The organism is Streptomyces sp. 2P-4 (assembly GCF_030167965.1).
GTDB lineage: Bacteria > Actinomycetota > Actinomycetes > Streptomycetales > Streptomycetaceae > Streptomyces > Streptomyces globosus_A.
This window is the reverse complement of record NZ_CP095011.1, coordinates 848,585-1,771,330: the sequence shown is the minus strand read 5'-3', so window position 1 is coordinate 1,771,330 and position 922,746 is coordinate 848,585. Positions and strand designations below refer to the sequence as shown.

Annotated in this window: 760 protein-coding genes, 4 tRNA genes, 18 pseudogenes and 5 riboswitches (2 of these 787 only partly in view); of the genes and pseudogenes, 432 read left to right on the top strand and 350 right to left on the bottom strand. The window is 73.6% G+C overall.

Going from position 1 to position 922,746, the window contains the following annotated elements:
- From MUK52_RS07320 to MUK52_RS07275, 10 genes are all read left to right on the top strand, one after another.
- Positions 1-1,118 carry the 3' portion of a lanthionine synthetase LanC family protein gene (locus MUK52_RS07320; protein ID WP_284575197.1) on the top strand. 67 nt of this gene lie to the left of the window's left edge, so the window shows 1,118 of its 1,185 coding nt (coding positions 68-1,185); the start codon falls outside the window, past its left edge; it ends in the stop codon at positions 1,116-1,118.
- Between the two features lie 56 nt (positions 1,119-1,174).
- The gene (locus tag MUK52_RS07315; protein ID WP_284575196.1) at positions 1,175-3,829 is read left to right on the top strand and encodes a lantibiotic dehydratase; all 2,655 of its coding nucleotides are present in this window, start codon (positions 1,175-1,177) and stop codon (positions 3,827-3,829) included.
- On the top strand, positions 3,826-4,101 hold the full coding sequence (locus MUK52_RS07310) for a hypothetical protein (RefSeq protein ID WP_284575195.1): 276 nt from the start codon (positions 3,826-3,828) through the stop codon (positions 4,099-4,101). The genes MUK52_RS07315 and MUK52_RS07310 overlap by 4 nt, the downstream gene beginning before the upstream one ends.
- A gap of 10 nt (positions 4,102-4,111) precedes the next feature.
- On the top strand, positions 4,112-5,410 hold the full coding sequence (locus tag MUK52_RS07305) for a YcaO-like family protein (RefSeq protein WP_284575193.1): 1,299 nt from the start codon (positions 4,112-4,114) through the stop codon (positions 5,408-5,410).
- A complete protein-coding gene (locus MUK52_RS07300) occupies positions 5,407-6,915 on the top strand; it encodes a TfuA-like protein (RefSeq protein WP_284575190.1) in 1,509 nt (502 codons plus the stop codon). Before MUK52_RS07305 ends, MUK52_RS07300 begins: the two co-directional genes overlap by 4 nt.
- 2 nt (positions 6,916-6,917) lie before the next feature.
- Entirely contained in the window at positions 6,918-8,672 is a 1,755-nt protein-coding gene (locus MUK52_RS07295) for a tryptophan halogenase family protein (RefSeq protein ID WP_284575188.1), read from the top strand.
- On the top strand, positions 8,672-10,024 hold the full coding sequence (locus tag MUK52_RS07290) for a cation:proton antiporter (protein WP_284575187.1): 1,353 nt from the start codon (positions 8,672-8,674) through the stop codon (positions 10,022-10,024). The genes MUK52_RS07295 and MUK52_RS07290 overlap by 1 nt, the downstream gene beginning before the upstream one ends.
- Before the next feature lie 1,158 nt (positions 10,025-11,182).
- Positions 11,183-12,982: an ABC transporter ATP-binding protein gene (locus MUK52_RS07285; protein ID WP_284575185.1), complete on the top strand. Its 1,800-nt coding sequence runs from the start codon at positions 11,183-11,185 to the stop codon at positions 12,980-12,982.
- Positions 12,983-13,177: 195 nt separating this feature from the next.
- The gene (locus tag MUK52_RS07280) at positions 13,178-13,918 is read left to right on the top strand and encodes a TerD family protein (RefSeq protein WP_284575183.1); all 741 of its coding nucleotides are present in this window, start codon (positions 13,178-13,180) and stop codon (positions 13,916-13,918) included.
- 89 nt (positions 13,919-14,007) lie between these two features.
- On the top strand, positions 14,008-15,732 hold the full coding sequence (locus MUK52_RS07275; protein WP_284575182.1) for a lamin tail domain-containing protein: 1,725 nt from the start codon (positions 14,008-14,010) through the stop codon (positions 15,730-15,732).
- Between the two features lie 89 nt (positions 15,733-15,821).
- Here the strand turns inward: MUK52_RS07275 and MUK52_RS07270 are convergent, their stop codons facing one another.
- The 3 genes from MUK52_RS07270 to MUK52_RS07260 all read right to left on the bottom strand — a co-directional run bounded on the left by MUK52_RS07270 (position 15,822) and on the right by MUK52_RS07260 (position 18,504).
- Positions 15,822-17,000, bottom strand: a complete 1,179-nt coding sequence (locus MUK52_RS07270) for a DUF418 domain-containing protein (RefSeq protein ID WP_284575180.1) — start codon at positions 16,998-17,000, stop codon at positions 15,822-15,824.
- A 217-nt stretch (positions 17,001-17,217) separates the two neighbouring features.
- Positions 17,218-17,799: a TerD family protein gene (locus MUK52_RS07265; RefSeq protein WP_284575178.1), complete on the bottom strand. Its 582-nt coding sequence runs from the start codon at positions 17,797-17,799 to the stop codon at positions 17,218-17,220.
- A gap of 129 nt (positions 17,800-17,928) precedes the next feature.
- On the bottom strand, positions 17,929-18,504 hold the full coding sequence (locus MUK52_RS07260) for a TerD family protein (protein ID WP_114054594.1): 576 nt from the start codon (positions 18,502-18,504) through the stop codon (positions 17,929-17,931).
- Between the two features lie 470 nt (positions 18,505-18,974).
- Here MUK52_RS07260 and MUK52_RS07255 point away from each other — a divergent pair, with 470 nt between their 5' ends.
- Positions 18,975-20,720: a phosphatidylglycerol lysyltransferase domain-containing protein gene (locus tag MUK52_RS07255; protein ID WP_284581672.1), complete on the top strand. Its 1,746-nt coding sequence runs from the start codon at positions 18,975-18,977 to the stop codon at positions 20,718-20,720.
- Between the two features lie 142 nt (positions 20,721-20,862).
- Here the strand turns inward: MUK52_RS07255 and MUK52_RS07250 are convergent, their stop codons facing one another.
- Positions 20,863-21,390: a hypothetical protein gene (locus tag MUK52_RS07250; RefSeq protein WP_114054596.1), complete on the bottom strand. Its 528-nt coding sequence runs from the start codon at positions 21,388-21,390 to the stop codon at positions 20,863-20,865.
- 338 nt (positions 21,391-21,728) lie between these two features.
- Between MUK52_RS07250 and MUK52_RS07245 the strand changes: the two genes are divergently transcribed.
- Positions 21,729-22,394: a response regulator gene (locus MUK52_RS07245; protein ID WP_114054597.1), complete on the top strand. Its 666-nt coding sequence runs from the start codon at positions 21,729-21,731 to the stop codon at positions 22,392-22,394.
- Entirely contained in the window at positions 22,391-23,512 is a 1,122-nt protein-coding gene (locus MUK52_RS07240; RefSeq protein ID WP_284575176.1) for a sensor histidine kinase, read from the top strand. Before MUK52_RS07245 ends, MUK52_RS07240 begins: the two co-directional genes overlap by 4 nt.
- Positions 23,513-24,251: 739 nt before the next feature.
- On the opposite strand, the gene MUK52_RS07235 is transcribed toward MUK52_RS07240, so the two are convergent.
- Complete coding sequence (locus MUK52_RS07235; protein WP_284575174.1) at positions 24,252-24,854, bottom strand: TetR/AcrR family transcriptional regulator; 603 nt, start codon at positions 24,852-24,854, stop codon at positions 24,252-24,254.
- A gap of 158 nt (positions 24,855-25,012) precedes the next feature.
- Between MUK52_RS07235 and MUK52_RS07230 the strand changes: the two genes are divergently transcribed.
- Both MUK52_RS07230 and MUK52_RS07225 read left to right on the top strand, forming a co-directional pair.
- Entirely contained in the window at positions 25,013-25,630 is a 618-nt protein-coding gene (locus tag MUK52_RS07230) for a flavodoxin family protein (RefSeq protein WP_284575173.1), read from the top strand.
- Complete coding sequence (locus tag MUK52_RS07225) at positions 25,627-26,712, top strand: NAD(P)H-dependent flavin oxidoreductase (protein ID WP_284575169.1); 1,086 nt, start codon at positions 25,627-25,629, stop codon at positions 26,710-26,712. The genes MUK52_RS07230 and MUK52_RS07225 overlap by 4 nt, the downstream gene beginning before the upstream one ends.
- On the opposite strand, the gene MUK52_RS07220 is transcribed toward MUK52_RS07225, so the two are convergent.
- The 3 genes from MUK52_RS07220 to MUK52_RS07210 all read right to left on the bottom strand — a co-directional run bounded on the left by MUK52_RS07220 (position 26,700) and on the right by MUK52_RS07210 (position 28,066).
- The gene (locus MUK52_RS07220) at positions 26,700-27,101 is read right to left on the bottom strand and encodes a hypothetical protein (RefSeq protein ID WP_114054603.1); all 402 of its coding nucleotides are present in this window, start codon (positions 27,099-27,101) and stop codon (positions 26,700-26,702) included. The genes MUK52_RS07225 and MUK52_RS07220 overlap by 13 nt on opposite strands.
- Positions 27,089-27,364 carry a hypothetical protein gene (locus MUK52_RS07215; protein ID WP_114058516.1) on the bottom strand — a complete coding sequence of 92 codons (276 nt, stop codon included), beginning with the start codon at positions 27,362-27,364 and terminating at the stop codon, positions 27,089-27,091. Before MUK52_RS07215 ends, MUK52_RS07220 begins: the two co-directional genes overlap by 13 nt.
- A gap of 402 nt (positions 27,365-27,766) precedes the next feature.
- Positions 27,767-28,066, bottom strand: coding sequence for a hypothetical protein (locus MUK52_RS07210; RefSeq protein WP_284575166.1), 300 nt, complete (start codon positions 28,064-28,066; stop codon positions 27,767-27,769).
- Positions 28,067-28,171: 105 nt separating this feature from the next.
- On the opposite strand from MUK52_RS07210, the gene MUK52_RS07205 reads away from it, so the two are divergent.
- Positions 28,172-28,714, top strand: coding sequence for an ABATE domain-containing protein (locus tag MUK52_RS07205; RefSeq protein WP_114054605.1), 543 nt, complete (start codon positions 28,172-28,174; stop codon positions 28,712-28,714).
- A 362-nt stretch (positions 28,715-29,076) separates the two neighbouring features.
- On the opposite strand, the gene MUK52_RS07200 is transcribed toward MUK52_RS07205, so the two are convergent.
- Positions 29,077-29,637, bottom strand: coding sequence for a TetR/AcrR family transcriptional regulator (locus tag MUK52_RS07200; protein WP_284575165.1), 561 nt, complete (start codon positions 29,635-29,637; stop codon positions 29,077-29,079).
- Between the two features lie 116 nt (positions 29,638-29,753).
- Here MUK52_RS07200 and MUK52_RS07195 point away from each other — a divergent pair, with 116 nt between their 5' ends.
- Positions 29,754-30,194 (top strand): tautomerase family protein, encoded by a 441-nt coding sequence (locus tag MUK52_RS07195; RefSeq protein WP_114054606.1) that lies wholly within the window; start codon positions 29,754-29,756, stop codon positions 30,192-30,194.
- A gap of 54 nt (positions 30,195-30,248) precedes the next feature.
- On the opposite strand, the gene MUK52_RS07190 is transcribed toward MUK52_RS07195, so the two are convergent.
- Entirely contained in the window at positions 30,249-31,862 is a 1,614-nt protein-coding gene (locus MUK52_RS07190; RefSeq protein ID WP_502963621.1) for a serine/threonine-protein kinase, read from the bottom strand.
- A gap of 704 nt (positions 31,863-32,566) precedes the next feature.
- Between MUK52_RS07190 and MUK52_RS07185 the strand changes: the two genes are divergently transcribed.
- Positions 32,567-33,730 carry a glycosyltransferase 87 family protein gene (locus tag MUK52_RS07185; RefSeq protein WP_284575163.1) on the top strand — a complete coding sequence of 388 codons (1,164 nt, stop codon included), beginning with the start codon at positions 32,567-32,569 and terminating at the stop codon, positions 33,728-33,730.
- A gap of 520 nt (positions 33,731-34,250) precedes the next feature.
- Complete coding sequence (locus MUK52_RS07180; protein ID WP_284575162.1) at positions 34,251-35,459, top strand: glycosyltransferase family 4 protein; 1,209 nt, start codon at positions 34,251-34,253, stop codon at positions 35,457-35,459.
- Positions 35,460-35,565: 106 nt separating this feature from the next.
- Here MUK52_RS07180 and MUK52_RS07175 read toward each other — a convergent pair whose 3' ends face one another.
- The 3 genes and pseudogenes from MUK52_RS07175 to MUK52_RS07165 form a co-directional block, all read right to left on the bottom strand.
- Positions 35,566-36,222, bottom strand: coding sequence for a response regulator (locus MUK52_RS07175; protein ID WP_284575161.1), 657 nt, complete (start codon positions 36,220-36,222; stop codon positions 35,566-35,568).
- A complete protein-coding gene (locus tag MUK52_RS07170; protein WP_284575160.1) occupies positions 36,210-37,487 on the bottom strand; it encodes a sensor histidine kinase in 1,278 nt (425 codons plus the stop codon). The genes MUK52_RS07175 and MUK52_RS07170 overlap by 13 nt, the downstream gene beginning before the upstream one ends.
- 566 nt (positions 37,488-38,053) lie before the next feature.
- Positions 38,054-38,416: pseudogene (locus tag MUK52_RS07165) on the bottom strand (5-methylcytosine restriction system specificity protein McrC); the annotation flags it as partial.
- A gap of 274 nt (positions 38,417-38,690) precedes the next feature.
- On the opposite strand from MUK52_RS07165, the pseudogene MUK52_RS07160 reads away from it, so the two are divergent.
- The 7 genes and pseudogenes from MUK52_RS07160 to MUK52_RS07130 all read left to right on the top strand — a co-directional run bounded on the left by MUK52_RS07160 (position 38,691) and on the right by MUK52_RS07130 (position 48,684).
- Positions 38,691-39,555, top strand: a pseudogene (locus MUK52_RS07160) (helix-turn-helix domain-containing protein).
- Positions 39,552-39,740: a DUF397 domain-containing protein gene (locus tag MUK52_RS07155; protein ID WP_284575156.1), complete on the top strand. Its 189-nt coding sequence runs from the start codon at positions 39,552-39,554 to the stop codon at positions 39,738-39,740. The pseudogene MUK52_RS07160 and the gene MUK52_RS07155 overlap by 4 nt, the downstream one beginning before the upstream one ends.
- Before the next feature lie 97 nt (positions 39,741-39,837).
- Positions 39,838-40,254 (top strand): DEAD/DEAH box helicase family protein, encoded by a 417-nt coding sequence (locus MUK52_RS07150; RefSeq protein ID WP_284575154.1) that lies wholly within the window; start codon positions 39,838-39,840, stop codon positions 40,252-40,254.
- 222 nt (positions 40,255-40,476) lie between these two features.
- A complete protein-coding gene (locus MUK52_RS07145) occupies positions 40,477-42,057 on the top strand; it encodes a TIGR02677 family protein (RefSeq protein ID WP_114054620.1) in 1,581 nt (526 codons plus the stop codon).
- Positions 42,054-43,298, top strand: coding sequence for a TIGR02678 family protein (locus MUK52_RS07140; protein WP_114054621.1), 1,245 nt, complete (start codon positions 42,054-42,056; stop codon positions 43,296-43,298). The genes MUK52_RS07145 and MUK52_RS07140 overlap by 4 nt, the downstream gene beginning before the upstream one ends.
- Complete coding sequence (locus MUK52_RS07135) at positions 43,295-47,407, top strand: TIGR02680 family protein (protein WP_284575150.1); 4,113 nt, start codon at positions 43,295-43,297, stop codon at positions 47,405-47,407. The genes MUK52_RS07140 and MUK52_RS07135 overlap by 4 nt, the downstream gene beginning before the upstream one ends.
- A complete protein-coding gene (locus tag MUK52_RS07130; RefSeq protein ID WP_284575148.1) occupies positions 47,404-48,684 on the top strand; it encodes a TIGR02679 family protein in 1,281 nt (426 codons plus the stop codon). The genes MUK52_RS07135 and MUK52_RS07130 overlap by 4 nt, the downstream gene beginning before the upstream one ends.
- A 144-nt stretch (positions 48,685-48,828) precedes the next feature.
- Here the strand turns inward: MUK52_RS07130 and MUK52_RS07125 are convergent, their stop codons facing one another.
- Together MUK52_RS07125 and rpmF are read right to left on the bottom strand one after the other, a co-directional pair.
- Entirely contained in the window at positions 48,829-50,010 is a 1,182-nt protein-coding gene (locus tag MUK52_RS07125) for a GTP-binding protein (protein WP_284575145.1), read from the bottom strand.
- A 4-nt stretch (positions 50,011-50,014) separates the two neighbouring features.
- The gene (gene rpmF, locus MUK52_RS07120) at positions 50,015-50,185 is read right to left on the bottom strand and encodes a 50S ribosomal protein L32 (RefSeq protein ID WP_114054624.1); all 171 of its coding nucleotides are present in this window, start codon (positions 50,183-50,185) and stop codon (positions 50,015-50,017) included.
- Between the two features lie 205 nt (positions 50,186-50,390).
- On the opposite strand from rpmF, the gene kdpF reads away from it, so the two are divergent.
- The 6 genes from kdpF (at position 50,391) to MUK52_RS07090 (ending at position 56,447) form a co-directional block, all read left to right on the top strand.
- A complete protein-coding gene (gene kdpF / locus MUK52_RS07115) occupies positions 50,391-50,480 on the top strand; it encodes a K(+)-transporting ATPase subunit F (protein WP_114054625.1) in 90 nt (29 codons plus the stop codon).
- Positions 50,481-50,574: 94 nt separating this feature from the next.
- Positions 50,575-50,796, top strand: coding sequence for a hypothetical protein (locus MUK52_RS07110; RefSeq protein WP_114054626.1), 222 nt, complete (start codon positions 50,575-50,577; stop codon positions 50,794-50,796).
- Between the two features lie 142 nt (positions 50,797-50,938).
- Positions 50,939-51,622 carry a response regulator gene (locus tag MUK52_RS07105; RefSeq protein ID WP_114054627.1) on the top strand — a complete coding sequence of 228 codons (684 nt, stop codon included), beginning with the start codon at positions 50,939-50,941 and terminating at the stop codon, positions 51,620-51,622.
- A gap of 5 nt (positions 51,623-51,627) precedes the next feature.
- Positions 51,628-54,171 (top strand): DUF4118 domain-containing protein, encoded by a 2,544-nt coding sequence (locus tag MUK52_RS07100; protein WP_284575135.1) that lies wholly within the window; start codon positions 51,628-51,630, stop codon positions 54,169-54,171.
- A 187-nt stretch (positions 54,172-54,358) separates the two neighbouring features.
- Positions 54,359-55,732: a TrkH family potassium uptake protein gene (locus MUK52_RS07095; RefSeq protein ID WP_284575133.1), complete on the top strand. Its 1,374-nt coding sequence runs from the start codon at positions 54,359-54,361 to the stop codon at positions 55,730-55,732.
- Positions 55,725-56,447 (top strand): potassium channel family protein, encoded by a 723-nt coding sequence (locus MUK52_RS07090; RefSeq protein ID WP_284575132.1) that lies wholly within the window; start codon positions 55,725-55,727, stop codon positions 56,445-56,447. The genes MUK52_RS07095 and MUK52_RS07090 overlap by 8 nt, the downstream gene beginning before the upstream one ends.
- A gap of 65 nt (positions 56,448-56,512) precedes the next feature.
- Here the strand turns inward: MUK52_RS07090 and MUK52_RS07085 are convergent, their stop codons facing one another.
- From MUK52_RS07085 to MUK52_RS07065, 5 genes are read right to left on the bottom strand one after another with little or no spacing between them, the layout of a single operon-like run.
- A complete protein-coding gene (locus MUK52_RS07085; RefSeq protein WP_114054630.1) occupies positions 56,513-57,073 on the bottom strand; it encodes a DUF7676 family protein in 561 nt (186 codons plus the stop codon).
- Complete coding sequence (locus MUK52_RS07080) at positions 57,070-57,789, bottom strand: (2Fe-2S)-binding protein (RefSeq protein WP_284575130.1); 720 nt, start codon at positions 57,787-57,789, stop codon at positions 57,070-57,072. Before MUK52_RS07080 ends, MUK52_RS07085 begins: the two co-directional genes overlap by 4 nt.
- Positions 57,783-58,856 carry an ABC transporter ATP-binding protein gene (locus MUK52_RS07075; protein WP_284581671.1) on the bottom strand — a complete coding sequence of 358 codons (1,074 nt, stop codon included), beginning with the start codon at positions 58,854-58,856 and terminating at the stop codon, positions 57,783-57,785. The genes MUK52_RS07080 and MUK52_RS07075 overlap by 7 nt, the downstream gene beginning before the upstream one ends.
- 5 nt (positions 58,857-58,861) lie before the next feature.
- A complete protein-coding gene (locus MUK52_RS07070; protein ID WP_284575128.1) occupies positions 58,862-59,986 on the bottom strand; it encodes a FecCD family ABC transporter permease in 1,125 nt (374 codons plus the stop codon).
- Positions 59,983-61,218: an ABC transporter substrate-binding protein gene (locus MUK52_RS07065; protein WP_246042384.1), complete on the bottom strand. Its 1,236-nt coding sequence runs from the start codon at positions 61,216-61,218 to the stop codon at positions 59,983-59,985. The genes MUK52_RS07070 and MUK52_RS07065 overlap by 4 nt, the downstream gene beginning before the upstream one ends.
- Positions 61,219-61,451: 233 nt before the next feature.
- A riboswitch (cobalamin riboswitch) is annotated at positions 61,452-61,625 on the bottom strand.
- Between the two features lie 252 nt (positions 61,626-61,877).
- On the opposite strand from MUK52_RS07065, the gene MUK52_RS07060 reads away from it, so the two are divergent.
- From MUK52_RS07060 to MUK52_RS07045, 4 genes are all read left to right on the top strand, one after another.
- Positions 61,878-62,750, top strand: a complete 873-nt coding sequence (locus tag MUK52_RS07060) for a helix-turn-helix domain-containing protein (protein WP_284575124.1) — start codon at positions 61,878-61,880, stop codon at positions 62,748-62,750.
- Entirely contained in the window at positions 62,747-62,932 is a 186-nt protein-coding gene (locus tag MUK52_RS07055; protein ID WP_284575117.1) for a DUF397 domain-containing protein, read from the top strand. The genes MUK52_RS07060 and MUK52_RS07055 overlap by 4 nt, the downstream gene beginning before the upstream one ends.
- 232 nt (positions 62,933-63,164) lie before the next feature.
- Positions 63,165-64,394 carry an NAD(P)/FAD-dependent oxidoreductase gene (locus MUK52_RS07050; RefSeq protein WP_284575116.1) on the top strand — a complete coding sequence of 410 codons (1,230 nt, stop codon included), beginning with the start codon at positions 63,165-63,167 and terminating at the stop codon, positions 64,392-64,394.
- 12 nt (positions 64,395-64,406) lie between these two features.
- A complete protein-coding gene (locus MUK52_RS07045) occupies positions 64,407-65,303 on the top strand; it encodes an RNA polymerase sigma-70 factor (RefSeq protein WP_114054638.1) in 897 nt (298 codons plus the stop codon).
- A 166-nt stretch (positions 65,304-65,469) separates the two neighbouring features.
- On the opposite strand, the gene MUK52_RS07040 is transcribed toward MUK52_RS07045, so the two are convergent.
- The gene (locus MUK52_RS07040; RefSeq protein ID WP_284575113.1) at positions 65,470-66,123 is read right to left on the bottom strand and encodes an NADPH-dependent F420 reductase; all 654 of its coding nucleotides are present in this window, start codon (positions 66,121-66,123) and stop codon (positions 65,470-65,472) included.
- A 69-nt stretch (positions 66,124-66,192) separates the two neighbouring features.
- Positions 66,193-66,642, bottom strand: a complete 450-nt coding sequence (locus tag MUK52_RS07035) for an Lrp/AsnC family transcriptional regulator (RefSeq protein WP_114054640.1) — start codon at positions 66,640-66,642, stop codon at positions 66,193-66,195.
- A gap of 142 nt (positions 66,643-66,784) precedes the next feature.
- On the opposite strand from MUK52_RS07035, the gene MUK52_RS07030 reads away from it, so the two are divergent.
- The 12 genes from MUK52_RS07030 to MUK52_RS06975 all read left to right on the top strand — a co-directional run bounded on the left by MUK52_RS07030 (position 66,785) and on the right by MUK52_RS06975 (position 80,843).
- Complete coding sequence (locus tag MUK52_RS07030; protein WP_114054641.1) at positions 66,785-67,786, top strand: asparaginase; 1,002 nt, start codon at positions 66,785-66,787, stop codon at positions 67,784-67,786.
- 622 nt (positions 67,787-68,408) lie between these two features.
- Positions 68,409-68,783: a helix-turn-helix domain-containing protein gene (locus MUK52_RS07025; RefSeq protein ID WP_246042386.1), complete on the top strand. Its 375-nt coding sequence runs from the start codon at positions 68,409-68,411 to the stop codon at positions 68,781-68,783.
- Positions 68,784-68,842: 59 nt separating this feature from the next.
- Positions 68,843-69,028 carry an LxmA leader domain family RiPP gene (locus MUK52_RS07020; protein ID WP_114054643.1) on the top strand — a complete coding sequence of 62 codons (186 nt, stop codon included), beginning with the start codon at positions 68,843-68,845 and terminating at the stop codon, positions 69,026-69,028.
- 206 nt (positions 69,029-69,234) lie between these two features.
- The gene (locus MUK52_RS07015; RefSeq protein WP_284575105.1) at positions 69,235-70,200 is read left to right on the top strand and encodes an LLM class flavin-dependent oxidoreductase; all 966 of its coding nucleotides are present in this window, start codon (positions 69,235-69,237) and stop codon (positions 70,198-70,200) included.
- A gap of 4 nt (positions 70,201-70,204) precedes the next feature.
- Positions 70,205-70,840, top strand: a complete 636-nt coding sequence (locus tag MUK52_RS07010) for a flavoprotein (RefSeq protein WP_114054645.1) — start codon at positions 70,205-70,207, stop codon at positions 70,838-70,840.
- The gene (locus tag MUK52_RS07005; protein ID WP_284575102.1) at positions 70,837-71,772 is read left to right on the top strand and encodes a phosphotransferase family protein; all 936 of its coding nucleotides are present in this window, start codon (positions 70,837-70,839) and stop codon (positions 71,770-71,772) included. The genes MUK52_RS07010 and MUK52_RS07005 overlap by 4 nt, the downstream gene beginning before the upstream one ends.
- Positions 71,769-74,315, top strand: coding sequence for an insulinase family protein (locus MUK52_RS07000; protein ID WP_284575100.1), 2,547 nt, complete (start codon positions 71,769-71,771; stop codon positions 74,313-74,315). Before MUK52_RS07005 ends, MUK52_RS07000 begins: the two co-directional genes overlap by 4 nt.
- Complete coding sequence (lxmK, locus tag MUK52_RS06995) at positions 74,312-75,499, top strand: class V lanthionine synthetase subunit LxmK (RefSeq protein ID WP_246042388.1); 1,188 nt, start codon at positions 74,312-74,314, stop codon at positions 75,497-75,499. Before MUK52_RS07000 ends, lxmK begins: the two co-directional genes overlap by 4 nt.
- Positions 75,496-76,536, top strand: coding sequence for a T3SS effector HopA1 family protein (locus MUK52_RS06990; RefSeq protein WP_114054648.1), 1,041 nt, complete (start codon positions 75,496-75,498; stop codon positions 76,534-76,536). The genes lxmK and MUK52_RS06990 overlap by 4 nt, the downstream gene beginning before the upstream one ends.
- Before the next feature lie 70 nt (positions 76,537-76,606).
- Positions 76,607-77,404, top strand: a complete 798-nt coding sequence (locus MUK52_RS06985) for an ABC transporter ATP-binding protein (protein WP_114054649.1) — start codon at positions 76,607-76,609, stop codon at positions 77,402-77,404.
- Positions 77,380-78,957, top strand: coding sequence for a transporter (locus MUK52_RS06980; protein WP_284575096.1), 1,578 nt, complete (start codon positions 77,380-77,382; stop codon positions 78,955-78,957). Before MUK52_RS06985 ends, MUK52_RS06980 begins: the two co-directional genes overlap by 25 nt.
- Positions 78,958-79,055: 98 nt before the next feature.
- Positions 79,056-80,843 carry an ABC transporter ATP-binding protein gene (locus tag MUK52_RS06975; RefSeq protein ID WP_284575095.1) on the top strand — a complete coding sequence of 596 codons (1,788 nt, stop codon included), beginning with the start codon at positions 79,056-79,058 and terminating at the stop codon, positions 80,841-80,843.
- Positions 80,844-81,276: 433 nt separating this feature from the next.
- Here MUK52_RS06975 and MUK52_RS06965 read toward each other — a convergent pair whose 3' ends face one another.
- Positions 81,277-82,557, bottom strand: a complete 1,281-nt coding sequence (locus tag MUK52_RS06965) for an MFS transporter (RefSeq protein WP_216827058.1) — start codon at positions 82,555-82,557, stop codon at positions 81,277-81,279.
- A 72-nt stretch (positions 82,558-82,629) separates the two neighbouring features.
- Here MUK52_RS06965 and MUK52_RS06960 point away from each other — a divergent pair, with 72 nt between their 5' ends.
- Positions 82,630-83,022 carry a MerR family transcriptional regulator gene (locus tag MUK52_RS06960; protein WP_114058524.1) on the top strand — a complete coding sequence of 131 codons (393 nt, stop codon included), beginning with the start codon at positions 82,630-82,632 and terminating at the stop codon, positions 83,020-83,022.
- A gap of 212 nt (positions 83,023-83,234) precedes the next feature.
- Here the strand turns inward: MUK52_RS06960 and meaB are convergent, their stop codons facing one another.
- The 4 genes from meaB to MUK52_RS06940 all read right to left on the bottom strand — a co-directional run bounded on the left by meaB (position 83,235) and on the right by MUK52_RS06940 (position 89,285).
- Positions 83,235-84,221: a methylmalonyl Co-A mutase-associated GTPase MeaB gene (gene meaB / locus MUK52_RS06955; protein ID WP_114054652.1), complete on the bottom strand. Its 987-nt coding sequence runs from the start codon at positions 84,219-84,221 to the stop codon at positions 83,235-83,237.
- A gap of 14 nt (positions 84,222-84,235) precedes the next feature.
- Complete coding sequence (gene scpA / locus MUK52_RS06950; RefSeq protein ID WP_174250364.1) at positions 84,236-86,446, bottom strand: methylmalonyl-CoA mutase; 2,211 nt, start codon at positions 86,444-86,446, stop codon at positions 84,236-84,238.
- On the bottom strand, positions 86,443-88,302 hold the full coding sequence (locus MUK52_RS06945; protein ID WP_284575091.1) for a methylmalonyl-CoA mutase family protein: 1,860 nt from the start codon (positions 88,300-88,302) through the stop codon (positions 86,443-86,445). The genes scpA and MUK52_RS06945 overlap by 4 nt, the downstream gene beginning before the upstream one ends.
- Positions 88,303-88,568: 266 nt before the next feature.
- Positions 88,569-89,285 carry a DUF2470 domain-containing protein gene (locus MUK52_RS06940; protein ID WP_284581670.1) on the bottom strand — a complete coding sequence of 239 codons (717 nt, stop codon included), beginning with the start codon at positions 89,283-89,285 and terminating at the stop codon, positions 88,569-88,571.
- 198 nt (positions 89,286-89,483) lie between these two features.
- On the opposite strand from MUK52_RS06940, the gene MUK52_RS06935 reads away from it, so the two are divergent.
- From MUK52_RS06935 to MUK52_RS06920, 4 genes are all read left to right on the top strand, one after another.
- Complete coding sequence (locus tag MUK52_RS06935) at positions 89,484-89,879, top strand: cell division protein SepF (protein ID WP_114054655.1); 396 nt, start codon at positions 89,484-89,486, stop codon at positions 89,877-89,879.
- 66 nt (positions 89,880-89,945) lie between these two features.
- On the top strand, positions 89,946-91,373 hold the full coding sequence (locus tag MUK52_RS06930) for an AAA family ATPase (protein WP_284575080.1): 1,428 nt from the start codon (positions 89,946-89,948) through the stop codon (positions 91,371-91,373).
- Positions 91,327-91,722, top strand: a complete 396-nt coding sequence (locus MUK52_RS06925; protein ID WP_284575075.1) for a nucleotide pyrophosphohydrolase — start codon at positions 91,327-91,329, stop codon at positions 91,720-91,722. Before MUK52_RS06930 ends, MUK52_RS06925 begins: the two co-directional genes overlap by 47 nt.
- 123 nt (positions 91,723-91,845) lie before the next feature.
- The gene (locus MUK52_RS06920) at positions 91,846-92,319 is read left to right on the top strand and encodes a DUF6099 family protein (protein ID WP_284575073.1); all 474 of its coding nucleotides are present in this window, start codon (positions 91,846-91,848) and stop codon (positions 92,317-92,319) included.
- Positions 92,320-92,456: 137 nt separating this feature from the next.
- On the opposite strand, the gene MUK52_RS06915 is transcribed toward MUK52_RS06920, so the two are convergent.
- The gene (locus MUK52_RS06915; protein WP_284575071.1) at positions 92,457-92,651 is read right to left on the bottom strand and encodes a hypothetical protein; all 195 of its coding nucleotides are present in this window, start codon (positions 92,649-92,651) and stop codon (positions 92,457-92,459) included.
- A 289-nt stretch (positions 92,652-92,940) separates the two neighbouring features.
- On the opposite strand from MUK52_RS06915, the gene mmuM reads away from it, so the two are divergent.
- The 8 genes from mmuM to MUK52_RS06875 all read left to right on the top strand — a co-directional run bounded on the left by mmuM (position 92,941) and on the right by MUK52_RS06875 (position 104,502).
- Positions 92,941-93,888 (top strand): homocysteine S-methyltransferase, encoded by a 948-nt coding sequence (gene mmuM, locus MUK52_RS06910; RefSeq protein ID WP_284575070.1) that lies wholly within the window; start codon positions 92,941-92,943, stop codon positions 93,886-93,888.
- A 38-nt stretch (positions 93,889-93,926) separates the two neighbouring features.
- Entirely contained in the window at positions 93,927-95,441 is a 1,515-nt protein-coding gene (locus MUK52_RS06905; RefSeq protein ID WP_284575069.1) for a 3' terminal RNA ribose 2'-O-methyltransferase Hen1, read from the top strand.
- Positions 95,438-98,038: a polynucleotide kinase-phosphatase gene (locus tag MUK52_RS06900; RefSeq protein WP_284575068.1), complete on the top strand. Its 2,601-nt coding sequence runs from the start codon at positions 95,438-95,440 to the stop codon at positions 98,036-98,038. The genes MUK52_RS06905 and MUK52_RS06900 overlap by 4 nt, the downstream gene beginning before the upstream one ends.
- Positions 98,039-98,244: 206 nt before the next feature.
- Positions 98,245-98,745, top strand: coding sequence for a hypothetical protein (locus tag MUK52_RS06895; RefSeq protein WP_114054662.1), 501 nt, complete (start codon positions 98,245-98,247; stop codon positions 98,743-98,745).
- 135 nt (positions 98,746-98,880) lie between these two features.
- Positions 98,881-100,107, top strand: coding sequence for an arginine deiminase (locus tag MUK52_RS06890; protein WP_114054663.1), 1,227 nt, complete (start codon positions 98,881-98,883; stop codon positions 100,105-100,107).
- 191 nt (positions 100,108-100,298) lie between these two features.
- The gene (argF, locus tag MUK52_RS06885) at positions 100,299-101,306 is read left to right on the top strand and encodes an ornithine carbamoyltransferase (protein WP_114054664.1); all 1,008 of its coding nucleotides are present in this window, start codon (positions 100,299-100,301) and stop codon (positions 101,304-101,306) included.
- 105 nt (positions 101,307-101,411) lie between these two features.
- Positions 101,412-102,239, top strand: coding sequence for an enoyl-CoA hydratase family protein (locus MUK52_RS06880; RefSeq protein WP_114054665.1), 828 nt, complete (start codon positions 101,412-101,414; stop codon positions 102,237-102,239).
- Positions 102,240-102,243: 4 nt separating this feature from the next.
- Positions 102,244-104,502, top strand: coding sequence for a bifunctional salicylyl-CoA 5-hydroxylase/oxidoreductase (locus tag MUK52_RS06875; RefSeq protein WP_284575065.1), 2,259 nt, complete (start codon positions 102,244-102,246; stop codon positions 104,500-104,502).
- 42 nt (positions 104,503-104,544) lie between these two features.
- Here MUK52_RS06875 and MUK52_RS06870 read toward each other — a convergent pair whose 3' ends face one another.
- The 3 genes from MUK52_RS06870 to MUK52_RS06860 are packed head-to-tail and all read right to left on the bottom strand — an operon-like array spanning position 104,545 to position 107,884.
- Positions 104,545-105,384 carry a GNAT family N-acetyltransferase gene (locus tag MUK52_RS06870; protein ID WP_284575064.1) on the bottom strand — a complete coding sequence of 280 codons (840 nt, stop codon included), beginning with the start codon at positions 105,382-105,384 and terminating at the stop codon, positions 104,545-104,547.
- Between the two features lie 54 nt (positions 105,385-105,438).
- Positions 105,439-106,245, bottom strand: coding sequence for a PaaX family transcriptional regulator (locus MUK52_RS06865; RefSeq protein ID WP_114054668.1), 807 nt, complete (start codon positions 106,243-106,245; stop codon positions 105,439-105,441).
- Positions 106,246-106,249: 4 nt separating this feature from the next.
- Positions 106,250-107,884: an AMP-binding protein gene (locus MUK52_RS06860; protein ID WP_284575063.1), complete on the bottom strand. Its 1,635-nt coding sequence runs from the start codon at positions 107,882-107,884 to the stop codon at positions 106,250-106,252.
- A 137-nt stretch (positions 107,885-108,021) separates the two neighbouring features.
- On the opposite strand from MUK52_RS06860, the gene MUK52_RS06855 reads away from it, so the two are divergent.
- The 3 genes and pseudogenes from MUK52_RS06855 (at position 108,022) to MUK52_RS06845 (ending at position 110,220) form a co-directional block, all read left to right on the top strand.
- Entirely contained in the window at positions 108,022-109,146 is a 1,125-nt protein-coding gene (locus MUK52_RS06855; protein ID WP_114054670.1) for an acyl-CoA dehydrogenase family protein, read from the top strand.
- Positions 109,143-109,535 (top strand): annotated as a pseudogene (locus tag MUK52_RS06850) (RidA family protein); the annotation flags it as partial. The gene MUK52_RS06855 and the pseudogene MUK52_RS06850, both read left to right, overlap by 4 nt.
- A 166-nt stretch (positions 109,536-109,701) precedes the next feature.
- Positions 109,702-110,220, top strand: coding sequence for a hypothetical protein (locus MUK52_RS06845; RefSeq protein WP_216827059.1), 519 nt, complete (start codon positions 109,702-109,704; stop codon positions 110,218-110,220).
- Between the two features lie 160 nt (positions 110,221-110,380).
- On the opposite strand, the gene MUK52_RS06840 is transcribed toward MUK52_RS06845, so the two are convergent.
- Complete coding sequence (locus MUK52_RS06840) at positions 110,381-111,751, bottom strand: aminopeptidase P family protein (RefSeq protein WP_114054672.1); 1,371 nt, start codon at positions 111,749-111,751, stop codon at positions 110,381-110,383.
- Positions 111,752-111,968: 217 nt separating this feature from the next.
- Here MUK52_RS06840 and MUK52_RS06835 point away from each other — a divergent pair, with 217 nt between their 5' ends.
- From MUK52_RS06835 to MUK52_RS06795, 9 genes are all read left to right on the top strand, one after another.
- Positions 111,969-114,419, top strand: coding sequence for a collagenase (locus tag MUK52_RS06835; RefSeq protein ID WP_284575061.1), 2,451 nt, complete (start codon positions 111,969-111,971; stop codon positions 114,417-114,419).
- A 124-nt stretch (positions 114,420-114,543) separates the two neighbouring features.
- On the top strand, positions 114,544-115,713 hold the full coding sequence (locus MUK52_RS06830) for an NAD(P)/FAD-dependent oxidoreductase (RefSeq protein WP_284575060.1): 1,170 nt from the start codon (positions 114,544-114,546) through the stop codon (positions 115,711-115,713).
- Positions 115,710-116,039, top strand: coding sequence for a (2Fe-2S)-binding protein (locus MUK52_RS06825; RefSeq protein ID WP_174250365.1), 330 nt, complete (start codon positions 115,710-115,712; stop codon positions 116,037-116,039). The genes MUK52_RS06830 and MUK52_RS06825 overlap by 4 nt, the downstream gene beginning before the upstream one ends.
- Complete coding sequence (locus MUK52_RS06820; RefSeq protein WP_114054675.1) at positions 116,020-117,507, top strand: FAD/NAD(P)-dependent oxidoreductase; 1,488 nt, start codon at positions 116,020-116,022, stop codon at positions 117,505-117,507. The genes MUK52_RS06825 and MUK52_RS06820 overlap by 20 nt, the downstream gene beginning before the upstream one ends.
- A gap of 150 nt (positions 117,508-117,657) precedes the next feature.
- A complete protein-coding gene (locus tag MUK52_RS06815) occupies positions 117,658-118,587 on the top strand; it encodes a dihydrodipicolinate synthase family protein (RefSeq protein ID WP_114054676.1) in 930 nt (309 codons plus the stop codon).
- Positions 118,588-118,603: 16 nt separating this feature from the next.
- Complete coding sequence (locus tag MUK52_RS06810; protein WP_114054677.1) at positions 118,604-119,608, top strand: proline racemase family protein; 1,005 nt, start codon at positions 118,604-118,606, stop codon at positions 119,606-119,608.
- Positions 119,605-120,675, top strand: coding sequence for a proline racemase family protein (locus MUK52_RS06805; protein WP_284575056.1), 1,071 nt, complete (start codon positions 119,605-119,607; stop codon positions 120,673-120,675). Before MUK52_RS06810 ends, MUK52_RS06805 begins: the two co-directional genes overlap by 4 nt.
- Positions 120,672-121,625 carry an ornithine cyclodeaminase family protein gene (locus MUK52_RS06800; RefSeq protein ID WP_502963546.1) on the top strand — a complete coding sequence of 318 codons (954 nt, stop codon included), beginning with the start codon at positions 120,672-120,674 and terminating at the stop codon, positions 121,623-121,625. The genes MUK52_RS06805 and MUK52_RS06800 overlap by 4 nt, the downstream gene beginning before the upstream one ends.
- Before the next feature lie 41 nt (positions 121,626-121,666).
- Positions 121,667-122,386 (top strand): GntR family transcriptional regulator, encoded by a 720-nt coding sequence (locus MUK52_RS06795; RefSeq protein ID WP_114054678.1) that lies wholly within the window; start codon positions 121,667-121,669, stop codon positions 122,384-122,386.
- A gap of 76 nt (positions 122,387-122,462) precedes the next feature.
- On the opposite strand, the gene MUK52_RS06790 is transcribed toward MUK52_RS06795, so the two are convergent.
- Together MUK52_RS06790 and MUK52_RS06785 are read right to left on the bottom strand one after the other, a co-directional pair.
- The gene (locus MUK52_RS06790; protein ID WP_114054679.1) at positions 122,463-122,816 is read right to left on the bottom strand and encodes a hypothetical protein; all 354 of its coding nucleotides are present in this window, start codon (positions 122,814-122,816) and stop codon (positions 122,463-122,465) included.
- The gene (locus tag MUK52_RS06785; protein WP_281277909.1) at positions 122,813-123,493 is read right to left on the bottom strand and encodes a DUF6232 family protein; all 681 of its coding nucleotides are present in this window, start codon (positions 123,491-123,493) and stop codon (positions 122,813-122,815) included. Before MUK52_RS06785 ends, MUK52_RS06790 begins: the two co-directional genes overlap by 4 nt.
- Positions 123,494-123,726: 233 nt before the next feature.
- On the opposite strand from MUK52_RS06785, the gene MUK52_RS06780 reads away from it, so the two are divergent.
- Genes MUK52_RS06780 through MUK52_RS06760 form a run of 5 tightly spaced genes read left to right on the top strand, consistent with a single transcriptional unit; the run spans position 123,727 to position 129,500 of the window.
- Positions 123,727-125,469: an ABC transporter substrate-binding protein gene (locus MUK52_RS06780; protein WP_284575054.1), complete on the top strand. Its 1,743-nt coding sequence runs from the start codon at positions 123,727-123,729 to the stop codon at positions 125,467-125,469.
- A 38-nt stretch (positions 125,470-125,507) separates the two neighbouring features.
- Positions 125,508-126,455 carry an ABC transporter permease gene (locus tag MUK52_RS06775; protein ID WP_114054681.1) on the top strand — a complete coding sequence of 316 codons (948 nt, stop codon included), beginning with the start codon at positions 125,508-125,510 and terminating at the stop codon, positions 126,453-126,455.
- Complete coding sequence (locus MUK52_RS06770; RefSeq protein WP_114054682.1) at positions 126,452-127,438, top strand: ABC transporter permease; 987 nt, start codon at positions 126,452-126,454, stop codon at positions 127,436-127,438. The genes MUK52_RS06775 and MUK52_RS06770 overlap by 4 nt, the downstream gene beginning before the upstream one ends.
- Positions 127,438-128,481 (top strand): ABC transporter ATP-binding protein, encoded by a 1,044-nt coding sequence (locus tag MUK52_RS06765; protein WP_114054683.1) that lies wholly within the window; start codon positions 127,438-127,440, stop codon positions 128,479-128,481. The genes MUK52_RS06770 and MUK52_RS06765 overlap by 1 nt, the downstream gene beginning before the upstream one ends.
- Positions 128,478-129,500, top strand: coding sequence for an ABC transporter ATP-binding protein (locus tag MUK52_RS06760; protein WP_114054684.1), 1,023 nt, complete (start codon positions 128,478-128,480; stop codon positions 129,498-129,500). The genes MUK52_RS06765 and MUK52_RS06760 overlap by 4 nt, the downstream gene beginning before the upstream one ends.
- 82 nt (positions 129,501-129,582) lie before the next feature.
- Here the strand turns inward: MUK52_RS06760 and MUK52_RS06755 are convergent, their stop codons facing one another.
- The gene (locus MUK52_RS06755; RefSeq protein WP_284575053.1) at positions 129,583-131,661 is read right to left on the bottom strand and encodes a S9 family peptidase; all 2,079 of its coding nucleotides are present in this window, start codon (positions 131,659-131,661) and stop codon (positions 129,583-129,585) included.
- A 236-nt stretch (positions 131,662-131,897) separates the two neighbouring features.
- Between MUK52_RS06755 and MUK52_RS06750 the strand changes: the two genes are divergently transcribed.
- A complete protein-coding gene (locus MUK52_RS06750) occupies positions 131,898-133,370 on the top strand; it encodes an MFS transporter (RefSeq protein ID WP_281277969.1) in 1,473 nt (490 codons plus the stop codon).
- 30 nt (positions 133,371-133,400) lie between these two features.
- On the opposite strand, the gene MUK52_RS06745 is transcribed toward MUK52_RS06750, so the two are convergent.
- The 5 genes from MUK52_RS06745 to MUK52_RS33145 form a co-directional block, all read right to left on the bottom strand.
- Positions 133,401-133,634 (bottom strand): hypothetical protein, encoded by a 234-nt coding sequence (locus MUK52_RS06745; protein WP_284575051.1) that lies wholly within the window; start codon positions 133,632-133,634, stop codon positions 133,401-133,403.
- Positions 133,635-133,642: 8 nt separating this feature from the next.
- The gene (locus tag MUK52_RS06740; protein ID WP_114054687.1) at positions 133,643-135,052 is read right to left on the bottom strand and encodes a cytochrome P450; all 1,410 of its coding nucleotides are present in this window, start codon (positions 135,050-135,052) and stop codon (positions 133,643-133,645) included.
- 135 nt (positions 135,053-135,187) lie between these two features.
- A complete protein-coding gene (locus MUK52_RS06735) occupies positions 135,188-135,691 on the bottom strand; it encodes an NUDIX domain-containing protein (protein ID WP_284575050.1) in 504 nt (167 codons plus the stop codon).
- Complete coding sequence (locus tag MUK52_RS06730; RefSeq protein WP_114054689.1) at positions 135,688-135,888, bottom strand: ferredoxin; 201 nt, start codon at positions 135,886-135,888, stop codon at positions 135,688-135,690. The genes MUK52_RS06735 and MUK52_RS06730 overlap by 4 nt, the downstream gene beginning before the upstream one ends.
- A gap of 143 nt (positions 135,889-136,031) precedes the next feature.
- A complete protein-coding gene (locus MUK52_RS33145) occupies positions 136,032-136,151 on the bottom strand; it encodes an excalibur calcium-binding domain-containing protein (RefSeq protein WP_350205028.1) in 120 nt (39 codons plus the stop codon).
- Between the two features lie 442 nt (positions 136,152-136,593).
- Between MUK52_RS33145 and MUK52_RS06725 the strand changes: the two genes are divergently transcribed.
- The 4 genes from MUK52_RS06725 (at position 136,594) to MUK52_RS06710 (ending at position 139,122) form a co-directional block, all read left to right on the top strand.
- A complete protein-coding gene (locus MUK52_RS06725; RefSeq protein ID WP_284575049.1) occupies positions 136,594-136,995 on the top strand; it encodes a hypothetical protein in 402 nt (133 codons plus the stop codon).
- A gap of 63 nt (positions 136,996-137,058) precedes the next feature.
- Positions 137,059-137,322, top strand: coding sequence for a hypothetical protein (locus MUK52_RS06720; RefSeq protein ID WP_284575047.1), 264 nt, complete (start codon positions 137,059-137,061; stop codon positions 137,320-137,322).
- Positions 137,315-138,250: an ABC transporter ATP-binding protein gene (locus MUK52_RS06715; RefSeq protein WP_284575046.1), complete on the top strand. Its 936-nt coding sequence runs from the start codon at positions 137,315-137,317 to the stop codon at positions 138,248-138,250. The genes MUK52_RS06720 and MUK52_RS06715 overlap by 8 nt, the downstream gene beginning before the upstream one ends.
- Positions 138,251-138,312: 62 nt before the next feature.
- Positions 138,313-139,122 (top strand): hypothetical protein, encoded by an 810-nt coding sequence (locus MUK52_RS06710; protein ID WP_284575044.1) that lies wholly within the window; start codon positions 138,313-138,315, stop codon positions 139,120-139,122.
- Between the two features lie 245 nt (positions 139,123-139,367).
- On the opposite strand, the gene MUK52_RS06705 is transcribed toward MUK52_RS06710, so the two are convergent.
- Positions 139,368-139,808 carry an ATP-binding protein gene (locus MUK52_RS06705; RefSeq protein WP_284575043.1) on the bottom strand — a complete coding sequence of 147 codons (441 nt, stop codon included), beginning with the start codon at positions 139,806-139,808 and terminating at the stop codon, positions 139,368-139,370.
- 149 nt (positions 139,809-139,957) lie between these two features.
- On the opposite strand from MUK52_RS06705, the gene MUK52_RS06700 reads away from it, so the two are divergent.
- Together MUK52_RS06700 and MUK52_RS06695 are read left to right on the top strand one after the other, a co-directional pair.
- Positions 139,958-140,812 carry a helix-turn-helix domain-containing protein gene (locus MUK52_RS06700; protein WP_284581668.1) on the top strand — a complete coding sequence of 285 codons (855 nt, stop codon included), beginning with the start codon at positions 139,958-139,960 and terminating at the stop codon, positions 140,810-140,812.
- Positions 140,809-141,006 (top strand): DUF397 domain-containing protein, encoded by a 198-nt coding sequence (locus MUK52_RS06695; protein ID WP_284575040.1) that lies wholly within the window; start codon positions 140,809-140,811, stop codon positions 141,004-141,006. The genes MUK52_RS06700 and MUK52_RS06695 overlap by 4 nt, the downstream gene beginning before the upstream one ends.
- 101 nt (positions 141,007-141,107) lie before the next feature.
- On the opposite strand, the gene MUK52_RS06690 is transcribed toward MUK52_RS06695, so the two are convergent.
- Both MUK52_RS06690 and MUK52_RS06685 read right to left on the bottom strand, forming a co-directional pair.
- Positions 141,108-142,637, bottom strand: a complete 1,530-nt coding sequence (locus tag MUK52_RS06690) for a helix-turn-helix domain-containing protein (protein WP_114054734.1) — start codon at positions 142,635-142,637, stop codon at positions 141,108-141,110.
- A gap of 188 nt (positions 142,638-142,825) precedes the next feature.
- Complete coding sequence (locus MUK52_RS06685) at positions 142,826-143,671, bottom strand: alpha/beta fold hydrolase (protein WP_284575038.1); 846 nt, start codon at positions 143,669-143,671, stop codon at positions 142,826-142,828.
- 280 nt (positions 143,672-143,951) lie between these two features.
- Here MUK52_RS06685 and MUK52_RS06680 point away from each other — a divergent pair, with 280 nt between their 5' ends.
- From MUK52_RS06680 to MUK52_RS06630, 11 genes are all read left to right on the top strand, one after another.
- Positions 143,952-144,476, top strand: coding sequence for a DUF3291 domain-containing protein (locus MUK52_RS06680; RefSeq protein ID WP_284575037.1), 525 nt, complete (start codon positions 143,952-143,954; stop codon positions 144,474-144,476).
- 453 nt (positions 144,477-144,929) lie between these two features.
- Positions 144,930-147,647, top strand: a complete 2,718-nt coding sequence (gene acnA / locus MUK52_RS06675; protein WP_114054737.1) for an aconitate hydratase AcnA — start codon at positions 144,930-144,932, stop codon at positions 147,645-147,647.
- Between the two features lie 311 nt (positions 147,648-147,958).
- A complete protein-coding gene (gene ngcE / locus MUK52_RS06670; protein ID WP_114058539.1) occupies positions 147,959-149,386 on the top strand; it encodes an N-acetylglucosamine/diacetylchitobiose ABC transporter substrate-binding protein in 1,428 nt (475 codons plus the stop codon).
- Positions 149,387-149,408: 22 nt separating this feature from the next.
- The gene (locus tag MUK52_RS06665; RefSeq protein WP_114054738.1) at positions 149,409-150,353 is read left to right on the top strand and encodes a carbohydrate ABC transporter permease; all 945 of its coding nucleotides are present in this window, start codon (positions 149,409-149,411) and stop codon (positions 150,351-150,353) included.
- Positions 150,354-150,366: 13 nt separating this feature from the next.
- Positions 150,367-151,290, top strand: a complete 924-nt coding sequence (locus MUK52_RS06660) for a carbohydrate ABC transporter permease (RefSeq protein ID WP_284575036.1) — start codon at positions 150,367-150,369, stop codon at positions 151,288-151,290.
- 308 nt (positions 151,291-151,598) lie between these two features.
- Positions 151,599-152,801 (top strand): ROK family transcriptional regulator, encoded by a 1,203-nt coding sequence (locus MUK52_RS06655; protein ID WP_114054740.1) that lies wholly within the window; start codon positions 151,599-151,601, stop codon positions 152,799-152,801.
- Between the two features lie 129 nt (positions 152,802-152,930).
- Positions 152,931-154,037, top strand: coding sequence for a substrate-binding domain-containing protein (locus MUK52_RS06650; protein ID WP_246042411.1), 1,107 nt, complete (start codon positions 152,931-152,933; stop codon positions 154,035-154,037).
- Positions 154,038-154,222: 185 nt separating this feature from the next.
- Entirely contained in the window at positions 154,223-155,011 is a 789-nt protein-coding gene (locus tag MUK52_RS06645; protein WP_114054742.1) for an ATP-binding cassette domain-containing protein, read from the top strand.
- A gap of 26 nt (positions 155,012-155,037) precedes the next feature.
- Entirely contained in the window at positions 155,038-156,297 is a 1,260-nt protein-coding gene (locus MUK52_RS06640; protein WP_246042796.1) for a sugar ABC transporter permease, read from the top strand.
- 253 nt (positions 156,298-156,550) lie between these two features.
- Positions 156,551-158,467 carry a 1-deoxy-D-xylulose-5-phosphate synthase gene (dxs, locus tag MUK52_RS06635; RefSeq protein WP_114054744.1) on the top strand — a complete coding sequence of 639 codons (1,917 nt, stop codon included), beginning with the start codon at positions 156,551-156,553 and terminating at the stop codon, positions 158,465-158,467.
- Positions 158,468-158,604: 137 nt separating this feature from the next.
- Positions 158,605-160,101: an amino acid permease gene (locus MUK52_RS06630; protein WP_114054745.1), complete on the top strand. Its 1,497-nt coding sequence runs from the start codon at positions 158,605-158,607 to the stop codon at positions 160,099-160,101.
- Between the two features lie 56 nt (positions 160,102-160,157).
- On the opposite strand, the gene MUK52_RS06625 is transcribed toward MUK52_RS06630, so the two are convergent.
- A complete protein-coding gene (locus MUK52_RS06625; protein ID WP_284575033.1) occupies positions 160,158-161,231 on the bottom strand; it encodes an LCP family protein in 1,074 nt (357 codons plus the stop codon).
- A gap of 125 nt (positions 161,232-161,356) precedes the next feature.
- On the opposite strand from MUK52_RS06625, the gene MUK52_RS06620 reads away from it, so the two are divergent.
- Positions 161,357-162,505, top strand: a complete 1,149-nt coding sequence (locus MUK52_RS06620) for a hypothetical protein (RefSeq protein ID WP_162793146.1) — start codon at positions 161,357-161,359, stop codon at positions 162,503-162,505.
- A 55-nt stretch (positions 162,506-162,560) separates the two neighbouring features.
- On the opposite strand, the gene MUK52_RS06615 is transcribed toward MUK52_RS06620, so the two are convergent.
- From MUK52_RS06615 to MUK52_RS06565, 11 genes are all read right to left on the bottom strand, one after another.
- Positions 162,561-164,162 (bottom strand): glycosyltransferase family 2 protein, encoded by a 1,602-nt coding sequence (locus tag MUK52_RS06615; protein WP_284575032.1) that lies wholly within the window; start codon positions 164,160-164,162, stop codon positions 162,561-162,563.
- 13 nt (positions 164,163-164,175) lie between these two features.
- Positions 164,176-164,985 (bottom strand): Ig-like domain-containing protein, encoded by an 810-nt coding sequence (locus MUK52_RS06610; RefSeq protein ID WP_114054748.1) that lies wholly within the window; start codon positions 164,983-164,985, stop codon positions 164,176-164,178.
- Positions 164,986-164,997: 12 nt separating this feature from the next.
- Positions 164,998-165,804, bottom strand: a complete 807-nt coding sequence (locus MUK52_RS06605) for a rhamnogalacturonan acetylesterase (protein ID WP_114054749.1) — start codon at positions 165,802-165,804, stop codon at positions 164,998-165,000.
- A gap of 2 nt (positions 165,805-165,806) precedes the next feature.
- Complete coding sequence (locus MUK52_RS06600) at positions 165,807-167,315, bottom strand: SDR family NAD(P)-dependent oxidoreductase (protein WP_284575030.1); 1,509 nt, start codon at positions 167,313-167,315, stop codon at positions 165,807-165,809.
- A gap of 81 nt (positions 167,316-167,396) precedes the next feature.
- Positions 167,397-169,391 (bottom strand): hypothetical protein, encoded by a 1,995-nt coding sequence (locus tag MUK52_RS06595; RefSeq protein WP_114054751.1) that lies wholly within the window; start codon positions 169,389-169,391, stop codon positions 167,397-167,399.
- A 158-nt stretch (positions 169,392-169,549) separates the two neighbouring features.
- A complete protein-coding gene (locus MUK52_RS06590) occupies positions 169,550-170,626 on the bottom strand; it encodes a phage baseplate protein (RefSeq protein ID WP_284575029.1) in 1,077 nt (358 codons plus the stop codon).
- Positions 170,627-170,756: 130 nt separating this feature from the next.
- Positions 170,757-172,886 (bottom strand): 3-hydroxyacyl-CoA dehydrogenase NAD-binding domain-containing protein, encoded by a 2,130-nt coding sequence (locus MUK52_RS06585; RefSeq protein ID WP_284575027.1) that lies wholly within the window; start codon positions 172,884-172,886, stop codon positions 170,757-170,759.
- Positions 172,883-174,106, bottom strand: coding sequence for a thiolase family protein (locus tag MUK52_RS06580; protein ID WP_114054754.1), 1,224 nt, complete (start codon positions 174,104-174,106; stop codon positions 172,883-172,885). The genes MUK52_RS06585 and MUK52_RS06580 overlap by 4 nt, the downstream gene beginning before the upstream one ends.
- A gap of 265 nt (positions 174,107-174,371) precedes the next feature.
- Positions 174,372-175,643, bottom strand: coding sequence for a ribonuclease D (locus MUK52_RS06575; RefSeq protein ID WP_114054755.1), 1,272 nt, complete (start codon positions 175,641-175,643; stop codon positions 174,372-174,374).
- A gap of 162 nt (positions 175,644-175,805) precedes the next feature.
- Positions 175,806-176,468: a helix-turn-helix transcriptional regulator gene (locus MUK52_RS06570; RefSeq protein ID WP_007267191.1), complete on the bottom strand. Its 663-nt coding sequence runs from the start codon at positions 176,466-176,468 to the stop codon at positions 175,806-175,808.
- Between the two features lie 311 nt (positions 176,469-176,779).
- Entirely contained in the window at positions 176,780-177,436 is a 657-nt protein-coding gene (locus MUK52_RS06565; RefSeq protein ID WP_114054756.1) for a DUF3000 domain-containing protein, read from the bottom strand.
- A gap of 91 nt (positions 177,437-177,527) precedes the next feature.
- Between MUK52_RS06565 and hemE the strand changes: the two genes are divergently transcribed.
- On the top strand, positions 177,528-178,592 hold the full coding sequence (hemE, locus tag MUK52_RS06560) for a uroporphyrinogen decarboxylase (protein WP_114054757.1): 1,065 nt from the start codon (positions 177,528-177,530) through the stop codon (positions 178,590-178,592).
- 53 nt (positions 178,593-178,645) lie between these two features.
- On the opposite strand, the gene MUK52_RS06555 is transcribed toward hemE, so the two are convergent.
- Entirely contained in the window at positions 178,646-180,028 is a 1,383-nt protein-coding gene (locus tag MUK52_RS06555) for an FAD-dependent oxidoreductase (RefSeq protein WP_284575016.1), read from the bottom strand.
- A 58-nt stretch (positions 180,029-180,086) separates the two neighbouring features.
- The gene (locus MUK52_RS06550; RefSeq protein ID WP_162793147.1) at positions 180,087-181,178 is read right to left on the bottom strand and encodes a DUF4349 domain-containing protein; all 1,092 of its coding nucleotides are present in this window, start codon (positions 181,176-181,178) and stop codon (positions 180,087-180,089) included.
- 150 nt (positions 181,179-181,328) lie between these two features.
- On the opposite strand from MUK52_RS06550, the gene hemG reads away from it, so the two are divergent.
- The gene (hemG, locus tag MUK52_RS06545) at positions 181,329-182,810 is read left to right on the top strand and encodes a protoporphyrinogen oxidase (RefSeq protein WP_114058540.1); all 1,482 of its coding nucleotides are present in this window, start codon (positions 181,329-181,331) and stop codon (positions 182,808-182,810) included.
- Positions 182,811-182,833: 23 nt separating this feature from the next.
- Positions 182,834-183,547 carry a hydrogen peroxide-dependent heme synthase gene (hemQ, locus tag MUK52_RS06540; protein ID WP_114054760.1) on the top strand — a complete coding sequence of 238 codons (714 nt, stop codon included), beginning with the start codon at positions 182,834-182,836 and terminating at the stop codon, positions 183,545-183,547.
- Between the two features lie 200 nt (positions 183,548-183,747).
- Here hemQ and MUK52_RS06535 read toward each other — a convergent pair whose 3' ends face one another.
- The 7 genes from MUK52_RS06535 to MUK52_RS06505 form a co-directional block, all read right to left on the bottom strand.
- Positions 183,748-184,749 (bottom strand): TIGR04222 domain-containing membrane protein, encoded by a 1,002-nt coding sequence (locus MUK52_RS06535; RefSeq protein ID WP_284575014.1) that lies wholly within the window; start codon positions 184,747-184,749, stop codon positions 183,748-183,750.
- The gene (locus MUK52_RS06530; RefSeq protein ID WP_284575013.1) at positions 184,746-186,053 is read right to left on the bottom strand and encodes an MbnB/TglH/ChrH family RiPP precursor modification enzyme; all 1,308 of its coding nucleotides are present in this window, start codon (positions 186,051-186,053) and stop codon (positions 184,746-184,748) included. Before MUK52_RS06530 ends, MUK52_RS06535 begins: the two co-directional genes overlap by 4 nt.
- Before the next feature lie 478 nt (positions 186,054-186,531).
- Positions 186,532-186,735 carry a hypothetical protein gene (locus MUK52_RS06525; RefSeq protein ID WP_284575012.1) on the bottom strand — a complete coding sequence of 68 codons (204 nt, stop codon included), beginning with the start codon at positions 186,733-186,735 and terminating at the stop codon, positions 186,532-186,534.
- Positions 186,736-186,765: 30 nt separating this feature from the next.
- Complete coding sequence (locus MUK52_RS06520) at positions 186,766-187,314, bottom strand: glycine-rich domain-containing protein (protein WP_284575011.1); 549 nt, start codon at positions 187,312-187,314, stop codon at positions 186,766-186,768.
- A 75-nt stretch (positions 187,315-187,389) separates the two neighbouring features.
- Positions 187,390-187,527, bottom strand: coding sequence for a hypothetical protein (locus tag MUK52_RS06515; protein ID WP_284575010.1), 138 nt, complete (start codon positions 187,525-187,527; stop codon positions 187,390-187,392).
- A gap of 112 nt (positions 187,528-187,639) precedes the next feature.
- The gene (locus tag MUK52_RS06510) at positions 187,640-187,819 is read right to left on the bottom strand and encodes a hypothetical protein (protein ID WP_162793149.1); all 180 of its coding nucleotides are present in this window, start codon (positions 187,817-187,819) and stop codon (positions 187,640-187,642) included.
- Between the two features lie 23 nt (positions 187,820-187,842).
- Positions 187,843-188,076 (bottom strand): hypothetical protein, encoded by a 234-nt coding sequence (locus MUK52_RS06505; protein WP_114054765.1) that lies wholly within the window; start codon positions 188,074-188,076, stop codon positions 187,843-187,845.
- Between the two features lie 119 nt (positions 188,077-188,195).
- On the opposite strand from MUK52_RS06505, the gene MUK52_RS06500 reads away from it, so the two are divergent.
- Both MUK52_RS06500 and MUK52_RS06495 read left to right on the top strand, forming a co-directional pair.
- Entirely contained in the window at positions 188,196-189,305 is a 1,110-nt protein-coding gene (locus tag MUK52_RS06500; RefSeq protein ID WP_114054766.1) for a helix-turn-helix domain-containing protein, read from the top strand.
- Positions 189,306-189,317: 12 nt separating this feature from the next.
- Positions 189,318-189,896, top strand: coding sequence for an HD domain-containing protein (locus tag MUK52_RS06495; RefSeq protein WP_114054767.1), 579 nt, complete (start codon positions 189,318-189,320; stop codon positions 189,894-189,896).
- 650 nt (positions 189,897-190,546) lie between these two features.
- Here the strand turns inward: MUK52_RS06495 and MUK52_RS06490 are convergent.
- On the bottom strand, positions 190,547-191,296 hold the full coding sequence (locus MUK52_RS06490) for an aminoacyl-tRNA hydrolase (protein ID WP_114054769.1): 750 nt from the start codon (positions 191,294-191,296) through the stop codon (positions 190,547-190,549).
- Between the two features lie 71 nt (positions 191,297-191,367).
- On the opposite strand from MUK52_RS06490, the gene MUK52_RS06485 reads away from it, so the two are divergent.
- Positions 191,368-192,045 carry an AIM24 family protein gene (locus MUK52_RS06485; RefSeq protein WP_284575008.1) on the top strand — a complete coding sequence of 226 codons (678 nt, stop codon included), beginning with the start codon at positions 191,368-191,370 and terminating at the stop codon, positions 192,043-192,045.
- Positions 192,046-192,090: 45 nt separating this feature from the next.
- Here MUK52_RS06485 and MUK52_RS06480 read toward each other — a convergent pair whose 3' ends face one another.
- From MUK52_RS06480 to MUK52_RS06470, 3 genes are all read right to left on the bottom strand, one after another.
- Positions 192,091-192,840, bottom strand: coding sequence for a sulfite exporter TauE/SafE family protein (locus tag MUK52_RS06480; RefSeq protein WP_114054770.1), 750 nt, complete (start codon positions 192,838-192,840; stop codon positions 192,091-192,093).
- Positions 192,837-193,199 (bottom strand): rhodanese-like domain-containing protein, encoded by a 363-nt coding sequence (locus tag MUK52_RS06475; protein ID WP_114054771.1) that lies wholly within the window; start codon positions 193,197-193,199, stop codon positions 192,837-192,839. The genes MUK52_RS06480 and MUK52_RS06475 overlap by 4 nt, the downstream gene beginning before the upstream one ends.
- A 68-nt stretch (positions 193,200-193,267) precedes the next feature.
- Positions 193,268-194,653, bottom strand: coding sequence for an MBL fold metallo-hydrolase (locus MUK52_RS06470; protein ID WP_284575007.1), 1,386 nt, complete (start codon positions 194,651-194,653; stop codon positions 193,268-193,270).
- Between the two features lie 177 nt (positions 194,654-194,830).
- Here MUK52_RS06470 and MUK52_RS06465 point away from each other — a divergent pair, with 177 nt between their 5' ends.
- Positions 194,831-195,217 (top strand): DUF302 domain-containing protein, encoded by a 387-nt coding sequence (locus MUK52_RS06465; protein ID WP_114058543.1) that lies wholly within the window; start codon positions 194,831-194,833, stop codon positions 195,215-195,217.
- A 146-nt stretch (positions 195,218-195,363) separates the two neighbouring features.
- On the opposite strand, the gene MUK52_RS06460 is transcribed toward MUK52_RS06465, so the two are convergent.
- From MUK52_RS06460 to zapE, 4 genes are all read right to left on the bottom strand, one after another.
- Positions 195,364-196,287, bottom strand: a complete 924-nt coding sequence (locus tag MUK52_RS06460) for a polysaccharide deacetylase family protein (protein ID WP_284575006.1) — start codon at positions 196,285-196,287, stop codon at positions 195,364-195,366.
- Between the two features lie 157 nt (positions 196,288-196,444).
- Positions 196,445-197,794, bottom strand: a complete 1,350-nt coding sequence (locus MUK52_RS06455) for an alkaline phosphatase PhoX (RefSeq protein WP_284575005.1) — start codon at positions 197,792-197,794, stop codon at positions 196,445-196,447.
- A gap of 1,697 nt (positions 197,795-199,491) precedes the next feature.
- Complete coding sequence (locus MUK52_RS06450) at positions 199,492-199,917, bottom strand: OsmC family protein (protein WP_114054778.1); 426 nt, start codon at positions 199,915-199,917, stop codon at positions 199,492-199,494.
- Positions 199,918-199,984: 67 nt separating this feature from the next.
- Positions 199,985-201,001 carry a cell division protein ZapE gene (gene zapE, locus MUK52_RS06445; protein ID WP_502963620.1) on the bottom strand — a complete coding sequence of 339 codons (1,017 nt, stop codon included), beginning with the start codon at positions 200,999-201,001 and terminating at the stop codon, positions 199,985-199,987.
- Between the two features lie 129 nt (positions 201,002-201,130).
- Between zapE and MUK52_RS06440 the strand changes: the two genes are divergently transcribed.
- The 4 genes from MUK52_RS06440 (at position 201,131) to msrB (ending at position 204,494) form a co-directional block, all read left to right on the top strand.
- On the top strand, positions 201,131-201,931 hold the full coding sequence (locus MUK52_RS06440) for a pyrimidine reductase family protein (protein WP_114054780.1): 801 nt from the start codon (positions 201,131-201,133) through the stop codon (positions 201,929-201,931).
- 135 nt (positions 201,932-202,066) lie between these two features.
- On the top strand, positions 202,067-202,534 hold the full coding sequence (locus MUK52_RS06435) for an indole-3-glycerol phosphate synthase (RefSeq protein WP_246042415.1): 468 nt from the start codon (positions 202,067-202,069) through the stop codon (positions 202,532-202,534).
- Positions 202,535-202,633: 99 nt separating this feature from the next.
- Positions 202,634-204,034, top strand: a complete 1,401-nt coding sequence (gene murC / locus MUK52_RS06430; protein WP_114054782.1) for a UDP-N-acetylmuramate--L-alanine ligase — start codon at positions 202,634-202,636, stop codon at positions 204,032-204,034.
- A gap of 46 nt (positions 204,035-204,080) precedes the next feature.
- Complete coding sequence (msrB, locus tag MUK52_RS06425; protein ID WP_114054783.1) at positions 204,081-204,494, top strand: peptide-methionine (R)-S-oxide reductase MsrB; 414 nt, start codon at positions 204,081-204,083, stop codon at positions 204,492-204,494.
- Between the two features lie 8 nt (positions 204,495-204,502).
- Here msrB and MUK52_RS06420 read toward each other — a convergent pair whose 3' ends face one another.
- Both MUK52_RS06420 and MUK52_RS06415 read right to left on the bottom strand, forming a co-directional pair.
- Positions 204,503-204,889 (bottom strand): response regulator transcription factor, encoded by a 387-nt coding sequence (locus MUK52_RS06420; protein ID WP_246042417.1) that lies wholly within the window; start codon positions 204,887-204,889, stop codon positions 204,503-204,505.
- A complete protein-coding gene (locus tag MUK52_RS06415; RefSeq protein ID WP_114054784.1) occupies positions 204,886-205,518 on the bottom strand; it encodes a helix-turn-helix transcriptional regulator in 633 nt (210 codons plus the stop codon). Before MUK52_RS06415 ends, MUK52_RS06420 begins: the two co-directional genes overlap by 4 nt.
- A 354-nt stretch (positions 205,519-205,872) precedes the next feature.
- Here MUK52_RS06415 and MUK52_RS06410 point away from each other — a divergent pair, with 354 nt between their 5' ends.
- From MUK52_RS06410 to MUK52_RS06400, 3 genes are all read left to right on the top strand, one after another.
- Positions 205,873-209,121, top strand: coding sequence for a type 2 lanthipeptide synthetase LanM family protein (locus MUK52_RS06410; protein ID WP_284575003.1), 3,249 nt, complete (start codon positions 205,873-205,875; stop codon positions 209,119-209,121).
- A 155-nt stretch (positions 209,122-209,276) separates the two neighbouring features.
- On the top strand, positions 209,277-209,507 hold the full coding sequence (locus tag MUK52_RS06405; protein ID WP_114054786.1) for a hypothetical protein: 231 nt from the start codon (positions 209,277-209,279) through the stop codon (positions 209,505-209,507).
- Positions 209,508-209,597: 90 nt separating this feature from the next.
- On the top strand, positions 209,598-212,534 hold the full coding sequence (locus MUK52_RS06400) for a helix-turn-helix transcriptional regulator (protein WP_284575002.1): 2,937 nt from the start codon (positions 209,598-209,600) through the stop codon (positions 212,532-212,534).
- Between the two features lie 28 nt (positions 212,535-212,562).
- Here the strand turns inward: MUK52_RS06400 and MUK52_RS06395 are convergent, their stop codons facing one another.
- From MUK52_RS06395 to MUK52_RS06355, 9 genes are all read right to left on the bottom strand, one after another.
- On the bottom strand, positions 212,563-213,867 hold the full coding sequence (locus MUK52_RS06395; RefSeq protein WP_284575001.1) for an MFS transporter: 1,305 nt from the start codon (positions 213,865-213,867) through the stop codon (positions 212,563-212,565).
- Positions 213,868-213,897: 30 nt separating this feature from the next.
- A complete protein-coding gene (locus MUK52_RS06390; RefSeq protein ID WP_246042419.1) occupies positions 213,898-215,169 on the bottom strand; it encodes a cytochrome P450 in 1,272 nt (423 codons plus the stop codon).
- On the bottom strand, positions 215,166-222,491 hold the full coding sequence (locus MUK52_RS06385) for a non-ribosomal peptide synthetase (RefSeq protein ID WP_284575000.1): 7,326 nt from the start codon (positions 222,489-222,491) through the stop codon (positions 215,166-215,168). The genes MUK52_RS06390 and MUK52_RS06385 overlap by 4 nt, the downstream gene beginning before the upstream one ends.
- 211 nt (positions 222,492-222,702) lie before the next feature.
- The gene (locus MUK52_RS06380) at positions 222,703-229,134 is read right to left on the bottom strand and encodes a non-ribosomal peptide synthetase (protein WP_284574999.1); all 6,432 of its coding nucleotides are present in this window, start codon (positions 229,132-229,134) and stop codon (positions 222,703-222,705) included.
- A 177-nt stretch (positions 229,135-229,311) separates the two neighbouring features.
- The gene (locus MUK52_RS06375; RefSeq protein ID WP_284574998.1) at positions 229,312-231,672 is read right to left on the bottom strand and encodes a lantibiotic dehydratase; all 2,361 of its coding nucleotides are present in this window, start codon (positions 231,670-231,672) and stop codon (positions 229,312-229,314) included.
- A gap of 9 nt (positions 231,673-231,681) precedes the next feature.
- Complete coding sequence (locus tag MUK52_RS06370; RefSeq protein WP_216827061.1) at positions 231,682-231,951, bottom strand: acyl carrier protein; 270 nt, start codon at positions 231,949-231,951, stop codon at positions 231,682-231,684.
- Between the two features lie 183 nt (positions 231,952-232,134).
- Complete coding sequence (locus MUK52_RS06365) at positions 232,135-233,145, bottom strand: threonine ammonia-lyase (protein ID WP_284574997.1); 1,011 nt, start codon at positions 233,143-233,145, stop codon at positions 232,135-232,137.
- Entirely contained in the window at positions 233,142-234,680 is a 1,539-nt protein-coding gene (locus tag MUK52_RS06360; RefSeq protein WP_284574996.1) for an amino acid adenylation domain-containing protein, read from the bottom strand. Before MUK52_RS06360 ends, MUK52_RS06365 begins: the two co-directional genes overlap by 4 nt.
- On the bottom strand, positions 234,680-237,040 hold the full coding sequence (locus MUK52_RS06355) for a lantibiotic dehydratase (RefSeq protein WP_284574995.1): 2,361 nt from the start codon (positions 237,038-237,040) through the stop codon (positions 234,680-234,682). Before MUK52_RS06355 ends, MUK52_RS06360 begins: the two co-directional genes overlap by 1 nt.
- A 222-nt stretch (positions 237,041-237,262) precedes the next feature.
- On the opposite strand from MUK52_RS06355, the gene MUK52_RS06350 reads away from it, so the two are divergent.
- Positions 237,263-237,472 carry an MbtH family protein gene (locus MUK52_RS06350; RefSeq protein WP_114054794.1) on the top strand — a complete coding sequence of 70 codons (210 nt, stop codon included), beginning with the start codon at positions 237,263-237,265 and terminating at the stop codon, positions 237,470-237,472.
- Positions 237,473-237,692: 220 nt separating this feature from the next.
- Here MUK52_RS06350 and MUK52_RS06345 read toward each other — a convergent pair whose 3' ends face one another.
- The 8 genes from MUK52_RS06345 to MUK52_RS06310 form a co-directional block, all read right to left on the bottom strand.
- Positions 237,693-238,628, bottom strand: coding sequence for an NAD-dependent epimerase/dehydratase family protein (locus tag MUK52_RS06345; RefSeq protein WP_114054795.1), 936 nt, complete (start codon positions 238,626-238,628; stop codon positions 237,693-237,695).
- A complete protein-coding gene (locus MUK52_RS06340; protein WP_284574994.1) occupies positions 238,625-239,884 on the bottom strand; it encodes a cytochrome P450 in 1,260 nt (419 codons plus the stop codon). Before MUK52_RS06340 ends, MUK52_RS06345 begins: the two co-directional genes overlap by 4 nt.
- On the bottom strand, positions 239,881-241,416 hold the full coding sequence (locus MUK52_RS06335; RefSeq protein ID WP_284574993.1) for a class I adenylate-forming enzyme family protein: 1,536 nt from the start codon (positions 241,414-241,416) through the stop codon (positions 239,881-239,883). The genes MUK52_RS06340 and MUK52_RS06335 overlap by 4 nt, the downstream gene beginning before the upstream one ends.
- A complete protein-coding gene (locus MUK52_RS06330) occupies positions 241,416-242,162 on the bottom strand; it encodes a glycosyltransferase family 2 protein (RefSeq protein WP_246042422.1) in 747 nt (248 codons plus the stop codon). Before MUK52_RS06330 ends, MUK52_RS06335 begins: the two co-directional genes overlap by 1 nt.
- A complete protein-coding gene (locus MUK52_RS06325) occupies positions 242,159-243,169 on the bottom strand; it encodes a 3-oxoacyl-ACP synthase III family protein (RefSeq protein WP_246042423.1) in 1,011 nt (336 codons plus the stop codon). Before MUK52_RS06325 ends, MUK52_RS06330 begins: the two co-directional genes overlap by 4 nt.
- A 104-nt stretch (positions 243,170-243,273) precedes the next feature.
- Positions 243,274-243,618 (bottom strand): avidin-fold protein, encoded by a 345-nt coding sequence (locus MUK52_RS06320; protein ID WP_114054797.1) that lies wholly within the window; start codon positions 243,616-243,618, stop codon positions 243,274-243,276.
- Between the two features lie 270 nt (positions 243,619-243,888).
- Positions 243,889-243,961, bottom strand: a tRNA-His gene (locus MUK52_RS06315).
- 145 nt (positions 243,962-244,106) lie between these two features.
- On the bottom strand, positions 244,107-244,916 hold the full coding sequence (locus MUK52_RS06310; RefSeq protein WP_114054798.1) for a CTP synthase C-terminal region-related (seleno)protein: 810 nt from the start codon (positions 244,914-244,916) through the stop codon (positions 244,107-244,109).
- Between the two features lie 77 nt (positions 244,917-244,993).
- Between MUK52_RS06310 and MUK52_RS06305 the strand changes: the two genes are divergently transcribed.
- Positions 244,994-245,851 carry a LysR family transcriptional regulator gene (locus tag MUK52_RS06305; RefSeq protein ID WP_114058553.1) on the top strand — a complete coding sequence of 286 codons (858 nt, stop codon included), beginning with the start codon at positions 244,994-244,996 and terminating at the stop codon, positions 245,849-245,851.
- 21 nt (positions 245,852-245,872) lie between these two features.
- Here MUK52_RS06305 and treZ read toward each other — a convergent pair whose 3' ends face one another.
- On the bottom strand, positions 245,873-247,618 hold the full coding sequence (gene treZ, locus MUK52_RS06300) for a malto-oligosyltrehalose trehalohydrolase (RefSeq protein ID WP_502963545.1): 1,746 nt from the start codon (positions 247,616-247,618) through the stop codon (positions 245,873-245,875).
- A 120-nt stretch (positions 247,619-247,738) separates the two neighbouring features.
- Between treZ and MUK52_RS06295 the strand changes: the two genes are divergently transcribed.
- Together MUK52_RS06295 and MUK52_RS06290 are read left to right on the top strand one after the other, a co-directional pair.
- Positions 247,739-248,299, top strand: coding sequence for a DUF1707 and FHA domain-containing protein (locus MUK52_RS06295; protein ID WP_284574992.1), 561 nt, complete (start codon positions 247,739-247,741; stop codon positions 248,297-248,299).
- Positions 248,300-248,354: 55 nt separating this feature from the next.
- The gene (locus MUK52_RS06290; protein WP_114054801.1) at positions 248,355-248,843 is read left to right on the top strand and encodes a GNAT family N-acetyltransferase; all 489 of its coding nucleotides are present in this window, start codon (positions 248,355-248,357) and stop codon (positions 248,841-248,843) included.
- A gap of 57 nt (positions 248,844-248,900) precedes the next feature.
- On the opposite strand, the gene MUK52_RS06285 is transcribed toward MUK52_RS06290, so the two are convergent.
- Both MUK52_RS06285 and treY read right to left on the bottom strand, forming a co-directional pair.
- Positions 248,901-250,187, bottom strand: coding sequence for a M14 family zinc carboxypeptidase (locus MUK52_RS06285; protein WP_502963544.1), 1,287 nt, complete (start codon positions 250,185-250,187; stop codon positions 248,901-248,903).
- Between the two features lie 203 nt (positions 250,188-250,390).
- Positions 250,391-252,685 carry a malto-oligosyltrehalose synthase gene (gene treY, locus MUK52_RS06280; RefSeq protein ID WP_284574990.1) on the bottom strand — a complete coding sequence of 765 codons (2,295 nt, stop codon included), beginning with the start codon at positions 252,683-252,685 and terminating at the stop codon, positions 250,391-250,393.
- A gap of 44 nt (positions 252,686-252,729) precedes the next feature.
- On the opposite strand from treY, the gene MUK52_RS06275 reads away from it, so the two are divergent.
- Positions 252,730-253,059: a hypothetical protein gene (locus tag MUK52_RS06275; protein WP_342777100.1), complete on the top strand. Its 330-nt coding sequence runs from the start codon at positions 252,730-252,732 to the stop codon at positions 253,057-253,059.
- Here the strand turns inward: MUK52_RS06275 and glgX are convergent.
- A complete protein-coding gene (glgX, locus tag MUK52_RS06270; RefSeq protein ID WP_114054804.1) occupies positions 253,044-255,158 on the bottom strand; it encodes a glycogen debranching protein GlgX in 2,115 nt (704 codons plus the stop codon). The genes MUK52_RS06275 and glgX overlap by 16 nt on opposite strands.
- Before the next feature lie 520 nt (positions 255,159-255,678).
- Here glgX and MUK52_RS06265 point away from each other — a divergent pair.
- Together MUK52_RS06265 and MUK52_RS06260 are read left to right on the top strand one after the other, a co-directional pair.
- Positions 255,679-256,851 (top strand): DUF5919 domain-containing protein, encoded by a 1,173-nt coding sequence (locus MUK52_RS06265; RefSeq protein WP_284574989.1) that lies wholly within the window; start codon positions 255,679-255,681, stop codon positions 256,849-256,851.
- Between the two features lie 93 nt (positions 256,852-256,944).
- Entirely contained in the window at positions 256,945-257,670 is a 726-nt protein-coding gene (locus tag MUK52_RS06260; RefSeq protein ID WP_114054806.1) for a 3'-5' exonuclease, read from the top strand.
- Positions 257,671-257,709: 39 nt separating this feature from the next.
- On the opposite strand, the gene MUK52_RS06255 is transcribed toward MUK52_RS06260, so the two are convergent.
- A complete protein-coding gene (locus MUK52_RS06255) occupies positions 257,710-258,564 on the bottom strand; it encodes a phosphotransferase enzyme family protein (protein WP_284574988.1) in 855 nt (284 codons plus the stop codon).
- 105 nt (positions 258,565-258,669) lie between these two features.
- Here MUK52_RS06255 and mgt point away from each other — a divergent pair.
- Together mgt and MUK52_RS06245 are read left to right on the top strand one after the other, a co-directional pair.
- Positions 258,670-259,907, top strand: a pseudogene (gene mgt, locus MUK52_RS06250) (macrolide-inactivating glycosyltransferase).
- On the top strand, positions 259,904-260,479 hold the full coding sequence (locus MUK52_RS06245; protein ID WP_284574986.1) for a DUF1697 domain-containing protein: 576 nt from the start codon (positions 259,904-259,906) through the stop codon (positions 260,477-260,479). The pseudogene mgt and the gene MUK52_RS06245 overlap by 4 nt, the downstream one beginning before the upstream one ends.
- Before the next feature lie 48 nt (positions 260,480-260,527).
- On the opposite strand, the gene MUK52_RS06240 is transcribed toward MUK52_RS06245, so the two are convergent.
- The gene (locus MUK52_RS06240; RefSeq protein ID WP_284574985.1) at positions 260,528-261,409 is read right to left on the bottom strand and encodes a DNA/RNA non-specific endonuclease; all 882 of its coding nucleotides are present in this window, start codon (positions 261,407-261,409) and stop codon (positions 260,528-260,530) included.
- Between the two features lie 338 nt (positions 261,410-261,747).
- Between MUK52_RS06240 and MUK52_RS06235 the strand changes: the two genes are divergently transcribed.
- Positions 261,748-262,749: a ketopantoate reductase family protein gene (locus MUK52_RS06235; protein ID WP_284574984.1), complete on the top strand. Its 1,002-nt coding sequence runs from the start codon at positions 261,748-261,750 to the stop codon at positions 262,747-262,749.
- 45 nt (positions 262,750-262,794) lie between these two features.
- On the opposite strand, the gene MUK52_RS06230 is transcribed toward MUK52_RS06235, so the two are convergent.
- The 13 genes from MUK52_RS06230 to MUK52_RS06175 form a co-directional block, all read right to left on the bottom strand.
- A complete protein-coding gene (locus tag MUK52_RS06230) occupies positions 262,795-263,556 on the bottom strand; it encodes a sirohydrochlorin chelatase (RefSeq protein ID WP_114054812.1) in 762 nt (253 codons plus the stop codon).
- Between the two features lie 5 nt (positions 263,557-263,561).
- Positions 263,562-264,446 (bottom strand): ABC transporter permease, encoded by an 885-nt coding sequence (locus MUK52_RS06225; protein WP_284574983.1) that lies wholly within the window; start codon positions 264,444-264,446, stop codon positions 263,562-263,564.
- Entirely contained in the window at positions 264,433-265,224 is a 792-nt protein-coding gene (locus MUK52_RS06220; protein WP_114054814.1) for an ABC transporter ATP-binding protein, read from the bottom strand. The genes MUK52_RS06225 and MUK52_RS06220 overlap by 14 nt, the downstream gene beginning before the upstream one ends.
- A 33-nt stretch (positions 265,225-265,257) precedes the next feature.
- A complete protein-coding gene (locus MUK52_RS06215; RefSeq protein ID WP_284574982.1) occupies positions 265,258-266,391 on the bottom strand; it encodes an ABC transporter substrate-binding protein in 1,134 nt (377 codons plus the stop codon).
- A 220-nt stretch (positions 266,392-266,611) separates the two neighbouring features.
- Positions 266,612-267,943 carry a sulfate adenylyltransferase subunit 1 gene (locus MUK52_RS06210; RefSeq protein ID WP_114054816.1) on the bottom strand — a complete coding sequence of 444 codons (1,332 nt, stop codon included), beginning with the start codon at positions 267,941-267,943 and terminating at the stop codon, positions 266,612-266,614.
- 2 nt (positions 267,944-267,945) lie between these two features.
- Positions 267,946-268,890 carry a sulfate adenylyltransferase subunit CysD gene (gene cysD / locus MUK52_RS06205; RefSeq protein WP_114054817.1) on the bottom strand — a complete coding sequence of 315 codons (945 nt, stop codon included), beginning with the start codon at positions 268,888-268,890 and terminating at the stop codon, positions 267,946-267,948.
- Entirely contained in the window at positions 268,887-269,432 is a 546-nt protein-coding gene (gene cysC / locus MUK52_RS06200) for an adenylyl-sulfate kinase (RefSeq protein WP_114054818.1), read from the bottom strand. The genes cysD and cysC overlap by 4 nt, the downstream gene beginning before the upstream one ends.
- Before the next feature lie 89 nt (positions 269,433-269,521).
- The gene (locus tag MUK52_RS06195) at positions 269,522-270,232 is read right to left on the bottom strand and encodes a phosphoadenylyl-sulfate reductase (protein WP_114054819.1); all 711 of its coding nucleotides are present in this window, start codon (positions 270,230-270,232) and stop codon (positions 269,522-269,524) included.
- Positions 270,229-270,408 (bottom strand): hypothetical protein, encoded by a 180-nt coding sequence (locus MUK52_RS06190; protein WP_114054820.1) that lies wholly within the window; start codon positions 270,406-270,408, stop codon positions 270,229-270,231. The genes MUK52_RS06195 and MUK52_RS06190 overlap by 4 nt, the downstream gene beginning before the upstream one ends.
- Complete coding sequence (locus MUK52_RS06185) at positions 270,405-272,096, bottom strand: nitrite/sulfite reductase (RefSeq protein WP_114054821.1); 1,692 nt, start codon at positions 272,094-272,096, stop codon at positions 270,405-270,407. The genes MUK52_RS06190 and MUK52_RS06185 overlap by 4 nt, the downstream gene beginning before the upstream one ends.
- 220 nt (positions 272,097-272,316) lie before the next feature.
- On the bottom strand, positions 272,317-272,400 hold the full coding sequence (locus MUK52_RS33140) for a putative leader peptide (protein ID WP_312845914.1): 84 nt from the start codon (positions 272,398-272,400) through the stop codon (positions 272,317-272,319).
- Between the two features lie 169 nt (positions 272,401-272,569).
- Positions 272,570-273,133: a GNAT family N-acetyltransferase gene (locus MUK52_RS06180; protein WP_114054822.1), complete on the bottom strand. Its 564-nt coding sequence runs from the start codon at positions 273,131-273,133 to the stop codon at positions 272,570-272,572.
- A gap of 5 nt (positions 273,134-273,138) precedes the next feature.
- On the bottom strand, positions 273,139-274,404 hold the full coding sequence (locus MUK52_RS06175; RefSeq protein WP_114058554.1) for a helix-turn-helix domain-containing protein: 1,266 nt from the start codon (positions 274,402-274,404) through the stop codon (positions 273,139-273,141).
- Between the two features lie 717 nt (positions 274,405-275,121).
- Here MUK52_RS06175 and MUK52_RS06170 point away from each other — a divergent pair.
- Together MUK52_RS06170 and rsgA are read left to right on the top strand one after the other, a co-directional pair.
- A complete protein-coding gene (locus tag MUK52_RS06170) occupies positions 275,122-276,261 on the top strand; it encodes a YihY/virulence factor BrkB family protein (RefSeq protein ID WP_114054823.1) in 1,140 nt (379 codons plus the stop codon).
- Between the two features lie 259 nt (positions 276,262-276,520).
- Positions 276,521-277,657 (top strand): ribosome small subunit-dependent GTPase A, encoded by a 1,137-nt coding sequence (gene rsgA / locus MUK52_RS06165; protein WP_284574981.1) that lies wholly within the window; start codon positions 276,521-276,523, stop codon positions 277,655-277,657.
- A gap of 341 nt (positions 277,658-277,998) precedes the next feature.
- Here rsgA and MUK52_RS06160 read toward each other — a convergent pair whose 3' ends face one another.
- Together MUK52_RS06160 and MUK52_RS06155 are read right to left on the bottom strand one after the other, a co-directional pair.
- Positions 277,999-278,481 carry a DUF456 domain-containing protein gene (locus tag MUK52_RS06160; protein WP_284574980.1) on the bottom strand — a complete coding sequence of 161 codons (483 nt, stop codon included), beginning with the start codon at positions 278,479-278,481 and terminating at the stop codon, positions 277,999-278,001.
- Between the two features lie 24 nt (positions 278,482-278,505).
- Positions 278,506-279,483, bottom strand: coding sequence for a helix-turn-helix domain-containing protein (locus tag MUK52_RS06155; protein ID WP_284581664.1), 978 nt, complete (start codon positions 279,481-279,483; stop codon positions 278,506-278,508).
- A 1,054-nt stretch (positions 279,484-280,537) separates the two neighbouring features.
- Here MUK52_RS06155 and MUK52_RS06150 point away from each other — a divergent pair.
- On the top strand, positions 280,538-281,569 hold the full coding sequence (locus MUK52_RS06150) for a protein phosphatase 2C domain-containing protein (protein ID WP_281277913.1): 1,032 nt from the start codon (positions 280,538-280,540) through the stop codon (positions 281,567-281,569).
- Positions 281,570-281,696: 127 nt separating this feature from the next.
- Here the strand turns inward: MUK52_RS06150 and tnpB are convergent, their stop codons facing one another.
- Together tnpB and MUK52_RS06140 are read right to left on the bottom strand one after the other, a co-directional pair.
- Positions 281,697-283,154, bottom strand: coding sequence for an IS607 family element RNA-guided endonuclease TnpB (tnpB, locus tag MUK52_RS06145; RefSeq protein ID WP_284574979.1), 1,458 nt, complete (start codon positions 283,152-283,154; stop codon positions 281,697-281,699).
- On the bottom strand, positions 283,151-283,744 hold the full coding sequence (locus MUK52_RS06140; protein ID WP_284574978.1) for an IS607 family transposase: 594 nt from the start codon (positions 283,742-283,744) through the stop codon (positions 283,151-283,153). Before MUK52_RS06140 ends, tnpB begins: the two co-directional genes overlap by 4 nt.
- 588 nt (positions 283,745-284,332) lie before the next feature.
- Between MUK52_RS06140 and MUK52_RS06135 the strand changes: the two genes are divergently transcribed.
- Positions 284,333-284,638: an ATP-binding protein gene (locus MUK52_RS06135; RefSeq protein ID WP_472913508.1), complete on the top strand. Its 306-nt coding sequence runs from the start codon at positions 284,333-284,335 to the stop codon at positions 284,636-284,638.
- Positions 284,639-284,690: 52 nt separating this feature from the next.
- On the opposite strand, the gene MUK52_RS06130 is transcribed toward MUK52_RS06135, so the two are convergent.
- Together MUK52_RS06130 and MUK52_RS06125 are read right to left on the bottom strand one after the other, a co-directional pair.
- Positions 284,691-285,746 carry a DUF2637 domain-containing protein gene (locus MUK52_RS06130; protein ID WP_114054830.1) on the bottom strand — a complete coding sequence of 352 codons (1,056 nt, stop codon included), beginning with the start codon at positions 285,744-285,746 and terminating at the stop codon, positions 284,691-284,693.
- A 245-nt stretch (positions 285,747-285,991) separates the two neighbouring features.
- Positions 285,992-286,831: a (2Fe-2S)-binding protein gene (locus tag MUK52_RS06125; protein WP_284574977.1), complete on the bottom strand. Its 840-nt coding sequence runs from the start codon at positions 286,829-286,831 to the stop codon at positions 285,992-285,994.
- 68 nt (positions 286,832-286,899) lie between these two features.
- On the opposite strand from MUK52_RS06125, the gene MUK52_RS06120 reads away from it, so the two are divergent.
- The gene (locus MUK52_RS06120; RefSeq protein WP_114054832.1) at positions 286,900-287,634 is read left to right on the top strand and encodes a GntR family transcriptional regulator; all 735 of its coding nucleotides are present in this window, start codon (positions 286,900-286,902) and stop codon (positions 287,632-287,634) included.
- 64 nt (positions 287,635-287,698) lie between these two features.
- Here the strand turns inward: MUK52_RS06120 and MUK52_RS06115 are convergent, their stop codons facing one another.
- Together MUK52_RS06115 and MUK52_RS06110 are read right to left on the bottom strand one after the other, a co-directional pair.
- Complete coding sequence (locus MUK52_RS06115; RefSeq protein WP_114054833.1) at positions 287,699-288,487, bottom strand: hypothetical protein; 789 nt, start codon at positions 288,485-288,487, stop codon at positions 287,699-287,701.
- A 166-nt stretch (positions 288,488-288,653) separates the two neighbouring features.
- Positions 288,654-290,333: a PucR family transcriptional regulator gene (locus MUK52_RS06110; RefSeq protein ID WP_114054834.1), complete on the bottom strand. Its 1,680-nt coding sequence runs from the start codon at positions 290,331-290,333 to the stop codon at positions 288,654-288,656.
- Positions 290,334-290,587: 254 nt separating this feature from the next.
- Here MUK52_RS06110 and MUK52_RS06105 point away from each other — a divergent pair, with 254 nt between their 5' ends.
- The 6 genes from MUK52_RS06105 to MUK52_RS06080 all read left to right on the top strand — a co-directional run bounded on the left by MUK52_RS06105 (position 290,588) and on the right by MUK52_RS06080 (position 298,971).
- Positions 290,588-291,481 carry an FAD binding domain-containing protein gene (locus MUK52_RS06105; RefSeq protein WP_114054835.1) on the top strand — a complete coding sequence of 298 codons (894 nt, stop codon included), beginning with the start codon at positions 290,588-290,590 and terminating at the stop codon, positions 291,479-291,481.
- Between the two features lie 2 nt (positions 291,482-291,483).
- On the top strand, positions 291,484-292,089 hold the full coding sequence (locus tag MUK52_RS06100; protein WP_114054836.1) for a (2Fe-2S)-binding protein: 606 nt from the start codon (positions 291,484-291,486) through the stop codon (positions 292,087-292,089).
- A 2-nt stretch (positions 292,090-292,091) separates the two neighbouring features.
- Complete coding sequence (gene pucD, locus MUK52_RS06095; RefSeq protein ID WP_284574976.1) at positions 292,092-294,494, top strand: xanthine dehydrogenase subunit D; 2,403 nt, start codon at positions 292,092-292,094, stop codon at positions 294,492-294,494.
- A 362-nt stretch (positions 294,495-294,856) separates the two neighbouring features.
- Positions 294,857-296,323 (top strand): NCS2 family permease, encoded by a 1,467-nt coding sequence (locus MUK52_RS06090; RefSeq protein WP_284574975.1) that lies wholly within the window; start codon positions 294,857-294,859, stop codon positions 296,321-296,323.
- Positions 296,324-296,389: 66 nt separating this feature from the next.
- Positions 296,390-297,568: an XdhC family protein gene (locus MUK52_RS06085; RefSeq protein WP_284574974.1), complete on the top strand. Its 1,179-nt coding sequence runs from the start codon at positions 296,390-296,392 to the stop codon at positions 297,566-297,568.
- Positions 297,569-297,675: 107 nt separating this feature from the next.
- Positions 297,676-298,971 (top strand): YncE family protein, encoded by a 1,296-nt coding sequence (locus MUK52_RS06080; protein ID WP_284574973.1) that lies wholly within the window; start codon positions 297,676-297,678, stop codon positions 298,969-298,971.
- A gap of 7 nt (positions 298,972-298,978) precedes the next feature.
- Here the strand turns inward: MUK52_RS06080 and MUK52_RS06075 are convergent, their stop codons facing one another.
- Complete coding sequence (locus MUK52_RS06075; RefSeq protein WP_114054841.1) at positions 298,979-301,198, bottom strand: terpene synthase family protein; 2,220 nt, start codon at positions 301,196-301,198, stop codon at positions 298,979-298,981.
- A 198-nt stretch (positions 301,199-301,396) separates the two neighbouring features.
- Complete coding sequence (gene cobN, locus MUK52_RS06070; RefSeq protein WP_284574972.1) at positions 301,397-305,014, bottom strand: cobaltochelatase subunit CobN; 3,618 nt, start codon at positions 305,012-305,014, stop codon at positions 301,397-301,399.
- Between the two features lie 53 nt (positions 305,015-305,067).
- Positions 305,068-305,173, bottom strand: a riboswitch (cobalamin riboswitch).
- Positions 305,174-305,303: 130 nt separating this feature from the next.
- Here cobN and cobG point away from each other — a divergent pair.
- From cobG to MUK52_RS06055, 3 genes are read left to right on the top strand one after another with little or no spacing between them, the layout of a single operon-like run.
- Positions 305,304-306,650: a precorrin-3B synthase gene (gene cobG, locus MUK52_RS06065; protein ID WP_284574971.1), complete on the top strand. Its 1,347-nt coding sequence runs from the start codon at positions 305,304-305,306 to the stop codon at positions 306,648-306,650.
- The gene (locus MUK52_RS06060; protein WP_284574970.1) at positions 306,647-307,294 is read left to right on the top strand and encodes a precorrin-8X methylmutase; all 648 of its coding nucleotides are present in this window, start codon (positions 306,647-306,649) and stop codon (positions 307,292-307,294) included. The genes cobG and MUK52_RS06060 overlap by 4 nt, the downstream gene beginning before the upstream one ends.
- The gene (locus MUK52_RS06055) at positions 307,291-308,838 is read left to right on the top strand and encodes a precorrin-2 C(20)-methyltransferase (RefSeq protein ID WP_284574969.1); all 1,548 of its coding nucleotides are present in this window, start codon (positions 307,291-307,293) and stop codon (positions 308,836-308,838) included. Before MUK52_RS06060 ends, MUK52_RS06055 begins: the two co-directional genes overlap by 4 nt.
- A 61-nt stretch (positions 308,839-308,899) precedes the next feature.
- Here MUK52_RS06055 and MUK52_RS06050 read toward each other — a convergent pair whose 3' ends face one another.
- The 3 genes from MUK52_RS06050 to cbiE are packed head-to-tail and all read right to left on the bottom strand — an operon-like array spanning position 308,900 to position 311,740.
- Positions 308,900-309,688: a cobalt-precorrin-6A reductase gene (locus MUK52_RS06050; protein WP_284574968.1), complete on the bottom strand. Its 789-nt coding sequence runs from the start codon at positions 309,686-309,688 to the stop codon at positions 308,900-308,902.
- On the bottom strand, positions 309,678-310,427 hold the full coding sequence (cobM, locus tag MUK52_RS06045) for a precorrin-4 C(11)-methyltransferase (RefSeq protein ID WP_114054847.1): 750 nt from the start codon (positions 310,425-310,427) through the stop codon (positions 309,678-309,680). Before cobM ends, MUK52_RS06050 begins: the two co-directional genes overlap by 11 nt.
- Complete coding sequence (gene cbiE / locus MUK52_RS06040; protein WP_284574967.1) at positions 310,424-311,740, bottom strand: precorrin-6y C5,15-methyltransferase (decarboxylating) subunit CbiE; 1,317 nt, start codon at positions 311,738-311,740, stop codon at positions 310,424-310,426. Before cbiE ends, cobM begins: the two co-directional genes overlap by 4 nt.
- Positions 311,741-312,118: 378 nt before the next feature.
- Here cbiE and MUK52_RS06035 point away from each other — a divergent pair, with 378 nt between their 5' ends.
- Positions 312,119-313,525 (top strand): NAD(P)/FAD-dependent oxidoreductase, encoded by a 1,407-nt coding sequence (locus MUK52_RS06035; RefSeq protein WP_284574966.1) that lies wholly within the window; start codon positions 312,119-312,121, stop codon positions 313,523-313,525.
- 20 nt (positions 313,526-313,545) lie between these two features.
- Here MUK52_RS06035 and MUK52_RS06030 read toward each other — a convergent pair whose 3' ends face one another.
- Complete coding sequence (locus MUK52_RS06030; protein WP_284574965.1) at positions 313,546-314,538, bottom strand: trypsin-like serine peptidase; 993 nt, start codon at positions 314,536-314,538, stop codon at positions 313,546-313,548.
- Between the two features lie 156 nt (positions 314,539-314,694).
- On the opposite strand from MUK52_RS06030, the gene MUK52_RS06025 reads away from it, so the two are divergent.
- The 3 genes from MUK52_RS06025 (at position 314,695) to MUK52_RS06015 (ending at position 316,412) form a co-directional block, all read left to right on the top strand.
- Positions 314,695-315,474, top strand: a complete 780-nt coding sequence (locus tag MUK52_RS06025; RefSeq protein WP_284574964.1) for a tyrosine-protein phosphatase — start codon at positions 314,695-314,697, stop codon at positions 315,472-315,474.
- Between the two features lie 54 nt (positions 315,475-315,528).
- Positions 315,529-315,864, top strand: coding sequence for a DUF6968 family protein (locus MUK52_RS06020; RefSeq protein ID WP_284574963.1), 336 nt, complete (start codon positions 315,529-315,531; stop codon positions 315,862-315,864).
- Positions 315,865-315,956: 92 nt separating this feature from the next.
- Positions 315,957-316,412 carry a GNAT family N-acetyltransferase gene (locus MUK52_RS06015; RefSeq protein WP_284574962.1) on the top strand — a complete coding sequence of 152 codons (456 nt, stop codon included), beginning with the start codon at positions 315,957-315,959 and terminating at the stop codon, positions 316,410-316,412.
- Between the two features lie 302 nt (positions 316,413-316,714).
- Here the strand turns inward: MUK52_RS06015 and MUK52_RS06010 are convergent, their stop codons facing one another.
- Positions 316,715-316,843, bottom strand: a complete 129-nt coding sequence (locus tag MUK52_RS06010; RefSeq protein ID WP_284574961.1) for a hypothetical protein — start codon at positions 316,841-316,843, stop codon at positions 316,715-316,717.
- 224 nt (positions 316,844-317,067) lie between these two features.
- On the opposite strand from MUK52_RS06010, the gene MUK52_RS06005 reads away from it, so the two are divergent.
- Positions 317,068-317,301 (top strand): hypothetical protein, encoded by a 234-nt coding sequence (locus tag MUK52_RS06005; protein ID WP_284581663.1) that lies wholly within the window; start codon positions 317,068-317,070, stop codon positions 317,299-317,301.
- The gene (locus MUK52_RS06000) at positions 317,298-317,555 is read left to right on the top strand and encodes a hypothetical protein (protein WP_284574959.1); all 258 of its coding nucleotides are present in this window, start codon (positions 317,298-317,300) and stop codon (positions 317,553-317,555) included. The genes MUK52_RS06005 and MUK52_RS06000 overlap by 4 nt, the downstream gene beginning before the upstream one ends.
- A gap of 55 nt (positions 317,556-317,610) precedes the next feature.
- Here MUK52_RS06000 and MUK52_RS05995 read toward each other — a convergent pair whose 3' ends face one another.
- Genes MUK52_RS05995 through MUK52_RS05985 form a run of 3 tightly spaced genes read right to left on the bottom strand, consistent with a single transcriptional unit; the run spans position 317,611 to position 319,300 of the window.
- The gene (locus tag MUK52_RS05995; RefSeq protein ID WP_502963543.1) at positions 317,611-318,786 is read right to left on the bottom strand and encodes a methyltransferase domain-containing protein; all 1,176 of its coding nucleotides are present in this window, start codon (positions 318,784-318,786) and stop codon (positions 317,611-317,613) included.
- Positions 318,783-318,947, bottom strand: coding sequence for a hypothetical protein (locus MUK52_RS05990; protein WP_284574958.1), 165 nt, complete (start codon positions 318,945-318,947; stop codon positions 318,783-318,785). The genes MUK52_RS05995 and MUK52_RS05990 overlap by 4 nt, the downstream gene beginning before the upstream one ends.
- Complete coding sequence (locus tag MUK52_RS05985) at positions 318,929-319,300, bottom strand: hypothetical protein (RefSeq protein ID WP_284574957.1); 372 nt, start codon at positions 319,298-319,300, stop codon at positions 318,929-318,931. The genes MUK52_RS05990 and MUK52_RS05985 overlap by 19 nt, the downstream gene beginning before the upstream one ends.
- Before the next feature lie 569 nt (positions 319,301-319,869).
- On the opposite strand from MUK52_RS05985, the gene MUK52_RS05980 reads away from it, so the two are divergent.
- The gene (locus MUK52_RS05980; protein WP_284574956.1) at positions 319,870-320,628 is read left to right on the top strand and encodes an XRE family transcriptional regulator; all 759 of its coding nucleotides are present in this window, start codon (positions 319,870-319,872) and stop codon (positions 320,626-320,628) included.
- Entirely contained in the window at positions 320,615-321,082 is a 468-nt protein-coding gene (locus tag MUK52_RS05975) for an NUDIX hydrolase (protein ID WP_284581661.1), read from the top strand. Before MUK52_RS05980 ends, MUK52_RS05975 begins: the two co-directional genes overlap by 14 nt.
- A 680-nt stretch (positions 321,083-321,762) precedes the next feature.
- On the opposite strand, the gene MUK52_RS05970 is transcribed toward MUK52_RS05975, so the two are convergent.
- Entirely contained in the window at positions 321,763-322,848 is a 1,086-nt protein-coding gene (locus tag MUK52_RS05970; protein WP_502963542.1) for a phosphotransferase, read from the bottom strand.
- 115 nt (positions 322,849-322,963) lie between these two features.
- On the opposite strand from MUK52_RS05970, the gene MUK52_RS05965 reads away from it, so the two are divergent.
- Positions 322,964-324,079, top strand: coding sequence for a winged helix DNA-binding domain-containing protein (locus MUK52_RS05965; protein ID WP_284574954.1), 1,116 nt, complete (start codon positions 322,964-322,966; stop codon positions 324,077-324,079).
- Positions 324,080-324,115: 36 nt separating this feature from the next.
- Positions 324,116-325,828: an AMP-binding protein gene (locus MUK52_RS05960; protein WP_114054855.1), complete on the top strand. Its 1,713-nt coding sequence runs from the start codon at positions 324,116-324,118 to the stop codon at positions 325,826-325,828.
- Positions 325,829-325,879: 51 nt separating this feature from the next.
- On the opposite strand, the gene MUK52_RS05955 is transcribed toward MUK52_RS05960, so the two are convergent.
- Both MUK52_RS05955 and MUK52_RS05950 read right to left on the bottom strand, forming a co-directional pair.
- Positions 325,880-326,371, bottom strand: a complete 492-nt coding sequence (locus MUK52_RS05955) for a glutathione peroxidase (RefSeq protein ID WP_114054856.1) — start codon at positions 326,369-326,371, stop codon at positions 325,880-325,882.
- A 112-nt stretch (positions 326,372-326,483) separates the two neighbouring features.
- A complete protein-coding gene (locus MUK52_RS05950) occupies positions 326,484-327,257 on the bottom strand; it encodes a hypothetical protein (protein ID WP_284574953.1) in 774 nt (257 codons plus the stop codon).
- A gap of 258 nt (positions 327,258-327,515) precedes the next feature.
- Here MUK52_RS05950 and gcl point away from each other — a divergent pair, with 258 nt between their 5' ends.
- Positions 327,516-329,303, top strand: a complete 1,788-nt coding sequence (gene gcl, locus MUK52_RS05945) for a glyoxylate carboligase (RefSeq protein WP_114054858.1) — start codon at positions 327,516-327,518, stop codon at positions 329,301-329,303.
- Positions 329,304-329,406: 103 nt separating this feature from the next.
- Here gcl and MUK52_RS05940 read toward each other — a convergent pair whose 3' ends face one another.
- On the bottom strand, positions 329,407-330,042 hold the full coding sequence (locus MUK52_RS05940; protein ID WP_114054859.1) for an HdeD family acid-resistance protein: 636 nt from the start codon (positions 330,040-330,042) through the stop codon (positions 329,407-329,409).
- A 223-nt stretch (positions 330,043-330,265) separates the two neighbouring features.
- On the opposite strand from MUK52_RS05940, the gene MUK52_RS05935 reads away from it, so the two are divergent.
- Both MUK52_RS05935 and MUK52_RS05930 read left to right on the top strand, forming a co-directional pair.
- Positions 330,266-330,688 carry a DUF6325 family protein gene (locus MUK52_RS05935; RefSeq protein WP_114058556.1) on the top strand — a complete coding sequence of 141 codons (423 nt, stop codon included), beginning with the start codon at positions 330,266-330,268 and terminating at the stop codon, positions 330,686-330,688.
- A gap of 22 nt (positions 330,689-330,710) precedes the next feature.
- Positions 330,711-331,010 (top strand): SHOCT domain-containing protein, encoded by a 300-nt coding sequence (locus MUK52_RS05930; protein ID WP_284574952.1) that lies wholly within the window; start codon positions 330,711-330,713, stop codon positions 331,008-331,010.
- A 403-nt stretch (positions 331,011-331,413) separates the two neighbouring features.
- Here the strand turns inward: MUK52_RS05930 and MUK52_RS05925 are convergent, their stop codons facing one another.
- The 3 genes from MUK52_RS05925 to MUK52_RS05915 form a co-directional block, all read right to left on the bottom strand.
- A complete protein-coding gene (locus MUK52_RS05925) occupies positions 331,414-332,871 on the bottom strand; it encodes a catalase (protein ID WP_114054861.1) in 1,458 nt (485 codons plus the stop codon).
- 220 nt (positions 332,872-333,091) lie between these two features.
- Entirely contained in the window at positions 333,092-333,985 is an 894-nt protein-coding gene (locus tag MUK52_RS05920) for a 2-hydroxy-3-oxopropionate reductase (RefSeq protein WP_284574951.1), read from the bottom strand.
- Positions 333,986-334,072: 87 nt separating this feature from the next.
- On the bottom strand, positions 334,073-334,906 hold the full coding sequence (locus MUK52_RS05915) for a TIM barrel protein (protein WP_284574950.1): 834 nt from the start codon (positions 334,904-334,906) through the stop codon (positions 334,073-334,075).
- Between the two features lie 125 nt (positions 334,907-335,031).
- Between MUK52_RS05915 and MUK52_RS05910 the strand changes: the two genes are divergently transcribed.
- From MUK52_RS05910 to MUK52_RS05880, 7 genes are all read left to right on the top strand, one after another.
- Positions 335,032-335,283 (top strand): YkoF family thiamine-binding protein, encoded by a 252-nt coding sequence (locus tag MUK52_RS05910; protein WP_114054864.1) that lies wholly within the window; start codon positions 335,032-335,034, stop codon positions 335,281-335,283.
- Complete coding sequence (locus MUK52_RS05905) at positions 335,280-335,657, top strand: helix-turn-helix domain-containing protein (RefSeq protein WP_284574949.1); 378 nt, start codon at positions 335,280-335,282, stop codon at positions 335,655-335,657. Before MUK52_RS05910 ends, MUK52_RS05905 begins: the two co-directional genes overlap by 4 nt.
- 154 nt (positions 335,658-335,811) lie before the next feature.
- Complete coding sequence (uraD, locus tag MUK52_RS05900; RefSeq protein WP_114054866.1) at positions 335,812-336,318, top strand: 2-oxo-4-hydroxy-4-carboxy-5-ureidoimidazoline decarboxylase; 507 nt, start codon at positions 335,812-335,814, stop codon at positions 336,316-336,318.
- A gap of 8 nt (positions 336,319-336,326) precedes the next feature.
- On the top strand, positions 336,327-336,719 hold the full coding sequence (uraH, locus tag MUK52_RS05895; protein WP_114054867.1) for a hydroxyisourate hydrolase: 393 nt from the start codon (positions 336,327-336,329) through the stop codon (positions 336,717-336,719).
- A gap of 6 nt (positions 336,720-336,725) precedes the next feature.
- Positions 336,726-337,649, top strand: coding sequence for a factor-independent urate hydroxylase (pucL, locus tag MUK52_RS05890; RefSeq protein ID WP_114054868.1), 924 nt, complete (start codon positions 336,726-336,728; stop codon positions 337,647-337,649).
- Positions 337,650-337,890: 241 nt separating this feature from the next.
- Positions 337,891-339,285: an 8-oxoguanine deaminase gene (locus MUK52_RS05885; protein WP_114054869.1), complete on the top strand. Its 1,395-nt coding sequence runs from the start codon at positions 337,891-337,893 to the stop codon at positions 339,283-339,285.
- Between the two features lie 307 nt (positions 339,286-339,592).
- Positions 339,593-340,984, top strand: coding sequence for a nucleobase:cation symporter-2 family protein (locus tag MUK52_RS05880; protein ID WP_246042433.1), 1,392 nt, complete (start codon positions 339,593-339,595; stop codon positions 340,982-340,984).
- A 78-nt stretch (positions 340,985-341,062) separates the two neighbouring features.
- Here the strand turns inward: MUK52_RS05880 and MUK52_RS05875 are convergent, their stop codons facing one another.
- The 4 genes from MUK52_RS05875 to MUK52_RS05860 all read right to left on the bottom strand — a co-directional run bounded on the left by MUK52_RS05875 (position 341,063) and on the right by MUK52_RS05860 (position 347,337).
- Positions 341,063-341,689, bottom strand: coding sequence for a 3'-5' exonuclease (locus MUK52_RS05875; protein ID WP_284574948.1), 627 nt, complete (start codon positions 341,687-341,689; stop codon positions 341,063-341,065).
- A gap of 1,570 nt (positions 341,690-343,259) precedes the next feature.
- Positions 343,260-344,450: a GDSL-type esterase/lipase family protein gene (locus MUK52_RS05870; RefSeq protein WP_246042435.1), complete on the bottom strand. Its 1,191-nt coding sequence runs from the start codon at positions 344,448-344,450 to the stop codon at positions 343,260-343,262.
- A gap of 388 nt (positions 344,451-344,838) precedes the next feature.
- Entirely contained in the window at positions 344,839-346,458 is a 1,620-nt protein-coding gene (aceB, locus tag MUK52_RS05865; RefSeq protein WP_284574947.1) for a malate synthase A, read from the bottom strand.
- Positions 346,459-346,767: 309 nt separating this feature from the next.
- On the bottom strand, positions 346,768-347,337 hold the full coding sequence (locus MUK52_RS05860) for a nucleotidyltransferase family protein (protein ID WP_246042799.1): 570 nt from the start codon (positions 347,335-347,337) through the stop codon (positions 346,768-346,770).
- 346 nt (positions 347,338-347,683) lie between these two features.
- Between MUK52_RS05860 and yczR the strand changes: the two genes are divergently transcribed.
- From yczR to MUK52_RS05845, 3 genes and pseudogenes are all read left to right on the top strand, one after another.
- Positions 347,684-349,177: a MocR-like transcription factor YczR gene (yczR, locus tag MUK52_RS05855; RefSeq protein ID WP_114054874.1), complete on the top strand. Its 1,494-nt coding sequence runs from the start codon at positions 347,684-347,686 to the stop codon at positions 349,175-349,177.
- Between the two features lie 144 nt (positions 349,178-349,321).
- The gene (locus MUK52_RS05850) at positions 349,322-349,456 is read left to right on the top strand and encodes a hypothetical protein (protein WP_281277914.1); all 135 of its coding nucleotides are present in this window, start codon (positions 349,322-349,324) and stop codon (positions 349,454-349,456) included.
- Between the two features lie 17 nt (positions 349,457-349,473).
- A pseudogene (locus tag MUK52_RS05845) lies at positions 349,474-349,821 on the top strand (aldo/keto reductase); the annotation flags it as partial.
- Here MUK52_RS05845 and MUK52_RS05840 read toward each other — a convergent pair.
- Positions 349,805-350,434: a response regulator gene (locus MUK52_RS05840; protein ID WP_114054876.1), complete on the bottom strand. Its 630-nt coding sequence runs from the start codon at positions 350,432-350,434 to the stop codon at positions 349,805-349,807. The pseudogene MUK52_RS05845 and the gene MUK52_RS05840 sit on opposite strands and share 17 nt — an antisense overlap.
- Entirely contained in the window at positions 350,431-351,711 is a 1,281-nt protein-coding gene (locus tag MUK52_RS05835) for a sensor histidine kinase (protein ID WP_284574946.1), read from the bottom strand. Before MUK52_RS05835 ends, MUK52_RS05840 begins: the two co-directional genes overlap by 4 nt.
- A 134-nt stretch (positions 351,712-351,845) precedes the next feature.
- Here MUK52_RS05835 and MUK52_RS05830 point away from each other — a divergent pair, with 134 nt between their 5' ends.
- A complete protein-coding gene (locus MUK52_RS05830; RefSeq protein ID WP_284574945.1) occupies positions 351,846-352,973 on the top strand; it encodes an ABC transporter permease in 1,128 nt (375 codons plus the stop codon).
- Entirely contained in the window at positions 352,970-353,653 is a 684-nt protein-coding gene (locus MUK52_RS05825; RefSeq protein ID WP_114054879.1) for an ABC transporter ATP-binding protein, read from the top strand. Before MUK52_RS05830 ends, MUK52_RS05825 begins: the two co-directional genes overlap by 4 nt.
- A 51-nt stretch (positions 353,654-353,704) precedes the next feature.
- On the opposite strand, the gene MUK52_RS05820 is transcribed toward MUK52_RS05825, so the two are convergent.
- Positions 353,705-354,508: an IclR family transcriptional regulator gene (locus tag MUK52_RS05820; protein ID WP_114054880.1), complete on the bottom strand. Its 804-nt coding sequence runs from the start codon at positions 354,506-354,508 to the stop codon at positions 353,705-353,707.
- A 330-nt stretch (positions 354,509-354,838) separates the two neighbouring features.
- Between MUK52_RS05820 and allB the strand changes: the two genes are divergently transcribed.
- Positions 354,839-356,179 carry an allantoinase AllB gene (gene allB, locus MUK52_RS05815; RefSeq protein WP_284574944.1) on the top strand — a complete coding sequence of 447 codons (1,341 nt, stop codon included), beginning with the start codon at positions 354,839-354,841 and terminating at the stop codon, positions 356,177-356,179.
- A gap of 2 nt (positions 356,180-356,181) precedes the next feature.
- The gene (alc, locus tag MUK52_RS05810) at positions 356,182-357,300 is read left to right on the top strand and encodes an allantoicase (protein ID WP_114054882.1); all 1,119 of its coding nucleotides are present in this window, start codon (positions 356,182-356,184) and stop codon (positions 357,298-357,300) included.
- Positions 357,301-357,368: 68 nt separating this feature from the next.
- Here the strand turns inward: alc and MUK52_RS05805 are convergent, their stop codons facing one another.
- Positions 357,369-358,109 (bottom strand): SDR family oxidoreductase, encoded by a 741-nt coding sequence (locus MUK52_RS05805; protein WP_246042437.1) that lies wholly within the window; start codon positions 358,107-358,109, stop codon positions 357,369-357,371.
- A gap of 170 nt (positions 358,110-358,279) precedes the next feature.
- On the opposite strand from MUK52_RS05805, the gene MUK52_RS05800 reads away from it, so the two are divergent.
- Entirely contained in the window at positions 358,280-358,897 is a 618-nt protein-coding gene (locus MUK52_RS05800) for a dihydrofolate reductase family protein (RefSeq protein ID WP_114054884.1), read from the top strand.
- Positions 358,898-358,984: 87 nt separating this feature from the next.
- Entirely contained in the window at positions 358,985-360,172 is a 1,188-nt protein-coding gene (locus tag MUK52_RS05795) for a cytochrome P450 family protein (RefSeq protein ID WP_284574943.1), read from the top strand.
- Between the two features lie 57 nt (positions 360,173-360,229).
- Here MUK52_RS05795 and MUK52_RS05790 read toward each other — a convergent pair whose 3' ends face one another.
- Complete coding sequence (locus MUK52_RS05790) at positions 360,230-361,234, bottom strand: Gfo/Idh/MocA family protein (protein ID WP_114054886.1); 1,005 nt, start codon at positions 361,232-361,234, stop codon at positions 360,230-360,232.
- 197 nt (positions 361,235-361,431) lie between these two features.
- Here MUK52_RS05790 and MUK52_RS05785 point away from each other — a divergent pair, with 197 nt between their 5' ends.
- From MUK52_RS05785 to MUK52_RS05750, 8 genes are all read left to right on the top strand, one after another.
- Positions 361,432-362,442 (top strand): sugar ABC transporter substrate-binding protein, encoded by a 1,011-nt coding sequence (locus MUK52_RS05785; protein WP_284574942.1) that lies wholly within the window; start codon positions 361,432-361,434, stop codon positions 362,440-362,442.
- Positions 362,439-363,497 (top strand): ABC transporter permease, encoded by a 1,059-nt coding sequence (locus tag MUK52_RS05780; RefSeq protein ID WP_502963541.1) that lies wholly within the window; start codon positions 362,439-362,441, stop codon positions 363,495-363,497. The genes MUK52_RS05785 and MUK52_RS05780 overlap by 4 nt, the downstream gene beginning before the upstream one ends.
- Positions 363,467-364,345: an ATP-binding cassette domain-containing protein gene (locus MUK52_RS05775; RefSeq protein WP_428985411.1), complete on the top strand. Its 879-nt coding sequence runs from the start codon at positions 363,467-363,469 to the stop codon at positions 364,343-364,345. The genes MUK52_RS05780 and MUK52_RS05775 overlap by 31 nt, the downstream gene beginning before the upstream one ends.
- On the top strand, positions 364,342-365,505 hold the full coding sequence (locus MUK52_RS05770) for an ROK family glucokinase (RefSeq protein ID WP_114054888.1): 1,164 nt from the start codon (positions 364,342-364,344) through the stop codon (positions 365,503-365,505). The genes MUK52_RS05775 and MUK52_RS05770 overlap by 4 nt, the downstream gene beginning before the upstream one ends.
- On the top strand, positions 365,502-366,089 hold the full coding sequence (locus MUK52_RS05765) for a hypothetical protein (protein WP_114054889.1): 588 nt from the start codon (positions 365,502-365,504) through the stop codon (positions 366,087-366,089). Before MUK52_RS05770 ends, MUK52_RS05765 begins: the two co-directional genes overlap by 4 nt.
- Positions 366,090-366,105: 16 nt before the next feature.
- On the top strand, positions 366,106-366,738 hold the full coding sequence (locus tag MUK52_RS05760; protein WP_284574941.1) for an MBL fold metallo-hydrolase: 633 nt from the start codon (positions 366,106-366,108) through the stop codon (positions 366,736-366,738).
- Positions 366,739-366,818: 80 nt separating this feature from the next.
- The gene (locus tag MUK52_RS05755) at positions 366,819-367,604 is read left to right on the top strand and encodes an exodeoxyribonuclease III (protein ID WP_114054891.1); all 786 of its coding nucleotides are present in this window, start codon (positions 366,819-366,821) and stop codon (positions 367,602-367,604) included.
- A gap of 74 nt (positions 367,605-367,678) precedes the next feature.
- The gene (locus tag MUK52_RS05750) at positions 367,679-368,131 is read left to right on the top strand and encodes a DUF6278 family protein (protein ID WP_114054892.1); all 453 of its coding nucleotides are present in this window, start codon (positions 367,679-367,681) and stop codon (positions 368,129-368,131) included.
- Between the two features lie 51 nt (positions 368,132-368,182).
- On the opposite strand, the gene MUK52_RS05745 is transcribed toward MUK52_RS05750, so the two are convergent.
- Both MUK52_RS05745 and MUK52_RS05740 read right to left on the bottom strand, forming a co-directional pair.
- Positions 368,183-369,772 carry a CocE/NonD family hydrolase gene (locus MUK52_RS05745; RefSeq protein ID WP_114058559.1) on the bottom strand — a complete coding sequence of 530 codons (1,590 nt, stop codon included), beginning with the start codon at positions 369,770-369,772 and terminating at the stop codon, positions 368,183-368,185.
- Between the two features lie 164 nt (positions 369,773-369,936).
- Positions 369,937-371,148: a L,D-transpeptidase gene (locus MUK52_RS05740; RefSeq protein WP_502963540.1), complete on the bottom strand. Its 1,212-nt coding sequence runs from the start codon at positions 371,146-371,148 to the stop codon at positions 369,937-369,939.
- Between the two features lie 292 nt (positions 371,149-371,440).
- On the opposite strand from MUK52_RS05740, the gene MUK52_RS05735 reads away from it, so the two are divergent.
- From MUK52_RS05735 to MUK52_RS05710, 6 genes are all read left to right on the top strand, one after another.
- A complete protein-coding gene (locus tag MUK52_RS05735; RefSeq protein ID WP_246042800.1) occupies positions 371,441-372,550 on the top strand; it encodes a lipid II:glycine glycyltransferase FemX in 1,110 nt (369 codons plus the stop codon).
- Complete coding sequence (murJ, locus tag MUK52_RS05730; protein WP_502963539.1) at positions 372,547-374,223, top strand: murein biosynthesis integral membrane protein MurJ; 1,677 nt, start codon at positions 372,547-372,549, stop codon at positions 374,221-374,223. The genes MUK52_RS05735 and murJ overlap by 4 nt, the downstream gene beginning before the upstream one ends.
- A 34-nt stretch (positions 374,224-374,257) precedes the next feature.
- On the top strand, positions 374,258-374,941 hold the full coding sequence (locus MUK52_RS05725) for a response regulator (protein ID WP_114054895.1): 684 nt from the start codon (positions 374,258-374,260) through the stop codon (positions 374,939-374,941).
- 9 nt (positions 374,942-374,950) lie between these two features.
- Positions 374,951-376,489 (top strand): ATP-binding protein, encoded by a 1,539-nt coding sequence (locus tag MUK52_RS05720; RefSeq protein WP_502963538.1) that lies wholly within the window; start codon positions 374,951-374,953, stop codon positions 376,487-376,489.
- Entirely contained in the window at positions 376,486-376,998 is a 513-nt protein-coding gene (locus MUK52_RS05715; RefSeq protein ID WP_114054897.1) for a hypothetical protein, read from the top strand. Before MUK52_RS05720 ends, MUK52_RS05715 begins: the two co-directional genes overlap by 4 nt.
- Before the next feature lie 100 nt (positions 376,999-377,098).
- On the top strand, positions 377,099-378,394 hold the full coding sequence (locus MUK52_RS05710) for a cytochrome P450 (protein WP_284574940.1): 1,296 nt from the start codon (positions 377,099-377,101) through the stop codon (positions 378,392-378,394).
- On the opposite strand, the gene MUK52_RS05705 is transcribed toward MUK52_RS05710, so the two are convergent.
- Entirely contained in the window at positions 378,345-379,079 is a 735-nt protein-coding gene (locus tag MUK52_RS05705) for a hypothetical protein (RefSeq protein ID WP_284574939.1), read from the bottom strand. The genes MUK52_RS05710 and MUK52_RS05705 overlap by 50 nt on opposite strands.
- A 165-nt stretch (positions 379,080-379,244) precedes the next feature.
- Between MUK52_RS05705 and ggt the strand changes: the two genes are divergently transcribed.
- The gene (ggt, locus tag MUK52_RS05700) at positions 379,245-381,053 is read left to right on the top strand and encodes a gamma-glutamyltransferase (protein ID WP_284574938.1); all 1,809 of its coding nucleotides are present in this window, start codon (positions 379,245-379,247) and stop codon (positions 381,051-381,053) included.
- 64 nt (positions 381,054-381,117) lie between these two features.
- Here ggt and map read toward each other — a convergent pair whose 3' ends face one another.
- Complete coding sequence (map, locus tag MUK52_RS05695; protein ID WP_284574937.1) at positions 381,118-381,885, bottom strand: type I methionyl aminopeptidase; 768 nt, start codon at positions 381,883-381,885, stop codon at positions 381,118-381,120.
- 65 nt (positions 381,886-381,950) lie between these two features.
- Here map and MUK52_RS05690 point away from each other — a divergent pair, with 65 nt between their 5' ends.
- From MUK52_RS05690 to MUK52_RS05650, 9 genes are all read left to right on the top strand, one after another.
- Positions 381,951-382,202 carry a helix-turn-helix domain-containing protein gene (locus tag MUK52_RS05690; RefSeq protein WP_114054902.1) on the top strand — a complete coding sequence of 84 codons (252 nt, stop codon included), beginning with the start codon at positions 381,951-381,953 and terminating at the stop codon, positions 382,200-382,202.
- A gap of 85 nt (positions 382,203-382,287) precedes the next feature.
- Positions 382,288-382,479, top strand: coding sequence for a hypothetical protein (locus MUK52_RS05685; protein WP_114054903.1), 192 nt, complete (start codon positions 382,288-382,290; stop codon positions 382,477-382,479).
- Positions 382,480-382,488: 9 nt separating this feature from the next.
- On the top strand, positions 382,489-382,869 hold the full coding sequence (locus MUK52_RS05680) for a PPOX class F420-dependent oxidoreductase (RefSeq protein WP_114054904.1): 381 nt from the start codon (positions 382,489-382,491) through the stop codon (positions 382,867-382,869).
- 45 nt (positions 382,870-382,914) lie between these two features.
- Entirely contained in the window at positions 382,915-384,771 is a 1,857-nt protein-coding gene (locus MUK52_RS05675; protein WP_284574936.1) for a hypothetical protein, read from the top strand.
- Between the two features lie 167 nt (positions 384,772-384,938).
- Positions 384,939-385,781 carry a nitrilase-related carbon-nitrogen hydrolase gene (locus MUK52_RS05670; protein WP_114054906.1) on the top strand — a complete coding sequence of 281 codons (843 nt, stop codon included), beginning with the start codon at positions 384,939-384,941 and terminating at the stop codon, positions 385,779-385,781.
- A 38-nt stretch (positions 385,782-385,819) separates the two neighbouring features.
- A complete protein-coding gene (locus MUK52_RS05665) occupies positions 385,820-387,073 on the top strand; it encodes an aspartate aminotransferase family protein (protein ID WP_284581658.1) in 1,254 nt (417 codons plus the stop codon).
- A gap of 14 nt (positions 387,074-387,087) precedes the next feature.
- The gene (gene hydA / locus MUK52_RS05660; protein ID WP_284574935.1) at positions 387,088-388,488 is read left to right on the top strand and encodes a dihydropyrimidinase; all 1,401 of its coding nucleotides are present in this window, start codon (positions 387,088-387,090) and stop codon (positions 388,486-388,488) included.
- Positions 388,489-388,499: 11 nt separating this feature from the next.
- Positions 388,500-389,516 (top strand): TIGR03842 family LLM class F420-dependent oxidoreductase, encoded by a 1,017-nt coding sequence (locus MUK52_RS05655; RefSeq protein ID WP_114054908.1) that lies wholly within the window; start codon positions 388,500-388,502, stop codon positions 389,514-389,516.
- A gap of 333 nt (positions 389,517-389,849) precedes the next feature.
- Complete coding sequence (locus MUK52_RS05650) at positions 389,850-390,338, top strand: TrmO family methyltransferase domain-containing protein (protein WP_174250369.1); 489 nt, start codon at positions 389,850-389,852, stop codon at positions 390,336-390,338.
- Between the two features lie 400 nt (positions 390,339-390,738).
- Here the strand turns inward: MUK52_RS05650 and ehuA are convergent, their stop codons facing one another.
- The 9 genes from ehuA to MUK52_RS05605 all read right to left on the bottom strand — a co-directional run bounded on the left by ehuA (position 390,739) and on the right by MUK52_RS05605 (position 398,002).
- Positions 390,739-391,500 carry an ectoine/hydroxyectoine ABC transporter ATP-binding protein EhuA gene (ehuA, locus tag MUK52_RS05645; protein WP_284581657.1) on the bottom strand — a complete coding sequence of 254 codons (762 nt, stop codon included), beginning with the start codon at positions 391,498-391,500 and terminating at the stop codon, positions 390,739-390,741.
- 22 nt (positions 391,501-391,522) lie between these two features.
- Positions 391,523-392,158 carry an ectoine/hydroxyectoine ABC transporter permease subunit EhuD gene (ehuD, locus tag MUK52_RS05640; RefSeq protein WP_284574934.1) on the bottom strand — a complete coding sequence of 212 codons (636 nt, stop codon included), beginning with the start codon at positions 392,156-392,158 and terminating at the stop codon, positions 391,523-391,525.
- A complete protein-coding gene (gene ehuC / locus MUK52_RS05635) occupies positions 392,158-392,841 on the bottom strand; it encodes an ectoine/hydroxyectoine ABC transporter permease subunit EhuC (RefSeq protein WP_114054916.1) in 684 nt (227 codons plus the stop codon). Before ehuC ends, ehuD begins: the two co-directional genes overlap by 1 nt.
- A 15-nt stretch (positions 392,842-392,856) precedes the next feature.
- Positions 392,857-393,774 (bottom strand): ectoine/hydroxyectoine ABC transporter substrate-binding protein EhuB, encoded by a 918-nt coding sequence (gene ehuB, locus MUK52_RS05630; protein WP_284574933.1) that lies wholly within the window; start codon positions 393,772-393,774, stop codon positions 392,857-392,859.
- Positions 393,775-393,876: 102 nt separating this feature from the next.
- Positions 393,877-394,779: an ectoine hydroxylase gene (thpD, locus tag MUK52_RS05625; protein ID WP_114058564.1), complete on the bottom strand. Its 903-nt coding sequence runs from the start codon at positions 394,777-394,779 to the stop codon at positions 393,877-393,879.
- 70 nt (positions 394,780-394,849) lie between these two features.
- On the bottom strand, positions 394,850-395,254 hold the full coding sequence (locus MUK52_RS05620; protein WP_114054918.1) for an ectoine synthase: 405 nt from the start codon (positions 395,252-395,254) through the stop codon (positions 394,850-394,852).
- Positions 395,255-395,299: 45 nt separating this feature from the next.
- Positions 395,300-396,568, bottom strand: coding sequence for a diaminobutyrate--2-oxoglutarate transaminase (gene ectB / locus MUK52_RS05615; RefSeq protein ID WP_114054919.1), 1,269 nt, complete (start codon positions 396,566-396,568; stop codon positions 395,300-395,302).
- A 79-nt stretch (positions 396,569-396,647) separates the two neighbouring features.
- Positions 396,648-397,193, bottom strand: coding sequence for a diaminobutyrate acetyltransferase (gene ectA / locus MUK52_RS05610; RefSeq protein WP_284574931.1), 546 nt, complete (start codon positions 397,191-397,193; stop codon positions 396,648-396,650).
- A gap of 398 nt (positions 397,194-397,591) precedes the next feature.
- Positions 397,592-398,002: a four-helix bundle copper-binding protein gene (locus MUK52_RS05605; protein WP_114054921.1), complete on the bottom strand. Its 411-nt coding sequence runs from the start codon at positions 398,000-398,002 to the stop codon at positions 397,592-397,594.
- Positions 398,003-398,324: 322 nt separating this feature from the next.
- Here MUK52_RS05605 and MUK52_RS05600 point away from each other — a divergent pair, with 322 nt between their 5' ends.
- The 4 genes from MUK52_RS05600 (at position 398,325) to MUK52_RS05585 (ending at position 401,936) form a co-directional block, all read left to right on the top strand.
- Entirely contained in the window at positions 398,325-399,875 is a 1,551-nt protein-coding gene (locus MUK52_RS05600) for a hemolysin family protein (protein ID WP_284574930.1), read from the top strand.
- Positions 399,876-399,988: 113 nt separating this feature from the next.
- A complete protein-coding gene (locus MUK52_RS05595) occupies positions 399,989-400,465 on the top strand; it encodes a universal stress protein (protein WP_114058566.1) in 477 nt (158 codons plus the stop codon).
- Positions 400,466-400,648: 183 nt separating this feature from the next.
- Positions 400,649-401,671: a TerC family protein gene (locus MUK52_RS05590; protein WP_114054922.1), complete on the top strand. Its 1,023-nt coding sequence runs from the start codon at positions 400,649-400,651 to the stop codon at positions 401,669-401,671.
- Between the two features lie 61 nt (positions 401,672-401,732).
- Positions 401,733-401,936, top strand: coding sequence for a hypothetical protein (locus MUK52_RS05585; protein WP_114054923.1), 204 nt, complete (start codon positions 401,733-401,735; stop codon positions 401,934-401,936).
- A gap of 63 nt (positions 401,937-401,999) precedes the next feature.
- Here MUK52_RS05585 and MUK52_RS05580 read toward each other — a convergent pair whose 3' ends face one another.
- On the bottom strand, positions 402,000-402,527 hold the full coding sequence (locus MUK52_RS05580; protein ID WP_114054924.1) for a MarR family winged helix-turn-helix transcriptional regulator: 528 nt from the start codon (positions 402,525-402,527) through the stop codon (positions 402,000-402,002).
- A 455-nt stretch (positions 402,528-402,982) separates the two neighbouring features.
- Between MUK52_RS05580 and MUK52_RS05575 the strand changes: the two genes are divergently transcribed.
- The 6 genes from MUK52_RS05575 to MUK52_RS05550 all read left to right on the top strand — a co-directional run bounded on the left by MUK52_RS05575 (position 402,983) and on the right by MUK52_RS05550 (position 411,048).
- Positions 402,983-404,485, top strand: a complete 1,503-nt coding sequence (locus MUK52_RS05575) for an aldehyde dehydrogenase family protein (protein ID WP_284574929.1) — start codon at positions 402,983-402,985, stop codon at positions 404,483-404,485.
- Between the two features lie 93 nt (positions 404,486-404,578).
- Positions 404,579-406,117 carry a GMC family oxidoreductase gene (locus MUK52_RS05570; protein ID WP_114054926.1) on the top strand — a complete coding sequence of 513 codons (1,539 nt, stop codon included), beginning with the start codon at positions 404,579-404,581 and terminating at the stop codon, positions 406,115-406,117.
- A complete protein-coding gene (locus tag MUK52_RS05565; protein WP_284574928.1) occupies positions 406,117-407,271 on the top strand; it encodes a quaternary amine ABC transporter ATP-binding protein in 1,155 nt (384 codons plus the stop codon). Before MUK52_RS05570 ends, MUK52_RS05565 begins: the two co-directional genes overlap by 1 nt.
- Positions 407,268-409,253, top strand: coding sequence for an ABC transporter permease (locus MUK52_RS05560; RefSeq protein ID WP_114054928.1), 1,986 nt, complete (start codon positions 407,268-407,270; stop codon positions 409,251-409,253). The genes MUK52_RS05565 and MUK52_RS05560 overlap by 4 nt, the downstream gene beginning before the upstream one ends.
- A gap of 51 nt (positions 409,254-409,304) precedes the next feature.
- A complete protein-coding gene (locus tag MUK52_RS05555; RefSeq protein ID WP_284574927.1) occupies positions 409,305-410,333 on the top strand; it encodes an ABC transporter substrate-binding protein in 1,029 nt (342 codons plus the stop codon).
- 217 nt (positions 410,334-410,550) lie between these two features.
- The gene (locus MUK52_RS05550; protein ID WP_114054930.1) at positions 410,551-411,048 is read left to right on the top strand and encodes a hypothetical protein; all 498 of its coding nucleotides are present in this window, start codon (positions 410,551-410,553) and stop codon (positions 411,046-411,048) included.
- Here the strand turns inward: MUK52_RS05550 and MUK52_RS05545 are convergent.
- A complete protein-coding gene (locus MUK52_RS05545) occupies positions 411,024-411,686 on the bottom strand; it encodes a MarR family winged helix-turn-helix transcriptional regulator (RefSeq protein WP_174250370.1) in 663 nt (220 codons plus the stop codon). The genes MUK52_RS05550 and MUK52_RS05545 overlap by 25 nt on opposite strands.
- Positions 411,687-411,809: 123 nt before the next feature.
- Positions 411,810-412,757 carry a methionyl-tRNA formyltransferase gene (locus tag MUK52_RS05540; RefSeq protein ID WP_114054931.1) on the bottom strand — a complete coding sequence of 316 codons (948 nt, stop codon included), beginning with the start codon at positions 412,755-412,757 and terminating at the stop codon, positions 411,810-411,812.
- A gap of 252 nt (positions 412,758-413,009) precedes the next feature.
- Here MUK52_RS05540 and MUK52_RS05535 point away from each other — a divergent pair, with 252 nt between their 5' ends.
- The 4 genes from MUK52_RS05535 (at position 413,010) to MUK52_RS05520 (ending at position 430,140) form a co-directional block, all read left to right on the top strand.
- Positions 413,010-414,365, top strand: a complete 1,356-nt coding sequence (locus MUK52_RS05535; RefSeq protein WP_114054932.1) for a lysine N(6)-hydroxylase/L-ornithine N(5)-oxygenase family protein — start codon at positions 413,010-413,012, stop codon at positions 414,363-414,365.
- 137 nt (positions 414,366-414,502) lie between these two features.
- Positions 414,503-415,552 carry an iron-siderophore ABC transporter substrate-binding protein gene (locus MUK52_RS05530; protein ID WP_284574926.1) on the top strand — a complete coding sequence of 350 codons (1,050 nt, stop codon included), beginning with the start codon at positions 414,503-414,505 and terminating at the stop codon, positions 415,550-415,552.
- 114 nt (positions 415,553-415,666) lie between these two features.
- Positions 415,667-429,934 carry a non-ribosomal peptide synthetase gene (locus tag MUK52_RS05525; RefSeq protein WP_284574925.1) on the top strand — a complete coding sequence of 4,756 codons (14,268 nt, stop codon included), beginning with the start codon at positions 415,667-415,669 and terminating at the stop codon, positions 429,932-429,934.
- Positions 429,931-430,140, top strand: coding sequence for an MbtH family protein (locus tag MUK52_RS05520; protein WP_114054934.1), 210 nt, complete (start codon positions 429,931-429,933; stop codon positions 430,138-430,140). The genes MUK52_RS05525 and MUK52_RS05520 overlap by 4 nt, the downstream gene beginning before the upstream one ends.
- Before the next feature lie 191 nt (positions 430,141-430,331).
- On the opposite strand, the gene MUK52_RS05515 is transcribed toward MUK52_RS05520, so the two are convergent.
- Entirely contained in the window at positions 430,332-432,200 is a 1,869-nt protein-coding gene (locus MUK52_RS05515) for an ABC transporter ATP-binding protein (RefSeq protein ID WP_284574924.1), read from the bottom strand.
- A 59-nt stretch (positions 432,201-432,259) separates the two neighbouring features.
- Positions 432,260-433,966: an ABC transporter transmembrane domain-containing protein gene (locus MUK52_RS05510; RefSeq protein ID WP_284574923.1), complete on the bottom strand. Its 1,707-nt coding sequence runs from the start codon at positions 433,964-433,966 to the stop codon at positions 432,260-432,262.
- 248 nt (positions 433,967-434,214) lie between these two features.
- Between MUK52_RS05510 and MUK52_RS05505 the strand changes: the two genes are divergently transcribed.
- The 6 genes from MUK52_RS05505 (at position 434,215) to MUK52_RS05480 (ending at position 439,905) form a co-directional block, all read left to right on the top strand.
- Positions 434,215-435,288, top strand: a complete 1,074-nt coding sequence (locus MUK52_RS05505; protein WP_284574922.1) for a FecCD family ABC transporter permease — start codon at positions 434,215-434,217, stop codon at positions 435,286-435,288.
- The gene (locus MUK52_RS05500) at positions 435,285-436,403 is read left to right on the top strand and encodes a FecCD family ABC transporter permease (protein ID WP_114054938.1); all 1,119 of its coding nucleotides are present in this window, start codon (positions 435,285-435,287) and stop codon (positions 436,401-436,403) included. The genes MUK52_RS05505 and MUK52_RS05500 overlap by 4 nt, the downstream gene beginning before the upstream one ends.
- Positions 436,400-437,332, top strand: coding sequence for an ABC transporter ATP-binding protein (locus MUK52_RS05495; protein WP_284574921.1), 933 nt, complete (start codon positions 436,400-436,402; stop codon positions 437,330-437,332). The genes MUK52_RS05500 and MUK52_RS05495 overlap by 4 nt, the downstream gene beginning before the upstream one ends.
- Before the next feature lie 16 nt (positions 437,333-437,348).
- A complete protein-coding gene (locus MUK52_RS05490) occupies positions 437,349-438,932 on the top strand; it encodes an amidohydrolase (RefSeq protein ID WP_114058569.1) in 1,584 nt (527 codons plus the stop codon).
- Between the two features lie 179 nt (positions 438,933-439,111).
- Entirely contained in the window at positions 439,112-439,624 is a 513-nt protein-coding gene (locus MUK52_RS05485) for a GNAT family N-acetyltransferase (RefSeq protein WP_502963537.1), read from the top strand.
- 134 nt (positions 439,625-439,758) lie between these two features.
- Positions 439,759-439,905: a hypothetical protein gene (locus MUK52_RS05480; protein WP_284574920.1), complete on the top strand. Its 147-nt coding sequence runs from the start codon at positions 439,759-439,761 to the stop codon at positions 439,903-439,905.
- 21 nt (positions 439,906-439,926) lie between these two features.
- On the opposite strand, the gene argB is transcribed toward MUK52_RS05480, so the two are convergent.
- The 3 genes and pseudogenes from argB to argC form a co-directional block, all read right to left on the bottom strand.
- Positions 439,927-440,847 (bottom strand): acetylglutamate kinase, encoded by a 921-nt coding sequence (gene argB, locus MUK52_RS05475; RefSeq protein WP_284574919.1) that lies wholly within the window; start codon positions 440,845-440,847, stop codon positions 439,927-439,929.
- A 35-nt stretch (positions 440,848-440,882) separates the two neighbouring features.
- Positions 440,883-441,658 (bottom strand): annotated as a pseudogene (locus MUK52_RS05470) (bifunctional ornithine acetyltransferase/N-acetylglutamate synthase).
- Positions 441,655-442,707: an N-acetyl-gamma-glutamyl-phosphate reductase gene (gene argC / locus MUK52_RS05465; RefSeq protein ID WP_284574918.1), complete on the bottom strand. Its 1,053-nt coding sequence runs from the start codon at positions 442,705-442,707 to the stop codon at positions 441,655-441,657. The pseudogene MUK52_RS05470 and the gene argC overlap by 4 nt, the downstream one beginning before the upstream one ends.
- Positions 442,708-443,012: 305 nt before the next feature.
- Here argC and MUK52_RS05460 point away from each other — a divergent pair, with 305 nt between their 5' ends.
- The 6 genes from MUK52_RS05460 to MUK52_RS05435 all read left to right on the top strand — a co-directional run bounded on the left by MUK52_RS05460 (position 443,013) and on the right by MUK52_RS05435 (position 448,835).
- Positions 443,013-443,726 carry a hypothetical protein gene (locus MUK52_RS05460; RefSeq protein ID WP_284574917.1) on the top strand — a complete coding sequence of 238 codons (714 nt, stop codon included), beginning with the start codon at positions 443,013-443,015 and terminating at the stop codon, positions 443,724-443,726.
- A gap of 51 nt (positions 443,727-443,777) precedes the next feature.
- Entirely contained in the window at positions 443,778-444,416 is a 639-nt protein-coding gene (locus MUK52_RS05455; RefSeq protein ID WP_284574916.1) for a hypothetical protein, read from the top strand.
- A gap of 27 nt (positions 444,417-444,443) precedes the next feature.
- The gene (locus MUK52_RS05450) at positions 444,444-445,454 is read left to right on the top strand and encodes a hypothetical protein (protein WP_284574915.1); all 1,011 of its coding nucleotides are present in this window, start codon (positions 444,444-444,446) and stop codon (positions 445,452-445,454) included.
- A gap of 541 nt (positions 445,455-445,995) precedes the next feature.
- Entirely contained in the window at positions 445,996-446,820 is an 825-nt protein-coding gene (locus tag MUK52_RS05445; RefSeq protein ID WP_284574914.1) for an inositol monophosphatase family protein, read from the top strand.
- Positions 446,821-446,891: 71 nt separating this feature from the next.
- Positions 446,892-448,310 (top strand): phytoene desaturase family protein, encoded by a 1,419-nt coding sequence (locus MUK52_RS05440; RefSeq protein ID WP_284581655.1) that lies wholly within the window; start codon positions 446,892-446,894, stop codon positions 448,308-448,310.
- Complete coding sequence (locus MUK52_RS05435) at positions 448,311-448,835, top strand: O-acetyl-ADP-ribose deacetylase (protein ID WP_284574913.1); 525 nt, start codon at positions 448,311-448,313, stop codon at positions 448,833-448,835.
- A 156-nt stretch (positions 448,836-448,991) separates the two neighbouring features.
- Here MUK52_RS05435 and MUK52_RS05430 read toward each other — a convergent pair whose 3' ends face one another.
- The 4 genes from MUK52_RS05430 to MUK52_RS05415 are packed head-to-tail and all read right to left on the bottom strand — an operon-like array spanning position 448,992 to position 453,797.
- The gene (locus tag MUK52_RS05430; protein WP_284574912.1) at positions 448,992-449,759 is read right to left on the bottom strand and encodes a class I SAM-dependent methyltransferase; all 768 of its coding nucleotides are present in this window, start codon (positions 449,757-449,759) and stop codon (positions 448,992-448,994) included.
- A gap of 8 nt (positions 449,760-449,767) precedes the next feature.
- Positions 449,768-451,009 carry an aminotransferase class V-fold PLP-dependent enzyme gene (locus MUK52_RS05425; protein WP_284574911.1) on the bottom strand — a complete coding sequence of 414 codons (1,242 nt, stop codon included), beginning with the start codon at positions 451,007-451,009 and terminating at the stop codon, positions 449,768-449,770.
- Positions 451,009-452,328: a pyridoxal-phosphate dependent enzyme gene (locus tag MUK52_RS05420; protein WP_114054948.1), complete on the bottom strand. Its 1,320-nt coding sequence runs from the start codon at positions 452,326-452,328 to the stop codon at positions 451,009-451,011. The genes MUK52_RS05425 and MUK52_RS05420 overlap by 1 nt, the downstream gene beginning before the upstream one ends.
- A gap of 5 nt (positions 452,329-452,333) precedes the next feature.
- Positions 452,334-453,797, bottom strand: coding sequence for a type III PLP-dependent enzyme domain-containing protein (locus MUK52_RS05415; RefSeq protein ID WP_114054949.1), 1,464 nt, complete (start codon positions 453,795-453,797; stop codon positions 452,334-452,336).
- Positions 453,798-454,467: 670 nt separating this feature from the next.
- Between MUK52_RS05415 and MUK52_RS05410 the strand changes: the two are divergent.
- Positions 454,468-455,738 (top strand): annotated as a pseudogene (locus MUK52_RS05410) (RNA-guided endonuclease InsQ/TnpB family protein).
- Here MUK52_RS05410 and MUK52_RS05405 read toward each other — a convergent pair.
- Complete coding sequence (locus tag MUK52_RS05405; RefSeq protein WP_284574910.1) at positions 455,728-456,321, bottom strand: GNAT family N-acetyltransferase; 594 nt, start codon at positions 456,319-456,321, stop codon at positions 455,728-455,730. The pseudogene MUK52_RS05410 and the gene MUK52_RS05405 sit on opposite strands and share 11 nt — an antisense overlap.
- A 172-nt stretch (positions 456,322-456,493) precedes the next feature.
- Positions 456,494-456,853 (bottom strand): ArsR/SmtB family transcription factor, encoded by a 360-nt coding sequence (locus MUK52_RS05400; RefSeq protein ID WP_284574909.1) that lies wholly within the window; start codon positions 456,851-456,853, stop codon positions 456,494-456,496.
- A 261-nt stretch (positions 456,854-457,114) separates the two neighbouring features.
- Between MUK52_RS05400 and MUK52_RS05395 the strand changes: the two genes are divergently transcribed.
- From MUK52_RS05395 to MUK52_RS05375, 5 genes are all read left to right on the top strand, one after another.
- A complete protein-coding gene (locus MUK52_RS05395; RefSeq protein ID WP_284574908.1) occupies positions 457,115-458,488 on the top strand; it encodes an MFS transporter in 1,374 nt (457 codons plus the stop codon).
- A gap of 71 nt (positions 458,489-458,559) precedes the next feature.
- Positions 458,560-460,551 (top strand): DNA helicase RecQ, encoded by a 1,992-nt coding sequence (gene recQ, locus MUK52_RS05390; RefSeq protein ID WP_114054954.1) that lies wholly within the window; start codon positions 458,560-458,562, stop codon positions 460,549-460,551.
- A 120-nt stretch (positions 460,552-460,671) separates the two neighbouring features.
- Positions 460,672-461,079 carry a VOC family protein gene (locus MUK52_RS05385; protein WP_284574907.1) on the top strand — a complete coding sequence of 136 codons (408 nt, stop codon included), beginning with the start codon at positions 460,672-460,674 and terminating at the stop codon, positions 461,077-461,079.
- Positions 461,080-461,543: 464 nt separating this feature from the next.
- Positions 461,544-464,972: a DUF3376 domain-containing protein gene (locus tag MUK52_RS05380; RefSeq protein WP_284574906.1), complete on the top strand. Its 3,429-nt coding sequence runs from the start codon at positions 461,544-461,546 to the stop codon at positions 464,970-464,972.
- A 57-nt stretch (positions 464,973-465,029) separates the two neighbouring features.
- Positions 465,030-467,099 (top strand): SpoIIE family protein phosphatase, encoded by a 2,070-nt coding sequence (locus MUK52_RS05375; RefSeq protein WP_114054957.1) that lies wholly within the window; start codon positions 465,030-465,032, stop codon positions 467,097-467,099.
- A 40-nt stretch (positions 467,100-467,139) separates the two neighbouring features.
- On the opposite strand, the gene MUK52_RS05370 is transcribed toward MUK52_RS05375, so the two are convergent.
- Together MUK52_RS05370 and MUK52_RS05365 are read right to left on the bottom strand one after the other, a co-directional pair.
- On the bottom strand, positions 467,140-469,944 hold the full coding sequence (locus MUK52_RS05370; protein WP_284574905.1) for a SpoIIE family protein phosphatase: 2,805 nt from the start codon (positions 469,942-469,944) through the stop codon (positions 467,140-467,142).
- A gap of 441 nt (positions 469,945-470,385) precedes the next feature.
- Positions 470,386-471,540: a glycerate kinase gene (locus MUK52_RS05365; protein ID WP_284574904.1), complete on the bottom strand. Its 1,155-nt coding sequence runs from the start codon at positions 471,538-471,540 to the stop codon at positions 470,386-470,388.
- Between the two features lie 212 nt (positions 471,541-471,752).
- On the opposite strand from MUK52_RS05365, the gene MUK52_RS05360 reads away from it, so the two are divergent.
- Together MUK52_RS05360 and MUK52_RS05355 are read left to right on the top strand one after the other, a co-directional pair.
- On the top strand, positions 471,753-472,253 hold the full coding sequence (locus tag MUK52_RS05360) for an NUDIX domain-containing protein (protein WP_284574903.1): 501 nt from the start codon (positions 471,753-471,755) through the stop codon (positions 472,251-472,253).
- Between the two features lie 49 nt (positions 472,254-472,302).
- Positions 472,303-472,731, top strand: coding sequence for a hypothetical protein (locus MUK52_RS05355; RefSeq protein WP_284574902.1), 429 nt, complete (start codon positions 472,303-472,305; stop codon positions 472,729-472,731).
- A 193-nt stretch (positions 472,732-472,924) separates the two neighbouring features.
- Here the strand turns inward: MUK52_RS05355 and MUK52_RS05350 are convergent, their stop codons facing one another.
- The 11 genes from MUK52_RS05350 to MUK52_RS05300 form a co-directional block, all read right to left on the bottom strand.
- A complete protein-coding gene (locus tag MUK52_RS05350; protein WP_114058572.1) occupies positions 472,925-473,470 on the bottom strand; it encodes a methylated-DNA--[protein]-cysteine S-methyltransferase in 546 nt (181 codons plus the stop codon).
- A gap of 21 nt (positions 473,471-473,491) precedes the next feature.
- On the bottom strand, positions 473,492-474,997 hold the full coding sequence (locus tag MUK52_RS05345; RefSeq protein WP_284574901.1) for an AlkA N-terminal domain-containing protein: 1,506 nt from the start codon (positions 474,995-474,997) through the stop codon (positions 473,492-473,494).
- A 196-nt stretch (positions 474,998-475,193) separates the two neighbouring features.
- Positions 475,194-476,015 (bottom strand): CDP-diacylglycerol--serine O-phosphatidyltransferase, encoded by an 822-nt coding sequence (gene pssA / locus MUK52_RS05340; RefSeq protein ID WP_174250506.1) that lies wholly within the window; start codon positions 476,013-476,015, stop codon positions 475,194-475,196.
- Positions 476,016-476,040: 25 nt separating this feature from the next.
- Positions 476,041-476,697: a phosphatidylserine decarboxylase gene (locus tag MUK52_RS05335; protein ID WP_114054963.1), complete on the bottom strand. Its 657-nt coding sequence runs from the start codon at positions 476,695-476,697 to the stop codon at positions 476,041-476,043.
- 186 nt (positions 476,698-476,883) lie between these two features.
- Positions 476,884-478,089, bottom strand: coding sequence for an acyl-CoA dehydrogenase family protein (locus MUK52_RS05330; RefSeq protein WP_284574900.1), 1,206 nt, complete (start codon positions 478,087-478,089; stop codon positions 476,884-476,886).
- 3 nt (positions 478,090-478,092) lie between these two features.
- On the bottom strand, positions 478,093-478,605 hold the full coding sequence (locus MUK52_RS05325) for a MaoC family dehydratase (protein WP_114054965.1): 513 nt from the start codon (positions 478,603-478,605) through the stop codon (positions 478,093-478,095).
- A 4-nt stretch (positions 478,606-478,609) separates the two neighbouring features.
- Entirely contained in the window at positions 478,610-479,626 is a 1,017-nt protein-coding gene (locus MUK52_RS05320; RefSeq protein ID WP_246042442.1) for an HpcH/HpaI aldolase/citrate lyase family protein, read from the bottom strand.
- Entirely contained in the window at positions 479,623-481,683 is a 2,061-nt protein-coding gene (locus MUK52_RS05315) for an ethylmalonyl-CoA mutase (RefSeq protein WP_114054966.1), read from the bottom strand. Before MUK52_RS05315 ends, MUK52_RS05320 begins: the two co-directional genes overlap by 4 nt.
- Positions 481,684-481,733: 50 nt before the next feature.
- Positions 481,734-483,071 (bottom strand): crotonyl-CoA carboxylase/reductase, encoded by a 1,338-nt coding sequence (ccrA, locus tag MUK52_RS05310; RefSeq protein ID WP_284574899.1) that lies wholly within the window; start codon positions 483,069-483,071, stop codon positions 481,734-481,736.
- A 445-nt stretch (positions 483,072-483,516) separates the two neighbouring features.
- Complete coding sequence (locus MUK52_RS05305) at positions 483,517-484,371, bottom strand: TetR family transcriptional regulator (RefSeq protein WP_216827066.1); 855 nt, start codon at positions 484,369-484,371, stop codon at positions 483,517-483,519.
- Between the two features lie 148 nt (positions 484,372-484,519).
- Entirely contained in the window at positions 484,520-486,322 is a 1,803-nt protein-coding gene (locus MUK52_RS05300; protein WP_174250372.1) for a 3-hydroxyacyl-CoA dehydrogenase family protein, read from the bottom strand.
- Positions 486,323-486,787: 465 nt separating this feature from the next.
- On the opposite strand from MUK52_RS05300, the gene MUK52_RS05295 reads away from it, so the two are divergent.
- On the top strand, positions 486,788-487,366 hold the full coding sequence (locus MUK52_RS05295; protein WP_284574898.1) for a HEAT repeat domain-containing protein: 579 nt from the start codon (positions 486,788-486,790) through the stop codon (positions 487,364-487,366).
- An 88-nt stretch (positions 487,367-487,454) separates the two neighbouring features.
- On the opposite strand, the gene MUK52_RS05290 is transcribed toward MUK52_RS05295, so the two are convergent.
- Positions 487,455-489,071, bottom strand: coding sequence for an alpha/beta hydrolase (locus tag MUK52_RS05290; RefSeq protein WP_284574897.1), 1,617 nt, complete (start codon positions 489,069-489,071; stop codon positions 487,455-487,457).
- Positions 489,072-489,416: 345 nt separating this feature from the next.
- Between MUK52_RS05290 and MUK52_RS05285 the strand changes: the two genes are divergently transcribed.
- The 4 genes from MUK52_RS05285 (at position 489,417) to MUK52_RS05270 (ending at position 494,379) form a co-directional block, all read left to right on the top strand.
- Complete coding sequence (locus MUK52_RS05285) at positions 489,417-489,860, top strand: SRPBCC family protein (RefSeq protein ID WP_114054971.1); 444 nt, start codon at positions 489,417-489,419, stop codon at positions 489,858-489,860.
- A 205-nt stretch (positions 489,861-490,065) separates the two neighbouring features.
- Positions 490,066-490,899, top strand: a complete 834-nt coding sequence (locus MUK52_RS05280) for a M55 family metallopeptidase (protein ID WP_114054972.1) — start codon at positions 490,066-490,068, stop codon at positions 490,897-490,899.
- Positions 490,892-492,286 (top strand): M20/M25/M40 family metallo-hydrolase, encoded by a 1,395-nt coding sequence (locus MUK52_RS05275; protein WP_502963536.1) that lies wholly within the window; start codon positions 490,892-490,894, stop codon positions 492,284-492,286. Before MUK52_RS05280 ends, MUK52_RS05275 begins: the two co-directional genes overlap by 8 nt.
- The gene (locus MUK52_RS05270; protein WP_284574895.1) at positions 492,286-494,379 is read left to right on the top strand and encodes a S9 family peptidase; all 2,094 of its coding nucleotides are present in this window, start codon (positions 492,286-492,288) and stop codon (positions 494,377-494,379) included. Before MUK52_RS05275 ends, MUK52_RS05270 begins: the two co-directional genes overlap by 1 nt.
- A gap of 3 nt (positions 494,380-494,382) precedes the next feature.
- Here the strand turns inward: MUK52_RS05270 and MUK52_RS05265 are convergent, their stop codons facing one another.
- The gene (locus MUK52_RS05265) at positions 494,383-495,093 is read right to left on the bottom strand and encodes a hypothetical protein (RefSeq protein WP_284574894.1); all 711 of its coding nucleotides are present in this window, start codon (positions 495,091-495,093) and stop codon (positions 494,383-494,385) included.
- Between the two features lie 34 nt (positions 495,094-495,127).
- On the opposite strand from MUK52_RS05265, the gene MUK52_RS05260 reads away from it, so the two are divergent.
- From MUK52_RS05260 to MUK52_RS05240, 5 genes are all read left to right on the top strand, one after another.
- On the top strand, positions 495,128-495,790 hold the full coding sequence (locus tag MUK52_RS05260; protein ID WP_284574893.1) for a GNAT family N-acetyltransferase: 663 nt from the start codon (positions 495,128-495,130) through the stop codon (positions 495,788-495,790).
- Positions 495,791-495,794: 4 nt separating this feature from the next.
- Positions 495,795-496,706: an arginase family protein gene (locus MUK52_RS05255; protein WP_284574892.1), complete on the top strand. Its 912-nt coding sequence runs from the start codon at positions 495,795-495,797 to the stop codon at positions 496,704-496,706.
- A gap of 295 nt (positions 496,707-497,001) precedes the next feature.
- Positions 497,002-497,574 (top strand): TIGR03086 family metal-binding protein, encoded by a 573-nt coding sequence (locus MUK52_RS05250; protein WP_284574891.1) that lies wholly within the window; start codon positions 497,002-497,004, stop codon positions 497,572-497,574.
- Positions 497,575-497,684: 110 nt separating this feature from the next.
- Positions 497,685-498,902 carry an aminotransferase class I/II-fold pyridoxal phosphate-dependent enzyme gene (locus tag MUK52_RS05245; RefSeq protein WP_284574890.1) on the top strand — a complete coding sequence of 406 codons (1,218 nt, stop codon included), beginning with the start codon at positions 497,685-497,687 and terminating at the stop codon, positions 498,900-498,902.
- A gap of 211 nt (positions 498,903-499,113) precedes the next feature.
- Positions 499,114-500,163, top strand: a complete 1,050-nt coding sequence (locus MUK52_RS05240; protein ID WP_114054979.1) for an MBL fold metallo-hydrolase — start codon at positions 499,114-499,116, stop codon at positions 500,161-500,163.
- A 67-nt stretch (positions 500,164-500,230) separates the two neighbouring features.
- Here MUK52_RS05240 and MUK52_RS05235 read toward each other — a convergent pair whose 3' ends face one another.
- Together MUK52_RS05235 and MUK52_RS05230 are read right to left on the bottom strand one after the other, a co-directional pair.
- The gene (locus tag MUK52_RS05235; protein ID WP_246042446.1) at positions 500,231-500,884 is read right to left on the bottom strand and encodes a DedA family protein; all 654 of its coding nucleotides are present in this window, start codon (positions 500,882-500,884) and stop codon (positions 500,231-500,233) included.
- A complete protein-coding gene (locus MUK52_RS05230; protein WP_114054981.1) occupies positions 500,881-501,657 on the bottom strand; it encodes an MBL fold metallo-hydrolase in 777 nt (258 codons plus the stop codon). The genes MUK52_RS05235 and MUK52_RS05230 overlap by 4 nt, the downstream gene beginning before the upstream one ends.
- Positions 501,658-501,795: 138 nt before the next feature.
- Between MUK52_RS05230 and MUK52_RS05225 the strand changes: the two genes are divergently transcribed.
- The 3 genes from MUK52_RS05225 to MUK52_RS05215 all read left to right on the top strand — a co-directional run bounded on the left by MUK52_RS05225 (position 501,796) and on the right by MUK52_RS05215 (position 506,048).
- On the top strand, positions 501,796-502,200 hold the full coding sequence (locus MUK52_RS05225; RefSeq protein WP_114054982.1) for a recombinase family protein: 405 nt from the start codon (positions 501,796-501,798) through the stop codon (positions 502,198-502,200).
- Positions 502,201-502,431: 231 nt separating this feature from the next.
- Entirely contained in the window at positions 502,432-504,564 is a 2,133-nt protein-coding gene (locus MUK52_RS05220) for a phage holin family protein (RefSeq protein WP_174250373.1), read from the top strand.
- A gap of 74 nt (positions 504,565-504,638) precedes the next feature.
- On the top strand, positions 504,639-506,048 hold the full coding sequence (locus MUK52_RS05215) for an amino acid permease (RefSeq protein WP_284574889.1): 1,410 nt from the start codon (positions 504,639-504,641) through the stop codon (positions 506,046-506,048).
- 99 nt (positions 506,049-506,147) lie between these two features.
- On the opposite strand, the gene MUK52_RS05210 is transcribed toward MUK52_RS05215, so the two are convergent.
- Both MUK52_RS05210 and MUK52_RS05205 read right to left on the bottom strand, forming a co-directional pair.
- A complete protein-coding gene (locus MUK52_RS05210) occupies positions 506,148-507,758 on the bottom strand; it encodes an RNA polymerase sigma factor (RefSeq protein ID WP_284574888.1) in 1,611 nt (536 codons plus the stop codon).
- A 240-nt stretch (positions 507,759-507,998) separates the two neighbouring features.
- Positions 507,999-508,760, bottom strand: coding sequence for a methyltransferase domain-containing protein (locus tag MUK52_RS05205; RefSeq protein WP_284574887.1), 762 nt, complete (start codon positions 508,758-508,760; stop codon positions 507,999-508,001).
- 69 nt (positions 508,761-508,829) lie between these two features.
- Positions 508,830-508,905, top strand: a riboswitch (ZMP/ZTP riboswitch).
- A 68-nt stretch (positions 508,906-508,973) separates the two neighbouring features.
- Between MUK52_RS05205 and MUK52_RS05200 the strand changes: the two genes are divergently transcribed.
- Entirely contained in the window at positions 508,974-509,846 is an 873-nt protein-coding gene (locus MUK52_RS05200; protein ID WP_284574886.1) for a bifunctional 5,10-methylenetetrahydrofolate dehydrogenase/5,10-methenyltetrahydrofolate cyclohydrolase, read from the top strand.
- A gap of 59 nt (positions 509,847-509,905) precedes the next feature.
- Here MUK52_RS05200 and MUK52_RS05195 read toward each other — a convergent pair whose 3' ends face one another.
- The 4 genes from MUK52_RS05195 to MUK52_RS05180 all read right to left on the bottom strand — a co-directional run bounded on the left by MUK52_RS05195 (position 509,906) and on the right by MUK52_RS05180 (position 514,563).
- On the bottom strand, positions 509,906-511,150 hold the full coding sequence (locus tag MUK52_RS05195) for an MAB_1171c family putative transporter (protein WP_114054988.1): 1,245 nt from the start codon (positions 511,148-511,150) through the stop codon (positions 509,906-509,908).
- Positions 511,147-512,682, bottom strand: a complete 1,536-nt coding sequence (locus MUK52_RS05190; RefSeq protein WP_284574885.1) for an NAD(P)/FAD-dependent oxidoreductase — start codon at positions 512,680-512,682, stop codon at positions 511,147-511,149. The genes MUK52_RS05195 and MUK52_RS05190 overlap by 4 nt, the downstream gene beginning before the upstream one ends.
- Before the next feature lie 226 nt (positions 512,683-512,908).
- A complete protein-coding gene (locus MUK52_RS05185) occupies positions 512,909-513,469 on the bottom strand; it encodes a toxin-antitoxin system, toxin component (protein WP_114054990.1) in 561 nt (186 codons plus the stop codon).
- Positions 513,466-514,563: a hypothetical protein gene (locus MUK52_RS05180; protein ID WP_114054991.1), complete on the bottom strand. Its 1,098-nt coding sequence runs from the start codon at positions 514,561-514,563 to the stop codon at positions 513,466-513,468. The genes MUK52_RS05185 and MUK52_RS05180 overlap by 4 nt, the downstream gene beginning before the upstream one ends.
- Positions 514,564-514,903: 340 nt before the next feature.
- Between MUK52_RS05180 and MUK52_RS05175 the strand changes: the two genes are divergently transcribed.
- Positions 514,904-515,332 carry a hypothetical protein gene (locus MUK52_RS05175; RefSeq protein WP_284574884.1) on the top strand — a complete coding sequence of 143 codons (429 nt, stop codon included), beginning with the start codon at positions 514,904-514,906 and terminating at the stop codon, positions 515,330-515,332.
- Here MUK52_RS05175 and MUK52_RS05170 read toward each other — a convergent pair.
- A complete protein-coding gene (locus MUK52_RS05170; RefSeq protein WP_114058578.1) occupies positions 515,318-516,130 on the bottom strand; it encodes a helix-turn-helix domain-containing protein in 813 nt (270 codons plus the stop codon). The genes MUK52_RS05175 and MUK52_RS05170 overlap by 15 nt on opposite strands.
- A gap of 115 nt (positions 516,131-516,245) precedes the next feature.
- Here MUK52_RS05170 and MUK52_RS05165 point away from each other — a divergent pair, with 115 nt between their 5' ends.
- Positions 516,246-516,551 carry a 4a-hydroxytetrahydrobiopterin dehydratase gene (locus tag MUK52_RS05165; protein WP_114054993.1) on the top strand — a complete coding sequence of 102 codons (306 nt, stop codon included), beginning with the start codon at positions 516,246-516,248 and terminating at the stop codon, positions 516,549-516,551.
- A gap of 43 nt (positions 516,552-516,594) precedes the next feature.
- On the opposite strand, the gene MUK52_RS05160 is transcribed toward MUK52_RS05165, so the two are convergent.
- The 5 genes from MUK52_RS05160 to MUK52_RS05140 all read right to left on the bottom strand — a co-directional run bounded on the left by MUK52_RS05160 (position 516,595) and on the right by MUK52_RS05140 (position 521,316).
- Positions 516,595-517,023 (bottom strand): RICIN domain-containing protein, encoded by a 429-nt coding sequence (locus tag MUK52_RS05160; RefSeq protein WP_114054994.1) that lies wholly within the window; start codon positions 517,021-517,023, stop codon positions 516,595-516,597.
- Between the two features lie 47 nt (positions 517,024-517,070).
- The gene (locus tag MUK52_RS05155; RefSeq protein WP_114054995.1) at positions 517,071-517,919 is read right to left on the bottom strand and encodes an aldo/keto reductase; all 849 of its coding nucleotides are present in this window, start codon (positions 517,917-517,919) and stop codon (positions 517,071-517,073) included.
- A 195-nt stretch (positions 517,920-518,114) separates the two neighbouring features.
- Positions 518,115-519,938 (bottom strand): AMP-dependent synthetase/ligase, encoded by a 1,824-nt coding sequence (locus MUK52_RS05150; protein ID WP_284574883.1) that lies wholly within the window; start codon positions 519,936-519,938, stop codon positions 518,115-518,117.
- A 212-nt stretch (positions 519,939-520,150) separates the two neighbouring features.
- Positions 520,151-520,235 (bottom strand) — tRNA-Leu (locus MUK52_RS05145).
- A gap of 139 nt (positions 520,236-520,374) precedes the next feature.
- Positions 520,375-521,316, bottom strand: coding sequence for a beta-ketoacyl-ACP synthase III (locus MUK52_RS05140; RefSeq protein ID WP_284574882.1), 942 nt, complete (start codon positions 521,314-521,316; stop codon positions 520,375-520,377).
- Between the two features lie 198 nt (positions 521,317-521,514).
- Between MUK52_RS05140 and fdhD the strand changes: the two genes are divergently transcribed.
- Positions 521,515-522,375: a formate dehydrogenase accessory sulfurtransferase FdhD gene (gene fdhD / locus MUK52_RS05135; protein ID WP_114054998.1), complete on the top strand. Its 861-nt coding sequence runs from the start codon at positions 521,515-521,517 to the stop codon at positions 522,373-522,375.
- On the opposite strand, the gene MUK52_RS05130 is transcribed toward fdhD, so the two are convergent.
- The 3 genes from MUK52_RS05130 to MUK52_RS05120 form a co-directional block, all read right to left on the bottom strand.
- Positions 522,372-522,827 carry a (2Fe-2S) ferredoxin domain-containing protein gene (locus MUK52_RS05130; protein ID WP_246042448.1) on the bottom strand — a complete coding sequence of 152 codons (456 nt, stop codon included), beginning with the start codon at positions 522,825-522,827 and terminating at the stop codon, positions 522,372-522,374. The two genes, fdhD and MUK52_RS05130, sit on opposite strands and share 4 nt — an antisense overlap.
- 77 nt (positions 522,828-522,904) lie before the next feature.
- Positions 522,905-523,927 carry a bile acid:sodium symporter family protein gene (locus tag MUK52_RS05125; protein WP_284574881.1) on the bottom strand — a complete coding sequence of 341 codons (1,023 nt, stop codon included), beginning with the start codon at positions 523,925-523,927 and terminating at the stop codon, positions 522,905-522,907.
- A gap of 9 nt (positions 523,928-523,936) precedes the next feature.
- A complete protein-coding gene (locus MUK52_RS05120; RefSeq protein WP_281277915.1) occupies positions 523,937-524,059 on the bottom strand; it encodes a hypothetical protein in 123 nt (40 codons plus the stop codon).
- A gap of 34 nt (positions 524,060-524,093) precedes the next feature.
- Here MUK52_RS05120 and MUK52_RS05115 point away from each other — a divergent pair, with 34 nt between their 5' ends.
- Positions 524,094-524,945, top strand: a complete 852-nt coding sequence (locus MUK52_RS05115) for a LysR family transcriptional regulator (RefSeq protein WP_114058579.1) — start codon at positions 524,094-524,096, stop codon at positions 524,943-524,945.
- Positions 524,946-525,451: 506 nt separating this feature from the next.
- Here the strand turns inward: MUK52_RS05115 and MUK52_RS05110 are convergent.
- A pseudogene (locus MUK52_RS05110) lies at positions 525,452-526,150 on the bottom strand (IclR family transcriptional regulator domain-containing protein); the annotation flags it as partial.
- A gap of 914 nt (positions 526,151-527,064) precedes the next feature.
- Positions 527,065-527,586, bottom strand: a complete 522-nt coding sequence (locus MUK52_RS05105; RefSeq protein ID WP_246042450.1) for a sigma-70 family RNA polymerase sigma factor — start codon at positions 527,584-527,586, stop codon at positions 527,065-527,067.
- Between the two features lie 498 nt (positions 527,587-528,084).
- Here MUK52_RS05105 and metG point away from each other — a divergent pair, with 498 nt between their 5' ends.
- Entirely contained in the window at positions 528,085-529,800 is a 1,716-nt protein-coding gene (gene metG, locus MUK52_RS05100) for a methionine--tRNA ligase (protein WP_284574880.1), read from the top strand.
- Positions 529,801-529,934: 134 nt separating this feature from the next.
- Here metG and MUK52_RS05095 read toward each other — a convergent pair whose 3' ends face one another.
- Positions 529,935-531,362 carry a M20/M25/M40 family metallo-hydrolase gene (locus MUK52_RS05095; protein WP_284574879.1) on the bottom strand — a complete coding sequence of 476 codons (1,428 nt, stop codon included), beginning with the start codon at positions 531,360-531,362 and terminating at the stop codon, positions 529,935-529,937.
- A gap of 274 nt (positions 531,363-531,636) precedes the next feature.
- Between MUK52_RS05095 and MUK52_RS05090 the strand changes: the two genes are divergently transcribed.
- Both MUK52_RS05090 and MUK52_RS05085 read left to right on the top strand, forming a co-directional pair.
- Positions 531,637-532,245 carry a hypothetical protein gene (locus MUK52_RS05090; RefSeq protein WP_284574878.1) on the top strand — a complete coding sequence of 203 codons (609 nt, stop codon included), beginning with the start codon at positions 531,637-531,639 and terminating at the stop codon, positions 532,243-532,245.
- 64 nt (positions 532,246-532,309) lie between these two features.
- Positions 532,310-533,089, top strand: coding sequence for a bestrophin-like domain (locus MUK52_RS05085; protein ID WP_114055002.1), 780 nt, complete (start codon positions 532,310-532,312; stop codon positions 533,087-533,089).
- Between the two features lie 132 nt (positions 533,090-533,221).
- Here the strand turns inward: MUK52_RS05085 and MUK52_RS05080 are convergent, their stop codons facing one another.
- The 3 genes from MUK52_RS05080 to MUK52_RS05070 form a co-directional block, all read right to left on the bottom strand.
- Positions 533,222-534,409 carry an MAB_1171c family putative transporter gene (locus tag MUK52_RS05080; RefSeq protein ID WP_114055003.1) on the bottom strand — a complete coding sequence of 396 codons (1,188 nt, stop codon included), beginning with the start codon at positions 534,407-534,409 and terminating at the stop codon, positions 533,222-533,224.
- Complete coding sequence (locus MUK52_RS05075) at positions 534,406-534,960, bottom strand: toxin-antitoxin system, toxin component (protein WP_114055004.1); 555 nt, start codon at positions 534,958-534,960, stop codon at positions 534,406-534,408. Before MUK52_RS05075 ends, MUK52_RS05080 begins: the two co-directional genes overlap by 4 nt.
- Before the next feature lie 64 nt (positions 534,961-535,024).
- A complete protein-coding gene (locus MUK52_RS05070; RefSeq protein ID WP_114055005.1) occupies positions 535,025-535,693 on the bottom strand; it encodes a helix-turn-helix domain-containing protein in 669 nt (222 codons plus the stop codon).
- A 335-nt stretch (positions 535,694-536,028) separates the two neighbouring features.
- Here MUK52_RS05070 and MUK52_RS05065 point away from each other — a divergent pair, with 335 nt between their 5' ends.
- Positions 536,029-536,898 carry a helix-turn-helix domain-containing protein gene (locus MUK52_RS05065; RefSeq protein ID WP_114055006.1) on the top strand — a complete coding sequence of 290 codons (870 nt, stop codon included), beginning with the start codon at positions 536,029-536,031 and terminating at the stop codon, positions 536,896-536,898.
- 112 nt (positions 536,899-537,010) lie between these two features.
- Positions 537,011-538,387, top strand: coding sequence for a 6-phospho-beta-glucosidase (locus tag MUK52_RS05060; protein WP_284574877.1), 1,377 nt, complete (start codon positions 537,011-537,013; stop codon positions 538,385-538,387).
- A gap of 10 nt (positions 538,388-538,397) precedes the next feature.
- Here MUK52_RS05060 and MUK52_RS05055 read toward each other — a convergent pair whose 3' ends face one another.
- The gene (locus MUK52_RS05055) at positions 538,398-538,886 is read right to left on the bottom strand and encodes a nucleotide triphosphate diphosphatase NUDT15 (protein ID WP_114055007.1); all 489 of its coding nucleotides are present in this window, start codon (positions 538,884-538,886) and stop codon (positions 538,398-538,400) included.
- 146 nt (positions 538,887-539,032) lie between these two features.
- Between MUK52_RS05055 and MUK52_RS05050 the strand changes: the two genes are divergently transcribed.
- Positions 539,033-540,028, top strand: a complete 996-nt coding sequence (locus MUK52_RS05050) for an NAD(P)/FAD-dependent oxidoreductase (protein ID WP_114055008.1) — start codon at positions 539,033-539,035, stop codon at positions 540,026-540,028.
- 119 nt (positions 540,029-540,147) lie between these two features.
- The gene (locus tag MUK52_RS05045; RefSeq protein ID WP_114055009.1) at positions 540,148-541,551 is read left to right on the top strand and encodes an FAD-dependent oxidoreductase; all 1,404 of its coding nucleotides are present in this window, start codon (positions 540,148-540,150) and stop codon (positions 541,549-541,551) included.
- A 47-nt stretch (positions 541,552-541,598) separates the two neighbouring features.
- Here MUK52_RS05045 and MUK52_RS05040 read toward each other — a convergent pair whose 3' ends face one another.
- The gene (locus tag MUK52_RS05040; protein ID WP_284574876.1) at positions 541,599-542,675 is read right to left on the bottom strand and encodes an ATP-dependent DNA ligase; all 1,077 of its coding nucleotides are present in this window, start codon (positions 542,673-542,675) and stop codon (positions 541,599-541,601) included.
- 75 nt (positions 542,676-542,750) lie between these two features.
- Between MUK52_RS05040 and ligD the strand changes: the two genes are divergently transcribed.
- Both ligD and MUK52_RS05030 read left to right on the top strand, forming a co-directional pair.
- Entirely contained in the window at positions 542,751-543,803 is a 1,053-nt protein-coding gene (gene ligD, locus MUK52_RS05035) for a non-homologous end-joining DNA ligase (protein WP_284574875.1), read from the top strand.
- A gap of 158 nt (positions 543,804-543,961) precedes the next feature.
- Positions 543,962-544,213 (top strand): WhiB family transcriptional regulator, encoded by a 252-nt coding sequence (locus MUK52_RS05030; protein ID WP_114058583.1) that lies wholly within the window; start codon positions 543,962-543,964, stop codon positions 544,211-544,213.
- 37 nt (positions 544,214-544,250) lie between these two features.
- On the opposite strand, the gene MUK52_RS05025 is transcribed toward MUK52_RS05030, so the two are convergent.
- From MUK52_RS05025 to ssgD, 3 genes are all read right to left on the bottom strand, one after another.
- Entirely contained in the window at positions 544,251-545,222 is a 972-nt protein-coding gene (locus tag MUK52_RS05025; RefSeq protein ID WP_114055012.1) for an acyl-ACP desaturase, read from the bottom strand.
- Between the two features lie 264 nt (positions 545,223-545,486).
- Positions 545,487-547,127 carry an ABC-F family ATP-binding cassette domain-containing protein gene (locus MUK52_RS05020; RefSeq protein WP_114055013.1) on the bottom strand — a complete coding sequence of 547 codons (1,641 nt, stop codon included), beginning with the start codon at positions 547,125-547,127 and terminating at the stop codon, positions 545,487-545,489.
- Between the two features lie 211 nt (positions 547,128-547,338).
- Entirely contained in the window at positions 547,339-547,755 is a 417-nt protein-coding gene (gene ssgD / locus MUK52_RS05015; RefSeq protein WP_114055014.1) for a spore wall synthesis regulator SsgD, read from the bottom strand.
- A gap of 355 nt (positions 547,756-548,110) precedes the next feature.
- Here ssgD and MUK52_RS05010 point away from each other — a divergent pair, with 355 nt between their 5' ends.
- Positions 548,111-549,232, top strand: coding sequence for a WD40/YVTN/BNR-like repeat-containing protein (locus MUK52_RS05010; protein WP_284574872.1), 1,122 nt, complete (start codon positions 548,111-548,113; stop codon positions 549,230-549,232).
- A gap of 262 nt (positions 549,233-549,494) precedes the next feature.
- Here the strand turns inward: MUK52_RS05010 and MUK52_RS05005 are convergent, their stop codons facing one another.
- Positions 549,495-549,794 (bottom strand): YciI family protein, encoded by a 300-nt coding sequence (locus tag MUK52_RS05005; RefSeq protein WP_284574871.1) that lies wholly within the window; start codon positions 549,792-549,794, stop codon positions 549,495-549,497.
- Between the two features lie 25 nt (positions 549,795-549,819).
- Between MUK52_RS05005 and MUK52_RS05000 the strand changes: the two genes are divergently transcribed.
- Positions 549,820-550,497 (top strand): endonuclease V, encoded by a 678-nt coding sequence (locus tag MUK52_RS05000; protein ID WP_114055017.1) that lies wholly within the window; start codon positions 549,820-549,822, stop codon positions 550,495-550,497.
- A gap of 24 nt (positions 550,498-550,521) precedes the next feature.
- On the opposite strand, the gene MUK52_RS04995 is transcribed toward MUK52_RS05000, so the two are convergent.
- The gene (locus MUK52_RS04995) at positions 550,522-551,844 is read right to left on the bottom strand and encodes a saccharopine dehydrogenase family protein (RefSeq protein ID WP_284574870.1); all 1,323 of its coding nucleotides are present in this window, start codon (positions 551,842-551,844) and stop codon (positions 550,522-550,524) included.
- 134 nt (positions 551,845-551,978) lie between these two features.
- Positions 551,979-553,628 carry a PKD domain-containing protein gene (locus MUK52_RS04990; protein WP_284574866.1) on the bottom strand — a complete coding sequence of 550 codons (1,650 nt, stop codon included), beginning with the start codon at positions 553,626-553,628 and terminating at the stop codon, positions 551,979-551,981.
- A gap of 255 nt (positions 553,629-553,883) precedes the next feature.
- Between MUK52_RS04990 and MUK52_RS04985 the strand changes: the two genes are divergently transcribed.
- The 6 genes from MUK52_RS04985 (at position 553,884) to MUK52_RS04960 (ending at position 560,433) form a co-directional block, all read left to right on the top strand.
- Positions 553,884-554,276 carry an MmcQ/YjbR family DNA-binding protein gene (locus MUK52_RS04985; protein ID WP_284574865.1) on the top strand — a complete coding sequence of 131 codons (393 nt, stop codon included), beginning with the start codon at positions 553,884-553,886 and terminating at the stop codon, positions 554,274-554,276.
- 103 nt (positions 554,277-554,379) lie between these two features.
- Entirely contained in the window at positions 554,380-555,594 is a 1,215-nt protein-coding gene (locus tag MUK52_RS04980; RefSeq protein ID WP_284574862.1) for a CaiB/BaiF CoA transferase family protein, read from the top strand.
- On the top strand, positions 555,594-555,824 hold the full coding sequence (locus tag MUK52_RS04975) for a hypothetical protein (protein WP_246042455.1): 231 nt from the start codon (positions 555,594-555,596) through the stop codon (positions 555,822-555,824). The genes MUK52_RS04980 and MUK52_RS04975 overlap by 1 nt, the downstream gene beginning before the upstream one ends.
- A gap of 11 nt (positions 555,825-555,835) precedes the next feature.
- A complete protein-coding gene (locus MUK52_RS04970) occupies positions 555,836-556,978 on the top strand; it encodes an acyl-CoA dehydrogenase family protein (protein ID WP_114055021.1) in 1,143 nt (380 codons plus the stop codon).
- Positions 556,979-557,001: 23 nt separating this feature from the next.
- Positions 557,002-558,216, top strand: a complete 1,215-nt coding sequence (locus MUK52_RS04965; protein ID WP_114055022.1) for an acetyl-CoA C-acetyltransferase — start codon at positions 557,002-557,004, stop codon at positions 558,214-558,216.
- A 45-nt stretch (positions 558,217-558,261) separates the two neighbouring features.
- Positions 558,262-560,433 (top strand): 3-hydroxyacyl-CoA dehydrogenase NAD-binding domain-containing protein, encoded by a 2,172-nt coding sequence (locus MUK52_RS04960; protein ID WP_114055023.1) that lies wholly within the window; start codon positions 558,262-558,264, stop codon positions 560,431-560,433.
- Between the two features lie 70 nt (positions 560,434-560,503).
- Here MUK52_RS04960 and MUK52_RS04955 read toward each other — a convergent pair whose 3' ends face one another.
- Both MUK52_RS04955 and MUK52_RS04950 read right to left on the bottom strand, forming a co-directional pair.
- On the bottom strand, positions 560,504-561,148 hold the full coding sequence (locus MUK52_RS04955) for a maltokinase N-terminal cap-like domain-containing protein (RefSeq protein ID WP_284574858.1): 645 nt from the start codon (positions 561,146-561,148) through the stop codon (positions 560,504-560,506).
- 57 nt (positions 561,149-561,205) lie between these two features.
- Entirely contained in the window at positions 561,206-561,931 is a 726-nt protein-coding gene (locus MUK52_RS04950) for a MerR family transcriptional regulator (RefSeq protein WP_114055025.1), read from the bottom strand.
- A 100-nt stretch (positions 561,932-562,031) separates the two neighbouring features.
- Between MUK52_RS04950 and MUK52_RS04945 the strand changes: the two genes are divergently transcribed.
- On the top strand, positions 562,032-563,876 hold the full coding sequence (locus MUK52_RS04945; RefSeq protein ID WP_284574856.1) for an AMP-dependent synthetase/ligase: 1,845 nt from the start codon (positions 562,032-562,034) through the stop codon (positions 563,874-563,876).
- Between the two features lie 1,316 nt (positions 563,877-565,192).
- Here the strand turns inward: MUK52_RS04945 and MUK52_RS04940 are convergent.
- Both MUK52_RS04940 and MUK52_RS04935 read right to left on the bottom strand, forming a co-directional pair.
- The gene (locus tag MUK52_RS04940; protein WP_284574855.1) at positions 565,193-565,501 is read right to left on the bottom strand and encodes a DUF6415 family natural product biosynthesis protein; all 309 of its coding nucleotides are present in this window, start codon (positions 565,499-565,501) and stop codon (positions 565,193-565,195) included.
- A gap of 84 nt (positions 565,502-565,585) precedes the next feature.
- A complete protein-coding gene (locus tag MUK52_RS04935) occupies positions 565,586-566,761 on the bottom strand; it encodes a helix-turn-helix domain-containing protein (protein WP_284574852.1) in 1,176 nt (391 codons plus the stop codon).
- Positions 566,762-566,872: 111 nt separating this feature from the next.
- On the opposite strand from MUK52_RS04935, the gene MUK52_RS04930 reads away from it, so the two are divergent.
- Complete coding sequence (locus tag MUK52_RS04930) at positions 566,873-567,421, top strand: flavoprotein (RefSeq protein WP_284574850.1); 549 nt, start codon at positions 566,873-566,875, stop codon at positions 567,419-567,421.
- A gap of 50 nt (positions 567,422-567,471) precedes the next feature.
- Here the strand turns inward: MUK52_RS04930 and sph are convergent, their stop codons facing one another.
- Positions 567,472-568,470: a sphingomyelin phosphodiesterase gene (gene sph, locus MUK52_RS04925; protein ID WP_284574848.1), complete on the bottom strand. Its 999-nt coding sequence runs from the start codon at positions 568,468-568,470 to the stop codon at positions 567,472-567,474.
- A 215-nt stretch (positions 568,471-568,685) separates the two neighbouring features.
- On the opposite strand from sph, the gene MUK52_RS04920 reads away from it, so the two are divergent.
- Complete coding sequence (locus tag MUK52_RS04920; RefSeq protein ID WP_284574846.1) at positions 568,686-569,588, top strand: oxygenase MpaB family protein; 903 nt, start codon at positions 568,686-568,688, stop codon at positions 569,586-569,588.
- Between the two features lie 46 nt (positions 569,589-569,634).
- Here MUK52_RS04920 and MUK52_RS04915 read toward each other — a convergent pair whose 3' ends face one another.
- Complete coding sequence (locus tag MUK52_RS04915; protein ID WP_284574844.1) at positions 569,635-571,170, bottom strand: M1 family metallopeptidase; 1,536 nt, start codon at positions 571,168-571,170, stop codon at positions 569,635-569,637.
- Between the two features lie 371 nt (positions 571,171-571,541).
- Between MUK52_RS04915 and MUK52_RS04910 the strand changes: the two genes are divergently transcribed.
- The 5 genes from MUK52_RS04910 (at position 571,542) to MUK52_RS04890 (ending at position 577,761) form a co-directional block, all read left to right on the top strand.
- On the top strand, positions 571,542-572,405 hold the full coding sequence (locus tag MUK52_RS04910) for an SCO6745 family protein (protein WP_284574842.1): 864 nt from the start codon (positions 571,542-571,544) through the stop codon (positions 572,403-572,405).
- Between the two features lie 78 nt (positions 572,406-572,483).
- Positions 572,484-574,940, top strand: coding sequence for a Tex family protein (locus tag MUK52_RS04905; protein WP_114055034.1), 2,457 nt, complete (start codon positions 572,484-572,486; stop codon positions 574,938-574,940).
- A 277-nt stretch (positions 574,941-575,217) separates the two neighbouring features.
- Positions 575,218-575,718 carry an ImmA/IrrE family metallo-endopeptidase gene (locus MUK52_RS04900; protein WP_114055035.1) on the top strand — a complete coding sequence of 167 codons (501 nt, stop codon included), beginning with the start codon at positions 575,218-575,220 and terminating at the stop codon, positions 575,716-575,718.
- A complete protein-coding gene (locus tag MUK52_RS04895) occupies positions 575,708-576,886 on the top strand; it encodes an MAB_1171c family putative transporter (protein ID WP_284574839.1) in 1,179 nt (392 codons plus the stop codon). The genes MUK52_RS04900 and MUK52_RS04895 overlap by 11 nt, the downstream gene beginning before the upstream one ends.
- Before the next feature lie 101 nt (positions 576,887-576,987).
- Positions 576,988-577,761 carry an SDR family NAD(P)-dependent oxidoreductase gene (locus MUK52_RS04890; RefSeq protein WP_114055037.1) on the top strand — a complete coding sequence of 258 codons (774 nt, stop codon included), beginning with the start codon at positions 576,988-576,990 and terminating at the stop codon, positions 577,759-577,761.
- 18 nt (positions 577,762-577,779) lie between these two features.
- Here MUK52_RS04890 and MUK52_RS04885 read toward each other — a convergent pair whose 3' ends face one another.
- Entirely contained in the window at positions 577,780-579,417 is a 1,638-nt protein-coding gene (locus tag MUK52_RS04885; RefSeq protein ID WP_284574836.1) for an ABC-F family ATP-binding cassette domain-containing protein, read from the bottom strand.
- A 127-nt stretch (positions 579,418-579,544) separates the two neighbouring features.
- Between MUK52_RS04885 and MUK52_RS04880 the strand changes: the two genes are divergently transcribed.
- Both MUK52_RS04880 and MUK52_RS04875 read left to right on the top strand, forming a co-directional pair.
- Positions 579,545-580,498: a GlxA family transcriptional regulator gene (locus MUK52_RS04880; RefSeq protein WP_114055039.1), complete on the top strand. Its 954-nt coding sequence runs from the start codon at positions 579,545-579,547 to the stop codon at positions 580,496-580,498.
- 83 nt (positions 580,499-580,581) lie between these two features.
- Positions 580,582-581,217 carry a DJ-1/PfpI family protein gene (locus MUK52_RS04875; protein WP_284574833.1) on the top strand — a complete coding sequence of 212 codons (636 nt, stop codon included), beginning with the start codon at positions 580,582-580,584 and terminating at the stop codon, positions 581,215-581,217.
- Here the strand turns inward: MUK52_RS04875 and MUK52_RS04870 are convergent.
- Positions 581,195-581,941 carry an enoyl-CoA hydratase/isomerase family protein gene (locus tag MUK52_RS04870; protein ID WP_284574831.1) on the bottom strand — a complete coding sequence of 249 codons (747 nt, stop codon included), beginning with the start codon at positions 581,939-581,941 and terminating at the stop codon, positions 581,195-581,197. The two genes, MUK52_RS04875 and MUK52_RS04870, sit on opposite strands and share 23 nt — an antisense overlap.
- 75 nt (positions 581,942-582,016) lie before the next feature.
- Between MUK52_RS04870 and MUK52_RS04865 the strand changes: the two genes are divergently transcribed.
- Both MUK52_RS04865 and MUK52_RS04860 read left to right on the top strand, forming a co-directional pair.
- Positions 582,017-582,682 (top strand): HdeD family acid-resistance protein, encoded by a 666-nt coding sequence (locus MUK52_RS04865; protein ID WP_284574829.1) that lies wholly within the window; start codon positions 582,017-582,019, stop codon positions 582,680-582,682.
- 129 nt (positions 582,683-582,811) lie between these two features.
- Positions 582,812-583,309, top strand: a complete 498-nt coding sequence (locus MUK52_RS04860) for an ATP-binding protein (protein ID WP_284581654.1) — start codon at positions 582,812-582,814, stop codon at positions 583,307-583,309.
- A 9-nt stretch (positions 583,310-583,318) separates the two neighbouring features.
- On the opposite strand, the gene idi is transcribed toward MUK52_RS04860, so the two are convergent.
- Positions 583,319-583,918, bottom strand: coding sequence for an isopentenyl-diphosphate Delta-isomerase (idi, locus tag MUK52_RS04855; protein WP_114055044.1), 600 nt, complete (start codon positions 583,916-583,918; stop codon positions 583,319-583,321).
- Between the two features lie 156 nt (positions 583,919-584,074).
- The gene (locus MUK52_RS04850) at positions 584,075-585,391 is read right to left on the bottom strand and encodes a GNAT family N-acetyltransferase (RefSeq protein ID WP_284574828.1); all 1,317 of its coding nucleotides are present in this window, start codon (positions 585,389-585,391) and stop codon (positions 584,075-584,077) included.
- Positions 585,392-585,889: 498 nt separating this feature from the next.
- Between MUK52_RS04850 and MUK52_RS04845 the strand changes: the two genes are divergently transcribed.
- The 15 genes from MUK52_RS04845 (at position 585,890) to MUK52_RS04775 (ending at position 603,067) form a co-directional block, all read left to right on the top strand.
- Positions 585,890-587,689 carry a DUF5941 domain-containing protein gene (locus tag MUK52_RS04845; protein ID WP_284581653.1) on the top strand — a complete coding sequence of 600 codons (1,800 nt, stop codon included), beginning with the start codon at positions 585,890-585,892 and terminating at the stop codon, positions 587,687-587,689.
- Complete coding sequence (locus MUK52_RS04840) at positions 587,686-588,438, top strand: phosphocholine cytidylyltransferase family protein (protein ID WP_114055047.1); 753 nt, start codon at positions 587,686-587,688, stop codon at positions 588,436-588,438. Before MUK52_RS04845 ends, MUK52_RS04840 begins: the two co-directional genes overlap by 4 nt.
- Positions 588,426-589,487, top strand: coding sequence for an iron-containing alcohol dehydrogenase family protein (locus tag MUK52_RS04835; RefSeq protein WP_114055048.1), 1,062 nt, complete (start codon positions 588,426-588,428; stop codon positions 589,485-589,487). Before MUK52_RS04840 ends, MUK52_RS04835 begins: the two co-directional genes overlap by 13 nt.
- Complete coding sequence (locus MUK52_RS04830) at positions 589,465-590,244, top strand: CDP-alcohol phosphatidyltransferase family protein (RefSeq protein ID WP_114055049.1); 780 nt, start codon at positions 589,465-589,467, stop codon at positions 590,242-590,244. Before MUK52_RS04835 ends, MUK52_RS04830 begins: the two co-directional genes overlap by 23 nt.
- Positions 590,241-591,134 carry a glycosyltransferase family 2 protein gene (locus MUK52_RS04825; protein ID WP_114055050.1) on the top strand — a complete coding sequence of 298 codons (894 nt, stop codon included), beginning with the start codon at positions 590,241-590,243 and terminating at the stop codon, positions 591,132-591,134. The genes MUK52_RS04830 and MUK52_RS04825 overlap by 4 nt, the downstream gene beginning before the upstream one ends.
- Positions 591,135-591,230: 96 nt before the next feature.
- Positions 591,231-592,160, top strand: coding sequence for an ABC transporter permease (locus MUK52_RS04820; protein ID WP_114055051.1), 930 nt, complete (start codon positions 591,231-591,233; stop codon positions 592,158-592,160).
- Positions 592,153-592,935: an ABC transporter ATP-binding protein gene (locus tag MUK52_RS04815; protein WP_114055052.1), complete on the top strand. Its 783-nt coding sequence runs from the start codon at positions 592,153-592,155 to the stop codon at positions 592,933-592,935. The genes MUK52_RS04820 and MUK52_RS04815 overlap by 8 nt, the downstream gene beginning before the upstream one ends.
- 356 nt (positions 592,936-593,291) lie before the next feature.
- Positions 593,292-594,209, top strand: a complete 918-nt coding sequence (gene hpnC, locus MUK52_RS04810; protein WP_114058585.1) for a squalene synthase HpnC — start codon at positions 593,292-593,294, stop codon at positions 594,207-594,209.
- Entirely contained in the window at positions 594,206-595,174 is a 969-nt protein-coding gene (hpnD, locus tag MUK52_RS04805) for a presqualene diphosphate synthase HpnD (protein ID WP_428985416.1), read from the top strand. Before hpnC ends, hpnD begins: the two co-directional genes overlap by 4 nt.
- The gene (gene hpnE, locus MUK52_RS04800) at positions 595,171-596,580 is read left to right on the top strand and encodes a hydroxysqualene dehydroxylase HpnE (RefSeq protein WP_284574826.1); all 1,410 of its coding nucleotides are present in this window, start codon (positions 595,171-595,173) and stop codon (positions 596,578-596,580) included. Before hpnD ends, hpnE begins: the two co-directional genes overlap by 4 nt.
- A gap of 53 nt (positions 596,581-596,633) precedes the next feature.
- A complete protein-coding gene (locus MUK52_RS04795) occupies positions 596,634-597,728 on the top strand; it encodes a polyprenyl synthetase family protein (protein WP_428985417.1) in 1,095 nt (364 codons plus the stop codon).
- A gap of 125 nt (positions 597,729-597,853) precedes the next feature.
- Complete coding sequence (shc, locus tag MUK52_RS04790; protein WP_284574825.1) at positions 597,854-599,971, top strand: squalene--hopene cyclase; 2,118 nt, start codon at positions 597,854-597,856, stop codon at positions 599,969-599,971.
- Positions 599,971-600,636: a phosphorylase family protein gene (locus tag MUK52_RS04785; protein WP_284574823.1), complete on the top strand. Its 666-nt coding sequence runs from the start codon at positions 599,971-599,973 to the stop codon at positions 600,634-600,636. The genes shc and MUK52_RS04785 overlap by 1 nt, the downstream gene beginning before the upstream one ends.
- 5 nt (positions 600,637-600,641) lie before the next feature.
- A complete protein-coding gene (gene hpnH / locus MUK52_RS04780) occupies positions 600,642-601,673 on the top strand; it encodes an adenosyl-hopene transferase HpnH (protein WP_114055055.1) in 1,032 nt (343 codons plus the stop codon).
- The gene (locus tag MUK52_RS04775; protein WP_284574819.1) at positions 601,670-603,067 is read left to right on the top strand and encodes an aspartate aminotransferase family protein; all 1,398 of its coding nucleotides are present in this window, start codon (positions 601,670-601,672) and stop codon (positions 603,065-603,067) included. Before hpnH ends, MUK52_RS04775 begins: the two co-directional genes overlap by 4 nt.
- Positions 603,068-603,116: 49 nt before the next feature.
- Here the strand turns inward: MUK52_RS04775 and MUK52_RS04770 are convergent, their stop codons facing one another.
- Entirely contained in the window at positions 603,117-603,935 is an 819-nt protein-coding gene (locus MUK52_RS04770) for a tyrosine-protein phosphatase (protein ID WP_284574818.1), read from the bottom strand.
- A gap of 310 nt (positions 603,936-604,245) precedes the next feature.
- Positions 604,246-604,431: riboswitch (cyclic di-AMP (ydaO/yuaA leader) on the top strand.
- Between the two features lie 4 nt (positions 604,432-604,435).
- Here MUK52_RS04770 and MUK52_RS04765 point away from each other — a divergent pair.
- The 3 genes from MUK52_RS04765 (at position 604,436) to MUK52_RS04755 (ending at position 607,788) form a co-directional block, all read left to right on the top strand.
- Entirely contained in the window at positions 604,436-605,395 is a 960-nt protein-coding gene (locus MUK52_RS04765) for a M23 family metallopeptidase (RefSeq protein ID WP_284574816.1), read from the top strand.
- Between the two features lie 183 nt (positions 605,396-605,578).
- Positions 605,579-606,367 (top strand): SGNH/GDSL hydrolase family protein, encoded by a 789-nt coding sequence (locus tag MUK52_RS04760; RefSeq protein ID WP_114055059.1) that lies wholly within the window; start codon positions 605,579-605,581, stop codon positions 606,365-606,367.
- A gap of 185 nt (positions 606,368-606,552) precedes the next feature.
- Positions 606,553-607,788 (top strand): MBL fold metallo-hydrolase, encoded by a 1,236-nt coding sequence (locus MUK52_RS04755; protein WP_428985418.1) that lies wholly within the window; start codon positions 606,553-606,555, stop codon positions 607,786-607,788.
- Between the two features lie 146 nt (positions 607,789-607,934).
- Here the strand turns inward: MUK52_RS04755 and MUK52_RS04750 are convergent, their stop codons facing one another.
- Positions 607,935-608,633 carry a sigma-70 family RNA polymerase sigma factor gene (locus MUK52_RS04750; protein ID WP_114058590.1) on the bottom strand — a complete coding sequence of 233 codons (699 nt, stop codon included), beginning with the start codon at positions 608,631-608,633 and terminating at the stop codon, positions 607,935-607,937.
- A gap of 144 nt (positions 608,634-608,777) precedes the next feature.
- Complete coding sequence (locus MUK52_RS04745; protein WP_284574814.1) at positions 608,778-609,539, bottom strand: hypothetical protein; 762 nt, start codon at positions 609,537-609,539, stop codon at positions 608,778-608,780.
- Positions 609,540-609,865: 326 nt separating this feature from the next.
- On the opposite strand from MUK52_RS04745, the gene MUK52_RS04740 reads away from it, so the two are divergent.
- Together MUK52_RS04740 and MUK52_RS04735 are read left to right on the top strand one after the other, a co-directional pair.
- Positions 609,866-610,993: an MFS transporter gene (locus MUK52_RS04740; RefSeq protein WP_114055060.1), complete on the top strand. Its 1,128-nt coding sequence runs from the start codon at positions 609,866-609,868 to the stop codon at positions 610,991-610,993.
- On the top strand, positions 610,990-612,075 hold the full coding sequence (locus tag MUK52_RS04735; protein ID WP_350204912.1) for a sugar ABC transporter permease: 1,086 nt from the start codon (positions 610,990-610,992) through the stop codon (positions 612,073-612,075). Before MUK52_RS04740 ends, MUK52_RS04735 begins: the two co-directional genes overlap by 4 nt.
- Here MUK52_RS04735 and MUK52_RS04730 read toward each other — a convergent pair.
- Positions 612,062-613,270: an acyl-CoA dehydrogenase family protein gene (locus MUK52_RS04730; protein ID WP_472912504.1), complete on the bottom strand. Its 1,209-nt coding sequence runs from the start codon at positions 613,268-613,270 to the stop codon at positions 612,062-612,064. The two genes, MUK52_RS04735 and MUK52_RS04730, sit on opposite strands and share 14 nt — an antisense overlap.
- A 152-nt stretch (positions 613,271-613,422) precedes the next feature.
- Between MUK52_RS04730 and MUK52_RS04725 the strand changes: the two genes are divergently transcribed.
- Both MUK52_RS04725 and MUK52_RS04720 read left to right on the top strand, forming a co-directional pair.
- Positions 613,423-615,219 (top strand): CoA transferase, encoded by a 1,797-nt coding sequence (locus MUK52_RS04725; protein WP_284574812.1) that lies wholly within the window; start codon positions 613,423-613,425, stop codon positions 615,217-615,219.
- On the top strand, positions 615,216-616,910 hold the full coding sequence (locus tag MUK52_RS04720) for a class I adenylate-forming enzyme family protein (protein WP_284574809.1): 1,695 nt from the start codon (positions 615,216-615,218) through the stop codon (positions 616,908-616,910). Before MUK52_RS04725 ends, MUK52_RS04720 begins: the two co-directional genes overlap by 4 nt.
- Before the next feature lie 171 nt (positions 616,911-617,081).
- Here MUK52_RS04720 and MUK52_RS04715 read toward each other — a convergent pair whose 3' ends face one another.
- Genes MUK52_RS04715 through MUK52_RS04705 form a run of 3 tightly spaced genes read right to left on the bottom strand, consistent with a single transcriptional unit; the run spans position 617,082 to position 619,374 of the window.
- The gene (locus tag MUK52_RS04715; protein WP_284574806.1) at positions 617,082-617,915 is read right to left on the bottom strand and encodes a metal ABC transporter solute-binding protein, Zn/Mn family; all 834 of its coding nucleotides are present in this window, start codon (positions 617,913-617,915) and stop codon (positions 617,082-617,084) included.
- Entirely contained in the window at positions 617,873-618,742 is an 870-nt protein-coding gene (locus MUK52_RS04710; protein ID WP_284574804.1) for a metal ABC transporter permease, read from the bottom strand. The genes MUK52_RS04715 and MUK52_RS04710 overlap by 43 nt, the downstream gene beginning before the upstream one ends.
- Positions 618,739-619,374, bottom strand: a complete 636-nt coding sequence (locus MUK52_RS04705; protein ID WP_114055066.1) for a metal ABC transporter ATP-binding protein — start codon at positions 619,372-619,374, stop codon at positions 618,739-618,741. The genes MUK52_RS04710 and MUK52_RS04705 overlap by 4 nt, the downstream gene beginning before the upstream one ends.
- 259 nt (positions 619,375-619,633) lie before the next feature.
- On the opposite strand from MUK52_RS04705, the gene MUK52_RS04700 reads away from it, so the two are divergent.
- From MUK52_RS04700 to MUK52_RS04605, 20 genes and pseudogenes are all read left to right on the top strand, one after another.
- Positions 619,634-620,416 carry a 2,3-dihydro-2,3-dihydroxybenzoate dehydrogenase gene (locus MUK52_RS04700; RefSeq protein ID WP_284574801.1) on the top strand — a complete coding sequence of 261 codons (783 nt, stop codon included), beginning with the start codon at positions 619,634-619,636 and terminating at the stop codon, positions 620,414-620,416.
- Positions 620,417-620,431: 15 nt separating this feature from the next.
- Complete coding sequence (locus MUK52_RS04695) at positions 620,432-621,628, top strand: isochorismate synthase (RefSeq protein ID WP_114055068.1); 1,197 nt, start codon at positions 620,432-620,434, stop codon at positions 621,626-621,628.
- The gene (locus tag MUK52_RS04690) at positions 621,625-623,235 is read left to right on the top strand and encodes a (2,3-dihydroxybenzoyl)adenylate synthase (RefSeq protein WP_284574800.1); all 1,611 of its coding nucleotides are present in this window, start codon (positions 621,625-621,627) and stop codon (positions 623,233-623,235) included. The genes MUK52_RS04695 and MUK52_RS04690 overlap by 4 nt, the downstream gene beginning before the upstream one ends.
- Before the next feature lie 2 nt (positions 623,236-623,237).
- Positions 623,238-623,906: an isochorismatase family protein gene (locus tag MUK52_RS04685; protein ID WP_216827067.1), complete on the top strand. Its 669-nt coding sequence runs from the start codon at positions 623,238-623,240 to the stop codon at positions 623,904-623,906.
- Complete coding sequence (locus MUK52_RS04680) at positions 623,903-624,142, top strand: phosphopantetheine-binding protein (RefSeq protein WP_114055071.1); 240 nt, start codon at positions 623,903-623,905, stop codon at positions 624,140-624,142. The genes MUK52_RS04685 and MUK52_RS04680 overlap by 4 nt, the downstream gene beginning before the upstream one ends.
- Complete coding sequence (locus tag MUK52_RS04675; RefSeq protein ID WP_114055072.1) at positions 624,139-624,987, top strand: siderophore-interacting protein; 849 nt, start codon at positions 624,139-624,141, stop codon at positions 624,985-624,987. Before MUK52_RS04680 ends, MUK52_RS04675 begins: the two co-directional genes overlap by 4 nt.
- Positions 624,988-625,056: 69 nt before the next feature.
- Positions 625,057-626,064, top strand: coding sequence for an ABC transporter substrate-binding protein (locus tag MUK52_RS04670; RefSeq protein ID WP_284574797.1), 1,008 nt, complete (start codon positions 625,057-625,059; stop codon positions 626,062-626,064).
- A pseudogene (locus tag MUK52_RS04665) lies at positions 626,061-627,036 on the top strand (FecCD family ABC transporter permease). Before MUK52_RS04670 ends, MUK52_RS04665 begins: the two are co-directional and overlap by 4 nt.
- Positions 627,033-627,948: pseudogene (locus MUK52_RS04660) on the top strand (FecCD family ABC transporter permease). Before MUK52_RS04665 ends, MUK52_RS04660 begins: the two co-directional pseudogenes overlap by 4 nt.
- Entirely contained in the window at positions 627,945-628,730 is a 786-nt protein-coding gene (locus tag MUK52_RS04655; protein ID WP_114055076.1) for an ABC transporter ATP-binding protein, read from the top strand. The pseudogene MUK52_RS04660 and the gene MUK52_RS04655 overlap by 4 nt, the downstream one beginning before the upstream one ends.
- Positions 628,731-638,729 (top strand): non-ribosomal peptide synthetase, encoded by a 9,999-nt coding sequence (locus MUK52_RS04650; RefSeq protein WP_284574795.1) that lies wholly within the window; start codon positions 628,731-628,733, stop codon positions 638,727-638,729.
- Complete coding sequence (locus MUK52_RS04645) at positions 638,726-640,126, top strand: DHA2 family efflux MFS transporter permease subunit (protein ID WP_284574793.1); 1,401 nt, start codon at positions 638,726-638,728, stop codon at positions 640,124-640,126. The genes MUK52_RS04650 and MUK52_RS04645 overlap by 4 nt, the downstream gene beginning before the upstream one ends.
- The gene (locus tag MUK52_RS04640) at positions 640,123-641,268 is read left to right on the top strand and encodes a 3-deoxy-7-phosphoheptulonate synthase (RefSeq protein ID WP_284574791.1); all 1,146 of its coding nucleotides are present in this window, start codon (positions 640,123-640,125) and stop codon (positions 641,266-641,268) included. The genes MUK52_RS04645 and MUK52_RS04640 overlap by 4 nt, the downstream gene beginning before the upstream one ends.
- 230 nt (positions 641,269-641,498) lie before the next feature.
- Entirely contained in the window at positions 641,499-641,684 is a 186-nt protein-coding gene (locus MUK52_RS04635; RefSeq protein WP_114055080.1) for a hypothetical protein, read from the top strand.
- A gap of 280 nt (positions 641,685-641,964) precedes the next feature.
- Positions 641,965-643,659, top strand: a complete 1,695-nt coding sequence (locus tag MUK52_RS04630) for a sensor histidine kinase (protein ID WP_284574790.1) — start codon at positions 641,965-641,967, stop codon at positions 643,657-643,659.
- A gap of 112 nt (positions 643,660-643,771) precedes the next feature.
- Positions 643,772-644,200, top strand: coding sequence for a roadblock/LC7 domain-containing protein (locus MUK52_RS04625; protein ID WP_114058593.1), 429 nt, complete (start codon positions 643,772-643,774; stop codon positions 644,198-644,200).
- Between the two features lie 14 nt (positions 644,201-644,214).
- Positions 644,215-644,622, top strand: coding sequence for a DUF742 domain-containing protein (locus MUK52_RS04620; protein ID WP_114058594.1), 408 nt, complete (start codon positions 644,215-644,217; stop codon positions 644,620-644,622).
- Positions 644,600-645,232, top strand: a complete 633-nt coding sequence (locus tag MUK52_RS04615) for a GTP-binding protein (protein ID WP_284574789.1) — start codon at positions 644,600-644,602, stop codon at positions 645,230-645,232. Before MUK52_RS04620 ends, MUK52_RS04615 begins: the two co-directional genes overlap by 23 nt.
- A complete protein-coding gene (locus tag MUK52_RS04610) occupies positions 645,229-645,780 on the top strand; it encodes a GAF domain-containing protein (protein WP_114055083.1) in 552 nt (183 codons plus the stop codon). Before MUK52_RS04615 ends, MUK52_RS04610 begins: the two co-directional genes overlap by 4 nt.
- A gap of 89 nt (positions 645,781-645,869) precedes the next feature.
- Positions 645,870-646,226 carry an MmcQ/YjbR family DNA-binding protein gene (locus tag MUK52_RS04605; RefSeq protein ID WP_284574788.1) on the top strand — a complete coding sequence of 119 codons (357 nt, stop codon included), beginning with the start codon at positions 645,870-645,872 and terminating at the stop codon, positions 646,224-646,226.
- Positions 646,227-646,235: 9 nt separating this feature from the next.
- Here MUK52_RS04605 and MUK52_RS04600 read toward each other — a convergent pair whose 3' ends face one another.
- Both MUK52_RS04600 and MUK52_RS04595 read right to left on the bottom strand, forming a co-directional pair.
- Positions 646,236-647,132, bottom strand: a complete 897-nt coding sequence (locus tag MUK52_RS04600) for a transketolase family protein (RefSeq protein WP_284574786.1) — start codon at positions 647,130-647,132, stop codon at positions 646,236-646,238.
- A 46-nt stretch (positions 647,133-647,178) separates the two neighbouring features.
- Positions 647,179-647,880 carry a thiamine pyrophosphate-binding protein gene (locus MUK52_RS04595; RefSeq protein WP_114055086.1) on the bottom strand — a complete coding sequence of 234 codons (702 nt, stop codon included), beginning with the start codon at positions 647,878-647,880 and terminating at the stop codon, positions 647,179-647,181.
- Positions 647,881-648,026: 146 nt separating this feature from the next.
- Between MUK52_RS04595 and MUK52_RS04590 the strand changes: the two genes are divergently transcribed.
- Positions 648,027-648,100: transfer RNA gene (locus MUK52_RS04590), tRNA-Pro, on the top strand.
- 99 nt (positions 648,101-648,199) lie between these two features.
- Here MUK52_RS04590 and MUK52_RS04585 read toward each other — a convergent pair.
- A pseudogene (locus tag MUK52_RS04585) lies at positions 648,200-648,439 on the bottom strand (tyrosine-type recombinase/integrase); the annotation flags it as partial.
- A gap of 407 nt (positions 648,440-648,846) precedes the next feature.
- Here MUK52_RS04585 and MUK52_RS04580 point away from each other — a divergent pair.
- Positions 648,847-649,296, top strand: coding sequence for a hypothetical protein (locus MUK52_RS04580; protein ID WP_284574783.1), 450 nt, complete (start codon positions 648,847-648,849; stop codon positions 649,294-649,296).
- Between the two features lie 197 nt (positions 649,297-649,493).
- Here MUK52_RS04580 and MUK52_RS04575 read toward each other — a convergent pair whose 3' ends face one another.
- The 8 genes from MUK52_RS04575 to MUK52_RS04540 form a co-directional block, all read right to left on the bottom strand.
- Positions 649,494-651,185 carry a hypothetical protein gene (locus MUK52_RS04575; RefSeq protein WP_284574781.1) on the bottom strand — a complete coding sequence of 564 codons (1,692 nt, stop codon included), beginning with the start codon at positions 651,183-651,185 and terminating at the stop codon, positions 649,494-649,496.
- Positions 651,186-651,202: 17 nt separating this feature from the next.
- Positions 651,203-653,032 carry a hypothetical protein gene (locus MUK52_RS04570; RefSeq protein ID WP_284574779.1) on the bottom strand — a complete coding sequence of 610 codons (1,830 nt, stop codon included), beginning with the start codon at positions 653,030-653,032 and terminating at the stop codon, positions 651,203-651,205.
- Between the two features lie 44 nt (positions 653,033-653,076).
- A complete protein-coding gene (locus MUK52_RS04565; protein ID WP_284574776.1) occupies positions 653,077-655,377 on the bottom strand; it encodes a hypothetical protein in 2,301 nt (766 codons plus the stop codon).
- 45 nt (positions 655,378-655,422) lie between these two features.
- A complete protein-coding gene (locus MUK52_RS04560) occupies positions 655,423-656,322 on the bottom strand; it encodes a hypothetical protein (protein WP_284574773.1) in 900 nt (299 codons plus the stop codon).
- A gap of 523 nt (positions 656,323-656,845) precedes the next feature.
- Complete coding sequence (locus MUK52_RS04555; RefSeq protein WP_246042468.1) at positions 656,846-657,496, bottom strand: topoisomerase C-terminal repeat-containing protein; 651 nt, start codon at positions 657,494-657,496, stop codon at positions 656,846-656,848.
- Positions 657,497-657,782: 286 nt separating this feature from the next.
- Entirely contained in the window at positions 657,783-658,883 is a 1,101-nt protein-coding gene (locus MUK52_RS04550) for a hypothetical protein (protein WP_284574772.1), read from the bottom strand.
- Complete coding sequence (locus tag MUK52_RS04545; protein ID WP_114058595.1) at positions 658,880-659,287, bottom strand: hypothetical protein; 408 nt, start codon at positions 659,285-659,287, stop codon at positions 658,880-658,882. The genes MUK52_RS04550 and MUK52_RS04545 overlap by 4 nt, the downstream gene beginning before the upstream one ends.
- A gap of 115 nt (positions 659,288-659,402) precedes the next feature.
- Positions 659,403-660,197 carry a hypothetical protein gene (locus MUK52_RS04540; protein WP_284574771.1) on the bottom strand — a complete coding sequence of 265 codons (795 nt, stop codon included), beginning with the start codon at positions 660,195-660,197 and terminating at the stop codon, positions 659,403-659,405.
- Between the two features lie 600 nt (positions 660,198-660,797).
- On the opposite strand from MUK52_RS04540, the gene MUK52_RS04535 reads away from it, so the two are divergent.
- Complete coding sequence (locus MUK52_RS04535; RefSeq protein WP_284574770.1) at positions 660,798-661,082, top strand: hypothetical protein; 285 nt, start codon at positions 660,798-660,800, stop codon at positions 661,080-661,082.
- A 540-nt stretch (positions 661,083-661,622) separates the two neighbouring features.
- Here the strand turns inward: MUK52_RS04535 and MUK52_RS04530 are convergent.
- On the bottom strand, positions 661,623-661,868 hold the full coding sequence (locus tag MUK52_RS04530; RefSeq protein ID WP_114055094.1) for a hypothetical protein: 246 nt from the start codon (positions 661,866-661,868) through the stop codon (positions 661,623-661,625).
- A gap of 233 nt (positions 661,869-662,101) precedes the next feature.
- Between MUK52_RS04530 and MUK52_RS04525 the strand changes: the two genes are divergently transcribed.
- From MUK52_RS04525 to MUK52_RS04495, 7 genes are all read left to right on the top strand, one after another.
- Positions 662,102-662,248 carry a hypothetical protein gene (locus MUK52_RS04525; protein WP_284574769.1) on the top strand — a complete coding sequence of 49 codons (147 nt, stop codon included), beginning with the start codon at positions 662,102-662,104 and terminating at the stop codon, positions 662,246-662,248.
- A complete protein-coding gene (locus MUK52_RS04520; RefSeq protein ID WP_284574768.1) occupies positions 662,220-662,597 on the top strand; it encodes a hypothetical protein in 378 nt (125 codons plus the stop codon). The genes MUK52_RS04525 and MUK52_RS04520 overlap by 29 nt, the downstream gene beginning before the upstream one ends.
- 69 nt (positions 662,598-662,666) lie before the next feature.
- A complete protein-coding gene (locus MUK52_RS04515; protein WP_284574767.1) occupies positions 662,667-665,612 on the top strand; it encodes a PEP-utilizing enzyme in 2,946 nt (981 codons plus the stop codon).
- Complete coding sequence (locus MUK52_RS04510) at positions 665,609-666,271, top strand: gamma-glutamyl-gamma-aminobutyrate hydrolase family protein (protein ID WP_162793162.1); 663 nt, start codon at positions 665,609-665,611, stop codon at positions 666,269-666,271. The genes MUK52_RS04515 and MUK52_RS04510 overlap by 4 nt, the downstream gene beginning before the upstream one ends.
- Before the next feature lie 24 nt (positions 666,272-666,295).
- The gene (locus MUK52_RS04505) at positions 666,296-667,096 is read left to right on the top strand and encodes a phosphocholine cytidylyltransferase family protein (protein ID WP_284574764.1); all 801 of its coding nucleotides are present in this window, start codon (positions 666,296-666,298) and stop codon (positions 667,094-667,096) included.
- Positions 667,093-668,493 carry a glutamate ligase domain-containing protein gene (locus MUK52_RS04500; RefSeq protein ID WP_284574763.1) on the top strand — a complete coding sequence of 467 codons (1,401 nt, stop codon included), beginning with the start codon at positions 667,093-667,095 and terminating at the stop codon, positions 668,491-668,493. The genes MUK52_RS04505 and MUK52_RS04500 overlap by 4 nt, the downstream gene beginning before the upstream one ends.
- A 519-nt stretch (positions 668,494-669,012) precedes the next feature.
- Positions 669,013-669,465, top strand: coding sequence for an NUDIX domain-containing protein (locus MUK52_RS04495; RefSeq protein ID WP_284574761.1), 453 nt, complete (start codon positions 669,013-669,015; stop codon positions 669,463-669,465).
- A gap of 113 nt (positions 669,466-669,578) precedes the next feature.
- Here MUK52_RS04495 and MUK52_RS04490 read toward each other — a convergent pair whose 3' ends face one another.
- On the bottom strand, positions 669,579-670,331 hold the full coding sequence (locus MUK52_RS04490) for an NUDIX hydrolase (protein WP_284574760.1): 753 nt from the start codon (positions 670,329-670,331) through the stop codon (positions 669,579-669,581).
- A 2,152-nt stretch (positions 670,332-672,483) separates the two neighbouring features.
- Here MUK52_RS04490 and MUK52_RS04485 point away from each other — a divergent pair.
- The 3 genes from MUK52_RS04485 to MUK52_RS04475 all read left to right on the top strand — a co-directional run bounded on the left by MUK52_RS04485 (position 672,484) and on the right by MUK52_RS04475 (position 675,310).
- Positions 672,484-673,665, top strand: a complete 1,182-nt coding sequence (locus MUK52_RS04485; protein ID WP_284574758.1) for a hypothetical protein — start codon at positions 672,484-672,486, stop codon at positions 673,663-673,665.
- A gap of 387 nt (positions 673,666-674,052) precedes the next feature.
- Positions 674,053-674,625, top strand: coding sequence for a P-loop NTPase family protein (locus tag MUK52_RS04480; RefSeq protein WP_114055103.1), 573 nt, complete (start codon positions 674,053-674,055; stop codon positions 674,623-674,625).
- An 88-nt stretch (positions 674,626-674,713) separates the two neighbouring features.
- A complete protein-coding gene (locus MUK52_RS04475) occupies positions 674,714-675,310 on the top strand; it encodes a MerR family transcriptional regulator (RefSeq protein WP_114055104.1) in 597 nt (198 codons plus the stop codon).
- Between the two features lie 111 nt (positions 675,311-675,421).
- Here MUK52_RS04475 and MUK52_RS04470 read toward each other — a convergent pair whose 3' ends face one another.
- The 6 genes and pseudogenes from MUK52_RS04470 to MUK52_RS04445 all read right to left on the bottom strand — a co-directional run bounded on the left by MUK52_RS04470 (position 675,422) and on the right by MUK52_RS04445 (position 682,330).
- Positions 675,422-676,351, bottom strand: coding sequence for a hypothetical protein (locus MUK52_RS04470; protein WP_342777148.1), 930 nt, complete (start codon positions 676,349-676,351; stop codon positions 675,422-675,424).
- Positions 676,352-676,695: 344 nt separating this feature from the next.
- Positions 676,696-677,086 (bottom strand): annotated as a pseudogene (locus tag MUK52_RS04465) (transposase); the annotation flags it as partial.
- A gap of 25 nt (positions 677,087-677,111) precedes the next feature.
- On the bottom strand, positions 677,112-678,410 hold the full coding sequence (locus MUK52_RS04460) for a ParM/StbA family protein (protein ID WP_284574756.1): 1,299 nt from the start codon (positions 678,408-678,410) through the stop codon (positions 677,112-677,114).
- A gap of 58 nt (positions 678,411-678,468) precedes the next feature.
- On the bottom strand, positions 678,469-678,894 hold the full coding sequence (locus MUK52_RS04455; protein WP_162793164.1) for a hypothetical protein: 426 nt from the start codon (positions 678,892-678,894) through the stop codon (positions 678,469-678,471).
- 2,191 nt (positions 678,895-681,085) lie between these two features.
- Positions 681,086-681,217: a hypothetical protein gene (locus MUK52_RS04450; RefSeq protein ID WP_281277917.1), complete on the bottom strand. Its 132-nt coding sequence runs from the start codon at positions 681,215-681,217 to the stop codon at positions 681,086-681,088.
- A gap of 777 nt (positions 681,218-681,994) precedes the next feature.
- Complete coding sequence (locus tag MUK52_RS04445; RefSeq protein WP_114055107.1) at positions 681,995-682,330, bottom strand: histone-like nucleoid-structuring protein Lsr2; 336 nt, start codon at positions 682,328-682,330, stop codon at positions 681,995-681,997.
- Positions 682,331-682,713: 383 nt separating this feature from the next.
- Here MUK52_RS04445 and MUK52_RS04440 point away from each other — a divergent pair, with 383 nt between their 5' ends.
- From MUK52_RS04440 to MUK52_RS04410, 7 genes and pseudogenes are all read left to right on the top strand, one after another.
- Positions 682,714-683,097 (top strand): hypothetical protein, encoded by a 384-nt coding sequence (locus MUK52_RS04440; RefSeq protein ID WP_162793165.1) that lies wholly within the window; start codon positions 682,714-682,716, stop codon positions 683,095-683,097.
- 19 nt (positions 683,098-683,116) lie between these two features.
- Positions 683,117-683,920, top strand: a complete 804-nt coding sequence (locus MUK52_RS04435) for a CPBP family intramembrane glutamic endopeptidase (RefSeq protein ID WP_284574754.1) — start codon at positions 683,117-683,119, stop codon at positions 683,918-683,920.
- A gap of 392 nt (positions 683,921-684,312) precedes the next feature.
- Positions 684,313-684,912, top strand: a pseudogene (locus MUK52_RS04430) (IS110 family transposase); the annotation flags it as partial.
- Positions 684,913-685,144: 232 nt separating this feature from the next.
- Positions 685,145-685,636, top strand: a complete 492-nt coding sequence (locus MUK52_RS04425) for a hypothetical protein (RefSeq protein ID WP_284581810.1) — start codon at positions 685,145-685,147, stop codon at positions 685,634-685,636.
- Positions 685,637-685,831: 195 nt separating this feature from the next.
- Positions 685,832-686,395 (top strand): hypothetical protein, encoded by a 564-nt coding sequence (locus MUK52_RS04420; RefSeq protein ID WP_174250376.1) that lies wholly within the window; start codon positions 685,832-685,834, stop codon positions 686,393-686,395.
- Entirely contained in the window at positions 686,392-687,639 is a 1,248-nt protein-coding gene (locus tag MUK52_RS04415) for an MAB_1171c family putative transporter (protein WP_284574752.1), read from the top strand. Before MUK52_RS04420 ends, MUK52_RS04415 begins: the two co-directional genes overlap by 4 nt.
- A gap of 279 nt (positions 687,640-687,918) precedes the next feature.
- The gene (locus MUK52_RS04410; protein WP_284574750.1) at positions 687,919-688,548 is read left to right on the top strand and encodes an HAD-IA family hydrolase; all 630 of its coding nucleotides are present in this window, start codon (positions 687,919-687,921) and stop codon (positions 688,546-688,548) included.
- A gap of 268 nt (positions 688,549-688,816) precedes the next feature.
- On the opposite strand, the gene MUK52_RS04405 is transcribed toward MUK52_RS04410, so the two are convergent.
- Positions 688,817-689,482: a helix-turn-helix domain-containing protein gene (locus MUK52_RS04405; RefSeq protein WP_284581809.1), complete on the bottom strand. Its 666-nt coding sequence runs from the start codon at positions 689,480-689,482 to the stop codon at positions 688,817-688,819.
- Between the two features lie 30 nt (positions 689,483-689,512).
- Positions 689,513-689,665 (bottom strand): annotated as a pseudogene (locus MUK52_RS04400) (helix-turn-helix domain-containing protein); the annotation flags it as partial.
- 268 nt (positions 689,666-689,933) lie between these two features.
- Between MUK52_RS04400 and MUK52_RS04395 the strand changes: the two are divergent.
- Complete coding sequence (locus tag MUK52_RS04395) at positions 689,934-690,452, top strand: hypothetical protein (RefSeq protein ID WP_284574748.1); 519 nt, start codon at positions 689,934-689,936, stop codon at positions 690,450-690,452.
- 263 nt (positions 690,453-690,715) lie between these two features.
- On the opposite strand, the gene MUK52_RS04390 is transcribed toward MUK52_RS04395, so the two are convergent.
- The gene (locus tag MUK52_RS04390; RefSeq protein WP_284574746.1) at positions 690,716-691,180 is read right to left on the bottom strand and encodes a LysM peptidoglycan-binding domain-containing protein; all 465 of its coding nucleotides are present in this window, start codon (positions 691,178-691,180) and stop codon (positions 690,716-690,718) included.
- A 701-nt stretch (positions 691,181-691,881) separates the two neighbouring features.
- Here MUK52_RS04390 and MUK52_RS04385 point away from each other — a divergent pair.
- Entirely contained in the window at positions 691,882-692,289 is a 408-nt protein-coding gene (locus MUK52_RS04385) for a hypothetical protein (protein WP_114055114.1), read from the top strand.
- Positions 692,249-692,794, top strand: a complete 546-nt coding sequence (locus tag MUK52_RS04380; protein ID WP_162793167.1) for a hypothetical protein — start codon at positions 692,249-692,251, stop codon at positions 692,792-692,794. Before MUK52_RS04385 ends, MUK52_RS04380 begins: the two co-directional genes overlap by 41 nt.
- 241 nt (positions 692,795-693,035) lie before the next feature.
- Here the strand turns inward: MUK52_RS04380 and MUK52_RS04375 are convergent, their stop codons facing one another.
- The 18 genes from MUK52_RS04375 to MUK52_RS04290 form a co-directional block, all read right to left on the bottom strand.
- The gene (locus MUK52_RS04375) at positions 693,036-693,350 is read right to left on the bottom strand and encodes an HU family DNA-binding protein (protein ID WP_114055116.1); all 315 of its coding nucleotides are present in this window, start codon (positions 693,348-693,350) and stop codon (positions 693,036-693,038) included.
- Between the two features lie 132 nt (positions 693,351-693,482).
- Entirely contained in the window at positions 693,483-693,848 is a 366-nt protein-coding gene (locus MUK52_RS04370; protein WP_284574744.1) for a hypothetical protein, read from the bottom strand.
- Between the two features lie 41 nt (positions 693,849-693,889).
- Complete coding sequence (locus MUK52_RS04365; RefSeq protein ID WP_284574743.1) at positions 693,890-695,629, bottom strand: hypothetical protein; 1,740 nt, start codon at positions 695,627-695,629, stop codon at positions 693,890-693,892.
- Position 695,630: 1 nt separating this feature from the next.
- Positions 695,631-701,177 carry a hypothetical protein gene (locus MUK52_RS04360; RefSeq protein WP_284574742.1) on the bottom strand — a complete coding sequence of 1,849 codons (5,547 nt, stop codon included), beginning with the start codon at positions 701,175-701,177 and terminating at the stop codon, positions 695,631-695,633.
- A 165-nt stretch (positions 701,178-701,342) separates the two neighbouring features.
- The gene (locus tag MUK52_RS04355; RefSeq protein ID WP_284574741.1) at positions 701,343-705,389 is read right to left on the bottom strand and encodes a type IV secretory system conjugative DNA transfer family protein; all 4,047 of its coding nucleotides are present in this window, start codon (positions 705,387-705,389) and stop codon (positions 701,343-701,345) included.
- Positions 705,390-705,525: 136 nt separating this feature from the next.
- Entirely contained in the window at positions 705,526-707,583 is a 2,058-nt protein-coding gene (locus MUK52_RS04350; protein WP_284574740.1) for a coiled-coil domain-containing protein, read from the bottom strand.
- 141 nt (positions 707,584-707,724) lie between these two features.
- Positions 707,725-709,479 (bottom strand): AAA family ATPase, encoded by a 1,755-nt coding sequence (locus MUK52_RS04345; protein WP_284574739.1) that lies wholly within the window; start codon positions 709,477-709,479, stop codon positions 707,725-707,727.
- Between the two features lie 289 nt (positions 709,480-709,768).
- Positions 709,769-710,317 (bottom strand): hypothetical protein, encoded by a 549-nt coding sequence (locus tag MUK52_RS04340; RefSeq protein WP_284574738.1) that lies wholly within the window; start codon positions 710,315-710,317, stop codon positions 709,769-709,771.
- A 90-nt stretch (positions 710,318-710,407) separates the two neighbouring features.
- The gene (gene mobL, locus MUK52_RS04335; RefSeq protein WP_284574737.1) at positions 710,408-712,684 is read right to left on the bottom strand and encodes a relaxase MobL; all 2,277 of its coding nucleotides are present in this window, start codon (positions 712,682-712,684) and stop codon (positions 710,408-710,410) included.
- 95 nt (positions 712,685-712,779) lie between these two features.
- Entirely contained in the window at positions 712,780-713,814 is a 1,035-nt protein-coding gene (locus tag MUK52_RS04330) for a hypothetical protein (RefSeq protein ID WP_284574736.1), read from the bottom strand.
- A complete protein-coding gene (locus tag MUK52_RS04325) occupies positions 713,814-714,338 on the bottom strand; it encodes a hypothetical protein (protein WP_284574734.1) in 525 nt (174 codons plus the stop codon). The genes MUK52_RS04330 and MUK52_RS04325 overlap by 1 nt, the downstream gene beginning before the upstream one ends.
- 63 nt (positions 714,339-714,401) lie before the next feature.
- Positions 714,402-715,112: a hypothetical protein gene (locus MUK52_RS04320; RefSeq protein WP_284574732.1), complete on the bottom strand. Its 711-nt coding sequence runs from the start codon at positions 715,110-715,112 to the stop codon at positions 714,402-714,404.
- Positions 715,109-715,897 (bottom strand): hypothetical protein, encoded by a 789-nt coding sequence (locus MUK52_RS04315; RefSeq protein ID WP_284574731.1) that lies wholly within the window; start codon positions 715,895-715,897, stop codon positions 715,109-715,111. The genes MUK52_RS04320 and MUK52_RS04315 overlap by 4 nt, the downstream gene beginning before the upstream one ends.
- Positions 715,898-715,971: 74 nt before the next feature.
- Positions 715,972-716,673 (bottom strand): hypothetical protein, encoded by a 702-nt coding sequence (locus MUK52_RS04310; protein ID WP_284574730.1) that lies wholly within the window; start codon positions 716,671-716,673, stop codon positions 715,972-715,974.
- Entirely contained in the window at positions 716,670-717,653 is a 984-nt protein-coding gene (locus tag MUK52_RS04305; protein WP_284574729.1) for a hypothetical protein, read from the bottom strand. Before MUK52_RS04305 ends, MUK52_RS04310 begins: the two co-directional genes overlap by 4 nt.
- A gap of 193 nt (positions 717,654-717,846) precedes the next feature.
- Positions 717,847-719,727 (bottom strand): phage tail tip lysozyme, encoded by a 1,881-nt coding sequence (locus MUK52_RS04300; RefSeq protein WP_284574728.1) that lies wholly within the window; start codon positions 719,725-719,727, stop codon positions 717,847-717,849.
- Between the two features lie 590 nt (positions 719,728-720,317).
- Positions 720,318-721,622 (bottom strand): hypothetical protein, encoded by a 1,305-nt coding sequence (locus MUK52_RS04295; RefSeq protein WP_284574727.1) that lies wholly within the window; start codon positions 721,620-721,622, stop codon positions 720,318-720,320.
- 138 nt (positions 721,623-721,760) lie between these two features.
- Positions 721,761-722,153: a hypothetical protein gene (locus MUK52_RS04290; RefSeq protein WP_114055134.1), complete on the bottom strand. Its 393-nt coding sequence runs from the start codon at positions 722,151-722,153 to the stop codon at positions 721,761-721,763.
- A 446-nt stretch (positions 722,154-722,599) separates the two neighbouring features.
- Here MUK52_RS04290 and MUK52_RS04285 point away from each other — a divergent pair, with 446 nt between their 5' ends.
- On the top strand, positions 722,600-723,115 hold the full coding sequence (locus tag MUK52_RS04285; protein ID WP_114055135.1) for a helix-turn-helix domain-containing protein: 516 nt from the start codon (positions 722,600-722,602) through the stop codon (positions 723,113-723,115).
- 383 nt (positions 723,116-723,498) lie between these two features.
- Positions 723,499-723,660, top strand: a complete 162-nt coding sequence (locus tag MUK52_RS04280) for a hypothetical protein (protein ID WP_174250377.1) — start codon at positions 723,499-723,501, stop codon at positions 723,658-723,660.
- A 521-nt stretch (positions 723,661-724,181) separates the two neighbouring features.
- Here MUK52_RS04280 and MUK52_RS04275 read toward each other — a convergent pair.
- From MUK52_RS04275 to MUK52_RS04265, 3 genes are all read right to left on the bottom strand, one after another.
- Positions 724,182-725,069, bottom strand: a complete 888-nt coding sequence (locus MUK52_RS04275; protein WP_114055136.1) for a universal stress protein — start codon at positions 725,067-725,069, stop codon at positions 724,182-724,184.
- Between the two features lie 144 nt (positions 725,070-725,213).
- Entirely contained in the window at positions 725,214-725,876 is a 663-nt protein-coding gene (locus tag MUK52_RS04270; protein ID WP_114055137.1) for a response regulator, read from the bottom strand.
- Complete coding sequence (locus tag MUK52_RS04265; RefSeq protein ID WP_114055138.1) at positions 725,851-727,023, bottom strand: sensor histidine kinase; 1,173 nt, start codon at positions 727,021-727,023, stop codon at positions 725,851-725,853. Before MUK52_RS04265 ends, MUK52_RS04270 begins: the two co-directional genes overlap by 26 nt.
- 175 nt (positions 727,024-727,198) lie before the next feature.
- On the opposite strand from MUK52_RS04265, the gene MUK52_RS04260 reads away from it, so the two are divergent.
- Positions 727,199-729,484 carry an MMPL family transporter gene (locus tag MUK52_RS04260; RefSeq protein ID WP_284574724.1) on the top strand — a complete coding sequence of 762 codons (2,286 nt, stop codon included), beginning with the start codon at positions 727,199-727,201 and terminating at the stop codon, positions 729,482-729,484.
- 52 nt (positions 729,485-729,536) lie between these two features.
- Here the strand turns inward: MUK52_RS04260 and MUK52_RS04255 are convergent, their stop codons facing one another.
- Complete coding sequence (locus MUK52_RS04255; RefSeq protein WP_502963535.1) at positions 729,537-731,024, bottom strand: SulP family inorganic anion transporter; 1,488 nt, start codon at positions 731,022-731,024, stop codon at positions 729,537-729,539.
- A 420-nt stretch (positions 731,025-731,444) separates the two neighbouring features.
- Between MUK52_RS04255 and MUK52_RS04250 the strand changes: the two genes are divergently transcribed.
- The gene (locus tag MUK52_RS04250; RefSeq protein WP_284574721.1) at positions 731,445-731,858 is read left to right on the top strand and encodes a MerR family transcriptional regulator; all 414 of its coding nucleotides are present in this window, start codon (positions 731,445-731,447) and stop codon (positions 731,856-731,858) included.
- Between the two features lie 86 nt (positions 731,859-731,944).
- Here MUK52_RS04250 and MUK52_RS04245 read toward each other — a convergent pair whose 3' ends face one another.
- Positions 731,945-732,697 carry a GntR family transcriptional regulator gene (locus tag MUK52_RS04245; RefSeq protein WP_114055141.1) on the bottom strand — a complete coding sequence of 251 codons (753 nt, stop codon included), beginning with the start codon at positions 732,695-732,697 and terminating at the stop codon, positions 731,945-731,947.
- A 288-nt stretch (positions 732,698-732,985) separates the two neighbouring features.
- Between MUK52_RS04245 and MUK52_RS04240 the strand changes: the two genes are divergently transcribed.
- Genes MUK52_RS04240 through MUK52_RS04220 form a run of 5 tightly spaced genes read left to right on the top strand, consistent with a single transcriptional unit; the run spans position 732,986 to position 737,678 of the window.
- On the top strand, positions 732,986-734,119 hold the full coding sequence (locus tag MUK52_RS04240; protein WP_284581649.1) for an ABC transporter substrate-binding protein: 1,134 nt from the start codon (positions 732,986-732,988) through the stop codon (positions 734,117-734,119).
- The gene (locus MUK52_RS04235) at positions 734,119-735,027 is read left to right on the top strand and encodes an ABC transporter permease (protein WP_284581648.1); all 909 of its coding nucleotides are present in this window, start codon (positions 734,119-734,121) and stop codon (positions 735,025-735,027) included. Before MUK52_RS04240 ends, MUK52_RS04235 begins: the two co-directional genes overlap by 1 nt.
- Positions 735,015-735,920: an ABC transporter permease gene (locus MUK52_RS04230; RefSeq protein ID WP_114055144.1), complete on the top strand. Its 906-nt coding sequence runs from the start codon at positions 735,015-735,017 to the stop codon at positions 735,918-735,920. Before MUK52_RS04235 ends, MUK52_RS04230 begins: the two co-directional genes overlap by 13 nt.
- 4 nt (positions 735,921-735,924) lie before the next feature.
- Positions 735,925-737,013 carry an ABC transporter ATP-binding protein gene (locus MUK52_RS04225; protein WP_114055145.1) on the top strand — a complete coding sequence of 363 codons (1,089 nt, stop codon included), beginning with the start codon at positions 735,925-735,927 and terminating at the stop codon, positions 737,011-737,013.
- Entirely contained in the window at positions 737,010-737,678 is a 669-nt protein-coding gene (locus tag MUK52_RS04220; protein WP_114055146.1) for an HAD family hydrolase, read from the top strand. Before MUK52_RS04225 ends, MUK52_RS04220 begins: the two co-directional genes overlap by 4 nt.
- 176 nt (positions 737,679-737,854) lie before the next feature.
- On the opposite strand, the gene MUK52_RS04215 is transcribed toward MUK52_RS04220, so the two are convergent.
- Positions 737,855-738,265: an arsenate reductase ArsC gene (locus MUK52_RS04215; protein ID WP_281277920.1), complete on the bottom strand. Its 411-nt coding sequence runs from the start codon at positions 738,263-738,265 to the stop codon at positions 737,855-737,857.
- Between the two features lie 90 nt (positions 738,266-738,355).
- Here MUK52_RS04215 and MUK52_RS04210 point away from each other — a divergent pair, with 90 nt between their 5' ends.
- Both MUK52_RS04210 and MUK52_RS04205 read left to right on the top strand, forming a co-directional pair.
- On the top strand, positions 738,356-738,670 hold the full coding sequence (locus MUK52_RS04210; RefSeq protein ID WP_284574717.1) for an ArsR/SmtB family transcription factor: 315 nt from the start codon (positions 738,356-738,358) through the stop codon (positions 738,668-738,670).
- A gap of 34 nt (positions 738,671-738,704) precedes the next feature.
- Positions 738,705-739,505 carry an aquaporin gene (locus MUK52_RS04205; protein WP_502963534.1) on the top strand — a complete coding sequence of 267 codons (801 nt, stop codon included), beginning with the start codon at positions 738,705-738,707 and terminating at the stop codon, positions 739,503-739,505.
- Between the two features lie 80 nt (positions 739,506-739,585).
- Here the strand turns inward: MUK52_RS04205 and MUK52_RS04200 are convergent, their stop codons facing one another.
- The 10 genes from MUK52_RS04200 to MUK52_RS04155 form a co-directional block, all read right to left on the bottom strand.
- Positions 739,586-740,053: an SRPBCC family protein gene (locus MUK52_RS04200; RefSeq protein WP_284574716.1), complete on the bottom strand. Its 468-nt coding sequence runs from the start codon at positions 740,051-740,053 to the stop codon at positions 739,586-739,588.
- A gap of 100 nt (positions 740,054-740,153) precedes the next feature.
- Complete coding sequence (locus tag MUK52_RS04195) at positions 740,154-740,735, bottom strand: YdeI/OmpD-associated family protein (RefSeq protein ID WP_284574715.1); 582 nt, start codon at positions 740,733-740,735, stop codon at positions 740,154-740,156.
- Between the two features lie 85 nt (positions 740,736-740,820).
- Entirely contained in the window at positions 740,821-740,985 is a 165-nt protein-coding gene (locus MUK52_RS04190) for a hypothetical protein (protein ID WP_284574713.1), read from the bottom strand.
- Positions 740,986-741,092: 107 nt separating this feature from the next.
- Positions 741,093-743,033 (bottom strand): helix-turn-helix domain-containing protein, encoded by a 1,941-nt coding sequence (locus tag MUK52_RS04185; protein WP_284574711.1) that lies wholly within the window; start codon positions 743,031-743,033, stop codon positions 741,093-741,095.
- Between the two features lie 102 nt (positions 743,034-743,135).
- The gene (locus MUK52_RS04180; RefSeq protein ID WP_114055152.1) at positions 743,136-744,515 is read right to left on the bottom strand and encodes an MFS transporter; all 1,380 of its coding nucleotides are present in this window, start codon (positions 744,513-744,515) and stop codon (positions 743,136-743,138) included.
- Positions 744,516-744,644: 129 nt separating this feature from the next.
- Positions 744,645-745,439 carry a 3-hydroxybutyrate dehydrogenase gene (locus MUK52_RS04175; protein WP_284574710.1) on the bottom strand — a complete coding sequence of 265 codons (795 nt, stop codon included), beginning with the start codon at positions 745,437-745,439 and terminating at the stop codon, positions 744,645-744,647.
- A 173-nt stretch (positions 745,440-745,612) separates the two neighbouring features.
- On the bottom strand, positions 745,613-745,879 hold the full coding sequence (locus MUK52_RS04170; protein WP_114055154.1) for a metal-sensitive transcriptional regulator: 267 nt from the start codon (positions 745,877-745,879) through the stop codon (positions 745,613-745,615).
- A 57-nt stretch (positions 745,880-745,936) separates the two neighbouring features.
- Entirely contained in the window at positions 745,937-746,833 is an 897-nt protein-coding gene (locus MUK52_RS04165; RefSeq protein ID WP_284574707.1) for a sulfite exporter TauE/SafE family protein, read from the bottom strand.
- Complete coding sequence (locus MUK52_RS04160) at positions 746,830-747,429, bottom strand: rhodanese-like domain-containing protein (RefSeq protein ID WP_114055156.1); 600 nt, start codon at positions 747,427-747,429, stop codon at positions 746,830-746,832. Before MUK52_RS04160 ends, MUK52_RS04165 begins: the two co-directional genes overlap by 4 nt.
- Before the next feature lie 112 nt (positions 747,430-747,541).
- The gene (locus MUK52_RS04155) at positions 747,542-748,930 is read right to left on the bottom strand and encodes a rhodanese-like domain-containing protein (RefSeq protein WP_284574704.1); all 1,389 of its coding nucleotides are present in this window, start codon (positions 748,928-748,930) and stop codon (positions 747,542-747,544) included.
- Between the two features lie 379 nt (positions 748,931-749,309).
- Between MUK52_RS04155 and MUK52_RS04150 the strand changes: the two genes are divergently transcribed.
- Positions 749,310-751,004 (top strand): stealth family protein, encoded by a 1,695-nt coding sequence (locus MUK52_RS04150; protein WP_162793171.1) that lies wholly within the window; start codon positions 749,310-749,312, stop codon positions 751,002-751,004.
- A gap of 37 nt (positions 751,005-751,041) precedes the next feature.
- Here MUK52_RS04150 and MUK52_RS04145 read toward each other — a convergent pair whose 3' ends face one another.
- A complete protein-coding gene (locus tag MUK52_RS04145) occupies positions 751,042-755,700 on the bottom strand; it encodes a CHAT domain-containing protein (RefSeq protein ID WP_284574702.1) in 4,659 nt (1,552 codons plus the stop codon).
- Between the two features lie 240 nt (positions 755,701-755,940).
- On the opposite strand from MUK52_RS04145, the gene MUK52_RS04140 reads away from it, so the two are divergent.
- Entirely contained in the window at positions 755,941-756,420 is a 480-nt protein-coding gene (locus MUK52_RS04140) for a hypothetical protein (protein ID WP_284574701.1), read from the top strand.
- Positions 756,417-757,223, top strand: a complete 807-nt coding sequence (locus tag MUK52_RS04135; RefSeq protein WP_114055161.1) for a hypothetical protein — start codon at positions 756,417-756,419, stop codon at positions 757,221-757,223. Before MUK52_RS04140 ends, MUK52_RS04135 begins: the two co-directional genes overlap by 4 nt.
- 24 nt (positions 757,224-757,247) lie before the next feature.
- Here the strand turns inward: MUK52_RS04135 and yczE are convergent, their stop codons facing one another.
- A complete protein-coding gene (gene yczE, locus MUK52_RS04130; RefSeq protein ID WP_114055162.1) occupies positions 757,248-757,919 on the bottom strand; it encodes a membrane protein YczE in 672 nt (223 codons plus the stop codon).
- A gap of 280 nt (positions 757,920-758,199) precedes the next feature.
- Between yczE and MUK52_RS04125 the strand changes: the two genes are divergently transcribed.
- Positions 758,200-760,014, top strand: coding sequence for a VanW family protein (locus MUK52_RS04125; protein WP_284574700.1), 1,815 nt, complete (start codon positions 758,200-758,202; stop codon positions 760,012-760,014).
- 90 nt (positions 760,015-760,104) lie between these two features.
- On the opposite strand, the gene MUK52_RS04120 is transcribed toward MUK52_RS04125, so the two are convergent.
- On the bottom strand, positions 760,105-760,329 hold the full coding sequence (locus tag MUK52_RS04120; RefSeq protein ID WP_162793173.1) for an acyl-CoA carboxylase epsilon subunit: 225 nt from the start codon (positions 760,327-760,329) through the stop codon (positions 760,105-760,107).
- Positions 760,326-761,570 carry a cytochrome P450 gene (locus MUK52_RS04115; RefSeq protein ID WP_284574699.1) on the bottom strand — a complete coding sequence of 415 codons (1,245 nt, stop codon included), beginning with the start codon at positions 761,568-761,570 and terminating at the stop codon, positions 760,326-760,328. Before MUK52_RS04115 ends, MUK52_RS04120 begins: the two co-directional genes overlap by 4 nt.
- A gap of 225 nt (positions 761,571-761,795) precedes the next feature.
- On the opposite strand from MUK52_RS04115, the gene MUK52_RS04110 reads away from it, so the two are divergent.
- From MUK52_RS04110 to MUK52_RS04095, 4 genes are read left to right on the top strand one after another with little or no spacing between them, the layout of a single operon-like run.
- A complete protein-coding gene (locus MUK52_RS04110) occupies positions 761,796-762,857 on the top strand; it encodes a type III polyketide synthase (RefSeq protein WP_114055166.1) in 1,062 nt (353 codons plus the stop codon).
- Between the two features lie 16 nt (positions 762,858-762,873).
- Entirely contained in the window at positions 762,874-764,091 is a 1,218-nt protein-coding gene (locus MUK52_RS04105; RefSeq protein WP_114055167.1) for a cytochrome P450, read from the top strand.
- Positions 764,088-764,624, top strand: a complete 537-nt coding sequence (locus MUK52_RS04100) for a cupin domain-containing protein (RefSeq protein ID WP_114055168.1) — start codon at positions 764,088-764,090, stop codon at positions 764,622-764,624. Before MUK52_RS04105 ends, MUK52_RS04100 begins: the two co-directional genes overlap by 4 nt.
- Positions 764,625-764,683: 59 nt before the next feature.
- Positions 764,684-765,616 carry a hypothetical protein gene (locus tag MUK52_RS04095; RefSeq protein WP_284574695.1) on the top strand — a complete coding sequence of 311 codons (933 nt, stop codon included), beginning with the start codon at positions 764,684-764,686 and terminating at the stop codon, positions 765,614-765,616.
- Here MUK52_RS04095 and MUK52_RS04090 read toward each other — a convergent pair.
- The 3 genes from MUK52_RS04090 to MUK52_RS04080 form a co-directional block, all read right to left on the bottom strand.
- Positions 765,605-767,158 carry an MFS transporter gene (locus tag MUK52_RS04090; protein WP_284574691.1) on the bottom strand — a complete coding sequence of 518 codons (1,554 nt, stop codon included), beginning with the start codon at positions 767,156-767,158 and terminating at the stop codon, positions 765,605-765,607. The genes MUK52_RS04095 and MUK52_RS04090 overlap by 12 nt on opposite strands.
- Positions 767,159-767,303: 145 nt before the next feature.
- Positions 767,304-768,368, bottom strand: coding sequence for an NUDIX hydrolase (locus MUK52_RS04085; protein WP_284574688.1), 1,065 nt, complete (start codon positions 768,366-768,368; stop codon positions 767,304-767,306).
- A gap of 67 nt (positions 768,369-768,435) precedes the next feature.
- A complete protein-coding gene (locus MUK52_RS04080) occupies positions 768,436-769,059 on the bottom strand; it encodes a LysE/ArgO family amino acid transporter (protein WP_114055172.1) in 624 nt (207 codons plus the stop codon).
- Positions 769,060-769,128: 69 nt separating this feature from the next.
- Here MUK52_RS04080 and MUK52_RS04075 point away from each other — a divergent pair, with 69 nt between their 5' ends.
- The 5 genes from MUK52_RS04075 (at position 769,129) to MUK52_RS04055 (ending at position 774,830) form a co-directional block, all read left to right on the top strand.
- Entirely contained in the window at positions 769,129-770,058 is a 930-nt protein-coding gene (locus MUK52_RS04075) for a LysR family transcriptional regulator ArgP (RefSeq protein ID WP_114055173.1), read from the top strand.
- Positions 770,059-770,067: 9 nt separating this feature from the next.
- The gene (locus MUK52_RS04070) at positions 770,068-770,463 is read left to right on the top strand and encodes a TOBE domain-containing protein (RefSeq protein ID WP_114055174.1); all 396 of its coding nucleotides are present in this window, start codon (positions 770,068-770,070) and stop codon (positions 770,461-770,463) included.
- A 129-nt stretch (positions 770,464-770,592) separates the two neighbouring features.
- Positions 770,593-771,681, top strand: a complete 1,089-nt coding sequence (gene corA / locus MUK52_RS04065; protein ID WP_174250379.1) for a magnesium/cobalt transporter CorA — start codon at positions 770,593-770,595, stop codon at positions 771,679-771,681.
- A 362-nt stretch (positions 771,682-772,043) separates the two neighbouring features.
- Positions 772,044-772,397 (top strand): DUF805 domain-containing protein, encoded by a 354-nt coding sequence (locus MUK52_RS04060; protein ID WP_114055175.1) that lies wholly within the window; start codon positions 772,044-772,046, stop codon positions 772,395-772,397.
- A 213-nt stretch (positions 772,398-772,610) separates the two neighbouring features.
- Complete coding sequence (locus MUK52_RS04055; protein WP_284574685.1) at positions 772,611-774,830, top strand: NADP-dependent isocitrate dehydrogenase; 2,220 nt, start codon at positions 772,611-772,613, stop codon at positions 774,828-774,830.
- A 94-nt stretch (positions 774,831-774,924) separates the two neighbouring features.
- On the opposite strand, the gene MUK52_RS04050 is transcribed toward MUK52_RS04055, so the two are convergent.
- On the bottom strand, positions 774,925-775,383 hold the full coding sequence (locus tag MUK52_RS04050) for a hypothetical protein (protein ID WP_284574682.1): 459 nt from the start codon (positions 775,381-775,383) through the stop codon (positions 774,925-774,927).
- Between the two features lie 317 nt (positions 775,384-775,700).
- On the opposite strand from MUK52_RS04050, the gene MUK52_RS04045 reads away from it, so the two are divergent.
- Together MUK52_RS04045 and MUK52_RS04040 are read left to right on the top strand one after the other, a co-directional pair.
- On the top strand, positions 775,701-777,449 hold the full coding sequence (locus MUK52_RS04045; RefSeq protein ID WP_284574681.1) for a glycoside hydrolase family 71 protein: 1,749 nt from the start codon (positions 775,701-775,703) through the stop codon (positions 777,447-777,449).
- A gap of 99 nt (positions 777,450-777,548) precedes the next feature.
- Positions 777,549-778,799 carry an aminotransferase class V-fold PLP-dependent enzyme gene (locus tag MUK52_RS04040; RefSeq protein WP_284574679.1) on the top strand — a complete coding sequence of 417 codons (1,251 nt, stop codon included), beginning with the start codon at positions 777,549-777,551 and terminating at the stop codon, positions 778,797-778,799.
- On the opposite strand, the gene cobF is transcribed toward MUK52_RS04040, so the two are convergent.
- The gene (cobF, locus tag MUK52_RS04035) at positions 778,786-779,538 is read right to left on the bottom strand and encodes a precorrin-6A synthase (deacetylating) (RefSeq protein WP_114055178.1); all 753 of its coding nucleotides are present in this window, start codon (positions 779,536-779,538) and stop codon (positions 778,786-778,788) included. The genes MUK52_RS04040 and cobF overlap by 14 nt on opposite strands.
- Positions 779,539-779,556: 18 nt before the next feature.
- Here cobF and MUK52_RS04030 point away from each other — a divergent pair, with 18 nt between their 5' ends.
- Genes MUK52_RS04030 through MUK52_RS04020 form a run of 3 tightly spaced genes read left to right on the top strand, consistent with a single transcriptional unit; the run spans position 779,557 to position 782,567 of the window.
- The gene (locus MUK52_RS04030) at positions 779,557-780,312 is read left to right on the top strand and encodes a (Fe-S)-binding protein (protein ID WP_284574677.1); all 756 of its coding nucleotides are present in this window, start codon (positions 779,557-779,559) and stop codon (positions 780,310-780,312) included.
- Positions 780,309-781,844 carry a lactate utilization protein B gene (locus MUK52_RS04025; protein WP_284574675.1) on the top strand — a complete coding sequence of 512 codons (1,536 nt, stop codon included), beginning with the start codon at positions 780,309-780,311 and terminating at the stop codon, positions 781,842-781,844. Before MUK52_RS04030 ends, MUK52_RS04025 begins: the two co-directional genes overlap by 4 nt.
- Positions 781,845-781,886: 42 nt before the next feature.
- Positions 781,887-782,567 carry a LutC/YkgG family protein gene (locus MUK52_RS04020; protein ID WP_284574674.1) on the top strand — a complete coding sequence of 227 codons (681 nt, stop codon included), beginning with the start codon at positions 781,887-781,889 and terminating at the stop codon, positions 782,565-782,567.
- Between the two features lie 66 nt (positions 782,568-782,633).
- On the opposite strand, the gene MUK52_RS04015 is transcribed toward MUK52_RS04020, so the two are convergent.
- Complete coding sequence (locus tag MUK52_RS04015; protein WP_162793175.1) at positions 782,634-783,059, bottom strand: DUF309 domain-containing protein; 426 nt, start codon at positions 783,057-783,059, stop codon at positions 782,634-782,636.
- Between the two features lie 205 nt (positions 783,060-783,264).
- On the opposite strand from MUK52_RS04015, the gene MUK52_RS04010 reads away from it, so the two are divergent.
- Positions 783,265-783,338 (top strand) — tRNA-Pro (locus MUK52_RS04010).
- A gap of 391 nt (positions 783,339-783,729) precedes the next feature.
- Here MUK52_RS04010 and MUK52_RS04005 read toward each other — a convergent pair.
- Positions 783,730-784,641 (bottom strand): PaaX family transcriptional regulator C-terminal domain-containing protein, encoded by a 912-nt coding sequence (locus tag MUK52_RS04005; RefSeq protein ID WP_284574673.1) that lies wholly within the window; start codon positions 784,639-784,641, stop codon positions 783,730-783,732.
- Entirely contained in the window at positions 784,638-785,264 is a 627-nt protein-coding gene (locus tag MUK52_RS04000) for a GNAT family N-acetyltransferase (RefSeq protein ID WP_284574671.1), read from the bottom strand. The genes MUK52_RS04005 and MUK52_RS04000 overlap by 4 nt, the downstream gene beginning before the upstream one ends.
- A gap of 85 nt (positions 785,265-785,349) precedes the next feature.
- On the opposite strand from MUK52_RS04000, the gene MUK52_RS03995 reads away from it, so the two are divergent.
- Entirely contained in the window at positions 785,350-786,411 is a 1,062-nt protein-coding gene (locus MUK52_RS03995) for an alpha/beta hydrolase family protein (protein WP_284574668.1), read from the top strand.
- 193 nt (positions 786,412-786,604) lie between these two features.
- Positions 786,605-786,805, top strand: a riboswitch (cobalamin riboswitch).
- Positions 786,806-786,984: 179 nt separating this feature from the next.
- Positions 786,985-789,309, top strand: coding sequence for a 5-methyltetrahydropteroyltriglutamate--homocysteine S-methyltransferase (metE, locus tag MUK52_RS03990; protein WP_284574666.1), 2,325 nt, complete (start codon positions 786,985-786,987; stop codon positions 789,307-789,309).
- Positions 789,310-789,506: 197 nt separating this feature from the next.
- Here metE and MUK52_RS03985 read toward each other — a convergent pair whose 3' ends face one another.
- A complete protein-coding gene (locus tag MUK52_RS03985; RefSeq protein WP_284581646.1) occupies positions 789,507-790,910 on the bottom strand; it encodes a short-chain fatty acyl-CoA regulator family protein in 1,404 nt (467 codons plus the stop codon).
- A 380-nt stretch (positions 790,911-791,290) separates the two neighbouring features.
- On the opposite strand from MUK52_RS03985, the gene aceA reads away from it, so the two are divergent.
- From aceA to MUK52_RS03970, 3 genes are all read left to right on the top strand, one after another.
- Entirely contained in the window at positions 791,291-792,577 is a 1,287-nt protein-coding gene (gene aceA, locus MUK52_RS03980; protein ID WP_284574663.1) for an isocitrate lyase, read from the top strand.
- 107 nt (positions 792,578-792,684) lie between these two features.
- Positions 792,685-794,277 carry a malate synthase A gene (gene aceB / locus MUK52_RS03975; protein ID WP_284574662.1) on the top strand — a complete coding sequence of 531 codons (1,593 nt, stop codon included), beginning with the start codon at positions 792,685-792,687 and terminating at the stop codon, positions 794,275-794,277.
- Entirely contained in the window at positions 794,274-795,152 is an 879-nt protein-coding gene (locus MUK52_RS03970) for a 3-hydroxybutyryl-CoA dehydrogenase (protein ID WP_284574660.1), read from the top strand. Before aceB (MUK52_RS03975) ends, MUK52_RS03970 begins: the two co-directional genes overlap by 4 nt.
- Before the next feature lie 318 nt (positions 795,153-795,470).
- Here the strand turns inward: MUK52_RS03970 and MUK52_RS03965 are convergent, their stop codons facing one another.
- On the bottom strand, positions 795,471-795,656 hold the full coding sequence (locus MUK52_RS03965; protein ID WP_114055190.1) for a hypothetical protein: 186 nt from the start codon (positions 795,654-795,656) through the stop codon (positions 795,471-795,473).
- A 61-nt stretch (positions 795,657-795,717) separates the two neighbouring features.
- Here MUK52_RS03965 and MUK52_RS03960 point away from each other — a divergent pair, with 61 nt between their 5' ends.
- From MUK52_RS03960 to MUK52_RS03950, 3 genes are all read left to right on the top strand, one after another.
- The gene (locus MUK52_RS03960; protein ID WP_284574658.1) at positions 795,718-795,993 is read left to right on the top strand and encodes a hypothetical protein; all 276 of its coding nucleotides are present in this window, start codon (positions 795,718-795,720) and stop codon (positions 795,991-795,993) included.
- A gap of 202 nt (positions 795,994-796,195) precedes the next feature.
- Positions 796,196-797,524, top strand: coding sequence for a phosphatase PAP2 family protein (locus MUK52_RS03955; protein ID WP_502963619.1), 1,329 nt, complete (start codon positions 796,196-796,198; stop codon positions 797,522-797,524).
- Positions 797,525-798,056: 532 nt separating this feature from the next.
- Positions 798,057-799,178 carry an ABC transporter substrate-binding protein gene (locus MUK52_RS03950; protein WP_284574656.1) on the top strand — a complete coding sequence of 374 codons (1,122 nt, stop codon included), beginning with the start codon at positions 798,057-798,059 and terminating at the stop codon, positions 799,176-799,178.
- A 25-nt stretch (positions 799,179-799,203) separates the two neighbouring features.
- On the opposite strand, the gene MUK52_RS03945 is transcribed toward MUK52_RS03950, so the two are convergent.
- The 3 genes from MUK52_RS03945 to MUK52_RS03935 all read right to left on the bottom strand — a co-directional run bounded on the left by MUK52_RS03945 (position 799,204) and on the right by MUK52_RS03935 (position 801,799).
- The gene (locus MUK52_RS03945; protein ID WP_284574655.1) at positions 799,204-800,049 is read right to left on the bottom strand and encodes a dioxygenase family protein; all 846 of its coding nucleotides are present in this window, start codon (positions 800,047-800,049) and stop codon (positions 799,204-799,206) included.
- Positions 800,050-800,159: 110 nt separating this feature from the next.
- Positions 800,160-801,077 carry a helix-turn-helix transcriptional regulator gene (locus tag MUK52_RS03940; protein ID WP_284574653.1) on the bottom strand — a complete coding sequence of 306 codons (918 nt, stop codon included), beginning with the start codon at positions 801,075-801,077 and terminating at the stop codon, positions 800,160-800,162.
- 101 nt (positions 801,078-801,178) lie between these two features.
- The gene (locus MUK52_RS03935) at positions 801,179-801,799 is read right to left on the bottom strand and encodes a hypothetical protein (protein WP_114055195.1); all 621 of its coding nucleotides are present in this window, start codon (positions 801,797-801,799) and stop codon (positions 801,179-801,181) included.
- A gap of 297 nt (positions 801,800-802,096) precedes the next feature.
- Here MUK52_RS03935 and MUK52_RS03930 point away from each other — a divergent pair, with 297 nt between their 5' ends.
- The 6 genes and pseudogenes from MUK52_RS03930 to MUK52_RS03905 all read left to right on the top strand — a co-directional run bounded on the left by MUK52_RS03930 (position 802,097) and on the right by MUK52_RS03905 (position 806,871).
- The gene (locus tag MUK52_RS03930) at positions 802,097-803,752 is read left to right on the top strand and encodes a sensor histidine kinase (RefSeq protein ID WP_284574652.1); all 1,656 of its coding nucleotides are present in this window, start codon (positions 802,097-802,099) and stop codon (positions 803,750-803,752) included.
- A complete protein-coding gene (locus MUK52_RS03925; protein ID WP_114055197.1) occupies positions 803,749-804,186 on the top strand; it encodes a roadblock/LC7 domain-containing protein in 438 nt (145 codons plus the stop codon). The genes MUK52_RS03930 and MUK52_RS03925 overlap by 4 nt, the downstream gene beginning before the upstream one ends.
- Entirely contained in the window at positions 804,183-804,542 is a 360-nt protein-coding gene (locus tag MUK52_RS03920) for a DUF742 domain-containing protein (protein ID WP_114055198.1), read from the top strand. The genes MUK52_RS03925 and MUK52_RS03920 overlap by 4 nt, the downstream gene beginning before the upstream one ends.
- A complete protein-coding gene (locus tag MUK52_RS03915) occupies positions 804,523-805,173 on the top strand; it encodes a GTP-binding protein (protein ID WP_114055199.1) in 651 nt (216 codons plus the stop codon). Before MUK52_RS03920 ends, MUK52_RS03915 begins: the two co-directional genes overlap by 20 nt.
- Before the next feature lie 69 nt (positions 805,174-805,242).
- A pseudogene (locus MUK52_RS03910) lies at positions 805,243-805,590 on the top strand (DUF6434 domain-containing protein); the annotation flags it as partial.
- Positions 805,591-805,845: 255 nt separating this feature from the next.
- Positions 805,846-806,871, top strand: a complete 1,026-nt coding sequence (locus tag MUK52_RS03905) for an enoyl-CoA hydratase/isomerase family protein (protein WP_472912883.1) — start codon at positions 805,846-805,848, stop codon at positions 806,869-806,871.
- Here the strand turns inward: MUK52_RS03905 and MUK52_RS03900 are convergent.
- From MUK52_RS03900 to MUK52_RS03880, 5 genes and pseudogenes are all read right to left on the bottom strand, one after another.
- Complete coding sequence (locus MUK52_RS03900) at positions 806,862-807,785, bottom strand: SDR family oxidoreductase (protein WP_284574647.1); 924 nt, start codon at positions 807,783-807,785, stop codon at positions 806,862-806,864. The genes MUK52_RS03905 and MUK52_RS03900 overlap by 10 nt on opposite strands.
- A gap of 9 nt (positions 807,786-807,794) precedes the next feature.
- A pseudogene (locus tag MUK52_RS03895) lies at positions 807,795-809,398 on the bottom strand (molybdopterin-dependent oxidoreductase).
- Between the two features lie 67 nt (positions 809,399-809,465).
- Positions 809,466-809,822 carry a hypothetical protein gene (locus MUK52_RS03890; protein ID WP_284574645.1) on the bottom strand — a complete coding sequence of 119 codons (357 nt, stop codon included), beginning with the start codon at positions 809,820-809,822 and terminating at the stop codon, positions 809,466-809,468.
- Positions 809,823-810,018: 196 nt separating this feature from the next.
- The gene (locus MUK52_RS03885; RefSeq protein ID WP_284574643.1) at positions 810,019-812,337 is read right to left on the bottom strand and encodes an alpha-N-acetylglucosaminidase; all 2,319 of its coding nucleotides are present in this window, start codon (positions 812,335-812,337) and stop codon (positions 810,019-810,021) included.
- 155 nt (positions 812,338-812,492) lie between these two features.
- Complete coding sequence (locus MUK52_RS03880; protein WP_246042487.1) at positions 812,493-814,175, bottom strand: ricin-type beta-trefoil lectin domain protein; 1,683 nt, start codon at positions 814,173-814,175, stop codon at positions 812,493-812,495.
- Positions 814,176-814,343: 168 nt separating this feature from the next.
- Between MUK52_RS03880 and MUK52_RS03875 the strand changes: the two genes are divergently transcribed.
- The 3 genes from MUK52_RS03875 (at position 814,344) to MUK52_RS03865 (ending at position 816,493) form a co-directional block, all read left to right on the top strand.
- Positions 814,344-814,994: a TetR/AcrR family transcriptional regulator gene (locus MUK52_RS03875; RefSeq protein WP_114055203.1), complete on the top strand. Its 651-nt coding sequence runs from the start codon at positions 814,344-814,346 to the stop codon at positions 814,992-814,994.
- 43 nt (positions 814,995-815,037) lie between these two features.
- The gene (locus tag MUK52_RS03870) at positions 815,038-815,970 is read left to right on the top strand and encodes a serine/threonine dehydratase (protein ID WP_284574639.1); all 933 of its coding nucleotides are present in this window, start codon (positions 815,038-815,040) and stop codon (positions 815,968-815,970) included.
- Positions 815,971-816,130: 160 nt separating this feature from the next.
- Entirely contained in the window at positions 816,131-816,493 is a 363-nt protein-coding gene (locus MUK52_RS03865; RefSeq protein WP_114055205.1) for a hypothetical protein, read from the top strand.
- A gap of 55 nt (positions 816,494-816,548) precedes the next feature.
- Here the strand turns inward: MUK52_RS03865 and MUK52_RS03860 are convergent, their stop codons facing one another.
- Positions 816,549-818,132, bottom strand: coding sequence for an outer membrane protein assembly factor BamB family protein (locus MUK52_RS03860; protein ID WP_284574636.1), 1,584 nt, complete (start codon positions 818,130-818,132; stop codon positions 816,549-816,551).
- Positions 818,133-818,476: 344 nt separating this feature from the next.
- Here MUK52_RS03860 and MUK52_RS03855 point away from each other — a divergent pair, with 344 nt between their 5' ends.
- From MUK52_RS03855 to MUK52_RS03825, 7 genes are all read left to right on the top strand, one after another.
- Positions 818,477-819,832, top strand: a complete 1,356-nt coding sequence (locus MUK52_RS03855) for an ABC transporter substrate-binding protein (RefSeq protein ID WP_114055207.1) — start codon at positions 818,477-818,479, stop codon at positions 819,830-819,832.
- Entirely contained in the window at positions 819,829-820,764 is a 936-nt protein-coding gene (locus MUK52_RS03850) for a carbohydrate ABC transporter permease (RefSeq protein ID WP_114055208.1), read from the top strand. Before MUK52_RS03855 ends, MUK52_RS03850 begins: the two co-directional genes overlap by 4 nt.
- Positions 820,764-821,600, top strand: a complete 837-nt coding sequence (locus MUK52_RS03845; RefSeq protein ID WP_284574635.1) for a carbohydrate ABC transporter permease — start codon at positions 820,764-820,766, stop codon at positions 821,598-821,600. The genes MUK52_RS03850 and MUK52_RS03845 overlap by 1 nt, the downstream gene beginning before the upstream one ends.
- A gap of 69 nt (positions 821,601-821,669) precedes the next feature.
- Entirely contained in the window at positions 821,670-824,711 is a 3,042-nt protein-coding gene (locus MUK52_RS03840) for an alpha-mannosidase (RefSeq protein WP_284574634.1), read from the top strand.
- A gap of 159 nt (positions 824,712-824,870) precedes the next feature.
- Positions 824,871-826,895 carry an oxidoreductase gene (locus MUK52_RS03835; protein ID WP_284574633.1) on the top strand — a complete coding sequence of 675 codons (2,025 nt, stop codon included), beginning with the start codon at positions 824,871-824,873 and terminating at the stop codon, positions 826,893-826,895.
- Positions 826,896-826,940: 45 nt separating this feature from the next.
- Positions 826,941-827,354 (top strand): PaaI family thioesterase, encoded by a 414-nt coding sequence (locus MUK52_RS03830; protein WP_284574632.1) that lies wholly within the window; start codon positions 826,941-826,943, stop codon positions 827,352-827,354.
- Between the two features lie 44 nt (positions 827,355-827,398).
- Entirely contained in the window at positions 827,399-827,560 is a 162-nt protein-coding gene (locus tag MUK52_RS03825) for a hypothetical protein (protein ID WP_284574631.1), read from the top strand.
- A gap of 97 nt (positions 827,561-827,657) precedes the next feature.
- Here MUK52_RS03825 and MUK52_RS03820 read toward each other — a convergent pair whose 3' ends face one another.
- Positions 827,658-829,214 carry an alpha/beta hydrolase gene (locus MUK52_RS03820; protein ID WP_284574630.1) on the bottom strand — a complete coding sequence of 519 codons (1,557 nt, stop codon included), beginning with the start codon at positions 829,212-829,214 and terminating at the stop codon, positions 827,658-827,660.
- Positions 829,215-829,685: 471 nt separating this feature from the next.
- Between MUK52_RS03820 and MUK52_RS03815 the strand changes: the two genes are divergently transcribed.
- The 4 genes from MUK52_RS03815 (at position 829,686) to MUK52_RS03800 (ending at position 835,365) form a co-directional block, all read left to right on the top strand.
- On the top strand, positions 829,686-831,917 hold the full coding sequence (locus tag MUK52_RS03815; protein WP_284574629.1) for a SpoIIE family protein phosphatase: 2,232 nt from the start codon (positions 829,686-829,688) through the stop codon (positions 831,915-831,917).
- A gap of 198 nt (positions 831,918-832,115) precedes the next feature.
- Positions 832,116-832,829: a DUF4142 domain-containing protein gene (locus MUK52_RS03810; RefSeq protein ID WP_284574627.1), complete on the top strand. Its 714-nt coding sequence runs from the start codon at positions 832,116-832,118 to the stop codon at positions 832,827-832,829.
- A gap of 9 nt (positions 832,830-832,838) precedes the next feature.
- Positions 832,839-834,230: a DUF1996 domain-containing protein gene (locus tag MUK52_RS03805; protein ID WP_284574626.1), complete on the top strand. Its 1,392-nt coding sequence runs from the start codon at positions 832,839-832,841 to the stop codon at positions 834,228-834,230.
- Between the two features lie 259 nt (positions 834,231-834,489).
- Positions 834,490-835,365, top strand: coding sequence for an RNA polymerase sigma factor (locus MUK52_RS03800; protein ID WP_284574624.1), 876 nt, complete (start codon positions 834,490-834,492; stop codon positions 835,363-835,365).
- Positions 835,366-835,431: 66 nt separating this feature from the next.
- Here MUK52_RS03800 and MUK52_RS03795 read toward each other — a convergent pair whose 3' ends face one another.
- Entirely contained in the window at positions 835,432-836,802 is a 1,371-nt protein-coding gene (locus tag MUK52_RS03795) for a PucR family transcriptional regulator (protein ID WP_284574621.1), read from the bottom strand.
- A 444-nt stretch (positions 836,803-837,246) separates the two neighbouring features.
- Here MUK52_RS03795 and MUK52_RS03790 point away from each other — a divergent pair, with 444 nt between their 5' ends.
- The 4 genes from MUK52_RS03790 (at position 837,247) to MUK52_RS03775 (ending at position 841,494) form a co-directional block, all read left to right on the top strand.
- A complete protein-coding gene (locus MUK52_RS03790) occupies positions 837,247-838,371 on the top strand; it encodes a hypothetical protein (protein ID WP_284574620.1) in 1,125 nt (374 codons plus the stop codon).
- Entirely contained in the window at positions 838,368-839,813 is a 1,446-nt protein-coding gene (locus tag MUK52_RS03785) for an NADH-quinone oxidoreductase subunit NuoF family protein (protein ID WP_114055218.1), read from the top strand. The genes MUK52_RS03790 and MUK52_RS03785 overlap by 4 nt, the downstream gene beginning before the upstream one ends.
- Before the next feature lie 152 nt (positions 839,814-839,965).
- Positions 839,966-841,003 (top strand): SCO0930 family lipoprotein, encoded by a 1,038-nt coding sequence (locus MUK52_RS03780; protein ID WP_114058610.1) that lies wholly within the window; start codon positions 839,966-839,968, stop codon positions 841,001-841,003.
- A gap of 17 nt (positions 841,004-841,020) precedes the next feature.
- Positions 841,021-841,494 (top strand): hypothetical protein, encoded by a 474-nt coding sequence (locus tag MUK52_RS03775; RefSeq protein ID WP_114055219.1) that lies wholly within the window; start codon positions 841,021-841,023, stop codon positions 841,492-841,494.
- Between the two features lie 237 nt (positions 841,495-841,731).
- On the opposite strand, the gene MUK52_RS03770 is transcribed toward MUK52_RS03775, so the two are convergent.
- From MUK52_RS03770 to MUK52_RS03760, 3 genes are all read right to left on the bottom strand, one after another.
- Positions 841,732-842,868 carry a barstar family protein gene (locus tag MUK52_RS03770; protein ID WP_284574619.1) on the bottom strand — a complete coding sequence of 379 codons (1,137 nt, stop codon included), beginning with the start codon at positions 842,866-842,868 and terminating at the stop codon, positions 841,732-841,734.
- A 234-nt stretch (positions 842,869-843,102) separates the two neighbouring features.
- Positions 843,103-843,597, bottom strand: coding sequence for a hypothetical protein (locus MUK52_RS03765; RefSeq protein ID WP_284574618.1), 495 nt, complete (start codon positions 843,595-843,597; stop codon positions 843,103-843,105).
- A 105-nt stretch (positions 843,598-843,702) separates the two neighbouring features.
- Positions 843,703-844,659, bottom strand: a complete 957-nt coding sequence (locus MUK52_RS03760) for a bile acid:sodium symporter (RefSeq protein WP_284581643.1) — start codon at positions 844,657-844,659, stop codon at positions 843,703-843,705.
- A 134-nt stretch (positions 844,660-844,793) separates the two neighbouring features.
- On the opposite strand from MUK52_RS03760, the gene MUK52_RS03755 reads away from it, so the two are divergent.
- Positions 844,794-845,150 carry a zinc ribbon domain-containing protein YjdM gene (locus MUK52_RS03755; protein ID WP_284574617.1) on the top strand — a complete coding sequence of 119 codons (357 nt, stop codon included), beginning with the start codon at positions 844,794-844,796 and terminating at the stop codon, positions 845,148-845,150.
- 82 nt (positions 845,151-845,232) lie between these two features.
- On the opposite strand, the gene MUK52_RS03750 is transcribed toward MUK52_RS03755, so the two are convergent.
- The 5 genes from MUK52_RS03750 to MUK52_RS03730 form a co-directional block, all read right to left on the bottom strand.
- Positions 845,233-846,462: a cation:proton antiporter gene (locus MUK52_RS03750; protein ID WP_114055222.1), complete on the bottom strand. Its 1,230-nt coding sequence runs from the start codon at positions 846,460-846,462 to the stop codon at positions 845,233-845,235.
- Between the two features lie 3 nt (positions 846,463-846,465).
- Positions 846,466-846,936 carry a cation:proton antiporter regulatory subunit gene (locus MUK52_RS03745; RefSeq protein ID WP_114055223.1) on the bottom strand — a complete coding sequence of 157 codons (471 nt, stop codon included), beginning with the start codon at positions 846,934-846,936 and terminating at the stop codon, positions 846,466-846,468.
- A 326-nt stretch (positions 846,937-847,262) separates the two neighbouring features.
- Positions 847,263-849,146 (bottom strand): NAD-binding protein, encoded by a 1,884-nt coding sequence (locus MUK52_RS03740; RefSeq protein WP_284581642.1) that lies wholly within the window; start codon positions 849,144-849,146, stop codon positions 847,263-847,265.
- Positions 849,147-849,244: 98 nt separating this feature from the next.
- The gene (locus MUK52_RS03735) at positions 849,245-850,297 is read right to left on the bottom strand and encodes a PucR family transcriptional regulator (protein ID WP_114055224.1); all 1,053 of its coding nucleotides are present in this window, start codon (positions 850,295-850,297) and stop codon (positions 849,245-849,247) included.
- Positions 850,298-850,376: 79 nt separating this feature from the next.
- Positions 850,377-851,594, bottom strand: coding sequence for a cation:proton antiporter (locus MUK52_RS03730; RefSeq protein ID WP_284574615.1), 1,218 nt, complete (start codon positions 851,592-851,594; stop codon positions 850,377-850,379).
- A 1,207-nt stretch (positions 851,595-852,801) separates the two neighbouring features.
- Here MUK52_RS03730 and MUK52_RS03725 point away from each other — a divergent pair.
- The 5 genes from MUK52_RS03725 (at position 852,802) to MUK52_RS03705 (ending at position 856,898) form a co-directional block, all read left to right on the top strand.
- The gene (locus tag MUK52_RS03725; protein ID WP_114055226.1) at positions 852,802-853,131 is read left to right on the top strand and encodes a MerR family transcriptional regulator; all 330 of its coding nucleotides are present in this window, start codon (positions 852,802-852,804) and stop codon (positions 853,129-853,131) included.
- Positions 853,132-853,344: 213 nt separating this feature from the next.
- Positions 853,345-854,616 (top strand): APC family permease, encoded by a 1,272-nt coding sequence (locus tag MUK52_RS03720; RefSeq protein WP_284574614.1) that lies wholly within the window; start codon positions 853,345-853,347, stop codon positions 854,614-854,616.
- An 80-nt stretch (positions 854,617-854,696) separates the two neighbouring features.
- Positions 854,697-855,011, top strand: coding sequence for an ArsR/SmtB family transcription factor (locus tag MUK52_RS03715; protein ID WP_284574613.1), 315 nt, complete (start codon positions 854,697-854,699; stop codon positions 855,009-855,011).
- Between the two features lie 34 nt (positions 855,012-855,045).
- Complete coding sequence (locus tag MUK52_RS03710) at positions 855,046-855,846, top strand: aquaporin (protein WP_502963533.1); 801 nt, start codon at positions 855,046-855,048, stop codon at positions 855,844-855,846.
- Positions 855,843-856,898 (top strand): ArsO family NAD(P)H-dependent flavin-containing monooxygenase, encoded by a 1,056-nt coding sequence (locus MUK52_RS03705; protein WP_284574611.1) that lies wholly within the window; start codon positions 855,843-855,845, stop codon positions 856,896-856,898. Before MUK52_RS03710 ends, MUK52_RS03705 begins: the two co-directional genes overlap by 4 nt.
- 44 nt (positions 856,899-856,942) lie before the next feature.
- Here MUK52_RS03705 and MUK52_RS03700 read toward each other — a convergent pair whose 3' ends face one another.
- From MUK52_RS03700 to MUK52_RS03690, 3 genes are read right to left on the bottom strand one after another with little or no spacing between them, the layout of a single operon-like run.
- Positions 856,943-857,440: a GNAT family N-acetyltransferase gene (locus tag MUK52_RS03700; RefSeq protein WP_284574609.1), complete on the bottom strand. Its 498-nt coding sequence runs from the start codon at positions 857,438-857,440 to the stop codon at positions 856,943-856,945.
- Complete coding sequence (locus MUK52_RS03695; protein ID WP_114055232.1) at positions 857,437-857,805, bottom strand: ArsR/SmtB family transcription factor; 369 nt, start codon at positions 857,803-857,805, stop codon at positions 857,437-857,439. Before MUK52_RS03695 ends, MUK52_RS03700 begins: the two co-directional genes overlap by 4 nt.
- A gap of 24 nt (positions 857,806-857,829) precedes the next feature.
- The gene (locus MUK52_RS03690; protein WP_284574608.1) at positions 857,830-858,906 is read right to left on the bottom strand and encodes a flavin-containing monooxygenase; all 1,077 of its coding nucleotides are present in this window, start codon (positions 858,904-858,906) and stop codon (positions 857,830-857,832) included.
- Between the two features lie 109 nt (positions 858,907-859,015).
- Here MUK52_RS03690 and MUK52_RS03685 point away from each other — a divergent pair, with 109 nt between their 5' ends.
- The 3 genes from MUK52_RS03685 (at position 859,016) to MUK52_RS03675 (ending at position 861,920) form a co-directional block, all read left to right on the top strand.
- On the top strand, positions 859,016-860,386 hold the full coding sequence (locus MUK52_RS03685) for an FAD-dependent oxidoreductase (protein WP_284574607.1): 1,371 nt from the start codon (positions 859,016-859,018) through the stop codon (positions 860,384-860,386).
- A gap of 192 nt (positions 860,387-860,578) precedes the next feature.
- Positions 860,579-860,983, top strand: coding sequence for a BlaI/MecI/CopY family transcriptional regulator (locus MUK52_RS03680; protein WP_114058614.1), 405 nt, complete (start codon positions 860,579-860,581; stop codon positions 860,981-860,983).
- 4 nt (positions 860,984-860,987) lie between these two features.
- Entirely contained in the window at positions 860,988-861,920 is a 933-nt protein-coding gene (locus MUK52_RS03675; RefSeq protein ID WP_284574606.1) for a M56 family metallopeptidase, read from the top strand.
- A 129-nt stretch (positions 861,921-862,049) separates the two neighbouring features.
- Here the strand turns inward: MUK52_RS03675 and MUK52_RS33275 are convergent.
- The 3 genes and pseudogenes from MUK52_RS33275 to MUK52_RS03665 all read right to left on the bottom strand — a co-directional run.
- A pseudogene (locus MUK52_RS33275) lies at positions 862,050-862,184 on the bottom strand (IS481 family transposase); the annotation flags it as partial.
- Positions 862,185-862,304: 120 nt separating this feature from the next.
- On the bottom strand, positions 862,305-863,315 hold the full coding sequence (locus MUK52_RS03670) for a sporulation protein (RefSeq protein WP_114055235.1): 1,011 nt from the start codon (positions 863,313-863,315) through the stop codon (positions 862,305-862,307).
- A 104-nt stretch (positions 863,316-863,419) separates the two neighbouring features.
- Positions 863,420-863,638, bottom strand: coding sequence for a hypothetical protein (locus MUK52_RS03665; protein ID WP_046776758.1), 219 nt, complete (start codon positions 863,636-863,638; stop codon positions 863,420-863,422).
- Between the two features lie 421 nt (positions 863,639-864,059).
- Here MUK52_RS03665 and MUK52_RS03660 point away from each other — a divergent pair, with 421 nt between their 5' ends.
- Positions 864,060-865,391 (top strand): hemolysin family protein, encoded by a 1,332-nt coding sequence (locus MUK52_RS03660; RefSeq protein ID WP_114055236.1) that lies wholly within the window; start codon positions 864,060-864,062, stop codon positions 865,389-865,391.
- Positions 865,388-866,413 (top strand): hemolysin family protein, encoded by a 1,026-nt coding sequence (locus tag MUK52_RS03655; RefSeq protein WP_114055237.1) that lies wholly within the window; start codon positions 865,388-865,390, stop codon positions 866,411-866,413. Before MUK52_RS03660 ends, MUK52_RS03655 begins: the two co-directional genes overlap by 4 nt.
- A 104-nt stretch (positions 866,414-866,517) precedes the next feature.
- Here the strand turns inward: MUK52_RS03655 and MUK52_RS03650 are convergent, their stop codons facing one another.
- Both MUK52_RS03650 and MUK52_RS03645 read right to left on the bottom strand, forming a co-directional pair.
- Complete coding sequence (locus MUK52_RS03650; protein WP_284574602.1) at positions 866,518-867,057, bottom strand: hypothetical protein; 540 nt, start codon at positions 867,055-867,057, stop codon at positions 866,518-866,520.
- Positions 867,058-867,173: 116 nt separating this feature from the next.
- Positions 867,174-868,391, bottom strand: coding sequence for a cation:proton antiporter (locus MUK52_RS03645; protein ID WP_284574601.1), 1,218 nt, complete (start codon positions 868,389-868,391; stop codon positions 867,174-867,176).
- Between the two features lie 315 nt (positions 868,392-868,706).
- Between MUK52_RS03645 and MUK52_RS03640 the strand changes: the two genes are divergently transcribed.
- Entirely contained in the window at positions 868,707-869,000 is a 294-nt protein-coding gene (locus MUK52_RS03640; RefSeq protein ID WP_114055240.1) for a hypothetical protein, read from the top strand.
- Positions 869,001-869,079: 79 nt separating this feature from the next.
- On the opposite strand, the gene MUK52_RS03635 is transcribed toward MUK52_RS03640, so the two are convergent.
- The 3 genes from MUK52_RS03635 to MUK52_RS03625 form a co-directional block, all read right to left on the bottom strand.
- Positions 869,080-869,736, bottom strand: a complete 657-nt coding sequence (locus MUK52_RS03635) for a DUF305 domain-containing protein (protein ID WP_284574599.1) — start codon at positions 869,734-869,736, stop codon at positions 869,080-869,082.
- A gap of 86 nt (positions 869,737-869,822) precedes the next feature.
- Positions 869,823-870,257 (bottom strand): DUF6153 family protein, encoded by a 435-nt coding sequence (locus tag MUK52_RS03630; protein ID WP_284574597.1) that lies wholly within the window; start codon positions 870,255-870,257, stop codon positions 869,823-869,825.
- A gap of 52 nt (positions 870,258-870,309) precedes the next feature.
- Positions 870,310-872,748 (bottom strand): heavy metal translocating P-type ATPase, encoded by a 2,439-nt coding sequence (locus MUK52_RS03625; RefSeq protein WP_284574595.1) that lies wholly within the window; start codon positions 872,746-872,748, stop codon positions 870,310-870,312.
- A 236-nt stretch (positions 872,749-872,984) separates the two neighbouring features.
- Between MUK52_RS03625 and MUK52_RS03620 the strand changes: the two genes are divergently transcribed.
- The gene (locus tag MUK52_RS03620) at positions 872,985-873,788 is read left to right on the top strand and encodes an NAD-dependent epimerase/dehydratase family protein (RefSeq protein WP_114055243.1); all 804 of its coding nucleotides are present in this window, start codon (positions 872,985-872,987) and stop codon (positions 873,786-873,788) included.
- Positions 873,789-873,830: 42 nt separating this feature from the next.
- On the opposite strand, the gene MUK52_RS03615 is transcribed toward MUK52_RS03620, so the two are convergent.
- The 4 genes and pseudogenes from MUK52_RS03615 to MUK52_RS03605 all read right to left on the bottom strand — a co-directional run bounded on the left by MUK52_RS03615 (position 873,831) and on the right by MUK52_RS03605 (position 876,799).
- Complete coding sequence (locus tag MUK52_RS03615; protein ID WP_284574594.1) at positions 873,831-875,141, bottom strand: WG repeat-containing protein; 1,311 nt, start codon at positions 875,139-875,141, stop codon at positions 873,831-873,833.
- 27 nt (positions 875,142-875,168) lie between these two features.
- Positions 875,169-875,288 (bottom strand): annotated as a pseudogene (locus MUK52_RS33135) (WG repeat-containing protein); the annotation flags it as partial.
- 199 nt (positions 875,289-875,487) lie between these two features.
- Positions 875,488-875,724, bottom strand: coding sequence for a hypothetical protein (locus MUK52_RS03610; protein ID WP_284574593.1), 237 nt, complete (start codon positions 875,722-875,724; stop codon positions 875,488-875,490).
- Between the two features lie 199 nt (positions 875,725-875,923).
- Positions 875,924-876,799, bottom strand: coding sequence for a hypothetical protein (locus MUK52_RS03605; protein ID WP_284574590.1), 876 nt, complete (start codon positions 876,797-876,799; stop codon positions 875,924-875,926).
- Positions 876,800-877,127: 328 nt separating this feature from the next.
- On the opposite strand from MUK52_RS03605, the gene MUK52_RS03600 reads away from it, so the two are divergent.
- Both MUK52_RS03600 and MUK52_RS03595 read left to right on the top strand, forming a co-directional pair.
- Positions 877,128-877,430 carry a hypothetical protein gene (locus MUK52_RS03600; RefSeq protein ID WP_114055247.1) on the top strand — a complete coding sequence of 101 codons (303 nt, stop codon included), beginning with the start codon at positions 877,128-877,130 and terminating at the stop codon, positions 877,428-877,430.
- Entirely contained in the window at positions 877,427-878,758 is a 1,332-nt protein-coding gene (locus MUK52_RS03595) for an FAD-binding protein (protein WP_284574588.1), read from the top strand. Before MUK52_RS03600 ends, MUK52_RS03595 begins: the two co-directional genes overlap by 4 nt.
- On the opposite strand, the gene MUK52_RS03590 is transcribed toward MUK52_RS03595, so the two are convergent.
- Positions 878,748-879,398: a TetR/AcrR family transcriptional regulator gene (locus MUK52_RS03590; RefSeq protein WP_174250381.1), complete on the bottom strand. Its 651-nt coding sequence runs from the start codon at positions 879,396-879,398 to the stop codon at positions 878,748-878,750. The genes MUK52_RS03595 and MUK52_RS03590 overlap by 11 nt on opposite strands.
- A 171-nt stretch (positions 879,399-879,569) precedes the next feature.
- On the opposite strand from MUK52_RS03590, the gene MUK52_RS03585 reads away from it, so the two are divergent.
- From MUK52_RS03585 to MUK52_RS03560, 6 genes are all read left to right on the top strand, one after another.
- Entirely contained in the window at positions 879,570-880,529 is a 960-nt protein-coding gene (locus tag MUK52_RS03585; protein WP_246042496.1) for a PDR/VanB family oxidoreductase, read from the top strand.
- A gap of 76 nt (positions 880,530-880,605) precedes the next feature.
- Positions 880,606-881,805 carry a cytochrome P450 gene (locus tag MUK52_RS03580; RefSeq protein WP_114055250.1) on the top strand — a complete coding sequence of 400 codons (1,200 nt, stop codon included), beginning with the start codon at positions 880,606-880,608 and terminating at the stop codon, positions 881,803-881,805.
- A 116-nt stretch (positions 881,806-881,921) separates the two neighbouring features.
- Positions 881,922-883,412, top strand: coding sequence for an MFS transporter (locus tag MUK52_RS03575; protein WP_246042497.1), 1,491 nt, complete (start codon positions 881,922-881,924; stop codon positions 883,410-883,412).
- A 108-nt stretch (positions 883,413-883,520) separates the two neighbouring features.
- Positions 883,521-884,819: an aminotransferase family protein gene (locus tag MUK52_RS03570; RefSeq protein WP_114055251.1), complete on the top strand. Its 1,299-nt coding sequence runs from the start codon at positions 883,521-883,523 to the stop codon at positions 884,817-884,819.
- Between the two features lie 34 nt (positions 884,820-884,853).
- Entirely contained in the window at positions 884,854-885,147 is a 294-nt protein-coding gene (locus tag MUK52_RS03565; RefSeq protein WP_114055252.1) for a DUF1905 domain-containing protein, read from the top strand.
- A gap of 27 nt (positions 885,148-885,174) precedes the next feature.
- Complete coding sequence (locus MUK52_RS03560) at positions 885,175-885,546, top strand: VOC family protein (RefSeq protein ID WP_216827073.1); 372 nt, start codon at positions 885,175-885,177, stop codon at positions 885,544-885,546.
- A 259-nt stretch (positions 885,547-885,805) separates the two neighbouring features.
- Here MUK52_RS03560 and MUK52_RS03555 read toward each other — a convergent pair whose 3' ends face one another.
- Both MUK52_RS03555 and MUK52_RS03550 read right to left on the bottom strand, forming a co-directional pair.
- A complete protein-coding gene (locus MUK52_RS03555; RefSeq protein ID WP_114055254.1) occupies positions 885,806-886,669 on the bottom strand; it encodes an alpha/beta fold hydrolase in 864 nt (287 codons plus the stop codon).
- A gap of 24 nt (positions 886,670-886,693) precedes the next feature.
- Entirely contained in the window at positions 886,694-887,941 is a 1,248-nt protein-coding gene (locus MUK52_RS03550) for a cytochrome P450 family protein (protein WP_246042498.1), read from the bottom strand.
- Positions 887,942-888,144: 203 nt separating this feature from the next.
- Between MUK52_RS03550 and MUK52_RS03545 the strand changes: the two genes are divergently transcribed.
- Positions 888,145-888,615, top strand: coding sequence for a VOC family protein (locus tag MUK52_RS03545; RefSeq protein ID WP_114055256.1), 471 nt, complete (start codon positions 888,145-888,147; stop codon positions 888,613-888,615).
- Between the two features lie 65 nt (positions 888,616-888,680).
- On the opposite strand, the gene MUK52_RS03540 is transcribed toward MUK52_RS03545, so the two are convergent.
- On the bottom strand, positions 888,681-889,865 hold the full coding sequence (locus tag MUK52_RS03540) for an acyltransferase family protein (RefSeq protein ID WP_246042499.1): 1,185 nt from the start codon (positions 889,863-889,865) through the stop codon (positions 888,681-888,683).
- 214 nt (positions 889,866-890,079) lie between these two features.
- On the opposite strand from MUK52_RS03540, the gene MUK52_RS03535 reads away from it, so the two are divergent.
- A complete protein-coding gene (locus MUK52_RS03535; protein WP_114055258.1) occupies positions 890,080-890,841 on the top strand; it encodes an SDR family NAD(P)-dependent oxidoreductase in 762 nt (253 codons plus the stop codon).
- A gap of 66 nt (positions 890,842-890,907) precedes the next feature.
- Here the strand turns inward: MUK52_RS03535 and MUK52_RS03530 are convergent, their stop codons facing one another.
- Positions 890,908-892,083 carry an epoxide hydrolase family protein gene (locus tag MUK52_RS03530; protein ID WP_284574576.1) on the bottom strand — a complete coding sequence of 392 codons (1,176 nt, stop codon included), beginning with the start codon at positions 892,081-892,083 and terminating at the stop codon, positions 890,908-890,910.
- A gap of 326 nt (positions 892,084-892,409) precedes the next feature.
- On the opposite strand from MUK52_RS03530, the gene MUK52_RS03525 reads away from it, so the two are divergent.
- Both MUK52_RS03525 and MUK52_RS03520 read left to right on the top strand, forming a co-directional pair.
- Positions 892,410-893,837 carry an FAD-dependent oxidoreductase gene (locus tag MUK52_RS03525; RefSeq protein WP_502963618.1) on the top strand — a complete coding sequence of 476 codons (1,428 nt, stop codon included), beginning with the start codon at positions 892,410-892,412 and terminating at the stop codon, positions 893,835-893,837.
- Entirely contained in the window at positions 893,834-895,273 is a 1,440-nt protein-coding gene (locus MUK52_RS03520; protein WP_114055260.1) for an MFS transporter, read from the top strand. Before MUK52_RS03525 ends, MUK52_RS03520 begins: the two co-directional genes overlap by 4 nt.
- Positions 895,274-895,352: 79 nt before the next feature.
- On the opposite strand, the gene MUK52_RS03515 is transcribed toward MUK52_RS03520, so the two are convergent.
- The 3 genes from MUK52_RS03515 to MUK52_RS03505 form a co-directional block, all read right to left on the bottom strand.
- On the bottom strand, positions 895,353-896,936 hold the full coding sequence (locus MUK52_RS03515) for a tryptophan halogenase family protein (protein WP_162793178.1): 1,584 nt from the start codon (positions 896,934-896,936) through the stop codon (positions 895,353-895,355).
- Between the two features lie 271 nt (positions 896,937-897,207).
- Positions 897,208-898,563, bottom strand: a complete 1,356-nt coding sequence (locus tag MUK52_RS03510) for a cation:proton antiporter (RefSeq protein WP_284574569.1) — start codon at positions 898,561-898,563, stop codon at positions 897,208-897,210.
- 26 nt (positions 898,564-898,589) lie between these two features.
- A complete protein-coding gene (locus MUK52_RS03505) occupies positions 898,590-900,329 on the bottom strand; it encodes a (2,3-dihydroxybenzoyl)adenylate synthase (RefSeq protein WP_114055263.1) in 1,740 nt (579 codons plus the stop codon).
- 182 nt (positions 900,330-900,511) lie between these two features.
- On the opposite strand from MUK52_RS03505, the gene MUK52_RS03500 reads away from it, so the two are divergent.
- On the top strand, positions 900,512-905,941 hold the full coding sequence (locus MUK52_RS03500; protein ID WP_284574567.1) for a type I polyketide synthase: 5,430 nt from the start codon (positions 900,512-900,514) through the stop codon (positions 905,939-905,941).
- Between the two features lie 60 nt (positions 905,942-906,001).
- Here MUK52_RS03500 and MUK52_RS03495 read toward each other — a convergent pair whose 3' ends face one another.
- Both MUK52_RS03495 and MUK52_RS03490 read right to left on the bottom strand, forming a co-directional pair.
- Positions 906,002-906,448, bottom strand: a complete 447-nt coding sequence (locus tag MUK52_RS03495; RefSeq protein WP_246042501.1) for a hypothetical protein — start codon at positions 906,446-906,448, stop codon at positions 906,002-906,004.
- A gap of 47 nt (positions 906,449-906,495) precedes the next feature.
- On the bottom strand, positions 906,496-907,035 hold the full coding sequence (locus MUK52_RS03490) for a hypothetical protein (protein ID WP_114055265.1): 540 nt from the start codon (positions 907,033-907,035) through the stop codon (positions 906,496-906,498).
- A 112-nt stretch (positions 907,036-907,147) separates the two neighbouring features.
- Here MUK52_RS03490 and MUK52_RS03485 point away from each other — a divergent pair, with 112 nt between their 5' ends.
- From MUK52_RS03485 to MUK52_RS03440, 10 genes are all read left to right on the top strand, one after another.
- A complete protein-coding gene (locus MUK52_RS03485; protein WP_114055266.1) occupies positions 907,148-907,591 on the top strand; it encodes a winged helix-turn-helix transcriptional regulator in 444 nt (147 codons plus the stop codon).
- A gap of 132 nt (positions 907,592-907,723) precedes the next feature.
- Positions 907,724-908,077: a MerR family transcriptional regulator gene (locus tag MUK52_RS03480; protein WP_114055267.1), complete on the top strand. Its 354-nt coding sequence runs from the start codon at positions 907,724-907,726 to the stop codon at positions 908,075-908,077.
- Positions 908,078-908,280: 203 nt separating this feature from the next.
- Positions 908,281-909,282, top strand: a complete 1,002-nt coding sequence (locus tag MUK52_RS03475) for a DUF1702 family protein (protein WP_114055268.1) — start codon at positions 908,281-908,283, stop codon at positions 909,280-909,282.
- A 101-nt stretch (positions 909,283-909,383) separates the two neighbouring features.
- Positions 909,384-910,355 carry a DUF1702 family protein gene (locus MUK52_RS03470; protein WP_284574561.1) on the top strand — a complete coding sequence of 324 codons (972 nt, stop codon included), beginning with the start codon at positions 909,384-909,386 and terminating at the stop codon, positions 910,353-910,355.
- A 6-nt stretch (positions 910,356-910,361) separates the two neighbouring features.
- Complete coding sequence (locus MUK52_RS03465; RefSeq protein WP_284574560.1) at positions 910,362-912,296, top strand: CRTAC1 family protein; 1,935 nt, start codon at positions 910,362-910,364, stop codon at positions 912,294-912,296.
- Between the two features lie 5 nt (positions 912,297-912,301).
- Positions 912,302-913,369 carry an enediyne biosynthesis protein gene (locus tag MUK52_RS03460; RefSeq protein ID WP_114055270.1) on the top strand — a complete coding sequence of 356 codons (1,068 nt, stop codon included), beginning with the start codon at positions 912,302-912,304 and terminating at the stop codon, positions 913,367-913,369.
- Positions 913,366-919,251 carry a type I polyketide synthase gene (locus MUK52_RS03455; RefSeq protein ID WP_284574558.1) on the top strand — a complete coding sequence of 1,962 codons (5,886 nt, stop codon included), beginning with the start codon at positions 913,366-913,368 and terminating at the stop codon, positions 919,249-919,251. The genes MUK52_RS03460 and MUK52_RS03455 overlap by 4 nt, the downstream gene beginning before the upstream one ends.
- 4 nt (positions 919,252-919,255) lie before the next feature.
- The gene (locus MUK52_RS03450; protein WP_114055272.1) at positions 919,256-919,714 is read left to right on the top strand and encodes an acyl-CoA thioesterase; all 459 of its coding nucleotides are present in this window, start codon (positions 919,256-919,258) and stop codon (positions 919,712-919,714) included.
- Positions 919,711-920,256 carry a flavin reductase family protein gene (locus MUK52_RS03445; RefSeq protein WP_114055273.1) on the top strand — a complete coding sequence of 182 codons (546 nt, stop codon included), beginning with the start codon at positions 919,711-919,713 and terminating at the stop codon, positions 920,254-920,256. The genes MUK52_RS03450 and MUK52_RS03445 overlap by 4 nt, the downstream gene beginning before the upstream one ends.
- Positions 920,253-921,608, top strand: coding sequence for a cytochrome P450 (locus MUK52_RS03440; protein ID WP_114055274.1), 1,356 nt, complete (start codon positions 920,253-920,255; stop codon positions 921,606-921,608). The genes MUK52_RS03445 and MUK52_RS03440 overlap by 4 nt, the downstream gene beginning before the upstream one ends.
- Before the next feature lie 107 nt (positions 921,609-921,715).
- On the opposite strand, the gene MUK52_RS03435 is transcribed toward MUK52_RS03440, so the two are convergent.
- Both MUK52_RS03435 and MUK52_RS03430 read right to left on the bottom strand, forming a co-directional pair.
- Positions 921,716-922,483: an AraC family transcriptional regulator gene (locus MUK52_RS03435; protein ID WP_114055275.1), complete on the bottom strand. Its 768-nt coding sequence runs from the start codon at positions 922,481-922,483 to the stop codon at positions 921,716-921,718.
- 46 nt (positions 922,484-922,529) lie between these two features.
- Positions 922,530-922,746 carry the 3' portion of a ParB/RepB/Spo0J family partition protein gene (locus MUK52_RS03430; protein ID WP_284574551.1) on the bottom strand. 695 nt of this gene lie beyond the right edge of the window, so 217 of the gene's 912 nt are visible here — the last part of the coding sequence; the start codon falls outside the window, past its right edge; its stop codon occupies positions 922,530-922,532.

Genomic DNA, 922,746 nt, shown 5'->3' with positions numbered 1-922,746 from the left:
CCATGATCGCCGCTACTCCGAGCCTGCTGCTGGAGCTCGATCTGGCCCTTGCCTCCCTGGAGTTCGAGCGAGCACTCGGTGAAAGCCGGCCCGCGAAAGAGGCCTTCCGGCGCGCGCTCGACATCCTGCGGGGCTCGCGCAACGTCGAGCCGTGGCTGTACGGCGGTGCGGCCCACGTCGGCTGGACCGCGGTGCACCTCTCCCGCTCCTATGGCGTCCTCGTCGGCGGTCTCGAACCCCTGGATCGGATGATCATGGAGTGGGTCGCCGACTTCCCGGAGGACCGGGACGTCGACCTCCCCCTCGGGCTGCTCGGCCTTGGCGTGTATGGGCTGATCCACCCCGACGAGGGTCTGCGTGAACGGGTCACCGCCGAGATCCTCCGCGTCATCGAGAAGCGGGTCGAGCACGATGAAGGCATCTTCGTGCGGCTCACCGCCTGGGAGCCCCGGGTACGCAGGAGCCCACACCTCGTCGGTCAGCGGGACCTCGGCGTGGCCCACGGGAACGCGGGGCTCGTGTCCTACCTGGCATCGGCCGCGATGAGCGGCCTCGCGTGCGCCCCGCACGCCGCACGTCTCCTCGACCTCGCGCTGAACTGGTTCCTCGGGCAGCGCAGCGATGTCGAGCAGACGGTGTTCTCACAATCCGTGGAGTTCCGCTACATGCCCGCGCGCAGCGCCTGGTGCTACGGCGACCCGGGCATCGCCCTCGCCCTGTCGGTGGCGGCCCGCGCCACCGACAGGGCGGACCTCCGGACCGTGGCCCGGGAAACCGCCAGGTCCGCCACCGACCGTCCGGTATCGCTGACGCGGGTGTCGGACGCCTGCGTCTGCCACGGAGCCTCCGGAATGGCCTGGTTCAACCATCGGAGCGCCACGGAGTTCGGGCTCGTCCAGGCGCGGGATGGCGTCGCGCACTGGACCCGCCACATCGCGGAACAGCGCGAGAAGGGTCCCCTGGAGTACAACTCGCTTGAGCAGAAGCGCAGGGACGCGTCCTTCCTGGAGGGCGACCTCGGCACATCACTCGTCCTGCTGTACCTCGCGACCGGCGTCCGCCCCCTGTGGGAACAGCGGCTGCTGGCGACGCCCGTGGTGGCCGGGGAGCCGATGTGACGTGGCCGAAAGCCCCCGACCCGCGCGGCGGGGGAACGCCTCGAGTCGTCGTGCGCGTGCCCCTGCTGAGCGTCGACGAGGCGACGGCTACGCACACGACCGGACTCCTCCCCGACGATGTCCAGCGGCTGCTGCTGCGCGCCTCCGGGGAGGCGCTTCTGGGCGGAGCAGCGTCCGGTGCAGTGCCATACGACCTGCTCCAGGGCCGGGCCATCCCTCCGGAGGCTGCCGGTGCCGTCCCAGCCGTACTGGCCCCCGAACGGTCCCTGCTCCTGCGCTCCCGCGACCGGCACCGGGTGACCGGACACCCACAGGCGGCCGCACTGCGTGGACTCGTCGGCGCCGCACTGGCCCGGCAGAGCCCTGAGAGCCGTCAGCTCCGTGCCAACCCGACCCTCCGTCGCGACACCACGCACTACCGGCTGTACGCCCCGCATGCCAGAAGCGGCGTCAGGGTCGTCCGGATGCGGATGACAGCGACCACCGAGGCAGTCCTCGCCCGGTGCGGCGACGGCGCGGTACGCCGAGCGGACCTCGTCGCCCATCTCGTCGGCCAGGCCGACGGGACGTCGACGCCGGCGGTGGACGAGTTCGTGAACCGCCTGGAAGCCGCCGGACTGCTGCTCCCCGCGCCTTCGCCGGCCGGTGACGACATGCTTCTGCCCCTCCCCGAGCGGGCCGTCGCGTGGCTGCGTGCGGCCGACGCGGACGACGATGCCACGGTGCTGGAGAACCTGAACAAGACGCTGGCCGTACCTCGCGACCTGGCCCGGTACGCCGAGGACGGGTTCGGACCGGACGCAGCGACGGGCCTGGTTCCGTCAGCAGCGGCCGAGGCTCCCGGGGGCCGACACTTCCGGGCGCGAGTCGCCCCGTGCTTCGCCGCCGCCACTGTCGACCACGCAACCGTGGATCAACTGCGACTGGCCTGCGCCGCGCTGGCCGCCTGGAGCGGTGAGCCGTCCTCCCCGGCGCGGCTGCGCGAGGCGGTACGAGAACACTTCGCCGACGCCCTCGTACCCCTGGCGGAGCTGGCGGACCCCGACCGCCGGCTGCTGGAGCCCCCATCCGCACCGGACCCGTCCGGATACGCCCAGGAACAGCACACCCACATAGCGCGCGCCCTGGCGCGCTGGATGGACATGGGAGAGCCCGTCGACCTCGCGGAGCTCGCCGTTCACCGCAGGGACACGCCAGCGTTCCGGCCTGACGCGTCGCCCGACCGGTGGATCCACGCGGCGCTGCTCGACGAGCCAGGCAGCGTCGGCAGTGCCCTGCTCCTCGCCGGATGGCGCGACCTGCCGGAGGACACCGCGGAGGACTTCGGCGTACTCGAGTTCACACACTGGGCCCCCGCGCCGCCCCCGGAACGTCTCCTCATCTCCTTCCGGACCGACGGAACCCCGCTCCTGACCGACGCCGACACCGGCGCGCCAGTCTCCTTCGGCGCCGCGCTGTCCGTCGCCAGGTTCGAGAACTCACCGCTCACGTTCGCCTTGGAGCGGCTGCGGCCGTCCGAGCCCCTCAGCTGGGAGTGGGGCGCGCTCGGCGAGCTGCCGCACCTGCCCCGTGTGACGCACGGCGCCGTCGTGGTGGCTCCCGAGCAGTGGTCCTTGCAGCCGAGCGTCCTGGCGACGGTGGTGCGGGCGCCGGACCCCGCCGCCGCCCTGCGAGCCTGCCTCCCCGGCGTGGGCGACCGCCGCTGGCTGGGGCTGCGGGTGCCCGGACGCACCCTGCCGGTCGACAGCGCATCGGTGGACCACTTCCGGGGTGCGCTCCGACTCGTAAGGCAGGACGCACCGTTGCGGGTCGTCGAGTTGCCCCAGTTCGAGCACCCCGCGGTGGTCGGCGAGTCGGGCAGGCACACGGCGGAGGTGCTGATCGACGCGTGCGAGCCCCGAACCCAGGTGCCGCGCCCCGCCGTGCTCCGACGGGGAAGCCCGGAGCGGGTCGTGGCGTACCGGTTCGCGTGCGTCCCCGAGGCCTCCGACCGGCTGCTGGTGGAGGTCGCGGCCGTGCTGGACCGACTCCGGGCGGCCCGACAGGCCGAGGAGTGGTACGTAGAGCGCTCCGGGCCGGCCGAGCACCACCTGACGGTGCTGTGCCGCACATCGGAGCCCGGCCACCGGGCAACAGTGCTCGCCGCCCTCGACGACCTGGTGTTCCGGTTCACCGCGGACGGCTGGATCCTGGACGGCCGCGTCGAAAGGCGGCCCTTCGCGGCCGTCTCCCCGGGAGACGACGAGTGCTGGGACGTCGCCGCCCGGCTGGCGAGCGCGGACACCGTCGACGTGCTGCGGTACCTGAGCGACCCCAGGACCGACATCGAACGGCTCGAGCGGTGCGTGGCCGACTGCGCGGCATGGGCGCGGCTGATGAGCGGATCCCCTGCGGACGCTGCCGCCCTGGCCGCATCACTGGCAGGGGGCGACGCCCCCGTCGAGCACCTGCGTGCGGTTCTCCACTCCTTCGAGCGGGCCCGGCCGGCCGCCCGCGCCTACGCCCCCCACGAGCCGGACCCCGTCGTCGCCGAGCGCCTCACCGAGTTCGTCCACACGCTCGCCACGAGCCCGACCGCCGACCGGTGGACGGCACTCACCGGTGTTCTGCGCGCGCACTGCGGTCGGCTCTTCCCTGACCGGGCTCCGCTGTGGCGCGCCGCGACAGCGGAGCTCACCGTTCGATCCCTCCAGGAAGGACTCGCCCCATGACACCGCACGTACCCGGCCCGTGGCTGCGGCGCACGGTGGACTCGCTCGTTCGGAACGCCCGTTCGGCGGCAGCCCTCACCGGCGACGATCCGGCGGCCCGGCGTGCGGTGCTCGTCGAGATCGGTATCGACCGGAGCGGGCACGACGCCGCGCTCAGGGCGATCGACGCCCTGGACGGCGCGGACGCCCCCGGTGACCGGGACCGTGAGCGAGAGGACGGTGCCCAGGCGGGTTCCGTCGCGCTCGCGGCCGCCTTGCTGGCTGGCAGGTGACGTCGCCCCGATGACCACTCACCCCATCGAGCGGGAGAAGCTCACCCCGCACGTCCCCTCCGTCTGCTTCCGCGGCGAGGAACTCACGGCGGAGAAGCACACGTTCGCCGGTACGCACCGCAGCATCCCCCCGGAGGAGACGCTGCGGCGCATTCGCCCCTGCTTCCCCCGGGCAGGCATCACCCGGCTCGCGAACATCACGGGCCTCGACCGGATCGGGATCCCCGTCACCCTCGCCGTCAGGCCCAACGGGCGCACCCTGAGCACCAACGCCGGTAAGGGACTGACTCTGGAGAACGCCCTGGTGTCTGGCGCCATGGAGGCCCTGGAGCTGCACCACGCCGAAGTGGAGTGGCGGCCCCGCGCCGTGCGGCGCTCCTACCGCGACATCCGCTCCGAGTACGCGGTGCCGCCGGTGGAGGAGCTGCCCCTCGCCAAGTCCGCCCCGTTCCCCCGCGACTGGCCCTTCGTGTGGACCACCGGCTGGGACCTGCTGGGACAGGAGGAGGTGGCGCTGCCCGTCTCGATGATCCACATGGGCAACCGCACCGAGCGCGTCCACGACCTCCACGCCTTCCAGATCACCTCGTCGGGGCTGGCGTCGGGGAACAACCTGCTGGAGGCGGTCCACGCCGGTCTCCTCGAGGTCGTCGAGCGGGACGCGGCCACCTGCCACAAGGAACGGTGGAGCGTCCAGCGGGTGCCCCCGCCGGTCGTGGACCATGCCTCGATCCCGTACGCGTCGGTCCGGGAACTGCTCGACCGGCTCGACCACGCCGAGATCGCGGTGGTCGTCTTCGACTGCACCGTCGACACCGGCGTACCCGTATACATGGCCGACATCTTCGACCGGAGCCACTTGGTTCCCGGCACCTTCCGCGGATACGGCGCGCACCTCGACCCCGAGATCGCCCTCTCCCGGGCGCTCACGGAAGCCGTGCAGGCCCGGACCGTGTCGATCGCCGGCTCGCGCGACGACCTCTACCGGCACCGGGACGTGCACCGTCAGACGGAGCGCGACCACCGGCGCATGGAGGTGCTCAACAGCGGGGGCGCGCCCTTCGCGCCCGCCCCACTGCCCTCCACAGGCACCACCACCTTCCAGGGCGACGTGCGGCTGCTGATGGAGCGAGTGGCGGCCGCCGGTCTGCGGCGGATCGTGGTGGTCGACCTGTCCTCGCCGCTGTACCCGGTCTCCGTGGTCAAGGTCGTCGTCCCCGGCATGGAGGGCTATCGCATGGAGAGCTACGCACCAATGGAACGCGCGACACGGTTCGCGCGGAACCGGCCCGAGAGGGGTGCGTCATGACGGCCGTCGTCTTCCTGGGGCCCTCGCTACCGCTGGACGAGGCGCGTGGCATCCTCCCGGACGCCGACTTCCGGCCGCCGGCCCGGCAGGCCGACGTCATCTCGGCCGCCACCGAGCCCGGAACGACCGTGATCGCTCTTATCGACGGGGAGTTCTCGCAGGCCAGGTCGGTCTGGCACAAGGAGATCCTCCTGGCGCTCGAACGCGGGGTCCATGTCTTCGGTGCTTCCAGCATGGGCGCCCTGCGGGCCGCAGAACTCGCCGAGTTCGGCATGGTGGGCCGCGGCGAGGTGTTCGAGCAGTTCGTCTCGGGAGAACTGATCGACGACGACGAGGTCGCGCTCACGTACACCAGCGACGACGGCCGGTACCGCCACATGTCCGAGCCCATGGTGAACATAAGGGCCACCCTTGACACGGCGGTCCGGACCGGCGCACTGACGCGCCAGGTGGGTGACGCGGCGGTCGAGGAGGCCAAGGCCCTGCGCTTCGGCGACCGTACGCCGCGCGCCGTGACGCACGCTCTGCGCGAGCGCGGTCTGGACGCGGCCGACGCCGACGCCGTGTTCCGCTGCCTGAAGCACCACCCCGTCGACCTCAAGGCCCAGGACGCTCGCTCCCTGCTGGAGGAACTGCGGTCACTGGAGCCTCACCCAGCGGCCTGGGGGCCCCTGCGCACGCCGGTGGCGCCGACCGTGGCCATGCGCACGCTGTACGACCGGGAGCGAAGAGTCCGGGTCGACGACACCCCGATCGCCCTCGCCGACATTGCCGACCACGTGCAGGTGCACCACCCCGCTCCCGAACGGCTCAACGACACCGCACTCACTCGGGCCCTGACACTCGCGCTCGCCCAGCTGCTGGAGGTGGCACCCGGGCCCCAGGACGTAGACACCGAGGCCGCCCGCTGGCGGATCCGGCACGGCAGGCAGGACGACGCGGCGTTCTCCGCCTGGCTGGAGGCCAACCACCTCTCCCACGACGAGTTCCGCGCGCTGGCTGGCGACGCGGCGCGCGTACGGGCCCTGCGGCGCTGGCTCCTGTACAGCCACGCGTCGGAACGCTCGACCCGCTTCGTACTCGACCAGCTTCGCTGGGACGACGAGTACGAGACCTGGTCTCGGAGCGCTGCCGCCCACCAGGAGCGGGTGGACCGGGCGGGAGCGGTCCGTCTCGAACGGCGGTACCGCGCGGACCCCGAAGAGCTCGCCGCCGAGCACGATGCCTGGCTCGGCCACCGCCCGGAGTCGGACCTGGCCACCCGGGCCGAGGAGGCCGGCTTCCACTCCGTACAGGACCTGGCACTGGCCTTGGCGCGAGCCGGGGTCGCCCGCGAGGAACTCCTGGGGGAGCTGCGGGACGCGATCCGGGCCGATCTCGACGGCCCGCGGCCCCCGGCGTCGGCCGACGCACCCCCCGCGCCGGCCGAGGTGCCCCCGGTACCGGCCGACGTGGCGCGGGAACGCCACGCCACGGACAACGAGCAGCTTGAGAAGGGGAACTGAGCGTGACATCAGAAAGCCCGAAGCGGAACGTCCCGGCCGACCTGACCGAGCTGATCGATGGGCTGCCCGCCCACGACGCCACGGCGGTGCGCGACTGGCTCGCCGGAGACCCGAACGGTCCCGACACGGGCCGTCCCGTCGGCACCCGCGCGCTGTTCAGCAGCACGGAGCGCGCCGTGGAGGAGTTCCGACCGACGTCCGACGACGAGGGCGCGATCCGTTCCGTCGGCGTCATCGGCGGCGGAACCGCAGGCTACCTGACGGCCCTGGCCCTCCGCGCCAAGCGGCCCTGGCTGGACGTCACGCTCGTGGAGTCGGCGGCCATCCCCATCATCGGGGTGGGCGAGGCCACCACGCCCGCCATGATCACCTTCCTCCACCATTACCTGGGCATCGACCCCGAGCGGCTCTACCGCGAAGTGGACCCGACCTGGAAGCTCGGCATCAAGTTCGACTGGGGCCCGGACCCGGACGGTTTCATGGCGCCGTTCGACTGGGACAGCAACGCGATCGGCATGCTGGGCGCGCTGGCCGAGACCGGCGGGATCGACGGCTTCTCCCTCCAGTCCCTGCTGATGCGGGCCGACCGCACCCCGGTGTTCCGGGTGGGGGACCGTCACGTCTCGCTGATGAAGCACCTGCCCTTCGCCTATCACCTGGACAACGGCCGCTTCGTCGCCTTCCTCACCCGGTTGGCCCGGGAGCGCGGGGTACGCCTCGTGGACGCGCGGCTGCGCGAGGCCGTCCTGGACGCCTCCGGGAACGTCTCGGCCCTGCGTGCCGACGACGGGAGCGAGCTGAGCTTCGACTTCTACGTCGACTGCACCGGGTTCCGGTCGATGCTGCTCGGCAAGGCCATGGGCACCCCCTTCCAGAGCTACGCGGACAGCCTCTTCACGGACTCCGCCGTCACGGTCAACACCGACCACGGCGGGCACCTCAAGCCCTACACGACCGCCACCACCATGGACGCCGGCTGGTGCTGGACCATTCCCACGCCGCAGAACGACCACCATGGCTACGTCTACTCCTCGGCCGCGCTGTCCGAGGAGGAGGCGGTGCGCGAGCTCGCCCGGCGCTTCCCCGCGTCGACCGAACCGCGCCACGTGAAGTTCCGCGTCGGCCGGCACGAGGAGGCGTGGCGAGGAAACGTCATGGCCGTCGGGAACTCCTACGCCTTCGTCGAACCGCTGGAATCGAGCGGCTTGCTCATGATCACCATGGGCATCCAGGCGCTCGTCAGCAGTCTGCCCTCCTCCCTCTCGGACCCCTCGCCGCGGGAACTCGTGAACCGGGCGCTCGCCGACCGGTGGGACGCGATCCGCTGGTTCCTGTCGATCCACTACCGCTTCAACACCCGGAAGGACACGCCCTTCTGGCAGGACGCTCGGACGCGCACGGACATCTCCGGACTTCAGCCGCTCGTCGACGCCTTCGCGGGAGGCGCCCCGCTGCGGTACCGCAACCCGCTCGTCCGGGCCCTTCTGCAGGCCACCGCGCCCACGTTCTACGGCCTCGCGGGAGTGGACACCATCCTCCTCGGACAGCGCGTGCCCGCCCGCATCCTGCGGTCGGGCGAACCGCCGGCGGAATGGCGTCGGCGGCACCGTGCGGCGAAGGCCCTGGTGACCCACGCGCTGCCGCAGGACCAGGCGCTCGCGGCCTACGCCACAGACCCGCGCTTGCTCAAGGAACTGCTGGAGGCCCCGGACAGCTGGGCGAGCCGCGCCACCGCAGTGCGCAACGGAATGGGCTGATGGGCTCGACCGGACTCGTGCCAGCAGCCTTGGACGCGGGCTCGGCAGAGGGCACCTCGGTGCGCCTTCTGCTGAGCCTGGCCGTCGTGCTCGCGGCCGCCTTCCTCGGCGGCAGGATCGCCGTCCGGCTGCGCCAGCCCGTGGTGATGGGCGAGATCGTCGCCGGGATCGCCCTCGGCCCCAGTGTACTCGGACTGCTGCCGGGCGACGTGTCGGGCATTCTGTTCACCCCGGACGTCCGGTCGCTGCTCGGCGGTCTCGCACAACTGGGGCTGGCGTTCTTCCTGTTCGGGATCGGTTACCGGGTAGACGCGGCACATCTGCGGGGAGCCCGAGGGTTGGTGGCCTCCGTCTCCCTCGGCTCAGTGGCGGTGCCCTTCGCCCTCGGCACCGGACTGGCGGCCGTCCTGTACCCCTGGTTCGAACAGGCGGAACTGGGCATCGACGGCATGGCGGCACCGGTCCTCTTCATCGGCACGGCGATGTCCATCACCGCTTTCCCCGTGCTGGCACGGATCCTGGCCGAGCACGGGATGCAGAACGGACGCGCCGGAGCGATCGCCCTGGCCTGTGCGGCGGTGCAGGACGTAGCGGCCTGGGGGCTGCTGGCCGTCGTCCTCGTCGTGGCCTCGACCGGTACCACCGGGGCACTGGCGCTGATGGCCGTCCAGACGACGGCCTTTCTGCTCGTCCTGTTCTGCGTGGTGCGCCCCGGCCTCGCCTGGCTCCTCTCGCCTCGCCGGAGCTTCGGCGGCCCCGCCCTGACCCACGCCGTGTTCGTCGTAGGGCTCCTTCTGGCGGCCTGGGCCACAAGCGCGATCGGCCTCCATGCAGCCTTCGGCGCCTTCCTCTTCGGCGTGGTGGTGCCCCGACGGCACACGGAAAGCCACTACCCCGAATCCGCGGCACGGATCGACCAGGCCGCAGCGCTGCTGCTGCCCGCCTTCTTCACAGTGACCGGACTGTCCGTGGACCTCTCCGCTCTGGGCGGCAAGGGGCTCGTCATGGCCGTCGCCGTCCTCGGCGTCGCGTGCACGGGCAAGTTCCTCGGCGCGTATCTCGGCGCCCGGCTGGCCAGCGCGCCGAGACACGAAGGCCTAATCCTCGGAGTGCTGCTCAACGCGCGCGGTCTCACCGAACTCGTGCTGCTCAACATCGGCCTCAGCGCCGGTGTCGTGGACAGTCGCATGTTCGCGGTGATGGTCGTCATGGCGCTCGCCACCACGCTCATGACGGGGCCCCTGCTACGCCGGGTGGACCGGCCGGCACTGCCGCACCCGTCCGATGCTGTTGCCTCCGAGGCGGCAAGCGTCAAGGACCGGAGGCTGCTGAGGCATACGCGGCTCGGCTAGGGACCTGAGTCATCACTATTCCGGCATGAGTCGTCCGGGTCCGAAGAATCCACCGTTGTCGGTCACTGATGTCCAGCGGGCGGTGCTTGAGGGCTGTGTTCGGCGCACGTCGGCCCAGCCAGCGGTCCAGCAGTCACGGATCGTCCTGGAGTGCGCAGAAGGCCACTCGATCACGGAGGTGTTCCCCAGAAGGTGGCTGTGGGGGCGTGGGCCAGCGGTGGAATGCCAGGGGTTCGGAGATGCCGTTGCGCTATGTCTCGGAGGCGCCGCTGAGGACGCGGAATGTGCTGGCCCCGGCGGATGACGCGCGGCCGAACTGGTGACGCTCGTCTGACGCACGGCCGTCCTGTGGGCACGGTGAAATGGGGTCTGACCTGCTGGTTCCTTGATCGTTACGTTGTATTATGTCTTCCCGATGACCCATCATGTGGAGTGCGTGGCGATCCTTGAGCCTGTCGATAAGGGCCGCTGACCTGCGGGTTTGTTGACTGTGCATTATGGGTGCCACGCCCGTTACGGGCGATATCTTGACGCATATTCGACGCACGTGACGCACGTTTGACGCACGGGCGGCACGATTTCTGATGGGTCGTCATGCGTGCTTGGCTACCGCCGGTTGGAGCCTCGGCTGTGTGGTCGGAGGCACCTTGAGGTGGCTCAGGTACTGGGTGCCGAGCTGTTGACCGCCCTCGCCTCATTCGCTTGTCGGTAGTGACGTTCCGTGAGGCTAGGCGAGGTCCGTGGACCGTACGCACGTCTGGCGTCCGACAGGGCGTGCTGCCTGCACGGGAATGCCGCCCTCCTCACCAGTGCGACAGCTGGTCGGAGGGCGGCATTCCGTCGGAGCGGACGGCACTGTCTACGGTGCATGGGCGCAGCAGTCCTGGCGCACCCTCCTGGGCGGGCGCCAGTCGCGCGGCCACATGCTCGGAAGCTGAGCTGCCGGCCTGGACGGACGACCGAGTCAGCGCTGTGTTCCTCTGGTCACGCTGTGGGCTGACTGTTCCAGTCACTTGGCGGGGGTCCGCCCGTCGATTGCCGGATAGCCGACGGAGCGCCCGAGGCCCCAGGCTGTGGGCATGACCCGTCGTACTCAGCGGGCCGACGCCGTCCCACCGCTGACCGTGTGCGGGGCAGACCACAGAGGAAAGGAATCTTGTGAACACCGCGTCCGCCCCGGAGGAGACGGGTGCCGAGTCCCTGCGCGTCCACGAGACGCTCAAGGCGCTGTACGGATATGTCCGCCCGCACCGCTGGACTGTCGTGCTCGGTCTGCTGCTGGCGCTGGTGGGCGCCGCCGGAGGGCTGCTCCAGCCGCTGGCCACGAAGGCGCTCGTCGACCGGCTCTCGTCCGGTGGCACACTCGCCACCATCCTGCTGGCGCTGACCGCACTGGTACTGCTGAGCACGGTGGCCGAGGCGTTCGGCGCCTACGTCCTGGAGCGGACGGCCGAGTCGGTGGTGCTGGCCGCTCGCCGCAGCCTGATCGGCCGGATGCTGCGGCTGCGGCTCTCGGCCGTGGACAGGATGCAGCCGGGCGATCTGATGTCGCGAGTCACCTCCGACACCACGCTGCTGCGGGCCGTCAGCACCCAGGCGGTGGTCAACGCCGCGACCGGGGCGCTGACGCTGATCGCGGCGGTCGTCGTCATGGCCTTCCTGGATGCTCTGCTGCTGGGTGTCACGCTCGGTGTGGTCGTGGTCGTCGGGGCGGGCGCCGCCCTGGTGATGCCGAGGATCGGGCAGGCCGCCGAGCGCTCCCAGGCCGCGGTCGGGGAGATGTCCACCGGCCTGGAGCGGGTCTTCGGCGCGTTCCGCACCGTGAAGGCGTCCGGCGCCGAACAGCGGGAGACCGCTCGCATCGAGGCGTCGGCCCGGCGGGCCTGGCGCCACGGCGTGCGCGGCGCGAAGTGGGAGGCCTTGCTGGGAACGGCGGACAACCTCGCCGTCGAGCTGGCGTTCCTCGCGGTCCTCGCGGTCGGCGGGGCGCGGGTGGCGTCCGGGGACATCCCCGTCTCCACGCTCATCGCCTTCCTGCTGTACCTCTTCTACCTGATGGAGCCGGTGTACAAGCTGGTCGAGGCCGCCTCCGCGTACCAGGAGGGCGCGGCCGCGATCTCCCGGATCCAGGAGGTGGACCGCCTCGCGGCGGAGCCGCCGGCCGCGGACCGGCCGGTGCGGGCCGGGGCGGCGGCCGTACGGCGGCCGGCGGCGGTCCGCTTCGAGAACGTGTCCTTCCGGTACGGGCCCGGGCTGCCGTACATCCACCGGCGGGTGGACTTCGAGGTGCCGGGCGCCGGGATGACCGCCTTCGTCGGGCCCTCGGGCGCGGGCAAGTCGACGGTCTTCTCGCTCATCGAGCGGTTCTACGAGACGACCGGCGGGCGCATCCTGGTCGACGGCACGGACATCCGGCAGTGGCCGCTGTCCGAACTGCGGTCCGTCATCGGGTACGTCGAGCAGGACGCGCCGGTCCTCGCCGGCACGCTGCGGGAGAACCTCGTCTTCAGCGCGCCCGGAGCGACGGATGACGACATCCGCGCCGTCCTCGTCCGGACGAGGCTCGACACGCTCGTCGAGCGTCTTCCGCACGGCCTCAACACCCTGGTCGGGCACCGCGGCTCGAAGCTGTCCGGCGGCGAGCGCCAGCGCGTGGCGATCGCCCGCGCGCTGCTGCGCAGGCCCCGGCTGCTGCTCCTGGACGAGGCGACCTCGCAGCTCGACGCGGTCAACGAGCTGGCGCTGCGGGACGTCATCGCAGAGACGGCACGCGAGACCACCGTCCTGGTGGTGGCGCACCGCCTGTCCACGGTGACGGACGCGGACCGCATCGTCGTCATGGACGCCGGCAAGGTCCGCGCGATCGGCACCCATCAGGAACTGGCGGCCGAGGACGAGCTGTACGCACAACTGGCGGCGACCCAGCTCCTGGTCCCGGCCGAGCACCCCGCCGTGTGAGTGGAGTGCTCAGCCGGTCTGCCCCCGCCGAACGGCGGGGGCAGACCGGCTGAGTTGCGGAGTGGCGGCGGACAGTCGTCGGGTACCGGCGCACCGGACAGCGCGTGAGGCTGAGGGCAGCGCCGCGCGTCACCGGGCGGTTCGCTGCTGCGTGCTCTGTCCGCCACCTCTCTTGGAGGCCCCATGCCCGTCCTCATGGCCAAGGGCCAGCAGGTTCCCCTGCGCACGGCGGACGGCCGCCCGCTCCATCTGATGCGGATGGCCATCGGCCGGCGGTCCGCTCCGCGCTCTGGTTCGCTCTGCCCAGGTCGGCGCGGCCGCTTCGGCGCCTTCGGCCTGCTGTACGGCCAAGGCCGTTTTCTTGACGCGGTGTTCGCCGATAGTCCCGCCCACCCGGACGGCTCCATCGAGCACTTCGCCGGCCCGGTGGTGGAGAACGTCGCGGGCGAGGAGGGCAAGGAGTCGTTCGTCGCCCGTCTGTCCCGGCTGCCTCCGCACGCGGACCGCCTTGAGTTCGGCGTCAGTTCCTTCGACGGCAGCACCTTCGAGGCCGTGCAGAGCGCGCACTGCCGGATTGTCGACGACGGCCTGGGCCACAAGCTGGCCCGGTACGCGTTTCCCGCCCACGGCCTCCACGCGGCGCTGATCATGGCGGCGGTGACCCGCGCTGGTGGCGCCGGGACCATGAAGGCCCTCGGTGCGCCGGTGGCGTGTACCACCTTCGCCTTGCCTCCTCCGGGCCGCCGAGGCGTGACCCGGTCGGCCCACGAAAGCAGGACGCTGCCGAGCACGCCGGCCCCGGCGCCGCCGCCCAACAGATGTTTTTGGTGCGGGATATGGTGCCGAACCCGGCGCCCGTGCACGCTGTGCAACGCGCGTAGAACTGCCATACGGAGGACACCCTCCGGTCCCCCGCGCGCAATCCAGCCCGCATAGAACTGCCCTGCCGCCACGGTGTGTTCCTCACGGAACCCCGGTGCGGTATTCCGCGAACCGTCCGCAACCGCTCGCGAAAGGCACCCCCCATGTCACCTCGTCGCATACCTGCCAGACGCCCCCGCCGTACCGCCGCGCTCGGCGCCGCCTGCCTGGCCGCCGCCCTGACGCTGGCCACGCTCGTCACCACCCCCACGGCGAACGCCGCCGCCTCGGTTCCGTCGCAGGGATCGGCGACGCAGCTCGACGTCGGCAACTGGAACGTCGAGTGGTTCGGCGCGCCGAACTATGGCCCGACCGACGAAGCGCTTCAGCAGCAGAACGTGCACGACGTCATGGCGGGCACCGACATGGACGTGTGGGGCCTCTCCGAGGTCGTCAGCACCTCGGCCTTCAACACCCTCGTGGCGGGCATGCCCGGGTACACCGGGGTCGTGGCCAACGACCCGATCGTGACGAACGGGGCCCAGTACTACTCGGACTTCGGCAACACCGAGCAGAAGGTCGCCCTCGTCTGGCGCTCCGGCATGGCCACCCTGGTGAGCGCGAAGGTCATCCTGACCGACCAGAACAGCAACTTCGCCGGCCGTCCGCCGGTGGAGTTCACGCTGCGCGGCACTTTCGACGGTGTCACCCGTGACCTCGTCTTCATCGTCCTGCACGCGAAGGCCGGTTCCACCCAGGACGCGTGGAACCTGCGCAATCCCGCGTCGCAGGCCCTGAAGTCGTACCTCGACACGACCTACCCCACGCAGAACGTCTTCGTCCTCGGTGACTGGAACGACGACGTCGACACCTCCATCACGTCCGGGCAGGCCTCCCCGTACGCCAACTTCGTGAACGACGCGGCACGCTACACCTTCCCGACGCGGGCCCTCTCGCTGGCGGGCGTACCGTCGACGACGGGCTACCCGGACTTCATCGACCACCAGCTCAACACCAACGAGGTGCAGGCCAAGTACGTCGCGGGCTCGGCGAAGGCCTTCCAGCCCCAGGCCTACGTCCCGAACTACGCGACGACGACGAGCGACCACTACCCGGTGCTGGCCCGCTACGACTTCACCCTCGGCGGTGGCGGTGGTACGAACCAGCCGCCCACGGCCTCGTACACATCTTCCTGCACCGCTCTCACCTGTACGTTGACCGACGGCAGCACCGACTCCGACGGCACCGTCGTGAGCCGCAGCTGGAGCTTCGGCAACGGTCAAGCCTCGACGGCGACGAACCCGACCGTGACCTACGCGTCGGCCGGAACGTACACGGTCTCGCTGACGGTGACGGACAACGGCGGAGCCACCCACACCACGACCCAGAACCTCACCGTCACCACCGACAGTGGCGGCGGACCCGCGAACGTCATCATCAACGAGGTCCTGGCCAACGAACCGGGCAGCAGCACCGCCGGCGAGGCCATCGAAATCGTGAACACCGGTGGCACGGCCATCGACATCGGCGGCTGGACCCTCCGGGACGGGACGGCAGTGCGCCACACGTTCGCGGCCGGTACGACGCTGCAGCCCGGCAAGGCGATCACTGTGTTCGGCGCGGGCTCGGCGATCCCCGGTGGCATCGTCGCGGTGGCGGCCGGCACCGGCGGCCTCAGCCTGTCCAACAGCGGTGACCAGGTCATCCTGCGGGATTCGACCGGAACGACGGTCCAGTCGATGACCTACACCTCAAGCCAGGCCAACTCCGACGGCGTTTCCGTCAACCGAAACCCCGACGGCTCGGCGACCGGCGGCTGGGCCAAGCACCACACCATCAGCTCGCTGACCAGCTCGCCCGGCCGGCACGCCGACGGAACGGCCTACTGAGCCCCGGTCCATCGGCTCGACTGCGACAGACGGCCGAGGGCCGTCGGAGCCGGGGCGGGCCGTCAAGGACCGCCCGCCCCGGCCCGGCGTCATCGCACGTACTTCGCCGGCTTGGTCGCGGCGTTGAGCAACGCCTCCAGCGGCCCGCGGCGGAAGAACCGGGACCAGACCGCGGCGAACGCGATCGCGCACAGGATGTACGTGAGCACGGGCACCCACGACGTCGTCGTGCCGGAGCCGGAGGCGGGCCACGCGGACTGTGCGAGGAAGTGACCGACGTACGCCGTCAGGGACATGGTGCCCACGGCGATGACCGGTCTCGCCAGACGGCGCAGGCGTGCCACGCGGTCCATCAGCACTGTCGCGCCCACGATCACGAGAATCGCGACGCCCACGCTGCCGATGATGTCGAACGTGGTGCCGGTGTGCGGGCCGGCACCCAGGAGGTCCGAGGCGGACGATATGAGCTGCTCACTGGAGCCACTGCCGCCGGACCCCGGTCCGGATCCGCTGAAGGCGGACCCGGAGCCGCCGGACCAGGACCCGGAGCCGGTGGACGATCCACCGGTTGCCGTGAACACCGCGTCCTTGCCCGCCAGCAGCAGCGACAGGCCGTACGCGGCCACGGTGAGGGCGGCGCCAAGGGCGGCCAGGCGCCGCTGGACGGAGGCGGCCGGCAGGTCGAGGCGGGCCAGCGCCATCCCGGCGATCACGAACGGCATCCACGTGATCGTCGGATAGAGGCCCGTGAGGAGCAGATCGATCACTCCCACGCCGTTGAGCTTCTCGAGCGGGTCGTAGGCGTTGATGCTCTGCTGGACCGATTCGTTCAGCCACGCGCGCAGGACGAACGCCAGCTGGGGTGTGACGAGCGCGAGCCCGGCCGCGATGGTGGCCAGTGCCTTGGCGGACAGCCGCAGCAGGGGCAGGGCGAGGAGGAAGTACACGCCGTAGAAGCCGAGGATGACGACGTCCCCGTATTCGATCGCCAGCACGCTGCCCAGGGCCAGCAGGATCACGGCGCGGATCGCGATCCGGGCCTTCGCCTGCCGGCCCGCCAGGCCGGTCTTCGGCTCACGGCGGCCGGCGATCAGCATCAGCGAGAACCCGGCGAGGGTGGCGAACAGGACCGACGAGTGCCCGTCGGCCAGGTACCGGACCCAGGTGCCGAACCCGGTCGTGGCCTCAAGCGGCGGGCCGATGTGCACGACGTACATGCCGAACACCGCGAGCGCGCGGGCCAGGTCCACGCCGACGAGACGACCCATCGAGGGGCCGCCCGAGGGCTTCCCGGCGGACTCGGACGAGGTACGGAGTCCTGGAGGCGAAGTCTCCTGCGGAGCTGACGTCGCCTGCGACGGCTGCATCTGTGTCATATGAGGAATCTCCCGGTCCGGTAGGGAAGCGGACTATCCGGCAGGCTTCGGTGGCACCCGTGCCGACCGGCCGGGACCACCCCGCCGACCGGCAGGCCGGGCGGGCGGATCAGAGGTGGCGGTCGATGGTGGGGAGGAGGTCCTGGAAGGTGGCCCCGGAGGCGGGTTCACCAAGGGCGGTCAGCTGCCACGCCCCGTTGATGCGGGAGATCTTGGCCATGACCTGGGCGGTGTGGCGGCCGCCGCCGGACAGGGTGTAGCGGGCGAGTTCGGCCCCCGTGGAGTCGTCCACCAGGCGGCAGTAGGCGTTCTCGACCTCGTCGAAGGTCGCGCCGGTGAAGGAGTTCACGGTGAAGACGATCTGGTCCACTTCCGCCGGCATCCGCGTGAAGTCGACGGTGATGGCCTCGTCGTCCCCCGGCCCGTCACCGCCGGTGCGGTTGTCGCCGGAGTGCTTCACGGCACCGAAGATGCCGGTCAGGTGCTGGAAGTAGACGACGTCCACGACGCGCCGGCCCGCGTACAGGACCGCGGAGGCGTCGAGGTCGATCTCCGTGGGGCCCATCAGCCTGCCGAGGAAGCCCGTGCGCGTCCGCGGCTGCCATCCCAGCCCCATCCGTACGTGACTGAGGGGGGTCGTGTCGGGCTTGGTCAGGCTGATCCTCTGGCCCTTGGTGAGGTTGAGGGACATGCGTACTCCCGGGTGGGTCGAGTCGAAGGGGGTGGCCGGGCCCGGACGGCGGCCGGCTGGGAGGGCCCGTCGGCCGCGCGTGGTGGGGATGTCCACGCGGGCGGGGCTGCGGGACGGGTGTCCCGGAGGTCAGAGGCTGACGCCGAAGTCCTGGGCGATGCCGACGAGGCCGGAGACGTAGCCTTGGCCGACGGCGCGGAACTTCCATTCCGCGCCGCTGCGGTAGAGCTCGCCGAAGACCATCGCGGTCTCGGTGGCGGCGTCCTCGCTGAGGTCGTAGCGGGCGATCTCGACCCCGTCGGCCTGGTTCACCACCCGGATGTAGGCGTGGCGCACCTGACCGAAGTTGTGGGCGCGGGCGGCGGCGTCGTGGATGGAGACCGGAAAGACGATCTTCGCCACGTCGGCGGGTACGGTGGCGAGGTTCACCTTGATGACCTCGTCGTCGCCGGCGCCTTCACCGGTGAGGTTGTCGCCGGTGTGCTCGACCGAACCGTCCGGGCTGGTGAGGTTGTTGTAGAAGACGAAGGACGCGTTGGAGGCGACCTTGCCGCTCTCGCCGCACAGCAGCGCGCTCGCGTCCAGGTCGTAGTCGGTGCCCGTGGTGGTGCGTACGTCCCAGCCCAGGCCGACCTGGACCGCGGCGAGACCCGGAGCCTCCTTGCTCAGCGAGACGTTGCCGCCCTTGGACAGCGAAACACTCATGATGTTCTCTCCTGACTTGGGACACTCGAAGAAGGACCGCACAGGCCCTGGTTGTTCTGTCCCGGGAGGTTGCCGACGGCTGTGGCCAGAACAGTGATCAGTACGGCGACGACCGCTGCGACGGCACCGGCGAGCAGGGTCCGGCTGGTGGCCGACACGGGGTTGCTCCTTGCTTCTGCTCCCGGCCGACGCACGGCCACGGCGAGCGGACACGGGATCGTCCGTCCGTCGGACAGGGCCGACGCTCACGGCCTCCCGGCTCGCGTGTCCCCAACCTCGTCGATGCTTCGGCCCGGCGGTATCCGACGGGTGACCGGTCGCCCCCCGCCATGCGGCGGGAGAACCATCCGCCGCTCCGGCACCCCCGCCACCTGGCGGGGTACGTGTGGCCGGTTGCCGGGTGGTGAATCCTCCGGATCCTCACGAATGTCGTGGACGTGACCGCATCAACGACTCCGCCGACCACCGCCGTGAAGCCTCGCCCGACCGTGGTGACACCACGGTGCCGTCGCGCGGCGGCCACAGCCTGCGTCTGGTACCTGCGTGTCATGGCTCTGCTCAATGTGCTGGCGGTGCTGTCCGCTCCCCTGCGCGACCGGGTGCGGGAACACAACGAGGGCGAGCACTTCACCCCGTACCTGCTCACCGCCGGCCTGGTGTCCGCGATGCTCGCCCTGTGCCTGGCCGTCACCATGCGCAGGCGCAAGCGCGCGGCGTGGATTCTCAACACGGTCCTCGCCGCGCTGACCCTGTCGGTCATGATCCTCTGGCTGCTCGTGCCCGGCGAGGAACCCGGCTTCCGCCACCACTGGATCAACTGGGCCTCCGCCGCGCTCACCGCCCTCTTCCTGCTGGCCCTGCTTGTGGCGCGTACGGAGTTCACGTCGAAGGGCGACCGCTCCAACCCGCGGACCGCGCTCGGGACCCTGGCCGGCGGTGTGCTCCTCGGCGGCGCGCTGGGGGTGGCGCTGGTGCAGGCGACCGGCACCGGTGCCGGAGCGGGCTTGTCCGACCGCCTCGGCTACGTCCTGTCCCGCTTTGTCACGCTGGACCCCTCCGAGAGGGCCGCCCGCCTAGTCCAGGTGCCCGGCTGGGTCGACGGAACGCTCAACGTGACAGCGGCACTCGTGTTCCTGAGCGTGCTGTACGTGGCGTTCCGCAGCCCCCGGGGGGTGGTGCTGACCGAGGACGACGAGGCCCGGCTGCGCACCCTCCTCGACCGGCACGGCGAGCGCGACTCCCTGGGCTATTTCGCCCTGCGCCGCGACAAGGCGGCCGTCTTCTCCCCGAGCGGCAAGGCGGCCGTGACCTACCGCGTGGTCAACGGCGTCTCCCTGGCCTCCGGCGACCCCGTCGGAGACCCCGAGGCGTGGCCCGGCGCCATCGACGCCTGGCTCGCCGAGGCACGGGCGCACGCCTGGGTCCCGGCCGTGATGGGGGCGTCCGAGGAAGCGGGAGTGATCTACGGACGACACGGTCTGAGCGCCCTCGAACTGGGCGACGAAGCCGTCGTGGAGGTCGCGGACTTCACCCTGGAGGGACGCGCGATGCGCGGCGTCCGGCAGGCGCACAACCGGGTCCGGCGCGCCGGCTACAGCGTGCGGGTGCGCCGCCACGGGGACATACCGGAGCCGGAGATGGCCCGCCTGGTGGCCGATGCCGACCGCTGGCGCGACGGGGCGACCGAACGCGGCTTCTCGATGGCGCTCGGCAGGCTCGGATCGCCGGACGACGGACGCTGCGTGATGGTCGAGTGCCACGACGCCCACGGCGAACTGCGCGCGCTGCTCAGCTTCGTTCCCTGGGGGGACAAGGGGCTCTCGCTCGACCTGATGCGCCGGGACCGCGACAGCGACAACGGCCTGGTGGAGTTCATGGTGATCGAGCTGCTGCGGCAGGCGGACGACGTGGGACTGGCCCGGGTCTCGCTGAACTTCGCGATGTTCCGGTCGGTCTTCGAACGCGGAGACCGCCTGGGCGCCGGACCCGTCCTGCGGCTGTGGCGCACCACCCTGGGGTTCCTTTCCCGCTGGTGGCAGATCGAATCGCTGTACCGGGCGAACGCCAAGTACCGGCCGGTCTGGGAACCCCGCTTCGTCCTCTTCCGGAAGAGCGGCGAACTGCCCCGGATCGCCCTGGCCGCCGGCCGCGCGGAGGGCTTCGTCACGACGCCCGGCCTGCCCGCCCTCCTCAGGCGGCAATCGCGCGCCGCCTGACGTGCAGCGCCTCGCATACGAGCTACCCCCTCGCATCCCTCGTCTCCGCGAGGATCCACCCGGGAGTGTCCGGCCCCTGGGTCTCACCGGCTACGAGGTTCCGGCACTCACCGTTCCGGCGGCGGCGGCGCTGTTCGTGGTTCTACTTGATGAGGGCGTTGGCCACGACGACCACGAGTCCGAGCAGCGAGTCCACCGTGCCGATCCGCAGGGCGGAAGCCCAGGTGCGGCCGGCGGCGCGGGCCGCGAGCAGGCCCCAGGCGAACAGCAGGACCACGTTCACGGCGAAGACCACGTACTCGACGCCCTCCGAGGGCCACCATCCCCAGGCCGCCCCGAGCAGCAGGAGCAGCGTCGGCGCCGTCGCCGCCACCAGCGGCCACTCGGACAGCAGCATCCGCACCCCGGCGCGTACGCCGTGGTGGGTCCGGTCGCCGCGCAGGGCGATCAGGTGGGCGTAGCCGTGGGCCAGGGCGGAGGCGACGGCCGTGACCAGGAGCCACTGGGCACTATTCAACCGGTCGTCCGGCGCTGTCTCCCCCTGCTCCGACAGGGCGGCCACCATGGAGCTGGCCAGCACCGCTCCGTACACACCCCCGAACAGCACATGGGGACGCGCGGCGAGGCGGCGCAGGGCACGGAGGGGCTGACGCAGGTTTGAGGCGGGCATGGCGGGACGGTCCTCGAAACGGTACGGACATCGGCTGCGGCCCTCGGACTCGGCGCGGGGCCACTGACCGATCCCACGGTACGAGCACGGCGGCCGCCATCCGCCGAGCCTCGCCCGTCGGCCTGCCGACCGGCCGGAGCGCACCCCCCGAACGGCTGGAGCCGACCCGCCGGGTGTCCACAGCCGGTGGGCGATCACGCCACCGCATACCCTGCCCGGCGTACGGTCGACGTCAGGCGAACCCGTACGACCGCGCGAAGCCCCGGGCACACGGGTCGCGGAGCAGCGGGACAGAGCAACAGAGCAGAGTGTGAGGCGGGACGCCGGTGATCCGGGTAATGGTGGTGGACGACGAGGCCCTGGTGCGGTCCGGTTTCGAGATGATCCTGAACGCGTCCGACGGGATCGAGGTCGTGGCGACTGCGGAAGGGGCGCAGGCGGCCGACGTGGTCCGGCGCGAGCGGCCGGACGTCGTGCTCCTCGACATCCGCATGCCGGACGTGGACGGCCTGACGGTGCTGCGGCAGCTCCAGGAACTGCCCGACCCCCCGCACATCGCCATGCTGACCACGTTCGACACGGACGAGTACATCCTCACCGCCCTGCGCTCGGGAGCCTCCGGCTTCCTCCTCAAGGACACCGAGCCCGAACAGCTTGCCCAGCTGGTCCGCACCCTGGCCGCGGGCGGCGTCGTCATGTCGCCGAAGGCCTCACGCGCGCTGCTCCGCAGCCACCCCGGGGCCGGAGCACCCCAGGACGCGGACGTCGCACGCGTCGGCCTCCTCAGCGACCGGGAACGCGACGTCCTCGTCCTGATCGCCGAAGGACTCTCCAACGCCGACATCGGCACCCGCATCCACCTCAGCCAGGGCACGGTCAAGGACCACGTCAGCTCGATCCTGACGAAACTGCGGGTCACCAGCCGCGTCCAGGCCGCACTCCTCGCCGAGCGCGCAGGACTGCTCACCCACGACGACACCACGGCACGGGACAACGGACGATGAGCACGGGCCGGGCCCTGGGGCGGCGACTGCCGCCCCGGGCCGTCGACGCAGGGCTCGTGGCACTGGCCGCGCTCGACGCCTGGATCAACCTCCTGGGCGAGGGCACCCCCGTGATGTGGGTCTGCGCCGCCGCAGGCTCCGCCGGCCTGTTCCTGCGCAGGCGCTTCCCCCTGACCGTCTTCCTGCTGACCCTGCCCATGACCCTGTTCATGGACGTGGCGGTCGCCCCGATCGCAGCCCTGTACACACTCGCCGCGTCCACCCGCAACCGCCCCCTGCTCGCCGGCTGCGCCCTGCTGAACGCCGCTGCGGGCACGCTCGCCTGGCCGCTGTCCGACGCGTTCGACGGCGACCGGACCTGGACGCTCGTCCAGTTCGTCTACACGCTGGCCACAGCCTTCGCCCCCGTCCTGTTCGGCCAGCTCGTCCAGGCCAGGCACGACGTAGCCCGCCAGCTCGTTGAGGTCGAGGAGGCCCGGGAACACGAACGGGCCCTGTACGCCCAGACCGTCCTCGCCCGGGAACGCGCCCAACTGGCCCGCGAGATGCACGACGTCGTCTCCCACCAGGTCAGCCTCATCGCCGTACAGGCCGGAGCCCTGCAGATGGCCGCCAAGGACCCCGACGCCCGCGAGGCCGCCCGCACCATCCGCACCCTCAGCGCGAACACCCTCGACGAACTCCGCCACATGGTCACCCTGCTCCGCGCCTCAGGCGGCAAGGCAACCGAACTCACCCCCCAGCCCACCCTCGCCGACCTCCGGCAGCTCATCGCCAACAGCGGCATCAAGACCACCCTGACCGGCGAACTCCCGCCCGGCATCAGCACCACCGCCCAGCGCACCATCTACCGCACGGTCCAGGAAGCCCTCACCAACGTGCGCAAACACGCCCCCGGAGCCCGCGCCGACGTCCACCTGTGGCACGACGCACACCACTACGGCGTCACCGTCACCAACACCGCCCCCACCCGCCCCACCGTCGCCCTCCCCAGCGCCCGCCACGGCCTCATCGGCCTGAAAGAACGCGCCGAACTCCTCGACGGGACCCTCACCGCCGAACCGACCTCAGACGGCGGATACAAGATCGAACTACGGGCCCCCGCCCGGTCCGACTGAACATCAGCCGACGCGGGTTCTCATAACGCGCCTCAAGCCCGGGACACATCGGCCGAGGCGCTGGCGATGATGCGAGAGCCTGTGGGATGGGCTCGCCCCGCAGTCGGGTCAGACCGCGCTGCCAAGGACAAGCGCGCCGTACACCCGACCGCCCCGGATCCGTACGGGCGCCGCCGGTGAGGGTGCCATGAGCTCGCGCGTAGCGCCCATGACGCCCGTAATGCACCTTGGTCTTGAGTCCCATTTGCGTTGCTGGTGCTGCTGACCTGCGCTTTTTCGGTGACGCTCGTTCTGATGGCCTGTCGATGATGTCGAAGTCTGATGATGAGAGCGCACTGTTTCCATCCCGGACCAGGCCATGCGCAGCGGCAGAGCCACGACACCGTGGGTCGGCCCGTGCAGCGACTCCGGCGGACGGCGGCGGAACTCCTCCCGGTGCGGCACGGGGTCCTCGGCGTCCGCGCCTGGGAAGCCCCTCGGGGTGGGCGCGGGATGCTGTGGGCTGGAGGGCATGACTCCTTCATGGCGGCCGGGGACATTGCGAGGGCCCTGATGGGCGCGCCGGTGTCCGGACCGAGCCGAGGCGGATCTCCGGTGCCGGTACTTCGCCGCTGCTCCTGCGTGAAGAACGATGCCCCGGGCGCTTGGCGGAGCGGCCGAGCCGTCTGTCTCCTCGGCGCATACGGGTGCGCGGGCGGGTGTCGCAAGGCCCGCCACTCCGTGTCCGTACCGGGGCTGTCTACGGCTCTTCGGCGCTGACGAGGAGCAGTGTGTGGGGCCAGAGCGTGTCGAGGACCGCGGGGTCGTTCTTGAGTTTGGCGAACAGCACCAGCCCCTCCAGGTGGGCGATCACTGCGCGTGCGACCGACTGTTCGGCGTGCTCGCGAGGGATGTCGCCTTCGTCCGCGGCCTGGCCGAGCACGTCGCCGATCAGCGCGGTCTGCTCGTCGAAGATCTCTTCCAGCCTGGCTCGAACGTCAGGTTCCTGGGTGCTGAGTTCGAGGGTGAGGTTTCCGAGCAGGCAGCCGTCGACAGTGCCGCAGGTCTCCTTCCTGTGCCGCTGGACCTGTGCCATGCCCTCCAGTAGCCGGCGGAGTCGGACCAGGGCGGGGTCCGGGCCGTCCAGCGCGAGGGTCCAGGCGCCGCGCTGGCCTTCCCAGTAGGCGTTGACCGCCTGGAGGGTGAGGTCCTGTTTCGAGGTGAAGAAGTGGTAGAAGCTGCCCTTCTTGACCTCTGCCGCGGCGCAGATCTCCGCCACTCCCAGGCTGCTGTACCCCCGGTGCTGCATGAGTTCGCCGGTGGCGTCGAGGAGCCGCTCGCGTGCGGTGCTGGTGCGTCCCATGGTGCGAGTATACGGTCGGTCAACTAATTCGGAGGTGCGCCGGGTGGCGTAATAGTTGACCGGTCGTCTAGTGTGTTTTCCGGAGGCGGTCCCGGCACCAGCGTCCGGTTGACCGTTCGCCCCGATTCCGGGGCATACACCACTCTATGGAGGGCTACATGCCTGTACCCATCTCTGTCGTCATCGCCTACCACAGTGGATACGGGCATACGGCCCGGCAGGCGGCGGCCGTGGCGGAGGGCGCCGCGGCGGTGCCCGGCGTCCTGGCCGATCTGCGGGACGTCTCCACGCTCGACGAGGGCCTGTGGGCGGCTCTGGCGGAGGCGGAGGCGATCGTCTTCGGTTCCCCCACATACATGGGCGCCACCTCGGCCGTGTTCCAGCGCTTCGTGGAGGCCAGTGCCCCTGTCTGGGCCGCGCGCGGCTGGCAGGGCAAGCTCGCCGCCGGGTTCACCAACTCGGCGGGGGTGAACGGCAACAAGGACAACGCGCTGCTGTCCATGACGGTCCTTGCGGCCCAGCACGGCATGAACTGGGTTCCCCTCGGCCTGATGCCCGGCTGGATCTACAGCTCCGGTGGCAGCCCCGAGGACCTGAACCGGCTGGGCTCGTTCGTGGGAGCCATGGCGCAGTCGCCCTCCGACCTCGGTCCGGAGGAGGCGCCCAGGGAGGCGGATCTGCGGACCGCGCGGCACCTCGGCGAGCATGTCGCCCGGACGGCGCTGCAGTTCGTGCACGGCCGCCAGGCCGCCGACGCTCTGGCAGTGACGGCGTGAGCGCCGGACGCCTCGGCGATCTGCTGGGCATCGCACTTCCCGTCGTGCAGGGCCCGTTCGGCGGGGGCCTGTCCTCAGTCGCGCTGGCCGTGGCCGTGTCCGAGGGGGGAGGGCTGGGCTCCTACGGGGCGCACATCCTTGAACCGCAGGAGATCGCGGACCTCGTCGGAGAGCTGAAGGCCCGGACCAGCCGCCCGTTCGCGGTCAACCTCTGGGTCCCCCAGCAGGACGAGGCCGGACCATGGCCGGACCCTGCCGAACTGGCCCCGCACATCCGGCGGCTGCGCCCGTACTACGACGAACTCGGGCTACCCGCGGTGGCGGTCGAGGACGTCACGCCGGGGCCGGACTTCGACGCCCAGGTGGACGCGCTGCTCGCGGCAGCGCCCCCGGTCATCAGCTTCGTGATGGGCCTACCGCCCCGAAGGGTGATGGACGAGGCCCGCCGCCGCGGCATCGCGGTGATCGGCACGGCGACCACCGTGGACGAGGCCGTTGCACTGGAGCGCGCCGGCGTCGACGCCGTCGTGGCCTCCGGCGCCGATGCCGGCGGCCACCGGGGCGCCTTCCTGCGGCCGGTACGGGAGTCGCTCGTGGGGACGTTCTCGCTCGTGCCCCAGGTAGCCGACGCCGTGAGCGTCCCCGTCATCGCCGCCGGCGGGATCGCCGACGGCAGGGGGATGGCCGCGGCGCTCACCCTGGGCGCCGACGCCGTCCAGATCGGCACCGCCTTCCTCGCCACCCGCGAGTCAGGGGCGAGCGAAGCCCACAAAAGGGCACTCGGCTCCCCCGAGGCCCGCACCACCGTCCTCACGCGCCTCTTCACGGGCCGTACCGCCCGAGGAATCGTGAACCGGTTCGTCCGTGACATGGCCCCGTACGAGGAGACCGTGCCCGCGTACCCCGTGCAGAGCGCACTGATGCAGTCCGTCCGTCGTGAAGCCGGTGCCCAAGGGCGGGAGGATCTCAGCAGCCTGTGGGCCGGCCAGGCCGCGGCACTCGCCGGCGGCGCATGTGGCGCGCGTGACTACCTCAGCTTGCTCATGGACGACTTCCGGGCACGGGGAGGTCAGGGAGCCTGACAGGTCGGATCGTCGACGACGACGGTGTCGGCGGGGACGATGACGGGCGGATCGTCGTGCCTCACCCAGCGGGTGGTGACATAGGCGCGCTTGCCGACTCCCACGCATTTGGTGGCGAGGTTGCCGAAGCCGTCGGGCATGTTGAAGACCTCGGCCGGAGTGTTCTCGCCCGAGCCGCCCCCGACCAGGGGATCCGCACCCCCTGGCTCTACTTCGACGTGGGCGTAGCAAGCGGAGAGCAGGAGTGCGAGGGTGAAGGCGACGAGGGCGCGGCGGACGTGCCGGGCGGTCGCCCTCGCCCGGCGCGCGGGAGCCGCCCCGGTGGTGGACCTGTGCTCCGCAGGCCCGGGCGGAACGGCCGATTCGCGTGTCTCGGTCAGTCCGCGCACGAGCTGTCCGGAACGATCTCCAGGTTCGACGGCCCGCCCCCGTTGGTGGTGACGTAGGCACGGAAGCCGTGGCCGACGCATTTGGTGGCGAGGTTGCCGAAGCCGTCGGGCATGTTGAAGACCTCGGCCGGGGTGTTGTCCCCCGAGCGGCCCTGGACCGGCGCGTCGCCTTTGCCGCGCTCGTCGTTGTACTGCTGGGAACAGCCGGTGACCAGGCCGATGGCCGCGATCGCCGGAATCACGCGCCGAAACGCAGGGGCCATGCCGTGCATCGTCGATCCTCTCGGACGGGGAACGGGTGGGCGGGGTGCGGGGGCGAGGGGAGCTGGCCGGTGCCGCGGGCGGGACGCAAGCGGTGGCGGCGCTGACACGCCTCGCACGCAAGACCTGTGGGGGCGTTCGGCCGAGTCGGCTTCCGGTCGGATGTGCAGGGGGAAGGCGCAGGAGGCGTAGGGCCGACCGTTGCTCCGGAGTCAAACGCGGTGCGCGCCGGAGAGGAGGTTGCGACTGGCGAGTCGCGCCATGACGGCTTCCTTCGGTGGGGTGCGCGTCGGCTGAAAGAGAGGCCCGGCCGTGGGTGCGGCTCTCCCCTCCTGTCCGGTTCCGGCACCTGCGGCGTGCCCGCCCGCGTGGTCGCGGGCCGCAGGCCGCAGGTGCCGGTTCGGCTACTGCTGCGTGCTGTGCAGCACTTCGGCGTGGCGCATCTCGTGGACCTCGCCGATCAGGCGGAAGAACTCCCCGGCGGCCGGGTCTCCGGGCATCTCCTTCGCCGCGCGGGCGGCGGCTTCCGGGGAGGCCCAGAGGATGAGGTCGATCAGGGAGCCGTCCTCGTAGCGGGCGAGGTGCGCGCCGAGGAAGTCGGACCCGTACCGCTCGCGCAGGAGCGCGACCAGCCTGCTGCGGTGGGCGGTGAGCTGCTTGGGGTCGGCGCAGGCGAAGCGGACGTACTCGATGGTCGTGCTCATGGGAACCCTTCCCTAGTCGACTCACGGATTTCGATGCCCGAATCCGTGATTGCAAGCTATCACGGATTCGATGCAAGGAATCCGTGGGTCCGGTAGGTTGATGGCATGTCCCTCAAGAACCTGCGTGAGATGCCGTGGATCGGCGAGCGGCCGGTCCTCGACCTGGTCAACACCGTTGTCGTGGGAGCCGGTCGCGAGGGAGGGGACGTCGACCTGCTGGGCGACCCGGAGCTGCTGGCGTCCTGGCGGGGGAAGGCGTGCGACCGGGAGCTCGCCGGCCTGCCCCTGGAGGATCTCGTCGAGCTGCGGGCCCCCGTCAGGGCCGCGCTGGACGCGGCGGCGCGGCAGGATCCGCTGCCGGGTCCGGCGAGGGCGCGGCTCAACGCGTTGGCCGCGCGGGCCCCCGTGACGTTCCGGGTCGACGACGCAGGCCGCCTCGCGGAGCAGGAGGCCGGCGGGCCGGTCGCGGCGGCCGTCGCCAGGCAGGCGCTGGTGCTGGCCGCCGGGCCGGAGCAGGCGCGGTTGCGCCGGTGCCCGGCGCCGAGCTGCGGGATGTTCTTCCTCGCCCGCAGGCGGGATCAGGCATGGTGTTCGATCGGGTGCGGCAACAGGGCGCGTGCCGCCCGCCGGGCGGGCGGCACGGGCTGAGCCGGCCCCGGCGCTCCGCGGAGGAGCCGCACCCGGCTCCGTGTGCCGCCATGGAGTCCGCCGACGAGCGAGGGGCTTCCCGTTCGGCCGGGCGCATGAGGCTCCCCCCCTCGAACGTGCCACGGATTCATTTGTCGAATGCGTGAACAGCGCTCCCGGTCTTGCGCCGCCCGCCGGGGCTGCTGCCGACCGGCTCCCCCGCGGCGGCACGGCGTCCACGGGTGAAGGGGCAGCCGGCAGTCTGCGCCCACCGTCCCACCGGGAAAGCCTCCTGGGTGAGGTCGGAACCGTCGACCGCGGATGTCGAGGGTCCTTCCCGACACCCTTGCCCGGGCTCGGCGGTCGGGTGCGTGCGTCGCGCGTCAGGATTCCGCGAAGAGTGCCAATGCGGCCCGGGCGGTTCGTTCGAAGGGTTCCGTGCTGCCGCTCGCCCGGCACAGGACCTGCGCGCCCTCGAGGAGGGCGACCAGCAGGGCGGCCTTCTCCTCCGCGTCGGTCGGCGCGAGTCCCGCCTGCCGCAGGTTCTGTTCGAGCTGTTCCGTCCAGGACGCGAAGGTCGCGGCGGCGGAGCGGCACAACTCGCCGTTCTCCTCGTCCGCGGGAACGGTCACGGCGGCGACGGCGCACCCGGCGCCCTGTGCGGCAGCCTGGGCGACCGGCCGGGCGAACTCCATGAAAGCCGTGGCGACCCCCCTGGGGTCCGCCGCACCGAGCTCCGCGAGCCGGTCGCGCACCTCGCGGCCGTGCTGGGTGGCGGCCTCGGTGGCCAGCTGGTTCTTGCCGCCGGGGAAGTGGTGGTAGATGGCGCCGCGGGCGGCGCCGCTCCGCGCCAGCACATCGGTGAACGACATGCCCTGCAAGCCGTGTTCCCGCAGCGAGTCCACCGCGGCGTCCACCATCCGACCCCGGGTCTCCTTGGCCATACCGCCTCGCCCTCCCTGTGGCTTCCCGCTTGACTAGGACGCCCATCCTACTCCAGAGTGCATCTCGCTAGGACGTACGTACTAGCTCATCTGTATGGCATCCAAGGAGCACACCCATGCCCATCGCCGTCATCGCATCCACCGGCGCCCTCACTCCGGCCGGAGAGCGGGAGATCATTCCGCAGCTCAGCCACGCGCTCATCGAGGTGAGCGGTCTGACCGGCAACACCTTCTTCACGCCCATGGTCGCCGGCGTACTGCACGTGCTCGACCCCGAGCACGTGTACGCGGGGGGCGTCAACCGGTCCCTTGTGCTGATCGAACTCAAGCTGCCCGACATCGGACTGGCCTCCGTCGAAGCGCGGGCGGCCTTCATCGAGAAGGCCACCGACATCGCGTACCGGCTCATGACGCCGGGCCATGAGCGCGACGACATCCGGATCAACATCGTCAACGCCCCTGACGGGGGCTGGGGCATGGGCGGCCACGCCTACACGGGGGAGCGCCTGGGTGAAGCCGTCGCCCGGGCGGCCGCCGCGGCGGAGGCGCGGGCCTGACCGGCCGGCAGCGCCCCGGCGACCCGCACGGGGGGTGGTTCGCTCGTCGACGGCCTATGGCCGACTGCCGGCGGGAATCGTCCACAGGGTGACTTCGCCGGTGAAGGCGGGGGGCTGGAAGGCCACTCCCGACGGTGTGACACCCGTGATGCGCAGCATCGCCAGCCTGCCCCCCGAGGTGACGGTGCACAGCCGGTCGCCCTCGTTGACCGTGCCGTCCTTGGTGAGCTCGGTGCTCGGGATGGCTGTCGGGAGAGGGGCGCTCGCCACCGCCTGCCGGCAGGCCTCCGGCGACGACCCCGGGGACTTCGCCACCGGGCTCCGGAGCGTCATGACGTTCACCAGGTACGTGATCTCCGCCGACGGGTCGCCGATCCGGCCGCGCGGAGAAACCTGCGGGGTGTCCAGGTCGACACTGATCACCGACCCCATGGCCGGTGGCCCGATCTGCAGGGGCCGGTCCTTGAAGAGGAGCTTGTAGGACGCCGAACCGGGCGCGTCCTGCGCGCCGCCGTCGGCCGTCGCCCCGGAGCCGGACGTCCGGGGGCTGCTCAGGGCCGGCTCCGAGTCGGCGGCGGCCCCGCTGTCGGCCCGGCCTGTCAGCATCCAGGCCGTCCCGGCGGCGGCCGTCAGGGCGGCCGCCGCCGCGATCACCGCGGCCGTCCGCTTGCCGCCGGGTGGCCGAAGGGGGGCAGGGGGTGCGGCCGGTTGGGGTGGGGTCCGGGCGGGTGCGGCGCTCGGGAATGTCGGCCCCGGGCCGCCCGCGCGCGGTGGCGGTCCGGCATCGGGGCGCGTGGGGACGTATCCGTCAGCCGGCGTCTCGGCGGACCATCGGCCGAGTTCACGCTCCCGATCCGCCACCGCGGTGGCCCACGGCTCCGGGAGCCGGCCGGCCGGGTCGCCGTCCGTCAGCCGCTCGCACCAGGACCGCAGTTCGCCGGGTGTCGGCCGGGCGGCGGGGTCCGCGGCGAGCGTGCGCTCCAGAATCGGCCGCAGCACGTCAGGATATGCGGAGAGGTCCGGCGGGCGTTCGGCGGTGTTGGCGATCTGGGTCGCGATGGTCAGGGCGCCGCCCGGACCGTACGGGTGCAGCCCGGTCGCGGCCACCGCGGCGATCAGGCCCAGGGAGAACACGTCGCTCGCCGGGGTGATGTGCCCGCCCGTGCCCTGCTCGGGCGACATGAACTGCGGTGTGCCGACCACACCGCCGCTGCGCGTGAGGCGCGTGGAGTCGGCGGCCCGCGCGATGCCGAAATCGATGACCCACGGCCCGTCCGCGGCCAGCATGACGTTGCCGGGTTTCAGGTCCCGGTGGACGACACCGGCGGCGTGGACGGCCTCCAGCCCCCGTGCGACCCCGGCCACCAGGCGGAGGACCGTCTGCACGGGCAGAGGCCCGAACGCGTCCAAGGCTTCGTCCAGCGCAATCCCCGGTACGTACGCGGTGGCCAGCCAGGGCTGCGGACCGTCCGCGTCGTGATCCAGCACGGGCACCAGGTGGTAGCCGCGTACGTGTTGTGCCGCGTGGATCTCCTGTGCGAAACGCCGCCGGAACTCCGGTTCCTCCGCGTACTCGCGGCGGATCATCTTCAGCGCGACGGGCTGCTTGCCGCGCGTGCGGGTCAAGTAGACCGATCCCATGCCGCCCTCGCCTATCCGGGCGAGCAGGCGGTACCCCGAGACCTCCCGAGGGTCGCCGGGGCCCAGAGGCCGCAGGGCACTCCGCAGCAGGCCGCCCCGCGAACCCTCCGCGACCGAATCCCCTCGGTGCGGGGGCCGAGTCCACCGGCCCCGATCAAGATCAGCCACGGTTCCCTCCGATCGGACCCGCCGATCAGGGTCGACGGTCACGCTCACGGATTTGCCAATGCTATTCCGTGATGAAAGCTATCACGGATCATAGGTGGGGGATCTGCGGGTCGGTAGGCCGGAAGCCTTCGCCGCGACTTCCTCTCCGGCGGCGCAGCGAACCGATCGGCTTCGCCTTAGGGACGCGAACGGCGGTACGCGAAGACTCCGGCACGCCCGCCGCCTGCCTGCAAGCGGTGGCCCGCAGGGCACGTGGCCGACGGCGGCGTGCACGGGCTTCGGCTTGCCATCCGCCGCGGCACGCTGCCCGAACGGCCCCGCCCCGCCCTGCTGCGCCCGGCGGCCGTGATGCAGGCCGTCGTGGCCGTGTGCGTCCGGCCTTGACGGTCGAGTAAACCCGACCATCAGGTCTCGACCTGGACGTCATGACCGCAAGGGGTGCCCCTCGGTGGAATGAAGGGGTGCTGATTCCTCGGGTTGCCCCCCATCTCGCCGCGTACAGAAGGCCGTTGTGGACGGCCGGCTGGGCCGTTGCCGTCGTCTGGGCGGCGGCCTTTCCAGCCGTGTCCACCCTGGAGACCCACCGGCTCTGGGGGGCGTGCGCGGCGGTCGGGTACCTGGTGGCGGCAGCGGTCGTCGCGTGCGGCCCGGACCGGGAGCGGACGAGGGCCGTCGCCGTGGGTGCGGCGCTGGCCGGGGCGGTCCTCGTGCCGCTGGCGTACCTGCTGGTGAGCGGTCAGGCCCAGAGCGAGGTCGAAGTCATCGAGCGCGCCGGTCGGCTGGTGGTGGAGCGGGCGACGCCCTACCTTGACGAGCCGCGGTCCGTCACCGAGGTCACTCCGTACCTGCCGGGCATGGCGCTGCTCGGGATACCCCGGGCCCTGCTCGGCGCGGACGACCCGGTCGTGCGGGTGCTCGGCGACGCCCGGCTCTGGTGTGCCGCGGTGCTGGCGGGGTGCCTGTGGGCCGGGCGCCGCGCCTCCGGGTCGGTGCCCGGTGCCGGCGGGCGGCGGGAGTACCGCACCGCCGTGGGTGCCCTGGTCGCCTCTCCGGTGGTCGCCCTGCCGCTCGCGGTAAGCGGGGTGGACCTGCCGCTCGCCGGCCTGCTGTGCCTCGCCCTCGTCCTCGCCGCGCGGCACCGCCCGGTGGCCGCCGGGCTCGCCCTGGCCGCGGCGTGCTCGCTGAAGTGGACCGCGTGGCCCGCCGCACCGGTCGTCATGGCCCTGCTCGCCCACCGGGACGGGCTGCGGGCGGCCGCCCGTTCCGGCCTCGTCGCGCTCGCCGGCACGGCCCTGGCCGTCCTGCCCGGCGTATTCCTGTCCCCAAAGGCCATGGCCGAGCAGGTCCTCGCCTTCCCCACGGGGCGCGGTGAGTTCACCACCCCGGCGAGCAGCCCGCTGCCCGGCCGACTGCTCGCCGAGCTGGGCCCCGCCGGCTGGTTCACGGCCGTGGGGCTGCTGCTCGCCGGCGGGCTGGCGGTGGCGGTCTCCCTCGTCGTACGGCCGCCCCGCGACCTGGTCGCGGCCGCCGACCGGCTGGCCCTCGGCCTCTCCCTCGCCTTCCTCCTCGCCCCCGCCGGCCGCTTCGGCTACCTCGCTCTGCCCGTCCTGCTGGTGGTGTGGTCGCGGCTCGTACGGGCCGGAGCGCGCCCCGGTCCCGCACCGCAACGGCCGTACGGGCCGCCCCCGGTCCCGGCGCTGCCCGTGCCGGCCGGAGGTGTCCGGTGACCGCCCGCGCCGGAGGCGCACGCCGAAGCGGGGTCCGGTCCGCCGCCGTCGCGGCCGCGCTGTGCTGGGGCGCCGCCCGGCTGCCGTTCGTGGAGGACGAAGTGGGCGGACAGCCCCCGCTGGTGAGGCCCGGCACCGTGTGCGTGGACATCGGCGCCGATTACGGGCTCCACTCCTGGGTGCCGGCCGATCTGACCGGGCCCGCCGGGCACGTCCACAGCGTGGAACCGCTGCCCGGCCCCGCCCGCTGGCTGCGCACCACCGGCCGGCTGCTCGGCGGCTCCGCCCGGGTCACCGTCCACCGGACCGCGCTGGGCGCCCGGCCCGGACGGGGCGTGCTGAGCCTGCCGCGCCGAGGAGTTGCCGGAGCGCCTCGCCGGCTACGGCTAACGGACCCACGGCCGGCGGGGCGACCGCTGGACCGAGGTCGACCGGATCACCCCGGAACGCCGCAACTACCTGTTCACCAGTGCCCCCCGCACCCTCGCCACACCGCCGGCCACGACGGAGGACCCGCCGCATGACCACCCTGATCGTCACCAACGACTTCCCGCCCCGCCAGGGCGGCATCGAGACGTTCGTGCACGCCATGGCCACCCGGATGCCCGGTGACGACGTCGTGGTGTACACCTCCGACGAGCCCGGCGCGGTGGAGTACGACGCCGCCTTGCCCTTCCCCGTCGTACGCGATCCGGCGCGGATGCTGCTGCCCACCCGCCGCGTCACCCGCCGGGCCCTGGCCCTGGCGCGGGAACACGGCGCCGACCGGGTGTGGTTCGGGGCCGCGGCCCCCCTCGCCGCCATGGCCCCCGCCCTGCGGCGCGGCGGGATCCGCCGCATGGTGGCCACCACCCACGGGCACGAGATCTGGTGGGCCCGCACACCGGGGGCCGCCCGGCTGCTGCGCCGGATCGGCGACCACGTCGACGTGGTCACGTACCTGGGTGAGTACACCCGGTCCCGGATCGCACCCGCGCTCGGCCCGCGGGCCCGGCTGGAGCGGCTGGTGCCGGGCGTCGACGCGGCGGCCTTCCGGCCCGGCGACGGCGGATCGGAGGAGGCCCGCCGGGTGCGCGAGCGGCACCGGCTGACCGGTCGCCGGGTCATCCTCTGCGTGTCCCGACTGGTGCGCCGCAAGGGACAGGACGTACTGATCAAGGCGATGCCTGCAGTCCTGCGGAGTGCACCGGACGCGGTTTTGGTGATTGTCGGGCAGGGTCCGGACGCGGCCCGGCTGCGCCGCCTGGCCTCCCGGTACGCGCCCGGCCGGGTCGTGTTCACCGGCGGGCTCGACCACGCCGCGACCGCCCCGTACTACGCGGCCGCCGACGTGTTCGCGATGCCGTGCCGGACCCGCAGGGCCGGTCTGGAGGCGGAGGGCCTGGGGATCGTGTTCCTGGAGGCGGCGGCCGGCGGCCTCCCGGTGGTCGCCGGCGACTCGGGCGGAGCCCCCGACACCGTCCTCGACGGTGTCACCGGCACCGTGGTCGACGGACGCTACCCCGCCGCGGTGGCCGAAGCGCTGACCGGGACCCTGACCTCGCCCGTGGAGCGCACCCTGCGCGGCGAGGCCGGCCGGCGATGGGTGGAGCGCCACTGGTCCTGGGAAGGGTCCGCGGACCGGCTCAACGCCCTTCTGGATCCCGATCTGCCCCTGTCCGAAACCGGCCGGCTGCCGGCGGTGCGGATGTCCGACTCCGGCCGGGGCCCAGGCCCCGGCCGGGGGTGACGGACGGCCGGGCCGGGCCCGCACCGCCCCCTTCCCCCGGGGGTGGTGCCCCGCCCCGGCCGAACCGCCCCACCCGCCCGACCGGCCCGGAACCGTCACCGGTGTGCTACGCCTGTTCTCCCCGCAGGTGTGCCAGGACCGCCAGCACCCGCCGGTTGCCCTCGGCCGGATCGAGGTCCAGCTTCATGAAGATGTTGCCGGAGTGCTTGACCACGGATGCTTCGGTGACCGTCAACCTCCGTGCGATGGACTGGTTGTTGAGGCCCTCCGCCATCAGTGCCAGCACCTCGCGCTCGCGTGGCGTGAGCCGCAGCAGCGGCTTGTCCGCGGCCTGGAGCAGCACCCGGATCACCTCCGGGTCGATGACGGTCTGCCCGCCGGCCACCCGGTCCAGCGCGTCCAGGAACTCGGAGACCTCCCCGACCCGGTCCTTGAGCAGGTAGCCCAGGCCGCCGCCCTCCGCGGGACCGCCGGCGAACAGCTGGTTGGCGTACGCGGTGGCGACGTACTGGGAGAGCACCAGGACCGGCAGCCCGGGATGCCGGTCCCGTAGCTCCAGCGCGGCGCGCAGCCCCTCGTCCCGGAACCCGGGCGGCATCCGCACGTCCGTGATGACGACGTCGGGGCGGTCCGCGTCAACGGCGCGGGCCAGCTCCCCGGCGTCACCGACGGCCGCCACCACCTCGTGGCCCACCCGGGAGAGGAGTTCCACCAGGCCGGCGCGCAGCAGGACGGCGTCCTCGGCGATCACTACGCGGAGCACGGCACCTCCACCCGCAGCTGGGTCGGTCCGCCGACGGGACTGATCACGATGAGCCTGCCTTTCAGAATCGCCACCCGGTCAGCCAATCCTTGCAAACCGGACCCGGCGGTCGGGTCGGCCCCGCCCCGGCCGTCGTCGCTCACGACGAGGACGAGCTGCTCGCCCTCCAGCCGGCCGTGCACCACGACCTGCGCGGCGCCGCTGTACTTGGCCGCGTTGGTGAGCGCCTCGGTGACGGTGAAGTACGCCATGTTCTCCACCGGGGTGGGAAGTCGGCGGGGGAGTGCGATGTCGACGGTGACCGGGATCGGGTTGCGCAGGGCGAGTTCGCTGACCGCGGCGGCCAGACCGTGGTCGGTGAGCACCTGGGGATGGATGCCGCGGACCAGGCTGCGCAGCTGCTCCAGTGCCTGCTTGGCCTCCCCGCGGGCCCGCGTGATCAGCGGCAGGGCGGGGGAGTCCTGCCCGCGCAGCTCCAGTTCGGCCAGGCCCAGAGTCATCGTCAGCGCCACCAACTGCTGTTGGGCGCCGTCGTGCAGGTCCCGTTCGATGCGCCGACGCTCCGCCTCGAAGGCGTCGACCAGCCGCGCCCGGGACCGGGTGAGTTCGATGACCCGGCTGCCGAGGTCCTCCCCGCGGGCCGAGAGCAGGAACTGGGCGGCCCGTACCTGGGCACCGGCCAGCAGCGCGCCCGCGTACGCGGCGAGCACCAGCCCCACCAGGCCCACCAGGGTGCCCGGCAGCGCGGCGACCGGGTCGGAGATCGGCCGCCCCGGGACGAGCATCACCGTGTCCGGGGCGATGGCCCACACGATGACCGGTGTCACGAGCAGGATCGCGGACAGGGCGAGCAGGGCGGTGAAACCGATCCCGACCGCCGTGAACACCACGGCGAACAGCAGCGTGTACGCCAGCTCCCGCCAGGTGGCGCGCTCCTTGAGCCGGGTCCGCAGCCACGGCACGGCACCGGCCCCCGGCAGCGATCCGTGCGGGTCGACCAGGGGGACGGGCTCCACCAGCCGGAGCCGTCGCCGCTCCAGCGCCGCGACGGGTACGCCAGTCACCGCTACCCCGGCCAGCAGCACCAGCCCGACCCCGACCACCGACAGCCCGATGCCCGCGACCAGCAGCACGGACAGCACCGCGAACAGCAGCCAGCCCAGTACCGTGCCGCTGAGCAGGAAAGCCCACGCCCGCAGTGGCCAGGGGGAGAGCAGGAAACGGACGGGACGCCGCCGTACGGCCGCCCAGACGGCGACGTTCATCGCGGGGTTCCTCCAGGGGTTGGGTAGTGCGGCGGCGCCCGGCCGGCGCCTGGCCGACGCCCGAACCCGCGGTCGCAGGACGGGCTCGGTCCTTACGACCCTAACTTCGGGCGGTAGGGAATCCCCCCGCCGACTCCTCGCAGACCCACTGCCCTACGGCAAGCAGCTGCGGGTCGTGCGCGTCGCCGACAGCGGGCGCGACGAGACGCCTCAGTGGTGGGCGGAGGCAGGAACTCGACGCCGGCACACCAGCTGGCCTTCGACTTCGGCGACGCGACGACGAGTAGCCGGATTCCTGTGTACGTTGGGCCGGTCGTGTCGCCGGCGGCATGGCTGATATGGAGGGTGCTTCGCCGGAGCACCTGGTGTCCGGGTCCGGGATCGCCCGCCTCGCAGGCGTGACGCGGGCGGCGGCAACGGTCAGCTTCTGGAACTTCTCCATCGCCTGCTCATGCCGGCTTTGATCGGCTTTTCCAGGACGTCGTGGCTCTCCCGGAAGCTGTTGGCGAACGCGAGGCCGCGGCACGACGTGAACTCCCCACCCTGGAGGGGCACTCCGCCGCCGATCACACGGGCAGGTCAGCGCCCATCTGCCGGGAAAGCCCGGCAATGTCGGCCAGAAGCGCGGCCGGTTCCCGGTCCAGGTCCAGGGCGTGCTGGTGGAGGACGACACCTGCGTGCCGGACCCGGTGGGCGGCGTGCGGCGCGTTTCCCTTGGCGTAGACGAGATGTCCCTCGTGCAGTCCCAGCGCGGTGCAGTAGGCGAGCATCTGGTACAGGTCGGCGTCCGGGTAGCCGTTCCGCTTCTCCGCCTTGTACTTGGCGTCTGCGACCGCCCGCGGGGCGCCGTCCGGCCCGTACAGCACGAAGTCCGGCCTCATGCGGATCGCGCCCTCCTCGTCGAGGTAGTGCGGGTCCTGGACGGCTGCGGAGTTCGGTGACGGCGAGCAACCGGCCGAGCCGGGCCCCGCGCCGGGTGGACGACAGCAGCAGGGAGAGGACACCCGGGGTGGTGTCGAGTTGTGGGGAGGAGGTGGTCATGGGGACCACGGTGGCGGTGGTGGGGAGGGGGCCGCGAGGGGTGCGCCCCGTACGCGGAGTCAGCGTACGGGCACGCGGAGTGGGCGGTACGGGGTGGCGGCCGTCACGCTGGGTCGGTCAGTCGCGGGGAAGACCCATGCACGTACTTGGAGGTGGCCGCGTATGACGATCGTGGGTGGCGAGGTCGGCGTCGAGGGGGCAGCGGGTGACTGGGAGCGCGAACCGGACCCGTCGGACAGTCTGCGGACGTTCGGGGCCGTCGTCCAGGCCCTGCGGGAGCATGCGGGGCTGAGCCGGGTGGAGTTCGGGACGCGGGTCCGGTTCTCGAAGCACACCGTGGAGTCGGTGGAGTTGGGCCGCAGGATGCCGGACGAGGACTTCGTGGAACGGGCGGAGGAGGCACTGGGCAACACGGGCGCGCTGAGGAAGGCCGCCCGGCACCTGACCCGGGGCGAGCCTGGGCTGGCGGCGTGGTTCCGGCGGTGGGCGCGGCTGGAACGGGTGGCCGTGAGCCTGTGCACGTACGAGTGCCGGCTGGTGCCGGGGCTGTTGCAGTCGGAGGGGTACATGCGCGCTCTGTGTGAGAACGACATACCGCCGATGTCGGATGCTGAGGTAGAGGCAACGGTGAGCGCCCGTCTGGAGCGCCAGCGATTGCTCACGGACAGGCCGCACACGGTCTTCTATTTCATCGTCGAAGAGGGTGTGCACTCGCGGACTCGGGGGTGTGGACGTCACGCGCGACCTGCTGGACCACGTCTTCGACGCCATCGCGCCCCGCAATGTTGTCTTCCAGATCATGCCGACGAAGAGCGAACAGCATGCGTGCCTGGCCGGTCCGATCCAGTTGCTGGAGACACCGGACAGCCAGTGGCGCGGATACTCGGAGGGCCAGGAGAACGGGAGGCTGATCGCGGACCGGAAGGAGGTCAGCAAGCTGTACATGCGCTATGCGAGACTGCGATCGCAGGCCCTCTCCCCGATGGCTTCCGTCGGCCTGCTTGAGCAGATACGAGGAGCGCTATGAGCACCGTGACCGACCTCGACTGGTTCACGTCCAGCTACAGCAGCGCGCAGGGGGACAGTTGCGTCGAGGTCGCTGTAGCTGAGACCGCCGTGCACGTTCGGGACTCGAAGGACGTGGCCCGTCCGTCCCTGGCTGTCGGCCACGAGGGATGGTCGAGCTTCGTCGCCTACGCCGCGCGCGGCTGAGGTCGAGGTGTAGTTCTCGACTCATCGTGGGTGCAGGCGGCGTTCCCCGCTTCTTCGAGCCGATCGTGGCGGCCGCCCGGGCCGCGGCCACCCAGGAATGGGCGGAACGGCGACTCTGGCCTATCGCGACCTCAGCCCCACGCAGCGGGCGCTGCTCGACGGGCTGCCCTTCGAGGGAAACCACGTGATCGACGGCCCACCGGGGAGCGGGAAGAGCGTACTGGCCGCGCAGCGGGCTGTGATGCTCGCCCTCACCGGCACGCCGACGGTCCTGCTGACCCGCTCCAACCTCCTGCGCCAGGCCCTGGCGCCGAGGGTGTCCGCGCTGTGCTCCGGCAGCGCAACCGCCACTGTGGCGACGGCTTACTCCTGGCTTGCCCGCTGGTACGGCCCGGACGCCCCGCGTACCGACGACGGCTGGTACGACTGGCCGGCCTTCTGCGAGCCGGCCGCGCTGGCCGAGCCCGGGGACGCGTTGACACTGGTGGGCGCTGAAGGGCAGGACCTTCCCTGATCCCCCGCCACGTGCTGGTGCGCTCGTAGAACGGCCGGCGGCAGTGCTGCACTCCTCCGGCTGCAGGCGAGGCCGGGCGGCCTTCTCGGCAGGGGTGCGGTGGAGTCCGTGCGTGGGGGCCGGGCGCACTCGGGGGCCTTGGGGCGATCACGATCGATGTGATTCGGTCAACTCCTTCCCTCCCTGCCGATCAGCGGCGGCGGCAGGCGAGAATGGCCGCCGATGGATGAAACACCTCCCAAGCCTGCGAGCCCGGCCGAGGGCAGCGGGTCGTACGGGCCCTTCGCCCACCTCACCGCCCCGAACGTGCTGGTCTACCGCTCGGTCATGCGGGCCTTCCTGGTGGCCAAGGAGCGCTTCGCCGTACACCTGCGGCCCGAGGACGTGCAGGCGGCGCTGCCTGTCGGGATTCGGCCTGTCGAGCTCGACGGCGTCGTCAAGGCGCTTGACAGCCTCGTGGGGTGGGGAAACCTGCGGGCCGATCCCGACACGGGGCGGGTCACGGCCGTGGAGGACTTCTACCGCAAGCGCTTCATCTACCAGCTGACGCGCGAGGGAGAGGCCGCCGAGCAGGCTCTGTCCGCATACGACGAGGCTCTCGGAAGGCGCGGGGCCCTGCAGGCGGTCGCGCTGCACGACATCGTCACCCAGCTGCGGGCCCTCCTCGTCCTGGCGGCCGAGGACGAGCCCGATCCGGCCAAGACACACCTCGCGCTCGACGGGCTCGTCAGCCGCTTCGCCGCGCTCGCCGACAACGCCCGGGCCTTCATGGGCTCCCTCCAGAGGACCATCGACCTCCACGACGTGGGGGAGGAGGTGTTCCTCGCCTACAAGGACCAGCTCATCCAGTACCTGGAGCGGTTCATCCAGGACCTGATCACCCTCGGTGCGCGCATCGCCCGGCTGATCACGGAGCTGGAGGACGGAGGGCGCATCCAGCCCCTGCTGCGCGCCGCCGCCGCCCGTGAGGCGGCCGACGCGACCCCGCAGGAGGCGGCGTACGCCGAGCAGGCCGCGGCCGAGCGGTGGGCCGAGCGGTGGACCGGGCTGGCGGCATGGTTCCTCAGTCGCGACGGCCGGGAGTCGCAGTCCCGGCTGCTGCGCGGCCGGGCCCTCGGCGCGATCCCGCAGCTGCTGGCGGTCGTACGGGCGCTGAACGAGCGCCGGGCCGGCCGCTCCGACCGCTCCGCGGACTTCCGTACACTCGCCCGCTGGTTCGCCGAGGCACCCGACGATGGCGCCCGGCACCAGCTGTGGCGTGTCGCCTTCGGGCTGTATCCCGCACGCCACCTCTCCGTCGACGCCGAGACGCTGGCCGCCCGCAGCGCCCGGCCCGAAGCCGCGTCCACGCCGTGGGCGGATGCCGAACCGCTGCGCATCAGCCCGCAGCTGCGCCGCACGGGCAGCTACGAGCGCCGCGGCAAGCCCCGCAAGGTCGAGGACCGGCAGGAGGCGCGCCGGCTGCTCGCGGAGACCGCCGCCAAGCAGGCCGCCGAGACCGCTGCCGCGCGCGCCCGGCTCGCAGCCACCGGAAGCACGCGGCTGTCCGGGCTCGGCGAACTCGATCCGGTCAGCTTCCGCCTCTTCCTCCGACTCCTCGGCGACGCACTGGCCACCTGGCGGCCCGGCACGACCCACACCACCGCGGCCAGCAGCGACGGGTCCATGGAGATCCGGCTCAGCGCCGTGCCGGACGGATCCACCGCCGAGATCCGGACACCGCATGGAACCTTCCGAGGTCCCGATCACGCGATCGAGATCGTCGATCTCACCGCCGGGGCAGAGTGGAGCGACGGACGATGACCACCCCGCTCGCCGAAGTGCTGGACGGGCAGCACGCCGCCGAACTGCGCAAGGCAGCCCGCGCTCTGCTGAAGCACCCGCTGCTTCTCGCACGGGGCCCCTCCGCCGACGAGTTCAGACTCGTCCGGCGGCACGCCTCCGAGCTGCGCGCATGGTTCGACCGCAACACGGGCTGGGCTCTCCAGGTCGACTCCGGGACGGCGCGGCTCGGCAAGATCCCCGCCCGCCTCGGCGACGCCACCCATCCCGCCCGCGAGGCCACCCGCAGCGCGGCCCCGTTCACACGCCGCCGATACGTCCTGCTCTGCCTCGCCCTCGCCTGCCTCGAACGCGGCGAGGCGCAGATCGCCCTCGGCCGGCTCGCCGACCAGGTCGTGCTGGAGGCCGCGGACTCCCATCTGGTCGCCGCGGGCATCGAGTTCACCCTGGACCGCCGCGACGAGCGACTCGACCTGGCCGCCGTCGTACGGCTCCTGCTGAGCCTCGGCGTGCTGCGGCGCGTCGCCGGAGACGAGGACGCGTACGTCAGCGGAGCCGGCGACGCGCTCTACGACGTGGAACGGCGCGTGCTGGGCGGGCTGCTCGCCACGCGCCGGGGCCCCTCGACGGTCCGGGCCGCGGAGTGGGAGGAGCGGCTCGCGGAGCTCACCGCCGAAACGGCCCTCGACAGCGACGAACTGCGCTTCCGCGCCCTGCGCAGATCGCTGACCCGGCGGCTGCTGGACGACCCCGTGCTCTACTACGACGAGCTGGACGACGCCGAACTCGCCTACCTCACCCGCCAGCGCGGCTTCCTCACCGCCCGGATCACCGAGCTCACCGGACTGGTGGCGGAGGTCAGGGCCGAGGGCATCGCCATGGTCGACCCCGACGACGACCTGACCGACGTCCGTATGCCGGAGTCGGGGACCCGCGGCCACGTCACCCTCCTGCTCGCCGAGCACCTTGCCGCAGCCGCCGGCCCTGTCGGCACCGCCGAGCTGATGCGCCGGGTCGCCGAACTGGCCGCCGAGCACGGAGGCTTCTGGTCGAAGTCGGCGCGGGAGCCGGGCGCCGAGGGAGAGCTGGTGGAGCAGGCGGTCGTCCGGCTCGCCGCCCTCGGCCTGGTCGCCCGGACCCCCGAGGGGGTCGTGCCGCGCCCGGCCCTCGCCCGCTATGCGGTCGGCGAGGCCGTGGTGCTCGTATCCCGTACGGAGGGCGCCGGCGGCGTGCCCGCGCAGCGAAAGGCGTCACCGCGTTGATCCCCCGCCCCGCGCTCCCGGCCCCCGGGCGCTCCCGCTGGCAGCCCCTCCGCATGGGCCTCGTCGACCTCTTCCACTACGACGTCGAGGAGTTCCACTTCCGCGACGGCAGGCTGCTGCTCCGCGGAAACAACGGCACCGGCAAGTCCAAGGTGCTCGCCCTGACCCTCCCGTTCCTCCTCGACGGGGACCTCAGCGCCCGCCGCGTCGAGCCGGACGGCGACGCGGGCAAGCGCATGGAGTGGAACCTGCTGCTCGGCGGCGAGCACCCGCACTCCGAACGGCTCGGCTACACGTGGGTGGAGTTCGGCCGCCGCGACGAGGTGAGCGGCGAGGAGCAGTTCCGTACGCTCGCCTGCGGGCTCAAGGCCGTCAGCGGGCGCGGTATCGCCCGCCACTGGTGGGCGGTGACCGCGCAGCGGATCGACCACGCGCCGGCCGCCTCGCGTGCGGGCGACTCGCTCAGCCTCCTCGACGCCACCGGTACGGTGCTGTCACGGGACCGGCTCGTCGAGGCCGTGTCGGGACACGGCCTGGTCTACGACCAGGCCAAGGCCTACCGCCGGGCCGTCGACGAGGCGCTGTTCGGACTCGGCGAGGAGCGCTACGGCGCCCTCGTGGACCTGCTCATCCAGCTGCGCCAGCCGCAGTTGTCCAAGCGGCCCAACGAGGCCGCCCTCTCCCGCGCCCTCACCGAGGCGCTCCCGCCCATGGACCAGGCCGTCATCGCGGACGTGGCCGAGGCGTTCCGGTCCCTGGACGAGGAGAAGGAGGAGCTGCGGGCCGCCAGGACGGCCGAAGCCGCGGCATCCGCCTTCCTCGACCACTACCGGCGTTACGCCCGCATCGCCTCCCGCCGCCGTGCGCGCCTGCCCCGCACCGAGCACTCGAAGTACGAGCACCTGGTCCGCGACCTCGCCGGAGCGCAGGAGGAGAAGGCCGGTGCCGAGGAGGAACGGGCAGCGGCCGCCGAGCGGATCGCGGAACTCACCGAGGCGCAGGTGCGTCTGGAGGCCGCCGACGCCGCCCTGCGCGAGGGGCCCGAGATGCGCAGTGCGCGGGAACTGGAGCAGGCCGCCAAGGCGGTGGAGCGGTCCCGGGACGACAGGGCCCGCGCCGAAGCCGACCGGGAGCAGGCTGCCGTGCTGCACACCCGTGCGCTGAGCCGCCTCGGCGCCGCCGAGAACCGCCTCCGAGCCGCCCGCCAACGGGCCGAGGACACGCTTCGCCGGGCCGGGGACATCGCCCGGGACGCCCGGATGGACCTGCCCGAAGCGGAGGGACTGCCGGAGGCGGAGCTGCGTACCGCCCTGGTCGAGGCGACCGACCGCCGCCACCGCACCCTCGTGCACGTGGAGGAGCTCGCCGGCCGGGCCGAGACCGCGGCCGGCGAACGCCGGAATGCCGCAATCCGGCTCGACGAGGCGGAAACCGACCTGGCGCAGGCCATCGGGGCACAGGACGAGGCCGACGCGGCCGTCACGGCAGCCGGCCGGGCCTTGGTCGACGCCGTCCGCGCACACGCGGACCGGTGCGAGGAGCTCGTCCACCCCGACCCGACGGGACTGCTGGACGAACTCCAGGAGTGGGTCGTGCACCAGGACGGCCCCTCCCCGGCGCGCCGGTACGCGGCGCAGGCGCACAGCGCCGCGGCGGCGCTGCTCGCCGACCGGGCTGCGGAAGCCGCACAGCGCCGGGCGGGCCTGGCGGAGCAGGCCCGGGCGGCCGAGGCGGAGCTCGCGGAGCTGGAGTCGGGCGGCCGGCGGGAGCCGCCGGCCCCGTACACCCGGACGCCGGGCCTGCGCGGTCAGGCGCCGGGTGCTCCGCTGTGGCGGCTGGTCGACTTCCGGGCGGACGTCGCAGAACGCGATCGGGCCGGTCTGGAAGCGGCCCTGGAGGCATCCGGGCTGCTGGACGCGTGGGTGTGCCCCGACGGCACGGCCCTGGCACCGGACGGCCACGACGTGGTCCTCGCCCCGCAGGCCGGCCCGGTCGGCGCCCCGTCGCTGGCCGACGTGCTGTGCCCGGCCGTCGACCGCGGCGACGCCCGGGCGGCGTCCCTGAGCGAGCAGGCCGTGCAGCGGCTGCTGGGGGCGATCGGCCTCGGAGCGCCCGCCGGGGACGCCGCGCACGACACCTGGGCAGCGCCCGACGGCCGCTACCGGGTCGGTGCCCTCACGGGCCGCTGGGCCAAGCCCGCTGCCGAGTTCATCGGAGAGGGCGCACGGGAGGCCGCGCGGCGCCTGCGCATCACCGAGCTGCGGGCCGAGCTCTCCCGTCTCGGTGCGCTGTCGGCCGCCGTCGCCGACCAGGCGCGGGACGTGGCACGGCGGCGCCGGACCCTCGATGCCGAGCTGGCCGCAGTGCCCGACGAGACCGCCGTGACCCGGGCGCAGGCGCGGGCCGCCGCTGCCGCGGACACCGTGCGTCGGGCCGAAGCGCGCCGTGCGGAACGAGCCTCCGGCATGCTGGCCGCCGGCGAGCGGGCCGAGCGGGCCACCGCCGAACTCCACGAGGCGGCAGCCGACCTGGGGCTGCCCGCCGACCGGCCGGCCCTGGCCGCCGTACGCCGGGCCCTCGGGGAGCTGGCCGTGGTCCTGGCCGAGCTCTGGCCCGCGCTGCGCGAGGGCACGGAGGCATCCGGCCAGGTGGCGGAGGAGCAGGAGGAGGCCGGGCGGGCGGCGGAGCGCACCGCCGAACTCGGCCTGCGGGCGGAGGAGGCGGCCCGCCAGGCGGCAGCCGACGGCGAGCGGCTCGCGACGCTGCGGTCGACGGTGGGCGCGGCAGTGGCCGAGCTGGAGCGGCGGCTGTCCGACACCGCGCAGGCCTTGCGCCGGTGCGCGGCCGACCGGCGGCTGGTCCAGGACCGCCACACGGAGGCCGACCGGCGCGCCAGCCGCGCCGAGGGCCGGATCGAGCAGTTGGAGAAGGACATCACGGTCGCCGCCGCCGCACGCGCCGAGGCCGTCGCCGCACTCCAGCGGTTCACCGCCACCAGGCTGATCGGGGTCGCTCTCCCCGGCCTGGCCGTGCCGGCCGCGCGGGACGAGCCGTGGGCGGCCACCCCGGCGATCGCACTCGCCCGCTCCCTCGAAGCGGAGCTCGCCGCGACCGACGACTCGGACGGGGCGTGGGAACGCGTGCAGCGGCGGCTGAGCGAGGAGCTCAAGGTCCTCCAGGACGCGCTCTCGCGGCACGGCCACACCGCGTCGGCCCGCATGGTGGAGGAGGGGATGGTCGTCGACATCGTCTACCAGGGGCGCGAGCGCGCCGTACCCGAACTCGTCGAGGCCCTCACGGTGGAGGTGGGGGAGCTCACCCGCATCCTGTCCGCGCACGAGCGCGAGATCCTCGAAACCCACCTCATCACCGAGGTCGCGGGCACGCTCCAGGAGCTCATCGGGGCCGCCGAGCGCAAGGTGCTGGCGATGAACGCCGAGCTGGAGGAACGCCCGACCTCCACGGGCATGACCCTGCGGCTGGTGTGGCGGGCCTCCCGCAAGGCCCCGGCCGGACTGGCCCAGGCGCGCGGCCGGCTGCTGCAGACCGCCGACGCCTGGACCCTCGGGGACCGGACTGCCGTCGGGGAGTTCCTGCAGACGCAGATCGCCCGCCGGCAGACCGAGGACGCGGCGGGCAGCTGGCTGGAGCACCTCACCGCCGCCCTCGACTACCGCTCCTGGCACGAGTTCGCCGTCGAGCGGCTGCAGCACGGCCGCTGGGTGCCGGCCACCGGACCGGCTTCGGGCGGCGAACGCGTGCTGGCCGTCTCCGTGCCGCTGTTCGCCGCGGCCTCCTCGCACTACGCGAGCGCGGGCAGCCCGTACGCGCCACGGCTCGTGACCCTGGACGAGGCGTTCGCCGGGGTCGACGACGACTCGCGTGCCAAGTGCCTGGGCCTGCTCCACGCGTTCGACTTGGACGTGGTCATGACCAGCGAGCGGGAGTGGGCCTGCTATCCGCAGGTTCCCGGCATCGCGATCGCCCAGCTCTCCCGCGTCGACGAGGTGGCGGCCGTCCTGGTCACCCGCTGGGAATGGGACGGTACGGCCCGTACCCGCCGTGGAGACCCGGTGCGTACGGCCGAGCCGGAGGCGGCGTGGGGGTGAGCGGCTCCGCGGCCGAAGCAGCCGCGGCCGAAGCAGCCGCGGCCGAAGCAGCCGCGGTCGACGAAGTCCGCCTGCGCCGGCTCCTGGGCGCGGCGGAGCTGTCCTGGCTGCTCGACCGCGTACGCCGCCGCCTGGAGCGGGGCCGGCCCCTGACCGGCGCAGTCTCCCTGGCCGCCCCCACGCCCGCCCAGCGCGCGGCGGCGGAGCGGCTGCTGGGCCGGGCGCCCGGCGGCGGCGCGTCGCTCACCGTGCGGCTCGACGCGGTGGACGCCGTCCTGCGCCGGTCGGGCATCAGCCCGGAGGGCCTGCCGGCAGCCGTCTCCGCCCTCACCGGTCCCGTCGTCCCCCGCGAAGAGGCACGCCGGGCCGAGGAGCGGGCCTGGGCGGAGGCGTACACCCCGCTCACCCTGCTGGCCCGGGACGAACCGCGCCTGGCGGACTGGGCCGCCCAGGTCCGCGACAGCGGCCTCGTACGGCGCGTCACCGGCACCCCCGCCGCCGCGCGTACGCTGCTGGACCAGGCGGTGCGCGTCCTGCGGGAACTGCCTGCCGAGCCGGCCCGGTCCCTGTCCGTGTTCGCGGCGGACGTGCTGGGCGGCGCCCACGCACTCGACGAGGGCACCCCGTTGGCCGCGATCGTGCTGTCCGGGGTCCGTGCCCTCACCGGCCATCCGGACGGTGAGGGCGCCGCCTGGCGACGGGCCGCATGGGCCTCGGCCGGCCTGCTCCGGGACGACGTGTCCTCCACGGTCCTCGCCCTGAACCTCCGCGGGACCCCTGCTCTGGACTGGATGGCCGACGTCGGCGAGCCGTGCGTCCTCACCCTTCGCCAGCTCGCGCACCGCCCGCCGCGGACCGCGCCGGCGGTGGTCCACGTCTGCGAGAACCCCGCCGTCCTGTCCGCTGCGGCGGACCACCACGGCGCGGCTTCCCTCCCGCTGGTCTGTCTGCGGGGCCAGCCGTCCGCCGCCGCGCTGGCCCTTCTCACCCATCTCCGCGGCCTCGGCGCCGCTTTCCGCTATCACGGGGACTTCGACTGGGGCGGGCTGCGCATCGCCACGACGCTCCTCCGGCACGTTCCGTGGCGCCCGTGGCGCTACACCGCAGACGACTACCGTGGGGCGGTCGCCGCCGCCGGCCGTGCTGCCGCCCCCCTGGCCGGGAAGCCGGTCCCCTCCCCGTGGGACCCGGACCTGGCGTCCGTCCTCGCCGAACACGGCGTCCGCATCGAGGAGGAGGCCGTCCTGGGCGCGCTGCTCGCAGACCTCACGCCGTGACCGGCTGCCCGTGCCGGTCGGGGGCGGCCGGGGCGCGATCGGCGTCGGAACCGCCGCACGCGCCCCGCGGCGCGAGGCGATCGGCCGGAGCGGGTGGCCGGGCCGGGCGGTGCCGTGGCTGCGACCACCGCCCGGCCCGGAGCCTCAGGCAGCCGCCGTGCCGGGGGTGGCGGCGGGCTCGTGCTCGCAGGCTTCGTCGATGCCGTACGTCTCCCACGCCGGGAACTCGTCCTCGGCCGGGGCCGGCTCACCGGGGCTGAGCAGACAGGCTTCGAGCGCCGCACGGAGCGCCTCGGCGCGCAGCCCGACACCGATGAAGACCAGTTCCTGGCCCTGGGCGGTCTCCGTGCCGCGGGCCCCGGAAGGCTCGAAGCGGGCCACCGCGCCGGCCTGGGACCACAGACCGGTCACCCGGGGGCGGCTGGCGAGCCAGAAGAACCCCTTGGAGCGGAGGATCCTGCCGAAGGCGCCGCTGTCGAGACCCTGGGTGACGAACGTCCAGAGCCTGCCGGGATGGAAGGCCGCGTCGGCGCGGAACACCAGCGACGAGATGCCGTACTCCTCCGTCTCCGGGACGTGGTCCCCGTTGAGCTCCTTGACCCAGCCCGGGGCCTGCTGGGCGCGCTCCACGTCGAAGAGCCCGGTGCCCAGGACGTGGTCGAGCGCCACGCGGCCGCGTACGGCGGGTACGAGCCGGGCCTCGGGGTTGAGCCTGGCGAGGGCGGCGCGCAGGCGCGCGGCGTCGCCCGGCCCGACCAGGTCGAGCTTGTTGAGGACGATGACGTCCGCGAACTCGACCTGGTCCATGAGGAGGTCGCTGACGGTCCGCTCGTCGTCCTCGTATTGGTCGAGGCCGCGCGCCGCGAGTTCGTCGCCGCCGGAGAGCTCCCGGAGGAAGTTCGCGGCGTCCACGACGGTGACCATGGTGTCGAGGCGGGCGAGGTCGCCCAGGGTGGCGCCGTCGTCCCGGGGGAAGGAGAACGTGGCGGCGACCGGCAGGGGTTCGGAGATGCCGCTGGACTCGATGAGCAGGTAGTCGAAGCGGCCTTCGCGGGCGAGCCGGTCGACCTCCTCCAGCAGGTCGTCGCGCAGGGTGCAGCAGATGCACCCGTTGGTCATCTCGACCAGCCGCTCCTCGGTGCGCGAGAGCGCCGCTTCGCCGCCGCGCACGAGCGCGGCGTCGATGTTGACCTCGCTCATGTCGTTGACGATCACCGCGACCCGCAGGCCCTCGCGGTTGCCGAGCACGTGGTTGAGCAGGGTGGTCTTTCCTGCGCCGAGGAAACCGGACAGAACGGTCACCGGCAGGCGGTCGTACGAGGCCACGCGATCAGCTCTCGGGGCGGAGCAGGCCGCGCTCGTACGCCTTCACCAGGCGCTGCGGGACCTGGTGGACGGAGCCGTCGACGGTGACGGGCACCAGCTGCGGGGTGGCGGCCTTCCACTGGGCGCGGCGGTGGCGGGTGTTGCTGCGGGACATCTTCCGCTTGGGGACGGCCATGGGGACTCCTCGGGCTGTGGGCGAAGGCTGCCCGGAGGCTATATGAAAACGGATCCCATTACCAACTTGCCCCGTACGGGTGCACGCCGGAGGGCTTTCGTCAGAAGTCCGACAAGATCGCGTCAGCATGGGCGCGGTCCGCCGGGCGGGGGTGCATGGTCGGAGGGCGGGATCCGCCCCGCCTGACCGAGAGAACGGATCGCAGATGGACCTGGAGAACGTCGTCGGGCTGCTCGTGGCCGTTTCCCTGCTCGCGTACCTCGCGGCGGCCCTGATCCACCCGGACAGGTTCTGAGCCGGCGCCGTGGCTCCGTCCCGTGACGGAGAACCGCGAAGGCGGTGGCCGGCCGGTGCGGACGCGCAGACCATGGATCCCGGGGGGCCCGCGTATGGGTTCCGTCAAGACGGCCCTGTCGGCCGTATGGGTCTCGTCAAGATCCCTTAACGGCCTCACCGGAATGCGATTAGCTCATCACCGGCCGATTGGCCGATTTCCATACAACCTTCACCGCAACCAGGAGCTCACGGTGGCCGACGTGGCCTTCGTCGTCACGATGATCGCGGTGTTCGCGCTGGTGGCTCTCATTGCCAGGGGTGTGGCGAAGCTGTGACCGGCGAGAAGGGCTGAACGCGAACCACGTCCACGTCCCGAGACCCACCCCTCACAACGCAGGCGAAAAGCTGATGCTGCACCCTGGAACCCGGGGTCGGCCGCACACGGCCCGCCCACCATGGAAGGAAGGCATCACGGCCATGACCACGGTCCTGGTGGTGGAAGACGACCCGCAGCTCGTCCGCGCACTGAGAATCAACCTCCAGGCGCGCAAATTCGAGGTGAAGGCGGCGAGCGACGGCGCCGGCGCACTCCGCCTCGCCGCCACAGTCAAACCCGACGTCATCCTGCTCGACCTCGGGCTGCCCGACATGGACGGCCTGGCCGTCCTCAAGGGCGTACGCGACTGGAGCCGCGCCCCCATCCTCGTCCTCTCCGCCCGCCAGACCTCCGAGGAGAAGGTCCGCGCCCTGGACGCCGGGGCCGACGACTACGTCACCAAGCCCTTCAGCATGGACGAGCTCCTCGCCCGCCTGCGGGCCGCCGTCCGCCGCCGGGAGACCCCGGAACCCCCGGGCGGGACGGACCTGGTCACCACGGACGGCTTCACGGTGGACCTGGTGGCCAAGAAGGTCAGGCGCGACGGCCGCGATGTCCGGCTCACCCCCACCGAGTGGCACCTGCTGGAGATCCTCATCACCCACCCCGGCCGGCTGATCAGCCAGCGCCGCCTCCTGCTGGAGGTGTGGGGGCCGACGTACGCCGACAAGACGAACTACCTGCGCGTCTACATGGCCCAGCTGCGGCGCAAACTGGAAGCGGATCCCGCCCACCCCAGATACCTGATCACCGAGCCCGGCATGGGCTACCGCTTCGAAGGCTGAGCCCCATGGGACGCGGCACATTCCGGATCTACCTCGGCGCGGCGCCCGGCGTCGGCAAGACCTACGCGATGCTCTCCGAGGGCCATCGCCGGACCGAGCGGGGCGCCGACGTCGCCGTCGCCTTCGTCGAGCACCACCACCGTCCGCGCACGGAGGTGATGCTGCACGGTCTGGAGCAGGTCCCGCGGCGGGAGCTGGAGTACCGGGGCTCGACCTTCACGGAGATGGACGTGGACGCGGTGCTGGCGCGCCGCCCCGCGGTGGCCCTCGTGGACGAGCTGGCCCACACCAACGTGCCCGGCTCGCGCAACGCCAAGCGCTGGCAGGACGTCGAGGAACTCCTCCAGGCGGGCATCGACGTCGTCACCACCGTCAACATCCAGCACCTGGAGTCCCTCGGCGACGTCGTCGAGACGATAACCGGCGTCCGCCAGCGCGAGACCGTCCCCGACGAGGTGGTACGCCGCGCCGACCAGGTCGAACTGGTCGACATGTCCCCCCAGGCCCTGCGCCGGCGGATGGCCCACGGCAACATCTACAAGCCGGACAAGGTCGACGCGGCCCTGTCCAACTACTTCCGCCCCGGCAACCTCACCGCGCTGCGCGAACTGGCCCTGCTGTGGGTCGCCGACCGGGTCGACGAGTACCTCCAGGAGTACCGCGGCCAGCACGACATCCGCTCCACCTGGCAGGCCCGCGAACGCATCGTCGTCGGCCTCACCGGCGGCCCCGAGGGCCGACAGCTCATCCGCCGCGCCGCCCGCCTCGCCGAGAAGGGCGCCGGCGGCGAGGTCCTCGCGGTATACGTCGCCCGCAGCGACGGCCTGACCTCCGCCTCGCCCAAGGAACTGGCGGTCCAGCGGACCCTGGTCGAGGACCTCGGCGGCAGCTTCCACCACGTCATAGGCGACGACATCCCCCAGGCCCTGCTCGAATTCGCCCGCGGGGTCAACGCCACCCAGATCGTCCTCGGCGTCAGCCGCCGCCGCCCCTGGCAGTACGTCTTCGGCCCCGGCGTCAGCGCCACCGTCGCCCGCGAGTCCGGACCCGACCTCGACGTCCACATCGTCACCCACGACGCAGCCGCCAAGGGCCGCGGCCTGCCCGTGGCACGCGGAGCCCGGCTGGGGCGCTCGCGGATCATCTGGGGCTGGCTGGCCGGGATCGGCGGACCGGTCCTGCTGACCGTCCTGCTGCGGCTGGCCGTGCCCGACCTCGGCCTCGCCAACGACATGCTGCTCTTCCTGACGTTCACGGTGGCGGCCGCCCTGCTCGGCGGCCGCCTGCCGGCCCTGGCGTCGGCGGCCTTCGGTTCCCTGCTGCTGAACTACTTCTTCACACCGCCACTGCACCTGTGGACCATCGCCGACCCCAAGAACATCGTCGCCATCGCGGTCTTCTTCGCCGTCGCCGTCTCCGTCGCCTCCGTCGTCGACCTCGCAGCCCGCCGGACCCACCAGGCCGCCCGGCTGCGGGCCGAGTCCGAAATCCTCTCCTTCCTCGCCGGGAGCGTGCTGCGCGGCGAGACCGCCCTGCCCGCCCTGCTGGAACGGGTCCGCGAGACCTTCGCCATGGACTCCGTGGCACTGCTCGAACGGGACAGCGACGTCGCCCCCTGGACCCTGGCGGCCGGCACCGGGCCGGCCCCGGCCGCCCGACCCGAGGACGCCGACGTCGACATGCCCATCGGCGACAACATGGCCCTCGCCCTCACCGGGCGCGTCCTCCCGGCCGAGGACCGCCGGGTCCTCGGCGCCTTCGCCGCCCAGGCCGCCGTCGTCCTCGACCGGCAGCGCCTCGTCGGCCGGGCCGAAGAAGCCCAGCGCCTCGCCGAGGGCAACCGCATCCGTACCGCGCTCCTGGCCGCCGTCAGCCACGACCTCCGCACGCCGCTGGCAGGCATCAAGGCATCCGTCACCTCGCTGCGCGCCGACGACGTCGAATGGTCGCAGCAGGACCGAGCCGACCTGCTCGAAGGCATCGAAGACGGAGCGGACCGGCTCGACGCCCTGGTCGGCAACCTCCTCGACATGTCCCGGCTCCAGACCGGCACCGTCACCCCGCTGATCCGCGAGACCGACCTGGACGAGGTCGTCCCGATGGCCCTGGCCGGAGTCCCCGACGACAGCGTCGAACTCGACATCCCCGAAACCCTCCCCATGGTCGCCGTCGACCGGGGACTCCTCGAACGCGCCGTCGCCAACATCGTCGAGAACGCCGTCAAGTACAGCCCCGACGGCCTGCCCGTGCTCGTCTCGGCCAGTGCGCTCGCCGAGCGCGTGGAACTGCGCGTCGTCGACCGCGGCCCCGGCATCCCGGACGCGGCCAAGGAGCGCGTCTTCGAACCCTTCCAGCGTTACGGAGACGCCCCCGCCGGGGCCGGCGTGGGCCTCGGCCTCGCCGTGGCACGCGGCTTCACCGAGGCCGTCGGAGGCACCCTCACCGCGGAGGACACCCCCGGCGGCGGCCTGACCATGGTCCTCACGCTGCCCACCGCGGATCCGGCCCTCCAGCCCGACCCCGGCCTCCCCAAGGCGGCACTCACCTGACAGGCCCCGCGACCCGGCCCCTCCGCGCCCACCTGCACGGACTCCGCCATCGGCGCACATCCGCCCGCGTCGGCCGCGGCCTGTTCGAAGGCCGGCACATGCCGGGATAGGGTGGCGCTGCCGGTCCTTGACGCACTCCTGATGCTCGGGTCCGATGGCGGAGTCGAGTCGGAGGGAAGTCGGTCGAGTGGCCGTTCGCGCGGCAAGAGTGTGGCACTCGCTGTTCACCACCCATCCGGCCCGCACCGTGGTCTGGGCCTTCGCGCTGGTGATCGCCGCAGGCACGGCCCTGCTGATGCTGCCGGCCTCCTCCCAGGACGGCTCGGCGACGGACCTCGTGACGGCGCTGTTCACATCCACCTCGGCGGTGTGCGTGACCGGCCTGGTCGTCGTGGACACCGCCACGCACTGGAGCGGCTTCGGCGAGGCCGTCATCCTCGGGCTGATCCAGGTCGGCGGCTTCGGCATCATGGCGCTGGCGTCCCTCCTGGCCCTGCTGGTCTCCGGCAGACTGCGGCTGCGCATGCAACTCACCGCGGCGGCCGAGACCAAGAGCCTCGGCATCGGCGACGTGCGCCGCGTCCTCCTCGGCGTCGCAGGCTGCACCCTCGCCGTCGAACTGGCGGTCGGCGCCGTTCTGGCCCTGCGGCTGCGCTTCGGATACGGCCGGTCCATCGCCGAAGCCGCCTACTCCGGCTTCTTCCACGCGGTCTCGGCGTTCAACAACGCCGGCTTCGGCCTGCACGCCGACAGCCTCACCCCCTACGCCCAGGACCCGTGGATCACCCTGCCGATCGCGGCGGCCGTGATCCTCGGCGGCCTCGGCTTCCCCGTCCTGCTGGAACTCCTGCGCCACCGCACCCGGCGCCGCACCACCGGCCGCCGCAACTGGTCGCTGCACACCCGGCTGACGCTCGTCACCAGCGCCGCACTGCTGTCCGTCGGCACCGTGCTCACCTGCCTGCTGGAATGGACCAACCCGGGCACCCTCGCCCCCTTCGACTGGGACGAGAAGGTCCTCAACGGCTTCTTCTACTCGGCGATGAGCCGTACCGCCGGATTCAACGCCGTCGACATGGGCGCACTCAACGCCACCACCCTCCTGTTCACCTGCACCCTGATGTTCATCGGCGGCGGCAGCGCGGGCACGGCCGGCGGCATCAAGGTGACCACCTTCGCGGTCCTGGCCGCCGCCATGCTCGCCGAGGTGCGCGGCGAGCCCAACTCCACCGTGATGGGACGGCGCCTCGCACCGCACGTGCTGCGCCAGGCCCTGACCGTGGCACTGCTCGCCGTGGGATTCGTCATCGCATCAACCCTCGCCCTGCTCACCGTCACCAAAGCCCCCTTCGAAGACGTCCTCTTCGAGGCCGTCTCCGCCTTCGCCACCGTCGGCCTGTCCACCGGCATCACCGCCGACATCCCCGACTCCGGCCGGCTGATCCTCATCCTCCTCATGTTCGTCGGCCGACTCGGACCCATCACCCTCGTCTCCGCGCTCGCCCTGCGCGAGCGGACCCGCCGCTACCAGCTACCCGAGGAGCGACCCGTCATTGGGTAACTACCTGCACTCCCTGCGCCGTCGCCGCCGCAAGCGGCTGCTGGACTCCGACATCCTCGCCGCGGGCGACCAGCGCGTGGCCGTCATCGGCCTGGGCAGGTTCGGCAGCTCCCTGGCCAACGAACTGACCCGGCGCGGCTGGGACGTGCTGGGCATCGACACCGACGCCGCCCTCGTGCAGAAGCACAGCGACATCTTCACCCACACCGCCGTCGCCGACTGCACCGATCCGGAGGTCCTCCGCCAGCTCGGCGTCGGGGACTTCCCCAGCGTGGTCGTCGGCATCGGCACCGACATCGAGGCCAGCATCCTCGTCGCCTCCAACCTCCTGGAGGAGGGCGTCCCCAACATCTGGGCCAAGGCCATCAGCCGCCAGCACGGACAGATCCTCGAACGCCTCGGCGTCCACCACGTCGTCCTCCCCGAGCACGAGATGGGTGAGCGCGTCGCCCACCTCGTCACCGGCCGCATGCTCGACTTCATCGAGTTCGACGACGACTACGCCCTGGTCAAGACCATCACTCCGGACACGATCACCGGTGTCCCGCTCGGTCAGAGCGCCGTCCGCACCAAGTACGGCATCACCGTCGTGGGCATCAAACGCCCCGGACACGACTTCACCCACGCCACCGCCGAGACCGTCGTGGCGAAGGGCGACGTCATCATCGTCACCGGCAGGACCCGCCACGTGGAGGCCTTCGCCGAACTCGGCTGAGCCCCGGCGGAGGCCCGTGCCCCGGCCGGCGGCCCGGCACGGGGCCGCCGGGGGCCGGGCCGTGGTCAGCCGCTGTGCCTGAAGCCCTTGCCCGTGCGGTCCAGCGGGTCGGCGGGCAGGGAGAGGAAGCGGGCCCGCAGCGTGTCCCACGCCCCCAGCCGGTCGAAGTCGGGGGTGTCGAGGATGTCCTGGCGGTCGGTGAGGAACGGGTTGGGCAGCAGGACGGTCATCATCTGCTCGTCGCGGCCGTTGAACAGGCGGATTCCCCAGCTGACGGGGGAGCCGTCGGAGCCGATGCTGCGGTAGAACTCGGCGCGGGAGCAGCGGCGGATGCGGCCGAGTTCGGGGCCGGAGGCGGTGTGCTCGCCGATGCACAGGTGGAAGTGCCAGGCGCCGAAGTCGACGGTGGCGTAGCCGTCGTTCACGGTGATGGCGGTGGGGGCGTTCGGGGCGCCGACCTCCCAGGCGGCGCCTTCGATGATGGGCCCGAAGTGGATGTGCTGCCAGTGGTCGGTGAAGACGGCGGTGACGAGGTCGAGGAGGGTGGCCTCGTCGACCGGGAGGGGCCAGACGTGCTGGGTGCCGCCGCCGGGGGTCTCGACGACGGTCGGCTCGGTGGTGGTCATGAGGTCTTCTCCTTGGGGTTGAGGACGCAGTCGCCGCAGGTGCCCGCGCCCGGTACGCGGTAGTACAGGCAGCAGCTGCGGCGCCGGAAGGCAAGCGGTGCCGGGGGACGGGTGCGGTACGTGCCGGTACCCGCCAGGGGCGGCCGGTCCAGCAGCGCGCGGACGAGGGGGATGACGGGCAGGACGGGGGCAGGCGCCCTGGCCAGCAGGACGCGGTGGGCTCCGACCAGCGCGGAGGCGGCGTTGCCGCGCAGGGTGTGCGGGCTCACGCCCGACACGCGGCGTACGGCGTCGGCCCAAGGGGCCAGGTTCCGGACGGTCACGGTGCCGAGCAGGGCCGGGAGCGGCTCCTCGTCCACCTCCGCCGGGTCGGGGAGCCACAGGTCGAGGGGGCCGGAGGCGGGCAGGCGCCACCACAGCCGGTCGGGCGCCAGGTCGGGGACGCGGCCGGTGAGCGCGGCGCAGCCCAGGGCGATCGACCACAGCCGGGAGGCGGTGCCCAGGTGCAGGGTGGACGCGGCCACCCTGGGCTGGTCGGTGCCCAGCCGCCCGGCGACGGTGCGTACGCACTCCTCCAGCGCGCCCGGGTCCGCGTACAGGTCGGCCAGGGGCCGGAAGCCGCCCGCCTCGGGGCAGGGGCCGGTGGCGACCGCGAAGTAGGGGCCGATCGCGGAGACCCGGGCCAGGGCGTCGGGGGTGAGGGCCGGCGTCACCATGTCCGCACCGTCCGCGTGAGCTCGTGGAAGCCCCGGACGGGGATGCTCCGCCCGTCCGGCCCGGTGAGGGTGAGGCGGTCCGCGCCGTCCCAGCCCACCTTCCCCTCGGCGGGCGGGCCGCCCCGGCCGGCGACGGCCAGTCCCTCCCGGGCGAGCGCGCGTTCGAGGAGCGGGAGCACATCGGCGGGCGCGTCCACTGCGACGGCGGCGCGTGCGGTGCGGCGCAGGCCGAAGGTGCCGGATGCCGGGTCGAAGGCGAGGTGGTCGGCGTCGAACGCCCCCGCCACGGCGCCGCTGCGGACCAGGTCCTCGGGTGCCCCGGCGTGGACGCGGGATGCGCGGTCGACGAGCCAGACCGCGTCGGCCACCCGCAGGGCCAGCTCCAGATCGTGCGTACTGACCACCACGGTCAGGCCCCTGTCGCGGGCCAGGTCGCGCAGCAGCACGGTGAGCGCCACCCGCGAGGGGACGTCCAGGAAGGCCGTCGGCTCGTCCAGGAGGACGACCTCGGGCTCCTGGGCGAGGGCGCGCGCGGTCAGGACGCGCTGGCGTTCGCCGTCGGAGAGCTCGGCGGCCGGCCGGTCCGCCAGATGCTCCGCGCCCACCGCCCGCAGCGACCACTCGACGGCGGCGTGGTCGGCCGCGGTGAGGCGGCCGGTGAACCCGGTGTGCGGGTGGCGGCCGAGCCCGGCCAGTTCCCGCGCGGACAGCAGTCCCGGATCGACCCGGTCGGTCAGGACGACCGCCAGCCGCCGGGCGAGCGCGGTCGGCGGCGTCTGCGCGAGGTCGGCGCCGCCGATGCGGATCCGTCCGCCGAGCGGCGGCAGGAGCCCGCACAGGGTGCGCAGCAGAGTGGACTTGCCCGCGCCGTTGGGGCCGAGGAGGACGGTCAGTTCGCCGGCCCGTGCTTCGAGGTCGAGCCCCGTGAGCACCGCCCGCTCCGCCCCGCGCCCGCGCCGTGGCGACCGGGCGCGGTAGCCGACGGCGAGCCCCTGCGTGACCAGGCCGCCGGGGCGGCCCGGCCCGTCGGCGGTGTCGGTGAGGGGCTCGGTCATGGTGTCGGTCATGTCGGTCACGAGGCCACTCCTTGTACGCCGCGGCGGCTGCGGATCAGGAACGCGATGACGACGGGTGCGCCGAACAGCGAGGTGACGGCGTTCAGCGGCAGCACGGCATCCGTGCCGGGCGGCTGGCTGAGCAGCGCGCACGCCAGTGCCAGGAACGCCCCGGCGAGCATCGACGCCGGGACGAGCGCCCGGTGGTCCGACGTCCCCAGTGCCACCCGCGTCAGGTGCGGGACGGCCAGGCCGAGGAAGGCGACCGGCCCGCAGAACGCGGTGGCCGCACCCGCCAGGAGTGCTGTGCCGAACAGCGCCAGATCGCGGCTGCGCCGCACGTTCAGGCCCATGGTGCGGGCGTAGTCCTCGCCCAGCAGCAGGGCGTTGAGGCGTTTGGCAGTCAGCAGCGCGGTGAGCAGGCCGGCGCCGATGACGGGCAGCATGACGTGGAGGTCGGGCCAGGTCGTGGCGCCGAAGCTGCCCAGGCCCCACATGACGAACTGCTGGGCGCGCTCCGGTCGGGCGTAGACGAGCATCACGCCGACCACGGCGGTGGCCGCCGAGCCGATCATGACGCCGACGACGAGCAGGGTGACGGCCGACCGCACCCACCTGGAGAGCAGCAGGACGAGGGCCAGGACGGCGGCGGCACCGAGCGAGGCGGCGATGACGACGCCCACGCGCCCGAGGCCGGCCAGGTCTCCGGTGAAGCTGCCGGCGACCCCGCCGGTGCCGACCACCACGGTGGCGACGCCCATGCTCGCGCCCGAGCTCACCCCGAGGGAGAACGGGTCCGCCAGCGCGTTGCGGAACAGGGTCTGCATCTGTACGCCGGCCACCGCGAGGGCGGCGCCGACGGCGCAGGCGGTCAGCGCCCGCGGCAGCCGGACCTGCTCGACGATCACGGTCCACCGCGGGTCCTCGGGGGTGCCGCCGAACAGCACCCGCACCACCTCGGCGACCGGCACGGGATGGGAGCCGGTGGCGATGGCGAGGACGAACAGCACGGCGGTGCCGGCCGCGAGTGCGAGGACGACGGCGAGGCGCCGCCGCACCGGCCGCGGCCCCGCGGGCGGAGTGTCCGCGTCCGGGGCCGCTGCCGGCGCGGGTGCCGGCACGGTCGTCTGATGTGTCGTCACGCCTTCGGCACCGGCTGGTAGAAGGTGAAGGAGTGGCCCTCGGCCTGGTCCGGGTGCATCAGCGCGAACAGGTCGGCGAGGACCAGGTCCGGGCGCAGCACGCCCCGCTCGAAGTAGTCGTTGCCGCCGCCGGGGCCGAGCGCCTTCGTGTTCGTCCACACGGCGCCGTCGGACACCGCCTTCAGCTGCCCGTACCGGCTGTCGGCCTTGACCGCGTCGGCGGTGGACTTCCACTTCTGGTCGGCGATCCAGACCGGGGCCTGGCCGGCCTTGGCGTACACGGCCTCGAAGTTCAGCTGCATGCCGCCGGTGCCTGCCTCGCCGGCCCACGGGTAGGTGCCGCCCGCGTCCTTGATCAGCCGGGCGGCGTAGCTGCCTCCGGCGGGCATGGACCACGTGCCCTGGTACATCGTGCCGGGCAGCACCTCGACGGGCTTGCCCGCCTTGGCCGCCTGGGCGCCCTTCTCCGCGACCTTCCGGTAGTCGCCCTCGATGGTGTCGAACACCTCGCCCGCCCGCTTCTCGGCGCCCGTGAGCGCGGCCATCGCCTTGACCCACTCGGCCCGGCCGAGCGGACTGGCCTCCAGCCACTCGGCGTTGGCGACCACGGCGATGCCTGCCTGGCGGAGCTTCGGGTACTGCGGGTCGTCGGTGCCCTGGGTCATGAGCACGTCCGGCTTCGCCCCGATGACGGTTTCGGCGTTGAGCGTGCGGTCCTTGGCGTACTCGGTGACCCTGCCCGCCTTCACCCGCTCGATCACCTGGGCGGAGGAGATGTTCGCGCTGCTCGCCACTCCGGTCAGGACGTCCAGGGTGCCGGTCTCGGTCAGCAGCGGCAGGTGGGTCGTCGAGGCGGAGTACAGGCTCCTGACGGGCACGGTGACCTGCTGCGCGGACGCCAGTTCACCGGTCAGCTCCGGCTTGGGAGCACCGCACTTGACCAGCACGTACGACTCGGGCTTCCCCTTGGGGAAGGGCTCCTTCACGGTGAGGACCTGGTAGCTCTTCTCGTACCGGAGGGTGAAGTTCTCGGCGTGCTTCACCGTCGACTTCACCGGGAAGTAGTCCTTGGCCGGGTCGAAGTCCTTGATGCACCCCTCACCCTCGGCCCGCGCCTCGGGGCCGGCTGTCGTGCCGGCGTCGCCGCCGCAGGCGGTGAGCGTGAGGGCGGCGGCGACGAAGGCCGCCGCGGTGGCCCGACGGCGGCCGGGCATGACGGATCGTACGGACAAAGTGACTCCTGGTGGCGTTCGTCGGCCGCGCGTGAGGGCACTGCGGTGCGCGGATGCGGCGTGGGGGAAGGAACCCGCAGGGGGTCAGAACCCGGGGAAACGGGACTGTGGGTGAAGCCGGTCAGGCCGGTCGGGCCGGTCAGGCCGGAGCACGGGCAGCACGGGGCCGCCTCCGCACGAACGCAGGCACACGGGTGCCACCGCCTCTCCCGGGGAAATCCGCCCCTTGCATCGAGGTGCGACGGCGTGAGTCTCCTGACTCGGGATCACAGCTTCTCCGGCCTTCCCACCCCGGACGGGGCGGTGGCCTGGGGCGGAGTCGCTCCCCCTACACAGTGGCGGTACCGTGCCGGAATCCCACCGGCTTCCTCGTTCCGCCGTCGCTTGACGGACGGAAGCATCGCAGACCGCCCGCCGCCCCGCCAGACCCGCCCCTGTGCGTTCAGCCACAGGGCACGGCAGTTCAGGACAGGGCGGGGCGCACGGCATCGAGCTCCGGCCGCCCCACCGGTCGGACCGTCGTGATCCAGTACAGGGGCCCGTACGGTGCGTCAGCGTACGGGCACATTCGGTGGACGGTACGGCGCGCCGGCCGCCACCCTGGGTGCTGTCGATCGCGGGGATACGACCTGTACGTACGGACCTGGAGGTGGCCGCGGATGACGACGCACGCCGAGGCGGGCGACAACGACGACCTGGTGGCGTCCTGCGAGACGGAACGGGAGCCCGGCCCCTCGGACAGTCTGCGGACCTTCGGAGCCGTCGTCCAGGCCCTGCGCGAGCACGCGGGCCTCAGCAGGGTGCAGTTCGGGGAACTGGTCCGCTTCTCCCGGCACACCGTGGAATCGGTGGAGCTGGGGCGGCGGATGCCGGACGAGTCGTTCGTCGACCGCGCCGAGGAAGCCACGGGAAACACGGGCGCGTTGAGGAAGGCCGCCCCGCACCTGAGCCGGGGCGACGCAGGGCTCGCCGCCTGGTTCCGGCAGTGGGCGCGGCTGGAGAAGACGGCGGTGAGCCTGTGCACGTACGAGTGCCGGCTGGTGCCGGGTCTTCTGCAGTCGGAGGACTACGCGCGCGCCGTGTTCGAGGGAACCGTGCCGGTGGTGCCGGACGACCGGCTGGCGGACTTCATGGCCAGCCGGATGGAACGGCAGCGGATGCTGTGCGAACGGCCGACGACACCGTTCAGCTTCATCGTCGAAGAGCACGTCCTCCGCCGCCGGTTCGGGAGCACGCAGCAGATGCGGGAGCTGTACGACCACGTCCTGAAGCTGAGCGCCCCGCGGAACGTGACGCTTCAGGTCGTGCCGTTGCAGGCCGGGTTGCACGCGTGCCTGGACGGGCCGCTTCAACTCCTGGAAACGCCTAGGGGGCAGCGGCTCGGCTACTCCGAAGGGCAGCAGAACGGCCGCCTGATCTCCGATCCGAAAGAGGTGAGTCTGCTCCACCAGCGCTATGACACACTGCGCTCGCAGGCCCTGAACGCCAAGGACTCGCGGGGTCTGCTGGAGCGACTCCGAGGAGAACTATGAGCACGACGGAACTGGCGTGGTCCAAGTCCAGCTACAGCGGCAGCCAGGGTGACAGCTGCGTCGAGGTCGCTGTCACCGCGCAGGCCGTCCACGTACGCGACTCCAAGGACGCCACCCGCCCCGCCCTCGCGGTCGGCCGGGATGGCTGGGCGCGCTTCGTCGCGTTCGCGGCGGGGGCCTGAGGCGGGGCACGGCGCGGGGACGGACGGTTCGGCGACTGTCGCCGCAGGCGACTGCGGGGCGGCAGCGGCCGGGCCCTGGCCTTGGCTGTCGTGCGTGGGGTGAGGTGGGTCACATGCTGTCACAGCAGCCTGGGCTTCGGTGTCTTGAGGGCGCAAAGCCCTGAAGGCCGCAGGCAGCCCAGTCGTGCTGCTCGTGCCTCGGGGCGTCACCGATCCGAGGGGAGCGCACATCGTGAAGCACCGCATCGTCGTCCTCGGCGCCGGCTACGCCGGGGCCCACGTCGCCGGAATGCTGGCCCGGCGGCTGTCCGCGGCGGACACCGAGCTGATCGTGGTCAACGCCGAACCGGACTTCGTCCAGCGGCTGCGGCTGCACCAGCTCGCGGCCGGCCAGGAGATCGCGGCTCCCGCGCTCTCCGAGGTCTTCGCGGGCACGGCGGTCCGGCTGCGGCAGGCCCGTGTCACCGCCGTCGAGCCGGAGCGCCGGGTCGTCGCCGTGGCCGGCCCCGACGGCGCCGCCGAACTCGGCTACGACACGCTCGTCTACGCCCTCGGCAGCCACGGGGCCCGCCACTGCGTCCCCGGTGCGGCCGAGCACGCCTTCGACGTCTCCGCCCGGCCCTCCGCACTGAGCCTGCGCGAGCGCCTGGACGGCCTGGCCCGGCAGGGCGCCGGCGGCAGGGTGCTCGTCGTCGGCGACGGGCTGACCGGCATCGAGACCGCCACGGAGATCGCCGAGTCGCGGCCCGCCCTGTCCGTGACCCTGGTGGCCCGCGGCGAGCTCGGCGCCACGCTGTCCTCCGGAGCCCGCGAGCACCTGCGCCGGGCCTGTGACCGGCTGGGCGTCACCGTGCGGGAGCACACGGAGGTCGCGGCCGTCGAAGCGGCGCGCGTGCGGTGCGCCGACGGCGCGGTCCTGGAGTCCGACGCGACCGTGTGGACGGCCGGGTTCGCGGTCAGTCCCCTCGCCGCCGCCGGCGGTCTCGACGTCACCGAGGACGGCCGGATCGTCGTCGACCGGACGATGCGGTCGGTCTCGCACCCGGACGTCTACGCCGTCGGCGACTGCGCCTTCGCCACCGGCGACAACGGCCTGCCGCTGCCGATGTCCTGCGCCTCGGCCGGATACACCGGCAGGCAGGCCGTGGAGGCGATCACGGCACGTCTGACCGGCCGCAGGGCGCCGAGGAACGTCAAGCTGAGCTACCTCGGCAACCACATCAGCCTCGGGCGCCGCGACGGCATCCTGCAGTTGGTCGACCACGAGGCCCGGCCGAAGCCGAAGTCCGTGGCCGGCCGGAAGGCCGCGCGCGTCAAGGAGGCCATCGTGTCGATGTCCCTGTGGGGCACCTCCCACCCGACCTTCGGCGTGCCGCAGCGCAGGCACCGCCTGACCGGGGCGCCGCACGCGGCGTACCCGCCGAAGGCCGGGGGGACCGTCCGCCCCCGGGCGCACGGCTGAGAGGACCGGGAGATGACCGAGCACGGCACCGACCCGGCGACCCGGGCGTTCGTCGACCACCGCAACCTGCTCTTCACCGTCGCCTACGAGATCCTCGGCTCCGCCGCCGACGCCGAGGACGTCCTCCAGGAGACGTGGCTGCGCTGGGTCCGGGTCGACCTGGGGCAGGTGGGCGACCGGCGGGCGTACCTCGTGCGGATCACGACCCGGCAGGCGCTCAACCGGCTGCGCGCCGTGAAGCGCCGCCGTGAGGCGTACGTCGGCCAGTGGCTCCCCGAGCCGCTGGCCACCGCCCCGGCCGTCGCCGAGGACGTCGAACTCGCCGAGAGCATGTCGATGGCGATGATGCTCGTCCTGGAAAGCCTCTCCCCGACCGAGCGCGCGGTCTTCGTCCTGCGCGAGGTCTTCGAGGTCGAGTACGCGGAGATCGCCGAGGCCGTCGGCAAGAGCCCCGACGCCGTACGCCAGATCGCGCACCGTGCCCGCCGGCACGTCGGCGCCCGCCGCCCCCGCAGGACGGCCTCCGCGCGGGAGACCAGGGCCGCCCTGGAGTCCTTCCGGCGCGCCGTCGAGACCGGCAACCCGCAGGACCTCCTCGACGTGCTCGCCCCCGACGTCGTCCTGCTCAGCGACGGCGGCGGTGTCAAGCGGGCCGCGCTGCGCCCGGTCGTCGGCGCCGAGAAGATCGTCCGCTACTGGCTCGGCGGCTCCGCCAAGGTCGAGGAGACGATCGCCTGGGAGCCCACGGAGGTCAACGGCAGCCCCGCGCTCGCCGTGTACCTGGGCGGCGCACTCGACGGCGTCATGGCCGTCCGCGTCGAGGACGCCCGCATCACCGGCCTCTACTTCGTCCGCAACCCGGAGAAGCTGACGCACCTCGTCTCGGGGACCCCGCTCACCCTCCGCTGACACCGCCGGCCCGCCCCCGTCCGGACCGCCCGCCGCATCCCTGCGGCCGGCCAGGGGCGGGCTCCCCCGCTGCCGCCGTCCCGTACCTCTTCGGCCGGTACGCACGACTCGTCTCGGCCCGGCGTCCGGCTGGCCCCGAGGCTCCGCGGGTCAGCGGGTCAGCGGGTCAGCGGACGATCTTGAACCCGAACAGCGGGGTGCCCAGCGCCGTCGCGGTGTCGATCCACATCCGCAGCATCATCTCGGTGGCGCGGGCGGTCCGGATCCCGCCGAGGTCGAGTACGTCCTTCCAGCCGAGGGAGCGGAGCAGGCCGCCCACCAGGGTCTTGGCGTCGGGGTCGTCACCGCTGACGAACACGGTGTGGTCGCCGTCGCCGATCGCTCCGGGGGCCGCCATGGCGGCTGCGGCCAGAGTGTTGAGCGTCTTGACGACCCGGGCCTGCGGCAGCGCCCGCTGCAGGCGCTCGCCGAGGCTGTCGGTGTCCACGGGGTCCAGGGCCGCGTCCGGGACGGACCAGTCGAGCGGGCTCGACACGTCCATGACCACGCGGCCGGCCAGGGCCGGGGCGAGCGGGGTGAGCGCCGCGACGCAGGAGGGCCCGTCGATCGCGTTCACGACCAGGTCGGCCCCGGGCACCGCGTCCGCGAAGGTGCGCAGCTTCAACGCGGGCAGCCGGGCGGCCACGCGGGCGTACGCCGCGTTCTGCTCCAGGGTGGCGCCGGGCGAGCGGGTCCCCACCACCACCTCATGGCCGCGCGCCAGGAGGGCGGGGGCGAGGACGTGGCAGACCTCGCCCGTCCCCAACAGGGCTGTTCTCATGGGTGTTTCCTCCGGAGGGGCAGGGTGGGCGCGGCCGCGCATACCGGTCTTCCGGGCGGCGGTTGCGGCTCAGACCGGGAGGCCCGTCGGCCCCTTGATCCGCTTCATGATGATCTGCGAGTTGACCTCCGTGACCCCGGAGAGCGCGGTCAGCTTCTCGATCCACAGGCGCTCGTACGCGCGCAGGTCCACCACCGCGATCCGCAGCAGGCAGCCGGGGCTGCCGAAGAGGCGGTACGCCTCGATGACGTCCGGGATGTCCTGCAGGGCCGCCTCGAACGCCTCGACGGCCTCCCGGTCGCGGCGCACCTCCACCGATACGAGCACCTCGAAGCCGCGCCCCACCGCCTCCGGGTCGATCACCGCCCGGTAGCCGCGGATCACGCCGTCCTGCTCCAGCTGCCGGACGCGCCGCATGCAGGGGGACGGGGTCAGGCCCACCCGCTGGGCGAGCTCCTGGTTGCTGAGCCGACCGTCGGCCTGGAGCTCGCGCAAGATTTCACGATCGATGGCGTCCATGGAGCAATAATCCACCACGGATGCGCGTCCCGCAGGGCGGCAGCGGCAATCGCATTGCGTAACGAAACGCCTATCATTGCCCGCAGTGCTGTGTCTCAGCACATCAGTACGAGTTATCACCCGCACGCGGGAAAGGGTGGCCATGGGGCGGATCGTCGTCATCAGCACCGGCGGCACGATAGCCAGCCGCTGGCAGGGCTCCGGCTTCGCCGCCGACGCCGACGGGCGCGAGGTCATGGCCACGGCGCCGCTCCCCGAGGGGGTCACCGTCGAGGTCATCGACCTCTTCAGCGTCAACAGCCCCCGGCTGACCACTGCCCACCAGCTGACCCTGCTGCACACCGTGCACGAGGTCCTCGCCGACCCCGGCGTCGACGGCATCGTCGTCACCCACGGCACCGACACCCTCGAGGAGTCGGCCTTCCTCGTCGACCTCCACCACCACGACCCGCGCAGCGTCGTCTTCACCGGCTCGCAGCTGCCGATGGGGACCGCCGAGGGCGACGGGCCGGGCAACCTGTACGACGCTCTCCTCGTCGCCGCCACCACCCGCGAGCTCGGCGTCCTCATCAGCTTCGCCGGGCGGGTGCACGCAGCCCGCGGCACCGTCAAGACGCAGGCCGTCGCCCTGGACGCCTTCGCCGACCCCTCCCGGGAGCTCCTCGGCAAGACCGGCTTCGGCAAGGTCACCGTCCTGCGCCGGCCCCAGCGGCCCGAGCCGCTGCCGCTGCCCGCCATGCCGGAGCGGCCGCCGCGGGTCGACATCGTCATGCACCACGCCGACGGCGACCCCCTGCTGTTCGAGGCCGCGATGGCCGCCGGGGCGCGGGGCATCGTCCTCATCGGCACCGGCGCCGGCAACGCGACCCCCGAGATCGTCGACGCCGTACGGGCGGCGGTCGCGCAGGGGGTGCTCGTCGCCCTCACGACCCGGGTCGCCGCCGGGCCCGTCACCGAGATCTACACCCACGGAGGGGCCGTCGACCTGGTCGCCGCCGGAGCCGTGCCCACCGGTACGCTGCGCGCCGGGCAGGCCCGCATCGCGGTCCTCTCCGCGCTTCTCGCCTCCACCGACCCCGAGGCGCAGGCCCGCACCCTCCGCGAAACGGCCTGCCCGACGGGGCCGGTCCTCCTCAGCGCGTAACGCGGCGCCGCGCGTTCGGCTCCCCGGACTGCGCGGCATGCCCCTTGCGCATCGCGTGAGCCCGCGCCGTCGGGCCGGCGGTCACGTGTGAGGGCCGTCCCCCATGCCCTTCCGGCCGGCACCCGCCAGGCCGGCAGCCGCGCTGCCCGGGCCTGCGTGCCCTGCCGCTCGGCGGTGCTCCGTCCGCGCGTGCTTCACGCCGGCGCGCAGCGGGTCCTCGTCGACGACGCTCCGAGAAGGGTGCCGTTCGTTGGCTTGAGACGGCCGGATCCGTCCCTTCGGTCCCCTCGGGTCTCACCCGCACAACGGTGCAGGCGCGTGGTTGCGAGGGCAAATTGTGCGGCTGGCATCCGATAGCGGTGAGGGCGTATGGCGCGTGGTGGGTGTCGGCGCGCGTGGCGCAGAAGGAGTCGGTGTTCTGTGGAGGTTTCCAGGGCGCGCCTTTTGATCGCAGGTCAGCGATCCCTTCGGAGGGCAAATCCCGCCTCCCTGGCATGTTTCAATCGTCAACTTTGCTGATTTTGCTGGTTTGTTACCTGCACCTACAATCGCCGTCACGACAGTCGATCGGGGGAGTGTGACTGATTTGCGCACAGAAATATCCCGTCAGGGGTTGCTCGCCGTGCGGGACTTTGACCAGGTTCCGGCGCAGCGGGTCGGGCCCGGCGGGCACGATGGCGGCGCGTGCCAGTGCGCCATGCTCGGCGGTGCCGTGCACGATCCGCGGGGGATCGGGACGCTGACCGAACGGGAGCGGCAGGTGCTCGCGCTGCTCGGGCAGGGTCTGGCCAACCGGGTCATCGCCCGGCGGCTCGGCATCGTCGAGCGGACCGCCAAGGCACACGTCGCGAGCATCGTGGAGAAGCTCGGGGTCAGCTCCCGGCTGGAGGCCGCGCTGATGGCACACCTGCACCATGAGCTGCTGTGTCCGCGGGAAACTGTCCCAACGGACACCTCCCCAAGGGCCAATGGCCGACACCTGCAACGGGGTTGTTGACTGGACAGCGTCCGCCGGAACAAGGGGCGGACGTTCCCGTCGAACATCCGGAGAGTGCAGTGCAGAACATCGAGAACGTCGAGATCATGGAGCTCGTCGGCGGCTTCGAGGCGTACGCCCAGGCCGCCGAGCTGAACTTCGAGGCCTCGGCCGACGCCCCGGCCATCACCCCGACCCTCACCACCATCGCCTACACCAAGGTGACGGTCGCGGGCACCGCCGCGTCCATCAAGTGGACCTGCTGACCACGTCGGCAGTGAGGCCGTACGACGGCTGAACCCGGCGGTCCTGGGCGCGGGCAAGGCGCCCAGGACCGCCGCTGCCGTGCCGCGGGCCGGTACCGGCCCGCGGCAGGTGCCGCCATTATCCCGCCGTATCGCGCACTCACGTTCCGCCGCCGGAACCCCGAATCTCCCGCTCTTCCACTTCCGTGACTCCAGGAGGTCCGGCGATGAGCCGCAGCGTGTCCGTCGTCCTGCCGATCGTCCCGACCCGCGCGGAACAGGCCGCCCCGTTCGCCGCGTTCGTGCAGTGGCGCGCAGCGCGGGCCCTGTGGCTGGGGCAGGTGCTGCTGAGCGAGCAGCACCAGATCATGGCGCAGCTCGGCGGCATGGGCCTGCGCGTGCCGTTCGGCACCGGCGTCTCCCTGATGCCGCTGCGCCACCCCGTGCAGGCCGCGCTGGAGGCCCGTACGCTCGCCGCCGTGACCGGACACCCGGTGACCGCCGGCTTCGGGCCCGGTGCCCCGGCCTTCCAGCGCGCCGCGCTCGGCGCCCCCTACGCGAGCCCGCTCACCGCCTGCCGCGAGTACCTGCACCTCGTCCGACGCCTTCTCGACGGCGCCGAAGTCGACCAGGGCGGAAACTACTTCTCCTACACCGGCTCCCTGCCGCCCACCCCCGCCCCGCCCGTCGAGGTCGGGCTCGGCGTGCTGCGCCCGGGCATGGCCCGCGTCGCCGGAGAAGCCGCCGACGTCGCCGTCACCTGGCTGGCGCCCCCCTCCTACCTGCGCGACGTCATCCTGCCCGCGCTGCGCGCAGGGGCCCAGGCCGCCGGCCGGCCCGTGCCGCGGGTCGCCGCGATCGTCCCCATGGCCGCTGCGGCAGACGGGCGCGACGTCCGCGCCGCCCTCGCCGCCGGGCACGCCGGCCACTTCGCCGGACCGCACTACGCGGACATGCTCGCCCGCGCCGGGGTCGGCGTCGACCCCGACGACCCCCTCGCCACCGCCGGACGCCTGGCCGCCGCCGGCGGCGCCCTCACCGGAGGCCCGGACGAGCTGGCCGCGGGCATCGCCGCCTACCACGAGGCCGGCGCCGACGAGGTCGTCCTCAACAACGCCGGAGTCGGAATGCTGGAGGGGCCCCGCCCCGTCCTGCGCGACCTCGAAGCCCTCTTCACCGGGAACGGGTGGTAGCGCCGTGGAACCCCGCGACTCCACCCCGGGCGATACCGCCGCCGACAGGCTCCCGTTCACCCGGCTGCTCCTCGTCGCCACCGGCTCCGTCTCCGCCTCCGAGCTGCCCTCCTGGATCCTGTGGCTGCGCAGCACCCACCCCGCGCTCGAGGTCCAGACCGTCCTGACGCCCAGCGCCCGGAGGTTCGTCACCCCGGAGGCGCTCAACCTGCTCACCAGCCGCCGCACCCTCGTCGACTCCTGGCCCGAGGAGCCCGTGCTGCGCGCCCCCCACGTCGACCTGACCGCATGGGCCGAAGCCGTCGTCGTCTATCCCGCGACGTTCTCCTACACCGCCCGCCTCGCCCTCGGCCTCGCCGACAGCCCGTCGCTGCTGACCGCCCAGTGCACGGCCGCGCCCGTCGGTGTCGCACCCGCCCTGCCTCCCGGCGGCGCGCAGAGCCACGCCTACCGCGCACATGTCGACGCCCTGTCCACCCGGCCGAACACCGTCGTCGCCGCACCGGTGCCCGCGCTCAGCATGACCACCGGCCGCATGGACAGCTGGGCCGCCGCCCCGCTGCCCGACCTCCTCGGCGCCGTCGCCGCCCTGCACCGCCGGCTCGCCGCGGGCCGCCCCGAACCGGAGTCCGCCGCGTGAGCGGGACCGTCGTCGACGCCTTCGGCACCGGACTGCTCGACACCACCGTCACCGCCCTGCCCGGCGGCGGCCACCGCTGGCTGCGCCGCCCGGGCCCGGCCTCCGCCGACGGGTTCACCCCGCTTGCCGACCGGCTGCGCGAAGCCGTCGGGGCGGTGCCCGCCGGCGCCCCCGTGCGCCCGCTGCTCGGACGGCCCGCGCCGGACGGCGCCCGTATCTACGACGCCCCGGGCCGCCACTCCGCCGCCCACTGGCTGATCACCGGCGGCGGACCGCACGCCGCCCCCGGAGGCGCCCGCGCCCTCGCCGACGTCCTGCGCGGGGTCGGCGCGCTGCTCGCCGCCCTGCACCGGCAGCCCGTTCCCGACGAGGCCCGCCGGCCCTCCCGCGCCGCCGTACGGCTGCACCGCTGGCTTTCCGGCCGTACAACCGCCGCCGGCGCGACCCCCGCCGACCTGCTCGGCGCGGAGGCCGTCGGGCCGCTGCGTGCCTGGGCAGCCGAGGCCGTGCAACCCTCCGACGGGCACGTCCTCTCGCACGGCGCCCCCGGCCTCGGCGCGCTCGTCCTGCCCGGCCCCGACGGCACCCCGGACGGCCCGGCCGCGCTGCTGACCGGCGAGGACCTGTGCGCGGCACCGCCGCACCTCGACCTCGGCTGGATGGTCGGCGAACTCGTCGAACTGCGCTGGCTGATGGGCTGCGCCACCGAGCCGCGCGACTGGCAGCAGCCGGTCGACGCGCTCCTGGACGGCTACGGCAGCGGCCATGCCGCCGGGCCCGCCGCCCGCGCCCGCGAGAGCCACCTCCGCGGCGGAGCCCTGCGCATCGCGCTGCACGCCCACGACACGGCGGCCTACCTCCCCGACTCGGTCGGCCAGGCCAGGCTGTACGGGGTGCTCGCCACTGCTTTCACGAAGGAGGCCGCCGCATGACCGACGGCAGCACCGGGATCCGCAGACTGGTCCTCGGCAACGGGCTGCGCGTCGTCGTCGACACGGCCCCCGGCGTCGGCCTCACCGCGGTCGCGGTGCACTACGGCGCCGGCTTCCGCTCGGAGCCCGAAGGCCGCGCCGGCCTCGCCCACCTGCTGGAACACATGATGTTCGAGGGCAGCGAACACTTCCCCGACCGCGCCTACTTCACCGCCCTCATGGCGTCCGGAGGCGCCGCCGAGGGCACCACCCACCAGGACTACACGGACTACGTCCACACCGTGCCGGCAGCCGCCCTCGGGCGGGCCCTGGCCGCCGAGGCCGACCGGATGCGGGCCCCCCGCTTCACCGCCGCCTCTCTCACCGAGCAGCTCGCCGGCGTCGAGGCGGAGATCAGGGCCGCCGGCCACGACTCGCCCCTCGGCGTCCTGCCGTGGCCGCTCCTCGCCGGCCTCATGTACGACCGCTGGGCCAACGCCCACGACGGCTACGGCGACCTTCCGGCCCTCGCCCGCCTGACCCCCGCGGACTGCACCGACTTCTTCCGTGCGCACTACACCCCCGGCAACGCCGTGGTGACGGTGTCCGGGGGCGGCGAGCCCGACGAGGTGGGCGCGCTCGTCGCCCGCCACTTCTCCGGCGTCCCCGCGGGCCCTGCCGCACCGGCCCGCCCCGCCCTCGCCGAACCGCCGCTGGCCGCCGACCGCACCGCCGTGCGGAGGCTGGCCCGGGGCGGCGCCGTGACCGTCGGCTACCGGCTGCCCGACCCGGCGGCCGACCTCGACGACTACCTCGACCGGATCGTGGCCGCCCGGCTGCTCACCACCCCGGCCGCCGACGCGGGCTGCGGCTTCTTCGGGCCGCTCGACGCCCTCGACCCCGACACCCTCGTCATCGCCCTGCCCGCCGCCGACAAGGACGGCGCACGCGCCGCGCTGGACGGCCTCGACGCCGCCCTCGCCGAACTCGCCGGCGCCGGGCTCGCCGACCGCCGGGTGCAGGAGGCCGCCGAACGGCTCGCACAGGAGCACCTGCGCGACCACCACGGGCCGGCCGCCCGGGCCCGCGCGCTCGGCCGGCTGGAGATCCTCTTCGGCCGGCCCGGCCTCCTCGACGAGCTGCCCGCGCGGCTGCGCGCCGTCTCCACCGACCGGGTCCGCGCCGCCGCCCGGGCCATGACCGCCCAGCACCGGGCCGTCCTCGCGCTGCTCCCGGGCGGCGAACCGGTGCCGTTCCGCGGCCTCCGCGCCGCCGGGGCCCCGGCGGCGCGCCCCGGTTCCGCCCCGGTCACGGCCGGCCGCGCCGCCGCCGGAGCGGGCTCCCGCGCGGGCTCCCGGCGCAGCACCGACGGGCAAGCCGGGCCGGGGCTGCCCGCGTACGCCGAGAGCGGCACGGGTCCGGGCCCCGGCCGCCCGGCCGTGGCCGCCGTCCGCGACGCGCGGGCGCCCCTCGTCGAGCTGCGGCTGCGGCTGCCCGCCCCGGCCGGTGCGGCACCCGCCGACCGCGAGCGCCTCGCGCTGGTCCTCGCCGACCGCTGGGCCGCCCGCCACCCCCGCTCCGGCCCGGCCCGCGCCACCGTCGAGAGCGGGGCCGTGCTGCTGGAGGCGTGGCTGCCCGCGCCCGCCCCGCACCCGGCCGCCCTCGCCGGGCTGCTCGCCGAACCGCCCACCCCTGCGGAACTCGCCACCGCCGAGCCGCGGGCCCGCGCCCGGATGGGATCCCGTGTCACCGACCCCGCCTGGCTCGCCGAACAAGCCCTGCGCCGCCGGATCCTGGGTGCCGAGCCCGCGCCCGCCGCGGCGCCGGGGCTGCCGTGCGCCGGCGGGATCGAGCTGACCGCCGTCGGCGACCTGGACCCCGACGCCTGGACCGCCGCGGCTGCCGAGGCCCTGCGCCCCCTGGCCGCCGGCATCGCCGCACCGCCCCGGCCCCCGGCCGCCGCCGCCGAGGGCCTCGCCCTGCTGAGGCTGCCTCCTGGCGTCCCCGCGGACGCCTCGGAGCTGCTGTGGGCCGCGCCCGAGTCCGCCGCGGCCGGGTCGTTCGCCGCCCGCTGGCTCGCCGTGGCCGTGGTCGGCGGCAGCCAGCCCGGCGCCCGCCTCCCCGCATTGCGGACCGCCGCCGCCCCGTACGGCTTCCACACGTACGCCGGCCGGTTCGGCGACCACGCGGGAACCGGGCCGCTGATCCAGGTCCGCGCCCGGCTCCCGCACCACGGCGCGGCCGAGGCCGCCGCCGCGGTCCGCGAGGAGCTGCGGCGCACCGGCACGGCGCCACCCACCGAAGCGGAGGCGGACGCCGCCCGCCGGTACTGCGCGGGCCAGTTCGCCCTCGTCCCGCAGACCCAGGCCGCGCTCGCCGACCAGCTCTCCGGCTGGCTGGCCTCCGGCCGGCGGGCCGACGAGTTCGCCGGCTTCCCCGCCGCCCTGTACGACGTACCCGCCGACGACGTGGCCCGCACCTGCGCCGCCCTGTTCGCCCAGCCCGCCTACGCCGGGGTCCTCGCCGCGCCGGCGACCCACCACCCGGCCGAGGAGACGCCGTGACCCGCACCGCCACCGCCCCCACCCGCCCGCCGTCCGGCGCGGCCGCCTCGACACCCCGTACGGAGCTGCGCTTCCGCCCCGTCGACCTGGACACCGCCCCCGAGGTCGACGCCCTGCTGCGCCGGATCGGCACCGGCCCCTTCGACCGTGCCGACGTCACCGCCCTGCCCGGCCGCAACGACACCTGGGCCGGCCGGACCACCGGCGGCGCCCGCGTCTTCGTCAAGCGCCTGACCGGGCCCGCCGACGACGTCGCCGCCCGCATGGACCGGGCGCTGGCCTTCGAACGGATCACGGCCGGCGCACCGGGCGGAGTCCTGCGCGGCCCTGCCCTGCTCGGCAGCGACCGCGAGGCGGGGCTGCTCGCCTTCGAGTATCTCCACGACGCCCGCAGCGGCGCCGAACTGATGGCCGACCAGGAGTTCACGCCCGAGCTGGCCCGCCGCGCCGGCACCGCGCTCGGCTTGCTCCACGCCCGCCCCGCCGGGGCGGAGCGGTTGGACCGGGCCGTGCCCGGCATGCCGTCGGCCGCGCTTCTGGAGGCCCTCCCCGCCGCCGCGTTCGAGGAGCTCAGCGGCGGCGAGCTGGAGACCTGGCGGCTCCTGCAGAACGACGGCCCGCTGATCGGCGCCGTGGACCGGCTGCTCGCCGCGGAGCGGGCCGCGCCGCGCGTCCCCGCCCACTGCGACCTCCGGCTGGACCAGTTCCTGGTGACGGCCCCCGCCGCGGCGGGCGGCCGCGCGGAACTGTACGCGGCCGACTGGGAGGAGTTCCGGCTCGCCGACCCGGCCCGCGACGTGGGCGGCTTCGCGGGGGAGTGGCTGCACCGCGCCGTACACGACATCGTCACCTCCCGCGGCGACACCGACACCGCCGCCTTCGCCGGGCTCGCCATGACCCGCGAGACCGTACTCGCCCGCGGGGCGCAGAAGCTGGCCCGGCTGCGGCCGCTGGTGCAGGAGTTCTGGGGCGGCTACCGCGACGCCCGGCCGGACGCCGACCCGGGGCTCGCCGAGCGGGCCACCGCGTTCGCCGGCTGGCACCTGCTGGACCGCCTCCTGGCCGGCGCCGCCCGGTCCAACCGCCTGCTCGGCATCGAACGCGCCGCCGCAGGAATCGGCCGGACCGCCCTCCTCGCCCCCGCCCGCTTCACCCACGCCGTCGGCCTCGGAGACCCCTCGTGAATACCGCCCCCGCCCCCGCCACCGGCAGCACCGCCCCGGCCCTCGCCCCCGCGCTCGCCCGCGCCGTCGACGGGATCCGGCTCTCCGCCGACGGCCGCACGGCCACCGTCGGCCCCCGCACCATCGAGGCCGACTCCGCCCGCGAACTCCAGCAGCGCCTCGGCGCCGCCCTGTACGAGGTGTTCCACACCGGCCGCGCCGAGGCCGACACCCGCCGCCGGCCGCTCCTCGTGCGCGACCACGCCTTCGAGCGGGAACTGGCTGCCGCGCTGCCACACCGTGAGGTGGAGCGCACCGGAGTCCTGCTGCGCCCCTCGCAGGACGGGGCCGGCGACGGGGCCGGCGAGGCCCTGGTGACCTGGGACGGGGTGCGCGTGCGGGTGCCCGCCGGGCGGCTGCGCGCCGACGGGCCGCTCACGGCCGGCGCCGAGGTGCGCGTGACCGCCTCACCGGCCCGCCCCGCCCTGTCGCCCGGCTTCTTCTACGCCACAGGATCGCGCGAGCCGCACTTCGACGCCGAACTCCTGCGCGTGTACGTGCACATCACCGACCCCGCACGGGCGGCCGCCGTCTGGAGCGCCGTCCTGGGACGCCTGGAGGCCGCCGGAGCCGGCTACCACGCCAAGGTGCTCTCCGACGCCGACTCCTACCCGCGCCGCGACGCCCTCGTCGTCTACCTGGGCGCCGAGTCGCGGGCCGCCTGCCACACCGTCGCCGACGCCGTCCGAGGCCTGCCCGGCATCGGCCCGGACACCTCCGTCTTCACTCACCGCCTCGGACCCGGCACCGCCGTCGCCTGGGAGCCGGACGACCCCCGGCCCGGCGCGGGCGGCCTGAGCTTCGGCCAGCACCGGGCCGCGGCCCTCGCCGAGGCCGCCGTACGGGCCCACGGGCACACCCCGGCAGCCGCCCGCGCCGGCGAAGCGGACGGTTCCGCCGGCGCGGACGGCGCCGAGGGTGCGTTCACCGCGGCCGGCATCGACCCCGCCGCCCCCTACCGGAACCTGGGCTCCCCCGCGCTGCCGCCCGCCTCCTGAACGGCACGACCCGCGAGCTTCCCCCCACCGCCTGCACCACCGCCCCCACACGCACCGAAAGGCACCGCCCATGCAACGGCCCCCCGAGAACGACGCGGCTCAGGCCGCCGTGGAAGTGCGCGGTCTGCGCAAGCAGTTCGGCGACAAGACCGCCGTCGCCGGCATCGACCTGACCATCCCCCGCGGCAGCTTCTACGGCCTCGTCGGCCCCAACGGAGCCGGCAAGACGACCAGCCTGTCGATGATCACCGGCCTGCTGCGGCCCGACGCCGGGACCGTCACCGTCGCCGGGTACGACGTCTGGCAGGACCCCTACGAGGCCAAGCACCGCATCGGCATCCTGCCCGACGGCCTGCGCCTCTTCGAGCGGCTGTCGGCGCGCGAACTGCTGCGCTACACCGGCCGGCTGCGGGAGCTGCCGGCCGCCGACACCGAGGCCCGCGCCGAGGCGCTGCTCGACGTGCTCGGACTGGCCGAGGCCGCCGACAAGCTCGTCGTCGACTACTCCACCGGCATGCGCAAGAAGATCGGCCTCGCGGCAGCCCTGCTGCACAACCCGCCCGTCCTGTTCCTCGACGAGCCGTTCGAGAGCGTGGACCCGGTTTCCGCCGAGACGATCCGCGAAGTGCTCCGCCAGTACACCGCGAGCGGCTCCACGGTGGTCTTCTCCAGCCATGTCATGGAGCTGGTGTCGGCGCTGTGCAGCCATGTCGCCGTCATGGCCGGGGGACGCGTGGTGTCCGCCGGCACCCTGGACGAGGTGCGCGCCGGGCGCAGCCTGAACGACCGCTTCATGGAACTGGTCGGCTCCCGCGCCGACAAGGCGAAGGGAGGGAGCCTCGCATGGTTGGGGTCTTCTTCGGGCTGAAGCTCGCCCTGCTGCGCAGCAGCCTGCGCCGCAGCACCGGCCGCGCCGTCGGCTTCGTCGCCGGCGCCGGCATAGCCCTGGCCGGGGCCTGCTACACGGCCGCCGGACTGGCCGGCAACCACGGCGGGGAGCGCGCCGCCGATGTCACCGTCCTCGCGTTCACCGGGCTCGCCGTGGCCTGGCTGGCCCTGCCCGTCTCGTTCGGCGCCGGCGGCGACGAGAGCGCCGACCCGACCCGGCTCGCCGTCCTGCCGGTACGGCCCCGTCGGCTGATTGCGGGGGCCACGGTATCGGCGCTGATCGGGCCCGGGCCGCTCTGCACGCTGATCGTGATCACCGGCGCGGTGGCCGGGGCCGCGGACGGTGCCTTCGACTCCGCTGTCGGAGCGGCGGCCGCCGTCCTGGCCGTGCCGCTCATGCTGCTGCTCTGCGTCGTCGCCTCCCGGGCCGTGCTCGCCGCGTTCGCCCGCGCCCTGACGGGACGGCGCGGCAAGGACGCCGCCGCGCTCGGCGGGGTCCTCGCCGCGGTCGGCGGCTACGCCGCGTACCTGCTGCTGACGACCGCCGGCTCGGTGCCGGCGCTGCCGCCCGTCGTCGCGCGGGTGCTGCGCTGGGCGCCGCCCGGCTGGCCCGCCGACGCCGTCCGGGCCGCCGCCGAGGGCCGCACGGGCACCGCCCTGCTCGAACTCGCCGGCACCGCCGTGCTGATCGGGCTGCTGATGGTGTGGTGGCACGCCTCCCTCGCCCGGCTGATGACCACGGCGGACGCCTCCACCGCGCAGGCCGTGAAGGTGCGGGCCGGCCAGGGCACCGGCCCGCGGGCCCGGCTCCTGGCTTCCAGCCGCTCCCTGCTCGTCGCCCACCACCAGTTCGGCGCGTTCCTGCGGGCGCCGCGGCACCGGATGACGATGATCGCCGCGTTCGCGTACGCCCTGCTGTTCCCGGTGGTGATGGTGCCGGTCGGCGCGAAGACCCCGTACGTGGTCGTCGGAGGGGCCTGGGTGTTCGGCCTGACCGTCCCGGGCGTGCTGTTCGCGCTGGACGGCTCCGCGATCTGGACGAACGTCGCCACCCTGCGCACCGCCGCCCAGGCGCGCGCCGAGCTCGTCGGCCGGATGCTGCCGCAGCTGGCCCTCATCGCCCCTTGGCTGACGGCCGTCGCCGTCGGCATCGCCCTCGGCACCGGGCGCACCGACCAGCTCGCACCCGCCCTGGGCATCACGTTCGCGCTGCTCGGGGTGACGTTCGCGATGGGGATGGTCATCAGCGTGTACCACCCCTACCCGTATCCGGAGGACCCGTTCAGCGTGAGTGCCCCCGGCCAGAGCGGCGGCTACCACCTGGCGAACTTCCTCAGCTCGATGCTGGGGAGCGTCGTCATCGCCCCGGTCATCGCCGGCGCGTTCCTGCTGGACGGGACGGCCTCCTCGTGGCTGCTGCTGCCGATCGGGACGGCGTACGGGCTGCTGGCCGCCGCTCTGACGCTGCGGGTCATGGGACAGCGGCTGTTCGAGCGGGCTCCGGAGATCCTGGCCGTGCTGCGGATGTCCTGACCGCGTGCCGGACACGGGACCGGCCCCGGCGGCCGGGCCCGCCCCCGTACCCACCCCGCCCACCGACCCGACTTCTCCGGACCGAGGAGCCCACGACGATGCAAGAGTCGGCCTTCCGCGCCCTGCTGGGGCACGCCCGCCCCCATCGCACCGCCCTGGTCGCCGGTGCGGCCCTGAGCACCCTCGGCGGTGTCGCGGGCCTCGCCCAGCCGCTGGTCGCCAAGTCGTTCGTCGAGGCGCTCGCCGTCGACGAGCCCGTCTTCCGGCAGGTGCTGCTGCTGGGGCTGCTGATCGTCGGCGGAGCGCTGGCGGCCGCGTTCGGCGGGTACACCGTCGAGCGGGCCGCCGAGAGCGTGGTCCTCGGCGCGCGCCGCCGCCTCGTCGCCCGGCTGCCCCGGCTGCGCGTCGCCGACCTGGACCGGCGGCCGCCCGGCGACCTGATCTCCCGGGTGACCGCCGACACCACGCTGCTGCGGGAAGCGGCGACGAACAACCTCGTCGACACCCTCGTCGGCGCCGTCACCCTCGTCGGCATGCTCGTCCTGATGGCCTGGCTGGACGTCGTCCTGTTCCTGGCCGTGCTGGGCGTCGTCGCCGCCATCGGGCTCTGCACGGCGCTGGTGATGCCACGCATCGCGCGGGCCGGGAAGGAGGCGCAGGAGGCCCTCGGGGCGCTCGGCGCAGGGCTGGAGCGGCTGCTCGGCGCCATCCGCACCGTGAAGGCGAGCAACGCCGAGCAGCGGGAGACCGCGGGCCTGGAGTCCGCGGCGCACGGCGCCTGGCGGGCCGGCATACGGGCCGCCGGGTGGGGCGCGGTCGCCGGCACGTCCAGTGGACTGGTCGTCCAGCTGGCGTTCCTGACGGTGCTCGGGCTGGGCGGCGCGCGCGTCGCGAACGGGTCGATGAGCGTCGCCTCGCTCATCGGCTTCCTGCTGTACCTCTTCTACCTGGTGGGCCCGGTTGCGCAGTTGGCGAGCGGCATCAGCGGCCTCCAGGTCGGCGTCGTCGCGGTGCGCCGCATCCACGAGGTGCTGGAACTGGAACCGGAGGCGGACGCCGCGGCGGTGGCGTCTCCCCGGGAGGGCGCCGAGCACCTTGTGCCCGCGGCACGGCAGGCCGGGGACCGCGGCGCCGCCATCGCTTTCCGGGACGTCGTCTTCCGCTACCGGGAGGACGGCCCGGCCGTGCTGGACGGGGCGTCGTTCGACGCCGGTCCTGGCGGGCTGACGGCTGTCGTCGGCCCCTCGGGCAGCGGCAAGAGCACCCTGTTCGCACTGCTGGAGCGCTTCTACGACATCGGCGGCGGCAGCGCCCGCATCGACGGCCGCGACCTGCGGGACTGGGAGCCGGCAGCCCTGCGCCGGGCCATCGGCTACGTCGAGCAGGACGCGCCCGTCCTCGCCGGCACCCTGCGCGCCAACCTGACGTTCGCCGTGCCCGACGCCGCCCCCGCGGACATCGACCGCGTCCTCGCACAGGTCCGGCTGACCGGCCTCGTCGACAGCCTCCCGCACGGCCTCGACACGGAGGTCGGCCACCGCGGCACCGCCCTGTCCGGCGGGCAGCGGCAGCGCGTCGCCATCGCGCGGGCCCTGCTGCGCCAGCCCCGCGTGCTCCTCCTCGACGAGGCCACCTCCCAGCTCGACGCGCTCACCGAGAGCGAGCTGCGCGACGTCATCGCGGAGGTCGCCGAGACGACGACCGTGCTCGTCGTCGCCCACCGGCTGTCCACGGTCACCGACGCGCGCCGCATCCTCGTCCTGGAGGACGGGCGCGTACGCGCCGCCGGCACCCACGCCGAACTCCTGCGGGACGACGACCTCTACCGGCGGCTCGCCGCCACGCAGATGCTCGCCGCGTCCTCGCTCGCAGACCCGGTTCCCTGATCCTGTGCGCCGTCCGAGCGTGAGAGGCGCGCGGCCGAGGGGGCGGGCGCTGAGTCCCGGCCTCGGCAAGCGGCGGGGCGGGGGAGCGGCAGCCCCGCCGCTTCGCGGCCGTCTCGGACTAACTGGGTTTCAGAATGCCTTCAGGAAGCGGCGATGGCAGACGTCCGCTCGGCGTTGTGGCGTATGGGGCGCCTCTCGAAGGGATGGAGCCAGGTTTGCGCTCTCACCCCATCCGGTGCATCCGGTACCAGAGCCCTGCCAGTGCGACACGGTCGGGAACGCGGAGTTGTCCGGGGGATCGGTGCCTGCGCGGCGGTGGTGTGGGAGGCAGGGACGCACCGTGTTCCCACAGGTCAACCGGACCAAGATCGTCAGTCCGTGTCGGGATTCCGGCTCTGGCGAGGTGGCGTGCGCGAGATGGCTCCGGCAGGTCTCAAGGGATGACGTGGTTGTCCGGCCGGGTCGTACGAGGGCTGAAGCCGTCGTTGATGACCTTGTAGAGCTTCAGGACAACGATGCTGGTGGGGACTACGAGGATCATCAGCATCCCGCAGCCGGCGAGGACGGCCGGGGCCCCGGCCCGGTCGAGGAGGAAGCCTCCGAGCGCGGCTCCAAGGGGGGAGGCTGTCAGGAGTACGGCGCTGCGCGCGGCCAGGACCGTGGTGAGCGAGTCGGCGGGTGTGCGGTCCTGGATCAGGGTGAAGGAGAGCGCGGAGTAGGGGCCGTAGACGAGTCCGGCGAAGGCGAATCCGATCAGAGAAGGAAGGGCGGTGTCCGCGAGGGCGAAGGGGAGCATGCCGATGCCGTGGCCGGCGATGATGCCGAGCATGGCCGGCCACAGGGGGAACCGTCTGGCCGCGCCCAGGGCGAGAGCTCCGATGACGGCGCCGATACCGAAGGCGGCCCAGTAGACGCCGAGCAGCCCCGCGTCGGCACCGAGGTCGGCGGAGACGAACGAGGGCAGGGCGACTTCGACGGGTCCGAAGGCCAGGTTGAACACCCAGGTCACGAGGAGCAGGCCGAGGAGCTCCGGCTGACGGCGCAGGATGCTCAGTCCGCGCCGTGCCCCTCCGGTATGCGGGGGTGCTGGTGAGCGGGGCACGGTGGTACGGCTGGTCTGGAGGGCGAGCACGGCGAAGGTGGCGGCGTCCAGGCCGAGGATCCATGCCGGTGACACCACTCCCATGAGAAGGCCCGCGAGAGCGGGGCCCGCGATGGTCGCGCCCCACAGACTGGTGCCCAGCACGCTGTTGGCCGCCAGGCGCTGGTCGTCGGAGAGCAGAGGAGCGAAGAGCGCGTGCTTTCCGGCCTTGCCCCAGGCGTGAAGCAGCGAGGAGGCGCCCAGGAGCCCGACGTACACGGCCGGGGTGAGCAGCCCTGCCAGGTGTGCGAGCGGGATGGCCCCCAGCAGTACGGCCCGTAGCGCCGAGTCGGCGACCAGGAGCCGCCGCGCGGGAAGCCGACGCATCCATCTGCCCAGGACCAGTGCGCCCAGCGCTCCGGGCAGGACGTAGGCGGCGACGGCGATACCGGCGAGCGCGCCCTGGCCGCCATCGGGCCCCAGTGCGAACGCAAGCCACGCGACTGCGACGACGGTCATGCCGTCGCCCAGGTCGGACAACGCGAAGACCGGCATCAGCCGCCGGAAGGTGCGGTCGGCGAACAGGGAGCGGTAGGGGCCGGGTATCAGCCGTCCCGGTGCTGCTGAGAACATGCAGGCCACAGTCGTCCTTCAAGCACGCTTGAAGTCAAGACCGGCCCGAGGATCGAGGAGAGGGGGGTGGGCATGCGACATCTGCCCATCGGTGAGCTCGCGGCCAGAACCGGCGTCCGGGCCTCGGCGCTGCGCTACTGGGAGGAGCGCGGTCTGCTGCCCGGCGCGCGGCGCGAAGGAGGGCGCCGGGAATGGCCCGCGACCGCCGTCCGCCGGGTGGCCCTGGTCAAGATGGCTCAGCGGGCAGGCTTCACACTCGCCGAGATCACGCAACTGCTGGCCGACGACACCTCCCCGTCCGCCACCCGCCAGTGGCGGGACATGGCTACGCGCAAGCTACCCGAACTCGATCGGCACATTGCGCAGGCTCAGGCCCTGCGGCAGGCAGTTGCGGACTGTCTGGAGTGCGGCTGCATGAAATTCGACCAATGTGTACTGCTCGACACGACGGATGCGGCGCCCTGACCGGGTGCCACCCGGCCGATGTGCGTGGGACCGCGGGGCCCGGAGGGGTAGACCTCCCTGCGTGACGCAGGTGCAGCCAACCGGTCGGATGGGGCGCCGAAGGGGAAGATGCGTATGACTGGCCGTTTCGGAACAAGATCAGCACGCACCCGGATGCCCTGCCGGCCCAGATCATCAAGCACGGGGCCCGCGGCTCACTCATCCTGAAACGATCAGCAAGCCCCCGTGAAGGCCCTCAGGAGGCCGTCCGCCGCCAGCGTCGGTGTCAGGGTGCCCGCCCGTACGCGGGCCTCCAGCGCCGGGGCCAGGTCCCGTACCGCCGGGTGGGTGCGGAGGCGGTCCAGGAGTTCCTCCTGGACCATCGACCACGTCCACTCCACCTGCTGGGCGGCCCGCTTCGCGGCCAGCCGGCCCCCCGCCTCCAGCAGCCGCCGGTGCTGCTCCAGCCGGTTCCAGACCTCGTCCAGCCCGGTGGACTCCCGCGCACTGCACGTCAGGACGGGCGGCGTCCACGCCGCGTCCGCCGGGTGCATCAGCCGCAGCGCGCCGGAGAGTTCGCGGGCGGCGGCGCGTGCGTCGCGTTCGTGCGGCCCGTCGGCCTTGTTCACGGCCAGGACGTCGGCCAGTTCCAGGACGCCCTTCTTGATGCCCTGGAGCTGGTCGCCGGTCCGCGCCAGCGACAGCAGCAGGAAGGAGTCGACCATTCCGGCGACGGTCGTCTCGGACTGCCCGACGCCGACCGTCTCGACGAGGACGACGTCGTACCCGGCCGCCTCCATCACGATCATCGACTCGCGGGTGGCCTTGGCGACCCCGCCGAGCGTGCCCGCCGACGGGGAGGGCCGTACGAACGCGGCCGGGTCGACCGACAGCCGTTCCATCCGCGTCTTGTCGCCGAGGATGGACCCGCCCGTCCGCTTGGACGACGGGTCCACCGCGAGGACGGCGACCCGGTGCCCCAGCCCCGTCAGCATCGTGCCGAACGCGTCGATGAACGTGGACTTCCCGACGCCCGGTACGCCGCTGATCCCGATGCGCCGGGCCCGCCCCGCGTGGGGCAGCAGTTCCGTCAGCAGGGTCTGCGCCAGCGCGCGGTGCGCGGGCAGCGTCGACTCGACGAGGGTGATCGCCCGCGCGACGAGCGCGCGCTTCCCGTCGAGGACGCCCTTCGCGTACGCCTCGATGTCGATCTTCGGCACCGGCCGGCCCCCGCCTACAGCTCGTGGCCCAGATCCGCGGCGAGCCGCGTCACCAGGTCGTGGGCCGCGTCGGGGATGACCGTGCCGGGCGGGAACACCGCAGCCGCGCCCATCTCCAGCAGGGTCGGCACGTCGGCCGGGGGGATCACCCCGCCCACCACGATCATGATGTCCTCGCGCCCCTCCTCCGCGAGCTGCTCGCGCAGCGCCGGGACGAGGGTCAGGTGGCCGGCCGCCAGCGACGACACGCCCACGACGTGGACGTCCGCCTCGACGGCCTGGCGGGCCACCTCCGCCGGGGTCTGGAACAGCGGGCCGACGTCGACGTCGAAGCCCAGGTCGGCGAAGGCCGTCGCGATGACCTTCTGGCCGCGGTCGTGCCCGTCCTGGCCCATCTTGGCGACCAGCACGCGCGGACGGCGGCCCTCCGCCTCCTCGAACCGGTCGACGAGGGAACGGGTGCGCTCCACGTTCGGGGACTCCCCTGCTTCGCTGCGGTACACACCGGAGATCGTACGGATCTGGCTCGCGTGCCGTCCGTACACCTTCTCCAGGGCGTCCGAGATCTCGCCCACCGTCGCCTTCGCGCGCGCCGCGTCGACGGCGAGCGCGAGGAGGTTGCCCTCCAGGCCCTGCCCCGCGCCCCGCTCGGCGGCGTTGGTCAGGGCGCGCAGCGCGTCCTGGGTGCGGGCCTCGTCGCGCTCCGCGCGCAGCCGCCGCAGCTTGTCGATCTGCTGCGTCCGCACCGCCGAGTTGTCGACCTTGAGGACCTCGATCTGCTCGTCGCTGTCGACGCGGTACTTGTTGACGCCGATCACCGGCTGCCGCCCGGAGTCGATACGGGCCTGGGTGCGGGCCGCGGCCTCCTCCACGCGCAGCTTCGGGATGCCCGCGTCGATGGCCTGCGCCATGCCGCCGGCCGCCTCGACCTCCTGGATGTGCTGCCAGGCCCGGCGCGCCAGGTCGTACGTCAGCTTCTCCACGTACGCGCTGCCGCCCCACGGGTCGATGGTGCGGCAGGTCCCCGACTCCTGCTGGAGCAGCAGCTGCGTGTTGCGGGCGATGCGCGCCGAGAAGTCCGTCGGCAGGGCGAGCGCCTCGTCGAGGGCGTTGGTGTGCAGGGACTGGGTGTGGCCCTGGGTGGCCGCCATCGCCTCGATGCAGGTGCGGGTGACGTTGTTGAAGACGTCCTGCGCGGTCAGCGACCAGCCCGAGGTCTGCGAATGGGTACGCAGGGAAAGCGACTTGGCGTTCTTCGGGTCGAACTGCCGCACCAGCTTCGCCCACAGCAGGCGGGCGGCGCGCAGCTTCGCGACCTCCATGAAGAAGTTCATGCCGATCGCCCAGAAGAACGACAGGCGCGGCGCGAACGCGTCGACGTCGAGCCCGGCGCCCTGCCCGGCCCGCAGGTACTCCACCCCGTCCGCGAGGGTGTACGCGAGCTCCAGGTCGGCCGTCGCGCCCGCCTCCTGGATGTGGTACCCGGAGATCGAGATCGAGTTGTACCGCGGCATCTTCTGCGAGGTGAACGAGAAGATGTCCGAGATGATCCGCATCGACGGCTTCGGCGGATAGATGTAGGTGTTGCGGACCATGAACTCCTTGAGGATGTCGTTCTGGATGGTCCCGGCGAGCTTGTCGGGCGAGACGCCCTGCTCCTCCGCCGCCACGATGTACAGGGCGAGGACGGGCAGCACCGCCCCGTTCATCGTCATCGACACCGACATCCGGTCCAGCGGGATCCCGTCGAACAGCTGCCGCATGTCGTAGATCGAGTCGATCGCGACGCCCGCCATGCCGACGTCGCCGGTGACGCGCGGGTGGTCGCTGTCGTAGCCGCGGTGCGTCGGCAGGTCGAAGGCGACGGACAGGCCCTTCTGGCCGGCCGCCAGGTTGCGCCGGTAGAAGGCGTTCGACTCCTCGGCGGTGGAGAATCCCGCGTACTGGCGGATCGTCCACGGCTGGTTGACGTACATGGTGGGGTACGGGCCGCGCAGGAACGGCGCCGCGCCCGGGTACGTGGCGAGGAAGTCCAGGCCCTCCAGGTCGCGCCCGGTGTACAGCGGCTGCACCCCGATGCCCTCCGGGGTCTCCCACAGCAGGTCGCCGGTGTCGCTGCCCGTCGCCTCCTTCACGGCGCTGCGCCACTGGTCCTCGGACCCGGCGGACGGGGCGCCGCCGCGCAGGGGCAGGGCGGAGAAGTCGGGGATCTCGGTGCCGCTCACGGGGCCACTCCCATCCGGTCGAGGGCGCCGGACAGCACCGCGACCGCGTCGCAGCCGGCGTGGACGTGGTCGTCGGCGGCGCCGCCCGCGGTGCCGGGCCTGCCCGCGAGGTAGACGGTCGTCGCACCGGCCGAGCGCAGGGCCGCGGCCACGGCCTCGGCGTGCTCCTCGTACAGCGCGTCGCTGGAGCACAGCACGGCCGTGCCGTCGGCGCCGCTCGCCGCGTACGCCGCGGCGGCGGTCGACGCGTCCACCGACACCGGGTCGTGGACCGGCTGGATGCCGCCCGCCTGGAACAGGTTCGCGGCGAAGGTGGCGCGCGCGGTGTGCGCGGCGGCCGGGCCGAGGGCGGCGAGGAAGATCCGCGGCCGGGCGCCCGTCGCCGCGAGGTGCCGGTCGCTGCGGGCGCGCAGCGCCTCGTACGCCTCGTCGCGCCGTACGCGGGGCAGGCCGCCGGAGGGCGCCGCGGGGGCGGGGGGCCGCTCGGGCAGCTGCTCGGACAGCAGCGGGAACTCGCTGACTCCGGTGACGGGCTCGCGCCGCTTGGCGAGCTTCGCGGAGCGCTTCGCCCAGGTGGCAGCCAGCCGGTCGGCGACCAGGCCGGAGCGCAGGGCTGTGGCGAGGCCGCCGGCCTTCTCGACGGTCTGGAAGAACTCCCAGGCGGCGTCGGCGAGTTCGTCGGTGAGCCGCTCCACGTAGTAGGAGCCGCCGGCCGGGTCGACGACCCGCGCCAGGTGCGACTCCTCCAGCAGGATGGAGGAGGTGTTGCGGGCGATGCGGCGCGCGAACGCGTCGGGCAGGCCCAGCTCGTGGTCGAACGGCAGCACGGTGACGGAGTCCGCGCCGCCGACGCCCGCCGCCATGCAGGCGACGGTGGTGCGCAGCATGTTCACCCACGGGTCGCGGCGGGTCATCATCACCGGCGAGGTCACCGCGTGCTGGCGCTGGGCGCCGGCGTGCGGGGCGCCGCACGCCTCGGCGACGCGGGCCCACAGGCGGCGGGCCGCGCGGAACTTCGCGATGGTGAGGAACTGGTCGGCGGTCGCCGCGTACCGGAACTCCACCTGGCCGAGGGCCGCCTCGATGCCGAGTCCGCCGGCGGTCAGCGCCCGGAGGTAGGCGGTGCCGGCGGCCAGGGACAGGCCGAGCTCCTGCGCGGCCGAGCCGCCGGCCTCGTGGTACGGCAGGGCGTCGACGGCGAGGGCGCGCAGTCCGGGCCAGTTGGCGGCCGTCTCCCGGGCGAGGGCGACGGCGGCGTCGAGGCCGGCGGCCTCCCCGGTACGGGCCTCGTGGCCGAGCGGGTCGGCGCCGAGGCAGCCGCGGGCGGCGTCCGGGGCGGTCCCGCGCTCGGCGTACAGGGCGAGCAGGGCGCGGGCGGCCGCCTCGAAGTCGGCACCGGCGTCGAGGGAGACGGGGGCGAGGTCGAGGTACACGCCGTCGAGGGCCCGGCCGAGCGCGTCGACGGGGAGGCCGTCCCCGCCGAGGCACAGCCACAGCGAGGTGACGCCGTTCTCCAGGTCGGCGAGGACGGCCTCGTTGACCTGCGCGGGGTCGGTGCCGAGGTGCCGCTGCCGCACGTCCCAACCGGAGGCGGCACCGCCCGCGGGGGTGCCGCCCCGTACGAAGGGGGCGAAACCGGGGAAACCGGTGTCCGCGGGGGTGTCGGGCACGGTGTACAGCGGGCGGGTGAGGAGCCCGTCCTCTAGCTGGGTGGACAACGCGTCTTCCGCGGCTCCGCCGGATACGTCCTTGCCGGACTTGCGCAGTACGCCTTCTACCAGGCGCTGCCACTGCTCATGCGTCGCGTCAGGGAACTCGGCGGCCAGGGAGAGCCCGTCATCAGGCAGGACCGTCATGGCTCGAATGCTAGGGGGGTCACGGTGGGGACGACCATAAGCACTGGATGTGATCTCCCCCTCTCATGTGAGGGGGTAGGAGCGCGGAAGAGCGGGCACAACCGGAACCGTGCCCTGTTGGCGCGGCGGGCCCCGGGGCCGGCTCTGTGTATGCGCCGCGGGGCGCCCCGTGCGGCCGGGCGGGGCGGATCGCCCGGACGGCGGACCCGGCGGCGTGTCGGCCCGGACGGCCGGGCGGGGGCCGGCGCGCCCGGCCGCCCGCGGCGTCAGGCGGGCAGGGTGTTGCGGTGCGAGCGGCGGCGGGCCGCGCTGAAGAGGGCCTGCATCTGTGCGCCGGACTGCTCGACGTCGTCGAGGGGGGAGGGGAAGGCCAGGGTGGCGTCGCGGTGGCCGCGGCGCTCCTCCAGGCGGAGGGTGAGCCCGTAGCGGTCCATGGCCAGCGGCAGGGCGCGTACGAGGTCGGCGGTGGGCTGCGGGGTCACCAGGCGCAGCAGGAGCGTGACGAGCTCGGAGTGGTCGTCGAGGAAGTGCGTGAGCATCCCGGCCTCGTACGGGGCGAGGGGGTCGGGGGAGGCCGCCTCCAGCTCGCCGAGGCCGATGGAGGCGCGGCGGCCGTCCGGGGTCTCCAGGACGGCCCGGAGGAACTCGATGCAGGTGGAGCCCTCGGCGTCCTGGCCGCGGTAGGGGGTGAGGAGGCGGCCGGCGACGGTGACGCGGGCGCGGACCCGGTCGCGGACCGGGGTGGGCGCGATGTCGGTGAACTCCATCCGGATCGAGGGGCGTTCCTCCATCTCGCCGCCGGGTTCGGCGGGGTGCAGGTGCAGCCGGCCCAGCGGGTCGGTGCCGTCGAGGTGGCGCACCTCGGTGGGGACGCCGTCGGTGACGACGGTCATGGAGTGGGCGGCGGCCAGGATCGAGCGGACGCGCTCGGCGTCGGTGGGGCGGCCGGCGGCAGGGGTGGCGGGTGCACCGGACATGCGCATGCGGATCTCTCCATCGTCCTGGACTGCAAACTTAGGCATGCCTAACCTAACCGATTGTCGGTGGGGTGGACACCCCGCCCCGCCGAGACGCCCGCGTTTCCGTGCGCCCCCCGTGTCGGCCGTGTCGTTGTTGGGCTGAACGGGTGAAACACGAGAGGATGGGGGGATGCACATGAAGCGCGCGGCCGAGGCGGCCCGGTGAGCAGGTACGACGTCACGGACGAACAGTGGGAGGGTCTCGCGCAGGTGGTTCCCCTGCGCAGTCGCAACGAGTGGCCCTCACGGGTGGACCACCGCACGATCCCCGCGTCCTCCGGGACCGCGGCCGCCGAACAGCGGCGCTTCGTCGTGATCCGGGTGCAGGTCTTCGCCGACGCGCGGGAGGTGGCCGAGTACCTGATCGCGCAGGTCCCCGTCCTCCTCGACCTCACCGGGGCCGACACTGAAGTAGCCAAGCGGATCCTGGACTTCAGCAGCGGGGTCGTCTTCGGACTGGGCAGCGGCATGCACCGCGTCGACCGGAACGTCTTCCTGCTGGCCCCCGTCGGAACCGAGGTCGAGGGGATCGCGGCCGCGGCCGTCCCCCGATCGTAGGAAGGTCGCGCCGAGGTAACGGTTCGGCGTGCCGGGGGAGTTCCCGGCGGGCCTACCGTCCGGCGCATGGACGCCACCCCGGACACGGCGGAGCCCCGGCCCCGCACGGGTCCCGCCGTACCCGAGCCATCCCGCCTGACCCGACGGGGGCACCGCCCGGGCGCTGCACCGCGGGCCGGCGGCCCGCGGCCCGCGGCGGCGGCCGGTCCGGCGCGGCATCCGGCGGCGCCGGGCGCGGCGCCTGCCGCGGCTGCCCCGCCGTACGGGCACGGGACCCCGGACGGCGGGGCCTCTGCCGCGCCCGGAGCCGCCGGCGGGGCCGGGCCGGTGCGGCCCGTCGTCGGCGAGCTGCGGCTCTCCGCCTTCGGGCCGCACCGGGGCCTCGCCCTGCCGCTGGCCCCCGTCACCTTCCTCACCGGGCCGAGCGGCAGCGGCAAGTCCCACGTCCTCGCAGCCCACGAAGCCCTCGCCGCCCTCGCCGCGGGCGCCACCCTGGAGGCGGCCTTCCCCGACCCCGCCGCCCGCGTCCCCGACCGGGCCCCCGCCGACGCCCAGGGGCGCCGCGGCTTCCGGATCGGCTGCACGGTCGACGGCCCCGCGGGCCCGGTCCGCCTCGACCTCGCCGTACAGGCCGAACCCGCCCTGCGGATCGTCGGCGAACGCCTCACCGCGAACGGCGAGATCCTGCTCGGCACCGCCCTGCGCGACCCCGGCCGCCGCAGCGTCCAGGCCGCCTGGCTGACCGGCGGCAGCGCCGCCGTCACCCGCGCCCCCTTCCCCGACGACCGGCTCGGCACCGCCCTCATCCCGCTGCGCGTCGCCGGCGCCACCCCCGGTCAGCGGCGCGTCCTCGCCGCCGCCGAACAGGTCGTCGTCGCCCTCCGCTCCGTGTTCGCCTGCGACCCGGAGCCGGAGCGGATGCGCGCCCCAGCGGTGCACGGCGAGGGCCGGCTGCTCCGCGACTGCGCCAACCTCGCCGACGTACTGCGCCGCACCCGCCACGAGTGCACCACCCGCCACACGCTGCTCGCGCGCGCCGCACAGGCCGCCTGTGCGGGACGGGTCCACGGCCTCGACGTCCTCACCTCCTGTGACCAGTCCGGCCCCGTCACCGCCGCCCTCGACCGCGGCCCCGGGCAGCCCGCCACCGCACTCGGCCGGCTCGGCTCCGGCGAACTCCGCTTCCTCGCCCTGGCCCTCGTCCTGCTCACCGGCCCCGGGGTGCTCGCCATGGACCCCGCCGCCGAACTGCTCTCCGCCCGCCAGGCCCTCACCGTCCTCGCCGACGGCTTCGACCGCGGGCTGGACCGGCGGCAGAACGCCGAACTGCTGCGCCTCGCCCTCCTCGCCGGCGGCCGCGGCCACGTCCGCCTCCTGGCGGCCGTCGGGGAGGAGACCGCGGCGGCCGCCCGCGAGGCCCCAGGGGCGGCGGTGGTAGACCTGGGGCATGACCGACACGCCCAAGACGAACAGCGAACCGCACGAGACCGCTGACGAGCGCCTGTACCGACTCCAGCAGCGTCTGGCGGAGTTCGCGGCGGCCCGCGGCTGGGAGCCGTACCACACCCCGAAGAACCTGGCCGTCGCGCTGAGCGTGGAGGCGTCCGAACTCGTCGAGATCTTCCAGTGGCTGACACCCGAGCAGTCGGCGCGGGTCATGGACGAGCCGGACACCGCGCACCGCGTGGCCGACGAGGCCGCCGACGTGCTCGCCTACCTGCTGCAGTTCTGCGAGGTCCTCGGGGTGGACGTGCTGGACGCGCTCGCCGCGAAGATCGAGAGGAACGAGCTCCGCTTCCCGGTGGCCGGCCCCACCACCCCAGGCCGTCACTCTTCGGAGTGATGGCGTCGTCCACAACCCTGTCTCTGTCCAGAGATTTCCGAATACCCCTGGCTTTACTGGCGCATTGCCCTCACTCTGGGTAGTGGTGAGAACAGCGGATGTCGTGCGGACGGGGGACGGCATATGGATGCGGTACGGCTCATCACGGCCGGCCGCCGCGCGCTGGCGCACAGCGGGGCGGCGATGGACATCGTGTGGGAGGCCTGGCAGACCCAGGCCCTGGCCCAGGGCATGGGCCACTGGCTCGCGGTCAGCGGGCCGCGGGAACTGAGAGCGGAGGCGCGGGGCCTGGGCGAAGCGGGAGGCAGAGGCTGCGGGGTGTTCCACAGAGCGGCCCTGCGCGGGGAGCGCGCGGCACCGGACCAGCCGCCGCGCGCGGCCCAGCTGACCGTGGTGACCGACGTCCGGGGCTCCCTCCTCGGCCTCCAGGACCTCCTCGGGGAGGTCGGCATGGCCCTGGTCGGGGTCGCCTGCGGCACGGACGACGAGGGCCTGTACTGGCAGTGCATGGAGTCGATCGACGCGGCCGACGAGTCGAGCGACCGGGTCCGCGCGCTCCTGCGCCGCCTGACGGCCCACCACCACGGCGCAGCCTGACCCGCCTCCGCGTCCCCGTCCAGGTCCCCCGACCGGGGCCGGGGCCGGGACCGGCCGGGGCGGGGAGCAGCCCGACCGCCGGGGCCGCTCCCGGGGGTGGGGCCGCTCCCGCGCGCCACCGGCCGGGGTGGCCGCTGCTACGGGGTGCGGCCCGGGCCCGGGGCGCGGTCCGTGGAGGACTGGAGTTCGGCGTCCAGTCGGGACAGGTCCGCGTTCAGGGCCGCCATCAGGTCCTCCATCTGCTGGAGGAGGTTCTTCGGGGGGTCGGCCGCGGCCGGGTCGCGGCGCATGTCGTCCTGTCCGGGGTGTTCGGATGCGGACTCGTGGGACATGGCGGCCTCCTCGGCCCCGGCCCTTCCGCGGGCGGAAGGGGGCAGCGGTCGTGCCGGCGGGCGGGCCGCCGGCGCGCGGGCCGGGCGGTCCGGCTCCGACCGGGGAAACGATCCCCGTCGGCGGCTGGTCACTGGCCGCGGCCGGGGGCGGCTCCCGGTTGACGGAGATTCACCCTGCGGGGGCGGCGAGGTGCAGGATGGGTGGCGTGGAACACGCCGTGCACGCCGTACACCGCCGCACACCGCAGGATCGTCCGGATCGGCCGGACCCGCTGGGGCGGTGGGAGGCGTGACGCGGGCGACCGCGCCGTTCGCCGACGCGCTCGCCGCGCGGGCGCTCGTGCTCGACGGCGGGCTCAGCAACCAGCTCGCCGACCAGGGCTGCGAACTGTCCGGCGGCCTGTGGACCGGCCGGGTGCTCGCCGAGCGGCCCGACCAGGTGCAGGCCGCGCACACGGCGTACGCGCAGGCCGGCGCCGAGGTGCTGATCACCGCGAGCTACCAGGTGGGCTACGAGGCCTTCGCCGCCCGCGGCCGCGGCCGCGCCGAGACCACCGGGCTGCTGCACCGCAGCGTCCGCCTCGCCGCCCGCGCCGCCGACACCGCCGGGCACGACGTGTGGGTCGCCGCGTCTGTCGGCCCGTACGGCGCGGTCCTCGCCGACGGCTCCGAGTACCGCGGCCGGTACGGGCTGAGCAGGCGGCAGCTCGCCGCGTTCCACCGGCCCCGCATCGAGGCGCTTCTCGGCGCCGGGCCCGACGTGCTGGCCGTCGAGACCGTCCCCGACGCCGACGAGGCCGAAGCCGTCCTCGGTGTGCTCGCCGAGACCGGGGCACGGGCCTGGCTGTCGTACACCGTCGCCGGCGGCCGCACCCGGGCCGGCGGGCCGCTCGCCGAGGCGTTCGCCCTGGCCGGGGAGTCCCCGCAGGTCGTCGCGGTCGGCGTGAACTGCTGCGACCCCCGGGACGTGCTGCCCGCCCTGGAGGAGGCCGCCTCCGCCACCGGCAAACCGCTGCTCGCCTACCCGAACGACGGCTCCGCATGGGACGCCGCCGCGGCGACCTGGGAGCACCCGGCCGCCCCCGCCCCCTGGCCCGTCCGGGCCTGGCAGCGGACCGGCGCCCGCCTCCTCGGCGGCTGCTGCCGGATCGGCCCCCGCCGCATCGCCGCCCTCGCGGCCGCCGTGCACGGCACCCCGCCGGACCGGCCCCGCGGAACGGCCGCCCCCGGAAAATAGGCGGCGGACGGGCGGGCCCGGCGGCAAGAATCGGAAGCGTGTTCCTGACGATCTCCACCACCGGTACCCCCGACCGCCCCGCCACCGACCTGGGATTCCTGCTGCACAAGCATCCCGGCAAGGCGCAGGCGTTCACCACCTCCCACGGCACCGCCCACGTCTTCTACCCCGAGGCCGGGGACGAGCGCTGCACGGCGGCCCTGCTGCTGGAGGTGGACCCCGTCGCGCTCGTCCGGCGCGGCCAGGGCAAGGGCCGGGGCGGAGCGCCCGACACCGCACTCGCCCAGTACGTCAACGACCGCCCCTACGCCGCCTCCTCGCTGCTCGCCGTCGCGCTGCGCAGCGTCTTCGGCAGCGCCCTGAACGGCAGGTGCGCCGCCCGCCCCGACCTCGTCGACGAGCCGCGCGGCCTGCGGATCGAGATTCCCGTCCTGCCCGCGCGCGGCGGGCCGGAGCTCGTGCACCGGCTGTTCGGCCCCCTCGGCTGGGACCTCGTACGGCCCGAGCCGCTCCCGCTCGACGAGCGGTTCCCCGAGTGGGGGGACTCCCGGTACGTACGCCTCGTCCTGGAGGGCCGGCTGCGGCTCGCCGACGCGCTGCGGCAGCTGTACGTCCTGCTGCCCGTCCTCGACGACGCCAAGCACTACTGGGTCGCCCCCGACGAGGTCGACAAGCTGCTGCGCGCCGGCGACGGCTGGCTCGCCGGGCACCCGGAGCACGGGCTGATCACCTCCCGCTACCTCGCCCGCCACAAGCGGCTGACCCGGGACGCCCTGGAGCGCCTGGAGCTGGCCCGCCTCGCCGAGGCGGACGGCAGCCCGGCCGAGGACATCGACAACGCCGTCGACGAGGACACCGACACCGCCGACCGCCCGCTGCCGCTTGCCGTGCTGCGCCGCGAGGCCGTCACCGCGGCGCTGCGCGCCGCCGGCGCCGCCCGGGTCCTCGACCTCGGCTGCGGGCAGGGCGCCCTGGTGCAGCAGCTCCTGAAGGACACCTCCTTCACGGAGATCACCGGCGTCGACGTGTCCGTACGGGCCCTCGCCACGGCCGCGAAGCGGCTGCGGCTGGAACGCATGGGCGAGCTGCAGGCCGGCCGGGTCCGCCTCCTCCAGGGCTCCCTCACGTACACGGACAAGCGGCTCGCCGGCTACGACGCGGCCGTCCTCAGCGAGGTCGTCGAGCACGTCGACCCGTCGCGGCTGCCCGCCCTGGAGTACGCGGTGTTCGGCTCGGCGCGCCCGCGGACCGTCCTCGTCACCACCCCGAACGCCGAGTACAACGTCCGCTGGGAGACCCTGCCCGCCGGGCAGGTCCGGCACCCCGACCACCGCTTCGAGTGGACCCGCGCCGAATTCCGCGACTGGGCCGGTGCCGTCGCCGGCCGGCACGGCTACACCGTCGCGTACGTGCCCGTCGGGGACGACGACCCCGAGGTCGGCCCGCCCACGCAGATGGCCGTCTTCACCCTGGCCGACCCGGCCACCGCCAGCCGCACCGGTGCCACCGCCGCCGCCCGCACCGACGCCCCGAAGGAGGGAGAGGCCGCATGACCGCTGACACCGACACCGCCGCCGGAGCCGCCGAGCCCCGCGTGCTCCCCGTCCCCGACCTTTCCCTCGTCGTCCTCGTCGGCGCCACCGGATCGGGCAAGTCCACCTTCGCCCGCAGGCACTTCAAGCCCACCGAGGTGATCTCCTCCGACCACTGCCGCGCACTGGTCAGCGACGACGAGAACGACCAGGGCGCCAGCAGGGACGCCTTCGACGTCCTCCACTACATCGCCGGCAAGCGCCTCGCAGCCGGCCGGCTCACCGTCGTCGACGCCACCAGCGTCCAGCCGGAGGCCCGCCGCTCCCTCGTCCGGCTCGCCCGCGAGCACGACGTCCTGCCCGTCGCGATCGTCCTCGACATGCCCGAGGACGTCTGCGTGCAGCGCAACGCGGCCCGCCCCGACCGGGCCGGGCTCCCGCGGCACGTCATCCAGCGCCACCGCCGCGAACTGCGCCGCTCCCTGCGCCACCTGGAGCGCGAGGGCTTCCGCAAGGTGCACGTCCTGCGCACCGCCCTGGAGGCCGAGACCGCCGAGGTCGTCCGCGAGAAGCGCTACAACGACCTCACCCACCTCACCGGCCCCTTCGACATCATCGGCGACGTGCACGGCTGCTCCGTGGAGCTGGAGGCCCTGCTGGACCGGCTCGGCTACCGCGACGGTGTCCACCCCGAGGGCCGTACGGCCGTCTTCGTCGGCGACCTCGTCGACCGCGGCCCGGACAGCCCCGGCGTGCTGCGCCGCGTCATGGGCATGGTCGCCTCGGGCAGCGCCCTGTGCGTGCCGGGCAACCACGAGAACAAGCTCGGGCGCCACCTCAGGGGTTCGAAGGTGCAGCTGACGCACGGCCTCGCCGAGACCGTCGGGCAGCTGGCCGGCGAACCGGAGGAGTTCACCGCCGAGGTCCGCTCCTTCATCGAGGGCCTGGTCAGCCACTACGTCCTCGACGGCGGCCGGCTGGTGGTCTGCCACGCCGGGCTGCCGGAGAAGTACCACGGCCGCACCTCCGGCCGGGTCCGCTCGCACGCCCTGTACGGGGAGACCACCGGCGAGACCGACGAGTTCGGCCTGCCGGTGCGCCACCCCTGGGCCGAGGACTACCGGGGCCGGGCGGCGGTCGTCTACGGCCACACGCCCGTCCCGCAGGCCTCCTGGACCAACAACACCATCTGCCTCGACACCGGCGCCGTGTTCGGCGGGAGGCTGACGGCCCTGCGCTGGCCCGAGCGCGAACTCGTCGACGTCCCCGCCGAGAAGGTCTGGTACGAGCCGGTCAGGCCGCTCGCGGTGCAGGCGCCGGGCGGCCGCGAGGGCCGGCCGCTCGACGTGGCCGACGTGCACGGCCGGCGCGTCGTGGAGACCCGCCACCTCGGGAACGTCGCGGTGCGCGAGGAGAACGCCGCCGCGGCCCTGGAGGTGATGAGCCGCTTCGCCGTCGACCCCCGGCTGGTGCCGTACCTGCCGCCGACGATGGCCCCGGCGGCCGCCTCGCAGGAGGAGGGCTACCTGGAGCACCCGGCGGAGGCCTTCGCCCAGTACCGAGCCGACGGCATCGCCCAGGTCGTGTGCGAGGAGAAGCACATGGGCTCCCGCGCCACCGTCCTGCTGTGCCGGGACGCCGAGACGGCCCGCAGGCGCTTCGGCACCGACGGCGCCGCCACCGGCTCGGTGTACACGCGCACAGGCCGGCCCTTCTTCCGGGATCCGGCCGTCACCGAGGCGTTCCTCGGCCGGGTGCGGGACGCGGTCACCGGCGCCGGGCTCTGGGAGGAGCTCGCCGCGCCCGGCGGAGGCCCCGCCGGGGACGGCGACTGGCTCCTGCTCGACGGCGAGCTGCTGCCCTGGTCGCTGAAGTCCCGAGGCCTGCTGCGCGAGCAGTACGCGGCCGTCGGCGCGGCCTCCCGCGCCGCGTTCCCCGCGGCGATCGCCGCCCTGGAGGCAGCAGCGGCCCGCGGCGCGGACACCGGCGCACTGCTGGCCCGGCAGCGGGACCGGGCCGAGGACGCGGACCGCTTCACCGAGGCCTACCGCCGCTACTGCTGGACCACGGAGGGCCTCGACGGGGTGCGGTTCGCGCCGTTCCAGCTGCTCGCCGCCTCCGGCCGGTCGCTGGCCGCCGTCCCGCACGACGAGCAGCTGTTCTGGCTGGACCGGCTCGCCGCCGCCGACGAGGCCGCCGGCGGCGGGCTGCTGCGCCGCACCGGCCGGATCCTGGTCGACACCGCCGACGAGGACTCCGTCCGGGCGGGCACCGACTGGTGGCTGGAGCTGACGGGGGCCGGCGGCGAGGGGATGGTCGTCAAGCCGCTCCAGGCGTACGCCCGCGACCGCAGGGGACGGCTCGTGCAGCCGGGGATCAAGGTCCGCGGCCGCGAGTACCTGAGGATCGTGTACGGGCCGGAGTACGCGCGCCCGGAACAGCTCGACCGGCTGCGCGGCCGGGCGCTGGGCCACAAGCGGTCGCTGGCGCTGCGCGAGTACGCGCTCGGCCTGGAGGCCCTGGACCGGCTGGCGGCGGGGGAGCCGCTGTGGCGGGTGCACGAGGCGGTCTTCGCGGTGCTCGCCCTGGAGTCGGAGCCCGTCGACCCCCGGCTGTGACGGCCCCCGTCCGGCCCGGCCGCACCGGCGGTGCGCGGGCGGTGCGCCGGCGGTGTGCGGGCGGTGCGTAAAGGCGCCGCCCGCACACGGCCCCGAATTAGGTCGTATGGGGGAACTTTCCCGGCCGATGCCGGGGAAAGCCCGGGCGGGATCGTTCATTCAGGGCAGCGGAGTGTCCGCGATCCAGGAAGGACGGAACGTCACCTATGAAGATGACCGCGCGCGGAAGCATTGCGGCGCTCATGACCTGTATGGCGGCCGCCGGCGGCGCCGCCCCGGCCGCCGCCGACTCGGTTCCGGTCAGCGTGCCGCTGGACGCCGTGAAGACCACGCTGGGCGTGGACACCCCGCGTGTGGGCACCGGAGTCCCGGTCCCCGTCGTCGGCGCCCCGGAGGTCCGCCACCACAGGGGCGACCTGCTGCCCACGCCGGTGGTGCCGTCCCTGCCCGTCGGCACGGAACTCGGCCGCACCCTCGTCAGCACGCCCGTGCCGAACCTGCTCGGCGACCCCGCCACCGACTCCGAGGGCTCGCTGACCTCCCCGGCGACCGACCTGATGGCCCGCACTCCGGGCGTGGTCCTCGGGGCGCCGCTGACGATGCCCGACGGAAACAACTCCGGCATCCCGGACCTGACCACCCCGAAGCTCGGCCTGACCGCCCCGGAGCTGACCGGGGCCCCCTCGGCGCTCCTCGGCCTCGGCTGAGGCCGCCGGCGCCCGCCCCGGCGCCCGTCCCCGGCGCCCCGGCCGACGCCCCGGCCCGGCGGGTCCCGGCCGTCCGCCGGACCTCCTGCGCCAACGCCGCATCAAAAAGCCGTCCGGTCTGCGAACGTGTACGCCATGGGATTCCATGTCGACTCCGAGACCGGACGGCTCCGCCGCGTCATCCTCCACCGGCCCGATCTGGAACTGAAGCGGCTCACGCCGAGCAACAAGGACGCACTCCTCTTCGACGACGTCCTGTGGGTGCGCAGGGCCCGGCAGGAGCACGACGGCTTCGCCGACGTCCTGCGGGACCGCGGCGTGGAGGTCCACCTGTTCGGGGACCTGCTCCGGGAGGCGGTGGACATCCCGGAGGCCAGGCACCTGGTCCTGGACCGGGTGTTCGACGAGAAGGAGTACGGCCCCCTCGCCACCGACCACCTGCGCGCCGTCTTCGACGGGCTGCCGGCGGCGGACCTCGCCGAGGCGCTGGTGGGCGGGATGACCAAGCGGGAGTACCTGGAGCGGTACGCCGAGCCCGTCTCGGTCCGCTTCCACGCCATGGACCTGGACGACTTCCTGCTCGGGCCGCTGCCGAACCACCTCTTCACCCGGGACACCTCCGCATGGATCTACGACGGGGTCTCCATCAACGCCATGCGCTGGCCGGCCCGGCAGCGCGAGACGGTCCACTTCGAGGCGATCTACCGGCACCACCCGCTGTTCACCGCGTCGGGCGCCTTCCACTACTGGTCGCAGGGGCAGGCCGACTACCCGTCGACGATCGAGGGCGGGGACGTCCTCGTCCTCGGCAACGGCGCCGTGCTGATCGGGATGAGCGAGCGGACGACCCCGCAGGCGGTGGAGATGCTGGCGCGGGGCCTGTTCGCCGCCGGGTCGGCGACCAGCATCGTGGCGCTCGACATGCCGAAGCGGCGGGCGTTCATGCACCTGGACACGGTGATGACGATGGTGGACGGGGACACCTTCACCCAGTACGCGGGCCTCGGCATGCTGCGCTCGTACACCATCGAGCCGGGCTCCGGCGCGCAGGAGCTGAAGGTGACCGACCACGCCCCGGAGCACATGCACCGGGCCATCGCGGCCGCCCTCGGCCTGGACGCGATCCGGGTGCTGACGGCCCGGCAGGACGTGCACTCGGCGGAGCGCGAGCAGTGGGACGACGGCTGCAACGTCCTCGCCGTGGAGCCGGGAGTGGTCGTCGCCTACGAGCGGAACGTGACGACCAACACGCACCTGCGCAAGGAGGGCATCGAGGTCATCGAGATCCCCGGCAGCGAGCTGGGGCGGGGCCGGGGCGGGCCGCGCTGCATGAGCTGTCCGGTGGAACGCGACGCCGTCTGAGCAGCGGCGGGGCGCCGTTCGGCGCCGCCTGGCAGGCGCAGGGCGTCTGACGAGGCAGGATGAATCGGGAGGAGGCGGGGAGGACCGGGCGGAGGATGAAGGCCGGGGACCAGGGGTCTGTATATGAATACAGGCCATCGTATAGACTTCCGGTCTCCCTGCTTCCCGTACCGCGACCCTGGAGTACCCCCATGGCCATCGACCTCGCCGGCCGCAGTTTCCTGAAGGAGCTCGACTTCACCGCCGCCGAGTTCCGCGGCCTGGTCGAGCTGGCTGCCGGGCTCAAGGCCGCCAAGAAGGCGGGCACGGAGCAGCCCCGCCTCGGGGGCCGCAACATCGCCCTCGTCTTCGAGAAGACCTCGACGCGCACGCGCTGCGCGTTCGAGGTCGCCGCCGCCGACCAGGGGGCGCGCACCACCTACCTGGACCCGGCGGGCTCCCAGATCGGACACAAGGAGTCCGTCAAGGACACCGCCCGCGTCCTGGGCCGGATGTTCGACGGGATCCAGTACCGCGGCGACAGCCAGGCGGCCGTCGAGGCGCTCGCCGCCCACGCCGGCGTCCCCGTCTACAACGGTCTCACCGACGACTGGCACCCCACCCAGATGCTCGCCGACGTCCTCACCATGACCGAGCACAGCGCCCTGCCGGTCGAGCGGATCGCCTTCGCCTACCTGGGCGACGCCCGCTTCAACATGGGCAACTCCTACCTCGTGACCGGCGCCCTCCTCGGCATGGACGTGCGCATCGTCGCGCCCAAGGCCTACTGGCCGGCCGCGTCCGTCGTCGACCGAGCCCGGGACCTCGCCGCCGCCAGCGGCGCCCGGATCCTGCTCACCGAGGACGTCGCCGAGGGCGTCGCCCGCGCCGACTTCGTCGCCACCGACGTGTGGGTCTCCATGGGGGAGCCCAAGGAGGTGTGGGACGAGCGCATCACCGCCCTCGCCCCGTACGCCGTCACCATGGAGGTGCTGCGCGCCACCGGCAACCCGGACGTGAAGTTCCTGCACTGCCTGCCCGCCTTCCACGACCTCGGCACGGCGGTGGGCCGTGAGATACACGCCCGGCACGGGCTGGAGTCGCTGGAGGTGACGGACGAGGTCTTCGAGTCCGCGCACTCCGTCGTCTTCGACGAGGCCGAGAACCGGCTCCACACCATCAAGGCCGTGCTCGTCGCCACGCTCGCCGGCGCCGCCTGACCCGCCCGGCGCGGGGGCCGGGCCGGTGCCGCGGCCCGCCGCCCCCGGGCGCCCGCTATCGCGTTTCCGTGACGGAAGTCAGGATCCGGTGATACCTTCGACTCCGTGAGCCCCTTCATCGGTTCCACCCCGGCAACCGAACGGTGGCGCCACCTGCGGGTGACCCGGCAGGACGGCGTGGCCACCGTCACCCTCGACCGCCCCGAGAAGCTCAACGCCCTCACCTTCGGCGCGTACGCCGACCTCCGCGACCTGCTCGCCGAACTCTCCCGCGAGCGGTCCGTACGGGCCCTCGTCCTCGGCGGCGAAGGCCGCGGCTTCTGCTCCGGCGGCGACGTCGACGAGATCATCGGCGCCACCCTCTCCATGGACACCGCGCAGCTGCTGGACTTCAACCGGATGACCGGCCAGGTCGTGCGCGCCGTCCGCGAATGCCCCTTCCCCGTGATCGCCGCCGTGCACGGGGTGGCCGCCGGGGCCGGCGCCGTCCTCGCGCTCGCGGCCGACTTCCGCATCGCCGACCCCACCGCCCGCTTCGCGTTCCTCTTCACCCGCGTCGGCCTCTCCGGCGGCGACATGGGGGCCGCGTACCTGCTGCCCCGCGTCGTCGGCCTCGGCCACGCCACCCGCCTCCTGATGCTCGGCGAGCCCGTACGCGCCCCCGAGGCCGAGCGCATCGGCCTGCTCAGCGAGCTCACCGAGGAGGGCAAGGCCGACGTACGGGCAGCGGAGCTCGCCGCGCACCTCGCCGCCGGCCCCGCCCTGGCGTACGCCCAGACCAAGGCCCTGCTGACCGCCGAGCTCGACATGCCGCTCGCCGCGGCCGTCGAACTCGACGCCAACACCCAGGCCCTGCTGATGAACGGCCGGGACTACGCCGAGTTCCACGCCGCCTTCACCGCGAAGCGGCCGCCGGAGTGGGAAGGCAGGTAGCGCCGTGCCCCTCGGGAACACACTCGACGTCGCGGTGATCGGCGGGGGACCGGGGGGCCTGTACGCGGCCGCCCTGCTGGCCCGGCAGGGCCACCGGGTGCAGGTGTGGGAGCGCAATGCCCCCGACGACACCTTCGGCTTCGGCGTCGTCCTCTCCGACGAGACCCTCGGCGGCATCGAACGCGCCGACACCGACGTCTACGAGGCCCTCGGTGCCGAGTTCGTCCGCTGGGACGACATCGACATCGTCCACCGCGGCCGCCTGCACACCTCGGGCGGCCACGGCTTCGCCGCCCTCGGCCGGCGCCGCCTCCTGCACGTCCTGCACGCACGCTGCACCGCCCTCGGCGTCACGCTCCGCTTCCGCACCCCCGCCCCGCCCGCCGACGCCCTCGCCGCCTCCCACGACCTGGTCGTCGCCGCCGACGGCGTCCACAGCGCCACCAGGCAGAGCGCCGCCGAGCACTTCCGGCCCACCCTCACCAGCGGCCGCTGCCGCTACATCTGGCTCGCCGCCGACTTCGCCTTCGACGCCTTCCGCTTCGAGATCGCCGAGACCGAGCACGGCGTCATGCAGCTCCACGCCTACCCCTACGCGCCGGACGCCTCCACCGTCATCGTCGAGATGCGGGAGGAGGTCTGGCGGGCCGCCGGCCTCGACCTGTGCGACGAGGCCGAATCCGCCGACCGCTGCGCCAAGGCCTTCTCCGAGGCACTGCGCGGCCGGCCACTGCGCGGCAACCGGTCCGCCTGGACCGGCTTCCGGACCGTCGTCAACGAGCGCTGGTCCCACGGCAACACCGTCCTCCTCGGCGACGCCGCCCACACCGCGCACTTCTCCATCGGCTCCGGCACCAAACTGGCCGTCGAGGACGCCCTCGCCCTCGCCGAGGCGGTCGCCGCCGAGCCGGACGTCCCCGCCGCCCTCGCCGCGTACGAGGCCGCCCGCCGCCCCGCCGTCGCCTCCACCCAGCGGGCCGCGGCCGCCAGCATGCGCTGGTTCGAGGAACTCGCCGGATACGTCGACCAGCCCGACCGGCAGTTCGCGTTCAACCTGCTCACCCGCAGCCGCCGCGTCACCCACGGAAACCTGCGCCTGCGCGACGAGCGCTTCACCCGCGCCGTCGAACGCGACTTCGGCTGCCCCGACGACCGCACCCCGCCCATGTTCACCCCGCTGACCCTGCGCGGGCTGACCCTGCGCAACCGCGTCGTCGTCTCCCCGATGGACATGTACTCCGCCGCCGACGGCGACGGCCTCCCCGGCGACTTCCACCTCGTCCACCTCGGCGCCCGCGCCCTCGGCGGCGCCGGCCTGGTCATGACCGAGATGGTCTGCGTCTCTCCGCAGGGCCGGATCACGCCCGGCTGCACCGGCCTCTACACCGACGCGCAGGCCGCCGCCTGGCGGCGCATCGCCGACTTCGTGCACACCTCCGCCCCCGGCACCGCCCTCGGCGTCCAGCTCGGCCACTCCGGCCGCAAGGGCTCCACCAGGCTCATGTGGGAGGGCATGGACGACCCCCTGCCCGAGGGCAACTGGCCCGTCGCCGCAGCCTCCCCGCTGCCCTACCGGCCCGGCGTCTCGCAGGTCCCCCGCGCCCTGGACCGCCGGGACCTCGCCGCGATCCGTGCCGACTTCGCGGCCGCCGCCGCCCGCGCCGCCGACTGCGGCTTCGACCTCCTCGAACTGCACTGCGCCCACGGCTACCTGCTGTCCGGATTCCTCTCGCCGCTCGCCAACCACCGCGAGGACGCCTACGGGGGCCCGCTGGAGAACCGGCTCCGCTTCCCCCTGGAGGTCTTCGACGTCGTCAGGGAGGTCTGGCCCGGGGACCGGCCCATGACCGTCCGGCTCTCCGCCACCGACTGGGCGCCCGGCGGCACCACCGCCGAGGACGCCGTCCGCATCGCCGCCGCCTTCGCCGCACACGGCGCCGACGCCATCGACGTCTCCACCGGGCAGGTCGTCCCCGACGAGGCCCCCGAATTCGGGCGCTCGTACCAGACCCCGTACGCCGACCGGATCCGCAACGCCCTCGGCGTCCCCGTCATCGCCGTCGGCGCCATCTCCTCCTGGGACGACGTCAACTCGCTGCTCCTCGCCGGCCGCGCCGACCTCTGCGCCCTCGGCCGCCCCCACCTGTACGACCCCCACTGGACCCTGCACGCGGCCGCCGACCAGGAGTACGCGGGACCGGCCGCCCCCTGGCCGGCCCCCTACCGCGCCGGCAGCCGCAAGCCGCCCACCGGAAAGGGCTGAGCGGCGAGCGGCGAGCGGTGAGCGCGGACGGCCCGGGGCGGCTCAGCGCGCCACGACCACCGCCCGGTCCTCCACCGGCAGGAAGCCGAGCCGCAGGTAGACGCCCGTGCTCGTCGGGTTCGCCGTGTCCGCGAACAGCAGCACCTCCCGGGCGCCCGCCGCCCGGGCCGCGCCCACCGCCGCGTGCGTCGCGCCCGCCGCGTACCCGCGCCGCCGGTGTGCGGGCGGCGTGTACACCGGGCCGATCCGGGAGGTCCCGCCGTCGGGCGGGCTGAACGCGGCGAGCCCCGCCGGACGGCCCGCGGCGTCCTCCCACAGCAGCATCCCGCCCCCGGCCACCCGGTCCCGTACGGCGCCCTCGCCGGGCGGCGGGTCCCCGACCTCCGCCGCGAAGGAGGCGCACCACTCCCGCACCAGCGGCAGGTCCGCCTCCGCGGCCGCCCGGGCCCGCCCCCGGGGCGCCGGCTCCGGCGCCGCGAGCTCCCCGAGCCGGTACAGCCGCAGCACATCCGGCTCGCCCAGCGGCCGCCCCCAGGCCTCGGCGAGCCGCTCGCCGTCCGCGAGCCGGGCGTTGAACCCGCCGATCCCGCTCAGCACCGGCTCCCGCCGCAGCGCCTCGCCCAGCGCGGCCACCGCCTCGCCGGGCACCCTGCCGAGGACCAGCGGGTACGGCGGCGTGCACAGGAACCCGCCCGCGACCGCGCCGTCCGCGCCGGTCCACCAGCCGAACACCGGGTCCCGGTCCGAGAAGGCATGCGGGCCGCGGCGCCGCAGCGCGCCCTCCACGGTCAGCAGCAGCGTGTTCGCCACGGGGTCGGCGGCGACGGCCGCCCCGGCCGCGGCCCGGTAGGCCGCCAGGTCATGGGTGAAGGTCCAGGTCATGGCCCATCATGGCGCCCGCCCGCAGCGCCCCGCACCCGCAATCCGCCCGCCGGGCTACTGCTGCACGAAGCGGGCGCCCGTGTCCCGCAGACGGGCGTGCAGCTCGGCGAAGACGGCCGCCGCCCGGTCGCCCGGCCAGTCCGCGGGCAGCAGGTCGTGCGGCAGCCCCGGGTCGGCGTACGGCAGGCGCCGCCAGCCGTCCAGGGCCCGCAGGTAGTCCCGGTAGGCCTGCTCCGGCGTCGGCGAGCCGCCCTGCTGGAGGGCGCGCAGCACCGGCTCGTGCCGGTCGAGGAACTCCTCGTGCGCCTTGGCCAGCGCGGTCAGGTCCCACCAGCGGGCCACCGCCTCCGCCGTCGGCGCGAAGCCCAGGTGCGTGCCGCGGAACAGCTCCACGTACGCCGTCAGGTGCAGCCGGTCCAGGGTGTGCCCCGTCTCCTCGTACAGGTGGGCCGGGGCGATCCACACCCCCGGGGCCACCGAGCCGAAGCCCAGCCGCGCCAGCCGGGAGCGCAGCAGGTGCCGCTTGTGCCGCTCCTGCTCCGGGACGGAGAAGACGGCCACCAGCCACTCGCCGGTGCCCCGGACGGCCCGGTCGCCGTAGATGCGCCGGTCGCCGTCGTCGAGGAGCTGCCGCGCCTCGCCGGAGAGCTCGTACCCCGCGGAGCCGTCCGCCGCCCGAGCGGGCAGCAGGAAGCCGCGCCGCTTGAGCCGGGACACCGAGGAGCGCACCGACGGGGCGTCCACGTCCGCGGCGCCCAGCAGGCGGACCAGCGCCGACACGGGTACGGGCCCCTCGAAGGCCCGCCCGTAGGCGCCGTAGAAGGTGACGATCAGGGATCGCGGAGTGTGCTGCTCGGCCACGTGTTCACTCTAGATCGCGGAGCCGGAACCGCTGAAGTTTTCCCGTCGGGGTCCGCGGCAGGGCCGGGAGGAAGACGAACGCCCGGGGGCACTTGTGCGGGGCCAGCTCGGCGCGCATGTACTCCCGCAGGGCCTCCTCCGTCAGGGCCGCGCCCGGCCGGGGGACGGCGTACGCCACGACGATCTGGCCGCGCCGCTCGTCCGGGCGGCCCACGACGGCGGCCTCCGCCACGTCCGGGTGGCGCAGCAGGGCCTCCTCGACCTCCGGGCCGGCGATGTTGTGGCCGGCGGAGACGATCATGTCGTCGGCGCGGGCGACGTACCGGAAGTAGCCGTCCGAGTCCCGGACGTACGTGTCGCCGGTGAGATTCCAGCCGTCCCGTACGTACTCCTCCTGCCGCGGGTCGGCCAGGTAGCGGCAGCCGACCGGGCCGCGCACGGCGAGCAGGCCCGGCTCGTCGTCCGCGACAGGCCGGCCGGCGCGGTCCACCACGCGGGCCTGCCAGCCGGGCACGACCCGGCCGGTGGTGCCGGGGCGGATGTCGTCGTCCGCGGCGGAGATGAAGATGTGCAGCAGCTCCGTCGCGCCGATCCCGTTGATGATCCGCAGCCCGGTCCGCTCGTACCAGGCCTGCCAGGTCGCGGCGGGGAGGTTCTCGCCCGCCGAGACGCAGCGGCGCAGCGCGGAGAGGTCGTACCCCTTGCCGCCGGCTGCGTCCTCCCCGTCGCCGTCCAGCGCGTCCAGCATCGCCCGGTACGCGGTGGGCGCGGTGAACAGGACCGTGACCCGGTGCTCCGCCAGGGCCGGCAGCAGCGCGCGCGGCCCGGCCTGCTCCAGCAGCAGGGCGCAGGCCCCGGCGCGCAGCGGGAAGACGACCAGGCCGCCGAGGCCGAAGGTGAAGCCGAGCGGCGGGCTCCCCGCGAAGACGTCGTCGGGCCGGGGGCGCAGGACGCTGCGGGAGAAGGTGTCGGCGACGGAGAGCACGTCCCGGTGGAAGTGCATGCAGCCCTTGGGGCGGCCGGTGGTGCCCGAGGTGAACGCGATCAGTGCGACGTCGTCCGCGGACGTCGCCACCGCCGGGAACGGCTCCGTGTGCCGTTCGGCGAGCCGGAGCAGGTCCTGCGGGCCCGTCCCGCCGTACGGGGTGATGCGCAGGCCTGGCACCTCCGCCCGGGCCAGGTCCTCCAGCACCGACGCGTGGCACAGGGCGTGCCCCACCCGGGCCATCGCGCACACCGTCGCCAGCTCGTGCGCCCGCTGCTGCGCCAGGACGGTGACGGCGACCGCGCCGGCCTTGACCACGGCGAGCCAGCAGGCGGCGAGCCACGGGCCGGTCGGGCCGCGCAGCAGCACCCGGTTGCCCGGCACCACCCCGAGGTCGGCCGTCAGGACGCGGGCGATGCGGTCCACCCGGTCGCGCAGCTCCCCGTACGACCAGGTCTCGCCGCTGCCGTCGCGGAAGGCGGGGCGGTCCGGTCCGAACCGGGCGACGGTGGCGTCGAGGAGCTCCGCCGCGCAGTTGAGGCGGTCCGGATAGGCCAGTTCGGGCAGTTCGAAGAGCAGGTCCGGCCACGCGTGCGGCGGCGGCAGGTGGTCGCGCGCGAAGGTGTCGGCGTGGGCCGAAGGCTTGAGCTCCAAGGCGGGTTCGCCCCCTTGCGACGGCTGCGGCCCCCGGTCGGGGCCGAAACGGGTGGAGCCGGCCGTGCAGTTGCCCCATGAGCGTATCGTGATGGTGACGGCAGTCAACAGGACGCGATAGAGGCGGGGATGTTCGGATGACCGGATTCGCGCTCGGAGCGGAACAGGAGCAGTGGTGCGGGCAGCTGCGCGAGCTGTCGGCCGCGCGGCTGCGTCCGCTGGCGGACAAGGGGGAGCCGGGCCGGGTCAACCGCCCGCTGCTCGCGGAGCTCGGCGCGCTGGGCCTGCTGGACCGGCTCTTCACCTCGGGCGCGCTGGAGCTGTGCCTGCTGCGGGAGTCCCTCGCGTACGGGTGCACGGAGGCGGAGACGGCGCTGGCCCTCCAGGGGCTCGGGGCGCACCCGGTGCTCAGTGCGGGCACAGACGCGCAGCGGGAGCACTGGCTGCCGCAGGTGCGGGCCGGGCGGGCGGTGGCGGCCTTCGCGCTGAGCGAGCCGGGCGCCGGCTCGGACGCGGCGGCGCTGGCGCTCGCGGCGGAGCCCGACTCCGGCCGCGGGGCGGCGGGCGGCTGGCGGCTCAGCGGGGAGAAGTGCTGGATCTCCAACGCCCCGGAGGCCGACTTCTACACGGTCTTCGCCCGCACCGGCGAGGGTCCGGCGGCGAAGGGCGTCACGGCGTTCCTCGTCCCGGCCGGCCGGCCCGGACTGTCCGGGGAGCCGCTGGAGATGCTCTCCCCGCACCCCATCGGCAGACTGGTCTTCGACGGGGTCCCCGTCGGCCCGGAGGACCTGCTGGGCCGGCCCGGACGCGGCTTCGCCGTGGCGATGGCCACGCTCAACCTGTTCCGGCCCAGCGTCGGCGCGTTCGCGGTGGGCATGGCCCGCGCCGCCCTCGACGCGACGCTCGCGCACACCGCCCGCCGCCCCGCGTTCGGCGGGGTGCTCGCCGACCTCCAGGCGGTCGGGCACCGGGTCGCGGAGATGGCCACCCGGACCGAGGCGGCCCGGCTGCTCGTCTACGCGGCCGCGGGCGCGTACGACGCGGGCGACGCGGACGTCCCCCGCCGATCGGCCATGGCCAAGCTCCTCGCGACGGAGACGGCGCAGTACGTGGTGGACCACGCCGTGCAGCTGCACGGGGCCGCCGCCCTGCGGCGGGGGCACCTGCTGGAGCACCTGTACCGGGAAGTCAGGGCCCCGCGCATCTACGAGGGCGCGAGCGAGGTCCAGCGCACGATCATCGCGCGGGAGCTGTACCGGTGAGCCCGGAGCGGATCAACCCGGCGCAGCTGTCGCCGGCGCGGGGCTTCTCCCACGCGGTGGCGGCGACCGGCTCCCGGCTGGTGTTCCTCGCGGGACAGACCGCGTTGGACGTGGAGGGCGGGGTCGTCGGGGCGACGCTGCCGGAGCAGTTCGAGCGGGCCCTGTCCGGTCTGCTGACGGCGCTGGCGGCGGCGGGCGGCGCGCCCGCGGACCTGGTGCGGGTGACCGTGTACGCGGTGGACGTGGCGGACTACCGGGCGCACGCCCCCGAACTGGGCCGCATCTGGCGGCGCCTGGCGGGGCGGGACTACCCGGCGATGGCGGTGGTGGGCGTCGTCCGGCTCTGGGACGAGGAGGCCCTGGTCGAACTGGACGGTATCGCCGTCCTTGACGGTCCGTCGGAAGCGATTCCGCATTCCGGGGATCCCAGTGGGGAAGCGGCCTGCGGGGGGTCGCGGGGTGCGGCACAGGCGAGCGGCCTTTGACAGGGAGCAGGAGAGGGGGGAGTGTGGAAATGCCCCCTTTGGGACCAATTGTCAAGGCATTCGGAGGTGCATGATCATGCGCCGTGGGATCATTGCGGCAGCTGTGGCCGGCGCCGCGGGCGTCGCTCTCGGCCTGACGCCGGTGAGCGGGGCCTTTGCCGCGCAGACCGGGCTGACCCCGGAGACCCGGCAGGACTGGCGGTGTTCGGACGACCGGCGCGGCAGCAACGACTGGTATGAGTGCTGCGAGCGCTACAACCGGTGGGAGGACCGGCCCGACTGGTGCTGGGACAAGGACAAGGCACACCACAGCAACCGCGACTATGACCGGTACGACTACCGCGACTACAACCACCGCGACTACAACGACCGCGACTACAACGACCGCGGCGGCAACGGCCACGACAACCGCGGCGGCAACGGCCATGACGGCGGCGGTGGCGGCAACGGCGGCCACGGCGGCAACGGCGGCGGCGGCGGTGGCGGCCACGGCGGCGGCGGTGGCGGCAACGGCGGCGGTGGCGGCGGTGGCGGCCACGGCGGCGGTGGCGGCAACGGCGGCGGTGGCGGTGGCGGTGGCGGCAGGTAACTCCGCACACCGGAACTGAACCGCCCGTTCATTCCGCATCCCGAACACGCCGGAGGAAACCGGCAGGTGACGGTCCGCGCCTCCCGCGCGGGCCGTCACCGCTGTCCGCACCCCGCTGCCACACCCCCCGAGGCCGCGGCGGGGCGTCGGGGCCTCGGGCTCAACCCTCCAGCAGGCCGCCCATCCACTCCTCGATCCCGGCCACCGTCCGCGGCAGGGCCCCCGACATCAGCCGGGCCCCTGTCGCGGTGACGACCAGGTCGTCCTCGATGCGCACCCCGATGCCGCGCAGCTCCGGCGGCAGCGTCTCGTCGTCCGGCTGGAGGTAGAGGCCCGGCTCGACCGTCAGGACCTGGCCCTCCTCCAGTACCCCGTCCAGGTACGTGTCCGCCCGCGCCTTCGCGCAGTCGTGGACGTCGAGCCCCAGCATGTGGCCGCTGCTGCACAGCGTGTACCGGCGGTGCAGGTCGCCCTCGGCGTCCTTGAGCACGCCCCAGTCCGCCAGGCCCTCCGCGATCACCCGCATCCCGGCCCGGTGGAAGTCGCGGAAGCTCGCCCCCGGCCGCAGTGCGGCGATGCCCGCCTCCTGCGCCGCGAGCACCAGCTCGTACACCTGCCGCTGGACGGGGGAGAAGCGCCCCGACAGCGGGAGGGTGCGCGTGATGTCGGCCGTGTAGAGCGTGTCGGTCTCGACGCCGGCGTCGAGCAGCAGCAGCTCGCCCGGGTCGAGCCGCCCGTCGTTGCGGATCCAGTGCAGCACGCACGCGTGCGCGCCGGACGCGGCGATGGTGTCGTAGCCGGTGCCGTTGCCCTCCGCCCGGGCGCGCAGGCCGAAGACCCCCTCGATCCACCGCTCGCCGCGCGGGTGGGCGAGCGCGCGCGGCAGCGCCCGTACGACGTCCTCGAACCCGGCGGCGGTGTGGTCGACGGCCAGCTGGAGCTGCCCGACCTCCCAGGCGTCCTTGACCAGGCGCAGCTCCGACAGGGCCGTGGCCAGCTCGGCGTCGGTGGCGGCGTTGCGGCCGACCGGGTCGCCCAGTGACTCCAGGTGGGCGCAGCGCAGCCCGGTCAGGCGCTCCGCCTCCGCGAGGTCGGGGCGGCGGCCGACCCAGAACTCCCCGTACCGGCGGTCCCGGTAGAACTCCTCGCTGCCGCCGGTGCGCGGGGAGCGCGGACGCAGGTACAGCACGGCCTCGTGGCCGTGGGGGCCGGAGGGCTCCATCACGAGCACGTGGCCGACCTGGTCCTCGCCGGTGAGCCCGGTGAGCCAGGCGTACGCGCTGTGCGGGCGGAAGCGGAAGTCGCAGTCGTTGGAGCGGACCTTCAGCTCGCCCGCGGGGACGACCAGCCGCTCGCCGGGGAAGCGCGCGGACAGGCGGGCGCGGCGGGCGGGGGTGACGGCGTACGCGGAGACGCGCTCGGAGTCCGGCAGGGGCGACGGGGCCCAGTTGCCGGCCATGTACCGGGACAACTCAGGCGATACCGGTAGATCGTGACTCCCGGTGTTGAGGCGGGAGGGGGCTTCGGTCACGGGGGCTCCCTGGGAAAGACGTGAACTGGTGTGCGCACAGGTCTTGCCAGTGCAATTTCACATTACTATGTTACAGCTCACACCGCGGCGCGTTAATCCCCGTCAAACGCCGTGTGGCGCAGGGCAGTTCACGCACGACCGCTCGTCCGGCACGTCCCACGCAGCACCCCCGCGCCGTGTCCGCCATGTCCCCCACCTCCCCTTCCAGGAGTCCTTGGTGTCCCAGCACAGAGCTGTGCGTTCCTCCCTCCTCTCCACCGCGGTCGCGGTGACGCTCCTCGCCACGGCGGGCCAGGCCGTGACGGTGGCCGCCGAGACCGCGGTCCCCGCCCCGGCGCAGGGCGCAGCCGCCGCCCCTGCCGCTCCCGCACCCGCCGGGGCCCGCGGCGGAAACCCGTTCGACGAGGTCGACCGCCTCGCCTCGCCGAAGGAGGCGGCCCCCGCTTCCGCCGTCGCGCCGGGCGCCGGGCGCACCCCGGGCGGCCAGGCCGCCCGTTCCGCCGCGGACGCCGCAGCGGCCCAGGCCGCCCAGGGCCGCACCCCGGGAGCCCCGACGGCGGCCGCGCCGGCCTCCGAGCGCGCAGAGAAGAGCCGCAAGGCCGCCGCGGCGGCCCCCGCGACCGGCCGCACCCTCGCTGCCGGCGTCCCCTGCACCCTCGACGGCGTGACGGGGCTGTCCCCGGAGCAGTTCGCCGACTTCCTCGCCGACGAGGCCGTCACGGCCGACGGCTGCCTGCGCAGCATCATCTGGACCTGGGACGCCCGCCTGGCCCCGGTCATGTCCGACGCCCATGTCCAGGCCGTCTCCCGGCGCATATCCGCCCTGGCCGCGGCGCACGACGGCAGGAACTCCTCCCACCTGGAGGAGATGTTCACCTACCTGCACGCGGTCGCCTACCACGACTACTCGCGCTCCGAGATCGACGTCACCGACGCGCCGACCGTCGAGGCCATGCGCCGCGCCATCGCCGACTTCGGCGCCGCCGCCCGCACCTTCGACACCACCGCCTCCAACGCCCGCACCCTGCGCGAGGCCCTCTATGCCGGCAGTGCTCCCGGCCTGCGCCACCACCAGCTCGGCCTGATCAAGAAGGTCCTGGCCACGATGGACCCGGGCCACCCGGCCACCCACCACGACCCGCACTGGGCGGGTGCCGCCCTGGCCGCGCTCTCGGTGAACTACCTCGGCGTCTACCCGGGCAACCAGGACGCCGCCTTCCACGCGGCGGTGGCCGCCGACCCGGCCTACCGCGACCTGTTCAAGGCGTTCGCCGGCTACGGCCACCTCAAGGGCACCGCGAACGCCTGGGTCGCCCGCGACGCGCTCGGCGAGTACGGCCGCTTCGGCCAGGTCCCCTCTCTCAAGGACCGGGTCGTGGCCGACCTCGGCGCGCTCCTCCCGACGGCCCGCGCCACCTTCGGCGACGGCAGCGAGCAGTGGGCGAAGGTCGTCTCCTGGCTCAACTTCTACGAGGCGTGCAAGCCGTACGGCGTCTGCAAGGAGGACATCGAGAAGCAGCTCTTCCCGAACACCTTCACCTACGACAACGGCGCCATCAAGGTCCGCACCGCCCTCGACCGGGCCACCGTCGACCAGCTCTACTACGCGAGCAAGCAGGTCAAGGCGCAGTACCACCGGGTGATCGGCACCGAGCAGCCGCTCGCCGGCGACCCGAACAGCACCCTCAACATCGTGCTGTACGCCTCGCGCGCCGACTACGTGAACTACCACCCGATCCTGACCGGGTACGACACGAACAACGGCGGCATCTACATCGAGAACGGCGCCACCTTCTACACCTACCAGCGCCGCGTCCCGCAGGACTCCAGCCTGACCCTGGAAGAGCTCTTCCGCCACGAGTACGTGCACTACCTCAACGGCCGCTTCGCCGTGCACGGCTTCTTCGGCCAGGGCCCCTGGTACGAGGGTGACCGCACCACCGCCATGGACGAGGGCACGGCCGAGTTCTTCGACGGGGCCACCCGCTCCGACGGCATCGCCGTGCGCAAGTCGCTCGTCAAGAGCATCATCAGCGACACGGCGGGCGGCGGCCCCCGCATGAGCGTCGAGCAGATCCTCAACGCGACGTACGACGGCGACGGCTTCCGCTTCTACAGCTACGCCGGCACGTTCTTCGAGTTCCTGTGGACCGAGAAGCCGTCCCTGCTGCGCGAGATGTACACCCACCTGCGCAACAACGACGTGGCGAAGTACGACGCCTGGCGCCACCGCCTCGGCTCGGACAGCTACCTCCAGCGCGACTACGACCGCTTCCTGGACACGCAGATCGCCAAGGTGGACCAGCTCTTCGTCCCCAACACGACCTACACGCCGAACGAGCAGCTGCGCGACTCCGCGCTCGCCTCGGTGAAGTCCTCGTTCGCCGCGGCCACGTACAACACGCCGGACTGCGTCGAGAACGGCGACCCCGGCAAGCGGCGGTTCACCTGCACCGGCCGGATCACCGCGAACCTGAAGAACTGGCGCAGCGACGACCAGAACTTCAAGGACATGTCGGAGACGGTCGACTACTTCATCCTCGACCGGGCCGGCGCGGCGTCCAACAACCTGGCCGACATGAACTGCTCCTTCGGCCCGGTGGAGATCTGGGACAACCGCACGGCCGGCACCTCCCCGTACAGCTGCGAGGGCCCGCTGCGCAGCTGACCCGTGCCGCCGGCGGCCGGCCCTGCACTCCGGGAGACCCCGGAGCGGGGGGAGGACCGGCCGCCGGACCGTCCCGCTGCTGCACGCTCTGGGCAGCCGCTAAAGAATGTGACATATTACTGCCGTGCCCAAGAGACATCCCCTGGACGTCGTGATCATCGGAGCCGGCGTCGTCGGAGCAGCGTGCGCCTACTACGCCGCACGCGCCGGCCTCCGCGCCGCCGTCGTCGACCGCGGCCCCGTCGCCGGCGGGACGACCGGAGCGGGCGAGGGGAACCTCCTCGTCTCCGACAAGGAGGCCGGCCCCGAGCTCGACCTCGCCCTGCTGTCCGCAGGCCTCTGGCGGGACCTGGCCGCCGCCCTCCCCGAAGAGCTGGAGTACGAGCCCAAGGGCGGGCTCGTCATCGCCCCCGACGAGGCCGCGCTGAAGGCCCTGCGCGCCTTCGCCGAGGGGCAGCGCGCCGCCGGTGTGGAGGCCGTCGAGGCCGACCCGGCCGAGCTGCGCGAACTGGAGCCGCACCTGGCACCCGGCCGGGCGGGCGGCTTCCTCTACCCCCAGGACGCCCAGGTCCAGCCCGCGCAGGCGGCCGCCCGCCTGCTCGCCGCCTCCGGCGCCGAACTCCACCTCGGCGAGGAGGCCGTCGAGGTCGTCACGGCCGGCGGCGCCGTCCGCGGGGTGCGCACCGCGCGACGCGAACTCGCCGCCCCCGCCGTCGTCAACGCCGCCGGCACCTGGGGCGGCTGCATCGCGGAACTCGCCGGCACCTCCCTGCCGGTCCTGCCGCGGCGCGGCTTCGTCCTCGTCACCGAGCCGCTGCCCCGGGTCGTACGGCACAAGGTGTACGCCGCCGACTACATCGCGGACGTCGCGAGCGGCTCCGCGGCCCTGCAGTCCTCGGCGGTCGTCGAGGGCACCCCGGCCGGGCCGGTGCTGATCGGGGCGACCCGGGAGCGCGTCGGCTTCGACCGGTCGCTGTCCCCGGAGGCCCTGCGCCGCCTCGCCGGCCAGGCCGCCGCCCTCTTCCCGGCCCTCGCTGACGCCCGCATCCTGCGCGCCTACCACGGCTTCCGCCCCTACCTCCCCGACCACCTCCCCGCGATCGGGCCCGACCCCCGGGTCCCCGGACTGGTCCACGCCTGCGGGCACGAGGGCGCCGGCATCGGCCTGGCCCCCGCCACCGGGGTGCTCGTCGCCGCCGCCCTCACCGGCGCCGAACCCCCGCTCCCGCTCCACCCCTTCCGCCCGGACCGCTTCCCGGAGCCCGCGGCGCAGCCGAAGGAGACCGGCCGATGACCGACCCCTCGCACCGCCGGTCCCCGCGCGACCTCGTCGGCGGGCGCCCGGACGCGACGTACACCCTGCGCTTCGACGGGCGCGAGCTGACCGCCCACGCGGGGCAGAGCATCGCCGCCGTGCTGTGGGGCGCCGGCATCCTCGCCTGGCGCACCACCCGGCAGGGCGGCGCCCCGCGCGGCGCGTTCTGCGGGATCGGCAGCTGCTACGACTGCCTCGTCACCGTCAACGGCCGCCCCAACCAGCGCGCCTGCCTGGTCCCCGCCCGCCCCGGGGACGCCGTCACCACCCAGGAAGGGACCGGCCGTGCCGACCTCGCCGTCTGACCTCCCCGGACCCGGCGCCCCGGCCGCCGCCGGCCGCCCGGACGCGGCCCCCGCCGACCTCGCCGTCGTCGGCGCCGGCCCGGCCGGCCTCGCCGCGGCCGTCACCGCCGCCCGGCTCGGCCTGCGCGTCACCCTGCTCGACGCGGGGGAGCGGCCCGGCGGGCAGTTCTACCGGCACCCCGCCCCGCAGCTGGGCGCGGAGCGGCCCGAGGCCCTCCACCACGGATGGGCCGCGTTTGCCGCCCGCGAGCGGGCCCTGCGCGCCCACACCGCCTCCGGCCGCGTCACGTACCTGCCCGGCCACCATGTCTGGACCGTGGTCCGCCGGGACGCACCGCAGGACACCGCTCCCGCCGGGGCCGCCCGCCGGGCCCCGGCCGCCTGGGTGCTGCACGCCGTCGCCGGACCCGAGGAGCGCGCGGTGGCCGTACCCGCCCGCGCCGTGCTCCTGGCCACCGGCTCCTACGAGCGCCAACTGCCCTTCCCCGGCTGGACCCTGCCCGGCGTCGTCGGCGCCGGCGGCGCGCAGGCCATGCTCAAGGCCGGCCTCGTTCTGCCCGGCCGGCGTGTCGTCGTCGCCGGGAGCGGGCCGCTGCTGCTCGCCGTCGCCGGATCCCTCGCCTCCGCCGGGGCGCGGGTGCCCGCCGTCGTCGAGGCCGCCGCCTACACCGGGTACGCGCCCGCCCTGCCCGCCCTGCTGCGCAACCCCGCCAAGCTCGCGGAGGGCGCCGTGTACGGCGGGGCCCTGCTCCGCCACGGCGTGCGGCTGCTCACCCGGCACGCGGTGACCGAGGCGCACGGCACCGACCGGGTGGAGGCCGTCACCGTGGCCCGCCTGGACGCGGACTGGCGGCCGCTGCCCGGCACCGCCCGCCGCATCCCCTGCGACGCCGTGGCCGTCGGGCACGGCCTGGTCCCGCAGCTGGAGCTGGCCACCGGCCTCGGCTGCGCCACCCGCCGCGCCGCCGACGGCACCGCCGCGCTCGACCTCGACGCCCTCCAGCGGACCTCCGTACCCGGCATCTGGTCCGCCGGCGAGACCGGGGGCATCGCCGGCGCGGAGCCGGCGCTGGTCGAGGGGGAGATCGCGGCCCACGCCGTCGCCGGCCGTCCCGTCCCGGCGGCCCTGGTGCGCCGCCGCGCGCGGCTGCGGGCCTTCGCCGACGCGATGGGCCGGGTCCACCGGCCCGGTGAGGGCTGGACCGGATGGCTGCGGGACGACACCGACGTGTGCCGGTGCGAGGAGGTGCCGGCGGGGCGGATCCGGGAGGCCGTCTCCGACCTCGGAGCCCGGGACGCCCGTACCGCCAAACTGCTCACCCGCGCCGGAATGGGCTGGTGCCAGGGCCGGATGTGCGGACCGGCCGTCGCCGCCCTGGCCGGCGAGGAGCAGGCGCCCGACCGGCGGCCGCTGTCCTGCCCGGTGCCGCTGCGCCTGCTCGCCGGCCTGCCGCCCGCCGACGGCTGACGGCCGACGGCTTGCGTCCGCGGGCGGCGGGGGCCCCGGCCCCCTGCGCCCCCCTCTTGCCCCGGCCCCGTTGACCCGGCCCGTCCGGAGTCTTGTGGCCGAGTTCAACCCACTAGTAAAATGTCACACACCACACGAGGGAGCTTTCTCATGACCGACGCGCACACCCCCGCGCCCACCGCCGCCGACCCGCGCACCCGCCCCTGGCACGGCATCATGGTCGCCACCGCGCTGCCCATGCGCGAGGACCTCTCCGTCGACTACGACGCCTACGCCGACCACGTCGCGTGGCTCATCGCCAACGGCTGCGACGGCGTCGTCCCCAACGGCTCCCTCGGCGAGTACCAGACCCTCACCGACGAGGAGCGGGCCCGCGTCGTGCGCACCGCCGTCGAGGCCGCCGGCGACGGCAGCCGCGTCATGCCCGGCGTCGCCGCCTACGGCAGCGCCGAGGCCCGCCGCTGGGCCGAGCAGGCCGCCGAGGCCGGCGCCGGCTCCGTCCTGCTGCTGCCGCCCAACGCCTTCCGCGCCGACGAGTCCGCCGTCCGCTCCCACTACGCCGAGGTGGCCCGCGCCGGCCTGCCCGTCGTCGCGTACAACAACCCGATCGACACCAAGGTCGACCTCACGCCCGCCCTGCTGGCCCGGCTGCACGCCGACGGCAGCATCGTCGCCGTCAAGGAGTTCAGCGGCGACGTCCGCCGCGCCTACGAGATCGCCGAACTCGCCCCCGGCCTGGACCTCCTGATCGGCGCCGACGACGTCCTGCTCGAACTCGCCCTCGCCGGCGCCGTCGGCTGGATCGCCGGCTACCCCAACGCGCTGCCCGCCGCCTGCGCGACCCTCTACCGGGCGGCCGTCGCCGGCGACCTGGACACCGCGCTGCCGCTCTACAAGTCCCTGCACTCGCTGCTGCGCTGGGACTCCAAGACGGAGTTCGTGCAGGCCATCAAGCTCTCCATGGACCTCGCCGGCCGCCCGGGCGGCGCCACCCGCCCGCCCCGCTTCCCGCTGACCGGGGAGACCGAGGCGGCCGTCCGCGCCGCGACCGAGAAGGCCCTCGCCGAGGGACTCAACTAGCCAACCGGGGGAACCCATGCGCACGCGCCACATCTACCACGCGGTGGACTCGCACACCGAGGGCATGCCGACCCGGGTCGTCACCGGGGGCGTCGGGGTGATCCCCGGCGCCACCATGGCCGAGAAACGGCTCCACTTCATCGAGCACATGGACCACGTCCGCACCCTGCTCATGTACGAGCCGCGCGGCCACTCCGCGATGAGCGGCGCGATCCTGCAGCCCCCCACCCGCCCCGACGCCGACTTCGGCGTCCTCTACATCGAGGTGTCGGGCCTGCTGCCCATGTGCGGGCACGGCACCATCGGGGTCGCCACCGTCCTCGTCGAGACGGGCATGGTGCCGGCGGTCGAGCCGGTCACCACCGTCCGCCTCGACACCCCCGCCGGACTGGTCTCCGTCGACGTCCGCGTCGAGGACGGGGCGGCCACCGCCGTCACCCTCACCAACGTCCCCGCCTTCTGCGCCGGCCTCGACCTCAAGGCCGACGTCCCCGGATACGGCACCGTCACCTACGACCTCGCCTACGGCGGCAACTTCTACGCCTTCGTCGAACTCGACGCCCTCGGCCTCCCCTTCGACCGCGCCCGCAAGGACGACCTGCTCGCCGCCGGACTCGCCGTCATGGACGCGGTCAACGCCTCCGCCGACCGGCCCGTCCACCCCGAGGACCCCGCCATCGCCGGCGTCAAGCACGTCTACCTCGCGGCCCCCGGCTCCGACGCCCGCCGCTCCCGGCACGCCATGGCCATCCACCCCGGCTGGTTCGACCGCTCGCCCTGCGGTACGGGCACCAGCGCGCGCATGGCCCAGCTGCACGCCCGCGGCCTCCTCGGCCTCGGCGCCGACTTCGTGAACGAGTCCTTCATCGGCACCGAGTTCACCGGCCGGCTCGTCGGCCGCACCACCGTCGGCGGGTACGAGGCCGTCGTGCCCGCCGTCACCGGGCGGGCCTGGATCACCGGCACCGCCCAGTACTTCCTCGACCCGTCCGACCCCTTCCCCGGAGGGTTCCTCCTGTGACCGCCGACGACCCCGCCGCGCCCGAGGTGCGCACCGCCGACTACCACGCGGCCGGAGAGCCGTTCCGGATCGTCGACACCGCCGACCCCGGCCTCCCGCCCGCCCCCGGCGACACCGTCGCCGAGCGCTGCGCCACCGCGATCGGCCCCGGCGGCTCCGGCACCGCGCCGAGGCCCGGCGCGCTGGACTCCGTACGGCGCCTGCTCGTGCAGGAGCCGCGCGGCCACGCCGGGATGTACGGCGGGTTCGTCGTGCCCCCGGACGACGACGGCGCCCACTTCGGCGTCCTCTTCTGGCACAAGGACGGCTACTCCACGGCCTGCGGCCACGGCACCATGGCGCTGGGCGCCTGGGCCGTGGACACCGGCCGGGTGCCCGCCCCCGACGAGGGCGACGTCCCGGTGCGGATCGACGTGCCGTCGGGCCGGGTCGCCGCCACCGTCCACCGCAGAGGCGGCCGCACCACCGGCGTCACCTTCCGCAACGTCGCGGCCCGGGTGGGCGCCCGGAAGGTCCCCGTCGCCACCAGCCTCGGCCTCGCCGAGGCCGACATCGCCCACGCCGGCGCCTGCTACGCCTCCGTCCGGGCGCGCGACCTCGGCCTGGACGTCTCCCGGGCCTCGCTCGGGGACCTGGTGCGCGCCGGCCGCGAGATCCGCACCGCGCTCGCCGCGCACCCCGCCACCTGGCACCCGGACGGGCCGCTGCTCTCCGGCGTCTACGGGGTGATCTTCCACGAGGAGCTCCCCGACACCCCCTTCGGCCCGCACCAGCGCAACGTCACCGTCTTCGCCGACGGACAGGTGGACCGCTCGCCCTGCGGATCCGGCACGTCCGCGCGGCTCGCCCTCCTCGCCGAGGACGGCCGCCTCGGACCGGAGGACTCCCTGCTGCACGAGTCGGTGGCCGGGACGGTGTTCACCGGCCGGATCGCCCCCGCGGCCGCCGCGCCCGGGGAGGCTCCGGACGGCCTGGTCACCGAGGTCACCGGCAGCGCGTACCGCACCGGCGAGCACCGCTTCACGCTCGACCCGCACGACGCGCTCGGCGCCGGCTTCCTGCTGTGATCCGGCAGATCGGCGCCGCCGAGATCACCGCGCTGCTCGGGCCCGCCGCGGCGGCCGACGCCCTGGCCGACGCCCTGCGCGCGGGGCTCGACCCGGAGGCCTGCCCGCAGCGCAGCGCGGTCGCCGTGCCGGGCGGCGGGGAACTGCTGCTGATGCCGGCCGCGCAGGGGGCGTACGCCGGTGTGAAGATCGCCGGGGTGGCGCCGGGAAACCCGGCGCGCGGCCTGCCCCGGATCACCGGCTCCTACCTCCTCCTCGACGGGCCCACCCTCAGCCCGCTCGCCCTCCTCGACGGCGCCGCCCTCACGGCGCTGCGCACACCGGCGGTCTCGGCGCTGGCCCTGCGGCACCTCGCCCCGGCCGGGCGGCCGCTGCGGCTGGTGCTCTTCGGGACGGGCCCGCAGGCGTACGGGCACCTCGAAGCCGCGGCCGCGGTGCGGGAGCTGGCCGAGGCCGTCGTCGTGGGCCGGGACCCCGGCGGCCCGGGCGCGAAGGCCCTTGCGGAGCACGCCCGCACACTGGGTGTCCCGGCGCGGACGGGCAGCGCGGCGGACGTGGCCGGGGCGGACCTGGTGCTGTGCTGCACCACGGCCCGCACCCCGCTCTTCGACGGGCGGCTCGTCGCGCCCGGCGCGGTGGTCGTGGCGGTCGGCTCGCACGAGCCGGACGCCCGCGAGACGGACACGGCGCTGGTGCGGCGCTCTGCCGTGTACGTCGAAGCCCGGTCGGCGGCCCTGCGGGAGGCGGGGGACCTGCTGGTTCCGGAGGCGGAGGGGGCGATCGGGCCCGGCTGCATCACGGCCACGCTGGCCGACCTGGTCGCGGGGCGGGCGCCGGGGCCGGGCCCGGCGGGTTGTCCACAGCTCTTCAAGAGCGTGGGCATGGCCTGGGAGGATCTCGCCGTGGCGGTGGCGCTGTACGCGGCCGCCGGGAAGAACAGCGAAACGTGACATTGTACGCTGTTCCTCTGCGATCTCTCGGAGGACAAGCAATGGGTGACCTGAAGCAGCACAGCCTCATCAAGGCCCAGGAACGGCTCCGCGACCAGGTCGGCCACGCGCTCCGAGCGGCTCTGATAGCGGGCGAACTGCGCCCCGGCAGCGTCTACTCGGCCCCCGGCCTCGCCGCCGAACTCGGCGTCTCCGCCACCCCCGTCCGCGAGGCCATGCTCGACCTCGCCCGCGAGGGCCTGGTCGAGCCGGTCCGCAACAAGGGCTTCAGGATCACCGAGGTCAGCGAACGCGACCTGGACCAGTACACCGAACTCCGCACGATGATCGAGGTCCCCACGGTCGGCAGGGTCACCCGGATGGCCGCCCGCGAGCAGCTGGAGGCCCTGCGCCCGATCGCGGAGGAGATCGTCACCAGCGCCCGCGAGCACAACCTCATCGGCTACCTGGAGGCGGACCGCCGCTTCCACCTGACGCTGCTGGGGCTCGCCGGGAACGAGCGCCTGGTCGAGACCGTCGGCGACCTGCGCAAGCGCTCCCGCCTCTACGGGCTCACGGGCCTGGACGAGGCGGGCAAGCTGGTCTCCTCCGCCGAGGAGCACCTGGAACTCCTCGACCTGATGATCGCGGGCGACGCGGAGGCGGCCGAGGCGTGCATGGCGCGCCACCTCGGCCACGTCCGCTCGCTGTGGGCGGAGGGCCGCGACGAGCCGGTGGGCCGCCCCGCGGCGGGCGGCCTCGGCTCCGGCCTCACCGGCTGAATCCCGTGGCCGGCCGGCCGGCCGGCCGGCCGACCGTTCGGCCCGGGCCCGGGCCCGGGCCGAACGGTCGGCCGGCTCAGCCGCCGAGCAGCCCGAGCAGCGCGCTGACCGCCTCGACCACGGGCTGCCCGATCGCCCCGACGGTCGCGGCGATGCCCGCGACCGCGGTCAGCGCGTTGTACCGCTGCTCGGGCGAGACGGCGGCGTCGGCCGAGAGGGCCGGCAGGGACTCGTCGATCCGCTGCACGGCCACCTGCGGCACCCGTGTCCGCAACTCCTGCACCAGCGGCAGCAGTTCAAGCAGTGCCCGCTCCGCGGCGGGGGAGAGGGCCGGCCCCGCCGCCGCGCCCCCGCCGAACGACATGCCGGTGTTGCCCTGGCCGCCGTGCATGTTGACGACGTTGCCGAAGTTGTAGCTGTCCCCGCTCATGCGCTGCGCATCCCCACGTTGCCGTTTCCGCCGTACATGTTGACCGTGTCGCCGAAGTAGTAGTTGCTCGGGTTGCTGATCGAGAGCTGCTCCACCGTCAGCCGCAGCTCCGTGTCCGGGTGCTCGATGGCGTAGGCGATCCGGTGGACCGCCTCCTCGAGCTGCGCGGGGGCGCCGGTGGCGAGGGCCGTCGACTGGCCGTTCGTCTCCACCCCGAGCGTGAAGTGCGAGGACGCCGTCACGACGGCGAGCATGTCGGCGGCGAACCAGACCAGGGCGGCGACGGCGGCGATCCAGACGAACGGGAGGACGCCGCCGAAGCCGCTCTCGCCGCGCGTGAGGGCCTCGGCAATGGCCCCGAAGAGGGTGAAGCCCAGCGCCGCGAGCAGCGTGACCGCCGTCCGCCGCAGCCACTGCAGCACGGCCTCCTTGCGCCGGGGGCGGAGGACGAAGGTGTAGACCCGCGCGACGTTCGCGAGCGGATACACGGCCCCGCCCACCCACAGCAGCCGCCGTGTGACGGTCAGGTCGAGCGGCCGGCCCTTCCCGGCGGGTGCGGGCGCCGCGCCGGGCGGCCGCTGCGGAACGGGCGGCACCCCGCCCGGCTGCGCCGCCGACCCCGTCGGCCTGGGCGGCGCCGGCGGCTGCGACGGCACCCCCGACCCTGTCGTCTCCATGTATCCCCCTGGGAGCCCGCTTGAGCGAAAGGGCCATCCAACGACGCCGTCGCCGGGCGGGCAAGGGCATTTCCGGCCGCCCGTGGCGCGTCGGCGGGGGGGTCCGGAGCGGACCGCACACCACCGGATTTGGACACGGCTGGATAACGGCGGTGCCGATCCCTTGTCAGTGCAATTTCACATTACTATGTTACCGGTCACATCATAGAGCGCGGCCCTTCACTGGAGTGACCATGACCAAGCGCAGCCAACTCGCCCTCGCCACCGCCCTGGTGGCGGCCATCGCACTCGGCGCGACGGGATGCTCCGACCCCAAGAAGGGCTCCGCCGACAAGGGCGCCGCCAACCCCGCCGCCGCCAACGAGGGCAAGGTCCTCGGCGGCACCCCGGTCAAGGGCGGCACCCTCACCGTCCTGTCGAACCAGGACTTCTCCCACCTCGACCCGGCCCGCAACTGGACGATGCCGGCGATGGACTTCGGCACCCGGCTGCTCTACCGCACCCTCGTCACCTTCAAGGCCGAGCCCGGCAAGGCCGGCAGCGAGCTCGTCCCCGACCTCGCCACCGACCTCGGCACCCCCTCCAACGGCGGCCGCACCTGGACCTTCACCCTCAAGGAGGGCCTGAAGTACGAGGACGGCACCCCGATCAAGGCCCAGGACATCAAGTACAACGTCGAGCGGTCCTTCGCCCCCGACCTCACCGGCGGCCCCGACTACGCCGCGCAGTACCTCGCCGGCGGAGAGAACTACAAGGGCCCGCTCCAGGGGCAGCACCTCGACTCCGTCAAGACCCCCGACGACCGCACCATCGTCTTCGAACTGAAGCGCCCCGTCGCCGAGTTCTCCGCGACCGCCACCCTCCCCACCTTCGCGCCCGTACCGCAGTCCCAGGAGAAGGGCACCCAGTACGACGCCCGCCCGTTCTCCTCCGGCCCGTACAAGATCGAGACCTACGACCGGGACAAGCAGCTGGTCCTCGTCCGCAACGAGCACTGGGACCCCGCGACCGACCAGGTCCGCAAGGCCTACCCGGACAGGTTCGTCGTCGTCATGGGCCTCAAGGGCGGCCAGATCGACGACCGCATCATCGCCTCCGAAGGCGCCGACGCCTCCGCCGTGCAGTACTCCGACATGCGCCCCGAGAGCGCCCCCAAGGTCCTGCCCAAGCCCGACGTCAAGTCCCGCCTCCTCGCCGAGTCCCAGGGCTGCACCACGATGCTGCACCTGAACAACTCCCGCGCCCCCTTCAACGACCCGAAGGTCCGCGAGGCCATGCACTACGCCCTCGACAAGGAAGCGGTCATCACCGCGGGCGGCGGCCCCGCCCTCAACGAGATCGCCACCGCCTACCTGCCGCCCGCCCTCACCGGCGGCAAGCAGGCCGACACCCTCAAGATCGCCCCGGCCGGCGACCCGGCCAAGGCCAAGGAGCTCCTCAAGGCCGCCGGCAAGGAGAGCCTGAAGGTCTCCCTCTCCGTCTCCACCGGCGACAAGGGCGCCGCCGAGGCCATCCAGCAGGGCCTGGCCCGCGCCGGCGTCCAGGTCGTCATCGACACCGTCGACCCCGGCGCCTACTACGACGTCATCGGCGACCTCTCCACCACCCCCGACATGACCTTCTCCGGCTGGTGCCCCGACTACCCCTCCGGCTCCACCTGGATCCCGTTCGTCTTCGACGGCCGCACCATCAAGGAGAAGGGCAACCAGGGCAACTACGCCCAGTTCCGGGACGAGGCCGTCCAGAAGCGCATCGACGAGATCAACGCCATGGCCGACGCCAAGCAGGCCAACCAGGCCTGGATCGACCTCGACGCCGAGATCATGAAGAAGGCGCCCTCCATCCCCGTCCTGCTGGAGCGCAAGCCCCTCCTCGTCGGCACCAACATCGCCGGCGCCTTCGGCCACCCCGTGTGGACCGGCACCATCGACTACGCGACCGTCGGCCTCAAGGACCCCTCGAAGAGCCAGGGCTGAACGGCCCCGGCACCCGAGACACGACACCCACGACACCCATGACAGCCACCGCAGCCCCCCAGGCCGCGACGGCCGAGACGCTCCCCCCGGGCAGCAGCCCCTGGCAGCTCGCCCGGCGGGAGCTCCGCCGCCGCCCCGCCGTCCGCATCAGCCTCTGCGTCGTCACCCTCTTCGTCCTGATGGCCGCCACCGCCCCCTGGCTCAGCGCCCTGGGCGGCTGGTCGCCCGAGGAGTTCGACAAGTCCGCCGTCGACCCCTACCTCGGCGGCCTCCCCCTCGGCTCCTTCGGCGGGATCAGCCCCGAGCACTGGCTCGGCGTCGAACCCGTCACCGGCCGCGACCTGTTCGCCCGCGTCGTCACCGGCGCCCAGGTCTCCCTGCTCATCGCGTTCTCCGCGACCGCGATCGTCGTCGTCACCGGAACCGCGGCCGGGATCGCCGCCGGCTACTTCGGCGGCCGCACCGACGCCGTCCTGTCCCGCCTGATGGACCTGACGATGTCCTTCCCGTCCCTCATCTTCATGATCGCGATGCTGTCCGTCGCCAAGGACGTCAACCGCATCGTCCTCATGACCGCCGTCATCGGCGTCTTCGGCTGGCCCGGCGTCGCCCGCGTCGTCCGCGGCCAGACCCTCTCCCTCAAGCACCGCGAGTACGTCGACGCCGCCCGCGTCGCCGGCTCCGGCTCCTGGCGGATCCTGACCCGCGAGATCCTCCCCGGCGTCTCCGGGCCGGTCATCGCCTACACCACCCTGCTCATCCCCGGCATGATCAGCACCGAGGCCGCCCTCAGCTACCTCGGCGTCGGCGTCCGCCCGCCCACCCCCTCCTGGGGCCAGATGATCGCCGAGTCCGTGGCCTTCTACGAGACCGACCCGATGTACTTCGCCATCCCCAGCACCTTCCTCTTCCTGGCCGTCCTCGCCTTCACACTGCTCGGCGACGCCCTGCGCGACATCCTCGACCCGAGGGGGAGCCGCAGTTGATCCTCTACCTCGCCCGCCGGCTGCTCGCCCTCGCAGGCGTGCTCCTGGCCATCGCCGCCGTCACCTTCCTCATCTTCTACGTCCTGCCCTCCGACCCCGCCGCGGCGGCCTGCGGCAAGACCTGCAGCCCCGAGCGGATCGCCGACGTCCGCGCCTACCTCGGCCTGGACCTGCCGCTGTGGCGGCAGTTCGCCGACTTCCTCACCGGCATCTTCACCGGCCGCACCCTCGGCACCGGCCAGTACGCCGTCCGCTGCGACTTCCCCTGCCTGGGCTACTCGTACGAGAACTCCCTGCCCGTGTGGGACCTGCTGATGGACCGCCTGCCCGTCTCGGCCTCCCTCGCCCTCGGCGCGGCCGTCCTGTGGCTCGTCCTCGGCCTCGGCGCCGGCGTCACCGCCGCCCTGCGCAAGGACACCGCCACCGACAAGGCCCTCATGGTCGGCGCCGTCGCGGCCGCCTCCCTGCCGGTCTACTTCACGTCGGTCATGCTCATCTACGGCGTCATCCGCATCGCCGGACTGCTGCCCTACCCCGCCTACACCCCCTTCGGCTCCGACCCGCTCGGCTGGGCCTCCAACCTCCTGCTGCCCTGGACCGCACTGGCCCTGCTCTACGCCGCCATGTACGCCCGCCAGAGCCGCGGATCCATGATCGAGGCCATGGCCGAGCCGTACATCCGCACCGCCCGCGCCAAGGGCATGCCCGAACGCACCGTCGTCGTCAAACACGGCCTGCGCTCCGGCATGACGCCGATCCTGACCATCTTCGGCATGGACCTCGGCGGGCTCCTCGCCGGCGCCGTCATCACCGAGTCCATCTTCGGGCTCCCCGGCATCGGCAGGCTGTTCTACGGCGCGCTCGTCAGCTCCGACCAGCCGGTCGTCCTCGGCGTCACCCTGCTCGCCGCCTTCTTCATCGTCGTCGCCAACCTCGCGGTCGACCTCCTGTACGCCGTCGTCGACCCGAGGGTGAGGTACTGATGGCCGCCACCGAAGCCACCGCCGCCACCGGCACCCCCCGCAGCGCCGACGCGCCGCTCCTCGCCGTACGCGGCCTCGGCGTCACCTTCCGCACCCCGCGCGGGCCCGTCCGCGCCGTCGACTCCCTCGACTTCACCGTCGAGGCCGGCCGCACCCTCGGCATCGTCGGCGAATCCGGGTCGGGGAAGTCCGTCACCTCGCTCGCCGTCATGGGCCTGCACCGCGGCGCCGACGTCGAGGGCTCCGTCCGCCTCGACGGGCAGGAGCTCACCGGCATGGCGGAGAAGAACCTCTCCCGGCTCCGCGGCCGGAAGATGGCCATGATCTTCCAGGACCCGCTGTCCAGCCTCCACCCCTACTACACCGTCGGAGAGCAGATCGCCGAACACGTCCGCGTCCACTTCCGCAGCGGCCGCGCCGCCGCCCGCAAGCGCGCCGTGGAGATGCTCGGCGAGGTCGGCATCCCGGAACCCGCCCGCCGCGCAGGCGAGTACCCGCACCAGTTCTCCGGCGGCATGCGCCAGCGCGCCATGATCGCGATGGCGCTGGCCTGCGAGCCCGACCTGCTCATCGCGGACGAGCCCACCACCGCCCTCGACGTCACCGTCCAGGCGCAGATCCTCGAACTCCTCGCCCGCCTCCAGCAGGAGCGCGGCCTCGGCATCGTCATGATCACCCACGACCTGGGCGTCGTCGCCCGCGTCGCCCACGAGGTGCTCGTCATGTACGGCGGCCGGGCCGCCGAACAGGCCGACGTCGACACCCTGTTCGCCGACCCCGCCCACCCGTACACCCGCGGCCTGCTCGACTCCATGCCCCGCCTCGCCGACGACGGCGACGACGGCCCGCTGCGCGCCATCCCCGGCTCCCCTCCCTCCCTGCTCACCCCGGCCCCCGGCTGCGCCTTCGCCCCGCGCTGCGCGGTGGCCACGGACCGCTGCACGCAGGAGCGGCCGCCGCTGCTGCCGTACGGGGACCGCCCCGGCCGGGCGGCCGCGTGCCACTACGCCGGATCCCCCATCGCCGAGGAGGCGGCCCCATGACCACACCCATCCACGCCGCGCCGCCCGCCGGAAGCCCGGAAGGGGCGGGCCCGGCGGCCCTGCTGTCGGTGCGGGACCTCACCATGGCCTTCCCCGGCCGGCGCTCCGCGACCGGCCGCCGGGGCGCGCCGGTCCGCGCCGTCGACGGGGTCTCCTTCGACCTGGCGGCGGGGGAGACCCTCGGACTCGTCGGGGAGTCGGGCTGCGGGAAGTCCACCACCGGCCGGATGCTCGTCCGCCTGCTGGAGCCCACCTCGGGCTCGGTCGTCTTCGACGGCCGGGATGTCACCCGCCTGTCGCAGCGCGCCCTGCGGCCCCTGCGCCGCGACGTCCAGATGGTCTTCCAGGACCCGCACTCCTCGCTGAACCCGCGCCAGACCGTCTCCCGGATCATCTCCGACCCGCTGCTCGTGCAGGGCTGGTCCGCGGCCGACGCCCGGCGCCGCGCCGCGGAGCTGATGGAGCTGGTCGGGCTGATCCCCGAGCACATCGACCGCTACCCGCACGAGTTCTCCGGCGGGCAGGCGCAGCGCATCGGCATCGCCCGCTCCCTGGCCACCGGGCCGCGGCTGATCGTCGCCGACGAGCCGGTGTCCGCGCTGGACGTCTCCGTGCAGGCGCAGATCGTCAACCTGATGGAGCGGCTGCGGGAGGAGCTCGGGCTGTCGTACGTGTTCATCGCGCACGACCTGTCCGTGGTGAAGCGGGTCAGCGACCGGGTGGCGGTCATGTACCTGGGCCGGATCGTCGAGATCGGCGCGAAGCGCGACCTGTACGACACCCCCCAGCACCCGTACACGCGGGCGCTGCTGTCCGCCGTGCCGCTGCCCGATCCGGCGGCGGAGCGGCGGCGCGAGCGGATCGTCCTGCTCGGGGACCCGCCGAGCCCGGCCGCGCCGCCGCCGGGCTGCTCCTTCCACCCGCGCTGCCCCAAGGCGCAGGAGGTGTGCCGCACGGAGCGGCCCCTGCTGCGGATCGCCGCCTCCCGCGAGGTGGCCTGCCACTTCCCGGGCGACTGACGGGTTAACCCGGGAAGGAGGGGGCCCCGGCGCCGACACGGTCGGCTCCGGGGCCCTTCGCCGTTCCGGCGGGCGTACGGCCTCAGGCGGCGAGTTCGCGGCGGAAGAAGTCCAGTTCCAGCGCCATCAGCTTCTCCCGGACCCCGCCGGGGGTCATGTGGGTCACGCCGGGCAGCGCCAGCAGCTGGTGGGGGCGGCCCGCGTCGGTCAGGGCCCGGGAGAGGCGCAGGGTGTGGGAGGGGTGGACGTTGTCGTCGGCGAGGCCGGTGCTGAGCAGCAGCGGACGGGTCAGCTTCGGCGCGTCGGGGATCAGCGAGTCCCGCTCGTACACCTCGGGGTGGTCCTGGGGCAGGCCGAGGTAGCGCTCGGTGTACGCGGTGTCGTAGTGCCGGAAGTCGGTGGGCGCGGCGCCGGCCGAGGCCGCGTGGAAGACGTCGGGCCGGCGCAGGACGGCGAGTGCCGCGAGGTAGCCGCCGTAGGACCAGCCGCGGACGCCGACGCGGGTGAGGTCCAGGTCGCGGTGGCGGGCGCCGAGGGCCTGCAGGGCGGCGGTCTGGTCCTCCAGGGTGACGTCGGAGAAGCCGCGGTACATGGCGTGTGTGAAGGCGGGGGAGACGTACGGGGTGCCGCGGTTGTCGGCGGTCACGACGGCGAAGCCCTGGTCGGCCCACCACTGGCGGTACTGCCAGCGGCGCGGCTCGGCGCTGACGTCCTGGAAGCCGGGCCCGCCGTAGCCGTCGACGAGGACGGGCAGCCGCCTGCCGGGGACGTGCCCGCGGGGCAGGACGAGCGCGGTGGGGACGCCGTGCTCGGTGACGCGCTCCAGCAGCGGCGCGACCCGGTACGGCAGCGGCTGGGAGAGGTCGCCGGGGGTGAACTGCCGCCCGTCGGCGGTGTGCAGGGTGCGGCGGACGCCGTCGCGGTCGGCGGCGGTCAGGAGCAGCGAGCCGGCCGAGGCGATGACGCTGTGCACGGCGGGGACGCCGGTGCCGTCGGCGAGGACCGTGTGCGCGCCGGACTCGGGGTCGAGGAGGAGCACCTGCTGCTCGGCGGGGTCGCGCAGGCCGGCCTCGACGAGCAGCCGGCCCTGGTGGAATCCGGCGACGCGCCGGATCTGGATGCCGGCGCCGGTGAGCGGCCGGCCGTCGACGGCGAGGGTGCGGGCGGCGCCGTCGGGGGTGTCGGCTGCGGTGAGCATCCGCCCGTCGGGGAGGCGGGCGGGGGTGCCGGGGAGGGGGTCGACCCACTGGGGGTGGGTGGTGCGGGAGAGTGTGCGGGTGCGGCCGGTGGCGGGGTCGGCGCTGAGCAGGAGGACGTCCTGCTGGAGCCGGTCCTGGACGGTGAGCAGGATCTCTTCGGAGGACTCCCAGCCGGCGTCGGAGAGGTAGGGGTGGCGGTCGGTGTCCCAGTGGATGCGCACGCGGTGGCCGCCCGGGCCGAGGACCCACAGCTGGACGTCCGCGTTGGGCCCGCCGGCCTCGGGGTAGGCGAACTCCTCGGGCGGCAGCTCGGGGCGGGCCGGGTCGGCGAAGTGGCGCCGCTGGAGGGCGCCTTCGGCGACGCGGGCGGCCAGCAGGGTGACGCCGTCGGGGGACCACCAGTGGCCTCGGTCGCGGCCCAGCTCCTCGGCGGCGGCGAACTCGGCGACGCCCCAGCGGGCGCCGTCGTCGGGGCTGATGCGGCCGCCGGGGGAGGTGTGGAGGGCGTCTCCGGCGACGTAGGCGGTGCGGGAGCCGTCGCCGCTCGGGCGGGGGTCGAAGGCGGGCCCGGCGGTGGGGACCTCGGCGGGCGGGGCGGCGGGGGTGCCGGGGCCGGCGTACGCGACGCGGTAGAGGGTGCCGTACAGGGCGAAGACGGCGTGGCGGCCGTCGCCGGAGAGGGCGTAGCTGCCGATGCCGTCGGCGGTGAGCCGGATCCGCTCGCGCAGCCGGCGCTCGGCCTCGGGGAGGGGGCCGGGCTCGGGGGCGAGGCGGCGCGGGTCGGCGAGGAGGGTCTCGGTGCCGGTGGAGGTGTCGAGGACCCAGAGGGAGTCGCGGGGGTCGGTGGGGCCGGTGGAGCGGAGGAACCAGAGGAGCCGGCCGTCGTCGCCGAAGGAGAAGGCGCGGGGGGCGCCGTACGCGAAGCGGCCGGTGGTGGTGGAGAGCCGGAGGAAGTCATCCATGCAGGCGAGTGTGCCATGTGAAATGGCACACTGTACATGTGGTGTCCGTTAGGCCATTCGAGTGGTGTACCGGGGGTGGCAGGTTTAGCGTCGACAGGGTGGACCCCAACGCAGCACCCGGCAAGGGGACCGACGGCACCGGCGACGGCGCGGGCGGCGGCGGACCGGGCGGCGGCGCGGGCAGCACGGACCGCGCGGGCGGCCGCGGCAACGGCAGCGGGCTCGCCCTCTTCACCATCGCCTCGTGCCAGCTCATGGTCGTCCTCGACATCACCATCGTGAACATCGCCCTGCCGCACATCCAGACGGCCCTGGGCTTCACCACCGAAAGCCTCGCCTGGGTCGTCAACGCCTACACGCTGACCTTCGGCGGACTGCTCCTCCTCGGCGGCCGGGCCGGCGACATCCTCGGCCGCAAACGCGTCTTCATCAGCGGCGTCCTGCTCTTCGGACTGGCCTCGCTGCTCGGCGGGTTCGCCCAGAGCGAGGGCCAACTGCTCGCCGCACGCGCCCTCCAGGGAGCCGGCGGAGCCATCGCCTCACCCACCGCGCTCGCCCTGATCACCACCACCTTCCGCGAAGGACCCGCCCGCAGCAGGGCCTTCGGCGTCTTCGCAGGCGTCTCCGCGGCCGGGGGCGCGATCGGACTCCTCGCCGGCGGCATGCTCGTGGAGTGGCTCGACTGGCGCTGGGTGCTCTTCGTCAACGTCCCCATCGCCGCAACGATCGCCGTCCTCGCCGCCCGCGTCCTGAACGAGTCCGAGCGGCACCCCGGGCACTTCGACGCGGCCGGCGCCCTGCTGTCGACGTTCGGCATGGCCTCCCTCGTCTACGGGTTCATCCGCGCGGCCGAGGACGGCTGGAGCGACCCGCTCACCCTCGCGTCGTTCGGCGCCGCCGTGGTGCTGCTGACGCTGTTCGTCGCCAACGAGAGGCGCTCGGCGCAGCCCATCACCCCGCTGCACATGTTCGCCGACCGCAACCGGGCCGGAACCTACGGCATCATGCTCTTCCTCGCCTGCGCGATCTTCGGCATGTTCTTCTTCCTGACCCTCTACGTGCAGAACGTCCTCGGCTTCAGCCCGCTGGAGGCCGGCCTCGCCTTCCTGCCGGTCAGCGCCATCATCGCCGTCGGCGCCGGCATCACCTCCCACCTGCTGCCCGTCCGCGGCCCCAAGCCGTTCATGGTCACCGGCGCGCTGTGCTGCTCCGCCGGCCTGGCCTGGCTGACGCGGGCCGACGCCGACTCCACCTACCCCGGCAGCGTCCTCGGGCCGATGCTCCTCTTCGGGCTCGGCATGGGCCTGCAGTTCGTGTCCCTGACCCTGATGGCCCTGTCCCACGTCCCCGACCGCGAGTCCGGCGCCGCGTCCGGGCTCCTCAACGCCACCCAGCAGGTCGGCGGCTCGCTCGGCCTGTCCGTCCTCGTCACCGTCTTCGGCACCGCCGCCCGCAGCGAGGGCCGCGCCCAGGCCCGCGACTTCCTCGCCAACGCCACCCCGGAGCAGCTCCTCGCCTTCCGCCGCACCGGCCGGCTGCCCGACCCCTGGGCCGACCAGGTGCTCACCGCCGGAGTGAACGCGGCGTTCGTCGTCGCGGCCGCGTTCACCCTGGTCGGCGCACTCATCGCCGTCTTCGCCATCAAGGTCCGCCCCTCCGACCTCGAACGCCTCCGCGGCCGCAGGCAGTCGACGTCGGCAGGGGCGTGACGGCGGCCTGTATCCGCGTCCGTGACGTGATCAGGTCGCGCTCATGCCGCGCTCCGGCCACACGCCCCGCTCCGCGTACAGCACGCCGAGCTTCCGCGAAGCGAGCAGGAACGCGTGGTCGACCCGCCCGTCCCGCACGGTCGAGGTGCGGGACGCCTTGTCCACGGCGAGCCGCCGCTCGAAGGCGTCCGGATCGTCGCCGAATTCGTACTCCACGAGCCCTCCGGTCTCGGAGACCTTGCGGAAGTACACCAGCGCAGCCACGGGACGCCTCAGCCGGCCACGCCGCGGACGCGGCAGCGGAGCGTGCCGTGCGTGCGCAGGGTGATGCCCGCGCTCAGCGGCACGTCCCGGTCGACCGCCTCGAACTCGTACGCCCGCAGCAGCACGGCCAGCGAGATCACCGACTCCAGCATCGAGAAGTGCTGCCCGATGCACGCGCGCGGCCCGCCGCCGAACGGGAACCAGGCGTACCGGGGCCGGTCCGCCTCCGCCTCCGGGGTGAAGCGGTCCGGGTCGAAGCGCTCCGGGTCCGGCCAGTAGCGGGGGTGCCGGTGCGTCACCCACGGCGCCAGGATCACGTTGGCGCCGCCCGGGACCGCGTACCCGCCGATCTCGGTCGCGGCGACCGAGTTCCGGCCGATCACCGGCGCCGCCGGGTACAGCCGCATCGCCTCCTTCAGCACCCGCGTCAGGTACGGCAGCCGCTCCAGGTCGGCCGCCTCCGGCTCCCGGTCGCCCAGCACGCGGGCGACCTCCTCCCGGGCCAGCGCCTGCTGCTCCGGGTGCAGGGCCAGCAGGTGCAGCGAGTACGCCAGGGACGTCGCGGTCGTCTCGTGCCCTGCGAGCAGGAAGATCAGCACCTGGTCGCGCAGCTCGGCGGCGTCGAACGCGCCGTCCTCGGAACTCGACGCCGCCGACAGCAGCCCCAGCAGGTCCTCGCCCTGCGCGTCCTCCCCGCCGGAGCGGCGCTCGGCGATGATCCGGTCGCAGACCCCGTACAGCTCCTCCAGCGCCTCCGCAGCCCGCCGGTTGCCGGGCGTCGGCCACGTCCGCGGGATGTTGACGGGGGAGTACCCGCGGCGCAGCACGTACTCCGTGATCACCGGGAAGCAGCGGTCGACGACGTCGACGGTGGTCTCGACGTCCGTCCCGAACAGGATCCGCGCGACCGCGCGCAGCGCCAGCTGCATCATCGCCTCGGAGACGTCGACGACCCCGCCCGGGACCCGCTCCCAGGCGGCGAGCGTCGTACGGGTCTCGGCCGCGACGGCCGCGGCGTAGCCGTCGACGCGGCGCCTGGTGAACAGCGGCTGCACGAGGCGGCGCTGGCGCAGGTAGTCCGCGTCCTGGCTGGTGAGGAGGCCGTTGCCGAAGGAGTCGCGGATCTCCTGGTAGAAGGGGTTGTCCTTGCGGAAGTTGGCCGACTCGGAGGCCAGGACCTGCTGCGCGCCCTCCGCGGAGAAGACGCAGTACAGGTCCTGGCGCAGTCCGGGCGGGCCCGCCGAGATCCGGACGACGTCGCCGAGCTCGCGGTGGGCCCGCAGGTAGGTGCCGAGTGCGTCGGACGTGAGCTCCGAGAGGGAGCCGAGCAGCGGACTCCCGGCCAGCACGGGCACCGGCCGACCGCGGCCCGTGCCGGTGTCGCTGCCCGTTCCTGTGCCTGTTCCCGCTGTCGCCATGGCCGCCCCCTCGACTCCGTACCCTGCCGGACCTGTTCCGGTCTGCCGATTCTGCCCCGGCGCCGGGCGGAGGGGCCCGATCCGGCGCCGGGGCTGGCCGAAAATCGCCGCCGGGGCGGTATTCGGACGGCGGGCTCAGCCGTCCCAGTCCCAGGTGTCGAAGTACGCGGCGGTCCCGGCCCGCCGGGCCTCCATGACGGCTTCGAGCCGCTCGAAGTCCCGCGGCGGCATCAGCGCCCGCCACTGCGCGAGCGGCAGGGCGCGTACGTCGTCGTGCTCGGCCGGGTCGAGGACGATGCCGTCGACCTGCTCGGCCGTCAGCCGCCCCCCGTCGAAGACGAACCCGATCGAACTCAGCGGCCACTCCTTCCCCGGCAGCCCGAAGACGGTGGCCAGCAGCCGCCGGGGGCCCTCGTACACGATGCCGGTCTCCTCCCGGCACTCGCGCAGCGCCGTCTCCCAGGGGCGCTCGCCCTCGTCCATGCAGCCGCCGGGCCACTGCCAGGGGTGGCTGCGCGAGTAGACGGCCCGCAGCTGGACGGGCCGGTCGTGCTCGTCGGTGAAGAACAGGCAGCCGAAGGCGCTGGCCTTGGGCAGGGTCGCGGCGAACTCCTCGGCGGGCAGCCAGCCGGAGGTCACGTGCCGGGGAGTGTGATCGCCTGTACGGGACATGCGCGGGCGGCCTCCTTCAGCATCGGGTCGCCGCCACCGTCCTCGCGGCCCGGGATCACCATCCCGAACCCGTCGTCGTCACTGGTGAACACCGAGGGCGCTCTGAGGGCGCACTGGCTGCTGCCGATGCAGACGTCGGTGTCGATGGTGATCCTGTCGGCCATGGATCCGCCCTCCGGGGTACAGGCCGGCACGCGGTCGCGTGCACGCGCGACCCATGATCGCCCGGGCCGCGCCCCACCCCCGGGCGAGTCGCCCGCCCATTCACCCTGATGGGGGAGGGGGCAGGGTCGGGCGGCGGTGAGCGTCACTCGCAGGCGACACCATCGCCGTCACGGTCGCGGTGCCGGCCGTGTACGGGGTCCCTGCGCCGGATCGGGCGACCTCGGCGGCCCGGACGGCACTGCAATAGCGGCGACTGCGACACGACTCCCCTCGCGGCACCACCCGGAGACCGTCCTCCGGAAAGGGCCGCTCGTCCGTTCGACGGAATCGAGTCCGAACACAGTGGCTGAATTCCTCTACCGGCTGGAGGGTGTGGGATTGCTTTTGGACGAAGTGGCCGATAGCTTCGCGCAATGCGGCTTGAATTGATCGATGGAATGCAAGGCGTTCCAAATGCGCCGCGAACCCCGAGAATGCAAAGGTTTCCGTGCCGTGTTGCGCATGATCTTCTTCACGTGCACGTCGATTGCTTCGGAACTCCCGTTCCTTGTACGGTCCTTGCGTACGTCCACGGCAGGCCGAACGGGTCTGCATACGAGGAGAAATAAAACGGGGAAGAAGACCGCGGGAGCACTGGTCTTGCTTGGAATCATCGCCTGCGCTCCTGCAAGCCTTCTTCCCCGGCTACGCATCTAGGAGTGTACGTGAAGCGCACTACTCTGCGTGCCGCCGGTGCTTCGGCGCTCGCCGCTGTTGCCTTCGGCTTCGCCGCGCCGGCTGCACATGCGGCCACGTCGCAGCCCGTCCGGACCGTGGCTGTGGTCCAGGTGGCGGATGTCCAGCAGGCGCCGGGTGTTGGCGGCCCCTCGCCGGTCGCCGGGTCGGAAGACGGCTGGCGGCACGTCGTTGAGAAGGCATGGGAGGCCATCAAGAAGTCGGGCCTGGCGAGGAAGGCTTGGGAGGCGGCCAAGGGCGGCCAGACCAGCTTCTGGAACTGGGTCAACAGCCTGTCGAACGCCAACCCGGTCAAGTGGACCATCAAGGCGCTGCCGGGGGCCGCCGTCCAGGAGCTGATCGCCTACATCCTCGAGCACTACACCGGCTGACCGCTTCCTGCCGCCGGGCTTCCCCTGCCCGGCGGCAGGAGTGATCTGTTGAAAGGTTAACGTGTGGCCCTGACCCGTGAGACCGTCGTGCGCAACCTGTGGGCCTCCCCGGCGCTGTTCATCGCCGCCGCCTTCGTTGCCTTCGTGGTCGTTCGTTCCGAGGCCGCCGTCCGTGTCGGCTGGCTCCTCTACTTTGCAGGATGGCTGCCGCCGCTGACAGCACTGGCGGTCTGCATCGCACGCAAAGACCGTCCTGGACCGGGTGCCGCTTTCGCAGCCATGGTGCTTCTCGGTTTCGGTCTTCTGTTCTGGCTCAATCATGGGTGAGTCACTGCAAGCACCGCGGCATGGCGCCCCCGCCCACGTTGCTGTGCGCGCGGAGAACCTGACCTGGCGGCACCGTGGCAAGAAGGTCGTCGACAACGTCCGCCTTGAGCTGCCCAACGGAGTGGTGACTGGGCTCTTGGGGGCGAACGGCGCGGGCAAGACCAGCACGCTGCGGTTGATGCTGGGCCTGGTGGCCGGCGAGGGGCGCACCACCTATTTCGGTCATCCGCTGTCGCATTGGCGCGCCCCTGCCCGGATCGTCGGCGCGGTCATGGGCGGAGTCGCAGGGCATCCCCGGCACACACTCACCGCGCACCTGAGGATGGTCGCAGCCGGAATAGGAGTGCGGGACAGCCGGGTACTAGAAGTCGTTGAACAGGTCGGCCTCACAGCCGCCGTCGACAAGCCGCTCGAGGCTCTATCGCTGGGCATGGCCCAGCGGGCTGGGATCGCGCAGGCCGTGTTGGGCGATCCGGGCGTGCTCATCCTGGATGAGCCGGCCAACGGACTCGACCCGCACTCCATCCGCTGGCTCCGCGACACGCTCAGGCAGCTCGCCGACGAGGGCAAGGCGGTTCTCGTCTCCAGCCACCTGCTGGCAGAGATGCAGAAACTCGCCGACCGGGTCGTCATCATCGCTCGAGGACGTGTCGTGGCCGAAACCGATATTGACGCCTTGGCGCGCATCGGCGCCGAGGTGACCATCGAGAGTCCCCGTGTCTCCGAACTTGCTCAGCCGGTCCAACGCCTGGGTGGAGTCTTTGAACCGGTCGGCGACCACAGGGCGAAGATCCGAGGGGTTAACAGATTCCAGGTAGGCGACCTCGCCGTTGAATGCGGCATACCCGTCCACTGGCTCGACGAGCAAGCACGATCCCTGGAGGATTATTACCTGTCAGTGGCTGAAGAAGAGTTCCACGTCTCATGAGCCACGGCGCACACCCTGACAAAGCCCGAACACCTACCACCCCCACGCACGCTGTCGCACTCGTGCGTGGACTGCACTACGAGTGGCGGCATGTGGCCGCCTTGCGCTCCACGTGGGTCCTCCTGTCGGTCATCGCTACGCTGAACCTGGCCGCAGGCCTGGCCACGCCCTTCGGCCTGAAGCCGGGATCGGCCCCGTCCTCCTGGTCCATGGCAACCACGCTGCAGATGGATGCCGTCGCTCTCCAGCTCCCGCTCAGCGCCCTCCTTCTCCTGCCGCTGGAAACCGGATCAATAGCCACCGAGCTGACGCGTGGGTCGGCCAGGACAACGTGGCTGACCCTGGCCTGCCGTCGCACCGCCTACATGTCCAAACTCCTGGTGGGCGGCGCGATCGGAGCTTTGACCGCGCTCGGCGGTGCTATCCTCGCCGCCCTGTCTGCAGGCGTGTGCCTCGCGGCGACCGGACACCTGCAGCCCGCCTGGACGCACACCCTTCCGAGCTTGCTCGGGTACGTGCTCTTCATGACTTGCTGGCCCCTGATCGCGCTCTCGACAACCGTACTTGTGCGCAACCGCACTGCCGCAGTGCTCCTGCTGGTGCTGTGGCCACTGCTCGGCGAACGCATAACCGGCCTCGCGCTGCGCCTCGTTCCCGGCCTGGCACCAGTTGCCGACTGGCTTCCGTTCAGCGCCGGCAGGGCAGCCATGGCTGCAAGCGCCGACACCCTCTCTGAAGCGGACCGTGCCATGACGCAGACGCTCATCGGCAGCGATCTCTCCAGTGCCGCAGGCGCTGCTGCGTTCCTCGCGTTCACCGTCTTGTGCGCGATCCTCGGCACGCAGGCGTACACGAAGAGGGATGTGTACTGAGCCTGTCTCGAGCGATGTGTCACGGGGTTCGGGGTTGCCGCTGGCTGCGGAGAACCGCTCATCGTTGTAGGGGTTCAGCCGAAGAGCGGCTCCGGTAGCCGGTGGCCGGGTCGCTGTGGGCGGTTCGGGTGGTGCTCACGTTTGCTGTGTCCTCCAGAACTCCCATGCAGGGCGCACACGGAGGGCCGACGCCAGCGCCGCACACCGACAGTGCGGTGGCTGATTGCCGAAAGCGTGCTTGCCGGTCATTGGCCTGGAAGGCACACCTCCGCCCACACGGTCTTCCCCGGCGCACCGACCCGCGGCACCACCGCCCAGCGGCTCGCCAGCCGCGCCACGACGAGCAGCCCGCGCCCGGACTCGGCGTCTTCGGGGGGCTCTTGGGGAGAGAACAGCGGTACGCGTTCGCTGCGCGTATCGGTCACCTCGATGCGCAGGGTGCCGGTCGAACCGGTCAGCCGGATGTGGAAGTCCCGCCCCGGGACGTGCCCGTGGCGGACGGCGTTGCCGGTGAGCTCGGCGACGATCAGCGTCAGCTTCTGGTTCGCGGGGGAGGCGTACGGGTGGCCCCACGTGGTGAGGCAGTGGGAGACCAGCCGACGGGCGAGGCGGGCGCCGCGCGGCGAGGAGGTGAAACGCATCGAGAACTCAAGGGCTGCCCTGGTGGGGGAAGTTTCGCTGTTCATGGGGCACAGGCTTCCGGGGGCCGCTTACGCTGCGTAAGACACGGAGCGCTTACAGGTACTGGCGGTATGCGAGGTGTCGGCGCCTGTAGGCGGTGCGGAGCGTGACGGCCGATGCGGAGCGGCGTTGGCCGGTGGAGGTGATGGCGGGCATGAGCGAACCCACCCTGCGGCCGGAGGACGACGACCCGGGCGAAGCCGCGCCGGACCCTGGCTCGGGGATCCTGCGCGTCTTCGGACGCCAGCTGAAACGGTTCCGGATCCGGGCCGGGGTGGAGCGGACCGAGATGGGGGCGAGGCTCGGCTACTCGGCGTCGACCATCGCCGCGTACGAACAGGGACGGCGCGTGCCGCCGCCGCGCTTCATCGACCAGGCGGACGACCTGCTGGACGCGGGCGAGGTCCTGAAGGAGATGAAGGAGGAGGTCGCGCGGGCGCAGTACCCGGCGTTCTTCCGCGATGCGGCCAAGTTGGAGGCCGAGGCGGTCGAACTACACGTGTACGACACGCATGTGGTCAACGGGCTCCTACAGACCGAGGAGTACGCCAGAGCGGTGTTTGGCATGTGGAGGCCGCTCCTGGATGAGTCGGTCATCACGGAGCGGATCGCGGCCCGACTGGCCAGGCAGGAGATCTTCGCCAGGCGCCCGCACCCGCACGTCAGCTTCGTGATCGAGGAGGCTGCACTCCGCAAGCGCCTTGGAGGACAGGACGTCTGGCGCGGGCAGCTGGAACACATTCTGTTGGTTGGTCAGGCGCGCAATGTCGAGATCCAGGTCATGCCGCTCGATCGCGAGGAGCACGCGGGCCTCGCGGGGCCTTTCACCTTGATGGAGATGAGGGATGCCCGCAGGATTGCCTACGTTGAGGTGCAGAGCGACAGCCGTCTGCACACCGAGCGGGGCAAGGTCCGTGAGCTGGAGGCCACGTATGGCAGCCTGCGTGCTCAGGCCCTCACACCGTGGGATTCGCAGGCCCTGATCGAGAAGTTGCTGGGAGACCGATGAACGTGAACAAGCACGAGAACGACACGCTTGCCTGGTTCAAGAGCAGCTACAGCGCCGGGGACGGCGGCCAGTGCGTCGAGGTGGCCGGAAGCCCGAGCAGCGTCCACGTCCGCGACTCCAAGGACACGAGCCGCCCCGGGCTCGTGGTCGGCGGTCCGGCGTGGACCGCCTTCGTCGGCTTCGCGAGCCGGTAGAGCCGTGACGAGGGGTGCCCCGGACCCTTGGGGAGTCCGGGGCATCCCGTGCGTCACGCCTCTCCCCGGCCGCCCTGCGCGCCGGGGTGGGAGCGCCAGACCTAGATGTCCCGGAAGGTCTCGATCTGGGCGCCGACCGAGTTCAGGCGTTCCGCCAGCTCCTCGTAGCCGCGGTTGATGACGTACACGTTGCGGAGGACCGAGGTGCCCTCCGCGGCCATCATCGCGAGGAGGACCACCACCGCCGGGCGCAGGGCCGGCGGGCACATCATCTCCGCCGCGCGCCAGCGCGTCGGGCCCTCGACCAGGACGCGGTGCGGGTCCAGGAGCTGGAGGCGGCCGCCGAGGCGGTTGAGGTCGGTGAGGTAGATCGCCCGGTTGTCGTACACCCAGTCGTGGATCAGGGTCTGGCCCTGGGCGACGGCCGCGATGGCCGCGAAGAACGGGACGTTGTCGATGTTCAGCCCGGGGAACGGCATCGGGTGGATCTTGTCGATCGGCGCCTCGAGCTTCGAGGGGCGCACCGTCAGGTCGACCAGGCGGGTGCGGCCGTTGTCGGCCGTGTACTCCGCCGAGCGGTCGTGGTCGAGGCCCATCTCCTCCAGGACCGCGAGCTCGATCTCCATGAACTCGATCGGGACGCGGCGGATGGTCAGCTCGGACTCGGTCACGACCGCGGCGGCGAGCAGGCTCATCGCCTCGACCGGGTCCTCGGAGGGGGAGTAGTCCACGTCCACGTCGATGTTCGGGACGCCGTGGACGGTGAGGGTCGTGGTGCCGACGCCGTCCACGCGCACGCCCAGCGCCTCCAGGAAGAAGCACAGGTCCTGGACCATGTAGTTGGAGGAGGCGTTGCGGATGACGGTGACACCGTCGTGGCGGGCCGCGGCCAGCAGCGCGTTCTCGGTGACGGTGTCCCCGCGCTCGGTCAGCACGATCGGGCGGTCCGGGCTGGTGTTCGGCTCCACCTTGGCGTGGTAGATGCCCTCGGTCGCGGTGATGTCCAGGCCGAAGCGGCGCAGGGCGATCATGTGCGGCTCGATGGTGCGGGTGCCCAGGTCGCAGCCGCCCGCGTAGGGGAGGCGGAACTGGTCCATGCGGTGGAGCAGGGGGCCCAGGAACATGATGATGCTCCGGGTCCGGACCGCTGCCTCCGCGTCGATGGCGTCCATGTCGAGGTCCGCCGGCGGTACGAGCTCCAGGTCGACGCCGTCGTTGATCCAGCGGGTGCGGACGCCGATCGAGTTCAGGACCTCCAGGAGCCGGTAGACCTCCTCGATGCGGGCGACGCGGCGCAGCACCGTGCGGCCCTTGTTCAGGAGGGAGGCGCAGAGGAGCGCGACGCAGGCGTTCTTGCTCGTCTTGACGTCGATGGAGCCGGAGAGGCGGCGGCCGCCGACGACACGCAGGTGCATCGGGCCGGCGTAACCGAGGGAGACGATCTCGCTGTCCAGCGCCTCGCCGATCCGCGCGATCATTTCAAGGCTGATGTTCTGGTTGCCGCGCTCGATGCGGTTCACGGCGCTCTGGCTGGTGCCCAGGGCGTCTGCAAGCTGACTCTGCGTCCAGCCACGGTGTTGCCGGGCGTCACGGATGAGCTTGCCGATGCGTACGAGGTAGTCGTCTGCCATGGGTGCACCGTATCTCAGATATGAGATGAGGCGCGTGCTGGGGGTGGCGGACGGGTGTTACCCAGCGTCAGATCGGCGGTGGGGCAGGGGCGGTGGAGGCGGCGTTGGCGGAGCCGGGCGATTTTGTGGCGATTCGGGCAAATGGGTGATGGGGTGGGGTGCGGCCGCCTCCGTCCCGCACCCCCGCCTCAGTTCGCCAGGAACGCTGCCGCGGTCGAGGTGAAGACGGCCGGGTCGTCGCGCCACGGGAAGTGGCCGGCTCCCGGGTGGACGATGAGCTTCGCCTGCGCGAAGAGGCCGGCGTACTCCGTCATGGCGGGGAGCGGTCCCTGCAGGTCGAGTTCGCCGGCCAGGACGAGGACGGGGGACCCGGAGTGGCGGAGCGCTGCCCGCAGGGCGTCCGGGTCGTAGGCGCCGTCCGCGCCGAAGGCCGCTGCTGCCTCCTGGTTCTTGCGGCGCGCCGAGTCGGCGGCGAACTCCCGGGCGGACTCGTCCCAGCGGCCGTGGAAGAAGGGTTCCACCGCCGTCCAGTCGTCGGAGCCGGGCTCCCCTGCGACGATGCGCTCCAGCGCCGCGAGCGCGGCCGGGAACCACGGCTCGCCGCGGCGGAGCCGCGCGGCGGCCAGCCGCTGCTCGCCGGTGACGGTGATGCCGGTGGCGGCGACGCTCGGGGTGATCAGCGCGAGCCGTCCGGTGTGCTGCGGGTACCGGGCCGCGTACAGCGCGGCCAGGTTCGCGCCGGCGCTGTGCGCCAGCAGGTCCATGCGGGGGAGGGCGAGGTGCCGGCGCAGGGCTTCGAGGTCGGCGACCTGGCGGTCGCAGCGGTACGTCGCCGGGTCCGCGGGCACGGCCGAGGCGCCGGTGCCGCGCGGGTCGAGCAGGACCAGGCGGCGGTGCGCGGCCAGGCCGCCGAGGTCGCCGAGGTACGCGGAATCCTGCATCGGTCCGCCGGGGAGGCAGACGAGGTCCGGGCCGGGCCCGTCCAGGACGCGGTAGTCCAGGAGGGTGCCGTCGTACGAGGTGAAGGTGGGCATGCGGGGACGCTCGCAGGGCGGCGGGGGGTGGGCAAGCGGATTTCGGGTGCGGGCCGGTGCCCGTGCCCGGGAGCGGACAGGACTCGGCGGCGGGCCGCGGCACTTCGGATCGCTGCGTGCTGCCGTCGGCAGGCGGCTGACGGACGCGCCGTGGGGACTGCATCGGGAGGCCATTTCGGGAGCAAGAACGCAACTTCGACAAGGCGGGCAGGGGTGGCTACGTTCACGGGGTATCCGGCGCGCGGTGGTCACGCGCGGCGCCAACCATCGGGGGAGACGCATGCCTCAGCTTGCTCTGTACACGTTCGGTGTCCTGAAAGCGCCGCTGGCCGATCCCGGACCGCTGACGCGCGAACTCCACGACAGGGGCGAGTCCGTCTACCCGGAGATCGCCCGGCAGCCCGGATACGTCGCCCATGCGGAGGCGGCACCCGGCGGTCGCGGCACGCACTTCGACTTGGACTGGGGTGCGTGGGGCGAGTTCGCCGTGCCGTGGTGGTACGGCAAGGGCCGGACGCGGGAGCGTGTCGCCCTGGCCGCGACGCTCTCCGTCTGGACCGGTCTGCGGCCTGCCCGCGACGCCATCTACTCGGGACTGCACCGCGAGGCGCTGAACAGGCGTCACGATTGGTTCGAGCGGACCGGACACCCGCCGTACGTGCTCTGGTGGGTCGCCGACCGGGTGATACCGACGTGGCCGGAAGGCGTCGCCAGGCTCGAATACCTCCACGGCCGAGGTGCTGAGCCGTACGCCTTCACGTTCCGGCGGTCGTTCGCACCGGACGGGACCCCCGGAGCCCGGTGAGGGGGTGAGGGGCGACTGCACCGGTGCCGGCGCAGCGGGCGGTGGGTGCGCCCACGAGAGGTGCATGTGCAACCGACCCGCACGCTCGACTCGACCATGACGAGGCCGCGTCCGCTCCCGGGTGGATTGCGAAGCCGACCCCGAGCAGTCCGCCGACGGCGATGCCGCCGTCCCGGCCGATCCGCGGGTCGGCGGCGGTTGTTCGGGGCGCCCTCCGGGGCTGCGCCGCTGCGCCGTTCGGACGCCGCGGCGGTGGGCGGGCATGCCGGGCATGACCTTCCGGCGGGGATGCACTAGAGTTATCTCGACATCGAGATATCTGCCGAAGGCGTACCGCAGCCGCCACAACGGGTAAGGGTGACCTAACTTAGCCTTACCTTAGCGGATTGGCCACAGGGCGTGGCGGCAGGATTGCGGTTATACGCGCGAATTTCATGCATGAAGGAGACTGTCGTGTCGGCGAACAGCTTCGACGCCCGCAGCACGCTGCAGGTGGGCGACGAGTCGTACGAGATCTTCCGGCTGGACAAGGTCGAGGGTTCCGCCCGCCTGCCCTACAGCCTGAAGGTGCTGCTGGAGAACCTGCTCCGCACCGAGGACGGCGCGAACATCACCGCCGACCACATCCGGGCCCTCGGCGGCTGGGACTCGCAGGCCCAGCCGAGCCAGGAGATCCAGTTCACGCCGGCGCGCGTGATCATGCAGGACTTCACCGGCGTCCCCTGTGTCGTCGACCTCGCCACCATGCGTGAGGCCGTGAAGGAGCTCGGCGGCGACCCGTCCAAGATCAACCCGCTGGCCCCGGCCGAGCTCGTCATCGACCACTCGGTCATCGCCGACAAGTTCGGCACCAAGGACGCCTTCACCCAGAACGTCGAGCTGGAGTACGGCCGCAACAAGGAGCGCTACCAGTTCCTGCGCTGGGGCCAGACCGCGTTCGACGAGTTCAAGGTCGTCCCGCCCGGCACCGGCATCGTCCACCAGGTGAACATCGAGCACCTGGCCCGCACCGTGATGGTCCGCAACGGCCAGGCGTACCCGGACACCCTGGTCGGCACCGACTCGCACACCACCATGGTCAACGGCCTCGGCGTCCTCGGCTGGGGCGTCGGCGGCATCGAGGCCGAGGCCGCGATGCTCGGCCAGCCGGTCTCCATGCTGATCCCGCGCGTCGTCGGCTTCAAGCTGACCGGCGAGCTGCCCACCGGCACCACCGCCACCGACCTCGTGCTCACGATCACCGAGATGCTGCGCAAGCACGGTGTCGTCGGCAAGTTCGTCGAGTTCTACGGCGAGGGCGTCGCCGCCACCTCGCTGGCCAACCGCGCCACCATCGGCAACATGTCGCCGGAGTTCGGCTCCACCGCCGCGATCTTCCCGATCGACGGCGAGACCCTGAAGTACCTCAAGCTCACCGGCCGCTCGGAGCAGCAGGTCGCGCTCGTCGAGGCGTACGCCAAGGAGCAGGGCCTCTGGCTGGACCCGGCCGCCGAGCCGGACTTCTCCGAGAAGCTGGAGCTCGACCTCTCCACGGTCGTCCCGTCCATCGCCGGCCCGAAGCGCCCGCAGGACCGCATCGTCCTGGCCGACGCCGCCGAGCAGTTCAAGCTGGACGTCCGCAACTACGTCGACGAGGTCGACGAGGCGGGCAAGGAGTCCTTCCCGGCCTCCGACGCCCCGGCGAACCACCCGGACGGCGCCCCGTCGAAGCCGACCCTGGTCACCCTGGCCGACGGCTCCTCCTTCGAGATCGACCACGGCGCCGTCACCGTCGCCGCGATCACCTCCTGCACCAACACCTCGAACCCCTACGTCATGGTCGCCGCGGCGCTCGTGGCGAAGAAGGCGGTCGAGAAGGGCCTGGCCCGCAAGCCGTGGGTCAAGACCACCCTGGCCCCGGGCTCGAAGGTCGTCACCGACTACTTCGACAAGGCCGGCCTGACCCCGTACCTCGACAAGATGGGCTTCAACCTCGTCGGGTACGGCTGCACCACCTGCATCGGCAACTCCGGTCCGCTGGACGAGGAGATCTCGAAGGCGATCAACGAGCACGACCTCGCGGTCACCTCGGTGCTCTCCGGCAACCGCAACTTCGAGGGCCGCATCAACCCCGACGTCAAGATGAACTACCTGGCGTCCCCGCCGCTCGTCGTCGCGTACGCCATCGCCGGCTCCATGAAGGTGGACATCACCAAGGACGCCATCGGCACCGACACCGAGGGCAACCCGGTCTTCCTCAAGGACATCTGGCCGACCGAGGCCGAGGTCAACGACGTCGTCGCCAACGCCATCGGCGAGGACATGTTCTCCAAGTCCTACCAGGACGTCTTCGCGGGCGACGCCCAGTGGCAGGCGCTGCCGATCCCGACCGGCAACACCTTCGAGTGGGACCCGCAGTCCACCTACGTGCGCAAGCCCCCGTACTTCGAGGGCATGACCATGGAGACCACCCCGGTCTCCGACATCGCCGGCGCCCGCGTGCTGGCGAAGCTGGGCGACTCGGTCACCACCGACCACATCTCCCCGGCCGGTGCGATCAAGGCCGACACCCCCGCCGGCAAGTACCTCACCGAGCACGGCGTCGAGCGCCGCGACTTCAACTCGTACGGTTCCCGCCGCGGCAACCACGAGGTCATGATCCGCGGCACGTTCGCCAACATCCGCCTGCGCAACCAGATCGCGCCGGGCACCGAGGGCGGCTTCACGCGTGACTTCACGCAGGAGGGCGGCCCGGTCTCCTTCATCTACGACGCCTCCCAGAACTACCAGGCCGCCGGCATCCCGCTGGTCATCCTGGCGGGCAAGGAGTACGGCTCCGGCTCCTCCCGCGACTGGGCCGCCAAGGGCACCGCGCTGCTCGGCGTCAAGGCCGTCGTCGCCGAGTCCTACGAGCGCATCCACCGCTCGAACCTGATCGGCATGGGCGTCCTGCCGCTGCAGTTCCCCGAGGGTGCCTCGGCCGCCTCCCTGGGCCTGACCGGCGAGGAGACCTTCTCCATCACCGGCGTCACCGAGCTGAACGACGGCACCACCCCGCGCACCGTCAAGGTGAGCACCGACACCGGTGTCGAGTTCGACGCGGTCGTCCGCATCGACACCCCCGGTGAGGCGGACTACTACCGCAACGGCGGCATCATGCAGTACGTCCTGCGGAACCTGATCCGCGGCTGAGCCGTGTGAGCGGCGCCCGGCGCCGCCGTCGAAGGGCCGCACCCTGCCGGGGGTGCGGCCCTTCCCGTCTGTCCGGATGGCGGAGGGCCCAGGTTTCACCGAGGTCTCAACTCGGAAAAGCTGCCAGACATGGCTGCGCATGATCTTGCTCACACCAGTGGAAGTGGACTATACCTGTGCGCGTCCGGCCCGCGGCGGTCCAGCGGCGCCGGACGGGGGGATGGGCGGGGACCTGCGGCTGTGCCCGCGTGTGCCGCAACGCCCGTGCTCCCCGGCCTCCTTCACACCCGGACGAAGGCGAGGACATGAGCATGGGATCCACCGGCGAGGGCGGCCTCGGCCGCCGCGATCTGATCAAGCGCTCCGCGGCACTCGGCCTCATCACCACGCCCGCGATGGGCTTCCTGTCCGCCTGCGCCTCCGGCGGCGAGGCCGCGACCAACGGCCCCGGCAAGGCGGCCGTCACCAAGGAGAACCCGTTCGGCGTAGCCAAGGGCGGCAAGCTCGACGTCGTCGTCTTCAAGGGCGGGTTCGGCGACGACTACGCCAAGGCCTGGGAGGCCGCCTTCGACAAGAAGTGGGGCACCACCAGCTCCCACCTCGGCACCCAGGAGATCGCCGCCAAGCTCCAGCCCCGGTTCAACGGCGGCAACCCGCCGGACGTCGTCGACGACGCCGGAGCCCAGGCGATCAAGATCGACGTCCTGGCGAAGGGCGGCCAGCTCGCCGACCTCACCCCGGTCCTCGACGCCCCCTCGATCGACGACCCGGCCAGGAAGGTCCGCGACCTCCTCATCCCGGGGACCGTCGAACAGGGCACGCAGGGAGGCAAGTTCGTCGCCCTCAACTACGTCTACACCGTCTTCGGCTTCTGGTACTCCGGCAAGCTCTTCAAGGAGAAGGGCTGGACCGAGCCGAAGACCTGGGACCAGTTCCTCGACGTGTGCACCAAGGCCCGCGACGCGGGCATCGGCGGCCTCGCCCACCAGGGCAAGTACCCGTACTACATCAACGTCGTCATCATGGACCTGATCGCCAAGAAGGGCGGCCTCGACGCCGTCAAGGCCATCGACAACCTGGAGTCCAACGCCTTCGCCGACAACCCGGCCGCCCTCGCCGCCGTCGAGGCCGTCTACGAGGTCGTCGAGAAGGGCCTCCTCATGGCCGGCACCAACGGCCTCACCCACACGGAGTCCCAGACCGCCTGGAACCAGTACAAGGCCGCCTTCATCCCCTCCGGCTCCTGGCTGGAGAACGAGCAGCTCAAGCAGACCCCGGAGGACTTCGACATGAAGTTCCTGCCGGTCCCGCTGCTCCCCGACAGCAAGCTGCCCTTCGAGGCCATCCGGGCCGGCGCCGGCGAACCCTTCATCGTCCCCGAGAAGGCCGCCAACAAGCCCGCCGGCTTGGAGTTCCTGCGCTCGATGCTGTCACGCGAATGGTCCACGGTCTTCGCCCAGCAGGCCAACTCCCTCACCGTCCTCAAGGACGGCGTCGATCCGGGGGTCTCCCTGCGCCCCGGCACCCGCTCCGCCGTCGCCGCGGTGAAGGCCGCCGGCACCCACACCTTCCAGTACCTGTACCCCGACTGGTACAGCGAAATGGACACCGAGATCCAGAACGCGTCCAATGAACTGATGGCCAAGCGGATCCAGCCCAAGGAGTGGATCAAGCGGGCCCAGGCCGCGGTGGACAAGGCCGCCAAGGACCCCAACGCGAAGAACAACCGCCGCAGCTGACGCCCAGGGACGGACGGACACCATGAGCCACGTAGCCCGGGGGCGCGGACGGGCCGGCTTCATCGCCGGCTTCCTCGTCCTGCCGCTAGCGCTGTACCTGACATTCGTCATCTGGCCGTACATCCAGACCTTCGGCTACTCCTTCACGAACTGGTCCGGCCAGTCCCCCACCTTCGACTTCGTCGGCTGGGAGAACTACGCGGCCCTCATGGAGGACGAGGTCTTCCGCGGCGCGCTCTGGCACAACCTGCTCCTCCTCGTGTTCGTCCCGGCCACCACCATCCTGCTGGCCCTCTTCTTCGCCTTCATGGTGAACGCGGGAGGGCGCAGCGGGGCCGGAGGGGTCCGCGGGGTCCGCGGCTCCTCCTTCTACAAGATCGTCTACTTCTTCCCCCAGGTCCTCTCCCTCGCCATCCTCGCCGTCCTCTTCGGCGCGGTGTACCGCAGCGACGAGGGCGGCCTGCTGAACGGCCTGCTGATCCGGCTCGGCCTCGTCGACGCCGGGCGGCCCGTCGAGTGGCTCAACGACCCCGACCTGGTCCTGTGGTGCCTGCTGCTGGTCGTCGTCTGGCACGGGGTCGGCTTCTACCTGGTCCTGTTCTCGGCCGCCATGCAGTCCGTCCCCAAGGACGTCTACGAGGCCGCCCTCCTCGACGGGGCGGGGCGCGCGCAGACCTTCTTCCGGGTGACGCTGCCCCTGCTGTGGGACTCGGTGCAGACCTCCGCCGTCTACCTGGGCATCGCGGCCATGGACATGTTCGTCCTGGTCTCGACGATGACGTCAGGGCAGTTCGGCGGCGGCCCCGACCACCACAGCGAGGTCATGGCGACCGTGCTGATGCGCAACTTCCTGTACTTCGGCAAGAGCGGCTACGCGTGCGCGATGGGGGTCGTGATGCTCGTCCTGACCATGGTCCTCTCCGTCGTCGTGCTGCGCGCCACCCGGCGCGACCGCATCGAGTTCTGACCGGGAGACGACGATGACCACTGTGATCAAGGCGCCCGGGGAGTCCTCTGCGCAGAGGGCCGGCGGCGGCCGCCCCGCCGCGCCGGGCGCGGGCCGCTCCGACGGCGCCGTCCTGAACGTCTTCTCCCACGGCTTCCTCGCCGTCTGGGCGGTGCTGATCGTGCTGCCGCTGGTGTGGCTTGCGCTCGGCTCGTTCAAGACCGACTCCGAGATCGGCGGGTCGGCGCTGAGCCGGCCGACGAACTGGAACCTCGACGCGTTCGCGCGGGCCTGGGACAAGGGGATCGGCGACTACTTCGCACACACGCTGATCGTGATGTCCTTCTCGGTGCCGCTGACGATGCTGCTGGGGTCGATGGCCGCGTACGTGCTGGCCCGCTACCCGTTCCCGGGCAACCGGGTGGTGTACTTCTTCTTCGTCAGCGGGGCCATGTTCCCGGTGTTCCTGGCGCTCGTGCCGCTCTTCTTCATGGTCAAGCGCCTGGACATGCTGAACACCTACCAGGGCCTGATCCTGGTGTACGTCGCGTACTCGATGCCGTTCACCGTCTTCTTCATGCACTCCTTCTTCCGGACGCTGCCGACGGCCGTGCACGAGGCGGCCGTGCTCGACGGGGCCTCCGACACGCGGATCTTCTTCCAGGTGATGCTGCCGATGGCCAAGCCGGGCCTGATCAGCGTCGGGATCTTCAACGTGCTGGGGCAGTGGAACCAGTACATCCTGCCGTCGGTGCTGATGCAGCCGCAGTCGGGCTCGGACCCGGAGCGGTACATGCTCACGCAGGGCCTGATCCAGCTCCAGTACCAGATGGGGTACGAGACGGACCTGCCGGTGCTGTTCGCCGGCGTGACGCTCGCCATGGTGCCGATGCTGGTGGTGTACCTGTCCTTCCAGCGCCAGATCCAGGCGGGGCTGACGTCGGGCACCCTGAAGTAGCCCGCCTCCGCGCCCGGCCGCGCCCCCGCCCTGCCCCCGCCCCGCCCCCGGCCCCCTGCCCTCCGCAGCCGCCCGACCCGCCTCCGGTCGCCGGTCCGCGCCGCCCGTGGCACGATCTGCTCGACATCTCTCATACTTATGACCCATAAGGGCCGTTTTGCTCCGTGTCCGCCTCTTGACGTGTGGATGTCCGAGGGTTCGACTAAGGGTTCACAAGTTGGAGACGCCGGGGTCTCGGAGCCGTCAGCCGCGGCCACCGGCCGGAGGGCGGCGGCCGGCCGCCGCCCATGGGCAGGAGTGGATGAGTCGTGCAGACTCCCGGATCGCAGTCCTCGCTGCACCGAGCGAACCTCGAACGGGTCGTGCGGGCCGTACGGCTCGCGGGTTCGCTGACCCAGGCGGAGATCGCCCGGTCCACCGGGCTGTCGGCGGCCACGGTGTCCAACATCGTCCGGGAGCTCAAGGAGGGCGGGACGGTCGAGGTCACCGACACCTCCTCGGGGGGCCGCAGGGCGCGCAGCGTCTCCCTCAGCGGGGACGCGGGCATCGTCATCGGCGTCGACTTCGGCCACACCCACCTGCGGGTCGCGGTCGGCAACCTGGCCCACCGCGTGCTGGCCGAGGAGGCCGCCCCGCTGGACGTGGACGCCTCCTGGGCCGACGGCTTCGACCGGGCCGAAGCCCTGGTGGGCGAGCTGATCGCGGGCATAGGCGTGGACCTGGGGAAGGTCATCGGGGTGGGGCTCGGCGTCCCCGGCCCGATCGACGTGGAGTCCGGGACGCTGGGCTCGACGGCCATCCTGCCGGGGTGGGCCGGGATCAACCCGCGCGAGGAGCTCTCGCGGCGCCTGGGCGTCCCCGTCCACGTCGACAACGACGCCAACCTGGGCGCGCTCGGCGAGCTGGTGTGGGGGAGCGGGCGCGGGGTCAAGGACCTCGCGTACATCAAGGTGGCGAGCGGTGTCGGCGCCGGCCTGGTCATCAACGGGCAGATCTACCGCGGGCCCGGCGGCACGGCCGGCGAGATCGGGCACATCACCCTCGACGAGTCCGGCCCGGTCTGCCGCTGCGGAAACCGCGGCTGCCTGGAGACCTTCGCCGCGGCCCGGTACGTCCTGCCGCTGCTCCAGGGCACCCACGGGCCCGGACTGACCATGGAGCGGGTGGTCGAGCTGGCCCGCGACGGCGACCCCGGGTGCCGCCGCGTCATCGCCGACGTGGGCCGCCACGTGGGCAGCGGTGTCGCCAACCTCTGCAATCTGCTGAACCCGACGCGGGTCGTGCTCGGCGGGTCGCTGGCCGAGGCGGGCGAGCTCGTCCTGGCCCCCATACGCGAGTCCGTGGGGCGGTACGCCATCCCCAGCGCGGCCCGCCAACTGTCCGTCCTGACCGGCTCGTTGGGCAGCCGGGCCGAAGTGCTCGGCGCCCTCGCGCTGGTCCTGAGCGAAATGGGCGATTCCACCCTCCTGGCCGATTCCGCGTCGCCGAAGCTCTTGTCTTCAGTTAGATAACGGATGGCACCGTTGTCATCTCGTTAAGGATTCACTCCTTGACGGCAAAGTGGCGGCCGGGTTGACTCGCACCCACCTCGGCCGCAGTGTTGCGGCCTCGTCAGGGAGGTTCAAGAAATGAACACGCGTATGCGTAGAGCCGCCGTTGTCGTCGCCGCCGGCGCCGCAGCCGTTTCCCTCGCCGCCTGTGGCAGCGCCAAGGAGGCCGGCACCACGTCGAACGGCACCGGCACGGCCGCGGCCGCGGACGGTGCGATCAAGGTCGGGCTGCTCCTGCCCGAGAACCAGACCGCGCGCTACGAGAAGTTCGACAAGCCGCTCATCGAGAAGAAGGTCGCGCAGCTCACCAACGGCAAGGGCGAGGTCGTCTACGCCAACGCCAAGCAGGATGCGACCACCCAGAACTCCCAGGTCGACACCATGATCACCAACAAGGTGAACGTGCTGATCGTCGACGCGGTGGACTCCAAGGCCATCGCGGGCGCGGTCAAGCGGGCCAAGGACGCCGGCATCCCGGTGGTGGCCTACGACCGCCTGGCGGAGGGCCCGATCGACGCCTACACCTCCTTCGACAACGAAGAGGTCGGCCGCGTCCAGGGCAAGGCCCTGCTGGAGGCCCTCGGCGACAAGGCCCAGTCCGGCCAGATCGTGATGATGAACGGCTCGGTCACCGACCCGAACGCCGCACTCTTCAAGAAGGGCGCCCACTCCGTCCTCGACGGCAAGGTGACCATCGGCAAGGAGTACGACACCAAGGAGTGGAAGCCGGAGAACGCCAACACCAACATGGCCGGCGCCATCTCCGCCCTCGGCAAGAACAACATCGTCGGTGTCTACTCCGCCAACGACGGCATGGCCGGCGGCATCATCACCGCCCTCAAGGCCGCCGGCATGAGCCCGCTGCCCCCGGTCACCGGTCAGGACGCCGAGCTCGCGGGCGTGCAGCGCATCGTCGCAGGCGAGCAGTTCATGAGCGTCTACAAGCCGTACGCCCCCGAGGCCGAGGCCGCCGCCGAGATGGCCGTCGCCCTCGCCAAGGGCGAGAAGATCGACGGGATCATCAACAACAAGGTCGACAGCCCCACCACCCAGGGCGTCCCGTCGGTCCTCATCCCCGTCATCTCGCTCACCAAGAACAACATCAAGGACACTGTCATCAAGGACGGCGTCTACACCGCGGACGAGATCTGCACCGACAAGTACGCGGCCGCCTGCGCCTCCCTCGGCCTGAAGTAGGCCCCAGCGTCCTCCCGGCCGGAGGCCCCGCCCCCGCGACCTCCGGTCCGGCCCAGGACCCCCGCGCCTGCCCGGCGCCCCGCCCCACCATCCCCGCCAGAGGCGGGGCCGCCGGGCAGAAACGATTCCCCCACCCCGCTCCTGCACTTTCTGCACGACATCCCCGCCCGTCGGCGGCGAAGGAGATGGTTCATGTGTCCGCTGCGCCCGTGCTGGCGTTGCGAGGGGTCTCGAAGCGGTTCGGCGCCGTCCAGGCGCTGACCGACGTAGAGCTCGAGATCCATTCCGGCGAGGTGGTCGCCCTGGTCGGCGACAACGGCGCCGGCAAGTCCACGCTCGTCAAGACGATCGCTGGCGTCCACCCCATCGATGACGGCGTCATCGAGTGGGAGGGCAGGCCGGTGGCGATCAGCAAGCCCCACGACGCCCAGAACCTGGGCATCGCGACGGTCTACCAGGACCTCGCGCTGTGCGACAACATCGACGTCGTCGGCAATCTCTTCCTCGGACGCGAGCTCAAGCGCCGCGGCGTCCTGGACGAGGTCGAGATGGAGCGCCGCGCCCGCGAGCTCCTGACCACCCTGTCCATCCGGATCCCCAGTGTCCGGATCCCCATCGCCTCGCTCTCCGGCGGCCAGCGCCAGACCGTGGCCATCGCCCGCTCCATGCTGGGCGAGCCGAAGCTGGTCATCCTCGACGAGCCCACCGCCGCCCTCGGCGTCGAGCAGACCGCACAGGTGCTCGACCTGGTGGAGCGGCTCCGCGAGCGCGGCCACGCCGTCATCCTCATCAGCCACAACATGGCCGATGTGAAGGCCGTCGCCGACCGCGTTGCGGTCCTGCGGCTGGGCCGCAACAACGGTGTCTTCAAGGTCGCCGACACCTCGCAGGAAGAGATCATCTCGGCCATCACGGGGGCCACGGACAACGCCGTGACCCGCCGCGCGGCCCGCACCGGGGAGGCCCGCAAGTGAGCACCCACCACCACCACGCGGAGGACGTGGCGAAGCTCGCCAACCCCGCGGCCCCGGCCGACGCCATCCCCGCGGTGGACCCGCGCCTGCTCGTCCGCGAGCAGGGCCTCTCGGGCTACCTGAGCGAGTTCGGCCGCAAGATGAAGGCCGGCGACCTCGGGTCCCTCCCGGTCGTCATCGGCCTGATCGTGATCTGGGGCATCTTCCAGGGCCTGAACGCGAACTTCCTCTCCCCGGAGAACCTCACCAACATCGCGATCACGATGGTCGCCACCGGCATGATGGCCGTCGGCATCATCTTCGTGCTGCTGCTCGGCGAGATCGACCTCTCCGTCGGCTCCGTCAGCGGTGTCTCGGGCGCCCTCTTCGCCGTCCTGGCGGTCACCAACGGGGTCAACGAGTGGGTGGCGGTCCTGGCGGCGATCGGCGGCGGCGCCCTGATCGGCGCAATCCACGGCTTCTTCTTCGCCAAGATCGGGGCGCCGGCCTTCGCCGTCACCCTGTCGGGCCTGCTGTTCTGGTCCGGCGCGATGCTCCAGATCCTGGGCAGCAGCGGCACGATCAACATCGACTCCGACGGTGTCGTCGGCCGGCTGACCACGTACTACTTCACGGACGTGGCCGCCGCCTACGGCCTCGCCGCGGTCGCCACGGCCGGGTACTTCCTGGCCGCCTTCAGCGACAACAAGCGCCGCGCGGCCGCGGGCGTCCCGTCCCGCCCGATGAGCGAGCTGCTGCTGCGCACCGGCCTGCTCGCCGTGTTCACCTTCGGCCCCGCCGCGGTGTTCAACCAGTACAAGGGCCTCCCGCTCGCGGTGGTGCTCTTCGTGCTCGTCCTGGTCGGAACGGACTTCCTGCTGCGCCGCACCGCCTTCGGCAGGAACGTCTTCGCCCTCGGCGGCAGCGTCGAGGCCTCCCGCCGCGCCGGCATCAACGTCACCGGGATCCGCATCGCGGTCTTCTCCATCGCGGGCACCTTCGCCGCCGTCGGCGGGCTCTTCTGGGCCTCCAAGATCGCGGCGGCGAACCAGAGCGCCGGCGCCGGCGACCTGCTGATGAACGTGATCGCGGCGGCCGTCATCGGCGGCACCAGCCTCTTCGGCGGCCGCGGCCGCACCTGGAACGCCCTCCTCGGTGTCCTGGTCATCACCTCGATCCAGTACGGTCTGGCTCTCGAGGGAATCGCCACGCCCGTCCAGTACATGATCACCGGTGCGGTGCTGCTGGCCACCGTGGTGATCGACTCGGTCACCCGCAAGACCCAGAAGACGGCCGGACGCGCCTGACGACGCGCCCCGGCGCGGTAAGACCGGTCACAGTGCCCGGCGCCACCCGTGTGGCGCCGGGCACCCGTGCGTACGTCCCCTCGTGCGCCCGTGCGGGCAATTGTGCGGATAAGCACCCGGATGTGATGTGTGGCACCGGGGCGATCCGTGCAGGAATGACAAAGCTGTGACCCGCCTGCGGCAGCCCGATGACCGGCGCCGCCGACGGAACATTAGACTCGACAGACCAGCCAGCAACTGCAAGGAGGCACGGGTGCTGCTGACCCGCATCAAGGGACCGCGCGATCTGGACCGGCTCAGCCAGGAGGAGCTCACCGAGCTCGCCGCCGAGATCAGGTCCTTCCTCGTCGACGCCGTCTCCAAGACCGGCGGGCACCTCGGCCCCAACCTCGGTGTGGTCGAGCTGACGATCGCCCTGCACCGGGTCTTCGAATCGCCCAAGGACAAGGTCCTCTTCGACACCGGGCACCAGGCGTACGTCCACAAGCTGCTCACGGGCCGCCAGGACTTCGCCGGCCTGCGCACCAAGGGCGGCCTGTCCGGCTACCCCTCGCGCGCCGAGTCCGAGCACGACGTCATCGAGAACTCCCACGCCTCCACCGTGCTGGGCTGGGCCGACGGACTGGCCAAGGCCAACGAGGTGCTGGGCCGGACCGACCACCACGTCGCCGCCGTCATCGGCGACGGCGCGCTCACGGGCGGCATGGCCTGGGAGGCCCTCAACAACATCGCCGCCGCCAAGGACCGCCCGCTCGTCATCGTCGTCAACGACAACGAGCGCTCCTACGGCCCGACCATCGGCGGCCTCGCCAACCACCTGGCCACCCTGCGCACCACGGACGGCTACGAGCGCTTCCTGGCCCGCGGCAAGGAGATCCTGGAGCGCACCCCGGTCGTCGGGAAGCCGCTCTTCGAGACCCTGCACGGCGCCAAGAAGGGCCTGAAGGACTTCATCGCCCCGCAGGGCATGTTCGAGGACCTGGGCCTGAAGTACATCGGCCCCATCGACGGCCACGACATCGAGGCCCTGGAGTCCGCGCTCCTGCGCGCCAAGCGCTTCAGCGGGCCGGTCATCGTCCACTGCCTCACCCAGAAGGGCCGCGGCTACACGCCCGCCCTGGAGCACGAGGCGGACCGTTTCCACGCGGTGGGCGTCATCCACCCCGACACCGGCCTGCCGGTGAAGACGGCCGCCGCCAGCTGGACCTCCGTCTTCGCCGACGAGATGGTCAGGATCGGCCGCGAGCGCCCGGACATCGTCGGCATCACCGCCGCCATGCTCCACCCCGTCGGCCTGAACAAGTTCGCCGAGGAGTTCCCGGACCGCATCTACGACGTCGGCATCGCCGAGCAGCACGGCGCCACCTCGGCGGCGGGCCTGGCCACCGGCGGCGTGCACCCGGTCTTCGCCGTCTACGCCACCTTCCTCAACCGCGCCTTCGACCAGGTCCTGATGGACGTCGCGCTGCACAAGTGCGGTGTCACCTTCGTCCTGGACCGCGCCGGCGTCACCGGCGACGACGGCGCCAGCCACAACGGCATGTGGGACATGTCGATCCTCCAGGTGGTGCCCGGTCTGCGGCTCGCCGCCCCGCGCGACGCCGAGCAGCTGCGCGCCCAGCTCCGCGAGGCCGTCGAGGTCAAGGACGCCCCGACCGTCGTCCGCTTCTCCAAGGGCGTCGTCGGACCCGCCGTGCCGGCGGTCGGCCGCATCGGCGGCATGGACGTCCTGCGCCGCCCCGCGGCCGACGTCACCCGGCCGGACGTCCTGCTCGTCTCGGTGGGCGCCCTCGCCCCGATGTGCCTGGAGGTCGCCGACCTCCTCGACAAGCAGGGCATCTCCAGCACCGTCGTCGACCCGCGCTGGGTCAAGCCGGTGGACGAGGCCCTCGCCCCGCTCGCCGAGCAGCACCGCGTCGTCGTCACCGTCGAGGACAACGGCCGCGTGGGCGGTGTGGGCGCCGCCGTGTCGCAGGCCCTGCGCGACGCCGGTGTGGACGTCCCGCTGCGCGACTTCGGCATCCCGCAGCGGTTCCTCGACCACGCGCTGCGCAAGGAGATCCTGGCCGAGATCGGCCTGACCGCGCCGGACATCGCCCGGCAGGTCACCGGCCTGGTCGCCAAGCTGGACGGCCGCCTCGACAGCGAGCCGGCCGCCGCGGTCGACTAGCCGCGACCAGCCGGACGCGGGCGGCGCGCCGCCGCGGAGGGCGTGCGCGGTTGCAGCACACGGGCCGGGAGATCACCCTGGAGTGGGTGGGCCTCCCGGCCCGTTCCGTTGCGTCGTCGCCTTTCGGAGGTGCGTCGGTGAGTCCGGATCTCAACAGCCCCTTCCGCACGAAGACGGTGGAACAGTCCATCCGCGACACGGAGGAGCCGGAACACGCGCTCCGCAAGTCGCTGTCGGCCTGGGACCTGACCGTCTTCGGCGTGGGTGTCATCATCGGCACCGGCATCTTCGTCCTGACGGGCATCGCAGCGCGCAACAATGCCGGGCCGGCCACCGCCCTGTCGTTCGTCGCCGCAGGCATCGTCTGTGCGCTGGCCGCCCTGTGCTACGCCGAGTTCGCGTCCACCGTGCCGGTGGCGGGCTCGGCGTACACGTTCTCCTACGCGTCGATCGGCGAGCTGCCCGCCTGGATCATCGGCTGGGACCTCGTGCTCGAATTCGCGCTCGGCACCGCGGTCGTCGCGGTCGGCTGGTCCGGCTACATCCGCAACCTGATGCAGACGAACCTCGGCTGGGACATGCCGGCCGCGCTGTCCGGTCCGGATGCGGGCGGCACCTTCGACCTGTTCGCGTTCCTGCTGGTCCTCGCCCTGACGGCGATCCTGGTCGTCGGGACGAAGCTGTCGGCGCGGATCACCGCGATCGTCGTCGCCATCAAGGTGACCGTCGTGCTGCTGGTCATCGTCGCCGGCGTGTTCTTCATCAAGGCCGACAACTACTCGCCGTTCATCCCGCCGGCCGAGCCGCAGCCCGCCGGGGGCGGCCTCCACGCCCCCCTGGTGCAGGTGCTGTTCGGGTACGCGCCCACCAACTTCGGCGTCATGGGCATCTTCACCGCGGCCTCGCTCGTCTTCTTCGCCTTCATCGGCTTCGACGTGGTGGCGACGGCGGCGGAGGAGACGAAGAACCCGCAGCGGGACATGCCCCGCGGCATCCTGGGCTCGCTGCTCATCTGCACCGTGCTGTACGTCGCCGTGACGCTCGTGGTCACCGGCATGCAGAACTACGCGGAGATGTCGCCGAGCGCCCCGCTCGCCGAGGCGTTCAAATCGGTGAACCAGCCGTTCTTCGCGGGCGCCATCAGCCTCGGCGCCTCCGTCGGCCTGATCACCGTGTGCATGATCCTGCTGCTGGGCCAGACCCGCGTGTTCTTCGCGATGAGCCGCGACGGACTGCTGCCGCGCGTCTTCTCCGTCACCCACCCCAAGTACCGCACCCCGTACCGGGCGACGATCCTGCTCGGCGTGATCATCGCGGTCGTCGCCGGCTTCACCAGCCTGGAGAAGCTCGCCGAGCTGGTCAACATCGGCACGCTGTTCGCGTTCGTCGTGGTCGCCCTCGGCGTGATCATCCTGCGCCGGACCCGGCCCGACCTGCACCGATCCTTCCGCACGCCGCTCGTGCCGTTCATCCCGATCCTGTCGATGGCGGCCTCGCTGTGGCTGATGCTCAACCTGCCGGTCGACACGTGGATCCGCTTCGGCATCTGGATGGGCGTGGGCGTCGTCGTCTACTTCGTCTACGGGCGCCGCAACAGCCGCCTGGCCAAGGCGGGCCAGGACGCCAAGTACTGACCCCTGCAGGCACCGGGTGCGGCGGGTCCCGACCGGCCGCACCCGCCGTCTGCGCGTCAGCCCTTGGAGCCGCTCGCGGGGGACTTCTTCGCCTCCGCCGGGATCTTCTGGTCGGTGCGCAGCGCCTCCCACAGCATTCCGGCCTGCGGCTGGGCGACGACGACGCGGTTGGGGTCGACCTTGTCGTAGGCGACCGGGAGCATGATGGTCTCCATCGTCTCCGGGTTCACGCCCTTCATGCTCTGCGCGAAGTCGGCGAGCGCCGTCAGAGAGGCGAGTTCGGAGTCGGTGGTGAGCGACTTGGTGCCGGCGTCCGCGAGCTTGTACAGCCGGGCCGGGTTGCCGAGGGCGTCCTGCTTCTTCATCTCCGACAGCATGGCGATCATGAACTGCTGCTGGAGGCCTATGCGCCCGAGGTCGCTGCCGTCGCCGTAGCCGTAGCGGGTGCGGACGAACTTCAGGGACTGCTCGCCGTCGAGGCGGTGGGTGCCCGGGTCGAGCTTCAGGCCGCCCTTGGTGCCGCTCATCGGCTGGTCCAGGGTGACGGTGACGCCGCCGAGGGCGTCGACCAGGCCCTTGAAACCGGCGAAGTCGACCTCGACGAAGTGGTCGACGCGGATCCCGGACAGCTGCTCGACGGTCTTGACCACGCAGGCCGGCCCGGCCAGCGTGTAGACCGAGTTGAACATGACCCGCTCGGCGGCCGCGACGGTCTTGCCGTCTGCCTTCCTGCACTCGGGCCGGGATATGAGGGTGTCCCGGGGGATGCTCACCGCCGTGGCCTTCGCCCGGCCCTCCGGGACGTGGATGAGCATCGCGGTGTCGGAGCGGGCGCCTGCCACGTCGCCGTGGTCGAGGTCGCCGTTGGCGCCCGCGCGCGAGTCGGAGCCGAGGACGAGGATGTTCTGGGCGCCCGGCACGACCTTCTTCGGGCGGTCGTCGCCGATCGCCTGGTCGAGGTCGACGCTGTCGATGTTGCCGTTGAGGTGGCTGTACGCCCACCAGCCGGCCCCGCCGGCCGCGAGGATGAGCACCGCCAGCGCCAGCAGTACGATCCGCAGGACGCGCTTGCCACCGCGCCGCGGCTTGCGCCGGGAGGGAGCGGGGGTGGCCGAGGGGCCGTCGGTCATGGAGGCAGTGCCCTTCTATCATCGAATGGGGTGCATCATAAGACACGCTTTCGAGTGGCTGGTTCTCTCGGGTGAACACCCCCGGCCCCAAAACGGACATATTCGTCAGAAGGGTGGACAGCTGCGTGATCCGAGGCAAAGGCAGTGACCGGACTGCCTCTTCGGCTCGCGGTGCGCAGGGCGCGCCCACGGGCGGGCCGGGTCCCCACAGCTCCTCCCCGCCCGTCGGGAACTGGCTGTTCGCCGGCGGCGACGGCCGGCTGACCGCCTACGCCTGCACCCCGCGCGGCCTGCTCCGCTGGACCGAGGCCGCCGCCCCCCGGACCGGCTGGACCGGGCCGGAGCCCTTCGAGGTCGAGGGCTGGATCGGTCCGGCCGCCATGGCCCGCAGCCGCGAGGGGTACGTGCACTTCGCCGCCCTGCGCTCCGCCGCCGGCGACTCCGGCAGCCCCGAGGTGATCGTCTCCACGCAGTTCCAGACAGGCCGCGGGATGATGGACTGGCGGGGCCTCGGCACGCCCGGGCTGCGCGGCGGCCCGGAGGACGACAGCCTGTCCGGACCGCCCCGCATCGCCGTGAACCAGCGCTCCGGCTCCACGCACGTCATCGTCTCGCTCCGCCACTCGGGCATCCTGCGGCGCAGCCGCAACCCGGAGGGTGCCTGGGGCGGTTGGAAGCCGGTGTCGGGACAGCCCTACCGCGGCGACGTGACCCCGCTCATGCCGGCCGGGGGCACCCTGGAGGTCCTCGCCCCCGGCCAGGGGCACGCCGACCACTGGACCGGCATGGGACAGGGCCGGTTCGGGCTCGCCGAACGGATCCCGACGCCGGTCGTGCCCGGCACCGCCGCCGCCTGCGAGACGGGCCCGCGCCGGGCCACGTACTTCTGGCGCTACCCCGGCGACGGCTCGCTCGTCGCCTGGCGGTCCCCCAGCCAGGGCGTCCAGGGCGGACTGATGGGCCTCGGCGGCGCCGGCGGCCGCGGCGCGCCCGGCGTCGCCCGCGCGATGCTCGGCGGCTACGACTGCACGGTCCTGGCCCAGATCGGCGCCGACGGGGACGTCGAGGTCACCGCCTACGTCACCGAGAACGAGGGCTACGGCACCTGGTGGGCCTCCCTCGGCGGGCACGGCGCCCGCGCCCCGCAGGTCGCGGTCGACGCGGCCGGCCGCGTCGTCGTCGCCGCCTTCGACGAGGAGGGCGCACCCATGTGCACGCGGCAGGACACCGCCGCCGGGGGACTGGCCTTCGGCCCGTGGGAGTACCTGGCCTGAGCCGCCGCCGGGAAGACGGCGGCCCGGCCGCGTCGGGCGGCCGGGCCCGTACGCGTCAGCCCCGCCCCGGCAGCGGCATCCGCTGGGCGACCTCCACGGTGAGGCCCCCGTCCTCCGCGTAGTACGGCGTGGCGGCCAGCTCCATCCCCTGCGCGCCCGGAGCGTCGGCGATGCGCACCGGCATCCGCGCGGTGGAGTCCAGGTCGGCCGCCCGGCGCGTGCCGAGCCGCACCTCCTGGGTCACGCCCTCGAAGCTCACCGACAGGTACAGGTCCCAGGTGCCCGGCGGGAGCGGCCAGCCGCTGGAGGTCTGCGCCAGGTTGACCCGCGCCGAGAAGCGGCCCATGGCGCGCGTCTTGCCCTTGGCGTTGGCCAGCGTGTCGTCCCGGCGGGCCGTCACCGCGTGGCTCTCCTGCGCACCGGTGAACCGCTCGCGCAGCACGACGCGCGTCGCGCGGTCCTTCGTCGACAGCTGCTCGAAGAAGGCGTAGCCGTCCAGGAGCAGCATCGCCCCGTCCCAGCGGGCCTTCTGCAGCTGATGGCTGACGGTCATGTCGGCGGTGATGTCGAACAGCTCGTCCGGCAGCCCGACCTGCGGGTCGCGGAAGAACGGCAGGGTGGTGAAGACCCGCCCGCCCTCCACGGTCTTGCGGACCGCGGGCCGGTCCTTGTCCGCCTCGAACGCCGCCATCTTCTGCGCCTCGGCGAGCCGGCCCTGCGCGAGCAGGGCGAAGCGGACCGCCACCATCCGCGGCAGCAGCGCCAGGGCGCCCGGGGTGGCCTGCGTGCGCAGCACCTCGGCGGCCTCCCACAGCGTCCGGTCCCGCTCCGCCGGGTCGGCGGCCGACAGCAGCGCCGTCGCGGTGGCCTTTCCGAGCTCCACCTCCAGGTGCCGCGACTGGAGCCGGTCGCGGCGCGGCCCCTCGGGCACCTGCGAGGCGACCAGCGCCAGCATCCGGGAGGCCAGCGCGACCCGGTCCGACAGCGTCGCCCGGTGCGCCGGGTCCGGGCCCTTGACCACGCAGGTCGCGTCGCCGACGACGGAGACGTTGTCCGCCGCGATGAACGCCCCGGCCGTGAAGACCTGTTCGTCGCCCATCGGCATGTCCGTGGGGAAGGACAGCCCGCGCCGGTGCAGCAGGCTGGTCCGGAACAGCTTGTCGGGGCTCAGCGACCAGTACGCGCGCGAGGACCAGGCGTCGGTGTACGCCTGGTTCTTGCGGAACATGGCCGTCGGGACGGTGTGCCGGCCGGAGCTCTCCAGCTTGCCGAGGACGACGTCCGCCTCGTTCGCGTCGGCCGCGGCGACCATCCGCTCCAGGGCGTCCGGAGCCAGCCGGTCCACCGCCTCCAGGAAGATCACGTACCGGCCGCGGACCTGGCTGAGCGCCCAGTTGCGGGCCGCCGCCGGACTGAGGCCCTGCGTCACCTGCCCGACCCGGACGAACGACGGGTACTGGTGCGCGGCCCGGGCCAGGACGGACCCGCTCTCGTCTGTCGACCCGTCGTCGACGCCGATGACTTCCAGCCGGTCCGTGCCGATCGTCTGGACGAAGAGGGAGGCCAGGCAGGCGTCGAGCGCCGCCGCCTGGTTGCTCACCCGGACCGCGACGGAGACGTCCTTGATGTCGGCGGGGTGCACGACGGCGCTGTTCATGCTGCGGGGTTCCTCATCGGTCGGTCGCGGACGGTGCGGTGCGGGGCCACGGCATCTCGCCGGTCAGCTCGGGCCACTGCCAGGGCCGGAAGGCGACCTCCGACGGCTGCACGGGGAACGCCCCCGGCACGGCGTCGAGCGGGCCGGTGAAGACGTTGACGTGCGAGGTCAGCTTCTCGCCGGCCGGGGTCGCGACGGTGTACGCGAAGCGGTCGTAGCCGGTGAAGCCGGGGGCCGGGGTGTAGGTGACCCAGCCGTCGTACGACAGCTGCGCGTCGCCGTTGCGGGGCGCCGTCACGGTGACGGCCGTGCACCCCGGGGGACACGCCGACAGGACGTTGACCGAACCGGAGCCGCCCGGTTCGGCCGTCAGCCGCAGCCCGCGGGCGACGGGCCGGCGCAGCGGCAGCGCCTCCGCGTCGAGCCGCCCGGTGCGGGTCGTCCTGCGGCCCGTCGGATCCGGTACGCCGACCATGATCTGCGGGCGGATGCGCGGCTCGGCCGCGGTGTCGCGGACGCGCAGGTGCAGCACGCCGGCGGCGTTCTCGCCGGGCTCGGCCCGCAGCCGGAACCAGCGCTGCCGCGGGAAGAACTCCAGCCCCTGCACGCCGACGACCTCGGCGGATTCGGTGAGCGGCGCCTGGAGCAGGTACGCGCAGCCGCGCGGGGCGCCCCCGTCGGGCGCCACGGACAGGCCGAGCTGGAACGTCTCGCCGGGCGCCACGCCGCGGCGGGGGTCGGCGGAGCTGTACAGCGCCGCGTACACGGCGCCCTGGGCGGGGTCCTCGCCGAGGGCCCGGCCCCGGCACAGGAGGTGGTTCACGGGCCGGACTCCTCAGGCGCCGGGGAAGGTGGACACGCGGGACGCGGTGCGCCGGCGGAACGTCTCCTCGTCCAGCCAGCCCATCTCGTCGTAGTCGAAGCGGGTGCGGTCGAGGCCGCGGCCCCAGTGGGCCGGGATGACGCCCTGCTCCAGCAGGCTGCGCGCCACGAAGCGCGCGCACTCGATCGCGCCCTCGGCCCGCACGTGCACGTTGTCCCCGTCGAGGACGTTCGGCTGGAGCGGCTCGCCGCGGCGCAGGTAGGTGAAGACCGCCTTGGTCGCCTCCGGCCCGAGCTCCTCCCACCACTGCAGGCTCTGCCCGTACAGGTCGACGACCGGTACGTGCTCGTCCTCGGCGAGCTGCCGGGCGGCCAGGGTGTAGTCGCCGAGGAACCGGGCGACGTTGCCGTGCCGGTCGATCCGCCGCCGCTCGTAGCCCAGCATCACCACGGGGTGGCCCTGCCGCTCCCGCGCCCCGTGCACGTAGGCGGCCATCTGCTCCGTGAAGGAGGAGAACGGCTCGGTGTGCAGGCCGGGGTCCGGTTTGATGTCGTTCTGGCCGAAGGAGAAGAGCAGGTAGTCGCCCGGGGCCATGTCCTCCAGGATCCACTGGAGCCGGCCGCGCTCGCGAAAGCTCTTCGAACTGGCCCGTGCGCGGGCGCAGTTGACGACCTCCACCGCCTCCGTGAGGAAGAGGGGGAGGGCCTGCGTCCATCCCGCCATGGGCAGGAAGGTGTACGGGCGGCCCACCGCGTTGGAGCCGCCCGCCACGTAGATCCGCGGCCGCCGTGCCTGCTGCTGTTCGGGTGCGTACGTCACGCCTAGACCCCCTGGTCCTCCGTGGTCCGGATGAGGACCTCCGCGAGCGCCGCCTCGAACCCGGAGCGCTGCGACGCCGGGGCGGAGGTCGGGTCCTGCTTGCGGACGTCGATCACATGGCCGGTCATCTCGGAGACGAGGACGTCGAGGGACGTCAGGGCCACCGACTCGGAGGTGAGCAGCGAGCCCTCCGGCTCCTGGCCGAACGCCTTCGTGCGCATCGGGGTGGCGGTGCGCTCCGGGTTGACGCAGTTGACGCGGATGCCGTCCTCGGCCCACTCGTCGGCGAGGGCCTGGGTCAGGTTCACCATGGCCGCCTTCGTCGAGGAGTACAGGCTGTACTCGGCGCGGCCCCGGGTGTAGCTGCTGGAGGTGAACAGCAGCAGCTGGCCCCCCGTCTCGCTGAGGTACTTGTAGGCGCTGCGGGCGATGTTCACCGGCGCGAGGTAGTTGACCTCCAGCGCCTCGCGGACGGTGGCGTCGTCGGTGTCGGCGAGGCGGCCGACGCGGAGCACCCCCGCGGTGTTGACGACGTAGTCGATGCGGCCCGTCTCGGCGTAGGCCCCGGACAGCGCCTCCTCGACGTGGTCCGGGTTCTCGACGTGGGTGCCGGTGGTCGATCGGCCCATCGCGAAGACGCGGGCGCCGAAGCCCTCGGCGATCCGCGCGATGTCGGCGCCGATGCCGTACGAGCCGCCGAAGACCACCATCGTCTTGCCGGCCAGCTGCTCGCGGTAGGCGGCCTCGCCGGCCTGCGCGGGCGCGGCGTGCGAGGCGAGCTGGAACAGCTTGTCGGCGATGAAGACGTCGACGGGCTGCGTCACCTTCATGTTGTAGTCGTCGCCCGTGACCACGTGGACGGGGACGTCCGGCAGGTACTTGACGACGACGGAGCAGTCGTCGGTCGCCTGGAAGAACGGGTCCGCGGCGGCCCGCTCGTAGGCGGCGGCGATCGTGGAGAGGCGGAAGCCCTGCGGGGTCTGGCCGCGGCGCAGGCGCGAGCGGTCGGGGACCTCGGTGATGAACTCGCCGTCGTCGCCGTGGGTGCGGGTGACGATGACGGTGTCGGAGGAGGGGATCGCGACGTCGACGGCCTGGTACCGCTCCAGGGACTCGACGCACTCGCGGACCACGCGCTGCGACAGCAGCGGGCGCACCGCGTCGTGGAAGAGGAGGTTGCAGTCCTCGCCGCCGGCGAGCCGCTCGGAGGCGGCCCGGATGGCGATGCGGGTGGTCTCGCTGCGGGTGGCGCCGCCGGCCAGCACGCCGGTCACCTTGGAGAGGCGGGCCTTCTCCACGATGCGGCGGGCGTCGTCCACGTACGCCGGGGTCATCAGGAGGACGACCTCGTCGACGTCCGGTGCGTTCTCGAAGATGTGGAGGGTGTGCTCCAGGATCGACCTGCCGGCGATCTTGAGGAGCTGCTTCGGTATTTCGAGCCCGATGCGCTGGCCGGTCCCCCCGGCGAGTACGACGGCGATGGTGCGGCGGGGGGCGGGATGGGAGGACAAGGGTCTCCTACTTCCTGGGCTGGGGTGCGGCACAGCGGGCCCATGCGGGGGTGTGCGGGGGAGGGGCGGGGCGCGGGCCGGCTACACGGTGGACGCCGCCTCGTCGGGGTACTCGACGGGGAAGTCGCTCAGCCCCCGCCGGTAGAGGTCGTTGGCGGCCGCGTTGAAGCGGACGATGGACGGCGGGTACTCGCCGCCCAGCAGGTACTCCTTGAGCTGCTCGCGGTAGGGGGCCATCCGGTCCTGCTCCGGGTTGAGCGTCGCCTCGATGGCCTCGGTCAGCCCGTTGCAGTCGGCGTCCAGCAGGTACGAGGCGTACGCGGTGCGCTGCTCGTTGCGGAAGTCCTGGTCGGGCAGGCCCTCCAGGTTGAAGATCGCGTACGGCTTGAGCGTGGCCACGAAGTCGGAGACGACGCTCGACATGTCGCCGATGAGCAGGTCCGAGTGGTTGAAGCAGTCGTAGAGGGCGGGGATCCGCTCGGTCACCACGTGGTGCGCGGCGTCCGGGACGGCGCTCCAGTACAGGGCGCCGGCCTGGTTGCGGCTGCGCCGGATGCGGGCGGTCCGCTCCTCCTCGGTGAGGTCGGGGTACTTGGATCGGACGCCGCGCTCGGACAGCTCGGCGATGCGCTTGTCGATCCGGGCGAGCTTCTTCGCGGCGGCCTTGGAGTCGGTCATGTTGCGGCCGAAGCGCCGGGCGTTGTCCTCCTCCAGGAGGGCGATGACGCGGCGGTGCGCGGCGGCGGCCTCGGCGGAGCGCGAGCCGGTGAGCGGGTGCGGCTTGTAGATGATGCGGATCTCGCGGTCGTACGCGAGCAGCGCCTTGATCAGCTTCTCGCCGGCCGGGATGACGGAGGTGTAGCAGGCGTCGTCGGTCCAGCCCTCCCAGGTGGGGGCGTAGATGACGGTGGGCACGGGGCCGGCGACGCGGCCGGTCCAGCGGTGCAGGGGCATCAGCTGGGGGCGGCCGACCTCGACGATCTGGTTCGGGGAGACGGCGTGCTTGATGCGCTCGTAGCGGTCGCGGCCGGCCCGGCCGGCCACCCAGATCTCGTCGAAGACCTTGCTGACGCGGTTGCTGCTGGCGAGCTTGTCGCTGTCGCCGTGGCCGATGAAGACGTGCTTGACCTCGGCGCGCTGGAGCATGTGGACGTTCTTGCCCGCATTGCCGGGGTACAGGGCGACGCGCAGCTCGGGCATCTCGATGCGCGCGAGGTTGTCGGCCTTGGGGATGCAGATGACCGGCACCGGCGTCGCGTCCAGGTACCGCAGGGTGGCCCGCTCGCGCAGCACGATGATGGGGCGCAGGTCCAGGGCCTCCAGCGACTCCAGCCACATGTTCACCTGGTACATGAAGTCTTTGGAGATGGCGGCGAAGGTGAAGTACAGCGCGACCTGGGGGCGGTATTCGGCCAACTGGTGGTTGAGCTCGTCGATGGCCTCGTCGGCGGTCGGGAGCTTCAGCGCGTTGCGCGCGTCGGGCACGAGCACCAGCAGGGAGAAGTAGGCGAGGAAGACCGTGGTGATCATGCCGTACGTGACCCAGCGCCAGTCGTCCGTCCCGATCGTGGCGAGCGAGCCGGCGACCAGCGGGATGTCCAGGTGGAGGGTCTTGCGGACGTGCTTGTTCACCAGGAACGGGTGGGGCATGCGGCGGATGCCGAGCGCCTCCAGGTCCAGCCCGCGGGTGGTGAACGGCAGCTCGTTGCGCATCTTGCGGACGTGCTTGAGCAGGGCGCCGTAGGCGAGCTGGAGGATGAACAGCAGGAGCAGGCCGATGGTGGTCATCTGCGCCACGAACGACTCGATGTCGGCGACCGCGCCGCACAGGCCCAGCAGCAGGAACTGCCGGATCAGGAAGCGCATGGTGAGGCCGAAGCGGGAGTCGCGCAGTCGTTCGAGCGTCGTCGACTCGGTGTTGTGGAGCATCAGGTCGGCGACGTAGCTCAGCGCGGCGCAGCCGGCGAAGAGCGGGAGGGAGACGAACGCGACCGCGACCAGCATGCCCAGGAAGCTGAGGATGAGCCCAGTGGTGATCAGAACGCCGAGTACGGCGCGCAGCCGCTTGGAGCCCATGGATGCGGAGCCTCCCCCATGGAGGTATAAGAATCGCGTGAAGTGTCGCAGTAGTATAAGCAGCCTCATGGAGGGCCCCTGAACACGCCGTGAACCGCGGGCCAATGTTTACCGGCGCAGCCCGGGAATATGCCGCGGCACATCCGCCGCCGCCCCGCTCACACGGTGAAGCCGTACACCGTCAGCTCGCGCCGGTCGTGCGCCTTCACGGAAAATCCCAGGCACAAAGCGGGCTGCGAAGCCGCCTGGCGGACGGCCAGCCCCTCGGGCTCCCGGTAGGGCAGGTCCGGAGCCACGGTCACGTGGTGGCGCCCCTGCGGCCGGCCCGTGCGCACGTCGATCGCGGACACGTACGTGTTGCCGCCCGACTTCCTCGGGTTGCTTCCGTTTTTCCCGGTGTACGGCTTGCCGGTCAGTACGTACACGTAGTCCCCGTGCAGTGCACAGCCCTGGAACCATTCCTCTTCCTTGACCTGCACGCCCGCCTTGATCGTCTGGGCGGGGGTGAACCGCCCCGCGAGGAAGTCCTCCATGCCGTACACGGAGAACCGGTGCAGCCCGCCCTGCTGATGGCTGACCAGGACGCGCCCGCCCGCCAGGTCGAGGGCGGGGCAGACGTCCGCCGCCCCGGGCACCGGGTCGAAATGCCGAACCGATTCATCGGAACTGTTCAGCACCGCTCCGTCCCTGAACGGCACCCGCACCACCGTACGGCCATAGCCGCTCTTCGGATCGGCCCGGCCTTCCAGCCATATGTACGTGCGCGGCCCCGTCGGCTCCACACCGAAGGAAATTCCGTGGCCGAAGCCCCGGAGATACATGTGCCCGAGCGTAATCCCCGAACCGGTCATCCTGGTCAGGCACATATCGCCGGCGGACTTGCGGTCCCCGTACGCGACCGGCCCCGCCTCCCCGCCGAGGAGGAGGCCGCCCTGCACGGTCTGGAGCGTGAACACCTGCCCGTTGGTGTCGTCGAACGCGAACGACTGCGGCCCCGTCGAGTTGAACAGCGCGGACGGCGCCAGGACCTCCGCGCCCGTGCGCATGTCGAAGGCGCCCACCACCGGCTGCGAGGCGCCCCGCCAGCCCGACCCGAAGCCGAACCCGAACGCGGACCCCGACTCCTGCCCGGGGCGCAGCGCCCACGCCGCACCGCCCGCGGTCACCGCGGCGGCCGTCGCGCCGCCCCCGAAGAGCACGCTCCGGCGGCTGAAAATCCTCTTGTCGTCCGCCACGGGCCGTATTCTGCCAGCCCCTGCGGCGCGCCCCGCCGAAACCCCCGGCCGAACGCGGCGGACGCCCGCCCCCGGACGGGGGGACGGGCGTCCGCGGTGCTCACGCGGCGTCAGGCCGCCGCGCGGCGGTTCAGGCCGGCACGCTCGCGACGCCCGGAGCCAGGAACCGCTTGCCGTTCACGCGCTCCGAGACGCCCTCGCGGTCCAGGTACGGCGTGATGCCGCCCAGGTGGAAGGGCCAGCCGGCGCCCGTGATGAGGCAGAGGTCGATGTCCTGGGCCTCGGCCACGACACCCTCCTCCAGCATCAGGCCGATCTCCTGCGCCACCGCGTCCAGGACCCGGTCGCGCACCTGCTCCTCGGTCAGCACCGACTCGCCCTGCACCAGGAGGGCGGCGACCTCCGGGTCCAGCTCCGGCTTGCCGGAGTCGTACACGTAGAAGCCCCGCTTGCCGGCCTCGACGACCGCCTTCAGGTTGGGGGAGACCGTGAAGCGCTCCGGGAAGGACCGGTTCAGCGTCTCCGACACGTGCAGGCCGATCGCCGGGCCGACGAGCTCCAGCAGCACCAGCGGCGACATCGGCAGGCCGAGCGGCTCGATGGCCTTCTCCGCCGTCTCGACCGGGGTGCCCTCGTCGATGACGTTCTGGATCTCGCCCATGAAGCGGGTCAGGATGCGGTTCACGACGAACGCCGGGGCGTCCTTGGTGAGCACCGCCGTCTTCTTCAGCTTCTTGGCGACGGCGAACGCCGTGGCGAGCGAGGCGTCGTCCGTCTGCTCGCCGCGGACGATCTCCAGCAGCGGCAGGACGGCGACCGGGTTGAAGAAGTGGAAGCCGACCACGCGCTCGGGGTGCTTCAGCTTCGAGGCCATCTCGCTGACCGACAGCGAGGAGGTGTTGGTGGCGAGGATCGCGTGCGCCGGGGCGACCGCCTCGACCTCCGCGAACACCTTCTGCTTGACCGACATCTCCTCGAAGACGGCCTCGATGACGAAGTCCGCGTCCGCGAAGCCCTCGGCCTTGTCCAGGACGCCGCTCACCAGCGCCTTGAGGCGGTTGGCCTTGTCCTGGTTGATGCGGCCCTTGCCCAGCAGCTTCTCGATCTCGGCGTGGACGTAGCCCACACCCCTGTCGACGCGCTCCTGGTCGATGTCCGTCAGGACGACCGGCACCTCCAGGCGGCGCAGGAACAGCAGCGCCAGCTGCGAGGCCATCAGGCCCGCACCGACGACGCCGACCTTGGACACCGGGCGCGCCAGGCTCTTGTCCGGGGCGCCGGCCGGGCGCTTGCCGCGCTTCTGGACCAGGTTGAAGGCGTAGATGCCCGAGCGGAGCTCGCCGCCCATGATGAGGTCGGCCAGCGCCGTGTCCTCGGCGTCGAAGCCCTTCTGCAGGTCGCCGTCCTTGGCCTCCGCGATGATGTCGAGCGCGCGGTAGGCGGCCGGGGCGGCGCCGTGCACCTTGGAGTCCGCGAACGCGCGGCCCTTGGCCACGGCCGCGTCCCAGGCCTCGCCGCGGTCGACCTCGGGGCGCGCGACCTCGGTCTCGCCCTTCAGTACGCGGGCCGTCCACAGCAGGGACTGCTCCAGGAAGTCCGCACCGTCGAAGAGCGCGTCGGCGATGCCGAGCTCGAAGACCTGCCTGCCCTTCAGCTGGCGGTTCTGGTTCAGCGAGTTCTCGATGATCATCGAGACGGCCCGCTCGGCGCCGATCAGGTTCGGCAGGATGGTGCAGCCGCCCCAGCCGGGGACCAGGCCGAGGAAGACCTCGGGCAGGGAGAACGCCGGGATGGCCTTCGACACCGTGCGGTAGGTGCAGTGCAGGCCGACCTCGACGCCGCCGCCCATCGCCGCGCCGTTGTAGTAGGCGAAGGTGGGGACGGCCAGCGCGGCGAGCCGCTTGAAGACGTCGTGCCCGCCCTTGCCGATGGCCAGCGCCTCGTCGTGCTGCTTCAGCAGCTCGACGCCCTTGAGGTCGGCGCCGACCGCGAAGATGAACGGCTTGCCGGTGATGCCCGCGCCGACGATGGAGCCGGCCAGGGCCTCCTGCTCGACCTGGTCGATCGCCGCGTTCAGGTTGGCCAGCGACTGCGGGCCGAACGTCGTCGGCTTGGTGTGGTCGAAGCCGTTGTCCAGCGTGATGAGCGCGAAGCGCCCCGCGCCGAACGGCAGTTCCAGGTGGCGGACGTGCGCCGACGTGACGACCTCGTCCGGGAACAGCTCGGCCGCGCCCTTCAGGAGCTCAGCGGTGGTGCTCACTTGGACTCTCCCTCGGCGAAGTGCGGGTTCTCCCAGATGACCGTCGCGCCCATGCCGAAGCCCACGCACATGGTGGTCAGGCCGTAGCGGACGTGCGGCTGCTCCTCGAACTGGCGGGCCAGCTGCGTCATCAGGCGGACGCCGGAGGAGGCCAGCGGGTGGCCGAACGCGATGGCGCCGCCGTACTGGTTCACGCGGGCGTCGTCGTCGGCGATGCCGTAGTGCTCCAGGAACGCGAGGACCTGGACGGCGAAGGCCTCGTTGATCTCGAACAGGCCGATGTCCTCGATGGACAGGCCGGCCTGCGCCAGCGCCTTCTCGGTGGCCGGGATCGGGCCGTAGCCCATGACCTCCGGCTCGACGCCGGCGAAGGCGTACGACACGAGGCGCATCTTGACCGGGAGGTTGTTCTCGCGGGCGAAGTCCTCGGACGCGATGACCGCGGCGGTGGCGCCGTCGTTGAGGCCGGCGGCGTTGCCCGCGGTGACCCGGCCGTGCGTACGGAACGGGGTCTTCAGGTTCGCCAGGTTCTCCAGCGTGGTGCCCGGGCGCATCGGCTCGTCGGACGTGACGAGGCCCCAGCCGGTCTCGCCGACCTCGGGGTTGGTGTTGCGCACCGAGATCGGGACCAGGTCCTGCTGGATCTTGCCGTCGGCGTACGCCTTGGCGGCCTTCTCCTGCGAGCGCACCGCGTACTGGTCGGCGCGGAGCTTGGTGATCGTCGGGTACCGGTCGTGCAGGTTCTCGGCGGTCATGCCCATGAACAGGGCGGACTCGTCGACCAGCTTCTCGGAGACGAACCGCGGGTTCGGGTCGACGCCCTCGCCCATCGGGTGGCGGCCCATGTGCTCGACACCGCCGGCGATGGCGACGTCGTACGCACCGAAGGCCACACCGCCCGCGACGGCGGTCACGGCGGTCAGCGCGCCGGCGCACATGCGGTCGATGGAGTAGCCCGGGACGGACTGCGGCAGGCCCGCGAGGATGCCGGCCGTGCGGCCGATCGTCAGGCCCTGGTCGCCGATCTGGGTGGTGGCGGCGATCGCCACCTCGTCGATCTTCTTCGCGTCCAGGTCCGGGTTGCGGCGCAGCAGCTCCCGGATCGCCTTCACGACGAGGTCGTCGGCGCGGGTCTCGTGGTAGATGCCCTTCGGGCCCGCCTTGCCGAACGGGGTGCGGACGCCGTCGACGAAGACGACGTCCCTGACGGTACGAGGCACGTTGGCTCTCCTCCAGGTGCGGGATGGCACTGCTGCGCGCGGGCGGCCCTGCCAACGGCTGAGCGCCCGCTCACCCGCCATGCTACTTGCGGGTAACCGGTGTGGACACCCCCGCGCCGAGGAGCGGCGAACGTCACACACCGCGACGGGCCTCCCGGCCGGCTCGGGAACGCCGGGGCCCCGCCGCGGCCCGCCCGCCGCCGGCGGACGCGAAGGAGCCCCCGGCCGGTCGGACGGGGGCTCCTTCGAAGGGGGGTGCGGCGCCTCAGGCGGTCGCGGCCAGGGCCGTGACCAGCACCGGGGTCACCTGCTCGATCTGCCACGGGCGGGCGCCGTGGCCCGCGAGGGCCTCGGCCACCGTGTCGGCGCCGAGCCGCTTGGGCGGCTCCCAGCACAGCCGGCGCACCGTGTCCGGGGTGATCAGGTTCTCCTGGGGCAGGTTCAGCCGCTCGGCGAGCGCCGACACCGCGGCGCGGGCCGCGGACAGCCGGGCCGCGGCGGCCGGGTCCTTGTCGGCCCAGGACCGCGGCGGCGGAGGGCCGGCCGAGGCGGCCCCGGGCTGCGGCAGCTCGGCCTCGGGCAGGGCCCTGGCCCGGTCCACGGCGGCCATCCACTGCTCCAGCTGGCGCCGGCCCATCCGCTGCCCGAAGCCGGGAAGCGCGGACAGCGCGTGTACGTGGGACGGCAGGGCGAGTGCGGCCTCGACGATCGCGGCGTCGCTCAGCACCTTGCCGGGCGAGACGTCGCGCCGCTGGGCGATCCGGTCGCGCGACTCCCACAGCTCCCGCACGACCGCCATCTGGCGGCGCCGGCGCACCTTGTGCATGCCGGAGGTGCGGCGCCAGGGGTCCTTGCGAGGAGGGGCGGGCGGCGCGGAGGCGATGGCGTCGAACTCCTGGCGGGCCCATTCCAGTTTGCCCTGCCGGTCCAGCTCCGCCTCCAGCGCGTCCCGCAGGTCCACCAGCAGCTCGACGTCGAGCGCGGCGTAGCGCAGCCACGGATCGGGGAGCGGGCGGGTGGACCAGTCGACGGCGGAGTGGCCCTTCTCCAGCGCGTAGCCGAGCACGCTCTCCACCATCGCGCCCAGCCCGACTCGGGGGAAGCCCGCGAGCCGGCCGGCCAGCTCGGTGTCGAACAGCGAGGTGGGCACCATGCCTATGTCGCGCAGGCACGGCAGGTCCTGGGTCGCCGCGTGGAGGATCCACTCCGCGCCGTCCAGGGCTCCGCCGAGCGCGGACAGGTCGGGGCAGCCGACCGGGTCGACGAGCGCGGATCCCGCGCCTTCGCGGCGCAGCTGCACGAGGTAGGCGCGCTGGCCGTAGCGGTATCCGGAGGCGCGTTCGGCGTCGACGGCGACGGGGCCGGTGCCCGCGGCGAAGGCCGCGACGACCCGGGCGAGGGCGTCTTCGTCGGCGACCACCGGAGGGATCCCCTCACGGGGTTCGAGCAACGGAATCGGCGCCTTGTCGACGTCGTCCGGGGGGCCGCCCCCGGTGGTGGTGCGCAGGTCTGCTGCGGTCTCTTGGGCGTCGGTCACCGCTCAAGGGTATCCGCGGATACGGCGCGCCCGTCGCCGGAACGTTCCGGCGACGGGCGCGGTGGGGGCCCGCGGGCCCGGGCCCGCTGTTCCCCTGTGGTTCCCCGCGGTCCTCCCGGCGCCGCCCCCGGGCCGGGGCCGCCGGGGGGCGCCGGGCCGGGGTCAGTGGATGATCCCGGTCCGCAGGGCGACGGCGACCATTCCGGCGCGGTCGCCGGTGCCCAGCTTGCGGGCGATACGGGCCAGGTGGGACTTCACGGTCAGGGCGGACAGGCCCATCGAGACGCCGATGGCCTTGTTCGACTGGCCCTCGGCGACCAGGCGGAGGACCTCCACCTCGCGGCCGGAGAGCTCGCGGTAGCCGCCCGGGTGGCTCGGGGCACCCGGGGGGCGGCGGTGCATGCGGGCGGCGGCGGCGCCGATGGGGGCGGCGCCCGGGCGGGTGGGGAGCCCGATGTTGGTGCGCGTGCCGGTGACGACGTACCCCTTGACCCCGCCCGCGAGGGCGTTGCGGACGGCGCCGATGTCGTCGGCCGCGGAGAGGGCCAGGCCGTTCGGCCAGCCCGCGGCGCGGGTCTCGGAGAGCAGGGTCAGACCGGAACCGTCCGGCAGGTGTACGTCGGCCACGCAGATGTCGCGCGGGCTGCCGACGCGGGGGCGGGCCTCCGCGATGGACGACGCCTCGATCACATCGCGAACTCCGAGGGCCCACAGATGGCGGGTCACGGTGGAACGGACGCGCGGGTCGGCCACGACGACCATGGCCGTCGGCTTGTTCGGGCGGTAGGCGACCAGGCTTGCGGGCTGCTCGAGAAGAACGGACACCTAGGCCTCCTGGGGGAGTGGCGGGACGGGCCGGCTCGGGGAAGGAAGCCGGTGCGAACCGTGCGGATGGTCACTGGTTCCTTCGGCACGTCACCCGCCCGGCTTTAGGGAATGATCACGATTTAGTGAGTAACAATTCGGGCAATTCGGACGCACGATCGATCATCGGGTGATCAGAAGCCCGCACACCGCGCCGTGTTCCCGCACGGATGCCGCGGCCTTTCGATCAGCCGTTCCCGCGGAGGCGCCCCCCGGCCGCCCCCGGCCGCCCCTGCCGGGCGGGTGGCGCGTGCCGCCGTACGGAGCCACCGCTACGGGTGGTGCGGACCGCGCCTCTGTGGCAGGGAGACCACGCCCGGCCCGGCCTCGCCGGGCCCCAGCGGCGGCATTCCCGCGATCTGGCACAGCAGCTCGCACCACGCCGCCAGGTGGCCCGGGGTGTCCGGCACCCCGCCCACCCCCTCGCGCGGCGTCCAGGAGGCCCGGATCTCGATCTGCGTCGCCGGCCGCCGCTCGGCGAGCCCGCCGAAGTAGTGCGAGCCCGCCATCGTCACGGTGCCGCTCGCCTCCGCGTACGACAGCCCGCGCGCCTCCAGCGCGCCGGTCAGCCAGGACCAGCACACCTCCGGCAGCAGCGGGTCGGCCGCCATCTCCGGCTCCAGCTCCGCCCGCACCAGCGTGACCAGCCGGAACGTGCCCCGCCAGGCCTCGTGCCCGGCCGGGTCGTGCAGCAGGATGAGCCGCCCGTCGGCGAGGTCCTCCTCGCCCTCGACGGCCGCCGCCTCCAGCGCGTACGCGTACGGCGCCAGCCGCTGCGGCGGTTTCACCGGGTCGATCTCGATCCCCGGCCGCAGGCGCGCCTTCTTCAATCCCTCGACCGCCCGCCGGAACGGGAGCGGGACGGAGCTCTCCTTCCCGCTGTCCATACCGTCGGCGCCATCCGAAAATCGTCCCTGAGCCGCAGCCATGCCCGGAAGACTAGGCGGAACGAGGGCCCGTACGCCGCAGGGACACCCGCGCCATGACGGCCACTTCTGCACACGTGCGAAGATTTGCGGCGTGAGCGCCAACGACCGCCCCACGGGCCAGCCGAGCCAGACGTACGATTCCGCCTTCCTGAAGGCGTGCCGCCGCGAGCCGGTGCCGCACACCCCGGTGTGGTTCATGCGGCAGGCCGGGCGCTCCCTCCCCGAGTACCGCAAGGTCCGCGAGGGCACCGCCATGCTGGAGTCCTGCATGCGGCCCGACCTGGTCACCGAGATCACGCTGCAGCCGGTGCGCCGCCACAAGGTGGACGCCGCGATCTTCTTCTCCGACATCGTGGTCCCGCTCAAGGCGATCGGCGTCGACCTCGACATCAAGCCCGGCATCGGGCCGGTCGTCGCCCAGCCGATCCGCCGCCGCGAGGACCTCGCACAGCTGCGCGACCTCACCCCGGAGGACGTGCAGTACGTCACCGAGGCGATCGGCATGCTGACGGGTGAACTCGGCGCCACCCCGCTGATCGGCTTCGCGGGTGCTCCTTTCACCCTCGCGAGCTACCTCGTCGAGGGCGGCCCCTCCCGCAACCACGAGCACACCAAGGCGCTCATGTACGGCGACCCGCAGCTGTGGGCCGACCTGCTGGACCGCCTCGCGGAGATCACCTCGGCCTTCCTGAAGGTCCAGATCGAGGCGGGCGCCTCCGCCGTCCAGCTCTTCGACTCCTGGGTCGGCGCGCTCGCCCCGGCGGACTACCGGCGCTCGGTCATGCCGGCCTCGGCGAAGGTCTTCGACTCCGTCGCCTCCTACGGCGTCCCGCGCATCCACTTCGGCGTGGGCACCGGCGAGCTGCTCGGCCTGATGGGCGAGGCCGGAGCCGACGTCGTCGGCGTCGACTGGCGCATCCCGCTGGACGAGGCGGCGCGGCGCGTCGGCCCCGGCAAGGCGCTCCAGGGCAACCTCGACCCTGCCGTGCTCTTCTCCACCCCCGAGGCCGTCCGGGCCAAGACGGACGAGGTCCTCGCGGCCGCCGCCGGGCTGGAGGGCCACGTCTTCAACCTCGGCCACGGCGTCCTGCCGACGACCGACCCGGACGCCCTGACCCGCCTCGTGGACCACGTCCACACCCGCACGGCGCGCTGACCCGCCGGGCCCCGGGGGCGCCGCCGCGGCGGCGCCCCCGGGGCCCGCGGCGGTCACACGCCGGCCGAGCGGACCGCGGCGACCGCCTTGCGGGCCGCGACCAGGACCGGGTCCCACACCGGGGAGAACGGCGGCGCGTACCCCAGGTCCAGGGCGACGACCTGCTCCACCGTCATGCCCGCCGTCAGCGCGACCGCCGCGACGTCCACCCGCTTCGCGGACCCGGCCCCGCCGACGATCTGCACCCCGAGCAGCCGCCCCGTCCGCCGCTCCGCGAGCATCTTCACCGTCATCCGCGCGGCCCCCGGGTAGTAGCCGGCCGCCGTCGTGGAGGCGACGGTCGCCGTCACGAACTGGAGCCCCGCCTCCCGGGCGTCCGCCTCCCGCAGCCCCGTCCGCGCGATCTCCAGGTCGCAGACCTTGCTGACCGCCGTGCCCACCACGCCCGGGAAGGTGGCGTAGCCGCCGCCGACGCCCGAGCCGATCACCTGCCCGTGCTTGTTCGCGTGCGTGCCGAGCGGGACGTGCCGGTGGCGCCCCGCGACCAGGTCCAGCACCTCCACGCAGTCGCCGCCCGCCCAGATGTGGCCGTACCCGCGGACCCGCATCGACAGGTCCGTCAGCAGCCCGCCCGACGTGCCCAGCGGCAGCCCCGCCGCGCGGGCCAGGCCGGTCCGCGGCTCCACGCCGATGCCGAGGACCACCACGTCCGCCGCATACTCGTCCCCCGACGCGGTGCGCACCGCGCGGGCCCGCCCGGCCCCGTCGTCGAGGACCTCCGCCACCTCGGCGCCGGCGACCGTCCTGATGCCCATCCGGTTCATCGCCGTGTTCACCAGGCCGCCCATGTCCGGGTCGAGGGTGGACATCGGCTGCTCGTCGCGGTGCAGGACGGTGACCTCGAAGCCCCGGTGCAGCAGGGCCTCCGCCATCTCCACGCCGATGTATCCGGCGCCGACGACGACGGCCCGGCGGCCGCCGGCCCGCTCCAGGGTGTCCATCAGGCGCTGCCCGTCGTCGAGGGTCTGCACCCCGTGGACGCCGTGCGCGCCGATGCCGGGCATGCGCGGCCGGACCGGGCGGGCGCCCGTCGCCAGGACGAGCTTGTCGAAGCCGGTCCACGACTCGGCGCCGGAGTCGAGGTCGCGGGCGCGGACGCGGTTCCCGGCCAGGTCCAGCTCCAGCACCTCCGTACGGGTGCGCAGGTCGATGCCGCGGGCGCGGTGCTCCTCGGGGGTGCGGGCGATCAGGTCGTCCCGGTCGGTGACGCCGCCGCCGATCCAGTACGGGATCCCGCACGCCGAGTACGAGGTGAAGCGGCCCCGCTCGAAGGCCGTGATCTCCAGCTCCGCAGGGCCCTTCAGCCGCCGGGCCTGCGACGCGGCGGACATCCCCGCCGCGTCGCCGCCGACCACCACCAGCCGTTCCACTGCCATCGTCCGCACCGTCCTCCACTGTGGCCACGTGGAGAACACGCTACGGGGGAGCGGTTGTTCAGTCCGAGACCCGGGGCGTCTCCGCCGGGTCGCCCCCGTCCCGCGCCGGCGGAACGGCCGGGGCGGCGGAGGCCGCGGGAGCCTCCACGCCCGCCGGGGCCTCCACGCCCGCCGGGGCCGCCGCGGCGGCCGCGCCGCCGCCCCGCCGTCGGCGGCGCAGGAACCGGAAGCCGAGCACGCCGACCGCGGCGGCCGCCGCGAACGGCAGCACCAGCGCCACCGCGACGACGGCATACGCCACGACGTCCGTGAACGCCTCCCAGCCGGTCCGCAGCGCACCCCCGACCGACGGCCGGCCGTCGTCCTCCGACGGCCCGGCCGCGGCCTCCGGCTCCGAGACCTCCACGGTGACCGTGCCGAGCGAGGTCCGGTCCTTCAGCGCGGTCTGCTGCGCCAGCAGCGACTCCAGGTCCGACTGGCGCCTGCTCAGCTCGCCTTCCAGCATCACCACGTCGCCGAGGGCCGTGGCCCGCTCCATCATCTCCCGCACCCGGGCGACGCTCGCCTGCTGCGAGCGGACCCGGCTGTCGACGTCCGCGACCTTCTCCGTCACGTCCTGCGCCTCCACCTTCCGGCTGAGGAGCTTCCCGCTGCCCTCCAGGGCGCCGAGCACGGCGTCGAACCGCTCGGAGGGCACCCGCAGGGTCATCGCCGACGCCATCCGCCCGTCCTTGCCGCGCCGCGTCGACTCGTTGCCGACGAACCCGCCGGCGCCCTCCGCGGCCGTCCGGGCCGACGCCAGCACCTTCCCCGCGTCGTCCGCCTCGATCGCCAGCGAGGCCGTCCTGACCACGTGCGGCCGGACCGCGGCCGGGGCCTGCCCGCCCGGCGCCGGCGCGCCCGGCGCCTTCGCCGCGCCCTCCGCCGCCGGGCCGGCCGCCCCGGCGCCCGTACGGGCTTCCCCCTGGGGGGCGGCCGGCGCCACCGCGGCCTTGTCGGCGGCCGCGGAGCCGGCCGACCCGCCGTCGGCGCCGCAGCCGGCGAGCGCCAGCGAGCCCGCCAGGGCCAGCCCGGCCAGCGCGGCCGCACCGCGCCGCCCCGTCCGTGTCGTGCGCGTGGTCGTCGTGGTCCAACTGGAGCGTGCTCGCACTGCGGTCCCCCCGGGGGTCGGATGCCGTCGTGCCGTTTCGACGCGCACGCCCGCCCCGCGGGTTTCGCCCCGCCGGTCCCGGGACGGTCCCGATGCGGTCACGGTCCGGCCTCGGCACAGCCCCGGAACCCGGTCTGAGAGCATGTGTCCATGCACGAAGCGGACACGCGTACGCACGACGGCACCCACGGCGACGGCGCGCCCGGCGCCCCCGGCACGGACCCCCGCCGCCGGGTCCTCGTCATCGGCGGCGGCATCGCCGGCCTCGCCGCGGCCCACCGGCTCCTCGCCGCAGGACTCCGCGTCACCCTGCTGGAGGCCGGGCAGCGCCTCGGCGGCAAGCTGCACGCCGGCGAACTCGCCGGCCTCCCCGTCGACCTCGGCGCCGAGTCCGTGCTGGCCCGCCGCCCGGAAGCCCTCGACCTCGCCCGCGCCGTCGGCCTCGGCCCGGCGCTCCAGCCGCCCGCCACCACCACCGCCCACCTGTGGACCCGCGGCGCGCTCCGCCCGATGCCGACAGGGCACGTCATGGGCGTCCCCGGCGACACGGCACCGCTGGCCGCCTCCGGCGTCCTCTCCGCCGAGGGCCTCGCCCGGATCGCCGCCGAAGCCGACCTGCCGCCCGCCGACATCGGCGAGGACGCCGCCGTCGGCGAGTACGTCGCCGCCCGCCTCGGCCGCGAGGTCGTCGACCGGCTCGTCGAACCCCTCCTCGGCGGCGTCTACGCCGGCGACGCCTACCGCATCTCCCTGCGCGCCGCCGTCCCGCAGCTGTACGAGGCCGCCCGCAGGCACGGCTCGCTCGGCGACGCCGTACGCGACCTCCAGCGCCGGGCCGCGGCCCAGCCGGCGCAGGGCCCCGTCTTCTCCGGCATCGAGGGCGGCATCGGCCGCCTCCCCGCCGCCGTCGCCGACGCCTGCCGGGCCGCCGGCGCCGAGATCAGCACCGGCGCCGAGGTCCGCGAACTCCGGCGCACCGCAGCCGGCTGGCGGGCCGTCACCGCCGCCGGCGCCGTCGACGCCGACGCCGTCGTCCTCGCCGTGCCGGCCGGCCCCGCCGCCCGGCTGCTCCAGGACGCCGCCCCGGCCGCCGCGGCCGAGCTGCGCGCGGTGGAGTACGCCTCGATGGCCCTCGTCACGATGGCGTTCCGGCGCTCGGAGCTGCCCGCCGCGATCACCGCCGGAACGGCCAGCGGGTTCCTCGTACCGCCCGTCGACGGAAAGACGGTCAAGGCGTCCACCTTCTCCAGCAGCAAGTGGGCCTGGGCCGGCACCGACCCCGACCTCTTCCTGCTGCGCACCTCCGTCGGCCGCCACGGCGACGAGGCCGACCTGGCCCGCGAGGACTCCGAACTCGTCGGCGTCTCGCTGCGCGACCTCGGCGAGGCCGTCGGCCTCACCGCCAGGCCCGTCGCCTCCACCGTCACCCGCTGGGGCGGCGGACTGCCGCAGTACCCGGTCGGCCACCTCGACCGGGTCGCCCGGATCCGGGCCGCGGTCGGCGCACTGCCCGGCCTCGCCGTGTGCGGCGCCCTCTACGACGGCGTCGGCATCCCCGCCTGCATCGCCAGTGCCGGGAAGGCCGCCGACGCGGTCGCCGCCGCATTGGCCACCCCTGGCTCCGAGCACTGATCGGCACACGGGACAATGGACGCATGACTGCACCAGAGAAGATCCCCAACGCGGGGAAGAAGGCGAAGGACCTCAACGAGGTCATCCGCTACACCCTGTGGTCCGTCTTCAAGCTGAAGGACGTGCTCCCGGAAGACCGGACGGGCTACGCGGACGAGGTCCAGGAGCTCTTCGACCAGCTGGCCGCGAAGGACATCACCGTCCGCGGCACCTACGACCTCTCCGGCCTGCGCGCCGACGCCGACATCATGATCTGGTGGCACGCGGAGACGGCCGACGAGCTGCAGACCGCGTACAACCTCTTCCGGCGCACCAGGCTGGGCCGCGCCCTGGAGCCGGTGTGGTCGAACATGGCCCTGCACCGCCCGGCCGAGTTCAACAAGTCGCACATCCCGGCGTTCCTCGCCGACGAGGTCGCCCGCGACTACGTCAGCGTCTACCCCTTCGTGCGCAGCTACGACTGGTACCTGCTGCCCGACGAGGACCGCCGCCGGATGCTCGCCGACCACGGCAAGATGGCCCGCGGCTACCCGGACGTCCGCGCCAACACCGTCGCCTCCTTCTCGCTCGGCGACTACGAGTGGCTGCTGGCCTTCGAGGCCGACGAGCTGCACCGCATCGTCGACCTGATGCGCCACCTGCGCGCCTCCGAGGCCCGTATGCACGTCCGGGAAGAGGTCCCCTTCTTCACCGGGCGCCGCAAGTCCGTCGCCGACCTGGTCGCCGGGCTCGCCTGATACCTCCCCCGGGGGGAAACAGCCGGAGGAATGACCTCCTCCGGCAGCGGGGGAGGCCCTGCCCCCGAAACGACGCAGCCGGAGACCCCGCACCGGAAGTTCAGACTGCCGGCGGAAGCGCCCCGGGCCTGGTGCCCGGGGCGCTTCCGCCCGGTGGTCCAGCGACACCGGCGCGGGCTCCGGATGCGGCGGGGCCGGCCTCACGAGGAGGAGCTGCTTGAGCAGCTCGACGAGGAGGAGCTGCTTGAGCAGCTCGATCCGCCCGAACTCCCGCACCCGGAACCGCCCCAGCCGCCGTCGCCGGAGGACCCGCAGCCCGAGCCGCCGCCCGAGCCTGCGGATCCGGCGCACCACATGACCGGCACCGCCTCCGCGCCGGACGACCCGCAGCCGTCACTCCCGCCGCCTCCACCGCCCGACCGGCCGGCCTGAGCCCGGTGCTGGGCCGCAGCCAGCCGCGCCTGCCGCGCCGCCGGAACCAGCAGCGGCCCGAGGTACGGGTCCCGCAGCGTGCGCAGCCCGAACAGGGCCGTCTGCGCCTGCGGACTGCCGTCGCCCACGTACACGGCGCGCATCGCCCGGAGCGCCCGCCGCCCCCGCGGCGTGACACGCCGCGCCGCCCGCCTCGCGCAGACCGCCCCGACCACGGCGCCGGCCGGCAGCGCGAACAGCACCGACACCCCGGCCGGAACCCCGCCGCCGCCCGACACCGCGAGCGTGAAGAGCACCAGCGGCAGCGACAGCAGGAACAGCACCCCGCACACCGCGGCCTGCACCACACCCCACACCCGCACACCGCGCCCCCGGCCCGGCGCGGTCAGCAGCCCGCGGGCCGCCAGCCCGTCCCCGACCTCCTGCACGGCCGGATCGCGCATGGCGGCGTACCGCACCTGATAAAGCCGGCCGGACGGCGCCTGCCCGCAGGCGTGCAGCACCGCCCGCTCGACGGTGTCGGCAGCGGGGGCGCCGGGCCGCGCCTGCACGATGCCGGGGCCGCCGGCGGTCAGGCGGCCGTCCCCGAGGAGCACGACGAGCGCGGTGTCGACGACCCCGCCGGGCCCGCCCGTGAGGAACGCCGCCTCCGACAGGTCCAGCAGCCGCGGCTGCTCTCCGCCGGTACGGGGCCGGGTGCGCCGCAGCGCCCACACCAGCAGCACGCTGGAGACGGCGACGGGCAGCCAGACGACGGCGGACCCGGTCACGCCGCCCTCCCCGTGAGAGCGCGGGCCCAGCGCACGATCCGCCCCGGCGGCTTCGGCCCGGCGCGGTCCCGCCACCAGACGGTGAGCCGGCGCCGCGCGGCGGGGTCGGCGGGCAGGTCGCGGACCAGCAGGTGCTCGGCGAAGTCGAGCGCGTCCCGCCGGTAGCCGCCGGGCAGCGGCCGGTGGCGCGCATACCCGAGGAACGCCTCCCGGAACGCCTTCCGCCCGCCGAGCAGCTTCGGCAGTTCGGGCGCGACCTTGGCGACGATGTCGGCCCGCTTGGCCGCCAGCGCCCGCGCCTGCACCTGCACCCGCCGCCGGTCGAACCCCTCGGGCACGGGCGTCCCGGCGACGAGCGCGGACAGCAGCGCGGCCTGCTCCAACCCCACCCGGGTCCGCGCGGCGGACAGCCCGCCGGCGGCCGCGCGAGCGCCGCGAACGCCGCCGGGCACGGCGCCGGCCGGCGCGCCCCCGCCGCCCAGGACGGGCGCCGCCGCGGCGGCCTCCAGGGTGGAGCGGATGGCCGCGAACTCGGCGGCCAGCTCCTCCTCCGGAGGGAAGGCGTCGTCTCGCTCCAGCAGGACCCCGGTCGGCCGCATCCGGCCCGCCAGGTCCGCCAGGATGTCGAGCACGGCCGGCGGCACGGGGTGGGCGTGCGTGTCGTGCCACACGCCGTCCCGCTCGACGCCGCCCGCGACGTGCACGTACGCCAGCGCCTCCGGCGGGACCGCCGCGAGCACCGCGGCCGGGTCCTCCCCGCGGTTGACGCGGTTCGTGTGGAGGTTCGCCACGTCGATGAGCAGCCGGACGCCCGTCCGCTCGACCAGCTCCGCCAGGAACTGCGCCTCCGTCAGCTCCTCGCCCGGCCAGCGTACGAGCGCGGCGATGTTCTCCAGCGCCAGCGGCACGGGCAGCGCCTCCTGCGCGATCCGCACGTTCTCGCACAGCACGTCGAGCGCGTCCCGGGTCCGCTGCACGGGCAGCAGGTGCCCGGCCTCCAGGGCCGGGGAAGCGGTCCGTACGAAGGCGATGTGCTCGGTGACCAGTGGCGCCCCCAACACCACCGCCCGCTCCGCCAGCGCGGCCAGCCGGCCCGCGTCGGGCGGCTCCGCACCGCCGAGGCCGAGCGACACCCCGTGCGGGACGACGCGCACACCGCGGTCGAGCAGCCGCTGCAACGGCTCCGGCAGGTGGCCGGGGCAGATGTTCTCGGCGACGACCTCGACCCAGTCCAGGCCGGGCAGCCGCTCGACCGCATCCGCGATCTCCGGCCGCCACCCGATGCCCACTCCCAGCTGCGCCATGGTTCCCGCGCCCTCCCCCCGTTCGTCGGCCCGGCGTACCGGCCCGTGTGCCGGATTGATGGCCCCGCCCACACGGCGCCAACCCAGCGGGGGTGACGTTCAGAGCAACATTTGAGGTTCCGCCCGGCGGGAGGCCGAAGCACCCGATGCGGGACCCTCGGGGGCCGCCCCCGCCCGGGGAGCGGGCCCCCGGGCTGCGGGGGGACGGGTGGTCGGCGACCACCGTCGTGGAGCCGGGGGGGGGTCTCGCTCACGCCCGGGAGAACTCTTGTACTGCGATTTACATGATCCAGGGGATAGCAGCTCGCGTCCCGGGTTCCTGTACTCGTCGACAGCAGGGTGGGGTGCACAGCACACAGGGTGCGTCTGCCGGCGGCCATTGCCGACGGGATCGGCGTCTCCCCCCTTGCCGAGCGGGTACGCGAGTAGCCCCGGCCGGTCGTCCCTCTTCCGGCCGGGGCTGGACCGCGAGGGACAGCTACCCGACGACGAACCCGCGGGCGGGCCGTCGGGCGCGGGCGGTCGCCGCGGCGGCGAGGGTCCCGGCGGTGACGTCCCGGCCCGCGCTGTCGAGGACCCGCCACTCTCCGGCCGGGTCTCCGGCATCCACGGGCGCGAGCGTGCCGGGGATCCCGTACGCCCGCATCGTGGCATGCAGCTCGGCTACGTCTTCCGCGTTCATGCCCTCACCTCTCGTTCGCGTGCGGCGACTCTATTCGTCCCCGCCGTGGGTGGCGCACTGGCCGGGGCGGATCGGCCCGCACCCGCCCGGGACCGGGGTGTGCGAGCAGGACACCGCCACCGACACGAGGGACCGCTCCGGCCCCGGCCACAGCTCGGCGTCCGGGGAGTACCCGGCCTGCTCGATCAGCGCCACGGTGCGGGTCAGGACGTCGGGGTCGTGGCGGGACTCGTCCGGCCGCTCGGGGTAGTGGTGGACGGTCCGGCCGAGCCGGCTGCACAGCGTCGCGTACAGGTGGGTGTGGAGAATGAGGGCGTGCCAGCCCTCGTCGACCTCGCGGGTCGGGGCGATCCGCACCGTGGGGAACAGGCTCGCGGCGACGACGAACTTGAGCGCCTCGACGACGATGCGGGTGGCCATGTCCGGGGCCATGCCCGGGTTGTTGTCGAGCACGGTGGCGCGGACGTCGTTGAACTGGGCGTCGGTCAGCAGGCGCCTCGGGCTGGGGGCGGCGCCGCCCGCCGGCTTCACGGTGCAGGGCGGCGGAGGGGCGCCGGGAGGGGTGTTGTTGCACGTCATGGGATCGCCTTGGTGTGAGGTCCGATGGTGCAAGGGCCGGGTCCTGCCCTGCGAGGGCGGGGCGGACCGGGAGTCTCAGGGGCGCGCGATGCAGACGGCGAGGGTGCCGAGGGTGCTGAGGACGATCAGGACGTACAGGGCTTGCCGTGCCCGCTCGGTCACCGCGCCCGCCGAGGCCGGGGTTTCAGCGGGCGGAGCGGGTCGCGGTCGCATTCCGGGTGCACCCACATGTCCGGCCGGGCGCCCGATGCCGAGTCTCGGATGACGCGGATCGCGTCGCCGAACACCGGCCGCTGGCAGACGGCGCAGATCCGCCCCGCCGCGGTCATCGCCCGGCCGCCGGGGGCGGGCAGGACCAGACGTCGACGTCGAGGAGCATCGGGCCGTCGTAGCCGAGGATCGGGCCCCGGTAAATGCGGCCCAGGCCGAGCAGCTTGCCGCAGGCGACGCAGGCCTTGCCGCGGGCCTGCTCGATCGTCAGGTCGGAGAACGCCGGCAGCGGCATGTCGGCGCATACGGTGCCCTGCGTCAGCACGAGACCAGCCGCATCTGTGTGACGGGGATGACGAACTCGCGGGCGTCCGCGCCACGGATGTACGCGGCGTCGTAGCGCAGGCCGTACTGGTTCTCTTCGACACAGACGTCCATGAGGGTGCCGCACCTGCCGTCGAGGAGGTCCTGCACGTCCCGGCCGAGCCAGGCATGCGGCACGGACGTGCCGACACGCTCGGGGCTGGGTGTCAGGGTGTAGCGGGCTGCCATGGCGGTGCTCCCTACCGTCGTCAGCGGGTGGTGAGAGCAGCGTAGGATTCGGCCTGCGTCGGCCGAAGTGACCCTCAGTACGGGTACTTTGGACGCAGTGCGCAGGCTGGAGGGGCAGCATGGACAGCAATGCCACCGGCACCCTGACCCGCGGTCAGGGATCCCAACATCGTCCCCGCGGCGGCATAGTGTCCGGCTACGTTTTTCGCGTGATCCGAGAGCAGCTGGACCACACCCAGGAGTCCCTGGCCGAGGTCTTCCATGTCTCGCCGGATACCGTGGCTGGATGGGAGTCAGGTCGGCGGCCTCTCACGTCACTGGCTGTCGGCCAGATGCTGGTACACCGCCACCGGCTCATGCGCATGGGCGTGAGCCCTGGACTGCTCCTTGCGCTTGAGAAGGCGTTGGAAGCGGATGTCCTACTGGCGAGTGCGCTCACTGACGACGGGCCCACAGGTGACAGCCCCCTTGGAGCGTGGGTGATGCAGCGTGACCTCGTCGAGGTGCTGGCTTGGCCTTTGACCGGGGTAACTCCAGAGCCGATGCGCGCCCTCCAGGCCCCGTCAAAGCCAAGGCGAGGCCCCGCGCCCAGGGGGCCAGAACTATCAGTGGGCGACCGCCGCCGATTCTTCCGGTGCATGCGCCGGACCGCCGAGGAGGCGGGGCCGGGCCAGTTTCTCCGACGCCGTCAGGCCCTCTACCTCGCCGGGTACGACGATGCCCCGGATACCTCGGAATGGCTCGCACAGCAGCAGCGTGCAGAGCGGCCAGGGGACTGGCTCACCCAGTGGCTCGCTGCCCGGTCCGTTGCCGCAGTTGCTGCCCGCCAGGGCGATCGGGACCGCATGCAGCACTTCATCTCCACCACGCTGGACGATGACGCGGGCGAAGCAGCAAACCTGAACTACTGGGCGTACTGGATCGGCGAAAGCACACACATCCAAATCTCGGACGACTTCATCGCCACGCACAGCGCGCCTTGGCATGGCCACAAGCTGCTCCAGCACCTCGTGAACGGCCTCGTGCCGCATCAGGGCTTCTTCGACCTCAACCTCCACACTCTCTGGGCCCTGCTTGCCGCGCGCCCCACTCTTCTGCGTGCGACCTCTGCCACAGGGCGCGCCCTCCGCGACCGGCTCCCTGTGCTGTTGGATGGCACTGAGCCCTGGACGCGCGCGCGTCGAGAGCTGGAAGGCATCCGGTACGCGATCCGCCTCGCCGAGGCGTGAAGGAGAGATACAGTGGCTGACGACCTGTCCGCGGTGGCCCGCTTCCTCTACGAAGCCGGCACGCTCAAGCACACACGCCGCACGGGCTGGTGGATGGCTGGGATCAATGATCCGGAGAGCGTTGCTGAACACTCCTGGCGTACCTCGCTCATCGCGTCGATCATCGCAAAGCTGGAAGGCGCTGACCCTGCGCGCGCCGCGTTCCTCGCCGTCTGGCACGACACCCAGGAGACCCGCACGGGGGACGTGAACCACCTCGGGAAGAAGTACGCGTCCAGTGCTGACCCTGAGGCTGTAACGGCCGACCAGACGGCCGGCATGCCCGAAGTGCTGGCGTCTACGATTCAGGATCTGGTCGCTGAGTACGAGGCGAAGGGCTCTCCCGAAGCGATCTGCGCACGTGACGCCGACAAGTTGGAGTGCATGCTCCAAGGCATCGAGTACAAGGCCCAGGGGTACCAGGCCGCACAGCGGTGGATCGACAACAGCCGAGCCCGGCTCACGACCGAGACGGGGCAGAGGCTGGCAGACGAGCTCCTTGGGCAGGGCACCCTCGACTGGCTGCGGGCAGCCATCGGCGAGACGAACTGAGCCCAGACGCACGAAAACGCGCCCTCCCGGCCCGAAGGCCGAGAGGGGGCGCTGTGCAGTGGGGCATCAGTTCCTGGATCGCGGCGACGATCCGGCGGGCGAGGCACACGTGTCCGGCGTCGGTCGGGTGGACGCCGTCGCCGCCGATGTAGGCGGTGATGGCGGAGGTGATGAACGGCCCGTGCGTGGCGATCAAGAAGCCGGCGGCGTCGTAGCAGCCGCCCGTCAGCGGGCTGACGAACGGAATCCCATCAGCAGCAGCGGCCGCTGTCACGTATTCCGAGGCGGGGCTGAAGCCGCCGCCCGGGGAGGAGGAGGCGGACACCGTCCGCGAACTCGTCGATCCGGGGAAGGCCGACATGGACCCGTCCCGGCGCGGCATCCTCGCGGCCGGCGTCTTCTCGGCCGCCCTGGCGATCCCCGCGTTTCCCGATCTCGCGGGCGCCGACACTCCCGACCCGGTACGGCCCGGCAAGGGCACGGTCCGGATCGGGCGGGCGCAGGCCGCCTCCGTCCGGGCCATGACGGACCGCATCGCCGACTTCCTCGCGGGCGCGCTCGGTCGGCGCCCGGAAGGCGTAGGGGCTGCGCCGGGCCGGAGCGGGGCCCCTGTCGCGCCGCCGGAGCCGGGCAGCCCGCCCTCCGCCCCGTCAGAGGCGGGAGCGGAGGGACGGGTGGTCGGCGACCACCGTCGCGGAGCCGGGGGCGATCTCGGTGAAGCCCGCGTCGCGGACCACCGGGAGGCCGCCGGTCGTGAGGGCCGGCCACTGGTCGGGGGCGGCGGTGCGGACCTCCAGGCGGAAGCCGGAGTCCTGCCAGGCGGCGCGCTCCGCGGCGGTCAGGTCCCACCAGGCGAGCTGCGCCGCGTGCCCGGCCTGGGCCATGGTCTTGCCGGCGGACATCTCCAGGTCCGGGTTGAGCCACAGCACCGGCACGCCCGCGGTGGCGGCCGGCACCGGGGCGGGGTCGTCGAGGTCGGTGCCCGACACCTGGAGTTTGGCGAGCTCCTTGGGCCAGCCGTCCAGCGGGACCGGCGGGAAGACCCTTACCTGCGCGGTGCCGCCGTCGACCGTGATGCCGGGCAGTGCGCACGCCTTGCGCCACTCCGCGCCGCGGGCCCGGCGGACCACCTTGCGGATCCGTGCGTCCTGCCAGTCGCGGACGGCCTCGGCCCATTCGCCGCCGTCGCGCGCCCGCTCGTCCGCCAGCAGGACCAGTACGGCGCGCGCGGCCGTCTCCAAGGCGTCCGTACGGGCGGGCGGTTCGGCCTTCTCGATCCGCACGACCAGCGGCAGGACGAACTGCGGCGCCTCGTCGCGGGGCAGGCGCCCCTGCCGGAAGGGGCTGTCGGCGCCGACCGCGGGTACGTCTGCAGGAGGATGCGTGTGCTGGCTGCTCATCCCGCCAAGGATGCCAGGCTCCGCCGTAAGGAGGACGCCGCGGGGGTGGGGCACCGGCGACGATCGTGTACATGAAGAGCGAACTGTTCTCCTCCGATGCCCTTGTCCGCCCTGCCGCCGCCCCCGGAATGGCCCTCCAGAACGCCAAGTCGGTGCGGTACGCCGTCGACGGCGAGATGCTCGCCCGGCAGGGCTCGATGGTCGCCTTCCGCGGCGACCTGCGGTTCGAGCGGAAGGGGCAGGGCATCGGCGGGATGCTCAAGCGTGCCGTCACCGGCGAGGGGCTGCCGCTGATGTCCGTCCGCGGCCGGGGCGAGGCCTGGTTCGCGCACCGGGCCGGCAACTGCTTCATCGTCGAGTTCGAGCCGGGCGACGCCCTGACCGTCAACGGCCGCAACGTGCTGTGCTTCGACTCCACGCTCGCGTACGAGATAAGGATGGTGAAGGGCGCCGGGATGACCGGGGGCGGCCTGTTCAACAGCCTCTTCACCGGGACGGGGAAGCTCGCCGTCGTGTGCGACGGCGCCCCGATCGTCATCCCCGTCACCGCCGCCTCCCCGGTGTACGTGGACACGGACGCGGTGGTCGGCTGGAGCGCGCAGCTGGAGACGGGCCTGCACCGCTCCCAGTCGGTCGGCTCGATGCTGCGCGGCGGCTCCGGCGAGGCCGTGCAGCTGGAGCTGCGGGGGGAGGGCTTCGTCATCGTCCGGCCCAGCGAGGTCACCGAGGCGGCCGGTTCTGCGACCTGAGGCTCACCCGTGGGCAGGTGAGGGCCTTCGGCGATGCGGGGGGTGTCAGGTGAGGGCGTCGGCGAGCATGAAGGCGGCCACGGCCAGCAGGACGGCGGCGAAGGCGCGTTGCAGCAGGGTGCCGGTGACCTTGGAGGCCAGGCGTTTGCCGTCCCAGGCGCCGAGGATCGCGGCGCCGGCGAAGGGGCCGACGAGCGCCCAGTCGATGCCTGCGGTGGTGGCGCCCCGGGTGGCCAGGGAGGCGACGGAGTTCGCGGAGATGACCAGCAGGCTGGTGCCGACCGCTGCCTGCATTTCGAGGGCGAGGACGCCGACCAGGGCGGGGACGGCGAGGAAGCCGCCGCCGACGCCGAGCAGCCCGGTCAGTGCCCCCAGGCCGGCCCCGGTCCCGGCCGCCTTCGCCGGCCGTACCGCGGTGGTGCCGTCGCCGCCGCTGCGGCCGGGCCGCAGCATCCGTACGGCGGCGAGGGCCGCGACGGCGGCGAACGCGGCGGTCAGCAGCGCTTGCGGCAGGCGGGATGCGGCGGCCCCGGCCGCGGCGGCGGGCAGGAGTCCGGCCGCGGCGAACAGGGCACCGGCTTTCCAGCGGACGTTGCCGGTGCGGGCGTGGGCGTACAGGGCGGTGAGCGAGGTGGCGGTGACGATGATCAGGGCGGCCGTGGTGGCGGCGGCCGGGGTGAAGCCGAGCAGGTAGATCAGCGCGGGGACGGCGAGGACGCTGCCGCCTCCGCCGAGCGCGCCGAGCGCGAGCCCGACCACTGCCCCGGCGGCCAGGGCCAGGAGCAGCGCGCTCACGCTATGACACCGCCGCCGCCCTGGCCGCCGGTGACCGGCAGCCCCTCACGGGCCCAGGCGGTCATGCCGCCGGTGACGTCCGTGGCCTCGATGCCGCGGTCGGCCAGGAGCCTGGCGGCCTGCCGGGAGCGGTGGCCGGAGCGGCAGATCGCCACGACCGGCCTGCCCTGGGCGGAGGCCGGGAGCGGTGCCCCGGCCGTCAGGCGGGACAGCGGCAGGTGCAGCGCGTCGGGTGCGTGCCCGGCTTCCCACTCCGGTGCTTCGCGGACGTCCAGCAGCACGGCCCGGCCGTCACCGGTGCGCTGGTGGGCCTGACTGGGGGTGAGGCGGCCGGGGCCGCGGCGGAGGAGCGAGAACATCGTCTGATCACTTTCGTGCGGGCGGTGCGGGGTGGGCGGTGCGGGGCGGGCAGGGCGGGCAGGGCGGGTCAGCCGGTGCGGCCGGTGTGGCCGGGGCGGGTGAGGGGAAGGCCGGCCTGGTCGGCGGCGGTGAAGTCGTCGTCGACGGCGACCACGTCCCGGCCTGCGGCATCCAGCAGGGACGCGGCGATCGCCGCGCGCATCCCGGCGGCGCAGTGCACCCACACCGTCCCCTCCGGCACGGCGCCGATGCGGCCGTGCAGCTCGTGGATCGGGATGTGGACCGAGCCGTCGATGAAGCCGCCCGCGCGCTCGGAGTTCCGCCGCACGTCCAGGACGACCACGTCGTCGCCGCGCTCGCGCACCCGGGCGAGGTCGGCGAAGCGGGCGCGGGGGAAGGAGGCGAGCCGCTCGCCGGCGCGGACCCAGCCGGCCGGGTCGCCGGTGGCGGCGGCGGCCGGGCGGTCGATGCCCACGCGGGCCAGCTCGCGCTGCGCGTCGGCGACCTGCCGAGGAGTGTCGGCGAGCAGGGTGACGGGCTTGCCCCACGGGATCAGCCAGGCCAGGTACGTGGCGAGCTTGCCGTCGCCCTCGAAGTTGAACGACCCGGCCACGTGCCCCTCGGCGAACGCCATGCGGCTGCGCAGGTCCACCACCCACTCGCCCGCGGCCAGCCGGGCAGCGATCTCCCCGCCGTCCGCGCGCCGGGGCGGGGTCAGGTCGAGCGGCGCGGGACCGGCGGCGTTGGCCGGGCCCATGTGCGCGTAGTACGCGGGCACGTCGTCCAGCCCGGCGAGCATCTGCGCGACGAAGGTGTCCACGTCCAGGGTCAGGGCGTCGTTGGTCTCGCGCTCCTTGCCGATCGTGGTCGCGTCCCCCTCGGCCTGCGAGGAAGAGCAGAAGCTGCCGAACCCGTGTGTGGGCAGCACCGGCACCTCGTCGTCCAGCTCGTCGGCCAGCCGGTGTGCGGAGGCGTGCTGGGCGCGGGCCAGCTGCTCGGTCAGCCGCGGCTCGACGAGGTCCGGGCGGCCCACGCTGCCGATCAGCAGCGAGCCGCCGGTGAACGCGGCCACCCCGCGTCCGTCCTCGGCGAGGGCGTAGGCGGTGTGGTGCGGGGTGTGGCCGGGAGTGGCGATCGCCCGCAGGGTGAGGCCCTCGTCGACCGCCACGGTGTCGCCGTCGGCGACCGGGGTGCGGGCGAAGGCCACCCGCGCCCCGGCCGGCACCAGGTACCGGGCGCCGGTGACGCGGGCCAGCTCCAGGCCGCCGGTGATGTAGTCGTTGTGCACGTGGGTCTCGGCGACGTAGGCGATGCGCACCCCGCGCCGGGCCGCTGCGGCGATGACCTGGTCGATGTCGCGCGGCGGGTCGATGGCCACTGCCGCATCGGGCCCGCCGGCCAGGTAGCTGCGGTTGCCCAGGCCCTCGAATTCCAGGGTGTCGACGAAGAACACGGCTACGACTCCTCTTGACGGTGTACCCCGGGGGGTATCGGATACCTACCCTAGCATTCATACCCGGGGGGGTATTCCGTACGGACGGAAGCGCCCCGCACCGGCATTGCCCCGCCTCATGCGGGTACCCGCCGGGGTAAAGAGGAATCACTCATTCCGAACCAGTGGGGAGTGTCCGTGTCCTACGACCGCACCGTCCGCCTCGACGCCGGCTTCGACACCGCCGTCACCGCCGTCCGCAAGGCCCTGGCCGACCAGGGCTTCGGTGTCCTCACCGAAATCGACGTCAAGGCCACCCTCAAGGCCAAGCTCGGCCACGACATGGAGGACTACCTGATCCTCGGCGCCTGCAACCCGCCGCTGGCCCACCGGGCCCTCGAAGCAGACCGCAGCATCGGCCTGCTCCTGCCCTGCAACGTCGTCGTCCGCGCCGACGGCGACACCACCCTCGTCCAGGCCCTGGACCCGAACACCATGGTCACCCTGAGCGGACTGCCCGCCCTCGAACCCGTCGCCGACGAGGCCGCCGCCCGCCTCGACGCCGCTCTGGCCGCCCTCACCTGACCGGCCCGGCCGGGTCCCGGGCCCCTGGCGCGCACCGCTGCCGGGGCCGCGGGGACCCTCCGGCGGCCCCCGGGGGTGACGGGCCGGACGCCGAGGGCCTCGCGACCGGCTCCCTGACCCGTGGACGCGTGTCGGGGGCGGCCCCGTCAGGTTCCGACGAGCTCGGAGACCTTCACGAAGCGGTAGCCGCGCTTGCGGAGCTCCGGCACGATCTTGCGGACGGCCTCCTCGGTGACCGGGGCGGCGCTGCGCGTGCAGTGCATGACCACCACCGAGCCGGGCCTGACCCCGGCAAGGACCTGCGCGGCCACCGCATCCGGGTCCTTGGCGAAGGCGTCGCCGCTGACGACGTCCCACTGCACGGCCGTCACCCCGGATCCCGCCAGGGCGCGCAGCGCCCGCTCGTCGTGGCAGCCGCCGGGGAAGCGGAAGTAGGGGACGGTGTTGACCGCGCCGGCCTTGCGGAACGCGGCGAAGGCCCGGTCGACGTCGGCGCGGGCGGCCGCGCTGTCGAGCGCGGGGAGCCCGTAGCAGGGGGACGTGAAGGCGTGGTGGCTGTAGGAGTGGTTGGCGACCTCGAAGACGGGGTCGGTGCCGATGGCCTTGGCCTGGTCGGGGTACTCCTCGGCCCAGCGGCCGGTCATGAAGACGGTCGAGGGCACGTTGAGCGTTTTCAGGGTGCTGATGAGTCCGGGGTTGTCGAAGCGCTCCCCGGCCGCGGCGCGCGGCCCCTGGTCGGCCGTCATGTCGGCGTCGAAGGTCAGGGCGACGGTCTTCTCGGTCTGCTGCCGGGCCCGCTCGAAGACGGGGGTCAGCCCGTTCGGGCCCGGTGCCAGGGTGGGGGCCTTGCCGGGGCCGTGGCCGACGGCGGGGGAGCCCGGCGGGGCCGCCGCCGGGGAGGAGGCGGGGGAGGCGGGTGAGGAGGCCGCGGGCGGGGCGGCGGGCGTGCCCAGACGGGCCTGGCCGGCGGTACCGGACGCGGCGCCGCCGCCTCCGCAGCCGGAAAGGGCGGCGCACAGGGCGGCGCCGAGGGCGGCCGCGGCCGCCGCATTGCGCACAGAAAGGGTCACGCCCGCAAAATATATGACGATCTGATGGTCGGATGGTCACACCACGGGGGCCGGCAGGGTGATTCGCCCCGCCGGCCCGCGGCCGCGGGGGCTCCGCGGCGCCCGGGACGGGACGGGCACCGGGGTGCGGGGACGGGGAGGCCGGGGGCGGGGAGGCTCAGTGCCAGGGGCCGGTCACCGCGAAAGTCGTCCCCGGGGTGTAGGCGTTGACGAACATGGCGCGCCCGTCGGGCGAGAAGGTGACGCCGGCGAACTCGCCCCACTCCGGCGCGCCCGGCCCGCCGATGTCGTCGGCGTTCCGGGCCACCGGGTACACCTCGCCGCCGCGGGTGACCCCGAAGACGTACTGGGCGCCGCCGCCGTCCTCGCACACCATCAGCCCGCCACCCGGGGCCAGGCAGATGTTGTCGGGGGAGTCACCGGGCAGGACGGCCCCCGCCGCCGGCCCGAACAGGACCTCCAGGCGGATCACGGCGCGCCGCGGGTCGTGGAACCACACCTGGCCGTGGTGGTCGGCGGCCGACCCCTCGGCGCTGCGGGCGAAGCTGGAGACGAAGTGGACCCCGCCGCCGCCCCAGTAGCAGCCCTCCAGCTTCTGCGCGTGCGTGATGCCGCCCGGCCCGAAGTCCTGGAACCGGATCGGGGTGCCGGCCGCCGCCGGGTCCGGTACGGGTACCCACTCGGCCGGGAGTTCGGTGCCGGGCTCGTCCACCGCGGACAGGTCCGGCACCCCGCGCACGCGCAGCGCCTGGAGGGTTCCGCCGGCCCGCAGGGAGCCGGGTCCGCCGAGCGGGCGGGCGGGCAGGAAGCGGTAGAAGAGGCCGAACGGCTCGACGAAGGCGTCCTCGGTCTCGTACACGATGCCGGTGGCCGGGTCGACGGCGACCGCCTCGTGCGCGAACCGGCCCATCGCCGTCAGCGGGACGGCGCCCGAGCGGAGCGGGTCGGTGGGGTCGACCTCGAAGACCCAGCCGTGGTCCTCGGCGTAGCCGGAGGTGCCCGCGCGGTCCTCGGTCTCCTCGCAGCTCAGCCACGTGTCCCACGGGGTGGGGCCGCCCGCGCAGTTCACGGCGGTCCCGGCGAGGGCGACGCGCTCGGCGGTGACCCGGCCGTCCGGCGCCAGGTCGAGGACCGTGCAGCCGCCGCGCGCGGCCGGGTCGTACACGAGACCGGGCACGGGGGGAACGCGCAGGGCGGCGGCGGGCCCGTTCTCGTGGTTGCGGACCAGGCGCACGGCGCCGGAGGACCCGGCGAAGGCGGCCATGCCGTCGCAGTTGCCCGGTACGGGCCCCTCCCCGGAGCGCAGCGGCTCGCCGGCGCGGGACAGGACCCGGTAGGCGAAGCCGGCGGGCAGGTCGAGCAGCCCGTACGGGTCGGGCAGCAGCGGCCCGTACCCGCCGCCCCGCCGGGCGGCGGCGACCCGCGGGCCGGCGGCGAACAGTGCACCGAGCGCTCCGGTGAAGCTGACACCCGCGGCGGCGAGCAGACTGCGACGGCTGACGGACATGGGGCGGCTCCCCGGTGCAGGCGGCGGGAGTTGACGCGCCCGTGGTACCACGCCGCCCCACCCCGCCGGGTCCTGCCGGGCCCGGCCCGGCCGCCGCGGTCACCCCGGCGGCGGTGCGGGGTGGGGGCGGGGCGGGGCAGGGGTGGGGGCGGGCGGGAGCCGGCGGGTCGGCAACGGTTGGAGGCGGCGGGAGGGGGGCGGGGAGCCGACCAGTCGGCACCGGAAGCGCGAGGCGGGGGGCGGGGTGGGCGGGAGTCGATGGGTCGGGGTCGGTAGTGGTACTGGGGGTGTCCCGGGCAGTTGATGGTGTCCGGGGCGGGCCGGTCCCTCAAGGGCGCGCCCGTTGGGCGCGTCGCTGCGCGATGGCCCTGGCGGGCCACCCTTGACCGACCGACCCGCCCCGGAGGCATTTTTTTCTGCCGGGACGCCCCCAGGGGAACGGCCTGGGGGTACGTGGACCATTCAGGGCCATCAGAGCCCTTTCCCTCCCGCCCCGCAGGCCCCTTTCGCCCCACCGGCATCAGCCGACCCGCCGACGGAAGCCGGGTTGGGCTGTGACGTCGGGAAACGATGTCCAGAGCATCATCCGCAGACAGGAGCGCGTCGGATCGCTACGTGGGCGTCCTCGGCTCAGCGTCCGGCGGCGGTCAGGGGCTGGGGCGCGCGGCAGATCGCTACGTGGGCACCCTCAGCTCCGCGGCCATCGGCCGTCGTCATGGGCAGCGAAGCGCCCCGGCCCGCTTCGCCCTCCTCACCCCTGCGCGACACCGGGCCGTCGCGGGGCGCGAAGCGCCCCAGCCCACTCCCTGCTCCTCCCATATCGGCCTCCGGCCGCAGGACGAACGCATCCGCCCCGCCCACCGCCATGATCCGGCGATCCAGAGGTCCGGCGGTCAGCCGCCGAGCCGACGGCGTCCCCGTAACGATCCGCCGCGCCACCCCCGCCCCTGACGGCCGCCGGGCGCTGAGCCGAGGGCGCGTACGTAGCGATCCGGTGCGCTCCTGTCCGCGGATGATGCTCTGGACGTCGTTTCGTGCGGTCAGAGCCAACCGGGCTCCCGCTGGCGGGTCTGCTGATGCCGGTGGGACGGATGCGGCGGCCGGGGCGGGAGGGCAGCGGCTCTGATCCGCCCGGTAGGTGACGGTCCCTCCAGGCCGTTCCCCTGGGGGCTTCCCGGCAGCTTGTTGGCGTTCCGGGGCGGGCCGTCCTGTCCAGGGTGGCCCGCAAGGGCCATCGCGCAGCGACGCGACCAACGGGAGCGCCCTTTACAGGACGGCCCGCACCGGAAGGACAATCGGCTGCCGGGACACCCCCGGCACCACCCGACCCCGAGCCACATGGCTCCCGACCATCCGGCTCCCGCCGACGCCTTCCAGACCCCGCCCGACCGGCCCCCGCCCGCACCACCCCCGCCGTCGGTGCGCCGCGCCCCCGGTGGTCGGGGTGGGTGCACCGTTCCCGGGCTGTCCGGTGGCGGAGGCGGTGTGCCCGCGGCGGGCTGCCCGGCAGTCCGGAGGCGGCGGACGTCCGTCCGGGCCTCCCGGGAGCCGGGGGGCGGTGTTCCCGCCGCCTCACGGCTCCCGGGCCAGGGGGCCTCGTACGCCTGGCTCTTACGCTTGTGCGCTCGTACGAGCTGCGCCCGCACGAACCGCACCCAGGCGAGCCCGGCGCCCCGGCGGGCGGCGGGCGCCGCCCGTCAGGCGAGCTTGGCGCTCAGGGTGATGGTGGTGCCCGTGAGGGCCTGGCTCACCGGGCAGTTCTTCTTGGCGTCCTGTGCGGCCGCCTCGAAGCCCTCCGCGTCCAGGCCCGGGACCTCGCCCTCCACCGTCAGGTGGATGCCGGTGATGCCCTCGCCGGGCTGGAACGTGACGTCGGCCTTGGTCTCCAGGCGGGCGGGCGGGGTGCCCTTGCCGGCCAGGGCGTGCGACAGGGCCATCGAGAAGCAGCTGGAGTGCGCGGCCGCGATCAGCTCCTCCGGGCTGGTCTTGCCGTTCGGGGCCTCGGCCCGGGCGGGCCAGGAGACGTCGTAGGAGCCGAGGCCCGAGGAGTCGAGGGTGACGACACCCTTGCCCTCCAGCAGGTTGCCTTCCCAGACGGTGTGTGCGTGGCGCGTGGTGGCCATGTTCTCTGTATCCCTTCGCGGATGGGGGAGCGGCCGGGTGCCTCGACGGCGCCCGGCGCCCCCAAACCTACTGGGACACCAGGGGTTTCGCGTCGCGCGCCAGCGCGGTGAGCCGGGAGATGGCGCGGAAGTACTTCTTGCGGTACCCGCCGTTCAGCATGTCGTCGCCGAACAGCCGGTCGAAGGGGACGCCGGACGCGAGCACGGGTATCTCGCGGTCGTAGAGCCGGTCCGCGAGGACGACCAGGCGCAGCGCCGTCGACTGGTCGGGCACGGGGACGACGCCGGTGAGGCAGACGGCGGTGATGCCGTCGGTGAGGGCGCCGTACCGGCTGGGGTGGACCTTCGCCAGGTGTTCCAGCAGCCCGGGGAAGTCGTCCAGGCTCGCGCCCTCCGTGGCGTACGCGGCCTTGGCCACCTGCTCGTCGGAGAAGGGGGCGGGGGCCTCGGGCAGGCCGCGGTGGCGGTAGTCCTGGCCGTCGATGCGCAGCGGCCGGAAGTGCGCCGACAGGCCCTGGATCTCGCGGAGGAAGTCCGCGGCGGCGAAGCGGCCCTCGCCGAGCTTGCCGGGCAGGGTGTTCGAGGTGGCGGCGAGGGCCACGCCCTGCTCGACGAGGCGGCTGAGGAGCGAGGACACCAGCACGGTGTCGCCGGGGTCGTCGAGTTCGAACTCGTCGATGCACAGCAGCCGGTGCCCGCCGAGGGTCTGCACGGTCTGCTGGAAGCCGAGTGCGCCGACCAGGTTGGTGAGCTCCACGAAGGTGCCGAAGGCCTTCAGGGCGGGTTCGGCCGGGGTGGAGTGCCACAGCGAGGCCAGCAGGTGCGTCTTGCCGACGCCGTACCCGCCGTCGAGGTAGACCCCGCGCGGGCCGGACGGTGCGGCGGCCTTCGGTGCGCGGCCGAACCAGCGCCGCTTGCCGGAGCCGGTGGCGTGCGCGCCGCCGAGGCCGGAGGCGAAGTCGGCGAGGACGCCGACAGCCTCGGCCTGGCTGGGCTGGGCGGGGTCCGGGTTGTACGTGTCGAAGCGCACCGAGTCGAACCGCGGCGGCGGCACCATCTCGGCCACCAGCCGCTCGGCGGGCACCCGGGGCTCGCGTGCGCAGAGGGCCTGCGGGCCGGCGTCGGCGGCCGGGTGGCGCCCGTGGGTGGAACCGGCGGCGGAGAGTGAGGTTGACACAGCTCTTAACTCTACGGGGCGTGGCACACTGCACCGATGCGACGCCTGTTCCCTGTGACCGATCAGACATCCCGCCCCGCGGACTCCGCCGGGCCCGCGCCGGACGCCGGTGACCGAGAGTGGTCGCTGGACGAGCTCGCGGAGGCGTACGCGTATCCGCCGATCGGGCCGGACGGGCACTGGCTGCGGGCCAACATGGTCTCCACGCTCGACGGGGCGGCGCAGCACGAGGGGCGCTCCCAGCCGATCTCCGGCGAGACCGACATGCGGATCTTCGGCACGCTGCGGGCCCTGGCGGACGTGGTGATCGCCGGAGCGGAAACGGTTCGCCAGGAGGGGTACCGGCCGGCCCGCGCCCGTGAGGCCTTCGCGGCCCGCCGGGCGGCGGCCGGGCAGGGCCCGGCGCCGGCGATCGCCGTCGTCACCTCCGGGATGGACCTGGACTTCTCGCTGCCGCTGTTCGCCTCCCCGCTGGTGCCGACACTCGTCGTGACGGGCGCCGGGGCTCCGGCCGAACGGGTGGCGGAGGCCGGGCGGGCGGGCGTCGAGGTCGTGGTCGCGGGCGACGGGGCGGCCGTGGACCCGGCGCGCGCGGTGCGCGAGCTGGCGGCCCGCGGGCTGCGCCGCCAGCTCACGGAGGGCGGGCCTCGGCTGCTGGGCCAGTTCGTCGCGGCGGGGGTGCTGGACGAGCTGTGCCTGACCGTGTCGCCGATGCTCACGGCGGGGGGTGCCCAGCGGATCGCCGGAGGGCCCTCCGTGGCCGTCCCGCACCGGTTCGCGCCCGCGCTGGTGCTGGAGGAGGCCGGGTTCCTCTTCACGAGCTACCGTCGGATCTGACAACGGGCGGAATTCCTCGTTCCGCTTTGCTTCCGGTGGGCACATATATCTGCGCCGCCCCGCGCGACAGCGGGGCAGGATGGTTTCCGCAAGGGCCGCGGCCTGCCGCCGCCGCCCATGAAGGAGAGGGCGTCCGTGTTCACGAGCGTTTTGATGATCGAGCAGCCGCTGACCACCGTCGACGTGGACTTCGTCACCACCCTGCACGGGGACGACCCGGTCTCCTTCATCGTGCTCATGCAGCCGAGGGGCGACCAGGACCGCCTGCTGCGCGCCATCGACGACGTCGCGCTCGGCGAGCTGCCCGAGGCGCTCCACGAGGCCGACGAGCCCGAGGGCGCGGCCGCCCTCGGGCCTGCGGAGCAGGCCCTCGCCCACTCCCTGGAAGCCCTGCGGAGAAAGGGCGCCACCGCCGTCGGGGAGATCGTCGAGGACCATCCGCTGGACAGGCTGAAGGCCGTCGTCGAGGAGAAGGGCGCCGACGAGGTGATCGTCCTGACCGCCCCGCACTTCGTCGAGGAGTTCTTCCACCGGGACTGGGCCTCCCGCGCCCGCCACAAGGTCGGGGTTCCGGTGCTCAAGCTCTTCGCCCACAACGAATAGGCTGGCGTCCGACACGTTCGCGCCGGGACGGCCCCCGCACCCGCAGGGGCCGGGCCGCCCCGGCGCACCCGACCCGCCCGCACTTTGGGGAGAAGCCGTATGACGCCGCAGCCCGGCCTGCCGAACGCCATGGAACGCCCGCACTTCATCGGCATCGGCGGCGCCGGGATGTCCGGCATCGCGAAGATCCTCGCCCAGCGCGGCGCCGCCGTCGCCGGCAGCGACGCCCGCGACTCCGACACCGCGCAGGCGCTGCGCGCCCACGGCGCGACCGTCCACATCGGGCACGCCGCCGCCCACCTCGCCGACGACGCCACCAGCGTCGTCGTCTCCAGCGCCATCCGCGCCGACAACCCCGAGCTGGCCCGCGCCGCCGAGCTCGGCATCCCCGTCGTGCACCGCTCCGACGCCCTCGCCGCCCTCATGGACGGCCTGCGGCCGATCGCCGTCGCCGGCACCCACGGCAAGACGACCACCACCTCCATGCTGGCCGTCTCCCTCTCGGCCCTCGGCCTGGACCCCTCCTACGCCATCGGCGGCGACCTGGACGCCCCCGGCTCCAACGCCCACCACGGCACCGGCGACATCTTCGTCGCCGAGGCGGACGAGAGCGACCGCAGCTTCCACAAGTACGCCCCGCAGGTCGCGATCATCCTCAACGCGGAGCTCGACCACCACGCGAACTACGCCTCCATGGACGAGATCTACGAGTCCTTCGAGACGTTCGTCGGCCGGATCGTGCCCGGCGGCACCCTCGTCGTCGCCCACGGGCAGGCCGGCGCCGCCGAGATCGCCGCCCGCGTCCGCGGCCGCGACGGCCTCACCGTCGTCACCTACGGCGAGGAGGAGGACGCCGACGTCCGCATCGAGGACATCACCCCGCGCGGCCTGGCCGGCGAGGTCACCGTCCGCCTCGACGGCCGCTCCCTCACCTTCACCGTCTCCGTGCCCGGCCGCCACTACGCGCACAACGCCGTCGCCGCCCTCGCCGCCGGAGCCGCCCTCGGCATCCCCGCCGACGACCTCGCCGCCGCCCTCGGCAAGTACACCGGCGTCAAGCGCCGCCTCCAGCTCAAGGGCGAGGCCGCCGGCGTGCAGGTCATCGACTCCTACGCCCACCACCCCACCGAGATGACCGCCGACCTGGAGGCCATCCGCGGCGCCGCCGGCGACTCCCGGATCCTCGTCGTCTTCCAGCCGCACCTGTTCTCCCGCACCCAGGAGCTCGGCAAGGAGATGGGCCAGGCCCTCGCCCTCGCCGACGCCTCCGTGGTCCTCGACATCTACCCGGCCCGCGAGGACCCGATCCCCGGCGTCACCAGCGAGATCATCATCTCGGCCGCCCGCGCCGCCGGCGCCGACACCACCGCCGAACACGACAAGGACGCCGTCGCCGACGTGATCGCGGGAATGGCCAAGCCCGGCGATCTCGTTCTCACCATGGGCGCGGGAGACGTCACGGACCTGGGACCGGCGATCCTCGCCCGCCTGGCGGGCTGAGCCGGGCAGACAGGGCCCACGGGCCGGACGAGGGAGCGGAAGAGTCATGGCGTACGAGGTCGAGAAGACGGACGAGCAGTGGCAGGCGGAGCTGACGCCGTCCGAGTACCAGGTGCTGCGCCTGGCCGGCACCGAGCCGGCGTTCCGCGGCGAGTACACCGACACCACGACGGCGGGCGTCTACACCTGCCGCGGCTGCGGCGCCGAGCTCTTCCGCTCCACCGAGAAGTTCCCCTCCCACTGCGGCTGGCCGTCCTTCTACGACCCGAAGGACACCGACGCGGTCGAGCTGCGCGCGGACACCTCGCACGGCATGGTCCGCACCGAGGTGCTCTGCGCCCGCTGCGGCTCGCACCTCGGCCACGTCTTCGAGGGCGAGGGCTACCCCACCCCCACCGACCAGCGCTACTGCATCAACTCGATCTCCCTGCGCCTGGTCCCGCAGGCAGACCAGGGCTGATCCGTCCGTCAGATCAGGCTGTGGCGGACCGCGCGGGCCACCGCGTGGGCGCGGTTGCGGGCCTGGAGGCGGGCCATCAGCTCGTACACCACGTTCTTGACGGTGTGCTCCGAGCAGGACAGGGTGCGGGCGATGACCGCGTTGCCGTGGCCCTCCGCCATCAGCGTCAGGACCGCGGTCTGCCGGGCCGTCAGCCGCGGGACGTCCGCCCCCGCCGGGCGGGCCGCCGGTGCGGCGGCGGAGTGTGCGGCCGACCCGGCGGCCGCGCCGAGCAGGCGGACCAGCGCCGGGTACGGCATGCGGCCGTCCCCGGCGAGGCGCAGCAAATCCCCCCGGTCCGTCAGGTCACCTGCCGGCGCGGGCAGCGGGCGCGAGAGTTCGGCGACGGCGCTCACAGCAGGCCGACCCGGAGCGCGTAGGCGACCGCGTGGGCGCGGTTGCGCAGGCGGAAGCGCTGGGTGATGTCGTGCACGACGGTCGTGACCGTCCGCGGGGAGTAGCACAGCTGCTTGGCGATCTCGTTGGTCTCGTGGCCGTCGGCGACCAGGCGCAGCACGCTGCGCTCCCGCTCGCTCAGGCCGGGCGCCGGCCGGCGGTCCGCGGCGGGCCCGGCCGCCGCGGTGGCGCCGTGCCCGCCGGGGCGTTCCAGCAGCCGGTCCAGGAGGTCGGGCGGCAGCGTGCAGTCGCCGCGGGAGGCCGCCAGGACGGCGCGGGCCAGGGCGGCGGCGTCCGCCTCGCGGCGGCGCAGCAGTCCGCGGGCCCCGGCCGCTATCGCGTGCAGGGCGCCCTCCGGTTCCAGCTCGCCCGCGACGAGGACGACGTCGGGGCGGGACGGCGCGTCGCGGACGGTGCGCAGGACGTCCAGCTCCGGCCGGCCGACCCGGTCCACGGTCATGACCACGACCCGCGGCTCGCGGCCCGGCGCCGCCGGGGCGAGTTCGGCGCAGGCGAACAGGGTGCTCTTCGTTCCGGCTTCCAGCACGGGGTCGAACGCGACGACGTCGACAGGGACGGGTTCTCCCACCTGTTCCTCCGTTGATCACCCGCCGCCCGGGGTGCCGGGCGGCGGAAAGGGGCACTGCACCCAGGCTGCGGCCGGCCCGCCCGGTGCGGCATCGGGCCGCGGCCCCCACATTCGTGGAGAACGGCGTCAGAAGGCGCGGATCCTGTGAAGACCGCAGCGCCCAGGCCGGACCGGCCCCGGCCGGACGGGTGTACGGGGGTACGGAGCCGGTGCGCCGTCCCCCGTACCCCGCAGGCCGGGGCCGCCGCGGCGGCCCGTACGGGCGGTGCGTGCGCAGGGTCGGCGGGGGGCTCCGCGGAATATGGGGGAACGGCCCCCATGTGCGCGCGCCCCGCCTCTGCGAGGTTTCTCCCCGTGACCGACACCGCCACCACCGCCGCCGGAGCAGACCGGGCCGGGGGCCTCGCCCCCGCCTGGTGGGCCCGGGCCCTGAACCTGAGGGAGCGGCTCGCCGCCCCCGGAGCCCCCGCCCCCGCCCCGGCCGGCGCCGCCCGCACCCGGCCCGATTCCTGGTCCCTCGGGGACGCGGCGGGCTTCGCGGCCCGCCTGGCGGCCCTGGGGGTGGCGGAGGAGGCGGCGTACGCCCTCGCGGCGGAGGAGCCCGCCCGGCTGGCCGCCCGCGCCGGGGACGCCCCGGCCTGGGCGCGGTACACGGAGCAGGTCGTGGCCTCCCTGCCCGAGGACGCGGCCGGGGCTGCAGGCTCCGGCCGCACGGACGCGGCGGCCGGCGGGGCCGCGGTCTTCCTGCCGGTGCTGGCGCCGTTCGTCGCCCCGGCCTGGGCGGAGGCCGAGGCCCGCACCCGGGCCGTGCCCGGCGCCGGCGAACCGGAGGTGTTCCGGGCCGCGTTCGAGGAGGCGCTGGGGGACCGACTGGTCCGGCAGGCGGCCCGCACCCTGGTCCGCGAGCTCCACCGGGCCCGCACCGCCGGCCTGCTGGCCGGGGCGACGCCCCGGGAGCGGTTCGCGTCGTTCACCGCCCGGCTCGGCACCCGGCAGGGGCTGGCGGAGCTTTTCGCCCGCCACCCGGTCCTGGCCCGGATGCTCGGCCAGACCTGCGCGCACGCCGCCGCGGCCGCCGCCGAGCTGATGGACCGCTTCGCCGCCGACCGGCCGCGGATCGTCGCCGGACTGCTCGGCGGGGCCGACCCGGGCGCCCTGGCGCGGGTGGAGCTCGGGCGGGGCGACGCCCACCAGCAGGGCCGCTCCGTCGCCCTGCTGCACTTCGCGGGCGGTGCGTCCGTCGTCTACAAGCCGCGCCCGCTCGCCCAGCACGTGCTGCTGGACCTGGCGGTGGAGTGGGCCAACGGCAAGGTGCCCGGGCTCGGCCTGCGCACGCCCCGCTCCGTGCGCGGCGCCGGCTACGGCTGGCTGGAGTTCATCGGGCACCGCTGGTGCACCACCCCCACGGAGTTCGACCGCTTCTACCGCCGGCAGGGCGCCCTCCTCGCGCTCCTGTACGCGGTCGACGGCGCGGACATGCACTACGAGAACGTCGTCGCCTGCGGCGACCAGCCCGTGCTGGTGGACGCCGAGACGCTGCTGCACTCCGGCCTGCCGGAGGCGCTCACCGTCGGCGGCGACCCGGCCGCCGACGCCCTGGCCGCCTCGGTGAACCGCACCTGCCTGCTGCCCAGCCTGCTCATCGGCGACCACGGCGCCATGGACATCTCCGCCCTCGGCGGCGGGGGCGGCGGCGCCTACCCCAGCGACGGCCTGCACTGGGAGGCCGCCGGGACGGACGCGATGCGGCTGGCGCGCGGCCCCGTCGCCACGGCCGCCGGCCTGAACCGGCCCGCACCGCAGGGCCGCAGCGCCGGGCACGCCGTCCACCGGGCGGCGCTGCTGGAGGGGTTCCGCGCCGGGTACGACGCGGTCACCGAGCACCGGGCCGAACTCCTCGGCGGGCTGCTCGGCCGGTGGGTGGCCGGCCCGGGGCGGCTCATCGCCCGCTCGACCCGGCTCTACACCACCCTGCTGGACGAGTCGACCCACCCGGACGTGCTGGGCGACGCCCTGGACCGCGACGCGGTGTTCGCCGTCCTGTGGACGGAGTCCGCGCACGACCCGGCCCGCCGCAGGCTCGTCGAGGACGAGACCGCCGACCTGTGGTGCGGCGACGTCCCCCTCTTCTTCCACCACCCCGCGCACACCTGGCTGGAGACCTCCCGCGGCACCCGGATCCAGCGGGTGCTGCCCGAGCCGAGCCTGCACACCGTGCGGGAGAAGATCGCGGCGATGGGCGAGGTGGACCGCCACGACCAGGAGTGGATCATCTCGGCGACGCTCGCCGTCACCGCGGCCCGCCCTCACGGCGCCCCCGCAGGCCCGCTGCCCGCCGGGCCCGCCGGGCCGCCCGCACCGCCGGAACCGTCGCGGCTGCTGGCCGCCGCCTGCGGACTCGCCGACGAACTCGCCGGCCGCGCGGTGCACGGCGCCGGACGCGCCAACTGGCTCGGCCTGGAGCAGGTCTCCGGGGACCACTGGGCCGTCCTGCCGATGGGCGGCGGCCTCGCCCAGGGATACCCGGGCGTCGCCCTGTTCCTCGCCCAGCTCGGCGCCCTCACCGGTGCCGAGCGGTACACCGAGCTGGCCCGGCAGGCCGTACGGCCGCTGCCCGCGCTGGTCTCCGTCCTGGCCCGCGACGCCGACCTGGCCGCCGCGGTCGGGCCGGGCGCCCTCGACGGCATCGGCGGCATCGCCTACGCCCTGGCCCGCCTCGCCCCGCTGCTCGGCGGCGGGCTCGCGGACTGCCTCCCCGACGCCCTCGACGCCCTGGAGCGCGCCGCCCTCTCCGGCGGCGGGGCCGGCGACGCGCCCGCCGGCCTGGCCGACGGCCTCGCCGGGGCCCTGGCCGCCGCCCACGCCGTCCGGCGCACCCCCGGCCTGCCGGGCGCGCACCGGGCGGCCGCGACGGCCGACCGCCTCGCCGACCAGCTGCTCGCGGAGGTCCGAAAGCGGCCGGAAGGGCGTGGAGCCGGGCCGGGGTTCGCCCGCGGCGACGCCGGGATCGGCTGGGCGCTGCTGCGCCACTCCGCTGCCGGGCCCGCCGCCGGCTCGGGCTCCGGCTCAGGCGCGGGCTCCGGCGACGATCCGTACGCCCGCGCGGGCCGCGCCCTGCTGCGCCCCGCGGTCGAGGAGGTGCTGCGCCGCCCCGACGGCCTCGGCTGGTACGCGGGCCTCGCGGGCACCGCGCTGGCCGCCGCCGACGCGCCGGCCCCGCTCGGCGGCCCGCTGCTGCCCGGCGAGGGCCCCGACCGGTGCGCGGCCCTGCTCGGCGGCGCCTCCGAATGCCCCGACCTGAGCCTGCGCCAGGGCCTCCTCGGACCGCTGGAGCTGCTCGGCCTGCTGGCCCGCCGCGGCCACGCCGGGGCGGCCGCCGCGCTCGGCCGCCGCGCCGGAGAGGCGCTGGCCCGGCTGGAGGACCACGGTCCGCGCTGCGGCACCCCCGACCACGTCCCCTCGCCCGGGTTCCTCACCGGGCTGTCCGGGATCGGCTACGCCCTGCTGAGGCTGGGCTTCCCGCAGGCCGTCCCCTCTGTCCTGCTGCTGGAGCCCGCCGCGCCGGCCGCAGCCGGCCGGGGGGCCGGCCGCCCGGCCCGCTGACCACCGCGCACCGCCGCACCACCCGTACCGCCGCACCACCCGTACTGCCCGCACCACCTGCACCGCCGCACCACCTGCACCGTACGCACGCACCCCCTGCACGGCCCGCACCACCCCACCACCAGGCACCAGGCACCGGGAAAGGTACCCACACCATGCAGAAGCCCCAGGCCCACGCCGAGTCCGCCGCCGCTGCCGAGGCGGCCGCCGCCGACGCCGCCGCCGAGGCGCGCACCGAGGACCCGGCCGGCGGGATCACCCTCTCGGGCCGGAACAAGGCCTGCGCCCGGGCCCGGGCCCTGGCCGGCGCGGTGCTCACGAGCGGCATCGTGATCACGCTCAGCGCGATGGACACGAGCGTGTCCGGTCCCAACGCCACCTGGTGACCGGAGTCGGTCGGCACGCGGCCGTTTCCGTCGTGAAACGGCCAACTTTCGCCGCACATCGCGCCGTTGCCATCAACTAGATTGCGCTTCATGCGCTCCCGTTCGCGTCACCTCGTCGGCCGTGACCCGCAGCTGCGGGAGATCAAGCAGGCGTTGGCCGACGCGGGCGAAGGGCGCGGCGGCGTCGTCTTCCTCGTCGGCGAGGCCGGGATCGGAAAGTCCCGGCTCGCCGCCGAGGCCGTCGGCACCGCCTTCGGGATGGGCATGCGCACGCTCCGGGGCCGGAGCAGCACCACCGGCCCCACCGTCCCTTTCCGGCCACTCACCGAAGCGCTCATGTCCCTCTTCCGGGGCGGCCTCCCCCTGGACGACCTCTCCCTCGGCCCCTACCGGCCGGCGCTCGGCCGGATCATCCCGGACTGGGCGGACGAGGCCGCGAACACCACCGGTTCGATGGTCATCCTCGGTGAGGCGGTGCTGCGGCTCCTCATCGCCACCGGCCGCGAGCACGGGCAGCTCCTGCTCCTGGAGGACCTGCACGACGCCGACCCCGAGACCCTCGCCGTCGTCGAGTACCTCGTCGACAACCTGGAGTACACCAACGTCGTCCTCCTCGCGACGATCCGCACGGAGCCCTGCGACGCCCTCGACATGGCCGGGGCCGCACGCCGCCGCGGCACCGGCACCGTGCTCGAACTCGCCCCGCTCACCCGCTCCGAGGTCCGCGCCGTCATCGCCTCGCAGCTCGAAACCGACCCCGCCCTCGTCCCCGAGGCCGCGCTCGACCGGCTGTGGGACGACAGCGCAGGCAGCCCGTTCCTCGTCGAGGAGCTCCTCCAGGGCATGGTCGGCAGCGGCGCCCTCGTCCCCGGCGACGACGGCTGGCGGGTCGTCGGGGACCTGCGCAGCGACGTCTCCACCGCCCTCGCCCGCGGCATCCTGCGCCGCATCGACCGCCTCGGCCCGCAGGGCCTGACCCTGCTGTCCGCGGCCGCCGTGATCGGGCGGCGCTTCCCGCTGTCCGTGCTCCAGCGGATGACCGGCACCGGCGACCGCGACCTGCTCAGCCACCTCCACGCGGGCGTCGCCGCCCAGCTCGTCGTCCCCGACGAGCCCGCTCCCGACTGGTACGCCTTCCGCCACTCGCTGACCGCCGAAGCGCTCCTCACCCAGCTGACGCCCGCCAACCGGGCGGCCATGTCGGGCCGCGCCGCCGACGCCGTCCAGGCCCTCCACCCCGGCCTCGACGGCGACTGGTGCCCGCTCGTCGCGCAGCTCCGCTCGCAGGCAGGCGACGACGCCGAGGCCGGACGCCTGTTCTCCGACGCGGGCCGGCGCGCCCTCTCGGCCGGCGCCATCGGCTCCGCCGTCACCCTCCTCGGCCGCGCCGAACGCCTGCTCTCCGGCACCCGGGACGCCGCCGCCCGCACCGACGCCCTGGAGGCCCTGCTGCCGGCCCTCGCCGAAGCAGGCGACTTCGACCAGGCGTTCGGCTTCGCGGAGAGCCTGCACACCCTCGGCGGCAGCGGCCTCGACACCCCGCGCCTGGCCGCCCTCCACACCCGCCTCGCCAAGGTCGCCCACACCGCGGGCCGCTGGGAGGACGGCAACAGACAGATAGCGCAGGCCAGATCCCTCCTGGCCCGCCACCCCGACGAGCGGACCGCCGCCTCCGTGGACGTCGCCGCCGCCTACCTCGCGCTCGACACCCCCGGCCCCGACCGGACCCAGCTCGCCGAGAAGCTCGCCGACTCCGCCCTCCGCGCCGCCGAGCGCCACAGCCTCGCCACCGTCGCCTGCCAGGCCCTGGAACTCCTCGCCACCCTCGCCCGCGAACGCGACTTCGACGAGGCCACCGCCCTCCTCGAATCGGCCCTCCACACCGCCGAACGGCACCGGCTGCCCCTCCAGCGCATGTACGCCCTCACCCGCATCGGCGGCAACACCTGGCTCACCTGCGGCGACACCGGCCCCCTCCTCGCCGCCCGCGCCGAGGCCCAGCGCCTCGGATCCGCCACCATCGTCCACACCGTCGACGGCATCATGATCCTCGACGCGGTCCTGCGCGCCCGCTTCGCCGAGGCCGCGCAGGCCGCCGAGGAGTGCCTGGCCGTCGTACGGCGCCTGCGCCTCGCCCCCGCCACCCGGTACGTGCTGATGGCCCGGGCCGCGCTCGCCGCCCACCGCGGCGACCGCCCCGCCATGGAGGACGCCCTCGACGGCTTCGCCGAGTGGGACGGCGCCGGCTCCCAGGAGGAGCCCCTCACCCGCGGCCTCGCCCGCGCCTTCTGCGCCCTGATGGAGGAGGACCGGCCCGGCGCGGTCCGCGAACTGCGGGCCGCCGCCGCCCTGGAGGACTCCAACCCCACCACCTACTACCTCGCCGGCCGCTACGGCATCGGCCTGCTCCTCGACGTCCTGTCCGGCGCGGCCGGCCGGCCCGCGTACGAGGAGATCGCGGCCACCGCTCCCGGCCGCATGCGCTGGAACCGGCAGTTCGTCCTCCTCGCCGGCGCCGTCCTGCTGGGCCGCGAGGGCCGCCCGCAGGAGGCCGCCGACGCCGTCGCCGAGGCCTCCCGCACCGCCGAACCGTACGCGACCGCCCTCCACCTCGGGCTCCGGCTCGTCGCCGACGCCGCCCACGAGGACGGCTGGGGCGAGCCGGTGGCCTGGCTGCGCCGGGCCGAGCAGCACTTCCACCAGGGCGGCGTCACGGCCGTCGCCGGCGCCTGCCGGGCCGGGCTGCGCCGCATGGGCGCCCCCGTCCACCAGCGGCGCACCGGCTCCGCCCGGATCCCGGAGGAGCTGCGCTCCCAGGGCGTCACCGTCCGCGAGTACGAGGTCTTCCAACTCCTCGCGGAGCGCCTCGGCAACAAGGACATCGCGGACCGCCTGTACATCTCTCCCCGGACGGTGGAGAAGCACATCGCCGCCCTGGCCGCGAAGACGGGCCGGCCGACCCGGGCCGGCCTGTGCGAGCTGTCCGCCGCCCTGGCCGGCCCGGCCCGGCTCCCCGCCCGCCCCTGAGCGCGGGCCGGACGCCGCGGCCCGGCCGTCAGCGCATCGCACGGACCGGCTTCGAGGCGAGGATCCCCGCCGCGGTCGCCACCAGCACCACCGCCGTCAGGGCGAACATCGGCGCCGTGCCCGACGCGGCCAGCGCCCCGCACGCCACCAGCGACAGCGGCGCCACCGCGTATCCGATGACCATGTCGACGGCGATGACCCGGCTGAGGACCGAGCCGTGGATGTTGCGCTGGATCCAGCTCATCCCGAACACGCCCTGGAAGCCCATCCCGAAGCCCATCGCGAGGACCGCTGCCACGGCGCCCGCCGCCGAGTCCACCACCGCCAGCAGGCCGGTGCCGAGCGCGAGCCAGCCGGCCAGCGCCGCGATCAGCAGGCCGACCCGGGGCCGCCCGCCGACCGCCCCGCCGGCGAGGGTGCCGAGCATCGCGCCGCCCGCCAGGGCCGCGTTCAGCAGCCCCAGGGTGGCCGAGCCGCCCTCCAGGTCCACCTTGGCGAGGGTGGCGAAGCCCACCGTGAACGGGCCCGCCTGGCAGAACGTCACCGCCGCGTCCACCACCAGGATCGTCCGGATCCGGGGGTCCGCGAACGCGTACCGCAGGCCGGCCCGGATGCGCGCCCCCAGCGTGTCCCCGGCCGCCTCGGGTGCCGCCGGCCCGTCCTCCGCGTCCTCCGCACCCGCCGCGGCCTTCGCGGCCCCCTCCGCCCCGTCCGCCGGCCCGGGGCGGGGCCGCGGGCGGACGCCCGCCACGCACAGCGCGCACAGCGCGAAGCACACCCCGTCGACGAGAAAGGCCACCGAAGCGTCGCTGAACGCGACGACCGTGCCGCCGACCGCCGGCCCGAGCACGGCGGCGACCTTCGTGCCGACGGCGAGCAGCGCGTTCGCCGGCGCCAGCAGCTCCGCGTCCACCACGGACGGCAGGATCGAGGCGCGGGCCGGCTGGAAGAACGCGTCCACCGATCCGAACGCGGCGGCGGCGCAGCACAGCATCCACAGCGTCAGCGTCCCCGTCAGCCCGGCCACGCCCACGCCCGCCATCAGCGCGGCCCGCGCCCAGGCGGAGAGCACCATCAGCGTCCGCGGGGACCACTTGTCGCTGAGGGAGCCCCCGACCAGGGTCAGCAGGGCCCGCGGCACCGCCTGGAAGGCGAGGACGGAGCCCAGGGCGAGCGTCGACCCGGTCAGCCCGAGGGTGATCCAGGAGAACGCGATGTAGCTGAAGCCGTCGCCGAGCAGGGACAGCGACTGCCCCAGCCACAGCAGGCGGAACGAGGGCAGCCGGGCCGGGGCGCGCAGCCGCGCCCCCGCGTCCGCCAGAGTGGAAGCCATGGTCGACCTTTCGCAGTGCGGGGGAGCGGGTCAGTAGCGGACGGGCAGGGCCGTCAGCGCGCGGTTGAGGAGGGACGGCTGCCAGGCGGGGGGCCGGTCGGCGGTGAGCGCCAGGCCCGGGTAGTCGCGTACGAGGACGTCGACGACCGCGACCGCGATCAGGCGGGCCAGCGCGGCCCCGATGCAGAAGTGCGCGCCGAAGCCGAAGCCGAGGTGCGAGGCGCTGCCGCGCAGGACGCTGAACCGGTCCGGGTCGGCGAAGCGCTCCGGGTCCCGGTTCGCGGCGGCCGTCACCAGGAACATCCGGTCGCCGGCCCGGACGCCCCGCCCGTCGAGGTCGAAGTCGCGGGCGGCGGTGCGGATCGACATCTTCGACGGGCCGTCCCAGCGCAGCCCCTCCTCCACCGCCATCGGCACCCGCGACGGGTCCTGCCGGACGGCCGCCAGCTCCTCCGGGTGCTCCAGCAGCGCGAGGACCGTGTTCGCGATGAGGTTGCTCGTCGTCTCCCCGCCGGCGAACGCCATCTGGGTCAGCATCCCGACGAACTCCTCCTCGCTGACCGTGTCGCCGATCCGGCCGCCGGCCAGGACCTGGCTGACCAGGTCGTCCTGCGGATCGGCGCGGCGCTCGCGGACCAGGCCGGCCAGGTAGTCGTCCAGGCTGACCAGCGACCGCAGCGAGGTGCGGTACTCGCGCTCCTCCTGCGCGGCGCCCAGGACGAGGTCGCCGACGCGGGCGTTCCAGTACCAGAAGGACGGGCCGTGCGCCTGCGGGACGCCCAGCCAGCGGGCGAAGACCAGGGCGGGCAGCGGCCGGGCGACGTCGGCGAGGAGGTCGCCGGTGCTCCCGGGGGCGGCCCGCCGGGCCAGCACGGCGCGGGTGGCGCGCTCCACGAACGTCCGGTAGCGGCCGATGGCGCGGGCCGCGAACTGCTCCTGGAACACCTGCCGCAGCCGCCGGTGCTGGGGTGGGTCGTTGAAGACCATCCAGCGCGACAGGATCGCGAAGGCCCGCTCGGCGTCCTCCCGGGCGCCCTCGGGGACGGCGTCCATCAGCGGCCCCACCCGCTCGGCGGAGACGGCCGGGTCGCGCAGGCAGTGCATCAGCGGGGCGTGCCCCGTGACGAGCCAGGCGCGGTGCATGGCGCTCCAGTACACCGGGTCGTGGTCGCGCAGGGCGTTCAGGTAGCCGTACGGGTGTGCGTTGACGGCCGGGTCGAGGAGGTAGCGCTCGGTGAAGCCGCCGCCCGGCACGGGCGGCGCCGCGGCGGGTGTCCGGGTGTGGGTGGTCATCGTCGTCATCGGCGGGCCTCCGTGCGGATCGTGGTGAGCAGCGCCGCCGTCCTGGCGGCCAGCGGTTCGGACATCAGGGACATGTGGTCGCCCTCGGCGACGTGCACGGCCAGGCCGCCGCGGGCCAGTGCCCGCCACCGGTCGACGTACTCGCGGCGGCCGACGTCCAGGCCGGGCATCGGCTCGTCCTCGGGCAGCGCTGCGGCGAGGCCGCTGAGCACCAGGTGGATGCGGCCCGGGTAGGGGCGCGGCTCGTAGCCGGCGAGCGCGGTGAGCAGCGAGTGCCACACCTCGACCGGGGCGTCCTGGGCGAGGCCGGCCTCCGTGGGGCTCATCCCCGCGCCCAGCAGGGCGGCCGTCAGTTCGGCGGCGGCCCGGTCGCGCTCCGCGGACGGCGGGAGCGCGCGCAGCCGGTCGCGCAGCCGCAGCGCCTCCCGCAGGTCGCTGCCGACCTTCGCGAGGCGGCTGCGGGAGCCCGGGTTCGGCAGGTACGGCTCGATGAGCACCAGCGGGTCGACCGTGCGGCCGGTGCCGTGCAGCTGCGTGGCCACCTCCAGGGCCAGGTTGGCGCCCATGGACCAGCCGAGCAGGTGGTACGGGCCGCTCCCGCCGGAGGCGGCCAGCTCGGCCGCGTAGCCGGCGGCGATGCCGCCGACCGTGGCGGGGTCGGTCCCGCCGAGCAGGCCGCGCGCCTGGAACGCCATCACCGGGGAGCCGTCCGGCAGGGCCCGGGCCAGGGGCACGTACCAGGCGGCGCTGCCGCCCGTGGGGTGGACGCACCACAGGGGGGTGCCGGCGCCGTCGCGCAGCCGGACCGCGGAGGCGGCCTCCCGGGCGGGGGCGGCGGGCGGGGCTGCGTCGATGCGGGCGGCGAGCCCGGCGACCGTCGGCAGCTCGACGAGGTCCCGCACCGTGACGGGCAGGCCGAGGGCGGCAGCCCGGGCCGCGATCCGGACCGTCGACAGGGAGCTTCCGCCGATCCGGAAGAAGTCGTCGTGGACGCCGACCTCCGGAAGGCCGAGGACGGCCTGCCACACCTCGGCCAGCAGCCGCTCGGTGCGGGTGCGCGGGGGAGCGTACGGGGTCTCGCGGTGCAGGGCGCCGGCCGCGGGCAGGGGCAGCGCCCGCCGGTCGACCTTGCCGCTTCCGTTGACGGGGAAGCCGTCGAGGAAGACGAACAGGGCGGGCACCATGTAGCCCGGCACGGAGGCCCGCAGGCCCTGCCGGAGCGCCTCCGCGGACGGCTCCGCCCCCGGGTCCGGCACCACGTACGCGACGAGCGCCGGCTCGCCCGGCAGGTCGCCGCGCAGCAGCACCGCCGCCTGCCGCACCCCGGGCAGGGCGCGCAGCGCGTGCTCCACCTCGCCCAGCTCGATGCGGAAGCCGCGCAGTTTGACCTGGCTGTCGCGGCGGCCGAACAGCTCGACCGAGCCGTCGGGCCGCAGCATGCCGATGTCGCCGGTGCGGCACAGCCGCTCCCCCGGCGCCCCGTACGGGTCCGGGACGAACGCCGCGGCGGTCGCGGCGGGCCGGCCCACATAGCCGCGGCCCACGGGCAGGCCGCCGATGCAGATCTCGCCCGGCACGCCGACCGGCACCGGCTGGAGGTGCTCGTCGAGGACGTGGACCCGGGAGTTGCGGACGGGCCGGCCGACCGGGGGCCGCCGCTCGTCCGGCGTGAGCCGGGCGTGCAGGTTCCACACGGAGGTCTCGGTGAGCCCGTACACGTTGAGGAAGCGGCGGCCGCGCGCCCAGGTGCGGGCCAGCCCGGCCGGGCACGGCTCGCCCGCCACCTGCAGGACCCGCAGGTCCGGGTAGCGGTCCTCGCCGAGCACGGCGAGCGCGGACGGCGGCAGGACGGTGCCGGTGACGCCGTGGGCGAGGAGGGTCGCCGACAGGTCCGGGCCGGGCCGCAGGGCCTCCTTCGGCGGGGTGCACAGGCGGGCCCCGTTCGCCAGCGCCCACGCCAGCTCGTACACGCAGGCATCGAAGCCGATGGACGCGAACTGCAGGACGCGGTCGGAGGGCTGCGGGGCGAAGACGTCCCGCTGGGCCTCCACCATGTTGGCGAGGTTGCGGTGGGTGAGGGCGACGCCCTTGGGGGTGCCCGTCGAGCCGGAGGTGTAGATGAGGTACGCGGTGCCGTCGGGGTCGGCGGCCGGCAGCCCGCCGGAGGACGGGGCGGCGGGGGCGGCACCGGGGGCGTCCAGGAGGAGCCGCGGCCCGTCGAAGGGGACGGCGTCCGCCGTCGCGGACTGCGCGAGCAGCACCCGCATCCCGCTGTCCCGGGCCGTGAACGCCAGCCGCTCCGCCGGGTGCTGCGGGTCCAGGGGGAGGAACGCCCCGCCCGCCTTGAGCACGCCCAGCACGGCCCGCACCAGGTCCGGCCCGCGCTCCGTGCAGATCCCGACGACGGTCTCCGGGCCGACGCCGAGGCCGCGCAGCCGGTGCGCCAGCTCCGTCGCCGACGCGTCCAGGGCCGCGTACGACAGCTCCCCGCCGGCATGGGCGACGGCGACCGCGTCCGGGGTGCGCGCCGCGTGCAGGGCGACCAGTTCGTGGAAGGCGAGCGGGGTGTTCGCCGCGGCCGGGCCGTGCGCCCACTCCCCGAGGACGCGCTCCCGGGCCGCCCCGGTGAGGGCCGGCGGCGCCACCGCCGCCTCCGGGTCGGCGGCCATCGCCTCCAGCACCCCGCACAGCAGGTCGGCGAGCTGCTCCGCGGTCTCCGGCGCCACGTACGCGGAGTCTGCGTCGAGGGCGAAGGCCTCCACGCTCGCGTTGACCACCAGCGGGAACATCGTCCGGGAGATCTCCGACGAGCCGTCCCAGGTGTCGCCGGAGAGGCGGTGGAAGTTGACGTAGTTGAACACGGCCTCGACCAGGCCCGGTTCGCCGGGCCGCAGCTGCTGGAGCCGGTACAGCGGGACCCGCCGGTGCGGCATCATCTCCTGCTCGGCGGCGAACACCGCGCGGACGTACTCCAGCCAGCTGCCCGCCGGCCGCGCCACCCCGAACGGCACGGTGTTCAGGAACAGCCCGCGCATCCGGTCGGCGCCCGGCAGCTCCGGCCGGCCGTTCACCACCAGGCCGACCGAGTGCCCGGCCGCGGCGGCGCCGCGTTCCGCGAACAGGCCCATCGCGTGGTGGAACGCCGTCAGCAGGACGGTGCGCCGCGGCACCCCCGCCCGTCTGGCGAGCCGCCCGAGCGGCCCGGCGAGCCGGCTCAGGGAGCGGACCGCCTCGTGCACGGCGACCGCCGGCGCCGCCGGGTCGTGCTCCTGCCGCCGGAACCGGACCGGCCGCAGGCCTGCGAGCGCGGCCCGCCAGTAGTCCAGGGCCGCACCGTCCTCGGAGGCGGCCCGCTCCAGGGCCACGTACTCGGCGAACCGCGGCGCGGGCGGCAGGGACGGGGCGCGGCCCTGTGCGACGGCCTGCCGGTGCAGGTCGAGGAGGTCGGCGACCAGTGAGGTCAGGCTCCAGCCGTCCAGCACCACGTGGCAGTCGGTGAGGGTCAGCATCAGCTCGGTGTCGCCGGTGCGGTGCAGGTGGATGCGGATCAGCGGCGGGGCGGCCAGGTCGAAGCGGCGCGCGAACTCCGCCTCCGCGAAGGCGTCGAGCGCGGCCCGCTGCTCCTGCGGGGCGAGGCCGCGCAGGTCGGTGACGCCCACGGGCACGCGGGCGGTCTTGTGCACCAGCTGGAGCGGCTCGCCGAAGGAGGCCGGGTCGACGGAGGTCCGCAGGATGCCGTGGGCCCGTACGGCCTCGTCGGCCGCCGCCTGGAAGGCCTCCGGGTCGAAGCCCTCCGGGACGGTGATCTTCAGGGTGGTGGTGTTGTGGTAGGCGCCGCGCTCGGGGTCGGCCAGCATCTCGTGCAGCATCCCCGCCTGGAGCAGCGTCAGCGGGTACGCGTCCTCCAACCCCTCCGGCAGCCGCGCCGCGTCGGCCGGGTCCAGCAGCGAGAACGGCGCCGTCTCGGCCGGCTGCGCGCCGTCCACCGGGACCGCGAGGCGGGCCAGGCCGGCGAGGGTCCGGGCCCGGAACAGGTCGGCCACGCTCAGCGCGAGGCCCGCCGTGCGGGCCCGCCCGACCACCCGCAGGGCCAGGATGGAGTCCCCGCCGAGGTCGAAGAAGTTCGCGGTGCGGCCGACCCGCTCGGTGCCGAGCACCTCCGCCCACACAGCGGCCAGCGCCTCCTCGGCCGGCCCGGCCGGCGGCTCGAAGCCGTCCGCGGGCGCCGCGCCGTCCGCGGTCGCCGCGGTGAGCGCCGCCCGGTCGACCTTGCCGTTCGCGGTGACCGGCAGCGCCTCGTGCCGTACGAACAGGGCGGGCACCATGTACGACGGCAGCGTCAGCCCGAGCCGCGCCCGCAGGTCCGGGGCGTCCAGCGGCCTGCCCTCGGCCAGGACGACGTGGGCGGCGAGCCGGGCCCCGCCGTGCCCGTCGGGCCGGGCCACGACCGCGGCGTCCCGTACGCCCGGCAGGGCGCGCAGGGCCGTCTCGATCTCGCCGGGCTCGATGCGGAAGCCGCGGATCTTCACCTGGTGGTCGGCGCGGCCCACGTACGCCAACTGCCCGTCCGGCAGAACCCGTACGAGGTCGCCGGTGCGGTACATGCGGCTCCCGGCGGGCCCGAACGGGTCGGGCAGGAAGCGCTCGGCGGACAGCGCGGGCCGGCCCAGGTAGCCGCGGGCCACGCCGCCGCCGGCGACGTACAGCTCGCCGACGGTCCCGCGGGGGGCCAGCCGGCCGGAGCGGTCGAGGACGTAGCCGTGCTGTCCGGCGAGGGGGCGGCCGACCGGCGAGTACACCGGCGAGACCGTGTCCGCCTCGGTGATCGTCCGGTGCGTGACGTGCACGGTGGTCTCGGTGATGCCGTACATGTTGACCAGCGCGGGCCGCTCGCCCTCGGGCACGGCGAACCAGTCGCGGTAGTCGCGGGCGTCGAAGGCGTCGCCGCCGAAGACGACGGTGTGCAGCGCCAGTTCGGCGAAGGTGCGGCCGCCGTCGGCCATGTGGGCGCGCAGGCCCTTGAACGCGGCGGGCGTCTGGCTGAGGACGGTGACCCGGTGGTCGCGGAGGGCCGCGTGCACGGCGGCCGGGTCGCGGACCTCCTCCTCGGTCAGGACGACCACGCTGCCGCCGGAGGTCAGCGGGCCCCACAGCTCCCAGACGGAGAAGTCGAAGGCGGGGGAGTGGGCGAGGGTCCACACGTCGCCGGGGCCGAAGGAGAAGTGCCGGTCCGCGGCGTCGAACAGCCAGGCGGTGTTCGCGTGGGTGACCTCGACGCCCTTGGGGCGGCCGGTGGAGCCGGAGGTGTAGATGACGTAGGCGAGGCGGTCGGGGCCGGGGGCGGCGGCCGCCGGGTCCGCTGCGGCGGTGTCCGCGGCCGCCGGACCGACGGCGTCGGCGGGGCCGTCGGGGCCGGGCAGCGGGACCACCCGGACGCCCAGCCCCTCGACCGCCGCCCGGCCCGTCCCGTCGGCCACGACCCACTGCACGCCCGCGTCCGCGACCGTGAACGCCCGCCGCGCCCGCGGGTGCGCCGGGTCCAGCGGCAGGTAGGCGGCCCCGGCCCGCCACACCCCGAGCAGGGCGACGGGCAGGTCCACGGAGCGGGCCAGGCACACGCCGACCAGCGACTCCGGGCCGACGCCCGCGGCCCGCAGCCGCCGCGCCAGCGCGGTCGCCGCCGCGTCGAGCTCGCCGTACGTCATCGTGCGGCCGCCGCCGCGCACGGCCACCGCGCCCGGTGCGCGCCGCGCGTGCTCGGCGAACCGTTCGAGGACCGGGCGCGGTGCCGGCCGGGCGGCGGCGGGCTGCGGGCCCCGGTTGGCGGGGCCGTCGGGGCCGAGGAGCTCGGCCGCCTCCTCCCGGGTGAGGAGCTCGACAGCGGCGAGCGGGGTCGCGGGGCCGCGGGTGAAGGCCCGCAGGACCGCCTCGGTGTGCGCGGCGAGCCGGGCCACGGACTCCTCGTCGTACAGGTCGGGCCGGTAGACGTACCGCAGCGCGGTCCGGCCGGCGCCGGCGTCCTCGTACAGGTCCAGCGTCAGGTCGAACTTGGCGGTGGCCAGGTCGACGGCGACCGGGGTGCCGGCCGCCGCGCCGAGGGCGTACGGGCCCTCCTGCCCGCCCGGGGTGTGCGTGAACAGCACCTGGACGAGCGGGTTGCGGGACAGGTCCCGGTCGGGGCGCAGCTCCTCGACGACCCGCTCGAAGGGCAGGCCCTGGTGCGAGAGGGCGCCGAGGACGCTCTCCCGGGTGCGGGCCAGCAGGTCGCCGGCCGTGGGGTCGCCGCCGAGGGAGGTGCGGACGACGAGGGTGTTCACGAAGAACCCGACGAGCCCCTCGGTCTCCGGGCGCTCGCGGTTGGCGGTGACGGTGCCGACGGCGATGTCGTCCTGTCCGCTGTGGAAGGCGAGCGCGGCCTGGAAGGCGGCCAGCACCGTCATGTACGGGGTGGTGTCGGCGCGGCGGCCCACCTCGTCGAGCGCGGCGGCCAGTTCGCGGGGCAGCTCCCGCGTGTGCACGGCCGCCGCGTGGGAGCGGGTCGCGGGCCGCGGCCGGTCGGCGGGCAGTTCGAGCGGGGTCAGCCCGGCGAGGGTGCCGCGCCAGTAGGCGAGGTCGGCGCTCTCGTCGCGGCCGCGCTGCCAGACCGCGTAGTCGAGGTAGCTGACGGCGTCCGGTGCGGCGGCGGGCGCCGGCGCGCCGTCGGTGCGGGCCCGGTAGAAGGACCGCAGGTCGCGCAGGAGCAGGTCGAGGGACCAGCCGTCGCAGACGATGTGGTGCAGGGCGAGGACGAGGACGTGGTCCTCGGCGGCGACCCGCAGGAGCGTCGCCCGGAAGGCGGGCCCGGCGGCCAGGTCGAACGGCCGCACGGCCGCTTCGTGCACGGCCGCCGCGACCGCGGCCTCCCGGTCGGCGCCGTCGGCGGGGGCGGGGAGCCGGACGGTGTGGAGGCGGACGCAGTCCGGGGGCAGCACCTGCTGCCGGGGGACCCCCTCGGTCTCCGCGAACACGGTCCGGAGCTGCTCGTGCCGCGCGACGAGGTCCCCGACGGCGGCCGCGAGCGCGTCCGCGTCCAGCGGGCCGGCGAACCGCCAGGCCGCCGGGATCAGGTACTCGGTGCTGCCCGGGTCGAGCCGGTCGAGGAAGTACAGGCGCTGCTGGGCTGCGGACAGCGGCGCACTGTCGGGGCGCGGCTCCAGCCGGGGGATACCGGCCGGGGCGGCGGCCCCGGCCTTGCCGCGCAGCCGGCGTTCCAGGAGTGCCCGGGCCGCGTCGGAGAGCCCGCCGGACGCGGCGGGGGAGGACTCGACCTGCGAAGTCGTCATGGGAGGTGCCGTCCAATCTCGTGCAGTACGGAGGGGCCGCGCCGCCGCCGGATGCCGGTCGGCCGCGGCGCCGCTCGTGGTGGGTGGTGCCGGGCCGCCGGCCGGGGGCGAGAGGGCCGGGGCCGGGCCGGGGAGGCGCGGTGCGGCGGCCGGGGCCGTGGCAGGCGGTGCCCGGTCGGGCAGCTGCGGGCGGGGCCCGGCCCCGCGGCCGTCAGTAGTCGAGGGTCAGGGACAGGTCGATCTCGTCCTCGGTCATCGCGGCGATCTGCTCGACCAGTTGGCGCTCCACCTCGGCGGCCAGGCGTTCCACCGTCGGGTGGTCGAACAGGTCGCGCACCGAGACGGGGCAGTCGAACGCGGCGCGCAGGCGCGAGGCGACGGCCACGGCGCGCAGGGAGTGGCCGCCGAGGGCGAAGAAGTCCTCCCGGACGCCGACTTCGGGCAGGCCCAGCACCTCCGACCAGATCTGGGCCGTGACCACCTCGGTCGGGGTGCGGGGTGCGACCGGCTCCGCCGGTGCCGGGGGTTCCGGGTCGGGCAGGGCGGCCGTGTCGAGCTTGCCCTGCACGGTGCGGGGGAGGGCGTCCAGGACGACCACCGCCGCAGGCACCATGTAGCCGGGCAGCCGGCTCCGGCAGTGCGCGGCCGGCGCCGCGCCGTCCAGGCCGGGCGCGGCCACGTACCCGACGAGCGTGCGCTCGCCCCGGATCGCGCGGACCACGACGGCCGCCGCGTGGACGCCCGGGTACTCCTCCAGCACGGCCCGGACCTCGCCGAGCTCGATGCGGAAGCCGCGGATCTTGACCTGGTCGTCGGTCCGGCCGAGGAAGTCCAGCTCTCCGGAGGGGAGTCGGCGGACGAGGTCGCCGGTGCGGTAGAGCCGGCTGCCGGGGGCGCCGTACGGGTCGGGGGTGAACCGCTCGGCGGTCAGGGCCGGCCGGCCGAGGTAGCCCCGGGCCAGTTCCGGCCCGCCGACCAGCAGTTCGCCCGGCACACCCACCGGGACGGGCTCCCCGTGCCCGTCGACGACGTACGCCCGGCGCCCGCCCCAGGGCCTGCCGATGGGGACGCGCCCCTCCACCGGGCCGGTGACCGTGCGGGAGGTGGCCGAGACGACCGTCTCGGTCGGCCCGTACGTGTTGTGCACCGGTACGTCCGGCAGGTACGAGAACCAGCGGGCCAGCGGCGCCGACGGCAGGGCCTCGCCGCCGGTGACGGCCAGCCGCAGCCCCTTCAGGTCCCCGGCGACGGTGTCGAGGCGCGCCGTGACCTCCTCCCAGTAGGAGGGGGTCAGCTCCATCACGGTGACGCCCTCGGTGCGGACCCGGTCGGCGAGTTCCTCCACCGACCACACCTCGTCCGGCCGGACCACGACCGCCGCGCCGGCGGACAGCGCCGGCAGGACCTGCTCCAGGGAGGCGTCGAACGAGAACGACGCGAAGTTCAGCACCCGGTCCGCGGAGGTGATCCCGAACCGTTCGCGGGCGGTGCGGACGTGCGCGCCGAGCGCGCCGTGCTCGACGCCGACCGCCTTGGGCCGCCCGGTGGACCCGGACGTGAAGAACGCGCAGGCGAGCTCCCGCGGCCCGGGCCGGTGCCGGGGCGCGTCCGGGGCGGGCCGGACACCGTCCACGCGGACCAGCGGCACGCCCAGGGCGCCCGCACGGCCGGCGGTCGCCGCGTCGGTGACGACGCAGCGCACCCCGGCCTGCCCGACCATGTACCGCAGCCGGTCCGCGGGCAGGCCCGGGTCCAGCGGGACGTACACCGCGCCGGCCCGCCACACGGCCGCCATCGCCGCCACCCAGTCCGTCCCGCGGCGCATGCACACCCCGACGGGCACCTCCGGGCCCGCCCCGGCCGCGGCCAGCTCCAGGGCCAGGCCGCCGGTCAGGCCGTCGAGCGCGCCGTACGTCAGGGACCGCCCGCCGCACACCAGCGCGACCGCCGACGGCTCGCCGGACACCGCGAAGGGCGGGGCTCCCGGCTCCGGACCGGGCCCGGGGGCGGGCGCGGTGAGCCGGGCGCGTTCCTGCGGTGTCAGGAGGTCCAGCCGGGAGACCGGGCGGGCCGGGTCGGCGAGCGCCGATTCCAGGGCGCGGCGGACGTGGCCGGCGAACCGGGTCGCGGTGGCGGCGTCGAACAGGTCGCTCGCGTACTCCACGTTCAGCGCGAAGCGGTCGGGGTAGAGCAGGAAGGTGGCCGTCAGGTCGAACTTGGCCGACCGCCACGGCAGCGGGAAGTGCTCCACCTCCAGCCCGTCGGCGCGGGGCCCGCCCGCCGCGCTCTCCTGCACGTCGAACATCACCTGGAACAGCGGGTTGCGGGAGGGGTCCCGCTCCGGCCGGAGCTGTTCGACCAGCCGCTCGAACGGCACCTCCTGGTGCTCGAAGGCGCCCAGCACCGCATCGCGGACCCGCCCGAGGTACTCCTCGAACGACGGCTCCCCGGACAGGTCGCCCCGCAGCACCACCGTGTTCACCAGCAGCCCCACGAGCCGCTCCAACTCCACCTGTCCGCGGCCGGCGACGGGCGTGCCGACGGCCACGTCCTGCTGCCCGGACCAGCGGCCCAGCACAATCTGCAGCACCGCCAGCAGCACCATGAACCGGCTCGCGCCGTGCCGCCGCGCCAGCTCCCCGACCCCGGCCGCCAGCTCCGGCGGCAGGTCGACCTCCACGGCGGCGCCGCGGCCCGACCAGCCCGCCGGACGCGGCCGGTCCGTGGGCAGCTCCAGCGCGGGCAGGCCGGCCAGGGCCCGCTCCCAGTAGCCGAGCTGCCGCTCCAGCTCCCCGCCGGCCAGCCGCTCGCGCTGCCAGACCGCGAAGTCCCCGTACTGCACCGGCACCGGCGGCAGGGCGGGCTCCTGCCCGGCCCGGCGGGCCGCGTACGCGGCGGACAGCTCGCCGATGACGACGTCCTTGGACCAGCCGTCGGTCGCGGCGTGGTGGAAGGCGACCACCGCGACGTGGTCGCCCGGGTCCAGCTCCCACACCCCGGCGCGCAGGAGCGGCGGTTCGGCCAGGTCGAAGCGGCGCGTGGCGTACGCGGCGGCCTCCTCGCGGACGGCGTCCAGCCGGGCGTCCCCGGCCCCGGCCCCTGCCCCGCCGGGGCCGTCCGCACCGCCGGGGCCGTCCGCCCCGCCGCCGTCCGGCGCGGGCCGCCACAGCAGCGGAACGCCCGCCGCGGGCCGGACCAGTTGCGCGGGCCGGCCGTCCACCTCCACCAGCGCCGTGCGCAGCGCCTCGTGGCGGGCCGCGACGTCGTCCAGGGCGGCCTGCCAGGCGGCCCGGTCGAGGCCGCCGCGGATCCGCCATGAGTACCACAGGACGTACTCGTCGCCGACGCCCGACATCCGGTCCAGGAACCACATGCGCTCCTGCGCGAACGACAGCGGCAGCGGCCCGGAGCGGTCCACGGGCACGACCGAGGCGGCGCCCGCCTGCCGGGCCGCCGCCACCAGCGGCCCGAACTCGCGGATCCGCGGGTTCTCGAACAGGGTCCGCAGCTCGACCTCGCGGCCCAGCCGCTCCGCGATCCGCGACACGGCCATGGTGGCGAGCAGCGAGTGGCCGCCCAGGTCGAAGAACCCGTCGTCGATGCCGACCCGTTCGACGCCGAGGACCTCCGCCCAGATGTCGGCGACGGCCTGCTCGGCCTCGTTCCGGGGCGCCGCGTACGCGGTCGCGGCGGCGGCCCGCCCGTCCCGGCCGGGGCCCGCGGCGGGCAGGGCCGCCCGGTCGAGCTTGCCCGTGGGGCCCACGGGCAGCGCGTCGAGCGCGGCGAACGCGGCGGGCACCGCGTGCTGCGGCAGCCGCTCGGCGCAGAACGCCCGCAGCGCGGCCGGGGCCACCGCCTCCGGCCCGGCGCCCGGGGCGGGCACCACGTAGCCCGTCAGGCTCGCCCCGCCCTGCGCGTCCGTGCCGACGGCGGCCGCGGCGGCGGCCACGCCCGGGCAGCGGGCCAGCACCGCCTCGACCTCGCCGAGCTCGATGCGGAAGCCGCGGATCTTGACCTGGTCGTCGGTCCGGCCGAGGAAGTCCAGCTCTCCGGAGGGGAGTCGGCGGACGAGGTCGCCGGTGCGGTAGAGCCGGCTGCCGGGGGCGCCGTACGGGTCGGGGGTGAACCGCTCGGCGGTCAGGGCCGGCTGCCCCAGGTAGCCGCGGGCCAGCTCCGGCCCGCCGATCAGCAGCTCGCCCGGCACGCCGTCGCCGACGAGCTCGTCCCGCCCGTCCACGACGTACACGCGCCGCCCGCCCAGCGGCCGGCCGATCGGCACCAGCGCCGGGTCGGCCCCCGGGTCGATGTCGTGTGCGGCCGCGGTGACGGTCGTCTCCGTCGGCCCGTACGCGTTCACCACCCGCACGTGCGGGGCCCGCGCCAGCCAGGCGGCCAGCGCCCCCGCAGGGACGGCCTCCCCGCCGAGGACGAGCAGCCGCAGACCGGCCAGGGCGGCCGCCGAGCGGTCGGTCAGCGCGAACGCCACCTCGGCCCAGTACGTGGGCGGCAGGTTCAGCACGGTGATGCCGTACCGCTCGACCAGTGCCGGGATGCGCGCGGGCAGCCACTGCTCGTCGGGCCGCACGACCAGGCAGGCCCCGCAGCCCAGCGCCGTCAGCAGCTGGTCCAGGGAGGCGTCGAAGGAGAACGACGAGAACGCGAGGACCCGGTCGCCGGCCGTGATCCCGAACTCGGCGCGGGCGGCCGCCGCGTGCGCGGCCATCGCCCCGTGCTCGACGCCGACGGCCTTGGGGCGGCCGGTCGAGCCCGACGTGAAGACGACGTACGCCAACTCCCGCGGGCCGGGCACGTGCCGCGGCGCAGCGCCCCCCGGATCCCCGCCGTGCGCGGAGTCCCCGCCCCGCTCGGCGTCCTCCACGGCGAGGACCCGCGGGCCGAGCCCGGCCGCCCGCCCCCCGGTCTCCGCGTCCGCGAGCACGCACACCACGCCGGCCTCTGCGGCCATGAAGCGCAGCCGCCCGGCGGGCAGCGCCGGGTCCATCGGCACGTACACCCCGCCGGCCCGCCACACGGCGGCCATCGCGGCCACCGAGCGGACTCCGCGCCGCAGGAACACCCCGACCGGGCTGCCGGGGCGCACGCCGGCCCCGGCGAGCGCGGCGGCGATGCGGCCGGACAGCGCGTCCAAAGCCCCGTACGTGAGGGTCTCGTCGCCGCAGACGAGCGCGGGCGCACCGGCCGGCCCGGACACCCCGAACGGCTCGGGCACGGCGGGGACCGCCGGGCCGTCCGGCCGTCCGGCCGCCTCCAGCAGCCGGCGGCGCTCCCGCCCGGGCAGCGGCTCCAGCCCCGCGGTGAGCTCGGCGAGCGGGCTGCCCGGCGCGTCGGTGACGGCGCGCAGCAGGGCGGTGTAGCCGTCGGCGAACCGCACCATCGAGTCGCGGTCGAAGAGCGCGGTGGAGAACTGCAGGCGGGCGGCGACGGCGCCGTCCGCGCGCAGGCTCAGGTCGAGGAACACGTCCAGCGGGGTGCCCGCCAGCGGCGTCCGTACCGTCTCCACGTCCAGGCCGGCCAGGCGGGCCGGCGCCGGAGCCGTGTTCAGCAGGGTGAAGGAGGCCTGCGCGAGCGGGTGCCGCGACAGGTCCCGCTCGCCGGCCACCGCGCCGACGACCCGGTCGAAGGGGGCCTCGGCGTGGGAGAAGTCCCGCAGCGCGCCCGTCCGGACCCGCTTCAGCAGCTCCGCGAACGTCGGACCGCCCCCCAGGTCGGTGCGCAGGACGATGGTGTTGACGAACGGGCCGATCAGGCGGGCCACGTCGGCCCGGCCGCGGTCGGCGAGGGTGGTGCACACGGCGATGTCCGTCCGGCCCGAGTGGCGGCCGAGCAGCGCCTGGTAGGCGGCGAGGAGCACCATGTAGCGGGTCGCCCGGTGGGCGCGGCCCACCCGGTCGACGGCGGCGACGAGCCCGGCGGGCAGCTCGAAGCGGACCACGTCGCCGGCGCCGTCCCAGAAGGCGGGCCGCGGCCGGTCCGCGGGCAGCGCGAGCGGCGCCACCCCGGCGAGCCGGTCCCGCCAGTACGCGAGGAGCCGCTCCATCCGCGGCCCGGCGAGCCGCCCCGCCTCGGCACGGGCGACGTCCGCGTACTGCAGCGGCGGCGCCGGGACGGGCTCGCCCCGGTATCCGGCGTCGAGCTCGGCCAGCAGCACGTCCCACGACCAGCCGTCGACAGCGATGTGGTGGACGACGAGCAGGAGCAGGTGGTCGTCCTCCCCGAGCCGGGCCAGGACGGCCCGGAGCGGGTGCTCGCGGGCCAGGTCGAGGGGGCGGGTCAGCTCCCGCTCGAACACCTCCTCCGGGCCTGCCGCCGCGATGTGCCGAAGCAGGGTCCCGCCGGGGGCGTCCACGCAGGCGACGGGCTCGCCGCCGGCCGTGGTGAACCGGGTGCGCAGCACCTCGTGGCGGTGGACGATCCCGGCCAGCGCGCGCTCCAGGGCGGCCGTGTCGAGGGGGCCGCGGATCCGCAGGGCCAGGGGCAGGAGGGATTCGGTGGAACCGCCGGTGAGCTGGTCGAGGAACCACAGCCTGCGCTGCGCGTACGACACCCCGCCACTCCCGCCGGCGGGGCTGCCGGCACCGGTGCCGTGCTGCCTCGCCCCGCCGTGCGCTGCGACAACCTTCACTGTGGGCCTCCAAGCGGTGTTTTCCCCCACCCTGCTGGCCGGGCGGGTCCGCCAGTAGGGAAGAAGACGCAGCCGTGCACGCAGCCGCGGGGGAAGGAAACGCAGGGCGGCGGCCCCGTCCGGCCCCTCCCGGACCGGACGCGCCGCCGCTGCCGCCGATGCCGCGCGAGGGGCCCGTCAGCGGCCGTCCACGGCCACGAACCGCAGCTCGCTCGTGTACGCCTCGCCTTGGTGGTCGGTCAGCCAGGCCTGGTCGGGGCCGGGCAGCATCTCGGTGAACACCACCCGCCCGTCCGGGTCCTTGCGGGCCATCCTGCGGACGGCCTTGGCGAGGATGTTGACGTAGACGGGACTGTCGAAGTCCACGTAGAACGGGCGGGTCTCGGTCGGCAGGACCGCGAACGCGAACCGCGGCAGGCCGGTCTCCGCGCGCCGGCGCCGGGCCCGCACGAACCGGCGGGCCTCGTCCTTCTCCTCGGCGAAGTCCAGCTCCGCCGCCGTCATCCGCCACGTCTCGCGGGCCACGACGAGCCGGTCCACGGTGACGCGCGGCGAGTGCCGGGCGTCGTCCGGGACGAGCCGGAACAGGTCCATCGCGAGCGTCGTCAGGACGTGCGAGAACACCTCGACGGCGGGGAACGCGGCCCCGTCGGGCAGGACGACCGCCAGCTCTCCGCCGGCCCGCTCGACCACCGCCACGTCCGCGCTCAGGACCGTCCGGGGGCGTGCCGGGTCGGCCGTGAAGTCGACGAGGGCGACGTAGTAGTCCTCGGGGCGGACGAGCGCGTTGCGGATCCGCGCGGAGAGCCGCGAGCGGTGCTCCTTCGGCAGCAGCGGCAGCAGCCGCGGGCCCGGGTGGTCCCGGCCGGTCTCGGCGAGCAGCCGGGCCGGGTCGGGGTGCTGGTGCACGAAGAGTGACGCGCCCAGGGTGTTGGCGGCGACGTGCAGTTCGCCGAGGACCAGCTCGAAGTCGCCGCGCGCGGCGGCCTCCGGGCCGGACGCCGCGACCATGATGTCGGGGCTGAGGCAGCGGGCCGCGGACCACCCGCCGCCCGTCCCGCCGGGCCCGCCGAACCGCTCGGCGACCTGCCGCGCGAGCTCCTCCGGCGTCAGCCGGACGCGCCTGGCCCCGGGGCCGGGGCCGTCGGGGGAGCCGGGGCCGCCGTCCGGGGCGGCGGCGGCCAGGATGTCCTGCCAGCGCCGCCGGAACTCCCGCCCCAGCGCCTCGGCCTCCTCGCGCGCCGCGCCGTGCAGGACCGGCATGCAGGCGAACCAGAACGCGGCCAGGTCGACCGGACCCCGCGCGGCCAGCCGCCGGTACACCTCGCGGGCCCGGCCCATCACCGCCTCGGCGAGGTGCGCGGTGAGCCAGCCCGCGCTCGCCAGCAGCGGGTCGAGCGGGGCGAGCGCCCCGTGCACGGCGGGCCCGAGGACCGCCGTCGCCGCGCGGCGGCTGTCGGAGTACACCAGGGCCCGGCAGGGCGCCGTACCGGCCGACTTCTCCCGTACGGCGGCCGTCTCCGTCAGGGCGGTGAACCGCTCCTCCAGCGCGGCCAGCGCCGCGACCAGCTCCTCCGGCCCGCGCGCCGCCGCCACCCGGTCCCGGCCGTGCTCCAGCTCGTCCAGCGCGGCGAGCCCGGCGTCCCGCAGGCCGGGGTCGCCGACCCGCTCCAGCCAGGCCCGCAGGTCCCGTTCGGGGCGGGCGCCGGCCGGCACCTCCAGCCGCCACACCACCCAGCGGCGGGCCACCAGCTCCTCCAGGGCGGCCGTCACATCGACGCCGGGCAGCGAGGCCCGGATCTCCCGGGCCGTCCGCACGCCGTCGCACAGGCCGAGGACGGCGCAGGCCGCCCCGCCCGGCGCCTGCACGGGCCGCCCCGGCACCACCACCCCGCCGTCGCCGCTCGGGCGTACGAAGGGCACCCGGCGCGGGGCCACCCACTCGCGCAGCGCCGGATCGGCGTCCAGCACCGCCGCGAGCGCGTCGACGGCCCAACTGGCGAAGTACACCCGGGACTCGGCGAGGAGGCCGCCGGGACCGGAACCTGATCCGGTCCCCGGGTCGGTGCGCAGGGCGGCGGCCGCGGGGTCGCGGTCCCAGCGGCCCCAGCCGACGGGCCCGAAGAACCCGATGGTGTCGTTCTTCACGCAGAACCGCTGCCAGTAGTGCGCGACGAGCTCCTCCCGCTGCCGGGGCATGCTCGTACGCCCCCGCACGGTCGGCGTCCACGCCAGGAACGGCGCGATCCCCGAGTCCAGCACCGGCCGGTTCTGCCAGGCGAGCGCCTCCCGGAAGGCGGGCATCCGGGCGATGTCCTGGAGGACGGAGGCGGTGTCGGCCTGCGCCTGCCCGAACAGGCCCGCGAAGTCGTCCCACCGCCGCCCCTCCAACGGCTCGTCCGGATCGAACTTGTCGGCGGCCTCGGCGAGCCCCGCCGGCGCCAGCCGCAGCACCCCGCGGGCCGGGAAGCCGGCCCCGCGCAGCGCGAACTGCTCCCACAGCCGCCAGCGGCCGCCGGGCACGAAGGAGTCGGTCACGGCCCGCCCCTACGCCTGTGCGAAGTCGCTGCGGACGACGTCGGCGAGGTCCGCGGGCGTCGGGTAGGCGAACACCAGCGCCACGGGCACCTCCGCGCCCAGCGCCTCCTCCAGCCGGGCGGTGATGCGGAAGGCGGCGAGGGAGTCACCGCCCCACTCGTAGAAGTCGCTGTTCTCGTCGAGCTCGGGCACGCCGAGGGTCTCCCGGTAGACGGCGACGACGAGCTCGGTCAGGGCGGCGGCGGCGAGGGCGGCGGTCGGGTTCTCGGTCACGGTCACGAAGGGCTCCTGAGGCAGAGGTGGACTGGGGTGGGATGACGGTCGGTGAAGGGAAGGGCGTCAGGGGAACGCAGAACGCGGGCATGTGCGGACGTGCCGTGGCGGGTGCGGCAGGCCGGCAGGTCGGAAGGTCGGAAGGTCGGAAGGTCGGGCAAGCGGCAGGCCGGGCGGGCGGGGCGCCGGTCAGCCGCCCGCCGGAAGGACCGCGGCGGCCGCCGCCGCGGCCAGGGCCGCCGCCGTGTTGCCGCCCGAGACGATCGCCACGCACCGGCCGCCGCCGCTGCGGCCCGCCCGCAGCGCCCCGGCCAGCGCCACGGCGCCGCTGGGCTCGGCGTCGACGCCGCCGCGCCGCAGCAGGGCGGCCGCGGCCAGGATCTCCGCGTCGGACACGGCGACCATGTCGTCGACCCGGTCGCGGACCAGCGGGTACGTCACCGCGCCCGGCTGCTGGCCGCGCAGCCCGTCGGCGACGGTGCTGCTGGGGCCCAGCCGGAGCGGCCGCCCGGCGGCCAGCGAGCGCGCGTACCGCGGCGTGCAGGCGGGCTCGACGCCCACCACGCGCACCGGGTGCCCCTGCGCGGCCAGGCACACCCCGGCGAGCAGCCCGCCGCCGCCCGTCGGCACGTACACGGTCCCGGTGTCGGGCGCGTCGGCCAGCACCTCCAGGCCGACGGTGCCCTGCCCGGCGGCGACCAGCCGGTGGTCGGACGACGGGACCAGGACCGCCCCGGTCTCCTGCGCCAGCTCCCGCGCCCGCCGGTCCCGGTCGGCGACACCGCCGGGCACGGACACGGTCCGGCCGCCCAGAGCGGCGATCAGGGCCGCCTTCGCCGGATGCGCCCCGCCGGCGAGGACCACCGTCACCTCGGCGCCGAGGGAGGCAGCCAGCCGGGCCAGGGCGATGCCGTGGTTGCCCGAGGAGCCGGCGACGATGTGGCGCGCACCCAGCGCGAGGACGGCGTTCACGGCGCCCCGCAGCTTGAACGACCCTCCGTACTGGAGGTGTTCGGCCTTCAGCAGCACCCCCGGCCCGGGCAGCAGCGGGGTGCGCCGCACGTGCCCGGCGATCCGCACGGCGGCCGCCTCCACGTCGGCCCGGCCCGGAGGGCCGGCTCCGCCCGCCGGGCCGGCGGCGTCCTGGGGTCCCGGGAGCGCGGACAGCACGCCGGGCCGGCCGGCCGGTGCGGTCGTCACGGCCGGCCCCCGGACTGCGCCAGGGCCCGCCGGTCGGCCTTCCCGCCGCGCGTCGTCGGCAGCTCCTCCAGGCGCGCGAACCGGCGGGGCATCAGGTGCGGCGGCAGCGCCGCCGCCAGGTGGGCGCGCAGCGCCCCGTCCGGGACGCCCGCCAGGTCACCCGTGACGTGCGCGACGAGGAAGACCCGGCCCTGCGCGTCCGTGTCGGAGGTGACGACGGCCCCGGTCACCCCGGGGTGGGCCAGCAGCACCCCCTCGACCTCCGCGGGGTCGACCCGGTAGCCGCGGATCTTGACCTGCCGGTCGGCGCGGCCGTGGAACTCCAGCCCGTCCGGGCCGAGGACCGCCAGGTCGCCCGTACGGTACAGGCGGGCGCCGGGCGGGCCGAGCGGGTCGGGCACGAACCGCTCCGCGGTCCGCTCCGGCTGCCCCCGGTAGCCGCGGGCCACGCCGGCGCCGCCGATGTACACCTCGCCCACCGCCCCGTCCGCCACCGGGCGCATGCCGGCGTCCAGCAGCCGTACGAGCACCCCGTCGATCGGCGTGCCGACGACGTCGGCGACGGTGTCGGGGGCCTCCGGGACGGTGTGCCGGGTCGACGTCATGGTGCACTCGGTGGGCCCGTACTGGTTCACCAGCGCGCCCCGCACCAGCGACCGCCCGCCCGCGGCGAGGAACGGCCGCAGCGACTCGCCGCTGGACACCACCAGCCGTACGCCGTCCAGCAGCCCGGCCGCACCGGGCTGCCCGGCCGCACCGGGCTGCCCGGCGAGGAAGGACAGGAAGGACGGGGTGGTGCTGAGCAGCGCCGTCACCCCGTACCGGCGCACGGCGGCGCCGAACTCCTCCGGCCGCAGCAGCGCCGACCGCGGCAGCACCACCAGGCGTCCGCCCGCCAGCAGCGGGGCGAAGGTGTCGCGGAGGGAGGCGTCGTAGCCGAGCGGCGCGGTCTGGAGGGCGACCGTGTCGGGGCCGAGGCCGTAGTCGCGGGCGACGAACCGCAGGTAGGAGTCCAGGCCGCGGTGTTCGACCAGGACGGCGGAGGGCTCGCCGGTGCTGCCGGACGTGTGGCTGACGTACGCCAGCGACCGCTCCCCGACCGGTGCGGGCAGTGCCCCGGTGTCGGCGGTGTGCCGCGCGCCCGCCGGGTCCGGCTCGTCCAGCAGCACCGGCGGGCCGGGCACCGGCAGGCCGCCGAGCCGCCCGGCCTGCGCCCGGGTGGTGACCAGCAGTTCGGCGCCGCCGCTGCGGGCGAGCGCGGCGAGCCGCGCGGGCGGCTGCTCCGGGTCCAGGCCGAGGAACGCCGCCCCCGCCCGCAGGACGGCGGCCGGCGCGGCCACGGCGTCCGCGCCGCGCTCCACCGCCACCGCGCACACCGTCTCGGGCCGGGCGCCGCGCACCCGCAGCCGCGCGGCCAACTCCTCGATTCGGGAGGCGAGTTCCCTGTAGGTGACGTCCCCGGACGGGGTGGTGACGGCGATCCGGCCCGGGTCGCGCAGGGCGTGGGCGGCGATGTCGTCGACGAAGGTCCGCATCAGGCACCCGCCCCGGCCCCGGCGGCCGCCCCGGCTCCCGCGGCAGCCCCCTCGACGGCCGTCCGGTCGACGGCGACGAACCGCAGCTCCGAGGTGTACGCGGCGCCCCGGTCGTCGGTCAGCCACGCCTGCTCCGGCGTCGGCAGCATCTCGCTCACCTTCAGCTTCGCGGCGGGGTCCCTGCGCGCCAGCCGGCGCACGGCCTTCGCCAGGATGTTGAGGTACACGGGGCTTTCGAAGTCCACGTAGAACGGCCGGGGTTCGGCGGGCGACACCACGAACACGAACCGCGGCAGGTCGTGCTCCCGCTGCCACTGCCGGGCCCGGACGAACCTGCGCGCCTCCGACTTCTCCTCGGCGAAGCCGAGCCCGCCGGCGGGGAACGCCCACGTCTCGCGCGCCACCACCATCCGGTCGATGGTGATCCGCGGCGTGTGGTCGCCCTCCGGGCGGAGCGTGAACCGGTCCATGACCCGCTGCGTGAGCGTGTTGGCGTACGCGTCGAGCAGGTCGAAGACGGCCCCGTCGGGCAGGACCGCGACCAGCCGGCCCTCCCGGTCCTCCACCGCGACGTCCGCGCACGCCACCGTCCGCGGCCGGTACGGGTCCCCGGTGTCGTCGACCAGGGACACCAGGTAGTCCTGCGGCCGGTCCAGGGACGGCCTGCTGCGCGCCGACCACTTGAGCGGCAGCTCCTTCGGCAGCATCGGCAGCAGCCGCGGCCCGGGGAAGTCCCGGGTCGTCTCGGCGACCAGCTCGCCCCGGTCCGGGTGCTGGTGGACGAAGAGGGACGCGCCCATCGTGTTGAGGGCGCAGTGCATCTCGCCGAGCACCATGTCGAAGTCGCCGCGCGCCACCGCGTCCGCACCGTCGGCGAGCAGCAGCACGTCGGGGCTGAAGTAGCGGGCCAGCGACCAGCCGGCGCCGGGCTCCTCGAACTCCTCCCGCACCCGGTCGGCGATCGACTCCGACGACACGCGCACCCGCCGCGCCCCCTCCGGGACGTCCAGGACGCGCGCCCACCTGGCGCGCAGCTCCGCCTGTACGGCGTCCAGGTCCCGGTCGGCCTCCGGGTACGGGGACGGCAGGCAGGCCAGCCACATCCGCCCGAGGTCGACCCGGCCGCCGTCGGCGGCCAGCCGCTCGTACACGGTGCGCAGCCGGGCGCGGACCCGGTCGGCGAAGCGGTTCGTCAGCCAGCGCGCCGAGGTCAGGCACTGGGCGAGGGGGGTCAGATCCGCGAGCAGCGCGGTGGGCAGGGCGGCCGTCGCGGCGCGCCGGCAGTCGGAGTACACCAGGCCCCGGCAGGGCGCCGTCCGCTCGCCCTTGGACCGCTGGGCGGCGGTCGCCGTGAGCGCGGCGAAGTCCGCCTCCAGCGCGGTGATCGCCGCGGTCAGCGCGTCGGCGTCGGTGCCGGCCTCCCGGACGGCGTCCCGGCCGCGCTCCAGCACCGCCAGCTTCGCCAGCGCCGGCTCGCGCAGCGTCGGATCGCCGACCCGCTCCAGGACCGCCCGCAGCTCACGCTCCGGGTACGTGCCGGTGGGAACCTCCAGCCGCCAGTGCACCCACCGCCGGCCCTGCAGCCACCGTACGGCCTCCGTCGCCTCCGCCACCGGCAGGCCGAGCTCCTGCGCGATCACGGCGACGGGCCTGGTCCCGTCGCACAGGTCCAGGACGGCGCGCTCGGTGCTGCCGGCGGGCTGCGGCGGCCGGCCCGGGACGTGCACGCGGTCGCCGTCGGCCCGGACGAACGACACCCGCCGCGGCGGGATCCACGCCCGCAGCGCCGGATCGGAGTCCAGCGACCGGGCGAGCGCGTCGACGGCCCAACTGGCGAAGTAGACACGGGATTCGGCGATGAGCCCGCCGGGCCCGGGATCGATCCGCACCCCGTCCGCCGCCGCGTCCCAGCGGCCCCAGCCGACGGGCCCGAAGAAGCCGATGGTGTCGTTCTTGACGCAGAACCGCTGCCAGTAGTGTGCGACGAGCTCCTCCCGCTGCCGGGGCATGCTCGTACGCCCCCGCGCGGTCGGCGTCCACGCCAGGAACGGCGCGATGCCGGTGCGCAGCACGGCCGGGTTCTGCCAGGCCAGCGCCGCCCGGAAACGCGGCTCGGCGGCGATCTCCTGCAACAGGGCGGACGTACGGACGGCCGCCGCGTCGAAGGCCTCGGCGAAGCCGTCCCACTCGGGCCCGGCGAGCGCGTCACCCGGCCCGAACTTGTCCGCGGCGTAAGCCAGTCCGGGCGGAGCCGTGCGCAGGACCCCCTCGGCGGGGAAACCGGGGCCGCGGAGCGCGAAGTGCTCCCACAGCCGCCACCCGCCGGCGGGCAGGTACACGTGGTGCGGTGTGTCCGACATGGGCGGAGCTCCTTCCGGCCTGTCCGGCCTCAACCTGCCGGTCCGGCAGCCCCTGCGGCCTGCTCCGGCTTCCCGGAACACTGCCGCCGCCGGGACGGCGGCCGCCAGGGAAGGAGCGGCAGCACCGGCCGCCCGTCCTTCTGCGCGTTTGTCCCTATGGCCGGCCCGGCGGGCGGGGGCAGGGTGGGGGCCGACCTGATCGAGAGCGGGAGGACCCAGGCGATGAGCGAGACCGACGACGGCCGCTACCTGGTCGTGCGCAACGACGAGGAGCAGTACTCCATCTGGCGGGCGGACCGGGAGCTCCCCGCGGGCTGGCACGCCGAGGGCGCGTCCGGCACCCGGCAGGAGTGCCTGGACCACATAGGCCGGGTGTGGACGGACATGCGGCCGCTGAGCCTGCGCCGCCGCCTGGCCGAGGCGGACGCCTGACGCCGCCCGCGGGGGAGGACGGGGGACGCGAACGCCGGCCGGCGTGGCTGAGGCGCGGGGGAACCGAGCCCCGCCGGCCGGTGCGGTGCGGGATGACGGGCGATCTCCCTGAGCTGGTGCACGAACCAGCCCAGGGGCGACTTGCGGACGTCCGTGCCGTGAAGACACAGCGGGTCCGGGCGACCCGGACACGCCCATGGGCCTGCCCTCTCCGCGGCCGTCAGGCCTGCCGCCCCAGGGTGGACAGGTAGTCGTCCAGGGTGCGGTGCGGGGCCCAGCCCCGGGCGCGGGCGCGGGCCAGGTCCAGGACCACCGGGTGCGCCAGCTGGTCCACCGCGTAGCGGCTCAGGGCCGGTTCGCGGCCGGCGGCCGACGCCAGGGCCTCCGCCGCGCGTGCCGCCGCGCGGGCCGCCGGCAGGGGCAGGTGGCGGATCCGGGCGCGGACGCCGTGCGCGCGCAGGACCCGGCGCACCGCGTCGTCCCGCCCGTACGGGGCCGCGTCCGCCACGTTGTACGCGCCCGGGGCCCAGCCCGCGGCCGCGAGCGCGGCGCCGGCCAGGTTCTCCACCGCCGTCAGGCTGAGCAGGACGTCCGGCCCCGGCAGCAGCAGGGTGCCCGCCCGGACCCGGGACAGGAGCCGCGGCAGCAGCGTGGTGTCGCCCGGCCCGTACACGGCGCGCGGGCGCAGCACCACCGCGCCCGCGGCCAGGGCCAGCGCCTCGCCCGCCGCCTTGGTGCGGCCGTACGCGTTCAGGTGCCCGGCCTGCGGGTGGTCCTCGCGGACCAGGGTGCGGTCCCGGCGCGGGTCGTACACGCTCGCACTGCTCACCCACACCACGGGCGTGCCGCCGGCGGCGGCCGCCAGCCGCTCGGTGCCGTCCACGTTCACCGCCCGCATCCGCGCCTCCGCGGCCGAGCCGGGCGCCGGGTCGCCGACCGCCGCCGCGCAGTGCACGACGAGGTCCGCGCCGGCCAGGTCCGGCAGCTGCCGGGCCGCGTCCCAGAAGCGGTGCTCCCCGACGGGGCCGGGCCTGCGCCCCACGCACACCACGTCCGCTCCGGCCGCCGCCGCGGCGCGTGCGACGTGCCCGCCGCAGAAGCCGCTCGCCCCCGTCACCGCGACGCGCAGCCCGGCCACCCCGGTGAAGGCGCTCATGCGGCAGCCGCCCGTACGGTCAGGACCCGCCAGCCGGGCAGCGCGGCCCGCCGGTCCGCGCGGGCCCGCACCACGACCGGCCGGTACGGGGCCAGCGCGGCCAGCACGTCGGCCAGTTGGGCGCGGGCCAGCCGCGCGCCCGGGCAGGCGTGCGGGCCGGCACCGAACACCAGGTGCGCCTCGGCCGGCGGGGCCGGATCGAGGGCGTCGGGGCCGCGCCGGTGCGCGCCCGCCGCATGCCGGGCGACCAGCACCAGCCGGTCGCCCGCCCGCACCGGGCAGCCGCCGGCCGCGCCGTCGGCGGCAGCCGCCCGCGGCAGGACCGGCGAGGCCGCGGTGACCCGCAGCAGCTCGTCGGCGAGCCGCGGCAGCAGCTCCGGGTCGCCGGCCTGCCCCCACAGGCCGGCGTCGGCGCACCAGGCGACCGCCCTCGGCAGCGCGGCGACCGTGGTGTTCACGGCCGCCACCGCCAGCATCGCCGCCAGGGCGCCGTCGCCGCCCCCGCTCCCGGCCAGCAGCTCCCGCAGCTCCCGGGCGGTCCGGGCCGCCGCCTTCTTCGCGCCGGGCCGGGGCGGGCCCGGCAGGTGCCCGCGTACGGACGCCGCCGCCGCGGCCGCGGCCGCACGGGCCACCGCGGACGGGTCCGCGCCGGAGCCGAGCAGCGCGCACACCGCCGAACCCGACAACTCGGCGGCCAGCGCCACCGCATCGACCTCGCCGCCCCGGCCGAGCGGCGCGAGCCGCTCCGCCAGCAGCGGCCGCCACCGCACCCGCAGCCGCTCCACCCCGGCCGCACCGAGCCCGTCGGCCAGGTCGCGCCGGTCGGTGCGGTGACCGCTGCCCTCCTGGTCGAACAGCACCCCGCCTGCGCCCGCGAGCGCCTCGCGCGCGGCCGCCCCGGTGGTTCCGGCGGCCGTGCGGTCGAGCGGTATCCGCGTCAGCGCGTCCCGGTAGGCGCCGGCGTCGTGGACGAGCAGGGTCCCCCCGATCCGGCGCACCCCGCGCCCCCGCGTCGCGGCGAGCAGCGCGAACAGCACGGGATGGCTGCGCAGGTACACCCGCCGGTCCCTGCGGCGCGCCGCCGCGGCACCGCCGGCCGCGGCAGGCGCCGCGACGGTGCCGCCCGGCGCCGTACCGGCAGCCGCGACGAGCCGCGCCGTCGCACGCTGCGATGCCGCCCCGCCGGACTCCGCCGGGGCGCCGGTCGCCGGGGTTGCCGGGCATGCCGTACCGCCGGCCGCGTTCCGGGCCGTCATCGGGAGCCCTCCAACCGGGCCGCCGCGAGGGCGGATGCCGCCGTGCGGTCCGGTTTGCGGGAGCGGCCCGCCAGCGGGATCCGGGCGAACAGGACCGCGTCCGGGCGGGCCGTGCCCATCCGGTGCAGGGGGCCGGACAGGGCCGCCCGCAACCGCGGCAGGTCCGTGCCGGGCCGCGGCTGCACCAGCGCGACGAGCCGTTCGTCGCCCGCGGCCTCGGGGCCGCCGCCGGCCGGGACCCCGACCAGCACCGCCAGCTCGACGCCCGGCACGTGCAGCGAAGGCTCGTACAGGCCCGGGTAGATGTTCTCGGCGCGCCGCAGCACCATGTCCTTGGTCCTTCCCTCCAGTACGATCCGGCCCGCCGCGTCCAGCCGCGCCCGGTCCCCCGTACGCACCCACGGGTCGGGCTCCTCGCCCAGGTAGCGGTGGCGGGCCGCCGGCCCGGAGAGCAGCAGCTGCCCGTCCGCGTCCGGTTCGGCCCGTACGCCCGGCAGGGGGGCGCCGACCAGGTCGCCGGGGCCCTCGAACGCGGCTTTCTCCCGGGCCTCGACGGCCGCGGCCGGGAACAGCTCGGTCAGCGCGTACACGCCCCACGCCTGCGCCGCGCCCGCCTCGCGCACCCGGCCCAGGAGTTCGGCCCCGGCGGGCGCCGAGCCCGTCCACACACGCCCGTGGAAGCGGGCGCCCGCGCCGAGCGCCTCCCGCAGCCGCGGCGGCGTCAGGTACGTGTCCGCAGGCCGCAGCCGGTGCAGCTGCCGGGCCAGGACCCGTGCGGAGCGGGCGGGCAGGGCGACCGGCGCGCCCCGGGTGAGCGCGGGCACGAGGACGAAGAACGTCCCGCCGAGCACCGGCCGCGACGCCTCCCCGGCGGTCAGCCCGGCGGCCTGCCCGGCGGCGGAGAACAGCGCCTCGACGGTCTCCATCCCGGCCGCGAGGCCCGCCCGCGTGTGCACCACGGCCCGGGGCTGCGAGGTGGTCCCGGAGGTGAACACGACCACCGCGTCGGCGTCGTCCCCGACCGGCGCCGCCCCCGCCGCGGGCAGCCCGGCCCGCCGGGCCCCCCGCTCCAGCGCGGGCGCGCACCACGGCAGCCGCGGCCCGACGGTCGCGACCGGGCAGCCCAGGGTCCCCAGGTCGGGGAGGGCCAGTGCAGCCCGCCGGGCCAGCGGCCGCGCCCACCCGGCGGCGGCCTGCGCGGCCGCGTCGGCCAGCACCAGCGACGGCCGGGCCAGCGCCAGCCGGGCGCGCAGCACCTCCGGCCCGGCCCCCGGGTCGAGGACGGCGCCGCGCAGCCCGAGCCGCCACAGTGCCAGCAGCACCGCCAGGGCGCGCGGTCCGGGCCGCACCGCGACCCCGACGGTGTCGCCGGCCCGCAGCCCCCGCGCGTGCAGGGCGGCCGCGTATCCGTCGGCGAGGCCGGCGAGTTCGCCGCAGGTCGCCCGGACCCGCGGCGCGCCGCCGCGGGTCGAGGTGAGGACCGCCGCCCGGTCGGGCCGGCGGCGCAGGGCGTGGTCGAGTCGGTCGAGCATCAGCGGGGGTCCGTTCCGTGGCGGCCGCTGCCCTTGTCCAGGTACCAGCGGGCGGTGCCGGCGATCCCGTACGCGCGGATCCGGCGGGTGGAGTTCTCCACGACCATCGACCGGCAGCGGCTGATCCGGTCGGTGTGGCGGCGTACGGCGTTCAGGAAGAGCCGGTCGGTGGGCGAGGGGCGGCGCGGCATCCCGCCGACGGCCAGGTACAGCTCGGCGGTGATCGCCATGTTGTTCCCGGCGTGCATCCGGTAAGGGGCCCGGAACTCGCCGCGCCGCACGTGCTGCGGCCGCAGCCGCCCGAACAGCGAGGCGAGGCCCACGAGTGCGGCGAACCCGGCCCGGCCGAGCGGCCCGTGCTCGTCGCGCCGCGCGGTGATCCGCCCGCACACCAGGCCCGGCCGGGCCGTCAGCGCGGCCCGCGCCGCGCCCGCCCAGCCCGGCCGGGGCAGGCAGTCGGCGTCGGTGCGGGCCAGCAGCCGCGCCCCCTGCCCGATCGCGTACCGGAACCCGGTGTCGACAGCGGATCCGACGCCCTTCTCCGGCTCCTCGACGACCCGCACGGGGAACGGCGCGGACGCCGCGAAGGCCCGGGCGACGTCCCCCGTCCCGTCCGTGGAGGCGTTGTCGACGACCAGCAGGGTGAAGTCCCGGTCGTGCTGCGCGGCCAGCGCCCGCAGCGTCGCGCCCAGCCGGGCCGCCTCCTGGTGGGCGGGCACCACCACCCACATCTCGTGCCCGCTCACGACTTCTCCCAGACCATCGTCATGATGCTGATGCCGCCGCCCAGACCGACGAACAGCACCCGCTCCCCGGGCGCCAGCGCGCCGAACACCCGGTCGAGCTGCACGCCGAGGGTGGCGCTCGCGACGTTCCCCAGCTCGGGCACGGTGACGACCAGCTTCTCCGCGGGCACCCCGGTCAGCTCGGCGAACCGCTCCAGGTACGGCACCGTCACCTGGTGCACGAGCACCTTCGCGAAACCGTCCCAGTCGGTGCCGGCGCGGTGCAGCGTCCGGTCGATGACCGCCGTCCCGACCTTCTCGAACACGCCGCGCAGCTCGTGGCCGTCGCCGCGGAAGTACGTGTACGCGTCCCCGCGCGGGTGGCGCGAGCCGCCGCCCGGTATCCCGCCGACCTCCCAGTGCTCCGAGTGCGTCTCGGTGTCGACGTCGAGGATCCCGCCCCGCTCCACCGCCTCCACGACGACGGCCGCCCCGGCGTCGCCGAACGTGTACCCGGCGAAGCCGGCGCGCAGTTCGGCGAGGTCGGCCGGCGCGTACTGCACGGCCCGGCTCGGGGTCTCCCCGGTGACGACCAGGGCCCGCCGGGCCCGCCCGGCCAGGACCATGGAACGGGCGAGGTCGATGCCGTTGACGAAGCTGTTGCAGGCGTTGGTGACGTCCACGGCGTGCGCCCGCGTGCCCAGTTCCGCCTGCACGATGTGCGCGGTGGCCGGCTCGACCATGTCGCGGGTCGCGGACGCGAACACCAGCAGGTCGATGTCCGGGGCGGCCAGCCCGGCCGCGTCCATGGCCCGGCGGGCCGCGCCCGCGGCGAGCGTGGACGCGTACACCCCCGGCCCTGCGACACGGCGGGCGGCGATCCCGGTGGCCTGGGTCAGCAGCCTCGGCGGCAGGGCCAGGCCGCTGCGGCGCGCCACCTCCTCCTGGAGGGCGTCCGAGGACAGGACCCCGTCGGGCAGCATGCTGCCGACGGCGGTGATGCCCGCGCGGAGTCGGGGATCAGGCAAGGAAGTGAACATGCCCGCCACGATGGCAACCGGCGGCGGCCCGGACCTGAGTACGGATGCTCACTTCGCGCCGCGGCCGCCCCCGGACCGCCTGAGTACGGCGACTACGCGCGCGGCACCTCCTCCACCGTGCTCGTGCCCGCGCCGGGCCCGGACTCCCACTCCCAGGACTCCTCCAACCGAAGCCGCCCGTCCGGCAGTTCCGTCACCGCGGACGTGCAGTGCCCGGAGGCGGTCGTCCCGTCGGGCCGCAGCTGCACGTACCGGAAGTCGAGCACGTCGCCGGTGCGCGTACCGACGAGGAACCCGCGGACGACGTCCCCGCCCGCGTACTCGGCCCAGATCCGCCCCGCCTCCTCGCGGTACGTGAACCGGGTCTCCCTCCCGACCTGACCCGGCGCCTGGTCGGCGACCGGCGCGAACACGACACCCTCAAGCGGACGCGCCACGACACACTCCTGCGAAGAAACGACGAGCGGGCCCCCCGCCCCTGCGCGAGACGCTACCCGACGCGCCGCACGTACTCGCGTTCGCCGGCCGCGGGGGAGTACGACCTCGCGCTCACGCCCGCCGTGATGCGGGACACGTGGCAGGCCCCGCCGCACGAGACGCCGGTGGCGTTCGTCACAGAGGTCGAGGACTTCCTGCGCGGCTGACCCGGCCGCAAGGAACGGAAAAGCCTGTGGGGCGCGAGTGATCTCGCGCCCCACAGGCGACAGGGTGAGTGACGGGACTCGAACCCGCGGCCACCTGGACCACAACCAGGTGCTCTACCAACTGAGCTACACCCACCACGACGGGCGGCGGTCCGCCCGTTCGATGTGCACGCACAGCATAGCCGATCAGCGGGGTGGTCCCGCGACACGCCGCCCCCCGGCGGCCCCGGCGGGCCGCCCCCCCAGGCGGCCCGCCGCCCCGCCGGACGGGCGCGCGCCCGTCAGCCGGCGGCCGCGGCGTGCGCCACGGCCGCCGCCGCGAGGGCCCTCACCACCGGATGGGGGCGGCTCCCGTCGCCGTACAGCTCCGGCTGGAAGAGGGTGGCCAGGAAGAACGGGTGCCCCGGCAGCTCCGCCATCCGCAGCTGCCCCTCCTCGTCGTGCCCGGACAGCCTCAGCCCGTGCGCGGCGAGCGCCGGCAGGTGGCGGGGGTCCGGGCCGAAGGTGCAGTGGTAGCGCTCCAGGCTCCGCTCCGCCCCCAGCGCCGCCTCGGCCAGCGAGCCGGGCTCGGCCCGGACCAGGCCCTCGTGCCCGACGAGCGAGCAGGCGAGCGGCGCGATCAGCAGGTCCCCGGCGGCGGGGTCGTTCTCCGCGTGCCCGACGGCCAGCCCGCACACCGAGCGGGCGAATTCGAGCAGGGCGTGCTGGAAGCCGCCGCAGGTCCCGAGGAAGGGGATGCCCTCCTCGCGGGCGGTCCGGATCGCGGCGAGCGCCCCGGCCTCGCTGGCGTACGGGCTGCCGGGCAGCATCCAGACGGCATCGAAGCGGGCGAGCGAGCCGGAGGCGGCCTCGGCTTCGGCGTCGGCGGTGGGGATCCAGTACGCGTCGAGGACGAGCCCGTCGCGGGAAGTGAGGGCGTCGAGGAGGCGCGGGATCCGGACGTGGGACTCGACGTGCGGGGAGCGGTCGCCGACGAGCGCGACACGCGCCGGGCGGGTGGTGCCGGTGGGTGCGGCAGGGGTTCCGGTCGCGGGTGAGGCAGGCGTGGCAGGTGTCGTCGCAGGCGTGAGCCCGTGGGGTGCGGTGGTCATACGGATCATCCTGTGGCCGGCTGCGCGTTCAGCGCCAACGATTGTTCCTTCATGATCGATAAGTGATCCTGATGGCCATGGATCCGCACCTGCTCCGCACCTTCGCCGCCGTGGCCCGCCTGGCGTCCTTCTCCGCCGCCGCCCGCGAGCTCGGCTACACCCAGTCGGCCGTCTCCCAGCACATCGCCGCCCTGGAGGCCGACCTGGGCACCGGCCTGCTCACCCGCCGGCCCGTCGCCCCCACCCCCGCGGGGCACCGCCTCCTCGAACACACCGCGCCGCTGCTGCTCCGGATCGACGCCGCCCGCGCCGACGTCCGCCGGCTGGCGGCGGCCCCGCCCGGCCGCCTGACCCTCGCCGCGTCCCCGCTCGCCGTCGGCCCGGCGCTGCTCGCCGCACTGCCCGCCACCGGCGTCGAACTGCGGGTCGTCCCGCCGGCCGCGGTGCCGGCCGCCGTCGCCACCGGCGGCTGCGACCTCGGCCTCACCGACGGCACGGCCGCCCCCAGCGACCCGCTGCGCCTGCCCGACGTCGCACCCCTGGCCGTCACCGGCGTCGCCGAGGAGCCCCTCGCCGTCCTGCTCCCGGCCGGGCACCCCTTCGCCGGGCGGGCCGCGCTGCGGCTGGACGACCTGGCCGACGCCCGCTGGCTCGACGCCCCGCACGTCGGACTCGCCCCGCCCGCCGCCGCCCGCACCACCCCCGCCCTGCGGTACGACGGCACCGACCTGTACGCCCTGTGCTCGCTCGCCGCCGCCGGGCACGGACTGGCCCTGCTGCCCCGCCGCGTCGCCGAAGCCGCCGCGGCGCGCGCGGCCGGGGCCGCCGTACCGCTGGCCGGCACCCGGCTGGTGCACCGCACCGAGCTGATCACCCCCCGTACGCCGGCGCCCGCCGCGGCCGCCCTGGCCGCACGCCTCACGGCGCCGGCCTGAACCGGGCCCGGGCCGCCGGCCTCACGGCCCGAGGACGACCGCCGACTCCGCCGGGACGCGGACGCGCCCGTCCGCGTCCGGATGCGGAACCTCCTCCCACGCGGCCAGCACCCGCACCCCGTTCCGGCCCAGCGCGACCGTCGCCGGCTCCGGAGCCGCATTCACCACCACCCGGATGTCGCCCCGTCGGAACGTCAGCCAGCGCCGCTCCTCGTCGTACGCCACCCGCACCGCCGCCAGATCCGGATCCCGCAAATCCGGATGCCCGCGCCGCAGCGCGACCAGCGTCCGGTACCAGGCCAGCAGCCGCGCGTGCGGCTCCCGCTCCGGCTCCGCCCAGTCCAGGCACGACCGCTCCCGGGTGGCCGGGTTTTGCGGGTCCGGGACCTCCTCGGGACGCCACCCGTGCGCGGCGAACTCCCGGCGCCTGCCCTCCCGTACGGCCCGGGCCAGGTCCGGGTCGGGATGGTCGGTGAAGTACTGCCACGGCGAGCCCGCACCCCACTCCTCGCCCATGAACAGCATCGGCACGAACGGCCCCGCCAGCACCAGCGCCGCGGCGCACGCCTGCAGCCCCGGCGACACCGACGCGGCGAGTCGGTCGCCCTGCGCCCGGTTGCCGACCTGGTCGTGCGTCTGCGCGTACCCGAGGAACCGGTGCGCCGGCGTGTGGCGGCGGTCCACCGGCCGGCCGTGCGTGCGCTCCCGGAAGGAGGACCACGTCCCGTCGTGGAAGAACACCCGCGTCATCGTCTTCGCCAGTGCGGCGAGCGGGGCCTGCGCGAAGTCGGCGTAGTAGCCCTGTGATTCGCCGGTCAGCACACAGTGCAGCGCATGGTGGAAGTCGTCGTTCCACTGGGCGTGCAGGCCGAGCCCGCCGGCCGTGCGGGGCGCCGTCGTCCGCGGGTCGCAGGCGTCCGACTCGGCGATCAGGAACAGCGGCCGCCCCGTCTCGGCGGCGAGCGCGTCCACCGCCGCGGACAGCTCCTCCAGGAACGTCAGCGCCCGCCCGTCGGCCAGCGCGTGCACGGCGTCCAGGCGCAGCCCGTCGATCCCGTAGTCCCGCAGCCAGGCCAGTGCACTGCCGAGGAAGTAGGCGCGGACCTCGTCGGAGCCGGGGCCGTCCAGGTTCACGGCCGCGCCCCACGGGGTGTGGTGCGCGTCCGTGAAGTACGGCCCGAAGGCGGGCAGGTGGTTCCCGGAGGGCCCCAGGTGGTTGTGGACGACGTCCAGCACCACCCCGAGCCCGGCCCGGTGGGCGGCGTCCACGAACCGGGCCAGCCCGGCCGGGCCCCCGTACGGCTCGTGCACCGCCCACGGCGCCACCCCGTCGTACCCCCACCCGTGCCGGCCGGGGAACGGGCAGACGGGCATCAGCTCGACATGCGTGACGCCGAGCGCGACCAGGTGCGGGAGACGGGCGGCCGCCGCGTCGAAGGTGCCCTCGGGGGTGAACGTGCCGACGTGCAGCTCGTACAGGACCGCGTCCTGCAGGCGGATGCCCGGCGGCGGCGCCTGCGGCGCAAGGGAGGCGGTGTCGACCACCGCGGACAGGCCGTCAGGGCCGTCCGGCAGCCGCCGGCCGCGCGGGTCGGGCCGCACCTGCGGGCCGCCGCCCAACCGGAACCCGTACCGGTCGCCGTCCCCGGCCGGGGCCCGCACCACCCACCAGCCCGGCCGGTCCGGGTCGCGCTCCATGCCGTGCTCGGCCTGCCCGAGCCGCAGCGCGACCCGGTCCGTCAGCGGTGCCCACACCTCGAACTGCACGGGCGGTCCCCTCGTCTTCGGCGTACCGGAACGTGTGCTGTGCCATGTGCCGCACCCATCATCGCCGGGCGGCCGGCCCCGTTCTGGACACTCCGGCCCCGACGGGCCGACAATCACCCCGTGACGTCGAGTTTCGAGTTCCCCGCCTACCCCGCGCCGCGCCTGTCCGACGCGGAGCGCGACAGAGCCCTCGGCAAGCTCCGCGAAGGCGCGGCCGCGGGCAGGCTGTCCCACGACACCTTCCTGCGCCGCATGGAGCTCGCCCTCGTCGCCCGCCGCCCCGAGGAACTCGCCGTCCTCGTCGCCGACCTCGACGGCCGCGACGGCGAAACGCCGTGGGCGCGCCGCCTGTTCGGCTGGGTGGGCCGCCTCTCCGCCGTGTCCGCCGGGGTCCGGCGCGCCTGGACCGTCGAACGGCTCCCCAGGCTGCTGCTGCCCCACCCGGGCGCCCAGCCGCTGCGCATCGGCCGCGACCCGGGCAACGGCCTGCGCCTCACCGACGAGACGGTCTCCCGCGTCCACGCCGAACTCGGCATGCGCGACGGCATGTGGATCCTCACCGACCTCGGCTCCTCGAACGGCACCACCGTCAACGGCCGCAGGGTGACGGGCTCGATCGCCGTCCGCGACGGCGACCAGATCGGCTTCGGCCGCATGTCCTTCCGCCTTTCCTCCACCTGACGGAGCGGCCGGGGGCGGTGGGGTGCGGCCGGGGCGGAGGGCGGAGGATGACCCCATGAACCCCGAACCCGCCCCCGTGGTCCGCCCGGCCAGGCCGGAGGACCTCCCCCGCCTGGCCGAGCTGGTGCGCGAGCACATCGCGTACGAGAAGTCCGCGCCCCGCCCGCCGGGCCTGGCAGAACGGCTCGCCCCGCACCTGTTCGCACCGGAGCCGCGGGCCTGGGTCCTGCTCGCGGAGGACCCGTCCGGCCGGGTCGCCGGATACGCGGCCTGCACCGCCGAGTTCTCCTTCTGGGACGCCCGGCACTACCTCCACATGGACTGCCTCTACCTCGCGGAGGAGGCTCGCGGCCACGGCCTGGGCGCGGCCCTGCTGGACGCGGTGGCCGCCCTGGCCCGCGACCTGGACCTCACCGAGGTCCAGTGGCAGACCCCGGACTGGAACGAGGGCGCCCGCCGCTTCTACGACCGCCGGGGCGCCCGCGGCACCCCGAAGCAGCGCTACACCCTCCCGGTTCCGCCGGACGGCACCACCGCCCGCTGAGGCGGATCCGTCGCGCCGCCCCGGCAGCGGCCGGCGTCGGCCGATCCCGGCGGCGGGTCACAGCGACCTCAGCAGGTGCGTGTAGGTGGCGAGGACCGTGCGGGACTGGTGTTCCACCTGGGTGGGGATCGGGACCGGGCGGGCCTGGAAGCGGGCCGCGAAGTCCGTGCACCAGCCCGTCACCAGGCGGTCCAGTCCCGCGGCGGCGGGGTGGCCGCGGCCGCGCAGGACGCGCAGGAGCATCGCGGCGGCGCGCAGGGAGAGCCGGCGGCCGAAGGCGTCGATGCTGTGGATGCGGGCCGCGGTGGCCTCCGCGGGTGCCGCGGGGCCCGTCCACTCGGTGGTGATCCCGGGGATCAGGCCGAGCGTCCAGTCGACGGCGCGCAGCAGGGCCTCGGAGCCCGGGTCGTCCTCCGCGGGGGGACCGTCGGCGTGGTGGCGGACCGCGGCGACCAGGGCGGCGTCTCGGGTGAGGCGGTCGGCCAGGGTGCGGAGGGCGCCGCGCGGGTCGGGGTGCGGGGCCGGGTCGTCGACGAGGTCGGAGGCCCACATGGGGACCTCGACGACGGCGGTGGCACCGGCGTGCCGGTGGGCCCGGTACCAGGTGCTGAGCCGGGTGTCCTCGGGGTGGAAGGAGCGCGGGGCGTCCGGCCCGGCCGGCGGCAGGACGAAGACGCCGGGGCCGGGCGAGGGCCAGCCGGCGGCGTCCGAGGCGCCCGTCTCGACCGGGATCCGCAGCTCCGCCGCGGACTTGGCGAACGGCTCGGCCAGGCCCGGTATGTCGCGGGTGAGCTGTACCCAGGAGCCGCCGAGGTCGGTGGCGTGCAGGGAGACCTGGAGCACCGGCCGGAGCTCGTCGATGAGCCCGGTCAGGATCCGGGTCTCCGGCGGGAGCCGGTCCGGCGGCAGCAGGGACGGAGCCCATTCGGGCTGCTCGGGGCCCGGGGGGCGGTAGAAGCTGCGGTGGTAGTCGAGCAGCGACCGCGGCTGCGGGGTGCGGTGCAGGGCGGCGCCGTCCGGGTCCGCGCACAGCAGGAAGTGCCAGCCGCCGCCGGCCCGCGGTCCGCTGCCGGGGGCCGGGCGGCCGGCGGCCAGGTGCCGGGCCAGGGCGAGGGCGGTGGCGCCGCCGACGGGCTCGTTGGCGTGGGCCCCGGCGACGACGAGCACCTCGCCGCCGTCCGGGGCGGAGCCGGGGCCGCCGGGGCCGCAGGGGTGGACGGAGAGCAGCCAGAGCGGCTCCCCGGCCCGGGAGGAGCCGGCCCGGCGCAGCCGCGCCCGGCGGGGGTGTTCGTCCGCCAGCGCGCGGGCGGCCTGCGCGAGTTCGCGCGGTGTGGGGTAGCGCATGTCCTGGTGGTGTGTCACCTCCAAGCAATGCCCGCCGCGCACGCCCGCTACTGCTCCTCGGGGCCCGCATCTTCACGGAATGCCCTGGCCAACGCCCTGCCGTTGGCCAAAGCTTCGCGGTCGCGCTGCGAGCGGCTGCTCCCCGGCCCGCGCGGCCGCCGCCCCTCGGCCCGCCCCCTCGGCCCGCCCTCAGCCCCGCCCCCTCAGCCCGTCCCCTCCGCCCGGACCAGGGCCGCCACCGGTCGGGCCGACAGCAGTTCGGCCAGGCGGGCCTCGCCCTCGTACGCCTCCGCCCCGTACGCCTCCGCCCCCGTCGGCGGCAGCAGCGGGACCCACCTCCCCGGAGGCAGCGGCAGGACCGTGTCCCGCCAGCCGCCCGCGCGGGCCAGCCGGAGCGAGAGCCGGGTCGCCGCCGCCACCAGACCGCCCGTACGGGTGAACGCCAGGCAGTGGGCGGCCGCCGGGCCGCGGGCCGCCAGCGGTGCGTACCCGGTGAACAGCTCGGGCCGGTCCCTCCGGAGCCGCAGCAGGGCCGCCGTCAGGGCCAGCTTCTCCTCCGCCTGGCCCCGCGGAGCCGCCCCCGCGTCCAGCCGGGCCAGCGCCTCCCGCGGGAAGACCGCCGGGCGGCGGTTGTCGGGGTCGACCAGCGCCCGGTACTCCGACTCCGAGCCCTGGTACACCTCCGGGACGCCCGGCATCGCCAGGTGCAGCAGCGCCATCCCCAGCAGGTTCGCCCGGGCCGCCTCCGCGGCCTCCTTCGGCAGCTCCTCCGCATCCGGCACGCAGGCGGCGACCGTCTCCTCGTACGCCTCGTCCGGCTCGGTCCAGCCGGTCCGCAGCGCCGCCTCCCGGACCGCCTTCAGCAGCGCCCCGGACAGCCGCTCCTCCCGCTCCGGCACCTCGCCCAGCCCGAGGGCGGTCTGCCGCGCCACCCACGCGAGCTGCGGGTCCGCGCCGCCCGGCCGGCCCATCAGGCCGGGGTCCTGCGACAGGGCGGAGATCCGGGCCCGGACGTCCGCGCTCCGCTTCGTGTCGTGCGTGGACAGCACCGTCCCGGTACGCGGCCAGTCGCGCTCCACGGCGGCGCAGTACGCGTGGAACTCGCCCGGGGACACCGCCGGCCGCCCCGGGTCCGCCCCGACCTCGGCCGCCGACAGCAGCGGCGCGTACCGGTAGAAGGCCCGGTCCTCCAGCGACTTGGCGCGCAGCGCCGCCGACGTCTGGGAGAACCGCGCGGCGAAGGCCGCATCGGCCCGCACCAGCTCCCGCACGCCGTCCACCGCCGCGGCGCCGGCCTGCCGCGCCGCCTCCGCCGCGGCCCGCGGATCGAGCTGCCCGCCGCCCGGGTAGGGCCGGTAGACCGGGTAGGCGACCAGCAGCTCCCGCACGGCCGGGGCGAGCCCCGGACCCGCGGCCCGCTCCAGGGCCGCGAGCTCGGCGGCCAGGTCGCCCTCCAGCACCTCCCGGGTGCAGGCCCGGGCCGTCTCCCGCCAGCCCGGCAGGCCCGTCGACTCCCGGAACCGGCGGTCGAGTTCGGCGGCGCCGTCCGGGCAGGTGAACACGCCGTCGACCCGGTGCAGGGCGTCGTAGCCGGTGGTCCCGGCGACGGGCCAGCCGGCCGGCAGCCGCTCCCGCCGGCCGAGGATCTTCTCCACCACGACCCAGCAGTCCCCGCCGACGCCGGCGCGCAGCCGCCGCAGGTAGCCCTCCGGGTCGGCGAGCCCGTCCACGTGGTCGATCCGCAGCCCGGCCGCCACCCCGTCCCGCACCAGCTCCAGCACCTTCGCGTGCGAGGCGGCGAACACCCCGGGGTCCTCCACCCGGACGCCGATCAGCTGCGCGATGGTGAAGAAGCGCCGGTAGTTCAGCCCGGTGCGCGCCGCCCGCCAGTGGGCGGGCCGGTACCACTGCTCCGCGAGCAGCTCGGGCAGCGGCAGCCCGGCCGTCCCCGGGCGCAGCGGGAACTCCCACGCGCCGTGGCGCAGCACCTCGCCGTCGACGGCGCACTCGGCCGGGTCGAACGGCCGGTCGAGCAGAGGCAGCAGCACCTTGCCGCCGCCCGCCTCCCAGTCGATGTCGAACCAGCGGGCCGACGGCGACCCCGGCCCGTCCCGCAGCACCTCCCACAGCGGCCGGTTCAGCCGCAGCGGGAAGGGCACCGCCATGTGGTTCGGCACGATGTCCAGGACGAGGCCCAGCCCGTGTTCCCGGGCGGTGGCGGCCAGTGCCCGCAGCCCGGCCTCCCCGCCGAGCTCCTCCCGGACGCGGGTGTGGTCGGTGACGTCGTACCCGTGCAGGGAGCCCGGGACGGCCTCCAGGACGGGGGAGAGGTGCAGGTGGGAGGCGCCGAGCGAGGCGATGTGCGGCACGGCGGCCGCCGCCGCGGCGAACGGGGCCTCCGGGGACAGCTGGAGGCGGTACGTCGCGGACGGCGCCGCGGGCACGGCCCCCGCCCGGGCGCCGGATCGTACGGTTGACTGCTTCTCAGGCCGGCTCATGAGAACGTACGTACCCAGCTTCCCGGATTCCGTGCCATGACCCGATGCATCCGGGTGACTGCGCCCCGCACCTGATCACCGCGTTCGCCCTCACGGAGCGGGCCGTCGCCCCGGCGCGGCTCGCCGAGGCGACCGCCTGGGCCGCCAGCGCGCTCGTCGCCGGCCAGGCGGCGGCCCTGGCCCTGTCCGGGCGGCTCGCCGAGGCCCACGGCCCCGACGGCGCCTTCGCGGTCGCCGTGGCGGCGGCGGCCGCCGCCCTCGCCCTCGCGCTCGCCACCCGGGCCCCGGACTCCCGCGGCCGGACACCCGCCCCGCCCGCCCCGTCGCCCGCCGCGCCGCAGGCAGCCGCCCCCGTCCCCTACGCCGGCCGCTGAAGCACCGCCAGCGACCGCCCCACCAGCGCCACCCGGTCACCGGCCGCGTACTGCGGCCCGGTGCCGGACGGCGGCACCTCCGGCCGCGCCGTGTCCACGATCAGCCGCCACTGCGCCCCGTGCCCGGCCGGGATCGCGAACTCCTGCCGCTCCGCGCCGGCGTTGAACATCAGCAGGAACGAGTCGTCGGTGATCCGCTCCCCGCGCGGGCCCGGCTCGGAGATGGCCTCCCCGTTGAGGAACACCGTCAGCGCGCGCGTCTGCTGCGCCTGCCAGTCGCGGGCCCGCATCGGCTCCCCGTACGGGGTGAACCAGGCGATGTCGGACAGCTCGTCGTGGGTGCCCTCCACCGGGCGGCCGTGGAAGAACCGGCGCCGCCGGAACACCGGGTGGTCGCGCCGCAGCCACACCATCCGCCGCGTGAACTCCAGCAGGGAGGGCGGCGGCTTGCCCGGCTCCGGCCAGGGCACCCAGGCAAGCTCGTTGTCCTGGCAGTACGCGTTGTTGTTGCCGCCCTGGCTGCGCGCGAACTCGTCCCCGTGGCTCAGCATCGGCACCCCCTGCGACAGCATCAGGGTCGCCGTGAAGTTGCGCATCTGCCGCTCCCGCAGCTGGACGACGTCCGGGTCCTCCGTCGGGCCCTCGACGCCGCAGTTCCAGGACCGGTTGTGCGCCTCGCCGTCCCGGTTGCCCTCGCGGTTGGCCTCGTTGTGCTTCTCGTTGTACGAGACGAGGTCGTGCAGGGTGAAACCGTCGTGGCAGGTGTGGAAGTTGATGGACGCCAGCGGCCGCCGGCCGTCGTCCTGGTACAGGTCGGAGGAGCCCGTCAGCCGGCTCGCGAACTCGGCCAGGGTGCGCGGCTGGCCGCGCCACAGGTCCCGCACCGTGTCCCGGTACTTGCCGTTCCACTCGGTCCACAGCGGCGGGAAGTTGCCCACCTGGTAGCCGCCCTCGCCCAGGTCCCAGGGCTCCGCGATCAGCTTCACCTGGCTGACCACCGGGTCCTGCTGGACGAGGTCGAAGAACGACGACAGCCGGTCCACCTCGTGGAACTGCCGGGCCAGCGTCGCCGCCAGGTCGAAGCGGAAGCCGTCCACGTGCATCTCGGTGACCCAGTACCGCAGCGAGTCCATGATCAGCTGGAGGACGTGCGGCGAGCGCATCAGCAGCGAGTTCCCGGTGCCGGTGGTGTCCACGTAGTGCCGCTGGTCGTCCGCCAGCCGGTAGTACGAGGCGTTGTCCAGCCCGCGGAAGGACAGCGTCGGCCCCAGGTGGTTGCCCTCCGCGGTGTGGTTGTAGACCACGTCGAGGATGACCTCGATGCCCGCCTCGTGCAGTGCGCGCACCGCCGACTTGAACTCCAGCACCTGCTGCCCCCGGTCGCCGGAGGCGTAGCCGTTGTGCGGGGCGAAGAAGCCGATGGTGTTGTAGCCCCAGTAGTTCGTCAGCCCGTCGTCGACCAGGCGGTGGTCGTGGACGTACTGGTGGACGGGCATCAGCTCCAGGGCCGTCACCCCGAGCCGGGTCAGGTGGCCGATGACCGCCGGGTGCGCGAGCGCCCCGTACGTGCCGCGCAGCTCCTCCGGCAGCTCCGGGTGGCGCATCGTCAGGCCCTTGACGTGCGCCTCGTAGAGCACCGTCCGGTGGTAGTCGTGCCGCGGCGGCCGGTCGTCGCCCCAGTCGAAGTAAGGGTTCACCACGACCGAGCTCATCGTGTGCGGCGCGGAGTCCAGGTCGTTGCGCGAGTCGGGCCGGCCGAAGTGGTAGCCGTACACCTCCTCGCCCCAGTCGATGCTTCCGGCGACGGCCCGCGCGTACGGGTCGAGCAGCAGCTTGGCCGGGTTGCAGCGCTGCCCGTGCTCGGGCTCGTACGGCCCGTGGACCCGGAAGCCGTAGCGCTGGCCCGGCATCACGCCGGGCAGGTAGGCGTGGCGGACGAACGCGTCGGTCTCGCGCAGCTCGACTGCGGTCTCCGATCCGTCGTCGTGGAGGAGGCACAGCTCGATGCGCCGCGCCGCCTCCGAGTAGACCGCGAAGTTGGTGCCGGCGCCGTCGTACGTGGCTCCGAGCGGATACGCCTGTCCCGGCCAGACCTGCATGGACAACGACTCTTCCCCTCGGTGTCGGACGGAGTGGTGGGGCTGATCCGGGGTGGACCGCGTCACTGCCTGGATCTTCCCCGAAAGAGGTGCCTCACACGGGGACCTGCGACTGCTCCGACCGGGTGACCCGCCGGGACGATATGCGGGTCGGCGGACTGTCTGCGCATCCGATAATGGGTCAACCGATCACCGGTGTACGGTCCGTCGGGCGCCATCGGGCTGCACCGGGCGCCGCGCTCGGAGTAGTCTTCCGTGATCACTTAGACGGGCGTTCCAGACGCAGAAGGCGGTGCACGGGTGAGCTCGGGAGGTCTGGAGCTGCCCCCTGGTGACAGCGGTCACGAGGGCGGCCCGGCGGACGCCCCAGGAGGCGCACCCGGCGGTGCGTCCGGCGGGGTGCCGGGTGGGGTTCCGGGTGGGGCGGCGGGGGCCGGGCAGGGCGGGCCGGCCGGGCCCGGCGGCGCCGGCGGGCCCGGCGCGGGAGGGCCCGGGGCCGGGCGGCGGGCCGTCCGGCGCGGTGTCCCCGGCGGCGCCGCCGCCCGGGCCTGGAGGGGCCGTCATCCGGGCCGGGGCCGGGCTGGACTGGGGTGCCGACGCGTGGAGCGAGGTCCGTACGCGGGCCCAGCGCGCGGGCCGGGCGTACATCTGGCTGAACCTGATCGAGCAGCGGCTGCGGTCGGTCGTCGGGGCGGTCCTGCGGCCGATCTACGAGCCCGTGCACGGCGAGGACGACTGGGTCGTCGCCGCGGCCGGGCCGGCCGGGCAGGAGTGGGTGCACCGGGCGGTGGCGGTGCGCGAGGTGAGCCGGCGCAAGGGCTACCTGCTCGACCCGGCCGACGACAACGTCCTCAGCTTCCTGACGCTGCCGCAGCTGCGTGAGCTGATGGTCCAGCACTGGCCCTGCTTCGAGCCGTACTTCGACGACCGGCGGGAGATCGAGCTCGCGCTGGACGAGCTGGAGGTCACGCGCAACGTCGTCTCCCGCAACCGGGCCCTGTCGCGGGCGGTGCTGGAGCAGGCCGAGCGGGCGTCGGCCCGGCTGCTGGAGGTGCTCGGCGGCGGGGCCGGCTCGCCGTCCGCGGACCGGCTTCCCATCGACGCGGTGGAGGACCTCGTCGGCGACCGGTACGCGGACGTGGTCTCCGTCCACCCCGACCGGGTGCGGCTCCAGCGGCAGCTGCCCGCCGAGGACCTCTTCGGCGGGGCGCGGCGGCTCGACGCCATCGGCATAGGCCTGAACCTGCTGGTGCAGAACTTCTCCGGCCGAAGACTCGTCCGGCTCACCGAGGCGGGCTGCCGGGTCCGGCTGCTGTTCCTGAACCCGGCGAGCAGCGCCGTCAAGCGGCGCGAGCGCGAGCTGGGGCTGCGCAAGGGCGAGCTGAGCCGCTCGGTCGAGATGAACATCCTGCACGTGCGGCGGGTGCGCGCGGGGCTGAAGGACCCCTCCCGGTTCGAGATCCACGTCTTCGACGAGACGCCCCGCTTCACGGCCTACCTGGTGGAGGGGGAGAGCTCGGGCATCGCCGTCGTGCAGTCGTACCTGCGGCGGGCGCGCGGCATGGAGGCGCCGGTGCTGGTCCTGCGGGGCGGCGGCGCCGGGGACACCGCACGCGACACCGAAAACGGACTTCTGCCTACATACCGGGAGGAGTTCGAGTCGATTTGGCAGGACTCCCGGCCGGTGTCGTGAGCTGTCAGACCCCCGTGGCAGGCTGAAAGCCGTTGACCGAAGAGGGACGTCGCCGCCGCACGGGGGCGCACGGGTGCGGGGGAGGGGCGCGTCATGGGGGACTGGCACGGCGGTGTGCTGATCGGGTTCGACCTGGAGACGACCGGGACGGAGCCCGGGGAGTCCCGGATCGTCACGGCCGCGGTCGTCGAGGTGCGGGCCGGCGAGGTGCTCGGGCGGCGCTGCTGGCTCGCGGATCCGGGGATACCGATCCCGCAGCAGGCCGCCGCGATCCACGGGATCAGCACGGAGCGGGCCGTCGCGGAGGGCCGCCCGGCGCGCGAGGTCGCCGATGAGGTCGCCGGGGCCCTCGCCGGCCACTGGCGGCAGGGCGCCGTCGTCGTCGCCTACAACGCCGCCTTCGACCTGACGCTGCTCTCCGCCGAACTGGCCCGGTACGGGCTGCCGTCGCTCGCCGAGCGGCTCGGCGGCCCGGCGACCGGTCCCGTCGTCGACCCGCTCACCATCGACCGCGCGGTGGACCGCTACCGCCGGGGCAAGCGGACCCTGGAGGCCGCATGCGCGGTGTACGGGGTGGTCCTGGACCGCGCGCACGACGCCGGGGCCGACGCGCTGGCGGCGGTCCAGGTGGCGCGGGCGATAGCCGCCCGGCACCCGCAGGTCGCCGCCCTCAGCCCGGACGCGCTGCACGCCCGGCAGGGCGCCTGGCACGAGCGCTGGGCCCGCGACTTCCAGTCCTACCTGCGCCGCCAGGGCGCCCCCGACGCGGTGGTCGACCCGGCGTGGCCGCTGCGCGGCGCGGTCCCCGCCCCGGCCTGACGCCCGGCGGTACGGCCCCGCCCCGCCGGCGGCCCGGTATCAGAAGGCGTGCCAGCGGGCGGCGGTGTCGCCGGTGCGTAGGGAGGCCACCCGGTGGCGGAACTCGGCCAGGGCGCGGGGGTTGGCCGGGGCGTGCTGGGCCACCCATGCGCAACTGGCCGTCTCGCGGGCGCCGCGCAGGACCGCGCAGCCCTCCCAGTCGCGTACGTCCCACCCGTACGCGGCGGTGAACTCGCCGTACGCCGCGTCGGGGAGGCCGTACCGGTCGCGGGAGAGGGCCATCACCACCAGGTCGTGCTCGCGCAGGTCGGCCGAGACGGTCTCCAGGTCGACCAGGACCGGCCCGTCCGGGCCGGCGTGCACGTTGCGCGGCAGGGCGTCGCCGTGGATCGGGCCCGGCGGGAGGCAGGGCGTGAGGCCCGCCGCCTCGTCGGCGTACGCGTCGCGGCGGGCCCGCAGGTAGGCGGCGTCCGCCGGGTCGACCGCGTCCCCGGCGAGCCGCAGCCAGCGCTCGACGCCGCCGAGCAGGTCCCGCGCGGGCAGCGTGAAGGGGGGTGCGGGCAGGGCGTGGAGCTGCCGCAGCAGCACCGCGAGGTCGGCGGGGGCGGCCGGGCGGACCGCGTCCGGCAGCCGGTGCCACACCGTGACGGGGTGTCCGGAGACCAGCCGCGCCGCGGGCTCCGCGGCCCGGACGGCCGGGATACCGGCCTGCTCCAGCCAGGCCGCCACGGCGAGCTCCCGCTCGGCGCGCTCCAGCAGCGCCGCCTCGCGGCCGACCTTGACCACCAGGTCGCCGGTACGGAAGACCGCGTTCTCGCCGAGTGCCAGCAGCAGGGCAGACCCCCCGGTGAGCCCCGCCGCGTCCAACACGTCCCGGGCCAGCGCCTCGTCCATGCGGTGTCGTCGTCCCTCTCGCATCCCGGCCGGCCGCCGTGCGTGGGGCCGGGTCCGGCGGCCCAGTCTCGCACGCCCCACCCGGGGCACCGTGATCCAAAACAGTTGAACGAGACGTCTCGTCTCGTTATGGTGGGTGCATGACCGCAGCGAAGCCCGCCCACATCGCCATGTTCTCCATCGCCGCCCACGGCCACGTCAATCCCAGCATCGAGGTGATCCGGGAACTCGTCGCACGCGGCCACCGCGTCAGCTACGCCGTCCCCGCGTCCTTCGCGGACAAGGTCGCCGAGACCGGCGCCACCCCCGTCGTGTGGACCTCCACCCTCCCCACCGACGACGAGCCCGAGGCCTGGGGCACCGAGCTCATCGACAACATCGAGCCCTTCCTGGACGACGCGATCCAGGCCCTGCCCCAGCTCGCCGCCGCGTTCGAAGGCGACGAGCCCGACCTGGTCCTGCACGACATCACCGCCTACCCGGCGCCGGTCCTGGCCCACCGGTGGGGCGTCCCCGCCGTCTCCCTCTCCCCGAACCTCGTCGCCTGGGAGGGCTATGAGGAGGAGGTCGCCGCCCCCATGACCGCCGGACTGCGCGCCTCCGAGCGCGGGCGCGCGTACTACGCCCGCTTCACCGCCTGGCTCGCCGAGAACGGCATCGACGAGCACCCCGACCGGTTCGTCGGCCGGCCCCGCCGCAGCATCGTCCTGATCCCGCGCGCCCTCCAGCCGCACGCGGACCGCGTCGACCCCGCCGTCCACACCTTCGTCGGCGCCTGCCAGGGCGACCGCACCGACCAGGGCACCTGGCAGCGCCCGGAGGCCGCCGCCGGCAAGAAGGTTCTGCTCGTCTCGCTCGGCTCGACGTTCACCCGGCAGCCCGGCTTCTACCGGGCCTGCATGGAGGCCTTCGGGGACCTGCCCGACTGGCACGTCGTCCTCCAGATCGGCAGGTTCACCGACCCCGCCGACCTCGGCGACATCCCCGCGAACGTCGAGATCCACCGCTGGGTGCCGCAGCTGGACATCCTCCGGCAGGCCGACGCCTTCATCACCCACGCCGGCGCCGGCGGAAGCCAGGAGGGCCTCGCCACGGCGACCCCGATGGTCGCCGTCCCCCAGGCCGTCGACCAGTTCGGCAACGCCGACATGCTCCAGTCGCTGGGCGTCGCCCGGCACGTCCCCATGGACGACGCGGACGCCGCCACCCTGCGGGAGGCCGTGCTCGCGCTGGTCGCGGACCCGCAGGTCGCCGCCCGCGCCGAGGCGGTCCGCGCCGAGATGGCAGCCGAGGGAGGCACCCGGCACGCAGCCGACCTGATCGAGACTATCGTTCGAGGATGACCTCCCGGACGACGAAGAAGCCGACGAACACCGCGTACGCCGCCCTGCTCCGCGGGGTCAACGTCGGAGGCAGCCGCAAGGTGCCCATGGCCGAGCTGCGCGAGATCCTCGAAGGCCTCGGCCACGAGGACGTCCGCACCTACCTCCAGAGCGGGAACGCCGTCTTCACCAGCGCGCGGACCGACGCCGACGGGCTGGCCCGCGAACTGGAGCAGGCCATCGAGGCCCGCTTCGGCTTTGCGGTCGCCTGCCTCGTCCTCGACGGCGCCCGGCTGCGCGCCGTCGCCGACGCCTGCCCCTTCCCGGCCGCGGAGCTGGAGGGGAAGCAGCTGCACGCCACGTTCCTGTCGGAGCAGCCCGACGCCTCCCGGTTCGACGGGATCGACCGGGAGGCCCACCTGCCCGAGGAGTTCCGCCTCGGCGACCGGGTCCTCTACCTGTACGCCCCCGAGGGGCTCGGGCGCTCCAAGCTGGCGGAAGTCCTCGCCCGGCCTGCCTTGACCCAGGGCATCGACGCCACGACGCGCAACTGGAACACGGTCGCGAAGCTCGTCGAGATGACGTCCGACTGACGGCCGCCGCCGGGCGGTGGCCCCACGCCCCGCGCGGGCCGGGCCCCGTCAGTCCCAGTCGATGTCGGCGAGGCCCTCCAGCGGGGCCCGTACCGCCGCCGACTCCGGCACCGCCACCCTCTCCGCGGCGGCCACCGCCGCGCCGAACCGGACCCCGGTGCGGCTCTCGACCTCGCCCACCGCGACCTGGAACACCCGGAACTCGTCCAGGTCGAGGGCCTCCGTCAGCACCAGGTCCTGCGTCAGCAGGAACGCCTTCGCCTTCAGGACGCCCCCGTCGCCGTAGACGAGCACCTTCCAGAACTCGCGCGGTATCCGCACCCCGCGGAAGAGCCGGTCGTCTTCATGGAACACCGGCCCGCCGAACGCGGTCACCCGCAGCCCGTCGACCTCCACCTCCTCGAACACCGCGTCCTCCAGGCGGCCCCAGACGCCGGCCCGCGGACTCTGGTTGAAATCGTCCATCTGCGGCGTGATGTTGGTGTAGAAGAACGAGTCCCGGTTCGCCTGCCGGGCCTCCTCCAGCGGCCCCCACACCAGGTCGGCGCGGCGGGCCACGTGCCCGCGGTCCAGCCGGTTCGGCCTGCCGTCCCGGTCCCGGTACAGCTCGTTGTCCACCTGCGCCGACGCCGGCAGCCGCGGGTCCAGGCGGAACCGGATTCCGCGCCGGTCCAGCCGCTTCAGGCTGCCGCCGTCGATGTTCCACCCCACCCACCGCGCGAACCGCCGGGAACCGCTCAGCGCCAGCGAGAAATGGGTGTACGGGACGACCTCGGAGCCGTCCAGGAGGACCGCGTCGTCCTTGGCCGGCGGGTCCAGCTCCGGCGGCGGCACCGCCACCGCCAGGAACCCCGGGTCGTAGCCTGCGGCGACCCCGGACTCCGGGCCGAGCGGCCGGGGCGGGGCGGGTGCGTGGTTCGTGGCAGCCATCGTCTGGCTCCCTTCGCACAGGGAGTTCGGACGCGGGAAGCCCCGCCGGACCCCGCCGGGAAGGAGGCGCGGGGCCCCTGCGGCGGACGGTCCGGGCGCACACCGGCGGGGGCTTCCCGCGCCGCGCGTGCACTTCCAGCGTACGGCGGCCCCGGGCCGGGCGCGCCGGGAACTCCCCTTGCCGCACAGCCGACATGGGTCGTTGCGGCGTCAACCTCCCGGTCCGCGGCCGCAGTCCGGAGCAGGGGCCGGAGCAGGGGTCGGAGCAGGGGCCCGGAGCACAACCTTCCGGGGACCGCGTCGCACGGCGCCCGGCCGATGTGCCAGGCTTCCCCGTCATGCGCTACATCATCATCGGCGCCGGTGCCATCGGCGCGACCATCGGCGGACGGCTCGCGGAAGCGGGCAGCGAGGTCGTCCTCGTCGCGCGCGGCGCGCACGCGGCGGCCCTCGCGGCGGACGGCCTGCGGCTCACCACGGCCGACGGGCCGCGGGTGCACCGGCTGCCCGTCGTCACCGGCCCGGCCGAACTCGGCGGACTGCGCCCCGACGACGTCCTGCTGCTGGCCGTCAAGACGCAGGACGCGATCGCCGCCCTCGACACCTGGGGCGCCGCCGAGGTCGCCGGCGGGGGCACCGCCGCGCAGCGGCTGCCCGTCCTGTGCGCACAGAACGGCGTCGAGAGCGAGCGCCTCGCCCTGCGGCGCTTCGCCCGCGTGTACGGGGTGTGCGTGTGGCTGCCCGCCACCTTCACCGAGCCCGGCGCCGTGAGCGCGCTGTGCGCCCCGCTGACCGGCATCCTGCACCTCGGTCTCGCCGCCGGCGGCGCGGACGCGCGGGCCCGGCGGATCTCCGCGGACCTGGAGCGGGCGGGGTTCGGTGCGCCTGTCGTCACGGACGTGATGCGGTGGAAGTACGCCAAGCTGCTGGGCAACCTCGGCAACGCCGTCCAGGCCGCCACCGGGCCCGAGCCCGACCCGGCCAAGGCCGCCCTGGTGCTGCGGGCCCGGCGCGAAGGCCGGGAGGCGCTCCTGGCGGCGGGCATCCCGTACGCCTCCGACGCGGAGGAGGCGGAGGCACGCGAGGGGAAGGTGCGGCAGCCGGACGCGGTGCGCGGCGGATCGTCCTGGCAGTCCCTGTACCGGGGGACGGGGACGATCGAGGCGGACTACCTCAACGGGGAGGTGTGCCTGCTCGGCCGGCTGCACGGGGTGCCGACGCCGGTCAACGAGACGCTGCGGCACGCGGCGAACATCTTCGCCCGGGAAGGCCTCCCGCCGGGCTCGATGTCGATCGCCGACCTGACGGCCCTGGCCGACGAGGCCGCCGCCCGCACATAGGGGCGTGAGGATGCGGGCGGCCGACGGGCGGCGAACCCGCAGGGCCTACGCCGACAGCGCGTGCGCCCGCACGCCAGCGGCCGCCGCCCCGTCGTAGCGGGCCAGCAGCAGCCGGGCCACCTCCGGGGCCGAGCCCAGCACGCCCGCCAGGACGTCCGCGCCGGCCTCGGCGGCGCCGGCCGCGATCCGGTCCGGCAGCCGCCCGGGGGCGATCACGTACGGGGCCACCGCGACGCGCCGGACCCCCTCGGCGCGCAGGGCCCGTACGGCGTCCTCCGTACGGGGAAGAGCGGCGGAGGCGAACGCAGGCCGCACGGCGCACCAACCGGTGTGCCGCCACTCCCGCGCGATTTCAGCGATCACTGCGATCGCCTCCGGGTCCGAGGAGCCGGCGGACGCGAGCACCACTCCCGTGGCGGCCCGGTCCGCGGCCGTGATGCCCGCCTCCGCCAGCCGGCGCTCCAGCGCGGCCGTCAGCAGCGGGGAGGGGCCGAGGACGTCGGCGACCCGCACCCTCTGCCCGGGCAGCCGGGCCTGCGCCTCGGACAGCACCGCGGGGACGTCGGCCTTCGCGTGGAAGGCGCGGGTGAGCAGCAGCGGCAGGGCGACGACGTCGCGGACGCCGTCGGCGTGCAGCGCGGACAGCACCTGCTCGACGCGGGGGGCGCACAGGTCCAGGAAGGCGGTCTCCACGCGCAGTCCCGGCCGTAGCGCCCGTACGCGCCGGGTGAGGGCGTGCACGGTCGCCGCGTGCCGCGGGTCGCGGCTGCCGTGGGCGATGACGAGGAGGGCGGGGGCGGGGGGCATGCCGGTCAGCTCCGCGCCAGCAGGCCGCGGCTGCGCAGCACCCACCGCTCGATCGGGCTGAAGATCAGCAGGTCGATGGCGATGCCGACGACCAGGATCAGGATGATCGCGAGGAAGACGCCGGGCAGGTCGATGTTGTTGCGGCCGTTCTCCAGCAGCTGGCCGAGGCCGAGGCCGAGGTCGGGGGAGGAGGCGATGATCTCCGCGGCCATCAGGGACCGCCAGGAGAACGCCCAGCCCTGCTTCAGGCCGGCGAGGTAGCCCGGCAGGGCGGCCGGCATCACCACGTGCCACACGCCCCTGATCCCGGTGGCGCCGAGGGTGCGGCCGGCCCGCAGGAACAGCGGCGGCACCTGGTCGACGCCGGCGACGAGCCCGTTGGCGATGGAGGGGACGGCGCCGAGCAGGATGACGGTGAACATCATGGCGTCGTTGAGGCCGAACCACAGCACGGCCGGCGGCACCCACGCCACGGACGGCAGGGACTGCAGCCCGGAGAGGATCGGCCCGATCGCGGCGCGGACGAACCGCACGCGCGCCACCAGCAGGCCGAGCGGGGTGCCGATGGCCAGGGCCAGCAGGAAGCCGAGGAGGCCGCGGGAGACGGACGTCCAGATGACCTCGAACAGGGTGCCCTTCAGCCACATGTCGGCCAGGCTGTCGCCGACCGCGGACAGCGGCGGCAGCTTCGCCTCGTCGGTGACGCCCGCCGAGACGAGGACGTGCCAGCCGGCGAGGACCAGCGTGACGGCCAGGACCGGCGGAAGCACCTTGCGGAACAGGACCTCGCGGACCGGGGTGCGGCGGATCTCGACGGCGTCGAGCGCGTCGAGCCCCGCTTCGAGGCCGGCGAGGTCGTCCGTCTTCGCCTTCGTGTCAGTGCTGGCCATGGCGGCGGATCTCCCCACGCAGGTGCTCGGTGATCTCAAGGGACAGTTCCGCGACGTCCGCGTCCTCGATGCGGCGCGGCTGCGGGATGCCGACGTTCCACTCCTTCGCGACCCGGCCGGGGCGGGAGGAGAGCAGGACCACCCGCTGGGCGAGGCGCACGGCCTCGCGCACGTTGTGGGTGACGAAGAGGACGGAGAGGTGGGTCTCCTCCCAGATGCGGGTCAGCTCGCCGTGCAGGACGTCCCGGGTGATGGCGTCCAGGGCGGCGAACGGCTCGTCCATCAGCAGGAGCCGGCTGTCCTGGGCGAGGGCGCGGGCCATGGCGACGCGCTGGCGCATGCCGCCGGACAGCTCGTGGACGCGCTTGCCGTACGCGCCGCCGAGGCGGACGAGCTCCAGCAGGCGCTCGGCCTCCGCCTTGCGGCCGGACTTCGGGACGCCGCGCAGCCGCAGGGCGAGTTCGATGTTCTTCCCGGCGGTCAGCCAGGGGAAGAGGGCGTGCTCCTGGAACATCAGGGCGGGCCGGCCGGCGGTCTCGATGCTGCCGGAGGTGGGCCGGTCGAGGCCGGCGACCAGGTTGAGCAGGGTGGACTTGCCGCAGCCCGAGGCCCCCAGGATGGTGACGAACTCGCCGGGGGCGACGTCGAGGCTGATGTCGTCCAGCACGAGCTGCGATCCGGCCGGGCCGGAGAAGGACTTCGAGACGTGCTCGATCCGGGCGGCGCGGGCGGGCGCCGCGACGGCGTCCTCGGCGGCCGCGGCAAGCGTGGTGGCCATGGTCGTCACCTCCTGGGGGATGCGGTCGGGGGCTTACTTGGCGCCGAGGCCGGCGTCGGAGACCTCGGGCCTGCCGGACTCCCTCAGCACCTTGTTCAGGAGCGTCAGGTCGTAGATGCCGGCCAGTTCGGGCTGCTCGATGAGCTTGGCCGCCACCGCGTCCTCGGCCTGCGCCCTGAGGGTGCCGGCCAGCGGGTCGTCGGTGACGAGGAGGCTCTTCCACGCCGGGTCGATGATCTTCGCGTCGAGTTCCCTGCCGGTCTCCGCCTTCAGGGCCGCGTTCGCGGACGCCCTGGCCCTGTCCGGGTCGGCGTTGATCCACTCGTTCGTCCTGACGGTGCCCCTGAGCACGGCCTCGACGACGTCCGGGTGCTCCTTCAGGAACTTCTGCGACACGACCACGTTCGTGATGACGAACTTCCTGTCGGGCCACAGCTCGGACTCGTCGAGGAGGACAGACCCCCCGTCGGAGACCAGTTGGGACGCGGTCGGCTCCGGCACCCAGGCGCCGTCGATCGAGCCCTGCCTGAAGGCGTCGGGGGTCACCTTGGTGTCGGCGCGGACGACGGAGACGTCGCCCTTGCCGGACTCCGGGTCGACCTTCCAGCCCTTCTCGGAGATCCAGTTGAGGAACGCGACGTCCTGTGTGTTCCCCTTCTGCGGGGTGGCGATCCGCTTCCCCTTGACGTCGTCCAGGGTCTTGATCCGGTCGGGGTTGACGACCAGCTTCACGCCGCCGGAGGCGGAGCCGGAGACGATCCGCAGGTTCCTCCCCTTGGACTTCACGTAGCCGTTGACGGCCGGAGAGGGGCCGATGAACCCGATGTCGAGGGAGCCGCCGTTGAGCGCCTCGATCTCGGACGGGCCCGCGTTGAACACCTGCGCCCTGAGCTTCGTCCCGCCGAGCTCCTTCGCGATCAGGCCCTCCTGGAGGCCGACCAGCGCGGTGGCGTGCGTCAGGTTCGGGAAGTAGCCGATGCGGACCTCGCGGGCGGACAGCGCCGCACCCGAGCCGGACGCGGCGCCCGCCCTGCCGTCGTCCGGCGCCTCGGCCTGGGAGCCGTAGCCGCAGGAGGCGAGCGCGCCGATCAGCAGCGGCAGCGCGGAGGCGGCGGCGAGGCCGCGGCGCAGGGCCTTGCGGGCGGTGGTGCGGGTGGTGGCAGGCACGGGAGGGCTTCCTCTCGTGACGTCGTCTCAGGACGCACGTCTTCGTCTGTGGAGCGAGGCCGGGTCGGGCTCGCGGCGGTCACGCGGGGAGGGGGCGCGCAGGCAGTGCGCGTACGTCATCGCGCACATCGCGCCACTCCTCCCTGGCCGCTGCCGAGGGCGCCGCTGCCCACGCGGCCGCCCTCCTTCGCGAACGTCGAGTAGATGTCGCCGAACACGGTCAGAAGTCCCAGCCCTCGTCGCCGGCGGCCGGGGCGGCCTCCGCGCGGGAGGCGAAGGACTCGCCGGCCATGCCCGCTGCCAGCGTCGTGCCGTCCTGCGGGTCGATCAGCAGGAACGAGCCCGTCCGGCGGGAGTCGGCGTACGCGTCGAGCGCGAGCGGCTCGGCCGTGCGGACGACGACGCGGCCGATGTCGTTGGCGACGAGCCGACCCGGCTCGGGGTGCTGGGAGAGGTCGTCCAGGGTCAGCCGCGAGGGGATCTCCTTCACGATCGCCTTCACCGTGCGGGTGGTGTGCTTCAGCAGCACCCGCGCGCCGACGGCCAGCGGCTGGTCGGCGACGTGGCACACGGTCGCCTCGACGTCCTGCGTGGTCGCCGGGGCCGTCGCGGTCGGGGCGATCAGGTCGCCGCGCGAGATGTCGATGTCGTCCTTCAGGCGGACCGTCACCGACTGCGGCGCCCACGCGATGTCCACGCTCTCGCCGAGTGCGTCGATGCCCTCGATGACCGACGTCCGGCCCGACGGCAGGACCGTCACCGGCTCGCCGACGCGCAGCACACCGGAGGCGATCTGGCCGGCGTAGCCGCGGTAGTCGGGGTGCTCGGCGGTCTGCGGGCGGATCACGTACTGGACGGGGAACCGCGCCGGGCAGGCGGTCAGGTCGTGGCTGACCGGGACCGTCTCCAGGTGCTCCAGGACCGTCGGGCCGCCGTACCAGTCCATGTGGGAGGACGGCTCCACCACGTTGTCCCCGGCCAGCGCCGAGATCGGGATGGCGGTGATCTCCGGGACGCCCAGCTCGGAGGCGTACGCGGTGAACTCCTCGGCGATCGCCGCGAAGACGGTCTCCTCGTACCCGACGAGGTCCATCTTGTTCACGGCCAGGACGACGTGCGGGACGCGCAGCAGGGCGGCGACCGCGGCGTGCCGGCGGGTCTGCTCCACGACGCCGTTGCGGGCGTCGACGAGGACGACGGCCAGCTCGGCGGTCGAGGCGCCGGTGACCATGTTCCGCGTGTACTGCACGTGCCCGGGGGTGTCGGCCAGGATGAACCGGCGGCGGGCGGTCGCGAAGTAGCGGTAGGCCACGTCGATCGTGATGCCCTGCTCCCGCTCGGCCCGCAGGCCGTCCGTCAGCAGCGCCAGGTCGGGGGTGTTCTGCCCGCGGTCGGCGGAGACCCGCTCGACGGCCTCCAACTGGTCCTCCAGGACCGACTTGGAGTCGTGCAGCAGGCGGCCGACCAGGGTGGACTTGCCGTCGTCGACGGAGCCCGCGGTGGCGAAGCGCAGCAGCGTCGTCGCGCTGAGCTGCTCGGTGGTGCTGGTCATGGCTAGAAGTACCCTTCGCGCTTGCGGTCTTCCATCGCGGCCTCGGAGAGCTTGTCGTCGGCCCGGGTCGCGCCCCGCTCGGTGAGGCGGGAGACGGCGATCTCGGCGATCACCGCGTCGAGCGTGGCGGCGTCGGAGTCGACGGCGCCGGTGCAGGACATGTCGCCGACGGTGCGGTAGCGGACCAGCCGCTTCTCGACCGTCTCGCCGTCCTTCGGGCCGCCCCAGTCGCCCGCGGTCAGCCACATGCCGCTCCGGGCGAACACCTCGCGCTCGTGGGCGAAGTAGATCTCCGGCAGCTCGATGCCCTCGCGGGCGATGTACTGCCACACGTCCAGCTCGGTCCAGTTCGACAGCGGGAACACGCGGACGTGCTCGCCGGGGGCGTGCCGGCCGTTGTACAGCTGCCACAGCTCCGGCCGCTGCCGGCGCGGGTCCCACTGGGAGAACTCGTCGCGCAGGGAGAACACCCGCTCCTTCGCGCGGGCCTTCTCCTCGTCGCGGCGGCCGCCGCCGAACACCGCGTCGAAGCGGTGCTGCTGGATCGCCTCCGTCAGCGGGACCGTCTGCAGCGGGTTGCGGGTGCCGTCCGGGCGCTCCTTCAGCTTCCCCGCGTCGATGTACTCCTGGACGGACGCCACGTGCAGGCGCAGGCCGTGCGCGGCGACCGTGCGGTCGCGGTAGTCGATGACCTCGGGGAAGTTGTGCCCGGTGTCGACGTGCAGCAGCGCGAACGGCACCGGCGCCGGCGCGAACGCCTTCAGCGCCAGGTGCAGCATGACGATGGAGTCCTTGCCGCCGGAGAACAGGATCACCGGCTTCTCGAACTCGCCCGCCACCTCGCGGAAGATGTGCACGGCCTCCGACTCCAGGGAGTCCAGGTGCGAGAGCGCGTACGGCGCGTCGGCGTCCGGCTCGGTGTGCGGGTGCGCGGCGGTGGCGGTCATGCCAGACCCCTCTCGGTGAGCAGCGCGTGCAGGGCGTCGGCCGACTCCTGCACGGACTGGGTGTGCGACTCGATGCGGAGGTCCGGCGACTGCGGGGCCTCGTACGGGTCGTCGACGCCGGTCAGCCCGGAGATCTCGCCCGCGGCCTGCTTGGCGTACAGGCCCTTCACGTCCCGTACGGAGCACACCTCGACCGGGGTGGCCACGTGCACTTCCAGGTAGGCGGTGCCGGCCCCGGTGTGGCGCCCCCGCACGGCCTCGCGGCTGTCGGCGTACGGCGCGATGACGGGGACCAGCGCCTTGACGCCGTTGCTCGCGAGGAGTTCGGCGACGAAGCCGATCCGCTGGACGTTGGTGTACCGGTCCGCGCGGTCGAAGCCGAGGCCGGCGGAGAGGAACTCGCGGATCTCGTCGCCGTCGAGGACCTCCACCCGGTGGCCCTCGCCGCGCAGCCGCTCGGCGAGCGCGTAGGCGATGGTGGTCTTGCCCGCGCTGGGCAGACCGGTCAGCCACACGGTGGCTCCCTGGCCGGTCACGCTCATCCCGTTCTCTTTCCCGTCCGGTTCCGTCGTCGTCTGCGTCGTCTGCGTCGTCTGCGTCGTCTGCGTTGTGTCGGTGGTCTGCGCCGCCATCAGCCGTGCAGTCCGCACTCGGTCTTGGCCCGGCCGGCCCAGCGGCCGGCCCGCGCGTCCTCGCCCTCCGCCGTGCGGCGGGTGCAGGGGGCGCAGCCGACGGACGTGTAGCCGTCCGTCAGCAGGGGGTTGGTCAGGACGCCGTGCTCGGCGACGTAGGCGTCGACGTCGTCCTGCGTCCAGCGCGCGATGGGGGACACCTTGACCTTGCGCCGCTTCTCGTCCCAGCCGACCACCGGGGTGTTCGCCCGGGTGGGGGACTCGTCGCGGCGCAGGCCGGTCGCCCACGCGTCGTATGCGGTCAGGCCCTCCTCCAGCGGCCGCACCTTGCGCAGGGCGCAGCACAGGTCCGGGTCGCGCTCGTACAGGCGCGGGCCGTGCTCGGCGTCCTGCTCGGCGACCGTCTGCCGCGGGGTGAGGGTGATGACGCGGACGTCCATCACGGCCTCGACGGCGTCGCGGGTGCCGATCGTCTCCTCGAAGTGGTAGCCGGTGTCGAGGAAGACCACGTCCACGCCGGGGAACGCACGGGACGCGAGGTGCGCGACGACGGCGTCCTCCATGGAGGAGGTCACGCAGAACCGCGGGCCGAAGGTGTCGGCGGCCCAGCGGAGGATCTCCAGCGGGGACGCGTCCTCCAGGTCCCGCCCGGCCTGCTCGGCGAGCGCCTTCAGGCCGCGCCCGTCGCGCAGCTCCTGGTCGGCGGTCATATCGCTTCCCCTCCCGTGGACTCCGTCCGCAGCCCGCGGGCCAGCAGGCCGAGGTACTTCAGCTGGAAGGCCCGGTTGCAGGACCTGCACTCCCACGCCCCGTGGCCCTGCTCGTTCGGGAACAGGTCCTCGTCTCCGCAGTACGGGCAGAAGAACGGTGCGGCGCGCTCGCTCATGACAGGCTCTCGTCGCTCGCGCGGCCGACCCACGTCGCGAAGCGCTCGCCGTCCTCGCGCTGCTCCTGGAAGCGCCGGACGACCCGCTCGACGTAGTCGGGCAGCCCGTCCTTGGTGACCTTCAGGCCGCGGACCTTGCGGCCGAAGCCGGCCTCCAGGCCGAGGGCTCCGCCGAGGTGGACCTGGTAGCCCTCCACCTGGTTGCCGTCGTCGTCCAGGACGAGCTGGCCCTTGAGGCCGATGTCGGCGACCTGGATGCGGGCGCAGGCGTTGGGGCAGCCGTTGATGTTGATGGTGAGCGGCTCGTCGAAGTCCGGCAGGCGGCGCTCCAGCTCGTCGATCAGGGAGGCGCCGCGCGCCTTCGTCTCGACGATGGCGAGCTTGCAGAACTCGATGCCGGTGCAGGCCATCGTGCCGCGCCGGAACGGCGAGGGCGTGACCCGGAGGTCGAGCGCCTCCAGCGCGGAGACCGCCGAGTCGACCCGGTCCTCCGCGACGTCCAGCAGGACCATCTTCTGGTCGGCGGTGGTGCGCAGCCGGCCCGAGCCGTGCTGCTCGGCGACCTCGGCGATCTTGGTGAGGGTGGCGCCGTCGACGCGGCCCACGCGCGGGGCGAAGCCGATGTAGAAGCGGCCGTCCTTCTGGCGGTGCACGCCCATGTGGTCGCGCCACCGGCCGGCGGGCTCCTGCGGGGCGGGGCCGTCGGTGAGCTTCCGCCCCAGGTACTCGTCCTCCAGGACGCGGCGGAACTTCTCCGCGCCCCAGTCGGCGACGAGGAACTTCAGGCGGGCGCGGTTGCGCAGCCGGCGGTAGCCGTAGTCGCGGAAGATGGAGATGACGCCCTCGTAGACGTCGGGGACCTCGTCCAGGGAGACCCAGGTGCCCAGGCGGACACCGAGCTTGGGGTTGGTGGACAGGCCGCCGCCGACCCACACGTCGAAGCCGGGGCCGCGCTCGGGGTGGTGCACGCCGACGAACGAGATGTCGTTGATCTCGTGCGCCACGTCCAGGAGCGGCGAGCCGGAGATCGCGGACTTGAACTTGCGGGGCAGGTTGGAGAATTCCTTGTTGCCGACGATGCGCCGGTAGATCTCCTCGATGGCCGGGGTGCCGTCGATGATCTCGTCCTCGGCGATGCCGGCGACCGGGGAGCCGAGGATGACGCGGGGCGTGTCACCGCAGGCCTCGGTGGTGGACAGGCCGACCGCCTCCAGGCGGCGCCAGATCTCCGGGACGTCCTCGATGCGGATCCAGTGGTACTGCACGTTCTGACGGTCGGTGAGGTCGGCCGTGCCGCGGGCGAACTCCTCGGAGATCTCGCCGATCACGCGGAGCTGCTCGGTGGTCAGCCGGCCGCCGTCGATGCGGACGCGCAGCATGAAGAACTTGTCGTCCAGCTCCTCGGGCTCCAGGACCGCGGTCTTGCCGCCGTCGATCCCGGGCTTGCGCTGCGTGTAGAGGCCCCACCAGCGCATGCGGCCGCGCAGGTCGTTGGGGTCGATCGAGTCGAATCCGGTCTTGGAGTAGATCGTCTCAATGCGTGTCCGCACGTTGAGACCGTCGTCGTCCTTCTTGAACTGCTCGTTGCCGTTGAGGGGGGTGTGGTGTCCGACGGCCCACTGGCCCTCGCCGCGGTGACGGCCGGGCTTGCGGCGCGCGGAGGCGGGTGTTGCGGGGGTGGCGGCCATGGCGGTACGTCCTTCTTCGGCGGCTCGATGCAGAGGGCAGGGGGAGTCGGCGGCGCGGCCCCCGTGACGTTGCCTACGCTGAGCAGGTGCGGCTGATCGCCGCCCCGGTGCCGGTTGTGCCGGTGTGCGGGGCGGTGTCGGGCCTTCAGGGGACTGGCGGTGTGCGGCGCGGCCGCGACGACGCTGTGCGGTGCGCGCTGTGCGGCGTCGGCTGGTTCCGTCAGCTCGCCGGACAGATGGCGCTGGACATGCGGCCGAGGTCGACGTGCCGCCGACTCACCAAGGCTGTTCCAGCTCCATTCATGGCCGAAGCGTGTCATGGGGCGATTGGAGGAGTCCACTACTGTCCATGATGTGGACGAAGTGGTCTCGAATCATGGGACGACGTGACGGCGGTCACATACGGAAGAGGCGGGCGGGACGGGTTGCTCAGCCCGCCTCGCCCGCCTTGCCCGCCTCGCCCGCCCGGGGTGCTACGCCCCGGGCCAGGGGCCGGGCGTGGGGGCGTACTCCTTCTCCTCCGTCTCGGTCCGGAAGACCTTGAACCCGCGCCGCAGGTAGTTGTCCATCGCCGTCGGCCCGTCCTGGCTGCACGTGTGCACCCACACCCGGCGCGTGGGCTCCCGGTCCGGCCAGCGCTCGGCCAGCGACCACGCGGCGGCCACGCCCACGGAGAGCAGGTGCCCGCCGATGCGGCGGCCCCGGAAGTCCGGCAGCAGCCCGAAGTACATGATCTCGACCACGCCGCCGTCCTGCGGGTCCAGCTCGACGTACCCGGCCGGCGTCCCGCGCTCGTACGCCACCCAGGTCTCCACGCCCGGCCGCCCCAGGTGCTCCGCCCACTCGGCGCGGGTCAGCGACAGCCGGTCCGTCCAGTGGATGTCACCGCCGACCGCCGTGTACAGGAAGCGGCTGAACTCCGGCGAGGGGACTTCCGCCCGTCGGACGGCTATCTCGGATCCCGGGACGGCGGAGGGGGAGAGATCGTCCGGGGAGGTCATCTCCAGGGACCAGGTGGTCAGTGTGATGGTGCTCATGCACGTCAGGGAACCATGCCCGGCGCCGCCGGGCCCAGGCGGGCCCCGACCACGGCCGGGGCCGTCGAGTGCGGCAGCAGCCCCGCCGGGTCCGCGGGGCGCAGCAGCTCCACCTCGACGCCCTCCGCGAACCGGTACGGCCGGTGCGCCAGCACCCCCGCCAGCTGCCGCCGCACCCGCGACAGCTCCGCCCGCACCGTCACCGTCCGCGTCGGGTCCCCGAACAGCTCCTGCGCCAGCTCCGCCGCCGACCGGCCCCGCGGGCTCTCCGCCAGCAGGAACAGCAGCTCCGCGTGGCGCGGGGTCAGGTCCAGCGACCAGCTGCCCGACGCCCCGTACACCGTCGCCGTCCAGGACCGCGGCCGGCTGAGGTCCAGGACCACCCGGCTCGCCGCGGCCCCCGCCGCCGGAGCCGCGGCGACGCGCAGCAGCCAGCCCCCGGGCAGCGGCTCCACGGTGCACTGCCCCAGCTGCGGCACCCACGCCTGCCCCGGCCCGAAGCCCTTCGGCAGCGCGATCCGCTCCGCCGGCGCAGGCCCCGTCACCGCCGCGGTCCAGCCGTGCGGGTCCACCGCCACCGCCCGCCCGGGAAGCCGGGCCAGCAGCGGCGCCGCCACCGCCCGCAGCCGCTCCAGCGACTCCAGGTGCCGGACCCGCAGCTCCCGCTCCGCGAGACGCGCCACCGAGCTGACCCACGCCAGCGTCGCCGGGTGCATCGTCGCCAGCGGCCCGCTCACGTCGACCACGCCGAGCAGCCGCCCGTCCCGGGGGTCGTGCAGCGGCGCCCCGGCACACGTCCACGCGTGGTGGCTGGAGACGAAGTGCTCCGCCGAGAACACCTGCACCGGCCGCCGCGCCACCAGCGCCGTCCCGACGCCGTTCGTCCCGACGACCGCCTCCGCCCAGTCGGCGCCCACCGCGAAGCCCAGCCGGTCCGCCGCCCGCAGCACCGGCGCCGCGCCCTCCCGCCACAGCAGCCGCCCCTCGGAGTCGGCGACGACCAGGATGTGCGGGGCGGTGTCCAGCGTCGGCAGCAGCCCCTCCCGCAGCACCGGCAGCAGCTCCCGCAGCGCAGACCCCTGCCGCCGCTCCTCCGTCTCCGCCGACGACAGCAGCCGCGACCGCGCGTCCCGGTCCGGATGCACCCCCGACGCCAGCATCCGCCGCCACGACGCGGCGATCTCCGGGCGCGGCTGCGCCGGCGGCCGCTCCCCGGCCAGCGCGGCCGCCCGCACGCCCTTCAGCAGGCGCGTCGCCTCCCGCGGGTCCATGGCCGAGATGCGCGCCACATCGACCGTGCTGCCAGCGGTGTCGGCCACCGGAACCTCCCCGTGCGGAACAGGACGTGCCAGAACGTGCGCGAGCCTCCCGGGCGGGCCCGCCCGGGTGTTCCGCGCCCGCCGCGGCAGCCCGCGGCAGCCCCTGTCGCACCCGGTGGACGGCTCACGCCCCAGAGGGTTGCAACGGTATGCAACTCTCGCCAAGTCCCGGCCGGCCGACCCACACTGTCCCGACGCCGCACAGCGGCGTGACAGCTCCTCCTCGGGGCTTTCCCGGCCGGGGGTGGTGCCGGGTCGGCGCGGCGCCACCCCGGCCGGCCACACGGGTCCGGATTGCGGTCCGGGGCGGTTTGGGGACCGCCTCCGACCCGCGATCCGCACCTGTCCCGTCTCCGTTCCGCACCTGTACCGGTCCCTCCCGCACCCGGTCCCGCACCCCTCCGGTACGCGCCGACCGTTCGCGGGCGGGCCCCGGAGCGTAGCCCTTCCCGTCGGCGCGGCCGACGGGCCGCGCCGCCATCGGCGTACCCCGTTCGGTCACTCGTGGGCCGCCGCCCCCCGCGCCCCTGCGCAGGGCGCCCGCCCGCATCGCCGTACGGGCCTACCGGCGGGGGCGGTACGGCCGGCCCGCGCGGGGCCCCGCCGGCAGCGGTCGGCGCCGGTCGCCGGCGGTGCGGGCGGGGCTTGCCGGGCGGATACCGTAAGGACGTGCAGCCAGCAGAAGAAACACCCGAGCGGTTCCCCGGGCGGCGGTCCGGGCGGCTCCACCGGGCCCGCGCCCTCTACCGCAACGTCTCCAAGCGCAGGATGGCGTGGCTGCTGCTCAAAGACACGGTGAACTCCTGCATCGAGTACCGCATCCTCGGCCTCGCCGCCGAGGCCGCCTTCTTCACCCTGCTGTCCCTGCCGCCCCTCTTCCTCGGCCTGCTCGGCGTCCTCGGCTACGTCGACGGCTGGACCGGCGGCACCGTCGTGGCGTCCATCGAGGAGAACATCCTGCGCGCGGTCGGCACCGTCCTCTCCGACCGCGGCGTCAACGAGATCGCCAGGCCGATGCTCGACGACGTCACCCGCGGCGGCCGCCCCGACCTCATCTCCCTCGGCTTCGCCTTCGCCCTCTGGTCCGGCTCGCGCGCCGTCAACGTCTTCATCGACACCATCACCGTCATGTACGGGCTGGACGGGCACAGGGGCATCGTCAAGACCCGGCTGCTCGCCTTCCTGCTGTACGTGATCGCGCTCCTGATCGGCGCCATCGTGCTGCCGCTGATGGTGGCCGGGCCGGACGCGGTCGTGCGCTGGCTGCCCTGGAGCGCCGAGGTGATCGCGGTGCTGTACTGGCCGACGGTCACCCTGCTCTCCATCGCCTTCCTGACCACCCTGTACCACGTGTCCGTGCCTGTGCGGTCGCCGTGGATCGAGGACGTGCCGGGGGCGCTGGTGGCCCTCGCGATGTGGGTGGTCGGCTCGTTCCTGCTGCGGCTCTACCTCATCAACACCGTCGAGGGGCCGACGATCTACGGCTCGCTGGCCGCCCCCGTCGCGGTGCTGCTGTGGATCGGCGTCTCCGCGTTCGCGGTGCTGGTGGGCGCCGCCGTCAACGCCGCCATCGACCGGGTCTGGCCGTCGGTGGCCACGGCCGCGGCGCGCGAGGCGAACGAACGCGCCCGGGAGGCGGAGGCGGCCCAGCTCGTCGCGCGCGCCGCGGCCTGGCGGGCGCTCGCCGAGGGCGAGTCCGAGGACGAGGACGACGGCGAGCCCGACGCCGGGATGCCGTCCGAGTTCCCCGAGCGGTGGTCGAAGTTCCTGCCGCCGGAGGACTACACGGCCCGGCTGCGGAAGCACTGAAAAAGGGTTGGCGCGGGCGTCGCCGATCTTGCTACGGTTCCACCGGTTTCCCTGGATCCGCGCCGCGTCCGCCGCGGACCACGGCCGTTTCGTCCCGACCCGGAGGTGAGTTCATTGATGACTGTCGCTGCGCTCGGTGCTGCCCGCACCCACCAGACCGTCAATGCCGCTTCCGTGGTCTCCGGCTGACCCGACACCTCTCACTCTTCGCGCGCCCGACGGGCCCGCGCGGCCGGGGCCACCCTCCGAAGGGTCCCCCTTGTCTCTCTCTTCTGCCTCAGCTTCCTCTTCTTCCTCTTTTTCTCCCTCCGCTCTGTCGTCGGCGCCCGCGCTCGCCGCGCTCGGCTGGGACGACGCATGGGCCGCCGAGTTCGCCCCGTACGCCGAGCAGGGCCTGCTGCCCGGGCGGGTCGTACGCGTCGACCGCGGCCAGTGCGACGTCGTCACCGCGGACGGCACCGTGCGTGCAGACACCGCCTTCGTCACCCCGCACGACCCGCTGCGGGTCATCTGCACCGGCGACTGGGCGGCGGTGGAGCCGTCCGGCAACCCGCGCTACGTGAAGGCGTACCTGCCGCGCCGGACCGCGTTCGTGCGCTCGACCTCCTCGCAGCGGTCCGAGGGGCAGATCCTCGCCGCCAACGTCGACCACGCGATCATCGCCGTCTCGCTGGCCGTCGAACTCGACCTCGGCCGCATCGAGCGGTTCCTGGCCCTGGCCTGGGAATCGGGTGCGCAGCCGCTCGTCGTGCTCACCAAGGCGGACCTCGTCCCGGACCCGGCCACCCTGGCGTACCTGGTCCAGGACGTCGAGGCCGCGGCGCCCGGCGTGCAGGTCCTGACGGTGTCCTCGCTGACCGGCGAGGGCATGGACGTCCTCGCGGCGGTCGTCGCCGACGGTACGAGCGTGCTGCTCGGCATCTCCGGCGCCGGCAAGTCCACCCTGGCCAACGCGCTCCTCGGCGCGGACGTCATGGACGTCCGGGCGACCCGGGACGTCGACGGCAAGGGCCGCCACACGACCACCACCCGCAACCTCCTCGCGCTGCCCGGCGGGGGCGTCCTCATCGACACCCCCGGCCTGCGCGGCGTCGGCCTGTGGGACGCGGAGGCGGGCGTCGGGCAGGTGTTCTCCGAGATCGAGGAGTACGCCGCCGAGTGCCGCTTCCACGACTGCGCCCACGAGTCGGAGCCCGGCTGTGCCGTGACCGCGGCCGTGGCGGAGGGGACTCTGCCGGAACGCCGCCTGGAGAGCTACCGCAAGCTGCTGCGGGAGAACCAGCGGATCGTGGCCAAGACGGACGCCCGCCTGCGGGCCGAAATCCGCCGCGACTGGCGCCTGAAGTCGGCCGAGGGCCGCGCCAACTACGCCGCCAAGCGCGGCGGCCGCGGCTGACGGGGGCTCCCCGTCCGGAGCCCCGCCCCCGGTCCGGCAGGTTTCAGGGGCGGGGCTCCGGCGTCTGCCTGCCGGTGCCTCTGCGTCGCGCCGTTCATGCGGTCGGCGAGCGTCGACACCGGTACGCGCCGATGCCGAGGGCGACCTCCAGGGCGTTGCGGCGGGTGTAGCCGTGTGCGGGGAACGCCGCCCACCCGTCGTCGCCCACGGCACCGGAAGCGGCGATGGCCCGGAAAGTGAACCGGCGGACCGCCCCCAGGCGGTCGGTGGCGCCCGGCCGCGGACTCGCAGTCGGAGGCCGCGGCCCGGCCGGCCGGTCCCGGGTCGCGGCGCCGCGCCGGTCAGCCCGCCAGGACCGTGCCCGTCCACGCGCCCAGCACCATCAGGCACGCCAGCAGCTCCACCAGCACGCTCGTCCCCACCGACCGCATGACCGCCCGTACCGACGCCCACGCCTCGCCGTGCGAGCCGAGCCGCAGCCGCTCGCACAGGTAGATCCCGCCGACGAACCCCGGAACCGCTCCCACCACCGGCAGCACGACGAAGCCGAGCAGCGCCCCCGCCCCCGCGTACACCGCCATCCGGCGGGTCACCCCGACCGCCCGCACCCGCCGCGGCGGCAGCTGCCACATCACCACCTGCACCACCAGCAGCAGCGCCGTCGACGCGACCAGCAGCCACCACGCCACCGCCGACCGCTCGTGCAGCGCCCACCACAGCACCCCCGCCCACACCAGCCACGTCCCGGGTACGCCCGGAACCATCACCCCCACCGTCCCGAGCAGCAGCACCAGCCCCACCAGGAGCAGCTGCGGCAGATCCATCTGCCCAGCGTGCCCGACCGGCTGCTAGCGGGCCACCCAGCCCCGCTCGTGCGCGTGCCAGCCCAGCTGGAGCCGGGTCGTGACACCGGCCAGCTCCATCAGCCCCTTCACACGCCGCTGCACCGTCCGCAGCCCCAGCTCCAGGTGCTTGGCCACGCTCGCGTCCGTCATCCCGGCGAGGAGCAGCGTGAGGATCTCCAGGTCCGTGGAGTCCGGCACCTCCACCGACTCCTGGGGGGAGCCCGCCGGGCCCAGCCGCAGCGGCATCGCCTCCCGCCACACCGCCTCGAACAGCCCCGTCAGCGACTCCAGCAGCCCCGACGCGTGCACCATCAGCACCGTCGGCTCCGCCCCCCGTCCTGTCAGCGGCACCATCGCCAGAGTCCCGTCCGCGATGACGAGCCGCGTCGGCACCCGCTCCGTCACCCGCACCAGCTCGCCGCGCGCCAACGCGGTCGACGCCTCGCGGATCCCCGACGGCAGGCCGAGCACCTCCCGCTCGATCACCACCCGGTACCCCACCCCGCGCACCGCCGCCCGCTCCTCCTCCGGGTTGTCCCCCGCGGCCACCACCTGCGGGCGGGCGCTGACCAGCGCGCACACCTCCCGCTCCGCGCCCGCCTGGAGCTGGCGGAAGCGGTGCGCGACCGCGCTCGCCCCCGTCACCACCTCCACCAGGTCGTGCACCGTCGGCTCGGCCGGCTCCGCCCGGTACTCCTGCGCCAGCAGCTCCGCCGCCAGCTCCGCCTCCTCCAGCTCCTGCCGCTGCCGCGACAGCAGCGCCCCGAGCGCCACCGCCGGCGGAGCCGCCACCCAGCGGCCCGGTCGGGCCGAGGCCTGCGCGGCCAGGCCGTGCCTCTCCAGATGGCGCAGCGCCCGCTCCGTCTGCGGCACCGGGAGCGCCAGCCGGTGCGCCAGATCCGGCACCTCCGCCGCCCCCAACGCCACCAGTGCGCGGTACGCCGACTCCTGCCCCTCGTCCAGGCCGATCGCACTCAGCAACCCGTCCACCCCCACCGTTCGCCCACGGTCCACCCCTCCTGCTGCGTGGCGGCTCGGTCGGCCGGCCGCAGCCGGCCGGCGGGAAGCGGCCACGGCGCAAACCCGCCGCGGACATCATCACCGGATGCGCTCCCCCTGTGACAAGGGCCGCCGGGAGGAAGCGGCGTGTGCAGGGGGTGCGGGTGTGCTCGGGGTGCGGGCCGGCGGACGGTCGGAGGGGCGTGTACCGCTCCGTCCTGGGGCGGTGCGGGTCCTACTCATTTCGTGAGTTCCGCGTTTTCCGGGGCGGGGGCGCGCCGAGAATAGCCGCATGAGTCAGCGGGGTGCGGACGACTGGTGGCAGAAGCTGTACGGGGAACCCGACGCGGGAGCGGACCCCGGACCCGGCAGCGGGGAGGCGGCGGCGGACGCCGCGCGGGCCGACACCCTGGAGTCCCGGTTCCGGGCCGCGGCCGACCTCGTGTCCCCGGCGTCTCCGCCGGCGGCCGGCCAAGGGCCCGCAGCGGTGCATACGGAGGTCCCGCCGGCGGTGCCGACGCAGGACCGCAGGCCCGCCGGGCCGCCGCCCCCAAACTTCCCGCCGCCGCGCAGTCCCGTCCCGCCGCCGCCTCCTGCGCCGCCCTCGGCTCCGACCGCCGCCGGGCACGGGGGCCAGGTTCCGGCGCCGCGGAGGGAGGGGCCGGCCGGCGGGCCGGCGGCGGCACCCGCCGCGCCCGTCGGGCCGCCCGGAGGCGCGCCGTCGCCGTCACCGTCGCCGTCACCCGCGCCGCCGTCTGGGGCTTCCGGCCCCGGGGCGGGCTCGCCGGGCGGGTGGTTCGCCCCGCCGCCGGGACCGCCGGGTGCGGGCTCGGCGCCGGTTGCCCCCCCGCCGGCCGTCCCGCCGGGGGAGGGTCCGGCGGCGTTCGGGCCGCCACCGCCTCCGCCACCAGCGCCGCCGGCCGGGCCGCCGCCGGCCGGCTCTCCGGGGGGTGCCGCGCCCGACCCGCTTCGGCCGCGGGATCCGCGGGAGAGCGGGAGCACCGGATACGGGCTGGGGGATGTCACCGTGCCTCCCGTGCCGACCCCTCCGCCGCCGTCGCCGCCGCGGGTGGCGCCGCCTGCGGCCGCGCCTCGGGTGGAGGACCGCGCATCCGGTACCGCCGGGCCCGTTGCCGCCGCGCCCGGTGCCCCGGCCGCGCCGGGCGCTGCCGACGTCGGCGCGGTCCACCCCGACAGGCCCACCGTGCGGCACCTCGGCGACCGTGCGCCGACGTACGCCCCGGAGCCGGGGGCGCTGCCGCTCGCCGATCCAGGGGCGCTGGAGGACCTCGTCCCCGACACCGTCCTGGAGGGTGCCCGGCACGGTGTGTGCACGCTGCGGGCCGCCTCCGTGCGCGGGGACTCCGCCCGCTACCGCGGCGAGGCCCGCCGGGACTTCCTGCTCACCGCCCGCTTCGGCACCGGCGACGACGCGCTCGTGCTCGTCGCCCTCGCCGGCGGCGACCGGGCCGCCGCCGGGGCGGCCGAGGCGGCCGCAGAGCTGTGCCACTGGATCGGCGCGGCCGTCGGCCGGAGCCGGCCCCGTCTCGCCGACGACATCCGCTCAGGCCGGCGGGACGCCCTCCGCTCGGGCCTCCAGCGGCTCACCGACCGCGGGTACGGCCGGCTGCGGGCCCGCGCCGCCGAACTCGGGCATTCCGAGGAGGCGTACACGGCCGGGCTGCGCGCCCTCCTGCTGCCGATCGACCCCGAGTGCCGGACCCGCGTCTGCTTCGGTGCGGGCTCCGGCGGCGTCTTCCGGCTGCGGGGCGGGGCGTGGGAGGACCTTGAGCACGACGAGGCGGCCGGTGCCGATCCCGAGCCGGGCTCGGATGCCGGGCCGGTGTTCCGGTTCCGGGCCGCCGTCGCACGGCCCGGGGACACCCTGCTGCTCTGCTCCGGCGGCTTCGCCGACCCGCTGCGGGAGGAGGGGCTGCTCCCCGCCGAACTCGCCGCCCGCTGGTCCGACCCCGAGCCGCCGGGCCTGGCGGCCTTCCTCGCCGATACGCAGCTACGCGTCAAGGGGTACGCCGACGACCGCACGGCCGCGGCGGTCTGGGAGGGGTGAGGCGAGCCCGCCCGCGGCGCCGGACACCGCGGGCGCGGTCCTCGCGGTGCGGGAGATTTCCTCCCGTTGCTTTGAGCCTCAGCAGCTCTCAGCATTCCGGGCATTTCGGCCCGGAAGGTCCGTCTCGTCACCAAAGCGTGAGGGCTTCGGCTTGAGTACGGTCTCTCGTTTCTGTCTGCCGCTGGTGCGGCAGGGTTGCGCCACCTGCCCGCCCCGCCTCCGCCTTGCGGCGGGGGCGGGTGGCGCGGGTCTTGCGGTCGGCTCCACGAGGCTTCGACACCACCACGCTGGTGTCCTGGTCTCCGGCCACTCCGGTACCAGTGGTGCAGGCCGCCGCGAGGGCGGCGAGGTTGAGCGCGGCGTTGTCGTCCCGGTCGATGACCAGGTGGCAGGCGTCGCACTCGAAGGTCCGGACGTGCAGCGGCAGCTTGGCTTTCACCGCGCCGCACCCGGAACAGGTCTTCGAGGAGGGGTACCAGCGGTTCGCGACCACAAGGCGGGTGGCGTGGCGCTGGCCGGTCTTGTAGGTGAGCAGGCGGCGGATCTCCCCGAACCCGGCATCGGCGATGCGGCGGGCCAGACGCCGGTTGCGGAGCATTCCGGCGACGTTGAGGTCTTCGACCACGACGGTGCCGTACTCGGCGGCCACGGCGGTGGTGAGCTTGTGCAGGGCGTCCTCGCGGAGGTTCGCCACCCGGTGGTGCACGCGGTTGCGGGCCGCGTTGGCCTTCTCCCAGCGGCGGGACGGCTTCTGCCCGGTGCGCCGGTCGGGGCCCTGACGCCGGGACACGGTCCGGGAGGCGCGGCGCAGCTGCGCGCGGGCGGCGTCGTAGTGGCCCGGGTTCGCGACGGTGCGGATCTCGCCCGTCGAGTCGGCCATCACGGCGAGGGCCTTCACACCGAGGTCGATGCCGACCGCCACATCCGGGCGAGCCACGCGCACGATGTCGCGCTTGACCTCGACCTGGAACGAGGCGAACCAGCGTCCGCGCTCGTGCCGCACGGCCGCGGACAGGATCCGGGCTGTCCCGGCCTGGACGCGGCCGAGGAGCTTCACCGTCGGCTCGTGGGTGCGGATCGTCCCGAGGCGGGGGAGGGTGACGTGCCAGCCGTCGGCGTCCACACGGATGGTGCCCGTGGTGAACCGGCAGGCAAGACGCGCCTTCCGCTTCGGCTTGAACCGGGGGACGCCCATCCGGGCGCCCTTCCGCTTGCCGTTCTTCGACTTCGCGTAGTTGTCGAACGCGGACGACGCGTTCGCCAGCCCGGTGGAGTACGCCTCCTTGGAGTTCCCCTCCCACCACCCGGCGAACCGGGGGTCGGTGTGCTTGGCCTCGTTGAACGCCTTCCGCAGCGACGGAAGCGACCACGGCCGCCACTCGGTCAGCGACTCCTCGGGGATCCCGTAGGTCTCCTCCGCGCGGCGCTGCCACCACGACGCCGTCACCCAGCCCACAGCCCAGTTGTACGCGGCCCGCGCGGCACCGCAGTGCGAACGCAACGCGGCCTCCTGGGAGGCGTTCGGGTCCAGGGCGAACCGAAACGCCTGCACCACGAACCCGGGCTGCGGGCGGAACTTCTTCACCCGGCGTCCTCGCCGGTCGCCACGGCCACCGCGCGAGCGGCCCGGTTCTTCGCCGCCCGCCGCCCGTACAGGCGCACGCACGTCGACGTGAGCACCTCGGTGATGTCCCCTACGAGGTCATCGGCGGTCTCGGTGGTCTCGGTGGGGTCGAGGACGACCAGACGCCGCCCGGACGCCGACAGGACCGCTTCGAGGTGCTCGACACCGAAGTGGGCCAGCCGGTCGCGGTGCTCGACCACGATCACCGCCGCCTGCGGGTCGGACAGCACCCGGTGCAACTTCCGGCGCCGGCCGTTCAGCCCCGAGTCGACCTCGGCGACGACCTCGGCGACGGCCAGGCCCAGCCCGTTCGCGCCGGCCACGACCCGGGCCGTCTGCCGGTCAAGGTCTGCTTTCTGGTCGGCGGACGAGACACGGCAGTACGCGACCACCCGCCCCGCCTCCGCGACGGCGGCCGGAGCGGGCTCATCGACCAGCCACGTCCCGGACGGCGCCTGGCGGACCGGCACGGGCATCTTCCCGTCCCTCACCCACCGCCAAGCGGTCTGGTAGCTCACGCCCTGCTGACGGGCCCACTCCGAAAGCTTCACAAGACCAACGTACGCAAGACAGCCGACTAGAGGTGACTATCAATGACTAGGAAACGTGTAGCAGCTTTCACCCCCTCGGGCAGTACGGGGCGACTGGCGAAACGGGTTTGCCCGGCAGGGCGGGGCGCGGGCGAGGGCGGTTGTTTTCGGACGGGCGGGGCCGGGGTGGGAGGGTGCGCTCGGTTCGGTGACCTGTCGGTCCCGTAGGGGAGGGGGTCGGGAGCGGTGACCGGAATGGCGCGGGTCGGGGGTCGCGGGCGGCTTGAAGGCCCGGAAGGGGAGGGGGCCTCCGGTGGCTTGAATCGTGGTGGGGGCCGGGTCTGCGGCTGAGGCCGTAGGAGTGCGGTGGGTAGCGGAGGGAATGCATTCCGAGACCTGTTCGAGATGCAAGGGGACGCGGGGGAGGTCGCCGTGCAGGTGGGCGCTAAGGCCGGGAAGCAGTGGCGCAGGGGGCGGCCCGTGCCGCGGGAGCCGGCCGAGAGGGAGGACCTGTCGGCGTCGGCCCTGCCCGTTGCGGAGGTGACACGGAGTCTGCGGCGCGCGGATCTCAAGGGTGTGGCCGAAGTCAGGAAGGACTTGAGGGAGTTGATGCGGCGGCGGTGTCGGGCCGAAGCCGTCGAGACCGCCGAGCTGCTGGCCACCGAGCTGGTCACCAACGCCCTCGTGCACACGGAGTACGGCGCCGAGGTGACGGTGCGGCTTGCCGGGGGGCGGCTGCGGGTCGAGGTCGGGGACGGGGCCCCGGGGCGGCCCAGGCCGTACGTACCGGTCGTCGACGACGCAACGCACGGGAGGGGGCTGGCGCTCGTGGAGGCGCTGGCTGCCGCCTGGGGAGTGGAGACCGGTACCGGCCGGGGCAAGGTCGTGTGGTTCGAGCTCGTGGACACCGCCTGACGGCACGGGGAAGGGCCCGCCTGGTGGGGCGGGCCCTCGGAGGCAGGAGCTGTCAGCCGAACTGCTGTTCCAGGTCCTTGAGTTTGCGTTCCAGGGAGTCGAGTCGGGGGAGGGTCTGGGTGTCGTCCTCGGCGGTCAGGTCGACCGTCCGGGGGCCTGTCACCTCAGTGCTTACGGCCTGCAGGGAGGGGCGTCGGGGCGGAGCGGGCAGTTGTCCGTGTTCCGCTATGGCCGGCTCCGCGCCGACCGGCGCGGAGCCCGCGGCGGAGGTGAGCCCCGCCATGTCGACCTGCCGGCCGCGGGAGCGGCCGAAGAGGGGCGTGCGGTTCTGCCGGCCCAGGGCCTTCAGGCGCGCCTTGTTCAGGCGGTTCTGGTCGCGCCTGCGGTGCCGGTCCGCTTCCTTCTCCCGCCGGTCCTCGCGCACCTCGTCGACGGCCTCGTCGAGCGTGCGGACGCCTTCGAGGAGCATGAGGGACCACGCGCCGAAGGTCTCCCGGGGGGCGCGCAGCCAGCGGACCATGCGGATCTGCGGCAGCGGGCGCGGGATCAGGCCCTGTTCGCGCAAGGCCGCCCTGCGGGTCTGCTTCAGGGCCCGGTCGAAGAGGACCGCCGCGGACAGCGACATGCCGGCGAAGAACTGCGGAGCGCCGTCGTGGCCGATCCCGCGGGGCGCGTGCACCCAGTTGAACCAGGCCGCCGCTCCGGCGAACAGCCACACCAGCATGCGCGAACCCAGCGCGGCGTCGCCATGGCTCGCCTCGCGGACGGCGAGGACCGAGCAGAACATCGCGGCGCCGTCCAGGCCGAACGGGACCAGGTACTCCCAGCCGCCCGAGAGGCTCAGGTTCTGCCGGCCGAAGCCGACCAGCCCGTGGAAGGAGAGAGCGGCCGCGACCGCCGCACAGCAGAAGAGCAGGACGTAGGAAGCGGTCCCGTAGACGGCCTCCTTGCGGCGCCGGCGCTCCTCGCTGCGCTCCCAGGAGTCCTCCGCCGCGGCCTTCTCGCCCTCGCGCTTGCCCCGGGCCAGTACCGCAACTGCCGCAAGTACGCCCAGGATCAACAGGCTGCCGGGCAGCAGCCAGTCCAGCGATATGTCGGTCAGTCTCATGCGGTGTCCCTTGCTTCGCTTATGCGGCCTACCGGGGCCATGGTGGCGCAGGGGATCTGCTTCGCACGCGGGTTTCGGAGCAAGTGGACGCCATCGGGGGCCGTGGCCCGCCGGATAGGGTGTTGTGACTCGAACTGCCGTATGGATATCGGGAGTTGTGTTCGAGCGGAGGCGGTCGGGCGGGTGGGAGCGGCGCCCGCCGCTCCGGGCGGCGCGGGCGGATTCCGTGCCGGCGGGGCGGAACGTTACGCCGCCGTGCGCGCCGCGAGGCGGGCGATGCGGTCCTCGTCGGAAGTGCGCGGGCACGTGACGCACGTGTCCTTCGGGCGGATCGTGTAGAAGAGGCAGCAGCTCGCGCGGTCCCGTGTCGGCATGCGGGCCCCGTCCGGCGCCGTGAGCGTACGGAAGCCCGCGCCGCCGGCGTACGGGGCGGTCGAGCCGGGCAGGAGCGCCTCCAGCTCGGCGATCGCCCGGTCCTCCTCGTCCAGCATCCGGCCCACGTACCACAGGCTCGCCACGACGTCGTCCGTCGCCATGCCCCACAGGGCGCGCCGCCTGCGCCGCATGCGCGGACCGAAGGCCTCCAGGAGCGGTTCGAGGTGCTGCGCCACCGCAGCGCGCACCTCGGCCCGCAGGGCCTCCCCGTCGGGCACGACCCGGGCCCCGGGGAGGCCTGCCGCCGGATCGGTCGGCAGGCAGGCGAAGGATGGCGTGTGCACGCTCATGATTCCGCCGGTCCTGTGGTACGCGACCTCCTGGAGCCGCGGCACGCGGCGGTGCAGGAACCAGGGGACGGTGATCAGCAGACAGGCGGGCCAGGCGTAGCGGTGCAGGCCGAACGTGGCGACCACGTCGGGTCGGGCCTCGCGGCCGTAGTCCCGCATGATCTGCGCCTTGTCCCACGCCAGGTAGGCCTCCGCGGCGGGGCCGCCCGCCGCGAGCTCGTCCGCGCCGATCCACCCCACACCGCGGGGGGCGGGATCGTGCGCGGCGCGCTCGACGACCCGGAGGCCTTCGTATGCCTCCGTCAGCCGTGCGTACGCGCCCGCCAGGGGGGAAGTGGCGACAGGGGCGGGCGCGGACATGGCGGATCACCGATTCAGGCAAGGCGGACAAAGGTAAGCCTTACCTTAGCTGAAGGTGGTGGGTTTGTATGCCCTTTTCCGGGCCGATCTCAACTATTCTCCCGAGAGGCCGAGACCCACAGGAGGACCGAGTGCACGAGGCGGCCCACGCAGGGGTGTCGGCGCTGATCCCGACGCAGAAGGTGCTGCGCCATTCCGTACGGGCGCAGGTACTGGAGGCGCTGCGCGCCGCCCTGGTCGACGGCGAGCTGGAGCCCGGCGGAATCTACTCCGGCCCCGCGCTGGCGGACCGTTTCGGCGTGTCCGCGACGCCGGTCCGCGAGGCGATGCAGCAGCTGGCCCTGGAAGGGGCCGTGGAGTGCCTGCCGAATCGGGGCTTCCGGGTGCTGTCGCGGACCCCGCGGGCCCTGGCCGAGCTGGCCGAGGTGCGGGCGCTGCTGGAGGTGCCCGTCATGCTGCGGCTGGCGCGGACCGTCGCCCCGGAGGCCTGGGCGGCCCTGCGGCCGGCGGCCGCCGCCACCGCCGACGCCGCCGCGGCCGGGGACCCGGCCCGCTACGCCGAGGCCGACCGTGCCTTCCACCGGCAGGTCCTCGGCCTCGCGGGCAACGAGCAGCTCGTCCAGGTCGCGGAGGAGCTGCACCGCCGCTCCCAGTGGCCGCTGCCCGGGGCGCCCCGGGTGCGGCGCGCCGATCTCGTCGCCGACGCGGCCGAGCACGCGGCTCTGCTGGAGGCACTGGTCGCCGGTGAGCTGGCGGCCGTGGAGACGCTGGTGCGGGAGCACTTCGCCGGATCCGCCGCCTGAGCCTGCCGGATCGTCCCGGCCGGGCGGGATCCGGGCGGGCGGGATCGGATCAGGCGGGATCGGATCAGGCGGGATCCGGAAGGGACGGCCTCGGGTGGAGCTGGTCCGCCAGCCACGTGGGGATGCCGCCCAGGAGGTGGAACAGGCGGTGCGCCTCGGCGCGCAGCCGGCTCGCCTCCGGTTCCGGCTCGGCCTCCGCGAGTGCCGCCAGGGCCGGCGCGGTGCCGACGAGGAAGCCCAGCTCCTCGCGGATGCGGAGCGACTCCGCGAAGCCCTTGCGGGCCTCCGCGACCTCCCCGTCGCGCAGGGCCAGCGCGGCCAGGTGCCGCCAGGTGAACGACAGCAGCAGCGTGTCCCCGTTGGCCGCGGCCCCCGCGTGGGCGCGGCGGTAGGCCGGGCGGGCCGACTGGGGGGCGTCCGCCAGGTGCTCGGCGACCAGGCCCCGGCGGAAGTCCAGCAGCGGGCGGGTGCGGGATCCCGGGGACAGCAGGGCGGCCGCCCGGCCCAGCGCCGAGCGGGCCTCGTCGGAGCGGTCGCGCACCCCGAGGACCGTGGCCGCGTACGCCAGGTGGCCGCGCTCGCAGGCCGCCGCGCCGCGCTCGTCGTCGTCCCCGGCCACCGCCTCCGCGACGCGCAGCGCGTCCTCCGCCTCCGCCCAGCCCTGGCCGGTGAACAGGCACCGCTCGACCAGCAGCGCGGTCCGCTGCACGGCGGCTCCGGCGTCCTCCTGGTGCGCGGTCAGCAGGGCCGCCGCGTCCGTCCAGCAGCCGCGTGAGCGCAGCCGCCATATCGCCCGCTGGAGGGGGTCGTCCCCCCCGGTCGTTCCGGCACCGGACATGGCGGTGTCCGCCACATTGCCCTCCCCAAAGCAACCAAGCAGCACGTCTTCGAGCCCTGGGGCGAAATGAGAGCACGGATCGGCAGGTTCGGCCAAGGGGTCGGGTGAACTCTTTCACAAAGTCCGGACACCTCGTCAGAACCGTGCATCCCCCACGGAACAACCGGCCCTGCGGAACGCCTCAGCTCATGCGCAGTGCGAGGAAGAAGTCGAGCTTGTCCTCCAGCCGGGACAGGTCGCGGGACGTCAACTGCTCGATTCGCCCGACCCGGTAGCGCAGCGTGTTGACGTGCAGGTGCAGCCGCGTCGCGCAGCGCGTCCACGAACCGTCGCAGTCCAGGAACGCCTCCAGCGTCGGGATCAGCTCCGCGCGGTGGCGGCGGTCGTAGTCCCGCAGCGGGTCCAGCAGGCGCGCCGTGAACGCGCGGCGCACGTCGTCCGGGACGAACGGCAGCAGCAGCACGTGCGAGGCGAGCTCGTGGTGGCCTGCCGCGCAGACCCGGCCGGGGCGCGCGGCGGCGACCCGCCGGGCGTGCCGGGCCTCCTCCAGCGCGCCGCGCAGCCCCTCGGCGGAGTGCACGGCGGCGCTGACGCCGAGGGTGAGGCGGCCGTCGTCGGCGAGGCCCGCGCGCAGTGGCTCCCGTACGGTCGCGAGGAGCTCGTCGGCGTGCAGGGCGGCCTGCGGGGCCTTGTCCTCCGCGCCCTCCCCGGTCTGCGCGGGCAGCGGCACGAGGGCGATGGCCTCGTCGCCGGTGTGGGCGACCGCGATGCGGTCCGAGGGCTCCGGCCCGGACACGGACGGGTCGACGAGGATCTCCTCCAGCAGCGACTGCGCCACCGGCCCGCCGGGGATGTCGCCGCCCTCCCAGTCCACCCGGGCCACGACGACCTGCCAGTGCGGGGCCGCGCCGAGCCCCGGCAGCAGCACCGGGGCCGCGACGCGCAGGCGCGCGGCGATCTCGGCGGGCGGGGCGCCCGTCTGGACGAGCTCCAGCACCTCCTGGGCCAGGCGGCGGCGCACCGTGCGGGCGGCGTCGCGCCGGTCCCGCTCGACGGCGATCAGCTGGGTGACGCCCTGGAGCAGGTCGAGCCGCTCCGCCGGCCAGTCGCCCGCGTCGGCCTCGACGGCCAGCAGCCAGTCCGACAGCACGCTCTCGCGCACGTCGCGGCCGCCCGGGCCGCCCGGGGCGCGGCCCGCTCCCCTGATCGGGAACAGCGAGTAGGCAATACCCTGGAGGGAGATCCGGTGCGGGCCCCTGCGCCCGGTGCGGACCGCCGCGAGGTGCTCGCCGGCCAGGGCCGCACAGATGCCCGGCGGCAGGGGCTCTCCCGCTCCGGCGATCTGCCGGCCCGTGGGGGAGAGCACCCACGCGCGCAGATCGAGGTCGGTGGTGAGCAGATCGAGCACCACGTCGGGGCCGCCGCCCGCGGGACCGGAGGTCATCAGCCGGCGGTGGCGGTCGACGACGGCCGCGAGGTCGCCGGCGCGCTCGCCGGAGACCTGCCGCACCACGTACTCCGTGATGGTGGCGAATGCAACGTCCTCGTTCACCGCGAACAGCGGGAGCCGGTGGTGCCGGCAGGCGGCGACGAGGTCGTCGGGGATGTCGCCCAGCTCCGCCTCGCCCGCGGCGAGGCCGGCGACGCCCGCGCTCGCGAGGATTCGTACGAACGGCTCGGAGTCGGCTGAATTTCTTCGCCACGCCAGGCCCGTCAGGACGAGTTCGCCCCCGGTGAGGTACCGGCTGGGATCCCTCAGGTCCGTCGTCATGACGCCGCGGACCGTCCGGTCGAGTTCGTCCTCGCCGCCCAGCAGCCGCAGCCCCAGCGCCTCGGTTTCCAGCAGTGCGCGCAGCCGCATGGTGTCGCCGCCGATCTGTCTCGAATGTTGCCGTCGGAAATCGGGCAGGTCAGTGCATCCTGCCTTTCATACGAATCTACAAGACGAGGGAGGCCGCCAGCCAACTCCTTCATGGTTTCGGTGACTGCACCGCAGGGACGCGCGGCTTGTGTACTGACTCCACACCGCGTTAACAGCAAGTGAACGACCAGTCGAGGGCCCTTCGGCCTCCTGGCCCCCAAGCGAACGACCCGATTACAAGAAGAGAGCCGCACATGGACTTCCTTCGCCCCGCCGGCTGGGAGGAGGCACTCGCCGCCAAGGCCGAGTACCCCACAGCCGTGCCGATTGCGGGTGGCACCGACATCATGGTCGAGATCAACTTCGACCACCGCCGTCCGGAGTACCTCCTCGACCTGAACCGCATCGAACTGCTGCGGGAGTGGGAGGTAGGCGAGGAGGTCACCAGGGTCGGCGCCTCCGTCCCGTACACGCACATCATGGAGAACCTGCGCGAGACGCTCCCCGGGCTCGCGCTCGCCTCGCACACGGTCGCCTCCCCGCAGATCCGCAACCGCGGCGGCGTCGGCGGCAACCTGGGCTGCGCCTCTCCCGCGGGCGACTCCCACCCCGCCCTCCTCGCCGCCGGCGCCGAGGTCGAGGTCGAGTCCGTCCGCGGCACCCGCATGATTCCGATCGACGAGTTCTACACCGGCGTCAAGCGCAACGCGCTCGCCCCCGACGAGCTCATCAAGGCGATCCACGTCAAGAACGCCACCGGTCCGCAGCAGTACTCCAAGGTCGGCACCCGCAACGCGATGGTCATCGCCGTGTGCGCCTTCGGCCTCGCGCTGCACCCCGAGACCCGCACCGTGCGGACGGGCATCGGCTCGGCCGCGCCCACGCCCATCCGGGCGAAGGCCGCCGAGGAGTTCCTGAACGCCGCCCTGGAGGAGGGCGGCTTCTGGGACAGCGGCAAGGTCATCACCCCGTCGATCGCCAAGCAGTTCGGTGAGCTCGCCTCCGGCGCCTGCAACCCGATCGACGACGTCCGCGGCACGGCGAAGTACCGCCGGCACGCGGTCGGCATCATGGCTCGCCGCCAGCTCGTCTGGACGTGGGAGCAGTACCGCGGCTCGAACGGCCGCCCGCTCGAAGGGGCTGCGTAACCATGCGCGTCAATTTCACTGTCAACGGTCGTCCGCAGCAGGCCGACGACGTCTGGGAGGGCGAGTCCCTCCTGTACGTCCTGCGTGAGCGCCTGGGCCTGCCCGGCTCGAAGAACGCCTGCGAGCAGGGCGAGTGCGGATCCTGCACCGTACGCCTCGACGGCGTGCCCGTCTGCTCCTGTCTCGTCGCCGCCGGCCAGGTCGAGGGCCGCGACGTCGTGACCGTCGAGGGCCTGGCCGACTTCGCCCGCAAGCGCGGGGAGCACGGCCACGGCGGGGCCTGCGGCACCGGCGCCTGCGGCGGCGCGGCCGGCGTGTCCACGGACGAGGCGCAGCGCTGGTCCGCGAAGGGCACCGACTCGCAGACCGGCGAGGGCGTGGAGCTGTCCGGCATCCAGCAGGCGTTCATCGACGCCGGCGCCGTCCAGTGCGGCTTCTGCACCCCGGGCCTGCTGGTCCAGGCCGACGCCCTGCTGGAGCAGAACCCGGACCCGACCGACCAGGACATCCGCGAGGCCCTGTCCGGCAACCTCTGCCGCTGCACGGGCTACGAGAAGATCCTCGACGCGGTCCGCCTGGCGGCCGCCCGCCAGGGAGAGGCGGTCTGACCATGGCCAACACCCGCACCACTCCGTCCGGCACGCCGACGAACGTCTCCCAGAAGCACAGCCAGGGCGGCATCGGCGAGTCCACGCTCCGCCCCGACGGCACCCTCAAGGTCACCGGCGAGTTCGCGTACTCCTCCGACATGTGGCACGAGGACATGCTGTGGGGCCAGACCCTGCGCAGCCCCGTCGCGCACGCCGAGATCGCCGGCATCGACATCTCCGAGGCGCTGGCCCTGCCCGGCGTCTACTCGGTCCTCACCTACGCGGACCTGCCGACCGAGGTGAAGAACTACGGCCTGGAGATCCAGGACACCCCCGTCCTCGCCAACGGCCGGGTACGCCACCACGGCGAGCCGGTCGCCCTCGTCGCCGCCGACCACCCGGAGACGGCCCGCCGGGCCGCCGCCAAGATCAAGGTGGACTACCGGGAGCTGCCGCTCGTCACCGACGAGGCCTCCGCCCTCGCCCCCGGCGCGCCGCTCCTCCACGAGGGCCGCGACGACCACCACGCCGGGCACGTCCCGCACCCGAACATCGTGCACCGCCAGCCCATCGTCCGCGGCAACGTGGAGGAGGCCCGCAAGCGCGCCGACGTCATCGTCGAGGGCGAGTACACCTTCGGCATGCAGGACCAGGCGTTCCTCGGCCCCGAGTCCGGCCTCGCCGTACCCGGGGAGGACGGCGGCGTCGACCTGTACGTCGCCACCCAGTGGCTGCACTCCGACCTCCGGCAGATCGCCCCCGTCCTCGGCCTGCCCGAGGAGAAGGTCCGCATGACGCTGTCCGGCGTCGGCGGCGCCTTCGGCGGCCGCGAGGACATCTCCATGCAGATCCACGCCTGCCTGCTCGCCCTCGCCACGAACAAGCCGGTCAAGATGGTCTACAACCGGTTCGAGTCCTTCTTCGGCCACGTGCACCGCCACCCGGCCAAGCTGTACTACGAGCACGGCGCCACCAAGGACGGCAAGCTCACGCACATGAAGTGCCGGATCGTCCTGGACGGCGGCGCCTACGCGTCGGCCTCCCCGGCCGTCGTCGGCAACGCCTCCTCGCTCTCCGTCGGCCCGTACGTCGTCGACGACGTCGACATCGAGGCCATCGCCCTCTACACGAACAACCCGCCCTGCGGTGCCATGCGCGGCTTCGGCGCCGTCCAGGCCTGCTTCGCGTACGAGGCCCAGATGGACCGGCTCGCGGCGAAGCTGGGCATGGACCCGGTCGAGTTCCGGCAGCTCAACGCCATGGAGCAGGGCACGGTCATGCCGACCGGGCAGGTCGTGGACTCCCCGGCCCCGGTCGCCGAGCTGCTGCGCCGGGTCAAGGCCCGCCCGCTGCCGCCGGAGCGCCAGTGGGAGACCGCCGGCGAGGGCGCGGACGTCCGCGCGCTGCCCGGCGGCCTGTCGAACACCACCCACGGCGAGGGCGTCGTCCGCGGCGTCGGCTACGCGGTCGGCATCAAGAACGTCGGCTTCTCCGAGGGCTTCGACGACTACTCCACCGCCCGCGTGCGCCTGGAGGTCATCGGCGGCGAGGCCGTCGCCATGGTCCACACCGCCATGGCGGAGGTCGGCCAGGGCGGCGTCACCGTCCACGCCCAGATCGCCCGCACGGAGCTGGGCGTCACCCACGTGACGATCCACCCCGCCGACACCCAGGTCGGCTCCGCCGGCTCCACCTCCGCCTCCCGGCAGACGTACATGACCGGCGGCGCGGTGAAGAACACCTGCGAGGCCGTCCGCGAGAAGGTCCTGGAGATCGGCCGCCGGAAGAACGGCTCCTACCACCCCGCGTGGGCCACCGCCGAGCTGCTCCTGGAGGGCGGCAAGGTCGTCACCGACGGCGGCGAGGTCCTCGCGGACATCGCGGAGCTGCTGGAGGGCGAGGAGCCCATCGACCTGGAGCTGGAGTTCCGCCACCGTCCGACGGCCGCCTTCGACCTGGTCACCGGCCAGGGCGACGGCCACGTCCAGTACACCTTCGCCGCGCACCGCGCGGTGGTCGAGGTGGACACCGAGCTCGGCCTCGTCAAGGTCGTCGAGCTGGCCTGCGCCCAGGACGTCGGCAAGGCCCTCAACCCGCTCTCCGTCGTCGGCCAGATCCAGGGCGGCACCACCCAGGGCCTCGGCGTCGCGGTGATGGAGGAGATCATCGTCGACCCGAAGACCGCGAAGGTGCGCAACCCCTCCTTCACGGACTACCTGATCCCGACGATCCTCGACACCCCGAGCATCCCGGTCGACTACCTGGAGCTCGCCGACCCGAACGCGCCGTACGGCCTGCGCGGGCTCGGCGAGGCCCCGACCCTGTCGTCCACCCCGGCCGTCCTCGCGGCGATCCGGGCGGCGACCGGCCTGGAGCTCACCAAGACGCCGATCCGCCCGGAGGCCCTCACCGGCACCCTGTAGGACGGCGTCCTCCGGGGGCCGCGAGGCCCCCGGACCGCGAACTCTCCGGGCGGCGCGGCAGCAGGGCCCGCGCCCCGCCGCACCGCCCGGAGCCAAGGAAGTCCGGGACGCCCGCCGCACCGCTCGCGGCACGTCCCCGGCCGTACCCCCACGCAGGAACCGGCGGCACCGGCACCCCGGCGCCGCCACCGGAACCACCAGTACCGCAGAACCCCCGCAGTACCCGCAGTACACGCAGTGCAATTCGCGTCGCCTCGGGCCGTCACCCCGGGTCGTGCAGCCGAACGGCATTTCCCAAATCCCGCAGATCGCCTGGCATTCCAGGTGCGGGTGCCCCTTTGAACCTTGGGAGTTTAGGCACCATGACCCAATCGTCTGTGGAGCCCAAGACCACCGCGGAAGAGGCCGGCGACGGCTCTCGCACTCCCGCCGGGCGTTCTTGGCTCGACCGGTACTTCCACATCACCCATAGAGGGTCCAGCGTCGGCAACGAGATTCGTGGCGGCGTCACGACGTTCATGGCGATGGCGTACATCCTCCTGCTCAACCCCCTGATCCTCTCCGGCAAGGACGCCGCCGGGGACACCATGAGCCAGAAGGCCCTGATCACGGCGACCGCGTTCGCCGCGGCCGTGACCACCCTGCTCATGGGCTTCGTCGGCAAGGTGCCCCTCGCGCTGGCCGCCGGCCTCTCCGTGTCCGGCGTGCTCGCCTCGCAGGTCGCCCCGCAGATGACCTGGCCGCAGGCCATGGGCATGTGCGTCATGTACGGCGTCGTGATCTGTCTCCTGGTCGTCACCGGCCTCCGTGAGATGATCATGAATGCGATCCCGCTGGCCCTCAAGCACGCGATCACCATGGGCATCGGCCTCTTCGTCGCACTCATCGGCCTGGTGAAGGCCGGGTTCGTGCACGAGAACCCCGCCCCCGGCGGCGGCCCCGTCACCCTCGGCCCGACGGGCGAGCTGGCCGGCTGGCCGGTCCTGCTCTTCTCCGTCACCCTCCTGCTCATCTTCATGCTGCAGGCCCGCAAGGTCCCCGGCGCGATCCTCATCGGCATCGGCGTCGGCACCGTGCTCGCGGTCGTCCTGAACGCGATCGCCGACATCGACCCGAAGGCCTGGGCCAGCGGCCCGCCGGAGCTGAACGGCTCGGCGGTCTCCCTGCCGGACTTCTCGCTCTTCGGGGAGGTCGAGTTCGGCGGCTGGGGCGAGGTCGGCGCGATGACCGTCGGCATGATCGTCTTCACGCTGGTGCTGGCCGGCTTCTTCGACGCGATGGCCACCATCATCGGCGTCGGCACCGAGGCCAAGCTGGCCGACGACAAGGGCCGCATGCCGGGCCTGTCCAAGGCCCTCTTCATCGACGGCGCCGGCGGCGCCATCGGCGGCGTCGCGGGCGGCAGCGGCCAGACCGTGTTCGTCGAGTCCGCCACCGGCGTCGGCGAGGGCGCCCGCACGGGCCTGGCCTCGGTCGTCACCGGCCTCTTCTTCGCCCTGTGCATCTTCTTCACCCCGATCACGCAGATCGTCCCCGGCGAGGTCGCCTCGGCCGCGCTCGTGGTGATCGGCGCCATGATGATGCAGAACGCCCGCCACGTGGACTGGGCGGACGCCGCCACCGCCGTGCCGGTCTTCCTCACCGTCGTGATCATGCCGTTCACGTACACGATCACGGCCGGTGTCGCCGCCGGTGTCATCTCGCACGTCGCCATCAAGGTCGCGCAGGGCAAGGCCCGCGAGATCGGCGCGTTCATGTGGGCGCTCACCGCGATCTTCGTGGTGTTCTTCGCGCTCGACCCGATCGAGGGCTGGCTCGGCGTCCACTGACGCGGGCCCCGCCCCCGGTCCTCCACGCATCCGATACTGGAACCGAACCCCCTCCAGGAGGCCTCCATGCTGGACATCGCCGAAGAGCTGAACCGGTGGGTCGAGCAAGGGCGCGACTTCGCCGTCGCCACCGTCGTGGCGGTCACCGGCAGCGCGCCCCGGCAGCCCGGGGCGGCCCTCGCCGTCGACGAGGCGGGGACGGCCGTCGGCTCGGTCTCCGGCGGGTGCGTGGAGGGCGCGGTGTACGACCTGTGCGTGCAGGCGCTCCAGGACGGCGAGACCGTCCTGGAGCGCTTCGGATACAGCGACGACGACGCGTTCGCCGTGGGCCTGACCTGCGGCGGAATCATCGACATCCTCGTGACCCCGGTCCGCGCCGGCACCCCCGGGCGGCAGGTCTACGAGGCCGCGCTGGCCGCCGCCGCCCGCGGCGGGGCGGCCGCCGTCGCCCGCATCGCCGAAGGGCCGCAGGAACTGAAGGGCAGCGCCGTGCTCGTCCTCGGTGAGGACGGCGAGGACGGCGAGGACCGCGGGGACCGCTTCCTCGGCGGCTTCGGCGGCCACCCCGAACTGGACCGCATGGTCGCCGAGGAGGCCCGCGCCCTGCTCGACGCGGGGAAGACCGGCGTCCTGGAGGTCGGCGCCGACGGCCGGCTGTGCGGCGAGCCGCTCAAGGTGCTCGTCGAGTCCAGCGTCCCGCCCCCGCGGATGATCGTCTTCGGGGCCATCGACTTCGCGTCCGCCCTCGTGCGGATCGGCAAGTTCCTCGGCTACCACGTGACGCTGTGCGACGCGCGGCCCGTCTTCGCGACGAAGCAGCGCTTCCCCGAGGCCGACGAGATCGCCGTCGACTGGCCCCACCGCTACCTGGAGCGCACGGAGACCGACGGCCGGACCGTGCTGTGCGTCCTCACCCACGACGCCAAGTTCGACGTGCCGCTGCTGCGCCTCGCCCTGCGCCTGCCCGTCGCCTACGTCGGCGCCATGGGCTCCCGCAGGACCCACGAGGACCGCAACCGGCGGCTGCGCGACGTCGGCGTCACCGAGCTCGAACTGGCCCGCCTGCGCTCCCCGATCGGCCTGGACCTCGGCGCCCGCTCCCCGGAGGAGACCGCCCTGTCCATCGCCGCCGAGATCGTCGCCAACCGGCGGGGCGGCTCCGGGGCCGCACTGACCGGCGCCCACATCCCCATCCACCCCGACGCCCCGGCCACCGCGGCCCGGCGCATCGGCTCGGTGGCCTGACGGGCGGGCCGTACGGAAAAAGGGCGTGCCGCGAGGGTTGCGCCCTGCTGGGCTCCCCCCTAGTTTTACCGGCCGGTAACAGCGCCTTTCCGCCTGGGAGTTGAGCGATGCCCCGGACCGCCCGCACTGCCCGTACGCCCGTCCGCACGCTCCTCGCCGGCGGCGTGCTCGCCGCCGCGGCGCTCGCGGCGGCCGCCGCACCCGCGCCCGCCGCACCCCCCGCGCCCGCCTCGGCCCGGCCTGCCGCACCCGATGCGGCCGGGCTGCGCGAGGTGCTCTTCGTCGGCAACAACTGGGAGGGCACCGCCGACGTCCTCGCCTCCACCGGGGGCATGGAGCGCATCGGCCGCATCAACGTCGTCCCCGACAAGGAGGAGCGCCTCCGGGAGATCTACCTCAACCCGGTGAAGCTCGCCTTCTTCCTCGGGATCCGGCACAGCGCCGGCGAGGGCCACGACCAGCTCGTCGACGACATGTACACCACCCCCGACGGCTCCGCCGTGGTCGTCTCCCGCCCGAGCTTCGCCGACGTCGTCTCCCTCGACCTGCGCACCGGCCGCATCAACTGGCGCTTCCCCGTCTCCGGCTACCGCTCCGACCACATGGCCGTCTCGCCCGACGGCACCCGGGTCGCGGTGTCCGCGTCCACCTCGAACACCGTCCACGTCCTCGACATCGCGACCGGCCGCCAGGTCGGCTCGTTCGCCACCGGCGACAAGCCGCACGAGAACACCTTCTCCCGCGACGGCCGGCTGATCTGGAACGCCTCCATCGGCGAGGTCAACACCGCCCTGGACGCGCCCTGGCTCGACTGGACCAAGGGCGACCGGAAGTTCACCGTCGTGGACGCGCAGACCTTCCGCACCGTCCGCACCGTCGACATGCGCGAACGCCTCGACGCCGCCGGCCGCTCCGACCTGTCCGACTCGATCCGGCCGAACGCCTTCACCCCGGACGAGTCGATGCTGTACTTCCAGGTCTCCTTCTTCAACGGCTTCGCCGAGTACGACGTCGCCGCCGACCGCATCACCCGCGTCAAGACCCTCCCGAAGAACCCGAAGACCCCCGCCGACCGCACGGCCTGGGTCAACGACTCCCGCCACCACGGCATGGCCATGAGCCCGGACGGCGCGAAGCTGTGCATCGCCGGCACCATGGACGACTACGCCACCGTCGTGGACCGGGCCACCCTCGCCGAGGGGCCGCTCGTCCCCGCCGACAAGCCGTACTGGGCGACCGTCAGCGGCGACGGCACGGCCTGCGTCATCTCCGAGAGCGGCTCCGACCGCGTCACCGCCATCGACTTCGCCACCGGCGAGAAGCGGGTCTCCGTCCCCGTCGGCGACCACCCGCAGCGCGTCCGCCTCGGCCGGGTCCCGGCCGACTGGACCGGGACCCGGTAGCCGCGGCTCACGACGGCAGGGAGATCCGCGCCGCCGCCATCCCGAACCCGGGGCCCGCCAGGAGCGCCCGCAGCCCGGCGGGCCCAGGCCGCAGCTCCTCGTCCCGGTAACGGCGCACGCTGCGGTGCCAGTGGAGGATCGCCGCCATCCAGTCCTCCAGCTCCCGCACGTACGAGGCGAGCGCCGCCCGCTCCGCGGCCCCCAGCCCCCGGTCGTCGCACAGCACCGGCAGCTGGTGGTCGCGGACGTGCTCGAACTCCCGGGTGCGCTGCGCCAGCAGGTCGGCGACGATCGCGGCCGCCTGCGGGTAGTCGATGCCGAAGAAGTGCTGCGCGACGAGCACGTGGTTGTGCACCTCGCCCTCGAACTCGATCTCCTTCCGGTACGAGAACAGGTCGTTGACCAGGCAGCCGACGTCGGCGGCGGCGCTCTCCAGCGAGCGGACCGCCCCCTCGCGGCGCAGCTCCTCCGGGAAGGCGGTGCCGTCCCCGCGGCCGAGCCGGGCCAGGAACATCGTCAGGTCCGAGCCGAAGGTGAAGCGGCGCATCTCCGCGTAGTCCACCGGATCCGGCACCCGGTTCACGGCCGTGTTCGCGATCTCCCAGACCCAGGAGTCCAGCATCGCGACGACGTGGCGGCGGAACCCCGCGCGCGCCTGCCCGTCCAGACCGGCCGCGGTCCGCGCCCACAGGTCCGCCAGGCCGCGCTCCAGCGCGGTGAGCGGCTCCGGGCCCTGCCCCGGCTCCGGCGGCATCATCGCGGCGAGCCGGTCCGCAGCCGCCCGCGCGCCGCCGGGGTCCCGCGCCGCGCCGAACACCCGCGGGTAGTAGTCGTCCCCGTACGTGCCCCAGGCCAGCCACTGCGCGCCCAGCGACAGCGCCTCCGGCGCGGCGTCCGGGTCGATGCCCGCCGCGCACAGCGCCAGGTCCATGCCGGCCAGCACGTCCTCGGTCCAGACGTCCGAGCCGGGGTCGCCGGGCTGCGGTTCGAGCATCCCCACCACCCGGCACCACGCTGTGAGTTCGCGGCGGGCCCGGTCCAGGTGCGGGTTGAGGGACAGCGCGAACGGCAGGTCGATGTCCGGCAGGATCCGCCGCCCCACCTTCCGGAACGGCACGTGCGAGAACCGGCGCCGGCGCAGCTCCAGCGAGCGGGGCGTGAGGACCGAGCGCCAGTCCAGGGCCGCCGTCCCGAGGCCGCCGGGCAGGAACGGCAGGGTCCGCGGGGCGGAGCGCCGCGCCTCCTCGTTCATGTAGCGGCTGGAGGCCATGTGCCACTCGTGGCCGCCGGACTGCCAGTCCTGCAGGCCCTTCGCGTACGCCAGGACGGCCGCGGCCTCGTCGGGGCCGAGCCCGTGGCGGGCGGCGAGCGCGGGCACCTCCGCGAGGGCCGTGTACTCGAACTGCTCCAGCCGGGACGTCAGCAGGTCGTTGGCCAGGTCGGCGGCCTCCTGCGTGGTGCAGTCCAGGAAGGTCTCCAACACCAGGACCGCGTTGGAGAGTTCGCCCTCCTCCTCGACCTCGCGCCGGTACGAGAAGATGTCGTTGCGGATGTGCACGGCATCCGAGAAGGCGTCGCGGAGCACCTGGAGCGGCCGCGCGTGGGCCACCCGGGCGGGGACCTCCGCCGCCACGTACTCGACCAGCCCGGCCGACCAGGGCGCCCCGCCGACCTTGCGGCGCATCTCGATGTACTCCAGCGGGTTCGCGACCCGCCCCATGCCGATGTTGTGCAGCTCCCACATCGACTCGTTCAGCAGGTTCCGCGTCGATTCGGCGAACCGTTCCCTCCACGCCGCGGACATCGCCGGGACCGTGCGCTGCCACAGGTCCCTGAGGCCCGCCTCGACGGGGTTGGCCGGCTCGGGGAACCCGTCCGCGAGGTCCATCGGCATGAACGCGGCCAGTCCGTCGAGGTACGCCCGCGCGCCCTCGCGGTCCCCGCTGCGCTTGTACACCTCCAGGAAGTGGTCGTCGAAGAAGAACACCCACACGTACCAGTCGGTGACGAGCTCCAGGGCGTCGGCGCCGCAGTCGGGGTGGGTGTAGGAGCACAGCAGCGCGTAGTCGTGCGCGTCGAGGTCCTCCTGCGTCCAGACGCCGGAGCCCTCCAGCATCCCGAAGCCCCGGGCCCACCGCCGGGTGTGCTCCCTGGCGGCCTCCAGGTGCGGGTTGAGTCTCGCCGGGTACGGCACGTAGAAGTCCGGCAGGCGGAACGGCTGGGTCACGTCGGGGCAGGCCTTTCGGTCCGGGGCTGCGGAAGGCCGGAACCGTCCCCGGACGCCGTCCCCCCGCACGGGATCGGCTGTGCCCTACCCGCCTCCCGGCCGCCCCAAGTGCCGCTTCACCGCATCAGGTGAAGCGGCGCCGTCCACCGCACGCCGCCGCGCCGCGGACGCTATGGGCGGCGGCGTGCGGGGCCCGCGTCAGCCGCCGTCGGACTCCAGGTTGCCCTCGGTGTCCAGGTACACCTGCCGCAGCGCCTCCAGCACCTGCGGGTCCGGCTTCTCCCACATGCCGCGGGACTCCGCCTCCAGCAGCCGTTCGGCGATGCCGTGCAGCGCCCAGGGGTTGGCCTCCTCCAGGAACGCGCGGTTCTCCGGGTCCAGGACGTACGTCTCGGTCAGCTTGTCGTACATCCAGTCCGCGACCACGCCCGTCGTGGCGTCGTACCCGAACAGGTAGTCCACCGTCGCCGCCAGCTCGAAGGCGCCCTTGTAGCCGTGCCGGCGCATCGCCTCGATCCACCGCGGATTGACCACGCGGGCGCGGAAGACGCGGCTGGTCTCCTCCACCAGGGTGCGGGTCTTGACCGTCTCCGGGCGGGTGGAGTCGCCGATGTACGCCTCCGGCGCCGTGCCGCGCAGCGCGCGGACCGTCGCCACCATGCCGCCGTGGTACTGGAAGTAGTCGTCCGAGTCGGCGATGTCGTGCTCGCGGGTGTCCGTGTTCTTCGCGGCCACCGTGATCCGCTTGTACGCGGACTCCATCTCGGCGCGCGCCGGGCGGCCCTCCAGGCCGCGGCCGTACGCGTAGCCGCCCCACACCGTGTAGACCTCCGCCAGGTCGGCGTCGGTGCGCCAGTCCCGCGAGTCGATCAGCTGGAGGATGCCGGCGCCGTAGGTGCCCGGCCGGGAGCCGAAGATGCGGGTGGTGGCGCGCCGCTCGTCCCCGTGCTCGGCCAGGTCGGCCTGCGCGTGGGCCCGTACGAAGTTCTGCTCCGCCGGCTCGTCGAGCGCGGCCACGAGCCGTACCGCGTCGTCGAGCAGGCCGATGACGTGCGGGAAGGCGTCCCGGAAGAAGCCGGAGATGCGCAGCGTGACGTCGACGCGGGGCCGGCCCAGCTCGGCGGGCGGGATCGCCTCCAGGGAGGTCACCCGGCGCGAGGCCTCGTCCCACACCGGGCGCACGCCGAGGAGGGCCAGCGCCTCGGCGACGTCGTCGCCGGCCGTGCGCATCGCGCTCGTGCCCCACAGGGACAGGCCCACCGACGCCGGCCACTCGCCGTTGTCGGTGCGGTAGCGCTCCAGCAGCGACTCCGCCAGTGCCTGGCCGGTCTCCCACGCGAGGCGGGAGGGCACGGCCTTCGGGTCGACGGAGTAGAAGTTGCGGCCGGTCGGCAGCACGTTGACCAGGCCGCGCAGCGGCGAGCCGGACGGGCCGGCCGGGACGAACCGGCCGTCGAGCGCGGCCACCACGTGCGCGATCTCGTCGGTGGTGCCGGCCAGGCGGGGGACGACCTCGCGGGCCGCGAAGTCCAGCACCGCCGCGACCTGCTCCGGGTGCCCGGCGGCTACCCGGGACACGGCGGCCGGGTCCCAGCCGGCGTCCTCCATCGCCTGCACCAGCCCGCGCGCCGCCTCCTCCGCCTCGTCGGCGGAGGTGCGGGTCGCCTTGGACTCGTCCAGGCCGAGGGCCTCGCGCAGGCCGGGCAGGGCCGTGGTGCCGCCCCAGATCTGGCGGGCGCGCAGGATGGCCAGGACCAGGTTGACGCGGGCCTCACCGGCCGGGGCGCCGCCCAGGACGTGCAGGCCGTCGCGGATCTGCGCGTCCTTCACCTCGCACAGCCAGCCGTCGACGTGCAGCAGGAAGTCGTCGAAGCCGTCGTCGTCCGGGCGCTCCTCCAGGCCCAGGTCGTGGTCGAGCTTCGCGGCCTGGATCAGGGTCCAGATCTGCGCGCGGATCGCCGGCAGCTTCGCCGGGTCCATGGCGGAGATCTGCGCGTACTCGTCGAGGTGCTGCTCCAGGCGCGCGATGTCGCCGTACGACTCGGCGCGCGCCATCGGCGGCACCAGGTGGTCGACGAGGGTGGCGTGCACGCGCCGCTTGGCCTGGGTGCCCTCGCCCGGGTCGTTGACGAGGAACGGGTAGACGAGCGGCAGGTCGCCGAGCGCCGCGTCGGGGGCGCAGGCCGCGGACAGGCCCGCGTTCTTGCCCGGCAGCCACTCCAGGTTGCCGTGCTTGCCGAGGTGGATCATCGCGTCGGCGCCGAAGCCGCCGTCCTCGGCGGCGGCCTGGATCCACCGGTAGGCGGCCAGGTAGTGGTGCGACGGAGGCAGGTCCGGGTCGTGGTAGATCGCGATCGGGTTCTCGCCGAAGCCGCGCGGCGGCTGGATCAGGATCAGCAGGTTCCCGCGGCGCAGCGCCGCGAGGACGATGTCGCCCTCGGGGTTGGCCGAGCGGTCGACGAACATGCTGCCGGGGGCCTCACCCCAGTGCTCCTCGACCTGCTCGCGCAGCTCCGCCGGCAGTTCGGCGTACCAGCGCCTGTAGTCGGCCGCGGGGATGCGGACCGGGTTGCGGGCGAGCTGCTCCTCCGTCAGCCAGTCCTGGTCGTGGCCGCCGGCCTCGATCAGGGCGCGGATCAGCTCGTCGCCGTCGCCGGAGACCAGGCCCGGGATGTTCTCGGCCGGCCCGAAGTCGTAGCCGCCGTCGATGAGGGCGCGCAGCAGCCGGACCGCGCTCGCCGGGGTGTCGAGGCCCACGGCGTTGCCGATCCGGGAGTGCTTCGTCGGGTACGCCGACAGCACCAGTGCGATCTTCTTGTCGGCGCGGGCGATGTGCCGCAGCCGGGCGTGCCGCACGGCGATCCCGGCGACGCGCGCGGCGCGCTCGGGGTCGGCGACGTAGGCGGGCAGCCCGTCCGCGTCGAACTCCTTGAAGGAGAACGGCACGGTGATCAGGCGGCCGTCGAACTCGGGGACGGCGACCTGCGTCGCGGCGTCCAGCGGGGACAGGCCCTCGTCGTTCTCCTCCCAGGCGCTGCGCGACCCGGTCAGGCACAGCGCCTGCAGGACGGGCACGCCGAGGCGGGCCAGCGCGCCGGCGTCCCAGGACTCGTCGTCCCCGCCGGCGGAGGCGGTCGCCGGGCGGGTGCCGCCGGCCGCGAGGACGGTCGTGACGACGGCGTCGGCGCCCTCCAGGGCGGCGAGCAACTCCGGCTCGGGCGTGCGCAGGGAGGACACGTACAGCGGCACGGGCGACCCGCCCGCCGCGGTGATCGCGTCGCACAGCGCGTGCACGAAGGCGGTGTTGCCGCTCATCTGGTGGGCGCGGTAGTACAGCACGGCGATCCGCGGGCCGTCGGCCGCGGCGGACGGGGCGTCGGGGCGCTCCAGCGGGCCCCACGTCGGCGCGGCGGCGGGCGGCTCGAAGCCGTGGCCGGTCAGCAGCACCGTGTCGGACAGGAAGCGGGCCAGCTGCTCCAGGTTGTCCGGCCCGCCGTGCGCGAGGTAGGCGTGCGCCTCGGCCGCGATGCCGATCGGGACGGTCGAGGCCTCCATCAGCTGCGCGTCCGGGGCCTGTTCGCCGGTCAGCACGACGACCGGGCGGGTCTGCTCGCGGTCCAGGAGCACCTCCAGGCCGTCCTCCCAGGCGCGCAGGCCGCCGAGGAGGCGTACGACGACCAGGTCGGCGCCGTCGAGGAGGCCGGGCAGGTCGTCCAGGGGAAGGCGGGAGGGGTTCGCGAACCGGTAGGGGACGGGGCCCCCGGCGGCGCGGGCGCTGAGCAGATCGGTGTCGGACGTCGACAGCAGCAGGATCATGCGGCGGCAGGCCTTCCTCGGGGTTTCCGCGCCCCGGGCAGTGGGGACGGCGGGAGTTCCTGGCTCACCCGGCGCCGAGCGGCTGCTCTGCCGGGCTCACAGTGGCGGGACCGCGCCGGAATCGCACCGGGCTTCCTCCCATGTCGCCGTCCTCGGCGATGAGCGGGCCGTGTGGCACGCCGAAGGTCATCTTAGGTGCCGCCGCCCCCGGCCGGGAGTCGGGGAGGGTGGCGTCGGCCACAGCTCACGGGAGCATGGGGGGAGCGCATCGGTGGGTATGCTCGCCGCCATGCCCCAGCCCCCTTCCGCCGTATCGCGGGACGAACCGGTCATACGTGACCGCGGTGACGCCTGCCCGGGCGCACTGCGGCTCCACGCCGCCGACGACGGGTTCCTGGCCCGGATCCGGATCCCCGGCGGCATCCTCGGCGCGGACGCGGCCCGGCTGCTCGCCGACGCAGCGGACCGGCTCGGCGACGGGCACATCGACCTCACCTCGCGCGGCAACGCCCAACTCCGCGGCCTCGGCGCGTCCTGCGGCGGCGAACTGGCCGCCGTCCTGGAGCGGGCCGGGCTGCTGCCTGCGCCCGGGCACGAGCGGGTCCGCAACGTCGTCGCCTCACCGCTGACCGGCCTGGACGGGCGGGGGCGGGCGGACGTCGCACCCTGGGTCGCCCGCCTGGACCGGGAGCTGTGCGCGGAGCCGGCCGCGGCCGCACTGTCGGGGCGGTTCCTGTTCGCCGTCGACGACGGGCGCGGCGACGTGCTGTCCCTGTCCGCCGACGCCAACGTCCTGGCATGCGGGGGCGGGCAGGCGCTGCTGTGGCTCGGGCCGGGCGGCCCGGACTCCCGGGCCGCCCGCGTCGCCGCGGACGACGCGCCGCGCGCCGCCGTGGCAGCCGCCCTGTGCTTCCTCGACGCGGCCCGCGCCGCCGGCACCCGCGCCTGGCGGGTCGCCGAGCTGCCGCCCGAACACCGCCCGGGCGCCGCCGGGTTGGCGGCGCGCCTCGCCGCCGCCGGGATCCCGGCCGAGGTGGTTCCGCTCGACGCCCCGCAGGGCCCAGGCGGGCCCGAGCCCCTGCCCGGCGTGGTGCGCGGCACCCCCGGCGGACCGGCCGCGCTGTCCGTCCTCGCCCCGCTCGGCCGCCTCGACACCGCCCAGTGGCGGCTGCTGGCCAGGCTGTCGGGCCGCATGCGGCTCACGCCCTGGCGGGGCGTCGTCGTCCCCGGGCTCGCCGCCGGCGCCGCGGACTCCGCCCTCGCCGCCCTCGCCCGCGCCGGCCTCGCCACCGCCCCCGACAGCCCCTGGCGGTCCGTCACCGCCTGTACGGGGCGCCCCGGTTGCGCCAAGGCGCTCGCCGACGTACGGGCCGACGCGCGCGCCGTCGCGGCCCGGGCGACCGGACCGCTGCCCGTGCACTGGTCCGGCTGTGAGCGCCGCTGCGGCCACCCCCGCGGCACCGCGTGGGTCGACCTGGTCGCCACCGGCGACGGGTACGCCGTCACGCTCGCCGCAGCCGGAACCGCCGGTCCGGCGCACCGGACCGTGAAGACTTCCGAACTGGCCGCGGTCCTCGCGGACGCACGCCGCACCGACGCATGCCGCACCCCCTCCCACGACGCAGCGAAGAAATGAGCGAGTACACAGTGTTCGAGTACGAGAAGGACGGGGCGGAGATCTACCGCCAGTCCTTTGCCACGATCCGCGCCGAGGCGGACCTCTCCGGACTGCCCGCCTCCGTGGCGCAGGTCGCGGTGCGCATGATCCACGCCTGCGGAATGACCGACCTGCCCCAGGACCTCGGCTACACCCCGGACATCGTGCTCCGTGCACGGGCCGCCCTGCACGCGGGCGCCCCCATCCTCTGCGACGTGCAGATGGTCGCCAGCGGCGTCACCCGCAAGCGGCTCCCCGCCGACAACCAGGTCGTCTGCACCCTCTCCGACCCGGCCGTCCCCGCGCTCGCCGCCCGCATGGGCACCACCCGCAGCGCCGCCGCCCTGGAGGTGTGGCGCGACCGCGGCCTGCTGGAGGGCTCCGTCGTCGCCGTCGGCAACGCCCCGACCGCCCTGTTCCGCCTGCTGGAGATGATCGAGGAGGGCGCCCCGCGCCCGGCCGCCGTCATCGGCGTGCCCGTCGGCTTCATCGGCGCCGCCGAGTCCAAGGACGCCCTCGCCGCGCACCCCTCGAACCTCGACCACCTGGTCGTCCGCGGCCGGCGCGGCGGCAGCGCCCTCGCGGCCGCCGCCCTCAACGCGATCGCGAGCGAGGAAGAATGAGCACCACCGCAGCAACCCCCGCAGCGACCCCCGCAGCCGCCGGGAGCGCGGCCGCCCCGGCCAAGGGCCGCCTCTACGGCGTCGGCCTCGGCCCCGGCGACCCGTCCCTGATGACGCTGCGCGCCGTCGAGGCCATCGCCGAGGCCGACGTCGTGGCCTACCACAGCGCCCGCCACGGCCGCTCCATCGCCCGCTCGATCGCGGCCCGCCACCTGCGCGCCGACCACATCGAGGAGCCGCTGGTCTACCCGGTCACCACCGAGACCACCGACCACCCGGGCGGCTACCAGGGCGCGATGGAGGAGTTCTACGAGGCCTCCGCCGCCCGCCTGGCCGCCCACCTGGACGCCGGCCGCACCGTCGCCGTCCTCGCCGAGGGCGACCCGCTCTTCTACGGCTCCTACATGCACATGCACAAGCGGCTCGCCGACCGGTACGAGGCCGAGGTGATCCCCGGCGTGACCTCGGTCAGCGCCGCCGCCGCCCGCCTCGGCACCCCGCTCGTCGAGGGCGAGGAGGTCCTGACGGTCCTCCCCGGCACCCTCCCCGAGGAGGAGCTCGCCGCGCGGCTCGCCGCGACCGACTCCGCGGTCGTCATGAAGCTGGGCCGCACCTTCCCCGCCGTCCGCCGCGCCCTGGAGACGAGCGGCCGCCTCGCCGAGGCGCGCTACGTGGAGCGGGCCACCATGGACGGCGAGCGGACCGGGCTGCTCGCCGACACCGACCCGGACACCGTCCCCTACTTCTCCGTCGCGGTCGTCCCCAGCCGTGTCGGCAACCCCGGCAGCGTCCCGTCCGGCCCCGGCGAGGTCGCCGTCGTCGGCACCGGGCCCGCCGGACCGCTGTGGCTGACCCCCGAGACGCGGCGGGCGCTGTCCGACGCCGAGGTCCTCGTCGGCTACACCACCTACCTCGACCGGATCCCCGCCCGGCCGGGCCAGATCCGGCACGGCTCCGACAACAAGGTCGAGGCGGAGCGCGCCGAGTTCGCGCTTGACCTCGCCCGCCGCGGCAAGCGCGTCGCCGTCGTGTCCGGCGGCGACCCGGGCGTCTTCGCCATGGCCACCGCCGTCCTGGAGGCCGCCGCGCAGGACGCCTACAAGGACGTGCCCGTACGGGTCCTGCCCGGCGTCACCGCCGCCAACGCGGCCGCCGCCGCGGCCGGCGCCCCGCTCGGCCACGACTACGCCACCGTCTCCCTGTCCGACCGGCTCAAGCCCTGGGAGGTGATCGCGGAACGGCTGCGCGCGGCCGCCGCCGCGGACCTCGTCCTCGCCCTGTACAACCCGGGCTCGCGCAGCCGGACCTGGCAGGTCGCCAAGGCCCGCGACCTGCTGCTGGAGCTGCGCTCCCCGCACACCCCGGTGGTCGTCGCCCGCGACGTGGGCGGCCCGGAGCAGTCCGTCCGCGTCGTGACGCTGGAGACGCTGGAGCCGTCCGAGGTCGACATGCGGACCATCCTGCTGATCGGCTCCTCGCAGACACAGGTCACGGAGCGGCCCGACGGGACCTCCGTCGCCTGGACGCCCCGCCGCTACCCCTGACGGGCGGCGGCAGCCGCAGCAGGGCCCGGGGCACGACGGCGCCGGGCGCTGCCGCGGCGGCTCAGGACCGGCCTGCCGGGCCGTGCAGCCACCGCGCGGCGGCAGCCGCCGTACCCGCCTCCGGCACCCCGGCCGGCACCGGCGGGCGGCGCACCACCAGCACCGGGACACCCGCCTCGCGGGCGGCGGCCAGCTTCGGGGCGGTCGCCTGGCCGCCGCTGTCCTTGGTGACGAGGACGTCGATGCGGTGCCGGGCGAGCAGCGCGCGCTCGTCGTCCAGGCTGAACGGCCCGCGCGCCAGGAGGACTTCCAGGCGCGGCGGCGCGGGCGCCGCCGGCGGGTCCACCGAGCGCACCAGGAACCACGGGTCCGCGAGGTGCGCGAAGGCGTGCAGACCGGTCCGGCCGGTGGTCAGGAACACCCGGCTGCCGAGCCTGGGCAGGAGGGACGCGGCCTCCGCGAGGTCGGCGGCGAACGTCCAGTCGTCCCCCGGCCCGGGCGACCATCCGGGGCGGCGCAGCGCCAGCAGCGGCACGCCCGCCAGCCGGGCCGCGGCCGCCGCGTTGAAGCTCATCCGCTCCGCGAACGGGTGGGTGGCGTCGACGAGATGCGTGACCGCGTGCGCGGCGATCCAGGCGGCGAGCCCCTCCGGCCCGCCGAACCCGCCGATCCGCACCCCGCCCGGCGGCAGCACCGGCGCGGCCACGCGGCCCGCCAGGGACGTCGTCACCCGCCACGGGCGGCCCGCGGCGTCCGCCGCCCCCTCCGCGAGGAGTTCCGCGAGGCGCCGGGCCTCGGTGGTGCCGCCCAGCACCAGGACGTGCGGCGCGGATCCCGCCTCAGCAGACATGCCGGTCGCGCTCGGGCGAGTACAGGTGGCTGTCGCGGAACTGCTCCGCGCCCAGCGTCCGGCCCACGATGATGACGGACGTGCGGACCAGGCCCGCCTCCTTCACCTGCCCGGCGATGTCGGCCAGCGTGCCGCGCAGGACCAGCTCGTCGGGGCGGCTCGCCATCGCCACCACCGCGGCCGGGCACTCGGCCCCGTAGTGCGGCAGCAGCTCCTCCACGACCCGGTCGACGTAGCGGGTCGCCAGGTGCAGCACCAGCAGCGCCCCGCTGCGGCCCAGCGTGGCCAGGTCCTCGCCCGGCGGCATCGGCGTGGCCTGCTGGGCGATCCGGGTCAGGATCACCGTCTGGCCGACCGTGGGCACCGTCAGCTCCCGCTTCAGCGCGGCCGCCGCCGCCGCGAACGCCGGCACGCCGGGCACGACCTCGTACGGGATCCCCGCCGCGTCGAGCCGCCGCATCTGCTCGGCGACCGCGCTGAAGACCGACGGGTCGCCGGAGTGGAGCCGCGCCACGTCCAGGCCCGCCTCGTGCGCCCGGACGCACTCGGCGATGATCTCGTCCAGGTTCAGGCGGGAGGTGTCCACCAGGCGGGCGCCGTCCGGGCACTCGGCGAGCAGCTCGCGCGGGACGAGGCTGCCGGCGTAGAGGCAGACCGGGGCGGCGGCCAGCGTCCGGGCCCCGCGCACCGTGATCAGGTCGGCGGCACCGGGGCCCGCCCCGATGAAGTACACGGTCATGACTGCTGGTCCTTGTCGTCGTCGTCGGAGGATGAGGAGGAGGGAGGGGCGGGGGAGCCGCAAGAGGCCGGGGGAGCGGCCGGCTTGACGACGGACCACTGGGTCACCGGCATCGCCTGCCGCCAGCCCGTGAACCCGCCGACGGGCACGGCGTGCGCGACGGACAGCTTGACCAGGTCGCCGCCGTGGCGGCGGTGCCGCTCGCCGAGGACCGCCTCGGACTCCAGGGTGACCGTGTTCACGACGAGCCGGCCGCCGGGCGGCAGCGCCTCCCAGACCGCGTCCAGCAGACCGGGCGCGGTCAGCCCGCCGCCGACGAACACCGCATCCGGGGTGGGCAGTCCGGCCAGCGCCGCGGGAGCCGAGCCGGTCACCACGCGCAGCCCGGGCACGCCGAGCGCGGCCGCGTTGCGGCCGATCCGGCCGGCCCGCTCCGGGACGCGCTCCACCGCGACCGCCCGGCAGGACGGGTGCGTCCGCATCCACTCGATGCCGATCGAGCCGGAGCCGCCCCCGATGTCCCACAGCAGCTCCCCGGGCGCCGGGGCCAGCGCGCACAGCGTCGCCGCCCGCACATGGCGCTTGGTGAGCTGGCCGTCGTGCTCGTACGCCGCATCCGGCAGGCCCGGCGTCGCGCCGAGCCGCGGGACCGCGGAGGCCGGGTCCCGGCGGCAGTCCACCGCCACCACGTTCAGCGGGTCGCCCGGCGGACGGTCCCAGCCGTCGGCGGTGCCCTCGTACGCGTCCTCGCGCTCCGAGCCGAGCTGCTCCAGCACCCGCATGCGGCTCGGGCCGAAGCCCCGCTCGCGCAGCAGCGCCGCGATCTCGCGCGGGCTCGCCGCACCGGAGCTGAGGACGAGCACCCGGCGGCCGTCGTGCAGGGCCGCGGCGAGCCGGGCCACGGGACGGCCGACGACCGTCACGACCTCCGTGTCCTCCACCGGCCACCCGAGGCGGGCGCAGGCGTACGACACGGACGACGGGTGGGGGTGCACCCGCAGGGCCTCGGGCCCGAGCTCCTCGGACAGGGCGCGGCCGATCCCGTAGAACATGGGATCCCCGCTGGCCAGGACGGCGATACGGCGCCCGGCGTGCTCGGCGGCGAGCCGCGGCACGGCGGGCCGCAGCGGACTCGGCCACGCCACGCGCTCCCCGGGGCACTCGCCGGCGGGCAGCAGGTCGAGCTGCCGCGGCCCCCCGATCAGCACCTCGGCGGAAGCGAGGACGTCTTGCGCGGCGGCGGCAAGCCCACCCCACCCGTCGGCACCGACGCCGACGACCGAAACGGGCACGGGGGGCGGTACGGGGCTCACGGCGCGCTACCTCGGGATCGGAACGGAGACGGCTGACAGGACGGCGCATCGAGGATGTCGAGCGGGCGGGCCGCGCGACGGCGGACCGACCCGCACAACCGGCCCGTACACCCGGCCCGCACAACCGGCCCGACGGCACGCCCGGCGCCGAACCCGCAGCCTACTGTCCGGTCACCCGCCCCGATCGCCCGCCCCCCGCCACCAGCGCCCCCACCTGCACCGAGGGCGCGCCCCGGCCGCCGGCTCGCATGCCGCGCGCCGGTGCAGGCCCGTCGCACCGGGGGCGCCCTCGTATGAGACCGTCCGCCCCCGGAGTGCGCCGGGGCGCCCCGGATGGGGCCTCAACCCGGGCCCGCCCCCCGCGGCAGACTCGGCCGCATGGACGACGACACGGACAACCACCCAGGCGCCGACGACCACGCCGTCGTGCTCGGCGGCGGACTGGCCGGCCTGCTCGCGGCACGGGTCCTCGCAGCGCGCTTCGCCCGGGTGACCGTCGTGGAGCGGGACGAACTCCCCGACACCGGCCCGGCCTTCCGGCGCGGCGTGCTCCAGTCCAGACACGTCCACGTGCTCTGGGCGCGCGGCCTCGACACCATGGAGGAACTCCTCCCCGGTACCACCCGCGAGCTGCTGGCCGGCGGCGCGTCCCTGCTGGAGTCGCCCCGCGACTTCCTGTGGCTCAGCTCCGCCGACTGGTTCGGCCAGGTGCCCGGCGCGCGCCTGCTGATCGCCGGCCGGGAGCTGATCGACTGGACGCTGCGCCGCGAGGTCCTGCGCGACGACCGCATCCGCATCCGCGCGGGCGTCCCCGCGGACGGCCTCCTCACCGGCCCGGACGGCCGTACCGTCACCGGAGTCCGGCTCCGCGGCGGCGAGCGGCTCCCGGCCCGCTTCGTCGTCGACGCGACCGGCCGCGGCTCCCGCGCCCCCGCCTGGCTCGCCGCCCTCGGCCTGCCCGCCCCGCAGACCACCCGCTTCGACTCCCACCTCGGCTACTCCAGCCGGTACTACTCCCTCCCGCCCGACCCGGAGCGGCGCTGGCACGGCATGTACGTGCAGGGCCGCCCCGACATCCCGCGCGGCGGGGTGCTCGTACCCCTGCACGACGGTCGCTGGCTCGCCACCCTCATCGGCAACGGCGAGCACGCCCCGCCGACCGGCGACGCCGAGTTCCTGGAGTACACGCGGACGCTGCGCAGCCCGGCCATGTACGACGCCCTGCGCGGCGCCGAACCGCTGTCCTCGCCGACCGGCTTCCGCAGCACCTCCAACGAGCGCCGCCACTTCGAGCGGCTGGACCGCTGGCCGCCGGGCTTCGCGGTGCTCGGGGACGCCGCCTGCCGCTTCAACCCCGTGTACGGGCACGGCATGACCGTGGCCGCGCTCGCCGCCGGCGCCCTGGCCGCCGCCATCCGCGGACTCACCCCGGGCGAGGTCGCCGCGGCGTCCCGCCGCATCCAGACGCGCACCGCCGCCGTCGCCGACACCGCCTGGCAGATCGCCACCAGCGAGGACATGCGCTACCCGGGCACGGAGGGCCCGCCCGCGGACCGGGCGACGAAGGTGCTCCAGCACTACATGGCGCGGGTCATCGCCGGTGCGAACAGCGACCCGGCGCTCTCCCGCCCCTTCTTCCGCGTGCTGTCGCTGTCCGAGCCGCCCGAGACGCTGCTGCGACCGGCGACGGTCGTACGGGTGCTGTCCAGGTGGCGGCTGCCCTCGGCCCCGCCGCTGACGGCCGCCTACCCCGCCCACCACGGCGGCCCGCCCGCCCGGGGCTGAGGCGCCGGGCCGGCGGCCCGCTACCCGGCCCGGGTGGCCCGTTCGTACAGCTCGCGGGTCGCGTCGCCGAAGCGGATGCTGTAGGAGGTCCACTCGTCGCCGCCGCCGTCCCGGCCGCCGATGACGCCGATCAGGGTGCGGCCGCCGGCCAGGACGGGCCCGCCGCTCGTGCCGTTCGGGACGTCCGCGCAGTCCAGCCGCAGCTGTGTGGCCGACTCGGCGACGGCGGTGGTGGAGCAGTCCAGCGGCTGCTCCGCGCCGCCCGGATAGCCGACGAGCCGCGCCGGCAGCGGCAGCCCGGCCCCGAACCGGACCGGGTACGCGCCGGCCGTGTCCTCCAGCCGCTCGCCGGGGCGGCCGGGGCGGCGGACGCGCAGGAACGCGATGTCGTGGTCCGGGTCCTGGGAGGCCGCCCAGCGGGGGTGCACGTGGATCCGGGTGGGCACCCACACGCCGTGCGGGGCCTGCCCGTCCCGGTAGCCCGGCACGAAGACGAGGTTCGTGCGGAAGCCCAGCAGCGGGCGGTGCACGCAGTGCGCGGCCGTGGCCACCAGGTCGCCGCCGGGCGCGTGCACGACGACGCCCGAGCAGTGGTGGGGGCCGTCGCCGTCCCCGCCGGGCGAGAACAGCGCCCCGATCGCCGGCTCGGCGGCGGCGGGGCGCGCGGCGAGCGGCCCGGAGGGCGCCTGCCCGGCCGACTGCCCGCCGCCGGCAGCCGCGCCGGGCGCCTCGGCCGGGCCGGGGGCCTCGCCCGGCCCGCTCCGCCCGGCCGCCGGGACCTGCCGTACGCCCCCGGCCAGCAGGGCCGCGGCGGCGCGGTCGCCGTCCGCGGGATCCGCCGCGTAGCTGCCGCGCGCCCGGTCGCCGGTGGCCGAGTGCGCGAGGATCCCGGGCAGCCCCCACGCGTACGCCGCCCCGCCGGCGGCCAGCAGCGCCGCGCCCGCGCCGACGAGGAGCCGGACCCGCAGACGCCGCGGGCGGCGGCCGCTGCCGCTGCGGCTGGTGCTGACCATGTGGAACTCCCGCCCGGACGGCTGCACGACACCCGGTCCGGCGGCCGCGCCCGCGCCCGGGGTCCCCGTACCCTACGCGCCCGCCTCGCGGCGGGGCGCAGCAGACGGCATCCTTGATCGGCAAGAGCCGCCGAAACCCGCCCCGAGGAGCCGCAGTTGACCGCCATCCGACAGCAACCGCAGCATACGGCAGCCGTCCGCCAGCACCCCCGGCGCCACGTCCCCTTCGACCGGCTCCACAACTTCCGCGACCTCGGCGGCTACCGCACCGCCGGCGGCCGCACCGTGGCGTGGGGCCTGCTCTACCGCGCCGACTCCCTCGGCAAGCTGCGCGGCGCGGACTGGGAGCGCTTCCTCGGGCTCGGCGTGCGGACCGTCGTCGACCTGCGCTACCCGTGGGAGATCGAGGCCAAGGGCCGGATCCCCGAACCTGAACGGTTCACGTACGCCAACCACAGCATCGAGCACCGCCCGTACGACCAGTCCGCCATCGACCCGGACGTCGACCCCTGGCGCTACCTCGCCGACCGGTTCGCGGAGGTGGCCGAGGACGGCGCCGCCGAGATCCGGCAGGTCCTGGAGCTGCTCGCCGAGGGGCCGGGGCCGGCGGTGTTCCACTGCACGTCCGGCAAGGACCGCACCGGGCTCGTCGCCGCGCTCGTCCTGACCCTCCTGGAGGTGCCCGAGGAGCAGATCCTCGCCGACTTCGCCCTGACCGAACTGGCCACCGCCCGCCTCCTGGCCGACTGGCACGAGGCCAACCCGGGCCGCACCATGCGCTGGCCCTCGTACGGCCGGGCGCCGGCGACCGTGATGTCCCTGGCCCTCGCCGACCTGACCACCCACCACGGCTCGCCGGCCGCGTACCTCACGGACCGTGTCGGCATCACGCGGCACACCGCGGAACGCCTCAGGGAGCGCCTGCTGGTGCCGTGAGCGGGGCCTGCAAGGATGGCGGCGACCACGAGGCCCCACCCCTCCGGAGGACCGATGACCCCCGCCGCCCACCCCCTGGGCACGCTGATCGCCGACCGCCGCCTGGAGGCCGTACCGCGCGCGGGCGAGGGCGCCCCCTTTCCGCTCGCCCTCGAACTCGGCGCCCCCTACCCCGATCCGGACCCCTCCGGCGACTGGATCTGCCCCTGCCGCATCGACGGCCTCGACGGCTCAGAGGTGCACGAGGTCCACGGCATCGACGGCATCCAGGCCCTCACCCTCGCCGCGGACCTCCTGCGCCGCCTCCTCGCCCAGGAGGCCGAGGAGCGCGGCCTCACCTTCAGCTGGCTCGGCGAGCACGGCCTGCAGGCCGCCGACGTCCTCCACTGACGGAGCCCCGGGGGAACCGCCCCCGCCCCCGTCCCGCATCATCGGTGGACCGCACGGCGGGGGACCGGCCCCCGCGACCGAAGGGTGAGCCCATGTCGACCGGCATCCAGATCCGACCCGTCCGCGCCGGGGACTTCGCGCAGTGGCGCGTCCTCTACCGCGGCTACGCCGACTTCTACGAGGTCGACCAGACCGAGGAGATGGCGGCGACCGTGTGGTCCTGGCTGGACGACCCCGGCCACGAGGTGTCCGGCCTCGTCGCCGAGGCGGCCGACGGCCGGCTGGTCGGCCTCGCCCACTACCGCCCCTTCGCCCGCCCCCTGTCCGCCACGACGGGCTGCTACCTGGACGACCTCTTCGTCGCCCCGGAAAGCCGCGGCTCGGGGGCCGCGGACCTCCTCCTCACGGCCCTGCGCGACCTGGCGGCGGAGCACGGCTGGAGCGTCGTCCGCTGGATCACCGCGGACGACAACCACCGAGCCCGCAGCAAGTACGACCGGGTCGCCACCCGCACGATGTGGATCACCTACGACATGCCGACCTCCTGACGCGGCCCGTCTGCGCGGCCCTGGGCACTGAGGCCGGTGCTGGGCTGCCCCGTGCCGGCCAAAGCCGGCCGCGCTTCTCGAAGACGACGTACAGGTTCGTGCAGACCACTGCCCATCACCAGCACCGCGAACGGATGGCCGCCCGCCCCGTGCAGCTCCGGCACGGGAGTCGGATGAGGCCGCTACCGGTCGGTTTCTGTCATACGGTCGGCTTCTGAGCATGTACTCCAGCCGGTGGTTGCGCGGTAGCGTCCCCACCAGCTCCGCGACCGCCTCAAGGCGCTTTCCTTCCTGCGCCCCGATCACACCTCGTACATCTCGCCGAGTGCGACGGCGTGCTCCTGGGCAGAACAACCCGCGTCGAGGCCGGTAAGACCTTCAACCAGGTGGTGTCCTGCGCCCGCTAGATAGAAGGCGATCGTCACGGACACGAGCAGCACCTTTGCGCCACGCGGGGGGTAAGTGGGCCCGGCGCGGAACCCTCGAACCGCGTTACCAACGATCCTCAGCATCCGCCGGCCCCACGTATCACCGGGTGGAGTTGAACTCGTCATCTTCTGCCTCCTGTTGGCGTGAACGCCCGCCCAGTGACGGGCCCAGCCAGTTTGGCAGCGTGAGTTGACTCACCCCGACGGTTCAGTAGAAGAGGGGGCAGATTTGGCCATTCACTAAGCGCGCCGCCCGCACCCTCGTACAGACCGCGGTCGCCCTGGCCGTCGCCCTGCCCGCCATCGTCGGCGCTGCCGGCATCCCCCCGCACCTGCCGTGGGTGGCCGCGGCTCTCGCCGTCGCCGGTGGCCTCGCCCGCGTCATGGCCCTGCCGGCCGTCGAGGCCCTGCTCGACCGCATCGGCCTGGGCCTGGTCGACCAGGACGGAGCCACCGAGTGACCAACCCGCCGGGCGAGGGCGACGTCGCCCTCGAACTGGAACGCCTGCGGGCCGTGGTCGAGGTCGGCATGACCCGCATCGACGGAAGCCTCGCCCTGCTCGTGCAGCGCAGCGATCAGACCGACAAGCAGATAGCCGACCATGAGCAGCGCCTCGACGCCCTGGAACGCGGTCGCTGGCCCCTGCCCGTTGCGGCCCTGGTCGCCGCTGTCGGCCTGCTGCTCGCACTCTGGCAGGCCGGCACCGCCCGCTGACGCACAGCGCCCCCGCACGGCCCCACGTGGGCCCGTGCGGGGGCGCCTTCTGCGTTCACACGCCCCAGTGGTTGTCCGGGTGGTCCAACCATGCGCGGTGCCCCTGCGGACCTACGGTGAGGCCGAACTGTTCCACGGCGGGCCGGCCCTCGTTGATCCACCACCCGTACGCCTCGAAGACCTCGTCCCACACCCGGCGCGGCCCGGACTGCCATACCTGCGCGTCCTCCTGGCCGTCGAGGAACATCACGCACGCCCAAGACAGGTCAGAGCGGCTGTAGAACCACACCGGCCGCGCACCGTCCCGCTTGTCCGCGACGGCCTGCACGACGTCCGGCACACGCAGCCCGAGCACGAACGGCAGGTCGGTGTACCGGCCGGTGACGAACTCCGCCTCGGTCACCTCCGCCGTGCTCGTCGCCGCGTCCGCGAACGCGCCCGCCCCCATGTACTCGGCGTGCGGCCGGGCGCCCGCCCGCTGCGCGCGGAGCTTCATGAACTCCACGTGCCGGGTGAACCGCCCAGAAGCCTCCCCGCCCTTGACCCGCAGGCAGGCGACGGCGTCGCCGGAGGTGAAGTGCGTCCCCCACTGGGCGACGAGCAGCCCCCCGTCGCGGACCTGCTCCACCCACGCGCCGGGGAAGCTGCGCACACCGACCGTGGCGAGGATCCGGTCGTACGGGCCGCCCGCCGGGTGACCCTCGAAGCCGTCCCCCACCACGACACGGGGGTACAGCCCCAGCGTGCACAGCCGCTCGCGGGCGTGGGCAGACACTGCGCGGTCGACCTCGATCGTCGTCACGTTGCTGCTGCCCAGCCGGTGCGCGAGGGCCCCGGCCGTCTCGCCCGTCCCGGTGCCCACGTCGAGGACCGTCATGCCGTCGTCGACGTCCAGGTCGTGCAGCAGGGAGTAGACCACGGACGGCATGGACGAGGACGAGGTCGACACCTTGCCCGGCTCCCGGCCGCGGTGCCGGCCGTCGTCCCACTGCGTCACGATCGGGTCGTTGGCGTCCGCCGCTGCGAACCACCGTTCGGGATCCTCCGTGCGGTCCACAGCCACGCTGGTCTGCCGTGCGATGTCGAAGGGCCACATCAGGTCGGGCAGGAACGCGGCGCGGTCCACGGCCGCGAAGGTCGGCGCCCAGTCCGACGACATCGCGCGGGTATCCATCAGGAGCCGCCCCAGCTCCTTACGGCTGGGGCGGTCCACACGAGCATCACGCGTCACTTGCGGTGCGTCCCGTCACCGGGCGGCGTGCTGCCGTCGGGGTTCGGCGGGTCCTGCGGAGGCGTCCAGGGCTGGCCCGGGTGCCCGTCGCTGCTCTGGTCGTCGCCTCCGCCGCTGCCGTGCTCGCCGCCGTCGGCGGCCGTCATGAACTCGATACGCACAGGTACTCCTTCGTCTCGAACGAACAGGTACTTGCAGACCGACCCGACCGCAGGGAGGCCGGGAACACCCGGTGGTCGTCGGGGTGGCCGAACCGCATGTGCGCGAGCATGCACTCGGTGATCTCCTCGACCCCGTACCCACGCGCGGCCGCCGCCCGCAGGTCGTCGCGAAGCTCTCGGCACTGCTCGCACACCGCAGGGTCGACCGGACCGGGCCGCGGCGTGGTCAGCCGAGCCCACTCCGCCAAGACGTCGTCCGGGCCCAACTGCACCCCGAGGGCAACGATGTTGTCCGCCAGCTCGACCACGTGCGCGTCAAGGTGCGCCCGCGTCGGGCGCCACGGGGCGCTCACGCCGCCGCCTGGAAGTCGGCCGCGGCGCGGTGCGGGTGCTGCCTGATCGTCTTGTTCGCGGCGTGCAGGCTGACCGCGCTGCCCAGCGGCCGGACCGTCTCCCGGTGGCGGGCCGCGGCCTCGCAGATCGGGCACCACCCTGCACCGGCACCGGCTCAAGGGCCGGCGTGCCCAGCACCAGGGCCGCCCCGGTCTGACCGCTGCTCATTGCGCAGTCCCTCCAGTCCGGCCGCGACGGCCCGCAAGATCGCCGGAGAACCCGTCACCGTGGATCGGACCGGCGCCGCGTCGGCCGGCACCCACTCCGGCACCGGGCAGTCCTCCCGCCCCAGCCTGTGAAAGGCCTTCCGAGCTATGGCAACGTCCAGTTCGCCCAGCCGTCGTACGCGCTTCGGAAGCTCCTGCGCCATGGCCGCCGCGCCCCTCCCGCCTTGGTGTGATGACTCTCCGTGGTGGTGCGGTATCGATGTTGCGACGTCAAGGGGGGCGTTCCCACCCCGTTTGCAGGACGTTTGGGACGTTCTCTGGCTAGCGTTCGTGCAGGGCCGTACGTCCCTGGGAGGCGAACAATGAATCACGCCCTGCGTCGGGCCATGGCCGATGCGAACATGACCGAAACGCAGCTCGCAGAGCATTGCGGGGTCGACGCCAAAACGGTGGCCCGCTGGATCGCCGAGCCAAACCGCATCCCTCACGCCCGGCACCGGTGGGCGGCCTGCGAGGCTTTACGTGAGGAGGAACAGAACTTGTGGCCCACTGCGATCCGTTCGGCCGTCACGACAGGGCCGAACCGCGAACTCGTCCAGGTCTACCCCTACCGCTCGGCGGCGCCCGCCAGCCTCTGGCGTTCCCTGATCACCAAGGCGCGGCGTGAACTGGTTTTCGCCGGCTACACCAACTACTTCCTGTGGCTGGAGCAGGCGAACTTGAGCGGCGCCCTGCGGCGAAAGGCTCAGACCGGATGCCGGATCCGCTTCCTGATCGGCGACCCGGACAGTCCTGTGACTGCCGCACGGGAGGAAGAAGAAGGCGTGCCGCTCACCCTCTCAACGCGGATCGCCGTCACCCTTGCCGAGCTGGCAAAGCTCCAGGACGTACCCGAAATCGAAGGCCGCTTCGAGACGGGGCACGTCGGTCTGTCCGTCTTCCGCTTCGATGACGAGATGATCGTGACCCCGCTCCTGGCCCGCAAGGTGGGACACGACTCGCCAATGATGCACCTGCGACGCTGCCAAGCAGATGGCATGTTCGACCGCTTCGCCGCCCACGTCGAGGAGCTGTGGAGCCGTGGACGCGACATCCGGGAGGCTGCCCATGCCCAGGCGTGATTACGAAGACGACCCGAACGCGCCGAAGGCGAACAGCTTGGTTCCCGCGGCCTCGGCTGTCGTCGTGGACGACGCCGGCCGTGTTCTTTTGCAGCGGCGCACGGACAACGGAATGTGGGCGCTGCCCGGCGGCGTGATGGAACTGGGAGAGTCCATCGCGCAGTGTGCGGTCCGGGAGACGCTGGAGGAGACCGGTATCACCGTGGAGATCACGGGAATCGTGGGGACGTACACCAACCCCGGGCACGTGTTCGCGTACGACGACGGCGAGGTACGACAGGAATTCTCCATATGCCTGCTCGCCCGCCCCACCGGCGGCACCCTCCGGGCGTCGGATGAGTCCTTCGAGGTCGCGTGGTTCGCCCCTGAAGCGATCGACGACCTGCCGATGGTTTCGAGCATCCGCAAGCGGCTCAACGACTGGCGGGCCGATGCCGGCCCCGCGATCCGCTGAGGGCGGGCCCGCCCCGCTGCGCCACAGCGCCCCCGTCCGGGACCGGGGGCGCTGCTTGTTTCCGCAGGCCAGGCCGCGAGTGTTTTAGCGCTGGTGTTGCAGGACAATGTGGAGCACGCACTGGGCAGCCTCCTGGGGGAGCTCCGCCCCGACGTCGTGTTCACCGCCCAGGAAGGATCAGCGCGGCTGGCCGAACTGGCGAAGCCGACCACCCTCGTCGCCGGCCTGCTCCACTCCGTCTCCGCCACCGGCCTGGGCGTACTCGCCGGCCGTCCCCACTACGGGCTGGCCGTGTCGAAGTTCGTCCGCGACCGGACACCCCACACGCCCGGCACCCGCACCCCATCCCCGCCAAGGGCGCCGAGCTGCTGCACCAGCTCGTGTCTACGACATGGAGCCGCTGTACCGCAGCCACTGCCTGCTGCTGGTCCCGTCCACTGTGGAAGACGCCTTCCCCCGCGTGATCGTCGAGGCCGCGCTCCACGGCGTCTCGGTACCAACCGGGGCGGGATCCCCGAAGCCATCGGCGACGCCGGAATCGTCCTTCCCGCCACCGCCCGCCCCGAGGCGCGGGCGAGAGCAATCCGAGACGTGGACTGTGAGGCGTTGGGAGAGCGGGCACGGACCAGAGCGGCACGTTTTACCCGCCCGTGCATCCCAGAGCTCCGGGAGCTGGGGATTTAGAGAGCGCCGCCGAACGCCCGCTCCACCTTGTCGAGCCGCTCCGTCCACCAGTGGAGGAGCGCCTCGTCGGCGGTGAACAGATCGTCGCAGGAGTGGTCGCCCCGGTGGTAGTGCAATTCGAGCTGCCAGAAGTCCGTCATCCGCTTCCACCACAGGCGGCGTCCGGCGTCGCGCAGCGCGGTCGGCTCCAACGGGACCACCGAGCAGTAGCCGTTCACGAAGGCCGCCACCCGCTCCAGGTCGAAGACGCCCTCCACCCCGAACTGCACCTGTGCTGTACGGACGACCTCCTCGGCGTACGGGCGGACGCCCAGCCGGTCCCAGTCCAGGACGGCCGTCAGCTCGCCGTCGGCCCAGAGGAGGTTCCGGTACCGGAAGTCGCCGTGCGTCCAGCCGTACGGCCCTGCGGGAACGTCTCTCTCAGGGCGCAGGGCCGCGTACTCGGCGAGCAGCCCCCGGCGCTTGGCGAGGGCGTCGAGCGCCGCCGCGTCAAAGGCGTCGCCGGTACCGCGGGCCCGCGCAGCAGCGGCGAGCCGGTCGGTTTTCTCCGCCGCCCGTTCCGGCGTGACGACGTCCGCGGTGAGGCTGTCGGGAACAGGAGAGAGGACCCCGGTTTCGGCGGCGTGCCCGAGCGTCAGGTGGAGTCTGGCGAGGAGCGTGCCCAGGCTCCTTGCCTGAGCGTGGGGAAGGTCCACGCCACGAACGTGCGCTCCTTGTCCCCAGGGGAACAAGCAGTACCCGCTCCCACCGACCTCGACCACGACCCCACCCGACGAGCCCACCACAGGGACGATCACCGGAATGCCGGCCTCAGCCAGGGCCGGCAACACGGCAAGATTGCGGCGCAACCCGTCGAGCGGCACATCCGTGACCCGCTTGAGAGCGAAGGCCCCCCGCAGCGTGTCCAGCTGCCAGTTCACGTTCATGAGGCCATCAGCCAGATGACGCCAGCCGACGACATCCCCGAGGTCGAACTCCTTGACCAGTTCAGCAAGATCATTAGAGGACATGCGGTGCCTGCTCGCCACGTGTGCGTTGGTCACCTTGGCGACGATACGTGAGCTGGGCGCTCGGGCGCACAAGGATCACCATGCGGCACCGGGCATCCGTGGTCTGATCGACACTTGTACTCTCCCCGCTCCGGTGCGTCCGGCAATGCGGACGGAACCTGTCCGCCGTCGGGGATAGCGTGCTGCCATGGCCTCCAGGACGACGCACCCCGTACTCGGCACCCGCGCGCTCAACCGTGCCACCCTCGCCCGGCAGATGCTGCTTGAGCGGGTTCCCGTGGAGGCGGGGGAGGCCGTTTCGCGGCTGGTCGGGCTTCAGGCGCAGAATGTGCGGCCTCCCTATTTCCAGTTGCACGCCCGCCTCGCCTCCTTCCGTCCTGCCGGGCTGGCCGCGGCCATGGAGGCGCGGGAGGTCGTGCGGATGGTGACGCTGCGGTCCACCATCCACACGCATACCGCGCACGACGCGCTGACCCTGCGGCCCCTCGTGCAGGCCGCGCGGGATCGGGAGGTGGCACAGTTCCGGAAGGGGCTCGGCGGGGTGGACCTGGAGCGGTTGACGCGGCGGGTGCGGGACTACGTCGAGGACGAGCCGCGGACCATGGCCGAGATCCGGGCCGAGCTGCTGCGGGAGTGGCCCGGGGCCGATCCGCTGGGGCTGTCCGTGGCGGCCACCCGGCGGCTGGCGCTCGTCCAGGTGACGCCCCGCGGGGTGTGGGGCCGCAGCGGGCAGGTGCGGCTGACGACCGTGGAGCGGTGGCTCGGCGCCGAGGCCGTCTCCGCCGCGCAGGAGCGGCCGCAGGGCGTCGACGACCTCGTGCTGCGTTACCTGGGGGCCTTCGGGCCCGCGTCCGTCAAGGACATGCAGGTGTGGGCGGGGACGACCCGGCTGCGGGAGGCCTTCGAGCGGCTCCGGCCGGAGTTGGCGGTCTTCCGCGACCCTGAGGGCGTCGAGCTGTTCGACCTGCCCGGTGCGCCGCGGCCCGACGAGGACACGCCCGCCCCGCCCCGCTTCCTGCCGGAGTTCGACAACCTGCTGCTCTCGCACGCCGACCGCAGCCGCGTCATCCCGCCCCGGCTCAAGGGGCGCAGCTGGTCGGGCAACCAGGCCCACTGCACGCTCCTCGTCGACGGGTTCCTCGCCGGGCTGTGGCGGCTGCAGGACGGCGGCGGTCTCACCGTCGAGCTGTTCGACACGATCGGCGCCGCGCAGAAGGACCGCGTCGTCGCCGAAGGGGAGCGGCTGCTCGCCGGCATGACCGAGCGGAACGGGGCCGTCCGATTCGGGTCAATCCGCGGCTGACGCCGCTCTGGTGGGCCCCGCACCGCACACGGCACGATGCCCTCCATGACCCACGACACCGCCCGGACCGCCGCCGGCGGCGACCCCGCCGCCGAGTTCCTCGCCGCCCGCGACTTCCTCCTCGCCCACCGCGGCGACCCCGACGCCGCGAGCGCCGGCTTCACCTGGCCCCGGCCGCGGAGCTTCAACTGGGCTCAGGACTGGTTCGACCGCCTCGCCGCCGGCAACACCGCCGACGCCCTGCGCATCGCCGAAGAGGACGGGACCGTCCACGCCCTCACCTTCGAGGAGCTGGCCGCCGCGTCCCGTTCCGCCGCCACCTGGCTGCGCGCGCAGGGCGTCGCCGCGGGCGACCGCGTCCTCGTCATGCTCGGCAACCAGCGCGAGCTGTGGGAGGTCATGCTCGCCGCGATGCGGCTGCGCGCCGTCGTCATCCCCGCCACCCCGCTCCTCGGCACGGCCGACCTCCGCGACCGCATCGAGCGGGGCCGCGTACGGCACGTGATCGTGCGCGCCGAGGACACCGGCAAGTTCGACACCGCGCCCGGCACCTACACGAGGATCGCGGCCGGCCCCGAAGCCCCCTCGGGCTGGCGGCGGTTGGCGGACATGTACGGAGCCGAACCCGACTTCACGCCCGACGGCGAGACCTCCGCCGACGACCCGCTGATGCTGTACTTCACCTCCGGCACCACCGCCCGCCCCAAGCTCGTCGAGCACACGCACGCCTCGTACCCCATCGGCCACCTGTCCACCATGTACTGGATCGGGCTGCGCCCCGGCGACGTCCACCTCAACATCGCCTCGCCCGGCTGGGCCAAGCACGCCTGGTCGAACCTGTTCGCCCCGTGGAACGCCGGTGCCACCGTCTTCGTGCACAACTACGCCCGCTTCGACGCGGAGCGGCTGATGGAGCTGATGGACCGGCACGGCGTGACGACGTTCTGCGCCCCGCCGACGGTGTGGCGGATGCTGATCCAGTCGGACCTGTCGACGCTGCGGACCCCGCCCCGCGAGGCCGTCGCCGCCGGGGAGCCGCTCAACCCGGAGGTGATCGAGAAGGTCCGCGACGCCTGGGGCGTCACCGTCCGCGACGGCTTCGGCCAGACGGAGACCACCCTGCAGATCGGCAACTTCCCCGGGGTGCCGGTGAAGCCGGGCTCGATGGGGCGCCCCGCCCCCGGCTACCGGATCGTGCTCCTCGACCCGGTCACCGGCAAGGAGTCGCAGGACGAGGGCGAGATCTGCGTCGACCTGGGCACCCGCCCGGCCGGGGTGATGACCGGCTACCGGGACGATCCCGAGCGGACCGCCGAGTCCATGGCGGACGGGCTCTACCGCACCGGCGACATCGCGGCGCGCGACGCCGACGGATACCTCTCCTACGTCGGCCGCTCGGACGACGTCTTCAAGGCCTCCGACTACAAGATCAGCCCGTTCGAGCTGGAGAGCGCGCTGCTGGAGCACGAGGCCGTCGCCGAGGCGGCCGTCGTACCGGCCCCGGACCCGGTGCGGCTGGCGGTCCCGAAGGCGTACGTCGCCCTCGCCGCCGGGTGGGAGGCCGGGCCCGAGACGGCGCGGGCCCTGTTCGCGCACTCCCGCGCGGTGCTCTCCCCGTACAAGCGGATCCGGCGGATCGAGTTCGCGGAGCTGCCGAAGACGGTCTCGGGCAAGATCCGCCGGGTGGAGCTGCGGGCCCTCACGGCCGCCGGGTCGGGCACCGAGTACGACGAGGCCGAGCTGGGCTGAGGCCCGCCGGGCGGGGCGGCCGGAAGCCCGGCCGCCCCGCCCGCCCGCGGACTACTGCGCGGGGAGCAGCGCCTCGATCGCCGAGACGATCTCCTCGGACTCCGGCTCCGTACGCGGCCGGAACCGCGCGACGACCTCGCCGGCCGGGGAGATCAGGAACTTCTCGAAGTTCCACTGGATGTCGCCGGCCTCGCCGTCGGCGTCCGCGGTCTGCACCAGCTCGCGGTAGAGCGGGTGCCGGTTCTCGCCGTTGACCTCGGTCTTCTCCAGCATCGGGAACGTCACGCCGAAGCCGGCCGCACAGAAGGTCCGGATGTCCTCGGCGGTGCCGGGCTCCTGCCCGCCGAACTGGTTGCAGGGCACGCCCACCACGGTGAAGCCCTTCGCCTCGTACGCGAACTGCAGCCGGGCCAGGCCCGAGTACTGCGGGGTGAGCCCGCACTGGGAGGCGGTGTTCACCAGCAGGATCACCTTGCCCTTGTGCTCGCCGAGGGTGGTGGGCTCGTCGGCCAGGGTGGTCAGCGGGATGTCGTACAGGCTCATCGGCTCTCCTCGGCGGTGAAGGGACTGTCGGGGCCGGCGGTTTCCGCCCCGAGCCTACGCGGCGGCCGGGCGGGCCGGAGCGGCCGGTGGGGCGGGCGCCCCGTCCGGGCGGTCAGGCACCCGCCGTGACGAGGGCCTCGGCCGCCTCGTTGAGCGGCTGCGGCATGCCCGTCAGGTCCATGATGAACAGCGGTATCCCGAGGGCGTCCGCCCGGGAGCGGGCCTCGTGCGTGTAGCCGGCGAGCGCGAAGTACACGCAGGAGGCGGAGGCCGCAAGGCCGTTCAGCCACACGCACTCCACGGCCCGCAGCCCGGCCGGCGCCGTCGTCGGGTCCACCTGGGCGACGAGCCCGGGGGCGCGAAGGTCCACGGCGGCGGACGGGACGGGCGGGCCCTCGGGGCGGCGGACGTCGCGGAAGCCGAGCCAGCGCAGGTACAGGGCGGCCGTCGCGACGGCGTCGCGCGCGGTCCGGATCGTCACCGGGCGGAACGGCGCCCGCGGCACCGGCACCCCCGGCCCGCCCCCGGCCGCGGCGGCCGCCGCGGGCCGCGCGCCGGAACTGCCGTGTGCCGCCCCGCCGGGCGGGGCCCCGTACGCCTGCGCCGCACCTCCCGGCGCCTCCGCCGGCAGCACCGCGAGCCGCACCACCGTGCCGCACGAGCCGCACCCGACCTCCGGCTGCGGCCACTCGCCGACCCGCCCGCACGCGGCGCACCGCACCCGCACCCACGCCTCCGACCAGTTCCGGTGCGTCAGCACCGCCGGCTGGGCCGACGGGTCCAGCGGCAGCACCGCCGGGGCGCCGCACGCGCACGGGAAGGCCGGGGGGCAGTAGCCGTTCTCGCGCAGGCACTCCGGGCAGCGCACCGGTACCGCTTCCGCCATGGGCCTCGGACCTCCTCCGTCGCTGTGGTGCGTCCATGCTCCCGCAAGGGCGGCGGCCCCGGCGGCAGCGGCGGCGGTTTCCGGCCCCGCCGGGCCGCTGTTTGTGCGTCCCGCTTGAACGGGACGCGGCATTTGGTGGGTTCGGGGGTGCCGGGACGCCTTGACGTGCACCGACCCGCCGCTTAGCTTGTTCCGTATAACAGAATACGAATTCCGCATTGCGGAAACAGTCTGACCGCCAGACCTGCAGGAGACCCGATGCCCCGTATGACAGCCGCAGCCGCCGCCGTGGAGATCCTCAAGCGCGAGGGTGTCGCGCAAGCGTTCGGCGTGCCCGGCGCTGCGATCAACCCGTTCTACCGAGAGCTCAAGAACGTCGGCGGCATCAAGCACACCCTCGCCCGCCACGTCGAGGGCGCCTCGCACATGGCGGAGGGCTTCACCCGGGCCAAGGCGGGCAACATCGGCGTCTGCATCGGCACCTCCGGCCCCGCCGGCACCGACATGATCACCGGCCTGTACTCGGCGATCGCCGACTCGATCCCGATCCTCTGCATCACCGGCCAGGCCCCGGTCTCCAAGCTGCACAAGGAGGACTTCCAGGCCGTCGACATCGCGGCGATCGCGGGGCCCGTCACGAAGAAGGCGACGACGGTCCTGGAGGCCGCGCAGGTCCCGGGCGTCTTCCAGGAGGCCTTCCACCTGATGCGCTCCGGCCGCCCCGGCCCGGTCCTCATCGACCTGCCGATCGACGTCCAGCTCACCGAGATCGAGTTCGACCCGGACACCTACGAGCCGCTGCCGGTCTACCAGCCGCGGGCCACCCGGGCCCAGGCCGAGAAGGCCCTGGCCCTCCTGCTGGAGTCCGAGCGCCCGCTGATCGTCGCCGGCGGCGGCATCATCAACGCCGACGCCTCCGACCTGCTGGTCGAGTTCGCCGAGCTCACCAACGTCCCGGTCATCTCCACCCTGATGGGCTGGGGCACCATCCCGGACGACCACGAGCTCGCCGCCGGCATGGTCGGCGTCCAGACCTCGCACCGCTACGGCAACGAGACCTTCCTCGCCTCCGACTTCGTCCTCGGCATCGGCAACCGCTGGGCCAACCGCCACACCGGGTACAACCTGGAGGCGTACACCAAGGGCCGCACCTTCGTCCACGTCGACATCGAGCCCACCCAGCTCGGCAAGATCTTCGCCCCGGACTACGGCATCGCCTCCGACGCCGGGGCCGCGCTGGAGCTGTTCGTCGAGATCGCGAAGGAGCTCAAGGCCGCGGGCCGGCTGCCCGACTTCTCCGCCTGGGCCGCCTCCGCGCAGGAGCGCAAGGCCACCCTCCAGCGCCGCACGCACTTCGACAACATCCCAATGAAGCCGCAGCGCGTGTACGAGGAGATGAACAAGGCGTTCGGCCCGGAGACGCGCTACGTCACCACCATCGGCCTCTCGCAGATCGCCGCCGCGCAGTTCCTGCACGTCTACAAGCCGCGCCACTGGATCAACTGCGGCCAGGCCGGCCCGCTCGGCTGGACGATCCCGGCCGCCATCGGCGCCGCCACCGCGGACCCGGAGACCCCGATCGTCGCGCTGTCCGGCGACTACGACTTCCAGTTCATGATCGAGGAGCTGGCGGTCGCCGCGCAGCACAAGGTCCCCTACGTCCACGTCCTCGTCAACAACGCCTACCTCGGCCTGATCCGCCAGGCGCAGGCGGGCCTCGACATCAACTTCCAGGTCAACCTGGAGTTCGAGAACATCAACACCCCGGAGATCGGCGTCTACGGCGTCGACCACGTCAAGGTCGCCGAGGGCCTGGGCGTCAAGGCGATCCGCGTGACGGACCCCGACGAGCTGGGCGCCGCCTTCGAGCAGGCCAAGAAGCTGGCCGTCGAGCACCAGGTCCCGGTCGTCGTCGAGGCCATCCTGGAGCGCGTCACCAACATCTCGATGAGCAAGACGGTCGACATGAGCAACGTGACCGAGTTCGAGGAGCTCGCCACCGAGCCCGGCCACGCCCCGACCGCCATCAAGGCCCTGAAGGTCTGACCGGCGTACCACGGCACCGCACGGCGGCCCCCGCACCCTCGCAGGAGGGGCGGGGGCCGTTCCGCGTCCGCGGCGTACGGGCTTCCCTGGCGCCGGCCCCCGGTCAGTGCCGCAGCGCCGAGCGCAGGGCAAACGCGGCGGCCGCCTCCGCGAGGCCGAGCAGGATCAGCCACAGCCCCAGCAGCCGCGTGAGCGCGACGGCGGACTCGATCGGCAGGCACAGCACGACGATGCCCGCGACGATCCCGAGCAGCGCGAGCGCGAACGCCAGGCCGCGGTGGGGGAGCGCCCTGTTCGCGACGGCCGCGTAGGCGCCCAGCATCCCGGAGGCCAGCCACACCATGCCGATGACCAGCGCCAGGACGGTGATGGTGAGCTGGGGGCCGCGCAGGCAGAGCACGCCGGCCACGACGTACACGACGGCGGCCAGCAGCCCGGCCGCCCGCTCGCCGGCCTCGTGGGACCCGGCGAACGCCGCCACGAACCGGAAGACGCCCGCCACCAGCAGGTAGAGCCCGATGAGCACCGCCACCAGGTGCAGCGTCTTGTCCGGCCACACCAGCATGAGGATGCCGAACACCAGGGTCGCGAGCGACGAGCCCAGCACCCACTTCCAGGACGATCCGAGCGCCCCGAGCCGGTCGAGGGGGTCGGCGGCCGGGCCGCCGCGGGCTGCGGAGGAGCCGCCGAAGGGGTCGTCGGCGGGCTCCGGAGGTACGGGCCGTTCGGGGGCGCTCATGGCTCCTCCTCACCACGTCGGGCGGGGCGCAGGGGAGTGCGCGGACAGCGCGCTCCTGCCTCTCCCCTCCCCCCGAGCATGGCCCGGCGCCCGCCCCGGTGCCTCACCCGCGGGGGGTGACCTCCCGCGGGCTGCAGCGCGTCTACGGTCGACTTCGTCCGTGACCGTGTGACGGAATGCGACAGGAGGAGCGGACGTGACCAGAGAGAACGGCCTCGACGAGATGGGGCCCATCGACTACCTGGTGGTCGAATTCCCCGGCAGCCACCTGACCGGCGAGGGAATGCCCCTGCTGGCCGATCTCGTGGACCGCGGGATCATCCGCATTCTCGACCTCACCTTCCTCACCAAGGAGGAGGACGGGTCGGTGCGGGGCCTCGCCCTGGCCGACGTCACGGGCGACGGCAGCCTCGACCTCACCCTCTTCGAGGGGGCCTCCTCGGGCCTGCTCGGCCAGGAGGACCTCGACGAGGCCGGGACGCTGCTGGGGCCGGGCGACTCCGCGGCCGTGCTCCTGTACGAGAACCTGTGGGCGGCGCCCCTGGCCGCAGCCCTGCGCCGGGCCGACGCCCGGATGATCGCGAGCGGCCGCATACCGGTCCAGGACATCGTCGAGGCACTGGACGCCCTCGACGGCGCGGCCTGACACGAGACGGAGGAGGAAGACCATGCCCGGACTGCTTCGAGGCGTCGCTCGCACCGCGGTGGTCGCGGGGACGGCCACCGCCGTCTCCAACCGCGTCTCGCGCCGCCAGGCCGGCCGCTGGGCCCAGCAGGAGGCCCAGCAGGAGGCGCAGCAGAGCGCGGCGGCGGCGCCGCAGGCGCCTTCCCAGCCCCCGCCCGCGGCGGCCGCGCCCTCCATGGAGGACAAGATCGCCCAGTTGAAGGAGCTCGGCACGCTCAAGGACCAGGGGGTGCTCACCGAGGAGGAGTTCGCCGCGCAGAAGGCCCGCATCCTGGGCTCCTGAGGCGCGCGCGGACAGCGGAGCGCCGGGCCGCGGGACCGTCCGCGGCCCGGCGCTGGTCCGGGTGGATCTGTACCGCCCGACGGGGCGAGGCTGGCGCGACAGGACGTTCGCTCCCGCCGGGCGGGTCTGTGGGGGAGGTCTGCTCCGGTGCGCGGGGGCTTCTGTGCGCGGCCCGCGGGCGGTCGCGGAGCGGCTGGGACCGCGGTGGCGCCGACAGGACCCCGGATCCGCCTCCCTCAGGTCAAGAGGCGGGCCGTTGGGGGCCTTTACCACCGCACTGGCTCGACGCCACCGCGGTCCTCGTCCTGCCCGTGCCGCGGACCACCCCTCATCCGGGTCCTCGGCAGCGGGCCGGCACCAGGGACCCGACCTCCCGTCAGGGCCCCGGTGCGTCCTGTGTGGCTCAGGCGTCGCGCAGGGCGCGGACGGCCTCCTCGACGCGCTTGCCGTAGTCGGCGTCCGCGGCGTGGAAGTGAGCCAGGTTCTTCTCGATGACGTCCTCGCGGGACACCTGGGACAGGCCGCCGGCGATGTTCGCCACCAGCCGCTCCTTCTCGGCGTCCGACATCAGCCGGTACAGCTCGCCGGCCTGGAAGAAGTCGTCGTCCTTGGTGTGCAGCGGGGCCGCGTGGGTGCCTGTGTAGCCGGAGACGGCCCGCGGGGCGCCGAGCGCCAGGCCGGTCTCGGCCGGACCCTGGTGGGAGTTGGGCTCGTAGTTCTTGTCGGTCCGCGAGCCGTTGCGGGTGGCCATGAAGCCGTCGCGGCCGTAGTTGTCGGCGACCGCCGCCTTCGGGGCGTTGACGGGCAGCTGGGTGTGGTTCACGCCGAGGCGGTAGCGCTGGGCGTCGGCGTACGCGAAGAGGCGGCCCTGGAGCATCTTGTCCGGCGAGGCGGTGATGCCGGGGACGAAGTTGTTCGGGGAGAACGCGGCCTGCTCGACCTCGGCGAAGACGTTGTCCGGGTTGCGGTCGAGGACCAGGCGGCCCACGCGCTGCAGCGGGTAGTCGGCGTGCGGCCACACCTTGGTGAGGTCGAACGGGTTGAAGCGGTAGTCCTCGGCCTCGGCGGCCGGCATGATCTGGACGTAGAGCGTCCAGGACGGGTACACGCCCCGCTCGATGGCCTGGAGCAGGTCCGTCTGGTGCGAGTTGGGGTCCTGGCCGGCGAGCTCGGCGCCCTGCTCGGAGGACAGGCAGCGGATGCCCTGGTTCGTCTTGAAGTGGTACTTGACGAAGAAGGCCTCGCCCTTGTCGTTCGTCCACTGGTAGGTGTGCGAGCCGTAGCCGTTCATGTGGCGGTACGAGGCAGGTATGCCGCGGTCGCCCATCAGCCAGGTGATCTGGTGCGTCGCCTCGGGGGCGTGCGCCCAGAAGTCCCAGACGTTGTCCGGCTCCTGCTTGCCCGTGAAGGGGTCGCGCTTCTGGGAGTGGATGAAGTCGGGGAACTTGATCGGGTCCTTGATGAAGAACACCGGGGTGTTGTTGCCGACGAGGTCGTAGTTGCCCTCTTCGGTGTAGAACTTCAGCGCGAAGCCCCGGGGGTCGCGGACCGCGTCCGCGCCGCCGAGGGAGTCGGCGACGGTGGAGAAGCGCAGGAAGGTCTCGGTCTTCTTGCCGACGGTGTTCAGGAACGCGGCGCTCGTGTAGGCGGTGACGTCGTCGGTCACCTCGAAGTGGCCGTACGCGGCCGAGCCGCGGGCGTGCACCACGCGCTCCGGAATGCGCTCCCGGTTGAAGCGGGCGAGCTTCTCGAGGAGCTGCTGGTCCTGGATGAGGAGCGGGCCACCGACGCCGGCGGTGGCGGAGTTCTGGTTGTCGGCGACCGGGGCGCCGGACTCGGTCGTCAGCGTGCGCTTCGACATGGTGACCTTCCGTACGGGTAACTGCTGACGGAAAGCGGCTTCCGTCATGCGGAACAGCCTAGATATCGGCCGAACGCAGCGTCAACAGTTTGTTGAAGAAAGAGGGAGGGTGGTGTTCCGGGCGGTGCCGGCGCTTGGGCGCGACAGGACAGGTGTCAGCACCGGCACCGCCCGGAAACTCGTGGCCCCCGGCTGTGGGGGTTGGGCGCGGCAGGTCCGGTCAGACCTGCGAGCCGGAGAGGCGCTCGACGGCGCGCAGCAGGGCGGAGTGGTCCAGGCCGCCGTCGCCCTGGGCGCGCAGCGAGGCGACGAGCTGGGCGACGACCGCGCCGACGGGGAGGGCGGCGCCGACGTTGCGGGCGGCGTCGGTGACGATGCCCATGTCCTTGTGGTGCAGGTCGATGCGGAAGCCCGGCTTGAAGTCGCGGTTCAGGAAGTTGTCCTTCTTCCGCGTCAGGACGGTCGAGCCGGCCAGGCCGCCGTTCAGGACGTCGAGCGCCGCGTTCAGGTCCACGCCCGACTTCTCCAGGAACACCACGGCCTCGGCGCAGGCCTGGATGTTGACGGCGACGATGAGCTGGTTGGCGGCCTTCACCGTCTGGCCGGAGCCGTGCGGGCCGCACAGGACGATGGTCTTGCCGAGGGTCTCCAGGACCGGCAGGGCCGCGTCGAAGTCGGCCTGCTCGCCGCCCACCATGATGGACAGCACGGCCTCGATGGCGCCGGCCTCGCCGCCGGAGACGGGCGCGTCGATGACGCGGATGCCCTTCTCCTTGGCGTTGCGGGCCAGGTCGACGGAGGTCTGCGGGGTGATCGACGACATGTCGATAAGCAGCGCGCCGGCCTTCGCGTTCTCCAGGATGCCCTCGGGGCCGTAGGAGATGGCCTCGACCTGCGGGGAGGCGGGCACCATCGTGATGATCACGTCGGCGTCCCTGACGGCGTCGGCGATCGAGCCCGCCGCCGTGCCGCCCGCGGCCGCGAGGCGGTCCAGCTTGTCCTGCTCCAGCGTGAAGCCGGTGACCTCGTAGCCGGCCTTCAGCAGGTTCTCGGACATGGGGGAGCCCATGATGCCGAGGCCGATCCACGCGATCTTGGGGAGGTTGTTGCTCATGGTGACGGGTCCTTCTCTGGAAAAGCTCTTGGAGCGGGGTACGAAAAGCGGCGGGCGCGCCTGGGGGAACGTCCGGAATCCAGGCGGCTAGCGGGCGGCGCGGGCCTCGGCCGGCAGCCATCCGAAGGAGGCGGCTGCGTCCTCGGCCTTGTACTCCAGGCCGACGAACCCCTGGTAGCCGGCCTTGCGGAGCTGGTCGAGGAGGTCCTCCAGCGGCAGCTCGCCGGTGCCCGGGGCGCCGCGGCCCGGCTTGTCCGCGATCTGGACGTGTCCGGTCTTGGCGGCGTACTTTTCGATGACCTCCGAGAGGTCCTCGCCGTTCATCGCCAGGTGGTACAGGTCGAGCAGGAACTTGGCGTTCGCGAGGCCGGTCGCCGCGTTCACCCGGTCCACGACGTCGATCGCGGCGGGTGCGCTCACCAGCGGGTAGAGCGGCGACTCGGGCTGGTTCAGGGTCTCGATCAGCAGGACCGCACCCACCCGGTGCGCGGCGCGGGCCGCGGTGGCCAGGTTCTCCAGGGCCAGTTCGTCCTGGGCGGCCGGGTCCACGCCCTCGACGCGGTTGCCGTAGAGGGCGTTCAGCGCCTTGCAGCCGACGGAGGCGGCGAAGTCCGCCGCGACGTCGATGTTGGCGCGGAAGCGCTCCGACTCCTCGCCGGGTACGGAGACCGCGCCGCGGTCCGGGCCGGGGAGCCGGCCCGCGTAGAAGTTCAGCCCCACCAGCTGGGTGCCGGCGTCCTGGAGGGCGTGCCTCAGGGCGTCCAGCTCCTCCCTCGCCGGGGTCGGGGTGTCGATCCAGGGCCACCACAGCTCGACCGCGGTGAAGCCCGCCGCGGCGGCGGCCGCGGGGCGCTCCAGGAGCGGGAGTTCCGTGAAGAGGATCGACAGGTTCACATCGAAGCGCTGGTCCGTGTATCCCATGAGGGGCGTGCGCTCCTTCCGTATTGCGGAAGTTTGTTTCTGCTTGATGGAAGACTGCAAGCCGGGCGCTGCACTTGTCAAGTGGGGGCTGCCGGTTTTTCCGTACCTCGGGGTAGCTTGACCAGGTGCGATTGAGAGTGGAGTTCACGACCGAGCCCTTCGACCTCGAAGAGGCCCCCGCCCACGCCGTGGCCGCCCGCGAGGTCATCCAGAGGGCCCAGCTGGACGCCGTCGACGTGGGTCCGTTCGGCAACACCGCCGAGGGCGAGGCCGGGGCGGTCCTGGAGGCGGTGTCCGCGCTGCTGCGCGACTCGCTCGGGGCCGGCGCGACCCGCGTGTCCCTCCAGGTGAACGTCATCGGGGAGGGCGGCGCATGACCGAGCCTCGCGACCACCCGTTCGTCGCCGCGGTCAAACCGCTGGTCGACGCCATGGGCGGGGTGCTCATGGACCCGGCCGAGGCCCAGCCCGACGACGTGGTGCTCGCCTGGGAGGGTCAGGAGCTCCTCGCCGTGCGCCTGCCGCAGCTCGGCGAGTCCCTGGACCACATCCTGGCCGCGCTGGAGCGCCGCCACGGCGTACCGTTGTCACAGCTGGACCGGAAGGCGAAGCAGGACGTCGTCCGGATACTGGAGGCGCGCGGCGCCTTCTCCGTGCGCCACGGCGTCGAGACCGTGGCCGCCGCCCTCGGGGTGAGCCGGTTCACCGTCTACAACTACCTGAACCGGGAGAACGCCAAAAACCAGGGGTGACGCCGAACTCACCCGCCGTCACAGGCCGCCGCTCCGAAATCCACCGGACGGCGGCTTTTGTGTACGCGAAGTTTCAACAAAGTGTTGACGCGGTGTTGTCCAGGGCGTTAGCTATGCGCAGCCCGTCAAAGCAACCAGGCCACGGAGGCTTCCCGTGACTTCGAGTCCGACCCCGGGGCTGACCCGGTTCAACACCTTGGACGACGCAGCGGCCGCCGCCGAGCTGCACGAGGTGTGCGCGAGTGCGGCCTGGGGCGGCAAGATGCTCGCCCAGCGCCCCTTCGCCGACGCCGCCGCCCTGTTCGCCGCGAGCGACGCCGCCATGGCGGAGCTCACCGCGGCGGACCTGGCGGAGGCGATGGCCGGCCACCCGCCGATCGGCCGCCCGAAGCCCGGGGACCCGACCTCCGCCCGCGAGCAGCGCGGCATGGCCGGGGCCTCCGAGGAGCTCAAGGCCGAACTGCTCGAACTGAACCTGGCCTACCAGGAGAAGTTCGGCCACGTCTTCCTGATCTGCGCCACCGGTGCGACCGGCGAGCAGATGCGGGACGCGGTCAAGGTCCGGATCCAGAACACCGCCGAGGCCGAGCGGGAGATCGCCCGCGGGGAACTCGTCAAGATCAACCGGATTCGCCTGACCCGACTCGCCGAAGGAGAGTGACGAGGCGCATGAGCACCGACACCACCGCCTCCGTGTCCACGCACATCCTGGACACGAGCATCGGCCGCCCCGCCGAGGGCGTCGCCATCACGCTCGCGGCCCGCAGCGGCCCCGCCGCCGAGTGGACCGCCCTGGGCGGCTCGGCCACCGACGCCGACGGGCGTTGCAAGGACCTCCCGGCCCTGCCGGAGGGCACCACCCACGTACGCCTCGACTTCGAGACCGAGGTGTACTTCGCACAGAAGCAAGCCGCCGAGGCGCAGCAGGACGCCCCCCGCGTAAGGGACAGCGGTGCGTTCTTCCCCGAGGTGACCATCACGTTCGCGGTCCACCCGGGCGAGCACTACCACGTACCGCTGCTGCTCAACCCGTTCGGCTACTCCGTTTACCGAGGGAGCTAGCAGACCATGCCCACGATTCTCGGCCAGAACCAGTACGGCAAAGCAGAGAACCGCGTCGTCAGGATCACGCGGGACGGCGACACCCACCACATCAAGGACCTGAACGTCTCGGTCGCCCTCTCCGGCGACATGGACGACGTCCACTACTCCGGCTCGAACGCGAACGTCCTGCCGACGGACACCACCAAGAACACGGTGTACGCCTTCGCCAAGGAGTACGGCATAGAGTCCGCCGAGCAGTTCGGCATCCACCTGGCCCGCTGGTTCGTGAACAGCCAGGAGCCGATCCACCGGGCGCGCATCCGCATCGAGGAGTACGCCTGGGAGCGGATCCCGACCTCGGACTCCAACTCGAAGTTCATAGGCTCGGACGAGGTCAAGCACTCCTTCGTCCGCAAGGGCCAGGAGACCCGCGTCACCCAGGTCACCTACGACGGCTCCCGCTGGGAGGTCGTCTCCGGCCTGAAGGACCTGGTCGTCATGAACTCCACGAACTCCGAGTTCTGGGGCTACGTGAAGGACAAGTACACCACCCTCCAGGAGGCGTACGACCGCATCCTCGCGACCCAGGTCTCCGGCCGCTGGCGGTTCAACTGGACCGACGACGAGCAGCGCATGCCCAACTGGGAGCGCTCCTACGAGGCCACCCGCAGGCACATGCTGGAGGCCTTCGCCGAGACCTACTCCCTCTCGCTGCAGCAGACGCTGTACCAGATGGGCTCGCGCATCATCAACCACCGCTCGGAGATCGACGAGGTCCGCTTCTCGCTCCCGAACAAGCACCACTTCCTCGTCGACCTGGAGCCCTTCGGCCTCAAGAACGACAACGAGGTGTACTTCGCCGCGGACCGCCCCTACGGTCTGATCGAGGCCACCATCCTGCGGGACGGCGCCGACGCGCGCATCCCGGTGGACCTCACCAACCTGTAGGCCTGACCGGCACCGGCACCGGCCCGGGCGCCCGGGTCCGGGGGCTCCGCAGCAGCCCCCGGCCCCGGACCCCGGCCCCCCACCCGCACCCCGCACCCGCAACACCCGCGAACTTCCCGAACTCGGCACCCGGAGCATCACACGGGGCGGCAGTGCTGTCAGCTGCCGGCCCCCGGTTTCGGCACTCAAATCCCCGGGTCCTGCCGTGCCCGCACCGCCACTGAAAGCACGAGGAAGCCCCATGGCAGCCACTGACAGCGCGGCCCGGCGCATCGTCATCGAGAACTGCGCGATCGCGACCGTCGACGCGAACGACACCGAGTACGCCTCGGGCCACATCGTCATCGCCGGCAACAGGATCGAGTCCGTCGGCCCGGGCAGCGCCCCCGCGGGCCTCGAGAACGTCGAGCGCCGGATCGACGCCACCGGCCACCTCGTGACCCCCGGCCTGGTCAACACCCACCACCACTTCTACCAGTGGATCACCCGCGGCCTGGCCACCGACCACAACCTCTTCAACTGGCTCGTCGCGCTCTACCCGACGTGGGCGCGCATCGACGAGCAGATGGCGTACTCGGCCGCGCAGGGCTCCCTCGCCGCCATGGCCCGCGGCGGCGTCACCACCGCCATGGACCACCACTACGTCTACCCCAAGGGGGCCGGCGACCTCTCCGGCGCGATCATCCGCGCCGCGTCCGAGATGGGCGTCCGCTTCACCCTGGCCCGCGGCTCCATGGACCGCAGCGAGAAGGACGGCGGCCTGCCGCCGGACCACGCCGTCGAGACCCTCGAAGGGGCCCTGGCCGACACCGAGGCGACCGTCAAGAAGTTCCACGACGCCTCCTTCGACGCGATGACCCAGATCGCCGTCGCCCCCTGCTCCCCCTTCTCCGTCTCCACCGAGCTCCTCAAGCAGGGCGCCGAACTGGCCCGCCGCCTCGGCGTGCGCATGCACACCCACGGCAGCGAGACAGTCGAGGAGGAGAAGTTCTGCCACGAGCTCTTCGGCATGGGCCCGACCGACTACTTCGAGTCGACCGGCTGGCTCGGCGAGGACGTGTGGATGGCGCACAGCGTCCACATGAACGACTCCGACATCGCGGCCTTCGCCCGCACCAAGACCGGTGTGGCGCACTGCCCGTCCTCCAACGCCCGCCTCGCCGCCGGCATCGCCCGCGTACCGGACATGCTGGCCGCCGGCGTCCCCGTGGGCCTCGGCGTCGACGGCACCGCCTCCAACGAGTCCGGCGAACTGCACACCGAGCTGCGCAACGCGCTCCTCATCAACCGCCTGAACCCCGTGCACCGCGAGGCCGCGCTCACCGCCCGCCAGTCGCTGCGCCTCGGCACGTACGGCGGCGCGCAGGTCCTCGGCCGCGCCGACAGCATCGGCTCCCTGGAGGCCGGCAAGCTCGCCGACCTGGTGCTGTGGAACCTCTCCACCTTCCTGCACTCCTCCATCGCCGACCCGGTCACCGCCCTCGTCTTCGGCGCGGCGGCCCCGGTGACGGCGTCGTTCGTCAACGGCAGGCAGATCGTCGAGGACAGCCGCCTGCTCACCGCCGACGAGGACGCCATCGCCCGCTCCACGCGGGCCGAGGCGCAGCGCCTCGCGCGCATCGCCGCGCAGGGCTGACCCCCGGAAGTCCGGCCGGGGACGGCCCCGGCCGGCGGCCGCGGACCCGAGCGGGGTCCGCGGGAGCCGTTCCCGGGGTGCGCCCGCGGATCCTCTCCGCGGGCGCACCCGGGGGCGGTGACTCGTGCCACCACCTTCCTCTGCCCCACCCTTCGCGTGCCGGCGCGCGGCAACAGACTCGGGCGAATCGTTTCCGCAGACCGCACGCACCACCCCGCGACCCACCCGCGCTCCACCCCGCAGACCGCACGCACCACCCTCCATGACACCCACGTCCTGCCGACGTGTTAACCGACCGGAGGAAGCCGTGGCCCAACCGCCCAGGTTTCGCAAAGACGCAGCCGCCGCACCGGGGGAGAAGCACCCGGTCGACGAGACGCTCCCCCCGCTCAGGATGTTCACCAGCGGCCTCCAGCACGTGGCCGCCATGTACGCGGGCGTCGTCGCCCCACCCATGATCCTCGGCCCGGCCGTCGGGCTCACCCCCGGGGAGACGGCCTTCCTGATGGGCGCCTCACTCTTCACCGCCGGCATCGCCACCCTGCTCCAGACCCTCGGATTCTGGCGGATCGGCGCCCGGCTCCCCTTCGTCAACGGCGTCTCCTTCGCCGGCGTGACCCCGATGATCGCCATCGGCAAGGGCCGCGGCGAGGACGCCCTCCCCGTGATCTTCGGCGCGATCATCGTCGCCGGGGTGGTCGGCTTCCTCGCCGCCCCCTACTTCGGCAAGCTCGTCCGCTTCTTCCCGCCCGTCGTCACCGGCACCGTCATCACCCTCATCGGCGTCTCGCTGCTGCCCGTGGCCTTCAACTGGTCCCAGGGCGGGGACCGCACCGCCGCCGACTACGGCTCGATCCCGCACATAGGGCTCGCCGCGGCCACCCTCGTCATCGTCCTGCTGCTGCGCAGGCTCCTGCGCGGATTCCTCCGGCAGATCGCCATCCTCCTCGGCCTCGCCGCCGGCACCCTCCTCGCCATCCCCTTCGGCATGGCCGACTTCTCGCCCGTCGCGGACGCGCCCCTGCTCGGCTTCCCCACGCCCTTCCACTTCGGGGCACCGCAGTTCCAAGTCGCCGCCATCGTCTCGATGTGCCTCGTGATGCTGGTCTGCATGACGGAGTCCACCGCCGACATCCTCGCCCTCGGCCGCATCGTGGACCGCCCGGCCGACGCCCGCACCATCGAGGGCGGCCTGCGCGCCGACGCCCTCGGCAGCGCCGTCAGCCCCCTCTTCAACGGCTTCATGTGCAGCGCGTTCGCCCAGAACATCGGACTCGTCGCCATGACGAAGGTCCGCAGCCGGTTCGTCGTCGCCGCCGGCGGAGGCATCCTCATCCTGCTCGGCCTGTGCCCCGTCGCCGCGTCCGCCATCGGCGTGGTCCCGCTGCCCGTCCTCGGCGGCGCCGGCATCGTCCTCTTCGGGTCGGTCGCCGCCAGCGGCATCCAGACCCTGGCCGGGGCCGCGATGGAACGCGGCGAGAACGCCCTCATCGTCGCCGCGTCGGTGGGCATCGGACTGATCCCGATCGCTGCCCCGGACTTCTACCACGCCTTCCCCAAGGACCTGCTCGTCGTCCTGGACTCCGGCATCAGCACCGGCTGCGTGGCCGCCATCGTGCTGAACCTGGCCTTCAACCACCTCGGCGCCAAACGCGCCCAGGCCGCGGAACCCTGCCCGGACCCCCTGCCCGCCCACTGAACCCGGCCCCCGGCGGGGCGTACGCCACCCACTGCGGGCGTGGCGTACGCCCCGCCGCGCTGCCGTACCGGCACCCGGCTACGGGGCGCCGTCCGCGGACGCCGCGCCCGGGCCGGGCCACAGCATCAGGTTGCTCATCAACTCGGCCTGCTCGACGGCGTCGTCGAGGGCGTGGTGGGTGTGCCGGCGGCGCGAGCGCAGCCCGTACGGCATCCGCCCCTTGACGGCGGCCCGCAACGGGACCCGCGCCTTCACCGCGTACAGGGTCTTCATGTCCAGGCACCCGGAATGCCCGAACGGGCTGTCGCCGCCGAACCGCATCAGGTACCAGTACAGGAAGGTCCAGTCGAAGGAGGCCGGGTAGCCGCACATCACGGGCTGCGCCCCGGCGCCGGCGGCCACCTCGCGCACCCACGCCCGGAACGCGTCCATGGCCACCGCCGGGTCGCTGCCCTCGCGCACCAGCCGGTCGCGGTCGAGCCCGCTGACGGCGAGCGCCTCAGGGTCGTACGCGTCGCTGATGGGGCGCAGCTCCCGGTAGAAGTTCTGCCGCTCGGGGTCCGCGGGCGTGTAGGCGTCCCCGTCCTGCCGCCCGGCAACGGCGGCGCCGAAGCTGATCATCGAGTAGGGGCCGGGGATGGGGCCGTCGGCCTCGATGTCGACGGAGATGTAGAGGCTGGGACGTGCGGTACGGACTGCTGCCATGCGCGAGAGCATGCCAGCCGGTGGGTGCGCGGATCATCGGGATTTCGGGGCGGGGGCCGGCGGCGCGGGGCGGGGGAGGCGGCGGGGCGGGGGGTGGGCGGGGGCCGATGGGGCCGTGTCGGGGGTGTGACGGGGCAGCGGTGTGGGCGGGAGTCGATGGGTCGGGGTCGGGTGTGTGTCTGGGGGTGTCCCGGGCAGTTGATGGTGTCCGGGGCGTGCCGGTCCGTCAAGGGCGCGCCCGTTGGGCGCGTCGCTGCGCGATGGCCCTGGCGGGCCACCCTTGACCGACCGACCCGCCCCGGAGGCATTTTTTCTGCCGGGACGCCCCCAGGGGAACGGCCTGGGGGTACGTGGACCATTCAGGGCCATCAGAGCTGCCGCCCTCCCGCCCCGCAGGCCCCTTTCGCCCCACCGGCATCAGCCGACCCGCCGACGGAAGCCGGGTTGGGCTGTGACGTCGGGAAACGACGTCCAGAGCATCATCCGGAGACAGGAGCGCGTCGGATCGCTACGTGGGCGTCCTCGGCTCAGCGTCCGACGGCCGTCAGGGGCGGGGCGGCGCGGCCAGATCGCTACGTGGGCACCCTCGGCTCAGCGGCCATCGGCCGCCAGGGGCCGGGGCGCGCAGCAGATCCCCACGTGGGCACCCTCGGCTCAGCGACCGGCGGCCGTGGGGGCCGAGCGGCGCGACAGATCGCTACACGCCTCTGTCTGCACGGCGTCCGGCCGCCGCTTGGGGCCGCGAAGCGCCCCACCTCGCTGCGCGCTTCCCTCACCTCGGCGTCCGGCTGCCGTCCGGGGCGGCGAAGCGCACCGGCTCGCTCCGTGCTGCTCATCCTGTGGCGGCTGAAGGCCGTCGGGGGCGGCGAAGCGCCACCTGCCCGCTCCGCCCTCCTCGTATACCGGCGTCTGGCGGCAGAAGGCCCCTTCCGCCCCCGCCCCCTGCAATCCTGCGATCAGTCGCTGAGCCGGCGGCGCCCCTGTAGCGATCTGCAGCGCTGCCCGGCCCCTGACGGCCGTCGGACGCTGAGCCGAGGGCGCCCACGTAGCGATCCGACGCGCTCTCCTGTCTCCGGATGACGCCCTGGACATCGTTTCCCCACGTCACAGCCCACCCGGGCTCCCGCCGACAGGTCTGCTGATGCCGGTGGGACGGGACGCGGCCCGCGGGGCGGGAGGGCGGCGGCTCTGATGGCCCTGAATGGTCCAGGTACCCCCTGGCCGTTCCCCTGGGGGCGTCCCGGCAGAAAAAATGCCTCCGGGGCGGGTCGGTCGGTCAAGGGTGGCCCGAAGGGCCATCGCGCAGCGACGCGCCCAACGGGCGCGCCCTTGAGGGACCGGCCCGCCCCGGACACCATCAACTGCCCGGGACACCCCCAGTACCACTACCGACCCCGACCCATCGACTCCCGCCCACCCCGCCCCCCGCCTCGCGCTTCCGGTGCCGACTGGTCGGCTACCGCCGACCCCGGCCCCCCGCCGTCACCCTCCGACCGCGGCCGACCGGCATCCGCCGTCCCGCGTTCCGCCGTCGCACCCCCGACCCCGCACGCGCCGAAGCCCCGTTCCTCTACGGGGTCGGCGTGAGGTACATGCCCGTCTGGTCGGAGCCTGCCGTGTTCTTGCAGGTGTCCTTCGAGGTCGACGGGCGGGCTGCGGCCAGGGACAGGCAGCGGCCCAGGGCGAGTTGGCCGAAGTAGTTGGGGTGCATGGACTCCTGGATCAGGCCTTGCGTCTCGCTGCTGTCGATCCAGCGTGCCCACTCGCTTGTCTTCGCCGACGCCGGGGCGGTGGAGGTGACGTGCTTGCTGGCCTTCGCGCACACCTCGCGGCCCTGGAGCATGTCGCGGAGGTCCAGGAACTGGACGTTCTTCTGCGTCGCCACCGCCTTCAGCCGGTTCGCGATCTGCGGGACCAGCGAGTCCCGCGCCCAGTCCGAGTCGCGGTTCCAGAAGGGGCAGCCGCCCGTGTTCAGCCGGCTCCAGTCGCTCTGCGGGTAGCGGTTCTCCGCGCCGCGCGGGATCGGCGACGGGTAGGACTGGAGGACGATGCGGTACGAGGTGTCGGCGTAGCCGGCGCCGCGCATGACGGCGCGGATCTCGTCGACAGCCTTGCCGACGTTCGCCATGACCCCGTCGATCTTCCGGTCCACGCCGTACTGCTGGTCGTCGTGGCAGTAGGAGTTCCAGATGACGAAGTCGTACGCGCACGCCTGGATGATGTCGGCGAAGCCGAGGTCGTTGCCGCCGACGGACAGGGCGATGACCTTGACGTCGTGGCTGGCGGCGACGGCAGCCAGCTGGTCGGCCTGCGGCGCCTCCCCCCTGTACGGGACGCCGCCGCTCGCCGCGCGGAAGACGTTCGCGGTGGTCGCCCCCGAGCAGGCCAGGTTGACGGCGACGTCGGCGACCGGGCCGGCGCTGCGGCCCTCCGCGGAGTCGGAGCGGTGGCATCCGCCCGCGGTGGCGCCGTACACCTTCGAGGGGTCGTATACGGAACCGGACACCCAGGCGCGGTCGGTGCCGTTGCGGCTGCCGGTGTTGGTGAGGCTGTTGCCCTTCCAGCGTCCGGCCTCGCCGGAGATGTAGCTGTCGCCCATGGTCACGACGGCGGTAGGGCCGCCCTGCGGGGCGGCGGCCGCGGTGCCGGCGGTGCCGCCGGCCAGGGCGCCTGCGGCGAGCGGCAGGGCCATCCCGGCGACGGCCAACCGTCGCATCCGGCGGCGGGGCTCGGTGGTGGCGGCGGTGCGGAATCCGATCACGGCGGAACTCCTGCGGTAGGCCATGCCGGGGAGCCGGAGCGAACTCCGGGGCATGGCTGGGGACGTGGGGGAAACCGCCGGCCGGTGGCAGTCGGAAAGGTGACACGGGCCGTGTTGTTACCGCTAGGTAGCCGCAGATTACGATGCCGTAACGACCGACCGGTCGTTCGGCTGTGTGGATTCCGTTTCGAGGCCGTGCGTGCCGCGGCGGACTCCGCCGCCGGTCCCGCCGGGTCGCGGGACGCCGTGCGCGGGGGGCGCCAGGTGCCGCCGTGCGTCGTTCCGGCGCGTGTGCGGGCACGGAAAACGCCCCGTCCCCTGGCTCCTTGCGGGCCGGGGGCGGGGCGTCGTATCGCGGCGCCGGCGGGCGGGCGACAGCCGCCCAGGGTCAGCCGGTCAGGCGGTCGTAGGCCGGAAGCGTGAGGAAGTCGGCGTAGTCCGCGTCCAGGGAGACCTGGAGGAACAGGTCGTGCGCATCCTGCCAGCGGCCGGCGGTGAACGCCTCCTCGCCGATCTCCTCCCGGATGGCGGCCAGTTCGGCCTCCGCGACGCGGCGGGCCAGTTCGGCGGTGGCGCGCTCTCCGTTCTCGAAGACGACGCCCGCGTTGATCCACTGCCAGACCTGCGAGCGGGAGATCTCCGCGGTCGCCGCGTCCTCCATCAGGCCGAAGATGCCGACCGCGCCGAGGCCGCGCAGCCAGGCCTCGATGTAGCGGATGCCGACCTGCACGGCGCCCACCAGGCCCTCGTAGGTGGGCTTGGCGTCCAGCGAGTCGATCGCGATGAGCTCGCCGGGGGCCACCGACACGTCCTCGCGGAGCCGGTCCTTCTGGTTCGGCTTGTCGCCGAGCACCGCGTCGAACGACGCCATGGCGATCGGGACCAGGTCGGGGTGGGCGACCCAGGAGCCGTCGAAGCCGTCGTTCGCCTCGCGGTCCTTGTCTGCCTTGACCTTCTCGAACGCGATGCGGTTGGCCTCGGCGTCCTTGCGGGAGGGGATGAACGCCGCCATGCCGCCGATCGCGTGTGCGCCGCGCTTGTGGCAGGTGCGCACGAGCAGTTCGGTGTACGCGCGCATGAACGGGGCGGTCATCGTGACCGCGTTGCGGTCGGGGAGGACGAACTTCTCCCCGCCGTCGCGGAAGTTCTTCACGATGGAGAACAGGTAGTCCCAGCGCCCCGCGTTCAGGCCGGCCGCGTGGTCGCGCAGCTCGTAGAGGATCTCCTCCATCTCGTACGCGGCCGTGATGGTCTCGATGAGGACCGTGGCGCGGACGGTGCCCTGCGGGATGCCCACGTAGTCCTGGGCGAAGACGAAGATGTCGTTCCAGAGGCGCGCCTCCAGGTGGGACTCCGTCTTCGGCAGGTAGAAGTAGGGCCCCTTGCCGAGGTCGATCAGGCGCTGCGCGTTGTGGAAGAAGTACAGGCCGAAGTCCACCAGCGCGCCGGGGACGGCCCGCCCGTCGACGGTGAGGTGGCGCTCCTCCAGGTGCCAGCCGCGGGGCCGCATCACGACCGTCGCGAGCTGCTCGGCCGGCTTCAGGGCGTACGACTTGCCCGTGCGCGGGTCGGTGAAGTCGATGCGGCGCTCGTAGGCGTCGATCAGGTTGAGCTGGCCGAGGACCACGTTCTCCCAGGTCGGCGCGGAGGCGTCCTCGAAGTCGGCCAGCCAGACGCGGGCGCCCGAGTTCAGCGCGTTGACGGTCATCTTGCGGTCGGTGGGGCCGGTGATCTCCACACGGCGGTCGTTCAGGGCGGCCGGGGCCGGTGCGACCTGCCACTCGCCCTCGCGGACCTGTGCGGTGTCCGGGAGGAAGTCGAGGTGGGAGGTGCGGGCGATCTCTGCGCGACGCGCTGCGCGGCGGGCGAGGAGCTCGTCCCGGCGGGGGGTGAACCGCCGGTGGAGCTCGGCCACGAAGGTGAGGGCGGCCTCGGTCAGGACCTCGTCCTGGCGGGGCAGCGGCTCCGCGTCGACAAGGGCCGGCGACGACGGCGCTGGTGCGGACATGTCTGTCACTCCTTCAGCGGCGGTGCCTTGCGGCCGCGGGGGGAATGCTCGCGTGGGGCGGCACGCAGTGCCGCCGGGGGTGGAGAGTTCCTGAGTACGGTCGCCGGCGCCGTCTGGGGGTTCAGGGCGCTTCTGACCAGTGGATAGTAATTTCCTTATGGTGGAAGTTCAATGGTTTGTTGATGTCGAGATTCTCCGAGTCGACAGACCACCCCCGCCCGTGGCCCTCAGTGCCATACCGGTCACGCACCGCGCGGGCCCCGCACGCGGGGCCCGCGCCGCCCCGCTCCTGCCCGGCGCCGCCTCCCCTCACCCCAGGCGCGCCAGGTCGGCGGGCGTGTCGATGTCGTACGCCTCCGCCACGTCCCCGCACTCCACCAGCACCAGCTCGGCGGCGTGTCGCGCCAGGTGCACCCGCGCGCCGCGGTCGCCCTCCGCCGTCGCCGCGATGTCCGCCCAGCGGTCCGCGCCGAACAGCACCGGATGCCCCCGCTCCCCGCCGTACGCGGCCGCCGCCAGACCGGCCGGCGACCGGTACGCCCGCCGCACCCGGGCCACCGCCTCGGCCCCGATGCCCGGCTGGTCCACCAGCGACACCAGGGCCGCGCCGGCCCCCGTACCGGCGAGCGAGGCCAGGCCCGCCCGCAGCGAGGAGCCCATGCCCTCGGCCCAGTCGGGGTTGTCGACGACGACGCAGCCGGAGAGGTCGGCCCGCTCCCGCACCTCGGCCGCCGACGCGCCGAGCACCACGTGCACCGGACGGCAGCCCGCCTCGCGCAGCACCCGCACGGCGTTCTCGACGAGCGGCCGCCCCCGGTAGGGCAGCAGTGCCTTCGGGCGGCCGCCGAGGCGCCGCCCGCCCCCGGCGGCGAGCAGCAGCCCCGCGACCGGGGCGGCGGAGGCGGAGGCGGAGGCGGCGTCGGGGGCGGCGCCGGCGTCCGCGGCGGGCGTGGGCGCGGGCGCGGGATCGCCGCGGTGGGCGGACCGGTCGGACGGGACGGCCGCCGCCGGCGGGCGGCTCGGGTTGGCTGGCATGGCAGCGATTGTCGCCCCGACGCCCCGTCCGCGCCCGCCCCGTCCGGCACGCGGCGCGCCCGCCGCCCCCGGCCCGCCCGCCGCCGCCCGCTCCCGCCCCGGTATCTCCTTGCCAACGGGTGCCCCGTCCGGCGAGTCTGGACCTTGATCGGCCCGATCGGCGCGGCCGCCGGGGGAGGCAGGGGACGGCATGGCGGACGGGCGAGTGGTCCGGACGGCGGACAGGACGATCGGCAGCCGCCGCCTCGCGTCCCTCCTGCCCGCCGACGTCCGCGCCCGCCCCCGCTACCGGGCGCTCGCCGAGGCGGTGCGCAGCCTGGTCCTCGACGGCCGGATCCCCCTCCACGTCCGGCTGCCCGCGGAACGGGAGCTCGCCGAGGCCCTCGGTGCCAGCCGGGCCACCGTCACCGCCGCGTACGACCTGCTGCGCGGCAGCGGCTACGCCCGCAGCCGGCGCGGCTCCGGCACCTGGACCGAGCTGCCCGAGGGCCACGGGCCCGTCGGCGGGTTCCACCTCGCCGCGGCGGCCGCCGCCGACGCCGACGGCGCGGGCGGGCCGCCCGTCGACCTGGCCGTCGCCGCCATGGGCGCCCCCGCCGACCTCCTCGCCGACGCCCTCGCGCGCGCCGCGCAGCGGCTGCCCGAGTTCGCGGCCCAGCCCGGCTACCACCCCTTCGGCCTGCCCGAGCTGCGGGCCGCGGTCGCCGCCCGGTTCACCCGCCGCGGCCTGCCCACCCGCCCCGGGCAGATCCTCGTCACCTCCGGGGCCCAGCAGGCCCTCAGCCTGGTCACCGCCCTGCTCTGCCGGCCCGGCGACCGGGTCCTCGCCGAGAACCCCACCTACCCGAACGCCCTCGACGCCCTGCGGCAGGCCGGCCTGCGCACGGGCCCGGTGCCCGTCTCCGACGACGGCTGGGATCTGGAGGCCGCCGAGTCGGCCCTGCGCGGGACCGCGCCGCGGCTGGCGTACACGATCCCGGACTTCCACAACCCGACCGGCACCCTGATGCCGCCCGAGCAGCGGCTGCGGCTGATGGCGGCGGCCCGCGCCGCCGGGGCCTGGCTCGTCGTCGACGAGACCGTCGCCGACATCGCCCTCGACGTGCCCGCCCCCGCCCCGACGGCCTCGCTCGGCGCGCGCGGCGCCGCGGACCACGTCCTCACGATCGGCTCGCTCAGCAAGACGCACTGGGGCGGCATACGCGTCGGCTGGGTGCGGGCCGCGGAGAAGGTCGTCAACGAGCTCGCCACGGTGCGGGTCGCCGCGGACATGTCCGGATCCGTCCTCGACCAGCTGGTCGCCCTCACCTTCCTGGACGGAGCCGACGACGCCCTGCCCGAGCGCCTCGCCCGGCTGCGCTCACGCCGCGCCGCCCTCGTACGCTGCCTGGAGCGGTATGCCCCGCAGTGGTCCTGGCGGGTGCCGCCGGGCGGCCTCTCGCTCTGGATCGACCTGGGCGAACCGGTCGCGTCCGCACTGGCCGAGCGGGCCGCCGGGGCGGGGGTGTACGTCAGCCGCGGCGCCCGATTCGGCGTCGACCCGGGCACCTTCGCACACCGGGTCCGGATCCCGTACACGCTGCCCGAGGACCGGCTGGAGGACGGCGTGCGCCGCCTCGCGGCGGCGTTCCACGACGGCATCCCGCTCACCCCGTCGGTCGAGCGGCCCCACTGGGTGGCCTGACCGGGGAGAGGGGCGCGGGGCACGGGGCACGGCCCGGCGTCAAGACCCGCGATCCCGCGGCATGACGCCGCCCCCGCCGGCCGGGTCCCCTGGAGGCACGGCCCCCGCCCGCGGGGCCGACACCCCGCCACCCGAGGAGCCCCCATGCCCCGCCCGAGCCTCCGCACCGCCCTTGCGGCCGCCGCGACCGTCCTGGGCGCCGCCGCTGCCGCGCTGTCCTCCGGCGTCTTCGCCGGCCCGGCGGCCCACGTCGGAAGCCTCCTGGCCGCCGCTGTCTGAGTGGTCGAATCCGTAGAATCCAGAACATGTACGGCATCGGCGCATCACCCGAGCAGAAGGAGTTCCTGGACCTCTGCGGCGAGCAGGGCATCGCCTTCGTGCCGTTCTACTCGATCGCCGGCGCCGGACGCACCGCCGGTGCGACCGCCGGCCACCGCCCGGAGGTGCACGCCGCCGCCCGCACCCACGGCGTGAGCGCGGCCCAGATCCGGCTGGCGTGGACGCTCCACCAGGGCCCCCACGTCCTGGCCATCCCCGGCACCGGCGACCCCGGCCACCTCACCCAGAACGTCGCCGCCGGCTCCCTGCGCCTGTCGGCGGAAGAACTCACCGCCCTGGAGCCGGCCGCTAAGGCGTCCGGATGAGGCGGCGGGCCGCGGCCGCCGCCACCGCCGCCGTACGGGAGTCCACGCCGAGCTTGGCGTACACGTGCACCAGGTGCGACTTGACCGTGGCCTGGCTCAGGAACAGCCGCTTGGAGATCTGCTGGTTGGACAGCCCGTCGGCGACCAGCTGCAGCACCTCCAGCTCCCGCTTCGTCAGCGCCTCCGTGGGCGTCCGCATCCGGTCCATCAGCCGCAGCGCCACCGCCGGCGCCAGCGCCGACTGGCCCGCCGCGGCCGTGCGCACCGCCGCCGCGAGCTCCTCGGGCGGGGCGTCCTTCAGCAGGTAGCCGGAGGCGCCCGCCTCGACCGCCGCGAGGATGTCCGCGTCCGTGTCGTACGTGGTCAGCACCAGCACCCGGGGTGCGCCCGCCCGGGCCGTGATCGCGGCCGTGGCCGCCGAGCCGTGCATGCCCGCGCCGAACTGGAGGTCCATCAGGACGACGTCCACCGGCTCCGAGGCCGCCAGCTCCACGGCCCGCTCGGCCGTCGCCGCCTCCGCGACCACCGTGAAGTCGGGTTCGGTGTCCAGCACCGCGCGCAGCCCGGCCCGCACCACCGGGTGGTCGTCGGCCAGCAGCAGCCGGATCGTCATCGGGGGACCTCCCTGTCCGTGGGGCCGGTGGCTGCGCCCCCGGCCGGCGGCTCCGCCTCCGCGGGCAGCGGCAGCGTGACGGCGACGGCAGTGCCCTGCCCGGGTGCCGACTCCACGGTGAACAGCCCGCCGAGCGACTCGGCGCGCGCCCGCATGGCGGGCAGCCCGAAGCCGCCGTCGCCGCGCGGGGCGCCCGCCGGGTCGAAGCCGGACCCGTCGTCGACGACGTCGAGCGTCACCGAGGCGTCCATGAAGGTCAGCGTGATCTCGGCGCGCCCGGCCCCGGCGTGGCGGACCACGTTCGCCAGCGCAGACTGCGCGATCCGCAGCAGCGCGACCTCGTACGGGGTGGGCAGCGCCCGCGGGGTGCCGCTGAGCGAGAAGCGGGCCTGCGGGGCCGCGGCGCACAGCCGCTCCAGCGCGGCGGCCAGCGAGCCGCGCTCCAGGTCCGGCGGGGTCAGCGCCCGTACGAACCGGCGGGCCTCGGCGAGGTTCTCCTGGGCGGCGGCCCGGGCCCGGCCGATGTGCTCCAGGGCGGGCGCCAGCGCGGGGTCGCCGCCGGGCAGCGCCCGCTCCGCGGCGCGCAGCAGGAGCTGGATGGAGGACAGGCCCTGGGCGAGGGTGTCGTGGATCTCCCGGGCGAGCCGCTCCCGCTCGGCGGTGGTGCCCGCGGCCCGTTCGGCCGCCGCGAGCTCGGCCCGGGTCGCGATGAGCTCCTCGATCAGCCGGCGGCGGTGTTCGCTCTCCCGGTAGAGGGCCTGGTAGCCCAGGACGGTCGCGACCGCCACGGCGGCGCCGAGCAGCGGCCCGAGGAAGGCGCCGGGCCGGAGGGTGCCGCTGTGCGCGGCGAACGAGCCGATGGCCGCGCAGGCCGTCAGCGCGACCGCCGCGACGGCCCAGCGCAGCCGCAGCAGGTGCAGTTCGAGGAAGTACAGGGGGAACGCGATCCACAGCGCGTCGGGGGAGAGCACCAGCAGCAGCGCCCACACCGCGCCCAGCGCACCGAGCCAGACGGCCCCGGCGCGCGCCGACGCGTGGACGGCCGGGGCCCGGACCCCGGCGCCGTAGACGGCGGCGAGGAGGGCGCAGGCGGCGGCCGTCCAGGCGGCGTGGGGTGCGGCTTCGGCGAAGGCGCGTCCCGCGGCGAGGACGAGCAGCCCGGCCAGCAGCCCGTGCAGGCACAGCCGGAGCAGGCGGGCGACGGGTGTCAGCGGGCGCCCGGCGAGGGGCGCCGGGGGAGCGGGGGCCGGGGGCGTGGCGGGGTGTGGAGCAGGCATGGCCCGTCCAGCGTATGCGCGTCCGCCCCCGGGTCCCTTCAATCAAAAGTTTGATGTCGGGGTGCGACCTTCGATACGGGGAACGCTCCCCGGGCACGATGCCCCGGCGGGGCCTGGGCGGCCAGGGTGGGGGCATGTTCGTCGCTTGGAGAGATCTGCGGTTCGCAAAGGGCCGCTTCGCGCTCATGGGGTCGGTCGTCGTGCTGGTCACGCTGCTGGTCGGCCTGCTGTCGGGGCTGACTGCCGGCCTGGCCCGGGAGAACGTCTCGGCGATCACCGGGCTGCCCGCCTCACATGTGGCCTTCGCCGACCCACCGGGGCAGCAGGAGGTGTCGTTCACCCGCTCCCGGGTCACCGAGGAGGCCTGGCGGGCGTGGCGGGACACGCCCGGGGTGCGGTCCGCCGACCCGCTCGGCATCCGCACCACCGACGCCGCGGCGGGGGAGCGCACCGCGGCGGTGTCCGTGTTCGGCGTGGAGCCGGGCGGCCCGCTCGCCCCTGCCGCCGGCGGCGGCCCCGGTCCGGGCCGGGTGGTCCTGACCGAGCAGGCGGCAGAGGAGCTCGGCGGGCTCACCGCCGGCTCCCGGCTGGCCGTCGGCCCGCTGGAGCTGACCGTCGCCGCCGTCGCCGGCACCGCCGCGTACAGCCACACGCCCGTCGTGTGGGCGGACCTGGACGACTGGCAGCGCCTCGGCACCCCGGGCGCCGTCCCCGGCACGGCTCCCGCCACGGCCCCCGGCGGGGGATCCGGCAGGGCCGCCACCGTCATCGCGGTCGACGCCTCCGCCGGCGCCGGGCTCGCCGCGGCCGACCGGGCCGCCGGGACCACCGCGCGGACCGTCGAGGACGCCCTCGGCGCCATCGGCTCCTACCGGTCCGAGAACGGCTCGCTCCAGCTGATGCGCGGCTTCCTCTTCGCCATCTCCGCCCTCGTCACCGGGGCCTTCTTCACCGTGTGGACCATCCAGCGCAGCGGCGACGTCGCCGTCCTGAAGGCGCTCGGCGCCTCCACCCCCTACCTGCTGCGCGACGCCCTCGGCCAGGCCGTGGTGATGCTCGCGCTCGGCACCGGCCTCGGCACCGCCCTGGCCGCCGGCCTCGGCGCGCTGATCAGCGGCGGCGACGTCCCGTTCGTCCTCGACGCCGGCACCGTGCTGTTCCCGGCCGCCGTCATGATCGTGCTCGGTGCGCTCGGCGCCGCGCTGTCCATCCGGCGGATCACCGCCGTCGACCCCCTGACCGCCCTCGGGAGCGCCCGATGACCCTGCTGGTGCACGACGCCACCCTCACCTACCCGGACGGCGAGGGCCGGCTCACCGCCCTCGACGCCGTCGCCCTGGAGGTCCCCGCGGGCACCCTCACCGCCGTCGTCGGGCCCTCCGGCTCCGGGAAGTCCAGCCTGCTGGCGGTCGCCGCCACCCTCGTGACCCCGGACTCCGGGCGGGTCGTGGTGGCCGGGCGGGACACCTCGCGGCTCACCCCGGCCGAGAAGGCGGCGCTGCGCCGCGAGGAGATCGGCATCGTCTTCCAGCAGCCCAACCTGCTGCCGTCGCTGACCGCCGCCGAGCAGCTGCTGGCGATGGCGCACCTCTCCGGGCGCCCGCCGCGGGCGCTGCGCCGCCGGGCCCTGGAGCTGCTGGACGCGGTCGGGCTCGCCGACAAGGCCGGCAGGCGCCCCCACCAGCTCTCCGGCGGGCAGCGCCAGCGCGTGAACATCGCCCGCGCGCTGATGAACGAGCCCTCGGTGCTCCTGGTCGACGAGCCCACCAGCGCCCTCGACCACGAGCGCGGCGCGGCCGTGCTCGACCTGCTCGCCGCCCTCACCCGGGAGCGGTCCACGGCCACGGTGCTGGTCACGCACGACCGCACCCACCTGGAGCGGGCGGACCGCACGGCGGTGATGGCGGACGGCAGGCTGACGGAGCCGCTGCCGGCCGCGTGACCCGACCCCGGTGCAGGCCCGTGCGGGAGCCCCCGCACGGGCCTCGGCGCGCTACGCGGGGCTCTGGCTCTGCAGGGCCACGGACAGCTCGGCCGCCACGTTCTGCAGGATCGGCACGATGGACGGGGTCAGGTCCTCGGTGACCCGGCCCGCCGGACCCGAGATGGAGATCGCGGCGGCGGTCGGCGAGTCCGGCACCGACACGGCCAGGCAGCGGACCCCTATCTCCTGCTCGTTGTCGTCGACCGCGTAGCCCAGCTTGCGCACCTGCTCCAGGGCCTCCAGGAAGCCCTCGGGCGTGGTGATCGTCTTCTCGGTGGCCGCGGGCATCCCGGTCCGGGCGAGCAGGGCGCGGACCTCGTCCGCCGGGGTGTGGGCCAGGAGGGCCTTGCCGACGCCCGTGGAGTGCGGCAGCACGCGCCGGCCCACCTCGGTGAACATGCGCATGGAGTGCTTGGACGGCACCTGCGCCACGTACACGATCTCGTCGCCGTCGAGCAGCGCCATGTTGGCGGTCTCGCCGGTCTCCTCGACCAGCCGGGCCAGGTACGGGCGGGCCCAGGTGCCCAGCAGGCGCGACGCGGACTCGCCGAGGCGGATCAGTCGGGGGCCGAGGGAGTACCGTCGGTTGGGCTGCTGGCGTACGTAGCCGCAGGCGACGAGGGTGCGCATCAGGCGGTGGATCGTCGGCAGCGGCAGACCGCTGGCGGTGGAGAGCTCGCTCAGGCCGACCTCGCCGCCGGCGTCGGCCATGCGCTCGAGCAGGTCGAAGGCGCGCTCAAGGGACTGGACGCCACCGCTGCCGGCGGTGGGCTTGGCGGAAGCGTCGGTGGTGCTGGCGCTGGACGTCGGCACGGCGCGGTCCTTTCGGTGCTGGCAGGCAAGGAAGCAGCCTACCGGTCGGTCGGCGCCGGCCCCAGTTCCGGGTGGGCGCCGTCCTCGCCGGTCAGAGCGGGTTTGTCCGAGTGGCGGAGGTGGTCGGGAAGCTACCCGTCCGCCTCCCGGCGGCGATAGCTACATTCTGGATAGCGAAAACATCATTCCATCCTGTGGAAACCTCCAATTGCACCATCGGCGTGTCGGTGCAGTGCCACGGCGCTCTTGACTGGGCCCCGGATCGGCGTGAAGACTCCGTCAACAGAACGTTGAATTTCACTCTGTGGAAGTAGATGGGGAGGTTCCGGCGTGTCCGACGACGTGGAACTGGTACTGCGCTCGACCCGCGTCATCACGCCCGAGGGGACGCGCGCCGCCTCGGTGGCCGTCGCCGCCGGGAAGATCGCCGCCGTGCTGCCCCACGAGGCGCCCGTGCCCGCCGGCGCCCGCCTGGAGGACTTCGGGGACGACGTCCTCCTCCCCGGCCTGGTGGACACCCACGTCCACGTCAACGACCCCGGCCGCACCGAGTGGGAGGGCTTCTGGACGGCCACCCGCGCCGCCGCGGCCGGGGGCATCACGACGATCCTCGACATGCCGCTGAACTCCCTCCCCCCGACCACCACCACCGCGAACCTCGCCGTCAAGCAGGAGGCGGCCCGCACCAAGGCGCACGTCGACGTCGGCTTCTGGGGCGGCGCCCTGCCCGACAACACCAAGGACCTCCGCCCCCTGCACGACGCCGGCGTCTTCGGCTTCAAGTGCTTCCTGTCGCCCTCCGGCGTCGACGAGTTCCCGCAGCTCGACCAGGAGCAGCTCGCCGCGGCCCTCGCCGAGATCAGCGGCTTCGGCGGCCTGATGATCGTGCACGCCGAGGACCCGCACCACCTGGACTCCGCGCCCGTCGTCCCCGGCCCCAGGTATGCCGACTTCCTTGCCTCCCGGCCGCGCGCCGCCGAGAACACCGCGATCGAGAACCTGATCGCCCAGGCCCGCCGCCTCGACGCCCGCGTCCACGTCCTGCACCTCTCCTCCAGTGACGCGCTCCCCGTGATCGCGGCCGCCCGCGCCGAGGGCGTGCGCATCACCGCCGAGTCCTGCCCGCACTACCTCACCCTGACGGCCGAGGAGGTCCCGGACGGCGCCAGCGAGTTCAAGTGCTGCCCGCCCATCCGCGAGGCCGCCAACCAGGACCTGCTGTGGGAGGCGCTCGCCGACGGCACCATCGACTGCATCGTCTCGGACCACTCGCCGTCCACCGCCGACCTCAAGACGGCCGACTTCTCCACCGCCTGGGGCGGCATCTCCTCCCTCCAGCTCGGCCTTCCGGCCATCTGGACCGAGGCCCGCCGCCGCGGCCGCACCCTGGAGGACGTCGCCCGCTGGATGTCCACCGCCCCCGCCCGCCTCGCGGGCCTCGGCCGCAAGGGCGCCATCGAGGCCGGCCGCGACGCCGACTTCGCCGTCCTGGCCCCCGACGAGACCTTCACCGTGGACCCGGCCGAGCTCCACCACCGCAACCAGGTCACGGCGTACGCGGGCAGGACCCTGTACGGCGTCGTGCGGTCCACCTGGCTGCGCGGTGTGCGGATCGCCGACCACGGCACCCCCACCGAGCCCACCGGCCGACTCCTCGAAAGGCAGAACTGACAGTGGCGATCCCTTCCTTCACCGGCAACGCGAACCCGTACGGGGGAGGCGACCCGTACGCCGACTACCGCACGGCCGAGTTCCCGTTCACCCAGTACGCGAACCTCGCCGACCGGCAGCTCGGCGCCGGTGTGATCGCCGCGAACGACGAGTTCTTCGCCCAGCGGGAGAACCTCCTCGTCCCCGAGCCCGCCGAGTTCGACCCCGAGCACTTCGGCCACAAGGGCAAGGTCATGGACGGCTGGGAGACCCGCCGCCGCCGCGGCGCCTCCGCCGAGCACCCCTGGCCCGCCGCCGACGACCACGACTGGGCGCTCGTACGCCTGGGCGCGCCCGGCGTCATCCGCGGCATCGTCGTCGACACCGCCCACTTCCGCGGCAACATGCCGCAGGCCGTCTCCGTCGAGGGCGCCAACTGGACGGGCGCCCAGGCCCCGACCCCGCAGGACCTCCTCGCCGACGGCGTGAAGTGGACCACCCTCGTGCCCCGCACCCCGGTCGGCGGGCACGCCGCCAACGGCTTCGCGGTCGACGCCGAGCAGCGCTTCACCCACCTGCGGGTCAACCAGCACCCGGACGGCGGCATCGCCCGCCTGCGCGTCCACGGCGAGGTGCTGCCCGACCCCGCGTGGCTGGCGGCCCTCGGCTCCTTCGACGTCGTCGCCCTGGAGAACGGCGGCGCCGTCCAGGACGCCTCCAACCGCTTCTACTCCCCGCCGACCAACACCATCAACCCGGGCCGCTCCCGCAAGATGGACGACGGCTGGGAGACCGCCCGCCGCCGCGACCAGGGCAACGACTGGATCCGCTACCGGCTCGCCGCCGAGTCCGAGATCCGCGCCGTCGAGATCGACACCGCCTACCTCAAGGGCAACTCGGCCGGCTGGGCCTCGCTGTCCGTGCGCACCGGCGAGGACGGCGAGTGGACGGAGTTCCTGCCGCGCACCCGCCTGCAGCCCGACACGAACCACCGCTTCGTGCTGGACGCCCCGGCGGTCGGCACCCACGTCCGGATCGACATCTTCCCCGACGGCGGGTTCTCCCGCCTGCGCCTGTTCGGCTCCCTGACGGAGGCGGGCACGGCCGCCCTCACCGCCCGCCACCAGGAACTGGGCGGCTGACGGCCCGGCCCCCAGCCGCCCGGCCGCCGCGGGGGCCGACACCCCCGCGGCGCGCGGGCCGCGCCGCACTACACGGCGTGGCCGCCGTCCACCGAGAACTCCGCTCCCGTCACGTAGCCGGCCTCCGGGCCCGCCAGGAACGACACGACGGCGGCCACCTCGTCCGGCGTGCCGAACCGGCCGAGGGCCGTCGCCTCGCTCTGCGGGGCGGCGTACGGCCCGTCCGCCGGGTTCATGTCCGTGTCGACGGGGCCGGGGTGGACCAGGTTCGCGGTGATGCCCCGCCCGCCGAGCTCCCGGGCCAGGCCCTTCGTCAGGCCGGTCAGCGCCGCCTTGCTCATCGCGTACAGGGTGCCGCCCGGCGCGGTCACCCGCTGCACCAGGCAGCTGCCGACGGTGATGATGCGGCCCCCGGCCCCCATGCGGCCGGCCGCCGCCTGCGCCGTCACGAACGCGCCGCGCACGTTGACGGCGAGCACACGGTCCACGTCGGCCGCGGCCAGGTCCTCCAGCGGGCCGAGCACGCCGATCGCGGCGTTGTTGACCAGGACGTCGATCCGGCCCAGTCCGTCCACGGCCGCCGCCACCGCTCCGGCCGCCTGCCCCGCGTCCCCGGCATCGGCGCGTACCGCCAGGGCGCGCCGGCCCATGGCCTCGATCCGGGCGGCGACTGCGGCGGCTGCGTCCGCCGACGCCCCGCTCACGTAGGTGAGGGCCACGTCCGCGCCGTCCTCCGCCAGGCGCAGCGCGGTCGCCGCCCCGATGCCCCGGCTGCCGCCCGTCACGAGGGCCACTCTGTTCGCGTTCACGGTGTTCCTTCCTCCCGCTGAATCGTTGACGCTTCAATGAAACGTCGCGGGGTGGGCGGGCGTCCGGCAGGAATCCGACCTGGAGTCCGTGCGTGCCGCACGGCCGCGCCCGGCGCGGGCGGGGACCCTGGTGCGGTGCAGGCGACACCGACCCGAAGGAGCGCCCGGCCATGGCCAAGCTGACCCTGACCACCTTCCTCACCCTCGACGGCGTGATGCAGGCCCCGGGCGGGCCCGCCGAGGACCCCAGCGGCGGCTTCGAGTACGGCGGCTGGCTGGTGCCCTACGCCGACGACGGCATGGCGCAGTTCATGACCGAGGTGTTCGACCGGGTCGGGGCCTTCCTCCTCGGCCGGCGGACCTACGACATCTTCGCCGGGTACTGGCCGCAGGTCACCGACCCGGCGGACCCCATCGCCGGCCGGCTCAACACACTCCCCAAGTACGTGGCCTCGACCACCCTGGCCGACCCCCGGTGGGCCGGGACGACCGTCATCGACGGCGAGAACCTGCAGAGCGAGATCGTCCGCGTCAAGGACGCCCTCCCGGCCGACCGCGAACTCCAGGTGCACGGCAGCGGCATGCTGGCCCAGTGGCTGCTGGCCCGCGACCTCGTCGACGAGATGAACCTGCTCGTCTTCCCCGTCTACCTGGGGGCCGGCCGCCGGCTCTTCCCCCGCGGCGGCCTGCCGACCGCCTGCGAGCTCACCGCCTCCCGCACCACCGCCGCGGGCACCGCCATCCACACCTACCGCCGCACCGGCCGCGCCTCCTTCGGCACCTTCTGACCCGCCCCCGCCGCGGCGCCGCAACGCCCGCACAGTGGCCGGAAACGGGCGGGCCCGCGGATCAGCCCCCGCCGTACGCTGGGCCGCATGCCCCAACCGGACATCAGCGGAAACGCCCCGGACTTCCAGGCCGACCCCTACTCCTTCTACGCGGCGCTGCGGGCGCGGGGCCCGGTCCACCGCATCGCCGCATCCTCGGACGCGTACGAACCGGCCTGGATCGTCGTCGGCCACGAGGAGGCCCGGCAGGCCCTCACCCACCCCGGCCTCGCCAAGGACTGGCGCGAGCGCCTGCCGGACGTCCCGCACACCGCCGCCAACCTCAACATGCTGGAGTCCGACCCGCCGCAGCACACCCGGCTGCGCCGCCTGGTCGCCCGCGAGTTCACCGCCCGCCGCGTCGAGGCGCTCCGCCCCCGGGTCCGGGAGGTCACCGACGGGCTGCTCGACGCCATGGCGGCCCGCCCGCAGCGCAGCGCCGACCTCGTGCAGGCCCTCGCCTTCCCGCTGCCGATGACCGTCATCTGCGAACTGCTCGGCGTGCCCGGCCTCGACCGGGAGCGGTTCGGCCACTGGTCCAAGGCGGTCGTCTCCCCGCCCTCCGGCGCCCCCGACACCGCCGCCCACCGGCAGCTGAGCCTCTACCTCGCCGAGCTCGTCGAGGCCAAGGCCCAGGAGCCCGGCCAGGACCTGCTCTCCGCCCTCATCCGCACCCGCGACGAGGACGGAGACTCCCTCTCCCCGGACGAGCTGATCGGCATGGCCTTCCTGCTGCTGATCGCCGGCCACGAGACCACCGTCAACCTCATCTGCAACGGCGTCCGGGCCCTGCTCGCCCACCCCGCCCAGCTCGCCGCGCTCCGCGCCGACCCGGACGGGCTCCTCGACGGGGCCGTCGAGGAGATGCTGCGCCACGAGGGCCCCGTGCAGAACGCCACCTACCGGCATGCCCGCGAGGACGTGGAGATCGGGACCACCCTCATCCCCGCCGGATCCACCGTCCTCGTCTCGCTCGCCGCAGCCGACCGCGACCCGGCCCGCTACGCCGACCCCGACACCTTCGACATCCGGCGCGCACCCCAGGGCCACCTGGCCTTCGGCCACGGACTGCACTTCTGCCTCGGCGCCCCGCTCGCCCGGCTGGAGGGACGCACCGCCCTGCGCGGCCTGCTGGAGCGCTTCCCGACCCTGGCCGAGGACCCCGGCGCCGGCCCGCCCGACTGGGTCCGCGGCAGCCTCATGCGGGGAGTGACCCGGCTCCCGGTGCGCTGGTAGCCGCGGACCGTGCCCCGCCACCCGCGGCAGCCGCAGCCCGCGCCGGCGCCCGGCCGCTCACAGGCCGGGCAGCTCCGCCAGGTCCACCGGGCGCCGCTCCCGCCGCGAGAGTTCGCACGCCTCGGCGACGCGGAGCGCGGCCAGCGCCTCCCGGCCGTCGCAGGGGTTCGGCCCCTCGCCGCGCACGAGCCGGACGAATGCGGCCAGCTCCGCCTCGTACGCGGGGGCGAACCGCTCCAGGAAGCCCGTCCACGGCTTCGCCGCCGGCGGCGGGCCGTGCGGCTCCGTCGACGCGATCGGGGTGCGGTCGTCCAGCCCGGAGGAGACCTGGTCGAGCTCCCCGGCCAGCTCCATCCGGACGTCGTACCCCGCCCCGTTGCAGCGGGTCCCCGTACAGGTCACGAGTGTGGAGTCGTCCAGGACGAGCACCGCCGCGGCCGTGTCCACATCACCGGTCTCGCGGAACACCGGCGGGCCCGCGTCCGAGCCCGCCGCGTACACGTGCGCCACCTCCCGGCCGGTGACCCAGCGCACCATGTCGAAGTCGTGCACCAGGCAGTCCCGGAACAGCCCGCCCGACGTCGCCAGGTACGGCGCGGGCGGCGGCTGCGGATCGGCCGTCATCGTCCGTACGGTGTGCAGCCGGCCCAGCGCACCCGAGCGGACCAGCTCCCGCGCGGTGCGGTACCCGGCGTCGAAGCGGCGCATGAACCCCAGCTGGAGCACCCCGCCCGCGGCCTCCACCTCCCGCAGCACCGACAGCGTCCGGGCCAGGTCCGAGGCCAGCGGCTTCTCGCAGAACACCGGCAGCCCGCCCCGCACGGCCCGCACCACCAGCTCCGCGTGCGCGTCGGTGGCGCTGGAGACGACCACCGCGTCCACGCCCCAGGTGAACACCTGGTCCACGGAGGGGGCGGCCGTCGCGCCCAGCCGCTCGGCCAGCCGCGCGGCCCGCCCCGGATCGGCGTCGGCCAGCAGCAGCGAGCCGGCGTCCGGGTGGCGGGCCAGAGCCGCGGCGTGGAAGGACCCGATGCGGCCCGTTCCGATCAGCCCGATGCGCATGCACTCAACCTGGACCGCGGCGGCGGTGCTGTCAATCCGCCTGCGGGCACCCGGGCCTGCCCGGATCGCCGGGACGCCCCCGATGGCCGCACATGGTGCACTGTGGCGGATACTGGGCGGCTGGAACCGGAATGACCGCTTTGACATCAGCGGACCGCGGAAGACGAAGACACCGCACGAAGGAAGGGCACGGCAACGTGGCAAGGGTCGGGACAGGGGTACGCGTCGTCGGCGCCGTGCTCGCGGCGGTACTGGGGGCCTCCCTCGCGGGCTGCAGCAGCACGGGCGGCAAGCGCGCCGAGGATCGCGCCAAGGCCGCGGCGGCGGGCCGGCCCGCCGTGTCCACCCCCCGCTGGACCTTCGCGATGGTCACGCACGCGGGGGACGGCGACACCTTCTGGGACATCGTCCAGAAGGGCGCCAAGGAGGCCGCAGCGAAGGACAACATCAACTTCGTCTACTCGCACGACGACCAGGCGCAGCAGCAGGCCCAGCTCGTGCAGAACGCCATTGACCAGAAGGCCGACGGCATCATCGTCAGCCTCGCCAAGCCGGAGGCGCTCAAGGACGTCGTCGCCAAGGCCGTCAAGGCCGGCATCCCGGTCGTCACCGTCAACTCCGGATCCGCCCAGTCGGCCGAGTACGGCGCGCTCACCCACATCGGCCAGGACGAGCAGGTCGCCGGCGAGGCCGTCGGCGCCGAGCTGACCCGCCGCGGCCGCACGAAGGCGGTCTGCGTCCTGCACGAGCAGGGCAACGTCGGGCACGAGCAGCGGTGCGCCGGGGCGAAGAAGACCTTCGGCGGCACCATGGAGAACCTCTACGTCGAGGGCACCAACATGCCGTCCGTCCAGGCGGCCGTCCAGGCCAAGCTGCAGGCCGACCCGTCCGTGGACGCGGTCCTCACCCTCGGCGCGCCGTTCGCGGCGACCGCCGTGAAGGCGAAGGAGGCGGCGGGCAGCAAGGCCGAGGTCGACACCTTCGACCTCAACGCCGCGGTCGCCCGCGACCTGAAGTCCGGCGTCCTCGGCTTCGCCGTCGACCAGCAGCCCTACCTCCAGGGCTACCAGGCGGTCGACCTGCTGTGGCTCTACCGCTACAACGCCGACGTGCTCGGCGGCGGCCGCCCGGTCCTGACCGGTCCGCAGATCGTCACCGCCGCCGAGGCCGCCGCGCTGGAGGAGTACATCAAGCGGGGCACCCGGTGACCGCCCCCGCCCCCGCCCCCGCCCCCGCGCCCGGCGCGCCCGCCGACGAGCGGCTCGCGCCCGTCCCGCTGCTGCGCCGCCTGCTCGGCCGGCCCGAGCTGGGCGCCGTCGTCGGAGCCGCGGCCGTCTTCCTCTTCTTCTCCCTCGCCGCCGACAGCTTCCTGCGCGCGTCCAGCCTGAGCACCGTCCTGTACTCGGCGTCCACCCTCGGCATCATGGCCGTCCCCGTGGCCCTGCTGATGATCGGCGGCGAGTTCGACCTCTCCGCCGGCGTGATGGTCACCACCTCGGCCCTGGTCAGCTCGATGTTCAGCTACCAGATGACCGCCAACGTGTGGGTCGGCGTCCTCGTCTCGCTGCTGGTCACCCTCGCGCTCGGCTTCTTCAACGGCTACATGCTGACCCGCACCAAGCTGCCGAGCTTCATCATCACCCTCGGCACCTTCCTGATGCTGACCGGCCTGAACCTCGGCTTCACCAAGCTGATCACCGGCACCGTCTCCACCAAGAGCATCGCCGACATGGAGGGCTTCCCCTCCGCGCAGGCGCTCTTCGCCTCCCAGTGGACCCTCGGCCCCGTCACCCTCAAGGTCACCGTCCTGTGGTGGGCCGCCCTCGTCGCCCTCGCCACCTGGATCCTGCTGCGCACCCGCGCCGGGAACTGGATCTTCGCGGTGGGCGGCGGCGCCGACGCGGCCCGCGCCGTCGGCGTCCCCGTCGTCCGGACCCGCATCGGCCTCTACATGGGCGTCGCCCTCTGCGCCTGGATCTCCGGACAGCACATCCTGTTCTCGTACGACGTCGTCCAGTCCGGCGAGGGCGTCGGCAACGAGTTCCTCTACATCATCGCGGCCGTCATCGGCGGCTGCCTGATGACCGGCGGCTACGGCTCCGCCATCGGCGCGGCCGTGGGCGCCCTCATCTTCGGCATGACCAGCAACGGCATCGTGTACGCCCAGTGGAACCCCGACTGGTTCAAGTTCTTCCTCGGCGCGATGCTCCTGCTGGCCGCGCTGCTCAACGCATGGGTCCGCAAGCGGGCGGAGGCGAAGTGACACCCCTCGTGAAGCTGACCGGAGTCAGCAAGTCCTACGGCAGCATCCGCGCCCTGAGGGACGTCTCCCTGGAGGTCTCGGCCGGCGGGATCACCTGCGTCCTCGGCGACAACGGCGCCGGCAAGTCCACCCTCATCAAGATCATCTCGGGGCTGCACCGGCACGACTCCGGCACCTTCGAGATCGAGGGCGAGGAGACCGAACTCGCCAACCCGCGCGCCGCCCTGGACCGCGGCATCGCCACCGTCTACCAGGACCTGGCCGTCGTCCCCCTCATGCCCGTGTGGCGGAACTTCTTCCTCGGCTCCGAGCCCACCCGGGGCCGCGGCCCGCTGCGCCGCCTCGACGTGGACCTCATGCGCCGCACGACCCGGGCCGAGCTGCTGCGCATGGGCATCGACCTGCGCGACGTCGACCAGCCGATCGGCACCCTCTCCGGCGGCGAGCGGCAGTGCGTGGCCATCGCCCGCGCCGTCCACTTCGGCGCCAAGGTCCTCGTCCTGGACGAGCCCACCGCAGCCCTGGGCGTGAAGCAGTCCGGCGTCGTCCTGAAGTACGTCGCCGCCGCCCGGGACGCCGGACTCGGCGTGGTCCTCATCACCCACAACCCGCACCACGCCCACCTCGTCGGCGACCGCTTCGTCCTGCTCAAGCGCGGTGCGATGGCCGGCAGCCACACCCGCGACTCGATCACCCTCGACGAGCTCACCCGGCAGATGGCCGGCGGCTCCGAGCTGGACGAGCTGAGCCACGAACTGGCCCGGGTGGCACAATCGGGACCGCAGCCCCCCGAGCCCGCCGGGCCCGCGGGCACCACCGCACCGCCGAGGGACGACACGACTCGATGAGCACGTACCGGGACTTCACGCTCACCCACCGAGGGTCGGCGCGGGGCACCGTCCTGCGGACCATCGGGTCCCGTGAGCGCCGGTCGCACCTGACCGCCCCCCGCGTCCCCACCGTCGGCATCGACATCGGCGGCACCAAGGTCATGGCGGGCGTCGTCGACGCCGACGGCGTGATCCTGGAGAAGATCCGCACCGAGACCCCCGACAAGTCCAAGAGCCCCAAGGTCGTCGAGGACACCATCGTCGAGCTCGTCCTCGACCTCTCCGACCGCCACGACGTCCACGCCGTCGGCATCGGCGCGGCCGGCTGGGTCGACGCCGACCGCTCCCGCGTCCTCTTCGCCCCCCACCTGGCCTGGCGCGACGAGCCGCTGCGCGACGCCCTCCAGTCCCGCCTCGCCGTCCCCGTCATGGTCGACAACGACGCCAACACCGCCGCCTGGGCCGAGTGGCGCTTCGGGGCCGGCCGCGGCGAGGACAACCTCGTCATGATCACGCTCGGCACCGGCATCGGCGGCGCGATCCTGGAGGGCGGCCAGGTCAAGCGCGGCCGGTACGGGGTCGCCGGCGAGTTCGGCCACATGCAGGTCGTCCCCGGCGGCCACCGCTGCCCCTGCGGCAACCGCGGCTGCTGGGAGCAGTACAGCTCCGGCAACGCCCTGGTCCGCGAGGCCCGCGAGCTCGCCGCCGCCGACTCCCCGGTGGCGTACGGCATCATCGCCCGCGTCGGCGGCAACATCCAGGAGATCACCGGCCCGCTCATCACCGAGCTCGCCCGCGAGGGCGACGCCATGTGCATCGAGCTCCTCCAGGACATCGGCCAGTGGCTCGGCGTCGGCATCGCCAACCTCGCCGCCGCCCTGGACCCCTCCTGCTTCGTCATCGGCGGAGGCGTCAGCGCCGCCGACGACCTGCTGATCGGCCCCGCCCGGGACGCCTTCCGCAGGCACCTGACCGGGCGCGGCTACCGGCCCGAGGCCCGCATCGCCAAGGCCCAGCTCGGCCCCGAGGCCGGCATGGTCGGGGCCGCCGACCTCGCCCGGCTCGTCGCCCGCCGCTTCCGCCGCGCCACCCGCCGGCGCGTCGAGCGGTACGAGCGCTACGCGCAGCTCGGCCGCCGCAAGACCCCCGGCCCCGACGACCAGGACGACACGCAGTGACACCGCCCACCCTGCCCCGCCAGGCGCCCGCCCCCGACGAGAGCGGCGCACCGCCCCCCGCGGAGGACCGCAAGCACGTCGTCCGGCGCCGCTGGATCACGGCCCTGATCATCCTGCTGCTGATCGGCGTCCCCGCCGGCTACCTCGCCGTCTCCGCGCAGCAGAGCCGCGAGAGCGGCCGCGACAAGGCCGCCAAGGTCGGCGCCACGAAGGTCCGGCCCGCCTGGCCCTCGCGGGTGCAGCGCAGCATCTACGACGTGCCCATCCCCCAGAAGGCCTGGAAGGTCGGCTTCCTGGAGACGAACAACTGGCACACCAGCCGGCTGTACGTGCAGTTCGCCGTCACCCCCGCCGACCTGGACGGCTTCCTCGCCGACCTCGGCACCAGCCGCGCCGAGCTGACCCGCGGCGTGGCGATCGACGCGCACGACACGGCCGTCTCGGGCTGGAACTGGAAACCGCACAGGACCTGGTACGGGACCACCCTGGAGCAGCCCGCCCCCCGTCCCACCCGCGACGTGACCGTCGACCTCACCGACCCGGCCAAGCCGAGCGTCTACGTCGTCTCGACCGCGGTCCCGTAGGCCCTAGCCTGGGATCATGAAGCTCACCAAGCGGCTGCACTCCTGCGTCCAGCTCGAAAAGGACGGGCGCGTCCTCGTCATCGACCCGGGTGCCTTCAGCGAGCCCGACGCCGGCCTGGGCGCGGACGCCCTGCTCGTCACGCACGAGCACCCCGACCACTTCGACGAGGGCCGGCTGCGGGCCGCCCTCGACGCGAACCCCGCCGCCGCCCTGTGGACGCTGCGCAGCGTCGCCGAGCGGCTCGCCCCCGCCTACCCGGGCCGGGTCCACACCGTCGGGCACGGCGACGCCTTCACCGCGGCCGGGTTCGACGTCCAGGTGCACGGCGAGCTGCACGCCGTGATCCACCCCGACATCCCGCGGATCACGAACGTCGGCTACCTCGTGGAGGGTTCGCTGTTCCACCCCGGCGACGCCCTCACCGTGCCCGGGGTGCCCGTCGAGACGCTGATGGTGCCGGTGCACGCGCCGTGGAACAAGGTGTCCGAGGTGATCGACTACCTGCGCGAGGTGCGGCCGCGCCGGGCCATCGACATCCACGACGTCTACCTCGCCGACATCGCCCGGCCGATCTACGACACGGCCCTCGGGAACCTCGGCCGCACCGGCCACGGGCGGCTCGCCGCGGGCGAGGCCACCGAGGTGTGACGGCCCCCGCAGGCCGCCGCCCCGGCGCCGGGACGGCCGGTGCCGGACGGCTGTCGGCACCGGGCGGTAGGTTGGGACGCATGCGTATCGCCACGTTCAACGTCAACTCCATCACCGCCCGGCTGCCCCGCCTGCTGGCCTGGCTGGAGAGCTCCGGCACCGATGTCCTGTGCGTGCAGGAGGCCAAGTGCTCCGACGCGCAGTTCCCGCACGACGCGCTGCGCGAGCTCGGCTACGAGTCTGCCGTCAACGCCACCGGCAGGTGGAACGGCGTCGCCCTGCTCTCCAGGGTCGGCCTGGAGGACGTGGTCAAGGGCCTGCCCGGCGGACCGGACTACGAGGGCGTCCAGGAGCCCCGGGCCATCTCCGCGACCTGCGGCGGGGTCCGCCTGTGGTCGGTGTACGTGCCCAACGGCCGCGAGGTCGAGCACGACCACTACGGCTACAAGCTGGAGTGGTTCCGGGCGCTGTCCGAGGCCGTCGCCGAGGACGCCGCCGGCCCGCGCCCCTTCGCCGTGCTCGGCGACTTCAACGTGGCCCCCACCGACGAGGACGTCTACGACCCCGCCGTCTTCGCCGGCCTCACCCATGTCACCCCCGCCGAGCGGGCCGCGCTGGAGGCACTGCGCGCCGCCGGCCTGTCCGACGTGGTGCCGCGGCCCCTCAAGTACGACCGCCCCTACACGTACTGGGACTACCGCCAGCTCGCCTTCCCGAAGAACCGCGGCATGCGCATCGACCTCGTCTACGGGAACGCGCCGTTCGCCAAGGCCGTCACCGACGCGTACGTCGACCGCGAGGAGCGCAAGGGCAAGGGCGCCTCCGACCACGCGCCCGTCGTCGTGGACCTCGACCTGGACGCCTGACGGCCGGCCCGCGGCCGCAGGAATACAGGCGCGCCCTGTGGCCCGCGGGGCCCCTTGGTGCCACGCTGTTCGGTATGGACATGCCCTTTCTGGCCCACTGGCGCAACCGGAGCGACACGCAGCGGGGCGCGGGTCTCGCCGCCGCGGTGGCGGAAGACCCGGCGGGCGTCGGCGAGCTGTTCGCGGAGTGCGAGGTGCTGAGCGTCCACGCGCGGGCGGCCGGGCTGGAACTCGACGGCACCCCGGCCTCCTTGGAGGCGCTGGACCAGCTGATGCCGCGCTGGCGCAGGGAGCCCGAGGTGGTGCCCTGGCTCGGCAACGACGCGGGCTTCTACCTCGGGACGGTGATCATCCGGACCTGCCCGGGGGCCCGCTGGCAGGTCTGGCCGAACGGCCAGCCGGTGGTCCGCCTCGCCTCGGGCCGCGAGCTGAACGTCATCGAGTCGGGGGTGTCCTGGGCGATGACCGGCTCGCCGGAGCTGTCCCAGGCGTACGCGGAGGCCTCGGAGGGCGCCGAGGGCCGCTAGCGGCCCGTCGGCCGCCGGGCGGGACCGGCGGCCTGTGCGCACCCGGCGGTGTCAGCGGGCTCCGAGCGGGACCGAGACGTACGAGGGGTCCTGGCGCGGCGAGGAGAAGGTGAGCTGCGCCCCCGCGGGGTTGTACTCCGCGTACAGGGGGTCGACGGTGTCGATGACGAGGGCCAGGCGGTGGCCCGCGGGCACGTCGTACGCCGTGGAGAACAAATCGAGGTCGACGCCGAAGGGGCGGCCGGGCGTCTTGCCGTGGAAGGTGTGGGGGGCGTGGGTGACGAGTTTGCCGATGCCGAGGGGGCCCACGTCGTAGAGGTAGGCGACGAAGGTGCCGTCGGACCGGGTGGGGGTGACGGTGGTGTGCAGGCGGGCGGTGCCGCGCACGCGGCGCTCGGAGCCGAGGCGGTCCGACTGCCAGACCGCGGCGAAGGCGCGGGGGAGCAGCGGCACGGACGCCATGGGCGGGATCTTCGTGAACTGGTCGAGGGCGCTGGACAGGAGCACGATGCCGCCGTCGGCGCCGGTGTTGACGCCGGTGAAGAGGTGCTCGGTGTCGGAGAGGGCGATCTTCTCGGTGCCGGCGGAGCCGACTGACTTCCAGTCGGCGTAGCCCTCGTACCCGCTGCTGCTGCGGGACTTGATCTGCACGGGCGGCTCGGTGTCGACGCCGTTGCGTTCGCCCCTGAGGTGGCGGTCGAACCAGCGGCGGGCGCTGTCCCAGGTGTCGTTGGGCAGGCCGAACAGGCCGAGGCCCTCGGCGGTGGCGTGGTCGCCGGGGCGGAACTCCAGCCGCTTCGGGCCGGTCAGCTTCTCGAAGAAGGAGGCGTACTGGTTGGGCGGGAAGATGGTGTCGCCCCAGGCGTTGCCGAGCATGACGGCGGTGCCGTTGGCGTTCAGCCGGTCGACGTGTTCGGCGGGCGACCGCTTGCGGCCCCAGTCGATCATCTGCTGCTCGCGCTGCAGGTCGGAGGCGAGGAAGTCGCGGAGGATGCGGTCGAGTTCGGGGCCGGGGCGGCCGGTGAGCCGCCCGGTCGCGCCGAGCAGGGCGGCGGCCTGGACGTGCTGGGTGCGGCCGGAGTAGATGGACTCGACGAGGTCGGCCCAGCCGCTGAGCGCGACGACGGCCTTGATGCGGGGGTCGTGTGCGGAGGCGAGGAGGCTGATGCCGGCGCCGTAGGAGACGCCGCCGACGCCGATCCGGGCGGGGTCGGCGGGGGTGTGGGCGAGGGCCCAGTCGATGACGGCGGAGACGTCGGCGACGTCGGGCGGGCCCGCCACCTCGATCTGCCCGCCGGAGAGCCAGAAGCCGCGGGAGGTGTAGCTGACGACGACGTACCCGGAGTCGGCGAGCTTCTTGGCCTGCGCCAGGTACTCGACCTGCGGCATGGACCAGCTGCTCGGGAGGACGACCAGCGGGTGCCGGCTACCGGGCCGGGAGCCGGCCGGGGTGAGGACGTTGCCCTTGAGGGTGATGCCGCCCGAGCCGGGGATGTCGTGGAAGGACAGGCCCGGTACGGCCGCCGCGGCCTCGGCGTACGGGACGGCGGGGGCGGAGCCGGTGGGGGCGGTGGACGGGACGGCCGCCCGGGCCTGATGGGGTGTCAGGCCCAGGGCGGCGACGGCCAGGGCGGCTGCCATGGCCGCCGCGGTGGGGGTGCGGACCACAGGGGGCTCCTCGCGTGCGCCGGTGTCGGAGTGACCGAACGGTAACCGGAGCCGCTTACCGGAGGTAACCCGCCGGTAAGTTACGCACTGGTAACGATTGTTGGGCGATGCACGCTTATGGGCGGGGCGGCGCCGTCTCAGCCGTTCTGGGCAGCGCCGGAGAGGGCGCTCTTGGCCTTCCACTCGTCCCAGGAGAGGTTCCACTGGCCGTACCCGTTGCCGATGTCGGCCCGGCCCTTGGAGCCGCTGCCCGCGACCTCGACCGGGTCGCCGACCTGGGCCGTGCCGAACAGCCACTTGGCGTCGGAGTCGCTCATGCCGACACATCCGGAACTGGCGTTCTCCCGGCCGAACTTCGCGGCGTTCCACGGCGCGGCGTGGATGTACATGCCGGACCAGGTCACGCGCATCGAGTAGTCGACCATCTTGTCGTAGGCGTCGCCCAGGCCCACCGTCTGGGAGTCCATCCGGATGGTGCCCTCCTTGGTCATCAGCACCATCTTCCCGGACCAGGAGGCCTTCTTGCCGCCGGGCGTGCCCGCCGAGACCGGGATCGACTTCACGGTCTGGCCGTCCTCGACCACGTTCATCCTCTTGGCGTCCAGGTCGACCTGGAGCCGGCGGTCCTTGCCGATCGTGAAGTTCGTGTCGTAGTCGCGGACGAAGTAGCCGCCGCCCGGGCCGGAGTCCACGCCGTTCAGGCTCATCTCGACCTTGACCTCGGTCCCGGACTTCCAGTAGTCCTTCGGCCGCCAGTCCACGCGGTCGTTGCCGGTGTAGTCCTTGAACCAGCCCCAGGAACCCTCGGTGTTGTTCGAGGTGGTCACCTTCAGGCGCTTCTCCACCTCGGCCTTGTTCTTCACCGGGTTGTCGAACACCAGCGAGACCGGCTGGCCCACGCCCATCGTGGAGCCCTTGCCCGGCACGATCGTGACCTTGTTCACCTTGTCCGCGGCCGCCGTCCCGAACTGCGCCGTCGCGGTCTGGCTGTCGGTGTTCTGCGCGTCGACCCTGTACTGCGTGCCCGGCGCCGCATTGCGCTCCGAGGTCCACGTCCTGCCGTCGTCGGCTATCTTGCCCGGCAGTTCGCCGCCCTTGCCGTCGGACACCTTCACCAGGGACAGCTTCCCCTCGGCGAGCGTGACCGTCACCGGCTCCCCGGCCTTGGCCTGCTCGCCCGTCAGGTTCACCGAGATGGCCATCTCCGACTTCTTCTTCTGATCGCCCTTCGCGTCACCGCCCTCCTTCGCGCCACCGCCGCCGCATGCGGTCAGGGCGGCGGCCATGAGTACGGCGGTGCCCGCCACAACGGCGTGGCGGCGTCGGGCGAGGCGGCGTGTGCGGCTCAACGGAGGGCCCTCTCGGGTAGCGGCGTCAGGGATCGTCCGCACAAGGAGATGCGGTCAGGGCGACTCTAGGTTGCGCAATCATCGGAAAAGATCCCGCAGCCGCCTGTGACGCGGACCGGAGCAGAACGGTCATGGAACGGTCACATTCGTTGCGCAGCACGGTCATCGACGCCTGTGAGAGTCCTGTGCGCCCCACCCACAGCCCCGCCCGGACGGGACGTACAGGAAGGCCACCGCCGTGTGCGCACTGCTCGCCACCCCCTCCCTGCGGCACGGGGAGCCCGACCGGACGGTGCGCTCCCTGTCCACCGCCGAATACAGCGCATTCCTCCGCCGCCACGGTCGGGCCAGCTTTCTCCAATACCCCTCCTGGGCCGCCGTAAAGGACCTCTGGCGGGCGGAAACGGTCGGATGGCACCGCCCCGGCGGGGAAATCACCGGCGCCGCACTCGTGCTCTACCGCCAGTTCCCCGGCACCCGCAAATACTTCGCCTACCTCCCCGAAGGACCCGTCGCCGACTGGTCAGACCCCCGCATCGACCCCTGGCTGCGCCCCCTCATGCGCCACCTGCGCGCCGCCGGGGCCTTCGCCGTCCGCATCGGCCCCTCGCCCGCCTACCGCCGCTGGGACGCCGCCGTCCTCAAGGCCGCCACCGGGCCCGGCCGCCGCCTCGCCGACGTCCTCGCCACCGAGGTCGACCCGGTCGGCGCCGCCCTCGCCGACCGCCTGCGCACCCGCGGCTGGCAGCGCTGCGGGGGCGAGGACGACGGCGACGCCCAGCCCCGCCACGTCTTCCGGGTGCCGCTGGCCGGCCGCTCCCTGGACGACCTCTGGTCCGGCCTCAACCAGGAATGGCGCCGCAACGTCCGCAAGGCCGCCAAGTCCGGCGTGGAAACCGTCCTCGGCACCGCCGCCGACCTGCCCGAGTTCCACCGGCTGCTGCGCATCACCGAGGAGCGCGACGGCTTCCGCCTCGGCCGCTCCCTCGCCTACTACCAGCAGCAGTACGCCGTCCTCAACGCCGAGGCCCCCGGCCGGATGCGGCTCTACCTCGCCGTCCACGAAGGCGAGGTCCTCGCCGCCCACACCATGGTGTCCACCGGGCAGCGGGTCTGGTACCAGACCGGCGCCTCCGCCGACCACCGCCGCGAGGTGCGGCCCAGCAACGCCCTGCAGTGGCGCATGATGCGCGACGCCCACACCCTCGGGGCGGACGAGTACGACATGCGCGGGGTACCCTCCACACTCGACCCCGACGAACGTTCTTTCGGACTGCTGCGCTGGAAGCTCGGAACCGGCGGACAGGTCGTCGAAACGCTCGGAGAGTGGGAGACAGCGATGGACGGGTACGCGAACGCGGCCCTGCACAAGGCATTCCAGGCCTACCTGGCCCGCCGGTGACCGCCGCCGCACCCGCACCGGGCACCACCGCAGCACCCGGCGGCGCCGCTCCCGCCGCCGGGCAGCCCCGCGGCTCCGTGCTGCGCAGCGGCGCCCTCATGGCCGCCGGCTCCGTCGTCTCCCGCGCCACCGGCTTCGTCCGCTCCGCCGTCGTCGTCGCCGCCCTCGGCACCGGGCTGCTCGGAGACGCGTACACCGTCGCCAACACCGTCCCGAACATCCTCTACATACTGCTCATAGGCGGCGCCCTGAACGCCGTCTTCGTCCCCGAGCTGGTCCGCGCAGCCCGGCAGCACCCCGACGGCGGGGCCGCCTACACCGACCGGCTGCTGACCGCCTGCACGGCGGCCCTCCTGCTGCTGACCGCCGCCGCCGTGCTCGCCGCCCCCGCGATCGTCGCCGCGTACACCCCGTACACGGGCGCCCAGGCCGACACCACCACCGCCCTCGCCCGCTACTGCCTGCCGCAGATCCTCTTCTACGGCCTCTTCACCCTGCTCGGACAGGTGCTGAACGCCCGCGGCCGGTTCGGCGCCATGATGTGGACCCCCGTCCTCAACAACGTCGTGGTCACCGCCGTCTTCGGGTACTTCCTGTACGCCGCCCACGGCGGCGACGGCCTCACCGCCGCCGAGACCCGCCTCCTCGGCCTCGGCACCACCGCCGGCATCGTCGTCCAGGCCGCCGCGCTCGCCCCCTCGCTGCGCGCCGCCGGCTTCCGCTGGCGCCCCCGCTTCGACTGGCGCGGCAGCGGCCTGGCCCGGCCGCTGCGCAACGCCGGCTGGACGGTCCTGCTCGTCCTCACCAACCAGATCGGCTACTGGGTCGTCACCCGGCTGTCCACCACCGCCGGCGGGCAGGCCGTCGAGGCAGGCCTCGCCGGAGGCGCCGGCTACACCGCCTACAGCAACGCCCACCAGCTGTGGATCGTCCCCCAGGGCATCATCACCGTCTCCCTGGTCACCGCCCTGATGCCCCGCATGAGCGCCTCCGCCGCCGACGGCGACCTCGCCTCCGTCCGCCGGGACGTCTCCTCCGCGCTGCGCTCCAGCGCCGCCCTCGTCGTCCCGGCCGCGGCGCTGCTCGCCGCGCTCGCCCCCTGGGTCATCGGCAGCGTCTTCGGGTACGGCCGCACCGGCGCCGCCGACGTCGCGGTCATGGCCGGCATGCTCGCCGCCTTCGCCCCCGGCCTCATCGCGCTGTCCGGCCAGTACGTCCTCACCCGCGGCTTCTACGCCCTTTCCGACACCCGCACCCCCTTCCTGCTGAACCTGGTCATCGCCGGACTCAACGCCGGGCTGTCCGCCGCCGCCTTCCTGCTGCTGCCCCCGCGCTGGGCCGTCACCGGCATGGCCGCCGCCTACTCCGCCGCCCTGTGCGCCGGCCTCGCCGCGACCGCCTGGACCCTCGCCCGGCGGCTCGGCCCGCGCCCCGGCCCGGCCGGCCGGGACACCGACACCGCCCTGCGCACCCACCTGCGGCTCCTCGCCGCGTCCCTGCCCGCGGCCGCCGCCGGCCACGCCGCCGCCCGGGCCGCCGCCCCGGCAGGGGACATCACGGCCGCCGCCGCAGGAACCGCCGTGATCGCCCTCGTCGTCGTCCTGCTCGCCCGGCCGCTGCGCCTGACCGCCCTCACCCGCCTGCTGGACTCCCTGCGGCGCAAGCGCCGCTGACCCGGGAGCAGCCCGACTGCTTGGACACCGCCCGATGCCCCGCGTACTGCTGATCGAGGACGACCCCTCCGTCCGCGCCGGAGTCGGCCTCGGCCTGCGCCGCCGCGGCCACGAGGTGGCCGCCGCCGACACCGGAGAGGCCGGCCTCGCCCTGATGGGCGGCTTCCACCCGGAACTCGTCCTGCTCGACCTGATGCTGCCCGGAATCAACGGCGTACAGGTCTGCCGCCGCATCCGCGAGACCAGCCAGGTCCCGATCATCATGCTCACCGCGCGCGGCGACGACTTCGACATCGTCGTCGGGCTGGAGGCCGGCGCCGACGACTACATCGTCAAGCCCGCCCGCACCGAGGTCATCGAAGCGCGCATCAAGGCCGTGCTGCGCCGCCTCGGCGCCCCCGCCGGCGGCCGGCCCCAGGTGGAGTTCCACGGCGACCTCGCCGTCGACCGGGCCGGGCTGACCGTCGCCCGGGGCGGCGAGCGCATCGCCCTGGCCCCCAGCGAACTCAAGCTGCTGCTCCACCTGTCGGCCTCCCCCGAACAGGTCTTCTCCCGCCAGCAGCTCCTGGAGTACGTGTGGGAGCACAGCTACCACGCCGACGCCCGGCTCGTGGACGCCTGTGTGCGCCGCCTGCGCCACAAGATCGAGGACCCGGACGGCGCGCCCCGCTACATCCAGACCGTGCGGGGCTTCGGCTACCGCTTCGGCCCCCTGTAGGCGGGCCCGGTGGCACGCACCGCACACCGCGGGCGCACCGCACGCGCCGCCCGCGCCGGGCGCCCCCGGTGGTACGCCGGGCCCCGCCGCCGCGGCACCCCGCGCGAGCGGCGCATCGCCCCGCTCGGCCTGCGCACCCGCCTGATCGCGGCGTTCCTGCTGGTCGCCGCGGTCAGCGCGGTCTCCACCGCCGCCCTCACCTACCAGCAGGCCCGCAACGCCGTCCTCAAACAGAGCCAGGACACCGCCGTCAGCACCCTGCGCGACCTGATGGAGGCCCAGCCCGTCAGCCTGCCCATGGACCAGGCGCAGCTCGACCGCCTCGTCTCCGAGCTCGCCAAGCGCGGCAAACCGCACCCCTGGAACGTCTTCGCCGAGTACGGCCGGCTGCGCGCCTCCAGCAACGGCTCGCCCACCTCCACCGTCGTCACCGACCGGCTCCGCCGCCAGGTCACCGCCCACCCGCACGGCGCCTTCCAGCGCGTCACCGACGCCGACGGCGACCCCTACCTCGCCGTCGGGATGCCCGCGGTGTTCCGCGCGAACGACACCCGCCCGCCCACCGGACTCGTCGTCTTCGCCACCATGCCGCTCTCCGCCGAGCGGACCACCGTGCAGGCCATGGTCGAGGCCGCGCAGCGCGGCGCCGTCCCCGGCCTCGCCGCCGCCGTCATCCCCGCCCTGCTCGCCGCGCGCAGCGTGCTGCGCCCCGTACGGGACATGCGGCGCGCCGCCCAGAAGATGGGCCGGGGCCGCCTCGACACCCGGATCGAGGTCCGCGGCGCCGACGAACTCGCCGGACTGGCCCGCACGTTCAACGACACCGCCCGCGCCCTGGAGGCGTCGGTGGCCGAGCTGCGGGACGCCGAGACCCGGGCCCGCCGCTTCGCCTCCGACGTCTCCCACGAGCTGCGCACCCCGCTCGCCGGGATGCTCGCCGTCACCGAGGTCCTCGACGAGGAGGCAGCGGGCCTCGACGCCGACACGGCCGCGGCCCTGCGGCTGATCAGCGCCGAGACCGGCAAGCTCGCCGTCCTCGTCGAGGACCTGATGGAGATCTCCCGCTTCGACGCGCGCGCCGCCGAGCTCAACCTGGACGAGGTCGACGTCGCCGAGGCCGTCCGCAAGACCCTGGAGCGACGCCACTGGGACGGCACCCGGGTCGTCACCGACCTGCCCCGCGACGCCCGCGCCCGCCTCGACCCGCGCCGCTTCGACGTCGTCCTCGCCAACCTCGTCGGCAACGCCCTGCGCCACGGCGGCGCCCCCGTCCGCGTCACCGTGCGGACCCGCCCGCAGCCCGGCGGGCCGCGGCTGGTCGTCGAGGTCGCCGACAGCGGCCCCGGCATCGCCCCCGAGGTGCTGCCGCACATCTTCGACCGCTTCTTCAAGGCCGACGCCGCCCGCACCCGCTCCGCCGGCAGCGGCCTCGGCCTGGCCATCACCCTGGAGAACGTACGGCTGCACGGCGGAACCCTGGAGGCCCGCAACGGGCATTCCGGCGGCGCCGTGTTCACCCTCGACATGCCCCTGGAGGCCGACGCATGAACAGGATCCGCGGTGCCGCCCGCGCCGCCTCCGCCGCGGCGGCCGGGCTGCTGCTCGCCGGCTGCGGCATCAAGACGACGGGGGTCGTGGAGAGCGGGGCCCCCGCCGAGATCGCCGTGAGTGCGCCCAGCGGCACCGCGGACTCGCTGGTGTACTTCCTGACCCCCGACAGGCGGCTGATCGCCATGCGGTCCGGGTACGCCGAACCGGGGGCCCAGGGCGCGCTGTTCCGGCTGCTGGCCGGGCCGAGCCAGCGGGAGCTGGCCTCCGGCCTGGGGACCGCACTGCCCGCCGTCGACGCCGGACTCGCCGCCACGACCACCACGACCGGCCCCGTCGGCGACGTCGTGGAGGTCCACCTGCCGATCAACGTGGCCGGGCTGTCGGACCTCGCCCGCAGCCAGATCGTGTGCACCGCGGTGGCCGACGCCGCCTCGCAGGTGGAGGCGAGGCTGCGCGGCCAGGACACCGTGCTGGCCCCCGAACCCTGCCGCGCCGGCCGCCTCTGACGGCGCGCCGCGCCGCGGGGGAGGGATGGGGGCGGCGGGGGAGCGGGCAGGCCGTGCGGGCCCTCTTGCGCCGCCGGGTCCGCCCCGCCACCGTGGGCCCATGCCCGCCGCATCCCCGGACCGCACCGGAGGCCCCGCCCCCGCAGAAGGCGCCGTCCCCGACGTGTTCGACCCGCGCCTGTACGCCGCGGGCATCCCGCACGACCGCTACCGGCTGCTGCGCGACCGCCATCCCGTCGCCTGGCAGGACGAACCCGAGGTGCTGGGCTGGCCGGCCGGCCCCGGCTTCTGGGCCGTCACCCGGCACGCCGACGTCGTCCGCGTCCTGCGCGACCACACCGCCTACTCCTCCTGGGCCGGCGCCACCCAGATCCGCGATCCCGACCCCGCCGACCTGCCGTTCCTGCGCAGCACCATGCTCAACCAGGACCCGCCCGGCCACGGCCGGCTGCGCCGCACCGTCTCCCGCGCGTTCACGCCCGCCCGGGTCGACGCCTTCGCGGACCGCGTCCGCGAACGCGCCCGCACGCTCCTCGCCGGCGCCCGCGCGAAGGCCGAGGACGGCGCCTGCGACGTGGTCCCCGCCGTCACCGACGAGTACGCGCTGCTCAACCTGACCGACCTGCTGGGCATCCCGGCCGCCGACCGCGGCCTGCTCCTCGACTGGACCGTGCGCGTCATCGGCTACCAGGATCCCGAGGACGCCCCCGAGCCGCTGCGCGGGCCCGACGGCACCCCGCTCAACCCGCGCTCCCCGGCCCTCCTCGGCGAGATGTTCGCGTACGCCCGCGAACTCGCCGGGCACAAGCGGCGCCGGCCCGGCGGCGACGTCATGACGGCCCTCGCCGAGGCCTCGCTGGAGCCGGCCGAGCTGGAGATGTTCTTCTTCCTGCTGACGGTCGCCGGAAACGACACCGTGCGCTCGGCCGCCCCCGGCGCGCTGCTCGCCCTCGCCGGCGCCCCGGACGCCTACCGCCGGCTGGCCTCCGGGGCGGTGCCCGCGGACCGCGCCGTCGAGGAGCTGCTGCGCGTGCACCCGCCGGTGCTCAGCTTCCGCCGTACCGCCGCGGCCGACACCGAGCTGGCCGGCCGGACGATCCGGGCGGGCGACAAGGTCGTCGTCTTCCACGCCTCCGCCAACCACGACGAGCGGGTCTTCGCCGACCCCGGGCGCCTGCTCCTGGACCGCTCCCCCAACCCGCACGTCTCCTTCGGCGACGGGCCGCACGTCTGCCTCGGCGCCCACTTCGCCCGGCTCCAGCTGCGGGTGCTGCTGGAGGAGTGGCGGGCCGCCATGCCCGCCCCCGAACTCGCCGGACCGCCGCGCCGCCTGGTGTCGAACTTCATCAACGGGATGACGCGGCTGCCGCTGCGGGTGTCCGGGCCACCGCGGTGACGTCCTCCAGCAGCTCCACCACGTCGGGCCCGTAGGCCGCCGAGTTGACCACCTTCAGCACCAGGCAGAACGGGTTGCCGCGGTGCCGGCGGGCCAGCTCCTGGTGGTGGCGGGCGAGGTAGCGGGCCCCGGCCTGGTTGCTGACGGCCGTCTGACCGGATATCAGGAACACCGGCCGGGTGCCCGGGCCGCTCGTCAGCCGGGCCAGGACGACGTGCTCGGCCCGGCCCTTGGACCACCGGTACGTCTGCCCGCCCACCCGGATCGCCCCCCGGTCCGGGCCCGGATCCGTCGACACGTCGACGGAGACCCCCGGCAGCATCGACTCCAGGTGGGCGGCCGTCCGGGCGTTCGAGACGGGCCCGCCGACGCAGAACTCGGCCCGCTCGCCGAACCCCTGGCGGACCGTGTCGTGCGCGACGATCTGGACGTTCGCCCCGCAGTCCTTGATCAGGGCGGATATCTCCAGCAGCGCGAACGCGTCGTTGCGGTGCACCGACCCCTCCGTGCCGCCCATCTGCCGGTTCACCACGAACAGGCAGTCCGAGCCCGTCGGCAGCCCGAAGAACGCCTGCTTGCGGCGCAGCGCACGCCGCCACACGTACGTACGGGTCACCCATCCGAAGCCGCCGCTGATCGCGGTCGCCGCCAGCCCGAGCACGATGTTCCGCAGGTCTTCGTCCATGTGCCGGATGCTAGTGCCGCGGGCGCGGGGAATCACCGGGTCGCGGCAGCCGAAGTGCCCGCCGCCGCCGGGCCTTCCTGACGCGGAGGGGGCCGTGAAGTTACAGTGCCGACCGCAGCCCTGTCCCAGGGGGTCCGACAGGCCGTCGCCGACCGGAGGTACGCCATGCGCCGCCCCGCCCCACGTCTGTTAGCGCTCACAGCCGCCCTCGCCGGGGCCCTCGTGTCCACCGGCGCCGCGGCCCCGCCCGCCCCGGCCGGGGAGGGCACCCCCGCCAAGACGCCGGTCGCGGTCGGCTGGGGCGGTGTCGTCGCCAGCGTCGACCCCGACGCCACCGCCGCCGGCATCGGCGTGCTCCGCTCCGGCGGCAACGCCGTCGACGCGGCCGTCGCGACCGCGGCCGCGCTCGGCGTCACCGAGCCGTACTCCGCGGGCATCGGCGGCGGCGGGTACTTCGTCCACTACGACGCCCGCACCCGCCGCGTCCACACCATCGACGGCCGGGAGACCGCGCCCGCCTCGGCGACCGCCGCCCTCTTCCAGGAGAACGGCGTCCCCATCCCGTTCGCGGAGGGCCAGACCAGCGGCCGCGGCGTCGGCGTCCCCGGCACCCCCGCCACGTGGAAGAGCGCCCTCGACGCCTGGGGCACCCGGCCGCTCAGGCAGCTGCTGAAGCCGGCGGAGAGACTCGCGCGCAGCGGCTTCACGGTGGACGCGACCTTCCGCGCCCAGACCGAGGCCAACGAGGCCCGCTTCAGGGACTTCCCCGACACCCGGAAGCTGTTCCTGCCCGGCGGCGCCCTGCCCGTCGTCGGCTCCACCTTCAAGAACCCCGACCTCGCGGACACGTACGCGGAGATCGCCCGCAAGGGCACCGGGGCCATGTACCGGGGGCCGATCGCCGACGACATCGTCGACACCGTCCGCCGGCCGCCCGTCGACCCGGCCGCCACCCGCAACGTCCGCCCCGGCGACCTGACCGCCGCGGACCTGCGCGCGTACACCACCAAGCGGCAGGAGCCGACGCGCATCTCCTACCGCGGCCTCGACGTGTACGGCATGGCGCCGTCGTCCTCCGGCGGCACCACCGTCGGCGAGGCGCTGAACATGCTGGAGCGCACCGACCTGGGCCGGCTGTCGCAGGCCCAGTACCTGCACCGCTTCATCGAGGCCTCCCGGATCTCCTTCGCCGACCGCGGCCGCTGGGTCGGCGACCCGGCCTTCGAGCGGGTCCCGACGCGGGAGCTGCTCTCGCAGCGGTTCGCGGACGCGCGCGGCTGCCTGATCAGGCCCGACCGGGCGCTGGCCAGCCCGCTGGCGCCGGGCGACCCGCGTGACCCGCAGCCGTGCGCCGCGGCCGGGCAGGCGGTGCCGACCACGTACGAGGGGGAGAACACGACGCACCTGACGGTCGCCGACCGCTGGGGCAGCGTCGTCTCGTACACGCTGACCATCGAGTCCACCGGAGGCAGCGGGATCACCGTCCCCGGGCGGGGCTTCCTGCTGAACAACGAGCTGACGGACTTCTCCTTCGCCCCGGCCGCCCCCGGTGTGCCGGACCCGAACCTGCCGGGGCCCGGCAAGCGGCCGCGCTCGTCGATGTCGCCGACCATCGTGCTGGAGCACGGGCGGCCGGTCCTCGCGGTGGGATCCCCGGGCGGGGCCACCATCATCACCACGGTGCTGCAGACCCTGACCGGGCACCTGGACCGCGGGCTGCCGCTGGTCGACGCGATCGCCGCGCCGCGCGCCAGCCAGCGCAACCAGGCCGCCACCGATCTGGAGCCGGGGCTGTGGGACAGCCCGCTGCGCAGCGAACTGGAGGCGCTGGGCCACGCCTTCCGGCTGAACCCGGAGATCGGCGCCGCGACCGGCGTACAGCGGCTCCCGGACGGGCGCTGGCTGGCGGCCGCGGAGCGCACCCGGCGCGGCGGGGGCTCGGCGATGGCGGTCCACCCGCACGGCAGGCCGTGACGCCGGGCCGGGCGTGGCGCCGGGCCGCGGGTGAGCCGGGACCGGGCTCCGCGCGGGCCGGCGGTCACGGTGCGGTGAGGATCCTGGGGCCGGCGGCGGTGACGGCGACCGTGTGCTCCGCGTGGGCGGCGCGGCTGCCGTCGGCGGTGCGCAGGGTCCAGCCGTCCCCGTCGCAGGTGTAGTCGTCCGTCCCGCCCGCGATCAGCATCGGCTCGATCGCCAGGACCATGCCGGGGCGCAGCGGCATGCCGCGCCCCGGCCGGCCCTCGTTGGGAACGCCCGGGTCCTCGTGCATCCCGCGGCCCACGCCGTGCCCGCCGAACCCGTCGGGGATGCCGTATCCGGCCGAGCGGCAGACCGTCCCGACCGCGTGGGCGATGTCCCCGATCCGGTTGCTGGGGACGGCGGCGGCGATGCCGGCGGCGAGGGCGGCCTCCGCCGTCTCGACGAGCCGCAGGTCGGCGGGGCGGGGGCGGCCGACCGTGAAGCTGACGGCGGCGTCCCCGACCCATCCGCGCAGGCGGGCGCCGAAGTCGACGCTGACCAGGTCGCCGTCGGCGAGGGGGCGGTCGTCCGGGATGCCGTGCACGATCGCGTCGTTGACCGAGATGCACGCCGTCGCGGGGAAGGGCACCGGGGCGAACCGCGGCCGGTAGCCGAGGAACGGCGAGGACGCCCCCGCCTCCGCGAGCACCCCGCGCGCCACCCGGTCCAGGGCCCGGGGCGTCACCCCGACGCGCGCGGCCGCGCGCACCGCGGCGAGGGAGCGGCCCACGACGCGGCCCGCGGCGCGCATCTCGTCGATCTGCTTGTCCGTCTTCAACTGCACCATGCCAATAACTATACCGGTATAACTTTACCGGGATTGTTGTTGGGGGCCGGCGGTACGATGGGGCCATGGTCCGTACCCCCCTCACCCCCGAAGAGCGCGAGCGCGGCGAACGCCTCGGCGGCCTGCTCCGCGAGGCCCGCGGCGGGCGCAGCATGGTCGAGGTCGCGGCGGCGGCCGGGCTGTCCGCCGAGACCCTCCGCAAGATCGAGACCGGGCGGGCGCCCACCCCGGCCTTCTTCACCGTCGCCGCGCTGGCGCAGGCGCTCGGCCTCTCCCTGGACGACGTCGTCCGCCGCTGCGCCCTCGTCCCGGCCTGACCGGCCGGAGGCCCGGGGTGCCCCGGGCGGGCCGAACGGACCAATCCGGGATGGGAGCGGCGGGCCGCGGGGCAAGCGTGAGGGCGTGTCAGAGAGCAACGCGCCCCAGCGCCTCGGAATCGGACTCCTCGGCGCGGTCCTCGCCGCCGGCCTGCTCGTCGCCGCCTGCGCGGCCCCCGAAGACGCCCCGCACCGTACGGGCGCCCCGGGCGGCACCGCGCCCCGCGGCCCCGCACCCGCCCCACCGGACGGCCGCGACCCGGCCGGCGTGCCGTAGCCTCGCGGGATGACCCTCGAAGAGCTCGGACGCGGCAAGTACGTCAGCCTCACCACGTACCGGAAGGACGGCACGGCCGTCGCCACGCCCGTGTGGGCGGTCGCGGACGGCGGCGAGCTGTTCGTCTGGACGCGCAGCGACTCCTGGAAGGTCAAGCGGATCCGGAACAACGGCCGGGTCTCGCTCGCACCGTGCGACGTCCGCGGGCGCGTCGAGCCGGGCGCCGGCGTCCTGGAGGGAACGGCGCGGATCCTCGACGCGGACGGGCTGAAGCGGGTGCGGCGGCTGATGTCGCGCAAGTACACCTGGCAGTTCTGGGCGGTGGACCTGCCCGCCGCGGCCGCCCGCCTCGGCAAGCGCCCGCACGTGGCGATCGCCATCCGCACGTGAGGCGCCCGTAGCCCGCCCGTAACACGGGTGGTATCCAATGCGGCAATGGAGACCGCGACCTCGCCGGCGACCGCACGACTCTCCGGCTACTTACGAGGCCTGACCCGGCGGCTGGATCCGGGGGCCGGCTGGTACGGGGAGTTCCTGCGCCGGGACCCCGAGGGGCTGCGGGCCTGCCTGGAGGGCGAGGCGCTGCCGCCGTGGGACGTGGTGGAGTCGCTGCTCGCCGACCTGGAGGCGGCCCGCGGCGCCGGCATCGCGGCCCGCGAGGTCCGCTACGCGGCCCGGCTGCGCGCCGAGGCGGCCGCCGAGTGGGACCGCCTGCCCGGCGGCGCGGAGGAACTCCGCGCCCATGTCGCGGCCGCCGCCGCCCAGCGCACCGCCTGCGAAGCCGCCCTGCACGCCCTGACGGCCCGCCTCGCGGGGGCGGCCGACCGCACGGAGGCGGCGGCCCTCGCGTCCGAACACGCCTGGCTCCGCGACGACACGGCCCGCGCCGCATACCGCCACGCGGACCTCACCGCCCGCCTGGCCGCCCTCGCGCCCGCCCCGGGCCCCGCACACCCCGCCGACGCCCTCCCTGCCGTACCCGCCCAGCCGCACGCACGGCCTCCGGCGCCGGGCGGAGGCGGCGGGGAGGGGCAGGGCCGTCCAGCGCGCAGCGAACCGGCGCGAGGCGGAGAGCCCGCCCCCGACCGCACGCCGCCGGCCCCGCCGACGGCGGTGCAGCCGGGGCACAGCCCCTTGGGAGGTGCGGCCCCCCATCCGCCGCCGGCGCCCGTCCAGGGCGCCCACCCCGCCTCGGACGGGGCGCCGGACCCGGGCCTGCACGGGGCGGGCCGTCCCGGCGGGACCGGCTCCGCAGGTATGCCGCCCGCAGGCACCGCACGGCGGGCGCCCGCCGCCCACCCGGCCGACCCGCCGCAGGCGGGGCCCGCCCCCCAGGGCCCGCGCGGGACGGAGGACGCGGACCGCTCCGCGGAGGGCGGCTTCCCGGGCGGTGCCCCGGCCGCCGGCGACAAGGACCCGGAGGACGGTGCCGGCTCCGCCGTCGTGCCGCCGTCGCCGCCGTCGCGGCGGCGGGCGCGGAAGGCGGGCGGGGCGCGGTACGCGGGCGCGGCGGCCGCGGAGGACGCGCCGCCGACAGGGGTTCCGTACGACGCCGGGCCGGTACCGGCACCGGCGCCGGCCCCGCGGGGCGCGCGGTTTGCGGGGGCGTCGGAAGCGGCCGCAGCCGACCCTGCCGCCACCGACCCGGCCGCAGCCGACCCTGCCGCCGCCGGAGCCGCCCGTCCCGTCGCGGCCCCGGCCTCCGCCGTGAGCGGAACTGCCCCTGCCCCCGGGCCTGTTGCGGGCCCCGGCGCCGCCGACGGACCGGCAGCCGACATCGGGTGGACCGTGCGGGAGCTGGCCGGGCTGCGGAGTGCCGGGCGTGGCGGAGAGGCGTACGCCCTGCTGTGTGCGGCGGCCGGCTGGCCGCCCGAGCGGCTGCCCGCGCTCGCCGACGCGCTGGGGCGCGCCGGGCTCGGCGCCGACTGGGCCACCCTGCTGTGGGAGGCGGCCGCGCTGCCGCCCGAACGGCTCGCGGCGGTCGCGGCCGCGCTCGGGGCGGCCGGGCGGCACGCCGACTGCGCGGCGCTGCTGCGCCAGGGCGTGGCCCGGCCCGCCGCCGACATCGCCCAGGCCGCCACCGCGCTCCTCGACGCCGGCCGGGAGCGCGAGGCCGACGCCGTCCTGGAGGCGTTCGTACGGGCCCGGACCGCGGAGGACGCAGCCCGCACCGCCCGCCGCGACCCCGACCGGCTCGTCCCCCGCCTGCTGCGCGCCGCCGAGGCCGTCTCCGCAGGACACCGCCGCGACCTCGTCCACGCCCTGCGCGTCGCGAAACTCCCCGACTCCTGAACCGACCACCCTGTGAACGAGTCTGACCGAGCCGTGCACGATTACGACCGACTGCTCCAACCGTGCAAGGCGGTCTTGCCCCGCCGTGTGACGGGGCCTACGTTCTACTCCCTACGCACACCGTCTACGTGCGTAGAAGTCGGCGTTCCCGTCGCGAGGAGCAGCTCATGGCCCAAGTCGTCCGCGCCGCACTCGTCCAGGCCACCTGGACCGGAGACACCGAGTCGATGATCGCCAAACACGAGGCGCACGCCCGCGCGGCGGCCGCCCAGGGCGCGCGGATCATCGGGTTCCAGGAGGTCTTCAACGCCCCGTACTTCTGCCAGGTGCAGGAGCCCGAGCACTACCGCTGGGCGGAGCCCGTCCCCGACGGCCCCACCGTCCGCCGCATGCAGGACCTCGCCCGCGAGACCGGCATGGTCATCGTCGTCCCCGTCTTCGAGATCGAGGGCCCCGGCTTCCACTACAACACCGCCGCCGTCATCGACGCCGACGGCAGCTACCTCGGCAAGTACCGCAAGCACCACATCCCGCAGGTCAAGGGCTTCTGGGAGAAGTACTACTTCCGCCCCGGCAACCTCGGCTGGCCGGTCTTCGACACCGCCGTGGGCAAGGTCGGCGTCTACATCTGCTACGACCGCCACTTCCCCGAGGGCTGGCGCGCCCTCGGCCTCGCCGGCGCCCAGCTCGTCTACAACCCCTCCGCCACCCACCGCGGCCTGTCCGCACACCTGTGGCAACTGGAGCAGCCCGCCTCCGCCGTCGCGAACGAGTACTTCATCGCCGCGATCAACCGCGTCGGCCGCGAGGAGTACGGCGACAACGACTTCTACGGCACCAGCTACTTCGTCGACCCCCGCGGGCAGTTCGTCGGGGACGTCGCAAGCGACAAGGAGGAGGAACTCCTCGTCCGCGACCTGGACTTCGACCTCATCGCGCAGGTCCGCACCCAGTGGGCCTTCTACCGCGACCGCCGCCCCGACGCCTACGGAGGGCTCGTACAGCCGTGACCGACCCGACCCCCCTGCTCAGCCGCCACCGCTCCGTCATGCCCGACTGGCTCGCGCTGTACTACGAGAACCCCCTGGAGCTCACGCACGGCGAGGGCCGCCACGTCTGGGACGCCGACGGCAACCGCTACCTCGACTTCTTCGGCGGCATCCTCACGACGATGACCGCGCACGCCCTGCCCGAGGTCGCCAAGGCCGTCTCCGAGCAGGCCGGCCGGCTCATCCACTCCTCCACCCTGTACCTCAACCGCCCCATGGTCGAGCTCGCCGAGCGGATCGCCGCGCTCTCCGGCATCCCCGACGCCCGGGTCTTCTTCACCACCTCCGGCACGGAGGCCAACGACGCCGCCCTGCTGCTCGCGACCGCGTACCGCCGCTCCAACCAGATCCTGGCGATGCGCAACAGCTACCACGGCCGGTCCTTCACCACCGTCTCCGTCACCGGCAACCGCGGCTGGTCCCCGACGAGCCTGTCGCCGCTGCAGACGTACTACGTCCACGGCGCCGTCCGCACACGCGGCCCCTTCGCCGCCCTGCCCGACGCGGAGTTCACCGCGGCCGCCGTCGCCGACCTCGAGGACGTCCTCGGCCAGGCCCGCGGCTCCGTCGCCGCGCTGATCGCCGAGCCGGTCCAGGGCGTCGGCGGGTTCACCTCCCCGCCCGACGGCCTGTACGCCGCCTTCCGGGAGGTCCTCGACCGGCACGGCATCCTGTGGATCAGCGACGAGGTCCAGACCGGCTGGGGCCGCACCGGCGACCACTTCTGGGGCTGGCAGGCCCACGACCGGGGCGGCCCGCCCGACATGCTCACCTTCGCCAAGGGCATCGGCAACGGCATGTCCATCGGCGGCGTCGTCGCCCGCGCCGAGGTGATGAACTGCCTCGACACCAACTCCATCTCCACCTTCGGCGGCTCCCCGGTCACCATGGCCGCCGGCCTCGCCAACCTCGGCTACCTCCTGGAACACGACCTCCAGGGCAACGCCCGCCGCGTCGGCGGCCTGCTCCTCGAACGGCTCCGCGCCGCCGCGGCCTCCGTGCCCGCCGTCCGAGAGGTCCGCGGTCGCGGCCTGATGGCCGCCGTGGAGCTGACCCGCCCCGGCACCGACCAGGCCGCCCCCGACGCCGCGTCGGCCGTACTGGAAGCCGCCCGCCGCGGCGGCCTGCTCCTCGGCAAGGGGGGCGGGCACAACACCAGCGTGCTGCGCATCGCACCCCCGATGTCCCTCACCGTCGCCGAGGCGGAAGAGGGCGCCGACATCATCGAACAGGCCCTGCGCAGCATCGTGTAGCCGGGAGGCGCCGCATGTCCCACCGCACCCTGATCCGCGGCGGCCTCGTCGTCACCGCCGCCGACGAACTCCACGCCGACGTCCTGGTCGAGGACGGCAAGGTCGCCGCCCTCGCCGCCCACGGCTCGGCGGCCGCCGAAGCCTGGACGGCCGACCGCGTCCTCGACGCGACCGGGAAGTACGTCATCCCGGGCGGTGTCGACGCCCACACCCACATGGAGCTGCCCTTCGGCGGGACGTCCGCCTCCGACACGTTCGAGACGGGCACCCGGGCCGCCGCCTGGGGCGGCACCACCACCATCGTCGACTTCGCCGTCCAGAGCGTCGGCCGCGGCCTGCGCGAAGGCCTCGACGCCTGGTACGCGAAGGCGGACGGCAACTGCGCCGTCGACTACGCCTTCCACATGATCCTCTCCGACGTCAACGAGGCCACCCTGAAGGAGATGGACCTCCTCGTCGGCGAGGGCATCACCTCCTTCAAGCTGTTCATGGCCTACCCGGGCGTCTTCTACAGCGACGACGGGCAGATCCTGCGCGCCATGCAGCGGGCCTCCGGCAACGGCGGGCTGATCATGATGCACGCCGAGAACGGCATCGCGATCGACGTCCTCGTCGAACAGGCACTGGCCCGCGGCGAGACCGACCCCCGCCACCACGGCGAGGTCCGCAAGGTGCTGCTGGAGGCCGAGGCCACCCACCGGGCGATCCAGCTCGCCCGGGTCGCCGGCTCCCCGCTGTACGTGGTCCACGTCTCGGCGGAGGAGGCCGTGGCCGAGCTGGCGGCCGCCCGGGACAAGGGGCTGCCGGTCTTCGGGGAGACCTGCCCGCAGTACCTCTTCCTCTCCACCGACAACCTCGCCGAGCCGGACTTCCAGGGCGCCAAGTACGTGTGCAGCACGCCCCTGCGGCCGAAGGAGCACCAGGCGGCGCTGTGGCGGGGGCTGCGTACGAACGACCTCCAGGTGGTGTCCACCGACCACTGCCCCTTCTGCTTCCGCGGGCAGAAGGAGCTGGGCCGCGGGGACTTCTCGAAGATCCCCAACGGTCTCCCCGGGGTGGAGAACCGTATGGACCTGCTCCACCAGGCGGTCGTCGACGGGCACATCTCGCGCCGCCGCTGGATCGGGATCGCCTGCGCGACCCCGGCCCGCATGTTCGGCCTCTACCCGCAGAAGGGCACCATCGCGCCGGGTTCGGACGCGGACATCGTCCTCTACGACCCGCACGCCGAACAGGTCCTCTCCGCCGAGACCCACCACATGAACGTGGACTACTCGGCGTACGAGGGCAGGCGGGTCACCGGGCGCGTGGAGAGCGTCCTCTCCCGCGGCGAACTCGTCATCGACCGCCGCCAGTACACCGGCCGGGCCGGCCACGGGGCGTTCATCCACCGCTCCACCTGCCAGTACCTGTAAGGAGACCCCGCATGGACTTCGGCCTCGTCCTGCAGACCGACCCGCCCGCCTCCCAGGTCGTCAGCCTCATGAAGCGGGCCGAGCGCAACGGCTTCCGCTACGGCTGGACCTTCGACTCCGCGGTGCTGTGGCAGGAACCGTTCGTCATCTACAGCCAGATCCTCGCCAACACGCAGAAGCTGCACGTCGGCCCGATGGTCACCAACCCGGGCACCCGTACCTGGGAGGTCACCGCCTCCACCTTCGCCACCCTCAACGACATGTACGGCAACCGCACCGTCTGCGGCATCGGACGCGGCGACTCCGCGATGCGCGTCGCCGGCCGCAAGCCGAACACCCTGGCCCGCCTCGGCGAGGCCATCGACGTCATCCGCGACCTGGCGGAGGGCCGCGAGGCGAGCGTCGACGGCAACCCGGTCCGCATCCCGTGGATCAGGAACGGCAGACTGCCGGTCTGGATGGCGGCCTACGGCCCGAAGGCCCTGGCCCTGGCCGGGCAGAAGGCCGACGGCTTCATCCTCCAGCTCGCGGACCTCTTCCTCACCGAGTGGATGGTGAAGTCGGTCCGGGACGCGGCCCGAGAGGCCGGCCGAGACCCCGACGCGCTCACGATCTGCGTCGCGGCCCCGGCGTACGTGACGGCCGACGACTCCCCGGAGGCCCTGGCCCACGCCCGGGACCAGTGCCGCTGGTTCGGCGGCATGGTCGGCAACCACGTCGCCGACCTGGTCTCCCGGTACGGCGAGCACTCGGGCATGGTCCCGGACGAGCTCACCGCGTACATCAAGGACCGCCACGGCTACGACTACAGCCACCACGGCCGCGCCGGAAACCCGTCCACCGACTTCGTCCCCGACGCCATCGTCGACCGCTTCTGCCTCCTGGGCCCGGTGGAGGCCCATATCGAGAAGCTGCGGGCCCTTCGGGACCTCGGAGTCGACCAGTTCGCCGTCTACGACATGCACGACGCCCGCGAAGCCACGATCGACGCCTATGGCGCGCAGATCATCCCCGCGCTCGCCGAATGACTGCCCCTGACCGTCCGCATCTCGGGAAGGTGATTCTGACTGGCTCGTTCGCAGTTCGCGCCTTCAGTTGTTGTCCGAGCTCGTCGGCACGCTTCGGAGCGACCTCGTCCACCTCCAGGAAGCGGGGCGTCACCGCAGCGCGCAGGTGATTGATGGACTTGCGAGCGAAGGAGCAGCAATGATCCTTATCGCGGACGCGGAGGAACGACCCTTGCAGCCCTGGACGGCCGAGCCCGCAACATGATCAGCCGGGTACGCTGACCGCGCCAGCACACCACCGGTCCAAGCCGGAGCAGCGTCCAAGCCGATCCGGTAGTCCCAGGGGAGGAACGCGTGCACGACCCGATCACGATCGAGGCCATCGCCCACGTCGTCGGCGGCCACCAGACGCCGGCCGACGACTACCAGGGCGGAGTCGAATCGATCATCCGCCTGCGCCCGGACCTTCCGCCGGACACGTTGCGCGGCATCGACAGGTTCTCCCACCTGATCGTGACCTGGCACTTCCACCTCGGCTCCGACGCCGACCTCCACCTCGGGGCCCGCAGCCCCCGCAACGACCCGACCTGGGAGCCCACCGGCACCTTCGTGCACCGAAACCACCGGCGCCCCAACCGCATGGCAACCTCCTTCCCGCGCCTGCTCAAGGTGGACGGCAGAGACCTCTACGTCACCGACCTCGACGCCGTCGCCGGAACTCCCGTCTACGACCTCGCCCCGTACTTCGAGGAGATGGGTCCCCGCGGCCCTGTCACCACTCCGGCCTGGCCGGCGGCGATGCTGGCGAACTACTGGGACCCCGCGGAGAACCGCCCCGAGTAGGACCTCGCGTGCCGGTACCTGCGACGGCAAGGCAGAGCGTCGGCGGTGGGTCCGTTGCTCTCGGAGGGCGGGCGAGGTGGGAGTTTCCCGGTCTGACGCTGCCTGAGCGAGGCCCTGACTGCTCCGCCGAGACCCACCACATGAACGTGCACTATTCGGCGTACGAGGGCAGGCGGGACACCGGGCGCGTGGCAAGCGTCCTCTCCCGGGGAGAAACCGTCGCCGACCGCTTCTGCCTCCCGGGCGCGGCCGACGCCCGCACCGAGAAGCTCCGCGCCCTCCGCGACCTCGGAGTCGACGGGCAGCAAGTGATTCCGGCGGTCAACGGCTGGCGTCGCCGCATCCCCTCCGGGCACATGGGGGGCTCACGACGACCGCTCGGACGGCGGGACAGGGGCGGTCACAGCACGGCGCGCAGGAAGGAGCGGGTGCGCTCGTGCTCCGGGGCTTCGAAGACCCGGTCCGGCGGACCGGATTCCAGGACGCGGCCGTGGTCGAACATCAGGATCCGGTCTGACACCTCGCGGGCGAAGCCCATCTCGTGCGTCACGCACAGCAGGGTGATGTCCGTGGTCAGAGCGACGTCGCGCAGGACGTCCAGTACGCCCGCCGCGAGCTCCGGGTCGAGAGCCGACGTGACCTCGTCGAGCAGCAGCACCTCGGGGCGCATCGCCAGGGCCCGGGCGATGGCCACCCGCTGCTGCTCTCCCCCGGAGAGCCGGGCCGGACGGGCCTCCCTGCGGACTGTCAGGCCGACGAGGTCGAGCAGTTCCAGGGCCCGGGCCTCCGCCTCGTCCCGGTCCACGCCGAGCACGTGCACCGGGGCCTCCACGACGTTCTCCAGTACGCTCATGTGGGGGAAGAGGTTGAACTGCTGGAACACCATGCCGACGCGCCGCCGGGCGGTGCGCAGGTAGCGCTCGTCGGACGGGACGAGTCCGCCCGCCGGCCCTTGGGGCATGTGGGAGTAAGGGCGTCCGGCGAGGTGGATGATGCCCTCCGTGACCCGCTCCAGGGTCATCAGCAGCCGCAGGATCGTGGTCTTGCCCGAGCCGCTCGGCCCGATCAGCGTCACCCGCTCGCCGGGGGCGACCGACAGGTCGAGGCCGTCCAGGACGGTCCGGGCGCCGAAGCGCTTGACCACCCCCTCGAAGCGGATCATCTCGGGACCGTGCGTCTTCGGGTCAGTGGGCAAGTCGCTTCTCCAGACGTCGCATCAGCAGGGCGGTGGGGCAGCTCGCCAGCAGGAAGACCACCGCAGCCGTGGTGTAGGCCTCCAGGTAGGCGAAGTGGGTGCTGCCGTACTCGTTCGCGCGGTGGACCATCTCCGGCACGGCGATCACCGCCAGGTAGGGCGTTTCCTTGAACATCGAGATGACGTAGTTGCCGAGGGACGGCAGCACGTTGCGTACCGCCTGCGGTATCACCACAGCCCTCCACACGCGCCTGCGCGGCAGGGACAGGGCGACGCACGCCTCCCACTGCCCGCGGGGCACGGAGTCGATTCCGGCCCGGTAGACCTGGGCCGTGTACGCCGCGTAGTGGACGCCCAGTACGGCGGTCCCCAGGGTGAGGGCGTCGCCGCCGGGGACGAGCACCCAGACGGCGAACAGCTGCACCAGCAGCGGGGTGGAGCGGATGAACCCGGTCGCCGCGGCGACGGGCAGCGTGATCCATCGGGTGCGTGCGCGCAGCAGGAGCGCGACCGCCAGGCCGAGGAGCAGTGCGAGCACCGAGCCGAGTGCGGTCGCCGTGAGGGTGAGCCCGAACCCCTGGAGCACCGCGGGCAGGCCGTCCCGTGCCGTGTCCCACGACCACATCAGGCCTCACCGCCTTCGGGCCGCCGCCCCAGCCGGGCTGCCGCTGCCGACTCCAGGAGGTTCATGCCGGAGGACAGGAGTGCCGCGAGGGCGAAGTACATCAGCAGCAGGGTCAGGTACGCGGTGGCGGTGTCCCCGGTCGCGGAGCGGAGCTGGTCCAGCTGGAAGGTGAGGTCGGAAACGGTGATCAGCGACAGCAGCGGGGTCGCCTTCAGCAACTGGATGAGGAGGTTCCCGAAGGGCGGGATCATCAGCACCGCCGCCTGGGGCAGGACCACCCGCCGCAGCCGCAGCCAACGCCCCATCCCGAGGGCGACCGCGGCTTCCGACTGGGTGGGCGGCACCGCGCTCACCGCTCCGCGGACGACCTCCGCGCCGTACGCGCCGAAGTTCAGGCCGAGGGCGAGCACTCCGCAGGCCAGCGGCTCCAGGCGGAAGCCGAGGACCGGCAGGGCGAAGAACAGCCAGAACAGCTGGACGTAGAGCGAGGTCCCGCGCAGGAACTCCACGGCCAGGCGGGCCGGAGCGCGCACCGAGCGTTTCGGCGAGCCGGCGGGCAGACCGAGCGCGAACGCCACCGCCAGGGCAGCGGCGGCCCCCAGCACGGTGGCGAGGACGGTGGTCCACAGTCCGTCCGCGACCCGGGGCGCCGCTCGGACGAACTCGTCGAAGAACTCGTTCATACGAGGCCCCGTCCGTCACGCCCGGCAGAGGTCGGCCGTACGCAGGGACGCCGGAGGCACCTCGCGCTCGGTGAAGCCGTACCTGCCGAGCAGCCGCACGTACCGCGCCGGATCGCCGGTGATGCCGGCGAGTTCCCGGTTGAAGGCGTCCCTCAGCGCACCGGCACCCGGGCGGAAGACCGCCCCGCCCGGGCTGTACCTGGGCTTCCCCTCCAGCTCGGGCACGAACGGCTCCAGCACCTCCACCGGGGCCGCCTGGTTGACCTTGGCGAGCCAGCGCAGCGAGATGCCGGTCAGGGCGAAGGCGTCGATCCGCCCGGCGACCAGGGCGTCGAGGCCGTCCTGCTGCTTGGCGAGCGCCTTCACCGCCGAGGGGGAGACGCCTGCGGCCTTCGCGTACGCGGCTTCCACGGCCGCGGTGAGCACCCCCACCGCCACGCCCTGCTCCGCGCAGGACTTCAGGTCGGACAGCCCGTGCGGGTTGCCCTTGCGCACCATCAGCGCGGTGGGGGAGACGAACTCCGGCTCGGAGAAGATCACCTTGGCGCACCGTTCGGGGGTGATGGCCATGCCCGCGCTGACCACGTCGAACCGTCCGGCGAGGAGCCCGGGGATCAGTGCGCCGAAGTCCGTCAGGGCGGGCCGCAGCTCGGGCACGCCCAGCGCGGTGAAGATCTCCCGGTGCAGGGTGGGGGCCTCCCCGGCGAGCGTGCCGCCGTCCTGGAAGCCGAACGGGGCCTCCCCGGCGAACCCGACCCGGACGAAGCCCTGTTCGCGCAGTCCGTCCAGCAGGGCGGCGTCCCCGTCGGGGGCTCCGGTGCCCGGTTCGGTCCTGCTGCACGCGGTGGTCAGGGGCGGAAGCAGCGCGGCACCGGTGAGCAGCGCTGCACGGGAGAGCAGTCGTCTGCGGCTGGGGTGGGCGGGCCGGGGCATCAGGGGTTCCTTTCTCCGAGGTGGGGACGGTCGCCCGGTGCGGGCCGCGGCAGACGGGCCGACGGCCCGGGACCGGGTGTGCGTCCTGGGGCGCGGCCCGGTTCAGCCGACGGGTGTGAAGTCGCGCGACGCGATGTACGAGGGGCGTCGTACGGGGGCGGCGAAGGGCTGGACGGGGCGGTTCTCCACGCTGTTGAACACGAGGAAGACGTTGCTGCGCGGGAACGGGGTGATGTTGTCGCCGGAGCCGTGCATCGCGTTGCAGTCGAACCAGGTGGCGGAGCCTGCCTCACCGGTGAACAGCCGGATGCCGCAGGCCGAGGCGAACGTGGAGAGCGCCTCGTCGGAGGGGGTGCCGGCCACCTGCATCTGGAGTGACCGCTTGTAGTTGTCCTCGGGGGTCTCGCCGGCGCAGCCCAGGAAGGTCCGGTGCGATCCGGGCATGATCATGAGTCCGCCGTTGGTGGCGTAGTTCGGCGTCAGCGCGATGGACACCGAGACGGTGCGCATGTTCGGCAGCCCGTCCTCGGCGTGCCAGGTCTCGAAGTCGGAGTGCCAGTAGAAGCCGCTGGCGCCGAATCCGGGCTTGAGGTTGATGCGGGACTGGTGCACGTACACGTCGGACCCGAGGATCTGCCGCGCCCGGTCCGCGACCCGCGGGTCGGCCGCCAGGCCGGCGAAGACCTCGCTGATCCGGTGGACCTCGAACACGGAGCGCACGGAGCCGGACTTGGGCTCGACGATGGACCGGTCGTCGGCACGCACGGCGGGGTCGGACAGCAGGCGCTCCATCTCGGTCCGGTAGGTGTCCACCTCGGCGGGGGTGATGAGCTGCTCGACGGAGAGGAAGCCGTCGCGGTCGAACTGTTCGAGCTCCCGGGCCCAGAACGGGCCCGCGGTTCCGGGCTCGGACCACACGACGGGGTCCTTGCGCCCGATGAAGGCCTCCTCGGCCCCCCGGGTGGGGTAGAGGTCGGTGGTGGCGCGGGCGGAAGCAGTGCTCATGGTGGTGCTGTCCTCGTTCCTTTCGGCGGAGGCCGGTCGGCCGGCGATCAGATCGGGCAGGCCGGGCACGTCAGGCCGGGTCCGGTTCGGTGAGCAGCGGGTAGACCCCGTTGTCGTCGTGGTCCTCGCGCCCGGTGACGGGCGGGTTGAAGACGCACAGGCAGCGGAACTCCCGCTTCACGCGCAGGGTGTGGCGCTCGTGGCCGTCAAGCAGGTACATGGTTCCCGGCGTGATGGCGTGGGTCTCGCCCGTCTCCTCGTCGGTGAGTTCTGCCTCGCCGTCCAGGCACACCACGGCCTCGACGTGGTTCGCGTACCACATGGAGGTCTCGGTGCCGGCGTAGAGCACGGTCTCGTGGAGGGAGAAGCCGACGCGTTCCCTGGCCAGGATGATGCGTTTGCTCTCCCAGGTCCCGGAGGCGGACTTCACATGGCGGTCGGTGCCCTCGATGTCCCGGAACGATCGAACGATCACGGTGCAGGTGCCTTTCGTGGTGAGGTGCGGGGTCGCGGCCGGTGGTCAGGCGGTGTCGCGGACGGCACGGGCGAGGATGCCCAGCCCTTCGTCCAGTTCGCTCGCGGTGACGGTGAGGGGCGGCAGCAGCTTGACCACTTCGTCCTGGGGGCCCGAGGTCTCGATGAGCAGGCCGTGTTCGAACGCCTTGCGGCACACGGCAGCGGCGCGCTCCTTGTGGGTGAACTCCAGGCCCCAGACCAGGCCGCGCCCGCGGTACGTGGCGCCGAGCCGTCCGTGCTCCGCGCACAGCTCGCGCAGGGACCGCTCGATCCGCCCGCCGTTGACCAGGGTGTGTTCGCGCAGGGCTCCGTCGCGCCAGTAGGTCTCCAGGGCGGCCGTCGCGGTGACGAAGGCGGGGTTGTTGCCGCGGAAGGTGCCGTTGTGCTCGCCCGGCTCCCACAGGTCGAGCTCGGGCTTGAACAGGCACAGGGCCATGGGCAGCCCGTACCCGCTGATGGATTTGGACACCGTGACGATGTCGGGGACGATCCCGGCCTCCTCGAAGGAGAAGAACCCGCCGGTGCGGCCGCAGCCCATCTGGACGTCGTCGACGATCAGCAGCATGTCGCGCCGCCGGCACAGGTCGGCCAGACCGCGCAGCCACTCGGCGCGCGCGACGTTGACCCCGCCCTCGCCCTGGACGGTCTCCACGATCACCGCGGCGGGGTGGTTGAAACCGGAGCCCTGGTCCTCCAGCAGGCGCTCGAACCAGAGGAAGTCCGGAACCCTCCCGTTCAGGTAGTTGTCGAACGGCATGGGAGTGGTGTGCACGAGGGGGATGCCGGCCCCGGCACGCTTGAAGGCGTTGCCGGTCACCGCGAGCGAGCCCAGCGACATGCCGTGGAACGCGTTGGTGAACGACACGACGGCCTCGCGCCCCTTGGCCTTGCGGGCGAGTTTCAGGGCCGCCTCGACGGCGTTGGTGCCGGTCGGGCCCGGGAACATGACCTTGTACGGCAGCCCTCGGGGTTCGAGCACCGCCGAGTGGAACGTCTCCAGGAAGGCGCGCTTGGCCGTGGTCGACATGTCCAGGGCGTGGGTGATCCCGTTCCGCCCGATGTAGTCGAGCAGGGCGCGCTTGAGGACGGGATTGTTGTGGCCGTAGTTCAGCGAGCCCGCGCCGGCGAAGAAGTCGAGGTAGGTGCGGCCCTGTTCGTCGTGGATCCGGCTTCCTTCCGCACGGTCGAAGACGACCGGCCAGGCGCGGCAGTAGCTGCGCACCTCCGACTCCACGGCGTCGAAGACGGTCCGGCCAGGTGCTGTCGTGGTCAAGATTCTTTCTCCAGAGGTGTGGGGATACCGACTGCCTCGTGAGCCGGCGCCGGTTCGGTGCCCGCGGTGCGCGGGCGGTTCAGAAGGACAGGGGCGCGATGCGGTGGAGCACCTCGGACTCGTGCCGGCAGTCGGCGAACCGGTCCGCGGGGAAGAGGGTCTCCCGCGTGACGCGGGCGCCGTGCCGCTCGGCGTACGAGGTGAAGAGCCGCTCGGACGCGGCGTTCCCGGGGGTGATGGTGGTCTCCAGGCGGTCGATGCCGTGCTCGGTGGCGACACGCAGGGAGAGCCCGTCGAGCAGCGCCCCGCCGACGCCCAGACCGCGCACGGACTCGTCGACCGCGATCTGCCAGATGAACAGGGTGCCCGGAGCATCGGGACGGACGTAGCCGGTCACGAATCCCATGACTCGCCCGGTGCGGTCACGGGCGACGGCGGAGGTGCCGGCGAAGTCACGGCACCAGAGCAGATAGCTGTAGACGGAGTTCACGTCCAGGGTTTTCGCCTCGCGTGCCAGTCGCCACAGAGCGGGGCCGTCCTCGGGCCCGGGGCGGTCCAGGCGCAGGCCGGAAGGGGAGCGGAGCGGTGTTCGGAGGGATGCCGGGTCTGCATGAGCAGTGGTCATGCGGGCCGAAGTTACCCAGCAGCGGACGAAATGACATGCGGCGTAGGGCTTTTGCTGTGGGTGTTGACTGTGATATTCGCGCGAACCGATTCGGTGCCGAGGAAACCATTCGGCACCCAATCGGCGTACGGATATGTCCGGATATCTCCCCCTGGTGCGGCCGTTGGTAACGAGAACGCAACGCATTTGCTCTGTGCCAGATTTGCGACGTAAAAGTTATCTCTTCGACGGGCGGGGGGAGGTTTTCGCCGCAACGGCCTGGATACAGGGGTGCGGCGGTCGGCGGCGGTCCCGAGTCCGGGGCTCCCGGGAGCGTGGCCGCCTCGTGCGGTAGGGCAGGGCATGCCCGAACACCCGCGGCGGCTGCCCGGCGGCGCCCGGACTGCGGGACTCCGGTTTCAGCCGAGGACAGCCAGCAGCTCGTTGCACGCCTCCTCGCACGACCTGCACGCCCCGGCACAGACGCGGCAGTGCTCGTGGGCGTCGGCGTGCGAGGCACACTCGTCGCCGCAGGCCTTGCACACCGCGGCGCATGCCGTGAGGATCGCGCCGGTGACGTTGGCGTCGTAGCCGGTGTGCCGGGAGAGTACGGCCGCGGTGGCGGTGCAGATGTCGGCGCAGTCCATGTCCGTGCGGATGCACTTGGTCAGCTCGCTCACCATGCCCTCGGACAGACACGCGTCCGCGCAGGCCGTGCAGGCCTGCGCGCACGCGATGCACTCCTCGATGCAACGCGTGAGCTTCGCCTGGTCGATGGACCCGAGGTCGGCCGGATGGGTGGCGAGCATCTCTTCGACAGTGCTGGTCATGTCGGTGCTCCTTTCACCTTGCGGTGTGTCGCGACCGGGTGCCGTCCGGTGCTCTGCCCGGCTGCCACGCGCTGAGCTCGTCCCGCTCCGCCCGGTCGACGGGCGGGTCGCCGCGTTGGAAGCCCCAATCCCGGCCCCGGTGGGTTCCAGCGGCGCCTACCCCGGAAGGCCGGGAGGACACGCGCACGCCGTCGCCCGGCAGCGAGCCGGCGGACCGGAGGGTTCGGGTGCCCACCCGCGTGCCGCCGACCGCCGACCGCCGACCGCCGACCGGCGTCCGCGGCCCGTCCCGCAGTGCAGTCCGGCCCACCGTGCTGTCGCCATGGAGGGCGAGGCGGTCGTCGGCGTGGTCACCGGCTCCGACATCAGCCGGGGTGACATCATGGCTTGCCTCTTCCGGCCGGTGGAAGCGGGCCGCCCGGGGTCCGGCCGCGCGGATCGGCCGGTCCGGATCCAGCCGCCGGAGACGGATGCAGCAGCCGCCGGAGTCGGGACCGGCCCACTCCCCGGACCGAGAGCGGAGGGCAGGGCGCTGAACGGATACGGGTGGGACATCGCGCTCATCGCCGCCCTCATCGTCCTCAACGCGCTCTTCGCGGGCACCGAGATCGCCCTCGTCTCCCTGCGCGAAAGCCAGCTGCGCAGGCTGCGCCGGAAAGACGGGTCCGCCGCGGCAGCCCGCCTCGTCCGGCTGACGGACGACCCCAACCGCTATCTCGCCACCATCCAGATCGGCATCACCCTGGCAGGCTTCCTCGCCTCGGCCACCGCCGCCGTGTCCCTGGCGGAGCCGCTCGTGCCCCTCCTGGCATTCGCGGGCCGGGCCGCAGCCCCGCTCGCCGTGGCCCTGGTCACCGCGCTGCTCACCTTCGTCACCCTGGTCGTCGGAGAGCTGGCACCCAAACGCCTCGCGATGCAGTACCCGCAGCGCTGGTCGCTCATCGCCGCCACACCGCTGAACGCTCTGGCGACGCTGGCCCGTCCCGTCGTCTGGTCGCTCGGCGAGACGACGAACCTCCTGGTCAGGCTCCTGGGAGGCGATCCGAAGGCAGGCAGCCAGCCGCCCACCCCGGAGGAGCTCCGCGACATGGTGGTCAGCCACCGGGGACTGACCCCGGAACAGCGCACCATCATCTCCAGCGCCCTGGAGATCCACGAGCGGACGCTCCGCGTGGCACTCGTTCCGCGCCGCGCCGTGTTCACCCTCTCGTCGGAGGTCTCGGCGGCCCGGGCCCGCACCGAGCTCGCCCGTGCAGGGCACTCGCGGGCACCGGTGGTCACGGCGGCCGGCTTCGAGGAAGTCGTCGGCGTGGTCCACATCAAGGACGTGACCACCAGCGAGGACGACACCCCGGTGGGTGACCTGGCACGCCCGGCCACCGTCTTCACGGAGTACATGAAGGTCACCGAGGCGCTGCGCCGCTTCCAGGCGGACCGGCAGCAGTTCGCCCTCGTCACCGACGAGCACGGGTCGGTGGAGGGCATCGTCACCCTGGAGGACCTGCTGGCAGAGATCGTCGGGGAGATCTACGACGAGACGGTCCGCGACAGCCAGGACGTGATCCCCCAGCCGGACGGCTCCTGGCTGGCACCCGGCTCCTTCCCCGTCCGCGGCCTGCCCGACCTCGGGATCGATCCGTCCGACCTCGGGGAAGCCGGCCCCTACACCACCGTGGCCGGCCTGGTCCTGCACAGGCTGGGCCGCCTCCCCGAACCGGGCTCCGCCGTCGGGGTCGGGCGTTGGGCGGTCGAGGTCACCGCGGTCGACAAGGACGTCATCGAGGAGGTCCGGATCCGGCCCGCGGCCGGCGGAGAGCCGCCGGACCGCAAGCCCTCGGCCGGCCGCCGGAACGGGGACGCGACCACCGGGTAGGTGCGGCGGAGTCCGGGGCGAGACGGTGGGGCGTACTCCCCCGAGCCGGAAAGGGGTGGACCCACCTCCGGTGGGCAGGGGCAGGCCACATGACCCGGAAGGAGGCGGTCATCATGGCCGGCACAGGCCTGGGCCTCCGCGTCGTGGTGGGCATCGACGGCTCCGAGCCCTCATACGAGGCACTGCGCTGGGCGGTCCGGTACGCAGCCGTCATCGGCGGTCACGTCGATGCCGTCGCGGCCTACGACCTGCCCGGCGGCGTGGGCTGGTCCGCTCCTGCGGTGGACGCCGACTTCGACGCCGCACATGCGAGGTCCAAGATGAGGGAGGAGCTGCGGACTGTGGCCCGGGAGGCGCGGTCGGACGTACGGATGGAAGACCGCCTCGTCCGAGGACGCCCGGCCGAGGTGCTCCTTGCGGCAGCCGAGGGAGCGGAGGTGCTGGTCGTCGGCAGCCGCGGCCGGGGCGGCTTCGCCGGCCTGACGCTGGGGTCGGTGAGCCAGCAGTGCGCCAGGCATGCCCCCTGCCCTGTGGTGATCGTCCGCAGAGGTACGGGTACGGGTGCGGACCCGGCCGGTGAACCGGCCTGAGACGCCGTGGACCGGCAAAGCGCGACCCGGCACCGTGCCGGCGGGCGCGGGGCGGGCCGGCCGGGGCGTGCACCGCGTGCTGCTCTGCGTCCCTGAGCAGCGCCCGCCGCGCCGCAAGGGGCGCCATGCACCAGAATTGCCAGAGTCGGTGAGTTCGGCGCCGCCCAGGGGAGTGTGACCGGCGTGCTCGATGTGCCGCTCTGGTTGTGGATCGCGTTCGCCGCGACGGTGGTGGTCTCGCTGGCGGTCGACCTGCTGGCCCACCGCAGCGCCCACGTCATCGGGTTCAAGGAGGCAGCCGCCTGGAGCGGGCTGTGGGTCGGCCTCGCGCTCGCCTTCGGCGGCGTCGTCTTCCTCGTCCTCGGCACGACCGCCGGGACCGAGTACACGACCGCGTGGCTGCTGGAGAAGAGCCTGTCGGTCGACAACCTGTTCGTCTTCGCCGTGATCTTCGGCTACTTCAAGGTCCCCCGCGCCTACCAGCACCGCGTCCTGTTCTTCGGAGTGATCGGCGCCCTCGTCTTCCGCGGCGTCTTCCTCACCCTCGGCGTGGCCGCGGTCAGCCGCTTCACCGCCGTCCTGTTCGCCTTCGCCGCCCTCCTCTTCTACAGCACCTACAAGCTCCTCAAAGAGGAGGAGGACTTCGACCCGGGCAGTAGCCTCGCTGTACGGATGCTGAGGAGGATCGTTCCGGTCCGCGACGAGTACGAGGGAACGAAGTTCTTCGTCAGGGAGGCCGGCAAGCGTGTGGCGACCCCGCTGCTCGCGGTGGTCGTGGCGATCGAGGCGGCAGACCTGATCTTCGCCGTCGACAGCGTCCCGGCCGTCCTCGCGGTCAGCGACGACATCTTCATCGTCTACACCAGCAACGCCTTCGCGATCCTCGGCCTGCGTGCCCTGTACTTCATGCTCGCGGGCCTCCTGGACCGGTTCCACTACCTCAACACCGGCCTCGCCGTCATCCTCTCCTTCATCGGCGTCAAGCTCATCCTCCAGGCGTCCCACAAGATGATCAGCCCGTCGATCCCGGAGATCCCCTCCCCGCTCAGCCTGGCCGTCATCGCCGCCATTCTCACGGTGTCCATCGTGTTCAGCCTGCGCCTGCCGGCCCCGGCCCGGCCGCCGACGGCCGGTGACGCGGAGGACCGGCAACCCCCCGCCCCTCCTGATCCTCCCGATCCTCCGCCCCCGCCGCGCCGGCAGTAGGAGTACGCGGCCGCCGACCGGAGCCGCTGCCGCGATCCTCCCCTCGCCCTACCATTAAAGAATGGGTAAAACGCAGCACGAGACCGGGCCGCAAGGCGTGCTTGTCTGCCCGGTGTGCAAGCAGCACGTCGACACCGTGATCAAGCGACGGCACAAGACGCTCGGCGTCTTCGTCCCCGTGTGGGAGCAGGGCCCCTGCCGCAATCCCGACTGCCCCGCCTACTCCGACTACCCGAGGCACACCCAGCCGCAGCACCGCGGTTGAGCGCCGCCACCTCCCTCGCGGGGGCGAAGCCGCCGGCGCCCCTGCGCTGCCCCCGTGGGGCCCCTACGGGGTGTCGTCCGCGGGGTCGGACCAGCCCAGGGGGAGCGGATCGGCGTCCCCGGCCCCGGAAGACGGTTCGCGGCCGGCGGCGTTGAAGGCGTTCAGCGCGGAGACGAGGGCGCTGCGCTGGGAGGGGTCGAGCCGGCGCAGGATGCCGGTGATCTCCGCCCGGCGCCGTGCGGTCACGTGCCGGACGACCCGCTGACCCTCCTCGGTGAGGCTCTGCACCGTCTCACGCCGGTTGGCGGGGTTGGTCCGGCGGCTCACCAGGCCGGCCGCGATCAGCCGGTCCACCATCCGCATGGCGGTGGACGGCTGGACTCCGAGGTGCTCCGCGAGCACCACCAGCTTGGACGGCCCGCGGGTCGACAGGACCACGAGCATCCGGAACTGCGGCAAGGTGATGGTCTCCTCGACCGTCGCCAGCGACCGTGCCGACACGGCCACCAGCAGGCGGGACGCCGTCAGTACGGCGCGCGTGACGGCCTCGATGTCGTCCTGCGCCGGGTCGGTCTCCTGATGCTCGTGCATACGACCCTTTGTACCCTGCGCCGACGGTCTGCTTGTCCGGTTCCGGCGCGGCCAAACCCACGAATCGCCCTCAAAGGCATAACGTTCCGATCGCGAACGTGGCACTGAGCAAAGATGTAATCTTTTCGTTATCTAGTCCACTGCGTGCCACTTTCGACCGATTTGCTCAAACATCTTGTTGACTTTGTCACTTTGCGGCGAGTGGAGGCGGCTGCGGGGATAGCACTCCGGCCTGCCCAGGGCAAGGCCCGCGCCCCATGCGATTTCACTTTCTGCTGGGTAAGTTCGGCCCGCATGACCAGTACCCGCCCTCCGGCTCACCGGCGGCGGCGGCCCCGGAGCGGGTCCCGTCCCGGTGGACCCCGTGGCCCACGGCCCTGTCATGCCGGCGGTCCGCGCCGCATTTGCAGCCGCACGGCGGAGCGGACCGGCTCGAAGCAGAAAGCACCGAACTGTTGTTGACACGAACGACCATTCACGCGGACGGCACCTGGCGCGACGCGCTCAGCGGTGAGACGCGGGAGATCCTCGACCCGGCGGACGGCCTGCCCTTCGCGGTCGTCGCCGAGGGCGGCGCGGAGGACGCCGACGCCGCCGTCGCCGCGGCGCGTGCCGCCTTCGACTCCGGCGCCTGGCCGGGCACCCCCGTGGCCGAGCGGGCCGCGCTGCTGCGCCGTACCGCCGGGCTCCTGGTCCGCGACCGCGAGGAACTGGCCCTCCTGGAGAGCCGCGACGCCGGGAAGACGCTCGCCGAGGGGCGAGCCGACGTCGACTGCGTCGCGGACGCCTTCCGCTACTTCGCCGACCTGGTCCTGGCCGAGGGGCCGGGCCGCGTCGTCGACGCCGGCAGTGACACCGTGCACAGCGTCGTCGTCCACGAGCCGGTGGGCGTGTGCGCGATGATCACGCCCTGGAACTACCCGCTTCTGCAGGCGAGTTGGAAGATCGCGCCGGCCCTGGCCGCCGGCAACACCTTCGTGGTCAAGCCGAGCGAGATCACCCCGCTCAGCACCGTCGCGCTGATCGCGCTGCTCGCCGAGGCCGGACTCCCGAGCGGCGTCGCGAACCTCGTCACCGGCCCCGGCCACACGGTCGGCGCCCGGCTCGCCGAGCACCCCGACGTCGACCTCGTCTCGTTCACCGGCGGCCTCACCAGCGGGGTGAAGGTCGCGCAGGCGGCGGCACCCGGCGTCAAGAAGGTCGCCCTGGAGCTCGGCGGCAAGAACCCGAACGTGGTCTTCGCCGACGCCTGCCGGACCGCGGAGGGCTTCGACACCGCCGTCGACCAGGCCCTCAACGCCGCCTTCATCCACAGCGGGCAGGTCTGCTCCGCCGGCTCCCGGCTGATCGTCGAGGAGTCGGTACGGGAGCGCTTCGTGGCCGAGCTGAGCCGCCGGGCCGCCCGGATCAGGCTGGGCCGGGGCACCGAGGACGGCGTCGAGTGCGGCCCGCTCGTCTCACTGGCCCAGCTGGAGCGCACCGAGGAGTACGTCGCGTCCGCGCTCGCCGAGGGGGCCGTGCTGCGCAGCGGCGGACGCCGCCCCGAGCCCTCCGCCACCAGGCCCGCCGGCGGGTACTTCCACGAGCCCACCGTCCTCGACCGCTGCCACCGGCGCATGCGCGTGATCCGCGAGGAGGTCTTCGGCCCCGTCCTCACGGTGGAGACCTTCCACACCGAGGACGAGGCGGTCGCTCTCGCGAACGACACCGAGTACGGGCTTGCGGGAGCCGTCTGGACCGCGGACGCGGCCCGGGCCCGCCGGGTCGCCGGCCGGCTGCGCCACGGCACCGTGTGGATCAACGACTTCCACCCCTACCTCCCGCAGGCCGAATGGGGCGGCTTCGGCAAGTCCGGCGTGGGACGCGAGCTCGGCCCGTCCGGCCTCGCCGAGTACCGCGAGACGAAGCACGTCTACCAGAACCTGGCGCCCCGCCCCGTCCGGTGGTTCTCCGGCTGACCCCCGCTCTGCCCCGGCGGGTGCGGCGCCCGCACCGCCCGGGAGCCGGAACAGCCACCCGTACGCCCCCACGCTTCATGGAGTGAACACAGGATGTCCGACCGCACCTACGACTACGTCATCGTCGGCGGTGGCACCGCCGGTTCGGTGATCGCCTCCCGCCTCACGGAGGACCCCGCCGTCACCGTCGCCGTCATCGAGGGCGGCCCGTCCGACGTCGACCGCCCCGACGTCCTCACCCTGCGCCGCTGGATGGGCCTGCTCGGCGGCGACCTGGACTACGACTACCCCACCACCGAACAGCCGCGCGGCAACTCCCACATCAGGCACAGCCGGGCCCGCGTCCTCGGCGGCTGCTCCTCGCACAACACGCTGATCGCGTTCAAGCCGCTGCCGTCCGACTGGGCCGAGTGGGCCGCGATGGGCGCCGACGGCTGGGACGCCGCGTCGATGGACCCGTACTTCGGCAAGCTCCTCAACAACATCGTCCCGGTCGACGAGAAGGACCGCAACGCCATCGCCCGCGACTTCGTGGACGCGGCGCAGGAAGCCCTCGGCGTGCCCAAGGTCGAGGGGTTCAACCGCAAGCCCTTCCACGAGGGGGTCGGCTTCTTCGACCTCGCCTACCACCCGGAGGACAACAAGCGCTCCTCCGCCTCCGTCGCCTACCTGCACCCCTACCTGGACCGGCCCAACCTGCACCTGCTGCTGGAGACGTGGGCGTACCGGCTGGAGTTCGACGGCGTCCGCGCCACCGGCGTACGGGCGCGCGCCGCCGACGGCGAGGAACTCGTCGTACGGGCCTCCCGCGAGGTGGTCGTCTGCGCCGGAGCGGTGGACACGCCGCGGCTGCTGCTCCACTCCGGCATCGGGCCGCGCGAGCAGCTGGCCGGACTCGGCATCGACGTCCGCCACGACCTCCCGGGCGTCGGCGAGAACCTGCTCGACCACCCGGAGTCCGTGATCGTCTGGGAGACCCGCGGTCCGATACCCGAGAACTCCGCGATGGACAGCGACGCCGGACTGTTCGTACGCCGCGACCCGGAGTCCGCCGGACCCGACCTGATGTTCCACTTCTACCAGGTGCCGTTCACCGACAACCCCGAGCGGCTGGGCTACGAACGGCCCGCGCACGGCGTGTCGATGACACCGAACATCCCCAAGCCCCGCAGCCGCGGCCGGCTCTACCTGACCAGTGCCGACCCCGAGGCCAAGCCGGCCCTGGACTTCCGCTACTTCACCGACGAGGACGACCACGACGCCCGCACCCTCGTCGACGGCATCAGGATCGCCCGGAGGATCGCCGCGGCCGAACCGCTGGCGTCCTGGCTCGGCCGCGAGGTCTGCCCCGGCCCCGACGTCACCGGCGACGAGGAGCTGAGCGAGTACGCCCGCAAGGCCGCGCACACCGTGTACCACCCGGCCGGCACCTGCCGGATCGGCGCCGAGGACGACGCCATGGCCGTCGTCGCCCCCGACCTGACCATCCGCGGCCTGGAGGGCATACGGATCGCCGACGCGTCCGTCTTCCCCACCATCCCCGCCGTCAACCCGATGATCGCCGTCCTGATGGTGGGGGAGAAGTGCGCCGACCTCCTTGCCCCGGCCGGCGACCCGAAGGAGGCCGCCTGATGGCCCCCCACGATCCCGTCTTCTCCGTCCGCGGCCTGTGGAAGGTCTTCGGGCCCAAGGCCGGCCGAGTGCCCTCCGACCCCGGCCTCGCCGCCCTGTCGACCGCCGAGATCCGCGAGCGGACGGGCTGCACGGCCGCCGTCCGCGACGTCTCCTTCGACGTCCGCCGCGGCGAGGTGTTCGTCGTCATGGGCCTGTCCGGCTCCGGCAAGTCGACCCTCGTACGCTGCCTCACCCGGCTCATCGAGCCCACCTCCGGCGAGCTCGCCATGGACGGCGAGGACGTCCTCGCCATGGACCCGGCCCGGCTGCGCGAGCTGCGCCGGCACCGCGCCGCGATGGTCTTCCAGCACTTCGGCCTGCTGCCGCACCGCACCGTCCTGGACAACGTCGCGTACGGCCTGGAGATCCAGGGCGTGGCGAAGGGCGAGCGGCGGGCGAAGGCCCGCGAGGTCATCAAGAAGGTCGGCCTGGCCGGTCTCGAAGAGCGGCGCCCCAGCCAGCTCTCCGGCGGCCAGCAGCAGCGGGTGGGCCTGGCCCGCGCCCTCGCGGCCGACCCCGAAGTCCTCCTGTTCGACGAGCCGTTCAGCGCCCTCGACCCGCTGATCCGCCGCGACATGCAGGAGGAGGTGGCCCGGCTCCACCGGGAGGAGGGCCGCACCATGGTGTTCATCACCCACGACCTCGCGGAGGCCCTGAAGCTCGGCGACCGCATCGCCCTCATGCGGGACGGCGCCATCGTGCAGCTCGGCACGCCCGAGGAGATCGTCACCCGCCCCGCCGACGACTACGTCCGCGACTTCGTGCGCGACGTACCGCGCGAGCAGATCGTCCCCGTGTCCCGGGCGATGCGCCCGGCCATCGGCGACGAGGCGGAACGGGGCACGGTGCTCGCACCGGACGCCACGGTCGCCGACGGCATCGCCGCGGTCGCCCGGGACGGCGTCCCCGCCCGGATCGAGGCGGACGGCGAACTCCTCGGCGTCGTCGACCACGCGCGGCTGCTGGCCGTCGTGGCAGGCCTGGAACCGGGCAGCGGCAGCACGGGCGCGGCCGTCCCCGCAGTCCCCGCCGCACGCACGGAGCCGGGCACGCCCGCCGGCGCGGGACAGGCCGCCGCCACGGACACCGACACGGACCCGGTGACCGCATGAGCGCCGCCACCACCTCCCGCCCCCCCGTCGCCGGGGGGAACAGCCGCAGCCGCGCCGAGCAGGCGGGCAGCCGCCGCTCCTGGCGCCCGGCCCTCCCCGCCGCCCCGGCGGTGCTGCTGGTCCTGGCGCTGCTTCTGCCCACCGCCGCCCTGCTCGCCGACGGCGGCTGGCCGCAGGCACTGCGCCTGGACCTGGCCCCGCAGCTCGACACCTTCGCCGACTGGGTGGTCGACAACCGCGAGACCCACCCCGTCTTCCTCTACTTCCTGCTGCACCTGTCCAACGCGGCCACCGACTCGGTCGCCCAGGTCCACGACCTGCTCACCGCCATCGGCTGGGCGGGCGTGCTCACCACCGCCACCGCACTCGCCTGGTACGCGGGCGGCGCCGGCCGCAAAGGCGCCGGCCCGGCCCTCGTCGCCTTCGCCTCCCTGGCCGGCTGCGGGCTCCTCGGCCTGTGGGAGCAGTCGACCGAGACCCTCGCCCTGATGCTGGTGTCCGTCGCCGTGGCGTCCGCGGTCGGCATCCTGCTCGGCCTGGCCTGCGGACTGTCCGACACCGCCCAGCGGATGCTGCGCCCGGTCCTCGACACCATGCAGGTCCTGCCGTCCTTCGCCTACCTGCTCCCGCTCGTCCTGGTCTTCGGCATCGGCACCCCGTCCGCGCTCATCACGACGGTGATCTACGCGGCACCCCCGATGGTCCGGATGACCGCGCTGGGCCTGCGCGGCGCGGACCCGGCCGTCCTGGAGGCCTCCAGGTCCCTCGGGGCGACCCGGTGGCAGCGGCTGCGGACGGCACGGCTGCCGATGGCCCGGCCGCAGCTCTTCCTCGGCCTGAACCAGACGATCATGATGGCCCTGTCGATGGTGGTCATCGCCTCCGTCGTCGGCGCCGGCGGTCTCGGCGAGAGCGTGTACCAGGCGCTGAAGACCCGCGACTTCGGCCAGGGCCTCACCGCCGGACTGGCCATCGTCCTCATCGCCGTGTGGCTCGACCGGACGACGGCTGCGGCCGGGGCGCGCAGCGGCGTCCCGGTCGGCCGGAAGGGAACCGGTATCGCCCTCGCGGCGGCCGGCGGAGGCCTGCTGGCGGGCCGGGCCCTGGGCGAGTGGCCCGAAGCGGCCACGGTGGACATCGCCGCACCGCTGAACACCGCCGTCGACTGGCTGGTCGGCAGCGTGTACCAGGACGTCCCCGTGTTCGGCGGCACCTCCGTGTGGGCCGGCAACGCCACCAGCTGGGTGCTCAACCCGCTGAACGACGGCCTCCAGGCCCTGCCGTGGTGGTCGCTGCTGCTGCTCGCCGGTGCCGTGGCCCTGCTCGTCGGCACCTGGCGGGGCGCCCTGACCGCCGTCCTCGCCCTGGGGTGCACCGGCGTGCTCGGCATCTGGGACAAGGCCCTGTACACGCTCTCCCAGATCCTGGTCGCCGTCGCCCTCACCCTGGTCCTGGGCTTCGCGATCGGCATCCTCGCGGCCCGCGTACGGGCGGTCGAACGGCTGCTGCGCCCGGTGTTCGACGCCATGCAGACGCTGCCGCAGTTCATCTACCTCATCCCGGTAGTCCAGCTCTTCAACGCGGGGCGGGTCGCCGCGATCACCGCGGCGGCCGTGTACGCCCTGCCCGCCGTGGTGCGGGTCACCACGCAGGGACTGCGGCAGGTCAGCCCCGCCACCATGGAGGTGTCCCGCTCCCTGGGCGCCACCACCTGGCAGCAGATCCGCGACGTGCAGTGGCCGCTCGCCCGCCCGGCGCTGCTGGTCGCCGCGAACCAGGGCGTCGTCCTCGTCCTCGCCGTCGTCGTCATCGGCGGCCTGGTGGGCGGCGGGGCACTCGGCTTCGACGTGGTCAAGGGCCTCACCGCGGGCGAACTCGGCACCGGTCTGATCGCCGGCGCGGGCATCGTCTGCCTGGGCCTGGCCCTCGACAAGCTCACCCAGCCCGCCGACCGCACCGCCTCGGCCGACACCCGGCACTGAGCGGCCCGTCCCCGACCATCCCCCTCCCCGTCAACCGGAAGGCACACCACCATGCCCGCACGCACCCGCACCGACATCGCCCGCACCGACATCGCCCGCACCGGCCACGCCCACACCGATCCGCGCCCGGGCGCCCGGTCCCGCCGTTCCAGAACGCTCCTCGCGGCGACCGGCGCCCTCGCCCTGCTCACGGTCAGCGCCTGCGGCGCCGCCGAGACCCGGGGCGGCGACTCCAAGACGGTGAGCCTGCACACCCCGTCGTGGGTCGGCGCCGAGGTCAACACGGCCGTCGCCGCGTACCTGCTGGAGCACGAACTCGGGTACAAGGTCAAGACCCAGCAGATGGACGAGACCCCGGCCTGGGACGCGATGAGCCAGGGCAAGATCGACGCGATCCTGGAGGACTGGGGCCACCCCCAGGAGGAGAAGCGCTACGTCGAGGGCAACAAGTCCGTCGTTTCGGCCGGCGAGCTGGGCGTGACGGGCCACATCGGCTGGTTCGTCCCGAAGTACCTGGCCGACGAGAAGCCGGACATCACGGACCACAGGAACCTCAACAAGTACGCGGACGTCTTCAAGACCCCGGAGAGCGGGGACAAGGGCCAGTTCATCAAGGGCGACCCGTCCTACGTCTCGTACGACAACGCCCTGATCAAGAACCTCGGCCTGGACTACAAGCCGATCGAGGCGGGCGCCGAGGCCACGCACCTCGCGCAGCTGGAGCAGCTGTACAAGAACAAGAAGCCCTTCCTCACCTACTGGTGGACCCCGCAGTGGATGAACGCGACGATGGACCTCGTCGAGGTGAAGCTGCCGCCGTACAAGGAGGGTTGTGACGCCGACAAGCAGGCCGTCGCCTGCGCCTACCCGGACGTGCCGCTGAAGAAGTGGATGAACGCGGACTTCGCGAAGGACGGCGGCGACGCGGCGGAGTTCCTGAAGAACTTCACGTGGACGACCGAGCAGCAGAACCTGGTCGCCAAGTACGTCGCCGCTGACGGGATGTCCGCGCAGAAGGCCGCCGAGAAGTGGGTGAAGGAGAACGAGGCGACCTGGAAGGCCTGGCTGCCGAAGCAGTGACCGCCCCGGGGCCGGACGGCTGCGTCCGGCCCCTCCGGCCCGCCCCCGTCCTGTCCCGTGGACCGTTCATCCGAAAGGATGTCCGGCACCGCTAAAATCAGGCCATGACGAACGCACTTCGCCGCAGGTACCCGATCCGCCCCGGACGATGCGCGTGCGCACGAGCGGCGCTCCCCGCGGAGGCTCGCACGGGCGCCGGCCGACCGCAGGCGGCGCGGTGAGCGACGAGCCGGTCTTCGTCCGGAGCAGGTGGGGGACCAGCCGGTACGTCTACAACCACCGCAACCCCGTAGGCCTCGCCCTCATCGTCATCACGCCCCTCATCGCGCTCGGCGTGCTCTTCGGCCTGCGCGCCGACTGGACGTGGGGCGAGGGGGAGTTCCGCGACGCCGTCCGCAAGGGCGTGAAGGACCTGGAGGGCGCACGGCAGTACACGACTCCGGAGAGCGACCACCACTTCATCGTCTCCGGCGCGGTGAGGGACAGCGGCATCGGTCCGGGCCACGGCGTCCACGCGAGCAAGGCGAAGAACGGCGGCTACACGGTCGGCACCGAGGACACGGAGACCGAGTACTGCGTCTTCCTGTCGCTGACACGGGCCGAGGAGCGCATCCTCCTCCCGGGGGCGCCGGTCGACGCGGAGGCCCTCTCCCGCGCGGGCATGCCCGCCCTGTACCTGTCCCATGCGACCTACGTCGAGGGCGCCTGCCGCTGACCCAACGCTGCGGCGCCCGCGTCGGCCGGGTCCGGGTCGAGGTGCCGGTGGACCCGGCGGAGCAGGGAGGCGAGCACCCGGCGCTCGTCCCCGCTCAGCGGGGCCAGGACGTCGTCGTCGGTGGCGGCGATGTCCGCGTTCAGCCGGTCCAGGAAGGCGCGCCCCCCGGGGGCCAGCCGGACGAGGACCTTCCGCCGGTCGTCCCGGTCCCGGGTGCAGACGACGTGGCCGGTTTTCACCAGGTCGTTGACGACCTTCACCAGGTCGCTGGTGTTCATGTCGAGCCGCGCGGCCAGGAGCGTCTTCATCTGCGGGCCCATGTCGGCCACCAGCGCCATGACGGTCAGGTGCCACAGCCGCAGGTTGTGGGCGGCCAGCCGCTCGGTGAGCCGCCGGCGCGCGGCCTTCCCGACCGCGTACATGAGGTACGCGTTGAGGTCGAGGACGCTCGGGGGCGTCATCCCGGCTCCCTGGCTCACCGCCCTGGCCGCTGCGCCGCCCGCGAGCGTCAGGTCGGTCTGCGCGAGGGCCCGGAAGACCTGGGCCCAGTCCGTCGCGGGCATGTTCGAGATGCCGACGACGGCGAACTCCGCTCCCGACGCGTCGCGTGCGGTGCCGGTGACGACCGGCTGATCCATTCGCTCCCCCTTGCAGGCCCTGCGGGTCGCTGGTCCGGCGACCCGGCGGTGTCGTGAAATGCCGGCGCCCCTCAGGACCGTCCGAGGGGCGCCGGAGTGTTCGGGGCTGCGCTGCCCCGCAGCTCACGGGCGGCCGGTGAGGTAGCCGCCCATGGAGGTGAAGTACTCGGTGGCGGGCAGCTCTCGGCCGTCCTCCGTGCGTACGCGGGTGACGGCGAGGCCGTGGTTGCGGCCGGTGCGGGCGTCGGCGCCGGCGACGATCACGACGCCCTCGCCCTCGCGGTAGAAGATGCGGCCGGGCGTGCCGCCGTAGCGGCCCTCCGACACGACGGCGGAGAGGATCTCCAGGCGCCTGCCCTTGTGGAAGGTGAAGGCGCTCGGGTACGGCGCGGACTGCGCGCGGACCAGGCGCTCCAGGACGTCGGCCGGCCAGGTCCAGTCGATGCGGATGTCCTCCTCGGACCGCTTGTGGAAGAAGCTGGCCCGGGAGCGGTCCTGCCGGGTGAACTCGGTCTCCCCGGCGGCGATCCGGGCGAGGGCGGCGGTGGTGACGGGGGCGATGAGGTCGACCGTCTTGTGGAAGAGGTCGGTGGCCGTGTCGGCGGGCCCCACCGGGACGGCGCGCTGCTCGACGATGTCGCCTGCGTCGAGGACCTCGTCCATCATGTGGGCGGTGACGCCCACCTCCTCCTCGCCGTTGATGAGGGCCCAGATCAGCGGGGAGAAGCCGGCGTACTTCGGCAGGAGCGAGTCGTGCACGTTCAGCGTGCCGTGGCGGGGGAGCGAGTAGATCCGCGGAGGGATCCACGTACGCCAGTTGTTGGCCACGATGATGTCCGGATCGGCCGCCTTGAGGAGGTCGAAAAGCTCCTCGTCGTCGGGCCGGTTGCGGATGGCGACGGGCACGCCGTGCTCCTCGGCCAGGTCGGCGACCGAGTCGCTCCAGATCTTCTCGTAGGCGTGCTCGCTCTTGGGGTGTGTCACGACCATCACGACGTCGTGCTCGGACTCCAGGAGGGCTTTCAGGGTGCGGTGACCCCACGTCTGGTAACCGAACATGACGACCCGCATGGGGGTTCCTCCTCGGAAGAGCGAATGACCGCGGCAAGTAAAGCAAGGCTTACCTAACATTGCAATACGGTGCATGTTCAAGCCAGTTGAAGGCTGAGCGGCCGTCAGCTGTCCGGTTTGTCGGGTCGACAGCTCAGTGCAGGTGAGGTTAGCTTTACCTAAGTTCCCACTGGCTTGCGGTGACCCCGGGCCGGTGTCGCGTTCTTTTCGCCCCACGCCTCACAGGCGGCAGTTCCGCACGATGGGAGTGACATGTCTCAGGGTCTTCCTGGCGACGCCCCACTGGTCCACGACCTCATTGGCATCGGCTTCGGCCCGTCCAATGTGGCCATGGCGATAGCTCTGAGCGAGCACAACGCCCGCGTCGGAAGGCAGGAGGCCGTCACCGCTCACTTCTTCGAGCGGCAGCCCGGCTTCGGCTGGCACCGCGGCATGCTGATCGACGACGCGACCATGCAGGTGTCCTTCCTCAAGGACCTCGTGACGCTGCGGAATCCGACCAGCGAGTACAGCTTCCTGTGCTACCTGCAGAGCAGGGGACGGCTCGTCGACTTCGTCAACCACAAGAACCTCTTCCCGCTCCGCGTCGAGTTCCACGACTACTTCGAGTGGGCGGCGGCCAAGGTCGACGACATGGTCTCCTACGGGTACGAGGTCGTCGCCGTCGAGCCCGTCGTCCGGGACGGCGCCATCGAGTACCTCGACGTCACGGCCCGCTCCGGCACCGACACGGTGGTCCACCGCGCCCGCAACCTCGTCATCGGCACCGGCCTGCGCCCGCTCATGCCCGAGGGCGTCGAGCGCACCGACCGCGTGTGGCACAACTCCGAGCTGCTCACGAAGGTCGAGGCGCTGGACGGCGCGAACCCCGGCCGCTTCGTCGTCGTGGGCGCCGGACAGAGCGCCGCCGAGAACGTCGCCTACCTCCACCGCCGGTTCCCCGAGGCCGAGATCTGCGCCGTCTTCTCCCGCTACGGCTACAGCCCAGCCGACGACAGCAGCTTCGCCAACCGCATCTTCGACCCGGCCGCCGTCGACGAGTACTTCGCCGCCCCCGGGGACGTCAAGCGCAAGCTGATGGACTACCACGGCAACACCAACTACTCCGTCGTCGACATCGACCTCATCGACGACCTCTACCGGCAGGCGTACCAGGAGAAGGTCCTCGGCACCGAGCGCCTCCGCTTCATCAACGTCTCCCGCCTCACCGGCGTCGAGGAGCGCGACGGCAGGGTCCACGCCCGCATCACCTCCCTGGTGAGCGGCGAGGAGACGGTCCTCGACGCCGATGTCGTCGTCTACGCCACCGGCTACAGCCCCGCCGACCCCACCGGCCTCCTCGGCCCCGTCGCAGAGCACTGCCTGCGCGACGAGGAGGGGCGCATCCGCGTCGAACGGGACTACCGGCTCACCACCGACCCGGAACTGCGCTGCAGGATCTACCTCCAGGGCGGCACCGAGCACACCCACGGCATCACGTCGTCCCTGCTCTCCAACACGGCCGTCAGGGTCGGCGAGATCCTCGACTCCATCCTCGACCGGGGCCCCGCGGCGCCCGCGCAGAACGGGCCCCGCCCGGTCGCCGACGGGATCGGCCTGGCCAGCTAGTGCTGTGACCGGCCCGGCGCACCCGCAAACCCCAGGGTCCACCCCTGGCCGAGCCCCCACACGCCTCGCCCGCCGGGCAGCGCAGCCGCGCCCTGTGGTCGGGGCACGCACTGTGAGATCCCCCGAAAGGAACATCTGTGTCCAACGGTTCGCGCCCCGCTCTGCAGCGGTTCGTCACCCACCTGCCACGCCTGGCCGTCGCCACGGCCGCCGCCCTCGCCCTGTCCGCCTGCGGGGGCGGCTCGCAGAAGGCGGAGTCGAAGTCCGGGGCCTCGGCCGACTCCGGCACCGCGTCCGCCGCCTTCCCGGTGACGGTCGAGCACAAGTACGGCAGCACCACGATCGACAAGGAGCCCAAGCGGGTCGTCACCCTGGGCCTGTCCGACCAGGACGCCGTCCTCGCGCTCGGCATCAAGCCGGTCGGCGCGGTGGACTGGTTCAAGGAGCAGCCGTACGGAAAGTGGCCGTGGACGAAGGACAAGTGGGGGTCCGCGAAGCCGGAGATCGTCGGTGAGCGCGACGAGTACAACATCGAGAAGATCGCGGCGCTCAAGCCGGACCTCGTCATCGCCCAGTACTCCGGCATGAAGAAGGAGCAGTACGACACCCTCTCGAAGTTCACGAAGGTCGTCGCCCAGCCCAAGGACCTGCCCGACTACGGCGCCTCCTGGCAGGTGATGACCCGGCAGATCGGCACGTCCCTCGGGAAGGCCGCCGAGACCGACAAGCTGATCGCCGACGTCGACGCCCGCTTCAAGGCCGTCCGCGACAGGCACCCCGAGTTCGCGCAGAAGACCCTCGTCGTCGCCGACAGCTTCGAAGCCGGCAAGTACTCGGCCTTCACCAGGACCGACCCCAAGTCGATCTTCTTCCAGGAGCTCGGCTTCACGCTCAAGCCCGAGATCGACACCCTCGCCAAGCCCGGCTTCAACGTCGCCGAGCTCAGCGCCGAGAAGCTGAACGTCCTCGACGTCGACCGCGTCGTGTGGGTCACCTCCAGCACCGGCGCCAACGACCGCATCAAGGCCGAGCCGCTCTACCGGAACCTGAAGGTCCACCAGGAGAAGCGCGACCTCTTCGTCCCCTACCAGGACCCGGACGTCGGCGCCGCGTTCTCCTTCAACACGGTCCTCTCGATCCCCTACGCCATCACCGAGATCGAGCCGCTGCTGACCGCCGTCAGGTAGCACCACACCGCCGGGGCGGAGCGGGGGAGGACGACGCGGCCTCCCCCGCGGCCCGACCCGCGCCCGCCTCCAGCCGCTCACCGCCGCACCACCAGGGAAAGGCCACAACGTACGATGTTTGACGTCGAGTCGGACCGCACACCGGCACCCGGGATTCCCCTGACGGGTGGGCAGACCGGCATCTGGCTGGCCCAGCAGATCGAGCCCGACAGCTCCGCCTACAACATCGTCTTCGCCCTGGAACTGCGCGGCGCCACCGACCTCGACCGCCTCGCCGCCGCGGTGCGGCAGGCCGTCCGGGAAGCCGAGTGCCTCCACGTGCGCCTCGCGCCGGGGGAGGACGGCGAGCCCCGCCAGACCCCCGTCGCCCCCGCCGCCGACATCCCGGTCGTCGACCTGCGGGGCGCCGGCGACCCCGAGAAGGCGGCCGGCGAGTGGATCGCCGCCGACCGGGACCGGCCCGCCGACCTCGCCGCGGGGCCGCTCTTCGCCCAGGCCCTGCTCCGGCTCGCCGACGACCGCACCTGGTGGTACCAGCGCTACCACCACATCCTCGTGGACGGCATGGGCGTCGCCCTGATCTCCCGGCGCGCCGGCGAGCTCTACACCCGCGGGGAGCAGGCCCCCGCGGACCCCGACTGGTCCCTGGCCCGCCTCGTGGACGCCGACCGCGCCCACCGGGCCTGCGACCGCTACCCGGCGGAGCGCGCCTGGTGGCAGCAGCGCATGGCCGGCCGCGCCGAGCCGGCCCGCCTCGTCGAACGGGCCCCCGCCCTCACCTCCCGCCGCCTGAGGCGGTCGGTGGAGCTGTCCGCAGAGGCGGTCGGCCGGCTCAACGCGGCCGCCGACCGCGCCGGCACCCGCGCCTCGCGCGTGCTGATCGCCGCCGTCGCCGCATACCTGCACCGGGTGACCGGGGAGCGGGACCTCGTCCTCGGCCTGCCCGTCGCGGCACGGCAGGACGAGGTGTCCGCGGCCGTCCCCGGCATGCTCTCCAACATCGTCCCGCTGCGGCTGGCCGTCGGGCCCGCCACCACCGCCGGCACGCTCGTGGCCGACGTCCGCGACGCGGTCGCCGAGGCGGTCGAACACGGCCGCTACCGGGCCGAGGACCTGGCCAGGGACCTCGGACTCGTCGACGGCGTCGCCGAACTCGTCGGCCCCACCGTCAACATCCTGCCCCGGCCCGACGACCTGCACTTCGCAGACTGCACGGCCGTCCTGCGGCCGGAGTGGCTGGGACCCGTCAGCGACCTGGCCTTCGGCTTCGGCGAGCTGCCCGGCGGCGGCGCGGCCGCCGTGCACCTCGACGCCGACGCCGCCGTCTGCGACGAGGAGGCCCTGGCCGGCCACGAGCGGCGCTTCCTCGCCCTGCTCCGCGCCTTCACCGCGGACCCCGACCGCCCCGTCGGCCACCTCGACCTCACCTCCGCCGCCGAACGCAGCGCCCTGCTGAGGGAGTTCGGCACCGCGCCGCGCGAGACCGCCGAGCTCTCCTGGCCCGCCGCGTTCGAGGAGCAGGTGCGCCGTGCGCCCGACGCCGTCGCGCTCGTCCTCGAAGAGCAGGAGCTGACGTACGGGGAGCTCGACGCCGCCGCCAACCGGCTCGCCCGCCACCTCCTCGACGCGGGCGTCCGCCCCGAGGACGTCGTCGCCGTGGCCCTGCCGCGCTCCCCGGAACTCGTCGCCGCCCTGCTCGCCGTGATGAAGGCCGGCGCCGCCTACCTGCCGCTGGACGCCGACCACCCCCGGGACCGCATCGCCTACATGCTCCGGGACGCCGGCGCCCGCACCGTGGTCACCGTACGGGAGCTCGCCGGCGAGCTGCCCGAGCTGCCGGACGTCGCGCACCTGGTGCTCGACGACCCCGCCACCGCGGACGCCCTCGCCCGCCGCGATGACACCGCCCCCGGCGTGCCCGTCGCCCTGGACCAGGCGGCGTACGTCATCTACACCTCCGGCTCCACCGGCCGCCCCAAGGGCGTCGTCGTCCCGCACGACGGCGTCGGCAGCCTCATCGCCACCGCCACCGACCGCATCGGCATCACCGCCGGCAGCCGCGTCGTGCAGTTCGCGTCCGTCGGCTTCGACGTGACCGTCTGGGACCTGGTCATGTCCCTGTGCGTCGGCGGCCGGATCATCATCGTCCCCGCCGAGCGCCGCGTCGCCGGCCCCGCCCTGACCGAGTACATCGCCCGGCACCGGGCCACGCACATGATCCTGCCGCCGTCCCTGGTGTCGGCGCTGCCCCCGGAGTGCGGGCTGCCGGACGGCTCCGTCCTGATCGTCGGCACCGAGGCCGTGCCCGGCGAGCTCATCGCCCGCTGGGCCGGCCGGGTCCGGGTCGTCGTCGCGTACGGGCTCACCGAGGCCAGCGTCAACTCGACGCTGTGGCCCGCCGACCCCGGGCGCCCCGGCCCGGCCCCGATCGGCCGCCCCGACCCCAACACCCGCGCCTACGTCCTCGACACCGCCCTGCGCCCGGTGCCCGTCGGCGCCGAGGGCGAGCTGTACGTCGCCGGGCGCGGCCTGGCCCGCGGCTACCTCGGCCGGCCGGCGCTGACGGCGCAGCGGTTCGTCGCCGACCCCTACGGCGAGCCCGGCACCCGCATGTACCGCACCGGCGACCGCGTCCGCTGGGGCGCGGACGGGAACCTGGAGTTCCTCGGCCGCGCCGACGGCCAGATCAAGATCCGCGGCCACCGCATCGAGCCGGGCGAGATCGAGAGCGCCTTCATGGCCTGCCCGGGCATCGCCCAGGCCGCCGTTCTCGCCCGCGAGGACCACCGGGGCGTCAAGCGCCTGGTCGCCTACCTGGTCGGCGAGGACGGCACGGACGCCGAGGCGGCCGCCTCCGCCGCCCGCGCCCGCGCCGCCGACACCCTGCCCGACCACATGGCGCCGTCCGCGGTCGTCGTCCTCGACGGGCCGCTGCCGCTGACCCCCAACGGCAAGCTCGACCAGCGGGCCCTGCCCGAGCCCCGCTGGACCGCCCTCAGCGGCGCCGACGCGCCCGCCGGACCGGTCGAGACCGTGCTCGCCGGACTGTTCGCCGAGGTCCTCGGCCTGCCCTCGGTCGGCGTCCACGACAGCTTCTTCGAGCTCGGCGGCGACAGCATCGTCGCCATCCAACTCGTCGGCCGGGCCCGCGAGGCCGGGCTGGCCCTCACCCCGCGCGAGGTCTTCCGGCTCCGCACGGTCGCCGCGCTCGCCCGCGCCGCCGCCGAGGCGGACCCCGCCGCCCCGGCCGCCACCGCCCCCGTCCCGCTGGACGAGGACGCCCTTCCGGTCTCCCCGCTCCAGGAGGGCTTCTACTTCCACGCCGCCTTCGACGAGGACGCCGCCGACCTGTACGTCGTCCAGGAACTCCTCGACCTCGGCGACGGCCCGGTCGACCCGGGCCGGCTGCGCGGCGCCCTCCGGCTGCTGCTCGACCGGCACCCCCTGCTGCGCGCCTCCTACCGCCAACTCCCCGGCGGCGAGGTCGTCCAGCGGCTCGCCGACCGGGCCGCACTGCCGTGGCGGGAGGCCGACACCGCCGACACCCCCCTCGGCGACATCCTCGCCGCCGACCGGGCCGAGCGCTTCGACCTGGCCCGGCCGCCGCTCCTGCGGGCCACCCTGATCCGCGACGGCAGGCGCCACCGCCTCCTGCTCACCCTGCACCACATCGTCGCCGACGGCTGGTCCGTCACCGTCCTCCTGCGCGAACTCGCCGCCGCCTACCGGGGCGAGAGCCTGCCCGAGCCCGCCGACCCGCGCCCCTACCTGGCGTGGCTGGCCTCCCGCGACCGGGACGCCGCCCGCGACGCCTGGCGCGCCGCCCTCGCCGGACTGGACGGGCCCACCCGGCTCGCCCCGACCGCGGGGGACGGCGAGCGGACCCCCGCCCGGCCCGGGCAGGTGGACACCCGCCTGCCCGAGGACCTCACCGCCGCCCTGCACGCCTTCGCGCGCAGCCGCGGCCTCACCCTGAGCACCGTCGTCCACGGCGCGTGGGCGCTGCTCCTGGGCGCGCTCACCGGCAGCCGGGACGTCGTCTTCGGCACCACCGTCTCCGGCCGGACCACCGAGGTCCCCGGACTGGACTCCGCCGTCGGCCTGTTCATCAACACCGTCCCGGCCCGCGTGGCCCTGCGCCCCGACGAGACGCTCGCCGGGCTGCTGGCCCGCGTCCAGGACGAGCACGCCGCCCTCCTCGACCACCAGCACCTCGGACTCGCCGACATCCAGCGGCTCGCGGGCGGCGGCGAGCTCTTCGACACACTCGTCGTCTTCGGCAACTTCCCCACCGGCGGCCCCGACGACGGCACGGACCCCGGCGGCCTGCGGATCACCGGCGCCGAGGTGTTCGACGCCGTGCACTACCCGCTCGCACTCGTCGTCGAACCGGGCGAGGGCCTGCTGCTGCGGTTCAAGCACGACGCGGCCCGCCTGGACGGGCCGGCCGTCGCCGACCTCGCCCGCCGCTTCACCGCGCTCCTGCGCACCCTGGTGGAGGACCCCGAGCGCACGGCCGCCCGTACGGGCGTGCTCTCCGGCCGGGAGCGCGCCGCCCTCGCCGCGGCGAACGCCACGGCGCACGACGTCCCCGAGGCCACCCTGGTCTCCCTCGTCGGCGCGCAGGCGGCCCGGACCCCGGACGCCCCGGCCGCCGTCTTCGAGGACACCACCCTCACGTACGCCGAACTCGACCGGCGCGCCGAGGCCCTGGCCGCCCGGCTGCGGGCCCGCGGCGCCGGACCGGAGGAGTACGTCGCGGTCGCCGTGCCCCGCTCGGCCGAGCTGGTGGTCGCCCTCCTCGGCGTCCTCAAGGCCGGTGCCGCCTACCTGCCCCTCGACCTGGACTACCCGGCCGAACGCGTCGCGTACATGCTCGCCGACTCCGGCGCGCGGACCGTCGTGACGACCCCGGAGGCCGCCCGCCGCCTGCCCGGCGCGGAGGGCCTCGACCGCCTCGTCCTCGGCCGGGACGACCAGGACGAGCCCGCCGCCGGCACGCCCGCCGCGGCCGCCGCGGGACCGGACCACCCCGCCTACCTCATCTACACCTCCGGCTCCACCGGCCGACCCAAGGGCGTCGCCGTCACCCACCGGGCCATCGTCAACCGGCTCGCCTGGATGCAGGACGCCTACCGGCTCACCGCCGACGACCGGGTCCTGCAGAAGACCCCGTCCGGCTTCGACGTCTCCGTGTGGGAGTTCTTCTGGCCGCTCACCGCGGGCGCGGCCGTCGTCCTCGCCCGCCCCGACGGCCACCGCGACCCCGCCTACCTGGCCGAGCTGGTCCGCGCCCACCGGATCACCACCCTGCACTTCGTCCCGTCGATGCTGGCCGCCTTCACCCGGGCCATGGAGGGCGCAGGCGGCCCGCCCGGCTGGGCGGCGACCCTGCGCCGCGTGTTCTGCAGCGGCGAGGCGCTCACCGGCGCGGAGGCCCGCCGCTGGTGGGAGCTCACCTCCGGGTCCGTGCACGGCCCCGTCCCGCTGCACAACCTGTACGGGCCCACCGAGGCGGCCGTCGACGTCACCCACTTCCCGTACGAGGGCGGCACCGGGCCCGCCGTCCCCATCGGGCGGCCCGTCTGGAACACCCGCCTGCACGTCCTCGACCCGTTCCTGCGCCCCGTGCCCGACGGGGTGCCCGGCGAGCTGTACCTCGCGGGCGTCCAGCTGGCCCGCGGCTACCACGACCGGCCCGGCCTCACCGCCGAGCGCTTCACCGCCGACCCGTTCGGCGGGCCCGGCGAGCGCATGTACCGCACCGGCGACCTCGTACGCCGCCGCCCCGACGGGGCCGTCGAGTACCTCGGCCGCACCGACCGCCAGGTCAAGATCCGCGGCAACCGCATCGAACTCGGCGAGGTCGAGGCCGCGCTGTCCGCCCTGCCGGGCGTCGCCCGCGCCGCCGTGACCGCCCGCGACGGGGTCCTCCTGGCCTACGCCGTCCCCGCGCCCGGCGCCTCCCCGGACGGGCAGGCCCTGCTCGCCGCGCTCGCCGAGGCCCTGCCCGCGGCGATGGTGCCCGCCGCCGCGGCCATCCTGGACGAGCTGCCGCTCACGCCCAGCGGCAAGCTCGACCAGAACGCCCTGCCGTCGCCGGAGCCCGCGCCCCGGGCCGGCGGGCGCGCCCCCCGCACCGAGGGGGAGACCGCCTTCTGCCGGATCCTCACCGAGGTCCTCGGCGTCGAGGGCATCGGCGCCGACGACGACTTCTTCATGCTCGGCGGCGACAGCCTCACCTCGATCGCCGTCGCCACCCGGGCCCGTGAAAGGGGACTGGCCATCAGCCCGCGCGACGTGTTCGAGCACCGCACGCCCGCCGCGCTCGCCGCGGCGGCGGCGGCGAACGTGCCGGACGAGCCCTCCGCCACCCCGGGGACCGCCCCCGACGCCGCCCACGGCGCCCCGGCCGCCGACGTGACCGTGTCCGCCACGGACGCCGGACAGGCCGCCGCCGCCCTCCGGGCGGTCCTCACCGCGCAGGCAGCCGCCGGCGCGGCCGTCGACCCGGCCCTCCAGGCCCTCCTCGACCAGCTCAACGCCGCCTCCCCGGCCGCCGGGCCGCCCGCCCCCGCCCCGCTGGGCGGCCTCGTCCTGACCCCGGAGGAGACGGCCCGCGTCGAGGCCGCCGCCGGGCTGCCCGTCGCCGACACATGGCCGCTCTCCCCGCTCCAGGAGGGCATGTACTTCCACGCCACCTACGACACCGGCGACGCCCTCGACGTCTACCTCTCCCAGGAGACCCTGGACTTCGACCACCGCCTGGACACCGACCGGCTGCGCGCCGCCTGCCGGGCCCTCCTCGACCGCAACCCGAGCCTGCGCGCCGGCTTCACCAGCGACGGCCTGCCCCGGCCCGTGCAGTTCATCGCCGACGGCGCCGAGATCCCGCTCACCGTGACCGACCTGGCCGGCCTCCCCGACGGCGAGCGGGACCGCCGCGTCGGGGAACTGCTCGCCGCCGACCGCCGGCAGCGCTTCGACCTGTCCGCGCCGCCGCTGTGCCGGCTCCGCCTGATCCGGCTCGCCGACGGCCGCGACCGGCTCGTCATCACCCACCACCTCATCCTGTGGGACGGCTGGTCCGCCTGGCTGTTCCTGGAGGAGCTGTTCACCCTGTACGAGCGGTCCGGCGACACCGCCGGCCTGCCCGCCCCCGGCTCGTACCGCGACTACCTGGCCTGGCTGGACCGGCAGGACACCACCCGCGCCGTCGGCGCCTGGCGCGAGGCGCTCGCCGGATTCGACGAGCCGACGCTCGTCGCCCCGGCCGGCCGCGACGCGGGCCCCGTCATCCCCGCCGACCACCACGCCGTGCTCTCCCGCGAGGCCGGCGACCGGCTGCGCGCCCTGGCCCGCCGGCACGGCCTCACCCTCAACACCGTCCTCAACGCGGCCTGGGCGCTCGTCCTGTCCGCGATGACCGGGCGCGGCGACGTCGCCTTCGGCACCGCGGTCGCCGGGCGGCCCGTGGACGTCCCGAACGCGGCCGGCATCATCGGCATGTTCCTCAACACCATCCCGGCCCGGGTCGCCTTCGCCCCGGACGAGCCGCTGCTCGACCTGCTGCGGCGCATGCAGTCCGAGCGCGCCGCCGTCATGCCGTACGAGTACGTGGGCCTGGGCACGCTCCAGCAGGAGACCGGCCACCGCCGCCTCTTCGACACCCTGTTCGTGCTGCGCTCCGCCGACGGCGAGGAGCGGGCCGCGGAACTGCGGCGGCGGCACGGCATCACCGACGTGTCGAACGTGGACGGCACCCACTTCCCGCTCACCCTGATCGTCACGCCCGGGACCCGGCTGCGCGTCACCCTCGCGGCCCGCCCGGACCTCTTCGGCGCGGAGGCGGCCGCCGCCGTCCTCGGCCGGTTCACCACCGTCCTGGAGCGGCTCGGCGCCCTCCTCGACGGCCCGGACGGCGCGACGGCGCGGACCGCCGCCGTGGACCTGCTGCTGCCCGCCGAGCGCGCCGCCCTGACAGCCGGACGGGAGGGCAGCCGCGAGCCCGTGCCGAACGAGACCATCGCCGACATGCTGTCCGCGCAGGTGGCCCGCACCCCGGGCGCCGTCGCGCTCGTCTTCGGCGAGCGGGCCCTCACGTACGCCGAACTCGACGCGCACATCAACCGGATCGCCCGCCTCCTGCTCGCCCGGGGCGCAGGGCCCGAGAAGGCCGTTGCGCTCGCCCTGCCCCGCTCCATCGACATGGTCGCCGCCCTGTTCGCCGTCCTGCGCACCGGCGCCGCCTACCTGCCGCTGGACCTCGACCACCCGGCGGACCGGCTGCGGCTGATGGTCGAGGACACCGGGCCGCTGTGCCTGGTCTCCACCGCGGCCGTCGCCCCGGCCCTGCGCGGCCCCGACGGGCCCGCCGCCCCGGAACTCCTCCTGGACGACGAGGCGGTCGCCGCCGAACTGGCCGCCCTGTCCGGCGCGGAGATCACCGACGCCGAACGGCCCGCGTTCGCCCGCGGCGTCCCCGGCCGCCTGGAGCACCCGGCGTACGTCATCTACACCTCGGGCTCCACCGGCCGCCCCAAGGGCGTCGTCACCCCCTACCGGGGCCTGACGAACATGCAGCTCAACCACCAGAAGGAGATCTTCGACCCGGCCGTCGCCTCCGCGGGCGGACGGCGGCTGCGCATCGCGCACACCGTCTCCTTCGCCTTCGACATGTCCTGGGAGGAGCTCCTCTGGCTCGTCGAGGGCCACGAGGTGCACGTCTGCGACGAGGAACTCCGCCGCGACGCCGAGGCACTCGTCGCGTACTGCGACGCCCACCGCGTCGACGTCGTCAACGTGACGCCCACCTACGCCCGGCTCCTCATCGAGCAGGGCCTGCTGGAGCACGACGAGGCCGCGGGCAGGCACCGGCCCGCGCTCGTCCTGCTGGGCGGCGAGGCCGTCCCCGACAGCGTCTGGGACCGGCTGCGCCGCACCGACGGCACGTACGGCTACAACCTGTACGGGCCGACCGAGTACACGATCAACACGCTCGGCGGGTCGACCGCGGACAGCCCCACCTCCACCGTCGGCGTCCCGATCCGCAACACCCGCGCCCACGTCCTCGACGCCATGCTCCGGCCCGTCCCGCCGGGCTGCCCCGGCGAGCTGTACATCGCCGGCACCGGCCTGGCCCGCGGCTACCACGACCGGCCCGGGCTGACCGCCGAGCGGTTCACCGCCGACCCGTTCGGCGAGCCCGGCGAGCGCATGTACCGTACCGGCGACCTCGTCCGGCAGCGGCCCGACGGACTGCTCGACTTCCTCGGCCGCACCGACGACCAGGTCAAGATCCGCGGCTACCGCATCGAACTCGGCGAGATCGCGGGCGCCCTGTCCGCGCACCCGGCCGTCGCCCACGCCGCCGTCGTCGTCCACGAGTCCGCCGGCACCAGGCGCCTCGTCGGCTACGTCGTCCCCGAGCCCGGCGCCGGCGCAGGCGAGGATCTGGTGCAGCGCCTGCGCGACCACCTGAAGGCAGGCCTGCCCGACTACATGGTCCCGTCCGCGCTCGCCACCGTCCCCACCCTGCCCCTGACCGTCAACGGCAAGCTCGACACCCGGGCCCTCCCCGCACCCGACTTCGCCGGGGCCGCCGCCGGCCGCACCCCGCGCACGCCGCGCGAGGAGACGCTGTGCACCCTGTTCGCGGAGGTCCTCGGCCTGCCCGAGGGCAGCGTCGGCATCGACAGCGACTTCTTCGAGCTCGGCGGGCACTCGCTGCTCGCCACCCGCCTCGTCAGCCGCGCCCGGACCGCCCTCGACACCGAGCTCGCGATCCGCGACCTGTTCGAGGCGCCCACCGTCGCCGAACTCGTGGAGCGGGCCGACCGCGGCGCCGGGGCGGCCCGCCCCGCACTGACCGCAGGGGACCGCCCCGACGAGCTGCCGCTCTCCCACGCCCAGCAGCGGCTGTGGATGATCCAGCAGATCGAGTGCACCTCCGCCGCCTACAACTTCCCGCTGGTCATGCGGATCCGCGGCGCCCTCGACACCGGCGCGTGGCGGGCAGCCCTCGCCGACGTGACCGACCGCCACGAGGCCCTGCGCACCGTCTTCTCCACCACGCCCGACGGCCAGGCCCTCCAGCGGGTGCTGCCTGCCGGCGAGGCCCGCCCGGCCGTGGAACTCGTCCGCGCCGCGGAGGACGAGGTGCCCGGCATCGTCGACGAGGCCGTCGCCCGCCCCTTCGACCTGGCCGCCGAACTGCCGCTGCGCGCCACCCTCGTGGAGCTCGGACCCGAAGACCACGTCGTCGTCCTGCTGCTGCACCACATCACCACCGACGAGTGGTCGGACCGCCCGTTCCTGTGCGACCTGGCCACCGCCTACACCGCCCGCACACGCGGCGAGGCCCCCGCCTGGGAGCCGCTGCCGGTGCAGTACGCCGACTACGCGCTCTGGCAGCAGCGCCTCCTCGGCGACCCGGCGGACCCCGGGAGCCTGGCCGCCCGGCAGCTCGGCCACTGGCGCACGGCCCTGGCCGGCGCCCCCGAGGAGCTGGAACTGCCCACGGACCGGCCCCGGCCCGCCCGCCCGGCGTTCACCGGCGCCGAACTGGACCTCACCTTCGACGCCGACACCCACGAGTCCCTCAGGCGGCTCGCCCGCGACACCGGCGCCAGCATGTTCATGGTCGTCCACGCGGCCGTCGCCGCCCTGCTGCACCGCATGGGCGCCGGCACCGACATCCCGCTCGGCTCGCCCATCGCCGGCCGCGGCGACGAGGCCCTGGACGAGCTGGTCGGCTTCTTCGTCAACACCCTCGTCCTGCGCACCGACCTCGGCGGCGACCCCTCCTTCACGGAGCTTCTCGCCCGGGTCCGCGAGACCGACCTGGCCGCGTTCTCGCACGCGGACGTGCCCTTCGAGGCCGTCGTCGAGGCGCTCAACCCGACGCGCTCCCTCTCCCGCAACCCGCTCTTCCAGGTCATGGTCGGCTACCACGCCCGCACCGGCGAGGAGCTTGCCCTGCCCGGCCTCTCCGTCGCGTACGTCCCGTACCGGATCCGCTCCGCCAAGTTCGACCTGGTGTTCAGCTTCACCGAGCACACCCCGGCCGACGGTGGCACCGGCTCCCTCGGCTGCCGCCTGGAGTACGCCACCGAGCTGTTCGACCCCGAGAGCGCCGAGGAGCTCGGCGGCCGGCTCCGCCGGCTCGTCGCCGCCCTCGCCGCCGCACCCGAACGCCCCCTGTCCCGGGCGGAGATCCTCGACGACGCCGAGCGCCGGCTCGTCCTGGAGGGCTTCAACGGGCTGCCCCGCGAGGTCGAGGAGGCCTCCTTCCCCGACCTGTTCGCCCGGCGGCTCGCCGAGCGGCCCGACGCCGTCGCCGTCGTCGACCGGGCCCGCTCGGCCACGTACGCGCAGCTCGACGCCCGAGCCAACCGCCTCGCCCGGCTCCTCGCCGCGCACGGCGCCGGCGCCGGGAGCACCGTAGGCGTGGCCGTGCCCCGCTCCGTCGACATGGTCGCCGCCGTGCTCGCCGCCATGAAGCTCGGCGCGGCGTTCCTGCCGCTCGACCTCGCCCACCCCGCCGACCGCCTCGCGTACATGGTCGAGGACTCGGGGGCCGCCCTCGTCGTCGGCACCGAGCCGGTCGCCGGGAAGATCCCCGACGTGCCGGGCGTCCCCGTCGTCCTCCTCGACGACCCCGACACGGCCGCCGCCCTCGACGCGCTCCCCGGCGGGCCGGTGCAGGACGGCCCGATCGCCCTCGACCAGGCCGCGTACGTGATCTACACCTCCGGCTCCACCGGCCGCCCCAAGGGCGTCGTCGTCCCCCACGAGGGCATCTCCAGCCTCGTCGCGACCGCCGTCGACCGCATGGGCCTGCGCCCGGACAGCCGGGTCCTGCAGTTCGCCTCGATCGGCTTCGACGTCTTCGTCTTCGAACTGGCGATGGCCCTGTGCCGCGGCGGCCGTCTCGTCCTCGTCACCGACGAGGCGCGGGTCGCCGGACCGGCGCTCACCGACTTCCTCGCGGACCAGCGGATCACCCACATGATCCTGCCGCCGTCGCTGGTGTCGGCGCTCCCGCCAGGCTGCGCCCTCCCCGAGGGGTCGACCGTCCTCGTCGGCACGGAGACCGTGCCGCCGGACCTGTTCGAGCGGTTCGGCGCCACCGCGCACCTGATCTGCGCGTACGGGCTCACCGAGGCGACCGTCAACTCCACCCTGTGGCCCGCCCGCGAACACGGCGGCACCCCGCCCGGCCGCGTCCCGATCGGCAGCCCCGACCCCAACACCCGCGCCTACGTCCTCGACGAGCACCTGCGGCCCGTCCCGCCCGGCGTGGCCGGCGAGCTGTACGTCGCCGGACGCGGCCTCGCCCGCGGCTACCTCGGCAAGCCCGGCCTGACCGCGGAACGCTTCACCGCCGACCCGTACGGCGCCCCGGGCAGCCGCATGTACCGCACCGGCGACCGGGCCCGCTGGCGCCGCGACGGCAACCTCGACTTCCTCGGCCGGGTCGACACCCAGGTCAAGGTGCGCGGCTTCCGCATCGAGCTGGGCGAGATCGAGGCGGCCCTCGCCGCGCACCCCGCGGTCGCCCAGGCCGCCGTCCTGCCCGACCGCGACGGCGACATCGTCCGCCTCGTCGGCTACGCCGTCCCCGAACGGGGCGCCGGCCCCGACCCGCAGGAGCTGCGCGCCCACGTCGCCGCCCTGCTGCCCGAGTACATGGTGCCCGCGCTCGTCGTCCCGCTCGACGGGCCGCTGCCGCTGACCCCGAACGGCAAGCTGGACCGCAAGGCGCTCCCCGCGCCCGACTGGTCGGCGATGACCGGGGACGCCCGCCCGGCCGACGGGACCCAGGCGCGCCTCGCCGCACTGTTCTGCGAGATCCTCAAGCTGGACACCGTCGGCGTCCACGACAACTTCTTCGCGCTCGGCGGCCACTCGATGGCCTCCATGCGGCTCCTCGGCCGCATCCGCACCGAGTTCGGCGCCGAACTCGCCATCCGGGACGTCTTCGACGCCCTGACCGTCGCCGGCCTCGCCGGCAAGCTCGCAGGGGCGGCGGCCGCCCGCCCGGCACTGCACCCCGCCGCGCCCGGCGGCGGGCCGCTGCCGCTCGCACCCGGCCAGCGCACACAGTGGCGGGCCTACCGCCGCAGCCCCGGCTTCGACCACGCCCTGGCCCTGCGCTCCGCCGACGGCTTCGACACGGACGCGCTCGCCGCGGCCCTCGCCGACGTCACGGCCCGCCACGCACCGCTGCGCACGGCCTTCGCCGAACACGACGGCGCCGTCCACCAGCGGCCCGTCCAGGCACCGGCCCTGATCGCACACGAGTGCGCCGACCTCGGCACCCGCCTGCGCGAACTCGCCGCCGAAGCACCCGACCTGGAACGGGAGGCCCCCCTGCGGGCCCACCTGCTCACCGGCCCCGACGGCAGCCAGGCCCTGCTCCTCGCCCTGCACTACCTCGCCGCCGACGAGTGGTCGGTCGTCCCGCTGTTCCGCGACCTGACCACCGCCTACGCGGCGCGCAGGGAGGGCCGGGCGCCCGACTGGCAGCCGCTGCCCGTCTCGTACGCGGACTACACCCGCTGGGCCCACGACGTCCTCGGCGACCCCGCCGACCCCGACAGCCGCGGCGGCCGGCAGCTCGCCTACTGGCGGGAGACCCTCGCAGGCGCCCCGCAGCGGCTGGCGCTCCCGGCCGACGGGCCGCGGCCGGCCGCCGCGGACGAGGCGGGACGCCCCGCGGGCCACGTCGCCTTCGTCCTCGACGAGGAACTCCACGCAGCCGTGGACGAACTGGCCCGCGCCACCGGCACCAGCATGTTCATGGTGCTGCACGCCGCCCTCGCGGCCCTGCTCACCGGCCACGGCGCCGGCACCGACCTGCCCATCGGCACCATGGTCGCCGGCCGCACCGACGGCCGGCTCGCCGACCTCGTCGGCAGCTTCCTCGGCACGGTCGTGCTGCGCACCGACACCGCCGGCGACCCGGCCTTCACGGAACTGCTCGGGCGGGTACGGGAGACCGTCCTCAGCGCCCTCGACCGGCAGGAGGTCCCGTACGAGGAGGTCGCCAGCGCCACCGGCCTGCCCGCCGAGGGGCCGCAGGTGATGGTGGTCCACCACGAGCAGGCCGACCTGAGCCTGCTGGAAGGCGGCGCGGGCTCGCTGGAGGCCGTGCCGACCGGGCGGACCAGGGCCGACCTGACCCTGGGCTTCCACGAGCCGCACGGCGACGGCCCCGTCCACTGCGCCCTGACCCACGCCACCGACCTGCTCGGCACCGCCAAGGCACGGCGGCTCGCCGACGAACTTCTCGGACTGCTGCGCAATGCGGCAGCCCGTCCCGAACAGCCGCTGTCCGAGCTGTTCACCGCACCGTCCCAGAGGAGTGACACCGCATGAGCACCAACCCGTTCGAGGACCCGCAGGGCACCTTCCTGGTCCTGGTGAACGACGAGAACCAGCACTCGCTGTGGCCGTCCTTCGCCGAGGTCCCGGCCGGCTGGCGGACCGCCGCCGGCCCGGACACCCGCGAGGCCTGCCTGGCCTACGTGGAGGAGCACTGGACGGACCTGAGGCCCGCCAGCCTCGCCGCCCGCCAGGGCTGACCCGCCCACCCGCCCACACCGGCACCGCCGCCCGCGGAGGACCCCCTCCGCGGGCGGCGGCGCGCGCGGAGGGCGTCACACGGCGCCCGGTGGCCGGGCGGTACCCCCTCGGAACGCCCGAGAACGCAGCTCGCCGGCGTCGCGTGGTCGCGACGCCGGCGAGGCGTGCCGGGCCCGGCGGGCCTGGGCTGTCAGTGGACGCCGAGGGCCGGGCCGGCCTGCTTCCGGTCCTCGGGGGCCCCGGAGGGCGGCTCGCCGGCTGCCGCTGCGGGGGTGTCCGCGACCTGGCGGCTGTCCGACCAGGCCGCCCACAGCGCCGCGTACCGGCCGCCCGCCGCGACGAGTTCGCCGTGCGTGCCGGTTTCGACGATCCGGCCGCCGTCCAGGACGACCACGCGGTCCGCCGCCGCGGCCTGCGGCAGCCGGTGGGCGACCAGGAGGCCCGTACGGCCCTCCAGGGCGCGCGCGGCCGCCTCCTCCAGGACCCGCGCGCCCGCGCTGCCCGCGTCGGCGGTCGCCTCGTCCAGGATCGCGACGGGCGGATCGGCGAGCACGAGCCGCGCGAGCGCGAGGTGCTGGGCCTGGGCGACGGTCAGCCGGTGCCCGCCCTCGCCGACCACGGTCGCGAGGCCGTCCGGCAGGGCCTGCGCCCACTCCAGGGCGCCCACCCTGTCGAGCGCGCCCCGCAGCTCCTCGTCCGTGGCCTCCGGCCGGGCCAGCCGCAGGTCCTCGGCCAGCGGGCCGGCGAAGACGTGCACCTCCTGGCTGATCAGGGCCACGGTGCGGCGCACCCCCTCCGGGCCCAGCTCGCGGGCGTCGACCCCGCCGAGGGAGACCGTCCCGCTCGCGGGCGTGTGCACACCGGCGATGACCTTCGCCAGGGTGGTCTTCCCTGCGCCGCTCGCGCCGACCAGCGCCACCCGCTCACCGCTGCGCACGTCGAGGTCGACGCCGCTCAGGACGGGCCGCCCCCCGGCGTAGGCGTGGCCGAGCCCGGTCACCTTCACCGCGCCGTCGGCCGGGACGCTCCCGCCCCGCGGCGCCGGCTCGGCGGGCAGGTTCGCGACGCCGACGAGGCGCGCGAAGCTCGCGCCCGCGGACTGGGCGTCGTCGAGGAGGAACAGCGCGGCGTTGACCGGGTTGAAGAGGCTGTGGAAGTACAGGGCGGCGGCGGTGGCCGTGCCGATGGTGACGGAGCCGTTCCGGACGAGCAGGAAGCCGGTGCCGAGCATGGCGGCGAGCCCGATGTACTCGGCGAGGTTGAGCCGGGAGAAGAAGCCGGTGACGATGTGCAGCCCGCGCAGCGCCACGTCGCGCGCGGCGCCCGACCGGTCGGCGAGCAGGGCGGTGTGCCGCTCGTTCAGCCGGAAGGCGCGCACGGTGCGCACCCCGCCGATGCTGTCGAGCAGCTGGTGCTGGAGGGCGCCGGTGGCGACGCGGTGTTCGGCGTACACGGGTGCCGCGCGGCGCAGGTACCAGCGGACGGACAGCACCTGGACGGGCACGGCCAGCAGGGCGGCGAGGAGGAACCGCCAGTCGAGGACGGCGAGTCCGGCGAGCGTGAGGAGGATGGTGAGCGCGGAGCGGGTGAACTCGGGCAGGGCCTGCCGCACCGACTTGGCGATCACGGCGACGTCGCTGGTGACGCGGGAGACGAGGTCCCCGGAGCCGGCTGCTTCGACGCGTTCGAGGGGCAGCCGCAGCGCCCGTTCGATGAACCGCTCGCGCACGGCGGCGAGCACGGTCTCGCCGAGCCGGGCCACGAGGGCGCTGCCTGCCGCGCCGGCGGCGCCGCGGGCCAGCGCGACCCCGACGAGCAGCACCAGCGGGAGCGTCAGGGCCCGCGGCCCCTCCTGGCCGACGACCAGGTCGACGATGTGGCCGAGCAGCGGGGCGGTGAGCAGTCCGATGCCGGTCCCGACGACCAGGACGAGGACGGCGGTGGCGGCGAGGAGCCGGTGGCCGCGCAGGATCGTGCGGAGCGCCGCCAGGCTCTCGGCGCCGCCCGCGGTGGGCAGGAGCGTGCGGTCCGTGCCGTCGTGCGCGGTGGTCCCGCTCATGTCCCTGTCCCTCTCCGGCCCCGGTTCGGCGGGGCACGTGCGGTCCTCGTGTACGGCGCTCATGCGAGCACCGCCGTGCGGTAGGCCTCGTCAGCGGTGACGAGTTCGGTGTGCGCGCCGGCGGCGGCGACGGTTCCCCCGTCGAGGACGACGACCCGGTCGGTTTCTGCGAGGAGGGCCGGGCTGGTCGTGACCAGGACGGTGGTGCGCCCCCGGCGGACCTCCCGCAGGCGGGCGGCGATCCGGGATTCGGTGACGGTGTCCACGGCGGTGGTGGGGTCGTGCAGGACGAGGACGGGGCGGTCGGCGGCGAGGGCCCGGGCGAGGGCGACGCGCTGGCGCTGCCCGCCGGAGAGGGACCGGCCGCGTTCGGCGAGGACGGTGTCCGCCCCGTCGGGGAGCAGTGCGGCGACCTCGTCCGCGGCGGAGGCGGCCAGGGCGGCGTCGACGGCCTGCGGGTCGGAACCGGCGGCGCCCGCCCGTACGTTGTCGAGGAGGCTGGCCTCGAACAGGTCGGCGTCGTGGTGGGCGACGAGGATGGTGCGGCGCAGCCGGTCGGGGTCGAGTTCGGTCAGGGGTACGCCGTCGAGTTCGACGCGTCCGCCGGCCGGGTCGGTCTCCCGGGCGAGGGCGAGGAGCAGGTCGTGGGCGGCGGCCGGGTCCCGGGTGACGACGCCGGTGAGGCTGCCGGCGGGGAAGTCGAGGTCGACGCCGCGCAGGGCGCCGAGGCGGACGTCCCGCAGCCGGATGTGCCCGGCTGCCGTTTCCGGGCCGGCGGGCGCCCGTTCCCCGCCGTCGACGGCGGCGGGGGAGGCGAGGACCTCGGCGATCCGCCGGGCGGAGGCGCGGGCCTGGGCGAACTCGGCGTTGGAGTAGGCGAGCAGCTGGAAGGGGCCGAGGAGGAACTGGGCGAGGCCGACGGCGGCGACCAGGTCGCCGACGCTGATGGTGCCGTCCATCGCGAGGTAGGCGCCGGCGATGCCGATGGCGGCGATGAACACCCCGGTCAGGGCGAGCAGTGCGCCCTCGTGGCCGGCGCGGCTGCGGGCCGCGCGGAGTGCGGCGGCGAGGGAGTCCTGGCTGGTGGTGCGGTAGCGGGCCACGGCGGCTGCCTCCGCGCCCATGCCCTTGAGGACGCGCAGCCCGGAGACGAGGTCGGCGGCGACGCCGGAGGCGTGCGCGGCGCTCTCCTGCTCGGCCTCGCTGCGCCGCTCCAGGGGCCGGCTGATGCGGTGGCCGAGCCACAGCAGCGGCGGGATGCCGAGCAGTACCAGCAGGCCGAGCGGTACGGAGATCCGCAGCAGGGCGACGGCGCTGACGGTGAGGGCGGCGATGGCCGCGCAGCCGTAGGGGAGGACGGTGGCGACCGAGCCGACGCGGCGGGCGTCGTTGGTGGCGATGCTGGTGAGCGCGCCCGGCAGCCGGTTCGCGTCGGCGCCGCCGCGCGGGTCGAGCACGCGGGCGCCGAGTTCGAGGCGGAGCCGGTGCGCGGCGTGCTCGCCGGCTCCTTCGGCGATCCTGGCGCTGGTCCGGTAGCAGGTGGACAGCACGAGGAAGAGGACGCCGAGCAACAGGAGCCAGCGCAGGAGCGCCTGCGCGGACCCGGTGGCGACCGCCGTGTCGATGGCGGCGCCGATCACCACGGGGACCAGCGCCTCGCACCCCTGGTGGGTCATGCCGAGCAGGGAGGCAGAGGCGACTCTGCGGCGCTGTCCCCTGATCGCCCGGCGGAGGACGAGCCCCCCGGTCGGTCCTCCAACTGGCATGTGATTCTCCATCCGGAGCTCTGGGAAGTTAGGTAAGGCTACTCTAAGAAGTCGGCCGCCCGTGCCGGGCTCGAACGTCTCTGCGGATGCGGCCCGCAGGTCCATCTCGCCCTGCTTTCAGGCACGTTGACCCGCCCACCACGTTCGGTTAGCCTCGCCTAAGTTGCAAGCCTCATGTGCGCCGAGTCGCCGCCCCATCCCTACAGCACCGAACGATCGCGGTACGCGTGCACCGCCGTCAGGGGGAAATGTCGTTGCCGGTCGAAACGCAGGCGGTGTCCCACGAGGAAGCCGCCCCCGCCGCCGTGCCCACAGCACGCGGCACCGCCGCCGCCCTGCGGGGCGCCGGACTCCTCGCCGTACTCGCCGCGCTGGTCCTGGTGTCGCTCCTCGGCGTGTGGACGGGGACACGGGGCCTGCCGTTCACCGAGGTCTGGAGCGCACTGTGGCACCCGGACGGCTCCGAGACCTCGATCATCATCCACGACTACCGCATCCCCAGGACCCTCCTCGGCCTGCTCGTCGGCGCCGCCCTCGGCCTGTCCGGGGCGCTGATGCAGGCGCTGACCCGCAACCCGCTCGCCGAGCCGGGCCTCCTCGGCATCAGCCTCGGATCGTCCGCCGGGGTCGTCACCGCCCTCGCCTTCCTCGGCGTCGGCTCCGTCCTCGGCTACGTCTGGTTCGCGTTCCTCGGCGCCGCCCTCGCCTCGGCCGCCGTCTACCTGCTGGGCTCCTCGGGGCGCAAAGTCGCCACGCCGGACCGCCTGGTCGTCGCCGGCGCGGCGGTGACCGCCGTGCTGTACGCCTTCAACTCGGCCGTCCTGCTGCTGAACCCGAGCGCCTTCGACCAGTTCAGGTTCTGGACGGTCGGCTCACTCGCCGGCCGCTACCTCGACGTCGTGTACGTGATCCTCCCGTTCATCGCCGCCGGCCTGTTCATCGCCCTGCTGCTCGGCCCCTCGCTCAACGCCCTCGCCCTCGGCGACCAGATGGGCCGCGCGCTCGGCGTCAACGTCAACCGGACGCGGATCCTCGGCGCCGTCGGCGTCATGCTGCTGTGCGGCGCAGCCACGGCCGCCGCGGGGCCGATCGCCTTCGTCGGGCTCGTCGTCCCCCACATCGCCCGGTTCGTCGTCGGCCCCGACCAGCGCTGGGTCCTCGCGTACTCGATGCTCCTCGCGCCCGTCCTGCTCATCGGCGCGGACATCGCGGGCCGGCTGATCGGCGCCCCCGGCGAGATCCAGGTCGGCATCGTCACCGCCTTCATCGGCGCCCCCGTGTTCCTGGCGCTGTGCCGCCGCCGAAAGCTGGTGATGCTGTGAGCGCCGCCCCGGCCCCCGCCCCCGCCGCGAAGCCGCCCGCCGCGACGACCGGGTTCCTCCACCGGCCCCGCGTGGTCACCGGAACGGTGCTGCGCATCCCGGGTGCCCGCGGGGTGTCCGTACGGGTCCAGGGCAGGGCACTGGCCGTGACCGCCGCTATCCTCCTCACCCTGATCGCCGTCGCGCTCCTCTCCCTCACCACCGGCGACTACGAACTCTCCGTCGCCGAGGTCCTGCGGGCCCTCACCGGCGGCGGCTCCGGCGGCGCCGACTTCGTCGTCAACACCCTCCGCCTGCCCCGCCTGCTGACCGCGCTCGCCGTGGGCGCCGCCCTCGCCGTCAGCGGCGCCCTCCTGACCGGCCTCACCGGCAACGCCCTGGGCAGCCCGGACATCATCGGCTTCACCAACGGCTCGGCCGTCGGCGCGCTCACCGTCATCATCGTCCTGCACGGCAGCATGACCCAGATCGCGATCGGCGCCCTGACCGGCGGCCTCGCCACGGCCGCCGCCGTCCACCTCCTCATGCTGGGCCGCGGCCTCCACGGCTTCCGGCTCGTCGTCATCGGCATCGGCGTCAGCGCGCTCCTGCTCGCCGTGAACTCGTACCTGATCACCCGCGCCACCTTCCAGGAGGCCCTGGAAGCCCAGGCGTGGCTGATCGGCAGCCTCGGCAACCGGGGCTGGACGCACGCCAACGCCATCCTCATCGCGGTTGCCGTCCTCCTCCCGCCCGCCTTCCTCCTCTCCCGCCGCCTCTCCATGGTGGAGATGGGCGACCTGACCGCCACCGGCCTCGGCGTGGACGTGACCCGGACCCGCACCGTGCTGCTCCTCGTCAGCGTCGCCCTGGCCGCGTTCGCCACGGCCGTGACCGGCCCCATCTGGTTCATCGCCCTGGCCGCACCCCAGCTCGCCCGCCGCCTGACCCGCACCGCCGGCCCGGCCCTGCTGCCGGCCGCGCTCACGGGCGCGCTGCTGCTGGCCGCGAGCGACCTCGCCGCGCAGCGCCTGTTCGCCCCGGCCCTCCTCCCCGTCGGCACGGCCACCGGCACCATCGGCGGGCTGTACCTCATCTGGCTGCTGATCACCGAGTCGCGAAAGAGCCGCGCATGACTGGAACGAACCTCCCGACGCCCCGGCTGCGCGCCGAGGACCTGACGCTCTCCTACGACCAGCGGACGGTGGCCGCCCACCTCGGCGTCGACATCCCCGACCACTCCTTCACCGTGATCATCGGGCCGAACGCCTGCGGCAAGTCCACGCTCCTCAAAGCCCTCGCGCGGATGCTCCGCCCCCGCCACGGCCGGGTCCTCCTCGACGGCGCGGCGATCTCCTCGTACCGCTCCCGCGAGGTCGCCCGCCGCATCGGACTGCTCCCGCAGACCTCCACCGCCCCCGGCGGCATCACCGTCGGCGACCTCGTCGCCCGCGGCCGCTACCCGCACCAGGGAATGCTCAGGCAGTGGTCCGCCGAGGACGAGGCCGCCGTCGTCGAGGCGATGCGGCAGACCGGCGTCCTGGAGCTGGCGGACCGGCCCGTCGACGACCTGTCCGGCGGCCAGCGCCAGCGCGTCTGGCTGTCCATGGTGCTCGCCCAGCAGACGCCGCTGCTCCTCCTGGACGAGCCCACCACCTTCCTCGACATCGCCCACCAGGTCGACGTCCTCGACCTGTGCGCCGAACTCCACGCCCGCAAGGGCCACACGGTCGTGGCCGTGCTGCACGACCTCAACCAGGCGTGCCGCTACGCCACCCACCTGATCGTGATGCGCCCCGGCGGCACGATCGCCGCGCAGGGCGCCCCCGCCGACGTCATGACCGCAGAACTCGTCGAGGACGTCTTCGGGCTGCCCTGCCGCATCATCGACGACCCCGAGACCGGCACGCCCCTGATGGTGCCGGCCGCACCCAGGCGGTTCGCACCGGAGGACCCCGAAGACCCCGAAGACCCCGAAGACCCCGAAGACACCGAAGACACCGAAGACACCGGGGACGGCGCCCCGGCCGCCGCCACCGACGCCGTGATGGCCGAACCCCGTTGAGGACGGACCGCGCATGATGCTGTGCACGAGGCTGACGAACGCGAACATCCTCACCATGGACCCGGCCCACCCGGTCGCCCGCGACCTGGGCATCTGGCGGGGCCGCATCGTCGGACTGGACGAGGCCGCGACCTCCCTGCCCGCCCGGGAGGTCGTCGACCTGCAAGGGGCCACCGTGCTCCCCGGGTTCATCGACAGCCACGTCCACCTGTCGTGGACAGGACTGAAGGCCCGCACCCCGAGCATCGCCGGCCTCACCCGCGTCGACGACGTCCTCGCCGCCATCGACGGCGCCGTCTCCCGCTCGCGCGGGGCCGGCGCATGGGTCAGCATCGGAGGCTACGACCAGCGGGCCCTCGGCCGGCACCTCACCGCCCGCGAACTCGACACGGTCAGCCGCGGGCGCCGCCTCTTCCTCATGCACGACTCCGGGCACGCCTGCGTCGTCAACAGCGCCGTGCTCGCCCTCCTCCCGGCCGACGTCCCCCACGAGGACGGCCTCCTCGTCGAGAGCGCCATGGGCGCCGTACGCCGACTGCGGCTGCCGTACTCCCAGGCCGACCTCGCCGACGCCATCGAGCACGCCGGCCGCGCCTGCCTCGCCGAGGGCATCACGGCCTGCGCCGAAGCCGGCATCGGCGGCGGCCTCCTCGGCCACAGCCCCGTCGAGCTCGGCGCCTACCAACTCCTGCGGGACGAGGGCCGGCTCCCGCTGCGCGTCCAGCTCATGCCGGGCGGCGACACCCTCAAGCCGGCCGCGGCCCACGAGCACGACGGCATCCCCCGCGCCCTCGACCTCGGCCTGCGCACCGGCTTCGGCGACGACTGGCTCTCCGTCGGCGCCCTGAAGATCTACACCGACGGCGGCATGATGGCCCGGACGGCCGCGCTCACCGAGCCGTACGAGGGCCTCGACGGCCACACCGGGCAGCTCCAGGACGACCCCGAGCGACTCACCCGCCTCATCGTGGACGGACACCTCGGCGGCTGGCAGCTCGCCGTCCACGCCATCGGCGACCGGGCCGCCGACCTCGCCCTCGACGCGCTGGAGCGGGCGCAGGAGCTGCGGCCGCGGCCCGGCGCCCGCCACCGCATCGAGCACGCCGGCCTGATCCGCCCCGACCAGCTGCCGCGCTTCGCCCGCCTCGGCGTCAGCGCGGTCGTCCAGCCCAACTTCCTGCGCTATTTCGGCGACGACTACGCCGCGGTCATGGGGGAGCGCCGCGCGCCGTGGATGTACCGGGGCCGCGGCTTCCTCGACCACGGGGTGACCCTCGTCGGCAGCTCCGACCGGCCGGTGACGGACGGCTCACCGCTGCGGGCGGTCCAGTTCATGGTCGAGCGCGCCTCCACGTCGGGCGCCCTCATCGGCCCCGGCGAGGCCGTCACGGTCGAGGAGGCCCTGCGCGCGTACACGGTCGCGGGCGCGTACGCCTGCCACTGGGACGACAGCGCCGGCAGCCTCACCGCGGGCAAGCGGGCCGACCTGGCCGTCCTCGGCGACGACCCGCGGCGGGTCGAGGCCTCCCGGATCGGGGACATCGAGGTCGTCACGACCCTCGTGGACGGCCGGGACACCAGGGAGGCCTGGGCGAAGTAGCAGGGGCGTGGAGCGCGGGGGCGTGTGGCGCGCCCCCGATTTGGCCTACAAGCAAGGTAAGGCTAACCTAACTCCTGTCTCCCTCACCGGAGTTGCGCGGCGCCCCGGCCTCTCCGGGAGCTCCCGGCCCCCTCCGGGAGCCCCTGCCCGCGCACGGTGGAACCCGAGGAAGGAACGCCTTGACCACGGCCCCGCCGCCTCCCGCCGCGCCGCCCCGCACCCGTACCGCCCATCCCGCCGCCGCCCCCGCGTTCACCGTGCGGCCGGCCCGCCGGGACGAGGCGCCGGCGCTCGCCGCGCTCTCCCGGCCGTTCGTCCGCACGGGCGCCCTGCGCGAGCGCCCGCTCTCCCTCTACCTCGCGCACGCAGGCGACTTCCTCGTCGCGCAGACCCTCGACGGCACCCTCGAAGGCTGCCTCGGGCTCCGCATCCACCCCGCCGCGGGCGTCCTGTACAACTTCTGCGTCGCCCCGCACCGGCAGGGCTCGGGCGTGGGCGCCCGGCTCCTCCAGGCGGCGTTCGCCCGGGCCCGCAACCGCTCCCTGACGGCCCTGTTCACCGCCACCACCGGCAGCGGCCGCCTCTTCCTCCGCCACGGCTTCGCCCCGGTCGGCCCGGCCCTGGCCCCGGCCGCCTGGGCGCGCTCCCTGGACCCGGCCCGCGGCGCCCGCGTCCTGGCCTGCCCCCTGTAGTGCCGTGGCCGGGAAGGTGCCCCGTGCCGCGCCGCCCGGCACGGCACGGGGCCGCGTTGCCGGCCCGCACACGTACGCCCGGCAGAGGCGCATTGCCGCGCAGCCGGCGTTCGCCCTGCCCGTACCGTCAGGGAATGGATGCCAGCCGCCAGCCGACTCCTGATGAGATCGAAGACCGCTTCGCAGCAATTACCGAAGGGCGGTTGGCCCGGGACGAGGTCGACCGCCGGGCCGGTCGCCGGGCGACCGAGGTGTCCATCGTCCCCGCCACCGGCCGGTGAGCGGGGTGCCGCCGGCGGGGCTCATGGCCGGGGCTCCCCGGGTGCGGGGCGGCCGGAGGGTTCGTCCGGCACGATCGTGGTGCCGGGGCTCTTCCCGGCGGCGAAGCCGCGCATCACCGCGTGCGGTACGCGGCCGTCGACGACCTGGGCCCGGTCCACGCCCGCCCGTACGGCCTGAAGGCAGCCCTCCATCTTCGGCAGCATGCCGCTCGCGAGGCCCGGCAGCAGTCCGCCCAGCTCGGCGGCCGTCAGCCGCTCGATCACCTCGGTGCTGTGCGGCCAGTCCGCGTACAGCCCCGCGACATCGGTCAGGACGAGGAGCCGGGCCGCGCCGAGCGCGACCGCCAGGGCCGACGCGGCGAGGTCGGCGTTGACGTTGTAGACCTGTCCGTCCGTGCCGCGCGCGACGGGGGAGACGACCGGTATGCGGCCCTCGTCCAGTAAGGCCCGCAGGGTGTCGGGGGCGACGGCCACGACCTCGCCGACCTGCCCGAGGTCCACGGGCCGCCCGTCCACCTCGGCCCGGCGCCGCACGGCGGTCAGCGTATGCGCGTCCTCGCCCGACAGCCCCACGGCGTACGGGCCGTGGGCGTTGACCGCGCCGACGAGCTGCCGCTGGATGCGCCCCGTCAGCACCATGCGGACGACGTCCATGGCCTCCGGGGTCGTCACCCGCAGGCCCGCCTCGAAACGGGACTCCAGGCCCAGCCGGTCGAGCATGGCGCTGATCTGCGGGCCGCCCCCGTGGACGACGACCGGCAGCACGCCGGCCCGCCGCAACTCCACGATGTCGCGGGCGAAGGCGTCGAGGAGCGCCCCGTCCACCATGGCGTTGCCGCCGAACTTGACGACGACCGTCCGGCCTTGGAGTTCCTCGCTCCAGGACGGCGCCGCGGACGGTGCTCCGGCCTCCGTGGCCGGCCGTGCGACTTCGGTGCGCATCCGTGTCCTCCCCATCTGTGTCCTCCCCATCCCGCTCATGAGCTGTAGGCGCTGTTCTCGTGGACGTACCCGGCCGTGAGGTCGTTGGTCCAGAGGACCGCCGAGGCGCCGCCGGAGCGCAGGCCGACCGTGACGGCGACCCGACGCCCCGACAGGTCCGCCTTCTCCAGGGGCTCCCAGGGGCCCCGTCGCGGCACGCCCAGACGCCGTTGATCGCCACGTCGAGCCGGTCGGGGTTGACGACGGCGTCGGTCATGCCGATCGCCGAGAGGACCCGGCCCCAGTGGGGGTCCTCGCCGTTCAGCGCGCACTTGAGGAGGTTGTTCCGGGCCACGGAGCGGCCCACGGTGCCGGCTTCCTCCTCCGAGGCCGCGTCGACGACCGCCACGGCCGCGTCGCTGCCGCCGTCGGGCGACAGGGCGGCCGAGGCGGTGTCGATGCCGGGCAGGAGGCGGTCGATCGGCAGGCGGACGCCGATCAGGCCCGTGGAGCAGACGGCCACCTCGGCGGGGTCCGCGCCGGCGGCCCGCGCCGTGCGCTCCACCGCCGCCTGCGTGTCGGAGGCGCCCTCCGGCCCCGTACCGGCGTCGGCGCCCCCGGAGTCGAGGACGACGGCGGCGACCCGCCGGTCCGCGAGCACGCGCCGCGACCAGCGGACGGGCGCGGCCTGCACCCGGCTGGAGGCGCAGACGCCGGCGGCGGCCCGGGACGGGCCCAGGTTCACCACCAGCGCCAGGTCGGCATCCCCGGACTCCTTGATCCCGGCGGCGACGCCGCTCGCGAGGAATCCCCGGGCAGCAGTCACGCTCACGGGGCGACTCCGTTCGTGGACAGGCCCAGCCACTCCGGCAGGCCGAGGGCTGCGTTCATGCTCTGCACCGCGCCGCCGGCGGTGCCCTTGGTCAGGTTGTCGATCGCGCTCACGCAGATCAGGCGGCGCGCCTCGGAGTCGACGGCGACCTGCACCTGAACGGTGTTGGAGCCGAGCACCGCGCCGGTGGACGGCCACCGGCCGGGAGGCAGCAGCCGGATGAACGGCTCGTCCGCGTACGCCGCTTCGAACACCGCGCGCACCGCCTCCTCGCCGCCGTCGCCGCAGGCGCCGGCCGCTGCGCCGGGCCGGAGCCGGGCCGAACAGGTGGCGAGGATGCCGCGCGGCATGGGTGCGAGCGTCGGGGTGAAGGAGACCGTCACGCGCTCGCCGGCCACCCGCGACAGGTTCTGGGTGAGCTCGGGTGTGTGCCGGTGGCCGCCGCCGACCCCGTACGGGGTCATCGACCCCATCACCTCGGCGCCGAGGAGGTGCTGCCCCGGCGCCCGGCCGGCTCCCGAGGTGCCGCTCGCCGCGACGACCACGGCCTCGGGCTCCACCAGCCCGGCCGCGTAGGCGGGGAACAGCGCGAGGGTGACGGTCGTCGGATAGCAGCCGGGTACGGCGATCCGCGAGGCGCCCCTCAACTCCGCTCGCTGTCCGGGAAGTTCGGGCAGGCCGTACGGCCAGGTGCCGGCGTGCTCCGATCCGTAGAACCGCTTCCAGTCGGCCGGGTCGCGCAGCCGGAAGTCGGCGCCGCAGTCCACGACCAGCGCGTCCGGCTCCAGTTCGCGGGCGAGGGGTGCGGACTGCCCGTGCGGGAGGGCGAGGAACACCACGTCGTGCCCGCGCAGTGTGCGCGCCGACGTCTCCTCCAGGACCCGGTCGGCCAGGCCGGGCAACTGGGGCTGCACGTCGCCGAGATGCCGGCCCGCGCTGCGGTGGGCGGTGACGGCGCCGATCTCCGTTCCCGGATGCGAGGTGAGCAGACGCAGGATCTCTCCGCCGGCATAGCCGCTGGCTCCGGCTACCGCCACCCGTAGGGTCATGTGCTTCCGTCTCCTGGGGTAGGGGTGCCGCTTGTGAGGCGTGCTGTCGTGAAGGGGGCGGCGTCAGGGGTCGCGCGGGAAATGCCGAACAGCAACTCCGCACTGCAATTTAGGTAAGGCTAACCTTATTTGCTCTCTCGACTCACTCTCGGAGTTCGAGGTGGGCTTGTGATGTGCGCCACACCTCGTCCAGTCGCCGCGGGTTTGGGGAGGTTGCGATTCCGCTTCGGCCTCGTGATCACACGTATGATCGATTTGCGTGGCCGGTTCCGGTCACCTCGGCCACGGACACGGGGGTGCCGGAGATGGCGTACCAGAACGAGCGACGGATTAGAGGACGCCTGACGGCGCGAAACACGGCTCGCCCGGCAGCCCGCCGCACCGCGGCGACCGCCCTCGCCGCACTGACGGCACTGACCCTGGCCGGCTGCGGCTCACCCGACGGCACCTCGGTGGAGAAGGCCAACGACCAGCTCCGCTCGACGTCCTTCCACTCGTCCGGGACGACGACGGCCTTCGCGGGGGGCAGCCAGGAGGCCTGGTGGGACCCGAAGGAGGGCTTCCACCTGAAGGCATCCTGGCCCGGCGGATCCGGAGAGGTGTTCTGCAAGGACGGCAAGACGTACACCAGCGCGTCCATGCTCGCCAACTCGCTGAGGGACAGGGGGCAGTCGATCACCGTGCCGCCGGAGCTGTTCGACCGCTTCATCACGTCGAAGGCGGAAGGCGGCTGCACCATGTTCTTCGAGATCCCCGAGGCCGCCGAACATAATCCGGACGCCGACCGCACCGCCCAGGGCAAGCAGGCCCGCGCCTACACGGCATCGGCCGGCGGCGCCCGCGACACGTACTACCTGGAGTCCGGCACCTCCCGCCTCCTGGAGCTGGCATCGACGAGAAACGGCCAGTCCAGCACCACGCAGTACGACTCCTACGGGGAGAAGTTCCCGCTCACCCTCCCCGAGGACGAGAAGACCATCCCGATGGAGGACTTCCGCAGGCGGGTCAAGACGGGCTGAGCCGCCACACGAGCATTCCGAGCGGGGAGCAACGGCGAATACGTCAGAAACGTGGGCACGGGCCACTTCTACAGGGACGGCAATACCCACCTGGCTGTCTCGCCAGCGGATCTCGTCCAGTTCATCCGCGGCCTCTCGGACGATCCGGAGGCGTACGCCACCCTTTACAAGGCGGAATCCCGCTACGCGGGCCTCGTCATGGAGGGCATCCCCCAGGGCGCGACCGGAGCGAAACTCGAGGTACCGCTCGACAAGCTTGGATCCGCCATCGGCGCCTACAACTCGGTCATGGAAGACGTCATCAACGACAAGCGCACAGCCGAGTACAGCGCGGCCGACTACAAGTCGAAGGTCGCGTACCACATCATCGGCGGCGCATTGACGCCGCTGTACTTCACGGTCGGCGGCGTCTCCGTAGCCGTCGGTGACTCGCTCCAGCGAGGTGTGGACATGTGGACCTGGCAATGGGCCAACGAGATGAAGGCCGCGGCGGACGCCGAGGCCAACAAGGAGATCGTGAACCGGTATCTCAGTGCCAACACCCAGGTCCCCATCCTGGTCGAGGACTGGGCGAAGGACCGTCCCGACCTCGGCGACAGCCAGACGGAGGAACTGACCAGGAAGGTGCTGCACGGTCAGCACCTGGGGACCGACACCGCGCACAAGTACCTGACCGACACCACCAACTGAGCCACAGCGGCCCGAACGAGGAAGACCATGTCCGAAACGACGTCAGTCCGCCGACGACTCCGCCCCCGCATCGCCGTGCTGTTGGCCCTGTGCCTGGCGCTGGTCGGCGGGGTCGGCGGCTGGCTCGTGCTCGGCCGGGATACCGGCGAACCCTGCGGCGGGCTGCTGCGGAACGAGCGGCTGCTCGGCGCCGTGGCCGCAGCCGGCGGGGACCGGCCCGCCACGTGCGCCGAACTGGGCGCCTCGATCACCAAGGCCACCACGGGCGGTGAGCCGGGCCGGCACACCGTCGCCCAGGCCCAGGCGATGAAGACGGTCCTCAACGCGATTCCGTCGAAGGACGGCCGGATCCGGCTCGACCCCGAGCTCCGGCGCCCGCTGGCGTCGGCCCTCGCGGACTACACGGCCGACCTGTACATCACCCTGCACTCCCTGGACGCCACGTACATCATTAACGCGGGGGCCGCCAAACCGCCTTGGGAGGACGCCGAGGGCGTGCACATGTCGGTCTCCTACAACGTCCTGCTCGAGGTCCTCGTGGCGGTCGGGGAGGATCCAGAGGCGTACGCGGACATCCGCCGGGCCGCTGCTCGGCACGCTGCGGAGGACATGGTGGCCATCTCCACCGAGGGGTCATCCGACAGCGTCGGGAGCGACAGCCGCTACATCGGCGCCTACCGCGGCGCCCGGGTCCTCGGCTCCCTGAACGCCGTTACGGCCTCCGTGGAGGAGCGGCTGGGCGGCGAGAAGTCGCCGTCCTGGCGGGCGAAGGCCGCCGAGGCGCTTCTGGCCGCTCCCGCCGGAGGCCCCTCCGGCAGTGAAGGGGGCGCACGCATCACGTCGGCCTGGACGAACGGCCTGCGGGATGCCGCCCCGGCCGCGCGGGCGGACTATGTCCGCGACCAGCCGGTGGAGATGGTCCGCATATGGGCTGCCGAGCGAGGTCTGGCGGAGGCTTCCCGTCAGTCGCTGTGGGCGGAAACCGAAAGGGACATGACCAGTGGGGAGCGGTCGGCGGCGAAGTCCCTCGCCCACTGACCGTGCCCTCACCCCCGCGGCACCGCCCCCGCCGGGACGACCGCATCCGGGAGAAAAGCCACTTGCTGCGGTGTCCCGCAGTCGGCGGTCTCCACCGCGACCTCCCGCCCGCACCCCGCGCACGCCAGGTTCGGGCCCTGCGAGCCGCTCGGCCCGCAACAGCCCTGCCGGCGCCGCGGCACCTCCGCCACCCCGTGGACTCTCCCCGGCCCAGCACTGCGTACGGAGCCCCGGGCCGGGGCCGGTGCACCGGCGGGCGGGTGCGTCCACGACGGGTGGTACGGCTCGGGGTCGTGTGCGAAGCTGCCCGGCGCCAGCCGCGGCGGGCACTCCCCGCCGTCGGGGAGCCGGTACGGCAGCGGCGCCTCGTCCACGGGCGGCAGCGGGACCTCGCGCACCGTGGCGCTCGGCACGGGCCTGGCACCCCGCACGGCGGAACGCGATCACCACCCCGTCCGGCCCGGCCCCGCCGGGGGCGTGCACCGCCCCCGGCGCCCGATTTCCGGTGCGGCTCGGCGGCCCGGCATGGTGTGATGGAGACATGATCGAACAGTTCCTGGCCCGAGACCTGTCCGCCGTCGAGGAAGCCGTCCGCAAGGCGGCCGCCGCCGAGATCATGCCGAGGTTCCGGCAGCTCGCCGACCACGAGGTCGACGAGAAGAGCGGGCCGCACGACCTCGTGACCGTCGCCGACCGCAAGGCCGAGGAGCACCTGACCGCCGCCCTCACCCGACTCCTGCCCGGCTCGGCCGTCGTCGGCGAGGAAGCCGTCCACGCCGACCCGACCGTCTACGGGGCGCTGCGCGGCGACGCCCCCGTCTGGATCGTCGACCCCGTCGACGGCACCCGCCAGTTCGTCTCCGGCGACCCCGCCTTCTGCACCCTCGTCGCCCTCGCCCACCGCGGCGAGATCCTCGCCTCCTGGACGTTCGCCCCGGCACTCGACGAGATGGCCACCGCCGTCCGCGGGCAGGGCGCGCACCTCGGCGGCGAGCGGCTCGCCTGCGGCTCCCCCGAACCGGGCGCCGAGCTGCGCGTCGCGATCGCCCACCCGCTGTACACCACCGACCGGGACAAGCGGATCCTCTCCCGCCTCGACGTCCCCGGCGTCGCCGCCCGGCCCTGCGGCTCGGCCGGCCTGGAGTACCTGAAGGTGGCCCGCGGCCAGGTCGACGCGCTCGCCTTCACCTGGCCCTCCGCATGGGACCACGCCGCCGGGCTGCTCCTCGTCGACGAGGCCGGCGGCGCGCAGAGCACCGTCGCCGGGGTCCCCTTCCGGGTCGACCGGGACAACGAGCTGCCGTTCGCCGTCGGCCGGGACGAGGCCACCGCCGTACGCGTCCGGGACCTGCTGCGCGAGGTGTGAGGCGTACCGGGGCGCACAGGGTGTCGGAATATCCTGGGGGCGCAGCCGCCGCCGGACGAAGGGGTCACATGGTGCCGTCGATTCTCGATGCGGTCGTGGTGGGGGCGGGGCCCAACGGGCTCACGGCCGCGGTCGAACTGGCCCGCCGCGGACACTCGGTGGCCGTGTACGAAGCCGCCGGCACGGTCGGCGGCGGAGCCCGCACGGAGGAGCTCACCCTCCCGGGGTTCCGGCACGACCCCTGCTCGGCCGTCCACCCGCTGGGCGCCGGATCCCCCGCGTTCGGCGCGATGCCGCTGGGGCGGTACGGGCTGGAGTGGCTGCACGCGCCGCTGCCGATGGCGCACCCCTTCGACGACGGCACGGCCGCGGTCCTCTCCCGCTCCGTCGCCGAGACCGCGGCCTCCTTCGGCGCGCGCGACGCCGGCACCTACCGGCGGCTCGTCCAGCCGTACCTCGGCAGGTGGGACACGCTCGTCCGCGACTTCATGTCCCTGCCCGCGACCGCGCTGCCCCGCGACCCCGTCACCCTCGCCCGGTTCGGGCTCGCCGGGCTGCCGCCCGCCACCTGGCTGATGCGCCGCTTCCACGAGGAGCGGGCCCGCGCCCTGTTCTCCGGGCTCGTCGCCCACGTCATCGCCCCGCTGAACGGCATCGCCACCGGCGCCGTCGGCCTGGTCTTCGCGCTCGCCGCGCACGCCGTCGGCTGGCCCATGCCGCGCGGCGGCTCCCAGTCCCTCTCGGACGCCCTCGCCGCCTACCTCGCCGACCTGGGAGGCGCCGTCCACACGGACTTCGAGGTCAAGCGCCTCGACGACCTGCCGCCCGCCCGCGCGTACGTCTTCGACACCTCCCCGACGGCCCTGGCCCGCATCGCCGGCCTCGGCCGCTTCTACGACGGCTACCGCTACGGCGCCTCCGTCTTCAAAATCGACTACGCGCTGTCGGGCCCCGTCCCGTGGACCGCCGAAGCGCCGCGGCGCGCCGGCACCGTCCAGATCGGGCCCCGCACCCGCGACATCGACGCCGCCCTGCAACTCGCCGGCAGCGGCCGCGCCCCGCGCAACCCGTTCCTGATCACCGCACAGCCCAGCCTCGTCGATCCCGGGCGCGCACCCGAGGGCAAGCACGTCTTCTGGGCGTACGGGCACGTCCCCGCCGGCTGGGACGGCGACCTCACCGACGCCGTCGAACGCCAACTGGAGCGCTTCGCACCGGGCTTCCGCGACCTCGTCCTGGCCCGCGCGACGGCCGGCCCGCCGGAGCTCGCCGCCCGCAACCCCAACTACGTCGGCGGGGACATCGCCTGCGGCGCCGCCTCCGGCCTCCAACTCCTCCTGCGCCCCCGCCTGTCGCTGTCCCCGTACACGACACCGCACCCGGCCGTCTTCCTCTGCTCCTCCGCCACCCCGCCCGGCCCCGGCGTCCACGGCATGTCCGGGCACAACGCGGCCAAAGCCGTGTGGCGGCACCTGCGAAAGGCCCCGTGAATGGTCCGCATCACCCTCGTCCGCGGCGACATCACCGCCGAGCACGCCGACGCCATCGTCAACGCCGCGAACTCCTCCCTGCTGGGCGGCGGCGGAGTCGACGGCGCGATCCACCGCCGCGGCGGACCGGACATCCTCGAAGCCTGCCGTGCCCTGCGCGCCTCCCACTACGGCAAGGGCCTGCCGACGGGCCGGGCGGTCGCCACCACCGCCGGCCGCCTCCCCGCCCGGTGGGTGATCCACACCGTGGGGCCGGTCTGGTCCCGGGACGAGGACCGCTCCGCCCTCCTCGCCTCCTGCTACCGCGAATCCCTGCGCGTCGCGGACGAACTGGGCGCCCGCACGATCGCGTTCCCCGCCATCAGCACGGGCATCTACGGCTGGCCGATGGACGACGGCGCCCGCATCGCCGTGGAGACGGTCCGGGGCGCCGGGACGCGCGTCGAGGAGGTCAGGTTCGTCCTCTACGACGAGCGGGCCTACCAGGCGTTCGCCGAGCAGACCGGCCCCGCGGCGACCGCGTGACGGGACCCCGCCCCGCCTGAGCCCCGTGAGTCCGCACCGACCGGACCGGGGCCGGGCGGGAAGCACGTGCCGCGGTCGGCGGGTGCTGCCGCAGAATCCGCGACCCCCGGCGGCGCCGCTCGGGCGGGGCGGGGCGGGGAGGGCCGCAGGGCGGGGTCAGCGGAGGGCGGCCAGGACGCGGCTGTCGCCGTACTGCCAGACCGTGCCCGCCTCGCGGAAGCCCGCTTCGCGGAGGAGGGCGACGTGCGTCGACACGGGCAGGTCCGCGTCCGCGCACGGCGGATGGCAGGCGGTGTCGTGGAGGTTCAGGTAGGGGGCCAGCTCGGGGTCGGCGGCTGCGCCCTTCCACCACGACTGCCAGTCCTCGTGCGTGAAGGCCAGGTTCCGTTCGGCGTGGCGGCGGCCGAGGTCGACCGCGAGGTCGCGGATGGCGGGGGAGTCGGGGCGGATGTGGTCGCCGTTGACGAACACGCCGCCCGGTGCCAGCCGTTCGGCGAGATCGCGGTAGACGCCGGCCAGGGTGTCCCGGTCGAGGTAGTGCAGGGCGGTCGTGGAGACGGCCGCGTCGACGGGCCGGTCCAGGCCGAGCGCGTCGAGCCAGCCCGGCGCCCCGATCAGGGAGCGGACGTGGCGCAGCCGCGCCCGGGCGCCGGCCCCGTAGTGGGCGCGGCCCAGCTCCAGCAGCAGCGGATCGGCGTCGACGGCGACCACCTCGGCGCCGGGCAGCCGCCCGGCGAGCCGCGCGGCCAGTGCGCCCGGCCCGCTGCCCAGGTCCAGCAGCAGGGGGTCACGACTGCCGCGGGTGGCCTGCTCGACGACGTCAGCGATGACCGTGAACCGCTCCTCGCGGTCCACCGCGTACCGCTGCTGCTGGCACTCCCAGCGCTCCACCCAGCGCGCCGCCGTCACCGCACTCAAGTCCATAGTGAAAATCATTGCAGCTTGGCGAGGGCGGTGAGCAACTTCTCCATCTCTTCGAGTGTGTTGTAGACGTGCAGGCTGACGCGCACCGAACCGTCCTGCGGGTCACGGCCCGCCTGGCAGTGGTCGTCCGAGCGCACCATGAAGCCGTGGCTGAACAGGATGAACCCCAGGTCCTGCGAGCCGATCGCCTGGTGGCGGAACGTCACGATGGAGCCCCGCCGCTGCACCGCCGTGTCGGCGGCGAGGCTGCTGCGGCAGCCGAGCACCTCGTACGCCGGCATCCGGGACAGCCCGTCGGTCAGCACGGACGCGAGCGCCGCCGTCCACCGGGCGATCCGCTCCACCCCGGCGGCCTCCAGCCAGTCCAGGGCCGCCGCCAGGCTCGCGATCCCCGCGGTGTTCGGCGTACCGGCCCAGCCGCCCGGCCGGAACGCAGGCCCCCGCTCGCCGCGGGCCCACACCGCGCCCGTCCCCGGCAGGGCCAGCGCCTTGTGCCCGGAGAAGACGAGGAAGTCCACGTCCAGGTCGGCGACCGACACCGGCTGGTGGCCGACGCTCTGCGCGGCGTCCAGGCAGATCGGCACGTCCGGGCCGACCGCCTCGCGGATGCGGTGCACGTTCATGTCGGCCCCGTACACGTGGTGGACGTGGGTCGCCGCCACGAAGCGGGTCCGCGGCCCGGCGAGCGCGGCCAGCGCCCGCGCGTCGTAGTCGCCGGTCACTGCCTGGCAGGGCATCTCCCGCACCGCGATCCGCACCCCCTGCGCGGCCAGCAGGTCCCGCGCCTCCAGCCAGGGGGCGAGGTTGGCCCGGTGGTCGCCGAACGGCACGACGATCTCGTCGCCGTCGCGCAGCAGCTGCGGCAGCCAGTCGCGCGCCACCGTCCGCAGCCCCTCCGTCGTCCCGCTGGTGAAGTGCACCGGCGACGCGCCCGCGCCGGCCCCCGCCGACCGGTCGCCAAGGAACTCCCGTACCCGCTGGGCGGCCCCCGCGACCAGCGCCGTCGTCGCGTTCGCCCACGGGTACGAGCCGCGGCCCGCGTTGGCGTTGGAGGTCGTCAGGTAGGCGTGCACCGCGTCCAGGACCTGCCGCGGCTTCTGCGCGGTCGCCGCACTGTCCAGGTACGCCTGCTCCGGGTTGGCCGCCACGATGGGGAAGTCGGCGCGCAGCGGCCGCTGCCACCGCGCCAGCTCCCGCAGCTCCGCCCGCGGGTCCGCCCGCGGGTCCGGCTGCGGATCGGGCCCCGCCATCAGTCGCGCACCAGGGGCGCGCCCGCGTCCCGCCACGCGACGATCCCGCCGGCGAGGCTGCGCACGTCCGGGTGACCCATACGGGTCAGCAGGGCCGCGTACCGCAGGGACTGCTCGCCGATCGGGCACGCCAGCAGCACCGGCCGGCTCGTGCTGAACGGCAGCCCGCCGCGCACGAGTTCCGCGAACAGCTCGTCCACGATGTTGACCGAGCCGTCGATGTGCAGCGCCCCGTACGCGAACGGCCCGCGGAGGTCCACGACCAGCGGCCGCCCCGACTCCACCCAGGCCCTCGCCTCCGGCACCTCCACGGAGCGGGCGGCGGCCAGCTCGGCGTCCGTGACGGTGTCGGCCGAGTTCCGCACGGGCGGCCGGCCCAGCAGCTCCGGGCGGCGCTGCCGGACGTAGCCGAGGTAGCCCTCCGTACGGTCGCACACCACGAACACCGCGGTCCGCCGCTCCGTCAGTTCCGCGTCCAGCGCTCGCAGATGGCGCACCGCGCCGTGGTACGCCGCCCCTCCCGTCGGCCCGGAGAGCATCCCGCAGCGGCGCAGCAGCACCAGCATGCCGTCGAGGGCCTCGTCGGAGGTGACCGCCTCGATCGCGTCGTACACCGCCGGGTCGAACAGGCCCACCTCCTGCACCTCGTCGGCGGTGCGGATCCCCGGGATGAAGTCCGACTTCGCGCCGACGAGCCCCACCACCCGGACCGCCGGATCGTGGGCGCGCAGGGACCGCGCGATGCCGGTCGAGGAGCCCGCGGTGCCCACGCAGGCGATGAACCAGTCCGGCGCCCGGCCGTCCAGATCGGCGATGATCTCCGGGCCGGTGCCCTCGGCGTGCGCCTGCGCGTTCAGCGGGTTGAAGTACTGGTCGGTGTGGAGGTGCGTGCTCCCCGGGGCGCTGAGCTGCTGGTGGAAGAGGGTCAGCGGATCGGCGGTGTCGGTCGGGTCCAGGCACTCGCTCTGCCCGGGCAGCTCCTCGATCCGCGCGCCGAGCAGCAGCAGCAGGTCCTTGATCTCGGGCACCCGCATGCGGTTGGTGACGCTCTTGAACGGCAGCCCGTGCATCCCCGCGATCAGCGCGAGCGCCTTGGCGGTGTTGCCGCTGGACAGCTCGACGACCGTCTCGCCGCGGGCGGCCGCGCCGGCGAGCCGGTCGCGCACCATGTTCCAGGCCGGCCGGTCCTTCAGCGAGCCGAACGGGTTGAGCATCTCCAGCTTCGCGTACAGGTCGATGTTCCGCAGTCCGTGCACGTCCTGGTCGATGCGCACCAGCGGCGTGTTGCCGATGGCCTCCGTGATGCTGTCGTACCTCATGCGCCTCATCCCCCCGCTTCCGTGACCGGCCAGTACTGCTCGTCGAGGCACCAGCGCCAGACGCCCTCCTCCTCCCTGACGGCGACCTTCCGGGCCGTGGGCTGCCGCTGCGCCCGGGTGGCCGTGAAGTCCATGCAGTAGCCGGCCGTGTTCGGGAACGCCAGCAGGTCGCCGGGGTCCGGCAGCCGCGGCAGGAAGACGGTGCGACGGGTGATCAGGTCGGCCTCCAGGCACAGGTTGCCCATCAGGTGCACCCCGACCGCGCCGGGGCCGTCGGGGGGCGGCGGCTCGCTTCTCCTCGGGACGAGGACGGGGTCGACGAGCACCCCGTGGTCCTCCAGGCCGACGTCGCCGGCGTTGAGCGCGAGCCGCACCCACGGAGGGCCGCCGGTGTCGGTGCGCACCTCCAGGACCCGGCCGAGGGTCAGCCCGCACTGGTCGGCGAGGGCGCGGCCCGGTTCGGCGTACACGTCGCACAGGCTCTCCAGCAGCAGTGTGCCCAGCGGTCTGCCCAGGGTGGGGGCCGGCCGGGACAGCAGCTCGTCCAGGTACGCGGGCCCGGCCGCCGGCCGGTGGGCCGGGTAGAGGGCGAGCGAGCCCTTCAGGGTGCCGTTCTCGACGCGCAGGCCGTAGCCATACCCGCCCCAGGCCAGCGGGCCGCGGCGGCCCAGCGCCGCCTCGGTGAGGGCGGTGGTGTACCGCTCCCACTGGGCGGCGTGTGCCAGGTAGCTGACGCCGTATCCGCCGCCCACGTCGATCGCGCGAGGCCGGAACCCGCGCGAGCGCAGCGCGTCGACCGCCCGGATGCAGCCCTCCAGGGCGGTGGCCTTCTCGTCGGTGCTGGTGGTGTCCAGGTGGTAGCCGACGCCGACGGGCTCCAGGGCGTCGCGGTGCTTCTCCAGCAGGTCCAGCAGCGGGCCCAGCGCCGCGGCCGGGGTGCCGAAGCGGCTGCGCCGCGACAGGGTCCGCGCCCCGGCCGCCTCGAACCCGGACAGCCGCAGGACGACCTCCAGCCGCGGCAGGCCGTGCGCCCGTACGAGGCGGGCGGCCTGCTCCAGTTCGCCCGGGCCGTCGGCGTTCACGGTCGTGCCGGTGCGCGCCGCCAGCCAGAGGAAGGCGGGGTCCTTGGGGCCGGTCGCCATCAGCCGGCCGCCGGTGAAACCGGCGCCGAGCGCGTGCTGGAGCTCCTCCGGCGAGGCGGCGTCCAGGCAGGCGGAGGTGGCGGCGAGGTGGCGGACGAGGGCGCTGGAGCCGGTGGCCTTGTGCGCGAAGTAGATGCGGCCGCCCAGCCGGTGCCGGCGCAGGACGGCGGCGAACTGCGCGGCGTTGCGCCCGATCTCCTCTGGCAGGACGACGGCGAGCGGCGAGCCCAGCCCGTCGACGAGCCCGTGCAGGAACGGTCCGGCACGCAGCAGCGAGGCCGGGCCCGCTGTGAGCCTCGGTTGCAGGTACAAGGGGGCGTCGCTCATTCCGGCCGTCCCTCCCAGACGATCGACTGCGGGCCCGCTCCGTGATCGATTCGCACGGCTGTGCACATCATCGCTCCACAACTGCCGCAGCTAAAGGGGGCGTGGGGAAGCACGGGGGGCGTGCGGCCGGAACAAACCCGGCGCCGACCGGGCGATCCGCCCGACCGGAACCATCCGCTCCGGCGGGGGTGGAGGCCGGCGCGTCCCCGGGCCGGCCCGCGGTCCGCCCGCCGCCCGGCCCGCGTTCCGCCCGGCGCCTCGGCCCGGCACGGCCCCCGGCCCAACGCCCGGCCCGGAGTCTGCCGCCCGGCGCGGCGGCCGGGGGTGACGGCCGCGATGCGGAAGCCGGGGACGGCGTACGGAAGCCCGCGCGGGGCGACCCCTGCCCGGCCCGGAGGCCCGGCCGGTGCGATGCCCGGGCGTGGGCGTGGGCGTACGCGGGCCCCGCGCCCCGCGCCGGTTCGTGCCACGGGGCGCCTCGCGGCCCAGCCCGGGCCTTGCGCGCCGCCGGTCCGGCGGCGGTCACCTGATTTCTCCCAGGATGCCCCGGCCTTCAGGCCGGGGAGGAATGGGTCCTTGGCGCGGAGGCGCGGAGCGCCGGAGTTCTCTTCGCATCTGTTCTGGCCTGCACTCTCTTTCGTTGTCAGTGGCGGATGTTACGTTGCGGATCATGACGACGGCAGTGATGTCCGAGACGGTGGCCGGGCACGCCCGGTACACCTTCCGGCTGCGTCTGTCGTCCACGGCCCGTACCGCTGTGGAAGCGGAGTGGGGGCGGTGCCGGTGGGTGTGGAACGAGTGCGTGGCGATGTCCCGCAAGGTCCACCGGCTCAACCGGGACGCCGAGGAGAAGATCACGTGTGGTCCGGCGCAGCTCGACAGGATGCTGACCGGGGCGCGCCGGTCGATGGCGTGGCTGCGTGAGGGTGCTTCGGTTCCTCAGCAGCAGATCATCCGGGACTTCGCCAAGTCCCGGGCGAAGGCGCTGGGGGACGTCAAGGCGCGGTTGCCGATGCGGCAGCGGGCCGGGATGCCCCGGATCAAGCGGAAGCGGGACGCGCTGCCGTCGCTGAACTACACCCAGCGGGGTTTCCGCCTCAAGGGCGGCCGCCTCCACCTGGCGGGCGGGATCGTGCTGACGGTGGTGTGGTCGCGTGGCCTGCCGTCCGACCCGTCGAGCGTGCGGGTGTACCGGGACAGCCTCGGCCACTGGTACGCGTCGTTCGTCGTCCAGGCGGTGACCGAGGCCCTGCCGGAGACCGGACGGGCCATCGGCATCGACTGGGGCGTCAGCGAGACCGCCACCACCACGTCCGACGCCCACGACCTTCCCCACGCCCAGCACGTGAAGACGGCCGCGGCCAGGCTCGCGCACTACCAGCGGATGATGGCCCGGCGCCGGACTGCGAAGAAACCGGCCCGACACCAACGGCTACCGGAAGGCCCGCCGGGCGGCGGCGAAGGTGTCCAAGAAGATCGCCCGGCAGCGGCAGGACACCGGCCGCAAGTGGGCCAAGGCCGTCGTCCGCGACTTCGACCACCTCGCCGTGGAGGACTTCCGCCCGAAGTTCCTCGCCAAGTCCACCATGGCCCGCAAGGCGGCAGACGCCGCGATCGGAGCCGTCAAGACCGCGCTGGTCGAGATGGCCCGCAAGCACGGGCGCACCGTGCACCTGGTCCACCCCGCGCACACCACCATGGACTGCGCGCACTGCGGAGCGAGAGCCAAGCACCGCCTGCCTCTTTCCGAGAGAACGTATACGTGCACCGCGTGCGCAGCAGTGTCCCCCAGGGACAAGAACTCCGCCCGCGTGATGCTCGTCCGGGCTGGTCTCGTACCCGGCCAGTGCTGATCTTGTAAGACCTGCACCCCCGCCGGGGGTCAGGCGAAGTGAGCTGGGAATCCCCGTCCCTTCAGGGCGGGGAGGAGTCAAAGGGTGAGGCTCATCAGGATGTCGTCCCGGTCGTCGCCCGGAGCCACCCGGAGCGCCCCCGGCCAGCGGCCGACCTCCTCCCAGCCCAGCCTCCGGTAGAACCCCTCCAGACCGCAGCCGGACCGCACGCTGAGGTGCAGCCGTTCCACCCCCATCGCGCCGCGCGCCACGGCGGCCGCGGCCCCCATGAGCGCGGTCCCCGTGCCGCGGCCCCGGAACCCCGGGTGAGTCTGGACGTGGTTGACCACCGCGCAGTGGGCGACCAGCGGGTGGGGGTCGCGGCGCAGGACCAGCCACCCCGCGAGCGCCCCGCCGCGTACGGCGGCGAGCAGCCGGCACCGCGCCGGATGCAGTCCGCCGAGGAGGAGCTCCACCACGGGCGCGACGGCGGAGGCGGCCACGGGGGGCATGGGCATGCCCGGCGCGATCACGGCGCCGCCGGCGTTGACCACGGCCGCCCAGCAGTCGGCGAGTTCGCGGGCGAGGCCGGGCGGGACGCCGTCCGGGCTGGTCAGGTGCACGATCTGGACCAGCCGGTCCGGGCGGTCCCCGCCCCCGCCCCCGGCGCCGCGGGTCTGCGGATCGGTCATGTGCGCTCCCCGCCGGCGGTGAGGGCGCCCCGGCCGCAGGCGTGCCGGCCCGTCCGCGGCCGTCCCGCCGGCCGACCCGGCGCGGACCCCGGAGGACTACCCGCAGCGGGGCGGCCCCGACACGTCGCGGGCCGCCGAGGGAGGCACGGGCCAGGTGCGGCCGCGGCACGTGTCAGTCGTGCGGGGCCTCTCCGCTCACCCGGTGGTCGGCGTGGCTGAGCGCCTCCAGGACCAGCCGCCGCAGGTGGCCGTCGGTCAGCCGGTAGTGGACGTACCGCCCCTCCTTGCGGGCCTCCACCAGCCGCGCGAGCCGCAGCTTCGCCAGGTGCTGGCTGACGGCCGTCCGGGAGGCGGCGCACTGCTCGGCCAGCGAGCCGACATCGGACTCGCCCTGGGCGAGGAGCCACAGCAGGTGCAGGCGCGTGGCGTCGGACAGCAGGGCGAACACGGCCGCCGCCTCGGCCAGCCGCGCACCGTCCGGCGCCCGCAGGTGCGAGGCGTCGGCAGGTGGCAGGGGATTGCTCGGAGGCATGGGGACAGCCTAGGGGTCCCGCCCCGACGAGGTGCCGCCCGGCCCGCTGCGTGCGGGCCCCTGGTACCCGGCGCGAGGCGCCGGACCCGTGGCCCCGATCCGTGGCACCCGGTCCACGGCGCGCGGCGCTCGGCGCGCGGCGCTTGGGCTGGTCCGGATGCGCGGGCGGCTCCATCCGGAGCGTGATCGTCATGTGCGCATCTGCGCACATGACGCTACGGTGGTAGGGAGAGCCCGCCCCGCCGAGTGGAAGGCCCCCGCATGCTCCCGGTCCTGCGCAACCGCACCTACCGGCACCTGTTCGCCGCCCAGGTCGTCGCCCTCACCGGCACCGGCCTGGCCACCGTCGCCCTCGGACTCCTCGCCTACGACCTCGCCGGACCTCGCGCCGGATCCGTCCTCGGCACCGCCCTGGCGATCAAGATGGTGGCGTACGTCGCCGTCGCGCCCGCCGTCGGCGCCCTCGCGCACCGGCTGCCGCGCCGCGCCCTCATGGCCGGCTCGGACCTCGCCCGCGCCGCCGTCGCCCTCTCCCTGCCGTTCGTCGACCGCGTCTGGCAGGTCTACCTGCTGGTCTTCCTGCTCCAGGCGGCCTCCGCCGCGTTCACCCCCACCTTCCAGGCGGTGATACCCGACGTCCTGCCCGACGAGCGCGACTACACCCGCGCCCTCTCCCTCTCCCGTCTCGCCTACGACCTGGAGAGCCTGTTCAGCCCCGCCCTGGCCGCCGCCCTCCTCGCCGTCACCACCTACGACCGCCTCTTCCTCGGCACCGTCGCCGGCTTCCTCGCCTCCGCCGTACTCGTCCTGTCCGCCGCCGTACCGCGACCGGCGGCGGACACCGCCGCAGCCGGGGCCGGCCGGCACGCCGGGCACGCGCACACCCGCGCCGCCGCCGGCATGCGCCTCCTCCTTGCCGCCCCGCCCCTGCGCGCCCTGCTCCTGCTGAACCTGGCCGTGGCCGCCGCAGGCTCCCTCGTCGCCGTCAACACCGTCGTCTACGTCCGCGACCTGCTGGGCCGCGGCACGGGCGACGTCGCCCTCGCGCTCGGGGCCTACGGGGCCGGCTCCATGGCCGTCGCCCTCGCCCTGCCCCGGCTCCTCGACCGCGTCCCCGACCGCACCGTCATGCTGCGCGGCGGAGCCGCCCTCGCCGCCGTCCTCGCCGCGGCCGGCGCCCTGACCGCCGCCGCGCCCGGGCCCTGGCGCTGGCCCGCCCTGCTCGCCGCGTGGGCGTCGCTCGGCGCCGCCGGGTCCGCGGTGCTCACCCCCGCGGGCCGCCTGGTGCGCAGGGCGGTCCCGGCCGGGCGGCGCACCGAGGCCTTCGCCGCGCAGTTCTCCCTCTCACACGCCGGCTGGCTGCTGACGTACCCGCTGGCCGGCTGGGTCGGCGCCACCGCCGGCCTGACCGCGGCCGCCGCCGCCCTCGGGGTGCTCGCCGCCGGCTCCGCGCTCGCCGCCGCCGCACTGTGGTGCCCGGCCGCGGAGCCGTCCCCCGAGCCGTCCCCCGAGCCGTCCGCGGACGCCGCCGGGGAGCCCGCCCGCCCCGGCCCGCGGCCGGAGCCCGCGCCCGTACCCGCGGACGACGGGGCGGGCCGCCTGCACCGCCTCCTCGCCGCCCGCCACGGCCACTGACCGCACTCCGGCCGCCGGGGTTTTCCACAGGCCGCAGCGCGGTGTCCCCGCGGGTCGGTAGGCTGCCCGTCATGACCCTTACGGACGCGACCCCCGAGACCAGCGCCGCCCTGGAGGTACTCCACCGCGTCTTCGGGTACGACTCCTTCCGCGGCGAGCAGCAGCAGATCATCGAGCACGTCGCGGGCGGCGGCGACGCCCTCGTGCTGATGCCCACCGGCGGCGGCAAGTCGCTCTGCTACCAGATCCCGGCCCTGGTCCGGCGCGGCACCGGCGTGGTGGTCTCCCCGCTGATCGCCCTCATGCAGGACCAGGTCGACGCACTGACCGCGCTCGGCGTCCGGGCCGGCTTCCTGAACTCCACCCAGGGCATCGACGAGCGGCGCACCGTTGAGCAGCTCTTCCTCGCCGGCGAGCTCGACCTCCTCTACCTCGCCCCCGAACGGCTCCGCACCGAGGGCACGCAGCGCCTCCTCGACCAGGGCGAGGTCTCCCTCTTCGCCATCGACGAGGCGCACTGCGTCGCCCAGTGGGGCCACGACTTCCGCCCCGACTACCTCGCGCTGTCGATGCTCCACGAGCGCTGGCCCGCCGTCCCGCGGATCGCCCTGACCGCCACGGCCACCCCGGCGACGCACGCCGAGATCGCCACGCGGCTCGGCCTGGAGGACGCCCGGCACTTCGTCGCGAGCTTCGACCGGCCCAACATCCAGTACCGGATCGCGGGGAAGAACAACCCGCTCAAGCAGCTCCTGGACCTGATCCGCACCGAGCACGAGGGGGACGCCGGCGTCGTCTACTGCCTGTCGCGGTCCTCCGTGGAGAAGACCGCGGCGTTCCTCGCGGAACACGGCATCGACGCCGTCGGCTACCACGCCGGCATGGACGCCGCGACCCGCGCCGCCAACCAGTCCCGGTTCCTGCGCGAGGAGGGCGTGGTCGTCGTGGCGACGATCGCGTTCGGCATGGGCATCGACAAGCCGGACGTGCGCTTCGTCGCCCACCTCGACCTGCCCAAGTCACTGGAGGGCTACTACCAGGAGACCGGCCGCGCCGGCCGCGACGGCGAACCCGCCACCGCCTGGCTCGCGTACGGGCTCCAGGACGTCGTCCAGCAGCGCAAGATGATCGAGGGATCGGAGGGCAGCGACGCCCACCGCCGCTCGCTGACCGCACATCTCGACGCCATGCTCGCCCTCTGCGAGACCGTCGACTGCCGCCGGGTCCGGCTGCTCGCCTACTTCGGGCAGGAGTCCGGCCCCTGCGGCAACTGCGACACCTGCCTGACCCCCGCCGAATCCTGGGACGGCACGGTCGCCGCGCAGAAACTCCTGTCCACGGTGTGGCGGCTCGCCCGCGAGCGGCGGCAGAAGTTCGGCGCCGGCCAGATCATCGACATCCTCCAGGGCAAGAAGACCGCCAAGGTCATCCAGTTCGACCACGACCAGCTGTCCGTCTTCGGCGTCGGGGCGGACCTCGGCACCGCAGAATGGCGCGGCGTCGTCCGCCAGCTGCTGGCCCTCGGCCTGCTCGCCGTCGAGGGCGAGTACGGGACACTCGTCCTGACCGAGGCCAGCGGGGAAGTCCTCGGCGGCCGCCGGACCGTCCTCCTGCGGAAGGAGAAGGCACCGGCCGGCGGCCAGGCCCGCAAGGAATCCGGAAGCCGCGGCAGCAAGGGCGCCCGCGTACCGGTCGACCTCCCGGCGGCCGCGGTCCCCGTCTTCGAGGCCCTCCGGGCCTGGCGCGCCGCCACCGCCCGCGAGCAGGGCGTCCCGGCGTACGTCGTCTTCCACGACGCGACGCTGCGGGAGATCGCCACCCGCCTCCCCACGACCACGGCGGAACTGGGCACGGTGGGCGGCGTGGGCGAGGCGAAGCTGGCCAAGTACGCGGAAGGCATCCTGGCGACCCTGGCCCCCCTGTCCACGGCGGCCCCGGCAGCCGCAGAGGCCCCGAGTCCGGCCCCCGCAGCCCGCCCGCCGCACGACGACGAGCCCCCGCTGGACGAGGAACCCCCCTTCGACGCGGAGGAAACCGACCCGCCCTGGGACGACTGGGAGTAAGCCGGGCGCCCCACGTGAGGGCCCCGGGCGCGCCGCGGCCGCGGCCCACGCCGGGGAAGGCTCAGGGGGCCGGGCGGGTCAGGATGGCGCATGGGTGCGCCGCGGAGGCAGGATCGCCTCATGCCCCGTCTCGGACTCGTGACCGTGGTCGTACGTGACTACGACGAAGCCATCGCCTACTATCGGGACGCCCTCGGGTTCGAGCTCCGGGAAGACACCCGGATCGACGACGACAAGCGATGGGTGGTCGTCGCCCCGCCCGGGTCCCGGGAGACGGCCCTGCTCCTGGCCAGGGCCGCGACCGGCGACCAGGAGGCCCGTATCGGAGACCAGACCGGCGGCCGGGTCGGCTGGTTCCTCCACACCGACGCGTTCGACCGCGACCACGCGCGGATGCGGGCGGCCGGCGTCGTGTTCGAGGAGGCGCCCCGGCAGGAGCCGTACGGCATGGTCGCCGTCTTCCGGGACCTGTACGGCAACCGCTGGGACCTGCTCCAACTGCACCCGCCCGGTGACACCGGACGGTAGGTGCCCCGCACGCTGCCGCCCTGCCGCGTACACGGCCCTTCTCATGCCGGCTGCCGCGAGGCCTGGGCCGGGCCTGTCAGGGCCGGCCCCGATGAGGGCGGAGTGGGCGCTGTCCGCCGGGCACGCGAAGCCTGCGCCGTTGCTCCCTTCTGCCGGCGGCACGTCAATCTCCGTGGATCGCAATCTGAGTTGGCCGGTCTGCCGGGGAGCGCGTCCGGCCGGATGCGCGCCGCGTCGGACCGGGCCGCGTCGCGGGTGCCGGTGACCGCATGCCGCTTGCGGCGGGTACCGGGTCTCCCGCCCCCGCCCGCGGGTGCGGGGAGCCCGCCCGACGGGTGCCCTGCCGGGCCTCCCGTCGGCCAAACCGCCTGCCTGTGAGGCGACTTCCGTCCTCCCGTGGTGCACCCCCGAGGCGCTCGGGTCGCCCGGGTGCGGGGCGCTTGGTCCCGGGCCAAGCTGGGGGCATGAGCGACGACCCCCCGGGCCGGCCCGCCACGGAGCTGCGCCTTGCCCTGGCGATGCGCGGAGGCGTCAGCCTCGCCGTGTGGATGGGCGGGGCGTGCTGTGAGACCGCGGCTCTGCGGGCCGCGGCTCCCGGGCGACGCCCGCAGGGCCGCGAGGGCGCCCAGCCGCCCGCCGCCGATGCCGCGGGCGGGCAGGGCGGGCCGGAAGGGGCGGAGGGAGCGCCGGGTGGGGAGGGGCTGTACTCGTCGGACACGCCGGCCGGCCCTGGGGCTGCGGGCAGTGCGGTCCGCCCGGGTGCCGCGGGCGGCGCCGAGGCCGCAGACCCGCCCGCCGGCGGCGGGCAGGGGGTGTACCGGGGGATGCTGGCGGCCTGCGGGTATCGGCATGTCGACATCGATGTGCTGGCAGGGACCAGTGCCGGAGGGCTGAACGGGGTGCTGATGGCCTGCCATCTGGTCTACGGGATGCCGTTCGGGCGGGGCGTACGCGACCTCTGGCTGGAGGTGGGGGATCTGGAGGGGCTGCTCCGGCGGTCGCGGCCGTTCTCCGTGCCCGATTCGCTGCTGCGCGGGGACGCCGTCTTCCACCAGGAGCTGTGCACCGCCCTCGGCCGGCTCGTCGACGAGGCTCCGCCCGGCTGGAAGCCGCCCGCCTCGCTGCGGCTGATGCTGACCGCGACCCGGCTGCGGCCCCGCCCGGACCGGGTGCGGCCCACCCTCGGCGCGCCGCTCCTCGTCGGCCGCTCACAGGCCTCCTTCCGGTTCCGCCACCGCGCCGGCCTGACCGACTTCCCGGACGAGTCCACCGGCACCGCCCGCGACGCCGCCCTCGCCCGGCTGGCGTACGCGGCGCGCGCCTCGTCGTCCTTCCCGGGCGCCTTCGAGCCCGCCCGGGTGTACGTCGGCCCCGGCTCGCAGCTGGCCTCCGCCGACCCGTACACCGTCGACATGCGCGGCGTCAGCAGCGAGACGGGCCACCCGGACCCCGACCTGGACGGCTGCGTCGAGCTCGTCGACGGGGGAGTGCTCGACAACATCCCCGTCGCCTGGGCGGTGCGGGCCATCGCCGCGGCCCCCGCGGTCCGCCCCGCCGAGCGGTGGCTGCTGTTCCTGCAGCCCGTGCCGCCGTTCCCGCCGGCCCCCGCCACCGGCCGGGCGGCCCGGCGCGGGGCCACACGCCTCGTCCGTGCGGCCGCCGGCTCCTTCGCGGTGAAGGCCGGCGCGGAGTCGCTCCGCGACGACGCCCTCGAACTGGACGCCGCCGAGGCCGCGGCCCGGTACCGGCACTGCGCCGGCGGCGTCCTGCCCCCGCACCTCGACACGCTCGGCGAGACCGCCTTCGCCCGCCTGGGCCGCTACCGGCGCACCGTCGGCGCCGCCGAGGCCGCGCGGCTGATCCGGCTCCTCGCGGACCCGGCCGACGTGACCGGCCCGGACGCCCTGCCGCTGCCCGCCGGACCCGGCCCGCTGGACCCGCTGGACGCGCACGGCAGCGGAGCCGCCGAGCTGTTCGCCCGGCTGCGCGAGCCCGCGGCCGCGGCCCGGCTCGTCCTGCCCGACGGGGCGGCCGCCCTGCCCCGGCCCGGCTGTTCGCCGCTGCCCCTGGCCCGCACGGTGCGCCTGCTCATGGACTGGGTGCGCGCCTGGGAGGACGCCGACCCGCTCGCCGACTCCGGCACGGTCCGGGAGCTGCGCCGCCGGCTCTACGCCGCCCGCTTCGCCGTCGCCGCCGTGATCGCGGCCCGGGACCGGCTCCTGCTGGCCGCCTACCGCGAGGCACTGGCCGGCGGGGAGCCGCCCGCCGACGCCGCCGCACCCTACCGGAGCGCCGCGCTGCGCCTCCGGGCGCTCCTGCCCCACACCCCGCCGCCCGAGTCGCCCCCGGCAGAGTGGGAGGCCTGGGCCCTCCGCCTCGCCCGGGCCGTCACCACCGCCCCGCCCGCCCCCGCCCCGCCGCCCGCCGCGTCCGAGGACCTCGCCGCCGTCCACGCCCCCCTGTGGCCGCTGCTGACCCACCTCGCCGGCCGGATCGGGCAGGCCGCGCCCCCCGGCCTCGACGGCTACGAGCCGCTGAAGGAAGCCGCCACGGCCCCGTTCCCCGGGATGGGCGACGCGCTCGCCTTCGCGGAGGTGCTCCTGGGGCCGCTGCGCCCGGACCCCCTCGCCGAGCCCACCGGCATCTCCTTCCGGGCCGTCTCGGCCGCCGACACCAGCTGGGCGACCCGCACGGTCCTCGGCCGCCTGGGCGAGGCGCCGCAGGCCGAGGACATCGTCCGCGCCAAGCTCAGCGGCAACCAGCTGAACAACTTCGCGGCCTTCCTCAGCGTCCGGTGGCGGATGAGCGACTGGACGTGGGGCCGCCTCGACGGCGCCGCCTCCCTGGTCTCCGTCGCCGCCACCGACGAGCGCCTGGAGCAGCGCTACGCGGCCCTCGCCGCCGACCTGCCGGAGCTGGGCAGCCGCCTCGCCGAGGCGACCGGCCTGGGCGCCCGGTTCACCGGCGCCTGGGCCGCCGACCTCGCGGCCCGCTCCCCGCAGGCCGTCGGCCCCTGGCAGCGCGTACGCGACGTGCTGACCGAGCTGCGCCAGCGCGAGATCCTCGACGAGGAGCTCCCGCTCCTCCTCGCGCTCGGCGGCGGCAACCGGCCCCCCGACCCCCTGCCCGACCTGCCGCCCCTCGGCCCGGAGCGCTTCGACGAGGCCCTCGACGCCTTCGCCGCCACCGGCTCCGAAACCGTCGGCGGGCTGCTGCGCGCCCCCGACCCCCGCCGGGCGGCCCTGCGCGCCGGGCTGCTCGCCTGGCCGGCGGTCCAGCCGGCCGGCCGCCGCTGGAGCCGCCTGCCGCAGGGCGTGCTCGGGCTGCTGAAACCGCTCGTGTGGGCGCCCCCGCTCAGCGGGGTGCTGGCGCCGTGGAGCACCCTGGCCGCCGCCGTGCTGCTGTGGCTCGCCACCGCCTTCGCGACCGGCCGGTGGGGTTCGCTGCTCCCGCACGTCCCGATCTGCCTGTACGCCGCGCTCGCCCTGGCCTGCGGCGTGCGGCAGGCCCTGCCGCGGAGCCTGCTGGCCCCCGCCCGCACGGCGCTGCCGATCGCGGCGGCCGCCCTCCCGCCGGTCGCCCTCGGCTTCCTGCACGGCGTGCACACCCCCGGCCTGGGCCCGGCGGAGCGGACGGTGCTCGTCGGGGCCTGCTCCGCCCTCGCCGCGGCGGCCCTCCTCGCCCCCGGGGCCGACCGGTGGCCGCTGCTGCCGCCGGCGGCGCTGGCCGGGGGAGCGGCTGCCGCCCTGGTGCAGTTCGGCCGGGGCCCGCTCGGCGGCTGGTGGGGCGTGCTCGTCCTGTACGCGGTGCTGCTGTGGACCACCTTCGCGCTGCCGTGGCTGTACCCGCGCGGGCGGGCCCGTACGGCCCGCGGGGCAGGGCCTCGCCCCTGAGCCTCGGATAGGGTGAATTCGGTACGAATCGGACCCTCCGGGGTGAGGTCGGTGAGGGTGGACACGAAGCAGTCGGCGAGCGGCGGCCCGGACCGGCCCACCGCGGCGGTCGGGTACGCGGGCGTGCTCCGCGAGCTGCTGCCGATCGCCCTGTGGCGGGAGGACGCCGACGGGCGCGTCGTGGAATGGTCGCTCGCCGCCCAGGACCTCCTCGGGCACCGCCCCGAGGACATCCTCGGCCGGTCGGGTGCCGACGTCCTCGTCCCCGACACCAACCACGAGCTGGCCCGCCAGCTCACCCGGCGCGTCCAGGCCGGCGAGACCGTCGTCGGCACCCTGCCCGTCCGCCACCGCGACGGCCACCGCGTCACCATGGAGATGTGGATCGTCCCCGCCGTCGACCGGCAGGGCCGCACCGGCGCCCTCCTCATCGCGGTGGAGACCAGCGAGGTCCTGCGCATGCGGGACTCCCTCGCCGCCCTCCAGAGCCTGTTCACGCAGTCGCCGATCGGGCTGGCCACCCTCGGCCCCGACCTGCGGTTCCTGCGCGTCAACGACGCCCTCGCACGCATGAACGGCGTCAGCGCCGCCGACCACCTCGGCAAACGGCTCACCGAGGTCGTCCCCGGCGTCAACGCCGCCGCCCTGGAGGCGACCATGCAGCAGGTCCTCGAACGCGGCACCGCCGTCGTCGACGTCCGCCGCACCGGCCGCACCCCCGCCGACCCCGACCACGACCGGACCTGGTCCTGCTCCTACGCCCCCCTCCTCGACGGATCCGGCCGCGCCCTCGGCGTCATCGCCTCCCTGATCGACATCACCGACAGCCGGCAGGCCCAGCTCGACGCCGAACGGGCCCGCCGCCGCTTCGCCGTCCTCGCCGAGGCCGGCACCCGCATCGGCACCACCCTCGACCTGCGGCAGACGGCCGAGGAGATCGCCCAAGTGCTCGTCCCGCGCCTCGCCGACTCCGCCGACGTCCAACTCCTCGAAGCCGTCCTCGACGAGGACGGAGCCGGCACCCACCGCAGCGTCCTGCGCCGCCTCGCCGCCGCCTTCCCCGACCCCGGCGCCCCCACCAGCAGGCTCCTCCCCGGCCAGACCTTCAAGATCCCCCCGGGGACCGTGTACGAGCAGGTCATCGCCGACGGCCGGCCCATGAACCTCTACCGCTCCGACATCCCCGCCCTCATCCGCGACCCCCGCGCCGACGCCCTGCGCACCTACCTCGCCGGCCTCGGCTCCGCCCGCCTCATCCCGCTCGTCGCCCGCGGCACCGTCCTCGGCGCCGTCACCGTCACCCGGCTCGCCACCCGGGAACCCTTCGACGAACAGGACTGCGTCCTCATCGACGAGGTCGTCGCCCGCGCCGCACTCAACATCGACAACGCCCGCATGTACACCAACCAGCGGCGCGCCGCCCTCACCCTCCAGCGCAGCCTCACCAACAGCACCCTCCCCGAGGTCAGCGGCCTCGAACTGACCGGCCGCTACCTGCCCGCCAGCGACCACGACGTCGGCGGCGACTGGTACGACGCCCTCCGCCTCCCCGGCGGCCGCACCGGCCTCGTCATCGGCGACGTCATGGGCCACGGCGTCCACGCCGCCGCCGTCATGGGCCAGCTCCGCACCGCCGTACGCACCCTCGCCCGCCACGGCGTGCCCCCCGACCAGCTGCTGCGCTCCCTCGACGCCGTCGTCGCCGACCTCGGCGCCGACGAGATGGCCACCTGCGTGTACGCAGTCCACGACCCCGCATCCGGCGGCTGCACCCTCGCCCGCGCCGGCCACCCCCCGCCCGCCGTCGCCACCGCCGACGGCCGGGTCACCTTCCTCGACGGCCCGCCCGGCACCCCCCTCGGCACCGGCGACCGCGAATTCCGCACCGAGCACATCGCCCTGCCGCCCGGCAGCCTCCTCGTCCTGTACACCGACGGCCTCATCGAGGCCCGCGACCGCGACCTCGACCAGGGCATGGCCCAGCTCGGCTGGGCCCTGCGCGGCCCCCACGGCCCCCTGGACCGGCTGTGCGACACGATCCTCGCCCACCTGCTGCCCGCCGCCCCCCAGGACGACGTCGCACTCCTCCTCACCCGGACGACAGCCGGCCCGCCGCCCCCCACCTGACCCGCACGACGACAGCACCAGCCGGGCCGCCGCCCGGCCCTCACCAGGCCAGGTCCTCCAGCGCGTCCAGATCCGGCGCCGGACCCGGCGGCTCCGCCGCCGCCGTGAGCGGCAGCTCCGCCCAGATCACCTTCCCGCGCTCCGTGTACCGCGTCCCCCACCGGTCCGCGTACTGCGCCACCAGGAACAGCCCGCGGCCGCCCTCGTCGGTCGTCGCCGCGTACCGCAGGTGCGGCGAGGTGCTGCTCGCGTCGGACACCTCGCAGATCAGGCTGCGGTCGAGCAGCATCCGCACCCGGATCGGCGTGTTCCCGTACCGGATCGCGTTCGTCACCAGCTCGCTGAGGATCAGCTCGGCCGTGAACGCCACCTCGTCCAGCCCCCACTCGGCCAGCTTGGCCGCACTCGCCCCCCGCACCCGCGACACCGCCGCCGGATCCGGCGGCACCTCCCACTCCGCGATCCGGTCCGCCTCCAGCCGCCGCGTGTCCGCGATCAGCAGCGCGATGTCGTCACTCGGAGACGGGAACAGCAGCGCCGCCAGCACGTCCGCGCACTCCTCGTCCGGCGTCCGCCGGCCCGGACGGCCCAGCACCTCGCCCAGCATCGCGCAGCCCGTGTCGAAGTCCCGGTCCCGGTCCTCCAGCAGCCCGTCCGTGAACAGCGCCAGCCGGGTCGACTCCGGCAGCAGCAGCTCCACCGCCTCGAACGGCATCCCGCCCACCCCCAGCGGCAGCCCCACCGGCACCTCCGGGAACTCCACCCGCCCGTCCGGCCACACCAGCGCCGGCCCCGGATGCCCGGCACTCGCCATCGTGCACCGCCCCGACACCGGGTCGTACACCGCGTACAGGCACGTCGCCCCCGTGATCCCCGCCGGCTCCGCCGACCCGTCACCGCCGTGGCCCGACCCCGCCGCGCCCGACTCGTTCTGGTCGATCCGGTCGATCAGCTCGTCCAGGTGCCCCAGCAGCTCGTCCGGCGCCATGTCCAGCGTCGAGAAGTTGTGCACGGCCGTCCGCAGCCGCCCCATCGTCGCGGCCGCATGCACCCCGTGCCCCACCACGTCCCCCACGATCAGCGCCACCCGCGCCCCCGCCAGCGGGATCACGTCGAACCAGTCCCCGCCCACCCCCGCCTTCGCCGGCAGGTACCGGAACGCCGCCTCCACCGCGTTCTGCTCCGGCAGCACCCGCGGCAGCAGGCTCTGCTGCAGCGTCACCGCCGTCGCATGCTCCCGCGTGTACCGGCGGGCGTTGTCGATGGACACCGCCGCCCGCGCCCCCAGCTCCTCCGCGAACGACAGGTCCTCCTCGTCGAACGCCTCCGGCGTGTCCGCCCGCCAGAAATTCGCCATCCCCAGCACGACCCCGCGCGCCTGCAACGGCACCGAGATCAGCGAATGCAGCCCGTAGTCCAACGCCTCCCGCGTCCCCCGCTCGTCCTGCGCACGCCACCCCATCGCCGCGTTCAGATCCGCCGCCAGCACCGCCCGGCCCGCGTCCAGCGCCGCAGCCATCGGCGCCGTCGGCACCTCGAACCGGATCACGTCCCCGACCGGCTGCAACGGCTGGTCGCCGCGCACCCCGCTCACAGCCGTCCGCCGCATCTCCGTCTGCACCCCCGCCGCGAGCGCCGGATCCTCCCCGCGCAGCACCGGCTCCAACAGCTCCACCGTCACGAAGTCCGCGAACCGCGGAACGGCCACCTCCGTCAGCTCCTCCGCCGTCCGCGCCACATCCAGCGTCGTCCCGATCCGCACCCCCGCCTCGTACAGCATCTGCAGCCGCTCCCGGGCCACCTCCGCACGCCCCGACAGCGCCGCGAGCTCCGTCGAGTCACGCAGCGTCATCACACTGCCCGACGGGTGCCCCCGGTACGGCTTCGTCGGCCGCACGTTCACCGCCAGCAGCCGGTCGCCCGCCAGATGCACCTCGTCCGTCGCGATCCGCCCCGACAGCAGCAGCGCCTCCGTCCCCGGATCCAGCCCCAGCTCGGAGACGTGCCGCTGCTCCGCGTCCGCCGGGAGGGCCAGCAGCCGCCGCGCCTCGTCGTTGGCCAGCAGCAGCCGGTGGTCGGCACTGATGATCAGGACGCCCTCGCGGACCGCGTGCAGCACCGCCTCGTGGTGCTCGTTGATGCGCGCCATCTCCGCCGCGCCCAGCCCCCGCGTCTGGCGCCGCAACCGCCGGCTGACCAGGGCGGCACCGCCCGTACCGAGCAGCAGGGCCCCCGCCGCCGCGCCCAGCAGCAGCGGCAGCTGGCCCTCCACGGTCTCGGAGACGTTGCCGACCTCTATCCCGGTGGAAACCAGCCCGATGACCTGCCCGTCCGCGTTCCGCACGGGCACCACGGCGCGCACCGCGTCGCTGGGCTCCCCGCGGAACATCTCGGTGAACCCCTCGCCGCCGGCGGCGCGCGACAGGTCCCCGGAGGCCCGCTCGCCGATCAGCGCGGGCCGCGAGTCGGTGTAGCGGATGCCGTCGGTGGTCATCACCGCGACGAAGTCCACCCCGGACGCCTTCCGCGCCGCCTCCGCGAGCGGCTGCAGCACGGCCGTCGGATCCGGCGCCGCCAGGGCGGCGGGCAGCCCCGGCGCCTGCGCGAAGGACGCGGCGGCGGCCAGGGAGCGGTTGCGGGCGTCGCGCTCACTGTCGTAGCGGGCCTGGAGCAGGAGGGCGAGCGCGGCGGCGGCGATCAGCAGCAGCACGATCACCGCCTGCAACGCGAAGACCTGGCCGGCGACACTGTGCGCCCCCCGGGCGAAGCGCGCGACCAGCCCCGGGTCCTGCCCGGTCGGCTGCCGGGGCGGCGATCTCCTGGGCCGACCAAATCGTCCCGCCATGAGCCATTTCTAACACCGACACGCGGATCCGCGCGTGGCCAGGCCGGGGTGGAGCCCGGGAACGGACGCGGGAGGACCGGGGCACGGCGGCGGGGGCGGGGCCCGGGAGGGGGCGGGAGGCGTGGGGGCGGAGGCAGGGGGTGGTGCTCCGGGTGGGGGATGGCGACGGGCGCGGGGCGGGCGGGCAGGGGCGGCTTCGGCGGGTCGGGGCGCGGAGGGACTCGGCGGTGGGGGCTTCCCGTCAGTCCCATCGTTCTTCCGGGGAGGAGGGCCCTTGACAGCCCGTCCCGCCCCGGAAGGACAGCGGACCGGCGGGCAGCCCCCGCTGCCCTTCACTCCCGCCCGGCGGAAGCACCGCTCCTCCTCGATCGAGCCGGCCGCGCACTCCGACGCCGGCCGACCCCACCGCGCCCCCGGCCCGCGGGGGCGCGGCCGCGCCGGTCAGGCGCCCAGCACCTCCGCCGCGATGTTCGCCGCCACCTGTTCCAGCAGGGGGCCCGCGTTGGCGATGCAGGTTGCCGGGTCCGGTTCGAGCTCCGTCAGCGGGTACGCCCGGCGGATGCCGGCCGCGCGGAGTGCCGACTGGTCCAGCCGGAGCCGGCCGCACACCGCGACGACCTCCTTGCCCGCAGCCCGCGCCGCCGCGGCGACGCCCGCGGGGGCCTTGCCGTGCAGGGTCTGCTCGTCCAGCGAGCCCTCGCCGGTGATGACCAGCGTCGCCCGCTCCAGGGCGGGGGCGAAGCCGAGCACGTCCAGCATCAGCTCGATGCCGGGGCGGAAGCTCGCGCCGAGCAGCAGCGCGCCGTAGCCGATGCCGCCCGCGCCTCCGGCGCCGGGCGAGGCCGCGAGCTCGGCGGCCTTCGGGCCGATCGCCTGCTCCAGGACCCGCGCGTAGTGGGCGAGCGCCGCGTCGAGCGCCTCCACGTCCTCGGGCGTCGCGCCCTTCTGCGGCCCGTACACCGCCGCGCAGCCCTTGGGGCCCGTCAGCGGGTTGTCCACGTCGCTCGCCAGGACGAAGCCGACGTCCGCGAAGCGCGGGTCGATGCCCGACAGGTCGGCCGAGGCGAGCCCGGCCAGGGCGCCACCGCCCGGACCGACGGGCCGGCCGTCCGCGTCCAGGAACACCGCGCCCAGCGCGGCGAGCATGCCCGCGCCGCCGTCGGTGGTGGCGCTGCCGCCGACGCCGAAGACGATCGTGCGGGCCCCGGCGTCCAGGGCGGCCTTCAGGACCTCGCCGGAGCCGTACGTGGTCGCGGTCAGCGGGGCGAAGACGCCCGCCGGGAGCAGCTGGAGGCCGGAGGCCTCCGCCATCTCGACCACCGCGGTGCCGTCGCGCAGGGCGAAGGCGGCCGTGACCGGCTCGCCGAGCGGCCCGGTGACCCGTACCTCCCGGCGTTCGAAACCGGCCGCCACGGCGGCCGCGACCGTGCCGTCGCCGCCGTCCGCGACGGGGAGGGTCTCGACCTCCACGCCGGGTACGGCCCTGCGCAGGCCGGCTGTCACCCGCTCGGCGACCTGAACGGCCGTGAGCGAGCCCTTGAACTTGTCCGCGGCGATCAGCACGCGCGCGGCCTCAGATACTGCTCCGTCCGTCACCTTGCCATCCCTTGCTTTCGAACAGTGCAGTCGCGCCACCCCGAGCCTATCCGGAGGATCCTCTAAAGCCCATGCGTGGCCTGGGCCACACCCGCCCCGATACATGGGCGAATGATGCCCAAACGGCGCGAAATGCGCGCCTCGCCCGCCCGCCGGGTCCCCCCTTCCCGGCGCCCGCCCCACCCCCCGTGCCCGGTCGGTAGGGTGGCCGCGTGACCACCACGGATGACTACGCCACGTACATCGCGAGCCTGCCCCGCGTCCTGGCGGGTGCCGCCGCGCTGTACCGGGACGCGGAGGGCCGCGTCCTGATCGTCGAGCCGAACTACCGGGAGGGCTGGGCGCTGCCCGGCGGGACGATCGAGTCCGACGCGGGCGAGTCCCCGCGGGCCGCCGCCCGGCGCGAGAGCGCCGAGGAGATCGGGCTCGACCGGCCGCTCGGCCGGCTGCTGGCCGTGGACTGGACGGTGGGCCCCGGCCGGCCCCCGCTGGTCGCGTACCTCTTCGACGGCGGCGTCCTCGGCGCCGACGAGCTCGCGTCGATCCGGCTGCAGGAGGAGGAGCTGCTGTCCTGGCGGCTCGTCGCCCCCGCGGAGCTCCCCGACTACCTCCTCGGGTCGCTCGGCCGGCGGGCGCTGGAGGCGTGCCGGGTGCTGGAGTCGGGCGGGGGCGCGGTGGAGCTGGAGAACGGCCGCCGCCCGGAAGCCTTCTGACGCGGGGTCGGTGACACGGCGCTTACACGCGGCAGGACACAATCGAGCGATGATCACCATGTACGCCTGGCCGAGCACGGCCGACGGGCCGGATGCGCTGCCCATGGTCCACTTCACCACCGACCGCCAGGAGAGCGGCGAGGTCACCGCCGACGGCACCCCGGTGTGGCTGTTCGACACCGCGATACGCGAGGGCGGCTGGGCCCTCTTCAGCGACTTCGAGGGGTGGTCGGCCCCCGCCGAGGGCTGGCAGGCCTTCTACCGCCGTGAGGACGACCTGCTCGCCGTCTCGGGGCCGGGCCCCTGCGAGGGCTGGTACCAGGGCAACCTGGGGGCCGACGCCGACTGGGTGGAGGCGGCCTCCGCCCGGCAGAGCGTCGTGCTGCTCGCAGCCCCGGTGCAGCACCCGTCCCTCTTCGGCTACGCCGTGGAGGCCGGCGCCGCCTTCGCCCTGCTGGTGCCGCTGGCCGTGGTCTAGCGGCGGGCGGCGGGGGAATGCCCTCTGCGGGTGCACGGCATGGGCGAAGCCTCCTTCACCACCCAGGCCTACGAGCTCACGCGTGAGGAGTTCCACGGAGCCGCCAAGGCGGTCGCCCCGTACCGGTCCCGGCGGCGGCTCGCCGCCACCGTGGTCCTGGCCGCCGTCAGCGCTGTGACCTCCGCCCCGCGCGTCAGAAGAGGGCCTCCGCAGCCGGGGCGGCGGCCGCCTTGCCGGACTCGTGCTCCAGCAGGCGGACCTTGCGGTCCAGGCCGCCGCCGTAGCCGGTCATGCCGCCCGAGGCGCCGATCACGCGGTGGCAGGGGACGATGATGCCGATCGGGTTCTTCCCGTTGGCGAGGCCGACGGCCCGGGACGCGTTCGGCTTGCCGAGCCGGGCCGCGAGCTCCCCGTACGACCAGGTCTGCCCGTACGGGATCTGCACCAGCTGGTCCCACACGCTGCGCTGGAACGGGGTGCCCTCCATGCGGAGGGGCAGGTCGAAGCGGGTCAGCTCGCCGGCGAAGTACGCGGCCAGCTGCCGGACGACCTCCGGGAACGGCTCCTCCTCGGCGGAGACCCGCGCGCCGAAGGACTCCTCGGCGGGCCGGTGCCGCTGCCCGACCATGTAGAGCCCGCACAGGACGCCGTCCGAGGCGACCAGCGTGAGGGGTCCGTAGGGGCTGTCGACGACGGTGTGCTGCTTGGCGGCGGTGCCGTTGCCGGTGCTGGTGGTCATGCTGGTCATGCCGGGCGCTCCTCAGGCGGGCAGGTGGTTGATGGGGTGGCTGTCGGTGGCCCACAGGTACTGGACGGCGTATGCGCGCCAGGGCCGCCAGGCGGCGGCGCGGGCGGTGAGCGCCGCAGGTGTGGACGGCAGCCCGAGCTGTTGCGCGGCCCGCCGCAGGCCGAGGTCGGACGGGAGGAAGGCGTCGGGGTCGCCGAGTGCCCGCATCGCGATGACCTCGGTGGTCCAGGGGCCGATGCCGGGCAGGGCGGTGAGGCGGGCGCGGGCTTCCTCCCAGTCGATGTCGACGCCGAGCGGCAGGGAGCCGTCGGCCAGGGCGGTGACGAGGGTGGTCAGGGTGGTGCGGCGGCTGCGCGGGAGGGCGAGCGCCTCCGGGTCGAGGCCGGCGAGGGCGCCGGCGGTGGGGAAGAGGTGGGTGAGTCCGCCCGCCGGGTCGGGGTCGGCGACGGGTTCGCCGTGGGCGGAGACCAGGCGGGCGGCGTGGGTGCGGGCCGCCGCGGTGGACACCTGCTGGCCCAGCACCGCCCGTACGGCGAATTCGGCGGCGTCGACGGTCCGCGGCACCCGGCGGCCGGGTGCCTTGTCGACGAGTGGCGCCAGCAGCGGGTCGGCGCGCAGCTGCCCGTCGACGGCCTCGGGGTCGGCGTCGAGGTCGAGGAGGCGGCGGCAGCGGCTGATCGCGATGGTGAGGTCGCGCAGGTCGGTGAGGGCGAGCTGGCAGCCGATGTGGTCGGGCCGCGGGGTGAGCGCGGCGATCCCGGTGCCGTAGGGCAGCCGCAGGGTGCGGCGGTAGGCGCCGGCCCGCCACTCCTCGACGCCCGGGACGGCGGTCGCGGCGAGGTGGCCGAAGAGGTTGTCCGGGTTGAGCGGGGCGCGGAACGGCAGCCGCAGGCTGATCGTGCCGGGGATCCGGGGGGCCTGCCGGGCGCCGCCGCCCGTGCTGCCCGCGCTGCCGCCGGCGGCGCGGGCGCGCAGCTCGCCGGGGGCGAGGGCGAAGACCTCCCGGACGGTCTCGTTGAAGGTGCGGATGGAGGAGAACCCGGCGGCGAAGGCGACGTCGCCCATCGGCAGCTCGGAGGTCTCGATCAGCAGGCGGGCGGTCTGGGCGCGCTGGGCGCGGGCGAGCGCGAGCGGCCCGGCCCCGAGCTCGGCGTTCAGCTGGCGTTCCACCTGGCGGGTGGAGTAGCCGAGGCGGGAGGCGAGGCCGGGGACGCCCTCGCGGTCCACGACACCGTCCTGGATGAGCCGTACGGCGCGGGCGACGGCGTCGGCGCGGGCGTTCCACTCGGGGGAGCCGGGCGAGGTGTCGGGACGGCACCGCTTGCAGGCGCGGTACCCGGCCTGCTGGCAGGCGGCCGCGCTCGGCAGGAAGGTCATGTTCTCGACCTTGGGCGGTACGGCCGGGCAGCTGGGCCGGCAGTAGATCCGCGTCGTCCGCACGGCGGTGAAGAACCAGCCGTCGAAGCGGGCGTCCTTCGACTGCACGGCCCTGACGCAGCGCTCGGTGTCGGTGTACATGGCTCCCAGCATTCCGGCCCGGGCGGCGCCGGGCTGGCCGTTTTCCGACATCAAGGCTACGCGGCCTGCCCCGCGCCGGGGCCCGGGCCCGGTCCGGGCGGTCCGGCCCCCGGGGCGCTCGTACCGGCCGGAACACGCGAGGGCCTCCGCTGCCTGGCGGCGGCGGAGGCCCTCGTCGGTGGTGCGGTGCTGCGGGCTACGGGAGCTGGGCTGCCCGGGCCTCGCGGCGGTTGTGCCGGAAGGTGTTGGCCCGGCGGGTGGTGGCGAACAGCGGAATGGTCGCCGCCAGGGCGATCTGCAGGGCGCAGCCGGTCTGCAGCAGCAGCTGGCCGCCGGGCGCGTCGAACGCCCACGCCGCGAGCAGGCCCATGGCGCTGATGATCCAGCTGAGCATGGCGATCGCGAGGACGCCCCGCGGCTTCGGGTACTCGACGCGGCTCACCATCAGCCACGCGACACCGATGATCGCCAGCAGGGTCGGCGGGAAGGGCAGCTCCAGCAGCACGATCGAGACGACCGTGAGGGCGCCGAAGGGGCTCGGCATGCCCTGGAACATGCCGTCCTTCATCGTCACGCAGCTGAACCGGGCGAGTCGCAGCACGACCGCCAGCAGCACGACGATCGCCGCGAGCGCCGAGACCTTCTGGTGCGCGTCGTCGGCGACCATCCCGTACACGAGGACGAAGTACGCCGGCGCGAGCCCGAAGCTGATCAGGTCGGACAGGTTGTCCAGCTCGGCGCCCATGGGGGAGCTGCGCAGCTTCCGGGCGACGATGCCGTCGAAGAGGTCGAAGACCGCCGCGAGCAGCATCAGTATCACCGCGGTCGCCGCGCTGTGCCGGGCCATGCCGGACTCGCCGCTGCCGGTGAGGTGCGGGATGAGGATCCCGGTGGTGGTGAAGTACACCGCCATGAACCCGCACGTGGCGTTGCCGAGGGTGAGGGTGTCCGCTATCGACAGCCGCAGCGAGAGCGGCATGTCGTCCTCGGCGGCCTCCTCCTCGGCGGCCTCGGGCACCCAGCCTGTGGCGGGAGTCTCCGGGTCAGTCACGGTCAATTCGGGTCACCCCCGCGGTGGTGGCCTGACCGACCTCGACCGCGACCTCGACGCCCTCGGGGAGGTAGATGTCGACGCGGGAGCCGAAGCGGATCAGACCGATGCGCTCACCCTGCTCCACCTTGGTGCCGGCCGGCAGGTACGGGACGATGCGGCGCGCGACCGCTCCGGCGATCTGCACCATCTCGATGTCGCCGAGCTCGGTGTCGAAGTGCCAGACGACGCGCTCGTTGTTCTCGCTCTCCTTGTTGAACGCCGGGACGAACCCGCCGGGGATGTGCTCCACGGACGTCACCGTGCCGGCCAGCGGCGCGCGGTTGACGTGGACGTTCAGCGGGCTCATGAAGATCGCGACGCGGGTGCGTCCGTCCTTCCACGGCATGATGCTCTGCACCACGCCGTCGGCCGGCGAGATGACGCGGCCCTGGGCGATCTCCCGCTCGGGGTCGCGGAAGAACCACAGCATGCCCGCGGCGAGAGCGGTGGCGGGCACGGCCGCCGCGGCCCAGCGTCCGGACTTGCGGGCCCGGGCGAGGCTGAGCGCCGCGGTGGCGACGGTCGGCAGAAGCCACGGCGATGCTCCGCGCGCGAGGCGTACGCCGGAGAGGCTGTCGCGAGGTGCAGAGGTTTGGCTGTGGGGCATGGATGACCTTCGTAGCGGTGGATTGCCGCGCCGCAAACAGGGGGACGGGACGGCGGCTTTTCTGGAATGCTATCGGTTGCGCGCGACAACTGGGCAAGCCAGAAGCCGAGTCGATGCCCGTCAGCCAGTGACTGCCAGTGATCCCTTTGCGGCGGACCCCTGGAGGATCCGCCGCAAAAGGGACTTTCAGCCCTGGAGTCGGTACTCCTCGAGCAGGCGTCGCCCAATGATCATTTTCTGGATCTCGGCAGTACCTTCACCGATCAGCAGCATCGGCGCCTCCCGGTAGAGGCGCTCGATCTCGTACTCCTTCGAGAAGCCGTAGCCGCCGTGGATGCGGAACGCGTCCTCCACGACCTCCTTGCAGTACTCGGAGGCGAGGTACTTCGCCATCCCTGCTTCGAGGTCGTTTCGTTCCCCGGAGTCCTTTTTGCGAGCTGCGTTGACCATCATCGCATGAGCGGCTTCCACCTTGGTAGCCATCTCGGCCAGCTTGAACTGGATGGCCTGGTGCTGGGCGATCGGCCTGCCGAAGGTGTGGCGCTGCTGGGCGTACGAGACGCCCAGCTCGAAGGCGCGCTGCGCGACGCCGCAGCCACGCGCCGCCACGTTGACCCGGCCGACCTCGACCCCGTCCATCATCTGGTAGAAGCCCCGGCCGGTCTGTCCGCCGAGTACGCGATTGGCCGGAATGCGCAGTCCGTCCATGATGAGCTCGGTCGTGTCGACGCCCTTGTAGCCCATCTTGTCGATCTTTCCGGGGATGGTCAGGCCCGGGCGGACCTCGCCGAAGCCCGGCTCCTTCTCCACCAGGAAGGTCGTCATCGACTTGTGGGGCGCCGTGCCCTCGGGGTGTCCTTCGTCACTCCGGCACAGCACGGCCACCAGCGTGGAGGTGCCGCCGTTGGTCAGCCACATCTTCTGGCCGTTCAGGACGTACCCGTCGCCGTCCCTGACCGCCTTCGACGTGATCGCCGACACATCGGAGCCCAGCCCCGGCTCGGACATCGAGAACGCGCCCCGCACCTCGCCCAGCGCCATCCGCGGCAGGAAGTGGTCCTTCTGCTCCTGCGTGCCGTGCTGCTTGAGCATGTACGCCACGATGAAGTGCGTGTTGATGATGCCCGAGACGGACATCCAGCCGCGGGCTATCTCCTCCACGCACAGCGCGTACGTGAGCAGCGACTCACCGAGACCGCCGTACTCCTCGGGGATCATCAGCCCGAAGAGCCCCAGCTCCTTCAGGCCGTCGACGATCTGCTGCGGGTACTCGTCGCGGTGCTCCAGCTCGGTCGCGACCGGGATGATCTCCTTGTCCACGAACTCGCGGACGGTCTTGAGGATCTCCTGCTGGACGTCGGTCAGGCCGGCGGTCTGGGCGAGACGCGTCATGGCTTACTTCCCCTGTTCCTTCAGCTCGGGCCGGCCGGGCTGCTCGCCGCCGCGCTCCTTGGTGTACGTCTCGGTCGGCACCATCACCTTGCGCCGGAAGACGCAGACGAGGGTGCCGTCCTGCTTGTAGCCCTTGGTCTCGACGTAGACGATCCCGCGGTCGCTCTTCGACTTCGAGGGCGTCTTGTCCAGGACCGTGGTCTCGCCGTAGATCGTGTCGCCGTGGAACGTCGGGGCGACGTGCCGCAGCGACTCGATCTCCAGGTTGGCGATGGCCTTGCCGGAGACGTCCGGCACGGACATGCCGAGGAGCAGCGAGTAGATGTAGTTGCCCACCACCACGTTGCGGCCGAAGTCCGTCGTCTTCTCGGCGTAGTTCGCGTCCATGTGGAGCGGGTGGTGGTTCATGGTCAGGAGGCAGAAGAGGTGGTCGTCGTACTCCGTGACCGTCTTCCCGGGCCAGTGCTTGTAGACGGCCCCGACCTCGAACTCCTCGTACGTGCGTCCGAACTGCATCGGGTCAGGCCTCCGGGATCTCGAACTTGCCGGTGCGCTGCATGCCGGCCGCGCGGCCCTTGCCGGCGATGACCAGGGCCATCTTGCGGCTGGCCTCGTCGATCATCTCGTCGCCGAGCATCGCCGATCCCTTCTTGCCGCCCGCCTCGGACGTGCACCACTCGTACGCGTCCAGGATCAGCTCGGCGTGGTCGTAGTCCTCCTGCGACGGGGAGAACACCTCGTTGGCCGCCTCGACCTGGCCGGGGTGCAGCACCCACTTGCCGTCGAAGCCGAGCGCGGCGGCGCGGCCGGCGACCTCGCGGAAGCCGTCGACGTTCTTGATCTGCAGGTAGGGGCCGTCGATCGCCTGGAGGTCGTTCGCGCGGGCCGCCATCAGGATCTTCATCAGGATGTAGTGGTAGGCGTCCGCCGGGTAGCCGGGCGGCTGCTCGCCCACGACCAGCGACTTCATGTTGATGGAGGCCATGAAGTCGGCCGGGCCGAAGATGATCGTCTCGATGCGGGGGGAGGCCTGCGCGATCGCGTTGACGTTGTTCAGGCCCTGGGCGTTCTCGATCTGCGCCTCGATGCCGATCCGGCCGACCTCGAAGCCCATGGTCTTCTCGATCTGGGTCAGCAGGAGGTCGAGCGCGACGACCTGCTCGGCGCTCTGCACCTTCGGCAGCATGATGCAGTCCAGGTTCTGGCCCGCGCCCTCCACCACCGTGACGACGTCGCGGTAGGTCCAGTGGGTGGTCCAGTCGTTCACCCGCACGACCCGGGTCTTGCCGGTCCAGTCGCCCTCGTTCAGGAACTTGACGATGGTGTGGCGGGCCTCGGGCTTGGCCAGCGGGGCGCAGGCGTCCTCCAGGTCCAGGAAGACCTGGTCGGCGGGCAGGCCCTGGGCCTTCTCCAGGAAGCGGGGGTTCGAGCCCGGGACGGCGAGGCAGGAGCGGCGGGGCCGCAGCCGGTTCACCGGGGCCGGGCCGGGAGGGGTGCCGCCGGCGGGGGTGGTGGCGGGTGCCGGGTGGGCGGTCATGCGGGGACCTCCGTGCTGATGAGGGGGCTGAGCTTGTTGGCCTTGCGGATCTCGTCGACGATACGGCCGATGATCTCCGTGATACCGAAGTCCTTGGGGGTGAACACGGCGGCGACTCCGGCCGCCATGAGCGCTTCCGCGTCCGTCTGGGGAATGATGCCGCCCAGCACCACGGGGATGTCGCCCGCCCCCGCGCTGCGCAGGCGCTCCAGGACGTCCGGGACGAGCGCGCTGTGCGAGCCGGACAGGATGGACAGTCCCACGCAGTGGACGTCCTCCGCCAGCGCCGCAGCGGAGATCTCCTCCGGGGTCAGCCGGATGCCCTGGTAGACCACCTCGAAACCGGCGTCGCGGGCGCGGACGGCGATCTGCTCGGCGCCGTTGGAGTGCCCGTCCAGGCCGGGCTTGCCGACCAGCAGGCGCAGCCGGCCGCTGCCGAGCTCGTCGGCGGTGCGGGCGACCTTCTCGCGGACGAGGGCGAGCGGAGTGCCCTCCTCGGCGGTCACGGCCACGGGCGCCGAGGAGACGCCGGTCGGGGCCCGGAACTCGCCGAAGACCTCGCGCAGGGCGTTCGCCCACTCCCCGGTGGTGACGCCGGCGCGGGCGCACTCCAGGGTGGCCTCCATCAGGTTCTCCGTGCCGGCCGCGGCCTGCTTCAGCCGGTCCAGGGCCTGGGAGACGGTCGGGAAGACGAACGGGTCGCCGCCGCCCTGCCGGTCCGAGGACTCCTGGCGCTCGGCGCGCCAGAGGCGGATCCGCTCCACGATCGTGTCCTCCACCGCCCCGTCCACCGTCATGATCGCGGTGTCCAGGTCGGCGGTGAGCGGGTTCGGCTCGGTCTGCTGGAAGCAGTTCACGCCGACGATCTTGTCCTCGCCGGCCTCGATCCGGGCGCGGCGCTCGGCGTGCGAGGAGACCAGCCGGGACTTCAGGTAGCCGGACTCGACGGCCGCCATGGCGCCGCCCATCTCCTGGATCCGGTCGATCTCGGCGAGGCAGTCGGCGACCAGGGCGTCGACCTTCGCCTCGATGACGTGCGAGCCGGCGAAGATGTCGTCGTACTCCAGCAGGTCGCTCTCGTGGGCGAGGACCTGCTGGATGCGCAGCGACCACTGCTGGTCCCACGGCCGGGGAAGGCCGAGGGCCTCGTTCCAGGCGGGCAGCTGCACGGCGCGGGCGCGGGCGTCCTTGGAGAGGGTGACCGCGAGCATCTCCAGCACGATGCGCTGGACGTTGTTCTCGGGCTGCGCCTCGGTCAGGCCGAGGGAGTTGACCTGGACGCCGTAGCGGAAGCGCCGCTGCTTGGGGTCGGCGATGCCGTACCGCTCGCGGGTGACGGTGTCCCAGATGCGGCCGAAGGCGCGCATCTTGCACATCTCCTCGATGAAGCGGACGCCCGCGTTGACGAAGAAGGAGATGCGGGCGACGACCTCGCCGAAGCGCTCCTCGGGCACCTGCCCCGAGTCCCGCACCGAGTCCAGGACGGCGATGGCCGTGGCCATCGCGTAGCTGATCTCCTGGACCGGAGTGGCGCCCGCCTCCTGCAGGTGGTAGCTGCAGATGTTGATCGGGTTCCACTTCGGGATGTGGTTGACCGTGTAGGCGATCATGTCGGTCGTCAGGCGGAGCGAGGGCCCGGGCGGGAAGACGTGCGTCCCGCGCGAGAGGTACTCCTTGACGATGTCGTTCTGGGTGGTGCCCTGGAGCTTGGAGATGTCCGCGCCCTGCTCCTCGGCGGCCACCTGGTAGAGCGCCAGCAGCCACATGGCGGTGGCGTTGATCGTCATCGAGGTGTTCATCTGCTCCAGGGGGATGTCCTGGAACAGCCGCCGCATGTCACCCAGGTGGGAGACGGGGACCCCGACCCGGCCGACCTCGCCGCGGGCGAGGATGTGGTCGGGGTCGTAGCCGGTCTGCGTCGGCAGGTCGAACGCGACCGAGAGGCCGGTCTGGCCCTTGGCGAGGTTGCGGCGGTAGAGCTCGTTGGACGCCTCGGCCGTGGAGTGGCCGGCGTACGTCCGCATGAGCCACGGACGGTCTTTCTGGCGCTCTGTCATCTCAGGCTGTCCCTTTGGCCCTTGATCGGTCCGACGACGGTTCGGGTCGGTCAGACGTTCCGGAAGCGGTTGATGGCGTCGAGGTGCGTGGCCCGGAGCTCGTGGTCGCGGACGCCGAGGCCTTCCTCGGGGGCCAGGCAGAGCACGCCGACCTTGCCCTGGTGGACGTTGCGGTGGACGTCGTGGGCGGCCTGGCCGGTCTCCTCCAGGGAGTAGACCTTCGACAGGGTCGGGTGGATCTTGCCCTTGGCGATCAGGCGGTTGGCCTCCCACGCCTCGCGGTAGTTCGCGAAGTGCGAGCCGATGATCCGCTTCAGCGACATCCACAGGTAGCGGTTGTCGTACTCGTGCATGTAGCCCGAGGTCGACGCGCAGGTGGTGATGGTGCCGCCCTTGCGGGTGACGTAGACGCTGGCGCCGAAGGTCTCGCGGCCGGGGTGCTCGAAGACGATGTCGATGTCCTCGCCGCCGGTCAGCTCGCGGATCTTCGAGCCGAAGCGCTTCCACTCGCGCGGGTCCTGGGTGCGCTCGTCCTTCCAGAACCTGTAGCCCTCGGCGTTGCGGTCGATGACCGCCTCGGCGCCCATCGAGCGGCAGATGTCGGCCTTCTCGGGGGAGGAGACGACGCAGATGGGGTTGGCGCCGCCCGCGAGGGCGAACTGGGTGGCGTACGAGCCGAGGCCGCCGCTGGCGCCCCAGATCAGGACGTTGTCGCCCTGCTTCATGCCGGCGCCGTTGCGGGAGACGAGCTGGCGGTAGGCGGTGGAGTTGACCAGGCCGGGGGCCGCGGCCTCCTCCCAGCTGAGGTGGTCCGGCTTGGGCATCAGCTGGTTCGACTTGACGAGGGCGATCTCCGCCAGGCCGCCGAAGTTGGTCTCGAAGCCCCAGATGCGCTGCTCGGGGTCGAGCATCGTGTCGTTGTGGCCGTCGGAGGACTCCAGCTCGACGGAGAGGCAGTGCGCGACGACCTCGTCGCCCGGCTTCCAGGAGTTGACGCCCGGGCCGGTGCGCAGGACGACGCCGGCCAGGTCGGAGCCGATGACGTGGTACGGCAGGTCGTGGCGCTTGGCGAGGTCGGAGACCCGGCCGTAGCGCTCCAGGAAGCCGAAGGTGGACAGCGGCTCGAAGATCGAGGTCCACACGGAGTTGTAGTTGACCGAGGAGGCCATGACGGCCACGAGGGCCTCGCCCGGGCCGAGCTCCGGCACCGGGACCTGGTCCAGGTGCAGGGACTTGCGCGGGTCCTTCTCGCGGGTCGTGAGCCCGGCGAACATCTCCGTCTCGTCCTGGTGGACGGTGATGGCGCGGTAGGACTCGGGAACCGGCAGGGCAGCGAAGTCCTCGGCCGTCGCGGACTGCGACTGGATCGCGTCCAGGATGTCCTTCACGGTGTTGCCTCCTGGGGGTGCGCCCCGGCGGGCCGGGGGAGCGCTGATGAGGGTGCGCTGAGGGAGCGCGGGTGCGCGGGTTGCTTGGGTGGTGGGTGCTGCTGTGCCGTCGGTCCGGCTGGAGCGGTGGTGCGGGTGACGCCGGTGGTGCGGCGTGCATGCCTGGTGACGCAGGCGTCCGGGGCGCGTTCCGTGGCCGAGTGGGCCGGGACCGCGGGGACATCCGGACACCTTCAACGTATGGCACCCCGTGTCACTCGACAAGGCACGGCGTGCCAAAACTTTCTCTCATTTGCCGATTGACCTGCGCAGATGAGCGATGATCGATCAGAGTTACCGGTGAGTAGGGGCAACTCGGACAAACGGAAGCGGCCGCTCCCGTGAGGGGAGCGGCCGCTGTGACGCTTGTCGCTTCAGGAGGTCCCGGGAACCCCCGGGGCGCCGTCTAGGCGTTGCGCAAAGCCTCCTCGATCGTCCGCATGACCTCTTCCAGCGGGGCGTCCGTACGCGCCACCGCCACCAGCACCTCGTCCTGGGCGCGCACCGCCGCGGGCGGCGCATCCGCGCCCGAGCCGGCCGGGGAGGGTACGGACGCCAGGGTCCGGCCGGCCCCGATGCCCGTCCCGAAGGTCTTCCGCACGATCGCGAACGCGTGGTCCAGCTGCGCCTCCACGTCCCCCTGCCCGCCCGAGCGCAGCCACCGCCGCAGCACGTGGTTGTGGGCCGTCACCACCGCGGACGCGGCCACCTCCGCCAGCAGCGGGTCGTCGTTGCCGTCGTGGTGCTCCGCCTCGTCGAAATGGGCCAGCAGGTACCGGGTGAACAGCCGCTCGTACCGGGCGACGGAGGCGATCTCCCGCTCCCGCAGCGCCGGCACCTCCCGGGTCAGCCGGTAGCGCTCCACCGACACCGCCGGGGAGGCCGCGTACATCTTCATGACCTCCTTGATCCCGCGGCACACCGTGTCGAGCGGGTGCTCGTGTGCCGGGGCCACGTCCAGCACGGCCTCGGCGCGGGTCAGGGTGTCGTCGTGGTCCGGGAAGATCGCCTCCTCCTTGGACCGGAAGTGCCGGAAGAAGGTCCTGCGCGCCACTCCGGCGGCCGCGGCGATCTCGTCGACCGTGGTCGCCTCGTACCCCTTCGTCGCGAACAGCTCCATCGCGGCGGCCGCGAGCTCGCGGCGCATCTTCAGGCGCTGGGCGGCCGCCTTGGTGCCGGCCGCGCTCTCCGGGCTGTCGGAGGCCGTGGCGGCGCGGGACGAGGTCTTGGCGGGCTGGGACATAGAGCGAAAGTACTTCATCCGGGCCGGGGCGCGCGCCTGAGGGGGGTGCGCCGGGGGTGGAGGATGCGGGGGAGGGCCCGCACTGGGCTCGGAGGGAACGGTCCGCCGTGAGGGTCCGGCGGACCCGAGCAGCCCTCCCCACGCATCCGGCTCGGGTGCCCTCCGGTTACCGGCGGGCGTACTCACGGAATCCGCGGCCCGTCTTCCGGCCCAGGCAGCCGGCCGCGACCAGGTGCTCCAGCAGCGGGGACGGGGCCAGGCCCGGGTCGCGGAACTCCTTGTGGAGGACCTTCTCGATCGCCAGGGAGACATCCAGGCCGACCACGTCGAGGAGCTCGAACGGGCCCATCGGGTAGCCGCCGCCCAGCCTCATCGCCGCGTCGATGTCGTCGATGCAGGCGTAGTGCTGCTCGACCATCTTGACCGCGTTGTTCAGGTACGGGAACAGCAGCGCGTTCACGATGAACCCGGCCCGGTCCCCGCAGTCCACCGGGTGCTTGCGGATCCGCGTGCAGACGGCGCGGACCGTGGCGTGGACGTCGTCCGAGGTGAGGACGGTCCGGACCACCTCGACGAGCTTCATCGCCGGAGCCGGGTTGAAGAAGTGCATGCCGACCACGTCCTGCGGGCGCGACGTCGCCCGGGCGCAGGCGATCACCGGCAGCGAGGACGTCGTCGTGGCCAGCACCGCGCCCGGCCGGCAGACCTTGTCGAGCGCGGCGAACAGCTCCTGCTTGACCGCCAGGTCCTCGGCGACCGCCTCGACCGCCAGGTCGACCTCGGCGAACGCGTCCAGCGAACCGGCCGGCGCGATCCGCGCCAGCGTCCCCTGCGCCGCCTCCGCCGTCAGCCGGCCCTTGGACACCGCACGGTCCAGGGACTTGCCGATCGCCGCCTTCGCGGCCTCCGCCTTCTCCAGGCTGCGCCCCGCCAGGACCACCTCGTACCCGGCCTGCGCGAAGACCTGCGCGATCCCGCCCGCCATGGTCCCCGAGCCGGCCACGCCGACCCGCGAGACCGGCCGGCCCTCACCCAGGCCCGCGCCGTCCAGCGGCGTCTGCGCGTCCCGCACGACGGACTGGCTGCCCGGGGCCTCGTACGTGTAGAAGCCGCGCCCCGACTTCTGGCCGGTCAGCCCGGCCTCCGCCAGGTGCCCCAGGATCGGGGCCGGCGCGTGCAGCCGGTCGCCCGACGCCTCGTACATGGCCTCCAGGACGGTCCGCGCCGTGTCCACGCCGATCATGTCCAGCAGCGCCAGCGGCCCCATCGGCAGGCCGCAGCCGAGCCGCATCGCCGCGTCGATGTCCTCGCGGGAGGCGTACTTCGACTCGTACATCGCGGCCGCCTGGTTCAGGTAGCCGAACAGCAGGCCGTCGGCCACGAAACCGGGCCGGTCGCCCGCCGAGACGGGCTCCTTGCCGAGCTCCCGGGCCAGGGCGGTGACCGCCTCCACGGCCGGCGGGGCCGTCAGGACGCTGGAGACGACCTCGACCAGCTTCATCGCCGGCGCCGGGTGGAAGAAGTGCAGGCCCAGCACCCGCTCGGGGCGCAGCGACTCGGCGGCGAGCCGGGTCACCGACAGGGCGTTCGTGCCCGTCGCGAGGATGGTGTCGGGGCGCACGACCGCGTCGAGCTCCGTGAAGATCCGGTGCTTGAGGGCGTAGTCCTCCGGCACGACCTCGACGACGAGGTCGGCGTCGGCGGCGGCCGCCGGCTCGCCGAAGGTCCGCAGCCGCGCCAGCACGGCCTCGCGCTCCTGCTCGGAAAGCTCGCCGCGGGCGACCGAGCGGGCGGTCGCGGCGGCGAGGGACTCGGTGGCGCGGCGGGCGGCGGCCTCGCTGATGTCGATGCCGATGACCTCGCGGCCGGCGCGGGCGAGCACCTCGGCGATGCCGGTGCCCATCGTGCCGAGGCCGACGACGGCGATGGTCTGCAGAGCGGGCTGACCGGACGTGGACGGAAGGTCCATCGCGGGACTCCAGTGGATGAGGGTGACGACTGAGGGGCGGCGCGCGACGCACGACACGCGGCCGGGGAAACACAGGGGATTTCCGCACAGGCAGCCGAAGCAGGGGGCGGAGCGGAGGACGGCGGACCCTGTCCCGGGGCCGCGCCGCAAGCAGAGCACCGGCCGCGGAAGGCGGCACGGGCACAGAGGGCGGTGCGAAGGGCGCCTCGCCGCCCGCAGGGGACGGCCGGGGCACCGGACCGACTGGCACGGGGCGGCTGCGTCACCAGGCCGACCCCGAACGTATGACGGCAGATTAACCCGTCGGTAACTCGTTGGCCAGAGCAGGGAAGACGCCGGGCGGTGTGACGTGCGCCGCGCTGCGGGCGCGGCGCCTGCGCCGCAGCCGGCCGGCGACCACCGGTGTCGGGCGGCCATCACGGCAAACGCCCCCGGGGCCCGCCCGCCTGCCCCTAGGGTGTGCCGGTGACCTACGCACCGGACGCACAGGACTCACCGGACGTACTGGAACGCCTGCGGGCGGAAGCGGGGGGCTCCCCCCGCTACGGGGAGCTCCTCGCCGCCGGACCCGACGCCCTCGCGGCAGCCCTCACCGGCGCCGGCCTGCCCCTGTGGGCGCGGGAGCTCGCCGCCTACCGGCTCGGCCTCGCCCGCGACGCCCGCGCCTTCGAACCGCTGGTGCTGCTGCTGAACCACCGCGACCCGCCGCGCTGCGCGGCCGCCGCCCGCGCCCTCGCCGTCCTGGGCGACCCGCGGACCGCCCGCGCGGCGGCCGCCCTCGCCACCAACGAGCTGCGCACCGCGTACGCCCTTCAGCCGGTCCGCCTGCTGACGGCGCTGCGCGCACCGGAGTCCGCGCCCGCCCTGATCCGCACCCTGTCCCGGCTGCTCTCCCCCCGCGACCCGTACTGGCGGGTGGCCCTCGCCTGTGTGGAGGGCCTCGGCGAACTGGCCGACGCGCGCGCCCGCGAGGTCCTCACCCGCGCCCAGGCCCACCCCCGCCTGGCGGTGGCCGCGACCCGGTCCCTGCGCGCGCTGCCCTGAACCGGCCCGGTGCGGCTCCTGCTCCGGCACGGCGGCGAAGGCGCCGGGTGCCGTGGTCGTCACGGGTGCGATCGCCCCCGTCCGATGATCAGCTCCGGAAGCCCAGGAGGCCGTGGAGGACCGCCCCGCCCGCCGCCGGCGCCGCCTCGCGCGTACCGGCGGACGGCTGCGGCGCGGGCTGCGCGGCGCACGTGGCGTCCGCCGCGGCGCCCGTCCGCAGGTAGGCGGCCACCTTGTCGTCCAGGCAGGAGTTCCCGCCCATCGACACGCCGTGGTTGCCGCCGCCCGCCTCCACGACCAGCGCCGACCCCTTCAGCTTCTCCCGCATCGCCAGCGCGCCACCGAACGGCGTCGCCGCGTCCTCGGTCGCCTGGAGCAGCAGCGCGGGCGGGAGGTCGGCGTTGGCCACGTCCGGGGCCTGGAGGGGCTCCGTCTTCCAGAACGCGCACGGGGCGTTGTACCAGGCATTGTTCCAGGTCATGAAGGGGGCCTGGGCATGGGTGCGCCACATGTCGGCCCGCCACCGGTTCCAGTCCGACGGCCACGCCGAGTCGCGGCACTGCACCGCCGTGTAGACGCTGTAGCCGTTGCCCGCCGTCGGCGCGACCGCCCCGAACTTCTCGTACGCCGCCACCAGCGGGGCCGCGTCGCCGTCCGCCGCGTACTTCGAGAACGCCTCGGCGAGGACCGGCCAGTAGCCGTTGTAGTAGCCGCCCGGCATGTAGGTGTCCTCCAGCTCGGACGGCCCCACCTTGCCGCCCGCCGGCTCCGCGGCCAGCGCCGCGCGCATCGCGTACCAGCGCTCCTCCACCTCGTCCCGGTCGGTGCCGAGCCGGTAGACGGCGTCGTGGTCGGCGACCCAGCCCAGGAACGCCCGGTGGCGGGCGTCGAAGGCCCGGTCCTGCGCCAGGTTGTCCTCGTACCAGACCCCGTCCGGGTCGACGACCGAGTCCAGGACCATCCGGTGCACCCGGCCCGGGTGCAGCTTGGCGTACACCGCGCCCAGGTAGGTGCCGTACGAGTAGCCGAAGTAGCTGAGCTTCGGCGCGCCGAGCGCCGCGCGGATCGCCTCCATGTCCCGGGCCGCCGAGACCGTGTCGATGTACGGCAGGACGTCCCCGTGCCTGGCCTGGCAGGCCTCGGCGAAGGCCCGCACCCGGTCCAGGTTGGCCTGCTCGGCCTGCGCGGTGCGGGGGACGGAGTCCGGGCGTACGGGGTCGAAGTGCCCGGCGGCGCAGTCGAGGGCGGGCTCGCTGCGGCCGACGCCGCGCGGGTCGAAGCCGATCACGTCGTACTGGGCGGCGACGTCCTTGGGCAGGGCCGAGGCGATGTACGGGGCGAGGTTGCGGCCGCTGCCCCCCGGGCCGCCCGGGTTGACCAGCAGCGGTCCCTGGCTCTTGGCGGCGGTGTGCGGGACGCGCGTCAGCGCGAGCGTGATCCGGCGGCCCTGCGGGGCGGCGTGGTCGAGGGGGACCTGGAGGGAGGCGCACTGCAGGGACGGATACCGCGTGGTCCCGCACTTGGTCCACCGCAGCGCGGCCGGGGCGGCGGCCGGTGCGCCGGCGGCGGCGGGGACGGCGGCCCCGGCGGTCACGGCGGCCCCGGCCGGAGCCGCCGCCAGGGCGGCGGCCGCGGCGGTGCCGGTCGACAGCGCGAGGGCGATGCGCTTCGTCAGGGGGGTGCGCTTCTTCAACGGGTGCAGCATGGGGCCTCCCAGCCGAGTGTTCTGGGCGGAATCGTCCCGGAAACCCCGGCCGGGAAGCCGCTACTCAACGCCGGATTGGCCCGATGGGATGAGCCCCGCACGGCCGTCCGCGCTCACCCGGGCGCACGCTGCACGGGCCCCTCCGGCAAAGACCCCCTGCGAGGGCCCGGCGGCCCTGCCGCCGGCCACTGCGCCGGGCGCCCCGGGCCGGAGCACCGGGGGTGTCACGGAGGCAGGCGCTCCCGCCGTCGTACGAGGTGGCGTTCGGGCCCCGATTTTGGGGCTTCCGGTCCGAGGTGGTTGGCTTGCGGCCGTCTAGGCAACACAACTGCTGGAGGAACAGGTATGGCGCAGGTCGAGGCCACCACGGAGCGGATCATCGCGGCCGACGCGGAGACCGTGTTCGACACGCTGGCCGACTACACCGGTACCCGGCGCAAGCTGCTGCCCGAGCACTTCAGCGAGTACGAGGTGCGCGAGGGCGGCGACGGCGAGGGGACCCTCGTCCACTGGAAGCTCCAGGCCACCAGCAAGCGCGTCCGCGACTGCCTGCTCGAGGTCACCGAGCCGACCGACGGACAGCTCGTGGAGAAGGACCGCAACTCCTCCATGGTCACCACCTGGACCGTCACCCCGGCCGGCGAGGGCAAGTCCAAGGCCGTGGTCACCACCGTCTGGAACGGCGCCGGCGGCATCGGCGGCTTCTTCGAGCGCACCTTCGCCCCCAAGGGCCTCGGCCGCATCTACGACACCGTCCTCGAGAACCTCGCGAACGAAGTCGAATCCTGAGCAAGGCCGTTGCGCCTCCGCCGGACGGCGACACCGCCCGGCGGCTCACCGGATCGGGTGGAATTCCCGCTGCGGACGAGCCGCCGGCCCGCGGGCGCGGTCCACGGCCCGCGGCAGCCCCGGAGGGCTAGGCTGGACGCCTGCGCGGGCGGGCGGGCCGCCCGGTCAGCCGGCGCCGCGCGCAGCCGACCGCCCAGGGGGTTCGATGAAGATCCTCGTCTCGGCCGACATGGAAGGCGCCACCGGCGTCACCTGGCCCGCCGACGTCCTGCCCGGCACTCCCCAGTGGGAGCGCTGCCGCCCGATGTTCACCTCCGACGTGAACGCGGCCGTCCTCGGCTTCCTCGACGGCGGGGCCGAGGAGGTCCTCGTCAACGAAGCCCACTGGACCATGCGGAACCTGCTCCTCGAACAGCTCGACGAGCGGGCCGAGATGCTCACCGGCCGCCACAAGTCCCTCTCCATGGTGGAGGGCGTCCAGCACGGCGACGTCGACGGCATCGCCTTCGTCGGCTACCACTGCGGCGCCGGCTCCGAGGGCGTCCTCGCCCACACCTACCTCGCCAACTCCCTCACCGGCGTCTGGCTCGACGGCGTCCGCGCCAGCGAGGGCCTGCTGAACGCCCACGTCGTCGCCGAGTTCGGCGTCCCCGTCGTCCTCGTCACCGGCGACGACCTGACCTGCGCCGACGCCGCCGGCTACGCCCCGGACGCGCTGACCGTCGCCGTCAAGGACCACGTCTCCCGGTACGCCGCCGTCTGCCGGACCCCCGCCCGCACCGCCGCCGACATCCGGGCCGCCGCCAAGGCCGCCGCCGCCCTCGCCGTGCGCCGCGACCCCGTCAGCCGCGGCCCCCACACCGTGGAGATGGAGTTCGACGCGGAGCACCTGGCGATGGCCGCCACCGTCGTCCCCGGCGTCGAGCGCACCGGCGAGCGCAGGGCCGCGTACACCAGTGGGACGATGTACGAGGGGATCCGCACCTTCAAGGCGGTCACGACGGTCGTCTCGGCGGCCGTGGAGGAGCAGTATGGCTGACATGCCCGCTGTCACCCCCCAGCGCCCGGCCGCGCACACCCCGCCCGCGGAGCCGCCGGCCGAGGAGTCCCCGGTCGACCGGACCGCCCTCGACGAGGCCGTCGCCTTCACCTCCGACCTCATCCGCATCGACACCTCCAACAGGGGAGGCGGCGACTGCCGCGAGCGCCCTGCCGCCGAGTACGTCGCCGAGCGCCTCGCCGCCGCCGGCCTGGAGCCCGTCCTGCTGGAGCGCACCCCGGGCCGTACCAACGTGGTGGCCCGCATCCTCGGCAGCGACCCTTCGGCCGACGCCCTCCTCGTCCACGGCCACCTCGACGTGGTGCCCGCCGACCCCGCCGAGTGGAGCACCGACCCCTTCTCGGGGGAGGTCCGCGACGGGGTCGTGTGGGGCCGCGGAGCCGTCGACATGAAGAACACCGACGCCATGGTCCTGGCCGTGGTGCGCGCCTGGGCCCGCGCCGGCGCCCGCCCGCGCCGGGACGTCGTCCTCGCGTACACCGCCGACGAGGAGGACAGCGCCGTCGACGGTGCGGGCTACCTCGCCGACCGGCATGCCGGCCTGTTCGAGGGCTGTACGGAGGGGCTCGGCGAGTCCGGGGCGTTCACCGTGCACAACGGCCCCCGCCAGCCCCTCTACCCGATCGCGGCCGGCGAGCGCGGCACCGCCTGGCTGAAGCTGACGGCCCGGGGCACGGCCGGGCACGGCTCGAAGCCGAACCACGCCAACGCCGTCAGCCGGCTCGCCGCGGCCGTCGCCAGGATCGGCGAGCACACCTGGCCCGTCCGCCTCACCGACACCGTCGCCGCCTGCATCACCGAACTCGCCGCCCTCCAGGGCCTCCACGTCGACCCGCGCGCCCGCGGCACCGACCTCGACGGGCTGCTGCCCAAGCTCGGCCCGGCCGCGGCGCTCGTCGAAGGGACGCTGCGCAACAGCGCCAACCCGACGATGCTCAGCGCCGGCTACAAGGTCAACGTCATCCCCGGCACCGCCACCGCGTACGTCGACGGACGGACACTGCCCGGCGGCGAGGAGGAGTTCCTGGCCACCCTGAACGAGCTGACCGGGCCCGACGTCGAGTGGGAGTTCCACCACCGTACGGACGCCCTGCAGGCACCGGTCGACAGCCGGACGTTCGCCGTCCTGCGCGAGTCCGTCGAGCGCTTCGCCCCCGACGGCCGCGTCGTCCCCTTCTGCATGGCCGGCGGCACCGACGCCAAGCAGTTCTCCCGCCTCGGCATCACCGGCTACGGCTTCTCCCCGCTCAGACTCCCGCCCGGCTTCGACTACTGGTCCCTCTTCCACGGCGTGGACGAGCGGGTCCCGGTCGACGCCCTGCACTTCGGCGTCCGCGTCCTCGACCACGCGCTGCGGACCCTGTGATGGACGCCGCCCGGGAAGACCCCCCGGCCGCGGCCCCGCACGCCGCCGCCCCCCACCCCGCCGACCCGCCGCCCGCCGCGATCCGGGAGCAGCCGTACGGCAGCTGGCCCTCACCCATCGGCGCCGCCCTCGCCGCCTCCCTCGACGGCCGCCCCGAATACCTCGGCACCATCGGCCCCGAGGTCTGGTGGACCGAGCCGCGCCCCGCCGAAGGCGGCCGCCGCACCCTGGTCCGGCGCCCCGCCGACGGCGGCCCGCCCCGCCCGGCCCTGCCCGCCCCGTGGAACGTCCGCAGCGCGTTCACCGAGTACGGCGGCCGCCCCTGGGCGGGCACCGAGCGGCCCCGCGGCGGGCCGCTCCTCGTCTTCGTCCACTTCGCCGACCAGCGCATGTACGCGTACGAGCCCGACGCGCCCGGCGGCCCCGCCCCCCGCCCCCTCACCCCGCCGTCCCCGCCCGGCCGCCCCCTGCGCTGGGCCGACCCGGTCCTGCGCGGCGGCGAGGCCTGGTGCGTCCTGGAGGAGTTCACCGGGCCCGCGCCCACCGACGTCCGCCGCGTCCTGGCCGCCGTACCGCTGGACGGGTCGGCGGCCGAGGACCGCTCCCGCGTACGGGAGCTCACCGACGACCGGCACCGCTTCAGCACCGGGCCGCGCCTGTCCCCCGACGGCCGGCATGCGGTCCGGCTCGTCTGGGACCACCCCCGCATGCCGTGGGACGGCACCGAGGCCGAACTCTCCCGGATCACCGCGGACGGCACCCTCGCCGATCCGCGCACCGTCCTCGGCGGCCCGGACGAGGCCGTCGCCCAGGCCGACTGGGCGCAGGACGGCACCCTCCTCGCGGTCAGCGACCGCAGCGGCTGGTGGAACCCGTACCGCGTCGACCCCGAGACCGGCGAGGCCGTGAACCTGTGCCCGCGGGAGGAGGAGTTCGGGGGCGCGCTGTGGCGGCCGGGGCTGAACTGGCTCGTCCCGCTGCCCGGGGCCGGAACCCGCACCGACGGCCCCGCGGGCGGCCTCGTCGCCGTCCTGCACGGGCTGGGCTCCAGCGTCCTCGGCGTGCTGGACCCCGACACCGGGGACCTCGTCGACTCCGCCGGGCCGTGGACCGCCTGGCAGCCGACGCTCGCCGCGCACGGCGACCTCGTCTACGGGGTCGCGGCCAGCCCCCGCACCGCCTACGAGGTGGTCGAGCTCGACACCCGAACCGGGCACGCCCGGGTGGTGGGCGCGCAGGCCCCCGCCCCCGTGGACCCGGCGTACTACCCGGAGCCGCAGACCCGCACCTTCCTCGGCCCGGACGACCGGGAGATCCACGCGCACGTCTACCCGCCCCACCATCCCGCCCGGCGGGCCCCCGCCGACGAGCTGCCGCCGTACGCGGTGTGGGCGCACGGAGGGCCCACCGAGCACGTCCCGCCCGTCCTCGACCTGCACATCGCCTACTTCACCTCCCGCGGCATCGGCGTCGTCGAGGTCAACTACGGGGGCTCCACCGGTTACGGGCGCGCCTACCGGGAGCGGCTGCGCGAGCAGTGGGGCGTGGTCGACGTGGAGGACTGCGCGGCCGTGGCCCGGGCGCTCGCCGACGAGGGGACCGCGGACCCGGCCCGCCTCGCCATCCGCGGCGGCAGCGCGGGCGGCTGGACGGCCGCGGCCTCGCTGGCCTCGACGTCCCTGTACGCCTGCGCGGCGATCCGCTACCCGGTCCTGGACCTGCGCGGCTTCGCCGAGGAGACCCACGACCTGGAGTCCCGCTACGTCGAGGGGCTGGCCGGGCCGCCGCAGACCCTCGCCGTGATCTGCCGGGAGCGCTCGCCCGTCGCCCGCGCCGACCGGATCACCGCCCCCTTCGTGCTGCTCCAGGGGCTGGACGACGCGGTGTGCCCGCCCGCGCAGGCCGAGCGGCTGCTGGCGGCGCTGCGCGGCCGGTCCGTGCCGCACGCGTACCTGGCCTTCGCGGGCGAGGGGCACGGGTTCCGCCGGGCGGAGACGATGGTCCGCGCACTGGAGGCGGAACTCTCCCTGTATGCGCAGGTGTTCGGCATCGAGCGGACGGACGTGCCGCGGCTGCGGCTGGAGACGGCCTAGGCCCTAAGCGGAGGCGTGCAGCCAGACGCGCAGGCCGCCCAGCGGGGCGAAGCCGTGTTGGGCGGCCGTCTCCAGATCCTCCCCGGCCTCGTAGCCGACGACGGGCAGGCCGGGCCACAGGGCGGAGATCCGGTCGAGGGCGCCCGACCAGGCCTCGTCGGCGGGAACGTCCCCGGCCGTGAACACGTTGGAGATGCCGACCACTCCGGCGGCCGTGTTGGCGGCGGCCCCGGCGGCGATCCGGCCGTCGCCGGTCCGGCCCGCCAGGAAGGCGATCCCGGCCGTGAGCAGCCCGGGGCGGAAGAGGCCGGCGGACTGCCCGCCTCCCCAGGCGGCCTCCCACCGCGCCAGTCCGGCGGGAGTGCCGACCCGCGACCAGTGCAGGGAGCCGGGGTGGGCGGGCGGCCCGGCCGGGCGGTGGATCCACTGCGCCTCGAACAGCACCTCGAAGCCGGCCGGGGCCAGGTCGAGCACCGCGAAGGAGTCCTTGACCGAGCAGCCGGGCGCGGCGGAGTCGACGGCCGCGGTCAGCGCCGCGGCCGAGGCGCCGCGGGTCAGGGTGACGGCGTCCGGATAGTACGGCGGGGTGCGGTGCGGGCTGGTCCAGGCGTCGGCCGTGAAGGTGCCGCCGGGGCAGACAACGGCGCACCACTCGGCGTTGTTGCGCACCGCGGCTTCCAGCAGCCCGCCGCCGGCGGGGGAGTCGGTGGTCACCGTGTGATCCTGCCATGGCGCATAGGCTGGGGCGATGTCCTTTCCCCCGTACCTCGCCGAAGGAGACAGGGTCGCACTGCGCCCCTTCCGGGCCGCCGACGGACCCGAGTTCACCGCCCGGGTACGCGAGAGCCGCGGGCTGCACCACCCGTGGCTGTCCCCGCCGGACACGCTGGAGGCGTACGGGCCGTACGCGGCCCGGCTGTCCGGCGGCGGTGACGGCGGCGGGCGGGCGGGCTTCCTGGTGTGCGAGCGGGCGACCGGCGCCATCGCCGGCTTCGTCAACGTCAACAACATCGTCCGCGGCGCCTTCCAGTGCGGGGCCCTGGGATACGGGGCGTTCGCGCACGCCGCGGGGCGCGGACTGCTCGGCGAGGGCCTCGACCTGGTCCTCGCCCACGCCTTCGCCCCCCTCGCGGGCGGCGGCGACCGGGCAGGCGCCCACACCGGCGCGGCCGCCCAGGCTGCCCCGGCCGCCGGGGCCGGGGTCGGGCTCGGACTGCACCGCCTGGAGGCCAACATCCAGCCCGGCAACACGGCCTCCATCGGCCTCGTCCGCAGCCGCGGCTTCCGGCTGGAGGGCCTCTCCCCGGACTTCCTCTTCGTCGACGGCGCCTGGCGCGACCACGAGCGCTGGGCGATCACGGCCGAGGCCGCGGGGGCCTCTGGCCGGGGCGGCCGCCATGGCGCAGGATGATCCCATGCGAAGCCTCGTCCTGCTCGACGCACCCTCCAACCTCGGCCTGCGGCCGCCCGTTCCGGGCACCGTGCCCGGCGTGTACAAGCTGGCCGGAGCCCTGCGCGAACAGGGCCTGCTGAGCCGGCTCGGCGCCCGCGAGGGCGGCGTCGTCGTACCGCCCCGCTACGACCGGGGCGACTGGCGGGAAGGCGACGGAGTCTTCCACGCCGGGCCGCTCGCCGCGTACACCGCCACCCTCGCCGACCGCATCGAGAAGCACCTCACGGCCGGCGAGTTCCCGATCGTCCTCGGCGGCGACTGCTCGATCCAGCTCGGCGCCTCACTGGCCCTGCGCCGCCTCGGCCGGTACGGGCTGGCCGCCATCGACGGCTCGGCCGACTTCCGCCACCCCGGCAACGAGGCCGCCAACGGGCCCGTCGGCGCCGCCGGCGGCGAGGAACTCGCCCTGGCCACCGGCCGCGGCCAGGCCGACCTCACCGACCTGGAGGGCCGCGGCCCCTACCTGCGCGAGGAGGACGTCCGCCTCTTCGGGCTCCGCGACGGCGACCCCGACCTCCCCGAACTGCGCGCCGCCGGCATCCGCACCGCCACCGTCGGCGACATCCGCGCCCGGGGCGCCGCCGCCACGGCCCGGGCGGCGCTGGACGGACTCCACCCGCCCGTCACCGCCGGCTTCTGGGTGCACCTCGACGCCGACGTCCTCGACCCCTCGGTGATGCCCGCCGTCGACAGCCCCGACCCCGGCGGCCTGTTCCCCGCCGAACTGGCCGAATTGCTGCGAGTGTTGATCGGGTCGCCGCGCTGCGTCGGGCTCAACGTCACCATCTACGACCCGGACCTGGACCCCGACGGCCGGGCCGGCGCGCTCCTCGCGGACCTCGTCGTCGGGGGGTTCGCGCAGCAGTCCGGCTGACGGCCGCAGCGGCCGCGTCCACTGCCTGTCGAGCGGAACACCGGAGCCGCCGGCCACGGTCGGCCCGGGACGGGGCGTTCCCGTACGCGGGCCTCCGCGTCCGCAACCCGCACGAGCGCCCCGCATCCGTGGCGTACGGGCCGCTCTCCGCGGCCCCGGAGGCGGTCCGCGGGCCGGACTGGGCGCCCGCCCCGCGGGACGCGGATCCCGGCATGCGGACGCGGTGTGGCAGGCCGCACCGGGGGCGAGGAGAGTGGGCCCCGGGGCGTCGGGCCGCGTCGGAGGCGGTGGGAGCATGCCGGAGCCACTCCTCGAACAGCACGCAGAGGCGCTCCGGCTGTTCGGATCGCGGGTCCGCGCCGTGGCGCCCGGCCAGCGGGGCCTTCCGACCCCCTGCGCCGAGTGGACGGTGCGCGACCTCGTCAACCACGTCACCGCCGAGCAGCTGTGGGTGCCGCCGCTGGTCACCGAGGGCTGCACCGTCGCCGAGGTCGGCGACCGCTTCGCCGGCGACATCCTCGGCGACGACCCCGCCGCCGCCTGGGACCGGGCCGCGCGGGCAGCCCACACGGCCTTCGCCTCCCCCTGGGCGCTGGAGCGCATCGTCTCCCTCTCCTACGGCCCCTCGAAGGCCGCCGCGTACTGCGCGGAGCTCACCGCGGACTGCGTCGTGCACGCCTGGGACCTCGCGCGGGCCGTCGGCGCCGACGACCGCCTGCCCGCCGGGCTGGTCCGGTTCGCCCTCGACGAGATCACCCCGTACGCCGACGGGCTCGCCGCCGCGGGCATGTACGGCCCGCCGCTGGTGCCCCCGCCCGGCGCCGACGACCAGACCCGCCTCCTCGCCCTCACCGGCCGCGCCGCATGAGTGCGCCGGGTGCCCTCCCACAACAGGCGCATCCCGGCGAACGACCGTATAAAGGGCAGGGTCGAGCGGCGCGGCCTACGCGACGGGGAAGGCAGGGCGAGGTGGCCGGGATGCAGCGCACCGCGGAGGGCCGGGGCCCGGTCCGGTTCGGGCCGCCCGCGCCGGAGCCCGGCCTGCCGGTCCTGCCCGGGCTCACCGAGGCCCTCGCCACGGCCGCGAGCCGCTCGGACCCCGAACCCCCCGGCGGCGCCCTGCCCCTGCTGGAGGCGGCCGCCCGGCACTGGCAGCGGCGGGGCCTGCCCACCGCCGCCGACGAGGTCGCCGCCGGGCCCGGCGCGCCCGCCCTGCTGCTGGCGCTGCTCGGCGCGCACGGCGGGGACGTGCTCCTGCCGCGGCCCTGCCCCGCCTGGTGGACCCCGCAGATCCGGCTGCTGGGACGCCGCGCCTACCACGTGCAGACCCCGGCCGAGTGCGGCGGCGTACCGGACCCGTACGCGCTGCTGGAGACGGTGCGCCGGGTGCGGGCGGAGGGCGGCGACCCTCGGGTGCTGCTGCTGTCCGTCGCCGACGACCCGACCGCGACCGTGCCGCCGCCCGAGCTGCTGCGGGAGGCCTGCGAGGCCGCCGCCTCCGCCGGGCTGTTCGTCGTCAGCGACGAGACCTGGCGCGACACCGTGCACGTCCCGCACCGCACCCTCGTCCTGAACCCCGCGGAGATGCTGCCCGGCGGGGCCGCCGTCCTGCTGGACCTGTCCGGCGCCCTGCTGCCCGCCGGGTGGCCCGCCGCCGTCGCCCGCCTTCCCGGCACGCCGCACGGCACCCGGCTGCGGGCCCAGACCCTCGACGTGCTCGCCGCGACGGGCGCGCTCGTCGCCGGGCCCGTCGCCGCCGCGGCCGCGCTCGCCCTGGACGAGCCGGCCGCCGTCGCCGACCGGGCCCGCCGGGCCGCCGCCCTGCACGGTGCGGTCGCCGGCGCCGTCCACCGCACCCTCCTCGCTGCCGGGGCCTTCGCCCGGCCCCCGCAGGCCGGCCGGCACGTCTACGCCGACCTGGACCCGCTGCGCGCCGGCCTCGCCCGGCACGGCATCCGCGACGCGATGGAGCTGGAGGACTGGCTCGGCGCCCGGCTCGGCACCCCCACCCCGGGCGGGCAGCGCTTCGCCGACGACCTGGGCTCGCTGCGGGTCCGCCTCTCCACCGGCCCCCTGCTCGGTGCCACCCCGGGGGAGCGCCTCGCGGCCCTCACCGTCCGCGACCCGCTCGCCCTGCCGTCCATACGCGCCTCCCTGGACCACCTCGGCACGGTCCTGGCCGGGCTGGCGCCATGACGGCCCCCGGCCCACACCCCGCGCCCCCGGCCCGCACCCCGCGCCCCCGGTCCGCCCGCCGTGGAACCCCGGGCCGCGGGCCCCGGCACCCGGCCCCGGCACCCGGCCGCGCACCCGGTGCCGAGCCCGCCGCCGCCGCCGACGCCCTGACCGCATCCCGCACCGCCGACCGCCACGACGAGCCCGATCCGCCGTGAACGGAGACTCCCTGATGAGGGATCAGACCAGCGCCCCCGCCGCCGCCCCGCGCCGCCCGCCGCAGCCCCCGGGCACCGCTCCCCGCCCGGGATCCCGCCCCGCCCCGCGCCCCCTCGGCGAGCGCCGCCTCTGGCCCCGCTCCTTCGCCGACCGGCTCACCACCCCGATGCCCGGCCTGCGCGCCTACGCCCGCCTCGCCCGCGAGGGCGCCTTCCGGCCCGGCCCCGACGGACTGCGCGGCATCCCCGACCTGCCCTGTGCGCCGGCCCCGCTGCCCGTCCTGGCGCCCGGCACCTCCTGCGTCACCTGGGCCGGCCACGCCAGCTGGGTGGTGCGGACCGGCGGCCTGACCGTGCTCACCGACCCCGTCTGGTCGCGCCGGATCCTCGCCACACCCGCCCGGATGACGCCGGTCGGCGTCCCCTGGGAGGACCTCCCGCCGGTCGACGCCGTGGTCATCAGCCACAACCACTACGACCACCTCGACGCCCCCACCCTGCGCCGGCTGCCCCGGCACACCCCGCTCTTCGTCCCCGCCGGGCTCGGCCGCTGGTGCCGCCGCCGCGGCTTCGCCCGCGTCACCGAGCTCGACTGGTGGGAGGCCGCCGAACTGGACGGCGTGCGCTTCGACTTCGTCCCGGCCCACCACTGGTCCAAGCGCACCCTGCTCGACACCTGCCGCAGCCTGTGGGGCGGCTGGATCCTCACCGACACCCGCTCGCCGGCCCCGCACAGGCTCTACTTCGCCGGGGACACCGGCTACGGCCACTGGTTCGCCGAGATCGGCCGCCGCCACCCCGGCATCGACCTGGCCCTGCTGCCGATCGGCGCCTACGCCCCGCGCTGGTGGCTGCGCGACGTCCACGCCGACCCCGAGGAGGCCGTCCAGGCCTGCATCGACGTCGGGGCCCGGCGCATGGCGCCCATGCACTGGGGCACGTTCGTGCTCTCCGCCGAGCCGGTCACGGAGCCGCTGGAGCGGGTCCGGGCCGCCTGGGACCGCGCCGGCCTCTCCCGCGATGACCTGTGGGACCTGCCGATCGGCGCGTCCCGCTGCTGGTGACCCGCCCCGTACGCGCCTCTCCGTACGCCCGCCTCCGTACGCCCGCCCCGCGGCGGCCACGGCGCGGTCACCCCGCGCCCACGCCCCGCAGCCGCCGCCACAGCCCCGGTGCCGCGCCCGCCAGCAGGGCCAGGACCACCGCCGCCACCACGCCCTGCCAGGGCTCCGCGAACAGCGACCCGCCGAGGATCCCGATCAGCCCGTACGCCGCCGCCCACGCCGCGCACGCGGGCGCGTCCCCGCGCGCGAACCGGCGCAGCGGCCACTGCGCCAGCAGGCACGCGGCCATCACGGGGATCCGGCCGGCCGGCACCAGCCGGGACACCACCAGCACCTGCACCCCGTGCCGCTCCAGGCCCGCCCGCGCCTGCTCCAGCCGCTCCGGCGCGGTCCGCGCCCGCAGCCGCTCCAGCCCCCGCGACCCGCCCGGCGACCGCACCCCGCGCCCACCCAGCCAGTACAGGGTGAGGTCCCCCGCGAACGCGGCCAGCGCGGCCACACCCACCACCAGCAGCACCCCCAGCGGCGGCGACGCCCGGTGGAACGCCACGACCGCCGCCGAACTCACCAGCGCCCCGGTCGGCACCACCGGAACCAGCGCGCCCACCGCCACCAGCAGGAACAGCGCCGGATAGCCGACCGCCTGCTCGGCGGTCTCCGCCGGCACCCCGCCCGCCGCCCACGCCCAGCCCCCGGCCGCCGCCACCGCGACGCCCCTCACGGGAACCGCACCCGCTCGCCGTGGCCCGGCACCCGCACCGCCGACCCCGGCGCCGCCCGCCCCGCCAGCCGGGCGAACTCCTGCCCCGGCGCGTGGAACTCGTGCGGCCGCACCGCGTCCATCCCGATCGGCCAGTACGTCCCGTAGTGCACCGGCACCGCCGCGGCCGGCGCCAGCGCCGCCAGCGCCCGCGCCGCACCCGCCGCGTTCAGGTGCCCCGGCCCGAGGTACGGGCCCCAGCCGCCCACCGGCAGCAGTGCCACGTCGACCGGCCCCACCTCCCCGGCCATCGCGGCGAACAGGCCCGTGTCCCCGGCGAAGTACGTCCGCCCGGCACCCTCCACTACAAAGCCCAGCGCCCGCACCCGCTGCGGCCCCCACGGCATCCGCCGCCCGTCGTGCCGCGCGCTGACCGCCCGCACCCGCACCCCCTGCCCGACCCCGACGACGTCCCCCGGCACCGCCTCCACCACGGCCAGCCCGCGCACCCCGGCCAGCCGCGCCAGCCCCGGCACCGCCCGCAGCGCACCCCGCGGCACCACCAGGCGGGTGCCGGGCGCGAGCCGGGCCAGGGACGGCAGGTGCAGGTGGTCGGCGTGCAGGTGCGACACGACCGCCACGTCCGCCACGGCCGCCTCGGGCGGCGGCAGCACCCCGCGCCGCCGCCGCAGGTGCGCCAGCCGCGGCGCGAACAGCGGGTCCGTCAGCACGCGCACCCCGGAATCCTCCACCGTGCAGGCGGCATGCCCCCACCAGGTGATCTCCACCGGCACCGGCCTCCCCGTCGCAGTCGCAGGCCTCCGAACCGAGACTAAGCCCGCCACCCGGAGCCTGCCCCCGGCACGGCGCCCGCCAACCCGGCCCCGCAGCCCCCTCCTCCGCGGCCGCGGATCGGAGTAGGGTCGGGCGGCATGGATGAGCTGCGCGTGGCCGCGATCGCCAGCCTGGCCCCGCTTGAGGAACTCGACACGGACCCCTTCGCGGTCGACACCCGGAGCCAGCACGCCATGTGCGCCCGCTGGGCCGCCGACCAGGGGTACGTCGTCACCAAGGAGTTCCTCGTCTACGGACTGCGCGCCGACCACTGCGGCCTGTGGAGCGACGTGGAGGCGGGCCGGGTCGACCTGTTCGTCGCCCCCAACCGCCGCGTGCTCGCCCGGGCCCTGCGCTCCGTGGAGGAGTTCACCGCCGAGTGCCGCAGGCGCGGCGTCCGGTGGGAGACCGCCGGGCTCGACGAGCCGCAGTACACCCCGGCGATGAAGGCGGAGGTGCACCGCCGGCTGTCGATGCCGACCGCCGGCTACGACGGCACCTGACGCCCCGGGCACCCGCCGTACGCCCCGCGCCCCGCGCCCCGCGCCCGCCGCACGCCCGCCGCACACCCCGCCCCGCACCGCGCCCGCGTCCGCGCCCCGCGCACCCCCGCGCGGCCGCCGTCCGCTCCCGCCCGCCTGCCGCCAACGGGCCGCTCCCGCCCCGCCTGTGCGACGCTGGAGGCGGCGCCGGGGCGCGCGGCGCCGGCCGGGGGAGACACGAGGCGGTGCGGCGTGCGGCGAGGACGGTGGCGGACGGCGGGCGGCGCCGCGGTGCGCGTGCTCACCGTGTGGGCGGTCTCCACCCTGACGATGCTCGTCCTGGCCGGGATCCTGCCGGACTTCCGGCTGCAGTCCGGCGACGGCGCCAGCATCACACAGGCCGGCCTCGCCGCGGCCTGGGGCGCGGGCGCCTTCGGCCTCCTGAGCGCCCTCGTGTGGCCCCTGCTCGTACGGGCCCTGCTGCTCGTACCGGCCCTCGTCCTCGGCCTGCTCGTCTTCTTCCTCAACGGCTCCCTGCTGCTGATGGCGCTCAGCCTGGTCCCCTCCGGGCAGGGCCGGGCCGCCCCCGAGACCGCCGTCGTCGTCGCGGCCGCCATGTCCGCCGTCGCCTCCGCCACCTCCACCGCCCTCGCGGTCCGCGACGACGAGGCCTACCGCAGGCGCCTGTACCGGCTCGCCGCCCGGCGCCGCCGGCAGCGCCGGGCGGCCGCGCCCGGCCGCGAGCCGCCGCCGGGCCTGGTCTTCCTCCAGCTCGACGGGGTCGGGTACGAGGTGCTGCGCGAGGCCGCCGGGAACGGCACCATGCCGACGGCCGCGTCCTGGCTGGAGACCGGCCACCGCGTCATGCCCTGGCGCACCGACTGGTCCAGCCAGACCGGCGCCAGCCAGCTCGGCATCCTGCACGGCACCACCTTCGACGTGCCGGCATTCCGCTGGTACGAGAAGGACACCGGCGAGGTGATGGTCTGCAACCGGCCCACCAGCGCCGCGGAGCTCCAGCGCCGGGCCGTCGCCCGCACCGGCGACGCCGGCCTGCTCGCCGTCGACGGGGCCAGCCGGGGCAACCTGTTCAGCGGCGGCGCCGACCAACTCGCGCTGGTGCTCTCGGTGTCGGCCCGCCGCGGCCGCGCCAACCGCTCCCGCGCCGGCTACTTCGCGTACTTCTCCGACCCGGCCAACGCCGTCCGCACCGCGCTGTCCTTCACCGCCGAAGTCGGGCGGGAGATCGGCCAGTCGGTGCGGGCCAGGCTGCGCGGCGACCGGCCGCGGGTGTCCCGGGGCGGCCTGTACCCGCTGATCCGGGCGTTCGCGACCGTCGTCGAGCGGGACGTCGTCGTGGCCGCCGTCATCGGCGACATGCTCGCCGGCCGGGCCGCCGTCTACGCCGACCTCGTCGCCTACGACGAGGTCGCCCACCACTCGGGCCCGCGCGGCCGCGACACCGACCGGGTCCTGGCCCGGCTCGACCGCAGCCTGGCCCTCGTCGCGCGCGTCGCCGAGCACGCCCCGCGCGCCTACCGGATCGTGCTGCTGTCCGACCACGGGCAGAGCCCGGGGGAGACCTTCCTCGGCCGTTACGGCCTCACCGTGAAGGATCTGGTCCGGGCCGGCTGCGGACTGCCCGTCTCCCGCCGGGCGGGCGGCACCCCGAGCGGCGCCGAGGCCCGCGCCGCCGTCCTCGCGGCCCTGCACCGGCCCGTCGAGGAGGGCGAGGAGGCCCACCCGCGGCCCGGCCGCACCGACCCCGTCGTCCTGGCCTCCGGGAACCTTGCGGTGATCTCCTTCCCGGACGTGCCCGGCCGGGCCACCCGGGAGTGGATCGAGCGCGCCCACCCCGCCCTGCTGCCGACCCTCGCCAACCACCCCGGCATCGGCTTCCTGCTGGTCGACGGCCACGTCCTGGGCCCCGGGGGCGCCTGCGCCCCCTTGTCCGACCCTGCCGCGGCGCAGGAGCTGCTCGCCGCGTACGGGCCGGGCGCGGCCGCGGCGGTCGCCCGTACCGACGCCTTCCCGCACGTCCCCGACATCATGGTCAACTCGGCGTACGACCCGGCCACCGGGCAGGTCCACGCCTTCGAGGAGCAGATCGGCTCGCACGGCGGCCTGGGCGGGGAGCAGGGGCACGCCTTCCTGATGTGGCCGGCCGACCTGCCCGGACCGGAGCCGGGCCTGGTCGGCGCCGAGGCCGTGCACCGCGTCCTGCGGGGCTGGCTGCGCGAGGCGGACGGGCCGCAGGTCCCGGTCGGGCCGGGCGGGCGGGCGGAAGCGGAGCCGGCAATGCCGCCGAAGGATCCGCGGCCGCGGCCCGCACCCGGCGGAATGTTTCCTTCCGCAGGGGTGCCCGTACAGGACGAAAGCCGTTGATTTGGCGGCCCGGGCGGCGTACCGGAGCATGTGTCGACCTGTCCGGCATGTGAAACACCCGAGGCGCGACCCCCGTGAGCACCACCCCTGCCATAGCCCCGCCCGCCCCGACCGCGGCCCCCGGATCCCCGGTCGCCGAGGCCCGCGAGACCGACGGGGGGAGCGGGGGCCCGCACGCCCGCCGCTTCGGCCTCCCCATCGCGACCTGCCTGGTCATGGGCAACATCATCGGCGGCGGGATCTTCCTCCTGCCGGCCTCGGTGGCCCCGTTCGGCACGATCAGCCTCCTCGCCTTCGGCATCCTCACCCTCGGCGCGATCGCCCTCGCCCTGGTCTTCGGCCGCCTCGCCGAGCGCCTCCCGCACACCGGCGGCCCCTACGTCTACGCCCGGGCCGCCTTCGGCGACTTCGCGGGCTTCCTCGCCGCCTGGACCTACTGGATCACCTCCTGGGTCTCCAACGCGGCCCTCGCCGTCGCCGCCGTCGGCTACCTGGCCGTCCTCTTCCCGGCCGTCGGCGACCACACCTGGTCGATGTGCCTCGCCGCCCTGGCCGTGCAGTGGCTGCCCGCGCTCGCCAACCTGGCCGGCACCCGCTGGGTGGGCACCGTCCAGGTCGTCGCGACCGTCCTGAAGTTCGCCCCGCTGCTGCTCGTCGCCGTCGGCGGCCTGTTCTTCTTCGACCCCGCCAACCTCGGCCCGTTCCAGGCCACCGGCCAGAGCCCCGTCGGCGCACTGTCCGCCTCCGCCGCCATCCTGCTCTTCAGCTACCTCGGCGTGGAGTCCGCCGCCGTCAGCGCCGGCGAGGTCCGCGACCCCGCCCGCAACGTCGGCCGCGCCACCGTCCTCGGCACCGTCGGCGCCGCCGTCGTCTACCTCCTGGGCACCCTCTCCGTCTTCGGCCTCGTCGCCCACGACCGGCTCGTCTCCTCCGAGGCCCCCTTCACCGACGCCGTGAACGCCATGTTCGGCGGCACCTGGGGCGGTACCGTCGTCGCCTGCGCCGCCGTCGTCTCCATGCTCGGCGCCCTCAACGGCTGGACCCTGCTCAGCGCCCAGACCCCGTACGCCGCCGCCAAGGACGGCCTCTTCCCCAAGGCCTTCGAGACCAAGCGGCGCGGCGTGCCCGTCACCGGCGTCGTCGTCACCGTCCTGCTGGCCTCCGCCCTGACCGTCTACAACTACACGGCCGGCTCCGCGGGCGTCTTCGAGAGCCTCGTCCTGATCACCACCTTCACCGCGACCGTCCCCTACCTGCTCTCCACCGCCGCGCAGATCCACCTGCTGCTCACCGGCCGGTCCGAGCAGGTCCACCGCGGCCGCCTCGTCCGCGACGGCATCGTCGCCTCGCTGGCCTTCGGGTTCTCCATGTGGCTGGTCGCGGGCGCCGGGTACGCCGCCGTCTACCAGGGCGTCCTCTTCCTCTTCGCGGGCGTGCCCGTCTACGCGGTGATGGCCGCCCGGAAGTCCCGCGCGACGGCCTGACCTGCGCAGGAGCGCCGAGCACCGCTCCCGGAACGCCGAAGGGCCCGGAAACCCCCGAGAGGGTTTCCGGGCCCTTGCGGGCGCACCTGGCCGCCGCGACTAGTCGAGGTAGTCGCGCAGCACCTGGGAGCGGGACGGGTGGCGCAGCTTCGACATGGTCTTCGACTCGATCTGGCGGATGCGCTCACGGGTGACCCCGTAGACGCGGCCGATCTCGTCGAGGGTCTTCGGCTGGCCGTCGTTCAGGCCGTACCGCATGGACACGACACCCGCCTCGCGCTCGGACAGCGTGCCCAGGATGGACTGGAGCTGCTCCTGGAGGAAGGTGAACGACACCGCGTCGGCCGGAACGACCGCCTCGGAGTCCTCGATCAGGTCACCGAACTCGCTGTCGCCCTCCTCACCCAGCGGGGTGTGCAGGGAGATCGGCTCGCGGCCGTACTTCTGGACCTCGATGACCTTCTCCGGGGTCATGTCGAGCTCCTTGCCCAGCTCCTCCGGAGTGGGCTCGCGGCCGAGGTCCTGCAGCATCTGCCGCTGCACACGGGCGAGCTTGTTGATGATCTCGACCATGTGGACCGGGATGCGGATGGTGCGCGACTGGTCGGCCATGGCGCGGGTGATCGCCTGCCGGATCCACCACGTCGCGTACGTGGAGAACTTGAAGCCCTTGGTGTAGTCGAACTTCTCCACGGCGCGGATCAGGCCGACGTTGCCCTCCTGGATCAGGTCCAGGAAGAGCATGCCGCGACCGGTGTACCGCTTCGCCAGGGAGACCACGAGGCGGAGGTTGGCCTCCAGCAGGTGGTTCTTCGCCCGGCGGCCGTCCTCGACGAGGATCTCCAGCTCGCGCCGGTACGCGGGCTTGAGGTCCTCCTCCTCTTCGAGCTTGTACTCGGAGAACAGGCCGGCCTCGATCCGCTTGGCCAGCTCGACCTCCTGCTCGGCGTTGAGCAGCGGCACCTTGCCGATCAGCTTCAGGTAGTCCTTGACCGGGTCGGCGGTGGCACCGGCCACCATCACCGTCTGCGCCGGAGCGTCGTCCTCGTCCTCGTCGGACAGCACGAAGCCCTGGACGGCGCCCGCCGGGGCCTCCTCCTCGACCTCGTCGACGAGGTCCTCGGTCGCCCAGTCCTCGCCCTCGACGGACGGGTTCTCGGCGTCGTCGGCGTCCTTCGCGGTGGCCTTCTTCGCCGCGGTCTTCTTGGCGGCCGTCTTCTTCGCGGCGGCCTTCTTGACCGTCCGCTTCTTCGGCTCGGCGGCGGCAGCGGCCTCCGGGGCCTCGGCAGCGGCGGCCGGAGAAGCGGATATAGCCGCCGCCGGGGCGGCAGCCGCAGCCGCCGTCGTCGCGGCGGCGGCGGCCGCGGCGGTCGCGGCCTTGCTCCGCGCGCCGATCGGCCGCGGCGCGGCGACGGCCTTCTTCGTCACGGTCCGGGCGGGGGCGGAGGCAGCCTTGCGGGGCTTCTTCGCGGCAGCCTTCGTGGCGGGGGCCGCGCTGACGTGGAGGGCGACACCCTCCTCGTCCAGGACCTGGTTCAGGCTGCGCAGGACCCGCTTCCACTGGTCCACCGGGATGCGGCCGGCCTCGAAGGCCTGGCGCACGTCGTCACCGTTGATGTGACCCTGCTCGCGGCCGCGCTCGACGAGAGCGACCAGGGCCTCCGATTCGGCGATCTCCGGAGGGAACGTACGGGACGGGCTGAGCGACACAAGGAGCCTCTCGTTGCGAACAGACAGGAAGTGGGCGGGACATCATCGCGCGGATCGGGAAACAGACCCGAGAGGGGTCTGTATTCCGGGCCGCGCGAGGACACCTGTCGGTTCATCGCGGGCCCGAGTCGATTCGTTACGCGCTGAATTGAGTGACCTGCGCCACGCTGTGTGCGGGCAACCTTTCGGCCCGAAAACCGTCCGCGCCCCCGCGCCGCCGCCGGCCGCCCCACCGGCCCCTCAGCCCGCCCTGCGGGCCTCGATGAGGAAACGGGAGGTGTGCGCGACGAACGGACCCTCGTGCTCGATGCGTTCGTGGAGCTCCTGCAGCCGCTCACGGTAGTGCCCCACGGTGAATCCCGGAACCATCCACACCACCTTCCGCAGGAAATAGATCACCGCGCCGATGTCGTGGAACTCGGTCCGCAGCCGCTCCGAGCGCAGGTCCACCACCTCCAGCCCCGCCCTCGAGGCCCCGGCGACGGCGTCGTCGGGGTGCCGGCGCCGCCGGACCCCATCCGGCTGCGGGCCGAGGAAGAACTCGACCAGCTCGAAGACGCTCGCCGGCCCGACCTGCTGCGAGAAGTACGTGCCGCCCGGGGCCAGCACCCGCGCGATCTCGTCCCACCAGACCGTCACCGGGTGCCGGCTGCACACCAGCTCGAACGCCCCGTCGCCGAACGGCAGCGGCGGCTCGTCGGGATCGGCGACGACGACCGCGCCCAGCGGGTGCAGCAGCCGCGTGGCCCGGTCGACGTTCGGCGGCCAGGACTCCGTCGCGGCCGCCAGCGGCGGCAGCGGCCCGGCCCCGGCGAGGACCTCCCCGCCGCCGGTCTGGACGTCCAGCACCGACCGCACCCGGGCCAGGCGCTCGCCCAGCATGCGCTGGTAGCCCCAGGAGGGGCGCTGCTCAGTGGCCCGCCCGTCCAGCCAGGAGAAGTCCCACCCGTCCACCGAGACGGTCTCCGCCTCCGCCACCAGATGGTCGAAAGTTCGCGTCATGATCCATATCGTCCCAGGCGGGGAGCGGGCCATCCACCGATATTCCGCCCGCCGTGTTCGACTACAGTGGTCGCGGGCCGTGACTGGCGTTCGGGTGGATCACCACCGGGGAGCGGCCCGGCGTACGACCGTACGCCCGGCGTACCCCCGCGTACGCCGACTGCCGCGCGCCTGGGCGAACCGCGATTCCGCAGCGACGCCCAGGAGACCCCTATGACGACTGCCCAGACCGCCCGGCTCATGGACGGCACCGCCCTCGCCCGCCGCATCTCCGAGCAGACCGCCCTGCACGCCGCGAACCTCGCCCGGCGCACCGGAACCGCCCCCTGCCTGGCGACCGTGCTGGTCGGCGAGGATCCCGCCTCCGTCACCTACGTCCGGATGAAGCAGAACCGCTGCGCCAAGGCCGGCATCACCTCCCGGCACGTGGCGCTGCCCGCACAGACGACGACCGAGGAGCTCGTCGCCACCATCACCGCCCTCTCCGAGGACCCGGAGATCAGCGGCATCCTGCTCCAGCACCCGGTGCCGCACCACATCGACGAGCGGGCCGCCTTCGAGGCCATCGCCCCCGGCAAGGACGTCGACGGCGTCACCATGCACTCCTTCGCCGCCATGGGCTTCGGCCTGCCCGGCTTCGTCTCCTGCACCCCCGGCGGGATCATGCGCCTGCTCGCCGAGTACGACGTCGACCTGACCGGCAAGCACGCCGTCGTCGTCGGCCGCAGCGCCATCCTCGGCAAGCCCGCCGGCATGCTGCTGCTGGAGCAGAACGCCACCGTCACCTACTGCCACTCCCGCACCAAGGACCTGTCCTCGATCGTCCGGCAGGCCGACGTCCTGGTCGCCGCCGTCGGCAAGGCCGAGTTCATCCGCGGCGAGGACATCAAGCCCGGCGCCGTCGTCCTGGACGCCGGCTACAACGAGGGCAACGTCGGCGACGTCCACTTCGAGTCCGCCGCCGCCCGCGCCTCCCTGATCACCCCGGTCCCCGGCGGCGTCGGCCCGATGACCATCGCCGTCCTGCTGGAGCAGACCGTGCAGGCCGCCGCCGCCCAGGCCGGCCTCTCCCTCACGGACCTCTGACCGCCCGCGGGTCGGCCGCCGCGCCCGCACCCCCGTACCGCCGGAACGCCCCGGATCCCTCACCCCGGGGCGTTCCGGCCTTCCCACGGCCGCGGAGCGGGCTCCGGCTCCGCCGGGGCGCGCCGCACCGCAGCCACGATCGGCGAGGAGCTGAACTCCCGGGCCAGCTCCGCCAGCGGCCGCGAATCCAGCCGGTGCGGGTCGTCGGGCCCCCGGTCGGCCGGCTCCCGGTGCTCCCCGACGCAGCCCGCCAGGTCGGCGGCGGCCCGCCTGCGCACGGCCGCCGCGAGCATCGCCGCGTCCGCCACGACCGACGCCTGCGGCTCCCCGATCCCCTCGGCGCGCGCCGCCTCGTACGCCGCCAGCCGCACCCCGGGGTCGAACCAGCACCCCAGCGCCAGGATCCCGTCGTCGATCACCGACTCGCGGTGGATCAGCCGGATCCCGATCGGGGACCACCAGGTCAGCGGCACCGTCATCACGCTCGGCGAGGCGAACCCGCGCAGTTCCTTCCACAGGGGGCGCAGCGTCCGGTAGCGGCTGTAGTCCCGCCAGGCGGGCGATCCGCCGACCAGCGGCACGATGAAACCGGAGCCCACCATCAGCGCCGCCGCCGCCGCGAACGGCGGGGCCACGTACGTCGACAGCGCGTCCCAGTCGCGGCCCGCCCAGCGCGCACCGACCGCCGCCCACTTGGAGACCAGGTAGCACAGGTCGAGGACCCCGCCCAGCACGATCAGCGCCAGGCCGGTCCGCAGCGGGCGCAGCCGGCGCAGCGAGGGGCCCACCCGCCGCAGCCACTTCCAGCACAGCACCGTCATCACCGAGCTGGCCGCCGTGTGCGCCAGCAGGTAGCAGACGATCATCTCGCGCACCCACGGCGTGTTCGCGTAGTACGTGTCGAGGTCCCGCAGCCGCTCCACGGGCGCCTCGCCCCTGACGAACAGCAGCACGATCAGCAGCGTGACCGCGCCGAACACGGCGACCGTCAGCCGGGTGGCCCGCCGCACTGCTGCCGGCGGGCCGCCGCTCCAGTGCAGCACCAGCACGACGCACGACCCGGAGAACGCCGTCAGCGCCCCGTACACCAGGGGCGCCGAGAAGTTGGTGATCCCGGTGAGCCGGTTGACCGCCGCGATGGTCGGGGGAGCCGCCAGGAACATCACGAGGCAGCCGGCGAACAGCACCGCGCACACCGCGCGCATCAGCGGCTGGTCCCAGCCGCGCCGCAGCGTCGGCGCCTTGATCAGCAGGGCCAGGATCAGCACCGACCCCGGCACGTAGAGGATGAGCCCGTCCGTCATCGGGCCCGGCCGGCACGGCCCACCGGATCGACCGGGTCCACGGGGTCGGCGGGGTCGGGGGAGCCGGCGGGGTCCGCGGGCGGCGACGGCGGGGGGCCGGCCGGCTCCGCGGCCGCAACGGCGGCCCGTACGGGGTCCGCGTCCAGCCCGGCGACGGCCCGTTCGGCGGCCGTCAGCGGCGCGGCCTTCAGCGCACCCCGGTCGGAGGCGCGCAGCACGTGCCACACCACCGACGGGCCCAGCCAGTGCGTGGGCGGACTGCTCATTGTGATGACCTGGAGGAACGCCGCCGTCAGCGCCTCCCGCGTGGTCGCCCCCGTCATCAGCCGGCTGACGTAGGCGTTCAGCAGACCGGTCCCGGTCCGCGGCCGCATCCCCGTCGCCCCCGGGTACAGGATGTCCTGCGACGTGGCCAGCTCCCAGGCGGTGGCCACCTGCGGGGCCAGCGCCCGCTGCGCCTCCCGGCCGATGGACGGGTGGGCGAGCCCCTTGGCCCGCAGCAGCGCCCGCACCGCGAGCAGTCCCCGGGCGGCGACCGTCATGCCCTGCCCGTACAGCGGGTTGAAGGTGGCCACGGAGTCCCCGACCGCGAAGAACCCGTCGGGCAGGTCGGCCTTCTCGAAGTAGACGCGGCGGTTCGCGGTGCCCTGCGTGACGGCGACGTCCGTGAGCGGTCGGCGCTTTTCGAGGAGCTCGCCGACGATGGGATCGCGGACGCTCTTGGCGAACGGGACGAACAGCTCCGGATCCCCGGTCGGCTGCCCGCCGCGGGTGCCGGACAGCGTCGCCTGCCACTGCCCGTTCTCGATTGGCACGATCGTCGCGGTCCTGCCCGGGACGGGCACCCGCGGATCGGACTGCACGTTGACGATGGGGAAGCCCGACTCGTGTGCCCCCGGCGGTGCCTCGAACAGCCGCGTCGCGTACACCAGCCCGGAGTCCACTTCAGCCTGCCGGATCCCGCCCGCGCCGAGCTCCCGCAGCCAGATCCGGGAGCGCGAGCCGCGCCCGCTCGCGTCGACCACTAGGTCGGCGCTGACCAGCCGCCCCTTCTCCTCCGGGGTGTCGACGCGGACGCCGGTGATCCGGGCCGCCGTCCCCTCCAGGGCCCGCACCCGGCTCCGCTGGAGGACGGTCACCCCGCGCAGGCCCCTCACCCGGGCCCGGACGACCGCGTCGAGGAGGTCCCGGCTGCACGAGATGGTGAACTGCTTCTCCCGGCACCGCGGGATCCAGCCCTGCGCCGTCATGGTGACCAGCTCGACGGGCAGGCTGCGGCGCATCGCGCCCGCGGCGATCCACTCCTGTGTGATCCCCGGCAGGATCTTCTCGATGGCCCGAGCCCCGCCCGACCACAGGACGTGCACGTGCCGGGCCTGCGGGAGCCCGCGCCGCGGCACGGGGCCGTCGGGCAGCACGTCGGCATCGACGATCGTGACCGTCGCGTGCTCGGCGAGCACGGCCGCGGCGAGGAGCCCGGCCATGCTGCCGCCGATGACGACGGCGTGACGGGGCTGGGGGTAAGCGGTCATGTGTGGGTGCTGCTCTCTGTCGGGGCCGCAGGCGGTCAGCGGCGCGCGAGGGGCGTCGGCGGCGGCGCCGGCAGGGGCGTCGGCGGCGTCGGCGGGGGCGTCGGCGGCGTCGGCGGGGGCGTCGGCCGGGAGGGCGGTGCGGGGCGCGGCGCCCGCAGCGTGCGGCCTGCCGCGGCGTGCCCCGTCGTGCCCTGCCTCTCCGTGCCCTGCCTCTCCGTGCCTTGCCTCACCGCGCCCATCCCAGGGCCGTGCCGATCCGCTCGATCTGCTCGCACTGCGCCTGCCGGGGCGGCTCCAGGAAACCCTTGAGGATCTTCCCGAGGTGCAGTCCGAACGTCTCGGCCCGGATCTCCGCCGGGTCCTGCCGGTCCGCCCGGGCGGCCGCCTGCCGTACGACGCTCCCCAGCCCTGCCTGCGAGTTCAGCAGTTCCGCCAGGTCTCCGTGGCGGCCCGCGATCCGGGCGGCGACCGCCATGCCCGGGCCGTGGCTGTCACAGGTGCCCTCCTCCAGGTGCCACAGCTCGTGGCAGGCGATGACGAGCTGGTGCTCCGGCCGGGTCCGCTCCTCGATGACGAGCAGGTCGCGGTCCGCCATCTCCAGCCACAGCCCGCTGGCGGTGTCCGGCGGGAACCCGGCGAACCGGAAGTTCACCGGCCGGCCGCCGCGCCTGCGCCCGTACGCCGCGCACAGGCTCCCGATGATCGCGGCGGCGTCGGCCGGCGGGGCCAGGCGCACGCCCGCCAGCAGATCCGCGCCGAGCTTCCGCATGGTCCGTGTCGTCCTCATGGCACTCCCCCCTCGGCAGCGTCTTCGCGGCCCCGCACCGTGCGGGCCGGGCCCTCCCCGCGTGCGCCCGGGATCCCGAGCCGGCCCTCCCGGGCCAGCAGGTCGTCCAGGTGGTCGCGCAGCGACTGCCGGCCTGCGGCGGAGAGCCGGCCGGCCCGCGCGGCGATGCCGCGGACGTCATGCGCCCGCAGGGCCCCCAGCATCGGGTTGGCCGCGTCCCCGCCGGAGGCCAGCAGCCCGTGTTCGATGTCGGCGAGCGCGGCCGCCAGCGCCTCGGTGTCGTCCGCGAGGAGGAAGCCGCTGTCCACCCCGTAGAACCGCTGGATGCCGGCGGCCGCGGCCAGGCTCGGCAGCCCCTCGCCGCGGGCGAGGCGGGTCAGCGACTGCCCCGAGGCGTCGAACGAGCGGGCGATCGCGTCCAGCGAGTGCGGCTGGCCGTCGGGCCGCAGGCGGGTGCGCCGCAGATGGGTGAAGCGCTGGTGGACCTGCTCCGGCAGCGGGAGCCGCGGCGGCCGGCCCTCGAGGGTCTGCGCGACGGCGTGCGGCGGCATGCCCGTCAGGTGGGAGAGGAGGTCAAGGTCGTCGGCGGCGCCCGACCCGGACACGGCGCCCGCGGCCGCCCCCGGAGCGGCGGGCACGGTGGCGCCGGGGCAGGTGGAGGTCGCCACGGCCGCGACGGCCCGCTCCACCGCGCTCCGGCTGTCGGCGAGGAGGAAGCCCGCGTACACCCCGAAGAAGCGCTGCACCCCCGCCGCATGCCGTAACCGGGGCAGCCCGGTCCCGGCGTTCAGCGGGCCCAGGGACGCCCCGGGGGCGTCGAAGTCGTCGGCGATCGCGGCGAGCGGCCACTCCCGCCCCTGCCTGTCCCGCCGGGTGGCCCGCAGCCACCGGAACCGCCGGTGCACCCGCACGCATAACGGCACGGCCGGTGCAGCCCCCGCCAACACGGCCGGAATCAGGGCCGGTTCGACCCCGCTCAGATGCCCGAGCCGCTCCGCGTCGAGCACCTCGCGCGGATCCGCCCCCCGCTGCTCCGCCAGCACCGCGACGCGCTCCCAGGTCGCGGCGAGGGCGGGACGGAAAACGGCATCCACCGTGTGGTTCTCCCTGTGTCGACAGGACGTTCGAGGGTCGATCGGCTTGCAAGCAGCGTAGCCCGCGAGCCGCAAGAGGGAGATAAGAACCCAACGTTTCCTGCGCTCCACATCAAAGAACGTTGGCCCCGGCCTGCCCCGCCCCGGCCCGAGCCCGGCCGACTCCCATGACCCCTGAGGTAATCGACCGCGGCAACCCCCCGGCGGCACAGTGGGGGCACCGGACGGCGCGGCCCGCCGGAAGCGCCCCGGCCCACCCCGGAGCGGCCCCGGCCGCCTCCGCCGCCCGTCCCGTTCCGCGCCCGTCCACCCCGCCGCCCCCTCTGGAGGTTGATCCGCCGTGTCCGCAACCCTGGTCGCCGGAGTCGCCCGTACCGCGGTGCCGCAGACCGCCCTGCGCCGCTTCCTCGCCTTCGACGCCGCCGTCACCGGAGCCAACGGCCTCGCCTACGCCGCCTTCAGCGCCCCCCTCGGCCGGCTCCTCGGCATCGGCGCGGACACGCTGTTCGGCCTCGGCTTCCTCCTCACCGCCTACGCCGCAGCCGTCGCCTGGACGGCCTCGCGGCGCCGGCCCCCGGCCCGGCCCGTCGCCCTCGTCATCGAGGCCAACTGCGCCTGGACGGTGCTCAGCCTCGTCTCCCTGTTCCTGTGGGACGCCCCCACCGCCGCCGGGCTGGTGTGGGTCCCGGCGCAGGCGCTCGCCGTCGCCGGCTTCGCCCTCCTGCAGCACCTGGCGCTGCGGGCCTGCGCCGCGTCAGACCGCCAGTGAGCGCAGGTACTCCACCGTCGCCGGGTCGGCCGGGAGCATCGTCTCGATGGCCAGCTCGGCGACGGTCACGTCCATCGGCGTGTTGAACGTCGCGATGGACGACACGAAGGACAGCACCCGCCCGTCGTGCTCGATCACCAGCGGCAGCGCGATGTACGGGACCGCCCCGCCGTCCCCCGCCGGGCCGGCGGCCCGCCCCTGCGGCACGGGATAGGCCGCCACCTCCTCGTACAGGGCGCGCAGCACCTGCGAGCGGGACAGCGCGATCTGCCGCTCCATCTGCGCCAGCAGGTGGCCCCGCCACTCGGGCAGGTTGCGGATCCGCGGCGCCAGCCCCTCCGGGTGCAGGGTGATCCGCATCGCGTTCAGCGGCGGCACCAGGAGGTGCTCCGGCAGCCCGTCCAGCAGCATCAGGACACCGCGGTTCGCCGCGACCACGTCGTACACCGCGTCCACGACGAGCGCCGGGTACGGCTCGTACCCGGTCAGCAGCCGCTGGAGCCCCTCCCGCAGCGTCCCCATCGCGGGGTCCGCCAGCGGCGTCTGCGCGTACTGCGGCGCGTACCCGGCCGCCAGCAGCAGCGAGTTGCGCTCGCGGACGGGCACGTCGAGGCGGTCGGCGAGCCGGAGCACCATCTCCCGGCTGGGCGCGGACCGGCCCGTCTCGATGAAGCTGATGTGCCGCGCCGAGGAGTCGGCCCGGCCGGCGAGCTCCAGCTGGCTGATGCCGCGCCGCTGCCGCCAGGTGCGCAGCAGCTCCCCGACGGTGCCGCCGCCCGCACGTGTCATGGTCGCCATGCACACGACGCTACCCCAGCGCGCCGGACCGGCGCGGAGCCTTCCTTCCCGCGCCTGCTGTGGGAACCTTGACCCCTCGTCAGGAGTTGGACCCGGCAGGGGAAGGAGCACGCCGATGGCAGCAGAACCGCTTTCGCAGAAGGAGATCGAGGACCGGCTGCGGGAGCTGCCCGGCTGGTCCTTCGAGGGCGACAGCCTCCACCGCACCTACCGGCTCGGCTCACACGTCGCGGCGGGCGCGCTCGTCGTGCACATCGCCGCCGTGCAGGACGAACTCGACCACCACTCCGACCTCACCCTCGGCTACAACACCGTCCGCCTCTCGGTGAACACGCACAGCGCGGGAGACGCCGTCACCGAGTCCGACTTCGCACTCGCCGAGCGCGTCGAAGCCCTGGCCCCGGCCCACGGCGCGCACTGACAGCAGACCGCCGCCGCCCGGCCGGGCCCGCCACCGGGACCCGCTACGCCACCGGCTCCAGCCGCCACCACTGCGCGGGCGAGTCGGTGTCCTCGCCCTGCCGGGCGCGGCCCTCCCCGTCCGCCTCCAGCGACAGCCCGCTGATGCACGCCACCAGCGACACCACCCCCGGATCGTCGAGGTGCTCCTCGACGATCCACTCCTGCGCACCGAACTCGTTCGGCCGCCACACCTGCACCCGCGCGCCGCTCTCCGTCGACGCGTTCGCCACGTCCAGCCGCCTGCCGTTGTGCACGCTCACCACATGGACGATGCCGCCGCCGCTGTGCACCGGCGACAGCCGCCACTGCACGGCGGCCGCCGACGCGGGCGGGCCCTCCGGCCCCACCCCCACCGCCGTGCCGCCCTCCAGCCGCAGGAGCAGCCCGCTCGCCACGTTGCGCACCCGGTACACCCCGTCCGGAACGGACAAGCGAGCCCCCTGCTCAGATGTCGAAGCTGCTCGGAAACCGAAGCCGCTCAGATGTCGAAGACCGCCGGATCCGGCCCGATACGCCCGGCCCGCGGCCCACTGCCGAGCGCCTCCAGCCGCGCCATGTCCGCGGCGTCCAGCTCGAAGCCGAACACGTCCAGGTTCTCCCTGATCCGCGACGGCGTCACCGACTTCGGGATCGCGACGTTCCCCAGCTGGAGGTGCCAGCGCAACACTACCTGCGCCGGGGAACGCCCGTACCGGCCGGCGACGTCCGCCACCTCGGGCAGCCGCAGCAGCTCACCGCCCTGCCCCAGCGGCGACCACGCCTCCGTGGCGATGCCCAGCCGCCCGTGCAGGTCCCGCAGTTCGGCCTGCGGGAACAGCGGGTGCAGCTCGACCTGGTTCACCGCCGGCACCAGCGCGCTGCGCTCGCCGAGCCGCGCCAGATCCTCCGGCCGGAAGTTCGACACCCCGACGGCCCGCGCCCTCCCGCTCGCCGCGATCTCCTCGAAGGCCTCCCAGATGTGCAGGAAGTCGTCGCGCATCGGACGCGGCCAGTGGATCAGGTACAGGTCGACGTGGTCGAGGCCCAGCCGGTCCAGCGACCTCCCGAACGCCTCCAGCACCTCGGCCCGCCGCCAGGTCCGCTGCCGGCCGTTCCACAGCTTCGTCGTGACGAACACCTCCTCGCGCGGCACCCCGGCCGCCGCCAGCCCCTTCCCGGTGCCCGTCTCGTTGTCGTACGCGGCCGCCGTGTCGATGCTGCGGTAGCCCGCCTCCAGCGCCGTCCGCACGGCGCGCTCGGCCTCGTCGTCGGGCACCTGCCAGACGCCGTAGCCCAGCCGGGGCATGGGGACGCCGTTGTTGAGGGTGATCGCGGGGATGTCGTTCACGCTGCCGTTCCTCGGGGTGGCGGGGGCCGAACCGGAGCCGTACGGGCACGCCCCGGCCCGGGGGCGCCCGTACGGCCGCCCGCCCCGACGTATTCCCGCCGCCGCGCCCGCCCCTCCCCGCAGCGGCCCGCCTGCGACCCGGACGGGCCCGGATCCACCCGTACGGCCGCGCCCGGACCGCGGTCCAGGCGCGGGTCACGGCCGGTACAGGGCCGCGACCTCCCGCGCGTACGCCGTCTCGATCGCCCGCCGCCGCAGCTTCAGCGACGGCGTCAGCAGCCCCCGCTCCGGCGTGAACTGCTCGGGCAGCACCCGGAACGCCCGGATCGCCTCGGCCTGCGACACCAGCGTGTTCGCCGCCACCACGGCCCGCCGCACCTCCGCCGCCAGGTCCGCGTCGTGCACCAGCTCGGCCGCCCGCAGCTGCGGGCGGCTCCGCATCGACAGCCAGTGCGCCACCCCCTCCTCGTCCAGAGTGATCAGCGCGGCCACGTACGGCCGGTCGTTGCCGACCAGCACGCACTGCGCGACCAGCGGATGCGAGCGCACCCGCTCCTCCAGCGCGGCAGGCGCGACGCTCTTGCCGTTGGAGGTCACGAGGATCTCCTTCTTCCGCCCGGTGATCACCAGGTAGCCGTCCTCGTCCAGCCGCCCGATGTCGCCGGTCGCGAGCCAGCCGCCGCGCAGCACCGCCCGCGTGGCCCGGGCGTCGCCCAGGTAGCCGGAGAACACGTGCCGCCCGTGCAGCCACACCTCCCCGTCCTCGGCGATGTGCACCGCCCCGCCCGGGATCGGCCGGCCCACCGTGCCGTACTTCGTCGCGCCCGGCTGGTTGGCGGTGGCCGCCGCGCACGACTCGGTCAGCCCGTACCCCTCGAACACGGTGATCCCGGCGCCCTGGAAGAACAGCCCGAGCCGCCGCGACATCGCCGACCCGCCCGACATCGCGTACCGGACACGGCCGCCCACCGCCGCGCGGACCCGCCCGTACACCAGCCGCTCGTACAGCCGGTGCTGCACGCGCAGCGCCGCCGACGGCCCCGGCCCCGCCCCGAACGCCTGCAGCTCGCACGCCTCCGCGTACCGCACGGCCGCCTCGACGGACCGGTCGAAGACACCGACCCGCCCCTCCGCCTCCGCCGCCCGGCGGGCCGCCGCGAACACCTTCTCGAACACGTACGGCACACCCAGCACGAACGTCGGCCGGAACGCCGCCAGCTCCGGAACCAGCTCCGCCGCCGCAAGCTCCGGCTGGTGCCCCAGCTTGACCCCCGCCCGGACGGCCGCGACCTCCACCACCCGCCCGAAGACGTGCGCGAGCGGCAGGAACAGCAGCGTCGACGGCACCTCCCCGGGCCCGGTCCGGAACACCGGCTCCCACCGCCGGACCAGCGTGTCCGCCTCGAACATGAAGTTCGCGTGGGTCAGCACGCACCCCTTGGGGCGCCCGGTCGTCCCCGACGTGTAGATGACGGTGGCCACGGCCTCGGGCACCACCGCGCCCCGCCGCCGGTGCACCGCGTCCTCCGGCACGACCCGCCCGTCGGCGACGAGCGCGGCGAGGGCCCCGGCATCGAGCTGCCACAGCCGCCGCAGCCGCGGCAGCCCCCCGAGGACCGACCCGACGGTCATGGCCTGGTCCTCGTTCTCGACGACGCACGCGGTGCACCCGGAATCGGACAGGATCCACTGCACCTGCTCGGCGGAGGAACTCGGGTACACGGGCACGGGCTGGGCGCCGACCGCCCACAGCGCGAAGTCGAACAGCGTCCACTCGTACCGGGTCCGGGACATCACCGCCACCCGGTCCCCGAACTCCACCCCCTGCGCCACCAGCCCGCGCGCCAGCGCCAGCACCTCGGCGGCGAACTCCCCGGCCGTCACGTCCCGCCAGACCCCGTCCTGCTTGCGGCCCATGACCACCCGGCCCGGCTCCTCCCGGGCGCTGCGGAACACGCAGTCGGCAAGCCCCCCGACGGCCGTCTCCACCACCACGGGCGGGACCACAACCTCCCGCACACCCGCTCCTCTCCGCACACCGCCTCCGCCGCCCCGATGGGAGCCCCGCAGGCACAGCGGGGACGGGACGACGACAAAGCGGCGGAGAGCATGCCCACCGGCCCGGCCGCGAACCCACCACACATGGCGGGAACCCGCCGCGGGCGAGCTTCCGCCCCGCCCGGCACGCAAAACGAAGAAGACCCCTGCCGAAACAGGGGTCTTCTTGTCGGTGTCCGAGGGGGGACTTGAACCCCCACGCCCGATAAAGGGCACTAGCACCTCAAGCTAGCGCGTCTGCCATTCCGCCACCCGGACCAGGTGACCGCCCCGGTTTCCCGCGGCGACATGGACAACAATAGCAGCAGTTCGGCGTGGTTCCGACCAGGTATTTCGACGGCTGGGTGCTCGCTGACCTGCGGGCATGCCGTCCGGGCCGGGGCGGCATGCCCGGGCGTCACGGGCAGGCGACGACCTGGCCCGCGTACGAGAGGTTGCCGCCGAAGCCGAAGAGGAGGACCGGGGCGCCCGACGGGATCTCGCCGCGCTGCACCAGCTTCGACAGTGCCATCGGGATGCTGGCCGCGGAGGTGTTGCCCGAGTCGACGACGTCCCGGGCGACGACCGCGTTCACCGCGCCGATCTTCCGGGCCAGCGGCTCGATGATCCGCAGGTTGGCCTGGTGCAGCACCACGCCCGCCAGCTCCTCCGGGGTGATCCCCGACTTCTCGCACACCTCGCGGGCCAGCGCGGGCAGCCGGCCCGTCGTCCAGCGGTACACGGCCTGGCCCTCCTGGGCGAAGACCGGGGGAGTGCCCTCGATGCGGACCGCGTGCCCCATCTCCGGGACGGAACCCCACAGGACCGGCCCGATGCCCGGCTCCTGGCTCGCCTCGACGACGGCCGCGCCCGCCCCGTCGCCCGTCAGGACGCAGGTGGTGCGGTCGGTCCAGTCCGTGATCGCGGTCATCTTGTCGGCGCCGATCACCAGCGCGCGCCTCGCGGACCCGGCGCGGATCGCGTGGTCCGCCGCCGCCAGCGCGTGCGTGAAGCCCGAGCAGACCACGTTGAGGTCCATCACCGCGGGCCCGCCGCCCATGCCCAGCTTGGCCGCGACGCGCGCGGCCGTGTTCGGGGAGCGGTCGATCGCCGTCGAGGTGGCCACCAGGACGAGGTCGACGTCGTCCGGGGCGAGGCCCGCGCCCGCGAGGGCCTTGCCCGCCGCCTGGAAGGCCAGCTCGTCCACCGGCTCGTCGTCTCCCGCTATGTGCCGGGTCTTGATGCCGACGCGCGAGCGGATCCACTCGTCGTTGGTGTCGACCATGGCCGCCAGGTCCTCGTTGGTGAGCACTCCGGCAGGCTGGTAGTGCCCCAGCGCCACCACGCGTGAACCGGTCATGGGCGCGAATCCCCCTCGTACGGCAGTCAGGATCACCCAGCTTGACCGGCTACCGGTCGGTACGGGTGCGAGGGTTCCGACAGGATTACCGCCCGGGAATTTGGAGATTCCACAGCCTCCGCCCGATCCGGGACAATGGGCCCGACAGGTGTACGACGCAGTACACGGACGCGGGCGAGGACGGGCGGGCTGAACACCATGGGACGGGTCACCGAGCGCCGCCGCGTCGTCAGGGTCCGGGGCGGCGTCGCCGGAACGCGCCCCGACACGCTCGTCGCGGAGGAGCCGCTGGAGATCCGCCTCGGCGGCAAGCCGCTGGCGATCACCATGCGCACCCCCGGCGACGACTTCGCCCTCGCCGTCGGCTTCCTCGTCAGCGAAGGCGTCGTGGGCTCCGCCGACGACGTACGTGCCGTCACGTACTGCGAAGGCGCCGCCGAGGACGGCTCCAACACCTACAACGTCGTCAACGTGCAGCTTGCCCCGGGCGTCGCCCTGCCGGACATCACGCTCGAACGGAACGTGTACACGACGTCCTCCTGCGGCCTGTGCGGCAAGGCCAGCCTCGACGCCGTCCGCACCGCGACCCGCTTCCCTCCCGCCGCCGACCCCGTACGCCTCCCCGTCGGCCTCGTCGGCGAGCTGCCCGACCGTCTGCGCGCCGCCCAGAAGGTCTTCGACCGCACCGGCGGGCTCCATGCGGCCGGCCTGTTCTCGGCAGGCGGCGAGCTGCTCGACGTCCGCGAGGACGTCGGCCGCCACAACGCCGTCGACAAGATCATCGGCCGGGCCGTGCAGGCCGGGCGGCTCCCGCTGGCCGGGTCGGTGCTGCTCGTCTCCGGCCGGGCCTCCTTCGAACTCGCCCAGAAGGCCGTCATGGCCGGCATCCCCGTCCTCGCGGCCGTCTCGGCGCCGTCCTCCCTGGCCGTCGACCTCGCCCAGGAGGCGGGGCTCACCCTGATCGGCTTCCTGCGCGGCGGGGACATGAACATCTACGCGGGCGAGGAGCGGATCGAGTTCCCCGCCCCGGTCGGCCAGGGGGTTTCGCAACGCCCCTAGCGGCCCCGCCGCGCCCTGCCGCCCCTGGCCTTCGGGGCGCCGGACCGGCCGGCGTCCGGCGTCTTCGGCTCCGGCGGCTCGATGCGGTGCAGGTCCAGTGTCGCCGGCAGCGGGGCCACGCCCGGGCCGCCCGCCTGCGCCCAGGCGATGACCTCGTCCGTCGCCGTGTCGTCCAGCGCCCACCCGAACCAGGCCGCGCGGGCGCCCCGCCGCCGCGCCTCCGTCGCCGGCTGCACCACGACCACGTTGGCCTGCGCGCACGGGCCCAGGCAGTCGCTCGTCCGTACGGCGACACGGCCGCCGGAGGCGGCGGCCGCCTCCTGGAGCCGGGCCAGCTGGCCGGCGTGGTCGGTCCCCGGGTTCTTGCGGGGGTCCCCGCAGCAGCAGCCGCGGCAGACGACGAGCGTGCAGGGGCGTTCGGCGCGGGCACCGAGCGGGCGTATCCAGGTCACCACCGAACGTTAACGGGCCCCGCTTGCAAGGGCGTCGGCAGCCGGGGGAGACCTGCGCCACACCCCGGGCGGAGCCGTCACGGGCGCACACCCGCCGCCGCGACGACCGCCCCGGCCTCCGCCGCCTCCTCCGGGTCCCGGGCGCGGCGGCGCGCCAGCACGGCGCACACCATCAGCTGCATCTGGTGGAACAGCATCAGCGGCAGCACCGCCAGGCTCGCCTGCGCCCCGAACAGCACGCTCGCCATCGGCAGCCCCGCCGCCAGGCTCTTCTTCGACCCGGCGAACTGGATCGCGATCCGGTCCGCCCGCCCGAACCCGAGCCGCTTCGCCCCGTACCAGGTCACCAGCAGCATCACGGCCAGCAGTACCGCCTCCACCGCGAGCAGCGCCCCCAGCCGCAGCACCCCGACGCGGTGCCAGATCCCGGCGGCGACGCCCGCGCTGAACGCCGCGTACACCACCAGCAGTATCGATCCGCGGTCCACGAGCCCCAGCGCCGCCCGGTGCCGGGTGGTGAAGCCGCCGATCCGCGGGCGCAGGGCCTGCCCGAGCAGGAACGGCACCAGCAGCTGGAGCGCGATCCGACCCAGCGCGTCCGCCGAGAACCCGCCTGCGGCACTCCCGACCAGCACGGCGGCCAGCAGGGGCGTGAGGACCATCCCGGCGAGGCTGGAGAAGGAGCCCGCGCAGATCGCCGCGGGCACGTTCCCACGGGCGATCGACGTGAACGCGATCGACGACTGGATGGTGGACGGCACCGCGCACAGGAACAGCAGCCCCCCGTACAGCGGCGGCGTCAGCACCCACGGCACCAGCCCGCGGGCGGCCAGCCCCAGCACCGGGAACAGCACGAACGTGCAGGCCAGCACCGTCAGGTGGAGCCGCCAGTGGCGCAGCCCGTCCAGCGCCTCACGGGTGGACAGCCGCGCCCCGTAGAGGAAGAACAGCAGCGCGACGGCGACGGCGGCCGCACCCTCGGCGAGGGTCGCGGCCGTCCCGCGGGCAGGGAGCAGGGAGGCCAGGGCGACGGTGCCGAGCAGGGCCAGTACGTACGGATCCAGCGGCAGCCGGGCGGGCAGTCGGAGGCGGCGGGGCATGGGCGGGGCTCACTTGCGGTCGACGGGGCGGCGGGCGGGCCGGAGGCGGGCGGGCCGGTCGCGGCCGCGCTCCCTCCACATCGTCGGCCTGCTCCGCTCATCGGGAAACCCGTACACCGCACTGACTGCCATCGCGCTGCATGATGGCCGTGGGACGATGGGCGCCATGTACGACCCGGCGCAGCTGCGCACGTTCCTCACGGTCGCCCAGACGCTGAGCTTCACGCAGGCGGCCGGCCGCCTCGGGGTGCGCCAGTCCACGGTCAGCCAGCACGTGCGGCGGCTGGAGGAGGCGACGGGCCGGCCGCTGTTCCTGCGGGACACGCACCGCGTGGAGCTGACGGAGGACGGCGAGGCGATGCTCGGCTTCGCCCGGACCATCCTGGAGGCGCACGAGCGGGCGGCGGCCTGGTTCACCGGCACCCGGCTGCGGGGCCGGCTGCGGTTCGGGGCGTCGGAGGACTTCGTCCTGACCCGTCTGCCGGAGATCCTGGAGGCGTTCCGGCACCAGCACCCCGAGGTCGACCTGGAGTTGTCGGTGGAGCTGTCGGGGACGCTGCACGAACGGCTGGACGCGGGCCGGCTGGACCTCGTCCTGGCGAAGCGGCGCGGGCCGGAGGACGAGCGGGGCCGCCTGGTGTGGCGGGACCGGATGGTGTGGATCGGCGCAGAGGGGCTCCGTGTCGATCCGGACCGGCCCGTACCGCTGATCGTGTTCCCGCCGCCGGGGATCACCAGGGCGCGGGCGCTGGAGGTGCTGGAGCGGGACGGCCGGGCCTGGCGCATCGCCTGTACGAGCGGCAGCCTGAGCGGCCTGGTCGCCGCGGCGCGCGCAGGGCTGGGAGTGATGGCGCACACCCGCGGGCTGGTCCCGCCGGGCCTCGCCCGCGTACCCGGACTGCCGGACCTGGGGCCGGTGGAGTTCGCCCTGCTCCGCGGCCCGCGCGTCTCGGCGGCCGCGGAGGCACTGGCCGCGGCGGTACTCTCCGGCGCGGACCGGCTGACGCGGACCGGCTGACGCGGACCGGCTGACGCGGACCGGCTGACGCGGACCGGCTGAGCCGCCCGGGTCGACGTACGCGCCGGGACGGCGGACACGTCCCGCCGGTCAGCGGGCCGGTCCGCGGCCCTGCGTCACGTGCCCAGCACCACCAGCCCGTCCCGCGTACGCAGGCAGCGCGGGGTCAGCGGTGCGAACGTGCGGGGGAGGGCCAGGCGGGGCGGGCCGCCGTCCGGGCCGGCTTCGAACAGGTACGCCGCCTCCGCTGCCGGATCGCTGACCAGATGCGGTCCGGCGGCCGTGGCCGCGGCGGCCCCGACCAGCGGCGTGCGGAAGAGGCTGCGCAGGTGCCGCAGCGTTTCCGCAGTGACCCGGGTCGGCTGGGGCGCCGCGGCCGCGGCCGCCGGACCGGAGCCCCGCCCGGGGCGCTCCGTACGCCCGGAAGCGCGGCCGGCGTCCCCCGGCGGCCCGGACCGTCCCGCACCTGCTCCGTCCGCCGGCGCGTCCGGCGGGATGGCGCCGGAGAGCAGCAGGGCCAGCAGGACCGGTACGGCCTTGCGGCGCAGGGCCGCCGTGGCCTCGTGCAGCCGGTGGGCGTGCGTTGCGGGCAGCGACAGCGCGAGGCTCCCTGCGGCGGCGCCGGCCGCGATGGGGACGGCCGAGCACACGACCCCGGGCGAGTACTCCCGCAGGTCGAACACGGGCGCCCCGGGCGCCACCGCGTCGAGCGCGGAGAACAGCGCCCGGCTGTCGGTGATCGTCCGCGGGGTGAGGCGGGCCGGCCGGTGCCGGGCGACGTGGTCGCGCCGCCCGTCCGGGTCCAGCTGCGTCAGCAGGCACTTGCCGACGGCGCTGGCGTGCGCGGCCGCCGTGAAGTTCACCCACTCCCGCACCGGCGGCGCGGCCGGCCCGTCGGCCATCTGGGTGATCCTGACTTCGCCGTCGGTGTACCGGCTCAGGTAGACGGCCGCCCCGGCGCTGTCCCGCGCCAGGGACAGCGTGCGCTGGAGCTGCCCTGCCAGGCCCCCCGCGCCGGGCGCGGCGAGCCGGTCCAGGGCGGGCCCCCGCGCGTACACGCCCGCGCCCGGCCGGTACGCGTACTCCTCCTCGCACAGCATGGCCAGCAGCGGCGCCAGCTCCGGCTCGGCGAGGGCGGCTTCCCGCGCGAGCTGGGAGGCCCGTACGCCCAGGGGGTGCTTCTCCAGGACCCGTACGACGGCCAGCGCGCGCCGTGCCTCGGCGAGCGCCTCGCCCGTGGCCGTACCCGTACCTGTGGCCGTACCTGTGGCCGTCCCCGTACCGCCGCCTCCGGGGCCCGGTCCGGACGAGGCCGCCGCCGCGACGGGGCCGATCCCGGCGGGGACCTCCGCGCGGCCGCCGTCCGCGGTCCGGCCGGCCTCGCCCCCGCTCCCGCCCCCGCCGCCGGGCTCCGCCTCGGCCGCGCCGCCCGCCGCCGGGTCCGGCGCCCGGAACACCTCCAGGACACCCGGCAGCCCCGGCCGCGGCAGCGGCACGGGCCCCAGGTCGGGGTCGTCGAGCTGGTCGACGAGGCGCAGCACGGCCGCCTGCGCGCACAGCGTGACCTCGCGGAGGTCCCGGCGGCCGCCCGGCCGGAAGCCGCGCCGGTCCAGCTCGCGCGCCCACACCGCGGCGTCGTGGTGCTCGCCGCGCCGGGAGTGGTCGAGGAAGAGGCAGTACGCGGCGGGCGCCGTCCCCGCCCGCCCGGAGCCGGCCGCGTACTGCCACCAGAACCGCGCCCCGTCGCGCAGCCCGGCCAGGTGCAGCAGGCAGCCGAAGACGGCGGCGCCGGCCAGGTCGGTGTGCGCCGTCCGAAGGAACGAGTCCAGCCGCGCCCCGGCGTGCGGGGAGCAGACCGCCTCCAGGCAGGCGGCCTTGAGGTCGCGCCGGGCCCGCTCGGAGTCCAGCGGGCGGTCCCTGCCGGGATCGCTCCAGCCGTACGCGCGGCGCCGGGCGGGCGGCGCCGCGCCCTTGCGGCGGGCGGTGCGCAGCAGGCGGGCCTCTGCGGCGCCGAGGTCGTAGTGGGGGTAGCGGTCGCGCACGGCCGCCCGGGCGAGGAACTCCGCCAGCGGGCGGCGGGCGGCGCCGTCGCCGTACGGCTGCCCCTGCTCGCCCCGCGTCATGATCCGGCGGAGGCGTCGAGCAGGCGGGCGAGCCGCCGGTGCGCCTGGCCGAGCTGCGAGCGGACGGTGGCCTCGTCGACGCCCATCACGGACGCGGCCTCGCGGGGGGTGCACTGGAGGCCGTAGCGCAGCAGCACGGCGTCGCGCTGGCGTTCGGCGAGGCGGGAGACGGCGGAGTAGAAGCGGATGGTGTCGGCGAGCACCTCGTACCGGTCAGCCCGGGCCTCCTTGAGGGCGGCTTCGAAGGCCGTGATGTGCATGGGCTCGGGCCCGGTGCTGCGCGCACGCTGCCGGTCGACGAGGCGCTGTTTGAGGATCGTCCATGCGTAGGCGTCGAGCCGGTCCATGTGGAGCATCCGCAGCCACTCGTGCATGATCGAGTCGAACGTCGCGTCCACCGCGTCCTCGGCTGCCGCGTCGGAGCCCAGCTGCAGGTACGCGAAGCGCATGTACGAGGGCCTCCGGTTGGCGTGGAACGCCCAGTACGACAAGCGTGCCGTCGGGTTCCACTGGCTCATGGGCGTGGGCCGCCGCCGTCGGCTGGGCAGTCCCACGGCCCCACCGGACTCCTCTGGTCCGCCATCGCTCACCGCTCCACCTCACCTCATGCCGCGTGCGCGGCTCAGAGTGGCAGTGCGGGCGTGCGCCGGTGCGCGGAACGATGAAGCTGGAGCATTGCGTTCGGTGATGATCAGTAGCTGACGGTTTTCGACTACACCCGGCTCCAGCCGGTTCGTACGCATATGCCGGACGCCGCCCCGCCCTCCGCTTCCGCCCTGCGCGACCGCCGCACGCCCCCGCAGTCGCACCGCGGACAGCGGTCAGGGCCGCCCCCCTCCGCCTGTAGCATGAGCCCTGGCGAGGGCCGTGACACCGAGGTCACTTCCCTCGCTTTTGCATTAAGCCCACCCGAGAGAAATGCGGGCGCGTGCCCATTCGGCGGTTCGATACGATGAACCGGATCACAATCCGTCACGGCACGTCGCAACCGCATATATGAAATGGAGCATCCGAGGATGGCTCGACACCTGATCACCAGCGCGCTTCCCTACATCAACGGGATCAAGCACCTGGGCAACATGGTCGGGTCGATGCTTCCGGCGGATGTGTACGCCCGGTACCTCCGCCAGCGCGGCCACGACGTCCTCTACATCTGCGCCACCGACGAGCACGGCACCCCCGCCGAACTCGCCGCCAAGGAGGCGGGCCTGTCCGTCGCCGAGTTCTGCGCCCAGGCCCACGACGCGCAGAAGGCCGTCTACGACGGCTTCGAGCTGTCCTTCGACTACTTCGGACGCAGCTCCTCCGAGCAGAACCGCGAGATCACCCAGCACTTCGCCCGGCAGCTCCACGCGAACGGCTTCATCGAGGAGCGCGCCATCCGGCAGGTGTACTCGCCGGTCGACGGCCGCTTCCTCCCCGACCGCTACGTCGAGGGCACCTGCCCGCACTGCGGCTACGACAAGGCCCGCGGCGACCAGTGCGAGAACTGCACCCGCGTCCTGGACCCGACCGACCTCATCGACCCCCGCTCGGCGATCTCCGGCTCCACGGACCTGGAAGTCCGCGAGACCAAGCACCTCTTCCTGCTGCAGTCCGAGCTCCAGCACGAGGTCGAGCAGTGGGTCGCGCAGCACGAGGAGGAGTGGCCGCAGCTGGCGTCCTCCATCGCCCGCAAGTGGCTGACCGAGGGCCTGCACGACCGCGCCATCACCCGCGACCTCGACTGGGGCGTCCCGGTCCCCGCGGACACCTGGCCGGACCTGGCGGCCGAAGGCAAGGTCTTCTACGTCTGGTTCGACGCGCCCGTCGAGTACATCGGCGCCACCAAGGAGTGGGCGGACCTCGAACCGGCCGCCCGCGACTGGAAGTCCTGGTGGTACGAGGCCGCCGACGTCCGCTACACCCAGTTCATGGCCAAGGACAACGTCCCGTTCCACACGGTGATGTTCCCCGCCACCGAGCTCGGCGTCCGCGAGCCCTGGAAGATGGTCGACTACGTCAAGGCCTTCAACTGGCTCACGTACTACGGCGGCAAGTTCTCCACCTCCCAGAAGCGCGGCGTCTTCACCGACCAGGCGCTGGAGATCCTCCCCGCCGACTACTGGCGCTACTTCCTGATCGCCAACGCGCCCGAGTCCGACGACTCGTCCTTCACGTGGGAGCACTTCACCGCCACGGTCAACAAGGACCTCGCCGACACCCTCGGCAACTTCGTCAACCGCGTCCTCTCCTTCTCCCGCAAGCGCTTCGGCGACGAGGTCCCCGCGGGCAAGGACGCAGGCGAGGCCGAGCAGCGCCTCGGCGCCCAGATCGCCGAACTGCTGGCCGAGTACGAGGGCCACATGGACGCGCTCCAGTTCCGCAAGGCCGCGGCCGCGCTGCGCGCCCTGTGGTCGGCCGGCAACTCCTACCTGGAGGAGAAGGCCCCCTGGCTGGAGATCAAGACGGACCCGGAGGGCGCGGCCCTCACCCTGCGCACCGCGATGAACCTCATCCACCTGTACTCGGTGGTCTCGGAGCCGTTCATCCCGGCGTCGGCGCGCGCGATGCGCTCGGCGTTCCGGCTGGCCGACGACAACGCCGCCTGGATCACGCAGGAGCACGCCAAGGCCCTCGACGCGGTCCCGGCCGGCACCCCGTTCACCGTTCCCCCGGTGCTCTTCGCGAAGATCACCGAGGAGGACCTGGAGGCGTACCGGGAGCGCTTCGGCGGCGTCGAGGCAGCCTGAACACGGGCGGCCCGGCACACCCCGGCTCCACGAGGGCGGCACCCGCACGGGTGCCGCCCTCGGCGGTTCCCCCACCGGTGCCGTGCGGAACAGCCTCCGCACCCACCGCGACCCCAGCCCGCCCCTCCCGGCGGCTACCCGCCCGAGCCGCCGCGCCCCGCCGGGCCCAGGCCCCCCGCACGGTAGTCCGCCGCGTACTCCCGCACGAACGCGGCCATCGCCACCACCGTGCTGCGCAGCTCCGACAGCAGTACCCGCTCGTTCGGGGCATGCGCCTTGCACATGCTGTCCTGCGCCCCGAACAGCAGCAGCTCGGCCTGCGGCGCGGCCGCGGCCAGCGCGCGCACCAGCGGCATCGAACCGCCCGAGGCGACGGGCGAAGCCGCCGTGCCCCACGCCTCCTTCAGCGCCGTCAGCGCCGCCCGGTACGCGGGCCCGCCCGTCCGCGCCTCGAAACCGGGGCCCGCAGCGCCCGGAACCACCGTCAGCGCAATCCCGAACGGCCGCTGCGCCCGCAGGTGCCGTACGAGCGCGTCCTGCGCCTCGACCGGATCCTGTTGTGGATGGAACCGCAGGTCCAGCCGGGCCCGCGCGTACGGCACCACCGACGAGGAGGCGTGGTCCACGGCCGGCGCGTCGAGCCCGACGACCGTCACCGCCGGCCCGCTCCACAGCCGCTCGCCGAGCGTTCCGGTGCCCGGCAGCGGCAGCCCGTCGTGCACCGCGGCCAGGTCGCGGAACTCCACCTCCGTGCACCCCGCCTCCTGCTCCTGCCACGGCTCGCGCCGCAGACCGGGCACGGCGACGTCGCCGTTCGCGTCGTGCAGGGTCGACAGCGCGTGCAGCAGCACCAGCAGGGCGTCCGGGGCCGCGCCGCCGAACTCGCCGCTGTGGAGCGGTTCCGCCAGCGTCCGCACCTCCACCACCACCTCGGCGGTCCCGCGCAGCCCCGTCGTCAGCGTGGGCGTCCCCGGCCGGAGGCCGCCGACGTCCGCGATCACCACCGCGTCGCAGGCGAAGCGCTGCGGATCGGCCGGAGGGTATCCGGCGAAGGCGCTGCCGTACTCCTCCTGCCCCTCCACCACCAGCTTGACCCCGACCGGCGGGCGGCCCCCGTACAGCCGCAGCATGCCCACGTAGGCGATCAGGTTCGCCTTGTCGTCGGCGATGCCCCGCGCCCGCAGCCCGCCCGGCACCGGAGTGGGCTCGAACGGCGGCGAACGCCACAGCGCCGGGTCGCCCGCCGGCTGCACGTCGTAGTGCCCGTACAGCAGCACCGTCGGCGCGTCCGGCTCCGGCGGCGGCACCTCCGCATACACGACCGGCGCCGTGTCCGGCAGGTCCAGCCGCTCCACCACCGGCACGCCGGCGTCCCGCAGCAGCGCGGCGACCAGGTCGTGCGCCTCCCGCACCGGTTCCGGCGGATGCCCGGGGAACGCCACGGAGGGGATCGCCGCGAGCCGTACGAGGTCCGCCTGCAGCCCGTCCATCAGGGCGTCGACCGCGGCCTCCAGACCGTGCCCGCCCGCCCCGCCGTCCCCGAACTCCGCTTCCACCGCCACCGTCCGTCCCTGTCTGACCGCCGACCGTCGGCCGACACGCTGTCTACCTGCGGCAATTCGCTGCTCCGATCATCGGGCGGCCCGGCGCGCACCGCCGCGGCGTACTGGGCCGGCCGGGTGAACCACGCGGCGGCCGCCGACGGCCGCCCGCAGCGGCCGCCGGAGACGGGCCGTACCCCGTGCGGGGCTCTCGGGGCCGCAGGGCGTGTCGTGACCCGGCCGTGATCGTTTCTTCTGCCGAACCCCCACATGCCCCAGCGGAACGGAGGCCGCGGTGACCGCTTGGCAGTACCTCGCCGGAGCAGGCCTGGCGGCGGCCCTCAGTCCGCTGCACGCCCACGTCGCGTACGCATACGACGACCCGGCCGCCACCCCCGACGAACCCCCGGCCCTGACCGCCCCCGACCAGCCCGCGGCCCCGGCCGCCCCCGCCGCCTGCGCACCGGCCCCCGTCCCCGCGCCGCAGCCCCCGGCCCCACCCGTCGCCCCGCCACCCCCGCCCGGACCGCCCCCGGCCCTCCAGCCCCCCGCCCCCGACCCCGCCCCGGCCGCGCCCACCGTGCACCACCCCGGGCGAGGCCCCGCCGCGCCCCCGCCCCCGCTACCCGCGGCGAAGGCCCTGCCCGCGCCTGCGGAGCCCCCGGCACCCGCACCGGATCCCGCGCCGCCTGCCGAGCCCCCGCCGCCCGCAGCGACCGCCCCGCCCCCGCCCGCAGCGGTGGCCGCGCAGACGACCGCCTTCCGGGTGCGCCCGTACCGCTCACACGCGGCGGCTCCGCGCGAGGCGGGAGACCTGTCCATCGTGATGACCATGGCCGTCGTGACCACCCCGGCGGTACTCGCCGCGGCCGCCCTGCGACCGCGCTCGAAGGGGCGCGGTTGACGCCCGGCGTCCGCGCCCCCACCAACCGACCCGACTACCCGACTACCCGACGGGAGAACTCCTCGTGTCCGAATGGCTGGTCCTGGCCACCGCCATGGTGCTCGTCTGCGCCCTTGTCTTCGCCTTCACGGCGCTCCGGCACCGCCGGGTCTCCCCGGACGAGGACACCAGCGAAACGCCCAACGTCATCGAGTACATGACCATGATGGTCGGCGTGGTCTACGCGATCGTCCTGGGCCTCGCCATCGCGGGCGTCTGGGAGGCGCGCGGCGCTGCCGAGGACAGCGTGCGCCGCGAGGCGCAGGCGCTGTACGAGGTCAGCCAGCGCGCCGACGTCTACCCGGCGGCCGTCCGGAACCGTATCCGCGGCGAGGTGGACGCCTACGTCGCCCACACCGTCGCCGTCGACTGGCCGAAGCTGACGGCGGGCGAGACCGCGTCCGCCGAAGGCGGCGAACTGCTGGCGAAGCTGCGCAGCGACGTCACCCACCAGAGCCCCACGACCGAACTCCAGGCCCAGGCCTACCAGCCGCTGCTGGACCACATCGCAATCGCCGACGACGCCCGCCACTCGCGCGTCCAGAGCGACGAGTCGACCCTGCCGGACGTGGTGTGGTTCGGCCTCCTGACGGGCGGTGTCGTCACGATCGGCCTGATCTTCACCCTCCAGATCCGCCGCTCTAGCCGCGAACTCCTGCTGGCCGGCATGTTCACCGCCCTGATCGTCTTCCTGCTGTTCCTGGTCTGGAGCTTCGACGCCCCGTACGGCCGAGAGGGAATCGACTCGGCGAGCCCGTTCCAGGAACTGTTCCCCCGAGCGGCGGCCATGGCGGCGAAGGCGTGAGGGAAGACGGGAACCGCGGCCTCGGCGGTGGCGGCGGGGGGCGGCGGGGGTGAGGTAGGCGGGGACGCGTCGGCGGGGGTGGGGCCTCGCCGACCCCCAGGCGCCGGCTCCCGTCCTTCCCGCCCCGCCTCCTCAGCTGGCGCCCGGCCCCGACAGTGTTGCCGCCCCGCGGAGTGCCGCCACCACCGGGGAGTCGCGGAGGGCCTGGGAGACGCCGAGGAGGTCTCGGGGGCCCGTCGGGGTGTCCGGGGGGAGGTCTTCGCGGGAGCCGATGGTTCTGCCGTCGGGGTCTGCCGCGTGGGCGCGTACCGCCGCCGAGACCATCGCCGCCTCGCCCACCGTGCGGGCCGTGTCCTCGTCGGCTCCGCCCGCCACGGCCAGTTCGTACGCGCGGTCGCGGTGGCGTTCGTCGAAGTACGGTCCCAGGTGGAGGAACGCGTCGTGGATGTCGGACTCGCGCTGGATGACCCGCAGCTCGGGCGGTGACCACCAGGACATCTTCACGCACGGCGTCCCGCTCGGCGCGCACGGCTGGACCTCGGCCCACAGGGGGCCGAGGCGGCGGTAGGTGTTCCAGGTCTGCCAGTTGTCGGACATCCGCTGGCACACCAGCGGCAGGACGAACCCGACGGCGCTGACCAGGGCGCCGATGGAGGCGAGCGGAGGAGCGGCGTACGTGCTCAGGTCGTCGAGGTCGTGGCCGAACCAGCGGGCGACCACCGCGGAGATCTTCGTGGCGTCGTAGCTGAGGTTGAACACGTACCCCGCCACGATGATCATCAGGCCGGTGCGCAGCCACCCGCGTACCTGGAGGGACCAGCGCAGGCACATGGCGACCATGACGACGGCGGCGACCAGGTGGGCCGTCAGGTACAGGGCGATCATGTACCGGATGTAGGGGGTGTTGGCGTAGTAGGTGTCGAAGTCGCGCAGCCGCTCGACGGGGGCTTCGCCGAGCAGGAAGAGCACGACCAGGACGACGACGATGACCCCGTAGCCGACGATCCAGCGGCGGGAGGTGCGGCGGGTCTGTTCGGGCGGTCCACCGCGCCAGTTCACTATGAGCACCAGGCAGGAGGCGCTGAACATGGTGATGAGGCAGTAGACCAGGGGTGCGGAGAAGTTGGTGACGCCGGTCCACCCGTTGACGGCGGCGATGGTCGGGGGAGCGGCGAAGGTGAACACCGAGCCGGCCAGGATCAGCAGGGCGCAGACCGAGCGCAGCAGGGGGTCGCGCCAGTTGTTGCGCAGGGCCGGCAGTTTGAAGGCGAGTGCGACCGCCAGTGCCGCCGCCGGTATGTAGTAGTCCTGGCCGTTCAACGGTCGTTCCTGTGCCCCCGATATCCGAGGGACGCCTCGATGCGGCCCGCGAGCTGGTCGCGTTGGGCGGGGGCCCGGTGGGCGGCGCCCGCGAGCCAGGTGCGGCAGCGGCTGCCCAGGAGGAGGCCGAAGGTCTCGGCTTCGGTCTCCTCCCGGACGTCGGCGCGGGTGCGTGCGGCGACGCGGCGGACGGTTTCGCCGAGGTCGGCCTCGTCCGTGAGGAGCCGGGCGGCGACGGCCGCGCCGTCGACGTGGTGGCTGCAGTGGCCGGCCTTCATGTGCCACAGCTCGTGGCCGAGGATGACGAGTTGGTGGTCCGGTGCGGTGCGCTCCTCGATGACGACCAGGTCGCGGTCGGCGAGGTCGAGCCACAGTCCGCTGGCGGTGCCGGGCGGGAAGGAGGCCATCCGGAAGTCCACCCGACGGCCGCGGTGTCTGCTCATGCCCTCGCAGAGCGCGGCGTAGAGGTCCACGGGTTCCACGGGCGCGGGCAGCCGGAGGCCGGCCACCAGTTCGCCGCACAACCGGCGCTGCTCTCTGCCTATGCTCACCGTTCTCCCCGTCGGCGTGGATCCGGATCAGGACTCAAGGATCAGACCCAGACTCTCGACTGGGTCAGGATTCATTCGGTTTGACGCTTTCGAGGAGCATGTCCAGCCATTCGGTCACCTTGTCGCGGTGCTTGTCGCTGGGCAGTTGGGCGGCGCGCCAGGCGATGCCCCGGACGCCGTGGTTCTGCAGGAGTCTTGCCAGGGGGTCGCCGGCGGACGCGGCCGGGGAGGGGACGGTCTCGCGCGTGCGGCCCGCGTAGTCCTGGAGCAGTTGCTGCTCGGTGCGCAGGAGTGCGTCGAGCAGTGCGTCGGAGTCGTGGGCGGTGAGGAAGCCGGCGTGGACGCCGAAGAAGCGCTGGATGGCGTCGCAGTGCTCCATGGTGGGGCGGCGGTCGCCGTTGATGAGCGCGCCGGCCTGCTGGCGGGACATGCCGGCGCCGTCGGCGATCTCCTGCTGGGTGTAGCGGCGGCCGTTGGGTTTCAGCCGGGTCCGCCGGAGCAGGTCCAGGCGCTGGAGGAACCGGGTCTGAAGGCAGGGCTCTCCGGCCGGTCGGCCGTCCAGCAGGCTCTTCACCACGTCGGTGGGCACGCCGGATGCCTCGGAGAGGCGGCGCAGGTCGAAGACCTTGTTGGGGTCGCGGCCCATCTTGCCCGCGAGTTCGGCGACGCGCGTGACGGTGGCTGCCAGGGACGGGTTGGCCACCGCGACGGGAGCCGGGAAGCCGTCTGTCACCAGTGGTTCTCCTAGATCGCGGCGAGTCGGTTCGGGCACATGGTCGGCTTTTGGAATCTAGCCGTTCCGCCGCCGCAGGGCCAGAACTTGCCACAGCTGTGGCGGGAATGAGCTGTCAAGAGGCTGGAATTGCCACGATAGTTGACACTCGAATGAAGTCGGTAGCAGGATCGCCACAGGAAATTGAAGATCCAGACCGTGAGGAGGGGGAGCTCTCGGTGCCACATCTCGCAGCGGTGGGCCCGTCCGATGGCCTCGCCCGAGCCGGTGAGGAGCGCCTGGCGGGCGAGGAGTCCGCACGCGGCGCAGTGCGGTCGGAGCGACGCAAGGAGATTTTGCGCCAGCGCCGCGAGGAACTGGGCCTGAGCCAGGAAGACCTCGCCGCCCGGTTGCGGATCAGCGTGCGCGCCTACGGGAACTGGGAACGCGGCCTGGTCAAGGAATGGACCGACCGCAAGCTGCTCGCCCTGGCGGAAGCCCTGGAGATGAGCGAGCGGCAGTGCTTCTGGCTGTTCCGGGTCATGGTCGACCGCGACCCCCCGCCGACCTGGCGGGCGGCCGCCGACAACCGGCTGCCCGACGACCCCGCCCAGCGCGACTACCTGGTGGACTACGCCGCCCTCATGGAGGCCGTGCCCCACCCCTCCGTCCTGGTCGACCACCGCTGGGACGTCGCGCTCACCAACTCGGCCTTCGACCGGCTCTTCCAGTCGGTCCGCCCCCACCCGACCGCCCTCCCCGACGACAACTTCCTGCGTTTCGTGCTCTTCCACCCCGACGCGGCCGCCGTGCTCGAGGACCACGAACCGGCCTGGTGCGTCCCGCTCATGGCCCAGTTCGCCAACGCCCTCGAAGCGGCTCCCGAGGACCAGGGGCTGCGCAGCATCCGCCAGGAGATCGCCCGGGACCCTTTCATGGAGGCCGCCTACCGGTACGGCGTCCCCCACTGGCTGAGGACCCACGGGTCCGAGGCCGCCGAGCGCGACGGCGCCGTCCGCACCGTCCGCCACTGGGACCCCCAGGCGGGCCTCGTCCGGTGCCGGATCGTGGCCGAATCGAGTCGGATGCTCGACGCCATGGGCCTGACCCGGATCACGCTGGTCCTCTCGGCCCCGCAGGGCCCCGCAGCCGGCCCGGCGCGCGGCGGATCCGCCCCGCAGCGTCAGGGCCCGAGGCTCCGCGCCGTCCCCTCGCTGGGCGACTGAGCCCCGTACGCCGCCCGGCGCGGGGGACACTGGAGCCCTCACACGTGCGCCGCCGACCGAATGCCGCCGATCGTGGCATCGGCGGCGGCACTTGGCGAAGGGCGGTAGGGGCGTGCGGCTGACCATCCTCGGCGGGGGCGGATTCCGGGTTCCGCTCGTCTACGGAGCGCTGCTCGGCGACGGGGGCGAGGGCCGCGTCACGGACGTGGTGCTCCACGACGAGGACCCGGCGCGGCTCGCCGCCATGGCCCGCGTGCTCGCCGGCCAGGCGGCCGCCGCCGCGGCGGACCCCCGCACCCCGACGCCCGGCCCCGCCCCTGCCGTCAGGGCGACCACCGACCTCGACGAGGCCCTGGCCGGCGCCGACTTCGTCTTCTCCGCGATCCGCGTCGGCGGCCTGGAGGGGCGCGCCGCGGACGAGCGGGTGGCCCTGGCCGAGGGCGTGCTGGGCCAGGAGACCGTCGGCGCGGGCGGCATCGCGTACGGGCTGCGGACCGTGCCGGTCGCCCGCGCCATCGCGCGGGCCGTGGCCCGGCGGGCCCCCGAGGCGTGGGTCATCAACTTCACCAACCCGGCCGGCCTGGTCACCGAAGCCATGGCGGGGATCCTCGGCGACCGCGTCATCGGCATCTGCGACTCCCCGGTGGGGCTCGGCCGGCGCGTCGCCCGGGTGCTCGGCGCCCGCCCCGAGGACGCCTGGGTCGACTACGTCGGCCTCAACCACCTGGGCTGGCTGCGCGGGCTGCGCGTCGGCGGCCGCGACGAGCTGCCGCGTCTGCTGGCCGACGCGAAGGCGCTGGAGTCCTTCGAGGAGGGCCGGCTCTTCGGCGCCGAGTGGCTGCGCGCGCTCGGCGCGATCCCGAACGAGTACCTGCACTACTACTACTTCAACCGCGAGACCGTACGCGCCTACCGGGAGGCCCGGCAGACCCGCGGCGCGTTCCTGCGCGACCAGCAGCGCGGCTTCTACGCCGAGGCCGGCCGGCCCGGCGTCGCCCCCGGGGCGGCTCTGGCCGCCTGGGAGCGGACCCGGGCCGAGCGGGAGGCCACGTACATGGCGGAGAACCGCGAGGCGGCCGGCGCCGGCGGGCGCGAGGACGGCGACATGGAGTCCGGAGGCTACGAGAAGGTCGCGCTGGCGCTGATGCGGGCCATCGCCCGCGACGAGCGGACCACGCTCATCCTCAACGTCCGCAACCGGTCGACGCTGTCCGTCCTCGATGCGGAGGCCGTCATCGAGGTGCCCTGCCTGGTCGACGCGAACGGCGCCCACCCGGTCGCGGCCGACCCGCTGCCGCTGCACGCGACGGGCCTGGTGACCGCGGTCAAGGCCGTGGAGCGCGAGGTGCTGGCCGCGTCGGAGAGCGGCTCCCGGGCGGCCGCGGCGAAGGCGTTCGCGCTGCACCCGCTGGTGGACTCGGCCGCGGTGGCCCGGCGGCTGCTCGACGGGTACCGGGCCGTCCACCCGGGCCTGGAGTACCTGCGCTGAACCGCGCCGGTCACCGCCCGGGAGGGGCCGTCGGGTAGGAGTGCGCGGGCCCCTGCGGCAGCGCCGGGACGAGTTCCGGCCGCCAGGTGCGCAGGACGTGCGCGGACGGCGCGTACAGGGCCTCCGGGATGTCGGCGGGCGCGAACCACTCCCACGTGGTGATCTTGTGCGGTTCGGTGACCCGCGGGGTGCCCTCGGCCGCCGCGGCCACCGCCGAGGCCGTCAGCCGGGTCACCCCGCCCTGCGCGTCGATGTGCACGCCGAGGATCCGGATGTCCGCCGGGTCCGCCCGCAGGGCCGTCTCCTCGGCCAGCTCCCGGGCCGCGGCCTGCTCGAAGCCCTCCCCGGGGTCGACCTTCCCGCCGGGCAGCTCCCACCGGCCGTCGTGCGCCCGGCCGAGGAGCACCCGCCCCGCCCGGTCGCAGACGACGAGCCCGACGCCGACGACGGCATTGGGGTGCGGGGCGGCGCGCTGGGGGCGTTCGGGATGCGTGGTCATGGGACTGTCCCTCCTGGTGACGTGCGGCTCCGACCAGTTTGCCGGTCCGGCAAAGCGGTGTGACACGGCGCCGGCTGCCGGCGCACCCTCGCCCGCAGGGTACGGGCGACGCAGAGGGCCCGTGGCAACGACGCAGGGAGGCACGCATGGGCACGGATGGCGGACGGGTGTACGACGTGGCGGTCGTGGGAGGCGGCGCCGCCGGGCTCGCCGGGGCGCTGACCCTGGCGAGGGCGCGGCGCGCGGTTGTGGTGCTGGACGCGGGCAGCCCCCGCAACGCGCCCGCGGAGCACCTGCACGGCTATCTCGGGCGGGACGGGGCCGCGCCCGCGGAGCTGCTGGCGGCCGGGCGCGCCGAGGCGGCCGCGTACGGCGCGGAGGTCCGGTCGGATGCGGCGGGGACGGTGCTCGCGGCCGACCGGGCGGCGGAGGGCGGCTTCGTGCTGCGGTGCGCGGACGGGTCGGCCGTGCGGGCCGGGCGGCTGCTGCTGGCGACGGGCCTGGTCGACGAGCTGCCCGACGTGCCGGGGCTGCGCGAGCGGTGGGGGCGGGACGTGCTGCACTGCCCGTACTGCCACGGCTGGGAGGTGCGCGACCAGCCGATCGCCGTGCTCGGCGGGGGCCCGCTCGCCCTGCACCAGGCGCAGATGTGGCGGAACTGGAGCGGCCGGGTGACGCTGCTCGCGCACACCTGGCGGCCGGGGGCGGAGGAGCGGGAGCTGCTCGCGGCGCTGGGGGTGCGTGTGGTCGAGGGCGAGGTCATCGGCCTGACCGTCGGCGCCGGGGGTCTTTCCGGGGTGACCCTGGCGGGCGGCGCGGGTGTGGACTGCCGGGCGCTGGTGGTGGCGCCGCGCTTCACCGCGCGCGCCGGGGTGGCCCGGTCGCTCGGCCTGCCGGTGACCGGCGTGGAGCGCGACGGGGTGCAGCTCGGCACCTGCCTGGAAGCGGACCCGGCGACCGGCGCGACCGCCCTGCGCGGAGTCTGGGCCGCCGGGAACGTCACCAGCCCGATGGACCAGCTGGCGGCGGCGGCCGCGGCCGGTGTGCGCGCGGCCGTCGCGATCAACGCGGACCTGATCGAGGAGACGACGCGGCGGGCCCTCGACGCCCACCGGGCCCGGCAGGCGCACGGGGCGCAGTAGCCCCGCCGGCCCCGTCAGGCCCACCGGACCCGCGGCGCGAACTGGCGTGCGGGTTTCGAGCAGGGACCGCCGGCGCAGGCTCTGGGCGATCCGGCGGGTCCACGGGGGGCGGGGCGTACATGGCACACGTGCTGGTCATCGGCGGAGGCGTCGGAGGCCTCGCCACCGCGCTGCTCACCGCACGGCGCGGGCACACCGTCGAGCTCTTCGAACGCGACACCCGGGCCCCGGGCACGGCCCTGGACCGCGACTCGTTCGGCTGGCACCGCCCGGCCGTCCCGCAGGCCGCCCAGCCGCACGTCCTCCTCGGGGCGGCCCGCAACCTCCTGCGGCGCGAGCTTCCCGACGTGTACGCGGAGATGCTCCGGCTCGGCGCGCGCGAGCGCAGCGAGCTCGACTGGTTCGACGTACCGCCGCCCGCGCGGCCCGGCGACGACGACCTCGTCATGGTCCAGGCCCGGCGCATCGTCCTGGAGAGCGCCCTGGTCACGGCGCTGCGCGCGGAGCCCGGCGCGGTTCTGCACCATGGTCAGCCGGTCACCGGGCTGGAAGTGGAGCAGGCCGCCGCGGGTGCGGCGGGGCCGGCCCGGGTGATCGGGGTGGCGACCGCCGCCGGGGCCCGCGAGGGGGACCTGGTCGTGGACGCGGGCGGCCGTCGCGGCGGCGGCGAGCGGTGGCTGGCCGCGGCGGGCTGCCGGCCTCCGGCCGTGGAGCGGCACCGGACGGGGCTGGCGTACTTCTGCCGCTGGTACCGGCTGCCGGAGGGCATGGGGGAGGGGCCGCGCAGGCCGTGGTCGGTGGCGGGCGGGGCGTTCTCCGGGTGCGCGGTCTTCCCGGCGGACAACCGGACCTTCGCCGTGACCGTCTTCGTCCACACGCAGGACCCGACCCGCTCGGCCCTGCGCGATCCGGCCGTCTTCGAGCGGGCGGCGCGCGCCTTCCCACCGGGCGCGGCGTGGCTGGCCCTGGGCGCAGAGCCGCTGACCGGGGTCCTGGCCACGGCGAGCCTGGACAACCGGTGGAGCGCCCTCGTCGACGAGCGGGGGCCGGTGGTGCGCGGGCTTGTCCCGGTCGGCGACGCCGTCACCCACACCAACCCGACGCTCGGGCAGGGCACGTCGCTCGCCCTGTGGGCCGCGCTCCGCGTGGCCCGTACGGCCGACCGGGACACCGGATCGGCGCAGTACGTGCGTGCGTACCACGCGTGGGCGGTGCGCACGCTCAAGCCGTGGTTCGACTTCCAGGTCGTCGCCGATGCGGCCGTCGGAGAGCGGTTCGCGACGCGGGGTGCCCGGACGGGCAGGACGCGGGAGACGGCGGCGCTGTTCGACTGTGCGCTGGAGGACCCCGAGGTGATGCGGGCCCGGGCCAGGGTCCGCCACCTGGCCGAGCGGCCCGAGCGGGCCTACGGGGACCCCGGGGTCCGGGAGCGGGTCGCGCGCTGGCTGGAGGCCCGGCCGGACTACGAGCCGAACGCGGCCGGCCCGGACCGGGCGGAGTGGGAGAAGCTGACCGGCGGGTGAACGGGCCGGGCGGCGGGGCTGCGCGAGCGGGGCGGCGGCGCGGGTGCTCAGACGGCGGCGGGGCCGGCGCCGAGGACCGCGGCGAGGTCGTAGCCGACGACCTCGTCGAGCTGGGCGTACGTGCAGCTCTCGGGGGTGCGGTCGGGGCGCCAGCGGCGGAACTGCGCCGTGTGGCGGAAGCGGTCGCCCTCCATGTGGTCGTACGCGACCTCGCAGACGCGCTCGGGGCGCAGCGGCACCCAGGAGAGGTCCTTCTTGCCGGTCCAGCGGCTCTGCGCGCCGGGCAGGCGGGCGCTCTCGTGGGCGGACTCCTCGGCCCAGGCGGCCCAGGGGTGGTTGGAGACGTCCTCCATGCGCAGCGGGGCGAGTTCCCCGACGAGTTCGGCGCGGCGCTTCATGGGGAAGGCGGCGCAGACGCCGACGTGCTGGAGGGCGCCGCGGTCGTCGTGGAGGCCCAGCAGCAGCGATCCGACAATCGGACCGCTCTTGTGGAAACGGAAACCGGCGACGACGACGTCGGCCGTACGCTCGTGCTTGATTTTGAACATCAGGCGCGCATCGGGCCGGTAGGGCAGGTCGAGGGGTTTCGCGACCACGCCGTCGAGTCCGGCGCCTTCGAACTGCTCGAACCACTGCTGCGCGAGCGCGGGGTCGGTGGTGGCGGGCGCGAGGTGGACGGGGGGCCGAGTGGTGGAAAGGGCTGAGCACAGGGCGCTGCGGCGGTCGGTGAGCGGGGCGTCGAGGAGGGACCGGTCGCCGAGGGCGAGCAGGTCGAAGGCGACGAAGCTGGCGGGGGTGGTCGAGGCCAGGAGGTCGATGCGGGACTTGGCGGGGTGGATCCGCTCGGTCAGCCGGTCGAAGTCCAGCCGCCCGCCGTGCACGATGACGATCTCGCCGTCGACCACGCAGCGGTCCGGCAGGTTCTCCTTCAAAGCACTCACGAGTTCGGGGAAGTACCTGGTCAGCGGCTTGCCGGTGCGGCTGCCCAGCTGGATCTCGTCGCCGTCGCGGTGGACGATGGCGCGGAAGCCGTCCCACTTCGCCTCGTACTGCATGCCCGGCGGGATCTTCGCCACGGACTTGGCGAGCATCGGCAGCACGGGCGGCATCACGGGCAGGTCCATGCCCACGATTCTGCGGTGGTACGTCCGCATTCGCCCGGTATGCGCGTCGGGTCGGGCCCGCCTACCGTGGCGCACATGGGTGCATCCGGGAACGCGGTCGAGCTGGAAGCGGGCGGCCGGAAGGTGCGGCTGTCCAGTCCGGACAAGGTGTACTTCCCCGAGCGGGGCCTCACCAAGCTCGACGTCGCCCGGTACTACCTGGCCGTGGGGGACGGCATCACGCGCGCCCTGCGAGACCGCCCCACCACGCTGGAGCGCTATCCCGACGGGGTGGAGGGCGAGTCGTTCTTCCAGAAGCGCGCCCCGAAAACCCTGCCCGACTGGATCCCCACCGCCCACATCGCCTTCCCCAGCGGGCGCACCGCCGACGAGATCTGCCCGACCGAGCCGGCCGCCGTACTGTGGGCCGCCAACCTCGGCTGCCTCACCTTCCACCCGTGGCCGGTGCGCCGGGAGGACACCGACCGGCCCGACGAGCTGCGCATCGACCTCGACCCCCAGCCGGGCACCGACTACGGCGACGCGGTCGTCGCCGCGCACGAGCTGCGCGACATCCTGGAGGAGCTGGGCCTGCGCGGCTGGCCCAAGACCTCGGGCGGGCGCGGGCTGCACGTGTTCGTCCCGATCGAGCCGCGGTGGACCTTCACCGACGTACGGCGCTGCGCGATCGCGATCGGCCGTGAACTGGAGGCCCGTATGCCGGGCCGGGTCACCACCGCCTGGTGGAAGGAGGAGCGCGGCGAGCGGATCTTCGTCGACTACAACCAGACGGCACGCGACCGCACCATCGCCTCGGCGTACTCCGTCCGCCCGCGCCCCCACGCCCCCGTATCGGCCCCGCTCCGCTGGGACGAGCTGGACTCCGCGGAGCCCCGGGACTTCGACATCACCACGATGCCCGCCCGGTACGCCGAGCTCGGCGACCTGCACGCCGACATGGACGACCACGCCTTCAGGCTTGAGGCGGCGCTGGAGCTCGCAGAGCGGCAGGAGCACGACGAGGGGCTCGGCGACATGCCGTACCCGCCGGACTACCCGAAGATGCCGGGCGAGCCCAAGCGCGTCCAGCCGAGCCGCGCGAAGAACACCGGCCCTGCCGAGTCCGCCGAGGAGCCGCGGGCGGACTGAGCCCGGCCGGGGGCGCGCGGCGGTCGGATGTCAGTGGGCGGTGCCATCCTCGGTCGGGGACGGCGCGGCAGGGGCTGCGGTGCCACCGGTGCGTCGGCCGTGTTGATGGGTCGTTGATCAGACGTCCATCGGCGGGCGTGAGGATCGGCGGCATGTCGATGAACACCACCACCGCTCCCGCCACTGCCTCCGCGGCCCCTGCCTGGTACGAGTTCGCGCTGTGCGCGCAGACGGGGGCGGACTTCTTCTTCCCCGAGCCGGGCAACTCGCTGCGGGAGGCGAAGCGGCTGTGCGCGGCGTGCGAGGTGCGGACCGGCTGCCTGGAGTACGCCCTCGCCAACGACGAGCGCTTCGGCGTGTGGGGCGGGCTGTCCGAGGCGGAGCGCCTCGCGCTGCGCCCCCGCCGCTGACCCGGCCGGTATCCGGCCGGGCCTCGGCAGCGGCCGGTCAGCCCTTGCGGGCCGCCAGGCGGGCCGCGCGGGCGGCAAGGCGCTCGTCGAACTTGCGGGCCTCGGAGTCCAGGCCGTCCATGAAGAGGCCGAGCTCCTCCTGGGCCTGCAGGCCCTCCGGGCCGAGACCGTCGATGCTCATGATCTTCAGGAAGCGGATGACGGGGCTCAGGACGTCGTCGTGGTGGATGCGCAGGTTGTAGACGCCGCCGATCGCCATCTGGGCGGCCATGCGCTCGAAGCCCGGCATGCCGTGTCCGGGCATCCGGAAGTTCACCACGACATCGCGCACGGCCTGCATCGTCAGGTCCGGGGCGATGTCGAAGGCCGCGCCCAGCAGGTTGCGGTAGAAGACCATGTGCAGGTTCTCGTCCTGCGCGATGCGGGCCAGCATCCGGTCGCAGACCGGGTCGCCGGACTGGTGGCCGGTGTTGCGGTGCGAGATGCGGGTGGCCAGCTCCTGGAAGGCGACGTACGCAACGGAGTGCAGCATCGAGTGGCGGTTGTCGGACTCGAAGCCCTCCGACATGTGCTGCATGCGGAACGCCTCGAGCTTGTCCGGGTCCACGGCGCGCGAGGCCAGCAGGTAGTCGCGCATCACGATGCCGTGGCGGCCCTCCTCTGCGGTCCAGCGGTGCACCCAGGTGCCCCATGCGCCGTTGCGCCCGAACAGCGTGGCGATCTCGTGGTGGTAGCTCGGCAGGTTGTCCTCGGTCAGCAGGTTCACGACCAGGGCGATCTTGCCGATGTCGGTGACCTTGGACTGCTGCGGGTCCCAGGCCTCGCCGTCCTCGAAGAACGCCGGGAAGTTACGGCCGTCGCTCCACGGGACGTACTCGTGGGGCATCCAGTCCTTGGTCACCTTCAGGTGGCGGTTGAGTTCCTTCTCGACCACCTCTTCCAGCGCATACAGCAGCTTCGCGTCGGTCCACGCCGCAGAGCTGCCGAGGTGGGGAGAGGTGATCGTCACGGGTACTCCTGGGGACAAAGCGAATTACCTACGGTTCCGTAGCCTACGACGCCGTAGGTTAAGCGGACCGTGAGGGCCAGCCAAGCCCCGGGCGTTCATGTGACCGGTTACATCCCGTTATCTGTGCAGTTGATCGGGGTGTGCGGGACCGCAGACGCGGCGAATGTCACGCCGGAAGGTGGCCCCCGCCCCCGCCTTGACGGCCGGATACGGCCGAACGGCAGGCAGGGGACGGGGGCAGCAGGGCCGCAGCGGCCCTTCGGGTCAGGCGGACCAGAGGGTCTCGCGGACCTCTTCCGCCGTCGTCGGCCGCAGGCCGCCGTCGAGCAGCAGCCAGCGGGTGATGCCGATCGACTCCAGGAACGGCACGTCGTGGCTCGCGACGACCAGCGCCCCCCGGTAGGCGTCCAGCGCGCCGGCGAGCTGTTCCGCGCTCGCCAGGTCCAGGTTGTTCGTCGGCTCGTCCAGCATCAGCAGCTGCGGAGCCGGCTCGGCCAGCAGCAGCGCCGCCAGCGCCGCCCGGAACCGCTCCCCGCCCGACAGCGCACCCGCGGCCCGGTCGGCGCGGGCGCCGCGGAACAGGAAGTGCGCGAGCCGCGCCCGCACCACGTTGTTCGACGCCTGCGGCGCGAAACGGGCCACGTTCTCCACGACCGACAGGCCGTCGTCGAGCACGTCCAGCCGCTGCGGCAGGAACCGCGCCGGCACGTGGACGGCCACCTCCCCGGCCTCCGGCTCCAGCAGCCCCGCCACCGTCCGCAGCAGCGTCGTCTTGCCCGAGCCGTTGCGGCCCACCAGGGCGATCCGCTCCGGCCCCCGCAGGTCCCACTCCAGCGGCGCCCCGGCGCCGTGCGCCAGGCGCAGCCGGGACAGGTCCAGCACCCGCCGGCCCGGCGGGACCAGCGTCGCCGGCAGCTCGATGCGGATCTCGTCGTCGTCCCGGACCGCCTCCACCGCCTCGCCGAGCCGCTCCCGCGCCTGCGTGAGCCGCTCCGCGTGCAGGGTGCGGTGCTTGCCGGCGGACTGCTGCGCCGCGCTCCTGAGGTTGTTCGCGACGATCTTCGGCACACGCTTGTTCTCGTACATCTTCTGCGCGAACCGCCTGCGCCGGGCCAGCTTCACGTGCGCGTCCGACAGCTCCCGCTTCTGCCGCTGCACATCGGCCTCCGCCGCCCGCACCAGCCGCTCGGCCGCCTCCTGCTCGGCGGCCAGCTGCTGCTCGTAGACGCTGAAGTTGCCCCCGTACCAGTGGACTTCGCCCTCGTGGAGTTCGGCGATCCGGTCGACCCGCTCCAGCAGCTCCCGGTCGTGGCTGGCCAGCAGCAGCACTCCCGGCCAGGACTCGACCGCCGCGTACAGCCGGCGGCGGGCCCGCAGGTCCAGGTTGTTCGTCGGCTCGTCCAGCAGCAGTACGTCGGGCCGCGCCAGCAGCAGTGCCGCCAGCCGCAGCAACACGCCTTCGCCGCCCGACAGTTCGCCGACCGTGCGGTCCAGGCCGACCGCGCCGAGGCCCAGCTGGTCGAGGGCCGCCAGGGCCCGCTCCTCGACGTCCCAGTCGTCGCCGACGGCGGTGAAGTTCGCCTCGGTCGCCTCGCCTGCCTCGATCGCGTGCAGGGCGGCGCGCACGGCGCGGATGCCGAGGGCCTCGTCCACGCGGAGCGAGGTGTCGAGGGTGATGTCCTGCGGCAGGTGGCCGACCGTGCCCGACACGGCCAACCGGCCGTCGCGCGGCACGAGTCGGCCGGTGATCAGCTTCAGGAGGGTGGACTTCCCGCTGCCGTTGCGGCCGATGAGCCCGGTGCGACCGGGGCCGACCGCCAGGTCGAAGCCGTCGAAGACGGGAGTGCCGTCGGGCCAGTCGAAGGAGAGCGCGGAGCAGGTGATGAATGAAGAGGTGTTACCCATGGAGGCCTCCAGGTTGCGTGAGTGGTGCGAGCAACTGGGGAGACAGCCGAAGACGGGTGGGATGCGCGGGTGCGCCGGATCGACCCTGTCGGTCGGTGTCTCGGACCTCAGAAGAGCAACGTCCTGCTCCGTTTCGGCGGGGATGGGAACGCCGACGACGCTACGGGCGGCCGAAGCCGCCCGCAAACGAATTACCCGGACGCCGCCGGGCTCAGCGCGGACCGCGCATCAGCTCCGCCAGGCTGTGGTCCATGTCCAGGTAGAGGTGCTCGTGCCCCGGCGAAACCACCTCCGCGGACCTCCGCAGGAAACGCTGCAGCTCCGCCGTCGCCATGAGCACGATCGCGACACCCTCCGGGGCGTGGAACTCGATCGTCGTCCGGTCCCCGTCGTACGGGCGCACCCGCACGTCGCCCTGGCCCGACGGCCTGATCAGGCCCGACCTCAGCAGTTCGCGGGCGAACGTCCACGACACCTCGACGCCCTCCAGCGTGGCCGGAGCGGGGAACGCCATCCGCACCGCGAACGGATCCGACCGGTCGTAGCAGAGAGTGACGGGTACGGTTTCCACCTTCGGCGCGGTGGCTACCAGACGTGCCTGCACGGCCTGCTCGATAACAGTGATCAAGGCTCGCTCCCTTGCGGCGGATCTGCTGCCGGGTCTGGGCTGGAGACCGGCAACCCGATAGACGCCGCAATCGGCAAATCCGTGCACGGGCGATGACGTGAGCTGCGTCACCGATTGGCCGGAACGCGTCCATGTGATCACGTACGGTGATCAAAGCGGGTCCGCCGACCGAAGGGACGCCCCACTCGGCCCCCGTCCGAGGGTGAATCGAGAACGGCCGATTCACGCTCACTCCACAGGCCCAACGGGTGCCCGGGGGAGGGGCGGCGGGCTTTCCCGGCGCGCCGCGGGCGCCCTGGACGGCACATCCGCAGGTGCACTAGCTTCCGGCGCCATGAGATTCCCGAGAATTGGCATGTCCGCGGCGGCTGTGGCGATCGCCCTCACCGCCGCCCCCGGCCCCGCCCACGCGGACGCCACCGCCACCGCCACCGCCCACGCCCCCGCGGATGCCCCCGTCCCCGCCGTCGCCGGCGGCGACACCCACGCCTTACGCGGCGCCGGGTGGGCCCTCAAGCAGACCGGCAAGGACGCCCGCTTCCGCGGCCTGGCCGCCGTCAGCCGCTCCACCGCGTGGGTGGCCGGCTCCAAGGGCACCGTCCTGCGCACCACCGACGGCGGCCGCAGCTGGCGGGACGTCTCACCTCCGACCGCCGCCGCCGAAGGCCTCGAACTGCGCGACATCGAGGCGTTCGACGCCCGCCGCGCCGTCGCCCTCTCCATCGGGGAAGGCGAGGCGTCGCGGGTGCTGCGCACCGACGACGGCGGCCGCACCTGGACCGAAACCTTCAGGAACCCGGACCCCCGCGCTTTCTACGACTGCCTGACCTTCTTCGACTCCCGGCACGGCCTCGCCATGAGCGACCCGGTGGACGGCAGGTTCCGCATCCTGTCCACCGACGACGGCGGGCGCAGCTGGACTGTCCTGCCCGAAGCGGGCATGCCGCCCGCCCTGCCCGGCGAAGCCGGCTTCGCGGCGAGCGGCCAGTGCCTGGTGAGCGCCGGACCGCGCGACGTGTGGCTTGCCACCGGAGGCGGAGCCACCGCCCGCATCCTGCACTCGTCGGACCGCGGCCGCACCTGGCGGGCCACCGAGTCAGGCATCCCGGCAGGCGACCCGGCCAAGGGCGTCTTCGCCCTCGCGTTCCGCGACCGTACGGCGGGCCTCGCCGTCGGCGGCGACTACCGCACCGGCGAGCCCTCCCCGCAGGCCGCCGCCCGCTCCGCGGACGCCGGCCGCACCTGGAGCCCCGCCGCCACCCCGCCGCCTGCCTACCGCTCGGGCGCGGCGTGGCTCCCGCACACCCGCGCCGCGGCCCTCGCGGTCGGCCCGACGGGCACCGACGCCACCACCGACGGCGGCCGCACCTGGCACCCGCTCGCGGCGGGCTCGTTCGACACGGTCGACTGCACCCCTGACGGCAGCTGCTGGGCGGCGGGGGAGAAGGGGCGGGTGGGGCGGCTGGAGCGGGAGTGAGGCGGGAGGAGGTGGGGGAGGGCGGGACCCACACGCTCGGGATCGGCGAGGCGGCAGCGGGGGTGGTGGGGGCGGGAGCCGGGGCTCGGGGTGGGGTGGTGCTGGGGGTGTCCCGGCAGCTTGTTGGCGTTCCGGGGCGTCGGCTCCGCCAACCCGGCTCCTGCCGTTGCCTCTTCGGCGCCGATCCCGCGGCACCCGCCGCCCCGCCCCGCCCCGCTTCCCCGCCCCGCTTCCCCGCCCCGCCGTCGCGTCGTCCGCGCCCTTAGCCCTGCGGCGTCTCCCGCGCCGCCGACAGGGACGGGGACGTCTTCGTCGCGACGAACTCCGTGATGCGGTACTCGCAGAGGCCCGCGGTGGTGAAGGGGTCCTCCTCGGCGATCTTCTCGATCTCCTCGCGGGAGACGCCCGACGCCAGGATGATGCCGCCGTCGCGGGGGACCTTGCGGCCCGAGGCGAGGAAGACGCCCGACGCGTAGTGGGCGTCCAGCCACGCCATGTGGGCGTCGAGCTGTTCCTCGACGGCTTCGAGGGGTGCGATGTAGGTGAGCTCCATGACGAACATGGAGGTGAGGCTACTCTCGCATCACATGACCATGGTGAAGACCCCCGCCGACGAGGCCGAGGCCCGGGCGATACAGGATGAACTGCGCGCTGCCGTCGTGCTCGACGAGGTCGGGCCGCCGCCGGGGCGCGGGCTCGTCGCCGGCGTGGACGTCGCCTACGACGACGAGCGGGACCTGGTGGCCGCCGCGGCCGTCGTGCTCGATGCCGCGACGCTGGACGTCGTCGAGGAGCGGACAGCCGTCGGGCGCGTCAGCTTTCCGTACGTGCCCGGGCTGCTCGCCTTCCGGGAGCTGCCGACCGTCCTGGCGGCGCTCGACGCGCTGTCCGCGCCGCCGGACCTCGTCGTCTGCGACGGCTACGGCCTGGCGCACCCCAGGGGCTTCGGGCTGGCCTGCCACCTCGGGGTGGTGACGGGGCTGCCCAGCATGGGCGTGGCGAAGAACCCCTTCACCTTCACCTACGACGAGCCCGGTGCCCGCCGCGGCGACGCGGCCGCGCTGCTCGCGGGTGACGGCCGTGTCGTCGGGAGGGCGCTGCGGACGCAGGACGGGATCAAGCCGGTGTACGTGTCGGTGGGGCACCGGATCTCGCTCGACAACGCCTGCGCCCACGCCCTCGCGCTCAGCCCGCGGTTCCGGATTCCCGAGAGCACCCGCCGGGCGGACTCGCTGTGTCGGCGGGCGCTGCGCGAGGCGTCCTGACGGGCCCGCCGACGGGCGGGGGCCTCAGCGGGCCGAGGCGACGCGGAAGCGGATGCCGGCCTTCTGGAGGCGGTCCAGCAGGGAGTCGCCCATCGCGACGGCCGTGGTGAGCTGTCCGGCACGCTGCGGCAGCGCGTCGAAGGCCAGGCACAGGGCCGACTCGGCCAGCATCTTCGCGGTTTCGCCGTACCCCGGATCGCCGCCCGAGACCTCGGTGAGGACGCGGCGGCCGCCGCCCTCGCCGACGAAGCGGACGGTGAACCAGCTGCGGGCCCGGCGTTCGGCGTCGGGGCCGCGGCCCGGCTCCCAGAGGTCCATCAGCCACTGCCGGGCGGGCGGCAGCTGCGCCAGCGCGGCGGTCGCTCCGACGGCCGCGGTGCCGCCGAGGGCGAAGGGGAGGTGTTTGACCGAGGCGTAGTGGCGGTAGCGGAAGTCGGGCCCGTAGCGGTCGAGCGCGGCGGCGGACCGCGTCACGATGCGCGGGTCGAGGCTGGGCAGGGGCAGGGCCCAGGTTCCGGTCTCCCGGCTGAACCGGGGTACGCCGACGGGCCCGCGGACGCGGCGTCCGGGCAGCCGGTGCTCGTGGAGGCGGCGTTCGCGGGCGGCTGCGAGGGTCTGCGGGGCGCGGCCCATGGCGGTGAGGGCGGAGGCGAGGGTGCCGCCCGAGAAGAGGGCGTTGGAGCGCATGAAGCCGTCCACGCGGAGCGGGACGTCCCGGGGGAGCTGCGCGACGGTGAAGTACGCGCCGAGGTCGGCGGGGACGGAGTCGAAGCCGCAGGCGTGGACCAGGCGGGCGCCGGTCTCCCGGGCGCGCGCGTCGTGCAGGACGTAGGTGCGGTCGACGAACTCCGGCTCGCCGGTGAGGTCGACGTAGTCGGTGCCGGAGGCGGCGCAGGCGGCGACGATCTCGCCGCCGTACAGGACGTACGGTCCGACGGTCGTGGCGAGGACGCGGGTGGCGGCGGCGAGTTCCCGTACGGCTGCCGGGTCGGAGGCGTCGGCCTGGAGCAGCGGGACGTCCGCGGCGGCGGGGTGGAGGGCGGTCAGGCGGTCGCGGAGGCGTTGCAGCTTGGCGGGGTCGCGGCCGGCGAGGGCCCACCGGCAGCCGGCGGGGGCGTTCGCGGCGAGGTACTCGGCGGTCAGGGCACCGACGAAGCCGGTCGCGCCGAAGAGGACGACATCGTGGGGGCGGTCCGCCTCCTTCGCCGCGGGTCCGGTGGCCTGGTCGGTCCGGTCGGCCCTGCCGGCCTGGTCGGTCCGGTTGGCGTGGTCGTCCCGATCGGCCCGCTTCCGGCCCCCTTCGCCCCGTCCCGCCGTCGGACCGGCCTGTCGAACTTCCTCGTTCATCACGGCTCCTCCCAGCTGTTACCGGTGGCCGAGGCTAGCGTGCGCCGACGGCGGTGCGGGCGGCGCCCCCGCCCGGCCGAAAGCCGTTGCGGGGGCGCCGTGTCCGGGGCCGGCGGCGGTGGCGCCGGCCGGGGTCAGTTGTCCTCGTACAGGCCGAAGATGTCGACGACGAGGTCGATGTCGGCGTCGCTCTGGTTCCAGATGTCGATGATCCCGTACGGGCCCGTGCCCGCCTGGACCAGGTTCGGGACGGTCCTGCCGCGGGTCCAGTTGAGGGTGGAGGAGGCCGGTGTGGGCGGCCACTGCTCGGTGCCGTTGTCGTAGTCGGCCAGCGAGTTCGGGTCCGGTGCGACGGCGAGGTGGCCCGGGCCCTTGGGGTTGGTGACGGTGGTGTTGAGGACGAAGCCCTTGGTGTGCGGGAACCCGTCGGCGAGCGGCATGTACACGTAGCTGCGGCCGCTCAGCGGGCCCCAGGGCCAGGTGGCGCCGTCGCGGGTGTCGAGCAGGCGGTCCGGCTTGAGCGGCACGTAGGCGTTGGGGCCGGCGGGGCTGTAGTAGCCGACGATGTCGATGATGACGTCGGTCGGGTTCCAGCCGCCGTTGCGGATGCTGATCTCGCCGGAGGCGCTGACCGGGACGATCACCGCGTTCGCGATGGTCTGCCCGGCGCTGAAGTTGAGGTTCGACACCGCCGGGGCGGTCCCGCTGCCGGGGAAGACGGTGAGGTGGCCGTCGCTCCTGGGGTTGGTGACCGTCACGTTCAGCGCGACGGCGGTGGCGTTGGCCAGGCCCCTGATCGGCTTGGTGAGCGTGCCGTAGCCCTTGATCTGGCCCTGGGGGGCGCCGGTGCCGTTGCGGGTGTCGACGAGGCGCTGCGGGTCCAGCGGGGTGTAGCCGCTGGAGGCGGACTTGGTGAAGTAGCCGGTGACGTCGGCGATGAGGTCGACCCCCTCCCAGCCGCCGTTGTACAGGTTCACGTACCCGTCCCTGCCGACGGGGACGATGACCAGGTTCGGGACGGTCTGCCCGGGGGCGAAGTTGACGTTCGAGGTGGTCGGCTTCTCGCCGCCGTCGGGGTAGGCGGTGATGTGGCCGCCGCTGGTGGTGTTGGTGACGGTGACGTTGAGGACGACGGCGGTCACCCCGGCGGGGATGGCGGCGTTGCCGCCGATCCGGAGCCGGGCCTGGCCGTAGGCGGGGACCTTCCCCCGGTAGCCGCCGGTGCCGTTGCGGGTGTCGAGGAGGCGCTGCGGGGTGTGCGGCGTGAAGTGGGAGCCCTGGGTCCAGACGGCGATCTGGTTGACGGCGGATGCCTGCGTGACGTGGTCCGTGACCGTGACGCGGACCGTGTAGCCGCCGGGCTTGCCGTACTGGTGAGGGGTGGTCAGCTTCTGGCCGCCGGCGGACGTCCCCTCGCTGGCGGTGCCGTCGCCCCAGTCGACCGAGACGGAGACGGCGTTGGCCGTGCCGGTGGTGGCGGCGTCGACCTCGATGCCGTGCGCGCTGGTGGTGAAGGCCTGGAGGCCCACGGCTATCTCGTTCTGTGCGGTGTCGCCGGAGGCGGCACCCGCCCGGCCCGCCGCGGGGGCCTGCCGGACCGACCGGTCGGCAGGGCTGGTGAACGCGGCGGCCTCCCGCTGCTGCGGCCTGACCTGGTCGGGCTTGGCGATGCCGTGCGGCTCGGGCCGGCCGGAGGCCGGGCCGGCCGCGTATGCCGGGGCGGGTGCGAGCGCGACACCGGCCGCGAGGACGGCGGCGGGTGCCGCGAGTCGGCGGTAGGACACCGGGTTTCCCCCCATGGAAAAGTTGTTGAGCCTTTGAACAAGGCTGAAGCCCGCTCAGGGTACAGAGTCGAACGGACCTCGAACGCCGGGGTTTCCGCAGGTCGCGGGTCACAGGTCCGTTTGTCGGATGTGCCCGGTCCGGTTGTCCGGCTCGGCGGGGCGTGGGGGGCTAGCGTGGGTCCGCGGAGGCCGGTGGCCGGCGGCCGGTGGCCGGTGGCCGGGTACGGGCGCGGACGGCGTCGGGCGGAGGAGTCGGTGAAGGCTGCGGTACGCAAGTGGGAGGCGGTCCGGGAGTTCGCCCTGGGGCTGCCCGAGGCGGTCGAGGAGTTCCCCTGGGGGCCCGAGGACTGCGTCGTGAAGGTCAACAAGAAGATCTTCGTCTTCCTGGGCGGCGCCGACGGCCCGCAGCCCCCGGGCATCTCGGTGAAGCTCAGGGACGAGACGCTGCACGGCCACGCCATGGCCGCACCGGGCGCGGAGCCCACCGGGTACGGCCTGGGCCGGTCCGGATGGGTGTCGGTGCCGCTCGGGGAGCCGGGGGCGCCGCCGGCGGCGGTGCTGTGCGAGTGGGTAGAGGAGAGCTATCGGACGGTCGCCCTGAAGCGGCACGTGAAGGAGCTGGACGAGCGGATCGCGTCAAACGGCTAAGCGCTTGCTCTTGTGCTGAGGGTGACCCGTTCCTAGCATCGCTGGTGTTACATCGGTTGTGTCACACACTCACACGCTCGCACACCAGGATGCCGGGGGTTCGATGTCAGTGACAGGTGCCGGGCAGGCGCGCGGCCACACCGGCGCCGCCGGGCCCGGCCCCGGCCGCCCCGGCGGCCCCGGCGGCCCCGGCGGCCCCGGCGGCCCGCTCGCGGGCCTGCGCGTCGTCGAGCTGGCCGGCATCGGCCCCGGCCCGTTCGCCGCCATGCTGCTCGCCGACCTCGGCGCGGACGTCGTCCGCGTCGACCGGCCCGGCGGCGGCGGCCTCGCCGTCGACCCGGCGTACGACACCACCAACCGCGGCAAGCGCTCCGTGCTGGTCGACCTGAAGGCCGACGGCGGCGCCGCTCTCGTCCTGGACCTGGCCGAGCGGGCCGACGTGCTCATCGAGGGCCTGCGGCCGGGTGTCGCCGAGCGGCTCGGCGTCGGCCCCGACGCCTGCCTCGCCCGCAACCCGCGCCTGGTCTACGGCCGCATGACCGGCTGGGGCCAGGACGGCCCGCTCGCCCCGACCGCCGGGCACGACATCGCGTACATCGCGGTCACCGGAGCCCTCGGCATGATCGGGACGCCGGGCGAGCCCCCGGCCGTCCCGGCCAACCTCCTCGGCGACTACGCGGGCGGCTCCCTCTACCTCGTCATCGGCATCCTCGCGGCGCTCCGGCACGCCGCCGCCCCGGGCGGCGCCGGCCAGGTCGTCGACGCGGCCATCGTCGACGGCACCGCGCACCTGACCGCCATGGTCCACGGCATGATGGCCGCCGGCGGCTGGCAGGACCGCCGCGGCGCGAACCTGCTCGACGGCGGCTGCCCCTTCTACGGGACCTACGCGACCTCCGACGGCGGGTACATGGCGGTCGGCGCGCTGGAGCAGCAGTTCTACGACACCTTCACCACCCTTCTCGGCATCGCCGACCGGGCCCCCGCCCGCAAGGACGCGGCCCGCTGGGGGGAACTGCGCGCGGCCGTCGCAGCCGCCTTCAAGTCCCGTACGCGGCAGGAGTGGACGGAGGTCTTCGATGGCACCGACGCCTGCGTGGCGCCCGTCCTGTCGCTGCGCGAAGCACCCCACCACCCCCACCTGGCCGCCCGCGGCACCTTCACCGACGTCGGCGGCATCGTCCAGCCCGCGCCCGCCCCCCGCTTCTCCGCGACGCCCGCCGCGGTGCGCGGCGGGCCCGCGCAGCCGGGCGCGGACACCGCGTCGGTGGCCGCAGACTGGGACGTGCCGGGCCTGGCCGGGAAGGGCGGCGCCTGATGGAGCTGTCCGCGATGCCCGACGAGGACCTGTACCTCGCCGGCCGCAAGCGCGACGCGGCGGCCGCCGTGCCCGACGGGTTCTGCGAGCTGATGACGCTCTGCCGGCCCGCCGGATATGTCCGCGAGCGCATCGAGGCCTTCCGCGAGGCAGGCATCACGATGCCGAACGTCACGCCCGTCGGCCCCGAGCCGGCCCGGCTGATCGAAACCGTCAAGAGCTGGCTGTAGGGGGAAGACCGATGCAACGACGCATCTTCGACGCCGACCACGAGGCGTTCCGCGACACCGTCCGCACCTTCCTCGCCAAGGAGGTGCTGCCGCACTACGAGCAGTGGGAGAAGGACGGCATCACCAGCCGGGACGCATGGCGGGCCGCCGGCCGGCAGGGGCTGCTGGGCCTCGCCGTCCCCGAGGAGTACGGCGGCGGAGGGAACCCCGACTTCCGGTACGCCGCCGTCCTCGCCGAGGAGTTCACCCGGGCCGGCACCCCCGGCCTGGCCCTCGGCCTGCACAACGACATCATCGGCCCGTACCTGGTCAACCTGGGCACCGAAGAGCAGAAGCGGCGCTGGCTGCCCGGCTTCTGCTCCGGCGAGACGATCACCGCGATCGCGATGACCGAACCGGGCGCCGGCAGCGACCTCCAGGGCATCCGCACCACTGCCGAGGACCGCGGCGACCACTGGCTGGTCAACGGATCCAAGACGTTCATCTCCAACGGAATCCTCGCCGACCTCGTCATCGTCGTCGCCCGGACCGGCCCGGGGGGAGGGGCGCACGGCCTGTCGCTGCTCGTCGTCGAGCGCGGCGCGGAGGGCTTCGAACGCGGCCGGAACCTCGACAAGATCGGCCAGAAGGCGCAGGACACCGCCGAGCTGTTCTTCCACGACGTGCGCGTCCCCAAGGAGAACCTGCTCGGCGAACTCGGCGGCGGGTTCGTCCACCTGATGAACCACCTCGCCCAGGAGCGGCTCGCCATAGCGATGGCCGGCATCGCCGCGGCCGAGCACCTGCTGGAGATCACCACCGCGTACGTCAAGGAGCGCGAGGCGTTCGGACGGCCGCTGTCGAAGCTCCAGCACATCCGCTTCGAGATCGCCGAGATGGCCACCGAGTGCGCTGTCACCCGCACGTTCGTCGACCGCTGCATCACCGACCACTCCGACGGGCAGCTCGACCACGTCCACGCCTCGATGGCCAAGTGGTGGGCGACCGAGCTCCAGAAGCGGGTCGCCGACCGCTGCCTGCAACTCCACGGCGGATACGGCTACATGACCGAATACCGGGTCGCGCGGGCCTTCACCGACGGCCGGATCCAGACCATCTACGGCGGCACGACCGAGATCATGAAGGAGATCATCGGTCGTTCCCTGCTCGGCTAACCTCCCCTCGAAAGGCTTGACCAGTGAGCACCGAAGCGTACGTGTACGACGCGATCCGCACGCCGCGCGGCCGCGGCAAGGCCAACGGGTCCCTGCACGGCACCAAGCCGATCGACCTGGTCGTCGGCCTCATCCACGCGCTCCGCGAGCGCAACCCCGGACTCGACCCCGCCGCCATCGACGACATCGTCCTCGGCGTCGTCGGCCCGGTCGGCGACCAGGGCTCCGACATCGCCCGCATCGCGGCCATCGCCGCGGGCCTGCCCGACACCGTCGCGGGCGTGCAGGAGAACCGCTTCTGTGCGTCCGGCCTGGAGGCGGTGAACCTGGCGGCCGCGAAGGTCCGCTCCGGCTGGGAGGACCTCGTCCTCGCGGGCGGCGTGGAGTCCATGTCCCGCGTCCCGATGGCCTCGGACGGCGGCGCCTGGTTCAACGACCCGATGACCAACTGGGACGTCAACTTCGTCCCGCAGGGCATCGGCGCCGACCTGATCGCCACCATCGAGGGCTTCTCCCGCCGGGACGTCGACGAGTACGCCGCCCTCTCGCAGGAGCGCGCCGCGACCGCCGTCAAGGAGGGCCGCTTCGCCCGCTCCCTCGTCCCCGTCACCGACCGCAACGGCCTGGTCGTCCTCGACCACGACGAGTTCATCCGCCCCGGGACGACGGCCGACACCCTCGCGAAGCTCAAGCCGTCCTTCGCCGACATCGGCGAACTCGGCGGCTTCGACGCCGTCGCCCTGCAGAAGTACCACTGGATCGAGAAGATCGACCACGTCCACCACGCGGGCAACTCCTCCGGCATCGTCGACGGCGCCTCGCTCGTCGCGATCGGCTCCCGCGAGGCGGGCGAGCGGGCCGGCCTGGCGCCGCGTGCCCGCATCGTGTCCGCCGCGGTGTCCGGATCCGAGCCCACCATCATGCTCACCGGGCCCGCCCCGGCCACCCGCAAGGCCCTCGCCAAGGCCGGCCTCACCATCGACGACATCGACCTCATCGAGATCAACGAGGCCTTCGCCGGCGTCGTCCTGCGCTTCGTCAAGGACATGGGCGTCTCCCTCGACAAGGTCAACGTCAACGGCGGCGCCATCGCCCTCGGCCACCCCCTCGGCGCCACCGGCGCGATGATCCTCGGCACCCTGGTCGACGAACTGGAGCGCCAGGACAAGCGCTACGGGCTCGCCACCCTCTGCGTCGGCGGCGGCATGGGCGTCGCCACCGTCGTCGAGCGCCTCTGACATCGTCCTGCACCCCCTGATCCCCCCGACACGGAAGTAGCGAACATGAGCGAGTCCACCACGATCCGCTGGGAACAGGACGAGACCGGCGTCGTCACGCTGGTCCTCGACGACCCCGACCAGTCCGCCAACACCATGAACCAGGCCTTCACGGACTCGATCGCGGCCGTCGCCGACCGCGCCGAGGCCGAGAAGGACTCCATCCGCGGCATCATCTACACCTCTGCCAAGAAGACCTTCTTCGCCGGCGGGGACCTCAAGGAGATGATCCGGCTGCGTCCCGAGGACGCGCAGGCCGCCTTCGACACCGGAACCGGGATCAAGCGCGCGCTGCGCCGCATCGAGACCCTCGGTGTACCCGTCGTCGCCGCCATCAACGGCGCCGCGCTCGGCGGCGGTTACGAGATCTGCCTCGCCTCCCACCACCGCATCGCGCTCGACGCGCCCGGCTCGAAGATCGGCCTGCCCGAGGTCACCCTCGGCCTGCTTCCCGCCGCAGGCGGCGTCACCCGCACCGTCCGCCTCATGGGCATCACCGACGCGCTGTTGAAGGTCCTGCTCCAGGGCACCCAGTACAGCCCGAAGCGCGCCCTCGACAGCGGCCTCGTCCACGAACTGGCCGCGACGCCGGAGGAGATGCTCGCCAAGGCCCGCGCCTTCATCGACGCCAACCCCGAGTCCAGGCAGCCCTGGGACGCGCCCGGCTACCGGATCCCCGGCGGCACGCCCGCCCACCCCAAGTTCGCCGCGAACCTGCCCGCGTTCCCCGCGAACCTCAAGAAGCAGCTGAACGGGGCCCCGTACCCGGCGCCGCGCAACATCATGGCGGCCGCCGTCGAGGGCGCCCAGGTGGACTTCGAGACGGCGCAGACCATCGAGGCCCGCTACTTCACCGAGCTGGTGACCGGCCAGACCGCGAAGAACATGATCCAGGCGTTCTTCTTCGACCTCCAGGCCGTCAACGCCGGCCGCAGCCGCCCCCGCGGCGTCGAGGCGCGCACCGTCCGCCGCGTCGCCGTCCTCGGCGCCGGGATGATGGGAGCCGGAATCGCCTACTCCTGCGCCCGCGCCGGCATCGAGGTCGTCCTGAAGGACGTCACCGCCGAGGCCGCCGCCAAGGGCAAGGCGTACTCGGAGAAGCTGCTCGACAAGGCCGTCGCCAAGGGCCGCACCACCGAGGCCGCCCGGGCCGAGCTGCTGGCCCGGATCACCCCGACCGCCGACACCGCCGACCTCGCCGGCTGTGACGCGGTCATCGAGGCGGTCTTCGAGGACACCTCCCTGAAGCACAAGGTCTTCCAGGAGGTGCAGGACGTCGTCGCGCCCGACGCGCTGCTGTGCTCCAACACCTCCACCCTGCCCATCACGGGCCTCGCCGAGGGCGTCGACCGCCCCGCCGACTTCATCGGCCTGCACTTCTTCTCGCCCGTCGACAAGATGCCGCTCGTGGAGATCATCAAGGGGGAGCGGACCGGCGACGAGGCCATCGCCCGCGCCTTCGACCTCGTCCGGCAGATCAACAAGACCCCCATCGTGGTCAACGACTCGCGCGGCTTCTTCACCTCGCGCGTCATCGGCCAGTTCATCAACGAGGGCGTCGCCATGGTCGGCGAGGGCGTCGAGCCCGCCTCCGTCGAGCAGGCCGCCGCCCAGGCCGGCTACCCGGCCAAGGTGCTCTCCCTCATGGACGAGCTCACCCTCACCCTCCCGCGGAAGATCCGCAACGAGACCCGCAAGGCCGTCGAGGCCGAGGGCCGCACCTGGACCCCGCACCCCGCCGACGAGGTCATCGACCGCATGGTCGACGAGTTCGCCCGCCCCGGCCGCAGCGGCGGCGCCGGCTTCTACGACTACGACGAGGCGGGCAGGCGCTCCCGCATCTGGCCGGGGCTGCGCGAGCACTTCGCCCGCCCCGGCGCGGACGTGCCCTTCGAGGACATGAAGGAGCGGATGCTCTTCGCCGAGGCCCTCGACACCGTCCGCTGCCTCGACGAGGGCGTGCTCACCTCGATCGCCGACGCCAACATCGGCTCCATCATGGGCATCGGCTTCCCCGCCTGGACGGGCGGCGTGATCCAGTACATCAACGGCTACGAGGGCGGCCTGCCCGGCTTCGTCGCCCGGGCCCGCGAACTGGCCGACCGCTACGGCGACCGCTTCACGCCGCCCGCCTCGCTGGTCGCGAAGGCCGAGCGCGGGGAGACGTACGCGGACTGACGCGGCGGCCTGACGCACGCCGGCCGGCGGCCCCCGCCCGACGTCCGGCAGGTGCCGCCCGAGGCGTGCGTCAGGCGCCGCCCAGCGCGGCGAACACCCCGCGGAGCGCGGTGCCGTCGGGGGCCGTCCAGCCGGTGACGACCCCGGCCGCACCGCCCTGCGGGCCGCCCGGCCGCAGGGCGCGTACGATCCGCAGCACCGTCGGCCCGCCCGCGAAGCGGACCTCGGTGCCCTCCGCCGTGGTCGCGGCCGCCGCGGCCGCCGCATCGAGCCCTTCCGCCGCACCCGGGCCCCCCTCCACGACGACCGTCGGGTCCGGCGCACCGTCGATGCTCTGCGCCCAGGGCTGCGCCTCGCCGCGCAGCAGCGCGAGGACCTGCCCGACGGCCACCGGGTCGTGCGCGGCGTCGTACACCCAGCGGGTGCCCAGCACCCCGTGCTCGACAGTGCCGATCAGGGCCCCTTCGGCCCCCTCCAGCGGCGCCCCCCGGTACGTCATCGGCACGTGGTAGGCGACCGGGTCCGGCGCGGAGGCGTCGGCGACGACCATGAACTCGATGCCGACCTCGCCCTCGGGGTCGTCCAGCCGGAACCCGCCGGCCTTGACCGGGTCCGGCGCGCCGCCCGTGGCGGCGTACCACGGCTGCGAGGGCAGCCAGGCCGCGAGGAGTTCGAGCTTGGTCGGCGTGATGGTGGTTTTGTGGATCACAGACATGATCCCGAACCTACCGGCTGCCGCAGGCAGTTGGGAGGCGCGGCCGGTCCGCGCTCGTCAGTCGCCGGCGGCGAACTGGGCCTTCAGCTCCTCGCGCAGCGACCGCTGGAACGCCGTGACCAGCGCCTGCACCACCATCGGCTGCATGTGCGCGGACAGCGCCTTCATCGACTCCACCCGCTCCGGATCGTCCTCGCCCTCCGTGAACGGCCCCCACACCTCGTCGCGGAACAGCCGCGTCAGCTCCCGGGCCGTCGCCCGGGCGTGCTCCAGCAGCACCTCCCGGGCCGCCAGCACCGTCCCGTGCGAGATCGGCACGTCCAGCAGCGCCACCCCCAGCCGGAGCAGCGACAGGTCCACCCGGAACCGCTCCGGGCCGCCCCCGACCACGTTCATCGCGGCCAGCCGGCGCAGGTCCTCCTCCGGCAGCGGCCGGCCCGCCCGCCGCTCCAGCTCCTCCAGAGACACCTCCTCCGCCGCGTCCGGCGCCCACGACGACACCAGCGCCCGGTGGATGGCCAGGTCGTGGGCGCTGAGGTCGCCGGGCAGGGCGTCCAGGTAGCGCTCGATCGCGGACAGCGTCATGCCCTGGTGCTGGAGCTCCTCGATCAGCGCGAGCCGGGAGAGGTGCTCGGGCCCGTAGCGGCCCACCCGGCGCGGTCCGATCACGGGAGGAGGCAAAAGCCCGCGGGTGCTGTAGAACCGTACGGTGCGGACGGTGACCCCCGCCCGGGCTGCGAGCTCGTCGACGGTGAGCGTGGGCTCGGGCACCCCGGTGGTCATGGTCACTCGCCCCGCTCTCTGCTCAGCACGTCCCGTTCCGGTACCGCGGTTCAACAGTATTGCTGTCGCACCAACGATGTGAAACGGCGAGGAGCTGCCCATGAGCACGATCCTGCGACTGCCCGGACGTCCCGAACAGCTCACCCTGCCCGCCCTGCTCGCCCGCAACGCCGCCGAGTACGGCGACCTCCCCGCCCTCTCGTGGCGCACGGGGGATACCGCATCCCCCGGCTGGACCACCCTCGGCTGGGCCGAGGTGCGGCGCCGGGTCGCCGTCCTCGCCGCCGGGTACGCCTCGCTCGGCGTCGAACGCGGCGAACACGTGCTGATCATGATGGGCAACCGGCCCGAGCACTGGCTCACCGACCTCGCCCTCGTCCACCTCGGTGCCGTCCCCGTCACCGTGTACGGCACCTCCGCCCCCGAGCAGATCGCGTACACCGCCCGCCACAGCCGGGCCCGCCTCGCCGTCGTCGGCGGCGCCGCCGAACTGCCGCGCTGGGAACCGCTGCTGGCCGACGGCACCGTACCGCTGGAGCGGCTCGTCGTGGCCGACGCCGGCGCCGCGGGCGCGCACCGCTCGTACGACGCCGTCTACACGGCCGGAACCCGGCTGCACACCCCCGACGCCTTCGAGAAGGCCTGGCGGGAGCTGCGCCCCGAGGACCCGCTGACCGTCGTCTACACCTCGGGCACCACCGGCGACCCCAAGGGGGTCCGGCTCACCCACCGCAACATCCTGCTCCAGTCCGTCCGCCTCGACCGGCGCGTGGAACTCCCCGAGCACGCCGAGCACATCTGCTACCTGCCGTTCGCGCACATCGCCGAGCGGATCCTCGGCATCTACCTGCCGCTGCTGCGCGCCGCGCACGTCCGGCTCGTCGCCGACCCGGCAGCCGTCGCCGCCGCCGTACGGGAGCTGCGGCCGGTGCAGTTCTTCGGGGTGCCCCGGGTGTGGGAGAAGCTCGCCGCCGGCCTGCGGGCGGTGCTCGCCGGGCTGCCGCGGGAGCAGCGGGAGGCCATCGAGGAGGCGAACGGCCTCGCCCGGACCGTGGCCGGGCACCTGGAGCGAGGCGAGCCCGTCCCCGCCGGGCCGGAGGCCGCGTACGTCCGGGCCAAGGAGCACGTCCTGGACCCGCTGCTGCGGCTGGCCGGGCTCGACCGGCTGCTGTGGACGGCGAGCGCGACCGCGCCGATGCCGATCGACGTCGTACGGTTCTGGGCCGGCTGGGGGATCACCGTCATGGACGCGTGGGGCCTGACGGAGACCTCCGGCGTGTGCACCGTCAACAGCCACGACGCGTTCCGGCTCGGCTCGGTCGGCCGGCCCATCGAGGGCCTGGAGCTGCGGATCGCCGACGACGGGGAGATCCTCGCCCGCGGCGAGACCGTCTTCGGCGGCTACCTCAGGCCCGACGGGACGCTGGAGGGCGCCCACGACGCGGAGGGCTGGTTCCCCACCGGGGACATCGGCCGGATCGACCAGGACGGGTTCCTGTGGCTGACCGACCGGAAGAAGGAGCTGATCATCACCTCCACCGGCAAGAACGTCTCGCCGGCCCTGGTGGAGAACACGTTGAAGGAACACCCTCTGATCGGCCAGGCCCTGGCCCACGGGGACGGCCGCTCCTACCTCGTCGCCCTCCTCGTCCTCGACGCCGAACTGGCCCCGGCCTGGGCGGCGGCCCGAGGCATCGAGGCGGCCTCCCTCGCCGACCTCGCCCGGCACCCGCAGGTGCGCGCGGAAATCGCCGCCGCGGTCGAGACCGCCAATGCCCGCCTCAACCGCACGGAACAGATCAAGCGCTACCACCTGCTGACCACGGAATGGGGGCCGGAGACGGGCGAACTGACCCCGTCCCTGAAACTCCGCCGCCGCGTGGTCCGCGACAAATACGCCGACACGATCGACTCCCTGTACACGGACCCGCCCGAGCCCCGGTAACCCTGCCGGCGCTCCGGTCGAAGTCGGCACCCCGGCCTGCGCCCAAGGCGAGGGCGGGGCGGGGGTGGCGGGAGCCGCAGGGCCGGGGGCGGGGGTGCGAGGGCGAGGCGGGAGCCGGGGGCGGGAGTCGATGGGTCGGGGTCGGGTGTGTGTCTGGGGGTGTCCCGGGCAGTTGATGGTGTCCGGGGCGGCCCGGTCCGTCAAGGGCGCGCCCGTTGGGCGCGTCGCTGCGCGATGGCCCTTCGGGCCACCCTTGACCGACCGACCCGCCCCGGAGGCATTTTTTCTGCCGGGACGCCCCCAGGGGAACGGCCTGGGGGTACGTGGACCATTCAGGGCCATCAGAGCCGCCGCCCTCCCGCCCCGCGGGCCCCTTTCGCCCCACCGGCATCAGCCGACCCGCCGACGGAAACCGGGTTGGGCTGTGACGTAGGGAAACGACGTCCAGAGCATCATCCGCAGACAGGAGCGCGCCGGATCGCTACGTGGGCGCCCTCAGCTCAGCGGCCATCGGCCATCGGCCATCGGCCATCGGCCATCGGCCGTCGTCACGGGCAGCGAAGCGCCCCCGCCCGCCACAGGCCTCGTCGGTTGCGGCGACCGACCACCGCCCGGGGCGCGGAGGCGCCTCAGATCGTTGCATGCGCGGGCTGCTCGGCGACCGCCCGCCGTCCGGGGCAGCGCAGCGCCCCAGCCCACTCCCTGCTCCTCCCATATCGGCCTCCGGCCGCAGGACGACCGCATCCGACCCGCCAACCGCCATGATCCGGCGATCCGGGGGTCAGCCGCTGAGCCGACGGCGCCCCCGTAGCGATCCGACGCGCTCCTGTCTGCGGATGATGCTCTGGGCATCGCTTCACGACGTCACAGCCCGCCCGGCTCTCGCTGGCGGGTCTGCTGATGCCGGTGGGGTGAAAGGGGCCCCGGGGCGGGAGGGCAGCGGCTCTGATCCGGCCGGTAGGTGATGGTCCCTCCAGGCCGTTCCCCTGGGGGCTTCCCGGCAGCTTGTTGGCATTCCGGGGTGGGTCGTCCTGTCAAGGGTGGCCCGAAGGGCCATCGCGCAGCGACGCGCCCAACGGGCGCGCCCTTTACAGGGCGGCCCGCCCCGGAAGGACAATGGGCTGCCGGGACACCCCCCGCACCCACCGACCCCGAGTCGTCGGCTCCCGCCAACTCACGCCCGCCGCCGTCTCTCCGACCCCGACCGCGTGGCTCCCGCCTACCCCGCCTCGCCCGCCCCGCCAACGGTGGTTCGAGCAGTCGGAAGGCGCGCCTGGTGCGCCGGACTGGTCGCGAAGCCCCGCCCGCCTGTCTCGCTATCGCCCCGAGGCCAGCAGCTGCCGGATGATCCGGGCCAAGGCCCGGGCGTAGTTCCAGTTTGCGTGGGGGCCCGACCCCAGGGGGCCGACGGCCGCGAAGTACTCCCACTCGGCGAGCGCCGCGACCGTTCCGGCGGGGCGGTGTTGCGAGGGCGCCCGGGAGAGCGAGCCGTGGAGCTCCTGCCCGCAGGTGAGCAGGTCGTCGACGAGCGCCGCGACGGCCTCCGGGCCGGGGCGTTCCGCGTACGAGGCGAGTGCTCGGGCGATCAGCGCGGTTGCTCCCGTGTGATCCTGCGGCATGCCCATGCTGGTGCTCCCCAACATCGTCAGGAGGTGGAGGCACCAGCGTGGCGGCCGGGCGAGCGGGGAACGCTCACAGATTTGTGAGTGCTACATGCCGATCCAGCGGGCCATCCCCCCGAGGCTGTCCGGGGCCCGCCGTGACATGTGCACCAGACCGCGGATGGTGGCGCGCGTACCGGGCAGGTGGCGTGTCTGCTCGGGCGCCGCCTTCCTGGCCTCCGCCAGGTACCGCAGTGACGTCTTGGGGGAGCCGGCCTCCATCTCGACCAGCGCTCGGTCCACCAGGTAGCGGGCCCGGCGCGACATCAACATCGAATCCGGCAGCTTCAGCGCGCGGGCCTGGCCGAGAGCGTCGTCGAAGCGGCGCATCGCGATGGACGCACCAAGCTCGTGCAGCTGAACGTTGACCCGGCCGAATGAGAGCCAGTGCACTTCCCTGGCTTCGCCTCCGACACGGTCCGCCAGTTCGCGGGCGGCCGCCAGATGCGTCGCCACGGCAGAGGCATCCTCGTTCTTCGCGGCGACCGTGACTGCTCCAAGGTGGAGCTGACCGGCGACGGCGAGGGCCTCGCGGCTCGTCTCCCCGGTCAGCAGGCCGTGCCCCGACGAGATCAGCGGCAGGCTCGTCGCGCAGCGCCAGAGAATCGCGCGTTTGTACCGTTGCACCGCCTCGGTGCACGGGTCCGAGGCCTTCCCGGCGGCCCATCCCATGCGGTCCAGGGCGACGCGGGCGAGGTCGGGGTGGCCGAGCTTGAGCGCCACGTCGTGGGCGGTCCGGTAGGCCGAGGCGAGGGCCCGCCACAGCGGCGCGGAGGGCGAGGTCCACACGCAGTGGGTCAGCTCCAGGATGAGGCCTGGCAGCGCAGCGGCCGCCGCTCGCAGGCGCGCGGCACGCACCTGCCGACACACCGCGTCCGCCTTAGCGATCAGGTCACGCGCCGGTTGGACTGTGGTCAGGTCCGGGTTGGGCCCCAGGTCGAACCGGTCGAGCGCCTCCCGCAGCGGAGCCACGAGGGCGAGCAGCCGTTCGGAGGGCAGCGGACCTGCGGCTGCGGGTCCGGTCAGCTTGGACGCGTCCACTCCGAGCGCCTGCGCCACTGCCGCCACTAACCCGGGAGTTGCCGAGCGGGCGCCGCACTCGACCTGGTTGAGCAGGCTGAGGCTGTACGGGATGCGGTCAGCCAACTCGCGTTGGGAAAGGCGCCGTAAGCGCCGCTGCTCCCTGATCCGGTAACCGGCGTGGTCGTCGTCGGCTAGAGGCATGGCGGTCTCCGTCCGGAACTCGTCATGGACGAGGCTACCGCGCGACTTCGGCGCTGATGCCGGGTTTCGCCAGTAACCCGGGGAGCGGTGCGGTTGCATAGGGTCAGGGGTATGACGACGAGGACCCTGTACCTTCTCTGTTCAGCCGCCCCGCCTGTGTTCGAGGTCGCCGGGGTCGTGGAAGAGGCGCAAAGGCGCGGCTGGGACGTCTGTCTGGGTCTGACCCCGACGGCCGCGGACTGGCTGGACGGCAGCCTGCCGGGGCTCGCCGCCCTGACCGGGCATCCTGTCCGCACGCGCTACAAGCGGCCCGGCGAGCCGGACGTGTGGCCGACGGCGGACGCGGTGCTGTTCGCCCCGGCGACCATGAACACCGTCAACCGGTGGGCGCTCGGCATCACCGACACGTGGGCCGTGGGCGTCGTGGCGGAGGGCATCGGCAAGGGCATCCCGATGGCCGTCATGCCGTGCGTGAACGCCGCGTACGCGCAGCACCCGCAGTTCCCGCTGTCGCTGGAAACGCTCAGGTCGGCCGGGGTGCGGGTGCTGTACGGCGAGGACGGGTTCGTACCGAACCAGCCCGGCGAGAAGAAGCCCTACCCGTGGGCGGCGGCCCTGGACGCCGTGGACGGTGTGGCGGCGGTTGTCCACGGGGCCTGAGGCTGCCCCGCTCCCGGCCGGGAGCGGGGCGGGTCGCCGCCGGGGCGGGGTCAGCGGCCGATGACCGGGTTGTGGTCCGAGAGGTTCGTGTACGTGTACGACGTGCCCCAGCTGGAGACCGTCCAGGGGGCCGACACCTCGTTGACCACGTTGTTCTCCCAGCCGGCCGGGCGGGCGTGGCCCTTGCGGTACAGGACGTAGTCCAGGTCCTCGCGCGGGTCCGACGGGTAGCGGTAGCGGGCGATCGAGTTGAGGGCCGTGTCGAAGGAGTACGGGTGCCCCGTGCGCGTGTCGGTGTCCGCCAGGTCGGCGTTCGCGAGCATCGACGCGTACTCCGGGGTGCGCGAGTCGACGTTCATGTCGCCCGCGACGAGGACCTGTTCGCCCGCCGGGATGTTCTTGGCGTCCAGGAAGGCGTCGATCGCCCGGAACTGGCGGGCCCGCATCTGCGCCGCCTCGCCCGCGCCGCAGCCCGGGTCGGTGGACTGGGCGTGGGTGCCGACCACGTGCACCTTCGTGCCGTTCACGTCCAGCACGACGTAGGCGAAGCCCTTGTTGGACCACCAGTCGGCGCCGCAGGCGTCCTTGTAGACGAACTGCTCCTTGCGGACGATCGGCCACTTGCTCAGCACCGTGACGCCGCCGTCCTCCGGGGTGGTGGAGGAGTAGGCCCCGCCCGTCGCGTCCCAGCCGGTCCGGCTCCTGCCGACGACCGGCGTCTGGTACGGGTACTGCGCCGCCGAGTTGGCCTTGAGGGCGTCCGAGGAGCTGTTGTCGAAGGCCTCCTGGAGTACGACCACGTCGTGGCCCTGGTAGAAGGAGGTCCGGGGTATCTCCGCGGCCCGGTGGTCCTGGCCCCAGTTGGGGTACAGGTTCTTGCTCATCAGGAACACGTTGTACGTCAGCACGCTCAGCCGGGGTCCCGCGGCCGCCTCGGCGGCGCCGGCGGGCGGGGCGCCGACGGCGGTCAGGGCGCAGGCCGCGGCCGCGGCGACGGCCACCGCGGTGGCGCGGGGGCGGCGGTGCGGGAACGGGAGGACAGGAGGCATGGACGCTCCATCAATCCGGGGTGGGGGAGACCGACCCCGTCATCCAAGCAGCCGCGGTTACCTCTGGGTAACACCCGTGACAAGGGTTTCTGGCGCCGTTCTTACGATGTGCCGTCGCCGCGGCCGGCGGGGCCGCACCACCCCGGCCCCGACCTGGGGAAACGGTACGGGTGCGGCCATACTGGACGTACGAGCACCGGACCAGGGGGAGCGCCATGACGACCGCACAGCAGCCTGCCGAGCCGGGGTCGCGCCCCGGTGGAGCGCGTCGGGAAGAGCCGCAGCCGCCGCCTCCCGGAGGGGTGCTGTGGAGCATCGCCGGGGACGTGCGGGCGCTGCTGATGCTGCCCGCGGCCTTCACCATGCAGGTCGCGCACCCCGCCATCGGCGCAGGCGTCGACGAGCACTCCGTCTTCCGCACCGACCCCTGGGGGCGCGGCGAGCGCTCGCTGCGCTCCGTGCAGCTGTGGGTGTACGGCGGCGGGGAGGCCGCCGAGGAGGGCCGCCGGGTGCGCCGCCTGCACAAGGAGATCCAGGGCGTCGACACCCGGGGCCGCCGCTACCACTCCCTCGACCCCGCCTGCTACGCGTGGGTGCACGCCACCGGCTTCCCGGTCTACCTGTACGCCGGCAGGTACCTGCTGCGCCGCTTCACCCCGGCCCAGGAGCGGCAGCTGTACCGGGAGTGGCTCCAGGTCGGGCGGATCCTCGGGCTCCGCGACCGGGACATGCCGCAGACCGTCGAGGAGTACTGGCCGTACTACCGCCGCATGCTGGCCGAGGAGCTGGAGCCGACCAAGGTGGCCCGCGAGCTGGTCGCCACCGACGTGCCACTGCCCCGGCCGCGGGGCGGCCCGCTGCCGGTGCGGATCCTGACGCGCCTGGCGTGGCCGCTGCTGCGGGCGGCGTTCCTGCACTTCCGGGCGTTCGTCACCGTCGGGTACATGCCGCCGGAGGCGCGGGCCGCGATCGGGCTGGAGTGGACGCCGGCCCAGGAGCGCAGGCTGCGCCGGTTCAGCACGGCGGTGCGGCTGCTCGTCCCGCTGCTGCCCGAGCGGCTGCGCTACCTGCCGCTGGCCTACCGGGCGCGGGCCCGCCGGCGCGCCGGCGCCCGCTGAGGGGCGCCGGCGCGGGAGCGGCGGGCGGCGGCCCGCGTCAGCCCGGTCAGTGCTTGTGGCCGTGGCCGTGGCCGGTGTCGTGGACCCCGTTCGTCGCAGTGATCTTCTTCCACGACTTCGGCTCCGCCCGCTCGGCGGCCGGCGCCGCCTGCGGGGCGCGCCCGTCCTTCGTCGCGGCGGCGGACGGCGTGCCGAAGGCAGGCTTGCCCGGCGTGTACAGCCAGGTGTCGAACAGCGCGGCCAGCGGCTTGCCCGACGCCTGCTCCGCGTACCGGACGAAGTCGGAGACGTTCGCGTTGCCGTGCGCCCGCTCGGTCGGCCACCCCTTCAGGATCCTGAAGAACGCCTCGTCGCCGATCTCGTTCCGCAGTGCCTGGAGGGCGATCGCGCCGCGGTCGTACACGGCCGCGTGGAACTGGTTGTCCGGGCCCGGGTCGCCCGGCTTGACCTGCCAGAAGGGGTCTTCCGCCGGACGCACCGCGTACGTCCACTCGGCGAGCTCCTGCGCGGTGCCCTCGCCCTCCTTCTCCGACCACAGCCACTGGCTGTAGCGGGCGAAGCCCTCGTTGATCCAGATGTCCCGCCAGCCCGCCACGGAGACGCTGTCGCCGTACCACTGGTGGGCCAGCTCGTGCACCACGACGGAGGTGTTGGCGCCGTTGGCGAACTGGCGCGGGCTGTAGAAGGGGCGGGTCTGGGTCTCCAGCGCGAAGCCGGACGGCACGTTCGGGACGTAGCCGCCGAGCGCGTTGAAGGGGTACGGCCCGAAGACCCCTTCGAGCCATTCCGCGATCTCGGCGGTCCGCTCGACGGAGGCCCGCGCGGCGCCCGCGTTGTCTCCGAGGTCCTTGCTGTAGGCGTTCAGGACGGGCAGGCCGTTCGCCGTCCTGTCGGTGGTGATGTCGAACCTGCCGACGGCGAGCGTCGCCAGGTACGTGGCCTGCGGCTTGTTGGAACGCCAGTGGTAGCGGGTCCAGCCCAGGCGCGAGGTCTGCGACTGCAGGACGCCGTTGCTGATCGCCTGGGTGCCGTCGGGGACGCTGACCGAGACGTCGAAGGTGGCCTTGTCGAGCGGGTGGTCGTTGCCGGGGAACCACCAGGCCGCGGCCTCGGGCTCCTGCGCGGCGACACCGCCGTCCGGGGTGCGCTGCCAGGCGGACCAGCCGTCGACCTTGAACTCCGAGGGCTTCCCGGCGTACTTGACGACGACGGTCGCCTGGGTGTTCCTCGGCAGCGGCCTGGCGGGGGTCACCTCCAGCTCGTGCACGCCGGACGCGGCGAACTTCGCCTTCGCGCCGTTGACGCGGACCTCGCTGACCTTCAGCCCGAAGTCCAGGTTGAAGCGAGACAGGTCCGTCCTGGCGGTGGCCAGCAGGGTGGCGGTGCCCTCCAGCAGGTCCGTCTTCGGCTGGTACTTCAGGCGCAGGTCGTAGTGCGACACGTCGTATCCGCCGTTGCCGCTCGCCGGGTAGTAGGGGTCGCCGATACCTGGGGCGCCCGCGGCCGAACCCGCTGCCGATGCCGGGATCACCAGCAGGAGGGAGGCGGCGAGCACGCTCGGGGCGATGACTTTGCGGTGCACGGGTGGGCTCCAAGTCGTCCGGGGGGTGGTCGTGTTCGACCGTATTCACCCCCTGCGCCCCATGTCGTGTCCATGGCCCCGGCTGTCACACGATCGCCATTCGGCCGTCACACCGGCGGCCGCGTGCCCTCCGTACGGGGGCGGTTGCGCCCCCGGCGTCCGCTTCGGACCCCGCCGCGATCCGCTGCGGCGGGCGCCGCCCGCGGCCGAGAAAGGCCGAAACCGCAGGGTTCCGACCGTCGCCCGCCCCACGCCGCCGGACCCTCGAACCCCGCCGTGCAGGCCCCCGGGCCCCGTCCCTCCGGCCCCCGGAGCCTGCCCTTCCGGCCCCCGCCGACCTGGCATACTGAGCAGTCGGTAACCTGGCCGCCATGACGCTTCCCGAGCACGCCGCCCGCCGAGCCTGGCACGCCGCGATCAACCCGCTGCACGCGACGATCTACTTCTCCCCGGACCTGTCCGCGGAGTTCGCCGCCCTCGGCGTCGCCGACCGCACCACCGCGGCCCTCGCCTCCCGCGCCGCCGCCATGGGCGCCGTCGGCGCCGGCACCGTCACCGCCACCTTCTACAACTACCGCCACGACTTCGTGGCCCGGCACCTCCCCGCCGTCTGGGACACCCTCACCCCCGCGCAGGCCGTCGCCGCCCGCCTCCGCGCCGCCGACCGGACCCTGCGCCGCCTCCTCGGCGACGAGGCCGTCACCTCCCCGGCGATGGCCGAGGCCGCCGACCTGGCGATGCGCGCGACCGAGGGGTGCTCCCGGCACGCCCGCACCCTCTACGCCGCCCACGCCGACCTCCCCGTCCCCGACGAGGCCCACCTGCGCCTGTGGCACGCCACCACCCTGCTGCGCGAGCACCGCGGCGACGGCCACCTCGCCGCGCTCCTCCAGGCCGGGCTGGACCCGCTGGAGGCGCTCGTCAGCCACACCGCGACCGGCCGCGGCATGACCCCGAAGTGGGTCAAGGCGATCCGCGGCTGGGAGCAGTCCGACCTCGACGGTGCGGCCGCCCGGCTCCGCGAGCGCGGCCTCCTCGACGCCGACGGCGAGCTCACCGCCGAGGGCCGGGCCGTCCGCGCACGGCTGGAGGACGCCACCGACCGCCTCGACGCCGGCCCCTACGAGCACCTCGGCGCCGCGGGCCTGGCCCGCCTCGCCGAGCTGGGCGGCGGCTTCGTCGCCCAGGCCGTCGCCGCCGGGGCCTTCCCCGCCGACGCGTTCGGAAAGGCCTGACGTACCGCGCCGCCGGGCGCGGCCACCTGCCACAATGGGCAGCCTTCCAGTGCACGACGAAGGCAGGCGGAACCGAACGTGACGATGTCCATCGAAGGCAGGATCGCCGAGGAGCTCGGCGTACGGGAACGGCAGGTCAAGGCCGCCGTCGAGCTGCTCGACGGCGGCTCCACCGTCCCGTTCATCGCGCGCTACCGCAAGGAAGCGACCGAGATGCTCGACGACGCCCAGCTGCGCACCCTGGAGGAGCGGCTGCGGTACCTGCGCGAGCTGGAGGACCGGCGCGCGGCGATCCTGGACTCCGTACGCGAGCAGGGCAAGCTCGACGCCGAGCTGGAGGCCCGGATCAACGCGGCCGACACCAAGGCCCGGCTGGAGGACATCTACCTCCCCTTCAAGCCCAAGCGGCGCACCAAGGCGCAGATCGCCCGCGAGGCCGGCCTGGAGCCCCTCGCCGACGGCCTCCTCGCCGACCCGTCGGTGGAACCGGCCGCCGCGGCCGCCGCGTTCGCCGACCCGGACAAGGGCGTCGCGGACGCGGCCGCCGCCCTGGAGGGCGCCCGGGCCATCCTCACCGAGCGGTTCGCGGAGGACGCCGACCTCATCGGCGAGCTGCGCGAGCGGATGTGGGGCCGCGGGCGGCTCGCCGCGAAGGTCCGCGAGGGCAAGGAGGAGGCCGGCGCCAAGTTCGCCGACTACTTCGACTTCGCCGAGCCGTTCACCGAGCTCCCCTCCCACCGCGTCCTCGCCATGCTGCGCGGCGAGAAGGAGGACGTCCTCGACCTCACCCTGGAGCCGGAGGAGCCGCAGGACCCCTCCCACGGGCCCGTCCCGTCCTCGTACGAGGGCACGATCGCCCACCGCTTCGGCATCGCCGACCGCGGCCGCCCCGGCGACAAGTGGCTCGCCGACACGGTCCGCTGGGCCTGGCGCACCAAGATCCAGGTCCACCTCGGCATCGACCTGCGGATGCGGCTGCGCTCCGCCGCCGAGGACGAGGCCGTCCGGGTCTTCGCCGCGAACCTGCGCGACCTGCTGCTGGCCGCGCCCGCCGGAACCCGCGCCACCCTCGGCCTCGACCCGGGCTTCCGCACCGGCGTGAAGGTGGCCGTCGTCGACGCGACCGGCAAGGTCGTCGCGACGGACGTGATCCACCCGCACGTCCCCGCAAACCGGTGGGAGGAGTCGCTCGCCAAGCTGGCCCGCCTCGCCGAGGAGCACGCGGTCGAGCTGGTCGCGATCGGCAACGGCACCGCCTCCCGCGAGACCGACCGGCTCGCCGCCGACCTGATCTCCCGCCACCCGGAGCTGAAGCTCACCAAGGTGATGGTCTCCGAGGCGGGTGCCTCCGTGTACTCGGCGTCCGCGTTCGCCTCGCAGGAGCTGCCCGGCATGGACGTCTCGCTGCGCGGGGCGGTGTCCATCGCGCGCCGCCTGCAGGACCCGCTCGCCGAACTCGTCAAGATCGACCCGAAGTCGATCGGCGTCGGCCAGTACCAGCACGACCTGTCCGAGGTGAAGCTGTCCCGCTCCCTCGACGCGGTCGTCGAGGACTGTGTGAACGGCGTCGGCGTCGACGTCAACACGGCGTCCGCGCCGCTGCTCGCCCGGGTGTCCGGCATCAGCGCCGGCCTCGCCGAGAACATCGTCGCCCACCGGGACGCGAACGGCCCCTTCCGCAGCCGCAAGGCGCTCAAGGACGTGGCCCGGCTGGGCCCGAAGGCGTACGAGCAGTGCGCCGGCTTCCTCCGCATCCGCGGCGGCGACGACCCGCTGGACTCCTCCAGCGTGCACCCCGAGGCGTACCCGGTGGTGCGGACGATGGCGAAGACCGCGGGCAGCGAGGTCGCCGCGCTGATCGGCAACACCTCGGTGCTGCGCTCGCTGCGGCCCGAGCAGTTCGTCACCGAGGCCTTCGGCCTGCCGACCGTCTCGGACATCCTGCGCGAGCTGGAGAAGCCCGGCCGCGACCCCCGCCCGGCGTTCCGGACGGCGGCGTTCAAGGAGGGCGTGGAGAAGATCGGCGACCTGGAGCCCGGCATGGTCCTGGAGGGCGTCGTCACGAACGTCGCCGCCTTCGGCGCCTTCATCGACATCGGCGTCCACCAGGACGGCCTCGCGCACGTCTCGGCCCTGTCGAAGACCTTCGTCAAGGATCCGCGGGAGGTCGTCAAGCCCGGCGACATCGTCCGGGTGAAGGTCCTCGACGTCGACATCCCGCGCAAGCGGATCTCCCTCACCCTGCGCCTGGACGACGAGCACGGTGCGGCGGCGGGCGGCGCGCCGCGGCAGCGCGAGGACCGCCAGGGCGGGCGCGGCGGCGGCCGGCCCCCACAGCAGCGCGGCGGCGGTCAGGGCGGCCAGGGCGGCCAGGACCGCCAGGGCGGCCGGCGCGGCGGCCAGGGCCGCGGCGGACAGGGCGACGGCCGGAGGCAGGGCCAGGGCGGAGGCGCCCCCGCCCCCGCGAACAGCGCGATGGCCGACGCCCTGCGCCGCGCGGGCCTCGCCGGCCCCGAGGGGCGGCGCACCCGGTAGCGAGGCGCGGCAGGGGTGCGCGGCGGCACGTGGCGGGGCCCCGGGAAAGGCCCCGCCGCGGGGTGGCCGAATAGCCACCCCACCTGCGGACATGCCTTGCCAACCCGCACAGATGATCTGTAGGCATGGGGAACGCCCGTTCGTCGTCCGGCGGACGGGCTTTTCCGTTTCCCCTCGCGACCGCACCTTACGAGGCCCTCCGATGGCACAGGACGTCACGCCCATGCCTGCTCACGCCTACCGACGCTGCCCGCGAAAGGGTCCGAAGAGGGATCACATGCTCCACTCGCAACTCGGCCTCCGCAAACGGTGCGAGAAGATTCTCGGCCATCTGGACCTCACCCACCCCTTTTCCCTCGAAGGGCTCTGCAACCGGATGGCCGAGCAGCGGGGGAGGCCCATCCGCCTCCACCCCCTGCCCAAGGAGGCCGCGGAATCGGGCGTGTGCGGGCTGTGGGTGGGCACCGCCAGCGTCGACTACGTCTTCTACGAGAGCCACACCACCGCGCTGCACCGCGAGCACATCGTCCTCCACGAGCTCGGGCACATCCTCTTCGGCCACCACTCGCTGCGCGCCGAGGAGAACGGAGGCCAGGCCCCCGTCGTCCTCGGGCGCACCAACTACACCACCCGCCAGGAGCAGGAGGCGGAGATGCTCGCCAGCATGATCCGCATCCGCACGGCGACGCCCTGCCCGAAGCCTGCCGCCGAACTGCGCGGCACCCTCGCGCGGCTGGAGTCGGCCATGGGCTACGGGCGGGGCACCCGTGGCCACTGAGCTCCTCGCGCTCGGGGACGCGCTCGCCGTCCCCAGCGTCGTCTGCCTCTGGGCCGCCGTCCTGCTGCGCGCGCCCGCCGCGCTGCGCTCCCCGCAGCAGCGCGGCCTGTGGCTGGCCGTCGCCACCGCTGCCGCAGCGATGACCCTGAACCTGCCCGCCGTCGTCGCGCACGCCATGCGCGACCCGGCGCACTCCCACGCCGTGGGCCTGACCCGCAACCTCATCGGCGTGCTCTCCGCGGGCGCCGTGCTCTACTTCGTCGCCGCCGCCACCCGCGGCCGCGCCCTCCAGATCGCCGCCTGGACGGGAACGGCCGTCTGGCTCGCCGCCCTCGCCGTCCTCGACGCGACCGCCCCGGCGCACGGCACCCACACCATCCCCGCGCAGGGCGACCCCGTGCCCTCCACGGCGTACTGGATGCTCCTGATCGCCGCGCACCTGATCGCCAACACCGTCTGCGTCGCCCTGTGCTGGCGCTACAGCGGCCGCACGGAGAGCCGCGCCCTCGCCTTCGGCCTGCGCCTGTTCGGCCTCGGCACCGCCCTCGCCGGCGTGTTCTGGGTCGCCTTCCTCCTCAAGGCCCTCTTCGGCAGCACCTGGGCGATGCCCGCGATGCCGCTGACGATGAACCTGCACGGCCTGCTGCGCGCCGCCGCGATCCTCGTCCCCACCGTCTTCGCGCTCCGAGGCGCCGCCGCCGACACCGCCACCGCGTGGCGGCTGTGGCCGCTGTGGCGCGACCTGGTCCAGGCCGTGCCGCACGTCGCGCTCACCAGGCCCCGTGCCGGGCGCCTCCTGGAGCTGCTGTGGCCGCCGATCCCGCGCAACCTGCTCGTCTACCGCAAGGTCATCGAGACCCGCGACGCCATCCTGATACTCGGCGACTACGTCGCCCCCGGCGTGCCCGAACTCGCCGCCGCCCACGTCACCGTGCGGGGCATCCCCGAGCCGCGGCGCCCGGCGGCCGCCCTGGCCTGCGTTCTGAAGGAGGCCCGCGAGGCGAAGCTCGCCGGCCGGTCCGGGATGCCGGGGCCGGCCGCGCAGTGGGTGCTGCCCGCCGCCATGCAGACCCCGGCCGAGGGCACCGGGCTGGAGGACGAGGCCCGCTTCCTCGTGGACGTCGCCCGCGCCTACGGCTCGCCCGAGACCGCCGCCTTCGCCCCCTGAACCGCGTACCGCCGCAGGAAAAGACGCAGCCGGACACGCAGCCGAACACGCAGCAATCACGCAGCAATCACGCAGCAAACACGCAGGAAGAGACACCTCCCGTGACCACCGCCTTGATCACCGGGGCCAGTTCCGGCCTCGGCGCGGCCTTCGCCCGCGGCCTCGCCGCCAAGGGCTGCCGCCTCGTCCTCGTCGCCCGCGACGCCGACCGGCTCCGCGAGGCGGCCGGCCGGCTGCACCGCGAGTTCGGCGCGCACTGCGAGGTCCTGCCCGCCGACCTGCTGGACGAGGCCGGTCTCCGGCGCGTCGCCGACCGCCTCGCCGACCCCGCCCGGCCCGTCGACATCCTCGTCAACAACGCCGGGTTCGGGCTCGCCGCCCCGTTCCCGCACAGCCCCGTGGAGGACGAGGAGCGGATGCTCGACCTCCTCGTGAAGGTGCCGCTCCGCCTGACCCACGCCGTCCTGCCCGGGCTGTGCGCCCGCCGCCGCGGCGCCGTGCTCAACGTGTCCTCCGTGGCCGGACTCCTCCCGACCGGCACCTACGGCGCGGCCAAGGCCTGGGTGACCGCCTTCAGCGAGTCCCTGCGCGTCGACGCCGCCCCGTACGGGGTGCGGGTGCTCGCCGTGGTGCCCGGGTTCACCCGCACCGAGTTCCAGGCCCGGGCAGGCATGGACACGACGTCCTTGCGGGACGCGGTGTGGCTGGAGCCGGAGGCCGTCGTGGACCGCGCCCTGCGCGATCTGGCCCTGCGCCGGCCCGTCAGCATCGCCGGCCGCCGCTACCGGGCGTACGCCCTGGCCGCACGGCACCTCCCGCGCGGCTTCGTCGCCCGCCGGATGGCCCGCACCCGCAGGCCGCCCGCCGCCCGGTAGCCGCCGGACGGCCCGCGCCTACAGCTCCGCGACGCTGCCGTCGGCGACGCGCAGGCGGCGGGTCACCCGCACCGCCTCCAGCATCCGCCGGTCGTGCGTGACCAGCAGCAGGGTGCCCTCGTACGCCTCCAGGGCCGACTCCAGCTGCTCGATCGCCGGCAGGTCCAGGTGGTTCGTCGGCTCGTCCAGCACGAGCAGGTTCACCCCGCGGCCCTGGAGCAGCGCCAGCGCCGCCCGGGTCCGCTCGCCGGGGGAGAGCGTCGCGGCCGGGCGCAGGACGTGCGCCGCCTTCAGCCCGAACTTCGCCAGCAGCGTCCGCACGTCGGCCGGCTCGGTCTCCGGGACCGCCGCACAGAACGCCTCCAGCAGCGGCTCCCCGCCGAGGAACAGCCCGCGCGCCTGGTCCACCTCGCCGACCAGCACGCCCGAACCCAGCGCCGCCGAACCCGAGTCCGGGGCCAGCCGGCCGAGCAGCAGCGCCAGCAGGGTCGACTTGCCCGCGCCGTTCGCCCCCGTGATCGCCACCCGGTCCGCCCAGTCCACCTGGAGGCTCACCGGCCCGAGCGCGAAGTCCCCGCGCTTGACGGACGCCTCGCGCAGCGTCGCCACCACCGAGCCGGAGCGCGGGGCGGAGGCGATCTCCATGCGCAGCTCCCACTCCTTGCGGGGCTCCTCGACGACCTCCAGCCGCTCGATGGCGCGCTGCGTCTGCCGGGCCTTGGCCGCCTGCTTCTCGCTGGCCTCGCCGCGCAGCTTCCGGCCGATCTTGTCGTTGTCGGTGGCCTTGCGGCGGGCGTTGCGGACGCCCTTGTCCATCCAGTTGCGCTGCATCAGGGCCCGGCCCTCCAGGGCGGCCCGCTTGTCCGCGTACTCCTCGTACTCCTCGCGGGCGTGCGACCGGGCCCGCGCCCGCTCCTCCAGGTACGACTCGTAGCCGCCGCCGTAGAGGTTGATCTGCTGCTGCGCCAGGTCCAGTTCGAGGACCTTGGTGACCGTGCGGGCCAGGAACTCGCGGTCGTGGCTGATGACGACGGTGCCGGCGCGCAGGCCGCCGACGAACCGCTCCAGCCGCTCCAGGCCGTCGAGGTCGAGGTCGTTGGTCGGCTCGTCCAGCAGGAACACGTCGTACCGGGACAGCAGCAGCGAGGCCAGGCCCGCGCGGGCGGCCTGGCCGCCGGACAGGGCGGTCATCGGCAGGTCCAGGCCCACGGCGAGGCCCAGCTCGTCGGCGACCTCCCGGGCCCGCTCGTCCAGGTCGGCGCCGCCGAGGTCCAGCCAGCGGTCCAGGGCCGTCGCGTACGCGTCGTCCGAGCCCGGCGCCCCGTCCACGAGGCCCTGCGTCGCCGCATCCAGCTCCGCCTGCGCGGCGGCCACGCCGGTCCGGCGGTGCAGGAACTCCAGCACCGTCTCGCCGGGCCGGCGCTCCGGCTCCTGCGGCAGGTGCCCGACGGTGCCGGTGGGCGGGGAGAGCCGCAGTTCGCCCTCCTCGGGGGCGTCCAGTCCGGCGAGCAGCCGCAGCAGGGTGGACTTCCCGGCGCCGTTGACGCCGACGAGGCCGATGACGTCGCCCGGGGCGACGACGAGGTCCAGTCCGGCGAAGAGCGTGCGCTCGCCGTGCGCGGCACCGATGTTCTTGGCGACGAGGGTTGCAGTCATGGTGCACCGATCCTATCCGCGCCCGCACCGCAGCCGGGGCGCCGCGGGGCCCCGCCCCGGGCCGATGGCCGGATAGGTGGGAAGCACGTCATTGCGGCCGCCCGGGCCGGGCTCACACCATGGAGCCATGTCACCCCGCAGCGTGCTCGCCGTCCTCTACGACGGCATGCAGAGCCTGGACCTGACCGGCCCCGTGGAGGTGTTCGCCGCGGTCTCGCACTTCCCGGGGCGGACGCCGTACGAGATCCGGACCGCGTCCCCCGACGGGCGTCCGGTGCGGACCGGCAGCGGCCTCACCCTCGTCCCCGACGGCTCCCTGGAGGACGAGCGGCCGGGCCCGGGCACCACCCTGCTCGTGCCCGGAGGACGCTACGGAGACTTCGACGCGCGGCTCACCGCCTGGCTGCGCGCCCACGGGGGTGGCGCGCAGCGGCTGGTGTCCGTGTGCACGGGCGGGCTGCTGCTCGCCGAGGCGGGGCTGCTCGACGGCCGCCGTGCCACGACGCACTGGTCGGCGTGCGAGCAGATGGCGCGCGACCATCCGCGCGTGGCCGTCGAACCGGACCCGATCTACGTACGCGACGGCTCCGTCGCCACCTCCGCCGGCGTCACGGCGGGCATCGACCTCGCCCTGGCCCTGGTCGAGGAGGACCACGGCAGGCAGGTCGCCCTGTCGATCGCCCGGCACCTGGTCGTCTTCCTGCGGCGCCCCGGCAACCAGGCCCAGTTCAGCGCGCAGCTCGCCGCCCAGACGGCGCTGCGGGAGCCGCTGCGCGAGGTCCAGCACTGGATCACCGAGCACCCGGGGGAGGACCTCGGCGTGGAGGCGCTCGCCGCCCGCGCGGGGCTCTCGCCGCGGCACTTCGCGCGGGCCTTCCAGGCCGAGACCGGGGTTACCCCGGGCCGGTACGTGCAGCACGTACGGGTCGAGCACGCGCGGCGGCTGCTGGAGGACAGCGGCGAGGGGGTGGCCCAGATCGCCCGGGCCTGCGGCTACGGCACCCCCGAGGCGCTGCGCCGCGCGTTCGTGAAGACCCTGGGCCAGCCGCCGGCGGAGTACCGCCGCCGCTTCGGCCGCTGACCCGCACCCGGCCGCCGCACACCGCCGTACGCCCACCCCCGACCGCATCCCGTTCCGTACCGGCGCACCCCTTCGGAGGAGACATGCAGATCGCCGTCCTGCTCTACGACGGTTTCACCGCCCTCGACGCCGTCGGCCCCTACGAGACCCTCGCCCACCTGCCCGGCACGGAGACCGTGTTCGTCGCCGAGCGCCCCGGCCCGGTGCGCTGTGACTCCGGCCGGCTGTCCCTCGTCGCCGACAAGGCCCTCGACGAGGTGGTCAGCCCCGACATCCTCGTCGTCCCCGGCGGCCCCGCCCCCGAGACCCAGACCGGCAACCCGGCCGTCCTCGACTGGCTGCGGACCGTCGACACCGCCACCACCTGGACCGCCTCGGTGTGCACTGGCTCCCTGCTGCTCGCCGCCGCCGGCCTCCTCGACGGCCGCCGCGCCACGGGCCACTGGCTCTACCTGGACCGCCTCCCGGCGTACGGCGCCCGGCCCACCGGCGAGCGTGTCGTCTTCGACGGCAAGTACGTCACGGCCGCCGGGGTGTCCTCGGGCATCGACATGGGGCTGGCGCTGGTGGGCCGCCTCGCCGGGGACGAGCAGGCGCAGACCGTCCAGCTGATGATCGAGTACGACCCGCAGCCGCCCTACGACGCCGGCTCGCCCGAGAAGGCGCCGGCGGAGGTGGTCGCGCGGCTGCGCGGGGTCAGCCCCCTGCCGTCCAGGTGAAGGCGGGGGTCCGCCGCTCCAGGAACGCGGCGACGCCCTCCGCGGTGTCGCCGCTCGCGGCGGCCTCGGCCGCCCAGTGGGCGGCCCGGCCGGTCCGGCCGTCGGCGAACTCCTTCGCGGCCGCCTGCGTCAGCTGCGAGCGGGTCGTCAGGATGCGGGCGAACTCCGCGACCCGCCGCTCCAGCTGCCCGGCCGGCAGCAGCTCGTCGAGGAAGCCCGCCCGCAGGGCGTGCTCGGCGCCGATCAACTCGGCGGAGTAGAGGAGGTACTTGGCGGTGGCCGGGCCGACGAGGGAGACGAGCCGGCGCGTCGAGGAGGCCGGGTAGACGATGCCGAGCCGGGCCGGCGTCACCCCGAAGGAGGAGCCCTCCTCCGCGAAGCGCAGGTCGCAGGCGGCGGCGAGCTGGCTGCCGCCGCCGACGCAGAAGCCGCGGATCGCCGCGATCGTCGGCTTCGGGAAGGCCGCCAGGGCCTCCTCGGCGAGCACGGCCAGGGCCTGCGGGTCCTCCTTCCCGGCCAGGGAGGAGATGTCCGCGCCGGCGCAGAAGGTCGGCCCGTCCCCGGTCAGCACCAGGACGCGCACCGCCCGATCGGCGGACAGGGCGTCCAGCAGTTCCGGAAGTGCCCGCCACATCGCCGCGGTCATGGCGTTGCGCTTCGCGGGGTGGGAGACGACGACGGTGGCGACGCCGTCGTCGACCGAGTGCAGGAGGGCTGCGTCCATGCGCCGGATGCTATCCCGGGCGGCCGATCCTATGATCGGGGAGTCCGACGGGGGGCGCTGAAAGGTGGCACGCCCATGGGCGCAGACCCGGCAGACGGCGCAGACCCCCCGCCCGGCGGCCTCGACGCCAAGGGGACGAAGAAGCTCAGGCGGAGCTACGCGCTGCTGGCCCTGCTCGGCGCGGTCCTGGTCCTCGGCGGGCTGGCCGGCCTGGTGTACGCGGGGCTCGCGACGCTCACGTCGATGTTCCTGTTCGGCTGGCTGCTGCTGGTCGGCGGCATCGTGGGCCTCGTGCAGGCCGTGCAGTCGCGGGGCAGCAGCCACTTCTGGCTGACCGTCATGGTCGCCGCCGTCAACATCGCCGCGGGCTTCGTGGTGCTGCGCCGCCCCGAGGCCAGTGCCGAGGCGCTGACGATGTTCGCCGCGCTGCTGTTCCTCGTCGCGGGCGTCTTCCGGCTGGTCGGGGCGATCGTGGTCCGGGGCGCGCACTTCGGGCTGACGCTCGTCCAGGGCGCCTTCGGTATCGTGCTCGGCCTGCTGATCCTCGCGAGCTGGCCCAGCAGCAGCCTGTACGTGATCGGGACCTTCTTCTCCCTCGCCCTGCTCTTCGACGGGCTGGCGCTGATCGCGCTGGGCGTGGGGGCGCGGCGCGTGCTGCGTCTGGTCGGCCAGGAGGGCGGCGGGGACGGGCGAGCGGCCGGGGAGGGCCCCGCAGGGGATCAGGATCAGTCGCACAACTGACGCTGTCATACGCCGCCGGTCGGAAAGCGGCCGAATCCCGCTGAGTTGTGGTCAGCGGTCCGGTCCGCACCGCACGTTCCCCACTCTGGACGAGTGGAGACGATCGAGTGCGAAGGACGGGGCCGGGAGATGGAAGTCAGCGGGGGCGTCCCGCCGGTCGAGGCGGGTGAGCCGGAGGCCCCGGCCGGTCCGCTCGCGTACGAAGGCGTGTGGCGGTTCACCGTGCCCGCCGTTGAAGAATCCGTTCCGCAGGCCCGCCGGGCGGTCCGCGAGCTGCTCGGCCGCCAGGGCGTGCCGGCCGACCGGGACCTCGTGTACTCCCTGCTGCTGATCGTCTCCGAACTGGTGACGAACTCGGTGCGGCACGCGGCCCTGCTGTCCCCGGAGGTGGCCGTCGAGGTCGCGATCGGCAGGGAGTGGGTACGGGTGGCCGTCGAGGACAACCACCCCTACCGGCCCAAGGCGCTGGAGGCCGACTTCGGGCAGACCGGCGGCCGCGGCCTGCTGCTCGTCCGCGAGACCACCCGGGAGGCCGGAGGGGTCTGCGACGTCGAGCACACCGCGGCGGGCGGCAAGGTCATCTGGGCGGCCCTGCCGCTCGCCGTACCGCCCGCCCGGACGCACTGAGCGGCGGGCCTACCAGCCGGCAGCGTCGCCCGTCAGCTCGCGGATCGCCGGCCGGGCCGCGTCCAGCACCGTCATGAACCACGCCGAGAACGGCACCTCGGCGTGGCGCTTCTCCAGCTCCCCGGGGGTCACGAACGCGGTGTCGGCGACCTCTTCCGGGTCAGGGCGCAGCGCCGCCTGCGCGAGTCCCACGAACAGGTGGTTGTACTCCTGCTCCACCAGACCCGAATCGGGGTCGGGGTGGTTGTAGCGGACCGTGCCCGCCTCCGCCATCAGCGAGGGCGACAGGCCCAGCTCCTCGTGCGTCCGCCGGGCGGCGGCGGCGAACGGGGACTCCCCGGGGTAGGGGTGACCGCAGCACGTGTTCGACCAGACGCCGGGCGAGTGGTACTTGCCCAGCGCCCGCTGCTGGAGCAGGAGGCGGCCCTGCTCGTCGAAGAGGAACACGGAGAAGGCCCGGTGCAGCAGGCCGGGCGCCTGGTGGGCGGAGAGCTTCTCCGCCGTGCCGATGGTGTTGCCGGACTCGTCGACCAGTTCGAGCATGATCGGTTCTTGAGTGCCGGTGCCGTGGGGCGCGCTGTTCGCGGCGGTGGCTGGTGTGGTCGGCATACCCATCCTTCGCTTCGGACTCAGGCCCCCAGTCTGCCCCACGCGCGACACTCGTCCGCACTTCGCCGATTCGCGCATGTCTGCCCCGGCTGCGTGGTAGGCGGCCGGTGCGGCGCGCGGAAACCCCGCCCTGCGCGCCGCACCGGCCCGGCGGGCCTACCCGCCGAAGGGCGCCGCGTAGGCGATCGGGCCCCGCGGAAGCGGCGCCGTCGCGTCGAGCACCAGCGCCATCAGCGCCTCGTCCGGCACCTCGAACGGCGCCCGGATCCCGAACCGCGAGGCCGGGACGAACCCGAACCGCGGGTAGTACTCCGGGTGCCCCAGCACCAGTACGAGGGACTCCCCGCGCTCCTGCGCCGCCGCGAGCAGCGCCCGTACGACGGCGCTGCCGGCCCCCGAGCGCTGGAGCGCAGGGTCGACGGCCACCGGGGCGAGGGCGAGGGCGGGCGCACCGCCGACCTCGCAGCGGGTCAGCAGGGCGTGCGCCGCGACCGACCCGTCCGGGCCCTCCGCCACGTACGACAGCCCCGGCAGCCATGCCGGGTCCGTGCGCAGTGCGTCGACGAGGTCCGCCTCCAGCGGGGTTCCGAAGGCCGCCAGGTTGACGGCCCGTACGGCGGCCGCGTCCGCGGGGGCCTCCGGCCGGGTCGGCCAGGCCGCCGCCCTGCCGGCGTCCGCCGGGCGCAGGACGTAGCCGGTGCAGCCGTACTCGCGGCCGTGCCGGGAGCGTACGGCGATCTCCTCGCGGGCCTCGGCCAGCGCGGCGGCGTCCGCCGCCGCGGGGGCGTCCCCCGCCCGGGCGCGGGCCTCGGCCCCGGCGATCCGCTCGGCGAGCGGCCCGTAGTACGCGGCCCAGTCGGAGTCCGGCAGCAGGTGCACCCCGAGGACCCGGTAGCCGGCCGCCTGCGCCGCCGCGAGGTTGCGGGCGGTGTGGCGCAGGGGACAGCGCGGGTCCCAGAAGGCGCGGGCCCCGGCGGAGGGCTCCTCCGCGGTCCACTCGCACTCGGTGAGCACGAGGGTCCCGCCGGGCGCGAGCAGCGGCTTCCACCGCGTGAGCGCGGCGTCGAAGCCCAGGACGTACGCCGAGCCCTCCGCCCACACCAGGTCGAAGGACCCGGCGGGGAAGGGGAGCGCGGCCAGGTCCGCCTCGACGGGGCGGATCCGGTCGGCGAGCCCGCGCTCCGCCGCGGCGGAGCGGAGCTCGTCGAGGAAGGGGCGGTGCAGGTCGACGGCGGTCACCTCGGCGGCCGGGCCGGCCTCCTGCGCGAGGAGGAGGGCGCTACGGCCGGGGCCGCAGCCGAGGTCCAGGATCTGCGGCCGCTCGGGCAGGGGCCCGCACAGCGACAGCAGGTGCCGGGTGGTGGCGTCGGAGCCGGGGGCCTGCCGGGGCAGGCCCGCGTGGAGGGCGAAGAACGCCTCCACGAGCTCGGCGCGGGTGCAGTGATCGGAAGGAGAACCGGAATGGTCGGTCAACGTGAACCCTCGAAGGGAAAGGGGCACCCGCCGACGGGCCGGATCGCTGGGATCAGGACCGGCCGGGCACCCGCAGGGAAAGGGGGACGAACCGGAGCCCGCTGCGCACGGCAGCGACTGCTGCGACGGCCATCAACCCACCTCCCGGATCCCCGGAACCCGTACGCCGGCTGCTCGGCCGATCCGTACCGGTCCCCGTCCGCCCGCGAAGGGCGGCCGTTCCTCGTCGCGGTCCGCCCGGTGCGGGACCGCCTCCTGCCGCTCCGCCGGCCGGAGCCGGCGTGAGCCGCCCCACTTTAACATCCGGGGGTTTGTCGCACCTCGGCGCGATCACCGATGATGATCGCGCCGAGGCGCCCGGACACCGGGGCCGCCGGCACCCGGGGAGCCAAACGGGTGGTGAGCCCGTGCTTCCCGTCATCCGATAGCCTCAGCCGACGTGCTGCCGCGCCCCCGTGCGGCGTCTGCCGCCGTGATCGCCGCAAGGAGTGAGTTCGTCTGTCGACCGTCATCCTCACCGGTCTGCCGGTCCCCGGATCACCGCTCGCGGAAGAGCTGCGCTCCCTCGGCTTCGACGTGCGCACCGCGGCCGCCCCGGCGGACGCGGCCGCGGTCCTCGCCGCCGTCCCCGCCGACCAGCGGGTGGCCGTCGTGGACAGCGCCTTCGTCGGGCACGTCCACGCGCTGCGCCTCGCGTTGACCGACCCGCGCTTCGACGCGTGCGCGGTCACCGGTGCCCTCACCGTCCGGCCGGCCGCACGCGCGGCCCTCGACAAGGCCGCCGCGCTGCCCGAAACGGAAGCCGGCGACGGCCCCTGGGCCGACCGGCTCGCCGCCGCCGTCGAGGCCGCCGGGACCCCGGTCCAGCGGCCGGAGCTGGGCAGCCTCGTCGCCGCCGTCCCCGCGACCGCGGCGGAGCGGCAGGCCGCCGAGGCCGCCGTCGCGGCCGTGGACGAGGAGGCGGTGCGCCTGCGCTCCGCCGTGAAGTCCCGGGACGGGTTCTTCACCACCTTCTTCATCAGCCCCTACTCGCGCTACATCGCCCGCTGGTGCGCCCGCCGCGGCCTGACCCCCAACCAGGTCACCACCGCCTCGCTGGCCACCGCGCTCGTCGCCGCCGGCTGCGCCGCCACCGGCGAGCGCTGGGGGTACGTCACCGCGGGCGTGCTGCTGCTCGTCTCGTTCGTCCTGGACTGCACCGACGGGCAGCTGGCCCGCTACTCGCTCCAGTACTCGACGATGGGCGCCTGGCTCGACGCCACCTTCGACCGGGCGAAGGAGTACTCCTTCTACGCGGGCCTCGCGCTGGGCGCCGCCCGCGGCGGCGACGACGTGTGGGGGCTCGCGCTCGGCGCCATGATCCTCATGACCTGCCGGCACGTCGTGGACTTCTCCTTCAACGAGGCCAACCACGACGCGACCGCGAACACCAGCCCCACCGCGGCCCTCTCCGACCGGCTCGACAGCGTCGGCTGGACCGTCTGGCTCCGCCGGATGATCATCCTGCCGATCGGCGAGCGCTGGGCGATGATCGCCGTCCTGACGGCCTTCACCACCCCCCGCATCGTCTTCTACGCGCTGCTCGCCGGCTGTGCGTTCGGCGCGCTCTACACCACCGCCGGCCGGGTGCTGCGCTCGCTCACCCGCAAGGCCCGGCGCACCGAGCGCGCCGCCCGCGCCCTGGCCGACCTGGCCGACACCGGCCCGGTCGCCGAGCTCGCCGCCCGCGCCGCGGGCCGCGTCCTCGGCCGTACGGCGCCGGCCGCGGGGCTCGCCGCCGCCGTGGCCGGCTCGGCCGGCCTGCTGTGGACGGCCTGGGCACAGCCCTTCGGCGCCTGGCAGACCGCGGCGGCCGCCGCCGGCTACGCGGTGCTCGCCGGGGTCGCCGTCGCCCGCCCCCTGGCCGGGGCGCTCGACTGGCTGATCCCGCCCGTCTTCCGGGCCGCCGAGTACACCACCGTGCTGGTCCTGGCCGCCAAGGCGGACGTCCCCGGAGCTCTCCCGGCGGCATTCGGACTGGTCGCGGCGGTCGCCTACCATCACTACGACACGGTCTACCGCATCCGCGGCAACGCGGGCGCGCCCCCGCACTGGCTCGTGCGGACGATCGGCGGCCACGACGGCCGGGTGCTGCTGACCGCGGTCCTGGCCGCCGTCCTGGCGACGCGCGCCGCGGACTTCCGCTTCGCGCTCACCGCCCTGGCCGTCGCCGTGGCAACCGTGGTGCTCGCCGAGAGCATCCGCTTCTGGGTCTCCTCCGGGGCACCCGCCGTACATGACGAAGGAGAACCAGCATGATCGGCCTTGTCCTCGCTGCCGGTGCCGGACGCCGCCTGCGTCCCTACACCGACACCCTGCCCAAGGCCCTCGTGCCCGTCGGCCCCGAGGGCGACGAGGAGAGCCTGACGGTCCTCGACCTGACCCTCGGCAACTTCGCCGCCGTCGGCCTCACCGAGGTCGCGATCGTCGTCGGCTACCGCAAGGAGGCCGTCTACGAGCGCCGCGAGGCCCTGGAGGCCAAGTACGGGCTCTCGATCACGCTGATCGACAACGACAAGGCAGAGGAGTGGAACAACGCCTACTCCCTGTGGTGCGCGCGCGAGGTCCTCGGCCGCGGTGTGATCCTCGCCAACGGCGACACCGTCCACCCGGTCTCCGTCGAGGAGACCCTCCTCGCCGCCCGCGGCGACGGCAAGAAGATCATCCTCGCCCTCGACACGGTCAAGAGCCTGGCCGACGAGGAGATGAAGGTCGTCACCGCCGACGGCCGCGGCGTGCAGAAGATCACCAAGCTGATGGACCCGGCCGACGCCACCGGCGAGTACATCGGCGTCACCCTCATCGAGCCCGAGGCCGCCCAGGCCCTCGCCGAGGCCCTGAAGACCACCTTCGAGCGCGACCCGGACCTCTACTACGAGGACGGCTACCAGCAGCTCGTCAACGACGGCTTCGCGATCGACGTGGCCCCCATCGGCGACGTCAGGTGGGTGGAGATCGACAACCACGACGACCTCGCCAAGGGCCGGACGATCGCATGCCAGTACTGACGAGGCTCATCCCCTCCCCGGTCGTCGTCGACATCAGCCGGGGCGCCATGGACGACCTGGCCGGCCTCCTGGCCGACCAGCGGATCTCCGCGTCCGGCAAGCTGGCCATCGCCATCAGCGGCGGCTCCGGCCAGGTACTGCGCACCAAGCTGGAGCCGGTGCTGCCGCACGCCGACTGGTACGCGGTCGTCGACGGCACCATCGACTCGGCCGTCAAGCTCGCCGACGACATAAAGGGCCGCCGCTACGACGCCGTCGTGGGCCTGGGCGGCGGCAAGATCATCGACGTGGCGAAGTACGCCGCGGCGCGGGTCGGCCTGCCCATGGTGGCCGTCGCCACCAATCTGTCCCACGACGGCATCTGCTCGCCGGTCGCTACCCTCGACAACGACAACGGCCGCGGCTCCTACGGCGTGCCCACCCCGATCGCGATGGTCATCGACCTCGACGTGATCAAGGAGGCTCCCGTCCGGTTCGTCCGCGCCGGCATCGGCGACGCCCTCTCCAACATCTCCGCCATCGCCGACTGGGAGCTGTCGCACGAGGTCAACGGCGAGGCCGTCGACGGCCTCGCCGCCGCGATGGCCCGCACCGCCGGCGAGGCCGTGCTGCGCCACCCCGGCGGCTGCGGCGACGACGAGTTCCTCACGGTCCTCGCCGAGTCCCTCGTCCTGACCGGCATCGCCATGTCGATCAGCGGGGACACCCGCCCCGCCTCCGGTGCCTGCCACGAGATCAGCCACGCCTTCGACCTGCTCCACCCCGGGCGCTCCGCGCTCCACGGCGAGCAGGTCGGCCTCGGCGCCGCCTTCGCGATGCACCTGCGGGGCGCCGTCGAGCAGTCCGGGCTCTTCGCCGAGGTGCTGCGCCGCCACGGCCTGCCGGTCCTCCCCGAGGAGATCGGCTTCAGCGCGGAGGAGTTCGTCGCCGCGGTCGAGTACGCACCCCAGACCCGCCCCGGGCGTTTCACGATCCTGGAGCACCGCAACCTGTCCGCCGCCGATATCAGGGACGCTTACGCCGACTATGCCAAGACCATCCGTAGCTGAGCTCCGGCCCGTCGTTCACCCGGAGGGCGTGAAGGACCGGCGCAGCGGCGAGCACTGGGGCGGCCGCCTGTACATGCGCGAGGTCTCCCTGCGCATCACCCGCCTCCTGGTCACCACCAAGGTCACGCCGAACCAGCTGACCTACGTGATGACCCTGGCGGGCGTCCTCGCGCTGCCCGCGCTGCTCGTGCCGGGCGTCTGGGGCGCCGTCCTCGGCGTGGTCGCCGTCCAGCTCTACCTGCTGCTGGACTGCGTCGACGGCGAGGTCGCCCGCTGGAAGAAGCAGTACTCCCTCTCCGGGGTCTACCTGGACCGGGTCGGCGCCTACCTGTGCGACGCGGCCGTCCTGGTCGGCCTCGGCCTGCGCGCCGCCGACCTGTGGGGCGGCGGCCGGATCGACTGGCTGTGGGCCTTCCTCGGCACCCTCGCGGCGCTCGGCGCGATCCTGATCAAGGCGGAGACCGACCTGGTCGGCGTCGCCCGGCACCAGGGCGGGCTGCCCCCGGTCAAGGAGGCCGCCGCCGAGCCGCGCTCCTCCGGCATGGCCCTGGCCCGCCGGGCCGCTGCCGCCCTCAAGTTCCACCGCCTGATCCTCGGCATAGAGGCCTCGCTGCTGATCCTGCTGCTGGCCGTGCTGGACCAGATCCAGGGCGGCCTGTACTTCACCCGCCTCGGCGTGGCCGTCCTGGCCGGCATCGCGCTGCTGCAGACGGTGCTCCACCTCGTGTCCGTCCTCGCCTCCAGCAGGCTGCGGTGAGCGCCCCGCTGCGCGTCGGCGCGGTCGTCATCACCATGGGCAACCGCCCCGACGAGCTGAAGGCGCTCCTCGACTCCGTCGCCCGCCAGGAGGGCGACCCGGTCGAGGTCGTCGTCGTCGGCCAGGGCGTGGACCCCGCGGCTTTCGCCGACCCCGCGGCCGGCGTGCGCACCGTCGCCCTGCCCGAGAACCTCGGCATCCCCGGCGGCCGCAACGTCGGCATCGAGGCCTTCGGCCCCGGCGGCAGCGACGTCGACATCCTGCTCTTCCTCGACGACGACGGGCTGCTGGAGCGCACCGACACCGCCGAGCTGTGCCGCCGCGCCTTCGCGGAGGACCCCCGGCTGGGCATCGTCAGCTTCCGCATCGCCGATCCGGAGACCGGCACCACTCAGCGGCGGCACGTGCCCCGGCTGCGCGCCTCGGACCCGATGCGGTCCTCCCGGGTCACCACCTTCCTCGGCGGCGCCAACGCCGTGCGGACCGCGGTCCTCGGCCAGGTCGGCACCCTCCCGGCGGAGTTCTTCTACGCCCACGAGGAGACCGACCTGGCCTGGCGGGCCCTCGACGCCGGGTGGATGATCGACTACCGGGCGGACATGGTGCTGCTGCACCCGGCGACCGCCCCCTCCCGGCACGCGGTCTACCACCGTATGGTGGCCCGTAACAGGGTGTGGCTCGCCCGCCGCAACCTGCCCCTCCCGCTGGTCCCGGTCTACGTGGGCGTCTGGCTGCTGCTGACGCTCCTGCGCAGGCCCTCCGGGCCGGCGCTCAAGGCGTGGTTCGGCGGCTTCAGGGAGGGCTGGACCACCCCCTGCGGTCCCCGGCGCCCGATGAGGTGGCGTACGGTCTGGCGGCTGACCCGGCTGGGTCGACCGCCTGTCATCTGACACGCTGGCGTTTGAGAACATGGCGCGACCAGGGACAGAGCGCCTCTCGTCCCCGGTCCGCCTCTGCCGCATCGTGAAGACGGAAAGTTTCAACTTGTGAGTGACACAACCCAGGATGGCGCCCTCGCCACGAGCAAGCCGCCGTCCGAAGACGCGGGGCTGACCCCTGCTGAGCTCGCCAGGAAGTACGGCCTGTCCGTCAGCGGTGCCCGGCCGAGCCTGCCCGGCTACGTGCGGCAGCTCTGGGAGCGGCGCCACTTCATCATGGCGTTCTCCCGGGCCAAGCTGGTCGCCCAGTACAGCCAGGCCAAGCTCGGCCAGCTGTGGCAGGTGGCGACGCCGCTGCTCAACGCGCTCGTGTACTACCTGATCTTCGGCCTCATCCTGAACGCGGGCCGCGGCATGGAGAAGGGGGTCTACATCCCCTTCCTCGTCATCGGCATCTTCGTCTTCACGTTCACGCAGAGCTCGCTGATGGCGGGCGTGCGGGCCATCCCGTCCAACCTGGGCCTGGTCCGCGCCCTGCACTTCCCGCGCGCCTCCCTGCCGATCTCCTTCTCGATGCAGCAGCTCCAGCAGCTGATGTACTCGATGATCGTCGTGCTGGTCGTCGCGGTCATCTTCGGCAGCTACCCCTCGCTGTCGTGGCTGCTGGTGATCCCCGCCCTGGTGCTCCAGTTCGTCTTCAACACCGGCCTCGCGCTGATCTTCGCGCGCATGGGCGCCAAGACCCCGGACCTCGCCCAGCTGATGCCGTTCCTGACGCGCACCTGGATGTACGCCTCCGGCGTCATGTTCTCGATCAACGAGATGCTCAAGGACCGCCCGGCGTGGATCGCGGACGTCCTCCAGTGGAACCCCGCGGCGATCTACATGGACCTGATCCGCTTCGCGCTGATCGACGGCTACGGCAGCGAGAACCTCCCGCCGCACGTCTGGGCCTTCGCCGTCGGCTGGGCCGTCGTCATCGGCCTCGGCGGCTTCGTGTACTTCTGGAAGGCTGAGGAGCGCTACGGCCGTGGCTGAGAACAACAGGGGCTCGATCCCCACCGTCATCGCCGACGACGTGCACATCGTCTACCGCGTCAACACCGGCAGCTCCGGCCGCGGCAGCGCCACGGCGGCGCTCAGCAAGATACTCCGCAGGGGCAAGGGAGACGCGCCCGGCGTCCGCCGCGTCCACGCCGTGCGCGGGGTGTCCTTCACCGCCTACCGCGGCGAGGCCATCGGCCTCATCGGCTCCAACGGCTCCGGCAAGTCGACGCTGCTGCGCGCCATCGCGGGCCTGCTGCCCTGCGAGTCCGGCAAGGTCTACACCGACGGCCAGCCGTCGCTGCTCGGCGTCAACGCGGCCCTGATGAACGACCTCACGGGCGAGCGGAACGTCGTCCTCGGCGGCCTGGCCATGGGCATGAGCCGCGAGCAGATCCACGAGCGGTACCAGGACATCGTCGATTTCTCCGGAATCAACGACAAGGGCGACTTCATCTCCCTGCCGATGCGCACGTACTCCTCCGGCATGGCCGCACGCCTGCGCTTTTCCATCGCGGCGGCCAAGGACCACGACGTGCTGATGATCGACGAGGCGCTCGCCACCGGCGACCGCAAGTTCCAGGTGCGCTCCGAGGCGCGGATCCGCGAGCTGCGCCAGCAGGCCGGAACCGTCTTCCTGGTGAGCCACAACAACAAGTCGATCCGCGATACCTGCAGCCGCGTCCTGTGGCTGGAGAAGGGCGAACTCCTGATGGACGGGCCCACCGACGAGGTGGTCTCGGCATACGAGAAGGCGTCCGGTCACTGAACGTGACGGCATGGGGCCCCCGCCGCGCCGAGCAGCGGGGGTCCTCGCATGTCCCGGCCCTGCGCGGGACATTTCACGCCCGACATTCGGTGGCGCAGTGAATACCCCAGAGCGTTCCGCGGCGTTGTACAGCGTAAGCTGGGGCGGTCTTGAATCGCGGCAAGAGGGGACGATTCCCCGCAGGTGAACGGCCTGGGACCCCCCGGGGAAAGTCCGGCGGCGTGTCCGAAATAGGATGCATTGGGTCGGCAGTGTAGAACGGGAGATATGACGGCAATGGCTACGGGAATTCTCCGGCCCCCAGGCATTACGGCCGTCCCCGCCGCGGGCGGCGGGCGGTGACCCCGGCGCACGGCATCCGTCCCCGGCCGGCCCCGGCCCCCGACGCCCACACGAGCGCCACCCTCGACAAGGCCCGGACGGAGAACTTCCCCGTGGCCCCCGCGTTCCTCCCGCGCGCCTGGCGCGACGGCCTGACCGCCGTCTACGGATACGCCCGCCTCGTCGACGACATCGGCGACGGCGACCTCGCCCCCGGCGGCCGCGACGCCGTCCTCCTCGGCCTCGATGCCGCCGCCGCGGACGACCGGCCGGCGATGCTCGACGCCCTCGAAGCCGACCTGGGGCGCGTCTTCGCCGCCGGGCCACCGCCCCGCCACCCGCTCCTCGCGGCCCTGCGGCCCGTCGTCCGCGACCACGGCCTCACCCCCGAGCCGTTCCGCGCCCTGATCGAGGCCAACCGCCAGGACCAGCACACCACGCGCTACGCGACGTACGGCGACCTCCTCGCCTACTGCGAGCTGTCCGCGAACCCCGTCGGCCGCCTCGTCCTCGGCCTGACCGGCACCGCCACCCCCGAGCGGATCCGCCGGTCCGACGCGATCTGCACCGCCCTCCAGATCGTCGAACACCTCCAGGACGTCTCCGAGGACCTGCGCCGCGACCGCATCTACCTCCCCGCCGAGGACATGCGCCGCTTCCGCGTCGGCGAGGCCGACCTCGCCGCACCGACCGCCGGCGCCTCCGTCCGCTCCCTCATCGCCCACGAGGCCGCCCGCGCCCGGGACCTCCTCGACGAGGGCACCCCGCTCGTCGGCAGCGTCCGCGGCCGCCTGCGCCTGCTCCTCGCCGGCTTCACCGGCGGCGGCCGCGCCGCCCTGCGCGCCATCGCCGACGCCGGTTTCGACGTCCTGCCCGGCCCGCCCAAGCCCACCGGGAGCGGCCTGCTCCGCGAGGTGGCCGCCGTCCTGCGCACCGCGCCGAGAAAGGGGTGAGCCCGACCGTGGAGGGTTCCGCACACACCACCGCGCCGTCCGCGCAGGTCCAGGCTGCCTACAGCTACTGCGAGGCCGTCACCGGCACGCAGGCGCGCAACTTCGCCTACGGCATCAGGCTGCTGCCCGCCGACAAGCGGCAGGCCATGTCCGCGCTCTACGCCTTCTCCCGGCGCGTCGACGACATCGGCGACGGCACCCTGCCGCCCGACGCCAAGCTCGCCCGCCTGGAGGAGACCCGCGCCCTGCTCGGCAGGGTCCGCTCCGGCGCCGTCGACGAGGACGACACCGACCCCGTCGCGGTCGCCCTCGCCCACGCCGCCCGCCGCTTCCCCATCCCCCTCGGCGGACTCGACGAGCTCATCGACGGCGTCCTCATGGACGTCCGCGGCGAGACCTACGCCACCTGGGACGACCTGAAGACCTACTGCCGCTGCGTCGCCGGAGCCATCGGCCGGCTCTCCCTCGGCGTCTTCGGCACCACCGCCGGCGCCGGGCCCCGAGCCGAGCACGCCTCCGCATACGCCGACACCCTCGGCCTCGCCCTCCAGCTCACCAACATCCTGCGCGACGTCCGCGAGGACGCCGGCAACGGCCGCACCTACCTGCCCGCCGAGGACCTCGCCAAGTTCGGCTGCGACCCGGCCGACTTCCGCACCGGCCGGCTCCCCGCCTCCGCCGACTTCGCCGGACTCGTCCACCACGAAGTCCGCCGCGCCCGCGCCCTGTTCGCCGAGGGCTACCGGCTGCTGCCGCTCCTCGACCGCCGCAGCGGGGCCTGCGTCGCCGCGATGGCCGGCATCTACCGCCGCCTCCTCGACCGCATCGAACGCGAACCGGACGCCGTCCTCCGCGGCCGCGTCTCGCTGCCCACCCACGAGAAGGCGTACGTCGCCGTCCGCGGCCTGTCCGGCCTCGACGCGCGGACCATCACCCGCCAGAGCACGCGGAGGCGCACCCGATGACCCCCACGACCGGCTCCGAGGACCCCGCCCGCACCGCCGGCCGGCGCGCCGTCGTCGTCGGCGGCGGCCTCGCCGGCACCACCGCGGCCCTCGAACTCGCCGACGCCGGCCTGCAGGTGACCCTCCTGGAGGGCCGCCCCCGCCTCGGCGGCCTCGCGTTCTCCTTCAAGCGCGGCGACCTCACCGTCGACAACGGCCAGCACGTCTACCTCCGCTGCTGCACCGCCTACCGGTGGTTCCTCGACCGGGTCGGCGGCGCCGCCCTCGCCCCGCTCCAGGACCGGCTCGACGTCCCCGTCCTCGACGTCGCCCACCCCCGCGGCCCCCGCCTCGGCCGGCTGCGCCGCAACGCCCTGCCGGTCCCCCTGCACCTGGCGGCCTCCCTCGCCCGCTACCCCCACCTCACGCCTGCCGAACGCGCCGGAGTCGGCCGCGCCGCCCTCGCCCTGGGCCGCCTCGACCCCGCCGACCCGGCCCTCGACGGCATCGACTTCGCGACCTGGCTGGGCCGCCACGGGCAGAGCCCGCGCACCGTCGAGGCCCTGTGGGACCTCATCGGCGTCGCCACCCTCAACGCCACCGCCGACCGCTCCTCCCTCGGCCTGGCCGCCATGGTCTTCAAGACCGGCCTGCTCTCCGGCAACGGCGCCGCCGACATCGGCTGGGCCCGCGTCCCCCTCGGCCACCTGCACGACACCCTCGCCCGCGCGTCCCTCGACGCCGCCGGCGTCCGCACCGAACTGCGCGCCCGCGCCGCCTCGCTCACCCGCACCGCGGACGGCGCCTGGCAGGTCGCCACCGAGGACGGCACCCTCGACGCGGACACCGTCGTCCTCGCCGTCCCCCAGCGCGAGGCCCACGCACTGCTCCCGCCCGGCGCCCTCGCCGACCCCGACCGGCTCCTCGACATCGACACCGCCCCCATCCTCAACGTCCACGTCGTCTACGACCGCAAGGTGCTCCGGCAGCCCTTCTTCGCCGCCCTCGGCACCCCCGTCCAGTGGGTGTTCGACCGCACCGACTCCTCCGGACTGCCCGACGGCGGCCAGTACCTCGCCGTCTCCCAGTCCGCCGCCCAGGACGACATCGACGAACCGGTCTCCGTGCTGCGCGCCAAGTACCTCCCCGAACTGGAGCGCCTCCTGCCCGCCGCACGGGGCGCGAAGGTACGGGACTTCTTCGTGACCCGGGAGCGGACCGCCACGTTCGCCCCCACCCCCGGCGTCGGCCGGCTCCGCCCCGGCGCGCGGACCGACACGCCGGGCCTCTATCTCGCCGGTGCGTGGACCGCCACCGGCTGGCCCGCGACCATGGAGAGTGCCGTCCGGAGCGGATGGGACGCGGCGCACGCCGCCCTCACCGCGCTCGGCCGCCACCGCGCCCACCCCCTGACGGAGGCGGCATGACGATCATCAGCACGAACGGCAGCGCAGCACGCACAGGAAACAGAGGAGAGCCAGTGAACCCGGGGAACCCGGCTGTCGAGAACACGGATGCCGGCAAGGGAGCCGCGCAGGCGGCCGCGGCGGACACGCTCGCCCTCCTGGAGCGCGGGCGCACGCTGTCCACCCCCGTGCTCCGCGCCGCGGTCGACCGGCTCGCCGCGCCCATGGACACCGTCGCCGCCTACCACTTCGGCTGGATCGACGCCCACGGCAACCCGGCGGACGGCGACGGCGGCAAGGCCGTCCGCCCCGCCCTCGCCCTGCTGTCCGCCGAGGCCGCCGGCGCCCCCGCCGAGGTCGGCATCCCCGGCGCCGTGGCCGTTGAACTCGTCCACAACTTCTCGCTGCTGCACGACGACCTGATGGACGGCGACGAGCAGCGCCGCCACCGCGACACCGTCTGGAAGGTCCACGGCCCCGCCCAGGCCATCCTCGTCGGCGACGCCCTCTTCGCCCTCGCCAACGAGATCCTGCTGGAGCTCGGCACCGTCGAGGCCGGCCGCGCCACCCGCCGCCTGACGACGGCCACCCGCAAGCTCATCGACGGGCAGGCGCAGGACATCTCCTACGAGCACCGCGAGCGCGTGAGCGTCGAGGAGTGCCTGGAGATGGAGGGCAACAAGACCGGCGCCCTCCTCGCCTGCGCCGTCTCCATCGGTGCCGTCCTCGGCGGCGCCGACGACCGCACCGCCGACAAGCTGGAGGAGTACGGCTACCACCTCGGCCTCGCCTTCCAGGCCGTCGACGACCTCCTCGGCATCTGGGGCGACCCCGAGTCCACCGGCAAGCAGACCTGGAGCGACCTGCGGCAGCGCAAGAAGTCCCTCCCGGTCGTCGCCGCCCTCGCCGCAGGCGGCCCCGCCGCCGAGGAACTCGGCGAACTCCTCGCCGCCGACGCCAAGAGCAACGACTTCGAGAACTTCTCCGAGGAGGAGTTCGCCGCCCGCGCCGCCCTCATCGAAGCGGCCGGCGGCCGCGCCTGGACCGCGGAGGAGGCGCGCCGCCAGCACGCCGTCGCCATCCGGGCCCTCGACGGCGTCGACATGCCCCAGCGGGTCCGCGACCAGCTGACCGCCCTCGCCGACTTCGTCGTCGTACGCAAGAAGTGACCGCCACCCTCGTCACCCGGGTACGGATATGACGCGCGAGTCGCCGGCCGGCGCCCCCACCTGAGCGGCGCCGGCCGACGGCAGACCCCAGCACAGCAGAAGCCACTGCACGTTAAGGGGAAGCCATGACAGCGACGACCGACGGCACCGGCTCCCGGGACGCCGATCCGGAGGACACCACCACGGCCCCGCCGCCCGCCGGCACGGCCCGTACCGGCCTGCGCGCCGGCTCCCGCACGGGCAACCGGGGCGGGGCCGGCCGCACCGCCCCCGCCCGCCCCGCCGGCGCGGACCTCCCGCAGCCCGCCGGGCCGCCCGGCGTCCACGACGCCGCCGCGCGGGCCGTGCGCCACCTCCTCGACCGGCAGGACCCGGCCGGCTGGTGGAAGGGCGACCTGGAGACCAACGTCACCATGGACGCCGAGGACCTGCTGCTGCGCCAGTTCCTCGGCATCCGCGACGAGGCCACCACCGCGGCCGCCGCCCGCCACATCCGCGGCGGCCAGCGCGCCGACGGCACCTGGGCCACCTTCCACGACGGCCCCCCCGACCTGTCCGCCACCGTCGAGGCGTACGTCGCCCTGCGCCTGGCCGGCGACGCACCCGAAGCCCCCCACATGGCCCGCGCCTCCGCCTGGATCCGCGCCCACGGCGGCATCGCCGCCGCCCGCGTCTTCACCCGGATCTGGCTCGCCCTCTTCGGCTGGTGGAGCTGGGACCACCTGCCCGAACTCCCGCCCGAACTGGTCTTCCTGCCGCCCTGGGTGCCGCTGAACATCTACGACTTCGGCTGCTGGGCCCGGCAGACCATCGTCCCGCTGACGGTCGTCTCGGCGCTCCGCCCCGTCCGCCCCGGGCCCTTCGCCCTGGACGAGCTCCACACCGACGCGCGCCGGCCCGTCCCTCCCCGCACCTACGCCCCCCTTGCCACCTGGGACGGGCTCTTCCAGCGCATGGACCGGGCCCTGCACCTCTACCGCCGGTTCGCGCCGCGCCCGCTGCGCCAGGCGGCCATGGACGCCGCCGCCCGCTGGATCATCGAACGGCAGGAGAACGACGGCTGCTGGGGCGGCATCCAGCCCCCGGCCGTCTACTCCCTGATCGCCCTCCACCTCCTCGGCTACGACCTCGGGCACCCCGTGATGCGGGCCGGCCTGGACTCCCTGGACCGCTTCGCCGTCTGGCGCGAGGACACCGCCCCCGGCCCCGACGGCCTCCCCGCCGGCCCCGCACCCGTCCGCATGGTCGAGGCCTGCCAGTCCCCGGTCTGGGACACCTGCCTCGCCGCGATCGCCCTCGCGGACGCAGGCCTGCCCCCCGACCACCCGGCCCTCGTCAAGGCCGCCGACTGGATGCTCGGCGAGGAGATCACCCGCACCGGCGACTGGGCCGTCCGCAGACCCGGACTCGCCCCCGGAGGCTGGGCGTTCGAGTTCCACAACGACAACTACCCCGACATCGACGACACCGCCGAAGTGGTCCTCGCCCTGCGCCGCGTCGCCCACCCCGACCCCGACCGCCTGGACGCCGCCGTCGACCGCGCCGTCACCTGGACCCTCGGCATGCAGTCCGGCGACGGCGCCTGGGCCGCCTTCGACGCCGACAACACCAGCACCCTGCCCAACCGGCTGCCCTTCTGCGACTTCGGGGAGGTCGTCGACCCGCCCTCCGCCGACGTCACCGCCCATGTCGTCGAGATGCTCGCCGCCGAGGGCCGCGCCCACGACCCGCGCACCCGCCGCGGCATCACCTGGCTCCTCGACCGGCAGGAGCCCGACGGGAGCTGGTTCGGCCGCTGGGGCACCAACTACGTCTACGGCACCGGCTCCGTCCTCCCGGCCCTCGCCGCCGCCGGAATCCCGGCCTCCCACCCCGCCGTCCGGCGCGCCGTCGCCTGGCTGGAGTCCGTACAGAACGACGACGGCGGCTGGGGCGAGGACCAGCGCTCCTACCAGGACCCCCGGACCTGGGCCGGACGCGGAGCCTCCACCCCCTCGCAGACCGCCTGGGCGCTGATGGCGCTCCTGGCCGCCGGGGAGCGCGGCAGCAAGGCCGTCGAACGCGGCATCGCCCACCTCGTGCGCACCCAGCTCCCCGACGGCACCTGGGACGAGCCGCACTTCACGGGCACCGGCTTCCCCTGGGACTTCTCCATCAACTACCACCTCTACCGGCACGTGTTCCCGCTCACCGCCCTCGGCCGCTACCTGTACGGGGACCCCTTCACGCCCGGGACGCACTGATGCCCGCAGCCGCCCGGCCCGGCGCCCCCGCGACCGCCCCGCTGCTCGTCGCCTGCGCCCTGCGCATCGAGCGGGCCGCCCTCGGCGGCGGACGGGGGGCACCGCCCGGCACCACCGTCCTGCGCACCGGGATGGGGCCGCGGGCCGCCGAGCGGGCCGTCGTACGGGCCCTGGCGGCGCCGGAGCTGGCCGGGGCGGCCGTCCTCGCCACCGGGTTCTGCGCCGGGCTCGTCCCCGGCATGCACCCCGGCGACCTCGTCGTCGCCGAGGAGGCCCGCGACCCCCGGGGAACCGTCGCCTGCACCGGCGTTTCCCGGCTCGCGGAGGCGCTGGCCCGCGCCGCACCCGGCTGCACCGTGCACACCGGGGTCCTGACCGGCTCCGACCACGTCGTCCGCGGGCAGGAGCGGGCCCGGCTGCGCGCCGGGGGCGCCATCGGCGTCGACATGGAGTCGGCGGCCACCCTGTGGGCCGCGAGCCGGGCCGCCGGCGCGGACGGCGCGATCCGCCCCGTTGCGGCCGTCCGGGTGGTCGTGGACGCCCCGGAGCACGAGCTCGTCCGCATCGGCACCCTCCGCGGTGGAATATCGGCCTTCCGTGTACTGCGTGCCCTACTGCCTGCTTTTCACGACTGGCACCGTTCTTCGCCGCTCCCCAGGAGGTGAGCCAGATGGCCATGCCGCTGCGACAGTCCATCAGGGTCGGGACCTATCTGCTCGAACAGAAGCTCCGCAAGCGCGACAAGTTCCCCCTGATCGTCGAGTTGGAGCCGCTCTACGCCTGCAACCTGGCCTGTGAGGGCTGCGGGAAGATCCAGCACCCGGCGGGGGTGCTCAAACAGCGCATGCCGGTCGCCCAGGCGGTCGGAGCCGTCCTGGAGTCCGGGGCGCCGATGGTGTCCATCGCGGGCGGGGAGCCGCTGATGCACCCGCAGATCGACGAGATCGTCCGCCAGTTGACAGCCCGCCGCAAGTACGTCTTCCTGTGCACGAACGCGCTGCTGCTCCGCAAGAAGATCGCCAAGTTCGCCCCGTCCCCCTACTTCGCCTTCGCCGTGCACATCGACGGGCTGCGCGAGCGCCACGACGAGTCCGTGGCCAAGGAGGGCGTCTTCGACGAGGCCGTCGAGGCCATCAGGGAGGCGAAGAGGCGCGGGTTCCGGGTGACGACGAACTCCACGTTCTTCAACACCGACACCCCGCAGACGGTCATCGAGGTGCTGAACTACCTCAACGACGACCTCCAGGTCGACGAAATGATGATCTCACCCGCCTACGCCTACGAAAAGGCACCCGACCAGGAGCACTTCCTGGGCGTCGACCAGACGAGAGAACTCTTCAGGAAGGCCTTCGCAGGCGGAAACCGCCGCCGCTGGCGCCTCAACCACTCGCCGCTCTTCCTGGACTTCCTGGAGGGCCGGGCCGATTTCCCCTGCACCGCCTGGGCCATTCCCAATTACTCCCTCTTCGGCTGGCAGCGCCCCTGCTACCTGATGAGCGACGGGTACGTGCCCACCTACCGGGAGCTGGTCGAGGAGACCGACTGGAGCAGGTACGGCCGCGGCAAGGACCCGCGGTGCGCTAACTGCATGGCGCACTGCGGCTACGAGCCGACCGCCGTCCTCGCCACCATGGGCTCGCTGAAGGAGTCGCTGCGCGCGGCCCGCGAGACGCTCGGCGGCAGCCGGGCCGGCCGGCGGTGACCGGGGGAGCGGGCTCCGGTTTCGACCTGCGGGCCCTGCTGGCCGAGCGCGGCGCCGAGGGGTACGAGCTGCACGCGCGCCACCTCAACCCGCAACTGCCCCGGATGCTGCACACCATCGGCTTCGACAGGGTCTACGAGCGGGCCGAGGGCGCCCATTTCTGGGACGCCGAGGGCAACGACCACCTGGACATGCTGGCCGGGTTCGGGGTCATGGGGCTCGGCCGCCACCACCCGGTGGTGCGCCGGGCGCTGCACGACGTCCTCGACGCCGGACTCGCCGACCTGACCCGCTTCGACTGCCCGCCGCTGCCGGGCCTGCTCGCGGAGCGGCTGCTCTCGTACAGCCCCCACCTGGACCGCGTCTTCTTCGGCAACAGCGGCACCGAGGCCGTCGAGGCCGCCCTGAAGTTCGCCCGGTACGCCACCGGGCGGCCCAGGGTCCTCTACTGCGACCACGCCTTCCACGGGCTGACGGCCGGCGCGCTGTCGGTCAACGGGGAGCGCGGCTTCCGCAACGGCTTCGCGCCACTGCTGCCCGACACCCGGATCCCGCTCGGCGACCTGGCCGCCCTGGAGCGGGAGCTGCTCCGGGGGGACGTGGCCGCGTTCGTCGTCGAGCCCGTCCAGGGCAAGGGTGTGCACGCCGCCCCGCCGGGCTTCCTGGCCGCCGCCCAGGAGCTGCTGCACCGGCACAAGGCGCTGCTCATCGCCGACGAGGTGCAGACCGGCATCGGACGTACCGGCGACTTCTACGCGTACCAGCACGAGCCGGGCGTCGAACCGGACCTGGTGTGCGTCGCCAAGGCGCTGTCCGGGGGGTACGTCCCCGTCGGCGCCACCCTGGGCCGGGACTGGATCTTCCGCAAGGTGTACTCCTCCATGGACCGGGTGCTCGTCCACTCCGCCAGCTTCGGCTCCAACGCGCAGGCGATGGCGGCCGGGCTCGCCGTGCTCGCCGTCATGGAGGACGAGCAGCTGGTGGCCCGCGCCCGTGCGATGGGCGAGCTGCTGCGCGGGCGGCTCGCCGCACTCGTCGGCGACTACGAGCTGCTGCACGAGGTGCGGGGGCGGGGCCTGATGATCGGCATCGAGTTCGGGCGGCCGTCGTCGCTGGGGCTGCGCAGCCGGTGGACGGTGCTCCAGGCCGCCCGCAAGGGGCTCTTCGCCCAGATGGTCGTGGTGCCGCTGCTGCGCAGGCACCGGATCCTGACCCAGGTGTCGGGGGACCGCCTGGAGGTCATCAAGCTGATTCCGCCGCTGGTGATCGACGAGGCGGACGTCGACCGGTTCGTCGGGGCCTTCCGCGAGGTCATGGACGAGGCGCACGACGGGGGCGGGCTGATGTGGGAGTTCGGGCGGACGCTCGTCAGGCAGGCGGCCGCGGGGAGCTGAGCGGTCCGGGGGCGCCGGCGGCCGGCCGGCGCCCTCAGGCCCCGGGAGCTCAGGCGAGCAGCCGGTCGCGGAGGCGGTCCAGGGTGGCGGGGGCCAGGCGCAGGCCCTCGGCCAGGTAGCGGTCGGTGCCGCCCCAGTGCGCGTCGATGGTGTCGAAGGCCGCGGCCAGGTACGCGGCGCGGGCGTCGAAGAGCGGCGCGAGCAGTTCCGTCGCCTCGGGGGAGCGGGCCTCGGGGATGCCGCTGCCGGGGCGCACGCGGTAGCGGCGGTGCGGGGCGTTCGACTCCAGGTAGTCCGCCAGGATCGCCTCCCGCTCCACCCCCAGTGCGAGGAGCGTGACGGCGACCGCCACCCCGGCCCGGTCCTTGCCTGCGGCGCAGTGCATGAGCGCCGGGACGCTGTCCTCGGCCAGCGCGTGCAGTACCCGGCCGTGCTCGGCGGTGCGCTCCACGACCATCGCGCGGTAGGAGGCGGTCATCCGCGCGGCGGCCCTGCCGTCGCCGAGGATGCCGCGGAGCTGCTCGGTGTCGCCGTCGCGCACCATCGACCAGAAGTCCGCGCCGGCGGCCGGGTCGGAGAGCGGGATGTTCAGGTTGCGCACGCCGGCGAGCGGGATGTCGGGCCCCTCCAGGGCCTGGTCGACGGCGTTGCGGAAGTCGAAGACGGTGTGCAGGCACAGCGATTCGAGGAACTCTGCATCGGTTTCGGTGGCATGCGCCAGATGTCCGCTTCGGTAGAGTCGTCCCGACCTGACCCGGCGTCCGTCGAGGGTCGGGAGGCCGCCCACGTCGCGGAAGTTGCGTACGCCGGCCAGTTGCGGCTCGGGCGCCGGTCCGGCCGGAGGGGGCGTGGGTATCTGCTGGGTCACGTGGATCCTCCGCATCGTCACCGGATGTCCGAATTGAGCTGCTTGGGGCCAACGTGCCGCTGTCGGAGGGGGGATCGGGCGCAGCCCCGTGAGCCAGATCATACGGTGACCGTGCGTGCCCGAGAAGGAAACGCGAAAGCCCCGGCCGGAAGGCCTGTTGGCACAAGCGAATGGACACAGGGTGACCGGAATTCCGCCGGAAACGCGTTCCTGTGAATCCGTCAGGTAATTCGCGGCTTGTTCCGTCCCGTCGGACTGGATTACCTTCGCGACCGATCCGGACGGACCGCCTAATCCTGCCGCCGCCCGGAAACCGCACTCGACCATTCACGCGACCGGCAGGAGCGGGGGAACCAGGTAGGCCGCCGTCGCCGGAGTTCCCCCTCCGGAAACGGCTCGGGGTGAAGCCGCGCACGTCCCGCTCGCGGGGCCGTGCCGGCCGGACAGCTCCCGGTCCGAACCCGACAGCTCACCTCGCAGGCGCCGGAGAGGAATCCGCCATGCCGGCCAAGGGCAAGCACCGCCGTCCGAAGTCCCGCTCGATAGCCCGGGGCTTCGCCGCCGCCGGAACCGGGGGCGCCGCGCTCGCGCTCCCGCTCGTCGGCGCCGCCGGCGCCCACGCGGCTCCCGCCGCCGCCCCGCACGCCCCCTCGGCGGTGCAGGCGCAGCCCATTGCCGCCGCACCGGCCGCCGCCCCCGCCCCCGCCGTGTACACCGTCGTGCCGGGGGACTGCCTCTCCACCATCGCCGCGGACCGGGGCGTCGAGGGCGGCTGGCAGCAGCTGTACGCCGACAACCGGGAGGCCGTCGGCGCCGACCCGTCGCTGATCCACCCCGGCCTCCGGCTCAGCCTCGGCGCGCCGGGCGGCGCCGGCGCCGCGGCGCCGGCCCAGGCCGCAAAGCCCGCCGGCAAGCCCGCCGCCGCGCCGAAGAAGCAGGCCCCGGCCCCGGCGGCAGCAGCCGCCGCCGGCCAGCGCACCGCCAAGGCCGCAGCCGACCGGCAGGCCGCCGCCCCGAAGGCGTCCGCCCCGAAGGCCGCCGCACCCGTCGCCGCCGGCGCCTTCGTCGCCCCCGTCGGCGGCGGCGTCTCCACCGCGTACAGGATGTCCGGCGCCATGTGGTCCAGCGGCTACCACACCGGCGTCGACTTCATCGCAAGCTCCGGCACCCCGGTCCGCGCCGTCGGCGCCGGCACCGTCGTCTCCGCCGGCTGGGGAGGCGCGTACGGCAACGAGGTCGTCATCCGGCACGCCGACGGCAAGTACTCCCAGTACGCCCACCTCTCCCAGCTGTCCGTGACCGCCGGCCAGAGCGTCACCGCCGGCCAGGGCATCGGCCTCTCCGGCTCCACCGGCAACTCCACCGGCCCGCACCTCCACTTCGAGATCCGCACCGGCCAGTCCTACGGCTCCGACATCGATCCGATCGCCTACCTCCGCTCCAAGGGCGTCACCATCTGAACCCCGCCCCGGCAGGGGCGGCGGCCGGACCCGTGCGGGGCCGGGGCCCGAGGGGGGTCCCGGCCCCGCACGCCTCTATTCCGAACCGACCGGGTGGTATAGATCACGGACCGTCAACCCCTTCCTACGGTGGCGTAGGTCACGTGGCGGGGTGAAAAATACGGTCTTGTGGCAGTGACGACGATGACAGAGACGACAGCGACCGCACGCAGGACCATCGGCTCGTACACGGCGATCGGGGACAGCTTCACCGAAGGGGTCGGCGACCCCGGGCCCGACGGGAGGTTCCTCGGCTGGGCGGACCGCCTGGCCGTCCTCCTGGCCGACCAGCGGCCCGAAGGCGACTTCCGCTACGCGAACCTGGCCGTACGGGGCCGCCTGCTCGACCAGATCGTGGCCGAACAGGTCCCGCGCGCCAAGGAACTCGCCCCCGACATGGTCAGCTTCTGCGCCGGCGGGAACGACATCATCCGCCCCGGCAGCGACCCCGACGCCGTCGCCGAGCGCTTCGAGGCGGCCGTCGCCGACCTCACCGGCGCCGTCGGCCTCGTCATGATCACCACCGGCTTCGACACGCGCGGGGTGCCCGTCCTCAAGCACCTGCGCGGCAAGGTCGCCACGTACAGCGCGCACGTGCGCGCCATCGCGGACAAGTACGGCTGCCCCGTCCTCGACCTGTGGTCCCTGAAGTCCGTCCAGGACCGCCGCGCCTGGGACTTCGACCGGCTGCACCTCTCGCCCGAGGGCCACACCCGCGTCGCCCTGCGCGCCGCCCAGGTCCTCGGCCTCGACGTGCCGACCGACCCCGACCAGCCGTGGCCGCCGCAGCAGCCCCTCAGCTCCGTCGACGCCACCCGCGACAACATCCAGTGGGCCCGCGAGCACCTCGTCCCCTGGATCGGCCGCCGCCTGCGCGGCGAGTCCTCGGGGGACAACGTGGAGGCGAAGCGGCCGGAGCTGCTGCCGCTGTAGTACGGGCGGACCCGGCGCCGGGCGCCGGGCGCCGGACGCCGGGCGCCGGGCGGCGGCGGAGCGGGGGAGAGCGGATGCCGTCCCCCGCTCGTCCGGCGGAATCCTCCGGGGCCGTCGGGCGTTGACAGGGTGTGGGCCGTGCCGGGCACGGCCCCGCGCCCATCCGCCGCACCCCAGGAGGCGCCTTGACCGGCTCCCGCTCCCCGCTCGCGCAGCTGCGCACCCTGCGCCCCGAGGCCTTCGGTGCGGACCCCTCCGGGGCACGGATGCAGCGGATCCGGAACTCGCCGAACTTCCGGGACGGCGCCTTCCGGAACCCGGTCGGCACCCGCACCCGGCCCTCCGGCTCCATGCTCGAACTCGGCAAGGCCTACTTCCGCAAGGACGAGCGGGTCCGGCGCAGCCCGGCCGCGCCCATCCCGGTCCACCCGACGACCCTCGCCGACCTGGCCCGCCCGCCGGCCGGCGGGCTGCGCCTGACCTGGATGGGCCACTCCAGCGTCCTCGCCGAGATCGACGGACGCCGCGTCCTCTTCGACCCGGTCTGGGGCGAGCGCTGCTCCCCCTTCCCCTTCGCCGGCCCCCGCCGCCTGCACCCCGTACCGGCGCCGCCGGCCGCACTGGGCCCGGTCGACGCCGTTGTCATCTCCCACGACCACTACGACCACCTCGACCTGCCCACCGTCAAGCAGCTCGCCGGAACCGGCACCGTCTTCGCCGTCCCGCTCGGCGTCGGCGCCCACCTGGAGCACTGGGGCGTCCCCGCCGACCGCGTACGCGAACTCGACTGGAACGAGACCACCGAGATCGCCGGCCTCTCCTTCACGGCCACCCCGGCCCGCCACTTCTGCGGCCGCGGCCTGCGCAACCAGCAGCACACCCTGTGGGCGTCCTGGGTCGTCGCCGGCACCGAACACCGCATCTTCCACAGCGGCGACACCGGCTACTTCGACGGCTTCCGCGCCATCGGCGCGGCCCACGGCCCCTTCGACGCCACGATGATCCAGATCGGCGCCTACTCCGACCACTGGCCCGAGAACCACACGGACCACACCCCGCTGCCCGGTGCGTGGCCGGACATCCACATGACGCCCCAGCAGGGCGTCCAAGCACACCTTGACCTGCAGGGGTCCACCCCGCACGGCGTCATGCTCCCGATCCACTGGGGCACCTTCAACCTCTCCCTCCACGCCTGGGCCGAGCCGGCCGAGTGGACCGTCGACGCCGCAGAGGATGCCGGCCAGCCGGTCGCGCTCCCGCGTCCGGGCGAGCCCTTCGAGCCCGCGGGCAGGCTGCCGGCGGAGCCCTGGTGGCGTCCGATCTCCCATCCGATCGCTCACCCGTGGCGTCGCCCCAAGCCGGTGGATCTTCCTTCGAGTGACGCCCGGGCCGGAGACCTGGACCTCGCCGGCGAGCGATGACGCCGGACGCGGAGCCGGAAGCGGTTGCACGCCTACGGCTCCGCGTCGGCACCGGAGGAGCGCGAGCGGGCCGTCCGTGCCGCAGACCGGCCCCCTGACGCTGAGCCGCAGCAGCGGCCGCGGCATCTGCGTCCTCGACCCGAGGACTACGCCCGTGCTGCCGTGAGGATGCGATCGCGGGCTTCGCGGCGGCTCCATCCGGCCCGTGCCGGGAGGGGGGACTCCGGCGCGGCGGTCGTCCGGTCTGTGTCCGTCAGGAGTGCGATGAGGTTCAGCCGCGCCCGGGCCACCCGGGAGCGGACGGTTCCGACGGGGCAGCCGACGGCGGTGGCGGCCTCCGCGTAGCCCAGGCCGAGGAGCTGGGTGAGGACGAAGGCCTCGCGGCGCTCGGCGGGTATGGCGGCCATGAGCTCGGCGAGAGCGATCCCGTCCTCGAAGCCGGGCACGCCGCGGGGCTGGGCCTGCTCGGCGGCGGTCTGCCAGTCCTGCTGGTCCGACAGGCGGGGGCGGGCGGCGGCGTGGCGGATGCTGTCCACGACGGTGCGGCGCGCGATGGAGAGCAGCCACGTGCGGGCCGAGGAGCGGCCTTCGAAGCGGGGGAGGGCGGCCAGCGCGCGAAGGAACACGTCCTGGGTGAGGTCGTCGGCGGCCTGGGTGTCGGCACTGAGGTAGGCCACGTACCGCCAGACGTCGCGGTGGAGCGCGCGCACGAAGCGGTCGACCTTGACGGGATCGCCGTCTCGGGCCTCCAGGGCAAGCCGCGTCACCGTCGCGTCGGAGCCGGTGGTGGGCCCGGAGCCCTTCCGGACTGTTGTACGGGCATGGGTGGGCAGGGCAGGAGTCATCGCCACAAGGTCCTCATGGGTGAAGGAAGTCCGGCGCCGCGCGCGGCGGGGCCGGTGAAGGGGGGTACGGCCTGCCGGAGGGCATGGCCGATGCCCGAGGCGCGACGGCGCGCGGCCGTCAGTGTTCGCCCGGGGGGCCGACTGTCACAGGACAGCGGTTCCCGTCGGCGGACCCCGCGAGGTGATGGCGTGGACGAGGAGGAGCCGCCGCAGGGCGTGGCGGTGGCGGGACCGGCGGACGTGGACGCGGTGAAGGTGCGGCGTCGTCGGTGCGAGGAGGCGGAAGAGGATCCGCAGGGGGATCCAGAGCCGTGCCGCGAGGGTGCGGACGAAGCCGAACGCCGCCTGTTCCGCGTAGGCGAGCCAGAGGCCGCACAGGACGGCGGCGAGCAGGTGCGCGGCGAGCATGCCCGTCGGGGACATGCCGGCCATGTCGTGGCCGGTGGCGGGCATGCCCGTGCCGGCCGCCGTGGACGCGACGTCATGCACGTGATGCAGGTGGTGCATGCCGTGGACATCCGTCATCGCGGTGCCGGGCGGTGGCTGGGACACGAGCGTGCTGAGTCCCGCCGCGTCGGCGACCTCGAGGGTTTCGCGGGTCGACGGGTCTGGTCCCGTGCCCTCGCCGCACATCAGGTACGCGGCCCACTGCCGGGCGAAGGAGCCACCGGCCGGCAGGGACGGGTAGATCAGCGACTGGGCCAGGGAGAACCCGGCATGGAGCAGCGCCTGGACGGCCACCGTCGCGCCGGTGACGGCGAGCAGTCCGCGTTCGCGGTCCGCCAGGGCCCAGGCCGCTGCGATCGTGCCGACGAAGGCGGGCAGCACAGCCCACCAGGGGACGGCGATGCCCGACGTGAGGACGTGGCCGGTGGCGGCGAGCAGCACGCATACGGCTGCGAACATTGCAGCCCGTGCGGCTCGGGAACAGCGGCCTCGCTTCATGGCGCGTTCATCGTCGCACCGGACTTCCCGGCCGGACAGGTGGGTGCGCACTTCATGACAAGTCCTCGTCCTCGCCCTCGGCGCTGCTGGCTTCGGTCGGTTGTGGCGCACAGCACAGGGAGGAGCGGGAACCGGAGCCCCGTGCCACCCGACGACCTTCCCAGACGGCCCGCGTATGCAACATCCGGAGAACGGAGACTTCTGTGGCGGCAGCACAAGGGGCGTCAGCGCCAACGGAGTTGGACGGGCGCGCGAGGCGGCGGCTGACCGCTCTCCTTACGTGCGTCATGGCGTTCTCGATGCTGCAGCTGTTCCTGATGGGGGCGCTGGGCCCGCGTCTCGTTGCGGAGCTGGGCGTGTCGCCCGCCGTTCTCGGGCTGACGACGACGACCGGGTTCGGAACGGCTGCCCTGCTGTCTCCGGTGGGCGGCCGGATCGTGGACCGCATCGGCCCAAGGCGCTCACTGGTTCTCCTCCTGCTGGTCGCGACCGCCGCCCTGGCCCTGATCGGAGCCGCCCGGGATCTTGCCGTCCTCCTGGGCGCGGTGGCGCTCGGCGGAATACCGCAGGCGTTGGCCAACCCCGCCACCAACAAGGCTGTCCTGGCTGCCGTTCCGCCCGCCCGGCGGGGCGCCGTGACGGGTCTGAAGCAGTCGGGTGTGCAGCTGGGGGCGTTCGTGGCGGGCCTGCCGCTCGCGGCGCTCGCCGCCGGACTGGGCTGGCGCACTGCGGTCTGGACGGCCTCCGGCGCCGCGCTGCTGGCGGCCGTGTGGGCGCTGCGGTCACTGCCGGCCGATGCGCCGCCGTCCGCGTCCCCGGCCCCGGCATCGTGGCTTCCCCGCGGCATGGTGGCGTGGCTGGCCGCCTTCTCGTTCTTCCTCGGCGCCGGAATCGCCTCGGTCAACACGTACCTGTCGCTCTACGGCGTGCAGCGGCTGGGCATGGACCCGACCGCGGCCGGCGCCTTGGTGGCGGTCCTCGGCGTGACGGGGATCGCCGGCCGGGTGGGATGGTCGAAGGCGGCCGTCCCCGGGCGTGCGGAACGGCTGCCGGGCCGGCTGGCATGGGGCGCGCTGGGAGCTGCCGTCCTGCTGGCGGCGGCCCAGCTGGCGGGCCCGCTGGTGTGGCTCGGTGCCGTCGCGGTGGGCGTCTTCGCCGTCTCCGGCAACGCCGTGTCCATGGTGTTGGTCATGCAGCGTGCCAAGCCCGGGCGGGCCGGGCAGGACTCGGCCCTGGTGGCCGCGGGGTTCTTCGCCGGGTTCGCGACCGGTCCGTTGCTCTTCGGCCTGTTCGCGGAGCGCGGCCGGTACGGGGCGGGCTGGCTCCTGGTCGCCGCGGAGTTCGCCGTGGCGGGAGCCGTCGCGTTCTTCTGGGCCCGTCATGACCGCCGGGGCCAGGAGAGGGGCGGCGCGTGAGCTCCGCGGACTGGGCGGAACGGGCACTGGCGGCCGTGATGGGACGGGTGGCGGTGACGGAGGCAGAGGTCGGTGCCCGCTTCCCGCTGTACGCCGATCCCCGGGACGGGAAGTGGACGACCACCGGGCGTGGTTCGTGGGCCGGAGGGTTCTGGGCCGGGCTCCTGTGGCTGCGCGCACGCCACACGGGGCACGATGCCGACCGCCGGGCCGCCGCTGAGTGCACGGCCCGGCTGGAAGGCTGGGCGGACGCGGACACCGCGACCCGTGGCCTGATCCTCTGGTACGGGACCGCTCTCGCCGAAGGCGACGAAGCAGCGGCCTCACTGCGGGACCGGGCGGCGCGGGCCTGCCTCGGGGACCTCCACCCCGAGACCGGGATCGTCCCCTGGGGCAGCGCCTTCGGAGGCCCCCGCCTGGTGGCACGGGTCGACGGAGTCCCGGGGACGGTGCCCCTCCTGGCCGAGACCGGGCCGGACGGAGCGGCCGCAGCGGCCGCGCACCTGGACCGGCACCTCGGCCTCTGCCTCGGCTCCGGCGGGGAGCAGCGGCCGCCTGCCTGGCAGTTCGACAACGGGGCGGGGACGTGGAGTCCGCTCGACGACCCGAGGCCCGGATGGAGCCGTGGCCGGGCGTGGCTGCTCCTCGCGATCGCCGACGCCCTGCTGCGGCCGGACGTGGCGGCACGCTGCTCGGTGCATCTCGTGGAGGCGGCCGATCGTCTCCTGGCCCAGGACGACGTGGCGACCGGGCGGCTGGTCCCGCCGGCGGAGGGCGCCGAGCCGGACGGCCCTGCGGACACCTCTGCCGCGGCGATCACCGCGGTCGCCCTCATGAAGCTCGCCAGGGTCCCCGGCGCATGGACGGACGCGTGCTCGTACCGGGGCGCCGCCATCCTGAGCCGGCTCGCGGAAGCCCATCTCTCCCGTGCGGACAACGGGCTTCCGGCCGGCATGCTGCTGGACGGCTGCTACGACGCGGGCAAGGGCCTCGCCGTACGCCACGAGCTGGTCTGGGGCGACTTCTTCCTGGCCCTGGGCCTTGCCTCGCTGGACGGGCTCGTCGACATCAGCCGGGTGTGACCGCCTGCGGGCCGTAGTCGCGCAGGATCCGCCGGGCGACGGTCGTGATGTGGAGCTCGTCCGGGCCGTCGAGGATGCGGGCCGCGCGTCCGCCGCGGAACAGGGCGGGAAGCGGGGTGTCGGGGCCGAGCCCGGCGGCGCCGTGGACCTGGATGGCGGAGTCGGTGACCTGCTGGAGCATCCGGGCGGCGGCCACCTTGGCGAGCCCGACCTCGGTACGGGCGTCCTGTCCGGCGGCGATGAGCGCCACCGCCTCGTGGACCAGGGGGCGGGTGGTGCGCAGGGCGAGCAGGGCGTCGAACACGTGCTGCTGGACGAGCTGGTGGTCGGCGAGCGCCCCTCGTGAGCCGCTGCGCGTGGCGGCCCGTGCGCACATGAGGTCGAAGGCGCGCTGGGCCTGGCCGAGCCAGCGCAGGCAGCGCAGGGTGCGGCCCAGGGCGAGTCGCTCCCCGGCGACGGCAAGCGCCTGGCCCGCTTCGCCGATCAGGTGGTCGCCGGGTACGCGGACGTCGTCGAGCTCGATCTCGTACTGGCCCGCCGCCCCGAGGACGGGAAGTTCACGGACGATCCGGAAACCGGGGGAGTCCGTGGGGACGAGGAGCAGGGAGAGCCCCTCACGGTCGCCCGGCGCACCGCTGGTACGGGCCAGCACCGTCACCAGGTCGGCGGCCCCGGCCCCGGAGGTGAACCACTTGCGGCCGGTGATCCGCCAGCCGCCGTCCGCCGCGTACCCGCCCCGGGTGCCGGTGAGCAAGGGGTCGGTTCCGGGGACGTCGGCTTCGGTCATCGCGTAGCAGGTGCGGATCTCACCGGAGACCAACGGCTCCAGGTACCTCTCCCGTACCCGGGTACCGGCATGCCGCGCCAGCATGGTGACGTCGAGCAGCGTGGCGGACCCCAGGGCGGCGGGGCCGTGGTCACTGGCGCCCTCGGCCTCCGCGAGCTGCGCGTATACGGAGAACGGCAGCCCGCCGCCGCCCAGTTCGGCAGGAAGCGGCAGGGCCCACAACCCCTCCGTGCGGGCGAGGGACCGTAGTTCCCGCAGGGCCGCCCCGGCGGCCGGCCCGCCTGCGTCGAGAACGGACTCCTGCGGAATCACCCGGGTGCGGACGAAGCGCTCGACCCGTGCCCTCAACTCGGTTGCCGCGTCATCGGGTTGGGGAGCCGCACCGCTCGCCGTGAGTGAAACCGCCACCGTGTTCCTCCCGGTTCCCGGGAACTCGCGGGAACGTCTGTCCGACTGTCTGTCCGTGGAACTGGTCGGGCGCGGATGCTCCCGAGTTCCCGCGTTGCGCGTTTTCCGTACGACCTCGGCGGCGGCCACCGCCGCGCCGGGAGAGGAGAGGCATGGCGTCACCGGCAGTCTCGCAGACGGTCCGGCCACTCGACACACTGCGCCTCGGCATCCTGGGACCCCCGCAGATCACGAGCGTCGTCGCACAGCACCTGCGGCTGCTCGGAGCACAGGACGACGTCGCCGGGCAGCAGGACGCGCCTGGCGCCATCACGCTCACCGGCGGTGGCTACGAGAGCGCGCAGGCGACCGTCACCTGGGGCGGCTCCGGCAGCGGCCTCGTCGACGAGGCCACGGTCCAGGCAGCCACCGGCGTCATGGCCGTCCACGGGCGCCGCGACGGCCACCCGCGCGGGCTGGCCGCTGACTACACGGCGACGGCCACCGGCGTCCTGGCCGTTCAGGGGCTGCTCGCCGGCCTGATCGGCCAGTCCCGCGGCACGGCCGCCGCCCACGTCAGCACCGGCGCGGACCGTGCCGGGCTGCTCGCGGTGTCCCAGTACCTGGCCGCCGCCGGGGCGGACGAGGGCGAGGCCGCGGAACTCGGACCCGGCGGACCGCCCTTCACCTCCGCCGAGGGAGTGCTCTTCGAGCTGGAGACGCTCGACCCGGGTGCCTGGGCTGCGTTCTGGCGGGCCCTGGACGCGCCCGCCGACGCGATGCGGGCGGGCTGGCGGCCCTTCCAGTTCCGGTACGCCACCGCCTGCGCCCCCTTCCCGCAGGCTCTCCACACCGTCACCCGAGCGCACCCCCTGGCCCGGATCCGGCAGGCCGCAGCCCTCTCGGGAGCCGAGGTGTGCGTCCTGCACACCCTCGCCGACCGGCTCGCGGAAGCCGACGGAGCGGCCCCGTGGTCCCTCCGGCCGTACGGGGCCGACGGACCCCTCCCCTCCTCGCGGGTCGCCTCGGGCAACCCGGTGCCCCCCACCGTGGGGCTTCCTCTGGCCGGCCTGACGGTGCTGGAGGCGGGCCGGCGTATCCAAGCCCCTCTTGCCGCGCACCTCCTGGGGCTGCTGGGGGCCGAGGTCGTCAGGATCGAGCCGCCGGGCGGGGACCCGCTGCGCGGCATGCCCCCGGCCTGCGCGGGCATCTCGGCGCGCTGGCTCGCCCTCAACCGGGGCAAGAAGGCCGTGGAGATCGACATCAAGGCGGAGGCCGACCGGCGCCGACTGCGGGAGATGGCGGCCGAGGCGGACGTCTTCCTGCACAACTGGGCCCCGGGCAAGGCCGCCGGTCTCGGGCTCGACTCCGACGACCTGGCACGGGTCAACCCCGCGCTCGTGTACGCGTACACCGGAGGCTGGGCCGACCGGATCGCCGACGCCCCCATGGGCACCGACTTCATGGTCCAGGCGCGTACGGGGGTCGGCGAGGCCGTACGACCCGAGGGCGAGGCCCCGGTGCCGTCCCTGATGACCCTGCTCGACGTACTGGGGGGCTTGCACGGCGCCGAAGCAGTCCTCGCCGGGCTGCTGCTGAGGGAGCGCACCGGTCGCGGGGTCCGCGTGGACTCCTCCCTGCTCGGCGCGGCCGACACCCTCACCGCTCCCGCCCTGGCACGTGCGGCCCGAGGTGGGAATCCCCGCCGCCCGGCCGGATTCCGCCACCCGCTGCCCACGGCGGACGGCTGGATCGCTCCCACGGACGACAGCGCCCTCGCCGCAGCCGCGTACGACCTCCGCGAGCTGAGCACCCCCGACGCCCTTGCCCGGCTGGGCTCGCACGGCCTGACCGCCACCGCGGTCACGACCGACCTGTCCGACCTGCACCACGACCCGCGCTTCGCCGGCTCGATCAGCCGCGACGCGCACGGTGCCCCCGCCGTTTCCGACCCCTGGAGCTTCGCATGACCGCCGACAGGCCCGTACTGCACGACCTGCTGCCCGCCGGCCTCCGCCGCTCGTGGGTGGTCGACGGCACCTGCCCGGACCTCGACCTCTACAGCCTCTTCCGGGCCCGCCAGATCGCGAACCTGCACCACACGGCCGTCCTCGACGCCAAGGGCAAACTCTGCTACACCGCCCTGGACCGCAAGGTCCGATGCCTGGCCGTCGGCCTCAGAGCCCTGGGCATACGCCCGGGTGACGTGGTCGGCGTCCAACTGCCCGACAACCGCAACGCCGTGATCGCCGACCTGGCCCTGGCCGCGCTCGGCGCCGTCGCGCTCCCCTTCCCCGTCGGCCGCGGCGTCCTGGAAGCCGAGTGCCTGCTGCGCCGGGCGGAAGCCGTCGCCGTCATCGCCTCCGTCCAGCACCGGGACGTCCGGCACGCCGCCGACCTGCACGCGCTGTCGCGGTCCATGCCCGCCCTGCGCCATGTCGTCGCCGTGGGCCCCGGGAGCGCACCGGAAGGAGCCGTGGCCTGGTCCGAGCTCATGCGCTCCGACCCGCAGGAGTTCCTACCCGCCCGTCCCGACCCGGACAGCGCCGCCCGCATCCTGGTGTCCTCCGGTTCCGAGGCCGAGCCGAAGATGATCGCCTACTCCCACAACGCGCTCGCCGGCGGCCGCGGCAACTTCCTCGCCTCCCTCATCCCGGACGGCACCCCGCCCCGCTGCCTGTTCCTGGTCCCGCTGGCCTCCGCCTTCGGCTCGAACGGCACCGCCGTCACCCTGGCCCGGCACGGCGGCACCCTGGTCCTGCTCGACCACTTCACCCCCGACGCCGCCCTCGCAGCCGTACGGGAGCACGAGCCCACCCACGTCCTGGGCGTGCCGACCATGGTCCGGATGATGCTCGAACGCCTGGACGCGACGGGCGAACGGCTGCCGGCGCCCACCGCCCTCGTCCTCGGCGGCGCACCGCTGGACGAGACCACGGCGGAGGCAGCGGCGAAGGCGTTCGGCTGCCCGGTCGTGAACCTCTACGGATCCGCCGACGGCGTCAACTGCCACACCGGCCTCGGCCACACGGTCCCGCCGACCGACGGTACGGGCATCGTTGCGGGCCACCCCGACCCGCGCGTCGCGGAGATCCGCATCGCCGACCCCGACACCCACGCGGCGCTGCCCGACGGAGCCGTGGGGGAGATCATCTCGCGCGGTCCGATGACCCCGCTGTGCTACGTCGCCGCCCCCGAGTTGGACGCCCGCTACCGGACGCCGGACGGCTGGGTCCGCACCGGCGACCTCGGCTACCTGGACACCGACGGCGTCCTGCACGTGGTCGGCCGCCTCAAGGACATCGTCATCCGCGGCGGCGCCAACATCAGCCCCGCCGAGGTCGAACGCGTACTCAGCTCCCACCCCCAGGTGCGCGACGTCGTCTGCGTCGGCGTGTCCGACCCGCTCATGGGCGAACGCCTGGCGGCCTGCGTGGTTCCCCGCACCGGGCAGACCCCGACCCTCGACGGACTCAGCGCCCACCTGACCGGGCACGGCCTGGAGCGCTGGAAGCACCCCGAGCGCCTCCTCGTCGTCGGCGCCCTTCCCCTGACCCCGGCCGGCAAGCCCGACCGGGCAGCCCTCCGCGAACGGCTGACCGCGGGCCTGGCCTCAGACCCGGCGGCCGACCCCGGACCTCCGCTCGCGCAGGCCGGCTGAGCGGCAAGGCCCCGTCGCCCCGACCATCCAACCCCGTTGGCGGCCCGCTGCGCGTCCGTTGGCCTCCGGCGAGCCGAATCGCAGCGAACAACAACAGTGCAGACGAGCGCATCCCGGGGCGGTTCGTGCAGTCCCGGGATGCGGTCGTCGGATGCCGATCGGCGCAGGTGATCAGGAGGCGCTCATGGCCTTCTTCAACTCGGCCGCCGCGTTGCGGTAGACGGGCAGCAGGTCGAGGTCCTCACCCGGGTAGTTGACGATCTTGACCTGCCTGGCGCCCGAGTCGGGCAGCACCGTCCCGGTCGACATGTGGGCGTTGTCGAGGACCAGCGCCGGCTTCTTCGCGGAGAGCCCGGCGAGCTGCGCCGGGGTGACGGCCTCGGGCCCGTACGTGCCCACCGTGGTGGCGCCGGCGAGCCTGGCCGCCCAGGTGGTGAACACCTGGGTGACGACGTTCGGGCTCTTGCCGCCGGGCCAGGCGGCCTGGAGGTCCTCGGCCAGCTTCCCGTACTCGGCATCGAAGCCGGTCTTCCACGTGGTCGCGGCGTCCGCCGTGCCGAAGAGCCCGCTCAGCTTGTCGACCTCGGCCTTGACCTTGTCGGGGTCGTTGTCGAGGTTCACCTCGACCAGCTTCGCCTCGGAGCCGGCGGCCTCCTTGATCTTCGCGGCGTAGGGCTCGAACGGCGCGTACAGCACGAAGTCGGCCTTGGCCACGGCCGCGAGGTCCGAGGGCTTGGGGTCGTAGTCGGGGGCGTGGTGGACGGACTGCGGCACGATGACCTTGACGTCCTCGGCGCCCGCGGCCCTGGCGAAGGCCCCTTCCCACGTCGTGGTGACGACCACCACGGGCTTCCTCCCGGCCTTGGGGGCACCCGACGCGGCGGGGGACGACGTGGTGCCGTTCTCGGCGCCACCGGTGCTGTTGCCGCCGCAGCCGGTGACGAGGGCCAGCGCGGCCGCGCTCAGTGCGAGGAGGGAAGGGATGCGGACGCGGGTGCGCGCCATGGGCTGGTTCTCCGTTCGGATATGAGATGCACGGCGAGGACGAGTGCTCCCGCCATCAGGACGAGGACCGGGCCGGGCGGCCAGTCGAGCCACAGGGCCAGGAGGAACCCCGTCAGGTTCACGGTCACGCCGATGCCGATCGCCCACAGGGTGATCGACTTCAGCGAGCTGCCCAGCCGTCGGGCGGCAAGGGCGGGCAGCAGGGTCAGGGCGTCGACGAGCAGGGCCCCGGTGAGCTTGATGGCTCCGGCGACCGCGACCGCGACCAGCACCAGCAGTACCGCGGTCAGGGCCCTGACGGCGACGCCGGAGCACTGGGCGAGCTCCCGGTCGTACAGCAGCAGGCCGATGTCGCGCCGCTTCCACCAGAACAGGCCCGGTACGAGCACGGCGAGCACGCCCAGGACGAAGAGGTCGGGGGTGCCGACAGACAGGATCGACCCCCACAGCAGGGCGAACGCCCCGGAGGCGTTGACCCCCGACACGGCGAGCAGCAGCAGCGCCGCCGCGATGGCCAGGCTCATCAGCAGACCCATCGCCCCGGAAAGGCCGTCCGGGGTGCGGGCGAGCGGGGCCACGCCCGCACCGGCCAGGGCGCAGGCGACGAGCGCGCACAGCATCGGGTCGAGCCCGGTGAGCAGGCCGACGGCGATGCCCAGCAGGGCGACGTGCATCATCGCGAACCGCACCGGCATGATGTCGAGCCCCACGATGACGACCCCGACGACGGGCAGGCCGATCGCGGCGAGCAGCAGGGCCGCCCCGGCGCGCTGCACGGGTGCCAGCTGGAGCAGCGTGCCGAGGTCGGCGGTGGCGAGGGTGGTCACCGGACCTCCCGCAGCCGGCCCGCAGCCATCTCCAGGACCCGGTCGCAGCGGTCCGCCAGGGCCCGGTCGTGGGTCACGACGACGAGTGTCACCGGCAGCGAGGCCAGGACGTCGGCGGCCTCCGCCTGCCCGTCGAAGTCGAGCGCGGCGGTCGGCTCGTCGGCCAGCAGCACCTCGGCCCCGGCGGCCACGCAGCCGATCGCCCTGGCCAGGTACATGCGCTGCAACTGGCCTCCGGACAGTGTGTGCAGCGGCCGCCCGGCCAGCTGCCCCACGCCGAGCCGGTCCGCCGCACCGGCGGCGGCGGACGGCGCGGTACTGCTGGCCAGCAACTCCTCGCCGAGCAGCGGGAACCGTCCTGCGGCGGGCTTCTGGGGGATCCAGGCGCAGGCCCGGCGCCGCCAGGCCCATTCCGCGGGCGTGCGCGCGCTCCGGCCGCCCACCCGGATCGAGCCCGTCACCTGGCGGTGCAGGCCGAGGACAGCGCGCAGCAGGGTGGTCTTGCCCGAGCCGTTGGTCCCGGTCAGCGCGACCCGCTCGCCCGCGGCGATCTCCAGGTCCACGTCGGCGACGGCCTCCACCCGGCCGTGCCGGCAGGCGACCCCCCGCATCCGTACATCCAGCCCGCCCATCACACACCCTTCGGTCGTTCGCCCCACGCAGCAGTAGTCGGACGGTGCGTGCGACGAGTTCCCGGGGCCGGATCTTTCTGCGCCCTGCTGCACATGACACGACGTCACACGGCCGAAACGCCTCAACCTCCTTGCCGGTGCCGCTTTCTGACGCTGCACCGCAGGTCGCACTGCCGTGAACTTGCCCGTGGCGTATACAAGAGTTAGGTTTGCCTTGCCTTAGTTAGGCGGGCCTTACTTTTTGTGTGTGGGGGTTTGCATGCCTGTTCGGGCCGGGGGAAACCCACCGCCGGTGGCGCTGGTCACCGGGGCGGCCAGGGGGATCGGCGCCGCCGTGGTCGACGGCCTGGTCCGCGAGGGCGTCGCCGTCGCCGCCGTGGACGTCGACGAGGGCGGCCTGGCGGAACTCGCGGAACGCTCGGCCGGGCTGGTCGTCCCCTTCGCCGCCGACGTCTCCGACCGTGCCGCCGTCGCCGACGTGGTGGCCGCGGTCGAGAAGGGCATCGGGCCGATCGAAACCGGTGTGTCCGTGGCGGGCATCCTGCGTCCCGGCCTGCTGTGCGACACCACCGACGAGGACTGGGCCGAGACCTTCGCCGTCAACACCACGGGCGTGTTCCTCGTCCTGCGGGAACTGGCCCGCCGGATGGTGCCCCGCGGCCGCGGGGCCCTGGTCACGGTGGCGTCCAACGCCGCGGGTGTACCGCGCGCCGGGATGGGCGCGTACGCCGCGTCCAAGGCCGCCAGTGCCATGCTCACCCGCTGCCTCGGACTCGAGGTCGCCCGCCACGGCATCCGGTGCAACGTGGTCTCGCCCGGCTCCACCGACACCCGGATGCAACGCCAGCTGTGGACGGGTGAGGACGACCTCGAACGGGTCATCGCGGGCACCCCCGAGGAGTTCCGGACGGGCATACCGCTCGGCCGCATCGCCGACCCGGCCGACATCGCCGAAGCCGTGCTGTTCCTCGTCTCCGACAGAGCCCGGCACATCACCATGCAGAACCTGTTCGTCGACGGCGGCGCAACCCTGCGCGCCTGAGAAAGGAATGCCGACGTGTCCATACCCGCACTCGTGCGCCCCAGACCCGTGCACCGGGCCTCCGACCTGCTGGCCGCCTACCTGCCCGGCTCGTTCTACTTCTCCTCCCCCCGCGGGACCCTGCTCGCCGACGGCGTCCACTCCAGGGTCCGTGCCGCCGGCGCGTCGCACGCCCGGGCCGCCGCCGAGGCGCTCGACGCGGCCGCCGCGGCCGGGGTGCCCGACCCCGTCGTCGCCGGCGCCGTCGGGTTCCGCCCCGAAGCGGAGAGCGGCCTCGTGGTGCCCTCCGTGGTGCGGCGTGCCGGCGCACCCGCGGTCGTACGGGCCCCCGAAGCGGAGTCCGGCACCTCGTGGACGCTCACGCCGCGCCCCGAGCCCGCGCACTACGCCGACAGCGTCCGCCGCGCGCTGGAGCTGATCGGCCGCGGCGAGCTGAGCAAGGTCGTGCTGGCCCGCTCCCTCGAACTGGCCGCGGAATCCCCGGTGTGGGTGCCGGCCCTGCTGGCCCGGCTGGTGCGGGCGGACCCGGCCGCGTACGCCTTCGCCGCCGACGTCACCGCGCCCGGCGACCCCGCCCCGCGGACCCTGGTCGGGGCCAGCCCCGAACTGCTGGTGTCCCGGCGGGGAGCGACCGTCCTGGCCAACCCGCTGGCGGGCTCGGCCCGCCGGTCGGGCGACGAGGCACAGGACCGCGAGACGGTCGCACGGCTGCGCGACTCCGCCAAGGACCTCGGCGAGCACGCCCACACCGCCGGGCAGGTGGCCGAGGTACTCGGCCGGTTCTGCACCGACCTGGAGGTGCCGGCGCAGCCGGAGGTCATCGGCACTCCGACGATGTGGCACCTGTCCACCCGGATCACCGGCCGCCTCGCGGACCCGGCCGCCCCCGCCTGCTCCGCGCTGGGGCTGGCCGAGGCGCTGCACCCGACCCCCGCGGTGGGCGGTGTGCCCGGCCCCGCGGCCGTGGGCGCCATCGCGGACCTCGAACCGGAGGACCGCGGCTACTTCGCCGGGATGGTCGGCTGGACCGGTCTCGACGGCGACGGCGAGTGGGCGGTGACGATCCGCAGCGCAGAGGTGTGCGAGCGGACGGTACGGCTGTCCGCCGGGGCCGGGATCGTCGCCGGCTCCGAGCCCGCCGCCGAACTGGCCGAGACCGGAGCGAAGTTCCGCACGCTGCTGCGCGCCCTCGGACTGGAGGGCGCCGTATGACCGCCGACCACGTCCTCTGGCCGCCTCGGACCGCCGCGCGCTACCGCGCCGCGGGCCACTGGCGGGGACAGACCTTCGGGGCGCTGCTGACCTCGCTGGCCGCCGCTTACGCCGACCGGACCGCCGTCGTGGGCGGGGACACCCGGTGGACCTTCGCCGAACTGGACGAGAGGGCCCACCGGATCGCCGCGGGCCTGCTCGCGTCCGGGCTCGCACCAGGCGACCGGGCCGTGCTCCAGCTTCCCAACATCCCGGAGTTCCTGCCGGTCGTGTTCGGCATGTGGCGCGCGGGCGTCCTGCCGGTGTTCGCGCTGCCCGCCCACCGGCGCAGCGAGCTGCGGCACTTCGCCGCCCAGAGCGAGGCCGCCGCCGTCATCACCGTCGGCGAGCACGAGCGGCACGACCACGCCGCGACCGCGCGGGCCGTCGCGTCCGACGTGGAATCCGTACGCCGGGTCCTGCTGGTCGGCTCGGACGAGTTCGCCGGCCTCGCCGCGACGGCGCCGCGCGAGCTGCCCGACCCCGACCCGGCAGGCGTGGCGTTCCTCCAGCTTTCCGGGGGGAGCACCGGGCTGTCGAAACTGATCCCGCGCACCCACGACGACTACCTGTACAGCGTCCGCGAAAGCGTGCGGATCTGCGGCCTGCGCCCGGACAGCGTCTACCTGGCCGCGCTGCCGGTGGCCCACAACTTCCCCCTCAGCTCGCCCGGTGTGCTCGGCGCGCTGCACGCGGGCGCGGCCACCGTCATGGCGCCGCGGCCGGACGCGGACACCGCGTTCCGGCTGATCGAGGCCGAGCGGGTCACGATCACCGGGGTGGTGCCGCCGCTCGCCGCCGCGTGGGTGCAGGCGGCCGCCCGCACCGGCCGCGACCTGTCGTCCCTGGAGGTGCTGCTGGTCGGCGGGGCCAAGTGCGGGCGGGAGCTGGCCGAGCGGATCGGCCCCGCGCTGGGCTGCCGGCTGCAACAGGTGTTCGGCATGGCGGAGGGCCTGGTGTGCTACACCCGCCTGGACGACCCCGACGAGGTGGTGCTCGGCACGCAGGGCCGGCCGATCTCCCCGGACGACGAGGTCCGCGTCGTCGACCCGGACACCGGCGCCGACGTGGCGCCGGGCGAGACGGGTGCCCTGCTGACCCGCGGCCCGTACACGATCCGCGGCTACTACCGGGCGGCGGAGCACAACGCCACCGCGTTCACCGCGGACGGCTTCTACCGGACGGGCGACCTCGTGCGCCGCACGCCCGCGGGGCACCTGGAGGTCGTCGGCCGGGCCAAGGAGCAGATCAACCGGGGCGGGGAGAAGGTCGCGGCCGAGGAGGTCGAGAACCACCTGATGGCCCACCCGGGCGTGCTCGACGCGGCCGTCGTCGCCGTGCCCGACGCCCACCTCGGCGAGCGGACCTGCGCCTACGTCGTGCCCGTCGCGGGCGCGGCCCCCACCGGCCCGCAGCTGCGGGCGTTCGTGCGCGAGCGCGGTGTGGCCGCCTTCAAGGTGCCGGACCTGGTCCAGGTCGTCGGGGAGTTCCCGGTGACCGGGGTCGGCAAGACCAGCAAGCGCGAGCTGAGGGCGGCGCTGGCCGCGCTCGCCCGGAAGGAGCCATGAGGATGTCCCTGCCCACGATACGGCCCTACCCGCTCCCGGCGGCCGCCGACCTGCCCGCAGGGCGGGTGGAGTGGCTGCCCGAGCCGGGCCGTGCGGCCCTGCTCGTCCACGACATGCAGCGCTACTTCCTCGCACCGTACGCCGGGGCGCCGGTGCCCGAGGTGACGGCGAACATCGCGCGGCTCGCCGCACACGCCCGCGCGCAAGGGGTCCCGGTGTTCTACACCGCCCAGCCCGGCCGGCAGGCGCCTGCGGACCGGGGCCTGCTCACCGAGTTCTGGGGCGACGGCATCGGCGCGGTCATCGACGCGGACCCGGAGGCCGCGGACATCGTGCCCGCACTCGCCCCGGCCGAGGCCGACACCGTCCTGGCCAAGTGGCGCTACAGCGCGTTCCAGCGCAGCACGTTCGCCGAACAGCTCTCGGCGCTGGGCCGCGACCAGCTCCTCGTCACCGGGGTCTACGCGCACATCGGCTGCCAGGCCACCGCGGTCGAGGCGTTCATGCGCGACATCCAGCCCTTCCTCGTCGCCGACGCTGTCGCCGACTTCTCCCGCGAACGCCACGACCAGGCGTGCGCGTACGTCGCCCAGCGCTGCGGCGTCGTCACCACCACGGCGGACGCGCTGGCCGCGCTGGCCGCCCCGGTCCCCGCGGGAGCCGGGCGATGAGCCGGGACTTCACGCTTGACGGCGTCAGGGCCGACGTGGCGGGACTGCTGGGCTGTGAGCCCGCCGAGATCGGGCCCGAGGACAACCTCTTCGACCACGGCCTGGACTCGATGCGGACGATGGTGCTCGTGGAGCGCTGGCGTGCTGCCGGAGCGGAGTCGCTGGAGTTCCCCGACCTGGCGGAGCGGCCGGAACTGGCGCACTGGCTGGCCCTCCTGACGGGAGGCCAGGCATGACCAGGGCCGACCACCGGCACCGGCACCTGGAGCGGATGGCGGAGGTCCGGGCGGGCCGCCACGCCGAGAAGGTGGGCTACCCGATCCGCGTCCGGAAGGCGGAGGTCGTCCGCACCGCCATGGTCGGCGCCGGCCTGCTGCGGGTGACGCTCGGCGGCAGGGGCGCCGCGGGCTTCGAGGCCCACGCGCCGGACGAGCACGTCAAGCTGCTCTTCCCGGAGCCGGACGGCTCGCTGCGGCTGCCCGAGCAGAACGGCACGGTGCTGGCGTGGCCGCGGCCCGCCCCCACCTCGCGCGAGTACACCGTGCGGCGCCACGACCCGGTGGCGGGCGAGATCGACATCGACTTCGCCCTGCACGGGAACGGCCTCGCGTCGGACTGGGCGCGCGCGGCCCGTCCGGGCGCCGTCGTGCACGTCGCGGGACCGCCCGGCGGGCTGGTCGTCCCCGACGCCTACGACCGCTACGTGCTGGCGGGCGACATCACGGCACTGCCCGCGATCGCCCGCCGGCTGGAGGAGCTGCCGAGGACCGCCAGGGGCTGGGCGTTCCTCGAAGTCGCGGACGCGGAGGAGGAGATCGAGCTCTCCGCACCCGACGGCTTCGAGGTGCACTGGCTGCACCGCGGCGGCCGGCCCGCGGGCACCGGCGATGCCCTGGCGCGGGCTGTGACCGCGCTGGCCGTGCCCGTGGGCGAGCGGGTGTTCGTCTGGGCCGCGGGGGAGGCCGGGCAGCTCAAGCCGCTGCGCCGCTGGGCCCGCGACGACCTGCGGCTGGACAGGGCCGACCAGGACATCACCGGCTACTGGAAGCGCGGGGTCGCCGACTACGACGACGACCACTGACCAGCCGTGTACCCCCCACCCCTAGAGATCAACTAAGGTTAGGTTTACCTAACCTCAAGGAGCTTTCGCATGTCCGTACGCAGATCCTCCGGCCTGATCGGCGCCCTGGCCCTCGCCCTGGCCCTGACCGGATGCGGCTCGTCGAAGAACGCAGCCGACCCGGCCGGCAGGGCCGGCGCCGAGAACCGGACCCGGGTGTTCGCCGCCGACAACGGGAAGATCACGATCCCCGCCGCCCCGAAGCGCGTCGTGGCCACCGGCTACGCCGTGCCCGCCCTGATCGAGGCCGGTGCGCCCCTGGTCGGGATCTCCACGTGGAAGCGCGGGGAGCCGATGATGGGCAAGGAGGCGCTGGCCGCCTACAACAAGCTGCCCAAGGTGGCGGGCGAGCAGGCCACCGAGACCAACTACGAGGCCGTCGCCGCGGCCGAACCGGACCTCATCGTCATCGGCGTCCCCGCCCCCGTCCTGGGCGACATCGACGTCAAGCGGCTGGAGTCGATCGCCCCCGTCGTCGCCATCGGCCCCACCGTGCCGTCCGCGTGGCGCGACCTCTCGCGCAGGCAGGCCGACGCCGCCGGCGCACTCAAGCAGTTCGACACCGTGCAGGCCGCGTACGAGGCCAAGGCCGCCGAACTGGCCAAGAAGTACAAGGACGCGCTGGCCCCGCTCAAGTTCGGCCACGTCGGCTCGTACGGCGAGGCCGCCAAGGGCACCTTCCAGCGCGAGTTCAGCGGCTCGTGGGGCACCAACGTCGCCGAGAACATCGGCGCCTCCTACTACGGCCAGGTCAAGAAGCCCGGTCCCGGCTCCAAGGGGGTCAGCGAGTACCCCTCCCTGGAGGAGCTGCCCGCCTCCCTCGGCGCAGCGGACGCCGTCACCTACTCCGTCAAGGCCGACGGCAGCCTGCCCGAGTCGGTGAAGTACGTCATGGAATCCGAGCTGTGGAAGAACCTGCCCGCCGTCAAGGCCGGGAAGGCCTTCCCGATCCGCCACACCGAAGCCGCCACCTACGGGCAGGCCGTCCAGACCCTGGAGGCAATCGACACGGCGTTCGCGCCCCTGCTGAAGCAGTGACGCCCGCAGGCCGCGCGTCCCGGGCCGGATCCGTGCGGCCCGCGCCGCAGGCCGCTCTGCTGGCCGGCGGACTGCTGCTGCTGGCAGTGGTCGCCGTGCTCAGCACCGGCGTCGGTGCCCGCCCGGTCCCGCCCGCCGAGGTCGTACGGGCGCTGGTGGACTTCCAGGGCACCGACGACCACGTGATCGTCCGGAACGTCCGGGCGCCCCGCGCCCTGCTGGCCGTCGCCGTGGGCGCGGCGCTGGCGGTGGCGGGCGCCCTGATCCAGACGCTGGCCCGCAACCCGCTGGCCGAGCCCGGCATCCTCGGGGTCACCGCGGGCGCCGGGTTCGCCGTCACCGTCGGCTCGGCCCTCGGCCTGGCCGCCGGGCAGGCCGGCCAGCTCGGCTTCGCCATCGCCGGCTCGGTGTGCGCGGCCCTCCTGGTCGCCGCGATCGGGCGTACCTCGCCGCTGCGCCTGGTCCTCGCCGGCGTGGCCCTCACCGCGGTGCTCAGCGGCGTCGCCCTCGGCATGAGGCTCATGCTCCCCGACGTCTTCGACGTCTACCGCTTCTGGTCCGTCGGCTCGCTGGCGGCCCGCGAACAGGCGCCCCTGGCACTGCCGCTGGCCGCCATCGGGGCATGCCTGCTCGGGGCGCTGCTGCTGAGCCGCTCCCTCGACGCCCTCACGCTGGGCGAGAGCGTGGCGCACACACTGGGCGCCGGCGTCACCCGGGTGCGGACCGCGACGCTGGTGCTGATCACCGTCCTCACCGGGGCGGCGACCGCGGTGGCCGGGCCGATCCTCTTCATCGGGCTGGTCGTGCCGCACCTGGTCCGCAGAGCGGCGGCCGGCTCCTCGCTGTGGCTGCTGCTCCACGCGATGGTCCTGGGACCGGTCCTGCGAGGTGCCGGTGGCCATCGTCACCGCATTCCTCGGCGGCCCCGTGCTGATCCGCTCCGTCCGCCGCCACGGGGAGGGATCACTGTGAACATCCTCGGACTGCACGCCGAACGCCGCACGGTCGCGCTCGCGGCGGTGCTGGCCGCCACCGGGCTCGGCCTGGCCCTGCTCGGGCTCTGCCACGGCGCGTCCTGGTCCTCACCGGGCAGGGTGTTCGCCGCACTCACCGGTGCGGAGCGCTCCGTGGTGATCACGGAGTGGCGGCTGCCGCGCGTCACGGCGGGCCGTCTTCACGCGCTCGGCCTCGCGGGGCGGAACCTCACCCGCAACCCTGGGCCCTCACCGGCGTCCGGCCTCCGCACCGCTCCGCGGCTCGCTCGGCGGGCTCGCCACCGCCGCAGCGATCTACCTCCTCTCCTTCGACCGGGGCTTCTCGGGGCTGCGGCTGGTGGTGATCGGCATCGCGGTCAACGCGATGGTGACCGCCGTCAACTCGTGGATCGTGCTGCGCGCCGAACTGGAGGTGGCGATCGCCGCGGTCGGCTGGAGCGCCGGCTCCCTCAACGGCATCGGCTGGCCCGACCTCCGGATCCCGTTCGCCGTCATCGCCGTGCTGACGGCCCTCATCGCCTCCCGCGCCCACGCCATGCACCAGGCGGCGCTCGGCGACGCGGTCGCCGCCGCCACCGGGGTGCGGCTCGACCGGCTGCGGCTGCTAATGGTGCTGGCCGGAGTCGGCTGCACCGCCACGGTGACCGCGGTGGCCGGACCGATCGCCTTCATCGCCCTCGCCGCCCCGCAGATCGGCCGCCGGCTCACCGGAGCGGCCGGCGTGCCCCTGCTCCCCGCCGCGCTGACCGGTGCGGTGCTCCTCCAAGGCGCCGACCTGCTCGCCCGGATGCTGCTGGCGCCCGTCGCGCTGCCCGTCGGCGTCGTGAGCACCGCGATCGGCGGCTGCTACCTGATCTGGCTGCTGGCCAAGGAAGTGAGACGAACGTGACCGCACGCCTGACCGCGCGGGAGATCACCCTGCGCCACGGCGACCGGGTGGTCTCCACCGGCCTCAGCCTCGACGTCCCCGACGGTGCGTTCACCGCCATCGTGGGCCCCAACGCCTGCGGGAAGTCGACCCTGCTGCGCGCCCTCGTCCGGCTGCTGCGCCCCACCGCCGGCCACGTACACCTCGACGGACGGGACGTAGGGCGGTACCCGCCCAAGGCACTCGCCAAGCAGCTCGGCTTCCTGCCGCAGGACCCCCAGGCCCCCGAAGACATCAAGGTCAGACAGCTCGTACGCCGAGGCAGGTTCCCCCACCAGCCGCTCCTGGCGCTGTGGTCGCAGGGCGACGAGGAGGCGGTCGCCGACGCGATGGCCGCCGCCGGCGTCGCCGACCTGGCGGAGCGGCCCGTGCAGCAACTCTCCGGCGGGCAGCGGCAACGGGTCTGGATGGCCATGGTGCTCGCCCAGCGGACGCCCTGCCTGCTGCTCGACGAACCCACCTCCTTCCTCGACATCACCCACCAGTACCAGCTGCTCGGCCTGCTGGCCGGGCTGCGCGACGAGGGACGCACCGTGATCGCCGTCCTCCACGACATCAACCAGGCGTGCCGGTTCGCCGACCACCTGGTCGCCATGAAGGACGGGCGGGTGGTCGCCGAGGGCGCCCCCGCCGACATCGTGGACGCAGCGCTGATCAAGGACGTGTTCGACCTGCCGAGCGTCATCATCCCCGACCCGGTGACCGCCACGCCGATGGTCGTCCCCACCCTGCAAGGAGAGTAAGTGACCACCGCACGCGTGTCCCCGGACGACCTGCACGCACTGACCAGTGCCCAGCTGGGCATCTGGAACGCCCAGCGCCTCGAACCCGACTCGCCGTACTACCTCGTCGGCGACGTCGTGGAGATATCCGGCGCGGACCCCGTCGACGCCGACGCCCTCGCCGAGGCGGTCCGCGCCACCACGGAGGAGGCCGAAAGCCTCCGGCTGCGCTTCCACGACACCCCGGACGGCCCGCGCCAGACGATCAGCGGCGAACCGGTCCTGCCGCCCCGCGTCGCCGACGTCAGCGGCGAAGCCGACCCCAGGGCGGCAGCCCACGCGCTCGTCGACGCCGAACGGGCCCGGGCCGCCGGGCAGTGCCGGGGCATGGTGGACCGGCCGCTGTACACGCGGACCGTCATCAGGCTCTCCGAGCGCGAGGTCTGGTACACGCAGCTCGGCCACCACCTCGTCTTCGACGGCTACACCGCCGCGATGCTCGCCCGCCGCACCGCCGCCCGCTACACCGCCCTCGTACGCAGCACCGAGGCGCCGCCGTCCCCCTTCGGCCGCTTCGCCGACCTCCTCGCCGCCGACCGCGCCTACCGGGACAGCGACAAGTCCGCCGAGGACCGCGCGTACTGGGTCGAGCGCTTCACCCCGCTCCCCGACCTCGGGCCCCTCGGCGACCCCGACACCGCCGCCGGTCCGCCCGAGCACACCCTGACCGCCCGCGCCGTCGTCACCCCCGAAGAGACCGCCCGCCTCCGCGCGTTCGCCGACCGGGAGGGCGTCACCTGGGGCGAGGCGCTGATCGCCTGCTACGCCGCGTACCTGCACCGCGCGCTGGGCCGCACCGACGTGGTGTTCGCGCTGCCGCTGATGTGCCGGACCGGCTCCGCCGAACTGCGCACCCCCGCCATGGCCGTCAACGTGCTGCCGCTGCGGGTCGCCGTCCACCCCGGCGACCGCCTGGGGGAGTTGAGCCGCAGCGTCGCCTCCGCCATGCGGGAGATGCGCGACCACCAGCGCTACCGCGGCGAGGACCTGCCGCGCGACCTCGGCGCGCCCGGCGCCGGCGCCCTCCTGCACGGACGCGGCATCAACCTCAAGGCGTTCGACCTGGCGATCGACTTCGCCGGCGCCACCGGCGTGATGCGCAACGTCGCCGGAGGCCCGCCCGAGGACATGGGGCTGAGCGTGTTGCCGACGCGCGACGGCGGGCTGCTGCTCGGCTTCGAGGTCGACGCCCGCAGCACCGACCAAGCCGCCGTCGACGGCAGACTGGCCGGCCTGCGCACCCTGCTGGCCGACCTGGTCGACGGCCGGCCCGTGGGCCGGATCGCCCTCGCCGGCGACGTGGACCGCCTCCTCGCCGACTGGTCGCCGTGTGCCCTGCCCGGCACCCCCCTGGACGTCCCCACCGCCTTCGACGCCATGGCCGCCGCCGACCCCGCACGCACCGCGCTGGTGTGCGGTGCGGACCGGCTGTCCGCCGGGGAGCTCGCGGACCGCGTACACCGGCTCGCCCGCGCCCTCCGGGCCCGCGGGATCGGCCCCGGCGACGTCGTGGCCCTCGCCCTGCCGCGCTCCGCCGACCTGGTGGCCGCCCTCCTCGCCGTGATGGACGCCGGAGCCGCCTTCCTGCCGCTGGACGCCGCCCACCCGCAGGAGCGGCTGCGCGCGCTCGTCGACGACACCCGCCCCGCGCTCGTCCTCACCGACGGATCCGTCGCCGGCCTGCCCTGGGACTCCTTCGTCCGCGAGGCCGCCGGACTTCCCGGCACTCCCCTGACGGCAGGTGAACTGGCCGAACCCCGGCACCCCGACCACCTCGCCTACGTCATCCACACCTCCGGCTCCACCGGACGCCCCAAGGGGGTGCTCGGCCGGGTCGGCGGACTCGCCGCACTCCTGCACCACCAGCGGGCGACCGTCGTCGCGGAGGCCGAACGCGCCGCCGGCAGGCGGCTGCGCGCCGCCCACACCTACTCGTTCGCCTTCGACTCCGCGTTCGAGCACCTGGTCTGGCTGCTCTGCGGGCACGAACTGCACGTCTACGACGCCGAGACGACCCGCGACGCCGACGCACTCCTCGCCGCCTGCGCCCGCGACGGCATCGACATCGTCGACACCACCCCGTCGATGGCCGCACCCCTGCTGGACGGCGGACTGCTCGACCTCCGCCCCACCCTGCTCGTCCTCGGCGGAGAGGCGACACCGCCCGCGCTGTGGCGCCGCATCGCCGGATCCGGGACCGCCGCGCGCAACATGTACGGGCCGACCGAGGCATCCGTCACCAGCAGTACCGCGCGGATCGACGGCGACACCCCGACGATCGGCCACCCGCTCGCCGGCACCCGGACCTACCTGCTCGACAGCGCCCTGCAACCGGTGCCGCGCGGCACCGCGGGCGAGCTGTACCTGGCCGGACCGCACCTGGCCCGCGGCTACCTCGGCCGGCCCGGCGCGACCGCCGAACGCTTCGTCGCCGACCCGTTCGGCTCACCCGGCGACCGCATGTACCGCACGGGCGACCTGGCGCGCTGGGTGCCCGGCCGCGGCCTGGAGTACCTGGGCCGCAGCGACGGACAGGTCAAGATCCGCGGCCACCGCGTCGAGACCGGGGAAGTGGAGGCCGCACTCGGCGCGGTACCCGGCGTCACCGCGGCCGCCGCCGCCGTCCGCTCCTCGCGGCTGGTCGGCTACGTCGTGTCCGCCTCCGCCACCCCGGAGGCGGTGCGCGCCCACCTGGCCGAGCGGCTCCCCGACCACCTGGTGCCCGCCGCCGTGGTGGTGCTCGACGCGCTGCCGCTCACCCCCAACGGCAAGCTCGACCGCGCCGCCCTTCCCGCACCCGCGGCGACCGGCGGCGGCCGCGAGCCCCGCACCGAGCGGGAGCGCCTGCTGTGCGGGGTCCTCGCCGAGGTGCTCGACATCGAGCGGGTCGGCGTGGACGACGACTACTTCGCCCTCGGCGGCGACAGCATCACCGCGATCACCGTCAGCAGCAGGCTGCGGGCCAAGGGCCTGGTGCTGCGGCCGCGGGACCTCCTGGCACGCCGCAGCCTCGCCGCCCTGGCCGCCTCTTCCGTGCCGGTGGACGACGCGGCCGAGCCGGCGGACGAGCCGACCGGACCGGTGCCGGCGCCGCCGATCGTGCGCGGCCTGCTCGACCCGCACCCCGACGTGGACACCGTCGCCGGCTACGCGCAGTGGACGGCCCTGCGCGTCGACACGCTCGCCCTCGACGACCTCGCCACGGGCGTGCAGACCGTGCTCGACCACCATGACGCGCTGCGGCTGCGGGTCGGCGGCGACGGACTGGAGGTACTGCCGAAGCAGGCCGTGAAGGCCGACGTCCGCGAAGTCCCCGGCACCGACCCGACCGCCCTCGCGGAGCGCCTCGCCGAGGAGCTCGACCCCCGCGCCGGCGACCTGGTGCGGGCTGCGCTGCTGCGCACCGGCGACGGCACGGCGGACCGCCTGGTCGTCGTCGTCCACCACCTCGCCATGGACGGCGTGTCCTGGCGGGTGCTCCTGCCCGACCTCCAGACGGCCTGCACGGGCGGCAGCCTCGCCCCCGTCGGGGCGTCATGGCGGCGGCACGCAGCACTCCTCGCCGAACAGGGCAGGACCGGAGCACGGCGGGACGAGCTCGACCACTGGCGGACCGCGCTCGACTCCGCCGTACGGCTGGGCGCCCGCCCGCTCGACCAGGAGCGGGACACCGTGTCCACCGCCCACCGGTCCGTCACCCTCGCCACGGCCGAGGCCACCGAGGCTGTGCTGACGACCCTGCCCGCCGCCTACCGGGCAGGCGCCGACGAGGTGCTGCTGGCAGCGCTCGTACTGGCCCTGCGCGCGTGGGGCCCGGCCGGCGAGGCGGTGGCCGTCACCATGGAGGGCCACGGCCGCGAACACCTCGACCTGTCCCGTACGGTCGGCTGGTTCACCAGCGAGTACCCGGTCCGCGTCCCCACGGCCGGCGACGTGCGGCAGGTGCTGCGCGCGGCCAAGGAGGCCAAGCGGGGCGTCCCCGACGGCGGCCTCGGCTACGGCGTCCTGCGCTCCCTCGACCCGGTGGCCGGCCCCGAGCTGTCCGCCACCCCGCCGCCGGACGTGCTGCTCAACTACCTCGGCCGGTTCGCCCCCCTGCCCGGCACGGGCTGGCAGCTGCCCGAGCAGGACGCCTTCTCGGTGACCGAACCCGGCGCCAAGGCCCTGGAACAGGTCCTGGCCCTGAACTGCTTCGTCCACGAGGAGGGCGCGCCCCGGCTCGCCGTCGAGTGGACCGCCGCGACCGGGGTGCTCGGCACCGAAGCGGTCGCGGCGCTGCAGACGGCCTGGGACGCGGCACTGGAGGCGCTCGCCGCCCACGCGCGCGACACCGCGGGCGGCCTCACCCCGTCGGACCTGCCGCTCGTCGACCTCGACCAGGCCGCCATCGACGCGCTCGAAGGCGCCGCCGCCGGACCGGTCGCCGACGTCCTGCCCGCCACCCCGCTCCAGGTCGGACTCTCCTTCCACACCCAGGTCCGCGACGACCGCGACACCGACGTCTACGTCGTCCAGGCCGTGACCACCCTGGTCGGCGAACTCGACCCCGACCGGATGGCCGAGGCCGCCCGCGAACTGCTGCGCCGCCAACCCGCCCTGCGCGTGTACCTCGCCCAGGCCGGCGACGACGTGGTGCAGGTGGTGCCCGCCGGCACCCTCCTGGAGTGGCGGTGCGACGACCGCTTCCCCGAGGCCGCCCGCGCCGAACTGGAGCGCCCCTTCGACCCGGCCAGACCGCCGCTGATCCGCTTCCTGCTCTCCCGGACCGGCCCGGCCGAGCACAAGCTGGTGATCACCAACCACCACGCCCTGCTCGACGGCTGGTCGATGCCGCTGGTCGGCCGCACCCTGCTCGCCCTCTACGCCGAACTCGGCGGCGGCCCCGCCGCACCCGCGGCCCCGCCGCTGGCGGAGTACTTCCGGTGGCTGGCAGGCCGGGACCACCCCGCGTCCCTGGACGCGTGGCGGGACGCCCTGGCCGGACTCGACGACGCGACGCGCCTGGCACCGGCGGGCACCGGCACCGGCGTCGAGCGGCCCGGCCGCGTGACGCTCGCGCTGGGCCGGGAGTTCAGCGACCGGCTGCGCACCTTCGCCCGCGAGCAGGGCGTCACCCTGACCACGGTGCTCCAGACCGCCTGGGGCCTGCTCCTGGGCAGGCTCACCGGGAGCCGGGACGTCGTCTTCGGCTGCCCGGTGTCCGGGCGGCCCTCCGAGGTCGACGGCGTCGAGTCGATGATCGGCCAGCTCGGCACCACCATCCCGGTCCGCGTCCGGCACACCCAGGACCAGACCGCGCGGGACCTCCTGGCGGACGTGCACGCCGACAGCGTCGCCCTCGCGGAGCACCACCACGTCGGACTCCCCGGGATCCAGCGGGCAGCGGGCCTCGGCGAACTCTTCGACACCATGCTGGTGGTGGAGAACTTCCCGCTGTCCAGCCGGAAGCGCACCCCGCTCGCCCCGGGCCTGGAACTGGCCGCAGTGGACATCACCGACGCCACCCACTATGCGCTGACCGTGATCGTGATCCCCGAAGACGAGATCACCATCGGCCTCGGCTACCAGCCGCGCGCCTTCGCCGAGGCGACCGTGCGCGACTACGGCCGCTGGCTGCACAACCTGCTGCGGGAGATCGTCGACGACCCGGTGCGGCCCGCCGTCCGGCTGCCCGCCCTCGGCCCCGACGAGCGCGAGCGGATGCTCCGTACCGGCACGGAGGCCGTGCCCGCCAGGCAACGCGGGCACTGGCTGGACGAGTTCGCCGGATGGGTGCGCCGCAAGCCCGACGCGGAAGCCCTGGTCTGCCGCGACCGCAGCCTCAGCTATGCCGAACTGGACCGGCAGGCCAACCGGCTGGCCCACGCGCTCATCGAGCGCGGGGTGCGGCCCCAGGACCCGGTGGCGGTCCTGCTGGGCCGCGACGTCGAGATGACCGTTGCGCTGTTCGGCGTGGCCAAGGCCGGTGCCGTGTACGTGCCGATGGACGCCGCCTACCCCCGGGACCGGCTCGCCTACATGTTCGACGACATCGCGCCGGCCGCCGTCGTGACGACCGGGGCCGAACTGCCCGTCGACCGCGACCTACCGGTACTCAGGCTGGACGAACCGGCCACGCTCGCCTCCGCACCGGACACCGACCCGGCCGGGGCGCGCGCCGCTCTCACCGACGACTCCCTCGCGTACGTCATCTACACCTCCGGCACCACCGGGCGGCCCAAGGGAGTCGGGCTCACCCACCGCGGCGTGCCCGACCTGGTCGCCCTCCAGGAGGAGGTCGTCGGCGTCACCGAGCACGACCGCTACCTGCACTTCGCGTCGACCGGCTTCGACGTCGCGTTCTGGCAGACCATGGTGCCGCTGCTGTCGGGCGGCACGTCCGTGATCGCCCCCGAGGAGGTGCGCGTACCCGGCGACGAACTGCTCGACTACATCGCCGAGCACCGCGTGACCGGAGTGAACCTGCTGCCGTCGTTCCTGGCCGCCATGCCCGACGACCGCACGGTCCACCCCGACGTGTTCTTCGTCGTCGGAGCCGAGCGCCTCGACCCCGGCCTGGCGCGGCGCTGGGGCACCGGCCGCAGGGCGCTCTTCAACGCCTACGGGCCCACCGAGGCCACCATCAACGCCGTGACCTGGCGGTACGACCCCGACGAGGACGACGGCGCCGGTCCGCTGCCCATCGGCCGCCCCGACCCCAACGTCCGCGCCTACGTGCTCGACGGCGGGCTCCAGCCGGTCGGCACCGGCGTGACGGGCGAGCTCTACCTCGCCGGGCCGAGCCTGGCCCGCGGCTACCTCGGCCGCCCCGCCCTGACCGCCGCGGCCTTCGTCGCCGACCCGTACGGCCCTCCCGGCGAGCGGATGTACCGCACCGGCGACCGCGTACGGTGGCGCGCGGACGGGCAGCTCGTGTTCCTCGGCCGAGTCGACCACCAGGTCAAGATCCGCGGCTTCCGCGTCGAGTTGGGCGAGATCGAATCCGCCCTGACCCGCCACCCCGACGTCCGCGCCGCCGCGGTGATCGTGCGCGACGGCAGGCTCGTCGGATACGCCATCCCGACCGACGGCGCCGCCCCCGACACCGCACAGCTGCGCGCCCACCTGGCCGCGGAGCTGCCCGACCACATGGTCCCCGCCGCCCTCGCCACCCTCGACCGGCTGCCGCTGACCCCCGGCGGAAAGCTCGACACCGCCGCGCTGCCGGACCCGCAGACCGCCGCCGCGGCGCGGCGCGAACCCGCCACCGGGGCCGAGGCGGTGCTGCTCGACGTGTTCCGGGACGTCCTCGGAGCCGACGCCATCGGACCCGACGACGACTTCTTCGCCATCGGCGGCGACAGCATCGTGGCCCTTCAGGTGGTGTCCCGGGCCCGCCGCCGCGGTCTCGGCCTGACCGCCCGCGACGTGTTCGGGGGAGTGACCGTCGCCGGGATCGCGGCGCTGGCCCGCACCCTCGGCGACGGCGGGGCTCCCGCCGTCGGCGACGCCCCGCTGACGCCGGTCATGCACGACCTGCTGCACCGCGCCGGCACCGCCGCGGACGGCTTCTGCCAGTGGGTGGAGCTCTGCGTGCCCCCGGGCGGCGACGAGGCCGCCTGGGAGGCCGTGATCGACGCCGTCCTGGCCCGGCACGACGTGCTGCGCGCCCGCCTGGCCGACGGCGACACCGTGCTGCGCATCCCTCCCGCCGGCGCCGTGACGGCAGCCGACGTGCTGACCCGCATACCGGCCGACGACGAGCCGCGGTCCCGGATCGACGCCTGGACCGCCCGGGCCCGCGACACGATGGACCCGCGCACCGGCCCGCTGCTGCGCGCCCTGTGGGTCGACGCCGGTCCCGCCCGGCCGGGCAGGCTCGTCCTGCTCGCCCACCACCTCGTCGCCGACGGCGTGTCCTGGCGCATCCTGCTGGACGACATCCGGCACGCCCACTCCGGCGGCGCGCTGGCCCGGCACGGCCAGTCGTTCCTCGGCTGGGCCCGCTCCCTGCACGAAGCCGACCGGACGGCCGAACTGCCGCACTGGCAGCGGATGACCGCCACGCCGGCGATCGGCCGGCCCCTCGATCCCGCCCGGGACACCGCGGCCACCGCGGCCCACCACGAGATCCGGCTCGACGCCGACGCCACCCGCGCCCTGGTCACGACCCTGCCCGCCGCCCATCGCACCACACCGGACGCCGTGCTGCTCTCGGCGCTCGCCCAGGCGGTCCGGGCCTGGCGCGGCACACGGGAGCTGCTGGTCGCGCTGGAGAGCCACGGGCGCCCGCCGCACGTCGACCTCTCGCAGACCGTCGGCTGGTTCACCGCCGTCCACCCGGTACGGGTCCACGCCGACGACGGCGTCAAGGCCGTCGCGGAGCGGCTGCGCGCCCAGGGCGACGGCCTCGGCCACGGCGTCCTCACCACCGCCGGCCTGCTGGACCCGGTACGGCCGGAGATCGCCTGGAACTACCTCGGGCAGTTCCCCGGCGCCCCGGCCGAGGAGACCCCCTGGCAGGCGCCGCCGGACGCCGACCCGCTCGGCTCGGGCGGCTCCGCCGGGCTTCCCCTGCCGCACAGCCTGATGGTCAACGCCCTGGTACGCGACGACGCGCTGCGGATCCGCGTCACCTGGCCGTCCGCACTGTTCACCGCCGCCGAGATCGAGGACCTGGCCGGACACCTGAGGACCGCGCTGCTGCGGACCGCCGCCGCGCCGGAGATCCGGGCGCTCGACGGCGGCCGCCGGGCCGCCGAGGTACAACCGCTCACCCCCCTCCAGGAGGTGATGCTGCGGCACTCCCGCACCGAGCGCCCCGACCCGTACACCGTGCAGTCGGCGTTCTCCCTGGCCGGGCCGCTCGACCTCGACGCCCTGCGCGCAGCCGGCGCCGACCTGCTGGCCCGCCACCCCAACCTGGGCGCCGTGTTCCCCGCCGACCTCGCGGTGATCCCCGAGGCGGCCCGGCCGGAGTTCCGCGTGTCCGACGGGCCCGCGGAGGAGGTACTGGCCGCCGACCTCGCCGAGCCGTTCGACCTCGCCCGGGGGCCGCTGTACCGGCTGACCGTGATCCGGCGCGCCCCCGAACGCGCCGACCTGGTCCTGACCAGCCATCACGTCCTCTCCGACGGCTGGTCGGCACCGCGCATCCTCACCGAGCTGTTCGCCCTGTACACCGCACGCCTGAGCGGCGAGGAACCCGGCCTGTCCGCTCCCGTGCCGTTCGCCGACTACCTGAGCTGGCGCGCCGGCCACGAGCCCGCCCTCGCCCCCTGGGCGGCCGAGTTGGACGGTCTGCCCGAGGGGGACTACCTGGGGGCCCGGGAACTCGGGCCCGCCTGGCAGGAGCCCGAGGTCATCGCCTTCGACGCGGCGCTGGTCGCCGAGCTGTCCGAGCTCGCCGCGCAGCGCGGCCTGACCCGGAACACGCTGGTCCAGGGCGCCTGGTCGGTGCTGCTCGCGCGCAGGTCCGGCCGTGACGACGTCTGCTTCGGCGCGATGGTCGCCTGCCGGCCCCCGGAGCTGGAGGGGGTCGAGGAGATCATCGGCCTGCTGGCCAACACCGTCCCGGTACGCGCACGACTCGCGGGCACCCTCGCCGACGTGCTGCACGACCTGCAGGCCAGGCAGCGGGCACTGGTCGAGCACCACCACGTCGCCCTGACGGACCTGGAACGGCTGACCGGCCGCAGCAGGCTGTTCGACAGCCTCGTGGTGTTCGAGAACTACCCGGTGGACCCGGACCGGCTGCGCGAACCCGCCCCCGGACTGACCGTCGTCGGCACCCGGTTCCGCGAGGCCACGCACCACCCGGTGACCCTGACCGTCATGCCCGACGGCGACGGCTGGACCGGAGTCCTCGCCCGCCGGCCCGGGGTGGACGCCGACGGCCTCGCCGAGGAACTCCTGGACCTGCTCCGCACCCTGGGCAGCCGCCTCGACGACGATGTGCGCACCCTCCTGGAGCACCGATGAGCGCGGACGCCGCCCCGCCGGCCGAGCGGGTCGACCGGGGGCTGCTGCGGATCGCGTTCATCCTGGTCCTCGGCACCTTCATGGCGACGATCGACGCCACGATCGTCAGCGTCGGGATCGACACCCTGGCCGACGAGTTCGGGGCCGGCGTCGCCGAGGTCCAGTGGATCAGCACCGCCTACCTGCTGGCCGTCGTGGCCGCCGTGCCCGCGTCCGGCTGGCTCGCCGACCGGTTCGGCGGCCGCCGCACCTGGCTCGCCGCGGTGGGGGTGTTCCTGCTCGGCTCGGCGCTGTGCGCGCTCGCCTGGTCGGCGACCAGCCTGACCGTGTTCCGCGTACTCCAGGGCCTCGGCGGCGGGCTGCTGCCCGCCACCGGGCAGGCCCTCCTGGCCCGCGTCGCCGGCCCCGGCCGCACCGGGCGGGTGATCAGCATCGTCGCGGTCGTGCCGCTGCTGTCCCCCGTCCTCGGCCCGCTGGCCGGCGGTTCCCTCCTCGCGGTGGCACCCTGGCCGTGGCTGTTCCTCGTCAACCTGCCCATCGGGGCGGCCGCGGTGCTGCTCGCCCGCCGCCATGTGCCCGACATTCCGCCGTCGGACCGGCGGACCGCCTTCGACCTGCGCGGGGCGCTGCTGCTCTCGCCCGGCCTGGCCGTGCTGGTACTCGGACTGACCGAGGCGGCCCACGGCCGGACCCTCCCGTCCGCGCTCGCCGTGGCGGCAGGCCTGGCGATGCTGGCCGCCTTCACCGTGCACGGGCTGAGGACCCGCCGCACACCGCTCGTCGACCCGCGGCTGTTCGCCCGCCCGCCGTTCGGCGCCGCCGCACTGGCACTCCTGGTCCTGGGCGCGTCGGTCTTCGGGACGACGTTCCTGCTGCCGCTGTACTTCCAGACCGGCCGCGCGCTGTCGCCCTGGGAGGCCGGGCTGCTGCTCGCCCCCCAGGGCCTGGGCGCGGCGGCCGGGTCCGTCCTGGTCAACCGCACCATCGACAAGACCGTCCCGCGGACCCTGGCGGTCTCCGGCATCGCGCTGATCGTCGCCGGCACGCTCCCGTTCACCTGGCTCGGCCACGGACTCCCGGACGCCGCCGTCGCCTCGGCCCTCGTGGTCCGCGGCGCCGGGATGGCGATGGTCGGCGCGCCCGTCATGAACATCGTCTACAGCCGGACCGAGCCCCAACACCTCCCACGGGCGTCCGGAGCGCTCAACCTGCTCAACACCGTCGGCGGCTCGGTCGGCACCGCGGCTCTCGCCGTGGTCCTCCAGAACCGGCTCGCCGCCCGAGGCCCGGACATCTCCCGGGCGTTCGCCGACACCTTCTGGTGGGTGCTCGGCTTCTGCCTGCTCGCCGCCGCCGGGGCCACCAGGCTGCCCCGTACCCACGTGAGGAAGTCATGACCCGTCCCCTCCCCGCACCGGCCGACGCCGCCGCGGTGCGCCCGCTGCCCACGCCGGCCGATCTCGCCACGGCCCGCCCGCTGCCCACGCCCGCCGAGCTGGCCTCGGCCCACCCCCTGCCCCCGGCGGGCGCCGAAGCCGTCGCCCGGCACCGCGACACCGTCGCCGCCGTCCTCGCCCGCCGGGACCCCCGCCTGCTCGTCGTCGTCGGGCCCTGCTCGGTCCACGACACCGCCGCCGCACTGGAGTACGCGGCGCTGCTCGCCGACGCCGCGGAGCGCCTCGCCGACGACCTGGTCCTCGTCTTCCGCGCCTACCTTGAGAAGCCCCGCACCGTCACTGGCTGGACCGGCCTGCTCACCTCCCCCTCCCTCGACGGCAGGGCCGACCTGGACGGGGGTCTGCGCCTCGGCCGGTCCTTCCTGACGGAGGCGGCCGCCACGGGCCTGCCCCTCGCGTACGAGTTCGTGGATCCCGCCCTCGCCCCGTACGTGGCGGACACGGTGTCGTGGGCCGCCATCGGCGCGCGCACCGTAGCCAGCCAGCCCCACCGCCACCTGGCCTCCTGGCTCCCCATGCCGGTCGGCATGAAGAACTGCGTCTCCGGCAGCACGGACACCGCGATCGCCGCAGTCCAGGCCGCAGCCCACCCGCACACCCTCCCCGGCCTCTCCTCCGACGGCCGCCTCACCACGCTCCGCAGCGCCGGAAACCCCGACGCCCACCTCGTCCTCCGCGGCGGTCCCACCCCGAACCACGACCGGGAGAGCATCGCGAAGGCCCGCTCGGCCCTCGCCGCATCCGGCCTCCCCCGGCGCATCGTGGTCGACGCCTCCCACGGCAACAGCGGCAAGGACCACAACCGCCAGCCGGCCGTGGTCGCCGACCTGGCCGGGCAGATCACCGGCGGCGACCCCTCCCTGGCCGGCGTCATGATCGAGTCATACCTGTCCGACGGGAGACAGGACCCCCACGCCCCGCAGCTGCGCCCCGACGTGAGCGTCACCGACTCCTGCCTCGGCTGGTCCCGCACCGTCCCGCTGCTCGAAAGCCTGGCCCTGGCCTCCCACCGCCGGAGCCGGGGCCCGGGCGGGTGGCCGGCGGTGCGCACGGGCGCGGTGCACGTCCCGGACGGCCCGTGACCTGGCATTGCGGCCCCGCTCCCGGCGAACGCCGTTTGGTAGCGTGACGGGTGCCGGCTGACCACCGGCAGGTTCAACCGGGGGGAAAGGCATGTCCTTTGCGTGCAGCGTGCTGCGCGTGCGGTCCTGCCGTCGGCGCGGCGCCATTCGGCCCGTGCCGTGTGCCGTGCTCTCTCTTGCGGATCTCCCCGTCGCCTTGTTGACCGTGTGATGACCAAGGAGGAAGACGCGTGAGCAGGATTCGGATGCGGGTTCGGGGCGAGGGGCTCATGTGGGCTGCCGCCGGGTTCTGTCTGCTTGCCGCGCTTGCCGCTCCGGCGTTCGGGGACAGTGCCACCGCCGTCACGGTGCCCCTCACCGGTGCCGTGAGCATCGCCGGCGGAATCGCCTGGCTCCGCAGGGACCAGGCCGCCTGATCCCGGACCGCGGCCGCCCGGACATCCGCGCTCCGCGGATTCGGGCGGTCGTGCGAGCGGTCCACCGGGAGCAGGAAGCACCCCGGTGAACTTCCCCAACTCGTCATCGGCGGCGTGAGGATGCGGTCTAGCGTGGGTACCCGGTGATCAACACCGGGCTCCGGATACCCCGGGGAGCCCGGGCCCCACGTAGAGGACGCCGATGTCCGGACCCCGCGCTGCCCGCCACACCCCGTCGAGACACGCCGCCGGCGGTCCCGGGCGGCAGATAAGGCCCCAGATGGTGCGCGCGGCCGTGCTGCCCGCCCTCGCCGCCGGCCTCAGCGGGACCGCTGCCGTGATCTTCACCCTGCAGCTCGGCGGCGGCTCCGGACACCGCGACCCGCGCCTGTGGCCCGTCCTCGTCGGCTGCGCCCTGCTCGTCGCCGGCGCGCTCGCCGCCGCCTTCCTCGGCGCCGAGCGCTCCGCCAAGGCCGTCCGCGACCGCTGCGAGGCCCTGCGCCGCTCCAGCATCCGCGGCCGCCAGGAGCTGCGGACGGCCGCCGAACGGCTGGAGCGCGGCGAGGCACCGAACCGGCCCGTCCGCGGCGGCCCCACCGGCCCGCCCCCCGGCACCGACCCCGGGCGCGTCGACGAGTTCTGGCTGCTCGCCCAGGAGCTGCGCGGCGCCCGCGAGCAGGCGCACACCGCGCTCGTACGGGTCGCCGGACCCGCCGCGCCCTCCGACAGCGACCGGAAGGTCGAGGTGTTCATGAACCTCGCCCGCCGGCTCCAGTCCCTCGTGCACCGGGAGATCACGCTCCTCGACGGCCTGGAGGACACCGTCGAGGACCCCGACCTCCTCAAGGAGCTCTTCCACGTCGACCACCTCGCCACCCGGATCCGCCGCCACGCCGAGAACCTCGCCGTGCTCGGCGGCGCCGCCTCCCGCCGCCAGTGGACCCGGCCCATCGACCTCGGCGAGGTGCTGCGCTCGGCCGTCGCCGAGGTCGAGCAGTACACGCGCGTGAAGGTGGTGCCGCCGGCGGGCGGCACCGTCCGCGGGCACGCCGTCGCCGACGTCGTGCACCTGCTGGCCGAACTCGTCGAGAACGCCACCGTGTTCTCCGCCCCCGACACCGACGTCGTGCTGCGCGCCGAACGGGTCACCGCAGGCATCGCCGTGGAGGTCGAGGACCGCGGACTGGGGATGCCCGCCGCCGAACTGCACCGGATGAACGCGCTCCTCGCCGACCCCGACCAGGTCAGCGTCCGGCACCTGCTCGCCGACGGGCGGATCGGCCTGTTCGTGGTGTCCGCGCTGGCCCGCCGGCACGGCATCGCCGTCGAGCTCAAGACGAACATCTACGGCGGCCTGGACGCCGTGCTCGTCCTGCCCCAGGACCTGCTCGGAGCCCAGGCCTCCGGCGCGGGGGAGGGGCAGGGCGGCTCCCGGGCCACCTCCTGGGGCACCGGAAACGGCCCGCTGACCGGGCCCACCACGGGGAACGGCGCTCCGGCCGCGCCGCCGCTGGAGCCGGCCCGGGTGGCCGTACCGCGGCCGGAGGCGCCCGCCGCGCCCCCCGCCGCCGCCCCGGCCCGGATGCAGGCGCCGGCGCAGACGGGCCCGTACGCCGACCCCCGCCTCCCGGCGCCCGCCGTCCCGGAGCCCCGGGAACCGGCCCGCCCCGCGCCGGAGCCGGCCCGCGCCGCCGGGCCCCCGCTCCCCGGCGGCCCCGCTCCGGCCGCCGCGCCCGCCGCTGCCCCGTGGCGGGTACCGCCCGGCAACCCGGCCCCTGCCCCGGCCCCCTGGCCCGTACCCCCCGGCCCCGACGCCGCGGGCGTGCCCGTACCGGCCGGGCGGGCCGCGGCCGCGGCCGGGCGGCCGCCGCTGCCCCGCCGGCGCGCCCAGTCACACCTCGCGCCCGGACTGCGCGACACCCCGCACCGGCCCGCCCGCCCGCACCCGATCAGCCCGTCCACGACCCGCACCTGATGGCCGCCTTCCAACGCGGCTTCGGCCTCGCCCAGGCGGACGGCGAGACGTGACCCCCACCCCCACCCCGACGCCGGAACCCGGCCCCGGACCCAGCAAGGAGCGCACCACCATGGGCGGCGACACCGCAACGGCGACCAGCCGGCTCTCGGACCTCGACTGGCTGCTCAGCGGACTCGTGCAGCGCGTCCCCTACACCCGCAGCGCCGTGCTGCTGACCCGCGACGGCCTCGTCACCTGCCTCCACGGCCTCGACGCGGACGCCGCCGACCACCTGGCTGCCCTCGCCTCCGGCCTGTACTCCCTCGGCCGCAGCGCCGGAGCCAGGTTCGGGGACGGCGCCGAGGTGCGGCAGGTCGTCGTCGAACTCGACACCGCCCTCGTGTTCGTCTCGGCCGCCGGATCCGGGACCTGCCTCGCCGTCCTCGCCGACCGCGAAGCCGACGCCGGCGTCCTCGGCTACGAGATGGCCATGCTCGTCAAGAGCGTCCGCCCCTACCTGGCGGCCCCGCCCCGGCGGCCCGCCGCCGCAGCGGAGTGATCCGGGCCCGCGCCGTGCCCGGCAAGGGGGGCCCGCGCGAGCCGGCGCCCTGGCTCGACGACTCCGCGGGGCGGGTCGTACGCCCGTACACGGCCAGCGGCGGCCGCACCCGCCCGGCCGTCGCCCTCGACCTGCTCTCCTCGCTGACCGCGACCGGGGCGCGGCCCCGCGCCCCGCTCGGGGCCGAGCACAGCGCCGCCCTGCGCCTCTGCGCGGGCGCCGCGGCCGTCACCGTCGCCGAGGTCGCCGGGCAGCTGCGGCTCCCCGCGGCGGTGGCGAAGGTCCTCCTGTCCGACCTGGTCGAAGCCGGGGCCGTCACGGCGTCCGCGCCGTGCTTCCCCGGCGGGGGCGGGCCGTGCGCCGCCGCCGACGACCAGACCCTCCTGCAGGCGGTGCTCGATGGCCTACGCCGCCGGCTGTGACACCCGCGGCACCGCCGCCACCGCCCGGGCCGCGACGCTGAAGATCCTCGTCGCGGGCGGCTTCGGCGCGGGCAAGACGACCTTCGTCGGCGCGGTCAGCGAGATCCCGCCGCTGTGCACCGAGGAACTCCTCAGCGGCATCCGCGCGGACGCCGACCCCCTCGACGGCGTCGACGCGAAGACGGCCACGACCGTCGCCCTCGACTTCGGCCGGATCAGCCTGGACACGGGCCACGTCCTCTACCTCTTCGGCACGCCCGGACAGGAGCGCTTCTGGTTCCTGTGGGAGGAGCTGTGCGCCGGGGCACTCGGGGCGGTCGTCCTCGCCGACACCCGCCGCCTCGCCGACTGCTTCCCCGCCGTCGACTTCTTCGAACGCCGAGGCATCGCGTTCGTCGTCGCCGTCAACGAGTTCGACGGCGGCCACCGCTACACCGCCGCGGAGGTCCGCGAAGCGGTCGGGCTCCCGCCCGGCGTGCCCGTAGTCCACTGCGACGCCCGGCTCACGGCCTCCGCGACGGCCGTCCTGGCCGAGCTCGTCCACCACCTGCTGTCCACGGCCGCACCGGCCGTGCCCGCCCAGCCCACGGATCGGGGGGAACCGACGTGACCCACTACGAGTCGACCGGACACCTGCTGCTCACACCCGTCGACCGGGAGGCGCCCGCCCGCGCCGTCCGGCTGCGCGAACTGGGCCTCGGCGAGCGGGCCGACGGCGAACTCGACGCCTTCGCGCGGCACATCGCCGAGGAGCTGCGCGCCCCGTACACCGGCGTCAACTTCGTCGGCGAGGAACGCCAGTTCTTCGCCGGCCTGCACCACGTCCCCGGCGCGCCCGCGAGCGGCTACCCGGCCCGGGTGCTGCCCCGCGACCGCGGCTACTGCCCGCACGTCGTCGTACGGGGCCGGGCCCTCGTCCTGGAGGACGTACGGGACTTCGCCCGGTTCGCAGGCAACGCCGTCGTCGACGAGAGCGGCGTACGCAGCTACGCCGGAGCCCCGCTCACGGACCGCGGCGGCATGGTGCTCGGCACGGTGTGCGCGGTGGACACCGAGCCCCGCAAGTGGGGCACCGAGGGCCTCGCGGGCATCAAGGCGCTGGCCGCGGAACTCGGCGGGATCCTCCACGCCCGCGAGTCCGCCCGCCGCGCCGGCTGACCCGCCCGGGGCCGGGCGGCGGGCGGCAGCCCGCAGCAGGCGCTACGGTCGACCGCAGCGCCCCGACGGTGCCGGAAGGAGGGCTCGCCATGGCCGTGACCGCCGAGGACGTCCGTACGGTCGCGCTGTCGCTCCCCGACAGCAGTGAGAAGCCCGCCTGGGGCATGCCCGCCTTCCGGGTCGGCGGGCGGATCTTCGCCGCCCTCGGGGACGACGACGCCTCGATGGGCGTGAAGTGCCCCAGGGAGGACCGGGCGGAGCTCATCGCGGCCGAGCCGGAGAAGTTCTTCCTCCGGGCCGGCCACGACGACGGCTACGCCTGGCTCCGCGTCCGCCTCGGGGCCGTCGAGGACGTGGCCGAACTGCGGGCGATCCTCGCCGACTCCTGGCTCCAGGCGGCCCCGCGGCGGCTCGCCGCGGCGCACCCCGAGGTCGCCCGCCGGTGACCAGCCGCCTCAGCGCAGGAAGGCGGTGATCCGCTCGCGCAGCGAGCGGGCGTCCAGGCCGTGCGCCGCCGTGTGCTCGTCGACCGTGCCGTAGCGGCGCAGCTCCGCCCGGCCCACGCCCAGCCCCAGCACCCGGTGCGGTACGTCGACCAGGGCCTCGGCCGCGGCTCCCGTGGACGTGCCCGCCAGGTACGGCTCGACCAGCACGACGTCGGCCGCGGCCCGGCCGGCCGCCGTGCGCAGCGCGGCCCCGTCGAAGGGCCGGACCGTCGCCGCGTACAGGACCGTCACGTCCAGGCCCTCCGTCGCGGCGAGGACGTTGTCCAGCATCGGGCCGACCGCGACGACCACCCCCGAGCCGCCCTCCCGGACGGTCTCCGTCCGCAGCCCGTCCACGGGGCGCGGCGCCCCGTTCGACAGCGCCGAGAGCCGGACGTACACCCTGTCGTCGCCGGCGGCGTACGCGTGCCGCAGCAGCGCCTCCGCCTCGTCGGGATGGCCCGGCACGTGCACCGTCCAGCCGTCCAGGGTGTCCAGCAGGGCCACGTCGCCCGGCGCCATGTGCGTGAAGCCGCCCGCCGGCCAGTCGTAGCTCGCCGCGGCGCTGACCAGCACACCGCCCGTGCCCTGGTGCCCGAAGTCCAGCTTGACCTGCTCGAACGGCCGCTCCACCAGGAAGCTGGCGAACGTGTGCATGATCGGCCGGAGCCCGGTGAGGGCCAGCCCGCCGCCCACCCCGACCAGCAGCTGCTCCCGGATCCCCACGTTCAGCACCCGGTCGGGGTGGCGCTCCCGGGCGGGGCGGAACCCGTCCATGGTGATCTCGGCCAGCACCAGCGCCAGCCGCGGGTCCTCGTCGAGCAGCTGCGACGTCACGGAGACGAACCGCTCCCGCATGGTGTCCACACAATCCTCCAGAATCTCCGGAACCCTCGGGTTCCCCTCGGGCCGGTCAGGCCTTCTTCTCGACGCGGGCGACGACGGCGTGCGGCCGGCCGGGGTGCGGCGCGGTGAACGCCGCGTGAAGCGCCTCGTGGTCGCGGCCGTCCACGGTCACCGCCGACCAGCCCGCCGCCTCGAAGCGGGAGGCGATGCCGCCGGGCCAGCCGTGCGTCGCCGAGTCGTTGTCGACCACCACGGTGTGCAGGCGCTCCAGGCCCGCGGAGCCCGCGTAGGCGAGGGCCTCGTGGTTGCTGCCCTCGTCCAGCTCGGCGTCGCCGATCAGCACCCACACGGCCGGATCGGCCAGGCCCTGCGCGCGCAGGCCGAGGGCGCTGCCGACGGCGAGCGGCAGGCCGTGGCCGAGCGAGCCGCTGGCGATCTCCACTCCCGGGACCAGGACGCGGTCCGGGTGGTGGCCGAGGGGGGAGTCGTACGAGCCGAAGCCGCTCAGCCAGTCGACGGGGAAGAACCCCTTCGCGGCGAGCACGGCGTAGTAGGCCATCGGGCCGTGCCCCTTGGACAGCAGGAACCGGTCCCGGCCGGGATCGCCTGCCGTCTCCGGTGCGACCCGCAGCACGCGGTCGTACAGCACCCACAGCACGTCGAGCGTGGATGTGGCGGCGGGGCCGTGCTTCTCGGCCCCCGTCATGAGCGCCATCAGGCGCCCCAGGTCCTCGTGGCGGACCCCGGGGTCCGCGGTTGCGTGAGACATGAGTGGATCATGCAACCTCAAGCCTGCTTGAGGTCAAGAGCCGGCCGCGGCGCCGGAGGCCGGAAAGGTGCGCGCGACCACCCGGCGGAGTGCGGTATTGTTCTCATGCGCGTTCGGCCGAGGGGAAACCCCAGGTCAGCGGGTATCGGGACGTGGCGCAGCTTGGTAGCGCACTTGACTGGGGGTCAAGGGGTCGCAGGTTCAAATCCTGTCGTCCCGACTCGAAAGAGTCGCAGGTCAGAGGCCGTATCGGAAGCATCCGATACGGCCTCAAGATCGTTTTAGGGGGCCGGTTGGTGATCCAGTCGGTCTGATCAGTTCAGACGGCGGTCATTGTCGTGAGTGGCAGTGAACGAGGTGCACGGAGCACCATGAGCGAGCCGTGTCCGGCGATCTTGCGTAGTACGTGCAGCGGGACGCCGGCGTCGGCGAACCATGTCAGTCCGGTGTGGCGGAGGTCGTGCCGCCGGAGGTGCTCGAAGCCGAGCTCGGTGACGACGTCGTCCCAGCGCGTGGCGTCGCGCAGGACCGCGGTGGAGATGCGTCCGCCGCGCGGTCCAAAGGCTCCTCGGTCCGCTCGCGGTAGGCGGCGGCACGCAGGGCGCGGCTCAGCCGTGCGGCGGCACTCTGCTCGGCGGCGTCGGTGGCTGCCGTGCTGTCCATGACGGCCCCCACGGCGCCGGACAGCAGATCGGTGAGGTTCTCCGGCACGGGCAGGGCGGGGCCGCGGTGTCCGGAGCGGGGCAGACGCCCCGCCGGTGCAGCGTCAGCAGTGGCGCGTCCAGGACGGCGAACACGCGACCCATCAGGCCCAGGCCGCAAGGGCGCTGACCGGGCATCGGCCCGACAACCTCCGAGAAGGCACCTGACAAACGGTCCCGGTCCGCCAAAAGCCCCTATCCATAGGTTATTTTGACTGGCCTGTCCGTCTCGAATCGACTGCCATAACGAACGAAGGGAAACGCCATGAGGATCACCAGGACTGCACGTAGGACGCGGGCCGGGATTGCCGTGTCCGTCGCGGCCCTGGCCGCGGGCTCACTCATACTCACCGCCTGCGGCGGAAGCAGCGACAGCGCCGGCAAGTTCGACGGCACCTACTACGTCAAGGACGTCAACGGCACGTCCGACCTCGGCCAGTTGGTCGTCAAGGGCAACAGCGTCTCGCATCATGAGTACGGCTGCGATGGTGTCTACGAGAAGCCGGGCGTGACCAGCGCCGGCGAGTTCACCAAGGATCAGACCCAGATCATCTGGACGGTCGCCGGAGACGACAGCCGCAACAAGCGGACCGGCAGCGAGTCAATCTCGACGAGCAGCACCTCGATCAGCATCGGCGGCAGCGTGTACGTGCGTGACGACTCCGATGCCGGCAAGGCACTGTTGGACGGCTTCAAGACCAAGTGTGCCAAGTAGCTTCGACGTCCCGCCGGCCGGCGAGCAGCACTGAACCCCGTGGGCATCGCGTCCACGGGGTTCTGTCCTTCCTCGGCTGGCCAAGCCTCTGACGTCTCCTCCTGAAGCTGCGGCGCCCGGTATGGACGACGCACCCGGTGAGGTTGATCGATCTCACCGGGTGCGTCAGGCCTCCACGCTCGCCCTCGATCGGAGGATCAGTCCTCCTCGCGCCGGCCCCGGCGGGGGCCAACGGCCGGCCGCTGCTGCGGCTCCGGGGTCTCCACGCTCCGGGGGGCCGGATCGGCCATGCGGTGCGGACGTGGAACCGGAGCCTGCTGCGGCGAAGGAGCCGGTGCAGGAGCCGGCGGCCGGGGAGCACGCCCCGACGGGGCAGGCATCGGGCGCGGCGTCGACGTCTGGATCGAACCCGGCTGACGCGCTGCCTGTGTCCGACCCGGAGTCCGCGCACCAGGCGCAGCCGGAGCCCGACCCGCAGCCGGAGCACCGGCCCCTGGCTGCCTCGGAGCCGAGGAGCCGTCGCGGCGGGCGTTGTCCACGGGCAGCAGCCGGTCACTGTTCGTCTGCGCCTCGGCCTGCTCCTGCCGTGCCGGCGGCCGGATGGGGGTCTGGGCCCGAGCCGGGGCAGGGGTGCTCTGAGCGGAGCCCTTGGGACGCGCGCTCGGCGCACCCGGCCGCGTCGGAGCCGGAGCAGGAGCCGGGGCTGGCACGGCGTCGCCGCCGAAGCGCTGCGGTGCAGCCTGCTGGTTGCCGTCCTGTTGGCTCTGCGCACCCTGGGAGCCCGCGCCGAACTGGGTCGGACGCGCGCTGGGCGCACCCGGCCGCGTCGGAGCCGGAGCAGGAGCCGGGGCTGGCACGGCGTCGCCGCCGAAGCGCTGCGGTGCAGCCTGCTGGTTGCCGTCCTGTTGGCTCTGCGCACCCTGGGAGCCCGTGCCGAACTGCGTCGGTCCCGTCTGACCGGCGACAGCCCCACGGGCTCCGCTGGTCGGGACAGAACCAGCGCCGTTGGCGCCGCTCTCGCCCTGAGCACCACCACGAGAACTCGACGGGTCCGTCGACGAGGAAAGTACCTCACCTTGGATGACCTTGTGGCCGTCCGCGGTGTACCCGAGGTTCGACAGGCCACCCTGGGCGCTCAGACCCTGCGCCGTCTGCTTGTCCGAGCGCGAGCTGCCCGCTCCGCCACTCGTCAGCTGCAGCGGACCACCCTTGTCGGCCTGTCCGTCGCGACCGGGCGTGCCCAGACCGCCGGCGGGACCGGTGCCGCCCGGCAGAGCCTTGACGCCGTCACTGCCGCCGCCGGAGCCACTACCACCAGGACCACCATCCAGCACCGGACTGTCCGGTCCATCCGGACCCTCGTGCCCGCCGCCCTCGAGGGCCAGCTGCTGCTTACCGGACGTCAACTCCGTGGCGCCCCCGTTCGTGCCGCCGGCGTTCGTCGACGCCGTCTTGCCCGTGGGCTTGCCCCCGCTCGGGGACGCCGGACCGCTGGTCTTGCTGTCGAACCCGTTGGCGAGCTTGTTCCCCATGGCCATTCCCGCGCCAGACCCCACACCCGCGGCCAGAGACGGCATCAGCCCGCCCTTGTCCGGCTTCGGCGTGCTGTTCGTCTCGAGGAACTTGTCCACGAGCTTGGTGACCACCTCGTCCATCGCCTGCAGCACAGTCTTGCGCACCCGTAGCAGGGCGAAGGTGATGCCCATGATCACCAGCGAGGAGATCAGGGTCAGGACCACCACGATGATCCCGCCGAGCGTGGGGCTGCCCCACAGGCCACCCGGGCTCATGAAGCTCGACACGGGGCCGGCCATGATGTCCGGGACCGAGATCAGGAATTCCGAGACGAACTGGTAGACGAACAGCGTGACGAGGACTTCCATGATCATTGCCGTGGAGTACACGATCACTTGATCGCCCCGGCCAGCATGCCGATGGCGTACCAGAAGCCGAGCAGGACGATGGAGCCCAGGACCGTGGCCGCGTTGCTCCAGTACATGAACTTCGCCGGCCCCGTGCCCACCTGGCTGACGGCCATGTGGTTCTCGCGGGTGAACCCGCTGGTGGCGTTGTTCGATGAGTACATGGCCAGTGAGCCGGGGTTGAACCCGGTGTTGAGGTAGTTGTACGCCGCCAGGGGAGACAGGTTGCATGAGGAGGGTGTCCTGCCCACCGTGAAGCCACAGCCAGCCTTCGTCCCCGTCGTGGTGAAGACCGTCGAATCCTGGCCGGGACGAGAGGAGGTCAAGCCCGTGCCGTCGGTCGAGATCACCGGGTGATCGACCGGCTTCGGCCCGTTTTCCTCACCGAACTCCTGTACGTCGCCGTAGCTTTTCTTGTCGACGAACCAGCGCTTCTTGGCATCCGGGCTCTCGTCCAGTTGCGTGATCGAGGTCTTGATCCCCGACTCGAAGTCGGAGGCTGCGATCTCGTTGCTCGCGATGTACTTGCCGATGATCCCGAAGGTCGAGAACACCGCTTTGAAGTCGTCCGAGGCACGGCCTCCGTCGACGGAGACGGTGCCGTCCTTCCAAGCCGACTCGGCGTCTTTGGCCTTCGTCCCGATGTTGATGCCGTTGAACGTCGCCCCGTGGGACTGCTTGTTGATCGCCAGCGCACTCGTGCGCACAGACATCATCGCGTCCGGGCTGGCCTGGCCATCGTCCCAGGAAACAGTGGCCTGGTCCGGAATCCCCAGGCGGTCGTTCATCATCCACGCCTCGAAGTCGACGTAAGTGCTCAGCACGACGCGCGTCGGGCCGGCGTGTTGACCGAGAACGGAGTCGTCGAACTTTCCGAGCACACTGGAGTACATCGACCCGACGAGCGGCAGGCCGACGCCGATGAAGACGACGCGCACGACGAGCTTCTTGATCGCCGAGCCTCGGTCCATCTTCTTGAACATGACCAGGCCGATGAGCAGGAAGCCGATGAAGATCGGCACGAGCGCCTGCCACGAGATGTCGACGAGCAAGCCGTACCAGCCGCTGATCCAGTGCTGCAGACCCGCGAGGGCGCCGCCTCCGGTAGCGCCTCCCGTCATGCCCTCGGCAAAAGTCGGATTCACCGCCGCGACCGCGTTGTAGAACCACAGGAAGAGGTTGACGAGTTTCAGGAACTGGATGATGACGTAGAACAGCGTGCCGACCGCCAGCGCCAGGGCGTAGAGGACCCAGATGATCGACCCCCCGATCACGCTCACGATCTGGCCGCCGATGCCCGAGGACATCGTGTCCAGGCCGAGATCGTTGTTGGCCGCCCCGAAGTGCGCGTAGTCGAGCATGCCCGCGTACTTGGCGTTGCCCTTGTCATCCTTCGCGGCCAGGGTCTCGTAGGTGACGGTCTGCGAGGAGCCCGACACCTCGGCGAAGAACCAGCCCACGATGTTGCCCAGGCTGAACTCCGGGTCGGCGTAGCCGAGAATGGAACCGCCCGAGGCCGGGCTGGACGTGACCGGCTTCCAGTTCTCGTGCATGCCCTTGTCGTTCTGCGGCGAGTTCTTCTCGCTGAAGTACGAGCTCGCGTTCGAGGCCAGCTGGTAGAGGCTGTAGTTGTCGCGCTCCTTCTTGTCGTCCGCAGACGCCGGCGAAGACGTCGCCATCATGAACACCGGCACGAGCAGCGCCGCCAGGAGCATGAGGGCGAGCCCGCGCGCGGGCCTGCCCGGGCGGACTGCACCCACGCTGTGGCCGGCCCGGGCACGCAGCCTCGCCACCGCCGTGATCGTCCGGTTCATGCTCTCTCCTCTGCTCCTCGTCCTCGTCTCAGTGCCGACCTCGCTCATGTCTTTTCCAGCTTCTTGGGCCTGGGCCTTGTTGCCGGTCGCCTTGTCTTGTCCTCGGGCCGCTGCAGGCGCTTGCCGTCGCTGCGCTTGACCGCGTCAGCCTGGCCCGCGTCGGCCCCACCGCCGTCGCCCTCGCTGTGCTTCCGGATGCTGGTGAGGTTCGCGCCCGGCGTCGGCTTGTCGTGCATGATCGAGTCCATCCGCGCCGTCTCTTCGGCCTTGGCCGCCTCCAGCCGGACCTGCCTGCGTTGGGCCTCGCGGTAGGGGTTGATCCCCAGTGCCAGATCCAGGTGGAAGACCACATTGGAGACGCCCCGGCGCAGGTACGTGAGGTTCTCGTCCTTGGTCGTGATGAGTCGGGCGAGATCCGGCGGGATCCGCTGGTGCAACTGCTTCTGGTACTCCGCCACCGTTTTGTCGCGCATCGGGCCGAAGAGCGTGTAGTCCGCAGCGTCGAACTTGTTGAAGTCGCTGTCGGCCAGCATCCTGTCGACGTCGTTGTAGCTGTAGACCACCCGGCCGCCGCGTTCGTGCATGTGGTCGAACTGGTCCTTGAGGTACTTCTTCACCCGGTCGTCGATGTGCTCGGTGCCGTGGATGATCACTGTGTCGCCGATTCCCAGCTTGCCGACGGCGAAGCCGACGATGTTCACCAGCTGCGCCATCGCCACGCCCTTGCCGCGGCGCATGAGCCGCGAGAAGTCGTAGACCACGCGCCGCGAATCCCGGACCCCGTCCACGGCCGAGGCCGTGTGGTTGTTGAACAGGTCGCCATTGGTGCTCAGCATCGCGTTGGCGATGCCTCTGAGCACGTTGTAGGCGCGCAGCTGGTCCGGGTCGGTCTTGCTGGAGTTCAACAGCGCCTTGTGCGCGGTCGCCAGGTAGGAGACGAACATCTGAAGACGCGGCACCTGGGTGTGCGGGATGTTCACCACGCGCAGGCGGTTGCGCTGCTCCTTGGCGTTGTGCCGCCACATGCCCTGCTCGATGTAGAAGTCCGTGGCCGTGTCTTCGAGGGCGCTGCGGATGATCGAGCCGACGGCACCGTCGGTGCTCTCGTAGAGCTGCTCGAACATCAGCTTGAGCTTCTCCATCTGAGCGGAGAAGACCGTCAGCTCGTCCTCCTCCTCGCCGAACATTTCGAACATGTTCACGTCACCCTGGTTCAGGTCCACGCGCGAGGTGAGCCGCTCGAACCTCGGGCCGAGCTTGTCGAGGTTCGCCCCGTCAAGGACGAGGTGGACGACCTGGCCGTTGTTCAGCAGCGTCGCTTGCGAGATCTTCGAGCACCACATGTTGGCCACCCGCTGGCGGTCGAGGTACTCGCTGAGGGTGGCGTCGGCGACGATCACGTGGTGGGCGTAGGCGTTCACGTCCATGAGCACGGCGCTGTTGTTGACGTCGCCGACCATGTAGCCGACGTACTCGCCGCCCTTGTCGTTGAGGCCGTTGGTCACCAGTGAGTACGAGCCGGCCAGCTCGGTCGAGGTGAAGTGGAAGCCCTTGCCCTTCTTCTTCTCGTTGTTCTTCCAGAGGCCCGAGAGCTCCTGGCGCTGTTCGCCGGCGTAGGGCGCAGCCTTCAGCGTGCCGAAGCGGTCGATGTACAGGCGCGTGACCCGGTCGATCGTGTCGTCCAGGGTCGCCAGATCCGGTGCCTTGAGAAAGAGCCGGTTGTGCACCGAGAGGTAGCTCGCGCCGTCTTGGAGCTCTCCGATCGTGACCCCGAGGTCACCGGAGATCTTCGCGGCCTTGCGCCTGGAGGAGGTTGTGCCCGTCTCCTCCTGCTCGTTGGCATCGAGCCGTTCCAGCTTCTCGGACTGTTTCGTATAGGAGTCGATCCACTTGTCGTCCATCCGCTTGACCTGCTCAAGCACGACCGCGGTGACCCGCTCGTCCAGACCGTCCGGGATCCGATCGATGCCCCAGAAGGCGGCGAAGTTGTCGTGCGCGGCGTCGTCGTGGAAGTACGCCAGGATGCAGGCGACCGAGCCGTCGACCTCGAAGTAGTCGGAGCGGAAGAGGTACTTCTCCTTGGGCTTCAGCGCGAGCAGATGCGGATAGGCGTCGAATGCACCCTGGAGGTGCTTCACCTCACGGCGGCGCTGCCACCAGTTCTTCTTCGGCTCGGCGGTTTCGTCGGCCACGCCGTGGGCTGCCGCAGTGGTCTGCACGCCCTCATCCTGAGCAGTGTCGTCCGCGGGCAGATCACCGACCGGAAGCTCCCGGCTCTCATTCGTCTCGTCAGGCTTCTTTCCCGGGACGCCGAGCTGTGCCCGGACTTTCGTCATCAGCGCCATGGTGTCCTTCGTTCGTTCCTCGTCGTGTGGGTCGGCCTGGCGCTGTCAGTTCAGCGACGTCTTGAGATCGCGCAGTTCGTCGTCGATGCCCTGGTAGAAGACCCGCAGCATCGTCTCGACCTCCTCGCGGTCGAGCATCGTGGCTTCCTTGATCATGAGGGTGGAGCCGCCGACCTCGGCCTGGAGGACTTGGTGTCCCTTGCGCAGTGCGTCGGTGTTCTTGCCCTTGAGCAGCAGGTACTGGTGGATCGAGGGGAACTTGCCGCCCACGTGCTGCGTGAGGATGTCGTACTGCTCGTTCTGCAGCTCGATCAGATCGGGGTCACGGAGCTGAAGGGCCTGGTTGCGCCGCTCCAGGTTCGCCACCTGGTGGTAGATCCGCTGCGGCTCCTTCGTCGTGATGAAGCTGTGCTCGCACGTCGTCTCGACCTTGCGCCAGAAGGAGTCGACCCGGTCGAGGATCCCGATCCGGTCCTCGTCGAAGAGCAGATAGCTCGCTGAGCCGACGACCAGGTAGACCCGGCCTTCGCCGCCGTCGGAGAAACGGATCAGCCCGTCCTCGTGGATCCCGTCGATGCCGACGATCGAGTAGAAGTCCGTGGGGTTCGAGCTGCGACGGGTGAAGACGTGGCGGGCCTTGCGGGGCAGGTAGGCGAGGAAGGCGGGCACCCGCATGATGCGCAGTTCCTTCGTCTTCATCAGGCCGCCGAAGTAGGCGATCGCCGCCAGTCCCCAGAGGACGAAGAACGTGATGGCGACTGGGCCCGAGCTCGCGACGAACGTCGACGTGCTGAACCACAACAGGGCGAGGATGCCGCCACCGAAGAAGAGCAGTTGCTTGATCGGGGAGGGCTTCGCCGCCCAGCCGCCCTTGCTGAGCGTGATCTCGTGATCCAGAAAGCTCCTGTTCAGCGAGCTTGGCACCTTGTAGGACAGCTTCGCCATGAATCTCCCATCCCCCTGCCACCGCAATGGCCATTGCTCGACCTGTCGAGAAGCCTTCATATGTGAGGCGCGCGAATGGCATCCTATCTTAGGCGAGTCATTCGAAACGAGAGTGAAAGGGAGTCGGATGGCTGTTTGGGTCGAGTCTGACTGGCGGGTCCGAGTCATCGAGTGTTGTTTGAACGGCTGACGGATCAGCCGCACCGCGGAAGCGGTGGCGCTCAGTCCATCGCTTCCGCCGCGAAGCGCGGAACGTCGTCGCCCAGGCCGAGCACGGCCAACGCATCGGCGGAGCCGTACGGGTCGAGGCCTTCCTGACGAACCGACATCCCGTCGAGGACTGCCGGCTCAGAGTGCCGAGGGGGGCGTGCCCGGCGCCGCACAGCGTCTCCTTGACCGGACCGGACCGGACCGGACCGGACTGGACCGGACACGACCGGACGCCTCCTGTCGTGAAATGGCAGCAGCGGGAGCGGGCCCCGAGGTCCGGGACCCGCTCCCACGCGGCACTACCCGGCCGCCATCAACCGAACGACGGGACGATCTTCTTCTTGCCGCCCTGTTTCTTCCACGAGATGCGGGCGTCGAAGGTCTTGCCCTTGGCCGAGACGAAACCCGTGCCCTGGATGGTCTTACCGGCCGCCAGGTCCTTGCGCTGCGCATCGGTGAAGGTCACCTGGCACCAGGACCGCGGTGGCTCGTCGTCGGAGCCGAAATCAGGGATGATCTTCCTGGCCTGCGCGTCCCAGGTGACCTTGCAACCGAAGGTCTTGCGAGTCCGCGCGCTGACGAAGTCGTCGATTTCCAGCGCTTGGCCCGCCAGCAGCGCCGCGACCTCCGCCGGCGTGAACGTCCGGCCAGACCACTTCGTCGGCTTGTCCGGCACCTCCAGCCGGAACCCGACGAACTTGCGACCCCTGAAGGTGCCCACGCCGAGCGCACCGGTGGCCGGGAAGGGCTTGTTCTCCTTCGACCTCGCCTCGAACGAGATCGTTTCGCCCGCGAGCAGCTTTGCCACCTCGTCATCGCTGAACTCGTGGCCCGACCAGACCTTCTTGAAGACGACCCTCTTCGGGCCACCTGGAGCGGCCTGCCACACGCCCTCGGCGCGGGCGGCGCCGAGCTGGTCTTCCAGGCCCAGCTCGGCGCGCATGGTTGATGCGTTCTTCGTCATCGTGGCGAGCTCATTTCGCCGGCCTGCGCCGGCCTGAGCTTCCGGCCCTTCTCGGTCGTCAGCGGGTACTTCGCCTTGTCGCTGGGGCCCAGCCCGGCCTTGCCGTACTTGCGCTCGACTTCGTCCAGCGACGAGGGAACCTTCGGACCCGGACCCGGACCCGGACCTCGGGGCGCGAGGCCGGCGCGGCCATGCCCGCACACCCGGGTCCTGGACACAGAGACCTGACAACCCCACGCCCTGCCGCGCTGACGGACGGAAGAGGGCTTCTCCTTGCTCCTCGCGGTCATCGGATCGGCCGCCCTTCCCGCTCGCGTTCGAGCCTCGACTGCTTCCTGGTCGCCTCACGGGCCATGTCCCGGAGATGGATCGCCTCCTTGTGTGTGATCGGCGCGTCATGAAGGTTGTGCGAGCCCCGCAGGAAGTTCTCCGTGCGGTCGGCGATGGAGTATGCGAGCGCCTGCTCGATCACCGCGCTGGTCTGGCGCACCTCGTCCAGCTCGTCGCGCACCTTGCGCAACAGCCCGTCCCGCTCGCGTTCGACAGCCTCGATGCTCATCAACCGTGTCAACACGCTGCCCAGCAGCGGGTCGCGGGAGCGGAACAGTTCCACGGCGCGCTCGGTGGCGGGATCGGCATCAAGGCGCAGGTCGAGCTGTGCCAACAGGAACGCCATCACCAGCGTGCCCTGGCTCAGCCGCCGGCTGAACTCCCGAGCGGCGCTGTCGCTCACGCCCAGCTCACGGACCGCGGCTGCTCGCAGCTGCTCCCGGAGCGCGTTCATGACGCTCTCGGGCAGCGCCTTGATGTGCGGCTGGCTCTGCATGCCGACGAGCCGGAAGCCCGACTGGGGGAGCGTGGCGGTCTCGGCTGTGCTGCCCGAGCCCCTCTTCGAGGGCGCGCTCTGCGCGGCGCGCCGATCACCGGTGAACTGCGGCGATCCCGGCCCCACCTGCTCGGGCTCGTCCGGTGGGGCGATGTCGCCGGCCGCAGGGCCCGCCGGCACACCGCCCGGGAGCAGCCCGTCAGCGGTGTTCTGCCCGCCGCCGGCGCCACCGCGCTGATGGGATCTGCCGGCGCGTTCGGGGTTGCCGACGTCGGGCTCGCGGTCCTGCTCCAGGTTCGGGCGATCCGTTCCGGCTTCCCCGTCGAGGTCAGCCCGCGGACCTTCGACCCCGAGTTGAGAGTCGGTGGCCCCGGTCTCATCGAACCGCACCTCCGGCTCGGGTGTTGGCGCCGCAGGCCCAGGCCGTGCGGCCTGAGCCTGGACGCGCTTCAACTCCTCGCTTCCACCCCGCCGGTAGGCGTCGAGGAAGGACGTGTCCACATCCATCACCTCGTCGGTGGGCGTGGCCGCCTCCAGCATCTCTGCGAAGTCCCGGCTCATACGAGCTCACCGTCCTCCTCGTCGAGCAGGTAGTTGTCGCCGCGGGTGAGCCCGATCAGCGAGTCGAAGCCCGTGGTGACGACGCGTTCGAGGTTCGCCGAGTTCCTCGCCAGCGCCGCGACCTGATCGACGAGCTCATTGAGCCGCGCGATCTCCAGGGTCGGCAGGTCATAGTCGAGGTTCTCGCGCCGGATCTTCTCGACCACCGCCTCGGCCACGTACTCGCTCACCGAGGAGAACCCGCGCTTGTCGGCCCAGTACTCCGCGCGCTGCTTCTCGTCCGAGCTCAGCCGGACGAACATGCCCTGGCGGCCACCGCTGCTGCCCTGTGTCCCGCCCGACGGCTTTTTCCTCGCGCCGCGCAGAGGTTGCGTCGTCTTGTCCAACTCGTGTGCGGCAGTCATCTGCGGCTTCTCCATGCCTTGCCTCGCCAATCCGTGAAGTCGCCCTATCGGCGCTGGTGGATAAGACATCTGCCACTCTTTTGGTTTCAGGTGGGCCAGTCTGATTGGTGCCCGCTCAGGGTTCGGACTGGGGAGTCGGCGTCGCGTTCGCGGTGCAGTCGACAAGCTCCTGGGTGAACCTCGGGGATTGCCAGATCGCCTTGTCTTTGTCGTTCGGCACGTGGTCGACGATCGACCCGGTGCCGAGCGGCGCACCACCGGCGAGGAAGTGCAGCGTCTCCTGGCTGAAGCCTGCCTTGTACACCGAGGTCGCCAGGCACTGGCCGGCCGCCGCGTAGGTCTTCTTCTGGCTCTCGTCACGGGCGTAGGAGGAGAACATCGAGACCAGGCCCTTGGTGAGCTCGATGGAAGAGCTGACCGGCTGATCCGCGCGGACTGGGTAGGCGGGCGTCGGGTTCGGCTTGCCCACCACTGGCTTCGCGGCTGCCTCCGGCGGCGTGTAGCTCTGGGCCTTGGGGCTACCGCTGTTCGGAAGTACGGCCTCGCTGACGCATCCGTCGAAGGCCTCGCGCAGCGACCGCGAGGCCAGCAGAGCGGCGTCGTCCTCGCTCACCTTGCTCAGTCCGCCGATGACCGTGCCCATGTCGTCGCTGTCGGCCTTGATGATGTAGGCCAGCGCCTTCTCCGACACTCCCGCCTTCCGCACCGCGCTACCCAGGCAAGCTCCGCTGTTCTTTCCGGAGCTTCCGGCGCCCTGGAAGGCGAGCTTGTCCAGCGCCTTGCCGAGAGCCGTGTCGGCGACCTGGGCTGTGCTCGCGGTCGGGCTTGGTACAAGCGACGGCTGCGCCTCCTTGGCCGTTCCGCCGTTGCCGCTGGAGCACCCGGCGAGCACAGCGCCCGCAGCCAGCACCGCAGTGGAGAGTCCAACCTTCCTCGTCCTCCAGGTCCTCATCTCTTCTCGCCTCGCATCCCCTGTTGCCGACCAGTCTGATTGGATCCACTGGTCTCTGAGGGTATCTTATTCGAGTGACCATTCAATCGTGGTCTGTGGTGAGTCGGAATGTCGCGCGATAGGGGTTGTAGAGGCTGCACAGAGCGGGACTCGGTTGCGCAGAGTGGCTGCGGGCCCGTCTGGCGCTTGGGGATCAACAGAGTTGATCCGGAGGGCTCTGCGAAAGCAAGGCGCAGCCTGGTGCAAGGAACGGCCGTGCCTCGCAGTCCAGATCGCCTCGACCTGCTGCGGTCGGCTCCCTGGGAGAGCGCCGGGCAATGCACGGCGCGCACCACCCAGGCCTTGGCGTTGCCTGGGGTACGACCCGCCAGGGCGCAGCAAGCGCCGGCCCCAACCGGTCAGCACCGAGGCTGTGAACCCATCCCGGTGGTGAGTTGCCACCACCGCGAACCGCAAGGTCCACGAGGCACCCGAGGACCTCACATTCGACACGAGCGCAGATGCCGCCGCCGGCGTCTTCCGCACCGCCAACACCACCACGACGGACGGAGACACGACATGGTGCTCGCGATCGGCGCGCTGCTCGGCTGCGTGGCCACTCTGCTCGCCCTCGCCATCCGGCGCAGCCTGACCCGGACGCCGCACTGCGGGTGGTGCGCGACCGCCTCGAACTGGCCCACCTCCCAGCACGACGCCCTGCTCTGCCGCGGCTACGTCCAGGACCGCCGCCGCGAACGGCTGCGCGACATCAGGCACGGCCGTCCCGTCGAGGAGCCGAACCCGTGGGGCGAGGCGTACCTACTCGACGAAGAGATCGCCCAGCGAACGAAAGCCGACGCATGAGTGCCGCGACCACCTCGGCCGCCGCCGGTTTCGCCCAGGCGCTCCCGGGCCGGCCGCCGCATACCCGACCGACCCGGAAGGCACAGCACCCGTGATCGCCAACGTCACCGCCCCGGCGACAGGCGAGCAGCACCGGTCCCGATCGACCCCGGCCGGCCCGGCTGGGTGAACGCCCTGGTTCGGGGCGGGCGGGACACCTGCCGCGCCGCCCGGTGCCGCGGCGCTCTTTCACCCTGATCCGCCGGCCCGGTGTCATGCCGTCCGTCATTCCTCGTCTTCGCAATGGCCCTGGTGTTCCGGTTCATCACCGCAACGCTCCGCGGGGTCGAGATCACGGATCTCGGACACGTACAAGTCTTCAAGCCGTGAACGTCTGCGGGATGGTGACGGCTGCCGGGAGCTGTGGCTCTTGTCCGCCGGCCCGGCGGACCTTGACGGTGTCCATGACCTTCTCGAAGAGGGTTCAGTCGGCGTTGCCGCCGGTGAAGACGAAGCCGAGAGGCCGGCCGCTGCCGTCGCAGGGCAGGTGGACTTTCGTGGTCAGTGCGCCTGGGGAGCGTCCAAGGGCGTGATCACGCATTTCGTCGCGCCGCCCTGCCCCTCTTCACGGGCGCCCACGGCATGCTGGTGGGCCCGCGGGACCGTGGAGTCGACCGACACCAGCCAGCCGTCACCGATCGCGTCCCTCATGGCCTGGGCGGGCGGCATTCGCGTGAACGTCCGGTCCAGCACCCACCTGCGGAAACGGGTGTAGATGGTCCTCCAGGGCGCGTACCGTGCCGACACGTCACGCCGACCCCGTCCGCGGCTTCCACACGATTTCGTTCAGCACCCGCCGGCCGTCCAACCCCGTTGCCGGGCTGGGGGGCGTCGCGCCGTGGTCTGGTCGGGAGCGGTCGGTTGCTCGCGAGGAGCGTGATTTTGATCGGCGAAGCCGATCCGGAGTTCGGAGTGACGAGGTATTCGGTCAGCGTAGCTGTCCCGGAACTCGTCGGGTCTTGATGACGTGCCGTGCCGACATGATGACGCATCAGAACCCTTTGCCGATGCGCCTTGGCGCAGGTCAAGTGAAGTTGATCGGCGAAGCCGATCCGGGGCTCGGAATGACGGCGCATTCGATCAGCGCAGCTGATTCGGGTGAAGCACTGGAAGAGAAGATCATCTGATCGGCGAAGCCGATCCGGATGGGGACATGGCGGACAACTCAATCTCAGCCCGATCAGCCAACTGCGCTCGGACGACGTCGTCGATCCGGGCGCTTTGCTGTATCCGAGGAGAAAAACTCAGGCCGAACGCTCCGAACAACGGACAGCGGGGCCAATCGTCGGCGCGGCCCAGACAGTTCTCGGCCAGAACCTGGCAGCAGTCGGTTCGGTGAAGTTCGAGGCCCTGTACGGCCGCGGTGCGCATTTCGAAGCCGTCGGATTCGGTAGCGGGCGCATGGCAAAACGGCCCGTCTGGCTTTGTGTTGTACCCATCGGGGTTGGCCGCGACCAGGCCGGATCCCGCACTTGAACCCCTTTCCCTGAACACCCATGTAACGGCAGCGCTTTGTGCTGCCCGCGCAGTAGGAGGAGAAACCTGATGAATCACGAGTCCACGAAGTTGTCGGTCGCGTTCAGCGGGGCCGACAACACGGGTAAGACCACGCAGATCGGCCCGCCGGCCCGCCGGACCGGTCCGGCTGCGGCGCCCGCCGGCGCCCTGCACGACCACAACTCTTCTGCGAAGGACGCCACTACCGGCTTCCCGCCGGCCAAGCAGGTGGCCGTGATACTTCCCCGACCGGCGAGGACGGCGGGACCGTGGTCCGACAACGACCGTCTCGCCTCGGTCCTGACCGAACTTGTGGGCACCCGTGTCACGGTCGTCGAACTCCAGGACACGGACACGGACACCGATCTCCGGTCGCTGCCGGACCGTACCGCCTTCGCCTCCGTGCTGTGGTGCCAGCTGAGGGCACTGCCCACCGCCGAGTGCAGCCGTGCCCTCCTTGACGACCAGGGAATCAGGGTGTGGACGGGCAAGGAGGCCGACGAGGGAGCCGCCTACAGCTTCGGACATCTTGCTCTGCGCGCCCACGCCGCCTGCATCGTCAACTGCCCGCCGCGCGCCAAGGCAACCATGATCGAGACTGTCCGACACCTCATCGAGGAGCATCACGTTCCGTTCCACGGACGTGAGCACGGACTGGTGCCCCTGAACGACGGCGACCAGCGGGCACGGCTCCTGCTCGGAGGGAAGGACGTGTCGCTGCGCAGACTTGCTCCCGTCTTGCCGGAAGTGCATGTCGACCGTGGCCACACGCTCACCTGGACGGCGTGGCAAGACAACCGGGCAGCCGCACTCCGCGACATCCGCCGCGTCTACGGCACCTCGCCCGTGATCGTCCGCAGCTGCGCCGTTGCCGAAGACTCCTGGGAGCGCTCGGCCGCCGGCGAATACGACAGTGTGCCTGTGACCGGTGGCGGTGACACGCTTCTGGCCCAGGCGATCACCAAGGTGTTCGCCTCCTACCCGGCCCCCGACGCCGCCAACAAGGTGCTCGTCCAGCGCTTTCTGCAGCCGGTGCTCGCCGCCGCAGTGGTGACCACCCGCACAGTGTCCGGAGCGCCCTACTGCGTGGCGGCGCTCGACAGCACCTCAGGGCGCACGGACACGGTCACCAGCGGCACCGGAGACCACGTCGACACCTGGTACGTCCACCGGGACAGCCTGGGGCGTGTTCTGGAGAACCCGTCCGCTCACGGCCTGCCGGACTTCGCCGCCCGCGTTTTGGGGGCAGCGGCCCAGACGGAGGATGCGGCAGGGACGAACCGCCTCGACACCGAACTGGCGATCACCGAAGACGGCGTGCACCTGCTGCAGGTCAGGCCGCTTGCCGCGGGGCGGGGCCGGACGACTGACGACGCCCAGATTACCGCCATCCTGTCGGCAGCCCGGCGGACAGTCGAGGACATGAGCATCTCGGACAACCGTCTGCTCGGAGACCGGCCCGCCCTGTCCTGTATGGCGGACTGGAACCCTGCCGAGATGCTGGGCCGGCGACCTCGCCCGCTCTCCATCTCGCTCTACCGCCACTTCATCACTGATTTGTCATGGGCACGCCAGCGAAAGGAGTACGGGTACCGCGATCTGCGTGGTGTCCCGCTCATGCACACCCTGGCCGGACACCCCTACATCGACGTGCGCGCGTCGTTGGCCTCCTTCCTGCCGGCCGACCTCAGTGAGAAGCAGGCGCGCGAGGTGCTCCAGGCACAGATCGCGCGACTGAGCCAGGACCCGGACTCGCACGACAAGATCGAATTCGAGATCGCGGCCACCTGCTGGACGCCCGATCTGAGCCAGCGCACCTCCTACCTCACACAGTCGGGAGTCGGCCAGACGACCCTCGACAACCTGCACGACCATCTCCTGCGCATCACGCGGACCGGCATCGCCCGGCTGACGGGCGACATGAACGATCTCGCCCAGCTGGGTCTGCCGACGGAGAAGGACACCCACCCCAGCCGCCTCGAGGCCACCCTCGAACGGACGCGCCGCGCGGGCCAGGTCTTCGCTCATCTCGCCCGCGCCGGCTTCGTAGCCGTCGACCTGCTGCGCTCGCTGCGCGAGGCGGGGCAGGCCGACCGCTACGACGACTGGATGCGTGGTCTCGGGACCGTCACCACGCACATGCAGCGCGACGCCGCCGAGGTTGCCGCAGGTCGCCTGAGCTGGGAGACGTTCGTCGACCGGAACCGATGGATCCGACCCGGTACCTACGACCTCACGGTCCCCAGTTATGGGCAGGACCCGGAAGGCTACCTCCGCCCTCTGCTGGACCAGGTCTACCACGTCGAACCTCTTTGCGGCGCTCCGTGGTCCCCAGAGCTCAGCCACCAGGTCTCCGGCGTACTGGAGCCCCTGGGGATCGATGCGGACGGTGCGGAGGACTTCTTCCGCAAAGCCATAACCGCCCGCGAACACGGCAAGGCCGTCTACGCGGCATGGGTCAGCGCCTCACTGGAAACCATCGCGACGCTGGGTGGAACCGCTGGCCTGAGCCGCGACGACATCACCCACCTCACCATCGCCGACCTCCTGACCACACCCTCGGACACCTGGCCTGCGACCGTACTTCGCCGTCGGGCCATTGGGGCCGCGGAGGCGCAGGTGGAACTGCCCGAGGTCATCACCGACACCGGCGACCTGCACTGCTTCCGCCGGGGATCGGGGCGCACGAACTTCATCGGCACCGGACGCGTGGACGGACGTGTGCACGCTGCTCCCGCACCGGCCAGCCCGCCGGAGTCCGGCAGCATCATCGTCATCGAATCCGCCGACCCCGGCTACGACTGGATCTTCGCTCACCGGCCGGGAGCACTGGTGACCGCATACGGCGGGGCCAACAGCCACATGGCCATCCGGTGCGCAGAACTCGGCATCCCGGCAGCCATCGGAGCCGGCCCCCAGTCCCATGCCGCCTGCGCAGTCGCCGACCGCCTGGTCGTCGACTGCGACGCACGCCGACTGGAGGTGATCCGGTGAAGGAACCTGGATGGATCGCGATCACACAGCGCCACGTCCCCTACCCGCACCGATCCGAAGAAGGCGACTACCTGGACCGCCAGTGGTACGCCCTGGAAGCGGTCAGCAACCGACGCCTCCTGGCCGTACCGAACAATCTCCCCCTCGCTCAGCGCACACTGCGGGGCCTGCCCCTGGCGGCTGTGATCCTCACCGGCGGCAACGATCTGCCGTCCGTCCCGGACCCGAACGACGTGGCTCCTGAACGAGACCGCGTCGAAACGTGGCTCCTTGAGCAGGCGGAGGAACTGCGGACACCAGTCATCGGCATCTGCCGTGGTGCTCAATCCATCGCCCACCGCTTCGGTGCCCGGCTCGTGGACGGACAGCACGGCCACTCCGGTACCCGCCACCACGTCCGAAGCACAGGTGACGCCCCCTGGCCGTGGCCCGAGCAGTTCACTGTCGCCTCCCACCACCGCTGGGCCATCCCAGCCGATGGTCTGCCCGAACAACTGCGCCCCCTCGCCCTGGCGGAGGACGACACCGTCGAGGCGTTCGCCCACCGTGACCTGCCCTGGTGGGGACTGATGTGGCACCCCGAGCGAGAGTTTCCCGCAGGTCCCGCCGCTGATGCCCTCACCTTCATCCTCAACCACTCCACGAATCCGTCCCACTGATCCCAGACAAAGGAGCACCCGCAAATGCGCACCATCATCCTCGCGGCCGGCCGCGGTTCACGTCTCGGTCCGCTCACCGACCAGCGCCCCAAATCCCTCGTGCCGCTGGCCGGTATCCCCATGCTGACCCGGCTTCTCAACGCCCTCCGTGCCGCGGGGCTGAGTGACATCACCATCGTCACCGGCTACCAGTCGGACCTCATCAACAAGGCTGCTCCCGGCTGCCGGACCCTGCACAGCCCCCGGTGGGCCCACACCAACATGGCCGCCAGCCTCCTGGTGGCCGCAGACGCGGGCCTGCTGGAGGACGGCGCTGTCATCTCCTACAGCGACATCGTTGTTGAGCCTCGCGTCGTGACCACTCTGCTGAGCGCCCCGCGCGCTCCGCTGACCCTGCCAGTCAACACCGCCTGGCTCGATGTGTGGAGCGAGCGCATGGCGGATCCCCTTGCCGACGCGGAACGCCTCATCCTCGACGCCAACGGAAGGTTGCTGGACATCGGCGGCGCCCCTCGTGGCCTGCACGAGGTGCATGCGCAGTTCATGGGACTCCTGCGTCTGGACCCGGACGGCGCCCGACAGCTCATCTCCTTCTACCGCGAGGCCCTCGACGCCGACAGTGCAGCCGAGCACTGGGACACCACCACTCTCCTCAGCGCCTGGCTGAACGCCGGCGGAACAGCTCACACCGTGCCTGTCCGCGGCGGCTGGCTGGAGGTCGACACCCCCGAGGACAAGGACCGCTACGAGGAACTGCACCGCCTTGGGCGCCTGGCCGCCATCTGCGCACTCGGCACCACCGAAAAGGACGGCGACAACCGATGACGAACACCCTCCCCAGCACCACACTCCCGACGGCTGTGCACTTCAGCGGTCTCGGTGGCAAGGGAATCGCCCCTGCCGCCTCCCTGGCCTTGGCCGCCGGCATGCGAGTGACCGGCGACGACCTGGTGCCCAACCACCGCACTGACATCTTCACCGCCCACGGCGTACCGGTGGCTCTCGGCGTCAATCACATGCCCCGTGACGTCGACCTGCTCGTCTCCAGTGCGGCTGTGCCCGTGAACACGGCTGCCCCCATCCACCAGATGGGGCGGCTGGAATTCGTCCAGCACCTGTTCTCCGAGCACCGCAAGCGCATCCTGGCCGTCGCCGGATCGCTGGGCAAGTCCACTGCCGCAGCCATGGTTCACCGCATCCTGTCCAGTATCGCCCCCTCCGCCTACATCGGAGCCGACGTGCCGGGGCTGCTGTGCGGCGGAGAACTCACGACCGGGGAATGGGCCGTGGTCGAAGCCTGCGAGTACCGCAGTGCCTACAGCGCACTGACCCCTGAGATCGTGATCGCCCTGAACATGGTGCAGAACCACGAGGACGATCTCGGCGCCGGAACGGCCGGGTTCGAGCGGAGCATGACCAGGTTTCTCACCGAAGGACCCACTCCTCCCGGCCTGATCGTCATGCCCTCCGAGGTGGCAGGCCTGATGTCCCCCCACCTCGCCGCTGCCGGAACTGCCGGGCAGATCGAGGTGATCGGGGCCGGCGGTCCGTGGCAGGTTCACGTTCTGCGGCAGGACACCAAGGACTCCACCTTCCGGCTCACCCATGGCGGGCGCGATGCCGGAACGTGGACCGTCCCCGCTCCCGGACCACATCTGATTCCCGGCGCAGCCTGCGGCATCGTCTCCGCGCTGCACCTCGGGCTCCAGACGAGCGACATTGCCGCCGGACTGGCTGACTTCCGTCTGCCGGGACGGCGCATGAGCGTCGTGCACTCGGACGAGCGACTGGTCGTCGTGGACGACAACGCACGTCAGCCGGACCAGGTCCGTGCCCTCATCCAGGCACTCCGCCAGGCCCACCCCGACCGGACCCTCGTCATCGCGGTGGCCCCTTGGGGACGCCGCAACAAGCGTGACCTGACCGCCTGGCCGGAAGCGCTGTCCGGGGCAGACGCGGTATGGGTCCTGCCTGTCGGCGACAACGCGGCCCCGGGAGGGGAGGACCCGGACGCTGATGTCCGGCTTACCGCGTTGCTTCGCCGCTCGGGAACCGTCGCACACGCCATCCAGAATGACATGAACCTGCCAATCCGGGGAGGTGGTGCGAAGGGCCTCGTCATCGCCACCGCCGGCTACGACGCCAATGCAGCCGAATTCGCCACGCTGCACCGGCAGGCCGTCAACGCCCTCGGCAGTCCCGCACAGGAAGCCGGAGAGTAGATGTCCACCCGCCACCGACCGGCACGCTTCACCGCCCTGCTGGTCACTACGCGCGAAGGGGCCGTCCTGCTCACGCAGGGCGGCCCCCGCCCCGGGGACCTACCCCACAGCAGAATTCGGACCCACGAGAACCCCTACAGCGCAGCCCAACGTCTGGCAGCCGGCCTGAACCTCTCCCTCGCAGAGACAACGCTCCTGGCCATCGACGAAGCCGAGGGTTGCAACGGACCGCAGACCGTCCATGTCATGTCCGCACGCCTGTCTCCCGGCAGTGCTCCACCCTCAGCCGGACACTGCCTGACCGCAGTGGGTCAGGCAACCGCTGCCATGACACCCTCTGCCGCGTCACGGCTGAAAGCCGTATGCCGGGCAACGATCCTCAACACCATGTCGCCGACCTGCCAGGAGCCCCTGAGGCTTGTCGAGGGCCGCAACCTTCTCCAACACGCAACCAAAGCAGAGCGAACCCGATCCCACTTCACCTGGCATCCCGGCCTCACACCGCCCGAAGAGATACCAGTGCAACAGACCTGGGGATGGCTCGTCGATCCACATGGCCGCGTTCTGGTGATGCTCGACCGGCACGGCGTTCCCAGCCTGCCGGGAGGGCGCCCCGAAGCCGGGGAGAGCCCCTGCGAAACCCTGGCCCGCGAGGCAGCGGAAGAAGTGCAAGCAAGGCTGAGCACCCCCTACCCGCTGGGCTATCAGCAAGTGCGAGAGCACGGCCGTCCGCCTTACGCTCAGTTGCGCCTGGGAGCACTCCTGCGGGGCCTCGATTCCGCAGCCCCAGACCGCGACACCGGGGAGAAGTACCAACGAGTACTCATTCCTGCTCGACAGGCGAACCTGCTGCTCGGCTGGGGGCCGGAGGGAGACGCACAAGCACACGCAGTCTCACGGATCTGGCCTCCCCGCACGACACGTCCCGCCCAGTACGTGCCTGAAACCGGCCTGGAGTTCACCGAGGAATGACTGCAAGTGCTGCCTGGCCATCGGACCAGGCAGCACACGCCGCACCATGCACAGAGAGAAAACCGACGGGCCTCCCCTGGGAGGGGGAACCCAACCCAGACCCTCGACAGGAACTAAGCGGAACCAGAAGAACCAGAAAACTCAAAATTCCGGCGGACGATCGGCTGCAGGTAGTCCACTTGTTCCCCGGCAAGACGGGACAACTCGGCCTCGGAGTCGATCAGCGCGATCCTGTCGAGTTCAGAAGCCCGACCCTGTTCTCGCTCCGAGGACACCAAAGCCGCAAATCGTTGATGCAGGAATTCGGCGGGCAGAGCAGGAGCGCGAAACACAAAACCGACACTACCCCGCGCGCCACGCGTGACAACCCACAGAGACAGGGATTCAGGCAATGTGTCGATGCCGAGCTCCTCCATAAGCTCTCGGGCCGCATGTCGGCGAAGCGGAGTCACATCGAGAGACTCACCCCTGAGGGGGGGCTCCATGGAGCCCCCCGGCAGTTGCCATCGGCCGGGGGTGGACGTTGAAGAAGACATACGGGCCACCAAAAGACGTCCGTCCTCCGTCGGCTGGGCAACGCACACGAAAACGGATGAAACGGAGGGAGCGTCGGGAATCTGACGCAGCATACGGTATCTGTATGCCGCCCTTGCCCAGGAGAGAATCAAACTCCCTGGTTCCTTCCACTCTACATCCATGCAAGCCACTGTGGGCCCATCGAAAAGGTTCGGATTTTCCTGAACCGCTTCAGACCAAGCACGTTCCATCGTCAGGCGGTCTGGCTCAGAAATTGGGTGCCACGCCTTTTCGACAAAGCGGATGCGACGGACATCGAAAATCTCTACACCAGAGGATGCGTTAGTCACTGACCTATGCTCTCACATCGCGTGCGACGTGCGAGTAGATTGGTCCGGATCGAAGGATGGCGGTCTCTTTCCAGAACGTCCATGCCGGCCACAGCTACACCTTCAGGAGTCAGGTGCGCCGGCTGATCCTCGGCGTACGCCAGTGGGGCACACCGTGCAGACCGACCACGGAAGAGGTTTGATTTCTGAGCGCTGCAGATGATCCCTGGGGCGTGTCCCTGGAGATCTGCAGCTCCGACTTCCCCAGCACCCCGGTGCGCGCTCTGCCTTCGGGCAGGCGCGGCGCCGGGGTGCTGTGTTTTTTCGTGGCCCGCCCTACTCGCCCCGTGAAGGCAGTGAGCACAAGGGATCAGCAGAGCTGATCCGGATCCGACGTTGAAGAACATCCCTGTTCCGCCAGGAGCCGAACCATGAACTGCCCGAACTGCGCCAGCGATATGGAGTCGATCGCCTACGGCATCCGCGCTGGCAAGAAGGTCACGCACACGTGCTCCGAGTGCGGTTACAGCGAAACACGCTGAGCGGCTGCTTCTCCCTTTCAACTGCGATCTAGAAGGAAACCGTGATCTTCGCCGAGGTGGTTGCCAAAACGCAGCCCCCCGGCCTTTGGCAGGGAGGGCGTGCGCCCGCTGGGCGCCGGCGACCCGGTCGCCGTGCGCGACCTGTATCCCGATCGAGCCAGGCAGATCGCTCCTTTCGTAGCCGTCGCCGTCGGCTCACCCATCGCCTGGTGCCTGCTGCGGCATCCGACAAGACCGGTATTGCGACAGCGGCCGACACGGCCGCTTTGGTTGTGGCGCCACTTCTGCGTCAACATCGGAGCCGCGCTCGCCGGATCACACGGGAGGTGCCTCGCTTCCACAGCGGGACTACCGACGCTGTTCTGGTCAACGCCTGCGCCCGCGCACTGTCCGGGAGCGCCGCGGTGCTTCTGCTCCCGCCCCGAAGAACCGGACCGGGCCTGGAGTACAGCCGGTCCCAGCTACTCCCACGCCCTGCCTGGCAGCCGCCTGTGGTTGCTCTCCCTGGCCAGCCTCTGTGCTCTCACCTACGCCGGCAGCGTCTTCACCGCACTGGCCGAAGCTCATGAACTCCGATGGTCTCGACGCGACCGCATACGGATGGACGCAGGTGGCCAATGCAGCCGCCGTGCTCCTCCTTTCCCGCTGACCATCGACGAGTGGCCCAGGAACCTGCTCGTCGAACTGCACTGGCCGCAGCCGCGCACTCACCAGGCCTTACACGACCGTGGAAGACCACGACGTCGTCGTACCCAAGAGCGTGTCGGTGAATGAACAACGCGAGCAGCCGCAGCTCCGGCCGTTTCTGCATGATCAGCGGAGCTGATCCGGTCTGGCCTTCGGAAGATCACGTCCACGCCAGGAGTGCAGCCGTGAGCCAGGCGCTCCGCTGCAGAGCAGCGCCGGGGGCCTCACTGCCGAATCCATCACATCTTCCGGGGAGATCGCCATGCCCGGGCGCACCGAGCACACCCTCCTCTACTACAAGTATGTCGACGACGCCCTCGCCGAGCAGGGCGTCGCCGCAGTCGAAGGCGCGATCTCTGGCATCAGCCGTCGGCCGCCGGCCCGCGAGGTGGAGCGTCTGGACACCAGCACCCCGGGCTGGTTCGCCATGTTCCGCAGGCTGGTGCCCGTGGACTGGCTCATCGACGCAATGCGCGCCTCCGCCGCATGGGCACCGTCCCCGCCCTGCTCGGCGTGCTCTGGCTGCCACGCTGTCCAGTGTTCGTGGATGCGGCCCTTCTTGGCTCGGTGGGGGGTGGCGGCCGGGGGTCACAGGTCGGGCGGGGACGCCCCGGAGGGCCTGGCGGCCCTCCGGGGTGGTCTGGCGGGCGCCTTCGGCGCGTTCACCGCCAGACCATCCCGCGCGAGCGCGGGACGCCAGGCCGGGCGCCTTCGGCGCGTTCACCGGCCTGGTGGCTGGCCCTGCGCAGCAAGCTGCGCGCACCGGGCCAGCCATCACCGCCCTTTGCTGTGACCCCCGGCCGGCACTCCCCACCGAGCCCGCCAATAAACCGGCTTTGACCTGCGGTTTTCGCTGACTCGTGGTGCTAAATGCTGTAAAGTTTGTCTTGTCGGAAGGGGCGGCACACCCCGACCGGCGACCAGTGTCTAGGGAAGGAAATCGAATGACCCGTCAGCTACTCCCCGCCTCTCTGGAGAACCGACGCAGGGACATCCCGGTCGTGGACTCGCTCCCGGCGAAGGGGTTCCCGGGGTACGTGAACGGCCTCCGCCGCATGGGCACCGTCCACGACGTCTACGGCTGGACCAACGTGCTCGCGCACATCAACATGTCGGCCGACGAGGCATACGCCCTCACCGACAAGCGCAGCCCGCACGCCCTGTACGAGCTGATGCTCATGTCGGCCGGAACCGAGCCCCGTCCGGGGCTGCACGACCACTCGCCGGAGTTCGGCCGGGCGCTGGGGGTCATTGCGGCCCGGTTCGCGGAGCACTGCCGCGCCTACCAGCTGAGCCCGGTGGTCTCCTGGAGCTACGACCCCCACACCGTCGACCGCGAGTCCATCCAGGGCGAAAAGCGGTTCCACGCCCACCTTGTGGGCCGTACGCAGGCCGAGCGCGCGGCCGTCGCGGCGCGGGCGGTGCGGGCGGGGCGGCTCTCCCCCGTCCGGTCGCGCCGCATCGTCGAGGAGGCGTCCGTTCTGGGGGCGCTGATCAGCGCGGACATCGTGGACGGGGACGCCCTGCGGGTGCTGGAGCCGGTACCGGCGCTCTCCACCCACACGGCCACCGCGACGGCGCAGTACCGCCTGCCGGACGGCTGGGAGAGCCTGGCCAGCCCGGATCTGCACGCCGACCTGACCTACATCCACCGCAAGCTGCGGCGGATGTACGACGAGATCACGCGCGTGTGCACCACCGGCACGGCCGGAATGTGGCGGCGGCCCGTGGTCCGGGAGTTCGACCCGCAGGACATCGACGTACCGCTGCGGACGGCGACCCGGGCGACGCTCGCGCACTACCTCCGGGGGCTGCGCCCCGAGCTTCTGTCCGAGCCCGTGGAGCGGTCGCGGAAGGCGTACGTCTACCCGCTCGCCGATCTCGCCTACGCGGTGACGATCGCCGAGCAGGACGCGGGGGTGTTCCTGCACCTGCGCACCAACGTGTTCAGCGACCTGGGGGGCGCAGGAATCAGCATCATGGACGGGGTGATCGTCAAGACGAAGAAGGGAGTGGGCGACATGAGCCCCGCAGAGACCGCCGGGCGAGCCGCGTTCCAGGGCGACTTCCTGCGGATGCTCCACCGCCACCCCCAGGCCGCACGAGCCCTGTTCCCCCGCCTGTAGAACCGCAGGGCCGGACCCGGTCACCGGGTCCGGCCCCCGGTCGGACCACCCGCCCCGCCCCCTTCGTGATGATCATGAAGGGGGCGGGCGTGCGGGAAAAGGACAGCCGCAAGCGGCTGGCGTCCGCCCTTCAAGCTCCCTTCGGTCGCGGGGCGGACCCAGGGGAAACGCCGCCCCCTGAGTGGCCTGCGGCCACGGGCGGCTCTCTTCTGCCCTCCGGGCAGGCGCTGCGCGCCGGGCCCCTTGAAGCTCCCTTCGGTCGCGGGCCCGCCCCTGCGGGGCCAAGGAGCCGCCTCCGGCGGCACCCGAAGCGGCCTGCAGCCCGACATGGACGGCTCAAAATGCTGTAAGGTTTTTTGTGTCAAACCTTGCAGAGATGAGGCGCACATGCGACGGGTCGCACTGTTCGGGCCCCCGGCCACCGGGAAATCGACGCTCGCCCGCTGGCTCTCGACGGAACTGAACGAACCCCACACCGACCTCGACGACATCCTGTTCACCCCCGAGGGGCCGCTGCCGCTGGAGGAGTTCCGCCGGCAGGCCGCAGCGATCACCGCGACCGACGGATGGATTGTCGAAGGGAACTTCTCCAAGCTCGCGGACGTCGTCTGGCACCGGGCCGACACCCTGATCTGGCTCGACTTCCCGCTGCCGCTGATCCTGTACCGGATCGTCCGCCGGAGCCTGCGCCAGCTTGCCGGCCGCGAGGACAGCGCCCAGGCCCGGCGCCTCACCTGGTCCGCGGCGTTCTTCGCCCGCCGGTCCCTGCTGCGCACCGCGATCCGCAAGTACCGGACCAACCGGCCCCGGTACGCCCGGCAGATAGCCGAGACCGCCGGCCTGGGGGTCGAGGTCGTACGGCTCCGCAGCCCGCGCCAAGTCCGGCGCTGGAGGCAGCAGACAGCGAAAGGGCCGGCGGAGAGCCGCTCACGAGCGGCCCGGCACACCACCGGCCCTTAACCAGCATCTCCACGACCAGCTGACGCCGGCGCGGGGAAGCACCCCCAGCATACAAGGCGCGCCGCCCCCGACAGCCCGAAGGAACCCTGTGATCCCCCGCAACCGCCCCGTGATCAACGAACGGGACATCGCCGAGAGAGCCGGCGTCCCCCTCACCACCTGGAGACGCCGGGACGCACCAGCTTTCCGGCAACGGGTACCCGCCCTCTTCGACGGCCGCGTACTCGTCTACGACCAGGCCCAGGTCCACGCCTACCTCAACGGACAGCCCATCCCCCCGCTGCCCGCCTCACCGCACCCCGACGACCTGCTCAACGACCAGGAAGCCGCAGCCCTCCTCGGAGTGACACCCGGCACCATCCGCGCGTACGCCAGCCAGAACTACCTCCCCAGAGGCACCACCGTTTACGGCCTCCGCCTCTGGACCCGCCAGGACATCGAAGCCCGCCGCGACACCCCGCCCCGCCAAGGGCAGGGCGGCGGACGCCCCCCGGGCAAGAGCGGCCCCACCAAGGCGCACGCCTACGCAGACGACCCCCGCCTCCGCCTCGCCGCACAAGCCCTCACTGCCTCACCGGACACCCCCCGCACGCGCCTCGCTGCCGCCCTGGCCGAGCAGCACGGCAGCTCCACCCGCACCTGGGAACGCCTCCTCGCCCAGGCCGCCCGCACCCCCGCCCAGTGACAGAAGTCCATCCATCACAAATCCGGCTGGGCCACCTTGCCGCCGCCAAGCACGCCGGCCGTGGCTGGGGCTGCACCTGCGGCGCGGACAACCCCAGCGACCACGACAACATCAGCGCTTGATGCGGCCACGGATGGCAAGGACGGCGAGGGCGAGGAGGGCGGGTTCGAGGACGCGGGAGGTCATCTCGATGTAGGTCCCGATGGTGGTCAGGTCCTGGCCGCTGGAGCGGAAGACCACGGAGTTGAGCGTGACGTTCAGGGCCTTGTCGAAGCGTTTGCCGGTGAACCTGTCCCCGGTGGGGTTCTTCACGTCCTGCTTGTCGATGACGAAGGTGACGGTGCCGCCGCCTGCCGGGACGGTGCCGGTGGCTTTCTGCTTCGGGGACGACATCGGCAGGCCGAAGGCCATCAGCAGCACGACGGTGGCGACCATGGCCGCGGCGAGCCAGCCCAGGGCGCGGCCGGCGCGCAGACCGTAGCCGGAGAGCAGCCAGTACGCCCACAGCAGGCGGCGTTCAGCTTTCGGAGTGCCGCTGCGGTCGTGCCGGCGCATCTCGCACTCGCCGTAGCAGAAGCCGGCGGCCCCGGGTTCGTTCTTGCCGTCCTCGAACGCCTTGCGGAGCTGCCGGTACAGGGGGGCGATGTCGTCGGGGTCCGGGGTAAGGACGGGGTCGGGGTGGTGCAGGCCGGTACGCCACCGGCCGAGCTCGGGCGGAGCGCCGACGGGGACAGAGAGCTGTCCGGCGGTCTGCGCCCGCCAGTGCTGCTCCTCGGCCAGCGTGCGCCGACGGGTCCAGCGGACCGGGGATATGCCCTTGCGGTGCCAGCCGGTGGGGGTGGAAGCGAGGGTGGTGCGGCCCTCCAGCCGGAGCTGGTCGAGGTGGAAGGCCCCGGAGAACAGGCAGTCGGACAGGTCGGTGTCGGTCAGCACCAGATGCGCGGCGTCCACCCCCTGCACCGACACCACTCGCACCGCCCCGCTCCCCGACAACGTGCTCTCGTCCACGATCGCGGTGAGGGCGAGAGGGGCCTCGAACACCGCATGCCCAAGATCCACAGAAGCATGGCGAACCCGGACGGTCGCGGTCGACTGCCAACGGGTCCGCGTACACATCACCTGTCTCGCCGCGACCTCCAGCATTACCGGTGCCCCGAACACCGCTCCCGACAAATCCACCGTCCCCCCGCACACCACCGGGCCCCACCACGAAGTCACCAAGAACTGCACCTCGCCGAACCAGGCGTTGCTGGAGAACCGCGCCCTGTCAAACCAGGCAGTGCCGGAGAACTGCGCCAGGTCGAACCCGGCCTCTCTGGAGAACCGCGCCCGGTCGAACCTGGCGGTGCCGGAGAACTGCGCCCGGCTGAACCCGGCCATGCCGGAGAACTGCGCTTCGCTGAACCAGGCGTCGCCGGTCCAGTCATCGGCCCCCTTTGACCGCCCGGACACTGACCGAGTCGATCGCGCAGCGCGACCAGTCCAGCTCGCCGTTCACACCAAGTCGATCGAGGACCACACGGTGCAGCTTGGCCCAGACCCGCGCCGTTGACCAGTCTGCGAAACGCCGGTGCACCGTCTGCCAGGAGGCACCGAAGACCGGCGGCAACTGCCGCCAAGTACAGCCCGAGGGGCGACGAAGATGATCGCGGCCAGGACCGCACGGTCGTCGCACCGCCGCCGACCTCCGCCTTGAGCACGTATCGGCGGCTCCGGCGCCACGTCCTGGAAGATCTCCCACAGCCCGTCCGGCACCAGTCGTTCAACCATGTCCATGCCCGGAGCAACGATCTATCGCCAATCAAGACACCGCCCTACTGTGCTTGCCCGCGGGCTTCGCGGCGAGGGCCTGCTGCTCGACGTGCCGTGCCGCGATGTACAGGCCCTCGCGGTTCAGGTGCCGCGAGTAGCTCGAGTCGAGGTAGAGCACGGGCACATCGCCGGCGGCCTTCAGAAGCGCAGGGTGCAGCAGGTGCTTGATGGGGCCCGAGCCGCCGCCGTAGACGTAGACGACCTCGGTCGTCGCACCGGCCTGGGAGAGGACGTCGCCGAAGGAAGAGACGATCTCGTCGACCAGGTAGCCGGCCTCGTCCTCGACGAAGCCGACGGCGCGCTGGTGACGATTCCTCACCAGCACAGACGGCTTCGCGTGGAGGAAGTCCGCCAGCTGCTTGCGCGAGGAGAACTGCAGCGTGGCGTCCGACTCACTCATGCGCTCCATGGCGTTCATCAGCGCGGTGCCGTAGCCCTCGTCGAGCGTGGCTGCCGCCTCGGGGTTGAAACGCCCATCGGTGAAGACCGGGAAGTTCACGGTGCCCTCACCGACATCGACACCGATGGTGTTCTGCACCGCCACCAGATCGGAGGCCGAGACCCCTTCCACCACGGATGCGTCGCGAGTGCGCAGATCATCGAGAAGAGCCTGGGCCAGCGGTTCGCCCTTGTCGGTGATGGCGAACTGCGCGGAGGCACCCTCGGCCATCACCTGAACGTCGACGAACTGCAGGCGCACCGAGACCGGGGTGCTGAAGTTCTTGATCGTCACCAGGTGCACCGCGGGGTCGGAGCTGCCCAGCAGGCCGATGAACTCTGCGGCGTAGGCGTGGCGGCGCGCGACGAACTCGGAGATCGGTAGCGCCAGGCCGGCGCGTACCTGCACGCGCAGCTCGTGACCGGGCAGCGCGCCGTTCTCGCGGACGTAGTCGCGCAGGGCCTTCGCGGCGAAGACACCCAGGACCAGGACCTTGCTCAGCTCCTGATCAGCCTTGGAGTGCTTGCCCAGTACCTCGAACTCGGTGAACTTCGAGCCGCGCACGCTCAGCGCTGCCCGACCGAAGATCCGGCGGTCCGACGCCGCCACCAGGGTTGTGGTGAGTGAGCAGTCGATCTGGTTGTAGAAGTCTCCGGCCATCACTGAGGCCGCATCCGCGTCGGGGAGCGGCACCTTCGGCGAGGTGCGGGACGTCGAGACGACTGCGCTGGGCAGATCGATCTCGTCGAAGATCTCCCGCTTCGTATTCTGGATGACGCCCTTGACGTAGCCGTTGCCGACGTCGATGCCGCCGGTGAGGGTGATGATGTCGTTGCTGTTGGCGCTCATGAATTCGGTCCCTCGGTGTCTGTGTCGTCTGCCTGGAAAATGAGATTCACCGCGTCACTCAGCGCCGAGTACTCGCCATGATTTCGTCAATGGAGGCCTGCTTCGGAGGCTCCGGGTTCGGGCCGGTGGCACTTACCGCAGGGTCCTCGACCGTCTCAACAGGTGTTGCAACCGGCTCGGGTCGGGCCACCGGCGCTGGTGCCGTCTTCTCGACGACGGCGTCGGCCTGGTCGGAGACCACGGGCTGTGGCCGCCGAACGGGCATGGCGGCCGGACGGCGCTCGGTGACCGCCTCGTCGTCCTCGCGCTGCTCGGTGCTCTCCAGGGGCGGCCGGCCGCGACGCGGCAGCTGCTCGACGGGCTTGTAGTAGACGTCGACGTATCCGTCGCGCTGAATGGACTCCCGAATGAGCAGTCGCAGCGACTGCGAGATGTTCTCCTGCTGATCGAGCCACTCGATCACCGAGGTGTCGGCAGCGGGCACGGTCCAGCGGACCTTGCGAGGTTCACTCGGCCGATTCGCCATCACACCCACCTCGCCCTGCCACTCGCTCCTGCACTCCATCCGGTCGTTCGCGGGATGTCTCTCGCTTTGTCACATGGACTCACCACCCTTCATGTTCTCTTTTGAATGTGAATCACTATGAGTCGACTCTAGTGTCCCTGTCGAAGCCCATGCAAGTCCCACTCGATACACGAGTCAGGCTCCATTGGTGTCGTGAGTCGTCTCTGGTGGTGGCGCCCGTGAGACGCCGCAGTGCCCCTGCCGGAGACGGCTGGGCGCAAGCCGAGGGCGCCATGCGCCCATGAGTCCCCCGTGCAACGCAGCAAGGGCTCGCACGGGACACCTGCGAGACACCTGGCGTCAGGGCGTGGTCTCGGGTGAGCCGCACGGGGGCACACGCAGGCTTCCACTCGTGTCCCGACTGTGTCTCGTGAGAGACACCACCCGGCTTCCCGATGCAGATGTGTCCTCCGAGGGCACTGTGTGCGACACGGGGGCGGCACCGTTGGGGCGCGCGCGAGATGCTGTGCGGACACGCGTGGGACTTCGAGGGACCCAGGAGCAGCAGTCGGTGTCTCGTACGTGTCCCGGTCACGGCCCCTGCACGTTCCGATGGGTCACCGCAGAGACGCGAGGTGAGCGCTGATCCACGGGGCCGCGAGGCCTGACCGCACCTCTTGCTGCAGCCCTCCGGCGGGTACGTTGCGACGGTCACGGACGCCGGCGGAGCGTGGCCGGCACAGCTCTGAGCGGGACACCGACGCAGTGCCGGTGCGGCGGTCGGCACAGGGGCGTCATCGACCCGACGAGGTCACGCAGAGAGAGAAGGGTCGAAGGGGGGAGTAGGCCCCCACGCCCAGCGAGCGTGGGAGGAACGACGTGCTTGCGCAGCATGGGCCGCGGGGGTGGAAGAGGCTCGGAGGCATCACTGTGGAGGCCACCGCCTGGAGGAAGGCGACAACGCTCCGATACCCCTCGAGCTGCTCGCTGTGCCCGATGGGCAGATGGTCGCAGCAGCCGGGGCTCTCTTCTTCCGATGCGTCCACGAGAGACCGCCCCGGGCTTGCCGTGCAAGCGCGAACGAAACACGGCCGGGGCCGGATCGTGTCGACAAGGCAGTGCCGAACGCCCGCCTCGGCCGAGGTGCGTGACGTGCGCCGGCACGCTGCCGCAGCAGCACCGGAGCAACGACTGCGGCACAGCAAAGCCAGGTTGGTGCAGCCGGCGCAGCACGATGGTGCGAGGCCGGCTGCGCCGTCAGCGGCGAGCGATGAAGTCGAGCGTCATCCACGGCCGGAGCGACGGCGCGAGAGGACGGATCCGCTGCTGGGCGAGGGCTGTGCCGCCCGCGGCGGCAAGGGGATTCACCGGAGCTGTGCCCCGTCGCGAGCAGACCCGTACCCCGCCTCGTTCGTGCCTCACGAGGTCGGCTCGGCACGGGGGTACGGCCTTATCCCGAACGGCAAAACAGCAGTACCGCCCGAAGACGTGATGACCAGGGGAGACAGCCTGCCCCGTACCCCCGCTGAACGAAACGGGGGAGGGGTACGAGTCGAGAGGGTACGGCCCGTTTCCCCTGATGTTCCAGGCATTCGCCACTGCTCCAGCCGGGGAACGGTGGGATGGCGACAGAGAAGTGAAAGGGCATAAGGGAATCTGATAACACGTGTCCTGAGGACCCTCGCTCCGCTCGGCCTCTTCACTCCGCTCCGATGACGTGTCAGACATGGCCGAGGGGTCCCAGAGGTCGATTGGCTCGCCGGTCCGTCGGTCTCCGGCGCCTCCTCTGGCCATGCCGGCCCTGCGCTTGAGAGACGACCCCCGACACCGCCCCGCCGCAGTAGTCCACAGACGTGTGGGCAGGGGCGAACGGTGCGGTAGTGGATGGGCGGGCACGCAGCGCCTGGCGCAGCCGAGAAGTGACGCATCGCGCGGTGGCCGGCAGTGCGATCCGGCCCGGGGTAGATCACCCCAGCGGAACCTTCCGGGTCGTCAGCCGACAGGGCCGCCACGGGAGCTGGGCTGAACATCGAGATCGCGCGGACCCGCCGGGGTCCGCACTCGATGGTCGCTACTCCACTCGAGTCCACGAAGAGGCACACCACGACATGGCCCCGGCCTGAACTCGTCCTGCGATGGAGGAGCCCGCTGCGTGCCGAAGTTGTAGAAGTCAAACAGCGAAGCCGTTGCCGAGGATGCGCTCCGGCGAAGTCGGGGACGTCGACGACGTCGACTCGACTGACGACGAGAACAGCACGGTCGTCACCGTGAACATCCCCCGCAGCGGTGACGCAATGTACATCGTCCACCTCATGCCGATGTGTGGTGACGATCGGATTCGCGTCTAGCTCCAACGGGAGAAGGACTGGCCGTGATCGGGTCCAGTACCGGGCGGCCGGAATGGGGCAGCGGCACGCAGGCCGCCGCGCCGGCACAGAGGCCAGGACCGCGGCTCTCGACTCCAGCTGTGGAGACCGCCGAGTCACCAGGAGAGGAGAATCGAATGATTGCTGAAATGATTCGAGAATCGTTCTCGCACGTCGTCCTGGTCGCCGGTTCCCGCAGCTGGAACGAGGCGAAGAGCATGCGTAAGGCGTTCGACGACGCCTGGCGCGGCCGTGGGCCCAGGAACGTCACCCGGCCGGTGCCTCTTTCGGAGCACTGTCCAAGGGGCTGACGCGAGGGTGGAACCGATGTGCGGGACGCAGGCTCGGAGCTCATCATCTTTCCCGCCGACTGGTCGGCCCGGAAGCAGCCGGATTCCAGCAGAACCAGCAGGTGGTCGACGCCGCCCGGGCCTTCCGCGAGGCCGGGGCTCAGGTACTGTGCACGGCCTTCCGCGACCTCTGCCGGAAGCCCGGATGCCCGAAGCGAAGCCAGGAGCAGCTCATGCCGGATGTGCCGGGCACTTCTCGCACGGCACCATCCGCTGCACGGCTCGAGTGTGAGCAGCGTGAGCTGTGGGGACCACATGTGATCCATCCGGTCTGAAGACGCGCGAGGGGCCCTGCAGTGTGCTGCAGGGCCCCTTGGGGGTGAATGAGAGAAATCGGCCCGGAGGCGAGCATCAGGCTCGGCGCTAGTTGCTCCGATCGATGCCGTGAGCCTCGTCGTAGGCCTTCATGACCTTCTTCGGGATGCGCCCCCGATCCGCGAACTCGTAGCCCTCTTCCTTGGCCCACGCGCGGATCTTGTCTCGCTCCTCGGCAGTCGTCTCAGGTACGACTCGCTTCTTGGGCGCAGGCTTCCCGGCTTTCCGGCTGACCTCCAGGTACGACTTCAGCGCAGCCTCAAGGGCCTTCTTCTCCTCAGCTGTGAGGTCGACTTCGTACCAGGTGTCTCCCAGGCCGAAGGTCACGGTAGCCGCATCCGGCTTACCGCTGAGATCTGACTCGACAATGCTTCGAATAGCCATACCAGTGAGGGTAGCCGATGCGCAAGGACTTTGGAAAGCCTGTCGAACTCATTCGATATAAGTGCGCCATTTGGAACACGAATGAGGCTCAAAAATGCTGGTGAATCGGCAGAAGGAGTGACTGTTACTGCTAAAATCGCAGCAACGTTGCAAGGGTGTCTCGTACCTCGTTCTCCACCGACCAGCGACCTCATCGAGAGGGCCTCCACCATGTCCACGCTTCATGCCGCCGACGACCACTCGCTCACCGACGAGGACATCGACCTCTTCACGCCGCTGTGTCAGCGCACAGGATGGTCGGATCAGTACCTGACGGAGAACGAGCCGATATCAACGGCCACCGCAGTGTCGCCGCCGCGCGTGTCCCGGGCTGGACGACGTTGGTGACCGACCACCACGAGGAGTTCGCGCCGGGCTCGACCGCGGACATCACTGTCGACCCGCGCCGGATCGACGAGGCCTACGCCCACACCGGGGTCTGCGGTGCCCACGTCCTCTGCGAGGCGATCGAGGCATACACCTGCGTGCACCGGCCCGAGAAGCGCTGGGAGACCCGCCTGCTGCGTCTGCTCGCCGGGCTCGGCACTGTCTCCGACGTCATGCCCGTGCTGTACGCGAACCGCCGGCCGGTGCGCGATGCGATCTCGATTGCCCGCCCGCTGCGCGTCGCCGCGCCGAAGACCATCCCCCATCCCTGGAGCGGGTTCGACGCCGACCCCGATGCCATCGACATCGAGCAGTCGATACAGATCACCACGGGTGCTTGAGCCCGTACAGGAGGAGACCATGACGACGCCACCGACCACTTCGCGTCTGCTCGGCATCGGGTGGTGCGCCCTCGTGCCGTTCGCCGTCGTCGCGGTCTACCTCGGTCTGGGCACCGTCGCAGTCAGCCTCATCGGAGAGCCCATCGTCGCGACCTGCGTCCTGGGCATGCTTGTGGTCATCCTGGTCGGCTCAGTGAGGATCCAGCGGCCCCAGTGGCTCGCGCATGCGCCGGCCCCGCGGCCGCGCGTGGAAGTTCCGCGCTTCGGGCGGACCGCCGTCGGCTGCGCCGTTCTGGCATTCCTCGCCGGGCAGTCGACGGCCTTGTGGATCTACGCCACGACCGGGTCCGCGGGCTTCGACGCGTCGAACCAGACGAGGCACGCGGCCGGAGTGCTGACGACCCTGCTGCTCGCCATGGTCGCGGCTCCTGCGGGGGAGGAGGCCCTGTTCCGGGGGCTGGTCTACCCCTTGCTGCGCAAGCGGGTGAACATCCTCGCTTCCACGCTGGTCACCGCCGTGGTGTTCGGCCTGCTGCACGGCAACGCCGTGCAGTTCGCCTCGACCCTGCCATTGGCGGTGCTCCTGGCCCTGATCTACGAACACACGCGCGTGCTGTGGCCCTGTGTGCTCCTGCACCTGGGCTTCAACCTCGCTGCCGCCCTTGTCCCGGCACAGGTGCTCTTCCCTCTGGCGAACCCCGTCTCCGCGGCGCTCCTGTACCTGGCTTTCGCCGGCTGTGCCTTTGGGCTCTACCGGCGGGTCGCCGGCTTGACTGCGCCAGGCGCGGTCAAGGCCTCGGGAGGCGAGGCCGGGATGCAGTGAGCGAGGTACTCAGCCTTTTCTGAAAACGATGTTGCCAAGGTCCTGACGTCCATGCCGGGGATCGGCGTCAGGACCGAGGGCGCATCCTCATCGACGTCGGCGACGGATCCGGCGCCCAAACGAGCCTTCCTCTCTCTGCGTTCGCTGCCCCGGCCAACCGACCTCCCGCAGCTGATGCGACAAGAAGATCAGTCAAGGGGGCCGGCACGCCCAAGCCCTCCTCTGCCTCGCCAGACGCCGAGCCGACATCCTCTTCGCGATGCTCCGAGACGGCACCTTCTACGAACCCACCCCGCCCCATCAGCTGGAACCACCTCTTCGGGGTACCCGTTGATGCGCGAGCACGGAGCCACCGCCGAGGCCGACACAGTCAACGCCTGCGGAGGCATGCGATGTCGGGCACCGAAGGCACAGGCGTCTTCCTCGGAATGGACGTCGGCAGGACCGCCCCACGGCCACGGGCTCACCCCGGCCGGGAAGAAGGTCTTCGACAAGCCGATGCCCAACAGCGAACCGAAGCTGCGCGCCGTCTTCGAAGAGCTCAAGGCCAAGTTCGCCACCGCCCTGGCCATCGTGGTAGCCCGCCTCGATCGGCGCCCTGCCCCTGACCGTCGCCCGCGACGCCGGCTGCGTGGGCGCCTACCTGCCCGGGCTCGCCATGCGACGGATCGCCTACCTCTACCCGGGCGAGGCGAAAGCCGGTGCGAAGGACGCGGCAGTGATCGCGGATGCGGTCCGGACAACGCCGCACAGCCTGCGCCCGCTCGAGCTGACCGACGAAATCACCGCCGAACTCACCGCCCTGAAAGGCTTCGGCCAGGACCTCGCCGCAGAAGCCACCCGCACCAGCGACCGGATAAGCGGCCTGCTCATCCGGTTCCACGCATGACTGGAAGCTGGTCCTGGGTCTACGGCCGGACCACCCTGCCGTCAGCAGGCCCGTCGAGCGCCACGGATCCCCGGCCGCACTGCGCAAGGCCGCCCCCAGTCGGACGTCACCACGCCGAGTACCCCTCGACGATGGTGCCCGCGGCGCTCGCCGTCGGCAGCCCCATACGGCGAGCGCAGATCCCGCCTACACCCGAACGCACTGTAAATGCAATCGACTTGACAGGATCGTTGTGCGTAGGGATATCGTACGAACTCTCAAGTGGACTGGATGCTCAACACCTTTGGTTGACCCGGTCATGCTGTTCTGTTCCGCAACGGGGGTAAGGCCAGTACATGCGGTGGAAAGCTCGCCGCGTCGGCAAGGGGCCTACGGTCAGCCACCGTGCCGTACGCAGGGCGGCCGGGAACATCGTTGAGGAAGCCAAGCGCCGGGCGCAGCCGTTCGACGACATCCTCCGCCTGTGCGGTGTCCGTGGACCACGACCAGTCCACCGCACTGTTACCCGGGCGTTCACGGGCGCCGTCATCGCGTTGGCCTTCGCGTTCACCATTGCGTTCGAACTTGCCGCTGAAATCCCGTACTTCATGGAACCGCACGCCGGTGTCTCGGGTCTACCGATAGGCATGGGCCTGTTCTGTCTCTGCACCGCTGCCGTCGCGGTCTGCGCGGCGCAGCGGGGCGGCGCGGTCAAGCAGACACCCGGGCGGGCGGTGGATGCCGTGGCAATGGTGCTGGACGTCGTCTACGACGTGCTGCACATGGTCACCACACGTCGTCACGCTGGGCAGCGAAGCGAGGGTTCACTGCACACGCGAAAAGTCTGACGACTACTTGGCTCAGCCTGCCGACGCATGACTGAGCGCGGGGCGGGTTGGAGCTCCGAAGGCAAACGGGGCAGGGGCGAGGGGGACGGGGCGATGAGGTGGGCTGCTCTACGGGGGACCGCCCGGAGCGGGGAGAGTGGCGGGTTGCGTGCAGAACCAGGCGGTAGAACGCCGATGCACCTCGCGAGAGCAGTCATGCAGTGGCGCAGGGACCCTTCGCGACGCGCGCTCTTGAAGGAATGCGAGAAGCTGCTTGCCGATCTGCCGGTGCCCACTCCCTTCAGCGTCGAGGCGCTGGTCCGAAACATGGAGCATGCGCTGAAGCGTCAGATTCGGCTGGTGCCTTTTGACGACCCGGATGGAGGGCTGGGCACAGCCTGCGGCCTTCGAGTCAGGACGCCGGAGTTCACGGTCGTGCTCTACCGGCGCCGGTCCAGCCGGAACCAGACCGAGCACATCATCCTCCATGAGCTGGCGCACGAGTGGCTGGACCATGGGAGCACCCTGACCGATGAAGAGGTCGAGCGATACGTCCCTGAGCACATCCGGGAGGAAGTCCTCCGTCGATTCCCCGTGGCTCTGGTCCAAGGCCGCGTGAACTACGACAGCCCGGAGGAGCAGCAGGCCGAGCTGTCGGCGTCCCTGATCAAGCGGTCGGCCCGCCGTCAGCCGTTGGCCGGCGACGACATGGTCAGCCTCCTGGAGTCCTCGCTCTCCCACCCCGTTGCTCCGCCGCGGCGTGGCCCCAAGAACGCATGACGGACGGCATGCTCGACTTCTTCAGGTACCTGACCGCGGCCGTGATGACCCTCATAGCCGTCTGGCGATTCCCCGCCGTCCGGTACGGTGACGCGCACCGCCGAGCCCTCTGGGGCGGCTACGCCGGATTCTCCGTGGCCCTGTGGCTCTACACACCAGCAGCCATGCAGGCCGTGGACCGCATCCCCGTGAATGATCTGAACGCTCTCCTGAGACACTTCGCCAGCACCGCCGCCCTCATCGCGTCCTTGACGTACGTTGCGACCAGCTACGGCAAGAGCTCCGAAGCCGTGGTGCCACGGCACGTCACGGTGTCGCGCTGGATCGCCCGTGCCTCCTACCCGGTGGGCGCGATCGGCGTGACCCTGCTCACCATTCTCTTTTTCACCGTTGTGGACCGTCGGCGGCAAAGTGAGGACTTCCTCAGCGATCACGCAGGGGAATTGGGCGCCGCTGTGTATATGAGCGTCTTCTACTTCTTCCCGCTCGTCACAGCCGCAGTCTGCGGCTACCAGTGGTCGCGGGGGGCGCGAGAAGCCGAGACGACCAGTATGCGAGTCGGTCTCAGGCTCATGGGAATCTCGATGTGGATGGGGCTCCTCCACACGACGGCCCGAATCATCATTGTGTGGACGGCGGTATTTTTCCCGCTGAGTCATTCCACAATGGAGATGCTCATCGATCTCACGGCGATGTGGATGAACCTGCTCTTCCTGATCGTGGCCGTAGGCGCGAGCATCCCCACCACCAGCGTCGTTGCTGCTCGCTGGAAGACATGGAAGACCCTCTACCGGCTTCACCCGCTCTGGTTCGACCTGGTAAAGGCTTTCCCCGGAACGAGTCTCTACCCGCCCGGGTCGCGTCTGGCCGAGCTGATCCACATGCGCGTCCCCAGCGATGTCCGCCTGGACCGATGGACCCAGGACATCGCTGATGCCTGCGAGAAGCTCCGGTACTACGCCCCGGAGACGCTCCTGTGGACTGCTGAGGAGGCAGCCGCGTCGCACCCCGACCCCGAGCCGGGCGCCGAGGCGTACTGGATCGCCGCGGCGCTCCGTGCCGCTGCCACCACGAAGCCCAGCCAGTACGCGACGGGCCCGCTCCAGGAGAAACCTTTCGTCGACACGAACAGCGAGGCCGCTTGGCTCGTGCGAGTGAGCAAGGCCTACGCGGTCATCACCCCGGGCGACGCTCAAGAGCTTCTGGAGCAGTCTGCGGAGCTGAGTCTTGAACCGGATGCGTAAAACGCTGAAGAAGTCGACTCAATTGGGAGGTCGCGTGAAATAGAAAACAGGGCCCAGGTGCTATTGCCGCCCTTCGGATTCGGGCGGGGCCGCCAGACCAGTCCCGCAAAGAGGTGGCGGGTACCGTGGGCCATACAGTGGGTGGCATCGCCTTCCGCCCTGTAAATACCGCCGACCCTGGAAAGCGAAGCGCAGGCGCTGTCGCCGCCACGCGTATGCCGGGGCCGGAACGCTGTCCCGTACGGGCGGCGCCCAGATTCTCAGCACTGGAGTTCCTGCATGTCTCAGCACACCGGCCTCGTCCTCGACTTCGGAGGCGTGCTCACCACACCGCTCCTGCCCGTGGTGCTCGCCTTCGAGCAGCGTGAAGGGCTTCCCCAGGGTGCATGCATCTCGGCCCTGTACCAGGACGAAGAGGGCGTCCGGATCACCAGCGACCTCGAGCGCGGAGCGGTCAGCCAGACCGAGTGGAACGAGTTCGCCGGCAAGAAGCTGGGCGTCTCTCCCGACAACCTGATGGGCAGGATCTTCGGAGGCCTGCGTCCGGAGCCGCTGCTGATCAACGCGGCCGCCGCGGCGCGGCGAGCGGGGATCAAGGTGGGCATCCTGTCCAACTCGGTGGGCCTCGCGCCCTGGGACCTCTACGACGGCTACGACCTCGAGAAGCTGTACGACGTCGTGGTGATCTCCGAGCACCACCAGCTGCGCAAGCCCGACCCCGAGCTCTTCGAGATCACGCTCAAGCTCATGGAGATGCCTGCCGAGCGGTGCGTCTTCGTGGACGACACCGAGGCGTACGTCCAGGCGGCGGAGCAGCTCGGTTTCGCGGGGGTGCACAACAAGGATCCCAGGCAGACGGTGGTCGACCTGTCGAACCTGCTGGGCGTGGACCTCACCGCCGTGCCGTAGCCGTCCCCCGAGCGGGCGGCTGGTCCGGCCGCCCCCGGCTGTCGACCACCTCACTGCAAGGTGGTCGACAGCCGGGGATCTGCGTTGTGCCGGTGCGGCTCGGCATCCTGGTCGTGGGCGTCAGGACAGCGGGACCGCATCCGGCACGCGGAAGGTGGTGTTCCGCCACCGGGCGAAGCCCGGCCGTCGTCTACCTCGACACGCCGCATGGGGAGTGCCCCGAGCTCCAGCCCAGCCGCGAAGAGCTCCAGCCCAGCCGCGAAGGGCGTCACTGCTCGCTCTGCTCGCCCGGCAGCTTGTTCTTCAGCTCTCCGACGACCTCGTTGATCTTGGCCATCATCTCGGCCGACAGCCCCGCCTGGTTGCCCCGGGCGGCGAGCCCGAGGATCTGGCCCTGGCGGATCGACCCCAGGAAGCGGATGGCTTCGAGGAATTCACCGGCCGCGGGGCTCAACTCGGCGTCGTCCTGGAAGAGGGCGGTGTCGACCTGGAGAGCGTGGGCCAGGCCGGCACGTACTGCGCCCGAGACAGTCGTCGGGGCGCCCGAACGCAGCGTGGCGATGTCATCGGCAGTCATGTGCGTCGTGCCGCTGTGCTCGTTGACGGCCTGCGCGATCTGCTCGTTGGACGGAGGCGTCCGGCCCGCGTACCCGTGCTCCAGCAGATAGTTGATCTTCTCACCGACGGTGCGAGGTGCAGACGGACGAGCTTCCCTCGGCGGCCGCCCCCTGCGGAGCCCGAAGGAGACGTCCTGCGCGGCCAGCAGCTCTTCCGTCGTCACCCCGTAGGCGTGCGACAGAGGTCCCACGTAGGCGTCCTGGAGCCGACGCCTGCCGGACTCCGCGTTGCTCAACGGCACGCGACTGGCGTTGATGGCCTCGGAGGCCTGCGCCACGCTGAGGCCGGCGTCGCAGCGGAGCAACTGCAGGTCCACGGGCCCGTCGTAGGGAAAGAGGACGTCAAGGTCCTGACCGAGTGCCGACGCGATCCCCGGGAGTTTCTCCCCCTTGGGGAACTCCTCGCCGCTTTCCCATCGCGCCACGGTGGGGCCGCTGACGCCCACTCTCGCGCCCAGCTCCTTCTGGCTGAGCTCCCTGCCCCGTCTGACAGCTCGCACTCGGCTGCCGTCGAATTGACGTGGCACATGAACTCCTGCGACTTGGCGGTCTAGACCTCGGGTGCTGATGAGAGAACCCTAACGGAAACTGGCTTGATCGATCCATGCATCTAACGTACGTTTCTGTATCGCGCCTGATGGTGGGGCTCTGCTCGCGCGTCGATCGTATGCCCTGTGGTTAGTCCATCGCTGAACTACCCGCCCTGTACAAGGCGGGTCCACCGGACCCGGTCATGCAACGGGCCAGGAACCTGGAAGGATCCCACCGATGATCCAGTCTCACCCAGAGGTGTCCGACTCTGGCGAGTTCGAAGGTTTCAACGAAGCCCGGCGCATCATGTGGTGCTACGAGGCTCGCGCCCGCGTGTCCGAGCGGTTCGAGGAGACGAGCTTCCTCGCTGATGCCAACGTCGCAGCGGTCCACGTCGACAACACCACTCGGGCAGACCGCGTGTTCCTCGTGGCGTTCGACGAGGCCGGCCGGCAGGTCGGCGTCGACACGCTCTACGTCGACGGGCCGAACCAACACCTGGACGTCGCTTCCGAGTTCGACCACGACTTCACCGGGATGGACGTCGTGCTGGACTCGCAGCTTGACCAGGCCATCTCTCGGGAGAACGGCTGGGTCGTCAATCTGAAGGTGCTGCGCGAGTACGAGCCCTTGGCCGATCGTCGGGCCACGCAGCGTGCGGTGTTCTTGGTGCATCTGCAGGACATGATGAAGAACGGCGAGGTCCGCGGATTCCTGTTTGGCCGAGGTGAGTCCGATGAGGCTGATGCGGCGTGAGGGACCACGATCCTGTCCATCAGGCGACCCCGCCGGTCAGGCTGCCGGCGGGGTCGCCTGATCTCTGTCACTTTTAGGGCGCTGCAATCTCGCGACGAGGGGGATCGGCACAGCTGATCCGGGCGTCGAACTCAGGCCGAGTGCAGGCGTGCCGTGGACCGGCTCACGCGGGTCCGTGAGGAGATGACGACGCCCTGATGGCCCCGCGGCGTCAGGGCGTCGATTCAGGCGCGGGTACGTGAGGGTGTTGCCCTGTCGCGTCGTCACGCCGGTGGGAGGAGCCGCGAGGCCCACGCGTGGATGAAGTCCGGATTCAAGATCTTCTTCGCCTCGATCAGAATGTCGATCGGAACCCCCGTCGCCCCCGAGATCGCAGCGAGCGTATCGCTTGGCGTGACGGTGGGCGGCTTCGCCTTCGGCGCGGGCTGGGTCCGTGCGTCCGATCCGTTGGGCTCGTCCTCCCCGCCGCGACCGGGCCCCGGAGTCGGACTCGACCCGCTCTCGTCCTGCTTCCCCGCGGCGCCCTCGTTCGGCTGCTGGGCGCTGCTGCCTCCGGCGTGCTTCTCGTCAGGGTTCCCCGGTGCCTCGGCCGGGGCGTGATTGCCCGGCAGTGCCCGGGTGAAGCCGCCGTCGGAAGTCGCGAGCTGCGTCAGGCCCCAGCCGACGAAGAGCGCCGCTCCGCCCGCCATGGCGCCGGCCGCGATCAGCGGCCCGTTGCCGAAGCCCATCGGGCCGGTGCGATGCCCGGCAGTTGTTCTCGTCTGTGCCGTCGGCTTCGACGCCGGCCCCTCTGGCCTCTGAACCGTAGCCGCCATCCCTGCCCCAACTCCTCTATGAACAGCATGCAGAGTCATCCGCGTCTGACATTGGCATTCTACTCATAGCCTCATCAAAGTCGATGCAATAAGGGATTGAATGGTAGTGCGAACCCTGCCAGAGAGATCGCCAATGGCTCCCCGAACCATCGACCGCCAGGTCGAACGAAGGGATCGCCCCGCCATGGCCAACTGCTTCGGTCTCTCCTCTGCTCTGGCCGATCCGAGCAGGGCGACCGCGGGTTCGGCGTCCGAACTGCGACCTGGGTCCGGCTGGGTGAACTGCGGGGGAGTGGGCTGTCGATGCTCTGCCCCTGATGGGCAGACGGGGAGGCATACGCCCCGACCGCGCCGTCAAGTGCGAGCTGTTCGATGCCCACATGCGTGATGCTTTACGACGTCCTCTCGGCCCTGGACGGCCGTCGTGACTGTGCAGGAATCAGAGCCCGTGCTCCATCCGCGCCGTGCGGGACTGGAGCACCGGCTCCTCCTTCTCCTGCCTGGCGCGCCTCTCAGGGATGGAGTGAGCCGTCATTCGACATCCATGTCGACTTGGCGATGACCCTCGTATACGAGTCGACAACAAGTCAATCCAGGCTGACTACAATGAAGGTATGACTCGCAACGACAACGCCCACGGCGGCAGCAGTCCCGGCGCCGAGCTCCCGAAGTTCTCTGTCAATGTCGTCCCGACGGACCAGCTCAGGCACGAGGAACTCGCCACGGTCCTGAACCTCTATCGCCGCGGCCAGATCACGCCGCTGATCTTCGGAGACGGCAACAAGCCCGAGGCCGCGATCATCCCCTTCGCAGCGTTCGTGCGCCTCATGAAGTACGACCACGCGGCCCACGTCCACGCTGAGGCTGATTTCCAGGCCGAGCTCTCCCATCGCATCCAGGAGTCCGACGCCTCCGGCGAGGCGGGCATGACCGTCGAGGAACTGGCCGAGAGCCTCGGCCCGCTCGGTCAGCAGTGGGCGGATGACCATCGTGCTGCCCAGCAGAAGAAGCGTCATGAGTGAGCGGCGGCCTGTCATCCGCATCCTGCCGACCGCCGGTCTCAAGCAGGACCTCCAGACTCTCCACGACGCTGCGCTGAAGAAACCTCAAGGACCAGAGGGCCGGCTCCTGCGCGTGGCTCTCAACCAGCTGAGCCGGATCCAGCAAGGCGCGCCGGGCACGCACCCGCTGGGGTACATGCCCAGTTATCCCGATCTCTCCGATTGTGAGACCACGTACGTCGGCGCAGATCCGAATGCAAAGCCCTCGCACCGGATCGTCTGGCGGGAGCGCTCGCCCCAGCGCCCGGGCGAGCCCGTCATCCGCGAGATCATCGCCCTGGGTGAACGCGCGAACGGGCAGGCCTACTACATGGCCGGCCAGCGTCTGGGCCGCCCTGTGGGCTTCACTCTCGCCGAGCTGGCCGCGCAGCGCGAGCCGATTGCGAGTCCCTCGCGACCCAGGCAGCGCTTGACCGGCAGTTTCGACACGCCATCCATGAATGAGCCTGACCACCAGTTCGGGTGACCTGTACCTGGCCGTGGCCGGCGTGCTCATCGTCCCGGTCGGCGCGCTCGTGCTGATCTTCGTCATCGCCGACGGCTGAGCCTCGCGGCCGAACTCATCTCATCCACAAAGAAAATACCCGTGATACCTGCAGGCATCACGGGTATTTTCCTTTCTGCCGGCTCCTCGCTTTCTGCGACGCGGGCCGCAGCTCACGACCCTCAATGACGTTTTCGAACTTGCCCGGCATCCCCGATCGTCTCTAGGTCCGTGGTGAGGCGTCGTCCTCATGGCCCCCGAGTCGGCGGTTGAAGCTGCTCGATGCGGAGAACTTGAGAACCACGTAGTCGTCGACGTTGCTCTTGCCGAAGCGCACCTTGTGACCCTTGTGGTCCTGTCGGTAGAAGCGGCCGAAGCTCGTGAGTACGACCGCCTCACCGCCGCTGACCGCTCCGGTGAGTTCACCAACCAACGACTCGTATACCTTGTTCACCACCCGGATGGGCAGCTTGCTGCGAGTCGCGACCCGCGAGATGAACTCGCGCTTATTGACGCGCGGTGTCTTCGTCGTTTCCATGTTTACACCATGCCCTGTCGCCGATCATTAAACGGTCCTGCTCGGGAGCCAGTCTATCTGAGATGGTCATGAGTAGAAAAGGGGAGCGGGGCCTTTCAAATGCAGTCACCATGCTTATCGTTGCTCATTCGGCTAGATTTCCAGATCCGGCTCTGTGCCCTCCCGGTCGCCCCGGGGCTCATAGACGACCGACTCGATGACGCTCCGCGTGTTCGGATCGCGGCGCTGGTTCAGGACCTTGTCGTGAGACTCCTCGAACCGCTGCTGCGCCGCCACGCGGTGGGCCGCATCGAGCTTCGCGCCGATGTTGCGCTCTCCGAACTCCATCATCGAACTCAGTGCCGACGTCGCGCCCTGCCGGAGCGCGCTGACGTGCGGCTTGTTCTGCGCCCGCTGCTGCTCCCATCGGCTCCGATCCTCCGGTGTGACGTAGCCGAACATCCGCGCGAAGCGCGATCCGAACCTGATCTGCTGTCCCTCGTTCTGTTCCTGGTTCAAGCCCCCTCCTCCTGCTCCTCGTTCGTGTTATCGGATCGCGCTCAGGTTCGCTGGAAGTCCTCGGAGTCGGCCTCGGCGTGCGGGCCGTCGTTCTGCGCGCCGGCCTCCCGCTCGGCCGACGGACCCGTAGGGCCCGACCGCGGCTTGAGCCGCTGCTCCTCGAAGAAGGCCCCGGGGTCGTCGACCGCCGTCTGCAGTGTTCGCTGCCAGTTCTCTCCGAGGCTCCGCTTCAGCTGCGCCTCGAGATCCGGGTACTTCTCGTGCACTGCCTCCATCGCGTCGACGTAGGCGTTGGAGTAGACCCGCTGCTGCTCCTCGGGAGGCAGACCGTCGATGTCCATGCTCGCGATCATCACCTCGGACTGGTCCAGGCGGTGCTGGAGCATGTCGGGCAGCCCGCTGGTGTCCAGACCCTGTTTCTGCGCCGCGAAGCCGACCAGGTAGCCGAGCATGTTGCCTCCGTAGGCCTCTTTGTCGCCGCGGCCCAGCGCGTTGAGAAGCGAGGTCTTCATCGTCTCGGCGAGCTGAACCTGGTGGGCGTCCGCGTCCATGGGTCGGCGGAGTGTGAACATCCCGTCCTCCGGCAGACGCCGGCCCAACTGGTCCTCGAACTCCCCGCTCCAAACGGTGCGGACCCGGTCGGAGCCCGCGATCCGCTCCTCGTGTGCGGGGGCCTTGACGATCCGTCCGTGGGCCACGCCGTTGAACATGGTGCGCAGCTCGGGCTCGTACTCCATCCGCTCGCCGATGATCTTTCGGGCGCGCTGGACGACCTCCCGGCGCTCCAGGCCGTCTTCGCTGATCTGCTCGTACAGGCGCTTGCGCAGCGCCCGGTGGCTCTCGCGGATCAGGCCGACGTCCGCGCCCGGCTCCCGCATCTTCCAGAAGGCGTTCTCCATGAGAGCGACCTCGGTCATGGCTGCCGAGTCCGCAGTGAACATCTCCCGGTGGCCGCGCTCACGATGCTGCATGGCGTCCAAGCGCGTGCGCCACTTCTTCGACAGGTGGTCACGCGGATCCGTGCTGCCGATCAGGCGCTCGCGCCGGGCCCCGCTCGGCAGGTCCTTGAAGATCCTCTGCCGGTGCGTGATGCCGCTCTCGGCAAAGGCCACCATGCCACGGGTCCGGGTGTCGATGCGCTCCTGGATCTTGTCCTTGAGGGGTTGGAGGTAGCTGTCCATCTCCTTCTTGAAATCCGGGGCGAGCATCCGCATCGTCATCACCATGCCGACCGCCTGGATGATCGAGTTGGCATTCACTCCGCGCGAGAGCGGCTTGAGACAGGACTGCATCATCATCTGCATGTAGACGTGGTGCATGACGCCGAGATCCTGCGTGCGCTCCTCGTCGGTGAAGCCGGGCACCAACAGCTTCGAGTCCCGCAGCGAGTCCATGTACTTCTCGCAGGCCAGCCGCGTCTCCGCCCTGAGTTTGAGCAGCTGCTCGCGCTGATCCAGGCCCTCGCTCTCGTCCTCGGCCCGGTCGACGTCGATCCCGTGCACGCGGTCACGGTCGGCCATCCGCTTACGGGTCTTCTCACCGAAGAATTCGCGGGCACGGTCCCGGAGCCGCTCACGCCAGGCGCGCACACCGTCCACGTCCTGCGGCCCCGGATCGTCGATCACCTCGGCGTCGATCGGCTCGTCCGAGCGCGAGGCCCAGTGGGCGTAGGTGTTGCCTCGCGGCTCACCGGTCCGAAGCCGATCGTCGCCAACCGGAAGCACCTTGGTCGCGCGCCGGCGCACCGTGGGTCCTGTTCCCAGTTCCTTGGGCTGTGCCATCTCAGTACCCCATCCCGTAGTCGTCGTCGACTTCGGGCTGATCGATCTCGATGCTCGGCGTGTAGACCGGGCGCCTCGCGCCCGCGGCCACGGCATGCGCGGAGCGGCGCTGCGAGCCTCGGGTGCGGGACGCCGCCGCGTCTTGAGAGATCACGTCGCGCTTGACCACCGAGTCATCGACGGCGATCACGGCGCGGTCCAGGCTGTGCCTTCCGGTGGAGCCCAGCTGATCCAGCTGCCACGACATCTGCACCCGAGCCTTCAGAGCCGCCGAGGACGCGAACTGCTCGTTCTTCTCGCCGTCGTAGACGCTCTCACGGTTCTTGGCCGCCTCGACCAGATCGGCGAACGCGCCGGCGTAGGCCATCCGGTCCATCAGGGTACCCCGCAGCGACACGTCTTCTTCCAAGTTGCGGATGAGCCCGGTCGCCGGGTCCTCCAGCGCACTGGCCACGCGGGCCACGTACTCCGGGTTGACCCTGACCCCGAAGCCGTCCTTCGATTCGTAGAACTCGATGAACTGCTTCTCCCACTCCTCGGCCGCAGCCTGGACGGGCTCACCGTCCAGGAATGCCGTGCGCCACTGGCCCGGGCCGACACGTTCGATGCTGCGGCCCCTCCAGAGATCACGGCCGGGGCCCTGGAGCATCGCGTATTTGTGCCGGGCCTCGGCAGCGTCGTGCTTCGCCTGCAGGATCGACTGGGTCACCGGGTAGGTGACCTCCAGGACGGCCTTGAGATCCTCGCCGCGCAGCGCGCGCACGGCGCGCTGGCTGAACGCGCCACCCAAGCCGGTGCCGTGGGACTTGATCGCCGTGGCGAACATCGAGGCTTCCTGGTCGGATTGGGTGATGCCGGGCGTGCCCTGTGCATCGCCCAGGTTCCGGGCGTAGTCCTCGAGCTTCCTCTCGCTCCCCTTCGCGCCGGTCCTGACACAGACCTCGCGCACGCTCTGCAGGTGTGCCTCGCGATCCGCGAACGTCAGAGCCGCACCGAACTCGCCACGCTGCGCCCGGCGGTACAGCCCGCTCAGCTCCTCCGTCACGAACTGCTGGGCGAGCCTGACGTCCTCCGGCGAATCCGAACCCGTGACGGCCCGCAGCCGGAGCCGGTTGGCCTCGCTCCGCGAACTCTCCAACTCTTGGGCCATTCTGGCGTTCTTGGAGAGCGCGACCTGGGTGTCCAGCGACACCTGCATGGCCAGCGGGTGTGAACCATCGCCCTTGACCACTCCGGTGTCCAACAGGTTGGCCGGCACCGAGAGCTTTGCCAGGGCCTCAGCCTTGGCTGCCTCGCTGTGCAGCTTCACCACGGCGACGGCATCACCGTCGAAATCGCCGTCGAAGCAGGCGTCCATGACCGGGTTGATCGCCGCGCCGGTGAGCCGGTCGTCGATCGCCACCCGCATGTAGCGCACACCGGCGTCACGGAGCACCGGGTCACGCCACACCAGCGCGTGGTCGCCCTCGGCGAGCCCCAACTTCGCAGCCTTGACCGAGCTGAGGGCGACTTGGTCGACGTCCAGCCGTGGGTCTGCGGTCCACACCATCGTCGCCGAGTCGGTGAGCCGTGAGGACATCAGCCCGGTCTTGAAGATGTTGCTCGTGCCCGTCAGCACTCGGTTCTGGACGTCGGTCGTGATCGCTTCGAAGGCGCGCTGAGCGCGCGAGACCGATTCGCTCATGCTGCGACGCACCCTGGCGCGCTCCTCGGCAGAAAGACCCTGGCTGTCCAGCTGCTCGGCCATGTAGCGGTAGCGGCAGGCCTCCACGAAGACGTCCTGGTAGCTGCGGGTGTAGTCGTGCATGACGGAGGACCCGTCCTCGAACTCCTGACCACTACGCAGATGCGAGGACATCACCGGCAGCTTCCACGAGCTCGCGCTCACCGTCTCGGTCTGCTCACCGGTCGGATACGTGAGCGGAAACGGGATCTCCATGTCGCCACCGCGGTCGCCGATGAGGTCGCCGAAGGACTCGCGCATCGCCATGAGGTTCAGTCCCGGGAGCTGGCCCGCCCTGCGCGGCTGCGTGCGCAGCAAGTCGGGCATCGGGATGAACCGGCGCTCGGTACGCTCGTCGAGGCCCTCGGCCTGGCCGATCACGCGCAGCGTGCCGTCAGCGTCCATGTCCATGCCGGATACCAGCAGGTACTCACGCAGGCTCGACTCGGCCCCGCTGTTGTGGCCGTAGAACTCGCGCATGATCGCCGGACAGTCCTGAGACTGCAGCGCCCAGGCCAGTTGAGCGGAGGCCTTACGGCCCTTGCCTGCACGCACCTGCTCGTCGTCGTAGATCTTCGTCTTCTCGTCGACGGCCATATGGGTGACCACGAAGCGCATCTCGCCCAGGGCACTCGGCCGCAGTTCTCCGTTGGGCGAGCGCAGATCGGAGACGTTCCCGCTCATCAGCTCGCGCGCCGAGCCCGCGTTGCGCCGGGAGATGAGGCTGAACGGACTCATCACCACGTCCAGACCCGGGTTGGCGCGGAACCAGTTCACCTCTTCGACAACGGCCTGCCGCTGCGCGTCGTGCAGAGGCATGTCCCGGTCGACGATCAGCGAGATCACGCCCTTGTTGCCGTGCAGATCCGAGATCTTGTCGCCCACGACGAGATCGCGCTCCCGACCGCCGGTCCCGCGGATGCGGTGGCGCCCGGCGAATTCCTTCGACACGACGATCGGGTCATCAGCCGTCCAGCCGCCGAAGGTCATCAGCGCCGTCTTCGCCGGTGCGGTGACCTCAGAGGACTGCATGATCGTCGAGGCCGTCATCTGCTGACGGTCGAACGGGTCGTACCGCAGCGTCTCGAGCTCGGGGAGAGCCATGAGCGGCGCACGCTGTCCGGCCACGCTCTCGTCGCCCGGCACGATCCGACCATCGCTGCCGACCTGGGCCTGAGTGGTCAGGTACCGCACGATGCCCTGGTTGGTCGCGCCCCCGGTCATCACCGGGTCGAAGTAGCCGCCGGGCGCTGCCACGTTGTTCCGGTCCTTGCCGGTGAGCACCGCCATGTTCCGCCCGCCGGTGAGCCGCCAGGCGTCGAAGTGGTTGTCATCAGCCGGGTCGGTTCGGTCGCGCTGGGCCCTGTACTCGGCGTAGACGGTTGAGCCGGCCTTGATCTCGTTGGAGTAGCGCACACGGCGCGCCTCGGTCTGCAGGATCGCTGCCGTCCACTCGTCCAGGTGTGCCTTGACCTCGCCGGTGGACTCGTCCCGCCGGTACGTGGTGGCGCGCTCGATGTAGTCGACGGGGTGCCTGGTGCCGTAAAGCTGTGAGTAGACCGTGTTGAGCGAGGAGGGCTCGCCGGTCTCGCTCCGCCCGGTGATGACGTCACCGGCGATCTGGTACTGGATGCGCTCGTGCATGAGCTGCTCGTAGCCGCGCAGGCGCGTGCGCTCCTCGACCGAGGTCGGAGCCTCGCCTGGGGTCTGGGCCGTGATCGTGGCCTGGTAGCCGGGCACGATCAGGGCGTTCTGCCCGCCGGCGAAGGCGGTGGTGATCTCGCCGTACTCGCCGACATCGAACACCTGGCCGATCTCGCCCGAGATCGGAGTTCCCTTGCCGTCACGGCGAAGCTTCTCGCCACTCCAGCGAATGACGCCGTGATCGTCGACCAGGATCTCGGCGACCGTCGCCGCGTTGCGCTCGATGCTCTCGCGCACGGTGACCCCGATACGCCGCATGAACGCGGATTCGTGATCGGCGATCGGCACGGAACGCTCGGCGTTGAAGCGGACGAGCCGGTCCTTGAACCGGGTCGTCTGGAAGGTCGAGCCCATGATCTCGTCAGGGGAGATCTCGCAACGACGAAGCGCTGAGGCGAGGTTGTCGAGGTTCGACCACTGCCCGGTGGGGCTGGTCATGTATCGCGCCACCCGCTCCGGGTTGAAGCGCTGATCGACCCACTCGCCGTCGACGTCGTGGGGCTCCGCCTCCCAGGTCCCGATGAGTTCGAAGGGAACGTCCTCAGCGTGCTGTCGGACCTTCTCGACGGCGGTGCCGCCGTAGACGAGGTTGCCCATCTCGGGCGTCTCCTCGGCCTGCAGCTCGCCGATCTCCTCCAGCCGTTGCCGGTACAACTCTTCGGTCGCACCCGGGCGCAGCAGTTCGCTGTGCGCGCCTGTGAGCACGTCCCAGTACGAGCGCTGGATCGCAGCGACCTCGGAGTCAGCCGAGTACTCCGGCGGTTCGATCGCATCCAGCTGTCCGCCGGTTCGCTCCAGCTCCGTCTCGGCACGGGCAATGAGGTCCTCGACGCCGAGGGCTGCCCGCAGGTTCTCCCGAGCGCTCTCGACGGCGGTCTTCGCATAGGCCGCGGCCGACTCGGTGTCGATGAAAAAGGCCGGCAGTGAGCGGTTCTTCGCGTCCCGGCGCAGCATCACCTTCGAGCCGGGCCGAGGGCCGGACTCACCGGGGGCCACGTAGTCGCCGACCACGAACATCGACTCACGGTCACCGTGGTAGCTGTCGGGCACATCCACCACCATGCGGCCACGGCCGCGCTCCTGGTGCGTCGCGCCGGTCTCGCCGGCGGCGCGCCCCGGAACATCCGTACGCTCGACGCGATGTCCCTGGGCGAAGCGCAGTAGTTGGACGGCCTCCGCCGGCGAGGGGGAGTAGACCGCCGTGCCGCCGGGAACCCGGTGGTTCGTCGAGTAGCGCAGCACGGTGCCCTTGTCGTATATCCGAGCTCCGGCGTACTCCTCCTGGCGTGTGTCGATGAGGCGGATCTCCATGCCGGTCCCGGCGATCTTCGCCTTGATCTGACCTGGCTCGCGGTCGCGCATCACCGCGTAGGACACGCCCTGGGCCTTCAGCTCTTCGAGCAGTGCTGCCGAGCGCGCCACGGCGCGCCGGGACATGAAGCGGTTGCCGTCGACGCGGTTCGTCTGCGGGTTCCGGCCGCCGTCGATGACCCACTCGCGCACCTGGTCGTACTCCTGCCGGCTCATCTTGTCCATGAGCGCGGTGAGTCCCGCGGCGTCGTCGATCGTCATCGCGCGGCCTGCCTGGAACGGCCGGCCGTTGTCGTCGATGCCCCAGAGCACCATGTTCCCGCGCCGCGGGTCGGCCAGGGTCTCCACCTCGCCGCCGGCCACGCGTCCGATCGTCTCGTCCGGCAGGTACAGCAGCGCGGTTCCGGCGCGCTTCACGGTCGCGCGTTCGGACCAGGCGGGGTCATAGGGGCTGATCGGCAGCCGGGCCGACTGCGAGTCGACCTGGGCACCGACACCGGTGACGCGGGTGAACTCCCGCTGCAACTGCTGATAGCGCTCGTTCCGGGGGGAATGATCACCGAACTGCGGCTCATAGTCGGACACCTTCTCCGCGAACGCCTGGTCGATGGCGGAGAGGCAGTCCGCGATGCCCAGCCGGGGGTCGGCCAGTGCGGTGGCCCGCCGGCCGAGGATCTCGTCGACTCGGGCGCGGATCGCCTTGGCCTGGGAGATCGGAATGACCTGTCCGGCCTGCATCCTGGCCTGCTCGACTGCCTTGTAGTAGACGTACTCGTAGAAGTACTTCCGCAGTCCGCGCGCCTTCTTCATAGTCAATCAGCTTCCTGTGGATGCTCCGGTATGCAGAGAGCTTACATTGCCTATCGAAAGAGAGTTGAAAGCTATTTGAAAGGTCAGTGCGGAGGCTGTCTGTCTCGGGTGAGAGATCGCCTCGGCACTGGTGGTGATCCTTGTCCGACCCCAAGCGGCCGTCGGCTACTTCGAGTTCATCTCGATGGCCATCGCCCTGTCGAACCGGCCGTCGGCCAGCACCTCCCAGCTCGGCAGCGAGGCCAGGTACTGGTAGAAGGCCGAGTGGACCTTCACCGTCGCCAGCGACTTCAGGTCCTCCTCGGTGACGTCCTCCTCCGCGAACACCCGCGAGCCCTCGTCCTTCACGTGGCCGTTGATCAGGCGGGCGGCCTTGGCGTACGCGTCCGAGCGGATCTGGCTGACGTAGGTCTGAGACCCATCGGCGCTGCGCAGTTCGCCGTCGCCGCCGACCGAGAAGTGCTCGCGATCCTGTTCCAACTCGGTCTGCGCGGACTTGTAAGCCTCAGCGATCTCGATGTCCAGGCTTTTGACCTTTGCCGAGCCGTCGGGATTGACCAGCATCTCCTTGCTGATCGTCCCCTCCGCGTAGAGCAGACGCCGCCGCTCGACGCTGACCGCCTGACTCTCGGCGACTGCGACACCGACCTCGACGTTCTCGATGAACTGGTCCTCGTCGAACATGCTCATCCCCTCGTACTCGTCGGGGTCGACGACCACCGGAGCGTTGGGGTCATGCCCCTCGTCCACCGTGGTCATCGTCGTGATGACCTCCATGACCTCGTCGGCGTAGACGTCCGGGTCCAGGCGCTCGATGTCGACCTCCCGGTAGCCGTAGATCTCCTTGTACTGCGCCTTCGCGTCCGCGGCCTTGACCGCCTGCCGCATGCGCTTCTCCAGCATCTTCACGAAGTCCGGCTGATTCATCCGCACGTCGAAGTCCATGGCACTGGACAGCGTCGGGATCGTCTGCAGTGAGTACGTGTGCCCCGGGTGCTTGATCGTGTCCCTCAGCAGCCGGACCGACATCGGCAGGATCGTCTGGTTGCGGTTCCAGATCGGCGCATCGCCGGCCCGGAAGACGATCGAGTTGCGCGGCGAGAGGAAGGCCATGTCGTTGTAGCTGATCAGCGGCTCTTCCTTGGTGCTCATCGTGTAGGAGACCCGGCCCTCGGTCTTGCCGCCGATGACCTTGTCGAGATCCTGGCTGATCTGCTTGCTGTCCCTGTACGAGCGGTGAGTCCTGCCGCTCATCTTCTCCAGCGTCTCGATCATCGAGTCGTCCGTGGATTTCAAGAACACGATGTTCGAGGTGTTGCCCTGCACGATCTTGTCGACGCTCTCGCCGTAGACGTCGCGCAGTTGCTGCAGGGTCTGCAGGATGAGCGTGAACTGCTGCTCCTGGCCCAGGCCGATGGAGAGCATCGTCGCGAAGCCGTCGATGCCCTTGCCCTCCGACTGCAGGTTGCCGAGTTCGTCGAGCATGAACCGCGTGCGGTAGAGCGGCTTCTGGTTCGACTTCGTCATGTACGACTGGTCGGCGCTCACATCGAACAGCTGCTTGACCAGAATCAGGATCAGTTTCGCGTACTTCATCAGGTGAGGCGGAGTCACCAGGAACAGCGCCTTCGGGGCCTCCGAGTAGCGAGACAGCTTCTGCGTGATCGCCCGTGCCTGATACGAGACCTTCTCCGGGTTGCCGCCGCCGGAGAAGTCGAGCCGCGTGTCCGGGTAGAGCGTGTCCCCGGCCTGGAAGGACAGGATCTTCCCGTCCCGAGTGCCACCCTCACGCACCGGCTTCAGCTCGCGCATCACGCCGTTCTTCACGATCTTCTTGCCCGTCACCGGCTCGACCACGTAGTGCCGGCCATTGAGCGAGACCTGGTGGGTCTTCGTGAAGCTGAAGTAGAAGGTGCGCAGCAGCATCTTCGTCTGGGGGTTGACCAGCTCCAGCTTGATCCAGGTTTCGGCGCCGGGGAACTTGCCCTTGAAGTTGTACCGGGCCCAACCTTCGCGGCCGACGATCTCCTCGTGCTCGAAGTCCTCGCCGAGGTTCTCGGTGAACATCGGGTCCGCGTAGGCGGACCACACGGCCTGCTGACCGACGAGGTGGTCGCGCTTGACGTAGTTCGGCGCGAAGCGCACGCCGAGGCGACGCGGGAAGCTCAGTCCGGCCAGGTCGGTGTTCTGCGACGGCTTGCCCGAGGTCAGCGTCGAGATCGTGGGGTCGGTGAAGAACGACATGGCGGTGATCGCGATGCCGTACACAGAGGCGAGCATCTTCTCTGCGCCGGCCATCGAGCGCAGCGCGTTGTGGGCGTTGCCCACCATCGTGCGCATGTTGTTGCGGGGCAGCGCTTCGCTCGCGTTGAAGTACAGGCTGAGCATGTCCTGATCGGCCTTGCCTTCCCACATGAAGGCCCGGGCCGCAGCCTTCGCCTGCTCCTCGGCCAGGGCGGCCGCGTCGTTGTCGAACTCGCCTGCCTTGACCCGCTTTTCCAGTTCGGCCTCAGGGTTCTTGACCTTCTTCGAGCTCATCTGCACGAAGAGCTGGTAGCAGTTGTAGAGCGTGACCTTGCCCCAGAGGTCATCGAGCTTCTGCTCGAGCAGCACCGGGTCCATGTCCAGCACGGCTGCGGCGCTGCGCAGCTCCCGTTCCTCTTCCAGGTAGAAGTCGATGAGTCCGTAGGCCGCGCGCTTGAAGGCGTTGTTGGCGGCATTGGGCCAGACCGGGTCCTCGCCGCCGTCGAGCGGAAAGAAGATCCCGGCGATGTTCTCCACATACAGTGCGCACTTGGTGAAGTTGCCTTCACGCGCTGCGTCGGCCGCCAGCCCCAGGGGGTTGTAGATGTCGGTCTTCATGGAGTTGATCAGGTTGAACTGCACCGGCTCGAACCCCCTGGTGACCAGGGGCACGTAGTTCTTCACCAGCAGCTCGCCCTTGGGGTCGTTGATGACCATGTTCGAGGGCTTCTTCTCTCGCGACCACATGTCGATGACCGGCTCGATGTACGTCTGGCCCTTACCGGCTCGGGTGATGGCCAGCACCATGGTGTTCACCGGCGCGGTATCGACTATGTACGCCCCGGCAGGGCGCTGGACCTCGTACTCCGGGAACGTCCAGTCCTCCTTGATCAGGGCAGCGACGGTCTTGTATGCGTTCGATCCGAAGCCGAGTTTGTCCCGGTTCTTGCCGTCAGGGTTGTACGGGATGCGTGTGGCGTCGTACTTCTGTCGCAGGGTCTTGTCAGCGGGGAGGCCGGAGGCTTCGAACAGCTCGTCGCCGAAGACTTCGTCGATGATCGGCAGGGTCTGCGTCAGCGGACTGCCTTCGTCGTCGTCCATGGCCTCGCCGGCGTAATAGACGAGGTTCCCCTCCTCATCGGTGACGTCCTCCTTGGCGCGCCGGGCGACCTCGACGGTGCCCAGACCCTTCTGCCTGAGCATCATGTGGCTGAGCATCGAGCTGACCTGCACGCTCGAGTGGGCACCGGCGTCAGGGAACCAGTCGTAGTTCTGCTGGATCTCTTCCGGCAGGGCGATGTGCTGGTCGTTCTGGTACTGGTTGATGTCGCTCGTGGTGTTCATCAGGTTCGCCGCGGCGACCCTCCGCGAGAACCACGTGCCGATGACGAGGGCGACCATCAGACCCGAGCCGAGCGTGATGAAGAGCTTGAACCCCGAAACGTCGGCCAGCTGCTCTCCGACCGTCGTCGCGCTCTTCTCGGGCTCAGCCGGCCTGCCGGCGCCGAGGTTGCCGTCCTTCGCAGCGGTGTACCAGACGGGGACCGGAACAGCCCCAGCGCTGGGGTGACACTTCGCCTTCACGTCCGGGTTGCCGTCTTCGGTCAGGGGTCGGTAACACTTCACGACCGAGCCGCCCGCACCCGTCATGGTGTCCTGAACGTAGTACGCACTCGGCTTGCCGCTGCCGCTGCCGGACACACCCGAGCCCACGAACACGCCCGCCGAGAGCACCGCCGCGGCGATGAGCGAGTAGAAGACCCAGGCAACGACCGTCACCAGCACTCCGGCAATGACCGCGACGACGATGCCCGGTCTGGTCGACCTCAGGGTCAGGAACTTGCTGCGGTCCAGCTGCTGGTTGTCGTGGACGTCTCGGTTCGTCAGCGTCTCGCCGGGCTTCCGCGCCGAGATCTTCTCCCAGCTGCTCGCCTTCGGCCGCGCCGCCTTCCGCCTGTTCGTGGCCATCGTGATTCCTTACTTTCGAGCCTCGCCCAGTTCGCTGTCCCGCTGTCCGTTGCGCCCGGCTCGGCAGACGACGACGGCGCATGGGGAACGCGCCCCGTGCGCCGTCAGATCACCCCGTCGGTCATGACCGGATCACTCAACGGATGAAGACCACCCCGACGATGAAGCCGGCCACAGCCATCAGGAGCGAGAGCGTGACGATCATGACGACGAGGATCTTGTTCGAGCGGCTCTGCATCTCGGAAGCCCGTGCCAGCTCGTTGGCGTAGGCCTCCTTGTCGGCCTGCATCTCCGTCAGGCGGGCTTCGTACCGCCTGGCCGTTGAATCCTCGACCGCCGTCAGCTGCTCGAGCAGGTCGGTGGCCCGCGTCACCTGGAAGTTGGTCTTCTCCTTCTCCAGGTTGAGGTTGTGCTGCCACTCGGCGTCCCGAGTCGCCATCTGGGTGATGGCGTCCTTGCGGTTGCGCTCGAGCTCGTCCTCCATTCGGCGGATCCGGTCGGCGTGCTCAGAGCGCATCGATTCCAGGAGGTCCCGCTGTTCCCGGCGCAGGATGCCGATCTCGTCCGTGGTCCGCTGGTGCTCGGCCAGCGCCTCGGACTGGGCGATGTCCGCCTTGCGGTTGTCGTCGACGATTCGCTGGATCTCGGACTTCCACCGGTTCAGGCGCTCTTCCTCGGCCGCCAGGTACTCCGACTGCCGCTCGGCCAGCACCTCGAATATCCGCGTCTGCCCGGTCTGCATCTTCAGCGTTGCGTCCGACCGTCGGACCCGCAGGATTTCCTGCTGGTTGTGCGCGTGGGTATCCTCGATGTCCCGCTCGATCTGGGCGACGGAGTCAATCTGCTCGCGCTCCATCCGTGAGCGGTTGCGCTCCTTGTACTGCAGCTCCGCCGAAAGCGCCGCCTGCTGGGCCACCTTGGCGGCCTGCGCCTCATACTCCTTGGCGATCTCCGCCCGGCGGGCTCGGGCCTTCTCCTCCTTCTCTGTCTGCCGCTGCTGGTGCTCAGCCTCGGCCGCGTCCTTCAACAGCTTGTACCGGGAGCCCTCGCGGTCGGTGGCCACCGCACGGATGACCTGCTCGGTGTGCGCCGACATGAGGTTGACGTAGAGCGCACGCAGCTCAACCTCGTGCGCGGAACGGAGCTGCATCAAGTCCGCGTTGGCTTGCCGGTTGAGCTGGGCGACCTGGTCCCCGAGCCACTCGGTCGCTCCCTCGGGCACGGCGATCTGTACGACCGGTGCGCCGATGGTGAAGGTCGCGTTGAACTCGTCAAGCCGGACGTCCAAGTCCAGCTCCTCGGAGAGGAACCGGCGGGCGATGACGTCGCGTACCTGGGCCTGATCCGCCAGCAGCACGGCGTCGCCGGCTTCCTGGTGGTCGCCTTCGATGTCGTAGCCGGCGCCGGTCTCGTCGAAGCCCTCGTAGCCGGTCACGTCGTCGCCGTCGTAGTCCGGCTCCGACTCGACCGAAACGGTGTCCATGTCGTCCCCGTCGAACACGGGTGCGTCCACCCGTTCATCGTCGTCGACGACGTCGCCGAAACGCGGCTCGTCGTCCAGGCCCTCGTCAGCCCCCTCGTCACCGGGGATCTCATCGAAGATCGCATCCCCCTCGTCCTCATCGAGGAGCGCCGGGGAGGGGTCGGCGGTCCCAACCTCGGCGACCAGGCCGCTGTGTTCTTCCCACGCCTTCTTGCCCACGGCTTCTTCGAGGGTCGTGACACCTGCGGCGACGAAGCGCGCCTGTGCGAAGGTCGCATCGTTCACCAGATCGACGAGCAGATCGCCGCCGGGCTTCTGCCACACGACGGCCCAGGCGTAGGTGGCACCGGTGAGCAGCGAGTACTCCTCCATGCGCGCGAGAGTCTCGTCGGTGGGGATGATGCCGAAGACTTCCTCTTCGAGCATCTCTGCCGTGGCCACCGTGCGGATCTGGTCGGAGCTGATGAGCTCGATGATCGAGCCCTTCGCCTCGTCCCGGCCGTGCCGCGTACTCAAGCCGCCGATCTCCTCGGCAGCAAGCACGAGCATCACCCAGGCCGTGCCGCTGGGAAAGACGAACGGAGTGTTCGACCGCAGCAACTCGACCGCTGCCGGGATCGCCGTCTCTCTCACCACGGAGGCCAGAAGCTCATTGGGCTTCTTCTTCCGTTCCTTCTTCTGGCGGACCGCCGCCGCTCCCAGAATGCCCATCGATGCCGATCTCCTCGCCAAAGGAACACAGTCCGCCTGGTTTACGAGCATCCTATCGTCGCCTTGTCTGAATAAGCAACCATAGGGCGCAAAAGGGCTATCGACCCGCTAGTCGACTAGGTTCCGTCGGCCTTTACCGGCTCATCGCACCGCACTGACCTCGATGTAGGCATCGGAACTCAGCAGGTTCTTGTCGTCGCTGACCAAGTCGCCGACGACGTCGATGCGGATCCGTCGCTCTGAGGGGTGCTCGTTGAGGAAGGTCGCCACCGCGGTGGTGACCTCGTCGGTCAGCCTCGCCACGGCCGCACGCGCGCCGCCGGCATCGGAGTCGGTGTCACCCTTGTCCTCGATGAGGTACTGCAGCACCCTCGCATCGACGTCGACCCGCACGTTGTGCTTGACGAACACCTCCTGCACCATCTGCCGAAGCTTCTTCCGCACGATCTTCTGCTGCGTCGGCAGCGACAGCGGCTGGAAGGGTACGATCGCGTCGATGCGGCCCAGCAGCTCGGGCGGGAACCGGTTGTCGCCTGTCGTCGAGGAGATGGAGCGGCGGATCAGCTTCTCGTACTCCATCAGCTGTTTGCCCGAGCCGGTGTCGTCGGCGGCGTACTGCGAGATGCTCTTGTAGATTTCCGTGCCGGCGTTCGTCGTCAGGACGATGTACGTGTTGAGGAAGCTCACTTCGCGGTTGTTGTCGTCGTTGAGCCGGCCGTCGTCGAGCACCTGTAGCAGCACGCGCGTGACCATGGCCGAGGCCTTCTCGACCTCGTCGAACAGCAGCACGGCGTGGGAGAGGTCCCACACCCGCTTGGTGAGTTCGGAGCGGAAGGCCGCGAATGACGAGTCCTCGGCGTACTCCGTCATGTCGAAGCGGATCAGGTGCCGCTGGTCATCGCCGAACAGCAGCTTCGCCAGCTGCTTGGTGAGTTCGGTCTTGCCGACGCCGGTGGAGCCCGTGAACAGCAGGCTCGCCATTGGCTTTCCCTTGTCGTTGAGGTCGGCCACCGCCAGCTGTAGGCGACGCGCCACCGCGCTGGTCGCCCATTCCTGGCTGAACACCTTCTCGTCCAGCTGCTTCTTGATCTTCGCGCCGTCGACCTTGAAGGCCACGTTCACGTTCAGGGTCTCCATGAGCACGTCCGAGAGCAGGTCCCGGTCCATCGGCCGGTGCGTCAGGCGGGACCAGCCGACCATGGAGTCGAGCACGAGGATCGACTTGCGCGGTTGAGCGCTGGCCGGCATGTAGCGCTGGGTGTACTCGTAGATCTGCCGGAAGATGTGGTCGTCGTAGAACTCGTCGGCCACCCCATATCGTTCGGCCATGCCCTGCAGAATCTTGATGGTCGTCGACTGGTCGGGCGGGTTCAGGTTGATGCGTTGCAGTCGCTCGACGAGCGGCTGGTTCGGCGAGATGTGCTTGTGGAACTCCTCGTAGGTTGTCGCTGCGATGATCCTGATGCCGCGGGTTCCCGATGCGGCGAGGACCGGCTTGATCGCCTCGACGGCGGCGTCGGAGAGCTGCGCGACCTGATGGAACTCGTCGATGAAGAGGACCAGTTCGTGCCTCTCGTTTCTGACGAAGTCCTCGGCCTCGTCGAAGAAGCCCTTGAGGATCGCGGCCATGTTCTCGGCGGTGCCCGCCTCGGAGATCATGCGCGCTGGGTCCACTTCCAGGTAGAGGCGGTCCTTGTCCACCAGCATCGTGGCCTGGACCAGGGCCGTCTTGCCTGTGCCGGCCTCGGCCAACAGGAGCGCGTTGCACAGCTCGGGACGGCTCAGCGAGGCCAGCAGCTGTGTCGTCTCGTGCTCGCGGCCGACGATGTCGCGCTCGGCCTTCTTCAGCGGCTCGGAGAGTTTGGACAGGAGCCGGTAGCGCTCGTTGAGCTGCACCTCTTGAAACATGCCACACAAGACCTCTCGACAGGACTGGCGATCCGACTGTGAAATCAGTCGAAATCTATCATGAGCCACACTCGATAGGGCGTGCAATGACAGGCAAAAGGGCTCGTGAGGGCATTCGTGGATGGGTCTTGGAAGGCGGCCGCGCGATCAGCGCTCGACATCTCGTACGCGTAGGTCGTGCACTCCAGTGGATCAAGACGATTCCGTGTAGCCGAAATGCCCCTGGATGTCATTCCAGGGGCCCTTTCGAGGGCTTGACTCGGCCTCGCCCTTGGTCTCAGTCGACCGTCGGCTGGTCGACCTCGACCTCGGCTGCCTGTTCCCGCTCGGTCTCGGGAGCCGAAGACTGAGCCTGTGACTCCTTGGCCGCGGCCTGGGCCTCGCGGGCTGCACGCATGGAGGCCAATTGGCGGTCCAGCGTTCTGCTGTCGACCACGAACTCGGAGGCCTTGACGGACTTGGTGTTGACCACCAGGCCGGTGCCGTGCGTCGCGGGCATCACATTGCCCTTGAAGCCGTAGATGGTGCCGATCTCGTTGCCGTCCTTGTCCAGGATCGGCTCGGTGTTCGGCCCGGCGGCCTCGGCGATCTCCTCCATCTGACTGGTGGAGTACGGGGCGCCGTTGTTGTGGCGGACCTTGCCGTCCTCGCCCTGAACCCGATCGGACTTCAGATGCAGGTTCGTTTGCTTCGGGCCGCGCAGGTCTCGAGCGTCAAGCTGGATGTCGGCGTACCGGGACTTGCCGTCCTTGGTGAAGCCCTTCTTGTAGGCTATCGCGATGAGGTTGACTCCGGTCATCGCGCCCCGGCCCCTGAGAAGTGCCATGATCTCTCCTCTCCACTTGTTCCGACTGTCATCCGACAGTCGACCGCGATCAGTCACATCGCCCGAACAAGACGTAATCGGCTCGTCTGGTTAGGGCTCAAAAGCGGTTGAGATGGACGGCTGATGCGAGTCGAATGCCATCTCGGCCTCTGCTGTGGTCACAGCCTGATCGACTCGGGCCTGGACCCGCACGACCAGGCCGGCGTCCAGCGAGGAAGCCTTGGACCGCCGCATCCCCGCGGCTTGCTCGCGCCCGGCGCGCAGCTCCGCGATTCGGGAACGCAACATGAGCGAGCCGGATCGCCGGCCCGTCTGCTGGGACGTCAGCTCCCGGGACACCCGTGTCATCGCCGCGACGTCGTTCACCGGCAGATCGGCAATTGCCTCTGCCTGACCGGACTGGTCCAGGTAGTCCATCGCCGCCAGCAGCAGCCGTCGGCGATCCCTGGCAGTCTCGACGAAGGCCTGGTGTGCGCGCGCGCCGATGACGACGTCGGTGACGAAGTCGTAGCCCAGGTGATGCAGATCCAAGCCTTTGACCTCGTCGAAGTCATACGCGGTACCGACGACGACCTTGAAGTCCGTGCTGACCGCGTCCGCCTCCGTACTCGCCCGGTCCTCGGCGCCCGACCCCACGCGCAGCACCAGGCCGGAGGAAGCGAGATCGGCCCGGAGGCCGTGCAACTTCCGGTCATAGGACTGCTTCATCGTCCGAATGCGCGCGTCCAGCACCGCCCGGCCGCGCATGCCCTCGGTCAGGAGCCTGCCGCCGGGCTGACCGTAGATCGTCCGGCCCAGATTCTCGGCCTCCTCGGAGTCTTTCATCCGCTGCAGAGAGGCATCCGCGCGCAGGGCCATGAGCGAGAGCAGCCGCCGGCCGTAAGCCGCCACGTCCTGCTGCTGCTCGTGCCATGCGCCCGCACCGCCGACAAAGGGCAGGAAGTGCCGGTACTTGCTCATCAGCCTCCAGTGGTAGGCCTCCTCGAAGCGGTAGAAGTCGTAGAGCGGGCGCGAATCCTCGGCCGCCACACCGGCCTTCTCGGCCCGTTCCCACTGGTGGGTGAGATCGCGGTAGACCCCGGCCTTCTCCCGGTGATGCCGTAGACGTGAGGCGTAGCTGCGCAGCCGGAAGCCGAAGGAGACCAGATCGGCTTCCGTGTTCTCGTGGCCCACGCGACGATCTGCAGCCAGCGCCGCCATCTGCTGGTAGTCCATCCCCATGACTTCGAGCATCGGCGTGCGCACCCGCAGTTCCGACTCCGGCATGGCCCGAAGCATCTGGTAGATGCCGTTGACGGCGCGCTCCGTGATCTGCGTACGTCCCTGCTCGACGAGCTTCTGCCACTCCTCCGTGCTCAGAGACTCCTTTGCGCGGCGCTCGTTGGCGTAGTCGACGATGCGCTCCATGGCCGCGGGCATCGGGGACCCAGCACGTTCGAGCTGCTCCTCCACGAGCTCGGTCACCAACTGGTTCGCCTTGCGCATGCGAGCGTCGTCCGAGCCGGCGCGCCAAAGCGTTCGGTCCCCAGGCAGGCAGGCGACCAGAAACTGCGGCAGGGACTCGGCACGGATCCGCTCGTGCGCCCACCGCTTGATGAAGGTGGTGACGTTGCGCCGCTCGTAGCCGACGGCGCTGGAGAGGTGGGCGACCGCCTGCTTCTCGTGGAGCCAGGCATCGACGCCGCGGCGGAGCCGGGACTTGTGCCGGTCCAGTAGCTTGCCGCGCTGCGTGCCGTTCTTCGTCACCTGGCCCCGGCCGCCGTCGACCATGGCCAGGTGGCAGTGCACGTGCTCGGTGTCGACCTGGATGACCCCCACGTACCGCAGGTCGTCGAAGCCGCTGGTCCCAGAGCCCATCCGCTCCAGGCCGTACATGACCGCCATGCGCAGCTTCATCTGATCGATGTGGCCGCGGTAGTCACCGCGGGCTTCGCAGCGGAAGTCAACGTCGATGATCTTTTGCTTCCGCAGGTACTCCTCGTCGAAAGACAGCACGGTCTTCAACACGGTGTGCCCCGCGTCGAAGTAGTGCTGGATGTCCCTGCCGGCCGCCTTGAGCTGTTCGTCCGAGAGCGAGACCGAGCCGTAGCCGAAGGCCACGCCGCCGTGGCCTTGCGCCTGGCGCATCTCGTGCTTCGCCGCACCCCGCGAAATGCCGACGCGCTCGACGGCGGACTCCCTCGCCGTGTAGCGCAGGATGAAGTCGTCGGTGCGCAGACGCTGGATCGGAGCCAGGGACTCCGTCGCCTGCGCGCGGGCCATGTACCGGGTGATGTAGTCGCCCGGCGTCGCGCCGCGCGATCCCTTGCCGCCGGGCAGCTGCACGGTGAACTCATTCACGATCACGATGTCCTGCTTCAGGCCCATCGTCGCTCTCTTTCCTGTCTCGCCACCGATGCACCACGGGCCCCGGCTGCTGTCAGCCGGCTCCCCGGGCCGCGCACGTCATGCCTGATCCGTCCTCAGGAGCCCAAGCTCTGCTCGTCGTCAACGCCGAAGTCCAGATCGGCCGCACGCCGGGCCACCTGGAGCTTGCGCTCGTCCAGGCTCGGGACGGGCTTGGCCTCATGTCGGCGTGCCTCCTCCTCCCGGTCGGGAGCGAGGTTCAGGTCGCGTTGCGCCTCACGGGTCGGGACCGAGGAAGCGGACGGCACCTCCTGCTCCACAGCCTTGTGCAGTGGTGCAGCCACGCGCTCCCGGTAGAGGTTCTCCATGGTGCCCTCGGTGCTCGCACGCTCGGTCTTGTACTGCTCCCGTTCGGCGGCGATCTCCGCCTCGATCTGCCGCAAGCGTGCGTTCATGCCGTCAGCCACCGGCGCTGCCTCGGGCGCGGGCGCTCCGACGACCTGCTTGGTCTCGGTGTCCAGGCCCAGCTCGTCCTCGGTGAACAGCGGGTTGATCGCGTCCGCGCGCGACTTCAGCCCGCGTGCGTCGACCACGGCCTCGGCCCGCGGGGCGCCGTTCTTGGATTGGTCGGCGAAGTAGCCGGCGAGGTCGTAGCCGCTGGACTCGAGATCGATCTCCAAGCCCCCGATGCCGTGGATCTGGGTGAAGACCACGGGCACATCGCCTTCGGTCTGCACCTCCGACGGAGCGAGGACGAGCACGTCCGCCGTGGCCGGCAGCTCCCACTCGATCCCGGTGACCTGCTCGGGCACGGTGAAGCCACTCGTGAAGTATCCCTTGCCGGCCAGCACCACCAGCTGCTGGTCGTCGAACTCGTAGAAGGCGTCCACCCTCTCGCCCTGGCCGGGGGAGTAGGTCACCTGGGATATACCGAACGGCAGGGCCTCCGCAGGGGTGACCGAGCGCAGCTCGCCCGTCATGTGCAGATACGGACGGTAGTTCTCCTCCCGGCCCCGATGTTTGAGGTCGAGCGATTCGACCATGACGCCGAGCTCGACGACCACGCCCTCCAGCCGGTACGTCTCCACTCCTCGTTCACGCAGGACACGGTGGGCCCATACGTCGTTCATCGTCAGTCCTGCGGTGCGCATCACTTGCTCCTCTTGCGGGTGGTCCTGCTCTGGTTGGCGGTCCTGGTCGTGGACTCCGGTGTGACGTGGGTCCCGGTCGCGTCGCCCCGGGCGTCCTGGATCCTCGCGATCATCCGTGTTGCCCAGCGCCACATGCCGCGCATCACGACGATCTCGCCCGCGACGAGCAGTGCGACCAGGAAGAGGAGCGGCATTAGCCACATGGCGACGGTTCCATCAGCGCTGAGCGCTACCCGGGATGCGCCCGACTGCTGGTGCAGCCATGCGCCCAGCAGCGGGATGATGACCACGGCCGTGATGCATGCCAGCAGGTAGTCGGCGAGAAGGACGACGGCCCGGAAGAACCCCGCCCACACCACGACGGAGACCCCACCGGCCTGATTCCCCGGAGCCAGGCGCCGCCATCCGGTGTGCGGCTTCGCGGTCTTGGGCTCCTTCTCAGGCTTGGACGTGGTCTTCCTCGCCGCCGAGGCCGTGCTCGTCGGGACAGTCGTCTCGGTCTTCTCCAGGGCCTGAGTCGACATCTTCGTGTCCTTACGTCTCGTAGAGGTCTTCTGGGGTGCGTGCCGAAACGGTGGGTGTTTCGCTCACCGGTTCGGCTTGGGGGAGGACTGCTCCTCGCCGGCCCCGACGAGGGCGTCGCGGGTCTTGCCTGAGGCCCGGTAGGCGTCCAGCGATGTCGCCGTGCCGTCCTGAGAGGTGGAGTAAGCGAGGACCACGAACTCGCTCTTGGAGGCGCTGCTCTTGTCCGGTCCAACGCGGACCGGATCGAGACGGGCCACCCCCGTGTAGGAGTAGTTCAGGCCCTGCACTCGACTCACATGCACGTCCAGATCGGCAAGCGCGTACGTCGTCCCAGCGCCCTTCGTGGCTCCGGTCGCAGTCATCCACTCCGGCACGAACTCAGTCAGTACCCGGGACTTGTCGTCGAGGAAGCCGTAGCGCGCGTCGAGCAGCGCCTGCTGCTCCTTGACGGTCCGGCTCGACGCCGAGCTGTCCGTGAGGCCGAGCAGAAGGGACCGGCCCGTCGTCCTGTCACGGTTCACCCGCTCGATGTCCACGCCCGGCAACTGGGCCAGCAGCGCCGTGTGCCGTGCCGCGAGCTCGGTCCGGGCGTCGCTGAGGTCGACTTCGAGCTTCTGAAGGGCCGCGTTGTCCTGGATGTCCGACACCGCCGGACCGTCGCCGAGCAGGCCGGCTCCGAGTGTGACCACCGAGAGCGCGAGCAGCGCCCCGGTGCCGCCGAGCAGGATCCTCCCGGCGTGCAGGCGCAACTTGTCGTTGATCTCCTCCTTCACGGTGCCCTCACCTCCTGCTCCAGAGCCTTGCCCGTGACCGTCGTACCGGTCCGGATGTTCACGAATGCGTTGCGGACCAGGTCGTAGTCGGCGCGGGCCCAGGCCAGCACCGCCGGCTTTTCGCCCGCCCCGGTCCTGGTCTCCATCGCCAGCCAGGTCACCGCGATGGTGCCGTCGTCGTTGACCAGGTAAGGCACCTGGCCGGCCCACTCGAAGCCCGAGTCGAAGCTCATGGGGATCCCGACGCCGGCTGGTACGTCCTTGTCGCCGGCGAGCAGGTACCACGGACCCAGGTCTTCCCGGTGTACCGAGGGGGCAAAGTAGGGGATGAGATTGCGTAGCGTCGACTGAGACGTCGCCGCGTCGAGCTTGCCGCCGCCTGCCGCCACCTTGGGCGTCAGGTAGCGGTAGTCGTTCTGCAGCTTCGCGACTTGACCAGCCGCCCTCAGGGCCGCGGTCAGACCACGCTCGGCGTCGTCGGGCTTCGGTAGCGCCGCGGTCTTCGCCTCGGTGATCCTGAGCTGCTCCCGCAGAGAGGACACCTCCGGTACAGCCGTACCGCGCTCCGCGCTCTGGCCGTCGGATATTCCTGCGGAGAGCAGGAAGCACAGCAGTGCGCCGACACCCATGCTCAGACCGGCCGCAAGGGTGCGCTTGCGCAGGCTGCCCGCGGGCTCCATGCGCTCAGGAGTGTCCGCGCCCTCCTGCGAGGACCTGGACGTCGCGACGAAGCGCGTCTTGCGTACCGCGGACCCGCCCGACTCATCGGTCTGTGTCGACGCCATCGCTCCTCAACTCGCTGTTCCACTCAAATACCAGTCTGACTCTATCAGTGAGATGAGTCGAAAGGGTGCCTGAGTCATTTGGAATGGCGAGTCTCGCCGCTCGCCGGCACGCCGGAGAGGTTCGCGACCTTGCCCTGGGCGTCGACCGTGACGAAGAGGAGCGCGCGCCGGTACGCCGTGACACTGGCTTTGCTCGCCTTGTTCTGGGACGTCGCGTCGGAGGTGACCTCGACGTCGGCAAGGACGGCGTAGGTGTAGACGCCCGCCTTGGCGTCGATGACCTCCACGTCCGGATCCGCGCCGAGGGCCGAGTTCAGGCCAACCGCGTCGATGTAGTGGTAACGCCGCCCTTGGGAATCCTCGTTGAACCTCGACGGGGGCATGAACGACTTCAGGAACTTCTCGTTCTCGGTGAGGTCGAACCGACTCTTCAGCCTCTCGCGCGCAGCCTCGTAGCTCTGCCCCGAGTCCCACGTGAAGACCATCGAGAGCAGCGACTTGATGCGCTCACGGTCGGTGCTCAGCCGACTCCGGCTGACACCCATGGCCGCCATCACGTCCGCGTTCACCTGCTCGGCGTCACTCTTCCGGACTGCCGCCAGATGTCCCTCGATCTCGTTGATCCGGGCTTCCTGCTCAACCAGGGCCGCGTGCCGACTGCTCCAGGTCACTCCGCCAACCGTCGCGACCACCGTGAGGACCGCTGCCGTCCCCAGGGCCGAGAGGTTGCGCCGGAAGAATCCCCGCCGCGCGGGTGCTGCCGTCTGCTCCGTCATCGCTTCCCGCCCGCCTCCTGTGTGCCGATGCCGCTGAGTTCGGGTACTCCGGACCCGGCCGGCATCCTGACCGCCGGGTTCTCGTGCGGAGCCCCGGCGGCGGTTACCACGAGGGCCAGGTGGTCGAAGGCCCCCGCCGTGCCATTGCGTACGTAGCGCGCGCTCGCCCAGGCGAGCACCTCGCCGCTCGTCGTGTCCCGGCACAGCCAGATGACCCTTGCCTGGTTCGTCGCGCCGGAGCCGCCCTTCACGCTCAGATCGGGCATCACCGTCTCGACCTTCCATGCGTACGTGCTCGGGGCAGCCGCCTTGTCGCCCTCGTAGCGGATGTACCAGGCGTGGCGCGGATCGATCTCGGTGGTCGCGTCGAACGGCGTCAGCGACGACGTGCTGTACGCCTCCTTGTCGCTGACGCGGAAAGAGTCCTTGCCGAACAGCGGCGCCAAGTGCCGTCGGTGCTCGATGATTTCCAGCGTGGCCTGGTTCGGAGCCCCGTTCTTCGGGCTGGGCTGGACATCGGCCCGGTGGTACAACTCAGCGAAGGTCTGCTCACCCGCCGCGACCTTCTCCGCGTCGGCGGCTGCCGCCTCGGCGAGCTTTGACAACTGCGCGCCGACGTCCGCCTTCGCGGGCTTGGACCGGGCATCGTCCAACTCTTGCGTGAGCTGGAGGATCCGTGCCTTGTTGTCCGCTGTGGTCGTCTTGAAGCTCTCGCCGGTCACGCCCGCAGTGATGACCAGGGCGAGGATCCCGGCACTCATCACCGCGGTGACGCCACGACGGAGCAGGCGCGCGTTGTCCGCCGGGGCGCGGGCCTGGCCCTTCTCCCGCCGGCGCATCATCCAGCCCGCGAAGCGCTCTTCGAGTTCGACTCCGGTGACCTTCGTGTGCGTCTTCGATACCGCGGGCTTCTCCCCGGGCATCGACTCGCTCTCCTGTTCAGATCCGATGCCCTCGGATTCGTCAGGGGTTGTCGTCACGGAACGCTCCTCACTCCGTGTTGTTCTCATAAACGATCGAAGCCTATACGAAAAGCCATTCATGGCCGAGTGTGAATCCATTCAGTGAGAGCGTCGAAGGTGGAACCGGCGCGCGGGCCTGACTCGGACACGAAGAAGCCGGTGCCCGGATCGCCGAGCACCGGCGTCTTCCTCCCAGGTCAGGTGCTGCGCGTCAGGCCGTTTTGATCTTGTCGGAGGCGAGCATCGCATCCGACATGTCCACGAACTTCCAGCCTTCGGCAGCCATCCGCGCCGCGCTGTCGACGCGGACCCGGCCCATGTAGGCGCAGTAGCCGGCCTCACCGAGGATGACCTTGTCCCCCTGGACGCCAAGAACCACGAGGGTGTGGCCGACGGAAGTGGATCCCGGCCCGGACCCGACCGAGTAGGGGACGGGGGTCGACTGCATCGTCTTGCCGGTCTCCCTCGCGATCGTGTAGGCCGTCTCCTTGCCATCACCGACCGGGTAGGCCTGGAACGTCGTGTATTTGTTCACGAAGTAGGTGGAGAAGCTCACACAGTTCATCGCGTGGTTGTCGCCGCAGGAACCGGGGCCGCCGCCCGGACCGTACCGGTCGTCGAGGAACTTGTCGCCCTCCTTGTTGAAGAGGTCGACGAGGGCCTGGGCCTCCTCTTGCGTCATCCCGCCGTCCTTCGGCGAGATGGAACCGCCGGCCGTGGAGGCGCAGTTTCCCAGGATCGTGTTGATCGCGTTCGATATGTTGTCGATGATCCCGCCGACGATGTCCTCGACGCCACCGACGATCGAGCTGTCGACCGACCAGCCGCTCATCTTGCCGAACCACATCTCGGCGTTGTCGCCTCGTACAGCGAGCCCGGCCGCGCCGTCGGCGGAGCGCTCCCAGTTCTCGTGAAAGTGCAGCGCCGCCGCACGCGGCGAGCCCTGCGACTTCCTGAGCATGTCCTTGAAGACCGCAACGTCGCCCGGGTTGTCACCATCGGCCATGAACGCCAGCTGGGCCTTGATCGTGAACCAGTCGACGCCCTTGCGCTGCGCGTACTGGCGCAGGAGCGTGTTGCGGCCGAACGTCCACTGCCCAAGGCCGATACCGTTGTTCGTGTTCTGCGCGGCGTCGGCCTTCGCGGCGGTCATGGCATACGTCCCCGTCGGAAAGTTCTGCACACTCGTCGGGTCGATCCCGGACTCCTGTGACCAGTTCCCGAGGATGCCCGCGATGTTCTCCTTCGGCATCCCCCAAGTGCTGAGTACCGAGTAGATCTCCTTGGCGTTCTTCTCCACGTTCGCCGGGACTGTGGCACCGGAACCGGTGCCGACGTTGTCCGCGTTGACGACGCACGCCGCCCTGTTCGCGTTGATGCTGCCCTCGGTCAACGCGGTCGAGTTGAGGACACCGGTCAGGGCCGTGCCCAGCAGGGCCACGGTGGCGGTCATCGCGACCGCACCCGACAGCGTTGCCGCTACAGGGGCCATCGTCGCAGTGACGGTGAAGCCCAGGACCGCGCCGGCCCCCTTGGCCAGGAAGCCGCCGATCGCCATGAACGGTGCGGCGATCGCATGACCAACCGCCTTGAGGATGTTGACAAAGAGAGTCCACAGCAGCTTCCCGGCGTTGACGGCCATCGCCATGGCTGCGAAGAACATGGACTTGAGCCAGTTCAGTAAGGCCATGGCCATGACCAGGCCCATGGCCGGCGGAGCAGCAGACGCACCACCGCCGATGGCCACGCCCTTGGCCGCCTTCGAGCCCAGGCCCTCGTCGTCCTTCGTCGCACCGCGCTCGTAGCCCGTGCCGCCGACACCCAGCTTGCGCTGGTCGGCCGGCTTGGCGTCCGGGCTGCCGCCGGTGGCCTTGGACACGCCTTTGACCGTGTCCTGGGCACCCTCGACAGCGAGGTTCTTCGCTGCGCCAACGGCGGCTCCCGGAAGGCCGCCGGCCTGTGCGCCGGCCACGGCACCGGAGACAGCAGCTCCCGCGTAACGCCCGACGTTGCGACGGGTCGCGCTGCTGCCGTCTCCTTCGATCGCTTTCTGGGTCGCGCCTCCGGCCAGGTTCCCGGCGACGCCGTTCATACCCTGCTTGATCGTCGCCCCGGCGTTCGCGGCCCCGGCTGTCTTGCCTGCGGTGTCTGCACTGTCCGGTACCTTCGACCCGGCCTCCGCCATCTCCGGTCGCGCGGTATTCGCCGTGCCGGAGGGCTCAGAAGGACCGGAAGGACGAGGAGGACCGGAAGGAACAGGAGGACCAGGAGGACCAGGAGGACCGGGAGGGCCGGAAGGGCTAGAAGGATCGGAAGGACGGGATGGACGGGATGGACGGGAAGGACGGGAAGGACGGGAAGGACGGGATGGGGAAGGACTGGAAGGGTCAGCTTCCCGCCCCGGGAGCTGCTTGGGCACGGCTGTCTTGCCCTCAGGAGGCTTCTCGATGCCCTCCTTTCGGGTGGGCGCCGCCGCCTTCATCCTGCTGTGCCGACGCAGGGGCGCCGCCGAATCGAGGCTCTTGGTCCCGCGACCCTGCCGGGGCATCCCCTGACTCGCCGACGTGTCCGGCTGGTCCTTCGTCGTCCCCCTCTCGGAGCTCCGATTCGGCTGGTCGGCGGCCATGCAGTTTCCTTTCCGGCTCAATCCAGGTAGCAGGATCCGACACTCCTTCGCCGCACTCAGTAGAGCGTGGTGAGGAAGTCCTTGTCGTCGCGCACGGTGCTGTTGGACTGCACGTCCCGCAGACTCACGTCCAGTCTGAGCAGTTCGAGTGAGAGGTCCGACTGGTACTTGGACTTGTTCACTGAGTAGGTTTGATACGCATGTGAAAGGTTGTTCATGATGTTCATGAGCGGGCGCATCGTCACGTCAGAGGACTGGTAGTCCTTGGTGAGGCTGGTGCCATCCGAGAGAATCCACTGCATGTCCGAGATCTGCTGAATCGTCGGATCCGACCCCTCGTCACGCTTCTTGGTGAACAGCTGGGCGTAGCTCTGTCCGGCCGGCACGAGGGCGTCCAGGTAGCCGTCGTAGACGTTGCCTGTTCGCCAGTTGAGGTCGAAGCCGCCGGGGGCGACGTGCTTGGTCTGCAGCGCCAGCGTCGAGACACCGTCCTTTGCCTCGGCTGCGGAGACCCCCGTGATCTTGTCGGTGGCGATCGAGGCCGGAACGGTCGGCGGACGCAGGAACAGCCCGTCGATCTTCGTCATCTGCAGGTCGGACGTATAAGACCGAATCTGCGTCAGATTCGCGCGCATCTCGACGAGCTTCTGGTCCAGGGCCTTTCTGGCCTCGGTCTCCTTCTTCTTGAGTGCGACCCAGTAGTAGGCCTGCGCGGGATCGAAGGTCGGAGCGTCGAGCGCCGCGATCTTCTGGACCCCGGACGCACCGGGGTTGAAGAAGACCCGCCATTGGTCGTACTTGGTGAAGGTCTCGTCACCGGCCAGCTTGCCGCTGCTCTGCTTCGGCTGGGCTCCGGGCGCGGTGAGTTCGGCATTCGCACGGACCGTCAGATTCAACACCTGACGGTCGAAGGGCCGGTCGGCGTTCAGGAGGACCCCGATGTAGCCGGTCGAGCCGAAGGCGTAGAGGGATCCCTTGATCCCGCTGGTGCTGACCGGCTCGCTGTTGAGTGAGGTGTCCGACCCGAGCAGGAACGCCCTGTAGTCCGCGGCGTTGTACGAGATCTGAGCGGTCGGGCTGAAGTGCATCATCACGAGCGCCCTGTTGCCGCGCTGGTTGGTGTAGACCCCGTCCACGGTGCCGCCGAGATTCGTCTTCGACGTCTTGAAGTCGCTGGTGTACAGCGCCGTCTGTGACAGCGAGTCACGTCCCGCCTGGTATGCCGAGATCCCTGATGCGCCGATCGCGATCGCGCCCGTGGCCGCGAAGACGCCGAAGAACACCCCGAACCGCTCGATCGCGTGGTGCGAGTCAAGCTTGAACTTCCTGCTGAAGCCCAGTGCCTTGTTCCTGATCCCCATGTTCTGCTCTCTTTCACGCCTGCACCGTGCTGCGAGCCCGGGTATGGCGAACCGGGTCGGAAGAGGCCTCGCGCCTCAACCGACCCGGTTCGCTCGATGGCTCTGTCACCGTCCGTGTGCGCAGTCCGTGACGGCCCCTTACTTGGAAGGGCCGCTCAGGAATCCGGTGACCTGGTCGAAGGTCTGCGCGATCACCGTGCCGCCGCCGAGATCCGTAATGGTCTGCTGGCCGCCGGAGCCGATCGTCGAGATCAGCGTCCAGCCGCCGGTGCTCAAAGCTCCGCCGACGAGAACGAGGAGCGCGATCGTGCCCCAGCCCTGCTGTTGGCCGGCGGACTGCGGGTTGGCCATCAGCTTCTTGATCAAGAGCACGCCGCCCCAGACCAGGCCGACAACGCCGAGCAGCATGAGTACAGAACCTCCCCAGAGCTGGACCTGGGACTTGGCGTTCTGCAGGAAGCTGGTCAGGTCCCAGGCGGCGCTCGGCAGGGGTGCCTGCATGAGGACGGTTGCCCCGTCGGTCTTCGGCATACTTCTTTCCTCTCGCCTTTCGATTCATTCAGCGGTGTGACATCGAGTCGCAGGGCAACAAGCGCTGACTACCTACCATGACAGGTAGAGACAGGGGCTGGGTAGGTCGCTGGCATCCATCGACTCCTCTTGCTGACTCGTATACCTGTGCATCCCGAGTGGTCAACTTACACTATTCGAATCGTCGATCGTAGGGGCGCGCTAGATGTATCGATAGACCTTCGAAAGAGCCTCGGAGGCGAGGCGAATCGACGTCGCGGTGCGGGGTCGTGGAGGTGGCGCGCGGCCGTTGACGTGCAGCGGGCGGCTGTGGAATCCGCAGTTCGGGATGTGTAAGGTGCTGCTCCAGCAGTGCCGCGACGTCGGCCTGCTCGATTCCGAGGTGGGCCGCCCCCGCCTGCCGCCCCCCGTCGATCGCGATCTTGACCAGGAAGTGTCAAACCGCCATGAACCCACTGCCCGGTGACCTTTTCGCCCGTCGGCTTCGTCAAGAGCGCGAACGCCTCGGCATCAGCCAGGCAGAGCTGGCGCGCCGCATGGCCGCACTGCTTGGTGCGAACGTTGACTCCACTGCCATCACGCGCATCGAGCAGCAGACCCGTGCGGTCAGGCTCGATGAGGCGGTCACCGCTGCCGAGGCTCTCGGGGTTCCGCTGATCACACTGGTCAGCGACAACTACGCCCGGGAAAACGAGGCTGAGATCCAGAAGCAGCTCGCCGAGCTCGCCATCGCCGAGCAGGAGCGGGAGAGGCTGCTGCAGAAGATCCACCGGATCACCCGGACCATCCGGCAACTCTCCGCCGAGCGGGAGGCCTTCGTCTCCCACGCGCTGAGCGTCAACCCTGAAACCGCCGGCGACCACGAGCTCGACCCGGAGACCCAGGCCGCTCTCGATGCCCGGATGCGTGATGTCCGCAACAAGCCGGCCGGAGAAGGCCCAGGCCCAGGCCCAAGTGCATGACGCTGTGCGGGCGGCCGGGTTGCACTTCCGGTCGCAGACGTTCACCGTCCCGGTTTCCGCCACCGGCCGGCCTGCATGATCTCCTCGGTGCTCGCGTCGTTCCGCCGTATCCGGGTGACATGACCAGCCCGCAGACTGTGCAGGCCGTATGCCGGCGGATCCCTCCCGACCGCTCGAGGTGCCGGTGCAGCATCGCGTGCAGCGCGTCGCCGCTCACGCCGGTCGTGTGGATCCGTGCGTCGAGGGGCACATCGTCCTGGTCGGCCTTCGGTCGGCCACGGGCCCGTGCATCCGTCGGCGGACGTAGCTCCAGGCCGTGCGGCTGCACGGCCGCAGTGTCCCAAATCACCAAGACAGTCGGGCAGTTGGATAGGATCGCAGGCATGGGATTTGACTGGGAAAACATACTCGGCACAAGCGGGAACGGTCTCGACGAGGCATACGACAGGGCGGTCTCCTCGGTCGTCTACGGCGAGACCTCGGAGGACGACCATCCGCCACTCCCGGTCGGCGAAGAGTTCGACAACACGGATGGCCTGCGCTGACCTGAGGGCGCACGCAGAGACTGCCCGATGAGCCGGGGTTGCTTGTCGGCCTTGGTCCGCTCTGGCGGGCAATGGGGATCAGCGGCTTCTGCCCCGTAATGAACCGGTGGTCGAGCGTGCCATCGGGAACCTCGCCTCGCCGTGTCCGGATGGGCGCGGCACGGGTGGCGAGAAGCTGCGCTCGGACAGCCCGGCGTCCGTCGCCGGCTCCTTCGGTGGGGCGCTGAGCCGGCCGGGGAATCACGGGTCAGTTTGTGTCCCGATGGGGCCCCTGCCAACGATCTGGGGGTCAAGGGGGTGCAGGTTCGAATCCTGTCGTTCCGGCTTGCGAATACGCAGGCCAGAGGCCGTATCGGAAGCATCCGGTACGGCCTCAAGGTCGTTTCGGCGGTTGGTTGGGGCCGAGCCGGTCTCAGCGCGTCAGGCGGCGGCCACCGTCGTGAGCGGCAGTGCACGAGGTGCACGCAGCCCGTCCGGCCATCCCGCCCGCCGGCGATGCCGGAGCCGCGTACCGCCAATGCTCATGAACGCTCAGCGGCCCCTCGTACGACAGCGACCGGGCAGTGCGCATGATGTAGGACCGCCTGGCTGACCGACCCCAGCACCAGGCCGGCGAACCCGCCGCGGCCCCGAGCGCCGACCACCAGCAGCTGCGCCGAGCGACTGGCCGCAATCAGCGCCTCACGGGTCTGGCTGCGCAGCGCCCGAGGCTCCACGCTCACTCCCGGGTACTGCTCCCGGCGCCCGGCCAGCGCCTCGGACACCAGCAGCTCCTCCGCCTCGGCAAGTCCGCTCGGCGGATCCACATAGGTGTCGGCACCCTCGTGTATTTCGGCAGGGGGCGTATTCCACAGGGTCCAGGCATGAATCGCCTTCAGTGGCGCCCCGCGCAGCGCGGCCTCCGCGAAGGCGAACTCGATCGCCTGCTCGCCCGCGGCCGAGCCGTCCACGCCCACCACGACCGGCCCCTTCTCGTCGCCCCCCTCGCGCACGACCAGCACCGGACACCCGCCGTGCGCGGCGAGATGCACCGCCGTCGAACCGATCAGCAGCCCGACGAAGCCGCCCATGCCCCGCGACCCGACGACCACGAGATCCGCAGCCCGCGACTGCGCCTCCAGCACCGTCAACGCCTCCCCGGTCACCACCGCGTGCGAGACGTCCACCCCCGGCGCCGTACTCCTGGCACGCGCCACCGCCTCGGCCACCAGGCCCTCGACCATGTCGCGCAGCCCGCCTTCCGGCGGGCCCAGCGGAGCGGGCCCCAGCGGCACATGCATCGCAGGCCACAAGAACGCGTGCACCACACGCAGCCCGGCACCGCGCCACCGCGCCTCACGCGCCGCAGCCTCCACCGCCGCGAGGCTCGACGCCGACCCGTCCACGCCCACGACCACCAGACCGCTCATCCCGGCTCCTCGACACCGACCCGGCACCTTCGCCTCCCAGCGTCTCCCCGATGCCTCGCTGCTGCCAGGGGACCGCCGTACCGCTCCGTCCCATCGCGCCCGAACCGTGGCCGGGACTCGTGGCCCGGCGCCGGGGTCCCGGGCTCAGGTTCCGGGGAGGATACGGCGCGTCTCGTAGGCCCACATCGCGATCTCGACCCGGTTGCGGGCGCCGAGTTTCGCCATCAGGCTCGCCAGGTGCGTCTTCACCGTGCTGAGGCTGATGTGCAGCGCATCGGCGATCTCGGTGTTGGTCAGCCCGCGGGCGACGGCGAGGAGCACCTGCTCCTCGCGGGCGGTGACGGGGGAGACAGGCTGGGCAGCGGGCCGGCCGGCGGGCAGGTCCGAGAAGGTCTGGAGCAGACGGACGGTGACGCTGGGCGCGATGAGCGCCTCACCGTCGGACGCCGACCGTACGGCCTGCGCCAGAAGGTCCGGTCCCGTGTCCTTGAGGAGGAACCCCCGGGCGCCGGCACGCAGGGAGCCGTAGACGTACTCGTCGAGGTCGAACGTGGTGATGACGACCACGGCCAGCGGGTCGGCGACGCCCGGGCCGGCGAGCAGCCGGGTGGCCTCGAGCCCGTCGAGCACGGGCATGCGGATGTCGAACAGGCAGACGTCGGGGCGGAGTTCGCGGGCCAGTCGGACCGCCTCGTGTCCGTCGGCGGCCTCGCCGACCACCTCCATGCCGGGCTGGGCGTTCAGCATGATGCGCAGCCCGGTGCGGATGATGGCCTGGTCGTCAGCGACGAGGACGCGAATGGGCACCGCTCTCCCTCCTCGCTCTCGGCAGCTCGGCTTCGACGTGCCAGCCCTCCTCGGCGCCCGGGCCGGCGCGGAGGGTGCCGCCGAGCAGAGCCGCGCGCTCGCGCAGTCCGGCCAGTCCGTATCCGTCGCGGCCTCGGCCGGTGCGTTGACCGTTGTCGCGCACACTCACCCGTACCGTGTCCCGTTCCGCGGTCACCCGGACCGCGACCTCGGTCGCGCTGACCGCGTGCCGCATCGCGTTGGTCACCGACTCCTGCACGATGCGGTAGACGGCCGCGTCCACCGCCGGGGACAGCGTGTCCACCTCGCCGTCGAGCGCCAGGCCGACCGTGAGGCGACCACCCGGCGCGCGCACCAGGCGCTCCAGGTCCGCCACGCCCGCAGGTGGCGCCAGCTCGGCGCCGACCCCGCGGTCGCGCAGCGCGGCGACCATGGCCCGCATCTCCTCCAGCGTCCGCGCCCCTTCCTCCTCGACCCCCTCCAGCGCCTCGACGGCGGCGGACGGGTCGGCGCCCGCGAGCACCCGGCCCGCCTGGGCGCGGATCACGATGGCCGAGACGTGGTGGGCCACCGTGTCGTGCAGTTCCCGGGCGAGCTGCTCACGCTCGCGGGAGCGCACCTGCTCCCACTGCCGCTCGCGAGCGGTCGTCCAGAACCGCACGGCAGCCCCGATCAAGCCGGGCAGCAACAGGAAGACGAGGCCCACGACCTGTTCGCCGGGCGGGGTTTCGTCCGTGACGGCGCACAGCGAGAAGGCCGCGAGGATCACCGCGCCGCCCAGCACGATCTCCCGTCCCGATCCCCACCGGGGCAGCGCGTACACGAGCACGAGCACGACGGCGCCGGTGTACAGGCCGACGGGCTCGCGCGGTGCGGCGACGAGCGAGGCCAACGGCAGCAGGATCACCGAGCCGAACGCCAGCGTCACCATCGCCAGCGGGCGGGTCCGGCGCCACAGGGGCAGCAGGCACAGCCATACGGCGAGCACCACCGCCACCGGCCGCCACACGACGTTCTCGCGCAGGGCGGCCTCCAGCGCCACACCGGCAAGGCCCGCGGCGAGCAGCACCCAGTCCCTCCGCACGCGGGCGGGTGCGTCGGGCGGCCGGGGTGCGGTCCACAGGGTTCGCAGGTCGTCTCGCAGCACGGTTCCCAGCCTAGGGACCGCGCGGCGGCGCGCATCGGCCGAAAGGACGGGGTGTCACTCCGACTTGAGGCCGACGGATCCGCGGCCGGCGAGCCGATGCCGCAGAGCGCCGTGGCGGCGAGCCTCGGCATGGGCGGCCGTACAAGGACGGCCGCCGAGGTGGTTGGAGGACCCGATGCTCTCGAAAGCCCTGTTGCGCCTGGGCACAAGCGCCGCCCGCCGTCCCTGGCGGGTGATCGCGGTATGGCTGCTCGCCGCCGTGCTTGCCGTCCTTGCCGCCCTCGCCGTCGGCGGGCGGACCGCGGACTCGATGACCGCTCCGGGACTGGACTCCCAACGGGCCGCGGAACTGATCGAGCGGGCCGGCACGGGTCAGGAGGGCATGACCGCCCAGGTCGTCGTCACCCCCCGCGACGGCGGGGCGACCTTTTTCGACAGCGGCAGCGGCAGCGGCAGCGGCAGCGACAGCGCGCGCACCGCTCTCACGCGGCTGCAGACCGAGGTGCAGCGGCTGCCGCACGTGCTCGGCACGAGCGACCCGGCGCGGGCACTCGACGCAGGCCGGGACACCGCCGTGCGCGGCGGACTTGTCTCGGCCGACGGACGGATCGCGGTCGTCCGGGTCCAGTACCCCGACCAGAGCCGGCTGTCGGCCGGGGACCTCGAAGCCCTCGTCGATCTCGGCGACCGGCTGGGCGCCGAGCTGCCCCTGCGCATCGAGATGGGCGGGAGCCTCTTCTACGCCTTCTCCGACCCCGACGGCGGCGCAAGCGAGCTGATCGGGATCCTCGCCGCCGCCGCGATCCTGTTCCTGGCGTTCGGTTCGCTCGTCGCCGCCGCGCTCCCGATCGGCATGGCGGTCTTCGGGCTGACCGTCGGCGTCGCCACGATGACGGTACTGGCCGGGGTGACGGACGTCCCCGCTTTCGCACCGGTCCTCGGCAGCATGGTCGGGCTCGGAGTGGGCATCGACTACGCGCTGTTCGTGCTCGCCAGGCACCGGGAGTACCTCGCGCGCGGCCTCGATCCGCACGAGGCGGCCGGACGGGCTGTGGCCACGGCGGGGCGGCCCGTGGTCTTCGCCGGCGGTACCGTCGTCGTGTCGATCCTCGGCATGGCGGTCGCGAACGTGCCGTTCATGACGGTGGGCGGCCTGGCCGTCTCGATCGTCGTCCTGACCATGGTGCTCGCGTCGGTGACGCTGCTGCCGGCCTTCCTCGGTGCGGCCGGCCCGCGGCTGGGCCGGGCCGGCCGGATCGTCCGGGCGCTACGGGCCAGCCGGTCGGGCCGAACCGGCCGACGGCGGGACACGGCGGCGGGCGCCGCCTCCGCCGCCGGGTGGAGGCGCTGGATCGGCCACGTCAGCCGGCACCCGGTGGTGTACGCGGTCGGCGCGGCGGGGCTGCTGCTGACGGCGACGCTGCCCGTGCTCGGCCTGCGCGTCGGCCTGCCCGACGACGGCTCACTGCCGCAGAGCCGTACGGAACGCCGCGCCTACGACCTCGTCGCCGAGGGGTTCGGCCCGGGCACCAACGGTCCCCTCGTCATCGCCGCGGACCCCTCCGGCGACCGGGGAGCGGTGGACCGACTCGTCACCGCGGTCGCGGCGGATCCGGGCATCGCATCCGTCGCGCCGACGCACATCGACCAGGCCACCGGCATCGCGACCCTCGTGGTGTTCCCGACCACCAGCCCGCAGGACAAGGCCACGGCCGACACCATCGCCCGGCTGCGCACCGAGGTGCTGCCCGCGGCGATCGGGGAGGGCCCGGCCAGGGCCCACGTCGGGGGCGCCGCCGCGAGCCTGTCAGACGTGGGCCAACGCACCAGCCGGCGCCTGCCGTTGTTCATCGCCGCCGTGCTGGCGCTCTCGTTCCTCCTCCTGGTTCCGGTCTTCCGCTCGGTCGTCGTACCGCTCAAGGCGGTACTGCTGAACCTGCTGAGCATCGGCGCGGCCTACGGGGTCATGGTCGCGGTCTTCCAGTGGGGCTGGGGAGGTGCGCTCATCGGACTGGAAGCGACGGTCCCGGTCGTGTCGTTCATCCCGATGTTCCTCTTCGCCATCCTGTTCGGCCTGTCGATGGACTACGAGGTGTTCCTCCTCGCGCGCGTCCGTGAGGAGTACGTGCGCACCGGCGACAACAGCACGGCGATCGTGGAGGGCGTCTCCGGCACCGCCCGGATCATCACGTCGGCCGCCCTCATCATGGTGGCGGTCTTCCTGTCCTTCGCCGTGGCCGATGACCCCTCCGCCAAGATGTTCGGGCTCGGCCTCGCCACCGCGATCTTCGTCGACGCCACGGTCGTGCGCATGGTGCTGGTGCCGGCGACCATGACGCTCCTCGGCCGGGCCAACTGGTGGCTGCCCGCGTGGCTGGACCGGCTGCTTCCCCGAAGCCCGGTCGGGATCGGCACCGTCCACGACTCCGACGCGATATCCACGGGTGTCGGACGTGGGTGACGGCCGCTCCCGGGCGCCGGAGCCCGGAAGCGGCCGTCGGCGGTGCGACGGATCAGTGGCCGGCGAGTTCGCCGCTCAGCTTGCCGTGGAGGTCGGCGCTGTGGCTGTCCAGGCCAATGATCTCGACGGTCTTGCCACGCTGGGCGTACTTGGTCTCGATCGCGTCCAGGGCGGCGACGGAGGAGGCGTCCCAGACGTGCGCCGCCGAAAGGTCGATGACGACCTTGTCCGGGTCGCTCGCGTACGCGAACCGGCCGACGAGGTCGTTGGAGGAAGCGAAGAACAGCTCACCGGTGACGGAATAGACCACCGTGCCGCCATCGGGGTCGGTGACGGCGGTGACATCGGCCAGGTGGGCGACGCGCTTGGCGAAGATGACCATGGCGGTGAGGCAGCCGACAACGACGCCGACGGCAAGGTTGTGGGTCGCGACCACGCCGACCACGGTGACCACCATGACGGTGATCTCCCCGGCGGGCATCCGCTTGAGGGTCTTCGGCGCGACGGAGTGCCAGTCGAAGGCTGCGAAGGACACCATGATCATGACGGCGACCAGGGCGGCCATGGGGATGTCGGAGACGACCGGGCCGAAGACGATGCACAGCACCATCAGGAACGCACCGGCCAGGAAGGTGGACAGGCGGGTGCGGGCGCCCGAGACCTTCACGTTGATCATCGTCTGGCCGATCACCGCGCAGCCGCCCATGCCGCCGAAGAAGCCGGTGACGATGTTCGCGACGCCCTGGCCGACGGACTCGCGCGTCTTGTCGGAGCGGGTGTCGGTGATGTCGTCGACGAGCTTGGCCGTCATCAGCGACTCCATCAGGCCGACCAGCGCCATCGCGAACGCGTACGGGGCGATCGTCGTCAGGGTGTCCAGGGTGAACGGCACGTCCGGCAGGCCCGGAACCGGCAGCGAGGAGGGCAGGGCGCCCCTGTCGCCCACCGTCGGCACGGCGATCCCCGCCGCGAGGGTGACGACGGTCAGGATCACGATCGAGACCAGCGGCGCCGGAACCACGGTCGTGACCTTCGGGAAGAACACCATCAGCGCCAGCCCGGCCGCGATCAGCGGGTACACCGGCCACGGCACGTCGTGCATCTCGGGGACCTGGGCCATGAAGACCAGGATGGCGAGGGAGTTGACGAAGCCGACCATGACCGAGCGCGGGATGAACCGCATCAGCCTCGCGACGCCCAGGGCGCCGAGGACGACCTGGAAGACGCCCGCCAGGATGACGGCGGCGACCAGGTAGCCCAGGCCGTGCTCACGGTTCAGCGGCGCGATGACCAGGGCGACGGCGCCGGTCGCGGCGGAGATCATCGCCCGCCGGCCGCCGACGACCGAGATGACCACGGCCATCGTGAAGGAGGCGAACAGGCCCATGGCAGGGTCCACGCCCGCGATGATCGAGAACGAGATCGCCTCCGGGATCAGCGCGAGGGCGACCACCAGGCCCGCCAGGACCTCGGTACGCCACACCCCCGGGTCGCCGAGCCAGTCCGGGCGCAGACCGCGCAGCCGCGCACCGGTGGACACGGCGGAAGCAGAAGAAGACAAGAGAACGGGAACCTGTCGTACTCGGGCACACCCCTGGAGGCAGGCCGGGGCGCACGGGAGGACGCGGAAGGGCCGGGCCGGCACCCCCGCGGACGGCCCGCACAGGCAGGCCGGAAGTCGAAGAGGTCGGAGCCGGGCCCGCGCCGAAGCGCGGCCGGGGCTCACGCCCAGGGGCGAAGCATCACGGCGGGCAGGCGACGGCGCCGGGCGTCGTGGGCTCGCGCACGCTTACTCCTGCAGCAATCGGATCTCCGCCGGGGGGCGCCATCGGCCCCGACAAGGCAACAGCAGGGCCGCCGGGGCCGCCCTCGCACCCGGAACTCTACCCCAACGTTAGAGTAGAAACCGGTGGCGGTCGCACGGGCCCGCCCAGACGAGAAGGACCAGGGGATCGCGGGCATGGACGACAGGCACATGCAGATCGGCGAAGTCGCCGCCCGGACCGAACTGTCCCTGCGCACCATCCGGCACTACGAGGAGGCCGGCCTGGCCGGCCCCTCGGCCCGCTCGCAGGGCGGCTTCCGCCTCTACACCGAGACCGACGTGAGCCGCCTGATGGTCATCCGCCGCATGAAACCGCTCGGCTTCACCCTCGACCAGATGCGCGACCTGCTCGACGTCACCGACCGCCTCGACGCGGACGGCGACCTCGACCCCGCCGAGCGGGAGACCCTGCTGGAGCGCCTGCGGGAGTACGAGCAGGCCGCCACCGAGCAGGTCGGCAACCTCCGCGTCCGGCTGGCCCGCGCCGAGGACTTCGCCGATACCCTCCGCACCCGCCTGGAGCGGACCGCCACGGCCGTCCGGCCCTGACGCCGCACGTCCACGGGGCCAGGACGGCGCACGCGCCTCATCGCGTTCCGCCGCCCCGCGGTGAGCGCCGGCCGCTCGCGGGCGGCTCAGGCAGGCCGGCTTCCCCGGTGCCGCTCCAGAGGGGTCGCGGTGGTCGAGTTGCTCACGCTGAAGGTGACGCTGCCGGGCCGGTAGCGGTCGTCGGACCATTCGATCGGGCGGCCTGACTGGTCGCAGCTGACGTGGCGCTGCCGCAGCAGGGGGCTGCTGCGGCGGACGCCCAGCAGGTCGGCGTCCTGCGCGCCCGCCGGTACCGCGTCGATGAGGTGTTCCCCGTACCGGGCGACGATGCCCGCCTCCCGGGCAATGGCGTCCATGATCGACACGCAGTCCTCGGGCAGCGCCTCGACGGCCGGCGCGGCCCAGTCGGCGTAGGCGGTGCGCTCCACCATCGCGGGTTCCCCGTCGAGGGAGCGCAGGCGCAGGACGTGCAGGATCTCGGTGTCCTCGGGGAGCGCGAGGCGGCGGGCCTCCTCGGCCGTGGCCGGCCTCCTCGACCGTAAGAGGATCCGGCTGGTGACCTCCAGGCCCAAGCCCTGGGCCCACTGGGCGAAGCTGTTCAGCTCGGCGAAGCTCTGGCGGCGTTCCTGGCGGAGCACGACGCGCCGGGCGCCCTGTCGCGAGCCGACCAGTCCCTCCGACGTGAGCAGGGCCACGGCCTGGCGGACCGTACCGCGCGAGGCCGACCACTGGGCCACCAGCTCGCTCTCCGAGGGAAGCCGGGCCCCGACGGGGAAGGCGCCTTCGAGTATCGCCTGCCGCATGGCGTCGGCGATCTCCAGATAGCGTGCCGTCCCCACGTGCCGGCCTCCAGTCCACTCCTGTGCACAGCCGGTCACCCTGGGTGCCGGTCCGACGTCCACTCTAACCTGCGGCCGCAGTCGGTCCACCCTCAAGGGCAACCGTCAACACGACGGTGTTCACCCCGACTTCACGCTGGCCGGGTCTTCCACCAGTGACACCGGGACGGCCATGTTGCGTTCACCTCGGCGTCGGTTGGCACAGGCGAAGTGGGATCGACTTGTTCAAACAAGTGACCCCCTCTCTCGCTTCAGGAGATCTCTGTGCCCAGACCCTCCGGCCGCCGCATGTCCGTCCTGCTCGCCACCGCCGTGCTCACCGCCCTCACCGCCGCCTGCGGCGCCGCTCCCGACGAGCCGGCCGCTGCCGCCAAGGCGGGGGCGGACGCGAAGACCGCCACCTCCGCAGCCGCCTTCGGAGGAGTGGAGGGCCTCGTCGCGGCCGCCGAGAAGGAGGGCGAGCTGAACGTGATCGCTCTGCCGCCGGACTGGGCGAACTACGGCGAGATCATCAAGGCGTTCGAGGCCAAGTACCCCAAGATCAAGATCAAGAGCGAGAACCCGGACGCCTCCAGCTCCGACGAGATCGCCGCCGTCAAGTCCCGCAAGGGCCAGGACCGCGCCCCCGACGTCCTCGACCTGGGCATCGCCTTCGCCCGCAGCGGAGCGGACGAGGGCCTGTTCGCCCCGTACAAGGTCGAGGCGTGGGACAAGATCCCGGCCGGCCAGAAGGACCCGGAAGGCCGCTGGTACAACGACTACGGCGGCTACATCTCCATCGGCTGCGACGCACAGCGCATCCCGGTCTGCCCGCAGACCTTCGCGGACCTGCTCAAGCCCGAGTACAAGGGCAAGGTCGCCCTCAACGGCAACCCCACGAAGTCCGGTTCGGCCTTCGGCGGCGTCTACGCGGCCGCCCTCGCCAACAAGGGCTCCTTCGGAGACATCCAGCCGGGCATCGACTTCTTCGGACAGCTGAAGAAGAGCGGCAACTTCATCCCCGTCGAGTCCACCCCGGCCACCGTCGAGAAGGGCGAGACGCCCATCTCCATCGACTGGGACTACCTGAACGCCGGCTACGCCGACCAGTTCAAGGACAAGGGCGTCGACTGGAAGGTCGCCGTCCCCGCCGACGGCGTCTACGCCCAGTACTACTCGCAGGCCATCAACAAGGACGCCCCGCACCCGGCCGCCGCCCGCCTGTGGATGGAGTTCCTCTACAGCACCGAGGGCCAGAACCTGTGGCTGAAGGGCTATGCCCGCCCGGTCCTGCTGCCCGCCATGACCGCCGACGGCACCGCCGACAACGGCCTCGTGGCCAAGCTCCCCAAGGTCGAGGGCACCCCGGCCTTCCCGGCCTCCGCGGAGCTCGACAAGGCCAAGGCCACCCTCGCCGAGAAGTGGGACAAGGCCCTCAGCTGATGTTCGCCCCCGCTCCCACCCCCCACACGACGGGGACCGCCGGCGGCAGCACCACCCGCCGCCGGCGGCGCGGCCCCCGCACCTGGCTCGCCGCCCTTCCGCTCCTCGTCTTCACCGCCCTGTGCTTCGGCATCCCGCTCGGCGCGCTGGTCTTCGGCGCGGTCACCCGTACCGACTCCCGGTCGGGCGCCACCTCCCTGACCGGCGAGCACCTGGCGCGCTCTCTCCAGGGCCCCTACCTGGGCTCCCTCATCGGCAGCGTCCAACTGTCCGCGCTCACCGCGCTCATCGGCGCAGTCCTGGGCGTTCTGATCGCGCAGGCCGTCGTCACCTCCCGGTCCCAGGGCCTGCGCAACGCGGCCCTGACCGCCTCGGGCGTGCTCGCCAACTTCGGTGGCGTTCCCCTGGCCTTCGCGTTCATCGCCACGCTCGGCATCTCCGGGGTCGTCACCCGGCTCGCCGATCTCGGCAGCCTGGGCTGGGACCTGTACTCCTTCACCGGTCTGGCCGTGGTCTACCTGTACTTCCTGATCCCGCTCATGGTCCTGGCCACCGTGCCCGCACTGGACGGGCTGCGCCCCCAGTGGCGGGAGGCGGCCCAGAACGCGGGCGCCACTGCCTGGCAGTTCTGGCGACACGTCGGCCTGCCCGTGCTCGCCCCCTCCCTGCTCGGAGGTTTCGTACTCCTCTTCGGTACGGCCTTCGCCGCGCACGCCACCGCCGCCGCGCTGGTCGGCGGCTCGGTGCCCCTGGTCACCCTGAAGATCGCGGACGCGCTGTCCGGGAACGTGCTCACCGGCCAGGAGAACGTGGCGCTCGCCCTCGGCCTCGACATGATCCTGATCGCCGGCCTGGTCATGGCGGTCTACCTGCCCCTCCAGCGACGGAGCGCCCGATGGCTGCGATGACCCCCACCGCCCAGGAGACCGCCGCCGTCGAGGCGACGAGCCCGGCACCGGACGTGACCCGGGCGCGCCACCGGCGGCCACGTGTCTGGCGCGGCCTCGTCCTCGGCCTGGCCGGCGCGTACTTCCTCGTCCCGCTCGTCGCCTCGTTCGCCTTCACCGTGCACGTCCCGGGCCGGGGCATCTCCTTCGACGCGTACACCCGGCTGCTGTCGGCCGAAGGCTTCACCGAGAGCCTGCTGCTCTCGCTGGGGCTCGCCGCCGCCACCATCGCGCTGTCGCTGACCCTCGCCGTGCCCGCCCTGATCGCCGTACGGCTCGGCTCGCCCCGGCTCCGTCCGGTGATCGAGGTGATGTGCATGCTGCCCCTGGTCGTACCGCCGATCGCCCTGGTCACCGGCATCGCCACGGTGCTGCGCTGGGGGCCGGAGCACCTGTCTCGCACCCCGCTCTACCAGACGTTCATAGCGGTCCAGAACGAGAAGTTCCCCGTCGTCCTGGTCCTGGCCTACGCCGTACTCGCGCTGCCCTTCGTCTTCCGCTCCCTGGACGCGGGCCTGCGCGCCATCGACGTGCCGACCCTCGTGGAGGCCGCCCGCAGTTGCGGCGCGTCCTGGCCCCACACCGTCCTCCGCGTGCTGGTGCCGAACCTGCGGTCATCGCTCGCCGGCGCCGCCTTCCTCACGCTGGCACTGGTCCTGGGAGAGTTCACCATCGCCTCTCTTCTCGGCTTCCGGCCCTTCGCGGTGTGGATCGTCTCGATCTCCGGGGCCCACGCCCGCATGTCCGTGGCCGTCTCCGTCCTCAGCCTCGTCATCACCTGGGCGCTGCTGCTGCTCCTCTCCCGCACCGGAACGGCCTCAGCCGCGTCGGCGCCCTCCCGTAAGGAGTCCTGACCCCATGTCCTCAGCAACCGCGGAGCGGACCCGGCCGGCCGCCGCCACCGGAGCGCGGGTCGAGTTCAGGTCCCTGCGGCGGGCCTTCGGCCCGACCACCGCCCTGGACGGCCTCGACCTGACCGCCGAGCCCGGCGAACTCCTCGCCCTGCTGGGCCCCTCGGGCTGCGGCAAGACCACCGCACTGCGCATGGTCGCCGGCTTCGAACAGCCCGATTCCGGCGAAGTCCTCGTCGACGGCGAGGACATCACCCGGGTCCCGGCCAACCGGCGTGACGCCGGGATGGTCTTCCAGTCGTACAGCCTCTTCCCCAACCTCACCGTCCGCGACAACGTCTCCTTCGGCATGCGCGTACGCAAGGTGCCGGCCGCCCGCAGGCAGGCGCGCGCCGCCGAGCTCCTCGAACTCGTCGGACTGCCCCGGCACGGCGACCGCTACCCCCACCAGCTCTCCGGCGGACAGCAGCAGCGCGTCGCCCTCGCCCGCGCGCTGGCCCTGGAGCCGCGCGTCCTGCTGCTGGACGAACCGCTCTCCGCGCTGGACGCGAAGGTACGGCTGAGCCTGCGCGAGGAGATCCGCCGTCTCCAGCTCTCGCTCGGCATCACCACCGTCTTCGTCACCCACGACCAGGAGGAGGCCCTGTCCATGGCCGACCGGGTCGCCGTCCTCAACGCCGGGCGGCTGGAGCAGTGCGCAGCCCCCGCGGAGCTGTACGCGCGGCCCGCCACCGCCTTCGTGGCCGAGTTCGTCGGCACGATGAACCGCCTCCCGGGGCGCCTGGCAGACGGCGGCCTCGTCGTGGTGGCCGGACAGCGGCTGCCCGTGGACGGCGTCGTTCCGGACGGGCCCGACGTCGACGTACTGGTACGCCCGGAGAACGTGACGGCGGAGGCGGATGCGGAGGGGGCGGCCACGGTCGTCTCCTCTTCCTTCTTCGGCGCCGTCACGCGGGTGCACCTCGACCTCCCGGGAGGCGGCACCGTCAAGGCCGACCTGTCCTCGCGGGATGCGGCAGACCTCGTTCCCGGCGCCCGCGCCTCCCTCCGCCTCGCCCCGCAGCCGGTCCTCGTCGTGCCCGGGGCCGCCGCATGAACGGCCTGGCCGCCGTCCTGTTCGACATGGACGGCACCCTCGTGGACACCGAACGGCTGTGGTGGCAGGTGACCGAGGACGTCGCGGCCGGACTCGGCCACCGCCTCACCGGGGCCGATGCCCACGAGGTCGTCGGCCGGGCCGTCGCCGACACCGCCGCCCACCTCGTGCGGATCACAGGCGGGGGCGATCCGCAACACGTCGCGGCGATCCTCGGCGGCGAGTTCCTCCGCCGCGTCGAGGCGGGGGCGCCGCTCCGCCCGGGGGCCCGGCGGCTGCTGGGGGAGCTGGAGCAGGAGGGCGTCCCGTTCGCCCTGGTGAGCGCTTCCCCGAGGGCCGTGGTCGACTCGGTGGCGTGCGGGGCACTGGGGCGCGTTCCGTTCGCCTTCACCCTCTCCGCCGACGACACCGTACGGACCAAGCCCCACCCCGACCCCTACCAGGCTGCGGCCGAACGCCTCGGTGTTCCGGTCGAGGCATGCGTCGCGGTCGAGGACTCCCCGGACGGTGCCGCCTCGGCCGACGCCGCCGGCTGCGCGGTCCTCGTGGTGCCGTCGGTACTTCCCGTACCACCGTCGCCCAGGCGCGTCTTCGCCGAAAGCCTCGAACGGGTCGACACGGCCGCCCTGCGGCGCTGCCTGGAACCCGGCCGGAACCACGGCTGACGACGGATCACGCGAGCCTCGTGCTGTGACCCGGGGAACCTTCCCGGCCACAGCACCAGCCTGCTCCGCCTCCTCACGGAGGCGGAGCAGACGGCTTCGATCAGGGGTCGCCGCCGGTCAGGGAACAGCGTCCCACAGGAGCGCACTGGCGGCCCGAGTGCCGGCTGAGTCGGCGTTCACGCGGCCGGCTCCGGGGCGATCTCGGCGATCAGGCTCTCGACGAGCTTCTTGATCTCGTCGCGGATGGGACGGACGGCCTCGACGCCCTGGCCGGCCGGGTCCTCCAGCTTCCAGTCCAGGTAGCGCTTGCCCGGGAAGACGGGGCACGTGTCGCCGCAGCCCATGGTGATGCACACGTCGGACGCCTTGACCGCGTCGACGGTGAGGATCTTCGGGGTCTCGGCGGACATGTCGATGCCCACCTCGCGCATGGCCTCGACCGCGGCGGGGTTGACCGAGTCGGCCGGGGCGGATCCGGCGGAGCGGACCTCGACACGGTCCCCGGCCAGGTGGGTCAGCCACGCGGCGGCCATCTGGGAACGGCCGGCATTGTGGACGCAGACGAACAGCACGGAGGGCTTGGACACGGCAGGTCTCTTCTCAAGCAGGACGGGCGCGCCAGAGCATGCATCAGCACCCGGTGGTGTCATCCACCACTGATGTGAGAGTATCAGCCCATGATGACGTCAGTCGATACTGATTTGATCCGGGTTCTGGCCGACCCGCTCAGGCTCCGGATCGTGACCCTCCTCGCCGGGGAGACGCTCTGCACCACCCACCTCGTGGAGGAGACGGGAGCGAAGCAGACCAACCTCTCCAACCACCTGAAGGTGCTGCGTGAGGCGGGTGTCGTGGAGACGGAGCCGTGCGGGAGGTACACGTACTACCGTCTGCGCCCGGAGGCCATCGAAGCCCTCGCCGGTCGGTTCGCCGACCTGGCCGAGGCCGCGCGTGCGACCGCCGAGGCGAACCTCAAGCGGTCCTGTCCCTGACCCGTCTGCCTCACCTGCCCGAGGAGATCCCGTCTTGACCACCACTGAGCCCGTCGGGGCTGCCGTCCCCGCGGCGGAGTCCGCCGCAGCCGCCGCCGGCGTGCCCCGGCCCGCACCGGGCGCGACCCCGCCGCGTACCCCGCTGGTCGCCCGCGCCGCCGCCGAGCTGGTCGGCACCGCCGCCCTGGTCGCCGTCGTGGTCGGCTCCGGCATCCAGGCCACCGGACTCACCGACGATGTCGCCCTGCAGCTGCTGGCCAACTCCACCGCCACCGTCTTCGGGCTCGGGGTGCTGATCGCGCTGCTCGGGCCGGTCTCCGGTGCGCATTTCAACCCGGCCGTGACGCTGGCGGAGTGGTGGAGTGCCCGCCGCGGCGGCGCCGGTGTGAACGCCTGCGAGGTGGCCGTGTACGTGCCGTCCCAGATCGCCGGTGCCATCGGGGGTGCGGTCCTGGCGGATGCGATGTTCGGGCAGCCGCTGGTGAAGTGGTCCACCCGCGAGCGCTCCGACGCCAACCTGCTGCTGGGCGAGGTCGTCGCGACCGCCGGCCTGATCCTGCTGGTCTTCGGCCTGGCCCGGACGGACCGGCTGCGGTTCGCGCCCGTCGCGGTGGCCTCGTACATCGGCGCGGCGTACTGGTTCACCTCCTCGACGTCCTTCGCGAACCCGGCCGTGACCGTCGGCCGGGCCTTCACCGACACCTTCGCCGGCATCGCGCCCTCCTCGGTGCCGGGCTTCATCGGCATGCAGCTGATCGGCGCCGCGGTGGGCCTGGCGCTCGTGGCGGTCATCTTCATGCAGGGCAGGACCGCGCAGGGGCAGCCCGCAACATGACGCACCGCACGGACGCGGTGCGGCAGACGCGGCCATCCGGTGTACCCGGAACGCCGCCCGCCGGGGCCGGGGCCCGGCCGTCACCAGGAGTCGTCGGTCCGGTCCTGCCGTTCCAGCAGGGCCTTGAGCCGTGCCAGGTCCCTGCTCTGGGCGCGCCGCATGGCTGCCGCCGTCAACCGGGCGCCGACCGCGGCGAAGCCGCTCGGCTCGCCGCGGTTCCGCAGGGTCATGCGGGTGTGGTCACCGGTTTGGCCGTACGGCTCCCACTCGTACGTCGTCTCCATGGGGAAGGGGCCCTGGCTCGTCCGCATCACCAGCCGTCGCCCCGGCTCGTACGCGCTGATCTCGTACGTGTAGGCCAGGCGTCGGCCGAGGAAGCGGGCGACGAACGCCATCCGGGACCCCACCCCCATGGGCGGAGGCGTCTGCCACTCGACTGACGAGATGTTCACGTACCACTCCGGCGCGTGCGCGGGGTCGGCTGCATAGGCGGCGACCCGCTCGCACGGGACGGCGATCACGGTCTCGGTCCGTACGTCGACCTTCATCGGGATCCTCAGAGGGGGAAGAGAAGAAGGGTCAGTGAAGCTCTCCACGAGCATTCGCGTGCCTTGATGTCCTTGATCGGCGCGTTGGCCGAGCGGTTGATCACGATGGCCGCTCGGGCCTCGCCATCGCCGCCACCATCCGCTCCAGGCGGGCCAGACGGGTCTTCTCGGTGCGAGCGGTGACCAGGCGGAGATACAGGGCGAACTGGTCGGACTTGCTGAGCGTCTCGTAGAACGCCCGCGCGGCCGGGTTCGCGTCGAGCGCCTCGACGAGATCCGGCGGTGCGGTGGCATTCTTCTGCGAGGCGTATGCCCGCTCCCAGCGGCCGTCTGCCCGCGCCGCCTCGATCTCGGCGAGGCCGCGGGGGCGCATCCGGCCTGCCGCGATCAGTGCCTCGGCCTTGCCGACGTTCACCTGTGACCAGGCGGAGCGGGGGCTGCGGGGTGTCGTGCGCTGCAGGAAGTACGTGTCGTCAAAGCCGCGCCGCAGACCGTCGATCCAGCCGAAGCAGAGCACCGTGTCGACCATCTCTTCCCAGGTGAGGGACGGGATGCCGGTGTGCTTCTTGGCGATCTTCACCCAGAGTGCGGTCCGTTCCCCGTGATGCGTGTCGAGCCAGGCCTCAAGCTCGGCCGGGCTCGCGGGGACAAGGATCTCGACGCCGTCCTCGTGTCTCTGCATAAACCGCAGACTAGGGGCCGCATAGGACAGATCCTGACCTACTCGACGCACCGCTCGGGTGACCTGCTCAGGCGACCTGACCGGCTCACTGCTCGGCGGGCTTCGCCCTGCTGCCACAGGCCCGGCGGCCGGCGTCGAGCAGGCTGACGCAGGTTGCGGTACAGGTGCGGGGGCCGTGGTAGGGCAGGTCGGCGACCACCTTGGCCAGCGGTTCACCCTCAGCACGCAGCAGTTCACGATCCGGTGGCACGTGCCGGGAACGGAACGCGCCAGAGGTCGAAGAACAAGCCCGGAGGGCGTGGCGGAACCCGGGCGGCGCGAGTTCGTGCGCGACCGCATGCCCTCAGTCGGCCCCGGTCAGGGCTGCGGTGGGGAGCCGGTGCCGCGGGTGAGGCGGTGCAGGCGGAGTGCCAGGTGGATTTCCAGCGCACTGTCGGGGTTGTTCCAGTCGGGGCCGAGGAGTTGGGCGACGCGGTCGAGGCGCTGGACGACCGTGTTCACGTGGACGTGGAGGGCGTCCTTGGCGCGCGAGAGGCTGGCTCCCTGGCCGTAGTAGGCATCCAGGGTGCGCAGCAGGTCGGTGCCCCGTTCGGCGTCGTAGGCGAGGACGGGGCCGAGGACACGCTCCACGTACGCGCCGATGTCGGCCCGGTCGCCCAGCAGGACGCCGACGAAGCCCAGCTCCGCGGTGTCGGCTCCTTCGCCGGTGCGGTCGAGCGCGTGCAGGGCCCCGAGGCAGCGCACCGCCTCCCCGTACAGGCGGGCGTGGTGTTCCGGCCCGCTCCCGGGCCCGGCGGCGCCCGCGGTGACGGGGACGCCGAGGACGCGGGTGAGATCGGCGGCGAGGGTGCGGGCGAGGGCTCCGGGCCGGTCGGAGGGCGCGAGCAGGACGACGTGGCCGTGCCGGGTGCCCGCGAGGCCGCCGAGTCCGCGGGCGGTGCGGGCGGTCTCCGCGGCGAGCCGGGGGCGCAGGGCCGGTTCGCAGTCGAGGGCGGCGACGGCATGGGGCCGGGCGAGGTCGACGCCGAGACGCCGCGCCCGCAGGGTGAGGCTGCCGCCGTCCCGGTGGGCGGATGCGCCGGGGCCCGCGAGGAGGTCGTCGAGGAGTTCGCCCCGGACGCGGTCCTCGGCCTCGGCGACGGACCGGCGCATCAGCAGCAGCATCGCGGTGACCAGCGCCGCGCGTTCGAACAGGCGGCGGTCGGCCTCCGGGAGGCCGGTGAGTCCGGTGAGGACGATGCTCCCCAGCGGCTCGGATCCTGCGAGGACGGCGCAGGTCCAGACGCCGTCGGAGTGGACCGCACGGCCTTCGGCGCGGGAGGCGGCGAGACTGTCGGGGGAGGGGGTGAACGGTTCGGTTCCGGCGCGGGCCAGCTCGCTGCCGTCGGTGTCCTGGACGGCCACCCCGCCGCCGAGGAGTGCCGCGATCTCGGCCGCCACCTCGTCGATGCCCGCGCCGCGCAGCACCAGCCTGCTGAGGCGGTCGTGGGCGTCGGAGGCCTGGTGCAGGGTCTCGCTGTGGGCGCGGGCTGTGGCGTTGGCGGCTTCGAGCCGTACGAGGGTGTTGCGGGTCTCCTCGAGGAGGCGGGCGCTGTCGATGGCGACGGCCGCGTGGTCGGCGAGTGAGGCGAGCAGGGCCATGGCGTCGGGGGTGAACTCGCGCGGCGTGCGGTCCGCCGCGAACAGCACGCCGATGATCTCCTCGCCGAGCCGCAGCGGGACGCCGAGGATTCCGCGCAGCCCCTCCTCGGCCACACCGTCGTCGATCGTCTCGGTGTGCCGGAAGCGCTGGTCGGTGCGGTAGTCGATGCTGGCGTAGGGGCGGGCGGTCTGCGCGACCAGGCCGCCGAGGCCCTCTCCCATGCCGAGGCGGAGCTGCTGGAAGGCCGCGGAGACGGATCCGTCGGTGACGCGCATGAAGGTGTCGTGCGCGGCCGGGTCGTGGAGGGTGAGGTAGGCCACGTCGGCGCCGAGGAGGGTTCGGGCCCGGCGGACGATGGCGCGCAGTACGGCGTCGAGGTCGCGCAGAGCGGCCAGGTCGCCCGCGGTGTCGAACAGGGCCGCCAGTTCGGCCTCGCGGCGCCGGTGCTGGTCGAGGACCCGCCGCACCGACAGGGCGACCTCGGCGGTCTCCTCGATCCACGCGTCTTCCGCCGGCCCGGCTGCCTCGGCCCGCAGGCGGGCGGGCTGCGCCGCGAGTTCCTCGGTGGGAGCGTCGGCGGCGAGGAGGTCCAGCATGCGGCGGGCCGCCCGGGCGGATGCGGGCACGGGGGTGTCACCTCGACGGCCGGCGGTCATGGGGCCTCCTCGCGGTACGGGAGCGGATGGTGCAGGCGGTGCCCGGCCTGCCGCATCGATCCCCGTGATGGCGGCAGACCGGGCAGCCGGCGAAGGCCGACGCTACGCCCGCTCTCCGGCGGAGGCCCCCGCCGGGGCGGCAGGGGCGGCCGCCTTCTCCTCGTCGCGGGGGCGGGAGAGGTCGCGGCCCCGGGTCTCCCGGGTGACCGCCACGGTGATGGTGGTGACCACGGCCGCCGCGCAGAGGTAGACGCTGACGGGGAAGGAGGAGCCGTAGTCCTTCAGGAGTTCGATGGCAATGATCGGGGCGAGGGCGCCCGCGATGATCGAGGCGAGCTGGGAGCCCATGGAGGCGCCGGAGTAGCGGACCTTGGTGTCGAACATCTCGGAGATGAACGCGGCCTGCGGCCCGTACATCGCTCCGTGCAGCAGCAGGCCGGCGGTCACGGCCAGCGTGATCACGGCGGGCGACCCGGAGTCGACGAGGCCGAAGAAGGCGAACGCCCAGAGGGCCATGCCGACGGAGCCGATCAGCGTGACGGGCCGGCGTCCGATGCGGTCGGAGAGTGCGCCCCACAGGGGGATGGTCGCGAAGTGGACGGCAGAGCCGATCAGGACCGCGTTCAGGGCGGTGCTCTTGGCGAGCCCGAGGTGCACGGTGGCGTACACGAGGAGGAAGGAGGTGAGGATGTAGTAGGAGATGTTCTCGCCGAAACGGGTGCCGATGGCCGACAGCACCTCCCGCCAGCTGCGCCGGAACACCTGGACGACGGGGGCCTTCTCCTTCACGCCCCGGGCGGCCTCCGCCTCGGCCTTGGCCTGGGCTTCGAGGAACACCGGGGACTCGGATACCGAGACACGGATCCACAGCCCGATCCCCACCAGGAGCCCGGAGAGCAGGAACGGTACGCGCCAGCCCCAGGACTGGAAGGCGGCGTCCGACTGGACGGCGGCCAGCAGGGCCAGGACGCCGGTGGCGAGCAGGTTGCCGCCGGGGGCTCCGGCCTGCGGCCAGGATGCCCAGAAGCCGCGGTGCTTGTCCCCGCCGTGCTCGGAGACGATGAGGACGGCGCCGCCCCACTCGCCGCCCAGCGCGAAGCCCTGGATCAGGCGCAGCACGGTCAGCAGGATCGGCGCCCCGACACCGATGGTCTCGTACGTGGGCAGCAGGCCCATGGCGAAGGTGGCGCCGCCCATCATCAGGAGGCTGACCACCAGCAGCTTCTTGCGGCCGATCTTGTCGCCGAAGTGGCCGAAGACGATGCCGCCCAGGGGGCGGGCCGCGAAGCCGATCGCGTAGGTGACGAAGGCGATCAGGGTGCCCACCAGCGGGTCGGCGGTGGGGAAGAACAGCGTGTTGAAGACGAGCGCGGCGGCGGAGCCGTAGAGGAAGAAGTCGTACCACTCGATGGTGGTGCCGATCAGGCTCGCGCCGACGATGCGGCCGATGCCGCCTCTGGGCGTGGTGGCGGTGTCAGGCATGGATTCACCGGGTTCTCACGAACGAGCAGGGACAGGGTGACACGGGGACGCACGGGGGGTACGGGGGTACGGGGGTACGGGGGTACGCCGACGGTGCGCGGGGGTGGCTCGGAGGCGGGGTCCGGGAGGTCAGCCGGCGGTCCAGCCGCCGTCGAGCGGGAGGGACGCGCCGGTCAGGCAGCCGGCATGCGGGCCGCACAGCCACAGGGCCGCGGCGGCGACCTCCTCGGACTCCAGGAGCCGCTTGACCGGAGAGCGGGCCAGCATGACGTCGCTGAGCACGTCGCCCTCGCTGATGCCGTGGGCGGCGGCCTGGTCGCGCACCTGGCCCTCGACGAGCGGGGTCCGGACGTAGCCGGGGCTCACGCAGTTGCTGGTCACCCCGTGCGGGGCGCCCTCGATCGCGGCGACCTTGCTCAGCCCCTCCAGGGCGTGCTTGGCGGCGACGTAGGCGGACTTGTAGGCGCTGGCGCGCAGTCCGTGGACGCTGGAGATGTTCACGATCCGGCCCCAGCCCTGTGCGTACATGTGCGGCACGACCCGGCGCATCAGCAGGAACGGAGCGGTGACCATCACCTTCTGGATCAGTTCGAAGCGCTCCGGCGGGAACTCGGCGAGCGGCGCGACGTGCTGGAGTCCGGCGTTGTTGACCAGGATGTCGACGGCCGACGGGAGGAGGTCGATCGCTCCGCCGTCCGCGAGATCGACCACGTGGGCCTCGCCGCCGACGGCTTCCGCGACCGCCTCGGCGGCAGCGCCGTCCCGGTCGACGACGTGCACCGCGGCGCCCGCCTGCCGCAGGGCGAGCGCGCAGGCCCGCCCGATGCCACCGCCGCCGCCGGTCACCAGAGCCGTCCGCCCGCCCAGGTCGACCACGGCGGAGGGCGGCGGCAGGGGGAGCGGGGCGGGGAATGTGTTCGTCATGGCCGGAAACGGTAGGGAAGGATCCCGGCGTCCCCCATGGTGTGGACCGCCATTGTGTTCGACCATCCGGTGGTGGTCGTCGCCACGTCATCGCCACGGGTCCGCCGGCCCGTCCGCCACCCGGCGGGAAACGGCGGTGCGGATCGGGCGCCGGGGCGGCCCGGCGCCGGGTGTCACGCCAGGGTGAGGAAGAGCTTCTCCAGCTCCTGTTCGCTCATCGGGGGTGTGCCTTCCTCGCTCTCGGCGAGGCACTGCCGCATACCGCTGGCGACGATCTTGAAGCCGGCCCGGTCGAGGGCACGGGAGACCGCGGCGAGCTGGGTGACGACGTCCTTGCAGTCGCGGCCGGCCTCGATCATGGCGATGACGCCCGCGAGCTGGCCCTGGGCGCGCCGCAGCCGGTTGAGAACCGCGGTCGCCGCCTCTTCTTCCACCTTCACCGGGTTCCTCCTTCTCACCGGCTCCTTGCGAGCAGGATACCCCTTAGGGTATAGGACTCACGCGTGTGCGCTCGGCTCCGGGGAGTCTGCCCGGGGCCCGCCCGCCGCGGCCCGCTCCCGCCGTGCCCGTACGGCTCCCCACGCCGCCGCGGCCGTCACGGCGAGGGCGATGCCGGTCCAGGACAGGGGGTTGGCCCACAGGGTGTGGGGCAGCTGCCGCCCGAGGACGAAGAGGCCCATGACGACGACGAACCAGCCGAACGCCTTGCGGAGCGTGTCCTGGGGGATGCGCCCGGCGAACCGGCTGCCGAGCAGGCTGCCGGCGACCGCGGCGCCGGTGACCGTCAGCGCGAGGCCCCAGTCGATCTGGACCCCGGACAGGTGGCCGGCGAGTCCGGAGAACGACTTCATGGCGATGACCAGGAGCGAGGTGCCGACGGCGATGCCCATGGGCAGTCCGCCGAGCAGGACGAGCGCGGGGACGACGAGGAACCCGCCGCCGGCGCCGACGAGTCCGGTGACCGCGCCGACGGCGAGGCCCTCGACGACCACCTGCCCGACGGGCAGCTCCGCGCGGGCGGGCCCGGCCGCCTTCGCCTTGCGGGGCGTGCGGAGCATGGCGAAGGCGGTGGCGAGCATCATCAGCGCGAAGGCGATGAGCAGGACGCTGCCGGGGATGTACTCGGCGAGGCGGCCGCCGCCGTAGGCGCCGACCATGCTGACCGCGCCGAAGACCAGTCCGGTCCGCCAGCGGACCCGGTGGGCGCGGGCGTGCGGGACGAGTCCCGCGAGGCTGGTGACGCCGACGACGAACAGGGAGGTGGCGATGGCCTCCTTGGTGTCCTGGCCGGCCAGGTAGACCAGGATCGGCACGGTGAGGATGGACCCGCCGCCGCCGAGGATGCCGAGGCTGACGCCGATGAGGACGGATGCCGCGAGGACGAGCGTGATCACGCGCTGTCCCGCAGGGACGCGATGACGGCACGGATGTCGGTGCGCGGGCCCCGGTTGTAGGGCAGCTTCGCCAGCATCATGCCCATCGCACAGGTGTTGCTGAGTGCGGCGAAGGTGAGCCCGGCACCGATGGCGGTGCCGATCAGGTGGGCTCCCGGCACGAACACGCCGACGACTCCGGTGACGAGGACGACGGATCCGGCGATGAGGCGGACCTGCCGTTCCAGTTCCCAGCGTGCCTCACCCCGGTTGACGGGGGCGCCGGAGGCCTCCCAGGCCGTCATGCCGCCGTCGAGGACGCGCAGGTTGGGCAGGCCCGCCTCGGCGAGGGCCTGTTCGGCCTGGGCGGCGCGGGCGCCGGAGCGGCAGACGAGGACGACGTCCTCGTCGAGGTGGGCCAGCAGTTCGGCGCGGTGCTCGCGCAGGGTGTCCAGGGGGACGTTGTAGGCGCCGGGGATGTGGCTCGTCCGGAACTCGCCGGGGGTGCGCACGTCCAGCAGGCGGGGTCCTTCGCCGTCCTCGGCCAGCCGCTGGAGGGCGGCGGGGGTGAGGGTGGCGGGGGTGGAGGCCGCGGTGCGGGAGGCGTCGGTCGTCATGGGTACTCCTCGTGAGGGCGCGGTTCCGCGCGAATACGGGGTGGGGGAGGGGTGGGGATACCGGGAGCGCCGGTCGGGGCTCTCGTGGAGGGGGCTCGCCCGGGCGTCCGGGTCAGGCGCCGGCGGGGGTGTTCAGCAGCGCCCAGGCGGCGTAGCCGCCGAGGATGTCCGAGACGTCGGTGAAGCCGTGGTGGCGCAGCAGGCTCGCGGCGATCGAGGAGCGGTGGCCGCCCGCGCAGTGCAGGACCAGGGACCGGTCGCGGGGAACCTCGTCCAGGCGGCGGGGCAGCTCGCCGAGCGCGATGTGCAGGGCTCCGTCGATGAATCCGTTGTCTCCGCGCTCGCCGCAGTTGCGGACGTCGAGGACGACCGGCGGATTGTCGCCCGCCAGGGCGGTGCGGACCTGGGCGGCGGTGAGGCGGCTCGCCGGGGTGACCTCGTCGGCCAGGGCGGTCAGGGCGTCGTCCGGAGAGCGCAGGTATCCGGCCACGCGGTCGAGGCCGATCCGGGCAAGGCGCGTGACGATCTCCTCCTCGCGGTTCTGCGGCGCGACGACCAGCAGCTCGGCGCCGGCGGGCAGGACCGTCCCGGCCTGCTCGGCGAACCGGCCGTCGGCGGGGACGTTGACCGCGCCGCGCAGATGTCCGGCGGCGAACTCCTGCGGGTCCCGGGCGTCAACGACCACGGCGCCGGAAGCGCGGAGGTCGGTGAAGTCCTCGACGCTCAGCGGCCTCGGTGCGGCGGCCGGGTCGAACAGCTCGCGCTCCTTGCGGTTGAGCTCGGCGTCGAAGGCGAAGTAGCCGGGAGCAGCGGACTGGCCGGCGGTCACGATCGCCACGAAGTCCTCCTGCGACATGGGTGCGCAGGCGTAGTTGGTGGCCCGCTGCTCGCCGATGGTGGACTGCTTCTCGGTCGAGAGGTTCTTGCCGCAGGCGGAGCCGGCGCCGTGCGCGGGGAAGACCCGCACCTCGTCCGGCAGGCCCATCAGCTTGTTCTGCACGCTGTCGTACAGCATCGCGCCGAGCTCCTCGGCGGTGACCCCGGCGGAGGCCAGCAGGTCGGGGCGGCCCACGTCCCCGATGAACAGGGCGTCACCGGTCAGCACGCCGTACGGGACGGCGTCCCCGCCGCGCTCGTGGACCAGCACGCTGATCGACTCCGGGGTGTGCCCCGGGGTCTCCATGATCTTCAGGGTGACGTCGCCCAGGCTGATGGTCTCGCCCTCGGCGAGCTTCCGGATGGGGTACTCGGTCTCGGCGCGCCGGCCGTAGCCGATCCAGGCGCCGGTGTGGGCGGCCATCTCCAGGTGTCCGGCGACGAAGTCCGCGTGGAAGTGCGTGTTGATGACGCCCACCACGGTCAAGCCGCGAGCCTCGGCGTCCGCCAGGTACTCCGAGACGTCCCGGCGGGGGTCGACGACCACCGCCTTGCCGGTGGTCTCGTCGGCGATCATGTACGACGCCTGGGAGAGGCAGTCGAGGTAGTACTGGGCGAAGAACACGGGAACCTCCGTCGCGGCTGGCTATATACCCCTGGGGGTATTCGTGGGGCCAAAAGGGGGCCCGCTCCTCCGAGGGGCGGGCGGGTTCGGGGGTGGGGGCCGGGCCGGCCCCGCAGTGGTCGGGCCGGCCTGGGCCCGCCCGCTGCGGCTGCGGTGCAGCGACTGCACCTCCTGATACCCCCGTGGGTATTACGCCTTCGACGGTAGAGGCCCTCCGCCTCCCCTGTCAAATACCCCTGGGGGTATTTGTCGCGCTGTGGTCGGAGCGGCCGGAGTGGCCGGCGGTCCCGGGGGGCTTGCCCGGAAGGGGGGCGGCGGGCAAAGCTGGGGTAAAGCGCCGGTTGCCTGGAAGGGCCGATCCGCGAAGGTGAACGAAGACATGCGCCGCCTTTCCCACGTCCTGCTGCCGGCCGCCCTGCGCCGACGCGCCCGCACGATGCCGGGCCTGCCGGGCGTGCCGTCCCAGCCGCAGCCCTGGCAGCGGGAGGGGCGGCCCGGCGGGCACGCCGCCCCGCCGCCCCGGACGCGCGAGGACGAAATCCTGGACGACCTGCCGGACGTGGTCCGGGACCAGGGCCTCCTCGCCGTCGTCAGCGACACCCTGCTGCCCGCCGACGTGCGCGCGGCGAACCTGCACGCAGCCGTCGCGGCCCTGGAGGCGGCCGGCATCCCCTACGGCCTGGTGCCCGAGCCGGGGCCGGCCCACAGGCTGGCGATCGGCCCGGACGACCGGTCCCGGGTCGTCGAGGCGTGCGCCGAGGCCTTCGCGGGCCGGCCCGTCTACGCACGGCTCCTCGGCGACGGCGGCCGGCCCCTGCGCGACATCCTCGCCGAAACCCTGCCCCGGGCCGTCGCCGAGCGGGAGACCGGCGAGCAGGTCAACGGGATCCGCCTGTACCGGCGCGTGGTGACCTCCGGGCGGACGCTCCGCCACGGCCCCGAACTCGGCTGCGACCTCGACTTCTGGACGCCGTCCGCCTCCGGGCAGGGAGGCGTCGCCTCTCTCCGCGAGACGCCGTACGGCTGGTGGCTGCCCTCCCTGGAGGCGACCGCGGTCCGGCGGATCGGCGGGCGCGACTGCCGCGTCCTCGACGCCCTCGCAGGCCGGTTCCCCCACGACATCGACTTCCCCGTCGACGCCGTGATCAGCTGGGTGGACTCCGCCGACCCCGCCTGGCGCCGCAGACGCGAGCAGGCCGGAGCCGCCGAGCCGGCCGGCCGCCCGGACGGGGTGGACGACGCGGAACACCGCTACCGCGACCGCGGGGAACTCCGCTACTGCCTGCGCTCCATCGCCGCCCACGCACCCTGGATCCGGCACGTCTTCCTCGTCACCGACCGGCAGACGCCGCCCTGGCTGGCCGCCGGCCACCCCGGCATCACGGTCGTGGACCACGGCGACCTCTTCGCCGACGCCGGCAGCCTGCCCGTCTTCAACTCCCACGCCATCGAAAGCCAGATCCACCGGATCCCCGGCCTCTCCGAGCACTTCCTCTACTTCAACGACGACATCTTCCTCGGCCGGGAACAGCAGCCCCAGCACTACTTCCTGCCCTCAGGGCTGCCCAAGGTCTTCCACGACCGGCGGGCCGTGCCGCCGCTCGCGCCGGGGGCGGACGAGGACGGCGACGTCTTCAGCGCCTCCCAGCGGGTGACCCGGCGGGCCGTCGAGGAGGCGGCCGGCAGGACGTACCCGTACATCCTGGCCCACACCCCGTACCCGCTCCGGCGCTCCCTCTTCGCGCGCGTCGAGGAAGCCCTGCCCGGCCGGCTCGACGCCACCGGCCGGTCGGTCTTCCGCAGCGCGACCGACCTCGCCCCGGTCACGCTCGCCGCGCACCTCGCCCTGGCCGAAGGCCGGGCCGTGGAGGGCGAGCTGGCCCACGCGTACGCGGCCACGGACCAGCCCGGGGCCGAGGAACAGCTCGCGGACCTGCTCCGCCGGCGCGACGCCGACGCCTTCTGCCTGGCCGACGACGCCGGGACGGAGGTCCCGCCGGAGCACCAGCAGCGGACGGTCACCGCGTTCCTGGAGGCGTACTTCCCGGTGCCGTCCCCCTACGAGCTGCCGTAGGGCCTGTAGTGAGCCGGATACAGGCCCTGGCCCCCGATCAGGGGCCGAAGTGGACGTACGAGGCCCAGGCCAGGGGGCGGTAGGGGTCCTCGGCGCGGATGCGGGCCACCGCCGCGTGCAGGGCGTACGGGGTCCGCGCAAGGTCCGGGGAAGCAGCCGGTTCGCCGTCGGGCCCGGCCGCCGCCAGAGAGCCGTACAGCGCGTCCGCCACCCGGCGGGCCGTCGTGTCGCCGACCGTCCACAGCGTCGAGACGACCTGCCGGAAGTTGCCCAGCAGCAGCGCACCGGCCAGGTGGATCGCCTCGTTCGGCAACTCCGCCCCGCCCACCGCCGTCTGGCAGGCCGACAGCACCGCCAGCTCCGCCGCCGGCAGGTCCAGGCGGGCCAGGTCCGCCACCGTCAGCGGGCCGTCGTACAGGTACAGCGCGCCCCGCCCGGGGTCGGCGAGGTCCTGCCCGCCGTGGCAGGCGAAGTGGACGCAGCCGTGCGCGGGCAGCAGCTCCAGCACCCGGGCCCGCGTCGCCTCCGCGTCCCGCAGCACCGTGTGCCGCCCCGGGAACCGGGCCCGCAGCGCCTCCGCCTCCGCACGGACGCCCTGCAGCGGCTCCAACCCGGGCGCGTACGACGGCCGCTCCGACACCGCGGCCGCCAGCAGCCGGCCCGTGCCGCCGCCGGCGGTGCCCGCGGCGCGGGCCCGGCCCAGGGCGCGGAGCGTCGGAATGTACGAGGACACCACGCGCTCCACGACGGCGTCGCCCGGCCGGTCGTCGTCCGGGTCGTGGTAGCCGGCGGCGTGCACCGGGAGCAGGGCCAGCGGGCCCGTCGCACACCACCACAGGCGGCGCCCCTGGCGAGCCCGCGCCTCGGGCGCGTCCAGCACCGGCGCGGCGACCGCGTCCCACAGCCACTCCAGCGTGTCCAGGACCGTCTGCTGGACCGGGCCGGCGGACGCCCCCGGCCGGCCCAGGCGCTCCACGGCCGCAAGGTAGCGCTCTGTCCGGGCCTGCGCGTCCTGCGCGTCCAGGGCCGGCAGCGGCACCACGCGGACCCGGCCCGGCGTGACGACAAGGGCGTCGCAGCGCAGCCGGCTCACGTTCACCAGTACCAGCGGCCCGCCCGCGGCCGCCTGCGACAGCTCCGCGAACGGCATCGGCAGCATGAAGTACCCGAAGCCCGGGCGGGTGCGGATGTCGGCGACCAGCGCGTCCCACTCCCGGGCCGCCGCGCGCCGCCGCCGGTCGCCGTCCTCCGCAACCCGCCCGAACGGGGCGAGCGGCAGGGGGTCCTGCTCCAGGGCCGTCCGCAGCTCGGCGAGCCGCCCGGCCGCCTCCGGATGCGCCCGCGCCAGCTCGGCCAGGTCCGTACGGGCGTCCAGTGCCTGCCCCCACAGCACCGACCGGCCCTGGTCGAGGAGCTCGACCGCCTGCTCCGGGCGGCCGCAGGCGAGGGCGCAGGCGGCGGCGTCCGTGGCGGCGTGCGAGCGGGGCGCCAGCAGCCGCTCGCGGTCGCCGCGCCCAAGGCCCCGCCAGGCCGCCGCCGGCAGCAGACCCACCGCCTCCGCGTGGAAGTCCGCGGCCCGCTCCCACCCGGCCAGGCCGGCCGCGGCGCGGTCGGCGGCGAACCGGCCCCCGGCGAGCGCCGCGTCCAGACGGGCCTGCGGCGGAGACGTCGGACAGCGGGCCGCGTCCGCGTAGGCCTCCAGAGCCCGTACGGCGTCCCGCTCGGCAGCGTCCGCGGCATCGGCGCCGCCGGGGCCGGGCAGTCCGGCCCCGGCGGCCCGCAGGGCACTGCGGTCGGCGAGCATGCCGGCCAGCGCGGCGAGGGCCCGGGCGGTCCTCGGGGAATCCGGCGGCAGGGCGTCGGCCGCGGCGCGGGCGTGGGCGACGGCCGCGTCCAGGTCGCCGGCGTCGCCCCGCAGCCGGGCCCGGTCCCACAGGGCGAGCGCGAGGTTCGTCCGGGCGGTGCCCGCGGGATCCGGGCCGACCCCGGCCGGCCGGTGCCCGCCCGCCGCGTCCGGCTCCTGATGATCCGGGCCGGGGTCCATGGCCACGGCCCGGCGGCCCAGTTCCACCGCCTCGTCGAGGTCGGCCGGGCCGGCGTGCAGCAGGTACCGCTCGCGCAGCCGGTTCGACAGGTTCGGCAGGGCCGAGTGCAGCACGCGCGCCGCGGACGCGCCCGCCATCCGGCCCGCCACCTCCACGACCTCGCGCCCCAGCCCGATCGACCGCTCCAGGTCGGCCGCGTCCCCCACCGCCCGGTGCCGCAGCGCCAGCGTCGTGCCCAGGGTGGCCAGCCGGGCGCAGTGCGCGGCCCGGTCGCCGCCCCCGCCCGCCTCCACGGCGCGCTGCGCCGCCGCCACCGCCTCGTCCAGGTCGGCGCGCGCACCGTCCCGCTCGAAGCGGCGTACGCAGGCCGCGGCCAGCGCCGACAGCTCCGGCCCCCGCTCCGGCTCGGCCTGCAGCAGCGCCGCCGCCCCGTCGCCGCCCGCGCGGCGCAGCTCGGCCGGGCCGGCGTCCGGCATGCCGAGCACCTCGCGGAGCTGCCGCAGGTTGGCGCCCGGCCCGTACGCCGCGGAACGCAGGTGCCCGATCGCCGTGTCGAGGTCGTCGGGGCGGCCCTCCCGCTCGAAGCGGCGCAGCAGCAGCGCGCCGACCCTGCCCCCGGCCTCCGGACGGCTCGGGTGGCCCTCCGGCATGCCGTCCATGAGCCGCCTGCCCTCGTCCAGAGCCTGTTCGAGGACGTCCGGGTCGCCGGTGCGGTCGTAGCGGGAGAGGGCCGCGCCGAGGCGGTGCAGGTACGGCACCACCGCGCCAGAGCCGGCCGGCCGGCGCCCCGCCTCCTCGGGCGGGACCTCCGGGGAGCTGCGGGGCGGGATCAGCTGCGCCCCCTGCCAGACGCCGCGCAGGCCCGCCTCGCGCACCCGGTCCCGCTCGCGCAGACGGGCGTCGACGGTCGCCAGCAGCGCACGGGCCGGCTCCGCGCGCCCGTCGCCGTCCGCGAGGCGGGCGAGCAGCCCCGTCAGGCAGGACCGGGCCTCCCGCAGGTCCCGCTCGCTGTCCGTCAGGCCCTGGCGGTGCACCAGGGCCAGGGCCAGGTTCGACGCGTTCAGCAGGTACTCCTCGGACGGCGGCCGGACGAGGGCCAGCGCCCGGCGCAGGGCGTCCACGCCCTCGTCGAGGTCGGCCGCCGCGGCACCCGCGTCGCTGCCGGTGCGGGCGCGGCAGCGCCACAGCAGGTTCTTGCCGAGGTTGTGCAGGCAGTGCCAGCGCAGCTCCCCGCCGGGCGGCGGCTCCAGGCCGGCGAGTTCGCGGTACAGGGCGATCGCGGCATCCAGCTCGGCCGGGTCGGGGGAGCGCTCGTACCGGGCTTCGGCCGCCTGCGCCCGCGCGAGCAGCAGCCCTGCCCGGTTGCGCGGGTCGGCGGTGCGGGCCAGGCGGGCGGCCTCCCGGCCGTACCGGTTCGCGGCCTCCAGGTCCGCCGGATCCCCGGTCCCGGTGCGGTGGCGGGCCAGCAGCGCCATGCCCAGCTGCGCGGCGAGCGGGCCGCGGTCGGGGTGGTCCTCCGGCAGCTCCTCCAGAGCCGGCCCGAGGAGTTCGATGCCGACGTCGCGGACGAGGGGGTCGGCGTCCGGCCCGGACTCCTCGGCCTGCCCGAGCAGCCGTACGGCCTCTTCGGCACGCTCCACCGCCCCCGGCCGGTCCGCAGCCCGCGGGCCGCGGCGCGCCGGGCCGGCGGGAAGCCGGGCGCGGCGCAGCCGCAGTCCGACCAGCCGGGAGCCCCAGCGCGCCGCCTCGGCCCGGTCCTCCAGGCCGCCGGGGCGGACGGCCTCCTCCATCAGGGCGATCAGCGCGTCCAGATCGGCCGGGTCCCCGGTCGCCTGGTGCCGTTTGTACAGCGCCGACGCGAGGCTCTTCAGCACCGGGGCGCGGGACGCGGTGTGCGCCCCCGTGCCGGGGGCGGTGGCGGCCCGCAGCACCGTGATCGCCTCGTCGAGGTCGTCCGGGCGGCGCGTGTGGCCGTACCGGGCGTGCAGCGCGCCGCCCAACTGGGCCAGTGCGTCGATGTGTTCGGGGTCAGGGCCGGGTCCCCGGCCCGGGCGGACGGCGAGCAGCTTGCGGCAGACCTCCACCGCCTCCGCCGTGGCGGGCCCGGTGTTGCGGCGGGTGCACTCGCGGGTCAGGGCCGCTGCCAGGACCTGGAGGAACAGCTCGCGGCCCGGGCCGGCGGCCGGGGCCTGCCGGAGCGCGGCCCGCCCCCAGGTGAGCGCCCCGTCCAGGTCGCGGTCCGCGCCGGTGCGCTCGTACCGCTCCAGCCATCCGACAGCGGCGACGAGCCGGACCGGCCCGGAGTCCGGGTGGTCCTCGGGGAAGTCGGACAGGGCGTGGTGCAGGGTGACGAGGCCGGGCAGGTCGTCCTCGCCGGCCTGCCGGGCCGACTCCAGCAGCCGGTTGGCCGCGCGGGCCCGGCTCATCGGATCCGCGCCGCACTCCACCGTGAGCTCCCACAGGCGCGGCTCCACCTGCTCGGGCGCCGCGTCGTGCAGCAGCCCGACCATCGCCACCGTCGCCGCGAGGGAGGGCAGTTCGGCCCGCCGGTCCAGGGTGCCCGTCCGCGCCAGCAGCAGCCGCCCGAGGTGCAGGGCGGCCTCGGCGCGCACCGGTGCGCCAGGCGGTGCGGCGGCCGCCGTCTCCAGCAACTGCTCGGCGTCTTCCCGGAGTCGGGGGCCGTCGAGGGGTCCGGGGCGTCCCGTCCGCGCGAACTCCCTTACGGCACGGTCGATTCGCTCCCGCGCTGTGCCCCGCCGACGCCGCCACATGCCCCAACGACCTTCCGTCACCCGGCTTACGGTAGCCGTGTGTCGCGGCGGGGTGCCAATCGGTAACCTCGGCCGCGGCGGCCCGCGGAACACGGCGCGGGGGAAGGGAGGCAGCGGCCGATGGCCCAGCAGGAGGAGCCGTCCGGCAGCCGGGCGGAGACCGGGGCGGGCACGCGCGCCGGCGGGGCCGCGGGCCCCGGCGAGTCCGAGGCGCTGGCGCTGTGGTGCGCCCGCCTCGCCGGGTTGCGGGACCAGGCGCGGGTGACGGGCGTCGGTGCGCGCCTGGAGCGGGACGCGGACCGGGTGCGGCAGGGCGGATCCGCGGTGCGCGCCGTCCGCAAGTGGCTCCAGGAGGACGGGGATCCGGGCGGCGGGGCGGACGGGCCGCAGCGCAGCTGGTCGGACACCGGGGGCGCGGCCATGGTCGGCTTCCCCGGCTCACGGCGCCCGCCCTCCGCGGGCGCCGGGCGGTACGCCTGCCCGAGCGGCCGGTGCGACCGCGTCGCCGGACGGGACGCCCAGGGGCACGTGCCGGTCTGCCACGCCTACGGGTCCGCTATGCGGCCCGCCCCGCCGCCCCCGGCCGGCGGGGCGCCGTGATCACCGGCATCCTGTCCGAGGTCGGCCGGCACGTCAGCACCCGCTGGTTCCGGTCGGTGCTGCTGCCGGGTCTGCTGCTGGTGCTGGTGGCCGCGGCCGGGCGCCGCCTCGGCCACGGCCACGCCCTCGACGCCGGGCAGCTCACGGCCTGGGCGGACGGGTGGGCCGGGCGCTGGCGGGGCCGGCCCGCACGCGCCGTGCTCGACGCCGTGCTGCTGCTCGCCGCCGCCGGAACCGCCGGAACGGCCGCGGGCGTGCTCGGCCGGGCCCTCGAACGGTTCTGGCTCCAACCCTGGGAGACGGGCGCCCGCAGGCGCCGCCGCAAGGTGCTGCGGGAGGCCGGACGGCGCGGCGGCGACGTCGTCGAGGCGTACCTGCCGCGGCGGCACACCTGGATGAGCGACCGGGTCCGGCTCACCGAGGCGCGGATCCGCGCCCAGTACTGGTTCGACGCGGCCGCGGCCTGGCCGCGGGTGTGGCTGCTCGTCGCGGACGAGGTGCGCCAGCCGGTCGTGGCCGCCCGGACCGTGTTCGCCGAGGCCGCGGTGCTCACCGGGTGGGGGCTGCTCTACCTGCTGCTCGGGGCGTGGTGGTGGCCGGCCCTGGCGATCGGCGGCTGCGTGGCCGTCGCCGGCTGGCTGCGCTCGCGGGCGGCGCTGGAGGAGTTCGCGACGCTGATCGAGGCGGTGCTCGACCTGCACCACCGCGCTCTCGCCGAATCCCTCGGTGTGGCAACCGGCCCCGCGGCCGTCACGGAGGAGGAGGGCCGGGCCGTCGACGACATCCTCCGCAAGGGCGGCTGACCGCTCGCCCCTGCCGTCCGTCCGTCAGGCCGCCTCGGCCGGGGCGGGCGCCGGGTGCGGCGGCGCGGCGGCCGCCGGGCGCGCGGCGGGGGCGGGCAGGGCGAAGACGCGGAGGAAGAGCTGGGCGAGGGGGCCGATGGCCAGGGCGTACACGACGGTGCCGACGCCGACGGTGCCGCCGAGCAGGAACCCGCCCGCCAGCACGGCCAGCTCGATGCCGGTCCGTACCAGGCGCACGGAGCGGCCCGTGCGCCGGTGCAGGCCGGTCATCAGGCCGTCGCGCGGGCCCGGGCCGAACGCGGCGGCGATGTACAGGCCGGTGGCGGCGCCGTTGAGGACGACGCCCGCGGCCAGAACGGCCACCTGGGCCGCCGTGCCGTGCACGTCGGGCACGAACGCGAGCGTCGCGTCCATGGCGAGCCCGACCGCGAACACGTTCGACACGGTGCCGAGGCCCGGCCGCTGCCGCAGCGGCACCCACAGCAGCAGCACGAGCGCGCCGACGGCGATCGAGACCGTGCCGATGCTCCAGCCGACCCGCTCGGCGACGCCCTGGTGGAAGACGTCCCACGGGTCCAGGCCGAGGCCCGCCCGGACCAGCAGTGCCGAGCTCGCGCCGTACAGGGCGAGACCCGCGTACAGCTGGAAGAGGCGGCGGGGGAGGCGGCGCGCGGACCGCGCGCGGATCGTGGGCACCGGAGGGGCCTTTCCGTCGGGGTGGAGCGGCCAAAAGCGGCCGGGTCCCACCGTCGGACACCATCGGCCCGCGTCGAAAGGGCCAATTCGCTCCGAGTGGACCTGCTTTTCCGGCTGCGGCCGCCTGCCACCCCGGCCGACCCGCCAAGGCCGGTGCGGCCCTCGTGAGAACACACACATTTTTGTGCCATTTAGTCCGATTTGGTGAATCCTGGTAGCCGACCACGCCGGGCCCGCCGCACCACCAGGCACACCGGCGCACCGATGCCACGGGAGAGACATGCGACGCGTACCACGCCTGATCACCGACTGGCGGACGGCCCTGCCCCTCGCGTGCGGGGCCGCCGTCCTCGGCTTCGGCGGCCTGTACGCGGCCGGCCTCGCCCACGCCGGCGACACCATCGCCGACGGCACCCGGGTCCGCGGCGTGGACATCGGCGGCATGACCCGCACCGAGGCCCAGGCGGTCCTCGACCGCGAACTCGGCCCCGAGGCCGCCGCGCCGATCCCCCTGCACATAGACGGCCGCGCCGCCCAGGCGGCCCCCGCCGCCTTCGGCCTGTCCCTCGACACCCGCGCCACCGCCGACCGCGCCGCGCAGTCCGGATCCGACCCGTTCACCGTGATCGGGCGACTCGTCCTGCCCGCGCAGGAGCGCGACCTCGAACCCGTCGTCCGGACGGACGCCGCCGCCGCGGCCGCCGAAGCCGAGCGCCTCGCCGCCCGCACCCGTACCGCGCCCCGCGACGGGGCCATCACCTTCCACGACGGCGCCGCCCGCGCCACCGCCCCCGCCGCCGGCGTCGCCGTCCAGGCCCGGGCAGCGGCGGACGCCGTCCGGACGGCCTACCTGGAGCCGCGCACGGAGCCCGTCGCCGTGCCCGTCGTCCGCACCCAGCCGGCCGTCGACGCCGGGGAGACCGAGCGGGCCATGGCGCAGATCGCCGAACCGGCGATGTCCGGCCCGATCACGCTGAGCCTGACCGGCAAGCCCGTCACCCTCACCCCCGAGGCCATCGGCCGCCACCTGAAGATCGGACCCGGCGACGACGGCGTCCTTCGGCCCGAACTCGACGCCGAGGGGCTCCTCGCCGACCCGGACGTCGCCCGGCAGATCAACGCCCTGACCCGGCCCTCCCGCGGCGCCGTCCTGGAGGTGGACCCCGCCACCAAGCGCGTCGTCGTCTCCGAGGACGGGCGCAGCGGCGTCCGGGTCACGGCCGAGGCGCTGGAGGACGCCGTCCTGCCGCTCCTCACCCGGACCGGCGCAGCCGCCCGCACCGGTGTGCTCGCCGCGACCGAGGTCAAGCCGAAGATGACCGCCGACGAGGCGCGCCGCCTCGGCATCCGCGAGCAGGTCTCCTCCTTCACCGTCGAGTTCCCGGCGGCGCCGTACCGCAGCACCAACATCGGCCGGGCCGTCGAGCTGATGAACGGCTCGGTCGTCAGGCCGGGCGAGACCTGGAGCTTCAACGAGACGGTCGGGGAGCGGACGCAGGCGAACGGCTTCGTCGACGGCATCATGATCAACGACGGCCGGTACGTGAAGTCGCCCGGCGGCGGCGTCTCCGCAGTCGCGACGACCATGTACAACGCGGTGTTCTTCGCCGGCCTGAAGCCGCTGGAGCACGGGGCGCACTCCTTCTACATCGAGCGCTACCCCGAGGGCCGCGAGGCCACCGTCGCCTGGGGCACGCTCGACCTGCGCTGGCGCAACGACTCCGGCCACGCGGTGTACGTCCAGGCGAGCTCCACGGACACCTCCGTGACGATCAGCCTGCTCGGCACCCGGGAGTACGACGAGGTGCGCGCGGTGACGGGCCCGCGGGCGAACGTCACCCCGCCGAAGAAGATCTCCGCCCCGGGCCCGCAGTGCGAGGTGCAGACCCCGCTGGAGGGCTTCGACGTCGCCGTCGACCGGGTCTTCGTCAAGGGCGGCAAGGAGGTCAGGCGGGAGACGTACAAGACGCACTACACCCCGCGCGACGAGGTCTCCTGCGACCCCGAGACCCCCTCGCCCGCGCCGTCCGCACCCGCGGCCCCCGCGAGCCCGGCCGCCCCGGCGCCGGCCCCCGCCCGCGCCGGCGCCGTCTGAGCCGGACCCGGACACACCGCCGCGGCGGCCGCAGCAGTGCGGCCGCCGCGGCTTCGCCGTCCGGCGGCGTCGCGGCCCGGAGCGCCGTCCTCAGTGGGGGAGGGCGGACTTGGGGCGGGCGCGCCAGGAGTGCGCGGGGTGGTGGACCGGTGAGGGCAGGTCGCGGTCCCAGTGGGCGCGGCGGTGCCGGGTGGTGCGGGGCGGCCCCGCGACCTCGGCGGCGCGCGCGAGCACGAGCAGGGCGGCCGTGAGGGCCGCCAGTTCTATGTGGTCCGGGACCCCCTTGACCACCCTGATCCGGTGCCGGCGTATCACCAGGACACCGGAAGGGACTTGGGGCCGCGGATCAGGCCGCCGGCCTGCCATTCGACCTGCTCGGGCGGGACCGCCAGGGCCAGCCGCGGGTAGCGGTCGAGGAGAGTGGCCAGCATGACCTCCGACTCCATCCGGGCCAGCATCGAGCCGACGCAGTGGTGCGGGCCGTTCCCGAACGCCATGTGGGCGGTCGGTCCGCGGTCGAAGTCCAGCCTGTCCGGGTCGGGGAAGACCTCCGGGTCCCGGTTGGCCGCCAGGTACGAGGAGTAGACCGCGTCGCCCGCCTTGATCTGCACCCCGGCGATCTCCAGGTCGCGCGTCGCGATCCGCGGCAGGCCCACCCCGCTGCGGTGCGGGATGAAGCGCAGCAGCTCCTCCACCGCCTGGGGGATCAGCTCCGGTTCGGCGCGCAGCCGGGCGAGGTGCTCCGGGTGGGTGAGGAGGGCGTAGACCATGTTGGCGCTGTTGTTGCGGACCGCGTGGGCGCCGCTCACCAGGATGGCGGTGGCCAGCGACACGGCCTCGTCGTCGGTGATCTCGCCGGCCGCGGCCGCGGAGGTCAGCACCCCGGCGAGGTCGTCGGTGGGCTCCTCGCGGCGCATCTCCAGGAGGGCGACGACCGTCTCGCGGACCGTCTTGAGCGCGTCGACGCTCTGCGCGGGCGCGGGCCCCGGCGTCATCGCCACATTGGCCCAGTCGGTCATGTCGGCCCGCATCCCGTGCGGCATCCCGAGCAGGTCGGCGACGGCGGCGAGGGGCAGCGGGCCGTGCAGGTGCTCGACCAGGTCGGCGGGCGAGCCGTGCCGCTCCATCCCGTCCAGCAGGCCGTCGGCGGTCCGCTGGATGGTCGGCCGGAGCTTCTGCATGGCCTTGCCGGTGAACGCGCGCGCCACCACGCGGCGCATGTCGTTCAGCCGGGGCGGGTCGGCGTAGTTCAAGGACGCCTTCTGTGAGGCGATCGCGTGCGGCGAGGAGGCGGTGATCGTCCGGCCCACCAGCTCCGACCTGCTGAAACGCGGATCTGTCGTGGCCGCCTTGACGTCGGCGTAGCGCGACATCAGCCAGGCGTCGCCCTGGCCGAAGGGCAGCCTGATGCGGGCGGCCCGCTTCTCCTTCAGCCGCTCGTGGAGGAACGGGTCGAACTCCAGCGCCTGGAAGTCGTCCAGGCTCCAGTGGTGCACCGTCTCGTCCGGGGCCGGCTGCGCAGCCGGCTCCGCAGCCGTTCTCGGCTCTGCCGTCATGCTTCATCTCCCTGCGTGGATGGCTCCCCCGACCGCACGATTCCGCGGCCACATGGGACTTTTGCGGCCATATCGGCACACGCATCCCTTCCCGGTCGCCACCCGCCCCGCCGCCTGTGCCGGGCAGCGTCACCGGATTGGCCCATGTCCCCCAACGCCGTAGTCCCGCGCGCGCTTCGGCTGCGGGTCCGTGAGGCTGTGTCAGACAGGAAAGGAGAGCCACCCATGGCGACTCTGTGCAGGCCAACGGTGTCCGTGCCCGAGCACGTGATCACGATGGAGGAGACCCTCGACCTGGCCCGGTCCGTGCACGCGGACCATCCGCAGCTCGACCTGGCACTGCGTCTGATCCGCAACACCGGCGTCGCGAAGCGGCACATCGTGCAGCCCATCGAGGAGACGCTCAAGCACCCCGGCTTCGAGTCGCGCAACGCGGTCTACGAGGCAGAGGCCAAGGCCCGCGTCCCCGCCGTGGTGCGGCAGGCGCTCGAGGACGCGCAGCTGCGCGCCAAGGACATCGACATGATCATCTACGTGTCGTGCACGGGCTTCATGATGCCCTCGCTGACCGCGTGGATGATCAACGCGATGGGCTTCCGGACCGACACCAGGCAGCTCCCCATCGCCCAGCTGGGCTGCGCCGCCGGCGGGGCCGCCGTCAACCGGGCCCACGACTTCTGCACCGCCTACCCGGACGCGAACGCGCTGATCGTGTCCTGCGAACTGTGCTCGCTGTGCTACCAGCCCAGCGACCTGGAGGTCGGCAACCTGCTCTCCAACGGCCTCTTCGGCGACGGCATCGGCGCGGCGGTCGTCCGCGGCCGCGGCGGCACCGGCATGACCCTGCACCGCAACAGCTCGTACATCATCCCCCAGACAGAGGACTGGATCATGTACGACGTCAAGTCGACGGGATTCCACTTCAAGCTCGACCGGCGCGTGCCCGGAACGATGGAACCCCTCGCCCCCTCCCTCAAGGAACTGGCCAAGGCCCACGGCTGGGACGCCGCAGCCCTGGACTTCTACATCATCCACGCGGGCGGACCACGCATCCTGGACGACCTCAGCAAGTACCTCGGTGTGGCACCCGAAGCATTCCGCTTCAGTCGGGCCACACTGACCGAGTACGGCAACATCGCCAGCGCCGTCGTCCTCGACGCGCTGCGCCGCCTCTTCGACGAGAACCGCACCGCCGACGCCGCCAAGGGCCTGCTGGCCGGCTTCGGCCCCGGAATCACCGCAGAGATCTCACTGGGCAGCTGGACCTCCGAACGAGGGACCGGTTGAGGGAGGAATCCGAAGCATGCTGAAGGACGGCCCCGCAACCGCACGGCCACCCGTCACACACTGGCCCACCCCGGCGCTGGAGGGGGTCGACTTCGACCCCGTCCTCGCCGGACTGATGCAGGCGGGGCCCGTCACCCGGATCCGGCTGCCCAACGGATCCGGCTGGGCCTGGCTCGTCTGCCGCTACGACGACGTGCGCATGGTCGCCAACGACCCCCGGTTCAGCCGCAAGCTCGTCGCCGAACACGACGTCACCCGCCTGGCCCCCCACTTCATCCCCGCGCCGGGCGCCGTCGGGTTCGAGGACCCGCCCGACCACACCCGGCTGCGCCGCACCGTCGCCGCCGCCTTCACCACCACCGGCGTGGAGCGCCTGCGCACCCGGGCCAAGGAGATGCTCGACGGCTTCGTCGACGGCATCCTCGCCGACGGCCCGCCCGCGGACCTGACCGAACGCCTCCTCGCGCCCTTCCCGCTCGCCGTCGTCTGCGAGCTGATGGGCGTACCCGAGCAGGACCGGCCCGTGGTCCACGAGTGGACCACCCTCATCCTCTCCTCCGCCCAGGGCGCCGAGCGCAGCGAACGTGCCAAGAACGAGGCGCTCGCCTACCTCGCCGCCCGCCTGCGCTCCGGCGACGTCCCCCACGACGACAGCGTCATCGGGCTCCTCGACAAGGCCGTCCGCGACGGCGAGGTCACCCTGGAGGAGGCCACCGGCCTGGGCCTGCTCATCCAGATCGGCGGCGAGGCCGTCACCAACAACGTCGGCAACATGGCCTACATCCTGCTCACCCGGCCGGACCTGATGGACCGGCTGCGCGCCAGACCCGAGCTGCGGTCCTCCGGGCTCAACGAGCTGCTGCGCTACATCCCCCACCGCAACGCCGTCGGCCTGTCCAGGATCGCCCTGGAGGACGTCGTCGTCGCCGGCCAGCTCATCCGGGCCGGCGAGGCGGTCTACGTCTCCTACCTGGCCGCCAACCGCGACCCCGACGTCTTCCCCGACCCCGACGAACTCCACCTGGACCGCAGCCCGAACCCGCACGTCTCCTTCGGGTACGGCCCCCACTTCTGCCCCGGCGCGATGCTCGCCCGCCTGGAGTCGGAGCTGATGGTCGACGCCCTGCTCGACCGCTTCGAGGACCTGCGCTTCACCGTGCCCACCGCCGAACTGCGCTGGCGGCCCGGAGCGCTCATCCGCGGCCCCGAAGGGCTGCCGGTGACCTGGTCATGACCGCGCACGCAGCCCGGGACGGCCTGCTCGTGCCGCCGGGCCACGGCCGGACCCTGCACACCCCCGCCCAGCAGGTCACCTTCAAGGTGACCGGCGAGCACTCCACCGTCGCCTCCAGTTTCGAGGTCGTCGTCCCGCCCGGCTTCGACGTCGGCGCCCACCGGCACATCCGCAGCGAAGAGCTGTTCTACGTCCTGGAGGGTGAACTCGACGTCATGGCCTTCGAGCCGCGCGTGCGCAGCGGCGACGACTGGAGACACTGGGAATCGCTCGACGGACGCCAGGTCGTGCGGGCGACCCCCGGGACCGTCATCGTGGTCCCGCCCGGGTGCCCGCACGCCTTCGCGAACCCGACCGGCGAGCCGGCCCGCATGTTCTTCCAGGCCTCACCGCCACCGGATCACGAGCGGTACTTCGAGGAGCTCATCGCCCTGCTCGACTCGGGCGCCACCCCGGACGCCGCCGCGATCGCCGACCTGCGGAACCGGTACGACATCGAACAGCTCACGCCCCTGCGCCACGGGCTGTCCTGACCGACCACCAGCACACCGAACCCCCACCGCACACACACCACCCATGCTCGGGAGACTCCATGCTGCGCACGCGCCGCACTCTACGCACCGCCACGTACACCTTCGCCGGGACGGTCGTCGCCGCCGCCTCGCTCGCCGCGGGCCCGGCCAGTGCCGCCGAAGCCCTGCCGTCCCACTGGTGCTACGTCAACGGCGTGGAAGCACGCCCCGGACAGGAGGTCCGGGGCACCGCGGGCAACGACACGATCGTCTGCGAGAACGACGTCGAGAACGCCATCATCTGGGGCGGCGGCGGCGACGACAACATCCGCGTCAAGGGCATGCTCATCGACTCGCAGGTCCTCGGCGGCGAGGGCAACGACACCCTCCAGGTGAACAACCTCGCCCCCCGCAACGGCAACTCCTCCGTGCGCGGCGGCGCCGGCAACGACACCATCATCACCGCGCTCGTCATGGGCACCGCCGAGCACGGCGCCACCGTCTACGGCGACCACGGCGACGACATGATCACCACCGGCAGCGTGCTCGGCGAGCCCGGCGCGTACCAGCGCGGCGGCGGCCAGGTCTTCGGCAACGACGGCAAGGACACCATCCGCACCGGCAACGTCGACCTCGGCGGCCGGATCCTCGGCGGCAGCGAGGACGACATCATCGAGCCCAAGTCTGTCGGCGCGGAGTCGGCGGGCATCGTCCAGGGCGGCCCCGGCGACGACACCGTCCGCGGCCAGCACGACGCCACCCTCGTCATCGGCCCCGGCTACGCCCAGGTCGACGGCGGCCTCGGCGCCAACGCCTGCAAGCTCCGGCACTACTCCACCGGCACACGGGTCCGCAGCTCGGTCGCGAACTGCGAGATGCCGGCCGCGACCGCCCCGTCGACCACGACCCCGCCGGCGGCCGCGCAGCCTCCGGCGGCCGGGCCCGCGGAGCCGGCCGCCCCGCCGGCCGAGAACGCCCCGGCCCGCCCGGCCCGCCCGGCCTCAGGGTCCTGAGGGGCGGCGGCCGCCCGGAGCGCCGTGCGCGCGCTCCGCGGACAGGCCGCCCGGCAGCAGGAACAGCGTCAGCACGGCCCCGGCGGTGAAGATCAGCGCCGAGGCCGTGAAGACGGTCCGATAGCCCTCCAGAGCAGCCCGCGCCAGCAGTTCCGGCGCGGGCTGCCGCCCTGCCAGGTCCCGGACGACGGCGCCCGCGGCCAGCGTGCTCATCAGCGCCGTGCCCACCGAGCCGCCGACCTGCCGCATCGCGTTGACCGTCGCGGAGCCGACGCCCGCGTCCCGCGGGTCGATGCCCGCGGTGCCGAGGTTCATCGCCGCCGCCGTGATCAGGCCCATGCCCAGCCCGGTCGCCACCTGTCCGGGCAGCACCTCGACCGCGTACGGGCCCGCTGCCGAGAGGTTCGCCAGCCACGCCATGCCCGCCGCGGCGAGCAGCATGCCCGTCACGACGCGGGCCCGCCCGCCGACCCGGCCGAGCAGCCCCAGGTTGCTGCCGATCGCGCTGATCATCGTGCATCCCGACATCGGCAGGAAGGCCAGGCCGGTCCGGGCCGGGCTGAGGCCGCGGGTGTGCTGGAAGTAGTACGTCAGGAACAGGAACACCCCGAACATCCCGACGCCCGTGAGGAACACGGACAGCAGGGCCGTCGCCCGGACCCGGTCGCGCACGATCCGCAGGGGCAGCAGCGGGTGCGGACCGCGCGCCTGCCACCACACGAAGGCCGCCAGCAGCACCGCGGCCGCCGTCAGGATCCCGAGCGTCGCCGCCGACCGCCAGCCCCGCGGGCCCGCCGTCGACAGCCCGTACACCAGGCAGAACAGGCCGGCCGAGGCCAGCACCGCGCCCGGCAGGTCCAGCCGCGGCGGCGCCTGCGGCGGGCGGCGGCGCAGCAGCAGCGCCCCTCCGGCGACGGCGGCCGCCGCGAACAGGACGTTCACGTACAGGGTCGACCGCCAGCCCAGGTGCTCGGTGAGGACGCCGCCGAGCAGCAGGCCCACCGCGCCCCCCGAGGCGGCCAGCGCCCCGAACACCCCGAAGGCCTTCCCGCGCTCGGCGGGCGCGGAGAACGTCGTCGTCAGCAGCGACAGGGCCGCCGGAGCCAGCAGGGCGGCGAAGACGCCCTGGAGGGCGCGGGCCGTGACGAGCACCTCGAAGGAGGAGGCGGCGCCGCCGAGCGCGGAGGCGGCGGCGAAGCCGATCTGGCCGACGAGGAAGGCCCGGCGGCGCCCCACCCGGTCGGCCAGCCGCCCCCCGAGGAGCAGCAGGCTCCCGAACGGGATGGCGTACGAGGTCACCACCCACTGGCGGCGGTGGTCGGAGAAGCCGAGGCCCTCCTGGATGGAGGGCAGGGCGACGTTCACGATGGTGGCGTCGAGGACGACCATCAGCTGGGCGAGCCCGATGACGGCGAGGATCCACCAGCGGCGCGGGTCGGGAGGCGCGGCCGGGGCGCCGGCCGCCCCGGTGGTGGTGCGTGCGGCGGGGCCGCGGCTGCCGGGGGAGGGCCCGGAGGCGGGCCCGGTCGGTTCTGCGGACATGGTGGTACTCCGTGGATTCCGCTCGCCCGCGCGGCCGGAGTGCGCTTCGTGCGCGCGCGGGCGCGGGCGATGTGTGCTTCGACGATGCGCGAGCCGGGCCCGGCGCCTGCGCGCCACGCCACGGTGCCGCTCGGATGGACCAGCCTCAGCCGTCGGCCGCGGGGCGGCCGGCGTGGAGTTCCAGGGGCCCCGTGCCCAGGGCGCGGGCGCGCAGGGAGGCCTTGATCTGGCGGCGCAGGGAGGGCTTGACGAGGTCGCGGAGGTCGCCGGGCGTCGCGAGGTGCCAGGCGAGGAGCTCGCCCGGGGGGAGGCGGATCGCCGTGAGGGCGGCGGTGCCCAGGACCCCGCCGTCGTAGAGGAAGCGGATGCGGGCCGGGTAGCCCGGCTTGTGCGACCAGTTCACGGCGAGCAGCCGGCCCGGCTCCACGTCGAGGCCGAGCTCCTCGTGCACCTCGCGCCGGACGGCCGCCCGCGGGGTCTCGCCGAGGTCGCTGTCGACGCCGCCGCCCGGCAGGTGCCACCGGCCGCGCCGGCCGTAGGCGGGCTCCACGAGCAGGACCCGGCCCGCCGCGTCGGTGAGCAGCGCGCTCGCCGCGGTCAGCGCCTTGGGCCGGGCGGCCCGGTGGCTCGCCGCGTCGAGCGCGCCGGCGTGCTCCAGGGCCGACCGGCGCGCCGGGTCCAGGCCGGCGGGCGAACCGGGCTGGGCCACGCCGTCGGCGAGGTGCGCCACCGAGCCCGTGCGCAGGGCGGCCAGCGCGGCGCGGAGGCGGGCCGCGTCCGGCTCCGGCAGCAGGGCGTACGCCTCCTGCGGCGCGACCCAGCCCGGCAGCACCGCCGCGGCTGCGGCGGTCTCCTGCGGTCCGAGCGGTCCGACGAGGTGGAGGTGGACGACGGCGGCCCGCGCCCGCGGGCCGGCGGCGGGCCGGGAGTCCACCGCGAGCAGCCGGCCGACGGGCGCGTGCAGGCCCAGCTCCCGGGCCAGCGCCCGGGCCAGCCCCGCCTCCGGGGTGTCGGCGCCGGCGACGGCACCGCCCGGCAGTCCGGGACGGCCCCGGGCGGGCCCGGAGGCCCGTACGAGGACTCGCCCGGCCCCGTCCACGACGACCGCCGCGGCCGTCAGCAGCGGACCGGGCCCGCGGGCGGGGCGGACGGAGCGGGCGGGGCGCCGGGCGGGGCGCCCGGTGCGCTCGGCGGGGCGGCGGTCGGGCACGGCGGGCTCCCAGGTCGTGCGGCGGCGGGCGGCCGCGGGCGGTGCGGCGGCGGGCGGCCGCGGCCGGTCAGGCCCCGGCCAGCAGCATCCCGCCCATGGTGACCATGGTCGCCGCCACGACCCCGTCGAGCACCCGCCACGTCCTGGGCCGCGACAGCAGGCCGCTGAGCAGGCGGGCCCCGTACCCGAGCGCGCCGAACCAGCCGAGGCTCGCGAGCGCGGCGCCGATGCCGAACGCCCAGCGCAGGTCGCCGCGGTCGGCGGCGAGCGAGCCGAGCAGCAGGACGGTGTCCAGGTATACATGCGGGTTGAGCCAGGTCATCGCCAGGCAGGTCAGGACGGCGGCCCGGCGGGAGGAGGTCGCGGCGCCGCCGGTGTCGAGGGCGGCCGCGGGGTCCGGGCGGAGCACGCGGCGGGCGGCCAGCAGCCCGTAGCCGATCAGGAACGCCCCGCCTGCGATGCCGACGGCGGTGAGGGCGGCCGGCCAGGCGGTGACGAAGGCGCCGACGCCTGCGACGCCCAGCGTGATCAGGAGGGCGTCCGACACGGCGCAGATGGCGACCACGGCGAGGACGGCCTGGCGGCGCGCCCCCTGCCGCAGGACGAAGGCGTTCTGGGCGCCGATGGCCGCAATGAGGGAGAGCCCGGTGCCGAAGCCGGCGAGGGCCGCCGTGAGGATGCCGTGTGTCATGCGTCTGACCATATGAACGGACTGCTGTGTAGTACAGCTAAGGATTTTTACGTACCATTAGCATTTGTGATGGACGACCTCCCGCTGGACCAGGTACGCACCCTCCTCGCCGTCGTCGACGAGGGCACCTTCGACGCGGCGGCCGCCGCCCTGCACGTCACCCCCTCCGCCGTCAGCCAGCGCGTCAAGGCGCTCGAACAGCGCACCGGGCGGGTCCTGCTGATGCGGACCAAGCCGGTGCGGGCGACCGAGTCCGGGCAGGTGGTGGTCCGCTTCGCACGCCAGCTGGCCCGCCTGGAGCGGGACGCGCGCGCCGAGCTCGGCATGGCGCAGCAGGAGGGCGGCCCGGTGCGGCTGCCGATCGCCGTCAACGCCGACTCCCTCGCGACCTGGTTCCTGCCCGCGCTGGAGCGGGTGCCGCAGGACCCGCCGGTCCTCTTCGAACTGCACCGCGAGGACGAGTCGCACACCACCGCCCTGCTGCGGGAGGGCCAGGTGATGGCCGCCGTCACCTCCTCGCCCGATCCCGTGGCGGGCTGCACCGTGCGCCCGCTGGGCCTCGCGCGCTACCTGCCGGTGGCCGGCCCCGGCTTCGCCGCCCGGCACGTCCCCGAGGGCGGGTCCGCGGACGCCGTCGGGAGGGCCCTGGAGCACGCCCCGGTGATCGTCTTCGACCGGCGCGACGTCCTGCAGGACGTGTTCGTCCGCTCCCTCACGGGCGACCCGGACGCCGGGGCGGGCCGGCTGCGCCACCACGTGCCCACCTCCGAGGGGTTCCGCGACGCGGTCGCCTCCGGCCTCGGCTGGGGGCTGGTGCCGCAACCGCAGGCGGAGCCGCTGCTCCGCTCGGGCGGGCTCGTCCTGCTGCTGCCGCACCGGACCCTGGACGTCCCGCTGTACTGGCAGCAGTGGAAGCTCGACTCGCCGGCGCTCTCCGGGCTCGCGCGGGTCGTCGCCGCGGCCGCCGCCGAAGCCCTGCACCCCTGGCAGGGACCGTAAGCTGCCGCCATGGACTCGTACACGATCGGCCAGGCGGCCCGGCTCCTCGGCGTGAGCGTCGACACCGCCCGCCGCTGGGCGGACGCCGAACGGTTCCCCACCCGCCGCGAGGGCGCCCGCCGCATGGTCGACGGGCCGGACCTGGCCGCGTTCTGCGTCCAGGTCGCCCGGGAGGGTGCCGCCGAGGACGAGGAGGCACCCGCCACCTCGGCGCGCAACGCCTTCCCCGGCATCGTCACCGCCGTGAAGCTCGGCACCGTGGACGCCCAGGTCGAGATCCAGGCCGGCCCCCACCGGGTGGTGTCGCTGCTGACCCGGGAGGCGGTCGAGGAACTGGGCCTCGTCGTGGGCGCGCGGGCCGTGGCCCGGGTGAAGGCGACGAGCGTGTTCGTCGACCGCGCCTGAGGCGAGCCGCGCCCGATCGCCGCACCCTCCGCCCGATCTCGGGTGCCCGCGGGATGCGGCCCGCCGCGGCGGGGCAGGAGCGGTGGCGGTGGCAGACTGGCCGCCGAACCGCCGAAGGGGAGTGCACTGTTGTCCGTGTTCAGCAACCTGCGCCGGGTCGTGCGCCGCGGCTACCGGCGGACCGTGGACCTGAGCCACCCCGCCCGCTCCCCGCTCGGCAGTGCCGTCGTCAACTGCGTCGTCTACCGCGACGGGGTGCGGCAGGAGGGCTGCGCCGACGCCGAGGAGGCGCTGCGGCGGGTCCGCAAGTCAGGCGGGGGCTTCGTCTGGATCGGCCTGCACGAGCCGTCGCAGGAGGAGCTCGCCGGCCTGGCCGAGCTGTTCGGGCTGCACCCCCTGGCCGTGGAGGACGCCGTCCACGCCCACCAGCGGCCGAAGGTGGAGCGGTACGACGACACGCTGTTCGCCGTCCTGAGGACCGTCCGCTACGTGGAGCACGAGGAACTCACCGCGCCCGGCGGGATGGTGGAGACCGGCGAGCTGATGGTGTTCACCGGAGAGGACTTCGTCCTCACCATCCGGCACGGCGGCCGGGGCACGCTCGGGCCGGTCCGCGAGACGCTGGAGGCGGACCCCGAGCAGCTGGCCCTGGGGCCCGCGGCCGTGCTGCACGCCATCGCCGACCACGTCGTCGACGACTACGTCGCCGTCACGGACGCGGTGGAGAACGACATAGACGCCGTGGAGACCGCGGTGTTCAGCGGCGACGGCGGCCGCGGCGACGCCGGCCGCATCTACCAGCTCAAGCGCGAACTGCTGGAGCTGCGCCGGGCGGTGGCCCCCCTGGCGCGCCCGCTGGAGCAGCTGGCCACGCAGCCGATCCCGCCCGTGCCGCAGGAGGCGCGCGCCTACTTCCGGGACGTCGCCGACCACCTCACCCGCGCGACCGACCAGATCAACGCGTACGACGCGCTGCTCGACTCGATCCTCCAGGCGCACCTGGCGCAGGTCACCGTCGCACAGAACGAGGACATGCGGAAGATCACGGCGTGGGCGGCGATCGTGGCCGTCCCCACCATGGTCTGCGGCGTCTACGGCATGAACTTCGACCACATGCCGGAGCTGCGCTGGACGTACGGGTACCCGCTCGTGCTCGGGGTGATGGCCGTCGCCTGCTTCCTGATCCACCGGGGCTTCCGCCGCAACGGCTGGCTCTGATCCCGCTCTGCCGAGGCACGCCCGTGTCGCGGCGGGATAACGATGTGGGCACCGCGGGAGGCCCCGGCCGCGCGTCCCCTCCGCGGGCACGCTGGGTGGGTACAGGTCCATGCGAACACCGCAAAAGGGATCATGCACCCCTCCAAGTGCCCCTCGCCACCCCTGTTTCGTCACCCGGTGTGATGCCGCACGATCAGCGGGTTCCAAGTGGCAGCGGGGGAGGGGGCGTTTGGCCGCCGCAGGCGGCAAGACCCCTGCGCGGCCCGGTCGGCAACTCGCTTGACCGCCATGTAAGCGGGGCATAAGTTCTGCCCCGGCTTGCTCCAGAAGGACGGGCCGACGATCCGTCCTCAGGGGGGACCATGCACTACTACACCGACGTCCTGAAGAAGTACGCCGTCTTCTCCGGCCGCGCCCGCCGGCAGGAGTTCTGGATGTTCTTCCTGTTCAACATGGCCGCGGCCATCGTCCTCATGATCGTGGACTTCGCGCTGTCGACGTACCCGCTCTTCACCGGCCTCTACGCGCTCGCCACGTTCCTGCCGAACCTGGCCCTGACGGTCCGCCGCCTGCACGACACCGGCAAGGCCGGCTGGTGGTACTTCATCAGCTTCGTCCCGCTCATCGGCTTCATCTGGCTGATCGTCCTGATGGCCACCGAGGGCGACGCCAACCCGAACCAGTACGGCCCGAGCCCGAAGGCCGTCCAGGCCTGATCCGGCCCAGGCGCACCACAGCGCACGAGAGCGCCGTCCCCCGGCGGGAAACCGCCTGGGGGCGGCGCTCTCGCGTACCGCCGGTTCCGCCCGGGTGACGTGCGTCTCGTCGCTCTTCCGGCAGGGGGCTGTCCGGTCCGGGCCCATCACGAGATATCTTGATGTCGAGCAATCTTGCAGACGTGAGACGCAGACTGTGGAGCGGAGCATCCGGTGACTGACTCGACCATCATCTACACGCACACTGACGAGGCCCCGGCCCTCGCGACGTATTCCTTCCTGCCTGTGGTCCAGGCCTACGCGTCGACGGCCGGTGTGAATGTCGAGACCCGTGACATCTCCCTGGCCGGTCGCATCATCGCCTCCTTCCCCGAGTACCTGGAGGAGGGCCAGCGCATCGCCGACGCCCTCGCCGAGCTCGGCGAGCTGGCGAAGACGCCGGAAGCGAACATCATCAAGCTGCCCAACATCTCGGCCTCGATCCCGCAGCTGAAGGCCGCGGTCGCCGAGCTCCAGGCCCAGGGCTACGCCCTCCCGGACTACCCGGACGACCCGAAGACCGACGAGGAGCGCGAGATCCGCGCCCGCTACGACAAGGTCAAGGGCAGCGCCGTCAACCCGGTCCTGCGCGAGGGCAACTCCGACCGCCGCGCCCCCGGCTCGGTCAAGAACTACGCCAAGGCCCACCCGCACCGCATGGGCGCCTGGACCGCCGAGTCGAAGACGAACGTCGCCACCATGGGCGAGAACGACTTCCGCTCCACCGAGAAGTCCACGGTGATCGCCGAGGGCGGCTCCCTGCGCATCGAGCACGTCGCCGCCGACGGCGCCGTCACCGTCCTGCGCGAGTCCGTACCGGTCCTGGCCGGCGAGGTCGTCGACGCCTCCGTCATGCGCGCCGCCGCCCTGCGGACCTTCCTCTCCGAGCAGGTGGCTCGCGCCAAGGCCGAGGGCGTGCTGTTCTCCGTCCACCTCAAGGCCACGATGATGAAGGTCTCCGACCCGATCGTCTTCGGCCACGTGGTGCGCGCCTTCTTCCCGCGGACCTTCGCCACGTACGGCGAGGCCCTCGCCGCGGCCGGCCTGTCCCCGAACGACGGCCTCGGCGCCATCCTGAACGGCCTGGACGCCCTCCCGAACGGCGCCGAGATCAAGGCCTCCTTCGACGCCGAGCTCGCCGACGGCCCGGCCCTGGCCATGGTCGACTCCGACAAGGGCATCACCAACCTGCACGTCCCGTCCGACGTCATCGTCGACGCCTCGATGCCGGCCATGATCCGCACCTCCGGCCACATGTGGGGCCCGGACGGCCAGGAGGCCGACACCCTCGCCGTCCTGCCGGACAGCAGCTACTCGGGCGTCTACCAGGCCGTCATCGAGGACTGCCGGGCCCACGGCGCCTTCGACCCGGCCACGATGGGCTCCGTCCCGAACGTCGGCCTCATGGCGCAGAAGGCCGAGGAGTACGGCTCCCACGACAAGACCTTCGAGATCGCCGCGGCCGGCACCGTCCGCCTCGTCGACGCCGCGGGCACCACCGTGCTGGAGCAGGAGGTGTCCGAGGGCGACATCTTCCGCGCCTGCCAGACCAAGGACGCCCCGATCCAGGACTGGGTCAAGCTCGCCGTCACCCGCGCCCGCGCCACCGGCGCCCCGGCCGTCTTCTGGCTCGACGAGGACCGCGCCCACGACGCCCAGCTGATCGCCAAGGTGAAGACGTACCTCGCCGACCACGACACCGAGGGCCTCACCATCGAGATCCTCTCCCCGGTCAAGGCGACGGCGTACTCCCTGGAGCGCATCCGCCGCGGCGAGGACACCATCTCGGTGACCGGCAACGTGCTGCGCGACTACCTGACCGACCTGTTCCCGATCCTGGAGCTGGGCACCAGCGCCAAGATGCTGTCGGTCGTCCCGCTGATGGCGGGCGGCGGCCTCTTCGAGACGGGCGCCGGCGGCTCCGCCCCGAAGCACGTCCAGCAGCTCGTCAAGGAGAACTACCTCCGCTGGGACTCGCTCGGCGAGTTCTTCGCGCTGGCCGCCTCCTTCGAGCACCTCGCCGCCACCACGGGCAACGCCCGCGCCCAGGTGCTGGCCGACACCCTCGACCGCGCCACCGGCACCTTCCTCAACGAGGACAAGTCGCCGACCCGCCGCCTCGGCGGCATCGACAACCGCGGCAGCCACTTCTACCTGGCCATGTACTGGGCGCAGGAGCTGGCCGCGCAGAGCGAGGACGCCGACCTGGCGTCCGCGTTCGCGCCGCTGGCCAAGACGCTGACCGAGGCGGAGCAGACCATCGTCTCCGAGCTGAACGCGGTCCAGGGCTCCCCGGCCGAGATCGGCGGCTACTACCAGCCCGACCCGGCCAAGGCCGCGGCCGTCATGCGGCCGTCCGCCACCTTCAACCAGGCCCTCGCGACCCTGGCCTGAAGCAGGGGCGCCCCCGCGGGGGCGTAGGGGCACAGGGGTCCGCCCCCGGCCGGCAGCCGCCGGCCGGGGGCGGACCCCTGTCCGCGGTCGGACGTCAGAGGCGGTGGACGCGCTCCCCCTCGAAGCCGAGCGGGTACCGCCCGGCGGCGAGGATCCGCAGCCCCGGGGCCGCACCGAGCAGAGCCCGCAGCCAGGCCACCGCCTGCGGGGCGAGGAGTTCGGTGCCGTCCAGGACGAGGAGCATGTCGCGCTCCGCGAGCCGCGCGACGGCGGTCGCCGGGCCGCGGTCCAGAGCCACCCTCAACTCCCTCACGCCGTAAGGGCGTTCCAGGCGGATGACGGCCACGCCGTCGCAGAAGTTCGACGGCAGCCGCTCCGCGATCTCCCGTACCAGCAGGCTGCGCGGCTGCCGGAACCTCCCGGCCACCGTCAGGACGCCGCCCCGCCGCACTGCGGTCAGCAGCCGCGACAGCTCCGCCGACGTCGCCGGCAGCGTGCCGGAGCGGCTCGGTTCCCTCATCGGCACGATGCCCCCCATTGCATGCGTGTCCATGCGCGACCAAGGGTTGTTTCAAGCCGCGTATGGATGATTATGCGTCAGTTGGGCTGAAAGGCCAGGGGAATGCCACAGTCCGGAAGAGCCGCCGACACGCCGCGTGAGCACCACCGGAGCACCGGCCGCGGGCGCTCCCGCGCGGGTGGGGGCGCGCGAGCGTACGCCCCGGCGCATCCCCCGCACACCCCGGCGACCGCCGTATCCGGGCTGGGCCGCCCGCTGTACGCGTGTCGGCGAACGGTTGTCCGGAAGCCGGAATTCGGCTCTACTGCTCCTCAGCCGGATGGCGGGCATATTCCAGGAGGGGCGACACGATGAGAGCGGACCGGACCACGGCCCGGCGCGCGGAGCGGCAGGACGGCACCCCTGCCGGACACCGGGCCGGGGGCCGCCGGGCGCGGCGCGCCTCGCACCGGCGCCGGACGGGCCTGCGCCGCCGCCCCCTGCTGACCCTGCTCCTGTCCGGGTGCCTCTTCGCCGGCCTCGCCGCCGCCGGCATCGCCTGGGAGCCCTTCACGGCCGAGGCAGGCCAGTGGGCGGGAGCGCCCGGCGCCGGCGAACCCCGGCCGCACACACCCGGCGCGTCCGGATCCGGCCCGTCCGGCAAGGCGGCCCCCGCGCCCGGGAAGAACCGCGGCGGCAGCGGCAAGGGCGCCGAACCCGTACCGGACGCGGGCGACAAGGTCGACAAGCGGCCCGCCGGCGCCCTCCCCTTCGACATGCCCGAGCCCGCCGCACTGCGCTCCGCGGCCGGCGCCGGCCGGAAGCTCGTCTTCGCCCACTACTTCACGCCCTACCCGCTCTCCCTCGACAACGTCCGCGCCGACAAGGACTACTACACCCGCAACTACCTCGACCCCGAGGGCGAGAAGGGCAAGCACGAGCGGTACGGGGGCCTCCTGCGCGACCGGCCGCTGCCCGTCACCCCGAAGAGCGGCAACTGGGAACTCGCCAACCTCCAGCAGGAGGTGCGCACCGCCCGCAGCGCCGGCCTCGACGGCTTCACCCTCGACATGCTCTCCCTCAGCGGCCCCAACTGGGAGCGCGCCAACCTCCTGATGGAGGCGGCCCGCTCGGTCGACCCCCACTTCAAGATCATGCTGATGCCGGACATGACCTCGCTGAAGACGGACGACCCGGCCGTCGTCGCCGGAGCCGTCGCCGCCCTGGCCAAGTCGCCGTCCGCCCACCGCCTCGGCGACGGACGGCTCGTCGTCTCCCCCTTCAAGACCGAGGTCCGCGACCCCGCCTGGTGGACCCGCTTCATGGACGCGATGAAGTCCCGGCACGGCATCCGCACCGCACTCGTCCCGACCTTCCTCGACTTCGACTCCCACCACGCCCGCTTCGCGCCCATCAGCCACGGCTTCTCCGAGTGGGGCTCGCGCAGCTACACCGGCCAGGAGGGCGCCGCACGCGACGTACGCCGCTCCCACGACCTCGGCAAACTGTGGATGCAGCCCGTCTCCGTCCAGGACGCCCGCCCCAACCAGGGCGTCTTCGACGAGGCCGGCAACACCGCCACCCTGCGCGCCACATGGACCCGCGCCATCGACGACGGGGCCGACTGGGTCCAGCTGACCACCTGGAACGACTACTCCGAGGGCACCCAGTTCGCCCCGTCCGTCAACAACGGGCACGCCTACCTCGACCTGACCTCCTACTACCTCACCCGGTTCAAGACCGGCAGCTGGCCGAAGATCGTCCGCGACACCCTGTACGTCACCGCCCGCACCCAGTTCGCGGCCGCCGACCCCACCGGCGACCAGTCGCTCGTGATGCGGCTGCGCCGGGGCAGCGCGGCCGCCCGCGACACCGTCGAGGTGCTCAGCTTCCTCAAGGCCCCGGCGACCGTCCGGACGAAGACCGGCTCGGCCAAGGCCTCCCACCAGGCGCCCGCCGGGCTCCACGCCGAACTCCTCCCGCTGCGCACCGGCACCCACGCGGCCGCCGTCGAACGCGGCGGGAAGACGGTCGCCGCGGTGGAGCTGCCGCGCCCGGTGCGGGGCAAGGTCGAGGTGCAGGACCTCCAGTACCACGCCGTCACCAGCGGGCGGAAGTGACCCCGGCACCGGCCACCCTGGCGGGATTGGCCCTTCCGGGCCGCCCCGCCGCCCGCGGATGATCCTGCGGACGACCGCACGTCCACCAGCGGAGGACCCGTGACCCAGCCGACGAGCCCCACCGGCGGCAGCCCGACCAGCCCGAGCAGCACCGCCACCGGCCCGAGCCGCACCGCGACCGGCCCGGACAGCAGCCCGGCCGGCGCCGGCCCCGGCAGTCCCGCCGTGTTCCCCGGCGGGCCCGCCCTGTTCCGCCTCGACCCGGCGGTCGCCCACCTCAACCACGGCTCCTTCGGCGCCGTCCCGATCCCGGTGCAGGAGGCCCAGGCGGCGCTGCGCGACGAGGCCCACGCCGACCCCGACGCCTTCTTCGTGGGCGCCCCCGACCGGATCGCCGCCGCCCGCGCCCGGATCGCCGCCCACCTGGGCGCCGACCCCGACGGCATCGCCCTCGTCTCCAACGCCACAGAGGGCGCCAACCTCGCACTCGCGGCGATCCCCCTGGCCGACGGCGACGAGGTCCTCGTCACCGACCACGGCTACGGCACCGTCACCGCGGCCGCCGCCCGCCGCGCCACCGTCACCACCGCCGCCCTCGACCCGTACCTCCCCGACGAGGACGCCGTCCGCGAGGCCGTCCTGGCCGCCGTGACGCCCCGTACGAGGGTCGCCCTCCTCGACCACATCAGCTCGCCCACCGCCCGGACCGTCGCCACCCCGCGGCTCCTCGCCGAACTCGCCGACCGCGGCATCACCACCGTCGTCGACGGCGCCCACGCCCCCGGCATGCTCGCCGACCCGCTCGCCGTCGGCGCCGACTTCTACTTCGGCAACCTCCACAAGTGGGGCTACGCCCCCTCCGGCACCGCGGTCCTGGCCGTCGCCCCCGCCCACCGCGGCCGCGTCCGGGCCCTCGTCCCCTCCTGGGAGGACGCGCACGGCTTCCCGCGCTCCGTCGAGAACCGGGCCACCGCCGACTACACCGGCTGGCTCGCCGCCCCCGAGGGGCTGGACCTCCTCGCCCGCCTCGACGCCGCCAAGGTCCGCGCCCACAACAGCGCCCTCGCCGCGCACGGCGCGGCCCTGCTCGCCGAACTCCCGCAGCTCACCCCGCTCCCGTGGGGAGAAGGCCTCGCCATGCGCTCCCTGCGCCTCCCGCCCGGCATCGCCGAGACGCCGGAGGCCGCCCGCGCGCTGCGCGAGCGGATGGCCGCCGAGCACGGCATCCGGATCCTCGTCTGGCCCTGGGCGGGCGGCGGCGGCATCCGCGTGTGCGGGCAGCTCTACAACCGCCCCGAGGAGTACGAGCGCCTCGCCGCCGTCCTCCCCGGCTTCCTCAGCGGCGCCTGAGCAGGTACGTGTCCATGATCCAGCCCTTGCGGGCGCGGGCCTCCGTACGCAGCTCCTCGATCCGGCCCGCCACCTCCGCGAGCCGGCCCTGCACCAGGATCTCGTCCGGGGTGCCCACGTAGGCGCCCCAGTAGATGTACGCGTCCTGGTCGAGGTGGGCCGTGAAGGCGTGCCGCGCGTCCAGCATCACCACCACGTCGTCGGCGTCCTGCGGCCAGCCCTCGGCCAGGCGGCGCCCCGTGGTGATCTGGACCGGGCGCCCGACCCGGTTCAGCGTCGTGCGGTGCCGGGCCAGCAGCGAGGAGATGCTGCTGACGCCCGGCACCACCTCGTACGCGAACGCCACCCGGCCGCGCTCCAGCACCTCGTCGAGGATCGCGAGGGTGGAGTCGTACAGCGACGGATCGCCCCACACCAGGAACGCGCCCGTCTCGCCCTCGGCGAGGTCCTCCGCGATGAACCGCTCGAAGATCTCCGCCCGCGCGCTGCGCCAGCCGTCCACCGTCGGCGCGTACTGCTCCGGGGTGCGGTCCCGGTCCGGGTCCCGGCCCTCCACCAGCCGGTGGCCGGGGCGGGCGTGCTCGTCGAGCATCGCGCGCCGCAGCCCCGTCAGGTCCGCCTTCTCCTCGCCCTTCTCCAGGATGAGGAACGCGTCCGCCGCGCCGATCGCCCTGACCGCCTGGAGGGTCAGGTGTTCCGGGTCGCCCGCGCCTATGCCGATCACTGAGAACTTCTTCACGCGGCTATTCTGCCCGTCATGCGAGCCGCGCTGTTCGTCACCTGCGTCAACGACGCGCTCCACCCCCGCACCGGGGTGGCCGCCGTCCGCCTGCTGGAGCGGCTCGGGGTCGAGGTGGACTTCCCGGCCGCCCAGAGCTGCTGCGGGCAGCCGCAGTACAACACCGGCCACCGCCGCGAGGCCGAACCGCTGCTGCGCCGCACCGCCGAGGCCTTCGCCGGCCACCGCTACGTCGTCACCCCGTCCGGCTCCTGCACCGCCATGGTCCGCGGCCACTACCCGCGCATCGGGCGGCTCGCCCGGCAGGAGGGCCGCGGAGGCCGGCTGGAGGCGTACGCGGAGGACCTGGCGCCGCGGGTGTACGAGCTGTCCGAGTTCCTGGTGGACGTGCTCGGGGTGACCGACGTCGGCGCGTACTACCCGCACACCGTCGCCTACCACCCCTCCTGCCACGGGCTGCGCGGGCTCGGCCTGGGGGAGCGGCCGCGCCGGCTCCTCGCCGCGGTCAAGGGGCTGGAGCTCGTCGAACTGCCCGGCGCGGAGGAGTGCTGCGGCTTCGGCGGCACGTTCGCCGTGAAGAACCCGGACGTGTCCGCGGCGATGGGCGCCGACAAGGCCGCGGCGGCTGCCGCCGCGGGGGCCGAGGTGCTGTGCGGCGGCGACACCTCCTGCCTCATCCACCTCGACGGCATCCTGCGCCGCACCGGTTCGCCTGTACGGACCGTGCACCTGGCCGAGATCCTGGCCTCGACCGAGGAGGAACCGCTCGCATGACGACCCGCGGAACTCAGGCGGCAGACGGCCCGCAGGCGGCCCTCCCCGGCACGCCCGCCTTCCCCGAGGCCGCGCGCCGCGCCGTCCACGACCCCGTCCTGCGCGCCAACCTGCGGCACGCCACGCACACCATCCGCGGCCGCCGCGCCCGGGCCGTCGCCGAACTCGCCGACTGGGACCGGCTCCGCGCCGCAGGCAAGGCGATCAAGGACCACACGCTGCGCCACCTCGACCGCTACCTGGTGCAGCTGGAGGAGTCCGTCACGGCGGCGGGCGGCACCGTCCACTGGGCGGTCGACGCGGCCGAGGCCTGCCGCATCGTCACCCGGCTGGTCCAGGCCACCGGCGAGCGCGAGGTCGTCAAGGTCAAGTCGATGGCCACCCAGGAGATCAGCCTGAACGAAGCCCTGGAGGAGGCCGGGATCGCCGCGTACGAGACCGACCTCGCCGAGCTCATCGTGCAGCTCGGCCACGACCGGCCCTCCCACATCCTCGTCCCCGCGATCCACCGCAACCGCGGAGAGATCCGGGACCTCTTCGCGCGGGAGATGGGCCGCTGGGGGCGCCCCGCCCCCGACGGCCTCGGCGACGACCCGCGGGAACTCGCCGAGGCGGCCCGCCGCCACCTGCGGGAGAAGTTCCTGCGGGCCGGGGTCGCCGTGTCCGGCGCGAACTTCATGGTCGCGGAGACCGGCACCCTCGTCGTGTTCGAGTCCGAGGGGAACGGCCGGATGTGCCTGACCCTGCCCGAGACGCTGATCTCCGTCGTCGGCATCGAGAAGGTCGTCCCGACCTTCCGCGACCTGGAGGTCTTCCTCCAGACGCTGCCCCGCTCCTCCACCGCCGAGCGGATGAACCCGTACACGACCATGTGGACCGGCACCGCCGGCGGGGACGGGCCCTCCGCGTTCCACCTCGTCCTCCTCGACAACGGCCGCACCGACACCCTCGCCGACGCGGTCGGCCGCCAGGCGCTGCGCTGCATCCGCTGCTCCGCCTGCCTGAACGTCTGCCCCGTCTACGAGCGGGCCGGCGGCCACGCCTACGGCTCCGTCTACCCCGGCCCGATCGGCGCCGTCCTCAGCCCCCAACTGCGGGGCACCGGCAGCCCCGTCGACGCGTCGCTGCCGTTCGCGTCCACGCTGTGCGGGGCCTGCGAGGAGGTGTGCCCCGTCGCCATCGACATCCCCGAGATCCTCGTCCACCTGCGGGAACGCATCGTCCAAGGCGGCCCGGCCACCCGCGAGGGGGTCCGCGTACGGATCCGGCCCGCCCGCGGCCACGCCGCCGAACGGGCCGCCCTGCGGGCCGCCCGACTGCTGCTCGACCACCCCGGCGCCCTGCGGGCGGGGGAGCGGCTGCTGGCCCGCGCACGCCGCCTGCGGCCGCGCCGGCTGCCCGGACCGGGCCGGGCCTGGACCGACAGCCGCGACCTGCCCGAACCACCCGAACAGCCCTTCCGCGACTGGTGGGCGCAGCGGGAACGACACGACCGGACACCACGGCGGCAGGACCAGGCAGGCACACCGTGACACGCGAGGGGGACACACCATGAGAGGCGAGGGAGGCACACCGTGACGAGCAGGGACGTCATCCTGGCCCGCATCCGGCGGGCCGGGGCCGCCGGCGCCACTGGGCCCGCCGGGGCCGAAGCGCCCATTCCGCGGGACTACCTCCGCGTCCACGGCGAGCGCACCCCCGCCGAATCCGCCGACCTGCTCGCCGCGAACCTCGCCGAGTACCGCGCCCACGTCCACCGCACCGCCGACGACGGCCTCCCCGCCCTCCTGGCCCGGCTGCTGGCCCGGCGCGGCACCCGCACCGTCCTCGTCCCGGCCGGCCTGCCCCCGCACTGGCTCGCCGACGCGGCCGCCACGCACGTACCCGACCGCGCCGCGGCCACCCCGTACGAACTCGACGCCGTGGACAGCGTGGTCACCGGCTGCGCCCTGGCCGTCGCCGAGACCGGGACGCTCGTCCTCGACGGCGGCCCCGCGCAGGGCCGGCGCCGCATCACCCTGATCCCGGACCACCACGTGTGCGTGGTCCGCGTCCCGGACCAGGTCGTCGACTCGGTGCCGCAGGCCCTGGAACGCCTGGACCCGACCCGCCCGCTGACGTGGATCTCCGGCCCCTCCGCGACCAGCGACATCGAACTGGACCGCGTGGAGGGCGTCCACGGCCCCCGCACCCTGGACGTCATCCTCGCCACCACCCCGACACCCCCGACGGCGGCCCCGCACACGCAGCCCTGACCACCCCACCTCGGCCATGCCGCCCGCCGCGCCCTCCCCGGCCCCGGCCGGTGAGGAAGGGCCGGCTCAGCCGCTCGGCGGCGGCGAGGCTCCGCCCAGCCGGGGCGCCTCGGCCACCGGATCGACGGGCCCGCCCCCCGCCTCGACCCGCCCGGCGAGCTCCCGAGCCCAGCCGACCACCCCCGGCACATCAATGCCGTACCAGGGGACACCCGCATCCGGCCGGCCCACTCCGCCCGGCGCGGCCAGCGCATCGGCTCCGCGCCGCAGCAGCCGTGCCCCGCCGACCGCGTTCCCGCGGGCCGCATGGGTCAGCCCGACCGCCACCTGCGCGAGCCCCCGCCACAGCGGGGCAGCCTCCTGCGGCCCGGACTTCCAGGCGTCCTCGAACACCTCGTGCGCATGGAAGGGCATCCCCGCGTCCAGCAGGCGCTGCGCCTCCCCGACCGTCTCCGCCGGGGAGCGCACCACCCCCTCCGGCTGCCGCGCCACGCCCGAAGCCCCGTAGGGCAGCGGCCGCCCCAGCCCGTCCCGCGGACGCGCGCTCCGCGCCCGCCCCTCGGCATCCCGATCCCGTCCCACCACCCGGCCATCCTCCCCCGCTCCGGATACCCGTGCATGCGCACCCCTCGACGTGGGGTAATCTTCTGCATGTGCCGCAGGGCAGAACCCCAGGTGGGAGCAGCCCGAAGCACAACGGGACGTGGCGCAGCTTGGTAGCGCACTTGACTGGGGGTCAAGGGGTCGCAGGTTCAAATCCTGTCGTCCCGACTTGCGAATACGCAGGTCGGAGGCCGTTCTCTCTTCCACGAGAGAACGGCCTTTGTGCGTCGACGGCCTGGTGCGCGAGCCGCTGTCGACCAGCCGGGCACGCCATGTCGCGAAGAAGGCGTCGACCGCTTCCGGCGGATCACCGGCGCGTGCTGCGGCATCGAGCCGGGCGGCCGTGACATCACCGGCGAAGGCCACCGCCTCGTCGGTCAACTGCGTTCTCCCCGCCGGGAAGTGGCGGTACACGGAGCCGCGGGAGGCGCCGCTGTGCGCGCACGCGGTCGATGCTCGTCGCACCGGCTCATCGATCCGCCACCCGGCATCTTCCCCACCAGGATCCCTACTGGTCGGTAACCTGTGGTCCGTGCCATGGAACAGGCGTGGGGCGGGTTCACTCGGGTGGGCCCGGCCGGGGCGCGGTGACCGCGCGGTCGTAGAGGCGGAACAGCCGCAGACGGCCGTCGGCTTCGTCCTCCTCTGCGGCGAGGGCGTCCCAGCAGCGTGCTGCCAGGGCGCGAGCGCGGGTGCCGGGCCAGGGCTGCGGGAGCAGCTCGGGGGGCAGCAGCGGGTCTGGGTCCATCGCGGTGGTGAAGGCCGCCGCCAGTTCGATGGCGTACGTCAGCCGTTCGGTCCCGGTGGCGGCTGCCGGTTCGGAGAGTCTGGCCAGGCGGGCCGCGGCGAGCGCCGCGAGTGCCTCGTGGCGCTCGGCGATCGGCCGGATCGGCCAGAGCAGGGCGGCCAGCCGGGTGGGCTCGGTTTCCTCGCCCACCCGTAGATCGCGGCTGGTGAGGCGGGTGAGGGAGGGCAGGACGCCCAGGTGGCGGGCGTGGGCCTCGACGAGGTCGCCGATCGCGTTGGCGCTGACGTAGAGGCCGCCCTGGAGGGGGGCCGCGCCGAGGTGGAGGAGGGCGTCGCGCAGGGTGTCGCGGGCCTGCCGGGCGGTCTCGGGGATGGCGAAGGCGAACAGGTGCCAGGTTCCGTCCCAGGGGGCGAGCCCCTGGTCCTGCCGGTAGGCGTGCCGGACGTACTCCACGTCCGGCGCGATGGAGCCGGTGGGGTCGGCGGTCGCGTGCAGTCGCGCCTTGCGGCCGCGGCCCTCCTGGGTGAACCGGCCATCGGCGACGAGGCGTTTGACGCACAGCCGGACCTGCTGGTCGGTCATGCCGAGGGCTTCGGCGACGGCGTACAGCTCGCCGGCGTCGACGGTGCCGTCCTCGCGGACGAGGCCGAACACCAGCGTCCGGGTCCCGATCTCCGGTGCGGCGGGCTCCGCTGCGGAAGCTGCCGGAGGCCTGCTGGTCATGGCTGCTGCTCCTTGCCGGTGCTGGTGCCGGGTATGGCGCGATGCATGGTAGTCACCGCGCCGAATCCCAGGAGGCCCTTGAGGTACGGGGTCTGCTCGGTGTGTACGGCGGTGAAGCCGTGGCGCTCGTACAGGGCGCGGGCGCGCGGGTTGACGTCGATGACGTCCAGGCGGACCCGGGAGCAGCCGTGTTCGGCCGCGATGGTTGCGATCTCGGTCAGCAGCAGGCCGCCGATGCCGGTGCCCCGGCGGGCGGGGTCGACGGCGATGCCGTCCATGACCAGTTCCCCCGGCTCCGGGTTGCGTTCGAGCAGGGCCAGTACGGCGAGCCGGGGGAGGCCGCGGAAGAGCCCGTAGCCGGAGAGCACGTCGCGCACGCCGCCGCCGGTCAGGCCCCGCCCGCCGAGCTGGTAGCCGGCCACGCCCACGACCCGGTCGCCGTCGGGGGTGAGGGCGACGGCGGCGCGGTCGTGGTGGAGGTGGCGGGCGATGAAGGCGCGGCCGTGTTCGGGCGGGCCCAGGGCGGCGCCGAGCTTGCGGCCGAAGGCCTCCCAGTACAACTCGGCGACCTGCTCCCCGGCGCCTTGGGGCACGCTGCGCCGGATGGCAACGGCTGAGTCCATGATTCCTCCTCGCGGTATGCGCACGATCATAGTACGGTCGTAATGAGAACGATCGTTTGAAGAGCGATAGATATTTGGGGGGCAGATGGCATCGAGACGCAGCACGCGCCGCCGCCGGGTGGTGCGGGCCGTGCTCGCGGCGCTGGCCGCACTGGCGGTCGCCGCGGCGGGCCTGGGCGGGCTGGTGGTCTGGCAGCACACCTACGACCTGCGCGAGGAGGCTGTGACGGTACGCCGGGACGGCCGGACCCTGGACGGCGTGCTGGCCCTGCCCGAACAGGGGAAGGGGCCCTTCCCGCTGGTGGTCTTCGTGCACGGGGACGGCCCCGTCGACGCCACCCACGACACCTTCTACCGGCCGATCTGGGAGTCCTTCGCCCGAGCCGGATACGCCTCGCTGTCCTGGAACAAGCCGGGCGTGGGCGGCTCGCCCGGAGACTGGCTCGACCAGTCCATGGACGACCGCGCCCAGGAGGCCGTCGACGCCATCGCCTGGGCCCGGCAGCGGCCGGACGTCGACAGCCGCCGGATCGGCCTGTGGGGCGCCAGCCAGGCCGGCTGGGTCCTGCCCAAGATCGCCGCCAAGAACCCCGGCATCCGCTTTGTCATCGCCGTCTCACCCGCCGTCAACTGGCACCGGCAAGGCCGCTACCACCTCCTCGCCGAGCTGCGCCGCGACGGCGCCTCCGACGCCGAGGTCGCCGCCGCCCTGCGCCGCCGCGAGACGGGCCTGGAACTGCTCGGGCGGGGCGCCCCGTACGAGGAGTACGTACGCGCCGTCGGCGATCCGCAGGGCATGACGGCCGCCCGCTGGAGGTTCGTCTCCAAGAACCACACCGCCGACGCGAGCGCCGACCTGCCGGCGCTGCGCGGGGTGCCCGTCCTGCTGGTGCTCGCCGGACACGACATGAACGTGGACACCGCCGACACCGAGGCCGCCTACCGGCGGCTGCTGCCGGGGCCCGCGCTGCGCGTCGGCCGCTACCCGGACGCCACGCACGGCCTGGTCAGGCAGGACGTCGAGAACTCCGCACTCCGCCTCACCCTGACCGCGCTGTGCGCGCCGAGGGCCCTGTTCGCCGACGGCTTCCTGGAAGACCAGCGGAAGTTCCTGGCCTCCGTCGAAACCGAAGGACCGACACGATGACCACCCGGCCCGGACCGCGGCAGGGCCGTCGGCCGGTGCAGCCGCGCCGCGGCGCCTCTCCGACGGCGACGCGCTCTGTGCGGGTCCCGGCCCGTCAGGAAGGCGCGCGCATCGACGGGGGCATCTCGTTTCCGTGTCCGGATGGTGGAAGCGGGTCGCCGCTGAGCGGGCGTGCGGCCTAGGGTGGCCGGTGCAGCTGGTTCGCCCCGCCCTCCAGGCGGGATGCGTCGCAAGAGGGAACCCGGTGGGAATCCGGGACTGCCCCGCAGCGGTGAGCGGGAACGACCGCCGTCATACGCACTGGGACCGGACAACGGTCCTGGGAAGCGACGGCCAGTAGGTGCCCGCCGGGGAACCGGCAGGCGTGCCCGCGAGTCCGAAGACCTGCCCGTTGCCCGCACGCGGACGATTCCGTGTGCGGACATCCCGGTGACCTCGTGGGCGGGTCGGCGTACACAGCGAGCGGCACGTGCGGGCCTCCGTCCGCGGCGTCGGCCGCCCGTTCCGTCGTTCCTTCGCGTCCGCGTCCCGCTGCCGGGATGTTCCTGGACACATCTCGCGAAGGAGAGTTCCGTGACAGCCAAGCCCGCAGCCGCGGCAGCACGAGCCACCGTGTACGGGTACCCCCGCCAGGGTCGGAACCGCGAACTGAAGAAGGCCGTCGAGGGCTACTGGAAGGGCCGCGTCACTGCCGACGCCCTCCGGGAGACCGCGGCCGGCCTGCGGCGCTCGCACTGGCAGCAGCTGGCCGAGGACGGTATCCACGAAGTACCGACCGGTGATTTCTCGCACTACGACCACGTGCTGGACACCAGCGTCATGGTCGGCGCTGCTCCCGAGCGGCACCGCGGGGCGGTGGAAGCCGACGCCCTGGACGGATACTTCGCGATGGCCCGCGGCACGCAGGACGTGGCGCCGCTGGAGATGACCAAGTGGTTCGACACGAACTACCACTACCTGGTACCTGAGCTCGGCCCGGGCACCGTGTTCACCGCGAACTCCGTGAAGCAGGTGGCGGAACTGCGGGAGGCCGTCGCGCTCGGGTACACCGCCCGCCCGGTCCTCGTCGGTCCGATCACCTACCTGCTGCTGGCCAAGCCGGCTCCCGGAGTGTCAGCGGACTTCGAGCCGCTGACCCTGCTGGACCGGCTGCTCCCGGTCTACGCGCAGGTGCTCGCCGACCTGCACGCCGCCGGCGCCGAGTGGGTGCAGCTCGACGAGCCCGCCCTCGTCCAGGACCGCACCCCGGCCGATCTGAACGCAGCCGCCCGCGCCTATCGGGAGCTGGGCGCCGCCGCCGACCGGCCGAAGCTGCTGGTCGCCTCGTACTTCGGCAGGCTGGGCGAGGCCCTGCCCGTCCTGGCCGCGGCTCCGGTCGAGGGCCTGGCGCTCGACTTCACGGAAGCGGGAGCGGCCAACCTGGACGACCTCGCGGCGGTCGGTGGCCTGCCCGGCAAGAGGCTCGTCGCGGGCATCGTCAACGGCCGCAACATCTGGATCAACGACTTCCGGAAGTCCCTCGCCACCCTGGGCACGCTGCTCGGCCTCGCCGACCGGGTGGACGTCGCCGCCTCCTGCTCCCTGCTGCACGTTCCGCTGGACGCCGACGCCGAGCGCGACCTCGACCCGCAGGTCCGCCGCTGGCTCGCGTTCGCCCGGCAGAAGACCCGGGAGATCGCCGTTCTGGCCCGCGGGCTCGGCCGGGGCACGGACACGATCACCGCCGAACTCGCCGCGAACCGGGCCGACCTGGCCTCCCGCGCCGGATCCGCCCTCACCCACGACCCGGCCGTACGGGCCCGCACCGCGGCCGTCACGCACGCCGACGGGCGCCGCGGCCGGCCGTACGCCGAGCGGGCCGCCGCCCAGCGGGCGCACCTGCGCCTGCCGCTGCTGCCGACCACCACGATCGGCTCCTTCCCGCAGACCGACGAGCTGCGCGCGGCCCGCGCCGACCTGCGGGCCGGACGGATCGACACGGCGGGCTACGAGGCACGGATCAAGGGCGAGATCGAGGAGGTCGTCTCCTTCCAGGAGAAGACCGGCATCGACGTCCTGGTGCACGGCGAGCCCGAACGCAACGACATGGTCCAGTACTTCGCCGAGCAGCTCACCGGCTACCTGGCCACGCAGCACGGCTGGGTGCAGTCGTACGGCACGCGCTACGTCCGGCCTCCGGTGCTGGCGGGGGACATCTCGCGCCCCGAGCCCATGACGGTGCGCTGGACCTCGTACGCGCAGTCCCTGACGTCCAAGCCGGTCAAGGGGATGCTCACCGGGCCGGTCACGATGCTCGCCTGGTCCTTCGTACGGGACGACCAGCCGCTCGGGGACACCGCCCGCCAGGTGGCGCTCGCCCTGCGGGACGAGGTGAACGATCTGGAGGCCGCGGGGACGGCCGTGATCCAGGTGGACGAGCCGGCTCTCCGGGAAACCCTGCCGCTGCGGGCCGCCGACCGCGCCGACTACCTGGCCTGGGCCACCGAGGCGTTCCGGCTCACCACCAGCGGGGTCCGGCCGGACACCCAGATCCACACCCACATGTGCTACGCGGAGTTCGGCGACATCGTCCAGGCCATCGACGACCTCGACGCCGACGTCATCAGCCTGGAAGCCGCCCGCTCCCACATGCAGGTCGCGCGGGAACTCGCCGCCCACGGCTACCCCCGCGCGGCGGGCCCCGGCGTGTGGGACATCCACTCACCGCGCGTCCCCAGCGCCGGGGAGGCGGCCGGTCTGCTGCGGACAGGCCTGGAGGCCATCCCGGCCGAGCGGCTGTGGGTCAACCCCGACTGCGGCCTGAAGACCCGTGGCTGGACCGAGACCCGTGCCTCCCTGGAGAACCTGGTCGCCGCCGCCCGTGAGGTTCGAGCCGCTCTCGCCGGCGACGACGCCTGATCCGTACCACCCGGTGCCGGACACGGTTTCCGCGTCCGGCACCGGGCCGTCGAGCGCTGGGGCGGACATGGCTCCGAGGCCGGCGGGCGCAGCGCCGGTTGAGGGTGAGGACGGCCTCCCGGCCCTTGCGCTCCAGCAGGAAGTCCAGAGCCGCCGGCCGCGCGCCTGCCGTCGGAACATGCGCATGGGGCCGCCGCTCACCCCCGGTCGTGGGCGACCGGGTACGGGATGAAGGTGCTGCTGTTCTCGTCGACCGCGAGCGGGCGGCCCAGCGGCGGGACCGCGCGCTGGGGGCAGTCCAGCCGTTCGCAGAGCCGGCAGCCCATGCCGATGGGTGTGGCTGCGGAGGCGTTGCCGAGGTCGAGGCCGTCGGAGTAGACGAGCCTGGGCGCGTGGCGGATCTCGCAGCCCAGGCCGATCGCGAAGGTCTTGCCGGGCTCGCCCCAGCCGCCGCGGTGGCGGGTGACGGCGCGGGCGGTCCACAGGTAGCGCTGCCCGTCGGGCATGGCGGCGACCTGGACGTGGATGCGGCCGGGCGCGGCGAAGGCCTCGTAGACGTTCCACAGTGGGCAGGTGCCGCCGGCCCGGGAGAAGTGGAATCCGGTGGCGGACTGCCGCTTGGACATGTTCCCGGCCCGGTCCACGCGGACGAAGGAGAAGGGGACCCCGCGCAGCCTGGGGCGCTGCAGGGTGCTCAGGCGGTGGCAGACGGTCTCGTAGCCGATCCCGAAATGGTCGGTGAGCCGCTCGATGTCGTAACGGAACTCCTCGGCGGCCGTGTGGAAAGCACGGTACGGGAGGATCAGCGCGGCGGCGAAGTAGTTGGCGATGCCGATCCGCGCCAGGCCGTGGGCGGGGGAGCCCGGGTCGAAGTCCTCCGCGGCGAGCCGGTCCAGCTCGGCCCCGTGCTCCAGGAGAGCGAGCTGGGTGGCCATCCGGAACGCCTGCTGGCCGGGCCGGAGCCGGCCGGACAGGTGCAGGACGCGGGTACGGCCGTCGAAGTGGTGGAGGCGGTCCGAGTCGGTGGCGAGGCGGATCCCGTGGTGCTCGGTGAGTCGCTGCGACAGCGCCCGCAGGACTTCCCCGGGGCGGACGCCCATCTCCCGGGCGAGCTCCTCGGCAGCGCCGTCGGTGTCGTGCAGGTAGTTCTGCCGCCGGTAGAAGAACTCGCGGATCTCCTCGTGCGGTGAGCGCGGCGCCGCCGGGCCGCCGTCCCGTCCGTCCGCGGTGTCCGCGAGCCGCTCCGCCAGCAGTTGGCTGCGCCGTCCCAGGTCCAGCAGGACAGCGGCCACCGCCGGCATCCGGGCGGCCAGTTCGGCCAGGTCCGAGGGGGAGACCCGGGCTTCGGCGACCTCGCTCGCCAGGGCCTCGCGCAGGTCGGCGACGAGGCGGCTGGTATCCCGCTCGGAGAAGAAGCCCGGGTCGACGCCGAAGGCCTCGGTAAGCCGCAGCAGAACAGGCACCGTGAGGGGGCGGGAGTCGTGCTCCATCTGGTTCAGGTAGCTGGGGGAGATGGCCAGGACCCGGGCCAGCTCGGCCTGGCTCATCCGGCGCTCCTCGCGCAGCCTCCGCAGCCGCGCACCCGCATACGTCTTGCCCACCCGCACCCCTCCGGCCTCGACCGGATCCAGGTTACGCACGGCCCCGCCGATTCCCGCCTTCGCAACCTTGGCAAAACGGCGGCAGAAGATTCGCAGAAGTTGGCACAGGTCCCTCATTGATGGCACTGCGTGCCGATGCCAGAGTCAGTCCTGCGGCCGCCGGACCCGGCAGCCGAGAGGGACACTCCGGGCGCGACTCATGGCCCTGACGTCGGATATCCCGGCAGTCCGCGCTCGGCTGACCTGCAGGATTGCTCAGTTCCGCCCCGGTGTCCGGCGGCTGCGACCCCGGTATGCGGCACAGAGTGCCATTTGCTCTTCCCGGTGGACGGGCCCGTTGGCAGACGAAGCGAATCACGGAGACGGTGACGGTGACGGTCATGGCAGACACGAACACGGCGGCAGCGGCCGAGCAGCTCAAGCAGCGGTGGGCCACCGACGCCCGCTGGGCGGGGATCGAGCGCACCTACACCGCCGAGGACGTCGTACGGCTCTCCGGCAGCGTCCGCGAGGAGCACACCCTCGCCCGGCGCGGAGCCGAGCGGCTGTGGCGCCAACTGCACGAGCTGGACTACGTCCACGCCCTCGGCGCCCTCACCGGCGGCCAGGCGGTCCAGCAGGTCCGCGCCGGCCTCCAGGCCGTCTACCTGTCCGGCTGGCAGGTCGCCGCCGACGCCAACCAGGCCGGCCACACCTACCCCGACCAGTCGCTCTACCCGGTCAACTCCGTTCCGCAGGTGGTCCGCCGGATCAACAACGCGCTGCTGCGCGCCGACCAGATCGCCACCGCCGAGGGCGGCACGGACACCACGGACTGGCTGGCGCCGATCGTCGCCGACGCCGAGGCCGGCTTCGGCGGCCCCCTGAACGCCTTCGAGCTGACCAAGGCGATGATCGCGGCCGGTGCGGCGGGCATCCACTACGAGGACCAGCTCGCCTCGGAGAAGAAGTGCGGCCACCTCGGAGGCAAGGTCCTCGTCCCGACCTCCCAGCACATCCGCACCCTCAACGCCGCCCGGCTCGCGGCCGACATCGCGGACACCCCGACCCTGATCATCGCCCGCACCGACGCCCTCGCCGCCAACCTCCTGACGAGCGACGTCGACGAGCGCGACGCGCAGTTCGCGACGGGCGAGCGCACGGCGGAGGGCTTCTACCGGGTGCAGAACGGCATGGCCCCGGTCATCGCCCGCGGCCTCGCCTACGCCCCGTACGCCGACCTCATCTGGGTGGAGACCGGCACGCCGGACCTCGCCCAGGCCCGCGAGTTCGCCGAGGCCGTCCACGCGCAGTACCCGGACCGGATGCTGGCCTACAACTGCTCGCCCTCCTTCAACTGGAAGGCCGCGCTGGACGACGGCCAGATCGCCACGTTCCAGCGCGAACTCGGCGCCATGGGCTACAAGTTCCAGTTCATCACCCTGGCCGGCTTCCACTCCCTCAACCACGGCATGTTCGACCTCGCCCGCGGCTACGCCGAACACGGCATGACCGCCTACGTCGACCTCCAGGAGCGGGAGTTCGCCGCCCGGCAGCACGGCTTCACCGCCGTGAAGCACCAGCGCGAGGTCGGCACCGGCTACTTCGACCTGGTCTCCACCGTCGTCAACCCGGCCTCCTCCACGACCGCCCTGACCGGCTCCACCGAGGAAGAGCAGTTCCACTGACCGACGCCGCCCCCGCACCCGCCGGCCGCGCCGGGCCGGAGGCCTACGTCCAGCGGGAGCCGGTCGACCGTCTCGTCCGGCTCCCGCCCCCCTCGTCAGGAGACCGTATGACCACCACCGCCACCACGCACCGGGTCCGGGTCCTCGCGGCACCGGGCGCCCGCCACGACGAGATCCTCACCCCGGAGGCGCTCGACTTCGTCGGCCGCCTCCACGCGGCCTTCGCCCACCGCCGCCTGGACCTCCTCAAGGAAAGGCGCAGGCGCAAGGACCGCCTCGTCTCGGGTACCCCGCTGGACTTCTCCGTCGCCACGGCCGCCGTCCGCGCCGACCCCGACTGGCGCGTGGCCCCGCCGGCCCCCGGCCTGGAGGACCGCCGGGTGGAGATCACCGGCCCGCCCGACCGCCGCATGACGGTCGACGCACTCAACTCCGGCGCGACGGCGTGGATGGCCGACTTCGCGGACGCCACCGCCCCCACCTGGAACAACGTCATCGACGGCCAGCTCAACCTGCTCGACGCCATCGAGCGCCGCATCGACTTCACCACCCCCGAAGGAAGGGAGTACCGCCTCGGGCAGGACCTCGCGACCATCGTCGTCCGTCCGCGCGGCTGGCACCTCCCCGAAGAACACCTGGAGATCGACGGACGGCCCGTCCCCGCGTCCCTGGTCGACTTCGGCCTGTACTTCTTCCACTGCGCCCAACGCCAGCTCGACGCCGGACACGGCCCGTACTTCTACCTCCCCAAGCTGGAGAACGCCGGCGAGGCCCGCCTCTGGAACGACGTCTTCGTCCTCGCCCAGGCGCTCCTCGGCTTCCCGCGCGGTACCGTCCGAGCCACCGTCCTGATCGAGACCGTCACCGCGGCCTTCGAGATGGAGGAGATCCTCCACGCGCTCCGGGAACACAGCGCGGGCCTCAACGCCGGCCGCCGGGACTACCTGTTCAGCATCATCAAGACCTTCGGCCACCGCACCGACTTCCAGCTCCCCGACCGCGCCCGGGTCACGATGACCGCCCCGTTCCTGCGCGCCTACACGGAGCTGCTGGTCCGCACCTGCCACCGGCGCGGCGCACACGCCATCGGCGGCATGGCCGCCCGCGTCCCGTCCAGGGACCCGGAGGCCGACGCAGCCGCCCTGGCCCAGGTGCGCCTGGACAAGGAACGCGAGGCCGAGGACGGCTTCGACGGCTCCTGGGTCGCCCACCCGGCACTCGTCCCCGTCTGTCGCGAAGTCTTCGACGCCGTTCTCGGGGACCGTCCCCACCAGCTCGACCGCACCCGCGAGGACGTCGCCGTGACCGCGGCGGAACTGCTCTCCGTCCGCCGCATCAGCGCGCCGCCCACGGCGGCCGGGGTCCGTGCCAACGTGGCCGTCTCGCTGCGCTACTTCGAGGCCTGGCTGCGCGGCCACGGGGCGGTCGCCCTCCACGGGCTGATGGAGGACGCGGCCACCGCCGAGATCGCCCGGGTCCAGCTCTGGCAGTGGCTGCGCCACCGGACCATCGACCGGGACGACCTGCTCACCGTGATCGGCGAGGAGTGCGACGCGCTCACCGCGGAACGCCCCCACGCACTCGTGGCCGAGGCCAGGGCCGTACTCGAACGGGCTGTGCTGGAGCGGGAGCTGCCGGCGTTCTTCACACCCGACGCCTACAGCCGCCACCTGGTCCGCCGCGCGGAGGTGCAGTCATGACAGGGACAGCCGCCATCCGGCGGGTCGGAGTCGTCGGGGGCGGGCAGATGGGCGCCGGCATCGCCGAGGTCTGCGCCCGCGCCGGACTCGACACCGTCGTCTGCGAGGCCGACGCAACCGCCGCCCGGGCCGCCCGCGAACGGGTCGCCGTCTCCCTGGAGCGCGCCGTCCAGCGCGGCAAGCTGGACCGGATCTCCGCCGAGGACGCCCTCGCCCGCCTGGCCTTCACCGGCAGCCTGGACGACCTCGCCGACCGGCAGCTCGTCATCGAAGCGGTGACCGAGAACGCCGACGTCAAGACGGAGACCTTCACGGCCCTGGACAAGATCGTCGCCGATCCGGAGGCCATCCTCGCGACGAACACCTCATCCCTGCCCGTCATGCGCCTGGGCATGGCCACGGCCCGCGCCGACCGGGTCGTGGGCCTGCACTTCTTCAACCCGGTCCCCGTCCTGCCGCTGGTGGAGGTCGTCTCCTCGCTCCATTCGTCCCAAGCCGCCCTGAAGGCGGTGGAAGTCCTCGCCCGGGACACCCTGGGCAAGACGGTGATCCGCTCCCGGGACCGGGCCGGCTTCGTCGTCAACGCCCTCCTCGTCCCCTACCTGCTCTCCGCGATCCGGATGGCCGAGTCCGGCTTCGCCACCGCAGCCGACGTCGACGCCGGCATGGAGCTCGGCTGCGCGCACCCGATGGGCCCGCTGAAACTCGCGGACCTCATCGGCCTGGACACCGTCGCGGCCATCGCGGAAGCCCTCTACGACGAGTTCAAGGAACCCTTCTACGCCCCGCCCCCGCTGCTGATGCGGATGGTGCAGGCAGGGCTGCTGGGCCGCAAGACCGGCCGCGGGTTCCACACCTACGACCGGGACTGCTGAGGGACCCGGTGGTGCCGCCGGGCACGAGGGGCCCGGCAGCGCGCGGTGAACGGGGTGCGGCGGAGTGGTGTCCGCCGCACCCCTCGCGTCGAGTCCCACGACGACGGGCCTCGCCGAGACGCCGCCCCCCCCGCCGTGCCGTCGCCCTTCGCAGGGGCCTGCCGTCGGGCACAGGCCGGGGCCGCGTCCGGGTACGTACGCGGCCCCGGGATCGAGCTGCCGGCCCTGCCGCCCCTGCCGGCCCTGCCGGTCCGAAGCGAGGACGCGGTCCGCGCAGCCGCCCACCTCCCCCGGCCCTCCGCTGCCCGCGTCCGTGCGTCAGCAGGGGCCCTTGTCCTGGCCCGTGCCGCACACCGGCCCGGAATCCGCGAAGGCCAGGACCAGGATGATCACCCAGGCCACCATGAGTACCGCAATACCGACGTGCAACAGCATCTCCGTACTGTCGCCCGCCCCTCTGGGGACCTCATCGCCGGTGTCCCCCTTGTCGCCGTTCTCGTCCACAACCCCCCCCTGTCCGAGTACGCCGGGGAGGTACCCGCGCTGCACCGGGCGCAACCGGCCTGTGGCCGACGCGGTACGGACCCGTGAGCGGACGGAGACACCGTGCTCGGCCGGCCGGCTCCTGGCCCGCCACGCGGAACGCGCGCCGGCGGAGTCCCGTCCCGCCCTGCCATGGCTCGACCGCTTCCGGACGGTCCTGGCGGCGGCCTTCCGGGACCGGGAACTTCTGCGCACGACCGAACTGCCGCTGCGGTCGGTCGCGGACCGGGTCGGGTACGCCGACGTACGGGCCCTGCGGCGGGAGGTCCGCGGCGGAGCGGGACGGGCACCGGGCTGAACCCACCGCCGCTGCGCTGCCCCAGCTCGGAGGCCGTCTTCTCACTTTCCGGGGAGGCGGCCTTTCCCGTGTTCCGTGCCGCTGCGGCCGCCGTGGGGGCCGCTAGCATGTTCGGACTGTCCACGAGCACGTCGCACACATGAACATCGGCTGACAATTGATATCCACGGTTTCGCGAGCGTTTTCCCGCGCAGACGGCGCAATCCGATCCGCTGCACGGGGCAGGCCCCGGGTCCTGCTCTGGGCCGCCGTGGGTGCGGTTGCCCTGGTGTTCCTCGTTGCGCTCGAGTTCGCCGCGCGCCGGTACGGCGAGGTCGGGCCGCTCACCGCCCAGGCCCGGGAGGTGCTCTTCGCCCCCCGGTCGGGGACGGTGCTGTACGCCGCGATGGCGCTGATGATGGTGGTGCTCACGTGGCGGCAGCGGTTCGCCGCCGTCGGCGCCGCGATCGCCGTGGACCTCGCCCTGTGGCTCGTGCGGGCGCAGCTCGGCGCCGAGCAGATGGCCGGCAGCGGCGCCCTGTGGGTGACCCTCGCCTTCGCCGTGATCGCCGTCACCCGCCGCACCGGCCGGGAGCGGATGCTGCTGCTGAAGGGCGTCGGCCTCGCCCTGCTGCTCGTGGCCGGCCGCAAGACCGGCTACACGTGGCTGCTGCTCACCTCGGAGACGCGGCCGATGGTCCTCGACCAGTACGTCGCCGCCGCCGACCACGCCCTCGGCAATCCGTCGTGGGTCGCGGGCCGGATCGTGGAGGCCACCGGCGCGGCCGGGGCGCACGTCCTGGACTGGGTGTACGTCCAGCTCGCCGTGGCCGCCGTCGCGGTGGCCCTGTACCAGCTGCGCAACGTCGCCGCCGAGCGCCGCTTCCCCCGCCACCACCTGGTGCGCAGCTTCCTCGTCATCGGGCTGCTCGGGCCGGGCATCTACATGGTGTACCCGGTCGTCGGGCCGATCTTCGCGTACGGCGCCGACGGCGGGCAGTGGGCCCTCGCGGACCTGTGGCCGAACACGCCCCCGCCGGTCGCGGTCCCCCAGCCGATGCCCTTCGACGGGTTCACCCCGCGCAACTGCATGCCCAGCCTCCACACGGCCTGGGCCACGGCCATCTTCATCCACTCGCGCAGGGCCCCGCGGGCGCTGCGCTACGCAGGAACGTTTTGGCTGGTCGCCACCCTCGGCGCCACGCTCGGCTTCGGCTACCACTACGGCGCGGACATCATCGCCGGCGTCGTGTTCACGGTCACGATCGAGACGGCACTGCGCGCCTACGATCGCGGCTGGGACCCGCAGGGCGTCCGCCTCGCCGTGTACGGCACCGCGGTGTTCGCCGCGCTGCTCGCCTCGTACCGCTTCCTGCCGGTGGAAATGGCCGGGCTGCCGTGGCTGTTCGGGCCGCTGCTCCTGCTGGCGACCGGCTCCGTGGTCTACGGGTACGTCCGCACGATCCGGCGCTGGGAGCGCCAGGACGCCCCGGTGCACCTGCCGGCGCCGCGGCGCGAGCCGCAGCCCGAGCCCCAGCCCGAACCGGTCTGACCAGCCCCGCGGCCGCCGGGGGAGCCCGGCGGCCCAGGGCTCGTACGTGCCGCTCCGCACGCTCTACCAGGGCCCGGCCGGCACCGGCGGCCGGTGCGGCCGGGTGAGCACGGCGACGGCGAGGGCGTGCAGCCCCTGGGCGCCGAACGGCGGGCACCCCTCGACGGCGTGGTAAACCGTGGCGCCGAGCGCCCACAGGTCGTTGGCCGGGGTGGGGGCGCCGCGGACCGCGCCGCCCTGCTGCGGCGGAAAAGCTGCTGGTCGGCGCCGCGCCGGACACGGCCCGTGCCTCCCTGGCCGATGCGTTCGACGAGCCGGTACCGGCCGGCGACGAGTTCCGTGTCCTCTTCGGTCACGCGCACGCTCCAGGACCGGATTCCGGCCGATCTTGTGACGGTCCTACGACTCCCCGCCCGGCCGCCCGTAAAGCGGTTGCCCGCGGCCGGGCAGGCGGATCCAATGGCCGGCACGACCACCCCGGTGCCGCCCGCCGCGCCGCCGGGCCCGCACCGCCGCAGGGGAGACGCCGCCGATGCACACGCCACCGCCACCGCCGCCGCCCGGAGCCCGTCGCGCGGACGGCCCGCCCGTCCGCCTCGGCGCGCTCGTCCCGCTGACCCGGCCCGGTTGGACCGAGGCGGGCCGGCAGCTGCTCGCCGGGCTGGAGCTGGGCGTCCGGGACGTGAACGCCGCCGGCGGCATCGCCGGCCGGCCGCTGGAGCTCCTCGTCCGGGACACGGCGGCCGACCCCGTGCGGGCCGCGGCGGCCGTGGACGAGCTGGCAGGCCTCGGCGTCGCGGCGGTGGCGGGGGAGTACCACAGCGTGGCGGCCCGGGCGGCCGCTGTCCGGGCCGACGCCGCGGGCGTGCCGTTCCTCTGCTCGTCCGCGGTGCTCGACGAGCTCACCGACGGGCCCGCGCAGCAGGTCGCCCGCCTGGCACCGCCCCAGTCGCAGGGCTGGCGGACGTACGCCGACTTCCTCCTCGCCGCCGGGCGGCGGCGGATTGCCGTCGCATCCCAGCCGAGCGCCTACTGGGCCTCGGGGACGCGCATCCTGCGGGACCGCCTCGCCGCCGCGGGCGGCACCCTCCTCGCACTCGACGCGGACGCGCTCGCCCCCGGCGCCCTCTGCGACGCGCTCGCCGCGGACGGTGCCACGGCCCTGCTCCTGCTGGTCGGCCACCCGGAGCCTGCGGTGCCCGTCGTCCGGGCCGTCCGGGCCGACCGCCGCCTCGACGGCCTCCTGATCGGAGCCCCGGCCGGGCAGCCGGAGTTCGCCGGATGGGCCGCGGCGCTCGGCGCGGACGGCGCCGGGATCCCGTTCCTGCGCTACCTGCCCGACCGGCTCGGCCCGCTCGGCGAACGGGTCGCCGCGGAGCTGCGGGCCCGGCTGGGCGGAGCCCCCTCCTTCGTCGCCTTCGAAGGCTGGGACACCGCCGCCGTCCTCGCCGAGGCGCTGCGCACCCGCGGAACCGACAGGGCGGCTGTCGCCGGGGCGTGGCCGCACGTGTCGGTCGAGGGCACCCGGGGGCCGATCCGCTTCGCCCGCACCGCGGGCACCGGCGTGTGGCAGTGGGCGGGCGCGCCGGTCCAGGTCGCCGACCGGGACCCGGAGCGGCCCGACCGGTTCCGGGTCCGCCGCCGCACCGGGTGAACCGGGCACCGGACCCGGAGGCGGCCTACACCCGCCGCCACAGTGCCGGCGTCGCCGGCGGCTCCCAGCCGACGGTCGCCAGGTGCGCCTGCAGGCACGAGTAGGCCGCGCCGCCGTACGAGACCCGGTCCCCGGCCCGGTAGGTGCGGCCGGGGGTCCAGGCGCCCGCGGGCGGCTGGGAGCCCGTGGGCGACGGGGAGGGGCCGCCCTGGTCCACGTCGAGGACGAAGTCGAAGGTGCCCTCGCGTCCCGGGTCGCTCTGGCGGACGTTCATCAGCAGCCGCGCGTCGAAGATCGCGTCCGTGGCGTTGCGCGGCTCGCCGGGGAAGTACAGCTGCGTGGTCAGCACCCGCCCGCCGGGGGCCTGCGCCTTGACGTGGATGTGCCGGGTGCGGCCCGGGTAGAGGCCGGGGACGACGGTGCGGAGGGTGAAGGCCCCGCGTGCGTCGGTGAACTGGTGGCCGCGGAAGCCGTACCCGGCGTTGTCGTACGCGCCGTTCACGTCGGCCTGCCAGAAGTCGAGCAGGGCGCCCGCCACCGGCAGGCAGCTCCGGCCGAAGACGAACCCCGACACGGTGAGCGGGACGCCCGGCGTCCCCGGCGGGACCAGCGAGGTGCGCTGCGGGGAGTTCGGCTTGAAGTACGGGCCCTCGGTCTGCGGGATCGTCGGCGCGTCGCCGTCGTCGCAGGCCGGGGTCGGGTCCAGCGGGGCGCCGGACGCGGCGCTGCGGTCCCGGGCCAGGGCCGCGCCGCCGCCGACCAGCAGCGGGGTGACGCCGGCCAGGGCGGCCGCCTTGAGCACCGACTTGCGGCTGACGGCCCGGCGCTGCGGGTCCCGGGCGTCCTTGCCCGGGTCTTCGGGAGTGGGCATGCGTCGACTCCTTCCGGTTGTGGGGGCTGCGGGCCGGAACCGTGCCGCGGTGGGGCGCGACAGCGCCGCGGGCGGCGGCAACCCGCCGGTTCCGGCGCCGCGCTGCCAACCTAGGGGCCGGAATCGGGCGCCGCGATGGACGGGATCCGGGGATCGTGGTGATTTCCTGCGAGCCCGGCCCGGAACCCGCCGGGGGTCAGGCCGGTCTCGCGCCGGAAGAAGCGGCAGAAGTAGGACGGGTCCGCGAATCCCGCCTGCTGGGCGACCTGGCGTACCGTCATGTCCGTGCCTGCCAGCAGCCGTTTGGCCTCCAGCGTCTGCGCCCGCCGGATCAGCCCGCCGGGGGTCAGGCCCGTCGCCTGCTTCACCGCGGCGTGCAAATGTCCCGTGGAGACACCGAGTTCGCGGGCGCAGGCAGCCACCGTCAGCTGCGCCCCGCCCGGCCGCGCGGTGATCTTTGCGAAGGCCTCGGCGAGGCTGTCCCCCCGGTCGGCGGGCACGGCCGGCGGCGCGCCCGCCTCGGCGGCACGCGCGGCCTCCACGACCAGGATGTGCAGGTAGGCGCGGAGCACGCCTGCGTATCCGGACCGCAGGGCGCGGTATTCCTCCTCCATCGCGTCGACCAGGCCGGCGACGCGCGGGGCGTGCGCCCCCAGCGGGACCGTGGGCCGGCCGGCGAGCCGGCGCAGTGCCCGGGCGTCCTCGGGGTGTCCGCCGAGGAAGTCCTCGTGGAAGAGGACGACCTGCCCCGCCAGTCCCTCGGCCCCCTCCCAGTGGTGCACCTGGCCGGGGGTGATCACGCACAGGACGGGCGGGGCGAGGGGTCCGGGCACGAGGTCGAGGACGTGCCTGCCGGCGCCGCCGGTGACGTGGGCGATCTCGTGGAAGGTGTGCCGGTGGGGGAATCCGGCACGGGAGAGCGGGCCGATCGCGTCGAAGGAGCCGACGGCGAACGGCAGCAGGTGGGGCTGGGGCACCTGGAGGCGGTGCAGGGGCAGTTCGGCGGCGCTTCGGCCGGTGGGCTTCATGGGTCCTCCCGCATCAGGCGTCACGGCAGTGTGCGCCACCCGCGCAGGATTGGTACAGACCACCAGCCCGGGATGCCTGGCGCCCCGGCCCCCGCACCGCCTCAGCGGTGGTAGACCGATGCCTCGGCGAACGGCCGCGCCGCCGATGCCGGGACGGCGAGGACCGCCACCCAGGACCCGTCCGTGAACTCGATGTCCATGCGCCCCGTCTGCGCCGTCCCGCGCGGGCCCGCCCGCAGTGCGGAGACGGCCTGCCGCGGCACCTCCCAGAACTCCCGCATGACGGGCGTGGACCGCCACAGCGGGGTGACGTCCGCCAGGGCGAACCAGCGCCGGTCCGTGACGGCGAGGACCCCGCCCGCCGAGCCGTGGGCGTTCGCCCGGCTGACGAGGAAGCGGCCGGCCGCGCTCTCCCACCCGCCCTCCATGCCCGCCCCGTGCGGCGTCCGCGAGCCCGCCGCGTCCGGCCGGCGGACTGCGGAGTCCCCTGCGGCGGCGGGGCGCGGGTGGTGCGCGTCGGCCGCCCTCGCGTGGACGAACTGGCGCAGGGGGCGCGGGATCCGTGCCTCGATGCGCCGGGAGAGCGCCGGGGGCTCCGGCGGCGCAAGGAGCGACTCGGGCGGGTACGGCACGCCCGGGTCGAGTTCGAAGGCACAGGCGGCGACGAGCCGCTCGTCCTGCCGGAGGAAGTGCTGGGCCTGTTCGCGCGTCGCCTGGTTCAACGCGTGCGCTCCTGTTCCGTGCGGGTCCGTGAGGAGGCGAGCCGACGAGTGGCGGGGCTCTGCCGAAGATCATTCTGCCCCCGGGGGAACCACCGGTTCCGCGCGGGGTACCAGCCAGTAGCAAACCACGGGAAAACGGCCCCGACCGGCACACGGCCGGGTTTCGGACAGAAACGCAGGACTCAACCCGGTTGTACTGTCCGGATCATGACCTGCTGTCAAGTGCCGTGCACGGAGCCGCTAAGATTCCGGGCCGTTGTCCTATGATCATTCGCTTTCGATCGTTTGAGGGTTCTGATGGTTCGCGTGGGATCGTCGCCCGGTAGTCCAGGGGCCACCTCACCCGTCGTTTGGGCGCTTCCCGCCCTGGCGACCGCAGTTGCCGCGGCGATCGCCGTCGCAGCGGTCTCCGCACCCGCCCGCACGCCCGTCGCCTGGGTCGGCGCCGTCGCCTTCGCGGCGGTCGCCCTCGCCTGCGCCGTGGCCGCCAGGCGCAGCAGGGCCGTCGCCGTCCTGCGCGCCGCCGTCGCCGCACAGGAGGCGGCCCTCGCCCGGCAGCAGACCGAGACCGTCCGCCTGGCGCAGGAGCTCCTGCCGGACGTCGTCGAGCGCCTGCGCAAGGGAGAGTTCCCGGAGGAGGTGCTCGCCTCCCTGGAGGAGCCCGGCACCCACGGACCCGGGCTCACCCCGGAGTTCCGCGCCGCCCACCAGGCCGTGCTGCGCTCCGTCCTGGAGGCCGTCGTCGCCGAGGAGGACCTGCGCGACTCCGCGCAGCGCGCCTTCGTCAACATCGCACGCCGCGTCCAGGCCATCGTCCACCAGCAGGCGCAGGAACTGCGCGACATGGAGGACCGCCACGGCCGCAGCCCCGACGTCTTCGGCGACCTCCTGCGCCTCGACCACGGCACCGCGCTCATCGGGCGCCTCGCCGACTCCATCGCCGTCCTCGGCGGCGCCCGCCCCGGCCGCCAGTGGTCCAAGGCCGTCCCGCTCTACAGCGTGCTCCGCGGCGCCATGTCCCGGATCATCGACTACCAGCGCGTGGAGCTCCACTCGGTCTCCCAGGTCGCCGTGGTCGGCCCGGCGGTCGAACCGCTCATCCACGCCCTCGCCGAGCTCCTCGACAACGCCACCCGCTACTCGCCGCCGCAGACCAAGGTCCACCTGACCGCCGTCGACGTGAACTCGGGCATCGCCGTCGAGATCGAGGACGGCGGCGTCAGCATGAGCGAGGAGGCCCGCAGGCGCGCCGAGCGGATGCTGCGCCAGGCACAGGAGGGCATCGACCTCGCCGACCTCGGCGAGACGCCCCGCCTGGGCCTCGCGGTCGTCGGCCGGCTCTCGCAGGCCTACGACTTCCAGGTCTCGCTGCGCGCGTCGGCGTACGGCGGCGTCCGCGCCGTCCTCGTCATCCCGCAGACCCTGATCACCGCCAGTGCCTCGGCGAGCGGCGTCGCCCACGGCATCGGCACCGCCTCCGGCCCCCGGGCCGCGCTGCCCGTCGGCGGGGCCGAGACCCTGCCCCCCGCCGCCCCCGAGGCGCTGCCCGCCGCGGTCGAGGACCGGTCCGCCGCCGGGGAGCACGCGGCGGCCTCCGACGACGCGCCCGCCGCGGTCCGCCCGCCGGCCGCCGGCCGCCCCGCGACCGGCCCCCGGCATCCCGAGGACGACGAGGTGCCCCTGGTCACCGAGCGGACCGCGACCGGCCTCCCGCAGCGCCGCCGCCGCACCCGCGCGGCGGCCCCGGACGAGACCGCCGCGGCCCCGTCCGCGGCGCCGGCCGCACCCGCCACGGCCGCCGCACCCGCACCCGAACCCGGCATGTGGCTGGCCGCCTTCCAGGGCGGCCTCACCGGGGACAGCAGCAGCAAGACCGTCCCGAGCCGCCGTGCCGCAGCAAGCCCGAACACAGACGCCTCGCCTAACACGGCGAGCAAGGGGGAACAGCCATGAGTCAGCAGCAGAGCAACATGGACTGGATGCTCAAGGACCTGGCCGAAAGCGTTCCGCAGACCCGCCACGTCATCGTCCTGTCCGCCGACGGCCTGCGCATGGCCCAGTACGGCACGGAGACCGACACCGCCGACCGGCTCGCCGCCGCCTGCGCCGGACTCCAGAGCCTCGCCGGCGCCGTCGCCGCCGAACTCCCGCACAGCAGCGGCCGGATGCGGCTCGTCGTGATCGAGATGGACGGCGGGTTCTTCTACCTGATGGCGGCCGGCGCGGGCGCCTACCTGGCCGTCCTGGCCGACGAGGGAGTCGACGCAGGCCTGATGGGCCAGCGCATGCGCGACCTGGTCGCCCGTATCGGCGAGCACCTGAGCAGCCCGCCGCGGGCCGGAGACGCCTCCGGAGCCACCGCGCCCGGGGGAGGGCTGACCGCGTGAGCAACCCGGGCCGGGACTGGGAAGACGGCACTCCCGAGCGGCTCTACGTGATCACGGGTGGGCGGAGCGGACCGGTGTCCCCGGTCCCGCTCGACCTCGTCACCCTGATCATCGCCAAGTCGGGGCCCAGGCCCGGGATGCAACCCGAGCACGCAGCGATCATGAGGATGTGCAGGTCACCGCTGTCGGTGGCCGAGATCTCCGCGTACCTCGCGCTGCCGGTCAGCGTGGTCACCGTCCTGCTGGGCGACCTGGTCACCGCCGGCCACGTGCTCTCACGCCCGCCCGTCGCCCCCGCCAAACTCCCCGACCTGGCACTGATAGAGGCAGTCATCGATGGACTACGCAAGCTCTGAGCCGCCGCCCACGGCCCCCCACCGCGGTCATCCCCCGGCCGGCCCCCGGAGCGAGGACGCCCTCCCCGCCACGGCGGCGGCCGCCGTCAAGGTGGTCATCGTCGGCGGCTTCGGCGTCGGCAAGACGACCCTGGTCGGCTCCGTGAGCGAGATCCGCCCGCTCACCACCGAGGAGACGATGACGCAGGCAGGCGTCGGAGTCGACGACACGGCCGGGGTGGAGCGCAAGACCTCCACCACCGTGGCCATGGACTTCGGCCGCATCAGCATCAACGAGGAACTGGTGCTGTACCTCTTCGGCACCCCCGGACAGCAGCGCTTCTGGTTCCTGTGGCGCGGACTGTTCGAGGGCGCCCTCGGCGCGGTGGTCCTGGTCGACACCCGCCGGCTGGAGGTCAGCTTCGACGTCATCGGGCGCCTGGAGGAGCGCGGTGTGCCCTTCGTCGTCGCCGTCAACGCCTTCCCCGACGCGCCCGAGCACCCGCTGGAGGAGCTGCGCGCCGCGCTCGACCTGCCCGAGTCGGTCCCGCTCGTCGTCTGCGACGCCCGCCGCCGCGACTCCAGCCGCGACGTCCTCATGACCCTGATGCGCTACCTGCACTCCCTCGCCGCAACCCCGGAGGCCCGGTAGGCGCGCCCGTCCGGCCGGAAGGGCGCCGGGTCGCGGCGGAGGCGTGTCCGGCGCCCCTATGATGCGAACATGCGTACGAACGAGGGGGAGGGGCGGCCCTCCCTGACAGCCGAACTGACCGGTGCCGAGTTGCAGCGCTGGTACTGGACACTGGCCGAGCTCACCGCGCTCGCCCGGGCCATGGGGCTCTCCTCCGGCGGCGGCAAGGCCGCCGTGACCGCGCGGCTGGCCGCCGCACTCGACGGCCGCCCGGCCGCCGAACCGGTCCGGCCCGCCCCCCGCAGGGCGGGCCGGCAGCTCGCCGCGCCCGTCGACGGCCGTACGGCCATCCCGCCGGGCCAGCGGTGCAGCCAGGTCCTCAGGGAGTTCTTCACCCGCGAGATCGGGCCGTCCTTCCACTTCGACGCAGCCATGCGGGACTACATCGCCCAGGGAGCCGGCCGCACCCTCGCCGAGGCCGTCGCCCACTGGCACACCACCCGCACCGCCGCCGCCCGACCCCAGGAGATCGGCGGCCAGTTCGAGTTCAACCGCTTCCTGCGCGACTGGCACGCCCGCCACCCCGGCAGGCCCCGCGCCGAGGCCCTGGCCGCCTGGCGGGCCCACCGCTCCCGCCCCCGCAGCCGACCGTCCATACTGGCTGCCGTGAACAGCGAAGACGCCGCCGACCACATCCTGGCCCACCGGCAGGGGCGCACCGGGGTGGTCACCCTCAACCGCCCCCGGGCCCTGAACGCCCTCACACACCCCATGGTGCTGCGCATGGAGGAGGTCCTCCGCGCCTGGGCGGACGACCCGGAGGTGGAGCAGGTCCTCGTCCGCGGCGCCGGCGACCGCGGCCTGTGCGCGGGCGGCGACATCCGGGCCATCCACGACGACGCCAAGGCGGGCACCTCCGCCTCGGCCGCCTTCTGGCGCGACGAGTACCGGCTCAACGCGCTCATCGCCCGCTACCCCAAGCCGTACGTCGCCTTCATGGACGGCATCACCATGGGCGGCGGCGTCGGCGTGTCCGCCCACGGCAGCGTCCGCATCGTCACCGAGCGCTCCCGCGTCGCCATGCCGGAGACCGGCATCGGCTTCGTCCCCGACGTGGGCGGCACCTGGCTGCTCTCCCGCGCCCCCGGCCGGCTCGGCACCCACCTCGCGCTCACCGGCTCGGCCGTCGGCGCCGCCGACGCGCTGCTGTGCGGCCTCGCCGACCACCACGTGCCCGCGGAACGCCTCCCCGACCTGGCCGCCGCCCTCGCCGAGGCCCCCGCCCGCGAGGCCGTCGCGCGGTTCGCCACCGAACCCGCCCCGGGCGTCCTCGCCGCCCGGCGGCACTGGATCGACCGCTGCCACGCCGCCGACACCGTCGAGGAGACCCTCGACCGGCTCCTCGCCGAGGACGACCCGGCCGCGAAGGAGGCCGCCGAGGCGCTCCTCGCCAAGTCGCCGACCGCGCTGAAGGCCACCCTCGCCGCGATGCGCCGCACCGCCGCCCTCACCTCGCTGGAGGAGGCCCTCGCCCAGGAGTACCGGGTCTCCTGCAACGCCCTGCGCTCACCCGACCTCGTCGAGGGCATCCGCGCCCAGGTCGTCGACAAGGACCGCACCCCGCGCTGGAACCCCGCCGCGCTCGCCGACGTGTCCGACGCCGACGTGGCCCGGTTCTTCGAGCCGCCCGCCGACGCGGCCGCGGCGGATCAGCGGTAGCCGGCGGTGTCCGCCGGCAGGCCCGGATCCTGCACCTCGACCAGGTACCGCCAGGCGTCCGGCCGGCTCCCGTCCAGGTCCGTGAACCCGTACACCCGGGCGAGCTGCCCGCTGGAGAGCGACTGCCCGTTCCAGCGGGCGGCCTCCGGGTCGGCGGCGAGCGCGGCGACCGCCCGGCCCACGTACGCGGGGCTCTCCGAGATCGCGAAGTGCGGGACCCGCTCCAGTGCGTCCCGCCAGTTCGCCTCGGTCACCCCGAAGGTGTCGAGCATCATCTCCGAGCGCAGCCAGCCCGGCGTCAGCGCGACCGCCGTCGCCCCGCGCGGGCCCAGCTCGTGCCCCAGCGCGAACGCCATCCGCAGCACCGCCGACTTCGCGATGTCGTAGAAGAACGACACGCGGTACCGGCTCGCGTTGTACTCGGCGGTCCCGTCCGTCATCTCCACCACCAGTCCGCCCGGCCGCCGCAGCAGCAGCGGCATCGCGAAGTGGCTGGTGATGGCGTGGGTGTCGACGGCGAGCCGCAGCAGCCGCAGCCCGTTGTCCAGGTCGTGGTCCCACACGGTGCCGTCCCACTCGAACAGCAGCTCGCCGCCCCAGATGTCGTTCACCAGCACGTCCAGGCGCCCCTGTTCGGCGTCGATCCGCCGGACCAGGGCCTCCACCTGCTCGGGCACCAGGTGGTCGGCGACGACCGCGATTCCCTTCCCGCCCGCCGCCGTGACCAGCTCCGCGGTCTCCTCCACCGTCTCCGGCCGGTCGTACTCCGAGCGCCGGCCGCGCGTGCTGCGCCCCGTCACGTACACCGTCGCGCCCTGCGCGCCCAGTTCGACCGCGATGCCGCGCCCCGCGCCCCGCGTCGCACCGGCGACCAAGGCGACCTTCCCGTCAAGCGTCTGCTGTGTCTGCGCCATGCCCCGACCCTATGCCGCCCCGCCCCATCCGGGGGGCACGACGTCCACGGCCACCGTGTGCAGGCCCGTCGCCCCGTCGGGCAGGACCGGGGCGCGGGCCGCCGTCTGCACGGCCCCCGTGCCGTCCACCGCCCGCACCTGGAGCGTGTGCCGCCCGGGGGATGCCTCCCACGGCCACGACCACAGCCGCCAGGTGTCCACCCCGTCCGCTGCGGCGAGCCGGGCCTGCTGCCAGGGGCCGCCGTCGACCCGCACCTCCACCCGGGAGATGCCGCGGTGCTGCGCCCACGCCACGCCGGCCACCGCGATCCGGCCCGCCACGGGCCGGGCGGACGGGCGGGGGGTGTCGATCCGGGACTGCGTCTTGACGGGCGCCCGCGCCGCCCAGGACCGGCGCACCCAGTACGCGTCGTACGCGGCGAACGTCGTCAGCCGCAGCTCCCGCAGCCACTTGCAGGCCGACACGTACCCGTACAGCCCCGGTACGACCATCCGGACGGGGAATCCGTGCGCGAACGGCAGCGGCTCGCCGTTCATCCCGACGGCGAGGAGCGCCTCCCGGCCGTCCATGACGGTCTCGACCGGCGTGCCCAGCGTCATCCCGTCCACCGACCGCGCCACCAGCTGGTCGGCAGGGCCGCCCTCCGACGGCGGCCGTACGCCGGCCTCGCGCAGCAGGTCGGCCAGGCGGACGCCGAGCCAGCGGGCGTTGCCCGCGTACGGGCCGCCGACCTCGTTCGACACGCACGTCAGGGTGATGTCGTGCTCCACGAGCGGACGTTGCAGCAGCTCGCGCAGGTCCAGTTCCAGCGGGCGGGCGACGCCCTCGCCGTGGATCCGCAGCCGCCACGCGCCCGCGTCCACCCGCGGCACCACCAGGGCGGTGTCCACCCGGTAGAACTCCCGGTTCGGGGTGAAGAACCGGGACGCCCCCGGCACCCGGGGGTCGACGCCGGGCGGAACCGGCGGCGCGGGCACCGCGGCCGGCGGCAGGACCAGCGCGGCCCGGGAGGCCGTGGCCTCGGCCGAGCCGTGCGCGCCGAGCCGGCGGCCGGCGTACCCGGCGACCGCCGAGGCGGCGAGGACGCCCGCCGCGAGCCGCCCGAAGCGGCGCCGGTCCATCGCCCGCGCACCGCCGGGCGGCGCACCCGCGGGACCGGGCCGGCGCAGGGCGCGGACGAGCCCGTAGAGCACCGCAGCGGCGGCGAGGGCCCCCGCCGCCGACGGCAGCGCGTCCTGCCAGGAGGCCCCGGCCGGCCCAGGGCGGCCGCCCCCCAGGAGCCCGACGCCCGCGGCGGCGGCCGCGCCGCCCGCGGGCGGTGCGCGGCGAGCACGCCGGCCGCCGCGGCGACCGCGGCGAGGACGAGCAGGATCCCGGCGGCCAGCAGCGGCTTGTCGGCGGTCCCGAACGTGCGGACCGCCCACTCCTTCACCGCCGCCGGGGCGAGGTCGACGAGCGTGCCTCCCACCGCGGCCACGGGGGCCGCCTCGGGGCGGACCGCCGCCGCGGCCAGCTCCGCCGCGGCCAGGCCCGCGCACGCCGCGAGCAGCCCGCAGGCGGCGCCCCCGAGGAGGAGGCGCCGCCGCCCGGATACCGTCTTCCCGCCCGCCATGTGCAGTCCGTCCGCCGACCGGCCACCCGACGCTTCCAGTGTCCCGCCGCGCGCTCCCTCCGGCGGCTCACACGCGCGGGTTGCCCTCCGCCGCGACGCGCTCGGCCGCCTGCCGGGCCACCGCCTCCAGCCGGTCCTCCGCGTCCGGTCCGCGGCCCTCGGCCGGGCCGGACAGGCGCGCGGCGAGCCCGCCGCGCTTGCGGAGCTCCACCACCCCGTCCGTCAGCAGCTCGACCGGATCGCCGGGCTGCGGCACGCCCGGCACCCGCCCGGCGCCCTCCCGGGACGGGTCCGGCACCCGCTCACCGGCGGCAGGCGGGGCCGGCGGCGGCGCGGCGGCCTCCCGGCCCTCGGCGGCCGGTGCCCCCTGCGCGGGGCCCTCCTGCCCGGACCGGCCGGGCCGCTCGTGTCCGGTGTGGGACATGCTCGCTGCACTCCTGCTCGTGTCATGCCGTCACGGCGTCGGAAGGGCGGCCGCCGGATCCCCCGGCGGCCGCCCCTGTTCGCTTCCGGGACAGTGAAGCGAGTGCCCGCCCCGTGCGGCGGGCGGATGCCGGGTTCTCCCTCCCCGGAGGAGCCCAATTCCCCCGAACGGGTGAAGCCGGTGCGGGTGTGCCCGGCTACCCTGCGGCCGCCAGCAGCCGGGCCACGCCGGAGGCGAGCGCGTACGGGTCCCCGGCCGGCCCCTGCGCCCCGGAGGAGTGCCGGGTGGTGCGCCGGGCCCACTCCTCCTCGAAGGCGTGCCAGTCGATCGCGCGCGGCGCGGTCCCGCCGACCAGGGCCTCCTCCAGCGAGGCGAAGTACGCCGCCCAGCGCGGCGCGTACAGCTCCCGAACCAGGCCGCCCCATTCGCGGTTCGCGTAGTCGTGCAGGAAGCCGCCCTCGCTGGTGCTGTGCCGGCCCCACACGCTCAGGATCGAGCGGGCGTCGTACTCGTACCGGTCCTGCTCCGCGCGGTCCGCGCCCCAGGAGCGGGCGGCGGCCAGCCAGGTGCCGAGCCGCAGGTTCGGGTCGGAGCCCGCCAGCGCGTCCAGCCGGCGCTCGGCGTCCTGCCAGGCGGCGGTCAGCTCGCGGAACGCGGCCAGGTCGCGGGCCGTGTACGCGGCGCGGATCCGCGGCAGCAGCACCCGCGAGTGGTTGGCGAGCGCCTGCCGGGCGGTGTCCACGAGGTCGAAGCGGTAGGCGCTGGAGCCGCGCAGCCGCGGATCCACCCTCAGGAGGTGGTCCAGCGCCCGGCGCACCGAATCGGCCGGATAGCGCATCGACTTGGGGCTCCAGTGCGCGGCCGCGGCCGCGGTCAGGCTCGGCCGGGCCGTGAACAGGCTGTCCTGGGACTCCGACCACAGCCCGGACGAGGTGCTGTAGGGCCCCTTGCGCAGCTCCTCCCAGGCCGCGGCCGCCTCCTTGTCGGGCCGCCCGTAGCGGCGGGCCGCGAACGCGGCGAACCACGCCCGGTGGTCGATCGGGCCCGGCTCCCAGGCGAGGTCCGTGAACAGGTCGAAGGCGGCCGGGTTGGTGCCGGTGGCCTCGGGCAGGTAGGCCGTGCCGCGCAGTGCGCTGTCCTCCTTGGCCCGCCACGCGCCGAACCGGTCCAGCCACACGGAGGTGTTGGCGCCGATGGTGGTGTGCCCGCCGAAGTTGTAGATCGTGCCGAGCGCGTACGGGGCGCCGCCCCAGCGGGCCTCGCGGTCCAGGCGGTTGTACCGGTCGGACAGGCCGTCCAGGATGAGCAGCTTCGAGGTGTCCGTCCCCGCGAGCAGCTCCTGGCGGGGGCTGTCCTGCCAGCCCAGCACCGCCCACAGCGCCCCGGGGTGCGCGGCGTGCAGGGCCGCCTGGACGGCGCCGGAGGCCGCCCGCACGTCCACCGGGCCGGCCGTGCCGCCCTCGTGGAGCGGGCTCATCCGGTACATGGTGCTGTCGCCGAACACCGCGCGCTGCTCGGCGTAGTAGCGGGCGGCCACCTCGGCGAACACCGGCGAGGACGGGTCCAGCCAGTCGGGCCGCTCGAAGCCCGCCCAGTCGCCCTGCGGCACCGTGGCCGCGCCCGGGTTGCGGGCGGCGAAGCCGGGCGGGACGGTCCCGTAGTAGCCGGGCAGGACCGGGGTCATGCCCAGGCCGCGGAGCTGCTCGGCGATCTTCCGGCCGACGGCGGCGCGCTCGCGCATCAGGCGCTCGGACACGGGCCCGCCGAAGCCGCTCAGGTTCTGCAGCAGCCACCAGCTCTGGTGGGCGGGGCCGGGGATCCACGCGCGCAGCTCCGCGGCGGTGTACCCGAAGTGCTGGAAGGTCCGGTGGTACGGGTACTCGGCGCCGACCTGCACGAACACCTCGTTGACGCCGTGCAGGGCGAGCAGGTCGATCTGCCGCTGGTGCTGCGCGAAGGTGCGGTAGGGGCCCGAGTAGCCGTCGTCGGTGTCGTTGAGGGCGTACCGGTGGGGCACCTGGGCGCTGCGGGTGACGGGTGCGGGCACCGCGGGCAGGCGGGCGGGCAGCATGCCGGTGCTCTCGCCCGGCCAGCCGATGTCGACGCCGGCGACGTGCTGGAGGTACCAGCCGACGCCGGTCAGCAGGGTCGCGCCGGTCGAGCCGCGGACGATGATCGCGCCGGTCCGTCCGGAGACGGTGAAGGTGTCCGGGCCGGCCGCCCGGTCGGGTACGAGGGTGAACTGGGCGGCGTGCCGCGGCAGCAGGCGCCGCAGGGCGGCCCGCGCGGGGCCGGCGTCGAAGGCGCGGGCCGCCTCCGCGCCCGCACGGTGCGGTGCGGGGGCCGAGGCGGCCCGGGCGGGGGCCGGGCCGGGGAGGGCGGCGGCCAGCGCGAGGGCGAGCAGCGCGGCGGGAACCGCCGCCAGGGTGCGGGTGCGGGAGGCGGGGCGGGGGGCCCGCGCGTGCGGGCGCGGCCCGCCGCGGCCCGCCGCCGGGCGTTCGGGGTGGTTCGTCATGGCTCCGTCGCTGCGGGAGGCGGGACACGGGTGGGCTCGGGGCGCCGGGCTCGGGGCGCCGGGCACGGGGTGGGGGGAGCGGGGCATCCGCCGGACGGCGCCGTCCGGCGGATGCCCCCGGCGGCCGCACCGCGGGGCACCTGCCCGGCGTACCGTCAGACCGGCAGTGACCAGGCCTGGTCGACCCGGTGGTCGCCGCAGTCGGCGAGCCGCAGGCGCTCGGCCGGGGCGTCCGCCGTGGCCGGCGGCGCGGGCGCGGTCAGGCAGAGCCGGTACGCCGCCGATACGAGGGCCCCGTCGCGGCGGTGCGTCCAGCGCTGTCCCGGCTGCCGGGGCGCGCAGCGCGCCAGTTCGACGAGGCCGTCGGCGCCCGCGGCCAGGCACTGGCCGGCCAGCCGGAGCGTCGCGTCGGGGGCGACGACCCACCGCTGGTCGGCGGCGGCCGTGCACCCGGCGAGGACGACCGCGCCGACGCCGGTGGTGTTGGCGCCGTCCGCGCACTTCACGCCGTCACCGGTGATCTGGCCGGTGGGGACGGCGTCCCCGCAGCCCTCGTGCGGGGTGAGCCGCCACACCGCAGTGTCGTGGCCGGCGAGCCTGCCCGTCAGGTTGGCGGCGACCTCCGTGCGGCCGCCGCTCCACAGGTCCTTGGCGGTCACCGTGCAGCCGTAGAGCCCGATGTCGGCGAGCGGGACCGAGATGTCGCGGGTGGCGGCGGACCGGTTGAGGACGGCGACGGCCCGGTCCCCGTTCGCCAGCGGCCGGGCCAGCACCTCGAAGGTGGCGTTCGCGGAGACCACCGCGCCCTGGCGGCCCATCGGGTCCTGGTCCAGGGCGATCAGGTCGGTGTTGCCGAGCGCGGCGAGCCCGCCGGGCGTGAGTGCGGAGACGTCGGAGGACAGGATGAACGGGGCGGCCATCATCGCCCACAGCGCGACCTGGCTGCGGCTCTCGGCGTCGGTCAGGCCGGGGGCGCCCGCGATGAGGAAGTCGGGGTCGTTCCAGTTGCCGGGGCCCGCGTACCGGCCGAGCCAGCGGTTGTACCCGTAGTTGCCGAGGACGGAGCTCCAGCGCGAGGCGGCCGGTGCGGCCGGGCTGTAGACCTTGATGTCCTTGCCCTCGCGCCACAGCTGCCCGGTCTCGCCGACCCAGTCGATGACCTTGTGCCAGTCGGCCGAGCCCCACTCGCCCTGCTGGAAGTAGGCCGGTGCGGACGCCGACAGCACCATGGGCCGGCCGCTGTCGCGCAGCGCGCGGGCCACCGCGTTGTAGGCGTCGCGGTAGGCCTGCTCCTTCGTCTTGCCGGGCGGCACCCACAGGTTGCAGCCGTCCATCTTGACGTAGTCGACCTTCCAGGACGCGAACAGCCGGGCGTCCCGGGCGTAGTGGTCGGGGCCGCCGCCGTCGGGGGAGCCGCTGCCGGGGTACTTCTCGCAGGTGAGTGAGCCGGCGTCCTGGTAGATGCCGAACTTCAGGCCCTTCGCGTGCAGGTACTCGCCCAGCCAGGCCATGCCGTGCGGGAACTTCTCCGTGTCCACGACGAGGTTGCCGTCCGCGTCCCGGCTCCTGGTCATCCAGCAGTCGTCGACGGTGACCGTGTCGTAGCCCTTGGCGGCCAGGCCGCTTGCGACGAGCGCGTCGGCGTTGGCGACGACCTTCGCCTCGTCGATGTCGCACATGTAGTGCGCCCAGTTGTTCCAGCCCATCGGCGGGGTCAGGGCGAGCGGCGTGTCCGAGGTCGCGGTGGGCTCGGCGGCCGCGGGGGCGGGGGCCAGCCCGAGGGCGAGCAGGGCGGCCGCGGTGAGGCAGGGGAGCGAGGCACGCAGGCGAGGCGGCACGGAGACTCCTTGCGAGGGGGCGGTGGTGCGCCCAGTGCAGCGGTGCGGCTACCCGCTGTCAACGCAAGCCGATGGTTTGTGCCGTGATGACCAGCAATATGGGTGTAGGGGCTGTCACACGATCGGGGACCCCACGGTTTTGTGACAGTGGCTGATGCGATGTATCGCATGCCCCGCAGATCACCCGCCCTGGACCGTGCGACCCCGTCGGCGATCGCCGAGGCCGCACTGCGGATCATCGACGAGGACGGCCCCGGCGCACTCAGCTTCCGCGTCCTCGCCGAACGGCTCGGCGTCTCCCACGCCACCGTCCAGCGCCGCTGCACCGACCTCGCGGGCCTGCTGGACCTGTGCACCGACCACCTCGCGCGCCGCCTGCCCGAGGTACCCGCCGGAACCGGCTGGGCCGAGGCCGCGGAGCTCCGCTTCACCGCCCTCTACCGGCTGCTCGTCGCCCACCCCGGGCTGCTGGTGCTGCGCGGGAGCCGCCCGTGGACCGGCCGCGAGCTGCTGGCCCGGCTCGTCGAGCCCTCCCTCGCGGACAGTACGGCCGCCGGGATGGACCCCGCCGAGGCGATGGCCGTCTACCGGGGCATGTACCTGCTCACCCTCGGCTGCGCCGCCTTCGTCGACCACCGCGACCCGGCCGCCGCCACCGCCGCCTCGCGGACCGCCATCGCCGCCCTCGACCCGGAGGAGTTCCCCGTCCTGACGGGCGCCCTCCCCCGGGTCCTGCCCGTCCTCACCGACCACGCCGTGTACGCCGCCGCCCTGCGCCGGCTGATCGACGCCGCGCGGCCCGACACCCCGCAGCAGTAGCCCCGGCGCCGCCCCGCCCCCCCAGCGAAAGGGATCCGCCCCCGTGGAGAAGCAGCTCGACCCGGCGGCCGTCCGCGCCGCCGCCGCCCGGATCGCCGGGGCCGTCCGGCCCGCCGCCGTGGCGCCCGCCGGCGGGGGCGTCTGGTACGCCCTGGAGTACCTCCAGCACACCGGCTCCTTCAAAGCCCGCGGCGCCCACAACTTCCTGGCCGCGCACCGCGCCGCCGGGACGCTTCCCGATGCGGGAGTCGCCATCGCCTCGGGCGGCAACGCCGGCCTCGCCTGCGCCTGGGCGGCCCGCGCCCAGTCCGTACCCGCCACCGTCTTCCTGCCGGCCACCGCGCCCCGGATCAAGGTGGACCGGCTGCGCGGCTACGGCGCGGACGTCCGCCTCGTCGGCGAGCGGTACGCCGAAGCGCAGGCCGCCTGCGCGGAGTTCGCGGCGCGCAGCGGCGCCCTCGCCTCCCACGCGTACGACCACCCCCTCATCGCGGCGGGCGCCGGAACCCTGCTGGAAGAAGTGCGGGCCGCCCTGCCGGGCCTGGACGCGGTCGTCGTCGCCGTCGGCGGCGGCGGACTGCTCGCCGGGGTCGCCACCGCCGCCCGGGAGCACGGCGTGCGCGTCACCGCCGCCGAACCGGAGGGCTGCCGGGCCCTGTCCGCGGCGCTGGAGGCGGGCCGGCCCGTCGACGTCCCGGTGGACTCGGTGGCCGCCGACTCGCTGGGGGCCACCCGCGTCTCCGCGGACGCCCTGGCCGCCGCCCGCGCCGGGGGAGTCCGCTCGGTCCTCGTGCCCGACGCCGCGATCACCGCGGCCCGGCGGAGGCTGTGGGAGGAGCACCGGATCGTCGTCGAGCCGGGCGCCGCGACGGCCCTGGCCGCCGTACGGGCCGCCCCCGAACCGCTCGGCGAGCGCGTCGCCGTGGTGCTGTGCGGGGCCAACACGGATCCGTCGGACCTGGCCGCCGGGAGCTGAACGGGACCGCCCCGTACGGCAGTCCGCCCCCGCCGACGCGACGATCGTTGCGCCGACCTGCGACTTTCGGGGACAGCGCGGCTGCCTTCCCTCCTGCGAAAGTCCTCGTGTCAGAAGGAAACACCCCCACGGCACGCGGAAGACGCACGGAGGAACGGGCATGGCACGGCGCAAGGGATGTCTCATCGGCTGCGGAGTGGCGCTGGTCATCGGCATCGCCGGCGCGGTCGCGCTGGCGTTCGGGCTCACCAAGGTGGTCGACGCCGCGAACAAGACCATGATCGACCCGTCGGTGTACGCCGCCGTGCAGGTCGGCGACGCGGAGGACGCCGTCCGCGCCAAGCTGCCGTCCGGCGACTCCTTCATCAAGGACGCCCTCAAGACCGGCGGCCCGGCCGAGCCCGCGGGCAGCACCTGCTCCTGGTTCGTCAACGGCGAGGGCGAGTCGGCCGGCGAGACCGTCTACCGCCTCTGCTTCAAGGACGGCAAGCTCGCCGAGAAGGTCCAGTACCCGCTCCAGTAACCGCCGGAGCGGCCCGGTCCGGCCCGCACCCCGGCGGGGCGCAGGCCGGCCCCGGCTATCTGCCGAACGACAGCAGTGCGTGGTGGACGAGTCCGGGCTCCGGGCTCTTCACCCGCCCGTTGAGCAGGAACAGCCGTCCGCCGGCCCACGCCGTGTGCGCGCCGTGCGGGAAGAAGACCTGCTGCGCCCCCGCCGCTCCGGCCGGGCTCTGCAGGAACACCTCCAGCGAGCCGTCCGCCGGCTTCAGCGCGGCCATGGCCCCCGCCGCCCTGCCTTCGGGCCACAGGTAGGCGACGACCTTGCCGTCCTCCAGGGCCGTCGGCCAGATCCGGCGGCCGTCGGGGGCCTTCGCCCGCCACTTCTCCTTGCCGGTGGCGAGGTCCACGGCGACGACGTGGTCGGTGAGGTCGATGCCCAGTTCGCGGCCCGGGGCGCCGCCGGCGAGGTACAGGGCGCCGGCGTCGGCCACGGCAGCGGGGCAGTCCCCCAGGGCGCCGCTGCCGTCGCCCCACCCGTTGCACCGCTTGTCGGTCCCGAACGGCGCCTCGCCGTGCGAGCGGACCTTGCCGTCCGCGGTGAACGCGGTGAGGCTCCACGCCTTGCGGCCGCTGTGGTAGGCGGCCGCGACCAGCGGGTCGGAGGACAGGACCCGGCCGACGGTCCAGCCGCCCTCGAACGTGTGGCCCCACTTCGCGGCGCCCGTGGCCGGGTCGACCTCCTCCAGCAGGGACCGCCCCGCTCCCGGGGCGCCGCCCGGGTCGGGGCACCGGCGGACGAGGACCAGCCGGGCGCCGCCGCCGAAGGCCACCGGGTAGCAGCCGCCCGTCTTGGAGGTCCCGAAGAGCTTCCTGCCGTCCGTGGCCGAAAACCCGCTCATGACGGCCGACCGGGCGACGGCCACGGTGTCGCCCGACACCGCCATCTGCAGTTCCAGCGGCCGGTCGTAGTCGTTCTCCTGCGGCACCGGGGCCTTCCAGCCCGCCTTGCCCGCCGCGAGGTCGATCTGCCGGAGCGCGTTGCAGTGCGTGGTCGGCCCCTGGCCCTCCCGCACCGCGACGACGAGCTTCCCGCCGGCCGCCGGCTCCTTCGGCACCCCGCACAGCGGGGTCTCCAGCTGCACCTTCCACTTCTCCCGGCCGTCGGCCGCCCCGTACCCGGCGATCTCCTTGTCCATGGCCCGGACCACCACCTCGCCCACGCGCCACGGGCCGTACTGCCGGGCGCCCGCCCCGGCGACCTCCACGCGGTTCTCGACCAGCCAGATCGGGGCCTCGCCGGGCTTGATCCCGGCGTTGGGGTCGACGGTGTCGGGTCCCGTGCCGGTCCCCTTGCCGTCGCCCTTGTCCACGGAAGCCGAGGGGGAGGCGGGCGGCGACGCGGACGCCCCGCCGCCCGCGGACGGTTCCGGTTCGCCGCCCCTGCCGCCGAGGACCGCCCAGCCGAACCCGGCGACGGCGAGCGCCGCCGCGGCCAGGGCCGCGACCACCGCGGCCCGCTCGCCCCGCATCCCGTGCCGGGAGACCGGTACGGGCGCCGCGGGGGCGTACGGCTGCGGCGCCGGGCCGAAGCCGGGGGGCGCCGACGGCTGCTGCGGAGGGACGTCGGGCCGGGGCGGCTCACCGAGATCACGACCGGTCATGGGAAGAGTGTGGCCGGTGGGGCGCCCGCAGGGGACGGCATTTCCGGACTTCCCCCGGCCGGCGGCGGACCGGAGCCGCCCTGATGAAGTCAAAATGCGGCGCCGGGCCGCCTCCCGCTCCGCACGGCGGCAGTCCGCCCGGAACACCCGCCTCATCCGCATCAGTCCAGGCCGCCGCCCTCTGACCCGGCCGCCCCGCGGACCCCCGCGGCTGCCCGGGCCGCCGTACGGGGCACGGCTCCCCGGCCACCCCGCGCGGGGCCGCATTGACGCGGTCCGCAGCGGGGTCCAGCGTGGGCCCGCGCTCCGGCAGCGAGGCCGGAACTCCCCTAAGGCGGCCGACGATGAACCGTTCGCACCTGCCCGCACGCCCGCCCCGCCCCCGCCGCACAACCGCCCGCGCCGCACTCCTGGCCGGCGTCCTCCTCGCCGCCGGCGCGTGCGGGCTCGACGGCGCACCCGACGGCGGCGAGACCCGCCGCACCGGAAAGGCCTCCGGCGAGATCACCTTCCGCACGCTCCAGCTCAAACCCACGTACACGGCGTACGTGCAGGGCGTCGTCGACGCCTTCGAGGCGGAGCACCCCGGCGTCCGCGTCCGCTGGGAGGACGTCCCCGGCGGCGGCTACAACGAGAAGCTCGTCGCCGACGCCCAGGCGGGCGCCCTCCCCGACGTCGTCAACCTCAACACCGACTCCTTCCAGCTCCTTGCCGACCGCGGCCTGCTCGCCGACGTCGCCGCCCTCGACCCCGGCGCCGCGAAGGAGTACATCCCCGGTGCCTGGGAGCAGTTCAAGCTCCCCGGCCGCGGCGACAGCGTCTTCGCCTACCCCTGGTACGTCACCCCGGAGATCCTCACCTACAACCAGGAGCTCTTCCGCGCCTCCGGCCTCGACCCGGACCGGCCGCCGACCACCGTCGAGCAGTTCTTCGACCACGCCGACCGGATAGCGGAGCGCTCCGGGGGCCGGTACGCGGCCTTCATGGCCGACCCCAAGGGCAGGCTCCCCGGCGACTGGCAGAAGATGGGCGTCCCGATCCTCAACGCAGCCCGGGACCGGTTCGCGTTCGACACCCCCGAGGCCGTCGCCTGGGTCGAGCGGATGAAGTCCCTGTACGCCAAGGGGGCCATGCCGAAGGAGTCGCTCCTCACCTCCGACGACGTCAACCAGCTGTACGGCAGCGGAAAGCTCGTCTTCGGCCCCGGATCCCCCGGCTTCGTCCGCGACATCAAACAGAACGCCCCGCAGGTCTACGCCGACACCCGGGTCGCCGGCGCCGTCACCGGCAGGCTCGGCCACATCGGCATCTACGCCCAGTCCCTCGGGATCCGCAAGAGCACCCGCCACCCGGACGCCGCGATCGCGTTCGCCCGGTGGGTGACCAACGGGCCCAACCAGGTCGAGTTCTCCCGGAACGCGACCGTCTACCCCTCCAGCGCGCAGGGCCTCGCCGACCCCCGCTTCGCCGACCGCGGGGACGGCCGCGACGCCGACACGGTCGCCCGGGCGGTCGGCGCCGAGCAGCTGAAGACCGCCGCCCTCGACGCCAACACCCCCGTCGAATGGACCAACCAGGTCGGCGACGCCGTGGTCCGCGAGGTGCAGAAGGCGATCAAGGGCGAGCAGGACGCCGCGACCGCCGTGCGCAGGGCCCAGGAGGAGGCCGACAAGCTGCTCGCCGACGCGGCCCGCAGGTGACCCGCGGAAGCCGGCGGCCCGCCGGCCCGCGCACCGCGGGGGCGGCGGCGCGCGGGCCCCTCCACCGCCGGTGGTGGAGCCCGTACCTGTTCCTCGCGCCCGGCCTGGCGGCGGTGGCGCTGTTCGGCCTGTGGCCGTTCGCCAACACCGTGGTCCTGTCGTTCACCGACGCCCGCATCCTCACCGGCGGCGGCTTCGTCGGCCTCGGCAACTACCGCCGGGCGCTCGCCGACCCGGACTTCTGGACCGCCGCGGGAAACAGCGTCCTGTACCTGCTCGTCGTCGTGCCGTGCCTGGTGCTGCTGCCGCTCGCGCTGGCCGTGCTGGTGCAGGCCAGGGTGCCCGGCATCGGGTTCTTCCGCTCGGCGTACTACACGCCGGTGATCGCCTCGGCCGTCGTCGTCGGCCTCGTCTGGCAGTGGGTGCTGCGCAGCGACGGCCTCGTCAACACGGTCTTCCTGAGGCTCCGGATCGTGTCGGAGCCGGTGCCGTTCCTGACGGACAGCACGATGCTGCTGGTCTCCGCGATGCTCGTCACCGTGTGGAAGGGGCTCGGCTACTACATGGTCTTCTACCTGGCGGCCCTCGGGAACGTCCCCGCCTCCCTCCACGAGGCGGCCGCCCTGGACGGCGCCGGCCCCGTCCGCCGCTTCGTCCACATCACCGTCCCGCAGGTGAAGCCGATGATGCTGCTGGTCGGCACCCTCTCCGCCGTGTCCGCGCTGCGCGTCTTCACCGAGGTCTACATCCTCGGCGGCGAGAGCGGCGGCCCGGGCGGCGGCGCCCGCACCCTGCCCTTCCTCATCCGCCAGGTCGGTCTCGGCTTCGCCGGCGAGACCGGCTACGCCTCGGCGATCTCCCTGCTGCTGTTCCTGCTCACCCTGGCCTTCAGCCTGCTCGGCCGCCGCCTGGCGAGGGGGGACGAGACGTGATGCGCACCCGGCACGCGGCCCGCCGCGCGGCGGTGCTCGCCGCCCGGTACGCCCTCCTCCTGGCCGTGCTCGCCCTGATGGCCGGGCCGCTGGCCTGGCAGTTCCTGACCTCGTTGCGCGGCCGCACCGAGAACGTCTACCACGGCGTCCTGCCCTCGCAGCCGACCCTCGACAACTACGTCCGCGTCGCCGAGTCGTTCCCGCTGCTCCAGTACACCGGAAACACGCTGGTCGTGGCAGCCCTCGCCGTCGCCTCGAACGCGGTGTTCGCCGCGATGGGGGGCTACGCGCTCTCCCGGGCCGGGTGGCCGGGCCGCCGCACCGTGTTCACCGTGCTCGTGGCGACGCTGATGTTCCCGTTCGAGTCCGTCATGGTCTCGATGTTCCTCACCATCCGCGGCATGGGGCTCGTCGACACCCTCGTCGGGGTCTGGCTCCCGGGGGCCGTCTCCGTCCTCAACATCCTGATCATGCGGTCGGCGTTCCTGGCCGTGCCGCAGGAGATCGAGGAGGCCGCCGTCCTCGACGGGGCCGGCGAGTGGACCCGCTTCACCCGCGTCTTCCTCCCCGCCGCGAAGGGCTCCCTGGCCGTCGTGTGCCTGACCAGCTTCATGGGTGCCTGGGACGACTTCCTCTGGCCGCTGCTCGTCCTCACCGACAGCGACCACTACACCCTCCAGCTCGGCCTGAAGACCCTCGCCGGCGCCACCACCACCAACGACCAGCGGATCATCGCCGCCGGTGCGATGGCCGCACTGCTGCCGATGGTGCTGCTCTTCTTCGCCCTCCAGCGTTTCTTCTTCAAGGGGGTGGGCGAGGGAGCGGTCAAACTCTGACCGCCGCCCGCCCGCCGCCCGGCCGTACCTCCCGCCCCGCCCCGTCCCGTCCGCCTCCCTGGAGCCGCCGTGCACGACGACCGCAGCATCACCGAGCACCGCCTGCGCCGGACCCTCGCCGAGCGCATCAAACCCGCCGTGTACTCCCGGCCCGTCCCCCTCGCCGTCGAGCGCTGGGACGCCCCCGGCGAGCCGGTGCCCGTCGCCGAGGGCCTGGCGGCCCCGTACGCCCCCTGCGCCGTCGGCGACGCCTGGGGGCCGGCCTGGGGCACCACCTGGTTCAAGGTCAGCGGCAGTGTGCCCGGCGACTGGGCCGGGCGCACCGTGGAGGCCGTCCTCGACCTCGGATTCGACCGGATGATGCCCGGCTTCCAGTGCGAGGGCCTCGTCCACCTCGCCGACGGCAGCGAGGTCAAGGGCCTCAACCCGTACAACGACTGGGTGCGGGTCGCCGACCGGGCTGCCGGCGGCGAGCGGATCGAGTGGTACGTCGAGGCCGCCGCGAACCCGGTCCTCGTCGAACACGCCCCCACCTCCGAGGGCGACAGGCTCACCAGCGGCGCGCAGCCGCTCTACCGCCTCGCCCGGATGGACCTGGCCGTCTTCGAGGCGGAGGTCTGGGAGCTCGTCCAGGACCTGGAGGTCCTCCACGACCTGATGGTGCAGCTCGCCGCCGACGACGCCCGCCGGTACGCGATCCTGCGCGCGCTCGACGCGGCCCTCGACGAGGTGGACCCCGACGACGTGCCCGGCACGGCCGCCGCGGCGCGAGCCCGGCTGGCCGGGGTGCTCGCCTCGCCGGCCGCCGCCTCCGCGCACCGGATCAGCGCCGTCGGCCACGCGCACATCGACTCGGCCTGGCTGTGGCCGCTGCGCGAGACGGTCCGCAAGGTCGCGCGGACCGCCTCCAACGCGGTCTCCCTCATGGACGGCCACCCCGGCTTCGTCTTCGCCATGTCCCAGGCCCAGCAGCTCGACTGGATCAAGACCCACCGGCCCGCACTGTTCGAGAGGATCAAGAAGAAGGCCGCGGAGGGCCGCTTCGTGCCGGTCGGCGGCATGTGGGTCGAGTCCGACACGAACATGGTCGGCGGGGAGGCCATGGTCCGGCAGTTCCTGTACGGGAAGAAGTTCTTCCTGGACGAGTTCGGCATCGAGACGCGCAACGTGTGGCTCCCCGACTCCTTCGGCTACACCGCCGCCATGCCGCAGATCATCCGCCTGTCCGGCTCGCAGTGGTTCCTGACGCAGAAGATCTCCTGGTCGCAGGTGAACGCCTTCCCCCACCACACCTTCCTGTGGGAGGGCATCGACGGCACCCGCGTCTTCACCCACTTCCCTCCCGTCGACACCTACAACGGCGACCTCGGCGGGGCCCAGCTGGCCCACGCGGCCCGCAACTACCGCGAGAAGGGCCGCGGCACCCGCTCCCTCGCCCCCTTCGGCTGGGGCGACGGCGGCGGCGGGCCGACCCGCGAGCACCTCGCCCGGGCCGCCCGCCTGCGCGACCTCGAAGGCTCCCCGCGCGTCGAGGTCGAGGCGCCCGACGCGTTCTTCGAGAAGGCCCGCGCCGAATACCCCGACGCCCCCGTCTGGGCCGGGGAGCTCTACCTGGAGCTGCACCGCGGCACCTACACCTCCCAGGCCAAGACCAAGCAGGGCAACCGGCGCAGCGAGTCCCTGCTGCGCGAGGCGGAGCTGTGGGCGGCCACCGCCGCCGTGCGGGTGCCGTCGTACGCCTACCCGTACGAGGAGCTGGAGCGGATCTGGAAGACGGTGCTGCTGCACCAGTTCCACGACATCCTGCCCGGATCGTCCATCGCCTGGGTGCACCGCGAGGCCCGCGCCGCGTACGCCCGGATCCACACCGAGCTGCGTGCGATCACCGTCGCGGCGCAGGCCGCGCTCGCCGGGGAGGGCGACACCGGGCTCGTCTTCAACTGCGCCCCGCACGCCCGCCGGGGCGTGCCCGCGGGCGGCGCCGGGGTGCCGGAGCCGCCGGCCGGGCGGGTGTCCCTGCGGGACCGGCCGCAGGGCGGGTACGTCCTGGAGAACGGGCTGCTCCGGGTGGAGGTCGACGGGCGCGGCCTGATCACCTCCGCCGTCGACCTCGCGGCCGGCCGCGAGGCGGTGGCCCCGGGTCAGGCCGCCAACCTGCTCCAGATCCACCGCGACCTGCCGAACATGTGGGACGCCTGGGACGTCGACGCGTTCTACCGCAACCACGTCACCGACCTCGCGGACCACGACTCCCTGGCCGCCGAGCAGCACGGCCCGGACGCCGCGGCGGTCCGTGTGGAGCGCTCCTTCGGCCGGTCCCGGGCCACCCAGTGGATCACCCTGCGGGCGGGCGCCCAACAGGTCGACCTCGTCGCCGAGGTCGACTGGCACGAGAGGGAGAAGTTCCTCAAGGCGGCCTTCCCGCTGGACGTCAAGGCCGAACGGACCGCCTCCGAGACGCAGTTCGGGCACGTGTACCGGGCCACCCACACCAACACCTCCTGGGAGGCGGCCAAGTTCGAGATCTGCGCCCACCGCTGGATCCACGCAGGGGAGCCGGGCTGGGGCGCCGCGCTCCTCAACGACTCCACGTACGGCCACGACGTCACCCGCGACGTGCGGCCCGACGGCGGGCAGACCACCACGGTCCGGCTGTCCCTGCTGCGGGCGCCCCGCTACCCCGACCCGGAGACCGACCAGGGCCGGCACACGCTGCGGTACGCGCTGGCGCCGGGGGCCGGGATCGGCGACGCGGTCCGCGAGGCCCGCTTCCTCAACCTGCCCGAGCGCACGGTGCCCGGCGCCGGCCCCGTCGCCCCGCTGGTCTCGGTGGCGGCCGCGGGCGGCCCGGCGGGCGGCGCGGTGGTCGTGGAGGCGGTCAAGCTGGCGGAGGACCGCAGCGGCGACGTCGTGGTCCGCCTGTACGAGTGCCTCGGCGGCCGTGCCGCGGCGGTCCTCACGGCGGACTTCCGGCCCGTGGCCGCCGTCGAGAGCGACCTGCTGGAGCGGCCCCTCGACGGCACCGCGGTCGGCCCGCCGGCGGCGGACGGGTCGGTGCCGCTGGCGCTGCGCCCGTTCCAGATCGCCACGGTCCGCCTGCGCCGCGCCTGACCGCGGCCGGCCGCCGGGTGTGGGTTCCGCCACAGCCGGCGGGCCGGCCGGCCCGCCGCGCCGGGGGAGTGGCCCCGGCCCGGTTATGCACCTAGTTGCAAAAGGGGGGCCTCCTCGCTACAACAGGTTCCATCCACCCCCGCGCGAGGAGGCGCCCCCATGAGTTCCCAGAGCCGGTACCCGCACCTGCTGAGCCCCCTGGACCTCGGATTCACCACCCTGCCGAACCGCGTGGTCATGGGCTCGATGCACACCGGCCTGGAGGAGCACGAGGGCGGCTTCGAGCGCCTCGCCGCCTTCTACGCCGAGCGCGCCCGCGGCGGCGCCGGCCTGATCGTCACCGGCGGCATCGCCCCCAACGACGCGGGCCGGCCCTTCGAGGGCGGCTCCCGCCTCACCACCAAGGAGGAGGCCGCCGAGCACCGGGTGATCACCGAGGCGGTGCACGCCGAGGGCGGGAAGATCGCCATGCAGATCCTCCACTTCGGCCGCTACGCCTACCACAAGGACCTGGTCGCCCCCAGCGCGCTCCAGGCGCCCATCAGCCCCTTCGTCCCGAACGAGCTGACCGGCGCCGAGGTCGAGCAGACCGTCGAGGACTTCGTCCGCGCCGCCCGCCTCGCCAGGCTCGCCGGCTACGACGGCGTCGAGATCATGGGCTCCGAGGGCTACCTGATCAACGAGTTCACCGCCGCCGCCACCAACCGCCGCGAGGACCGCTGGGGCGGCTCGTACGAGAACCGCGTGCGCTTCCCCCTGGAGATCGTCCGGCGCACCCGCGAGGCCGTCGGCCCCGACTTCATCCTGATCTACCGCCTCTCCATGCTCGACCTGGTCCCCGGCGGCTCCACCCTCGACGAGGTCGTCCACCTCGCCAAGGAGGTCGAGGCCGCAGGCGCCACCATCATCAACACCGGCATCGGCTGGCACGAGGCGCGCATCCCCACCATCGCGACCTCCGTCCCGCGCGGCGCCTACACCTGGGTCACCAAGCGGCTGATGGGAGCGGTGTCCGTCCCGCTCGTCACCAGCAACCGCATCAACACCCCCGAGAAGGCCGAGGAGATCCTCGCCGAAGGCCGCGCCGACCTCGTCTCCCTGGCCCGCCCCTTCCTCGCCGACGCCGACTTCGTCGCCAAGGCCGCCGCGGGCCGCCCCGAGGCCATCAACACCTGCATCGGCTGCAACCAGGCCTGCCTCGACCACACCTTCAGCGGCAAGATCACCAGCTGCCTGGTCAACCCCCGCGCCTGCCACGAGACCGAGCTCGTCCTCTCGCCCACCCGGCTCGCCAAGCGCGTCGCCGTCGTCGGCGCCGGCCCGGCCGGCCTCGCCTGTGCCGTCACCGCCGCCGAGCGCGGCCACACCGTCACCCTCTTCGAGGCCTCCGGCCACATCGGCGGCCAGCTCGACATCGCCCGCCGCATCCCCGGCAAGGAGGAGTTCGAGGAGACCATCCGCTACTTCGGCCACCAGCTCGCCGAGCAGGGCGTCGAGGTCCGCCTGAACACCGCCGCCGACCCGGAGCTCCTGCGCGGCTACGACGAGGTCGTCGTCGCCACCGGCGTCACCCCCCGCATCCCCGCCATCGAGGGCGTCGACCACGCCAAGGCCGTCAGCTACCTCGACGTCCTGCGCGACGGCGCCCCCGTCGGCGAGAACGTCGCGGTCGTCGGCGCCGGCGGCATCGGCTTCGACGTCGCCGAGTACCTCACGGACAGCGGCGAGGGCGCCTCCCAGGACCCGGAGGTCTACTTCCGCCACTGGGGCGTCGACACCTCGTACGCCGGCCCCGGCGGCCTGACCGCCCCCGACCGCCCGGCCTCCCCGCGCCGCGTCCACCTCCTCCAGCGCAAGACCACCAAGGTCGGCGCCGGCCTCGGCACCACCACCGGCTGGATCCACCGCGCCGAACTCAAGCACCGCGGCGTCGTGTCCGTCGCCGGCGCCTCGTACGACCGCATCGACGACGACGGCCTGCACATCACCGTCGACGGCGAGCAGCGCCTCGTCCCCGCCGACACCGTCGTCCTGTGCACCGGCCAGGAGCCGCGCCGCGACCTGTACGAGGAGCTGCGCGCGGCAGGCGTCGAGGCGCACCTGATCGGCGGCGCCGACGTCGCCGCCGAGCTCGACGCCAAGCGGGCCATCCGCCAGGGCACCGAACTGGCCGCCTCGCTCTGACCCGGGGGGATTGTGGCGGCCCCGCCGGGCCGCCACAATCTGCGGGTGACCCTGACACCGGCAGACGCAGACAAGGTCCTCAAGGACAACTTCGCCCCGTGGGTGCTGGCCCTGGGCCTGACCGTCGAGCAGACGGGCGACCGGCACGCCGTGCTGCGGCTGCCCTGGTCCGGGGAGCTCGCCCGGGACGGCGGCGGGCTGTCCGGACAGGCCCTGATGGCCGCGGCCGACACCGCCACCGTCATCGCGATCAGCGCCGCGCGCGGCGGGTACGGGCCGATGACGACCGTCCAGCAGTCGACGAGCTTCCAGCGGCCCGTGGCCGGCTCCGACGTGCTCATCGAGGTGCGGGTCACCAAGCTGGGCAAGCGGATGGCCTTCGCGGACGTCACGATGACTCCGGAGGGGGCGCAGGACCCGGCCGCGACCGCGTCGGCGGTCTACGCGCTCCTCGCCTGAGGCGTGGCGCCGGCCGCCCCGACCCCGTTGCCGCAGGATCCGGCGTGTTCTGCCTGCTCATCGCAGCCGCCGGGCTGCTGACGCCGCTCCGCTCGGCCCGGTCCGGCGGCCCGCCCGCCCCGGCCGCCCCGCCGGCCGCAGCCGGCCCCGGTCCGGGGGCCGCCGGCGGGGCGGGCGCGGACACCGGCGGGGCGAGGCAGGCGTGACGCCGGCCGGCCCGGGCGGGCCGGCCGGGCTCCGGGCCCGCACTCCGCTCGGGAGCACGGGACCGGCGTACGCCTGCGCGCCCGACGGCGCGCGGGCTCAGAACCGGAGCGGCGAGCCGCCCGGGAAGCGCTGCGGCGAGGACGGCACCAGCTCGGCGCGGCGCTCGCCCGCCGGAGCGTTCCGGCAGGTCACGTCCGCCGCGGGCAGGCCGCCGCCCGCCAGGTAGGCGTTGACCGTCGCGTTGACGCAGGACTCCGGCTCGAACATGTACACGCCGTGCCCCTCGCCGCCCTCGGCGAGCACCATGCGCGAGCCCGCGAGCGCCCGGTGCAGGGCCCGGCCGCTGTCCAGCGGGGTCTGGGAGTCCCACTCGTTCTGCACGGTCAGGACGTTCGCCCGGACGTTCGTCTTCGTGGGCGGTTCGATGGGCCGCTGCCAGTACGCGCACGGCTTGATGTTGGAGGCGAAGTCGCCGTACAGCGGGTACCTCGCCTTGTCGCGGGCGGCCTCACGGGCGTACTGCTCCGGGTAGCGCGGCCACTCCACGTCCCCGCACACCACCGCCCAGAACGCGGCGGTGCCGTTGTCAGACGCCGGCTCCGACGCCGGCCGGAGCAGACCGCGCTGCTCCGGGGTGAGGGCGGCGGGCCGGCCCTCCGCGGCGTCGACCAGCGCCCGGACGACGGGCGACGCCTGCGCGGGGTAGAAGAACAGCGCCCGCGCGGTGCGGATGTCGTCCCCCGTGAGCTTCTGCCCCTCGAAGTCGATCGGCTCGCGGTCCGCGCGGGCCACCAGGTCCCAGAACGTCCTGGACACCGCCCCGGGCGTCGCGCCCAGCCGGTACTCGCCGTCCCGCTCGGCAGCCCAACGCGTCCAGCGCGCGAACGCCGGCTCGGCCTCGGTCGCCCAGACCTGGATCATGCCGCGCCACGCCCGCTTCGGGTCCACGCCGCTGTCGAGGACGAAGCGGTCGGTGCGGGAGGGGAACATCTGCGAGTACACCGTGCCCAGGTACGTGCCGTACGAGTAGCCCACATAGCTGATCTTCTTCTCGCCCAGGGCAGCGCGGATCGCGTCCATGTCGCGCGCCGTGTTGCGTGTGGTGATGAACGGCAGCACCCGCCCCGACTTCTCGCGGCACTTGTCGGCGACCGCCTGCGCCCACGCGACGTCCGCCGGGAAGGTCTCCTCCTTGTACGGCCGGTTGAAGTCCTGCTCCTCGTCGGTCAGGCCGCAGGTGACCGGGCTGCTCGCCCCGACGCCGCGCGGGTCGAAGCCGATCACGTCGTACCGGTCGCGCACGTCCTTCGGCATCAACTCGTCCGCCATCAGCGGCAGGTCGAGGCCGGGGCCGCCGGGGCCGCCCGGGTTCATCAGCAGCACGCCGTGCCGCTTGGCCGGGTCGGCGCTCTTCATCCGGGATATCGCGATGTCGATGGTGCGCCCCTGCGGGCGCCGGTAGTCGAGCGGCACCTTGACGGTCGCGCACTCGTAGGAGGCCGGCTGCTCGGGGCTGCACCGCTGCCATGCGGGCTTCTGCGGGACGAACTCCGGGGTTCCGGCGGCCGCGGCCTGCGGGGCGGACAGCAGGGGGACGGTGGTGGCGAGCAGGCCTGCGGCGGCGAGCACGGGCGCGAGGCGTGTGATGTTCACGAAATGCCGTTTCCTCTCCGTGAAGTCGGTGGGCCCACCACCCTGTTGCACGGACAGGTCCGGGCGAATCATCCCGGAGGGCCGCCTCCTGTGCGCCTCTCGGACGAGCAAGGATCCGGACAACTGGCCGACACACCGCCTGATTCGGGCCGCGGCCCGCGGCCCGGCGGACGCCCGGCGGCGGCCCGCGGCGCGACGGCGCAGGCTGCGCGGTGCGCAGTCCGGCCCCGGCGCGGTCGGCCGCCTCCGCGGGCATGGGCCGAGCGGCGTACGACGTACGGGGGACCCCGGCGCGGGGTCCGCGGTGCCTCCTCGGCCCCGGACTCCGTCGTACGGCCGAATCCGGGCGCGGCTGGGGCTGCCCGTCCGCGGCGGGGGAGGGAGGATGGAGACGTCCCGGGTCCGCCCGGGGCACGGAACGGGCGGGCCGGCGCTTCCGCTCTCGGCGGCGGACGGGAAGGAGCGGTCGGCATGAGCACGGCGAACGGCGTCCCGGCCGACTCCGCAGGCACCCCGCCGGACCCGACCGGCCCCACGGGAACCCCCGGCCCCACTGGCCCCACCGGCCCCACCGGCCCCACCGGCCCGATCGGTCCCACCGGCCCGCCCGGCGAGACCGGCGAGACCGGCCGCACCGAGCCGGGCGGGGCCGTCGGCAGGACCGGGCCCGCCGGCCCCGGCACCGGCCGGGGGCTGCTGGACGTGCTCGGCGTCGCCGCTGTCGTGCTCGACTCCCAGGGGCGGATCGTCCTGTGGAGCCCGCAGGCCGAGGAGCTTTTCGGATACCCGGCCGAGGAGGCGCTCGGCGAGTACGCCGCCCGCCTCCTCGTCGGCGAGGAGCACCTGGGCGTGGTCCTCTCCCTCTTCGACAAGGTCATGTCCGAGGGCTCGCCCTGGGCCGGGGTGTTCCCCGTCCACCACAAGGACGGCGGCACCCGGCTCACCGAGTTCCGCAACATGCGCCTGGAGGACCGCGAGGGCCGCTTCTACGCCCTCGGCATCGCCTCCGACCAGGCGACCCTGCGCCGTCTGGAGCGCGACCTCGCCCTCTCCCTGCGCCTGGTCTCCCAGTCGCCCATCGGGCTGGCCGTCCTCGACACCGACCTGCGCTACGTCATGGTCAACCCGGCCCTCGAACGGATCAACGGGATCCCGGCCGAGCAGCACCTGGGCCGCCGCGTCCACGAGGCCCTGCCCCGGGTGGACGCCGCGGCCATCGAGGCGGCCATGCGGGAGGTGCTGGTGACGGGTGTCCCCCGGCTGGACCAGTTCACCACCGGCCGCACCCCCGCCGACCCCCACCAGGACCACGCCTTCTCCGCCTCCTACTACCGCCTCGACGACCCGGCCGGGCGGCCCATCGGCATCGCCGCCTCCATCGCCGACGTCACCGAGCAGCACAAGACGGCGCAGGCCATCGCACTGGCCCGGCAGCGGCTGGCCCTCATCGCCGACGCCTCCGTCCGCATCGGCACCACCCTGGACCTCGGGGTCACGGCCCGGGAGCTCGGCGACATGGCCGTGCCGCAGCTCGCCGACGTCGCCACCATCGACGTCCTCGACGAGGTCCTCACCGGCGAGCAGCCGTCCGGCACGGTCCCTGCCGGCACCGTCCGGTTCCGGGCCCTGGCCGTCAAAGCAGCCCGCCCCGGCCCCGCCGTCCAGGCTGTCGACCCGGTCGGCACCATCGCCCGCTACGACGACACGCGCCTCGTCACCCGCTGCGTCCGCACCGGCCGGCCCGCGCTCCAGGCCCGCGTCACGCCCGGCGACCTCGGCGGCATCGCCCGGGACGCCGAGGCCGCCGCGCTGCTCGCCGAGGCGGGGCTGCACTCCTACCTCGCCGTGCCGCTCATCGCCCGCGGCGAGGTCATCGGCGCGCTCGGCCTGCAGCGCGCCGACAACCCGCTGCCGTTCGACGAGGACGACGTCCTGCTCGCCCAGGAGCTGGCCGCCCGCGCGGCCGTCTGCATCGACAACGCCCGCTGGTACCAGAAGCAGCGCCGCGCCGCGCTCCTCCTCCAGCGGCACCTGCTGCCCCACCAGCCCACCCCGACACCCGGACTGGAGATCGCCTTCCGCTACCAGCCCGCCCAGAGCGCCGGCGAGGTCGGCGGCGACTGGTTCGACGTCATCCCCCTCGCCGACGACAAGACCGCGCTCGTCGTCGGGGACGTCATGGGCAGCGGCATCAACGCGGCCGCCGCCATGGGCCAACTCCGCACCGCCGCCCGCACCCTGGCCGAACTCGACCTCGACCCGGCGGCCGTCCTCACCCGCCTCGACCACACCGCCACCGGACTCGGCCACACCATGGCCACCTGCGTCATCGCCGTGTACGACCCGCGCCGCAACCGCTGCCGCATCGCCTCCGCCGGCCACCTGCCGCCCGTACGCGTCGGCCGGGGCCGCCCGCCCGAGCTGCTGGACCTGCCCACCGGGGTGCCCCTCGGCGTCGGCGGCGTGCCCTTCGAGGCCGCCGCCCTCGACCTGGACGTCGGCGACGAACTGGTCCTCTACACCGACGGCCTCGTGGAGCGCCGCGACCAGGACATCGACACCCGGCTCCGCGCCCTCACCGACCTGCTCGACACACCGGGCCGCCCCCTGGAGGCGACCTGCGACCTGCTGCTGGGCCGGCTGCGCCGCCCGGACGACCGCGACGACGTCGCCCTGCTCATCGCCCGCGCCCACCCCCTCTGACGGGACCCGCGGCCGCGGCACGGTACCAGCCTTCCGGGGAATGGACCGGATGTTTGTCCATTCGTGATGGTCCTTCCGAACGACCACCACAACGGGCACTAGCGTCCCGTGGCACCCGGGGAGCGCGGGTACACGCGGCACGACTGCCGTGTCCCTTGCCCCTGCCGCCCCTTCCGGACCATGCAGCAAGGAGGCACAGTGCTGTCATTCCGTCGGTCGGCCGTCGGCAGCATGTCGGTCGCATCGAGACACGTGTTGGCCACGGTCGCCGTCATCGGCGCCCTCGCCTTCACCCTGATCGCGTTGCTTGTCCCCGTGGAGAAGTTCAACGGGGGATCGGCCGCAGCGACCACGCTCCCCGCGGCCGACGACGACGGCCTCGGAACCATGAGCACGGCCTTCGGGCCGCTGACCGCCCAGGACCGGGACTTCGTCCGCAAGGTGCGCCTCGCCGGACTGTGGGAGCTGCCCGCCGGCCGCCAGGCCCTCCAGCGCAGCAACCGCTCCACCATGCGCACGGCCGGCGAGCACCTCGTCGAGGGCCACACCGAACTGGACCGGCGCGCCCTGGAAGTGGGCGGGGCGCTCGGCATGGAACTGCCCGACCGGCCCACCCAGCAGCAGCAGGAATGGCTCGACCAGCTCACCAACGCCCAAGGCGCCCAGTACGAGCAGCTCTTCGCCCAGCTGCTGCGCCGCGCCCACGGCAAGGTGTTCTCGCTCGTGGCCCAGATCCGGGCGCAGACCCGCAACTCGATGGTCCGGGGGCTGGCCACCGACGCCAACGCCGCGGTCCTGGACCACATCACGGTCCTGGAGGCCACCGGCATGGTCGATTTCGACGGCCTTGCGGACACGCCGCCGGCCGCCGTGCCCGCGCCCGCCTCCTCCACCGTTTCCCGACCGAAGTGAAGTGATCGCATGAGTCAAAAGGGCCACAAACGCCGTCTGCGGACGTCGCACAAGGTCCTCGCCATGGTGTCCGCCCTGGTCCTGGGCGGCGGCGGGGTCGTGTTCGTCGCACAGGGCGCGTTCGCCGGACAGGACGACCGCGCCGCGCCGGTGACCGCCACCATCGACTGCCCGGACGTCGGCGACAAGCTCACGGACGTCCCCGAAAAGGCCCGCGCGGAGGTGGACAAGAACCTCGCCCAGCTCGACACCCAGGTCGCCGACGCCTACAAGCAGCTCGCCACGGGCCGTGCCAAGGGCGGCACCCTGCTCAGCGGCCTCCGGCAGCAGCGCGGCAGGACCATAGGCGCCATAGGCGACGCGATGGCGGGCGCGGGCGCCCGCCCCCAGGGCCTGGACGGGCTCGCCGGCTGCGAGATGAAGCAGGCGGCCGCCCCCGACCCCAAGGACGAACCGGCAGCGGCGCAGGGGGCCGCAGCACAGGGCGCCGCGGCCCAGGGCGGCCAGGCGGCGGCCAAGGGCGGCCCGGCCCGCAGCGACTTCGTCGCGATCGGCAACGTCCGGCCCAACGTCCGCAAGCCCGCGAACCGCGGGAACGCCTCCAGAGGGTCCTTCTCGGTGAACTGCGGCCGCAACGAGAACGGCCACTTCAACCCGGACAACGTCATCGTCGCGCCCGGCGTCAGCAACGGCGCCCACCACATGCACGACTACGTCGGCAACCTCACCACGGACGCCTTCTCCACCAACAACAGCCTCGCCGCCTCCGGCACCACCTGCACCAACGGGGACAAGTCCACCTACTACTGGCCCGTGCTCCGGCTCCGCGACGGCCGTGCCGAACGCGACGCCAACGCGCCCGGCGGCGGCCAGGACGGCAACGTCGGCACCATCCTCAAGCCGAAGCAGGTGACGATCGAGTTCAAGGGCAGCCCGGTCTCCAAGGTCGCCGCCATGCCCCGCTTCCTGCGCATCATCACCGGCGACGCCAAGGCCTTCACCAACGGGGTCGGGAACGCCAACGCCTCGTGGAGCTGCACCGGCTTCGAGAACCGGCAGCTGAAGGACAAGTACCCGATCTGCCCCAGGGGCAGCGACGTGGTCCGCACGTTCAACTTCCAGAGCTGCTGGGACGGGCGGAACACCGACAGCGCCAACCACCGCACCCACGTGGCCTTCGCGAACAGGGACGGCTCCTGCAAGCCCGGTTTCAAGGCCATCCCGCAGCTCGTCCAGCGGATCGTCTACAGCGTGCCGCCCGGCTCCCGGTTCGCCGTCGACAGCTTTCCCGAGCAGCTGCACAAGCCGGTCACCGACCACGGCGACTTCATCAACGTGATGTCCGACCGGCTCATGGCGAACGCAGTGCGCTGCATCAACGACGGGCGCACCTGCCGCTGAGTCCCTCGGGGCGGCGCCCCCTCCCCTCCCCAGCGCCGCCCCGAGAGCGGTGCCGGCCCGAAGCCGACTTCGGGCCGGCACCGCCTTACGCATGTGTGCAGCCGTTCCAAGGGCCCCGGCGGGGCCTGCGTACCGAGGGAGTGCCATGTCCGGGTTAGCACCCGAACCCCAGCCCGAACCCCAGCCCGAACCCGAGCCCGAACCCGAGCCCGAACCCGGGCCCCGGACCGAACCGCAGTCGCAGTCGGAGCCGCGGCCCATGCCGGACGCGGCCGGCGGAGCCGGGCCGTCCGACGCGGAGCTCATCCGGCGGCTGCGGCGGGCGTTCGCGGCGGGGACCGCGGACGCCGGAGTCTGCGAACTGCTCCACCGGCGGCACGGTGCCGCCGCTTTCGCATGTGCGCGCGCGTGCTGCCGTACGCCGCACGACGCCGAGGACCTCGCCTCCGAGGCCTTCCTGCGGACCCTCCAGGCCGTGCGGTCCGGAGCCGGCCCGCGGGAGCGCTGGCGCCCGTACCTGCTCGCGGTCGTCCGGCACACGGCCTCGGAGTGGCGGGCCGGCGCGGGCCGGACGCTGCTGACGCCCGACGTCGAGCCGTGGTGCGGCCCCGGCGCGGTCGGCGAGGACCCGCAGCGCCGGCTGCTGGAGTGCGAGGACCGCCGGCTCGTCGCCCGCTCGTTCCGCACGCTGCCCGAGCGGTGGCGGGCCGTCCTGTGGCACACGCTGGTCGAGGACGACTGCCCGCACCCCGTGCCGCTGCTGCTCGGCATCACTCCCAGCGCGGTGACGTCGCTGGCCTTCCGGGCCCGCGAGGGGCTGCGGGAGGCGTACCTGCGTGCCCACCTCGACGGGGCCCCGGACCCCCGCTGCCGCCGGTACGCGGGCCCGCTGGGCGCGGCGGTGCGGCGCGGCGGGGCCCTGCGCGCGCCCGGCCTCGCCGAGCACCTGGCCTCCTGTGCGCACTGCTCGCGCGCATACGCCGAACTGCTGGACCTGTACGCCGCGCTGCCCGCCGGTCCGGGCGCCCCGCCCGCGCCCGGCCGCGGGCACGCGCACGGCCCCGGGCCGCTCGCGCCGGGTGGGCGGCGAGGGGGCCGGGGCCGTGGGGGAGTCGATGCGGGGGAAGGGGATTAGGGGCAGGGGGAGGGGAGGGGGGCCGGGTGGCTGTGGAGGTGCCGCCCGCGCCGGCGGGCCGCGGTGCTACAGGCCGTTGACGCGGGCCATGCGGTCCACGCCGAGGGGGCGGAAGTCGGTGGCGGCGGCGCGGGCCTTGCGGCCGACCCGCGCGTACTGGCGCCGCACCTGCGCCATGAGCCGGCGGCTGCGCAGGGCCATCTCCAGCTCGAAGCGGGTGCGCGGGTCGCGCAGTCCGGGGCCGAACAGCTTCTCCAGCTGCCGCATCCGGTAGCGGACGGTCTGCGGGTGGACGCTCAGGGCCTTGGCGGCCTCCGGGGCGCCCCCGCCCTCCAGCCAGGCGAGGAGGGTGACTTCGAGCCGCTCGCTCTGGCGCGGTGTCAGGTCGGCCAGCGGCCGCAGCCAGCGGGCGGCCAGGGCGTGCGCGAGGGGTTCGTCCTGGAGCAGGAGGAGGGTGGAGAGGTGGTCGTCGACGAAGAGGGGCCGGCCCTCCGGTCCGGGCCGGTGGGGGGCGAGGGCCAGCAGGCGCAGGGCCCAGCGCAGGGAGTGGCTCGTGTCGCGCGGTGCGACGGGGTGGCCCACGGCCGCGAACCGGCCGCGCAGCAGGGGCTCCAGGGCGGTGCGGGTGTCGGGGTCCTCGGGACTGGGGAGGAGGAGGCACGGCTGCCCGCCGACCATGCCGGCCAGGGCGTCGCCGAGGGAGGCGGCCAGCTGCTGGGTCTCGCCCGGCGTCGCCAGGGCGATGGCGCGTATTTCGGGGGGAAGGGGCCAGCCGGCGGCGCGGGCGAGTTCCGACAGCGCGATTTCAGCCATGGGCATGTCACTTATAAGAGCGGAGAAGAGCTCCCTCCGCGCCCGCTCGCAGGTGCTGCCCGGGCCGTCGGACGCGACCACCGTGAGCGGGGCCGTCCGTGTCCGGTACGAGCTCTGCCGGGGGATCCGGTCCAGGACCGGATCCGCGCCCCCGCCGTGGAGCCCGGGCCCGTGGAGGGCGCCTCCGGGAAGCCCGGCAGCCGCGTCCAGGGCCGCCACGTCGAGGTCGATGTCCTCGTCGGGGTCGATCCCCCCACGGCCGCCGCCGTCGCCGTCGGTGTCGTCGTCGATGTCCGGATGCCCCGCGGGCGTGCCGTACGGGCCGGCCCTGACCGGCTCGGGGCCGCCGTCGGGCGCGGCGCCGTGCGCCTCCGCCCGCTCCTGGGGGCGCGTCACCGGCTCCCGGTACCCGAGCGCTGTCAGCAGGGCCGCCTCGACCTGTGCTCTGACCACCTCGTCGTCGAGGTCATCCACCAGCGCGGCGAAGCCGGGGATGCCGTCCCTCAGCTCCTCCACCATCCCGGATGCCAGGGCGGGGAGCTCCCGGCGCAGGACCCGGGTCCACTCGCCGCGCGGTCGGGCCCAGATACGGTTCAGCAGTTCGCACATTGTTACCTCGTTCATGCCGGGGTACGGCCTGCCCCGCGGGGAGGGTGACAGGCCTGCGTCGAGCCGCCCCCTGCCCGTACCGGCGGTGCGGACGGGGCAGTTGAGCACCTCGTACACCCTCCAGGAGGGCGTCAACCACTTGCGGTCCCGCGGCTTTGCCTCGATTTTGCCGACGGGGAGGTGTGGCGGCCGACCGGGTGTGACCGGGCGGGCCGCCGCACCGTTGGAAGGGAATCTTCCGGGGACGTTCGTCGCGGCGGCGCCACACGCACAAGAACTTGTCACGATTCGATAAATACTGTGGAGGCGTTGCGGAGGTCCACGATGCTTCTGCACTCCGGCCCCCGCTCCCGGCCGGCGAGGCCCATCTCCCGCCCGCCGCGGAGCAGTTCCGTCGACCACCCCCCGGGCGCCGAGTGCGAAGTGGAGTGCCTCGGGCCCGGCGTATGGGAGAACCCGATGCCCCTGTCCCAGACCCGCGCGCCCCGCTCCCACCGGGCCCGCCGGACCAGACGCCACGCCGGCGCGGCTGCGGCCGCGGCAGCCGGACGGCGGGCGGTGCGCCGACCTCCGCTGCTGTCCCCCGCCGGAGGCCCCCGCCCCGCCACCCTGGCCCTCGGCGCGCTCGCCGCCCTCCTGGCCCTCGGCATCGCCGCCCGGGCCGGCGCCCTCACCAACCTGTGGGAGTTCCTGGACTACGGGGCGGGCGTCCTCTCGCTCGTCTCCCTGACCTCCGCCGTCCTGTGGGGCCTGGCCGCCACCGACCGCGTCCTCCTCACGTCCGGCCACCGGATCGTCGCTCAGGGCGTCCACCGCGGACTCGCGGTCGCCGGCCTCGGCTTCCTCGCCCTGCACGTCTGGATCAAGATCGCCGAATCGCGGACGGACGTCGGCTCCGTCCTCATCCCCTTCACCGACGACAACCAGCCGATGCTGATCGGCCTCGGCAGCCTCGCCGGGTACCTCTTCGTCAGCACGGCCGTCTCCGGCGCCGTCCGCAGCGCGTTCGCCACCAAGGGCCGCTCCCGCTGGTGGCGGGCGCTGCACGTCGGGGCCTACCCCGCCTGGGGGGCGTCGCTCGTGCACGGCCTCAAGGCCGGCCGCCCGGCCAGCGGCTGGGTCACCGCGGCGTACGCCCTCTGCCTCGTCGCGGTCGCCACCCTGCTCGTCCTGCGCATGCGGGAGCGGATGCGCACCGAGCGGGCCCGCCCCGGCGCCGCTCAGCCCCAGTCCGCCCCCCGCCCCGGGGGCCAGGACCGCGCCGGCGCCGCCCAGCGCTTCGTACGGCGGCCCGCCGAGTGGGCCGCCGAGCGGCTGACCGCCCGCCTCGCCCGGCAGGGCGGGGGGAGCCCGCCAGCACCGCAGCCCGGCCCGTTCGTCGACACCCTCCCCGACCCGCTGCCCCCGCAGGGCCCTGCCGCCGCAGGCCGGGCGCAGCGCCCGGACGCCCCTCCGCGGCCGACCCTCGCCCCGATCCCCGACCGCCCGCCCTACGGCGCGGGCGCCGCCTTCGTCACCAGCCGGCTCGACGTGGTCCCGGACCAGGCCGGACAGCCGCTCGGCAGCAGGCGGAGGGGCCGGTGACCGAAGCGACCCCGGCCCTCGGCTGCGTGGGCCAACCCCGGGTGCTCGCAGGCCTCGACACCCTGCCGCGCCTGGACCGGGCCGACCACCTGGCCGTGCACGGCCCCCTGCCCCTCTACCGGCCCGAAGAACTCGTCGAGCTCGCCGAGGACATCGACCTGCGGGGCCGCGGCGGAGCCGGCTTCCCCTTCGCGCGCAAACTGCGGGCGGTCATGCGGACCGCCCGGTCACGTGACGGGCGCACCGCCGTCGTCGTCAACGGCAGCGAGGGCGAGCCCAGTTGCCTCAAGGACAAGGCGGTGCTGCTGCACGCCCCGCACCTCGTCCTCGACGGGGCGCTCCTCGCCGCCGCCGCGCTCGGCGCCGACGACGTGGTCGTCGGCGTCACCCGCGACGACGTGGAGCGGTCCCTGCGCACGGCCGTCGCCGAGCGCGGCCCGGCCGGCAGCCGCGTCCGCGTCGCCAGGCTCCCCGAGCGCTTCGTCACCGGCGAGGGCACCTCCCTCATCAACGGCATCGAGGGCGGGCCCGCCCTGCCCAACGGGCAGAAGGTCCGCACCAGCGACCGCGGCCTCGGCGGGGTCCCCACCCTGCTGTCCAACACCGAGACGTACGCCCAACTCGCCGTCGCCGCACGGCTCGGCGCCTCCGGGTACTGCTCGGCCGGCCTGCCCGCCGAGCCCGGCACCGTCCTGCTCACCGTCGCCGGGTCGACCGTCGTCGAGGTGCCGACCGGCACCTCCCTGGCGTACGTCCTTGAGCTGTGCGGGTACTCCCCGGGGCAGGGCGTCCTCGTCGGCGGCTACCACGGCCGGTGGCTCACCGCCGCCGCCGCGCGCTCGGTGGCGCTGTCCCGCCAGTCGCTGTCCTCCGTCAACGCCGTGCTGGGCGCGGGCGCGGTGCTGCCCCTGCCGGAGGACACGTGCCCCGCGGGCGAAGTGGCCCGTGTGGCCCGCTGGATGGCCGACGAGTCGGCGGGCCAGTGCGGGCCGTGCGTCCGCGGCCTGCCGTCCCTCGCCACGGCCGTGGAGGAGCTCGTCGCGGGCGGCGGCAGAGCGGCCTGGGACGCGATCGAGAGCCGCATGCGGGCAGTGCGCGGCCGCGGCGCGTGCAGCCACCCCGACGGCACCTCCGGCTTCGTCGCCTCCGCACTCGCCGTCTTCCCCGACGAGCTGCGCGACCACGCCCTCGGAAGCGGCTGCGGCCGCCGCGTCCTCGGGGCGCTGCCCCTGCCCGCAGACGAGAACCCCGAGCGGCTCGTCGTGGACTGGACGCTGTGCCGGGGCCACGGCCTCTGTGCGGACCTGCTGCCGGACGTCGTCCGGCTGGATGCGGACGGCTTCCCGGCGCAGGCCGTCATGCCCGTCCCCGAGCGGTTCAGGGCGAAGGCCCTGCGGGCCGTGCGGCGCTGCCCCGCCCTGGCGCTGCGCATCCAGGAGTGAACCGGAGCGGCGGTGCGCACGGCCGGGAGTTCACCGCTTAGCGACTTCTGACAAATTCCCGGCCGTATCCATTCCGAGCCCCCCGCCGGGTCTATGAATTACTCGGCAGCAGCCCCCACCGGGAAAAGCCCGAAGGAGAGAACGTGAACAAGATGCGCCGCGTGACAACCGTCGGATCGGTGGCCGCCGTCCTGATGCTGACGGCAGCCTGCGGAGGCGGCGGCGAGGCGCGCGGCGGGAATTCCGTACAGCCCGTGGGCGCGGGAAAGGCCCTCGCGGACGCCTACGGCTCGGGCAGCGGCTACGGGGCCGCCCCCGGCGAGCTGAGCGGCTCCGGCGCCGGCTCCGCGGCCGGCGGCGGCCAGGCCGGGCCGGCGGGACAGCTCGCCGTACGGGAGATCGCATCGGTCGGCAGCGTCGTCACCGACGGCGCCGGAGCCACCCTCTACCGCTTCGAGAAGGACACCCCGCAGCCCCCGAAGTCGAACTGCGACGGGGACTGCGCCACGGCGTGGCCGCCGGTCCCCGCCGCCGACGCCGCCGCCTCCGCCGGCATCGACGCGGCCCTGCTCGGTGAGGTCACCCGCTCCGACGGGACCAGGCAGCTGACCCTCGCCGGCTGGCCCGTCTACCGGTATGTCAAGGACACCCGGGCGGGCGAGGCGAACGGCGAGGGAGTCGGCGGGACGTGGCACGCGCTGGCGCCCGACGGGAAGAAGGCGGTCGACAAGAAGCAGCAGGCGGGCGGCGGCGGCCAGTCCGGCACCGGAATGGGAATGGGAATGGGTGGCGGATCCGGTTCGGGCGGGTATTCGCGGAATCCGGACAAGGAGCTGTCCGTCGCCGTGAACGAAAAGCTCGGGAGGATACTCGTCGACGGCCAGTGGCGCACCCTGTACCGATTCGACAAGGACAGCGCGTGGCCCATGAAGGCCACCTGTGTCGGTGCGTGCGCGGAGACGTGGAAGCCCGCCGCCCCGGTGGACAAGTCCAAGGCGTCGGGGATCCGGCCGGAACTGATCGGCACCGTGAAGCGGCCCGACGGCAGCGAGCAGCTGACGATCGACTGCTGGCCTGTGTACACCTTCACCGGCGACACCGAACCCGGCCAGACCACCGGCCACAACAAGCAGGGCCTGTGGTTCGCGGTCACCGAGACCGGCAAGAAGGCCCCGGTTTCGGCCGGCTGAGACCCGTGAGGAAAGCCGTGTTCCCGACCTCCGCCCGCCTGGCCGCCTGCGCCGCCGCCCTGCCCGTGCTGCTCCTGTGCGGCGGCTGCGGAGAGGGCGGGGCGGCCGCCTCCCCGGGCGGGGCCCCCTCTCCGTCCGCCTCCCCGGCACCCCGCCCCGCCCCGCTCGCGGACATCGCCGGAGCCCTCGGCTGCACGCCGGAGGTCACCGTGGACGCCGAGGAGCTGCGGGAGGGAGCCTGCGGTACGGGGCCGACCGCGTACCGCATGGCCACGTTCGGCACGGAGGAGGGCCGCAGCGCCTGGCTGGCGGAGGCGCGCGCCTACGGGGGCACGTACCTCGTCGGCCCCCGCTGGGTTGTCACCGCCGGGTCCGCCGAGGCGCTGGCCCCGGTGCGCGACCGCCTGGGCGGCACGATCGAGTCGGCCCCCGGCCACGGTTCGCCCGCCGCCGGCGGCCCCTCCCCCCACGAGGGGCACGGGGCCCCCTGACGCGGGCCCGCGCAACCGGCCTGCGCGGCGCGCCCGCACGACGGAGCGGCCGACACCCTCCACCAGGGGTGCCGGCCGCCCCGTCCCCATACGGGCGGTCTCTGATCGGAACGGCGGTACGTGTGCAGGTACCCGGAGGCGATCGGGTGAGGTCACCAGCGGGCTCGTGCCCGCAGCAGCAGGCGCTGAAGTCCACTCAGCCTGGACCGGAGCCGTATTCGCTCGGGTCCATGCGGCTCATCGCAGCACGACCGTGACGCCGCACCGTTCAAGGAGCCGCACGACGTCCTCGAAGTAGGAGAGCCCGTCCACCGGGTCCTCCACCACGTCCGCCAGTGCGCGGCGGGCGATCTCGGAGTCGTGCCAGGTCAAGGTGAAGGGCGGGGCCACTCCGAATCCACCGCCCAGGCAGTCTTTGAACGAGTTCCACTCCCGGCCGAAGTAACGGCCGGGCCCGAGCAGGGCCTCTGCGATCGCGCAGTGCAGCCCGGGATGGTCCGTGACGAACCGGCCGTCGAGATGGTGCTCACCGCCGGAGCGATCCGGCCGGGGCGCGGGCACCCGCCAGGCGCGAGTGGCGAGGTCCAACCATGCGGTCCGGCCCTTCGCGTCGTACGGCGCCCACAGGTTGGGCTCTGCTGGCGGGCCCTGGTACCACTCTGCCCAGATCGGGCGGGCCGCCGGCGGTGGCCGATCGTCGCCACCGTCAGTGAGGGCGATGTCGACGAGCGTACCGCCGAGCACGGACGGTCGCGCTCCGGTGATGGCCAGGCCCACGGTGCGGGAGGCCATGACGGCCCCGTGGCGATCCAGGACGAGCAGGTAGGCCCAGTCCCGCTCCGACCGACGGGGCCGCCGCAGCGCCGAGAGCAGGGGCCCCGAAGGCTCGCAGCCGATCAGCTCCATCGGAACGGGAGCCGGGTCCGCTCGAGGCTTGAACAGTCCGTCCACAGCGGAGCACCGGCCTGCACTCGCCGCAGCTACCGCCGTCCCCGCGAAGAGCTCGAAGCGCGGTGTCGCCGGCAGTTCGAAGAAGCTCTCCTCGCCCCTGACGCCCGCGCCAAGCAGGACGTCGTACCGCGCCGGGTCGGCCGGGTGGGGCTGATGGGCTACCACGACCGTATCCACAAGAGTCCACCACTGCACGGGCTTCTCGTCGTCCCAGACCTCGACGCATACGTCGCCCAGACTTGGTAGCGAGCCATGGGGCTCGGCCAGGACCCTGCTCAGCAGACCATCGGGGCGGCATCCGCGAAGGGTGAGGACCTCCCGTTGCGGTGGAATCGGGTCAACGAACAGCCCTTCGACGCCTGCGCACCTCGCCCAGATCTGTTCCTCGCCGTCTTCGTCCTCCTGCATGAGGAGGTACTTCACGGGAAAGCCCCGATCCCACCTGGCGTGATCTGCGATGCGCACCCAACCTCCGAACGTGTGAGCGTTGACATCCGCCGCCAACACCTTGCTGTCTGCCGGGCCACGACCGGTCCGGCGGTTTGCTGCACAGCGGTGAGGATGCGCTGGAAGTCCGGCGGAAGTATGGCATCCTCCACATCCGCCGTGCGGTACGGAACCAGCATCGCGGGTTGGTCCGTGCGCATCAGGTGGGGATCACCGGGAACGCGAGGGTTGGACGGCGGCGAGGCGGCGGGCTTCGGCCGTGACCTCGGCATTGAGCCGAGCTACTGCTTCGGCGTCGCCGTGTTCGAGGAAGGCGTACTCCTCATCGAGTTCGGCGAGCCGTGCTGTCAGGGGCAGCTCATGCCCGTAACGCTGGTTGATTCGGAAGGTGAGCTCCCAGGGTTCCAGCTCGCCGGCCAGCATTCGTCGTGCGAGCGCTCGCACGGCGGCTTCCCGGCCGGCCTCGCTGGCGGCTGGATGGAAGGTGAGGCCGAGTTCTTCAAGTGCTGGAGTGAGCAGGTCGTGGACGTCGTAGTCCGCCTCGGCGCGGGTGCAGGCGGCGAGGACTCGCAGGCTGGGGGTATCGAGTCCCGCGACGAGCGCATCACAGGCGGCATTGACGACATCGCTCGCACTGATTTCCCGCGCACGCCAGAGAGCGGCATGGTCCTGTAGAGCGATCGCTGCTGCTTCGGTCGACGTCACTCACCCATGATCGCCGTCAGGGCGCGTCCCGGTCGAATCACGGACGCCGGGCGCAGGCGGCCGCGCCCGCCGACCTGACGGCCCGTACGCCGGAGGCGGCGCGGTTCAGTGCGCCGTCGGCGCCGTCTCCGGGAGCAGGCGCGGCACGAGGCGTACGTACGCCGTCATGCCGAGTACCTCGACGAGGGTCTGGGTGACCACCACCGCGGCCGTGACGGCGAAGGCGTCGGGGAGAGCGAGGGCCAGGGGGAGGACGACGAGGGAGTTGCGGGTGGCGCCGGTGAAGACGATGGCCCGCCCGGCCCCCGTGTCGAGGCGGAAGAGCCGCGCCACGGCCCGGCCCGCGAAGGCCATGACGGCGAGGAAGGCCGCGTAGAAGGGGATGACGGCGGCGACGTCGGCCAGGCTGCCGCCCACCTTCGGGATCTGCCCGGCGACGACAGTGAAGAGGGTCGCGGCCATCAGCGGCACCATCGCCGTGGTCGCCGCCGCGGCGGTCCTCGCGCCGGCCGGGCGGCGGGCCGCCCACGCCTGGAGCGCCCAGGCGAGCGCGAGCGGGACGCCGATGAGGAAGAGGAACGCCTCCAGGAACGGCCCGAACGCGCCGACGCCGGCGAGGCCCGGCCCCATGAACACGGAGAGGAACACGGGGAGCAGGAGCATCTGCGCCATCAGCAGGAGCGGCGTGGCGGCGAGCAGGCGGCGGCTCGAACCGCCCGCCAGGCCCGAGAAGACGATCACGTAGTCCACGCACGGGCACAGCAGCACCAGCAGCACGCCCAGGCGGACGGCCTGGTCGGCGGGGAGGAACGCGAACATCGCGGCCACGACCAGCGGGACGACGGCGAAGTTCACGACCAGCGCGGCCGCCAGGAACCGGCCGTCGCGCAGGGAGCGGACGAGGTCGGCGGCCGGGACCTGGAGGAAGGTCACGAAGAGGAGGGCGCCGAGGACCGGGTTGACGGCGTGCTCCAGGCCGGGGCCGGCGGCCGGCGCGAGCCACCCCAGCAGCCCGCCGGCCGCCATCGCCGCCAGGTAGACCGCGACCTGGCGGTCCTCCATCCGCTCTACCAGGCCCCTGGCTTCCCTCTGCTGCACGTCGCTCCGTACGTCCCGTTTCGAATCCCGCCCCTGAGCAGCGGCCCCTGCATCCTCACACCGCGCTCCCCCCGCGAGCCATGGCCTACGATCTCCGCATGAACGACACCCTGCCGCCCTGTCCGGAATGCTCCGGAACCTACACCTATGAGATGGGCGCGCTCCTGGTCTGCCCCGAGTGCGGACACGAGTGGTCGACGGCCCCGTCCGCGGCCCCCGCCGGCGAGCCCGGTGAGAAGGTGATCAAGGACGCCGTCGGAAACGTCCTCCAGGACGGCGACACCGTGACCGTGGTCAAGGCCCTGAAGGTCAAGGGCAGCCCCTCCGGCATCAAGGCCGGCACCAAGGTGCGCAACATCAAGCTGGTGGACGGCGTCGACGGCCACGACATCGACTGCCGCATCGAGGGCTTCGGCAGCATGCAGCTCAAGTCCAGCGTGGTCAAGAAGGCCTGACCCGGCGGGCTCGCGCGGCAGGGGCGGCGGCCGGCGGCACGCTGATGCGCCGCCCGCGGCCGCCGTCCCGGCGGTCCTCAGGTCACACGCGGCCGACCGCGTCCCGGACGGGCTTCGCCGCGGCCGCCTGGCCGGCCGACGGCCCGCCGCCGCTGCGGCGCCGGCCGATCCACGCGGCGATGGGCTCGGTGTAGCGGGCGGTCAGCGGCCCGACCACGACCAGGACCAGCACGTACGCGGTGGCCAGCGGCCCCAGCTCCGGCTCGATGCCGGCGCTGACGGCGAGACCCGCGATGACGATCGAGAACTCTCCGCGCGCCACCAGGGTGCCGCCGGCACGCCAGCGGCCCTTGACGCCGACACCGGCCCGCCTGGCGGCCCAGTAACCGGTCGCGATCTTCGTCAGCGCGGTCACGACGGCGAGCGCCAGGGCCGGCAGGATCACCGGCGGAATGCTGGCCGGGTCGGTGTGCAGGCCGAAGAAGACGAAGAACACCGCGGCGAACAGGTCCCGCAGCGGGCTCAGCAGCGTGTGCGTGCCCTCCGCGACCTCGCCCGACAGGGCGATGCCGACGAGGAACGCGCCGACGGCCGCCGACACCTGGAGCTGTTGCGCGATGCCCGCGACCAGCAGGGTCAGGCCGAGCACCACCAGCAGCAGCTTCTCGGGGTCGTCACTGGAGACGAACCGCGAGATCAGGCGCCCGTAGCGGACTGCCACGAAGAGGACCGCACCGGCCACGGCGAGCGCGATCGCCAGCGTGGCGCTGCCCGCCGCCAGGCTCACGCCCGCGAGCAGGGCGGTCACGATCGGCAGGAAGACGGCCATCGCGAGGTCCTCCAGGACCAGCACGCTGAGGATCACCGGCGTCTCACGGTTGCCGAGGCGCCCGAGGTCGCCCATCACCTTGGCGATCACACCGGAGGAGGAGATCCACGTCACACCGGCGAGCACGACCGCAGCGACCGGCCCCCAGCCCATCAGCAGCGCCGCGAGCGCGCCGGGCACGGCGTTCAGGGCGAAGTCGACCAGACCCGCCGGGTACTGCGTCTTGAGGTTGGAGACGAGGTCGCTCGCCGTGTACTCCAGCCCCAGCATCAGCAGCAGCAGGATGACGCCGATCTCGGCGCCGATCGCGACGAACTCCTCGCTCGCGCCGAGGGGCAGCAGGCCGCCCGTGCCGAAGGCCAGGCCCGCCAGCAGGTACAAGGGGATGGGCGAGAACTGCAGACGGCCGGCCAGGCGCCCGAGCAGGCCGAGCCCGAGGATGATCGCACCGAACTCGATCAGGAAGATCGCGGAAGAATGCACCCGTCACTCCCGTCCGAGTATCGCGGCGGCCGCCTCGACGCCCTCGCGGGTGCCGATCACGATCAGGGTGTCCCCGCCGGCCAGCCGGAACGCCGGCGTCGGCGACGGGATCGCCTCCGCCCGCCGCAGGACCGCCACGACGGACGCGCCGGTCTCGGTCCGCATCTGCGTCTCGCCGAGGGTCCGGCCGTTCCAGTACGCCCCCGAGGACAGCTCGACGCGCTCGGCGACCAGCCCCAGGCCCGTCGTCGACAGCAGGTTCGGGCTGTGGTGCGCCGGCATCAGCGCGTCGACCAGGGTGTCCGCCTCACCGCTCGTCAGGTGCAGCGACTGCGCGCACGCGTCCGGGTCGTCCGAGCGGTAGACGTTGACGGTGCGCGTCCCGTCCAGGTGAGCGATCACCGACAGATGCTGGTGTTCACGCGTGGTGAGGTCGTACTGCACGCCGATGCCGGGCAGCGGCGTGGTGCTCATCCGTGGAGCAGGCACAGCCCATCCCCTTCTGTTGGTCTTTCGATGGTGGTGCGAAGTGCGGCGGGACCGGGCAGGCGGCCCGGCGCGGCAGAAGGACATGGTGCCAGGTGCGAACATCGCCCACACATGGGTGTCACCACGGATGGACAGGCGGCCCCGCACACGCCAGGCTGGCCCGGGGCCCCTGCAGCAACCGCAGGTCAGTGCCCGCACGGCGACGGGCTGCACGGCGGCGACAGCGGAATCGGGAACACGGAGGGGCGGCCGATGACCGGACCGGCCTCTACGCCGTCCGCGCCGGCCTCATCGAGCCGTGAGCCGCGTCGTCACGGGGCCGCGCGGTGCGACGGCGCCGTGCGGAGCAGCTCGGCGAGGCCCTGCCGGGTCGCGGCGACGACGACGCGGTCCTGGGGGCGCAGGACGTACCCGGGGTGCAGGTCCCACAGCAGCTGCGGCTGATCGCCGTCGGAGGGCGGATGGGCGAGGTCGGGCCGGCGGGCCCGCGGGTCGGCCGTGTCGAGTGCGAGGACCCGCCACACCCCGGGGCGGAACGCCTCGGCGACGGTGCGCCCCTCCAGGTGCGGATGCCCCGCCACGACGAGCGCGGCGAAGACGAGGACCCGCCGCTCGACGGGGATCGCGCCGAGGATCTGGCGGCCCATCATGGCCCCCGCGAACGCCGGCGCGGCGAGGTGCGTGACGCTGCGGCTGCGGGTGAGCGCGTCGGGGTGGGCGGTGCGCAGGGTGCGGTGCACGGCGGTGGCGAAGTCGTCGTCGTACAGGCGCAGTGCGACCTCCAGGTCGCCCTTGACGGTGCGCGCGTAGAGCGTGGCCTCCAGGTTCGTGGTGTCGGAGCTGGTGAGCGCGAGCAGCGCGCGGGCGCGGTGGATCTTCGCGGCCTCGAGTACGCCCTCGTCGGTGACGTCCCCGAGGACGACGGGCACCCCGAGGCTGCGGGCGAGGGGGATGCCGCGCGCGTCGGGGTCCTCCTCGACGCAGACGACGGGGACGCCGAGTTCGCGCAGCCGCGCGAGGACGCGCGTGCCGATCTTGCCCAGGCCCAGCAGGACGACGTGCCCGGACAGGCCCCGGGGCGGTCGGCGCAGCACGCCCGCGGCCCGGAACGTGCCGAGCGCCTCCAGGGTGCCGGCGACGAGGAGGGGCAGCAGGGCGAGGCCGACGAGCCCGGAGAGGAGCTGGAGGACCTGGCGGGTGGTGGACTCCTCGACGGCCGGGTCGTTGATGGAGAACAGGTCGAGCAGCGTGAGGTAGACGGCGTGCACGGGGTCGGCGTCCGTGAGCACGGTCGTGGTCAGGCTCAGTGCGAGGACGGAGGCGGCGATGCCCGCGAGCGCCCAGCGCAGCCGCGGGGAGAACAGCTCGCCCAGCGGGGCGCCGCGGCCGGCGAGCCGGCGGGCGGGAACGGCCGGCCCGGTGTGGCGGACCGTCTCCAGGACGATCCGCCCGCGCCCCGCCGCGCCCTCCACGGTGCGGTCGTCCGGAAGGAGTTCCGGCGCGGACGGGCCGCTGGAGTCGGAGCCTTCGGCGCCCGCGGGGTCGGAGGCCGTGGAGGAGAGCAGCGCCAGCGTGCACAGCCCCGGGTCGGACGGCGCGCCCCGCTCCTGCGGGGTCCGCTCGGCGGCCCGCAGCAGCAGGCCGTCCGCCTGGACGACCTTGCCCGACCCGGCGGCCGCGGTCGCCGCGAGGGCGGGGGCCGCGGTGTCCGCGTCGGAGAGCACGGTCGTGGACGCGTCCAGGGCCGCCGGGTCGATCCCGGGCTCGGCCACGAGGACGGCCTGGTCGAGGAGTTCCTCCAGGTACTGGCCGAGCTTGCGGTTGTACATGCGGACCACGAGCCGCAGCCCGGGGTTCAGCCGGCGGGCGGCGAGCGCGGCCCGCAGGTTCGTCTCGTCGTTCTCGTACAGCAGCGCGAGGGCCTCCGCCCGGTCCGCGCCGGCCTGCAGGAGCACGTCCTCGGTGGGCGCCGACGCGACCCGCTCCTCCTCCGGGGGCCCCGCGGGCGGGGCGGCGGCGCCGGGCAGCGCCCCGAGCACCGCGCCGAACCTGCCCGCCAGGCCGCGGGCCGGCCGGCGGGCCGACCGCTCCTCCTCCCGGTCGCCGGGGACGACGAGGACGACCTGCCGGCGGTAGACGTCGCGCAGCTCCGCGGCGAGCCGGTGCGCCAGCCCGTCGTCGCCGCAGACCACCATGTGCCCGTCCCGGCCGCCGTAGGCGCCCTGCTGCTGTGGCACGTCCACGGTGCCCCCTTCCGTTGCCCTCCTGGTCGCCCTGCGCGGGCCGTACGCGGTCAGGTCCGCCTCGCCGGCCAGTCGAGCAGGCGGGCGCCGATGACCGCGGTGTGGAGCGTGTAGCGGTGCACGGCGTCGTTCGGGTTGAGGCCGGTCAGGGTGTGGATGCGTTCGAGGCGGTAGGTGAGCGCCCGGACGCTCAGGGACAGCCGCCGCGCGGCCTCGGCGGCGGTGCACCCCGTGTCGAAGTAGGCGATCAGCGTGTGGATCAGCGGCTGCGGGCCGCCGCGCGCCTGCTCCAGCGGGCCGAGCGCGGTCTCCACCAGGTCCACCAGCGCCTGCCGGTCGCGGGCCAGGACGGGGAAGACCAGCAGGTCGGCGGCGCGCAGCAGCGGATCGTCGAAGCCCATGCGGCGGGCGACGTCGAGTGCGTTGAGCGCCTCCTCGTAGCTGTGGCCGATTCCGACGGCGCCCCGGCGGGGCCGGCCGATCGCGACCTGGCCGCCGTCGGTCGCCGCGTGCGCCCGCTTGGCGAAGTGGACGAGGACGTCGTCCTGTTCGGCCGGCGCCACGCACACCATGCGGCCGTCCTTGGTGGTGAACAGGATGCGCCGCCGTTCGAACCGGGCGAACAGGCCGGCCTCCACCTCGCGGGGCACGGGGTCGGTCTCGTCGTACGGGGCGGGCCCTTCGGCGACCGCGACCGCGTGCGTACCGGACAGGCGCAGCCCGAACCGCTCGGAGCGGGCGGAGAGCTGCCCCGGGTCGCCGCGGCCGTGCAGGAGGTCGTCGATGAACTCGCGCCGGGCGGCCTCCTCCCGGCGGACGACGAGCCGCTGGGCCTGCTCGTACCCCTCGGCGAAGGCGTCGATGGCCTGCTCGACGGCGCTGAGGACGCTGTCGAGGTCCGCCGACCCGGGCCGGCCGACCCGGCTGGCCGCGAGGTGCTCGCGGACCAGGGCACGCCATCCGTGCCCCGCCTCGGCGGCCTTGGCGCCGAGGATGCGCCGCGACTCCAGCTCGGCGCGGGTCAGGCGGCGGCCGGTCGCGGATGCCCCGGCGATGATCCGGCCGTAGCCCTCCAGGAAGCTGGTCTGTGTGGTGTGCTGCACCGGTCGGTGTCCCCCGTGGTTCTGCTGACGATGGTGCGAGTCTTGCACGGGGCCGTCGGGTGCCGGCCCCGCTGCCCCCTCAACTGCCGGTGTGAGCAGCGTCGATGCGCTCCGCGGCGGGCACGGGGATCGGCCCCGGCGGCGCGGGGCGGCGGGTGAGGCGGAGGGCGAGCGGCTCGGTCCACCGGGCGGCGACCGGGCCGAGGACGACGAGGATGAGGACGTACGCGGTGGCGAGCGGCCCGATACGGGGCTCGACGCCGACGGCGAGGCCGGCGATGACGATGGAGAACTCGCCGCGCGCGACGAGGGTGCCCCCGGCGCGCCAGCGGCCTGCGGACCGGATGCCGGCGCGGTGGGCCGCGTACCAGCCGGTGGCGATCTTCGTAAGCGTGGTGGCGGCCGCGAGGACGAGGGCGGGGACGAGGACGGGCGGGATGTCGGCGGGGTTCGTGGACAGCCCGAAGAAGACGAAGAAGACGGCGGCGAACAGGTCGCGCAGCGGGGTGAGCAGCGTGCTCGCCCCCTCGGCGACCTCGCCGGACAGGGCGATGCCGACGAGGAACGCGCCGACGGCCGCGGAGACCTGGAGCTCCTGGGCGATGCCCGCGACCAGGAGGGTCAGCCCGAGGACGACGAGGAGCAGCATCTCGGCGCTGTCGGAGGACACCGCACGGCTGATGACGCGCCCGTGGCGCAGGGCGAGGTACAGGACGGCGCCGACGGTGCCGAGCGAGACGAGCAGGGTGAGCGCGCCGCCCGCAAGGCTCACGCCGGCGAGCAGGGCGGTGAGGATGGGCAGGTAGAGGGCCATGGCGAGGTCCTCGATGACCAGGATGCCGAGCACGACGGGCGTCTCGCGGTTGCCGAGGCGGCCGAAGTCGCCGAGGACCTTGGCGATGACGCCGGACGAGGAGATCCAGGTGACGCCGGCCAGCGCCACGGCGGCGACGGGACCCCAGCCGATGAGGAGCGCGGCGACCGCGCCGGGCACGGCGTTGAGCACGAAGTCGACGGCACCGGAAGGGTATTGGGTTTTCAGGCTGGTCACGAGCTCGGAGGCGCTGTACTCCAGGCCGAGCAGCAGCAGGAGCAGGATCACCCCGATCTCGGCGCCGGTGGCGGTGAAGTCCTCGCTGGCGGTGAGCGGAAGGAAGCCGCCGTGGCCGAAGGCGAGCCCGCCGAGCAGGTAGAGGGGTATGGGGGAGAAGCCCACGCGTCCTGCGAGTCGCCCCAGGAGTCCCAGACCGAGGATGATCGCTCCGAGTTCGATGAGTACGACTGTGGTGTGGTGCACGGGCCTGTGTCCTCCGGTGGCGGGTGCGGGGAAGGCGGCGGTGCCTTCGCGGGATCCCGGCGGCGGGGGCGTGCCGCCGGTGGTGGAGCGCGTACGGGTACGGCCGGCCGCGAGCGCGTGCGCCGCGCCCGGGTGCGGCGACGGCCCGGGCGGGGTGTGCGGGGGCTGCGGTCCGGCGCATCAGCGGCCGAGGGGGCTGTGCCGCCGGCGGACGCACCGCTGGGTGACCCGTGTGGGCCCGGCGTGCCGCGCGACGGACGAAGCGTCGGACAAGGGGGGACCGGAAGGCAGACCCCGAGCCGGGAATGTGTCAGAAGCGCCGGTCGTCGGAGTCGCTGCGGCCGATATCGGGCACGCGGCCGCGGGGAGCGTTGTCGACGCGGACGGCCCGCAGGGCACGGTCACTTGACGGGCGGAAGCGCTGATCCGCGGAAGCGGTGGGCAGGGCCGGGGCGTTGCAGTGTCGTTGCACGTCGTCCCCCGTTCTTCTGGCATCGATGGCCGCCGGCAGCGGTCCGCAAAGATGAGCGCCAGCCCGCTCAACGGAGCGTAACGGCTCGGTGAAGGATTCTAGCGCAGGAAGAATGCGGTCAATCTTTCCCAATGACCCGAGCCGCCACAAAGGGTCCCTTCGCGGCGGGGGTCGGGCCGGCGGGTGCCTCTTTCGGGCGGATCCGAAAATCTATCGCGGCTGAAGTAGATTTTCCGCGGCAGTGGGGTTATGGTTTCTCTCGTAACCCAGACAGTCCGCAGGGCCTGGCAGAGACGAACTGCCAGGAGGCAGTACCAGCAGTTGCACGTCCGCAGGACGGTGCGGCGGTGGAGTTCCGAAGCCGGGTTGAGCGTGAGACGGCGACGGGGCTGACCGCCGCACCGGGCGGCTCGCAGTGATCAGGAGCCGCCGACAGCCGCAGGTGCGGCTGGGTCATGAGGTTCAGAGAACACCGAGGGAAGAAACGGAGGAACCGAGCGCCATCAGGATCGCCCGGGTCAGGCAACCGAGCCCGGGTACCGCAGGACATCGACAGTGAGGTGGTCTCCGGTCAAGCAGCCGCGATCCCCGCACCCCCGGCAGACTCTGGGCCGGGTCGGCGGAAGTACAGGGTCGGCGCATTATCAGGGCCGACAGATGGTGTAGTAGTTCCTTCGGGGCCCTGGTGCCGTACGGCGCCAGGGCCCCTCAACGCGTTCCGTGAGAGAGGTGCAGATGACAGCACGCGAATCGTTCGACGATCGTCTCGACGACGACGACTACCCCGCCTACACGATGGGCCGGGCCGCGGCCATGCTCGGTACCACCCAGGGCTTCCTCCGCGCGATCGGCGAAGCCCGCCTGATCACCCCGCTCCGCTCCGAGGGCGGACACCGCCGCTACTCCCGCTACCAGCTGCGCATCGCCGCGCGGGCCCGGGAGCTCGTCGACCAGGGCACCCCCATCGAGGCCGCCTGCCGCATCATCATCCTTGAGGACCAGCTCGAAGAGGCCCAGCGCATCAACGCCGAGTACCGCCGAGCGGCGGAAGCGTCGGCGGACTGAACCGCACACCGAGGGCCCGCTGGGCCGACCGGACCCCCCGGCTCTCCGCGCGCGGTCGCGGGCGCATGCCGGTCGACAGGGTCCGCACCGCTTCGGATCTGCGAGCGTCGCGCAGCGTGGGGCCGTGGCCATGGGGCCCGGCCGGCCTCGTATATCGTCTGCCGATATCGGAGCCCGTAAGCGTGTCGCCTCGCAGCGCTGAGGAGTGTGCCCATGAGCAAGCCCCCCGCCGCCGCCGGCGTCCCGGAGGAGCTGCGGCGGACGCTCGGCGTGCCCGACGCCGTCATGATCGGTCTCGGGTCGATGATCGGCGCCGGGATCTTCGCCGCGCTTGCCCCGGCGGCGCGTGCAGCCGGCTCCGGGCTGCTGGTCGGGCTGGCCCTGGCAGCTGTGGTCGCCTACTGCAACGCCACCTCCTCCGCGCGGCTGGCCGCCCGCTATCCGGCGTCCGGCGGCACCTACGTGTACGGCCGCGAGCGCCTCGGCGAGTTCTGGGGCTACCTCGCCGGGTGGGGGTTCGTCGTCGGCAAGACGGCCTCCTGTGCGGCGATGGCGCTCACCGTCGGCTCGTACGTCTGGCCGGGGCAGGCCCACGCCGTCGCGGTCGCCGCGGTGGTGGCGCTGACCGCGGTGAACTACGCCGGGGTGCAGAAGTCCGCGCTGCTGACCCGGGTCATCGTGGCGGTGGTCCTCGCGGTTCTCGCCGCCGTGGTGGTTGCGGCCCTCACCTCCGGTGCGGCGGACGCGGCCCGGCTGGACGTCGGCTCGGACGCCACGGCCGGCGGAGTGCTCCAGGCGGCGGGGCTGCTCTTCTTCGCCTTCGCCGGGTACGCGCGCATCGCCACCCTGGGGGAAGAGGTCCGCGACCCGGCCCGCACGATCCCGCGGGCGATCCCGATCGCACTGGGCATCACCCTGGTCGTCTACGCCCTTGTCGCGGTCTCCGCGCTGAGCGTGCTGGGCCCGGACGGGCTGGCCGGGGCGGCGGCGCCGCTGTCGGACGCCGCACGGGCCTCCGGCGCGGACTGGCTCGTCCCCGTCGTCCGGGTCGGTGCCGCCGTCGCCGCGCTGGGTTCCCTGCTCGCGCTGATCCTCGGTGTCTCGCGCACCACGCTGGCCATGGCCCGCGACCGGCACCTGCCGCACGCCCTGGCCGCCGTCCACCCCAGGTTCAAGGTCCCGCACCGCGCCGAACTCCTCGTCGGCGCCGTGGTGGCCGTGGCCGCGGCGACCGGGGACCTGCGCGGGGCGATCGGGTTCTCCTCCTTCGGCGTCCTGGTCTACTACGCCGTCGCCAACGCCTCCGCCTGGACCCTCACCCCCGACGAGGGGCGCCCGAACCGCCTGGTCCCTGCCGTCGGGCTGACCGGCTGCCTCGTCCTGGCCTTCGCCCTGCCCTCCTCCTCGGTGGTCTCCGGGACCGCGGTGATCGCGCTGGGTGCCGCCGTCTACGCCGTACGCCGAGCCCTCGCCGCGCGGGGCTGACCCGCGCCGGCCGATCAGGGCGCGCCGCCCAGGATCTTGCGGGCTGGCGTCAGTCCCAACTGATGTGACAGTATCAGTCCATGATGACGTCAGCCGATACTGATCTGATCCGGGTTCTGGCCGACCCGCTCAGGCTCCGGATCGTGACCCTCCTCGCCGGGGAGACGCTCTGCACCACCCACCTCGTGGAGGAGACGGGAGCGAAGCAGACCAACCTCTCCAACCACCTGAAGGTGCTGCGTGAGGCGGGTGTCGTGGAGACGGAGCCGTGCGGGAGGTACACGTACTACCGTCTGCGCCCGGAGGCCATCGAAGCCCTCGCCGGTCGGTTCGCCGAACTGGCCGAGGCCGCGCGTGCGACCGCCGAGGCGAACCTCAAGCGGTCCTGTCCCTGACCCGTCTGCCTCACCTGCCCGAGGAGATCCCGTCTTGACCACCACTGAGCCCGTCGGGGCTGCCGTCCCCGCGGCGGAGTCCGCCGCAGCCGCCGCCGGCGTGCCCCGGCCCGCGCCGGGCGCGACCCCGCCGCGTACCCCGCTGGTCGCCCGCGCCGCCGCCGAGCTGGTCGGCACCGCCGCCCTGGTCGCCGTCGTGGTCGGCTCCGGCATCCAGGCCACCGGACTCACCGACGATGTCGCCCTGCAGCTGCTGGCCAACTCCACCGCCACCGTCTTCGGGCTCGGGGTGCTGATCGCGCTGCTCGGCCCGGTCTCCGGTGCGCATTTCAACCCGGCCGTCACGCTGGCCGAGTGGTGGACCGCCCGCCGCGGCGGCGCCGGTGTGAACGCCCGCGAGGTGGCCGTGTACGTGCCGTCCCAGATCGCCGGTGCCATCGCGGGCGCGGTCCTGGCGGATGCGATGTTCGGGCAGCCGCTGGTGAAGTGGTCCACCCGCGAGCGCTCCGACGCCAACCTGCTGCTGGGCGAGGTCGTCGCGACCGCCGGCCTGATCCTGCTGGTCTTCGGCCTGGCCCGGACGGACCGGCTGCGGTTCGCGCCCGTCGCGGTGGCCTCGTACATCGGCGCGGCGTACTGGTTCACCTCCTCGACGTCCTTCGCGAACCCGGCCGTGACCGTCGGCCGGGCCTTCACCGACACCTTCGCCGGGATCGCGCCCTCCTCGGTGCCGGGCTTCATCGGCATGCAGCTGATCGGCGCCGCGGTGGGCCTGGCGCTCGTGGCGGTCATCTTCATGCAGGGCAGGACCGCGCAGGGGCAGCCCGCAACATGACGCACCGCACGGACGTGGTGGTGATCGGCGGCGGCCAGTCCGGGCTCGCCGCCGGCTACCACCTGCGCCGTCTGGGCATCGAGCACGTCATCCTCGACGCCCAGACGGCGCCCGGCGGAGCCTGGCAGCACACCTGGGACTCCCTGCGCCTGTTCTCCCCGGCCGCCTACTCCTCCCTCCCCGGCCGGCTCATGCCCGTCCAGGAGGGGCAGCTCTACCCCGATGCCGGCCACGTCGCGGCGTACCTGGCGGACTACGAGAAGCGGTACGAACTCCCCGTACGGCACGGCGTGCGGGTCGGCGCCGTCCACCGGGTCGGCCCGGTGCTGCGGGTCGAGGCGGACTGCGGGGACTGGCAGGCCCGCGCCGTCATCAGCGCCACCGGCACCTGGACCCGTCCCTTCCTGCCCGCCGTCCCCGGCCGCCGCGACTTCACCGGCCGCCTGCTCCACGCCGTCCAGTACAAGAGCCCTGCGGAGTTCGCCGGGCAGCGCGTGATCGTGGTCGGCGGAGGGAACTCGGGCGCCCAGATCGCCGCCGACCTCGCCGGTACCGCCGAGCTGACCTGGGTGACCCGGCGACCGCCGCGCTACCTCGCCGACGACATCGACGGCCGGGCCCTCTTCGACCACGCCACCGCCCGGCGCCGGGCCCTTGACACAGGCCGCGCGGACACCGGCGGAGTCGCCTCCCTCGGCGACATCGTCGCCGTCCCCGCCGTCCGTGCAGCCCGAGACGCCGGGCTCCTGGCCGCGAAGCCGATGTTCACCCGCCTCACGGCGACCGGCGCAGAGTGGGCCGACGGCAGCCGCACCGAGGCCGCAGCGGTCATCTGGTGCACCGGCTTCCGCCCTGCGCTGGCCCCCTTCGCCGGCCTGCGCCTGCGGGGCAGCCGCGGACACATCGCCACCGAAGGCACCCGCTCCGTGGACGAGCCGCGCCTGCACCTCCTCGGCTACGGCGACTGGACCGGCCCCGCCTCCGCCACACTCATCGGCGTCGGCCGACCGGCCCGCGAAGCCGCCCGGCAGATCCGGCACCTCCTCACCTGACCGCACCGCCACCTCAGGCGGCTCGCGGCACCGAGAAGTCCGGATCAGCCGATCACGGGGCTGCGGCGCTCCAGAAGGACCACGTCCCTCCACACGCCGCGATGGCGGCCGATGCGCTCGCGAATCCCGATGACCCTGAAGCCGGCCCGCTCGTGGAGAGCGAGGCTGGCGGCGTTCTCGGGGAAGATCCCGGACTGGACCGTCCAGATCCCGGCCGCCTCGGTGGAGGCGATCAGCGCATCCAGCAGTGCCCGGGCGACGCCGCGGCCCCGGGCGCCGGGGTGGACGTAGACAGAGTGCTCGACCACACCGGCGTAGGCGCACCGGTCCGAGACCGCGCTCGCCGCCACCCACCCGAGCACCGCCTCGTCCTCGTCGAGCGCGACGAAGCGGTGCTCGGCGAGTCTGGCGGCGTCGAAGGCGGCCCAGTCGGGGGCCGCGGTCTCGAAGGTGGCGTTGCCCTCGTCGATTCCCGCCTGGTAGATCGCAAGGACCTGCCGGGAGTGCCCGGGCAGCAGCGGGGCGATGTGCACGGCGCTCACGCCGTTCCTGCCGCGCCGGCCAGCAGCGCGCCCATGGCGGCGAGCACGGACGGCTCGACCCGGTAGTACACCCAGGTTCCGCGCCGCTCGGAGGACAGCAGGCCGGCTTCCTTCAGCTTCTTCAGGTGGTGGGAGACGGTCGGCTGGGAGACGCCCACGTCGGAGATGTCGCACACGCAGGCCTCCCCGCCTTCGTGGGAGGCGACGGCCGAGAACAGCCGCAGGCGCACGGGGTCGCCGAGCGCCTTGAACATCTTCGCCGCGACCTCTGCCTCCTCCGCCGACATCGGGCGCTCGGTCAGCGGCGGGCAGCAGGGCGCTGCGGCCTCGGGCGCCAGGAGCGGCAACACCTTCGCATTCGACATACGTCTATGTTGACACATATCGAACTAGTGGGGGAGGGGTGTCCTCCCGCGCCTGAGGCGGGCGGCCAGGCGGCGGGCGGCCCGCTCTGCATCGCGGCCGCATCCGCGCAGCGAGTTCGAGGAGAGGCTGCGCTGCCACTCCAGCCCCACATATGCCAGCCCGGGATGGCTGAGGGAGGCGCCCGCGCGGTGACGGGGCCGGCCGGAGGCGTCGAGGGCTCCGCGGAGGCCGGTCAGGTAGGGCAGGTCGGGGCGGTAGCCGGTGGCCAGGATGATCGAGTCCACCGCCTCCGTGCTGCCGTCAGCCCAGGTGACCCTGTCGCCGTCCAGGTCGGTGAACATCGGGCGCCGGTCCGGCAGTCCGGCGGCGAGGGCGGCCCGGTAGCGGCCGGGGTCGAAAACGGGCTGGGCGGGAGGTGTGCGCAGTACGCGGCCCAGCGGGGCGGTGTCGATGCCGCTGAGGGTGAGCCAGAAGTGCAGGTCCCGGCCGAGCAGGCGCCTGCGGGCGAACCGCACCGGCGCCCGCGTGGCCAGCGTCGTACGGCTCGTTTCCGCGAGTTCGGCGGCGACCTGGACCGCGGAGTTGCCGGCCCCGACCACCACGACGCGCCGGCCGGCGAACGGGGCGGGGCCGCGGTAGTCGGCGACGTGCAGCACCTGCCCGGTGAACGACGCGAGGCCGGGCAGCCCGGGACGGTGCGGGCGGCCGAAGCTCCCGGACGCGGCGACCACCGCGCCTGCCGAGATGCGCGCGCCGCCCTCCAGCTCGACGCGGAAGCCGTCGGAAGCGGCGGTGACGCCGGTGACCCGCCGGCGGGTGCGGATGTCGGCGTCCAGGTGTGCGGCGTAGCGGTCGAGGTAGGCGGCGACCTCGTCCCGGTGCGGGTACCGGTCCGGGTCGCCGCCGAACGCCAGGCCCGGCAGCGAGCTGAACCGGGCCGGGGAGAACAGGGTCAGGCTGTCGTAGTACCGGGGCCACGACCCGGCCGCCCGGTCCGACGCCTCCAGGACGACCGGCGCCACGCCCTGCCCGGCCAGCGCGTGTGCTGCGGCGAGACCGGACTGGCCGCCCCCGATGACGACGGCTTCCACGTGTTCCACGACGACCCCCATGAATTCGATGAATGTCTATGTTGACGCACATCGAAACAGATGCCATGCTGATCGCACAACCCATCGACAGGTATCGAAACAACCTGGGAGTCGAATCGTGAACGCGCCTGCCACCCCCACCGGCCTACCCGTCGTCGTGATCGGGGCCGGACCCGCCGGCCTGGCCGCCGCCGCCCACCTCGAAGACCGCGGCCTGGACTTCCTCGTCCTGGAGGCGGGCCCGCACGCAGGCGCCGCCACCCGCGACTGGGCCCACGTACGCCTGTTCTCGCGGTGGGGCGAGGTCGTGGACCCGGCCGCCGAGAAGCTCCTCGCCCCCACCGGCTGGGTCAAGCCGGATGCGGCCTCCTACCCCACGGGCGGGGACTGGGCCGAGCTCTACCTCCAGCCCCTCGCCGACGCCCTCGGCGACCGCGTCCGCTTCGGGACCCGCGTCACCGGCGTCTCCCGCAGCGGCCGCGACCGCGTCGTCGACGCCGACCGCGAGGCCCAGCCCTTCGTCGTCCACGTTGAGCACGCCGACGGACGCGAGGAGCGCGTGTTCGCCCGCGCCGTGATCGACGCCTCCGGCACCTGGTCCACCCCTGGCCCGGCAGGCGGCAGCGGACTGCCCGCGCTGGGGGAGAAGGCCGCCGCCGACCGGATCGCCTACCGCGTCCCCGACCTCAGGGACCCGGCCGTCCGCGCCCGCTACGCGGGCAAGCGCACCGCCGTCATCGGCTCCGGCGCCTCCGCCTTCACCGCCCTCGCCTACCTCGCCGACCTCGCCGAGGCCGACGACGGCGCCGGGACCAAGGCGCTCTGGGTCCTGCGCCGCGGCATCTCCGGCTCCACCTTCGGCGGCGGCGAAGCCGACCAGCTGCCCGCCCGCGGCGCCCTCGGCCTCGCCGCCAAGGCCGCCGTCGACAACGGGTACGCCGAGGCGGCGACCGGCTTCCGCACCGACGCCTTCGAGCGGGCCGAGGACGGCCGCCTGGTCCTCGTCGGCGAGGACGGCCGCCGCCTGGACCCGGTCGACGAGGCCATCGTCCTGACCGGCTTCCGCCCTGACCTGGCGTTCCTGGACGAACTCCGCCTCGGCCTGGACGACCGCCTCCAGGCCCCGCTCGCCCTCGCGCCGCTGATCGACCCCAACCAGCACTCCTGCGGCACGGTCTACCCACACGGAGTGAACGAGCTGTCCCACCCGGAGAAGGACGTCTACCTCGTCGGCATGAAGTCCTACGGCCGCGCCCCCACCTTCCTCGCCCTGACCGGCTACGAGCAGGTCCGCTCCATCGCCGCCCACCTCGCCGGCGACCGGGAAGCCGCCGAGCGCGTCGAACTCACCCTCCCGGAGACCGGGGTGTGCGGCGGCGCGGGACTCTTCGACGAGCCCGCAGCCGCGGAGGAGACCGGCGGCGGGTGCTGCGCGGCCCCGGCCACCCTCACCATCGGGGCCGCCCCCGCCCCATCCGGCGGCTGCTGAGGCGAGCGGCAGGCAAAGCGGCACGGGGCCGCGACCGGGACGGGGGTCCGGTCGCGGCCACACGCCGTGCTGCCCGCCCTCCGCCTCGCCCGGAGCGCCGGCCGGACTCGGCGTACGCCCCGCGCATCCGCAGACTGCAGGGGGCGGGTGGGTCAGTAGGATGAGGCCGGCGTGTACGGGAGGTTGACGACGGTGAGAGACGACGCGAACAGCGGTGCCGGGCAGGCGTCCCGCCGTCGGGGCCAGGGCGAGCTGGAGGCCCAGGTGCTGGCCGCCGTGGGGGAGGGGTCGGGCCCGGTCACGGCCGGCTGGGTGCAGGAGCGCATCGGCGGCGGTATCGCCTACACGACGGTGATGACGATCCTGACGCGCCTCCACGCCAAGGGCGCCGTCGCCCGGGAGCGGGCAGGCCGCTCCTTCGAGTGGACGGCCGTCGCCGACGAGGCGGGACTGGCCGCGCTGCGGATGCGCAAGGTGCTGGACGCAGGGGCGGACCGGCAGGCCGTGCTGGCGAGCTTCGTGACGGCGCTGTCCCCCGGGGACGAGCAGCTGCTGCGGGATCTGCTGGCGCAGGCGTCGGAAACGGGTGAAGACTGACGGCATGGGGGTTTTCGTCTTCCTGCCGCTCGTACTGCCGTTGACTGCCTGGCCGATTGCCCGGCTGGCCGAGTTCCGGCTCCATCCGCGCACGGCCACGCGGCTGCTGACGTGGACGGCGGTGCTGCTCGCGGTGTGCAGCACGCTGTGCCTGGCGCTGCTGATGGTTGTCGGAACCGCACAGCTGCCGGGCAATCCCCTGCCGGACGGCTGGTCGGATCCGGAGGTCCGCAAGGCGGTCCCCTACGACGAGGTCGCCGGGCGGGTGGCGATCCCGGCGCTGCTCGCCGTCACGGTGTCCTGCCTGGCGGCCGGGTGGCGGCATGTGCGGGTGCGCAGGCAGGCTGCGCGCGCTGTGGCGGGGCTGGCCGGCAGATCGGTGGCGGTGCTGCCCGATCAGGCTGCGTACGCGTACGCGCTGCCCGCCTGGCGGGGTGGCGGGCAGGTCGTGGTCAGCTCCGGCATGCTGGCCGGGCTCACTCCGGGCGAGCGGCGGGCGCTGTTCGCCCACGAGCGCGCCCATCTGGCGCACCGCCACCACCGGTTCCTGCTGGGGGTGCAGCTGGCGGCGCGTGCCAACCCGTTCCTGCGCCCGCTGCGGACGGCGGTGGCCTTCACGGCGGAGCGGTGGGCGGACGAGGAGGCGGCGGCCCGGACCGGCAGTCGCCGCACGGTCGCACTGGCGGTGGGCAAGTCGGCTCTCGTGTCCAGAGGGGCGCCCGTGGCGTCGCTGGCGCACTTCGCCGCCGGGCCGGTGCCGCGCCGGGTGGCGGCGCTGCTGGGCCCCGCGCCCGTTGCGAGGAACTGGTTCTCGGTGTTCACGACGCTGGGCCTGGCCATGTGGACGGCTGCCGCGGGAGTGACGGTGTCGGCTCTGTCGTCGGCCAACTCGGCGGTGACGCTGTTCTTCATCCTGCACGCCGCGCTCGACGCGTAGCCGGCCGCAGATCGATGCGGACTCCTCGATGCCGGCAGCCCGGAGGGGCCGTGCCATGGGGGCGAGGGCGTCGATTTCGCGCTGCAGGGTTCTCACACCGGGGTTGTGGGCGTGCAGGACGGTTGCACCCCACCGGTCGACGAGGACGTAGGTGTTGGTGCCCTTCGCCTTGAAACGCCGCCGCAGCTCGTGGTGTTCGCCAACCACGCAGCGGGCCGGCCGCAGCCGTCCGGTCTCGGGCAGGGGTGCATTACGGTGGGGCACGAGGGCCTTTCGGCCAGGTGTGGACGTCGCAGTCCACACCGGACCGGAAGGCCCTCACTCGTTCAAGATCCCTCAGCCGAGACCCGGTTCACCCGGCCACGACCTCCCGAGACATAACACCTAAGCCTCTTCGTCCTCGTCCTCGTCCCCTTCGAAGAAGTCCCCGATCTCGTCGACGGCTTCGGCGGCGACCATGCCGCCGACGACGCCGACGGCGAGGCCGGCCGCACCGGCGGCGACGACGGTGCCCATGCCGGGGCCGGTGCGGTGGCCGCCGTGGTCGTCCTTGTGGCCGTGACCGACCGCGTGCCCGTGGCCGTACGGGTCGTGGCCGTGGGAGCCGTGCGCCGCGTGGCCGCTGTGAGAGGCGAGGAGACGGCTGATCCAGGAGTCGACCTCGGCGTTCCAGTCGGTGTGCGCCGCCTGGTCGTGGCTGACGGTGTACCGGGCGAGGGCGTCGTGGCCGCCGGAGAAGAGGCCGCCGCGCTTGTCCGCCTCGACGACGATCTCCATGCCCGCCGGGTTCGCGAGGAAGGTGATCTCGATCTCGCTCGCCTGGTGGGCGTACCGGGAGGACGGGGTGAGCTCGATCTCCTGGTAGAAGGGCAGCTGCTGGCCGGTGCCGGTGATGCGCCCGTACTCGAGGTCGGCGGACTTGAAGCCGAAGCCGAGTTGGCCGAACGCCTCCAGAACCGCTTCCTGGACCGGCAGGGGCCGGACTGTGAGGGCGTCGAGGTCGCCCTTGTCCTTGGCACCTCTCACGCCGAGTTCGGTGCGCACCCCCAGGACGATGCCCAGCGGCTGCCCGTACAGCTCGGTGACCGGGGTCTCCCACGGCAGGGCGACCGCGAACGGGACGCTGCGGTGCTCGCCCTCGGCAAGGCGGAAGCCGCCCCCGACGGTGAAGCGCTCGAAGACGACCGCGCCGTCGTGCTCGCCGTGGTCGGTCTCGGCCTCGACACGGGCCACGAGTTCGAGCGTGATGTGGTCGATGTCGAAGTCCGCGCGCCCGCCGGTCAGGCGGACCTCGCCGGACAGGGTGCCGCCGGGGACGGCGCCGGCAGGGGCGAGGACCGTGTCCACGGCCGGGCCGCCGACCCCCATCGAGCCGAGCAGTCGCTTGAACACCATCGTGGCGTTCACTCCTTCAGTCATGGTTCACCAAGGCAGGCGCCCCGGCGGCCTGCCGCCGGGGCGAAGAGGGGTGCGCCGGCGGCGCGGGGTACTGCTTCGTACTACTTCGCGGCGTCCAGCGCGGCCAGCGCCTGGGCCCAGCGGGCGAACTTCAGATCGGCCAGGTCGGCGACCGTCTTGATCCCGAACGCTTCCTTCAGCAGCTCCCCCTGCCGCTCACTGACGCCCTTGAGCGCGTCCACCGGCGCTGCGAGGACCTCCGCCACGCTCTTGTCCGCCCATGCCTTGTCCAGCACCTTGTCGAGATCGATCGAAGCCATGAAAGGTCCCTCCCTGAAGAAACGTGCAGTCAACACAGAGATCCGCCAAAAGGTGTCCCTGCGACCGCCGTTGGCGGCGCGCGGGCACGCCGAACGGAAGGTGCGCGAAGATCACCACCAGCAGAATCTACACACATGTAGAAGCATAGGGGTAGCCTGTCCGCCGCAAGGCGCCGTCACCGGATCGGCGCAAAAAGACTCCCCTGCACGCCGTGGCGGTCGACCGGGCGAAGCGGCCAGCAGCGGATTTACTTGCCCTTTACCATCGGGGGCGGATACTGTGTGTAACCACATGCGCGTCCGGGCCCCGAGGCCCGCCGATAAAGAAACGGAGCAGCAGACCCGCAATGGGTGAACCTCCCAGTCCCTGCCGTGCCACGCCCTGCCCGAGAACCTTTGAGTCGGGAGCGGGGGTGGCACGGTGACCGAGATCCTGCTGCTGCTCCTCGCGCTCGCCCTCACCCTGGCGTGCGCGGTGTTCGTCGCCGCCGAATTCTCCCTGACCACCGTCGAGCGCAGCGAGCTGGAGCGTGCGGCCGCTGCCGGTGAGCGGGGCGCGGCGAGTGCCCTCAAGGCGGCGAAACGCCTGACGTTCCAGCTCTCGGGTGCCCAGCTGGGCATCACCGTGACGTCGCTGGTCATCGGCATGCTCGCCGAGCCCTCGGTCTCGGCCCTGCTGCGTGGCCCTCTGGAGGCGATGGGCCTGCCCTCCGGCGCGGTGTCGACCACCGCGACCCTTCTCGGGGTGGCGCTGTCCACGATCGTGCTGATGGTGGTCGGCGAGCTCGTCCCCAAGAACTGGGCGATCTCCCGCCCCCTGGCCGTCGCCAAGGTCGTGGCGGGCCCGCAGCGCGCCTTCACCGCGGCGTTCGCGCCGCTCATCCGGCACCTGAACAACACCGCCAACCGCCTCGTGCGCCGCTTCGGGCTGGAGCCCGCGGAGGAACTGGCCTCCGCCCGCACCCCCGAGGAGCTCGTCGCACTGGCCCGGCACTCGGCCCGCGAGGGCGCCATCGAGCCGGATTCGGCCGAGCTGTTCGTCCGCACCCTGCACCTGGGCGAGCTGTCCGCGGAGAACGTCATGACCCCGCGCGTGGACGTGAAGGCCCTCGAGGCACACGCCACCGCCCTGGACGCGGCGAACCTGACACTGGCCACCGGCATCTCGCGCTTCCCCGTCTACCGCGACAGCCTGGACGAGGTGATCGGCACCCTCCACGTGCGCGACGTCCTGGCACTGGAGGAGGACAAGCGCGCCCTGACCGCGGTCACCGACCTGATGACCGAGCCCCTGCTCGTGCCCCACTCCCTTCCCGTGGACACCCTGCTCGGCCGGCTGCGCACGGCCCGCACCATGGCCGTGGTCATCGACGAGTACGGCGGCACCGCCGGCGTGGCCACCGTGGAGGACATCGTCGAGGAAGTCGTCGGCGAAGTCCGCGACGAACACGACCCCGTGGAGGTCCCCGACCTCATCGAAGCACCCGAGGAGGACGGCCGCCGCGCCTGGGAGGCCGACGGATCCGTCCGCCTGGACCAGCTCGAGAAGATCGGCCTCGAGGCGCCCGACGGCCCGTACGAAACCCTCGCGGGCCTGATCGCCACCGTCCTGGAACGCATCCCGGTGGCCGGTGACACCGTCACCGTCGCCGGCTGGGAGCTGACCGTGCTCGACATAGACCACCACCGGGCCGACCGCGTGAACCTCACAGCGCCGGCTGCGGACGACAAGACCGAGGAGGAGGGACGATGACCACGATCCAGCTGCTGATCGGCGCGCTGACCCTGGTCACCAACGCCTTCTTCGTCGGCGCCGAGTTCGCCCTGATCTCGGTGCGCCGCAGTCAGGTGGAACCTGCCGCACTCAAGGGCAACCGCCGCGCCAAGGCGACCCTGTGGGGCCTGGAGCACCTGTCCGCGATGATGGCGACCGCCCAGCTCGGCATCACCGTCTCCTCCCTGGTGCTCGGCGCCGTCGCCGAGCCTGCCATCGCCCACCTGCTGGAGCCCCCCTTCGAGGCCGTCGGCGTACCCGAGGCGCTGATCCACCCCATCGCCTTCGTCATCGCGCTCACGCTGGCGACCTACCTGCACATGCTGGTCGGCGAGATGGTCCCCAAGAACATCGCGCTCGCCGCCCCGGCGCCCACCGCCCTGTTCCTCGGCCCGCCGCTGGTCGCCCTCACCCGCGCCCTGCGTCCACTGGTCTTCGGCATCAACGCCTTCGCCAACACCCTGCTGCGCCTGCTGAAGGTGGAGCCCAAGGACGAGGTCGCCTCCGTCTTCACCGACGACGAGCTCGCCCGGCTGGTCAAGGACTCCCGCGACGCAGGCCTGATCGACCACGAGGACAGCGACCGCCTCCAGGACGCCCTCCAGCTCGGCACCCGTGCGGTCGGCGAGATCATGATCCCGTGCGAGCAGTTCGTCAGCGTCGGCGAGGGCATCACCCCGCGGGGGCTGGAGCGAACCGCTGCACAGCACGGCTTCTCCCGCCTGGTCGTCACCGGGGCGAACGGCGAGATCCTGGGCTTCCTCCACATCAAGGACGCCCTCGCCGCCACCGACCGCACCGCGCCGTTCCCCCGCAGGGCACTCCACACGGTCACCAGGATCGCCGAGGACACGCCCCTGGACGACACCATGACCGCCATGCGCACGGCAGGCACCCACCTCGCCGCGGTGACCGGCACCGGCGGCGGCGTCATCGGCTTCGTCACCATGGAGGACGTACTGGAGGAGCTCGTCGGCGAGGCCGCCGCACCGAGCGCCTGATCCCCTCCGGGAATCCAGCCGTGGCCGGCCCCGAGAGGGTGCCGGCCACCGGCCTTTCCCCGGGCTCGTGGGTGCCGGCGCCGAACCCCGGACACGGGCACCTGTCAGCGGTGGACGAGATCCCGGGCGATGCAGAGCAGGATCCCCAGCGGGACTGCCCACCGGGCGTACGGCGTGTCCGTCAGAGTGCGGCCGACCCGGACGGACGGGCGCAGCCAGGGGTGGAGGGCCAGGGCGGTCAGGGTGTCGGCAGCCTCGCCGGCGTCGTCCGGGCGGCCGAGCAGCCTGCTCAGCCACGGCGGCCGGAACAGCCCGCCCATGGGCTCGCCCGCGGGCCCGACGAACTCCAGGAAGCCGTCCCGGCGGGCCTCGGCATGGCTGATGGCCGACCAGGGCATGACGGCCGTGGACCACATCCGGTTGAACCGGATGCCGTCACCGTCTGCGGTGATCCGCCACAGGGCCAGCCGGCAGGCGACCCAGCCCGCCACCAGCGAGGTCCATGCCGCCGCGACGAGCCCGCCGGCGCTCGGGTCGGCCAGGCTTCCGCCCGCAGGCGGGACGGTCGACACGACGAACACCGCACACCACAGGGCCGCAGCGATCCGCGCTGTGCTGCCGGCCCTCCAGACCAGCGGCTCCATCGGCTGATCCGTGGCGGCGGCGAGGGCATGCGCGCGCTCTCGTTGGGCGAGCCGCATCCGGCGGGCCCAAGCCCTGCGCGATACGGCGGTCACCCCGCGCCTGCCGCCGGTTCCCCTCACCGTGCATGCTCCACCGGCGTCGGCCGCTGCGTCGCGGGCGCGGTGTCCTCGTCGACGTGGAAGAGGCGGGCGATGGGCACGTCGGTGCTGCTGTGGGCGATGATCGAGAAGGCGATGCACACGGCGATCAGCGTGTACGCCTGCTCGCCTTGGGGAATGCCGGCCTGGAGGACCAGCAGTCCGTAGACGACCGAGGCGAATCCCTTGGGCCCGAACCAGGCTGCCACCAGCTTCTGGCGGCGCTCGAATCCGGTGCCTATCAGGGACAGCAGCAGCGAGGCGGGGCGGATGAGGACGATCGCCAGCACCACCGTGACGTACCCGCCCAGTGAGAGGTCGCCGAACAGCTGCGGGGTGAGCAGTGCGCCGAACACCAGCAGGCCCGCGAACTTGGCCAGCTCCGCGAGCGCCTCGCCCAGCGGCTCGAAGGCGGCCTTCGCCTCCGGCGAGACGGCGGTGAAGACCGCGCCGGCGGCGAAGGCGGCCAGGTAGGGGTTGGCGTGGGTGAGGTGGCACAGGCCGTACAGGATGATCCCGGTGGCCAGCGGCAGCAGCGGCTGGAGTTTCGGCTCCGCTGTCAGCAGCCGGAAGCGGACCAGGGCGGTGACCGCCAGCGGCAGCACGATGCCGAAGACCAGGCCCAGCGCCAGCTCCAGACCGATCATGCCCAGCGAGGCCTCCGCCTGTCCCGACGTGGGCCCGGCGGCCGCGATGAGGAGCAGCACCACGGGCAGGGCGAGGCCGTCGTTGATTCCGCTCTCCACGTTCAGCAACTGCCGCAGCTTCGGCGGTACTTCCTTGCGTCCGACGATGGCGGACGCGAAGACGGGGTCGGTCGGTGCCAGTACGGCGCCCACGAGGAAGGACGTCGTCCAGTCCAGGCCCACCAGGTAGTGGGTGACCAGCGCCATGCCGACCATGGCGAGCGGCATCCCCAGCCCCAGTGCACGGGCGGGGTTCTTCCAGTTCTCCCGGAGCTTGGGGAACGAGACGTGCATGCCGTCGGTGAACAGCACCGCGAACAGCGCGAGATCGGCGGTCACGCCGACGATCTCACTCTCGGCGGTGATGTGGATCAGGCCGAGGAAGCCGTCACTGACCAGCGCTCCGCCGAGCAGGAACAGCAGCGACGTGGACAGCACCGTCCGGGCGGCGAGCCCGGACAGCAGCACCGCGATGAGCAGTGCGACACCGAAGACGGCGACGAGCACCATGGCAAAAAGCCCCGATCTGCGAAGAGAGTTGTCCCCTGAACGCCGACCAGACTTCCCGGCACGCCACAGGGGACTTTACACGCCCCTTACGGCGTGTTGACGAGGCCCTGTCGGCAGAACCCCGGGCCTCGTGCTGCCGACGGGGCCCTGGCCGCGGACCGGCAGACGCCTGTAACGTGCAGCCGGCGTGACGGCGCTCGGCTCCTGGCCAACAGGGCTGTCGCTCCCGGACGCGGGGCTCGTCACGCCCGCCTGCGGCCCTCGCCGAGGCCGACCATCCACCCGCGTATCGCGCACCTGCAGAAGGACCGCCCCATGAAGTGGCAGTGGGCCGCCCTGGTCTTGTTCTCCCTGACCCTGCTCCCCGCCGGTCTGGCGATGGTCGCCGGCCGGGTTCCGCGCCGTCTGCGCGCCCGCCTGGCACCGCTGCGCGCACGGGGCGCCGCCCTGCTGCTGATCTACGCGACCGCGCCGGTCAACGCCGTGCCCCGGCTGGCCGGAGCCTCACCGGACACGACGCTGGCGTGCACGGCGGCGGGCGGCGTACTGGCGGTGGCGGGTGCCCTGGTCCTCGGCGCGGCGACATGGCGGACCGGCCGGGCCGGCTGAGCCCGGCGAAGGACCCGACGGCCCCGGACCCCGCAGTGCCCCCGCCCTGCCGAGGGGTGGGGGCCGCGTGCCCGGCCTGCTACGGCCGTCCGGCGTTGAGCATCTGCCGCATCTGGGCGATCTCGGCGGTCTGGGAGGTGATGATGGCGTCGGCCAGGTCCTTGGCCGGGCCGTAGGCGCCCTGCTGCTTCTCGGTCTCGGCCATGTCGATCGCGCCTTCGTGGTGCTCGATCATCATGGTCAGGAACATGGTGTCGAAGGCGTTGCCCCGGGCGCCGCCCAGCCGGCTCATACCCTGGGAATCCATCATCCCGGGCATGCCGGAGCCGTCGCGGTCGCGGTCGTGGTGGCCCATGCCGTCCATGCCCATGCCTGTGCCGGTGGGGACCTTCTCGCCCCATGCCCTGAGCCAGCCGGTCATGGTCTCGATCTCCGGGACCTGCGCCTTCTTGATCCTCTCCGCGAGTGCCTTGACGTCGGCGGACGCGCCGTGGGCGGCGACCATGTCGGACATCAGGACGGCCTGGCGGTGGTGGGGGATCATTTCCTGCGCGAACGTGACGTCCGCCTGGTTGTGCCGGTTGTCCTGCACCGACGCCGGGGTGGCTGTGGTCAGGGGGCGAGTGCCGGTCGTGCTCGTGCTGTCATTGCTGCCGCACCCGGCGAGGGCCAGGGCGGATGCGACCGCCGTGGCCGCCAGGGCCGCGCGGCGCGGCAGGGATCGGTTCGTGTTCATGGCTCTGGACTCCACTGATCGGATGCGGATGGGGGACTGTGCCGTCCGCGGCCCGTGCCCTCAGGCGCAGACCGCGGCACGGACCCTCATGTCCGCAGGATCTGGAGTTCGGCGAGCAGGGGCGGTGCCCGCCCACCGGACGGCTCGTACGCCAGGACGCTCGGCAGTACGGCCGACGGGTGCACGAGGCCGCCGGGCCTGCCGGGCAGCGGCGCGGTGTCCGGCGCGAGGATGCCGGGGGATTCGGGCAGTGCCGCGGACGCGCACATCCGGTCCGCGTGGCCGGTGTGCCGGGCCGGCACCTCGTCCTCGCCGTCCGGGCACTGGTGTCGCGGGGCGTCCTGTGCGGCGGCGGCGTGGTGGACCGGCATGTGCTCGGCCACGTCCTGCCGCGGCAGGGAAGTGGCCGTGTCCAGGGCGTGCATGCCGAGCAGCCCGACGAGGAGACCGAGAACGAGCAGCAGGACGGTCCGCGGCGCCTGTGGAGACCGCGGCTGCGTCCGGGGCTCGTGACCGGTCACATCACCCAGCGTATGCCGCTCCCGACCGGGGCGCCGTACGCCCCGGATCCGGCTATCCGCCCCGGCCGGCGTCCGGGGCCGCCGGGTCCGCGGGGGCGGGACCGGGCAGGCGGAGGCGCTTGAGGGCGAGGGCGTTGACGGCGACGATGATGCTGGATCCGGACATGGACAGGGCGGCGATCTCGGGGCGGAGGATCAGGCCGGTGGCGGGTTCGAAGACGCCGGCGGCGATGGGCAGGGCGATGGCGTTGTAGCCGATGGCCCAGCCGAGGTTCTGGCGCATCTTGCGCAGGGTGCCGCGGCCGATGCGCAGGGCGGTGGGGACGTCCAGGGGGTCGGATCGCATCAGGACGAGGTCGGCGGTGTCGATGGCGACGTCGGTGCCGGCGCCGATGGCGATGCCGAGGTCGGCCTGGGCGAGGGCGGGGGCGTCGTTGACGCCGTCTCCGACCATGGCGACCTTGCGGCCCCCGCGCTGGAGCTCGGCGACGGTGGCGGCCTTGTCTCCGGGGAGGACCTCGGCGATCACGGTGTCGATGCCCAGCTGCCCGGCGATCCTCTCCGCGGTGGCCCGGTTGTCGCCGGTGAGCATGACGACCTCGACGCCCAGGGCGTGCAGCTCGCGCACGGCGGCGCGGGAGGTCTCCCGCGGTGCGTCGGCGATACCGATCAGGGCAGCGGCCCGCCCGTCGACAGCGGCGATGACGACGGTACGGCCGGTGGCGGTCAGGTCGTCCCGCCGGGCGGCCAGCGGACCGAGGTCGACGCCCTCGCGTTCGGCCAGCCGGCGGTTGCCCACGGCGATGCGGTGGCCGTCCACCACGGCGGTCGCCCCGTGACCGGGCACGTTCTCGAAGTGGCGGGCCTGCGAGGGCGGGGCGCCGCGCGAGTCGGCGTGGCGTACGACCGCCTCGGCCAGCGGGTGCTCGGACTCGCGCTCGACCGCGGCGACCAGCCGCAGGACCTCGTCCGCATCCTGCCCGGGCGCCGCGACGACCTCCGTGACCTCGGGCTCTCCGCGGGTGAGGGTGCCGGTCTTGTCCATCACGACGGTCTGGATCCCCGCCGACGCCTCCAGGGCCATCGCGTTCTTGAACAGCACCCCGCGCTGGGCGCCCAGCCCGGTGCCGACCATGATCGCGGTGGGGGTCGCGAGGCCCAGCGCGTCGGGGCAGGTGATGACGACCACCGTGATGGCGAACAGCATGGCCTCGCCGAAGGGCCGGTCGGACGCCGCCAGCCAGACGGCGAGGGTGAGCGCTCCGCCCGCGAGGGCGACGAAGACCAGCCAGAACGCGGCCCGGTCGGCCAGCCGCTGGCCCGGTGCCTTGGAGTTCTGGGCCTCCTGCACCAGCCGGACGATCTGGGCCAGGGCCGTGTCCGCGCCCACCCTGGCCGCCCGTACGCGCAGAGTGCCGTTCGCGTTGAGGGTGGCGCCGACCACGGCGGAGCCCGGCGCCTTGTGCACCGGCAGGCTCTCCCCGGTCACGGTCGACTCGTCGACCTCGCTCTCGCCGTCCTCCACGACCCCGTCCGCCGCGATCTTCGTACCGGGACGGACGAGCAGCAGGTCACCGACCGCCACCTCTGCGGTGGCGACCTCGACCGGTTCGCCGTCCCGCAGGACGACGGCCTTGGGCGGGGCCAGGTCCAGCAGGGTGCGGATGGCGTCGTTGGCGCCGCCGCGGGCGCGCATCTCGAACCAGTGGCCGAGCAGGACGAAGGAGGCCAGGACGGTGGCGGCCTCGTAGAAGACCTCCCCGCCGCCGGTGAGCGTGACGACCAGCGAGTACAGCCAGCCGGCTCCGACGGCGACCGCCACGAGCACCATCATGTCCAGGGTGCGGGCGCGCAGCGCCCGGACGGCGCCCGTGAAGAAGACCGAGCACGAATAGAAGATCACCGGCAGGCTCAGCAGCAGCGCCCACACGTCCTGGCGGAGGCCGAACGGGACGGGGGCGTGCCATCCGAAGACCTCCTCGCCGATCGGGGACCAGACCACGATCGGAACGGAGAAGAGCACCGCGACGAGGAAGCGGTTGCGCATGTCGGCCGCCATCGCCGCCATCGACATCCCGGCATGGCCGCCGTGCCCCTCGTGGGCCGTCGCCTCGCCGGGGGGCGGCCCGCCCGCCGGTCCGTGCTCCGCGTGCGCCGGGTGGACGGCTCGGGCCGCTTCCACCGCACCGGGCGGGTCGGGTTCGGCCATCGGGTCGCAGATGTGGGCCGGCACCGACTGGCCGGCACAGTGGTAGCCGCACTCGGTCACCCATCCGCGCAGTTCGGCCAGCGAGGTCCGGCGGGGGTCGAAGACGACGGTGGCCGACTGCGCCACCGGGTTGACCTCCACGTCCAGGACCCCCGGCCGGCGGCCCAGCACGGCGGCGACGGTGTTCTGCTGGGTGGCACGGATCATGCCCCGCACGTCCAGCACTGCCGTACTGCGTTCCTTGTCCGCCTCGCCCGGTCCGAGGCCTCGCGGGTCCGGCATGCCGGTTCACCTCCCCGGTACGCGGTGGCCGCACGCGGCCACCGCGCCTTCCTCCTTCACCCTGGGGCCGCGGCGGCGTCTCCGCAACGGCGGCACGGGCGGAGGCGTCGGCCTCAGGCGGCTGCCCGGGGCTGTCCCCCGGCCCGGGCAGTGGTGACGGAGTGGCAGAATCGAACTCCCGTGAGAACGCGGGATCGGACAGCCACGTGCAGTCGTCAGCGGGTGAGGAAGCCGTCATGGGTCTGGGAACTGTCGCCGTCACCGGCGCAGCGGGCACTATCGGGTCGGTGCTGCGTGCCGCCCTGCGCGAGGAGTCCGAGCGGCTGATCCTGCTCGACCGCGTCCCGATCCGGGACGCCGCCGCGAACGAGGAGGCCCGCATCGTCGACCTCCGCGACCCGGTGGCAGTGGAGGAGGCCCTGTCCGGGGCCGGCTCGGTGCTCCACCTGGGAGGCCTGCCGGACGAGGCGCCGCTCGCGGACCTCCTGGAGGCGAACGTGCTCGGCACCCACCACGTCCTCGAGGCCGCGCGCCGGCTGGGGATCGCGCGGGTCGTGCTGGCGGGGAGCAACCGCGTCACCGGGTTCCACCCCGTGTCACGGCTGACCGGTGCAGCGGATCCGGTCCGACCCGACGGCCTGTACGGGGTGAGCAAGGCGGCCGTCGAGGCCCTGGGGCGGCTCTACGCCGACAAGTTCGGGCTCTCGGTCGTCTGCCTGCGCATCGGGAGCTTCGAGGAGGCGCCGACCGAACGCCGGCACCTGGCGACCTGGCTCAGCCACCGGGATGCCATCGGCTTCGCCCGGGCCGCCCTCACGGCCCCGTCCCACATCAGGTTCGCCACCGTGTACGCGGTGTCCGCCAACAGCCGCCGGTTCTGGGAGCTTCCCGACCCCTCGACGCTCGGGTACACGCCGCTCGACGACGCCGAGACCCACGCGGCGCGGATCCCCGGGGCCGACCTGCCCCTCGACCCGGAAGGGCCCCAGGCCGGCCCGTACGCAGAGCCCGAGTTCACGCTCCGGCACATCAACCACTGAGCTGCCTCCGGGTGCCCGGGCGGCCGCCCGGGCACCGGCCCCTCAAGCGAGTGCGGCCAGCCGGAGCTGGTGCTCGAAGTCCCCGTCCCCGCACTGGCTGTACACCTCCAGCACCAGCCGCCGTCCGTTCACGTGCCACACCCGGGCCGTGTTGCCGTCACCGATCCGCAGCCGCACGGTGTCGTGCTCGGGCTCGCCGAAGTGTCCGGCCAACTGCCCTGCGAGATCGGTGAAGTAGGCCGCGAACGCCTCGCCCTCCTGGTCGGCCAGGAACCCGTAGGCGCCCCACAGCTCCTCGCTCACATGGCTTTCGGCGAGGACCAGCAGGGAACCGGTGTGCAGTCGGGCGCCTCCCTCTCCTCCGGCCCCCGGTACCGCGGTGACGCTGCGCCTGCCGCCGAACACGAGCGAGTAGGGAAAGAACCCGACGGGCTCGGCGGCCAGAAGACCGGTGGCCAGCCCCACCACACCGCCGTCCCGCGCCTCCGGCACCAGGAAGTGCTCGGCAGGCCCCCGGCTGAGCACCGCGGGCAGGGGACTGCCCGCCCCCAGCCGGGCCACCACCTCGGCCGCCCGGTTCACGAACACCACCGTGCCGTCCCGGTCCAGGAACGGCGCCACGCCCTGCCCCGGCCCGAACCCGACCACGTCTCCCGAGACCGTCACAGGCTCGCGGAACGGCACGGCCCGGAACCCGCCGACGGCGTCCAGCACGCCCCAGCGCCCCCCGCGCCGCGCGACGCACGCTCCCGACAGCGGGTCGAAGTCGTCCGCCCACTCGAAGCGGCCGTCGAAGGCCGGCCGCCCGGCCCGGTCGAGGAAGCGGAGGCCGGCGTCGTCGTCACGCACCAGGCCGCAGGCCATGACCGGGGACAGCCCCGGCCCGCCCCGCACCGCCGTCCGCCCGGCCGCGTCCAGGTAGCCGTACCCGTCCGACGGCCGCCCGGCCTCCACCCGGTAGGCCCGCCCGTCTTCGCCGAACTCGTCGATCCGGGCGTAACGGGGTTCGACGATCCAGCCGCCGACCGTGTCGACCAGGCCCCAGCGGTCACCGACCCGCACCGGGGCGGCACCCTGCGCGCCGAACGCCAGCGCCTCGTCGAAACGGGGCTCCACGGCCATCCGCCCTTCCCTGTCGATGTAGCCCGCCGGCCGGTCCGCCCCGGTGCGCACGGCGGCGAGCCCAACGGCCGAGAACGGACCGGCGGGCTTGAAAGGGCCCGCGATCGCGATGTCACCGGCGGTGTCGACGTAGTGGAACTTGCGGCCGGCACGGACCGCCGCAAGCCCGTGGGAGAACGCCGAGGCCTCCCGGTAGCGGGGCTCGACCACTACGTCCCCGCGCGCGTTCACGTATCCCCAGGCGTCTCCCCGGCGGAACCGTGCCAGGCCCCCGGGCCACGCCAGCCGCTTCGCCTCCTGCAGCACAGGGGGCACCCGCCACCGGCCCGTATGGTCCAGATACCCCCAACCCCCCTCGGCCGAGCGCGCCGCGGCCACGGCCCCGCCTTCACCGTCGGGATCGAAGGGCCACACCTCGGCCAGCTCCGGCGCCGGTATCCGCACACCTGCCGGATCGACCAACAGCACCCGGGGAGAGCCAGGCTGCCCACCTGGAACCGAAAGGACGTGTACGCGAGCGGTCACGGCCGGGATGCTACCGCCGGCCGCCCACCCCGCCACCCTCGCCCGCCCTGCTTCAGGCCGTGGCCCCCCGGACGGGGACGGGCGTGCGGGCCCGGCGCAGTCGCCGGCGGAACGTGGCGATCAGCAGGACGGTGAGGACCACGGTCGGCAGCGCCTCCGCGGGGCCGAGTAAGGGCGCTGCCACGCCCGCCGCGTCGACGAGGACGAACGCTCCGGCCGCAGCCGCCATGGCGCGGTACGCCCGGCTGCCCGGGGGAAGTGCCAGGCCGAGGAAGCCCACGGCGGTCATGGCCCGCGGCGGTCTTCAGGCCCGCGACGGCGTACGCGTCGGGATGCGACGTGCGCGGTGGGGGACATGCGGCGAGGCTGGAACCCGGAGTCGGCTCCGGGTTCAAGGGGTCCGCGTGTGGGCCGCGTCTCCCCGTCCCCATGCGGTCGTCCGCGGCGGCCGCGCGCACGGACTCCTCCGACGCGCGGCGCCGCCGGCGTCAGCCGGCCCAGGGAGCCATCGGGTACCAGATCAGGTCGCGGCGGGCCAGGATCCGCACGTCCCAGTAGAGCAGCATGAAGACGCCGGCCGCGATGAACGACGCCGCCATCGCGGCGGACATCCGGCTGGGCCGCGCCGTGAACCACCGGTTCAACCGGTCGCCGAACACCAGCGACACCACCACGAACAGCACCGCGACGACCACGATGTTGCCGAGCGTCTGGAAGCTGAACGCCACCGCGCCGTACAGCGGGTTCTGGCTCTGCGCCGTGTCCCGGAACAGCTGGCGGAACAGGCCGAACGGGCGCCCGATCAGGAACGCGCCGATGAACGCGCCCATCACGACCATCGGCGCGTTCGGGAAGCGACGGGTCAGCCGGGCCAGCGGGTCACGGACCAGGCCCGCCGCCGCCAGCCCCAGGTAGGTCATCGCCAGCCCCAGCAGCCCGTAGACGACCATCGCCTGGATCAGCCGCGGAGAGAACCCGGCGCCCGACGACGCCGTGGCGGACTGCGGCATCCCGCTGCCGACGAGCGCGGCGACCGCACCGTACGCCGCGGACACCGCGACCGCGCCGAGCGCGAGGTAGCCCAGCGGCTTCAGCAGCCCGGCGATCCGCCCGCGGCGGGTCGTCTTCTGTCCGGCCAGCGGGGCCATCGCGCTGAACACGGCGACGTTGCAGGCGGTGAAGGTACCGCCGATGCCGGTCGCCAGGGCGAAGGCGACACCCGCCAGGGCGCCGGAGATCGGCGCTTCCTTGGCCGGGTGGCCGAGCAGGGTGTCGGCCACCGTCCCCGCGATGGTCTTGTCGACGAACTCCGCCGACCACACCACGGTGAGCGCGAACCCGAACAGGGCGCCGAGCCCAAGCACCAGCGCACGGCGGCGCGGCGCATGGCCGTTGAAGAAGAACGACGGCGAACGGTGCGAGGCAGTTGGCCGCGGGGTCGGAGGATGCGCGAGCTGAGCCATGGGAGCGTCCCTTCAGCGAGGCGTCGGCAGCGTTGACACGCTAAGGGCGGGACCGCGTCGCCGGAGGGTTCGGCGGGAACAGCGCACATCCGAAGAAGCAGCCCGTGCCCCGCACCGATCCAGGGCCGGAAGGGCAGTCTGGAATATGGCCCGCCGCCCGTCCTGCCCGGCAGGATGGGGGGGAGGACCCGATCACCCCACCGCGCCGACCGCACACCGTGGAGCAAGCATGGGCAACGCCTTCGTCGTCCGGTACGAGATGCGTCCGGAGACCGCGGACGAGAACCAGGCCGTCATCGAGAAGGTCTTCCAGGACCTGGCGCAACGAGCCCCCGAGGGCCTGAGCTACGCGTCCTTCCGGCTGGCCGACGGTGTCACGTTCGTCCACATCGCCATCACCGAGGAAGGCTCCGAGGGCCTGGCCGCCTCCCCGGCCTTCCAGGAGTTCCAGAAGGGCTTCGGCGACCGGGCGGCCGGGCCGCCGGTGGCCGGCGGCGCCACCCTGGTGGGGGCGTACGGGTTCACGCTGTGACCGCACTGCCGCCGGGCGCCGCCGTCCCGCCGCCGGAGCTGCGCGGAGTGCTCAGCACACGGGAGAGCGATCTCGCGGCCGCAGCAAGTGACTTCGGCAACCTGGTGCACCTGCGCCCGCTTGCCGTGCTCTTCCCCGCCGACGCCGGAGACGTCGCGGCGATCGTCCGGTACGGCCGCGCGAACGGCCTCCCCGTGGTGCCCCGCGGCGCCGGCCACGCGGTCGACGGCCAGGCCCAGGCCCCCGGCGGCATCGTCGTCGACCTGACGTCGGTCGCGCGCGTCCGCGCACCGGATGACCGGAACCTGATCAGCGTCGACGCCGGGGCCACGTGGCAGGCGGTCGCCGAGGCGACCCTGCCCCGGGGCCTCGTCCCGCCCGTGCTGCCCGACCACCTCGGGCTGACGGTCGGCGGAACGCTGGCGGCCGGCGGCTTCGGCGGATCGAGCCACCGACACGGCAGCGTGTCCGACCAGGTCCACGAACTCGACGTGGTCACCCCCGGCGGCGAACTGCGCACCTGCTCCCCGAACCGGGACCGCGACCTGTTCGACGCGGTGCGGGGCACCCAGGGCCAGTACGGCATCATCACCCGCGCCGCACTCGGCCTGCACCCGGCCGGCCGCACGGCCATCCGGCACCGGATCGGCTGCCCGGACCCCGGCACCCTGCTCGCCGCCCAGGTGCGCCTGGCCGCCGGGGGGCGCTTCGACCACATCCTCGGCTCGGCCGTCCACGTGCCGGGGCGGGGCTGGCAGTTCGTCCTGGAGGCCGTGGCGGTGTTCACCCCGCCACAGGCCCCGCCGCCGCAGCCCGGGATCCGGCCGTCGGACGGCCCGGCCCCGGAGACCGACGTCCTCCCGTACGCCGACTACCTCGGCCGTCTGGCCCCGTTCGAACGGCAGTTGCGGGCCGCCGGATCCTGGCAGAACCACCCGCACCCCCGGTGCAACGTGCTGCTGCCCGGCAGGCATGCTGCCGGCATCATCGCCGACACGCTTGCCGGGCTCGGCCCGGAGGACATCGGAGAGAGCGGCAGCGTCCTCATCTACCCCGTCCCCAACCGGCGGCTGCGCGCCCCGCGACTGCCGAAGGCCCGCGGGACCACCTCGGTCCTGTTCGGCCTCCAGCGCACCGCGCCCCCCGACGACCCGGCCGCGCTCCGGCGCATGCACGAGGGCAACGCCCGGCTGCTGGCCCGTGCCCTGCGTGTCGGCGGAGCCGCGTACAGCGCCCGTACCCCCTACCACGACACGCGCATCACGGGCGGCACCGCCGGCATGGCCGAGCCCCTGGGCCCGCCGGCCCACGAGCCCGTCAGCCCATGAGCACCCGGACCGTGGTGTCCACCACGTGCGCGGCGAGTCGGTCGATGGTGGCGCGGTCCTGCCAGGCCAGTGGGCCCCGGGCGGCCAGGTCGGCGAAGCCGTGCACCGACGACCAGCAGACCCATTCCGCGTTCACCCGACGCTCCGGCGTCATCGCGCCGGCCTCGACCATCGTGTCGAGCGCGTCGACGAGCAGCCGGTACGGCGGAGCCACCCGGTCCGCCAGCGTGGCCGGCGGGGCTCCGGCCCGGGAGTCGTCGGGGGTGAGGATCGCGATCTCGAACCAGCCGGGCTCCGAGAGCGCGAACTCGATGTAGCCGAGCCCGACGCCGTGCAGGTTCCGCACCGACTGCGCCACCGGGTCCGGGCCGGCCGTGGCGCGCAGCGCCTCCATCCGGTCGAGCATCGCCCGGGCGAGCTTGTCCTGCGCCTCGGCCGCGACGGCGAGCACCAGTGCCTGGTGATCGGCGAAATGCCGGTAGGCGGCGTTGGGCGTGACGCCCACGGCGCGGGTGACGCTCCGCAGCCCGAGTGCCGCGGACCCGCCTTCGCGTGCGAGTTTCAGGCCCGCGTCCACCAGCGCGGCCCGCAGGTCGCCGTGGTGGTACGGGCGAGTCTCGACGGGTCTGCCCTTGGCCATCGTGTAGCGCTCCCTCCGCGCCGGAGTATACAAGGTGAACATAGCCGAGACCTGCGGTTTGTGGAGCAGGAGAAGGCGCACGACGCCCTGAGCACTCCGGGAGAAGACACGCCTGGCGGGGTGTGGAACCGTGGGGCCCGTGCACCCGTCGTCGTCGCAGGGAGGCCCTCCGTGAGTGCCGGCTCACCGTCCCAGGTGCTGACGCTGAGGGTGACCGCCAAGCAGGCGGCGGCCGACGGCGTCGTCGTGCTGGAACTGGCACACGGCGACGGCGCCCGGCTGCCCGACTGGACGCCCGGCGCCCATGTCGACCTCGTCCTGCCGGGCGGCCTCACCCGCCAGTACTCGCTGTGCGGCGACCGCTGGGACGCCCACCGCTACCGCGTCGCCGTCCTGCGCGAGCCGGCGGGCCGCGGCGGCTCGGCGTACATCCACGAGCGGTTGCGGCCCGGCGACAGCGTCGGCGTCGGCGGCCCGCGCAACCACTTCCCCCTGGTGCCCGCCGACCGCTACCTGTTCCTCGCGGGCGGGATCGGCATCACCCCGCTGCTGCCGATGATCCACCAGGCCGAACTGGTCGGCGCGGACTGGACGCTCGTCTACGGCGGCCGGCGCCGCGCGTCGATGGCCTTCCTCGGCGAACTCGCCCGGTACGGCGACCGGGTCCGCCTCGTCCCGGAGGACGAGGCGGGCCGCCCCGACCCGGCCGGCCTGCTGCGGGAGGTGCGCGCCGGGACGCGGGTGTACTGCTGCGGCCCGTCCGGGCTGCTCGACGCCGTCGCGGCGGCCTGTGCCCACTGGCCCGCCCGCACCCTGTACACCGAGCGGTTCACGGCGGCCGGTCCGGGCGCGCCGGTCCGGGACACGCCGTTCGACGTGGTGCTGGCCCGTACGGGCGGACGGGTGACGGTCACTCCGGACACGACCGTCCTCGACGCCGTGCGTGCGGCCGGGGTGGAGCTGCTCTCCTCGTGCGGCGAGGGAATCTGCGGCACCTGCGCGACCACGGTGCTCGACGGCGTGGTCGACCACCGGGACAGCCTGCTCAGCGACGAGGAGCGGGCGGCGGGGGACTGCATGTACCCGTGCGTGTCCCGGTCCTGCGGCGACCGCCTCGTGCTGAACCTCTGACCGCCGCTTACCTCCGCACCCGCGCACCGCTGTCTCCGACCGAGTCCCGATCCACCCGCCACGGAGGGCGAGCCCCATGACCGCGATCCTCGACCTCGATCCGTTCGCCCTCGACGTGCTGGCCGACCCGCACCCGCATGACGCGCGGCTGCGCGACGCCGGGCCGGTCGTCTACCTGCCCGCCCATGGCATCTACGCGATCGCCCGCCACGCCGAGGTGCACGCGGCACTGCGCAACTGGCAGGGCTTCCAGTCCGGGGCCGGGGTGGGCCTCGCCAACTTCCGCAAGGAAGCGCCGCGGCGCCCGCTGAGTGTGGTGGTCGAGGCCGACCCGCCGTACCACGACGCGCCGCGCCGGGTGCTCTCGGCGCTGCTCGGCCCCCGCGCGCAGCGCCGGCTCCGCGAGGGGTGGACCGTGCAGGCGCGGGAGCTGGTGGACCGCGTGGTGTCCGGCGGCGACGGCTCGGTCGTCGAGTTCGACGCGGTGGGCGCGCTCGCGGAGGCGTTCCCGCTGCGGGTGTTCCCGGACGCGCTCGGCATCCCCGACGAGGGCCGGGAGAACCTGCTGCCGTTCAGCGACTTCCTGCTCAACGCCTTCGGGCCGCGGAACGAACTCGTCGCGGCGGGCGCGCCGCGGGCGCGGGCGCTGTCGGACTGGGTGGGGGAGCACAGCGTGCGCGAGGCGCTGGCCGACGACGGGTTCGGGGCGCAGATCTGGGCAGCAGCCGACCGGGGCGAGATCACCCACGGTCAGGCGCCGCACGTGGTCCGGTCGCTGTTCGCGGCCGGGGTCAACACCACCGTGCACGCGCTCGCCGCGGCCCTGCACGCGCTCGCCGCGCACCCCGGGCAGTGGCGCAGGCTGCGTGCCGATCCGGGCCTGGTCCGGGTGGCGTTCGACGAGGCGGTGCGCTGGGCCTCCCCGGTGCAGACGTTCTTCCGCACCACGACCGGGGACGTCCGGGTCGGGGACGCGGTGGTGCCGGACGGTTCGAAGGTGATGCTGTTCCTCGGGGCGGCGAACCGGGATCCGCGGCGGTGGTCGGATCCGGACATGTTCGACGTGCACCGCAATCCCTCCGGGCACGTCGGCTTCGGCTTCGGCATCCACCAGTGCGTGGGCCAGCACATCGCGCGGCTGGAGGCGGAGTGCCTGCTCGGTGCGCTGCTGGAGCGGGTGGAGTCGATGGAGCTCGCCGGGCCGGCCCGGCGCCGCCTCAACAACACGCTCATGGCGTGGGATTCGGTGCCGGTCCGGGCCGTGCTCACTCGTTAGAGCGAACATCCGTCCGAAAACCTGATCCGTGTTGCCCGCCTCGAAGCGTGAGTCTACGATGTGAACATGGCTGATGTGGACAGTGTGAACGTCGAGACGATCAAGGGAGACCCAGCGTGACCACCGTGAATTCAAGTGCGTCCGCGGAAGGCGCCAAAGCCTCGACGGCGGAACCGGACCCGCGGCGGTGGACGGTGCTCGCCCTGCTGTCCGGCCTGCAGTTCATGATCCTCCTGGACATGACCGTGGTGAACGTGGCGTTACCGCGGATCCAGGACGGACTCGGCTTCTCGACCCCCGGGCTCGCCTGGGTCGTCAACGGCTATGTCCTCGCGGCCGGCGGTCTGCTGATGCTCGGCGGCCGGCTCGCCGACTTCTTCGGCCGCCGCCGGCTGCTGCTGATCGGCGTGACCGTCTTCGCCCTGGCCTCGGTGATCTCCGGAGCGGCGACCGCCCCGTGGATGATGGTCGTCGGCCGGTTCGGCCAGGGCGCCGCCGAGGCGCTGGCCGCGCCCGCCTCGCTCGGCCTGATCGCCCTGCTCTTCACCGACCCCAAGGAGCGCACCAAGGCGCTCGGCGTCTGGGGCGGCATCATGGGCCTCGGCGCGACGCTCGGCTCGGTCATCTCCGGCGTCCTGACCGACCTGGCCTCGTGGCGCTGGATCTTCTTCATCAACCTGCCGGTCGCCCTGGTGGTCCTCTTCCTCGTCCCGCGGCTGGTGACGGAGAGCCGGATGGTCCGCGCCAAGGACACCTCGCTCGACGTGCTCGGCGCCGCCACCCTGACCCTCGGCCTCGTCGGCGTGGTCTACGGCCTGCTGCACGCGGCCGACCACCCGTGGGGCTCGGCCGGGGTGCTCGTCCCGCTGATCGCCGGCGCGGTGCTGCTGCTGGTGATGGTCGCGGTCGAACTGCGCGGGAAGAACCCGCTGATCCCGTTGGGCTTCTTCGCCAACCGCACCCGGTCCGTCGTCAACTTCACGACCCTGTTCTACATGTCGGCGTTCATCTCCTACACCTTCATGCTCACCCTGTACGAGCAGCAGGTGCTGGACTACTCCCCGCTGCTCAGCGGGCTCGGCTGGCTGCCGCTCAGCGTCGCCATCGGCGCGGGCATGGCCCTGGGCACCGCGATGATCCCCCGGGCCGGTATCCGCGCCGTGGTCTCCGCCGGATACATCGGCGCCGGCATGGGCCTGTTCCTCACCAGCACGGTCGGCGTGGACAGCTCCTACTGGGGCGGCATCGTGCCGGGCATGGTCGTGTTCGGCCTGTTCGCCGGCGCTGCCATGCCGGCCGCGACCAACGCCGCCCTGCACGGCGTCACCGTCCAGGACTCCAGCCTGGCCTCCGGCGTGCAGAGCACCATGCAGCAGGTCGGCAGTGCGCTCGGCGTCTCCGTGCTGGCGGCGCTCGCCTTCCGGCACGCCGGGGAAGCCGTGGCGGACGGGGCGGCCGCGCCCGTCGCCGCGACCGAGGGCTACGCGCTCGGCTTCCGGATCGGCGGCGCGCTGATGGTGCTCGGCGGAGTCCTGCTGCTGGCCCTGGTCGAGCGGGTCGGCACCGAGCTCCGCGACCCGACCGCCGAGCGGCTCGCGGCCGGCTGACCGGCACCCCGACCGCGCCCGCACACGCACCGCACCCGTACGCCGCAGCCCGCCGGAGAGGCCGACGCCTCCCGGCGGGCTCACCCACCCGATCCGAAAGGCAGACCCATGAGTATCGCGGAGACGAGCCCGGCTGCCGCCACGGGTGGCACGGACGTGCGGGCCGAACTGCTCGCCGCGGACGCCGACTTCCTCTGGCACCCCTGGTCGCCCAGCCGGGTCAACCCGGACACCGTGCTCGCCGTCTCCGGTGACGGCTGCGAGATACGCGATGCCGACGGCAGAACCTACCTCGATGCCAAGTCGTCCGGTCTGAACGCCACCCTGGGCTACGGCAGCCGCCCCGTCATCGACGCCGTGGCCGGACAGCTCGCCCGGCTGATGACATACGACACGGGCGAGGGCGCCAACGAGCCGGCCATCCGGCTGGCCGAGCGGATCGCCGGGCTCACGGGGCCCCGGCTGACGCGTACGTTCTTCTGCAACAGCGGCTCCGAGGCGGCCGAGGCCGCCATCCGCATCGCCCGCTTCTACCACGCCGTACGCGGGGAGCGGCAGCGCGGCCTCGTCGTGTCCTTCGAGAACGCCTACCACGGCGCGACCCTCGGCGCTGCCGCCTCCTCTGCGGGCGCCTCTCCCGTCTCGGCCGAGTTCACCCCGGCGGGCTTCGTCACCCTGCCCGGCCGCACCGACGCGCTGCGGGACTTCCTCGCCGGACAAGGCGACCGGACCGCCGCCGTCCTCCTCGAACCCGTCCAGGCCCGCGGCGCCCACCAGGTGCCCGACGACCGCCTCCGCGAGGTCCGGGAACTCTGCCGCCGGTATGGCGCCCTGCTGATCCTCGACGAGGTCACCACCGGATTCGGCCGCACCGGCCGGATGTTCGGCTACCAGCACGCCGGTGTCGAACCGGACCTGCTGACGACGAGCAAGGGCCTGGCGGCCGGCTACATGTCGCTGGCCGCGGTCACCACCACCGAGCACGTCTTCGACACCTTCGACACCCACCGCAAGCAGGCCGGCTTCGTCCACGGCCACACCCACTCCGGCCACGCCGCCGCCTGCGCCGCCGGCCTCGCCGTGCTCGACGTCATCGAACGCGACGGCCTCGTCGCCAACGCCGCCGCCCGCGGCACGCAGCTGCTCACCGCGCTCGACGGCGTACGCGGCCTGCCCTTCGTACGCGACGTGCGCGGCCGGGGCCTGCTGGCCGCGGTGGAGTTCGACGGCTCGCCGCGGGCCTCCCTGGTGCGCCGCCGGATGAAGGAGGACGGCATCCTCGTCCGCCGCACCGGACCGAACATCGTCATCGCCCCGCCGCTGATCATCGACGCCGGCCGGACCGACCGGATCGCGGAGGCGATCACGGCGGCTGCCGAGGCCGCCGCCGACCTGAAGACCACATGACGCCAGACCCCGAGAGAAACAGGGAGAACACACCATGCCCGCCGCCCCGAGCAACGCCCAGGCCATCGACAAGAAATTCTCCGCCCCGGTCATCAAAGAGAACAACAGCGGCTGGATCTGCGTGATCGTGCCTGAATCCGGGGACTTCTTCGGCACCCGCAAGCCCGTGAAGATCGCCGGAACGGTCGACGGGCACGAATTCCAGGCGACGTTGCTCCCGATGGGCGACGGAACCCACATGCTCCCGCTCAAGGCGGCGCTCCGCAAAACCCTGAAGAAGGACCAGGGCGACAGCGTGGACGTCCACCTGAACCAGCGGCTCTCCTGAGATCAATCCCCTTCGAAAGGCATAGCCATGGTCGACGCACACCCCGAGAACGGCCACCCCGCCGCGCCCGGCTGGTTCGACATCTCCACCCCCGACGCGGCCCGCGCCCGCGACTTCTACCGGCAGCTGTTCGGCTGGCAGGTCAACGCCCTCAACGACACCTACGCCTTCGTCAGCGGCTCCGACGGCGCCCCCGCCGGCGGCATCGGCCAGGCCGGCCCGGAAAGCCCGTACACCGGCATCGTCCCCTTCTTCCCGGTCGACGATGTCACCACCGCGCTCGCCCGGGCCGAGGAGCTGGGCGGCAAGCGGACGATGGAGCCGCAGCACGCCGGCGAGGGCCGGATCGCCGCGTTCACCGACCCGGACGGCAACACCGTCGGCCTGATGAGCCCGTGACCCGCTGAACCGACGCAACGCGTCCGGCAGGAGCGAGGCGGCACCACCGGTCCATGCGGTGGTGCCGCCTTCCGCGTCGTCGCAGCACCCGGGCGAGACCGACCGCACCCCGCCCCGAGCCGCCGCCCACGCAGAACGCTCGGCCGGGAAACCCCGGCCGAGCGCCTGCCCCACCCGCCCGCGCGCCTGACCGGCACGAGCACGGGCGCAACGACCGCCGGAGACGGGCGGGACCGCACCAGGCCCGTCGGCCTCCGCGCTACGGCGCCGCGAAGAACCTCATCAGCAGCGGCGCGCCCGCCTTCTGGTCGAAGAGGTGGTCATACCCCTCCATCGTCAGGAGGGCCGCACCCGGGATCTCCGCCGCGACCCGGGCACAGGCGTCGTGGATCGCCTTCTCGCCCTCGTCGCCGCGCATGACCAGGGTGGGCACCGTGATCTCGTGCAGCTCCTCGTACGGGATCTGCAGATGGTGCTTGTTGATCAGCGCGTCGTAGTACGTCGACGGCACCATCGTCTTGAACGCCGCCCACGCCGGGTGGGTGCGGAAGTAGTCGATGGTGTCGTCCGTGACGAAGCCGACGATGTCCTTCGCGAACAGCGTGACGACCTCCTCGCGGCGGTCCTCGTCGATCAGCCGGCGGAGCGTCGACAGCTGCTCGTCGGTGGTCTCGCTGGACCAGTACGGGGGCTCGTACAGGGCCAGCTTCATCATGGGCACGCCCTGCGCCGCCGCCAGCAGCGCGATCATGCCGCCGGTGCAGTTGGCGAACACATGGCTGGGTTCGCCCACGGCGTCCAGCACCGCGGCCAGGTCCTCGACCTCCCGCTGGATCGTCCACCGGTCCGGGTCGCCGTACGCGCTGTCGCCCCGGCCGCGCCGGTCGTAGGTGTACACGGAGAAGCGCTCGGACATGATCGCGGCGAGCGGGGAGAACATCGCCCGGTCGTTCAGGCCGCCCCCGATGACGACGACCGGCGGGCCCTCGCCCGCCTTCTCGTACGCGATGGACGTGCCGTCCGCGGAGTCCACCCGCCGCAGCTGCCGGGCCGGACCGCCCGCGTAGTCGGTGTCGAGGTCGCCGAGGATTCCGCCCTGCGCCGCCGGTGCTGGCTCAACCATGGTCTTCCTTTCGTTTGGCTCGGCTCAGCCGGCGAGTGCGGGCTTGCCGTGCAGGTAGACCGGAACCTCCGCGTGGCCGTTGACCACGAAGCTGCCCTGGCCGACGAGCTCGCCGCGGTCCACCGCCAGTTCGAGGTCGGGGAACCGGTCGAACAGGGCGGGGATGCCGATCATCCACGCGCTGCGGGCCAGCCGGGCGCCGAGGCAGTAGTGCACGCCGTGGCCGAAGGACAGGTGCGTCTTGTCCTCGCGCAGCGCGTCGAACGCGTCCGCGGTCTCGCCGTGGACCGCGGGGTCGCGTCCCACGCCGGCGAAGTCGATCAGGACGACGTCGCCCTGGGCGAGCTTCACCCCGCCGATCTCCACGTCCCGGGTGACGAAGCGGAACGGCAGGTGCGCCACCGGCGACTCCACCCGCAGGGTCTCCTCGAAGATGTCGTCCCACGGGATCTCGCCGGCCTTGGCCTTCGCCAGCAGGGAGCGGTCGGTCATCAGGGCCACCGACGCGTGCGCCAGCGCGTTCACCAGCGTCTCGGAGCCGGCGCCGAGCAGCAGGTGCAGGGTGCCGATCATCTCGGAGTCGGAGAGCCGGGAGCCGTCCTCGTCCATCGCGGCGATCATCCCGGTGGTCAGGTCGTCGCCCGGGTGCTCGCGCTTGTACTGGACCAGGTTGGAGATCTCCACCTGCCAGTTCTCCAGGTTGGACGAGGCCACCTCGGCGGAGATCCGGGTGTCGATGTTCTTGTGGCCGCCCTCCAGGACCCGGGCCCGGCGGTCCTCCGGAACGCCGAACAGGTCGCACATCAGGCGGGTCGGCAGCTCCATGTGGAAGCGGCCCTTGAGGTCCACGGCCTTGTCCCGGGGGGCCGCCGCGAGGTCGTCGAGGAGCTCCTTGACGGTCGCCTCGATCTTGGGCCGCATGTCGTCGACCCGGCGCTGGGTGAACGCCTTCAGCAGCAGCTTGCGCAGGCGGGCGTGGTCGCCGCCGTCCTGGGTGGCCATGGTGTCCATGGCGGCCCAGGTGATCAGCGGCCAGCCGTTGGATATCTCACCGTTGATGTACGCGGGCCAGTTACGCCGAGGGTTCTTCGAGAACAGCTCCTGGTCGCCCATGATCGTCTTGGCGACCTCGTAGTCGTGCACGGACCAGGCGAGTACGCCGTCCGGGAGTTCGACGCGTGCGATCGGCCCCTGCTCGCGGAGCCGGGCGGTCTCACCGTGGGTGTCGGCACCCTGCGGGTCGAGAACGTAAGGGCATACAGCTTCGGACACGGAACACGACCTCCAGCTGAATGGGACTGGTGACATGGGGCGGACGGATGAGTGGTTGTCACGCTAGCCGCCGGATCCGCTTTCGGACTTCTTCGGAATTGCCGCAGCGGCGGTGGCACCGAACGAACCGGGGCACGCAGGAAGAAGATCGAGCGATGCGGCGCGGGCTATTTTCGAGTTCCCGATGACGTGAGGAGAGACCAGTGGAACCCGACCAGATCTCCATGGAACTCGTCCAGGCTCCCGCCGGCGCGCCCCTGCCGGAGACGCCCCCCGGGCTGGGCGCCGTGCACCACGTCGGCATCACCGTCACCGACCTGGAGCGCAGTGTCCGGTGGTACGCCGAGCACCTCGGCATGGTGCAGTGGATGAAGGAGACCTTTCCGGGTGGGCGGACGGCGGGCATCATGCGGCCCGGCACCCAGATCCACCTCGGGCTGACCCAGCACGACGCCGGCACCGACGAGGCGTTCGCGCCGCACCGGACCGGCCTCGACCACCTCACCTTCGCGGCGTCCACCCGCGAGGAACTCCACGCGTGGCGCGCCCACCTGATGGCCCGCGGGGTCAAGTGCAGCGACGTCCGCGAGTACGCGGCCCCGCTGCCGTTCGCGCTGTTCACCTTCAACGACCCGGACGGCGTGGCACTGGAGATCTTCCACCTCGCCGTCTGACCGGCTTCCGTCCAACCCGTCCGGGCCGGTCCGCCCCGTGGGCGCCACGGGGCGGACCGGCCGCATCAGGCCGGGGCCGCGCGCGGCCCGCTCCTGCTCCGCGCCCAGCGGCGCACCGCGGGCCGCTCCACAGCGGCGTACAGGGCCCAGGCGAGCAGCACGGAGACCACCAGCTGGCCGAGCAGCAGCCCGACCGCCTCCGGGACCGGGAACAGCCGGTCACCCAGCAGGTAGCGGCTGACCGCCAGCACGGGGTAGTGCACCAGGTAGAAGCCGAACGAGATCTTGCCGAGCCATACCGTGAAGCGGTTGCGGAACGGCGTGAACCCGCGCCGGGCGTCGGCCCGGGCAACGGCGGCGATCAGGCAGGCCACCGGGATCAGGAACACGGCCCGCTGTTCGTACAGGAACGGCACCCGCAGCGCGAGCGGGTAGGAGGCCGCGAGCAGCAGGCCCGACCAGACGGCGCCGGGCCCGGACCAGCGGCCCGCGCGGACCGCCAGCGCCAGCAGGATGCCCAGCAGGAAGTCGAAGACGCGGACCGGAGGCAGCACGTACGCGAACCAGTACTGGACCATCGAGGCGTCCTCGTCCGGCACCATCGGCCCGCCGCCCGGGACGAACGCGTACGTGAACCACGGCGTGAGCAGCACCACCGCGACCGTGCCGGCGATCCAGGGCATCAGCCTGCCGGGTTTGATCCGGCGGCACACCGCGATCAGCAGCGGGAAGGCGAGGTAGCAGAACACCTCCACGCCCAGCGACCAACTAGGGGGGTTGACACTGAAGTTGGTGGGGAAGTCCGGCACCCAGCCGTGCACCAGCAGGAGGTTGGCCAGAGCCTGCCCCCGGTCGGTGACCGCGGCCGCGAAGGTGAGCATCGCCAGACCCCACAGGACGGCGTGGCTGGGGTAGATCTTCACCAGGCGGCGGCGCCAGAAGGCCCGCGCCGGGTCGGCGTCCCGCGCCGTCCAGGTCAGGATGAAGCCGCTGAGGACGAAGAAGAACGTGACCCCGAGGCCGCCGGCCGGAGAGGCCAGCCGGTGGAAGGCGTCTTCCGCCGACTCCGACGCGAACAGCCTGATCCATGGCACGGGGAGGGCGGCGTGGAACCAGAAGACCAGCAGGGCGGCGGGGAACCGCAGGCCGGTCAGGGACGGTAATCGGTGCCGGTACTGCACATGGGGGGATGCCTGCGCTGCATCCGACGGCCCCGCGGGGCCCGGCGGACGCCTCTCGTCGAGAGACATGCGAGAACTCTCCTGCAATGCGGGGGAGCGCAGGGGGTGGCATGGGCCCATTCCACCGCTCCCCGCTCCGGCGCCGCATCTCCTGGACTGCTCCCCTACAGCTCCAGCACGCAGTGAGACGCGGGCGGCGCATACCGCGCCGTAGCGTCGGAGCACCGAACGCGCACCGGCCGGCCCGGCCGGCCCGGCCGACCGAATCCCCCCGGGAGTGACCATGTCCGATGCACCACTGGCCGTTGTGACCGGAGCCTCGTCCGGCATCGGCGCGGAGTTCACCCGCGTCCTCGGCAGCCGCGGGTACCGCGTGCTGGCGGTGGCCCGGCGCGCCGACAGGCTGGCCGCGCTGGAAGCCGCGTCCGACGGGCGGGTGATACCCGAGGTCCGCGACCTGACCGCCGACGGGGCCATCGAGGCGGTCGCGGCGCGCGCCGACGAACTCGGCGGGGCCGACCTGCTCGTCTGCAACGCCGGGCGCGGCGTGCACGGGCGGTTCGCCGAGACCGACCGCGACGAGACCGTCGGTGTGCTGCGGCTCAACGTCATGGCGAGCGTCGACCTCGCGGCCCAGGTGGTGCCGCGGATGGTCGGCCGCGGCTCGGGAGGGGTGATCGTCGTGGCGTCGACGCTGGGCTATGTACCCACCCCGTACCTGGCGGCGTACGCGGCCAGCAAGGCGTTCCTGCTGTCCTTCGCCGAGGCGCTCGCGGTCGAGCTGCGGGGGACCGGCGTACGGGCCATGGCGCTGTGCCCCGGGCCCACCGTCACCGAGTTCAGCGATGTCGCCGGACTCGGCGACGCGGTGGAGAGGACCCCGGGCCACACCACCGCCGCCGAGGTGGTCGGCAGCGCGCTGCGGGCCTGGGACGCCGGCCGTACCGTCGTCGTGCCGGGCACGGTCACCCGGCTGATGACGGCGGCGCTGGACCTGCTGCCGCGGCCGGTGGCGGGCCGGGTGATGGAGCGGATCTTCCGCTGAACCGTGCGGGAACCGCAGCGGGGGCGCCGCGGGTCTCCGCGGCGCCCCCCGGGGCTGGGACTGCGGCTACGGCTGTCGGGCGGCGGCCAGTGCCGTACGGCGGAACGCCCGCACGTCCGCGGTGAACTCCGCGGGCCGCTCCATCGCGGCGAAATGGCCGCCCCGCTCGAACTCGCTCCAGTGCACGATCGACGGGTACCGGCGCTCGGCCAGCCGGCGCACCGGCTGGGCCAGGTCGTTGGGGAACACGGCCACGCCGAGCGGACCGGGCGGGGCCGGCAGCGGCGGCGGGGGAGTGGCCGAGGTCGGCATGAACGCCGCGTTGTCGCAGTACAGATGGGCCGACGAGCCCGCCGTCCCGGTCAGCCAGTACAGCGTGGCGTGTGCGAGCAGCTGGTCGCGGCTGAGCGCGTCCTCCGGGTTCTTCTCCGAGTCGCTCCACTCGTGGAACTTCTCCACGCTCCAGGCGAGCTGGCCGACGGGCGAGTCCGTCATGCCGTACCCCACGGTCTGCGGGCGGGTCGCGAACAGCTTCATGTAGCCGGAGCCCTGATCGCCGAACTCCGCGAGCCGGTCCAGCCGGGCCAGGTCGGCCGGGGCCAGGTCGTCGAGTTCGCCCGGCTCGCCGGACGGCGGCGCAAACAGGAAGTTGACGTGGGTGCCGATCACATGGTCACTGTCCAGCACGCCGAGCAGCAGCGCCACGGTCGCTCCGAGGTCGCCGCCCTGCGGGAGATAGCGGTCGTAGCCCAGCTCCGCCATCAGCGAGGCCCACATCCGGGCCACCCGGGGCAGCTCCCAGCCGTGCTCGGTGAGCGGGCTGGAGAAGCCGTAGCCGGGAAGGGTGGGCGCCACGACGTGGAAGGCGTCGGCCGGATCGCCGCCGTGCGCCCGGGGGTCGGTCAGGGGGCCGATGACGTCGAGGAACTCCAGGAAGGAGCCCGGCCAGCCGTGGGTCAGCAGCAGGGGCACGGCGTCCGGCTCGGGGGAGCGGGCGTGCAGCACGTGGATGTCGGCGCCGTCGATCCGGGTGTGGAACTGGGGGAAGGCGTTCGCCCGGGCCTCGACGGCCCGCCAGTCGAACTCGTCGCGCCAGTAGGCGGCGAGTTCGCGCAGGTACCCCTGGGGCGCCCCGCGGGTCCACCCGGTGTCCGGGGTCTCCGCCGGCCACCGGGTCCGGGCGAGGCGCTCGCGGAGATCGTCCAGATCGGCCTGGGGTATGTCGATGCGAAACGGGCGCATGGCGAAGTCCTCGCTATCCGGTGGCTCGGTGGTTCGACATCGCGGGGGACGGCAGGTCGGAACCGACCCCGCGGAACCGGCAACCTACCGCCCACCCCTCGCGCCGCCTACGACTCCGCGGGCTTTCCGCATCAACGGAGAAGTCCCGCGCCCGGATCGGCCGCCGCCCGGCCACCCGGCCACCCGACCAGCCGGCCCCGAGCCCCACCGGAGCGCGCTCGCCCCGCCGGGGCCCGCATCGCGCAACGTGGGAGAACAGCCCGGCCGGGCAGGCGCCTAGCGTGTGCGCATCCGCTCACTCTTCCGAACAGGGGAGGCGCATGTCCATGGGAACCAAGGGCGGCGAGCACGCCGTCGTACTCGGCGGCAGCATCGGTGGCCTGCTGGCCGCCCGCGTGCTCGCCGACGCCTACGACCGGGTGACCGTCATCGACCGCGACGACCTCACCGGCGCGGGCATGGGCCTGCGGCCGGCGATCTCCTGGGCCCACCACATCCACGCCCTGCTGGAGCGCGGTCGCACCATCATCGAGGACCTCTTCCCCGGCTTCCTCGACGACCTCCTCGCCCTCGGCGTGCCCGTCGGGGACTTCGGCATGACCTGCCACTACTACTTCAACGGCCGGATGATGGTCCCGGCGGAGACCGGGATGGCGTGCGTCGCCGCCAACCGGCCCGTCCTGGAGAACCGCATCCGCACCCGCGTCGCCGCCCTGCCCGGCGTCACCCTCCGGGAGCGGACCGACATCCTGGGCCTCGTCGCGTCCTCCGACCGGCGCCGGATCACCGGGGTCCGGGTGCAGGGACGGGACCCGGACGACGGCGGCGCGCCCGGCGCCGAGGAGGCCATCGACGCCGACCTGGTCGTCGACGCCACCGGCCGGGCCACCCGGACCCCCCGCTGGCTGGGCGAACTCGGGTACGAGCGGGCCCCCGAGGAGCGGATCCGGATGGATCTCACCTACACCACCATGGACTTCACCGGCCCGCTGCCGTTCGACCCGCTGGGCGACGACATCGCCCTCGTCCCCACCGCGACCCCGGCCCTGCCGCGCGGTGCGATCTTCGCCCGGCTCGCCGACCGGTACGCCCTCACCCTGACGGGCATCCTCGGCGACCGCGCGCCCACCGACCGCGAGGGCTTCCTCGCCTACGCCGCCTCGCTGCCGGTGCCGCAGATCCACGAGGCGGTCCGGGACGCCGAGCAGCGGGGCCCCGCCCACAGCTTCCGGTTCCCGGCAAGCGTGCGCTTCCACTACGAGCGGCTGAGCCGGTTCCCGGCCGGATACCTCGTCCTCGGCGACGCGGCCTGCATCTTCAACCCCGTCTACGCCCAGGGCATGACGGTCGCCGCGATGGGCGCGACCGTCCTCGCGAAGCACGTCGGCAAGGGCGCCGAGCCCAGATCGGCGGACTACTTCCGCGACCTGAGCCGGGTCATCGACGCGCCGTGGGCCATGTCGGCCGCGGCCGACCTCGGCTATCCCGCCGTGCGCGGCCGGCGCACGGTCGCCACCCGCATGGCCAACCTGTACATGCCCCGCGTCCAGGCCGCCGCCGCCCACGACCCGGTGGTGGCACGGGGCTTCATCCGGACCGCCTCGCTGGTGGACCCGCCGCAGTCGCTCATGAGGCCGTCGATGGTGGGGCGGGTGCTGTTCGGACGGAAGCCGGCCGCACCGGCCGCACCGGCCGCACCGGCCGCACCGGCCGCCCCCCGGGTCCCCGCACCGAGCTCGGAGGAGCCGAGATGACCGGCGTACGGCCGGCCTCCGTGCCGGCTCCGCCGGCCGGCCCCGTCCCGCGCCGGCGCTGGGCGGCGCTGGTCCTGCTGTGCACCGCCAACTTCGTCGTGCTGCTGGACTCGCAGAGTGTGATCCTGGCCCTGCCCCAGCTGACCGACGAGCTCGGCATGGCCCCGCTGGACGCGCAGTGGGTGCTCACCGCCAAGCTGCTCACCTTCGGCGGCCTGCTGCTGCTCGGCGGACGCGCCGCCGACCGGCTCGGCCGCCGCCGGGTGTTCATGGCCGGCACCGCGCTGTTCCTCCTCAGCTCGGCCGTCAGCGGACTGGCCTGGACCGGCGGGGTGGTCATCGCGGCCCGCGCGGTCGGCGGGGTGGCGGCGGCGCTGATGGTCCCCACCGCCCTGTCGATCCTGCTGAACACCTTCCCGGAGGGCAGGGACCGCAACACCGCCCTGGCCGGCTGGGCGGGCATCGGGGGCATCGGTGCCACCGTCGGACTGCTGCTGGGCGGCCTGTTCACCGAACTGGCCGGCTGGCAGTGGGTGTTCTTCATCAACGTGCCGGTGGCGCTGGTCGTGCTCCTGCTCACGCCGGTCCTGGTCGGTGAGAGCAGGGCCGCCGGCCGGCAGGGCCCGTACGGCGTCCCCGGCGCGCTGACCAGTACGGCCGCCCTGGTCCTGGTCATCCTCGCCGTCAGCCGGGCCGCAGGATCGGGCTGGACCAGCGGACAGACCCTGCTCCCGCTGGCCGCGGCGGTCCTGCTCGCCGGGGTCTTCGCGGCCGTCGAGCGGCGCTCGGCGGCGCCCCTGCTGCCACCGGACCTGCTGCGGCGCTCCACCCTGGCCGGCGGCAACCTGGTCACGCTCTGCATGGGCATGGCGGCCTTCTCGCTGTCGGTCAGTGTCGCCGTGTACGGCCAGGCCGTGCTCGGCCACGGGCCGATGGAGTTCGGCGCGCTCCAGTCGGTGATGTCCTTCCTGGCGTTCGTCGGGGCCTACGCCGGCCAGCGCGTCGTCACCCGGACGGGCTTCCGGCCGGTCGTCGGCGTCTGCCTGGTGCTGCTGTGCGCCGGGTGCCTGCTGCTGGCCCGGGTTCCGGCGGACGGCAGCTACCTCCGCGACGTGCTGTGGGGGCTGGTCGTGTTCGGGCCCGCGCTCGGCGCGGGCACCGCCGCGGCGTCCGTCGCCGCGGTGTCGGGCGTACCGGAGCGGTCCAGCGGCGTCGCCTCCGGGCTCATCGTCGCCGCCCTGCAGATCGGCGGCGCCCTGGGCGTGGCCGTGGTCACCACCGTGACGGCGACGTTCAGCGGTCCTGAGCCGGGACCGGCCGGGCTGACCGCGGGCCTTCAGGCGGCGTTCACCGCATGCGCGGTGTTCGTCGCCCTCGGCATGGCGGCGGCCGCCCTCACCCTGCGCTCCCGGAGCAAGCCGGACCGGGTGCGCTGAGCCCCTGCCCGGTACGGCGAAGCCCCCGGCGCCCGTGCGAGACGGGCGCCGGGGGCTTTCGTACGCCGGGCGGCGGCCGCTACGCCGAGTCGGCCCGGCCGGCGTGGACGGCCTCCAGGTAGGTGCGGTTGTCGGGCAGCGCGGCGGCGTATATCTCGCGCTCCTTGTCGATCTGCTCGAATGCCTGCCAGGCGGCTTCGTCGCTCATCAGCTCCACCGAAGGCGGCGCCTTGGTGAACGCGAAGTCCATTCCCGAAAGGATCGCCCACAGGCTCCGCGTCTCGAAGAGCCGGAGCTGGCTGCCGTCGGGAATGATGACGCTCTCCGCGTACTCGGTGAGTTTCTCCGCGAGGCTGTCGGGGATCGGGTTCTCCCGTACCGCGCGCCAGAATTCGGTGTCCGTGCGGTCGGTGAGGGCGTAGTGCATGACGATGAAGTCGCGCAGATCCTCGAACGCGCTCACCATCAGCTCGTTGTAGCGGGCCTGCCGGCGCTCGTCGAGCTCCGAATCCGGGAAATGCAGGACCAGCAGTGCCAGCTGGTATTCGATGAGGGCGATGGTGGTGGACTCCAGCGGCTCCACGAAACAGCTCGACAGCCCGATCGCCACGCAGTTGTCGACCCACGAGCGCCGGTTGTGGCCCACCCGCATCCGGATGTGGTTGCCCGGTACGTCGTGGGCGCGCGGGCCCAGGAAGTCGCGGAGGTCCTGCTCGGCCTGGTCCGGAGTCGTCGTCCGGCTCGAGTACACGTAACCGGTGCCCTCGCGGTGGTACAGCGGGATCTCCCAGATCCAGCCGTTCGGACGGGCGTTGGCGCTGGTGTACGGGCGGATGCCGTCGGGGTGGTGATCGGCGGGGAGCGCGATGGCGGAGTCGCACAGCAGCCAGTCCTGCGCGCTGACGAACGGCTCCTCCAGGGTCTGGTTGATCAGCAGGCCGCGGAAGCCGGAGCAGTCCAGGAACAGGTCGCCGGTGAGCTCGGCGCCGGTTTCGGTGATCACCTTGTCGATGTGGCCGCGCCCGTCGCGGGTGACCTGCGTGACATCGGCGACCACGTGCCGTACGCCGCGCCCGGTGGCCAGGTCCCGGAGGTACTCGGCCATCAGAGCGGCGTCGAAGTGGTAGGCGTAGCGGAACCCGGGGTCCGGGGCGCCCGATCCGGGCAGCGGCTTCGGGGCCTTGTTCAGCTCGCACAGGTGCTGGAGCGCCATGCCCGCGTCACCGAAGGTCTCCCGCACCCGGGAGTCGCCGGCCAGCCGCAGCTTGGTCCAGAAGTGGGCCAGGGACACACCCCGCCCGAACCGCTTGTGGAACGGCCGCTCGTAGCTGGGCACCGGCGGCTCGGGCACGGTGAAGAACGGGTGGTAGAAGGTGTGCCGGTCGGTGCCCGGGCGGGGCGTGCGCCAGTCGTTGAACCGGACCGCGGACTTGAACGACGCGTTCGTCCGCGGCATCCAGTCCTCTTCCTTCATGCCGAGGAAGGCCAGCGTGGTGCGCAGGGTCGGCACGGTGGCCTCACCGACCCCGATCCGGCCGATCCGCGCCGACTCCACGAGGGTGATCTCGACCTTGCTGCCGAACGCGCGATTGAGGTAGGCCGCGGAGAGCCAGCCGGCCGTCCCGCCGCCGACTATCACGATCTTCTGGACTGGACGTGCCACGGAAGTCCTCCTCTGAGTCGCGTGACGCGGGTGAGGGCGCGGGAGGCGTCGGGCGCGGCACATCCGGCCGAGCAGCCGGTGGTACGCATCGCCGTCCCGGCCGGGCGGCGGCCGCAACGCGGGACCCGCCGCGGGGCCGCGCCCCGTCGGGGCGTCCGCGCTCCGATGCGATTATCGGCGCCGCCCCGAGGCGCGGGCATCTCCTGACGTGCGCTGACGTCCGCGTGCCCGGGCGGGTGCGCGGTGTCCGGGCCGGTAGCACCCGCTCCGGTCAGCGAGCGGTGCCCGGGCCGCCGGGCACCGCGCTGCCGCCCGGTCCGCTTCCCTGCCACGCCTCGTGCTCCGGCAACCGCAGTTGCTCCTCCTCGGTGCGGGCGACCCGCGCCATGGTCAGCCGCAGCAGCGGCGGCGCCATCAGCGAGGTGGCGACGGCCACCAGGACGACCGCCGTGTACGCCGCCTCGCCGAGCACCCCCAGGCGCAGCCCGACCATGGCGATGACCACCTCCACCACCCCGCGCGAGTTCATCCCGGACCCCAGGGCCAGGCCCTCCCAGCGGCTCAGCCCGCCCAGCCGGGCCCCCAGGTACGCCCCCGCGAACTTGCCGAGGACCGCGACCGCGAGCAGCGCGGCGGCGGCCAGGGCGGTGGCCGGGTCGGCGAGCTCCGTCAGGTCCATCCGCAGGCCCGCGGTGGCGAGGAACAGCGGGGCCAGCACAGACAGCACGACCGTGCGCAGCGGTGCCAGCTTCGGCCGGGCGGCCGGGACCCGGGCGATGAGCAGTCCGGCGGTGAAGGCGCCCAGCAGCGACTCCATGCCCATGGCATGGGTGAGCGTGCCGGCCCCGAGGACCAGCAGGACCGCGGTGGCCACGGCCGGCCCCGGCTCCGGGTGCCGTGCCGCCCGCTCCATCAGCCGGCGTACCAGCACCCGCCCGCCTGTCGCGGCCGCGGCCGCGAACGCGGCCAGCAGCAGCACCGGAACGGCGACCCCGGACAGGGTCAGTCCGGCCGTGGCCGCGGCCGCCACCACGGACAGCAGCAGCCAGCCCGCGGCGTCGTCGACCAGGCCCGCGCACAGGATCAACTGCCCGACCGTACGGTGGGCCAGCCGCAGGTCCGACAGGGTCTTGGCGATGACGGGGATCGCCGTCACGCACATGGCCACCCCCAGGAACGCCGCGAACAGCCACCGGTCGGCCCGCGGTCCGGCCAGCCCGTCCGGCAGCACCAGTCCGGCCGCCACGCCCAGGGCCAGCGGAACCACCAGCCCGCAGAGGCTGACCAGGACCGCGGCCCGGGCCCGTGAACGCAGCACCCGCAGGTCCAGATGAGCACCGGTGACGCCCACCAGCAGCAGCACCGCGAGCTGGCCCACCGCGTCGAGCAGCGCCAGCTGCGGGGCCGGGCCGGGCAGGACGGCCGCCGCCACGCCCGGCGCCACCCCGCCCAGCACGCTCGGGCCGAGCAGCACACCGGCGGCCAGCTCGCCGGTGAGGGCGGCCAGCCCGGCCCGCCGGGCGAGCGCGCCCAGCAGCCGGGCCGTGGCCAGCAGCGCGGTGACCGAGGCGAGGAACAGCAGCACCGCATGGGACGACAACGGGGGAACCGGGGCGGCGATCTCCATGGAGGTGTCTCTTCCGGTGCGTTCGCTCAGCGGCCGGCCGGGTTCGCCGCGGCCGCCCCGGCAGCCCCGGCCGACAACCGGACCGCGTCGGCCCGCAGCCGCTTCTTGTCGATCTTGCCGAGCGGGGTGCGCGGCAGGGACGGCAGCGTGTGCAGCCGTTCGGGCACCTTGAAGGACGCCACGTCAGCGGCCCGCATCACGGCCCGCACGTCGCCGAGGCTCACCGGCCGGCCGGCGGCGGCCGGGTCCGGCACGACGAACAGGCAGACGAGCTCGCCCAGTTCGGGGTCGGGCAGGGCCACGGCCGCGGCCTCGGCGACCCCGGCCACCCGGAGGGCGAACTCCTCGACCTCCTCCGCGTGGATCTTCTCCCCGCCCCGGTTGATGACGTCCTTCTCCCGGCCGGTCACCACCAGGTTGCCGTCCGGTGTCCGGCGCACCACGTCGCCCGTGCGGTACCAGCCGTCCGCGGTGAACGCCCGCGCGTTCACGGCCGGCGAGTCGTAGTAGCCGCGCGGCGTGTAGGGGCCGCGGGCCAGCAGCACTCCGGGCTCGCCGGCCGGGACCGGCTCCCCGGCGGGCCCCACCACCCGGATCTCGTCGGCGGGGGAGATCGGCCGCCCCTGCGTGTGGTGGACCACGTCGTCCGGGTCGTCCAGCCGGGTCAGGCAGAGCAGTCCCTCGGCCATCCCGAACACCTGCTGGAGGGCGCAGCCCAGCTCGGGGCGGATCCGTGCCGCCAGCTCCGGCGCCAGGCGGGCCGCGCCGACCTGGACCAGCCGCAGCGAGTCGAGGCCGGCGTCCGGATGCTCCGCGCGGTGGTCCAGCCAGCGGCTGATCACCGGCGGGACCACCGACGTGGCGGTGACCCGCTCCCGCTCGATCAGATCGAACGCGACCTCGGGGGCCGGCGAGGAGCCGATCACCACCCGGCCCCCCGCCAGGAGCGCGCCGAGCACGCCCGGTCCGCCGTACACGAAGCCGTGGCCCAGCGGGAGCACGGCGAGGTAGACGGTGTCCGGGCCGAACGCACAGATCTCACCGGCCCGTTTGACCATGTACGCGAAGTCGTTGTGGGTCCGCGCGGCCAGTTTGGGCACTCCCGTGGTGCCGCCGGACAGCAGGAACATGGCGATGTCGTCGCCTCCCGGGGCCGCCTTGTCGCATTCCTCGGCGGCTCGCACCGGATCGTCCGCCGGGGCGCAGAGCTCGCTGAGCGACAGGCTGCCCGGCCTGCCCGGCCGCTCCGCCCCGCCGCCGGTCGGGCCGCCCGCCACGATGACGTGCCGTGCCGCCGGGACCGCCGCGACGATCCCGTGCGCCATCGCCTCGTGGTCGAAGCCCTTGAACACCCGGGGCACCACGAGTGCCCTGGCCTGGGCGTGGGCGACCACTCCGGACATCTCGTGGTGGCGGTGCTGCGGCAGCGCCCACACCGGAAGCGCGCCCAGCCGCAGGCACGCCACCGTCATCACCACGTGCTCCCAGCAGTTGGGCAGCTGGATGACCACCCGGTCGTCGGCGCCGATGCCCACACCGCGCATCCGGCCCGCGGCTCCGTCGGCCCGCGCCATCAGCTCGCGGAAGGAGATCCGTAACGGCCCGTCGACCAGGGCGATGGCGTCGGGTGTCCGGCGGGCGGTCGCCGCCAGGTGCGCGCCCAGCGAAAGCCCCTCCCAGTAGCCCTCGGCGGCATAGCGGGCGGCGGCCTCGGCGGGCCACGGAACGGCCCCGGAACGGGAGGGCTTCACCGCAGTCTCGGACATGGCGTGGCTCCTCAACTCGACGGACAGAACGCGACGGACGGCGTGCGTGCCGCGCAGCCTAGGGATATCCGGCGGCCCGGTCGACTCGTCAATTGCGGTATTCCGTCCCCCTCGCGGAGCCCCGAGCACGCCGCACGCCAGAAGTTGTCAGGGCGTCCCCGGCGGGCACAGCCTTTGCCTCAGTGGGGCGGGCGCGCCCTCGCACGAGCTCTTCCCGATTCTGGTTCGGAGATCTGAACAGGAGCGAGGACTTGACGAAACAGGCAGCATCGGACGAAGCGATTGCCATCATTGGAATGAGTTGCAGGTTCGCCCCGGATCTCACCTCGCCCGAGAAATTCTGGGAGTTTCTCGCCAACGGCAAGAGCACGGTCGGCGACATGCCGGAGAAGCGCTGGAAGCCATACGCGTCGGGCAGCCCGCAGGCGACCGCCATCATGCGGCAGACCATTCTCAAGGGCGCTTTCCTCGACGACATCGAGGGATTCGAGGCCGAGTTCTTCGGGATCTCGCCCCGCGAGGCCGACTTCCTCGACCCCCAGCAGCGGTTCATGCTCGAACTGACCTGGGAGGCGCTCGCCGACGCAGGCCTGCCGCCGCTCGCGCTGCGCGGCAGCGACGCCGGCGTGTACGTCGCCGCGAACTCCAACGACTACGGGCGCCGGCTCCTGGAGGACATCCCCCGGACCGGCGCCTACGCCGTCAACGGCACCACCTTCTACGGGATAGCCAACCGGGTGTCGTACTTCCTGGACCTGCGCGGCCCGAGCATGGCCGTCGACACCGCCTGCGCGGGGTCGCTCACCGCGCTCAACCTGGCCTGCCGGGCACTGCTGTCGGGCGAGACCCCGCTGGCCGTGGTCGGCGGCCTGAACATCATGGCCACTCCCGCCCTCAACGTCGCCCTGGACGGCGCCGGGGCCATGTCCCCCGACGGCCGGAGCAAGGCGTTCGACAAGGACGCCGACGGCTACGGACGCGGCGAGGGCGCCGGAGTGATCGTCCTCAAGAAGCTGTCCGAGGCACTGCGCGACAACGACCCCGTACAGGCCGTCGTCCGCGGCAGCGGCGTCTACCAGGACGGCCGCTCCGACGGCATGATGGCGCCCAACCGCGACGCCCAGGAACACATGCTGCGGCAGATCTACCGGCGGGCCGGCATCGCCCCGGCCGGAGTGGACTACGTGGAGGCCCACGGCACCGGCACCCCCACCGGGGACGGCGAGGAAATCGCCGCCCTCGCCGCCGTGTTCGGCGCCGACCGGTCCCCGGAGGACCCGTGCCTGATCGGCTCGGTCAAGCCCAACGTCGGCCACGTCGAAGGCGGTTCGGGCATCACCGGGGTCATCAAGACCGTTCTGGCGCTGCGCCACGGACAACTGCCGCCCAGCCTGCACCGGGAACCCCACCCCGCCGTCGACTGGGACACCTGCGGGCTGCGCCTGGTCGACGAGCTCAAGCCGTGGCCCGCGGCCGGCGACCGTATCCGCCGGGCCGGCGTGTCCAGCTACGGAGTCGGCGGCACCATCGCCCACGTCATCCTGGAGGAGCCGCCCGCCCCCGCCGCCGGGGACGCGGCACCGGCGGCCGCAGCCCGCCCCGCCCCGCGCGCGACCGTCCACCCGCTGTCCTCCGCCACCGAAGCCGGCACCCGCGCGCTGGCCGGCGCGGTGGCCGACTGGCTGGCCGCACACCCGGGCACGGACCTCGCCTCCGTGGGCCACACCCTGGCCGTGCGCCGCTCCCACCTGGCCCACCGGGCCGCCGTGGTCGCGGACTCCGCCGGACAGCTCACCGAGCGGCTCCGCGACCTCGCCGAGGGCCGCACCGGCACCGGCATCGCCACCGGCCGCACCACACCCGGCAGCGCGGGCGGCGTCGTCTGGGTGTTCTCCGGGCACGGCGCCCAGTGGTCCGGCATGGGACGCGGGCTGCTCGCCGAGGAGCCCGTCTTCGCCGCCGCCGTCGACGGTCTCGCCGAGGTGTTCCGCGCCGAGCTCGGCTGGACCCCGCGCGAGGCCCTCACCGAGGGCGGCCCCTGGACCGCCGCCCATGTCCAGGCCCTCACCTTCGCCGTCCAGATCGGCCTCGCCGACGTCTGGCGCAGCCGCGGCCTGGCGCCCGGTGCGGTCATCGGCCACTCCGTCGGCGAGATCGCCGCCGCCGTCACCGCCGGCGCCCTCGACCGGACCGAGGCCGCCCGCTTCGCCTGCCGCCGTGCCGCCGCCCTCCAGCGGCTGGAGGGCCGGGGCGCCATGGCCATGGCCGGCCTGCCCTTCGCCGAGGCCGAGCAGCGCCTCGCCGGGCTGCCCGGCCTCACCGCCGCGATCTCCGCCGACCCGCAGGCCACCGTCGTCTCCGGTGACCGCGACGCGATCGAGCGGATCAGCCGGGCCTGGGCCGAATCCGGCATCTGGATCCGGCCGGTGGACTCCGACATCGCCTTCCACAGCACCCATGTGGACGAGGTCGCCGCCGAGGTCGAGGCCGCCGCATCCCTGCTCGGCCGGCGGTCCCCGGCGATCCCGCTCTACACCACCGCCCTGGCCGACCCGCGCTCGACGGCTCCCCGGGACGGCGGCTACTGGGTGGCGAACCTCTGCCGACCGGTCCGCTTCACCGAGGCGGTGCAGGCCGCCGCGGCCGACGGCCACCGGCACTTCCTGGAGGTCTCCTCCCACCCGGTCGTCGCCCACTCCATCCGCGAGACCCTGCTGCACCTCGGCATCGAGGACGCGACGGTGGCCGCCACCCTCCGCCGGGACACCGCCGAGACCGCCACCCTGCTGGGCAACCTCGCCGCACTGCACTGCGCCGGCGCGGCCGTCGACTTCCGTTCCGACCACGGCACCGGCGGACTGCTCCCGCTGCCCGCCGCCGTGTGGCAGCACCGGCCGTACTGGATCTTCCCCGGCACCGCGGCCGGCGCCGGCCTGGGCAGCGGCCACGACCCGGACAGCCACAGCCTGCTCGGCGGCCGGATGACCGTCAGCGGTTCGCCCGCCCGGCAGGTCTGGCAGACCCGCCTCGACCTGGACACCCGCCCCTACCCCCAGAGCCACGGCCTTGTCGGCGTCGAGGTCACCCCCGCCGCCTCCATCATCAACACCTTCGCGGCCGCCGCCGGGGCGGAGGGGCCCGGCGCGCTCACCGACATCGTGCTCCGCACCCCGCTGGCCGTCGAACCGCCCCGCGTGGTGCAGGTCGTACGAGAAGGCAGGCAGCTGTCGCTGGCCACCCGGCTCGCCGACGACACCGGCGCGGACGACGGCGCCGGTGCCGGCGACGGCGAGGAGTGGATCACGCACTCCACGGCGAACCACGCGCCGGGGCTGGAGCCGCCGGCCGGCCGTCTCGACCTCGGCGCCCTGCGGGCCCGGCTGCCGCACGGCTCCCTCACCAAGGCCGACGAGATGTTCGCCCGGATGGGAGTCGAGGGCTACGCCTTCCCGTGGGACCTGGCCGAACTGCGCCACGACGACGAGGAACAGCTCGCCGACCTGGTGATCGAACCCGGCGCGGCCCGGGCGAGCAGCTGGGCACACGTGATCGACGGCGCCCTCACCATCAGCGCCATGGTCGTGTCGCCCGGCGACGCCACCGTGCTGTGGATGTCCCGGTCCATCGACAAGGTCACCTGGCGCGGCGAACCGCCCGCCCGGATCCTCGTCCACGCCACCCGCTCGCCCCGCTCCCCGCACGACACCGTCGACGTCCGCGTCGCCGACGGACACGGCGATGTCGTCTGCGAGGTCACCGGGCTGCGGTTCGCCGCCGTGGAACACCTCGGGACTGCCGTCCTGCCCCGCGACCTGGTCCACGAGGTCGTGTGGCGCCCGCTGCCCACCGGTTCCGCGGCCCGGGCGGCCGCCGGACCGGACGGCGGGCACACCGCCGTCGAGCGTGTGCTGCTGGTCGGCGACCCCTGTCAGACCGCCCGGCTGGCCCAGCAGTTCGAGGCGGCCGGCACGCCCGCCGAGATACTCGGCACCGGCCCCGAGATCGACCTGCGGCCCGAGCTGTTCGCCCATCCCGCCGCGGTCCTCGTGGTCCCCGGCCTCCCGCCGCACGACGAACCGCTGGACACCGCCACCGAGCGGATCACCTGGTCGCTGATCCGCGCCGTGCAGCGGGTCGCAGAAGTACGCGCGCACGCCACCTCACCGCTGGCACCCCACCGGGTGTGGTGTGTGACCAGCGGAGTCCGCGCCGCGGCCGACGAGCGGAGCGTCGCCCACGGCCCGCTCTGGGGCGCCTCCCGCATCATCGCCGGCGACCACCCCGAGCTCTGGGGCGGAGCCGTCGACATCGACGCCCTGGCACCGGACACCGGGGAACGGCTGCTCGCGCTGCTGCGTACCGCCGCCGGCCAGGAGGACGTCATCTCCCTCACCGGGGCAGGCGCCGAGGCCGCGCGACTGAGCCGGATCGAGCGCACCGCGGACGGCACACCGCTGCAGTGCTCGCCGGCCGGCACCGTACTGATCACCGGCGGCCTGGGAGCGCTCGGCCTGGAGGTGGCCCGCTGGCTGGTCGGCCGGGGCGCCCGCCGGCTGCTGCTGGTCGGCCGGCGCGGGCTGCCGCCGCGCGGCGAGTGGCCGGCCGTGGCCGACCCCGAGGTCCGGCGCCAGATCGACAGCGTGCTCGCGCTGGAGGCCCTCGGTGTCACCGTCGGGCTGCTCGCCCTCGACATCACCGACGCCGAACAGGTCGCCGCAGCCCTGGCCCCCGGCGCGCTCGGGCTGCCGCCCATACGCGGGATCGTGCACGCCGCCGGCGTCGTCAGCAACGCGCTCGTCGACAAGGTCGAGCCGGACGGACTGCGCGAGGTGCTCGCCCCGAAGGTCAGCGGCACGCTGGTGCTGCACCGGCTCTTCCCTCCCGGCAGCCTCGACTTCTTCGTGCTCTTCTCGTCGTGCGGGCAGTTCGCGCGGCTGTCCGGGCAGGCCGGCTACGCGGCGGCGAACTCCTTCCTCGACGCGCTGGCCGCACACCGCAACTCCGGCGGGCACACCGAGACGGTCAGCCTCGGCTGGACCGCCTGGCGCGGTCTCGGCCTGTCCTCCGACATCGCGACCACCATGCTGGAGGCCAACTCGCGCGGCCTGGAAGCCGTATCGGTCTCCGAGGCGCTGGCCGCCTGGGCCTTCGGCGACCGCTTCCGGTCCGACTACCAGGCCGTACTGCGGGTGCTGCCGACGCCGCCGCACGCACCGCGGCTGCCGATGTTCCGGGAGCTGGCTGCCTCCGACCAGCACGCGGAAGCGGCCGGCGGCCAGCTGTTCACCCTCGACACCGAGGGCCGCGACGACGCGGAGCAGCTGGCGCAGGTCACCGCGGACGTACGGGAACAGGTGGCCGCCGAGCTGAACTTCGACGCCGCGGACGTGGAGCTCAAGCGCCCGCTGGTCGAACTCGGCGTGGACTCGGTGATGACCGTCGCCCTGCGGGTCCGGCTGCGCCGCCGGTACGGGCTCGACCTGCCGCCGACGATCCTGTGGGCGAAGCCCACCGTGGCGGCGCTGGCCGAGCACCTCCACGGGGCCCTGAGCGAGGCGCACGGCGACACCGGGACGGAGACCGCCCCGGACGCCGACGCGGCCGCCGGGTAGCCCGCCCCGAACGTACCCCGGCCGGCTCCCGCCGCACAGGCGGGAGCCGGCCGGGGTACGTCAGACGGTCCGCGGCGGCACCAGATGACGCCGGGCGAGCTGCACCAGCAGCCCGTAACCGGCGACCACCAGCGCCAGCGTGAAGATCCACTCGCGGGATCCCTGAGGCCGGTACACCCGCCCCGCGTTGCCGACATCCAGCGCGGGGACGCTCTGCCCGGCCCGCAGCGCGCCGCGCCCGCTGCCGTACAGGGCGACTCCGGGCCGCTCGGCCGGCCCGTCCACGGCCCGGAACCGGCCGGACCAGGTGCAGGTCTCGTGCCCGGGATGCCGCACGCAGTCCAGCCGTTCCGCCGTGAACGTGCCCGCCACCCCGCTGGCCGTGGCCGCGCGCAGAGCCGGCCCCAGATTGTTCAGCCCGACGTACAGGCACAGGCAGGCCACCGCGAGCAGCGCGGCGGAGGTGACACGCGAAGGCCGCCGTGCCCGCGCGCGGGGCGCGGGCACGGCGGCGGACGCAGGGCGGGGTGGTGCCTGTTCGGTCGACGCCTCCATCACTCGGCGCAGGAGCAGCGCGGACCGCCGCTGCGGTTGTGCAGCACCATGGCCACGATCATGGGCAGCGTGACGAGCGCGTTGTAGAACAGGTGGAGTTCCACCCGGGGCACCAGGAGCTGGATGATGCTCGTCGGCACGGCCTTGCCGGCGAGGTTCTCCCCGGTGAGCGCCTGGAGCAGCAGCAGCAGATGCTCCAGGTGGTGCCACACCTGGACGGCGAGCGTCACGTTCCACCAGGTGCGGGCACGGCCGTCGAACCCGGGCCGCAGCAGCAGGAATCCGACGAGCATGACCAGGGCGTAGCCGTAGTGCATCCACTCCGAGGTGACCAGCCACGGGAACGGCACCCCGAGCAGCCCGCGGGCCTCGGGCAGCGGCCAGCCCAGGACGTAGATCTGGGCTGCCTGCGTCAGATGCTCGGCCCAGTGCGCGAGGACGATCACCAGGAAGATGCGGAGTCCGGTTCGGTGCAGTCGGCTGTTGAGGGTGGCCACGGTACTGCGCAGCCCCGCTGTCAACGCCACGTCGGTCGTCAACGTCCACCTCCACGATGGGTGTCAGGGTCGTCATCTCAGCAGCCGGTGCGCCGCTCCGTCTTCTCTGCGATTGCCCGATTGCCGCTACGGGCAGCCGAGTTAGCATGGCCGAATGCTCAGGCGCACGTACGAAGGGCAGGACTGCTCGCTCGCTCAGGCACTCGAAGCCGTCGGCGAGCGCTGGACGCTGCTGATCGTCCGCGACGTCCTCCTCGGCATCAACACGTTCGACGCGTTCATCGAGGAGCTCGGGATCTCCCGCAACGTCCTCACCGACCGCCTCAACCACCTGGTCGCCTGCGGAATCCTGGAGCGGGTCGCCTACCAGCAGCGGCCGGTCCGCCACAGCTACGAGCTCACAGCGAAGGGCCGCGACCTGACGCCGGTCGTGGCGGCGCTCATGCAGTGGGGCGAGCGCCATGCGGCCGGACCGGAGGGCCCGCCGCGGCGCACCGAGCACATCGGCTGCGGCGGCCCCGTGCACGCCGTCCTGACCTGCGCGGACTGCGCCCGGCCGGTCGCGAACGAGGAGGTCACCGCGGGCTGGGTGCGCTGACGCGGCGGCTCGCCGGACCGGGCAACATGGAAGAGGAGCCGCCGGATTCCGGCCAGCTACCTTGGACATCGTCGCTGTTCCCCCGCTGCCCCACTGCCGCTCCGGGGCCGCTGCGGAAATGAGGTGCGTCACGTGCGCGTTGCAGCACTCAGCGCCGTATCCGGCGTTCCCGTGTCGACCATCGACCACTACATCTGCGAGGGGCTGCTGCCCGGACCGGACGACGAGGCAGCCGAGGACGCGGGCCAGGTCCGCCGACTCGCCCTGATCCGGGCCCTGGTCGAGGTCGGCGGCCACTCCCTGCACGAGGTACGGGACATCGTCGGAGCCATCGAGGCGGCCGAGGCCGACCCGGCCGCGCGGCGGACCGCCGAGTACGGCCGGCTGCCGGCCGACATCCCGCCCGGCGAGCTCCTCGCGGACGCCCTGCGCATCGCCCTGGGCCGGCTGGCCCGCAGAGCGGCCGCGGGCGGGCCGGCCAACTAGGGCCTGCCGGAGGGGGATCCCTCCCGGGCCGGTCGCACCCTGCGGATCAACGACCCGCGGGGGGCGGCAGATGCCCGCTGCGCCGGGCCCGGCCGTGAACCGCCGGACGCCGCCGAAGCGCACGCGGGGAGATGCCCATTCGGCAGGACGGGTTCCACGATGGGCCCCTACCCGACCGCGGCGAGCAACTGGAGGCACCGACCATGCCGACCCTTCTCGGATCGCTCCGCAGGCTCCTGATGGCTCCGACCGCCATCGACGTGGGCTTCGCCGCCCGGGGGTTTCCGATCGAGCGCAGCGAGGCCACGCACCGGCTGGAGGCGATCCCCCAGGCGGTCGTGTGCGGTTTCGAATGGGCCGTCGACGACCCCGGGACACCGGGCCCCGGCCGCACGGACACGGACACCGAGCTCCGGATCCGGCTGATGGATCCGGACCTGCGGGGCTTCGCCTACGAGGGGGCCGCCATGGCCCTCACCGTCCGGGACGCGATGGGACCCGGCCGCGGCGGGCGCACGCGCGGGCTGCTGCTGGGCCCCGCCCGCCCGCACATCTTCCTCGCCTACATCGGCGTGGGGTTCGCTCTCGCCCGGCTGCCCCGCCCGCTGTGGCGGAAGGCCGTGCCCGACCTGGCAGGCGTCGACTACCCGCAGATGAGCTGGCTGGTCGTCGACGGCTACGGCTTCGACCGGGCCTACTTCGACACCGCGGCCGTCGTCGACCGACAGAAGCGGCTGCCGCCCTACCCGTGGGAAGGCGACCCGGAGTACTTCGGGCGCGCCGTGGACCAGGGCATCGGCCGGGCCCTGTGGTTCATCCACGGCGCGAACGCGCCCGCCGTGGCCGCCGCCGTCGGCCGCTTCGCGAGCGAGCGGCACGCCGACCTGTGGAGCGGGGCCGGGCTCGCCGCGACCTTCGCCGGGTGCTGCCCTCCGGCAGGCCTGGAGGCGCTGCGGCGGGCGGCGGGCGAGCACGCCGGCGAGCTGGCCCAGGGCGCCGTCTTCGCCGCCAAGGCCCGCGCCCGGTCCGGCACCGTGCCCGAGCACACCCACACCGCGCTGACCGCCCTGGCCGGGCTCGACATCGGCAAGGCCGTGGCCCTCGCCGACGACTGCACCGCCGACCGGGCGGCCGGGCCGGGCCGGCCGGCGTACGCGCAGTGGCGTCGGAACGTACGCGAACGCCTGGCGGAAATGGCCGGTTGAGCACAAATGAAGTAGACGCCGCTTCGGCCGCGATGTGTAGATTCGCAAGCACGTTACGCAGGCATGAGTGGTGCGCCTTATCCGAGGGGTGGTAGAGCTCCATGTCGGCAAATCTGCGTGCGCTGCGGCGCCGTATTCTGACACCCGGTATTTCTGCGACAAGCCTCGATGTCCGAGGTTTCCACAAGAAGAGCCCGGCCGCGCAGGAGCTGCTGGAGACGGTGGGCCGGCACTTCCTGGAGGGCTACGGCCACGCCGTGGAAGTGCGCACCACCGCCGAACTGGAGGACCGCCTCGAACGGCTCCCCACCCGCTTCCGCGGATTCGCCTACGAGGGCGCTGCGATGGGCGCCACCGTGCTGGACGCACTCCCCGGCAGCCGGGGAAACCGGCTGGCGGGCCTGCTGGCCGGCCGCGGCCGCGACCACGTCTACATGGCCTACGTCGGCATCGGCTGGGCCATGGCCCGGCTGCCGCGCCCGCTGTGGCCCGACCTGAGCCGCACCGACCCGCTGATCCGCTGGCTCGTGCTGGACGGATACGGCTTCCACCAGGCGTACTTCAAGACCGGGAAGTACGTCCACGGCCAGTACGAGGATCCGCGGTTCGCCTGGTCCTGGGGCTCCCCGTCGTATGCCCGGCGCGCGGTCGACCAGGGCATCGGCCGGGCCCTGTGGTTCGTGGCGGGCACCGAGCCGGATCTCGCGGCCACTCTGATCGAGAAGTTCCCGGAGGGCCGCCGCGCCGACCTCTTCAGCGGCACCGGACTGGCCGCCGCTTACGCCTGCGGTGCCGAGGAGGCTGAGCTGGCCCAGTTGGCCCGGCGCGCCGGACCGTACCTGCGGCAGCTGCAGCAGGGCGCCGCGTTCGCCGCCGAGGCCCGCGAGAAGGCCGGCCTGACGGTCGCGGCGACCGAGGTCGCGGTGGGCGCGCTGTGCGGCATCAGCCCCGCCGAGGCCGCGGCGCTCTGCCGCGCCACCCGGCCCGCCGGCCCGCCCGCGCCGGACGGCTCCGGCTACGAGAAATGGCGACAGGACATCGCCGCCGCATTCGTCTCCCGAGAGGAGAAGTAGACCGACATGGCAGTGAGCTCCCGGCTGCGCAGCCAACTCCCCGGAATTGTCGCGCTCACCGCCATGGTGAGTGTCTTCTACGCGGTTCAATTACCGACCACATCGGCGGCGGAATCCTCCCGCATGGCCGAGGACTACGCGTTCACCCCCATGTCCGTCGCCATGCCCGCGGGATATCGCCACCAGTCCATCCGCCAAGTGAACAAGGCGTACAAGGGCATCGACGCGTGGATTTCCTCCGTCGGCGCCGGCATCGCCATGAACGACGTCGACGGCGACGGACTGCCCAACGACCTGTGCATCACCGACCCGCGGATCGACCAGGTGGTCGTCACCCCGACCCCGGGCCGGAACGACACCCGCTACCGGGCGTTCGCCCTCGACCCCGCGCCCCGGCCCATGACCGACACCATGGCCCCGATGGGCTGCGTCCCCGGTGACTTCAACGAGGACGGCCGGACCGACCTGCTCGTCTACTACTGGGGCCGGACCCCGATCATCTTCCAGGCCAGGGCGGACGCGTCCGGGGCCGGCGCACCCGGCGCGGGCGCCCCGGCGCTCACCACGACCTCCTTCGACCCGGTGGAGCTGGTCTCCGGAGTGGGCAAGGAGACCTACACCGGCCCGCAGTGGCACACCAACGCCGCCACCGTCGGCGACTTCGACGGCGACGGCCACGACGACGTCCTGATCGGCAACTACTTCCCCGACAGCCCGGTCCTCGACCCGACCAAGGACGGCGGAGTGGAGATGAACCACTCCCTGTCGCACGCGACCAACGGCGGCGAGGACTTCATCTTCCGCGGCACCGGAAAGGGCTTCGAGGAGGCCCGCGACGCGCTCCCGAAGAGCGTCCGCAACGGCTGGACTCTGGCCGCATCCGCCGCCGACCTCGACGGCGACCTGCTGCCCGAGGTGTACATGGCACACGACTTCGGCACCTCCAAGCTGCTCTACAACAAGTCCCGTCCCGGCCGGATCGAGTTCGCGGTGGTCGACGGCCGGCGGGACGCCCTCACCCCCCGGTCCAAGCAGCTGGGCCGCAGCTCCTTCAAGGGCATGGGCGTCGACTTCAGCGACCTCGACGGTGACGGGCTGTACGACATGTTCGTCAGCAACATCACCACGTCGTTCGGCATCCAGGAGTCCAACTTCCACTTCACCAACGAGGTGAAGGACCGCGAGGCCCTGCGCGACGAGTTCAGGAAGGGAGTCGCCCCCTACGCCGACCGCAGCGCCCCGCTGGGGACCGCCTGGTCCGGCTGGGGCTGGGACGTCAAGAGCGGCGACTTCGACAACGACGGCGACCTGGAGATCGTCCAGGCCACCGGATTCGTCAAGGGCAAGACCAACCGCTGGCCCCAGCTCCAGGAGCTCGCCACCGCCAACGACGCGCTGACCTCCAACCCGTTCTTCTGGCCCAACGTCAACGAGGGCGACGACATCGGCGGCGACCAGCGGCTCCGCTTCTTCGCCAAGGGCGGCGACGGCCGCTACACCAACCTCGGGGAGCAGCTCGGAATCGGCGCGCCCGTCCCCACCCGCGGCATCGCCACCGGCGACGCCGACGGCGACGGCCGGCTCGACCTCGCGGTCGCCCGCCAGTGGGACCAGCCCGTCTTCTACAGCAACCAGAGCCCCAGCGGACACAGCAGTCTCGCCCTCAAGCTCGTCCACCCTGACGGCGCCCCGGTCGTCGACGCCCAGGTCGAGGTGGTCCTGCCCGACGGCACCCGGCGGATCTCCCGGGTCGACGGCGGCGGCGGGCACTCCGGCAAGCGCAGCCACGAGGTGCACATCGGCCTCGGCGAGCACGGCGCGCAGCCGCTCGACGTCCGGCTGAGCTGGCGCGACCGGGCCGGCGACCCGCAGAAGGGGTCGCTGCGGCTGGCCGGCGGCCGGCACACCGTCCAGCTCGGAACCGAGGCGAAGGAGAAGTGACGCACATGTCCGAGAAGTCAGGGCAGTTGCCCGCCACAGCAGCACCACGCCACGACCCCAAGGTCGTCACCGCCCTGCGCCGCTTCGCCATCTCCATCAGTGTCTTCAACCTCCTCGGCTACACCGTGCTCGGCTTCGAACAGCCGTGGACCTGGCCGCTGATCGCGCTCGCCACCGCCTACACGACCGAGATCGTGCTGGAGGTCATCGCGGCCAAGGCCGAGCGCCGCAGCCCCCGCTTCCTGGGCGGCGGCTTCCGGGGCCTGCTGGAGTTCCTCTACCCGGCGCACATCACCGGCCTCGCGCTCAACATGCTCACCTACGTCAACGACCGCGTCTGGGTGATGGTCTTCGGCGTCGTCGTGGCCGTCGGCACCAAGTGGGTGCTGCGCGCGCCCGTCCGGGGCCGGCTCCGGCACTACATGAACCCGTCGAACTTCGGCATCGCCGTCATCCTGCTGCTCTTCCCCTGGGCCAGCATCGCGCCCCCGTACCACTTCACCGAGTACGTCGAGACGCCCATCGACTGGCTCATCCCGGCCATCATCATCACCGCCGGCACACTGCTGAACTCCAAGCTCACCGGCCGGATGTGGCTGATCGCCGCCTGGGTCATCGGCTTCGCCCTGCAGGCGGTCATCCGCGGACTCGTCCTCGGCACGTCCATCCCCGGCGGCCTCGCCATGATGACCGGCGTGGCGTTCGTGCTCTTCACCAACTACATGATCACCGACCCGGGCACCACTCCCTCGAAGCCGTGGGCACAGGTCGCCTTCGGCGGCGGTGTGGCCGCCGTGTACGGCATCCTGACCGCGCTGCACATCGCGTACGGCATCTTCTTCGCCACCGCGCTCGTCTGCCTGGTCCGCGGCCTCTACCACTGGGCAGTCCACCTGGCCGGGAGGCAGGCCGCCGCCGCCCGCGCGGCCGAGACAGCGGCCCCGCCCGCCGGGTCCGCCGGGTCCGCCGGGTCCGCCGCGCCTGCCGCAGCCGCGGCGGGCGACGAGGCCGGGGAGCCCGCCGCGGCGGGCGCGGACGCCGCCGACACCCAGCCGGCGGTGGCAGTCCGATGACCAGACTCGCCATCGTCGGCATGGCCTGCCGCTACCCCGACGCGGAAACCCCCCGCGACCTGTGGGAGAACGCCGTGGCAGGCCGGCGTGCCTTCCGCCGCCTCCCGGACGTCCGGATGCGCCTGGAGGACTACTGGGACGCCGACCCCGCGGCCCCGGACCGGTTCTACGCCCGCTCCGCCGCCGTGATCGAGGGCTACGAGTTCGACCGGCTCGGGCACAAGATCGCCGGCAGCACCTACCGCTCGACCGACCTCAGCCACTGGCTCGCCCTGGACGTCGCCGGCCGGGCGCTCGCCGACGCCGGCTTCCCGCAGGGCGAGGGCCTGCCCCGGGAGCGTACCGGCGTCGTCGTCGGCAACACCCTGACCGGCGAGTTCACCCGTGCCAACACCATGCGGCTGCGCTGGCCGTACGTACGCCGCGTGCTCACCGCCGCCCTCAAGACCCGGGACCCCCAGGGCTGGGACGACGACCGGCTGGCCGGCTTCCTCGACGAGGTCGAGGCCACCTACAAGAGCCCCTTCCCGCCTGTCGACGAGGACACCCTGGCCGGCGGCCTCTCGAACACCATCGCGGGCCGGATCTGCAACCACTTCGACCTCGGCGGCGGCGGATACACCGTCGACGGCGCCTGCTCCTCCTCCCTGCTCTCCGTCACCCAGGCCGCCCGCGCGCTCCTCGACGGCGACATCGACGTCGCCGTCACCGGCGGCGTCGACCTGTCCATCGACCCGTTCGAGATGGTCGGCTTCGCCAAGACCGGCGCCCTCGCCCGGCACGAGATGCGGGTCTACGACCGGGGCGCCAACGGATTCTGGCCCGGCGAGGGCTGCGGCATGATCGTGCTGATGCGCGAGGCGGACGCGCTCGCGGCCGGGCACCGGGTCTACGCGAGCATCGCCGGCTGGGGCATCTCCTCCGACGGCCACGGCGGGATCACCCGGCCCGAGATCCACGGCTACCGGCTGGCGCTGCGCCGAGCCTACGGCCGCGCCGGATTCGGCATCGAATCCGTCGGCCTGTTCGAAGGCCACGGGACGGGTACCCGGGTCGGCGACGCCACCGAACTCGGCGCGCTCATCCAGGCCCGCGACGAGGCCGCGCGCGCCGCGGCAGGACGCGGCGGCGCCGCCGTCCCGCCCGCCGCGATCAGCTCCGTGAAGGCCATGATCGGGCACACCAAGGCCGCCGCGGGCATCGCCGGACTGATCAAGGCCGCCATGGCCGTGGATGCCGAGACCCTGCCGCCCGCCCTCGGTCTGGTCGACCCGCACCCGCTGCTGCTGGAGAACCCGGACGTGCTGCGCGCACTGCGCCGCGCCGAGCCCTGGCCCGAGGACCTCCCGGTCCGGGCCGGCATCACCGCCATGGGCTTCGGCGGCATCAACACCCATGTCGTCCTCGACCGGGCGGCCGCAGCCGGCCCCCGGCGCCGGGCCGCCGCCGCGTCCGCCGGCGGGCGCGAGGCGGAGCTCGCCCGCTCCGTCCAGGACGCCGAACTGCTGCTGGCCGACGCCGAGTCGCCGCAGGAGCTGCGCCGCAGGCTGACCGAGCTGGCCGACTTCGCGGCCGGGCTGTCCTACGCGCAGCTCTCCGACCTGGCCTCCACCCTGCACGACGGGCTGCAGGCCGCGCCGTACCGGGCGGCTGCCGTCGTCACCTCACCGGAGGACGCCGCGCGGCAGCTGCGGCAGCTCGCCGACACCCTGGAGGCGGGCACCACCCGGCACATCGCCCAGGACGGCAGGGGCTTCCTCGGCGAGGCGCGCGGCCCGGCCCGGATCGGCTACCTCTTCCCCGGCCAGGGCTCGGGCCGCGGCACCACCGGCGGGGCGCTGCGACGCCGACTGGCCGAGGCGGAAGCCGTCTACGAAGCCGCAGCCCTGCCCGGCCCGGCCGGCCTGGACACGGTGGCCACCGAGGTCGCACAGCCCCGTATCGTCGCCGGATCCATGGCGGGCCTGCGCGCGCTCGCCGCCATCGGCCTGGAGGCGACCGTCGCCGTCGGCCACAGCCTCGGCGAGATATCGGCCCTGGCCTGGGCGGGCGCGCTGGACCAGGAGCTGGTGCTGACCGTCGCCCGGCTGCGCGGGCTGGCCATGGCCGAACACGGCGAATCGGGCGGAATGGGCTCCCTCGCGGCACCCGCCGCCACCGCCGAACGACTGGCCACCGGCCTGCCCGTGGTCATCGCCGGCTACAACAGCCCCCGGCAGACCGTGCTGGCCGGCCCGGTCGACGCCGTCGCCGCGCTGCTCGACCGGGCGGAGGCTGCGGGCGTGCCGGCCACCCGGCTCGCCGTCTCGCACGCCTTCCACTCCCCGCTGGTGGCCTCCGCGGCCCAGACAGTCGGCGACTGCATGGCCGAACTCGGCTTCGCGCCCGTCGGGCGGCGGGTCGTCTCCACCGTCACCGGGGACACGCTCGCCACGGACACCGACATCGCCGCCCTGCTGCGCCGCCAGATCACCGAACCGGTGCGCTTCGCGCAGGCCGTCGGACGCGCCGCCGAGCGGCTCGACCTGTTCATCGAGGTCGGACCGGGCCGGGTGCTCAGCGGGCTCGCCGCCGACCTGAGCGACGTACCGGCGGTGTCCCTCGACACCGACGACGAGTCCCTGCACTCGCTGCTGCGGGTGGCCGCGGCAGCCTATGTCGTCGGCGGGCCGCTGCACCTCACCCGGCTGTTCCAGGACCGGCTGGTGCGCCCGCTGGAGATCGGCGCCGAGTTCCGGTTCTTCGCCAGCCCCGCCGAACAGGTCCCGGACGTGGTCGTGCCCCGGTCCAGGGCCGCCGCGACGCCCGCCGCGACGCCCGAAGCCGAAGCCGACGCCGGTGCCGAAGCCGCAGCCGGGACCGGCGAGAGCGGCCTCGACCTGCTGCGCCGGCTCGTCGCCGAACGCGCCGAACTGCCCCTGGACATGGTGCACGCCGGCACCCGCCTGCTCGACGACCTGCACCTGAGCTCCATCACCGTCGGCCAGATCGTCAACGAGGGGTCCCGGCAGCTCGGCCTGCCCCCCGCCGCCGCCCCGCTGAACTTCGCCACCGCCACCCTGGGAGAACTGGCAGACTCCCTCTCCGTGCTGGCCCGGACCGGCCGGGAAGGCGCGAGCGCACCCGTCGCCGCAGCCGCCGGTGCCGCCGCCTGGGCCCGCGCCTTCGCCGTCGACCTGGACGAGGTGCCGCGGCCGGCCGCCGCACCCGCCGCGGGCACCACCGAGCCCGGCCCGTGGACGCTGTTCGCGCCGGACGGCCATCCCTTCGCCGCGGACCTGTGCGCCGCCCTGCGGGCCACGGGAGGCAGCGGGGTCCTGGTCTGCCTGCCGCCGGACGCCGGCGAAGCCGACGTGGAAAGGGCCCTGAACGGCGCGCACACGGCGCTGGAGGGCCCGCCCGCCGGCCGGTTCGTCCTGGTCCAGCACGGCCGCGGCGCGGCCGGCCTGGCCAAGACACTGCGCCTGGAGGCCCCGGGCCTGCGCACCACGATCGTCCGGCTGCCGCCGGACCCCTCCCCGGACATCCCCGACCCGGTCGCCCTGGTCACGGCCGAGGTCGCCGCCACCGCCCACTTCGCGGAGGTCGTCTACGACGCGGCCGGCACCCGCCGGGTCCCGACACTGCGCGCCCTGCCCGTCCGCCCCGCCCGCACCGACCAGCCGCTCGGCCCCGCCGACGTGCTGCTGGTGACCGGCGGCGGCAAGGGCATCACCGCCGAGTGCGCCCTCGCCCTCGCCCGGGACAGCGGAGCCGCCCTGGCCCTGCTCGGCCGGTCCGACCCGGCCACCGACCCCGAACTCGCGGCGAACCTGCGCCGGATGGCCGACAGCGGCACCCGGGTGCACTACGCCCGCGCCGACGTCGCCGACCCCGGCCGGGTGCGGGCCGCGGTCGACACCCTCACTGCCGCCCTCGGGCCCGTCACCGCCCTGCTGCACGGCGCCGGACGCAACGAGCCGACCGGCCTCCCGGCCGTCGACACCGCCTTGGTCCGGCGCACCTTCGCCCCCAAGGTCGACGGACTGCAGGCCGTGCTGGGCGCTGTCGACCAGGACCGGCTTCGCCTGCTCGTCACCTTCGGCAGCATCATCGGCCGGTCCGGACTGCCGGGCGAGGCCCACTACGCCGTCGCCAACGAATGGCTGGCCGATCTCACCGAGGAGTTCGCACGCAGCCACCCCGCCTGCCGGACCCTCTGCCTGGAGTGGTCGGTCTGGTCGGGCGTCGGCATGGGCGAGCGGCTGTCCGTCGTGGAAACCCTCACCCGGAGCGGCGTCACCGCCCTGACCCCCGACCAGGGCGTGGCCCTGCTGCGCCGGGTGCTGGCCGACCCGGACGCGCCGACGACCGTCGTGGTCAGCGGCCGGACCGAGGGCATCGGCACCGTCCGCCGCGACCTCCCGCCGCTGCCGCTGCTGCGCTTCGTCGAGAAGCCTCTGGTGCACTACCACGGAGTGGAACTGGTCGCCGAGGCCCGGCTCAGCGCCGGCACCGACCCCTACCTCGCCGACCACGACCTCGACGGCAACCTGCTCTTCCCCGCCGTCATCGGCATGGAGGCGATGGCCCAGGCTGCCGCCGCCTGCACCGGGCGCACCACCGTGCCGGTGATCGAGGCGGCCGAGTTCCTGCGCCCCATCGTCGTCCCGCCGGCCGGCGCCACCGCCATCCGGATCGCCGTCACCGCCACGGACGACGACACCGTCGAGGCGGTGATCCGCAGCGAGGAGACCGGCTTCGCGGCCGAGCACTTCCGGGCCCGGCTCGTGTTCCGCGAGGCCGCGGTGGACCAGGGGCCGCCCGACCAGACCCCGGACGACCTGCCGGCCGTACCGCTGGACCCGCACGGGGACCTGTACGGAAGCGTGCTGTTCCAGAGCGGGCGCTTCACCCGGCTGCGCCGCTACCACCGGGCTGCGGCCCGGTACGTCGACGCGGACGTGGCGACCTCGGCGACGGACCAGTGGTTCGCCGGGTTCCTCCCCGGCGACCTGCTGCTGGGCGACCCCGGTGCACGGGACGCGCTGATGCACGGCACCCAGGTGTGCGTGCCGCACGCGACCCTGCTGCCACAGGCGGTCGACCGGATCCAGCCGATCGGCGGCAAGCCGGTGGACACCGGCGAGCTGCGGTACGTCGCCACCGAGCGCAGCCGGGACGGCGACACCTACGTCTACGACATCGCCGTCCGCGACGCCCAGGGCGACACGGTCGAGCGGTGGGAGGGCCTGCGGCTGCGGGCGGTCCGCAAGAGCGACGGGCGCGGGCCGTGGCCGGTGCCGCTGCTCGGGCCCTACATGGAACGCTCGCTGGAGGACCTGACCGGGGCCCGGCTGTCGATCGGCGCGGAACCGGCGCCCGAAGCCGGGCCCGGGACACCCGCGGCGGATGACCGACGGGCCCGGACGGCCACCGCGGCGGCTCGCGCCCTCGGCCGCCCGGCCGTGATCCGCTACCGGCCCGACGGCCGACCCGAGCTCGCCGACGGCGGCAGCCTGTCCGCGGCGCACGGCCCCGGCCTGACGCTGTGCGCGGTGTCCGCCGAGGGCGGGCCGGTCGGCTGCGACTGCGAAGCCGTCGCGCCGCGCACCGAAGCGGAGTGGCGGGCGCTGCTCGGCACCCACGCGCCGATCGCGGAGCTGCTCGTCCGGGAACGGCCCGACGAGGGTCCGGACGCGGCGGCGACCCGCGTCTGGACGGCCCTGGAATGCCTGCAGAAGGCCGGCCTGACCGCGACCGCGCCGCTCACCCTGACCGCCCGCGGCAGCGACGGCTGGGCCGTCCTCGCCTCCGGGGGCCTGCTGGTCGCCACGCTCCTCACCACTGTGCGCGGGGTGGACCGGCCGGTCGTCCTCGCACTCCTGACAGAAGGGTGCTGAACCCATGGCGGACTACTTCGAATACCGGCACACGGTGGGTTTCGAGGAGACCAACCTCGTCGGCAACGTCTACTACGTCAACTACCTCAGCTGGCAGGGCCGCTGCCGGGAGATGTTCCTCAAGCTGCGGGCCCCCGCGGTGCTCGCCGAGATCCAGGACGACCTCAAGCTGTTCACCCTGAAGGTCGACTGCGAGTTCTTCGCCGAGATCACCGCGTTCGACGAACTGTCCATCCGCATGCGGCTGGCCGATCTCGCCCAGACCCAGCTGGAGTTCACCTTCGACTACGTCAAACTGGAGGCGGACGGCACCGAGACCCTCGTCGCCCGCGGCCGGCAGCGCGTCGCCTGCATGCGCGGGCCGAACACCGCGACGGTGCCGTCCCTCGTTCCCGAGGCGCTGCTCACGGCCCTTGAACCGTACGCGCACGCCGCAGCGCCCCGGCTGGAGCAGACCGCATGAGGCCCGGCTCCGGGTCCGGGGCCGGACCGACCGACGTGACCGACCCCGGCCAACTGCGCCAGATCTTCGGCAGCTTCGCCACCGGCATCACCGTGGTCACGGTCGGCGGGGACGCCCCGCACGGCATGACCGCGAACTCCTTCGCCTCCGTCTCGCTGGACCCGCCCCTGGTGCTGGTGTGCGTCGCCGACGACGCCCTCATGCACAAGGTCCTGGAAGCCGCGGACCACTTCGGCATCTCCATCCTCGCGGCCGGCCAGGACCAGGTGGCCCGGCACTTCTCGGACGGCTCCCGTCCGCAGGGGCTGCGGCAGTTCGACGCGGTGCGCTGGCGGCCCGGTCCGGCCACCGGCGCGCCGCTCATCGACGACGCCCTGGCCCACCTGGAGTGCGCCATGTGGCGCCGCTACGACGGCGGAGACCACACGATCTTCCTCGGCGAGGTGGTACGGATGAGACGCCGCCCGGACCAGGACGCCCTGCTGTTCGCCGGCGGGCGCTACGCCCGCCTGGCGCCGCACCGGAGGGAGGCCGTCGCGTGAACCCGGCATCCCGGAGCCGGGCCGGGCGCACCCCGCCCGGCCCCCGGCGCACCGAACTCCCCTCCCTCTTCCGCAAGCTGGTCACCGACCGGCTGGAGCTGCTGAGCCAGGCCGCCGGCCTCGGAGACGCCGTCCGCGTCGCCATGGGGCCGCGGACGCTCTACATCTTCAACCACCCCGACCACGCCAAACACGTGCTGGCCGACAACAGCGCCAACTACCACAAGGGCATCGGTCTCACCGAGGCCAAACGTGCCCTCGGCGACGGCCTGCTCACCAGCGAGGGCGCGCTGTGGCGCGAGCAGCGCCGCACCGCCCAGCCGTCCTTCCAGGTCAAGCACCTCGCCGCGCAGGCGGGGGTGATCGCGGAGGAGGCGGCCAAGCTGACCGCCCGGCTGCGAGCCCGGCAGGGCGAAGGCGTGGTCGACCTCACCGAGGAGTTCACCACCCTCACCCTCGGCGTGCTGGGCCGCACGCTGCTGGACGCGGACCTGTCCGCGTACGGATCGGTCGGCCACGCCTTCGAGGCGGTGCAGGACCAGGCCATGTTCGAGATGGTCACCCAGGGCATGGTGCCGCTGTGGGCGCCGCTGCCCAAGCAGCGGAGGTTCCGGCGGGCCCGTACGGAACTCCAGGACGCCGTGGAGCGGCTCGTCCGCGACCGCGGCGCCGCCGCCGAGGGCCTGCTGGCCCGGCTGATCGAATCCGCCGGGCGGCAACCCGACCCCGGCCTCGCCCGGCAGCGGCTGCGCGACGACCTGGTGACCCTCCTGCTCACCGGACACGAGACCACCGCCAGCTCACTGAGCTGGACCTTCCACCTGCTGGACCGGAACCCGGAGGCCGCCGCGCTGGTACGCGCCGAGGCGGAGCGGGTGCTGGGCGACCGCGACCCGGTGTACGAGGACCTCACCCGGCTGCGGTACACCGCGATGGTGGTCCACGAGGCCATGCGGCTCTACCCGCCGGTGTGGATCCTCACCCGCCGGGCGGTGAACGCCGACGAGGTCGGCGGATACCACGTGCCGGCCGGCGCCGACGTCCTCGTCTGCCCCTACACGCTGCACCGCCACCCCCGGTTCTGGGACGACCCGGAGCGCTTCGACCCGGAGCGCTTCGACCCCGGACGCCCGGCGGACCGGCCCCGGTACGCCTACATCCCGTTCGGTGCCGGGCCGCGGTTCTGCATCGGCAACAACCTCGGGCTGATGGAAGCCGTGTTCGTGACCGCCATGGTCACCCGTGAGCTGACGCTCAGCACACCGCCGGGGCACCGGGTGGTTCCCGAGGCGATGCTTTCGCTGCGGGTCAAAGGCGGGCTGCCGGTCCGGGTGCGGGCCGCCGCAGGGTGATCGCGCGGGCGGGAGCGCGGACGCGGCCGGGAACGCGGCTGCCGAGGTGAGCACAACGCCCGAGGGGCGCGGACCGCCGGTCCGCGCCCCTCGGGTAGTTCCCGGCGTCAGCCGGCCACTCGCGTCAGCGCGTGCATTCTCATGTCCAGCAGCGCCAGCAGTACGGGCGGATCGAGCGCGCGCATCGCGCGCAGCCGCACATCCGCCGGCTTGAGCAGCGTGTTCGAGCCCACCGTCACCGGCCCGTACGTGCCGATGGAGGGAGCGCCGTCCGAGCGGATGCCGTCCAGCTCCTCCATCCCGTACGGGACCGACTGCATGAGGACGTACCAGGTGCCCTCGGGGACGTCCTCCAGGACGTAGGGCCCCGGCCGGTCGAGGACCGCGCAGCGCACCGGCTGCCCCTGCGGGATGCACTCGGGGAACAGGCCGATGAAGACGTGGCCCGCCTGGCCGTCCTCCGGGGGCAGCACGGTGCCGCGCAGCGACACCGGGCGGGTCCGGTCGCCGGGGGGAGGCCCGGCGGGCTGGATCTCGTCGGTGAAGCCGCCCAGCCGGCGATATGCGGACGGAGCCATTCCCACGGAATTCTTGAACCGTGAACTGAAGGTGCCGACACTCTGGTAGCCGACCAGATTGCTGATGTCGGCGATGTTGAGTTCGGTGGTCACCAGCAGGTGCTTCGCCCGCTCCAGCCGCAGTGCCGAAAGGAAGCGCCCGGGAGTGATCCCGGTGGCGTTCTTGAATATCCGGGTGAAGTGGAACTTGCTGAAGAGCGCGGTCTTGGCCATCTCGTCGATGGTGAGTTCCTGCCCGAGGTTATCCTGCATGCTGCTGATGACCCGGGTGACGGCGCGTTCGATGGTGGTTTCCATATCCCCTCCGTGTTCGGTCCTGTGGTGGTACACGGCCCCCTGTGTGTCAACGCCCCTTCGGTCGCTCGACCTCCCTGGCGATCTGCTGCCAGACCTCCGCGCATTTCCTGGCGAGCGCGGCGACGCTGTCCGTGCAGTGCGCGGGAAGTGCGTCGAGCCGGTGGTGCCAGTCGTCGGTCAGGACAGGCTGGGTGTGCAGCCATCGCAGCAGCTGCCGGCCGGCCTCCGTGCTGCGCAGCGACGGGTCCCGGCTCAGGCTGCGC

Coding starts and splice junctions, on each gene's coding strand:
- MUK52_RS07310 (WP_284575195.1), top strand. CDS start 3,826: ATGACACCGCACGTACCCGGCCCGTGGCTGCGGCGCACGGTGGACTCG.
- MUK52_RS07305 (WP_284575193.1), top strand. CDS start 4,112: ATGACCACTCACCCCATCGAGCGGGAGAAGCTCACCCCGCACGTCCCC.
- MUK52_RS07300 (WP_284575190.1), top strand. CDS start 5,407: ATGACGGCCGTCGTCTTCCTGGGGCCCTCGCTACCGCTGGACGAGGCG.
- MUK52_RS07290 (WP_284575187.1), top strand. CDS start 8,672: ATGGGCTCGACCGGACTCGTGCCAGCAGCCTTGGACGCGGGCTCGGCA.
- MUK52_RS07280 (WP_284575183.1), top strand. CDS start 13,178: ATGGCCAAGGGCCAGCAGGTTCCCCTGCGCACGGCGGACGGCCGCCCG.
- MUK52_RS07275 (WP_284575182.1), top strand. CDS start 14,008: ATGTCACCTCGTCGCATACCTGCCAGACGCCCCCGCCGTACCGCCGCG.
- MUK52_RS07270 (WP_284575180.1), bottom strand. CDS start 17,000: ATGGGTCGTCTCGTCGGCGTGGACCTGGCCCGCGCGCTCGCGGTGTTC.
- MUK52_RS07265 (WP_284575178.1), bottom strand. CDS start 17,799: ATGTCCCTCAACCTCACCAAGGGCCAGAGGATCAGCCTGACCAAGCCC.
- MUK52_RS07260 (WP_114054594.1), bottom strand. CDS start 18,504: ATGAGTGTTTCGCTGTCCAAGGGCGGCAACGTCTCGCTGAGCAAGGAG.
- MUK52_RS07250 (WP_114054596.1), bottom strand. CDS start 21,390: ATGCCCGCCTCAAACCTGCGTCAGCCCCTCCGTGCCCTGCGCCGCCTC.
- MUK52_RS07245 (WP_114054597.1), top strand. CDS start 21,729: ATGGTGGTGGACGACGAGGCCCTGGTGCGGTCCGGTTTCGAGATGATC.
- MUK52_RS07240 (WP_284575176.1), top strand. CDS start 22,391: ATGAGCACGGGCCGGGCCCTGGGGCGGCGACTGCCGCCCCGGGCCGTC.
- MUK52_RS07235 (WP_284575174.1), bottom strand. CDS start 24,854: ATGGGACGCACCAGCACCGCACGCGAGCGGCTCCTCGACGCCACCGGC.
- MUK52_RS07230 (WP_284575173.1), top strand. CDS start 25,013: ATGCCTGTACCCATCTCTGTCGTCATCGCCTACCACAGTGGATACGGG.
- MUK52_RS07215 (WP_114058516.1), bottom strand. CDS start 27,364: ATGGCCCCTGCGTTTCGGCGCGTGATTCCGGCGATCGCGGCCATCGGC.
- MUK52_RS07210 (WP_284575166.1), bottom strand. CDS start 28,066: ATGAGCACGACCATCGAGTACGTCCGCTTCGCCTGCGCCGACCCCAAG.
- MUK52_RS07205 (WP_114054605.1), top strand. CDS start 28,172: ATGTCCCTCAAGAACCTGCGTGAGATGCCGTGGATCGGCGAGCGGCCG.
- MUK52_RS07200 (WP_284575165.1), bottom strand. CDS start 29,637: ATGGCCAAGGAGACCCGGGGTCGGATGGTGGACGCCGCGGTGGACTCG.
- MUK52_RS07195 (WP_114054606.1), top strand. CDS start 29,754: ATGCCCATCGCCGTCATCGCATCCACCGGCGCCCTCACTCCGGCCGGA.
- MUK52_RS07180 (WP_284575162.1), top strand. CDS start 34,251: ATGACCACCCTGATCGTCACCAACGACTTCCCGCCCCGCCAGGGCGGC.
- MUK52_RS07170 (WP_284575160.1), bottom strand. CDS start 37,487: ATGAACGTCGCCGTCTGGGCGGCCGTACGGCGGCGTCCCGTCCGTTTC.
- MUK52_RS07155 (WP_284575156.1), top strand. CDS start 39,552: ATGAGCACCGTGACCGACCTCGACTGGTTCACGTCCAGCTACAGCAGC.
- MUK52_RS07150 (WP_284575154.1), top strand. CDS start 39,838: ATGGGCGGAACGGCGACTCTGGCCTATCGCGACCTCAGCCCCACGCAG.
- MUK52_RS07145 (WP_114054620.1), top strand. CDS start 40,477: ATGGATGAAACACCTCCCAAGCCTGCGAGCCCGGCCGAGGGCAGCGGG.
- MUK52_RS07140 (WP_114054621.1), top strand. CDS start 42,054: ATGACCACCCCGCTCGCCGAAGTGCTGGACGGGCAGCACGCCGCCGAA.
- rpmF (WP_114054624.1), bottom strand. CDS start 50,185: ATGGCCGTCCCCAAGCGGAAGATGTCCCGCAGCAACACCCGCCACCGC.
- kdpF (WP_114054625.1), top strand. CDS start 50,391: ATGGACCTGGAGAACGTCGTCGGGCTGCTCGTGGCCGTTTCCCTGCTC.
- MUK52_RS07110 (WP_114054626.1), top strand. CDS start 50,575: ATGGGTTCCGTCAAGACGGCCCTGTCGGCCGTATGGGTCTCGTCAAGA.
- MUK52_RS07105 (WP_114054627.1), top strand. CDS start 50,939: ATGACCACGGTCCTGGTGGTGGAAGACGACCCGCAGCTCGTCCGCGCA.
- MUK52_RS07100 (WP_284575135.1), top strand. CDS start 51,628: ATGGGACGCGGCACATTCCGGATCTACCTCGGCGCGGCGCCCGGCGTC.
- MUK52_RS07085 (WP_114054630.1), bottom strand. CDS start 57,073: ATGACCACCACCGAGCCGACCGTCGTCGAGACCCCCGGCGGCGGCACC.
- MUK52_RS07080 (WP_284575130.1), bottom strand. CDS start 57,789: ATGGTGACGCCGGCCCTCACCCCCGACGCCCTGGCCCGGGTCTCCGCG.
- MUK52_RS07075 (WP_284581671.1), bottom strand. CDS start 58,856: ATGACCGACACCATGACCGAGCCCCTCACCGACACCGCCGACGGGCCG.
- MUK52_RS07060 (WP_284575124.1), top strand. CDS start 61,878: ATGACGACGCACGCCGAGGCGGGCGACAACGACGACCTGGTGGCGTCC.
- MUK52_RS07055 (WP_284575117.1), top strand. CDS start 62,747: ATGAGCACGACGGAACTGGCGTGGTCCAAGTCCAGCTACAGCGGCAGC.
- MUK52_RS07045 (WP_114054638.1), top strand. CDS start 64,407: ATGACCGAGCACGGCACCGACCCGGCGACCCGGGCGTTCGTCGACCAC.
- MUK52_RS07040 (WP_284575113.1), bottom strand. CDS start 66,123: ATGAGAACAGCCCTGTTGGGGACGGGCGAGGTCTGCCACGTCCTCGCC.
- MUK52_RS07035 (WP_114054640.1), bottom strand. CDS start 66,642: ATGGACGCCATCGATCGTGAAATCTTGCGCGAGCTCCAGGCCGACGGT.
- MUK52_RS07030 (WP_114054641.1), top strand. CDS start 66,785: ATGGGGCGGATCGTCGTCATCAGCACCGGCGGCACGATAGCCAGCCGC.
- MUK52_RS07015 (WP_284575105.1), top strand. CDS start 69,235: ATGAGCCGCAGCGTGTCCGTCGTCCTGCCGATCGTCCCGACCCGCGCG.
- MUK52_RS07000 (WP_284575100.1), top strand. CDS start 71,769: ATGACCGACGGCAGCACCGGGATCCGCAGACTGGTCCTCGGCAACGGG.
- MUK52_RS06985 (WP_114054649.1), top strand. CDS start 76,607: ATGCAACGGCCCCCCGAGAACGACGCGGCTCAGGCCGCCGTGGAAGTG.
- MUK52_RS06980 (WP_284575096.1), top strand. CDS start 77,380: ATGGTTGGGGTCTTCTTCGGGCTGAAGCTCGCCCTGCTGCGCAGCAGC.
- MUK52_RS06975 (WP_284575095.1), top strand. CDS start 79,056: ATGCAAGAGTCGGCCTTCCGCGCCCTGCTGGGGCACGCCCGCCCCCAT.
- MUK52_RS06965 (WP_216827058.1), bottom strand. CDS start 82,557: ATGTTCTCAGCAGCACCGGGACGGCTGATACCCGGCCCCTACCGCTCC.
- MUK52_RS06960 (WP_114058524.1), top strand. CDS start 82,630: ATGCGACATCTGCCCATCGGTGAGCTCGCGGCCAGAACCGGCGTCCGG.
- MUK52_RS06945 (WP_284575091.1), bottom strand. CDS start 88,302: ATGACGGTCCTGCCTGATGACGGGCTCTCCCTGGCCGCCGAGTTCCCT.
- MUK52_RS06940 (WP_284581670.1), bottom strand. CDS start 89,285: ATGCGCATGTCCGGTGCACCCGCCACCCCTGCCGCCGGCCGCCCCACC.
- MUK52_RS06930 (WP_284575080.1), top strand. CDS start 89,946: ATGGACGCCACCCCGGACACGGCGGAGCCCCGGCCCCGCACGGGTCCC.
- MUK52_RS06925 (WP_284575075.1), top strand. CDS start 91,327: ATGACCGACACGCCCAAGACGAACAGCGAACCGCACGAGACCGCTGAC.
- MUK52_RS06920 (WP_284575073.1), top strand. CDS start 91,846: ATGGATGCGGTACGGCTCATCACGGCCGGCCGCCGCGCGCTGGCGCAC.
- MUK52_RS06915 (WP_284575071.1), bottom strand. CDS start 92,651: ATGTCCCACGAGTCCGCATCCGAACACCCCGGACAGGACGACATGCGC.
- MUK52_RS06900 (WP_284575068.1), top strand. CDS start 95,438: ATGACCGCTGACACCGACACCGCCGCCGGAGCCGCCGAGCCCCGCGTG.
- MUK52_RS06895 (WP_114054662.1), top strand. CDS start 98,245: ATGAAGATGACCGCGCGCGGAAGCATTGCGGCGCTCATGACCTGTATG.
- MUK52_RS06890 (WP_114054663.1), top strand. CDS start 98,881: ATGGGATTCCATGTCGACTCCGAGACCGGACGGCTCCGCCGCGTCATC.
- argF (WP_114054664.1), top strand. CDS start 100,299: ATGGCCATCGACCTCGCCGGCCGCAGTTTCCTGAAGGAGCTCGACTTC.
- MUK52_RS06870 (WP_284575064.1), bottom strand. CDS start 105,384: ATGACCTGGACCTTCACCCATGACCTGGCGGCCTACCGGGCCGCGGCC.
- MUK52_RS06855 (WP_114054670.1), top strand. CDS start 108,022: ATGACCGGATTCGCGCTCGGAGCGGAACAGGAGCAGTGGTGCGGGCAG.
- MUK52_RS06845 (WP_216827059.1), top strand. CDS start 109,702: ATGATCATGCGCCGTGGGATCATTGCGGCAGCTGTGGCCGGCGCCGCG.
- MUK52_RS06825 (WP_174250365.1), top strand. CDS start 115,710: ATGACCGACCCCTCGCACCGCCGGTCCCCGCGCGACCTCGTCGGCGGG.
- MUK52_RS06815 (WP_114054676.1), top strand. CDS start 117,658: ATGACCGACGCGCACACCCCCGCGCCCACCGCCGCCGACCCGCGCACC.
- MUK52_RS06810 (WP_114054677.1), top strand. CDS start 118,604: ATGCGCACGCGCCACATCTACCACGCGGTGGACTCGCACACCGAGGGC.
- MUK52_RS06795 (WP_114054678.1), top strand. CDS start 121,667: ATGGGTGACCTGAAGCAGCACAGCCTCATCAAGGCCCAGGAACGGCTC.
- MUK52_RS06790 (WP_114054679.1), bottom strand. CDS start 122,816: ATGAGCGGGGACAGCTACAACTTCGGCAACGTCGTCAACATGCACGGC.
- MUK52_RS06785 (WP_281277909.1), bottom strand. CDS start 123,493: ATGGAGACGACAGGGTCGGGGGTGCCGTCGCAGCCGCCGGCGCCGCCC.
- MUK52_RS06780 (WP_284575054.1), top strand. CDS start 123,727: ATGACCAAGCGCAGCCAACTCGCCCTCGCCACCGCCCTGGTGGCGGCC.
- MUK52_RS06775 (WP_114054681.1), top strand. CDS start 125,508: ATGACAGCCACCGCAGCCCCCCAGGCCGCGACGGCCGAGACGCTCCCC.
- MUK52_RS06765 (WP_114054683.1), top strand. CDS start 127,438: ATGGCCGCCACCGAAGCCACCGCCGCCACCGGCACCCCCCGCAGCGCC.
- MUK52_RS06760 (WP_114054684.1), top strand. CDS start 128,478: ATGACCACACCCATCCACGCCGCGCCGCCCGCCGGAAGCCCGGAAGGG.
- MUK52_RS06755 (WP_284575053.1), bottom strand. CDS start 131,661: ATGGATGACTTCCTCCGGCTCTCCACCACCACCGGCCGCTTCGCGTAC.
- MUK52_RS06740 (WP_114054687.1), bottom strand. CDS start 135,052: ATGGCGACAGCGGGAACAGGCACAGGAACGGGCAGCGACACCGGCACG.
- MUK52_RS06730 (WP_114054689.1), bottom strand. CDS start 135,888: ATGGCCGACAGGATCACCATCGACACCGACGTCTGCATCGGCAGCAGC.
- MUK52_RS06715 (WP_284575046.1), top strand. CDS start 137,315: ATGGGTGAGTCACTGCAAGCACCGCGGCATGGCGCCCCCGCCCACGTT.
- MUK52_RS06705 (WP_284575043.1), bottom strand. CDS start 139,808: ATGAACAGCGAAACTTCCCCCACCAGGGCAGCCCTTGAGTTCTCGATG.
- MUK52_RS06700 (WP_284581668.1), top strand. CDS start 139,958: ATGAGCGAACCCACCCTGCGGCCGGAGGACGACGACCCGGGCGAAGCC.
- MUK52_RS06695 (WP_284575040.1), top strand. CDS start 140,809: ATGAACGTGAACAAGCACGAGAACGACACGCTTGCCTGGTTCAAGAGC.
- MUK52_RS06690 (WP_114054734.1), bottom strand. CDS start 142,637: ATGGCAGACGACTACCTCGTACGCATCGGCAAGCTCATCCGTGACGCC.
- MUK52_RS06685 (WP_284575038.1), bottom strand. CDS start 143,671: ATGCCCACCTTCACCTCGTACGACGGCACCCTCCTGGACTACCGCGTC.
- MUK52_RS06680 (WP_284575037.1), top strand. CDS start 143,952: ATGCCTCAGCTTGCTCTGTACACGTTCGGTGTCCTGAAAGCGCCGCTG.
- ngcE (WP_114058539.1), top strand. CDS start 147,959: ATGGGATCCACCGGCGAGGGCGGCCTCGGCCGCCGCGATCTGATCAAG.
- MUK52_RS06665 (WP_114054738.1), top strand. CDS start 149,409: ATGAGCCACGTAGCCCGGGGGCGCGGACGGGCCGGCTTCATCGCCGGC.
- MUK52_RS06660 (WP_284575036.1), top strand. CDS start 150,367: ATGACCACTGTGATCAAGGCGCCCGGGGAGTCCTCTGCGCAGAGGGCC.
- MUK52_RS06650 (WP_246042411.1), top strand. CDS start 152,931: ATGCGTAGAGCCGCCGTTGTCGTCGCCGCCGGCGCCGCAGCCGTTTCC.
- MUK52_RS06645 (WP_114054742.1), top strand. CDS start 154,223: ATGGTTCATGTGTCCGCTGCGCCCGTGCTGGCGTTGCGAGGGGTCTCG.
- MUK52_RS06625 (WP_284575033.1), bottom strand. CDS start 161,231: ATGACCGACGGCCCCTCGGCCACCCCCGCTCCCTCCCGGCGCAAGCCG.
- MUK52_RS06615 (WP_284575032.1), bottom strand. CDS start 164,162: ATGAACAGCGCCGTCGTGCACCCCGCCGACATCAAGGACGTCTCCGTC.
- MUK52_RS06595 (WP_114054751.1), bottom strand. CDS start 169,391: ATGGGCTCCAAGCGGCTGCGCGCCGTACTCGGCGTTCTGATCACCACT.
- MUK52_RS06565 (WP_114054756.1), bottom strand. CDS start 177,436: ATGGCTGCGGCTCAGGGACGATTTTCGGATGGCGCCGACGGTATGGAC.
- MUK52_RS06555 (WP_284575016.1), bottom strand. CDS start 180,028: ATGGCAGTGGAACGGCTGGTGGTGGTCGGCGGCGACGCGGCGGGGATG.
- hemG (WP_114058540.1), top strand. CDS start 181,329: ATGCACGAAGCGGACACGCGTACGCACGACGGCACCCACGGCGACGGC.
- hemQ (WP_114054760.1), top strand. CDS start 182,834: ATGACTGCACCAGAGAAGATCCCCAACGCGGGGAAGAAGGCGAAGGAC.
- MUK52_RS06530 (WP_284575013.1), bottom strand. CDS start 186,053: ATGGCGCAGCTGGGAGTGGGCATCGGGTGGCGGCCGGAGATCGCGGAT.
- MUK52_RS06525 (WP_284575012.1), bottom strand. CDS start 186,735: ATGAACGCGGAAGACGTAGCCGAGCTGCATGCCACGATGCGGGCGTAC.
- MUK52_RS06520 (WP_284575011.1), bottom strand. CDS start 187,314: ATGACGTGCAACAACACCCCTCCCGGCGCCCCTCCGCCGCCCTGCACC.
- MUK52_RS06515 (WP_284575010.1), bottom strand. CDS start 187,527: ATGCGACCGCGACCCGCTCCGCCCGCTGAAACCCCGGCCTCGGCGGGC.
- MUK52_RS06510 (WP_162793149.1), bottom strand. CDS start 187,819: ATGCCGCTGCCGGCGTTCTCCGACCTGACGATCGAGCAGGCCCGCGGC.
- MUK52_RS06505 (WP_114054765.1), bottom strand. CDS start 188,076: ATGGCAGCCCGCTACACCCTGACACCCAGCCCCGAGCGTGTCGGCACG.
- MUK52_RS06500 (WP_114054766.1), top strand. CDS start 188,196: ATGGACAGCAATGCCACCGGCACCCTGACCCGCGGTCAGGGATCCCAA.
- MUK52_RS06490 (WP_114054769.1), bottom strand. CDS start 191,296: ATGAGCAGCCAGCACACGCATCCTCCTGCAGACGTACCCGCGGTCGGC.
- MUK52_RS06485 (WP_284575008.1), top strand. CDS start 191,368: ATGAAGAGCGAACTGTTCTCCTCCGATGCCCTTGTCCGCCCTGCCGCC.
- MUK52_RS06475 (WP_114054771.1), bottom strand. CDS start 193,199: ATGTTCTCGCTCCTCCGCCGCGGCCCCGGCCGCCTCACCCCCAGTCAG.
- MUK52_RS06455 (WP_284575005.1), bottom strand. CDS start 197,794: ATGTCCGTCAGCCGTCGCAGTCTGCTCGCCGCCGCGGGTGTCAGCTTC.
- MUK52_RS06450 (WP_114054778.1), bottom strand. CDS start 199,917: ATGGCCACCACGCGCCACGCACACACCGTCTGGGAAGGCAACCTGCTG.
- MUK52_RS06440 (WP_114054780.1), top strand. CDS start 201,131: ATGCGACGCCTGTTCCCTGTGACCGATCAGACATCCCGCCCCGCGGAC.
- murC (WP_114054782.1), top strand. CDS start 202,634: ATGACGCCGCAGCCCGGCCTGCCGAACGCCATGGAACGCCCGCACTTC.
- msrB (WP_114054783.1), top strand. CDS start 204,081: ATGGCGTACGAGGTCGAGAAGACGGACGAGCAGTGGCAGGCGGAGCTG.
- MUK52_RS06405 (WP_114054786.1), top strand. CDS start 209,277: ATGCAGAAGCCCCAGGCCCACGCCGAGTCCGCCGCCGCTGCCGAGGCG.
- MUK52_RS06400 (WP_284575002.1), top strand. CDS start 209,598: ATGCGCTCCCGTTCGCGTCACCTCGTCGGCCGTGACCCGCAGCTGCGG.
- MUK52_RS06395 (WP_284575001.1), bottom strand. CDS start 213,867: ATGGCTTCCACTCTGGCGGACGCGGGGGCGCGGCTGCGCGCCCCGGCC.
- MUK52_RS06390 (WP_246042419.1), bottom strand. CDS start 215,169: ATGACGACGATGACCACCCACACCCGGACACCCGCCGCGGCGCCGCCC.
- MUK52_RS06385 (WP_284575000.1), bottom strand. CDS start 222,491: ATGACGACTTCGCAGGTCGAGTCCTCCCCCGCCGCGTCCGGCGGGCTC.
- MUK52_RS06360 (WP_284574996.1), bottom strand. CDS start 234,680: ATGCGGACCTTCGTCGACGACATCGCCGCCCACGCCCTGCGCGACCCG.
- MUK52_RS06355 (WP_284574995.1), bottom strand. CDS start 237,040: ATGTCGGACACACCGCACCACGTGTACCTGCCCGCCGGCGGGTGGCGG.
- MUK52_RS06350 (WP_114054794.1), top strand. CDS start 237,263: ATGAGCGAGACCGACGACGGCCGCTACCTGGTCGTGCGCAACGACGAG.
- MUK52_RS06345 (WP_114054795.1), bottom strand. CDS start 238,628: ATGAGCGCCTTCACCGGGGTGGCCGGGCTGCGCGTCGCGGTGACGGGG.
- MUK52_RS06340 (WP_284574994.1), bottom strand. CDS start 239,884: ATGACGGCCCGGAACGCGGCCGGCGGTACGGCATGCCCGGCAACCCCG.
- MUK52_RS06335 (WP_284574993.1), bottom strand. CDS start 241,416: ATGCTCGACCGACTCGACCACGCCCTGCGCCGCCGGCCCGACCGGGCG.
- MUK52_RS06310 (WP_114054798.1), bottom strand. CDS start 244,916: ATGACCACCGCACCCCACGGGCTCACGCCTGCGACGACACCTGCCACG.
- MUK52_RS06305 (WP_114058553.1), top strand. CDS start 244,994: ATGGATCCGCACCTGCTCCGCACCTTCGCCGCCGTGGCCCGCCTGGCG.
- MUK52_RS06290 (WP_114054801.1), top strand. CDS start 248,355: ATGAACCCCGAACCCGCCCCCGTGGTCCGCCCGGCCAGGCCGGAGGAC.
- MUK52_RS06285 (WP_502963544.1), bottom strand. CDS start 250,187: ATGCGCTACCCCACACCGCGCGAACTCGCGCAGGCCGCCCGCGCGCTG.
- treY (WP_284574990.1), bottom strand. CDS start 252,685: ATGAGCCGGCCTGAGAAGCAGTCAACCGTACGATCCGGCGCCCGGGCG.
- MUK52_RS06275 (WP_342777100.1), top strand. CDS start 252,730: ATGCATCCGGGTGACTGCGCCCCGCACCTGATCACCGCGTTCGCCCTC.
- glgX (WP_114054804.1), bottom strand. CDS start 255,158: ATGCAGGTCTGGCCGGGACAGGCGTATCCGCTCGGAGCCACGTACGAC.
- MUK52_RS06260 (WP_114054806.1), top strand. CDS start 256,945: ATGGGGGACTGGCACGGCGGTGTGCTGATCGGGTTCGACCTGGAGACG.
- MUK52_RS06255 (WP_284574988.1), bottom strand. CDS start 258,564: ATGGACGAGGCGCTGGCCCGGGACGTGTTGGACGCGGCGGGGCTCACC.
- MUK52_RS06245 (WP_284574986.1), top strand. CDS start 259,904: ATGACCTCCCGGACGACGAAGAAGCCGACGAACACCGCGTACGCCGCC.
- MUK52_RS06240 (WP_284574985.1), bottom strand. CDS start 261,409: ATGGCTGCCACGAACCACGCACCCGCCCCGCCCCGGCCGCTCGGCCCG.
- MUK52_RS06235 (WP_284574984.1), top strand. CDS start 261,748: ATGCGCTACATCATCATCGGCGCCGGTGCCATCGGCGCGACCATCGGC.
- MUK52_RS06230 (WP_114054812.1), bottom strand. CDS start 263,556: ATGCCCCCCGCCCCCGCCCTCCTCGTCATCGCCCACGGCAGCCGCGAC.
- MUK52_RS06225 (WP_284574983.1), bottom strand. CDS start 264,446: ATGGCCAGCACTGACACGAAGGCGAAGACGGACGACCTCGCCGGCCTC.
- MUK52_RS06220 (WP_114054814.1), bottom strand. CDS start 265,224: ATGGCCACCACGCTTGCCGCGGCCGCCGAGGACGCCGTCGCGGCGCCC.
- MUK52_RS06210 (WP_114054816.1), bottom strand. CDS start 267,943: ATGACCAGCACCACCGAGCAGCTCAGCGCGACGACGCTGCTGCGCTTC.
- cysD (WP_114054817.1), bottom strand. CDS start 268,890: ATGACCGCCACCGCCGCGCACCCGCACACCGAGCCGGACGCCGACGCG.
- cysC (WP_114054818.1), bottom strand. CDS start 269,432: ATGAGCGTGACCGGCCAGGGAGCCACCGTGTGGCTGACCGGTCTGCCC.
- MUK52_RS06195 (WP_114054819.1), bottom strand. CDS start 270,232: ATGACCGCCGACCAGGAGCTGCGCGACGGGCGCGGCCTGAAGGCGCTC.
- MUK52_RS06190 (WP_114054820.1), bottom strand. CDS start 270,408: ATGAGCGAGCGCGCCGCACCGTTCTTCTGCCCGTACTGCGGAGACGAG.
- MUK52_RS06185 (WP_114054821.1), bottom strand. CDS start 272,096: ATGGCCGCCACCCCCGCAACACCCGCCTCCGCGCGCCGCAAGCCCGGC.
- MUK52_RS33140 (WP_312845914.1), bottom strand. CDS start 272,400: ATGAATGGAGCTGGAACAGCCTTGGTGAGTCGGCGGCACGTCGACCTC.
- MUK52_RS06180 (WP_114054822.1), bottom strand. CDS start 273,133: ATGAGCACCATCACACTGACCACCTGGTCCCTGGAGATGACCTCCCCG.
- MUK52_RS06175 (WP_114058554.1), bottom strand. CDS start 274,404: ATGGACCCGCGGGAGGCGACGCGCCTGCTGAAGGGCGTGCGGGCGGCC.
- MUK52_RS06160 (WP_284574980.1), bottom strand. CDS start 278,481: ATGGATCTGCCGCAGCTGCTCCTGGTGGGGCTGGTGCTGCTGCTCGGG.
- MUK52_RS06135 (WP_472913508.1), top strand. CDS start 284,333: ATGCGGCGGCGGTGTCGGGCCGAAGCCGTCGAGACCGCCGAGCTGCTG.
- MUK52_RS06130 (WP_114054830.1), bottom strand. CDS start 285,746: ATGAGACTGACCGACATATCGCTGGACTGGCTGCTGCCCGGCAGCCTG.
- MUK52_RS06125 (WP_284574977.1), bottom strand. CDS start 286,831: ATGTCCGCGCCCGCCCCTGTCGCCACTTCCCCCCTGGCGGGCGCGTAC.
- MUK52_RS06120 (WP_114054832.1), top strand. CDS start 286,900: ATGCCCTTTTCCGGGCCGATCTCAACTATTCTCCCGAGAGGCCGAGAC.
- MUK52_RS06110 (WP_114054834.1), bottom strand. CDS start 290,333: ATGCGGCTGCGCGCACTGCTGGAAACCGAGGCGCTGGGGCTGCGGCTG.
- MUK52_RS06105 (WP_114054835.1), top strand. CDS start 290,588: ATGGACTTCCTTCGCCCCGCCGGCTGGGAGGAGGCACTCGCCGCCAAG.
- MUK52_RS06100 (WP_114054836.1), top strand. CDS start 291,484: ATGCGCGTCAATTTCACTGTCAACGGTCGTCCGCAGCAGGCCGACGAC.
- pucD (WP_284574976.1), top strand. CDS start 292,092: ATGGCCAACACCCGCACCACTCCGTCCGGCACGCCGACGAACGTCTCC.
- MUK52_RS06090 (WP_284574975.1), top strand. CDS start 294,857: ATGACCCAATCGTCTGTGGAGCCCAAGACCACCGCGGAAGAGGCCGGC.
- MUK52_RS06085 (WP_284574974.1), top strand. CDS start 296,390: ATGCTGGACATCGCCGAAGAGCTGAACCGGTGGGTCGAGCAAGGGCGC.
- MUK52_RS06080 (WP_284574973.1), top strand. CDS start 297,676: ATGCCCCGGACCGCCCGCACTGCCCGTACGCCCGTCCGCACGCTCCTC.
- cobN (WP_284574972.1), bottom strand. CDS start 305,014: ATGATCCTGCTGCTGTCGACGTCCGACACCGATCTGCTCAGCGCCCGC.
- cobG (WP_284574971.1), top strand. CDS start 305,304: ATGCCCCAGCCCCCTTCCGCCGTATCGCGGGACGAACCGGTCATACGT.
- MUK52_RS06060 (WP_284574970.1), top strand. CDS start 306,647: ATGAGCGAGTACACAGTGTTCGAGTACGAGAAGGACGGGGCGGAGATC.
- MUK52_RS06055 (WP_284574969.1), top strand. CDS start 307,291: ATGAGCACCACCGCAGCAACCCCCGCAGCGACCCCCGCAGCCGCCGGG.
- MUK52_RS06050 (WP_284574968.1), bottom strand. CDS start 309,688: ATGTCTGCTGAGGCGGGATCCGCGCCGCACGTCCTGGTGCTGGGCGGC.
- cobM (WP_114054847.1), bottom strand. CDS start 310,427: ATGACCGTGTACTTCATCGGGGCGGGCCCCGGTGCCGCCGACCTGATC.
- MUK52_RS06035 (WP_284574966.1), top strand. CDS start 312,119: ATGGACGACGACACGGACAACCACCCAGGCGCCGACGACCACGCCGTC.
- MUK52_RS06030 (WP_284574965.1), bottom strand. CDS start 314,538: ATGGTCAGCACCAGCCGCAGCGGCAGCGGCCGCCGCCCGCGGCGTCTG.
- MUK52_RS06020 (WP_284574963.1), top strand. CDS start 315,529: ATGACCCCCGCCGCCCACCCCCTGGGCACGCTGATCGCCGACCGCCGC.
- MUK52_RS06015 (WP_284574962.1), top strand. CDS start 315,957: ATGTCGACCGGCATCCAGATCCGACCCGTCCGCGCCGGGGACTTCGCG.
- MUK52_RS05980 (WP_284574956.1), top strand. CDS start 319,870: ATGAATCACGCCCTGCGTCGGGCCATGGCCGATGCGAACATGACCGAA.
- MUK52_RS05975 (WP_284581661.1), top strand. CDS start 320,615: ATGCCCAGGCGTGATTACGAAGACGACCCGAACGCGCCGAAGGCGAAC.
- MUK52_RS05965 (WP_284574954.1), top strand. CDS start 322,964: ATGGCCTCCAGGACGACGCACCCCGTACTCGGCACCCGCGCGCTCAAC.
- MUK52_RS05960 (WP_114054855.1), top strand. CDS start 324,116: ATGCCCTCCATGACCCACGACACCGCCCGGACCGCCGCCGGCGGCGAC.
- MUK52_RS05955 (WP_114054856.1), bottom strand. CDS start 326,371: ATGAGCCTGTACGACATCCCGCTGACCACCCTGGCCGACGAGCCCACC.
- MUK52_RS05950 (WP_284574953.1), bottom strand. CDS start 327,257: ATGGCGGAAGCGGTACCGGTGCGCTGCCCGGAGTGCCTGCGCGAGAAC.
- gcl (WP_114054858.1), top strand. CDS start 327,516: ATGCCCCGTATGACAGCCGCAGCCGCCGCCGTGGAGATCCTCAAGCGC.
- MUK52_RS05940 (WP_114054859.1), bottom strand. CDS start 330,042: ATGAGCGCCCCCGAACGGCCCGTACCTCCGGAGCCCGCCGACGACCCC.
- MUK52_RS05935 (WP_114058556.1), top strand. CDS start 330,266: ATGGGGCCCATCGACTACCTGGTGGTCGAATTCCCCGGCAGCCACCTG.
- MUK52_RS05930 (WP_284574952.1), top strand. CDS start 330,711: ATGCCCGGACTGCTTCGAGGCGTCGCTCGCACCGCGGTGGTCGCGGGG.
- MUK52_RS05925 (WP_114054861.1), bottom strand. CDS start 332,871: ATGTCGAAGCGCACGCTGACGACCGAGTCCGGCGCCCCGGTCGCCGAC.
- MUK52_RS05920 (WP_284574951.1), bottom strand. CDS start 333,985: ATGAGCAACAACCTCCCCAAGATCGCGTGGATCGGCCTCGGCATCATG.
- MUK52_RS05915 (WP_284574950.1), bottom strand. CDS start 334,906: ATGGGATACACGGACCAGCGCTTCGATGTGAACCTGTCGATCCTCTTC.
- MUK52_RS05905 (WP_284574949.1), top strand. CDS start 335,280: ATGACCGAGCCTCGCGACCACCCGTTCGTCGCCGCGGTCAAACCGCTG.
- uraH (WP_114054867.1), top strand. CDS start 336,327: ATGAGCACCGACACCACCGCCTCCGTGTCCACGCACATCCTGGACACG.
- pucL (WP_114054868.1), top strand. CDS start 336,726: ATGCCCACGATTCTCGGCCAGAACCAGTACGGCAAAGCAGAGAACCGC.
- MUK52_RS05885 (WP_114054869.1), top strand. CDS start 337,891: ATGGCAGCCACTGACAGCGCGGCCCGGCGCATCGTCATCGAGAACTGC.
- MUK52_RS05875 (WP_284574948.1), bottom strand. CDS start 341,689: ATGGCAGCAGTCCGTACCGCACGTCCCAGCCTCTACATCTCCGTCGAC.
- aceB (WP_284574947.1), bottom strand. CDS start 346,458: ATGTCCGCACCAGCGCCGTCGTCGCCGGCCCTTGTCGACGCGGAGCCG.
- yczR (WP_114054874.1), top strand. CDS start 347,684: ATGGCGGACGGGCGAGTGGTCCGGACGGCGGACAGGACGATCGGCAGC.
- MUK52_RS05850 (WP_281277914.1), top strand. CDS start 349,322: ATGCCCCGCCCGAGCCTCCGCACCGCCCTTGCGGCCGCCGCGACCGTC.
- MUK52_RS05840 (WP_114054876.1), bottom strand. CDS start 350,434: ATGACGATCCGGCTGCTGCTGGCCGACGACCACCCGGTGGTGCGGGCC.
- MUK52_RS05835 (WP_284574946.1), bottom strand. CDS start 351,711: ATGCCTGCTCCACACCCCGCCACGCCCCCGGCCCCCGCTCCCCCGGCG.
- MUK52_RS05830 (WP_284574945.1), top strand. CDS start 351,846: ATGTTCGTCGCTTGGAGAGATCTGCGGTTCGCAAAGGGCCGCTTCGCG.
- MUK52_RS05825 (WP_114054879.1), top strand. CDS start 352,970: ATGACCCTGCTGGTGCACGACGCCACCCTCACCTACCCGGACGGCGAG.
- MUK52_RS05800 (WP_114054884.1), top strand. CDS start 358,280: ATGGCCAAGCTGACCCTGACCACCTTCCTCACCCTCGACGGCGTGATG.
- MUK52_RS05795 (WP_284574943.1), top strand. CDS start 358,985: ATGCCCCAACCGGACATCAGCGGAAACGCCCCGGACTTCCAGGCCGAC.
- MUK52_RS05790 (WP_114054886.1), bottom strand. CDS start 361,234: ATGCGCATCGGGCTGATCGGAACGGGCCGCATCGGGTCCTTCCACGCC.
- MUK52_RS05775 (WP_428985411.1), top strand. CDS start 363,467: ATGGGTCCGCAAGCGGGCGGAGGCGAAGTGACACCCCTCGTGAAGCTG.
- MUK52_RS05770 (WP_114054888.1), top strand. CDS start 364,342: ATGAGCACGTACCGGGACTTCACGCTCACCCACCGAGGGTCGGCGCGG.
- MUK52_RS05760 (WP_284574941.1), top strand. CDS start 366,106: ATGAAGCTCACCAAGCGGCTGCACTCCTGCGTCCAGCTCGAAAAGGAC.
- MUK52_RS05755 (WP_114054891.1), top strand. CDS start 366,819: ATGCGTATCGCCACGTTCAACGTCAACTCCATCACCGCCCGGCTGCCC.
- MUK52_RS05750 (WP_114054892.1), top strand. CDS start 367,679: ATGGACATGCCCTTTCTGGCCCACTGGCGCAACCGGAGCGACACGCAG.
- MUK52_RS05745 (WP_114058559.1), bottom strand. CDS start 369,772: ATGGCAGCCGCCCTGGCCGTCGCCGCCCTGGGCCTGACACCCCATCAG.
- MUK52_RS05725 (WP_114054895.1), top strand. CDS start 374,258: ATGCCCCGCGTACTGCTGATCGAGGACGACCCCTCCGTCCGCGCCGGA.
- MUK52_RS05715 (WP_114054897.1), top strand. CDS start 376,486: ATGAACAGGATCCGCGGTGCCGCCCGCGCCGCCTCCGCCGCGGCGGCC.
- MUK52_RS05710 (WP_284574940.1), top strand. CDS start 377,099: ATGCCCGCCGCATCCCCGGACCGCACCGGAGGCCCCGCCCCCGCAGAA.
- MUK52_RS05705 (WP_284574939.1), bottom strand. CDS start 379,079: ATGGACGAAGACCTGCGGAACATCGTGCTCGGGCTGGCGGCGACCGCG.
- ggt (WP_284574938.1), top strand. CDS start 379,245: ATGCGCCGCCCCGCCCCACGTCTGTTAGCGCTCACAGCCGCCCTCGCC.
- map (WP_284574937.1), bottom strand. CDS start 381,885: ATGGTGCAGTTGAAGACGGACAAGCAGATCGACGAGATGCGCGCCGCG.
- MUK52_RS05690 (WP_114054902.1), top strand. CDS start 381,951: ATGGTCCGTACCCCCCTCACCCCCGAAGAGCGCGAGCGCGGCGAACGC.
- MUK52_RS05680 (WP_114054904.1), top strand. CDS start 382,489: ATGACCCTCGAAGAGCTCGGACGCGGCAAGTACGTCAGCCTCACCACG.
- MUK52_RS05675 (WP_284574936.1), top strand. CDS start 382,915: ATGGAGACCGCGACCTCGCCGGCGACCGCACGACTCTCCGGCTACTTA.
- MUK52_RS05670 (WP_114054906.1), top strand. CDS start 384,939: ATGGCCCAAGTCGTCCGCGCCGCACTCGTCCAGGCCACCTGGACCGGA.
- MUK52_RS05665 (WP_284581658.1), top strand. CDS start 385,820: ATGCCCGACTGGCTCGCGCTGTACTACGAGAACCCCCTGGAGCTCACG.
- hydA (WP_284574935.1), top strand. CDS start 387,088: ATGTCCCACCGCACCCTGATCCGCGGCGGCCTCGTCGTCACCGCCGCC.
- MUK52_RS05655 (WP_114054908.1), top strand. CDS start 388,500: ATGGACTTCGGCCTCGTCCTGCAGACCGACCCGCCCGCCTCCCAGGTC.
- ehuA (WP_284581657.1), bottom strand. CDS start 391,500: ATGATCCGCTTCGAGGGGGTGGTCAAGCGCTTCGGCGCCCGGACCGTC.
- ehuD (WP_284574934.1), bottom strand. CDS start 392,158: ATGTGGTCGTGGGACACGGCACGGGACGGCCTGCCCGCGGTGCTCCAG.
- ehuC (WP_114054916.1), bottom strand. CDS start 392,841: ATGAACGAGTTCTTCGACGAGTTCGTCCGAGCGGCGCCCCGGGTCGCG.
- ehuB (WP_284574933.1), bottom strand. CDS start 393,774: ATGCCCCGGCCCGCCCACCCCAGCCGCAGACGACTGCTCTCCCGTGCA.
- thpD (WP_114058564.1), bottom strand. CDS start 394,779: ATGAGCACTGCTTCCGCCCGCGCCACCACCGACCTCTACCCCACCCGG.
- ectA (WP_284574931.1), bottom strand. CDS start 397,193: ATGACCACTGCTCATGCAGACCCGGCATCCCTCCGAACACCGCTCCGC.
- MUK52_RS05605 (WP_114054921.1), bottom strand. CDS start 398,002: ATGACCAGCACTGTCGAAGAGATGCTCGCCACCCATCCGGCCGACCTC.
- MUK52_RS05600 (WP_284574930.1), top strand. CDS start 398,325: ATGGAGGGCGAGGCGGTCGTCGGCGTGGTCACCGGCTCCGACATCAGC.
- MUK52_RS05595 (WP_114058566.1), top strand. CDS start 399,989: ATGGCCGGCACAGGCCTGGGCCTCCGCGTCGTGGTGGGCATCGACGGC.
- MUK52_RS05585 (WP_114054923.1), top strand. CDS start 401,733: ATGGGTAAAACGCAGCACGAGACCGGGCCGCAAGGCGTGCTTGTCTGC.
- MUK52_RS05580 (WP_114054924.1), bottom strand. CDS start 402,527: ATGCACGAGCATCAGGAGACCGACCCGGCGCAGGACGACATCGAGGCC.
- MUK52_RS05570 (WP_114054926.1), top strand. CDS start 404,579: ATGTCCGACCGCACCTACGACTACGTCATCGTCGGCGGTGGCACCGCC.
- MUK52_RS05565 (WP_284574928.1), top strand. CDS start 406,117: ATGGCCCCCCACGATCCCGTCTTCTCCGTCCGCGGCCTGTGGAAGGTC.
- MUK52_RS05560 (WP_114054928.1), top strand. CDS start 407,268: ATGAGCGCCGCCACCACCTCCCGCCCCCCCGTCGCCGGGGGGAACAGC.
- MUK52_RS05555 (WP_284574927.1), top strand. CDS start 409,305: ATGCCCGCACGCACCCGCACCGACATCGCCCGCACCGACATCGCCCGC.
- MUK52_RS05545 (WP_174250370.1), bottom strand. CDS start 411,686: ATGGATCAGCCGGTCGTCACCGGCACCGCACGCGACGCGTCGGGAGCG.
- MUK52_RS05540 (WP_114054931.1), bottom strand. CDS start 412,757: ATGCGGGTCGTCATGTTCGGTTACCAGACGTGGGGTCACCGCACCCTG.
- MUK52_RS05535 (WP_114054932.1), top strand. CDS start 413,010: ATGTCTCAGGGTCTTCCTGGCGACGCCCCACTGGTCCACGACCTCATT.
- MUK52_RS05525 (WP_284574925.1), top strand. CDS start 415,667: ATGTTTGACGTCGAGTCGGACCGCACACCGGCACCCGGGATTCCCCTG.
- MUK52_RS05520 (WP_114054934.1), top strand. CDS start 429,931: ATGAGCACCAACCCGTTCGAGGACCCGCAGGGCACCTTCCTGGTCCTG.
- MUK52_RS05515 (WP_284574924.1), bottom strand. CDS start 432,200: ATGAGCGGGACCACCGCGCACGACGGCACGGACCGCACGCTCCTGCCC.
- MUK52_RS05510 (WP_284574923.1), bottom strand. CDS start 433,966: ATGCCAGTTGGAGGACCGACCGGGGGGCTCGTCCTCCGCCGGGCGATC.
- MUK52_RS05505 (WP_284574922.1), top strand. CDS start 434,215: ATGTCGTTGCCGGTCGAAACGCAGGCGGTGTCCCACGAGGAAGCCGCC.
- MUK52_RS05495 (WP_284574921.1), top strand. CDS start 436,400: ATGACTGGAACGAACCTCCCGACGCCCCGGCTGCGCGCCGAGGACCTG.
- MUK52_RS05490 (WP_114058569.1), top strand. CDS start 437,349: ATGCTGTGCACGAGGCTGACGAACGCGAACATCCTCACCATGGACCCG.
- MUK52_RS05480 (WP_284574920.1), top strand. CDS start 439,759: ATGGATGCCAGCCGCCAGCCGACTCCTGATGAGATCGAAGACCGCTTC.
- argB (WP_284574919.1), bottom strand. CDS start 440,847: ATGCGCACCGAAGTCGCACGGCCGGCCACGGAGGCCGGAGCACCGTCC.
- argC (WP_284574918.1), bottom strand. CDS start 442,707: ATGACCCTACGGGTGGCGGTAGCCGGAGCCAGCGGCTATGCCGGCGGA.
- MUK52_RS05460 (WP_284574917.1), top strand. CDS start 443,013: ATGGCGTACCAGAACGAGCGACGGATTAGAGGACGCCTGACGGCGCGA.
- MUK52_RS05450 (WP_284574915.1), top strand. CDS start 444,444: ATGTCCGAAACGACGTCAGTCCGCCGACGACTCCGCCCCCGCATCGCC.
- MUK52_RS05445 (WP_284574914.1), top strand. CDS start 445,996: ATGATCGAACAGTTCCTGGCCCGAGACCTGTCCGCCGTCGAGGAAGCC.
- MUK52_RS05435 (WP_284574913.1), top strand. CDS start 448,311: ATGGTCCGCATCACCCTCGTCCGCGGCGACATCACCGCCGAGCACGCC.
- MUK52_RS05430 (WP_284574912.1), bottom strand. CDS start 449,759: ATGGACTTGAGTGCGGTGACGGCGGCGCGCTGGGTGGAGCGCTGGGAG.
- MUK52_RS05425 (WP_284574911.1), bottom strand. CDS start 451,009: ATGGCGGGGCCCGATCCGCAGCCGGACCCGCGGGCGGACCCGCGGGCG.
- MUK52_RS05420 (WP_114054948.1), bottom strand. CDS start 452,328: ATGAGGTACGACAGCATCACGGAGGCCATCGGCAACACGCCGCTGGTG.
- MUK52_RS05415 (WP_114054949.1), bottom strand. CDS start 453,797: ATGAGCGACGCCCCCTTGTACCTGCAACCGAGGCTCACAGCGGGCCCG.
- MUK52_RS05405 (WP_284574910.1), bottom strand. CDS start 456,321: ATGACCGATCCGCAGACCCGCGGCGCCGGGGGCGGGGGCGGGGACCGC.
- MUK52_RS05400 (WP_284574909.1), bottom strand. CDS start 456,853: ATGCCTCCGAGCAATCCCCTGCCACCTGCCGACGCCTCGCACCTGCGG.
- MUK52_RS05395 (WP_284574908.1), top strand. CDS start 457,115: ATGCTCCCGGTCCTGCGCAACCGCACCTACCGGCACCTGTTCGCCGCC.
- recQ (WP_114054954.1), top strand. CDS start 458,560: ATGACCCTTACGGACGCGACCCCCGAGACCAGCGCCGCCCTGGAGGTA.
- MUK52_RS05385 (WP_284574907.1), top strand. CDS start 460,672: ATGCCCCGTCTCGGACTCGTGACCGTGGTCGTACGTGACTACGACGAA.
- MUK52_RS05380 (WP_284574906.1), top strand. CDS start 461,544: ATGAGCGACGACCCCCCGGGCCGGCCCGCCACGGAGCTGCGCCTTGCC.
- MUK52_RS05370 (WP_284574905.1), bottom strand. CDS start 469,944: ATGGCGGGACGATTTGGTCGGCCCAGGAGATCGCCGCCCCGGCAGCCG.
- MUK52_RS05355 (WP_284574902.1), top strand. CDS start 472,303: ATGATCACCATGTACGCCTGGCCGAGCACGGCCGACGGGCCGGATGCG.
- MUK52_RS05350 (WP_114058572.1), bottom strand. CDS start 473,470: ATGACCACCAGCACCGGCAACGGCACCGCCGCCAAGCAGCACACCGTC.
- MUK52_RS05345 (WP_284574901.1), bottom strand. CDS start 474,997: ATGTACACCGACACCGAGCGCTGCGTCAGGGCCGTGCAGTCGAAGGAC.
- MUK52_RS05335 (WP_114054963.1), bottom strand. CDS start 476,697: ATGCCCCACAGCCAAACCTCTGCACCTCGCGACAGCCTCTCCGGCGTA.
- MUK52_RS05330 (WP_284574900.1), bottom strand. CDS start 478,089: ATGACGCGTCTCGCCCAGACCGCCGGCCTGACCGACGTCCAGCAGGAG.
- MUK52_RS05325 (WP_114054965.1), bottom strand. CDS start 478,605: ATGCAGTTCGGACGCACGTACGAGGAGTTCGAGGTCGGGGCCGTCTAC.
- MUK52_RS05320 (WP_246042442.1), bottom strand. CDS start 479,626: ATGACCGCCCACCCGGCACCCGCCACCACCCCCGCCGGCGGCACCCCT.
- MUK52_RS05315 (WP_114054966.1), bottom strand. CDS start 481,683: ATGACAGAGCGCCAGAAAGACCGTCCGTGGCTCATGCGGACGTACGCC.
- MUK52_RS05305 (WP_216827066.1), bottom strand. CDS start 484,371: ATGAAGTACTTTCGCTCTATGTCCCAGCCCGCCAAGACCTCGTCCCGC.
- MUK52_RS05300 (WP_174250372.1), bottom strand. CDS start 486,322: ATGGACCTTCCGTCCACGTCCGGTCAGCCCGCTCTGCAGACCATCGCC.
- MUK52_RS05290 (WP_284574897.1), bottom strand. CDS start 489,071: ATGCTGCACCCGTTGAAGAAGCGCACCCCCCTGACGAAGCGCATCGCC.
- MUK52_RS05285 (WP_114054971.1), top strand. CDS start 489,417: ATGGCGCAGGTCGAGGCCACCACGGAGCGGATCATCGCGGCCGACGCG.
- MUK52_RS05280 (WP_114054972.1), top strand. CDS start 490,066: ATGAAGATCCTCGTCTCGGCCGACATGGAAGGCGCCACCGGCGTCACC.
- MUK52_RS05275 (WP_502963536.1), top strand. CDS start 490,892: ATGGCTGACATGCCCGCTGTCACCCCCCAGCGCCCGGCCGCGCACACC.
- MUK52_RS05270 (WP_284574895.1), top strand. CDS start 492,286: ATGGACGCCGCCCGGGAAGACCCCCCGGCCGCGGCCCCGCACGCCGCC.
- MUK52_RS05260 (WP_284574893.1), top strand. CDS start 495,128: ATGTCCTTTCCCCCGTACCTCGCCGAAGGAGACAGGGTCGCACTGCGC.
- MUK52_RS05255 (WP_284574892.1), top strand. CDS start 495,795: ATGCGAAGCCTCGTCCTGCTCGACGCACCCTCCAACCTCGGCCTGCGG.
- MUK52_RS05250 (WP_284574891.1), top strand. CDS start 497,002: ATGCCGGAGCCACTCCTCGAACAGCACGCAGAGGCGCTCCGGCTGTTC.
- MUK52_RS05245 (WP_284574890.1), top strand. CDS start 497,685: ATGCAGCGCACCGCGGAGGGCCGGGGCCCGGTCCGGTTCGGGCCGCCC.
- MUK52_RS05240 (WP_114054979.1), top strand. CDS start 499,114: ATGAGGGATCAGACCAGCGCCCCCGCCGCCGCCCCGCGCCGCCCGCCG.
- MUK52_RS05225 (WP_114054982.1), top strand. CDS start 501,796: ATGGATGAGCTGCGCGTGGCCGCGATCGCCAGCCTGGCCCCGCTTGAG.
- MUK52_RS05205 (WP_284574887.1), bottom strand. CDS start 508,760: ATGACGCGAACTTTCGACCATCTGGTGGCGGAGGCGGAGACCGTCTCG.
- MUK52_RS05200 (WP_284574886.1), top strand. CDS start 508,974: ATGACGACTGCCCAGACCGCCCGGCTCATGGACGGCACCGCCCTCGCC.
- MUK52_RS05195 (WP_114054988.1), bottom strand. CDS start 511,150: ATGACGGACGGGCTCATCCTCTACGTGCCGGGGTCGGTGCTGATCCTG.
- MUK52_RS05190 (WP_284574885.1), bottom strand. CDS start 512,682: ATGACCGCTTACCCCCAGCCCCGTCACGCCGTCGTCATCGGCGGCAGC.
- MUK52_RS05185 (WP_114054990.1), bottom strand. CDS start 513,469: ATGAGGACGACACGGACCATGCGGAAGCTCGGCGCGGATCTGCTGGCG.
- MUK52_RS05170 (WP_114058578.1), bottom strand. CDS start 516,130: ATGGCGACCATGACACGTGCGGGCGGCGGCACCGTCGGGGAGCTGCTG.
- MUK52_RS05165 (WP_114054993.1), top strand. CDS start 516,246: ATGGCAGCAGAACCGCTTTCGCAGAAGGAGATCGAGGACCGGCTGCGG.
- MUK52_RS05140 (WP_284574882.1), bottom strand. CDS start 521,316: ATGACCGGTTCACGCGTGGTGGCGCTGGGGCACTACCAGCCTGCCGGA.
- fdhD (WP_114054998.1), top strand. CDS start 521,515: ATGGGACGGGTCACCGAGCGCCGCCGCGTCGTCAGGGTCCGGGGCGGC.
- MUK52_RS05125 (WP_284574881.1), bottom strand. CDS start 523,927: ATGCCCCGCCGCCTCCGACTGCCCGCCCGGCTGCCGCTGGATCCGTAC.
- MUK52_RS05120 (WP_281277915.1), bottom strand. CDS start 524,059: ATGGCAGTCAGTGCGGTGTACGGGTTTCCCGATGAGCGGAGCAGGCCG.
- MUK52_RS05115 (WP_114058579.1), top strand. CDS start 524,094: ATGTACGACCCGGCGCAGCTGCGCACGTTCCTCACGGTCGCCCAGACG.
- MUK52_RS05105 (WP_246042450.1), bottom strand. CDS start 527,586: ATGAGCCAGTGGAACCCGACGGCACGCTTGTCGTACTGGGCGTTCCAC.
- metG (WP_284574880.1), top strand. CDS start 528,085: ATGGCTCGACACCTGATCACCAGCGCGCTTCCCTACATCAACGGGATC.
- MUK52_RS05055 (WP_114055007.1), bottom strand. CDS start 538,886: ATGACCACGCATCCCGAACGCCCCCAGCGCGCCGCCCCGCACCCCAAT.
- MUK52_RS05050 (WP_114055008.1), top strand. CDS start 539,033: ATGGGCACGGATGGCGGACGGGTGTACGACGTGGCGGTCGTGGGAGGC.
- MUK52_RS05045 (WP_114055009.1), top strand. CDS start 540,148: ATGGCACACGTGCTGGTCATCGGCGGAGGCGTCGGAGGCCTCGCCACC.
- MUK52_RS05040 (WP_284574876.1), bottom strand. CDS start 542,675: ATGGACCTGCCCGTGATGCCGCCCGTGCTGCCGATGCTCGCCAAGTCC.
- ligD (WP_284574875.1), top strand. CDS start 542,751: ATGGGTGCATCCGGGAACGCGGTCGAGCTGGAAGCGGGCGGCCGGAAG.
- MUK52_RS05030 (WP_114058583.1), top strand. CDS start 543,962: ATGAACACCACCACCGCTCCCGCCACTGCCTCCGCGGCCCCTGCCTGG.
- MUK52_RS05020 (WP_114055013.1), bottom strand. CDS start 547,127: ATGGGTAACACCTCTTCATTCATCACCTGCTCCGCGCTCTCCTTCGAC.
- MUK52_RS05010 (WP_284574872.1), top strand. CDS start 548,111: ATGTCCGCGGCGGCTGTGGCGATCGCCCTCACCGCCGCCCCCGGCCCC.
- MUK52_RS05005 (WP_284574871.1), bottom strand. CDS start 549,794: ATGTTCGTCATGGAGCTCACCTACATCGCACCCCTCGAAGCCGTCGAG.
- MUK52_RS05000 (WP_114055017.1), top strand. CDS start 549,820: ATGACCATGGTGAAGACCCCCGCCGACGAGGCCGAGGCCCGGGCGATA.
- MUK52_RS04995 (WP_284574870.1), bottom strand. CDS start 551,844: ATGAACGAGGAAGTTCGACAGGCCGGTCCGACGGCGGGACGGGGCGAA.
- MUK52_RS04980 (WP_284574862.1), top strand. CDS start 554,380: ATGTCAGTGACAGGTGCCGGGCAGGCGCGCGGCCACACCGGCGCCGCC.
- MUK52_RS04975 (WP_246042455.1), top strand. CDS start 555,594: ATGGAGCTGTCCGCGATGCCCGACGAGGACCTGTACCTCGCCGGCCGC.
- MUK52_RS04970 (WP_114055021.1), top strand. CDS start 555,836: ATGCAACGACGCATCTTCGACGCCGACCACGAGGCGTTCCGCGACACC.
- MUK52_RS04960 (WP_114055023.1), top strand. CDS start 558,262: ATGAGCGAGTCCACCACGATCCGCTGGGAACAGGACGAGACCGGCGTC.
- MUK52_RS04955 (WP_284574858.1), bottom strand. CDS start 561,148: ATGTCTGTGATCCACAAAACCACCATCACGCCGACCAAGCTCGAACTC.
- MUK52_RS04950 (WP_114055025.1), bottom strand. CDS start 561,931: ATGACCACCGGGGTGCCCGAGCCCACGCTCACCGTCGACGAGCTCGCA.
- MUK52_RS04945 (WP_284574856.1), top strand. CDS start 562,032: ATGAGCACGATCCTGCGACTGCCCGGACGTCCCGAACAGCTCACCCTG.
- MUK52_RS04940 (WP_284574855.1), bottom strand. CDS start 565,501: ATGGGCATGCCGCAGGATCACACGGGAGCAACCGCGCTGATCGCCCGA.
- MUK52_RS04935 (WP_284574852.1), bottom strand. CDS start 566,761: ATGCCTCTAGCCGACGACGACCACGCCGGTTACCGGATCAGGGAGCAG.
- MUK52_RS04930 (WP_284574850.1), top strand. CDS start 566,873: ATGACGACGAGGACCCTGTACCTTCTCTGTTCAGCCGCCCCGCCTGTG.
- sph (WP_284574848.1), bottom strand. CDS start 568,470: ATGCCTCCTGTCCTCCCGTTCCCGCACCGCCGCCCCCGCGCCACCGCG.
- MUK52_RS04920 (WP_284574846.1), top strand. CDS start 568,686: ATGACGACCGCACAGCAGCCTGCCGAGCCGGGGTCGCGCCCCGGTGGA.
- MUK52_RS04910 (WP_284574842.1), top strand. CDS start 571,542: ATGACGCTTCCCGAGCACGCCGCCCGCCGAGCCTGGCACGCCGCGATC.
- MUK52_RS04900 (WP_114055035.1), top strand. CDS start 575,218: ATGCTCCACTCGCAACTCGGCCTCCGCAAACGGTGCGAGAAGATTCTC.
- MUK52_RS04885 (WP_284574836.1), bottom strand. CDS start 579,417: ATGACTGCAACCCTCGTCGCCAAGAACATCGGTGCCGCGCACGGCGAG.
- MUK52_RS04880 (WP_114055039.1), top strand. CDS start 579,545: ATGTCACCCCGCAGCGTGCTCGCCGTCCTCTACGACGGCATGCAGAGC.
- MUK52_RS04875 (WP_284574833.1), top strand. CDS start 580,582: ATGCAGATCGCCGTCCTGCTCTACGACGGTTTCACCGCCCTCGACGCC.
- MUK52_RS04870 (WP_284574831.1), bottom strand. CDS start 581,941: ATGGACGCAGCCCTCCTGCACTCGGTCGACGACGGCGTCGCCACCGTC.
- MUK52_RS04865 (WP_284574829.1), top strand. CDS start 582,017: ATGGGCGCAGACCCGGCAGACGGCGCAGACCCCCCGCCCGGCGGCCTC.
- MUK52_RS04860 (WP_284581654.1), top strand. CDS start 582,812: ATGGAAGTCAGCGGGGGCGTCCCGCCGGTCGAGGCGGGTGAGCCGGAG.
- idi (WP_114055044.1), bottom strand. CDS start 583,918: ATGCCGACCACACCAGCCACCGCCGCGAACAGCGCGCCCCACGGCACC.
- MUK52_RS04840 (WP_114055047.1), top strand. CDS start 587,686: ATGATCGGCCTTGTCCTCGCTGCCGGTGCCGGACGCCGCCTGCGTCCC.
- MUK52_RS04835 (WP_114055048.1), top strand. CDS start 588,426: ATGCCAGTACTGACGAGGCTCATCCCCTCCCCGGTCGTCGTCGACATC.
- MUK52_RS04830 (WP_114055049.1), top strand. CDS start 589,465: ATGCCAAGACCATCCGTAGCTGAGCTCCGGCCCGTCGTTCACCCGGAG.
- hpnE (WP_284574826.1), top strand. CDS start 595,171: ATGACCCCCACGACCGGCTCCGAGGACCCCGCCCGCACCGCCGGCCGG.
- shc (WP_284574825.1), top strand. CDS start 597,854: ATGACAGCGACGACCGACGGCACCGGCTCCCGGGACGCCGATCCGGAG.
- MUK52_RS04785 (WP_284574823.1), top strand. CDS start 599,971: ATGCCCGCAGCCGCCCGGCCCGGCGCCCCCGCGACCGCCCCGCTGCTC.
- hpnH (WP_114055055.1), top strand. CDS start 600,642: ATGGCCATGCCGCTGCGACAGTCCATCAGGGTCGGGACCTATCTGCTC.
- MUK52_RS04765 (WP_284574816.1), top strand. CDS start 604,436: ATGCCGGCCAAGGGCAAGCACCGCCGTCCGAAGTCCCGCTCGATAGCC.
- MUK52_RS04760 (WP_114055059.1), top strand. CDS start 605,579: ATGACAGAGACGACAGCGACCGCACGCAGGACCATCGGCTCGTACACG.
- MUK52_RS04750 (WP_114058590.1), bottom strand. CDS start 608,633: ATGACTCCTGCCCTGCCCACCCATGCCCGTACAACAGTCCGGAAGGGC.
- MUK52_RS04745 (WP_284574814.1), bottom strand. CDS start 609,539: ATGTTCGCAGCCGTATGCGTGCTGCTCGCCGCCACCGGCCACGTCCTC.
- MUK52_RS04740 (WP_114055060.1), top strand. CDS start 609,866: ATGGCGTTCTCGATGCTGCAGCTGTTCCTGATGGGGGCGCTGGGCCCG.
- MUK52_RS04725 (WP_284574812.1), top strand. CDS start 613,423: ATGGCGTCACCGGCAGTCTCGCAGACGGTCCGGCCACTCGACACACTG.
- MUK52_RS04720 (WP_284574809.1), top strand. CDS start 615,216: ATGACCGCCGACAGGCCCGTACTGCACGACCTGCTGCCCGCCGGCCTC.
- MUK52_RS04715 (WP_284574806.1), bottom strand. CDS start 617,915: ATGGCGCGCACCCGCGTCCGCATCCCTTCCCTCCTCGCACTGAGCGCG.
- MUK52_RS04705 (WP_114055066.1), bottom strand. CDS start 619,374: ATGGGCGGGCTGGATGTACGGATGCGGGGGGTCGCCTGCCGGCACGGC.
- MUK52_RS04700 (WP_284574801.1), top strand. CDS start 619,634: ATGCCTGTTCGGGCCGGGGGAAACCCACCGCCGGTGGCGCTGGTCACC.
- MUK52_RS04690 (WP_284574800.1), top strand. CDS start 621,625: ATGACCGCCGACCACGTCCTCTGGCCGCCTCGGACCGCCGCGCGCTAC.
- MUK52_RS04685 (WP_216827067.1), top strand. CDS start 623,238: ATGTCCCTGCCCACGATACGGCCCTACCCGCTCCCGGCGGCCGCCGAC.
- MUK52_RS04680 (WP_114055071.1), top strand. CDS start 623,903: ATGAGCCGGGACTTCACGCTTGACGGCGTCAGGGCCGACGTGGCGGGA.
- MUK52_RS04675 (WP_114055072.1), top strand. CDS start 624,139: ATGACCAGGGCCGACCACCGGCACCGGCACCTGGAGCGGATGGCGGAG.
- MUK52_RS04670 (WP_284574797.1), top strand. CDS start 625,057: ATGTCCGTACGCAGATCCTCCGGCCTGATCGGCGCCCTGGCCCTCGCC.
- MUK52_RS04645 (WP_284574793.1), top strand. CDS start 638,726: ATGAGCGCGGACGCCGCCCCGCCGGCCGAGCGGGTCGACCGGGGGCTG.
- MUK52_RS04640 (WP_284574791.1), top strand. CDS start 640,123: ATGACCCGTCCCCTCCCCGCACCGGCCGACGCCGCCGCGGTGCGCCCG.
- MUK52_RS04630 (WP_284574790.1), top strand. CDS start 641,965: ATGGTGCGCGCGGCCGTGCTGCCCGCCCTCGCCGCCGGCCTCAGCGGG.
- MUK52_RS04625 (WP_114058593.1), top strand. CDS start 643,772: ATGGGCGGCGACACCGCAACGGCGACCAGCCGGCTCTCGGACCTCGAC.
- MUK52_RS04615 (WP_284574789.1), top strand. CDS start 644,600: ATGGCCTACGCCGCCGGCTGTGACACCCGCGGCACCGCCGCCACCGCC.
- MUK52_RS04605 (WP_284574788.1), top strand. CDS start 645,870: ATGGCCGTGACCGCCGAGGACGTCCGTACGGTCGCGCTGTCGCTCCCC.
- MUK52_RS04595 (WP_114055086.1), bottom strand. CDS start 647,880: ATGTCTCACGCAACCGCGGACCCCGGGGTCCGCCACGAGGACCTGGGG.
- MUK52_RS04580 (WP_284574783.1), top strand. CDS start 648,847: ATGAGGATCACCAGGACTGCACGTAGGACGCGGGCCGGGATTGCCGTG.
- MUK52_RS04575 (WP_284574781.1), bottom strand. CDS start 651,185: ATGATCATGGAAGTCCTCGTCACGCTGTTCGTCTACCAGTTCGTCTCG.
- MUK52_RS04570 (WP_284574779.1), bottom strand. CDS start 653,032: ATGAACCGGACGATCACGGCGGTGGCGAGGCTGCGTGCCCGGGCCGGC.
- MUK52_RS04565 (WP_284574776.1), bottom strand. CDS start 655,377: ATGGCGCTGATGACGAAAGTCCGGGCACAGCTCGGCGTCCCGGGAAAG.
- MUK52_RS04560 (WP_284574773.1), bottom strand. CDS start 656,322: ATGGCGAAGCTGTCCTACAAGGTGCCAAGCTCGCTGAACAGGAGCTTT.
- MUK52_RS04555 (WP_246042468.1), bottom strand. CDS start 657,496: ATGACGAAGAACGCATCAACCATGCGCGCCGAGCTGGGCCTGGAAGAC.
- MUK52_RS04550 (WP_284574772.1), bottom strand. CDS start 658,883: ATGAGCCGGGACTTCGCAGAGATGCTGGAGGCGGCCACGCCCACCGAC.
- MUK52_RS04545 (WP_114058595.1), bottom strand. CDS start 659,287: ATGACTGCCGCACACGAGTTGGACAAGACGACGCAACCTCTGCGCGGC.
- MUK52_RS04535 (WP_284574770.1), top strand. CDS start 660,798: ATGGTGCTCGCGATCGGCGCGCTGCTCGGCTGCGTGGCCACTCTGCTC.
- MUK52_RS04525 (WP_284574769.1), top strand. CDS start 662,102: ATGATGACGCATCAGAACCCTTTGCCGATGCGCCTTGGCGCAGGTCAA.
- MUK52_RS04515 (WP_284574767.1), top strand. CDS start 662,667: ATGAATCACGAGTCCACGAAGTTGTCGGTCGCGTTCAGCGGGGCCGAC.
- MUK52_RS04505 (WP_284574764.1), top strand. CDS start 666,296: ATGCGCACCATCATCCTCGCGGCCGGCCGCGGTTCACGTCTCGGTCCG.
- MUK52_RS04500 (WP_284574763.1), top strand. CDS start 667,093: ATGACGAACACCCTCCCCAGCACCACACTCCCGACGGCTGTGCACTTC.
- MUK52_RS04485 (WP_284574758.1), top strand. CDS start 672,484: ATGACCCGTCAGCTACTCCCCGCCTCTCTGGAGAACCGACGCAGGGAC.
- MUK52_RS04480 (WP_114055103.1), top strand. CDS start 674,053: ATGCGACGGGTCGCACTGTTCGGGCCCCCGGCCACCGGGAAATCGACG.
- MUK52_RS04460 (WP_284574756.1), bottom strand. CDS start 678,410: ATGAGCGCCAACAGCAACGACATCATCACCCTCACCGGCGGCATCGAC.
- MUK52_RS04450 (WP_281277917.1), bottom strand. CDS start 681,217: ATGTACATTGCGTCACCGCTGCGGGGGATGTTCACGGTGACGACCGTG.
- MUK52_RS04445 (WP_114055107.1), bottom strand. CDS start 682,330: ATGGCTATTCGAAGCATTGTCGAGTCAGATCTCAGCGGTAAGCCGGAT.
- MUK52_RS04435 (WP_284574754.1), top strand. CDS start 683,117: ATGACGACGCCACCGACCACTTCGCGTCTGCTCGGCATCGGGTGGTGC.
- MUK52_RS04425 (WP_284581810.1), top strand. CDS start 685,145: ATGCGGTGGAAAGCTCGCCGCGTCGGCAAGGGGCCTACGGTCAGCCAC.
- MUK52_RS04420 (WP_174250376.1), top strand. CDS start 685,832: ATGCAGTGGCGCAGGGACCCTTCGCGACGCGCGCTCTTGAAGGAATGC.
- MUK52_RS04415 (WP_284574752.1), top strand. CDS start 686,392: ATGACGGACGGCATGCTCGACTTCTTCAGGTACCTGACCGCGGCCGTG.
- MUK52_RS04410 (WP_284574750.1), top strand. CDS start 687,919: ATGTCTCAGCACACCGGCCTCGTCCTCGACTTCGGAGGCGTGCTCACC.
- MUK52_RS04395 (WP_284574748.1), top strand. CDS start 689,934: ATGATCCAGTCTCACCCAGAGGTGTCCGACTCTGGCGAGTTCGAAGGT.
- MUK52_RS04390 (WP_284574746.1), bottom strand. CDS start 691,180: ATGGGCTTCGGCAACGGGCCGCTGATCGCGGCCGGCGCCATGGCGGGC.
- MUK52_RS04385 (WP_114055114.1), top strand. CDS start 691,882: ATGACTCGCAACGACAACGCCCACGGCGGCAGCAGTCCCGGCGCCGAG.
- MUK52_RS04380 (WP_162793167.1), top strand. CDS start 692,249: ATGACCATCGTGCTGCCCAGCAGAAGAAGCGTCATGAGTGAGCGGCGG.
- MUK52_RS04375 (WP_114055116.1), bottom strand. CDS start 693,350: ATGGAAACGACGAAGACACCGCGCGTCAATAAGCGCGAGTTCATCTCG.
- MUK52_RS04365 (WP_284574743.1), bottom strand. CDS start 695,629: ATGGCACAGCCCAAGGAACTGGGAACAGGACCCACGGTGCGCCGGCGC.
- MUK52_RS04360 (WP_284574742.1), bottom strand. CDS start 701,177: ATGAAGAAGGCGCGCGGACTGCGGAAGTACTTCTACGAGTACGTCTAC.
- MUK52_RS04355 (WP_284574741.1), bottom strand. CDS start 705,389: ATGGCCACGAACAGGCGGAAGGCGGCGCGGCCGAAGGCGAGCAGCTGG.
- MUK52_RS04350 (WP_284574740.1), bottom strand. CDS start 707,583: ATGGGCATTCTGGGAGCGGCGGCGGTCCGCCAGAAGAAGGAACGGAAG.
- MUK52_RS04340 (WP_284574738.1), bottom strand. CDS start 710,317: ATGGCACTTCTCAGGGGCCGGGGCGCGATGACCGGAGTCAACCTCATC.
- mobL (WP_284574737.1), bottom strand. CDS start 712,684: ATGGGCCTGAAGCAGGACATCGTGATCGTGAATGAGTTCACCGTGCAG.
- MUK52_RS04330 (WP_284574736.1), bottom strand. CDS start 713,814: ATGCGCACCGCAGGACTGACGATGAACGACGTATGGGCCCACCGTGTC.
- MUK52_RS04325 (WP_284574734.1), bottom strand. CDS start 714,338: ATGTCGACTCAGGCCCTGGAGAAGACCGAGACGACTGTCCCGACGAGC.
- MUK52_RS04315 (WP_284574731.1), bottom strand. CDS start 715,897: ATGGCGTCGACACAGACCGATGAGTCGGGCGGGTCCGCGGTACGCAAG.
- MUK52_RS04310 (WP_284574730.1), bottom strand. CDS start 716,673: ATGACGGAGCAGACGGCAGCACCCGCGCGGCGGGGATTCTTCCGGCGC.
- MUK52_RS04300 (WP_284574728.1), bottom strand. CDS start 719,727: ATGAACGGCGTCGCCGGGAACCTGGCCGGAGGCGCGACCCAGAAAGCG.
- MUK52_RS04295 (WP_284574727.1), bottom strand. CDS start 721,622: ATGGGGATCAGGAACAAGGCACTGGGCTTCAGCAGGAAGTTCAAGCTT.
- MUK52_RS04290 (WP_114055134.1), bottom strand. CDS start 722,153: ATGCCGAAGACCGACGGGGCAACCGTCCTCATGCAGGCACCCCTGCCG.
- MUK52_RS04285 (WP_114055135.1), top strand. CDS start 722,600: ATGAACCCACTGCCCGGTGACCTTTTCGCCCGTCGGCTTCGTCAAGAG.
- MUK52_RS04280 (WP_174250377.1), top strand. CDS start 723,499: ATGGGATTTGACTGGGAAAACATACTCGGCACAAGCGGGAACGGTCTC.
- MUK52_RS04275 (WP_114055136.1), bottom strand. CDS start 725,069: ATGAGCGGTCTGGTGGTCGTGGGCGTGGACGGGTCGGCGTCGAGCCTC.
- MUK52_RS04260 (WP_284574724.1), top strand. CDS start 727,199: ATGCTCTCGAAAGCCCTGTTGCGCCTGGGCACAAGCGCCGCCCGCCGT.
- MUK52_RS04250 (WP_284574721.1), top strand. CDS start 731,445: ATGGACGACAGGCACATGCAGATCGGCGAAGTCGCCGCCCGGACCGAA.
- MUK52_RS04240 (WP_284581649.1), top strand. CDS start 732,986: ATGTCCGTCCTGCTCGCCACCGCCGTGCTCACCGCCCTCACCGCCGCC.
- MUK52_RS04235 (WP_284581648.1), top strand. CDS start 734,119: ATGTTCGCCCCCGCTCCCACCCCCCACACGACGGGGACCGCCGGCGGC.
- MUK52_RS04230 (WP_114055144.1), top strand. CDS start 735,015: ATGGCTGCGATGACCCCCACCGCCCAGGAGACCGCCGCCGTCGAGGCG.
- MUK52_RS04225 (WP_114055145.1), top strand. CDS start 735,925: ATGTCCTCAGCAACCGCGGAGCGGACCCGGCCGGCCGCCGCCACCGGA.
- MUK52_RS04220 (WP_114055146.1), top strand. CDS start 737,010: ATGAACGGCCTGGCCGCCGTCCTGTTCGACATGGACGGCACCCTCGTG.
- MUK52_RS04210 (WP_284574717.1), top strand. CDS start 738,356: ATGATGACGTCAGTCGATACTGATTTGATCCGGGTTCTGGCCGACCCG.
- MUK52_RS04200 (WP_284574716.1), bottom strand. CDS start 740,053: ATGAAGGTCGACGTACGGACCGAGACCGTGATCGCCGTCCCGTGCGAG.
- MUK52_RS04195 (WP_284574715.1), bottom strand. CDS start 740,735: ATGCAGAGACACGAGGACGGCGTCGAGATCCTTGTCCCCGCGAGCCCG.
- MUK52_RS04185 (WP_284574711.1), bottom strand. CDS start 743,033: ATGACCGCCGGCCGTCGAGGTGACACCCCCGTGCCCGCATCCGCCCGG.
- MUK52_RS04180 (WP_114055152.1), bottom strand. CDS start 744,515: ATGCCTGACACCGCCACCACGCCCAGAGGCGGCATCGGCCGCATCGTC.
- MUK52_RS04175 (WP_284574710.1), bottom strand. CDS start 745,439: ATGACGAACACATTCCCCGCCCCGCTCCCCCTGCCGCCGCCCTCCGCC.
- MUK52_RS04160 (WP_114055156.1), bottom strand. CDS start 747,429: ATGACGACCGACGCCTCCCGCACCGCGGCCTCCACCCCCGCCACCCTC.
- MUK52_RS04150 (WP_162793171.1), top strand. CDS start 749,310: ATGCGCCGCCTTTCCCACGTCCTGCTGCCGGCCGCCCTGCGCCGACGC.
- MUK52_RS04140 (WP_284574701.1), top strand. CDS start 755,941: ATGGCCCAGCAGGAGGAGCCGTCCGGCAGCCGGGCGGAGACCGGGGCG.
- MUK52_RS04125 (WP_284574700.1), top strand. CDS start 758,200: ATGCGACGCGTACCACGCCTGATCACCGACTGGCGGACGGCCCTGCCC.
- MUK52_RS04115 (WP_284574699.1), bottom strand. CDS start 761,570: ATGACGGCAGAGCCGAGAACGGCTGCGGAGCCGGCTGCGCAGCCGGCC.
- MUK52_RS04110 (WP_114055166.1), top strand. CDS start 761,796: ATGGCGACTCTGTGCAGGCCAACGGTGTCCGTGCCCGAGCACGTGATC.
- MUK52_RS04105 (WP_114055167.1), top strand. CDS start 762,874: ATGCTGAAGGACGGCCCCGCAACCGCACGGCCACCCGTCACACACTGG.
- MUK52_RS04100 (WP_114055168.1), top strand. CDS start 764,088: ATGACCGCGCACGCAGCCCGGGACGGCCTGCTCGTGCCGCCGGGCCAC.
- MUK52_RS04095 (WP_284574695.1), top strand. CDS start 764,684: ATGCTGCGCACGCGCCGCACTCTACGCACCGCCACGTACACCTTCGCC.
- MUK52_RS04090 (WP_284574691.1), bottom strand. CDS start 767,158: ATGTCCGCAGAACCGACCGGGCCCGCCTCCGGGCCCTCCCCCGGCAGC.
- MUK52_RS04080 (WP_114055172.1), bottom strand. CDS start 769,059: ATGACACACGGCATCCTCACGGCGGCCCTCGCCGGCTTCGGCACCGGG.
- MUK52_RS04075 (WP_114055173.1), top strand. CDS start 769,129: ATGGACGACCTCCCGCTGGACCAGGTACGCACCCTCCTCGCCGTCGTC.
- MUK52_RS04070 (WP_114055174.1), top strand. CDS start 770,068: ATGGACTCGTACACGATCGGCCAGGCGGCCCGGCTCCTCGGCGTGAGC.
- MUK52_RS04060 (WP_114055175.1), top strand. CDS start 772,044: ATGCACTACTACACCGACGTCCTGAAGAAGTACGCCGTCTTCTCCGGC.
- MUK52_RS04050 (WP_284574682.1), bottom strand. CDS start 775,383: ATGGACACGCATGCAATGGGGGGCATCGTGCCGATGAGGGAACCGAGC.
- MUK52_RS04045 (WP_284574681.1), top strand. CDS start 775,701: ATGAGAGCGGACCGGACCACGGCCCGGCGCGCGGAGCGGCAGGACGGC.
- MUK52_RS04030 (WP_284574677.1), top strand. CDS start 779,557: ATGCGAGCCGCGCTGTTCGTCACCTGCGTCAACGACGCGCTCCACCCC.
- MUK52_RS04025 (WP_284574675.1), top strand. CDS start 780,309: ATGACGACCCGCGGAACTCAGGCGGCAGACGGCCCGCAGGCGGCCCTC.
- MUK52_RS04005 (WP_284574673.1), bottom strand. CDS start 784,641: ATGACCAGCAGGCCTCCGGCAGCTTCCGCAGCGGAGCCCGCCGCACCG.
- MUK52_RS04000 (WP_284574671.1), bottom strand. CDS start 785,264: ATGGACTCAGCCGTTGCCATCCGGCGCAGCGTGCCCCAAGGCGCCGGG.
- MUK52_RS03995 (WP_284574668.1), top strand. CDS start 785,350: ATGGCATCGAGACGCAGCACGCGCCGCCGCCGGGTGGTGCGGGCCGTG.
- aceA (WP_284574663.1), top strand. CDS start 791,291: ATGGCAGACACGAACACGGCGGCAGCGGCCGAGCAGCTCAAGCAGCGG.
- aceB (WP_284574662.1), top strand. CDS start 792,685: ATGACCACCACCGCCACCACGCACCGGGTCCGGGTCCTCGCGGCACCG.
- MUK52_RS03970 (WP_284574660.1), top strand. CDS start 794,274: ATGACAGGGACAGCCGCCATCCGGCGGGTCGGAGTCGTCGGGGGCGGG.
- MUK52_RS03950 (WP_284574656.1), top strand. CDS start 798,057: ATGCACACGCCACCGCCACCGCCGCCGCCCGGAGCCCGTCGCGCGGAC.
- MUK52_RS03945 (WP_284574655.1), bottom strand. CDS start 800,049: ATGCCCACTCCCGAAGACCCGGGCAAGGACGCCCGGGACCCGCAGCGC.
- MUK52_RS03940 (WP_284574653.1), bottom strand. CDS start 801,077: ATGAAGCCCACCGGCCGAAGCGCCGCCGAACTGCCCCTGCACCGCCTC.
- MUK52_RS03930 (WP_284574652.1), top strand. CDS start 802,097: ATGGTTCGCGTGGGATCGTCGCCCGGTAGTCCAGGGGCCACCTCACCC.
- MUK52_RS03925 (WP_114055197.1), top strand. CDS start 803,749: ATGAGTCAGCAGCAGAGCAACATGGACTGGATGCTCAAGGACCTGGCC.
- MUK52_RS03915 (WP_114055199.1), top strand. CDS start 804,523: ATGGACTACGCAAGCTCTGAGCCGCCGCCCACGGCCCCCCACCGCGGT.
- MUK52_RS03900 (WP_284574647.1), bottom strand. CDS start 807,785: ATGGCGCAGACACAGCAGACGCTTGACGGGAAGGTCGCCTTGGTCGCC.
- MUK52_RS03890 (WP_284574645.1), bottom strand. CDS start 809,822: ATGTCCCACACCGGACACGAGCGGCCCGGCCGGTCCGGGCAGGAGGGC.
- MUK52_RS03885 (WP_284574643.1), bottom strand. CDS start 812,337: ATGACGAACCACCCCGAACGCCCGGCGGCGGGCCGCGGCGGGCCGCGC.
- MUK52_RS03875 (WP_114055203.1), top strand. CDS start 814,344: ATGCCCCGCAGATCACCCGCCCTGGACCGTGCGACCCCGTCGGCGATC.
- MUK52_RS03865 (WP_114055205.1), top strand. CDS start 816,131: ATGGCACGGCGCAAGGGATGTCTCATCGGCTGCGGAGTGGCGCTGGTC.
- MUK52_RS03860 (WP_284574636.1), bottom strand. CDS start 818,132: ATGACCGGTCGTGATCTCGGTGAGCCGCCCCGGCCCGACGTCCCTCCG.
- MUK52_RS03855 (WP_114055207.1), top strand. CDS start 818,477: ATGAACCGTTCGCACCTGCCCGCACGCCCGCCCCGCCCCCGCCGCACA.
- MUK52_RS03845 (WP_284574635.1), top strand. CDS start 820,764: ATGCGCACCCGGCACGCGGCCCGCCGCGCGGCGGTGCTCGCCGCCCGG.
- MUK52_RS03835 (WP_284574633.1), top strand. CDS start 824,871: ATGAGTTCCCAGAGCCGGTACCCGCACCTGCTGAGCCCCCTGGACCTC.
- MUK52_RS03815 (WP_284574629.1), top strand. CDS start 829,686: ATGAGCACGGCGAACGGCGTCCCGGCCGACTCCGCAGGCACCCCGCCG.
- MUK52_RS03805 (WP_284574626.1), top strand. CDS start 832,839: ATGAGTCAAAAGGGCCACAAACGCCGTCTGCGGACGTCGCACAAGGTC.
- MUK52_RS03800 (WP_284574624.1), top strand. CDS start 834,490: ATGCCGGACGCGGCCGGCGGAGCCGGGCCGTCCGACGCGGAGCTCATC.
- MUK52_RS03795 (WP_284574621.1), bottom strand. CDS start 836,802: ATGAACGAGGTAACAATGTGCGAACTGCTGAACCGTATCTGGGCCCGA.
- MUK52_RS03790 (WP_284574620.1), top strand. CDS start 837,247: ATGCCCCTGTCCCAGACCCGCGCGCCCCGCTCCCACCGGGCCCGCCGG.
- MUK52_RS03780 (WP_114058610.1), top strand. CDS start 839,966: ATGCGCCGCGTGACAACCGTCGGATCGGTGGCCGCCGTCCTGATGCTG.
- MUK52_RS03760 (WP_284581643.1), bottom strand. CDS start 844,659: ATGGAGGACCGCCAGGTCGCGGTCTACCTGGCGGCGATGGCGGCCGGC.
- MUK52_RS03755 (WP_284574617.1), top strand. CDS start 844,794: ATGAACGACACCCTGCCGCCCTGTCCGGAATGCTCCGGAACCTACACC.
- MUK52_RS03745 (WP_114055223.1), bottom strand. CDS start 846,936: ATGAGCACCACGCCGCTGCCCGGCATCGGCGTGCAGTACGACCTCACC.
- MUK52_RS03740 (WP_284581642.1), bottom strand. CDS start 849,146: ATGGTGGTCTGCGGCGACGACGGGCTGGCGCACCGGCTCGCCGCGGAG.
- MUK52_RS03725 (WP_114055226.1), top strand. CDS start 852,802: ATGACAGCACGCGAATCGTTCGACGATCGTCTCGACGACGACGACTAC.
- MUK52_RS03720 (WP_284574614.1), top strand. CDS start 853,345: ATGAGCAAGCCCCCCGCCGCCGCCGGCGTCCCGGAGGAGCTGCGGCGG.
- MUK52_RS03715 (WP_284574613.1), top strand. CDS start 854,697: ATGATGACGTCAGCCGATACTGATCTGATCCGGGTTCTGGCCGACCCG.
- MUK52_RS03705 (WP_284574611.1), top strand. CDS start 855,843: ATGACGCACCGCACGGACGTGGTGGTGATCGGCGGCGGCCAGTCCGGG.
- MUK52_RS03695 (WP_114055232.1), bottom strand. CDS start 857,805: ATGTCGAATGCGAAGGTGTTGCCGCTCCTGGCGCCCGAGGCCGCAGCG.
- MUK52_RS03675 (WP_284574606.1), top strand. CDS start 860,988: ATGGGGGTTTTCGTCTTCCTGCCGCTCGTACTGCCGTTGACTGCCTGG.
- MUK52_RS03670 (WP_114055235.1), bottom strand. CDS start 863,315: ATGGTGTTCAAGCGACTGCTCGGCTCGATGGGGGTCGGCGGCCCGGCC.
- MUK52_RS03665 (WP_046776758.1), bottom strand. CDS start 863,638: ATGGCTTCGATCGATCTCGACAAGGTGCTGGACAAGGCATGGGCGGAC.
- MUK52_RS03655 (WP_114055237.1), top strand. CDS start 865,388: ATGACCACGATCCAGCTGCTGATCGGCGCGCTGACCCTGGTCACCAAC.
- MUK52_RS03650 (WP_284574602.1), bottom strand. CDS start 867,057: ATGGAGCCGCTGGTCTGGAGGGCCGGCAGCACAGCGCGGATCGCTGCG.
- MUK52_RS03645 (WP_284574601.1), bottom strand. CDS start 868,391: ATGGTGCTCGTCGCCGTCTTCGGTGTCGCACTGCTCATCGCGGTGCTG.
- MUK52_RS03640 (WP_114055240.1), top strand. CDS start 868,707: ATGAAGTGGCAGTGGGCCGCCCTGGTCTTGTTCTCCCTGACCCTGCTC.
- MUK52_RS03635 (WP_284574599.1), bottom strand. CDS start 869,736: ATGAACACGAACCGATCCCTGCCGCGCCGCGCGGCCCTGGCGGCCACG.
- MUK52_RS03625 (WP_284574595.1), bottom strand. CDS start 872,748: ATGCCGGACCCGCGAGGCCTCGGACCGGGCGAGGCGGACAAGGAACGC.
- MUK52_RS03620 (WP_114055243.1), top strand. CDS start 872,985: ATGGGTCTGGGAACTGTCGCCGTCACCGGCGCAGCGGGCACTATCGGG.
- MUK52_RS03610 (WP_284574593.1), bottom strand. CDS start 875,724: ATGACCGCCGTGGGCTTCCTCGGCCTGGCACTTCCCCCGGGCAGCCGG.
- MUK52_RS03600 (WP_114055247.1), top strand. CDS start 877,128: ATGGGCAACGCCTTCGTCGTCCGGTACGAGATGCGTCCGGAGACCGCG.
- MUK52_RS03590 (WP_174250381.1), bottom strand. CDS start 879,398: ATGGCCAAGGGCAGACCCGTCGAGACTCGCCCGTACCACCACGGCGAC.
- MUK52_RS03580 (WP_114055250.1), top strand. CDS start 880,606: ATGACCGCGATCCTCGACCTCGATCCGTTCGCCCTCGACGTGCTGGCC.
- MUK52_RS03570 (WP_114055251.1), top strand. CDS start 883,521: ATGAGTATCGCGGAGACGAGCCCGGCTGCCGCCACGGGTGGCACGGAC.
- MUK52_RS03565 (WP_114055252.1), top strand. CDS start 884,854: ATGCCCGCCGCCCCGAGCAACGCCCAGGCCATCGACAAGAAATTCTCC.
- MUK52_RS03560 (WP_216827073.1), top strand. CDS start 885,175: ATGGTCGACGCACACCCCGAGAACGGCCACCCCGCCGCGCCCGGCTGG.
- MUK52_RS03555 (WP_114055254.1), bottom strand. CDS start 886,669: ATGGTTGAGCCAGCACCGGCGGCGCAGGGCGGAATCCTCGGCGACCTC.
- MUK52_RS03540 (WP_246042499.1), bottom strand. CDS start 889,865: ATGTCTCTCGACGAGAGGCGTCCGCCGGGCCCCGCGGGGCCGTCGGAT.
- MUK52_RS03535 (WP_114055258.1), top strand. CDS start 890,080: ATGTCCGATGCACCACTGGCCGTTGTGACCGGAGCCTCGTCCGGCATC.
- MUK52_RS03530 (WP_284574576.1), bottom strand. CDS start 892,083: ATGCGCCCGTTTCGCATCGACATACCCCAGGCCGATCTGGACGATCTC.
- MUK52_RS03525 (WP_502963618.1), top strand. CDS start 892,410: ATGGGAACCAAGGGCGGCGAGCACGCCGTCGTACTCGGCGGCAGCATC.
- MUK52_RS03520 (WP_114055260.1), top strand. CDS start 893,834: ATGACCGGCGTACGGCCGGCCTCCGTGCCGGCTCCGCCGGCCGGCCCC.
- MUK52_RS03510 (WP_284574569.1), bottom strand. CDS start 898,563: ATGGAGATCGCCGCCCCGGTTCCCCCGTTGTCGTCCCATGCGGTGCTG.
- MUK52_RS03505 (WP_114055263.1), bottom strand. CDS start 900,329: ATGTCCGAGACTGCGGTGAAGCCCTCCCGTTCCGGGGCCGTTCCGTGG.
- MUK52_RS03485 (WP_114055266.1), top strand. CDS start 907,148: ATGCTCAGGCGCACGTACGAAGGGCAGGACTGCTCGCTCGCTCAGGCA.
- MUK52_RS03475 (WP_114055268.1), top strand. CDS start 908,281: ATGCCGACCCTTCTCGGATCGCTCCGCAGGCTCCTGATGGCTCCGACC.
- MUK52_RS03470 (WP_284574561.1), top strand. CDS start 909,384: ATGTCGGCAAATCTGCGTGCGCTGCGGCGCCGTATTCTGACACCCGGT.
- MUK52_RS03465 (WP_284574560.1), top strand. CDS start 910,362: ATGGCAGTGAGCTCCCGGCTGCGCAGCCAACTCCCCGGAATTGTCGCG.
- MUK52_RS03460 (WP_114055270.1), top strand. CDS start 912,302: ATGTCCGAGAAGTCAGGGCAGTTGCCCGCCACAGCAGCACCACGCCAC.
- MUK52_RS03455 (WP_284574558.1), top strand. CDS start 913,366: ATGACCAGACTCGCCATCGTCGGCATGGCCTGCCGCTACCCCGACGCG.
- MUK52_RS03450 (WP_114055272.1), top strand. CDS start 919,256: ATGGCGGACTACTTCGAATACCGGCACACGGTGGGTTTCGAGGAGACC.
- MUK52_RS03445 (WP_114055273.1), top strand. CDS start 919,711: ATGAGGCCCGGCTCCGGGTCCGGGGCCGGACCGACCGACGTGACCGAC.
- MUK52_RS03435 (WP_114055275.1), bottom strand. CDS start 922,483: ATGGAAACCACCATCGAACGCGCCGTCACCCGGGTCATCAGCAGCATG.